This is a genomic window from Marinimicrobium sp. C6131 (assembly GCF_026153455.1).
In the GTDB taxonomy this organism is placed as follows: domain Bacteria; phylum Pseudomonadota; class Gammaproteobacteria; order Pseudomonadales; family Cellvibrionaceae; genus Marinimicrobium.
On record NZ_CP110629.1, the window covers coordinates 2,132,176 to 3,054,921 of the forward strand.

Annotated in this window: 789 protein-coding genes, 1 tRNA gene, 3 pseudogenes and 3 riboswitches (2 of these 796 cut by a window edge); of the genes and pseudogenes, 338 read left to right on the plus strand and 455 right to left on the minus strand. The window is 59.0% G+C overall.

What is annotated here, in order from left to right:
• From OOT55_RS09195 to OOT55_RS09205, 3 genes are all read right to left on the minus strand, one after another.
• Positions 1–1,015: the 5' portion of a RagB/SusD family nutrient uptake outer membrane protein gene (locus OOT55_RS09195; protein ID WP_265365588.1), read on the minus strand. 710 nt of this gene lie to the left of the window's left edge; 1,015 of the gene's 1,725 nt are visible here — the first part of the coding sequence; its start codon is at positions 1,013–1,015; its stop codon lies beyond the left edge, outside the window.
• Positions 1,016–1,064: 49 nt separating this feature from the next.
• The gene (locus OOT55_RS09200) at positions 1,065–3,980 is read right to left on the minus strand and encodes a SusC/RagA family TonB-linked outer membrane protein (protein WP_265365589.1); all 2,916 of its coding nucleotides are present in this window, start codon (positions 3,978–3,980) and stop codon (positions 1,065–1,067) included.
• Between the two features lie 69 nt (positions 3,981–4,049).
• Positions 4,050–6,788 carry a glycoside hydrolase family 32 protein gene (locus OOT55_RS09205; protein ID WP_265365590.1) on the minus strand — a complete coding sequence of 913 codons (2,739 nt, stop codon included), beginning with the start codon at positions 6,786–6,788 and terminating at the stop codon, positions 4,050–4,052.
• 327 nt (positions 6,789–7,115) lie between these two features.
• Between OOT55_RS09205 and OOT55_RS09210 the strand changes: the two genes are divergently transcribed.
• Genes OOT55_RS09210 through OOT55_RS09220 form a run of 3 tightly spaced genes read left to right on the plus strand, consistent with a single transcriptional unit; the run spans position 7,116 to position 11,204 of the window.
• The gene (locus OOT55_RS09210) at positions 7,116–8,042 is read left to right on the plus strand and encodes an ROK family protein (RefSeq protein ID WP_265365591.1); all 927 of its coding nucleotides are present in this window, start codon (positions 7,116–7,118) and stop codon (positions 8,040–8,042) included.
• 50 nt (positions 8,043–8,092) lie between these two features.
• Positions 8,093–9,538: a sugar porter family MFS transporter gene (locus OOT55_RS09215; RefSeq protein WP_265365592.1), complete on the plus strand. Its 1,446-nt coding sequence runs from the start codon at positions 8,093–8,095 to the stop codon at positions 9,536–9,538.
• A 49-nt stretch (positions 9,539–9,587) separates the two neighbouring features.
• Positions 9,588–11,204: a glycoside hydrolase family 32 protein gene (locus OOT55_RS09220; RefSeq protein WP_265365593.1), complete on the plus strand. Its 1,617-nt coding sequence runs from the start codon at positions 9,588–9,590 to the stop codon at positions 11,202–11,204.
• A gap of 80 nt (positions 11,205–11,284) precedes the next feature.
• Here OOT55_RS09220 and OOT55_RS09225 read toward each other — a convergent pair whose 3' ends face one another.
• From OOT55_RS09225 to OOT55_RS09240, 4 genes are all read right to left on the minus strand, one after another.
• Complete coding sequence (locus OOT55_RS09225; protein WP_265365594.1) at positions 11,285–12,505, minus strand: ROK family transcriptional regulator; 1,221 nt, start codon at positions 12,503–12,505, stop codon at positions 11,285–11,287.
• Positions 12,506–12,693: 188 nt separating this feature from the next.
• Positions 12,694–13,230: a hypothetical protein gene (locus OOT55_RS09230; protein WP_265365595.1), complete on the minus strand. Its 537-nt coding sequence runs from the start codon at positions 13,228–13,230 to the stop codon at positions 12,694–12,696.
• Between the two features lie 83 nt (positions 13,231–13,313).
• Positions 13,314–14,081, minus strand: coding sequence for a sulfite exporter TauE/SafE family protein (locus OOT55_RS09235; protein ID WP_265365596.1), 768 nt, complete (start codon positions 14,079–14,081; stop codon positions 13,314–13,316).
• Positions 14,082–14,138: 57 nt separating this feature from the next.
• The gene (locus OOT55_RS09240; protein WP_265365597.1) at positions 14,139–14,372 is read right to left on the minus strand and encodes a peptidase S14; all 234 of its coding nucleotides are present in this window, start codon (positions 14,370–14,372) and stop codon (positions 14,139–14,141) included.
• A gap of 79 nt (positions 14,373–14,451) precedes the next feature.
• Here OOT55_RS09240 and OOT55_RS09245 point away from each other — a divergent pair, with 79 nt between their 5' ends.
• The 8 genes from OOT55_RS09245 (at position 14,452) to OOT55_RS09280 (ending at position 23,677) form a co-directional block, all read left to right on the plus strand.
• Positions 14,452–15,009: a glutathione S-transferase family protein gene (locus OOT55_RS09245; RefSeq protein WP_265365598.1), complete on the plus strand. Its 558-nt coding sequence runs from the start codon at positions 14,452–14,454 to the stop codon at positions 15,007–15,009.
• Between the two features lie 95 nt (positions 15,010–15,104).
• On the plus strand, positions 15,105–16,133 hold the full coding sequence (locus tag OOT55_RS09250; protein ID WP_265365599.1) for a LacI family DNA-binding transcriptional regulator: 1,029 nt from the start codon (positions 15,105–15,107) through the stop codon (positions 16,131–16,133).
• Positions 16,134–16,251: 118 nt separating this feature from the next.
• Complete coding sequence (gene araD / locus OOT55_RS09255; RefSeq protein ID WP_265365600.1) at positions 16,252–17,994, plus strand: L-arabinonate dehydratase; 1,743 nt, start codon at positions 16,252–16,254, stop codon at positions 17,992–17,994.
• Positions 17,995–18,023: 29 nt separating this feature from the next.
• Positions 18,024–18,914 (plus strand): dihydrodipicolinate synthase family protein, encoded by an 891-nt coding sequence (locus OOT55_RS09260; RefSeq protein WP_265365601.1) that lies wholly within the window; start codon positions 18,024–18,026, stop codon positions 18,912–18,914.
• Between the two features lie 297 nt (positions 18,915–19,211).
• A complete protein-coding gene (locus tag OOT55_RS09265; RefSeq protein ID WP_265365602.1) occupies positions 19,212–20,153 on the plus strand; it encodes a tripartite tricarboxylate transporter substrate binding protein in 942 nt (313 codons plus the stop codon).
• Positions 20,150–20,671, plus strand: a complete 522-nt coding sequence (locus tag OOT55_RS09270) for a tripartite tricarboxylate transporter TctB family protein (RefSeq protein ID WP_265365603.1) — start codon at positions 20,150–20,152, stop codon at positions 20,669–20,671. The genes OOT55_RS09265 and OOT55_RS09270 overlap by 4 nt, the downstream gene beginning before the upstream one ends.
• A complete protein-coding gene (locus OOT55_RS09275; RefSeq protein ID WP_265365604.1) occupies positions 20,664–22,148 on the plus strand; it encodes a tripartite tricarboxylate transporter permease in 1,485 nt (494 codons plus the stop codon). Before OOT55_RS09270 ends, OOT55_RS09275 begins: the two co-directional genes overlap by 8 nt.
• Positions 22,145–23,677, plus strand: coding sequence for an aldehyde dehydrogenase (NADP(+)) (locus OOT55_RS09280; RefSeq protein ID WP_265365605.1), 1,533 nt, complete (start codon positions 22,145–22,147; stop codon positions 23,675–23,677). The genes OOT55_RS09275 and OOT55_RS09280 overlap by 4 nt, the downstream gene beginning before the upstream one ends.
• Positions 23,678–23,774: 97 nt before the next feature.
• Here the strand turns inward: OOT55_RS09280 and ltrA are convergent, their stop codons facing one another.
• The 4 genes from ltrA to OOT55_RS09300 all read right to left on the minus strand — a co-directional run bounded on the left by ltrA (position 23,775) and on the right by OOT55_RS09300 (position 30,108).
• A complete protein-coding gene (ltrA, locus tag OOT55_RS09285) occupies positions 23,775–25,052 on the minus strand; it encodes a group II intron reverse transcriptase/maturase (protein ID WP_265365606.1) in 1,278 nt (425 codons plus the stop codon).
• 777 nt (positions 25,053–25,829) lie between these two features.
• Positions 25,830–27,200 carry a glycoside hydrolase family 28 protein gene (locus tag OOT55_RS09290; RefSeq protein WP_265365607.1) on the minus strand — a complete coding sequence of 457 codons (1,371 nt, stop codon included), beginning with the start codon at positions 27,198–27,200 and terminating at the stop codon, positions 25,830–25,832.
• A gap of 92 nt (positions 27,201–27,292) precedes the next feature.
• A complete protein-coding gene (locus OOT55_RS09295; protein WP_265365608.1) occupies positions 27,293–28,537 on the minus strand; it encodes a glycoside hydrolase family 88/105 protein in 1,245 nt (414 codons plus the stop codon).
• A gap of 140 nt (positions 28,538–28,677) precedes the next feature.
• The gene (locus OOT55_RS09300; protein WP_265365609.1) at positions 28,678–30,108 is read right to left on the minus strand and encodes a Gfo/Idh/MocA family protein; all 1,431 of its coding nucleotides are present in this window, start codon (positions 30,106–30,108) and stop codon (positions 28,678–28,680) included.
• A 176-nt stretch (positions 30,109–30,284) separates the two neighbouring features.
• Between OOT55_RS09300 and OOT55_RS09305 the strand changes: the two genes are divergently transcribed.
• Positions 30,285–31,010: a hypothetical protein gene (locus tag OOT55_RS09305; RefSeq protein ID WP_265365610.1), complete on the plus strand. Its 726-nt coding sequence runs from the start codon at positions 30,285–30,287 to the stop codon at positions 31,008–31,010.
• 88 nt (positions 31,011–31,098) lie between these two features.
• Positions 31,099–31,743: a 2-polyprenyl-3-methyl-6-methoxy-1,4-benzoquinone monooxygenase gene (gene coq7 / locus OOT55_RS09310; protein ID WP_265365611.1), complete on the plus strand. Its 645-nt coding sequence runs from the start codon at positions 31,099–31,101 to the stop codon at positions 31,741–31,743.
• Between the two features lie 247 nt (positions 31,744–31,990).
• Here the strand turns inward: coq7 and OOT55_RS09315 are convergent, their stop codons facing one another.
• Entirely contained in the window at positions 31,991–32,413 is a 423-nt protein-coding gene (locus tag OOT55_RS09315; RefSeq protein ID WP_265365612.1) for an OsmC family protein, read from the minus strand.
• 261 nt (positions 32,414–32,674) lie between these two features.
• On the opposite strand from OOT55_RS09315, the gene crp reads away from it, so the two are divergent.
• The gene (crp, locus tag OOT55_RS09320; RefSeq protein WP_024460962.1) at positions 32,675–33,310 is read left to right on the plus strand and encodes a cAMP-activated global transcriptional regulator CRP; all 636 of its coding nucleotides are present in this window, start codon (positions 32,675–32,677) and stop codon (positions 33,308–33,310) included.
• 4 nt (positions 33,311–33,314) lie between these two features.
• Here crp and trpC read toward each other — a convergent pair whose 3' ends face one another.
• The 5 genes from trpC to rpe form a co-directional block, all read right to left on the minus strand.
• Positions 33,315–34,133 (minus strand): indole-3-glycerol phosphate synthase TrpC, encoded by an 819-nt coding sequence (gene trpC / locus OOT55_RS09325; protein WP_265365613.1) that lies wholly within the window; start codon positions 34,131–34,133, stop codon positions 33,315–33,317.
• Positions 34,134–34,145: 12 nt separating this feature from the next.
• Positions 34,146–35,186: an anthranilate phosphoribosyltransferase gene (gene trpD, locus OOT55_RS09330; protein ID WP_265365614.1), complete on the minus strand. Its 1,041-nt coding sequence runs from the start codon at positions 35,184–35,186 to the stop codon at positions 34,146–34,148.
• Between the two features lie 158 nt (positions 35,187–35,344).
• Positions 35,345–35,923: an anthranilate synthase component II gene (locus tag OOT55_RS09335; protein WP_265365615.1), complete on the minus strand. Its 579-nt coding sequence runs from the start codon at positions 35,921–35,923 to the stop codon at positions 35,345–35,347.
• On the minus strand, positions 35,920–37,443 hold the full coding sequence (trpE, locus tag OOT55_RS09340) for an anthranilate synthase component I (protein ID WP_265365616.1): 1,524 nt from the start codon (positions 37,441–37,443) through the stop codon (positions 35,920–35,922). The genes OOT55_RS09335 and trpE overlap by 4 nt, the downstream gene beginning before the upstream one ends.
• 304 nt (positions 37,444–37,747) lie before the next feature.
• Positions 37,748–38,428 (minus strand): ribulose-phosphate 3-epimerase, encoded by a 681-nt coding sequence (gene rpe, locus OOT55_RS09345; protein WP_265365617.1) that lies wholly within the window; start codon positions 38,426–38,428, stop codon positions 37,748–37,750.
• A 99-nt stretch (positions 38,429–38,527) separates the two neighbouring features.
• Between rpe and OOT55_RS09350 the strand changes: the two genes are divergently transcribed.
• Entirely contained in the window at positions 38,528–39,655 is a 1,128-nt protein-coding gene (locus OOT55_RS09350; RefSeq protein WP_265365618.1) for a DUF3530 family protein, read from the plus strand.
• A 30-nt stretch (positions 39,656–39,685) separates the two neighbouring features.
• Here the strand turns inward: OOT55_RS09350 and OOT55_RS09355 are convergent, their stop codons facing one another.
• Positions 39,686–40,882 carry an aromatic amino acid transaminase gene (locus tag OOT55_RS09355; protein ID WP_265365619.1) on the minus strand — a complete coding sequence of 399 codons (1,197 nt, stop codon included), beginning with the start codon at positions 40,880–40,882 and terminating at the stop codon, positions 39,686–39,688.
• 643 nt (positions 40,883–41,525) lie between these two features.
• Here OOT55_RS09355 and hisC point away from each other — a divergent pair.
• Positions 41,526–42,587, plus strand: a complete 1,062-nt coding sequence (hisC, locus tag OOT55_RS09360; protein WP_265365620.1) for a histidinol-phosphate transaminase — start codon at positions 41,526–41,528, stop codon at positions 42,585–42,587.
• Between the two features lie 303 nt (positions 42,588–42,890).
• Positions 42,891–45,182 carry a putative bifunctional diguanylate cyclase/phosphodiesterase gene (locus OOT55_RS09365; RefSeq protein ID WP_265365621.1) on the plus strand — a complete coding sequence of 764 codons (2,292 nt, stop codon included), beginning with the start codon at positions 42,891–42,893 and terminating at the stop codon, positions 45,180–45,182.
• A gap of 227 nt (positions 45,183–45,409) precedes the next feature.
• Here OOT55_RS09365 and OOT55_RS09370 read toward each other — a convergent pair whose 3' ends face one another.
• Genes OOT55_RS09370 through OOT55_RS09385 form a run of 4 tightly spaced genes read right to left on the minus strand, consistent with a single transcriptional unit; the run spans position 45,410 to position 48,122 of the window.
• Positions 45,410–46,522: a succinylglutamate desuccinylase/aspartoacylase family protein gene (locus OOT55_RS09370; protein ID WP_265365622.1), complete on the minus strand. Its 1,113-nt coding sequence runs from the start codon at positions 46,520–46,522 to the stop codon at positions 45,410–45,412.
• A 5-nt stretch (positions 46,523–46,527) separates the two neighbouring features.
• A complete protein-coding gene (gene rimK, locus OOT55_RS09375) occupies positions 46,528–47,436 on the minus strand; it encodes a 30S ribosomal protein S6--L-glutamate ligase (protein ID WP_265365623.1) in 909 nt (302 codons plus the stop codon).
• Between the two features lie 20 nt (positions 47,437–47,456).
• The gene (locus tag OOT55_RS09380) at positions 47,457–47,939 is read right to left on the minus strand and encodes an ATP-dependent zinc protease (RefSeq protein WP_322113804.1); all 483 of its coding nucleotides are present in this window, start codon (positions 47,937–47,939) and stop codon (positions 47,457–47,459) included.
• Between the two features lie 3 nt (positions 47,940–47,942).
• Positions 47,943–48,122 carry a hypothetical protein gene (locus OOT55_RS09385; RefSeq protein ID WP_152521658.1) on the minus strand — a complete coding sequence of 60 codons (180 nt, stop codon included), beginning with the start codon at positions 48,120–48,122 and terminating at the stop codon, positions 47,943–47,945.
• On the opposite strand from OOT55_RS09385, the gene OOT55_RS09390 reads away from it, so the two are divergent.
• Complete coding sequence (locus tag OOT55_RS09390) at positions 48,109–48,321, plus strand: PA3496 family putative envelope integrity protein (protein WP_238559225.1); 213 nt, start codon at positions 48,109–48,111, stop codon at positions 48,319–48,321. The two genes, OOT55_RS09385 and OOT55_RS09390, sit on opposite strands and share 14 nt — an antisense overlap.
• Here the strand turns inward: OOT55_RS09390 and OOT55_RS09395 are convergent.
• The 8 genes from OOT55_RS09395 to OOT55_RS09430 all read right to left on the minus strand — a co-directional run bounded on the left by OOT55_RS09395 (position 48,318) and on the right by OOT55_RS09430 (position 57,155).
• Entirely contained in the window at positions 48,318–49,169 is an 852-nt protein-coding gene (locus tag OOT55_RS09395) for a LysR family transcriptional regulator (protein ID WP_265365624.1), read from the minus strand. The genes OOT55_RS09390 and OOT55_RS09395 overlap by 4 nt on opposite strands.
• Before the next feature lie 131 nt (positions 49,170–49,300).
• The gene (locus OOT55_RS09400; RefSeq protein WP_265365625.1) at positions 49,301–50,008 is read right to left on the minus strand and encodes a putative porin; all 708 of its coding nucleotides are present in this window, start codon (positions 50,006–50,008) and stop codon (positions 49,301–49,303) included.
• A 119-nt stretch (positions 50,009–50,127) separates the two neighbouring features.
• Positions 50,128–50,952: a symmetrical bis(5'-nucleosyl)-tetraphosphatase gene (locus tag OOT55_RS09405; protein WP_265365626.1), complete on the minus strand. Its 825-nt coding sequence runs from the start codon at positions 50,950–50,952 to the stop codon at positions 50,128–50,130.
• An 11-nt stretch (positions 50,953–50,963) separates the two neighbouring features.
• Positions 50,964–51,335 carry a Co2+/Mg2+ efflux protein ApaG gene (gene apaG / locus OOT55_RS09410; RefSeq protein WP_265365627.1) on the minus strand — a complete coding sequence of 124 codons (372 nt, stop codon included), beginning with the start codon at positions 51,333–51,335 and terminating at the stop codon, positions 50,964–50,966.
• Positions 51,336–51,399: 64 nt separating this feature from the next.
• On the minus strand, positions 51,400–52,245 hold the full coding sequence (gene rsmA, locus OOT55_RS09415; RefSeq protein ID WP_265365628.1) for a 16S rRNA (adenine(1518)-N(6)/adenine(1519)-N(6))-dimethyltransferase RsmA: 846 nt from the start codon (positions 52,243–52,245) through the stop codon (positions 51,400–51,402).
• The gene (gene pdxA / locus OOT55_RS09420) at positions 52,242–53,231 is read right to left on the minus strand and encodes a 4-hydroxythreonine-4-phosphate dehydrogenase PdxA (protein ID WP_265368815.1); all 990 of its coding nucleotides are present in this window, start codon (positions 53,229–53,231) and stop codon (positions 52,242–52,244) included. Before pdxA ends, rsmA begins: the two co-directional genes overlap by 4 nt.
• Positions 53,232–53,248: 17 nt before the next feature.
• Positions 53,249–54,553, minus strand: coding sequence for a peptidylprolyl isomerase (locus OOT55_RS09425; protein WP_265365629.1), 1,305 nt, complete (start codon positions 54,551–54,553; stop codon positions 53,249–53,251).
• Positions 54,554–54,575: 22 nt separating this feature from the next.
• Positions 54,576–57,155: an LPS-assembly protein LptD gene (locus tag OOT55_RS09430; RefSeq protein WP_265365630.1), complete on the minus strand. Its 2,580-nt coding sequence runs from the start codon at positions 57,153–57,155 to the stop codon at positions 54,576–54,578.
• A gap of 260 nt (positions 57,156–57,415) precedes the next feature.
• Between OOT55_RS09430 and OOT55_RS09435 the strand changes: the two genes are divergently transcribed.
• Genes OOT55_RS09435 through OOT55_RS09445 form a run of 3 tightly spaced genes read left to right on the plus strand, consistent with a single transcriptional unit; the run spans position 57,416 to position 59,861 of the window.
• Positions 57,416–58,483, plus strand: coding sequence for an aminoglycoside phosphotransferase family protein (locus OOT55_RS09435; RefSeq protein ID WP_265365631.1), 1,068 nt, complete (start codon positions 57,416–57,418; stop codon positions 58,481–58,483).
• Between the two features lie 5 nt (positions 58,484–58,488).
• Positions 58,489–59,169 (plus strand): N-acetylmuramate alpha-1-phosphate uridylyltransferase MurU, encoded by a 681-nt coding sequence (murU, locus tag OOT55_RS09440; protein ID WP_322113840.1) that lies wholly within the window; start codon positions 58,489–58,491, stop codon positions 59,167–59,169.
• Between the two features lie 2 nt (positions 59,170–59,171).
• Entirely contained in the window at positions 59,172–59,861 is a 690-nt protein-coding gene (locus tag OOT55_RS09445; RefSeq protein WP_265365633.1) for a glycerophosphodiester phosphodiesterase, read from the plus strand.
• Positions 59,862–59,874: 13 nt separating this feature from the next.
• Here OOT55_RS09445 and OOT55_RS09450 read toward each other — a convergent pair whose 3' ends face one another.
• The 3 genes from OOT55_RS09450 to OOT55_RS09460 all read right to left on the minus strand — a co-directional run bounded on the left by OOT55_RS09450 (position 59,875) and on the right by OOT55_RS09460 (position 64,226).
• Positions 59,875–62,160 carry a TonB-dependent receptor gene (locus OOT55_RS09450; protein WP_265365634.1) on the minus strand — a complete coding sequence of 762 codons (2,286 nt, stop codon included), beginning with the start codon at positions 62,158–62,160 and terminating at the stop codon, positions 59,875–59,877.
• A gap of 270 nt (positions 62,161–62,430) precedes the next feature.
• Positions 62,431–63,084, minus strand: coding sequence for a TorF family putative porin (locus OOT55_RS09455; protein ID WP_265365635.1), 654 nt, complete (start codon positions 63,082–63,084; stop codon positions 62,431–62,433).
• 233 nt (positions 63,085–63,317) lie between these two features.
• Positions 63,318–64,226, minus strand: a complete 909-nt coding sequence (locus tag OOT55_RS09460; protein WP_265365636.1) for a DMT family transporter — start codon at positions 64,224–64,226, stop codon at positions 63,318–63,320.
• Between the two features lie 371 nt (positions 64,227–64,597).
• Here OOT55_RS09460 and OOT55_RS09465 point away from each other — a divergent pair, with 371 nt between their 5' ends.
• Positions 64,598–65,827: a multifunctional CCA addition/repair protein gene (locus OOT55_RS09465; protein WP_265365637.1), complete on the plus strand. Its 1,230-nt coding sequence runs from the start codon at positions 64,598–64,600 to the stop codon at positions 65,825–65,827.
• Positions 65,828–66,286: 459 nt separating this feature from the next.
• Here OOT55_RS09465 and OOT55_RS09470 read toward each other — a convergent pair whose 3' ends face one another.
• Both OOT55_RS09470 and OOT55_RS09475 read right to left on the minus strand, forming a co-directional pair.
• A complete protein-coding gene (locus OOT55_RS09470) occupies positions 66,287–67,552 on the minus strand; it encodes an IS110 family transposase (protein ID WP_265365638.1) in 1,266 nt (421 codons plus the stop codon).
• A gap of 107 nt (positions 67,553–67,659) precedes the next feature.
• Positions 67,660–70,212, minus strand: a complete 2,553-nt coding sequence (locus tag OOT55_RS09475) for a PQQ-dependent sugar dehydrogenase (RefSeq protein ID WP_265365639.1) — start codon at positions 70,210–70,212, stop codon at positions 67,660–67,662.
• 98 nt (positions 70,213–70,310) lie between these two features.
• On the opposite strand from OOT55_RS09475, the gene OOT55_RS09480 reads away from it, so the two are divergent.
• The gene (locus tag OOT55_RS09480; protein WP_265365640.1) at positions 70,311–71,054 is read left to right on the plus strand and encodes a pteridine reductase; all 744 of its coding nucleotides are present in this window, start codon (positions 70,311–70,313) and stop codon (positions 71,052–71,054) included.
• Between the two features lie 113 nt (positions 71,055–71,167).
• The gene (locus tag OOT55_RS09485; RefSeq protein WP_265365641.1) at positions 71,168–71,599 is read left to right on the plus strand and encodes an Hsp20/alpha crystallin family protein; all 432 of its coding nucleotides are present in this window, start codon (positions 71,168–71,170) and stop codon (positions 71,597–71,599) included.
• Positions 71,600–71,630: 31 nt separating this feature from the next.
• Here OOT55_RS09485 and OOT55_RS09490 read toward each other — a convergent pair whose 3' ends face one another.
• The 4 genes from OOT55_RS09490 to tsaD form a co-directional block, all read right to left on the minus strand.
• Positions 71,631–73,049: an MFS transporter gene (locus OOT55_RS09490; protein ID WP_265365642.1), complete on the minus strand. Its 1,419-nt coding sequence runs from the start codon at positions 73,047–73,049 to the stop codon at positions 71,631–71,633.
• A gap of 69 nt (positions 73,050–73,118) precedes the next feature.
• The gene (gene folK, locus OOT55_RS09495; protein WP_265365643.1) at positions 73,119–73,637 is read right to left on the minus strand and encodes a 2-amino-4-hydroxy-6-hydroxymethyldihydropteridine diphosphokinase; all 519 of its coding nucleotides are present in this window, start codon (positions 73,635–73,637) and stop codon (positions 73,119–73,121) included.
• The gene (folB, locus tag OOT55_RS09500) at positions 73,634–73,993 is read right to left on the minus strand and encodes a dihydroneopterin aldolase (protein WP_265365644.1); all 360 of its coding nucleotides are present in this window, start codon (positions 73,991–73,993) and stop codon (positions 73,634–73,636) included. The genes folK and folB overlap by 4 nt, the downstream gene beginning before the upstream one ends.
• 12 nt (positions 73,994–74,005) lie before the next feature.
• A complete protein-coding gene (gene tsaD, locus OOT55_RS09505; RefSeq protein WP_265365645.1) occupies positions 74,006–75,040 on the minus strand; it encodes a tRNA (adenosine(37)-N6)-threonylcarbamoyltransferase complex transferase subunit TsaD in 1,035 nt (344 codons plus the stop codon).
• Between the two features lie 180 nt (positions 75,041–75,220).
• Between tsaD and rpsU the strand changes: the two genes are divergently transcribed.
• The 4 genes from rpsU (at position 75,221) to rpoD (ending at position 80,101) form a co-directional block, all read left to right on the plus strand.
• Positions 75,221–75,436 carry a 30S ribosomal protein S21 gene (rpsU, locus tag OOT55_RS09510; protein ID WP_024460997.1) on the plus strand — a complete coding sequence of 72 codons (216 nt, stop codon included), beginning with the start codon at positions 75,221–75,223 and terminating at the stop codon, positions 75,434–75,436.
• 90 nt (positions 75,437–75,526) lie between these two features.
• Complete coding sequence (locus OOT55_RS09515; protein WP_265365646.1) at positions 75,527–75,979, plus strand: GatB/YqeY domain-containing protein; 453 nt, start codon at positions 75,527–75,529, stop codon at positions 75,977–75,979.
• Positions 75,980–76,141: 162 nt separating this feature from the next.
• A complete protein-coding gene (dnaG, locus tag OOT55_RS09520; RefSeq protein WP_265365647.1) occupies positions 76,142–78,130 on the plus strand; it encodes a DNA primase in 1,989 nt (662 codons plus the stop codon).
• A 96-nt stretch (positions 78,131–78,226) separates the two neighbouring features.
• The gene (gene rpoD, locus OOT55_RS09525; RefSeq protein ID WP_265365648.1) at positions 78,227–80,101 is read left to right on the plus strand and encodes an RNA polymerase sigma factor RpoD; all 1,875 of its coding nucleotides are present in this window, start codon (positions 78,227–78,229) and stop codon (positions 80,099–80,101) included.
• 475 nt (positions 80,102–80,576) lie between these two features.
• On the opposite strand, the gene OOT55_RS09530 is transcribed toward rpoD, so the two are convergent.
• Positions 80,577–81,842, minus strand: a complete 1,266-nt coding sequence (locus OOT55_RS09530; RefSeq protein WP_265365638.1) for an IS110 family transposase — start codon at positions 81,840–81,842, stop codon at positions 80,577–80,579.
• Positions 81,843–82,048: 206 nt separating this feature from the next.
• Here OOT55_RS09530 and OOT55_RS09535 point away from each other — a divergent pair, with 206 nt between their 5' ends.
• Together OOT55_RS09535 and rdgC are read left to right on the plus strand one after the other, a co-directional pair.
• Positions 82,049–83,137: an AI-2E family transporter gene (locus tag OOT55_RS09535; RefSeq protein ID WP_265365649.1), complete on the plus strand. Its 1,089-nt coding sequence runs from the start codon at positions 82,049–82,051 to the stop codon at positions 83,135–83,137.
• Between the two features lie 89 nt (positions 83,138–83,226).
• The gene (gene rdgC, locus OOT55_RS09540; RefSeq protein WP_265365650.1) at positions 83,227–84,144 is read left to right on the plus strand and encodes a recombination-associated protein RdgC; all 918 of its coding nucleotides are present in this window, start codon (positions 83,227–83,229) and stop codon (positions 84,142–84,144) included.
• Positions 84,145–84,168: 24 nt separating this feature from the next.
• On the opposite strand, the gene OOT55_RS09545 is transcribed toward rdgC, so the two are convergent.
• The 13 genes from OOT55_RS09545 to OOT55_RS09605 all read right to left on the minus strand — a co-directional run bounded on the left by OOT55_RS09545 (position 84,169) and on the right by OOT55_RS09605 (position 95,739).
• The gene (locus tag OOT55_RS09545; RefSeq protein WP_265365651.1) at positions 84,169–84,708 is read right to left on the minus strand and encodes a GNAT family N-acetyltransferase; all 540 of its coding nucleotides are present in this window, start codon (positions 84,706–84,708) and stop codon (positions 84,169–84,171) included.
• Positions 84,709–84,716: 8 nt separating this feature from the next.
• Entirely contained in the window at positions 84,717–85,730 is a 1,014-nt protein-coding gene (gene lipA, locus OOT55_RS09550) for a lipoyl synthase (protein ID WP_265365652.1), read from the minus strand.
• 92 nt (positions 85,731–85,822) lie between these two features.
• Positions 85,823–86,488 carry a lipoyl(octanoyl) transferase LipB gene (gene lipB, locus OOT55_RS09555; RefSeq protein WP_416140953.1) on the minus strand — a complete coding sequence of 222 codons (666 nt, stop codon included), beginning with the start codon at positions 86,486–86,488 and terminating at the stop codon, positions 85,823–85,825.
• A gap of 4 nt (positions 86,489–86,492) precedes the next feature.
• On the minus strand, positions 86,493–86,771 hold the full coding sequence (locus tag OOT55_RS09560; RefSeq protein ID WP_024461006.1) for a YbeD family protein: 279 nt from the start codon (positions 86,769–86,771) through the stop codon (positions 86,493–86,495).
• 109 nt (positions 86,772–86,880) lie between these two features.
• Complete coding sequence (locus tag OOT55_RS09565; RefSeq protein ID WP_416141003.1) at positions 86,881–88,065, minus strand: D-alanyl-D-alanine carboxypeptidase family protein; 1,185 nt, start codon at positions 88,063–88,065, stop codon at positions 86,881–86,883.
• A gap of 33 nt (positions 88,066–88,098) precedes the next feature.
• Entirely contained in the window at positions 88,099–88,911 is an 813-nt protein-coding gene (locus OOT55_RS09570; protein ID WP_265365653.1) for a septal ring lytic transglycosylase RlpA family protein, read from the minus strand.
• Positions 88,908–89,909 (minus strand): lytic murein transglycosylase B, encoded by a 1,002-nt coding sequence (gene mltB, locus OOT55_RS09575; RefSeq protein ID WP_265365654.1) that lies wholly within the window; start codon positions 89,907–89,909, stop codon positions 88,908–88,910. Before mltB ends, OOT55_RS09570 begins: the two co-directional genes overlap by 4 nt.
• A 9-nt stretch (positions 89,910–89,918) precedes the next feature.
• Complete coding sequence (rodA, locus tag OOT55_RS09580; RefSeq protein ID WP_265365655.1) at positions 89,919–91,070, minus strand: rod shape-determining protein RodA; 1,152 nt, start codon at positions 91,068–91,070, stop codon at positions 89,919–89,921.
• On the minus strand, positions 91,067–92,944 hold the full coding sequence (mrdA, locus tag OOT55_RS09585; RefSeq protein WP_265365656.1) for a penicillin-binding protein 2: 1,878 nt from the start codon (positions 92,942–92,944) through the stop codon (positions 91,067–91,069). Before mrdA ends, rodA begins: the two co-directional genes overlap by 4 nt.
• A 26-nt stretch (positions 92,945–92,970) precedes the next feature.
• A complete protein-coding gene (gene rlmH / locus OOT55_RS09590) occupies positions 92,971–93,438 on the minus strand; it encodes a 23S rRNA (pseudouridine(1915)-N(3))-methyltransferase RlmH (protein ID WP_265365657.1) in 468 nt (155 codons plus the stop codon).
• Positions 93,439–93,441: 3 nt separating this feature from the next.
• Positions 93,442–93,783, minus strand: coding sequence for a ribosome silencing factor (rsfS, locus tag OOT55_RS09595; RefSeq protein WP_265365658.1), 342 nt, complete (start codon positions 93,781–93,783; stop codon positions 93,442–93,444).
• A 42-nt stretch (positions 93,784–93,825) separates the two neighbouring features.
• Positions 93,826–94,470 (minus strand): nicotinate-nucleotide adenylyltransferase, encoded by a 645-nt coding sequence (nadD, locus tag OOT55_RS09600; protein ID WP_265365659.1) that lies wholly within the window; start codon positions 94,468–94,470, stop codon positions 93,826–93,828.
• A gap of 3 nt (positions 94,471–94,473) precedes the next feature.
• Positions 94,474–95,739 (minus strand): glutamate-5-semialdehyde dehydrogenase, encoded by a 1,266-nt coding sequence (locus OOT55_RS09605; RefSeq protein WP_265365660.1) that lies wholly within the window; start codon positions 95,737–95,739, stop codon positions 94,474–94,476.
• A 178-nt stretch (positions 95,740–95,917) separates the two neighbouring features.
• Here OOT55_RS09605 and OOT55_RS09610 point away from each other — a divergent pair, with 178 nt between their 5' ends.
• The 4 genes from OOT55_RS09610 to OOT55_RS09625 all read left to right on the plus strand — a co-directional run bounded on the left by OOT55_RS09610 (position 95,918) and on the right by OOT55_RS09625 (position 99,506).
• Positions 95,918–96,235, plus strand: a complete 318-nt coding sequence (locus OOT55_RS09610; RefSeq protein ID WP_265365661.1) for a PepSY domain-containing protein — start codon at positions 95,918–95,920, stop codon at positions 96,233–96,235.
• A gap of 23 nt (positions 96,236–96,258) precedes the next feature.
• Positions 96,259–96,948 (plus strand): response regulator transcription factor, encoded by a 690-nt coding sequence (locus OOT55_RS09615; RefSeq protein ID WP_265365662.1) that lies wholly within the window; start codon positions 96,259–96,261, stop codon positions 96,946–96,948.
• Positions 96,945–98,315: an ATP-binding protein gene (locus OOT55_RS09620; RefSeq protein WP_265365663.1), complete on the plus strand. Its 1,371-nt coding sequence runs from the start codon at positions 96,945–96,947 to the stop codon at positions 98,313–98,315. Before OOT55_RS09615 ends, OOT55_RS09620 begins: the two co-directional genes overlap by 4 nt.
• A 246-nt stretch (positions 98,316–98,561) precedes the next feature.
• A complete protein-coding gene (locus tag OOT55_RS09625) occupies positions 98,562–99,506 on the plus strand; it encodes a DegV family protein (RefSeq protein ID WP_265365664.1) in 945 nt (314 codons plus the stop codon).
• Positions 99,507–99,596: 90 nt separating this feature from the next.
• Here the strand turns inward: OOT55_RS09625 and OOT55_RS09630 are convergent, their stop codons facing one another.
• The 3 genes from OOT55_RS09630 to OOT55_RS09640 all read right to left on the minus strand — a co-directional run bounded on the left by OOT55_RS09630 (position 99,597) and on the right by OOT55_RS09640 (position 101,877).
• Complete coding sequence (locus tag OOT55_RS09630) at positions 99,597–100,547, minus strand: calcium/sodium antiporter (protein ID WP_265365665.1); 951 nt, start codon at positions 100,545–100,547, stop codon at positions 99,597–99,599.
• Positions 100,547–101,605 (minus strand): UDP-glucose 4-epimerase GalE, encoded by a 1,059-nt coding sequence (galE, locus tag OOT55_RS09635; protein WP_265365666.1) that lies wholly within the window; start codon positions 101,603–101,605, stop codon positions 100,547–100,549. Before galE ends, OOT55_RS09630 begins: the two co-directional genes overlap by 1 nt.
• Positions 101,606–101,751: 146 nt before the next feature.
• Positions 101,752–101,877, minus strand: a complete 126-nt coding sequence (locus OOT55_RS09640) for a hypothetical protein (RefSeq protein WP_265365667.1) — start codon at positions 101,875–101,877, stop codon at positions 101,752–101,754.
• Between the two features lie 95 nt (positions 101,878–101,972).
• Between OOT55_RS09640 and OOT55_RS09645 the strand changes: the two genes are divergently transcribed.
• The 8 genes from OOT55_RS09645 to drt3b all read left to right on the plus strand — a co-directional run bounded on the left by OOT55_RS09645 (position 101,973) and on the right by drt3b (position 113,762).
• A complete protein-coding gene (locus tag OOT55_RS09645) occupies positions 101,973–103,895 on the plus strand; it encodes a PrkA family serine protein kinase (protein WP_265365668.1) in 1,923 nt (640 codons plus the stop codon).
• Positions 103,896–103,944: 49 nt separating this feature from the next.
• A complete protein-coding gene (locus tag OOT55_RS09650; protein ID WP_265365669.1) occupies positions 103,945–105,231 on the plus strand; it encodes a YeaH/YhbH family protein in 1,287 nt (428 codons plus the stop codon).
• A 3-nt stretch (positions 105,232–105,234) separates the two neighbouring features.
• Positions 105,235–106,743 (plus strand): SpoVR family protein, encoded by a 1,509-nt coding sequence (locus OOT55_RS09655; RefSeq protein WP_265365670.1) that lies wholly within the window; start codon positions 105,235–105,237, stop codon positions 106,741–106,743.
• A gap of 314 nt (positions 106,744–107,057) precedes the next feature.
• Positions 107,058–108,119: a dsDNA nuclease domain-containing protein gene (locus OOT55_RS09660; RefSeq protein WP_265365671.1), complete on the plus strand. Its 1,062-nt coding sequence runs from the start codon at positions 107,058–107,060 to the stop codon at positions 108,117–108,119.
• A 48-nt stretch (positions 108,120–108,167) separates the two neighbouring features.
• The gene (locus OOT55_RS09665) at positions 108,168–109,904 is read left to right on the plus strand and encodes a hypothetical protein (RefSeq protein WP_265365672.1); all 1,737 of its coding nucleotides are present in this window, start codon (positions 108,168–108,170) and stop codon (positions 109,902–109,904) included.
• Positions 109,849–110,298, plus strand: a complete 450-nt coding sequence (locus OOT55_RS09670) for a hypothetical protein (protein ID WP_265365673.1) — start codon at positions 109,849–109,851, stop codon at positions 110,296–110,298. Before OOT55_RS09665 ends, OOT55_RS09670 begins: the two co-directional genes overlap by 56 nt.
• Positions 110,291–111,646, plus strand: a complete 1,356-nt coding sequence (gene drt3a, locus OOT55_RS09675; protein WP_265365674.1) for an antiviral reverse transcriptase Drt3a — start codon at positions 110,291–110,293, stop codon at positions 111,644–111,646. The genes OOT55_RS09670 and drt3a overlap by 8 nt, the downstream gene beginning before the upstream one ends.
• On the plus strand, positions 111,636–113,762 hold the full coding sequence (gene drt3b / locus OOT55_RS09680; RefSeq protein ID WP_265365675.1) for an antiviral reverse transcriptase Drt3b: 2,127 nt from the start codon (positions 111,636–111,638) through the stop codon (positions 113,760–113,762). The genes drt3a and drt3b overlap by 11 nt, the downstream gene beginning before the upstream one ends.
• A gap of 729 nt (positions 113,763–114,491) precedes the next feature.
• On the opposite strand, the gene OOT55_RS09685 is transcribed toward drt3b, so the two are convergent.
• Positions 114,492–115,118, minus strand: coding sequence for a tyrosine-type recombinase/integrase (locus tag OOT55_RS09685; protein WP_265365676.1), 627 nt, complete (start codon positions 115,116–115,118; stop codon positions 114,492–114,494).
• A gap of 127 nt (positions 115,119–115,245) precedes the next feature.
• Between OOT55_RS09685 and OOT55_RS09690 the strand changes: the two genes are divergently transcribed.
• Together OOT55_RS09690 and OOT55_RS09695 are read left to right on the plus strand one after the other, a co-directional pair.
• Positions 115,246–117,171 (plus strand): ATP-dependent nuclease, encoded by a 1,926-nt coding sequence (locus OOT55_RS09690; protein ID WP_265365677.1) that lies wholly within the window; start codon positions 115,246–115,248, stop codon positions 117,169–117,171.
• Positions 117,168–118,871: an ATP-dependent helicase gene (locus OOT55_RS09695; protein WP_265365678.1), complete on the plus strand. Its 1,704-nt coding sequence runs from the start codon at positions 117,168–117,170 to the stop codon at positions 118,869–118,871. Before OOT55_RS09690 ends, OOT55_RS09695 begins: the two co-directional genes overlap by 4 nt.
• A 39-nt stretch (positions 118,872–118,910) precedes the next feature.
• Here the strand turns inward: OOT55_RS09695 and OOT55_RS09700 are convergent, their stop codons facing one another.
• Complete coding sequence (locus OOT55_RS09700) at positions 118,911–119,309, minus strand: hypothetical protein (RefSeq protein ID WP_265365679.1); 399 nt, start codon at positions 119,307–119,309, stop codon at positions 118,911–118,913.
• A gap of 14 nt (positions 119,310–119,323) precedes the next feature.
• Positions 119,324–120,349: a LysM peptidoglycan-binding domain-containing protein gene (locus OOT55_RS09705; protein WP_265365680.1), complete on the minus strand. Its 1,026-nt coding sequence runs from the start codon at positions 120,347–120,349 to the stop codon at positions 119,324–119,326.
• A 514-nt stretch (positions 120,350–120,863) separates the two neighbouring features.
• On the opposite strand from OOT55_RS09705, the gene OOT55_RS09710 reads away from it, so the two are divergent.
• Together OOT55_RS09710 and OOT55_RS09715 are read left to right on the plus strand one after the other, a co-directional pair.
• Complete coding sequence (locus tag OOT55_RS09710; RefSeq protein ID WP_265365681.1) at positions 120,864–121,430, plus strand: hypothetical protein; 567 nt, start codon at positions 120,864–120,866, stop codon at positions 121,428–121,430.
• Between the two features lie 12 nt (positions 121,431–121,442).
• Positions 121,443–122,549 (plus strand): cellulose-binding protein, encoded by a 1,107-nt coding sequence (locus OOT55_RS09715; RefSeq protein WP_265365682.1) that lies wholly within the window; start codon positions 121,443–121,445, stop codon positions 122,547–122,549.
• 82 nt (positions 122,550–122,631) lie between these two features.
• Here the strand turns inward: OOT55_RS09715 and OOT55_RS09720 are convergent, their stop codons facing one another.
• Both OOT55_RS09720 and OOT55_RS09725 read right to left on the minus strand, forming a co-directional pair.
• Entirely contained in the window at positions 122,632–123,117 is a 486-nt protein-coding gene (locus tag OOT55_RS09720) for a VOC family protein (RefSeq protein ID WP_265365683.1), read from the minus strand.
• Positions 123,118–123,137: 20 nt separating this feature from the next.
• Entirely contained in the window at positions 123,138–123,932 is a 795-nt protein-coding gene (locus OOT55_RS09725) for a VOC family protein (RefSeq protein WP_265365684.1), read from the minus strand.
• A gap of 425 nt (positions 123,933–124,357) precedes the next feature.
• Here OOT55_RS09725 and OOT55_RS09730 point away from each other — a divergent pair, with 425 nt between their 5' ends.
• Entirely contained in the window at positions 124,358–125,836 is a 1,479-nt protein-coding gene (locus OOT55_RS09730) for a TolB family protein (protein ID WP_265365685.1), read from the plus strand.
• A 17-nt stretch (positions 125,837–125,853) separates the two neighbouring features.
• Positions 125,854–126,054 (plus strand): DUF2905 domain-containing protein, encoded by a 201-nt coding sequence (locus OOT55_RS09735; protein ID WP_265365686.1) that lies wholly within the window; start codon positions 125,854–125,856, stop codon positions 126,052–126,054.
• A 229-nt stretch (positions 126,055–126,283) separates the two neighbouring features.
• On the opposite strand, the gene OOT55_RS09740 is transcribed toward OOT55_RS09735, so the two are convergent.
• Positions 126,284–126,442 carry a hypothetical protein gene (locus OOT55_RS09740; RefSeq protein WP_265365687.1) on the minus strand — a complete coding sequence of 53 codons (159 nt, stop codon included), beginning with the start codon at positions 126,440–126,442 and terminating at the stop codon, positions 126,284–126,286.
• 559 nt (positions 126,443–127,001) lie between these two features.
• On the opposite strand from OOT55_RS09740, the gene OOT55_RS09745 reads away from it, so the two are divergent.
• Positions 127,002–127,472, plus strand: a complete 471-nt coding sequence (locus OOT55_RS09745) for a hypothetical protein (RefSeq protein WP_265365688.1) — start codon at positions 127,002–127,004, stop codon at positions 127,470–127,472.
• A gap of 48 nt (positions 127,473–127,520) precedes the next feature.
• Here the strand turns inward: OOT55_RS09745 and OOT55_RS09750 are convergent, their stop codons facing one another.
• Both OOT55_RS09750 and OOT55_RS09755 read right to left on the minus strand, forming a co-directional pair.
• Positions 127,521–127,793 carry a hypothetical protein gene (locus OOT55_RS09750; protein ID WP_265365689.1) on the minus strand — a complete coding sequence of 91 codons (273 nt, stop codon included), beginning with the start codon at positions 127,791–127,793 and terminating at the stop codon, positions 127,521–127,523.
• Between the two features lie 76 nt (positions 127,794–127,869).
• The gene (locus OOT55_RS09755) at positions 127,870–128,418 is read right to left on the minus strand and encodes a hypothetical protein (RefSeq protein WP_265365690.1); all 549 of its coding nucleotides are present in this window, start codon (positions 128,416–128,418) and stop codon (positions 127,870–127,872) included.
• Positions 128,419–128,698: 280 nt separating this feature from the next.
• Here OOT55_RS09755 and OOT55_RS09760 point away from each other — a divergent pair, with 280 nt between their 5' ends.
• Complete coding sequence (locus OOT55_RS09760) at positions 128,699–130,810, plus strand: winged helix-turn-helix domain-containing protein (protein ID WP_265365691.1); 2,112 nt, start codon at positions 128,699–128,701, stop codon at positions 130,808–130,810.
• A 154-nt stretch (positions 130,811–130,964) separates the two neighbouring features.
• Entirely contained in the window at positions 130,965–132,329 is a 1,365-nt protein-coding gene (locus OOT55_RS09765) for a hypothetical protein (RefSeq protein ID WP_265365692.1), read from the plus strand.
• A gap of 48 nt (positions 132,330–132,377) precedes the next feature.
• Here OOT55_RS09765 and OOT55_RS09770 read toward each other — a convergent pair whose 3' ends face one another.
• On the minus strand, positions 132,378–133,106 hold the full coding sequence (locus OOT55_RS09770; RefSeq protein ID WP_265365693.1) for a hypothetical protein: 729 nt from the start codon (positions 133,104–133,106) through the stop codon (positions 132,378–132,380).
• Between the two features lie 180 nt (positions 133,107–133,286).
• Between OOT55_RS09770 and OOT55_RS09775 the strand changes: the two genes are divergently transcribed.
• The 3 genes from OOT55_RS09775 to OOT55_RS09785 all read left to right on the plus strand — a co-directional run bounded on the left by OOT55_RS09775 (position 133,287) and on the right by OOT55_RS09785 (position 135,395).
• Complete coding sequence (locus OOT55_RS09775) at positions 133,287–133,889, plus strand: TetR/AcrR family transcriptional regulator (protein WP_265365694.1); 603 nt, start codon at positions 133,287–133,289, stop codon at positions 133,887–133,889.
• 27 nt (positions 133,890–133,916) lie between these two features.
• Positions 133,917–134,300, plus strand: a complete 384-nt coding sequence (locus OOT55_RS09780) for a hypothetical protein (RefSeq protein ID WP_265365695.1) — start codon at positions 133,917–133,919, stop codon at positions 134,298–134,300.
• Positions 134,301–134,441: 141 nt separating this feature from the next.
• Positions 134,442–135,395, plus strand: coding sequence for a hypothetical protein (locus OOT55_RS09785; RefSeq protein WP_265365696.1), 954 nt, complete (start codon positions 134,442–134,444; stop codon positions 135,393–135,395).
• Between the two features lie 137 nt (positions 135,396–135,532).
• Here OOT55_RS09785 and OOT55_RS09790 read toward each other — a convergent pair.
• Positions 135,533–136,774 (minus strand): annotated as a pseudogene (locus OOT55_RS09790) (methyl-accepting chemotaxis protein); the annotation flags it as partial.
• Between the two features lie 242 nt (positions 136,775–137,016).
• Here OOT55_RS09790 and OOT55_RS09795 point away from each other — a divergent pair.
• On the plus strand, positions 137,017–138,630 hold the full coding sequence (locus OOT55_RS09795; protein WP_265365698.1) for an ABC-F family ATP-binding cassette domain-containing protein: 1,614 nt from the start codon (positions 137,017–137,019) through the stop codon (positions 138,628–138,630).
• Positions 138,631–138,775: 145 nt separating this feature from the next.
• On the plus strand, positions 138,776–139,234 hold the full coding sequence (locus OOT55_RS09800; protein ID WP_265365699.1) for an SRPBCC family protein: 459 nt from the start codon (positions 138,776–138,778) through the stop codon (positions 139,232–139,234).
• A gap of 60 nt (positions 139,235–139,294) precedes the next feature.
• On the opposite strand, the gene OOT55_RS09805 is transcribed toward OOT55_RS09800, so the two are convergent.
• Positions 139,295–139,963, minus strand: a complete 669-nt coding sequence (locus OOT55_RS09805; RefSeq protein ID WP_265365700.1) for a Pr6Pr family membrane protein — start codon at positions 139,961–139,963, stop codon at positions 139,295–139,297.
• A 204-nt stretch (positions 139,964–140,167) separates the two neighbouring features.
• Between OOT55_RS09805 and OOT55_RS09810 the strand changes: the two genes are divergently transcribed.
• Complete coding sequence (locus tag OOT55_RS09810) at positions 140,168–140,593, plus strand: hypothetical protein (RefSeq protein WP_265365701.1); 426 nt, start codon at positions 140,168–140,170, stop codon at positions 140,591–140,593.
• Positions 140,594–140,647: 54 nt separating this feature from the next.
• Here OOT55_RS09810 and OOT55_RS09815 read toward each other — a convergent pair whose 3' ends face one another.
• The 3 genes and pseudogenes from OOT55_RS09815 to OOT55_RS09825 form a co-directional block, all read right to left on the minus strand.
• Positions 140,648–142,561, minus strand: a complete 1,914-nt coding sequence (locus OOT55_RS09815; RefSeq protein WP_265365702.1) for a CHRD domain-containing protein — start codon at positions 142,559–142,561, stop codon at positions 140,648–140,650.
• Positions 142,562–142,937: 376 nt separating this feature from the next.
• Positions 142,938–144,266 (minus strand): annotated as a pseudogene (locus OOT55_RS09820) (endo-1,4-beta-xylanase); the annotation flags it as partial.
• 21 nt (positions 144,267–144,287) lie between these two features.
• A pseudogene (locus OOT55_RS09825) lies at positions 144,288–144,638 on the minus strand (cellulose binding domain-containing protein); the annotation flags it as partial.
• A 475-nt stretch (positions 144,639–145,113) separates the two neighbouring features.
• On the opposite strand from OOT55_RS09825, the gene OOT55_RS09830 reads away from it, so the two are divergent.
• The 3 genes from OOT55_RS09830 (at position 145,114) to OOT55_RS09840 (ending at position 150,747) form a co-directional block, all read left to right on the plus strand.
• Positions 145,114–148,014: a TonB-dependent receptor gene (locus OOT55_RS09830; protein WP_265365703.1), complete on the plus strand. Its 2,901-nt coding sequence runs from the start codon at positions 145,114–145,116 to the stop codon at positions 148,012–148,014.
• Positions 148,015–148,205: 191 nt separating this feature from the next.
• A complete protein-coding gene (locus OOT55_RS09835; protein WP_265365704.1) occupies positions 148,206–149,039 on the plus strand; it encodes a 3-keto-disaccharide hydrolase in 834 nt (277 codons plus the stop codon).
• A gap of 148 nt (positions 149,040–149,187) precedes the next feature.
• The gene (locus OOT55_RS09840) at positions 149,188–150,747 is read left to right on the plus strand and encodes a cation:proton antiporter family protein (RefSeq protein WP_265365705.1); all 1,560 of its coding nucleotides are present in this window, start codon (positions 149,188–149,190) and stop codon (positions 150,745–150,747) included.
• Here OOT55_RS09840 and OOT55_RS09845 read toward each other — a convergent pair whose 3' ends face one another.
• Together OOT55_RS09845 and OOT55_RS09850 are read right to left on the minus strand one after the other, a co-directional pair.
• Complete coding sequence (locus OOT55_RS09845; RefSeq protein WP_265365706.1) at positions 150,748–151,455, minus strand: glutamine amidotransferase-related protein; 708 nt, start codon at positions 151,453–151,455, stop codon at positions 150,748–150,750.
• A 22-nt stretch (positions 151,456–151,477) separates the two neighbouring features.
• The gene (locus tag OOT55_RS09850; protein ID WP_265365707.1) at positions 151,478–152,437 is read right to left on the minus strand and encodes an HPP family protein; all 960 of its coding nucleotides are present in this window, start codon (positions 152,435–152,437) and stop codon (positions 151,478–151,480) included.
• Positions 152,438–152,543: 106 nt separating this feature from the next.
• Here OOT55_RS09850 and trhA point away from each other — a divergent pair, with 106 nt between their 5' ends.
• Entirely contained in the window at positions 152,544–153,203 is a 660-nt protein-coding gene (gene trhA / locus OOT55_RS09855; RefSeq protein ID WP_265365708.1) for a PAQR family membrane homeostasis protein TrhA, read from the plus strand.
• A 15-nt stretch (positions 153,204–153,218) separates the two neighbouring features.
• On the opposite strand, the gene OOT55_RS09860 is transcribed toward trhA, so the two are convergent.
• The 8 genes from OOT55_RS09860 to OOT55_RS09895 all read right to left on the minus strand — a co-directional run bounded on the left by OOT55_RS09860 (position 153,219) and on the right by OOT55_RS09895 (position 160,171).
• Complete coding sequence (locus tag OOT55_RS09860; RefSeq protein ID WP_265365709.1) at positions 153,219–153,533, minus strand: hypothetical protein; 315 nt, start codon at positions 153,531–153,533, stop codon at positions 153,219–153,221.
• Entirely contained in the window at positions 153,533–153,922 is a 390-nt protein-coding gene (locus OOT55_RS09865) for a PH domain-containing protein (RefSeq protein ID WP_265365710.1), read from the minus strand. Before OOT55_RS09865 ends, OOT55_RS09860 begins: the two co-directional genes overlap by 1 nt.
• Positions 153,923–154,014: 92 nt before the next feature.
• Complete coding sequence (locus OOT55_RS09870) at positions 154,015–156,354, minus strand: sialidase family protein (RefSeq protein WP_265365711.1); 2,340 nt, start codon at positions 156,352–156,354, stop codon at positions 154,015–154,017.
• 77 nt (positions 156,355–156,431) lie between these two features.
• Entirely contained in the window at positions 156,432–157,175 is a 744-nt protein-coding gene (locus OOT55_RS09875; RefSeq protein WP_265365712.1) for an energy transducer TonB, read from the minus strand.
• A complete protein-coding gene (locus tag OOT55_RS09880; protein ID WP_265365713.1) occupies positions 157,172–157,588 on the minus strand; it encodes an ExbD/TolR family protein in 417 nt (138 codons plus the stop codon). The genes OOT55_RS09875 and OOT55_RS09880 overlap by 4 nt, the downstream gene beginning before the upstream one ends.
• Positions 157,589–157,618: 30 nt before the next feature.
• Positions 157,619–158,014 carry an ExbD/TolR family protein gene (locus OOT55_RS09885; RefSeq protein WP_265365714.1) on the minus strand — a complete coding sequence of 132 codons (396 nt, stop codon included), beginning with the start codon at positions 158,012–158,014 and terminating at the stop codon, positions 157,619–157,621.
• A complete protein-coding gene (locus tag OOT55_RS09890) occupies positions 158,004–158,747 on the minus strand; it encodes a MotA/TolQ/ExbB proton channel family protein (protein ID WP_265365715.1) in 744 nt (247 codons plus the stop codon). The genes OOT55_RS09885 and OOT55_RS09890 overlap by 11 nt, the downstream gene beginning before the upstream one ends.
• 92 nt (positions 158,748–158,839) lie before the next feature.
• Positions 158,840–160,171 (minus strand): alkaline phosphatase PhoX, encoded by a 1,332-nt coding sequence (locus OOT55_RS09895; RefSeq protein WP_265365716.1) that lies wholly within the window; start codon positions 160,169–160,171, stop codon positions 158,840–158,842.
• A 343-nt stretch (positions 160,172–160,514) separates the two neighbouring features.
• On the opposite strand from OOT55_RS09895, the gene OOT55_RS09900 reads away from it, so the two are divergent.
• The 4 genes from OOT55_RS09900 (at position 160,515) to OOT55_RS09920 (ending at position 166,525) form a co-directional block, all read left to right on the plus strand.
• Positions 160,515–163,352 (plus strand): TonB-dependent receptor, encoded by a 2,838-nt coding sequence (locus OOT55_RS09900; RefSeq protein WP_265365717.1) that lies wholly within the window; start codon positions 160,515–160,517, stop codon positions 163,350–163,352.
• Between the two features lie 155 nt (positions 163,353–163,507).
• A complete protein-coding gene (locus OOT55_RS09905; RefSeq protein ID WP_265365718.1) occupies positions 163,508–164,590 on the plus strand; it encodes an SO_0444 family Cu/Zn efflux transporter in 1,083 nt (360 codons plus the stop codon).
• 518 nt (positions 164,591–165,108) lie between these two features.
• Positions 165,109–166,185, plus strand: a complete 1,077-nt coding sequence (locus OOT55_RS17780) for a glycoside hydrolase family 11 protein (protein ID WP_322113805.1) — start codon at positions 165,109–165,111, stop codon at positions 166,183–166,185.
• Between the two features lie 73 nt (positions 166,186–166,258).
• Positions 166,259–166,525: a hypothetical protein gene (locus OOT55_RS09920; protein ID WP_265365719.1), complete on the plus strand. Its 267-nt coding sequence runs from the start codon at positions 166,259–166,261 to the stop codon at positions 166,523–166,525.
• An 8-nt stretch (positions 166,526–166,533) separates the two neighbouring features.
• On the opposite strand, the gene OOT55_RS09925 is transcribed toward OOT55_RS09920, so the two are convergent.
• From OOT55_RS09925 to OOT55_RS09940, 4 genes are all read right to left on the minus strand, one after another.
• Positions 166,534–167,247: a GntR family transcriptional regulator gene (locus OOT55_RS09925; RefSeq protein WP_265365720.1), complete on the minus strand. Its 714-nt coding sequence runs from the start codon at positions 167,245–167,247 to the stop codon at positions 166,534–166,536.
• 107 nt (positions 167,248–167,354) lie between these two features.
• Entirely contained in the window at positions 167,355–169,553 is a 2,199-nt protein-coding gene (locus OOT55_RS09930) for an alpha-glucuronidase family glycosyl hydrolase (protein WP_265365721.1), read from the minus strand.
• Between the two features lie 139 nt (positions 169,554–169,692).
• Positions 169,693–170,043 (minus strand): PilZ domain-containing protein, encoded by a 351-nt coding sequence (locus tag OOT55_RS09935; protein ID WP_265365722.1) that lies wholly within the window; start codon positions 170,041–170,043, stop codon positions 169,693–169,695.
• Positions 170,036–172,381: a DUF1631 family protein gene (locus OOT55_RS09940; protein WP_265365723.1), complete on the minus strand. Its 2,346-nt coding sequence runs from the start codon at positions 172,379–172,381 to the stop codon at positions 170,036–170,038. The genes OOT55_RS09935 and OOT55_RS09940 overlap by 8 nt, the downstream gene beginning before the upstream one ends.
• A 635-nt stretch (positions 172,382–173,016) precedes the next feature.
• Between OOT55_RS09940 and OOT55_RS09945 the strand changes: the two genes are divergently transcribed.
• Together OOT55_RS09945 and OOT55_RS09950 are read left to right on the plus strand one after the other, a co-directional pair.
• A complete protein-coding gene (locus tag OOT55_RS09945) occupies positions 173,017–173,598 on the plus strand; it encodes a sigma-70 family RNA polymerase sigma factor (protein WP_265365724.1) in 582 nt (193 codons plus the stop codon).
• A complete protein-coding gene (locus OOT55_RS09950; protein ID WP_265365725.1) occupies positions 173,595–174,296 on the plus strand; it encodes a ChrR family anti-sigma-E factor in 702 nt (233 codons plus the stop codon). Before OOT55_RS09945 ends, OOT55_RS09950 begins: the two co-directional genes overlap by 4 nt.
• Positions 174,297–174,423: 127 nt before the next feature.
• Here OOT55_RS09950 and pnp read toward each other — a convergent pair whose 3' ends face one another.
• The 8 genes from pnp to OOT55_RS09990 form a co-directional block, all read right to left on the minus strand.
• Positions 174,424–176,562 carry a polyribonucleotide nucleotidyltransferase gene (gene pnp, locus OOT55_RS09955; protein WP_265365726.1) on the minus strand — a complete coding sequence of 713 codons (2,139 nt, stop codon included), beginning with the start codon at positions 176,560–176,562 and terminating at the stop codon, positions 174,424–174,426.
• A gap of 225 nt (positions 176,563–176,787) precedes the next feature.
• Positions 176,788–177,057: a 30S ribosomal protein S15 gene (gene rpsO, locus OOT55_RS09960; RefSeq protein WP_265365727.1), complete on the minus strand. Its 270-nt coding sequence runs from the start codon at positions 177,055–177,057 to the stop codon at positions 176,788–176,790.
• A gap of 133 nt (positions 177,058–177,190) precedes the next feature.
• Positions 177,191–178,156: a tRNA pseudouridine(55) synthase TruB gene (gene truB, locus OOT55_RS09965; RefSeq protein ID WP_265365728.1), complete on the minus strand. Its 966-nt coding sequence runs from the start codon at positions 178,154–178,156 to the stop codon at positions 177,191–177,193.
• Positions 178,156–178,557: a 30S ribosome-binding factor RbfA gene (gene rbfA / locus OOT55_RS09970; RefSeq protein WP_265365729.1), complete on the minus strand. Its 402-nt coding sequence runs from the start codon at positions 178,555–178,557 to the stop codon at positions 178,156–178,158. The genes truB and rbfA overlap by 1 nt, the downstream gene beginning before the upstream one ends.
• A gap of 97 nt (positions 178,558–178,654) precedes the next feature.
• Positions 178,655–181,369: a translation initiation factor IF-2 gene (gene infB, locus OOT55_RS09975; RefSeq protein ID WP_265365730.1), complete on the minus strand. Its 2,715-nt coding sequence runs from the start codon at positions 181,367–181,369 to the stop codon at positions 178,655–178,657.
• A gap of 65 nt (positions 181,370–181,434) precedes the next feature.
• A complete protein-coding gene (nusA, locus tag OOT55_RS09980; RefSeq protein WP_265365731.1) occupies positions 181,435–182,907 on the minus strand; it encodes a transcription termination factor NusA in 1,473 nt (490 codons plus the stop codon).
• 35 nt (positions 182,908–182,942) lie between these two features.
• Positions 182,943–183,404, minus strand: a complete 462-nt coding sequence (rimP, locus tag OOT55_RS09985; RefSeq protein ID WP_265365732.1) for a ribosome maturation factor RimP — start codon at positions 183,402–183,404, stop codon at positions 182,943–182,945.
• A 405-nt stretch (positions 183,405–183,809) separates the two neighbouring features.
• Positions 183,810–183,886: transfer RNA gene (locus OOT55_RS09990), tRNA-Met, on the minus strand.
• A gap of 210 nt (positions 183,887–184,096) precedes the next feature.
• Between OOT55_RS09990 and OOT55_RS09995 the strand changes: the two genes are divergently transcribed.
• Positions 184,097–184,510: a DUF4399 domain-containing protein gene (locus OOT55_RS09995; protein ID WP_265365733.1), complete on the plus strand. Its 414-nt coding sequence runs from the start codon at positions 184,097–184,099 to the stop codon at positions 184,508–184,510.
• Positions 184,511–184,568: 58 nt separating this feature from the next.
• Here the strand turns inward: OOT55_RS09995 and OOT55_RS10000 are convergent, their stop codons facing one another.
• The 7 genes from OOT55_RS10000 to bioB form a co-directional block, all read right to left on the minus strand.
• Complete coding sequence (locus OOT55_RS10000; RefSeq protein ID WP_265365734.1) at positions 184,569–184,751, minus strand: DUF3094 family protein; 183 nt, start codon at positions 184,749–184,751, stop codon at positions 184,569–184,571.
• Between the two features lie 109 nt (positions 184,752–184,860).
• Positions 184,861–185,880, minus strand: coding sequence for a putative metalloprotease CJM1_0395 family protein (locus OOT55_RS10005; RefSeq protein WP_265365735.1), 1,020 nt, complete (start codon positions 185,878–185,880; stop codon positions 184,861–184,863).
• A gap of 15 nt (positions 185,881–185,895) precedes the next feature.
• A complete protein-coding gene (locus tag OOT55_RS10010; RefSeq protein ID WP_265365736.1) occupies positions 185,896–186,141 on the minus strand; it encodes a hypothetical protein in 246 nt (81 codons plus the stop codon).
• A 149-nt stretch (positions 186,142–186,290) separates the two neighbouring features.
• On the minus strand, positions 186,291–186,974 hold the full coding sequence (gene bioD, locus OOT55_RS10015; protein WP_265365737.1) for a dethiobiotin synthase: 684 nt from the start codon (positions 186,972–186,974) through the stop codon (positions 186,291–186,293).
• Between the two features lie 27 nt (positions 186,975–187,001).
• The gene (bioC, locus tag OOT55_RS10020) at positions 187,002–188,615 is read right to left on the minus strand and encodes a malonyl-ACP O-methyltransferase BioC (RefSeq protein ID WP_265365738.1); all 1,614 of its coding nucleotides are present in this window, start codon (positions 188,613–188,615) and stop codon (positions 187,002–187,004) included.
• Complete coding sequence (gene bioF, locus OOT55_RS10025; RefSeq protein ID WP_416140954.1) at positions 188,612–189,805, minus strand: 8-amino-7-oxononanoate synthase; 1,194 nt, start codon at positions 189,803–189,805, stop codon at positions 188,612–188,614. Before bioF ends, bioC begins: the two co-directional genes overlap by 4 nt.
• A gap of 3 nt (positions 189,806–189,808) precedes the next feature.
• On the minus strand, positions 189,809–190,870 hold the full coding sequence (gene bioB / locus OOT55_RS10030) for a biotin synthase BioB (RefSeq protein ID WP_265365739.1): 1,062 nt from the start codon (positions 190,868–190,870) through the stop codon (positions 189,809–189,811).
• Positions 190,871–191,056: 186 nt separating this feature from the next.
• Between bioB and OOT55_RS10035 the strand changes: the two genes are divergently transcribed.
• Together OOT55_RS10035 and OOT55_RS10040 are read left to right on the plus strand one after the other, a co-directional pair.
• Positions 191,057–191,803, plus strand: a complete 747-nt coding sequence (locus OOT55_RS10035) for a ComF family protein (RefSeq protein ID WP_265365740.1) — start codon at positions 191,057–191,059, stop codon at positions 191,801–191,803.
• Between the two features lie 157 nt (positions 191,804–191,960).
• Positions 191,961–192,947, plus strand: coding sequence for a serine/threonine protein kinase (locus OOT55_RS10040; protein WP_265365741.1), 987 nt, complete (start codon positions 191,961–191,963; stop codon positions 192,945–192,947).
• Between the two features lie 67 nt (positions 192,948–193,014).
• Here OOT55_RS10040 and hflC (OOT55_RS10045) read toward each other — a convergent pair whose 3' ends face one another.
• From hflC (OOT55_RS10045) to OOT55_RS10055, 3 genes are all read right to left on the minus strand, one after another.
• A complete protein-coding gene (hflC, locus tag OOT55_RS10045; protein WP_265365742.1) occupies positions 193,015–193,953 on the minus strand; it encodes a protease modulator HflC in 939 nt (312 codons plus the stop codon).
• Positions 193,953–194,963, minus strand: coding sequence for an FtsH protease activity modulator HflK (gene hflK / locus OOT55_RS10050; protein ID WP_265365743.1), 1,011 nt, complete (start codon positions 194,961–194,963; stop codon positions 193,953–193,955). Before hflK (OOT55_RS10050) ends, hflC (OOT55_RS10045) begins: the two co-directional genes overlap by 1 nt.
• A 96-nt stretch (positions 194,964–195,059) precedes the next feature.
• A complete protein-coding gene (locus tag OOT55_RS10055; RefSeq protein ID WP_265365744.1) occupies positions 195,060–195,779 on the minus strand; it encodes a glycerophosphodiester phosphodiesterase in 720 nt (239 codons plus the stop codon).
• Positions 195,780–195,901: 122 nt separating this feature from the next.
• Between OOT55_RS10055 and OOT55_RS10060 the strand changes: the two genes are divergently transcribed.
• A complete protein-coding gene (locus OOT55_RS10060) occupies positions 195,902–197,329 on the plus strand; it encodes a phospholipase D-like domain-containing protein (RefSeq protein WP_265365745.1) in 1,428 nt (475 codons plus the stop codon).
• Positions 197,330–197,372: 43 nt separating this feature from the next.
• A complete protein-coding gene (locus tag OOT55_RS10065) occupies positions 197,373–198,086 on the plus strand; it encodes a DUF599 domain-containing protein (RefSeq protein ID WP_265365746.1) in 714 nt (237 codons plus the stop codon).
• A gap of 19 nt (positions 198,087–198,105) precedes the next feature.
• Here OOT55_RS10065 and OOT55_RS10070 read toward each other — a convergent pair whose 3' ends face one another.
• On the minus strand, positions 198,106–198,999 hold the full coding sequence (locus tag OOT55_RS10070; RefSeq protein WP_265365747.1) for a cation diffusion facilitator family transporter: 894 nt from the start codon (positions 198,997–198,999) through the stop codon (positions 198,106–198,108).
• A gap of 112 nt (positions 199,000–199,111) precedes the next feature.
• On the opposite strand from OOT55_RS10070, the gene cysE reads away from it, so the two are divergent.
• The 3 genes from cysE to OOT55_RS10085 all read left to right on the plus strand — a co-directional run bounded on the left by cysE (position 199,112) and on the right by OOT55_RS10085 (position 201,087).
• Entirely contained in the window at positions 199,112–199,912 is an 801-nt protein-coding gene (gene cysE / locus OOT55_RS10075; RefSeq protein ID WP_265365748.1) for a serine O-acetyltransferase, read from the plus strand.
• Between the two features lies 1 nt (position 199,913).
• A complete protein-coding gene (locus OOT55_RS10080; protein WP_265365749.1) occupies positions 199,914–200,435 on the plus strand; it encodes a DUF411 domain-containing protein in 522 nt (173 codons plus the stop codon).
• Positions 200,436–200,712: 277 nt separating this feature from the next.
• Positions 200,713–201,087, plus strand: coding sequence for a hypothetical protein (locus OOT55_RS10085; RefSeq protein WP_265365750.1), 375 nt, complete (start codon positions 200,713–200,715; stop codon positions 201,085–201,087).
• A 25-nt stretch (positions 201,088–201,112) separates the two neighbouring features.
• On the opposite strand, the gene OOT55_RS10090 is transcribed toward OOT55_RS10085, so the two are convergent.
• The 3 genes from OOT55_RS10090 to pomA all read right to left on the minus strand — a co-directional run bounded on the left by OOT55_RS10090 (position 201,113) and on the right by pomA (position 203,857).
• Positions 201,113–201,685, minus strand: a complete 573-nt coding sequence (locus OOT55_RS10090; protein WP_123638163.1) for an HNH endonuclease — start codon at positions 201,683–201,685, stop codon at positions 201,113–201,115.
• Between the two features lie 406 nt (positions 201,686–202,091).
• On the minus strand, positions 202,092–203,075 hold the full coding sequence (locus tag OOT55_RS10095; protein ID WP_265365751.1) for a MotB family protein: 984 nt from the start codon (positions 203,073–203,075) through the stop codon (positions 202,092–202,094).
• Positions 203,076–203,089: 14 nt separating this feature from the next.
• The gene (gene pomA, locus OOT55_RS10100; protein ID WP_265365752.1) at positions 203,090–203,857 is read right to left on the minus strand and encodes a flagellar motor protein PomA; all 768 of its coding nucleotides are present in this window, start codon (positions 203,855–203,857) and stop codon (positions 203,090–203,092) included.
• 183 nt (positions 203,858–204,040) lie between these two features.
• Between pomA and OOT55_RS10105 the strand changes: the two genes are divergently transcribed.
• The 3 genes from OOT55_RS10105 (at position 204,041) to dxs (ending at position 207,124) form a co-directional block, all read left to right on the plus strand.
• On the plus strand, positions 204,041–204,292 hold the full coding sequence (locus OOT55_RS10105) for an exodeoxyribonuclease VII small subunit (RefSeq protein ID WP_265365753.1): 252 nt from the start codon (positions 204,041–204,043) through the stop codon (positions 204,290–204,292).
• Entirely contained in the window at positions 204,289–205,179 is an 891-nt protein-coding gene (gene ispA / locus OOT55_RS10110; RefSeq protein WP_265365754.1) for a (2E,6E)-farnesyl diphosphate synthase, read from the plus strand. The genes OOT55_RS10105 and ispA overlap by 4 nt, the downstream gene beginning before the upstream one ends.
• Positions 205,180–205,243: 64 nt before the next feature.
• Positions 205,244–207,124, plus strand: a complete 1,881-nt coding sequence (gene dxs, locus OOT55_RS10115; RefSeq protein WP_265365755.1) for a 1-deoxy-D-xylulose-5-phosphate synthase — start codon at positions 205,244–205,246, stop codon at positions 207,122–207,124.
• Positions 207,125–207,253: 129 nt separating this feature from the next.
• Here dxs and OOT55_RS10120 read toward each other — a convergent pair whose 3' ends face one another.
• The 6 genes from OOT55_RS10120 to grpE all read right to left on the minus strand — a co-directional run bounded on the left by OOT55_RS10120 (position 207,254) and on the right by grpE (position 215,468).
• A complete protein-coding gene (locus tag OOT55_RS10120; RefSeq protein ID WP_265365756.1) occupies positions 207,254–208,843 on the minus strand; it encodes an MFS transporter in 1,590 nt (529 codons plus the stop codon).
• A 107-nt stretch (positions 208,844–208,950) separates the two neighbouring features.
• Entirely contained in the window at positions 208,951–210,102 is a 1,152-nt protein-coding gene (locus OOT55_RS10125) for a Gfo/Idh/MocA family protein (RefSeq protein ID WP_265365757.1), read from the minus strand.
• The gene (locus tag OOT55_RS10130) at positions 210,102–211,163 is read right to left on the minus strand and encodes a sugar phosphate isomerase/epimerase family protein (protein WP_265365758.1); all 1,062 of its coding nucleotides are present in this window, start codon (positions 211,161–211,163) and stop codon (positions 210,102–210,104) included. The genes OOT55_RS10125 and OOT55_RS10130 overlap by 1 nt, the downstream gene beginning before the upstream one ends.
• 381 nt (positions 211,164–211,544) lie before the next feature.
• Positions 211,545–212,675: a molecular chaperone DnaJ gene (gene dnaJ / locus OOT55_RS10135; RefSeq protein WP_265365759.1), complete on the minus strand. Its 1,131-nt coding sequence runs from the start codon at positions 212,673–212,675 to the stop codon at positions 211,545–211,547.
• Between the two features lie 95 nt (positions 212,676–212,770).
• On the minus strand, positions 212,771–214,699 hold the full coding sequence (gene dnaK, locus OOT55_RS10140) for a molecular chaperone DnaK (protein ID WP_265365760.1): 1,929 nt from the start codon (positions 214,697–214,699) through the stop codon (positions 212,771–212,773).
• A gap of 181 nt (positions 214,700–214,880) precedes the next feature.
• Positions 214,881–215,468, minus strand: coding sequence for a nucleotide exchange factor GrpE (grpE, locus tag OOT55_RS10145; protein WP_265365761.1), 588 nt, complete (start codon positions 215,466–215,468; stop codon positions 214,881–214,883).
• 195 nt (positions 215,469–215,663) lie between these two features.
• Here grpE and recN point away from each other — a divergent pair, with 195 nt between their 5' ends.
• A complete protein-coding gene (gene recN, locus OOT55_RS10150; RefSeq protein WP_265365762.1) occupies positions 215,664–217,340 on the plus strand; it encodes a DNA repair protein RecN in 1,677 nt (558 codons plus the stop codon).
• Positions 217,341–217,481: 141 nt separating this feature from the next.
• Here recN and fur read toward each other — a convergent pair whose 3' ends face one another.
• Positions 217,482–217,889 (minus strand): ferric iron uptake transcriptional regulator, encoded by a 408-nt coding sequence (gene fur / locus OOT55_RS10155; RefSeq protein WP_265365763.1) that lies wholly within the window; start codon positions 217,887–217,889, stop codon positions 217,482–217,484.
• Between the two features lie 77 nt (positions 217,890–217,966).
• Here fur and OOT55_RS10160 point away from each other — a divergent pair, with 77 nt between their 5' ends.
• A complete protein-coding gene (locus OOT55_RS10160) occupies positions 217,967–218,428 on the plus strand; it encodes an outer membrane protein assembly factor BamE (protein WP_265365764.1) in 462 nt (153 codons plus the stop codon).
• A gap of 33 nt (positions 218,429–218,461) precedes the next feature.
• Here OOT55_RS10160 and OOT55_RS10165 read toward each other — a convergent pair whose 3' ends face one another.
• The 3 genes from OOT55_RS10165 to OOT55_RS10175 are packed head-to-tail and all read right to left on the minus strand — an operon-like array spanning position 218,462 to position 220,616.
• Positions 218,462–218,782: an RnfH family protein gene (locus OOT55_RS10165; RefSeq protein WP_265365765.1), complete on the minus strand. Its 321-nt coding sequence runs from the start codon at positions 218,780–218,782 to the stop codon at positions 218,462–218,464.
• A gap of 12 nt (positions 218,783–218,794) precedes the next feature.
• Positions 218,795–219,229 (minus strand): type II toxin-antitoxin system RatA family toxin, encoded by a 435-nt coding sequence (locus tag OOT55_RS10170; protein WP_265365766.1) that lies wholly within the window; start codon positions 219,227–219,229, stop codon positions 218,795–218,797.
• 28 nt (positions 219,230–219,257) lie between these two features.
• Positions 219,258–220,616, minus strand: a complete 1,359-nt coding sequence (locus OOT55_RS10175; RefSeq protein WP_265365767.1) for a sodium-dependent transporter — start codon at positions 220,614–220,616, stop codon at positions 219,258–219,260.
• A 199-nt stretch (positions 220,617–220,815) separates the two neighbouring features.
• Here OOT55_RS10175 and smpB point away from each other — a divergent pair, with 199 nt between their 5' ends.
• Positions 220,816–221,298 (plus strand): SsrA-binding protein SmpB, encoded by a 483-nt coding sequence (gene smpB, locus OOT55_RS10180; RefSeq protein ID WP_265365768.1) that lies wholly within the window; start codon positions 220,816–220,818, stop codon positions 221,296–221,298.
• 542 nt (positions 221,299–221,840) lie between these two features.
• Here the strand turns inward: smpB and OOT55_RS10185 are convergent.
• The 12 genes from OOT55_RS10185 to OOT55_RS10240 all read right to left on the minus strand — a co-directional run bounded on the left by OOT55_RS10185 (position 221,841) and on the right by OOT55_RS10240 (position 235,002).
• Positions 221,841–223,136, minus strand: a complete 1,296-nt coding sequence (locus OOT55_RS10185) for an adenylosuccinate synthase (RefSeq protein WP_265365769.1) — start codon at positions 223,134–223,136, stop codon at positions 221,841–221,843.
• Positions 223,137–223,181: 45 nt separating this feature from the next.
• Positions 223,182–224,360: an ATP phosphoribosyltransferase regulatory subunit gene (locus OOT55_RS10190; protein WP_265365770.1), complete on the minus strand. Its 1,179-nt coding sequence runs from the start codon at positions 224,358–224,360 to the stop codon at positions 223,182–223,184.
• Between the two features lie 92 nt (positions 224,361–224,452).
• The gene (locus OOT55_RS10195) at positions 224,453–224,638 is read right to left on the minus strand and encodes a DUF2065 domain-containing protein (protein ID WP_265365771.1); all 186 of its coding nucleotides are present in this window, start codon (positions 224,636–224,638) and stop codon (positions 224,453–224,455) included.
• A 99-nt stretch (positions 224,639–224,737) separates the two neighbouring features.
• Entirely contained in the window at positions 224,738–225,613 is an 876-nt protein-coding gene (gene hflC, locus OOT55_RS10200; protein WP_265365772.1) for a protease modulator HflC, read from the minus strand.
• Positions 225,613–226,779, minus strand: a complete 1,167-nt coding sequence (gene hflK, locus OOT55_RS10205; RefSeq protein WP_265365773.1) for an FtsH protease activity modulator HflK — start codon at positions 226,777–226,779, stop codon at positions 225,613–225,615. Before hflK (OOT55_RS10205) ends, hflC (OOT55_RS10200) begins: the two co-directional genes overlap by 1 nt.
• A 119-nt stretch (positions 226,780–226,898) precedes the next feature.
• Complete coding sequence (gene hflX / locus OOT55_RS10210; protein ID WP_265365774.1) at positions 226,899–228,215, minus strand: ribosome rescue GTPase HflX; 1,317 nt, start codon at positions 228,213–228,215, stop codon at positions 226,899–226,901.
• A 20-nt stretch (positions 228,216–228,235) separates the two neighbouring features.
• A complete protein-coding gene (gene hfq, locus OOT55_RS10215) occupies positions 228,236–228,496 on the minus strand; it encodes an RNA chaperone Hfq (protein ID WP_024461140.1) in 261 nt (86 codons plus the stop codon).
• Between the two features lie 113 nt (positions 228,497–228,609).
• Entirely contained in the window at positions 228,610–229,602 is a 993-nt protein-coding gene (gene miaA / locus OOT55_RS10220) for a tRNA (adenosine(37)-N6)-dimethylallyltransferase MiaA (protein ID WP_265365775.1), read from the minus strand.
• Positions 229,603–229,611: 9 nt separating this feature from the next.
• Positions 229,612–231,483, minus strand: a complete 1,872-nt coding sequence (mutL, locus tag OOT55_RS10225; RefSeq protein WP_265365776.1) for a DNA mismatch repair endonuclease MutL — start codon at positions 231,481–231,483, stop codon at positions 229,612–229,614.
• A 46-nt stretch (positions 231,484–231,529) separates the two neighbouring features.
• A complete protein-coding gene (locus tag OOT55_RS10230) occupies positions 231,530–232,876 on the minus strand; it encodes an N-acetylmuramoyl-L-alanine amidase (RefSeq protein WP_265365777.1) in 1,347 nt (448 codons plus the stop codon).
• A gap of 79 nt (positions 232,877–232,955) precedes the next feature.
• Complete coding sequence (gene tsaE, locus OOT55_RS10235; protein WP_265365778.1) at positions 232,956–233,489, minus strand: tRNA (adenosine(37)-N6)-threonylcarbamoyltransferase complex ATPase subunit type 1 TsaE; 534 nt, start codon at positions 233,487–233,489, stop codon at positions 232,956–232,958.
• The gene (locus OOT55_RS10240) at positions 233,482–235,002 is read right to left on the minus strand and encodes an NAD(P)H-hydrate dehydratase (RefSeq protein WP_265365779.1); all 1,521 of its coding nucleotides are present in this window, start codon (positions 235,000–235,002) and stop codon (positions 233,482–233,484) included. Before OOT55_RS10240 ends, tsaE begins: the two co-directional genes overlap by 8 nt.
• Positions 235,003–235,081: 79 nt before the next feature.
• On the opposite strand from OOT55_RS10240, the gene queG reads away from it, so the two are divergent.
• Positions 235,082–236,197, plus strand: coding sequence for a tRNA epoxyqueuosine(34) reductase QueG (gene queG / locus OOT55_RS10245; protein ID WP_265365780.1), 1,116 nt, complete (start codon positions 235,082–235,084; stop codon positions 236,195–236,197).
• 197 nt (positions 236,198–236,394) lie between these two features.
• On the plus strand, positions 236,395–237,846 hold the full coding sequence (gene gnd, locus OOT55_RS10250; protein WP_265365781.1) for a decarboxylating NADP(+)-dependent phosphogluconate dehydrogenase: 1,452 nt from the start codon (positions 236,395–236,397) through the stop codon (positions 237,844–237,846).
• Positions 237,847–238,021: 175 nt separating this feature from the next.
• Here gnd and orn read toward each other — a convergent pair whose 3' ends face one another.
• Positions 238,022–238,582 carry an oligoribonuclease gene (gene orn / locus OOT55_RS10255; RefSeq protein ID WP_265365782.1) on the minus strand — a complete coding sequence of 187 codons (561 nt, stop codon included), beginning with the start codon at positions 238,580–238,582 and terminating at the stop codon, positions 238,022–238,024.
• A gap of 157 nt (positions 238,583–238,739) precedes the next feature.
• Here orn and rsgA point away from each other — a divergent pair, with 157 nt between their 5' ends.
• From rsgA to OOT55_RS10270, 3 genes are all read left to right on the plus strand, one after another.
• A complete protein-coding gene (gene rsgA, locus OOT55_RS10260; RefSeq protein ID WP_265365783.1) occupies positions 238,740–239,750 on the plus strand; it encodes a small ribosomal subunit biogenesis GTPase RsgA in 1,011 nt (336 codons plus the stop codon).
• Positions 239,751–239,836: 86 nt separating this feature from the next.
• Complete coding sequence (locus tag OOT55_RS10265) at positions 239,837–240,646, plus strand: sulfurtransferase (RefSeq protein ID WP_265365784.1); 810 nt, start codon at positions 239,837–239,839, stop codon at positions 240,644–240,646.
• A 4-nt stretch (positions 240,647–240,650) separates the two neighbouring features.
• Positions 240,651–242,135 carry a RimK family protein gene (locus OOT55_RS10270; RefSeq protein ID WP_265365785.1) on the plus strand — a complete coding sequence of 495 codons (1,485 nt, stop codon included), beginning with the start codon at positions 240,651–240,653 and terminating at the stop codon, positions 242,133–242,135.
• Between the two features lie 12 nt (positions 242,136–242,147).
• On the opposite strand, the gene OOT55_RS10275 is transcribed toward OOT55_RS10270, so the two are convergent.
• The 8 genes from OOT55_RS10275 to OOT55_RS10310 all read right to left on the minus strand — a co-directional run bounded on the left by OOT55_RS10275 (position 242,148) and on the right by OOT55_RS10310 (position 251,812).
• Positions 242,148–242,543, minus strand: coding sequence for a DUF3859 domain-containing protein (locus OOT55_RS10275; RefSeq protein WP_265365786.1), 396 nt, complete (start codon positions 242,541–242,543; stop codon positions 242,148–242,150).
• 523 nt (positions 242,544–243,066) lie between these two features.
• On the minus strand, positions 243,067–246,681 hold the full coding sequence (gene uca, locus OOT55_RS10280; protein ID WP_265365787.1) for an urea carboxylase: 3,615 nt from the start codon (positions 246,679–246,681) through the stop codon (positions 243,067–243,069).
• A 246-nt stretch (positions 246,682–246,927) separates the two neighbouring features.
• A complete protein-coding gene (locus OOT55_RS10285) occupies positions 246,928–247,566 on the minus strand; it encodes an urea amidolyase associated protein UAAP2 (RefSeq protein WP_265365788.1) in 639 nt (212 codons plus the stop codon).
• A 22-nt stretch (positions 247,567–247,588) separates the two neighbouring features.
• Positions 247,589–248,308, minus strand: a complete 720-nt coding sequence (locus OOT55_RS10290) for an urea amidolyase associated protein UAAP1 (protein ID WP_265365789.1) — start codon at positions 248,306–248,308, stop codon at positions 247,589–247,591.
• Positions 248,298–249,098: an ABC transporter ATP-binding protein gene (locus OOT55_RS10295; RefSeq protein ID WP_265365790.1), complete on the minus strand. Its 801-nt coding sequence runs from the start codon at positions 249,096–249,098 to the stop codon at positions 248,298–248,300. Before OOT55_RS10295 ends, OOT55_RS10290 begins: the two co-directional genes overlap by 11 nt.
• A gap of 6 nt (positions 249,099–249,104) precedes the next feature.
• Positions 249,105–249,932: an ABC transporter permease gene (locus OOT55_RS10300; protein ID WP_265365791.1), complete on the minus strand. Its 828-nt coding sequence runs from the start codon at positions 249,930–249,932 to the stop codon at positions 249,105–249,107.
• Between the two features lie 38 nt (positions 249,933–249,970).
• On the minus strand, positions 249,971–251,077 hold the full coding sequence (locus OOT55_RS10305) for a putative urea ABC transporter substrate-binding protein (protein ID WP_265365792.1): 1,107 nt from the start codon (positions 251,075–251,077) through the stop codon (positions 249,971–249,973).
• Positions 251,078–251,141: 64 nt separating this feature from the next.
• Positions 251,142–251,272, minus strand: a riboswitch (guanidine-I (ykkC/yxkD leader).
• Between the two features lie 336 nt (positions 251,273–251,608).
• Positions 251,609–251,812, minus strand: a complete 204-nt coding sequence (locus tag OOT55_RS10310) for a hypothetical protein (RefSeq protein WP_265365793.1) — start codon at positions 251,810–251,812, stop codon at positions 251,609–251,611.
• A gap of 302 nt (positions 251,813–252,114) precedes the next feature.
• Here OOT55_RS10310 and OOT55_RS10315 point away from each other — a divergent pair, with 302 nt between their 5' ends.
• Positions 252,115–252,279: a DUF1328 domain-containing protein gene (locus OOT55_RS10315; protein ID WP_024461159.1), complete on the plus strand. Its 165-nt coding sequence runs from the start codon at positions 252,115–252,117 to the stop codon at positions 252,277–252,279.
• A gap of 81 nt (positions 252,280–252,360) precedes the next feature.
• Here the strand turns inward: OOT55_RS10315 and OOT55_RS10320 are convergent, their stop codons facing one another.
• From OOT55_RS10320 to OOT55_RS10330, 3 genes are all read right to left on the minus strand, one after another.
• A complete protein-coding gene (locus tag OOT55_RS10320; protein WP_265365794.1) occupies positions 252,361–252,648 on the minus strand; it encodes a hypothetical protein in 288 nt (95 codons plus the stop codon).
• Positions 252,649–252,719: 71 nt separating this feature from the next.
• Complete coding sequence (locus OOT55_RS10325) at positions 252,720–254,306, minus strand: carbon-nitrogen hydrolase family protein (protein WP_265365795.1); 1,587 nt, start codon at positions 254,304–254,306, stop codon at positions 252,720–252,722.
• Between the two features lie 35 nt (positions 254,307–254,341).
• Positions 254,342–255,685 (minus strand): MFS transporter, encoded by a 1,344-nt coding sequence (locus OOT55_RS10330; protein ID WP_265365796.1) that lies wholly within the window; start codon positions 255,683–255,685, stop codon positions 254,342–254,344.
• A 163-nt stretch (positions 255,686–255,848) separates the two neighbouring features.
• Here OOT55_RS10330 and OOT55_RS10335 point away from each other — a divergent pair, with 163 nt between their 5' ends.
• Positions 255,849–258,197, plus strand: coding sequence for a fatty acid cis/trans isomerase (locus OOT55_RS10335; protein ID WP_265365797.1), 2,349 nt, complete (start codon positions 255,849–255,851; stop codon positions 258,195–258,197).
• 5 nt (positions 258,198–258,202) lie between these two features.
• On the opposite strand, the gene OOT55_RS10340 is transcribed toward OOT55_RS10335, so the two are convergent.
• The 6 genes from OOT55_RS10340 to purE all read right to left on the minus strand — a co-directional run bounded on the left by OOT55_RS10340 (position 258,203) and on the right by purE (position 264,550).
• Complete coding sequence (locus OOT55_RS10340) at positions 258,203–259,879, minus strand: putative bifunctional diguanylate cyclase/phosphodiesterase (RefSeq protein WP_265365798.1); 1,677 nt, start codon at positions 259,877–259,879, stop codon at positions 258,203–258,205.
• Positions 259,880–260,055: 176 nt separating this feature from the next.
• Positions 260,056–260,331 carry a helix-turn-helix domain-containing protein gene (locus tag OOT55_RS10345; protein ID WP_265365799.1) on the minus strand — a complete coding sequence of 92 codons (276 nt, stop codon included), beginning with the start codon at positions 260,329–260,331 and terminating at the stop codon, positions 260,056–260,058.
• A 177-nt stretch (positions 260,332–260,508) separates the two neighbouring features.
• The gene (locus OOT55_RS10350; RefSeq protein ID WP_265365800.1) at positions 260,509–261,327 is read right to left on the minus strand and encodes a zinc-dependent peptidase; all 819 of its coding nucleotides are present in this window, start codon (positions 261,325–261,327) and stop codon (positions 260,509–260,511) included.
• Positions 261,328–261,373: 46 nt separating this feature from the next.
• Positions 261,374–262,765, minus strand: a complete 1,392-nt coding sequence (gene hemN, locus OOT55_RS10355; protein WP_265365801.1) for an oxygen-independent coproporphyrinogen III oxidase — start codon at positions 262,763–262,765, stop codon at positions 261,374–261,376.
• Between the two features lie 205 nt (positions 262,766–262,970).
• On the minus strand, positions 262,971–264,035 hold the full coding sequence (gene purK / locus OOT55_RS10360) for a 5-(carboxyamino)imidazole ribonucleotide synthase (RefSeq protein WP_265365802.1): 1,065 nt from the start codon (positions 264,033–264,035) through the stop codon (positions 262,971–262,973).
• A 5-nt stretch (positions 264,036–264,040) separates the two neighbouring features.
• Positions 264,041–264,550, minus strand: coding sequence for a 5-(carboxyamino)imidazole ribonucleotide mutase (purE, locus tag OOT55_RS10365; RefSeq protein ID WP_265365803.1), 510 nt, complete (start codon positions 264,548–264,550; stop codon positions 264,041–264,043).
• 194 nt (positions 264,551–264,744) lie between these two features.
• Here purE and senA point away from each other — a divergent pair, with 194 nt between their 5' ends.
• Together senA and OOT55_RS10375 are read left to right on the plus strand one after the other, a co-directional pair.
• Positions 264,745–266,082, plus strand: coding sequence for a selenoneine synthase SenA (gene senA / locus OOT55_RS10370; protein WP_265365804.1), 1,338 nt, complete (start codon positions 264,745–264,747; stop codon positions 266,080–266,082).
• Between the two features lie 20 nt (positions 266,083–266,102).
• Positions 266,103–266,852: a putative 4-mercaptohistidine N1-methyltransferase gene (locus OOT55_RS10375; RefSeq protein ID WP_265365805.1), complete on the plus strand. Its 750-nt coding sequence runs from the start codon at positions 266,103–266,105 to the stop codon at positions 266,850–266,852.
• A 6-nt stretch (positions 266,853–266,858) separates the two neighbouring features.
• On the opposite strand, the gene OOT55_RS10380 is transcribed toward OOT55_RS10375, so the two are convergent.
• Positions 266,859–267,452, minus strand: coding sequence for a hypothetical protein (locus OOT55_RS10380; protein WP_265365806.1), 594 nt, complete (start codon positions 267,450–267,452; stop codon positions 266,859–266,861).
• 239 nt (positions 267,453–267,691) lie between these two features.
• Here OOT55_RS10380 and groES point away from each other — a divergent pair, with 239 nt between their 5' ends.
• The 4 genes from groES (at position 267,692) to selD (OOT55_RS10400) (ending at position 273,910) form a co-directional block, all read left to right on the plus strand.
• The gene (gene groES, locus OOT55_RS10385; RefSeq protein ID WP_265365807.1) at positions 267,692–268,006 is read left to right on the plus strand and encodes a co-chaperone GroES; all 315 of its coding nucleotides are present in this window, start codon (positions 267,692–267,694) and stop codon (positions 268,004–268,006) included.
• A complete protein-coding gene (gene groL, locus OOT55_RS10390) occupies positions 268,003–269,631 on the plus strand; it encodes a chaperonin GroEL (protein WP_265365808.1) in 1,629 nt (542 codons plus the stop codon). Before groES ends, groL begins: the two co-directional genes overlap by 4 nt.
• Positions 269,632–269,853: 222 nt before the next feature.
• Entirely contained in the window at positions 269,854–271,119 is a 1,266-nt protein-coding gene (locus OOT55_RS10395) for an IS110 family transposase (RefSeq protein ID WP_265365638.1), read from the plus strand.
• 514 nt (positions 271,120–271,633) lie between these two features.
• Positions 271,634–273,910: a selenide, water dikinase SelD gene (gene selD, locus OOT55_RS10400; protein ID WP_265365809.1), complete on the plus strand. Its 2,277-nt coding sequence runs from the start codon at positions 271,634–271,636 to the stop codon at positions 273,908–273,910.
• Between the two features lie 151 nt (positions 273,911–274,061).
• On the opposite strand, the gene OOT55_RS10405 is transcribed toward selD (OOT55_RS10400), so the two are convergent.
• Entirely contained in the window at positions 274,062–274,604 is a 543-nt protein-coding gene (locus OOT55_RS10405) for a ferritin-like domain-containing protein (protein ID WP_265365810.1), read from the minus strand.
• A 265-nt stretch (positions 274,605–274,869) separates the two neighbouring features.
• Between OOT55_RS10405 and OOT55_RS10410 the strand changes: the two genes are divergently transcribed.
• The 3 genes from OOT55_RS10410 to OOT55_RS10420 are packed head-to-tail and all read left to right on the plus strand — an operon-like array spanning position 274,870 to position 278,950.
• Positions 274,870–276,150 (plus strand): cytochrome c, encoded by a 1,281-nt coding sequence (locus OOT55_RS10410; RefSeq protein WP_265365811.1) that lies wholly within the window; start codon positions 274,870–274,872, stop codon positions 276,148–276,150.
• A gap of 6 nt (positions 276,151–276,156) precedes the next feature.
• The gene (locus OOT55_RS10415; protein ID WP_265365812.1) at positions 276,157–276,651 is read left to right on the plus strand and encodes a (2Fe-2S)-binding protein; all 495 of its coding nucleotides are present in this window, start codon (positions 276,157–276,159) and stop codon (positions 276,649–276,651) included.
• Positions 276,644–278,950, plus strand: a complete 2,307-nt coding sequence (locus OOT55_RS10420; RefSeq protein WP_265365813.1) for a xanthine dehydrogenase family protein molybdopterin-binding subunit — start codon at positions 276,644–276,646, stop codon at positions 278,948–278,950. Before OOT55_RS10415 ends, OOT55_RS10420 begins: the two co-directional genes overlap by 8 nt.
• A 385-nt stretch (positions 278,951–279,335) precedes the next feature.
• Here the strand turns inward: OOT55_RS10420 and OOT55_RS10425 are convergent, their stop codons facing one another.
• Positions 279,336–279,929, minus strand: a complete 594-nt coding sequence (locus OOT55_RS10425) for a nucleotidyltransferase family protein (protein WP_265365814.1) — start codon at positions 279,927–279,929, stop codon at positions 279,336–279,338.
• The gene (locus tag OOT55_RS10430) at positions 279,919–280,887 is read right to left on the minus strand and encodes an XdhC family protein (RefSeq protein ID WP_265365815.1); all 969 of its coding nucleotides are present in this window, start codon (positions 280,885–280,887) and stop codon (positions 279,919–279,921) included. Before OOT55_RS10430 ends, OOT55_RS10425 begins: the two co-directional genes overlap by 11 nt.
• A gap of 159 nt (positions 280,888–281,046) precedes the next feature.
• Here OOT55_RS10430 and OOT55_RS10435 point away from each other — a divergent pair, with 159 nt between their 5' ends.
• Both OOT55_RS10435 and OOT55_RS10440 read left to right on the plus strand, forming a co-directional pair.
• A complete protein-coding gene (locus OOT55_RS10435; protein WP_265365816.1) occupies positions 281,047–281,958 on the plus strand; it encodes a histone deacetylase in 912 nt (303 codons plus the stop codon).
• A gap of 211 nt (positions 281,959–282,169) precedes the next feature.
• Positions 282,170–283,135, plus strand: a complete 966-nt coding sequence (locus tag OOT55_RS10440) for a pectinesterase family protein (RefSeq protein WP_265365817.1) — start codon at positions 282,170–282,172, stop codon at positions 283,133–283,135.
• A gap of 8 nt (positions 283,136–283,143) precedes the next feature.
• On the opposite strand, the gene OOT55_RS10445 is transcribed toward OOT55_RS10440, so the two are convergent.
• The 5 genes from OOT55_RS10445 to senB all read right to left on the minus strand — a co-directional run bounded on the left by OOT55_RS10445 (position 283,144) and on the right by senB (position 288,135).
• A complete protein-coding gene (locus OOT55_RS10445) occupies positions 283,144–284,067 on the minus strand; it encodes a metal ABC transporter permease (protein ID WP_265365818.1) in 924 nt (307 codons plus the stop codon).
• The gene (locus OOT55_RS10450) at positions 284,064–285,275 is read right to left on the minus strand and encodes a metal ABC transporter permease (RefSeq protein ID WP_265365819.1); all 1,212 of its coding nucleotides are present in this window, start codon (positions 285,273–285,275) and stop codon (positions 284,064–284,066) included. Before OOT55_RS10450 ends, OOT55_RS10445 begins: the two co-directional genes overlap by 4 nt.
• Positions 285,275–286,078, minus strand: coding sequence for a metal ABC transporter ATP-binding protein (locus OOT55_RS10455; RefSeq protein ID WP_265365820.1), 804 nt, complete (start codon positions 286,076–286,078; stop codon positions 285,275–285,277). The genes OOT55_RS10450 and OOT55_RS10455 overlap by 1 nt, the downstream gene beginning before the upstream one ends.
• Entirely contained in the window at positions 286,075–287,052 is a 978-nt protein-coding gene (locus OOT55_RS10460; protein WP_265365821.1) for a metal ABC transporter solute-binding protein, Zn/Mn family, read from the minus strand. The genes OOT55_RS10455 and OOT55_RS10460 overlap by 4 nt, the downstream gene beginning before the upstream one ends.
• Positions 287,053–287,151: 99 nt before the next feature.
• Positions 287,152–288,135: a selenoneine biosynthesis selenosugar synthase SenB gene (gene senB, locus OOT55_RS10465; protein ID WP_265365822.1), complete on the minus strand. Its 984-nt coding sequence runs from the start codon at positions 288,133–288,135 to the stop codon at positions 287,152–287,154.
• Between the two features lie 240 nt (positions 288,136–288,375).
• On the opposite strand from senB, the gene OOT55_RS10470 reads away from it, so the two are divergent.
• From OOT55_RS10470 to OOT55_RS10480, 3 genes are read left to right on the plus strand one after another with little or no spacing between them, the layout of a single operon-like run.
• Positions 288,376–289,245: a putative selenate ABC transporter substrate-binding protein gene (locus OOT55_RS10470; RefSeq protein WP_265365823.1), complete on the plus strand. Its 870-nt coding sequence runs from the start codon at positions 288,376–288,378 to the stop codon at positions 289,243–289,245.
• Positions 289,245–289,898: an ATP-binding cassette domain-containing protein gene (locus OOT55_RS10475; protein ID WP_265365824.1), complete on the plus strand. Its 654-nt coding sequence runs from the start codon at positions 289,245–289,247 to the stop codon at positions 289,896–289,898. The genes OOT55_RS10470 and OOT55_RS10475 overlap by 1 nt, the downstream gene beginning before the upstream one ends.
• Positions 289,899–289,917: 19 nt before the next feature.
• Positions 289,918–291,390, plus strand: coding sequence for a PhnE/PtxC family ABC transporter permease (locus tag OOT55_RS10480; RefSeq protein WP_265365825.1), 1,473 nt, complete (start codon positions 289,918–289,920; stop codon positions 291,388–291,390).
• Positions 291,391–291,440: 50 nt separating this feature from the next.
• Here OOT55_RS10480 and OOT55_RS10485 read toward each other — a convergent pair whose 3' ends face one another.
• From OOT55_RS10485 to OOT55_RS10505, 5 genes are all read right to left on the minus strand, one after another.
• Complete coding sequence (locus tag OOT55_RS10485; protein WP_265365826.1) at positions 291,441–292,208, minus strand: peptidylprolyl isomerase; 768 nt, start codon at positions 292,206–292,208, stop codon at positions 291,441–291,443.
• A 141-nt stretch (positions 292,209–292,349) separates the two neighbouring features.
• A complete protein-coding gene (gene narI / locus OOT55_RS10490) occupies positions 292,350–293,045 on the minus strand; it encodes a respiratory nitrate reductase subunit gamma (RefSeq protein WP_123638903.1) in 696 nt (231 codons plus the stop codon).
• Complete coding sequence (gene narJ, locus OOT55_RS10495; protein ID WP_265365827.1) at positions 293,045–293,770, minus strand: nitrate reductase molybdenum cofactor assembly chaperone; 726 nt, start codon at positions 293,768–293,770, stop codon at positions 293,045–293,047. Before narJ ends, narI begins: the two co-directional genes overlap by 1 nt.
• A gap of 11 nt (positions 293,771–293,781) precedes the next feature.
• Positions 293,782–295,314, minus strand: a complete 1,533-nt coding sequence (gene narH / locus OOT55_RS10500) for a nitrate reductase subunit beta (RefSeq protein ID WP_265365828.1) — start codon at positions 295,312–295,314, stop codon at positions 293,782–293,784.
• A 9-nt stretch (positions 295,315–295,323) separates the two neighbouring features.
• Positions 295,324–299,061, minus strand: coding sequence for a nitrate reductase subunit alpha (locus tag OOT55_RS10505; protein ID WP_265365829.1), 3,738 nt, complete (start codon positions 299,059–299,061; stop codon positions 295,324–295,326).
• Between the two features lie 359 nt (positions 299,062–299,420).
• Between OOT55_RS10505 and OOT55_RS10510 the strand changes: the two genes are divergently transcribed.
• From OOT55_RS10510 to chrA, 3 genes are all read left to right on the plus strand, one after another.
• Positions 299,421–300,698: an O-acetylhomoserine aminocarboxypropyltransferase/cysteine synthase family protein gene (locus tag OOT55_RS10510; RefSeq protein ID WP_265365830.1), complete on the plus strand. Its 1,278-nt coding sequence runs from the start codon at positions 299,421–299,423 to the stop codon at positions 300,696–300,698.
• 63 nt (positions 300,699–300,761) lie between these two features.
• Positions 300,762–302,582: an ATP-binding protein gene (locus tag OOT55_RS10515; protein WP_265365831.1), complete on the plus strand. Its 1,821-nt coding sequence runs from the start codon at positions 300,762–300,764 to the stop codon at positions 302,580–302,582.
• Positions 302,583–302,603: 21 nt separating this feature from the next.
• On the plus strand, positions 302,604–303,818 hold the full coding sequence (chrA, locus tag OOT55_RS10520) for a chromate efflux transporter (RefSeq protein ID WP_265365832.1): 1,215 nt from the start codon (positions 302,604–302,606) through the stop codon (positions 303,816–303,818).
• 189 nt (positions 303,819–304,007) lie between these two features.
• Here the strand turns inward: chrA and OOT55_RS10525 are convergent, their stop codons facing one another.
• On the minus strand, positions 304,008–304,931 hold the full coding sequence (locus OOT55_RS10525) for a LysR family transcriptional regulator (RefSeq protein ID WP_265365833.1): 924 nt from the start codon (positions 304,929–304,931) through the stop codon (positions 304,008–304,010).
• A 107-nt stretch (positions 304,932–305,038) separates the two neighbouring features.
• On the opposite strand from OOT55_RS10525, the gene OOT55_RS10530 reads away from it, so the two are divergent.
• On the plus strand, positions 305,039–305,341 hold the full coding sequence (locus OOT55_RS10530; RefSeq protein ID WP_265365834.1) for a DUF2798 domain-containing protein: 303 nt from the start codon (positions 305,039–305,041) through the stop codon (positions 305,339–305,341).
• Positions 305,342–305,379: 38 nt separating this feature from the next.
• Here OOT55_RS10530 and OOT55_RS10535 read toward each other — a convergent pair whose 3' ends face one another.
• Positions 305,380–306,306, minus strand: coding sequence for a LysR family transcriptional regulator (locus tag OOT55_RS10535; protein ID WP_265365835.1), 927 nt, complete (start codon positions 306,304–306,306; stop codon positions 305,380–305,382).
• Positions 306,307–306,403: 97 nt separating this feature from the next.
• On the opposite strand from OOT55_RS10535, the gene OOT55_RS10540 reads away from it, so the two are divergent.
• The 4 genes from OOT55_RS10540 to OOT55_RS10555 all read left to right on the plus strand — a co-directional run bounded on the left by OOT55_RS10540 (position 306,404) and on the right by OOT55_RS10555 (position 309,122).
• On the plus strand, positions 306,404–306,865 hold the full coding sequence (locus OOT55_RS10540; protein ID WP_265365836.1) for a DoxX family protein: 462 nt from the start codon (positions 306,404–306,406) through the stop codon (positions 306,863–306,865).
• A 34-nt stretch (positions 306,866–306,899) separates the two neighbouring features.
• Positions 306,900–307,709 carry a DODA-type extradiol aromatic ring-opening family dioxygenase gene (locus tag OOT55_RS10545; protein ID WP_265365837.1) on the plus strand — a complete coding sequence of 270 codons (810 nt, stop codon included), beginning with the start codon at positions 306,900–306,902 and terminating at the stop codon, positions 307,707–307,709.
• A 49-nt stretch (positions 307,710–307,758) separates the two neighbouring features.
• The gene (locus OOT55_RS10550) at positions 307,759–308,829 is read left to right on the plus strand and encodes a glutathione S-transferase family protein (protein ID WP_322113806.1); all 1,071 of its coding nucleotides are present in this window, start codon (positions 307,759–307,761) and stop codon (positions 308,827–308,829) included.
• 89 nt (positions 308,830–308,918) lie between these two features.
• Positions 308,919–309,122 (plus strand): tautomerase family protein, encoded by a 204-nt coding sequence (locus OOT55_RS10555; protein WP_265365838.1) that lies wholly within the window; start codon positions 308,919–308,921, stop codon positions 309,120–309,122.
• A gap of 27 nt (positions 309,123–309,149) precedes the next feature.
• Here OOT55_RS10555 and OOT55_RS10560 read toward each other — a convergent pair whose 3' ends face one another.
• Positions 309,150–310,034, minus strand: a complete 885-nt coding sequence (locus OOT55_RS10560) for a LysR family transcriptional regulator (protein ID WP_265365839.1) — start codon at positions 310,032–310,034, stop codon at positions 309,150–309,152.
• A gap of 103 nt (positions 310,035–310,137) precedes the next feature.
• Here OOT55_RS10560 and OOT55_RS10565 point away from each other — a divergent pair, with 103 nt between their 5' ends.
• From OOT55_RS10565 to gloA, 4 genes are all read left to right on the plus strand, one after another.
• Entirely contained in the window at positions 310,138–310,614 is a 477-nt protein-coding gene (locus OOT55_RS10565) for a YybH family protein (RefSeq protein ID WP_265365840.1), read from the plus strand.
• A 107-nt stretch (positions 310,615–310,721) separates the two neighbouring features.
• The gene (locus OOT55_RS10570; RefSeq protein ID WP_265365841.1) at positions 310,722–311,444 is read left to right on the plus strand and encodes a family 16 glycoside hydrolase; all 723 of its coding nucleotides are present in this window, start codon (positions 310,722–310,724) and stop codon (positions 311,442–311,444) included.
• Between the two features lie 114 nt (positions 311,445–311,558).
• On the plus strand, positions 311,559–312,080 hold the full coding sequence (locus OOT55_RS10575) for a protein tyrosine phosphatase family protein (protein ID WP_265365842.1): 522 nt from the start codon (positions 311,559–311,561) through the stop codon (positions 312,078–312,080).
• A 37-nt stretch (positions 312,081–312,117) separates the two neighbouring features.
• Positions 312,118–312,648, plus strand: coding sequence for a lactoylglutathione lyase (gloA, locus tag OOT55_RS10580; RefSeq protein ID WP_265365843.1), 531 nt, complete (start codon positions 312,118–312,120; stop codon positions 312,646–312,648).
• A gap of 15 nt (positions 312,649–312,663) precedes the next feature.
• Here gloA and OOT55_RS10585 read toward each other — a convergent pair whose 3' ends face one another.
• The 5 genes from OOT55_RS10585 to OOT55_RS10605 all read right to left on the minus strand — a co-directional run bounded on the left by OOT55_RS10585 (position 312,664) and on the right by OOT55_RS10605 (position 318,060).
• Positions 312,664–314,931 carry a xanthine dehydrogenase family protein molybdopterin-binding subunit gene (locus OOT55_RS10585; RefSeq protein WP_265365844.1) on the minus strand — a complete coding sequence of 756 codons (2,268 nt, stop codon included), beginning with the start codon at positions 314,929–314,931 and terminating at the stop codon, positions 312,664–312,666.
• A 12-nt stretch (positions 314,932–314,943) separates the two neighbouring features.
• Positions 314,944–315,399 carry a (2Fe-2S)-binding protein gene (locus tag OOT55_RS10590; RefSeq protein WP_024461204.1) on the minus strand — a complete coding sequence of 152 codons (456 nt, stop codon included), beginning with the start codon at positions 315,397–315,399 and terminating at the stop codon, positions 314,944–314,946.
• A gap of 58 nt (positions 315,400–315,457) precedes the next feature.
• Positions 315,458–316,432: an AraC family transcriptional regulator gene (locus OOT55_RS10595; RefSeq protein WP_265365845.1), complete on the minus strand. Its 975-nt coding sequence runs from the start codon at positions 316,430–316,432 to the stop codon at positions 315,458–315,460.
• Between the two features lie 168 nt (positions 316,433–316,600).
• The gene (locus OOT55_RS10600) at positions 316,601–317,059 is read right to left on the minus strand and encodes a nuclear transport factor 2 family protein (protein WP_123638246.1); all 459 of its coding nucleotides are present in this window, start codon (positions 317,057–317,059) and stop codon (positions 316,601–316,603) included.
• 98 nt (positions 317,060–317,157) lie between these two features.
• Positions 317,158–318,060 (minus strand): LysR family transcriptional regulator, encoded by a 903-nt coding sequence (locus tag OOT55_RS10605; RefSeq protein ID WP_265365846.1) that lies wholly within the window; start codon positions 318,058–318,060, stop codon positions 317,158–317,160.
• Positions 318,061–318,357: 297 nt separating this feature from the next.
• Here OOT55_RS10605 and OOT55_RS10610 point away from each other — a divergent pair, with 297 nt between their 5' ends.
• Genes OOT55_RS10610 through OOT55_RS10620 form a run of 3 tightly spaced genes read left to right on the plus strand, consistent with a single transcriptional unit; the run spans position 318,358 to position 322,199 of the window.
• On the plus strand, positions 318,358–319,500 hold the full coding sequence (locus OOT55_RS10610; RefSeq protein ID WP_265365847.1) for a cupin domain-containing carboxymuconolactone decarboxylase family protein: 1,143 nt from the start codon (positions 318,358–318,360) through the stop codon (positions 319,498–319,500).
• A gap of 22 nt (positions 319,501–319,522) precedes the next feature.
• Complete coding sequence (locus OOT55_RS10615; protein ID WP_265365848.1) at positions 319,523–320,011, plus strand: (2Fe-2S)-binding protein; 489 nt, start codon at positions 319,523–319,525, stop codon at positions 320,009–320,011.
• Positions 319,998–322,199: a molybdopterin cofactor-binding domain-containing protein gene (locus OOT55_RS10620; protein WP_265365849.1), complete on the plus strand. Its 2,202-nt coding sequence runs from the start codon at positions 319,998–320,000 to the stop codon at positions 322,197–322,199. Before OOT55_RS10615 ends, OOT55_RS10620 begins: the two co-directional genes overlap by 14 nt.
• A gap of 53 nt (positions 322,200–322,252) precedes the next feature.
• On the opposite strand, the gene OOT55_RS10625 is transcribed toward OOT55_RS10620, so the two are convergent.
• Entirely contained in the window at positions 322,253–322,654 is a 402-nt protein-coding gene (locus tag OOT55_RS10625; protein WP_265365850.1) for a type II toxin-antitoxin system VapC family toxin, read from the minus strand.
• Positions 322,651–322,887, minus strand: coding sequence for a type II toxin-antitoxin system Phd/YefM family antitoxin (locus tag OOT55_RS10630; RefSeq protein WP_265365851.1), 237 nt, complete (start codon positions 322,885–322,887; stop codon positions 322,651–322,653). The genes OOT55_RS10625 and OOT55_RS10630 overlap by 4 nt, the downstream gene beginning before the upstream one ends.
• Positions 322,888–323,098: 211 nt before the next feature.
• Here OOT55_RS10630 and OOT55_RS10635 point away from each other — a divergent pair, with 211 nt between their 5' ends.
• On the plus strand, positions 323,099–323,416 hold the full coding sequence (locus tag OOT55_RS10635; protein ID WP_265365852.1) for a helix-turn-helix transcriptional regulator: 318 nt from the start codon (positions 323,099–323,101) through the stop codon (positions 323,414–323,416).
• Positions 323,413–324,681, plus strand: a complete 1,269-nt coding sequence (locus OOT55_RS10640; RefSeq protein WP_265365853.1) for a type II toxin-antitoxin system HipA family toxin — start codon at positions 323,413–323,415, stop codon at positions 324,679–324,681. Before OOT55_RS10635 ends, OOT55_RS10640 begins: the two co-directional genes overlap by 4 nt.
• Here OOT55_RS10640 and OOT55_RS10645 read toward each other — a convergent pair.
• Together OOT55_RS10645 and OOT55_RS10650 are read right to left on the minus strand one after the other, a co-directional pair.
• Positions 324,678–327,338: a nitrate/nitrite transporter gene (locus OOT55_RS10645; RefSeq protein WP_265365854.1), complete on the minus strand. Its 2,661-nt coding sequence runs from the start codon at positions 327,336–327,338 to the stop codon at positions 324,678–324,680. The genes OOT55_RS10640 and OOT55_RS10645 overlap by 4 nt on opposite strands.
• A gap of 147 nt (positions 327,339–327,485) precedes the next feature.
• Positions 327,486–328,985, minus strand: a complete 1,500-nt coding sequence (locus OOT55_RS10650; protein ID WP_265365855.1) for a hypothetical protein — start codon at positions 328,983–328,985, stop codon at positions 327,486–327,488.
• A gap of 238 nt (positions 328,986–329,223) precedes the next feature.
• Here OOT55_RS10650 and narL point away from each other — a divergent pair, with 238 nt between their 5' ends.
• Both narL and glp read left to right on the plus strand, forming a co-directional pair.
• Positions 329,224–329,874, plus strand: coding sequence for a two-component system response regulator NarL (narL, locus tag OOT55_RS10655; RefSeq protein ID WP_024461215.1), 651 nt, complete (start codon positions 329,224–329,226; stop codon positions 329,872–329,874).
• Positions 329,874–331,097, plus strand: coding sequence for a gephyrin-like molybdotransferase Glp (glp, locus tag OOT55_RS10660; protein ID WP_265365856.1), 1,224 nt, complete (start codon positions 329,874–329,876; stop codon positions 331,095–331,097). Before narL ends, glp begins: the two co-directional genes overlap by 1 nt.
• Before the next feature lie 380 nt (positions 331,098–331,477).
• Here the strand turns inward: glp and OOT55_RS10665 are convergent, their stop codons facing one another.
• From OOT55_RS10665 to OOT55_RS10675, 3 genes are all read right to left on the minus strand, one after another.
• Positions 331,478–332,512, minus strand: a complete 1,035-nt coding sequence (locus OOT55_RS10665) for an IS110 family transposase (protein ID WP_265365857.1) — start codon at positions 332,510–332,512, stop codon at positions 331,478–331,480.
• Between the two features lie 334 nt (positions 332,513–332,846).
• Positions 332,847–335,255, minus strand: coding sequence for a M56 family metallopeptidase (locus OOT55_RS10670; RefSeq protein WP_265365858.1), 2,409 nt, complete (start codon positions 335,253–335,255; stop codon positions 332,847–332,849).
• On the minus strand, positions 335,252–335,638 hold the full coding sequence (locus tag OOT55_RS10675; RefSeq protein ID WP_265365859.1) for a BlaI/MecI/CopY family transcriptional regulator: 387 nt from the start codon (positions 335,636–335,638) through the stop codon (positions 335,252–335,254). The genes OOT55_RS10670 and OOT55_RS10675 overlap by 4 nt, the downstream gene beginning before the upstream one ends.
• A 323-nt stretch (positions 335,639–335,961) precedes the next feature.
• Here OOT55_RS10675 and OOT55_RS10680 point away from each other — a divergent pair, with 323 nt between their 5' ends.
• Positions 335,962–336,861, plus strand: a complete 900-nt coding sequence (locus OOT55_RS10680) for an aspartyl/asparaginyl beta-hydroxylase domain-containing protein (protein WP_265365860.1) — start codon at positions 335,962–335,964, stop codon at positions 336,859–336,861.
• An 11-nt stretch (positions 336,862–336,872) separates the two neighbouring features.
• On the opposite strand, the gene yegQ is transcribed toward OOT55_RS10680, so the two are convergent.
• Positions 336,873–338,135 (minus strand): tRNA 5-hydroxyuridine modification protein YegQ, encoded by a 1,263-nt coding sequence (gene yegQ, locus OOT55_RS10685; RefSeq protein WP_416140955.1) that lies wholly within the window; start codon positions 338,133–338,135, stop codon positions 336,873–336,875.
• 184 nt (positions 338,136–338,319) lie between these two features.
• Positions 338,320–338,472: riboswitch (molybdenum cofactor riboswitch) on the plus strand.
• On the opposite strand from yegQ, the gene moaA reads away from it, so the two are divergent.
• The gene (gene moaA / locus OOT55_RS10690; RefSeq protein WP_265365861.1) at positions 338,462–339,439 is read left to right on the plus strand and encodes a GTP 3',8-cyclase MoaA; all 978 of its coding nucleotides are present in this window, start codon (positions 338,462–338,464) and stop codon (positions 339,437–339,439) included. Its footprint overlaps the riboswitch before it by 11 nt.
• A 41-nt stretch (positions 339,440–339,480) precedes the next feature.
• Positions 339,481–339,996, plus strand: a complete 516-nt coding sequence (gene moaB, locus OOT55_RS10695; protein ID WP_265365862.1) for a molybdenum cofactor biosynthesis protein B — start codon at positions 339,481–339,483, stop codon at positions 339,994–339,996.
• Between the two features lie 9 nt (positions 339,997–340,005).
• On the opposite strand, the gene OOT55_RS10700 is transcribed toward moaB, so the two are convergent.
• The 5 genes from OOT55_RS10700 to ubiU all read right to left on the minus strand — a co-directional run bounded on the left by OOT55_RS10700 (position 340,006) and on the right by ubiU (position 346,325).
• Positions 340,006–340,380, minus strand: a complete 375-nt coding sequence (locus OOT55_RS10700) for a putative zinc-binding protein (protein WP_265365863.1) — start codon at positions 340,378–340,380, stop codon at positions 340,006–340,008.
• A 91-nt stretch (positions 340,381–340,471) separates the two neighbouring features.
• On the minus strand, positions 340,472–341,134 hold the full coding sequence (locus OOT55_RS10705) for an NrdJb (RefSeq protein WP_024461223.1): 663 nt from the start codon (positions 341,132–341,134) through the stop codon (positions 340,472–340,474).
• A gap of 14 nt (positions 341,135–341,148) precedes the next feature.
• A complete protein-coding gene (locus tag OOT55_RS10710; RefSeq protein ID WP_265365864.1) occupies positions 341,149–344,403 on the minus strand; it encodes an LAGLIDADG family homing endonuclease in 3,255 nt (1,084 codons plus the stop codon).
• A gap of 51 nt (positions 344,404–344,454) precedes the next feature.
• On the minus strand, positions 344,455–345,330 hold the full coding sequence (locus OOT55_RS10715) for a U32 family peptidase (RefSeq protein WP_265365865.1): 876 nt from the start codon (positions 345,328–345,330) through the stop codon (positions 344,455–344,457).
• On the minus strand, positions 345,330–346,325 hold the full coding sequence (gene ubiU / locus OOT55_RS10720; protein ID WP_265365866.1) for a ubiquinone anaerobic biosynthesis protein UbiU: 996 nt from the start codon (positions 346,323–346,325) through the stop codon (positions 345,330–345,332). The genes OOT55_RS10715 and ubiU overlap by 1 nt, the downstream gene beginning before the upstream one ends.
• Positions 346,326–346,419: 94 nt before the next feature.
• Between ubiU and ubiT the strand changes: the two genes are divergently transcribed.
• From ubiT to OOT55_RS10735, 3 genes are all read left to right on the plus strand, one after another.
• Positions 346,420–346,902 carry a ubiquinone anaerobic biosynthesis accessory factor UbiT gene (ubiT, locus tag OOT55_RS10725; protein ID WP_265365867.1) on the plus strand — a complete coding sequence of 161 codons (483 nt, stop codon included), beginning with the start codon at positions 346,420–346,422 and terminating at the stop codon, positions 346,900–346,902.
• A gap of 231 nt (positions 346,903–347,133) precedes the next feature.
• Positions 347,134–347,553, plus strand: coding sequence for a hypothetical protein (locus tag OOT55_RS10730; protein WP_265365868.1), 420 nt, complete (start codon positions 347,134–347,136; stop codon positions 347,551–347,553).
• A gap of 382 nt (positions 347,554–347,935) precedes the next feature.
• Positions 347,936–351,028 carry a TonB-dependent receptor gene (locus tag OOT55_RS10735; protein WP_265365869.1) on the plus strand — a complete coding sequence of 1,031 codons (3,093 nt, stop codon included), beginning with the start codon at positions 347,936–347,938 and terminating at the stop codon, positions 351,026–351,028.
• Between the two features lie 58 nt (positions 351,029–351,086).
• Here the strand turns inward: OOT55_RS10735 and nrdD are convergent, their stop codons facing one another.
• Together nrdD and nrdG are read right to left on the minus strand one after the other, a co-directional pair.
• Positions 351,087–352,892: an anaerobic ribonucleoside-triphosphate reductase gene (gene nrdD, locus OOT55_RS10740; protein WP_265365870.1), complete on the minus strand. Its 1,806-nt coding sequence runs from the start codon at positions 352,890–352,892 to the stop codon at positions 351,087–351,089.
• On the minus strand, positions 352,822–353,349 hold the full coding sequence (gene nrdG / locus OOT55_RS10745; protein ID WP_265365871.1) for an anaerobic ribonucleoside-triphosphate reductase activating protein: 528 nt from the start codon (positions 353,347–353,349) through the stop codon (positions 352,822–352,824). Before nrdG ends, nrdD begins: the two co-directional genes overlap by 71 nt.
• A 284-nt stretch (positions 353,350–353,633) precedes the next feature.
• On the opposite strand from nrdG, the gene OOT55_RS10750 reads away from it, so the two are divergent.
• The 3 genes from OOT55_RS10750 to OOT55_RS10760 all read left to right on the plus strand — a co-directional run bounded on the left by OOT55_RS10750 (position 353,634) and on the right by OOT55_RS10760 (position 356,791).
• Positions 353,634–354,344 carry an MOSC domain-containing protein gene (locus OOT55_RS10750; RefSeq protein ID WP_265365872.1) on the plus strand — a complete coding sequence of 237 codons (711 nt, stop codon included), beginning with the start codon at positions 353,634–353,636 and terminating at the stop codon, positions 354,342–354,344.
• A gap of 59 nt (positions 354,345–354,403) precedes the next feature.
• Positions 354,404–355,594, plus strand: coding sequence for a trans-sulfuration enzyme family protein (locus tag OOT55_RS10755; protein WP_265365873.1), 1,191 nt, complete (start codon positions 354,404–354,406; stop codon positions 355,592–355,594).
• Positions 355,595–355,996: 402 nt separating this feature from the next.
• A complete protein-coding gene (locus OOT55_RS10760; protein WP_265365874.1) occupies positions 355,997–356,791 on the plus strand; it encodes a class II glutamine amidotransferase in 795 nt (264 codons plus the stop codon).
• Between the two features lie 62 nt (positions 356,792–356,853).
• On the opposite strand, the gene OOT55_RS10765 is transcribed toward OOT55_RS10760, so the two are convergent.
• Positions 356,854–357,312, minus strand: coding sequence for a hypothetical protein (locus tag OOT55_RS10765; RefSeq protein WP_265365875.1), 459 nt, complete (start codon positions 357,310–357,312; stop codon positions 356,854–356,856).
• 222 nt (positions 357,313–357,534) lie between these two features.
• Between OOT55_RS10765 and OOT55_RS17855 the strand changes: the two genes are divergently transcribed.
• The 11 genes from OOT55_RS17855 to cysI all read left to right on the plus strand — a co-directional run bounded on the left by OOT55_RS17855 (position 357,535) and on the right by cysI (position 370,729).
• A complete protein-coding gene (locus tag OOT55_RS17855; protein WP_416141004.1) occupies positions 357,535–357,711 on the plus strand; it encodes an NAD(P)-binding domain-containing protein in 177 nt (58 codons plus the stop codon).
• Positions 357,657–357,785: a hypothetical protein gene (locus OOT55_RS17860; RefSeq protein WP_416140956.1), complete on the plus strand. Its 129-nt coding sequence runs from the start codon at positions 357,657–357,659 to the stop codon at positions 357,783–357,785. The genes OOT55_RS17855 and OOT55_RS17860 overlap by 55 nt, the downstream gene beginning before the upstream one ends.
• 23 nt (positions 357,786–357,808) lie before the next feature.
• Positions 357,809–358,135 carry a hexameric tyrosine-coordinated heme protein gene (locus tag OOT55_RS10770; RefSeq protein WP_265365876.1) on the plus strand — a complete coding sequence of 109 codons (327 nt, stop codon included), beginning with the start codon at positions 357,809–357,811 and terminating at the stop codon, positions 358,133–358,135.
• 261 nt (positions 358,136–358,396) lie between these two features.
• Positions 358,397–358,747, plus strand: coding sequence for a TetR family transcriptional regulator C-terminal domain-containing protein (locus OOT55_RS10775; RefSeq protein WP_265365877.1), 351 nt, complete (start codon positions 358,397–358,399; stop codon positions 358,745–358,747).
• Complete coding sequence (locus OOT55_RS10780) at positions 358,731–360,104, plus strand: efflux RND transporter periplasmic adaptor subunit (RefSeq protein ID WP_265365878.1); 1,374 nt, start codon at positions 358,731–358,733, stop codon at positions 360,102–360,104. The genes OOT55_RS10775 and OOT55_RS10780 overlap by 17 nt, the downstream gene beginning before the upstream one ends.
• A complete protein-coding gene (locus OOT55_RS10785) occupies positions 360,101–363,181 on the plus strand; it encodes an efflux RND transporter permease subunit (protein ID WP_265365879.1) in 3,081 nt (1,026 codons plus the stop codon). Before OOT55_RS10780 ends, OOT55_RS10785 begins: the two co-directional genes overlap by 4 nt.
• A 183-nt stretch (positions 363,182–363,364) precedes the next feature.
• On the plus strand, positions 363,365–364,429 hold the full coding sequence (gene selD / locus OOT55_RS10790; RefSeq protein ID WP_265365880.1) for a selenide, water dikinase SelD: 1,065 nt from the start codon (positions 363,365–363,367) through the stop codon (positions 364,427–364,429).
• Positions 364,430–364,664: 235 nt separating this feature from the next.
• Positions 364,665–365,753: a tellurite resistance/C4-dicarboxylate transporter family protein gene (locus OOT55_RS10795; RefSeq protein ID WP_265365881.1), complete on the plus strand. Its 1,089-nt coding sequence runs from the start codon at positions 364,665–364,667 to the stop codon at positions 365,751–365,753.
• Positions 365,754–365,863: 110 nt separating this feature from the next.
• Positions 365,864–367,093 carry an NAD(P)/FAD-dependent oxidoreductase gene (locus OOT55_RS10800; RefSeq protein WP_265365882.1) on the plus strand — a complete coding sequence of 410 codons (1,230 nt, stop codon included), beginning with the start codon at positions 365,864–365,866 and terminating at the stop codon, positions 367,091–367,093.
• Between the two features lie 139 nt (positions 367,094–367,232).
• Positions 367,233–369,020: an assimilatory sulfite reductase (NADPH) flavoprotein subunit gene (locus tag OOT55_RS10805; protein WP_265365883.1), complete on the plus strand. Its 1,788-nt coding sequence runs from the start codon at positions 367,233–367,235 to the stop codon at positions 369,018–369,020.
• The gene (gene cysI / locus OOT55_RS10810; protein ID WP_265365884.1) at positions 369,020–370,729 is read left to right on the plus strand and encodes an assimilatory sulfite reductase (NADPH) hemoprotein subunit; all 1,710 of its coding nucleotides are present in this window, start codon (positions 369,020–369,022) and stop codon (positions 370,727–370,729) included. Before OOT55_RS10805 ends, cysI begins: the two co-directional genes overlap by 1 nt.
• 51 nt (positions 370,730–370,780) lie before the next feature.
• Here cysI and OOT55_RS10815 read toward each other — a convergent pair whose 3' ends face one another.
• Positions 370,781–371,002, minus strand: coding sequence for a hypothetical protein (locus OOT55_RS10815; RefSeq protein WP_024461236.1), 222 nt, complete (start codon positions 371,000–371,002; stop codon positions 370,781–370,783).
• 223 nt (positions 371,003–371,225) lie between these two features.
• On the opposite strand from OOT55_RS10815, the gene OOT55_RS10820 reads away from it, so the two are divergent.
• Positions 371,226–371,762, plus strand: coding sequence for a hypothetical protein (locus OOT55_RS10820; RefSeq protein WP_265365885.1), 537 nt, complete (start codon positions 371,226–371,228; stop codon positions 371,760–371,762).
• 28 nt (positions 371,763–371,790) lie between these two features.
• On the opposite strand, the gene OOT55_RS10825 is transcribed toward OOT55_RS10820, so the two are convergent.
• The 4 genes from OOT55_RS10825 to OOT55_RS10840 form a co-directional block, all read right to left on the minus strand.
• Complete coding sequence (locus tag OOT55_RS10825; protein ID WP_265365886.1) at positions 371,791–372,015, minus strand: DUF3565 domain-containing protein; 225 nt, start codon at positions 372,013–372,015, stop codon at positions 371,791–371,793.
• Between the two features lie 13 nt (positions 372,016–372,028).
• Positions 372,029–372,736 (minus strand): succinate dehydrogenase iron-sulfur subunit, encoded by a 708-nt coding sequence (locus OOT55_RS10830; RefSeq protein WP_265365887.1) that lies wholly within the window; start codon positions 372,734–372,736, stop codon positions 372,029–372,031.
• A gap of 33 nt (positions 372,737–372,769) precedes the next feature.
• Entirely contained in the window at positions 372,770–374,329 is a 1,560-nt protein-coding gene (locus OOT55_RS10835) for an FG-GAP repeat domain-containing protein (protein ID WP_265365888.1), read from the minus strand.
• Between the two features lie 144 nt (positions 374,330–374,473).
• Complete coding sequence (locus OOT55_RS10840; protein ID WP_265365889.1) at positions 374,474–376,072, minus strand: BCCT family transporter; 1,599 nt, start codon at positions 376,070–376,072, stop codon at positions 374,474–374,476.
• A gap of 293 nt (positions 376,073–376,365) precedes the next feature.
• On the opposite strand from OOT55_RS10840, the gene OOT55_RS10845 reads away from it, so the two are divergent.
• Positions 376,366–376,572, plus strand: coding sequence for a cold-shock protein (locus tag OOT55_RS10845; RefSeq protein ID WP_024461242.1), 207 nt, complete (start codon positions 376,366–376,368; stop codon positions 376,570–376,572).
• A gap of 114 nt (positions 376,573–376,686) precedes the next feature.
• Here the strand turns inward: OOT55_RS10845 and OOT55_RS10850 are convergent, their stop codons facing one another.
• The 5 genes from OOT55_RS10850 to OOT55_RS10870 all read right to left on the minus strand — a co-directional run bounded on the left by OOT55_RS10850 (position 376,687) and on the right by OOT55_RS10870 (position 381,474).
• On the minus strand, positions 376,687–378,333 hold the full coding sequence (locus OOT55_RS10850; RefSeq protein ID WP_265365890.1) for an FG-GAP repeat domain-containing protein: 1,647 nt from the start codon (positions 378,331–378,333) through the stop codon (positions 376,687–376,689).
• Between the two features lie 128 nt (positions 378,334–378,461).
• Positions 378,462–379,112, minus strand: coding sequence for an SCO family protein (locus OOT55_RS10855; RefSeq protein ID WP_265365891.1), 651 nt, complete (start codon positions 379,110–379,112; stop codon positions 378,462–378,464).
• Positions 379,113–379,126: 14 nt separating this feature from the next.
• Entirely contained in the window at positions 379,127–379,867 is a 741-nt protein-coding gene (locus OOT55_RS10860) for an SUMF1/EgtB/PvdO family nonheme iron enzyme (protein WP_265365892.1), read from the minus strand.
• Positions 379,868–379,879: 12 nt separating this feature from the next.
• On the minus strand, positions 379,880–381,016 hold the full coding sequence (locus tag OOT55_RS10865; RefSeq protein ID WP_265365893.1) for a multicopper oxidase domain-containing protein: 1,137 nt from the start codon (positions 381,014–381,016) through the stop codon (positions 379,880–379,882).
• 38 nt (positions 381,017–381,054) lie between these two features.
• Positions 381,055–381,474 carry a c-type cytochrome gene (locus tag OOT55_RS10870; RefSeq protein ID WP_265365894.1) on the minus strand — a complete coding sequence of 140 codons (420 nt, stop codon included), beginning with the start codon at positions 381,472–381,474 and terminating at the stop codon, positions 381,055–381,057.
• 254 nt (positions 381,475–381,728) lie between these two features.
• On the opposite strand from OOT55_RS10870, the gene OOT55_RS10875 reads away from it, so the two are divergent.
• From OOT55_RS10875 to OOT55_RS10895, 5 genes are all read left to right on the plus strand, one after another.
• A complete protein-coding gene (locus tag OOT55_RS10875) occupies positions 381,729–382,892 on the plus strand; it encodes a cytochrome P450 (protein ID WP_265365895.1) in 1,164 nt (387 codons plus the stop codon).
• A 182-nt stretch (positions 382,893–383,074) separates the two neighbouring features.
• Positions 383,075–383,734, plus strand: a complete 660-nt coding sequence (locus OOT55_RS10880) for a peroxiredoxin (RefSeq protein WP_265365896.1) — start codon at positions 383,075–383,077, stop codon at positions 383,732–383,734.
• A gap of 243 nt (positions 383,735–383,977) precedes the next feature.
• Positions 383,978–385,285 carry a hypothetical protein gene (locus tag OOT55_RS10885; RefSeq protein WP_265365897.1) on the plus strand — a complete coding sequence of 436 codons (1,308 nt, stop codon included), beginning with the start codon at positions 383,978–383,980 and terminating at the stop codon, positions 385,283–385,285.
• Positions 385,286–386,080, plus strand: a complete 795-nt coding sequence (locus tag OOT55_RS10890) for a hypothetical protein (RefSeq protein ID WP_265365898.1) — start codon at positions 385,286–385,288, stop codon at positions 386,078–386,080. It abuts the gene before it with no gap.
• A 27-nt stretch (positions 386,081–386,107) separates the two neighbouring features.
• Positions 386,108–386,905: a hypothetical protein gene (locus OOT55_RS10895; protein WP_265365899.1), complete on the plus strand. Its 798-nt coding sequence runs from the start codon at positions 386,108–386,110 to the stop codon at positions 386,903–386,905.
• Here OOT55_RS10895 and OOT55_RS10900 read toward each other — a convergent pair.
• Positions 386,902–388,260, minus strand: coding sequence for an OmpP1/FadL family transporter (locus OOT55_RS10900; RefSeq protein WP_265365900.1), 1,359 nt, complete (start codon positions 388,258–388,260; stop codon positions 386,902–386,904). The two genes, OOT55_RS10895 and OOT55_RS10900, sit on opposite strands and share 4 nt — an antisense overlap.
• Positions 388,261–388,360: 100 nt before the next feature.
• Between OOT55_RS10900 and yghU the strand changes: the two genes are divergently transcribed.
• Positions 388,361–389,203, plus strand: coding sequence for a glutathione-dependent disulfide-bond oxidoreductase (gene yghU / locus OOT55_RS10905; protein ID WP_265365901.1), 843 nt, complete (start codon positions 388,361–388,363; stop codon positions 389,201–389,203).
• Between the two features lie 12 nt (positions 389,204–389,215).
• On the opposite strand, the gene sufT is transcribed toward yghU, so the two are convergent.
• Positions 389,216–389,782 carry a putative Fe-S cluster assembly protein SufT gene (sufT, locus tag OOT55_RS10910; protein ID WP_265368821.1) on the minus strand — a complete coding sequence of 189 codons (567 nt, stop codon included), beginning with the start codon at positions 389,780–389,782 and terminating at the stop codon, positions 389,216–389,218.
• A gap of 400 nt (positions 389,783–390,182) precedes the next feature.
• On the opposite strand from sufT, the gene OOT55_RS10915 reads away from it, so the two are divergent.
• From OOT55_RS10915 to rnk, 3 genes are all read left to right on the plus strand, one after another.
• Positions 390,183–391,772: an MFS transporter gene (locus tag OOT55_RS10915; RefSeq protein ID WP_265365902.1), complete on the plus strand. Its 1,590-nt coding sequence runs from the start codon at positions 390,183–390,185 to the stop codon at positions 391,770–391,772.
• A 203-nt stretch (positions 391,773–391,975) separates the two neighbouring features.
• Positions 391,976–392,356 (plus strand): GreA/GreB family elongation factor, encoded by a 381-nt coding sequence (locus tag OOT55_RS10920; protein ID WP_265365903.1) that lies wholly within the window; start codon positions 391,976–391,978, stop codon positions 392,354–392,356.
• Positions 392,357–392,663: 307 nt separating this feature from the next.
• Positions 392,664–393,047 carry a nucleoside diphosphate kinase regulator gene (gene rnk, locus OOT55_RS10925; protein ID WP_265365904.1) on the plus strand — a complete coding sequence of 128 codons (384 nt, stop codon included), beginning with the start codon at positions 392,664–392,666 and terminating at the stop codon, positions 393,045–393,047.
• Between the two features lie 42 nt (positions 393,048–393,089).
• On the opposite strand, the gene gdhA is transcribed toward rnk, so the two are convergent.
• Genes gdhA through ytfE form a run of 3 tightly spaced genes read right to left on the minus strand, consistent with a single transcriptional unit; the run spans position 393,090 to position 397,535 of the window.
• Positions 393,090–394,436: an NADP-specific glutamate dehydrogenase gene (gene gdhA / locus OOT55_RS10930; protein WP_265365905.1), complete on the minus strand. Its 1,347-nt coding sequence runs from the start codon at positions 394,434–394,436 to the stop codon at positions 393,090–393,092.
• Positions 394,437–394,492: 56 nt separating this feature from the next.
• Positions 394,493–396,859 carry a nitric-oxide reductase large subunit gene (locus tag OOT55_RS10935; protein WP_265365906.1) on the minus strand — a complete coding sequence of 789 codons (2,367 nt, stop codon included), beginning with the start codon at positions 396,857–396,859 and terminating at the stop codon, positions 394,493–394,495.
• Entirely contained in the window at positions 396,852–397,535 is a 684-nt protein-coding gene (gene ytfE / locus OOT55_RS10940) for an iron-sulfur cluster repair protein YtfE (protein ID WP_265365907.1), read from the minus strand. Before ytfE ends, OOT55_RS10935 begins: the two co-directional genes overlap by 8 nt.
• 277 nt (positions 397,536–397,812) lie before the next feature.
• On the opposite strand from ytfE, the gene OOT55_RS10945 reads away from it, so the two are divergent.
• From OOT55_RS10945 to OOT55_RS10985, 9 genes are all read left to right on the plus strand, one after another.
• Positions 397,813–398,196 carry a YbaN family protein gene (locus OOT55_RS10945; protein ID WP_265365908.1) on the plus strand — a complete coding sequence of 128 codons (384 nt, stop codon included), beginning with the start codon at positions 397,813–397,815 and terminating at the stop codon, positions 398,194–398,196.
• A 32-nt stretch (positions 398,197–398,228) separates the two neighbouring features.
• Positions 398,229–399,407, plus strand: a complete 1,179-nt coding sequence (locus OOT55_RS10950) for an NnrS family protein (protein WP_265365909.1) — start codon at positions 398,229–398,231, stop codon at positions 399,405–399,407.
• Between the two features lie 11 nt (positions 399,408–399,418).
• Positions 399,419–399,856, plus strand: coding sequence for an RrF2 family transcriptional regulator (locus OOT55_RS10955; RefSeq protein WP_265365910.1), 438 nt, complete (start codon positions 399,419–399,421; stop codon positions 399,854–399,856).
• Positions 399,857–399,894: 38 nt separating this feature from the next.
• The gene (locus tag OOT55_RS10960) at positions 399,895–400,311 is read left to right on the plus strand and encodes a DUF488 domain-containing protein (RefSeq protein WP_265365911.1); all 417 of its coding nucleotides are present in this window, start codon (positions 399,895–399,897) and stop codon (positions 400,309–400,311) included.
• A 32-nt stretch (positions 400,312–400,343) separates the two neighbouring features.
• Positions 400,344–401,063: a 3-deoxy-D-manno-octulosonic acid kinase gene (locus OOT55_RS10965; protein WP_265365912.1), complete on the plus strand. Its 720-nt coding sequence runs from the start codon at positions 400,344–400,346 to the stop codon at positions 401,061–401,063.
• 93 nt (positions 401,064–401,156) lie between these two features.
• Positions 401,157–402,041, plus strand: a complete 885-nt coding sequence (locus tag OOT55_RS10970; RefSeq protein WP_265365913.1) for a glycosyltransferase family A protein — start codon at positions 401,157–401,159, stop codon at positions 402,039–402,041.
• Entirely contained in the window at positions 402,038–402,997 is a 960-nt protein-coding gene (locus OOT55_RS10975) for a DUF6492 family protein (RefSeq protein WP_265365914.1), read from the plus strand. The genes OOT55_RS10970 and OOT55_RS10975 overlap by 4 nt, the downstream gene beginning before the upstream one ends.
• Entirely contained in the window at positions 402,994–404,226 is a 1,233-nt protein-coding gene (locus OOT55_RS10980) for an O-antigen ligase family protein (protein ID WP_265365915.1), read from the plus strand. The genes OOT55_RS10975 and OOT55_RS10980 overlap by 4 nt, the downstream gene beginning before the upstream one ends.
• Before the next feature lie 4 nt (positions 404,227–404,230).
• Positions 404,231–405,133 carry a glycosyltransferase family 2 protein gene (locus tag OOT55_RS10985; protein WP_265365916.1) on the plus strand — a complete coding sequence of 301 codons (903 nt, stop codon included), beginning with the start codon at positions 404,231–404,233 and terminating at the stop codon, positions 405,131–405,133.
• 38 nt (positions 405,134–405,171) lie between these two features.
• On the opposite strand, the gene OOT55_RS10990 is transcribed toward OOT55_RS10985, so the two are convergent.
• From OOT55_RS10990 to OOT55_RS11000, 3 genes are all read right to left on the minus strand, one after another.
• Entirely contained in the window at positions 405,172–405,996 is an 825-nt protein-coding gene (locus OOT55_RS10990) for a glycosyltransferase family 2 protein (protein ID WP_265365917.1), read from the minus strand.
• Between the two features lie 78 nt (positions 405,997–406,074).
• A complete protein-coding gene (locus tag OOT55_RS10995) occupies positions 406,075–408,183 on the minus strand; it encodes a sensor domain-containing diguanylate cyclase (protein WP_265365918.1) in 2,109 nt (702 codons plus the stop codon).
• A complete protein-coding gene (locus tag OOT55_RS11000; RefSeq protein ID WP_265365919.1) occupies positions 408,173–408,787 on the minus strand; it encodes a biliverdin-producing heme oxygenase in 615 nt (204 codons plus the stop codon). Before OOT55_RS11000 ends, OOT55_RS10995 begins: the two co-directional genes overlap by 11 nt.
• Positions 408,788–408,914: 127 nt before the next feature.
• Here OOT55_RS11000 and lpxL point away from each other — a divergent pair, with 127 nt between their 5' ends.
• Positions 408,915–409,835, plus strand: coding sequence for an LpxL/LpxP family Kdo(2)-lipid IV(A) lauroyl/palmitoleoyl acyltransferase (gene lpxL, locus OOT55_RS11005; protein ID WP_265365920.1), 921 nt, complete (start codon positions 408,915–408,917; stop codon positions 409,833–409,835).
• On the opposite strand, the gene parE is transcribed toward lpxL, so the two are convergent.
• From parE to thiD, 7 genes are all read right to left on the minus strand, one after another.
• Complete coding sequence (gene parE / locus OOT55_RS11010; RefSeq protein WP_265365921.1) at positions 409,832–411,721, minus strand: DNA topoisomerase IV subunit B; 1,890 nt, start codon at positions 411,719–411,721, stop codon at positions 409,832–409,834. The genes lpxL and parE overlap by 4 nt on opposite strands.
• A gap of 87 nt (positions 411,722–411,808) precedes the next feature.
• Positions 411,809–412,387, minus strand: coding sequence for a YqiA/YcfP family alpha/beta fold hydrolase (locus OOT55_RS11015; RefSeq protein WP_265365922.1), 579 nt, complete (start codon positions 412,385–412,387; stop codon positions 411,809–411,811).
• A 16-nt stretch (positions 412,388–412,403) separates the two neighbouring features.
• Complete coding sequence (cpdA, locus tag OOT55_RS11020) at positions 412,404–413,186, minus strand: 3',5'-cyclic-AMP phosphodiesterase (RefSeq protein ID WP_265365923.1); 783 nt, start codon at positions 413,184–413,186, stop codon at positions 412,404–412,406.
• A gap of 162 nt (positions 413,187–413,348) precedes the next feature.
• The gene (locus tag OOT55_RS11025; RefSeq protein WP_123638296.1) at positions 413,349–413,801 is read right to left on the minus strand and encodes a DUF1249 domain-containing protein; all 453 of its coding nucleotides are present in this window, start codon (positions 413,799–413,801) and stop codon (positions 413,349–413,351) included.
• A 204-nt stretch (positions 413,802–414,005) separates the two neighbouring features.
• Positions 414,006–414,623, minus strand: a complete 618-nt coding sequence (locus tag OOT55_RS11030; RefSeq protein WP_265365924.1) for an NUDIX domain-containing protein — start codon at positions 414,621–414,623, stop codon at positions 414,006–414,008.
• Positions 414,624–414,905: 282 nt separating this feature from the next.
• Positions 414,906–416,801 carry a phosphomethylpyrimidine synthase ThiC gene (thiC, locus tag OOT55_RS11035; RefSeq protein ID WP_265365925.1) on the minus strand — a complete coding sequence of 632 codons (1,896 nt, stop codon included), beginning with the start codon at positions 416,799–416,801 and terminating at the stop codon, positions 414,906–414,908.
• Positions 416,798–417,715, minus strand: coding sequence for a bifunctional hydroxymethylpyrimidine kinase/phosphomethylpyrimidine kinase (gene thiD / locus OOT55_RS11040; protein ID WP_265365926.1), 918 nt, complete (start codon positions 417,713–417,715; stop codon positions 416,798–416,800). Before thiD ends, thiC begins: the two co-directional genes overlap by 4 nt.
• 84 nt (positions 417,716–417,799) lie before the next feature.
• Positions 417,800–417,899, minus strand: a riboswitch (TPP riboswitch).
• Between the two features lie 200 nt (positions 417,900–418,099).
• On the opposite strand from thiD, the gene OOT55_RS11045 reads away from it, so the two are divergent.
• The 3 genes from OOT55_RS11045 to OOT55_RS11055 are packed head-to-tail and all read left to right on the plus strand — an operon-like array spanning position 418,100 to position 420,748.
• The gene (locus OOT55_RS11045) at positions 418,100–419,485 is read left to right on the plus strand and encodes a TolC family outer membrane protein (RefSeq protein WP_265365927.1); all 1,386 of its coding nucleotides are present in this window, start codon (positions 418,100–418,102) and stop codon (positions 419,483–419,485) included.
• A gap of 3 nt (positions 419,486–419,488) precedes the next feature.
• Complete coding sequence (locus tag OOT55_RS11050) at positions 419,489–420,409, plus strand: hydroxymethylglutaryl-CoA lyase (protein ID WP_265365928.1); 921 nt, start codon at positions 419,489–419,491, stop codon at positions 420,407–420,409.
• 39 nt (positions 420,410–420,448) lie between these two features.
• On the plus strand, positions 420,449–420,748 hold the full coding sequence (locus tag OOT55_RS11055) for a DUF2288 domain-containing protein (RefSeq protein ID WP_265365929.1): 300 nt from the start codon (positions 420,449–420,451) through the stop codon (positions 420,746–420,748).
• Between the two features lie 312 nt (positions 420,749–421,060).
• Here OOT55_RS11055 and smrA read toward each other — a convergent pair whose 3' ends face one another.
• Positions 421,061–421,654 carry a DNA endonuclease SmrA gene (smrA, locus tag OOT55_RS11060; RefSeq protein ID WP_265365930.1) on the minus strand — a complete coding sequence of 198 codons (594 nt, stop codon included), beginning with the start codon at positions 421,652–421,654 and terminating at the stop codon, positions 421,061–421,063.
• Between the two features lie 98 nt (positions 421,655–421,752).
• Between smrA and OOT55_RS11065 the strand changes: the two genes are divergently transcribed.
• On the plus strand, positions 421,753–422,664 hold the full coding sequence (locus OOT55_RS11065) for a GGDEF domain-containing protein (RefSeq protein ID WP_265365931.1): 912 nt from the start codon (positions 421,753–421,755) through the stop codon (positions 422,662–422,664).
• Positions 422,665–422,708: 44 nt separating this feature from the next.
• Here the strand turns inward: OOT55_RS11065 and ppc are convergent, their stop codons facing one another.
• The gene (gene ppc, locus OOT55_RS11070) at positions 422,709–425,324 is read right to left on the minus strand and encodes a phosphoenolpyruvate carboxylase (RefSeq protein ID WP_265365932.1); all 2,616 of its coding nucleotides are present in this window, start codon (positions 425,322–425,324) and stop codon (positions 422,709–422,711) included.
• 390 nt (positions 425,325–425,714) lie between these two features.
• Here ppc and OOT55_RS11075 point away from each other — a divergent pair, with 390 nt between their 5' ends.
• A complete protein-coding gene (locus OOT55_RS11075; RefSeq protein WP_265368822.1) occupies positions 425,715–427,766 on the plus strand; it encodes a diguanylate cyclase domain-containing protein in 2,052 nt (683 codons plus the stop codon).
• Positions 427,767–427,868: 102 nt separating this feature from the next.
• Positions 427,869–428,939 (plus strand): CNNM domain-containing protein, encoded by a 1,071-nt coding sequence (locus OOT55_RS11080; protein ID WP_265365933.1) that lies wholly within the window; start codon positions 427,869–427,871, stop codon positions 428,937–428,939.
• 8 nt (positions 428,940–428,947) lie between these two features.
• Here the strand turns inward: OOT55_RS11080 and OOT55_RS11085 are convergent, their stop codons facing one another.
• From OOT55_RS11085 to efp, 3 genes are all read right to left on the minus strand, one after another.
• Entirely contained in the window at positions 428,948–429,322 is a 375-nt protein-coding gene (locus OOT55_RS11085) for a hypothetical protein (RefSeq protein WP_265365934.1), read from the minus strand.
• Between the two features lie 236 nt (positions 429,323–429,558).
• A complete protein-coding gene (epmA, locus tag OOT55_RS11090; RefSeq protein WP_322113807.1) occupies positions 429,559–430,506 on the minus strand; it encodes an EF-P lysine aminoacylase EpmA in 948 nt (315 codons plus the stop codon).
• Positions 430,507–430,575: 69 nt separating this feature from the next.
• Positions 430,576–431,148 (minus strand): elongation factor P, encoded by a 573-nt coding sequence (gene efp / locus OOT55_RS11095; protein ID WP_265365935.1) that lies wholly within the window; start codon positions 431,146–431,148, stop codon positions 430,576–430,578.
• A 35-nt stretch (positions 431,149–431,183) separates the two neighbouring features.
• Here efp and epmB point away from each other — a divergent pair, with 35 nt between their 5' ends.
• The 3 genes from epmB to OOT55_RS11110 all read left to right on the plus strand — a co-directional run bounded on the left by epmB (position 431,184) and on the right by OOT55_RS11110 (position 436,452).
• On the plus strand, positions 431,184–432,209 hold the full coding sequence (gene epmB / locus OOT55_RS11100; protein WP_265365936.1) for an EF-P beta-lysylation protein EpmB: 1,026 nt from the start codon (positions 431,184–431,186) through the stop codon (positions 432,207–432,209).
• 114 nt (positions 432,210–432,323) lie between these two features.
• Positions 432,324–434,129: a hypothetical protein gene (locus OOT55_RS11105; protein WP_265365937.1), complete on the plus strand. Its 1,806-nt coding sequence runs from the start codon at positions 432,324–432,326 to the stop codon at positions 434,127–434,129.
• A gap of 226 nt (positions 434,130–434,355) precedes the next feature.
• Positions 434,356–436,452 (plus strand): EAL domain-containing protein, encoded by a 2,097-nt coding sequence (locus OOT55_RS11110; RefSeq protein WP_265365938.1) that lies wholly within the window; start codon positions 434,356–434,358, stop codon positions 436,450–436,452.
• A gap of 216 nt (positions 436,453–436,668) precedes the next feature.
• Here the strand turns inward: OOT55_RS11110 and serB are convergent, their stop codons facing one another.
• Entirely contained in the window at positions 436,669–437,892 is a 1,224-nt protein-coding gene (gene serB, locus OOT55_RS11115) for a phosphoserine phosphatase SerB (protein ID WP_265365939.1), read from the minus strand.
• Positions 437,893–438,092: 200 nt separating this feature from the next.
• Here serB and OOT55_RS11120 point away from each other — a divergent pair, with 200 nt between their 5' ends.
• The 13 genes from OOT55_RS11120 (at position 438,093) to OOT55_RS11180 (ending at position 447,446) form a co-directional block, all read left to right on the plus strand.
• Positions 438,093–439,217: a hypothetical protein gene (locus OOT55_RS11120; protein WP_265365940.1), complete on the plus strand. Its 1,125-nt coding sequence runs from the start codon at positions 438,093–438,095 to the stop codon at positions 439,215–439,217.
• A 77-nt stretch (positions 439,218–439,294) separates the two neighbouring features.
• Positions 439,295–441,010: a lysophospholipid acyltransferase family protein gene (locus tag OOT55_RS11125; RefSeq protein WP_265365941.1), complete on the plus strand. Its 1,716-nt coding sequence runs from the start codon at positions 439,295–439,297 to the stop codon at positions 441,008–441,010.
• 246 nt (positions 441,011–441,256) lie between these two features.
• A complete protein-coding gene (locus tag OOT55_RS11130; protein WP_265365942.1) occupies positions 441,257–441,688 on the plus strand; it encodes an NUDIX hydrolase in 432 nt (143 codons plus the stop codon).
• Positions 441,689–441,789: 101 nt separating this feature from the next.
• Positions 441,790–442,329 (plus strand): hypothetical protein, encoded by a 540-nt coding sequence (locus tag OOT55_RS11135; RefSeq protein WP_265365943.1) that lies wholly within the window; start codon positions 441,790–441,792, stop codon positions 442,327–442,329.
• Positions 442,310–442,711 (plus strand): hypothetical protein, encoded by a 402-nt coding sequence (locus OOT55_RS11140; protein ID WP_265365944.1) that lies wholly within the window; start codon positions 442,310–442,312, stop codon positions 442,709–442,711. The genes OOT55_RS11135 and OOT55_RS11140 overlap by 20 nt, the downstream gene beginning before the upstream one ends.
• 140 nt (positions 442,712–442,851) lie before the next feature.
• Positions 442,852–443,037 (plus strand): hypothetical protein, encoded by a 186-nt coding sequence (locus OOT55_RS11145; protein ID WP_265365945.1) that lies wholly within the window; start codon positions 442,852–442,854, stop codon positions 443,035–443,037.
• 47 nt (positions 443,038–443,084) lie between these two features.
• On the plus strand, positions 443,085–443,594 hold the full coding sequence (locus OOT55_RS11150; protein ID WP_265365946.1) for a GNAT family N-acetyltransferase: 510 nt from the start codon (positions 443,085–443,087) through the stop codon (positions 443,592–443,594).
• 14 nt (positions 443,595–443,608) lie between these two features.
• Positions 443,609–444,667 (plus strand): AraC family transcriptional regulator, encoded by a 1,059-nt coding sequence (locus OOT55_RS11155; RefSeq protein WP_265365947.1) that lies wholly within the window; start codon positions 443,609–443,611, stop codon positions 444,665–444,667.
• A 95-nt stretch (positions 444,668–444,762) separates the two neighbouring features.
• The gene (locus OOT55_RS11160) at positions 444,763–445,287 is read left to right on the plus strand and encodes a YybH family protein (RefSeq protein ID WP_265365948.1); all 525 of its coding nucleotides are present in this window, start codon (positions 444,763–444,765) and stop codon (positions 445,285–445,287) included.
• Between the two features lie 14 nt (positions 445,288–445,301).
• Positions 445,302–446,243 (plus strand): hypothetical protein, encoded by a 942-nt coding sequence (locus tag OOT55_RS11165; RefSeq protein ID WP_265365949.1) that lies wholly within the window; start codon positions 445,302–445,304, stop codon positions 446,241–446,243.
• Entirely contained in the window at positions 446,240–446,728 is a 489-nt protein-coding gene (locus OOT55_RS11170; RefSeq protein ID WP_265365950.1) for a DUF1993 family protein, read from the plus strand. The genes OOT55_RS11165 and OOT55_RS11170 overlap by 4 nt, the downstream gene beginning before the upstream one ends.
• A gap of 66 nt (positions 446,729–446,794) precedes the next feature.
• Positions 446,795–447,181, plus strand: a complete 387-nt coding sequence (locus OOT55_RS11175) for a YybH family protein (RefSeq protein ID WP_265365951.1) — start codon at positions 446,795–446,797, stop codon at positions 447,179–447,181.
• A gap of 22 nt (positions 447,182–447,203) precedes the next feature.
• Positions 447,204–447,446 (plus strand): hypothetical protein, encoded by a 243-nt coding sequence (locus tag OOT55_RS11180; protein WP_265365952.1) that lies wholly within the window; start codon positions 447,204–447,206, stop codon positions 447,444–447,446.
• A 14-nt stretch (positions 447,447–447,460) separates the two neighbouring features.
• Here OOT55_RS11180 and OOT55_RS11185 read toward each other — a convergent pair whose 3' ends face one another.
• Complete coding sequence (locus tag OOT55_RS11185; protein ID WP_265365953.1) at positions 447,461–448,066, minus strand: methyltransferase family protein; 606 nt, start codon at positions 448,064–448,066, stop codon at positions 447,461–447,463.
• A 144-nt stretch (positions 448,067–448,210) separates the two neighbouring features.
• On the opposite strand from OOT55_RS11185, the gene OOT55_RS11190 reads away from it, so the two are divergent.
• Positions 448,211–448,831: a LysE family translocator gene (locus OOT55_RS11190; RefSeq protein WP_265365954.1), complete on the plus strand. Its 621-nt coding sequence runs from the start codon at positions 448,211–448,213 to the stop codon at positions 448,829–448,831.
• Between the two features lie 79 nt (positions 448,832–448,910).
• Positions 448,911–449,225 (plus strand): hypothetical protein, encoded by a 315-nt coding sequence (locus OOT55_RS11195; protein WP_265365955.1) that lies wholly within the window; start codon positions 448,911–448,913, stop codon positions 449,223–449,225.
• Between the two features lie 5 nt (positions 449,226–449,230).
• Here OOT55_RS11195 and OOT55_RS11200 read toward each other — a convergent pair whose 3' ends face one another.
• Both OOT55_RS11200 and OOT55_RS11205 read right to left on the minus strand, forming a co-directional pair.
• Positions 449,231–451,189: an endo-1,4-beta-xylanase gene (locus OOT55_RS11200; RefSeq protein WP_265365956.1), complete on the minus strand. Its 1,959-nt coding sequence runs from the start codon at positions 451,187–451,189 to the stop codon at positions 449,231–449,233.
• Between the two features lie 99 nt (positions 451,190–451,288).
• A complete protein-coding gene (locus OOT55_RS11205) occupies positions 451,289–452,395 on the minus strand; it encodes a hypothetical protein (RefSeq protein WP_265365957.1) in 1,107 nt (368 codons plus the stop codon).
• Between the two features lie 149 nt (positions 452,396–452,544).
• Between OOT55_RS11205 and msrA the strand changes: the two genes are divergently transcribed.
• The 3 genes from msrA (at position 452,545) to OOT55_RS11220 (ending at position 455,318) form a co-directional block, all read left to right on the plus strand.
• A complete protein-coding gene (gene msrA / locus OOT55_RS11210; RefSeq protein WP_265365958.1) occupies positions 452,545–453,111 on the plus strand; it encodes a peptide-methionine (S)-S-oxide reductase MsrA in 567 nt (188 codons plus the stop codon).
• Positions 453,112–453,198: 87 nt separating this feature from the next.
• Positions 453,199–454,560 (plus strand): UDP-N-acetylmuramate:L-alanyl-gamma-D-glutamyl-meso-diaminopimelate ligase, encoded by a 1,362-nt coding sequence (mpl, locus tag OOT55_RS11215; protein ID WP_265365959.1) that lies wholly within the window; start codon positions 453,199–453,201, stop codon positions 454,558–454,560.
• Between the two features lie 128 nt (positions 454,561–454,688).
• The gene (locus tag OOT55_RS11220; RefSeq protein ID WP_024461312.1) at positions 454,689–455,318 is read left to right on the plus strand and encodes a flavin prenyltransferase UbiX; all 630 of its coding nucleotides are present in this window, start codon (positions 454,689–454,691) and stop codon (positions 455,316–455,318) included.
• 5 nt (positions 455,319–455,323) lie between these two features.
• Here the strand turns inward: OOT55_RS11220 and waaA are convergent, their stop codons facing one another.
• Both waaA and OOT55_RS11230 read right to left on the minus strand, forming a co-directional pair.
• Positions 455,324–456,592, minus strand: coding sequence for a lipid IV(A) 3-deoxy-D-manno-octulosonic acid transferase (gene waaA / locus OOT55_RS11225; RefSeq protein WP_265365960.1), 1,269 nt, complete (start codon positions 456,590–456,592; stop codon positions 455,324–455,326).
• A 53-nt stretch (positions 456,593–456,645) separates the two neighbouring features.
• On the minus strand, positions 456,646–457,545 hold the full coding sequence (locus tag OOT55_RS11230) for a LysR family transcriptional regulator (RefSeq protein ID WP_265365961.1): 900 nt from the start codon (positions 457,543–457,545) through the stop codon (positions 456,646–456,648).
• Positions 457,546–457,682: 137 nt separating this feature from the next.
• Between OOT55_RS11230 and OOT55_RS11235 the strand changes: the two genes are divergently transcribed.
• The 9 genes from OOT55_RS11235 (at position 457,683) to OOT55_RS11275 (ending at position 466,775) form a co-directional block, all read left to right on the plus strand.
• Positions 457,683–459,257, plus strand: coding sequence for an NADH-quinone oxidoreductase subunit L (locus OOT55_RS11235; RefSeq protein ID WP_265365962.1), 1,575 nt, complete (start codon positions 457,683–457,685; stop codon positions 459,255–459,257).
• The gene (locus OOT55_RS11240) at positions 459,254–461,746 is read left to right on the plus strand and encodes a YbcC family protein (RefSeq protein ID WP_265365963.1); all 2,493 of its coding nucleotides are present in this window, start codon (positions 459,254–459,256) and stop codon (positions 461,744–461,746) included. Before OOT55_RS11235 ends, OOT55_RS11240 begins: the two co-directional genes overlap by 4 nt.
• Before the next feature lie 134 nt (positions 461,747–461,880).
• Positions 461,881–462,291 (plus strand): phosphoribosyl-AMP cyclohydrolase, encoded by a 411-nt coding sequence (hisI, locus tag OOT55_RS11245; RefSeq protein WP_265365964.1) that lies wholly within the window; start codon positions 461,881–461,883, stop codon positions 462,289–462,291.
• Between the two features lie 2 nt (positions 462,292–462,293).
• On the plus strand, positions 462,294–462,647 hold the full coding sequence (locus OOT55_RS11250) for a phosphoribosyl-ATP diphosphatase (RefSeq protein ID WP_265365965.1): 354 nt from the start codon (positions 462,294–462,296) through the stop codon (positions 462,645–462,647).
• Positions 462,648–462,662: 15 nt separating this feature from the next.
• Complete coding sequence (gene tatA / locus OOT55_RS11255; protein ID WP_265365966.1) at positions 462,663–462,932, plus strand: twin-arginine translocase TatA/TatE family subunit; 270 nt, start codon at positions 462,663–462,665, stop codon at positions 462,930–462,932.
• Positions 462,933–463,029: 97 nt separating this feature from the next.
• On the plus strand, positions 463,030–463,503 hold the full coding sequence (gene tatB, locus OOT55_RS11260; RefSeq protein ID WP_265365967.1) for a Sec-independent protein translocase protein TatB: 474 nt from the start codon (positions 463,030–463,032) through the stop codon (positions 463,501–463,503).
• An 8-nt stretch (positions 463,504–463,511) separates the two neighbouring features.
• On the plus strand, positions 463,512–464,276 hold the full coding sequence (tatC, locus tag OOT55_RS11265; protein WP_265365968.1) for a twin-arginine translocase subunit TatC: 765 nt from the start codon (positions 463,512–463,514) through the stop codon (positions 464,274–464,276).
• A 97-nt stretch (positions 464,277–464,373) separates the two neighbouring features.
• The gene (locus tag OOT55_RS11270) at positions 464,374–465,867 is read left to right on the plus strand and encodes a methyl-accepting chemotaxis protein (protein WP_265365969.1); all 1,494 of its coding nucleotides are present in this window, start codon (positions 464,374–464,376) and stop codon (positions 465,865–465,867) included.
• Positions 465,868–465,875: 8 nt separating this feature from the next.
• Complete coding sequence (locus OOT55_RS11275; protein WP_265365970.1) at positions 465,876–466,775, plus strand: substrate-binding periplasmic protein; 900 nt, start codon at positions 465,876–465,878, stop codon at positions 466,773–466,775.
• Here OOT55_RS11275 and OOT55_RS11280 read toward each other — a convergent pair.
• Entirely contained in the window at positions 466,772–466,954 is a 183-nt protein-coding gene (locus tag OOT55_RS11280) for a DUF2061 domain-containing protein (RefSeq protein WP_265365971.1), read from the minus strand. The genes OOT55_RS11275 and OOT55_RS11280 overlap by 4 nt on opposite strands.
• A gap of 309 nt (positions 466,955–467,263) precedes the next feature.
• Between OOT55_RS11280 and OOT55_RS11285 the strand changes: the two genes are divergently transcribed.
• On the plus strand, positions 467,264–468,028 hold the full coding sequence (locus OOT55_RS11285) for an EAL domain-containing protein (protein ID WP_265365972.1): 765 nt from the start codon (positions 467,264–467,266) through the stop codon (positions 468,026–468,028).
• A gap of 175 nt (positions 468,029–468,203) precedes the next feature.
• On the plus strand, positions 468,204–469,391 hold the full coding sequence (gene cfa / locus OOT55_RS11290) for a cyclopropane fatty acyl phospholipid synthase (protein ID WP_265365973.1): 1,188 nt from the start codon (positions 468,204–468,206) through the stop codon (positions 469,389–469,391).
• A gap of 2 nt (positions 469,392–469,393) precedes the next feature.
• On the opposite strand, the gene OOT55_RS11295 is transcribed toward cfa, so the two are convergent.
• On the minus strand, positions 469,394–470,191 hold the full coding sequence (locus OOT55_RS11295) for a class I SAM-dependent methyltransferase (RefSeq protein WP_265365974.1): 798 nt from the start codon (positions 470,189–470,191) through the stop codon (positions 469,394–469,396).
• A gap of 82 nt (positions 470,192–470,273) precedes the next feature.
• On the opposite strand from OOT55_RS11295, the gene OOT55_RS11300 reads away from it, so the two are divergent.
• Genes OOT55_RS11300 through OOT55_RS11310 form a run of 3 tightly spaced genes read left to right on the plus strand, consistent with a single transcriptional unit; the run spans position 470,274 to position 472,947 of the window.
• Positions 470,274–471,401, plus strand: a complete 1,128-nt coding sequence (locus tag OOT55_RS11300) for a DnaT-like ssDNA-binding domain-containing protein (RefSeq protein ID WP_265365975.1) — start codon at positions 470,274–470,276, stop codon at positions 471,399–471,401.
• The gene (locus OOT55_RS11305) at positions 471,313–471,984 is read left to right on the plus strand and encodes a replication protein P (RefSeq protein WP_265365976.1); all 672 of its coding nucleotides are present in this window, start codon (positions 471,313–471,315) and stop codon (positions 471,982–471,984) included. Before OOT55_RS11300 ends, OOT55_RS11305 begins: the two co-directional genes overlap by 89 nt.
• Positions 471,985–472,044: 60 nt before the next feature.
• Positions 472,045–472,947, plus strand: coding sequence for a glucosaminidase domain-containing protein (locus OOT55_RS11310; RefSeq protein WP_265365977.1), 903 nt, complete (start codon positions 472,045–472,047; stop codon positions 472,945–472,947).
• Between the two features lie 106 nt (positions 472,948–473,053).
• Here OOT55_RS11310 and OOT55_RS11315 read toward each other — a convergent pair whose 3' ends face one another.
• From OOT55_RS11315 to OOT55_RS11330, 4 genes are read right to left on the minus strand one after another with little or no spacing between them, the layout of a single operon-like run.
• Entirely contained in the window at positions 473,054–474,172 is a 1,119-nt protein-coding gene (locus tag OOT55_RS11315) for a polysaccharide deacetylase family protein (protein WP_265365978.1), read from the minus strand.
• A 10-nt stretch (positions 474,173–474,182) separates the two neighbouring features.
• Positions 474,183–474,446: a PilZ domain-containing protein gene (locus tag OOT55_RS11320; protein WP_265365979.1), complete on the minus strand. Its 264-nt coding sequence runs from the start codon at positions 474,444–474,446 to the stop codon at positions 474,183–474,185.
• A gap of 54 nt (positions 474,447–474,500) precedes the next feature.
• On the minus strand, positions 474,501–476,753 hold the full coding sequence (parC, locus tag OOT55_RS11325; protein ID WP_265365980.1) for a DNA topoisomerase IV subunit A: 2,253 nt from the start codon (positions 476,751–476,753) through the stop codon (positions 474,501–474,503).
• A gap of 21 nt (positions 476,754–476,774) precedes the next feature.
• Complete coding sequence (locus OOT55_RS11330) at positions 476,775–477,194, minus strand: LEA type 2 family protein (RefSeq protein WP_265365981.1); 420 nt, start codon at positions 477,192–477,194, stop codon at positions 476,775–476,777.
• 470 nt (positions 477,195–477,664) lie between these two features.
• On the opposite strand from OOT55_RS11330, the gene OOT55_RS11335 reads away from it, so the two are divergent.
• On the plus strand, positions 477,665–478,009 hold the full coding sequence (locus tag OOT55_RS11335) for a hypothetical protein (RefSeq protein ID WP_265365982.1): 345 nt from the start codon (positions 477,665–477,667) through the stop codon (positions 478,007–478,009).
• A 102-nt stretch (positions 478,010–478,111) separates the two neighbouring features.
• Positions 478,112–479,239 carry an FAD-dependent oxidoreductase gene (locus tag OOT55_RS11340; protein WP_265365983.1) on the plus strand — a complete coding sequence of 376 codons (1,128 nt, stop codon included), beginning with the start codon at positions 478,112–478,114 and terminating at the stop codon, positions 479,237–479,239.
• A gap of 80 nt (positions 479,240–479,319) precedes the next feature.
• On the opposite strand, the gene OOT55_RS11345 is transcribed toward OOT55_RS11340, so the two are convergent.
• The 4 genes from OOT55_RS11345 to OOT55_RS11360 all read right to left on the minus strand — a co-directional run bounded on the left by OOT55_RS11345 (position 479,320) and on the right by OOT55_RS11360 (position 483,227).
• On the minus strand, positions 479,320–479,682 hold the full coding sequence (locus OOT55_RS11345; RefSeq protein ID WP_265365984.1) for a DUF2750 domain-containing protein: 363 nt from the start codon (positions 479,680–479,682) through the stop codon (positions 479,320–479,322).
• Between the two features lie 34 nt (positions 479,683–479,716).
• A complete protein-coding gene (locus OOT55_RS11350) occupies positions 479,717–480,400 on the minus strand; it encodes a M48 family metallopeptidase (RefSeq protein ID WP_265365985.1) in 684 nt (227 codons plus the stop codon).
• 31 nt (positions 480,401–480,431) lie between these two features.
• Positions 480,432–481,559, minus strand: a complete 1,128-nt coding sequence (locus OOT55_RS11355) for a peptidase C39 family protein (RefSeq protein WP_265365986.1) — start codon at positions 481,557–481,559, stop codon at positions 480,432–480,434.
• Between the two features lie 99 nt (positions 481,560–481,658).
• On the minus strand, positions 481,659–483,227 hold the full coding sequence (locus tag OOT55_RS11360; protein WP_265365987.1) for a Na/Pi cotransporter family protein: 1,569 nt from the start codon (positions 483,225–483,227) through the stop codon (positions 481,659–481,661).
• 92 nt (positions 483,228–483,319) lie between these two features.
• On the opposite strand from OOT55_RS11360, the gene asd reads away from it, so the two are divergent.
• Positions 483,320–484,171: an archaetidylserine decarboxylase gene (asd, locus tag OOT55_RS11365; protein ID WP_265365988.1), complete on the plus strand. Its 852-nt coding sequence runs from the start codon at positions 483,320–483,322 to the stop codon at positions 484,169–484,171.
• Positions 484,172–484,236: 65 nt separating this feature from the next.
• Here the strand turns inward: asd and OOT55_RS11370 are convergent, their stop codons facing one another.
• The 4 genes from OOT55_RS11370 to gltB all read right to left on the minus strand — a co-directional run bounded on the left by OOT55_RS11370 (position 484,237) and on the right by gltB (position 493,123).
• The gene (locus OOT55_RS11370; RefSeq protein WP_265365989.1) at positions 484,237–485,604 is read right to left on the minus strand and encodes an HD-GYP domain-containing protein; all 1,368 of its coding nucleotides are present in this window, start codon (positions 485,602–485,604) and stop codon (positions 484,237–484,239) included.
• 329 nt (positions 485,605–485,933) lie between these two features.
• Positions 485,934–487,001: a uroporphyrinogen decarboxylase gene (gene hemE, locus OOT55_RS11375; protein ID WP_265365990.1), complete on the minus strand. Its 1,068-nt coding sequence runs from the start codon at positions 486,999–487,001 to the stop codon at positions 485,934–485,936.
• Between the two features lie 149 nt (positions 487,002–487,150).
• Positions 487,151–488,569, minus strand: a complete 1,419-nt coding sequence (locus OOT55_RS11380; protein ID WP_265365991.1) for an FAD-dependent oxidoreductase — start codon at positions 488,567–488,569, stop codon at positions 487,151–487,153.
• 99 nt (positions 488,570–488,668) lie between these two features.
• The gene (gene gltB / locus OOT55_RS11385; protein WP_265365992.1) at positions 488,669–493,123 is read right to left on the minus strand and encodes a glutamate synthase large subunit; all 4,455 of its coding nucleotides are present in this window, start codon (positions 493,121–493,123) and stop codon (positions 488,669–488,671) included.
• 484 nt (positions 493,124–493,607) lie between these two features.
• Between gltB and OOT55_RS11390 the strand changes: the two genes are divergently transcribed.
• Complete coding sequence (locus OOT55_RS11390) at positions 493,608–495,497, plus strand: Ig-like domain-containing protein (RefSeq protein WP_265365993.1); 1,890 nt, start codon at positions 493,608–493,610, stop codon at positions 495,495–495,497.
• A gap of 41 nt (positions 495,498–495,538) precedes the next feature.
• Here the strand turns inward: OOT55_RS11390 and OOT55_RS11395 are convergent, their stop codons facing one another.
• From OOT55_RS11395 to OOT55_RS11430, 8 genes are all read right to left on the minus strand, one after another.
• Positions 495,539–497,110 carry an SPOR domain-containing protein gene (locus tag OOT55_RS11395; protein WP_265365994.1) on the minus strand — a complete coding sequence of 524 codons (1,572 nt, stop codon included), beginning with the start codon at positions 497,108–497,110 and terminating at the stop codon, positions 495,539–495,541.
• 26 nt (positions 497,111–497,136) lie between these two features.
• Positions 497,137–498,243 (minus strand): 3-dehydroquinate synthase, encoded by a 1,107-nt coding sequence (gene aroB, locus OOT55_RS11400; protein WP_265365995.1) that lies wholly within the window; start codon positions 498,241–498,243, stop codon positions 497,137–497,139.
• A gap of 68 nt (positions 498,244–498,311) precedes the next feature.
• Positions 498,312–498,824: a shikimate kinase AroK gene (gene aroK / locus OOT55_RS11405; RefSeq protein ID WP_265365996.1), complete on the minus strand. Its 513-nt coding sequence runs from the start codon at positions 498,822–498,824 to the stop codon at positions 498,312–498,314.
• Between the two features lie 3 nt (positions 498,825–498,827).
• Positions 498,828–500,963: a type IV pilus secretin PilQ family protein gene (pilQ, locus tag OOT55_RS11410; protein ID WP_265365997.1), complete on the minus strand. Its 2,136-nt coding sequence runs from the start codon at positions 500,961–500,963 to the stop codon at positions 498,828–498,830.
• Between the two features lie 36 nt (positions 500,964–500,999).
• Positions 501,000–501,533 (minus strand): pilus assembly protein PilP, encoded by a 534-nt coding sequence (locus OOT55_RS11415; protein WP_265365998.1) that lies wholly within the window; start codon positions 501,531–501,533, stop codon positions 501,000–501,002.
• Entirely contained in the window at positions 501,526–502,149 is a 624-nt protein-coding gene (locus OOT55_RS11420; protein ID WP_265365999.1) for a type 4a pilus biogenesis protein PilO, read from the minus strand. Before OOT55_RS11420 ends, OOT55_RS11415 begins: the two co-directional genes overlap by 8 nt.
• A gap of 2 nt (positions 502,150–502,151) precedes the next feature.
• Entirely contained in the window at positions 502,152–502,727 is a 576-nt protein-coding gene (locus tag OOT55_RS11425; RefSeq protein ID WP_265366000.1) for a PilN domain-containing protein, read from the minus strand.
• Positions 502,727–503,794, minus strand: coding sequence for a pilus assembly protein PilM (locus OOT55_RS11430; protein ID WP_322113808.1), 1,068 nt, complete (start codon positions 503,792–503,794; stop codon positions 502,727–502,729). Before OOT55_RS11430 ends, OOT55_RS11425 begins: the two co-directional genes overlap by 1 nt.
• Before the next feature lie 154 nt (positions 503,795–503,948).
• On the opposite strand from OOT55_RS11430, the gene OOT55_RS11435 reads away from it, so the two are divergent.
• Complete coding sequence (locus OOT55_RS11435) at positions 503,949–506,459, plus strand: penicillin-binding protein 1A (RefSeq protein ID WP_265366001.1); 2,511 nt, start codon at positions 503,949–503,951, stop codon at positions 506,457–506,459.
• Between the two features lie 40 nt (positions 506,460–506,499).
• Here OOT55_RS11435 and OOT55_RS11440 read toward each other — a convergent pair whose 3' ends face one another.
• Together OOT55_RS11440 and rpmE are read right to left on the minus strand one after the other, a co-directional pair.
• On the minus strand, positions 506,500–507,186 hold the full coding sequence (locus OOT55_RS11440; protein ID WP_265366002.1) for a thermonuclease family protein: 687 nt from the start codon (positions 507,184–507,186) through the stop codon (positions 506,500–506,502).
• Between the two features lie 175 nt (positions 507,187–507,361).
• Positions 507,362–507,577: a 50S ribosomal protein L31 gene (gene rpmE, locus OOT55_RS11445; protein WP_123638371.1), complete on the minus strand. Its 216-nt coding sequence runs from the start codon at positions 507,575–507,577 to the stop codon at positions 507,362–507,364.
• 246 nt (positions 507,578–507,823) lie between these two features.
• Here rpmE and OOT55_RS11450 point away from each other — a divergent pair, with 246 nt between their 5' ends.
• The 6 genes from OOT55_RS11450 (at position 507,824) to OOT55_RS11475 (ending at position 513,898) form a co-directional block, all read left to right on the plus strand.
• The gene (locus OOT55_RS11450) at positions 507,824–510,031 is read left to right on the plus strand and encodes a primosomal protein N' (protein WP_265366003.1); all 2,208 of its coding nucleotides are present in this window, start codon (positions 507,824–507,826) and stop codon (positions 510,029–510,031) included.
• 151 nt (positions 510,032–510,182) lie between these two features.
• Positions 510,183–510,764, plus strand: a complete 582-nt coding sequence (locus OOT55_RS11455; RefSeq protein ID WP_265366004.1) for an SPOR domain-containing protein — start codon at positions 510,183–510,185, stop codon at positions 510,762–510,764.
• A gap of 95 nt (positions 510,765–510,859) precedes the next feature.
• Positions 510,860–511,399, plus strand: coding sequence for an ATP-dependent protease subunit HslV (gene hslV / locus OOT55_RS11460; RefSeq protein ID WP_024461357.1), 540 nt, complete (start codon positions 510,860–510,862; stop codon positions 511,397–511,399).
• A gap of 33 nt (positions 511,400–511,432) precedes the next feature.
• The gene (gene hslU, locus OOT55_RS11465) at positions 511,433–512,752 is read left to right on the plus strand and encodes an ATP-dependent protease ATPase subunit HslU (RefSeq protein WP_265366005.1); all 1,320 of its coding nucleotides are present in this window, start codon (positions 511,433–511,435) and stop codon (positions 512,750–512,752) included.
• A gap of 175 nt (positions 512,753–512,927) precedes the next feature.
• Entirely contained in the window at positions 512,928–513,299 is a 372-nt protein-coding gene (locus tag OOT55_RS11470; RefSeq protein WP_265366006.1) for a DUF971 domain-containing protein, read from the plus strand.
• A 62-nt stretch (positions 513,300–513,361) separates the two neighbouring features.
• Entirely contained in the window at positions 513,362–513,898 is a 537-nt protein-coding gene (locus tag OOT55_RS11475) for a DUF4136 domain-containing protein (protein ID WP_265366007.1), read from the plus strand.
• A 236-nt stretch (positions 513,899–514,134) separates the two neighbouring features.
• On the opposite strand, the gene msbA is transcribed toward OOT55_RS11475, so the two are convergent.
• The 4 genes from msbA to OOT55_RS11495 all read right to left on the minus strand — a co-directional run bounded on the left by msbA (position 514,135) and on the right by OOT55_RS11495 (position 521,959).
• Positions 514,135–515,928, minus strand: a complete 1,794-nt coding sequence (msbA, locus tag OOT55_RS11480) for a lipid A export permease/ATP-binding protein MsbA (protein WP_265366008.1) — start codon at positions 515,926–515,928, stop codon at positions 514,135–514,137.
• A gap of 59 nt (positions 515,929–515,987) precedes the next feature.
• Positions 515,988–516,917: a branched-chain amino acid transaminase gene (locus OOT55_RS11485; RefSeq protein ID WP_265366009.1), complete on the minus strand. Its 930-nt coding sequence runs from the start codon at positions 516,915–516,917 to the stop codon at positions 515,988–515,990.
• Positions 516,918–516,973: 56 nt separating this feature from the next.
• On the minus strand, positions 516,974–519,928 hold the full coding sequence (gene glnE, locus OOT55_RS11490) for a bifunctional [glutamate--ammonia ligase]-adenylyl-L-tyrosine phosphorylase/[glutamate--ammonia-ligase] adenylyltransferase (protein ID WP_265366010.1): 2,955 nt from the start codon (positions 519,926–519,928) through the stop codon (positions 516,974–516,976).
• 252 nt (positions 519,929–520,180) lie between these two features.
• On the minus strand, positions 520,181–521,959 hold the full coding sequence (locus tag OOT55_RS11495) for a GspE/PulE family protein (protein ID WP_265366011.1): 1,779 nt from the start codon (positions 521,957–521,959) through the stop codon (positions 520,181–520,183).
• Between the two features lie 207 nt (positions 521,960–522,166).
• On the opposite strand from OOT55_RS11495, the gene OOT55_RS11500 reads away from it, so the two are divergent.
• The 5 genes from OOT55_RS11500 to ilvD all read left to right on the plus strand — a co-directional run bounded on the left by OOT55_RS11500 (position 522,167) and on the right by ilvD (position 528,889).
• A complete protein-coding gene (locus OOT55_RS11500) occupies positions 522,167–522,847 on the plus strand; it encodes a TIGR00153 family protein (protein ID WP_265366012.1) in 681 nt (226 codons plus the stop codon).
• A 30-nt stretch (positions 522,848–522,877) separates the two neighbouring features.
• The gene (locus OOT55_RS11505) at positions 522,878–524,152 is read left to right on the plus strand and encodes an inorganic phosphate transporter (protein ID WP_265366013.1); all 1,275 of its coding nucleotides are present in this window, start codon (positions 522,878–522,880) and stop codon (positions 524,150–524,152) included.
• 95 nt (positions 524,153–524,247) lie between these two features.
• Positions 524,248–525,447, plus strand: a complete 1,200-nt coding sequence (gene argE, locus OOT55_RS11510; protein ID WP_265366014.1) for an acetylornithine deacetylase — start codon at positions 524,248–524,250, stop codon at positions 525,445–525,447.
• Between the two features lie 4 nt (positions 525,448–525,451).
• Complete coding sequence (gene argA / locus OOT55_RS11515; RefSeq protein ID WP_265366015.1) at positions 525,452–526,765, plus strand: amino-acid N-acetyltransferase; 1,314 nt, start codon at positions 525,452–525,454, stop codon at positions 526,763–526,765.
• A gap of 279 nt (positions 526,766–527,044) precedes the next feature.
• A complete protein-coding gene (gene ilvD, locus OOT55_RS11520; RefSeq protein ID WP_265366016.1) occupies positions 527,045–528,889 on the plus strand; it encodes a dihydroxy-acid dehydratase in 1,845 nt (614 codons plus the stop codon).
• A 109-nt stretch (positions 528,890–528,998) separates the two neighbouring features.
• On the opposite strand, the gene OOT55_RS11525 is transcribed toward ilvD, so the two are convergent.
• The 11 genes from OOT55_RS11525 to OOT55_RS11575 all read right to left on the minus strand — a co-directional run bounded on the left by OOT55_RS11525 (position 528,999) and on the right by OOT55_RS11575 (position 539,648).
• Entirely contained in the window at positions 528,999–530,447 is a 1,449-nt protein-coding gene (locus OOT55_RS11525) for a tetratricopeptide repeat protein (protein ID WP_265366017.1), read from the minus strand.
• A gap of 16 nt (positions 530,448–530,463) precedes the next feature.
• Positions 530,464–531,090, minus strand: a complete 627-nt coding sequence (locus tag OOT55_RS11530; RefSeq protein ID WP_265366018.1) for an energy transducer TonB — start codon at positions 531,088–531,090, stop codon at positions 530,464–530,466.
• A 6-nt stretch (positions 531,091–531,096) separates the two neighbouring features.
• Complete coding sequence (locus tag OOT55_RS11535) at positions 531,097–531,501, minus strand: ExbD/TolR family protein (RefSeq protein WP_265366019.1); 405 nt, start codon at positions 531,499–531,501, stop codon at positions 531,097–531,099.
• A gap of 41 nt (positions 531,502–531,542) precedes the next feature.
• Entirely contained in the window at positions 531,543–532,070 is a 528-nt protein-coding gene (locus OOT55_RS11540) for a MotA/TolQ/ExbB proton channel family protein (protein WP_024461373.1), read from the minus strand.
• 10 nt (positions 532,071–532,080) lie between these two features.
• The gene (locus tag OOT55_RS11545; protein WP_265366020.1) at positions 532,081–533,466 is read right to left on the minus strand and encodes a MotA/TolQ/ExbB proton channel family protein; all 1,386 of its coding nucleotides are present in this window, start codon (positions 533,464–533,466) and stop codon (positions 532,081–532,083) included.
• Positions 533,463–534,245 carry a DUF3450 domain-containing protein gene (locus tag OOT55_RS11550; RefSeq protein ID WP_265366021.1) on the minus strand — a complete coding sequence of 261 codons (783 nt, stop codon included), beginning with the start codon at positions 534,243–534,245 and terminating at the stop codon, positions 533,463–533,465. Before OOT55_RS11550 ends, OOT55_RS11545 begins: the two co-directional genes overlap by 4 nt.
• A 277-nt stretch (positions 534,246–534,522) precedes the next feature.
• On the minus strand, positions 534,523–535,023 hold the full coding sequence (locus OOT55_RS11555) for a dihydrofolate reductase (RefSeq protein WP_265366022.1): 501 nt from the start codon (positions 535,021–535,023) through the stop codon (positions 534,523–534,525).
• Positions 535,024–535,054: 31 nt separating this feature from the next.
• Positions 535,055–535,894, minus strand: a complete 840-nt coding sequence (locus OOT55_RS11560; RefSeq protein ID WP_265366023.1) for a thymidylate synthase — start codon at positions 535,892–535,894, stop codon at positions 535,055–535,057.
• A 32-nt stretch (positions 535,895–535,926) separates the two neighbouring features.
• A complete protein-coding gene (lgt, locus tag OOT55_RS11565) occupies positions 535,927–536,760 on the minus strand; it encodes a prolipoprotein diacylglyceryl transferase (protein ID WP_265366024.1) in 834 nt (277 codons plus the stop codon).
• A gap of 102 nt (positions 536,761–536,862) precedes the next feature.
• On the minus strand, positions 536,863–539,127 hold the full coding sequence (gene ptsP / locus OOT55_RS11570; protein ID WP_265366025.1) for a phosphoenolpyruvate--protein phosphotransferase: 2,265 nt from the start codon (positions 539,125–539,127) through the stop codon (positions 536,863–536,865).
• Positions 539,121–539,648 carry an RNA pyrophosphohydrolase gene (locus OOT55_RS11575; protein ID WP_265366026.1) on the minus strand — a complete coding sequence of 176 codons (528 nt, stop codon included), beginning with the start codon at positions 539,646–539,648 and terminating at the stop codon, positions 539,121–539,123. The genes ptsP and OOT55_RS11575 overlap by 7 nt, the downstream gene beginning before the upstream one ends.
• 149 nt (positions 539,649–539,797) lie before the next feature.
• Between OOT55_RS11575 and OOT55_RS11580 the strand changes: the two genes are divergently transcribed.
• The 3 genes from OOT55_RS11580 to OOT55_RS11590 are packed head-to-tail and all read left to right on the plus strand — an operon-like array spanning position 539,798 to position 543,517.
• Entirely contained in the window at positions 539,798–540,454 is a 657-nt protein-coding gene (locus tag OOT55_RS11580) for an HAD family hydrolase (protein ID WP_265366027.1), read from the plus strand.
• Positions 540,427–541,596 carry an imelysin family protein gene (locus OOT55_RS11585; protein WP_265366028.1) on the plus strand — a complete coding sequence of 390 codons (1,170 nt, stop codon included), beginning with the start codon at positions 540,427–540,429 and terminating at the stop codon, positions 541,594–541,596. The genes OOT55_RS11580 and OOT55_RS11585 overlap by 28 nt, the downstream gene beginning before the upstream one ends.
• A gap of 37 nt (positions 541,597–541,633) precedes the next feature.
• Positions 541,634–543,517: a diguanylate cyclase domain-containing protein gene (locus tag OOT55_RS11590; protein ID WP_265366029.1), complete on the plus strand. Its 1,884-nt coding sequence runs from the start codon at positions 541,634–541,636 to the stop codon at positions 543,515–543,517.
• Here the strand turns inward: OOT55_RS11590 and OOT55_RS11595 are convergent.
• Positions 543,511–544,626, minus strand: a complete 1,116-nt coding sequence (locus OOT55_RS11595; protein ID WP_265366030.1) for a histone deacetylase — start codon at positions 544,624–544,626, stop codon at positions 543,511–543,513. The two genes, OOT55_RS11590 and OOT55_RS11595, sit on opposite strands and share 7 nt — an antisense overlap.
• Before the next feature lie 396 nt (positions 544,627–545,022).
• Between OOT55_RS11595 and OOT55_RS11600 the strand changes: the two genes are divergently transcribed.
• From OOT55_RS11600 to OOT55_RS11610, 3 genes are read left to right on the plus strand one after another with little or no spacing between them, the layout of a single operon-like run.
• Positions 545,023–546,075 carry an isopenicillin N synthase family dioxygenase gene (locus OOT55_RS11600; RefSeq protein ID WP_265366031.1) on the plus strand — a complete coding sequence of 351 codons (1,053 nt, stop codon included), beginning with the start codon at positions 545,023–545,025 and terminating at the stop codon, positions 546,073–546,075.
• A complete protein-coding gene (locus OOT55_RS11605) occupies positions 546,072–547,004 on the plus strand; it encodes a hypothetical protein (RefSeq protein ID WP_265366032.1) in 933 nt (310 codons plus the stop codon). Before OOT55_RS11600 ends, OOT55_RS11605 begins: the two co-directional genes overlap by 4 nt.
• A gap of 20 nt (positions 547,005–547,024) precedes the next feature.
• The gene (locus OOT55_RS11610; RefSeq protein ID WP_265366033.1) at positions 547,025–548,092 is read left to right on the plus strand and encodes a putative urea ABC transporter substrate-binding protein; all 1,068 of its coding nucleotides are present in this window, start codon (positions 547,025–547,027) and stop codon (positions 548,090–548,092) included.
• Between the two features lie 48 nt (positions 548,093–548,140).
• Here OOT55_RS11610 and OOT55_RS11615 read toward each other — a convergent pair whose 3' ends face one another.
• Complete coding sequence (locus OOT55_RS11615) at positions 548,141–548,746, minus strand: TetR/AcrR family transcriptional regulator (protein ID WP_265366034.1); 606 nt, start codon at positions 548,744–548,746, stop codon at positions 548,141–548,143.
• Between the two features lie 117 nt (positions 548,747–548,863).
• Here OOT55_RS11615 and OOT55_RS11620 point away from each other — a divergent pair, with 117 nt between their 5' ends.
• Positions 548,864–549,763, plus strand: coding sequence for a DUF1853 family protein (locus OOT55_RS11620; RefSeq protein WP_265366035.1), 900 nt, complete (start codon positions 548,864–548,866; stop codon positions 549,761–549,763).
• A 10-nt stretch (positions 549,764–549,773) separates the two neighbouring features.
• Here OOT55_RS11620 and OOT55_RS11625 read toward each other — a convergent pair whose 3' ends face one another.
• Genes OOT55_RS11625 through OOT55_RS11635 form a run of 3 tightly spaced genes read right to left on the minus strand, consistent with a single transcriptional unit; the run spans position 549,774 to position 552,174 of the window.
• Entirely contained in the window at positions 549,774–550,712 is a 939-nt protein-coding gene (locus tag OOT55_RS11625; RefSeq protein WP_265366036.1) for a biotin-dependent carboxyltransferase family protein, read from the minus strand.
• Positions 550,705–551,397, minus strand: coding sequence for a 5-oxoprolinase subunit PxpB (pxpB, locus tag OOT55_RS11630; RefSeq protein ID WP_265366037.1), 693 nt, complete (start codon positions 551,395–551,397; stop codon positions 550,705–550,707). The genes OOT55_RS11625 and pxpB overlap by 8 nt, the downstream gene beginning before the upstream one ends.
• Positions 551,398–551,400: 3 nt before the next feature.
• Positions 551,401–552,174, minus strand: a complete 774-nt coding sequence (locus OOT55_RS11635; protein WP_265366038.1) for a 5-oxoprolinase subunit PxpA — start codon at positions 552,172–552,174, stop codon at positions 551,401–551,403.
• Positions 552,175–552,368: 194 nt separating this feature from the next.
• Between OOT55_RS11635 and OOT55_RS11640 the strand changes: the two genes are divergently transcribed.
• On the plus strand, positions 552,369–554,795 hold the full coding sequence (locus OOT55_RS11640) for a glycoside hydrolase family 88 protein (protein ID WP_265366039.1): 2,427 nt from the start codon (positions 552,369–552,371) through the stop codon (positions 554,793–554,795).
• A gap of 3 nt (positions 554,796–554,798) precedes the next feature.
• Here OOT55_RS11640 and OOT55_RS11645 read toward each other — a convergent pair whose 3' ends face one another.
• The 13 genes from OOT55_RS11645 to OOT55_RS11705 all read right to left on the minus strand — a co-directional run bounded on the left by OOT55_RS11645 (position 554,799) and on the right by OOT55_RS11705 (position 569,156).
• Positions 554,799–555,065 carry a hypothetical protein gene (locus tag OOT55_RS11645; protein ID WP_265366040.1) on the minus strand — a complete coding sequence of 89 codons (267 nt, stop codon included), beginning with the start codon at positions 555,063–555,065 and terminating at the stop codon, positions 554,799–554,801.
• A 185-nt stretch (positions 555,066–555,250) separates the two neighbouring features.
• The gene (locus tag OOT55_RS11650) at positions 555,251–556,285 is read right to left on the minus strand and encodes an alpha/beta hydrolase (RefSeq protein WP_265366041.1); all 1,035 of its coding nucleotides are present in this window, start codon (positions 556,283–556,285) and stop codon (positions 555,251–555,253) included.
• Between the two features lie 95 nt (positions 556,286–556,380).
• A complete protein-coding gene (locus tag OOT55_RS11655) occupies positions 556,381–557,016 on the minus strand; it encodes a CDP-alcohol phosphatidyltransferase family protein (protein WP_265366042.1) in 636 nt (211 codons plus the stop codon).
• Positions 557,017–557,034: 18 nt separating this feature from the next.
• The gene (locus OOT55_RS11660) at positions 557,035–558,699 is read right to left on the minus strand and encodes an ABC transporter permease (RefSeq protein ID WP_265366043.1); all 1,665 of its coding nucleotides are present in this window, start codon (positions 558,697–558,699) and stop codon (positions 557,035–557,037) included.
• Complete coding sequence (locus OOT55_RS11665; RefSeq protein ID WP_265366044.1) at positions 558,678–559,838, minus strand: ABC transporter substrate-binding protein; 1,161 nt, start codon at positions 559,836–559,838, stop codon at positions 558,678–558,680. Before OOT55_RS11665 ends, OOT55_RS11660 begins: the two co-directional genes overlap by 22 nt.
• Complete coding sequence (locus tag OOT55_RS11670; RefSeq protein ID WP_265366045.1) at positions 559,807–562,089, minus strand: TonB-dependent receptor; 2,283 nt, start codon at positions 562,087–562,089, stop codon at positions 559,807–559,809. The genes OOT55_RS11665 and OOT55_RS11670 overlap by 32 nt, the downstream gene beginning before the upstream one ends.
• Before the next feature lie 127 nt (positions 562,090–562,216).
• A complete protein-coding gene (locus tag OOT55_RS11675) occupies positions 562,217–563,005 on the minus strand; it encodes a DUF547 domain-containing protein (RefSeq protein WP_265366046.1) in 789 nt (262 codons plus the stop codon).
• 80 nt (positions 563,006–563,085) lie between these two features.
• Positions 563,086–565,245, minus strand: a complete 2,160-nt coding sequence (locus tag OOT55_RS11680; RefSeq protein ID WP_265366047.1) for an FAD-dependent oxidoreductase — start codon at positions 565,243–565,245, stop codon at positions 563,086–563,088.
• 70 nt (positions 565,246–565,315) lie between these two features.
• On the minus strand, positions 565,316–566,086 hold the full coding sequence (locus OOT55_RS11685; RefSeq protein WP_265366048.1) for a DNA-binding domain-containing protein: 771 nt from the start codon (positions 566,084–566,086) through the stop codon (positions 565,316–565,318).
• Positions 566,070–566,924: a DUF692 domain-containing protein gene (locus OOT55_RS11690; protein ID WP_265366049.1), complete on the minus strand. Its 855-nt coding sequence runs from the start codon at positions 566,922–566,924 to the stop codon at positions 566,070–566,072. The genes OOT55_RS11685 and OOT55_RS11690 overlap by 17 nt, the downstream gene beginning before the upstream one ends.
• Before the next feature lie 69 nt (positions 566,925–566,993).
• Positions 566,994–567,293, minus strand: coding sequence for a hypothetical protein (locus OOT55_RS11695; RefSeq protein WP_265366050.1), 300 nt, complete (start codon positions 567,291–567,293; stop codon positions 566,994–566,996).
• 136 nt (positions 567,294–567,429) lie between these two features.
• A complete protein-coding gene (locus OOT55_RS11700; RefSeq protein WP_265366051.1) occupies positions 567,430–568,623 on the minus strand; it encodes a class I SAM-dependent rRNA methyltransferase in 1,194 nt (397 codons plus the stop codon).
• Positions 568,624–568,700: 77 nt separating this feature from the next.
• A complete protein-coding gene (locus tag OOT55_RS11705) occupies positions 568,701–569,156 on the minus strand; it encodes a hypothetical protein (protein WP_265366052.1) in 456 nt (151 codons plus the stop codon).
• 100 nt (positions 569,157–569,256) lie between these two features.
• Between OOT55_RS11705 and OOT55_RS11710 the strand changes: the two genes are divergently transcribed.
• A complete protein-coding gene (locus tag OOT55_RS11710; RefSeq protein WP_265366053.1) occupies positions 569,257–570,432 on the plus strand; it encodes a flagella assembly protein FlgT middle domain-containing protein in 1,176 nt (391 codons plus the stop codon).
• A gap of 1 nt (position 570,433) precedes the next feature.
• Here the strand turns inward: OOT55_RS11710 and secB are convergent, their stop codons facing one another.
• Genes secB through OOT55_RS11725 form a run of 3 tightly spaced genes read right to left on the minus strand, consistent with a single transcriptional unit; the run spans position 570,434 to position 571,677 of the window.
• On the minus strand, positions 570,434–570,937 hold the full coding sequence (secB, locus tag OOT55_RS11715) for a protein-export chaperone SecB (protein WP_265366054.1): 504 nt from the start codon (positions 570,935–570,937) through the stop codon (positions 570,434–570,436).
• A gap of 58 nt (positions 570,938–570,995) precedes the next feature.
• Positions 570,996–571,247 carry a glutaredoxin 3 gene (gene grxC, locus OOT55_RS11720; protein WP_265366055.1) on the minus strand — a complete coding sequence of 84 codons (252 nt, stop codon included), beginning with the start codon at positions 571,245–571,247 and terminating at the stop codon, positions 570,996–570,998.
• Positions 571,248–571,263: 16 nt separating this feature from the next.
• Positions 571,264–571,677, minus strand: coding sequence for a rhodanese-like domain-containing protein (locus OOT55_RS11725; protein WP_265366056.1), 414 nt, complete (start codon positions 571,675–571,677; stop codon positions 571,264–571,266).
• A 227-nt stretch (positions 571,678–571,904) separates the two neighbouring features.
• Here OOT55_RS11725 and gpmI point away from each other — a divergent pair, with 227 nt between their 5' ends.
• From gpmI to OOT55_RS11750, 5 genes are all read left to right on the plus strand, one after another.
• Positions 571,905–573,467 carry a 2,3-bisphosphoglycerate-independent phosphoglycerate mutase gene (gene gpmI / locus OOT55_RS11730; protein WP_265366057.1) on the plus strand — a complete coding sequence of 521 codons (1,563 nt, stop codon included), beginning with the start codon at positions 571,905–571,907 and terminating at the stop codon, positions 573,465–573,467.
• A gap of 51 nt (positions 573,468–573,518) precedes the next feature.
• The gene (locus tag OOT55_RS11735; protein WP_265366058.1) at positions 573,519–574,685 is read left to right on the plus strand and encodes a murein hydrolase activator EnvC family protein; all 1,167 of its coding nucleotides are present in this window, start codon (positions 573,519–573,521) and stop codon (positions 574,683–574,685) included.
• 126 nt (positions 574,686–574,811) lie between these two features.
• Positions 574,812–576,194: a S41 family peptidase gene (locus OOT55_RS11740; protein WP_265366059.1), complete on the plus strand. Its 1,383-nt coding sequence runs from the start codon at positions 574,812–574,814 to the stop codon at positions 576,192–576,194.
• A gap of 7 nt (positions 576,195–576,201) precedes the next feature.
• Positions 576,202–577,104, plus strand: a complete 903-nt coding sequence (locus OOT55_RS11745; RefSeq protein WP_265366060.1) for a divergent polysaccharide deacetylase family protein — start codon at positions 576,202–576,204, stop codon at positions 577,102–577,104.
• Between the two features lie 163 nt (positions 577,105–577,267).
• The gene (locus OOT55_RS11750; RefSeq protein WP_265366061.1) at positions 577,268–577,489 is read left to right on the plus strand and encodes a DUF6316 family protein; all 222 of its coding nucleotides are present in this window, start codon (positions 577,268–577,270) and stop codon (positions 577,487–577,489) included.
• A 47-nt stretch (positions 577,490–577,536) separates the two neighbouring features.
• Here the strand turns inward: OOT55_RS11750 and hisF are convergent, their stop codons facing one another.
• The 4 genes from hisF to hisB all read right to left on the minus strand — a co-directional run bounded on the left by hisF (position 577,537) and on the right by hisB (position 580,872).
• Complete coding sequence (hisF, locus tag OOT55_RS11755; RefSeq protein WP_265366062.1) at positions 577,537–578,307, minus strand: imidazole glycerol phosphate synthase subunit HisF; 771 nt, start codon at positions 578,305–578,307, stop codon at positions 577,537–577,539.
• A gap of 400 nt (positions 578,308–578,707) precedes the next feature.
• Positions 578,708–579,442 (minus strand): 1-(5-phosphoribosyl)-5-[(5-phosphoribosylamino)methylideneamino]imidazole-4-carboxamide isomerase, encoded by a 735-nt coding sequence (gene hisA / locus OOT55_RS11760; RefSeq protein WP_265366063.1) that lies wholly within the window; start codon positions 579,440–579,442, stop codon positions 578,708–578,710.
• A gap of 153 nt (positions 579,443–579,595) precedes the next feature.
• Positions 579,596–580,246 carry an imidazole glycerol phosphate synthase subunit HisH gene (gene hisH / locus OOT55_RS11765; RefSeq protein ID WP_265366064.1) on the minus strand — a complete coding sequence of 217 codons (651 nt, stop codon included), beginning with the start codon at positions 580,244–580,246 and terminating at the stop codon, positions 579,596–579,598.
• A gap of 32 nt (positions 580,247–580,278) precedes the next feature.
• Positions 580,279–580,872, minus strand: coding sequence for an imidazoleglycerol-phosphate dehydratase HisB (hisB, locus tag OOT55_RS11770; protein WP_265366065.1), 594 nt, complete (start codon positions 580,870–580,872; stop codon positions 580,279–580,281).
• Between the two features lie 147 nt (positions 580,873–581,019).
• On the opposite strand from hisB, the gene OOT55_RS11775 reads away from it, so the two are divergent.
• Positions 581,020–581,754, plus strand: a complete 735-nt coding sequence (locus OOT55_RS11775; RefSeq protein WP_265366066.1) for a 16S rRNA (uracil(1498)-N(3))-methyltransferase — start codon at positions 581,020–581,022, stop codon at positions 581,752–581,754.
• Between the two features lie 2 nt (positions 581,755–581,756).
• Here the strand turns inward: OOT55_RS11775 and OOT55_RS11780 are convergent, their stop codons facing one another.
• The 9 genes from OOT55_RS11780 to pilG form a co-directional block, all read right to left on the minus strand.
• Complete coding sequence (locus OOT55_RS11780; RefSeq protein ID WP_265366067.1) at positions 581,757–582,359, minus strand: hypothetical protein; 603 nt, start codon at positions 582,357–582,359, stop codon at positions 581,757–581,759.
• Between the two features lie 76 nt (positions 582,360–582,435).
• The gene (locus OOT55_RS11785) at positions 582,436–582,924 is read right to left on the minus strand and encodes a chemotaxis protein CheW (RefSeq protein WP_265366068.1); all 489 of its coding nucleotides are present in this window, start codon (positions 582,922–582,924) and stop codon (positions 582,436–582,438) included.
• Entirely contained in the window at positions 582,902–583,873 is a 972-nt protein-coding gene (locus tag OOT55_RS11790) for a chemotaxis protein CheB (RefSeq protein ID WP_265366069.1), read from the minus strand. Before OOT55_RS11790 ends, OOT55_RS11785 begins: the two co-directional genes overlap by 23 nt.
• Before the next feature lie 2 nt (positions 583,874–583,875).
• A complete protein-coding gene (locus tag OOT55_RS11795; protein ID WP_265366070.1) occupies positions 583,876–590,037 on the minus strand; it encodes an Hpt domain-containing protein in 6,162 nt (2,053 codons plus the stop codon).
• Positions 590,038–590,049: 12 nt separating this feature from the next.
• Positions 590,050–590,913: a CheR family methyltransferase gene (locus OOT55_RS11800; protein WP_265366071.1), complete on the minus strand. Its 864-nt coding sequence runs from the start codon at positions 590,911–590,913 to the stop codon at positions 590,050–590,052.
• A gap of 58 nt (positions 590,914–590,971) precedes the next feature.
• On the minus strand, positions 590,972–593,236 hold the full coding sequence (locus OOT55_RS11805; protein ID WP_265366072.1) for a methyl-accepting chemotaxis protein: 2,265 nt from the start codon (positions 593,234–593,236) through the stop codon (positions 590,972–590,974).
• Between the two features lie 112 nt (positions 593,237–593,348).
• On the minus strand, positions 593,349–593,891 hold the full coding sequence (locus OOT55_RS11810) for a chemotaxis protein CheW (RefSeq protein WP_265366073.1): 543 nt from the start codon (positions 593,889–593,891) through the stop codon (positions 593,349–593,351).
• Between the two features lie 35 nt (positions 593,892–593,926).
• Positions 593,927–594,289, minus strand: coding sequence for a twitching motility response regulator PilH (gene pilH, locus OOT55_RS11815; RefSeq protein WP_024461426.1), 363 nt, complete (start codon positions 594,287–594,289; stop codon positions 593,927–593,929).
• 112 nt (positions 594,290–594,401) lie between these two features.
• On the minus strand, positions 594,402–594,797 hold the full coding sequence (pilG, locus tag OOT55_RS11820; RefSeq protein WP_024461427.1) for a twitching motility response regulator PilG: 396 nt from the start codon (positions 594,795–594,797) through the stop codon (positions 594,402–594,404).
• Between the two features lie 405 nt (positions 594,798–595,202).
• Here pilG and gshB point away from each other — a divergent pair, with 405 nt between their 5' ends.
• The 4 genes from gshB to ruvX are packed head-to-tail and all read left to right on the plus strand — an operon-like array spanning position 595,203 to position 598,148.
• Positions 595,203–596,150, plus strand: a complete 948-nt coding sequence (gshB, locus tag OOT55_RS11825; RefSeq protein ID WP_265366074.1) for a glutathione synthase — start codon at positions 595,203–595,205, stop codon at positions 596,148–596,150.
• A gap of 35 nt (positions 596,151–596,185) precedes the next feature.
• On the plus strand, positions 596,186–597,091 hold the full coding sequence (locus tag OOT55_RS11830; protein WP_265366075.1) for an energy transducer TonB: 906 nt from the start codon (positions 596,186–596,188) through the stop codon (positions 597,089–597,091).
• Positions 597,092–597,148: 57 nt separating this feature from the next.
• Complete coding sequence (locus tag OOT55_RS11835; RefSeq protein ID WP_265366076.1) at positions 597,149–597,742, plus strand: YqgE/AlgH family protein; 594 nt, start codon at positions 597,149–597,151, stop codon at positions 597,740–597,742.
• A gap of 1 nt (position 597,743) precedes the next feature.
• Positions 597,744–598,148, plus strand: a complete 405-nt coding sequence (ruvX, locus tag OOT55_RS11840; RefSeq protein ID WP_265366077.1) for a Holliday junction resolvase RuvX — start codon at positions 597,744–597,746, stop codon at positions 598,146–598,148.
• Between the two features lie 26 nt (positions 598,149–598,174).
• Here the strand turns inward: ruvX and OOT55_RS11845 are convergent, their stop codons facing one another.
• Entirely contained in the window at positions 598,175–599,320 is a 1,146-nt protein-coding gene (locus tag OOT55_RS11845) for a PilT/PilU family type 4a pilus ATPase (RefSeq protein WP_265366078.1), read from the minus strand.
• Between the two features lie 19 nt (positions 599,321–599,339).
• Positions 599,340–600,374, minus strand: coding sequence for a type IV pilus twitching motility protein PilT (locus OOT55_RS11850; RefSeq protein ID WP_024461433.1), 1,035 nt, complete (start codon positions 600,372–600,374; stop codon positions 599,340–599,342).
• Positions 600,375–600,469: 95 nt separating this feature from the next.
• Here OOT55_RS11850 and OOT55_RS11855 point away from each other — a divergent pair, with 95 nt between their 5' ends.
• From OOT55_RS11855 to hemW, 13 genes are all read left to right on the plus strand, one after another.
• Complete coding sequence (locus OOT55_RS11855; protein ID WP_265366079.1) at positions 600,470–601,162, plus strand: YggS family pyridoxal phosphate-dependent enzyme; 693 nt, start codon at positions 600,470–600,472, stop codon at positions 601,160–601,162.
• Positions 601,163–601,178: 16 nt separating this feature from the next.
• A complete protein-coding gene (gene proC, locus OOT55_RS11860; RefSeq protein ID WP_265366080.1) occupies positions 601,179–602,006 on the plus strand; it encodes a pyrroline-5-carboxylate reductase in 828 nt (275 codons plus the stop codon).
• Between the two features lie 41 nt (positions 602,007–602,047).
• Positions 602,048–602,638: a YggT family protein gene (locus OOT55_RS11865; RefSeq protein WP_265366081.1), complete on the plus strand. Its 591-nt coding sequence runs from the start codon at positions 602,048–602,050 to the stop codon at positions 602,636–602,638.
• Positions 602,639–602,781: 143 nt separating this feature from the next.
• A complete protein-coding gene (locus OOT55_RS11870) occupies positions 602,782–604,764 on the plus strand; it encodes a dynamin family protein (protein ID WP_265366082.1) in 1,983 nt (660 codons plus the stop codon).
• 80 nt (positions 604,765–604,844) lie between these two features.
• The gene (metX, locus tag OOT55_RS11875; RefSeq protein ID WP_265366083.1) at positions 604,845–606,014 is read left to right on the plus strand and encodes a homoserine O-succinyltransferase MetX; all 1,170 of its coding nucleotides are present in this window, start codon (positions 604,845–604,847) and stop codon (positions 606,012–606,014) included.
• A gap of 11 nt (positions 606,015–606,025) precedes the next feature.
• On the plus strand, positions 606,026–606,631 hold the full coding sequence (gene metW / locus OOT55_RS11880; RefSeq protein WP_265368825.1) for a methionine biosynthesis protein MetW: 606 nt from the start codon (positions 606,026–606,028) through the stop codon (positions 606,629–606,631).
• A 42-nt stretch (positions 606,632–606,673) separates the two neighbouring features.
• Complete coding sequence (locus OOT55_RS11885; RefSeq protein ID WP_265366084.1) at positions 606,674–608,182, plus strand: ATP-binding protein; 1,509 nt, start codon at positions 606,674–606,676, stop codon at positions 608,180–608,182.
• Positions 608,175–609,563, plus strand: coding sequence for a sigma-54-dependent transcriptional regulator (locus OOT55_RS11890; protein WP_265366085.1), 1,389 nt, complete (start codon positions 608,175–608,177; stop codon positions 609,561–609,563). Before OOT55_RS11885 ends, OOT55_RS11890 begins: the two co-directional genes overlap by 8 nt.
• Positions 609,564–609,809: 246 nt before the next feature.
• Entirely contained in the window at positions 609,810–610,226 is a 417-nt protein-coding gene (locus tag OOT55_RS11895) for a DUF4168 domain-containing protein (RefSeq protein WP_265366086.1), read from the plus strand.
• Between the two features lie 147 nt (positions 610,227–610,373).
• On the plus strand, positions 610,374–610,811 hold the full coding sequence (locus OOT55_RS11900) for a DUF4426 domain-containing protein (protein WP_265366087.1): 438 nt from the start codon (positions 610,374–610,376) through the stop codon (positions 610,809–610,811).
• 25 nt (positions 610,812–610,836) lie between these two features.
• On the plus strand, positions 610,837–611,436 hold the full coding sequence (gene rdgB, locus OOT55_RS11905; protein WP_265366088.1) for an RdgB/HAM1 family non-canonical purine NTP pyrophosphatase: 600 nt from the start codon (positions 610,837–610,839) through the stop codon (positions 611,434–611,436).
• A 182-nt stretch (positions 611,437–611,618) separates the two neighbouring features.
• Positions 611,619–613,700: an alpha/beta hydrolase family protein gene (locus OOT55_RS11910; RefSeq protein ID WP_265366089.1), complete on the plus strand. Its 2,082-nt coding sequence runs from the start codon at positions 611,619–611,621 to the stop codon at positions 613,698–613,700.
• A gap of 84 nt (positions 613,701–613,784) precedes the next feature.
• Positions 613,785–614,951: a radical SAM family heme chaperone HemW gene (gene hemW / locus OOT55_RS11915; RefSeq protein WP_265366090.1), complete on the plus strand. Its 1,167-nt coding sequence runs from the start codon at positions 613,785–613,787 to the stop codon at positions 614,949–614,951.
• On the opposite strand, the gene OOT55_RS11920 is transcribed toward hemW, so the two are convergent.
• Complete coding sequence (locus OOT55_RS11920; protein WP_265366091.1) at positions 614,948–615,127, minus strand: DUF6435 family protein; 180 nt, start codon at positions 615,125–615,127, stop codon at positions 614,948–614,950. The two genes, hemW and OOT55_RS11920, sit on opposite strands and share 4 nt — an antisense overlap.
• Positions 615,128–615,286: 159 nt before the next feature.
• Here OOT55_RS11920 and OOT55_RS11925 point away from each other — a divergent pair, with 159 nt between their 5' ends.
• Both OOT55_RS11925 and OOT55_RS11930 read left to right on the plus strand, forming a co-directional pair.
• A complete protein-coding gene (locus OOT55_RS11925) occupies positions 615,287–616,630 on the plus strand; it encodes a sugar porter family MFS transporter (RefSeq protein WP_265366092.1) in 1,344 nt (447 codons plus the stop codon).
• Positions 616,631–616,697: 67 nt separating this feature from the next.
• Complete coding sequence (locus OOT55_RS11930; protein WP_265366093.1) at positions 616,698–619,094, plus strand: response regulator; 2,397 nt, start codon at positions 616,698–616,700, stop codon at positions 619,092–619,094.
• A 24-nt stretch (positions 619,095–619,118) separates the two neighbouring features.
• Here OOT55_RS11930 and OOT55_RS11935 read toward each other — a convergent pair whose 3' ends face one another.
• From OOT55_RS11935 to OOT55_RS11955, 5 genes are all read right to left on the minus strand, one after another.
• The gene (locus OOT55_RS11935) at positions 619,119–620,219 is read right to left on the minus strand and encodes an endonuclease/exonuclease/phosphatase family protein (protein WP_265366094.1); all 1,101 of its coding nucleotides are present in this window, start codon (positions 620,217–620,219) and stop codon (positions 619,119–619,121) included.
• An 82-nt stretch (positions 620,220–620,301) separates the two neighbouring features.
• Positions 620,302–621,033, minus strand: coding sequence for a DsbA family protein (locus OOT55_RS11940; protein ID WP_265366095.1), 732 nt, complete (start codon positions 621,031–621,033; stop codon positions 620,302–620,304).
• Positions 621,034–621,055: 22 nt separating this feature from the next.
• Positions 621,056–621,583, minus strand: a complete 528-nt coding sequence (locus OOT55_RS11945; protein ID WP_265366096.1) for a protein disulfide oxidoreductase — start codon at positions 621,581–621,583, stop codon at positions 621,056–621,058.
• On the minus strand, positions 621,580–623,679 hold the full coding sequence (locus tag OOT55_RS11950) for a protein-disulfide reductase DsbD family protein (RefSeq protein WP_265366097.1): 2,100 nt from the start codon (positions 623,677–623,679) through the stop codon (positions 621,580–621,582). Before OOT55_RS11950 ends, OOT55_RS11945 begins: the two co-directional genes overlap by 4 nt.
• Positions 623,680–623,756: 77 nt before the next feature.
• Positions 623,757–624,161 carry a hypothetical protein gene (locus OOT55_RS11955; protein WP_265366098.1) on the minus strand — a complete coding sequence of 135 codons (405 nt, stop codon included), beginning with the start codon at positions 624,159–624,161 and terminating at the stop codon, positions 623,757–623,759.
• 87 nt (positions 624,162–624,248) lie between these two features.
• Between OOT55_RS11955 and tsaA the strand changes: the two genes are divergently transcribed.
• Together tsaA and serA are read left to right on the plus strand one after the other, a co-directional pair.
• Positions 624,249–624,977, plus strand: a complete 729-nt coding sequence (gene tsaA, locus OOT55_RS11960; protein ID WP_265366099.1) for a tRNA (N6-threonylcarbamoyladenosine(37)-N6)-methyltransferase TrmO — start codon at positions 624,249–624,251, stop codon at positions 624,975–624,977.
• Between the two features lie 241 nt (positions 624,978–625,218).
• Positions 625,219–626,448 carry a phosphoglycerate dehydrogenase gene (serA, locus tag OOT55_RS11965; RefSeq protein WP_265366100.1) on the plus strand — a complete coding sequence of 410 codons (1,230 nt, stop codon included), beginning with the start codon at positions 625,219–625,221 and terminating at the stop codon, positions 626,446–626,448.
• Positions 626,449–626,498: 50 nt separating this feature from the next.
• Here the strand turns inward: serA and OOT55_RS11970 are convergent, their stop codons facing one another.
• Positions 626,499–627,464: an alpha/beta hydrolase gene (locus OOT55_RS11970; protein ID WP_265366101.1), complete on the minus strand. Its 966-nt coding sequence runs from the start codon at positions 627,462–627,464 to the stop codon at positions 626,499–626,501.
• Positions 627,465–627,639: 175 nt separating this feature from the next.
• Between OOT55_RS11970 and OOT55_RS11975 the strand changes: the two genes are divergently transcribed.
• The gene (locus OOT55_RS11975; protein ID WP_265366102.1) at positions 627,640–628,809 is read left to right on the plus strand and encodes a helix-turn-helix domain-containing protein; all 1,170 of its coding nucleotides are present in this window, start codon (positions 627,640–627,642) and stop codon (positions 628,807–628,809) included.
• A gap of 75 nt (positions 628,810–628,884) precedes the next feature.
• Here the strand turns inward: OOT55_RS11975 and OOT55_RS11980 are convergent, their stop codons facing one another.
• Together OOT55_RS11980 and OOT55_RS11985 are read right to left on the minus strand one after the other, a co-directional pair.
• Positions 628,885–629,583: a di-heme oxidoredictase family protein gene (locus OOT55_RS11980; RefSeq protein WP_265366103.1), complete on the minus strand. Its 699-nt coding sequence runs from the start codon at positions 629,581–629,583 to the stop codon at positions 628,885–628,887.
• Entirely contained in the window at positions 629,528–631,243 is a 1,716-nt protein-coding gene (locus OOT55_RS11985) for a di-heme oxidoredictase family protein (RefSeq protein WP_265366104.1), read from the minus strand. The genes OOT55_RS11980 and OOT55_RS11985 overlap by 56 nt, the downstream gene beginning before the upstream one ends.
• Before the next feature lie 73 nt (positions 631,244–631,316).
• Between OOT55_RS11985 and OOT55_RS11990 the strand changes: the two genes are divergently transcribed.
• Positions 631,317–631,439 carry a hypothetical protein gene (locus OOT55_RS11990; RefSeq protein WP_265366105.1) on the plus strand — a complete coding sequence of 41 codons (123 nt, stop codon included), beginning with the start codon at positions 631,317–631,319 and terminating at the stop codon, positions 631,437–631,439.
• Between the two features lie 189 nt (positions 631,440–631,628).
• On the opposite strand, the gene OOT55_RS11995 is transcribed toward OOT55_RS11990, so the two are convergent.
• Positions 631,629–633,410, minus strand: a complete 1,782-nt coding sequence (locus tag OOT55_RS11995; RefSeq protein ID WP_265366106.1) for a hypothetical protein — start codon at positions 633,408–633,410, stop codon at positions 631,629–631,631.
• Positions 633,411–633,447: 37 nt separating this feature from the next.
• Between OOT55_RS11995 and OOT55_RS12000 the strand changes: the two genes are divergently transcribed.
• Positions 633,448–633,798, plus strand: a complete 351-nt coding sequence (locus OOT55_RS12000) for a hypothetical protein (protein WP_265366107.1) — start codon at positions 633,448–633,450, stop codon at positions 633,796–633,798.
• 427 nt (positions 633,799–634,225) lie between these two features.
• Here the strand turns inward: OOT55_RS12000 and OOT55_RS12005 are convergent, their stop codons facing one another.
• From OOT55_RS12005 to OOT55_RS12050, 10 genes are all read right to left on the minus strand, one after another.
• A complete protein-coding gene (locus OOT55_RS12005) occupies positions 634,226–636,382 on the minus strand; it encodes a glycoside hydrolase family 16 protein (protein ID WP_265366108.1) in 2,157 nt (718 codons plus the stop codon).
• Positions 636,383–636,475: 93 nt separating this feature from the next.
• Positions 636,476–638,986 carry a glycoside hydrolase family 3 N-terminal domain-containing protein gene (locus OOT55_RS12010; protein ID WP_265366109.1) on the minus strand — a complete coding sequence of 837 codons (2,511 nt, stop codon included), beginning with the start codon at positions 638,984–638,986 and terminating at the stop codon, positions 636,476–636,478.
• Between the two features lie 309 nt (positions 638,987–639,295).
• Positions 639,296–640,099 (minus strand): polysaccharide deacetylase family protein, encoded by an 804-nt coding sequence (locus OOT55_RS12015; RefSeq protein ID WP_265366110.1) that lies wholly within the window; start codon positions 640,097–640,099, stop codon positions 639,296–639,298.
• Between the two features lie 88 nt (positions 640,100–640,187).
• Positions 640,188–641,000, minus strand: a complete 813-nt coding sequence (locus OOT55_RS12020) for a cupin-like domain-containing protein (protein WP_265366111.1) — start codon at positions 640,998–641,000, stop codon at positions 640,188–640,190.
• Positions 640,997–641,722: a DUF6445 family protein gene (locus OOT55_RS12025; RefSeq protein WP_265366112.1), complete on the minus strand. Its 726-nt coding sequence runs from the start codon at positions 641,720–641,722 to the stop codon at positions 640,997–640,999. Before OOT55_RS12025 ends, OOT55_RS12020 begins: the two co-directional genes overlap by 4 nt.
• Positions 641,723–641,731: 9 nt before the next feature.
• Positions 641,732–643,237 (minus strand): tryptophan halogenase family protein, encoded by a 1,506-nt coding sequence (locus OOT55_RS12030; RefSeq protein WP_265366113.1) that lies wholly within the window; start codon positions 643,235–643,237, stop codon positions 641,732–641,734.
• Between the two features lie 32 nt (positions 643,238–643,269).
• Positions 643,270–644,841, minus strand: coding sequence for a tryptophan halogenase family protein (locus OOT55_RS12035; RefSeq protein ID WP_265366114.1), 1,572 nt, complete (start codon positions 644,839–644,841; stop codon positions 643,270–643,272).
• A complete protein-coding gene (locus OOT55_RS12040; protein ID WP_265366115.1) occupies positions 644,825–645,553 on the minus strand; it encodes a SapC family protein in 729 nt (242 codons plus the stop codon). The genes OOT55_RS12035 and OOT55_RS12040 overlap by 17 nt, the downstream gene beginning before the upstream one ends.
• A gap of 151 nt (positions 645,554–645,704) precedes the next feature.
• Positions 645,705–648,746, minus strand: a complete 3,042-nt coding sequence (locus OOT55_RS12045) for a TonB-dependent receptor (RefSeq protein WP_265366116.1) — start codon at positions 648,744–648,746, stop codon at positions 645,705–645,707.
• Between the two features lie 167 nt (positions 648,747–648,913).
• On the minus strand, positions 648,914–651,100 hold the full coding sequence (locus tag OOT55_RS12050) for a glycosyl hydrolase (protein ID WP_265366117.1): 2,187 nt from the start codon (positions 651,098–651,100) through the stop codon (positions 648,914–648,916).
• A gap of 505 nt (positions 651,101–651,605) precedes the next feature.
• Here OOT55_RS12050 and OOT55_RS12055 point away from each other — a divergent pair.
• From OOT55_RS12055 to OOT55_RS12070, 4 genes are read left to right on the plus strand one after another with little or no spacing between them, the layout of a single operon-like run.
• Positions 651,606–652,181, plus strand: a complete 576-nt coding sequence (locus OOT55_RS12055) for an RNA polymerase sigma factor (protein ID WP_265366118.1) — start codon at positions 651,606–651,608, stop codon at positions 652,179–652,181.
• Positions 652,154–652,888, plus strand: a complete 735-nt coding sequence (locus OOT55_RS12060; protein ID WP_265366119.1) for an anti-sigma factor domain-containing protein — start codon at positions 652,154–652,156, stop codon at positions 652,886–652,888. The genes OOT55_RS12055 and OOT55_RS12060 overlap by 28 nt, the downstream gene beginning before the upstream one ends.
• A 35-nt stretch (positions 652,889–652,923) precedes the next feature.
• Positions 652,924–653,562 carry a leucine-rich repeat domain-containing protein gene (locus OOT55_RS12065; protein WP_265366120.1) on the plus strand — a complete coding sequence of 213 codons (639 nt, stop codon included), beginning with the start codon at positions 652,924–652,926 and terminating at the stop codon, positions 653,560–653,562.
• Complete coding sequence (locus OOT55_RS12070; RefSeq protein ID WP_265366121.1) at positions 653,552–654,784, plus strand: hypothetical protein; 1,233 nt, start codon at positions 653,552–653,554, stop codon at positions 654,782–654,784. Before OOT55_RS12065 ends, OOT55_RS12070 begins: the two co-directional genes overlap by 11 nt.
• Before the next feature lie 166 nt (positions 654,785–654,950).
• Here the strand turns inward: OOT55_RS12070 and OOT55_RS12075 are convergent, their stop codons facing one another.
• From OOT55_RS12075 to thpR, 4 genes are read right to left on the minus strand one after another with little or no spacing between them, the layout of a single operon-like run.
• A complete protein-coding gene (locus tag OOT55_RS12075; RefSeq protein ID WP_265366122.1) occupies positions 654,951–656,051 on the minus strand; it encodes a hypothetical protein in 1,101 nt (366 codons plus the stop codon).
• On the minus strand, positions 656,035–656,844 hold the full coding sequence (locus tag OOT55_RS12080) for a hypothetical protein (protein ID WP_265366123.1): 810 nt from the start codon (positions 656,842–656,844) through the stop codon (positions 656,035–656,037). Before OOT55_RS12080 ends, OOT55_RS12075 begins: the two co-directional genes overlap by 17 nt.
• 15 nt (positions 656,845–656,859) lie before the next feature.
• Positions 656,860–658,536, minus strand: coding sequence for a hypothetical protein (locus OOT55_RS12085; protein WP_265366124.1), 1,677 nt, complete (start codon positions 658,534–658,536; stop codon positions 656,860–656,862).
• A gap of 46 nt (positions 658,537–658,582) precedes the next feature.
• Complete coding sequence (gene thpR, locus OOT55_RS12090; protein ID WP_265366125.1) at positions 658,583–659,125, minus strand: RNA 2',3'-cyclic phosphodiesterase; 543 nt, start codon at positions 659,123–659,125, stop codon at positions 658,583–658,585.
• 133 nt (positions 659,126–659,258) lie between these two features.
• On the opposite strand from thpR, the gene OOT55_RS12095 reads away from it, so the two are divergent.
• Positions 659,259–661,550 carry a TonB-dependent receptor gene (locus OOT55_RS12095; RefSeq protein WP_265366126.1) on the plus strand — a complete coding sequence of 764 codons (2,292 nt, stop codon included), beginning with the start codon at positions 659,259–659,261 and terminating at the stop codon, positions 661,548–661,550.
• A gap of 76 nt (positions 661,551–661,626) precedes the next feature.
• Here the strand turns inward: OOT55_RS12095 and OOT55_RS12100 are convergent, their stop codons facing one another.
• The 4 genes from OOT55_RS12100 to OOT55_RS12115 form a co-directional block, all read right to left on the minus strand.
• Positions 661,627–663,087 carry an RICIN domain-containing protein gene (locus OOT55_RS12100; RefSeq protein WP_265366127.1) on the minus strand — a complete coding sequence of 487 codons (1,461 nt, stop codon included), beginning with the start codon at positions 663,085–663,087 and terminating at the stop codon, positions 661,627–661,629.
• 239 nt (positions 663,088–663,326) lie between these two features.
• Positions 663,327–663,764 (minus strand): DUF3429 domain-containing protein, encoded by a 438-nt coding sequence (locus OOT55_RS12105; RefSeq protein WP_265366128.1) that lies wholly within the window; start codon positions 663,762–663,764, stop codon positions 663,327–663,329.
• A complete protein-coding gene (locus OOT55_RS12110) occupies positions 663,765–664,706 on the minus strand; it encodes a pirin family protein (RefSeq protein ID WP_265366129.1) in 942 nt (313 codons plus the stop codon).
• An 11-nt stretch (positions 664,707–664,717) separates the two neighbouring features.
• A complete protein-coding gene (locus OOT55_RS12115) occupies positions 664,718–665,296 on the minus strand; it encodes an NADPH-dependent FMN reductase (RefSeq protein ID WP_265366130.1) in 579 nt (192 codons plus the stop codon).
• Positions 665,297–665,618: 322 nt separating this feature from the next.
• On the opposite strand from OOT55_RS12115, the gene OOT55_RS12120 reads away from it, so the two are divergent.
• Entirely contained in the window at positions 665,619–666,605 is a 987-nt protein-coding gene (locus OOT55_RS12120) for a Gfo/Idh/MocA family protein (RefSeq protein WP_265366131.1), read from the plus strand.
• Positions 666,606–666,668: 63 nt separating this feature from the next.
• On the opposite strand, the gene OOT55_RS12125 is transcribed toward OOT55_RS12120, so the two are convergent.
• The gene (locus OOT55_RS12125; protein WP_265366132.1) at positions 666,669–667,844 is read right to left on the minus strand and encodes a phosphoglycerate kinase; all 1,176 of its coding nucleotides are present in this window, start codon (positions 667,842–667,844) and stop codon (positions 666,669–666,671) included.
• A gap of 162 nt (positions 667,845–668,006) precedes the next feature.
• Positions 668,007–670,004 (minus strand): transketolase, encoded by a 1,998-nt coding sequence (tkt, locus tag OOT55_RS12130; protein ID WP_265366133.1) that lies wholly within the window; start codon positions 670,002–670,004, stop codon positions 668,007–668,009.
• Positions 670,005–670,491: 487 nt separating this feature from the next.
• Here tkt and OOT55_RS12135 point away from each other — a divergent pair, with 487 nt between their 5' ends.
• The 5 genes from OOT55_RS12135 (at position 670,492) to OOT55_RS12155 (ending at position 676,697) form a co-directional block, all read left to right on the plus strand.
• Positions 670,492–671,496, plus strand: coding sequence for an ArsR/SmtB family transcription factor (locus tag OOT55_RS12135; RefSeq protein WP_265366134.1), 1,005 nt, complete (start codon positions 670,492–670,494; stop codon positions 671,494–671,496).
• Positions 671,497–671,542: 46 nt separating this feature from the next.
• Positions 671,543–672,703 (plus strand): methionine adenosyltransferase, encoded by a 1,161-nt coding sequence (gene metK / locus OOT55_RS12140; RefSeq protein WP_265366135.1) that lies wholly within the window; start codon positions 671,543–671,545, stop codon positions 672,701–672,703.
• A gap of 115 nt (positions 672,704–672,818) precedes the next feature.
• The gene (gene ahcY / locus OOT55_RS12145; RefSeq protein WP_265366136.1) at positions 672,819–674,219 is read left to right on the plus strand and encodes an adenosylhomocysteinase; all 1,401 of its coding nucleotides are present in this window, start codon (positions 672,819–672,821) and stop codon (positions 674,217–674,219) included.
• Positions 674,220–674,372: 153 nt separating this feature from the next.
• On the plus strand, positions 674,373–675,221 hold the full coding sequence (gene metF / locus OOT55_RS12150; protein WP_265366137.1) for a methylenetetrahydrofolate reductase [NAD(P)H]: 849 nt from the start codon (positions 674,373–674,375) through the stop codon (positions 675,219–675,221).
• A 66-nt stretch (positions 675,222–675,287) separates the two neighbouring features.
• Positions 675,288–676,697, plus strand: a complete 1,410-nt coding sequence (locus tag OOT55_RS12155) for a PTS transporter subunit IIC (RefSeq protein WP_265366138.1) — start codon at positions 675,288–675,290, stop codon at positions 676,695–676,697.
• Positions 676,698–676,705: 8 nt separating this feature from the next.
• Here the strand turns inward: OOT55_RS12155 and OOT55_RS12160 are convergent, their stop codons facing one another.
• The 3 genes from OOT55_RS12160 to OOT55_RS12170 form a co-directional block, all read right to left on the minus strand.
• Positions 676,706–677,260 carry a CBS domain-containing protein gene (locus OOT55_RS12160; RefSeq protein WP_265366139.1) on the minus strand — a complete coding sequence of 185 codons (555 nt, stop codon included), beginning with the start codon at positions 677,258–677,260 and terminating at the stop codon, positions 676,706–676,708.
• A 90-nt stretch (positions 677,261–677,350) separates the two neighbouring features.
• Complete coding sequence (locus tag OOT55_RS12165; RefSeq protein ID WP_123638504.1) at positions 677,351–677,653, minus strand: hypothetical protein; 303 nt, start codon at positions 677,651–677,653, stop codon at positions 677,351–677,353.
• A 112-nt stretch (positions 677,654–677,765) separates the two neighbouring features.
• Positions 677,766–678,425 carry a Fe2+-dependent dioxygenase gene (locus OOT55_RS12170; protein ID WP_265366140.1) on the minus strand — a complete coding sequence of 220 codons (660 nt, stop codon included), beginning with the start codon at positions 678,423–678,425 and terminating at the stop codon, positions 677,766–677,768.
• Between the two features lie 83 nt (positions 678,426–678,508).
• On the opposite strand from OOT55_RS12170, the gene OOT55_RS12175 reads away from it, so the two are divergent.
• Positions 678,509–679,339, plus strand: coding sequence for a hypothetical protein (locus OOT55_RS12175; RefSeq protein WP_265366141.1), 831 nt, complete (start codon positions 678,509–678,511; stop codon positions 679,337–679,339).
• 113 nt (positions 679,340–679,452) lie between these two features.
• On the opposite strand, the gene OOT55_RS12180 is transcribed toward OOT55_RS12175, so the two are convergent.
• The 8 genes from OOT55_RS12180 to OOT55_RS12215 form a co-directional block, all read right to left on the minus strand.
• The gene (locus tag OOT55_RS12180) at positions 679,453–679,779 is read right to left on the minus strand and encodes a YnfA family protein (RefSeq protein ID WP_265366142.1); all 327 of its coding nucleotides are present in this window, start codon (positions 679,777–679,779) and stop codon (positions 679,453–679,455) included.
• Between the two features lie 54 nt (positions 679,780–679,833).
• Entirely contained in the window at positions 679,834–680,379 is a 546-nt protein-coding gene (locus OOT55_RS12185; RefSeq protein ID WP_265366143.1) for a cytochrome b, read from the minus strand.
• Between the two features lie 46 nt (positions 680,380–680,425).
• Positions 680,426–680,992, minus strand: coding sequence for a manganese efflux pump MntP family protein (locus OOT55_RS12190; protein ID WP_024461480.1), 567 nt, complete (start codon positions 680,990–680,992; stop codon positions 680,426–680,428).
• Positions 680,993–681,116: 124 nt separating this feature from the next.
• Positions 681,117–681,752 (minus strand): tetratricopeptide repeat protein, encoded by a 636-nt coding sequence (locus tag OOT55_RS12195; RefSeq protein ID WP_265366144.1) that lies wholly within the window; start codon positions 681,750–681,752, stop codon positions 681,117–681,119.
• Between the two features lies 1 nt (position 681,753).
• A complete protein-coding gene (locus OOT55_RS12200) occupies positions 681,754–682,617 on the minus strand; it encodes an SDR family oxidoreductase (protein WP_322113809.1) in 864 nt (287 codons plus the stop codon).
• The gene (locus OOT55_RS12205) at positions 682,514–683,206 is read right to left on the minus strand and encodes a TenA family transcriptional regulator (protein ID WP_265366146.1); all 693 of its coding nucleotides are present in this window, start codon (positions 683,204–683,206) and stop codon (positions 682,514–682,516) included. The genes OOT55_RS12200 and OOT55_RS12205 overlap by 104 nt, the downstream gene beginning before the upstream one ends.
• Positions 683,207–683,211: 5 nt before the next feature.
• Positions 683,212–684,729 carry an AMP-binding protein gene (locus OOT55_RS12210; RefSeq protein ID WP_265366147.1) on the minus strand — a complete coding sequence of 506 codons (1,518 nt, stop codon included), beginning with the start codon at positions 684,727–684,729 and terminating at the stop codon, positions 683,212–683,214.
• Between the two features lie 5 nt (positions 684,730–684,734).
• Complete coding sequence (locus OOT55_RS12215) at positions 684,735–685,394, minus strand: thermostable hemolysin (protein ID WP_265368826.1); 660 nt, start codon at positions 685,392–685,394, stop codon at positions 684,735–684,737.
• A gap of 162 nt (positions 685,395–685,556) precedes the next feature.
• Here OOT55_RS12215 and OOT55_RS12220 point away from each other — a divergent pair, with 162 nt between their 5' ends.
• Both OOT55_RS12220 and OOT55_RS12225 read left to right on the plus strand, forming a co-directional pair.
• Positions 685,557–686,237 carry a response regulator transcription factor gene (locus tag OOT55_RS12220; RefSeq protein ID WP_265366148.1) on the plus strand — a complete coding sequence of 227 codons (681 nt, stop codon included), beginning with the start codon at positions 685,557–685,559 and terminating at the stop codon, positions 686,235–686,237.
• A gap of 38 nt (positions 686,238–686,275) precedes the next feature.
• Positions 686,276–687,661 (plus strand): ATP-binding protein, encoded by a 1,386-nt coding sequence (locus tag OOT55_RS12225; RefSeq protein ID WP_265366149.1) that lies wholly within the window; start codon positions 686,276–686,278, stop codon positions 687,659–687,661.
• Between the two features lie 77 nt (positions 687,662–687,738).
• Here OOT55_RS12225 and OOT55_RS12230 read toward each other — a convergent pair whose 3' ends face one another.
• From OOT55_RS12230 to OOT55_RS12285, 12 genes are all read right to left on the minus strand, one after another.
• Entirely contained in the window at positions 687,739–688,617 is an 879-nt protein-coding gene (locus OOT55_RS12230) for a cation diffusion facilitator family transporter (protein ID WP_265366150.1), read from the minus strand.
• A gap of 66 nt (positions 688,618–688,683) precedes the next feature.
• Positions 688,684–689,025 carry a P-II family nitrogen regulator gene (locus OOT55_RS12235; RefSeq protein ID WP_265366151.1) on the minus strand — a complete coding sequence of 114 codons (342 nt, stop codon included), beginning with the start codon at positions 689,023–689,025 and terminating at the stop codon, positions 688,684–688,686.
• Between the two features lie 9 nt (positions 689,026–689,034).
• Positions 689,035–692,142, minus strand: coding sequence for an efflux RND transporter permease subunit (locus OOT55_RS12240; protein WP_265366152.1), 3,108 nt, complete (start codon positions 692,140–692,142; stop codon positions 689,035–689,037).
• A gap of 15 nt (positions 692,143–692,157) precedes the next feature.
• Positions 692,158–693,276, minus strand: coding sequence for an efflux RND transporter periplasmic adaptor subunit (locus OOT55_RS12245; RefSeq protein ID WP_265366153.1), 1,119 nt, complete (start codon positions 693,274–693,276; stop codon positions 692,158–692,160).
• Positions 693,273–694,637: a TolC family protein gene (locus OOT55_RS12250; protein WP_265366154.1), complete on the minus strand. Its 1,365-nt coding sequence runs from the start codon at positions 694,635–694,637 to the stop codon at positions 693,273–693,275. Before OOT55_RS12250 ends, OOT55_RS12245 begins: the two co-directional genes overlap by 4 nt.
• A 98-nt stretch (positions 694,638–694,735) precedes the next feature.
• The gene (locus OOT55_RS12255) at positions 694,736–695,074 is read right to left on the minus strand and encodes a hypothetical protein (RefSeq protein WP_265366155.1); all 339 of its coding nucleotides are present in this window, start codon (positions 695,072–695,074) and stop codon (positions 694,736–694,738) included.
• A 95-nt stretch (positions 695,075–695,169) separates the two neighbouring features.
• Positions 695,170–696,408 (minus strand): EAL and HDOD domain-containing protein, encoded by a 1,239-nt coding sequence (locus tag OOT55_RS12260; protein ID WP_265366156.1) that lies wholly within the window; start codon positions 696,406–696,408, stop codon positions 695,170–695,172.
• 125 nt (positions 696,409–696,533) lie between these two features.
• Positions 696,534–697,541, minus strand: coding sequence for a zinc-dependent alcohol dehydrogenase family protein (locus OOT55_RS12265; RefSeq protein WP_265366157.1), 1,008 nt, complete (start codon positions 697,539–697,541; stop codon positions 696,534–696,536).
• 416 nt (positions 697,542–697,957) lie between these two features.
• Complete coding sequence (locus OOT55_RS12270) at positions 697,958–698,992, minus strand: IS110 family transposase (protein ID WP_265365857.1); 1,035 nt, start codon at positions 698,990–698,992, stop codon at positions 697,958–697,960.
• 165 nt (positions 698,993–699,157) lie between these two features.
• A complete protein-coding gene (ahpF, locus tag OOT55_RS12275; RefSeq protein ID WP_265366158.1) occupies positions 699,158–700,756 on the minus strand; it encodes an alkyl hydroperoxide reductase subunit F in 1,599 nt (532 codons plus the stop codon).
• A 108-nt stretch (positions 700,757–700,864) separates the two neighbouring features.
• Positions 700,865–701,431 carry an alkyl hydroperoxide reductase subunit C gene (ahpC, locus tag OOT55_RS12280; RefSeq protein WP_123638521.1) on the minus strand — a complete coding sequence of 189 codons (567 nt, stop codon included), beginning with the start codon at positions 701,429–701,431 and terminating at the stop codon, positions 700,865–700,867.
• A gap of 260 nt (positions 701,432–701,691) precedes the next feature.
• A complete protein-coding gene (locus tag OOT55_RS12285) occupies positions 701,692–702,042 on the minus strand; it encodes a DUF3147 family protein (RefSeq protein WP_123638522.1) in 351 nt (116 codons plus the stop codon).
• A gap of 155 nt (positions 702,043–702,197) precedes the next feature.
• On the opposite strand from OOT55_RS12285, the gene OOT55_RS12290 reads away from it, so the two are divergent.
• Positions 702,198–703,391, plus strand: a complete 1,194-nt coding sequence (locus OOT55_RS12290) for an acetate/propionate family kinase (protein WP_265366159.1) — start codon at positions 702,198–702,200, stop codon at positions 703,389–703,391.
• 5 nt (positions 703,392–703,396) lie between these two features.
• Complete coding sequence (gene pta / locus OOT55_RS12295; RefSeq protein ID WP_265366160.1) at positions 703,397–705,532, plus strand: phosphate acetyltransferase; 2,136 nt, start codon at positions 703,397–703,399, stop codon at positions 705,530–705,532.
• Positions 705,533–705,608: 76 nt separating this feature from the next.
• On the opposite strand, the gene OOT55_RS12300 is transcribed toward pta, so the two are convergent.
• The 3 genes from OOT55_RS12300 to OOT55_RS12310 all read right to left on the minus strand — a co-directional run bounded on the left by OOT55_RS12300 (position 705,609) and on the right by OOT55_RS12310 (position 707,478).
• A protein-coding gene (locus OOT55_RS12300) for an IS3 family transposase (RefSeq protein ID WP_265366161.1) occupies positions 705,609–706,681 on the minus strand; the annotation gives its coding sequence in 2 pieces (ribosomal slippage) (positions 705,609–706,498 and positions 706,498–706,681; 1,074 coding nt in all).
• 68 nt (positions 706,682–706,749) lie between these two features.
• On the minus strand, positions 706,750–707,064 hold the full coding sequence (locus tag OOT55_RS12305) for an RHS repeat-associated core domain-containing protein (protein ID WP_265366162.1): 315 nt from the start codon (positions 707,062–707,064) through the stop codon (positions 706,750–706,752).
• 288 nt (positions 707,065–707,352) lie between these two features.
• Positions 707,353–707,478 (minus strand): hypothetical protein, encoded by a 126-nt coding sequence (locus OOT55_RS12310; RefSeq protein ID WP_265366163.1) that lies wholly within the window; start codon positions 707,476–707,478, stop codon positions 707,353–707,355.
• A 38-nt stretch (positions 707,479–707,516) separates the two neighbouring features.
• Here OOT55_RS12310 and OOT55_RS17865 point away from each other — a divergent pair, with 38 nt between their 5' ends.
• A complete protein-coding gene (locus OOT55_RS17865) occupies positions 707,517–707,642 on the plus strand; it encodes a SymE family type I addiction module toxin (RefSeq protein ID WP_416140957.1) in 126 nt (41 codons plus the stop codon).
• A 540-nt stretch (positions 707,643–708,182) separates the two neighbouring features.
• Here OOT55_RS17865 and OOT55_RS12315 read toward each other — a convergent pair.
• The 3 genes from OOT55_RS12315 to OOT55_RS17785 all read right to left on the minus strand — a co-directional run bounded on the left by OOT55_RS12315 (position 708,183) and on the right by OOT55_RS17785 (position 713,648).
• Positions 708,183–710,183: an RHS repeat-associated core domain-containing protein gene (locus OOT55_RS12315; RefSeq protein ID WP_265366164.1), complete on the minus strand. Its 2,001-nt coding sequence runs from the start codon at positions 710,181–710,183 to the stop codon at positions 708,183–708,185.
• 607 nt (positions 710,184–710,790) lie between these two features.
• Complete coding sequence (locus OOT55_RS12320) at positions 710,791–712,623, minus strand: hypothetical protein (protein WP_265366165.1); 1,833 nt, start codon at positions 712,621–712,623, stop codon at positions 710,791–710,793.
• 23 nt (positions 712,624–712,646) lie between these two features.
• Positions 712,647–713,648, minus strand: a complete 1,002-nt coding sequence (locus OOT55_RS17785; RefSeq protein ID WP_322113810.1) for a chitobiase/beta-hexosaminidase C-terminal domain-containing protein — start codon at positions 713,646–713,648, stop codon at positions 712,647–712,649.
• A 367-nt stretch (positions 713,649–714,015) separates the two neighbouring features.
• Here OOT55_RS17785 and OOT55_RS12330 point away from each other — a divergent pair, with 367 nt between their 5' ends.
• The 5 genes from OOT55_RS12330 (at position 714,016) to OOT55_RS12350 (ending at position 719,613) form a co-directional block, all read left to right on the plus strand.
• Positions 714,016–715,596, plus strand: coding sequence for an ABC-F family ATPase (locus OOT55_RS12330; RefSeq protein WP_265366167.1), 1,581 nt, complete (start codon positions 714,016–714,018; stop codon positions 715,594–715,596).
• Between the two features lie 118 nt (positions 715,597–715,714).
• Complete coding sequence (locus OOT55_RS12335) at positions 715,715–716,677, plus strand: class I SAM-dependent methyltransferase (RefSeq protein WP_265366168.1); 963 nt, start codon at positions 715,715–715,717, stop codon at positions 716,675–716,677.
• A gap of 375 nt (positions 716,678–717,052) precedes the next feature.
• Positions 717,053–718,303 (plus strand): hypothetical protein, encoded by a 1,251-nt coding sequence (locus OOT55_RS12340; RefSeq protein WP_265366169.1) that lies wholly within the window; start codon positions 717,053–717,055, stop codon positions 718,301–718,303.
• A 131-nt stretch (positions 718,304–718,434) separates the two neighbouring features.
• Positions 718,435–718,797 carry a hypothetical protein gene (locus OOT55_RS12345; RefSeq protein ID WP_265366170.1) on the plus strand — a complete coding sequence of 121 codons (363 nt, stop codon included), beginning with the start codon at positions 718,435–718,437 and terminating at the stop codon, positions 718,795–718,797.
• 270 nt (positions 718,798–719,067) lie between these two features.
• A complete protein-coding gene (locus OOT55_RS12350; RefSeq protein WP_265366171.1) occupies positions 719,068–719,613 on the plus strand; it encodes a pyridoxamine 5'-phosphate oxidase family protein in 546 nt (181 codons plus the stop codon).
• Positions 719,614–719,810: 197 nt separating this feature from the next.
• Here OOT55_RS12350 and OOT55_RS12355 read toward each other — a convergent pair whose 3' ends face one another.
• The gene (locus tag OOT55_RS12355) at positions 719,811–720,818 is read right to left on the minus strand and encodes a histone deacetylase family protein (protein WP_265366172.1); all 1,008 of its coding nucleotides are present in this window, start codon (positions 720,816–720,818) and stop codon (positions 719,811–719,813) included.
• A 194-nt stretch (positions 720,819–721,012) separates the two neighbouring features.
• Here OOT55_RS12355 and OOT55_RS12360 point away from each other — a divergent pair, with 194 nt between their 5' ends.
• The 3 genes from OOT55_RS12360 to OOT55_RS12370 all read left to right on the plus strand — a co-directional run bounded on the left by OOT55_RS12360 (position 721,013) and on the right by OOT55_RS12370 (position 725,970).
• Complete coding sequence (locus OOT55_RS12360; RefSeq protein WP_265366173.1) at positions 721,013–721,306, plus strand: hypothetical protein; 294 nt, start codon at positions 721,013–721,015, stop codon at positions 721,304–721,306.
• Positions 721,307–721,393: 87 nt separating this feature from the next.
• Positions 721,394–722,842 (plus strand): efflux RND transporter periplasmic adaptor subunit, encoded by a 1,449-nt coding sequence (locus OOT55_RS12365; RefSeq protein WP_265366174.1) that lies wholly within the window; start codon positions 721,394–721,396, stop codon positions 722,840–722,842.
• A complete protein-coding gene (locus tag OOT55_RS12370) occupies positions 722,839–725,970 on the plus strand; it encodes an efflux RND transporter permease subunit (RefSeq protein ID WP_265366175.1) in 3,132 nt (1,043 codons plus the stop codon). Before OOT55_RS12365 ends, OOT55_RS12370 begins: the two co-directional genes overlap by 4 nt.
• A gap of 8 nt (positions 725,971–725,978) precedes the next feature.
• On the opposite strand, the gene OOT55_RS12375 is transcribed toward OOT55_RS12370, so the two are convergent.
• From OOT55_RS12375 to OOT55_RS12385, 3 genes are all read right to left on the minus strand, one after another.
• Positions 725,979–726,905: a DUF3667 domain-containing protein gene (locus OOT55_RS12375; RefSeq protein WP_265366176.1), complete on the minus strand. Its 927-nt coding sequence runs from the start codon at positions 726,903–726,905 to the stop codon at positions 725,979–725,981.
• A 4-nt stretch (positions 726,906–726,909) separates the two neighbouring features.
• Positions 726,910–727,842, minus strand: a complete 933-nt coding sequence (locus OOT55_RS12380; RefSeq protein WP_265366177.1) for a sensor domain-containing diguanylate cyclase — start codon at positions 727,840–727,842, stop codon at positions 726,910–726,912.
• A 108-nt stretch (positions 727,843–727,950) separates the two neighbouring features.
• Positions 727,951–729,588, minus strand: coding sequence for a methyl-accepting chemotaxis protein (locus tag OOT55_RS12385; protein ID WP_265366178.1), 1,638 nt, complete (start codon positions 729,586–729,588; stop codon positions 727,951–727,953).
• 189 nt (positions 729,589–729,777) lie between these two features.
• Here OOT55_RS12385 and OOT55_RS12390 point away from each other — a divergent pair, with 189 nt between their 5' ends.
• The 3 genes from OOT55_RS12390 to OOT55_RS12400 all read left to right on the plus strand — a co-directional run bounded on the left by OOT55_RS12390 (position 729,778) and on the right by OOT55_RS12400 (position 732,354).
• Complete coding sequence (locus OOT55_RS12390; RefSeq protein WP_265366179.1) at positions 729,778–731,187, plus strand: ATP-binding protein; 1,410 nt, start codon at positions 729,778–729,780, stop codon at positions 731,185–731,187.
• Positions 731,184–731,834, plus strand: coding sequence for a response regulator (locus OOT55_RS12395; protein WP_265366180.1), 651 nt, complete (start codon positions 731,184–731,186; stop codon positions 731,832–731,834). The genes OOT55_RS12390 and OOT55_RS12395 overlap by 4 nt, the downstream gene beginning before the upstream one ends.
• A 115-nt stretch (positions 731,835–731,949) precedes the next feature.
• Entirely contained in the window at positions 731,950–732,354 is a 405-nt protein-coding gene (locus OOT55_RS12400) for a periplasmic heavy metal sensor (protein ID WP_265366181.1), read from the plus strand.
• Between the two features lie 490 nt (positions 732,355–732,844).
• Here OOT55_RS12400 and OOT55_RS12405 read toward each other — a convergent pair whose 3' ends face one another.
• Together OOT55_RS12405 and OOT55_RS12410 are read right to left on the minus strand one after the other, a co-directional pair.
• Positions 732,845–734,110 (minus strand): IS110 family transposase, encoded by a 1,266-nt coding sequence (locus OOT55_RS12405; RefSeq protein WP_265365638.1) that lies wholly within the window; start codon positions 734,108–734,110, stop codon positions 732,845–732,847.
• Between the two features lie 99 nt (positions 734,111–734,209).
• Positions 734,210–734,980 carry an alpha/beta fold hydrolase gene (locus tag OOT55_RS12410; protein ID WP_265366182.1) on the minus strand — a complete coding sequence of 257 codons (771 nt, stop codon included), beginning with the start codon at positions 734,978–734,980 and terminating at the stop codon, positions 734,210–734,212.
• A 150-nt stretch (positions 734,981–735,130) separates the two neighbouring features.
• Between OOT55_RS12410 and OOT55_RS12415 the strand changes: the two genes are divergently transcribed.
• Both OOT55_RS12415 and OOT55_RS12420 read left to right on the plus strand, forming a co-directional pair.
• Positions 735,131–736,279 carry a helix-turn-helix transcriptional regulator gene (locus OOT55_RS12415; RefSeq protein WP_265366183.1) on the plus strand — a complete coding sequence of 383 codons (1,149 nt, stop codon included), beginning with the start codon at positions 735,131–735,133 and terminating at the stop codon, positions 736,277–736,279.
• A 164-nt stretch (positions 736,280–736,443) separates the two neighbouring features.
• Positions 736,444–737,475, plus strand: coding sequence for a LacI family DNA-binding transcriptional regulator (locus OOT55_RS12420; RefSeq protein ID WP_265366184.1), 1,032 nt, complete (start codon positions 736,444–736,446; stop codon positions 737,473–737,475).
• 123 nt (positions 737,476–737,598) lie between these two features.
• Here the strand turns inward: OOT55_RS12420 and OOT55_RS12425 are convergent, their stop codons facing one another.
• The 6 genes from OOT55_RS12425 to OOT55_RS12450 form a co-directional block, all read right to left on the minus strand.
• On the minus strand, positions 737,599–738,738 hold the full coding sequence (locus OOT55_RS12425; protein ID WP_265366185.1) for a glycosyltransferase family 4 protein: 1,140 nt from the start codon (positions 738,736–738,738) through the stop codon (positions 737,599–737,601).
• A gap of 346 nt (positions 738,739–739,084) precedes the next feature.
• On the minus strand, positions 739,085–739,264 hold the full coding sequence (locus tag OOT55_RS12430) for a hypothetical protein (RefSeq protein WP_265366186.1): 180 nt from the start codon (positions 739,262–739,264) through the stop codon (positions 739,085–739,087).
• 14 nt (positions 739,265–739,278) lie between these two features.
• Positions 739,279–741,399: a peptidase domain-containing ABC transporter gene (locus OOT55_RS12435; RefSeq protein WP_265366187.1), complete on the minus strand. Its 2,121-nt coding sequence runs from the start codon at positions 741,397–741,399 to the stop codon at positions 739,279–739,281.
• Between the two features lie 46 nt (positions 741,400–741,445).
• Positions 741,446–742,699 carry an HlyD family secretion protein gene (locus tag OOT55_RS12440; RefSeq protein WP_265366188.1) on the minus strand — a complete coding sequence of 418 codons (1,254 nt, stop codon included), beginning with the start codon at positions 742,697–742,699 and terminating at the stop codon, positions 741,446–741,448.
• Positions 742,700–742,952: 253 nt separating this feature from the next.
• On the minus strand, positions 742,953–744,617 hold the full coding sequence (locus OOT55_RS12445) for an alpha-amylase family glycosyl hydrolase (protein ID WP_265366189.1): 1,665 nt from the start codon (positions 744,615–744,617) through the stop codon (positions 742,953–742,955).
• Complete coding sequence (locus OOT55_RS12450; protein ID WP_265366190.1) at positions 744,614–746,122, minus strand: MFS transporter; 1,509 nt, start codon at positions 746,120–746,122, stop codon at positions 744,614–744,616. Before OOT55_RS12450 ends, OOT55_RS12445 begins: the two co-directional genes overlap by 4 nt.
• Positions 746,123–746,489: 367 nt before the next feature.
• Here OOT55_RS12450 and OOT55_RS12455 point away from each other — a divergent pair, with 367 nt between their 5' ends.
• From OOT55_RS12455 to OOT55_RS12475, 5 genes are all read left to right on the plus strand, one after another.
• On the plus strand, positions 746,490–748,118 hold the full coding sequence (locus OOT55_RS12455) for an alpha-glucosidase family protein (RefSeq protein ID WP_265366191.1): 1,629 nt from the start codon (positions 746,490–746,492) through the stop codon (positions 748,116–748,118).
• 345 nt (positions 748,119–748,463) lie between these two features.
• A complete protein-coding gene (locus OOT55_RS12460) occupies positions 748,464–751,280 on the plus strand; it encodes a TonB-dependent receptor (protein ID WP_265366192.1) in 2,817 nt (938 codons plus the stop codon).
• Between the two features lie 74 nt (positions 751,281–751,354).
• Entirely contained in the window at positions 751,355–752,845 is a 1,491-nt protein-coding gene (locus OOT55_RS12465; RefSeq protein WP_265366193.1) for a tryptophan halogenase family protein, read from the plus strand.
• A 13-nt stretch (positions 752,846–752,858) separates the two neighbouring features.
• Positions 752,859–754,700: a glycoside hydrolase family 13 protein gene (locus OOT55_RS12470; protein ID WP_265366194.1), complete on the plus strand. Its 1,842-nt coding sequence runs from the start codon at positions 752,859–752,861 to the stop codon at positions 754,698–754,700.
• A gap of 13 nt (positions 754,701–754,713) precedes the next feature.
• Complete coding sequence (locus OOT55_RS12475) at positions 754,714–756,588, plus strand: alpha-amylase family protein (protein ID WP_265366195.1); 1,875 nt, start codon at positions 754,714–754,716, stop codon at positions 756,586–756,588.
• Here OOT55_RS12475 and OOT55_RS12480 read toward each other — a convergent pair.
• On the minus strand, positions 756,585–757,487 hold the full coding sequence (locus tag OOT55_RS12480; protein WP_265366196.1) for an alpha/beta hydrolase: 903 nt from the start codon (positions 757,485–757,487) through the stop codon (positions 756,585–756,587). The two genes, OOT55_RS12475 and OOT55_RS12480, sit on opposite strands and share 4 nt — an antisense overlap.
• Before the next feature lie 416 nt (positions 757,488–757,903).
• On the opposite strand from OOT55_RS12480, the gene pulA reads away from it, so the two are divergent.
• Positions 757,904–761,398, plus strand: a complete 3,495-nt coding sequence (pulA, locus tag OOT55_RS12485) for a pullulanase-type alpha-1,6-glucosidase (protein WP_265366197.1) — start codon at positions 757,904–757,906, stop codon at positions 761,396–761,398.
• Between the two features lie 68 nt (positions 761,399–761,466).
• On the opposite strand, the gene OOT55_RS12490 is transcribed toward pulA, so the two are convergent.
• Entirely contained in the window at positions 761,467–763,095 is a 1,629-nt protein-coding gene (locus tag OOT55_RS12490) for a lytic polysaccharide monooxygenase (protein ID WP_265366198.1), read from the minus strand.
• Positions 763,096–763,395: 300 nt separating this feature from the next.
• Between OOT55_RS12490 and OOT55_RS12495 the strand changes: the two genes are divergently transcribed.
• The 6 genes from OOT55_RS12495 (at position 763,396) to OOT55_RS12520 (ending at position 769,968) form a co-directional block, all read left to right on the plus strand.
• The gene (locus OOT55_RS12495) at positions 763,396–763,989 is read left to right on the plus strand and encodes a uracil-DNA glycosylase family protein (RefSeq protein WP_265366199.1); all 594 of its coding nucleotides are present in this window, start codon (positions 763,396–763,398) and stop codon (positions 763,987–763,989) included.
• Positions 763,990–764,087: 98 nt separating this feature from the next.
• Entirely contained in the window at positions 764,088–765,959 is a 1,872-nt protein-coding gene (locus tag OOT55_RS12500) for an extracellular solute-binding protein (protein ID WP_265366200.1), read from the plus strand.
• A 28-nt stretch (positions 765,960–765,987) separates the two neighbouring features.
• Complete coding sequence (locus OOT55_RS12505; protein ID WP_265366201.1) at positions 765,988–767,061, plus strand: microcin C ABC transporter permease YejB; 1,074 nt, start codon at positions 765,988–765,990, stop codon at positions 767,059–767,061.
• Positions 767,062–767,070: 9 nt separating this feature from the next.
• A complete protein-coding gene (locus OOT55_RS12510; protein WP_322113811.1) occupies positions 767,071–768,093 on the plus strand; it encodes an ABC transporter permease in 1,023 nt (340 codons plus the stop codon).
• A complete protein-coding gene (locus OOT55_RS12515) occupies positions 768,065–769,708 on the plus strand; it encodes an ABC transporter ATP-binding protein (protein WP_265366202.1) in 1,644 nt (547 codons plus the stop codon). The genes OOT55_RS12510 and OOT55_RS12515 overlap by 29 nt, the downstream gene beginning before the upstream one ends.
• A 68-nt stretch (positions 769,709–769,776) precedes the next feature.
• Positions 769,777–769,968 (plus strand): CPXCG motif-containing cysteine-rich protein, encoded by a 192-nt coding sequence (locus OOT55_RS12520; RefSeq protein ID WP_265366203.1) that lies wholly within the window; start codon positions 769,777–769,779, stop codon positions 769,966–769,968.
• 62 nt (positions 769,969–770,030) lie between these two features.
• Here the strand turns inward: OOT55_RS12520 and OOT55_RS12525 are convergent, their stop codons facing one another.
• The 5 genes from OOT55_RS12525 to OOT55_RS12545 all read right to left on the minus strand — a co-directional run bounded on the left by OOT55_RS12525 (position 770,031) and on the right by OOT55_RS12545 (position 777,701).
• Positions 770,031–770,792: a slipin family protein gene (locus OOT55_RS12525; RefSeq protein WP_265366204.1), complete on the minus strand. Its 762-nt coding sequence runs from the start codon at positions 770,790–770,792 to the stop codon at positions 770,031–770,033.
• Positions 770,793–770,831: 39 nt separating this feature from the next.
• Positions 770,832–772,250 carry an NfeD family protein gene (locus tag OOT55_RS12530; RefSeq protein ID WP_265366205.1) on the minus strand — a complete coding sequence of 473 codons (1,419 nt, stop codon included), beginning with the start codon at positions 772,248–772,250 and terminating at the stop codon, positions 770,832–770,834.
• A gap of 128 nt (positions 772,251–772,378) precedes the next feature.
• A complete protein-coding gene (locus tag OOT55_RS12535; RefSeq protein WP_265366206.1) occupies positions 772,379–773,971 on the minus strand; it encodes a general secretion pathway protein GspF in 1,593 nt (530 codons plus the stop codon).
• 68 nt (positions 773,972–774,039) lie between these two features.
• The gene (locus tag OOT55_RS12540) at positions 774,040–776,526 is read right to left on the minus strand and encodes a LamG domain-containing protein (RefSeq protein ID WP_265366207.1); all 2,487 of its coding nucleotides are present in this window, start codon (positions 776,524–776,526) and stop codon (positions 774,040–774,042) included.
• A gap of 2 nt (positions 776,527–776,528) precedes the next feature.
• Positions 776,529–777,701, minus strand: coding sequence for a hypothetical protein (locus OOT55_RS12545; protein ID WP_265368828.1), 1,173 nt, complete (start codon positions 777,699–777,701; stop codon positions 776,529–776,531).
• Between the two features lie 325 nt (positions 777,702–778,026).
• Between OOT55_RS12545 and OOT55_RS12550 the strand changes: the two genes are divergently transcribed.
• From OOT55_RS12550 to OOT55_RS12575, 6 genes are all read left to right on the plus strand, one after another.
• Positions 778,027–780,858 carry a hypothetical protein gene (locus OOT55_RS12550; protein WP_265366208.1) on the plus strand — a complete coding sequence of 944 codons (2,832 nt, stop codon included), beginning with the start codon at positions 778,027–778,029 and terminating at the stop codon, positions 780,856–780,858.
• A gap of 308 nt (positions 780,859–781,166) precedes the next feature.
• Positions 781,167–781,961: an SH3 domain-containing protein gene (locus tag OOT55_RS12555; protein ID WP_265366209.1), complete on the plus strand. Its 795-nt coding sequence runs from the start codon at positions 781,167–781,169 to the stop codon at positions 781,959–781,961.
• On the plus strand, positions 781,931–782,569 hold the full coding sequence (locus tag OOT55_RS12560) for an outer membrane beta-barrel domain-containing protein (protein ID WP_265366210.1): 639 nt from the start codon (positions 781,931–781,933) through the stop codon (positions 782,567–782,569). The genes OOT55_RS12555 and OOT55_RS12560 overlap by 31 nt, the downstream gene beginning before the upstream one ends.
• Positions 782,570–782,604: 35 nt before the next feature.
• Positions 782,605–783,081 carry a TlpA family protein disulfide reductase gene (locus OOT55_RS12565; RefSeq protein WP_265366211.1) on the plus strand — a complete coding sequence of 159 codons (477 nt, stop codon included), beginning with the start codon at positions 782,605–782,607 and terminating at the stop codon, positions 783,079–783,081.
• Positions 783,078–783,302, plus strand: a complete 225-nt coding sequence (locus tag OOT55_RS12570) for a DUF4266 domain-containing protein (protein ID WP_265366212.1) — start codon at positions 783,078–783,080, stop codon at positions 783,300–783,302. Before OOT55_RS12565 ends, OOT55_RS12570 begins: the two co-directional genes overlap by 4 nt.
• Positions 783,289–784,479, plus strand: coding sequence for a DUF3570 domain-containing protein (locus tag OOT55_RS12575; protein WP_265366213.1), 1,191 nt, complete (start codon positions 783,289–783,291; stop codon positions 784,477–784,479). The genes OOT55_RS12570 and OOT55_RS12575 overlap by 14 nt, the downstream gene beginning before the upstream one ends.
• Positions 784,480–784,512: 33 nt before the next feature.
• On the opposite strand, the gene OOT55_RS12580 is transcribed toward OOT55_RS12575, so the two are convergent.
• From OOT55_RS12580 to ftsY, 31 genes are all read right to left on the minus strand, one after another.
• On the minus strand, positions 784,513–785,346 hold the full coding sequence (locus OOT55_RS12580; RefSeq protein ID WP_265366214.1) for a putative porin: 834 nt from the start codon (positions 785,344–785,346) through the stop codon (positions 784,513–784,515).
• Between the two features lie 205 nt (positions 785,347–785,551).
• Positions 785,552–785,734 (minus strand): PLDc N-terminal domain-containing protein, encoded by a 183-nt coding sequence (locus tag OOT55_RS12585; RefSeq protein WP_024461552.1) that lies wholly within the window; start codon positions 785,732–785,734, stop codon positions 785,552–785,554.
• Positions 785,735–785,799: 65 nt separating this feature from the next.
• Positions 785,800–786,744, minus strand: coding sequence for an AgmX/PglI C-terminal domain-containing protein (locus OOT55_RS12590; RefSeq protein ID WP_265366215.1), 945 nt, complete (start codon positions 786,742–786,744; stop codon positions 785,800–785,802).
• 1 nt (position 786,745) lies between these two features.
• The gene (locus OOT55_RS12595) at positions 786,746–787,255 is read right to left on the minus strand and encodes an ExbD/TolR family protein (protein ID WP_265366216.1); all 510 of its coding nucleotides are present in this window, start codon (positions 787,253–787,255) and stop codon (positions 786,746–786,748) included.
• On the minus strand, positions 787,252–787,770 hold the full coding sequence (locus tag OOT55_RS12600; RefSeq protein WP_265366217.1) for an ExbD/TolR family protein: 519 nt from the start codon (positions 787,768–787,770) through the stop codon (positions 787,252–787,254). The genes OOT55_RS12595 and OOT55_RS12600 overlap by 4 nt, the downstream gene beginning before the upstream one ends.
• Positions 787,771–787,816: 46 nt before the next feature.
• Positions 787,817–788,497, minus strand: coding sequence for a MotA/TolQ/ExbB proton channel family protein (locus OOT55_RS12605; RefSeq protein ID WP_265366218.1), 681 nt, complete (start codon positions 788,495–788,497; stop codon positions 787,817–787,819).
• 199 nt (positions 788,498–788,696) lie between these two features.
• On the minus strand, positions 788,697–789,005 hold the full coding sequence (locus OOT55_RS12610) for a hypothetical protein (RefSeq protein ID WP_265366219.1): 309 nt from the start codon (positions 789,003–789,005) through the stop codon (positions 788,697–788,699).
• Positions 789,002–789,682 carry a tetratricopeptide repeat protein gene (locus OOT55_RS12615; RefSeq protein WP_265366220.1) on the minus strand — a complete coding sequence of 227 codons (681 nt, stop codon included), beginning with the start codon at positions 789,680–789,682 and terminating at the stop codon, positions 789,002–789,004. Before OOT55_RS12615 ends, OOT55_RS12610 begins: the two co-directional genes overlap by 4 nt.
• Positions 789,669–792,536, minus strand: a complete 2,868-nt coding sequence (locus OOT55_RS12620; protein ID WP_265366221.1) for a tetratricopeptide repeat protein — start codon at positions 792,534–792,536, stop codon at positions 789,669–789,671. The genes OOT55_RS12615 and OOT55_RS12620 overlap by 14 nt, the downstream gene beginning before the upstream one ends.
• Positions 792,533–794,386: a tetratricopeptide repeat protein gene (locus tag OOT55_RS12625; RefSeq protein ID WP_265366222.1), complete on the minus strand. Its 1,854-nt coding sequence runs from the start codon at positions 794,384–794,386 to the stop codon at positions 792,533–792,535. Before OOT55_RS12625 ends, OOT55_RS12620 begins: the two co-directional genes overlap by 4 nt.
• The gene (locus tag OOT55_RS12630; protein WP_265366223.1) at positions 794,383–794,919 is read right to left on the minus strand and encodes an AraC family transcriptional regulator; all 537 of its coding nucleotides are present in this window, start codon (positions 794,917–794,919) and stop codon (positions 794,383–794,385) included. Before OOT55_RS12630 ends, OOT55_RS12625 begins: the two co-directional genes overlap by 4 nt.
• 119 nt (positions 794,920–795,038) lie before the next feature.
• Entirely contained in the window at positions 795,039–796,052 is a 1,014-nt protein-coding gene (locus OOT55_RS12635; protein ID WP_265366224.1) for an FAD:protein FMN transferase, read from the minus strand.
• Positions 796,053–796,064: 12 nt separating this feature from the next.
• Positions 796,065–796,844 carry a type II secretion system protein N gene (locus OOT55_RS12640; RefSeq protein ID WP_265366225.1) on the minus strand — a complete coding sequence of 260 codons (780 nt, stop codon included), beginning with the start codon at positions 796,842–796,844 and terminating at the stop codon, positions 796,065–796,067.
• Between the two features lie 15 nt (positions 796,845–796,859).
• Entirely contained in the window at positions 796,860–797,342 is a 483-nt protein-coding gene (locus tag OOT55_RS12645) for a type II secretion system protein M (RefSeq protein ID WP_265366226.1), read from the minus strand.
• The gene (gene gspL / locus OOT55_RS12650; RefSeq protein ID WP_265366227.1) at positions 797,339–798,592 is read right to left on the minus strand and encodes a type II secretion system protein GspL; all 1,254 of its coding nucleotides are present in this window, start codon (positions 798,590–798,592) and stop codon (positions 797,339–797,341) included. Before gspL ends, OOT55_RS12645 begins: the two co-directional genes overlap by 4 nt.
• A 75-nt stretch (positions 798,593–798,667) precedes the next feature.
• The gene (gene gspK / locus OOT55_RS12655; protein WP_265366228.1) at positions 798,668–799,666 is read right to left on the minus strand and encodes a type II secretion system minor pseudopilin GspK; all 999 of its coding nucleotides are present in this window, start codon (positions 799,664–799,666) and stop codon (positions 798,668–798,670) included.
• Positions 799,647–800,345, minus strand: a complete 699-nt coding sequence (gspJ, locus tag OOT55_RS12660; RefSeq protein ID WP_265366229.1) for a type II secretion system minor pseudopilin GspJ — start codon at positions 800,343–800,345, stop codon at positions 799,647–799,649. The genes gspK and gspJ overlap by 20 nt, the downstream gene beginning before the upstream one ends.
• Positions 800,332–800,751, minus strand: a complete 420-nt coding sequence (gene gspI / locus OOT55_RS12665; protein WP_265366230.1) for a type II secretion system minor pseudopilin GspI — start codon at positions 800,749–800,751, stop codon at positions 800,332–800,334. The genes gspJ and gspI overlap by 14 nt, the downstream gene beginning before the upstream one ends.
• Positions 800,751–801,320, minus strand: a complete 570-nt coding sequence (gene gspH / locus OOT55_RS12670; protein WP_265366231.1) for a type II secretion system minor pseudopilin GspH — start codon at positions 801,318–801,320, stop codon at positions 800,751–800,753. Before gspH ends, gspI begins: the two co-directional genes overlap by 1 nt.
• Positions 801,320–801,778 (minus strand): type II secretion system major pseudopilin GspG, encoded by a 459-nt coding sequence (gene gspG, locus OOT55_RS12675; protein WP_265366232.1) that lies wholly within the window; start codon positions 801,776–801,778, stop codon positions 801,320–801,322. The genes gspH and gspG overlap by 1 nt, the downstream gene beginning before the upstream one ends.
• Positions 801,779–801,814: 36 nt before the next feature.
• On the minus strand, positions 801,815–803,047 hold the full coding sequence (gene gspF / locus OOT55_RS12680; RefSeq protein WP_265366233.1) for a type II secretion system inner membrane protein GspF: 1,233 nt from the start codon (positions 803,045–803,047) through the stop codon (positions 801,815–801,817).
• Positions 803,048–803,073: 26 nt separating this feature from the next.
• Positions 803,074–804,621, minus strand: a complete 1,548-nt coding sequence (gspE, locus tag OOT55_RS12685) for a type II secretion system ATPase GspE (protein ID WP_265368829.1) — start codon at positions 804,619–804,621, stop codon at positions 803,074–803,076.
• Positions 804,622–804,639: 18 nt separating this feature from the next.
• Positions 804,640–806,616: a type II secretion system secretin GspD gene (gspD, locus tag OOT55_RS12690; RefSeq protein WP_265366234.1), complete on the minus strand. Its 1,977-nt coding sequence runs from the start codon at positions 806,614–806,616 to the stop codon at positions 804,640–804,642.
• A 27-nt stretch (positions 806,617–806,643) separates the two neighbouring features.
• Positions 806,644–807,699: a type II secretion system protein GspC gene (gene gspC, locus OOT55_RS12695; protein WP_265366235.1), complete on the minus strand. Its 1,056-nt coding sequence runs from the start codon at positions 807,697–807,699 to the stop codon at positions 806,644–806,646.
• A 301-nt stretch (positions 807,700–808,000) separates the two neighbouring features.
• Entirely contained in the window at positions 808,001–808,696 is a 696-nt protein-coding gene (gene trmB / locus OOT55_RS12700) for a tRNA (guanosine(46)-N7)-methyltransferase TrmB (RefSeq protein WP_416141005.1), read from the minus strand.
• 73 nt (positions 808,697–808,769) lie between these two features.
• Complete coding sequence (locus OOT55_RS12705; protein WP_416140958.1) at positions 808,770–809,150, minus strand: DUF423 domain-containing protein; 381 nt, start codon at positions 809,148–809,150, stop codon at positions 808,770–808,772.
• Between the two features lie 85 nt (positions 809,151–809,235).
• Positions 809,236–810,093, minus strand: a complete 858-nt coding sequence (gene rpoH / locus OOT55_RS12710) for an RNA polymerase sigma factor RpoH (RefSeq protein ID WP_265366237.1) — start codon at positions 810,091–810,093, stop codon at positions 809,236–809,238.
• A gap of 503 nt (positions 810,094–810,596) precedes the next feature.
• Positions 810,597–811,631 (minus strand): IS110 family transposase, encoded by a 1,035-nt coding sequence (locus OOT55_RS12715; protein WP_265365857.1) that lies wholly within the window; start codon positions 811,629–811,631, stop codon positions 810,597–810,599.
• A 185-nt stretch (positions 811,632–811,816) separates the two neighbouring features.
• Positions 811,817–812,824, minus strand: a complete 1,008-nt coding sequence (gene ftsX, locus OOT55_RS12720; protein ID WP_265366238.1) for a permease-like cell division protein FtsX — start codon at positions 812,822–812,824, stop codon at positions 811,817–811,819.
• Positions 812,821–813,489 carry a cell division ATP-binding protein FtsE gene (ftsE, locus tag OOT55_RS12725; protein ID WP_024461579.1) on the minus strand — a complete coding sequence of 223 codons (669 nt, stop codon included), beginning with the start codon at positions 813,487–813,489 and terminating at the stop codon, positions 812,821–812,823. The genes ftsX and ftsE overlap by 4 nt, the downstream gene beginning before the upstream one ends.
• 26 nt (positions 813,490–813,515) lie before the next feature.
• Positions 813,516–814,658, minus strand: coding sequence for a signal recognition particle-docking protein FtsY (gene ftsY, locus OOT55_RS12730; RefSeq protein ID WP_265366239.1), 1,143 nt, complete (start codon positions 814,656–814,658; stop codon positions 813,516–813,518).
• Positions 814,659–814,737: 79 nt separating this feature from the next.
• Between ftsY and rsmD the strand changes: the two genes are divergently transcribed.
• From rsmD to OOT55_RS12745, 3 genes are all read left to right on the plus strand, one after another.
• Positions 814,738–815,352, plus strand: coding sequence for a 16S rRNA (guanine(966)-N(2))-methyltransferase RsmD (gene rsmD, locus OOT55_RS12735; protein WP_416140959.1), 615 nt, complete (start codon positions 814,738–814,740; stop codon positions 815,350–815,352).
• 82 nt (positions 815,353–815,434) lie between these two features.
• Positions 815,435–815,926, plus strand: a complete 492-nt coding sequence (gene coaD / locus OOT55_RS12740; RefSeq protein WP_024461582.1) for a pantetheine-phosphate adenylyltransferase — start codon at positions 815,435–815,437, stop codon at positions 815,924–815,926.
• A gap of 2 nt (positions 815,927–815,928) precedes the next feature.
• Complete coding sequence (locus OOT55_RS12745; RefSeq protein ID WP_265366240.1) at positions 815,929–816,855, plus strand: DMT family transporter; 927 nt, start codon at positions 815,929–815,931, stop codon at positions 816,853–816,855.
• Positions 816,856–816,888: 33 nt separating this feature from the next.
• On the opposite strand, the gene OOT55_RS12750 is transcribed toward OOT55_RS12745, so the two are convergent.
• Positions 816,889–818,766, minus strand: a complete 1,878-nt coding sequence (locus tag OOT55_RS12750) for a PKD domain-containing protein (protein ID WP_265366241.1) — start codon at positions 818,764–818,766, stop codon at positions 816,889–816,891.
• Positions 818,767–818,967: 201 nt separating this feature from the next.
• Complete coding sequence (locus tag OOT55_RS12755) at positions 818,968–819,243, minus strand: hypothetical protein (protein WP_265366242.1); 276 nt, start codon at positions 819,241–819,243, stop codon at positions 818,968–818,970.
• 488 nt (positions 819,244–819,731) lie between these two features.
• Here OOT55_RS12755 and OOT55_RS12760 point away from each other — a divergent pair, with 488 nt between their 5' ends.
• On the plus strand, positions 819,732–819,950 hold the full coding sequence (locus tag OOT55_RS12760; RefSeq protein WP_265366243.1) for a helix-turn-helix domain-containing protein: 219 nt from the start codon (positions 819,732–819,734) through the stop codon (positions 819,948–819,950).
• A 483-nt stretch (positions 819,951–820,433) separates the two neighbouring features.
• Here the strand turns inward: OOT55_RS12760 and OOT55_RS12765 are convergent, their stop codons facing one another.
• From OOT55_RS12765 to OOT55_RS12800, 8 genes are all read right to left on the minus strand, one after another.
• Entirely contained in the window at positions 820,434–820,868 is a 435-nt protein-coding gene (locus tag OOT55_RS12765; RefSeq protein WP_265366244.1) for a hypothetical protein, read from the minus strand.
• Positions 820,865–835,846: a hemagglutinin repeat-containing protein gene (locus OOT55_RS12770; protein ID WP_265366245.1), complete on the minus strand. Its 14,982-nt coding sequence runs from the start codon at positions 835,844–835,846 to the stop codon at positions 820,865–820,867. The genes OOT55_RS12765 and OOT55_RS12770 overlap by 4 nt, the downstream gene beginning before the upstream one ends.
• 13 nt (positions 835,847–835,859) lie before the next feature.
• On the minus strand, positions 835,860–837,548 hold the full coding sequence (locus OOT55_RS12775) for a ShlB/FhaC/HecB family hemolysin secretion/activation protein (protein WP_265366246.1): 1,689 nt from the start codon (positions 837,546–837,548) through the stop codon (positions 835,860–835,862).
• 232 nt (positions 837,549–837,780) lie between these two features.
• Positions 837,781–838,593: a bifunctional DNA-formamidopyrimidine glycosylase/DNA-(apurinic or apyrimidinic site) lyase gene (gene mutM, locus OOT55_RS12780; protein ID WP_265366247.1), complete on the minus strand. Its 813-nt coding sequence runs from the start codon at positions 838,591–838,593 to the stop codon at positions 837,781–837,783.
• 205 nt (positions 838,594–838,798) lie between these two features.
• Complete coding sequence (gene phoR / locus OOT55_RS12785; protein WP_265366248.1) at positions 838,799–840,088, minus strand: phosphate regulon sensor histidine kinase PhoR; 1,290 nt, start codon at positions 840,086–840,088, stop codon at positions 838,799–838,801.
• Between the two features lie 61 nt (positions 840,089–840,149).
• Positions 840,150–840,845, minus strand: a complete 696-nt coding sequence (phoB, locus tag OOT55_RS12790) for a phosphate regulon transcriptional regulator PhoB (protein ID WP_024461605.1) — start codon at positions 840,843–840,845, stop codon at positions 840,150–840,152.
• A 136-nt stretch (positions 840,846–840,981) separates the two neighbouring features.
• On the minus strand, positions 840,982–841,905 hold the full coding sequence (ubiA, locus tag OOT55_RS12795; protein WP_265366249.1) for a 4-hydroxybenzoate octaprenyltransferase: 924 nt from the start codon (positions 841,903–841,905) through the stop codon (positions 840,982–840,984).
• Positions 841,902–842,504 carry a chorismate--pyruvate lyase family protein gene (locus OOT55_RS12800; protein ID WP_265366250.1) on the minus strand — a complete coding sequence of 201 codons (603 nt, stop codon included), beginning with the start codon at positions 842,502–842,504 and terminating at the stop codon, positions 841,902–841,904. Before OOT55_RS12800 ends, ubiA begins: the two co-directional genes overlap by 4 nt.
• 168 nt (positions 842,505–842,672) lie before the next feature.
• On the opposite strand from OOT55_RS12800, the gene OOT55_RS12805 reads away from it, so the two are divergent.
• Positions 842,673–843,935, plus strand: coding sequence for a dicarboxylate/amino acid:cation symporter (locus OOT55_RS12805; protein ID WP_265366251.1), 1,263 nt, complete (start codon positions 842,673–842,675; stop codon positions 843,933–843,935).
• Positions 843,936–843,949: 14 nt separating this feature from the next.
• Here the strand turns inward: OOT55_RS12805 and OOT55_RS12810 are convergent, their stop codons facing one another.
• The 5 genes from OOT55_RS12810 to OOT55_RS12830 form a co-directional block, all read right to left on the minus strand.
• Positions 843,950–844,360, minus strand: a complete 411-nt coding sequence (locus OOT55_RS12810; RefSeq protein WP_265366252.1) for an acyl-CoA thioesterase — start codon at positions 844,358–844,360, stop codon at positions 843,950–843,952.
• A gap of 25 nt (positions 844,361–844,385) precedes the next feature.
• Entirely contained in the window at positions 844,386–845,162 is a 777-nt protein-coding gene (locus OOT55_RS12815; protein ID WP_265366253.1) for a 2-keto-4-pentenoate hydratase, read from the minus strand.
• A gap of 69 nt (positions 845,163–845,231) precedes the next feature.
• On the minus strand, positions 845,232–846,632 hold the full coding sequence (locus OOT55_RS12820) for an HDOD domain-containing protein (RefSeq protein WP_265366254.1): 1,401 nt from the start codon (positions 846,630–846,632) through the stop codon (positions 845,232–845,234).
• Between the two features lie 227 nt (positions 846,633–846,859).
• Complete coding sequence (gene recG, locus OOT55_RS12825) at positions 846,860–848,950, minus strand: ATP-dependent DNA helicase RecG (protein ID WP_265366255.1); 2,091 nt, start codon at positions 848,948–848,950, stop codon at positions 846,860–846,862.
• A gap of 12 nt (positions 848,951–848,962) precedes the next feature.
• On the minus strand, positions 848,963–849,883 hold the full coding sequence (locus tag OOT55_RS12830) for a hydrogen peroxide-inducible genes activator (protein WP_265366256.1): 921 nt from the start codon (positions 849,881–849,883) through the stop codon (positions 848,963–848,965).
• A gap of 73 nt (positions 849,884–849,956) precedes the next feature.
• On the opposite strand from OOT55_RS12830, the gene OOT55_RS12835 reads away from it, so the two are divergent.
• On the plus strand, positions 849,957–850,823 hold the full coding sequence (locus OOT55_RS12835; protein WP_265366257.1) for an SDR family oxidoreductase: 867 nt from the start codon (positions 849,957–849,959) through the stop codon (positions 850,821–850,823).
• Positions 850,824–850,832: 9 nt separating this feature from the next.
• Here the strand turns inward: OOT55_RS12835 and OOT55_RS12840 are convergent, their stop codons facing one another.
• Both OOT55_RS12840 and recQ read right to left on the minus strand, forming a co-directional pair.
• The gene (locus tag OOT55_RS12840; protein WP_265366258.1) at positions 850,833–852,059 is read right to left on the minus strand and encodes a hypothetical protein; all 1,227 of its coding nucleotides are present in this window, start codon (positions 852,057–852,059) and stop codon (positions 850,833–850,835) included.
• Positions 852,056–853,879 (minus strand): DNA helicase RecQ, encoded by a 1,824-nt coding sequence (gene recQ, locus OOT55_RS12845; RefSeq protein WP_265366259.1) that lies wholly within the window; start codon positions 853,877–853,879, stop codon positions 852,056–852,058. The genes OOT55_RS12840 and recQ overlap by 4 nt, the downstream gene beginning before the upstream one ends.
• A gap of 159 nt (positions 853,880–854,038) precedes the next feature.
• Here recQ and OOT55_RS12850 point away from each other — a divergent pair, with 159 nt between their 5' ends.
• Positions 854,039–855,304, plus strand: coding sequence for an IS110 family transposase (locus OOT55_RS12850; RefSeq protein ID WP_265365638.1), 1,266 nt, complete (start codon positions 854,039–854,041; stop codon positions 855,302–855,304).
• A gap of 870 nt (positions 855,305–856,174) precedes the next feature.
• On the opposite strand, the gene OOT55_RS12855 is transcribed toward OOT55_RS12850, so the two are convergent.
• From OOT55_RS12855 to OOT55_RS12890, 8 genes are all read right to left on the minus strand, one after another.
• Entirely contained in the window at positions 856,175–858,676 is a 2,502-nt protein-coding gene (locus tag OOT55_RS12855) for a glycoside hydrolase family 9 protein (RefSeq protein ID WP_265366260.1), read from the minus strand.
• Positions 858,677–858,705: 29 nt separating this feature from the next.
• Positions 858,706–859,851: a hypothetical protein gene (locus OOT55_RS12860; protein WP_265366261.1), complete on the minus strand. Its 1,146-nt coding sequence runs from the start codon at positions 859,849–859,851 to the stop codon at positions 858,706–858,708.
• 171 nt (positions 859,852–860,022) lie between these two features.
• Positions 860,023–862,008: a glycoside hydrolase family 6 protein gene (locus OOT55_RS12865; RefSeq protein WP_265366262.1), complete on the minus strand. Its 1,986-nt coding sequence runs from the start codon at positions 862,006–862,008 to the stop codon at positions 860,023–860,025.
• A 199-nt stretch (positions 862,009–862,207) separates the two neighbouring features.
• The gene (locus OOT55_RS12870) at positions 862,208–863,593 is read right to left on the minus strand and encodes a cellulase family glycosylhydrolase (RefSeq protein ID WP_265366263.1); all 1,386 of its coding nucleotides are present in this window, start codon (positions 863,591–863,593) and stop codon (positions 862,208–862,210) included.
• Positions 863,594–864,120: 527 nt separating this feature from the next.
• Positions 864,121–866,139 (minus strand): discoidin domain-containing protein, encoded by a 2,019-nt coding sequence (locus tag OOT55_RS12875; RefSeq protein WP_265366264.1) that lies wholly within the window; start codon positions 866,137–866,139, stop codon positions 864,121–864,123.
• Positions 866,140–866,884: 745 nt separating this feature from the next.
• On the minus strand, positions 866,885–867,646 hold the full coding sequence (locus OOT55_RS12880) for an ABC transporter permease (protein WP_265366265.1): 762 nt from the start codon (positions 867,644–867,646) through the stop codon (positions 866,885–866,887).
• The gene (locus OOT55_RS12885) at positions 867,643–868,569 is read right to left on the minus strand and encodes an ABC transporter ATP-binding protein (protein WP_265366266.1); all 927 of its coding nucleotides are present in this window, start codon (positions 868,567–868,569) and stop codon (positions 867,643–867,645) included. Before OOT55_RS12885 ends, OOT55_RS12880 begins: the two co-directional genes overlap by 4 nt.
• Before the next feature lie 59 nt (positions 868,570–868,628).
• Entirely contained in the window at positions 868,629–869,159 is a 531-nt protein-coding gene (locus OOT55_RS12890) for a GyrI-like domain-containing protein (RefSeq protein WP_265366267.1), read from the minus strand.
• A 266-nt stretch (positions 869,160–869,425) separates the two neighbouring features.
• Between OOT55_RS12890 and OOT55_RS12895 the strand changes: the two genes are divergently transcribed.
• Positions 869,426–870,403, plus strand: coding sequence for a helix-turn-helix transcriptional regulator (locus OOT55_RS12895; protein WP_265366268.1), 978 nt, complete (start codon positions 869,426–869,428; stop codon positions 870,401–870,403).
• Positions 870,404–870,476: 73 nt separating this feature from the next.
• On the plus strand, positions 870,477–871,169 hold the full coding sequence (locus OOT55_RS12900) for a phosphoribosyltransferase (protein ID WP_265366269.1): 693 nt from the start codon (positions 870,477–870,479) through the stop codon (positions 871,167–871,169).
• On the opposite strand, the gene OOT55_RS12905 is transcribed toward OOT55_RS12900, so the two are convergent.
• From OOT55_RS12905 to radC, 7 genes are all read right to left on the minus strand, one after another.
• Positions 871,150–871,494, minus strand: a complete 345-nt coding sequence (locus tag OOT55_RS12905) for a YciI family protein (RefSeq protein WP_265366270.1) — start codon at positions 871,492–871,494, stop codon at positions 871,150–871,152. The two genes, OOT55_RS12900 and OOT55_RS12905, sit on opposite strands and share 20 nt — an antisense overlap.
• Positions 871,495–871,675: 181 nt before the next feature.
• Positions 871,676–872,152 (minus strand): CBS domain-containing protein, encoded by a 477-nt coding sequence (locus tag OOT55_RS12910; protein WP_265366271.1) that lies wholly within the window; start codon positions 872,150–872,152, stop codon positions 871,676–871,678.
• 181 nt (positions 872,153–872,333) lie between these two features.
• The gene (locus OOT55_RS12915; protein WP_265366272.1) at positions 872,334–873,593 is read right to left on the minus strand and encodes an RNA polymerase sigma factor; all 1,260 of its coding nucleotides are present in this window, start codon (positions 873,591–873,593) and stop codon (positions 872,334–872,336) included.
• A gap of 30 nt (positions 873,594–873,623) precedes the next feature.
• Complete coding sequence (locus OOT55_RS12920) at positions 873,624–874,205, minus strand: porin family protein (protein WP_265366273.1); 582 nt, start codon at positions 874,203–874,205, stop codon at positions 873,624–873,626.
• Positions 874,206–874,396: 191 nt separating this feature from the next.
• Positions 874,397–874,552 (minus strand): 50S ribosomal protein L33, encoded by a 156-nt coding sequence (gene rpmG / locus OOT55_RS12925; protein WP_265366274.1) that lies wholly within the window; start codon positions 874,550–874,552, stop codon positions 874,397–874,399.
• A 12-nt stretch (positions 874,553–874,564) separates the two neighbouring features.
• On the minus strand, positions 874,565–874,801 hold the full coding sequence (gene rpmB, locus OOT55_RS12930; RefSeq protein WP_024461631.1) for a 50S ribosomal protein L28: 237 nt from the start codon (positions 874,799–874,801) through the stop codon (positions 874,565–874,567).
• Positions 874,802–875,256: 455 nt separating this feature from the next.
• Entirely contained in the window at positions 875,257–875,931 is a 675-nt protein-coding gene (gene radC / locus OOT55_RS12935; protein ID WP_265366275.1) for a RadC family protein, read from the minus strand.
• Positions 875,932–876,059: 128 nt separating this feature from the next.
• On the opposite strand from radC, the gene coaBC reads away from it, so the two are divergent.
• The 4 genes from coaBC (at position 876,060) to slmA (ending at position 881,476) form a co-directional block, all read left to right on the plus strand.
• Positions 876,060–877,256 (plus strand): bifunctional phosphopantothenoylcysteine decarboxylase/phosphopantothenate--cysteine ligase CoaBC, encoded by a 1,197-nt coding sequence (gene coaBC / locus OOT55_RS12940; RefSeq protein ID WP_265366276.1) that lies wholly within the window; start codon positions 876,060–876,062, stop codon positions 877,254–877,256.
• A 44-nt stretch (positions 877,257–877,300) separates the two neighbouring features.
• The gene (locus OOT55_RS12945; protein WP_265366277.1) at positions 877,301–879,769 is read left to right on the plus strand and encodes a phosphomannomutase/phosphoglucomutase; all 2,469 of its coding nucleotides are present in this window, start codon (positions 877,301–877,303) and stop codon (positions 879,767–879,769) included.
• Positions 879,770–879,814: 45 nt separating this feature from the next.
• Positions 879,815–880,729, plus strand: a complete 915-nt coding sequence (gene argB / locus OOT55_RS12950; RefSeq protein ID WP_123638610.1) for an acetylglutamate kinase — start codon at positions 879,815–879,817, stop codon at positions 880,727–880,729.
• A gap of 138 nt (positions 880,730–880,867) precedes the next feature.
• Entirely contained in the window at positions 880,868–881,476 is a 609-nt protein-coding gene (gene slmA / locus OOT55_RS12955; protein ID WP_265366278.1) for a nucleoid occlusion factor SlmA, read from the plus strand.
• Between the two features lie 16 nt (positions 881,477–881,492).
• On the opposite strand, the gene OOT55_RS12960 is transcribed toward slmA, so the two are convergent.
• Positions 881,493–882,104, minus strand: a complete 612-nt coding sequence (locus OOT55_RS12960) for a hypothetical protein (RefSeq protein ID WP_265366279.1) — start codon at positions 882,102–882,104, stop codon at positions 881,493–881,495.
• A gap of 41 nt (positions 882,105–882,145) precedes the next feature.
• The gene (gene pyrE / locus OOT55_RS12965; protein ID WP_265366280.1) at positions 882,146–882,787 is read right to left on the minus strand and encodes an orotate phosphoribosyltransferase; all 642 of its coding nucleotides are present in this window, start codon (positions 882,785–882,787) and stop codon (positions 882,146–882,148) included.
• Positions 882,788–883,045: 258 nt separating this feature from the next.
• On the opposite strand from pyrE, the gene OOT55_RS12970 reads away from it, so the two are divergent.
• Positions 883,046–883,819: an exodeoxyribonuclease III gene (locus OOT55_RS12970; protein ID WP_265366281.1), complete on the plus strand. Its 774-nt coding sequence runs from the start codon at positions 883,046–883,048 to the stop codon at positions 883,817–883,819.
• A 105-nt stretch (positions 883,820–883,924) separates the two neighbouring features.
• On the opposite strand, the gene rph is transcribed toward OOT55_RS12970, so the two are convergent.
• The gene (rph, locus tag OOT55_RS12975; protein WP_265366282.1) at positions 883,925–884,659 is read right to left on the minus strand and encodes a ribonuclease PH; all 735 of its coding nucleotides are present in this window, start codon (positions 884,657–884,659) and stop codon (positions 883,925–883,927) included.
• Between the two features lie 128 nt (positions 884,660–884,787).
• On the opposite strand from rph, the gene OOT55_RS12980 reads away from it, so the two are divergent.
• Both OOT55_RS12980 and OOT55_RS12985 read left to right on the plus strand, forming a co-directional pair.
• A complete protein-coding gene (locus OOT55_RS12980) occupies positions 884,788–885,654 on the plus strand; it encodes a YicC/YloC family endoribonuclease (RefSeq protein WP_265366283.1) in 867 nt (288 codons plus the stop codon).
• 184 nt (positions 885,655–885,838) lie between these two features.
• A complete protein-coding gene (locus tag OOT55_RS12985) occupies positions 885,839–887,080 on the plus strand; it encodes a tyrosine-type recombinase/integrase (RefSeq protein WP_265366284.1) in 1,242 nt (413 codons plus the stop codon).
• 11 nt (positions 887,081–887,091) lie between these two features.
• Here OOT55_RS12985 and OOT55_RS12990 read toward each other — a convergent pair whose 3' ends face one another.
• Genes OOT55_RS12990 through OOT55_RS13000 form a run of 3 tightly spaced genes read right to left on the minus strand, consistent with a single transcriptional unit; the run spans position 887,092 to position 889,263 of the window.
• Positions 887,092–887,334 carry a helix-turn-helix transcriptional regulator gene (locus OOT55_RS12990; RefSeq protein ID WP_008174217.1) on the minus strand — a complete coding sequence of 81 codons (243 nt, stop codon included), beginning with the start codon at positions 887,332–887,334 and terminating at the stop codon, positions 887,092–887,094.
• A complete protein-coding gene (locus OOT55_RS12995) occupies positions 887,327–889,051 on the minus strand; it encodes a DUF927 domain-containing protein (protein WP_159177836.1) in 1,725 nt (574 codons plus the stop codon). Before OOT55_RS12995 ends, OOT55_RS12990 begins: the two co-directional genes overlap by 8 nt.
• 11 nt (positions 889,052–889,062) lie before the next feature.
• Entirely contained in the window at positions 889,063–889,263 is a 201-nt protein-coding gene (locus tag OOT55_RS13000) for a helix-turn-helix transcriptional regulator (RefSeq protein WP_008174219.1), read from the minus strand.
• A 698-nt stretch (positions 889,264–889,961) separates the two neighbouring features.
• On the opposite strand from OOT55_RS13000, the gene mobI reads away from it, so the two are divergent.
• From mobI to OOT55_RS13065, 13 genes are all read left to right on the plus strand, one after another.
• A complete protein-coding gene (mobI, locus tag OOT55_RS13005) occupies positions 889,962–890,564 on the plus strand; it encodes a conjugative transfer protein MobI(A/C) (RefSeq protein WP_265366285.1) in 603 nt (200 codons plus the stop codon).
• A 249-nt stretch (positions 890,565–890,813) separates the two neighbouring features.
• A complete protein-coding gene (locus OOT55_RS13010) occupies positions 890,814–891,023 on the plus strand; it encodes a helix-turn-helix domain-containing protein (RefSeq protein WP_008174223.1) in 210 nt (69 codons plus the stop codon).
• A complete protein-coding gene (locus OOT55_RS13015; protein ID WP_265366286.1) occupies positions 891,020–891,634 on the plus strand; it encodes a DUF1819 family protein in 615 nt (204 codons plus the stop codon). Before OOT55_RS13010 ends, OOT55_RS13015 begins: the two co-directional genes overlap by 4 nt.
• A 17-nt stretch (positions 891,635–891,651) precedes the next feature.
• Complete coding sequence (locus OOT55_RS13020; RefSeq protein WP_011784100.1) at positions 891,652–892,242, plus strand: DUF1788 domain-containing protein; 591 nt, start codon at positions 891,652–891,654, stop codon at positions 892,240–892,242.
• 43 nt (positions 892,243–892,285) lie between these two features.
• Entirely contained in the window at positions 892,286–895,867 is a 3,582-nt protein-coding gene (brxC, locus tag OOT55_RS13025) for a BREX system P-loop protein BrxC (protein WP_265366287.1), read from the plus strand.
• A gap of 40 nt (positions 895,868–895,907) precedes the next feature.
• Complete coding sequence (locus OOT55_RS13030; protein ID WP_265366288.1) at positions 895,908–897,578, plus strand: ATP-binding protein; 1,671 nt, start codon at positions 895,908–895,910, stop codon at positions 897,576–897,578.
• 8 nt (positions 897,579–897,586) lie between these two features.
• The gene (locus OOT55_RS13035; protein WP_265366289.1) at positions 897,587–898,819 is read left to right on the plus strand and encodes an AAA family ATPase; all 1,233 of its coding nucleotides are present in this window, start codon (positions 897,587–897,589) and stop codon (positions 898,817–898,819) included.
• Positions 898,816–899,349: a hypothetical protein gene (locus tag OOT55_RS13040; protein WP_265366290.1), complete on the plus strand. Its 534-nt coding sequence runs from the start codon at positions 898,816–898,818 to the stop codon at positions 899,347–899,349. The genes OOT55_RS13035 and OOT55_RS13040 overlap by 4 nt, the downstream gene beginning before the upstream one ends.
• A gap of 4 nt (positions 899,350–899,353) precedes the next feature.
• On the plus strand, positions 899,354–902,857 hold the full coding sequence (pglX, locus tag OOT55_RS13045) for a BREX-1 system adenine-specific DNA-methyltransferase PglX (RefSeq protein ID WP_265366291.1): 3,504 nt from the start codon (positions 899,354–899,356) through the stop codon (positions 902,855–902,857).
• A 20-nt stretch (positions 902,858–902,877) separates the two neighbouring features.
• Positions 902,878–904,758 carry a DUF262 domain-containing protein gene (locus OOT55_RS13050; protein WP_265366292.1) on the plus strand — a complete coding sequence of 627 codons (1,881 nt, stop codon included), beginning with the start codon at positions 902,878–902,880 and terminating at the stop codon, positions 904,756–904,758.
• Complete coding sequence (gene pglZ / locus OOT55_RS13055) at positions 904,755–907,253, plus strand: BREX-1 system phosphatase PglZ type A (RefSeq protein WP_265366293.1); 2,499 nt, start codon at positions 904,755–904,757, stop codon at positions 907,251–907,253. The genes OOT55_RS13050 and pglZ overlap by 4 nt, the downstream gene beginning before the upstream one ends.
• A 12-nt stretch (positions 907,254–907,265) precedes the next feature.
• The gene (brxL, locus tag OOT55_RS13060) at positions 907,266–909,314 is read left to right on the plus strand and encodes a BREX system Lon protease-like protein BrxL (RefSeq protein ID WP_265366294.1); all 2,049 of its coding nucleotides are present in this window, start codon (positions 907,266–907,268) and stop codon (positions 909,312–909,314) included.
• Between the two features lie 10 nt (positions 909,315–909,324).
• Positions 909,325–911,421 (plus strand): AAA family ATPase, encoded by a 2,097-nt coding sequence (locus tag OOT55_RS13065; protein ID WP_265366295.1) that lies wholly within the window; start codon positions 909,325–909,327, stop codon positions 911,419–911,421.
• Positions 911,422–911,511: 90 nt separating this feature from the next.
• Here the strand turns inward: OOT55_RS13065 and OOT55_RS13070 are convergent, their stop codons facing one another.
• Together OOT55_RS13070 and cadR are read right to left on the minus strand one after the other, a co-directional pair.
• Positions 911,512–911,643 carry a hypothetical protein gene (locus OOT55_RS13070; protein WP_265366296.1) on the minus strand — a complete coding sequence of 44 codons (132 nt, stop codon included), beginning with the start codon at positions 911,641–911,643 and terminating at the stop codon, positions 911,512–911,514.
• A gap of 270 nt (positions 911,644–911,913) precedes the next feature.
• Complete coding sequence (gene cadR / locus OOT55_RS13075; RefSeq protein WP_004364961.1) at positions 911,914–912,321, minus strand: Cd(II)/Pb(II)-responsive transcriptional regulator; 408 nt, start codon at positions 912,319–912,321, stop codon at positions 911,914–911,916.
• Positions 912,322–912,416: 95 nt separating this feature from the next.
• On the opposite strand from cadR, the gene OOT55_RS13080 reads away from it, so the two are divergent.
• Genes OOT55_RS13080 through OOT55_RS13090 form a run of 3 tightly spaced genes read left to right on the plus strand, consistent with a single transcriptional unit; the run spans position 912,417 to position 915,140 of the window.
• On the plus strand, positions 912,417–913,313 hold the full coding sequence (locus OOT55_RS13080; RefSeq protein ID WP_265366297.1) for a cation transporter: 897 nt from the start codon (positions 912,417–912,419) through the stop codon (positions 913,311–913,313).
• A gap of 3 nt (positions 913,314–913,316) precedes the next feature.
• Positions 913,317–913,829 carry a signal peptidase II gene (gene lspA, locus OOT55_RS13085; protein ID WP_008740521.1) on the plus strand — a complete coding sequence of 171 codons (513 nt, stop codon included), beginning with the start codon at positions 913,317–913,319 and terminating at the stop codon, positions 913,827–913,829.
• A 21-nt stretch (positions 913,830–913,850) separates the two neighbouring features.
• A complete protein-coding gene (locus OOT55_RS13090) occupies positions 913,851–915,140 on the plus strand; it encodes an ISL3-like element ISPpu12 family transposase (RefSeq protein WP_265366298.1) in 1,290 nt (429 codons plus the stop codon).
• Between the two features lie 207 nt (positions 915,141–915,347).
• On the opposite strand, the gene OOT55_RS13095 is transcribed toward OOT55_RS13090, so the two are convergent.
• The 11 genes from OOT55_RS13095 to OOT55_RS13145 all read right to left on the minus strand — a co-directional run.
• A complete protein-coding gene (locus OOT55_RS13095; RefSeq protein ID WP_189383396.1) occupies positions 915,348–915,506 on the minus strand; it encodes a hypothetical protein in 159 nt (52 codons plus the stop codon).
• A gap of 47 nt (positions 915,507–915,553) precedes the next feature.
• Positions 915,554–916,186 carry a recombinase family protein gene (locus OOT55_RS13100; protein WP_265366299.1) on the minus strand — a complete coding sequence of 211 codons (633 nt, stop codon included), beginning with the start codon at positions 916,184–916,186 and terminating at the stop codon, positions 915,554–915,556.
• Positions 916,187–916,306: 120 nt separating this feature from the next.
• Complete coding sequence (locus tag OOT55_RS13105) at positions 916,307–916,696, minus strand: hypothetical protein (protein WP_265366300.1); 390 nt, start codon at positions 916,694–916,696, stop codon at positions 916,307–916,309.
• A 70-nt stretch (positions 916,697–916,766) separates the two neighbouring features.
• Positions 916,767–917,180: a hypothetical protein gene (locus tag OOT55_RS13110; RefSeq protein ID WP_265366301.1), complete on the minus strand. Its 414-nt coding sequence runs from the start codon at positions 917,178–917,180 to the stop codon at positions 916,767–916,769.
• Positions 917,173–918,021: a hypothetical protein gene (locus tag OOT55_RS13115; protein ID WP_265366302.1), complete on the minus strand. Its 849-nt coding sequence runs from the start codon at positions 918,019–918,021 to the stop codon at positions 917,173–917,175. Before OOT55_RS13115 ends, OOT55_RS13110 begins: the two co-directional genes overlap by 8 nt.
• Positions 918,022–918,495: 474 nt before the next feature.
• On the minus strand, positions 918,496–919,458 hold the full coding sequence (locus tag OOT55_RS13120) for a sensor domain-containing diguanylate cyclase (RefSeq protein ID WP_265366303.1): 963 nt from the start codon (positions 919,456–919,458) through the stop codon (positions 918,496–918,498).
• Positions 919,448–920,278 carry an alpha/beta fold hydrolase gene (locus OOT55_RS13125; protein WP_265366304.1) on the minus strand — a complete coding sequence of 277 codons (831 nt, stop codon included), beginning with the start codon at positions 920,276–920,278 and terminating at the stop codon, positions 919,448–919,450. The genes OOT55_RS13120 and OOT55_RS13125 overlap by 11 nt, the downstream gene beginning before the upstream one ends.
• Positions 920,279–920,404: 126 nt before the next feature.
• The gene (locus tag OOT55_RS13130; protein ID WP_265366305.1) at positions 920,405–920,638 is read right to left on the minus strand and encodes a hypothetical protein; all 234 of its coding nucleotides are present in this window, start codon (positions 920,636–920,638) and stop codon (positions 920,405–920,407) included.
• A 58-nt stretch (positions 920,639–920,696) separates the two neighbouring features.
• Positions 920,697–922,151 (minus strand): sodium:solute symporter family protein, encoded by a 1,455-nt coding sequence (locus OOT55_RS13135; protein ID WP_265366306.1) that lies wholly within the window; start codon positions 922,149–922,151, stop codon positions 920,697–920,699.
• Positions 922,148–922,534 carry a RidA family protein gene (locus OOT55_RS13140; RefSeq protein ID WP_265366307.1) on the minus strand — a complete coding sequence of 129 codons (387 nt, stop codon included), beginning with the start codon at positions 922,532–922,534 and terminating at the stop codon, positions 922,148–922,150. The genes OOT55_RS13135 and OOT55_RS13140 overlap by 4 nt, the downstream gene beginning before the upstream one ends.
• Positions 922,535–922,597: 63 nt before the next feature.
• On the minus strand, positions 922,598–922,746 hold the end of the coding sequence (locus OOT55_RS13145; RefSeq protein WP_265366308.1) for an N-acyl-D-amino-acid deacylase family protein. 1,288 nt of this gene lie beyond the right edge of the window; 149 of the gene's 1,437 nt are visible here — the last part of the coding sequence; the start codon falls outside the window, past its right edge; it ends in the stop codon at positions 922,598–922,600.

The window sequence follows — 922,746 nt, forward strand, 5'->3', positions numbered from 1 at the left end:
CGTTGACAAAGTTTTCCGTGGGCACATGGAAACCACAGCAACCGAAACCACCGGCCATCGGGGTATTCAGAGCCACACCCCAGGAGCCTCGACCATCGGGGCTGCCATCGTCACGTGAACGCTGGATTTCAAACACGGACTCACGGTTGTTCTCAAACTCCCACAGGAAGTTCTCCGCGTAATCATTCACCAGACCGTAATGGCCATTTTCCTCAATGTCGTCCACCAGGCTGACCACCTCTTCCAGCTTGTCGGCATCAATGCTGGTCACCTGATGATTCTCGTCCTGCACATAGGCCTGATAGAGCAGCGTCTTGGCCAGATAGGCCCGCGCGGCATCGCGATCAGCCCGACCGACTTGCGCCTGGTCCTGAGGCAAAGGCAGGTTTTCCACACCGAAGCGGAAATCGGCGGCAATTTTGTCCCACAGCTCCTGGGACGTCAGATCCACATTGCTCGCGGTCTCCACCTGCTCTGGGGTCATGGTTTCATCAATCCAGGGCACCCGGTTGTAGTGGATTTTAAGATCGAAGTAGAACACACCCCGGATAAAGCGAAGTTCCGCCTGCCGTGCGGCTTTGTTCGGATAAACACTTTCATCCACGTCATTCATGACCTGAAGCGCCGAGTTCACTCGGGAAATACCGGTGAAATCACGCACCCATTTTTTGTTGTTCAGGTCAATGAAGTCCGGGGGGAAGGACTCACCATCTGCCACCAGCGGCTCGTACAGCGACAGGGCATGATAGGCGAAAATGTCCGCCGCACCGTTACCACCCTTGTGGGCGTCGCCCGCACGCAGGTTGCCCGTCGGCCACAGGTACATCGGGGCCGTGTAGTGGTCGTTGCCCAGGTAGGAGTACGCTGAGGTCACCAACGCGTCCAGATTATCGACGGTTTTTACCTGTTCTTCACTCAAGGCCGACTTCGGCTCAACGTCCAGAGAGTCGCTGCCACACGCCGTAATGGCAAAGGCCATCACCGCGGACAGTGCTAACTTATAAGTCTTATTCATGATGTTAACCTCAATAGTTCAATATTTGAATTCGTTATAGGGTCCCGGCTTAGAAGGTGACATTCATACCCACATTGATGCTGCGCGGAATCGGGAAAGTGGCTCCCGGCGTCTCAGGATCCTGAGCCAGGGTACCGTCCGGCGTAATGGTCAGCAGGTTCTGCCCCTGGATATAGAAGCGACCCGTGCTGGCACCAATGGCTCCCCAGAAGCTGTCCGATGGGGTGTAGCCCACTGACAGGTCACGCAACTTGAGGTAGGACGCATCTTCCCAGAAGAAGGTGGAAGAGCGGGCCTCGTTGTTGTTGTCGACCAGAGTCAGTGCCGGCACGTTGCTGCCGGTGTTTTCCGGGCTCCAGGCTCCCAGCACGCGATCACCATAGTTGGAACCGGCGTTCAGCGAGGTGAAGTCGGTAAAGAAGCGCCAATGGTTGCGAATCTGCCCACCGTGAACGCCCTGCCAGAACATATTGAAGTCCCAGTTTTCATACCCGAGCTTGAAGTTCACACCATAGATCAGATCCGGATCGGAGGTCGTGAAGAACGTCTGATCAGCTTCGGTGATTTCGCCATCACCATTCAGGTCCGAGTAACGAATGCGACCTGGCGCAGCGCCGCCCTGAGTTGCATGAGCGTCCACTTCGTCCTGGCTCTGAAACAGACCGTCGGCAACATAGCCGTATACGGCGTTGATGGACTGCCCGAGAATTGTCTTGTCACGTCCGTCACCGGGGAAGGAGTTCACCACATCCGCGGGCAGCGAAATAACTTCGTTCTCGGCGCTTGAGACGTTGCCGCTGATCTCATAATTGAATACACCGACGCCATCAATCTCAAAGTCGTTGGCATAGTTCAGCACCAGTTCAAAACCGGAGTTCTCGATGGTACCGCCGTTAACGATCTGGGACGCCCCTTCACCCTGCGTGGCCAGAGGCTGGGTGCGGGTCAGAATGTCTTCGGTGGTTTTATCGAACCAGTCCAGTGAGCCCCAGAAGGAACCACCGAACATTTCAAAGTCGATACCCACGTTGGTCTGTACCGATGTCTCCCACTTCAGGTCCGGGTTGCCGATCTGTACCCGGGCGAAGCCCGAAGGCAGGTTGCCGGTATCCGCACCATTCAGGTCGTACGCAGTGCCCTCATCCTGCTGAGTGGTAAACAGGGAGGTCGTCGCGTAGCGACTTTCGTAGATGGTAGAGGTCGCCCGGGTATCAATTTCCTGGTTACCGTTTTCACCCCAGCTCGCACGCAACTTCAGCTCGTCGATAAAATCGACATCAAAGAAAGCTTCATCAGAGATAAACCAGCCAGCTGACACGGCGGGGAAGGTACCGTAGCGGTTATTTTCACCAAATCGGGAAGAACCATCGCGCCGTACCGTGACCGACGCCAGATATCGGCCCTCGAAATCGTAGTCAATCTGAGTGAAATAGGACTGCATATTCCAGGCGTCACCGGAGCCGCCCACTTCGGTTCCAGAGGTGCCCTGAGACAGGAACGCAAAGTCGCGACTATCCGAGGCGTAACCCTGGTTGCTACCGGAAAATCCTTCGGTTTCAAAATCAACCGTTTCCGCCCCTACCAGAACTTTCAGAAAGTGGCCACCATCAAAGCTCCAGCTCTGCTCAGCCGTATTGGTCCACACCAGTGTCTTGTTCCAGTTATGGTTGGTAATCAACTGATCTTCAAAGTTGAGATTGCCTGCCTGAAAGGCACGCGTGTAATCGCGATAATAGAACTGGCCGTAATCTACCCCCACATTGGACCGCAGGATCAGATCATCCAATGGACGGTATTCTACATAGGCGTTACCGACCACCCGGTTATAGGTGTTTTCATTGTCCTTGTTCATCTCGATCAGACGCACCGGATTGTCCCGGTCGGTTATGCCCGCAGCCGGACCACCCCAACCTAGGCCATCTTCCGTTCGGATCGGCACAATGGACTGCTGCTCAATGGACAGATTGAGAGCCCCTTCGGCCAAATCATTGACTTTATTGGACACTTGATTGGTAAAAGTAAAGTTTTCACCAATCGTCACATCGCCATCAAGAAAGTCCAGACTGGAGTTCACACGAAAGGCCAGACGCTCAAACTCAGACTCATCGACAACGCCCTGCGCATTGTAGTAACCAAATGACGCGTATACGTTTGACCTGTCAGTGGAGTTCCCCATGGAAATGTGCAGATCGCTCACTTTGGCAGTTCGGGTTACTGCATCAAACCAGTTGGTGTCAGCCGGTCGCATTGTCTGCGCCGAATCGAGATATTCGGGCAAACGAATCTCATTCAGCTGGGGATTGTTGAAATCCCCGTTCCAGTCATAGTTATACAAGGGGCTGGCATTGTTGGGATCAGAGCCATCATTGACTGCTGCCTGAAATACCGCGCGCGCCCGCTGCTGAGTGTTCAGCGGATTAAGATCATAGGAGTATTCCTGAAAAGACTGGTTGAGCTTGACTTGAACACCTTCCGCGTCAGAGCCCTTCTTGGTGGTAATCACGATGACCCCGTTAGCAGCCCGGGCACCGTAGACGCTGCCGGTTGCCGCGTCCCGCAGGACTTGGATGGAGGCAATATCGTTGGGGTTCAACTCATGCATGCCTTTGGTGGTTGGCACGCCATCAATCACGTATAGCGGGTCATTGAAACCAAGGCCGCCAATACCCTGACCCCGAATACGCACACGAGAGGATGGATTGGGATTCCCGTTTGAGCTGATCTGAACCCCCGGAAGGCGTCCCTGAAGGTTCTGCATGATATTACCCGAAGGTAAGTCCTGAACGTCGTCCAGGTTCACCGCATTTACGGCACCAAGCAGCTTCTTCTCCTCGGTCGTGCTGTAGCCGGTAACCACAACTTCCTCCAGCGGCTGCATCGCTGGATCACTGCCAGACTGCGCATAGGCCAGGCCCGGCGTTATCGCGCACGCGAGTGCGCTTAAGGTAAATAGTGACTTGTTCATAGAGTGCATCCTCTTACTTATTGTTGAAACACGGTCATCTCAATGACTCAGATTGAAAACGAGTTAGCGTTACTCGAATCGTTTTATCGAACTGACATTCAGGCCCGACTCGGAATAAAGGCCTATGTCGTACTGCTCCAGCTCGTAAAAGCGGAAGGTCAATGCACGGAAGTCATCTATGTAAACGACGCCATACTCCAGAACCGGATCCAGCAAAACCTCCAATTCTATGGGTTCACCTTCAGTCAGCGGAGCGCTGACGATCGGGTCGAGGGGGTTACCCCGGCTACCATCCAACGAGAACGACACTTCATTCGCACTGGCATCAAACGCTACGCGGGCCATTCTGCCAGTCCCTGCATCTCTGAATTCGACACCAAAAGGCGCATCCACTGGAAATTGGTCAATACTTAGCGTCATCCGAGTCAACTGGTTAACAGACTCAAACAGAACCGAACTATCGCCCGTAAGCACAGCATTTCCATCGTTCACCGTGGTCCCATCTGTCTGAGCTACGACGTTCAACGCCGCCTCGGAAGAAAGCTCTGTGCGTAGCGCATCAGGCAAAGCGACAGCCAACCCCTGAGCATCCGTTTTATACAATTGGTGTATTACCAGGTCGCCCCCCCAACGGAATCGGCCACTATCGACGGATCCCAATTTATGTGGCACCCAGCCGAATAGCAGCTTGTTACTCTCCGGGCCAGCGGATCGACCAGCGTAGTAACCACGACCGTCCAATGCATCAAATTCCGGGTACTCCCAGCCACCTGCACCGTCCGGTACCAGGTGTCGAACCTGCCGGGAGGCATCTCTCTGATCTGAATAGATCAAGTACTCATCACCGGACAATTGAAGTAAGTCAGGCACCTCGAGGTTAAGATCAGAGGATTCTTGGTACAGAGGCGCTTCTGCGGTCCATGTACTAAGGTCAGGGGAAGTATATAGAGCAATTGCAGCCTGACTGTTGTAACGGGAAGTCAGAAGCATCCAGTAGGCGTTGTCACTCTCATTCCAGAACACCCAAGGGTCACGGAAATCAAAGTCGCTGTAGCCCTCGCTTCCGGTAAAGGTTGCCTCAGCTTGTTTGGTCCAGCTGTCCGAGTCAGGGCTATCTGCCGTTGCCAGCATGACAGCTTCGACGGGTTGAATCGTCTGATTATGGCCGGTGTAGTACATGCGGTACTGCCCTGAGTCATCTTTGATGACACTTCCAGAACCAGTCCAGTTGTCCTGACTATCAGACTCACTCCCGGGTGAGAGGACTTCGTAAGCACTGGAAAAATTTACCAGATCGTCAGTTTGGGACAAATACCAGGGATGGCGTCCGTCATCATGAAGATAGTACAGATAGAATGTACCGTCCTCATAATAGGGATTGGGATCACCCACCTTCAGGCGACTGGCCAGAGGCCCTGGCAACGTATTGGTTACCACACTATCTTCCGCTGGTTCCACTGCCACCTTGTCAGCAGCCCGGAATTCGTCCGCAAGGATGTAGGGAAGAGCCTCATCAGAGCCATCATCCGGGTGCATATCAATAATTTCGATCACCCCTTTATGACCTTTCAGCGCCGAAACATCCCAGCTTACCCAGGCCAATGCATTTTCAACGTTGGCACCCGACGCGTGGCGAACGATTTCGCCCTCAACTCGTAGAACCACCGCAGTGGCGTTGGGTTCGTTATAGTGGTTGTCACCACCACCAACCAGAAAGTTGATGAAGTTACTACCAATGACGAATTCCGGGGAGCTCAACCGGCCCGTCGCATTCCAACCTAGGAAAAAGTTTTCCTCATCTTGGTCGAAGGCATTACCAAAGCTGGCGAACACACGCTCCCCCTGCTTACCGTCAAATGCTTCGGCCCACTCTCCGCCATCGAGATAGACAAAGTCCCCTGTCGCACCGAAGTTGTGCTCTTGGTACGTATCAAAACCTCCGCAGCAGAACTCAAAGCCAGCGATGTTCTGTTCAGAGCCGGACCGGGAAAACAGGCTGAAGCCTTCGGTTTCCGGAGATTCGGTAAATACCAGCTCGACCTCACCGCCTTCAGTTACTCCAGAGGGAGTTGTCTCGGCACTGGAGCTGGCCTCAAACCGATCTGCAAGGATCATGGGAAGAGATCCATCATCGCCTGCATCGTCATGTCCATCAATAATTTCTATGCGCGCCATCTGGCCGATGTAGTCCTGTACATCCCAGGTCACCACCGACATTGCCGCTTCTTGTCCGTTGCCCGTAGCATGACGAACAATATCTCCACCCACCTTCAGAACAATGGCCGTTGGACGATCGGAGTCGAAGGTATTGGTTCCACCACCCGCCAGGAAATTAATATAACGAGCCGGAACCTCGAATTCGGGAGACGTCAAGGAGCCCGTGAGCTCCCAACCTTTCCATTCCGCCGAGGTGTCGCCTTCATCGTCGAAGCCGTCTCCAAAGCTGGCAAACACCCGCTCTCCCTCGGCGCCATCTATATCGGCCGCCCATTGGCCGCCATCCAGCATCTGAACGACACCGGAAGCCGCAAAACCATGCGCCTCATAAGTGCCATAGCCACCGCAACAAAATTCAAAACCTGCGTGCTCAAACAATGGCGCAGGTGGGTAATTGTCCGTCGCAACGGACGATGAACTACTGGACTGGCTGGATTCGCTCGCAGAGGAACTGCTCGAGCTGGCGCTCACACCGGCTTCGACAACACTTTCCGGCGGACTGTCTGCGGGGCCGGTCTTGCATCCGACTAGCGACACCCCTGCAACCCAAAGAACGGCAGATACCCAATTACTGTATTTATAATTTGTCATTGCTTTTCCTCGTTGGGCTCCCTTTATGACACCCCCTAAATAGCTGGGAGTTATCGAGAGCTTGTTCGTTATATATCCAACTTATGAAACTCGAAAAAATGCTTCTGTCGAGCCGGCACCCTCTAAATTACAGAATGATTTAACCTATTTCAACTATTTTATTAACCTTGTGTTAATAACAACATACCATAACCATCTTATTATAAAAACCTAGAACCATATATCATCCTTTAATATCGCTATTGACACTTATATTTAACCGTGATTTACTTAATCGAAATGGGCGTACGCCGTAAATCAGTAAACCTAATAAGAGCGAGAATCAACGTGAAGTCACTACCCTGCCTGTTTGCGGGCATCGAAGCCGGCGGCACCAAGTTCAACTGTGTGCTGGGCCGCTCACCGACGGAGATTCTGGAGCGCGCCAGCTTTCCGACCACCCGCCCGGAAGAAACCCTTGGCGCCGCCATCCGTTTTTTTGAGCAGGCCCAGGCCCGGCATGGTGCCATCGCATCGCTCGGCGTGGCCTGCTTTGGCCCGGTGGACCTGTCCCTGAACTCACCCACCTACGGCTTCATTACCGACACTCCCAAAGCGCACTGGTCCAATACCGATGTGGTGGGCACGCTGTCCAAAGCACTGAAGGTACCGGTGGCGTTTGATACCGACGTCAACGGTTCCGCGCTCGGGGAAGGGACTCTCGGCGCCGCTCAGGGGCTGGATGATTATGTTTATGTCACCATCGGAACCGGTGTGGGCGCCGGCGTTGTCGCCAATGGCCAGCCAGTCAAGGGCGCCATGCACCCGGAGGTCGGCCATATGCTTCTGCCACATGACTGGCAGGTCGACCCCTTCCCCGGTGCCTGCCCTTTTCATGGCGACTGCCTGGAAGGACTGGCCTCCGGTCCGGCCATCGAAAAGCGTTGGAACCAAAAGGCCGACACCCTTCCTCAAGACCACAAAGCATGGGACATCCAGGCTGACTACCTGTCCGCCCTGTGCTGGAACCTGACCGTCACCTACTCTCCCCAGCGGATAATTCTGGGCGGGGGCGTGATGAAGCAGAGCCACCTTTTCCCCCGGATCCACGAACGTTTTAGTGGCCACATCAATGGCTACCCCTGCGGTGCCGCCGCAAAAAGCCCGCAGGACTACATCGTGGCACCCATGCTCGGTGGTCATGCCGGGGAAGTGGGCGCGCTGCTTATGGCTCAGGCGATAGCTCCTTCAATGACCTCCACGGCGGCAGGATAGCGGGCCCGAGCACACATCATTCACAACGTAATAACGAGGAGCCACGCACGATGGCTCCCCAAAAAACCACAAACAATAATCCAAGCGAGGTAGTAACCATGAACCATTCACCGGGGGCAGCACCGCCCCGTTCTCACCGTGTCGTCATCTTCAGCACCATCGTGGCCGCCCTGGGTGGTCTGCTGTTCGGGTTTGATACGGCCGTCATTTCCGGCACCACCGGCGCCCTGGAGCGGGAGTTCGAACTCAGCAGCAATGGGCTGGGCTTCACCGTCGCCATTGCCCTGATCGGTACCGTCATTGGCGCCCTGAGCGTAGGCAAGCCGGCCGACTGGCTGGGCCGCAAACGCTCCCTGATGGTCATCGCGGTCATGTATTTCATCTCTGCGGTGGGCAGCGCGCTGGCCACTGTCTGGGGCGAGTTTCTGGTCTATCGCCTGATCGGCGGTCTGGCGGTGGGCGCCGCCTCGGTGGTGGCGCCGATGTACATCGCGGAAATTTCTCCCGCCGCCATGCGCGGCCGGCTGGTGGCGATCAACCAGTTGAACGTGGTAGGCGGTATTCTGCTGGCGTTTCTGTCCAACTATGTGATTGGCCTGTCCATTGACGATGCGACAGCATGGCGCTGGATGCTGGGTATCGAAGCGGTCCCCGCAGCGCTGTTTCTGGCACTGCTGTTTCTCATTCCCTACAGCCCGCGCTGGCTGGTCAAGAAAGGGCGCATTCTTGAAGCCCACGACGTCCTGGTCAAAATGGGCGAGCCCAATGTCGAACAGGAACTGGCGGATATCGAACGCTCGCTGAAGGACGACGACAACGGCGCCTCGGACCGACTGTTTCAGCGCAAGTATATGTTCCCGATTTTCTGCGCCTGGGCCATTGCCATGTTCAATCAACTCTCAGGCATCAACGCATTGATGTACTACGCGCCGCGCATTTTTGAGAGTGCCGGCTTCAGCACCGAGGCATCCCTACTGCAGGCGGTTCTGGTGGGTGGCACCAATTTCATGTTCACCGTCATCGCCCTGTTCATGATCGATAAACTCGGCCGTCGTCCCCTGCTGTTCATCGGCTCCATCGGCACCGCCGCCTCGCTGTTTCTGGTCAGCTTCCAGTTTATGGCCGAGGAAATCTCCGGCAGCCTGGTGCTCTACGGTCTGCTAGGCTTTATTGCAGCCTTTGCCATCTCTCAGGGCGCCGTCATCTGGGTGTTTATTTCGGAAATCTTCCCCAACCGGGTACGAGCCAAAGGCCAGGCGTTTGGCAGTTTCACACACTGGTTCATGGCGGCCGCCGTGTCCTGGTTGTTCCCGGTCTTTGCGGACGGTAACGGCGGGCTGGTATTTATCTTCTTCGGTCTGATGATGGTATTGCAGTTCCTGTTTGTCTGGAAAATCATGCCGGAAACCAAAGGCACATCGCTGGAAGACCTGGAGTACACCCTGCATGTGCGCGACACCAAGCCGGGAACCCCCGAGGCCGCCACGTCGGCCTGACAAGATTATCGAATAATCAATCACTAAGAGACCTATAGCGAGGTATACCATGCACAAGACATTCACTCTCCCGTTGACCTCGGCGCTGGCGCTCGCCATCGCCGGCTGCACCGGCAGCAACACAAGCACGTCGAATACCGACGCGCAAGTGGAGACCCGCGCGCCGGCCGCCACCGCCCTCTATCAGGAGCCATTTCGTCCGCAGTTCCACTACACGCCCAAAGAAAACTGGATGAACGACCCCAACGGGTTGGTGTACCACAACGGTGAGTACCACATGTTCTACCAGTACAACCCTTACGGCGACAAGTGGGGTCATATGAGCTGGGGTCATGCCATCAGCAAAGACCTGGTGCACTGGGAAGAACAGAAGGTGGCCATTCCCGAGGACGAGGAGTACATGATTTTCTCGGGCAGCGCGGTGGTGGACCATCACAACACATCGGGCTTTGGCACCAAAGACAACCCGCCCATGGTGGCCATCTATACCGGCCACAAACAGGCGCCGGAGAAAGGGCAGAATCAGCAACTGGCCTATAGCCTGGACAATGGTCGCACCTGGACCAAGTACGCGGGCAACCCGGTCCTGGATGAAGGCATGGAAAACTTCCGTGACCCCAAGGTCATCTGGCACGAGGAAAGCGAGCAGTGGATCATGGTGGTGGCGTTGTCCACCGACTACAAGATCGCCTTTTACAGCTCGCCCAATCTGAAGGACTGGACCTTCCTGAGCCATTTTGAATCCCCGGAGTCCGAACTGGGTATCTGGGAGTGTCCGGATCTGTTTGCCCTGCCAATCGATGGCGATGAAGACACACGCAAGTGGGTCCTGGAAGTGGATCTCGGTGCCGGAGAAGAGGGTTCCATCGCCGGAGGTTCCGGCGGTCTGTACTTTGTCGGTGAGTTTGACGGCAAGCAGTTCATTCCCGATGAAGACGCCATGCCCGAGAGCGAGTCCGGCCCGCACCAGTGGGTGGACTACGGCAAAGACTTTTACGCCGCCGTTTCCTGGTCTGACGTCCCGGAAGAAGACGGACGCCGCATCTGGGTGGGTTGGATGAACAACTGGCAGTATGCGCAGGAACTGCCCACCTCTCCCTGGCGCAGCTCCCAGAGCATTCCCCGCACGCTGGAACTGGCGAGTCATGACGGCGGCCTGAAGATGGTTCAGGAACCGGTTGAAGAACTGCAAACTCTGCGCGGCGAACAACAGTCACTGAGCAACCTGACCGTCACCAACAACACCCGCTCACTGGCGGACTGGAACATTCAGGGCAAGGCGCTGGAAATGAAAGTGACCTTTACACCGGGGGATGCGGAGGTGGTTGGCCTCAACCTGCGTACCGGCGACGGCGAGAAAACCGTGCTGCGCTATGACGTGGACGAGGAAACCCTGGCACTGGATCGCACCCAGTCCGGACAGGTGGACTTCCACGGGGACTTCCCGGGCGTTCACGTGGCGCCGCTGCCGCTGGATAACGGCCAAGTGGAGCTGCACCTGTTTATCGACTGGTCGTCTGTGGAAGTGTTCGCACACGATGGTGTGGTTGCCATCAGCGACAAGATCTTCCCGCAAGCGGACAGCGAAGGCATCGAAGTATTTGTCGAAGGTGGCAGCGCCACGTTCGATCGCATCGACGCTTGGCCATTGAAGTCCATCTGGTAAGCCAATCACTTACCCATCTACACAAAAAAGCCCCGGCAACTGCCGGGGCTTTTTTGTGAACAACGGTTTTCAATAAACGTTTAAATCATGCGTCGCTCTGGCACACTGCCTTTCAGCAATACGGTTTTGTCCGCGCCAAACGAGGAATAGAAGGGCAGAATACCACCACCCACCGCGATGGCATCCGGCCCCAACTGGCCCGGAATGATGGCCGGTACAAAAATGTCCTTGGCCGCCATGGTGCTCAGACGCCGCTCTACCATCGCCACCAGCTCTTCAATGATAAAGCGCGGCAGGTTGGCATCAATCACAATGGCTTTCAGATCCAGAATGCTGATGGCGGACAGGAAGGCAAAAACCATCGCGTCGGCACAATCGTTCATCCATTCCTGAATATAGATGCGGGCATTGTCAATGTGCTCCGGCAACTCACCGATATGGCTGATCTCAATCCCCTTCTGATTCAGGTACCGGCGCAGAGTCAGCAGCGAAGCCCTTTGGGTCAGCATGTCAAACCCGCCTTTGCCCGGCTTATGCCCGAACAGTTCGGAATGGGGGACAGGCATTGAGGCCAACTCCGCCGCGTTGCCATGCACCCCCGGCTCCAGGTTACCGTGCAGTACCAGACCGCCACCGATAAAGGCCCCAATATTGACGTAAAGAAAATCAGAAATGTCCCGCCCGACGCCCAGTTGCAACTCCGCCACGGCCGCGGCGGCCCCGTCGTTCTCAAAAAACACCGGCAGGTCGATACGACTGGAAATCTCTTCGCTCAAGTTGATATTGCGCCAGCGCTCGGACAGCTCATCGGCCATCTCCAGATCGCTGGGCCAGGCGCCCAGAAACCAGGGCATGGCAACCCCGACCCCGCGCAGGCGCTTCTGCCCGGTTTTATCCAGGTGGTTGCGCAATTCGGGTAACAATTGATCAATCTGCTCGAGGATGTAGTCCGGATCCGGCTGATCGAATTCACGTTTGAACTGGGCCAGTGTTTTGCCACTGAAATCCAGCAACAACAACTCGAGATCGCGCCGCCCGATCTTGATGCCGATGGAATAGGCACCGGCCGGGTTGATGGCGTAGAGGGTAGAGGGTTGACCGAGACCACCGAGGCGTCGCCCTTCGCGAACCACCAGCTCATTCTGCTCAAGATCGTCGACGATACGGGTCACCGCCTGGGGGGTGAGATTGGTGGCCCGCGCCAGATCGGATTTGGACGCGGTGCGGTATTTGCGCAAATGGGTGAGCATCACCCGCTCGTTGTAGCGACGCAGGCCGCTGGAGTTACTGCCCTGACTCATGTGTTCCGGCTCCCGAATGGACTGACTGCTGCCGAATCAATTATTGAATGAGTATTCAACGGCAGCCCTTTGTCAAACATCACCGCAGTTTAACAAAGCGCGGACCATAATGGCCAGCACCTTGTCATTTGTGGGCTGGAACCCCAGCAGCCTGGTTCATTAGTTTTACCGAAGGAGCCACTATCCAGTTATTCCAGCCACACCGGGTAATAGTCGTATTCGCAGTAGCTGGAATCCAGATCACACACTTCCAGCACCGCATAGAGCTTCTCCGGCAACTCATAGATCAGCGGGCTTACATCGGTCACATAGTCATCCAGACCGCAGGCCATGGTCAGGTCCGGGTAGTACTGACAGATGCGGATGGCCTCCTGGTCACAGGGCAAGCCTTCGCCGCAGACTTCGGTGTAGACGCCGTAGCTGCCGGTCAGCGACGGGCGGTCGTTCAGGCGGAAGCTGACCTGATAGTCTTCCAGGCTGTTCACCTGCCAATCAATCTCGAAAATACCGGCATCGACATAGGGATCGAGCGTCAACGGTACGCCCGGGTCCAACGCCGTATCCACACCATAGCTGTCAATGATGTTGAAGGTTTTCAGATAGGGCACAAAATCCGAACCCCGGTGGGGTCTGTCGTTGACGTGCGTGACCTGCACATGGCTTTCATCGCACCCCATCAGGATCAACGCGGCAGTCATCACGATCAGGCTCAGTATACGATTCACGGGGCACCCCCTCTGCATTCCGGTTAACGTAATGCCAGATTACCCCCGGGGATCTGAATCGAAACTGAACACCCGACAAAAAATCAGGTCGCCATCAGGCCGGCCGCGCCCTCCACCAGCAGTTTGATACCCGCGATCAGAAGCAGCCCGTAGCAGGTCCAGTAGAACCATCGATCCGACACCCGCTTATGCAGATAAACGCCCAGCAACACCCCCAACGGCGCGAAGGGCAGAAGCACCAGTGCGGTGGTGACATTGCCGATATTCAATTGGCCGAAAAAGGCATAGGGCACCAGCTTGGTGTAGTTCACCACGCTGAAGAACAGCACTGTGGTGCCCACAAACACCGTTTTGGGCAGGTGTTGAGGCAACAGATAGATGGCAATGGGAGGGCCACCCGCGTGAGCGATATAGCTGACGTAGCCGGACACACCGCTCCAGAAACCGCCCCGCCAGACGCTGGGGCCGTGCGCATGGAGCCGCTGCAGCAGGTATTTGCCCCAGAGGTAGTGGCCCACAAAGTAGAGCGCCATGACGCCGATCATCAGGCGGATCATATCCACACTCATGTACTGGAAGGTCAGGGCGCCACCGAGCAGGCCCAACATGGCCCAGGGAAACATGATCTTCAGGTTGGCCCAGTCCCAGCGGCCGCGAAAGCTCCACAGGCTGACCAGGTCCATGGTACACAGAATCGGCAGCAGAATGCCGGCGGCGACGCGGGGATCGATCATCAGACTCAGGGACGGCACGGCCAGAGTGCCCAGGCCGCCCCCGAATCCACCTTTTGACAGCCCCACCAATAACACCACCGGAATGGCCAGTGCGTAAAACTCCCAACCGCCGATCATCCGCCGCTCCCGTCAAAAAGCGGCCATTGTACCAGCGCTTTGCCCCCTCAAGCGCGGCTATCCTTTGTCGGGATCCCCGCTGGAGCCGCCGGGGCCCTCCTTCTCGAGCCTTTCCAGCTCTTTCTGGTAGGCTTCCAGGTCTTCCCAGTCAAAGGGGGTTCCGGCATTCAGATGATCCGGGTGACGAGCCCGTTCCCTGGCGTGGGCCTGCAGGGAGTGATCTTCGTGCTCGTTCTCTTTGGCTTTTGCGCGCTCACGCTCGTACTTTTTCAAAAACTCTGACGCTTTCATTGCACACCTCCGGACCCCTTGGCCCCAAAAACCACACTTTTCCGTTATCATTAGGACAACATCAGAGGAGTCACTATCCATGCAACTGTTTGGCAGCTATACCTCCCCCTACGTTCGCCACTGCCGCATCGCCCTGGCAGAGACCGGCCTGCGCTGCGAATTCATCGAGAGCGATGCCCGCACCAGCGCCGAGCGCTCACCCAGTCAGAAACTGCCCTTTTTGCAGGACGGCGAACTGCTGTTGACCGACTCGTCCTCCATCCTGCGCTACCTGCGGGAAAAAGCGGGTCAGACTTTCTTTCCCAGTCTTCGCGATTTCGACGACTTCTGCCTGACCAACACCCTGATGGATGCCGCTCAAATACTGCTGGTACTGGAGCGGGACGGCCTGACCCCCGAACACAGCCCGTATCTGGAGCGACAGAGCCGCCGCATCGACACCTGCCTGGATGCCCTGGCCCAGCGCCCGCTGAGCAACCAGGCCCCCTACAGCGACTTTGAGCTGCGTCTGGGATGCGTTCTGGCCTGGGGACGTTACCGGAAGCGCTTCAGCTTCCACCAATACCCCAGTCTTACGGAGCTGCTGGAAGGCCTGGATCAATACGCGCCTTTTGCCGAAACGGCGCCACCCAAGTGATCCAGCTCGACGCCGGCCCAGTATCTGCAGATAGAGCGACCAGACATCCACCCAACCAGCGGTGACCCCGATCAGACGCGAGAACCGACACGACCATGACTGAGCGACAGACCCAGCACCCACAGCGCGGCCGGGCGCCCACTCTGATCGACGTGGCCAAAGTGGCGGGCGTCTCTCCCATTACCGTCTCCCGGGCACTGAATCAGCCCGAACGGGTCTCGGAAAAGGCGCGGGCCAAAGTGGCCGCCGCGGTCGAGAAAACCGGCTACCTGCCCAACATGCTCGCCGGCAGCCTGGCCACCCAGAGCAGCCGCCTGGTGGCGCTGATTGTGCCGACAATCGCCAACCCGATCTTCGCCGAAACCGTCCGGGCCATTACCGAAACCCTGGAGCAGGCCGGGTATCAGACGCTGCTCGGGCTATCCGGTTATTCGGAGGCGCAGGAGCAGGACCTGCTCGAAGCCATTCTCTGCCGTCGCCCGGATGGCATCATCCTCACCGGCCTGAACCATACCGGGATCAGCCGGACCCGCCTCAAGGCCGCCGCCATCCCCATCGTCGAAACCTGGGACCTGGGGGAGCAACCGCTCGACGCCCTGGTCGGCTTCTCTCATCGCGAGGTGGGTCACGCTGTGGGGCAGTATTTGCTGGACCAGGGCCATCGGCGCTTCGTGGCCATCAGTGCCGACGACCAACGCGCCGAAGCCCGATTAGCGGGCTTCATGCAGGCGCTGGAAGAAGCCGGCCTCACCCCCGAGGCCGTTGAGCGACTTGAAACCCCCGCCCGCTTCAGCCAGGGGCGTCAAGCCTTCGCCCACCTGCTGGAGCGGGGCATCCGGGCCGAAGCGGTGTACTGTAGCTCGGACACCCTGGCCCAGGGGGTGATGACCGAAGCCAGGGCGCGGGGCATCGACATTCCCGGTGACATGGCGTTAATCGGCTTTGGCGATCTGGACTTCGCCGCCCATACGCTTCCGTCACTCAGCTCCGTACAGATCAACGGGGCCGAAATCGGCTACCGGGCCGCCCGCCACCTGCTCAATGCCATGACCGGCGAGCACCCACCCGCCGACCCCGTCACCATCGACGTGGGCTTCCAGATCGTCAAGCGCGACAGCGCCTGACTGCCGCTTTTTTTCAAATCCGGGCTTGCAATCCAAAAATGATTGCGCAATCATGACCGCTATCAACCGGCCCCAAGGGCTGAAAAAGCATCCATAAAAACACAGTCGAGAGAATCCTATGAGCCAGCCCAAACGCTCCCCTGAAGAGCTGCGCAGCCATCGCTGGTATGGCGTCAAAGACCTGCGCTCCTTCGGCCACCGCTCCCGAACCGCCCAAATGGGCTACACCCGCGATGACTACGCCGGCAAGCCGGTGATCGCCATCGTCAACACCTGGAGCGACATCAACCCCTGCCACACCCACTTCAAGCAGCGGGTGGAAGAGGTCAAACGGGGGGTCTGGCAAGCGGGGGGCTTCCCGGTGGAACTGCCCGCCTCCACCCTGTCCGAGCCCTTCCAGAAACCCACGGCCATGCTCTATCGCAATATGCTGGCCATGGAAACCGAAGAGCTGCTGCGCGCCTACCCGGCCGACGGCGTCGTGCTGATGGGTGGCTGTGACAAAACCACCCCGGCGCTGATCATGGGCGCCATCTCCGCCAACCTGCCCGCCATTTTTGTGCCCGCCGGGCCCATGCTGCGCGGAAACTGGCAGGGCAAGACCCTGGGCAGTGGTTCCGACACCTGGAAATACTGGGCCGAACTGCGCGCCGGCAACATCACCGAGGAAGACTGGCAGGGGGTGGAAAGCGGCATTGCCCGCTCCCCGGGGCACTGCATGACCATGGGTACCGCCTCCACCATGACCAGCGTGGCGGAAACCCTGGGCCTGTGCCTGACCGGCGCCGCCTCCATTCCCGCGCCGGATTCGCGCCACGCGCAGATGGCCTGCAGCACCGGCAAGCGCATCGTGGAAATGGTCTGGGAGGACCTCACCCCGAAAGACATTCTCACCGAAGCCGCGTTCGACAACGCGATCAGGGTAGCTCTGGCGCTATCCGGCTCCACCAACTCGATTGTGCATATCATCGCCATGGCCCGCCGCGCGGGATTCCCCCTGACCCTCGACCGCTTCGACGCCCTCGCCCGGCACACGCCGGTGATTGCCAACCTGCGCCCCGCCGGTGCCTACCTGATGGAAGACTTCTACTACGCCGGCGGCCTGCCCGCGTTGCAGGAGGTGATGAAATCCCTGCTGGATCTGGACCAGCGCACCGTGACCGGCAAAACCCTGGGTGAAAATATCGCCGGCGCCCGGGTCTTTAATGACGACGTCATCCGTTCCCTGGACAACGCGCTGTCCGAGCGGGACGGCATTGCCGTACTGCGTGGCAATCTCGCACCCGATGGCGCGGTGATCAAACCGCCCGCCGCCGAACCGCACCTGCTGGTCCACACCGGCCCGGCGGTGGTCTTTGAAAACCATCAGGACATGAGCGAGCGCATCGACGACCCGGCCCTGGACATCGATGAGCACTCCATTATTGTGCTCAAAAGCGCTGGCCCCCAGGGCGCACCGGGCATGCCCGAGTGGGGCCAGTTGCCCATCCCGAAAAAGCTGCTGGAGAAAGGCGTGCGCGACATGCTGCGGATCTCCGATGCGCGCATGAGCGGTACCAGCTACGGCGCCTGTGTATTACACGTGGCTCCGGAGTCCCACGTGGGCGGTCCACTGGCCTTTGTACAGACCGGCGACCTGATCGAACTCAACGTACCGGAACGCAAGCTCAATGTCCTGATCGACGAGAACGAGATGGCCCGCCGACGTGCCGCCTGGAAAGCCCCGGAGCCCAAATTCACCCGCGGCTGGGGCGCCCTCTACCAGGCCCATGTCAGTCAGGCCAATGAAGGCTGCGACTTCGACTTCCTGGAAACCATTCCGGTGACCGACATCACCGACCAGGAACCCGATATTCACTGAGGCGCCCAGACCAACACGAGAGAGTCATTATGTACAAAGCCATCCGCACTGCCCTGAACGGTATCTCCGGGGTACACATCACGCCCTATGACAGCACGGGCGAGGTCGATCGGCCGCTGTTGCACAGAGTGGTCGATCGCATCGCCAGCGCCGGCATTCACAACATCGTCACCGGCGGCAACACCGGCGAGTTCTACGCTCAGGACCTGGACGAAGTGGTGCTCGGCTACCAGATTGCGGTCGAGGCCAACGCCGGTCGCGCCAAAGTCACTGCCGGCGTCGGGCGCAGCGGCCGGGAAGCCATCCGCCTGGCAAAAGCCGCGCAAGAGGCCGGCGCCGACGCCCTGATGATCCACCAGCCACCGGACCCCTTCTGCTCGCCCCGGCTGGTCATCGACTATATTCAACAGATCGCCGACAGCACCGACCTGCCCATCATCGCCTACGCGCGCAGCCCCGGTCTGGAGCCGGCTCACTTCGTCCGCCTGGCGAAAATAGAGAATGTGGTGGCGGTCAAGTATGCTGTGCCCGACCCGATCCGTCTGGGTGAATGCATCCGTGCCACCCAAGGCAGCCCTCTACAATGGTTGTGCGGCCTGGCGGAAAGCTGGGCCCTGCCCTTCTACGCCTGCGGCGCCCGGGGTTTTACATCGGGACTGGTAAATGTCGCCCCGGAGTTGTCCTTGGCGATCCACGCCGCACTGGAGCGCGAAGCGATGAGTGAGGCCCGGGCTTTGGTGGATAAGATTGGCGAGTTCGAAAAAATGCGGACCTTTGAATCCAATGGCGCAAATGTGACGGTGGTGAAAGAGGCGATGCAGATTCAGGGGTGGCCAGTGGGGCCGACGCGCGCGCCTGGTGTTGTTGAGTTGAGTGAGACACAGCGTGAGGCGCTGAAAAAGATTTTGAAGGGTTGGTGATGACAAAGGACATCAGGAGACAGTGCTTCGAACGGAATGCTGCGGTGCCAGATTAACGTTTCGGGAAATAGCACCCACACCAACGTTCCATTTGGCACTGAGGGGCGGGAAGGGGGAACACCTTTTCAGGACCGTAAGCGGAGGGACTCCGCGCGTCGAGCCCCCAGGGATGGGTTCACGGCGTGTCCTGAAAAGGTGTTCCCCCTTTCCGGACCGGACGTTGCGACACCACCGAAATTTCACAAGTCAAAATCACAAAGAATCGAATAACAATCAACGGAAAACAGGTGAGAGACTATGCGACGGTTGATCGACCGCTGCTTGATGATAATGGTCCTGGTGATGATCGCGGGGCCACTGCAGGCAGACGACCACTACCCGGCTGAGCTGGTGAAAATTTATGTTCCGTCTTCACCCGGCGGATCCACCGATGCCATTGCCCGGGTGTTTGCCAAACACTTTGAACAGGTAACCGGCAGCGCCGTGGCCATCGTCAACCAGACCGGGGGCGGGGGCGTTATTGCGGCGCATTCCGTCGCGCGATCCAAACCCAATGGCGGCACCCTGCTGCTCTATCACACCGCCCTGCACGTCTCCCACGCGCTCGGCCGGTCACCCTATCAATACAAAGACTTTACCCCATTGGCCACCCTCAGCATGGTCAACGACGTCTACGCCGTGCGCGCCGATGCGCCTTATAAAACCCTGAAAGAAGTGCTCGACTACACCCGCACGCACGACGGCAAAATCACCGTGGGCTCACAGTTCGGCGCCACCACCCAGATCAAGGGCCAGGCACTCACCCAGTTGTACCCCGAAGGCTTCCGGGTGGTGGACTCGGGCAGTGAATCCAAACGGATTACCGCGCTGCTGGGCGAAAAGGTGGACCTGATCAGCATGAGCGTCGCCAGTGCTCTGCAGTTCGAGCGCAATGGTGATGTACGCATTCTCGGCGTCATGAACAACACCCCGGACCCCTTCGCGCCGGATTGGCCCACAGCCCCCAGCCAGGGGGTACCCGCGCATCTGCCCCAGGTGTTTGCCGTCTACGGACCGGCGGATTTACCCGCCGAAGTCATCGAACAGTTTGACGCGGTGATGGCGCAGATTCATCAGGACCCCACCTACCAGAGGGCGATCAAAACCGTGCGCCAGAGTCCCGAATACCGAAATCACAAAGACGCGGCCACTTTTCTGGCTGAAGAATACCGGTTTATTGAAAAAGTGGTGAACCCATGAGCCGGTCCTTCGCTGAACGACTGAATGCGGTGCCCGCCGACCGCTGGTTTGGTCTTGCGACCATCGGCTGCTCCGGTCTGCTGTACAGCATTTACTGGCAGGACACCCTGAAGCCCACCCTGGGTGATCCCGGGCCCATGTTGTTGCCCGGCCTGATCGCCGTGTTGCTGACGATGCTGGGCTTGATTCTGCTGATCAGGCCTTCGACGGATAACGAACCGGAAGAGGAGGCGGATACGTCCGGTGAGTTGCGTCCCTGGCGCGGCGCCTTCTCTGTTCTGGCCGTTCTGGCTTACGCCTGGGTACTGCCCAATCTCGGCTACGCCGTCAGCACCGCCGTATTCTTTGCCCTGAGCACCTGGCTGCTGGGTCGCTTGACGTTGAAGGCCGGAGTGCAATGTTGTGTCGTTGCAGTACTGGTGGCCCTCGCCACCCAGTATCTGCTGGCTTCAGTGCTCAATGTCAGTCTGCCCGAGGGAGAATGGCTCTACGTCCTGAAGGGGATGCTTTATGATTGAGCTGTTCGTCGCAGGCGTCTGGGAACTGTTACAACCCCAGGTACTGATCGTTCTGTTTCTGGCCTGCATTGTCGGGCTGGTGATCGGCGCCCTGCCGGGGCTCAATGCCACCATGGCGGTAGCCATCATTCTACCCCTGACCTTCAGCTTCAATGCCCACTTGGGCATGGCAACCCTGGTGGCCGTGTATATCGGTGGCATCTGTGGCGGTCTGGTATCGGCCATTCTTCTGCGGATTCCGGGTACCCCCTCATCGGTTGCCACCACCTTTGACGGCTACCCGCTGGCCCAACAGGGGCAGGCGGTCAAAGCGTTGGGCACTGCCATGCTCGCCTCCTACGCCGGCGGGATGTTCAGCCTGCTGGTGCTGGTAATGTTTGCCCCGATGGTGGCGCGCCTGGCGATCAATTTCGGTCCCGCCGAGTACTTTGCCCTGTCGGTCATGGCGCTGACCATGGTGGCCGCACTGGCCGGCAAGAGCCTGGTCAAGGGCGCGATCACCGCACTGCTGGGTATGGCGTTCAGTATGGTGGGTATGGCGCCCATTGATGGCACGCCGCGTTTTACTTTTGGAGAGATCAATCTCTGGGCCGGGATCGGGCTGGTGCCGTTCATGATCGGCCTGTTTGCCATCTCCCAGGTACTGCGCGAGCTGTTTCGGGAAACACCCCGGCCCAAGGTGGACATGACCATCAAAGGCGTGGGCGTCACCCTCGGAGAAATCAAGCGCAATATCATCAACGTGTTTCGCTCCTCCGGCATTGGTGTGGGCATCGGCGTGCTGCCAGGGATTGGCGGCGCGGCTTCGAACATGATCGCCTATGCCACCGCCCGCCAGAGTTCCAGAAACCCGGACAGCTTTGGCAAAGGCAATGTCGATGGCGTCTGGGCCTCGGAGTCCGCTGGCAACGCCAGCATTGGCGGCGCCCTGTTGCCATTGATCACCTTGGGGATTCCCGGCGATGGGGTCACGGCCATCATCATCGGCGGCTTCATGATTCACGGATTGCAGCCGGGGCCATTGCTGTTTACCGATAACCCCGACATCGTCGGCATCATCTACGCCGCTTTCTTTATTGCCTGCACCATTACGTTGCTGTTTCAACTGGCAACCCTGAGAATTTTTCCTCGGGTGCTGATGATGCCGCGCCGTTTCCTGCTTCCCGCCATTACCGTACTGGCGGTGATGGGCGCTTACGCGGCGGACAATAACCCCTTTGATATTGGCGTTATGCTGGCCTTCGGTGTCCTGGGCTTCGTCCTGGAAAAATACCGCTACCCACTCAGCCCCATGGTGCTCGGGTTTATTCTCGGCCCCATTCTGGAAACCAATCTGCGCCGGGCCCTGATGCTCACTGACGGCCAGGTGCTGCCCATGGTGACCCAGCCGGTGGCCGCCGGTTTTCTGGTGGTCGCTCTGGCCATTCTCATTATTTCCCTCATCCCACACATTCGTCGTAAACAGGTGTCAACATGAAACTGACAGGACAGGCTTTTATCGGTGCAACCCGGGTCGCTGGACAGGGCAATGCCCTGCAAGCCATGGACCCGGCCGACAACGCAACCCTCGACCCGGTGTACTCCAGTGCTCAGTCGCAGGACGTGGACCGCGCCTGCGAACTGGCTCGACAGGCGTTCGGTCCCTACCGCAAAACCGACCCGGAAACGCGGGCCCGTTTTCTGGAAACCATCGCGGACAACATACTCGAACTGGGTGAGGGACTGATCCAGCGAGCCATGGCCGAAACCGGGCTGCCCCGGGCCCGTCTCGAAGGCGAGCGGGGCCGCACGGTCAACCAACTGAAACTGTTTGCCGAGGTGCTGCGTGCCGATCGTTGGCTCGATATTCAGCGGGACCCGGCGCTGCCGGAGCGCACCCCGCCGCGCCCGGACCTGCGCTCGCGCAATATTCCCCTGGGCCCGGTGGCCGTGTTCGGTGCGAGTAATTTCCCGCTGGCGTTTTCGGTCGCCGGCGGTGACACCGCCTCGGCGCTGGCCGCTGGCTGCCCGGTGATCGTCAAGGCACACCCGGCTCACCCTGGCACTTCGGAGCTGGTCGGACATGCCCTTCAGCAGGCCGTTAAACAATGCGGCCTGGACGAAGGCGTGTTCTCCCTGCTGTTTGATGCGGGCCACGATGTCGGCGCCGCACTGGTGGCTCATCCGGCGATCAAAGCGGTCGGGTTTACCGGGTCCCGCAAGGGCGGAACGGCGCTCATGGCCATTGCCGCCGCGCGTCCGGAGCCCATTCCGGTGTATGCGGAAATGAGCAGTATCAACCCATTGTTTCTGCTCTCGGATGCGCTGGAAGTCGACCCCGAAACCCTGGCCGAACAATACGTCGACTCGCTGCAGATGGGCGCGGGACAGTTCTGTACCAACCCCGGCCTGCTGGTCGCCCGCACCGGCCCGGCACTGGATCGCTTTATCGCCCGAGCCACTGAAAAGCTGCAGGGCTCACAGGGCCAGACCATGCTTACCCCTGGCATTGCCCAGGCCTACAACGCCGGCCTGACCTCCCTCGCGGCGCAGCCGGGAGTGGAGCTGATTGCCCGTGCCCCCGACGCACAGGCCCCCAATCAATGCCAGAGCACGTTGCTCGGTACCCGGGCAGAGCATTTTCTGAAGCAGCCCGAGCTTCAGTCGGAGGTATTTGGCTCAGCGGCACTGTTGGTTCAATGTGACAGCGACGCACAGATGCTCGCCATCGCCAGAGGGCTGGAGGGACAACTGACCGCAGGGCTGCATCTGACCGACCAGGTCGACACCACCCTGGCCAGGGAGTTGATTGAAGTATTGGAAACCCGGGCGGGCCGCCTACTGATCAATGGCTTCCCCACCGGAGTTGAAGTCTGCAGTGCCATGGTGCACGGTGGCCCCTACCCTGCCACGTCGGACGGGCGCACCACCTCGGTGGGCACCCGGGCCATCGACCGTTTCCTGCGGCCAGTGTGCTACCAGAACTTTCCGGAAACCTTGCTCCCAGTTGAACTTCAAGGCCTGTAGAAACCAGCTGGGCGCCAACAATCGAGTAGGGTGAGGCGTCTCCGCCTCAGCCCTCTCACAGAACCGTACATACGGGCCACGTATACGGCTCATGCCATTAACTTACCCCGAGCTCGGGGACAGTGATGCCGGTTCGAACCTTGGTCGGGTCTACCAACCTCAGTTCATCGTGCAGGTAGGCATTGGGGATCGCATGATGCGCCAGCGGCGACGCCGCGTTGCGCCAGCTACGCATCTTGATGGACTTGAACGGCGGGCGGTAGCCCAGCTGTTTCAGCCTCCGATGTAGCCGGCTCGGTTTCTTCCACTGGGTGAGCTGGATGCAGCGTAGACGACGCCTCAGCCATCTCATCACCTGCTTCAGAACCCGAGCGCAGTTCGCTACCCGGAAGTAGCCGGCAAAGCCCCGCAGCACCGGATTCAACTCGCGGATGATCTGCATAAGTCCGATTCCACGGTTTCGCTTGGTCAGCGCTTTGAGCGTCTGCTTGAGTTTCACCACCTTCTTGTCCTGGATGCGGGTGTACTTAGTGTGGATCACCACACCCAGGAACTTCACCCCCTCATCGCTGTGGGCGATGTGGGTCTTGGTGGCATTCACCCTCAGCTTCAGCTCTCCTTCCAGATACCCTTGGGCCACCCGTAACGCATTCTCCGCACCCGCTCGTGAGCCGCACAGGATCAAGATGTCGTCCGCGTAGCGGACGATGCGGTGACCCCGCGCTTTCATGAACTGGTCGAAGGCGTCCAGATAGACGTTTGCAATCAATGGACTGATCACGCCGCCCTGCGGGCTGCCCAACGTCGTCTCTTCGAGGTGGTGCCCCACCATGACTCCGCTTTCCAGAAACTGGCGCAGCAGTGACAGAACACTGCCGTCCGTGATCCGTCGGCGGAACCGGCGGATGATCAGGTCGTGATTGAGGGTGTCGAAGCATTTCGACAGGTCCATGTCCACGACCCATTCGCGCCGATAGCGGCGGACGAACAACTCCGCCTTGCCAATGGCGTGGTGAGCACGGCGTCCCGGACGATACCCGTAACTCGACGGGTGGAAGTCCGGCTCGAAGATCGGTTCTATGATGCCGCGCAACGCCTGTTGCACTACCCGGTCCCGAACCGTCGGAATGCCCAGCAGACGCTCACCGCCATCCTCCTTGGCAATGACCACACGTCTGACCGGTCGCGCCCGATAGCGCTTCTCCTTCAGCTCGAGTAGCAGGCACGACAGCTCCACCTCCAGATTCGCCTCGAACGCACTCAGGCTCTGCCCATCGATTCCGGCCGCACCTTTGTTGCGTTTGACGTGTCTGAAGGCTTCATACAGACGCTGCTTTGACAGCAGGTGCCCGTACAGACTGTAGTATCTCCTCATGCCTGCGCATCTCCGTGATGACGGCTTCGAGGGTCGGTCTGGCTGCCGGCCTGGTTCAAGCGATCCGCCCGGGTGCTAGCGCTGTGGCAATCGTCCGCCACGGTATCGCCCTACTGCCTGGTTCGCAGAACACCGAAGCCACCACGTTCCCGCAGCGCCTCAATGCACGTGCCAGCCCCGTCGGGCTGCTTGTGAACACAGCGTCCACCGCTCGCTCGTCGTCCGTCATACTCGCTAATGACTTCCGCCCTTCGCATCCCAGCGGGGCTTTTGGCTCCGCTCGGCCCGCTGAACCTCCGCCAGCGGTCGTTCCGGCTTTGTCCTCCGCACTGTTACCAGGCTTCTTCGGTCGGAACTTCTTCACTACTACGGCTTCATCTGCCACCTCGCACCCACTGTGACCTCGGCTCTCGCCTTGCGCCCCAGCATCCGGCACGGCCGGATTCGGTGTCAGGCTTCCCCGGTTACTGCACCGGCTCCCCGTCAACGATGCCACCCTCAATCACAACACAGGTCTGACTGAGTATCGGGCTTCGCGCTATCTTGCACGCTTACCCACCTGTGCTGCCGAAGCAGGTTCACTGTCGTTGTGTACCGTTGACCTCCTATGGCTTCCTTCAGACCCCACCGTTGGCCAGTGACGCCCTTGCCAGTCGGATTATCTTCCCCTCAGTCGGGGTGATGTCATCTTCTTTCAGACGACCGGGTTTGCCGGCTTCGCCGGGCAAACAAAAAGGCGGGCCAATGCCCGCCTTTTTCGTTTCAGTCAGCAGGTAGTTATTTCCAGTCGAGCTGACCGTTTACCCGATTGCCATTGATTTCGACATTGTCGAACACCAGGTTCTGAACATTGTCGAGGACAAACAGGTCGTCGGCTTTCTTGATGGTAATATTGCGCAACGTCACATCCTGCAGCGGATAACCTTCGGGCGCGTACACTTCCAGAACACTACCGGTGGATTCCACGGTAATGTCTTCGAATACCAGATCGCGATAAACGGTGGGATAGTTGCCACCCAGCTCACCCGGATAGTTCAACTGAAACCAGAACAGTTGATCAAACGACTCAATGGTCATGTTGCGCACCCGGATATGCTCGGCCACACCACCACGATCCAGGTTGGCTTTGAAGCGCACGGCCGCCTTGCCGCTGCGCAGAATGTTATCGGTAAAGTAGACGTGGCGAATACCACCGGACATTTCGCTGCCCAGTGCTATACCATCTTCACCCCCCATGTCATTGTTGCGCACCACCACATACTCACTGGGGCGGCCGACCTGACGACCGTCATAGTCACGACCGGATTTGATTACCACCGAATCGTCGCCGGTGCGGAAGTAGTTGTTCTCCACAATCACATAGCGACTGGAGTCCACATCGATACCGTCATTATTGGGGAACATGCTGTCCACCTTCAGACCACGCACGATGGCGTGATCGGTGTAGACCAGATGATTGATCCAGAACGGCGAATTTTTGATGGTGTAGTCTTCCAGCAAAACACGCTGGGCATCGACAATCTGCAGCATGCTCGGGCGCAGGAAGTGTCCCTCGGCAAACTGACGCTCCTCCACCGGGTTGCCCGCGGCGCCCATGGCCCGAAGTGCGTCCATATCCGGGCGCTGCTTGTCGTACCAGGGGTGAAACTCACTGTCTTCGTTGCCATCCAGGGTGCCCTTGCCGGTCACCGCAACATCCTGCACCTGGTAGGCGTAGATCAGGGGAGAGTAGCCATACATTTCGGTCCCTTCCCAGCGGGTCAGCACCGCCGGCAGATAATCCTCCGGCTCGGGGCTGAACAACAGCGTGGCCCCCTCGCTGATGTGCAGATTGATCCGGCTTTTCAGGTGAATCGGACCGTGACTCTCCCACTGGCCCTCGGGAATGATGACCCGGCCACCGCCGTCCGCACTGGCCTGCTCGATCGCCGCCATGATCGCAGGGCGGGCATCGCCGCGCTTGGCGTCGAAGTCGGTAATCAGATAATCGCGATTGGGAATCTGTGGAGGCTGTACCGCCTGCACAATTTCAGAGGCTTTGTTCCAGTCCGCCTGGGTGTCGTCGTGACTGTCCAGCGCCTGGGACAAGGATGCCGAGGTGGCCAGCACGGCGGCAAGCCCCCAGCGAAACAATGGGTTGATGGTCATAATGTCCTCACTACTTCTGAGTGGTTATCGTTGATTATAGGGGCGCTCTCACACGCCCCGGGTATTGAAAAGCAAATGCCGCCGGAACGCAATCAGCGGTCGAGTTCAAGGGCGGCCAGGATAAAAGGGCCGGTACCATGGGGATCGTTCACACGAATCGCTTCGCCAACATAGTACTCAAAGGTTCCCGGGCGGTAGGGCTCGTTGCCCAGACCGGCACTGCCACAGATCTGGGTCAGATGGATTTCGCCATTGGCTTCCACATCCACCAGTTCCTGAATCAGGCCATCGAACCCTTTCTCGGCCACCGCCTGAAACTTCTCCGGCAGATACCCCATGCGGACGCCTTTTGCCATGGCGTAGACAAACATCGAGGAGCCGGAAGCTTCCAGGTAGTTGCCGTAGCGATCGCCCTGATCCGTCACCTGATACCAGAGGCCGGAATCGTGCTGTACCTTCTCCAACGCCACCACCAGACGATTGAGAATATCGATCAGCGCCTGACGGTCGGGGTGGTCTTCGGGGAAGAAGTCGAGGGTATCCACCAGCGCCATGGCGTACCAGCCCATGGCCCGGGACCAGAAGTGCTCAGACAGACCCGTCTCATCATCGGCCCAGGTCTGCAGGGTGCTTTCATCCCAACCGTGGTACAGCAGCCCACTCTCCGGGTCGCGGGTTTTGGATTCGATCAGTTTGAACTGATGGGCGATATCGGAAAAGCTCTCGTCGGAGTTTTCAAACGTGGCCGCATACTGAGCCCAATAGGCCGCGCCCATATACAGGCCATCGAGCCACATCTGCCAGGGGTAGATGCGCTTGTGCCACAGGCCACCGGAGCGGGTGCGCGGCTGCCAGTCCAGTTGCTTGCGCAGAGTCTGCATGGCCGTCAGGTAGCGCTCGTCTTCGTATTTCTCATACAACAGGAACAACAGTTTTCCTGCATTGACATCGTCAATGTTGAAGTCCCAGATGTGGTAGTTCTTGATCTGACCCTGATCATCAATCAACTGATCCACATACACTTTTCCGTATTGCAGGTAACGATCATCGCCGGTGCGCTCATAAGCTTTCTGCATTGAGTAGAGCGTCAGCCCGTAGGTGTAAGCCCACTTGGGAGAATCCAGAAGCTTGTAGTCACGCATGGCCCAGGCTTCCGGGCTGCGCTTGATGATGGACAGGGCCATCCGGTCCGACCACTTGCCGTCTTTCGGGACGGTGACAGACGACTCACCGGTTTGGGCACTGGCGCAGCCCATGGTCAGACTCACCAGAGCCAGCACCATCAATGGGAAGCGGATGCCGAGTTTGATCCATTGGCCTATCGGGTTGATCAACATGTCTCTCTCCTGTCGTTGTATGAATTATTGATTCATGATCGGGCAACAAGCTGGCCGAAAGTTAAAAAAAGGCGCTGCCGACGTAGGTCCGGACAGCGCCAAGCTGGAGGCAAGCGGTACACCATGAAACGTTGTCTGACTCAGGCCTTCATTCGCTTGACCTGAGGTTTGAGGTCGGTCAGTTCTTCAATTTTGACCGGCCTGCCCTCATCAATACTTTTTCGCGCCGCCACACCAATCAGCACCGACATGGCGCCATCGCGGAAGTTGGCTTTCTGACCGTAGTTGCGCTCGGGTGGAATGCCCTTGAACACATGGGCGTTGAGAATCGGGTCACCGCCCCAGTGCGCCTTGCGAATGTAGGGCAACTCAATGCGCTGATAGTCACCAAAGTTCTTGGCGATGATCAATTCGTGTCGACCCTCTTCGCGGGTGCTGTGACTGGTCAGCCCCATTTCCTTTTCGTACACTTTGGACTGATCGGTTTCCTGCTCTTCCAGCCAGGGAATCCCCTCCCAGGTTTCCACCCGACCATGCTTGCCGTTCAGCGCCAGACGAAAGCCTTCAAATGGCGAATAGGTCGTCAGGGAATAGTTGACGATCACGTTGTTCGCGTAGCGCACCTGCACACTCATTTTGTCGAAAATATCGATTTCTTCGCGCCAGAGGCAATTGTCGCGAATGTAACCGTCGTGATGCTCATTTTCGACGTAAAGCTTGGTGGCCAGATCGTCTTTGGTGATGTCCCAGTAGTAGTCGCACTTCTTCTGATGCGGACACTCCCGACAGTTTTTACCCCGGAAGTCGTTGTTGTGTCCGTAGTGCTCCAGGGCACCGTAGGCGGATACCTCGACCGGGTCGGATTCGATAAACCAGTTCAACAGGTCGAAATGGTGGGCTGACTTGTGCAGCAGCAGGGTGCCACCTTTCTCGCGCAGACCATGCCAACGTCGAAAGTAGGAAGCCCCGTGATAGGTATTCAGGTACCAGTTGAAGTCCACCGACACCACGTCACCGATCTCCTTGCGATCCAGCACCTCTTTGAGCGAGGTGAACAGGTGACCGTAGCGGTAGTTGAAGCTCATGATCAGTTCGGCGTCGGAGCGTTCCACCGCTTTCTGGATGGCGGCACATTTGTGCTCATCCGTGGTCATGGGCTTTTCGGTGATGACATTGATATTGCGATTCAACGCCTTGACGATGATGTCATCGTGACTGGCATCATCCGTGGTCACCATCACCATGTCGATGGGGCCACTGTCGAGCAGAGCATCAATATCGGTAAAGGTAGGACAATCGACCCCGATATAGTCTTTGGCGAACTGCAGGCGGCCCGGGTTGGTATCGCACAGGCCGGCGAACTCCACCGCGTCGGAAAAACCCTGCACGAGGTCACGTCCCCAGAAGCGGATGCCACGGATACCGGTGCCGACCAGCGCCACCCGCATTTTACGGCCGGCCTGCTCGGCCATGATACCGGCACTGGAGGACGCAAGCGCCGTTCCCGCCAGGAGTTGACCACTGCCGCGCAGAAAGGCACGGCGATCGATCAGATGGGTTGATTTACTCATGGTTCTATCTCTTTATTGTTATGTCAAAAGACTCTCACAACCAAATGATTGCGCAATCAATACAGGTTTGCAAGTAAAAAAGTGAAAAGTTGCTATTGTGTGATATTTGCCGCCAGAATAGGGGCCCTGTCCGGAGTGGGCCGCCCCCGGACTGAATCGCCCGCCCAGGAGGGACCATGCCAGGCCGACACCGACGTTATTACCACGCCCTCCTGCTTCTGGGGTGGCTCTTACTGTCTTCCGCCAGCCTCGCAGAGCCCCGCCCCCGGATTGTATTCTCCTGCTGGGTGCCAACTTCCGTGCCACTGCATCAGCGACTGAGCCGCCTGTTCACCGAGTCCTTCGATGCCTTGGGCTACGATTTCAGTATGCACTACCGTCCCAACCAGCGCTCACTGATGGAGGCAAACGCGGGTATCAGCGATGGCGACTGCGCCCGGACACGAGATTACCGCGAAAACAACCCTGACACCGACCTGATCCGCATTGACGTCCTGCTGGCCCGAACGTCCATGGAAGCCTGGAGTCGCGAGCCGGACCTGACCCTGACCACCGAGGGGGACCTGGCCCGGGAACCGCTGCGCATCGGCTACGTCCGGGGTCACGTCGCAGTCAAGGACTTGATGCAACGCCATTCCCTGCCCAACCTCGTCTCGGTGACCGGTACCGAGCACGGCCTGAAGATGGTCAGTGCCGGACGTCTCGATTTGTTTATCGGCACCTCCGTATCCACCCGACAGGAACTGGAGGACATCGACCTGACCCACCCGATTTACTCCGCCGGCCATGTCATGGATATTGAGGGATACGCCTACCTGAACAAAGCGCACCGGGCGTTGCTGCCCTCGCTGGAGCGGGAGTTGCGCAAACGCCTGCCTGCCGGGGGTTGGCAGTTTGAGTGAGGCGGATCAACGCTGGGCAAGCCTTTTCATCCCCGAGTACAATAAGCGCGTATAGCCCCTCGAATGAACCCTGAACCAGGTGATTACCATGACACAGCGAGCCCTGTCCCGTTTGGACCAACTGATTGTGGGCATTGACCGGGTGTTGCGCACACTGGCCGATACGCCGGGAGAAGAGCGGCGCCCCTCTCCCGCTCGCGATCTGCCCCGATCCGAGCTGGATGACGCAGAGCGCCGCCACGCGGCGGGTTTGATGCGGGTGAACCACTCCGGCGAGGTCTGTGCCCAAGCCCTTTACCAGGGCCAGGCGCTGACCGCCAAGCTGCCCGAAGTGCGGGCCGAAATGGAACACGCCGCCGAGGAGGAGATCGACCATCTGGTCTGGTGTCGTCAGCGGCTGGATGATCTGAACAGCCACACCAGTTACCTGAATCCGCTGTGGTACGGCCTGTCCTTCGCTTTGGGGGCGGGGGCTGGTCTGGTCAGCGACCGGGTCAGTCTGGGGTTTGTCGCCGCGACCGAGGAGCGCGTATGCCAGCACCTGCAGACACACCTGGAGCAGTTACCTGAAGCAGACCGTCAAAGCCGGGCGGTGGTGCAACAGATGCTGACCGACGAAGCCAAACACGCCCAGACCGCCCTCGCCGCCGGCGGCCTGGATTTCCCGGCGCCGGTCAAAACGGCCATGAGCCTGGTGGCCAAGGCGATGACCGCTTCCAGCTATAGGCTTTGAGACATACCTTAATCGGTGGATGACGCCGCGGTGCGGCTTATCCACCCTGGGAGGTTGTTGTCTCGTCCGGGCCGGGAAGGGGAAGCCCTTTCAAGACACGCCGTGAATACGTCCCTGTAGGCTCGGATCGCGGGTCCCCCGCTCTACGGTCTTGAAAGGGCTTCCCCTTCCCGTCCCTCAGTGCCAATCGTCGCGTAGGGTGGATAAGCCGCACCGCGGCGTCATCCACCACAGCATCTGGAAGTGCTTACTCCGCTTCGCGGATTTCGTAGTCGTGGGTAATTTCCACGCCAGCCGCTTCCAGCATGATCGACGCGGAACAGTACTTGGTGGCCGACAGCTCCACCGCGCGCTTGACGTGTGCTTCCTTCAGATCCTTGCCGGTCACCACAAAATGCAGGTGGATTTTGGTGAACGGTGACGGTACGCCATCGGCCCGCTCGGCGTCCATATCCACATAGCAGTCCGTGACCTTCTGGCGGGACTTGCCCAGAATGCTCATCACATCAAAGGAAGAGCAGCCGCCGAGCCCCAGTAGCAGCATCTCCATCGGCCGTACGCCGGTATTGCGACCGCCGTGGTCCGGCGGACCGTCCATCAGCACAGTGTGACCACTGCCGGACTCCCCCAGAAACTGGGCACCATCTATCCACTTCACCTTACCTTTCATGCAACCTACCTCTCTGATATCAATGGCGCAGAAGGTTACCATAACCGCCCCAAAAACCCAGCCCCGACACTCGACTGTCGCTTGTTTCAACCGCTCTCAGGATTCTATACGGTTCCACTGGACATGTGAGCGCCTTGGGCTTATAACTGGTTCACAAACTTGCTAGCATGTAATCGGTGCCAACTGGCAAGGGCTCGCGTTTAGGTTCATAATGCCCGCCGTTAACCCATTGATAACTCAGAAAAAAGCAGGAGCTGCACTTTGGTAGCCGTATCCTTGACACCCCACATCACCCATGTGGACGAGTTTCTCAGCCATTGTCATCGCCGCCGTTACCCGGCCAAAAGCACGATTATTTACGCCGGGGACAAAAGCGATTCTCTTTATTATATTGTGCGCGGTTCGGTCACCGTTCTGATTGAGGACGATGAAGGCCGGGAAATGATTGTCGCCTACCTGAACGACGGTGACTTTTTCGGCGAGATGGGCCTGTTTGATCAGGAAGACTCGCGCAGCGCCTGGGTGCGCGCGAAGACGGAATGCGAAGTCGCTGAAATCAGCTACAGCAAATTCCAGGAGATCGCCGGCGAAAATCCCGAGTTCGTTTTTGCGCTGAGCAGCCAGATGGCCCGCCGACTGCGCGCCACCACCCGCAAGGTCGGGGACCTCGCCTTTCTGGACGTCACCGGCCGGGTGGCCCGAACGCTACTGGATCTGTGTAAGGAACCGGACGCCATCACCCACCCGGACGGCATGCAGATCAAAATCACCCGCCAGGAGATCGGACGCATTGTCGGCTGCTCCCGGGAGATGGTCGGCCGGGTTTTGAAGACCCTGGAGGATCAGGGGCTGGTGGAAGTGCGCGGCAAGACCATGGTGGTGTACGGGACGCGTTAGGGTTTCAATTGAAAAACCGCGCGAGGGCCTCACCGGGGTCATCGGCGCGCATGAACGCTTCACCCACCAGAAAGCTGTGCACGTGACGGCGGCGCATTTCCCACACGTCGTCCGGCGAAAGAATGCCACTCTCGGTCACCACGATCCGTTCGCTGTCGATGGCGGGCAGCAGGTCGTAGGTGGTTTTCAGATTGACGTCAAAGGTGTGCAGATTCCGGTTGTTGATACCGATCAGCTTGTTGGGCAACTCCAGCGCCAACTCCAGCTCGGCCAGGTTGTGTACCTCCACCAGAACATCCAACCCCAGTTCCAGCGCCAGCGTGTTCAGCTCGCGCATCCGGGTCGGTTCCAGTGCCGCGGCAATCAACAATATGCAGTCCGCGCCCAGCGCTCGCGCCTCATAGACCTGATACTCATCGACAATGAAGTCCTTGCGAATGACCGGCAGGCTCACGGCTTCGCGGGCCTGTTGCAGGTAGGCATCCGCCCCCTGAAAAAAATCCACGTCGGTCAGGACTGAAAGACAGGTGGCGCCACCACGCTCGTAACTACGCGCCAATTCGGCGGGCTCAAAGTGCTCCCGAATCACTCCCTTGCTGGGGGACGCCTTTTTGATTTCAGCAATCACCGCCGCCTGCCCCTCGGCAATCCGATTGGCAATGGCCTGGACGAACCCGCGGGTTTCCGGTGCGTGGAGCAGTCCCTGGCGCAATTCATCCAGCGAGCGCTGCTGCCTGCGCTCAGCCACTTCCTCGTGCTTACGGGCAATGATTTTTCTCAGCACCGTCGGGGTATCACTCACGGATCGATCCTCTTGGTTCATGCTCTATTGTGGTCAGCTCTCGCTCTTGAAACACTGGGTAAAGGCCGCCAACTCGCGAATTTTCTCGCCGGCCAGGCTGCTGCCAATGGCATCCCGCGCCAGCTCCACACCTTCTTCCAGACTTTCCGCCACGCCGCTGACGTAGATCGCGGCACCGGCGTTCAGGGTGATGATATCCGCGGCTTTCTCAGCGTACTGCCCGCGTCGATTGCCCAGGGCGTCCTTGATCAGGGCCAGGGACTCGCCGGCATTGGTCACACCCAGACCAATCAGGCTTTTACTCTGGATACCAAAATCTTCCGGTTTGATGTCGTACTCAATGACTTTTCCGTCTTTCAATTCAGCCACGTGGGTTTCGGACGCCAGACTGATCTCATCAAGGCCATCTCTGGCATGGACCACCATGACGTGTTCACTGCCCAGACGATGCAGCACCTCAGCCATGGGGCGGCACAGTTCACCGTTGAACACACCGATCACCTGTCGGCGCACATTGGCCGGATTGGTCATCGGTCCGAGCATATTGAAGATGGTACGCAAGCCCAGCTCTTTCCGTGGGCCAACAGCAAACTTCATGGCACCGTGATGAACGGGGGCGAACATGAAGCCCACGCCAATTTCCCGCACGCACCGGGCAACCTCCTCCGGCGAAATGTTCAGATTGATGCCCGCCTCTTCCAGAACGTCGGCACTGCCGGTGGAACTGGATACCGAGCGATTGCCATGCTTGGCCACCCGGCCTCCCGCCGCCGCTACCACAAACGCACTGGCGGTGGACACATTGAACAGGTTGGCACCGTCACCGCCGGTGCCACAGGTATCCACGAGGAATTCGGCTTCAATATCGACACGTTGTGCCAGCTCGCGCATGGCCATGGCCGCGCCGGTGATCTCATCCAGCGTCTCGCCTTTCATACGCAGGCCAATCAGGAAACCACCGATCTGCGCTTCCGTGGCAGCACCGGTCATAATCTCTTTCATGACCGAGGTCATTTCCTCGGTACTCAAATCAATCTTCTCGACCACTCGGGTCAAGGCTTGCTTGATGTCCATGTGTTTCTCCCGTTTATTATCGTGAGTCGTTTTTGTCGAGCTCTCTCACTCACTCCCCAGGGGCGAACACTCGGTCAGCCGGGCGCAATTTTTGTTGTAGGTTGGGTCTGGCGATCCCTCGCAAACGATTTACGCGACCCGATTCTGACACGAGTCCCTCAGTCGCGCAAAAAATTATTCAATAATTCGTGCCCCTGTTCGGTCAGGATCGACTCCGGGTGGAACTGCACGCCCTCGACGTCCAGCGTTTTGTGGCGCACGCCCATGATTTCAGCCGGTCGGCCGTCCTCACTCTGCGTCCAGGCGGTCACCTCCAGACAGTCTGGCAGAGTTTCACGTTCAATGATCAGTGAATGGTAGCGCGTTGCCTGCAATGGGTTGTTCAAACCGTGAAAAACCCCCCGGTTCGCATGGTAGACCGGAGACGTCTTGCCATGCATCACCTGCGGCGCACGAATCACATTGCCTCCGAATGCCTGACCAATGGCCTGATGCCCGAGACAGATGCCCAGCAACGGCACTTTGCCGGCAAACGCCTTGATCACCGCCAGTGACACTCCGGCCTCATTGGGTGTGCAGGGCCCCGGAGAAATCACGATTTTCTCCGGGGCCAGGGCTTCAACCTCGGCCACGGTGATTTCATCATTACGCACCACCTTCACATCGGCGCCGAGTTCCGCCAGGTACTGCACAACGTTGTAGGTGAAGGAGTCGTAGTTATCAATCATCAGAATCATGGCTGCTCTCCACCTTGGACGTCCGCGCCACCGTTTGCGTCCGCTTCGGCGCCGCGATTGACCATATCAACCGCGCGGAAAATGGCGCGGGCCTTGTTCATGGTTTCTTTCCACTCCAGCTCGGGCACCGAGTCCGCCACAATACCGCCACCGGCCTGGACGTACAGCTTGCCGTCTTTGATCACCGCCGTGCGGATGGCAATAGCCGTGTCCATGTTGCCGTTCCAGGCAATATAGCCCACCGCGCCGCCGTAGATACCGCGCTTTTCGCTTTCGAGCTCATCAATGATTTCCATGGCGCGAATCTTGGGCGCGCCGGACAGGGTTCCCGCCGGCAAGGCCGCGCGCAGCACATCCATGGCCTCCAGGCCCGGCTTGAGACGACCGGTCACATTGGAGGTGATGTGCATCACGTGGGAGTAGCGCTCCACCACCATCTTGTCGGTGAGTTTCACCGTGCCGGTTTCGGATACCCGACCGACATCGTTGCGCCCAAGGTCGATCAGCATCAGATGCTCGGCGATCTCCTTGGGGTCGTTGACCAGATCCTGCTCCATGGCCAGATCTTCTTCCGGGGTGCGACCGCGTCGGCGGGTACCGGCGATCGGGCGCACCGTCACGGTGCCGTCTTCCAGGCGGGCGAGAATTTCCGGGCTCGAGCCCACCACCTGATGGTCGCCCAGATCCAGGAAGTACATATAGGGCGAAGGGTTCAGGCAGCGCAGAGCGCGATAGAGGTTGAGCGGTTCGGCCTGATAGTCAATGGACAGCCGCTGGGAAGGCACCACCTGCATCACGTCACCGGCCAGGGTGTATTCCTTGATTTTCTCCACCGCCGCCTTGTAGCCGGCCTCTCCCATGTGGGAGGTGAAGGTCTGTTCCGGGCCCTCCACTTCGGGCAGGCCAACGTCCGGCACCGAGGGCACCGGCGCGCGCAGCTGCCCCTCGAGTTCCCGCAGGCGGGTCTGGGCTTTGGCGTAGGCGTCATCGATTTCCGGATTGGCGTGCACCACCAGAATCAGTTTGCCCGCCAGATTATCGAACACCAGCACTTCATCGGAAACAGTCAGCAGAATATCCGGCGTGCCCAGCTTATCGGGGGGCATGGACTGCTGCAGGTGGGGCTCGACATAGCGCACACAGTCATAGCCGAAATACCCCACCAGCCCGCCGGTAAAGCGCGGCAGGTCCGGCAGATCCGGCGCCCGATAACGGTGCTTGTACTCTTCAACAAACGCCAGCGGGTCGGCGCACTCGAACTGCTCCTCGATCTGGCCATCGCATTCCAGTTGTACACGGGAACCGAAGGCTTTCAGTACCCGCCGGGCCGGCAGGCCGATCATGGAGTAACGCCCCCACTTTTCGCCGCCCTGTACGGATTCAAAGAGGTAAGAATAGGGGCCGCGCGCCAACTTCAGATAAGAGGACAACGGGGTGTCCAGGTCTGCAAGCACTTCGTGCATTACCGGAATACGGTTGTAGCCTTCCGAGGCCAGCCGGGAAAATTGTTCTGGAGTCATGCTTATACCTTTTGTGTTGCATCACCACCGCTCACGCCGTGCCAACGGTGCCGTCAAATCATGAACGGTTGTATTCGAAACAGCAGCACGCCAACGTCGGGTAACGTGCCGAGACAGCGAGGGCCCGGCTCAGGCCTTGGGGGCCAACACCAGGCAATAAAGACCTAGCCACGCCATCGGGCGGGGTGTTTAGCGGGGATGTGCAAATATAAGCCTGACGAGATCAACGTGCTTCTCCTCAATACGTCGTAGCCTGAGTTTACTCAAAACCGGCGCCGGGGGCCAGCCCCGGCGGGGATGAATATCACACTTCAGCCAATTGCCGACGCATCTGTCCGATCACTTCGGCATAGCTCGGCGCGTTGAAAATGGCCGACCCGGCAACGAAGGTATCGGCACCGGCCTCGGCCACAGACTTGAGGGTTTCCAGATTGATCCCGCCATCCACCTCCAGGCGAATATCGCGGCCGCTGGCATCAATCAGGGCCCGGGCCTCGCGCAACTTGTTCAGGGTTGAGGGGATAAACTTCTGCCCGCCAAAACCGGGGTTGACCGACATCAGCAGCAACATATCCAGGCGCTGCACCACGTGCTTGACCAACTCCAGGCTCGACGCCGGGTTCAGTACCAACCCGGCCTTGCAGCCGGCATTTTCGATCAGTTGCAGCGAGCGGTCGACATGGCGGGAGGCCTCCGGATGGAAGGTGATGTAGGTGGCGCCAGCCTCAGCGAACTTCTCGATCAGATCATCCACCGGCTCCACCATCAAGTGCACATCAATGGGGGCGCGGATGCCGTACTGGCGCAGCGCCTTGCACACCATGGGGCCGAAGGTCAGGTTTGGCACGTAGTGGTTGTCCATCACATCAAAATGGATCATGTCGCCGCCCGCGGCCAGCACCGCGTCAGCTTCCTCCCCCAGCCGGGCAAAGTCGGCGGAGAGGATCGAGGGGGCAATTCTGTAATCCCGCTTCAAGTTCTGCATAAATTGTCCGATGATGGTTGATAGAGGTCTTGATCGTTGGAATCAGTCGGTCATTGTACCCAAAGATGCACCCCGATAGGCAGCCAACGGAAACCGCCCATGCCCCGCATTGATATCACCCTCGCCCGACGGCTTCTCTGGGGCCCGATCCTGACTCTGCTGATTGCACCGGCATGGGCGCAGGACGAGAACGGCCAGGCGCCGGACGACGAGGGCAACGAGGAGGCCGCCGAATCCCCCCCGGCGGCAACCCCACCCGAACCGGAACCGCCGCAGTATGCCTCGCGCCGGGAGCGGAATGAGAGGCTGCTGGCCGAACGCTTCCCCGACGATGCCCGGTGGCTGCCTCTGCCCGCGCCGGAGAACGAATCCCTCGCCCTGTTCCGCCCGGCGGCCGCCGAGCCCAAAGGCGCGCTACTGCTGTTTTACAGTGCGGAAAACCCGCCCCACTGGCCGGCGCCGCTGGCCAATCTTCGTCAGGCACTGCCTCGCCACGGCTGGGCCACCCTCGCTGTCACTTTGCCGCTGCCGCCCGAGGCGCCAGTTCCCGAACGTCCGGAGGAAACCCTCCCCCCGCCCCCGGAGCCATCGCCGGATACCCCCGACGACACAGAAGCCGCTGAAGAAGACACCGCGGAGGCGGACGACGAAACCGCCGAAACAGCCACGGTCGAGCCGGCGAATGAGGCGGAGGAGCCGGACGAAGAACCACCACTGCCCGAGCATGGGACGCGCATTGAGCAGCGAGTCAACGCCGCACTCAATTGGCTCGATACCAATGGCCAGGGCAATCTGGTGGTGCTGGTCGATCCGATGAGTGCCCCCGAGGTGATGGCCGTATTGCGCCCACAACTGGAAGCGGGGGCTCGGGGCGAGCCGCCCGGTACCGGCGAAAGCCCGCTGTCCGGCCCCATCCGGGCGTTGATTCTGGTCAATCAGAGCGAAACCCTGGCCCTGGACAGCGCCCAGCTCGACACCCTGTTTGCGGTTCCGGAGCTGCCCCTGCTGGATGTCTTTCTCGGCCCCGACGCGGCCACGCTCGAACAACAGCGTCGCCACCGGGACAGCGCGCGCCGGCTCCGCCTTGAGCACTATCAGACGCTGGTGATTGGACGCCCCGACGCCCGGGACCCGGAGGATGAACGCAGCTTCTGGGTGCGTCGCATTCAGGGGTTCATGCACCGTCAGGCCGAAGGCCGGGAGGTGCGCCTGAACCCGCCGCGCTAGTGCGCCGCCACCAACAACGTGACGCCAGCCTCAGCCCCGCAACACCTCGGCGATGGCCCGGCTGACAGACTCCACCTTGTCCAGATTCAACCCGGCAACGTTGATGCGGCTGTTGTCGGTCATGTAAATGCTGTATCGCTCCTTTAGTTGACCTACCTGGGCCTCGGTCAGGCCGAGAAACGAAAACATGCCCCGCTCCCGGGCGATAAAGCCAAAGTCCCGACCGGGAACCGCCTCGGCCAGCGAACCCACCAGCGCTTCGCGCAGCGTCTGGATCCGCCCGCGCATCTCATCCAGTTCGCTCTGCCAGCGCTGGCGCAGCTCGCCGGACGACCAGATACCCGCTACCAGAGCACTGCCGTGGGCCGGCGGCATGGAATAAAGCCCCCGGGCAACGCTGAGCAATTGCGACTGCACCGCCTCGGCCCGGGCACGATCGGCCCCCACCACCGCCAGGGCACCGGCCCGCTCCCGGTACAGGCCGAAGTTCTTGGAAAACGACACCGCCACCAGCACTTCGGGCAGTTGCTCCGCCATCCAGCGGGGTCCGAAGGCATCGGCCTCCAGGCCTTCCCCAAAACCCTGATAGGCCATATCGATAAAGGGTACGAAACCGCGCTCACGGGCCAGCTCGGTCACCTGACGCCATTGCGATTCGGTCAGATCCGCTCCACAGGGGTTGTGGCAAGCGGCGTGCAACAACACCAGGTCCCCGGCGGGCACTTGAGCCAGGGCCGCCATCATGGCGTCAAAGTCGAGCGTATGTCGCTCGAAATCGTAATAGGGGTACTCTTTCAGCTCCAGTCCGGCGCTGCCCAGCAGCGGCACGTGATTGGCCCAGGTGGGCGTACTGACCCAGACCCGGGCGCCCTTTCTGGCCCGCTGAATGAGTTCCGCCGCCAGCCGAAGCGCACCGCAGCCACCCGGGGTCTGCACGGTCGCGACCCGGCCCGCCGCCAGTGCGGGATGCTCCGGCCCGAATACCAGCTCCTGCACCGCCTCGTTCGCGCCCGGATAACCGGCCGGAGCGGTGTAGGCCTTGGTGATTTCCGCTTTGAGCAGCTGCGCTTCCGCTTCATGCACCGCGGCCATCACCGGGGTGTTGCCGGACGCATCGCGATATACCCCAACGCCGAGATCCACTTTCTCCGGGTTGGGGTCGTCACGAAAGGCGATGCTCAGTCCCAGGATTGGGTCGTTGGGTAGCTTGGGTAGGGATTCGAACATGCGGGGCTCCTGAGGTTTATTGGTTGGGGGCATTATACAGAGGACAAGTTCCAAACGTGGGCGCTTCGTACAGGCTGCTCCGCCTGGGTAACCCCTTGTGAGACACGCCGTAAACCCATCCTTGGGGGCTCGATCGCCTGCCGTCCAGGCAGGCGACGGTCTCACAAGGGGTTACCCAGCCTCCGCGGTGCAAGCGTAACGTTTCGGGAGCTAGCACCTTTTAATCTGCACCTTGGGTTACGGCGGATGCGCTGCGCTTATCCGCCCTACGCAACCTGCCGTGCTATCCGTGGGGCGAGTCGGTCCCGCGATCCGGAGCAAATCGCAACTGCCCTGAGTTAAATGTGGCACTGAGGGCCGAGGAGGGGAAGCCCTTTCAAGACCGTAAGCGGAGGGACTCCGCGAGGCGAGCCCCCAGGGGCCGCTCTATGGCATCCATGCCATCGCGGCATTCGTGCATCCATGCACATCATGGGTTCACGGCGTGTCTTGAAAGGGCTTCCCCTCCTCGGCCCGGACGTGATGAAAACTCCGGGTCTCCAAACGGTATACCCCAAGGAAGCCGGACCTACTACGAAGCGCGAACTCAAAACCACCTCATGTATAATGGTGCCTTTGACATAACCCCAAAGAAGGTCTTTACATGTCGCGTTTCTGGAGTGAGCGGGTCCGTGAGCTTGAGCCCTATGTGCCGGGTGAGCAGCCCAAAATTGATGGGCTGATCAAACTCAACACCAACGAAAGTCCGTTTCCGCCCTCCCCCCGGGTGCGGGACGTGCTGACCGATGGGGCCATCGACAAACTGCGCCTCTACCCCGACCCCAACTCCAGCGCCCTCAAGCAGACCATCGCCGATTATTATGGGCTCAAACCCGAACAGACCTTCGTCGGCAACGGCTCCGATGAAGTGCTGGCCTTTGCCTTCATGGCCTTCTTCCAGCAGCCGCGCCCCCTGCTTTACCCGGACATTACCTACAGCTTCTACCCGGTCTACTGCCAGCTGTTCGACATCGACTATGAAATGCTGCCCCTGGCCGACGACCTGAGCATCAATCTGGCCGACTACCGGCGAGAGAACGGTGGCATCATCTTCCCCAACCCCAATGCGCCCACCGGGCGAGCACTGCCCCTGAGCGATATTGAGGCACTGCTGAAAGAGAACACCGATAGCGTTGTGCTGATCGACGAAGCCTATGTCGACTTCGGGGCCGAGAGCGCGGCGCAACTCGTGGACCGCTACCCCAACCTGCTGGTCACCCAGACGCTGTCCAAATCCCGCTCGCTGGCCGGCCTGCGCCTGGGTTTCGCCCTGGGTTCGGCGGAGCTGATCGAGGGGCTGGAGCGGGTCAAGAATTCGTTCAACTCCTACCCGGTGGATCGCCTGGCCGAGTCCGCCGCCATTGTGGCCATCGAGGATGACGACTATTTCCGTCAGTGCCGGGATCAGGTCATCGCCACCCGGGAATGGACCGAGGCTCGCCTGCAGGAGCTGGGCTTCCAGACCGTGCCCTCGGCAGCCAACTTTGTCTTCGCCCGCGTTCCCGAGGGTGAGGACGCGGCCGAACTGTCCCGCCAACTGCGCGACGCCCGCATTATCGTCCGCTATTTCAACAAACCCCGCCTGTCCGAGTACCTGCGCATCTCCATCGGCAGCGACACCGAAATGCAGGCGCTGATCACCGCGCTCAAGGCCATCCTCTCCTGAACAAAGCAACAGCCGCCAATCGGGCCTTGATTCTTGCGCCAAAGGCGGCTTATGATGCAGGTCTTATGAAAAAAAATAATAACCTGAACAACAGGTCGTTGGGGTCATTCGATCAATACGCGCGTCAGGATTTCTTGCGTATTGCAAAAGAATTTTATAGATTGGCGCTATCTGGCACGTAAAGCAACGCGAGCCGGAACACCAGGAGCAAGGCGCCTTGTACAAGGAGCTGAAACCGACACGCCGTAATGACCGGCGGTCGAGTTTGATGTTAGCCACGAAGACCACCCAAACTGGGCGACTATGCAGACGAAATTGACGGCGGTTGAACTGATCAAGCGTTTCCAACGATTGTTCACCGACCTGAACCACAAACAAATCGCCGAACGTCTAGTAAAGCTGGTCATGGCCAAGCCTGCGGTGAGCCGGGCCGCGCTGATCATAGAGCGGGACCGACGACTCTTCGTCGAATCCATCGCCCGCCTGAACGCCCAGAAACAGCCCGAAGTCGATACCGTCGCCACCGCCCTGAACAAGCTCCGAGGCTTTCCCCACAACCAGATTGAACGCGTCTTCTCCGAGGGCCAGCCCATCGCCCTGGACAGCAGCGCCATTGTCCGCCTGGGTCACGACATCACCCCCAAGGGCACCCGCTCCGCTTATCTCTACCCCATTTTCGAGCACGACAAGCCCATCGCCGCCTTCTATCTGGAAAGCCAGGACGATCTGCCCGCTCTGGAGCGCAGCGTTCAGGAGTTGGATACCGTATGGGCCTTCAGCGGCCTGCTGGCCCGGCAAATCATCGAAATGTGGCGCCACGACGAGCAGAGCGAGCGTCACCGCCTGGCCGAGCAGGCCCTCTGGGCCAGCGAGACCTACCTGCACGCCATTCTGCACCACTCCCCGGCCCTGATTTCGGTCAAGGACCTGAACGGCAATGTGGTGCTCGCCAGCGAACACTACAAACAGCTGCAGAACGTCGACGAGCAGGGGTTTGTCGGCAAGAACGTGTTCGACGTCTACCCCAAGGAAGTCGCCCAGGCGCTATGGGACATTGACCTGGCCACCCAGGACAAGCAGCAGACCTTCGAGACCGAACTGGAGCTGATGCACAAGGACGGCAGCCTGCACACCTATCTGATGGTGAAATTCCCCCTCAGAAACCCGAATAACGACGTGTTCGGTGTCTGTACCATCTGCACCGACATCTCCGAGCGCAAGCTGGCGGAAAACGCCCTGCGGGAGCAGCAGTCGCGCCTGAACTACATGGCCTTCCACGACTCGCTCACCGCCCTGCCCAACCGCTCCCTGTTTTACGATCGCATCTATCACGGCCTGGCCCGAGCCCAACGCAGCAACAGCAAACTGGCCTTGATGTTGCTGGATATCGACCGGTTCAAGAACATCAACGACAGCCTGGGACACGACTCCGGGGACCTGCTGCTTAAAGCCATCGCCATGCGCCTGAACGAAGGCGTGCGCGACATGGATACCGTGGCCCGTCTGGGCGGCGATGAGTTCGTGGTGGTACTCGAAGGCGTGCACGACATGGAAGATGTGGTGTTCATTGCCAACAAGCTGCTGGTGACCCTGGCCCGGCCGCTGGAGATTGCCGGTCACGAGATCACCACCACCGTGAGTATCGGTGTGAGCGTCTACCCGGATGACGGCACCGATACCGACGAGCTGCTCAAGAACGCCGACATCGCCATGTACAAGGCGAAAGAGGCGGGCAAAAACAACTGTCAGTTCTACGCCAAGGGCATGAGCGCCACGGCGGTCAACTACCTGCTACTGGAAAACGATCTGCGCCGGGCGGTGGAGCAGGAGCAGCTGATTCTGCACTATCAGCCCCAGATCGATCTGAAAACCGGCGAGCTGATGGATGTGGAGGCGCTGGTGCGCTGGCAGCACCCGGAACGCGGTCTGGTCTCTCCGGCCCACTTCATTCCCCTGGCCGAGGAAACCGGCCTGATCGCGCCCATTGGCGAGTGGGTGCTGCGCCAGGCTTGCTACCAACAGAAGCGCTGGCTGGACTCGGGCAAGAAAGTGGGTCGCATGGCGGTGAATCTGTCACCGCGCCAGTTCCGCCAGCGCAATTTCCCGGAGAAGGTGGAAAGCATTCTGCGGGAAACCGGCTTACCGGCGGAGTATCTGGAGTTGGAGATCACCGAGAGCTGTGCCATGGAGCACGCCGGTGAGACCATCAATCAGCTCAAGCAACTCAATCAGATGGGGCTGTATCTGGCGATTGATGATTTCGGCACGGGCTATTCGTCCCTGGCGTATCTGAAGCGCTTCCCGATTCAGAAGCTGAAGATCGACAGCAGTTTTATTCACGATATTCAGAGCGACCCGAACGATGCGGCCATTGCCAAGTCGATCATTGGTCTGGCGCACAACATGCAGCTGTCGGTGGTGGCAGAGGGGGTAGAGAAACCCGCTCAGTCGGACTGGCTGTGTGATGAGGGCTGCGATCAGGGCCAGGGCTTCCTGTTCTCCAAGCCCCTCACCGCCCGGCAGTTCGAGGCACGCTTTGTGGGAAAGCACTTCGCCTTTGACGGCAATGTGGTGAAGCTGAACACGTTAGCGTGATTTTTTCGTACGGCAATTGGTGGTAGTAGCTGAGTCCGGGCTGCGGAGGGGAAACCCTTTCAAGACACGCCGTTAATACATCCCTGTAGGCTCGAATCGCGGGTCCCCCGCTCCACGGTCTTGAAAGGGTTTCCCCTCCGCAGCCCTCAGTGCCGACGTAACGTTTCGAAAAATAACACGGAGGTTGCGTAGGGCGGATAAGCGAAGCGCATCCGCCGTAACCCAACTCAATTCTCCAACGAATCATCCCATCCGATAAAGAACGGTTCTTCTTCCTGATCGCTGAAATGTTCGTGGAAGCCCTGCACCTCGGAGGCGACTTTGCCGGTGCGGCGGTGGAAATTCGCCAGGTGGTACAGTGCCTCGCCCTCGTGGACCAGCGGCAGGTGGGTCATGCCGATCACGATGGCCTCGGCGGGTGCCAGCACCGGGGATTCATTCAGCCCCAACGGGTCCGCGATCATCCCCAGCACATCGCCTTTCTTGACCCGCGCCCCCAACTGCACCCGCGAGCGCATCACACCACTGGTGGGCGCGCGCAGCCAGCGGCTGTCTGAGGCGACCACGGCCTGGGGGATTTTGGCCGGGCGTTTGCGCTGGGGCAGCATTTTCAGCTCGCGCATGACATTGATGATACCCCGGGCACCGGCACGGATGCTCAGCTCATCGAAGCGCAGAGCCTCCCCGGCTTCATACAACAACAGGGGAATGCCCATGTCGGCGGCCGCCTCACGCATTGAGCCATCGCGCAGCTTGGCATCGAGCACTACCGGCACCCCGAACTGCATGGCCAGATTGCGTGTCTCGTCCGAGCTCAGGTCGGCGCGGATCTGTGGCAGGTTGCTGCGATGGCGGGCGCCGGTGTGCAGGTCGATACCGTGGGTGCAGTTTTTCAGGATGTCGCCCACAAACGTATTTGCCACCCGCCCGGCCAGTGAGCCCCGCTCACTGCCCGGAAAGCTGCGGTTCAGGTCCCGGCCGTCGGGCAGGTAGCGGGACTGGTTGAGAAAGCCGTGCACGTTGACTACGGGAATCGCGATCAGGGTGCCGCGCAGCTGATTGAGCTGTTTGTAGTTGAGCAGCCGGCGGATGATGTCCACACCATTGAGTTCATCGCCGTGAATGGCGGCGCTGACAAACAGGCAGGGGCCGGGCCGACGACCGTTGATGACATGGACGGTCATCTCCACATCCGAGTGGGTGTACATGGCGGCCAGAGGAATGTCCACCGAGGTGCGCTCCCCCGGCGCGACCTGGACGCCACCGATGTCCAGAGTACGGTTTTTTTCCCGGGCGCGTCGGCCCGGGTCGGTTTTGGCGGCGGGTGAGGAGCTGGCCATAGACGTTACCCTTTACCGCCCCGGGTGCGGGTTTTGTTGGGCTTGGCGTTTTCCTCGACAAACTTGATGATCGCGCCGGCCACATCTTTGTGCGTGGCCCCTTCTATACCTTCCAGACCCGGCGAGGAGTTGACCTCCATCAGCAGCGGGCCCCGGCTGGAGCGCAGCAGGTCAACACCGGCGATGGACAGCCCCATGGTCTGGGCGGCCTTCACCGCTGTCTGGCGCTCAGAGGGCGTCAGTTTGACCAGTTGAGCGCTACCGCCTCGGTGCAGGTTGGAGCGGAACTCCCCTTCCATGGCGGTGCGCTGCATGGCCGCCACCACCTTGGTGCCGATCACCAGGGCGCGGATATCGCTGCCCCCGGCTTCCTTGATGAACTCCTGCACCAGGAACTCGGCGCGCAGCTCGCGGAAGGCCTCAATCACACTCTCCGCCGCCTTGGCAGTTTCCGCCAGCACCACACCGCGTCCCTGGGTGCCTTCACACAGCTTGACCACCAGCGGCGCGCCGCCTACCAGTTTGATCAGGTCTTTGGTGTTGTGCACGTGGTAGGCGAAGCTGGTGCGCGGCATGCCCAGCCCTTTGCGGGAAAACAGCTGCATGGCCCGCAGCTTGTCCCGGGAGCGCCCCAGCGCGACGGACTCGGTCAGGCAGTAGACGCCCATCATTTCAAACTGACGGATCACCGCCAGGCCGTAGTGGGTCACCGAGGCGCCAATGCGGGGAATGACCGCGTCGAACCCGTCGAGCTTCTCGCCCATATACCAGATACTCGGGTTGGACGGGGTGATATCCATGTAGCACTTGAGTATATCCAGCACCCGCACCTCGTGGCCGCGCTCCTCGGCGGCTTCAATCAGGCGTCGGGTGGAGTACAGTCGACGGTTGCGCGACAGAATGGCAATTTTCATAGACGGTCCAATGGCTCAAATCAGGAAAGGTTCAGTTCACCGGGGGGCTGGAACTTGGAGCCCCCCAGCAGAAAGGATTGGTCGCTATCGACCAGAAAGCGCGGCTTGAGCGCGCCGCGCCCGAGCAGCATTCGAAACAGCATATTCTCCCGGTCGGTCAGGGTCACCTCGGCCTCAAACGCCTGATCCCCCAGCACCATGGTGGTGGCGATGACGTAGCGCATTTCGGCGTGACCACCGGAGTCCGTGACCCGACGCTGGTCAATCACCGGTGCCTCGCACTCGATCTGCACCTCGGTATCCTTCTGGCGAGGGTGTAACCCGAAGCGCACCCAGGGGCGACCATCCAGCTCAAAGGGCTCCACAAAGTAGGCGTGCAGCGCACTGGTGCGCGCTCCGGTGTCGATTTTTGCCTTGATTTCGGCCTGGCCCAGGGCGGGCATCCGCACCCATTCGCGCCAGCCGATCACGGTCTTGTCCTGGATATCCACTGATTTCCTCACTGCTCACTCAGGATCAGAAAAATTAGGGATGACGGCAAATTTTTTTTGCTTTGCCATCGGCACTCCCCGTGGTAAATAGCGCCACATGGCCTGGTGGTTAGCGGCATGAACCAACTGGCTCATGACACAACCCGCTTGTGCATTGTCATTTCTTACGCTGGAGATGTCCATGGCTGTGAACATTGATCATTCCGATGACGATACCGACTACATCAACGATATGCCCACCGAGGCCGAGAACGACGAGGAGCCGGTGAAGCTGACAGGCCGCGAGGCCAACCAACATATTCTGGATATGCGCCGGAAGATCGAAGACCGGTTGGAACGGCGTCGGCTGAAGGAAGAGCTCGGCTGTGACGATCTATGGGAACTCGATTTCTAAGAGGATTGAGAGGGCGATAGTGCATCGCCCTCGACCAACACATCCAGCACTCGCTGCACACTGGGGCTGAACTCCTGCTCCGGTCGAAACGCCGCGTACAGGGGCCGGGTAAACTCGGGCGCTCCCCTTACCGGATAAACCCCCTCGCCTGCCAACTCTTCTGGTAAGTAAGCGCTTGCCTTTCGCTCGCGAAAGGTCGCCAGCGCCACACTGGCCTGGTTAGTATGCAAGCTGGCCGTCACCTCGCCAAAGCGCTTGGCCTGAAACAGGGCAAAGGCCGCGCCCCAGTCCACCGAAACATACCCGTCGGCCAGTGCAGACTTCACATCCAGTTCTGGCAGACTGCTGAACAAGACGAGGCGCACCTGGCCGATACGCCGGGATCTCAGTGCGCCGTCCCCCGACAGGTCATATAGCAGAGCCAGGTCCAGTTGCTCGGCGAGCAGTCGGTCGAGCAATTCATCGGGCGACCAGGCTTCGGCCCTCAGCATCAGATCCGGCAGTTCCCGCTGCAGTCGCGCAGGCAACCCCGCCAGTAAAAACTGCCAAAGTCCGGGGGTGGCCCCGAGACTCAGATGGCGGTCGGGTTCGGCTTCCCGGGCCAGCTCCCGTCGGGTGTCCGCCCAGGCTTCCAACAAGTGGTGGGCATGGGGCAGCAGGCGCTCCCCTTCGGCGGTCATCTGGATATTGCCCCGGGTACGAAAAAACAGCGTCACACCCAGGGTCTGTTCCAACTGGCGAATACGGGCACTGACCGCGGCCGGAGTGATAAACAGTTTATCGGCGGCACGCCCGAAGTGTCGGGTCTGGGTCACCTCCAGAAAGGTTCTGAGCAATTCAATATCCACGGTCGCCCCCGGTCAGTGGTGTAGGGGAAATCTAGCGGTGTGATCTCGCAAGTGCAAGGGTAAGCCGAGATTCAGACACAAAAAAACCCGGCCGGGCCGGGTTTTTTTGACATCACCACCGTTTCTGTTTTTTAGAAACGAACGGCACCGCCGATGGTGAATACATTACCAGCCGCGTCGGAGTCGGTGAACGACAGACGACCGCTGATTTCATTGGTGAAGAACTTCTCGGTACGCAGGGTAAACTGGTCGTCACCCAAAAAGTCCGTATAACCGGCCCCGACACTCCAGGTACGATCGAAATAGAAGTCCGCACCCAGAGACAGGATGTCATCGTCGAGATCAGTATCCTGATAGGTACCTTCCAGGTTGACGAAGTTGCCGCCACCCAGGCTGGTCACATACTTGGCGCTGATGTTGGCATCGTAGCCATCTTCAGAGAATTCGGTGGTAACCAACAGGCCATCGATCGGTGTCAGGCCCAACGTGGCATAAGCGGTGGTTTCATCACCGGCCGCGTTGTCAACCCGGGTCACTCGACCACCGACGTAGAACATGGTGTCGGGAACATACAGTTCACCGCCCACGGTCAACGCATCAAAGTCATCATCAGCCGCCGCATACACATTGGAAGAGCGCTCAAGAAAAGCGGCTTCCGCCAGCGGATGATTGCGAGTCTGTACCGGAGAAAAATGGAATTCGCCGTACATGCCAAAAACGCCATCGCCATTTTCGACATCAGTGTAACTTGCGCCGACTTCGGCCTGATAGCTGTTTGCCATCGCCAAGCCAGACGTCAGGGAAAAAGCGGTTGCCAGTGCCAGAGATTTGATTTTCATGAGTGCTCCTTTTGTGTACATCAATTGTCCAATCAGAAACGCATCGGGCGATGCGCGGGACGCATTCTAATTGGCGGCACTCAGTTTGTCACACTCCCTGTGCAATTTTGGTGCACAGTTCACAAATTCTTCAACAGCGAGCAATCGCAACGGAAAGTTTTCTGATCTTCCAGGCGAATAGCGGTCAGCGAGCCGCCCCAGACACAACCGGTATCCAACGCAAACACATTGGGTGCATCAGCCTTGCCTTCCAGGGCCGCCCAGTGACCGAACAGAATCCGTTCGTTGCGACACTTGTGTTTCGGGTGGGCAAACCAGGGGGCGAAACCGGGGGGATGGGAACCGGCATCACCTTTGTTGCTCAGGTCCAGTTCACCATCGGCGGTGCAAAAGCGCATGCGGGTAAAATAGTTGGTGATCATCCGCAACCGATCCATACCGTACAGCTTGTTTTTCCACTGGCTTGGTTCGTTACCGTACATATGGGCGAGAAAATCATCCAGTTGGCTGCTCTGCAGAACCGCTTCGACTTCGCGGGCATGGGCCTTGGCCCGTTCGAGATGCCACTGCGGCGGGATACCGGCGTGGGTCATGACAAAATTCAGCTGCGGGTCGTGATGCAGCAACGGCATGTAACGCAACCACTCGATCCATTCCGGATGCTCTTCGTGGCCCAGAATATCCTCGAGCGTGTCTTTATTGTTCGGTGCGCGATGCCCCCGCGCCACCGCAATCAGATGCAGGTCGTGATTGCCGAGCACCACGGTCAGACGGTCGCGCATCTGATAAAGAAACCGCAGGGTTTCCTGTGAGCTGGGGCCGCGGTTGATCAGGTCGCCGGCTATCCATAGCCGATCTTCCGCAGGGTCGAAGTTGACCTGATCCAACAACTGTTTAAGTGGACCCAGGCATCCCTGAATATCCCCGATGGCATAGGTGCTCATGAACGCTCCGGTCAGTGAATCGCGTGCGGCGGTACCAGTGCAAAGGCGGGAATGGGCACGTCGAACAGCTGGCCATCCTCGGTCTTCATCTGGTAACTGCCCTCCATGATACCGGTCTCGGTGTCCAGAATCACACCGCTGGTGTATGTAAAGCGCTTGCCCGGCGGCAGGTGAGGCTGTTCTCCGACGACCCCGATACCACGCACTTCCTGTTTTTTCTCCTCGGCGTCGCGGATCACCCAGTGTCGACCGATCAGTTGCGCGGGAACATCGCCCTGATTATCAATGGTGATGGTATAGGCGTACACGAAACGGTGTTCGGCAGGTTTGGATTGCTGTTCAATGTAGGCGGGTTTTACGGAAACCCGAATGTTGTGCGTCATAGTGCCAGGCCACTCCAGAGTACGGGCTCGCCAGGGCGACACCCTTGAAGGCGGAATCTGCCTCTTACTGTTGGGGCAAAGACGCCGAATTCAAGGTATCAATGGCGTTGGCCAGACGAACATAGTCTTCCAGTGACAGGGCTTCCGGGCGCAAGCTGGCGTCCACCGGCAACTGGTCCAGTTGTTCGGGCTCAACCAGATTTTTCAACGCATTGCGCAGGGTTTTACGCCGCTGCTGAAAGGCGACATTGACCAGTTGTGCGAGGGTTTTCCGGTTGGTGGCGGTAAACGGTCGCCGGGCGTGGGGCGTCAGCCGGACGACGGCGGAGTCCACTTTCGGAGCCGGGTCGAAGGCACCCGGGGGCACTTCAAACAGCGGCTCGACCTGACAGTCGTACTGCACCATGATGCCCAGTCGACCATAGGCCTTCTCACCCGGACCGGCCGCCAGGCGCTTGACCACCTCTTTCTGCAGCATGAAGTGCATGTCTTTCACCTGCCCGGTGTAGGTGAGCAGATGGAAGATCAGCGGGGTGGAAATGTTGTACGGCAGGTTACCGACAATTCTCAGCGGCTGCCCGTCATTCATCAACGCGGTGAAGTCGAACTTCAGCGCGTCGGCCTGAAACAGTTCAAAATCCGGGTGCTTTTCAAACTGCACTTTCAACCAGGGCACCAGGTCCCGATCCAGTTCGATTACCCGCAGATGCTCGGTCTTGTCCGCCAGGCGGGCCGTCAGCGCGCCTTTACCGGGGCCAATTTCCACCAGTAACTCGCCGGGCCGGGGATTGATCGCCCCGACAATGCGGTCGATGACATTGCCATCCACCAGAAAATTCTGACCGAACCGTTTTCGGGCACGATGGGGGGCCTCGCCATTGCCCATTCGCTGCTTACCCGGTCGACTCATGGGCGACCTCCGAAGCGGGCCGCCGCCATGGTGCGGGCATAATTCAGGGCGGTCTGCAGACTACCGGAATCGATTCGACCCGTACCAGCCAGATCCAGCGCCGTCCCGTGATCCACCGAGGTGCGAATGATGGGCAGCCCCAAAGTGACGTTCACCGCCTGTCCAAAACCTTTGTACTTCAGCACCGGCAACCCCTGATCGTGATACATCGCCAACACCGCATCGGCCTGCTCAAGATGCCTGGGAGTGAACAGAGTATCGGCGGGTAGCGGACCAATCAGTGTCTGACCTTTGGCCCGCTGCTTCTCCAGCACCGGTTCGATCAGGTCGATTTCTTCCCGGCCCAGGTGTCCGCCCTCCCCGGCGTGGGGGTTGAGCCCACACACCAGAATGCGCGGCTCGGCAATACCGAAATCCCGCTGCAGATCGCCATGCAGAATATCCAGTACTTCAGTAAGCAGTGTTTCATTCAGGGCATCGGCGACATCCCGCAGGGGAAGATGGGTCGTGGCCAGCGCCACTCGCAGCCCTTCGGTGGCGAGCATCATCACCACCCGGCGAGTGCCGGTCTTGTCCGCCAGGTATTCGGTGTGACCGCTGAACGGAATACCCGCTTCATTGATCACTCCTTTGTGCACGGGCCCGGTAATCAGCCCCTGAAATGTCTCGGCCTGACAGCCGGCGATGGCAAAATCCAGGGTCTGCAATACATAGGCGCTGTTGGCCGGGTTCAGAACACCGGGCTGGCAGGGTTCACGCAAAGGCACCGGGGCCACCGTCAGCTCACCCGGCCCCTGCGGTTGCGCGGTATCGGCAGGATTGAATTGCCGCAACACCAGAGGCAACCCCAACTGCCGGGCCCGCACCTGGAGCAGTTCCGGATCAGCGATCACCACAATTTCATCGGTGCGTTCTGACTGGGCCAACTGTACCGCCAGGTCCGGCCCGATACCGGCCGGTTCGCCCGGCGTCAACGCCAGACGCAAAGGGTTACGAGCCTCGGTCACAGTTTCTCTTCCACGTAAATCTCTTCCCGGATTTCCGCCAGCCAGGTCTGCAGCTCTTCGTCGAAGCGACGTTCGCGCAGCATGTTCGCGGCCTGGTTGCGAATCATCTGTTCACTCATATCCTGCTCGCGGCGATCCTCGACCATCAGGATGTGCCAGCCAAACTGGCTCTTGAAGGGTTCGCTGACTTCACCGACGTCCGTCTCGTTCATGGTCTGATCAAAGGCGGGAACCATCTGACCGGGCATGGTCCAGCCCAGATCACCGCCCTGCAGCATGGAGCCAATATCCTCGGAGTGCTCCCGGGCCAGATCGGCAAAGCTCTCACCGTCCAGTATCCGCTCGCGCAATTCGCTGAGCTTCTGTTCGGCGGCCGCATCGTCGACAATCTCCGAGGTCTTGATCAGGATATGCCGCGCCTTGGTCTGTTCCACCATGCTGTTGCCGGTGTTGCTGCGGGTTTCGTGCACTTTCAGTATATGGAAGCCGGCACCACTGCGCACCGGTTCGGAGACATCGCCCTCTTCCAGCCCCGCAACCACGTCGGCGAAGAGCTCCGGCAACTGCTCCAGCTTTCGCCAGCCAATTTCACCGCCCTGCAGGGCGTTGGCGTCGTTGGAGTGGGTGATGGCCATCTGTTCGAAGTCGGCACCGTCCACCAGTTCCCGACGGATGCGGTTAGCCTCTTCCTGCACCTCGCTGACCTCCTCGTCGCTGGCGCTGCTGGGCACCGAGAGCAGAATATGGCCCAGGCGGTAATTCGGGGAGGTGGCAAACTTGCCGTCGGTGGAGGCCAGGAAGCTTTCGATATCCTGCTCGTTCACGTCGATCCGGCTGTTCACCACTGCCTGCTGGATCTGGTTGACCCACATTTCCCGGCGAATCTGGTCCCGGAAGCCTTCCAGCGTCTGCCCCTGGCTTTCCAGGTCCGCCCGAAGCTGCGCTTCGGTCAGGTTGTTGGTCTGCATGATACGCGCGATGGTCTGGTCCAGTTGCTGGTCGGACACTTCAATGCCGAATCGGCGTCCCATCTCCATCTGCAAGCGCTCGAGAATCAGTTGGTCCAGAATCTGGTCTCGCAACACACTGTCCGGGGGCAGGTTCTGATTGCTGTCCGATTGCTGAATGCGCGCCTTGATGGACGCCAGACGTTCTTCCAGCTCGCTTTCGAGCACCACGTCCTCTCCGACGATGGCCACCACGCGGTCGAGCATTTCGGTTTCGGCCAACGCCAGCGGGCTGGCCAGCAACAACGCCAGAACAGCGGGAATCAGACGTTGGGTAATCCGGTTTGCATGCATAACAGTCAGTTATCTCTAATGGTTAGCGGATCGAGCCGTCCCGGAGCCCATAGCCCGGAATGGCTTTTTCTAGCAGATCATTGACCTTGCGGTTGATACTGCCCAGACCCTTGAATTGAAAATCGAAAATGATGCTCTGGTCGTAATCGTCAGCGTCTACCCGCTCCAGAAAGTTCGGCGTGTAGTCGAAGTCCAGCCAACGGCGAGCCAACAGCCGGACCCGGTAACAACAGTCGTTGTATTCGAGTCCGACGAAGGTATCGAGTTCCTTTTCATAGGTAAAGTCATAATTGGCCCGCCCGACCAGGCTCCACTGTGCCGCCACGGGCAAGTGGAAGGCAAAATCCACCTGGTCCAGGGCCCGCGCCTGCACCGCCGTCGGGTCTTCCAGGCCCGGAGAGGGCGGGCGGTGGGTGTAGCGATACCCCAGATGCACAATGCGGTCGGCCTCGTCCATGTAACGGACACTGGCGTTGGCGCTGCCCAGACGGCTTTCAAACTCGTTGTAGGCCACATTGGCGTTGACGTTGATCCGGTCGCCCACCCGGGCGGTAAACTGACCGGCCAGCTCCGAGCGCTCGTAGGTCTCCTCGGGACGCTCGGCATCCGGATTCTCCTCGGGGTCATACTCAAGGTCCGGGGTGTTCAGCCCGACCCGGCGGTCGGAGAAGTAGAGGATCTGGCCCACGCTGAGGCTCATCTGCTCCACCCCGGTCAGGGGGTCGATAAATCGGCTGGTCAGCCCCACGGAAAGCTGGTTGGCGTCTTCTATCCGGTCCCCGCCCGCGAAGCGGGAGGTGCGATACAGCTGGTTGTACTGGAAGGTCAGCGGCTTGGCATCAAACAGGACCGGACGATTGTTCCGGCTTACCCCGAACAGGTCGCTGTGGTCCTCAAAGTCGCTGTAAAAGTAGAACAACCGGGGCTCCAGGGTCTGCAGGAACCCCTTGCCGAACAACTGACCGTCCCGCTCGAAATAAAGGCCCATGTCGAGTGTGCCCTGTGGCACCACCAGACTGGGATCGGGCTCTGCCCCCTCCGCCAGCCGATCCTCGTCGAATTGATAGCTCAGGCTTTTGACAATCGCGCTCGGCTTGAAGAAGCCCCACACCCAGTCCTTGTCCCAGGTCAGGCTGTAGTCGGTGCGGAACCGCTCACCCACCAACAGGTTATCGATAAACTCCTGGTTGTCGTTCTCGAACGTGCTGTTCACATCAAAATAGGTGTACTCGTTATTCAGGCCAAGCACCCAGTCACCCCACTGGTAGCGGCCGTCCGCGTTGATCCGGGGCAGTTCCCGGTGCGGCCACTTGGCGGTGCTCAGCGCGCGCAGCTCCTCGCCTTTGATCCCCAGCAGCCAGTGATCCCCCTGATAGGTGGCCCTCGCCCGCTTGGCCACCTGGGCGGTTCGGTTCACATCCAGACCGCTGCTGTTCAGGTCGCGCAGGTAGTCGTTATCGCTGATCGCGGTGTAGTCGATTTCCGTACTCCAGCGCTGACCCGCACCGCCCTGCTGCAGTATCTGGTACTGCCAGCGCGACTCGCCAAAGTAGGGGTTGAGGTCATCGCCCTCTTCATCGGCAACATCCCGCTGCACCCCGCTGTAGCGGTTCTCGTCTTCATCCAGGAAGCCGCCGCTCACCCGGGTTTCGAAATGCCGGGACAGGTGGCGGGTTTCCAGTCCCCACAGAGTCCCGCGCTTGGACATGTATTCCGGGGTAATGGTGGCATCCAGGTTCGGGGCAATATTCCAGTAAAACGGAATGGAGGCCTCGAACCCGTTGCGCCGGCTCTCACCCAGGGAGGGGAACAGAAAGCCGGTCTGACGGTGATCATCAATGGGGAACCGCAGGTAGGGGGTATAGAACACCGGCACATTGAACACTTCCATGCGGGCGTGCCTGGCCGTGCCGTAATGGCGCTCCGGGTAGATATTGATGGCCTGCCCTTTCAGACTCCAGGCGTCGCTACCCGGCTCACAGGTGGTCAGGGCGCTGTCATCCAGGCCGATAAAGTGATCGCCCAGCTTGGTCAGCCGCTCGGCTCGACCACGCACCCGGGTTTCATAGAACACAAAGCGGGCGTCGTCGAGTTCGGCATCGCCGCTGTCGAGGTTCATCTGGGCCGACTCACTGCGCAGTAGCACCCCGGGCTCCCGAATCTGGATATCCCCGGAAACCCTCGCGTCGCGGGTGGTCTGGTCCACCTCGGCCCGATCCGCCCGCAGGCTCCGGGTTCCCTGGACCACCCGCACATCCCCCTCCAGAGTGTGCTGGGTCTGTCCTCGGGACTCAGAGCGGTCCGCCCGCAACCGGGTCGCCGCCTGGTCGGGCGCGACATTGGCGTCGGCGTCGTCCCGCGGCGGCGCCACATAGGCCCCACAACAGCCGGTGGGCAGCGCCTCTCTCTGAGCGTCAGTCAGCGCCTCGGCCGGCACCCAGTCCAGGTCTCTGGCCTCGGCGTCGCGCTCCTGAGCCTCACCGATCCCGTCATCACCCGCCTGGGCAAGCACCTGGGGACTGGCCACCAGCACCAGACAGCAGAGCCAGCGACGGCCAGGGACCGACCGTGCTGAGCGAAAAAGCGAATAGACTGAATCCATGTAACTAACGATCTCGGTATTGGGACTATCTGGGTATTGACCTGGCCTTGGTATCGACCTGGCTCGTGGCCTGGGCACCTCAGGCTCGGTTGGGCCAGTGACAGGAACCGTGCGAAACGCCGGGAATTCTACTTGAATAAGCCCGGTCATGGAATGAAAGCCCGGGATTCAACCTTTTTTGCCGCTCCCGGCTTTGACTTCTCTCGGTCAAACCGGGTTAGAATCTCAATACGCTGTATTCAAAATAAAGAGGACGCCTCATGACCGACCCGCTCGCGGCTCGTCAGGACCAACTGGAACGCTGGGCCAGAGCCCAATTGGCCGAGCTGCATGCCCACAGCTCACCGGAGTTGCTGCAGTTCACTCCGCTGAACGGCGATGCGGGCTTTCGCCGCTACTATCGTCTGAATACCGAGCCGTCCCTGCTGGCCGTCGATGCCCCGCCTCCGCAGGAGAACGCCGGCCGCTTTGCCGAGCTGTCCCAGCACCTGCTCAACCACCACATTGCCGTTCCCAAGGTTGCCTCGGTAGACCCCGAAAACGGCTTTTTGTTGCTGGAAGATTTTGGCGACCGGCTGCTGCACCGCGCGCTGCGCCAACAGCCCGAGTCCGCCACGGCCCTGTATGGCGAGGCACTGATGCAACTGCTCGCCCTGCAGCAGACCCCCGGCAGTGAGCACTTCCCGCCCTACGACCAGGCCTTCCTGCGCCGGGAGCTCAACCTGTTTATCGAGTGGTTCCTCGAAGGCATGCTGGGGATGGATCTGTCCTCCGAAGAGCGGTCATTGCTGGAGGACCTGTTTGACCGACTGGAGCAGAGCGCCCTGGAACAGCCCCAGGTGGCCGTCCACCGGGACTATCACTCGCGCAATCTGCTGATCCGGCCCGACGGCTGTATGAGCATCGTGGACTTTCAGGATGCCGTCTGGGGTCCGGTCACCTATGACCTGGTGTCGCTGCTGCGCGACTGCTACATCCGCTGGCCCGCCGACCAGATCCGCCAGTGGGCCCTGGGCTACGGCAATATGGCCTGCGGCATCGGTTTGCTGGACGACGTGACCGAAAGCCAGTTCCTGCAGTGGTTCGACTGGATGGGGCTGCAGCGTCACCTCAAGGTGCTGGGTATTTTTTCGCGCCTGGCCCTACGTGACGACAAGCCCGAGTATCTAAAGCACCTGCCTCTGGTCATTCGCTATATTCTCGAGGTCGCCAGCCACTACCCCGAGCTGGCCGATTTTCGCTACTGGTTTGAGCACAGAGTGCTGCCCAAGGCCCAGGGCCAGGCGTGGTACGAAGACTACCGACTGGCGGGCGAGACCACCCCGTGAAAGCCATGATCCTCGCCGCCGGGTTGGGCAAGCGCATGCGCCCGCTCACCGACCACACCCCCAAGCCCCTGCTGGCGGTGGGCGGCAAGCCACTGCTGCAATACCACCTGGAGGCGCTGGCGCGGTCGGGCGTGCGCGAGGTCATCATCAACACCGCCTACCTGGCCGAAAAAATCGAGCAGTTTGCCGGAGACGGCCGCCGCTTTGGTCTGGCGATACACTATTCGCGGGAGCCCGAACCCCTGGAGACCGGCGGGGCCATCTATCGGGCCCTGCCCCTGCTGGGCGAGGCGCCCTTCCTGCTGGTCAATGGCGATGTCTGGACCGATTTTCCCCTGCAGACACTGACCGAGCCCCCTTTGCCCACAGCGGCGCTGGGCCGGCTGCTGCTGGTCCCGAACCCGACCTTCCACCCCCGGGGCGATTTCAGCCTGTCCGCCACGCGGGTTGGCCTGGCGACAGACGTCGAGCGTTTTACCTTTGCCGGCATCAGCCTTCTTCGCCCGGCACTGGTGGCCCAATACCCCGAGCGCCGCGCGGTGTTTCCGCTACTGGAAGCGCTGCGCCCCGCCATTGCGGCCGGGCGACTGGAAGGCCGGGTGCACCATGGCCGGTGGAGTGATGTCGGGACCCCCGAGCGCCTGACGCAACTGGAACAGCACCTGCAACAGACGACGGAGAGCTGACCATGCTGTGCATTGCTCACCGGGGTGGGCCCGGACCGGAAAACAGCCTGGAAGCGATCCGCCGCAGCCTGGCCATGGGCGCACCGGCCATCGAGATTGATGTGTGGCAGTTGCACGGTGAGCTGTGGGTGACCCACGACCGCCGCCTGGGCCGTGAAATTGCCGGCCATCAGGTACTGTCCGACCTGTCTCGGGATCACCTCGAAGCCCTGCGCCTGAGCAACGGGGAGCACCTGCCCCGACTCAGTCAGGTACTGGAACTGGTGGGCGAGCGGGCCCTACTGAACATCGAGCTGAAAGGCCCGGACTGCGTCGATGCGCTGGTGCGCACCCTGACCGCCCGGCGGCGGGACTTCGGTCACAGCCCCGACGCCTGGATTGTCTCCAGTTTCGATCATCAGCAATTGGCGCAGCTTCAACAGAGCCTGCCCGAGGTCCGGCGCGGATTGCTGCTCTACGGCGTGCCTCTGGATCTGGCACAGAGCGCCGACCGGATCGACGCCTACAGCGTGAACCTCAGCCTGGACTTTATGCCGGAGGCACTGCGGCGGGACGCGCAGCAGCGCGGAAAAAAAGTCTGGGTCTATACCGCCAATCACCCGGAGGACTGGCGCCGCCTGACAGAGGCCGGAGTGGACGGCGTCTTTACCGACCACCCCGACGCTTTGATGCGCTACCTGGCGGATCACTGACCGGAAACGCCGATCAGAATTTCCACCCCAGACGCACCCCGCCCATACGCGGTTTCCCCCATACCCCATAACCCCAATCGGAACCCAGGGTGTTCTGATAGGTGAAGTACTCTTCATCGGTCAGGTTGGTCACAAAGGCCGCCACCGTCCAGGTACCCTCGGGGGACATCCAGCTCAACTTGGCGTTGACCAGTCCGTAGGCCGACTGTTTCGAGTAGGGATCATTTTCGATCTGTAGGAAGTGGTCGTCCTGCCAGTTGTAATCCAATTGATAGGTCAGCTCCCCGCGATCCCCCAGGCCCTGATAGTAGCGAGCAACCAGGTTGTAGGTCAGGTTGGGAGCCGAGGGCAGCTCATTGCCATTGAAGGTGTACTCATCGCCGGCGACAATGAAGATCTGGTCGGAATCAAACTCGGTATCGAGCCAACCCAGCCCGGCAATCACTTCAAAGTTATCGGTAACCTGCGCATTCACTTCCAGCTCGGCACCGGTGCCGGTCACATCGCCCGCATTGGTAATCACGCTGCCATCGGCCACCGTGAGAAATACCTGGGCCTGATAGCCTTCCACCTCATAGGCAAAGGCCGAGGCATTGAGCCGGACGCGACCACCGGCCATTGTGTTTTTGTAACCCAGCTCCAGGTTGGTGATGTCTTCCGCTTCCACCGGGCGGGTCGCCTCCAGGGAGGCGTTGTAGCTACCGGAAAAACCGCCGCTCTTGAAGCCGGTGGACACGCTGCCGTAAATCAGGGTATCCGGGTTGGGGCGCCAATCCAGACCCAGCTTGCCGGTTACCGAGTCCTCTTCCAGGCTGTCCCGAACATCGATCTCCTCATAGAAACTCGGGCCCGCATCCTGACGGAACTGACGCTTTTCTTCGGTATAGCGCACCCCGGCGATACCGGTGAGCTGGGAGGTAAAGTCGTATTCATACTGACCGAATATCGCCCAGGACTGGCTGTCGAGCGACACATCCTCGCGATGAAAAAATTCATACCAGTCATCCGTTCGGGCGCTTTCGGTGGTGGGCGCCTCGGTCAGCAGATCGCGGTGATCATCGTAGTAATACAGCCCGGTCACCCACTTGGTTCGGGCGCTTCGGCCATTCACACGGAACTCCTGAGTAAGCTGCTCAGCGTCCACCGAATACTGCTCATCAAAAAACACCACCGGCGTGCCATCGCCATCGTCCTGCATAAACTTGTCCAGGGTTTCCAGCGCACTGACCGAAGTGAAAGTCACACCCTCGGTGACCGGCAACTCCACGGTCAATGATGAGCCAAAGGTTTTGATGTCCGTGGTCAAACCACCCGGCGAACTCGAAGCCACTTGGCCGGGATCGAAAATACCGCCAGCCGCTTCGCGCCCGGTCATGTCAAAAGTGGCGCTGGTGCACAGCCCCGACTGAATCCGAGCGATGCTACAGGTCGCCGCCGACTCATCCGCCGACTCCAGGTAGCCCATGTGAGCAAAGCCCACGGATTGCTGGTCGGCCTGACTGCCATGAACGTTCAGCAACCACTGACCATCGTCATCGTAGTCGCGCAGCAATTGCAGGCGGTAACCGAAACTGTTGGTGTCGTTCAGCTTCTGACCATCCACCGCGTTGACCTGCCAGCCGTCATTGTGGGTGCGTTTGATGGCGGCCCGCCCCATCAAACCATCTGCCAGCTGTCCCGACATCATGCCTTCGGCAATCACTTCAGCGTAGCGTCCGTAACTGACACTGGCCGAGGACTCAAAGGTTTCCGTGGGCCGTTTGGACACGTAGTGAACCAGGCCACCGGTGGTGTTGCGCCCGTACAGGGTGCCCTGGGGGCCACGCAAGACTTCCACCCGTTCAAGATCAAACAGCTGAATCGCGGAACCGGCGGGATTGCCCCGATAAACGTCATCCACATAGAGTGCGACCGGCGATTCCCAGGAGTCGGAAAAATTCACCAGGCTGATACCGCGCAGACTGATCGACGGGCTGGACGCTTCGCCAAAGATGGCGAAGAAATTCATATTGGGTACTTGCTGGGTGATATCCAGGCCTTCTTCAAAGCCCATCTTTTCGATGGCCGCCCCGGAAAAAGCGGTGACGGCGACGGAGACATCCTGCATCGACTGCTCGCGTTTCTGGGCGGTCACCAGCACCTCTTCAATCACCGACTGAGAGGTGGCGGCAGAGACTGATGAACCGGCACAAGTCAACAGCCCGGCCGTCAGCGCCAAAGCGAAGCGGCGAGCGCGAAACGGCGAAGCGCCGTGGGTGAGACTGGAGGTAATGAATTGGGTGGGTAACGTTCGCTGCATGCGCGTTCTCCTTTTATCCTTGCAGCACAAACCGGCAAACTCCTCGCCGAGCACTTCACATCGATGGCGTACCTCGAACTTGCCCCAAATGCCGTCGCCGACCGAAGGCCACGGCTGACCTAACCTTAGCATCCGCACTGCCCGGGTTCCACGCAGCGCGTCGGGTTGGCACATATGGGCGCATTGAGAGGGAATCAGGTGCCGCCAATACAAAAAAAGGGCGCCTCAATGAGGCACCCTTTTCTCAGGTTTCAGGCCGGAAACGTGAGCTTATTCGATCGGAATGCTGAAGCCGACTACGAATTTGGCTTCGTCGTTCTCGGTTCCATCCACATCGTCAGCTACCAGACCAAGCGTGAAGCTCAGGTTTTCGTTGTAAGCGTAACCAATATCGAAGTGGGCATAGTCATACTCGTGCACACCGTAAGTGAACGAGAAATCACCAACTGCAGCACCCACTGTAGTGTACCAGTAGTCTTCACCATCAGGATTGGCGCTGTTTTCAATGTTATCGTAATAGGTCAGTGAGAATGCTCCGTAGCCCAAGCCGATAACGGCTTCAACCAGATCTCCAGGTCCTGTCGGACTGGCTACCGGCTCTGATGGGTAAGAGTAACTCCACAGACTGATGTCATAAGTGAACCCACCGACCTCAGAACCGTAACCTGCGTACAGATCGTATTCGGTACCGTTGGCGGCGTCACCAGAGGAAGCCCACATACCGGCATAGAAACCGTTGCTGCTTACGTTGATATCGCCCCAGACCGCCGGATCACCGTTGCCCAGATCATAACCACGCCAGTAGTACATGTTGGCAGCACCCACCGAGGCGGACACTTCGGCGTGAGCCACAGGAGCCAGAGCGGCAGAAGCTATTGCAGACGCGGCGACGGCACCAGCCAGGATTTTTTGCTTCATGTTCATGAGTTCTTCCTCTAACGTTGGCGATCTTCGAGTTTTGTGCCCCAGGCTCTCGGCGAACCGAGGGGCTTACCCGATTGTTGTACAGGTACCGGTGCTTTAGCGAAGACCGAGCCAACTTTAAATTTCCTTTTTATATCAATACGTTACAAAAATAAGCCAGCCAGCGCCGAGCGTTATTACTTTTTATGCGCACCATTTTGGCGCAGCCTGTCGCCCTATGGCGCACCATGAAGTTACAGACGCCCTGCCGATGAGCTTTGGCGCCGATTGCCCCACAATCGCTCGATCCCCAGGTCCAGATAACCCAGCAGTGCCACCAACACCAGCGCGGCCCCGGCCACCAGTGAAACGGATATCCGCTCGCCGGCAAACAAAGTGCCCAGCAACAGGGCCAACACAGGTGTCATCAGTGTAATCAACGAAACCGCGCTGGGCGTCATTCGCTGCAAAACGAAATAAAACAAGGTAAACCCCAGAAGTGAGCCCAGCGTCGAGAGGTAAAGCAGCCCAATCAGGCTTCGCTCCGATAACGTCACCGACCATTGTCCGTCGAACAACCACCAGCAGAGAAAGAGCCCCGGCACCGCAAATATCAAGGCCCCGGCGGTCTGCTCGAGGGGACCCGCTCCCTGATCCAGGCGCTTGAGGCTGACACTGCTCAGACTGAACAACCCGCAAGAGAGTAAAATCCCGCCGATGCCGAACGCCGAACGGGCATCAATCTGAAGCTGATCCCAGAAAATAATGCACAAGCCTGCTACGGCCACCAGCAGGGCGATCACTCGGCGGCGGTTAAACGGATTTTCGCGCAAGATGACGCAGCTCAACGCGCCGGTCACAAAAGGGGAGAGCGCAAAAATCACGGCGATCAGCCCCGAGGGAATAAACTGCGCCGACCAGTAGATCACCAGCATATTGGGAAATATGCCAAATGACGCGGCCAGGTAGGCCTTCCACACCCCAGGCTGGGCAAACAACCGACGACGCAGCAACGCCAACAACACCACCGCCAGCGCAGCGGCCAGCCCCATTCGCATCAGCACCGCGGCAAGAAACGACACGCTGTCATTGCTCCACTGGATCGCCAGCGGCGTGGTCGACCAAATCAATACCACCAGGCCATAGGCCAGATACACCTGCACGAGTCACACTCCTTTTGTTGAGGCAGCAATTCCATGCGGCCCCAAAACAAAAAAAGCCGCAGTGGTTGCTGCGGCTTTTTGAAAACGGAACAGGCTGTCTTGTCAGGGTTGCCTCGTTTTCCACCGCGCCATAGGGTGCATACGCACCGCCCAACGCAGGGCGCGCGCCACCAGAATCACCACCGGCATACGGAAAACGTTCATTGAATCACAGACCTCGGATAAAACAGGCAAACCTGCGGGAAACACATAACGAACCGATACATTAAGCGATGCTCACGCAAAGCACAACGAGCAAAGCCGATTTTTTTGTGAGAACATGATGCACCGTATTATTTTGTCGTTTATCTCCTTTTTGCAGTGAAATCTCTATGGATATTTATCTGGTGGGCGGCGCAGTGCGCGACAAGCGGCTCGGTTACCCCTACTCGGAAAAAGACTGGGTCGTGGTGGGCGCGCGCCCGGAGGACCTGCAGGCTCAGGGCTTTACGCCCGTGGGCAAGGATTTCCCGGTGTTTCTCCATCCGCAGACGGGAGAGGAGTACGCCCTGGCGCGCACCGAGCGAAAAACCGCACCCGGCTATACCGGTTTTCAGTTTCACACCGCCCCCGATGTCACTCTGGAGCAGGACCTGGCCCGGCGGGACCTGACCATCAATGCCATGGCGGAGAACGAGCGCGGCGAATTGGTGGACCCCTACGGCGGCGCCCGGGATCTGGAGGCACGTCTGCTCCGGCATGTCTCTCCGGCGTTCAGCGAAGATCCGGTCCGCATTTTACGCGTTGCCCGATTTGCGGCGCGCTATCACCATCTGGGTTTTACCGTTGCGGAGGACACCCTGGCGCTGATGCGCGACATGGTCGCCAGTGGCGAGGTGGATCACCTGGTGCCCGAGCGGGTCTGGAAAGAAATGGAACGGGCTCTGGGGGAGCGGGACCCGCAGGTCTTTATTCAGTGCCTGCGCGACTGCGGCGCGCTCGCCCGGGTACTGCCGGAAGTGGATGCCCTGTTCGGTGTCCCCCAGCGTCCGGAGCATCATCCGGAGGTGGATACCGGCGTGCACTGCCTGATGGTGCTGGAGCAGGCGGCAAAACTGACCGGAGACACACGGGTCCGTTTTGCCGCTCTGATTCACGATCTCGGCAAGGGCGTGACGCCGAAGGAAGAGTGGCCCCGACACATCGGTCACGAGCAGCGCAGCCTACCCCTGGTAGATACCCTGTGCGAGCGCATCACCGCACCGAAAGACTACCGCCGCCTGGCCCGATTGGGGGCGGAATATCACACCCACAGTCATCGGGCGCTGGAATTGAAACCGGCGACGATACTGAAGTTGCTCAGGGCGGCGGATGCCTTTCGCAAACCGGCGCAGTTCGAGCAATTCCTGCTCTGCTGTGAGGCCGACGCCCGGGGGCGTACCGGTTTTGAAGACAGGGATTACCCTCAGGCCGATTACCTGCGCGGTGCCCTGAAGGCCTGCCAGGCGATCGACAATCGCGAGATTGCGGCCCAGGGGCACACCGGGAAAGCCTTTGGTGAAGCGTTGGATCGAGAGCGGTTGGCACGGCTTTCGGAGTTCAAAGCGAGCCGCGCGTCCTGACAGGTGTTGTCGGATTACGCGCGTTGCGCTCCGAAACGTCGGACCGATCCGACCTCTCATAACTCAGTCAAGTCCCTTTATTTAATCATTTTACCTGCCTGTTGGGCACACGAGTCTGCTGGCATTGCCTGAGTCGTTGACGCACATGCCGGTGGTACTCGTGTGTTTAGCCTGTGTGCCAGCTCGAAGGCCTCCCGGATGAACGTCCATGGGGTCAACCGAACCTCTCGCATCGGATGTCCGCCTGGCGGCATCAACTCAGTTACCTTGGGTATCGCGTTCCATGGATCATCCCGCGGGCTGCCTCTTGACTACTTAGGAGCCTCAAGACTGGGCTAGAGGTCGGATCGAAGGTCAGCCCGAAGGAAGACTCGTTGCCAGCGTGTTACGGCTGGATTAACTCATTGCTCGCTCCTGTTGCTCGTCTCTGTTCGTCCTCATCGGTCGACTCGGTGGTGCTTATGCCACTTCGGCCCGGGGTGGCTCGGCAAAGAGCTTGGCCGGATCGAACCGCTTGCCTTGAGCCACATGCCACAGCGCCTTGGCCAGCTTGCGCATCAGCGCGATGATCAGTTTGCCCTTGGGGCCTCGGTGTCGGGCCAGCTTGGCGTCATACCAGGCTCTGGCCGGGCCTGATTGACGTATCAGGCGAAGGGCGGCGAAGTACAGGTAGTGGCGCACCACCCCGGGCCCTCGCTTGGTCAGCTTCAGCTGCCCTTTGTGTTTGCCGCTGGAGCGCTCTTTGAGGTTCAGCCCCGCCGCTTTCAGATAGCTGGCCGCACGCGGGTAGTCATTGGCCGAACCCAGGGCACAGTAAAGCACCACCGCGCTGTTATGGCCCAGTGCCTCGGCCATCCAGGCCAGCTCCCGGGTGTGCTCGACGTGCTCGGACAGCGCTCGCTCCAGCTCGCGGGACTGCGCCCGTGTGTCCAGCATCTCCTGGGCCAGGGCCCGGATGAGTTCGTGTTCGGTCTCGACCACCGGCACGCCCAAGGTCGTGGCGGCACTGCGCAGCAGGCCTTCGCGCTTGGACGTCTTAAGCATGTGCCCACCGACTCGGCGCAGCAGTCGGTCCGCCTGCTCCGGCTGTGCCGTCACCCGAACCGGGTCGCCGTACTCGGCCAGCAGGTGCAGCAAGCTGGCGCTCTGCAATGTCAGCCAGCACAGCGCCTCCGGCCAGTGCCGGGCCAACAACGCTTCGAGCCGATTCAGTGCCCGCTGGTGGCGCTCCTGTACCTGCTCCAGCCGATTCAGTAAGGCTCGCAGAGCTCGACGCGCTTCACTCGGCTCGCGCCAGCGCTGACTGATGCCATCCAGGTGCAGCCGGCCGATCAGGTAAGCCGCCTTGGCGTCGTGCAGGCTCGGGACCCCGTCATACACTTCAGCGGCGTCGTGCACCCGCTTGGGGCTGACCCGGTAGATTTCGGCACCCAGAGCTCTCAACTGGTAGCGCAAGGCGTCGCCATAGGTACCGGTCGGCTCCATGACCGCCTCCAGGCGCTGAGCCTTGAGGTTCGCCAGTTCCCGCAGCAGGGCCGGGCTCTGTTGCGGATGCTCCCAGCGGATGGTCTTCAGAACCGTCCGGTCCGGCTTCATCAGCGCCACGTAGAAGTCCTTCTTGGCCACATCAATCGCCAGAATCAACCGCTCGCCCGCCGTCTGCTCACGCAGTTGATCCCAGTTCACCTTCTGGAAATTTTGGGCACGATAGTTATACTTGCGCATAAGGGGACACCTCCAATGCTCTCGGTTCTTCGCACCTTGCTGTTACAGCAAGTTACCGAGTTATGAGGGTCCCCTTTCTTTTTTCTACCTTATAACTGACTACACGGCTAGGGGGTTTGCTGGGCCTGCCATAGAGCGGCCTCATTGAGAGCTGCGGCATCTCTCAATTGCAGCTCGCCAGTCTGCGGGTCCACGGCCAGGTACTGATCATCGCGCCAGCGGTTGCGCCAGCGAACCGAATCCCCCTCGCGCTCGGGAAACCATTGGGCGCTCAGCCAACCCGGTTCGATCGCCCCGACCATCGGCTGCGCCTGCTCGGCATGAAGGTAATGATCCGTCCCCGCCAAGCGAATCCGGTAATAGCTCGGGCCCTCGGGCTCCAATTGCCAGGACGCGGCCGAAGGATCTTGCGTACCGTCCTCGCCCAAGGGTTGATCGACACCGACGTTGTGCAGAACCAACGCTTCACCCACGGGTGCGAAAAAGCCCGTGCACTCGTCCATCCGGGCAATCCAGTCTTCAATCAACGCAATGCCATGGTCATCCAGTACATGGCTGCCCAGAGGCGGCATCCGGTTGGCATCGTTGACGGCCAACCGCTGCCACAACACGGATCGCTCCGGTTCGCCCGGCACCAGCAGGCGCGCGTTTTCGATGCCCAGATCACTTTGCATCGGTGCCACATCACACAGATTCATGGCCTCAGGCAACGTATCGAAGCGCAGATCCATGTTGGCCTGACTGGTCCCCCCGGGACGGTGGCAGTTGGCGCAGTTGCTGTGCAGGTAAGCCCGGGCTCGCAGGTCGAGCGGATACGACGCATCCCGGCTGTCCACCAGGGGGTTGGCTCTCTGCCGTTGAGTCAGCGGCTCGGTCAACACTCCGATGGCCGCCAGCGTGTCCAGTTGATTGGCCGTGGTCCCGGCGTAGTCGAACTCGGTATTGAGCTGACGAACCTCCAACCCGAGACTGTCACCCGCCGCGCTGGTATGGCACTGGGAGCACTCGGCGCTGCTCGGGTAGTGCCATAACCGGTCCTGCACCTCGACATCCTCCGCCTCGGTTACCCGACGTGCGTCGGTGCCCGTGCCGGTCCAGCGGTAACTGTGCCCGACCCACCCGGTCACGGGCTGGTTGAGCATCAGCCGCGTTTCGATCAGCTCGTCGTGCCGATAGAACTGCTTGACCAATACCGACCCCACCGGCAGATCAAAATCCCCCGTCTCATCCACATCAATGGTGGTGTCGTTGGGCAGCGCCAGATAGCGGGTTTTATCCGCACCATCGGACCAGAACGGCTCCGTGACGTCATAGGGAATCAACCCCTCGCCCGGCTGGGCCGGGTTATCGGGATGCATACAACCGGTTTCCGACAACCACTCCGGCACCGGTTGCTGGTCAGCGTCCGGCGCCGCCCGGACCAACCGTGACACCTGGCCGCCCTGATAGTCCACCAGCAGCAGCTCGCCATTGAGTTCCTCCCCGAAGGACACCACCGAGCCACCGGTATCGAGCAGTTGACGGCGTTCAAGATCCCCCTCGGGGGTAGTGAACAGGCCCCAGAGCAGACCCGAGGCAAAATCGCTGAACAGGTACACCCCGTATAAATCGTCGAGCTGCTCGCCGCGATAGACATACCCTCCGGTTACCGACCGGCCATCCCCCCGCTGGTAGGAAAACACCGGCGCCTCAAAACCGCTGGTATCGGAGCAGGACTGCATGACGTCGGCGCCCTCCAGGCAGGGCCAGCCATAATTGGCCCCGTTGACGATCCGGTTGATCTCTTCGGTCCGACCCTGCCCGACGTCACCGGCCCAGAGTTCGCCGGTCTCCCGGTCAAAACTCCACTGCCAGGGGTTACGCAGGCCATAGGCAAACACTTCGGGCAGACCACCCTCTACTTGGTTGCCCGGTGCCGGCGCTCCCTCATCGGTGAGCCGCAGCAGGGTACCAAAGGGGTTGGAGGGATTCTGGGCATTGCGGTTGGGATCGCCGCCCGGCCCACCGTCACCAAAGCTGACGTAAAGATAGTTGTCCGGGCCAAAGGCGAGTCGGCCATTGTTGTGGATTTCGGTGGTCTGCTCGACATGATAGATATCGGTACGCTCCAGCTCCCCAGGCCCGGATTCAACCAGGCTCAGCCCGTCATCGTCCGAACGGAACCGGGCGACATAGGACTCCGGTGCAACCTCAAACGCGTCGCCACCCTCGGTCAATGACACATAGACAAAGCCGTTCTGCTCAAAGTCCGGATGGAAGGCCATGCTGAACAGGCCGCACTCAAAACAGTGAATGGGCTCAAACTGGACATCGCTGTAGTCCCGCAGGTCCACAAACGGTGCCGGCGTGGGGTCTGCCCCGGACAGGTCCAACCGCCAGATGGTGCCTCGCTGTTCCAGCACATAAAGCACCTGCTCGTGACTCGGGTGGCTGACCACGCCGACGGGGGCGGTGAAGGTGCCTTCAGGCACCAGCGGCTTCAGGGCCACCGTCGAGCGCTGGGTAAACCGGGTGGCCAGACAGGTCTGATTATCCGGCCGCTCGCTCAGGCCCGATGGTCCCGAAGGTTCATGATCGCTCTGTTCGCTACCGCAGGCGACCAGCAGCAGTGCGAGCACAACGCTCAACCCAATGTGATGACGGCGGTGAAGCTGTACCATGAACGCACTCCGGACCGGTTATTATTGGCCTATTCATCGTTTAATCGCCTACCAGCGTACTACGTCGAACATGCTAATCACAGATTCAAGAGGACTTTATGACTACTGAGGCCCCTGTCGCCCTACTGACCGGTGCGGCCCGCCGCATTGGCGCGGTTACCGCAAAAACCCTGCACGCCTACGGCTATCGGGTCATCATCCACTACCGCGGTTCAAAGGAAGCGGCCGAGTCGCTGTGCGATGAACTCAACGCGCTTCGCCCCGACAGCGCCGTGGCTCTACAGGCGGATTTGAGTCAGTTGAAGGACATCCGGCGACTGGCCGACATGGCACTGAAAAGGTGGGGACGCATCGACGCACTCATTAACAACGCCTCCAGCTTTTACCCAACCCCACTGGGAGAAGCCAGCGAAGATCAGTGGAACGACCTGATGAGCAGCAACCTGAAAGCCCCCTTCTTTCTCGCCCAGGCTCTGGCGGACGCGTTGAAAGAAACAGAGGGTGCCATTATTACCCTGGCCGACATCCAGGCCGACCGGCCACTGAAAAACCATCCCATCTATTGTGCCGCGAAAGCGGGCAACGTCATGCTCACCAAATCACTGGCCCGGGAACTGGCGCCGGAGGTCCGCGTCAATGGCATCGCCCCCGGCGCAATTCTGTGGCCGGAGCAGGAAGCCGAACTGGATGACAGCGGCAAAGCGAGCATCCTCGACCGGGTCCCGCTGAATCGTCCCGGCGACCCCCGGGATATTGCCGATACCATCCTTTTTCTTTTAACCAGGGCGCCCTATATAACCGGACAGATTATCGCCGTGGACGGTGGTCGCTCGGTGAGTTAAAACAAGCGGTTTAACTCACTTTTCTTGCGCTGGATCAATTGAAAAATCGTAAAAAGGACCAATATAAATAACGCAACAGAGATTGGCTCTGGAACTTCAAAGGAGGTGTTCTTATGAACCTGATACCACGTAGTTCATTATTTGACATTGACAGCTTGTTCGATAATTTCTGGGCACCGCTCTCCAGCAGCAGTGGCTCAATGAGTGCGGAGACTTTTTCGCCCAGAGTGGATGTGACCGAAAAGAAGGATCACTACGAGTTGACCGCCGAATTACCCGGCGTGGATAAAAAAGATATTGACGTGACCCTGGACAATGGCATGCTGACCATCAGCGCCGAGTCCCGGTTTGAAAACAAGGAAGAAAAGGATGGACGCGTCATCCGTCAGGAGAGACGCTATGGCAGGTACACTCGTAGCTTCAACCTGGGAACGGACGTCAAGGAAAAGGACATCAAAGCAGAGTTCAAGAACGGCGTGCTGAAACTGAACGTGCCCAAAGTGGAGCAAAAGACGCCAGTCAGCCATCGCATCGAAATTCATTGATGGCCAGAGGCTGCCCCCTTGAAAACCGGGCCTAGTTGCCCGGTTTTTTCTGTTCGGAAGAAATGTCCCCGGACGCCCCGCGCAAGAGCGAAATGAGTGTCGCACAGATCAGGAACATCAGCGCCAACAGCATCGCCTGACTGAAGGTGCGCAGCAGTGGCTCGGACAGCGTCTCGTTCAATGGCTGGTTGCCCAGGTTCCAGTAAACAAACAGGTTCACCAGACTCATCCCCACCAGATTCCCCACCACACGGGCGAGATTGAGCGTTGCCGCCGCGACGCCCACTTCACTGGAATGCGCCGACTGCATCACCACATGGTTATTCGGACTGGAGAAACAACCGAAGCCCAGCCCCACCAGAAACAGAGCCAGGACAATGAAGCCCGGGGCCGTGGCGACGCCCAGGGTACTCAACAACCCGTACCCGCAAAGCGTACAGAAACAGCCGGCACTGGCCAGCCAGCGGGCGGGCAGATAATCCGACAGGCGTCCGGCCAACGGCGCCACACAGGCCATGGTCAGCGCCTGCACCAGCAGAACATGACCGGCATCCGCCGCGCTGTAGCCGCGCACATATTGCAGATACAGACTGAGCAGAAACCCGAGTGGGTAACTGCTGGCGTACATGAACAGCGCCGTGATCAGTGAAAAGGAAAACAGGCGTGACTCGCGAAACATCTGCACGCGAATGAGCGGTTGCTCGCGGCGAGCCTGTCGGCGAATAAAAATCGCGAGCAGCACAAACGAAAAGGCCAGCACCGCACTCTGCCATACCCCGGGCAAGCCGGTCAGACCGATCACCAGCGCTATGGCCCAGAGCGCGAAAGTCAGGGCGCCGCCCCAATCAAACCGGTTGTCGCGCTCGCCGAACCAGTCCCCGGAGACCCGCCAGGCAATCAGTGACACCACCAGCACCACAATCGGCAAGGGCAGCAGAAAGACAAACCGCCAGCCCCAGGCATCGGTCACCCAGCCACCCAATGCCGGCGCCAGGGTCAAACCGAAGTACACGCAGGCGGCGTTGAGGCCCAAGGGTAAACCGCGCTTCTCCGGCGGAAATACCGAAATCAGCAGGGCCATACTGGTGGCGAACATCATCGCCGCCCCCATCCCCTGGAAGAAGCGCAGCACCAGTACCATTTCAATGGAGTTGACGAAAAACGCGAGCGCACTGGCCGTGCTGTTCAAGCCGATACCCCAGAGAAACACGCGCTTCCGGCCCACCTTGTCCGCCAGCTTGCCGGCCGGGAGCATGAAGATGATGTTGGCGATCAACACAATGGTGGGCACCCAACTGACCAGCACCGCACTGGCGTTCAGCTCCCGGGCCATGGTGGGTAAGGCCACATTGACCGAGGCCATTCCCAGAGGCGCGACAAAGGCCCCCAGGCACACAGCGATCAACACCCACCAGGGAGATACTGGTGCGGCGGATTGCGGCTCGTTCACAGGCAACTCCCATGCAAAGGGCAACCGCTGCCCGGCGTCGAGCGTATCGGGCAGGCGTGAAAAATCAGGTCAGGGCGCAGCGCGAGACACGGTCCTCCCCCGCCAGGTGAAATCCACCGGCCAGAGGTTTTGGCGCTGCTTATCGTAGTTGGCCCAGAGCCGGGCGAAGGTCTCGCCGGTTTCCGGGTGCACACGCTCCGGGGCGATTTCCGCCATGGGCCAGAGTACAAAAGCGTTCCTGGTCAGCTCATCCCGGGGCAACTGGACCCCCGCCTCCTCACCCACAAAGTCGCCGTAAGTGAGAATGTCGATATCCAGGGTCCGGGAGCTGAATTTGGGCCCGGAACGACAACGACCGTTGTCATCCTCAATCTGTTTGAGCCGGTCGGACAGCTCGGCGATGGGCTGATCGGTATCCACGCCAACCACCAGGTTGAGGAAGTTGCTGCCATCAAAACCCACCGCTTCGCTCTCAAAGACCGACGAGATGATCAACTCGCCGAAGTGCTCCGCCAGCGCATCCAGCGCGGCGGAGATGTGTCGATAGCGGTCAATATTGCTGCCCAGACTGAGGTACACCTCGGTCATGCCGGTTTTTCCCCTCGTTCGATAATCAGGCCCACATCCCGGGCGCCACGCAGAGCGCCCGGCTTGCTGAGTCGCAGACGGACCCAGGGCACATTGAACTCGTCACGCACAATGGCCGCCACCTCTTCGGCGAGCGCCTCGACCAGTTGCGCATCCCGGTTTTCCAGATAGGCGATCAGCCGCTTGGAGACGGCTTTGTAGTTCAGCGCATAGTGTATGTCGTCGGTTTCGGCCGCTCGGCGAATATCCGCCGCCATCTCCAGATCCAGGCTGATGGTCTGCCGCACTTCCCGTTCCCAGTCGTAGATACCGATGATGGTATCCACCTGCAAATCTCTGATGTAAACAATATCCATTCTACGTCCTCGTTAGGCGCTCAGCGGCGGCAGACTGTCCAGCGGCCAGCGGGCGCGCACATTCACCGCCAACGACTCGGCCTGGCCGGCGAGCAGGCGCTGGCAGCCGGCATAGGCGATCATCGCCCCATTGTCCGTGCAGAACTCGTTCCGGGCATAAAACACCCGGGCGCCAATTTTCGCCAGCGCCGCTTCCAGCTCCTCACGCAGGCGCGTATTGGCCGACACCCCGCCGGCGATCACCAGTGTCTTCTGCCCGGTCTGTTCCAGCGCGCGCCGACACTTGATCACCAGGGTGCCGACCACCGCCTCCTGAAACGCATGGGCGATATCGGCACAGGTCTGCTCGTCCGGCAGGCCATCGGCCCGGGCGTGCTCCGCCACCGTGTTGAGCGTATAGGTTTTCAGTCCACTGAAACTGAAGTCCAGGCCCGGTCGGTCGACCATGGGCCGGGGAAAGGTAAAGCGCCCCGCCCGGCCCCGCTCGGCTAGTTTGGCGATATGGGGCCCACCCGGGTAGTCCAGATCCAGCATTTTGGCGGCCTTGTCGAATGCCTCCCCGGCGGCGTCGTCGAGCGACTCCCCCAGCAGGCGGTATTCGCCAATGCCCCGGACTTGTACGAGCTGAGTATGCCCTCCGGACACCAGCAGGGCGATAAAAGGAAACTCGGGCGGATTGTCTTCCAGCATGGGGGCCAGCAGATGCCCCTCCATATGATGGACGCCCAACGCGGGAATCCCCCATCCGTAGGCCAGCGAGCGCCCCACCGAGGCGCCCACCATCAGCGCGCCAATCAGCCCCGGGCCAGCGGTATAGGCCAACGCATCGATCTGCCCGGGCGAGGTGTCGGCCTCGGCCATCACCTGACGGATCAGCGGCAGCAACTTGCGCACATGATCCCGGGACGCCAGCTCGGGCACCACTCCGCCGTATTCGGCGTGCACCGCAATCTGGCTGAACAGGGCGTGACTGAGCAGGCCCCGCTCGCTGTCGTACAGCGCCAGGCCGGTTTCGTCACAGGAGGTTTCAATACCCAAAACGCGCATAGAGAGCCTTCTAACTCGTCGAGGAGGACCAACGGGAAAAACGAGCGCGTATCATATAGACCTGAGGCCGCAAGAACCAGTTGCAGTGCTGCCCATAACTGGTTAGAATCCACGCCCCTCGGATCCCGAAGCCACATTTTGCTCGCTTTCGGGGTGAATTAATTGAGTAAAGGTAACAGCATGCCTTCAGTAAAGATCAAAGACAACGAGCCGTTTGACGTTGCGCTGCGTCGCTTCAAGCGCTCCTGTGAAAAAGCCGGCATCCTGGCCGAAGTTCGCAGCCGCGAAGCCTACGAGAAGCCCACCGCTGTCCGTAAGCGCAAGGCCGCTGCCGCTGTGAAGCGTCACGCCAAGAAAGTTCAGCGCGAAAACCGCAAGTTCCAGCGCCTGTACTAAGGCCGGAACCCGGCCGGGCGCCTCGCGCCGGGCCCGCGTTGACTGGCACACGCCACAAGCGCTGAAGACAAGACAAACAGGAATACGCTGATGCCCCGTTCAGAATTGCAAACGCGCATCAACGACGCCCTGAAAACCGCCATGCGGGCCAGAGAGAAGGCCCGCGTGGCGGTTTTGCGTCTGGTGACCGCGGAATTCAAACGCATTGAGGTCGATGAACGCATCGAGCTCGACGATGCCCGTGTGCTGGCCGTTCTGGACAAGATGGTCAAGCAGCGCCGGGACTCCGAACAGCAATACCGGGACGCCGGTCGCGCCGAACTGGCCGATCAGGAGCGCCTGGAGATCGACGTGATCCAGGAATTCCTGCCCCAACCCCTGTCCGACGCCGAGCTGGACCAACTGGTGGCCGATGCCATCGCCCAGACCGGTGCCGAGGGCATGAAGGATATGGGCAAGGTCATGGGTACCCTCAAGCCCCAGGTGCAGGGGCGGGCCGATATGGCGGATGTGAGCAAGCGGTTGAAGGCGAAGTTGGGTTAAGCGTCGCGGTTCTTTACGGCGGATGCGCTTCGCTTATCCGCCCTACGGCCGAGCGCAGCGGTATAAACCCGCGTAGGGCGGATAAAGGCGAAGCCCGCATCCGCCTTTACCCACACTAAAATCCCGCTCCCCCACCCAAATTCCCCGCTACAATAAGGCACTATGGCCGGACTGATTCCACAAAGCTTTATTGACGAGCTCCTCGACCGGGTTGACCTGGTGGAGATCGTGGATCATCGCGTCAAACTCAAGAAAACCGGCAAAAACTTCAGCGCCTGCTGCCCTTTCCACGACGAAAAGACCCCTTCGTTCACGGTCAGTCAGGACAAGCAGTTCTACTACTGCTTCGGCTGCGGTGCCAGCGGTAATGCCGTGGGCTTTCTCATGGACTACGAGCGGCTCGGCTTCCCCGAGGCCGTCGAGCAGCTCGCGCACCACTGCGGCCTGGAAGTCCCCCGCGAAGAGCAGAGCCCGGCCCAGAAAGAGAAGGCCCAGGAGCGCAAAAGCATCTACAGCCTGCTGGAGCAGGCCGATCGCTATTATCGACTGCAACTGCGCCAGCACCCCAAGCGCCTGGAGGCGGTGGACTACCTCAAGCGCCGGGGTCTGGACGGGCACATTGCCCGGGACTACGGCATTGGCTACGCCCCTCCGGGCTGGGACAACCTGCTGAAAACCCTCGGCATCGGCGAGCAGGAACGCCACCTGTTGACCGAAGGCGGCATGCTGATCCACCAGCCGGATCAGAACAAGCGTTACGACCGCTTCCGTCACCGCATCATGTTCCCCATCCGGGACCTGCGCGGGCGGGTGATCGGCTTTGGCGGCCGGGTGCTGGGCGACGACAAACCCAAGTACCTGAACTCCCCGGAAACCCCGGTTTTTCACAAAGGCCGCGAACTGTATGGCCTGTACGAAGCCCGCCAGGCCTATCGTGAACTGCCCCGCCTGCTGGTGGTGGAAGGCTATATGGACGTGGTGGCCCTGGCCCAGTTTGGCATCCGCTACGGCGTGGCCACCCTGGGCACCGCCTGCGGCGAGGATCACCTGGCCCTGGCGTTCAAGCACACCCGGGAAGTGGTGTTCTGCTTTGACGGGGACAAGGCCGGACGCAGCGCCGCCGAGCGCGCCCTGGCGGCCGCCCTGCCGGTGATGGAGGATGGCCGTCAGGTCAAGTTCCTGTTCCTGCCCGAGGGCGAGGACCCGGACACCCTGGTGCGCCAGATCGGAGCCGAGAAGTTCAGCAACATGGTGGACATGGCGGTCCCGCTGGAGGACTACCTGTTCGATGCGCTCAGCGCCGACCTGAATCCCCGCAGCCTGGAGGGCCGGGCGCTGCTCAGCAAACGCGCCGCGCCGCTATTGCACCAACTGCCGAGGGGCGTCTTCCGCGAACTGATGTTCGACCGCCTGGCCCAGCGCACCGGCCTGAACCGGGACACCCTGATGGAGCTGGTGCACGAGCCGGTCGTCATTCAGGCCGAACCGGCCCGCACGCCGGCAGCGCCTGTCGATATAGCGCCGTCGGACGACCGGCCACCGCCCCCGGATTACGAGGAGCCGCCGGCCCACACTCAGGACCCGGGCCCCACGGGGGAAGAGTATTTTGACAGCCCCGCGCCGGAGGCAATCGCCGCCCCGGCGGCGCCACCGAGCCTGTCCGGTAAACGCTACCTGATGCCCCCGGCGCGCAAGGCCATCGGCCTGCTGCTGGCCAACCCGGCACTGGCCGCGGAAGAGCCCCCGGAATTCTGGCTCGAACACAACGAGCCGGAGTTGCGGTCGCTCGGGCAGTTGCTAAAGTTATTGCGCGAACGGCCGCATTACCAGCTGCCCCACATTATCGGCCACTGGCGCGGCGTGTACGGCGCGAAAGAAGCGGAACAGCTGGCGGCGATCGCCGGTCAGGACCTGCTGGTGGCCGCCGGCGCCCACGGCGCCAACCGGGCCATCAAGCCCTCCCGGGCCGATTACGACACCCGGGTGGCGTTCTGCGACTGCCTGAAGGGCATTCACCGCCAGTTGGCGGAACAGCAAAAAGCCGAAGCACTCAGCCAACTGCGCCAAAAAAGCAGCGATTTTGCTGGATTAAGCCGCGAAGAGCGCGAAGCACTGGTAAAAGCGGCTCTGGCGCACAAAACTCCACACTAAAACCGGGCGCGGGCGTTGATTTTATGGAATCAGGCCCAAGATATGCGATATAATCCCGCGCTTTTCTTCCACACCTCAGGTTCGACAGGGTTCCGAATGGCAGACACCGCTCAACAGCAGCAACAATCTCGCATCAAAGAGCTGATCGCCCGCGGCAAAGAGCAGGGCTATCTCACCTATGCCGAGGTGAACGACCATCTTCCGGAGGACATTTCCGATCCGGATCAGGTGGAAGACATCATCCAGATGATCAATGACATGGGCATCCGTGTCTACGAGATCGCACCGGATGCCGACACCCTGTTGATGACCGACGGCGATGCCTCGGCGGACGAAATTGCCGCCGCCGAAGCCGCCGCCGCGCTCGCCGCAGTGGAAACCGAAGCGGGCCGCACCACCGACCCGGTGCGCATGTACATGCGCGAAATGGGGACCGTGGAGCTGCTGACCCGCGAGGGTGAAATCGCCATCGCCAAGCGCATCGAAGAGGGTGTGCGCGAGCTGATGTACTCGCTGGCCTACTGGCCCGGCGCGGCGCAGCGCGTCCTCGACGAATTCAAGCTGGTGGAGCAGGAAGAGCGTCGCCTGCCGGATGTCATCATCGGCTGGCTCGACCCCTCCGACGACATCCCGTCCGTCACCGCCACCTCCAGCCAGCAGGCCGCCGCGGCCGCTGAAAAAAAGGAGAAAGGCAAAGACAAGAACGATGATGACGATGACGACGACAACGATCAGTCCGACGAGGAAGAAACCACGTCAGGTGTCGACCCGGAAGAGGCCCGGCAACGGTTTGAAGCGCTGGCCAAGCAACTGACCAAAGCCGAGAAGGCGGTCAGCAAGCACGGTCGCGACAGCAAGCAGGCCCAGAAAGAGCTGGCCGACCTCGGTGAGCTGTTCAAGTTCTTCAAGCTGCCGCCACGCCAGTTCGACCCGATCTACAGCGAAGCGCGCACCGTACTGGATCGCGTGCGTCAGGAAGAGCGCGCCATCATGAGAATGTGCGTCCGCCAGTCCCGCATGCCCCGGAAAACCTTCATGAAGGAATTCCCGGGTAATGAGACCAATGAAGACTGGATCCCGGGCATCATCAAGAAAAAGCGTGACTACTCCGACGCGCTCAAGTCCGTGGAAGGCGACATCGCCCGCGCCCAGCGCAAGCTGGCGCAGCTGGAGGAAGAGGCCGGACTGACACTGGCCCAGATCAAGGAGATCAACCGCCGCATGTCCATCGGCGAGGCCCGTGCGCGCCGCGCCAAGAAAGAAATGGTCGAGGCCAACCTGCGTCTGGTGATCTCCATTGCCAAGAAGTACACCAACCGCGGCCTGCAGTTCCTGGACCTGATCCAGGAGGGCAACATCGGCCTGATGAAGGCCGTGGACAAGTTCGAGTACCGTCGCGGTTACAAGTTCTCCACCTACGCCACCTGGTGGATCCGGCAGGCCATCACCCGCTCCATCGCCGACCAGGCCCGCACCATCCGTATTCCGGTGCACATGATTGAGACCATCAACAAGCTCAACCGTGTGTCCCGCCAGATGCTGCAGGAAATGGGCCGTGAGCCCACCCCGGAAGAACTGGGTGAGCGCATGGAAATGCCGGAAGACAAGGTCCGCAAGGTGCTCAAAATCGCCAAAGAGCCGATCTCCATGGAGACGCCCATCGGTGATGATGAAGACTCGCACCTGGGTGACTTTATCGAGGACAACACCATTGTCTCGCCGGTGGATTCCGCCACCACGGAAGGCCTGACCGAGGCGACCCGCGAGGTGTTGGCCGGTCTGACCGCCCGGGAAGCGAAGGTGTTGCGGATGCGTTTCGGTATCGATATGAACACCGACCATACGCTGGAAGAGGTAGGCAAGCAGTTTGACGTGACCCGCGAGCGGATCCGCCAGATCGAAGCCAAGGCCCTGCGCAAGCTCCGCCACCCGTCCCGCTCGGACCACCTGCGCAGTTTCCTGGACGAGTAAAACGTAAAGAGCACGTTTGTCTTGGAATCTGCGTTGGGTTACGGCGGATGCGCCTCCGGCTTATCCGCCCTCTCATAACTCAGTCAAGTCCCTTTATTTAATCATTTTACCTGCCTGTTGGGCACACGAGTCTGCTGGCATTGCCTGAGTCGTTGACGCACATGCCGGTGGTACTCGTGTGTTTAGCCTGTGTGCCAGCTCGAAGGCCTCCCGGATGAACGTCCATGGGGTCAACCGAACCTCTCGCATCGGATGTCCGCCTGGCGGCATCAACTCAGTTACCTTGGGTATCGCGTTCCATGGATCATCCCGCGGGCTGCCTCTTGACTACTTAGGAGCCTCAAGACTGGGCTAGAGGTCGGATCGAAGGTCAGCCCGAAGGAAGACTCGTTGCCAGCGTGTTACGGCTGGATTAACTCATTGCTCGCTCCTGTTGCTCGTCTCTGTTCGTCCTCATCGGTCGACTCGGTGGTGCTTATGCCACTTCGGCCCGGGGTGGCTCGGCAAAGAGCTTGGCCGGATCGAACCGCTTGCCTTGAGCCACATGCCACAGCGCCTTGGCCAGCTTGCGCATCAGCGCGATGATCAGTTTGCCCTTGGGGCCTCGGTGTCGGGCCAGCTTGGCGTCATACCAGGCTCTGGCCGGGCCTGATTGACGTATCAGGCGAAGGGCGGCGAAGTACAGGTAGTGGCGCACCACCCCGGGCCCTCGCTTGGTCAGCTTCAGCTGCCCTTTGTGTTTGCCGCTGGAGCGCTCTTTGAGGTTCAGCCCCGCCGCTTTCAGATAGCTGGCCGCACGCGGGTAGTCATTGGCCGAACCCAGGGCACAGTAAAGCACCACCGCGCTGTTATGGCCCAGTGCCTCGGCCATCCAGGCCAGCTCCCGGGTGTGCTCGACGTGCTCGGACAGCGCTCGCTCCAGCTCGCGGGACTGCGCCCGTGTGTCCAGCATCTCCTGGGCCAGGGCCCGGATGAGTTCGTGTTCGGTCTCGACCACCGGCACGCCCAAGGTCGTGGCGGCACTGCGCAGCAGGCCTTCGCGCTTGGACGTCTTAAGCATGTGCCCACCGACTCGGCGCAGCAGTCGGTCCGCCTGCTCCGGCTGTGCCGTCACCCGAACCGGGTCGCCGTACTCGGCCAGCAGGTGCAGCAAGCTGGCGCTCTGCAATGTCAGCCAGCACAGCGCCTCCGGCCAGTGCCGGGCCAACAACGCTTCGAGCCGATTCAGTGCCCGCTGGTGGCGCTCCTGTACCTGCTCCAGCCGATTCAGTAAGGCTCGCAGAGCTCGACGCGCTTCACTCGGCTCGCGCCAGCGCTGACTGATGCCATCCAGGTGCAGCCGGCCGATCAGGTAAGCCGCCTTGGCGTCGTGCAGGCTCGGGACCCCGTCATACACTTCAGCGGCGTCGTGCACCCGCTTGGGGCTGACCCGGTAGATTTCGGCACCCAGAGCTCTCAACTGGTAGCGCAAGGCGTCGCCATAGGTACCGGTCGGCTCCATGACCGCCTCCAGGCGCTGAGCCTTGAGGTTCGCCAGTTCCCGCAGCAGGGCCGGGCTCTGTTGCGGATGCTCCCAGCGGATGGTCTTCAGAACCGTCCGGTCCGGCTTCATCAGCGCCACGTAGAAGTCCTTCTTGGCCACATCAATCGCCAGAATCAACCGCTCGCCCGCCGTCTGCTCACGCAGTTGATCCCAGTTCACCTTCTGGAAATTTTGGGCACGATAGTTATACTTGCGCATAAGGGGACACCTCCAATGCTCTCGGTTCTTCGCACCTTGCTGTTACAGCAAGTTACCGAGTTATGAGGGTCCCCTTTCTTTTTTCTACCTTATAACTGACTACTCGAGTTTGTACCGCTGCGCTCGGCCGTAGGGCGGATAAGGCCAAAGCCCGCATCGCCGTAACCACACTCGAATAACGCACTGAACAAAAAAGGGACTCAACCATGAACAGCAAAATGGAAACAAGAGCGTTTATCTGGCTATTGTTGCTGGTCTCGGTGGGTTTTCTGTGGGTGCTCAAGCCCTTCTTTGGCCCCATCTTCTGGGCCTGTGCCGTCGCCATCATCTTCTATCCCGTACAACAGCGACTGCTCAACAAATTCAACCAGCGCGAAAACATCACCGCCCTCATCACCCTGCTGCTCTGCCTGGTCATCGTCATCCTGCCGGTGATCTTCATCATCACCTCCGTGGTCGCCGAGGGCGTCAGCATCTACCAGAAGCTGGATGAGGGTGACATCGATATCGAACAATACATCGACCGGGTCCAGGAAAGCTTCCCGGTCATCCAGTCCGTGCTCGACCGCTTCAACATCAGTATTGATGAACTGCAGAGCCACGCAACCGACGCGGCCATGGCCACGGGCAAATTCCTCGCGCAACACACCCTCGATATCGGGCAGAATGCCTTCCGCTTCGTGCTCAACATCTGCCTGATGGTGTATCTCACCTTCTTCATGCTGCGCGACGGCTCGCGGCTGCTCGAGCTGCTGATCAAAGCCCTGCCCATTGGCGATGAGCGCGAACGGCTGCTGTTCAACAAGTTCGCGGAAGTGACCCGGGCCACGGTGAAAGGCAATATCGTGGTGGCCGCAGTTCAGGGGGCCCTCGGGGGCATCATCTTCTGGCTGCTGGGCATTCCCGCCCCCATGCTCTGGGGCGTGGTCATGGCCTTTGCCTCCCTGATTCCCGCCGTGGGCGCTGCCATCATCTGGGCGCCGGTCGCCATCTACCTGCTCGCCACCGGCGATTACACCCAGGGGCTGATTCTCATCGCCTTCGGGGCCGGCGTGATTGGTCTGGTGGATAACATTCTTCGCCCCATCCTGGTGGGCCGGGACACCAAGCTGCCCGACTACGTCGTGCTGCTCTCCACCCTCGGGGGTATCGCCCTGTTCGGGATCAACGGTTTCGTCATGGGGCCCCTGGTAGCGGCCCTGTTTGTGGCCTTCTGGGGTATTTTCGTGCGCGAATTCAACTCCGAGAACACCCTGACCGGCGCCGACCGGGACTCGCTCGAGCACCAGAGCTAAGCCAACTCGCTGTGGTACACTCCCCCGCTTTCTGACCGGGCGCACTCCTTGAGAAATGCGCCCTTCACGCCTGCCAGACCGGATCGATTATGTGGTTTAAAAATCTACGCCTGTTTCAACTGACCGAACCCCTGAATGACAGCGCCGAAGCGCTCTCGGACAAGCTCAGCCAAGCGCCTTTCAAGCCTTGCGGAAGCCAGGATATGAGCCGTTTCGGCTGGGTACCGCCCGCCGGCCCAGACGCCCAGGACTACGTGCACGCCAGCAACGGCTACCTGATGGTATGCCTGAAGCGGCAGGAAAAAATCCTGCCTGCAGCGGTGATCAACGAGCATCTGGAAGAAAAGCTTGCGGACATCCGCGCCGAGGAAGGCCGCCCGGTGGGCCGCAAAGAGCGCCAGACCCTGAAAGACGAAATCATCTTCGACCTGCTCCCCAAGGCGTTCAGCAAGTCCGCCCGGGACTACGCCTTCATCGCCCCCCAGGAGCGTCTGATCCTGGTCAACTGCTCCTCCAGCAACCGCGCCGAAGAGCTGCTGAGCCAGTTGCGTGAAGCCCTGGGCAGCCTCAAAGCCATTCCCCTGACCCCGCAGCAGGCACCGGCCCAGTTGATGACCCACTGGCTGCGCGGCGAAGACCTGCCCACCGACTTTGTGTTGGGTGAAGAGTGCGAATTCCAGGCGGGCAAAGACAGCCGGCTGGTGCGTTGCAAGAACGTGGACCTGAGCGCGCCGGAAGTGGCCAGCCACCTGGAAGCCGGCATGTTCGCCAGCAAACTGGCGCTGACCTGGAAAGAGGCGATCCATTTTGTGTTGGACGACCAGTTCGCGGTCAAGCGGTTGAAGTTCGAGGACAAGCTGCTGGAGCAGGCCAGCGATCGCAACCCGGAGACGGCTGCGGAAGCGTTTGATGCGGATTTTGCGGTGATGAGTATCGAGTTGACGGCGTTGGTGAAGGCGTTGATTCAGGCCTTTGGCGGGGCGGTGGAGCCGGAGTCGGTGGTTTAGGGTTGGTTTTTTGGTGGATGACCACTACAACCGGCGGACGAAAATATCCACGTCGGACTGGCTGACTCTGGCCTCTCCGCCCGGCTGCCAGCCGCGTTTCTGGTAAAAGTCCTGCTGATTGTCGGTAAACAGCCACAACTCCGTTTCACCCTGCTCATGGGCGTAGCGGCAGGCTTTATCCACCAACACACTGCCCAACCCCTCCCCTCGTAATGCCTCGGGCACATACAGATTGCTGAGCCATAACCGCTGCTCCCCGCCCGCGCTGGCCTGATAGCGGACCAGACTGACACTACCCAGAACCTCAGTCCCTTTACGGGCAATCAGCGTCACCGGAATGGCTTCACGGGTGAGGTGGCGGTGCAACTGCTCAGCGCGGCGTTCCAGCGAGGATGTCAGACCGCGGGCCAGACAGTGCTCGTGGTGCCAGTGAGCGATGGCGTCGATAAAACCGCTGAGCCCAGCCGTGGAGGGCGTCAGCGGTTCAATCACCAAAGAGGTGGGGACCGCCACGTCAGCCAATGGCGGGAAAGCGGTCGATTGGGGTGTGGCCGTTTCGGCCATATCGGCGCTTATTGTCCCGACGCCAGCAGTTCGTCAACCACGCCCACGGCTTCCCCGTGGGCCTGTTTGTCGGCATGGTAGCTGGAGCGCACCAGCGGGCCGCAGGCCGCGTGCTTGAAGCCCAGTTCATGGGCGATACGGGTGTATTCGGCGAACTCGTCCGGATGGACAAAACGATCCACCGGCAGGTGATCCCGGGACGGCTGTAGATACTGGCCGATGGTCAGCATATCGATATCGTGCTCGCGCATATCCTTGAGCACCTCGATGATCTCCTCTTTGGTTTCCCCCAGGCCGACCATCAAACCGGATTTGGTGAGTACATCCGGGCGACGCTTCTTGTACTCCTGGAGCAGCTTCAGGGACCACTTGTAGTTGGCCCCGGGGCGCGCCTGGCGATACAGCCGGGGCACCGTTTCCAGATTGTGGTTGAACACATCCGGCGCTTCCTGCTCGAGAATATCCAGGGCAATGTCCATCCGGCCCCGGAAATCCGGGGTAAGAATTTCCACCTGCAGATTCGGGCTGTGCACGCGGGACTCGCGGATGCAGTCGGCAAAGTGCTGGGCACCGCCATCGCGCAGGTCATCCCGGTCCACCGAGGTGATCACCACGTACTTCAGGCGCATCTCGGCAATGGCCTTGGCCAGGTGCGCGGGCTCCTCTTCATCCAGCGGGTTGGGCTTGCCGTGGCCCACATCGCAGAAAGGACAGCGGCGGGTGCAGATCTCGCCCATGATCATGAAGGTGGCGGTGCCGCCACTGAAACACTCGCCCAGGTTGGGGCAGTTGGCCTCTTCACACACCGAGGAGAGGTTGTTCTTGCGCAGGATCTGCTTGATCCGATCCACTTCCGGCGAAGCGGGTACCCGCACCCGAATCCAGTCCGGCTTGCGCTGCACCTCATCGGAGGCAATCACTTTCACCGGAATGCGCTCGACCTTGTCCGCATCGCGCAGCTTTTCACCCTGACGCAGGCGACGGGTGCGTTTGACGGGCTGTATTTCGGGGGTATCGGTCATGAAACTCTCTCGTCTCTCTATCTCTCGGCTCCGGGTAGAGCCGAGCGGCAAGTGCCTGAATGCTGTACGTACGGCCTTGTGGGCCTCCGCGATCAGCGCGGTGGGCCGGGCATTGTACACGAATAGCCTATTTTCTGTACAAAGTGCTCGACCAGGCGATCCTTGACCTCCGCCATATCCGGCGCCGTGGTCAATTGATCCGCCAATTGGGTCATCTGCAGCCCCTGATAGCCGCAGGGATTGATGCGCCGAAACGGCTCCAGATCCATGGCCACGTTCAGGGCCAGGCCGTGAAAACTGCAGCCCCGGCGCACCCGCAATCCCAGAGACGCCACCTTGTCACCGGCGATATACACCCCCGGCGCATCGGGCCGGGGGTAGGCTTCAACGCCGTAACTGGCCAGCAGGCCCACCAGGGTCTCTTCCAGCGCGGTGACCAGGTCCCGCACCCCCATGCCCAGGCGGCGCAAGTCCAGCAGCGGGTAGGCCACCAGCTGGCCGGGGCCGTGGTAGGTCACCTGCCCGCCCCGGTCGGTCTGTACCACGGGAATATCCCCCGGCAGCAGCAGGTGCTCGGGCTTGCCCGCCTGTCCCTGGGTGAATACCGGGGGGTGTTCCACCAGCCAGAGCTGATCCTGGGTTTCCGCATCGCGCTCGTCGGTGAAAGCGCGCATGGCCTGCCAGACGGCGTCGTAGGGCCGACGACCGAGGTCGCTGACCTGCAGCGTCAGGGAATGCGGCGCGACAGCGGGCTTCACCGGCTCAAAGCACCATTTTGGTCACGGAGCTGGCCACCAGCTCCTGGTGAATGGTCTTCAACTGCTGCTCACCGGTGGCGGTAATCCAGACCGTCAGAGACTGGTAGGTACCATTGCGGCTGTCCTTGATCTTGATGCGCGTCTGGTCAAAACCCGGGGCGTGGCGCTCCATCACCTCGATAACCAGCTCGTGCAGCTCGCTACCCGCATCACCGAGTACCTTGATGGGGTAATCCTCGCAGGGGAACTCGATTTTGGGGGCGTCAGGGTTGGAAGCGGACATGGGACCGGCGTGCCTCTCGAATAGCTTAAAACGCCGGCATTATAACAGGTGTGAGGGGGCTATGTCCGGGCCTCCCCCAAAGGGGGCAAGGCCCGGACAAGGCGGGGTATTACCCGAAGATCTTGAGGAAAAACAGCTTGATCGCGTCGATCAGGCGCTGGAAGAAGCCCGCTTCCTCCACCGGCTCCAGGGCCACCAGGGGCACGTCCACCAGGCGCTCACCGTTGAGATCAATGGTCAGATTACCCAGCTCGTCGCCTGCGGCAATGGGGGCCTTGATGGTTTCATCGATATGCATCTGGGCTTCCAGGGCATCCTCTGCACCGCGGGGGATGGTCAGGCGGATGTCCTCGGCCACGCCCAGCACCACTTCCTCCTGCTGACCGTACCAGACGCGGTTACGCTGCAGTTCATCGCCCGCATCGTAGATAGACTGGGTCTGATAATAGCGGAAGCCGTAGGCCAGGAGCTTTTCGGTTTCAGCGGCCCGGGCATCTTCACTGCGAGTGCCCATCACCACGGAAATCAGGCGCATATCCCGCCGCACCGCCGAGGCCACCAGGCAGTAGCCCGCCTCTTCGGTGTGGCCGGTTTTCAGGCCGTCTACCGTCTCATCGCGGAACAGCAGGCGGTTGCGGTTGGCCTGATTGATGCCGTTGTAGGAAAAGTACTTCTCGCTGTACATGGCGTAGTGATCGGGGTGATCCTTGATCACCGCCCGGGCCAGAATGGCCATATCACGGGCGGTGGTAAGGTGCCCCTCGGCGGGCCAGCCGGTGGAGTTTTCGAAATGTGTGTTGGTCATGCCCAGCTTGGCGGCGGTCTGGTTCATGATGTCCACAAACCCTTCTTCGCTGCCTGCCACATGCTCTGCCAGGGCAATGCTGGCGTCGTTACCGGACTGGATGATGACGCCGCGCTTGAGGTCCTCCAGGCGCACCTGGGTACCCTCGCGAACAAACATTTTCGAGCCGCCTTTGCGCCAGGCCTTGACGCTGATGTTGACCATATCGTCTTCACTGATACGACCCTGCTCGATTTCCTCCGAGACGATGTAGCTGGTCATCATCTTGGTCAGGCTCGCCGGCGGCAGCACCATATCCGCCTCGTGCTCCACCAGGATCGTACCGGTATCGGCATCCATCAGCAGATAGGCGCTGGCCGCGAGGCTCGGGGGAGCGGGAATAATGACCTGCTGTGCCTGCACGGCCAGAGTCAACAACATCAAGACGGTAGCGGAGAAAAGTTTTCGCATCATCATGTAAAACCGTTTTTTAAAAGAAAAGATCCTTATCGCACAGACTCACTTTGCGCTGGAATTCTAGCACTATTCCCGCACGATATGGGTTTGCTCAATCGCATTTCTGCGCAGCTGCTCACGCAACTGCACAACTTCTTCGTTACTGCTCAGAGGCCCGATTCGTACCCGGTGCAACACCGGTTGTTCATCGGCACTGTGCACCTCCACCGGGAAGTCCGTCAGGGCACTGACCCGCGTCTGCTGGGATTTGGCCGCATCCAGTGAGCCAAAAGCGCCCACCTGCAAAAACGTTTTTTGGCTGGTCTCCCCGCTATCGGAAGACGTGTCCGCTTCGGCCCGCAGAGGCGCCGGAGGCTGATTACCGGGTACGATGATTTCCACTTCCACCTGCGCGGTTCCCTGGCCGGCAAACCCCAGCCGCTGAGCGGCGGCGTAGCTCAAATCGATGATGCGGTTGCCGTGAAAAGGACCGCGATCATTGACCCGAACCACCACTTGACGATTGTTGGCCAGGTTGGTGACCCGCACATAACTCGGAATCGGCAGCGTCTTGTGCGCGGCGGTCATGCCGTACATGTCGTAGGTTTCGCCGTTGGAGGTTTTGCGTCCGTGAAACTTCTGACCGTACCAGGAGGCGATGCCCTGCTCCTTATAGCCGGTCTCATCGTCCATCAGGTAATAGGTTTTGCCCAACACCGTATAGGGATTCTTGTTGCCCGCCAGGGTGCGCACCTCCGCCCGCGGCGTGGCATCCGGCACGTGGGAGAGATCCACCGGCTTGTCCGGCCCACGATCCTGTTCTTCAACGGGCCCCAGGGGAGCACAGGCAACCATGAGAGCCAACAGCCCCAGTGCCAGGGCGGCGCGAACCAGTGTCATTGTTCGGTCTCCATCGCGGTTTTTATCTCTTTACTCAGCTGTTCTACTGCCAGGGCGTATAGATGGCTGCGGTTGTAGCGGGTGATCACATAAAAATTGTGAAACGCCAGCCAGAACTCCTCGCCAAAATCGCCCGCCAGCGCCAGCGCATTGGCGGGCAGCTCGGCCGGCAACGGAAAAATCGGTGTCAGGCCGCGCTCGGCCCAGTCCGCCACGGTCAGCTCCGGCGGGTGAATGCGGTTCCAGTCCGAGGCATCGCCCCGCGCCAGATCGTCCGAGGCCCGGGCCCGCAACGCTACCGGCGCTCCGCGCTGCCAGCCGTGCTCGGCAAAATAGTTGGCCACACTGCCGATGGCATCGGTGGGGTTATTCCAGATATCGGCAAAGCCGTCCCCGTCGAAATCGATCGCGTAATGCCGGTAGCTCGAGGGCATGAACTGGCCGTAACCCATGGCTCCGGCATAGGACCCCTTAAAGTCCAAAGGGTTCTGTTCCTGTTCCCGCATCAGAATAAAATACTGGGCCAGCTCCTTGCGAAAAAAGGGCGCGCGCGGGGGATAATCAAAGGCCAGGGTGCTCAGAGCGTCGATCACCCGATGCGAGCCGGTGGTCCGACCGTAATTGGTCTCCACCCCGATAATCGCCAGTACGATTTCCGGCGGTACCCCCAGTTCCCGCTCGGCTCGCGCCAATGCGTCGCGGTGCTCCCGCCAGAAGGCGATGCCCCGGGTCACGCGCAGCGGTTGAAGGAAGATGGGTCGGTACTCGGCCCAGGTGCGGGTGCGCTCCGCCGGCCGCGCGATGGCCTCCAGAATGGTGTCCTGCCGTTTCGCCTCGCCCAACCACCGCTCCAGCCGGGACGCCTCAAAGCCGTGCTCCCGGGACAGCTCGCTCACAAAGGCGCGCGCCTCCGGGTGCTGTCGATAATCGGCGGTACTGCCAACGCTGGCCAGTGCACCGACCAACGCGATTCCCCACTGTCGCCACTGACTGATCACGGTTGCTGTTTACTCCTGACGGGTAACACGTCGACGCTCGGTGGCAATCGACATGAGAATGCCGAAGCCGGCCATCAGGGTGACAATGGCCGTCCCCCCTTGGCTGACCAGGGGCAAGGGGACGCCGACCACAGGCAAGAGGCCGGACACCATGCCCACGTTCACGAACATATACACAAAAAAGGTAAAAGTGATACTCGCCGCCAGCAGCCGGCTGAAGCTGTCCTGGGCGCGCAGGGCGATCAGCAGGCCCCGGGCAATAATCAGCACATACAGCCCGAGCAGCAACAGCACCCCCATCAACCCGAACTCTTCACCCAACACGGCGATAATGAAATCGGTATGCCCTTCGGGCAGAAAGTCGAGCTGGGACTGGGTACCCTGAAGCCACCCTTTCCCGGAATAGCCCCCCGAGCCGATGGCGGTTTTGGACTGGATGATGTTCCACCCGGCCCCCAGGCTGTCCTGCTCCGGGTTGAACAGCGTCAGCACGCGTTGGCGCTGATACTCGTGCATACCGAACTTCCACAGCGGCCAGATACTTGCGAGCACCGCGACAAAGGCGGTGACGATATAGCGCCAGGACAGTCCCGCGAAAAACAGCACCACCAGGCCCGACGAAGCCACCAACAGCGAGGTGCCCAGGTCCGGCTGGCGGACAATCAGCAGCGCCGGCACTGCGACCAGAATCAGGGTCAGCAGAACATGCTTCAAGCGCGGCGGCAGCAGCCGCTGCCCCAGGTAGGCCGACACCATGATGGGGGTCGCCAGTTTCATGACCTCCGAGGGCTGAAAGCGGAATCCGCCAATGCCGAGCCAGCGCTGCGCCCCCATGGCGCCGATACCCAGCACCAACACCAGTACCAGCAGCAGGACACCGCCGCCGTACATCCAGGGCGCCAGGCGACGCAACAGATGGGGGGGCACCTGAGCGGTGACGAACATGGCGACAAGGGCCACCAGAAAATAGGCACCCTGGCGCTGAATGCCAGACATTGACTGGCCGTTGGCGCTGTAAAGTACCACCAGACCGTAGGCCGCTACGGCCAACAGCAGCAATAAGAGCGTAAAGTCCAGGTGCAGTCGCTGCTGCAGCCGATCCCGGCGGCGCAACCCCTGGCCCGCCTCGGGCAGGCGGCGTAGAAAATCCTGATGACTCATGGTGTGCGCGCCCCCAGCACAGGATCCGCCAGAGGGTAAATACCCCGCAGATAGGCATCAAACACTTTACGCGCCACCGGCGCGGCCACCCCGGAACCCGATTCGCCATTCTCAACAATCACCGCCACGGCAATTTGCGGGTCATCCGCCGGGGCAAAACCAACAAATAGCGCATGGTCACGTTGACGCTCTTCCAGTGCCTCCGAGTCGTACTCCTCCCCCTGGGGAATGGCGACCACCTGGGCGGTACCGGTCTTACCGGCAATTTTATAGTCCGCCCCATAGGCCGAACGCCGGGCGGTTCCGCGCTCGCCGTGCATCACCCCCACCATCGCATTGATGATGTAATCCCAATCCTCCTCGGCCACCTCCATCTGCGCCTCTTCAATGACCGGTCGCTCCTGCCCCCCCACTTTAGCCACCATCTGGGGGCGCAGACGACGTCCGCGGCTGGCCATGGTGGCGGTCATCTGGGCCAGTTGCATGGGCGTGGCCAGGGCATAGCCCTGACCGATGGCAAGGTTAAGGTTGTCCCCCGGGAACCAGGGCAGACCGCGTTGATTGCGCTTCCACTCCCGGGACGGCCAGATACCGCTGCGCTCCGAGGGAATATCCACCTCCGTCCGCGACCCCAAGCCAAACTGCACACCAAATTCATGAATGGAGTCGACCCCCATTCGATGACCCAGGTCGTAATAGTAAACATCACAGGACTCGACCACCGCCTGTTCGAGATCGACCTTCGGGCCGTGCCCGGTCCGTTTCCAGTCCCGATACAGGCGATCATCGCCCGGCAACCGATACCAGCCCGGGTCGCGAATGGTATGTTCCCGATCCACCACCTCATGGTGCAGGCCGGCCAACCCGACCACCGGTTTGGTGGTGGAACCCGGTGGATACTGCCCCTGCAAAAACCGGTTGAACAGCGGCAGATCCAGAGATTGGTTCAGGCTGCGATAGTCGCGGAAACTGATCCCGGTGACGAACAGGTTGGGGTCAAAACTGGGCATGGACACCGCCGCCAGCACGCCTCCGGTTTTGACATCCAGAGCAACGACCGCCCCCCGGTAGTCATCCAGGGCGCTGACCGCGGTCGCCTGCAGGCGGGAGTCGAGGTGCAACTGCAGATCTTCGCCCGGTTTGGGGTCGGTGCGATCCAGCACGCGCAATACCCGGCCCCGGGCGTTGGTTTCCACGTTCTGACTGCCCACTTCGCCCAGCAACTGGGCTTCATACTCACTTTCCAGGCCGGTCTTACCAATCGAGTGGGTGCCGCTGTAGCGCTGGTACTGGTCCTCATCAAACCGGGCCAGATCCGCCTGGCTGATCCGGCCCACGTAGCCCAGTACGTGGGCAAACAGGTCACTCTTGGGGTAGTGGCGCACCAACTGGGCGTTCACCTCAACCCCTTCCAGGCGATACTCGTTGACCGCCAGGCGGGCGATTTCCTCCTCGGTCAGACGATAGCGCAGGGGAATGGCTTCAAAGGGACGGCGCCACTGTTGCAGTTGGTCGTAGAACTTTTCCAGGTCGCTCTGGGGAATATCCACCAGTTCCCGCAGCAGCTCGACCGTGGCGGTCATGTCGTTCACCCGCTCGCGAATGACCGACAGGGTATAGCTGGGTCGGTTATCGGCGAGCAGCTCGCCATTGCGGTCGTAGATCAGCCCACGGGTCGGAGGCACCGGCTGCACGTGCACCCGGTTGCGGTCCGAGCGGGTGGCATAGTCCTGGTGATGGGTGACCTGCAGGCTGTAGTACCGCGCCACCAGCACGGCAACCAGAGCGGCCATGATCACAGAGGTGGTGATCACCCGGCTGAGAAAAACGCGGGCTTCCCGGTGGTGATCTTTAAAACGCTGGGCTTCAGACATGAATGAACGGTAACCCGTCGCGACCTTTACTTATGGTATGGGTGATTGTGCAGTATCGAGTAAGCCCGGTACAGCTGTTCAATGACCAGAATCCGCACCAGCGGGTGCGGCAGGGTCAGGGCCGAGAGCGACCACTTGGCTTCAGCCAGAGCGAGACATTCCGGGGCCAATCCGTCCGGCCCGCCAATCAATAAACTGTAATTGGCCCCGCTCATGCGCCACTCATCCAGATTCCGGGCCAGTTGCTCGGTGCTCCAGGCCTTGCCTTTCACATCCAGGGCGATGACCCGGTCCCCTTTGCCGATGGCGGCCATCATGGCCTGGCCTTCGCGCTCCATGGCCACGGCGGTGGAGCTGCTTTTGCCCCGTGGGCCCAGCGGCAATTCCACCAGTTCCACGGTGCAGTCCCGGGGCAGGCGTTTGGCGTATTCGCCGTAGCCTTCCTCAACCCAGTCGGGCATCTTGGTGCCCACCGCAATCAGGCGAATGCGCATGGGTTAGTGTTCGGCACGGTTGCCGGGTTCCATGGACCAGAGTTTTTCCAGTTCGTAGAAGCCCCGGGTTTCCTCCTGCATCACATGCACCACGATATCGCCGAAGTCCACCAAGACCCAATCACCGGAATCCACACCCTCGACACCCAGCGGCTGATGGCCGGCGTGTTTGGCATCCTCTACCACGTTGTTGGCCAGGGACTTCACGTGGCGGCTGGAGGTACCGCTGGCGATGATCAGGGTATCCATCACATCACTCAACTCCCGGACATCCAGTTGCACGATATTTTTCCCCTTCAGGTCTTCCAGGGATTCGACAATAAGCTCATTTAACGCTGCGGACATTCGCCACCTGTTTCAGTCATGTATAAAAAGAGTAAGGCCCGCTCAAGCACGGGCCCGATAAAGGTTGTTGTCCCGAATATACTGCCAGACCGTGTCGGGCAGTAAAAATTGCGGAGAGCGCCCGGCCTGGATCAGGGACCGGATTTCCGTGGCCGAGATCGGCAGCAGACGCAGGGCCTGCACGCCAATGGCGCCCGCCGGAGACGCGGTCAGCGCGTCGGGGGCCACCTGATGCTCGCTCAGCCACTCGGCCAGCGGTCCCCGGGAGGGCAGCTCCCAGCCGGGTCGGGCGATCACCAGCAGATGCCCCCAATCGAGCAGCTCCCGCCAGCCGTGCCACTGCTCCAGCCCGAGAAAGGCATCGCAACCCAGAATCCAGATCAACGGCACCGCCGGCCCCAGCTCCGCGCGGAGGCTTTTCAGGGTATCCAGGGTGTAGGAGGGGCCATCGCGGTGCAGCTCGCGATCGTCCAGAACCAGGCTCGGACAATCGGCCAAGGCCAGGCGCAACATCTCGGTGCGCTCGACGCTGCTCACATCCGGGGTCGCCCGGTGTGGCGGCTGGTGGCACGGCAGCAGCCGCACTTCGTCCAGCGCCAGGGTTTCCCCGGCTTCCAGTGCCATGCGCAGGTGCCCGAGATGAATGGGGTCAAAGGTGCCGCCCAGCAGCCCGATCGCCTGAGTCATAAATCAGTTACGGATGTGTCCGTCGCCCAGCACAATCCATTTCTGGGACGTCAGCCCTTCCAGGCCCACCGGGCCCCGGGCGTGGATCTTGTCGGTGGAAATACCGATCTCCGCCCCCAGGCCGTATTCGAACCCATCGGCAAAACGGGTGGAGGCATTGACCATCACCGAGCTGGAATCCACTTCGTGCAGGAAGCGGCGCGCCCGGGTGTAATCCTCGGTCACGATCGCTTCGGTGTGTTGGGAGCTGTATTGGGCAATGTGGTCCATGGCCTCATCCAGCCCGTCCACAACGCGGATCGCCAACACCGGGGCCAGGTATTCGGTGGCCCAATCTTCCTCGGTGGCAGCCTGCGCCTCAATCAGCGCCCGAGTGCGCTCACAACCGCGCAGCTCCACGCCCTTCTCGGCATAGGCATCCGCCAGGCGGGGCAGAATTTCGGCGGCCACGGCCCGATCCACCAGCAGGGTCTCCATGGCGTTGCACACACCGTAGCGGTGGGTCTTGGCGTTCAGGGCAATATTGAAAGCTTTATCCAGATCCGCTTTGGCATCAATGAACACATGGCAGATGCCGTCCAGGTGCTTGATCACCGGCACCCGCGCGTCGCGGCTGATCCGTTCGATCAGGCCTTTACCACCCCGGGGCACGATCACGTCCACGTACTCGGGCATGGCGATCAGCTCGCCCACGGCGGCCCGATCGGTGGTTTCCACCACCTGCACGGCGGTTTCCGGCAATCCGGCCTCGGCCAGGCCTTTTTTCAGGCAGGCGGCAATGGCGCGGTTGGAATGAATCGCCTCGCTGCCGCCGCGCAGAATCGCGGCATTGCCGGACTTCAGGCACAGGCTGGCGGCATCAATGGTCACATTGGGGCGGGATTCATAGATGATCCCCACCACGCCCAGAGGCACACGCATCTTGCCCACCTGAATACCGCTGGGCCGGAAGTTCATATCGGTGATCGCGCCGCAGGGATCCGGCAGCGCCGCGACCTGGCGCAGCCCTTCAATCATGCCGTCGATGGTCGCCGGCTTGAGCGCCAGGCGGTCCAGCATGGCCGCGTCCAGGCCGTTGGCCTCGCCGGCTTCCAGGTCCTTGCGGTTTTCCTCGGCCAGGGTCGGGCGCGCCGCTTCCAGGGCTTCGGCCATGGCCAGCAGGGCCCGGTTTTTGGTGCCGGCACTGGCAGCAGCCACCACACGGGCGGCACGACGGGCATTGCGGCCCAGATCGGCCATATACTCGATGACGTTGCTCGAATCACTCATAGGGTCGGGAGGCTCTCACATCCTCAAAGTTGCGGTTTCAGAACACTTTCTCAACACAATGGCCGCGATTATACCTTGTTTGGCGGCGCTTTTTGGGGCTTTCAGCTCCCGTTCAGCCAGTTTCTCTTACGCTTGGGACAAGGTAAGCTACGTGGGTCACTGTATGGGGCTCCTGAATATGACACAACACCGGGGAACACTGATGGGCCGAGGCCTGCTGATCGCACTGCTGATGCTCGCTGGCGCACCGCTGTCGCAGACCGCCAGCGCCGCGCCTCAGTCCGTCCAGATCCTGCCGGTCGCCCAGGCGGAAAGCCGGGTCAGTGCCTCCCGTGCCGCCGCCATCGTGCAGAAACGCTACGGCGGCAAGGTGTTGAAAGTCGATACCCAGAATCGCGGCGGCCGCGTGGTACACCGGATCAAAATCCTGCAGGACAATGGCCGCATCAGCACCGTCATGGTCGACGGCCAGTCCGGACAGATTCTCAAGCGCTAGAAACAGGTGACAGGAGACCCGCCATGCGTCTGTTAGTGGTAGAAGATGACCCCGCCCTGCGCACCCAGATTCAGCAGCAACTGCACGCCGAGGGCTTTGCCATCGACCTGGCCCCGGACGGCCGCGAAGGCCTGTTTCTGGGGCAGGAGCACCCCTACGACCTGGCCATTATCGACCTGGGCCTGCCGGACCTGGACGGCGTCAGCCTGATCCGGACCCTGCGCGCCGAAGGCCACAGCTACCCCATCCTGATTCTGACCGCACGCAGCGCCTGGCAGGACAAGGTGGAAGGTCTGGAAGCCGGCGCCGATGATTACCTCACCAAACCCTTTCACCCGGAAGAGCTGCGCGCCCGGCTCAATGCCCTGCTGCGCCGGGCCAGCGGCCTGGCCTCCAGCGTGATCGAGGGCGGCCCCATTGCCATTGATACCATCGCCCGCCGGGTCACCCTGAAAGGCGAACCGGTGACCCTGACCGGCTACGAATACCAGGCGTTGGCCTATATGGCGCTGAACAGCGGCAAGGTGGTGTCCAAAACCGAGCTGACCGAGCATCTGTACGATCAGGACTTCGACCGGGACAGCAACGTGATCGAGGTGTTTATCGGTCGCCTGCGCCGCAAACTGGACCCGGACGGCTCGCTCAAGCTGATCACCACCCAGCGCGGGCTGGGCTATTGCCTGAACCTGCCCGAGGGGTCGGCCGATTCGTGAGTCAGCGCCCACTGTCACTGAATGCGCGCTTATTACTGGCCTCACTGCTGGTACTGCCCCTGTTTCTGGGGCTGACCGGGCTGGTTCTGGAGCGGGCCTTTGACCGCAGCCTGACCACCGCCGCCCGGGAACAGTTGCAGGGCCAGATCTACCTGCTGTTCAGCGTGGCGGAAATGCAGGGCACCGGTGAGCAGGCCCAACTGGAAATGCCCCCGGCGCTGCTGGAACCCAACTTCGAGCGCCTGAACTCCGGGCTCTATGGCTACCTTTCAACTCGGGCAGGACGCACCGTCTGGCATTCCAACTCGGCACAACTGCGCCCCGAGCTGCCCGCCACCGGGGAGTTTCCACAGCCGGGCGACTTGCTGCTCGACCAGATCGAGCTGGATGGCCAACCACACTGGCGCGCCCGTTACGCGGTGATCTGGGAGGATGACGCCGGGCAGGATCACGACTATCTGGTGACCTTGTTGCGCGATCAGACGCCCTACCGGGCCGAGCTGGCCAGCTTCCGGCGCCAGCTCTGGCGCTGGCTGGGCGCCGCCGCCCTGCTTCTGGTGATCGCCCAGAGCGCGAGCCTGCGCTGGGGGCTGCGCCCGCTGGGCCGACTCGCCCGGGCGCTGGATGCCATGCGCGAGGGCTCCCGCCCGCACCTGGAAGGCCGCCACCCGGCGGAGCTGCAACCGGTGGTGGACAACCTCAACCAGGTGCTGGACCGGGAGCAGTCTCTGCGCAAACGCTACCGGGACAGCCTGAGCAACCTGGCCCACAGCCTGAAAACGCCCCTGACCGTGCTGCGCAACCAGGCCAGCGATAGCGCACCGGATAAGGAAGCCCGAAGTGTGATCGCCGAGCAGGTGGCCCGTATGGATCAGGTGGTGAGTTACCAGTTGCGCCGGGCGGTGTCGGAGCAGCAACAGGGCAGCCACCGGCAGACCCCCATTCAACCCGCCGCCCAGCGCATGGTGAACACCCTGGAAAAAGTCTACCGGGAGCAGGCACCGCAGTTTGAGCTGGCCATTCCGGACGGGCTGGCGTTCCCCGGCGATGAGCAGGACCTGCTGGAGCTGCTCGGCAACCTGCTGGACAACGCCTGCAAGTATGGGCGGGGGCGCATTCGCGTCAGCGCCCACAGCGATAGTGAGCATTTACATCTGACCGTGGAGGACAATGGCCCCGGTATTCCCGAGGACCAGCGCGAGCAGGTGATCCGGCGCGGGCAGCGGTTGGATACCCTGCAGGCCGGGCAAGGGATTGGCCTGGCGGTGGCGGCGGATATTGTGGGCAGTTATGGGGGGCGGTTGACCATTGGTAAGTCCGAGATGGGCGGAGCGATAATAAAAATCCAGTTTCCAAACCACGCGTAGGGCGGATCGGTCCGACGCTTCGGAGGCCGGAGGCCGCATCCGCCGTAACCCACGTTGCCGCATTCCGCCGTAACCACAATTCGCGTCACCCCCTTCGCTCGCCCCCACCAAAATCCGCAACCCTGTGCGCCAAATCGCACAAAACGTGCTGCTATCGCCGCACAAACTCCATGGGTAATCCCCGATCCCCCCGGAACGTGAAAACGCGCACACTGGCCGCGTTCAAACAAACCCGGAGGGATAACCATGAACGCGCGTACCTGTATCGCAGTGGACTCCACCTGCGACCTGCCCGCCCAATTTATTCGGGACAACAACATTGAAGTACTGCCGATCTATATCCACCACGCTGGCGGTCGGCAACTGGACTACCGCAACCCGGCCAACACCCTGCGGTTCTATCAATCCCACACCCGGGAGAAATACGGCCTGGCCCAGTCCGAGCCGCTCTCCGTGGAGGACATGACCCAGCTCCTGCAACGCAAACTGCTGCCCAACTACGACCTGGTTCAGGTAATCACCACCAACAGCAAGAAGAGCGAGGTGTTCAAGCGGGTGTCCGAGGCCGCCATGGTCAACGAGCCCAAGTTCCGGGCCATGGAGCGCCCCAACCGGCCACCCTTCCGCATCCGCCTGTACGACAGCATGACCATGTTTACCGGCCATGGATTGTTGGTGTATGAACTGGTCAAGCGTCTGAAGGAGGAGAAAACCCCGATCAACCGCTCCATCCGGGCCATCGACCATATGCGCGAGGAGGTCTACGGTTACATCATTCCCAATGACCTGGCCTACATGCGCGAGCGCCGGCACATGCGCAAGTCCGACCACAAAATTTCCTGGGTGAACTTCAAATTGGCCAGCATGCTGAACCGGCGGCCGATCATTCAGATCCACAAAGGCGACACCGCCAAAATGACCACCGGCAAGGGCTTCTGGGGCAGCCTGGAGGTATTGTTCGACCATGTGCGCAAGCAGATGGAGCAGGGGTTGACCTGTGATGCCATTACCATGAGTTACGGTGGCTGCCTGGATGAGATCAAAAACCATCCCGCAATGATCAGGTTTCGGGAGGATTGTCAGAAAGCGGGGGTGAAAACCCTGCTCTCGATGATGAGCATGACCGGCACCGTCAACGTCGGCCCCGGGGCCTTTGCGTTGGCGTTTGCGACGGATAAGGCGTTGGTTTAGAAGTTGGTGGTATTTATTGGTGGATGACCGATCAATGGTGGATGACGGGCCCGTTGGGCCCTTATCCACCAATCAACCTCCCAACCATAATCAAACGGCCATAAACCCGACGTAAACAACGTAACCGGCCAACAACACCCCGGCCTCGACGCGATTCAACCGCTTCCCGGTCAACAGGAACGCCACCAACGCCAGGGCGGCGGCCAACATCACCCACTGGTCAATGGCCAACAACCGCCCCGCCAGAGGCAACGGCTGGATGATCGACGACACCCCGAGAATCCCCAGCAGGTTGAAGATATTACTGCCGAGAATATTCCCCACCGCCACATCCGCCTGCCGGCGCAACACCGCGATCAGGGACACCGCCATTTCGGGCAGGGACGTCCCCACCGCCACCAGCGTCAGGCCGATCAGCGCCTCCGGGATACCCAGCCACTCACCAATACCCACGGCCCCGTGCAGAAACAGCCGCGCGCCAACAATCAGCAGCACCAGGCCACCCAGGGTCATCACCACCGACAGCCAGAGCGCCTGGGGACGCGGGGTGACCGAGGCGGCCTCCGCCTTATGGAGCTCCACCTCCGGCCCCTCGGGATGCAAACGCTCGGTGCGGTAGGACCAGATCAGATACCCCGCCAACGCCACCAGGAACATCACCCCATCCACGCGCCCGAGGGTACCGTCGCGCATGATCAGCAGCGCCAGCACCGTGGCGACCACCATGGCCAGGCCGTCCCGCTTGAGGGCATTGGTGTGCACGGTCAGCGGCAGCACCAGCCCGCACAGGCCCAGAATCAGCAGGACATTGGCGATGTTACTGCCGATCACATTACCCAGGGCAATGTCCGGACTCTTGGCCAGCGCCGCCTGCAGAGACACCACCAACTCCGGGGAGGAGGTACCAAAGCCGACGATCACCAACCCCGCCAACAGCGGCGACACACCCCAGCGGGTCGCCAGCGCCACCGCCCCACGCACCAGGGTGTCGCCACCGCCGGTCAATAAGGCCAAGCCCAACAATAACCAGACAAAATCCATTAATACCCCTCCGGATTCTGCGACTGCCACCGCCAGGTATCCACCATCATCCGCTCCAAGCCAAACTCCGCTTCCCAGCCCAACTCCCGCTTGGCCAGATCCGCATTGGCGTAACAACTGGCGATATCGCCGGGCCGACGCGGTGCGATGCGGTACGGGACCTTCCGGCCACTGGCCTTTTCAAAGGCCGCCACCATCTGCAATACCGAATAGCCCACCCCGGTCCCCAGGTTATAAGCCCGGCAGCCGGGGCCGGTTTTCTCCAGCGCTTCCAGTGCCGCCACATGGCCCTTGGCCAGGTCCACCACATGAATGTAGTCGCGCACCCCGGTGCCATCCACGGTGTCGTAATCGTCACCAAACACACTCAGTTCCTTGAGCTTGCCGATGGCCACCTGGGCCACATAAGGTAGCAGGTTATTAGGGATTCCGGCGGGATCTTCGCCGATCTGGCCGCTTTCGTGGGCACCTACCGGGTTGAAATAACGCAACAGGGTGATATTCCAGGGCGCCTTGCGGTGCGCCTCCGGTGCCGCCGCCACGTCCCGCAGAATCTCCTCGATGATGAGTTTGCTGCGCCCGTAGGGATTGGTCGCACTGGTGGCGAACGTCTCATCAATAGGCACCGACACCGGGTCGCCGTACACCGTGGCCGAGGAGCTGAAAATCAGCTTGCCCAGCCCCCGGGCTTCCATCACCTCACACAGGGTCAGGGTGCCGCCGACGTTTTCGCGGTAATAGGTCAGCGGGATCTGGCTGGACTCGCCCACCGCCTTGAGCCCGGCAAAGTGCATCACCGCACCAAAGGCGTGCTTTTCGAATACCGCCTCCAGCGCGGGCCGGTCGTTCAGGTCCAGCTCGTAAAACACCGGCGCCTCGCCGCAGATGCCGGCCACCCGATTGATGACTTCGCGCTTGCTGTTGCTCAGGTTGTCCACCACCACCGGCCGGTAACCGGCATTCACCAGTTCCACACACACGTGGCTGCCGATGTACCCCGCTCCGCCGGTCACCAGAATGTCCGGGCGGGCGCTGCGGTCTGTTGAGGGTGAGTGCATACTTAAGTCCTTCTTGTCCGGTCATTTTCAAAGGCCGGGGGCGCGGCGTCACACCCCGGAAAACTGGCTGCATTATGGCACATTCCGGTGTTCCAAAGGCGTTTGCAACACGTATATATATCGGAACCTGGCGCCGCCAATCCGAGTCAAAGCAGAGCCAGAAGAACAACCTTTTTCCTGACAACAACATGCAACAGGTTCATACCGGCAGGCTTGGCACTGTTTTTCCATGGCTTTTCATGGAAAAGGCCGAATGCGTCAAAAATTTCCATGTAAAGACGCTGCCCGGATGACGGTTTTCGGACTATGCTTATCAGTGACAGTGGTTAGCGACTGACTGCAAAGCATTTAACGCAGGGGTGGATCGATGACGATTTTCAACCATTACCGCGAACGTTACATTTCAACCCAACAGGAAGAGTTGAGCATTCAGGAGTACCTGGACCTGTGCAAACAGGACCGCGGCGTTTACGCCACCGCCGCCGAACGGATGCTGATGGCCATTGGCGAACCCGAACTGGTGGACACCTCTCTGGACCCCCGGCTGAGCCGCATTTTTTCCAATAAAGTCATCAAGCGCTACAAGGCCTTCAGCGACTTTTACGGCATGGAGGAGTGCATCGAGCAGATCGTCTCATTCTTCAAACACGCCGCCCAGGGGCTGGAGGAAAAGAAACAGATTCTGTACCTGCTCGGCCCGGTCGGGGGCGGCAAATCCTCCCTCGCCGAGAAGCTCAAAGCCCTGATGGAACAGATGCCCATCTACTGCCTGAAAGGCTCTCCGGTGTTTGAATCGCCCCTCGGGCTGTTCAACCCCGACGAGGACGGCCAGATTCTGGAAGAGGACTACGGCATTCCCCGGCGCTACCTGAAAACCATCATGTCGCCCTGGGCGGTGAAGCGCCTGCACGAGTACGAGGGCGACATCAGCCAGTTCAAGGTCGTGAAGGTATTCCCCTCCATTCTGGACCAGATTGCCATCTCCAAAACCGAGCCCGGCGATGAGAACAACCAGGACATTTCCTCCCTGGTGGGCAAGGTGGATATCCGCAAACTGGAGGACTACCCCCAGAACGACCCGGACGCCTACAGCTTCTCCGGCGGCCTGTGCCGGGCCAACCAGGGGCTGATGGAATTTGTGGAAATGTTCAAGGCACCGATCAAGGTGCTGCACCCGCTGCTGACCGCCACCCAGGAGGGCAACTACAACAGCACCGAGGGTTTGAGCGCCATTCCCTTCGAGGGCATCATTCTCGCCCACTCCAACGAATCCGAGTGGCAGGCGTTCAAAAACAACAAGAACAACGAGGCCTTTCTGGACCGGGTGTACATCGTCAAGGTGCCCTACTGCCTGCGCGTGTCCGAGGAAGTGAAAATCTACGAGAAGCTGCTGGAGAACAGCTCCCTGTACCACTCCCACTGCGCCCCGGACACCCTGCGCATGCTGGCCAAGTTTGTGGTGCTCTCGCGCCTGAAGGAGCCGGAAAACTCCAATATCTACTCCAAGATGCGCATCTACGACGGCGAGAGCCTGAAAGACACCGACCCGAAAGCCAAGTCCATCCAGGAATACCGGGACGCCGCCGGCGTGGACGAAGGCATGACCGGGCTGTCCACCCGGTTCGCGTTCAAGATTCTGTCCAAGGTGTTCAACTTCGACCCCACCGAAGTGGCCGCCAACCCGGTGCACCTGCTCTATGTGCTGGAGCAGCAGATCGAGCGCGAGCAGTTCCCCGCGGAAACCCGCGAGCGCTACCTGGGCTTTATCAAGGAATACCTGGCGCCGCGCTACGTGGACTTTATCGGCAAGGAAATCCAGACCGCCTACCTGGAGTCCTACACCGAGTACGGGCAGAACATTTTCGACCGCTACGTCACCTTTGCCGACTTCTGGATTCAGGACCAGGAATACCGGGACCCGGACACCGGGGAAATCCTCGACCGGGGCGCCCTCAACCAGGAACTGGAAAAAATCGAGAAGCCGGCGGGCATCAGCAACCCGAAGGACTTCCGCAACGAGATCGTCAACTTCGTGCTGCGTGCCCGGGCCAACAACAACGGCCGCAACCCGGCCTGGAACAGCTACGAGAAATTGCGCTCGGTGATCGAGCAGAAAATGTTCTCCAACACCGAGGACCTGTTGCCCGTCATTTCCTTCAATGCCAAGGCTTCCGCCGCGGACCAGAAAAAACACCAGGACTTTGTGGCGCGCATGATCGAGCGCGGCTATACGGAGAAGCAGGTCCGGCTGCTGTCGGAGTGGTATCTGCGGGTCCGCAAGTCCCAGTAAAGCCGGCGCCCCACCCGGGGTGCCGAGGGTGGTTTTTCGAGGTTAGCGTATGAGTCATATTGTCGACCGTCGCCTGAACGCCAAAAACAAAAGTGCCGTCAACCGGCAGCGCTTTCTGCGTCGCTATAAGGAGCACATCAAAAAAGCCGTGTCCGGTGCGGTCAGCCGTCGCTCCATTACCGACATCGAGCAGGGCGAGAAAATCAGCATCCCCACCCGGGACATCAACGAACCGGCGTTTCATCACGGCAAGGGCGGCCACCGGGAAAACGTGCTGCCGGGGAACCGGGAATTCACCCGGGGCGACCGCATTGCCCGCCCGCCCAGCGGCGGGAGTGGCGGCAGCGGCTCCGGTGCCAGCGACTCCGGCGAGGGCGAAGACGAATTTGTTTTTCAGATATCCCAGAGCGAATTTCTGGATTTCATGTTCGACGACCTGGCGCTGCCCAACCTGGTCAAACGCCAGTTGATCGGCGACACCGACTTTCAGCGCCACCGGGCCGGTATCAGCAACGAAGGCAACCCCGGGCAACTGAACGTGGTGCGCTCCATGCGCTCCGCCCACGCCCGGCGTATTGCCCTGACCGCCAAAAAGCGCCGCCGCCTCAAGGAGCTGAAAGCCCAGCTCGAAGAGGAGCAGGCCAAGCAGGACATCCTGTACGACGCGCGCAAGGTCAAAGCCCTGGAAGAGGAAATCGTCGAGTTGGAGGCGAAAATCAAGCGCATCCCCTGGCTGGACACCTTCGACCTGAAATACAACCTGCACGTCAAACACCCGGTGCCGCGCAGCAAGGCGGTCATGTTCTGCCTGATGGACGTGTCCGGCTCCATGACCCAGGCCACCAAGGACATGGCCAAGCGGTTCTTCATCCTTCTGTACCTGTTTCTGCAGCGCAACTACGAGCGCACCGAAGTGGTGTTCATCCGCCACCACACCAGCGCCAAGGAAGTGGACGAGGAGGAGTTTTTCTACTCCCGGGAAACCGGCGGCACCATCGTCTCCAGCGCCCTGAAACTGATGCACAGCATCATGGAAGCACGCTACCCCACCAGCGAGTGGAACATCTACGGCGCCCAGGCCTCGGACGGTGACAACTGGAACGAAGACTCCAGCGTGTGCCAGAAAGTACTGTGTGAGGACATACTGCCCCACGTGCAGTACTTCTCCTACATCGAAATCACCCAGCGGGAACACCAGGCCCTCTGGCACGAGTACGAGGAAGTGCAGGAGCGCTTCCCGCACATCTTCGCCATGGAACAGATCACCGATGTGCGCGACATCTACCCGGTGTTTCGCGAGCTGTTCCACAAAGACACTCACCGGCAGGCAGGTTAAGTCATGAGTGAGCGCAAACCCATATCCACCGGCGCCGACTGGACCTTCGAGCTGATCGAGGACTACGACCGGGCCATCGCCGGGATTGCCAAAGAGTTCGGGCTGGACACCTACCCCAACCAGATCGAGATCATCAGCTCCGAACAGATGATGGACGCCTACTCCGCGGCGGGCATGCCCCTGGGCTACCACCACTGGTCCTATGGCAAACAGTTCCTGTCCGTGGAAAACGCCTACACCCGGGGACAGATGGGGCTGGCCTACGAAATCGTAATCAACTCCAACCCCTGCATCGCCTACCTGATGGAGGAGAACACCATCACCATGCAGGCGCTGGTGATCGCCCACGCCTGCTACGGACACAACTCCTTCTTCAAAGGCAACTACCTGTTCCGCACCTGGACCGATGCCGGCTCCATCATCGACTACCTGGTGTTTGCCAAGAACTACATCGCCCAGTGCGAAGAGCGCTACGGCATCAGCGCCGTGGAAGAAACCCTGGACTCCTGCCACGCCCTGATGAACTACGGCGTGGACCGCTACAAACGCCCCTCCCCCATCTCCGCCTGGGACGAACGGGAGCGGCAGAAGGAGCGCGAAGAGTACCTGCAGCGGCAGGTGAACGACCTGTGGCGGACCATCCCCCGGATGACCCCGGAGACCGAAGACCCCGCCCCGAAACAGCGCTACCCCAGCGAACCCCAGGAAAACCTGCTGTACTTCATCGAGAAAAACGCCCCCCTGCTGGAACCCTGGCAGCGCGAAGTGGTGCGCATCGTGCGCAAAATCGCCCAGTACTTTTATCCCCAGCGGCAGACCCAGGTGATGAACGAAGGCTGGGCCTGCTTCTGGCACTACACCCTGCTCAACGAAATGTATGACCGGGGCCTGGTCACCGACGCCTTCATGATGGAATTCCTGCAGTCCCACTCCAGCGTGATCTATCAGCCGCCCTACGACAGCCCCCACTACAGCGGCATCAACCCCTATACCCTGGGGTTCAACATGATGATGGACATCCGCCGCATCTGCGAGCGCCCCACCGAGGAAGACCGCTACTGGTTCCCGGACATCGCCGGCAGTGACTGGAATGAAACTCTGCATTTCGCCATGCGCAACTTCAAGGACGAAAGCTTCATCCTGCAGTTCCTCTCGCCCAAAATCATCCGCGACCTGAAGCTGTTCACCGTCGTGGACGACGACCGGGAACCCCATATCGAAGTCAACGCCATCCACGACGAAGAAGGCTACCGCACCGTACGCCAGTCCCTCGCAGGCCTGTACAACCTGGGCAACCGCGAGCCCAACATCCAGGTACACAGCGTCGATATCCGGGGTGACCGCTCACTGACCCTGCACCACACACGGCACTCCCGCAAGCCGCTGGATAACTCGGCCGAGGAGGTGCTGCGACATGTGCACCGGCTGTGGGGGTTTGATGTGCATTTGCATTCTATGGAGGGGGATAAGATTGCGCAGAGTTTTCATTGTCCGCCGGTTGCCAGCGAGTAGCCAGAATGGGCCGCCCAGAGCGGCCCATTTTTTTGCCCAAAAACTATTGCGCATTGGCGCGTAATGTGGCAGGTTTGAACTATTGATGTACGGAAGTAGCCATGGTGGCTGCCTGCCAAAATGCACGGTCTGATGAGAGGGAGTTTGTAGTGCGCCCCCTTCCCCAGAATTCCCCCTTAAAACAAGCAGTTATCGTTAGAGCCGGGGAAACTATCTTTCATCGCACAAGGTGCTAGCGCAACACGACGCCATGCTAGCCGACATCCGCTTTCGACCCAAAGCAGACGTTGAACTGAATAGAAAAGTGAGTATTTATGGATAGCCCTCTAGCAGATCAGCAAAGAGAGAAAAAAGGCGCAGAAACCTTCAGCAAGTATGAGTATCAGTACCACTGGGCATTCAAAAAACTCTTAGACGCACATGATAAGAAGAAGGAATACGCAATATTTGTAGAGCTGCACGAAGATGTAGTTTTTGCTAACTCTCTGGAAAAAGAAACTGCGGAATTTGAGTTTTATCAGGTCAAAGAAAACAGCGGGAGCTCAAAACACACAGTAGCAAGTCTGACAAAGGTTCATTCTGGTAGCAATAATTCGGTATTAGGAAAGCTCATAGAATCATATCATGGAAAGACATTTAAGGGTGTTATTTCTTCGGCAAATTTAGTAGCAACTAGTGGGTTTAGTAGCGCAATGGTGAAAAATGGTCTTGCGTTGGAGGAAATTACTACAACTGATCTGAAGCTAAAAACCCTAGCTACGTTCAAGAAAAAGGTTCTTGAAGAGCTTAAATTAGATGAATGCCCTGTAAATATCCGTTTTATCGTTCCCAAGCTTTTACCTAATTCTCAGCGGGAAAGCGTTATTGCTTCTATTGTCGATCTAATTTCGTCAGCTTATCCTAATAGCCAATGTGATGCAGTTAATATCTATCGTGTACTAATTGATGAATTGCATAGAAAAGGGCAAGTTAAATATGACTATAGTAAGTGGGACTCCTTGTTAAAGGAAAAAGCGCTAACGTCAATAACGGTACAGAATACTATTGATGCACATAGTAGCATTAAAGGTCTTGATGAAGTAGAAAAAATGGCCTCTGATCTGATATCAGATTTGAAAATAAAATTCAGCCAAAGACAAAGTCTGTTGCGATCTGTGAAATCCTACTACACCCGATCAATTTCAAGAAGCAGCAACTTATACATTAGATTCAGAGAAGAAGTTAATAAGATTTACTATCAATACCAACATTTTGATACAGAAGATACTATTAGAGAAATAGAACAGGCATTAACGGAAAACCTAAAAAAACACCTCAAAGATGAAATTAGCTTAAGAGCTGCAATCATATGTGAAATTGTCCTGAGTGAAATATGAATAAAGAAAACTACAGATTATTGATAAGAAATTTGAGAAAAGGAAAGCATGAAGAACTTAATATTCAAACGCGCAGTGTTTCTGTCAGATACCCAAAGATCCGCCAATCAGTTCGTGTTTCACAAGAAATACAACCTGATAACGGGAGGAAAGGATCATAGCGCGGGAAAAACATCACTTGTAAAATCTCTACTTTGGGGGCTGGGTTGCCAACCGCATGACATTCCTGATTCCTGGAAGGCTCTAGATTGCAAGTCGTACATTGAGTGTGATATTGGAGGGAATGAGTGCATAATCTATCGTTATCAAAATACAATAAAGCTGAGTGTAAATGGAGAGCCATTTAAAACATTTCCTAAGATAACAGGAAATTATTCTTCAGCTTTTGCGAGCTTGGTTGGATTTAGTGTTCTGCTACCTAATCGCCCATCAAAAGAGGAAGATCCAGAGCTAGAAACACCTCCACCAGCATATTATTTTTTACCCTTCTACATTGATCAAAAAAAAGGCTGGAGCGAAGTTTGGAATGGATTTGATAGTTTAGGCCAGTATTCCGACTGGAAAAGAACAGTCATCAAATTCCACACAGGCTACCTCCCTCCTGAGCACTTTGATTTGGAAGAAGAAATTTATGATTTCAAGAAGAAAGAAGCTGTAGCGCAAAATGAGGTCAAGAGAATTGATACGGCGCTTGCTGTTGTTGATGAGTATGTACCTAAGACAAACTTTACCATCAATGAAGAAGAATTCGAAAGAATAACAGATGAAGTAAAAGGAACATTGCAAAACTTATCTTCTGAGCAAGAGATTATTTTAAGCGATTTGTCAAATTCTACGGCGGAAAGGTACCACCTTGGAAGTCAGATGGAATTGCTAGCTGAAGCGGCCCTGGAGCTAGAAGAGGACTACAAGTTTAGTGTTGAAAACATCGATGGCGATGAGCTGGAATGCCCTCTCTGCGGTACTCACCATGATAATACTATAATAGACAAGGCTGAGATTTTGGCAGACAAGAAGCAGCTTGAAAGTCAGTCAGAAAGCATACGGAAGAAAATAAGGACGATTGATAGAAACATTTCGGATCTAAATATTCGATTGAGTGAAATAAGGGATCAAATAAATACCATAAATCAGAAGTATTCCATTAATGACTTGGATGGCAATAAAGGAAACCTATCCAATATTGTAGACAGTCTTGCATCTAATTCAGTTAAAAAAAATGTCAGTCGCACTAAGGAGGAAAAACAACTGGAATCTAAAAAAGCTAGCGATAAGCAAAGAGACCTTAAGAAAGAGCAACGTAAGCTATTAACCAAAACTGATAAAGATGACAGAAACGAATTTTTCATGTCACGTTTAGAGTCGCACATTAGCAAACTATCTGCATCTGGGGTCAGTTTAAATGCCGTCAAGTCTCCAATAGATCATAAAAAGCTGTTGAGAGATGGTGGCGCAGCTGAAAGTACAAGAGCAATATTAGCATACCATGCGTCGGTCATGGATATGATTAAAGCGTTCGGATCAGAGCTCCTTTCTCCCTTCATTGTTGATACACCAAGGCAGCACGAACAAAACGACATAAGCTATAAAAGTATAATTGAGCTAATTATGAATCGAATCCCTACTGAACAACAAGTATTTCTTTGTGCATTGGATGATCCTGTTATTAGTGACTTTAAAAACAAAGCTAAAGTAATCACATTGAACAATAAGACAAAACTACTAGGTGATGGAAATTACGAAGAGCTTAGAAAAGAGCTTGATAGGGTTATACGGCCTGATTAATCAGGCCACTATTTTAAACGAGGACCTCGCAATTTTTTTTGACATTGTTACGGTGAATCTTGAATGTCCGCTTCTGTCCGTAGATGCATTGCTTTTAATGTGTTGCAACAAACACCTCAAAGCGGAAGTTGATTTAGCGTCTTCACAAAGACAGCAAACGACCCAAAGCGGACGTTTGTTTAGAAAACTGCCAAAACACGTGCTTTATCGAAAAAACACGTGTGAATACAATCGAAATTTTTTCAATGAGCTTGAGATGGTCGATAAGAACGAAATTGATAGTGTCAGGCCGGAGGAGAGCATCTTGATATTACTTTATGCTTCTGTTGGATTGTGTGGAAATATTTCCGATAATAATAGCGAGAATATGGGGGAAGACAGAAATTATGCTTGATCAATCTTTCTCGGCCACCAATTTTCTAAAGATCGTTGATATTGAAAATCGAAAAGGCAACTATCTCGAAGGAGATTTTTTCCCGGACGTTGAAGAAATAAGCAAAGAAATCCAAGTGGCTAAAAATAAACTACGGAATCTAAAGAAGAAAAAATCAACACTCTCTGAAGAGGAGTATGTAGAAAAAAAAGAAGAGGCTATAGCCAACATTGAAAACCTAAAAGGTAAGAAAGAAGATCTTTTAAATGAAGAGATGAACAAGGTTAGTTCTCAAATAAACTCGAAAGGATTCTCTTTCGGTATCAAGGAAGTAGATGTTGGATTGCCAAAAAAAGTATATGTTGCCGAACATAACGCGGCAACATATTTTGCGTTAAAACAGGTGCAGAATAATATTCGTCGCCTCTATAAGGTTAAACAGGAAAATCGACATCAGATCGTATGCCAGCTACGTGAAATATTGGGAGATAGGTTTCCAAAATATATCCTCAGAACCGATATTTCGTCTTTCTATGAGAGTATCCCTCGAAAACATCTACTAAAAAAATTAAGGGATGATCCGCTCCTTACATTGTCTTCAAAAAAGATTATACGACGAATCCTATTTGAATACAGCGCGATAACTGGAAGTGATGTCGGGTTACCTCGAGGAATTGGCATTAGCGCTTATCTCGCTGAACTGTATATGCGTGATATTGATCGAACTATTCGCGACTATCCAGGCGTCTTATATTACGCCCGCTATGTTGATGATATTATTGTTATATTTTGTCCGCCACCTAATACAGGTACAATGGCCTTTAAGCGATCGATAGTCACTGAATTTAAAAGACTTGAATTAACAAGAAACAAGAAAAAAACACAGATTATTAAGTCAGTTCCAGGTACAACCGCCTCTGTTCAATACCTTGGATACAAATATAAGATTGGTTCTGGTTCCCTTGAGTTGAGAATGACTGACAAAAAGATAGACCGATATAAGAAGCGTATTGACTTGACTTTTGCAGCTTATGCTAAGAAGGCGAATATGCCTAAAAAGACTGAAATGAAAGCGCGTGCCTTATTAGAAAAGCGGGTCCGTTTTCTAACTAGCAATACACGTCTAGTTAATAATAAAAAGAACGTAGTATCTGGTATATTCTTTTCGAATTCATTGCTAACAAAAATAGATGATCTACAAAGTTTAGATAAATATTTAGCGATAAAAATAGCTGGTTTAACGAATCCCAGATTGCAAAACAGGCTGTATGAACAGTCGTTCGAGAAAGGTTTTAAAACCAGAGAATATCATAAATTTTCCGCTCAGGATCTGTCGAAAATAGTTGAGGTATGGAGTCATGTCTCTTAAGCAAGTACGCTTCCCCTATAAAAAAGAGCGCTGTTTGTTATCAGATGTATTGCCATTTGAGATACCTGTTTCGTTTTCAAATCGTCACTTCTATTCGTTTATATTGCGTCATAGAATTGCTGTCGAGGATAACGCCATTGTGTGGCTGAAAGTAGATAAGGCACTAGATAAAATCGTAATGCTATTGTTCGCGATGCCGGACAACCCCAACCGGATTACGACTGTTCAGAGGTATGTCGGAGAAAAATTGACAGATTTTGTGCGATACCAGCTTGACGACAAAGGAATATCTAACTCGAAGAAAGAGCCAAAACCAGAACGGTTTATGATACCATTTTGTTACAAGGTTAGGCACAAAGAGACAGAATTTAGAGAGCTATGTGTTCCGCATCCTAAGAGCCAACTTTTGGTAGTCGATTTCTACGACCAATGTAAAGAGACCATTCTCTACTATACATCCCTTAGCTCATTTACGATTCGAGCACCATCTAGAATATCAAGAGTTCGATACCATCAAGATAAGCTTCACTTCGAGAAGCTCTCAACTGACCCCGAGATTGTTGAGCAGTCTGATCAAGAATATGAAAGCCTGAAGTCATTTTTTGTCTATAAAGATTACAGTAATATATATAAGTTTTATGAATCCTATCGATATCACCGTGCTGAAAAAAAATATAATAAGCTACTCAAGCTTGATATTTCCAAGTGTTTCGACAGCATTTACTCCCATTCGATAGGCTGGGCAGTAATTGGAAAGGATGCACAAAAAGCGTCCCTTGACCTCAATGGGGGGACATTTCCAGATCGCTTCGATAAATTAATGCATCATATGAATCATGGCGAAACTCATGGCATTATTATTGGGCCTGAATTTTCGCGCATTTTCGCTGAAGTAATACTTCAGGCTATTGATAGAGATGTCTCGCATAAGCTTGCCGCAAAGAATGAAGCCCTTTTACATGGGCGTGACTATGAAGTATTCAGATATGTTGATGATTATTTTATCTTTGTTAATGATGAAAGTGATGCAACACAAATTGTAGAGGAGCTTCAGCACACGCTTAAAAAATACAAACTATACCTGAATACGGCCAAGGCAATAACCTATGAAAAACCTATTATTACCGAGATAACAATGGCGAAGCAGAAAATAGCGCGCTTGCTTGAAGACAGAATTAAATTTTCTTTGGAAGATGTTGAGGCTGATAGCGGGGAAGTCCAAACCAAAGGTTCGGTCCATGTAAATGCCAATGCTCTAATAACAAGCTTTAAAACAATCATCAAAACATGTGGCGTAGAATACAAAGATATGCTGAATTACAGCCTTGCCATAGTGGAGAGGCGGTGCGAAAAAATATTTACAAAATATCTTAAAGTCAGCCCTGAGCTTAGATCGCAGACGAAGCTAATTAATGCTATTAAGGGCGTCATAGAGTTTCTATTTTTTATCTACTCAGTATCGCCGCGCGTAAATACCACCATACGGCTTTGTCGCATACTCCGTGTCGTTATTCTATTTCTTAAGACAGGACATATTGAGCAAGAACAGGTGCAATCTGTGCACAAGCAAATATTTGATAATGTTTGCTTTGTTCTTAAGAAGAATGAAACCTCTGAACAAACCCAGGTAGAGACCCTATATTTGCTTATCGCGCTTTCAGAGCTTGGTCGCGATTATTGGCTAGAGGAGAGTGTGCTCAGCAATTATCTCGGAATAAAAGCAATGGATAATGGAAGTAAATGCGAGCCCATTAAATCCTTAAACTATTTTTCTATATCAGTGTCGCTTTTCTATATGAAGAATAAGGTTCGGTATAATACTTTGAGAGATCGAATTATTGATGCTGCTTTAGACCGAATTCGAATGCGTTCGGAAACTTGTCATGAAAATGCAGAAATGATTTTCCTTTTATTCGATATGATCTCTTGCCCGTATGTACCCGATGATAGGAAGCGGGAAGCTCTTGAAATATTTGAAGTCACCGACCCCCCGCTTGTAGGCGATATCATAAATTTTACCGACAGTGATAGTAGGCCTCAGCGATGGTTCACTAATTGGTACGACTTTGATTTTGGAAAAGAACTGGACGCGAAGCGTAGTCAGGAGGTATATTAGGCATACGCGCTTCGTCAGACAGTTTAATGGCTGTATGCAGCCACACACACATGCGCGGCGGCGAAACTGAATCAAAACCGGTTCCGTTGCACAAAGGTGGTCTTGGCGAGCCACCTTTTTTTGATAGTTTTCTAAGCATCAGTTCATACTTTATGCCCGTGGTCATGTTCTTCATGATAAGTAGTGATGCTCACAAAGATAGATTTTATTCACTTTCTTAGTTGTCCAAAGCCCCTTTAGTTTTTAAAGAGAGATACTGATCACTATCCCTATGGGGAATTTTCAACTTTCATGCACAAATTTGTGCGTGAATGATATGAAAATGTCTGCAATGTATCCAGATAAAAAGTCCTTTTTTCTCGATAGAAATGAGCGAATTCTGGATTTGTAGGATGTTTTCAAGAGAGCGTATATCGATGCCAGATTTTAAGGATCCACCTCCGTTAAGAAAGTTCTGCCAGTGCTTTTCCCTAGTCTAAATTATGATGATTTACACGTGACAGATGGTTATCTGGCTATGGGAGCGTGGCAACGCATGATTAATACAGCCCCTGATGAAGCCGAAAAGATCGGTAGCTACTTGCTTATGTATTGTGAGCGTGACACGCTCGCAATGGTAGAAATATATCGATTTCTAATCGGGCTGATCAATTATTAGTCACTTTTTAATCTAGTTCAACGTCCGATTTTGGTCGAAATAGGGGGCAGATCAACACGGCCCAAGTATTTTTACACTTCGGTTTTCTCGGCCAAGTCCAGAGCGTCGTCAACGTCGATTCCCAGGTATCGGACCGTGCTTTCTAACTTTGTGTGTCCAAGCAATAACTGGATAGCCCTAAGGTTACCAGTCTCGCGATAAATCATCACAACTTTAGTGCGTCTTAGGGAATGAGTACCGTAGAGTGTTGTATCGAGCCCTATCGATTCTATCCATTGATGCACAATTCTACTGTATTGCCTCGTAGAAATATGACATTGAGCGTTGGCTCGGCTGGGGAAAAGCCAGCTGTCGTGCGTAAGGCCTCGGATCTTTATCCAATCACTGAGGCTATTGCCCGTTTGATGTGTAATTTCGAATTGCACTGGTTGGTGTGTCTTTTGTTGTACGATTTTCGCGCGCTTTAGTATTTGACTGCCGAGGGAAACGTCGTGTACTTTGAGACTAACCAAGTCGCAAGCCCTTAGCTTTCTGTCAATTGCCAGATTGAAGAGGGCAAGGTCGCGGAATCGGTCGGCAATCTGCAATCGTATACGGATTGCCCACACTTCCCTCAATTTTAAGGGCAGTTTTTGGCCAACAAGCTTTCCCTTGTTCCAAGGGTCGATACTTGAAAGCGAGCGATATACATTTTTCATTGCTATTCTCCTATAATGACGCGTCAAATATAGAGTATAGTAATGGTTCGGGAACCCTAAGATGTCTCTTAATGACGGCTAAGCTGTCGCCGACCCAAAGCGGATGTTGATAACAGGTGGGGTAAGGATGAAACTACAGTCGATTCGGATTTCAAATTTTCAATGTTTCGGTGCTGAACCAACAGAACTTTCACTTGAAGATATTACGTATCTAATTGGCCCCAACGGTTCAGGAAAGACTGCTGCACTCCAGGCTTTGTGCCGACTTTTTGCATTTGATCCATCATTGCGCCGTATTCAGCGCTCAGACTTCCATGTCCCGCACGATGAACAGGAAGCCCCCGAAGAAAGGCGGCTATGGATCGAGGCAGATTTCCTATTTCCCGAGTTGGAAGATGAAGAAGACAACTCGACAGTTGCTCCCCATTTCAGTCACATGCGTCTTGATGACCCTGACGGAACTCCTAGGGTGCGATATCGCCTAAGTGCCACAATGGGCCTCGCTGGGGATATTGACGAGAATTTTGTTTATGTGCTTGAAGCTGGCCCGGATGGTTCCCCTCTAAATCCTCAAACGGTTCCTAGGCCTGAGCGAAATCACATACAAGTCCACTATCTGCCCGCTAGAAGAGATCCCACTGACCACATCGCGTACGGAACGAACGCGCTTCTTGGCCGTTTACTACGGTCAGTAAACTGGGAAAATGAACGAGAGAAGGTGAAAGGGTTCACCGACCAGATTAGTGAAAGTTTGGCTGCTAATCCATCGGTCAATGCTTTTAGTTCCCACCTGAGAAAAACATGGAGTACCCTTCATAAAGGAAACTACTTTTCAGATCCCAAGATTACCTTTGTGGCATCAGAGATCGAGGCAATGCTTCGGCATTTGTCCATATCATTCTCGCCTGGACATGATGAGAATCTTGTCGATTTTTCTAGACTCAGTGACGGCCAGAAGTCGATGCTCTATCTGTCATTGGTTCTTTCATCTCAAGCTGTTGGGCGTTCTGTTCTTACTGGTGAGGACAGCTCTTTTGACCAAATGAAATTGCGTCCGCCAGTCTTTACTTTAATTGCCCTTGAAGAGCCAGAGAACAGCCTATCCCCTCACTATTTGGGGCGGATTGTCAGTGCTCTGAGCTCTATGACGAGCAATGAGGACGCCCAGGCCCTAATTGCTACGCATGCTCCGTCAATGTTGCGACGTGTAGATCCGGAACAAATTCGATATCTTCGACTTACCGAAGCCCGGCAATCTAGAATTACAAACATCCAGTTACCCGCTAAAGCCGATGAAGCGCACAAATTTGTACGCGAGGCTGTCCAGGCATTCCCTGAGATTTACTTCTCACGTTTGGTTGTGTTGGGTGAAGGGGATAGTGAAGAAATTGTACTACCTCGCCTTTTTCGGGCAAAGGGTGCACCAGTTGATGAATCAGCGGTCACGATTGCACCGCTTGGAGGTAGACATGTCAATCATTTCTGGCGCCTTCTATCAGAACTCCAAATCCCATATTTGACCCTTCTCGATTTAGATGTGAGTAGATACCAAGCGGGTTGGGGTAGAATAAAGTATGTAAATAACCAACTTGGCTTATATGAACCTGGAAAAGCCCTCCCAAATACTTTCCTTTTATCAGATTGGAATGATGACAACGTACCTGTTCGCACGCATCATTTCTTTGAAAACACCACGAAGAGTGTATTTTCAGAGCTGGAAATGCGAGGCGTATTTTTCTCATATCCAATGGATTTAGATTTCTCAATGCTCCTTGCTTTCCAAGGTGCTTACGGTGTTCAGCAGGAAGTTCCGGATGACTCAACGATTAAGGCCGTCTTGGGCAAGAGTCATCATAACTCATCCCAATACAGCGGAGACGAGTTAAACCTCTTCTCTACGTATCACAAGCTTTTTAAGCTGGGTAGTAAGCCCGCCGCGCATATAGATGCTCTAGCTCAGCTTAGTGACGAGGAACTGCTTGCGAACATGCCAGAAGAGTTTGGACGAATCGCAGATGCGGTGATCGCCAAGCTTGCGGAGCTTCCCGAGTGATTGCAATAGATTCATGGCTGCCTTCGGATGGGCTAACGCTTGAACCTAATGCACTGCGGGCCGCGAAGGAACAATCACGCTGTCTTGCTCTGACGGCGGGGCCGGGCGCGGGCAAGACAGAAATGCTCGCACAAAGAGCTGACTTCCTCCTCCGAACCGGAACCTGCCGTTATCCGAAGAGAATACTCGCCATCTCATTTAAAGTTGACGCCAGCAGAAATTTAAAGGACCGAATCCAGCGACGCTGTGGTAAAGAACTGGCCTCCCGATTTGATAGCTACACATTTCATGCGTTTGCAAAGCGTATTATTGATCGTTTCAGAGTAGTGCTAACTGGTAACGATGCTCTTGATCTAGATTATTCGATTGGCGAGAGAAAAGTCACCAGAAGGCAAATTACATTTCATGATCTCGTACCCCTCGCAATTCAAATTCTCAAAGCCTCTACTGTCGCTAGAAATGCCATACGCCAAACTTACAGTGATGTTTTCTTGGATGAGTTCCAGGACTGCACGGATCGGCAGTATGAACTCGTGAGGGTAGCCTTCCAAGGTACGAGAACTCGTCTTACCGCTGTCGGTGATACTAAGCAGAAAATCATGGGATGGGCAGGGGCATTGGACGGCATTTTCCAAACGTTCGCCAGGGACTTTTCAGCGGTGCCACTAAACATGTACCGAAACTTTCGTTCAAAACCACGCCTGCTTCGTATGCAGAACGACATTATTCGTGTGCTCGATCCGGCTTCCGTAATGCCAGATCACCAGCTTGCTGGTAAGGAAGGAGAGGTCTTCGCGTGGCAATTCGAGAATGCCCACGCAGAAGCTGAGTACTTGGCCGATTTGATTGCCGAGTGGATAAGAAATGAACAGGTTCCATTATCCGAAATCGCCGTATTAGTCTCCAAGCAACTAGATCTTTACGCCAACCACCTGATGGCGGCATTGGATATTAGGGGAATACCTTACCGGAATGAGCAGGAGATGCAGGACATTACTGTTGAGCCCGCCGCAAGGCTCGTTGTTGATTATTTGTCCTGCCTCTATGGCCAGCGAGAGCCTAAAGCATGGATTCGGTTGATGGATCAATTGATTCCCTTCGCCGATGATGAGGCGCAGTCTAGCGCCAGGCAAAATTTCCAACGCTTCTTTAAGGAACAGCGGAAAATCGTCGTCATGACCGAGTTTTTGGGTGAGTCGTTTTCGGGATGGTGGGATTCTGTGTGTAGTTTTCTGAATCATATAGGAATGGAGACTCTTGTGGCTCTCTCTCCTGACTATGAGTCACATGCAAGGTTAGGTGAAGTTGTAAGAGATACCAAAGCGCGTATTGAAGAGCTGCTTGAACTTGCCCCCGACTTGCGCCAAGCCTTGACTCGTTTCTCTGATGACCAGTCAGTGCGTATTCTAACTATCCATAAGAGCAAAGGATTGGAGTTCGACTCAACGATAATCATGGCCGTTGAGAACGAAATATTCTTTGGGGATCAAGATGCTAATCGGTGTGCTTTCTTCGTTGGTGTATCGAGAGCTAAACGACGTCTAGTGCTAACATATGCTATTGAAAGAGAAAGGCCACAAAATTATGGTGGTCGTTGGGAAGTACGCCGAACTCCCCAGCAAGAATATTTTAACTATGCTCTTCCTCATGTAAATCGCGCTGATGGTGAGTTAAGTGATCAAGACAATGTTAATCACTAAAGTCCGCTTCTGGCCGAAAGCGGACATTTGGAACTATCCTCAGCCAATTAACCACAACACTAAGGCGGAAACCATCAACAAAAACAATGCCAATATCATGGTGGTAAGAAGCGCCACTTCTATGTAGCTGAGCACTACAAGTGGCTTTCCTACGGGCACAGATTTATCAAAACCTTTGAAACGCTTCCATTTGGCCGCTTTGGGGCAGGTTATCAGCATGATGTACCCCGCCGTTTTTAGAAAGGAAAATGGCCAGGTAACGTACAAATGCAACTCTTTCTCTCGGAAGTAGGGCCGCTTAAACAGAACCGGATCAAGTCGTTTTATCAGCGTGTTATGAAGCACTATCCCAATAATTATCGCCACCGGGATCGCTGGAAAGGTCAGAAGCACGGCATACAGCCCGATGGTACTGATTAGTTCAGATGAAATTTGCATTGACTACAGCTTATCTATGTCAGTACGTGAGAGAGACCGGGAGCAACGGTCCGAGGACGCTTCGCAGGCTTAGGCTTTGAACACAAAGAGTCAACCCCAAGCGATCCCACGAGGTTTACGGGCCTGCCGCTGGTAGTGTAAACGTATTTCAACGCTTTTCCCGCAGCAAAGCTTGTAGCGGCAACGCCGGTCGCGACAACCAAAGACGCCACCCACCCTGGAGGCGTAGCAAGAAAGACGATTGCAGCGGTCGCTCCGGCTGCCGCAACGAGCCCTCCAAATGTTGCCCCCATTGTTTCGACAAAAATATCGTTTTTCTTGTTCTTGGTGTTTGTCTCAGAAATCTCTCGGCAAGCCAGATGGAGTGACACGGCCGTCAGCGCTATACCGCCAGCTGAAGCCAGTTTGGCAGAGCTCACCAACTTCTTGGCCTGCTGCTTTAACGGGGCAACCGGATCCGTTGATCGACTAATCCGCAATACTTCAGACAGATCGGACGTTCCATCCAGTAACCATTGAGTAGGGCCGAGCTTTTGGCTGAGTTGGCCAACTAACTTCCGACGGCGGTAGTCATATTGGCCTTTGGTTAAATCGCCACTTTTGTAGCTTTCGTAGTTCTCAACCATCTCCCGCAGCAGCGGCGCATTCTGTTTGAAAGTGCGGTCCAACGCTGCCAGCTTAGCGCTACTACCTCCCATGATTAGTGGTGTCAGCAACGATGTCACCTCCCTTTCAGCCGGTGAGGCGCTGGTCCAATGATCGTTAAGCGTGATAAACCAATCGTCTGAGGTGCTGAAATGGTGCGGAAAGCCCTTGGGGGAAGCGCAGTACTGCTGAGGAACCTCTAATTTCAAAAGTTGGCCAGCGTAAATGGTACTCGCATTTTTAGCCGAACGGTTGGTGGCGACAATTTGCTGGATCAGCTCTTGCTGTCTTTGGGGGTTCACCGAACCATAGTAACGCTTGATGATCGCGCTCAATGTATCGCCAGGACGTATACGGTGGACGACGGTGTCGGTGGCAGTAGCGGAATGGTTCATGGAGTCTCCTTGTCAAGCTATCCCTACGACGTTGAATCCAAGTAAAACTAGCAAATGCCTAGGCCACGGGCAAGCAATATTGAAGGAAAATTTTAACTTATACGGAACGGGCTCAAAACCGTGACAAAGTTCACGCTTTGCCTTTGTAATTTATAGTTGTCGCGAAGTTATTCCAGCGGAAATAAAACACCACTCTTCTGATCGTTCTGGCATCAATAGCCTCTCCCTGGCAATGATGCCGGACTAAAGAGCTAATACGCGAAATTGGCTACTGCCACATTGGTGCGAGCATGCACTTCGATTTGGGAATAACGGCGCCAATCACTCCGTTGTGACAGATGAATTCGTAGGGCCCCAATGGGCCCATGTCCATCTCGCCGCCTTTGGTCCTGACAAACGCCTTGAAGTAAAAGGCCTTGATAGAATAGGTTTAATCTGAGTATTGCAAAAGAGATTACAACAGTTTTACCATACCGCTCACCGCGATTGACTTTTCTAACCAGGGAATAGAGTTTTGGCATCAGACATGGACACAGCTAACCGAGCGCTATACGCCGCATTACTAGTTTTTCTGACGCTAATGGTCGCGTGTACCGACAGCCAGGGGGGCAAGGATAGCAGCACCTCCATTCCTGACAGCTACCAAAAGTATGAAGAAAACGGCGTCAGCTTTTCCTACCCTGAAACCTGGTCATTTTCCTATGACGACACTCCGTCCATCTATACAGACCGAGGCATTGGCCTGGATATTTCAGAGTTCTCCACCGCTACCCTACTGATTTCCGAGGGTAGAAGTTTAGACTTGGACTACGTCACCAACCGGTTTCTCAGCGGCTTTCAAGTACCAGAAGGAGATTTTATCGATAATTTTACCAGGAACTCGGTTTCCATCGGTGGAATTCCCGCTGAAACAGCCACCTGGGAAGATCAATTCCTTGGAAAAACTCAGTATGAGTTAACGGTTGCCAAGATTCAGAGCAAACCTCATGACGTGTTTGTCGTTTTCAGTTTAAGCGATGAAGACATCGACCAATCCCAAGAACACAAGGAACGCTTCCTTAAAAGCATTCGTATTCAATAATCAGGAGGATATATGGCCAACACGGATAGTATGTACGATGGAAACCTAATCAGCGAACTTGGCGTAAAGCGTTATTTAAAGGGCCGCTCCGACTTACCCACCTCCAACATCAATTTTTTTGTTCGAGGAAAGGCTGCTGAAGCTGCCTGGGATAAGTGTAACTTCGGCTGTCATGGCCCCACCTACCGAAACCTGACCAAGCCATCCTCTTTCCATGAGGCCTTGCAGCCTATTGGCGGTTTTTCTCCAACACTCGCAGGCGTGATAGACGGCATTCGTCACCAAACGGTCGGGAAAGCACAGAATATCGCTGGCGGCGTAGAGCGAACCGGTGAAGGGCTTATGCTGAACGGTGACGACGCATTCCAGAGTGTAGGGGACGAAAACCTGTCCGCCTACCAGTTCGCCACGACCTGCTTTGAGAAGTTGGTCACTTTTGAAATCGACACCCTGGATAACCCTCTATCTCAAGCAGTGCTCACTATCGTTAACGAATATACGGCTGTTATTCCCGAATGGGTGCTGCGCAGTGCTTATCAAGATGGCGCTTTACTCCTGCCAGACTCCATCAACTCCGTCTCTCTGATGAAAGCGGTATCTTTGGGCATTATCAAAGATGTCGAGCAGAGCGACCTGAGTGAAGCCATTAATCTTCTCAAGAACCCCTCCAAGCGTTTTGTAGGGAAGCAAATCGGAAAGAAGCTGGCCTCAGCTATGGGAGCGGTGCTTGCTTCGAGCATTTGTAAAAAGCTATTAACGCAAGGGCCAGGCATCAATGCCACTAAACGTGACGTTGCCAAGCTTCGTGCTCACATGCGGGGGCTAAAGGGCGGCTTGGGCGGAACACTACTGACTCTTTTGCAGACGCAAGGCGTTCTGGACAAAGCAGGGAAAGCCAGTCGCCGACTCAATCAAGCCAGTCCCCGCGTGTGGCGATTGCTCCGTTTTGAGCTGAACGGTGCCAATATGGTGTATTTCCTGGTCGAACCCCTCCTCAGAGAGTATGTGGACCGGCTATCCCTGCTGGAGCGGAGACCAAAAGAGTTTGCAAAGGTAATGGCCGCATTGGTCCATGAAAAACAGACAAGAAACATTTTCTTTCCTGGGAGTGCGATATAGGCAAGTTTCCAAGCTGTGCGGGTTATCACAAACTTACAACACCACCCACAGTGAAGAAGGTGGTGTTCTCAGCGCTTCCCGTTCAGGACAGATCTGCCACTGCGGCGTCTAGCGCGGCAATATCGATCTTCTTCATTGTCATCATCGCTTCGAAGGCGCGCTGCGCCTTGGCCCGATCCTCACTCGATATCAGATCAAGCAGCCGCTGCGGCGTGATCTGCCATGCAAAGCCCCACCGGTCCTTACACCAGCCACAATCAACCTCGACGCCGCCATTGTTGATGATGGTATTCCAGTAGTGGTCCGTCTCTTCCTGGTTTTCGGTGACCACCATGAAGCTGACGGACTCATTCGGCGTAACATTCGGGCCACCGTTAAGGCCGATGAACGGCCGGCCGAGCACCGTGAATTCGACGGTCAGCTCAGTGCCTTCCTGACCGCCGGGAAAGTCACCGGGGGCGTTGTTGATCCGTTCGACAGCGCTGTCGGGAAAGGTGGCGGCATAGAACTCGGCCGCCTTGCGGGCTTCGCCGTGGTCGAACCACAGGCAAGTCACTAAGTTGGTCATATCGGCTCCTATTGTGTCAGTTATTTTCTTGCGCCCACCAGGGAGAACAGAGCCCCCTGCGGATCGATCCCTTGGACGATGAAGTCGCCACCGGGAATTTCATCGGGGCCGTGCAGAAGTTGTCCCCCGTTGTCGGCGATGGTTTTGCAGGCGACGTCGATATCGGCGCAACGGAAATAGTACTGCCACATCGGTGCGGGCATGCCCTCCGGTTTGGGCATAATGGCGCCGATCACCCCGTTGTGGCGGATAAATTCGTACGAGCCCATCGGGCCCATGTCCATCTCGCCGTCTTTGGTCCAGCCAAACGCCTTGAAGTAGAAGGCCTTGGCGGCTTCAGGGTCAGTGGTCGCCAGTTCATTCCAGGCACAGTGTCCCACACGGGGTTTGTCGGAGGCAAAAGCCAGACTGACCTCATTGCTGCTGCCCTTCATGACATAAAAGGGGGTGCCTTGCGGATCGCTGACCATGGCCAATCGGCCGACATTGGGAATATCGGTCGGGGGCATCTGCACACTGCCTCCCATCTCGGTGATGTTGGCCACCGCCTGATCGACATCGTCCACGGCGATATAGCCCAACCACACGGGCTTGGCGCCGCCCTGGAACATCTCTTCGGTCAGTTGCATTAGGCCACCGACCTCTCGCGGTTCTCCGGTGTCCTCATCCTGGACGCTGAGAATGCGGTAGTCCATAGTGGGCTGACCGCTGTCGGTTGCCTGCCAGCCCAGAATGGCACCATAAAAGGCGAGCGCCGCATTGCTGTCGGTGGTGAGCAGTTCGTACCAGATAAATTCGCCGTGTCGGTTGGGCATGGTTGTCTCCTTGGGATTATAAGATGGGTCGTTCACTGACTGGTCGATGCCCGGTCGGTGATTTCGACAGCACCTCCATAGGTATTATTGATCGACCGACCCACATAGATAGCCTAAAAATAAGTTTTCAAGTGCGACGAATGAATGTCGGGCAAGACGATCAGCCACTAAGGGCATCTTCCTGCGTTGATCGAGCGTCAATCTATTTGCCGGGGCGTACGGGGTAGGACAGACCCTCCGCGTCGAGAGCGCCTATTCAAGATCCGTGGTAGTCTTTAAAGTTCGTTGAGCGCCAAAACGTCATCGCTACGCTTTGGGGGCTATCCAGCGACCTGATACAAACAATAAAAGGCAATGGAGACTCTTGAATGAGAAAAACTAACGGTCAATCCTCACTCCTTCCCCTAACTATCTCGGCGATCCTTATGTTCTTGAGCCTGAACGCGGCGGCTGAACCCGTCGGCCAATTCGAACACCACACCGATATCGGTCCGGTGAAGCATGCTGGTGGCCTGGAATACGCACCAGACAGCCAGCAGTACGTCATCTCCGGTTCGGGTGCCAATATGTGGTCCGATCAGGATGAGCTGCACTACGCGTGGAATCAGATGGAGGGCGACTTTATTGTGCGCGCCCGAGTGGCGTTTATCGGCGAGGGGGCGGACCCACACCGAAAGGTGGGCTGGCACGTGCGCGAGGACCTGGAGCCGGACTCGGCCAACGTCCACGCCACGGTGCATGGCGATGGCCTGACGTCGCTACAGTTCCGCTCCGCCAAAGGGGCGCAGACCGAGGAATACCGTCTGAAGGTTCAAGGGCCTGAGGTGATTCAGTTGGAGCGCCGGGGCGATACATTCATCATGTCTGCGGCAAAGGTCGGGGAGCCCTTCCAGGTCACCCAGGTGTCCCATCTGGACTTTTCCGATGAGGTCTATGTGGGGCTCGCCCTGTCCGCCCACGACGCCGATGAAATCGAGAGCGCGCAGATATCCAATGTTCGTATTATCCGGCCAGCAGCGGTCGATTTTGTGCCTTATCAGGACTATATCGGCAGCAACCTCGAAGTGATGGACATGGAGACCGGGAATCGGCGTATTCTTCACCGCTCGCCGGTCTCTCTGCAGGCTCCCAACTGGACCCGCGACGGTCGATATCTGATCTACAATTCCGAGGGCCTGCTTTACAAGTACGACCTGGAAACCGGCCAGATTAGCGAACTGAACACCGGCTTTGCCGATCAGAACAACAACGATCATGTGCTGTCCTGGAGCGGTAAGGAGATTGCCATCAGCCATCACGCCGAATCCGAAGACGGGCGATCAACGATTTATACGCTGCCCCTGACCGGCAGTGATCAGCCCCGACAGATCACCCAAAAAGGCGTCGGGCATTCGTACCTGCACGGTTATTCGCCGGATGACAAGACACTGGTGTTTACCGGTCACCGAAAGGACAAGTACGACATCTATACCGTCGATATTGCCACCGGCAAGGAAACCCAGCTGACCGACACGGCAACGCTGGACGACGGCCCGGAGTACAGCCCGGATGGACAACACATCTATTTCAACTCCAATCGCACCGGCACCATGCAACTGTGGCGAATGAACGCGGACGGGTCCAATCAGGAGCAGTTGACCTTCGATCGGTACAACGACTGGTTCCCGCACGTTTCACCCGACGGTAAAAGCCTGGTGTTTCTGTCGTACCACGATGACGTGGACTCGGCTGATCACCCTTTTTACCGCCATGTTTACCTGCGCCAGATGCCAATTGAGGGCGGCGAGCCGACCATTATCGCTTACGTCTACGGTGGTCAGGGCACCATCAATGTGCCCAGTTGGTCACCGGATGGTAAGCGCATCGGGTTTATCAGCAACACCTGGCTTCCGGGCGACCAATAGGCTCGGCGGGAGATTCTATGCAACGCACTCTACTGATCATCGGCATTCTGTTGATTCTGGTCGCTCTGGCCTGGCCCTGGTTGAAACATCTGCCGCTGGGCCGGTTACCCGGCGATATTGTAATTGAGCGACCCGGCTATACCTTCTTCTTTCCCATTACCACGATGATTCTGGTGAGCCTGATCCTGTCGCTTATCGCGATGTTCTTCCGCCGTTGACCGGGCGTCAATCGACTGGTCGGAAAGTCCGGGGTTGATCGCCCTTCCCTACGGCTCGCCTACAATCAGATAGGTGTCCCGGGTAAAAGGGACGGCTTCGAATAGAATACTTGAGAAGTGCAGGGTGTCGACCCGTTTGCGTGGATCTCCCAGAACAAAGGTGGTGTTCCCAACGCGGCTCATTGCGTCTACGATGTGTTGGCTGCCACGCTTGTTGACGAAGGCCTTATCATTGTATTGGTCGACGCCCAACCAGATGCACCGCCACACCCTGCTCCAACAGCTCGCGATACTGAACCTGTCCCTTGCCGCCGGGTTCCGAGCGCGTTTGCCAGATGGTCAACTCCAGATAGTGTTCGGTGACGCGCCTGATCGCCTCCCGCAACATGACTCGAAAAACTTCGGGCCAATGGTGGGCTCAAGGGTATCGATCAGGTGATGGACCACTGCCATTGAGTGATCGATATGCCGGAGCTTACGGAAAGCCCACTGCAATTGCCGTCTATCGGGGGGACTGTTTTCAAGGCAATGCAACGCCCCCTGGATCCGCTCTACCAGTTGGGAGGAGCCGCTTTCCCGATCCGCGACCATGTCATATTTTCACGGTTATCTTGTATGCCTAAAGATTCTTCCTTACTAAACAATGGAAAGTTACCTGCCAAATTGTCGCCGCTAACCACGCTCAAGGCGTAAAGCATCGCCCTGATCTTCATGCGAAATAAACAAAGCTACGCAATATCTCAATAAGAACTAAATGTTACGTTGACGACGAGTCATTCATTTCATAACTTAATACACGAAGGATATGTCTATCTTAATCTTGGCTTACTGAAAACCGGCGGACACCTCCAGCAATATTTTCTGAGAGACATATCCAGTAAAACTGAACCCTTTAATGTCCTCCGAATTTAAGTGAACGCCAGGCTCATACCTTAAAGGATTTGAATATGAAGAAGTCAAATGAAGAGCAACGATCAGGATTCTCAGACATTTTGAATATCCAGGGCGAAGACATACCCGATATCGATGATCATCTTGACGCGCTGTTAAAGAAGGGGCTGATTTCTGAGCAAAAGATTTTGGATGGCGCCTCGGATAAAACGTTTGGCAAAAGACAACCCTACGCAACCACAAAAGTTAGAATCGAGTTCGAGAGGGAGTCTGACCTGAGAAAGTGTGTTCGGCTTTTGCGTTGGTCGGACGAACGATTGCTGGCCATGGGATCTACCATAGCGTGGGCATGGGCAATGACTGTAAGAGAGGGGATGACAATCAGGTTTGCTGTAAACTGGTATGACAAGGATTTCTTTGAACGCCGAAAAGATGCCTTTAGGGATAGTAACCACCTTTCCTATTTCAGGATGTTCGGTAAAGGAACAAACGATATGGATATTTACACTGAAGTATTGGGATGCTGATCAGGGACTGGAAAGTATTCATCAATTAAAAATATCGCAACCCAACGTTTAATTGGCAGAAATTGAAATTCTGATAATTTCTGCCAATTCTCCCCCGGTATTGAGCGCGTCACCGTTTACGGCGAGCCCGGCAAGACCGATAGTCGTTGGCAGTGCTGGGAACCCGCCTGGAAAACCCGCAGCAGTAGCGGCTCCACCAACCTGAACGTTGATCTGCACCGGGCCTTCGGCCTGTGGACCGAGTTGATGTTGTTCAGCATCGCCTTCACGGGCTTTTCTCAGACCCTGTACCGGTAAGCGCATCGGGTTTATCAGCAACACCTGGCTTCCGGGCGACCAATAGGCTCGGCGGGAGGTCCTATGCAACGCACTCTACTGGTCAGGAAGTCCGGGGCGATCAGAGCTGAGGCGCCACCCACTGAACGATGTCGTTACTCAAGTCATTCAGGCACCTCTGCGTGGCTGAGCAGATTGTGTAGGGGGTCCCCAGATCCAGCACACTGCTACTGGGCGTCAGCTCGTTCAAGGACGCGATAGCACAGCTGTGGGTTGCGGTAACCACGCTGTTGGGCTCCGTGGCGTGAATAAGTGCCGCCGTTACCTTGACCGCCGGCAGGTTGGAGCTGGAGTGCATACCGAAGGTGAACTCTTCGCTACCCAGCGCCAGACCTATGATATCGATGGCCAGCACGGGGGTATCGCCACTCTTGATTTTGTCGGCGGTGCTTACCGCCTGCATTGCCAGGCCCCGCTTTTCGGCGCGCTCAAGGATTTTGCTCACCAGGCTTTCCTCGATTTCACAGGGCAGCTCCTGATCGTAGTTGTAGCCCTCGACGTTAAAGCCCAGGTTTTCGTTCAGGTATACCTGGGCCGAACGCTCGTCGGCCGAAACGACGGTGGCCAGAGAACCCAGCAACACCAGCGCAAAAAGATTCAACGGTTTCATGGTCAGACTCCTCCCATCGGGGTGATTGGTGCCGGCCCCTGCGCCGGTCGCCATACTTCCAATATAGAGCCGCCGGGCCGGTTTGCACTGACCGCAGCCAAACGATTCACTGACTTTTCGCTTACCTTCAAAACCGCCTTTAAAAAGAGTCACTTACAAACCCGGCACGGATGCGCCCAAGTTGCCGGTTCTCAAGTGCGTCGGGCAAAATAAGGCTACACTGATTTACCGAACACCCACTGGTAAGCGCTGTCTCCGCCCGATAACCGGCCAGATGCCCATGACCCATAACGATAATGACTCATTCACTCTCGACCAGGTGCGTGTACACCCATCGCGCAATGAGCTTGAGGCCCATGGCCGGACGCTGCGGCTCCAGCCCAAGGTGATGGAGGTACTGCACTATCTGGCCCTCCATTCAGAACGCGTGGTACCCAAAGAAGAGCTGGTGGAGCAGGTGTGGGCCGGTCGGGTGGTCACGCACGGCTCGGTGCAAAAGAGCATCAACCTGCTGCGCAAGGCGCTGACAGAGCTGTTGGGGGAACGGGAGATCGTCACCCACTACTCCAAAAAGGGGTATCAGCTCCGGGTTCAACCGGTGTTCGAACAGGCAGGCGCCCTACACCGCGGCGAGAGCCCACCACAACCACGCCCTCGTCGGCGTTGGCAGCCGACGCTGCTGGGCGCCGTGGTACTGGCGATACTGGGGGGCCTTTACCTGGCCACGCAACACACCGGGCTGAGGCTCGACAAGCATCACCGTACCGCCTTTGCCGGGGCGCAGCCCCTTATTGCTGAAATGGGCCATGAGACGGCCCCCGAGCCACATCCGGATGGACAGCACCTGGCCTATATTCGGGTGTTGCCGGTGGCAAGCGGCGAGATCCGCGACTATCACTTACTGGTGTGCGACGCCGATGGAGAGGACTGGCGCCTTGCCAGCAGCGCCGGCCCGTGGCTTGAACTGGGCTGGTCGCCGAGCGGGGAAAGCCTGTTGGCCATTGAGCTGATTGACGACGAGAGTCAACCACTGAGCTTCTTCGGCCAGACGCCGCAACTTTACAATCTGCACATCTTCCGGCTCGACCTGAAGCGCCGCCGCGTGCTTGAAAAGCATCGCCTCAGTCAATGGCAGGGCCACCTCGGCAGCGCCACCTGGTGGGATGAGACCACCATTGAGCTGGTGGGACGCCAGGGCGACACCGCCCTCAATCAGCGTTACCACTATTCCCTGACCGCCCAACGGCTGGATGCCGCCCCCTCTGCGGACTTTCTGGGTAACCCGCTCATCAGCCGGGTGCATGAGAGTAAAGTCGCCGTAGCGAGCCAGCATAACGATCAGATACGGATTGACTTGCTCGGGGCGGATGGCAAGCGCGACGCGAACCATGCCTTCGACTACAACCGTGTGGAAATGAGCTGGACGCCGGACGGCAGTGGCGTGCTGCTATATGCGCCGGACGAACAGGCACTGACCCTGCTCTATCGCGATGGCGAAATCCGCCCCATTGAGCGCGAGGACAAGGTCAATGTCCGTTTGACGCACCATCGGTATCGGGCCGATGGCGAGGCTATCATCTATGCTCAGTCCCGCCCACAGAGGACCCTGTGGCAGCTCAGACTCGATGGCACGCGCCGGCAGATTGCCGACCCGGAACAGCTCAATTACGCCGCGCGCTTTTCACCGGCCGGAGACAAGTTTGTGTACGCTTCAGTACGCGACCAACAGACTCAGTTATGGCTGGTGACGGACAACGGTGAGCGGCGGATTCCCGGCCCGGAAATCGACGATGATATCAAGAGCATCAACTGGACCAATGAGGGCGAACAGGTCCTCTACAAGGCGGGGACCAACCTCTACTCCTATGGTCTGAGCGAACAGCGCAGCACCGTTCTGCTCGGCGATGCCGGCGATCTGGAACCGCTATCGCTCACCCCCGAGGGGGATCAGTTGATGGCGTTGCGTTCAAACGGTGAGGCCAGAAATCTCTGGCGCATCAACCTGGAAAACGGGAATGAACAACAACTGACGTTTGGCGCCATCGGCTCGGCGGTCCAACACCGCGGCGATATTTACTTCAACTACGTGGGCCAGCGCAGCCTCTGGGTACTGCGCGATGGCCAGAGCCCGCAGCGGCTTTCCAACGCTCTTGAACAGAACGCCAAGCTGCTCGGCGTTACGGAAGGCGGTGTGCTCTATGTCACCGGCGGCCACTGCCGGGAGTCCGACATCTTCCACCTGGATGTCGACGAGGAGCAAACATCCGTCTACCTATCCCGCGCGCAACAACCGATGTCCACCGAATCGGTTCACCCCGAGCAAGGTGTTTTGTACAGCCATTGCGAGCTGCCCGAGTCGGATATATGGATGTTATCGGACGGGGTGGATTGACCTTTAAGCAGCGCTGCCGCGCTCTATAACCCTTGGACACTCCACGTCTATACCGCTAAGCTTACCGAATTGTCGTGATGATCAGGAGCATACCGGGGGTGTCGTGTTTTCACTAAGGCGTAAGGGCGATTATCGCCTGCAGTTTACACGTGCTTTGAAGCGACCAGGGAAGTACGGGGTCGAGCTCTATCTTTTTACGCCCTATGAAGGCCGATTTTCGGAGTGGACGCTGTCTGAGCAGCAATTCTTTTTCAAAGCGCTGGAGCATCGCTTTCGTCTTCTTGGGCACCCTGACAGTAGTCGGGCGGGAAAGTCTGACAGCTCGTTTACCCTGCTCTCACCACACTATGAAATTCAATATGGTTCCTGGCTATTCCAGTATCGAGCATCGATAGACCACCTGCGCCAACAGATTCTGAACGCGGAGCTTGCGGACGAGCCCGTAAAGCGCGCACTCAGATTGATCCAGAACTTCGCCCGGCGGCTACGAAAGTCCAACCCGGAGCAGGATAGCCATCATCGTTACTTTCGACTGGTGGACGTATATTTCTCCTGGCACGCGGAACAGTTCCTGCTCGAGTGTATGGCCATGGAGGGGTTCTCGGCACTCGATCATGATCTGAAGCAGTCCATTGGGGAATTTCTGGAGCAGGAGTACCGCTACCGGCGGGAGATGAAGTACGAGCCGGATTTCCGTGGCAGCCCAACCCGCCTATGGAACCGGATGAGTCTGTACTTGCGATTACTGGAGTTCCCGGTCGTGCTGCGCTCCAAGGTGAGCGAGTTGGGTTCCGGAACGCGGAAGTTGGTCAAAGCCGTGACGACGATGCTCGTCATGTCGCTGTTCACCTACTTTCTGTTCAATACCCGCGCCAACAGTCAGCAACTGTCCCTGGCACTGCTTCTTGCCATTGCGCTGACCTACGCGCTTCGGGACTTGCTGCGCGATGACATGATAACGCGCCTCACCGGCTGGTTGCGCAAGGGGCGGCCACGCTGGAAAATTCGCTTGCTGATGCCCTACACCAACAAGCAGCTCGCCTTGCAGAATGTATGGTTGGACTATCGTAAACGGCCCAACTTGCCGCAATCGGTTCTGGACGCTACGAGCACATGGGCGGCCAATGAAGAGCGCCAGATCATCTGCTTCCGTTCAATGTTGAACCTGGATAAAGCCGCGCTGGTTGAGAACCAGATTCAGGAACGCCTCAGCCTGGACTGCGAGGCGCTCTGCTCATTGATCCAGGCGACCCGAAACAAAGTGTTCACCTGGGTGGACAAGGATGATCCAGCCTCCGGCGTTGAGGCGCATCCGATCGATAAGCAGCACGATTACGATCTTTTGCTGGTGACTACGGAACTCAGCCAGGGCTATTCCGCCGCTCAGCGGTGGCGTCTTCGTCTTGGAACGTCCGGCATCGTCAAGTGCGAGACCAGGAAGGTCGACTGGCCCAGTCCGGAGGAGCAGGAACCAAGGGGGATGATGAGAAGGCTGAGGAACCGTTTTCGAAAGCGCTGATTGAGCGCCCACCTACTGGCCGGGAAGTCCGGGATTGGTAGCCCTTCCCTACGGCTCGCCTTCAATCAGATAGGTATCCCGGGTAAAAGGGACAGCTTCGAATAGAATACTTGAGAAATCCAGGGTGTCGACCCGTTTGCGTGGATCCCCCAGAACAAAGGTGGTGTTCCCAGCGCTACCCATCGAGTCCACGATGTGTTGGCTGCCACGCTTGTTGACGAAGGCCTTATCATTGTATTGATCGACGCCCAACCAGGCGGCGTCCATGGAAGCGGCGAGTTTCGCCACTTGATGGTCCTCAATCAGATGCACCGCCACGCCCTGCTCCAGCAGCTCACGATACTGGACCTGTCCCTCGCCGCCGGGTTCCGAGCGCGTTTGCCAGATGGTCACCCCCCGATACTGTGCGGTCACGCGCTTGATTGCCTCCCGCAACATGCCGCTGCGACTATGCACCAGGACGTGGCTGTTATCCCAGTTACGTATTTCAATCAGACGAGCGGCCACCCGGCGGGGAAGATCGGCCCACCGCCGCTCATAGTCACGCGACGACTCGAAAAACCCCGGGCCAATGGCGGGCTCAAGAGCATCGAGCAGGTGGTGGACCACCGCCATTGAGCGATCGATATGCCGGAGTTTACGGAAAGCCCACTGCAATTGCCGTCTATCGGGGGGACTGTTTTCAAGGCAATGCAACGCCCCCTGGATCCGCTCTACCAGTTGGGAGGAGCCGCTTTCCCGATCCGCGACGATGTCGATGATCTCCTGCTCGAACATGATGGTCCCCGCTCTCAATGATGTTGCACATGCCATCAAGCGAGTATAGATCCTTCTGCGCGGATAGATGTGCCACAAAGCTTGGCTAAGCGCCACCGATGCCTGACGCTGACAACAGCCTGAGATTTTTTACTTGAATAACGGACCGATCGGTTCTATTATCCTCGCATTGGAGACATTATGTTCAAAACTGGTTCCGCAGGTCGTGGTCGACCGATGCAATTCAACCCCGAACAGGCCTTGCAGAAAGCCATGCTGCTGTTTTGGGCTCGGGGCTATGAAGCCACCTCGACCGCTCAATTGATGGCTGCCATGGGGTTGTCCAAAAGCAGCCTCTACCAGACTTTCGGCTCTAAAGACGCACTGTTCAACCTGTGCCTGGATCGCTATGGCGAGATGACCGCAGGTTACATGCGCGAGGCTCTGGCGCAGGCCGAGTCGCCAAAACAGTTCTTGCTGGATCTGGTTGAGGCGACCGCCGGTTATCACAGCGATGAGGACCCGAATGGTTGCCTGCTGGTTAACAGCGCCTGCGAGCTGGGCATCGACAACGCCGTCGCTGGCCCGATGTTGCTCAAGCGCCGGGACAAAGCCATGGCGATTTTGCAACAGGCCTGCCGGGCGATGGCGGAAAACGGCGAGTTGCCCGATGGGCGGGAACCGGATTCGGTAGCCAATCAGATTTTCGCGCTGATGTGCGGCTTGAAGGTAATGGAAAGAATGCGTTTTGAGCCACAGCAGCGGCGGGACTGCCTGCAAATGATGGAAGCACTGCTTAATTAAACTGTCACGATGAAAAAGGAGATTTTAATGAAAGATCACGCGCTAATTCAAACGGTTGAAAAACTGATAGATGCAGGATGTCATTATCGAATTGAAGATCTGGAAAGCCTTTACTCCCCTGATTTCACAGTACACATCCTTCAAGAAGACTCATCGCTACTGAGCTTCGACTACGAGCAGTGCCTGGACCTCTTCCGCTCTTTACGCGATTCTGAAGCTCCACCCTTAGATACAACGGCGAACTTCCATTCTGCTGAGGTTCAGGGTGGAGTTGGTTTTGTCATGGTCACAAGGGCAATGAACCTTCTTGGGGACGGTTCCAAGAAGATCGTTTTCAACCTGACCCTGAAAGAGACAGAAAAAGGATGGCAAGTATCCAGGGAGCATGCCGTGGTTATCGGCGACGCCTAACGCACCCACTCTGGAAGAGGCGCCCTGGTTACTGGCGCCAACCGCAGTATCGGTCCGGCCCTGGCCAAGCAATGCCACTTATTTACTGAGCATATCGAGCCTTAGAAGACGTGATAACAAGGGAAAATCAGGTGAACTTTCATGAAAAATATTGTAAAAGCGATATTGGCAAACACTGCACTCATTGCCTTCAGCTGTTTGGCAGACTCAGATTATCAATGCGTTGAAAGTGAAGAATTTAATGCTATTTCGTTTGAAAATTCTGTTTTGTCCGTAGATAAATTACACTCTTCCTTAGTTGAGAAATCTCCTGATAAACGCCGGTCAGGTGATGACAGACGCAGCCAGTATGAGGACATATATAGAAAATGCTACCTCAATACTAGAAACGGGAAAAGCATAAAAAACCTATCCGACCAACACCTTCACATGCTTTACAGCTCTCTAGAGATTATATTCTTCTATACGCAATCAAGGACCGTTCTGAATGATTTAAGAAAAACAATCTTTGAAAAAGAAAGGCGTGGGGATAATATAGAGAAGTTAATTGTTAACTTGCACAGTGGGTATATTGATGCGCGCGAATTCGAAAAGGCGGAGAACCTTGAAACTCAGTATCCGAACTTGACCTTTAAGAAAGTGCCACCAGTAGATATCTCAAAGATTAACAAAAACAACTTGCTAGCTATCAGTGAAGATAATAAATCCTTAGTAGCAGAGCCATTCACATTCCCCAAAGGCGGACACGTAATTGTTATTGGGTCCCCACAATGCAATCCATCCAATAGATTTTTTAGCTGGCTAAAAGATTCACCAGAATTTCTTTCCGTTCTAAAGTCTCATGCGACTTTTATAAGTCCAGTTGGTCGAGGCCTGAATGTTGAGGTCGTATCTGATTTTAATCGGTCGAACCCAGTGGAATTGAAGTTTACGTACAGAGAAAAGGAGTGGCCAGAGATAAGGAGTTGGGCAACCCCTTCCTTTCATTTCTATAAAAATGGGGAGCTTGTCACATTTTTTAAAGGCTGGCCCCCCGAGAATAGTGAGGAGCTGCTTAGGGACGAGCTGGAATCCGTTGGTCTGAGTGTGGATTAGTTTTGTATCACCCTTAACCGGGCAATTCATTTTAAGGAAATTCTGATAAATCGCGACACGGCTTATTGCAAACGGTTGGCAAAGCGCTCTACCGCGTCTACCACCTGTTTGGCGCCTTCCTGAATTTCCACAATCACGGCGCCGGCCTGGTTCGCCAGATCCAGACCCTGTTCGGCCTCCTCCCGGGAGCTGAACATCTGGCGCTTGACCTCATCTGAGAGCGTCTGGTTTTGCTCAACGACGCTCACGATCTCTTCCGTGGCGTTGCTGGTGCGAGCCGCCAACTGCCGTACCTCGTCGGCCACCACGGCGAACCCACGCCCCTGTTCACCGGCCCTGGCGGCTTCAATAGCGGCGTTCAACGCCAACAGGTTGGTCTGCTCCGCGATGCCGCCGATGGTTTGAACGATGGCGTTGATTTGCAGGGACTGTTTGCCCAGCGCCTCAATGCTTTCGGTCGCCGCCTGCATTTGTGCGGCGATCTGTTGCATGGTTTCGACGGTCTGTTTGACAACGGTCGTGCCTCTTTGGGCGCTCACATCGGTCTCCTGTGAAACGTCATAGGCAACGCTTGCGCCCTCTCGCACCTGGGCTTCCCGTTCCACCTCGTCAGTGACCATACTGGCAAATTTCACGACCTTTGAGAGGTTGCCCTCGGCGTCATAAACCGGATTGTAGGTGGCTTCAAGCCACACCTCGGCGCCGCGGCTGTCGATCCGCTTAAAGCGATCCGCGACGTACTGCCCGCTATTAAGCTTTTCCCAGAACGCAACGTATTCGGGCGAGTCAGCCTCCTCTGGCGTACAGAATATCCGGTGGTGCTGGCCAACGATTTGCTCAAGCCGGTAGCCCATGGCCTGCAGAAATTGCTCGTTTGCGGTGATAATGATGCCATCCAGGTTGAACTGGATGACGGCGGTCGAGCGGATCAACGCATCAATGAAAGCCTCGCTTTCTTTTGCACCTTCCACGGATTTGGTGACGTCGCGGGCATAGCCTTGTACGTAGGCAAGCTTACCGTCCGCCCCTCGCACCGGAAACCAGTGAACGTTCAACCAGACCAGTGTGCCACCGTCGCCCCGCAGGTAGCGGTAGTCGTCGCTGACGGGCTCGAACCTGGCGACGGCCTGATTAAAGTTCCGGAAACAGGCCAGCTTTGGCACATAGGGCGGCACAATCTCCGACATCGGCCGCCCCAGCAACTGATCTTTCCGGTAGCCGAGCGTATCGGCAAAGCCCTGGTTTACGGCCGAGATGCAGAAGTCCGCATCCAGCGTGATGGACAGCATGCCCCGGTCCATCTGCTCGGTCAGTTGTCGCAGCATTGCCAACTCTGTGCGCTGCGCTTCGAATTCCTGTTTCAGGCGGCGATTGAACATCAGGGAGCTCCATTTGACGGTAGTCTCATGCTATCGGCAAGCCAACGTGGCTCTTGAGTCCATAAACAAAGGCAACCGTCTTGGGGTATTGCCCATCCGGAACAACACTTGTAATATTTTGGTTTTCCTTTCCCGCTAAAAGGTATTAGTCCAATGCGTCATTGATGCCGCCGTCCTCAAGACGGCCAGTCTCCACCAGCCCCCAGTCGCCGGGGGAGTTCTTGGCATCCATGGAATATCGCATGACGACGACCTATCTCACACTGAAAGGTGTCTCTCAGGTTCTGCCGGACGGCAGAACGCTATTCGCCGACCTGAATGAAACCTTCGATATGCAGTCGACCGGGCTGGTAGGCCGCAATGGCGTCGGCAAAACGGTCCTGGCGCGCATTCTGGCGGGGCAGCTACAGCCAAGCGCCGGAGCCTGCCTGCGCTCCGGCCTGGTGCATTATCTGGCCCAACAAGTGACCTGCCCGGTGGGCGCCACCGTGGGCGACCTGGCGGGCGTTCAGCCTGCGCTGGATGCGCTGGCGCGCATTGAGTCGGGCAGCACGGCACCGGAGGATTTCGATGCCGTGAGCGAGCGCTGGGATATTCGCCAACGGCTGCACCATGAACTTGAGCGCAGTGGCCTTGGCCACCTTGAACCAACCACCCCTGCCCGTTTACTCAGCGGTGGGGAGACCATGCGCGTCGCTCTGATTGGCGCCCTGCTCTCGGACGCCGACTTTCTGATTCTCGATGAACCCAGCAACCACCTCGACCGACCAAACCGACAGGCCCTGATCGAACAACTCGGGCGCTGGCCGCGTGGCTTGATCGTGATCAGCCACGACCGGCAACTGCTGGACGCCATGGAGCGCATCATCGAACTGACCCCGCAGGGACTGCACCGCTACGGAGGCAATTACACCTTCTATGCCGAACGAAAAGCGGAAGAGAGACAGAACGCCCTGGATCAGCTTAATCAGCGCAAGCTTGAACGCCAACGCGAGGAGCGCGCGATGCGCCAGCAGCGGGAACGTCAGGAACGGCGACGGGCCCGCGGCAATCGCCAGGGCAAGGAGTCCAATCAGGCCAAAATTCTGCTGGACCGCCAGAAGGAGCGCAGCGAACACTCCACCGGAGCCTTACACCAGAAACACGCCTCTGCTCGAGCCGAACTGAACCAGCAGGTACGCGAGGCGGCGCAGCGGATCAATCATGAAGCCGAGATCACCCTGCATGCCATCCCCGTCTGGCAGGCGCCAAAACGTCGGGTGGCGGAACTGGAGGCCGTGGCGCTGCCTTTTGTCGAAGGCCCGACACGCACCATCAGCCTGACCCTGAGTGGGCAGCAGCGCATCGGCGTGGTCGGCCCGAACGGCTGTGGGAAGTCGACACTGCTCCGCGCGCTCGCGGGCCAGCTCAAGCCTGTGGCTGGCATCTGCAAAGTAACGCCGCACTGTGCCTATCTTGATCAGCGGCTGGGTAACCTTGACCCTGAGAAAACGGTGCTTGAGCAGTTACAACAGGCGAACCGCACCACCCCCGAAGGAGACTTACGGATGCGGCTGGCACAACTGGGCCTGGACGCACCCAAAGTCGAGATGCCGAGCGGAAGGCTCAGCGGGGGCGAGCGCCTGAAAGGCTCACTGGCGTGCATCCTCTACGCCGACCCACCTCCCGAGCTGTTGCTGTTGGATGAACCGAACAACCACCTCGACCTGCCATCCACCGAGGCCCTGGAAGCCATGTTGCGTCAGTACCCGGGGACATTGCTGGTGGTGTCACACGACGACCGGTTTTTGAGTAACCTCGGACTGACCGGCTGGCTGGTGGCTACCAAAAAAGGTTGGCATCTGGAGTCATTCTGATGATCAGGCTGTCGATTCTGTAACCCCCCCAACCGACCAACTGAACAGGAGTAGGGAGATTCGGGCCCCAACCCCCGGATTTTCTGCTTTATTTCAGCAACGGGTCTCTTTACCGGACCCCCAGTTCAACTTTTGGAGGATTAATATGTCAGCCAACACCGGCACTGTACGACTGCACCGCGTTCTGCGCGCGCCCGCCGAGCGGGTTTACAACGCCTTTACCCGCAAAGACGGCCTGGAATACTGGCTGCCGCCTTACGGCTTTACCGGCACGGTTCATGAGATCGACGCCAAGGTGGGTGGCGGCTACAAGATGTCATTTACCAACTTCGGGACCGGCAGCAGCCACTCGTTTACCGTCGAATATGTGGAGCTGGTGCCCAATGAGCGCATTCGGCATACCGACCGCTTTGATGATGAGAGCCTGCCCGGGGAGATGATGGTGACCGTTGACCTGAAAGCGGTCTCTTGCGGCACCGAGATTCACATTGTTCAGGAGGGCATCCCCTCGGTGATTCCGGAGGAGATGTGCTATCTGGGGTGGCAGGAATCGCTGGAACAGCTGGCCAAGCTGGTGGAGCCGGAGATTCCCGATAACGGTTGATGGAACGACCGGCGCACGCTGTCAGATCGCTGACGGCCTGCGCCGATACGCCAACCGTGGTCAAGCGTCGCTGAAGCGACGCCCCACCCCGACCAGCAGACACGCCAGGGCGGCATAGACGCCCAGCAGGCCCACCGCATTAAACCGAACTCTCAGAGGCCCCAACGCCGGCACATCCAGAAACGGGTATGGGTACCAGCCATGGGTCAACCCCAGCAGCATGACGACGAGCAAGTAGGCTGTCGGGTAACAAACCCACCAGATCACCTGTCGATAACGCAACGCCCGCTTGGGGACACAAAACCACCAGTACAGCAGGAACGCAACGGGAATCACGTCGTGCAACAGGCTGTCCACCACCCACCATAACCCCTCGAGGTTCCGCAGGTCGCGCAGTACCAGTGTGTACACCAGTGCCACCATGACGAGAGCGGCGGCTACGAGTGTTGCGAAACCGGGACACGCCAGCACCTTCAGACGGGTCCGACGCAACACGGCCAATGGGAGCAGTGGCGCGGTGGCGGCCAGCCCGGCGGCCGCCAGGGTCAGAACCGTGAAGTAACCGAAACTACCCAACACGCCCGCCACCACAGACGTGTCCGCCCTGGCGGCGTCCGCCCCGACCAGACCCAGCCTCAGCGCCAGGGTCGTCCAGATTAACGCGGCCAGGGCGTGAAGCCAGGGGCGCGCCTTTTCAGAAAGCCGTATCGGCTCAAACGTATCAGTCATGCAGTGGCTCGTGGGTGTCGATTGTCGTTCGCTGGGGTCAGTGTAGTTCACCGACTCATACGGCGCTCCGCTCAATACGGGCCCGGTTGAAACCTGCTAACCGGACAGAGGGGTTATTCCACAACAGTCTTAGTTCCGGCCTCGGGAATCGCCTATTCTTGGGGTACCGGACAGCCCTTTCTGTTCGGTCAAAGGAGGTGACTTATGCGTACCCATGCAGGTGTCTGGATTGATCACCGCAATGCGATTGTGGTGATACTGGCCGACGGCAAGCCGTCTACCACAAACATCGCGTCCCTGACCGAGAAACCGGCGAGAACGTCCGGCGGTTCTCATCAGCGGGAGCCCTGGGCGCACCAAGCGGTGGTCGCCGAAGATCACCGGGACCGGGAGTACCGGCATGCGCTCACCCGTTTTTACGAGGCCGTTGGCAAAGTGATCGCTCGCGCCGATGACCTGTATCTGATGGGGTCGGGGGAGGCCCGAAAAGAGCTGCTGAACTATCTGAAAGAACACGACCGGTTTACCGGCCGGGTCAGGGAGTCCAAGCCCGCTCAGGCGATGACGGAAGCGGAAGTTGTTGCGGAGACCTGTCGCTTTTACCACTTGCCGATGCAGGCAGCGAGCTGAGTCGGCCCGATTGAGCGCGGGGTGGCTGGAACTCCCTTTCCAGCGGTCAATCAACTACTGCACAATCTGATCGCGCAGCTCCCCATCGGGAAAGGCGTCACTGTGCACGTTCACATAGTGACCGTCGTCGAGCATGATGCCGATCAGTTCGTCGGTGAGCGCCGTTTCGGTGGGCACCTGATAGCCGTTTTCCGTCGCGTCGAGCGCCAGAACCACGTCCCCGTTTTCACCGGCCGGGGCCTGGTGAATGTGGGCGGCGTTGCTGTCTATGTTGCTCGTGATGAAGGCGCCACGGAGACTGCCGTTGACGGTCTGCAGGGTGAAGGCCCCTTCGCCGGATGCCATGGTCTCTACCGGTGGTACTTCGTTGTCACCGGAGAGCATCAGCGGGAACATGACGTGGTCCGTGGTCAATACCTGCCCGCGGATTTCACCACCGGGGTTGGCGGGGGTGTGGACGTTCACGTAGTGACCGGCATCCATGAATTCGGCCAAGGTCGCTTCATCCAGAGCGGTATCGGCCGGCAAGCGCCAGGTGTCGGTATCGTCCTGCTCGAGTCCGACCACGACATCACCATTGGTACCGGCAATACCGGCGTGGATATGGGCGGCCGAGGCCGTATCCAGATTGCGGGTGTTGACCACCAACATCAGGTCACCGGAGTCGCTGTTCAACAGGGCGTAGCCATCACCCTCGGCTTCGGTGGTGACCGACGGGACTTCCTGCGCGCCGCTCAGAGCGAAGGCGAGCACATCCCAGGCTCCCGGGGTAATCTGCCCGCGAATCTCTCCATTCGGAAACGCATCGGAGTGCATGTTGACGTAGTGGCCACCGGAGAGCAGCAATTCCTGGGTGTCCGGATCCAGGGCGGTATTCTCCGGTGTCTGCCAGAGCCCCTCGGCATCCATATTCTCTTCCAGGCCAATCACCACATCGCCATTTTCGCCGATACCCGCCTGATGAATATGGGCGGCGTTGGTGTCCATGTTCATGGACCAGGCGTTCAGACGCAGACCACCCGAGTCAGTATTGAGCGTGGCGTAACCGAGGCCGCTGGCGCTTGAGTCCACGCGGGGCACTTCCTGCCCCGGGGACAGGTCGAACAGCACCAGCGCGTAATCGTCTGGCAGAATCTGCCCGCGAATCTCGCCACCGGGATTGGCGTCGGTGTGCACGTTAACGTACAGGTTGGCCATCTCCAGTGCCGAGACTTCATCCGTTCCCAGGATGGTATTGTCCGGCAGTTGCCACAGCCCTTCGGTGTCGGCACTTTCTTCGAGCCCGACGATGACGTCGCCGTTGGTGCCTGCTTCGGCATGGTGGATGTGCGCGGCGGTCGCCGCCAGATCCCACGCCCAGGCGTTGAGCGTCAAGGCACCATTACTGCTGTCGTACAACAGGTAGCCCTGCCCATAAGCCTCCGTCTGTACCGCTGGCACTTCCTGCTCACCGGATAAACCAAACACATGCACCGACTGTGTATCGGTCACAATCTGGCCGCGCAGTTCACCGTCCGGATAGCTGTCGGTGTGTACATTGACGTACCAGTTGCCCGCGAGCAGCGCCTCGTGCTCCTCCTGGGTGATGTCTTCACCTTCTATCTCCCAGACGCCATCTTCATCCGCGTCGGAAAATCCGAAGGCGACTGGCCCGTTGGTCCCGACCTCGCCCGCATGGATATGAGCGCCGCTCACTTCCGCAACCTCGGTCAGGTCAACTTCGCCCATGACCATCATATCGGTTTCGTTGATGGTGACGGTGGCCATAGCGGACTGTTCGGTCTCCACCATGGGCACTTCCTGCCGTCCCTCGAGAGGCACATTGTAGCTTTGGAGCTCGGGTTCCGGTTCGGGGGAATCAGGGATAGGGTCATCGTCATCGCTGCCGCAGCCGGCGAGACCGGCCACCGCAGCGAGCACCAGAAAATGCGTCGTCGTCAGCCAATGATTGGACTTGGTGGTTAACATATCTGAAATTCCTTCGCTTTTTGACTTATGGGTTTTGCGACTCTTCAGCATTCTGTCCGCCGAGACTGTCAGCCGCCGTCGAAGAGCTTGTTGCGAAACGCAACCGGACCAGAAGCGTCCGTTTTTCACTCATTCACCACAGGCGTACTCCGAACGGCGGCTGACAGATCATTTACAGGGGAAATCGACTGGAAGGGTTTTCGATATTGTGACTTGGTGCACAACATTGAGAGAAGCCGCTCCGGATTAAATCACCGGACGATGGTCGATTAGTGATGCTGCAGATGGCGGGGGTTTCGACAGGTCTTGCGGTGCGGGAGACACTTCAATGAGACCGGGAGAAATCCTTTTCTCCCGGGTATACGAAGTCAATCGCTTAGCGGTTCAGGTATTCCATCAACCACTGCATGGCCGGGCGCTGTTGACCATCACTGGTCATCAGGCCGGTGCCTTCGCGCCAGGTGGCGCCCACGATATACCCCCACAGGGTAATACCAACCACATTGGGATGGTTGTAGAAGATCGGGAAGTGCGTCTGCATATACTCAAGCTGCAACTGGTCGTTGGACTCCTGAATGTCGTACTCGGAGATGTACAGCGGCAGACCCAGCTCAGAAATCTGATCCAGCTTGGCTTCAATTTCCGGACCGGTCCAGACGCGCGGGTTGTACAGGCCGTGGGCCTGAAGACCCAGCGCATCCACATAACCGGAGTTCACGGCCGGGCGGATCATATCGATGATCGCGTCGGTGTCCCAGGTCATGAAGTTGAAGTCGTTATAGATCAGAACCGCGTTCGGGCAGTGCTCACGGGCAAGGCGGAACGATTCGGTGATCCAGTCGCTGCCAAAGGCGCTCTCGGCGTAGTTGGCCGGTGCGTGCGAGGGCAGCGCTTCGTTCACCACGTCGATCATTTCGGTATCGGGGTAGCGGTCACAGTAGTCGCTGATCCACTCTTCGATTTCCGCGCGTTGTTCCGCCGGGCTCAGGCTATCAATCCAGCCGGGACGCTGACTGCCCCACACCAGTACGTGAGCTTTGACCGGAATGCCGTTGGCGCGAGCAAAATCATAGATGGCATCGAGTGGACCCCAGTTGTACTGATCGCGCGTGCCTTCGACTGAGCCCCACTTGCCTTCGTTTTCCGGGGTGATCTGATCCCAGTACTGCATGAAGTCGGAGCGGACCTGGCCGTTGGTGGTGATGTTGCCGACGTGGAACGGCGGGAAATCCGGGTTACCCGGGTTCGGGTCGCTGCTGCTTGAGCTTGACGAGCTGCTGGAGCTGGAGGACGAACTGCTGCCATCAAACGGATTGCCGAAACCGATGGAGCCATTGCAGTGCAGCATTTCCGAATAGGAACCCGCGCCGCATTCGCCGTCCCAGGCGCCGGTGTTGTCCTGTTGATCTTCCGCCTGGTAGGTGACGCCGTTGACGATCACGTAATCCACTTGCACGTCACGATCGCCTTCATCATTGGTGAAGGCCACACGTAGCTCACCAGTGGCGTTGGTGCTCACGCTGTAATCCAGCATGCCGACACTCAGCGTCCAGGTTTCGATCGTCTGGCCACCAATTTCCAGGCTGACACTTTCGTCGCCGGTCACGCCACTCATGCGCACGGTCACGCTGTTGTCACCGCCGGAATCAGAGCTGCTGGAACTGCTTGAACTACTGGAGCTGTCGGAGCTGGAGCTGCTGCTCGAGCCATCGCCCCCTTCCACATCAAGGGAAGCCAACTCCGCAATGCTGCCACCGTTGGCGCAGAAACCGAAGCCGGTGCTGTTACCCGCCTGAATGGTGGCGTTATGAGCGGCGGGGGTCACCGAGGTGCCGCTCAGGTTGCCGTTCCAGAGGTTGTCGATGCTGCTGCCGTTGAGGTCCAGGCCGACGGTCCAGTCCGTGATTGCACTACCGCCATTATTGTCGATGGTGACGCTGGCACAATAGCCCGAGCCCCATTGATTATCGACGTTCAGGGTGGCCTCGGCGGAGCCGGAGGTGATGGCCTGCGCTGCCTGGGCGGACATGAACAGCGCCGCCGCCAACATCAGCTGCTTGCGTAGTAGGTTTGTCATTTTCGAACTCCTGTTTCAAGTCATTATTGGCATGTGGAGTGTTGCAAATGAATGCAATGAAACGCCTGATGATCGACGGAAGTTCGACTCAACAACAACTTAAGTGAATAGCGCAGACTGTTGATTATTAGAACGGGTTATCAAGCGCTATTGGGTACCGCCGATCCGTAGGCGTCCTCTGGAGTTAACTACCGCGCCCACATATTGTCAATTTGAACTTAAGTGGTTGGCGCCTGTTGCTTTTATTGTTTCCCCGGTTTGTGTGACACATCACGAATTCCGCCAATTTCCCCCCTCGCACTGCCCAATAAGTCACAGTTACGACTATTGACATACTTGTATACATGTCTTACTTTAAGACTTAGAGATCGGATGACTATAAGTTGGCCGATCTCACTTCGCCCTCCCACATTCCGGGTGAAATGAATAATGCGCCAATTTTCATAACGATAAGCCAGCTTGGAGATTGTTCATCATGAAAACCCCAACTTTCCGCCTCAGCAAACTGGGTTTGCTGGGCCTTGCCATCGGTACCGCCAGTTTTACCCAGGCGCAGGATGCCAATGAAGAAGCCACCCCTGCCGCCAGCGGCCTCGAAGAGGTTGTGGTGACCGGCTACCGCGGATCGCTGCTCAACTCAACCAATGCCAAACGGGATTCCAACGGTTTCTCGGATGTGATTTTTGCCGATGACATCGGCAACATGCCCAGCCAGAACCTGGCTGAGTCCCTGGCCCGAATTCCCGGTGTGAAAATCAACCGTGAAGTGACCGGTGAAGGCCAGCAGATTTCCGTGCGGGGCCTGGGCCCGAGCTTTACCAAGATTGCCCTCAACGGCAATGCCATGGCAGTGGCCTCTACCGGTAGCCTGACCTCCGGTGACCGAAATCGCGAAGTGGATCTGGACCTGTTCCCCACCGAGCTGTTCAGTAGCCTGGCGGTGTCCAAAACCGCAACCGCCGGCCAGCTCGAAGGCGGGGTATCCGGTTATGTGAACATGCGCACGGCGCGCCCTTCCGACTTTGACGGCCAGCATTTCAGTTACTCCCTGGAAGGGGCCTACAGCGAGCTTAGTGAAGACGTCAGCCCCAAGTATTCCTTCATGTACAGCAACTCCAACGAGCAGTTTGGCGTGCTGTTTGGTCTGGCCGGTGAGCAGAAGAGCTCCCGAGTGGATGGCTATGAAGCGGTTGCGCTCTACACCGACGGCTGTGTGGCCGAGTGGAGCAATCCCGAGCGCACCAACTCGGCCTGTGTCGAAGGCAGTGAAGGCTTCAACCACTTTTTCTGGAGCCCTGAAGCCACGGCGGATTACGCGGCGGCCAAAGACGGCGTGGAAGTTGGCGACCCGGTCGATCCGGTGGCCACCTCCGGCCTGGACGCTGAAACACTGGATACCGCTCTACTACCCTATCTGGGCCGCCCCATGACCTCAGTAGGGGACCGCGACCGGATGACTGGTCTGCTCTCGCTGGAGTTCCGCCCCAATGACGATATGGAGTTCGTACTGGACACCATGTACGCTCAGGCGGACCGCGATTTTACCCGGACCGAAGCCATGCTCTGGGGACGGCGTAACTATCTGCACCAGGGCGCGGCCATCATTCCCGAAGATGTGACCGTCGAAAATGGCTATGTGACCGACGCCACTTTCTATAATGCGCATATCTGGGTGGGCTCACGCCAGTACGTGGAAGACCTGAACTTCGTCAGCTTCATGCCCAGCATGGCCTGGCAGATCAGCGATGACTTCAAGGCCGATATCTCGGCAAGCTACACCAAGTCCGAATTCGATCGCGATGAGCCCTATGTGTTGTACATGTCGCCCGGCGCAACCATGCAGTACACGGTCAACGGCACCGTTCCCTCATTCAGCTTCAGCGAAGACCCAGCCAGCCCGGACATTGGCTGGACTTGGCAGCAGGAGTTCGACCAGAACGAAGACGGCGTAATTCAGGACAATGAAAAGTTCGGTGACCGGTTCCGCATCCAGCGCAATACCCGAGTGACCGAAACCAACGGCTTCCACGCCGATTTCGCCTGGGGCGAGGATGCCAATATCAACGGTTTCAAGTTCGGCCTGGCGTGGGATGAAAACTCCAGCGACATGAACGCCTTCGGCGGCACCACCGATTTTCAGGACAACAATGTCGACGGCTCCGATGCGGACGAAAACTTCGCCGACTATCTCGGGCCTTCATTGGTGAATGATCTGGGCAGCAGTATCAGCGGTTACAACGGCTATTCCGGTATCGCCCAGGTGGACTGGAACCGGATCAAGCAGGCCACCAACTACAATGACTATGAGCCGGAGCAACTCGCCGGTGACCAGTTCGGACAGACCGTGGGCAACATCAGCGAGGAAGTATTAGGGCTGTACATTGAAGGCAACCTCGAGCAGGAAATCAGCGGGCGCCCCCTGCGGATCAACGCGGGCACCCGCTGGGTGGATACCAAGCAGAACGTCAGTACGATGGAGAGCGAGACCAACGAGGATTACAGCAAGATCCTGCCCTCCTTCAGCATGGTGTACGACCTGCGGGATGACATCAAGCTGCGGATGAGCGGTTCGCGCAGCCTGACCCGAGCCAATCCCTCCGACATGTTCCCCAATTCCGCCTGGGGTAGTTCGGGTGTGGACTCCGTCAATGCGGGCAATCCCAACCTGTCTCCGTTCGAAGCCACCAATTTCGATCTCGGCGGTGAGTGGTACTTTGATCAGGGTGGCTACGTCGGCTTCACCCACTTCATCAAGGAAGTGACCGGCTTCACCCAATCCGACAGCATTAACGTCGACTGGTTGGACCTGCCCAGCTACGGCATGGACATCAACAACATCGGTGAAGACCGTGAGCAGGCCCTGGCCGAATGTGGCGGGCCCGAAGCGTGCACCGTGGTGGTGAACACCAGCAGTAACGTGAACGGTTCGACCACGTTGTCGGGGTACGAAGCCATGTGGGTCATGCCTCTGGACTTCATTGTGGAAGGCCTCGGGTTCGACACCAGCGCCACTCACATCACCCAGGACGCGAGCGACGAAGATGCCATCGTGACCGGTATTTCCGACTGGACCTACAACTTCACCGGTTACTACGAAACCGACCGTCTGCAGGCGCGCCTGACCTATTATCATCAGGACGGCTCAGTTGCGGGTTACACCCAAGGGCTGGAAATCATTTCCATGGACCGCTCCCAGGTGGACTTCTCTGGCAGCTACCGTCTGCCGGTAATGGAGGATCAAAACCTGACCTTGACCTTCGATGCCTACAATCTGACCGATGAACCGGTGGGCAGCTGGCACGAAGTCAAAGGTATTGCCTTCAACGCCTTCTACCCGGGCGCCACCTATACCTTTGGTATCCGCGGTTCTTTTTAATGCGGCGCAATGCGTAAACCTCCTGCCCAAGGACGGGACTGTCAACGCCTTGGCCGGTGAATGCGTTCACCGGCCTTTTTTATGCAAGGATTGCCCGACTCAAAATTTATATAAGAATTTGTTTTCATATAATAAATTTGGCATTATGCCTGCATTAAACGATAACCCCAATAAACAAAATAGGTACCTTCATGCGCTGGACCCGAAACCTACTCTGCATTGGAGTCGCCGCTGCGGCTCTCGCCGGTTGCAACACGCAAACCAGTCCCCAGAACAGCTCCGACCGGGAAGAATGGGTGGAGCTGTTCAACGGCCAGGATCTGGACGACTGGATCATCAAGATTGCCGGCTCTCCTCCAGGCGAAAACACCCTGAACACCTTCCGCCTGGAGGACGGCAAGATCGTGGTCAGTTATGACCAATACGATGAACTGAACGGTCGCTGGGGCCACATTTTCTACAAGGAGCCCTTCTCCCACTACCGCATCGAGGTGGAATACCGCTTTGTGGGCGAACAGGTCGCCGGTGCGCCGGAGTGGGCCATTCGCAACAACGGCATCATGTACCACGCCCAGTCGCCTTATGAGATGGCGATCGACCAGGGGTACCCCGCCTGCATGGAGGTGCAACTGCTCGGCGGCAACGGCACCGATGAGCGCCACACCTCCAACCTGGTGACGCCGGGTACCCATGCGGTTTATGAAGGCGAGCTGCGCCAGGACCACATCATCGAGTCCACCAGCAAGACCTATCACGGCGATCAGTGGGTGACCGCCGAGGTGGAAGTGCACGGCAATGAACTGGCCATTCATCGGGTGGAAGGTGAAGAGGTCATCCGGTACAGCGGCATGCAACTGGACGATGGTACGTTGCTGCACGAGGGCTATATCGCACTGCAGGCGGAAAGTGCCCCCATCGAGTTCCGCTCGGTGCGCCTGCTCAACCTCAAGGGCTGCATGGACGACACTGCCAGCAACTATAAACCCTATTTTGTGGCAAACGACCCGGACGCCTGCACCGACTGACGATGTCACCGGGATAGCGCCGCCCCGATCTGTTACCCCTCCGCTTGAGCCGCCACCCGACACCGGGCGACGGCTTTTTTATTAGCCTTGGTCAGATATACTAGGCCCTCTTATACTGACCCTCCCTGTTTCACCATCGGAGCTTTTCATGCTGGAAGCCGTCTGGATCGCATTTGCCTTTACTCTGGGATTTCTGGTTCACCGGATGGGCCTGCCCAATCTGATCGGCTATCTGGCCGCCGGTTTTGCCATCAGTGCCGTCGCGCCGGCATTGAACCTCCCCGAAGAGAATGGTGAAATTCTGGATCATATCGCCCACCTGGGTGTACTGCTTCTGCTGTTTACGGTGGGCCTGAAGCTGCGCCTGCGCAACCTGGTGCGCCCGGAGGTGATCGGTGGCGGCCTGATGCATTTTACCGTCTCCTGCCTGCTGCTCGCCCCGGCGTTTTACCTGTTTATGGATGTGTCTCCCTACACGGCCGGCATGCTGGCGGTGGCCCTGGCTTTTTCCAGTACCGTATTGGCGGCCAAGGTACTCGACAGCAAGCGCGAACTGCGGGCGTTTCACGGGCGGGTGGCCATTGGCATTCTGATTGTGCAGGACCTGATCGCGCTGGTGGTCATGGCCTTTGCCAACGGTGAGACACCGTCCTGGTGGGCGCTGCTGATTTTCGCCCTGCCGCTGTTGCGCCCGGTGTTCTATCGCCTGCTCGATATGAGTGGCCACGATGAGTTGCTGATGTTGCTGGGTTTGCTGTTGGCACTGGCGGTGGGCGGCCAGGGTTTCGAGTCCGTGGGGCTCAGCTCCGAACTGGGGGCGCTGGCGTTTGGCGCCCTGCTGGCCAATCACCCGCGCGCGACCGAGCTGTCCAATTCGTTGTGGAGCGTCAAAGAGCTGTTTCTGGTGGGTTTCTTCCTGCAGATTGGCATGGAGGGGTTGCCCGACACCGATATGCTGATTTTTGCCGCGATCATGACGCTGGTGCTGCCGCTCAAGGGGCTGCTGTTTTTCGTGTTGCTGCTGGCCTTCAAGCTGCGCGCCCGCAGCGCCTTTCTGACCGGACTGAGCCTGAGCAACTACAGCGAGTTTGGCCTGATCGTGGCCAGTGTCGCGTTGCCGGAGTGGCTGGTGCCGATTGCCATTACCCTGGCGTTTTCCTTCGTGCTCTCCGCACCGCTCAACCACATCGCCCACCCGCTCTACGAGAAGCTGGCCAACCGCCTGCAGAAGCTGGAACGGGATAGCTGGCATCCGGACGAGCAGCCGATTTCCCTGGGCGATGCCGAAGTGGTGGTGATGGGTATGGGCCGGACCGGTGCCGCGGCCTATGAGCGCCTGCAGAAGCAGGGCTACAAGTTGATTGCGCTGGATTCGGACCCCGGCAAGGTGGACAAACACCGCAAGGCGGGACGCAACATTCTGTTCGCCGACGCCGAGGATCAGGCCTTCTGGCAGGGGCTGGACATGTCCCGTATCAAGGCGGTGGTGTTGAGCATGAGCGACTCGGAAGCGAAGATCATTTCCGCCAGAAAGCTGCGCAGTAATGGCTTTGAGGGCTATATCGTGTCCCACAGTCTGTACGAGGATGAGGCCAACCGCATTGATGCCGCTGGCGCCAACCGGACGTACCTGACGATGAACGAGGCGGGCACCAGCCTGGCCGAGCACATCTGCCAGTACATGCAGACCGGCCGGGCCGAGCACTGATCAGGCGACAGCCTGCTCAAGGAACCGACGCATCCAATGCCCGACACGTTCGCCCTGGTGAGGAACCGAATAGCTTTGAATCACCCGGGCAAGGTGGTCCGGGTTCAGTTCGTGTTTGCGATACTGCAACAGGGCTTGAGCGTAATCCACGCTGAACTCCGGATGGCCCTGAATGGCCAGAACCCGACCGGGAATATAGAAGGCCGCGTTCGGGCAGAACTCATTGCTGAGCAGGCGCTCGGCGTCGGGCGGCAAGCGGGTCACCTGGTCGCGGTGACTGATGATCAGCGAGACCGGTTCGGCGTCATCCACAAACGGCGGCCTGGTCAGCAATGGATAGGTCATCACCCCCAGGCCCCAGCCCCCGCTCGCGCGCCCGGCTTCTCCGCCCAGAGCATGGGCCAGCAGTTGATGGCCAAAACAGATACCCACCATCGGCTTACCCGTCTGAAACAGCGCCTGAACATACTCGCGCAGTCGACGAACCCAGGGGTCATCGGAAAAGGCATCGTACTGACTGCCAGTAATCAGATAGGCATCATACCGGTTCATGTCCGGTGGGTAGTCGCCCTCGATAACCCTGAAAGTGTCCATCTCCCAATCGAGCTGCTGACGCTCGAACAGTGCTTCAAACATCCGGCCGTAGCTGTGGTACTTCGACTGCAACGACTCTCTCAGAATATCCGCATCCAGAATGGCCAACCGCATGCACTGACTCCCGTCTTGTTGATCAACTGCCGCCCAGCTTAACCCACCTTCCGCCAGATTCCACCACTTCGAAGCGCGCCCACTGCCGGAATTCTTCCCGCTGGCAGATGCCGGTCTCATAGGCGTTGGCGCCGGCGACGTTTTTATAGATCACCTGGTCCCTGCGCCGCTCCCCCGCCTCGGCGGCGTCGACCACCTGCCTGACACACCAGTGGTGCCCCAGCTCGCCGTTACTGTAGAAGTGACCGGCGTCAATTCGCTGCGGGTGCTCAACCTGTCGCTCGGCGTGCTCCCGTGCCAGTTGCGTCAGCTCCACCAGCTCTTCCGTGGTGATATCGACGTAGGAGTTCAGTTGCTCCATGGCGGCGGCCAGGTCTTCCTGACTGAGGGTAATGGAACCGACTTTGGGCGGCGCGTGTCTGGTATGGTCCAGGCGGCGACTCCAGTGGGCCGGATAGCGGCGCCATGCGAAGAAGCTGTTGAACAGTACCGCCATGGCCACGAGCGTGACCGCATTCAGTGCCACCGGGGTGATCACATAATGGTAACCCATTGAATGTACACTGGCGCCACCGATGACCGCCACCAGGGCAGTGGCGCCACCGGGCGGATGAATACAGCGCAGGTAATGCATGGTCGCGACGGCCAGCCCTACGGCCAGAGCCGGCGTCCAGAGCGCACCGGGGAACAGCTTTTGGCAGCTGACCCCGACCGCAGCGGAAACCAGATGGCCGCCAATGACCGCCCAGGGCTGGGATAAAGCCCCGTGCGGCACGGCAAACAGCAGTACCGCCGAGGCGCCCATGGAGGCGAGCATCAACAGGGCACCGACGTCGGCCAGATACCAGTGGGAGACGCCATAGACCGCCAGAATGCCCGCGAAGGCGCCCAGCGCCGAGAGCAGTTTTTCACTATGGCGGGTCGTATTGCGCTCAATTCCAAGGTAAGCACGGATTTCGCGCCAGAGAGAGGAAAAAGACACCGACCGGTCCTCATGCACCAAAAAAGGGCGCATAGTATCATTAGCCGGACCCTCATGGGTCGGTTATGCTGGCGCTCAGTAACAGACTCTACTCCGGGAGTATCCGATGAACACAGCCACCCAGGCACTGAAAGGCCGTTTGCAGACCGTGGGCGAGGAAACGGCCAACACCATCAGCCACGGAATCGGCCTGATTGCGGCCATTATTGCCACGCCCTTCATGATAGTCCGGGCCATTCGCCTGGAGGACCCGGCCTTTGTGGTGGGCGTCAGTATCTTTTGCGCAACCATGATCGTACTGTACCTGGCCTCGACGATTTACCACATCCTGCCCCACGGGCGCGCCAAGCGGGTGTGTAAAGATATCGACCACTCCGCCATTTATCTGTTGATTGCCGGTACTTACACCCCCTTTACGCTGGGCGCTCTTAGCGGCCCCTGGGGTTGGACCCTGTTTGGCATCATCTGGGCATTGGCGGCCTTCGGGGTACTGATGAAAAGCCTGAGGAAACTGCACCACCCGGTACTCTCGGTGGGGCTGTATCTGATCATGGGCTGGATGGTGTTGGTGGCGTTGCACCCGCTGACCCGTGAGGTACCGGCCGCCGGCATCGCCTGGTTGGCAGCCGGCGGCGCGTCTTATACGCTGGGCGTGGTGTTCTATGTGCTGGACTCGAAGGTCAAGTTCGCCCACTTCGTCTGGCACCTGTTTGTGCTCGGGGGCACCCTCTGCCACTTTGTCGCGGTGTTTGGCTACGCTCACTGAACGGTGGGCGTGCGGTCAAAAAATCCAGGCGATCATCAACCAGAAAATCACGAAAAACAGGAAGAAGCCCAGCAGCATAAACTGCAATTCCCCCAGCAGGCCATCGCCGGAGGCCACGGCAAACACCAGAAACAACACGACCGTGACAAAGAAGGAGACAATGGCGGCGGTTTTCAGCCCCATGCCGGGCTCGAGATAGGCGGCCGAGAACTCGGCCAGGGAGGGCAACAATAACATCGCCGCCACGCCCACCAACACCACCAGCGACACCAGGACAATGGCGATCTTGCGGGATTCGTTTCTGTCCTTGCGATCTTCTTCCCCCACCATTACCGGGCGCCTCCGTTCTGGCGGGCCTTGATCAATTCACGCACCCGGTTGGGATCCGGCATCCCCTTGGCTTCGATTTCCGGCTTGTCACCGGCGGTAAAAATCTGAATGGTGCCGACGCCGAAAATGCGATTGAAGAAGCTCTGGTTCACCCGCACGGTTCGGATACCGGAAATACTGAACTCGGCGCGGTTTTTACTGAGCAGTCCCTCCTCATACAGGATGTCGTGCTCTTTGACTGTGAGTTTCGAGCCCTTGCACTGCAAGTACCACCAGAGCAGAATCAGCAGTCCCAACCCGAACACCGGGATCAGCAGCAGGCTGACGATAAAACCGATGGGGTTGTTCTTGAACATGGCGGGGTGTTCGGAGTACAGGGGTTCACTCATGGCAGGCTCCTTATTCTTGAGTCAATGAGCTTGATGATAGCACTCCCTTGCGCGCCCTGCAGCCGGGGTGGTTCACACCCCGGACGATTCATCTAGTGTACCCCGAGCGGCAACTCGCGGTAGCGGTTCTTGCCCGAGCCGCCGTCGGCGCCGCCGTCGTACACATAGCCGTACACGGCCGACTCTCCGTCCTGCTTGACCAGTGCACCGCGCACCCACTGTACCGGTTCATCGTCAACCAACAGCCGGGCTTCACTCCAGTGGCCCTCGCCTCGGCGCTCGGTGTGGTAAAGGTGGCCGGTATTCTCTTCAATAAACAACACCTGGACACTGTTGCCATGGGCGATGGCATCGGCCCCGGTCTGATCAGCGTCGACGGCATTCTGGACCACGGTGCGGTCGGTCACCTGGACCGGGTCGCTCCAGTTGCCCTCGGCGTCGACCCGCCGCTCCCACAGGTAGCCGCTCGCCAACCGATAAATCACGACAACCGTCTCAGACTCCGACTGATACACCAACGGCAGAATGGAGCCGATATCCTCACTGTCGGTGCCGAGCCCCTCCGCGAAGGCTTGCCGCTCAGTCAGTTCATCATGGGGCAACAGTTGACGATAAAACGCCCTGCCGTCGTTACCGGTGTAAGCCAGGTGCACCACGTCACGCTTTCCGAGCACCAGCGCCGGACCGGACAGGGCCGGACCGGTGTCGGCATCAATCACGGTTTCCTCGCTCCAGTCACCCTTGGGTGAGCGGGTGCGGGTGTGAATTTTATCGGGGCCACCGTAGACCGCCACCACGCTACCATCGGAGCGCACCGCCAAATCGGCCACCTGGGTGGGGGGCTCTTCCGGGGAGGCCAGCCGTTCATCCCGAATGGCCCAGGTATCCGGTTGCTCGGGGTGATCCGAGGTGCGGAAGACGTGATAGAACACATGGTCGGAGGTCTGGTGCAGCATATGGATCTTGTCGTCCACCCGAACCGAGGCGAAGCCTTCCAGGTCGCCGGTTTTCGGGCGGTGTGCACCATCCACTTCCTGCCAGGTCTCGCCGCCATCGGAAGACCTGACGGTCATCAGTGCATTCCAGGTTTCCGCCGGTTCCATCAGGAAGTACAGGTCGCCGCTGTCCGACTCCCAGGGGCCGATGCGCATGGGGGTTTCCACAAAGGTACCTCCCAGGTGACCGTCGGCGACCTCGAGGGTCACCGAGGCCAGTGCCTCCGACGCCAGAGGCTCTCCCGTCTGATCCACCAGGCGGTAGTCAAAGCGGTCCCCGGTTTCATTGAGCGCGGCGTCGTCCGAGAAGCGGCGAATCACGATGGGAAACTCCCATTCGCTGTGCCCGCCCTCCGGTGACCAGACCGGTGTACGATCCGCGAAGCTGATGCCGGCACCACCGGTGAACGGTTGCCCGGAGACGCTCAACAGATCCCGGGTTGGGGCACCGTGTTCGAAGGATGCACTGGCCATAATGCTGGTGCGCGGCGAACGGGGTTGACCTTCCTCCACCAATGCCTGCACGTCCGCCCGACTTCCTTGCGGCACATACAGTCCGGCGACGGAGGGGGGAATGTCCCGCTTGAGATTTTCCGTAAAGACCAGAGCCTCATCATCGTACTCCACGATCAGGTCCTGCCCCTCCATGATCAGTTTCAGCTCAAACCACTGTCCGTGTCTGATGTCGAACGGGTGAGTGGCAAGTGTGGATTCCACACCGTCGCTGACACGGACCACCTGCACGGCGTCGCCGGCTTTTACGTCCACGCGCCAATAGTTTTCGGCATTCTCATAACCGAACACGACGCCTGCCTGGGCGTCCGCCTCTGGCAGGCGCAGGTCAACCGCGAACTCCAGTGGCTCCCAATGGGTTTCATAGCGCCCCAGGGCCAACAGGGCCTGGTCGCCAGCCTGAAGCGTCAGGTGTCCTTTATCGCCATTCGCTGTCCAGGACAGCGCCGAGGCGTCGCCGCTGAGGACGTGCCAGAGCTCGTCCATCGGTTCACTGGGCTGGCGTTCGAAATCCAGTTCATATTCTTTGGCGGGCTGCGGGAAGTTCTCGGCGCCCAGGGGTTCCCACTCGCCATTATTGCGGCGTACTTCAAGCCGGTAACGACGCCCGGTACTGTCCGCTTCAGCGGTTTCCACTTCAAAGCGAATCCGGAAGGGCTCATCGGCGAACACGGTGGCCGGCTCGTTGGTGTCGCTGGCCCAACCGCCGTTGTCATTCAGCGGTATGTCGAACTGCGAACGCACCCGAAACGCGGTTTGCCGATCGTCTTCAGTTTGGGCGGCGTGTTGAGTGTGTTCCGGTTCGGTTTTGCTGCAGCCCATCAATAGCAACGCGCTTAGCGCCCCGGTCAACAGCGGAACTGTGAGGCGGCGCTGGCGCGCCACAGGGCCCATTATCGGTACAACATTCATGATTGGGTTCATGATTCTTCCTTACGACGTAAGTTCGCGTATTTCGATCCGGCCTCGGCCTGACAACGTCCGGGTAACGGTGTCGACGGTCAATTCAGTCGAAAGTACACCGGCAGCGTCCAGGTCATACGGTTCTGGGCGATGTCATCGGGCATCTTGGGCAACGGGTTGGCTTTTTCGAGCATTTCTTCAACGGCTTCATCCAGACTGTCGTGCCCGGTCGGGCGCATCAGTCTGTAATCGAGGATGTTGCCGTCCCGATCGAAGGTGAATGACACCATGGCCATGCCCTGCTCGGCCTTGCGACGGGCACTCATGGGATATTCTTTGTGACGTTCCAGCCAGGCGCTGACCCGGGTGCGGTAATCCGGCGGCGCATCCTGGATGCCACCCGTTGCACCCGCCTGCTGGCGATCCGCCGTGCGTTTGGCGTCCTGATCACTGTGCTCGTCAGCGGACTCGGTCGACTCGTCCGTCTCGGCGGTTTGAGATTCCGGCTCGGGTTGAACCTCGGGTTCTGGCTCCGGTTCGGGTTCGGGCTCGGGTTCCGGCTCCGGTTGTGGCTCCGGCTCCTCCTCGGGTTCCGGCGTTTTGACCGCCGACTCCAAAGGCTCGGGCTCCGGCTGCGGCTGGGGTTCGGGCTCAGGGGCCGGCGTCGGCTGAGCTGGCTTGGGGGGCGGTGCCAACGCGATGGTGATGGACTGGGCCCCCGGATCTTCCGCGCGGTGCACGGTTTCCCGGTCCGACTCCAGACGCACCATGGCCAGGGTGTGCACAGCCATCGCCAGGGACAAGGCCAGGAGCCAGTGAACGGGTCGCGGTTGTTGAATCATTCGCTTTCAGTCAGTAGTTGAATCTGGGCAACACCACCGGCACGCAGCTCGGCCAGCAGTTCGGTCAGAGCGCGGGCTTCCAGTCCGCGGTCGGCTCGCACCTGCAAGGGCGCCTCGGGTTGCTCGCGCTGGGCGAGACGTTCCGCCAGTCGGGTCGGCTCAATGGCCTCGCCCATCCAGGCCAGGCGCCCATCGGCACCAATGGCGAGATATTCCGGCTGGCTGTCCACCGCTTCAGCGTGACGGGTGGTGGCGGGTGTCACGGCAAAAGGCGGCTCCTGGATCAGGGTGCCACTGACCATAAAAAAGATGAGCAACAGAAACACCACATTGATCAGCGGCAGGACATTGTCCTCCGCATTGGTGGTTCGCCGGGGAATGGGCGGCAGGGAGAAATCGGTCTGTTTCAGCATAGCGAGGTTTCGGTTACAGCGGTGGACAGATCAATCAGCGGTTTCGCCCAACGCCAACGCCTGAATACCGGCATGGCCCAACTGGTCAAAGCTGTCGATCAATTCATGGAGCCTGACACCATCCTCGGCGCGCAGTATCACCGAGGAAATGCGCTCAGCCTCCAGGTCCCGAGTCAGTTGCTCTGCCAGTGACTGGAGTGGATACCTTTGCTCGTCATAACGAAATTCTCCGTCGCCCAACAAATAGATATCGGCTGCGGGTATATCGTCATTGCCGGCCGCTTCACTGCCGGTCGCCAACTCCAGGCCGCTCCATTGGGCGAGACTGGAGGCGAGCATAAAAAACAGCAGCAGGTTGAACACCACATCAATCAGGGGTGTCAGGCTGACACTGCGCTTACGACGGGGAGCTACCTCAATTTGCACCGGCCAGGGCTCCTTCCAGCGATGCCTGTCGGGTGCGCGATGCGGCGTCCTGGCCACGGTTTCCCGTCGCGGTTTTCCCACTGGCTTCATCGCTGACCCGGTTGAAGGCGCGACTGGTAAACACGCGGCCCAGCGCATCCTGCATATCTTCGTGCAGGCGCTCGACACTGCGCTCCAGAAAGTTCAGAGCCGCCACCGCCGGAATCGCGACCACCAGACCCACGGCGGTGGTCAGCAGCGCTTCCCAGATACCGCCGGAGAGGACCGACGGATCCACCTGACTGCCGGCCGCTTCCAACTGGTTGAACGCGGCAATCATGCCAATCACCGTACCCAACAAGCCCAGCAACGGGGCGATATTGCCGATCACTTCCAGAGGACGAAAATGCCGACGCAGGACATTGATGTCCCGGGCCGCGGTGCGGGCCACTTCTTCCCGCAGGCTGTCTTCGGGAATACCCGCTTCGCTGCCTTTGACGACCAGGTTCATGGCCTGGGCAATGGGGTTGGGCTGGCCTTTCAGACATTCGCCGGCCTTGTAAGTATCACCCTCACGCCAGGCGTTTATGGCCGGCTCGATAAAACGGCGCTCGCCGAGACGGATGGTACGGAATTGCCATAACTTCAGTACGACAATCGCCAGGGCGTAAATGGACATCAGCATCAGAATCATCACCACTGGACCACCCAGCTCCAATAATTCCGCTAACGTTGCCAAACTGAAACCGTTCATAATGACCTCTACTTCACTTGCGGTGTTGGTGGATGACGGCCTTGGGCCTTATCCACCCGACATGGACCTGTTGATCATCGGCGTCGATGTGATTAACCGGCGTCTACAAAAAATGGGCCGCGCAGCTCGTAAATTCGGCCGTCGGTGTGATCGCCCGTGTAACCTTTCTGGGAGCTGAAATACAGGCGCTCGCCATCGGGACTGAAAGCCGGGCCGCAGATTTCCGAATCACGCTGACCAACCACATTCACCAGTTCAAACGGCGTGATATCGGCACCGACCACTACCAGACGCATCTCGCTGCCGTCTTCGGCCACCAGCACGTCACCACCGGCGGACACCACCAGATTGTCCACATCGTCAATGCCGGGGTTGAAGGCCTGGTCGGACTGTTTGTCGTAAATCAGATCCAGCGTATTGGCATTGGTATCCAACGTCCAAACGCGGTTGTCGCCTTTGGTGGTGAAGTACACCATGCCCTCGTGATACCAGCAGCCTTCCCCACCATCAAACCGTTCGGCGTCGGCTACCTGTTTCCGGGTGGGCAGTTCGCGGCGTTCGGGGTCTTCACCGCCCAGGCGGGGTACCGGGTTGGGCACCGTCTGCCACTGAACCGGGCGGGTCTGCAACGGATCATCGCCGGTCAAGACCGCCACTTCCAGCCGACCTTTGCTCAGGTCGGCACGCCCCCCCTCGGGATAGTGCTCGGGCACAAAGCGATAGAAGTTGCCGTCTTCGGTATCTTCAGTGAGGTAGATGTGGCGGTGCACCGGGTCCACGGCGGCGGCCTCGTGTTTGAACACACCCAAGAGCGGCGCGGGCACGGCGAGCTGACGACCGGTGGGATCGCACTCGTACACCAGGCCTTCATCAATTTCTTCGCAGGTCAGCCAGGTTCCCCAGGGTGTGGGGCCACCGGCGCAATTGTTGGTGGTGCCGGTACAGATGGCGTAACTGTCGACCACCTCGCCTTGCGCGTTAAAACGCAGCGCGCCCACGCCACCCTGGCGCCAGGCTCCCACTTCGGAGTTGGACACATAGACCCAACCCCCGTCGTCCATCGGGAAGGTGGCGCCGCCGTCAGGCAGCGCATGCCATACATAATCGGAACCGGCATGGGCCCGCTGTCCCGTGCGTGCCACTTCGCGAACGGCGAAGCCACGGGGCACCCTCATTCGGGTGTTCGGGTCGTTTTCAACCGCGACTTCGTGCAAGGTGCCCGCGAGGTTGGGAATGTTGCTGACTTTCTTTTTCAGCGCCAAAGGCTTAGCTGAACGAGGGGAACCTTGTGTGGTGCAGCCCCACAGGCCCGGGCCGACCGCGAGCACTCCCGAGGCGATCAGGCTTCTCTGCAACAGGCGGCGGCGCTGTTCATTGACGAGACCTTTGCGGTTACCGGTTGATTTGCTCTCAACGTTTTTCATAGCACTCTCTGATCATTGAATCGGTTTGACCGCTCACAATAAAACGCCCTGACGCATTCCCTCCTGAATGCATCACTGCGCTTTCTGAGCTGACTTTGATGCCATTGAGTGTGCCCCCGGTATGTGACCCTGGCGTGACTGAACCGTGAACTTAAGGTGACAATTAAATGACAAGCACCAACCCTCGCCTGTCATAAAAGCTTAACCTGCTGTTCAAATGACTGTCGCCCGACTGTCACATGAAACCGCTAGCGTGACGCCCTCTACCACAAAATCCGAATCACTCCGGAGAACAGGACGTTCTTCCGGAGTTGGTTATTTTTTACCTTCAGGGGATAACTCAATGTACACAATGAAGATCAAACACCTCTTGCGAGGCGTGATCGGGCTGTGGCTGGTTGCGCTGTGCGCGGTCGTCCAGGCCCAGGCCACGGGAACCATCAGCGGCAAGGTGACCGACGCCACCGGCGAATTTACCTTTCCCGATGCGGAAGTCCGTATTGAAGGCGAACGCCGCCGGGAAGTGACCGGTCGCGATGGCAGCTTCCGTTTTAACAACGTGCCGGAAGGCGAGTACGAACTGGTTTCAGAGTATGGCGGTGCCATGCCGGAGCGGGTGGCTGTAACGGTCGTCGCCGGCGAAACCGCCGAGGTCAGCATTCGCATCGGTGGCGGCAGCGAGCAGGACAATGCCAACCAGCTCAAAGGCTTGCTGATCGACAGCCAGGCCGCCGGTCAGGCAGCGGCGATCAACCGTCGCCGTCGCGCACCTTCAGTGATCGACGTACTGTCGTCAGACTCGGTGGGCAACTTCCCGGACCAAAACGTCGCCGAAGCCCTGCAGCGGGCACCTGGCATTTCGGTTCAGCGCGACCAGGGCGAAGGCCGTTTTGTGGTGATTCGCGGCATTGATCCGAATTTCAACTCCACCACCATCAACGGCATGCGTATTCCCGGCCCGGAAGCCGACTCACGCGCGGTAAACCTCGATGCGATTTCCTCGGATCTGGTGGAGTCGGTCGAGATTACCAAGGCCATTACGCCGGATATGGACGGCGACGCCGTGGGCGGTAACATCGAAGTGAAAACCCTGACCGCTTTTGATCTGGGCGGCCGCAGCGGCAGCGTCACAGTGGGTGGCAGCTACAACACCACCAATGAAGAGACCAGCCCGGACATCTCGGCTTCTTACACCGACCTGTTCAGCATTGGCGGTGGTGAAGACAATCTCGGGGTTGCGTTTGCGGTCAGCCAGTTTGATCGCGATACCGTTTCCGACGGCATTGAAGGGGCTCCCTGGGAAATGACCGAAACGCCGGAAGGCAATGAGGTCAACGCCCTGCTGGAAGGTGAACAGCGGGACTACGTTCTGACCCGCAAGCGCACCAGCGTCGCATTGAACTTTGACTATCGCCCGACCGATACCGACGAATACTATCTGCGCACCCTATACAGCGAGTTCGATGACGCTGAAACCAAAGAAGAGAACATCTTCAAATTCGAGGAAGGCGACATTGAAGGTCTGGACGCGGACAGCGGCGAGTTCGTTGGGGCTGAATACGAAAAAGCGCATTCCGACAGCAATAAAATTGTCGAAATCACCAGCTACAGCCTGGGCGGCAAAAACGAGCGCAACCACTGGACCTTTGATTACAACCTGGGTTATGCCACGGCCGGCGAAGCGGGCGACCTGGAAATTACCGGTGAGACTCTGGCGGAAGATGTTGCCATGGGTTACGACAAATCCGGTGATGCCCAGCAGCCGCTGCTGTACGTTATTGGCGATCAGGGCAGCAACGCCAGCGACTTTATTCTCGAGTCCGCCGAAGGCGAAAGCGTCTTCAACGAAGAGCGCGAACTGGCGATTGCTTTCAACGCCCAGCGCGATGTGATGTTCGGTAACGTTCCGGGCTTTATCAAGTTCGGTGCCAAGACCCGTCAGCGCGAAAAAGAAAACAATATCGACATCCGCATTTACGAAGATTTTGGTGATACCTACAGCATTGCCGATTTTGCCCAGGACTCGCCCGTGGACTATCCGCCCCGGGGTGATTTTGGCCCGGCGGTGGATCGTGACAAGTATCGCGACTTCTTCTACGGTAATCGCGATAACTTCGAGCTGAATGCCGAAGACAGCCTGATTGATAGTCAAGCGGAAGACTACGACATCCAGGAAGACATCAACGCTGCCTATGTCATGGCCCAGGCCGAATTTGAGCGCCTGACCGTGATTGGTGGTGTGCGCGTGGAAGAAACCGACTACGCCGCCCAGGGCACCCAGGTGACGATCGATGAGAACGTCAATGACGGCGAGCCGCAGTTGACCCCCTTCGCTGACAGCAAAAGCTATTCGCACGTATTGCCCAGCCTGCACTTGAACTACGCGTTGCAGGACAACATGGCTCTGCGGGCCGCGCTGACCAGCACCATCGCCCGTCCGGGATTTGAAGCCGCCGGTCCCTGGCAGATCATTGAAATTGAAGGCTCGGGTGACGACATCAAGCGTGTGGCTGAAACCGGTAATCCGGACCTGGAGCCGCTGGAGTCCACCAACTTTGACCTGCGCTGGGAATACTACCCCACCGGGGTGAGCCTGATGTCCGCCGGTTTCTTCTACAAGGACATCAGCAACTACTTCCTGACCGCCAATGTGGCCGGCGAAGCCCCGTTTGAAGCCTTTGATGAGGTGACTCAGACCATCAATGGTGGTGACGCCGAACTCTACGGTATCGAGTTGGCTTATATCCGTCAGTTCGACTTCCTGCCGGGACCCTGGGACGGTCTGCTGCTGGATGCCAGCTACACCTTCACCGACAGTGAATCCGACCTGCCCGAGCGCGACAGTGGTATCCCCCTGCCCGGCCAGTCTGACCACATTGCCAGCTTTGCGCTGGGCTATGAGAAGCACGGATTCAACATTCGCGTTGCCGCGGCCTACCGCAGCGAGTTTTTCGAAGAAACCGACGACGCTTCCGATCCGATGTTTGACCGCTACCAGGACAACCACCTGCAAGTGGACATCACCAGTAAGTACCGGATCAACGACATGGCCCAGGTGTACCTGAATCTGGTCAACATCAATGACGAGCCGCTGTACGCTTACTGGGGCAGCTCAGAGTTCAATTCCCAGTACGAAGAATACGGCCCCACCATCGAAGCCGGCGTCCGGCTGGACTTCTAAACAGAGGCCCTCGACATAAGCCCCCCGATGCCGGGGGGCTTTTTTGTCTCCCCGTTTTCCCGCCCGCATCCCATGTCCCATGGGTGTACACTGGTCCCATAATCTCCCGTGGCCTGTCGATCCCATCGACCAGACCGGTTCCGGAGTCTCTTGCTATGGTGGTACTTGAACAGATTCTGAACGTTGCCCTGACCGCTGCGCCCTGGCTACTGGCCGGCCTGTTGGCCGCGGCATTGATCAAAGCCCTGATTCCGGAGGCTGCCCTGTTGCGCTGGGTGGGTGGGCAGGGCCTGGCCAGCGTCAGCCGCGCTGCGGTGATGGGCGCGCCCCTGCCCCTTTGCTCCTGCGGCGCGATTCCCACCGCCTTTGCCCTGCACCGGGGCGGTGCGGGACGGGGCCCCACTACCGCCTTTCTGATCGGCACACCGGGGATTGGTGTGGACTCTATTGCCATCACCTATGCCCTGTTGGGTCCCTTCATGCTGGTCGCCCGAGCCACTGGCGCCGTCGTTACCGCCATTGCCACCGGCCTGTTGGTGACCCTGGCGGACCACGCCCCCCGGACGAGGGCGGCCCCGTCAGGACACCATGAGCCCGAAAGGCGCGTCGGTAAAGAGGCAGGCTGCTGCCAGAGCCACACCTGTGGCACCCGCCCGGTTGCAGCGGGATCGGATGCCACGACCACACAGACTTCCCTGTCCCGTCGACTGCGGGACGGGTTGCGCTATGCGTTTGCCGACCTGCTGGATGATATCAGCCGCTGGTTGGCGGCTGGTCTGGTGATCGCCGGTATTCTGATGGCGCTGGTGCCGCCCCAGGCCCTGGCCGAGTACGGCAGCGGCCTGCCCGCCATGTTTCTGATGGCGACTGTCGGTATACCGTTGTATTTGTGTGCCACCGCTGCCACCCCCATCGCCGCAGGCATGCTGGTGGCCGGCGTCTCGCCCGGAACCGCCCTGGTGTTTCTCCTCGCGGCCCCCATTACCAGCATGGCCACCCTGGCCGTCATGCGCAAAGAAATGGGCACCGCCGTCATGGTGCTGTATCTGCTGGGGATTCTGGTATCGACGGTTCTTGTCGGACTGGTGGCGGATCAGACCGCGCAGTGGTTGGGTATCGCCCCTGAGGCCCAGGTTGGTGCCACCGGAGAACTCCTGCCAACCTGGTTCGAGGCGATCGCTCTGGCGGTGCTTGCCGCGCTGGCAATAACGCCATTGCGCAGACGAGTGCTGTTCTGAATACGGTTACATATTGTCGGTCAGCTTATATCAATTCGCAATATCAGGCGTTTATTTGGGCGACAGACAACGGATTTCGACATCCGCTTTTCAGATAACCTGACGATCGGCCAGATACCGTCTCCAAGTCGTTCCACAACTGCTTTTGGCAAAAATTTCGGCTCCGCTCCCCGTCGGCCTTCCGGCCACGGACCGTTATAGTCTTTCTGAATATATAGCCATGAAACACCATTCCACCCTTTATGGTTAATTTGACTTTAAGTGATTGCGAGTCAACACTTCCTGACACTGATTCAACCTCATACCGAAGTGAGGACCACAAAGGATTTACCCGGGTCTGATCAGTGCGCGCGATTCAATCATAACGACAACGCGGCACTCACCCGTGAATCAGCGCAGTCACGTCGTCTCCGACAAGGCCTCAGATGTTACCGGCGACAGGCATGGCAAGTCCGTGTCCTGACGATAAAAATCATTGCCGGTAATGACAAAAATAATGCAATCAAGAGGATTCAATTATGCCTTTATTTGATGTTAAAACCGCGTCAGGTGGGTGGCTGAGAACGCTCTCTACCGCCCTGCTTACCTGCTCCGCCGCCCTGGGTATTGCCTCAACGGCAAACGCCCAGACCATTTGCGACAACCAGACCGGCACCAACGGTGGCTATTACTACACACACTGGACCGACGGCGGCGGCTCCGCCTGTATGACGCTGGGGTCCGAAGGCAACTACAGCTACGAGTGGTCCAACACCGGCAACTTTGTGGGCGGCAAGGGCTGGAGCACCGGCGCATCCAACCGGATCATCGGTTACAACGCCGGCAACTACTCGCCTTCAGGCAACTCGTATCTCACCCTGTATGGCTGGAGTACCAACCCTCTGGTGGAATACTATGTGGTGGATAGCTGGGGCAGCTGGCGGCCACCGGGTGGCACATCGGTTGGCACTGTGTCCACCGACGGTGGCACCTATGACCTGTATCGCACACAGCGGGTCAACCAGCCTTCCATCGAAGGCAACACAACCTTCTACCAGTACTGGAGCGTTCGCACCTCCAAGCGTCCACAGGGCGACAACAACACCATCACGTTCCAGAATCACGTTGACGCCTGGGCCAACCAGGGCTGGAATCTGGGAACCCACAACTACCAGGTCATGGCAACAGAAGGCTACGAGAGCAGCGGCAGCTCCAATGTGTCCGTCTGGGAATCCGGTACCGGTGGCGGCGGTGGCGGCGGTAACGCTGGCGGCGGCAGTACCGGGGACAACGAGATAGTGGTGCGTGCGCGCGGTACAAACGGCGATGAGCAGATCAGCCTGCGCGTCGACAATAGCACCGTGGCCACCTGGACCCTGTCCACCAACATGAGCAATTACACCTGGAACGGAAGCGCGACCGGCGGTATCACCGTGCAGTACGACAACGACGCCAGCGGTCGGGACGTGCAGGTGGATTATATTCAGGTCAACGGCGACACCCGTCAGTCTGAAAACCAGAGCTACAATACCGGTGTGTGGCAAAACAACCAGTGCGGTGGCTCCAACAGTGAATGGCTGCACTGCAACGGTGCCATTGGCTACGGCAACCTGTAATTCACTTACTGACCGCCAGGTCGTTCTGCCGGGGAGTGTGCTTGCACTCCCCTTTTTTAATGAGTCACCGGTTATGAATCGACTACCCGTTTCAATCATCGCTCTGACGCTGAGTAGCGCCAGCTCATGGGCTGTCGCTCAGGTGGATATCTACCAGAGCGATGCGTATTCCGTCGAAGAAATGTGCGCGCGGGAAGCCCAACAAAGCGCGGAAGGGGATTACAGTCAGGCGTACGAACAGTGCATTGACAAAAATCAGGACAACGAGCTTTATCAACCACAAGATGACCAACCCGATGCCGAGCACGAGGCGACATCCGACCATCATCAGGAAATCTGAGTTAGGGTTCACTCGTCCTGAAAATACTCCGGATGCTCGCGCGGGATCAGTGTCAGCACCTTGTACACATCCTGCATATGCACGGACATGGCCTTGCGGGCCGCCTCGGGGTCGTGATTTTTCACCGCATTGAGAATATCGCGATGCTGGTCGAGCACGCGGTGATACTGACCACTCATGTGCAGACTGAGGTTGCGCACACGGTCCATATGAGCTTTTTCAGATTCGATCAACTGCGTAACCCGGAGATACCCGGTACGCCCCGACAGCGTCTGATGGAAGTTATCGTCCAGCTTCTGGAACGCCAGGGCGTTATCGTTTTCCGCCGCGATGCGCTGCTCCTCCAGAATGGCTTCACACTCTTCTACCAACTCATCGTCCGCATGCTCCGCCACGTGGGCAATGACGGCCAGCTCCAGCGCCTCGCGAATAAAGCGGGCCTCCAGAATGTTCTCCATGCTGAACTTCGAGACGTAGGTGCCCCGTTGCGGGAGTACATCTACAAAGCCGATATTGGCCAGTTTGATCAGCGCTTCGCGCACCGGCGTGCGGCTGACACCAAACTGTTCGGCCAGCGCCGTTTCGGGAATCATCTGCCCGGGCTGAAACTCCATACTGACGATGGCATCCCGGATGAATTCAAAAATCTGAGCGGACACCGACCGGTTGCCAGCGATTCGGCGTTTTTTGGAGGAAGGAATGCTCGCTGCTGACTTTGCCACTGTCGCCTCGTCTGGTCAGTTCTTGTCGTGGTTTTTCCAGTATACCCCAGAAGAAGTCGGGCCCGACACTCTGCATCGGGCCCGACCGGTTCACCAAGCCTTCTCAATCAATAATCGACCCGCCGGTCGTTGCCCTTCGGGTGCCAGGGGTCGGGCACGTAGAAGGTGTGCTCCAGCTTCTTGTAGTGCTCCAGATCGTGCTCCGGCTCCCGAGAGCCTTCCGGAAGGGGCAGGCCGCTAAGGCTCTGGAAGTAACTCACACAGGAATCGCGCCAGCGGATCGCATCGCGCAGCTGTACCTCCAGAAGCGCTTTGACATGCTCGTAGCGCTCCCGGTCGATCAGCCCCTGCACTTTCTCCCATTCGGCCTGCATGTCCCGCACCTGTTGCACGCCCTCGTCGTATTTCAGTACCAGTTCTTCCCAGAGGGTACGGCCGGAGTTCATGGTGTGGTCCCAGCCCACATGGTGGAACCACAACAGGTAATCTTCGTCGATCTGATCCAGGTTGCCGAAGTGTTCCCGCACCGGTTCATGGTACTGCTCGATGGCATTGGAGCCGGATTCGGTGCGATCAAACCCGATGCCGTCCTCATCCGCCCGGTGGTAGTACCAGGCGGTCCAGTCCATCCGCTCGGCTTCGTCATACCAGGGCGCCGGACCATAGTGGTGGCCCTGGGCAAAGAGGTGGGTCAGCCCCAGCGGGTTGCGGTAGTTGACCCCCGCCTCACGGGAATACGTCATGACCTCACCAATGGGGTCGAGAAAGCGGCGGTCGTTAGTGAAGGTCATGCGCATCCACTCTTCAGCAATCGCCTCGGAGCTGAGCTCATAGTCCCAGGCCATGCGACCAAAGGCATACCAACTGGACTGAACGAAGGGGTGGCCGGTCCAGTTACGGTCGGTTCCGGGGTTGATCACCGCCGCCATGCCGGTCTGTTCGTATTCAAAGACCTCACCTCCGAGAATTTTCCCGACGGTGCTGCCCTCACCTTTCGCGTGAGTGTCGGCATCCAGCACTTCTTCAAACAATGGCCCCTGATAGGCCAGATGATTGGAAAAACCAAAGTACTCCTGGGTGACCTGCAGTTCCATCATGATGTTGGTCTCTTTCAGCGCGCCAAACAGGGGCGAGAAGGGTTCGCGGGGCTGAAAGTCGATGGGGCCGTTCTTGATCTGGACAATCACATTGTCCCGGAATTTTCCATCGAGTGGTTTGAACTCATCATAGGCCTCACGGAAGCGGTCGCCCTGCTCCGGTGAGTACACAAAGGCGCGCCAGAAAATCACCCCGCCATAGGGGGCGACGGCATCGGCCAGGATATTGGCCCCGTCGGCATGGTTGCGTCCGTAGCCCTGGGGGCCGGGCTGCCCCTCGGAGTCGGCTTTTACCAGGAAGCCGCCCAGATCCGGGATGTGCCGGTAAATCTGCTCGGCCTTGTCTTTCCACCATTGCTGTACGCGCGGATCGAGCGGATCGGCGGTATCCAGGTCGCCGAAGGCCCGGGGCGAGTCATAGTTGATGGACAGGTAGGTTTTGATCCCGTACTGGCGGAACACCTCGTTGAGCGCGGCGACCTTTTCCAGAAACTGATCGGTGAGGATCCGCGGATCCGCGTTGACGTTGTTGATGGCCGTGCCGTTGATGCCCAACGAGGCATTGATCCGCGCATAGTCCCGATAACGCGGGTTTTCATTGTATTCGGGCAAGGTGCCCCACTCCCAGAGTGACAGGCCAGCATAACCGCGCTCCACCAACCGGTTGAGATTGTCCCAGTGGTTTACCACGCGGTGCTGGACCCTGGGTGCCTCGGCGATGGCAAGCTCATCAATGGCCTGTTGGGTCTGCAGCAAGCGAAGCAGATGAAAAGCACCGTAGAGCACACCGCTGTCGCCTTCAGAGGCGATCACCGTCACATCGCGACGTCCAATTCGGGTGGTTTCCAGCAGAAACCCCTCCGGCCCCTGCTGCGCCAGGCGGTCTTCCCAGCCGAGACTGGCGATCAGCCCGGAACTTTCAGGGGTTCCTATGACCAGCGAGCCGCGCCGGGCCAGTGAGTCGCTGCGTTCCAATGGTTGGGCCAGCAAACCCGAAATACCCCGTTGCAGCTCCTGGGCAGCTGATTCGATGACGGCGGGGCCGTCGGGAGCCACCAGGGTTCCCAGCTGTTTGCGGTAGTCTTTGATGAGGGCGGTGTCGTTCAGAGGCTGGTAACGCAGCCACATGTCGTAGCCGTCTTCAGCGTGGGTAGCCAGAGCACTCAAGGTGCAGGCCAAAGCCAGACCTATCGCCAGGAGCTTTTTCATAGATAAGACCTACTCTCTTTGCGGTTTTTTTGGGTTATCGGATATCAACCCGCATGATATAGTCATTTTTACTTTTATGGAAGTCTACTAGTATACAAGAATAGGTTGCAGTCTGTCTCCCTCAGTGCCGATCCTGGCTTTACGCCAGGGGTTGGCCGAGGCGCTGAATCAGCGTCTCAATGTCTTCACGGGCCTGCGGGGAGGCGTCGATGATATTGAAGCCAGACCAGTGTTTGCCGTTGTGATCGGCGTTGCGGGTCCAGAGACAGTCCACGCCCAGATGAATACTGTTGCGGCCATTGAGGGTTTCGGGCAAATGCAGGTCCAGTTTGTAGAGTCTGTCCTCGTCCATCGGCTGATCGCCCATGATCATCAAACCGTGGGTATTGATGTTGACCAGGCGCCCCAGATAGAGATCCCGAAGGTTGTCATAGACATCCACAACATCATCAATGCTATATCGTGGCCACTGCCGCTGGTGATCAATCATTCTGAGCTTCCTCCTGGGCGTGACCACCGACTTTGGCATTGAGCTGCTGGTAGATGTTTTCCAGGGCACGCTCAAAGAACGGTTTGGTGCTACCAGCGATAATCCGGGCCCGACCGGCGATCATATCCCGGGCCAACTGCAGCCCGGAGTTCATGGCCACTTTGCGCCCCTGTTGATCCACCAACATGTAGTGCAGGGTGCGCTTATTGTACCAGGCGACTTTCAGGCGTCGGCCACCCTCGTACTCGAACCAGGTACCAAATTCGATCATTTTGAGATTGTCGACAATCTTCTGTTCTTCTCCGGTCACCGGCTCGTTCGCCACGCGACTATGCCCGGCCTTTTCGGCAGCGATGCTTTCCAGTTTAGAACGCATGGGCGCCGGGGCGGGTTCGGGACGTCGACTCTGCAGCGCCATTTTCTGTAGCGACGCCACTGCTTCGAGCAGCTTCTTGCCCTTTCCCTGATCATAGCCGATGGTATCAAACCCGGACTGCAATGCCCGAATCACCTGATCCTGAATGTCCAGCTGTCGGGTTTTATCCGCCTCCAGGGTCTTTGGCTCCAGAGTCCAGAGCAGCTCGTCCATCACCTTCAGGCACTGTCGCCAGCTATCGGCATTTTCGCCGTAGCGAAGAATCACAAACGACAGGTAATCGGACCAGGGCTGCAGCAGCAACAGCAGCACCGCCGAGGGAAGTTCACGGTTGTCGGTGCGCTTGCGCACTTCGTCGTTGACCCGCTGTTTGGCCTCGCGCAGCTTTTCCTCTCCCTGTACTTTCTCCAGTGCACGCCGCTCCATCAATTCCTGACGGCGCGCCAGGTTGTGAGTGTAGGCATTGAACTCAAGCAACACCTCGGCAAACAGGCGGACGTCGTTTTTGAACTCGGCCAGCAACCGGAACACTGTGGTTTTGATCTTGTTGTACATGTCGTACTGGCTGGTGCCATCATTGCTGACCCAACGGGCCCCCGCTTCGGCCAGGCTGTTGAGGAGTACCCGAGCCGGGTGGTCCGTCTGCTCAAAAAAGTCCTTGTCGATAAAAGCCATTTTGAGAAACGGGGTATGCAGATAGCTGAGCAGCGCCTTGACCGAATCCGGCAGGTTGTCGTCCGACAGCATGTACTCGAACAGCAGTCCAACCAGATCAATGGTATCCAGATCGCCGGGGTCCACGGTGCCGGGTTCGTCGCTCTCGGCCGCCACCTGGGCCAGCATTTGCTGGCTGACCGCCTGGATCGACTGGGGTGTGGTGATCAAGCCGGCTTCATTTTGCGAGGCGGCGGCCTGGGTCTGACTCAGGGCCTGCGCCTGCAGGCTCTGCAGCACGCCCACCAGTTGCTGGCTGCTGTAGGGTTTTCCTCCCCCGGCCGGGTAAGGCGTCGCGCCCGCTGCCGGTTCTCCAACCGGGCCGGCACCGGCGGGCGCTCCGCCCGCCGGTGCCGCCTGCTGGGCAATATGGTTCTGTAGAAGACGGATGGCGTTGTAAAGGCCGGCCTGATACTGGGTATCCGCGGGCGTGGCGGTACCGCTGAGCAGACGGTCCGAGGCGCGCCGTTGGGGCACGCCGTCCTTCATCGGTACGTCTTCTGCGGCGCCCTTCGTTTCCTCGGCAGATTCGGGCCCCTGCGGCGAATCATCCACCAGCGCGGTGTAGCGCAGATTGGGCAGCAGGTTCTCCTCGATAAAGTATTTATTGAGCTCCTCGTAGAGCTCGTCGAGGGCACCAATGACTTCTTTGTCGAAGGTCTTATAGCCGATGATCTTGGTCTTGTTGTCCAACGTGATATTGAGCAATGCCTTACGCAGGGCTTCGCAGAACTGCACCGGGCTGACCGGATTGCTTCGCTCGTCGATTTTTTCACCGCCGTTGAGCAGGGCCAGACGCTGCTGCAGCGCCCAGAGCTGACCGGCAAAAAAGCTGTCCGCCCGATGGGTGATGGAGGTGATCGCGATGGTTTCCTCCAGATCCGAGTGCTCCACCAGGGCGAGCATATCGCCACTGAAGCGCTCCTCGCCGGTCAGGGTATTGAGCATCCGGTTCTTGAACTTGACGAAGCCATTACTCAGGCGCTGGCAGATATCCTCCTCCAGCTCGTGCTGAGAGGCCTCGATCATCCGCTTGTATTCGTACAGGGCCATCTGTTCCTTGTTGGAGCGCGCCTTCTCGGCATAGTCCTCCAGGCGAGCACACCACTCCCGCCAGAACACCGGCAGCACCCGCCGGGCGTAATCCATCATGAGGCTACGGGCGTGCTTGAGGTGTTGCACGACCTGAGGGTCGTTAAGGCTATCCGGTACCGGCGCTCCGGCTCCGCTGTGTCGGGGGTCTGTCATGTTTACTCCAGTGGTCGTTTCCGTGATCGTCACTGTTATTGTCTTCATCGGCAGATCATCCGGGATCCCGTGTCATACCTACCTTGGGTCACCCTGGCACCGGGGTTTTACCGCTTACCCCGCAAGGCCCTTCAGAGGCTCGCGCAAGCCCTGATGAAGAGGCTCCCTATAAGCATAGGTAGGGACTTGCCAATGTGCCACAGCGTGCGACATTTGTCACATTTTTCAGGCAGTTGGTAGTCAGGCGGGACGCCCGGGATGGGCCACAGGGCAGGGCAAGACAAAAAAAGCCCGGTCGAGACCGGGCAAAAGGGCTAGCTCGCAGATAAACGGGGGTTACCCGTCAGACTCTGGAGGCGGGGCGCTCAGAGTGCCGGGATTACCCGGTGGGGCGAGACAGGATGCCTGCCGATCTCCTATACTCTGTGGTAGCGCTTGTGACTCTGATACGGGCGATGTCACCCCCCGGATCACCGGTTCGGGGATTTAGTGTTCCAGGCAATGATCCGGACTCCGCGCACCTCCGTATAAGGGATTATTCCGTTGTTCTGCCCCCCACTGGCGGAGCCCCGGCCGAATCCGAAAAAAATAGAGGACGAGCGAGGCGCTGTATGTTGCGGACTAAGGCACAATCAATGAGTAAAACAGGCCCCGGTAACGGGGAGGGCCCCGATTGGGGGGAGCTGCTGGGCCGGGTCGCCCACCATGGCGACACCGCGGCGTTTCGCAAGGTATATGACCACTTCGCGCCCAGAATCAAGGCCTATGCCATCAATCAGGGAATGAACCAGCAAGCCGAGGAGCTCGTTCAGGAAGTCATGACCAGTGTCTGGCGAAATGCCGACAAGTACCGTGATTCCCTGGCATCCGCATCGACCTGGATATTCACGATCACCCGGAATCAGCGCATTGATCTGCTCAGAAAGAAGGGCCGTACAAAGGCGGAAATGACGGTGGATACCGAAGAGTTGTGGCAGATTCCGACCGAGGACACGACGATTCGGTCAATCGAGACCGGCTCCACGGAAAAGAAGATGAAGGAGTCCATACTTGAGCTGCCGGAAGATCAGATGATTGCGGTTCGCAAGGTGTACTACGAGGGTAAGACCCATCAGGAAGTGGCGGAAGAGTTGAATGTCCCCCTGGGAACCCTGAAAGGCCGCCTGCGGCTTTCCATGAAGAAGTTACGAGTGATGTTAGAGGCGACAGAACTATGAGTGCACATCATCCCGACGATTTGACACTGCTGGAGTATTCCGCCGGCAGCCTGGGACTTGCACAGGCGCTCGCGGTTTCCGTGCATCTTGGCTACTGCCTGCAGTGCCAGAGTCAGTTGCGCAAACTGAATGCCCTGGGTGGTGTATTGCTCTCCGAAACCCGCCCCGCCAGCGTGGGGGCCAACGACGATCAGATTCCCGGGCGAGACGACGCCCAGAGCGAGGACCTGGACCAGGGGTTTGATCAGTTGATGGCACGCATCGAGTCTGAGAAGCCCGCCAGGACGGAGACTGTCGTGTCCAAGCGTTATCACAATCCGCTGGAGCGTTACCTGCCGGCGTCTCTGGACGAACTCGCCTGGCAACAGCAGACCCGTGAAATTGCCAAGTACGACCTGACCAACGTCGTGGACATGGGCAGCGCCCGGATTACGCTACAGAAAATCAAAGCCGGCGCCAAGGTTCCGGTGCATACCCACCGGGGCAATGAGTTGACGGTTGTCCTGAAAGGCGGATTTTCCGATGAGCTGGGCGTGTATCACGCCGGGGATTATATCGCGCGAGACCCCAGTCATCATCACAGCCCGACGGCACTGCAGAATGAGGATTGCATCTGTCTGACGGTGCTGGATGCGCCCATGCACTTTACCGGGCCGTTGATGCGGTGGTTGAATCCGTTGTTGGCCTGGAAGGCGTAGCTTATTGGGTTACGGCGGATGCGGCCTTTTACCGCTGCGCTCGGCCCCTACACGATCTTTTAAGCATAGCCCACCATAAAAAAACCCGCCGATTGGCGGGTTTTTTTATGGTCACTCACCGAGGCGATTACTCCTCGGTGGTTTTTTCCTCACTGGAAGCCGCCGGGGCGTCCGCTTGCGCGTCAGCGTTGGCTTCCTTGATGGACAGTTTGATACGGCCACGCTGGTCGACATCCAGACATTTGACCTTCACCATCTGGCCTTCCTTCAGGTAATCGCTGACCGCATTGACGCGCTCATCGGCGATCTGGGAGATGTGCACCAGACCATCTTTACCCGGCAGGAAATTGACGAACGCACCGAAGTCCACGATACGGACGACTTTGCCTTCGTAAATCGCGCCAATTTCCGCCTCGGCGGTAATTTCTTCGATCTTGGTCACGGCCGCTTTCAGCGCGTTGCCATCGTCGGCATAGACTTTGACGGTACCGTCATCGTCGATGTCGATGGACGCACCGGTCTCTTCGGTGATGGAGCGAATGGTCGCACCGCCTTTACCGATGATGTCGCGGATCTTGTCCGGGTGCACCTTCAGGGTTTCAAAGCGCGGCGCGTTGTCGCTCACGGTTTCGCGGGACTTGCCCAGCACCTTGTTCATTTCACCGAGAATGTGCAAGCGGGCACTCAGGGCCTGCTCCAGAGCGATTTCCATGATCTGCTCGGTAATGCCCTGGATCTTGATATCCATCTGCAACGCGGTAATACCACTGGTGGTGCCGGCCACTTTGAAGTCCATGTCACCCAGGTGGTCTTCATCACCCAGGATATCGGTCAGAACGGCGAAACCGTCATCGTCTTTCACCAGACCCATGGCGATACCGGCCACCGGCGCTTTCAGCGGCACACCGGCGTCCATCAGTGCCAGGCTGGCACCACAAACCGACGCCATGGAGCTGGAGCCGTTGGATTCGGTGATTTCACTGACCACACGCAGGGTGTAGGGGAATTCGTCTTCTTTGGGCAGAACCGCGCCGACACCGCGACGGGCCAGACGGCCGTGACCGATCTCGCGACGACCGGTACCGCCCATACGACCACACTCGCCCACCGAGTAGGGGGGGAAGTTGTAGTGCAGCATGAAGGGGTCTTTGCGCTCGCCTTCCAGCGCGTCGATGATCTGGGAGTCACGGGCGTTACCGAGGGTCGCCACGACCAGCGCCTGGGTTTCACCCCGGGTGAACAGCGCGGAACCGTGGGCCTTGGGCAGTACACCCACTTCCACTTCAATCGGGCGGACGGTGGCGCTGTCGCGACCGTCGATCCGGGGCTCACCGGCGATGATGCGCGAGCGCACCAGCTGCTTTTCCACGCTGGCGAACAGGCCTTCGATTTCGCTGGCGCTGACACCGGACTCCTCGGTGGCCAGTTGTTCTACCGCCTGGGAGCGCAGCTCGGACAGCTTGGCATAGCGCTCGGCCTTGTCGGTAATGCGGTAGGCTTCGCCGATACCGTCTTTGAAACCGGCTTCGACCTTCGCCTTGAGCTCGGCATTCTGCTCCACCGGCTGCCAGTCCCAGCGGGGCTTGCCACCGTCACGGGCCAGCTCTTCACAGGCCTGAATCACTACCTGCATTTCCTGGTGGGCGTACAGAACCGCGCCCAGCATGATGTCTTCCGGCAGCTCTTTGGCTTCGGACTCCACCATCAGAACCGCCTCTTTGGTACCGGCAACCACCATGTCCAGCTCGGAGGTTTTCAGAGCGGCGTAGTTGGGGTTGAGCAGGTAGCCACTGTCCTGGGTGTAGCCCACACGAGCAGCGCCGATCGGGCCGTCGAACGGAATGCCGGACACGGCCAGACAGGCGGAGGTGCCGATCATCGCCGGGATATCCGGATCCACTTCCTTACAGGTGGACATGACGGTGCAGACTACCTGCACTTCGTTCATGAAACCTTTGGGAAACAACGGGCGGATCGGACGATCGATCAGGCGGGAGGTCAGGGTTTCTTTTTCGGAGGGGCGACCCTCGCGCTTGAAGAAACCGCCGGGAATTTTACCGGCCGCGTAGGCGCGTTCCTGATAGTGCACGGACAGCGGGAAAAACGGCTGGTCCGGCTTGGCCTCTTTGGCCCCTACCACGGTACACAGAACCGAGGTGTCACCCATGGTGACCATGACGGCGCCGGTCGCCTGGCGGGCAACACGCCCGGTCTCCAGGGTGACGGTTTCGCCGCCGTACTGAAATTTCTTGATGATCGGATTCACTCTTCTATCCTTCTCTTCTTCACTTTCGTTCAATTGTGTGCGGTCACGACTCGGAATAATTCAAAGCAAATACTTCAACATAGCCTGGAAACAATTCGAGTTGTCGTGCAAGCGACTGGTGGCTCGCGGGGGATACAGTATTCGCCGGAGCCGGTTTTACAGCCCTCCGGCCCACCGGGGCCGAAGAGCGGAAAAAAATGTGCCCGCATAGCGGGCACAGAACTCTTACCGACGCAGACCCAGTTTCTGAATCAGGTCAGCATAACGCTTGGTACTCTTACCCTTCAGGTAGTCCAGCAGCTTACGACGCTGGTTAACCATGCGGATAAGACCGCGGCGCGAGTGGTGATCCTGTTTGTGGTCCGCGAAGTGCTCCTGCAGCTTGTTGATGTTAACGGTCAACAACGCTACCTGAACTTCCGGAGAACCGGTATCACCTTCAGCCTGCTGGTACTCTTTAACCACTTCAGCTTTTTCTGCAGCACTCAGTGCCATAATCATTTCCTCTTGTAATATGCCGTAAAAAGAAACAGCCGCACCCGCGCATATTTACAGGTGGGTTGTGTACCCGAAGCCGAGGCTCCGGGGTTGCCGGCATTCGCCGGCGAACTCTGTCGTTCGTCGAGCGTCACTGGGGCACGCTGGCGGCCACCAGCCGCTTGGGCGCCACCCGCCCTTCATCGTCCAGCTCACCAAGGCCCAGAAACCGGGGTTCTTCCGAGCCGGCGGAGCTTTCACCGAAGACCCGCACCATATCACCTTCATCGCCCAGACGGTAGACCTGGGGGTCCATCACCGGGTTGCCCTGGCGGAAGTAGTAGGCGCTGTCGGCGGGCAATACCAGCGCCGGCAGGGCAGCGACCGGGGTATCCGCCGGCAGCAGATGGTGGTCCAGCACCTCGGCCATACCCTCGCCCCGCTCCGCCTCCAGCGCCTCGAGGCTGACGGCATTGGCCACATCAAAGGGGCCGCTACGGGTACGGTGCAGTCGCTCCACCCGGGCGCCGCAATCCAGCGCCTGCCCCACATCCTCCGCGAGGGTGCGAATATAAGTGCCCTTGGTGCAGAGGACTTCGACGTCAATCTCCGCCTGGGGGCCCGGCCGAAAGTCCAGCAGGTCGATCCGGTGGATCGTCACCGGCCGGGGCTTGCGCTCGACTTCCTTGCCTTCCCGGGCCAGTTTGTACAGCGGTTGGCCGTTGAGCTTGAGCGCCGAGAACATGGGCGGAACCTGCTCAATGTCCCCGACAAACCGCTCCAGTGCCCGCTCCACCTGCTCCCGGGTGACTCCCGAGGCGTCGGCCTCGTGCAGCACTTCGCCCTCGGCATCACCGGTGCTGGTGACCACACCCAGGCGAAAGGTGCTGCGGTAGCCTTTCTCCGCATCCAGCAGAAACTGGGAAAACTTGGTGGCCTCACCGAAACACAACGGCAACAGCCCGGTGGCCAGAGGGTCAAGACTGCCGGTGTGGCCCGCCTTGGCGGCGAAAAACAGCCGCTTGGCCCGCTGCAATGCATGATTGGAGGACATTCCGGCGGTTTTGTTCAACAGCAGCACGCCGTCAATCGGACGGCCCTTGCGACGACGCGCCATCAGGCCTCCCCGTCGGACTCGTCATCGGCGTGGTGGCGGGCTTTGTCGTCCGCCACGGCCCGATCGATCAGGTTCGACAGCTCCTGACCACGAATGGCCGTCTTGTCGTACAGGAACTGCAGACGCGGGACCGTGCGCATGTTCATTTCCTTGGCCAGCAGGGTGCGCAGAAAGCCGGCGGCACCATTCAGTCGCCTGGCCCCCTCAACGCCCTGCTCGTCACTGTCATTGCCCACGAAGGTGACATACACCTTGGCGAAGGCCATATCCCGGGTCACGGTGACATCGTTGATGTTCACCATACCAATGCGCGGGTCCCGGATTTCCTGGGGAATCAATTGTGCCAGGAGCCGCTGGATCGCATCGGACACCCGGTCCGAGCGGGTAAATTCTCTGGGCATTGCCAGCTCACCTCATATCTGATCGTGTTGCGCTATAAGACAGGAATGCCCCGGCGACTCTCATCACCGGGGCATACGCTATCGAGCGGTGCGTGAATTACAGTTGACGGGCAACTTCCTTCACTTCGAACACTTCGATCTGATCACCGACCTTCACGTCGTAGTTCTTCACGCCGATACCGCACTCCATGCCGTTACGCACTTCGTTGACATCGTCTTTGTAACGACGCAGGGATTCGAGCTCCCCTTCGAAGATCACCACGTTATCGCGCAGAACGCGGATCGGCTTGTTCCGGTACACGGTGCCCTCAGTCACCATACAGCCGGCCACCTGGCCAAACTTGGGCGAGCTGAACACTTCGCGTACATCGGCAATACCGACGATGGTCTCGACGCGCTCCGGCTCCAGCATACCGCTCAGGGCACTCTTCACGTCATCCAGCAACTGATAGATGATGCTGTAGTAGCGAATCTCCACCCCTTCGTTCTCGGCCATGCGGCGGGTACTCGCGGGCGCCCGGACATTGAAACCAAAGACAATGGCACCGGAGGTCAACGCCAGGTTGACGTCGTTTTCGGTAATACCGCCGACACCGGAGGACACGATGTTGACCTGCACCTCCTCGTTGCCAATTTCCATCAGGGACGACTGGATGGCTTCCAGTGAGCCGCGCACGTCTGCCTTGACCACGACCGGCAGAATCTTCTTCTGGTCGCTTTCCATATTGGCAAACATGTTTTCCAGCTTGGCCGCCTGCTGACGCTGCAGCTTTTCCTTACGCTCTTTCTCGGCACGGAACTCGGCAACCTCGCGCGCCTTGCGCTCGTCTTCCAGCACGGCGAAATCGTCACCGGCACTCGGCGCGTTGTCCAGACCCAGAATCTCAACCGGCGAGGACGGACCCACGGACTTGACCTGCTGGCCCAGTTCGTTGGTCATGGCGCGCACGCGACCATAGCTCTGTCCGGCCAGTACCAGATCCCCGTGGTTCAGGGTGCCCTGCTGTACCAGCAGAGTCGCCACCACACCGCGACCTTTCTCAACGCGGGATTCAACCACCACGCCCTGCGCGGGTGCATCTTCTACCGCCTTGAGCTCCAGAATTTCGGCTTGCAGTGAAACCGCTTCCAACAGCTCATCGATACCGGCGCCAGTGAGGGCCGAGACTTCGATGAACTGGGTATCGCCGCCCCACTCTTCCGGAATGACGTCTTTGGCGGCGAGTTCGTTTTTCACTCGCTCGGGATCAGCGTTTTCCTTGTCGCACTTGTTGATGGCAACCACGATCGGAACACCGGCAGCCTTGGAGTGCTGAATCGCCTCCTCGGTCTGGGGCATCACGCCATCGTCGGCGGCCACGACCAGAATCACCACGTCGGTACACTGGGCGCCGCGGGCACGCATGGCGGTAAACGCGGCGTGGCCTGGGGTATCCAGAAAAGCAACTTCGCCCTGGCTGGTTTTGACCCGGTAGGCGCCAATGTGCTGGGTGATGCCACCGGCTTCACCGGAGGCCACTTTGGTTTTACGAATGTAGTCCAGAAGCGACGTTTTACCGTGGTCAACGTGACCCATGACGGTCACCACCGGGGCGCGCGGCTTGCCTTCACCCTGCACCTTGACTTCCAGTTCCTCTTCGAGCTTGTGCTCGATTTCGTCTTCGCTCTTGAGCACCGCGTTGTGACCGTACTCTTCGACCAGCAACTGGGCGGTATCCTGCTCCAGCGGCTGGTTGATGGTGGCCATAACGCCCATTTTCATCAGTTGCTTGATCACTTCGCCCGACTTGACGCTCATCCGCTGGGCCAGCTCGCCCACGGTGATGGTCTCGGGAATCTCTACGTCTCGAATAATCTTACCTGTCGGTTTCTTGAATGCGTGTTTGTTAGAGGCTTTGTGAGCCGCGCGCACACTGCGACGACGGGCCAGGACCTCTTCGGATTCCGTTTCCTCTTCCACCATCGCATAGATGTCGGCCTTGGAGTTTTTCTTCGGCCCCATGGAGCGTTTGCCTTTCCCGGCACGCTTGCGATGCTTGGCGCCCTCTTCCTCATCAAACGCCTTGCCGTGGCGCTCTTTCTTCTTGCCGTGTTTGGTGTCTTCCTTTTCAGCCGGCGGTGCCACAACGGCAGCCGCGGCGCGCTCGGCGCGGGCCTCTTCCTGGGCACGACGCACTTCTTCGAGCGCCTTCAACTCGGCTTCGCGCTTGGCCTCTTCCGCCTTGCGGCGCTCCTGGGCGCGGAGACGAATTTCCTCCGCATCGTCGACAAAGGAAGGACGCGTCGGCTCCGCCGGCGATGTCTCGGCCTCTTCGGACTTGGCTGCTTCGGCTGCTTCCGCGCCGCTTTCAGCCTGCTCGGCACGGGCTTTGGCTTCCGCCTCTTCAGCAGCCTTCGCTTCGGCAGCCGCCTTTTCCTCGGCCAGCTTGCGCGCACGGGCCTCTTCAGCTGCGGCGTTCTCCGCCGCAATCTTTTCAGCTTCCAGCGCCTCTTCCTCGGCTTGTACTTCCTGAGGATCGCGCTTCACATAGGTACGCTTCTTGCGAACTTCCACGTTCACAGTCTTGCGCGCCGCGCCACTACCGGTTTTCAGCGTAGTGGTGGTTTTGCGCTTGAGCGTAATCTTCTTGGGCCCGTCCGAAGACTCCCCGTGGCTGGTCTTGAGGTAGGTCAGCAACGTTTGCTTTTCCTCGTCAGACACCAGTGCATCTTCGGTTTTCTGGCTCAAGCCGGCCTCTTGCATCTGCTTCAGCAGACGCTCGACCGGTGCGCCCACAGATTTGGCGAGTTCGCTAACTGTTACTTCTGCCATTGTGTATCCTCAGTGTTGTTCGTTGCCCGCGATGCTCGACCTGAATGGGTTCAACCGTTCAGGGATCAGGCAAACCAGGGCTCGCGCGCCTTCATGATCAGCGCCGCTGCGCGCTCTTCATCCATGCCGTCGATGTCCAGCAGGTCATCAATAGCCTGTTCAGCCAGGTCTTCCATTGTGACGATACCGCGGCCGGCAAGGGTTTTCGCCAGGGCCTCATCCATACCTTCCATATTGAGCAGGTCATCAGCCGGCTCTGAACTCTCTTCCGAGGCCAGGGCTTGCGTCAGCAACGCATCTTTCGCGCGCGCTCTCAGTTCTTCGGCAATGTCTTCGTCAAAACCTTCAATAGCCAGCATTTCATCCAGCGGCACATAAGCCACCTCTTCCAGAGAGGTGAAACCTTCTTCCACCAGAACACCGGCGACGTCTTCATCAACATCCAGCGCATTCATGAACAGTTCAATATAGCTGCCGGACTCTTCTTCCTGCTTGGACTGCCACTCTTCCAGGCTCATCACGTTGATGTCCCAGCCGGTCAGTTCGCTCGCCAGGCGTACGTTCTGACCGCCACGACCAATGGCCATGGCGAGGTTGTCTTCACTGACCGCCAGGTCCATGGAGCCGGCGTCTTCATCCACCACGATGGACTCAATTTCCGCGGGTGACATGGCGTTGATCACGAACTGCGCGGGGTTTTCATCCCACAGCACGATGTCCACACGCTCATTGCCGAGCTCGTTGGAAACCGCCTGGACGCGCGACCCGCGCATTCCCACGCAGGCGCCGACCGGATCGATGCGACCGTCGTTGGTATTGACAGCAATCTTGGCGCGCAGGCCTGGATCGCGTGCCGCACCTTTGATCTCGATGACCTCTTCGGCAATTTCCGGGACTTCAATCTTGAACAGCTCGATCAGCATTTCCGGGCAGGACCGGCTCAAGAACAGCTGCGGGCCCCGCGTTTCATTGCGGACATCCTGCAACAGGGCGCGCACGCGATCACCGACCCGGAAAATTTCCCGGCCAACCAGTTGATCCCGCGGCAACAGACCTTCGGCATTATTGCCAAGGTCCACAATGATACTATCGCGGGTCACTTTTTTCACGGTGCCACTGACCAGTTCACCCACCTGGTCGCGATACTCTTCCACCATCTGAGCCCGCTCGGCTTCACGAACCTTCTGGACAATCACCTGCTTGGCGGTCTGGGCGGCAATCCGTCCAAATTCGACGTTTTCGATCTTCTCGCGGCAGATGTCGCCAACCTTGAGGTCCGGATCCTTTTCAGCCGCCTCTTCGGTGGTCAATTGGGTGCCCAGTTCGGCCACCACGTCGTCGCTGACCACTTCCCAGGTGCGGAAAGTTTCATAGTCACCCGTCGCGCGGTCAATACGCACTTCGATATTGGAATCTTCGTCAAAACGCTTTTTGGTTGCCGTGGCCAGCGCAGTTTCGATGGCCTGGAAAATGATCTCCTTTTCCACACCTTTTTCATTTGACACCGCATCGGCGACCAACAAAATTTCTTTGTTCATGAGCTTGCCTCGTTAAACTCCTTCACCGCGCTTCGTTAAAAGCGTGGGACCAAATTCGCTTTTTCAATCGACCCGATCGACAGGGTGTGCTCCGCACCGTCCACTATCAATACCACCGAGTCCCCTTCAACAGCCTGTAACTGACCTTTGAATTTGCGCCGCCCGGCCACCGGGGCCCGGGTCTTCAGTGAAATCACTTCACCGATATAGCGCCTGTACTGTTCGGGCGTGAACAACGGCCGATCCATTCCCGGCGACGACACCTCAAGGGTGTAGCGATTGGTAATGGGATCTTCCACATCCATCAGGCTGCTCACCTGACGACTGACGCGTTCGCAGTCTTCCAGATTGACACCTTCCTCACCGGGGCGATCAATATAGATACGCAGCGTGGAGTAACGCCCCTGGGTCAGGTATTCCACCCCCCAGAGTTCACACTCGAGCGCTTCAACAACGGGCGCAATCAGCGCGTGCAGCTGTTCCTGTTTGGACGCCATGAAATCGGTTCACCTGTGTGGCGGGGTGCCGCCCTGACAAATAATCGCCGGGAGCGATTTTTGACGTCGCTCGGCGACGGCCCGCAGGGTAACCGCCAGGGAAGGCGGCTACAAAAAATGGGCCAGAGGCCCATTTTCGAAACTGCGGCCACAGGCCTCTGTGGCGGGGGTGCACCCCTTTTTACAAATACAAAAAAGCCCCATGACAGGGGCTTATTCGAGCGCCGGCTTCTTGTCGGGCCGACTGGGAAAGCTGAACACCGTATAAAGGTCACTCATCAACTTTCCAAATAAGTGGTAGCGGGGACTGGATTTGGACCAACGGCCTTCGCCGGCTGGGCCGCCCAGGTAGAAAGTGAGACCGACCTCGTCGGGCATTTTCTACATCGCACCACTCTTTAAATTTGGTAGCGGGGGCTGGATTTGAACCAACGACCTTCGGGTTATGAGCCCGACGAGCTACCAGACTGCTCCACCCCGCAACTTCAACTCGGCGGCACTGCCTGACCGAGGTGGCGAATTATAGGCGCACACCCAGGGTGGGTCAACCCCAAATCCAACTTATTTCAAATACTTGCGCCATTAAGCTTCTTTACACTTGAGCATCTGGCCGAGGTATCGAGTCGTATCCTTAAGACCTATAATGACGCCATCAGGTTTCATTCCCATGACTCAATGCACGGAGGTTTTCGATGACACATTTTCTACGCACATTACTGGGCACCGCCACCCTCGCCCTGGCGGCGCTTTCCGTCCAGGCCGGAAGTCCCAGCGCTTATATCATTTCCCCGAGCGATGGCGACACGGTTACCAGCCCGGTCACCGTCAAGTTCGGCCTCAAGGGCATGGGCGTGGCCCCTGCGGGAGTTGAGCGGGATAACACCGGGCATCATCACCTGCTGATTGACCTGGAGACACTGCCCGATCTGGACAAGCCGATTCCGGCTGACGATCAGCACGTTCACTTCGGGGGCGGACAGACGGAAACCACGGTGGAGCTGGAGCCCGGTGAACACACTCTGCAGCTTTTGCTCGGCGACCACCTGCATCGCCCGCACGACGAGCCGGTGGTGTCCGAGAAGATCACCATTACCGTCAGCGAGTAACTCGCCACCGCGCCGGCGCGCCCGCCAGGGCGTGCCGGACGGCTCCGCTACCAGAAGCCTAGACCACCCCCTGAATACTGGCGATCAGATAACTCAACCCGCTCAACATCGTCAGCACCAGCAAAATCACACCCAGCAACGTCCACAGCCGGAACGGTTTTCGCTCGACACTGTTCACCCCTCGACGGGTAACCGCATCAACGCGCGCCTGATCTTCCGGAGTCAATTGAGGTTTATGCACTGCCTGCCTCCACGAGGACATTATTCAACCGGCGCACCGACTCGGCGGCGCCAAAGGCACACAGTATAGAACGGGAAACAGATCGGCAAAAGCGGTGGGGTGACGGGGCTTAAATACGTTGATCCAGGCGGCTACCGGAGCGACCATCACTGGTCAATCCACTCAGGCCTACCAGTTGAATGTAGGTGTCGATGTTGCGCTGGCGGGCGTCATCGACCAGAGCGTTGCGCCGCTCTTCCCGTTCCGCCTCATCTCGCTCGCGCTCCGAGCGGGTTTCGTCAAGCCGGTCACGGGAGTCGCCCTTATCGTCGGAGGGCTCACGCTCCGCCCGGGCGTTTTCAGCCTCTATCTGACGCAGCTCAGCCCGAGCCTCCGCCTCCATTCGCGCCGCCTCCGCCGCCACGCGTCGATCGGTATCGGAAGGCTCAGCCGGTGCATAGGCTGCGCGGCGGATCTGCTGGGCCTTTTCAATGGTCGCCTGGGGGTCATTTGGTACCCGACTGGTATCGATGGGCACCTCCCCCGACACCGCGTAGGCGACCCCATCGGGGCCCCGGACAAATTCGTATTGCGGCGCGCCGGCGTACCGCCCTCCCAGAGCGGCGTGGGCCTGTTCGTGCTGGCGCACCTCACGGTCCCGGGCGGCCAACTCCCGGATTTCGGCCTGGGTTTCCAGCGTCTGCTGTTTCTCCCGGCTCTCGCGGAACGCACTACGGGGGTCGCCGGACGACCCGTCGGCCGGCGGTGTCGCGTCAGAGCGGGGAGCGCTCGCTTGCGGCGCAGAGGACTGACCCGCATTCGCCTCCGACGCCAGGGCTGCCTGCCCTGAAACAGAAAGCGTTACGCGATCGTCACGGCGGGCATCTGAGGGAGGCTGTGCATCGGTCTCGGGGGCGTCAGAGCGAACCCGCCCGTCGCGGCGCGCCTGCTGCTGCAACTGCTGGTCAGCCTCTCCGGGGCGTTGATCGGGGGAGCGGAAGTTCTCGCCCCGAGCGGTCTCGGCAGACTCTTCCAGGGGCTGGAGAGTGGACCCTCTCAGGTCATCGGTTTCCTGCCCCACAGGGGCTCGCCCCGCAGGCACAAAAGGCGCCACGGCGTTGGCAAAGTTGGAGGGAATGACCGGTGCCATGACCGAGGGCAGTCATCAGGCCATGATGTCAATCAGCCGGCCGACGTTTTCATCAGCGGCTTCAAGCACCCGGGCGTTGCTGTCGAACACCTGCTGCTGTGCCTCGATGTTGATCAGAGGCTCCACAATTTGCAGGCTGGACGCTGACTGGGTTGCGGGCACAGTGCCAGACTGGGCGATCTGCTGCGCGGAGCCGACCATTTCGGACTGGCTGCGCTGCATACCGATCAAGGCCTGATTGACCGCAGAACCAATTTCCATTGTGTACCCCCTTCTCAGCTCGGCCAAGGAGGCCGGTATTAGACAACAGACTTTGTCAGTTTAGCGCGCCAGCTGACCAAAAAACAATCAAGACCGGCAATTTATCAGAGTTTTTCGCAGTAAAACCGCCGTTTATAGAACTGAACGCACTAACCGATCAAGGGGTCCAGGTTCAGGTGCTCGGCAACCGCACCCGGCTCCGGCGACGACAGCGAGGGCACCCACCCCAGGAACGGTGCCCGCAGGCGCTGGCCCAGAGCATCAACGTTCTCCCGCAAACGCGGCATGTCGGGATCCAGCACATTGGCCACCCAACCGGCCAGTGGCAGGCCGTCGCGGGCAATGGCCTCGGCCGTCAACAGGGCGTGATTCAGGCAACCCAGCCGCACCCCCACCACCAGAATGACCGGTAAATTGAGCAGCCGGGCGAGATCCGCCAGGGTTTCAGCGGGGTTGAGCGGCACTCGCCAGCCTCCGGCTCCTTCCACCACGGTAAAGTCCGCCTGCCCAAGAACGCCGCGGCAATAGCCCACCAGACGATCCGTCGACAGGGGTCGCCGGGCCTCCAGCGCCGCGATGTGCGGTGCAATGGCCGGCTCGAGGGCCACCGGATTGATCTGTTCGTAGTCCAGAGGGGTACTGATGACCGACTGCAACCGCAGGGCGTCCTCGTTGCGCAACCCATCCGGAGTCCGTTCACAGCCGGCCGCCACCGGCTTGAGTGCCGCGGTGGTCAATCCCCGAAGATTGGCCGCCTGCAGCAGGCCGGCCGCGATACAGGTTTTACCTACACCGGTGTCCGTGCCGGTGACAAAGAACGCGTGTTTTGCCATGGTGCGTTGGTCTCTTGCAAAGTCTGGTTAGTGAGGCTTGCGCGCTGCGGCGTAGTACACCTCGTAACTGGCGGGCAGAAGCCCCTCTTCCCGAAACGGCTCGTAAGCCGCTTTGAGCGCCTGAATTTTCTGGCGTCCGGTGAGCCCTTCGGGCTGCCCCCGGTTGACGTTGTGCGCCCCGAGCGCTTTCAGTTCCCGGGTCAGTTCGCCCAACGCCTCGTACCGCAGTACCCGCTCTTCCCGCTGCCATTCAGGCGCCACGAACCCCGCCTGACGCAGCGCCTCATCGACCGCCCGCTGCGGCGGGAAGCGATTGACATGAACGTAGCCATCCACACTCTGCCAGGCACTTTTCAATTCCCAGAGCGTTCGCGGCCCCAGGGTGGAGAACAGCAACCTTCCCCCCGGCTTCAGAACCCGTTGCAGCTCACCGAACAGGCTCGGCAGATGTTCACACCACTGGACCGACAGGCTGGAAAATATGAGGTCCACACTGGCGTCGGCCAGCGGCAACTCCTCGGCATCTCCGCACAACCACAGCGCGGGGATATCGCGCTCCTGACGGGCAAAGCGGAGCATACCCTCCGCAATATCCAGTCCGATCATCTGGGCCTCCGGTAAACGGTGCGCCAGGCGCTCACCGAAATAACCCGTTCCGCAGCCCAGGTCAACCAGGGTTTTCACGGCGCCGAGCTCCAGCCCGCCCAGCTGATTCAGTAGCGTCTCCCCCACCGCTCGTTGCAGTCGGGCGACGCTGTCGTAACTGGTTGCGGCCCGACTGAACGAGTGAGCGACACGCCGCTTGTCCAACTGACCGGTGGTCAGGCGCAGGAAGTGCAGAATGGCCTCTCCCACCCGCTCCGGCTCACTCCAGTGCATGGCGTGTCCTGCGCCGGCCACCACGGATACGCGCTGGCGCTGGTTGAGGGCCGGCATCTGACCCGCCGCGGCCAATGGCACCAGCGCATCGTGCTCGGCAAACAGGTGCAGGCCGGGCTGACGCAGCCCCTCGAAGGCATGGCCGTTGTCCAGACTCGACAACAACGACAGCGCCTGGGCCCATTGAGGCCGAATTTGCCCGGAATCGGGCTGTACTGCCGCCAGTTCCGCACGCAATTCCCGCTCGCGCCGGTCGCCATGGGCAACCAGCGCCAGAAAGCGTTGCAGCCCTTTGGCGGGGGTGCGCTCGAAATCACGATTGAACCGTTGATTGATGGCCGGCGCCATCGCCTCCGGCCAGCTCGCGTCGGCCACAAAACGAAGATTGCTGGCAAGGGTGATCACGCGGGTGATGCGTTCGGGCTGCCGGGCGGCCAGCGCAACCGCGAGCATTCCCCCCAGCGACCACCCCACCAGCGTTGCCTGCGCCGGCAGACTCTGTTCAATGGCATTGAGCACGTTATCGAGGGAAAAATCCGCTCCGCCCGGGCTGTCTCCAAAGCCCGGCAGGTCCAGGGCAATCACATCGCTGTACTGACGCAACCAGGGCAGTAGCGGCTCCCAACTGCGGCTGTCGAAGCCCCAGCCGTGGAGCAACACCAGCGGCTCCGCCGAGGTTGGCGCGAGCGCGGGGAAGTGATGGGTGGCCAGCGGAGCGTCGAGCTCACGGGGCGCACTCAGCGGAATCATCGGGTCAGTCACGGCGCCTCCACAGACGCGAGTTCATGGAGGCTGTCCGCCAGTGCGGACAGCAGCCCGTCTACCTGTGCCCGGGAGTGGCTGGCACTCAGGGTCACTCTCAACCGGGCACTGCCTTTAGGTACGGTGGGCGGGCGAATCGCGACCACCCAGTATCCCTTTTTCTCCAGGGAGGAGGCCAGTGCGAGCGCCCGGCGGTCATCGCCAATCAGCACCGGCTGGACCGCTGTGTGGGAGTCCATCAGGGTGAGCCCGAGGGCTCGAGCCCCCTCCCGAAATTGCCCAATGCGCTCGTTCAACACTGTCCTGCGCCAGGACTCTTCCTGCACCAGCCGCAGACTCGCCCGGGTCGCCGCAGCGACCGCCGGTGGCAGCGCGGTGGTGTAGATGTAGCTGCGGGCAAACTGAATCAGCGTTTCGATCAATGCTTCACTGCCCGCGACAAACGCACCGGCGGTACCCAGGGCCTTGCCGAGGGTCGCCATATACACCGGAACGTCCGCTTCCGTCACCCCCTGGGCCTCCAGAGTACCCGCGCCGCGCGCGCCCAGACAGCCAAAACCATGAGCGTCGTCCACCATCAACCAACCGCCGTGGGCATTGCTGACCCGGCCGAGCTCGGCGAGCGGCGCGCAGTCACCATCCATACTGAAGACTCCGTCCACGGCGACCAGACGGCGCCTGGCATCCGAGCCCGCCAGACGGCGCTCGAGGTGCTCCGGGTCGTTGTGGGAAAAGCGCTGAAAACGGGCGCCGCTGAGCAGACCGGCATCGAGCAGTGAAGCGTGATTCAGACGGTCCTCAAAAATGGCGTCGCCCTTGCCCACCAGTGCCGTTACCGTGCCCAGGTTGGCCATGTAGCCTGTGGAAAACAGCAGCGCCCGCTCGCGACCACAAAAAGCCGCCAGCTCTTCTTCCAGAGCGTGATGCTCGCGGGAGTGGCCACAAACCAGGTGGGAGGCACCACTGCCCACCCCCAGAGCGTCGGCCCCGGCTTTGAACGCCTCGATGACGGCCGGGTGATTGGCCAGCCCCAGATAATCGTTGCTGCAGAAACCGGCCAGGCGGCGACCGTCAACCACCACCTCGGGGCCCTGCGGGGAGGCCAGCGTCCGGCGCCGGCGATAGAGAGACTGGGCCCGACGAGCCGTCAGTGCGGGCCCGAGCGCCGCATCCAGAGAGGCGTGGGCCACGGCTTACTTGGCGGCGTTGTAAAAGAATCGATCATTGCGCGCCTCTTCCAGCGCCCCCGCCAGCTCGACCTCATCCTGCTCGGCTTCGTCGATATGCACTTCGCGCTGCTCGGGCTGAATCCCCAGACGCTTGAACAACTGCATGTCCTTATTGGCTTCCGGGTTGGCGGTCGTGAGCAGTTTTTCGCCATAGAAAATCGAGTTGGCGCCGGCCAGGAAGGCCATGGCCTGCATCTGGTCGTTCATCTCCTCGCGTCCGGCGGACAGACGAACGTGAGACTGCGGCATCAGAATCCGGGCCACCGCGATGGTGCGGATAAACTCGAAGGGGTCCAGGTCTTCCTCTTCCGCAAAGGGCGTACCGGCCACCTTCACCAGCATGTTGATGGGCACCGACTCCGGATGGTCCGGCATGGTGGCCAATTGCTGCAACAGACCCGCGCGGTCGGTCTTTTCTTCACCCATCCCGACAATACCGCCGCAGCAGACTTTCATCCCGGCCTTGCGGACATTGTCCAGGGTTTCCAGGCGATCCTGGTAGGTACGGGTGGTGATTACCTCGCCATAATATTCAGGAGACGTATCGAGATTGTGGTTGTAGTAATCGAGGCCCGCCTCGGCCAGGGTTCTGGCCTGGCCTTCGTCGAGCATACCCAGGGTCATACAGGTTTCCAGCCCCAGGGACTTTACACCTTTGACCATGTCAGTGACGTAGTTCAGATCCCGATTCTTGGGGCTGCGCCAGGCGGCCCCCATGCAAAAACGGGTCGCGCCACTGGCCTTCGCGGCCCGGGCCTCTTCCAGCACTTTCTCTACCGCCATCAGACGCTCGCGCTCCAGACCGGTGTCATAGCGGGCGCTCTGAGGGCAGTATTTGCAATCTTCCGGGCAAGCGCCGGTTTTGATCGAGCACAGGGTGCTGACCTGCACCTCGTTGGGATCGAAATGGGCGCGGTGCACGGTCTGTGCCTGGAACATGAGGTCGCTGAACGGCAGGTCAAACAGGGCGAGAATCTCGTCCCGGGTCCAGTCGTGGCGAATCGGCGGTTGTGCGGTGGCGTTCATGGTTCGATCCCGGTGTGTTTGGTGTCCAAAAGCCCTCTATAGTAGCGGGCCACAGAGCGCTGTCAACCGAAAAGCGGCGTTCCGGTTTACAGCGGACGGCCCGGAACGTGACCTGTTGGCTGGACGCCGGGGCCCGGAGACGTCATGATTTTGCCCCTGAGTCACCCACCCAAAGGACGATCTCTCATGTGGAATGGAATCAGAACGCGACTTGCCACCCTGCCGCGCCCCCGACTGCCTCAACCCTGCCTGTTGTGCGCGGCACCCGGAGCCCGCCTGTTGTGCGCGGGCTGTGAATTCGACCTCCCCTACCTCACCCGCCACGACCACCGCTGCGCCACCTGCGCCCTGCCGCTGCCCGCCGACAGTCGCTACTGCGGGTACTGTCTGCAGACACCTCCGGCATTCGAGCACTGCCGGGTCCTGGGAACCTACGATTATCCCCTGGACAACCTGATCCACGCCTTCAAGTACCAGCGCAAATTGGCACCCGGCAAGGCATTGAGCGGACTGTTGGCTGAGCTGCTCAGGGCCGAGCGCGAGGAACTGGACGCGGTGGAGTGGCCGGAGCTACTGATCCCGGTTCCGATGCACTGGACCCGCCGGCTCAAACGCGGCTTTAACCAGACCGAACTGCTGGCCGCTGACCTGGGCCGGGCTCTGGCGCTTCCCGTACTCAGCCGGGTGGTGCGACGAGCACAGCAAACCCGCACCCAACAGGGGCTTACCCGGACCGCCCGTATTCACAACCTGCGCCACGCCTTCTCGGTTCGCCCCCGGGCTGAACGGCACCTGGCGGGGCGTCGAGTGGCACTGGTTGATGATGTGGTGACCACCACCAGCACCGTGCGGGCGCTGAGCCGGCTTGTCCGGGAGGCGGGGGCCGCCTCGGTGGAAGTCTGGGCACTGGCGAGAACCCCGGAGCCCCATTGACCCAACCAGGGCACCCTATAGCGCCACTCGTTGTAAACGGCTCCAGTTTGGCAGCCTGTACATTCTGGAAATGGACCAGGACACCAGTCTAAAGAGGACGATCTAACCTCCCAACCGCCCTCCCATAACCGGTACAATGGCGGTTTGGGAGGGCACTATGAGCACAACCGCACACCCCTATGAAGCGCTCTCGCCGGATCTGGTCCTGGATGCGGTGGAGAGTAGCGGCTATCTGAGCGACATGCGTATTCTGGCGCTCAACAGCTATGAAAACCGGGTGTATCAAGTGGGCATGGAAGAGGGCCCGCCGCTGATCGCCAAGTTCTACCGCCCCGAGCGCTGGAGCGATGCCCAGATTCAGGAGGAGCACGATTTCACCCGGGACCTGCTGGACCTGGAAGTCTCCGTGGTCCCCCCTTTGCCCGATGCCGAGGGCCACACCCTGCGCCAATACCAGGGCTTTCGTTTCGCCCTGTACCCCCGCCAGGGCGGCCATGCACCGAATCTGGATGACTTTGATCAACTGCTGACGCTGGGCCGGGTGCTCGGACGTATTCATGCGCTGGGTCAAGCGCGCCCGTTTGTTCACCGCCCGACGCTGGACGTCCAGAGTTTTGCCGTGGACAGCTACGAATTCCTGCTGTCCGAATCATTCATTCCCGATAGCCTGCGCCCCTCTTATGAAAGCCTGGGTGCGGATCTGATCCGTCGGCTCGAGCGCATTTTCGCCGACGCCGACTACACCCCCATCCGCCTGCACGGCGACTGCCACCCGGGCAACATCCTGTGGCGGGATGACGCCCCGCATTTTGTGGACTTCGATGATGCCCGCAACGGCCCGGCGGTACAGGATTTGTGGATGCTTCTGTCGGGAGAACGGGAACAGCAGACCGCACAGATCTCGGAGATCCTGGAAGGTTATCAGGAATTCTGTGATTTCAGTTTTGCGGAGCTGAACCTGATTGAGGCGCTGCGCAGTCTGCGCATCATGAACTACAGCGCCTGGCTGGCGCGTCGCTGGCAGGACCCGGCGTTTCCCAAAAGTTTCCCCTGGTTCAATACCGAGCGCTATTGGGGTGAGCATATCCTGGAGCTGCGGGAGCAGCTGGCGGCTCTGGATGAGCCGCCGTTGGCACTGTTTTGATCGACCGGCCCGGACTGGACAACAGTCCGTCCGGTGTCGTTCTCACCACTGAAACCCCGGAGCGCGATCAGCGCTCCTTGCTCTCCAGATAGCGGAAGAAGTCCGAGTCCGCACGAATCATCAGGGTGGTGTTATCACCCAACGCGGAATAGGTCTCCAGGGTGCGCAGGAACGCGTAGAACTCCGGATCCGCACCGAAGGCTTCACCGTAAATCCTGATCGCTTCCGCATCGGCATCACCGCGAATTTCCTCCGCGGTTCGCGCCGCTTCGGAATTGATCCGGCGCAGCTCACGCTCCATTTCACCGGTAATTTCCAGGCTGCGCCCCTGCCCTTCGGCACGGAAACGCTCGGCAATGGCCTGACGCTCGGAAATCATGCGATTTTCCACCTGACGACGCACCGAATCGATGTAGTTCAGCCGCTTGATGCGCACATCAATCAGCTCGATCCCCAGGCTCGGGGTCATCTTGGCGGCGCTTTTGAGAATTTCCGCCTCGAGTTTTTCCCGCCCCAATTTCGGGCGTTTGGTCAGGGCCACATCATCCCGATCCTGCTCGACTTCATCGAGATCATCCACATCCACATTCCAGTCACCGGAACGGACGATCTCTTCGAGTTCGGTGCCCGAAACAATGTCCCGTACCACCGAATCCACAATGTCATCCAGACGATTACGCCCGCCGCGCTCATCACGCACGCTGCGCAGAAACTCCAGCGGGTCGATGATGCGCCAGCGAGCGGTGGTGTCCACCTGGATGAACTCCCGCCCGAGGGTCGGAATCTGGGTGACGTCGCCGTCCCAGATCAACAGACGTCGATCGAACCGGCGCACTTCCTGAATAAAGGGCAGCTTCCAGTGCAGGCCGGGCTCGCTGATCACATCGCCCTGGGGATCACCAAACTGAACAATAATCGCCTGTTCCGCTTCATCCACCACAAACGCGGAGGAAAAAACGGTGAGGACAACCGCAACGACAATAACTCCGAAAATTCCACCTTTCATTATTTGGCCTCCTGGCGCGCGTCACGAATATTCATCAGGGGCAGAGGGCCGACCTGATCGTCCTGGACCATCAGTACCTGGCCCACCTTGGGCAGCAACGTTCCCATGGCTTCCAGATACAGTCGCGAGCGGGTGACCTCCGGAACGTTCTGGTACTCTTCCAACATGGCCCTAAACCGGGCGGTTTCCCCATAGGCGCGGTTGACCCGCTCGGTGGCGTAGCCCTCAGCCTCGGCGATCAGCCGCAGGGCTTCACCCTCGGCGCGGGGAATCTGCTGGTTGGCGCGCTTGGTGGCTTCGTTGATCATCCGCTCACGCTCCTGTCGGGCCTCGTTCACTTCGTTGAACGCCGGGCGCACCGCCTGGGGTGGGACCACATCCTGAAGCTCGACGGTAATAATATGCAGGCCGGAGTCATAGCGGTCCATGACCTGCTGTATCTCTTCGCGCGCCAACTGGGCAATTTCCACCCGGCCCACGGTCAGCACTTCCGAGCCCAGACGGTTACCGACTACCCGACGCATGACCGATTCGGAAATATCCCGCAGCGTGGTGTCCGGTTCGCGCTGCTGGTACAGATACTTGATCGGGTCCTGAATGCGGTACTGCACCACCCACTCAACATTGATGACATTGAGGTCGCCGGTCAGCATCGCGGACTCGCCGGTGAAATCCTGGTTGGAATAGCGACTGGCTTCATTGCCACGCTGGCCGACGGTACGAAAACCGAACTCCTGCTTGAGCACCCGCGCCGAGGCGACGCGCTGTACCTTGTCGATACCGAAAGGGAGTTTGAAGTGCAACCCGGGATCGGTGATCGCCACCACGGCGCCAAAGCGCTTGACCACGGCCTGCTGCTCTGGCTGAACGGTATAGAAACTGGTAAAGCCGCCCCAGAGGACAAGAATGGCGACGGGAATCAGCAACCCCATCCCGATACCCGGCAGACGGGGAAAATGCCGGGTCAACTCGGCAAAATCGTCCTTCAGGTTCCTGTGTGAATTATTCATCGCATGCTCCTTTCATGACTCGGCGACAGTAAGTACGCCGGGGCGGAACCTTAACAGAACCGGAGATCAGTGTCCCGCCCCGAGCGGACGGAACCCTCACCCGGGTCGATAGTTGGTCAGTATCTCGTCGACGCCAGACTCCAGAGCCCAATCGACTTCCCGCCCACTTTCCGGGAGAAATGCCAGCACCCGTCCCTGCCGACGCTGATAGCGGTCCACCATGGCAGGGCGCAACAGGCGAACCCCCGCCAGTCTGGCCGGTAGAGAGTAGGTGGCACCGGGCCGAATACCCGCCAACGGCGGCAACCCCGCGACACAGGCCAACCCCGCTCGCCGGCAGGCTGGCATGGGTACCATGCACTCGATCTCGGGCTGTTGATCCAGCAGCAGCTTCTGCTGCCGGGGATCCCAGAACAGGAAACGGGCCCGCCCGCTCAACAGGGCCTTGCCTTCCCCCTGCCAGTGCTTCAGTAATAACGCGAGGGTCCGCTCGCCATGTTCGGGTTTGATATCCAGAATCCAGCGGTGCTGTCCGAACTCCTCCAGCCACTCATCAAAGAACAGTAGCGGCTCACCGCCTTTGAGCCGGACCTGTTCCAGTTCCGCCCGGGTGGCCTCCGTGACTTTCAGATCCAGCCCCGCAATCCGGGTCAGATCCTCGTCGTGGGCTAGCACCAGGTGCCCGTCTGCGGTGCTGCGCAGATCGGTTTCCAGGTGAGAAAATCCGGCATCCAGCGCGGCCCGGAAGGCGTCTGCGGTGTTTTCCGTGGCCCGCTCACACAGGCCGCGGTGACTGATCCAGAGGGGGGCGGACATCAATCGTTTCCTCCTGTTGTTCCAAGCGAGCCATTGACGCAAAAGCGTGTCATTTTATTCTTTGCCCAATGCGGTAGCATAGGCACAGGACAGTATACCCCCGGACGCCCAACGGACCGCCTATGCTCTATTGGATTATTGCGCTTTTCCATCTGGTCGTGATGCCCATCGCGGCCGTGCACGCCCTGATTTACAAACGGGACCATCGCGCGGCGCTGGGCTGGATCGGGGTCATCCTGCTGTTCCCCGTCGCCGGGCCACTGCTGTACTTTCTGTTCGGAATCAACCGGTTGCGCACCAAGGCCCAGGTATTTGCCGGACACCACCTGCCGGTGATGTTCTTTGGCTACGACCGCACCAGCCCACCCCTGTTGCTGCATCCCGATCCACTGATCGACACACTGCCCAACCCGGACCTGGCGCGAGTGGGCAGCCGGGCCACCGGCCAGCCATTACTCCCGGGCAATCAGGCAAGGATCCTGATCAATGGTGAAGCATTTTTCCCTGAGCTCCTTCAGGCGATAGACGACGCTCGCCACTGGATCCTGCTGTCCACCTATCTGTTCGGGCACCGTGGCGAGGCCCACAATGTCGTCAATGCCCTGACCCGGGCCAAGGAGCGAGGTGTCACCGTGTATGTGCTGGCCGATGGCATCGGCACCTGTTACTCCTGGCGCACCGCGATCCGGGCATTGCGCCGGGCCGGGATCAGGGTCGCCCTTTTCACCCCGCCGTCACTGATTCCACCGTCTCTGGATATCAATCTGCGTAATCACCGTAAAATTGCCGTCGTGGATCAACAGGTCGGTTTTTTCGGCGGAATCAATATTGATGACCGGCATATGGTGGCCAATCCCGACAACCGCCACCCGACGGAGGATGTGCACTTTCGGGTGAACGGACCGCTGGTCGCAGAGCTGACGCACTTGTTCTGCAACGACTGGGAGCTGGTGACCGGCCACTTGCCGGCGCTGACCGAACTCGCCTCGCCGACCGCTGGCCGCAGCGTCTGCCGTCTGATTGACGATGGCCCCCACGATAACCTCAACCACCTGTCGATGACCCTGATCGGTGTGTTCACTGCGGCCCGGGAGCGCATCCGGATCATGGTGCCCTACTTCCTTCCCAACCATGAAATGATCGCCGCGCTGCAGGCCGCTGTGCTGCGCGGGGTCAAAGTGGAAGTCATTCTGCCCGAGCGCAGCAATCTGCGCTTTGTCGACTGGGCGACCCGGAACATGCTGTGGGAACTGCTGCTGTGGGACATGGAAGTCCGCTATAAAGCAGCGCCTTTCGCCCACAGCAAACTGATCCTGGTGGACGACGCTTACGCCATGACCGGCTCTGCCAACCTCGACGCCCGGAGCCTGCGCCTGAATTTCGAGTTGGGTGTGGAGTGGTTTGATGCGGAGTTGACCCGGCCATTGCACGCCTACCTCGACGAGGCCTCATCGCGAAGTCGATTGGTCACGCTGGCGGAGCTGGATCAACGGCCGTTCTGGCAGCGATTGCGCGATGCCTTTTTCTGGCTGTTTTCCAGTTATCTTTGACGTATGATCTGCCTTCAGACACCACACCGGAGCCGTTCCGACAATGACCGCACATAACTGGCTGAACCTGCTGGCCGTCACCTGGTTTTTTGCCGTATGGATTGGCTATGCCAGTTTCGCCCGGCACCGGGCCCGGGTGTCGTACAGCCTGTCATCGGTGTTGCAGATCTACCGCAAACGCTGGATGCACTCGATGCTTCGGCGGGACAACCGAATTGGTGATACGGCGCTGATTGCCGGACTCGAACGACAGACTACCTTTCTCGCTTCGACATCCATCTTTGTGATCGCCGGTCTGATTACCGTTCTGGCGTCCATTGAACAGGTTCACGAAACCCTGACCGCACTGCCGTTTTTTAACCGGGAGATGACGTCCCGGCAATTGCAGTTCAAGATTCTGTTGTTACTGGCCATTTATGTGTACGCATTTTTTACCCTGACCTGGGCAGTGCGCCAATACGGGTTCAGCTCCATTCTTCTGGGCGCCGCCCCGCTGGCGAATGACACGGACATCACGGAGGAGGAGCGGGCCCGCTATGCCACCACCAGTGCGAAAATCATTGATCAGGCGGGGCACAGTTACAATTATGGTCTGCGCGCCTACTATTTCTCGCTTTCGGTGCTGCCCTGGCTGTTTAACACCTGGCTGTTTATCCTGGCCGCAACACTGACCGTAGCGGTTCTGTACCGGCGGGAGTTCCACTCTCGCCCCCTGCAGACGCTGGCCAACGAGGTGCGGGCCTCATCGAAGTCCTGATACAACCCGGTAACGACCTTCAGAGCTGCCGGGCATCGGTACCGTGGCTGCCGACCGGCTCGATGTGCACCGTCGCGACCACCCCAAGCTCGGCCAGTCGATGCTCTGCCTCATCGGCCAGATCATGGGCCCGACGCACGGACCAGTCACCGGGCACCTGAAGATCCACCTCAGCAAATTGCTGAGCGCCCGAGGCGCGGGTGCGCAGCCGGTGAAAACCACAGCCCTCCGGTGTCAGTGCCTGCAGCGCGTGTTCCAGTTTTGCCAGGGTGTTCGGGCTCAGGGCCCGATCCATCAGCCCATTGGCGGACTTGACCAGCAGTTGCCCACCTTCGTGAAGAATATGCAGCGCCACGGCGATCGCCACCAGGGGGTCGAGCCATAACAGGCCGGTCCACTTGGCCAGCCCGACGCCCAACACCACACCGACGGTCGTCCAGACATCGGTCATCAGGTGCCGTCCGTCCCCTTCAAGCGCGGGCGAGCGATGCGTTCGCCCGTAACGCAGCAGCAGACGGGCCACCGCCAGATTGATCAGCGCAGCACCCACCGACAATGCCGTGCCCAGGTTCAGAGCCTGGAGCATCTCGGGATTCAACAGCCGCTCACCGGCGGCCGCCAGGATGGCAAGTGCCGCCAGAAAAATCATGCCGCCCTCAAAGGCCGCGGCAAAGTACTCGGCTTTCCCGTGACCGAAGGGATGGCCATCATCCGGCGGGCGGCGGGCGTATTGAAACATTGTCAGCGCAAACCCCGCCCCCAACAGGTTGACCACAGACTCCAGGGCGTCTGACAGGTAACCCACCGAGCCGGTCAGCTGCCAGGCCAGGGCCTTCAGGCCCATGGTCGCCAGCGCTGCCGCGAGTGAAAGCCACAAAATATGATGCGCCTGCCACTTGACCATCGCGTTCATCCCGTCCGAATTTGCTCCAGTGTAGTGTATCAGGGGTGGAAATCTCTGCGGTGAAGCCCAATAATGGCTCATCAATACTCTGCCTTGCACCTGAAATTTGACAGGATGACCCATGACCGCGCAACTTGCTCCCGTCAGCCGCGACCCCGTTTGGGAAGACATTCGCCGACAGACCCGCGCCCAGGCGGAATCCGAACCGGTGCTGGCCAGTTTTCTGCACACCACCATCCTCAACCACGACACCCTGGAAGCGGCGCTGAGTTTCCACCTGGCCAATAAACTCGACAGCCCGGCCATGCCCGCAATGCTGATGCGTGAAGTGATCGAACGGGCGCTGGCGGACGACCCGGGGATTGGCGAGGCGGTGCGGGCCGATCTGCTCGCCATCAACGAGCGGGACTCCGCCTGCGACTCATCCAGTACGCCCTTTCTCTACTTCAAGGGCTTCCACGCCCTGCAGGCCTACCGTGTGGCGCACTGGCTCTGGCAGCACGGACGCGAGTCTCTCGCACTGTTTCTGCAGAATCGCATTTCCGTGGTCTTCGCCGTAGACATCCACCCGGCGGCCCGCATTGGCCTGGGCATCATGTTCGACCATGCCACCGGCATCGTCATCGGTGAAACCGCCGTCGTGGAGGACAACGTTTCGATCATGCAGTCGGTCACCCTCGGTGGCACCGGCAAGGAGAGTGGCGACCGCCACCCCAAAGTACGCAAAGGCGTGCTGATTGGTGCCGGAGCCAAGATTCTCGGCAATATTGAGATCGGCGAGTGCGCCACGGTCGGTGCGGGCAGCGTGGTGCTCAAGTCCGTTCCGGCACGCAAAATCGCTGCCGGGGTTCCCGCCCAGATCATCGGTGACAGCCGCTGCCAACAGCCGTCACGCACCATGGACCACCGACTGGATGACTGACATGCTCAAACTTCTTGCCAGCGTATTGACCCTGACGTTCGCTCTGACCGGTTGCGGCGAGTCCCCGCAACCCGAGTCCAGCGCCACCTCCGACAGTGCTTCGGCGGTAAACAATACCGCCAATGCAACCGCCCTGACCGTCTATAAAAGCCCGACCTGCGGCTGCTGTGAAGACTGGATTACGCACATGGAAGGTGAGGGCTTCGAGGCGGCCATCGAGCATCCGAGCCGGATGGCGACCATCAAGGCCGAGCTGGGCATCGCCCCCGAGTATGGCTCCTGTCACACAGGTGTGTCTGAAGAGGGCTACGTCTTCGAAGGCCACGTGCCGGCCAAGTTGGTCCGCCAGTTTCTGGATAACCCGCCTGAAAACGCACTGGGCCTGGCCGTGCCTCGCATGCCGGTGGGTAGCCCGGGTATGGAGATGGGCGAGCGTTTTGACCCATACGATGTGTTGTTGCTGAAGACCGACGGCAGCAGCGAGATTTATGCCCGGATTGAAACGCCCGAGCAGCAGTATTGAACTGCCTGCACCATTTTAATGCGCCGCACTGAATAATGATGCAAGGTGGTTCGTCGCGCCCGGCCCGGTGCGGGGTAAACCATTCCAAGACACGCCGTACATACATCCCTGTAGGCTCGGATCGCGGGTCCCCCGCTCTACGGTCTTGGAATGGTTTACCCCGCACCGGACCGGACTTTCCGAAAAGCACCCAAACCAAAGCCATAAAAACCCCACCATGGCCAGCTTTTTGCAGCATTCCCGATCGCCCCACACGTCACTATGACCGGAGACCGGAATGCAATACACCAAACCCATGATTGAACTGGTGTTTGAGATTCGCCGGCGCGTGCCCGCCGATCTGAAACCTTCCGTCAAACTCGCCAATCCGGAGCTGTTGGACGAGCTGGTCACCCATCATCGGCACAGTAAGGACGTCATCTGCCAAACACTCATCAAAGAACTGCTACAACTGGCCGGAGATCCCTGGAACCACGCCCTGAGCGATGCTCAACAGGACGCCGAAGAGGCCGAAGCCGCCGCGCGACCGCGCCAGGTCACCAAGGTGTATCGAGGACAGGTAACGCTGGAGGAGGCGCCACCAAAGGACAATGCCAGCACCCCCAGGGAGCGCACCAAGCGAATGTACCGGGGTCAGGAAATTATCGACTGACTCGCGTGCTCTGAACGTCCCACTTTCAGGAGTCCAGGCCAGCCCAGTCCCGGCGACGGGAAAACTGGGGACGTAGAAATTCCATCTGATCACCGCGAATCCGGTCGCTGTTGATCAGCGCCAGGTACTCGGCGGTGTTGGGGCAGAACGGCAGGGCGAGCAGCTCCATACCGATTTCCGAGAGCAGGTGGTTCCCCTTGTGCTGATTGCAGCGCTTGCAGGCGGTGACAACGTTATTCCATCGATCCCGGCCACCGCGGCTGATCGGGTGAACGTGATCGCGGGAGAGGTGCTCGGCGGTAAACCAGCGCCCACAGTAAAGGCATTGATGATGATCCCGGGCGAAGAGGGCGGCATTGGTCAGTGGCGGAACGAGGCGCATTCGGGCAAGACGGTTGCCGCCACAGGCGATAATGGCCGGCAGGTCAATCTGGGTGCGCAATCCCGTCAAGCGGGAGTGACCACCGTACACACGCCGGACATGTCCCCCCAGAGTCCACTGCACCAGATCGCGCGCATACAGGCAGACCGCGTCTTTCCAGTGCAGCCACTCGATAGGCTGGCCGGCAATATTCAGTCGTAAAATACGCGCTTCCATCGACACCTCCAGGGGTCGCTCGGTGCGCTCTGGGCGGCCGACTGACTGCGGCGGAAAGAGCCGTCAGCGTCCAAGGCGTACCGGCGATTGACGTCGTACCGATACCGTATAGCCTTACTATGACGCCATTGTGTCAAAACTTCCAGACTTTTTGTTGGCGCCGGATAACGCTCATCGGGCCAGTCAGCCCATAAAAAGAAACCCCCGCGATAAGGGGGTTATCGCGGGGGTTGCCAGCTACTTACAGGATGGGGCCCGTCCCGGGCCTGGTGGCGCGCGTCCTTTCAGTTCCATGCCTTGCGTCCATTGCCTGTATCCGTTAAAAGAGATTATGCGCCACCTCCCGCCCGATCAATAGTGGCGAATGTCGGAAAGGTTTGTGCGAGATATCTCACAAAATGCCGGATCAGAAAATCTCTTCAGGCTCCAGGTCAAACAGGTACTCCGGGGCAATATCCATATCCCGGGTGATGTTTCCCCCCTGATCCTGCAGCAGTTCCCGCTCCTGCTCATCCAGCGCCTGCTCCAGTCCCTGTCGGATCACCACCTCGACCCGACGGTTTCTGGCCCGGTTTTCCGGGGTGTCATTCGGTGCCAAAGGCCGGGTATCGGCAAACCCGGTCACCTCGAAGCGATCCTGATCAATGTAGTCGCCGCGCATCAGTTGGTGCGCCACCGATACCGCCCTGGCGGAGGACAGCTCCCAGTTGGAACGGAAGCGGGGGGAATTGATGGGAATGTTGTCCGTGTGCCCCTGGACCTTGATCCTGCCCGGCTGAAGCATCAGTACGGCCTGAATTTCGTCCAGCACGTCATAGTAATCTTCCGCCAACTCGGCCGAGCCGGAACGGAAAGAGCCCTGCTCCCGGATGCGGATGATGATCTGTCGCCCACGGGTTTCGATTTCAATTTGCCCGGAGGTAATCTGGGGCTGCAGGCGTGCCGCCAGTGCCATGGCATCCTGCTCGGTTTCCCGGATCAGCTCCTCCAGCCGCTGTTTCAGTTGCTCCCGCGCCGAGTCTTCATAGTCCGGCTCGCCCTGCTGAATATCAAACTCTTCCGCGCAGTAGACCTCCAGACTCATTTGGGTAGTGTCATCCGTGCTCTGAAAGATTTCATTGATCGGGGTCGGCTCGGGCTTGCCCGGGCTGAACTCCCGGGCGATGACACTGGTGCCCTTGGGCACCTCATTGACCTGAAGCTCCGCCTGAACCCCAAAAGCCTGCGCCAGGGAGCCCGCCAGACGCTTGAACTTCATGGCGTCCATCTCGGAGAACGACAGCAGCAGCACGAAAAAACACAGCAGCAACGCCATCAGATCCGCAAAGGTGGCCATCCAGGCGGGGAGGCCTGCCGCCTGCCGCTTTTTACGGGGAGTATCGTCATCCATCTCCAGTTCCCCCCTCAGGCTGCGTCAGTGTCCGCGACGTCGCGCTTTCTCTCGGGCAGGTAGGTACGCAGCATCGAGTCGATTACCCGCGGATTCTGGCCGCTCTGAATCGCCAGCAGCGCGTCAATGATCAGGCTCTGCACCAGCACCTCCTCATCAGCACGCAGCCTCAGTTTATCGGCGATGGGCAGAAATACCGCGTTGGCGAGCAGGGAGCCATACAGGGTGGTCAGCAGCGCAATGGCCATGGCCGGGCCAATCGCTTTGGGGTCTTCCATGTTCGACAACATCGCCACCAGGCCGATCAGGGTACCGATCATTCCCATGGCCGGAGCAACATCCCCGAGTGCGCTGAAAATGGACGCCCCTTTCATGTGGCGATCTTCCGCCAGGTAGCGATCCTTGGACATCATCGCCTTGACCACTTCCGGGTCATGGCCGTCGACCAGCAACTGAATGCCTTTTTGCAGAAAGTCGCTACTGACCTCTTTCCCCTCCAGCGACAGCAACCCGCCTTTGCGTGCGGCGTCAGCCAGCTCGACGATTTCCTCAATCAACTCGGCGGGGTCCGTGCTGCGATACACAAAACTCTTGGCCGCCACTTTCGTGGCACCGAAGAACTGCCCAAGGCTGAACTTGGCCATTACGGCAAATACGGTGCCCCCGACCACAATCAGCAGGGATGGCGCATTGACGAAAATGATCAGGTCGCCGGACAGCACCATGGAGGCGATGATCAGACCAATAGCGCCGATGATCCCTACGAGGGTTGCTAAATCCACTGGTGGCTCCTCACACTAAGCTGAAACGGCGGCTGCGCCGTGTTGAATCTGCGGTAAAACCTGCATCTTAGCAGCAGTCGGTTTATAATTGCGCCCTTTATCACTACAGACATCCCGCCAGGAGTCTATCGGCCAATGCCGGAAAATCTTCACCGCGACCCTGGCCCAAACAACAGGTGCCCCATGCCCACGAAGAAGAAGTCCGTGGACTTTGAACAGTCACTGAGCGAACTGGAAGCGCTGGTGAACCAAATGGAGCAAGGCGAGCTCTCCCTGGAAGAGTCACTGCAGGCCTTTGAGCGTGGCATTCAGTTGACCCGCGACTGCCAGGAGCGCCTGAGCGCGGCGGAGCAACAGGTTCAGGTGCTGATGGAGCAGCAGGGTCAGATCAGCGTTCAACCGATGACGCCCGATGGCGAGGACGACGGTGAATGAGCACCGACTTCGACGCTTTCGCCGGCCCCTGGCGTGAACGCTTCAACCGGGGCTTGACGCGATTTCTTCCCCAACCCGATGCCCAGCGCCCACAGTTGGCTGACGCCATGGCCTACAGTCTGGCCAATGGTGGCAAACGGGTCCGACCCATGTTGGTCTACGGCACCGGCGCGGCACTGCGACATGAGCCCGACGAGGCTCTGGATACGGTCGCGGTCGCGCTGGAGTGCTTACACGCCTACAGCCTGATCCATGACGACTTGCCCGCCATGGACGATGATGATCTGCGCCGCGGACAACCGAGCTGTCATATCGCATTCGATGAAGCGACCGCAATCCTTGCCGGTGACGCCCTGCAGGCACTCGCTTTTGAGGTTCTCGCCCGCTGCGACCGCCTGTCGGCCGAGCAGCGTGTCGCCCTGATTGCCGACCTGGCTCAGGCCGCCGGCGCGCAGGGGATGGTACTCGGCCAGGCCATTGACCTCGGTGCCGTTCACCAGACTCCGGACATCGCCCAGCTCGAACGCATGCACCAACACAAAACCGGCGCGCTCATTCGCGCCAGTGTTGCCATGGCAGCCCGGGCTTGTGGCGCCTCGAACCGCGAGCGGGCGGCACTGGGTGATTACGCCGGGGCCATCGGCCTGGCCTTTCAGGTACAGGACGACATTCTGGATGTTATTGCCGACACCGACACCCTGGGTAAACCCCAGGGGGCGGACACGGCGCGGGACAAACCTACCTATGTATCCCTGCTCGGGCTCGAAGGTGCGCAACACAAGGCCCGGGAACTGCTCAATCAGGCCCTGGACAGCCTGAGCGCTTTCGACGAGAGCGCGGCGGCGCTGCGCAGCCTCGCGCGCTACATTATTGAGCGCGGACACTGACTTCACGCTAGGCAGACGGGCCTCTGGCCCCTACAATGGCCCCTTTCCAATAACGATGTGACTCATGTTTGACGAAATTCCCACACACCGCCCGGAAACGCCCCTGCTCGACCAGATTGACTCCCCCGAGCAATTGCGTGCTCTGAATGAGCGGGACCTGGAACCGCTGGCCGAGGAGCTGCGTGCCTACCTGTTGTACAGCGTGGGACAAAGCGGTGGACACTTTGGCGCCGGACTGGGTGTTGTGGAGCTGACGGTGGCCCTGCACTACGTCTATCACACTCCGGATGATCGTCTGGTATGGGATGTGGGCCACCAGACCTATCCCCACAAAATACTCACCGGCCGCCGCGAGCGCATGGACACCATTCGCCAGGGGGGCGGTTTGTCCGGATTTCCCAAGCGGGCCGAGAGTGAATACGATACCTTCGGGGTCGGCCACTCGAGCACGTCCCTGAGCGCCGCTCAGGGCATGGCTCTGGCCAGTGCCATGACCGGCAGTGAGCGCAAGTGTGCCGCCATTATCGGCGATGGCGCCATGACCGCTGGCATGGCGTTCGAGGCACTCAACCATATTGCCCATACGGACACCGACCTGCTGGTGATCCTGAACGACAACAATATGTCGATCTCCCCCAATGTCGGTGGGCTGGCCACCTACCTGTCCAAAGTGTGGGGCAGCAAGTTCTACAATTCCCTGCGCGAGGGCAGTAAACAGGTGCTCACCAAAATTCCCTCCGCCTGGGAATTCGCCCGCCGCACCGAAGAGCACTTCAAGGGTTTCATGTCACCGGGCACCCTGTTTGAGGAAATGGGATTCAACTACGTCGGCCCCATCGATGGCCACGACCTGGGCAGTCTGGTGCGCTACCTGAGGAACCTGCGCGAAGTGAAGGGACCGAAGCTGCTGCACATCATCACGCGCAAGGGCAAGGGCTTTGGCCCCGCGGAGGACGATCCCGTGGGCTACCATGCGTTGAACAAGCTCGAACCCAAGCCCGCCCCTCGAAAAGCCGCCGGCCCCAAGTACCAGAAAGTGTTTGGCGACTGGCTGTGCGATATGGCGGCCCGGGATGAGCGGGTGATCGGCATTACGCCCGCAATGTGTGAGGGATCCGGCATGGTGGATTTCGCCCAGCGCTTTCCGGAGCGCTTCTACGATGTGGCCATTGCCGAGCAGCACGCCGTCACACTGGCCGCCGGACTCGCCTGTGAAGGCCAGAAACCAGTCGTAGCCATTTACTCCACGTTCCTCCAGCGCGCCTACGACCAACTGATTCACGATGTGGCGCTACAGAACCTGGACGTTACCTTCGCCATTGATCGGGCCGGACTGGTCGGTGAGGACGGCCCCACTCACGGCGGATCCTTCGACCTGACCTACCTGCGCTGTATTCCCAACATGGTGATCGCCGCCCCCAGCGACGAAAACGAGTGCCGCCAACTACTGTACACCGCCTGGAAGTATGAGGGACCGGCGGCGGTACGCTACCCGCGAGGCACGGGCCCCGGAGCGGATATTGAGCAGGCGATGAACGAGCTCCCCATCGGACAGGGACGGGAGCTGCGCCAGGGGCGCGACGTGGTCATTCTGAACTTTGGTGCCTCACTCGCCACCGCCCTCACCGTGGCGGAGCGGATCGACGCCAGCGTCTGCGACATGCGCTTTGTCAAACCCCTGGATACCGCACTGATCGAGCGCATGGCCGAGCGTCATGCCCTGATCGTCACGGTTGAGGAAAACGCCATCGCCGGTGGCGCCGGTAGCGCCGTGGGAGAGTATCTGGCCAGTCGGGGCATCCCGACCCCCTGGCTGCCCCTTGGGTTTCGCGACGAGTTCGTCGAGCACGACAGCCAAAAAAGGCAACTGGCCAGTCAGGGGCTGGATGCTGACGGTATCGAGGACGCCATCCGCAACCACCGCACGAAGCACTCGGGGAGATGACCCCGGAGCTGGCCGGCTATCTGAAAGGTTTTTTAAGCAACGCATTGAACCGACGTTAGCCCATAAAAGAAATGGGGCCCTTTCAGGCCCCATTCTTTCAAGCGTCAAGCCGGTTGATCCGTGTCCGGATCAGGCACCGCTGGTACCCGGTTCACCCCGATCCAGCTTCACGGCACGATACCCGCCGCGCTTGCGGTCGTAAATGAACATGCCGGCGAAGAAGGCGGCCACAATCAGGGCGATCGGCGCCACCCAGCGGAACGCCATACGGCCACCGTAGTTGTCCGCCGGACGCAGTACCGCGCCGGCTTCAGCCTGCAGCTCCGCAGCCGCCGGAATACCGGAGTCCAGCAACGCACGCAGGGCGTTGCCCGTCAGAGGCCCATTGAGTTCACCCTCCGCGCGATAATCGGACAATGCGATCTGGTTGCGCTCAATCACGGTTTCGACATCGGCGGGCAGATAACCGAGTTCAGCCAGGGCATCCAGATCACCCGAAGCCTGCTCCGCTCGCTCAAGGTACAGCGGGAACGTCTCTTCCACCTCCTCGAGAATGGCAACGGTACGCTGCTCATCCAGCGCCTCGGGCATATAGCGATCGGCCACAGCCCCCATCTGCCCCTGCAGCGTACCGGACACGCCCATACCCGCACCAATCATCAGCACGATACCGACCGAACCGGCCTTGGGGAAACGCTCGCTCATCAGGCCCACCATGGTGGGGAAGAAGAAGGCGACACCAAAGGCAAAGACGGTGGCGGCGAACAGCAACTTGATCATGCCGGTTTCGAAGATTGAGAACAGGATCAGACCGGTACCGGTCAGAATGGCGGCACAGAACAGCATGCCAGTCGGCGCCAGACGCTCGACAACCGGACCGGCGAACAACCGCAGGACCGCCATCAAACCGGTCAACCAGGCAAAGACCAGCATGCCGTGCATGCCCGCGTTCTCCAATACATCGGGAATCCAGCGCATCGGACCCAGTTCCAGCGACAGCGTGATCATCTTGATGACGATCAACAGCAGCACGATGGGGTGAGTGATGGTATACAGCAGCACCTCTTTGACCGGCACACCGGCTTCAGCCGTTTCGGTTTTGGGGAACCTGAGCGGCAGCAGCATGGCGCCGTAGATGAAAATCGGGATGTACATGACCGCAATATGGACGGTCCAGTGGCCCAGGTCGATGGCTCCGAGATCACCAATCTGGGACATGAAGAAGCCCAGCAGTGCACCGACGACCATACCGCCCGGAAAAAAGGCGTGGAAGTGGTTGAGCTTGACCGTCTTGCGCTCAGGGTACAGCGCCGCCGTCATCGGGTTACCGGTTGCCTCAATCAGGCCATTGCCGATCCCCATGACGATCGCACCCAGAAACAGAACCCAGTAACCGCTCGGCGAACCAGAGACAAAATAGGCCGACAACACGAGGCTCACACCAATCAGGTGACTGAAAAAGGCACCCGTTGCGGCGACCCGAAGACCGATTTTTTCCAGGAACGGTGCGACGAAAATCAGCGAAAGCGCCATCCCCCAAAGCACGGCGCCGCCAATCATACCAATATCGGCGTTGGTCAGAATAAACTCGGTTTTCAGTTGACCGAGAATACCGCCCACCAGGGCGAACGAAAACGCGGTGGGGAACAAGGCGATGCAGGCCCCCGCAAATAACCGCTTACGATTGATGCCATTGGCATCGACAGTGGTTGTACTCATAACTCACATCCTCATTATTGTTATCAACGCACCCGCCAGTGAATACCAGCGGGTGCGTGACCGTTTCGGGTGACGTCACCCGTCTTTGGTTGCTACTGTAAAGCGCTTCAGGAAACCAGCGGCGTCCAGCGGCCATCGGCCTCGGACGAATTCAGCACCGCTTCAATAAAACGCATGCCCAGAACACCGGTTTCAATGCCGGGAATCCAGGATTCAATCGGGTGTTGTTCACCCTTACGTTTGGCCACCAGGACGTCGGCCACGTCGGTGTATAGCGTGGCGAAGGCTTCGAGGTAACCCTCCGGATGTCCGAACGGAATGCGAATGCCGCGTGCGGCAATGTCGCTGTCGATATTATCATCCCGACGGGTGATACGCTGGTGATGCCCGGCCAGCGGCGTCAGCCAGAGCTCATTGGGCTTCTCCTGGGCCCACTCAAGCCCCGCCTTGTCACCAAAGATACGGATTCTCAAGCCGTTTTCACAGCCCGGTGCCACCTGGCTCGTCCAAAGCATCCCCTTGGCTCCGCCTTTGAAGCGCATCATGGCATGAACATTGTCATCCACGGCCCGGCCCGGCACGAAAGCCGTCAGGTCCGCGCTGACCGAGTCGAGTTCAAGTTGGGAGATGAAGGTCGCCAACTGGAATGCGTGGGTACCGATATCCCCCAGGCAGCCGGCTTTACCGGAACGGTTGGGGTCGGTGCGCCAGGCGGCCTGCTTGTTGTCTTCCTCCGGCGCCTGGGTCAGCCACTCCTGGGGATACTCCACCTGCACCAGACGAATCTGGCCCAGATCGCCCCGCTCGACCATCTCCCGGGCGTAGCGAACCAGCGGGTAAGCACTGTAGTTGTGCGTCAGGGCAAAGAAGGCATCGCTCTTGGCACAGATCTGCTCCAGCTCCAGAGCCTCCTCCAGAGTCCGGGTGACCGGCTTGTCACAGATCACGTTGATGCCGGCTTCCAGGGCCGCCTTGGCCACCGGGAAGTGCATGTGGTTGGGCGTGACAATGGCCACCGCCTCGATGCCGTCATCGCGCTTGGCTTCGGCGGCAAACATTTCCTCATAAGAGGCATAGGAGCGGTCCGGCGCAATGTGCAGGTCCTCGGCCGACGCTTTGGCCACGTCCGGCTTGGAGGACAGGGCTCCGGCCACCAGCTCGTAGCGGTCATCAATACGCGCGGCTATCCGATGAACGCCGCCAATAAAGGCGCCCCGTCCACCGCCCACCATGCCCAGGCGAACTCGTGCATCAGCCATTACTTACCTCCCAAACCCAGAATACGGCGGTTACTGTCTTCATCGGCGTCTCCTCCCGCAAAATCGTCAAACGCCTTTTCCGTTACACGGATGATATGGTCATTGACGAATTTCACGCCTTCTTCCGCCCCCGCTTCGGGATGTTTCAGGGCGCACTCCCACTCAATCACGGCCCAGCCGTCAAAACCGTTGGCAGTAAGAATAGAGAAAATACGCTTGAAGTCGGTCTGGCCATCGCCCAGCGAGCGGAAGCGACCGGCGCGCTCCACCCAGCCCTCGTAACCGCCGTAAACACCTTGTCTGGCACTGGGATTGAACTCGGCGTCCTTGACGTGGAACATCTTGATGCGATCGATATAGCGCTCGAGAAAGCCGATATAGTCGAGGTTTTGCAGGACCAGGTGACTGGGGTCGTACAGAATATTGGCGCGGGGGTGGTTGTCCACTTCCTTCAGGAAGCGCTCAAAGGTGGCACCATCGTGCAGGTCTTCACCCGGGTGAATTTCGTAGCACAGGTCCACACCCGCCTCGTCAAAGGCATCCAGAATCGGCAGCCAGCGCTTGGCCAGCTCTTTGAAGCCGGTGTCCACCAGGCCGGCGGGACGCTGGGGCCAGGGGTACATGAAGGGCCACAGGAGGGCGCCGGAGAAGGTACCGTGGGTTTTCAGACCCAGGTTTTTACTGGCTTTGGCCGCGAGCATCAACTGATTGACCGCCCACTTCTGACGCTCATCGGGCTTGCCGTGCAGCTCCGGCGGCGCAAAGCCATCAAACATTTCATCGTAAACCGGGTGTACCGCCACCAACTGACCCTGAAGGTGGGTCGACAGGTCGGTAAGCTCCAGCCCGTAGCGCGCCAGGGTGTCTTTCACTTCCTGGCAGTAGTCGAGGCTCTCCGCCGCTTTTTCCAGGTCAAACAGGCGCTTGTCCCAGGACGGAATCTGGATACCCTTGAAACCCAGGCCACCGGCCCACTTGGATACGTTTTCAAGGCTATTGAACGGCGCTTCATCGCCGGCGAACTGGGCCAGGAATAGCGCGGGCCCTTTCATCGTCTTCATTATTGTCTCCCCCATAGGTTTGGTGGATTATCAACCGGGTACCGGCAAACCACTTCTCGCGAAGCGGGACCGAGCCAGTACCCACAATAGATTGCCGTGCCGTCATCGCTTCACGACAGCGCTGTCAGCAAATGCGGTTGGGCGATTATGGCATCACCGGCGCCATATCTCTACCGTGGAACCCGAGCCGCGCCGGTAAAGATACGATAATAAACGGGTTAATGTCGATTCGACCACTAAAGAGCGAGATTTTCAACAGGAAATTGCTTTTTATATAGTAAAAATCCGAATAAAGGGTTTCGGTAGGCCAAGCAGAGAGAGGGGTAGGACCGTGACCTGTGTCGGGTTACGAGCTGCGCTAACCCGACACAGGTCTCAGCATCAGATTTTCATGTCCCCGAAGAAGTTTTTCATGCCATCGAACCAACTGCTCTGCCGGGGTGAGTTTTTCCCGCCTTTCATGGTGGCCTGAAACTCCCGGAGCAGCTCTTTCTGTTTGCCGGTGAGATCCACCGGGGTTTCCACCACCACCCGGCACATCAGATCGCCACGGGCACCACCGCGGACGGGCGTCACGCCCTTGCCGCGCAGCCGGAACAATTTACCGGTCTGGGTCTCGGCGGGGACCTTGAGCTTGACCCGACCGTCCAGGGTAGGCACTTCCAGTTCCCCACCAAGCGCGGCGTCCACAAAGTCCACCGGGACTTCGCAGTACAAATCCGCTCCGTCGCGCTGGAATATCTCATGCGGCTTGACGTGCACTTCGACGTACAGGTCACCTGCGGGGCCGCCTTCGGCACCGGCTTCACCCTCGCCGGACAGGCGAATGCGGTCTCCCGTATCCACACCGGCAGGCACTTTGACCGACAGGGTTTTGGTCTGCTCGACCCGGCCCTGGCCATGGCAGCTGCCGCAGGGGTCAGTAATAATACTGCCCCTGCCCCGGCACGTCGGGCAGGTCTGCTGCACGGAGAAAAAACCCTGCTGCATACGCACCTGACCAATACCGCCACAGGTGGTACAGGTCTTGGCGGAAGTGCCTTTTTTCGCCCCACTACCGTCACAGGTATCGCAGGCCACCAGGGTAGGCACCTTGATCTGGACGCTGGTGCCTTTCACCGCATCTTCCAGGCTCAGCTCCAGGTTATAGCGCAGGTCCGCCCCTCGGCTGGGGCCGCCGCGACCGCGGCCACCCCCACCAAAAATATCGCCAAACACATCACCAAAAATATCGCTGAAGCTGCCAAAACCTCCGGCTCCGGCACCGCCACCCATGCCCGCACTCTGATCGACACCGGCATGACCGAACTGATCGTAGGCAGAACGCTTCTGGGCGTCGGACAGCACTTCGTAGGCTTCACTCGCCTCCTTGAACTTGTTTTCCGCCTCTTTGTCCCCCGGATTGCGGTCCGGATGGTGTTTCATCGCCACTCGACGATAGGCTTTTTTCAAGTCAGCGGCTGACACGTCGCGGGAGACGCCCAGCACTTCGTAATAGTCGCGTTTTGCCATGCTACAGTCGCTTTTTGGTCAGTTACCACAGACACAACAAATGCGGGCAAGCCCGCATTTGTTGCAACCGTTTTTTAAGGATCGGAGAAGCGAAATTACTTCTTCTCGTCGTCCTTCACTTCTTCGAACTCGGCATCCACTGCGCCGTCATCGTCTTTCGGCGCTTCCTGCTGGTCCGCACCGGCTTCCGCGCCGCCTTGGCCCTGCTGCTCGGCATAGAGCTTCTGCGCCAGAGAGCTGGAGGCTTCAGTCAGCTTGTTGGTGGCCGCCTCCATCGCGTCTTTGTCTTCGCCCTTGACGGCCTCTTCAGCCTCGGCGATCGCCGACTCAATGGCCGACTTCTCTTCGTCGGTCGCTTTGTCGCCGGCATCTTTCAGCGTTTTACGAGTCGCGTGAATCAGTCCCTCAAGGGTGTTACGCGCGGTCACTGTTTCGGCGAACTTCTTGTCGGCTTCGGCGTTGGCCTCGGCGTCCTTCACCATCTTCTCGATCTCTTCATCGGACAGACCGGAGGATGCCTTGATCACGATGGATTGCTCTTTACCCGTCGCCTTGTCTTTGGCACTCACGTTGAGGATGCCGTTCGCATCCAGGTCGAAGGTCACCTCAATTTGCGGCACACCCCGTGTGGCCGGCGGGATATCCGCGAGGTCGAAGCGTCCCAGCGATTTGTTTTGCGAGGCCTGTTTGCGCTCGCCCTGAACCACATGAATGGTCACGGCTGTCTGATTGTCTTCGGCCGTCGAGAAAATCTGCGATTTCTTGGTTGGAATTGTGGTGTTTTTCTCGATCAGTGGTGTAGCCACACCGCCCATGGTTTCAATACCCAGGGTCAGGGGCGTCACGTCAAGCAGAAGGACATCTTTGACATCACCCGCCAGGACAGCGCCCTGAATGGCAGCACCGACAGCAACCGCTTCATCCGGATTCACGTCTTTGCGCGGGTCCTTACCAAAGAAGTCGGCCACCGCTTTTTGCACCATCGGCATGCGGGTTTGACCACCCACCAGAATCACGTCGCTGATATCGCTGACGGAAACGCCGGCATCCTTGATGGCCGTTTTCACCGGCTCCAGGGAGCGGGTCACCAGCTCTTCCACCAGGGATTCGAGTTTTGCCCGGGTGAGCTTGACGACCAGGTGCTTGGGCCCGGTGTTGTCCGCCGTAATGTACGGCAGGTTCACTTCGGTCTGCTGACTGGAAGACAGCTCAATCTTGGCTTTCTCGGCCGCCTCTTTCAGACGCTGCAGCGCCAGCGGATCGTTGTGCAGGTCAATGCCCTGCTCTTTTTTGAACTCATCGGCCAGGTAGTCGATCAGGCGCAGGTCGAAGTCCTCACCGCCGAGGAAAGTGTCACCGTTGGTGGACAGCACTTCGAACTGATGCTCGCCGTCAACGTCGGCAATTTCAATGATGGAAATATCGAAGGTACCGCCACCGAGGTCGTATACCGCAATGGTGCGATCACCCTTTTGCTGATCCATACCGTAGGCCAGTGCCGCCGCGGTCGGCTCGTTGATGATGCGCTTCACATCCAGACCGGCGATTTTACCGGCATCCTTGGTGGCCTGACGCTGAGAGTCGTTGAAATAGGCCGGAACCGTAATCACCGCCTCGGTGACTTTCTCACCCAGGTAGTCCTCGGCCGTTTTCTTCATTTTCTTCAGTACTTCGGCGGAAATCTGCGGCGGCGCTTTCTTCTCGCCTTTCACTTCAACCCAGGCATCACCGTTGTCGGCCGCAACGATTTTGTAGGGCACCATTTTGATGTCTTTCTGGACCACGTCGTCTTTGAACTTGCGACCGATCAGACGCTTGACCGCATAGAGGGTGTTGTGAGGGTTGGTCACGGCCTGGCGCTTGGCGCTCTGGCCGACGAGAATTTCACCATCATTGGTAAAGGCCACGATGGATGGGGTGGTGCGATCACCCTCGGCGTTTTCGATTACCTTGGGCTTGCCGCCTTCCATTACGGATACGCAGGAGTTGGTGGTACCCAGGTCAATACCGATGATCTTACTCATGAAAATCTCCTAAAGATGTTCTGTCGAAACGCGAGCCGTCAACGTGCACGCTTCTGTGTGTGTCTGCGGCTCCGACCCCGGAGGCCGCTTTCGCAATCAGTTACTACCTATATTGGCCCTGTTCAATGCTTTTCAAGGCCCTTGAACCGGCGATTTAACGCCGCCGGCCCAAGCTCAAACCTTATTCGGCACCTTTGGACACCACGACCATCGCCGGCCGAACCAGTCGGCCGTGCAGGGTGTACCCTTTCTGGAAGACATCAATCACCGTATTGGGCTCAACGTCGGGGTTGGCCACCATGGTCATGGCCTGGTGCCGCTCGGGATCAAAGGGTTCTCCCCGGGGATCCACTGGCTCGACGTGGTACTTGGCCAGGGCATCGATAAATGACTTATGAGTCAGTTGAATCCCCTCGACCACCGCTTTCAGATCAGGGTTGTCAGTATCCATGGCGGCCAGGGCACGCTCCAGGTTATCCACGACCGGAAGCAAATCCTGCAGGAGCTTTTCCTGGCCGAATTTATGGGCCTTCTCCACATCCTGTTCGGCACGCCGGCGGGCGTTCTGGGCTTCGGCCTGCGAGCGAAGCACCTGCTCCTTGGCCGCCTCCATAGCAGCGGACAGGGAGTCAATCCTGGCCTTCAGGGCCTCCACCGACTCCTCCCCGGGCTCATCCCCGCCAGGGGTGTCGGTGTCGGTCTCGGCCGACTCGGTCTCCGCCGCCACCTCTTCGTACTCTTGAGCGTCGCGATTGTCTTCGTTAGCCACACTGGTCTCCGTTATCATTTACCTTGGCAGCCGGGAGCTGCAGAATAAGAACGTGGAGCCTATATGGGGCTTCCCAGAACGGATTCAAGGGCCCGACTGCGCTCAAATCACATTTTCCCGCTGGCACTCTAGCGGGCGCCCGTGTTTTACTGTATAAAAACACAGATTACTTTCTCTCGCTCTGTGAGGGTCACTATGCTCACGCATCTCAGCATTCGTCATTTCACCCTGGTAGATCAGTTGGATCTCGACCTCAGACCCGGCATGACCGCCATTACCGGGGAAACCGGAGCCGGTAAATCCATCGTGCTGGACGCGCTGGGACAGACTCTGGGCGACCGGGCCGATGGCCAGCGAGTCCGGGCCGGCGCCCGCAAGGCGGATATTCACGCCACTTTCGATACTCAGCGCATTCCGGCTGCCCGACAGTGGCTGGAAGCCCAGGAGCTACTGCAGGAAGAGGCCCCGAACGAGTGTCTGCTGCGACGGGTGATCACCGCCGAGGGCCGCTCCAAGGCGTTCATCAACGGTCACCCCGTGACCCTGCAGCAGTTGAGAACCCTGGGGGAGATGCTGATCGACATCCACAGTCAGCACGAGCACCAGTCCCTGTTGCGCAAGGAAACCCATCGGCACCTGCTGGATGAATACGCCGGTCAGAGCGAGCTCGCAGGCCGGGTACGCCAGGCCCATCGGCACTGGCAGGCATGTAAACGCGACTTCGAAGCCCTGCGCGACAATGCGGAAGAGGTCAGCGCCCGCTTTCAACTCCTGAGCTATCAGGTTCAGGAGCTGGAGCAACTCGACCTGAAAGACGGTGAACTGGACGAGCTGGAAGCGGAGCAGCGCAGCCTCGCCCACGCCGAAGATATCTTGCGTGCCAGCCATGAACTGTCGGCGCTGTGCGGCGATGATGACCAGGGGTTGAGTGTGTTGATGCACCGGGCATTGCACCTGTTGCGGGACATGCCCGAGAAGTCCTCCGCCCTGCAGGAGGCAGAACAACTGCTCACCAGCGCCCAGATTCAGGTCGACGAAGCGCAGCGCGAGGTGGAGCATCATATCGACGGCTTCAACCTCGATCCGGAGCGGCTGCGCGAAGTGGAAGAGCGCTTGAGCGCCATTTACGAAGTGGCTCGCAAGCATCGCATTGGACCCGAGCAGTTGCCCCAGCTGTTTGCCGATCTGAGCGAGGAACTGGCGCAACTTCAGGGCGGTGACGAGCGGCTGGACGAACTGGAGCAGCAGATGCAAGCCGCCGAGGCCGAATATCGCAAAGCCGCCACCACCCTCTCCAAGGCTCGCCAAAGCACGAGCACCAAGCTTGCCAGAGCCGTCAATCAGCAACTGAGCGATTTGGCAATGCCGAATGCCCGCCTGGAAGTAAGCCTGGCGCCGCTCGTGGACAGGCCGGGCCCTCAAGGGCTCGAAGAAGTGGAATTCATCATCAGCACCAACCCCGGCCAGCCAGCACGGTCACTGAACAAGGTCGCCTCTGGCGGCGAACTGTCCCGGGTCAGTCTGGCCATTCAGGTGGTGACCGCCCGCACCTCCGCGATTCCGACGCTGGTATTCGACGAAGTGGATGTCGGGATTGGCGGCGCCACGGGCGATGTCGTGGGGCGCTTATTGCGCCAGCTTGGTGAGGGCGGCCAGGTGCTGTGCGTCACGCACCTCGCACAGGTCGCCAGCAAGAGCCACCAACACCTTCAGGTCACCAAAACAGCCGACAAGCAGTCGGCAGAGTCCACTCTGGTAACACTCGAAGGAGAGCGGAAAATTGAGGAGATAGCCCGCATGCTGGGCGGAATGAAGGTCACCGAACAATCACTGGCTCACGCCAGGGAGATGGTGACCGAGGGAGCTGCCTGAGGGGGCCGGGGCATTCGGCACCACCTGGGTGCCTCACATTGCGCTGAGCAACACCAGGCCTCGCCTAAGCGTCCTACAGGCCACTGGCAGGGCGCCCATGTGGTGCCGCCACCAAAGACCAGCGCCCCCCATGGCTGAGGGTTACTTTTTGGGCTTTACGTACAGCACCAGGTTGTGATCAACCAACTCATAGCCGTGCTGCTCGGCGATCTGCCGCTGCAGACGCTCAATTTCTTCATTGTGGAACTCAACGACCTCGCCTGAGTCCATACATACCATATGATCGTGATGCTCACCACGAGCAATTTCAAACACCGAGTGGCCACCATCAAAATTGTGGCGCTCCACCAGACCGGCACTTTCAAATTGCGTCAACACCCGATACACGGTGGCCAGGCCCACGTCGTCACCCGCCTCCATCAGCGCCTTGTAGACATCTTCAGCGCTCATATGGTGGTTTTCAGACGACTCCAGCATTTGCAGAATCTTCACCCGGGGCAGCGTGACTTTCAGCCCCGCTTTGCGCAGTTCCTGATTTTCTTCGGCCATTTAACCCCCAAACCCTTCTCAGTATTCGCGTCAATCGGGTATTATCCCCGTTCATTTTGCCAAGTGGAAGCCCTTGTATGAAAATAGCCAGCAAACTCTCACTGGTCGCCGTCTTATTCGCCAGCCTGACAGGTTGCTCCTATTTCCAATTTCCCGGAGTGCACAAGATTTATGTGCAGCAAGGACACATCATCACCCAGGAGATGATCGACCAACTGGAAACCGGCATGACCAAGCGCCAGGTGCGCTTCGTGTTGGGCACACCGCTGCTTGAGGATAGCTTCAATCAGGACCGATGGGATTATCACTACAGCCTGAGCCGCGGCGACGACACCCTGCGTGAGCGCCACTTGACGGTCTATTTTGAAAACGACCAGATGACTCACTATGAAGGCAGCGCCGTCCGCCCGCAAGAGGATGGAGACGAGGAGGAAGCGCCACTGGTGCCGACCAATATCGAAGGCGACCCCTTGCCGACCCCGGGCGAGGACCCCAACGAGGATACCGAGGCTACGCCGCTGCCCACCAATACCATGTAATCGCACCGAGCCTCGCCGGCCTGGCGCACTCAGTCAGGACTCGGCCTGCTTCTTCTGGGCTCTCTTGCGACGCACTTCCTTCGGATCTGAAATCAGCGGCCGATAGATCTCGACCCGATCCCCGGGCTGCAGCTCATGCTCCCGGGGCGGTTTCAAGCCCTTGGTCCCGAGCGCCTGACCGAAAATACCCATTTTGGCGCTCTCCAGGTCAATTTCGGGAAACACTTTCACAATCCCCGAACGCTCCGCCGCCTGATACGCGGTCGTCCCCGGCTCCACCAACAGCTCTATGATTTTCTGCTGATCCGGCCGGGCATACGCCACTTCTACGGTAATCAAATCACCATCCGCCATTATTGCCGCCTCTTAAACACCATAGATCTGTCTGGCTCGGCTGCACAGCGCATCCACCTGCTGACTTGCTGCCGACTCGAAAAACTTGCCCACCGCCAGGCTCAGCAGGCGATTCTGCATGTCAAACTCCAGTTCCAGCCGGACCCGGCAGCCCTCGCCCACCGGCTCGAACGTCCACTTGCCCTCCAGACGGGAAAAGGGCCCATCCACCAGGCTCATGGTCATACTCTCGGGCGCCTGCAGTACATTGTGCGTCACAAAGCTCTGGCTGATACCGGCTTTCTGCAGTTCCAGGCGCGCCTCGAGCCAACCGTCGCCCCGGCGCAACACTTCCGCGCCCACACAGTCGCTCATGTACTCAGGATAGGCCTCGATATCATTTACCAGATCAAACATCTGCGACGGTGAATAATTCACCAGTGCACTGCGCTCTACTCGATGGGTCAAGAAAACATCTCCCGTTGATTCGTGGCCATCAGGCCCAGAAGCCGCCGACCAGAATCAGCAATAGTGCCGGCGGACAGAGGTATTTGAGCAACGTCAGCCAGAGCTCAAACTGGCCGTCGCTTTCCTGGCGCAGCTCGTGGCGCAGCAGCTCGCGATGAGCGACCCAGCCGACAAACAACGCCATTGCCAAACCGCCCAGCGGCAACATGACCCGCTGAGTGACAAAGTCGAGAAAATCAAAAATGTTCAGACCGAACAGGCCTCTGAAGGCGGCCCAGTGGTTGAACGACAATACCGAGCCGATCCCCAGCAGCCAGGCACCGCCGGCAATCAGACCATTCGCCGTGAGCCGCTTGAGCCCGAAACGCTCGGTAATGTAGGCAACGCAGGGCTCGAGCAGCGAGATGGTCGAGCTCCAGGCCGCCAGGGTAACCAGCACAAAGAAAGCCGCGCCAAAGATCACCCCACCGGGCATGCTGCCGAAAGCCACGGGCAGGCTGACAAACATCAGGCCGGGCCCGGCACCGGGTGAGATACCTGGCGTTGCAAATACAATCGGAAACATGGCCAGCCCGGCCACCAACGCCACCAGCGTGTCCAACACGGCCACGGTCACGACCATTTTGCCGATCGACGCCTTGCCCGGCATATAGGAGCCATAGGCCATGATCGCCCCCATGGCCAGACTCAAGGTGAAGAACGCGTGCCCCAATGCGACCGACGCACCTTGCCAGGACAAGTCCGACACATTGAAGTCAAACATGAAGTGCAGTCCCTGGGCGAACTCCCCCGCTACAGCAGCGTACCCCAGCAACAGCAACAACAGCAGAAACAACAGCGGCATCAACACCCGCACCGCCGTTTCCAGGCCCCGAGTCACGCCAAAGGCCACCACGAGCACGGTCAGACCGATAAACACCGTCTGCCAGAGCATCAGGCGTACCGGATCGGCCAGCAGGGCATCAAAGGCGGCGCTGGCCGATTCACCATTCCAGCCGCTGAAGCCTCCCCGCACCGCCGTACTCATATAGTCCAGCGCCCAGCCCGCAATCACACTGTAAAACGACAGGATCAGAAACGCAGTAAGCACCCCCACGCCGCCAATCAGGCTCCAGTGTGGGGAAACCCGGCTCTGCCGGGCCATTTTCTGTACGGAAGCCACGGGATTGGCACGCCCGTGGCGCCCCAACACCACTTCGGCAATCATGACCGGCACACCGATCAGGGCAATAAACACCAAATACATCAGAACAAAGGCCCCACCGCCGTTTTCGCCGGTGATGTAGGGAAACTTCCAGATATTGCCGAGACCGACCGCCGAACCGGTCGCGGCCAGTACAAAGGTGCCCTTGTGTCCCCAGATGGCGTGTTGTTTGATGCGTTCCACGGCTTGCTCCGTGTTAAAGTCGGTTCGCGCCGGATAGGCGCACGCGGACTGCCCGGTTGTGCAGGCACAAAGGCGGCATTGTAACGGCAATTGTCGGGAATGTGCAGGGTTCCGCCCATTGGCCGGGCAGACAGCGGGCCCCTCAAGCCTTTATAATGCCCGCCGCACATTCACGCCCCGAGCAAGGTTGATCATTTCGATGAGTAAAAAGAAGGGTAAGAAGCCCAGCGGCAATACCATTGCGCTGAACAAGAAGGCCAAATTTGATTTCGCGCTTCAGGATCGCGTGGAGGCGGGCCTGTCGCTGCAGGGCTGGGAGGTGAAGAGCCTGCGTCAGGGCAAGGTGCAACTGACGGATACCTATGTGTTGTTCAAAAACGGCGAGGCGTGGTTGCTGGGCGCCCACATATCCCCATTACCCTCGGCGTCGACTCACTTTGTGACCGATCCGACCCGGACGCGCAAGTTGCTGCTCAAGCGCAAGGAGATTGCGAAGCTGCAGGCGGCGGCGGAGCAGAAGGGCTACACGGTGGTGGCGACGGCGCTGTATTGGAAGAAGCATCTGGTGAAGTGCGAGGTGGCGCTGGGTAAAGGCAAGCAGGAGCACGATAAGCGCGAGACGGAGAAGGAGCGCGACTGGAATCGCCAGAAGCGGGCGATCATGAAGGATGTGAATCGGTAGTTGTTTAATGGGCACTCCCTCCAGAAAGCCTGGACCCTCCAAAGCCTCCGAGCCCTTTAGCGGGGCTCGTTCCCTCCAGAAAACCCGGGCTCGCTATCAGGTGGGCTGTTTCGGAAACGCGATGAATACGTCCCTGTAGCTCCCTCGCTTCATCCCTGAAGCGAGGGTTCCGAAACAGCCCACCTGACATCGAGCCCTCTGGAGTAGACGGCCGGTTCAGTGGGTATAGATAATTACACCAGAACGTGAATACACCTCGGAGGGCACGGTGCCGGGTGACCTGTTTTCAAGCCCTCGCTTCAGGGATGAAGCGAGGGAGCCCCATGGATGGGTTCATGTGTTTTGAAAACAGGTCACCCGGTAGCGGGCCCGGAGTCTTTTGAGGCACCGGAATGCCATGCCCGAAACAGCCCACCTGATAGTGAGCCCGGAGGTTCTGGAGGGGCTAGACTCTCCGGAAAATTAGAGCACGAACAGCGCCCAAGTAACGGCGGATGCGGCCTTTGGCCTTATCCGCCCTACGGGTTTTTTAGGGGGTTCGACTACGCCGAGAAAGGGTGGCGCAGGACGATGGTTTCGATGCGGTCCGGGCCGGTGGAGATGATGTCTACCGGCGTCTTCAGAATCTCCTCCAGACGGCGGATATAAGCGCGGGCATTCTCCGGCAGCTCATCCAGCGTCTTGGCGCCGACGGTCGACTCCTGCCAGCCTGGCAACTCCTCGTACACCGGCTCAATCGCCTCCCAGCCCTCTGCGTCGAACGGAATACCGACCGGGTTACCCTGGGTATCGCGGTACTCCACGCAAATTTTCACCGTTTCCAGACCATCCAGCACATCCAGCTTGGTCAGGCACAGACCCGTCACGCTATTGATCCGGTTAACGTGATGCAGAGCCACCGCATCAAACCAGCCACAACGACGTTTCCGCCCGGTGGTCGCACCGAACTCATGGCCCTTTTCGCCCAGGTGTTGACCCACACCGCAATCCAGCTCGGTGGGGAACGGCCCGGAGCCGACCCGAGTAGTGTAGGCCTTGGTGATACCCAGCACGTAATCGAGGTACATGGGGCCAAAACCGGACCCCGTGGCAGTACCGCCGGCGGTGGTGTTGGAAGAGGTCACAAACGGGTAGGTTCCGTGATCGATGTCCAGCAGAGAGCCCTGGGCACCTTCAAACAGAATGCCTTCACCCCGCTCGCGGGCGCTGTGCAGCGCCTCGGTCACATCTGTGATCATCGGACGCAGCTCTTCGGCCCAGGCGATGCAGGTATCCAGCACTTGCTGATAGTCCACCGCATCCACGCCGTAATAGCGGGTCAGCATGAAATTGTGGTAGTCCAGCACTTCTTTCAATTTGATCGCAAAGCGGTCCATGTTCAACAGATCGCCCAATCGCAACCCCCGGCGGGCCACTTTGTCCTCATAGGCCGGGCCGATGCCCCGACCGGTGGTGCCGATCTTGGCGTTGCCGCGGGCCGCTTCGCGAGCCTGATCCAGCGCAATGTGGTAAGGCAGAATCAACGGACAGGCCGGAGACAGACGCAGGCGCTTGCGCACCGGTACATTCTTGGCTTCCAACTCGGCAATTTCCTTGAACAGGGCCTCCGGAGACAGCACCACGCCATTGCCGATCAGGCAGGTCACGTCTTCGCGCAGAATGCCTGACGGAATCAGGTGCAGAACGGTCTTTTCACCGTCGATCACCAGTGTGTGGCCGGCATTGTGCCCGCCCTGGAAGCGGGCCACCAGCGATACCTGATCGGTCAGCAGGTCGACGATCTTACCCTTGCCTTCGTCACCCCACTGGGTGCCCAAAATCACGACGTTCTTACCCATGTTTGTGCAACTCATTTTGTAACATTGAATGTGCTCCCCGGCCGGTCAGGCCAGAGGAATAACCTGGTAGTGTCCGTCCTTCAGGACCAGTTGGCGATCACAGCCCGCTTCCTCGGGCGGTGTCGGCTCAGCACCACAAACCACGCGCTCGCCGTCCGCTCGCAGCGTCTGCACAGCCTGCCACTGCTCGGGAGTGGGTTCACCGGCCGCCCAGATCCCTCGGGGCGCGCTTCTTTCAATCAATCCCAACTTGCTGATTGCGGAGATATCCACAGCGAAGCCCGTAGCCGGTCGAGCCCGGCCGAATACCTCGCCAATATGATCGTAGCGACCGCCGCTGGCAATCGGATTGCCATAGCCGGGCGCGAACGCCGCAAACACCAGCCCGGTCAGATAGTGGTAGCCACGGACTTCGCCGAGATCAAAGTACAGCTCGGCGGCCGGGTAGCGCTCGGCCACCACGTCAGCGACCTGCTCCAGTTGATCCACAGCCTCCTGCACGGCAGACGGACATTGCGCAAAGCAATCCCGGGCACGGTCCAGCACTGAGCGATCTCCGGCAAGCCCCGGCAGCGCCAGGAACACGTCAGCCAATGTGGAATCAGCCAGGTTCTCCGCCACCCAGTCACGAATTTCCGTGACGGCCTTGCGTTGCAGCAGATCGAAAAAGGTGTCTTCCTGGGTCTGGCTGAGACCGGCGGCATCGGCCAGGGCGCGGTAAATGCCGACGTGCCCCAGGTCGATGTGCTGGCGGGGTAGTCCGGCCAGCGCCAGAGATTCGAGCAGCAACGACACGACCTCGATGTCAGCCCGAGTGCCCGGCTCACCGAAAAATTCCACACCGGCCTGAATGGGGGTACGGGTGGCGAGAGGATTCTTGGGCTTGGCGTGCACCACATGACCCGCGTAGCAGAGGCGATTGGCGCCCGTCAGCGTAAAACTGTGGGCATCCATCCGGGCGGTCTGCGGCGTGATATCGGCGCGGATCCCCAGAGTGCGCCCCGAAAGCTGATCGGTCACCTTGAAGGTCAGCAGGTCCACATCGCGGCCCAGACCAGTGAGCAGAGAGTCGGTGTACTCCAGCAACGGCGGAATCACCAGGTCGTAACCCCAGGTGCGGTAAAGGTCTACCAGACGACGGCGCAGTTGCTCGATGGCCTCGGCCTCGGCAGGCAGAATTTCCTCAACACCGTCGGGCAACAGCCAGCGGTCAGCATAGGTCATAACAGACTCGAACAGTTGTTGGATTCAGCGTACGCAATGGTCTCGGTCGGGGAACAACACCTGGCGCAGACGCTACCGGGTGAAGACAACGCCTAGCGAAGCCAAAACAGCAGACCGGCCCCGATAAGCATGCTTACCAGCCCCATGGTACGCAGTCGGCGATCATCCACCCTGGCCAGTGTTGCCACGGCCTGGCGCCACCGCTGGGGGTACAGAAACGGAAGTATGCCTTCGATCACCAGCATCAGGCAGAAGGCACGCGCGAGATCATCCCACATGGCGGCCACTCCCAAACCGGACACAAAAAACCGGGCGCTCTACGCGCCCGGCGGCAGGATTTTAGCACTTTTTGCCGAGAAATGGTGCCCATTCACCGGCTATTTTTGGCCCTCGGCGTCCTTCAGGTACTGAAAGAACTCGCTCGACGGATCCACCACCAGAAGGTCATCGCTGCCATTGAACGCATTTCTGTAGGCGTTCAGGCTGCGAACAAAGGCATAGAAGTCCGGATTCTGGTTGAACGCCGCCGCGTAAATGGCGGCCGCCCGGGCATCCCCGTCACCGCGCAGCAGTTCGGCATCGCGATAGGCATTGGCCTCGAGAACCGCCCGCTGGCGATCGGCGTCCGCCCGAATGACTTCGGCCTGCTCACGACCGGTCGCCCGGTATTCGCGGGCCTCTTTCTCCCGGTCGGCGGCCATCCGGTCAAACACCGATTCACTGACATCCTCCGGCAGATCGATCCGTTTTACACGGATATCGATGACTTCAACCCCCAACAGCTCCATGGCGGTTTCGTTCATCTGGGCGGTAAGGTCCTCCATCAGCTTGTCCCGCTCACCGGAGACCACTTCATGGAGCGTGCGGCGACCGACCTCGTTGCGCAAACCGTCCGCCACCCGGGAAGCCAGACGGGCATCGGCCACATCTTCCTGGCCACCGGTGGCCTTGTAGTAGGCTTCGACGTTCTTGACCCGCCACTTGGCATAGGAGTCGACGATCAGACGCTTATTCTCGACCGTATAGAAACTCTCCGGACGCGCGTCGGCAGTGAGTATGCGACCATCGAACTTGCGCACCCGATCGGCAAACGGCAGTTTGATATGCACCCCGGGCTCGACATCCGCATTCACCAACGCACCGAAGCGAAGCACGACCGCTCGCTCGTACTCATTGACAATGAATACGGTATTGGCGCCAACCAGAACCAGAACGCCCAGCAGGACCAGGGTAAAGATACCTTTATTGGACATCAGCGAATATCCCCCCGAGTATTGGTTCGCGTGGCGCTGGATGGGCGACGGTTGAGCTCCCGGGTCACCTGTTCGGTGACATCCCGCAGCGCTTCGGCGGTCATACCGGTCTGGCCGGTGTTGCCGGTCGCTCCATCGCTCTGACGGTTCTGCAGTCGGTCGAGCGGCAGATACATCATGTTATTGCCGTCTTCCACATCCACCATGACTTTGCTGGCCTTGGAAAACACTTCCTCGACCGCATCAATGTAGAGGCGGCGGCGGGTCACTTCAGGTGCCTTTTCAAACTCGGCCATCAACAGTTCAAAACGGCGAGACTCACCTTCCGCCTCGGCCACCACGCGAGCGCGATAGGCTTCCGCCTCTTCAATCATTCGCTGGGCCTGACCACGAGCCTGGGGAATGACGGAGTTCGCATAGGCCTGGGCTTCGTTCTTCAGGCGCTCTTCATCCTCTTTGGCCTTGATCACATCATCAAAGGCATCGCGCACCTCTTCCGGCGGACGGGCCTCCTGGATGTTCACTTCACGCACCTCAATGCCGGCACCGTAACTGTCCAGATAGTTCTGCAGGCGCTGCTGTACCTCATCGGCGATCAACTGGCGCCCACCGGAAAGCACCTGATTGATCTCACTCGAGCCCACCACATGACGCAATGCGCTGTCGGCGGCCTGGCGCAGACTGTTTTCCGGATCGCGGACATTCAGAACAAACGCCTTCACATCGTTGACGTTGTACTGGACGGTAATCGGCAGTTCGACGATGCTTTCGTCCTGGGTCAGCATAAGCCCGCGCGAGGGGTACTGACGCTCCTCGGTGACATTTTCCACAAAGACCGTCGTAATCAACGGCGCATTCCAGCGCAGACCGGCATCTTTGATTTCCTGGAACGCACCGAACTGCAGGACCACCGCGCGCTCTTTGGCATCGACCACATAGAAGCCGAGCACAAAATAGATGGCCGCGGCGATCAGCAACACAATACCCACCAGGGGCGCGGCACTGCCTGCGCCACCACCACTGCCGGAGCCGCCGCCCGAGCCGCCAAACAGACCGTTCAGGCGATCTCGAAACTTCTTCCAGGCTTCATCCAAGTCTGGCGGGCCGCTGTTGTTGCCGCCGCCCCAGGGGTCCTTACCCCCGCCTCCCGGTTCATTCCAGGCCATATTGACTCTCCGTCGATTAACGTCTTTCCCGGGTGACATGCACCCGGGAATGGGTATTCTGATACCAGCGAGCAAAACGCTCCGGCAGGAACGAGATTCTAGCAAAGTCGAGGGGCGCTCTAACAGGCAATTCGGTCTGAATCGTCCCCGTCGGCCCAATGCAACTGGTCGTAACGCAACTTTTCGGCACTGAGCAGACGCATCAGATCGCTCTTCGGCAACCGCACATCCAGCAACACCGATCCGTCATCGCCATGTTGCTCATCGGCAACGGCCTGCTGCTGATACAGGCGAGCCCGCAGTCGCCCCTGTTCCGGCTTCAACTGCAGCTTACCCGCCACCATCTCCCGCCCCAGGGCATCAGAGATGGCCTCCAACAGCAATTCGACGCCCTGGCCGGTCTGCGCGGACAGCCATACCGCAATTGGCTTGCCGTGGTCATCGCGATCGATACGGGGCTCCATGCCCAGCAGGTCAATCTTGTTGTAGACCCGCAGCTCAGGCAGCTCAGCCGCGCCAATTTCCGCCAGCACTTCCTCGACCTGTTCAATATTGTGCATCCGCTCTTCCGCGGCGGCATCAATGACATGCAGCAACAGACTGGAGTTGCTGGCCTCCTCGAGGGTCGCGCGGAACGCCTGCACCAGCTTGTGCGGCAAATGGCTGATGAACCCCACCGTATCCGCCAGAATCAACGCCCCCACATCGGGCACCTCGAGTCGGCGCATGGTCGGGTCCAGAGTCGCGAACAACTGGTTTTCCGCGAACACCTTCGCATCGGTAATCTGGTTGAAGAGGGTCGACTTGCCGGCGTTGGTATAACCCACCAGGGACACGGTGGGAATATCCGCCCGCTGACGGGAACGACGCCCCTGGTCGCGCTGGGTGCGCACTTTTGCCAGACGCTTTTCAATGGCGGTGATCCGCCCGCGCAGCAATCGGCGGTCGGTTTCGAGCTGGGTTTCACCCGGACCCCGCAGACCGATCCCCCCTTTCTGCCGCTCCAGGTGGGTCCAGCCGCGCACCAGTCGGGTGGACATATGGCGCAACTGAGCCAGCTCAACCTGCAGCTTACCTTCGAAGGTCCGGGCACGCTGGGCAAAAATATCCAGAATCAGCCCCGTGCGGTCCAGCACCCGGCATTCAAGGGCCCGCTCGAGGTTGCGCTCCTGACTGGGAGACAGGGTGTGATTGAAGATCACCAGCTCCGCGCCATTTTCCTTGACCAGTGCCTGCAGCTCTTCGAGCTTGCCGGTACCGACAAAGTATTTGGCATGGGGCGCGGCGCGCTGACCACCCACCAGGGCAACAGGGTCACCACCAGCAGAGAGTACCAGCTCTTCAAATTCTCGGGGGTCTTCCGGCGCTTGGCCGTGGGAGAGATCCAGGTGAACCAGCACGGCCAGTTCACCGGAGTCGGGACGATCAAAAAACAAGTAGTTACCTCAGCGGCAGATTACTCGGCCGGTGCTTCCTCGCCTTCACCTTCTGCCGGATTCAGCAGAGGGACACGCACAGCGCGAGAGGGCACAACCGTGGAAATGGCGTGCTTGTACACCATCTGGCTGACGGTATTTTTCAACAGCACGACAAACTGGTCGAACGATTCAACCTGACCCTGCAACTTGATGCCGTTTACCAGGTAAATGGATACCGGTACACGCTCTTTGCGCAGTACGTTCAGGTAAGGGTCTTGTAAACTATGCCCTTTTGACATGGTTATTCTCCTTATCGAGATAGGAATTTATCCGCCTAAGTCCTCTCCGAAAGGGTGTCGAGAGGGGGCGGCCAGAAAAACATGAAAAACTGACTAGGATTCTCACACCGCTATTATATGGTCTTAGTACCCATAGAATTCAAGGTGTTCTTAACAATTTCTTGCAAGTTGAGATCCAGACCGGACTCGTCCTGCGTGTAAATCCACGAGAGTGAAGGCCAACCCCGCAGCCACGTCAGCTGGCGCTTGGCCAGCTGGCGCGTCGCGACCACACCACGTTCACACAGCACGTCCCGGCCCATCCGTGGCCCCGATCCCTCCAGGCCGTCCAGGTACTCCCAGACCTGCCGGTAGCCCACCGCCCGTATTGCCGGCAGGCTCGGTGCCAGGTCCCCTCGAGCACGCAGGGCTTTGACCTCGTCGATCAGCCCCTGTTCCAACATCTGCTCGAAGCGCGTGTGTATACGCTGGTGCAGCACCTTGCGATCACGGGGGGATATGGCCAACTGGGTGACCTCGAAGCGCTCGGTAAACGCCGGGCCGGCCTGGGCCCGCTGCTCCCGACGCAATTGGGTCATGGTTTTGCCGCTGACCCGATAGACTTCCAGGGCACGACTGAGGCGTTGGGAGTGGTTAGGATGGATTTCGGCCGCGATTTCAGGGTCCACGTCGGCCAACTGCGCATGAATATGGGGCCAGCCGTGTTCAGCGGCTTCGCGCTCGATGGCCTCGCGCACCGTCGAGTCTGCCTCGGGCATGGGTGCCAGGCCGTCCAACAGGGCTTTAAAGTAGAGCATGGTGCCGCCCACCAACAGCGGAATGCGGCCAGCCGCGTGAATGTCGGCGATTTCCCGCTCGGCGTCGACCCGAAAGTCCGCCGCCGAGTAAGGATCGGCCGGATCGCGGATATCAATCAACCGGTGCGGCGCCCGGGCGAGCTCTTCGGCGGTGGGTTTGGCGGTGCCGATGTTCATGCCCCGGTAGACGAGGGTGGAGTCGACACTGATCAGCTCCACCGGCAGGTGTTCGCGCAGGGCCATGGCCAGGGCGGTTTTGCCGGAGGCGGTGGGGCCCATCAGGAGAATGACTTTTTGGCGGTTGGTCATTGGGTTCAGTTACTGCCCGCGCATAAAGAGCTTGTCGAGTTCATCCAGGGACTGCAGGGCCCAGGTGGGGCGGCCGTGGTTGCACTGGCCGCTGCGTTCGGTGGCTTCCATATCCCGCAGCAGCGCATTCATCTCCGGAATGGTCAGGCGGCGATTGGCGCGCACCGACCCGTGACAGGCCATGGTCGAGAGCAACTCATTGATCCGCTGCTGAATCCGCTCACTGCTGCCGTACTCGATCAGATCCGACAGCACATCCCGCACCAACTGCGCCACCGGCGCGCGATTGAGCAACGCCGGCACCTGGCGGACCAGGAGCGTTTCCGGGCCGGCCCGCTGCAACTCAAAGCCCAACTGCGTAAATGTGTTGGCGTGCTCCTCGGCACAGTCCGCCTCCTTCTGGCTCACCGCAATGCTCTCCGGCACCAGCAGCGGCTGAGTCTGCAGGCCACCCTGGGCAAAGGCCGCCTTCATCCGCTCATAGGTGATGCGCTCGTGGGCGGCGTGCATATCGACGATGATCAACCCTTGGGCATTTTCGGCCAGGATGTAAATCCCCTTCAACTGCGCAATGGCATAGCCCAGCGGCGGCACCTCGCCATCCTCAGACTCCGGCATCGGCCTGGGCGCCGACGGAGCCGCCGCCCCACCGTACTGGCCCTGGTACCCGGCGCCGCCATTGAACGGCTGATGAAGAGTGCCGTACTGGCGCATCTGCTCCGCGACCGCCCCCGGGGCGGGCGCACCGGGGGGCTGATACCCACCCGCCGGATGACTGGCGGCGGCCAGGCCCATGGGCGCCTGGCGAAACTCGCCCGCGGCAGCTCCGCTCAGGGCCGGCTCGGGCGCCTCGGCCTCCGACTCCAGACGATCCCCCGGGCGGACCTGGGCCAGGGCGTGATGCAGGCTGCTGAAAATGAAGTCGTGCACCCGGCGATTGTCCCGGAAGCGTACCTCATGCTTGGTCGGGTGCACGTTGACATCCACCGTGGACGGGTCCACTTCCAGATAGAGCACAAACGCCGGGTGACGTCCATGATAGAGCACGTCCTGGTAAGCCTGACGAACCGCATGCCCCACCAGTTTGTCGCGAATGGCCCGACCGTTGACATAAAAATGCTGCAGATCCGCCTGACTGCGATTGAAGCTCGGTTGCGCCACCCAGCCCCACAGACGCAGTCCGGACCGCTCAATGTCGATATGCAGCGCCTGCTCCATGAACGCCGGACCGCACACCTGAGCGACTCGGCGCTCGCGTTCAATCTGGGTGTGAGCTTCACGCCAGCTGTACACCGCGCGATTGTTATTGCGCAGGGTGAAGGCGACATCGAACCGGGACAGGGCCTGCCGCTTGATCACATCGTCCAGGTGGTTGTACTCGGTCTTTTCCGTGCGCAGGAATTTACGCCGGGCGGGGGTATTGAAAAACAGATCCCGCACTTCCACCGTGGTGCCTTTGGGATGGGCCGCCGGCGCCAGCTCGGCCTGCATATCGCGCCCTTCGGCGGTCACCTGCCAGCCGGCGCTCTCATCGCTGGTGTTACTGGTCAAGGTCAGGCGTGCCACGGAGCTGATACTGGCCAGCGCCTCACCGCGAAACCCGAGGGTCGCCACCGCCTCCAGGTCGTCCAGCTCGCGAATCTTGCTGGTCGCATGACGACTCAGCGCCAGGGGCAGATCGGATTTATCGATGCCCCCGCCGTTATCGCGCACCCGCATCAGCTTAATACCACCGTCCTCAACATCCACCTCAACGCGGGTCGCACCCGCGTCCAGGCTGTTTTCCAGCAGCTCCTTGATAACCGAAGACGGGCGCTCCACCACCTCACCGGCGGCGATCTGGTTGGCGAGACGGGGGTTGAGCAATTGAATTCTAGACATGCGCTCTCAATAGGGTTGAAGGCCACCGAAAAGGTGGCCACGAGCCTCAACTCGATGGAATTTTCAGCACCTGTCCGACCTGGATCACGTGACCATTGAGGCCGTTCTCCCGCCGGATGGCGTCCACACTGACATTGTGCTGGCGGGCGATAGCGCTAAGGGTATCGCCGCGACTGATGGTGTACTCCCGCGCATCACCACCGCCCTGGCGACGATTGGCCAGGTAGGTTCCCGCCGGTGGCTGGCGCTCGAAGTATCGGCGCACCCCCTGCCCGATGCGGTCCGCCATCTGCTGTCGATACTGGGCCGTAGCCAGCTTGCGCGCCTCACCCGGGTTGGAGATAAAGCCGGTTTCCACCAGAATGGACGGCACATCAGGCGATTTGAGCACGGCGAAACCGGCCTGCTCGACCCGGGGTTTGTGCAGGCGGGAAATGCCACCGAGGGACTCGAGCACTTCCTTGCCCACCGTCAGACTCGAATTGAGCGTCGCGGTCATGGACAGGTCCACCAACACACCGGCGAGCACTTCGTCCTTGTCTTCGAGGCTGACACTGCCTACCCCGCCGATCAGATCGGCCTCGTTTTCGCGTTCAGCCAGAAACCGGGCGGTCTCACTGGTGGCGCCGCTGCGCGACAGCGCAAACACCGAACTGCCATTGGCGGAGGGGTGGGTAAAGGCATCGGCGTGAATCGACACAAACAGATCGGCCTGCATCTTGCGGGCAATATTGCGACGCTCCCGCAAGGGGACATAGTAGTCACCGGTCCGCACCAGCTTGGCTTCGTATCCGGGGATCGCATTGAGCTCCCGAACCAGCCGCTTGGCAATATCAAAGACCACGTTCTTTTCGTACAGTTTACCGGGACCGATGGCCCCCGGATCTTCACCGCCATGTCCGGCGTCCACCGCAATCACCACATTGCGATCCCCGCCGGTTTTGGCCGGCGTTTTGTCGGCGAGCGTTTCCGCCCGACTTTTGCCCTGATCGTGCAAATCGATCACCAGGCGATCGTTTGTGCCGGCATGGCGCTTGAGCAGAAAACTCTTGGGACGCACCGACTCCTTCAGGTCAAACACCACCCGCAGGGTGCCGTCACTGCGGTGGGCACTGCGAACCCGCCGGATGGGCGTATCCTCCAACGCCAGATCGTCCAGGCTGGCCTTGAGTCGGGTATCGGCAACGTCCACGACCACCCGGCTCGGTGAACTCAGGGAGAACAGTTTATGATCGACCGGGCCACTGAGATCAAATACCAACCGTGTATGGTCCGGCGCGCGCCACAGACGAACACTGTCGACGTCGGCAGCCGTGACTGGGAGAGCCGCACTGCCCACCAGGAACACCAGTGCGCCCCATTGAACCGCTTTTTGTATCCAGGCTGTTTTCAAAGCGCTTTTCCCGACACGATTGTTGACTCCATCACTGACGGCCCGACCCACTCCTTCCCAACGTTACTGATGGTTGGGGTCATTGATCACCCCGGGAGCGCGAGGTTCCCTCTCCGGAGTATTCCACGCCAGAGGAGCCTGCCCAATGCGCCAACCACTGCTCACCGAGCGATGTTCCACCCTGCAGGCAAGCGCTCCGGCCACTCCCTTCAACCACCACTGTAACCCGCAGATCCGGCTCCGGTAAAATGCCCGCACCCCGCTCAGGCCACTCAATGACGCACACATCTCCGGCCTTAAAATAATCCCGAATGCCCATATATTCCAGTTCTTCGGGGTCCCCCAGCCGATAGAGGTCAAAATGGTTGAGGGTGCGCCCGCTCAGCTCATAGGGCTCCACCAGCGTATAGGTGGGACTCTTAACCGCACCTGAATGCCCCAGCCCCCGCAACACCCCCCGACACAGGGTGGTCTTGCCCGCGCCCAGGTTACCCTCGAGAAATACCACCAGTCCCTCCGACCAGTCGAGCAGGGCCTGGCCCATCGTCGAGCCCAGATTGAGCGTTGCCGCCTCGTCGGCCAGGTAGACCCGGCGAGCGTCGGACTCACGCATGTTCCGCCTCCGCCTGCAAAAGCTGGCACACCGCCGGAATCAGGTCGGTCGCCAAAAGGCTGCGTTCGCCCCAGTCGCCCACGGCCAGATCCGCCGCCTCGGCGTGCAGCTCCGCCCCCAGTTCGGCCGCCCGACTCACGCTCAACCCCTGAGCCAACAGCCCCCCCAGAATACCGCTCAGCACGTCGCCCATCCCCCCGGAGGCCATACCGGGATTGCCCGCCGTCACCAGCCCCGTGAGCCCATCAGGCGTCGCCACCAGCGATCCGGCCCCCTTGAGAATGATGGCCCCGCCAAAGCGCTTCTGGAGCGCGGCGACGGCCGCAAAACGATCCTGTTGCACCTGGTCGGTCACGCTGTCCAGCAGGCGTGCCGCCTCCCCCGGGTGGGGGGTCAGAATCCAGTTGTCCCGCGCCTCGGCGACCGATGGGCGCTGCGCCGCGAGCAGGTTGAGCGCATCGGCATCAAGCACCACCGGCAAACCCGATTGCAGGGCCTGTTGCAGCATCTGCTCCGACCAGGGCGACTGGCCAAGGCCAGGCCCCACCACCAACACCGTCGGCCTCGCCAGCCAGGGCTCCAACTCCTGTCCGGAGGTGACGCCACAGACCATGATTTCCGGACGACGGGTCAGCGCCGGTGCCACATGCTCGGGACGGGTCGCCAGACTGACCAGGCCCGCACCGGTGCGGGCGGCGGCCTCGGCCGCCATGATGGCCGCCCCGCCGTAACCTTTGTCACCACCGATGATCATGACGTGACCAAAGTCGCCTTTGTGGGCGTCCACCGCACGCGCTGGCAAGGCGGCCAGCGCCTCGGCCAGCACCAACCGGCGACATTCGCCGGGCACCTGCGCGTACACCGCCTCGGGAATCCCCAGGCCGGCAAACACCAGCTCACCGCAGAGCGCCGGCCCGCGCCCCGAGAGCAAGCCTCGCTTGACTCCGATGAAGGTGACCGTCAGCGTTGCGCGCACCGCGACCCCCAGCACCGCTCCCGTATCCGCATCGAGACCTGAGGGGATGTCCACCGCCAGCACCGGGAGTCCGGTCTGATTGATCTGATCGATCGCCTCGGCATAAGCCGGGCGCACCTCACCGCGGATGCCGGTTCCCAAAAGTGCATCGACAATGACGCCCTCCGCGGGCGGCGCCTTGAGCGCCTCTGCCCGCACACCCTCCTGATACGCATAATCTCGTGCCTGAGCCGCTTCGCCCGTGAGCTTTTGCGGATCGCCCACCGCCATCAGGCGCACCGGGATACGGCGCTGCGCGGCCAGTGCCGCGATCACATAGCCATCGCCGGCATTGTTTCCGGCGCCGCAATAGACCGTGATCACTGACGGACCGGGGAAGTGTTGCAACAGCTGTTCAAAGGCGGCTCGCCCGGCCCGCTTCATCAGCTGGATCCCCGAAATACCACTGTCGATCGCCCGTCGATCCAGTTGCCGCGTCTGCTCAGCGGTGTACAGCGCGCGGGGAAAATCCGGGGCGTCGGTCGACGTCAATTTCATAAAATCCTCAGTTCGACAGATAAATGCGTGCATTTCTGGCAGAATTATACGCGAACTCACCGGAATCCCGTAACGATCTATGCCGCACTCCGTGGACTTTCAACAACTCGCCAACGACATCAAAGACTGGGGGCGGGAACTGGGCTTTCAGCAAGTGGGTATCACCGACACCGACCTGCGCGAGGATGAGGCGCGCCTCCGGCAGTGGCTTGAGCGCGGCTATCACGGCACCATGGACTGGTTTACCGCCCACGGCAACAAGCGCTCCCGCCCCGGGGAGCTGCACCCGGGAACCGTCCGGGTAATCTCGGTACGCATGGATTACCTCCCGGCCGATACCGATCAGATCAAGGTGCTGAAAGATCCCACCAAAGCCTACATCTCCCGCTACGCTCTGGGGCGGGACTACCACAAACTGATTCGCAAACGTCTGGCGACTCTGGCCAAAAAAATTGAAGCGGCCCTGCCACCGGAACTGCTGGAAGGCCAGCAGCGGCCGTTTGTGGACAGCGCTCCGGTCATGGAGAAACCGCTGGCCGATAAAGCCGGGCTGGGCTGGACCGGAAAACACACCCTGATTCTGAACAGTGAGGCGGGCAGCTGGTTTTTCCTGGGGGAGCTGTTCACCTATCTGCCCTTGCCGGTGGATCAATCGGAGCAACCGAACCGGTGTGGCTCCTGCAGCGCCTGCCTCCAGGTCTGCCCGACCGATGCCTTTCCCGAGCCATACACGCTGGACGCCCGGCGCTGCATCTCCTATCTCACGATTGAGCACAAGGGACCGATTCCGGAAGAGTTCCGCGAACCCATGGGCAACCGGGTGTTCGGCTGCGATGACTGCCAGGCGGTGTGCCCCTGGAACCGCTATGCCCGACACACCACCGAGGAGGACTTCACCCCCCGCCATGACCTGGACCGGCGGGATCTTCTGACCCTGTTTCAGTGGACCGAAGCTGAATTTCTCAAACGCACCGAGGGCTCGGCCATTCGCCGGACCGGGTATGACGGCTGGCTGCGGAATCTGGCGGTGGGGCTGGGCAATGCGCCATCCGACCCGGCAATCATCGCCGCCCTGAACGCCAAACGCCCCCTGGTCGGGCCGATGGTGCAGGAGCACATTGATTGGGCCCTCGATCAGCAGGCCCGACCAAATCGCCGTCGAAAGCGCAAAATACGTCGAAACCGGCCCCAATAGCCGGGAAATCGCCGTTATAACAATGAATTAGATTATAACTATTGGCGCTATTGAGCCGATCACCCTGTTAATTTGGGTGATAAACGTGAATAATACGCACCCTTTTTTGAAAACATCGACGATAAAGCGCTGTCCGGAACCCGGGCGCCAATAATGACCACCACCCACATCAACCCGAGAGACAGGTAGCAGACTCTATGAAAGAGAAATCCGATATCGGCCTGGTTGGCCTCGCTGTGATGGGCGAGAACCTGATTCTGAACATGGCCAGCAAAGGCTATACCGTGACCGCGTACAACCGCTCCACCGACAAGGTGGAAAAGTTCGTCAATGGCCGCGCTAAAGGCAAAACCATTCGCGGCGCCTCCTCGGTTGAAGAGCTGGTGCAGTCCCTGGCCAAACCGCGCAAAATCATGTTGATGGTCAAGGCCGGGCAGGCGGTGGACGACTTTATCGAGCAGTTGATTCCGCACCTGGACAAGGGCGACATCATCATTGACGGCGGCAACACCCATTATCCGGATACCAACCGCCGTACCGAATACCTGGAAAGCAAAGGCCTGCTGTTTGTCGGCACCGGTGTTTCCGGTGGTGAAGAGGGTGCCCTGACCGGTCCGTCCATCATGCCCGGCGGCTCTCCCGCTGCCTGGGAGCACGTCAAGCCCATTTTCCAGGACATCGCTGCCAAGGTCGACGACGGAAGCCCCTGCTGCGACTGGGTGGGTGAAGCCGGCGCCGGTCACTTTGTGAAAATGGTTCACAACGGCATCGAGTATGGCGACATGCAACTGATCTGCGAAGCCTATCAGTTGATGAAGGACCTGGTGGGCATGACCCACGATGAGATGCACGAGGTCTTCGCCGAGTGGAATGACGGTGAGCTGAACAGCTACCTGGTGGAAATCACCCGTGACATTCTCGCCTATAAAGAAGGCGACGAGCCGCTGGTAGAAAAAATTCTGGACAAGGCCGGCCAGAAAGGCACGGGCAAGTGGACCGGCATCATTGCTCTGGACATGGGCATTCCCCTGACCCTGATCGGCGAGGCGGTATTCGCCCGATGCCTGTCTGCCCAGAAAGATGAGCGCGTAGAAGCGTCGAAGGTTCTCAACGGCCCGAAAGTGAAGTTCGAAGGCGACAAGCAGGCCTTTATCGACGATCTGCGCCAGGCGCTGCTGGCCGCCAAGATGATTTCCTACGCCCAAGGCTACGCGCTGATGCGTGAGGCAGCGAAGGAGTTTGGCTGGCACCTGAACTACGGCGGCATCGCCCTGATGTGGCGCGGTGGCTGTATCATCCGCTCCGGCTTCCTGGACAACATCAAGCACGCCTTTGACAAGAATGGCGACCTGAAGAACCTGCTGTTGGACGATTACTTCAAAGGCAAAATCGAAGCCGCACAGGACGGCTGGCGCCGTGTCGCCGCCACCGCCATTTCCAGCGGCATCCCGGCACCGGCGATCACCGCGGCACTGAACTACTTCGACGGCTACCGCTGCGCACGTCTGCCGGCGAATCTGCTCCAGGCCCAGCGGGACTACTTTGGTGCCCACACCTATGAGCGGGTCGACAAGCCCCGGGGTGAGCACTTCCACACCAACTGGACCGGGCGTGGCGGGGATACGGCCTCTTCCACCTATAACGTTTAAATCCAGTCTGGGTTACGGCGGGTGCGCGCTTCGCGCTTACCCGCCCTACGCCACCAGCGACGGCATCGGCGAATGCGGCATCGGCCACCCAGAGGGTCGCGTAGGGCGGATCGGTCCGACGCATCGGAGGCCAAAAGCCGCATCCGCCGCTGCCCAACCACCCACCACTCAACCCTCACTCCAACCGAAAAAACGTCTCCCGGTAATGCTTTAACTCCTCAATCGAGTCCTTGATATCATCCAGGGCCAGGTGCGCCCCCCCCTTCTTGACACCCTCAGCCACTTCCGGCCGCCAGCGCCGAGCCAGCTCTTTCACCGTCGAGACATCCAGATTCCGGTAGTGAAAATACCGCTCCAGCCTGGGCATGCCCCGTACCAGAAAGCGCCGATCCTGACAGATGGAGTTGCCACACATGGGCGATTTACCCGCCGGCACCCACTGTTCAAGAAAGGCGATGGTCTGCGCTTGCGCTTCCTCAAGGGTGACCCGGCTGTCTTTAACCCGCTGGGTCAGCCCGGACTGACCGTGCTGCCGGGTGTTCCATTCATCCATCGCCGCCAGCGCCGAATCCGGCTGATGAATGGCGTGGACCGGGCCTTCGGCCAGCACGTTCAGATGCGCATCGGTCACGATGGTCGCGATTTCGATGATCACGTCCGAATCCGGGTCGAGGCCGGTCATTTCCAGATCGATCCAGATGAGGTTGTTTTCATTGGGCTTGGCGGCATTCGACATACAATCAATTCCTAAAGCGTGTGCGACGCGAGACTTTATCCAGACAGATAGGGCACAATGCCCGTGGTGATCTAGCATGATCGTCGTCAAGATTAACCTGCGGGCACGCCGGGAACAACCGGCAGCCTCGACACTCGCTGGAGAAAACACGCCCCGCATGAGTAAACGCAAACTGACCCGACGCCAAAGCTGGCGCATCCAGAAAATTCAGGAAGAGCGCCAGGCGCGCGCGACCCGTAAACAGAGCGGGCCGCTGCCGGAAGTGGATGAAAACTCCCTCGGAGCCGAGCAGGAAGGGTTGGTGGTGACTCACTTCGGCACCCTGGTGCTGGTGGAGGCCAATGGCGAGCGCAAGCGCTGCCACTTCCGCAGTAACCTCGGCTCCCTGGTGACCGGCGATCAGGTGGTCTGGCGCGACGGTTCCCCCTACGGCGTGGTGGAAGCGGTGATGCCGAGACGCTCGGAGCTGTGTCGACCGGACCCCTACGGCGACCTGAAAACGGTAGCCGCCAACATTGATCGGGCCCTGATCGTGATTGCGCCTTATCCAGAGCCCCATTTCAGCCTGGTGGACCGCTATCTGGTCGCCGCCGAAGCCAGCAACATCACCCCCGCCCTGGTCATTAACAAGTGCGATGCCATTGACGCACGGATCGCCGACAAGGTGGCAAGGATGGAATCGCTCTATCGCGGCCTGGGTTACTGGGTCGTCCGGGTGTCCGCCGAGACCGGCGAGGGGATGGAGACACTGGCGGAGTACCTCAAGGACTTCACCAGTGTGTTTGTCGGCCAGTCCGGGGTTGGCAAGTCTTCACTGACCAATTTCCTGTTACCGGATGCCGGCCTGCGTGTGGGCGAGCTGTCCGAGCGCCAGACCGGCAGCCACACCACCACCAATGCCGAGCTGTTTCATTTTCCCGGCGGTGGACAGCTGATCGATTCACCCGGTGTGCGGGAGTTCGGCCTCTGGCATATGAGTCGCGAACAGGTACTGGAAAACTTCGTCGAGTTTCGTCCCTACCTGGGGCACTGCAAATTCCGGGACTGTGCCCATCAGGGCGAGCCCGGCTGTGCCTTGCAACGGGCCCTTGAATCCGGTGAAATCAGCCCTCAGCGAATGAGCAGTTGTGAACAGATTCTCGACAGTTTGAACGGACCACGAGGCTGATTGCGATAAAGTGCACACTTTACGCTTGAGTCCCGCGCAATCAGCGTTATGCTAGTGGTCAATGCAGTAACCCAAAGGAACTCACTATGGCCGACCTGCCACTGATTATTGAACCCGCTGAGCTCGCCAACCTGTTGAAACAGCCGCCGGAGCATTTGCGCATCGTGGACCTGTGCAGCGAGCAGAGTTACCAGGCGGGCCATATCGAAGGCGCACTACATATTCCACCGCAAATGCTGCTGAGCAATATTCCGCCCGCTCCCGGGCGCATTGCCAGTGTGGAGCAGCTCAATCGGCTATTTTCCTTTCTGGGTCTGACCCCGGACACGCATTTCGTTGTGTATGACGATGAGGGTGGCGGCTGGGCCGGACGCTTTATCTGGACTCTGGACGCCATCGGGCACAGGCACTACTCGTACCTCAATGGTGGCCTGCAGGCCTGGAAGAGCGATGAACTGCCCCTGAGCCGGGACATTCCCCAGCCCCCCTTCACCGAAGCCAGGGTAAGCATCGACCCAAGCGTTGTGGTAGAAATTCCGGATATTCTTGAGGCGCTGGAAGACCCGAACTTTGTCGTCTGGGATGCCCGGGGGCCCTCGGAATACCGGGGTGAAAAGGTGCTCGCTCAGAAAGGCGGACATATTCCCGGAGCCGTAAACGTGGAATGGACGCAATTGATGGATCATCGTAACGGACTGCGCATCCGCCCCGATGCGGAAGCCTTCCTGGCGCAACAGGGACTGACCAAAGACAAACGCATTGTCACTCACTGCCAGAGCCACCACCGCTCGGGCTTCACTTACCTGGTCGGTAAATCCCTCGGCTTTGACATCAAGGGCTATCACGGCTCCTGGGCCGAGTGGGGCAACCATCCCGACACGCCTGTGGAAATCTGATTGAATGTCTCGACTGCTGATTGTTGTTGAATCCGCCCAGGACTGGGCACCCTATTTTCCGAGCGAACAGGTGATCACCTTTGACGATTACCTGCAACTGCCGCCGGCCAAAACCAATCGCACGCGGGTCATCAACCTGTGCCGAAAATTCAGCTATTTGAGCAAGGGCTACTACTGTTCACTGCTGGCGGAGGCGCGCGGCCACTCGGTGATTCCCTCGGTCAAAACCCTGAACGATCTGCGCAACCACACCAGCTTTTCCGTGATTGCCGAGCAGCTACACAGCCAGGCCGATAAATTTCTTACCAAGCTGGCCAATCGCGAGGAAAATACCTTTGAGTTCTGGGTGTTCTTTGGCGAAAGCAGTGTGCCCGAGCTGAAGAAACTGGCCCGGGAGCTGTTCGAACAGCAACCCTGCCCGATTCTGAAAGTCGAGTTGAACTGGCGCGGCGGCTGGCGCATCAACAGCCTGAAAGTGGCACCAGTGCATACCCTGACCGAACCGGAACAGGAGGCCTTCGCCAACGCCCTGGATCGTTTCAGTGCGCAACTCTGGCGCAAGCCCAAGACCCAGAAAATCAGCCGCTACGAAATGGCCATCCTGGTCAACCCGGATGAGAAGCTGCCTCCCAGTGACGACAAGGCGCTGAAAAAGTTCGTGAAGGCGGGCAACCGGCTGGGAATCAACGTCGATTTCATCGGCCGCAAAGACATCCGCAAGTTGCCCGAGTACGATATGCTGTTTATTCGGGAAACCACCAACATCGACCACCACACCTTTCAGTTTGCCTGCCGCGCCGAGGCCGAAGGGCTGGCGGTCATTGACGATCCACAGTCCATTATTCGCTGTACCAACAAAGTGTACCTGGCCGACCTGTTTAACGCCCGCAATGTGGATACTCCGGCGACCCGCCTGATTTCGACTCGTTCCAAACCCGCTCTGGACAAAGTGGCGGAAGAGCTCGGCTTCCCGATGATCGTGAAAATCCCGGACGGTTCCTTTTCCCGGGGCATGGTCAAAGTCGAAGATCGGGAGGGACTGGATCATGCAGTAACCGAGCTGCTCAAGAAATCCGCCCTGCTGCTGGCCCAGGAATTCATGTACACCGACTATGACTGGCGCGTGGGTGTGCTCAATGGCAAACCCCTCTACGCCTGTAAATACTTCATGGCCGGCGGTCATTGGCAGATCTACGACCACGACAATATTGCGGATCCGTCGGGTGGCTATCAGACCATGCCTACCTATGAAGTACCGCGCAAGGTGATCGATACCGCGATCAAAGCGGCGGGCCTGATTGGCAAAGGACTCTACGGCGTTGATCTGAAGCAGAGTGGCAAGCGGGTGGTCGTGATTGAAGTGAACGACAACCCGAGTATCGACGCTGGCGTGGAAGATGAGTTCATCGGCGATGAACTCTACAATCTGATCATGCAGGAGTTTATCAACCGGGTGCAGATCATCCGCCGCCTGCGCGAGGAGCTGTAAGCCCTCATCGGGTCAGGCTTCAGGCAGCACCAGGTTCAGGGTCTCATCGGCGATCAACTGACCGTCAATGGCCAGAGTGATTCGCCAGGGGCCCTGTTTGTTCTCCACCGGCTTCCAGATGGTGTCGCCGATAAAAAAATCCCAGTCGTTCTGTTTGATGTACACCTCGCCGTCGAAGGGCGGCAGGGGATTGCCTTCTTCGTCCGGGATGTCCGGGTGGTAGATGCAATACTGCAGTTTGCGGTTTTTGGCCTTTTTGATGTTGACGATGTAGCCGAATTCGATATCAAGCTCGCAGGGAATGTCCCGCGTCATTTTGATCAACTGCGGCAGTTCTTTGGAGTTGGGGTCCAGCGGAGTATAAACGCCCCAACTGCGCAGTTTGACTTCCGGTTTCTTCTTGGCCATGGCACCCGAGTGATGGTTGGTTTCAAAACCCGAATTGTACCATGGGTGGTATTGGTTCGTTGTCGCGGTACTCCGACTCCTAGTGCTCCGCCTGGGTAACCCCTTGTGAGACACGCCGTAAATACATGACGTGAAGGGATTCACTAATGCCGCGATGGCATGGATGCCATAGAGCGGCCCATGTAGGCTCTGCACCCGCCGTCCAGGCGGGTGACGGTCTCACAAGGGGTTACCCAGCCTCCGCGGCAGCGGCTTCACGTTCCGGGAAATAGAACCTTAAAGTGTCGTTGCCTGGGTGCTATTTCCCGGAACTCTACGCTGGCACTGCGGAGGGAGGAAAGGGGTCTTTGAGGACGTCGCCTGCCTGGATGGCAGGCGATCGAGCCCCCGTGGACGCCCCACATGGATGTGGGAAGTGTCCCGAAGCGCCGGGAGCGCGAAGGGGACCGGGTTCACGGCGTGCCTCAAAGACCCCTTTCCTCCCGCAGCACTCAACCACGAAGCCCCTCTCAAAATAGCCCACTCACCCCAACACCAACAACCGATCCCCCGCATTGACTGACTGACCTTCGGCTCGGGAGAGAGAGTCCACAACCCCCGCCTCCGGTGCCACCACCTCAATTTCCATTTTCATGGACTCGAGAATACACACCACATCACCGGCTTTCACTTTATCGCCGGGCTTGACCATAAACTGCCAGATATTCCCGGCCACATGGCTTTCCACCGCCGTCGCACCCTCAGGCAACGCATCCACCTGCTCCTCAGCCGCTTCCTGACCACTGGTGTCAAAGTTCATCTGGCCGTTATCAATCCAGCGCTGCAACTCTTCATTGAAGGCGCGATTACGCTTTTCAACAAAGGCATCGATCTCTGCCTGATGCTGATCGATAAACGCCTCGTAATCGCTCAGCTTGAAGGTGGTCTCTTCAATGCGCAACGGATACTGGCCTTTCGGAAAATCCCGGCGGATCTGTTGCAGCTCTTCATGGCTGACTTCATAGAAGCGAATCTGGTCAAAGAAGCGCAGGAGCCAGGGGTTGGTGAACTCCCGGGTTTTCCGGTAACGGTTCCACATCTGCAGCGTGCGGCCGACGAACTGATAACCGCCCGGCCCTTCCATGCCGTAGACGCACAGATAAGAACCGCCGATGCCCACCGAATTTTCCGCGGTCCAGGTACGTGCGGGGTTGTACTTGGTGGTCACCAGCCGGTGACGGGGGTCCAGGGGTGTGGCCACCGGTGCGCCCAGGTAAACATCCCCCAGTCCCATCACCACATAGCTGGCTTCGAACAGAATTTTTTTGACCTCATCAATCGAATCCAGACCGTTGATACGCCGGATAAACTCGATATTGTCCGGGCACCAGGGGGCATCCTTGCGCACTGACTGCATGTATTTTTCGGCGGCCTGTCGGCAGGCTGGGTCGTCCCAGCTCAAGGGCAGATGAACGATACGCGAAGGGACTTCCAGCTCGTCAATATTCTGCAGTTTCAGCTCGGCCGCTTCCAGCAGGTCGAGCAGTTCATCGGTCGAGAGCTGCTGGCTTTCGTAGTGAATCTGCAGGGAGCGGATGCCCGGGGTCATTTCCAGGATGCCCTCGACCCCCTGCTCCTGCAGGTAGAGCATCAGTGCATGGGCGCGAAAGCGAAGGCGGATATCCAGTTGCAGGGGTCCGTATTCCACCAGCAGGTATTTATCGCCGGAGGGACGATAGACTACCGGTACGCCAGTGTCATCGCCGGAGAGGGTTTTGAGCACCGGGGTGCGGGCAATCAGTTCGTCAATGGCCAGCGGCGTCGCCGGGGCACTCCCGGTTGTGTCCAGTTGCTCCAATCGGGTCTGTTGTTCACGCTCCAGACGATTGGCATCGGCCAGACTCACCGGCACGAACTGCAGCTTGTCGCCGGCTTTGAGCTGACCGAGTTTCCACAGATCGGCGGCGATCACGGTGACCGGACAGACAAAACCCCCGAGGGACGGGCCATCGGGGCCGAGTATCACCGGCATGTCCCCGGTGAAATCCACGGTGCCGATGGCGTAGGCGTTATCGTGAATGTTGGACGGATGCAACCCGGCTTCCCCACCGTCGGAGCGTGCCCACTCCGGTTTTGGGCCGATCAGGCGAATACCGGTGCGACTGGAGTTGTAGTGCACCTCCCAGCGATGTTGAAAGAAGGTGCGCATGTCCTGCTCGGTAAAGAAATCCGGCGCACCGTGGGGGCCGTAGATGACCCGCAGTTGCCAGTTGCCGTCGATATCGGGACGCAACGCATCCGGTGCCCTGGAAACCTGCTGGGTCCGTGGTTGTTCTGACAGATGCAATACATCGCCGGTGCGCAAGGCCCGGCCGGAAAAACCGCCAAACTGGCCCAGGGTAAAGGTGGATTTGGACCCCAGATAGTCCGCACACTGGATGCCACCCGCCACCATCAGATAGGCGCGCGCGCCACCGGCGACCACTTTACCGATGTTCAGTACCTGCCCCGGCTCAGCGCGCACCACCTGACAGAATTCTACCGGTTGATCGTCCAGAGTCGCGTGCAAGGCCGCACCCGCCAGCACGAAATCCGTGACAGTGTTGAACTTCAGGGTTGGACCGTTAAGGGTAATTTCCAGGCCCGCCGTTCCTTCTGGGTTGCCCAGCAGACGGTTACCCAGGCGCAGCGAATAGTTGTCGAAAGGGCCTGAGGGCGGTACCCCGATATCCCAGTAACCGACCCGTCCGGGAAAATCCTGCACGGTGGTCATGGTGCCGGGCACCAGCACGTCCATTGTGTGCGGCTGGTACGCCAGATCATTCAGAAACCGGGTATGCACTTCACCGGCGTGGAATTCGGGTGTCGCCAGGATGCGGCGAACGTAGTCGCCATTGGTTTCAATGCCTTCCAACGTCGTGTTGGCGAGAGCCTTATCCAGAGCCTGAATGGCCTGCGTGCGATCATCCTGCCAGACAATGACCTTGGCGAGCATGGGGTCAAAATAGGGCGAGACCGTCAGCCCGGCTTCGACCCAGGTGTCGATCCGCAACGCCCGGCCATCCGCTTCGGGGAAGTCCACGGCGCTCAATAAGCCGGCGCTGGGCTGGAAGTTTTTGTTGGCATCCTCGGCGTACAGACGCGCCTGCATGGCGTGTCCGCGGGGCGTGAGGCTCGCGCGAAGGGTCTTGATATCAGACAACTCACCGGCCGCCAGACGCAGCATCCACGCGACAAGATCCACACCATAGACCTGTTCGGTCACGCCGTGCTCCACCTGCAGACGGGTATTCACTTCGAGGAAATAGAACCGGTTTTCACCGGCATCGTAGATAAACTCCACGGTGCCCGCGTTGCGGTACCGGACCGCTTCGGCCAGCCGCACGGCGGTTTCGTGTAACTGCTCGCGCACGGACTCCGGAATATTCGGCGCGGGGCACTCTTCGACCACTTTCTGGTTGCGGCGCTGGGAGGAGCAGTCCCGTTCGCCCAGAGCCACCGCGTTACCTTGACCATCACCAAATACCTGCACTTCGATGTGCCGTGCGGTTTCGATGTATTTTTCGACAAACAGGCCGTCGTTGGAGAAGTTGTTGGCGCTCAGGCGTTTGACGCTGTCGAAGGCTTTGCGCAGTTCGGCTTCGCTGTAGCAGGTCTGCATACCGATACCGCCACCGCCGGCGGTGCTTTTCAGTATGACCGGGTAGCCGATCTGTTCCGCCGCGCTGACGGCTTCTTCCAGGTTGTTGAGCAGACCGGTGCCCGGCAGCAGAGGTACGTCGTTTTCTTCTGCCAGGGCCCGTGCGGTGTGTTTGAGGCCGAAGGCGTTCATCTGTTCGGGAGTGGGGCCGACGAAGGCGATGCCGCGCTGTTCGCAGGCGCGCACGAAGTCGGGGTTTTCGCTGAGGAAGCCGTAGCCGGGGTGGACGGCCTGGGCGCCGCTGCGTTCGATGATGGCGAACAATTTTTCCTGGTTGAGGTAGGTGTCGGTGGCGGCGCCCTCGCCCAGTGGGTAGGCTTGGTCGGCGAGGGTGACGTGGAGTGAGTCGGCGTCGGCGTCGGCGTAGACGGCGACGGAGCCGATGCCCAGTTGTTTGAGGGTACGGATGATGCGCACGGCGATGGCGCCGCGGTTGGCGATCAGGACTTTGTTGAACATCGCGTTATCTCTCGATGTCGGTGCGGGTCGTCCCGCTTGATTCGTTGCCCAATCGGGTCGTCCCGTTGAGGCTCTATGTATTTCGTTCGGGGTAGTTAGTTAGCTCCGGTCTGGAGCGGGTGCAACGATTCAAGACACGCCGTAAATACATCCCTGTAGGCTCGAATCGCCGGTCCCCGGCTCCACGGTCTTGAATCGCTGCACCCGCTCCAGACCTCAGTGCCATTCATTGTCCTTTCGTGGGAACTAATCCCAAATCAAAATTTCAATCGGTGTCGGGTTGTATCCATTACACGGATTGTTCAACTGTGGGCAGTTGGAGATCAACACGATGGTGTCCATTTGGGCTTTCATCTCGACGTATTTCCCCGGAGCGGATATGCCGTCTTCGAAGGTCAGGCCGCCATCCGGGGTGATGGGGACGTTCATGAAGAAGTTGATGTTGTGGGTGATGTCCCGTTTGCTCAGGCCCAGCTCTTCGTGTTCGGCGATGGCGAGCATCCAGCTGTCGCGGCAGGCGTGCATGTGGCGTTTGTTAAGGTCGTAGCGCACGGTGTTGCTTTCGGTGGCGCAGGCGCCCCCCAGGGTGTCGTGCCGACCGCAGGTGTCGGCGACGATGTCGAGCATGACGCGGTTGTAGTTGGAGCGCAGCCGGGTGCCGGCGCTCAGGTAGGCGTTGCCCTGTTCGCGGATGGTGTCCATGGCGCTGTAGCGCTCGGTGGGGTCTTCGGCGCTGTAGAAGAGTGTGTCGGCGGCCTGGTTGCCTTCCAGATCGAGGATGCGGAGGGTCTGGCCGGCTTTGATCACTTTCAGGTAGTAGTCGCCGGCGCCGACGGTGTCGCGGACGCTGGCGTCTTCGGGTTTGAGTGTGCTTTCTTTGATCATGGGTGTTCTCCTCTGCCCTGCATCACGCGCCCAAGTAATAGAGACGGTTGTTTTCGAAGCCGCGGCGGTTTTCCGGGCGGAAGTTTTTGCAGTAGTCGTCGTCGGTGACCGGGTCGGCCTGAAGCAGGCGGATGCCCACGGGCTTGCGAGGGTATTCTAGTTCGCGGTTCATGGGGTGCGGACAGGAATGCAGCACGACCAGCGTGTCCATTTCGAAGCGCAAGACGACGCGGCTACCCGCCTTCGAGTGGTTCTCGGCCAATGCCAGATTGCCCTCGGCATCCGGGGCGACTTTGCTGAACCAGTTGAGGTTGGCGGCCAGGTCTTTCGGGCCCAGTCCGTATTTTTCCAGTTCCACCAGAAAGCTGCTGGTGCCGTCCTGGTGCCATTGGTTCTGGTCGTTCTGGTAGTCCCGCTTACCCCACTGCTCCGCCACTTGTTGCGCGTTACTGGTGCCGCAGACGGTTTCATGCCAGCCCAGAGTGTCGTCCACAATGGAGGCAAAAATCCGGCCCATGTCTGAGTACAGGCAATGGCCTTTGGTCAGTTTGAAGGTGTGCTGGCACTTCAGACTGTCGGGGGCATTGTAGCGCTCAAGCAGGCTTTCCGGGTTGTAAAATAACATGCCGACGTTGGCGCCCCCTTCCAGGTCGGTCAGCTCCATGGCGGTGCCGCGCCGCAGGCGCAGGGACCAGTGGCTGGCCGGTGGCAGGGTGTATTCATACAGAGCTTCATTGGCCATGGTGAAGCGTCTCCTTTTGCTGTTCGGTTTGATTCAGGTTTTCATCGATGGTCTTCAGCAGCGCTTCGTCCGTCTCGCCGACGGGCAGGTCATAGGTAATCCTCGCGCCGTAGGCCTCAGGTTCGTGCGGATCGATCCGGTCTTTGTCGAACACCCAGAGCCGGGTGCCCAGGTAAAAGCCTTCCTGAATGTCGTGGGTGATCATAAACACCGTCAGGTTCAACTCCCGCCAGAGTTTGATGACCAGCTCATGCATGTCCTTCCGGATCCCGGGATCCAGTGCTCCAAAAGGCTCATCCAATAACAGGATTCGGGGCTGCTTGATCAGTGACTGGGCGATGGCGAGTCGTTGCTGCATACCGCCCGACAACTCATGGGGGTATTTTTTCAGGGCGTGGCTCAGCCCTACCGCCTCCAGCATTTCCACCGCTTTCTCCCGCGCCTGCCGGCGCGCCCGACCAAACAGACGCGCCATTAACGGGCTACGCTCAAACTCCATGGACAGCATGACGTTTTCCAGTGCCGTCATATGGGGAAAGACCGAATAGCGCTGAAATACGATGCCTCTGTCTTCACCGGGCTCTGCCACCAGAGGCTTGCCGTCGAGTTCAATGCCTCCCTGAGAGGGGGACTCGGTGCCCAATAGCAGTTTCAGAAAAGTGGTTTTACCGCAACCGGAGGCCCCGACGATGGTAATGAACTCACCTCGCTCGACGGTCTTGTTCAGGTTCTCCAGCACTACGGTATCGCCATAGCGTTTCCACAATCTGTCAATTTTGATGTAACTCATGAAACCTCAGTGGCCATTGCCGGTTTGCGCGTGGAACCAGGGAAAGCAGCGGCGCGACAGAAGCCGCAATAGCAGGTCGATCACAAACGCGAGAATCGTTATCCAGACCACGTAGGGCAAAATGACATCCATGGACAAATAACGACGCACCAGAAAAATGCGGTAACCAAGCCCATCGGTGGAGGCAATCGCCTCGGCCGCGATCAGGAACAACCAGGCCGACCCCAGGGACAGACGAACACTGGCGAGCAGACGCGGCAGGATCTGCGGCAGAATCACCCGCTGGATGATCTGCCAACTGCTGGCGCCCAGGGTTTGCGCCTTGATGATCTGCTCGGAGGGGATCTCCTGCACCCGCTGCTGCATGTCGCGGCACAGAAAAGGCGCCGTCCCGATGATGATCAGCATGACTTTGGACAGTTCCCCCAGACCAAATACGATAAAGAGAATGGGGAGTATGGCCATGGGAGGCACCAGGGAAATAGCCGTCATCAAAGGTGACAGGTTCGAGCGCACGTAGGGGATGGCACCGCTGAGCACTCCGAACACCAGGGCAAATACCGCGCTGATTGTTACCCCGATTCCCAGGCGCTCCAGACTGCTCAGGGTATCCTGCCAGAACAGGTACTCCCCGGTCCGGGCGCTGGGCTCGAAGGCCAATCGCTCAATGGCCGCCCCAAAGCTGTCAAAGGAGGGCAATAGCTTGTCATTGGGGTTTTCCGCCAGACGCGCGTTGGAAGCCCCGACATAGAGCGCCAACAACAGCAGAAATGGCAGCAGCCCCAACAGCCAGCGGGCAACGCGATTGGGTTGTTGGTTGATCAGTCGCTTCATGCTTACCTCAGCGTGAGTGAATTGAGTCCGGCCCTCATTTACAGGTCACCATCGGCGGCCATCTGCATAAAGGTCGGGTTGAAGCGTAGCTTGATGTTCGCCTGATTCCCGTAGACGCCAGCCGGCGTCTCCACACCGATGAACTCGGCATCCGGCGCTCCCTCTCCCAGAAGGCCGTGCCGAAATGAAAACTCGGCCACATACTGCATGGTGGTCTTTATGTCTTCGCTGTTGGTGAACTCAACCGCCGATGACGGACTGTAGAACATGCGGGTTGAGTCGAGTTGCGCTTCGTAGCCCGCAAGATCCGTCCCGGAGGCTTCAGCCATCGCGGTGCGCGCCACTTTGCCGGCATCATCGTCACCACTCATGGTGGCCATGATTTCATACCAGGCGCCAACAAGGGCTTTGCCAAAATCCGGATTGGCCTCAAGCACATCCGTGTGAACCACCATCAGGTCGATGATTTCACCGGGGATCTGGGAGGAATCAAATACCTTGGTGCTGCCCGGCATGCTCACCACTTCATTGAGCAACGGGTTCCAGGTCACCACGGACGTCACATCATCAGAACTGTACGCCGCGACCATATCGGCATCGGACGTATTGATCACCCGCACATCCCGTTCGGTCATATTCACCGACTCCAATGCCCGCGCCAGCAGGTAGTGAGACACACTCAGCTCCACCAGATTGACATTCTGGCCCCGGATATCTTCAAGCCTGCTTTTACCCTTGAGCACCACACCGTCGTTGCCGTTGGAAAAATCGCCCACAATCAGCGCCGTGGAATCCACGCCCCCGGCGGCGGGAATGGTCAGAGCATCCATATTGGTCATGGAGCAGGCGTCGTATTGACCCGCAGTGTATTGGTTGATGGATTCGACATAATCGTTGATCTGTACCACATCGATCTCTATGTCGTACTTGTCGGCCCACTTTTTGATGATGCCTTCGTTAGCACCATAGCCCCAGGGCATCCAACCCACGTAGATGGACCAACAGACGCTGAACTTGTCGCGCTCCTGGGCGGAAGCGGCCAGGGAGAAAAGGCAAAAAAAGGTGACAAGGAAAAACCCGAGGGTTTTTACCTTGCCACAACAGTGGGTCGGAGAGGGAGAGAAAAGCGATGTGATACCTGACATGGTGAACCTCCAGCGGTTACACGGTTTTATGAAAGAGGATTCAATGACGGCAACGCCATTGCGAACCTCCCGGGCTTTTGTCCCGCCGTGTAACCTTCCACTGGGAATTCCCGTGAAAGGTCGGCTGCTCTCGGACCAGACACGCGGACCTGAACCTGTTCAAGTCATCACGCCGGAACCCTAGCGGCCTATTCAGCACTGCTTCATCCGTCGCAGTACCTTAATCGAATTGTCTTTGCCGAGTTACTTCAACGGGGTTGTCCCATTGAATCCTCTGTGTAACAGAGATAGAGCAATATGAATGCCAACTTGGTAATCACCCTGAAAGCCGATCATTATCGGGCATGACAGCCATCGCTCACCGCAGGAGCGCACCATGTTCGGGCACTTTTCATGAGCCATGCACCAATAGGTTTCACAGACGAGCACGGAATGCGGTTCCGCGGGAGGAACAAAGCGGGTCCGGGAAGGAGAGCGTTCAGAAGCCCGGACCGCCTTGGCGGCCCGGGGGGATAGGCAATCCGGGCGGCGTTATTCGACCGCGTCCTCCACTTCATCTCCGGCATCTTCCATTGAATCGCCTGCATCCTCCACTGCATCATCGATATTTTCGCCGGCCTCTTCTGCCGGCCCCTGATTGTCACAGGCGGTCAAAAACGCCCCTCCAGACAAAACCAGAAACAATGCCAGGGCCAGTGAACGAACGCGCTTGGTCAGAAGGTTTTCTTCATTCATGGTGTTGACTCCTTCATTCGATAAAAGAGGGCTTATTGCTGCCTCATGAGTGCCGTATCTGTCGTATCTTGGCGCACAATACATCCAAAAAGAGCGATTTCCCGCCAAATACCATACGGTACAATTTATCTTAGGCCAAGTCGGTGCATTTCAACAGTATCGGTCTGAATAAGGTGCCAAATGAGACTTCACTCACAACTTTGACCCGCTGATGCAACTTTTCGCTCTCCGCGCGTCGAACTCTGTGAAGGCCGCGCTTTCATCTATACTCAGACAATCTGTACTGTCAAAGGAGTTTGCTTATGTTCAGTTGGGCGTTTCTGTTTCTGATTATCGCCATTGTCGCCGGGGTGCTGGGATTGAGCGGCATTGCTGGCGCCGCAACCAACATTGCCTGGATCCTGTTTGTGGTGGGTGTCGTGCTGGCCATCGTGTTCGCCGTGGTCGGACGGAAACCACCGCTTTAACGATCGAAACCAAGAGCAGAATGATGGGAATGTTCATGAAAAAGCCCTCGCTACGAGGGCTTTTTCATCCTGTCAAAGTCATCACGCCAACGCGTAGTAGCCAAATATTACCGAGGCGATGACAATACCCACAATCACCGGCGACTGATACCACGGAAGCGCGACCGGTCGCTTGCCACTTCTGTCCTTGCGACGTTTTCGCACCGCGTCGAGCTGGTCCCGGGTCGCAAACATTTTCTCCGGAAACGCGAAGCAGAGAGTACCGTAAACGGCGAGGGGGACACTCAACAGATAATCCCCCAGCACCAGAAATAAAACCGCCAGCCCCAGGCAAATGGCTCCCACAGTGCGGGATTCTCGATGCTGCATATCAACGCTCTCCTCAATCAGGTAATTTAAACGCTGTCATCAAGGCACCCGTCCCTGGGGCACCAACACACCTACTGCTTTTTATCCCCCCGCCACTGCATCCGGTAAAGATCGTGACGACGGTCTTTCAGGTTCTGCACCGTGCCACTGTTGCGCGCCATGATCAGAGACTCGGGACGCAAATCAGCGAACGCCACAGTTTCCACATTGGGCGTTGTATCCGCGGCAATACCATCCCGGGCAAACGGGAAGTCACAGGGGGTCAGAATACAGCTCTGAGCGTACTGAATGTCCATATTGGATACATTGGGCAGGTTACCCACGTTCCCCGACATGACCACATACATCTGGTTTTCCACCGCACGGGCCTGGCAGCAATAGCGCACCCGGAGATAGCTCTGACGCTCATCGGTGCAGAAAGGAACAAACAGTATCTGCACCCCCTGATCGGCAAGGTGACGCGCCAATTCCGGAAATTCCGAGTCGTAACAGATCAACACACCGATCGGCCCGCAGTCGGTATCGATGGCGGTCAGGCTGCTGCCACCTTCAATGTCCCACCAGTAGCGTTCGTTCGGCGTGGGGTGAATTTTGGGTTGCTCGAAAATCCGACCATCGCGCAGAAAAATGTAGGAAATATTTTCGATTCGGCCATTTTCCACGCGAGTGGGGTGCGAGCCGGCGATGATATTGACGTTGTAGCTGAGCGCCATGTCCCGGAACGCATCTTTGAGACGCGGCGTGTATTTGGTCAGTGCCTCAATCGACTCGAAGGGCGATAGCTCCTGGTCTTCAATGGACAGCAACTGCAACGTCAGCAGCTCCGGAAAAACCACGAAATCGCTTTTATAATCCGCCACGACATCAACAAAGTATTCGATGTACTTCAGAAACTCAGCGAACGACGTTACCCGGCGCTGCATATATTGCACGGTGGCAATACGCACCACATCAGGCATCCGGACACCATACTTTTTCACCGGCTTTTCATCCTGCTGTGGCACTTTCGGGTTGTACCAGACCAGGTGTGCGGCGTAGTTCAGCGACTCCGTATCATCGTCGAGGTAGTTGGGGATAACGCCAATCACCTCAAAACCATTGCGCAGTTGAAACGATAGCACCGGGTCCTTGATCTGCTTGTGCACCACCTGATCAATGTAGTTTTCTACCGTGCCGACTTTTTTCAGGCGTTTGTGCAGATTGGGCATTCGCCCCGCAAACACCACGCCTTTAAGTCCCAGGGACTGACACAATTTTTTCCGCTCGTTGTACAGGCGTTGGCCGATGCGATAGCCGCGATAAGCGTTATCGATACAGACTTCCATACCGTAAAGCCAGTCACCATGGATGTCGTGGCGGGAAGCAAAACCGTTACCGGTAATTTCATTCCAGGTGTGCGGCTTCAGCGCCACATCCCCGGAAATCCGGAAGGTGGCACAGTAGCCCACCAGGGCATCGCCCACCATCACCACGATCTGTCCCTGGCGGAAATTATTGATCTGCCCCACAATCGCCGCGCGCGGGTAGGTCTCCATTTTGAGTGGACCGTATACCCGGTCCGCCAGCGCCACAATCGCCGGCACATCCGCCAGCGTGGCATTGCGCACGGTCAGGTGGGCACCAGGTTGCCGCAGTTTGTTTTCCTCTTTCTTCGCCATACTGTTAACTGCCTCTACAACAGGGGAACAGCGGTTCAGCCGCTGATCTCTTTCAAATTGAGTCCATACAGGGCGGCGATCAGGGATATCCCGCCCAGCAATGCAATCACACCCGCGACACCGATCCACGCGGTCAACAGCCCCACGCTACCGAGGGCGAGCAGTGCAAGCCCGATCAGCGTGTTGCTGACCGCCACATATTGCGCGCGGGTCTGCGCGGTGGCCATATCGACAAGATAGACCTTGCGGGCCAGACGCGCCCCGCCGTGACAGATACTGATGCCAAAGAACAGCACCGCATGCACCCAGGGCAAAGCGAGCAGACCCAGCTCCAACCACGCCAGCGAGGCGGTCACGGCGCAGAGTGCCGCCCCTCCGAGCGCCGCCAGAGCCATGGTCCAGCGGCTGGAACGGTCACTCAGACGCCCCCACACCGGGGAACTCAAGCTGGCCGCCAGACCACTGGCAATAATCATCAGGCCCAGGCCCGCCGCACTGTTGCCCGCGTGCTCCTGAGCCAACAGAACGAAAAACGGCGGCACCAGGGCGATACTCAACAACAGTCCACGAGCCAACACGAAACGTCGGAAGTCCCGGTCGGTGAATACAATACCCAGGCTACGCACTGCAACACTCAGCGCATTGCCGCCGCCCTCGGTCGCACCCGGCTCCTCCTGAATCTGAGTGAAGGCCCCCAGGGACAGTAACCAAAGGAGCGCCGCCCCGGCGAGAAACAGCGTCAGATTGACCGGCTCAGCGCCCGAGCCAAATTCCGCGTACAGCCCCACCAGTAAAGTGGCTACGCCGGCGATACTGGCCGAGTAGCCCATCAGGACACCGCGCCGGGTTTTGGAGACCGTTTTGCCCAGCACGTCCTTTGCGGCAACCGAGCAAAGCCCCCTCGCCAGACTGTACACCACCAGGGCGCCAACCACGGCCCAGCCCACCTGAGCTCCCTCCAGTGTCCCGGCGGCGATCGCCATGGCCGCCAGCGCCACCATGGACAGCAAGGCCCCTGACAACCACACGATCTTGCGGCGGGCCAACCGGCGAATAAACGCGGCGACCATCAGTTGAGGAATCAATACTCCGGCTTCCCGGATCGGCACCAGAAAGCCGGCGAACCCCGACGAAGCCCCGGCCGCGCCAAGTAACCAGGGCAAGATCAGACGGGCGCTGGAGAGCTCATCGGCCACCTTGCTGAAGGTGTTGGCAACCAGGTAGGCGAAAAAGTTGCGCGGTTGGTGCCGGCAGGCCCCTTCGGGAATGTCCTTGCAGACCCGGGCATCCTCATCGTCATTCAACTGTTCGTAAACCCGGCTAAGGCGGGGGTAATCGGGGTACAGAACCTCAGGCTTGGCAGGTTGATGGTCACTCACAGGCGCTTTCTCTCCGGTCTGGTGTAGGCCGCCGCTCAGTATCGGTGCTTATCCGAATGATGTAAACCGTAGCGCCGCAATGGCGCAACCAGCTATGCCGCACAGAAGCCGGAGCAATGGCCTGATATACTCTGAAGTACAACGCATGACCAAGGACCTTCCCATGACAACAGGACACTGGCTGACCCGGGGCTCGCTGGTGACGCTCATACTGATCGTCATTGGCTGCAGCGCAATCGGTCACCAACTGTGGAATCAACGTTATGGCGCCCCCACCCCGCGGGAGCCGATGCGCAATGTATCGGAGAACGGGCGGTTTCAGGAACATATCAAGCCGCTGCTTGAGCACCGCTGTACCGTCTGCCACGGCTGCTACGATGCACCCTGCCAATTGAAAATGGAAGCCCGGGAAGGGCTGTTCCGGGGCGCCCACAAGGACAAAGTGTACGACGGTACCCGCCTGCTCGGAGCCGAGCTCACCCGGTTGTTTGAAGACGCCGACAGCACCGCACAGTGGCGGGACAGGGGCTTCTTCCCGGTCATCAATGAGCGTTCCGCCAACGCTGACGCCAATGTGCAGGGCAGCGTTCTCGCGCAGATGCTCCAACTCAAACAACAACACCCGCTGCCCGCCCGGGCGGTGCTGCCCGACAGCTTCGACTTTTCCCTCAACCGCGACTGGCATTGCCCCAAAGTAGAATCATTCGACACCTATGCCGAGGATTACCCGCTGTGGGGCATGCCCTATGGGCTACCGGGACTTTCGGAACGGGAACACGACCGACTGATTCGCTGGCTGGAAGACGGCGCCCCGGCCGGTGCCCCCGCCCCCCTTGGCTCCGAACTGCAACAGGCCGTTCGACAATGGGAGCAATTTTTTAATGCCGACGGCCTCAAAGCCCAGTTGACCAACCGTTACCTGTACGAACACCTGTTTCTGGCCAACCTGTATTTTGACTCGGACCGCGACGTGTTTTTCAAGCTGGTCCGCTCCCGCACGCCCCCCGGTGAACCCATTGAGCGCATCAGCACCCGCCGCCCCTTCGATGACCCGCAGGTGGACCGGGTGTATTACCGCCTCTGGCGGGACCCGAGCAGCATCGTGGTGAAAAATCATCTGCCTTACGCCCTCACAGCAGAACGTATGGCACGCTGGCGTGAATGGTTCCTGCAAGCGGACTACACAGTAACCGAGTTGCCCGGTTACGAGCCCAAACAAGCGGCCAACCCCTTTGCCACCTTCGTGCAGCTTCCGGTCAAAGCCCGCTACCAGTTTCTGCTGGACGAAGCCGAGTTCACCATCATGAACTTTATCAAAGGGCCCGTGTGCCGTGGCCAGGTGGCCCTGAATGTGATTCAGGATCACTTCTGGGTGAGTTTTGTCGACCCGGCGTTTACCGCCAACCGATGGGACGGCGAGTTTCTGGCCCGGAACAGCGAGCATCTGCAACTACCCGCCGGCGTCGGCAATACCCTGCTGCCGCTGACCAACTGGCGTCGTTACTCACAGCTGCAGAAGGATTACCTGGCCGCCAAAGCAACCCATCTGTCCGAAACACTCGGCGATCGGGACCCGCTCACCATGGCGATGATATGGGACGGCGAAGGCCAGAACACCAACGCGGCCCTGACCATTTTCCGACACACCGATAGCGCCAGTGTGCACCAGGGCTTTATCGGGTCAGCGCCCAAAACCAGTTGGGTCATCGACTACCCCTTACTGGAGCGGATTCATTATCTGTTGGTCGCCGGCTTTGATGTTTACGGCAACACGTCGCACCAACTACTGAGCCGGCTCTACATGGATTTCCTGCGCATGGAGGGTGAGATGAATTTCATCAACTTCCTCCCCGAAGCGGTTCAAGAACCGACGATCGCCCACTGGTATCGGGACGCCGAGGACGAACTCAAGGAATACCTTGACGTCTACCGTAGCAACCTCCAGGTAGAAACCGCCCTCGCCTACCCATCTGGCCAGGATCCTCAACAGACGCTATATCACGTATTGAATAAACGCCTGCAACCGGTCTTGTCGGACGAACATCAGTTGCACAACCTGGCTTTGGAGGAGCGCGCGCGGGAAGCACTTGGCTCGCTGCAAACGCTGAAGGGAGAAGCATTACGGGTGCTACCACCAACGACCGTAGTCTATGTGCCAGACCGCGCACTGTTCACCCTGATTCATCACAATGCCTACAGCAACCTGTCTTCACTGTTCATGGAACAGGAGCGGCGTCTGCCCAAGGAAGACACGCTGAGCGTGGCAACGGGTATCATCGGCAGCTACCCGAACAGTTTTTTGTTGATGAACGAACAGGACATTCCGGCCTTTGTCACCCAAGTGCGTGCCATGAGCGACGAGCAGGATTATCGGAAACTCAAAGACCGATATGGGGTTCGGCGCAGCGATCCAAACTTCTGGGACATCAGCGATGGCATTCATGCACTGTACCGCGAGCGCGCGGGTGTTCAGGCGGGGCTACTGGATTACAACCGCCTGGAAAACCGGTAGTACGCTCACTCGTCAATCGGGCGGTAGTGCTCACACCAGGTGGCGAATTGCCGTCCCGGCAACGCGGGGGTAAAGAAAAAGCCCTGCACCTGGTCACAGCCCATCTCGCGCAGCCAGCGGTACTGCTCCGCGCTCTCCACCCCTTCAGCGGTCACGGTCAGGTCGAGCGCATGCCCCATGTCCAGCATGCTGGCCATGAGTTTGCGCGAGCGTTCATGGCTATCCAGATGCCGGACAAAAGCCCGATCAATCTTGATGCCGGTAATCGGCAAATGTTGCAGATACTCAAACGATGCGAAGCCGGTGCCGAAGTCATCAATACTGACCGCGAACCCCATGGCCCTGAGCCGCTCAATCGCGGTTCGTGCCGCTTGAAGATTATGAATCAGGGCGCTTTCGGTTACCTCGACTTCAATGCGCTCCGGCGCAATTCCCAGGCGACGACACTGCTGGTCCAAATACCGGGGCATACGTTCATCCACCAGGTTTCTCGCGGAAAAATTGATGCTGACTTGATGCGCCTGCTGGGCCACAAATTCGCAGGCCTCGCGACTGACGAACTCGGTCACCGGAGCAATCAGGGTTGTGTCTTCCACCTTCGGCATAAACTGCCCTGGCGGAATCAACCGGCGTTCGCTGTCGCGCCACCGAATCAGGGCTTCACAACCGGCCAATGCGCCATCCGACAGGCGTACCTTGGGCTGATAGTGTAGCTCGAATTCACCCCGCTCCAGGCCGCGGCGCACATTGGAAATCAGCGTGATGTGAGACAGTTTTTTCTTGGCCAGCTCGGAATGATAGCGACAGTAACTCTTACCGTGTCGGATCGCGGAAAAAAGTGCGATGCGTGCCTCGCTGATCAACTCGTCGGTGGCGGTACACCCGTCATTTTTATGAGCGCCACCCAATACCAACTGCATCCGGATCGGCACCGTCTGGACAACCAGGTTATCCTCCCCGGCGTCAATAATACGGCGAACCATCGCCTCGAGCAGCGCCTCGTCCGCCCCCGGGAGCAGTACAATCAGTTCCGACACGCTGAATCGGTACACACGGGAATCACCGCCCATTAGATGGTGCAGCCGCGCGCCCATGAGGCCGGCGAGCTCATCCGACGCATCCGCCCCCATCGCCTCGAGGACATCGGTAATGTCGGACAACCGGACAATAATCAACCCCACGGGAGAGTCCTGACGCCCCTGGCGGTCGACCCAGTCCTGAAGGTCCTGGTCTAGGGCCACCTGATTGGGTAATCCCGAGCGTGGATCGGTGCGCACCAGCGCCTCCCGCTCCCGATAGGCACTACGCAGGCTCTGAAACAGTCCCCCCGCCACCCCGCCCAGTAACAGGTATAGCCCCATGCGTAACAGCCAGTTGACCGGCTCCTGCATCACCGCCTGCTCCACGTTCAACGGCATGACGGCCATCAGCGTGCTGGCCACCAGTGCGGAGAGCAGGCCACCGGCCAGTCCGTACCAGGCGGATGCAAACAATACGGGAATCAACATCAGGTAGGGGTAGGCGTAGGCCGTGCCACCGGTCTGATACACCGTGAACGTACCCAGACCCAACAGTACCGCCAAAAACAGCAGACAATACAGGTGACGAACGGCCTGTGGACCGGCCAGAAGATTGACCGACGCCAGATGGCTGCGCTTCCGTAAACCCGCCGCTATATCCATTCTCTCTCCTCCTGAGCCTGTCTCCATCCGGAGACAAATGACCACCAGCCTTCAGCTTAGAACAAAAAACAGGTTCATGAGATTTCGGGCCACCGGGCGTCGGGGCGCGTAAATCACTCAGGGTAGAGTGTAGTATCTGCTATTCAGATATACAAACAGAGAGGGTGCCCCATCGATTACTCTTCTTCATCCACCGGGGCGAGGTTGTGTTCCGCCAGGTGTGCCTCAAAGCGACGTATCAGGGTGCGCAGGCTGATTCCGAAGACCCGGCACAGGTCCAACAACTGAATCAGGTCGAGACGACGAACACCGCGCTCCACGTCGCTGATAAACGATTGGGGCCGCCCCAACGCTTGCGAACATTGTGTCTGTGTCAGGCCAGACTCAGAGCGCAACTCTTTCAGCACTTCCAGCAACACTTTTGTTTCCGTTCTGTACAGCGATTTGGACATGGTTTCCTACCAAACTCGTGAGCAAGACTGCAATTTATCGTCACAGAGCTGATATCTGATTAATAGATACAAATCAGATGAAACTTTTGGTCATTCAAAACCCGTCTATTGTTAACTGTAGCAGTTATAACGAAAAGCAGACGTCAAAATATCGTCAGAGAGTGACAACTTAGTGTGTCAGTGGACCCAGAGAAACGGGTCCAGGCGGAAAAACTGTTTCAACTCACCGTACACCTGGGGATAGGCAGAATGCAAAACATCCGGACGTACAAAAAATGTTTCGCACATCACCGAGAAAAATTCTTCCGGGTTGGTCATTGCGTAGGGATCAATCAGGCGGGCCGACGCTGATGTCTGTTGACACAGATCCTCATAGGCCGCGGCCATGACTGCGGCCCATCGCTTCAGATCTTGCGCCGTATCCAGAGGTGGTGTGCCATCCATGACACCATCGCGCCCATCCAGTTGGTGTGCATATTCGTGGACCACCAGGCAATGACCGTCCTCGCCACGCAGGTCCTGTTCAATATCCGCCCAGGAGAGCACCACTTTGCCCTGCTCCCAGGATTCGCCCAACAGCTCCTGCCGCTCATAGGCGACCAACCCCAGCTCATCGGCCACCTCGCCCTCGCGGACAAATGCCTCCGGGTAGAGCAGGACGACCGGAAAGCCCGACCACTGCATACGCCCCACTCCGGCGTTCATCAGCGCTGCCTGCGCCAGAGTCAACACTCGCATGGGTTCGGTCACCGTCAGGCCGTTGCAGCCATAGAAGTCGGTGTTGGCGAGCATGACCTGAAGCTGTCGATGCAGCGCAAGACGCACGGTGTCCGGTAAATAGGGGTAGAGCCACCAGCGGTCTTGCAGCCATTGCTGCCAGGTGGCCGGCAATGGCTGCGCCGCCAGACGACGATTGCGGCGGTAGCGCCGGATCGGCGCATAAACCAGAACCGCCACCAGAGCCGCCGTGAGGGAAAACAACCAGAAGAGTGCCACACCATGCCTCCCGATCCGTATTGAGAGGCATTGTACACGTTTCGCTTCAGATCACTTTCGAATAACGAATCTGATTCCCGGTATCCAGATATTGATCGAACACCATGCACACCCGGCGAATCAGCAGGCGCCCCTTGTTGAGCACAGTGATGCCCGCCGGTGTCACCTCAATCAGGCCGTCTTCCACCATGGGGGCCAGTTGCGCCAGCTCCGCGCGGAAATAATTTTTGGGGCTGATGCCAAAGCGTTGAAACAGATCACCGAAACTGACCTTGAAATGGCAGATCAACTGGTTGATGACCGCGCGACGCAAATGATCCTCTGGCTGCAACCGAACGCCCTTGATATACGCCGGGCGACGGTCATCGATTCGCGACTGATAATCATCCACCTGCTTGGCATTCTGTATATAAGTACTGCCGTAATAGCTGATCGCCGATACGCCAAAGGCGATCAGGTCGCATTCGGCATGCGTCGAGTAGCCCTGAAAGTTACGCTGCAATCGACCGTCCTGCTGTGCCTTGACCAGGCTGTCGTCCGGCTTGGCGAAGTGGTCCATGCCAATGTACACATAACCCGCCGCCTGCAGACACTCAATGGCTTCGTGCAGAATGGCAAGCTTGTCCTGCGGAGACGGCAAATCCGATTCGTGAATCAGCCGCTGGCTTTTGAACAGGTGCGGCAGGTGGGCGTAGTTGAACAGGGACAGACGATCCGGGCCCAGGTCGATCACCTGATCCAGAGTTTCCTTCACACTGGCACGGGTCTGCAACGGCAGCCCGTAAATCAGATCCATGCTGATGGATTGGTAGCCCCGATCCCGCGCCACATCCACCAGCTCGCGTACCTGCTCGACGCTGTTATAACGGTTGACCGCCCGCTGCACCTCGGGATTGAAATCCTGCACCCCCATGCTGACCCGGTTGAACCCCAACTGGCGCATGTGAACCAGTTTATCCACCGACATGCGTCCCGGGTGTACCTCCACAGAGTACTCCCCTTCGTCGTTATCCAGCAGTTGAAAGTGCCGGCGGGTCGCCTCCATCAGCCAGGTCATTTCGGTTTCGCTGATATAGGAGGGTGTGCCGCCGCCCCAGTGCAACTGGCTGACCGGGCGATCGGTATCGAACACCTCCGCCTGCAACGCCATTTCCCGATCCACCCGCTCCAGGTAGGGCATGGCCCGGCTGCGCTTGTGGGTCACGATTTTATTGCAGGCGCAGTAAAAACAGAGGGTGTCGCAGAACGGGATGTGAAAATACAGCGACAGTGGCTTGCCGCTGCGATTGCTGCGCGCCACGGCCTCGAGCCATTGTTGACGGGTGAAGTCGTCCCGGAACTGGGGTGCGGTGGGGTAAGACGTGTATCGCGGTCCGCTCAGATCGTAGCGGTCGATAACGGACTGATCCCAGGCGAGGGGCTCTTGGTATAAGGACATGGTGTGGCTCGGTTTGTTGACGTGGGCGTAATTCTAGGGCGGCGGGAGCAGGGCTGCGTTGACTTCGGTCAAGCCGGTATCGGATTACGCCGTTCCCATACCCCCAATCTACTGCCCAAGGACCGGCCAAACCATACCGCTCATGGGGTATACCATTGATTCATTGGTGGATAAGGCCCGAAGGGCCGTCATCCACCATCCCCGATCACACCTGCGCCAAGGCCCAATCAAACACACACTGGTCTTCGGCATCCACTTGCCCCTGCATCTGTTTGAGGCTGTGCATCAAGGCCTCCACATTGGGCCGGTGCAGATTCACATGCCCGACCTTGCGTCCGGGGCGGATCTCTTTCGCATACCAGTGCACATGGGTCCCCGTCACCCCCAGCCACTCGGTGCGCCAATCCCGCCCGAGCAGGTTGTACATCATGGTCACGCCATAGACCTCCGGGGTGATCAACGGGAGGTCCGCCACCGCGCGCAGGTGCAGCTCAAACTGACTGATATCTGCTCCCGCCTGGGTCCAATGGCCGGAGTTGTGCACCCGGGGCGCCAGCTCGTTGACCAAGAGATGCCCCTCTTCCACGAAGCACTCCATGGCCATCACACCGACATACCCCTGATCATCCATAATACGACCGAGCCATTCCTCGGCCAGTTGCTGCTGCTCGGCGGGCACATCCAGATTACCCACGCTCGCCCGCAATATGCCGCTCTGATGCCAATTACGGGTGAGGGGGTAGAAAACCTTCTCGCCGGCACGATTGCGCGCACCCACCAGAGAGACTTCATGGCTGAAGGGAATCATTGCCTCAGCAATACACTCGTTGGCCCACTCGGCCAGCACCGGCTCCCCGGGCTGCCAGCGCCATTGACCGCGACCATCGTAGCCCCCCCGGCGGCGCTTGATCACCGCCGGACGGCCCAGCTCATCGAGCTGTGCGGCCATGCCCGCCTCGTCCCCCAGGGACACCCAGGGGGCAGTCGGTACATTGAGCCGATCCAGCAGGCTTTTCTGCCGCTCCCGGTCGATCACCGAGTGCAGTGCCGTGGCGTTGAGAAAATTCGGGTGTTCTTTCAGTTGCACCCCGCGCGGAGAGTCCGGCCAGTGCTCCAGTTCGACGGTAATCACATCGCTGTCACGCAGCTCCAGCCGATCATCACTGGTGGGATTGACCGGCATCACGTCGATCTGCATGGGCGCGGCGGCCTGCTGCAACATCTGACCCAACTGGCCGTTACCGGCCACGATAATACGCGGAACACTCATGAGGCTTATTCGCTCCTCGGATCGGGATTGTCCAGTACGGTCTGCGACTGCTGCTGGCGCCAGGCCGCGATACGTTGCGCCAGCTCGGCATCCTCGGTCGCCAGAATCTGGGCCGCCATCAGACCGGCGTTGAAGGCGCCGGCCCCGCCGATGGCCAGAGTACCCACGGCGACGCCCCGGGGCATCTGAACGATGGACAGCAGGCTGTCCTGACCACTCAAGGCCTTGCTCTGCACCGGGACACCCAGCACCGGCAGAATGGTCTTGGCGGCAATCATGCCCGGCAGGTGGGCGGCGCCGCCGGCACCGGCCACAATCACCTTGTAGCCCTGGTCTGCCGCGGTTTCGGCAAACTGGAACATCTTGTCCGGGGTGCGGTGAGCCGACACCACTTCGGCGTGGTAGGCCACCCCCAGGGTATCCAGAATCTGGGCTGCCTCGGCCATGGTGGGCCAATCGGACTTTGAGCCCATTACAATGGCCACTTTCGTTGCCGTTACCGCATTGTCTGCCATAGCGCTCTCCAATAAACACCGCCGGACGGTGGTCTAACCACCCCCGGCGAGGGACCCCGGCGCAGACCGGGAAATGGAAAAAGGGCGGGATTATAGCAAGGGATCCCCGAAATTGCCTGTTTTTCCGCCCACCGGGGCGCCTATATTGGCAATGTGTTATCGTCTTCGGGTCATGCCATTTTGAGGAGTTCGCGATGGACGACCGAGACAGCCTGCTGCAGGCGCTGGACGACACCCATCATCGGATGCACCAACTGGTGCGGGACCTGGGCGATGAACGCCTTCAGGTACCCTACCATCCCGGCGTCAATCCACCGCTGTGGGAATTCGGCCACTGCGCCTTCTTCTACGAAGTCTTCGTGCGCAAGGCGCTGGACGGGGTGGCCTCCTACGACCCCTCAATGGACGAAATCTGGGACTCCTTCCATCTGGACCACGAAGACCGCTGGCGGGCCGACCTGTTTCCCGGCAAGGCGGACACCCTGCGCTACGTGGACGCCATTCACCAGGCCATACGCCAGCGTATTCTGGAGCAGCCACTCACGGATCAGGCCCACTACCTGACCAAATACGCCATTTTTCACCAGAATATGCATCTGGAGTCGATGATCTGGTGCCGTCAGACCGAGGGTTACCCGGTGCCACCGGGCAGCCGCCCCGAACCGACCGCGAGCGCTGATCCCGCCACGCTGGGCGATGTGGAAATCCCCGCCGGGCGCTACACCATCGGTATGCCGGCCCACTCCCCCGAGTACGCCCGGCGCGACTTTGCCTTCGACAATGAAAAACCCGGCTTTGAGGTAGACGTTCCCGCCTTCCGCATCGCCCGAACCCTGGTCAGCAACGGCGACTTCCGACGCTTTGTGGAGGACGGCGGCTACCTGCGGCCCGAGTTCTGGACCCAGGGCGGACGCAAATGGCTGGCCACTGAACAGGATCTGAACTTTGGCAGCGGTGCCCTTCAACGCGGTACGCCAACCCACCCTTACTATTGGCGCAAGACCGACGGCGGCTGGGAGGAGCGGCATTTCGACCAGTGGCGCCCCCTCCATGACGACTACCCGGTCAAGCATGTGACCTACTGGGAGGCCGAGGCCTACTGCCGCTGGGCGGGCCGCCGTCTGCCCAGCGAAGTCGAATGGGAAGTGGCCGCCCTGAGCAACCGTCCCGGCGAGCCGCATCGGCGCTACCCCTGGGGGGATACGCTGGATTCAAGCCGGGTGGATATGGACGGTACCGGTCTGGCCAGCCAGCCAGTCACCGCCCTGCCCGGGGGTGACAGCCCCTTCGGCTGCCGCCAGATGCTGGGCACTCTCTGGGAGTGGACCCGCGACCAGTTTCTCCCCTACGACGGCTTCGCCATCGACATGTACCCTTTTATGTCCACCCTGCAGTTTGGTGACCACAAAGTCACCAAAGGCGGCTCCTGCGGCACCTCATCGCGGTTGATTCGGGGCAGCTACCGCCAGGCCTACCTGCCCAGCCGACACGATGTGTTTGTGGGATTTCGCACCTGCGCCCTCGACAACTAATCCGTAACCGACAAAAGCCCATGACCGACCAGAACCCCTACGAAACCGACGAACTGCTCGGCCAATACCTGGATTTCCACTACGGCCCCGGTCACTTTGACGTGCCCAACTACCCGAAGGCCTGTATCGAGCAGGCCCTGGCCCACCACACCGGCACAACCGGGCGGGCGCTTGACTTGGGTTGTGCCGTGGGGCGAAGCAGCTTTGAACTGGCCCGCCGGTTCGACGAGGTCATCGGCATCGACCTGTCACGGCGCTTTATCGACAGCGCCACCCGGCTGGCCGAGCAGGGCCAGATCCCCTATCAGGTCACCCTTGAGGGCGAGCTCACCGAACGCCGAACGGCGGATCTCGCGGCACTGGAACTGAGCGGCACCGCCGGGCGCACCCGCTTTCAGATCGGCGATGCCTGTGCGCTGGATGACACCCTGGGTCACTTCGACCTGGTCTTCGCCGGCAACCTGATCGACCGGCTGCCCGATCCCGCCGCGTTTCTGGCCCAGTTACCCGCGCTGGTCCGCCCCAGCGGCCTGCTGATGATCACCTCCCCCTACACCCTGCTCCCGGAGTTCACCCCCCGGGAACGCTGGATCGGCGGGTTCGAGAGAAACGGGCAACCGGTGCGTATGCTCGACGGCCTGCGCCACCACCTGGAACCGGACTTTGTGCTGCTGGAACCCACCCGGGATATCCCCTTTGTGATCCGGGAAACCGCCCGCAAGTACCAACACACGGTAGCCGAAGCAAGCCTGTGGAGAAGAGCTGACTGATAGGGGCTAGTGCACCCCATCCCCACCGGACAGATCGATGCCCAGCGCCCTGAGCTGCCGCTCCAGGCGGTGGTCCCGACTCTGGCGCCAACGCTGGTAGAGCTGCAGCACATCCGCCGCATCAAACACCCGTTGGCGGGAGCAGGCGTCGGCGATCAACGCCAGCATGCGGGCGAAAGCCGCCGCCAGCTCCGAAAAGATATGCCGGTTCTGAGGGGCATTTTCGGACAGGTAATCGTAAGCGCCGCCGCCCATGCCGATAAAGTAATCCTGATGAATACCCCGACGGGCATAGTTCTCCGGAAACAGCGCCCCCATGAAGAGCGCCAGATCGCCGAGCTGGCGCAGAATCAGGCAACGCTCCCGAGCGGAGCCCGCCTCGTGGGCGTCCTTGTACAACATCGCCAGCGGGCGAATGGTCATGGCCCCATCCTCATAGCTGTACAACTGATCGGTATCGCCAAAGCGGGCCAGCATGCCGCCCACATACCAGAGAGTATCCTCGTGGGGCGGCGGGTCCAACTGCTTTGAAGAGGCATGCAAACGCTCGCGGAAATAATCGGCCAGGGTCACGTTATCGGTTTGGGTCAGTAACGCCATACATCAGTCTCCCAATCGTTCTGCCACTCTTATTAGATAGAATAATTTATAGCTAAATTCCATTTATTGCAGCGGATCTTTAAGAAGAAAAAGTCATAAAAAATATCTCTTCACGCCTCTTGAAAACCGTAAAACGGCTCCTATTTTGCGAATCAGGAGGGTTGGCAACCACCGCCCTCCGATCTTCTTATTTCATATCGGTTTCGATGCCTTATTCAGGTTTGTACGGAGGACATTCAATGAGTATCAAACCGTTATACGACCGAGTGGTGGTCAAGCGCCTGGCCGCGGAAACCACCAGCAAAGGTGGCATTGTCATCCCCGACAAGGCCGCGGAAAAATCCACCCAGGGCGAAGTGGTCGCCGTGGGTGACGGCGCCCTGCTCGACAACGGCCAGCTGCGTCCGCTGTCGATCCAGGTGGGCGACCGGATTGTGTTTGGCCAGTACGCCGGATCTGAAATCAAAATGGAGGGAGACACCTACCTGATCATCAAGGAGTCCGACATTCTGGCTGTGGTTGAACAACCCCGTGCACAGGAGAAAGCCGCATGAGTGCCAAAACCGTCAAATTCTCCACCGACGCCCGCGAGCGGATGCTCAGTGGCGTGAACATTCTGGCCAACGCCGTCAAAGCCACCCTCGGTCCGAAAGGCCGCAACGTGGTGCTGGAAAAAAGTTTCGGTGCCCCCCGGGTGACCAAAGACGGCGTCTCCGTTGCCAAGGAAATCGAGCTGAAAGACAAGTTCGAAAACATGGGCGCCCAGATGGTCAAGGAAGTGGCCTCCAAGACCGCCGATGTCGCCGGTGACGGCACCACCACCGCCACGGTTCTGGCCCAGGCGCTGGTGCGCGAAGGCCACAAAGCCATCTCCGCCGGCATGAGTCCCATGGACCTCAAGCGCGGTATCGACGCCGCCGTCAAGGCCGCCGTGGAAGAGTTGGGCAAACTGGCCAAACCCTGCGATGACAACAAATCCATCGGTCAGGTGGCCACCGTCTCCGCCAACTGGAACACCGATATTGGCGACATTCTGGCCAAGGCCATGGACAGAGTCGGCCGGGACGGCGTGATCACCGTCGAGGAAGGCAAGTCCCTGGAGAACGAGCTGGATGTGGTCGAAGGTATGCAGTTTGATCGCGGCTACCTCTCCCCCTACTTCATCACCAACCAGGAGAAAATGCAGGTCGAGCTGGACAACCCCTACGTGCTGCTGTTCGACAAAAAGATCAGCAACATCCGCGACCTGCTCCCGGTACTGGAAGCCGTGGCCAAGGCCAACCGCCCGCTGTTGCTGATTGCCGAGGACGTGGAAGGCGAAGCCCTGGCCACCCTGGTGGTCAACAACCTGCGCGGCATCCTCAAGGCCGCCGCCGTCAAAGCCCCGGGCTTCGGCGACCGGCGCAAGGCCATGCTGCAGGACATCGCCATCCTCACCGGTGGTACCGTCATCTCCGAGGAAGTGGGCCTGAGCCTGGAGAAAGTGGAACTGGAACAGCTCGGCAGCGCCAAGCGCGTGGTGATCAACAAGGAGAACACCACCATCGTCGACGGCGCCGGCAAGAAGGCCGACCTGGACGCCCGCGTCCAGCAATTGCGTAAGGAAATCGAAAACAGCACCTCGGACTACGACCGCGAAAAACTCCAGGAGCGGGTGGCCAAACTGGCCGGCGGCGTAGCGGTGATCAAGGTCGGGGCCGCCACCGAAGTGGAAATGAAGGAGAAGAAGGACCTGGTGGACGACGCCTTCCACGCCACCCGTGCCGCCGTGGAAGAAGGTATCGTCCCCGGCGGCGGCGTCAGCCTGGTACGGGTCGCCGACGCCATTCGGAAGTCCGGCCTCAAGGGCGCCAACGAAGACCAGAACACCGGCATTCGCATCGCCCTGCGCGCAATGGAAGAACCCTTCCGCCAGATCGTCGCCAATGCCGGCGTCGAGAGCAGCGTGATCCTGGAAGGTGTGCGCAAAAACGACAGCACCACCTGGGGCTACAACGCCCAGACCGGCGAGTACGTCGACATGATCGAGCAGGGCATCATCGACCCGGCCAAGGTCACCCGCTCGGCGCTACAGAACGCCGGCTCGGTCGCGGGCCTGATCCTCACCACCGAAGTGATGGTGGCGGACAGCCCGAAGGACGAGAAGTCCGCGGGAGCACACGCGCACGACTTCGAGTGATTCGTTCCTTCAACACTCATCGCATTGGGGCCGAAAGGCCCCTTTTTTATTTCGGCGTTTGTTGTCGGATTACGCTTACGGCTAATCCGACCTACGGGAAGTCTCGCAGCGAGCAACGAGTAGTCAGTTATAAGGTAGAAAAAAGAAAGGGGACCCTCATAACTCGGTAACTTGCTGTAACAGCAAGGTGCGAAGAACCGAGAGCATTGGAGGTGTCCCCTTATGCGCAAGTATAACTATCGTGCCCAAAATTTCCAGAAGGTGAACTGGGATCAACTGCGTGAGCAGACGGCGGGCGAGCGGTTGATTCTGGCGATTGATGTGGCCAAGAAGGACTTCTACGTGGCGCTGATGAAGCCGGACCGGACGGTTCTGAAGACCATCCGCTGGGAGCATCCGCAACAGAGCCCGGCCCTGCTGCGGGAACTGGCGAACCTCAAGGCTCAGCGCCTGGAGGCGGTCATGGAGCCGACCGGTACCTATGGCGACGCCTTGCGCTACCAGTTGAGAGCTCTGGGTGCCGAAATCTACCGGGTCAGCCCCAAGCGGGTGCACGACGCCGCTGAAGTGTATGACGGGGTCCCGAGCCTGCACGACGCCAAGGCGGCTTACCTGATCGGCCGGCTGCACCTGGATGGCATCAGTCAGCGCTGGCGCGAGCCGAGTGAAGCGCGTCGAGCTCTGCGAGCCTTACTGAATCGGCTGGAGCAGGTACAGGAGCGCCACCAGCGGGCACTGAATCGGCTCGAAGCGTTGTTGGCCCGGCACTGGCCGGAGGCGCTGTGCTGGCTGACATTGCAGAGCGCCAGCTTGCTGCACCTGCTGGCCGAGTACGGCGACCCGGTTCGGGTGACGGCACAGCCGGAGCAGGCGGACCGACTGCTGCGCCGAGTCGGTGGGCACATGCTTAAGACGTCCAAGCGCGAAGGCCTGCTGCGCAGTGCCGCCACGACCTTGGGCGTGCCGGTGGTCGAGACCGAACACGAACTCATCCGGGCCCTGGCCCAGGAGATGCTGGACACACGGGCGCAGTCCCGCGAGCTGGAGCGAGCGCTGTCCGAGCACGTCGAGCACACCCGGGAGCTGGCCTGGATGGCCGAGGCACTGGGCCATAACAGCGCGGTGGTGCTTTACTGTGCCCTGGGTTCGGCCAATGACTACCCGCGTGCGGCCAGCTATCTGAAAGCGGCGGGGCTGAACCTCAAAGAGCGCTCCAGCGGCAAACACAAAGGGCAGCTGAAGCTGACCAAGCGAGGGCCCGGGGTGGTGCGCCACTACCTGTACTTCGCCGCCCTTCGCCTGATACGTCAATCAGGCCCGGCCAGAGCCTGGTATGACGCCAAGCTGGCCCGACACCGAGGCCCCAAGGGCAAACTGATCATCGCGCTGATGCGCAAGCTGGCCAAGGCGCTGTGGCATGTGGCTCAAGGCAAGCGGTTCGATCCGGCCAAGCTCTTTGCCGAGCCACCCCGGGCCGAAGTGGCATAAGCACCACCGAGTCGACCGATGAGGACGAACAGAGACGAGCAACAGGAGCGAGCAATGAGTTAATCCAGCCGTAACACGCTGGCAACGAGTCTTCCTTCGGGCTGACCTTCGATCCGACCTCTAGCCCAGTCTTGAGGCTCCTAAGTAGTCAAGAGGCAGCCCGCGGGATGATCCATGGAACGCGATACCCAAGGTAACTGAGTTGATGCCGCCAGGCGGACATCCGATGCGAGAGGTTCGGTTGACCCCATGGACGTTCATCCGGGAGGCCTTCGAGCTGGCACACAGGCTAAACACACGAGTACCACCGGCATGTGCGTCAACGACTCAGGCAATGCCAGCAGACTCGTGTGCCCAACAGGCAGGTAAAATGATTAAATAAAGGGACTTGACTGAGTTATGAGAGGTCGGATTAGCGAAGCGTAATCCGACACCCGCACCGTAGATGAGCGAGCACTCAGCATAGTGTATGCTGGAGGTCTTTGACCCCGTTTCAGCGAACCGAGGCCCGCTCATGCATCAACCCGAACAGCCCATCCTGCGCGATATCGTGTTAATTGGCGGTGGCCACAGTCATGTGGGGGTACTCAAACGCTTCGCCATGAAGCCCGAGCCCGGGGTGCGGCTGACGGTGATCTGCCGGGATACGCACACGCCCTACTCCGGCATGCTGCCCGGCTATATTGCCGGACACTACAGCTACGATGAAGTGCACATTGATCTACGCCGACTGGCGGAGTTTGCCGGCGCGCGGTTTTTCAGTGATGAAGCGGTCAATATTGATCGGGCCAATCAGAAAGTCATCTGCCGCGGTCGGCCGCCGGTGCCCTACGATCTGCTCTCCATCAATATCGGTTCCACCCCTCAGGTCAGCCGGGTGCCCGGCGCGGAGCAGCACGCGGTACCGGTCAAACCCATCTATCAGTTCAATGACCGCTGGCAACAGTTGCTCGACCGGGTGACCCATCATCCCGGCATCACCCGGGTGGCCGTCGTGGGCGGTGGCGCGGGCGGCGTGGAGCTGGTGCTTGCCATGCAGTATCGTCTGACCCGCGAGCTTCAGGCCATGGGGCGCAACCCTGAAGAACTGGTGTTCGACCTTTACACCCGCGATGAGAAAATCCTGCCCACTCACAACCAGAAGGTGCGCAATCACTTTCATCAGGCGCTGGCGATGGGCGAGATCAACCTCTACACCAATGCCGAAGTGACCGCCGTGGACGCCGGGCGATTGCACACCGAAGACGGTTACTGGCACGAGGCAGACGAGGTGGTCTGGGTGACCAGTGCCGGCGGTGCCGCCTGGCTTAGGGAGGCCGGTCTGGAACTGGATGACAACGGCTTTATTCAGGTGCGCGACACCCTGCAATCCATGAATGACACGAAGATTTTTGCCGCCGGGGATATTGCCACTCAGGTAAATCATCCCCGCGAGAAAGCCGGCGTGTTTGCCGTGCGTCAGGGACGCCCACTGGCGGACAACCTGCGCCGAGCCGTGCTGGGTCAACCACTCAAACCCTATCGTCCCCAGAAAAAATGGCTGGCCCTGATCAGTACCGGCAACCAGCACGCGGTGGCATCCCGGGGCGGCTTTTACGCCGCCGGCGATTGGGTGTGGCGCTGGAAGGATTCGATTGATCGGCGTTTCATGGCCAAGTTCAATGAGCTGCCGCCGATGGACGAACAGGCCATGGCGCCGACCAGACCGAACCGCGTGCCACTGGAAAAAGACGAGCAGGAGCAGGCCATCTCCGCCATCGCCATGCGCTGCGGCGGCTGCGGTGCCAAGGTGGGGGCGACGGTCCTGTCCCGCGCCCTCTCCACCCTCAAACCCGTGGAGCGGGACGAAGTGCTGGTGGGCCTGCACGCGCCGGACGATGCCGCCGTGGTGAAAATTCCCGCCGGAAAAGCGGCGGTCCACACCATCGATTTTTTCCGCGCCTTTATTGACGACCCCTATGTGTTCGGCAAAATCGCCGCCAATCACGCCCTGGGGGATGTATTCGCCATGGGCGCCGAAGCCCAGACCGCCACCGCGGTGGCCACGGTGCCCCAGGGGCTGGAATCCAAAGTGGAAGACACGGTGTACCAGATGATGACCGGCGCACTGGAAGTGCTGAACGACGCCAACTGTACCTTAGTGGGCGGTCACACCGGCGAGGGCAAAGAGCTGGCCCTGGGTTTTGCGGTCAACGGACTGCTTGATGAGAACGACACGGCGCTGACCAAGGGCGGCCTTCAGCCCGGCCAGGTGCTGTTGCTTACCAAACCCATCGGTACCGGCACCCTGTTCGCGGCCTTGCCACAACTGAAGATCAAAGGCCGCTGGATCGACGCGGCGCTTGCCAGCATGTGCGTCTCCAATCGACTGGCGGCCCAGTGCCTGCGCGAGTATGGCTCAACGGCCTGCACCGATCTGACCGGCTTCGGCCTGCTCGGCCACCTGGTGGAAATGACCCGCGCCTCGGGCGTGGACGCGGAACTGAATCTGGAAGTACTACCGCTGCTGGAAGGCGCCGAAGAGACCGTCGCCGCCGGCGTACTCAGCTCCCTGCAACCGGCCAACGTCCGCCTGCGCCGCGCCATCAAGGACCAGGACCAGTGGGTCGACCACCCCCGTTACCCACTGCTGTTCGACCCCCAGACCGCCGGCGGCCTGCTCGCCTCGGTGCCCGCCGATCAGGCCGATGCCTGTGTTGCGGCGCTACATTCCCTGGGCTACCCTCATACCCGGATCATCGGCCGGATACTGCCCGAGGGCGATGCGCTGGAGCCGATTCATTTGCGGTAGTCGTCGAGTAGCGGTTCGACACGGTACGGGTCGTGGACAAATTGGGGCACGCTCCGGGGCGTTGGGTTACGGCGGATGCGGCCTTCGGCCTTATGCCGCCCTACGCGGGTGTTGTGGCATGCGTCGGGCCGATCCACCGTTAGGCACAAGGTTACTTGCCGTCGAGGCCTTCCAGCAGGCCGGCCATGTCGTCGGCGTGCTCTTCTTCCTGGGCCAGGATGTCTTCAATAATGCGGCGGGAGGTGGGGTCCTGGTCGCCCAGGTAGGCGGCGATTTCCCGGTAGCTGTCGATGGCGATGCGCTCGGCCACCAGGTCTTCCACCACCATCTCCCGCAGGGTCTCGCCCTCCACAAACTCCGCGTGGGAGCGGGTCTGCAGTCCCTCCGGGGAAAAATTCGGCTTGCCACCCAGTTGCACGATGCGCTCGGCAAGCCAGTCGGCGTGCTGCTCTTCCTGCTGGGCGTGCTCCAGAAACTCCTGGGCCGCCACTTCAGCACTGATGCCCTCGGCGCGATAGTAGTGGCTCTTATAGCGCAGGGTGCAGACGATCTCGGTGGCCAGTGCCTCGTTGAGAATCTTTATCACATTGTCCCGGTTGGCCTTGTAGCCCTCGGTGACGGCACCCTGCTCAATATGCTTCCGGGCGCGTTCGCGCAGGGTTTTCACATCGGTCAGAAACGGTTGATCGGTCATAACTACCTCCCCTTCAGAATGGACAGATTCAGCATAGCAGCTCGGTCAAGCCAATCCGACCGAGCCACTCACCCTACCTACGACAACGTCGACCCCACAGACGTGCCCTGATCGCCGGGGCGCGCAATTCCGTACCCATGGTCTACACTGTAACGATAACAAGCAGCACCTGTAATACCGTGGTTCCCGGAAATGTCCTCAGCGATACCCCTGCCGCGACGGGCGCTCCCCGCGCCGAGCGGTAGACCAACGAAGGAGATGCAAGGTGATCAAACGCATAGTGGTCGGCATTCTCGGCCTTATCATTCTGGTTCTTATCGTTCTGCTATTACTCGCGTGGGAGGGCAGCATAGCGCCCCAATCTCCGCCCTCTGCGGATGACTTTTCGCAGGAGCAGATTGACCGCGGGCAGGTATTGGCGGGCATCGGCAACTGCCAGAGCTGTCACACCACCGACCGCGATCAGCCCTACGCGGGCGGTCTGGCCTTTGAAACGGAGTTCGGTACCCTCTATTCCACCAATATCACCCCCGACCCGGACACCGGGATCGGCCAGTGGTCCCGGGAGGCATTCAATAGGGCCATGCGCGAAGGGGTCTCCCGGGACGGCTCGCACCTGTTCCCCGCCTTTCCCTATACCCACTTTGCCAATGTCAGCGACGGGGATCTGGAAGACCTCTACGCCTATATGATGACCCGCGAAGCGATCAACGCGGAGCCGCCGGAGAATACCCTGCGCTTCCCGTTCAGCATTCGCATGCTGCAGGCGGGCTGGAAGCTGCTCTACTTCGACGGCGCCACCCTGGAAGAGGGTGCGAGCCGCGGAGAGTACCTGGCCGAAGGCCTGGGGCACTGCTCCGCCTGCCATACGCCGCGCAATTCGGTTGGCGCAGAGGCCGACGGGCAAGACTACGACGGGGCCTTCGTCAACGGCTGGTTCGCGCCGGCACTGAGCGACAACCACAGCACCCCGGTGGGTTGGACCGAAGACGAGCTGTTCCTGTACCTGCGCAACGGCGTATCCATCTACCACGGTGTCGCCGCCGGCTCCATGGCCGATGTGGTGCATCAGGGGCTGGTTGAGGCCAGCGATGACGATATCCGGGCCCTGGCCCGCTACTTCCATACCATTGCCGGTGGCAGCGACGCAGACCAGGCGGGCAACCAGGCCGCCCGGGCGATTCGCACCGCCCAGGAGCGCAGCGCCGGCACCCTGAGCCGGGGGGAGGAACTGTTCACCTACGGCTGCGCCAGTTGCCACTACAACAATCCGGATGAGCCCAGCATCATGCGCCCGGACATGAGCCTGAACAGCGCCGTGACCGCCGATGATCCCACCAACCTGATCCGCTTCACGCTGGAAGGCATTTCCGACGAGGCCGGCATTCAGGGCGTCGTGATGCCCGGTTACGCGGACTGGAGCAATGGCGATCTGGTGGCCCTGTTCGAATTCCTGCGCGAGACCCATACCGATCGCCCCGCCTGGGACAATCTCGAACAACGTATTCAAGCGCTGCGCGATAACGCCGGCAACGGGAAGGAGTAACAGACCATGAGCACCACATTCACTCTCAACGGGCAAAAGGTCACTCTGGAGGTGACCGACGACACCCCGCTGCTCTGGGGCATTCGCGATGACGCCGGCATGACCGGCACCAAATACGGTTGCGGTATCGGCCTGTGCGGCGCCTGTACCGTGCTGGTCAATGGCCGCGCCACCCGCTCCTGCATTACGCCGGTCAGCCAGGTAGCCGGGGCCGAGGTCACCACCATCGAAGGGCTGGACGAGAACGGCCGGCACCCCCTGCAGAAAGCCTGGGTGGAAACCCAGACGCCCCAATGCGGTTACTGCCAGTCCGGGCAGATCATGCAGGCCGCGGCCATGCTCAAGGATTTTCCCAACCCCACCGATGAGCAGATCGACCAGGTGATGAGCGGCAACCTGTGCCGCTGCATGGCCTATGTGCGCATTCGGGAAGCCATCAAAATTGCCGCCACCGAGATGCGCGGCGGTGTCCAGATTCAGGAGGGTGCCTCCAATGAATAAGCTATTTCGCTCCTTGCTCAACCCCGATGTGGGCGCGGTCAATCACGGCCCCAGCCTGAGCCGCCGCGGCTTTCTGATCGGCGCCGCCGGTGCCGGCATCACCCTCGCCTTTTACCGCCCCGGGCTGAGCTTCGCCCAACCGGAAGAGGTGATTGAAAACCAGACCTTTGAGCCCACCATCTGGTACCAGATCGAAAACGACGGGCGCATTATCGTCAATATTGCCGAGGCCGAAATGGGCCAGCATGTGGGCACCGCTCTGGCCCGCATTGTCGCGGACGAACTGGAGGCCGATTGGTCCAAAGTCGAGCTGCACCATGTCGACAGCGATCCCAAATGGGGACTGATGGTCACCGGTGGCAGCTGGTCGGTGTGGGAAAACTTTATGCCCCTCAGTCGCGCCGGCGCCGCCGGCCGGCAAGTATTGATTGAGGAGGGTGCCAAACTGCTCGGTGTCAACGCCAGTCAGTGCCGCGCGCGCAACAGCGAAGTGATCGCGGGCAACCGCTCCATCAGCTACGCCGAAATCGTTCAACGCGGCGATATGTCCCGTTCGTTCAGCGAAGACGAGCTGGAGAAAATCCAGGTCAAAAAACCCGAGGACCGCCGCCTGATCGGCCAGGAAACCCAGGCGCTGGATATCCCCGATAAAACCGATGGCAGCAGCATGTATGGCATTGATGCGACGGTCGAGAATATGGTCTACGGCCGCCCACTGATTCCGCCCACCCGTTACGGTGCCAAAATCAACAGCATCGACGACAGCGAGGCGAAAAATGTCGAGGGCTACCTGCAAACCATACAGCTCAACGACCCGACCGACACCGTGCCCGGTTGGGCGGTGGTCATTGCCACTTCGTTTTACGCGGCGAGCAAAGCCGCCAGCAAAATCAAAGTGGACTGGACGCCGGGGGAAACCGCCAACGTCAGCGAACAGGATATTCTCGATCGCGGTGTGGAGCTGATTGAGAAAAGCGACGTCGGTGCGCTGGTGGTGAATGACGACGGTGTGGACGATGCCTTCAGCAACGCCGATTCAGTGCTGGAAGAAGATTACATCGCCCACACCGTACTGCACTTTCAACTCGAACCGGTCAACGCCCTCGCCTACCAGAAAGACGGCATCTGGGAAATTCACACCGGCAATCAATGGCAGTCCCTGATTCTGCCGACGCTGGCCAAGGCACTGGATGTGGCGGAAGACAAGGTGATCATGCGCACCTACATGCTTGGCGGCGGTTTTGGTCGCCGGCTCAACGGCGACTACGCAGTGCCCGCCGCTCTGGCCTCAAAAGCGCTGAACCGCCCGGTGAAACTGGTGTTCACCCGGGAAGATGACGCGCGCTTTGACTCGGTGCGCTCCCCCGCCTACCAGCGCGTGCGTATGGCCTTTGATGCCGAGGGCAACCCCACCGGCATGGAGCACCACGCCACCGCGGGATGGCCCACCCAGGTGATGGTGCCGGGCTTTATGCCCGAGGCCACCAACGGCGAGAAGTACGACCCCTTTGCCATTCAGGGCGCCGCTCACTGGTATTCGGTGGGGGCGCATCGGTTGCGGGCCATTTCCAACGACCTGGCCAACAAAACCTTTCGCCCCGGTTGGCTGCGCTCGGTGGGCTCGGGCTGGGTGAACTGGGCATTGGAGTCTTTTATGGACCAGGCGGCCCGCAAGGCCGGGAAAGACCCGATTGAGTTCCGCCTCGCCCTGCTGAAAGCGGAAGGCAAAAATGCCGGCGAAGCCCCCAACTCGGTCGGCGGCGCCAGCCGTCAGGCGAATGTACTGCGCCGGGTGCGGGAAATTTCCGAGTGGGGTCAGGAGATGCCGGCGGATACCGGCCTCGGGGTGGCCACCACTTACGGCCAGGAGCGCAATATGCCGACCTGGACGGCCTGTGTCGCCAAGGTGCATGTGGATCGCAATACCGGCAAGGTAACGCTGCAGAAGCTGACGCTGGTCACCGATGCGGGCACGGTGGTGCACCCGGATGGTGCCCGGGCGCAGGTGGAAGGCGCGGCTTTGTGGGGTGCCAGTATGGCGTTGCATGAGGGGACGGTGTTCGAGAAGGGTGAGGTGAAGGATCAGAACCTGAATACTTATTCGCCGATGCGGATTCGCGATGTGCCGGAGATTGAGATGGAGTTTGTGGACAGTACGGAGTTGTCGGTGGGCTTGGGTGAACCGGCAACCACGGTGGTCGGTCCGGCGATTGGCAATGCGATTTTCGCGGCGGTCGGGGTACGGATGACGGAGATTCCGATTCGACGCGAAGCGGTGTTGGCGGCTTTGAAAGCTTGAGACTTTTGTTGGCTGTGGAACGTCCGGTGCGATATGGGGCGTGTTGTTTCCAGACACGCCGTAAACCCATCCCTGGGGGCTCGACGCGCGGAGTCCCTCCGCTTACGGTCTGGAAACAACACGCCCCATACCGCACCTAAGTGCCACAAAACAGCCTTCGTTGGCCGGATATATCACTCTCCAATTGCGTTGGGTGGCCGAGAAACCCAAGGTATTGTGAACCTCGTAGGTCGGAGGAGGGGAAACCCTTTCAAGACCGTAGAGCGGGGGACCCGCGATCCGAGCCCCCAGGGATGGGTTTACGGCGTGTCTTGAAAGGGTTTCCCCTCCTCCGACCGGACGTTACTACGCAGTCGCTCCCCTCCAACAGCACCATGTGGGTGCCCTAACGAATTAGATCCTTGGGTCGATCCACATCCCGCAACACCCCCACATCCGAAACAGGAATCAGACGGCAGGCGCTGTGATGTTTTCTGATGATGGTGCGTGCGCCCAGGTCGCCGTGAAGGTTGGCCAGCTCGGGCCAGAAGTCGCGGCCGAAGAGTACCGGGTGGCCCGCATTGCCATCGTAGACCGGGCGGATGATCGTGTCTTCCGTTGCGTGGCTCAACAACTGGCTGAACGCATCCGGTTTGATCCAGGGCATATCACCCAGAAGAACCGCCGCTGCAGTGGCATCTTTGTTATTTGCTTGCAGATGCTGAAACGCCACGGCGATGCTGGTGCCCAGGCCGATGGGTTCTTCGGGAGCGTAAATGACCGGTTCAGTACCCAGCCCCAGATCGCTCTCTTCATCGTCGGAGCGGAGTACCAGATAAAACGCTTTAAACACTGATCGGGTCATGGCAACCGTTGCCTGGAGTAGCGTCTGGCCTTCCGTGAGCTGCGCGCGGCGTTTGTCCGAGCCGAACCGGGTGGAGTAGCCGGCGGCCATGATCAGGCCGACGACATTGCTGGAGGGGGTGAGGCTAGAGGGCATGACGCGGTTGACCCCGGTGCACGCGGATGATGTCCGCCATGACAGCCAGGGCGATTTCGGCGGGGGTTTTGCTGCCGATGGCCAGACCGATGGGCATGTGCAGGCGCTCGATGTCGGCGTCGCTCAGGCCGCCGGATCGGCGCAGACGTTCGGCGCGGTTGTCGGAGGTTTTGCGCGAGCCCATGACGCCGATGTAAAACGCCTCGGTGCGCACCGCTTCCATCATCGCCAGGTCGTCGATTCTGGGATCGTGGGTCAGTGCCACCACCGCCGTGGCGGCATGGGCGTGCTGCTCAATGTAAAGCGATGGCAGGACCGCCTCGACGTTGACCCCCGGCACGTTAAAGGTGGCCACTTCGTCATCGCGCGGGTCGCACACAACCACATCAAACCCCAGCGCCTGGGCAAACTCGGCGCAAGCGGCGGACACCGGGCTGATACCGGCGATGATCAAGCGCAGAGTGGGACCGACCCGGATGCGCACCGCCTGTTCATCACGTTCCACTCGCGGGCCAAGAGCCGAGCCCTCGACAAAAGTCGATTCGCCGTTGTCCAGCGGCACCGAGCGGATCAACGACTGTTGGCCCTGCATGGCCTCTCGCAACGTCTGAAGATGCGCGCGATGTTCTTCCGTCGGGGTCAGGCGCTCTATCAGAACGTCGAGCACCCCACCGCAGGGAAGCGTGACTTTAGGGCCGGAGACGTCATCGTTGCCATAGCGGATCTGGGACAGCGGCTGATGAAAATCACCGGCGCGCAGTCGGGCCAGAAAGTCTTCCTCGACGCAACCACCGGACAGTGAGCCCACGTGTTGACCGTCCGAGCGGGCCACCATCATGGAGCCGGGTTCGCGCGGCGAGGAGCCGAAGGTGGCGAGAACGGTGCACAGCCAGATGGGTTCGCCCTGGTCCAGCCAATGCAGAGCCCGTTCAATGACTTGGAGGTCGAGGTGTTGCATGGTTTTTCCGCTTTGTTTCGGGTTTGGTTACAGCATAGCGGAGTTATGGTGGATTGTCGTGGTTGTGGCGAGTGTCGGCAGGGTTGGTAACGGCGGAGTGTTATTCGCTGGCACCATACTTTAAGATGACTCATTCAATTAACGCATCTTATTCGCCCTATGCCCTCATCCCTACCCCTGGTCTATCACCCAGCTTACAGCTTCCCCTTCCCGGAGCGGCACCGGTTTCCGATGGCGAAGTTTGGTTTGTTGGCCGAGCACCTGCGCGGCATCGGTCTGCTGCGCCCGGAGAACAGCTTTCGGCCCGGGCCCTGCAAACCTCTGTGGTTGCAGCAGACCCATTGCCCGGGTTACCTGCAGCGCTTTATCTCCCAGACCCAATCCCCCCAGGAGCTCAGGCAGATGAACCTGCCCTGGAGCGAGGGGCTGGTCAAACGTACCCTGATTGCACCTTCGGGCACGGTGTTGGCTGCGCAGTTGGCGCTTCACAGCGGCGTGGCCTGCCACCTGGCCGGCGGCACCCACCACGCACACTATGACTACGCCTCGGGCTTCTGCATTCTGAACGATCTGGCGATAGCCGCAAAGGTGCTGATTCGCCAGAGCGGTGTCGGGCGGGTGCTGATTTTTGACTGCGATGTCCATCAGGGGGACGGCACCGCCGCGCTGCTGGCGGATGAGCCCAACGCCTTTACCTGTTCGCTGCACTGCGACAACAATTTTCCGTTCGACAAGCAGCGCAGCGACCTTGATGTGCCGCTGCCCGATGGCATGGGGGATGAGGACTATCTGCGCGCGGTGATGGGTACCCTTGAACAGGTACTAGCGGATTTTCAGCCGGATATCGTCCTCTATGATGCGGGGGTGGATGTGTACCAAGGCGACCCGCTCGGGCGGCTGAATGTCTCCGAAGCGGGCATTCGTGAGCGGGACCGGCGGGTGTTGAGTGAATTGCTCAAACGGCATATCCCGGTGGCGACGGTGATTGGGGGCGGATACGATGATGACCGACATGCGTTAGCCCGCCGACACGCGATTGTGGTAGAGGAGGCGGCGAAACTGCGGGGGTAACTGGGGTTGCGGCGGATGCGGGAACCTGTGGTAACGGCGGATGCGCCTTCGGCTTATCCGCCCTACGGATAGTACGGCAGTCGGCGTAGGACGGATCGGTCCGACGTTTCGGAGCGAAGCGCATCCGCCGTTACCCAACTATGCAAAACACCAATGGTTTACAATAATACGTCAAACCAAAAAACAATGAACTGAGAGAGAACCATCAACCATGAAGATCAGATACCGTATCGTTGTATTTTTTCTGCTAGCACTGATGGCGACCCTGCCTGTGCAGGCGGACATCGTCTATGAAATGACCGTCGCCCAGGACGGCAGTGGTGATTACGAAACCATTCAGGCCGCCATCGATAACACCAAGGCCTTTCCCGACAAACGCATCACCATCCACATCAAGAACGGTACCTACCGGGAGAAAGTCCGTGTATACGAGTGGAACCCGATGGTGTCCCTGATTGGCGAGGACGCGGACAAGACCATCATCACCTGGAACGATCATTTCAAGCAGATCGACAAGGGCCGCAATAGCACCTTCCATACCGCCACCCTGCAGGTGGATGGCGATGACTTCCACGGTGAAAACCTGACCATTGAAAATACTGCCGGCCCGGTGGGCCAGGCGGTCGCGCTGGCGGTGAATGCCAACCGGGTGAGTTTTTACAACAGCCGCTTTACAGGCCACCAGGACACGGTTTACCTGACCGGGGAAGGCAAGCGGCAGTACTTCCGGAACTGTCATATCGAGGGCACCACCGATTTCATTTTCGGTCGCGCCACGGCGGTGTTTGACCAGTGCCGGATTCACTCGAAAAGTGATTCTTACATCACCGCGGCCTCGACACCGGAGGGCATTCCCCACGGTTTTGTTTTTCTCAATGCAACGCTCACCGCCGACGACGGTGTGGATGAGGTTTATCTCGGGCGCCCCTGGCGGGACTTTGCCCGCACGGTGTTTCTCAACACCGACATGGGGTCGCACATCAAGCCGGAGGGTTGGCACAACTGGTCCAGGCCGGAGGCGGAACACACCGTGTTTTACGGCGAGTACAACAGCCGGGGGCCGGGTGCACAGCCCCACAAGCGGGTGAAGTGGCAAAACACCTTGAGCGACGAGCAGGCGAGTGATTACACACTGGAGCGCATTCTCGGCGGGGACGGCTGGTTCCGCAAGCGATAGGCTCGCGCTCAAGCGTTGGAAAGCACCGCGTGGCCGCGCCGCTGTGGCCCCCATAAGCAGGCCAACAGCAGAATGAGGCCGGCCACCGTGGCGATCATGCCCGCAGCGCTCAACGACATGTCCAGCCCCAGCCAGATCAACCCGGAACCCGCCAGCCAATAACCCGAGACGGCGGAGACCAGGGCAAAAAGCTGGCTCCAGGCGATCTGCGCGCCCAGGTGATTGGTCACCAGACGCGCGGCCGCTGCCGGGCAGATGAACATGGCAATCACAATGATCGAACCCACTGCCTCAAAGGCCGCGATGGCCGCCACCGCCACCATGGTGACCAGCAGGAGATCAATCAACGCTGGACGGGCACGGATACTGGCCGCAAACTCCGAGTCAAAACTGCCCAGGATCAGATGACGCCGGAATACCAGCACAAAAACCAGCACCAGCAACGCCACCATAGCGACCCGAGCCAGCTGCGGTGGCAATGTGACCAATGCCGTCGGGTCAATCAGGGACGCGAGTCCAACCCCTTCAAACCAGATCAGACTTTCGAGGTTTCCATACAGCGCATGCTGCACATCGATATGCACACCACTGGCCTGGCTCACTTCCAGTAACAGTACACCGAGTGCGAACAGGCTGGTGAAGGTGACCCCCATCGCCGCACTGATTTCCACCCGCCCCAACCGGCGAATGGCTTCGATCATGACCACCGTCACCAACGCCGACACACCGGCACCCAGCATCATGGCGGCGGAGGCAATGGTCCCGGTCAACAGAAAGCTGGCCACAATACCGGGCAGGGCCACGTGACTGATCGCATCACTGATCAGACTCTGGCGACGGAGCACCAGGAAATTCCCCAACAGGGCACAGGTCAGACTGATCAGGATTGCCACGGTCATTGGAACCAGGCTGAACATCATAAAGTCGTTCATGCCGGTTCTCCCTTGGGTGGCAGGCGTTGCTCCAGGTCATTAATGGCATCCGGCGGAAGTACCCTGGCAATCGGCTCCAGCCCCGCATGTTCGCGATGCAATGCATCACCGGGATAAAGTCGCCGGTACAACGCCCACAAGCGTTCCTCGTGTTCCGCATCGCGCGCGGCGGCCCGTCCCTGGGGCGTGGCCGCACCGTCGCGCCGGATATACCCTGCGCGGCGCAATAGCTTCAGCGTCAGACCATCGAAAATCGGTTCATTGTGCGACATGGACAACAGCCCCTGGCGCAGATGCACGCGGTGGCGGAACCGTTGATGGGCCAACAGGCTGGCAAAGACACCCCGCCTGGGCGCGGCCAGAAACGACACCAGGAAAATCGCGAAAGCGGAAAGAACAATCAGCGAACCCGTTGGGAGACTCTCACGAGCGCTCGACAGAGTGACCCCCAAATACGCCGACAGAGCGCCCAGCAAGGCAGCCAGGGCCACCATTCTCGACGGGCGATGGGTCCAGAAGCGGGCCGTCACTGGCGGCGTGATGGTAAGCGCCACGATCAGAATCAGCCCCGTGACCTTGAGACCAATGACCACCACCGCCATCAGCAACAACAACAGCAACAGGTCAACGCGCCAGGTATTAATGCCCTGGGTCTGCGCAAAGTCTGCGTCAAAACAAACCAGCAGAAACTCCCGGCGCAACACAAAAATGGCCGCCAGTAACACCAATGCACAGACCGCAATCAACTTCGCTTCCACGGCCAACATGCCCGCGGTTGACCCGACCAGGTATCCGGTCAGGCCCGACTGACCGGTGACGTTCATGGACTGGATGACAGTGACCAAGACCACACCAAACGCAAAAAACGTGGACAGGACCGCGCCAATCGCGGCGTCTTCGCCCAATCGTGTGCGTGTTCCTATCCACTGCACCAGCCACAATCCCAGTGCGGCGCTCAATGCGGCTCCCAACAACAATCCGGGCAGCCAGCGCCCGTCTCCCTGAACGACACCAATCAGGACAAACGCCAATGCCAACCCCGGCAGGGTGGCATGGGTAATGGCATCGCTGACCAGGGAGCGTTTGCGCAGCAGAACGAACGCACCGATCATGCCCGCTCCCGCTCCCAACAGCATGGCCCCCAACGTCACCAGGGTGGTGTTGTAGCCAGCCGAGAAGGCCAGCGCCAACCACCAGTCTTCGATCATTATTTTTCCTCCGGGGCAGCTTGAGGCGCCGGCACCAAGCGTTCCAGTTGGACCGGATTGAGGCGGCCACCGTAGGTCGCCTGCAAATTATCGGCGGTGAATACCTGATCGACCGGACCCGCCGCCACCCGCCTCACATTGAGCAACAACACCTCATCGAAATAGTCGCGCACGGTGGACAGGTCGTGGTGGACGCACAAGAGGGTTTTACCCTCTTCGCGCAATTGTTTGAGCACCTCGACAATGGCGCGCTCAGTGGCCGCATCGACACCGGCGAAAGGTTCATCGAGAATGGTCAGGGTCGCCTGCTGGACCAAGGCCCGCGCCAGAAACACCCGCTGCTGTTGGCCGCCGGAAAGTTCGCCGATCTGTCGATCCGCAAAAGCTTCCATCCCCACCCGGGTAAGACTTTCCAAAGCCTGTTCGGTATGCCGACGACGGGTCAGTTGCCACCAGCGCAGCTGGCGGAACAGCCCCATGGTGACCACGTCGAGGACCGTGGCGGGGAAGTCCCAGTCGACGCTGTTGCGTTGTGGCACATAGGCAATATGTTCGGTCATCTGCTCCAGCGGGCGGCCGAGCACCCGCACATCACCCGTCAGACGACGAGTGATGCCCAGCGCGGCCTTGAGCAGGGTCGACTTGCCGGCACCGTTGGGTCCCACAATCGCGGTCATACGACCGGGCTTGACCACCAGGTCCACAGAGTAGACCACGGGGCGGTGATCGTAACTGACCGTCAGCCCCTGAATGGACAGTGGGCTGGCGGCGACCACTTCGCTGATCTTACCCTTGGCGTTCATTCAGTGGCCTCGGCATGTTGCAGTTTTCCCAGACGGCCACCCGGCGGAACCTCTCCTCCCAGAGCCTGGGCAATGACACTGACGTTGTGGTCGATCATTCCCAGCCAGGTGCCCTCATAGGTGCCGGAGGGCCCCATGGCATCGGAGTAAAGCTCACCGCCGATGCGCACCGAGTGGCCGCGCGCCGCAGCGCCCTCGATCAGCGCCCGGACATTGCGATCCGACACCGACGACTCGACAAAAATCGCCTCAATCTTTCGCTCCACCAACAGATCGACCAATGCTTCTATCCTGGACAATCCGGCCTCACTTTCCGTCGAGAACCCCTGAATTCCCAGTACCTCGAATCCGAACGCGTCTCCGAAATAGCCGAACGCATCATGGGCGGTCACCAGTACCCGTTTACTCTCCGGCACGCTGTTCAGCACCCGACGCGCGTAGGCATCCAGCTTGTCCAGCTCGACCAGGTAGGAGTCCGCGCGCCGCTCAAAATGGGCCTTCTGCTCCGGGTGAAGCTCGACCAGTGCGTCTCGCACCGCCTCAACCACATAGCGCCAGCGGCCCGGATCCATCCAGACATGGGGATCGGACTGATTTTGATAAGCTTCATCCGCCAGGCGCCGATGCTCGGGCACGCTTTCGGCCACGGCATAGACCGGCCGACGCTTGGCCAGACGCTCCAGAAACTCCTCCAACTGGGCCTCCAGGTAGAGCCCATTCCAGAAGACCGCATCGGCCCGACTGAGCGCGGTAATATCCCGGCGGGTCTGGCGGTACAGATGAGGGTCCACTCCGGGGCCCATCAGGCCCTTCACCACAACCTCATCGCCTCCGATTTCACGCACCACATCGGTCACCATGCCGGTGGTGGCCACCAGTTGCAGTCGGGACTCCGACGCAACGGAAAGCGTTCCGCCAAGCAGGCCGGTGCACAAGAGCACCGCAGAGAGGGCAACACGTTTGATCAGCCCCACAAAAACTCCTCTGATCGTCCAATTTGAGTCATACCGTAGTAACAGGCTATTACGTTCACGGCTATTTGTTAATTTATCATACTTTATAGACACCATAGTTCAGGCGCAGACAAAGCGCTCAATAATGTCCACCAGAGCACGCCGCTCCACCTCCGGGCGAAACAGGGGCGCGCGCGCCGTGACCTGCTCCCTGAGCCGGCGCCACCAAACCTCGTCTCGCTCAATGCGCAACAGGCACTCACGCAGGGCAGCCGAACTGCCCACCGGGTAGTAGCCAGCGTAGTCCTCGCCGAGCAGACCGCGGTTGCCCGCAATATCCGAGGCAACGATCGGCAGCCCGGCCACACAGGCCTCACTGACCACATTCGCACCCCCTTCCATGCGGGAACTGATCACCATGGCCCGAGCTCGGCCCATCCACTGCCTGACCCGCCAACGGGGCTGATCCCCCAGCCAGCGGTAACGCGGGTTCCGGTGCATTTCCTCCCGAGCCGCTTCGGCCCATTCCTCCGAGTGCGCGCCTCCCAACTGGATCACCCGCAACCGGGAGTCCAGCGGCAGATCCCGCACCGCTATCGCCGCCCGCAGGGAATCCTTTTCTTCCCGCAAATGACCTGCGACAAGAATATCGACGTTGCGACGCTTCGGCTGGACGCGCTGTGGCGGGAGTGGCTCAGCGGACTGATGCACCACATGCAGCTTCGGTCCATAGCGCTCGGGCAGATCCTCCTCCAGGCAGTCGTGCAGTCCAATCAGCGCGTCGGCCAGATCCATACTGGCGTACACCTTTTCGGGCTCACTGAACTGAAAGCGGTAAACGTCCGTACCGGTCAATACCAAAATCAGCGGGCAGTCCGGGTACACCTGCTTCCAGGCACGAATGGCGTCGTGACTGCGCCAGGCGTGCAGGGCCAGGACCAGGTCCGGCGCCCGATCGGTCGGCACATCCTCGGGCACATGGATCGTTACCCGGTAGCCCAGGGGTCTCAACAACGCGGCCCAACGGCTTGCCGTCGTACGGTTACCAGCTCGTGACCCCGGCGCGGCGGGGGTAATCAGCGCAATGTCTAGCCGTTGTTTCACCATTACCACCTCTTAAGAACGGTATTCTCACCGCAGATTACCACGCCCGTCCCGACCTACCGAGCTTCATACGAAACCACCGGTCGCCCGGACACGTCTGTTTCCGGGGTATTGTCGTATCGGGTTGTACATCGTTTTGGACGCTATACTGGTCGGCGTGGGCCCGGACAGATTGCCGGGATTCCGGTAACATAGCGGTTGAGCGCTTATTCAGCTTTATTCACGCCAGAGGATTTGATCATGTTAGGACGCCGTTTTCTTCGCTCTGTCTTCAATGTCGTGGCGCTGAGCCTGGTGTCGCTGAGTGCCAGTGCCCAGACTTTTGTCTTTACCGCCATTCCCGATGAGGACGAAACCCGACTGCAAGAGCGCTTTCAGGCCGTGGCGGATTATCTGGCGGAGGAGCTTGGGGTCGAGGTGCGCTTCGTCCCGGTAAAGTCCTACGCGGCGGCGGTGAGCGCCTTCCGCAACGACCAGGTGCAACTGGCCTGGTTCGGCGCACTCTCCGGTGTACAGGCCCGCGAGCGAGTGCCCGGCTCCCAGGCGTTGGCGCAGGGCGCCGAGGACCAGGCGTTTTACACCTATATTGTCGCCCACAAAAGCACCGGGCTTGAACCCAACGCCGGGCTGACCGAGGCGATGCGGGGCATGACCTTCACCTTTGGTTCCAAAGGCTCCACCTCCGGCCGTCTGGTGCCCGAGTACTACCTCCGCGAGGCCTTTGGTGAGGCGCCGGACGAGGTGTTTTCACGGGTAGGCTACAGCGGCAACCACAGCCGCACGGCGTCCATGGTAGCCTCGGGCGCCTATCAATTGGGTGCGGTGAACTACACCGTGTGGGAAACCGAAATTGAAGCGGGCAACGTCAACCCGGAAGACGCCTATGTCGTGTACAAGACTCCCAGTTACCCCAATTATCAGTGGAGCATTCGCGGCGACGTGGATGAGCGTTTCGGCGAAGGTTTTACTGACAGGGTGCGGTCGGCGCTGCTCGGCATGGACGACCCGGCGATGCTGGAAAGCTTTCCCCGCTCGAAATTCGTTCCAGCCAGCAACGACAACTATGCCGTCATTCGTGACGTTGCCAAAGAAATCGGCCTGCTGGATTGATGACCGCACTGTCGCTTAACGACGTGGTCGCCGACTACGGCGAGCTGCGTGTGCTCGGCCCCCTCAGTCTGGATGTGGTACGCGGTCAGACCGTGGCCCTGGTCGGCAAGAGCGGGGCCGGCAAGTCCACTCTGCTCAGTCTGATGTACCAGCAGTGGCGCCCATTGGGCGCTGCGTTGATGCCTCAGGACCTCGGACTGGTCCCGACCCTGAGCGTGTTTCACAACGTGTATATGGGGGGACTGCACCGGCACTCCACGATGCACAACCTGCTGTCGTTGCTGCGCCCGTTCAGGCAGGATGTCGAGCAGATTCGTCCCATCCTGCAGACCCTCGATATCGACCACAAATGCTGGACCGCCACCGGAGAGCTTTCCGGCGGTCAACGTCAGCGTGTGGCGGCGGCGCGGGTCATTCACCAGCAAGGCGACGTACTGCTGGCGGATGAGCCGGCCTCAGCCCTTGATGGTCCCATGGCCGAGCGGGTGCTGGCGGCGCTGACCCATGCCTACCCCACTGCGGTGCTTGCCATGCACGATGTCGACCTGGCCCTGCATTTCGCCGATCGGGTGGTGGGCATCGCCAACGGCGGCATCGCCCTGGACGAACCCCGCGAACGACTGCAGGCGAGTGACCTGCTGACGCTGTACTGAGTCGGGTAACGGGCTGTTTATGTGGCAATCCGCAAGTGTAAAAACCAGCCTGGCGTTTGTCGCGTTGGCCATTACCTGCCTGTTTCTCGCCGACCTGAGCATCAGCGCCCATGACCCTTGGGGCGAACTGGGCCGATTGTTTTCAGGCCTGGTCCGCCCCGACGTTACCCAGATTGATTATCTTGGCGAAGCGCTGGTGCGCACCCTGGCCTTTGCCTTTGTCGGCGTGGGTCTGGGCGCGACCGCGGGGCTTCTCTTGGCGCTTGTGTTCGGCTCGAAAGTGGTGCGCACCTTTTGTGCGTTCATTCGGGCCATTCACGAACTTTTCTGGGCCCTGATCTTTCTTCAGTTTTTTGGCCTGCACCCACTGACGGGTGTGCTCGCGATTGCCATCCCCTATGCCGGGGTGTTCGGTAAGGTTTACGCCGAGATACTCGAGGAAACCGACCCCTTGCCGGAGACCACTCTGCCCTTCGGTACGAAATCGGTGGCGGCGCAGGTCTACACCCGATTCAGTCAGGCCTGGCCCCATCTGGTCACCTACACCGCCTACCGGCTGGAGTGCGGCATCCGGTCCAGCGCCGTGCTGGGCTTTGTAGGCATGCCTACGCTGGGCTTCTACCTGGAATCGGCGTTTGCCCAGGGGCATTACGCGGTGGTGGGCGCCCTACTGCTACTTTTCTATGTGCTGATCAGTACCCTGCGCCTGTGGGCGCGCCCGAAACTGATCCCGCTGTATCTGATCGCGGCACCGTTTCTGCTCGGCAGCGGCCTGCCGATCCGCTGGCAGAACGTCACCCGCTTTTTTACCGAAGACATAGTGCCGGCGCCCCTGCGCAACGGAGAAGGACTGGACGGCCTGTGGTTCTGGCTGGCCGACCTGTTCAGCACCCAGGCGTTGCCGGGCATCTGGAATACTCTCGTGCTCACCCAGATCGCCCTGGTACTGACCGGCGTCCTGACACTGATGTTGTATCCGCTCGCCTCGCGACACTTCACCAACCGCTTGACCGGCCCCATCGGCCATACGGTGCTGGTGGTATTGCGCTCGACCCCGGAGTATCTGCTGGCATTCATCTTGTTGCAGCTGTGGGGCCCTTCCATGCTGCCGGCGGTGATTGCTCTGGCCGTCCATAACAGCGGCATCATTGGCCATCTGATCGGCCGTCGTACCAACGAAATCACCTTGCGTCCGGACGCGCCCCGGGGCGTCGAGCGCTATGGCTATGAATTGACGCCACGCATCTACGGCCCCTTTCTGGCATTTCTGTTCTATCGCTGGGAAATCATCATGCGCGAGACCGCGATTCTCGGCATTCTCGGCATTGCGACCCTGGGGTTTTACGTGGACAGCGCGATTCAGGAAATCCGGTTTGACCGGGCGATGGTATTGATTTTGATTACCGCGCTATTGAATATAGGGGTGGACATTCTGGCCCGCTGGTTGCGGGCGCGGTTGCGGTTAAGGCATACCGCACAGAGTGAGCCTTGAGGTTTTTCAACCGGTGGTAACGGCGGATGCGCGCTACGCACTTATCCGCCCTACTGCATCAACGGCGAACCATCCACCTGAAAATCGTAACCTTCAATGTCCGCCTCCGCAATCAACACCTGAATGTACTGGGCAATCGCCTTGCGCCGTACTTTTTCATTCAGATACTCGGCGATCGTTTCCCGGGCCTGCTCGAAGGTCAACGGCTTTCCCGGAATCTTGCGCTCAATGTACACCAGGTGAAACCCGTAACGGGATTCCACCGGGCGGGGCATCAGGCCCGGCTCGGCGACGAACACCTGACGTTCGAACTCCGGAACGGTCTGCCCTTTGCTGAGCTGACCGAGGCTGCCACCGGTTTCTTTGGAGGGGCAGGATGATTCCCGCTTGGCCAGTTTGCCAAAATCGGCACCGCCTTTGAGAATGTCCAACAGGGCATCGGCGCGCATTTTGGCTTCGGCCCGTCCGGCGTCGTCTTCTTTCGGCACCGCCAGCAGAATGTGTTTTACTTCCAGCAATGGCGACGTTTCAAACTTGCCCGGATTGGCTTCGAAGTATTGCCGGCAATCCTCCTCCGTGGCATCGGGTATGGCCACTTCCTGTTCGATCAGGGCTTCGATGAAATCTTCATCGGAGCTTTCCACGGTGTCATCACTGACCGGAATGCCAAGAGTTTTGGCGCGCTGTCGGAACAGCTCACCGATGATCAGGGATTCGGCCGCTTTGAACATGGCTTCCCGCCGGGATTCCGCCGGGTGGTATTGCATTTCCGCGAGGACTTTGTCTTCGGGGATTTGGGTTTGGTTGACGGTGATCATGGTGTAAGTCATCCAGATGGGTAAGTACAGTTCGGGGTATCCTTGGTGGATGACGGGGCTTCGCCCCTTATCCACCCTACGTCAGTCTCGGCACCTCATGTAGGGTGGATAAGCGCGAAGCGCGTCATCCACCATTGACTGTTACATCGACGCTCTGGCCCGGCGGCGAACTACCTGATAGTTTCTGCCCAAGTACTTCACCGGCACACTCAGCAGATGCACCAGACGGGTAAAGGGGAACAACAGGAAGATGGTCAGCCCCAATACCAGGTGCGCCTTGAAGATCCAGTGCACACCAACAATGTATTCCGCACCACTCAACCCGCGCAGCAGGAAGATGCTCTGAGCCCAGTGCATCAGTTGCAGCATTACCGCGCCGTCCAGATGACCAACGGAGATAAAGATGGAGGCCAGGCCGAGCAGCAACTGCGCCAGCAGCAGGAACAACACCACGATATCCATGGGCTTGCTGTTGGGGCGGATACGCGGGTGAAACAGGCGGCGCAGCGTCAGTACCACCAGACCGAACAGGCACAGCACCCCGAACAGACCGCCGGCCACCACGGCCAGAATCTGCTTGGCGCTGGCGCTTACGCCCAACAGGTGCCACACCTCAACCGGGGTCAAGAGCCCCACCAGGTGGCCGAAGAAGATACCGATGATCCCGATGTGAAATGGAATGCTACCGATGCGCAGCCACTTCTTCTCCAGCAACTGACTCGAGCTGGCCTTCCAGGTGTACTGCTCCCGGTCGTACCGGATCCAGGTACCGATAAACATCACCGCCAACGCAATATAGGGGTAGATGCCAAACGCGAATAGATGAAAAGTGGACATCATGCCTCCCGACGATTGTTTACTGGTTGAGGTTCCATCAGGTTCAGTATCTGCTCCTGATCCCGACGCTGGCCGGACTCCGGCCGGTATTGAACATTGCAGCCTTCAGCCTGGGCGTCCGGGCCGAAGGTTACGGCTTCTTCTTCCCACACCTTGTCCAACGCCTCGGGGGTATCGTCCCGGGCTTCACCGGCCACCTGCTCGCGGATCTGCTCGATGTTGACCCGATCGCCACACCAGTGCAGCAGCGCTTCGAACAACGCGGCGTAGTTGGATTCGCGCTCTTTCAGGCGAGCGGCGAGCAGACCGAGGATATGCTCCACCTCCTGCAGTCCCGCCCGAGCGTTGTCCGGCCCCTGGGTGGACAAAAATTCGAGATACAGGGGCAGATAATCCGGCAGCTCGTTGGCATCGATGGCCAGGCCCGCCTGCTGGTACTGGTTCATCAGATCCACCATGGCCTGGCCGCGATCCCGGGATTCGCCATGCACATGCTCAAACAACAGCAGCGACAGGGAGCGGCCGCGCTCGAACAACGCATCGTACTCGGACTGCCAGTCCATCAGGTCACCACTGGTGCGCTGCTCGACAAAGGCCAGCAGCGAATCGCGCTGCTTACCCTTGAGGTTCATGCTGGCAACCAGAGCTTTGAGTTCGTCTCGGGCTTCCATCAACTCTGCCGTGGGATACTCCATCAGCAGAGAAATCACGCGTAAACTTTTCATCGGTCTTTCTCCTAGTCCTGCAGGATGGCAGGAATGATCTGGCGAACCCCGGCGCGATTGCCGCCGAACAGGCTGGTTTCGCTGGTGCCGTCCGCGCAACCGTTACCGAAACTGAAACCGCAGTCGCCTTTCATATCGTAGGCGTCTTCGGCGTAGGCCCGGTGACTGGTGGGAATCACGAAGCGATCTTCATAGTTGGCGATGGCCATGTAGCGGTACATGTCTTCTACCTGGGCCACACTCAGACCGACCTGCTTGAGCACCTCAAGATCTTCCACACCATCCACATGTTGGGAGCGCTTGTAGGCGCGCATGGCGATCATCCGCTCCAGCGCGTCCACCACCGGCTGTTCTTCCCCGGCGGTGAGCAGGTTCGCCAGGTAGCGAATCGGAATCCGCAGGGATTTCAGGTCGGGAATCTCGCCGTTCATGCCCACATGACCGGCTTCGGCCGCGCTCTGAATCGGTGACAGCGGCGGCACGTACCAGACCATGGGCAGAGTGCGGTATTCCGGGTGCAGCGGCAGCGCTACTTTCCACTCAACCGCCATCTTGTAGGTGGGCGAGTTCTGAGCGGCGTCGATCCACCCCTGGGGAATACCTTCGGCCTGAGCCGCGGCAATCACCGCCGGGTCGTTCGGGTCCAAGAAGATATCCAGTTGCGCCTGATACAGGTCCGCCTCGTTGGCCACGCTGGCGGCCTCTTCGATGCGGTCCGCGTCGTACAGCAGCACACCCAGGTAGCGGATACGACCCACACAGGTTTCCGAGCAGACGGTGGGCTGACCCACTTCAATACGCGGATAGCAGAAGGTACATTTTTCGGACTTACCGCTCTTCCAGTTGTAGTAGATCTTCTTGTACGGACAGGCCGAGACGCACATGCGCCAGCCACGGCATTTGTCCTGGTCGATCAGCACAATGCCGTCTTCCTCACGCTTGTAAATCGCTCCGGACGGACAGGAGGACACACAGGCCGGGTTCAGGCAGTGCTCGCACAACCGGGGCAGGTACATCATGAAGGTGTTTTCGAACTGGCCGTAAATATCCGCCTGCACCTGATCGAAGTTCACATCTTTACGACGCTTTTCAAACTCGGTGCCAAGAATTTCTTCCCAGTTCGGACCCCACTCGATTTTCTCCATCCGCTGACCGGACACCAGCGAGCGCGGGCGCGCGGTCGGCTGGTGCTTTTTATCACCGGCGGTGTGCAGGGTCTGGTAGTCAAAATCGAACGGCTCGTAGTAGTCGTCAATTTCCGGCAGATCCGGGTTGGCGAACAGGTTCGCCAGTACCCGCAGCTTGCCGCCGATACGCGGCTTGATCTTGCCTTTCTTGTCGCGCTTCCAGCCACCGTTCCACTTGTTCTGGTTTTCCCATTCTTTGGGATAGCCGACCCCGGGCTTGGTTTCGACGTTGTTAAACCAGGCGTACTCGACACCTTCGCGCGAGGTCCAGACGTTTTTGCAGGTCACTGAACAGGTGTGGCAACCAATGCACTTGTCCAGGTTCAGCACCATGCCAATTTGGGCTCTTACTTTCATTGCACTACCTCACTCAGTGTCCAGCCAGTCGACCTTGTCCATCTTGCGGACAATGACGAATTCGTCGCGGTTGCAGCCTACGGTGCCGTAATAGTTGAAGCCGTAGGCCTGTTGGGCGTAGCCACCGATCATATGGGTGGGTTTCATCACCGCACGGGTCACGGAGTTGTGAATCCCGCCGCGGGTTTTGGTCAGGTTCGATCCGGGCGTGTTGATGATCCGCTCCTGGGCGTGATACATCATGCTCATGCCCTCGGGCACCCGCTGGGAGACGACCGCGCGACAGGCGATGGCGCCGTTGACGTTGAACACGTCGATCCAGTCGTTGTCCTCAATACCCGCTTCCTTCGCGTCCTTCTCGCTCAGCCACACGATCGGGCCACCGCGGGACAGTGTCTGCATCAGCAGGTTGTCCGAGTAGGTGCTGTGGATGCCCCATTTTTGGTGCGGGGTGATCCAGTTGAGCACCAGCTCTTTGTTGCCATTGCTGCGCTGATTGAGAATCGGCTCGACGGTTTTCAGGTTTACCGGCGGCTTGTACAGGCAGTGTTGCTCACCGAAGTCGAGCATCCACTCGTGATCCTGATAGAACTGCTGACGACCGGTGATGGTGCGCCAAGGGATCAGCTCATGCACGTTGGTGTAGCCTGCGTTGTAGGACACGTGCTCGTCTTCCAGACCCGACCAGGTGGGTGAGGAAATGATCTTGCGCGGCTGGGCGACGATGTCGCGGAAGCGGATCTTTTCCTCTTCCTTGGGCAGCGCCAGGTGCTTGTGATCCCGGCCGGTAATTTTGCCCAGGGCGTCCCAGGCTTTTACCGCCACATGGCCGTTGGTTTCCGGCGCGAGGGACAGGATCACCTCACAGGCATCAATGGCGGACTCGATCCGCGGGCGGCCCTGGTTGGCGCCCTCTTCGTGATGCACGCGGTTGAGCTTACCGAGGAACTCGACTTCCTCTTTGGTATCCCAGTTGATGCCCTTACCGCCATTGCCCAGCTTGTCCATCAAGGGGCCGAGGGAGGTGAACCGGTGATAGGTGTTGGGGTAATCCCGCTCCACCACATTGATGTTGGGCATGGTCACACCGGGCACCGCATCGCACTCGCCTTTCCACCAGGCTTTGACGCCGTAGGGCTGAGCCATCTCTCCCGGGGAGTCGTGCATGATCGGTGTGGTCACCACATCCTGCTCCACCCCCAGATGGCCGTTGCTCAGCGCCGAGAATTTTTTGGCGATGCCTTTGAAGATGTCCCAGTCGCTGCGCGATTCCCACACCGGGTCCACCGCTTCGGTAAGCGGGTGGATAAAGGGGTGCATATCCGAGGTGTTCATATCGTCCTTTTCGTACCAGGTCGCGGTCGGCAGAACGATATCGGAATACAGGCAAGTGGTGGACATACGGAAGTCCAGGGTGACCCACAGGTCCACCTTGCCTTCCGGTGCCTCATCGCGCCAGGTGACGTCTTCGGGCTTGGCCTCGCCGGTTTCGCCCAGATCCTTGTTCATCAGACCGTGCGTGGTGCCCAGGAAGTGGCGCAACATATACTCGTGGCCCTTGCCGCTGGAGCCCAGCAGGTTGGAGCGCCAGATGAACATATTGCGCGGGAAGTTCTGGGGGCTGTCCGGATCTTCGCAGGCGAACTTCAGCTCGCCACTGACCAACTGATCGCGCACATAGTCTTTGACGTCTTTACCGGCCGCCTTGGCCGCTTCGGCCAGCTTCAGCGGGTTGGTCGCCAACTGCGGGGCGGACGGCAACCAGCCCATGCGCTCGGCGCGGGTGTTGTAATCCAGAATGCTGGACTGCCATTTGTCCTTGTTCGCCAGGGGCGATACCAGGTCGCTCATGTTCAGTTTTTCGTAGCGCCACTGATCGGAGTGGGCGTAGAAGAATGAGGTACCGTTCATCTGGCGGGGCGGACGCTGCCAGTCCAGGCCAAAGGCCAGGGGCTGCCAACCGGTTTGCGGACGCAGTTTTTCCTGGCCCACATAGTGGGCCCAGCCACCACCGCTCTGACCGATGCAGCCACACATCATCAACATGTTGATCAGCCCGCGGTAGTTCATGTCCATGTTGAACCAGTGGTTCATACCGGCGCCGACAATGATCATGGAGCGGCCGTGAGTTTTATCGGCGGTGCGGGCAAACTCCCGGGCAACCCTGATCACATGTTCGGGTTTGACGCCGGTGATGCGCTCCTGCCACTTGGGCGTGTAGGGCTTGTCGTCATCAAAACTATGGGCGCAGTTGGGATCGTCCAGACCGTTGTCGACACCATAGTTGGCCAGGGTCAGGTCGTACACGGTAGCGACCAGCACCTCGCGGCCATCGGCCAGTTTGACGCGTTTGGCCGGCACCTTGCGCATCTGCACTTCGGCGTGTTCGGTGTGCTGGAAATAACCGTAGTCGTGCTCTTTACAACCGAAGTAGGGGAAAGCAACTTCGGCCACTTCATCGCTGTTGCCTTTCAGGGACAGCTGCAGATCCACTTCTTCTCCGGTTTTGCCATCGCGGTTTTCCAGGTTCCACCGGCCTGTTTGGCCCTCCGGGCGGGCCCAGCGGTAACCGATGGAGCCGTTGGGGCTGACCAGACGCTGGTCGTCGCTGTTGATGGCGATGGTTTTCCAGTCCGGGTTGGCTTCCTCGCCCAGGTTATCCACCAGATCCGCCGCGCGCAGGAAGCGGCCCTGCTGCAGACGACCGCCTTCGTCATCCAGGATGACCAGGTTGGGCATATCGGTGTAGCGCTTCACGTAGTTAGTGAAGTACTCACTCTGGGAATCGACGTAGAACTCTTTCAGAATCACGTGACCGAAGGCCATGGCCAGGGCCGCATCGGTACCCTGACGGGGCGCCAGCCATTGGTCGGTCAGTTTGGCGACTTCGGAGTAGTCCGGCGTGATGCTGATGACCTTGGTGCCCTTGTAGCGTACTTCGGTCAGGAAGTGGGCATCCGGGGTGCGGGTCTGGGGCACGTTGGAACCCCAGCAGATGATGTAAGAGGAGTTGTACCAGTCGGCGGATTCCGGCACGTCGGTCTGCTCGCCCCAGACCTGTGGTGAGGCGGGAGGCAGATCGCAGTACCAGTCGTAAAAGCTCAGGCAGTTGCCGCCGATCAACGACAGGTAACGGGCGCCGGAGGCGTAGGACACCATCGACATCGCGGGAATCGGCGAGAAGCCGGAGATCCGATCCGGACCATAGGTTTTTGCGGTGTAAACGTTCGAGGCGGCAATGATTTCATTCACTTCATCCCAGTGCGCCCGCACAAAGCCACCGAGGCCGCGACGGGATTTGTAGCTTTTCGCCTTGGCCGGGTCTTCGACAATGGACGCCCAGGCGGCCACCGGATCGGTATGCTCCTGACGGGCTTCGCGCCAGAGCTTCATCAGGGACTGGCGCACCTTGGGGTATTTCAGGCGGTTGGCGCTGTAGATGTACCAGGAGTAACTGGCACCGCGCGGGCAGCCACGAGGTTCGTGGTTGGGCAGGTCCGGCCGGGTACGCGGGTAGTCGGTCTGCTGGGTTTCCCAGGTGACCAGACCGTTCTTCACGTAAATTTTCCAGCTGCAGGAACCGGTGCAGTTCACGCCATGGGTGGAGCGCACAATTTTGTCGTGCTGCCAGCGCTGGCGATAGCCGCGCTCCCATTGGCGATCTTCGTCGGTGGTAACGCCGTGGCCTTCGGCAAAAGGTTCTCGCTGCGCCTGAAAGTAGCGCAGCTTGTCGAGAAGGTGACTCATTCGCGGACTCCTGAACAGAGGCTATGACAATGCCCGGATCAGGGCATCGCTCGGTATCAATTTCACCCGTTCATAGTGCGCAATAATCCGCAAACCCGCCACCGCCCCCAAAGCCCTCCAAATGCCCCCTTATACCCCCTTGGAGGTATCGCGCCGAACCCCTAACCCATTGATTTCGTTGACCTCATGGATTCCAACTTACAACAAAACCACGACTTGGGCGCCCTTCAATTCATCGGTGGTATCCCGTAATAGACGTGGGGTTTTTGCGAGTCATTTTCATTCGTGGATGTGGTACAGTCTCCGCTCATTTAAAACAACAATCCCGCGCCACCGGCGCCCTGTTTGGAGAACCGACCATGAAGCTGGAATCACTGGCCCTACACTGCGGGTACGAGCCCGAACCAACCACCCATGCGGCCACCACCCCCATCTATCAGACCACCTCCTACACCTTTGATGACACCCAACACGGGGCCGACCTGTTCGATCTGAAGGTGCAGGGCAACATCTACACGCGCATCATGAACCCCACCAACGCGGTACTGGAAACGCGGGTCGCGGCAATGGAAGGGGGTATCGGTGCCCTGGCGTTGGCCTCGGGTATGGCCGCGATCACCTACTCCATTCAATGTATCGCCGATGCCGGCGACAATATCGTCAGCACCAGTCAGTTGTACGGCGGCACCTACAACCTGTTTGCCCACAGCTTCCCCCGTCAGGGCATCGATGTGCGCATGGCGTCCTTTGATGATCTGGAAAAAATGGAAAGCCTGATCGACGACAAAACCAAGGCGCTGTTCTGCGAGTCGATTGGCAATCCCGCCGGTAATATTGTGGACCTGCAGGCGCTTGCGGATATCGCCCACCGTCACGGCATTCCGCTGATTGTGGACAACACCGTCGCCACTCCCTTCCTGTGCAAGCCGTTCGAGTTCGGCGCGGACATCGTGGTCCACTCGCTTACCAAATACATTGGCGGCCACGGCACCACCGTGGGCGGCGTTATTGTGGACTCGGGCAAATTCGATTGGGTCGCCAACAAAAAGCGCTTCCCGATGCTCAATGAGCCGGACCCCTCCTACCACAATGTGATTTACACCGAAGCCCTGGGCGAGGCCGCTTACATTGGCCGCTGCCGCGTAGTGCCGCTGCGCAACACCGGTTCAGCTCTGGCACCGCACAGCGCCTTCCTGATCATGCAGGGCTTGGAGACGTTGGGCATTCGCATGGAGCGTCACTGCGAGAACGCATTGAAGGTCGCCCAACACCTGAAGCAGCATCCCAAAGTCAGCTGGGTGAATTACGCCGCCCTGCCGGACAGCCCCTACAACGGTCTGTGCCAAAAAATCAGCGGCGGACGCGCCTCGGGCATTCTGAGCTTCGGCATCAAGGGTGGTAAGGAAGCGGGCGCGCAGTTTATCGATGCCCTGCAGATGATTCTGCGCCTGGTGAACATCGGCGATGCCAAGTCCCTGGCCTGCCATCCGGCCACCACCACCCACCGTCAGTTGAACGAGGAAGAGCTGAAATCCGCAGGTGTGTCGGCGGACTTGGTGCGACTGTCCATTGGTATTGAGCATATCGATGATATTATTGCCGATATCGATCAGGCGCTGGAGAAAGTCAGCGGCTGATCCCATCGGTTCAAACGCCGGTCGGGGCTTACCACCCCGGCCGGCCCGTTCAATGGCACCGCTATGCGCACCCAATCCCTGGTTCTCAGTATCAAGCTCGCCCTCGCGGGCATCGTCGCTCTGGCCGCCCTGACCATGGCCGCGTCCTACTGGTTGTCCGACCGGGCCGACAGTGACGCCCACGCCATCAACCTGGCCGGCTCCCTGCGCATGCAAACCTACCACTTACTGGCGTTGGAAGAGAGCCCCGCCGCCAGTGCCGAGCGCCGCGAACAGGTCCTCGACCAACTGGAGAGCACCTGGAACCACCCCCTCTTTGAGCTGTTGCGTCACCGCAGCCCGGCGCTCGAACAGCGGCTGGAAACCACCGAAGCCCAGTGGCGACAGCTGCGCACGCAACTCAACAACCTGAACGCCGACGAGCGCATTGCCGCCACCGAGGCCCTGGTCGAGCAGATCGACGCCACGGTCGGTGAACTGCAACGTCACGCCGAAACCAATGCCTCGCTGCTGCGCCTGGTTCAGGTGATTGCCCTGTTTACCATTCTGGCGCTGGCCGCCGTGGTGGTGTACTGGCTTCACCTGCGGGTGGAGCAGCCCCTGGCCGAGCTGCTGGGGGTCACCCGCCGGGTCAGCCAGGGCGACTACGAGCACCGACTGGCGCCGCGTTATATGGATGAGCTGGGCGAAGTGGCCGAGTCGTTCAACCAGATGAGCCGCGCCATCGCCTACGCCCATGGGGAAATGGAAGCCCAGATTGCCCAACAGACCCGGGAGCTGCAGCGAAGCAATACGACGCTGGAGTTTCTGTACCAGACCGCTCAGGCGATCATCGAGCAGGAACCGGAGGGCATCGACTTTCAGCCGATCATCACCCGTGCCGCCGAGATCTCACAAGTGGACGATCTGGAGCTGTGCCTGATCACGCCCTCCGGCGACCATCCCTATCGACAGGTCAAGCCTGAAGACAGCGACTACGACCTGTGTATGACCCGCAACTGCGGCCACTGTCTGAGCGGCGAGCTGCTGAGCAATGCCCAGGGCACCGGGTTGCCGGACCCGGTCTATCGCTACAGTTTCCCCATGAACCGCGACCAGCAACACTACGGTGTGCTCGTCTGTCGTATGGGCGAAAGCGGCAGCCTCACACCCTGGCAGCAGCAATTACTGCAGTCGGTGGCGGATCAGATCGCCATGGCCCTGAGCCTGCAAGCGGACGAAGACAATGCGCGGCGTTTGTCCCTGGCCCACGAGCGCACGGTAATCGCCCGGGAACTGCACGACTCTCTGGCCCAGGCGCTGTCGTATCTGAAAATTCAGGTCACCCGCCTGAACCGCGCCCTGACCAAGGACGACAAGCAGACTCTGGAAGATGTCTCCAAAGAATTGCAGGAAGGGCTGAGCTCCGCCTACCGGCAACTGCGCGAACTGCTTACCACCTTCCGCCTGAAAGTGGACGGCCCCGGGCTGCTCGGAGCCCTGCAAACCAGTGTAAAACAGCTCAGCGCCCAGACCGAGATGACCATCGAGCTGGATTACCAACTGGAAAGCCTGCCGCTGACGCCAAACGAAGAAATCCACCTGCTGCAGATTGTGCGCGAGGCGACCCAGAATGCCTTGCATCATAGCCAAGGCCAGCGCGTCGATATCCAGATCGAGCGCCGGCAAAACAAAGTGTCGGTCGTGATTGACGACGACGGGGTGGGTATTCCGGAGAATCCGGAAAAGTTGAACCATTACGGGATGGCAATCATGCAAGAGCGCAGTAAGAATCTCGGCGGCGAGGTGACCATCGGCAACCGCACCAAGGGCGGCACCCGGGTCCAATTCCTGTTCACACCGGATTGCCTGCGCCAGGCGAGTGTGTTTGCCCGCGAAGCCTAAACCCAACCACGGAGGATCGCTGTGCCCCAGGCGGACACCCCCACCACACGCCCGCGAGGCTCTGCTCGTGAAGTCTTTCTGGCGTTCCTCAAGCTCGGGCTGACTTCCTTCGGAGGCCCCGTCGCCCACCTGGGTTACTTCCGCGAAGAACTCATCAAACGCCGGCACTGGCTGAGCGAACAGGGCTATGCCGACCTGATCGCGCTGTGCCAGTTCCTCCCTGGCCCGGCCAGCAGCCAAGTGGGTTTTGCCCTGGGCATGATACGCGGGGGGTTTATCGGCGCCCTGCTCGCCTGGGTCGCCTTTACCCTGCCCTCCGCCGCTCTGCTGTTCGGCTTCGCCTACCTGGCCGATGCCTTTGGCGGCCCCCTGGGGCAGAGCGCCATTGACGGTCTCAAGCTGGTGGCTGTCGCGGTGGTGGCCCACGCGGTCTGGGGCATGGCGCGCAACCTTTGCCCGGACCGGACTCGAGCGCTGATTGCTTTGGGCGGCATTGCGGCGGTGGTTTTTATCCCAACCGCATTTGGACAGATTGGCGCCATCACCCTCGGGGCGCTCGCCGGTTTGGTGTGGTGCCGAGGCCTCCAACGCCCAGAGGCTGGACATATAGCGCTGCCGTTGTCGCGCCGGGCCGGCAGCGCTTTTCTGGTGGCCTTCTTCGCCCTACTGGGTGGCCTACCGCTGGCGGTAGCGCTCTGGCCCACCCACGCGCTGGACCTGTTCGAAGCCTTCTATCGCTCCGGCGCTCTGGTCTTTGGCGGCGGCCATGTGGTGCTGCCCTTGCTCGAATCCCGGGTAGTGGAGACCGGCTGGGTCAGCACCGACGCCTTTCTTTCGGGGTACGGCGCCGCCCAGGCGATTCCGGGCCCATTGTTCACCTTCTCGGCCTACCTGGGTGCGGTGGATGCCAACCTAGGCGGCCTGCTCGGGGCCAGCATTGCGCTGCTGGGCATTTTCCTTCCCGGTATGCTTCTGCTACTGGGCGTACTGCCCTTCTGGGATCAACTGCGCCAAAAGCGCTTCGCCTTCCCCCTGATGGCTGGCGCCAATGCCGCCGTGGTGGGCATCCTGGCCGCCGCCCTCTACCAGCCGGTGTGGACCAGCGCCGTGCGCACGCCCACCGACTTTCTGATCGCCGCCGCAGGCTTTGTGTTGCTCTCGGTCTGGAAACTCTCGCCGCTGAAAGTGGTGGCGGGCACAGTGCTAGCAAGCTTTACCCTCGGACTAATCCATTGAACTCATCTATATCCTGATCGTTCGCCCGAACAAAGCTGAACAGTTCGTTCTAGAAGGTATTGCCCAGTTGCGCCATCGTGGCGCCCCAACGACCATGCCAGAGTGCGCTATTGTTTTTCACGAGTGTCAGCAGGGAAGGCGTTTTATTCGTCGAAAATGATTTGGACGTTGAGAGGTGATAAGTTCCGACTAGCAGCGCCATTGTGATGGCAGCGCAGTGAGCACATAGTCCATAAACGCCCTGACCTTGGGCGTCAGTTCGTAGCGGTCGCGCACGCAAATGTAAAAATCGAGCGGATCGATCAGTGCCGACTGCTCTTCTCCCTCCTGGGGGACAAATAGCTCCTCCAACTCTCCGCGAGCCAGATACGGTTCAGCAACAAACGCGGCCAGCCTTGTGATCCCACCGCCGGCGACCGCCAGGCGGGCAAGCACATCAATATCATCGCTAATGAGGGTGGCGTGAACCTCAGCGTCGAACCGCTCGCCATTTCGAATGAAGCCCCAGCGCAGGAATCTGCCATCGACGGGGTACCGGAAAACCAGGCAATCATGATCTCGCAACTGCTCCGGTTCGGTAGGTCGACCGGATCTTTCCAGATAGGCCGGCGAGGCGCAGAACTTTGACGGAACTACGGCGAGCTTCCGAGCCACCAGCCCCTCCTCGAGTTGTTGTTGTATGCGAATACTGATGTCGATGGATTCACTCACGTGATCAACGCTGCGGTCGGTGGCTACCAGCTCCACGGCAATTCGCGGATAGCGCTTCGTGAACCCCGGAATGAGCGGAGCCAGCACATGCCGAGCGAGGGCCGCTGAGGAGGCTATGCACAGTCGCCCCTGAGGCTGTGCGTTTAGCGCAGAAACGGCTTGCCCCGCCAACTCAACGTCTCGCACCACCGTTCTGACTTTTTCGTAGTAAGTGGTGCCGCTGTCCGTCAATGCCAGGCGGCGAGTGGTGCGGGTCAGTAGTCTTGTATTCAATTGTGTTTCCAGTCGCGCTATGTTCTGGCTCGCAGCGGCCGGGCTAATGCCCAGGGCACGCCCGGCGGCCGCAATGCTCCCAGCCTCCACCGCTTTCACAAAAGTTTCTATTCCGCGCAGGGTATCCATAAGCACATCCGATAGATCGACTTGATTATTGGTAAGCTTAGCTTATGAGTGTCGCGAGTGTAAGAGGTCTACCGGTGGGCCCATTCGGTGCGTACAGTGCCTCCATCATGAAATACGAGTACGAACCAGCGAAGGTGAACATGAAATCCGACGATAGCGGTATCGGCCAAAGGTTAAAGCTGCACCCCCGGTTTACTGTCGTGGCATTCAGCTTTTATATGGCCAGCATCATGGCTTTTCTGATGTGTCTCATCATTACAGCAGCAAACCGGGGAGTCGGCCCGGACTTCTTCGTGCAGGTTTTTCAGGCCTACAAGCTCGCGATGCCGAGCGCTTTTTTATGCGTGCCGCTGGTGCGGCCAGTGGTGGCTTTTCTCGTGAAGCTGACGGTGCAGCAGGTTAGGCTATAGCAGAGCAAAGGCTTGAGGGGAGTGGGTGAGGTAATCACCTAAGGCACGTCGGCCAACTCCGTCCGCACAAACTCCCTGAAGACGCGTACGCGCGCCGGGGCTCCGCGTCCCCCGAGGCTGATCGCGTAGAGGGTGCCTTTGGAGACACTCCACTCAGGGAGTACTGGTAACAGCGCGCCCGACGCAACGGAGGTCTTTGCGACCAGGCTTGGAATCGGCCCGATGCCTCCGCCGGCGAGCACCAGCCGGAGCACACTGGCGTAATCGCTGGTACGGATGGCGGGACGAGCGACGACCTGGGCCGACCGCCCCCGTTTGTCGGTCAGTGGTAGGTGTGCTGCCCCTGGGAATTCCCGCGATACCACCAAAGCGTGCTCGGCAAGTGTTGAAGGCGCCTCCGGGCCGCCTCCATGGGCCGCGAGGTAGTCCGGCGCGGCATACAGGCCAATGTGAAAATCCGCTATTTTCGACGCCCGATAGCCCATATCCGGCAGGCCCTCGACGCTGGCCCTCAGTGCGAGGTCCACTCGATTGGCGGCCAGATCGAGGGAAGAGTCGGTAATCAACAGTTCGACGCTAATCTGTGGGTGCAATTGGCGAAATTTCACCACCAGCCTGGGCAGGACATCCATGCCCAGATCGATGGGGGCGGTCACGCGCAAGTGCCCGCTGAGCACCTCCTGCGACTGTCGCGCCCCCTCTACGGCATCGTCCATCCACCGCAACGCTTCCCGGGCCTTGGTATAGAAAGCGGTTCCCTCCTCGGTCGGCGAGACGGCCCGGGGGGTGCGGGCCAGCAGCGTTGCACCCAGGCGTGTCTCCAGCCGCGAGAGTCGTCGGCTGATGCTTCCTTTGGTTTCCTCCAGCTGCCGAGCCGCCGCCGATACCGTGCCGAACTCGACCACGGCACAAAAGGCTCGCACATCGTCGATGGCGCCCCCTAAGGTTTCCGATTTATCAACCATGAGTCCCAGTCCCGCCGTCTTACGTTAAAGAGGAAACTACCTCATTATGGCCCCTGTTCCAATACAACCCGTTACAACTCACTCATTCAGGAGCTTTATGATGACCGCTACCACCGATAAACGCACTACCGCAACACCCTTTGTCGATAAGGCCAGCGCTCTGGCCTACCCGCTGATACGCATAACGACTGGCCTGTTTCTCATGCCGCACGGCGCGCAGAAGCTCTTTGGTTGGTTCGGTGGCTACGGGCTATCCGGAACCGGCGCGTTTTTTGGTGAGACACTGGGCATGCAGCCGGGCGTCTTGTTCGCCCTCTTGGCCGGACTGGTCGAGTTCTTTGGTGGCCTGGCGCTGGTGCTCGGCCTGTTGACCCGCCCGGCGGCCGCCGCCGTTGCCGGTCTGCTGGCGGTGGCGCTCACTGTGCACTGGTCGAACGGCTTTTTCTGGACCAATGGGGGCGTCGAGTACCCGCTCATGTGGCTCCTGCTCGCGATAGCACTCCTGCTGCGCGGTGGTGGCGAATACTCACTGGACCGTCATTTCGGGTTTCGATTCTAGATCGTCAATCAGTCAACACCGGTGGATTTCGCCCATGGCCACGCAACAATTGCCCACACTCTTTGTACCCCACGGTGCCGGCCCCTGTTTCTTTATGGACTGGGAGCCGGCGGATACCTGGTCGAGGATGGCCAGTTGGCTGCGCAGCATCCCCGAACTGATTGGCGCGCGGCCGAAGGCTCTGCTGGTGATCTCCGGGCATTGGGAAGCGCCGCAGTTCACGGTGAACGCCCAGGCGGCCCCGCCGCTTCTGTACGACTACGCCGGCTTTCCGCTCCACACGTTCGACCTGAAGTATCCGGCGCCGGGCTCCCCCGAGCTCGCGGCCGAGGTGCAGGCATTGCTCAACACCGCCGGTATCGCCAACGGGGCGGAACAGGCTCGGGGGCTGGATCACGGGGTCTTCATTCCCATGAAGGTGGCTTTCCCGGCGGCCGACCTGCCCATCGTCCAGCTGTCGCTGAGACGTGGGCTGGATCCTGCGGAGCATTTAGCCTTGGGACGGGCGCTGGCGCCGTTGCGTCACAGCGGGGTGCTGATCATCGGCAGCGGCATGAGCTACCACAACATGCGCCGCTTCAGCTTTGACGATGCCGCGCTGGATCCGGACTCGGTCCGTTTTGATGAGTGGCTGGCCGAGACGGTCGGGTTGCCGGCCCAGAAACGCGAGCAGCGCCTGACAGAATGGGCCACCGCCCCCGGTGGACGCGCTTCGCATCCGCGCGAGGAACACCTTCTGCCTTTGCATGTGGTGGCCGGTGCCGCCGGCGAAGACGCGGGCCAACGCGTGTTTCAGGATCGTGTGATCGGCAGCAGGCAGTCTGCGTTCATGTTCAGCGGTTGACCTGGTATCAGCCCCGAAAGCCACGAGATTATTAATTGAGGAGAAGATTATGCCAGGACTTTTGAACGGACAATGGGTGAAAGGGGACGTCGCCGACGGGGAAATCAAAGGTGGGGCGTTTGAGCGGGAACCCACAAAATTTCGCCACTGGCTCTCGGTCGATGGCGAGCCCGGCCCCGAGGGGCAGCCGGCCCTACCGGCCGAGGCGGGCCGGTATCAGCTGCTCGTCTCCTACTTTTGCCCCTGGGCCTCTCGGGCCCTGATGTTTCGCAAGCTGAAAGGGCTGGAGGGGCTTATTTCCCTGTCCGTGGCCGAGCCTTTTATCGGCGAAGATGGCTGGATTTATCCCGAGGGTGTGGACGCCGGGCCGAAACTCGGGCGTATCCACTATCACCACCAGCTCTATACGGCCACCGATCCGCACTACACCGGCAAGGTCTCGGTGCCGGTATTGTGGGACCGACAGGAAGGCCGGATCGTCAATAATGAGTCCGCCGATATCATCCGCATTTTCAATGAGTCGTTTGATCACCTCACCGGCAACGCCCTGGATTTTTATCCCTTGGCGCTTCGCGACGAGATCGACCGCTGGAACGCCTTTATCTATGACAAGGTCAACAACGGCGTTTACCGCGCCGGCTTCGCCAAAACCCAGGCCAGCTATGAAACGGCGGTGGAGACACTGTTCGAGGCCTTGGACCGGCTGAACGCGCGGCTGGGTGAAAGTCGCTACATCGCCGGCGAGTACCTCACCGAAGCCGACTGGCGCCTGTTCGTAACCCTGGTGCGGTTCGATGCCGCCTACTATGGCGCCTTCAAGTGCAACCTGCGTCGTTTGGTGGATTATCCGCACCTGTCCAATTATGTGCGTGAACTCTACCAGTGGCCCGGTATTCGGGAGACCGTCAACCTCGAGCACATAAAACGGGGGTACTACGCCATCAAGGCCATCAATCCGGCCCTGATCGTACCTCGAGGGCCGATTCTGGATTTTGAGGCATCTCATGACCGCGATCGCTTGCCAGGCAGGGGAATCTTTCGCCGAGAGTCGCCGGTCACTCGGCAGTGGCCTGGCAGTAATCCAAAAGAGAGAGGCCAGCTCGGCTCGTTGGGAAAATGAGGCGAGCTTGCTCCACAACACACTCGATTCTTTTAGCCCTTTGAGTAAAGAGAGTTTTCAACAATTCCTATTTTTTAAAGGAGAAATTTATGCCCGTTGTCCGTGTTACCTGGTTTGAGGGTAAAGACGCAAACACCAAAAAAGCGGTTGCGAAAGAAATCACTGATAGCATTGTTAAACATACCCAGACAGATCCGAATTACATTTATGTACTCTTCGAGGACGTTGCACCATCCAACTGGGCAGGCGCTGGAAACCTGTTTGGGGAGGAGGGTGAGGTTCTGAAGGAGTAGATACGCCAGGCGGTCGGCTCTGTTGGGTCAGCCGCCAAACACCTCCAGCGCAAAATCCACAAAGCTTCGCAGCTTGGGGGTCATGCGACGGTCCGGTGCGTAGATAAGGTGTAATGGCCGGGTGGGTGGCGCGTAATCTGGAAGGAGCTGGACGAGCCGGCCGGCGTCCAGTTCAGGTTGCACCAGCTCTTTGGGCTGCAGCAACAACCCCAGGCCAGCCCGCGCGGCCCCGAGCAGAGCCTCGCCGCTGTCGACCATCAGGCGACCGGATATGGGCACCGTTATTGGGCCTTCGGGCCCGTTAAAGGTCCACTTTTTACGCAAGGCATTCAAGGAGAACCCAAGGCACTCATGATCAGACAGATCATGAGGGGTGCGGATGGGAGTGTGCTGTTGGAGGTAATCGGGAGAGGCGCACAATACCAATCGGTAGGGGGCCAATGGGCGAGCCACCAACCCACTGTCCTCCAGCTCACCTACCCGGAAAACGGCGTCAAACCCCTCATCAATGACATCCACGTAGCGATTCGACAGGGTCAGATCGAGGGATACCTCGGGATAGGCACGCAGGTAATCCGGGAGTTTGAGAGACAGGGCGTGTATCCCAAAAGTGACCGGCGCATTGATGCGCAGCTTGCCCCGTGGGGTAATCTGGGTTTCGGCAGCCAACCCCTCGGCCTGTGCCACTTCCTCCAGAATCACCTTGGCCCGCTCGTAAAACTGGGCGCCTATCTCGGTGAGACGCTGGCGGCGCGTGGTACGGCTAAGCAGCTTGACCCCCAAGTGCTCTTCCAGCGCCTGAACGTGCTTCCCCACCAGTTGGGGGGACATTTCCATGGCGTCGGCCGTGGCGGAAAACGAGCCCATTTCAACGGCTTTGACGAACACTGCAATGCCTTGAAGCTTATCCATTAGAAACAAACCGTTTAGAGTGAATGAAGAAAGTGCCTATTTATCACGAATGATTTCAAATTGTACATTGGTTCCGATGATGAACAAAACCAACGGAGGTTTTATGACGATCATTCGCAATGTCTGCGCTTCAATGTCCCTTATTTTACTACTGGCTCCTTTTCTGGCCCATGCAGATGCTCGTGACGAGCATCGGTCCATCCAGGAGACCTTGAGTCGGTATCAGTCCGCACTCAATGCGGCGGATGCCAACGAGATCGCCCAGCTGTACACCGTAGATGGCGTTATGATGGCCCCTGATGCGCCCGCCGCTGTGGGCCGTGACGCCATCAAAGCCTCGTATGGCGGGCTTGCAGAGGCGCTATCGTTCAACTTGGCGTTTACGGTCGATGAAATAGAACTCATCAGTGACAAAACAGCACTGTTACGCAGCCACTCCAAAGGAACTGTGAAGGTCAATGGCAGTGGACAAGCTGCCAACGAGGCCGCCTTTAAGGAGTTGTTTGTTCTCGAAAAGCAAAATGACGGAAGATGGAAATTCACTCATTACAGCTTCTCTTCCTCGCCTTTGGAGGAGTGACTGAGGTTTAAAAATCCAGTCGACCGGACCACGCGACTTTACTCTCGCGTGGTCCGGTTAACGTCCATTGCACATCCACATTGTTCTGCTACAGAGTGAGTCAACTTATGAAATACCGTTTGATTGGATTGGTGTTGGGTGTCATCGCCTCCTCGGGAGCGTTGGCAGACACGATTGAGTGGGAAGGCCGGGAGTTTGAGGCCAGAAATGTCAAGGCCAGCGTTGTGGAACTCAAGGGTGAGCAGGTGCTGCGGGTTGAACGTGACCTGGAGGCGCTTCCTTTCGATGTTGAACGCCTTGGAGAGACGGTCGATGAGCCTCATTACATGAGGCTGAAGGGCGTCGAGTTTACTGATGTGATCTTCGAGGTGAAAATGTTGGCTCGTATCTTACAGCCATCACCTTTTGCAAGCTCGCAAGGGTTTATCGGCGTTTATTTCCGCACGACGGAGGACGACTCGGCGTTTGATTCCATTTACCTTCGTCCCAATGCCGGTCGTGCCGATAACCAGCGCGTGCGAAACCACACCGTTCAGTACTTCGCCTACCCCGACTACAAGTTTGATAAACTTCGTGAAATGGCGCCCGGTCTTTATGAAACCTGGGCGGACGTCGGCATGGATGAATGGATTACCATGCGGGTCCACGTCAAAGGCGATACCGCCAGAGCATTCATCAACGATGCGAAATACCCCTCCTTTATCGTCGATGACCTGCTCAGCACCTCCAAATCCGGGAGCATAGGTCTGTACGTTGACATCGGCACCGAAGGATACTTTAAAGACTTCAAAATTATTTCGTCCTCCAGCCCCAAAGCCGGGGGCGTATAACCCACCCCACGCCTCAGCGCCTCGCCGGGGGACCTCCCCGGCAACGCGCTGCCACGACACCGCCCGCCTGTGGTATCGTAAACGCCCACGCACTTTTTGCAGGAGTGGCCGTTTATGCATACCCTCGCCCGTCATTTTATCTTGATACTGTCCCTCCTATGGATCGGCGGCGCCCAGGCCGACGGTCTCGCCGCCATAGCCAAGGCCCATGACTTTTACACACCGAGCGAGAACCTGGTGACCGGGGGTCAACCGTCTCGGGACGAGCTGGCCGCCCTCAAAGCGGCCGGGGTGACCAAAGTGATCAACCTGCGCGGACCGGAAGAAAAAGTCTCCTTTGACCCCAGGGCGGAAGCCGAGGCGCTGGGTATGGAGTATGTCTCACTGCCTATTTCCGGCGCCGGTGATGTGACCGCCGACAATGCGCGTACACTGCACCAACTGCTGCAGCAAGAGGATGAACCGGTCTTCGTGCACTGTGCCTCGGGCAACCGGGTGGGCGCTCTGCTGGCCATTGCCGCGCACCAGATTGAAGGCAAACCGGTGGACGAGTCTCTGGCCCTGGGCCGATCCGCCGGACTGGGTTCACTTGAGGGCAAGGTACGCTCGGTACTCGACGAGTCCGACCGCCAATAAATCAATTCGTTAAACATCAACAAACAGTGGAATTCCCATGAGCTTTAACACAGAACAGTACCCCGGCGTAGCTGACCAGGCCCCGAAGGAAACCGACGGCTTTCGCTTTAACCACACCATGCTGCGGGTGAAAGACCCTGAGCGCTCCCTGGCCTTTTACTCCCACGTCCTCGGCATGCGCGTGCTGCGCCGGCTGGACTTTGATGAGATGGAGTTTTCCCTGTACTTCCTGGCCAAGCCCGATGCGGACGAGTCCCTTCCCGAAGACGTGCAAGAGCGCACGCGCTGGACCTTCAGTGAGCGCGGCATTCTGGAGCTGACCCACAACTGGGGCACCGAGAAGGACCTGGATTTTGAATACCACGACGGCAACAGCCAGCCCCAGGGCTTTGGCCACATCTGTTTTTCCGTGCCCAACCTGGAAAAGGCCGTCGCCTGGTTCGACGCCAATGATGTGAACTATGTAAAGCGCCCGGAAGATGGCAAGATGAAGCACATTGCCTTCATCAAGGACCCGGACGGCTACTGGATCGAGATTGTCCAGGCCGAGCGGATGGCCCCCTTCTGACGCCATCCCAACCCGCTAGCCTTTCTCCAGGGCTTTGATAAACGGCTGGTCATACAGCCTTGTTCCCGTAGCCCGGTACAAGGCGTTAGCCAGCGCTGGGAAGACCGGCGGAAACGGTGGTTCGCCCAGACCGGTGGGGTCTATGTCATTGTCGACAAAGTTCACATGGATCTGGCGAGGGATTTCGTTCATGCGGATTATCCGGTAGCGATCAAAATTACGCTTATCCGGCTTACCGTCAGTGAACGTCATCTCGCCGTACATGGCATTGCCGATGCCATCGATGACTGCACCCTCCACCATGTTGACCGCCGCATCGTGATTTACCACGACGCCACAATCCACCGCGCTGTGCACCTGGTCGACTTTTGGTAAGCTATCCCCCTCTTGGGTAACGGTTACCACCTGAGCCGCGTAGGAGTTATGACAGAAGTAGGCTGCTACGCCTTTCTTGACCTCCGAAGGCATGGAGTTCCAGCCCGACCGGTCGCGCACCAGTTTCAACACGCCCGCATAGCGACTCGGGTCGTAGTCATTGTTCTCGCCGACCGGATTGTTTTTCGCCCGCTCCAGCAAGCTCAAACGAAACGCAATCGGATCTTTTCCTGCCGCCTCGGCCACTTCATCCAGAAACGCCTGCTCGGCCAGCGCCATAAAGTTGGAGCGAGGTGCACGAAACGCCCCGGTGGTGATGTTGGAGGGAATCACCAAGCCCTCCGCCAGGTAGTGATCCACGGCCCCGGCGGGAAAGCGGTTTTCATGGACGCAATGCTCGGTCAACCCAACGCCGCGAACCTGATAAGCCACCAACTGTTTATTTTCATCCAGCGCTGCCTTGAGCTGAACAGTATAAGTGGGGCGATAGATCCCCATGGTCATGTCGTCTTCGCGGCTATAGATCAGTTTGACGGGCGCCTTGACCTGCTTCGAGATAACGGCCGCTTCCACCAGATAGTGGGAGTACGCGCGACGACCAAAGCCGCCTCCCATGCGGGTCATTTCAATGCGAACCTTATCGGTGGGCACATTGAGTCGGCTGGCCACAGTGCCTTCGATAAACGCCGGGGCCTGCAGCGGGCCCGCCACATGAACCTCGTCGTCGGTGACATGGGCAAAAAAGTTCATGGGCTCCAGTGTGTTGTGCGCGAGTAACGGTGCCCGGTATGTCCTCTCGATCACCGTTTCGGCCTGCTCGAACGCCGTTTTAGGGTCTCCGTCCCGGCGCAACACTTCCAGCTCGCCGTCCAGCGCATTGTCCATCGCCTTGCGGTGCCCGTCGGTACTCTCCAGACCGCCGGGCACCTTCACCTCAATGGCAGTGCCAAAGCGATCAATGGTCTCGGTCCGGGCAGGCATGGCCTTCCACTTCGCCGACAGGGCTTTTTTCGCCTTCATCACCTGCCAGGTTTTATGCCCAACTATGGCGATAAGGCTGGGGAAGGCGGTGGTATCAAAATAGTTCTTTTGGTAGTCCGGCCGTATGGACTCAAAGACAAAAGCATCCACAATGCCTTTCATTTTTTTGATCTCATCCAGATCCGCCGAGTCAACCGTCTGCCCAAAAGCCGGAGGGTGCTCGATCATCGCCACCAGCATACCTTCGGCCTGATAGTCGAGGCCAAACATCGGTTGGCCGGTCACAATCTTCAGGCCTTCCAGGTTTTTCCGGGACTGTCCGATCAGCTCAAACGCACTCTTGCTTTTCAAGGGTACCTGCTTGGGCATCGGGATCATGGCTGCCTCGGACGCCATCTCTCCGTAAGTGCTGGTTTTTCCGGAGGCGGCGTGCGACAGAACACTTTTTTGAGTTGATACCTCTTCAACCGGAACATTCCACTTCTTAGCCGCCGCCTGACGCAACATGTGTCGGGCGCTGGCGCCGGCCATGCGTAAACTCTGCCAAGCGAGTCGGATAGACTGACTGCCCCCGGTAAACTGGCGCTGATAGTCCTCGGGTTCAAACTCGGCCTGTTTGGCCGTGACCTTTCCCCAGTCGGCGTCCAGCTCCTCCGCCAGAATCATGGGCATGGAGGTCATCAGGTTCTGACCAAACTCCGGATTAGGAACCATGGCCGTAATATCGCCCGAAGGCGCAATCCGAAGATAGGCATTCAGTTCAAAGGCCTGATCGGTCGCGGCTTCACCCGAGGCAGCCGCCGCGCCGCTCAGCCAGCTGAAGTTGATCAACAACCCGCCGCCAGCCGCCGCACTGGCCTTCAGGAAGGCCCGGCGGCCGATGGAGGTTTTCAACACAGTCGCTTCGCTTTCGGTTTCAGTGCTCATATCCATACCTCCTTACGCCTTTGCGGCCGTTTTAATGGCTGTCTTGATCCGGCTATAGGTTCCACATCGGCACAAGTTACCGGACATGGCCTCCTCAATCGCCTCGTCGTCCGGACTGGCATTACGGGCCAGTAAGGCGGCCGCCGACATGATCTGCCCCGCCTGGCAGTAGCCGCACTGGGCCACGTCGTGTTCCAGCCACGCCTGCTGAACCGGGTGGCTGCCGTCCTCGGAGAGCCCTTCAATGGTGGTAATTTTGGCATCACCGATTGCGGACACCGGGAACGAACAGGATCGAATGGCATTGCCGTTCATGTGCACGGTGCAGGCGCCACATTGGGCGATACCGCAGCCAAACTTGGTGCCCGAAAGGTTCAATTCGTCTCTCAGCACCCACAGCAAAGGCGTGTCCTGATCGGCTTCGACTTCGTACTTCTGGTTGTTCACGGTAACGTTATAGGTAGGCATGGGACCCCCAGTTTGTGGTCTTGCAAAGTTCAATGAACTGTACATCGAGTGGTTTGAATCAGTGATCCCGGTAATGGCCGATATCCTTACTCGGCGCCCTTCCGAACATCCGGCTGTATTCACGACTGAACTGGGACACGCTGGCATAACCTACCCGGTGACAGGCCGTACTGATATCCACCGCCCGGGTCAGCAAGAGTTGTCTGGCCTCTTGTAACCTCATAGTCTTCTGAAACTGCAGGGGCGTCATCTTGGTTACCGACTTAAAGTGATGGTGGAACGATGACGAACTCATGTTGGCAAGCTCAGCCAAGTGGTCGATCTTGATCGGCTCCCGGAAATGTTCCTTGATCCAGGTGATTGCTTCGGCCACCTTGAAGGCGTGCGAGTCGGACAGGCCGATGTGCGCGATGGCCGCCCCGGCCGGACTGCGCAGCAGCCGGATAAGAATTTCGTCGATCATTAACGGAGCCAAAAGATCGGCGTTGTCCTGGCTGAGAATCAGCTCAAGCATGCGAATGGCCGAGCGTACAATGTCGGGATTTGCTTCATCGAGGTAGATGGCTTCGTTATGCCGAGTCATGGGCAAGCCGTTCGGGTATGCCCGGAAGATCAGTTCCGAGAGCTTTTTCCGATCGATATGCACCACCAGGCACAGATAGGGCTCCGCCTTGGACGCCTCAATGAATTTAACGCCAAGCGGCACTTCCGCCGCATAAACCGCCATACGGGACTCGTTGTACTCGTAACGTCTGTCGGCCAGGTACACGCACTTGGTTCCCTGAGCCACCAGACACAGCCCGGGCTTACTCAGCGTATGCTGCAATTCGGAGGACGGCGAGGACTGGCGCAGGACATGAAGCCCCGGAACGGGCAGGTCGAAGCGGCCATCGTGCGGGGCGAATCGTTCGATGAGGCGCGCCAGAACACCCAGTTCCTGCGGGGCAGGCGCTGATTTTTGCTTATCGGCCGACTTGCTCGACTCGACCGACTTGTCCGATTGGAAGGGAACGACATTTTGCTGCTCAGTCATAAACGAGGCCCACTGGCCAAAATGTGTACAGATCCGCTAAGTATATTCCCTGTTAACACCCACCATTTGCCCATAGCCACTAACCTTTTGCCTGATCCTCCAGGCGCCCTGCGCTATGCTTCCGGTACCGGTAAGCCCACCACCATCAGGCGCCCAAGCTCAACGGGACTAATGTTCAATCTCGTGGGTGTCTCTCACGCTACTGAAAGTGAGATCGAGCATTTGCCAATCACCATCCAGCTTTTTATACACTTCAGTCACGGTAAATTCGTTGGAGACCTCGTTTCCACGCACCACCGCTACCAGTGTGATGCGGTTCCACGCGATGGCGGTGTCGCCGATCACCTCCACCGCCACATCATGAACCTCAGCGTCTTTGTACCAGATACTGCCGGACTCAATAATTTCCAGTTCCCGCTCTTTTTTCCAAGAGCCACTCATATGCACGAATTTGGACTGCTCATGGAAAAGCGCTTCCAGCTTTTCAACGTCTTTATCCGCCATCCACTGCCACTTGGCGGCGGAAATTTCCCGGATCTCACGTTCGCTCACGGAGCTATCGGCAAAACTCAGCTGTGACGCCAAAAGCAGTGCCAATAGGCCAAACAAGGATTGTCGTAAGGTCATAAGATCTCTCCTGCCGATTGATTCAGTCATTCGATAGTAGGAGAGCGAGAAGCGCTAAACAAGATCAAAAATCAGGATGCTTTATTGAATTTTATTCATCAATCGGCGGGAGCCGGCTCGCGCAACGCCTCAAGAACGACCGCAAAGGCGCCTGATGCCGGCTTTCGGCTTGGGTAATAAAGGTGGTAGCCGGTGTAGGGCTGACACCACTCATCCAATACTCTGATCAGCCGCCCAGCGGCCAAATGCTCGGTGGCCACGTCTTCCGGCAGGTAGGCCAACCCCTGGCCGGCCAACGCCGCCCGAAGAATGGGGGAGACACTATTGAATATCCAGGTGCCGGTCACCTTGACGGTCAGCTCCCGTTTACCCTTCTCGAACTCCCAGGGCAGCAGCCCTCCATGGGTGGGCAGACGCAGATTGATGCAGTTGTGCTCCGCCAGTTCCTGGGGTGAGCGGGGCTTCGGGTGATGGGCGAAGTAGTCGGGAGACCCCACCACGGCAATGCGGGCATCCGGGCCGATGCGTACGGCGATCATGTCATTGGCCAGCTCTCCCCCAAGACGAACGCCCGCGTCGTAACGCTCAGCAACAATGTCGGTGCGAGCGTAGTTGACCGTGACCTCGACGGTGATATCCGGATATTGGGGGAGTACCTTGGCCAGCTTGGGCCAAATCAGGGTGTTGGCGGCATGCTCGGCGGTGGTAATCCGAACCGTGCCAGCGGGCCGACTGCGCTGATCCCGCACGGCGTCCAGCTCACTATCGATCCCCTCAAAGTGTGGGGCTATACGCTCAAACAGACGCTCCCCCGCCTCGGTGGTGGACACGCTGCGCGTGGTTCGAGTCAGAAGACGAACCTCCAGGCGCGCCTCCAGAGCTCGGATAGCGTGACTGAGCGCAGAGGTCGAAATACCCATCTGCGCCGCCGCCCGGGTAAAGCTGCCTTCCCGAGCCACCTGGATAAAGGCAAGCAGCTCACTGTAATTATTTCGTGCCATTATTGAATCCGGCTCAACAAACCATCGTAACCTTGAAGTCTAGTCAAAAAAATGCCTTTGTGACAGACGTCGTTTTAGAGGAACCTGTAGATTTGTCGCTTCAGAGTATGTAAACCGCCTGGAGAAACAGGCAAACATCGGAGAAGATCTTGTTACCGCCCCAACAGCGCCCATGTTTACACTGAAGCGATGCCCATCGCGGCTGCGCGGCTGCATAGGCATCACACCTGAGGAGCTCTCCTTAAGCCGCGAATCAGGCAAACAAACCCGCAAGATTGCCGAACGGATGAGCAAACAATGAGCAAGCCCCTGATAGCCACAATGATTTTGACGCTTTTGTCGGCCAGCATACTGGCCGATGAGAAAACCCGCCAACAGGTCGTCAAAGCGCCTGAACATGACATCAATCAAGCGCCCGCCAATCGCTTCTCAGGCGACGCCCATTTTTCACGCTTTCCGACCATGTCCTCCCCCGGTGATGTCGTGCCCGCCACGGTGACGTTTGAGGCTGGAACCATCACCCACTGGCATATCCATCCCCACGGTCAGTACCTGATTGTGACTGACGGTGAAGGCCGAACCCAGGAGTGGGGAAAGCCCATACAGACACTGCAAGAGGGCGATGTGGTGATATGCCCTCCGGGCGTCAAGCATTGGCATGGTGCCAGTGAGCACCGTTCGATGACCCATATTGCCATCAGCCCGGTATCCCCGGACGGACAAGGCGTCACCTGGTTGGAGGAAGTGGAGCTGCCCGAGTCCAAATCAACGACACCAGACCAACCCGAAGCGCCCACCCCGGTGACGCTCACGGAAAAGCAACTGAGCCTGATCCCCATTGCGGCTTTCTCTGCGGTCGGAGATACAGAGAAACTCAAGCCAGCTCTCGTTCAAGGCCTGGAAAGTGGCTTGACCGTGAACGAAATCAAAGAGGCCTTTGCGCACCAATACGCCTATGCCGGCTTTCCGAGAGCCTTAACCGGCATGCTGACATTCAGAAGCCTACTGGAGGAGCGCAGGGAGAACGGTATTGAAGACGTTCAAGGTAAAGAGCCGAGCCAATTGCCCGATAGCACGGATTACTACCAGCTTGGTTCAGAAACCTTGGAGTACTTAACGGATCGAACCATGGAAGAAGCGTCACAACCCCTGTTTGGTAATTTCTCCCCCACCATGGACCATGCGTTGAAAGCCCATCTGTTCGGCTATTTGTTCAGCCGGAACAATCTGGGGTACCTTGAGCGGGAACTCGTTGTGGTGGGTACGCTTTCAGCCATCGGGGATGTAAACCCTCAGCTTCACTCCCATTTAACGATTACTCAGAATCTGGTGGTTGATCCTGAGCAGATGGAGAGGATAATGGCAACGTTGGAGAAGAACGTCGGAAAGAATGTGGCCCGCAATGCACGAGGTGTTTTACGGGACATTCAATCGCCATAGCGCTTTAGCCCGGAGGCACACCATGAAACTCACCATCAACGGCCAGGTCACCGAGGTCGACGTCGAGGACGACACCCCGCTGCTGTGGGTGCTGCGCGAGCAGCTCGGCCTGACCGGCACCAAATACGGCTGCGGTATCGCTCTGTGCGGGGCCTGCACCGTTCATATTGACGGCGTGGCGCAGCGCTCCTGTGTGCTGCCGGTCAGCGCGGTTCGGGAGAATCAGAAGATCACCACCATCGAGGGCCTCGGGGTGCAGCAGTTTCACCCGGTACAGGAGGCCTGGGCGGAAATTGATGTGGCCCAGTGTGGTTACTGTCAGCCGGGCATGATCATGGCCGCGGCCTCGCTGCTGGCGCAGAACCCGGAGCCCACCGACGAGGAAATCCGGAGCGAGATCACCAACATCTGCCGCTGCGGGACTTACCCGAGGGTGCTGGAGGGCGTAAAGCGCGCCGCCCAGCGCATGGCGTCCACCCAGAAGGCCGGAGGCTCCAATGAACAAGCCTGAAGCTCAAGCGCCCGCTAGCGGCGGCATCAACCTGTCCCGCCGGGGTTTTCTCAAGGGTAGTGGCGCTGCGGCCGGCGCCTTCGTATTCGGTTTTTCCGTGCCCTTCAGCCAATCTGCACTGGCGCAATCCGAGTCGCCCGAGGTGAACGCTTGGGTGGTGGTTCAGCCCGATGACACGGTGCTGATCCGCATCGCCCGTCAGGAAATGGGCCAGGGCTCGTTGACCGGCCTGGCGCAGTTGGTGGCCGAGGATCTGGAATGTGACTGGGACAAGGTCGATTTCGACCTGGTCAAACCGGGCCAGAACCGCGAGCGCGACAATGTCTGGGGCAGTCAGTTCACCGCCGGCTCGACGGCCATTCGCGGCTCCCACGAGTATCTGCGTCAGGGCGGCGCCGCCGCACGCATGATGCTGACTGAAGCTGCCGCCCGGCAGTGGCAGGTGCCCGCCAGTGAGTGCACCGTTTCCGAGGGGGTGATTACCCACGAGCCCAGCGGGCGCACCACCACCTTCGGCGCCGTGGCCAAGGCGGCCAATGACATCGAACCACCAAAAACCGAGTCGATCCGCCTCAAAGACCCGAAAGACTGGCGCATTGCCGGTAAGGACAAGGCGCGGCTGGACACCCTGGACAAGCTCGACGGCTCCCTGGTGTACGGCGCCGACTTCTCCATGCCCGGTATGCTGGTGGCGGTGCCCAAGGCCTGCCCGGTACACGGCGGTAAGCTGAAAAGTTTTGACGCTGAGAAGGTCAAGAACATGCCCGGCGTCAAGCAGGTGGTGCGCGTCGACGATGAAACCGTCGCGGTGGTGGCCGATACCTTCTGGCGTGCCCAGAAAGCCTTGAAAGCCCTGCCGATCGAATGGGATGAAGGCGAAAACGCCAAAGTATCCAGCGAGAGCATCGCCAAAAAGCTGCGCGAAGGTTTGACCGCAGACACCTCGTTTATCGGCAATCAGGCCGGGGATGCCAAAGACACGCTGGCCAAGGCCGAGCGGGTCATCGAAGCCGATTACAGTTACCCCTACCAGAACCACGCCCAGATGGAGACGCTCGCCGCCACCGTGCGCTGGCGCAAGAACGGCTGTGAGATGTGGGGGCCGACTCAGGTGCCGGGAACGGCCCTGGAAGCCCTGGCCGAAGCGGCGGAGTTGCCCCAGGAGGTCTGCGAAATCCACACCATGCGCATCGGCGGCAGCTTTGGCCGCCGCGCGGCCACGGACTATATACGCCAGGCCACTCTGATCGCCAAACAGATTCCCGACACGCCGATCAAACTGATGTGGACGCGGGAAGAAGACATGCTGCAGGGCCGCTTCCACCCGGTGACCCAGTGTCGTCTGCGCGCGTCCATGGACGATGAGGGCAATGTCCAGGCTCTGCATATGCGCATCTCCGGTCAGTCGATCATGGCCTACGCCATGCCCCAGGCGATGAGTGACAAGGGCGATCCGGTGGTGTACCAGGGGCTGGACCCCGAGGGCGATATGGCCCTCGGGTATTCGGTGCCGAATCTGCTGGTGGACCACGCCATGTACAACCCGCACATCCGCCCGGGCTTCTGGCGCGGGGTCAACCTGAACCAGAACGCCCTGTACCTGGAGAGCTTTATTGACGAGCTAGCCCACGAGGCCGGCCAGGATCCACTGGCGTTTCGTCGCAAGCTGATGGCCAACCACCCGAAACACCTGGCGGTGCTCGAAGCCGCCGCCGAAGGCATCGGCTGGAACACCAAACCGCCGGAAGGCATCTATCGGGGCATCGCCCAGGTGAAGGGGTTTGGCAGTTACGTGGCCGCTGCTGCGGAGGTGTCGGTCACCGACGGCAAGGTCAAGATGCACCGCATCGTGGCCGCCACCGACCCGGGCCATGTCATCAACCCGCAACAGGTGGAGGCGCAGGTCGCCGGTTCATTCGTGTACGGCTTGTCGCCCCTACTCTACAGCGAAGCGACGGTGAAAGACGGGCGCATTGAGCAGGAGAACTTCAACACCTACAAGGTGATGACGCTCAAGGATATGCCCAAGGTGGAAGTGATCACCATGCCCTCCGGCGGTTTCTGGGGCGGCGTGGGCGAGCCCACCATTGCGGTGGCCGCACCGGCGGTACTCAACGCCATCTTCGCCGCAACAGGCAAGCGTATCCGCGATATTCCCCTCAAAAACACGGACCTGACGGTCAGTTGAACCTAGCGCCCCTGGCCGCCAGACGGTCAGGGGCGAATTTGAGTCAGCAGGGATTACCAGATGCTGCGCACATGCTTGTAGGCCCGAATTTTCTCATCGGCGGTCACCAGCGGTGCATTCAGATGGCGCGCCAGCGACACAATCATGCGATCGGCCGGATCTTTATGAAAATCCCCCGGTAGCCGGGTGGCCTGCACGCCCACCGCGACGTCCAACGGCACAAACCGTACGCTCTCTATCTCGGCTACCACATCCAGCCAGTCATCAACGCTCATACTCAGCGCCAAGCGGCCTTTCTCAATCAGCATGGCAACTTCCCAGGCAGAAATGGCCGAGATCAATATCAGGCCGTTTTCCGCTTTCTGCTCATGCTCAATGGCCGCGCGAGCATTCTCGGACAGTTGCGAGTCACCATTGACCCACCAGACCAGCACATGGGTATCCAGAACAATCATGTCAGAGCATCCCAGTCATCATCAGCGACCGGCTCAGTGGGGCCTTTGAACTCCATCACCGAACCCCGCAAGCGCTCCAGCGGCGAACGCTGCTCCGCCCGGTAACGGCGAACCTCGATGGCAGGCAGCCCCTTATCGGTGACGATAATGGTCTCCCCAGACGCCTCAACCCGTCGAAAAAACTCCAGCGCCTTGGCCTTGAACTGGGACTTGGAAACCGGCTCTTGATGCATAAATCACCCCTGGTCATCGCACATGGTCATCAGCTTACTACCACCTGGTGGCTGGGGCAAGCCGTCACCACACGACATTAAAGCACCAAATAAATTGCTATTTATAACTTAGGACACATAAATGCAATTCATTAAATGCTTATTGACTTTCAAGTACAATAAAGCAAACTATTAGTTGCAATATGAAGCCATGAAACACTGGAGGCTCTTCGTGCCACTCTCGCTAATGGAGCAAATCAAACGTCGCCGTCTCGCCCTCGGGCTTAAGCAGAAGGATATGGCTCCCCGACTGGGCATGGTACGCCAGCAGTATCAACACCTGGAGTCCCGGGGCAATCCGCGACTTGAGACACTAGAGCTGGTCGCCGCCGGTCTTAATAGCGAACTGATGTTGATTCCGCAGGAGAAGCTGAACGAGGTGAAGGCGGTGCTTGAGAATAATGAGCATGCCGGTGGGCCCGCCCCGGATGAGAGCGCCCAGCGTGTGCTCAATGATCCGTGGAAAGGGTTTCTGGGAGATGAATCATGAGTGCCCAAGGCAACGAAGTCCGGGTGCTCCAACTGACGCTTCATCGGCGCTTGGTAGGCTACCTCGCCGGTTATCAGAGTGGGCGCAACCGGCTTACCTTCGCCGAGGCGTTCCGCACCGACCCCGAGCGCCCCACGCTCAGCCTGATTACTCACCCGGCGTTCCCCCAGGCGCAGACGATCATGTCCACCCCGTGGATTCGCACCCAAAAGCTCCCCCCTCTGCTGTCCAATTTATTGCCCGAAGGTGCACTTCGAGAACTATTGGCCCAACGTCTGAAAGTTCACACGGATAACGAGTTTCAATTACTGGCTCATTTGGGCAATGACCTGCCCGGCGCCTTGGTGGCCACCCCGATAGCGCCGGAGCAGGTACCTCAAGAGTTGCTCAACCACTACCCGAAAAGCAGGCCTGTGGCGTTTGCTGAAAAACCCTCGGCAAACCGGTTTTCGTTGGCAGGCGTACAGATCAAGTTCTCCGCCAAAGTCACAGACGAACGCTACAATTTAACGACAGAAGGAGAACTCGGAGACTGGATCGTAAAAACACCCTCCACCACCCACCCGGACGTTCCTCTAAACGAGTACACCGCCATGCGCCTGGCACAGCTGGCCGGAGTGACTATCCCGGAAATCAAGTTGGTGGACATTCGTCAACTGGACAACCTACCGCCCATCAATCTACCCGACGAACAGCAGGCCTTCGCGATCAAACGCTTTGATCGCGATAACGGATCGCGAGTTCACATGGAAGACTTTGCACAGGTGTTCGCCAAAGATGCGCTGGAAAAATACGACGCCGCCAACTATGAACAGATCGGTCGCATAGTCCGCCAATACTCCGGCGACGGCCTGGCAGATGTACAGCAGCTCGCGCGCCGTTTGCTGGCGAACATTCTGCTGGGTAACGGCGATGCCCACCTGAAAAACTGGAGCCTGCTCTATGCGGACCAGAAGACGCCGAGACTTTCACCCGCCTACGACATCGTCACCACCTTGGCCTACATGGAAGGAGAGCAGGAGTTCTCGCTAAACCTTGCCGGCAACAAAAACTGGTATCGTGTGACCTTCAACCACTTTGAGCGCTGGGCAGAGGCATTGAACCTTCCCTGGCGCCCCATAAAAGCCCATTTGACGGATACCCTGGAAAAAGCCCGTGCACTTTGGCCGACGGCATTACACGAGCTTCCCATGGCGCCAGCGCACAAGGTTCTTCTAAAACAACACTGGCGCACGCTGGCAAAAGACTTCCAGATCATCCCTTAGCAGGACACTTCCGCCCCACGCCGGGCGTAGTACCACCAGGTTACGAACAGGCAGGTTACGTAGAACACCACAAAGCCGGTCAGGGCCGCGGCGACACCGCCGGTCATATCGAATGACGTACCGTAGGCTTTGGGGATAAAGAAACCGCCGTAGGCCGCGATGGCGGAGATAAAGCCGAGCACCGCCGCCGCTTCCCGGTTGCCTTCCACCTGTGCCTGTTCAGTGTCGCCCAGCGCACGCTGGCGCAGGGTCATGAACATCACCGGCACCATGCGGAATGTGGAGCCATTGAGAATACCCGAGGCGACAAACAGCACCAGGAACATCCCGAAGAAACCCCAGAAGTTACCGGCACTGTCTTCACCTGGCAAAAACTGCAGTACACCGACGACACCGGCAATCATCACCGCGAAGGTCCAGAGGGTCACGCGTGCGCCGCCCAGTTTGTCGGCAATCACCCCACCGGCCGGACGTGCCAGGGCGCCGAGCAAGGGGCCAATAAACGCGTATTTGGTCGGGTCCACATCCTTGAACAGCATGCCGGACAGCAGCGGGAAACCCGCGGCAAAGCCGATGAAGCTGCCGAAGGCGCCCAGGTACAACCAGCACATCAGCCAGGTGTGCTTGCGTTTGAAAATCACCGCCTGATCACTGAACGAGGATTTCGCCGAAGCAATATCGTTCATGCCAAACCAGGCCGCTATCGCCGCCACAATAATGAACGGTACCCAGAGCAGAGCGGCATTCTGAATCCACAGGTTCTCGCCCGCCAAGGCGCCGGACTGAATCACCATGGGGTCACCCCCGAACGGGCCCAGCACACTGGCGGCGATCGCCAGCGGCGCAATCAGCTGCATGGCGGATACCCCGAGGTTACCCAGGCCGGCATTCAACCCCATGGCGCCGCCCTTCTCCGCTTTCGGGAAGAAGAAGCTGATGTTGGCCATGCTGGAAGCGAAGTTGCCACCACCGAAACCGCACAGTAAGGCCAGAATCAGCATCACCAGATAAGACGTATCGGTATTCTGCAGGGCAAAACCCAACCACAGACAGGGCAGCAGCAGCGACGCGGTGGAGATCGCGGTCCAGCGGCGGCCGCCAAATATCGGCACCATAAAGCTGTAGAAAATACGCAGCGTCGCCCCGGACAGCGCCGGCAAAGCCGCCAACCAGAACAGCTGATTGGAGGTATAGGGGAAACCGAGCTGGGGCATTTTCACCACCAGAATGGACCAGATGGACCAGACCGCAAAGGCGAGAAACAGGTTGGGAATGGAGATCCACAAATTGCGCCGAGCGATTTTTTTGCCTTTCTCTTCCCAGAAGGTTTTATCTTCCGGACGCCAGTCCTCCAGCACAAAAGCATCGGGCGTGGAGAATTCCGGCAGGTCGGTGACTTCCTGTCCGGAACGCCACTCGTGCCGCTCCGCCAGGCGAATGGCGTAGTGCATCCAGGCCAGCGCCGCACCAGAAATCACAAACAGCAACATGAAGGCGCTCTGCCAGACACCGATCACGTCGTTGAGCATGCCGAAGGTCAGCGGCAGAAAGAAACCACCCAGGCCACCGATCATGCCGACGATACCGCCCACAACCCCAACGTGGGTCGGGTAGTACACGGGAATGTGTTTGAATACCGCTGCCTTACCGAGCGACATGAAGAAACCGAGAATGAAGGTCAGCACCACAAAGGCGGGCAGAGTCAGTTCAAAGCTGAACTCCAGGGTGCGATCCACCCCCAGCACCCGGTATTCGGTGGGCGGATAGCTGAGCAGAAAGCAGCAGATGACCGAGGCGGTCAGGGTCCAGTACATGACCCGACGGGCGCCGTAACGATCGGACATCCAACCACCGAGAATCCGGAACAGCGAAGCGGGAATGGTGTAGAGCGCGGTGAGAATACCGGCGGCGGCGATACCCAGCCCGTAGACTTCCATCAGATAGTGGGGTAACCACAGTGCCAGGGCGACAAAGGCGCCGAATACAAAAAAGTAATAGAGCGCAAAGCGCCAGACCCGAAGGTCTCCCAGGGGCGCCAACTGCTGACTCAGCGAGGTGATGTTGGCACGACGTTTCGCCAGTCCGGGGTCGGCCTTGGCGAACAGGATAAAGCCCACCCCCATCAGGGCGATCACCACCGCATACACCTGAGCCGTCACCTGCCATCCGAGCGCGAGCAACAGGAAGGGGGCACCGAAGTTGGTGATCGCCGAGCCCACATTACCGGCACCGAAAATTCCCAGCGCCGTGCCCTGCTTGCCCGCGGGATACCAGGCCGAGGTGTAGGCCACCCCGACAATAAACGAGCCGCCGGCCAACCCCACACCGAGCGCAGCCAGCAACAGCAGATAATAATTCTGCGCCATGCTCACCAGCAGCACGGCCACACCGGTGGTAATCATCAACAGGCCAAACACCCAGCGGCCGTCGAACCGATCGGTGAGCACACCGAGGAACAGCCGACTGATCGACCCGGACAAGATCGGCGTTGCCATGAGCAGACCAAGCTGGGTATCGCTCAGCCCCAACTCCTGCTTGATTTGGATCCCGAGGATGGAAAAAATCGTCCAGACCGCAAAGCACAGGGTGAACGCAAAGGTGGAAAGAAAAAGCGCACGCCGCTGGTCGCGGGGGGCAATGGCGCTGGCATCAAGCATGAGGCGTCTCCAGAGAACCGGGCCGATAAAAACCCGACAATGTTTAGGGGTACTGCCTCATAGTAGAAACGATTGGCACCCTTGCCTATTGAGCCGTTTAGGCACCACCTGCTACCTCTGAATGGGTATGTTGGTGGTCCATGCGGCTTAGGGGTTATAGATGAACGCGTGGCGCCGCAGGTACAGGGCCCAAGCCGCCAACGCGCAGAGACCATAGAACAGCGCAAAGCCCAGAAACGCCTGATAGACGCCTTCCACTCCGCCGGCTCGATTCAGCGCCAGGGGGATATACACCATCCCCAGGGTCGCTACCGATACCAGCCACATTTGCGCCGGCTGGCGCCGGGTCGGGGGGAACACCTGAGGCAGTGCCCGCAACAAAGCCGCGTAACCAATGCCCGAGGCCGCAAAAAGCAGCGCCATGGCGAGTAAGTACGGCATAAGGTAGTCCAGAGGGAACTCGGACAAGGTCAGGGCACGCAAGCTCCAGAATACGGCCATCGCACCCAGCGCCAGGCCGAGCATACTGACTGCCGCCACCCGCGCACCGCCCCAGCGCCCGGCCGCCCAACCGCCCAAGGGGCGAACCAGAATGGCCAACAGGGGAAACATCCAGGCATAAAGAAATACTCCGGAATACCCCTGCGTCTCACCGAACAGCTGACAGGTCACGATCGGGAACACCAGGGTCAGCCCCAGGAATGTACCCACACTGGCAAGCCACAACAGGCTCATCAACCAGAGGTGCCGGTGGGACAACAAAGCGATCAACCGCTGACGCTGAGGCGCGGTGGAGAGCCCCGCAACCAGCAACACGCACAGGGCCAGCACACACATCAGCGTGAGCTCCACCGGCATCCAGACCGAGACGCCACCGAGCGAACGAGGTAAGGTCAACCAGCCGGCCAACGCAGCCAGAAGTCCGCCGGCGAACAGCGCGGATACACCGCGACGCCAATCGCTCACCGCGAGGGACTGTCGCCAGGGCGCACGCAGGGACCAGAGCAGGAGAATGATCAGGGCAAAAATAGCCCAGAACAGACCGCTCCAGCCCAGCCAGATCGAAGTGTTTTCAGGCAGGCGCCCCAGAAAGTGACTGACGCTCAGATTGAGCCACTGGGGCTCACCCACCGGCAGCGGCACCGTAATAACCAGCGGTACCACCAACAAGCTGAGCACCACCCCCAGATGCCCCGCCAGCGAGGCCGCTTCCAGGCCGTAGCGCTGTGCCTCGTCTGAGGTTTCCGCCGGTCCGCCCAGGGCTGCCAGACCGCCACCGCCGAGCCCCACCAACAGAAACAGTGCCGGCAGCCAGGTCCGGCTCAGGGGCGCGCCACTGAGCATGAAGGTCAGCACCACCGCCACCAGCAGCAGAATCAACAATGTGCTGAGCACCAGGCCGCGGCCGTAGCTCAACAGCCAGAAGCCGAGCGTCAAGCGCAGGCAACTGGCCGACAAACCCGTCAACGCCAGCAGGGACAGTAAATCGGAATAGCTCAGATCGGTGCGGGTGCCCGCCAACAACACCACCCAGACCGATGGCAACAACCACAGTCCGAAGCCGCAGACCAATACCGCGCCCACCCAACCGGGCCCCGGACCGGTGGTGTCGGTCGATACCTTGGTCGGGGTAGACAAGTCACGCATAGGGGACGCACTGCTCGCAGGGTTGATCGTAATCCTCATCGCGCTACTATGGGCGCTGGGCAAAAGGCGCTCAATGCCCCCTTGGACATAGGGGCACTCGGGCGTCACCCTCCAAAGGGCTACCCACACTGGACAGCTTGCGCCTTTTTCATCCTTACGCTAAGGCCGCCCGCGACTTGCCAAAAAGAGGTAAGCCACTGACAATGCGGCGATATTGATTGATTTGGGAGACATCTTTATGAGCCACGACGCGGCCAGCATCATGCTGGTGGATGACCACCCCTTATTGCGCAAAGGGTTGCAGCAACTGATTGAACTGTCCGACGACCTGGAGCTGGTCGCGCAGGCCGGCAGCGGCGCCGAAGCCATCAAGCTCGGGGAAGAACTGGACCCGGACCTGATTCTGCTCGACCTGAACATGCAGGGCATGGACGGACTGGAAACCCTGGAAAAATTGCGCGGGGTGGGAGTGACTTCCCGCATCGTGATGCTCACCGTCTCCGACGCCGACGAAGATGTGATTGCCGCCATCTCCCGGGGCGCCGACGGTTATCTGCTCAAGGATATGGAACCGGACGAACTGCTCACCCAGATCGAGCGCGCCCTGCAGGGCAAGATGGTGATGAGCGAAGCCGTGACCCAGGCCCTGGCCACCGCCATCCGCAAGCCCCAGCCCAACAACGAAGCCAAGCTCGACAGCCTGACCGGGCGCGAGCTGGAAATTCTCAAACTGATCGCCAAGGGGCTGAGCAATAAACTCATCGCCCGGGAGCTGGACATTTCCGATGGCACGGTCAAAGTGCACGTCAAACATCTGCTGAAAAAGCTCGGCCTGCGCTCACGGGTGGAAGCCGCCGTGTGGATGATCAACCAGGAAAAGAGTGACTGATGGCCTGCTGCGACGAACCCCAACTGATTCCGGTTCAGGACGCCATCGCCCGCATGCAAGTGGCGGTACAGGCGGTGACCGACACGGAGACCGTTTCCCTGCCCGAGCTGCTCGACCGGGTCACCGCCGAGCCGGTACACGCCGGCTTTAATGTCCCCGGCTACGACAACTCGGCGATGGATGGCTACGCTCTGCGCGCCCAAGATGCCGGACAAGTGTTGACGCTGGTCGGACAATCACTGGCCGGGCATCACTTCGACGGTGAACTGAACGCTGGGCAATGCGTACGCATTACCACCGGCGCCACGATTCCCGCCGGTGCCAATGCGGTGGTCATGCAAGAGAATACCGAAGTCGACGGCGATAGCGTTCGCGTGATGAAAGCGCCTGCTACGGGCGAGAATATTCGTCGTGCCGGCGAGGACATCACACAAGGCCAGGAAGTGTTTCCCTCCGGTTATCGTTTCGGTCCCGTGGATATTGCCCTGCTCGCTTCCCTGGGCTTGGCCGAGGCCTCGGTCAAGCGACGCCTCAAAGTCGCGGTGCTGTCCACCGGCGATGAACTTACTCCGCCGGGACAACCACTGAAAGATGGCCACATTTACGACAGCAACCGCTACGGCCTCATCGCCATTCTTCAACGCCTGAACGTCGAGGTGCTGGACCTGGGCCTGATTCCCGACCAGCCGAATCAGATCCGCGCCGCTTTCGAACGCGCCGGAGCAGAAGCCGACGCCATCATTTCCAGCGGCGGTGTGTCGGTAGGCGATGCGGATTATGTCAAAGACATTCTCGGCGAGCTGGGGGAAATCGGCTTCTGGAAAGTGGCCATCAAACCCGGAAAACCTTTCGCCTTTGGGCACCTGGGTAAGGCGGTATTTTTCGGCCTGCCCGGCAACCCGGTGTCCTCCATGGTCACCCTGCACCAGTTGGCGCTACCCATCCTGCGCACCATGGCCGGCGAAGCACCGGAACCGCCCTTGCAGCTGACCGCCCAAGCCGCCAGCGGCTACAAAAAACGCCCGGGCCGGCAGGACTTCCAACGCGCAACCCTGCGCTGCGTGGATGGCGCAAACCAGATCGACAGCAACGGCGCCCAGGGCTCGGGTGTGCTCACCTCCTTCCTCGGCGCCAACGCCTATGCCGTGCTCGAAGCAGAGCGGGGCAAAGTTGAGGCCGGCGAGCCCGTCACCGTCATTCCGTTTGATCGGTTTATTACCTGATTAAAGCGGCACCACATGGGTGCCCTACGTCAGCGGCAATGCCACCTCATGACGGCGGATGCGGCCTCCGGCCTTATCCGTATATGGTCTCCTCCCCGTTTGCAAGGTCTCAGTGCTCGATGTCAGGGACAGGTTGGCTCCCGTATATCCGGCCTGTTGAACGAGGCGGCTTTGTCGCCTCTGGCCTTGATGGAAGATGCGCGCCTGCCGTCCTCATCGCCCTAACGGCCTTTGGGGCCCTCGGATAAGTCAGGTTTTCGGCAGGCCGGTCTGACCTGTTATGCCATCGATCGCTGTGACCCTCGCAACCTGAGGGAAGGTTTACCTCCGTAACTATCTACGTCGCCTCGTTTGTCTATTCCACTCGCTCCCTGATTAACTTATCCGGCCATTCGCTCCTCGATCGGCCGGTACCGCTCGCCTCGGGCGATGATCACCCAGGCCATGCGGACTAACTTGTTGGCCAGCGCTACGGTGGCTTTGTTGAACCCCCGCTCGGCCTTGATGCGCTGGATCCAGCGGCTGAGCGGGTCGCTTTTCTGGTCCGCTCGTGACACCACCGCCCGAGCTCCGTGGATCACCTGCGCCCGCACATAGGGATCACCCCGTTTGCTGATCCCCAGAAGGACCTCCTTGCCACCGGTGCTGTTCTGTCTCGGTATTACCCCCAGTGCCGCCGAGGCATCCCGCCCCCGGCCGAACTGCTGGCCATCGCCCATCCAGCCTTTGAGCTGGCTGGCTACCACCGGGCCAACACCCGGCAGCGCATCCAGGCGTTGGCAGACCTCATCGGCTTTGGCCTGTCGCTTCACCTCCTGGTCATACCAGGCCAACTCCTCTTCTACCTCCAGGAAGCGCTGATACTGACGGTGCAGCAACTGCCGAGCCCGTGGGCTCAACTCGTTCTCGGCATCCTCCAGCGCCAGGGGCAGTTCCCGGCGCAGGGCCGCTATCCCCTCAGGGATGATGACACCGTACTCGGCGAGCAAGCCTCGCAGCCGGTTGCCCATCCGGGTGCGCTCAGCGATCACGCTGCGGCGCAGCTTGTGCAGCATCTGCTCATCCTGCTGCTCGATACTCTTGATCGCCACCGGGCGGATTCGTCCGTGCTCACAGGCCTCGGCGATCGCCTGGGCATCGTTGTAGTCGTTCTTCTGGCCCCGCAGATACGCCTTCACATGCTGGGCCGGCAGCAGCTTCACTTCGTGCCCCAGTGCCTGTAGCTTGCGCCCCCAGTAATGGGCGCTGGCGCAGGCTTCCATGGCTACCTTGCAAGGGGCCAGCTTTGCCATCTGATTAAGCAGTTGCTTGCGGCGCAATTTGCGCCTCCACCCGCACTGGCCATTCGGGCCCAGTCCGTACACTGCAAACTCATTCTTTGCGAGGTCAATGCCAATCGTTGTAAGCTTTGCCATGGTCTCCTCCCACTCATCTCAGATAGGAACTTATTCCTCCCCTATCTTGGCGCATCGCGACGCCGATTAGGAGGGGAGGAGACCATCTCATCGCCCTACAGTTAGCTTGTAGGTCGCGTAGGGCGGATAAGTGCGAAGCACGCATCCGCCGTAACAAGACAATACGCATTACCCGAGCGTCACGTTTGGCAACGGCGGATGCGCTACGCTCCGAAGCGTCGGACCGATCCGCCCTACGGATACTTCCGGGTCGATAAAACATCCCTTCGATTATTAGGCTGTAACAAAAAAGCCCGGAACAAGCCCGGGCAAAGCGCTAGGGTTAGCCTATCAATTATCGCGCAGCGAGATCGACATGGTTATCCACCAATTGTTCAAACACTCCCTGCCATTGCTCACAATGCGTTTCATAGCCGTACAATGACACCGACTGGGTGACCAATTCGTATCCCTCAGGGCGCTCAATACCCTCACACACCTCGGCGACCTGGGCTACGGCTTCCGTAATCGTCTTATCTTCAATGATCACGTCAAAGAGTGCGTCGGGCTCCTTGTTGCCAGGATAAATATTTACCCAGTTGACACCATCGGCCCAGACCGATATGGAATGGTGAGCCATCTCCAACGCATCACGCTCCGGGTCCTGTACCGCCTCCAGCAGAAATTCAGCTCGTGTTTTCTGAAAGAGTGCGCTGAATGTTGTTTTTTGTCGGTCGGTCATATCGACGCCCGACTGTAACGTCCAGGCCCGAAAATGGCGCTCCAGATGCTTCTCCTGATAGAGATAAGGATGCAGGTCGCTAGGCAACTCGGAAAGCAGGCCCTCGAGCTCCCGCTCAAGCTCTTTCGTAAAGGGCAACTTTTTGCTGTCCATAAAGCTCATCAACCTATTGGACAGATATTTTTCCGGATCCGGGTCAAATGCTATTTCCAACACACTCTCGCGGTTTACTCGATAGCCAGATAATGCGGTGAATCCATAAACCTTCTCTCTGGCCAGTACCGACTCGACCGCCTGCTTACCCAACCATACCTGATAAAAGTCAGAGGTAGCCGCGAACGATCGAATATGCCCCTGCTTAGGGTCATCATTAAATGAAAAGTGTTTGATCTTTCCTGCCAAGGCTCCGTCACCGGAAAAGTCTTCCCGAACTACATTGCGCCTGGTGACGAAATCCGGCATCCGCTCCCCCCGCCGAAGGGTCATTAGCAGACTGCCATCGTCCAAAGCGCGCAGAGAGAAAGGGCCTGCCTCCACTGCCTGGCCCGGCTGCTTCTGCAAAGCTCGAATTGAACCGACGGGAATTTCCGACTCCATTCGCCCCTGTTCATAGAGTGCAAAATGAATCTCACCGGATTGATCAGCCACCCCAGCATCGTACTCTTTCACTCGGATCAGTTTACCCTCTAACGCCCGAATGAAGTGCGCATAATCTTTCTCAAACAACACCTGCCGCGCCTCCAACCACTCGTCCTCATTGAGATGACTGTAGAACGGAGGACGCTCTTTGTCGCGATAGCGATCCTTCCACAGCGCCGCCTTGAAGTGTCGAACGAACGCCGCCCGCTCCTGTTCCGACAGGGCCTGATAATCCGAGGTTGGCACCAGCGTGGTCACAAAATGAGGCTCATCATCGGCGTCTATCAACTGCGAGCGGAAGGTGTCGATCAGGCTTTCCACCGAGGCATCGTCCAGGGTTTCAATGTCGGGGTATTGGTCCTCGGCTTGGGAGTGCATACTCAAGAACAACCCCAGAGCCACCAGCAGCAAGCTGGACACTAGCCCTTCAAACGGACGTGCGGTAGACGTCGCGGGCTCAAACAGCCGACGAATACGGGCAAGTAGGTGCGGGTGCTTTCCATTTATAGCCATGGTGAGTTCTCCATCATTGGAAGCCGAGCCGCCCATTTTCAGCGAGGAAAATCGGGCCAGGGTCTCGGCGTAAAAAATCCGGCTTTTACAACCGTCAGCCGCAATATCGTCGCAGGCATTTTCCCGCTCACGATCAATCTGCGCACTGATCCAAAGCACGGGCCAGTTAAAGAAGTACAGGGTTTTGATCAGGCTCTGGATCAGGCCGACCAGATAGTCGTTGCGACGGATATGCGCCAACTCGTGTCGCAGGATCGCCTCCAGCTCATCGCGACTCATCTGGGTCAGGAGCGCGGCGGGCAACAGAATTACTGGCTTCAGGTGGCCGACCACGCAGGGGCCCGTCAGGCGCTCGCTGAGCTTCAACGCCACCGCCGCGCGGATTCCAATGGTGCTCGCCAGGACGTCTAATCGTGTTTGCCACCGCGACGATGCCGGCTGACTCAACCGGTTTTTCAGGCGATAGCAGTAGAACAGCCCGCCGCAATATCGAGCCATAAAGAGGGCGAAACCCAACATCCAGAGCAGTACGATGGCCGACATGTGGCGGTTGATCCAGTCGGCCCACACCGCCGGCGAGAACATCGATCGAGAGTCGGTCAACACCGGCTCGGGGACGGCCGCGGCTTCGACCAGCGCCACTTCCACCAAGGCGTAGTAGCGACTGTAAGTCAGTGCGCTCAGCACCATGACGATCCCCAGGGCCACCACGCCACTCAGGTAACGGGCATTGGCCGACCAGCGAGGTGTCACCGCCAACACCAGCGCCAAGCTGACCGCCACCAGGGCGCCCTGCCAAAGAGAGTGGAGTAGCGTCCACCCCAGGGCGTAAACAAACGCCTCTCCCAGCCATTGGGTCAACCAGTTCACGACTTGTCCTCCTCAATCCGGTCGAGGTAATCCCGTATTTCGTCCAGTTCCTGACGGGACACGGCTTTATTGCCCAGCAGGTGCACCATCAGTTTGCTGGCGGAACCTGAAAAGGTGGTATCGATAAATGAGCTTAGCAGCGAGGCTCTGGTGTCCTGCTCTTCCACCAGGGGGTAGTACACGTGGCTACGCCCCTCGCGACGCCGCCCCAGCAGCCCTTTCTGGTGCATCAGCTGCATCAGTTTGAGCGTGCCGGTGTAACCGGCCGAGCGCGTGTGCTGAAAGGACTCGTGGACCGTCTGGGCGGTAGCTTCCTCCCGGGACCAGAGAATGTCCAGAATCGCCATCTCCGAGCGGGTGGGCGTTTTGGATGATGCGGGCATTGTCGACAGCCTTCTACGAAACAGTTCGTAACTATTATACGAAACACTTCGTAGTTTAGAAGAACCGATTGCTAATATGGGGCTGCACCTTTTATTCAAATAAACCATATCCCTGTTATGGACACTCTGAGCAATTCCCGGCGGTCTCTGCGCCAGTCCAAAATGCTCGCTCCTTTGTCGGAAAATGCTCCTGCATCCAGGCAATCCACGGCCCTCGACGCCCTGCTATTGGATTGACAGTTATCCCCCGCACCGATAAGCTAACGCTCTTCCTCCACAAAAGACCCTTTCCGGACAACTTCCTCCTACAAGGACACGCTGTTATGGGACTCGCGATACTCGCGATTTTTGTTTTGTGCGCCGTCTATGTGCAGACCCGCGGGCAGGTCCAGCACGATAAATGGCGGCGTAAGCTTACCGATCACGCCAACTTTCTCGCACCGGTCAACTGCCTTTTCTACGCATTTTCCAAGGTCGGCAATGACCCCTACGTGTCTGTTGAGCGCTTCCCCGAACTCAAACTCGTGCAAGATAACTGGGAGGTCATTCGGGAGGAGGCACTGCTGCTCAACGACGAGTCACACATCAAGGCCTCGCAGGAATACGATGACCTGGGCTTCAATTCTTTTTTCCGACGGGGCTGGAAGCGCTTCTACCTCAAATGGTACGGGAACAACCTGAAGTCGGCGGAAAAGCTCTGCCCGAAAACAGTGGAGCTGCTGCGTCAGATTCCGTCCATCAAGGGAGCCATGTTTACCATGCTGCCGCCCGGCAGTGATCTGACCCGACATCGTGACCCTTACGCCGGTTCTCTGCGCTACCATCTGGGGCTGGTGACACCAAATTCGGATGACTGTTTTATCAACGTGGATGGCCAGAGCTACGCCTGGCGGGACGGTGAAGCGGTCATGTTCGACGAAACTTATCTGCACTACGCCCGAAACAACACCGACCGCAACCGGATTATTCTGTTCCTGGATGTGAAACGACCCGTGACTTTTTTCCTCGTGGACTGGTTCAACCGGTTGTTTTCCCGAGTGGTGATCGCCGGCTCGGCCACCAAGAACACCGAGGGCGACAAAGTCGGCTTTTTGAACCGGATTTTCGGTTATGCCTACCAGCTGCGCGTGCTGGGCAAGAAACTCAAGCAGTGGAATCGGCCGGTATACTACACCTTGCAGTATAGTCTTTACGCGCTCTTGGTTTACGCCTTATTTTTCTGAGAGTTGCCCCCTCATAGCTGCTTGACGAGCAAAGCGGTGCTTGGCTCACATTCCACAGGCAGCTGCAAGCGGACACGGTGGCCGGAGCCGGGGGCGCGGTCGATGGGGTTACCGCTTTTGTCCCGCAGCGCACTTAGCTCGAAAGCGTGATTCCCAGCCGGCGTCAGCAGGAAAAGTTGATCGCCTACAGAAAAACCGTTCTTGGCCTCTACCTCGTACCAGTTTTCCACTTTCTCCAGAGACTCGGCGACCCACTGCTGAGCACCGTTATGGTGCGCGTGCTCCAGGTTCTGCAGGGTTTCGGGGCGTGCGTGGCGGTCCAGCAGGCCAGCGGTGTAGCCCCGGTTGGCCAGGCCCTCCAGCTCAAACAGCAGGCTCGGGTCAAAGGCCTTACCGGCAACGGCATCGTCGATGGCCCGGCGGTAGACCTGGGCGGTGCGGGCGACATAGTAGGGCGACTTGGTGCGCCCCTCGATTTTGAGCGAGTGCACGCCCATGCGGGTCAGCTGCTCCACATACTCCACGGCGCGCAGGTCTTTGGAGTTGAGGATGTAGCTGCCGTGTTCGTCTTCATCCATCGGCATCAGCTCACCGGGGCGGGTCTTGTCCTCGATCACCACGGGCTCCCACTGCCCTACCTCATCTTCCCGGGCGGGTTTGGCCTCGTACTTCCAGCGGCAGGCATTGGTGCAGGCGCCCTGATTGGGGTCGCGGTGGTTGAAGTAGCCCGAGAGCATGCAGCGCCCGGAATAGGCCATGCACAGGGCTCCGTGAACAAAGACCTCCAGCTCCATGTCCGGCACCTGCTCGCGGATTTCGCCGATCTCCTCGATGCCCAGTTCCCGGGACAGGATGATCCGCTCGATGCCCTGCTCCTGCCAGAATTTGACCGCCGCCCAGTTGACCGTATTGGCCTGGACCGATAAGTGCATGGGCATGCCGGGAAACTGCTGGCGGACCAGCCAGATGACGCCAGGGTCGGAGACGATCAGGGCGTCCGGCCCCATGTCCACTACCGGCGCCAGATGCTTGACCAGGGTGCGGACCTTGTTGTTGTGCGGCGCCACGTTGGTCACCGCATAAAAGCGTTTGCCCAGGGCATGCGCCTCGCTGATGCCCTGGGCCATGGCCTCGTGATCAAAGCTGTTATTGCGCACCCGCAGGCTCATGCGTGGCAGGCCGGCGTAGATCGCATCGGCACCGTAGGCAAAGGCCAGACGCATGGCGCGCAGGCTGCCGGCGGGGGACAGAAGTTCGGGGGCGAACAGGGGCATTGGGCAAAGATCCTCAGGAATTGGGCATCACAGCGGGCAAAAACCCGCGCATACTAACGGCACGCCCATGCTAAGTGGTTGATTTGACTCAAAACTGCCACCGAAAAGTGCCAACTACCCATGAGGAGGTAGACGGGGTTATACCTCGGAGCCATAAACCTTTGGCTAAAATTGGACTACAATGAACGTACATTCACACCGAGCCCATTGACCTAAGGCGACGCTAAGGTCCCTGGGCCGTTACCCTCTCATCCAACCGGGTGAGCCGAGGTAACCGGGGTCGTTCGGGAAACCGGGCCGCCTCCCGCGCTTGGAAAGGTGTTTCTATGCTGACTGACTCTTTTGATCGGCGCTTCAGTTACTTGCGTCTGTCCGTTACCGAAGTGTGCAACTTCCGGTGCGACTACTGCCTGCCGGACGGGACCGATTGTGGCCCCGATGCCCGCGCTCAGGATCTGACCCTCGACGAAATCCGCCGTCTGGTGAATGCCTTTGCCCGCCTGGGCATGCGCAAAGTGCGCATTACCGGCGGCGAGCCCTCCCTGCGTAAAGATCTGACCGAGATCATCCGACTGTGCAAGCAGACCCCCGGTATTGAAACCGTGGCCATGACCACCAATGGCTACCGTTTGACCAAGGACATCGACGCCTGGCACGCGGCGGGACTGGATGCGCTCAACGTGAGCATCGACAGCCTGGATCACGCCAAGTTTGAGATGATCACCGGTCACAACAAGCTGCAGGAAATTCTCAAGGGGCTGGAGCGTGCGGCCGAGTTGGGCATTCCCAACATCAAGGTCAACAGCGTGTTGATGAAGCACTACAACGACGATGCGCTGGATGACTTTATCGACTTCGTCAAAACACGGCCCATCACCCTGCGCATGATCGAACTGATGCAGACCGGGGACAACGCCGAGTTTTTTGATCGCCACCACTTGAGCGGCGACCGGGTGATCGAGCGGATGCGCGCTCAGGGTTGGCAGGAGCGACTGCGCGGCCGGGACTCCGGCCCCGCCCGGGAATTCTGGCACCCGGATTACGCCGGCGGCATCGGCATGATCATGCCCTATAGCAAAGACTTCTGCGCCACCTGCAACCGTCTGCGCGTCTCCAGTCAGGGGCAGCTGTTCCTGTGCCTGTTTGTCGATGAGCACCAGAGCCTGCGCCACCTGTTGCAGTCCGATGATCCGGAGCCGGTGATGGCGTTTTTGCGGGAAGCCATCAAGGGCAAAGATTTCAGCCATCACCTGCACGAGCAGAACCCCGGCTCGACCCGGCAGCTGGCGATGATCGGCGGTTAAACTTTTACCTGATTCAATAGATTGTTACGGAGTAGCTGTTAATGGCACACGCCTTACCATCGGAAATGAAACCCCTGAGCATTGCGGTTCTGACCGTTTCCGATACCCGCACTTTTGAGAACGACACCTCAGGGCAGTATCTAGTGGACGCTTTGCAGGAAGAGGGCCATACCCTCGCCGACCGCGCCTTATTGAAAGACGATATTTATCAGATTCGCGCCCAGGTGTCCGCCTGGATCGCCGATGCCAACGTGCATGTGGTCCTGATCACCGGTGGCACCGGCTTTACCGACCGGGACTCAACCCCCGAGGCGATGAAACCGCTGTTTGATAAAGAGGTGGAAGGGTTTGGAGAAATGTTCCGGCAGATATCCTGGGGGGAAATCGGGACCTCGACCATTCAGTCCCGGGCGCTGGCGGGATTGGCGAATCATACGTTGATTGCCTGTCTGCCCGGGTCGACCGGGGCCTGCCGGACCGGATGGACGAAGTTGTTGCAACCTCAGTTGGATGCCCGGCAGGGGCCCTGCAATTTTGTGGGGCATTTGGTGCGGTAGGAGGATACGCTACTCCTCAGTCGCGATAATCCCCAGCTCGTTGTACACGCTGCGCAGCACCTCGTAGTGCTCCTGAATGGAACACCCTTCGTGATTCCGCTTTTTGATGCCTTTTCTCGTCAGCTCAATATGCCACTTGGGGGTTACCCCGTGGCGGGCCAGGGAGTGCTTGACACAGGCCAAGGCGCAGCCATCAATGGCGCAGATATCACGGCCGGATTTGGCGACCTTGACCAGACTCGGCACATCGCCACCCACACCTGCAATACAGGACATTTCAGCGTGGCCTTCCCGGTCCATCACCACGGCAATATCGTTCGCCAACTGGGCCACATTGGAGCGGCCCGAGCAGGCGTAGACCAGCGGTTTCTGTGTGTCGTCCATAGTGCGTTCCAAAGCTGACTACCTGTGAAGTTACTTTACGCTGACTGCACACATCCGCCTTGACGTAAATCAACTGAGCCTCAGTCGAGGCTCAGCCGCACTTGGACGCACCGCAATTGAGGCAGGTTTTGCAACCATCCATGATGATCACCGCTTTGGTATGGCACTTCAGACACAAGGTTGCGGTCGGCGGAAACTCATCACTGCCGTGCTCGATGTGATGCTTCTGCTCGTACTCCACCTGCTTCTCCTTGAGCACCTCCCGCTGCGCTTCGGATAGCGCTTCATCCTGGATCAGGCCGATGCGCTTCATATGGGTTTCTATGGCGTCGCCAATTTCCGCCACCAGCGAGGGCATAAAGCGGCCGCCGGATTTGAAGTAGCCGCCCTGCGGGTCAAACACCGCTTTCAGCTCTTCCACCAGAAAGGTCACATCCCCACCCTTGCGGAATACCGCGGAGATGACGCGGGTCAGCGCCACCACCCACTGAAAGTGCTCCAGGTTCTTCGAGTTGATGAAAATCTCGAAGGGCCGGCGCACCTCGTGATCGGTGCCCGGGTTCAGCACCACATCGTTGATTGTGATGTACAGGGCGTGGTCAGACAGCGGCGTCTTGATCTTGTAGGTGCTGCCCTCCAGGGTTTCCGGCCGCTCGAACTTTTCGTGCATGCGCTCGATGTCCGGCTCTTTCTCGGGTTCCGGCTTTTTGATGGAGAAGCCGGTGATTTTTTTGTCAATGACTTTGGCGTTCATACAGACTGCTCCAATTAAAACTTGCCGTAATAACCTTCTTTCAAGGCCTCGTACAGATTGGCGGCGGTGTGCATTTCACCGTCATACTCCACCTCTTCGTTGCCCTTCAGTTCAAGCTTTTGACCGTCCTCCAGCTCAAACACGTAGGTGGTATTTTCCAGATCCTGTTCTTTCACCAACACGCCCTGGAAGGCTTCCGGGTTGAAGCGGAACGTCGTGCAGCCTTTCAGCCCTTTCTCGTAGGCATACAGGTAAATATCCTTGAACCGGTCGTAGGCGATCTCCGTGGGCACGTTGATGGTTTTGGAGATGGAAGAATCGATCCATTTCTGCGCCGCCGCCTGAACATCCACATGCTGCTCCGGGGTGATCTGGTCGGACACCACAAAGTAGTCCGGCAAACCGGTCTCTCCCGGTTGCGGGTAGGGTTTGGCCTTGGGCTCGACCAGTTGGCGATAACGCAGCAGTTCGTAGGAGAACACATCCACTTTTTCCTTGGTTTTCTTACCGCTGCGAATCACATTACGCGCATAGTGGTGCGCAAAACTGGGCTCGATGCCGTTACTGGCGTTGTTCGCCAGGGACAGGGAAATGGTGCCGGTAGGCGCGATGGAGGAGTGGTGGGTAAAGCGGCTACCGGTGTCCGCCAGCGCCTCCACCAGGGCCGGGTCTTCCTCGGCCACCTGTTGCATATAACGGCTGTATTTTGCCCAGAGTACTTTACCGGGTACCTGATCGCCCACCTTATACTCGTTGGCCAGCTCGGGTTGCTTGGCCAACATGATGGGCGTGACCTCAAAGGTTTCCGCCATGATGGGCGCCGGCCCTTTTTCTTTGGCCAGGTTCAACGATTCACGCCAGCCGGCCAGCGCCAGCTCTTTGCTCACCTGTTCGGTAAAGGCGATGGACGCGGGACTGCCATAGGGAATGGTGAGCATGGTCAGGGCCGAACCCAGCCCCAGAAAGCCCATGCCGTGGCGGCGCTTGCGCTCAATCTCCCGGCGCTGCTCTGCCAGCGCCAGCCCATTGATCTCCACCACGTTATCCAGCATACGGGTAAAAATGGAGACCAACTTGCGGAATTTCTCCCAATCAAATTCCGCCTGCTCGGTAAAGGGATGCTTCACGCATTGGGTCAGATTCACGGAGCCGAGCAGACAACTGCCATAGGGGGGCAGGGGTTGCTCACCGCAGTTGTGTACGTAGAGCCCATTAGCATCGAAGGCGTTGATGCCGGGAACCTGCACGTCGTAAACGGTTTCAGTGCCCACCGGGGTCAACCCTTCCACCGTCACCATAAACCGCTCGCGGTTCAGGGTGCGCTTGTAGCTACCCAGAGCATTTTTCAGGCGGGTCATTTTGTCGACATCAGTAAAGCCGACCCGCTCCATAAAGACCGGCAGATTATCGCCACTGATGATCAGTTCATGTTGGGCGACGGTGGCGTATTCCTGCTGGCCACCCCGACCATCCGGCAGTGTTCGTTGCTGAGCCGGGCGACGATTCTGATAAAGACGGGCGGCAATACCCAACCGCAACAGCATGCGCTGAACCGCCTTCAGTCGCGACAGATCGGACTGGGCCAGACGCACGCTGACGCCCTTCTGCTGAGAACCCTGCACCGAACCATCGGCATCGAAAAACCCGCGCAGGAAGCCGCGATAGAATTCACTGGAGCGTGCTTCCAGCGCGGGGGTAATCATTTTGTTGCCGGGCGCCATGCCCAGGTCTTCGGCCAGCCGTTTGATGGCGCCCGTGGCCAGACGGTATTCCCCCCGGCCGGGCACTTCCATCCAACCTCTGAAGTCCGCCCGGTGCGGCAGAGTGCGGGCGCAGCGCAGCGCCTCGGCCATGACCGGGTGCGCCTGAGGGGAATCACCCACCGCCTGTTGTCCCGGCCAGACCGAGAGCACCGCCTTGTCGCTTTTCAGCGTACCATCGCCCACCAGCAAGCCCATCAGGTAACCCTCTTCGCGATTACCCTCGCCAGACCAATCCGGCACTGCCCGGTGGTTGTGCAGGGCGATCTGATCGCCCGGCTCCAGCTGTTCAGCGGGCACCCAGTCGAGCGTTTCCGACCAGCGGCTTTTGGAAGCGACCTTCCGCACTTTATGGTCACCGGTCAGCTTCACGCTATAACCTTCTCGCGTGGACAGTTCGAACACCGGTTTATCGCCGGTGACGAAAAAACCTTCCTCGCCGGACGCGTAGTGGGTGCCGTCCACCCGGGCGGTAAACGGGCGCCCCACCAGTTCACTGACCTGGCGCGGCCCCTCCGAGGTGTGAACCCAGGTATCGGCGGTGACGCAGGGGTTGGTCGCGCGGATGTCTTCACAGAACCAGTTGTTGTTCCACTGGTTGACCCGATCGATCAGGATAAAACCGGGCTCGGCAAAGTCGTACGTGGAACGCATGATCTGGTTCCATAATTGCCGTGCCGGCACTTTTTTGTAGACCTTGCAGGCCACTTCGCCCTCTTCATTGCGCTGGTATTTGTCCGCCACATGGTCGAGGCGCCGCCAGACCACCTGCTCGGGATTGTCACCGTCCAGCCCTTCGCGCTTGAGATCATCTTCGGTGATGGGGAAGCTCAAGGGCCAAGCGGCATCGGCCTTTACTGCCTGTATAAAGTCGTCGGTGATCAACAGGGAGAGATTGAATTGGCGCAAGCGACCGGCTTCGCGTTTGGCCCGGATGTATTCACTGACATCCGGGTGATGCACATCAAAGGTGGCCATCTGGGCGCCGCGCCGCCCGCCGGCGGAGGAAATGGTGAAGCACATCTTGTCGTAGATATCCATAAACGACAACGGGCCGGAGGTGTTGGCACCGGCACCAGCCACGTAGGCGCCTTTGGGTCGCAGGGTGGAGAACTCGTAGCCGATGCCGCAGCCGGCTTTCAGGGTCAGGCCGGCCTCGAGGTTTTTGTGCAGAATATCTTCCATGGAGTCGCCGATGGTGCCGGAGACGGTACAGTTGATGGTGGAGGTGGCGGGCTTATAGGCCTGGGCCCCGGCATTGGAAATGATCCGCCCGGCGGGGATGGCGCCGTTGCGCAACGCCCAGAGAAATTCCTGGCGCCAGTGGGCCTTGCGCCTGGGTTCGATCTCCGCGAGCGCCTGGGCCACCCGCTCCCAGGTGGCGTCGATGGTCTGATCCACCGGCTGGTCCTGGTGGTCTTTCAGGCGGTATTTCTGGTCCCAGATGTCCTGGGAGGCGGGCTGAAGTTCGACCGCCGACTCGGTGATGTCCCTGGATTGCTCTGTCATTCGTCAGCCTCTATCAAGTCGTTGGAATTCGGGAGTAAAAGGCAGCCGCCATCAGGCTACCTGTACGATGCCAGCCATTTTGTGCCAATAGCCGTTGACGTCCTGCTCGGCGCGCGCCTGGGCTTCGCCTCGGCTGGCGGCCCGGAACCGGGCGAGCCATTCCAGGGTGCCCTCGGGCTCGGGGCTGAGGCGTACCGCGTCCACCAGGCCGGCCATTTGCGGCACCTCTGACACCAGATTGTACCGGTCTCCGGACTGGGTCTGAATACCATTGAGCACAAACAGCCGCTCGCCTTCCTGATTGTAGACGGGACGGCCCGACGGGTATTTGATGCAGCACAAGTCACATTGATCTTTGGGACGATTTTCCGAGCGGGCGGTAAAGCAGCGCGCCGACCAAGCCAGGGGCAGATGGCCGAAGCCGAACACCTCGACCTCAAAGGTGCTGCGGATATCCTCAATATCCGGGTAACTCAGTATCTCCGACAGCCACTCTCGGGACAGTTCCACCGGCATCAACCAGCGTTGCATGCCGAACTGCACCAACTGGCGCAGGGTCTGGGGGTTGTAACAGTTGATCGCGGCTCCGGCGACGAAGGGTAGCCCCGCCTCCCGAAGCAGACCCACCGCGCCGATGTCATTGGCCTCCAGCGCGAATTCACCGTTGTCGCAGTAGCGGCGCAGCTCGCGCAGGTCGGCGGGGGATTCCAGCAGGGTCATGGTGGATAACACTACCTCCTTGCCGGCCTCACGCAGCTGATGCGCCTGGGCCATATAGTCGTCCAACTTCAGCTCCCGCCGCTTGGGGCACACGGTTTCGCCCAGGTAGACGCAATCAGCATCCGACTCGGCCACTGCGGTGTAAAAACGTTGCACCTGCTCCCTGGGCCAGAAGTACAGAATGGGTCCGATATTCAGCTTTAACATTAGCGCCAACTCCTGTGATAGGCCCCGATGGTGGTCTGGTGTCCTTCCGAGAGTCCCGCCAGAGTGCGGTCCCAATCCTGATGCACCTGGTAGCGGGCCGGGTCTGCCAGCAGCCGGTCGATAGCCTGGCGCCACACCCGGGTGACCTGGCCAACGTAGGCGGGGCTGCGCTGGCGGCCCTCGATCTTGACCGCCTTGATGCCATCCCGATAAAGCTCCGGCAGCAGGCTCAGGGTGTTCAGACTGGTGGGTTCCTCCAGGGCGTGATAGCGTTCGCCGTCCACTTCAAAGCGGCCCTTGCACAAGGTGGGATAACCGGCGTTCTCGCCGCCGGCGAAGCGGTCAATCAGGTAACCATTCAGGCGAGATTCCAGAACGCCGCGCTTCTCCTCCCAGCGGACGAACTTGGCGGGTGAGCAGGCGCCGGAGTTGTTGGGGGATTCGCCGGTCATGTAGGAGCTGAGATAACAGCGCCCCTCGGCCATAATGCACAGACTTCCAAAAGCGAACACCTCCAGCTCGGTACTCACGGTGTGCGCCAGTGCCGACACCTGTTTCATGGACAGCACTCGCGGCAACACCACGCGACTGACGCCATAGGCCTGCTGGTAAAAATCAATGGCCGCCGCATTGGTGGCCGAGGCCTGCACCGACAGGTGCCGCTCCACCTCGGGATAGCGTTCCGCCGCGTAGGCCAGCACCGCCATATCGGCGATGATCAACACGTCCGCTCCGGCCTTGACGGCCTCATCCACCGCCTGCTGCCAACTGTCCCACTGGGCCGGGTGAGCGAAGGTATTGATCGCCACGTGCAATCGCCGCCCCTGCCGATGGGTTTCACGGGCGGCATCGCGCAGCCCCAGGGTGTCGAGATTGAGACCGGCAAAGTGCCGGGCATTGGTATCACCGCGCAAGCCCACGTAGACGGCATCCGCCCCCTCTTTCAAGGCGGTTTTCAGCGCGGGCAGGCTTCCTGCGGGACAAAGTAATTCCATCGACGCTTACCTCTGTTTAAAAACTGTACCTATTTTGGGCGAGTGGCGACACCACCCGGGTTTGCTAGCATGCCCGCTCAGGAGGTGCCCCACTATGACTAGCATGCAATCCCATTCAGCATCATTTCGCCCAACACTCCCCCGGCTCATTCAATGCGCCAAAGTGGCCCAGCCGCTCATCCCCCAGACCATTCGCCGACACACGCTGGGCATCGGTTTGAACCACACTTTTTCAGAGGCTCTGCGCCGGGGTGAACTGGATTTTCTGCGCGGCCGACAGGCGCGGATCACCGTGCCCGATATCAATCTGGACTTCTCGGTGACGCTGCTCGGCCAACGGCTGCACGTTTCACTCAAGCCTGTGGCGCCCGACGTAACCTTTCGGGCCGATACCCGATCACTGCTGCAAATCATGGCCGGCCAGGTTGATCCCGACACTCTGTTCTTTCGCCGCAAACTGGCCATTGAGGGTGATACCGAACTGGGGCTGGCACTGAAAAATTTCCTCGACAGTCAGGATCCCGAACAACTGATCCCCGCACCCGTCTACCGCTTTATCAGCCGGATGGTGGCGTGATCGCTCCAACGGGCTCAAAAAAGGGTGCACTCCCTGCACCAGAGGCCTTTGAGTCCCGGCGGCACAGCTGTTAGGGGAATACCGACCGGGACCCCTAGCCTACTGCGCTGACCCGTTGTGCGATATTCCCCCATGGGTCTACCCCTTTAGAGGAATCACAGTTCACCCCGAAAGTGTGCACAATGGGCAGACATACCTCTTCCACCCGTTGATAACAGTGATCCGTTTACTATGAGCACCTTTGAACTAAACCACTTCGATGACTTTCTCTCCATTGCGCGGTCCCAACCCGAACCGCAAAAACTGATACTGGTGCTCGCCCGACGAGAGTTGCCTCACGGCCACACCGAGCAACAGGCCAGAGATTTCGAAAATGGGCACGGAGGCCACTTGGCACCACTGGCGGGCATCGACAAACGCCCCGACGAGTTGGCCAACTTCTCAGCATTGGTCGAGGAGGCTAAACAGGCGAGTGATGAATGGGATGCGGTGTTTGTTGCGGCGCTTCCCGGAACAGATGGAAAACTCCCAACCCCCAAGGCAATAGACGACGCTATTGAGAAAGTCATTCATGCCATTCGCAATGGGATGATCAACAACTTTCTGGCTTTCGACCGCAAAGGTACGCCGCTGCAGATCAGCCACGGCTAAAACACACCCAATCAAAAAGAGGGGCCCGGACAGTCCATGTCGCGGGTGCCTGCCATTAGACAAGCCAATAAAAGGAACAATACCTGGTCTCAGTGTTGTCCTGAACCCTAACAATACCTCACCGCCCTCAGGCTAGACCATTCCCCATCGTCGGCAACCCGACCATTCCTTATGCCGTAAGCGTCACTGCCTCCTCAAGGGTAACTTCACTGCGACAGTGGCTACCCAACCAGACTAATAGACTTAACGACTATATGAGTTCATTTTGGAGTCTCTGTCTGGAGGCGTCCCAAGGCCTCCTGCAGATAGATGCAATGAAGGACACTGTTCTCAATACGAGCACTATAAGCAATAACACTCGATATAAAAATTGGAGGATCCAATGAACACAAACCGCAGTTTGGTTAAAAAACGGTTACTGTCGGCCAGTATTGCCGCCCTGGTCGGCACCACCTTCGGTACTCCCGCCTTGGCGCAGGAGGCCGGTCAGCTAGAGGAGATCGTAGTTACCGGTTTACGCGCCTCACTCGATCGCGCCATGGACATCAAGCGGGATTCCTCGGGCGTCGTCGACGCCATTTCCGCCGAAGATATTGGTAAGTTTCCAGACGCCAACCTGGCCGAATCCCTGCAGCGGATCACCGGCGTCTCCATTGACCGCGTCAACGGCGAAGGCTCCCAGATTACCGTGCGTGGCTTTGGTGCCGCCAACAATATGGTGACACTCAATGGCCGCACCCTGCCCGCCGGCTACACCTACGGCGGCGGCAGCGGCGCCGGCGGTACCTCCGGCGGTGCCACCCGCGCGTTTGACTTTGCCAACCTGGCATCCGAGAGCGTCGCCGGTGTCAGCGTGTACAAAACCGGTCGCGCTTCGGTACCCACCGGCGGCATTGGCGCCACTGTGGACATCACCACTACCAAACCTCTGGAGAACGACCCCCTGGAGGTTTCTCTGAGCGCCAAGGGCATGCACGACACCACCGTCGGGGACAGCGGCGAAGACTTCACGCCCGAAGTCTCTGGCTTGTTCAGCTGGAAAAACAGCGACAACACTGTGGGCCTGGCCGTTACCGCCAGCTACTCCAAACGGGATTCCGCCGCAGCCAATGCCGCTGAAAATAACTGGAACATGGCTTATTGGGATGCCGAAGCACACGCCGCAGGCGAGAACCAGGGGTTCAGCTGGATTCGCGATGGCGACGGTAATATCGCCGCAGAGATCAACGGAGAACCGAAAGATGGCCAACTCTTCGCACGCCCCAATGATTTCCGCTGGGCTTATTCCGAACGCAGCCGGGACCGTGCTAACGCGCAGGTGACCGCCCAGTTTGCCCCTCGCGATGATGTGACCGTTACCGTCGATTACACCTACGCCGATATGCAGATTGCCGAGCACCGCGGCGAATGGGCGCTGTGGATCGGGAACGGTTCGAGCGTGGAACAGGTTGATTTCGACAACTCGGGCGAGATCGCCGTGCCTCTGTATATTCAGGAAAAGCTGAACAACAAAGACATGGGTTACGAACAGCAGTGGCGCGAGCAGAACAACACTCTGCATTCGTTTGGCTTCAACACTGAATGGTTGGTCAATGACTCCCTGACCCTGAACTTTGATGCCCACGACTCCAGCATGGACAACATGCCCGACGGTCCAGGACAGGCTGGCGAAATCGCCATGAGTGTGGGTGCGCCGGTTGGTGAGCGCCAGTACTTCTGGTTCGGCGGAGACCTGCCTCAGGGCGCCTACGACTGGGACGATGACAACACCAACGATAACGGGCGCTTTGACGAACCCGATTTCGGCACCCAGCAGGGTCGCGTGTTCTACGCCTCACAGGAAATGGATATCGCTCAGGTTCAGTTCGGTGGTAGTCAGGCATTTAATGAAGCTACGGTGGACTTCGGCCTGGAATACCGCGAAATGGAGATGCGCCAACAGAACTCCAACCGCCAGGTCCAACTGGGCAACTGGAACGTCAGCAACCCCGGAGAGCTGTACAACATTCTCAAACCATTCAACTTCGCCGCTCAATACGACGACTACGACACCTCCAGGATGAGCACCATCGGCATGCGGGCCATTGACGTGTACGGCCTGTGCCAGCAATCGTTGGGCATCTACGGCGATTACGATGGCAACTGGGATTGCTCCGCGCTCAGCCAACACCCCAACGACAATCAGGTGACCGAAGAGATTACCGCCGCATTCGTTCAGTATGACAATACCTTTGACCTGGGTGGCTTTGAGACCGACGTTCTGCTCGGCCTGCGCTACGAGGAAACGGAAGTGACCTCATCCGCACTTATGGAAGTTCCGCTGTATCGGCCCTGGGAGAGTGATAACGACTTCCAGACCACCGTATACGCCGATGACCAGGCGTTTGTGGCAGAGGATCACAGCTATGATAACCTCCTACCCAGCCTGGACGTAGGTGTTTCGGTTACCGACGATGTGCTCGCCCGCTTCTCCGCCAGCCAGACCATTGCCCGGCCGAACTACGGCAACCTTTTCGTATCGGTGGGCAATTTCTGGCAGGACAACCCCACCCACCTGGGCGGTATCACCTCGGCCAGCAAAAACGATCCCAAGCTGGATCCGTTGGAGTCCACCAATATCGACCTCTCGGTAGAGTGGTACTTTGATGACAGCAGCTATGCGTCCATCGGCTACTTCCGCAAAGACGTAGAGAACTTCATTGGCTCCGGGGTACGCAACGAGCCGCACTTTGGCATCCGTGACCCAAGTGCCGGGCCATTGGTAGAGCAGGCCGAGCAGGCCTTGGAGGCACGGGGTATCTCGGTCAACGCCGAAAGCCTGTTTACCATGACCGCCATTCTGGACAACCCGAACGACTTCCCGACCGGGCCCGACGCCATTCAAGTGGACAGCGGCAACGCCTCGCAGCTGGACCCGGACTTTGTCGCCGACATGATTCAGACGTACGACATTGCGCCAAATGAGGACAGCCCGTTGATTCAATGGCGCACCACCTTCCCGATCAACCAGAAGGAAGCCACCATTGATGGTGCCGAGCTGGCCTTCCAGCACTTCTTCGGTGACACCGGGTTTGGCGTGCAGGCCAACTACACCATCGTCGACGGCGACATCGGCTTTGACGATACCGCTGATCCAACCGAGGAGCAGTTTGCCCTGCTCGGCTTGAGCGACACCGCCAACCTGGTAATGATGTACGAAAAGCATGGCGTTCAGGCTCGTCTGGCCTGGAACTGGCGCGATGAGTTCCTGCGTCAGACCAACCAGGGTGGATCCAATAACCCGGTTTATGTCGATGAGTACTATCAATGGGACATGAGCGTCTCGTATGAGATCAACGACCAGTTCAGCGTTTTTGTGGAAGGTTTGAACCTGACTGAAGAAAATGTTCGCTGGCGGACCCGTGATGCCCGTTTGACGCAGTACCTTGAAGACCTGGGCGCACGCTATCAAATCGGCGTTCGTTACAACTTCTAAGGAGAAACAAGCAGGGGCGGCTCAGCCGCCCCTTTTTCCCCGTACGTCCCGTTCAGGATTACCGAACCAGAGCCGCACTCCCCTCTTTACCTCGACGATGGTAGTGACGTAACCGATGTTCGTTACGGCGTCCGGCGCTGAACGCCGACACCCGTTTCAAATAGCCGATCACTCTCGTACCATAATCAATATCCTCCGAATGGCATTCCGGACAGGCCTCAAGCGTTCGCTTGTCGATGTGTTCGCAACGATTGCAAATGGTGATCCGAACATTGATACAGAAGTAATTGCAGCCGGTGCGCGCCGCGGTTTCCATTAGGGCGAGATAGCCATCAACGGTCAGCGACTCCTCCAGGTTCAGGTGCAACGCCGAACCGCCGTCAAGATAGTCGATTAGCTCTCGTCCGTGCAAAATCAATTTATCCAATGAGTTGGTAGACTCATCTTCAACCTGATAGAAGTAGGAGTTGTAGCAATCTCTGCGAACCTGGTAGCCATCCGCCCGATCCCATTTGGCATTCTTTACGCCCAGGTTTTCGGCGGGAACGAATTCGGTATTGAACATATAGCCCCACTCTTTCTTGGCCCGCTTGTTGGCATCGTAGATGACTTTCAGCTGTCCCTGCACAAACGCTTTGTATTCAGAGTTATTGCCGGGCACCAAGCCCTGCGACTCGGCCGCCTCCACCATGCCATTGATGCCGATGGTCAGAAACTGTTTGTCGAGCGAGATTAACCCCGCATCATAGACGCTTAGCAAGCCAGCCTGCTGATACTCTTCCATCAACGCCCGGTAGGCCACTTGATAGCGATGTACTTTGTCCACCTCGACTTCCAGGTCGCGGCCATCCTGAACCAGACGATTCATGTTCAGGGTAATTACGTTGATGGAGCCGGTGGCCACCCCGCCCGCACCCAATGTGTAGGAGAAGGTGTTGTCACTAATTTCGCTGCGCAACCGGCAACAGGAGGCCAACGAGTCGGCATTGTCCGACATGTACATGAAAAATGAGTTTCCCTCACTTAGCTCACCGGCCAGCTTTTTGGCAAACAGTTGGTCCCGACAGCGCCCATCTTTGGTCAACAAAGCGGCCGTAACCACCGGAAAGGTGAGAATCGCCTTTGTACGCTCCCGGTTGAACCAGTTCATGAAAAAATCCTGCAACTGTGACACCGAGTTCCAATCGGGTTTGGTGAAATCCGGAAACACGAAATCACCAAACATTGACTCAAAATAGTACTGATCGTATACCGAAATATTCCAGAACACACTCTGATAACCGCGCGCGGCGGCCGGCTGGTTGATAGCATAGACCACGTGTTGAAGATGGTTGGCAATCGCTTTCGGGTGGTCTCGCAAGTAGTTGTCGCCATAGTCTTTTCGGGCGAAATAGTCAAAATAGGTTAAAAATTCGACCGTGGCCACGGCACCGGCAAACTGAGCACTGACAGCGAACACCAGGTTGACGAAGCTGCCACAGAAGGATTCCAGGTGCTGCGGTGCGCGAGACTCACCACCGAGTTTGGTCAGCCCGTCGCGTAGGAAGGGATACAGCGTCATGGAGATGCAGTAGGGCTTGAGGCTGGTTTCATCGTGCACATAAATTTCGTGCGCCTCAACCTGACGAACGTATTCCTCCGCCAGCTCATCACCAAACAGTTCGGCAATTTTGCGGCTGACTTTCGCCCGGTTGATCTGGATGAACACATCTTTCATCAGCTCGGACTCCAGTGTGGCGATATTTTTGTGCGTGACGTTGGCATTGGAATCCACGCGGGAGCCGTCGGCGGCATTATCCGCGTGCAAGTATTCCTGAATGAAGCTCAGTTTCTGATCGATCTGGTGTGGTGTGAGTTGAAGCATGGGAGTGACCTCCTTGGAAGTGATGGTTGAGCATTGCGCCGGTGCGCAAATCGATAAGGCGTTGATTGGTGGTGGGGCTGTCGAGGCCGCCCAACTCCCGAACCCAAGGGCCGGTTTTAAGAAACGTCAGTTGACGACGTAAGCGGGGCTCGACCGTATCAAGACCGGTGTACAGGCAACGATGTACTCCCTGACGTTGGGCGGCAGCCAATAACGCCAGCAAGGCGCTCGGCTGCCATTCACCACCGAAAAAGAGCACACAGGTCACCAGCCCCCGATAGTCTTTCAATCGCTGAATCAGAAAGTCAGGCGTCAGAGGGCGACCACCTTGAGGGTCCCAGCTGTCCGCACTGTGACAACCCGGGCAGCGCAGTGGACATCCGGTAACCGTGTAGGCCAGAGACACTTCTCCAGGAACCTCCTGAAAGACCACATCTTCGGTGAGATAACGCAACATGATGAGTTCGCCTGAGCTGCATGACCTGAAAGCACAACATATAGTGTTTTTATAGCAAGCAAGACACAATACCCAGTAAGCGGTAATACTCGCGCCAACCCTGATCTCCTCATTTTTTTGCCGACAGAAAACGGCCAAGAGACTCGCATCCAGATCAACCTGCACACTGAGACCGGGGCCTGAATGTGGGAAACAGGCCGCATAAGTTAATCACAGAGGGGCATTTACAGGTTCACACGGATTGATCAACATTACACCGACGACAACTCATCAGGCATAGCTTTATGGTAGAACGAAAATTTGTCACGCTAGACCGGCTTTTTATCGGACGTGCTATACCCTACGGCCCGAACGGTGAACTCAGCGCCATTCACAAAGCCCCCCTGGAGGGCCCAGTCACGGTCACTTCTTTAGGTCTGACCGGTGATCAACAAGGTGATCCGCGTCATCATGGCGGCCCCGACAAAGCCATCCACCATTATCCCGCCGACCACTACCCCCACTGGCAACAGCAACTGCCCGACACGCACGGCAAGCGCTGGCACTGTGGCGCGTTTGGTGAGAACATCAGCACCGTTGGTTTGACTGAGAGCGATGTCTGTTTCGGCGACATCTTTGCCCTCGGTTCTGTCCGTCTTCAGGTGAGCCAGGCCCGCCAACCCTGCTGGAAACTGAACCACCGGTTTCACGAGAAAGACATGGCGCAACGAGTGCAAGATAGCGGTCGGACGGGCTGGTACTATCGGGTATTGACCCCGGGCACACTTCAGGCGGGTGATCGGTTCAAATTGATTGATCGGCCTCATCCGGATTGGCCATTGACGCGCATACTGCACTTTCTGTTTCTCGATCCTCTGAACACAGAGGCATTGCGCGCCATGCATGAGCTTCCCCGCTTACCGGCGTCTTGGCAAAAGTTGCTAGAACATCGATTGAACACCGGTGAAGTGGAGAGTTGGGACCGACGATTACGGACGCCGACAAAAACCGTATAAACACCACCTGCACGAAAAGCCTCCAGGGCGAACCGATTTTGTTTGAAGAGACCAGGACCATGCCGATAAATAAGCCCCAGGCACTACGGACACGTTTAATTCACAACCACCCCGACAACGACCCCTACGGCAGCCCCTACTGCCCGGTGTACAACACCACCACCTACCGCCAGGCCAATACCCGGGCTCTACTTGATACCATTGAGGGGCGCGCCGATGGACCGCTGTATACCCGCTGGGGCGGCAACCCCACCATTGAGGCGCTTGAACAGAGTCTGGCAATGCTCGAACAGGCGCCGGCGGCACTGGCCTTCGCCTCGGGCATGGCCGCCATCTCGGCGACGTTGCTGTGTCACGGGCGCGAGGGCATCGTCGGCGTGGGCGACCTGTACGGCGGTACCCTGGAGTTTCTCGAGCATAACGCTCGCCCTCTGGGCTACCCGGTTGAGTACCGGCGCTACGATCAACTCGACGAACTGGGCGACACACTCAGGCCCGGGATGCTCGTGTACTGCGAAACGCCCGCCAACCCCACGCTCCGGCTGATCGACATCGCCGCCCTGGCCGAGCAGGTACACCGCAAAGGCGCCCTGCTCATGGTGGACAACACCTTTGCCACCCCCATTAACCAGCAGCCTCTGACCCTCGGGGCGGACCTGGTGGTGCACAGCGCCAGTAAATACCTCGGCGGCCACAGTGACATTACCGCCGGCGCGCTTATGGGCGACCGGGAACGAGTGCGTAGGGTCGCCTCATGGCGTACCAACCTGGGACAGATTCTGTCCCCGGAAACCGCCGCTCTGCTGGCCCGCAGCCTGCGTACCCTGCCTCTACGTGTACGCACCCATAACGACAACGCTTTGGCTTTGGCCCAGGCGCTTGAAACCATGTCGCCTATCCGCCGGGTGCTCTACCCGGGCCTCGCTTCGTTTGCCCAACACGAGCTGGCCAAACGACAAATGTGCGGCTTCGGAGGGATGCTCAGCATTGAACTCGAGGGCGATTTTGAACAGGCCGCCGCGGTGGCCGATCGTCTCAAGGTTTTTGTATTGGCGCCCAGTCTCGGTGGATTGGAGAGCCTGGTCAGCCAACCTTGCGCTACCAGTCACCATGGCATCAGCCGAGAACAGCGAATGGCGCAGGGCATCAGCGACAGTCTGTTGCGCCTGTCGGTAGGGGTAGAGTCCGTGGAAGATTTGATCAGCGACATCCAGCAGGCCCTTGACGCCGCTTACGACTCCGCCCGGTGACCGGAATAGCACCCATCGCGCGGCGTGGTCGACATTTGGCGGGCGTAAACCGCTCGACACTGGCACCAGGAGTCCCAGAACTAACTCACCGTTTTGAGTGGCTCAGAATTCTCCGATTATTTGGGGCTCTTAACGGGACGCCCAGGCCCGAACGGTAAAAGTATTGTAAGTCCGGTGCCAGCCCCTAAAGCATCACGTAATCACTATCATGGTGCTCTTGCCCCGACTGATTTTGCACCAATCTGGAACACAGCTTGGGCCTCGACGACATCACTGCAATTGTTTGGTGCATAAGCCAAAGGTTGTCGAAGCGCCATGCCTCCCCTGACGGCAGTCCGACGAAAGATAAAGTGCGTATAATCTCTTATTATCTGTGCATTATCCTTTAAGAGCCGGTCTGTTATGTGCGAACTTCTGGCCATGAGCGCCAACACCCCCACCGATCTGTGCTTCAGCTTTACCGGCCTGACCCGCCGCGGCGGCGAAACCGGGCCTCACAAAGATGGGTGGGGCGTGGCGTTTTACGAAGGCAAAGGCGTGCGCAACTTCCACGACGCCAATGCCAGCGCCTCCTCCCGCATCGCCGAGGTAGTGCAGACCCATCCGATCAAAAGCGAAGTGGCCATCTGCCATATCCGTCAGGCCAATGTTGGGGACATTTGCCTGGCCAACACCCATCCGTTCACCCGCGAGCTCTGGGGCCGATACTGGGTGTTCGCCCACAACGGCCAGTTGTCGGATTTTGCGCCCGAACCCGGTTTCTACGAACCGGTGGGCACAACGGACAGCGAGGCGCTGTTCTGCGATATGCTCAACCACCTGCGCCAGCATTGCGACCGGCACACGCCGACCGCCGAGGTGGTACAGCGGCTGGTGAGTCTGTCCGAAGGCTACGCCCGTCAGGGGGTATTCAACCTGCTGTTGAGCAATGGCGACTGGCTGCTCACCTACTGCTCCACCAAGATGGCCTGCATTACCCGCCGCGCACCCTTCGGTCCGGCCCGCCTGAAGGACGCCGACATGATGGTGGATTTCAAATCGGAAACCACGCCCGACGACATTGTTAGCGTGATCGTCACCGAACCGCTCACCAGCGATGAGACCTGGAATATCTACCAGCCCGGCGAGTGGCGCCTGTGGCGCAAGGGTGAAGTGGTCATGGCAAGTTCAGCCATCGACCAAACTCGCCAGAGATAACAGGGATTGCACTGTCCTACTCGTACCGCCCGTTAGTCGACTCTCGTTCTCTTCGAAATATGTCAGTACATTTCAAGTCGACCGATATCCCGCGCCTGCAGTCTGGCTTCAGCCTCCTGATTGTCGGCAAGTTCTTCAAACAACGCCTGCTCACTGGGTATCTGGGCCAACTCGGCACGCAAGCGATACATATCGCGCAGCGTCTGGTGGGCCGTGAGCACGTTGGCGAGAATATCGGACACATCCTGGCACCCCACGCAATGAATCACCCGTTCAAGCATTTTGGGATGCACAAAGTCCTGCGAGTCTATCAACCAGGTTTTCAATAACGCCGGGTCGGCATCTTCCACATAGCGCTTCATACTGTCGTGCATGCGTCGCTCGCGGTTTGCAAGAAACTTCAGCGCCATGGTCATCCGTTCATCGCGTTGTTCACCCGCCCGGCGCGTGTACATGGCACCCAATTGCTGATGAAAATCGACGATCCAGTCCAGCAGCTCACTGACTTGTCGAAAGGCCATAACGGTTTCCTCCATTGCCAGGTTTGTAGACCCAAACACTGCTACCTCTTTGTGGCCCATCGAGCCCTTCCCCGAGTAGGGCGTCATTCCTTCAAGGTAACGCTTGTCAGAGCCTATCATAAGATGTATTGTTAATGCATCTTATTTTGATTTGTGCGCCCCTTGAAGCTCTCAATAACCGGAGGTCTTACTATGCAGCTCGGCATAATTGGCTTGGGAAAAATGGGCGCTGGCATCGCGCGACGCCTCTTACACAGAAACCACAATGTCGTCGTTTTCGACCGAAATGCGAAAGTTACCGACAAGATGGCCGCGCCGCACGCGGTTACATACACGCGGGCCCCGTGGGCGCCGGGCATTTTGTCAAAATGGTCCACAACGGCATTGAGTACGGCTTGATGCAAGCCTATGCGGATAAATTGCTGTCCGCAATGCGGTTCAGTTTTGGCGGACATACCGAAAAACCACAGTAACTCACAAAAAGGAGATATGACTCATGTCGAATCGATATTCCGCGCTCAGCGCCCTACTGGTTCTTTTTCTGGCCCTTATGTCACCGACACTGGCCGTGGCCGATGAGACCGAAGGCAAGACTAACGGAAAACAACCTTTGAGCCTGATAACCGCGTCCCCGGATGACGGGTTTGCTCTGGCCGTCACCCTGGCGCGCCGATCCGTGACCACCATGCAACAGAACAAGGACATACTGCACAGCGAGCGCCCCGAGTATGCCGAAAGTGCGGACGGTCTGATCGCTGCGTCCCACGTGATCGCCGTATGGTTCGATACCATCGCCAGAGCCAATGATTATTGGCGGGAATAACCCGGTAACTTTCTGATGCTGTCTTTTCTCAAAAACGGAGAACCGGTCAACTTTGATCGACCGAACTGCCCCCGTCTGCAAGGTGACCCTCGTGTCTTGGAGGCATTAGAGTTCGAGCGGTTGGCCGGAATATTTCGTCAGCGTCGGGTTGAAATACGCTCCACAAGCTGTCCAGAGTGCGAAGAGCGTTGGGCCGACGAGGGCGGTCGAGTATTTTAAGAATCATATCACTACGAGCAGGCCATTCCCGCCCTTGAGGCCATGTTTCTGGCTCACGTGGGCTTTGTGGTCCGGCACCCAGGCATCCCGCGCGTGATGCTCGGCGAATTACAAAAACCCGGCCAGGGCGCCGCCAAAAAAGTCATGCAAGCCACTCTGAACCACTACCGCCAGACCGTCGTGGGCCTGCTCAAGCGGGGCATAGCGCAGGGGCAAATTGCCCCGGACACCGATACTGAGGCGGCGGCGGTACTCTACCTGGGAGCCATTCAGGGGTTGGTGGTCCAGGGAGTCATCAGTGGCGATATTCGCGCGCTGGAACCCACCGCACCGCGCATTTTCAGACTGTTCCGTGCCGGCCTGCAGGAGACTCGCCATGATTCGACATCCTAAACGCCTGCTGGCCTTGACGGTCCTTTTGGGGCTGACCTTTGTGGTGGTCATGGTCAAATTGAAGCAGCCACCGGAACGGGCCGATCACCCCTCGGAGGGTACGGCGGTGCAGATTCTGGAAATCACGCCACGAGTGTTCCACACCGAGGTGCGAAGCTACGGGCAGATTCTGCCCGCCCAGAGCTGGAATGCGGTGGCCAATGTCGGCGGCCGGGTGACCTGGAAACACCCGGAGCTGGAGAGCGGCAACCTGATTGCTGCGGGTACCCGGTTACTGGAAATCGACCCCACCCGGTATGAGCTGGCCCAAACCTCCGCCCAGGCCGATCTGGCCGGTATCGAGGCCGAGCTGCGTCAGTTGGCCCAAGAGGCTCGCAATACCCAGGCGCTGCTGGCGCTGGAGGAACGCCGACTGGCGCTGGCCCAACGGGAACTGGAGCGGGCCGAGACCCTGGCCGAGCGGGGCGCCCTGTCACAGACCCGCTACGACGAGCAACAGCGGGCGACCCTTCAGCAGGAGCAAGCCGTCCAGAGCCTGAGCAACCAGCTCAACCTGATTCCGGTAAAGCGCGAGACGTTGGAAGCACGCCGGGCTCGGGCCGAGTCAGCGCTGGCCAGTGCCCGGCAGGACCTGAATGACACCCGCTTCGAGGCGCCGTGGGACTTACGGGTGCACCGGGCCGACATCGACACCGGACAGCACATCAGCCCGGGCCAGAGTCTGTTCATTGCCGATGACATCACCCGTTCCGAGGCCACGGTGCAATTGCAAGTCCCGCAGTTGCGGCGGGTACTGGCGCAGTTGCCGGATTATCCCACCTTAGAGGCGACGCCCGCCAACGGCCTCTCGTTCACCGACTTTCACAAACAGCTACCCCTGAGCGAGCTGAACGTCCGGGTTACCCCGACCAACGTCCCCGATGCCCACTGGACCGGAACACTCCATCGGATCACCAGCAGTCTCGACCCGGCCACGCGCACGGTTCAGGCGGTCATTTCGGTCGAGGAACCCTATCGCAACGCTCATCCACCGGCGCGCCCACCACTGGTGCGTAACATGTTCGTGCAGGCGACTCTCAGCGCACCCACTCCGGAGCCAGTAATTGTGGTGCCCGCCAGCGCCGTGCATCAGGGCGAGGTCTACCTCGCCAGTGACGATAATCGCCTACGGCGCCAGCCGGTCAGTGTTGCCTGGGAACAAGGGGATCAGGCGGTGATTGATCAGGGACTTGAACCGGGAGACCGATTAATTCTGGATGATCTGGTGCCCGCCATCGAAGGTACGCGATTGACCCCACAGACCGGTCAGGCTCCGCTGGATGATCCGACCCGGACAAACCCCGGAGCTCAGCCATGATCCGCTGGTTCACCGCCCACCCCACCGCGAGCAACCTGTTGCTGATTCTGATGCTGGCAATGGGCCTGTTTGCCGCCCCCAGTCTCACCCGGGAAACCTTTCCGGACTACCGGCCGCCAGAAGTCAGCATCACCATGGAGTACCGCGGCGCTACGGCCGCCGATGTGGAAGAGGCGATCTGCCAACGCCTGGGGGAAGCCCTTCAGCGGGTAGATAACCTGCAGGAGATGGCCTGCACCGCACGGGACAACCAGGCTCAGACCATTGCCAGCATGGCCGCCAGCGGTGACATGGGGCGGTTTCTGGACGACATCCGTACCGAAATCGAGGCCCTGACAGACTTACCGGAAGAGGCCGAAGCGCCGATCATCCGCGAGCTCTATCGCACCGACCTGGTGGCCGCCATCGCCGTGACAGGTCCCATGAGCTTTGCCCATCTGGAAAGTTACAGCAGCGAACTGGAAGACCGGCTGTTCAGTATTGACGGAGTGGCCGATGTGGTACCGGTGGGGCTGTCCCAACGCCAGTGGCAGGTGGAAGTGTCGCAGCATCAGCTCCGCCAGTACGATCTGGGGGTACAGGATATTGCCCGCGCCATCGGAAGCCAGAATGTCGATATGCCTCTGGGCACCCTGGAAACCGACGCACAGGATATACAGCTGCGCTTTGTGGATGAGCGACGCTCGCTAAAGAGCCTCACCAATCTGCCCGTGCTCGGCACCGAAAGCGGCGCCCTGCTAACGCTTGGCGATATTGCCACCCTGTCCGAGACCTACGAGCGGCAGGAGGAGCGGGTCGAATTCAACGGTCGGCGGGCGATCATTCTGGAAGTTCACAAAAACCAGAATCAAGATGCGCTGCAGGTCATGGACGCACTGCAAAACTTTGTCGCCAAGGAAACCGCCCGACGTGACGGCACGGTCAACCTGGAAATCACCCAGGACATGACCTCCATCGTGAAGGACCGGCTGCAGATGCTGGTCGGCAACGGTATCGTGGGGCTGTTGTTGGTGGGTGCCGTCATGGCCCTGTTCTTCCGACCCCGGTTAGCACTCTGGGCCCTGTTCGGCTTGCCCACCGCCTTTGCAGGCGCCTTTTTGGTGATGGCCCTGACCGGGCTGTCCCTGAACATGATCACGCTGGTGGCCCTGTTGATGGCCATTGGCATCGTGATGGACGACTCGGTGGTCATCAGCGAGAACATCGCCCGCCGGGCCAGCGAGGGCGACACACCACTGGAAGCGGCCGCCGGCGGCACCCTGGAAATGCTACCCGGCGTTCTGTCTTCCTTTCTGACCACGGTGTCGGTATTTGTGCCTCTGGCCTTTCTTGCCGGCGAACTGGGCTCAGTCCTGGAAGTCCTGCCCGTGGTGCTGATAGCCGCCTTGGCGGCCTCACTGATTGAGGCCTTCTGGATTCTGCCCCACCATCTGAAAGGCGGCTTGGGTGCTGGTAAGGACAAACGAGCCTCCCATATTCGCGACCGCTTTGATCGGGGATTTGAAGCGCTCCGGGAAAAGGTCGGCCAGCTGGCCGACGGTGCCATCCGTTTTCGCTACGCGGTATTGGCCGGTGTGCTGATTGTTCTATTGGGCTCGGTTGGCCTGATGGTCGGTGGCAAGGTGCACATGGAAGCCATGCCGGAAATCGACGGCGACGTGCTGGAGGCACGGGTGTTGATGCCTCAGGGGACACCGCTGCACCAGACCCGGGATATCACCGCGCGCATTACGGCGGCCATGCAACGCCTTAACGACGAATTCCGTCCCGAACAACCCGGCGGCCAGACATTGGTGCGCAACCTACAGACGCGCTTCAACCAACACGCCGGCGCCGGCGAAAAAGGCGCCCATGTCGCTACCGTGATGGCCGACCTGCTCACGGCGGAACACCGCACGGTCGATCTGGCCACGCTGACCGAGCGCTGGTACTCGGAAATCGGGACCATTCCCGGGCTGATCGCCCTGAACATTCAGGAGCCCGGTTTTGGCCCGGCGGGCATTCCCATTGAAATTCGCCTGCAGGGCCGTGACCTGGACCGCCTGAAAGAAGCCGCCAACCACCTGAGCAACGAGATGGCCCAATACACCGGCACCTTCAATGTCCTGGACGATCTTCGCCCCGGTAAACCCCAGCGTACCCTGACCCTCAAAGACAGCGCGTTGGCCCTGGGGTTGACCGCCGGCAATGTTGCCGGTCAACTGCGCACCGGACTGCTGGGCGATATTGTGGATACCGTGCAGATTGGCGATCAGCACATTGAAGTGCTGGTACGCCAGAGCAATGCCGAACGCACTACTCGAGCGTTTTTGGATGATGCCGTGATCACCGGCAAAAACGGGCAGATGATTCCCTTGCGGGAGGTAGCTCAGATTACCGATGAGCGCCAGTGGGCCCAGGTCACGCGCATTGACGGTCGACGCACCGTGACCGTATCGGCTGATGTCGACGGCCGGAAAACCAACGCCGATGCGATTGTCACCGACCTTCAAAAACGGGTGTTCCCGACCCTACGCGCAAAGTGGCCCGACATTGAACTACACATTGAAGGCCAGACGGCCCGCTCCCGAGAGACCGGTCAATCCATTGCCCGGGGCCTGCTGATCGGTCTGCTGGGGATCTTTCTGATTCTTTCCTTCCAGTTTCGCAGCTACCTGGAACCGATCATTGTCATGTTGTCGATTCCGGTGGCCTTGATGGGGGCCGTCTGGGGCCACTTGTTGATGGGCTACAACCTGTCCATGCCCTCACTGATCGGTGCGGCCTCTCTGGCCGGCATTGTGGTAAACAACGCCATCCTGTTGGTGCAGTTCATCAAACGCTATCGGGAACAGGGGATGAGCGCCGGCCATGCCGTCGGCGCCGCCAGTCGCGCCCGTTTTCGTGCCATTCTCATTACCACCAGCACCACCGTGGCCGGTCTGCTGCCCCTGCTGGCGGAAACCAGCACTCAGGCCATGGCGGTGATTCCGCTGGTGATTTCGGTGGTGTTTGGTCTATTGGTCTCGACGTTATTGATACTGCTGGTCCTGCCAGCGCTTTATACAATATTGGAGGACCTGGGCTGGGCCCGGTAAGAGAGCTGTCGCAAAGCGGCTCCATTGGGATACAACCGTAGTCGTGGCACCCATCCCATGCACTGACCGTTTTACACCGCCAATACCTGCTCCTATTGAGGTACAGCCAGGATTACAAAGCATTGCTTACAATGTGCCCTTTTTTCACCCGTGCGAGATGCACCTCAATGGCAATATAAATCCATGACGTTTGATCTAACCGACACGCCACCGGCTCGTTTGACGCAGTACAGTCACGGCGCCGGTTGTGGCTGCAAAATTGCCCCAGATGCGCTCGCGCGCATCCTTCGATCCTCCATTCCCGGCGAACCCGATCCGAATCTACTGATCGGGCATGACCATAACGACGATGCCGCTGCCTACGACTGGGGGGATGGCAACGCCCTGCTGAGCACTACCGACTTTTTCACCCCCATTGTCGATGATCCGCGGGATTTTGGGCGCATTGCGGCAACCAACGCACTGAGCGACATTTATGCCATGGGCGGCACGCCGCTGACCGCTTTGGGGCTGCTCGGTTTTCCGATCAACACCCTGCCCGAGGCCTGGGCAAGGCAGATCATCGAGGGCGCACGAGAGATCTGTCGCGAAGCGGGTATCATGCTCGCCGGCGGCCACAGTATTGACACCCCGGAACCGCTGTTCGGTTTGGCCGTGACCGGCCGAGCCCCGATCGGGCAACTCAAGCGCAACAGCGGCGCCACCGCACAGTGCCTGCTCTACTTGACCAAGCCCCTGGGTATTGGTGTGCTGACCACAGCGGAGAAACGCGGTGTCCTGGTGCCGGAACATCAGGGTATCGCACTGAGTGTGATGAGTCAGTTGAACCGGGTTGGAACCGAACTGGCCTCACTGGCCGAGGTAAAAGCCATGACCGATGTCACCGGTTTTGGGCTTCTCGGGCACCTGCTGGAGTTGTGTGAAAGCAGCAACCTGGACGCCCGATTATGGACCGATCGAATTCCGGCCTTGCCACACGTAATGGGCTACTTGCGCCAAGGTTGCATCCCCGGTGGCACCAAGCGCAACGCAAGAAGCTATGCCGACCAGGTTGAACCTCTGGATGCCAACCAAAGCGCACTGCTGTTCGACCCACAGACCAGCGGCGGACTGCTGATCGCCGCCGAACCGGATGATGCGGTACCGGCATTACTCAGACGACACGGACTACCGTGCACGCCCATTGGACAGTTCGAGGTCAAAAGAACGGCTTCCCCTAAAATTCGTTTTAATCGTTCCAGTGTTTGACTTGTGCCGTCGTATTCAGCACGAATACCCTTACCCTGTAAGGGTATTCGTACACCCACAAAGAGGCAGGCACCCACCCCCGAAACCATCAAAGAATAAGTAGTGCCACTTTTACCGGGACGCAGAGGTTGGTCCGGCTCAACATGAGTTGTAGACTGCAATTGACAACCGCCAACCGATGGGTCTTGTGATGACTGAACTTCCGAGGCCACCACGCCCGGACAAAAACGACTCCGTGCTCACCCTTCATTTGCCGGTGGGGCGTCTCACTTACCGCCTGATCCACCTGATCCGGGATGGTGCCGCCAATTTATTCCCCGGCTATTTTGCGGTGGTGATGGCCACCGGTGCCACCGCTATCAGCAGTCAACTTCTTGGCTTTGTCTTTCTGGCCCGAGCACTGCTCGGCGCCGGCTTAATCGCGCTAGCAACGCTGTGGCTGTTAACGCTGATTCGAGTGATCCGTTTCCCACACCGGGTGGCTCAGGACATGAACAGTCACAGCCGGGGGCCGGGCTTTTTTACCCTGGTTGCCGGCAATGCCATTACCGGTTCAGCTTGTTGGATCATCCTCCATTCAGCCACGATGGCGACGATTTTATGGGGCTTGGCGTTATTCCTGTGGTTAACTGTCATGTACAGTTTTTTTCTGGCCGTCACGGTTCGCGATCGCAAGCCCACTTTGGCCGACGGCATCAATGGCGCCTGGTTACTCGCAGCGGTGGCCACGCATTCCGTCTCCATATTGACGGTGCTTATGCCCTGGTCGCGTTTGCATCCCGAACTGCTATTGTTGGCACTGTGTTTCTTTCTGCTCGGATGCATGCTGTATCTGGCAATCATCACGCTGATTTTCTACCGCCTGACATTTCTACAAGTAACCGTGGAATCGCTGACACCACCTTACTGGATCAATATGGGGGCGGTCGCGATAACCACGCTGGCGGGCTCCACATTGATTTTGGCAGCGCCGCAAAACGAGCTCATCCAATCTGTACTGCCGTTTCTGCGCGGTTTCACGCTCTTGTTCTGGATCACCGCCACCTGGTGGATTCCGTTGTTGGTCGGGCTCACCATCTGGCGCCACGGCATACGACGCTTTCCGTTACGCTACGAACCCCAACTGTGGAGCATCGTGTTTCCCCTGGCCATGTACACCACGGGCACCTGGCGCCTGGCTGAAGCGCTGGAGCAACCCATTCTGCTCTGGATTCCTCGAGTGACATTCTGGTTGGCATTGCTGGCCTGGACGCTGACCAGTATTGGATTTTGGCGACATCTGCATCGCCAAATTCAGGCCTCACATAACTTTATGTCGAAATAGATGCTTATGCTTCTCAGTACTTTGCTTAATACCAATCCGTCTATTAGATGCATTTTTAATACACCTTAATGCTGGTAAGCTTCCCGCTCAACCTGACAGGAGGCTGACCCATGACCCAACCCCGGCACCACGATATTGTGATCATCGGCGGCGGTGCCGCCGGCACCAGCGTCGCCGCCTCGCTGCTGCGTCAGCGCCCGACGTTGGATGTGGCAGTGATCGAGCCCAGCGACACGCATTATTATCAACCGGCCTTTACGTTGGTCGGTGGAGGCACCTACGCGTTGGAAGACACCGCTCGGCCGCAAGCCCGCACATTGCCCCACAACGCGACCTGGATTCGCCAGCCGGTCACCGCATTGAAGCCTGAACAACAACGCGTGGTGCTGAATAATGGCAACGAAATCCACTACCGTGCACTGGTGGTTGCGCCCGGTATTGAGCTGAACTGGTCGGCCATCGAAGGCCTGCCTGAGGCGCTGGGTCAGGGTGGTGTCTGCAGCAATTACGATCCCTCACTCGCCCGTTACACCTGGCAATGTATCGACAGCCTGAAAGCCGGTCGCGCTCTGTTTACCCAGCCGTCCACGCCCATCAAATGTGCGGGCGCGCCGCAAAAAATCGCTTATCTGGCGGCCCATCAATGGCAGAAACGCCAGCAGAGTCACCAGATACAGGCACAATTCTACAGCGGCATGGGCGCCCTGTTCAGCGTGCCGGACTTTGTTCCTCACCTGCAGAACGTGGCCATTGATTACGGGATAGGCATCAACCTTAAACACGATCTAATCCGGGTGGATGGCGAAAGGCACATCGCCACTTTCAAGGTGACAGATCAGAACGGCAAGAGCCACGACGTCGAAGAGACCTATGATGTTCTGCACGTCACACCGCCACAACGCGCGCCGCAGTTTGTGCGCGACAGTACGCTGGCCAATGAAGCTGGCTGGTTGAATGTGGATGCGCACACGCTGCAGAACCCCGAGTACCCCGAGGTGTTTTCACTGGGTGACGCCAGTTCGTTACCCACCTCCAAAACGGCGGCAGCCGTACGCAAACAGGCACCCGTTGTGGTCAAAAACCTGCTCGCTTTTCTGGATAAGGAACCGCTGACCGCCCGCTACGACGGCTATACTTCCTGCCCGGTGGTCACCGGTTATGGCGAGGTGATGCTCGCGGAATTCACCTACGGTGGAACCGTAACGCCCACATTGCCCCTAAACCCGTTCAAGCGGTCGCGCTTTTACTGGGTGGTCAAAAAACATCTGCTGCCACCTTTCTATTGGCGTTACATGCTGCGGGGTAAAGAAGGCGACATCGCGCACAAAGAGCGCCACTGACATCCCCCTGTTACTACCGCCGGTTCTTTGCTTAGGACGCATCCGTCTAAGCAAAACGGCGGCGTTGCCTTGAGTTTTTGTTAGCCTGACTCACTATCAAAGTCAAAGGATCACGGAACCCATTGGAGCCCGACTTCGCATGAACGCACCCTTGCCCCCTTCACCGTTGAACGACGCTCAGCGCCAGCAGATCGACGTCCTACTACGGGAATTGAACGAGCAGCAACTGGACTGGGTCCAAGGCTATCTAGCCGGCTACCGGGCCGCACTGCAAACCGGCAGCACGCCAGCAGCCACAAGCGGTCCCGACAGCACCAAGCTGACGGTCCTTTATGGCTCTCAGACCGGCAACGCGCAAACCCTGGCCGAGCAACTGGCCGAACAGGCTCGCGCCAAGGGGCTGAACGTCGAGTGCCTGGATATGGACGAATTCCCCATCCGGCAACTGAAAAAGACCGAGCGGCTCGCCCTCATCACCTCCACCCACGGCGAGGGCGACCCGCCGGATAATGCCCTTGGGTTGCACGAATACCTGCACGGGCGCAAGGCACCGAAGCTCGGTCAGTTGCATTACGCCGTGCTGTCGCTGGGGGATTCCAGTTACGAATACTTTTGCCAGACCGGGGTGGATTTTGATCAACGTCTGGCGGCGTTGGGTGCCGAGCGGATGGTGGATCGCGTGGACTGTGACGTGGACTATGAGGAGGCCGCCGATCAGTGGATGACGCAACTGTTATCGGTACTCAAATCCGAGACAAAAAGCACGGCTGCGGTTGCCCCGACACCCACAGCATCTACCTCCACCGCTGCGGGCCATGATCGCAAGCATCCGTTTTCCGCCCCTCTGTTGGACCGGGTAACGCTGAACGGTCGTGGCTCCAGCAAGGCGGTACACCACCTGGAGTTTTCCCTGGAAGATTCCGGGCTGCGCTACCAACCCGGCGATTCCCTGGGCGTTTATGTGCAGAACGATCCGGAGCTGGTGGCCCGGATTCTCGAGCAGACCCGGCTGGACGGCGAGCAAGCCGTGACGCTCAAGGACGACTCCCTGACACTGCACCAGGCGTTGCAGCATCATCTTGAGCTGACGCGACTGACACCACCGACGGTGCAACAGTGGGCCAAACTGAGTGAGGCCAGCGAGCTTCAACAGCTGACCAACGATAAACGGGGGCTGATTGACTGGCTGCACGGACGCGATCTGCTGGATCTGCTCCAGGAATACCCCATTGGCGGACTTAGTGCCCAGACGCTGGTCGACCACATCCGTCGCCTGCCGCCCCGGCTCTACTCCATCGCTTCCAGCCAGGCGGCTGTGGACGAGGAAGTGCATCTGACCGTGGCGGCGGTGCGCTACCAACAACGCGAGCGCCTGCGTGAAGGGGTGGGCTCCACCTGGCTGGCGGATCGCCTGGTGCTGGATGATACTGCACCGGTATTTATCGACACCAACAAGAACTTCCGCCTCCCCAGTGACCCCAACACGGCCATTGTGATGATCGGCCCGGGCACCGGGGTAGCGCCGTTTCGAGCCTTCATGCAGGAGCGCGAGGCCGAAGCGCATGCGGGCAAAAACTGGCTGTTTTTTGGCGACCGGAACTTTCGCACCGATTTTCTCTACCAGCGCGAATGGCTCCAGTGGCGCAAGCAGGGACTGCTCAGCCGACTGGATGTGGCCTTTTCCCGGGACGGGCCAGACAAGGTGTACGTGCAACACCGGATTCGAGAAGCGGGGTCGGAGCTCTGGCGCTGGATTGAGGACGGCGCGCACCTGTACGTGTGCGGCGATGCCAATGCCATGGCGCCGGACGTGCATGAGGCCCTGATCGACGTGATCAGCACCCACGGACACAAAAGCCGCGACAGCGCCGAGCAATACCTGCGCGAGCTGACCCGAAGCAAACGCTACCAGAGAGATGTGTACTGATGAGCCATGACGATTTGCCTTTAGCCGAACAGATCAAGCGCGAAAGCCGGTATTTACGCGGCACCTTGCGCGACTCCCTGGCGGATCACGCCACCGGCGCACTGCGCGACGAAGACACGCACCTGAGCAAGTTTCACGGCCTCTACCAGCAGGACGACCGGGAGCTGCGCGAAGAGCGCCGTCAGCAGAAACTTGAACCGCACTTCCAGTTTATGCTGCGCTTGCGGTTGCCCGGCGGAGTACTGACCCCGGACCAGTGGCTCGGACTTGATGAAGTCGCCGACCGCTTTGCCGACGGAAGCCTGCGCCTGACCACCCGACAGACGTTTCAGTTTCATCGGGTGTTCAAGGAAAACCTGCAGCCGCTGATTCAACATCTGGATTCGCTGGGGCTGGACAGCCGGGGCGCCTGCGGGGATGTCAACCGCAACGTGGTGGCGAACGTCAACCCGCACCTTTCTGCCAATCACGCACGGGTCTATGACCATGCGGTGCAGATCAGCGAACGACTGATGTGGCGGTCGCGGGCTTATGAAGAAACCTGGCTGAACGAGGCGCCAAAAACCCGCGAAGGCGAAGAGGAAGAACCCTTCTACACCTACCGCTACCTGCCCCGCAAATTCAAGGTTGCCATCGCTCTGCCACCCCACAACGATTGCGATGTATTGGCCAACGACATCGGCCTGATCGCTATTGAAGAAGATGGCGATATCGTCGGTTACAACATCGCGGTCGGCGGCGGCATGGGTATGACTTACGGAGAGACCGGCACCTACCCGCGCCTTGCCAGCCCGGTCGGCTTTGTTCCGGCCAATCAGGTGGTGGATGCCTGTGAGGCCATTGCCGCCATTCAGCGCGATCACGGTTGCCGCACCGACCGGGCTCACGCCCGGTTCAAATACACGCTCGATGATTACGGGCTGGAATGGTTCAAGGAACGGTTTGCCGAGGTGCACGGCACGCCGCTGGAACCACTACGGGACTACAGCCTCAAGGACAGCGGTGATCAATTCGGCTGGACCGAGGATGATCGGGGTCGGCACCACCTGACGCTGTTTATCCCCAGCGGCCGCATTCGCGATTTCGAGCAACTGAAATTGCGTACCGCGTTGCGCAGCATCGCCAAAGTGCATTCAGGCGAGTTTCGCATCACCTGCAATCAGAACCTAATCATCGCTGGCGTCAGCGAACAGGAAAAGTCCGCCATCCAGAAGCTGGTGGAACACTACGGTCTAGATGATGGAGGTAAAAGCTCACCCTTGGCACGCAACGCCATCTCTTGCGTGGCCTTCCCCACCTGTGGATTGGCCATGGCGGAATCCGAACGCTACCTGCCTGAGTTAAGTCAGAAAATTCACCAACTGATGAGTGAGGTGGGCATCGGTGACCAGGTGATTCAATTGCGTGTATCCGGCTGCCCCAACGGCTGCGCCCGCCCCTACCTGGGGGAGATTGCACTTACCGGAAAGGCCCCCGGAAAATACAACCTGTATCTGGGCGCCGATACCGGGGGCAACCGGTTGAACCGTCTCTACCGGGAAAATATCGACGAAGCGCAAATACTCGCCGATCTGAAACCGCTGTTCGAGCGTTTTGCCCAGGAACGCAATGCCGATGAAGGCTTTGGGGATTTTCTCTACCGCAGCGGCGTTATCCGCCCCTACAGCGGCCCCGAGGATTTTCACCAGCCATTGATCGCCCGCGGCTGATCCGTCCCGCCAAATTGCCCCCGTCACGCCCTCGCGAAGGGCTGACGAGGGTCAATCCACCGGCCGACCAAGCTGTTTGAGCGCCACTAAGCGCGTGATGTAACTGATTTTGAGCAGGGTTACGAAGGGGATCAGACTGACATGTGCGGCCACCTGCCACGCCAGGGTCAGGCCATGATAAAACCAATAACCCATGGCCACCGCCCCCAACGAGAGGGCGATGCTCAGCACCATCCCCATGTGCGCCAGATTGAGAAGTTTGATCGGTTGCATGGCATACCTCCTGAGGTATAGACGGTTTTTCACGCCATAAGGATTGGCTCACCCTAAAGATTCATTTAATATACTACTTATAGTTTTACCACCCTCGGAGACCTTATGCAACCGCTTTCCGGTATCGCCAGCCACGGCCAGCGCCAGAACGGTGCTATCCTAAAAATCGGACCATAACGACAAAACAGCCATTATCGTTCGCTCAGAATCCTAAGGAGACCCCATGATCTTTAATCGCACAGGACTTCACGTCACCGCGCTTGCCGCGACACTCATTTTGACACCCTTGACCGCAACGTTGGCGGCCGAACCCGTCGGGCCAGAGTTGACCCCTAAGCTGCGCGGTCTGTTGATCAAGGAAATGCGCCAGATAGACCAGGCCATGCAAGAAATTTTCAGTGCCATTGTTAAAGGAGAGCACGAGAGGGTGGCCGAGAAGGGGCAGGCCATTCACGACAGCTTCATTCTGAAACAGTCCCTGACACAGGAAGACCGTCAGGACCTGAAGGCCGCTGTGCCTTCGGCGTTTCTTCAGATGGATGCTCATCTGCATGAGCTGGCCGCATCCCTGGCCGAGGCAGGTCGCTCAGAGGACACGCCTCTGCAACTGGATACGTTCACGAAAATGACGGAGGCCTGTATCGCCTGCCACAGCACCTACACCATCGACCGTTTCCCGGGACTGAAAGCTCCGGCCGTTCCCGCGGATTGGGTTGATGCTATCGACTCTGCCGGAGACACGTCACATCACGACCATTGATCGATGGTGCTGTTCGGTTTTTGGAGTCTTAGTTGTCTACCAAGCGTTGAGTATGATCCGTCGGCTCTCGGCGATCACACTTGACGCAATTGAGTCGGGTGCCAAGCATGGAAGCTCGCCCCATTTCAGTGGTAACCCAGGGGCGCTCCACCCAAGGTGGGTTGTGACGAACATGCTGATTGTGGCCGCAGGCCAGGCGCGCCACCCAGTGGTCTTCCTCATCTTTGTGGTAGCCGATGATCGGTTGCTCCATGAATGCTCCCGGGTTACACGCCGTTTTTCAGCAACAGCCGCTTGATATCGCTGATGGCTTTCATGGGGTTCAGGCCCTTGGGGCAGACATGGGTGCAGTTTCCGATGCTGTGACAGCGAAACACGCTGAACGGATCCTCCAGTTCTTCCAGTCGCTGTTTCAACCCTTTATCACGGGAATCGGACAGGAATCGATAAGCCTGCAGCAGTCCGGCAGGGCCAACGTACTTCTCGGGATTCCACCAATAGGAGGGGCAACCCGAAGAGCAACAGCCGCACAGAATGCATTCATACAGTCCATCAAGTTTGGCGCGATCTTCTGGGCTCTGTAACCGCTCTATGGCCGGAGGCGGGTCGTCGTTGATCAGATACGGATGGATGCGTTTGTACTGGTTAAAGAATTGTGTCTGATCCACCACCAGATCGCGAATGACCGGCATGCCCGGTAACGGGCGTAACACCAGCGTATCGCGCCGGTCGAGCACCTCCTCCACCGGCGTAATGCACGCCAGACGGTTAACGCCATTGATGCTCATGCCGTCAGAGCCGCACACGCCCTCCCGACAGGAGCGCCGGTAAGCCAGCGTCTGATCCTCCGCCTTCAGGTGTTCAAGCACATCGAGCACCATACGCGACCGGAATGGATCATCAATCGAATACGTTTGCATGTGCGGCGCTTCATCGTACTCGGGATGATAGCGGTAGATGGATACTTGAAGCATGGCGTCTACCTCTCTGATCGCGTGATTTTTCGGTCAATGTTCCGGCTTTTCGGGTTCATTACGGAATGGCGCTTCGAACCAATACAGGCGTGGCTGATCGGCGCTGGCGTCAACATCGCCGTGCCTATCCTGCGAGGTTCCGGTCATCACTCGACGCAACAGGTCCATGCGGAAGGCACCGGCGAGCACATCAGGGCGACCATTGCGGTTCAGGTCGGTGACAACCATCGGGACCAACCCGTGACGGTTACCGGCCAGCGGCCGTGAACGGAACGTCTCATCACCGTTATTCTCAAACCATACCATGGATTGTCGCCGAGGATCGTCCCAGTGGTTCACCCAGCTACTGACCAGGACATCCTGATGACCATCGTTGTTCATATCGGCAACCGTCGCCTTGGCCGCACCGTAGTACCTGCCAATGTTGCGGTACTGAAATTGCAAATCGCCACGATTTTCCAACCATTGAACGCCATGATACGGCTTGGGGTCGTTCTGGGTATCGAAGGCGTCGCCATTGGTCATCAACAGATCGGGCCGACCATCGCTGTTGAGGTCGGCCACCTGCAATTGGGTGAACCCGTACATCGGATGGGGGGCTCTTGCGAGCTCCATGGTGCGGTACTGCCCCGAACCTTCGTTGATAAAAGCGATCACGACTTCATGTTCCTGAGCCACCAGAGTGACCAGATCCTGCAGGCCATCGTCATTCAAGTCGGCCTGGACGATATTTAGGGCGCCACTGAGGCTCAGCAAATCGTGCCGCGCGAAGCGCCCGTTGCCCCGGTTCTCCAGCCAGAGCACACCGCCGATATCATTGCCGCCAAACACCGCCACAACCAGATCCAGGAGTCCGTCTTCATTGATATCCAGCACCTGCACATCCGAGATCCGGCCTAAACCGTCATAGAGCAGCCGGCGCTCAAACCGCCCCTTGTCATCTTGCGCCAGCAGAAACAGTTTACCCGCCAGGGCACCGCTCGGGGGTAACTCACCAAGATCGGCGACCACAATATCCTGCTGACCATTGCCCGTGTAATCCAGCACCCGAGTCTGAATGGGAAGGGTAAATTGTCCAAGCGTCGTTTCTCGCCATGGGTCCGACGCCGGGTGATTTGATGGAACCTCCAACAAGCGAACTTCGCCCGCATCGCCGTCGCTGACCAGAAAAGCCGCTGCCGCGTCACTGCCAAAGCGCTCTGGTGATACCGGCTGTAGGTTCAGTATTTGCGGCAGCCGCGATCGCTCTCCCACCACCTTTGCCGACCAGGCAGACGAGGCTGAGGATTCCGTATAAGGGAGGCGTGGCAACTGTTCGGGGCTTGAGCCGTAGTAAAGGGCTTTAATGTGTGGCACAACGTCAGCGGGAATCACCTCCTGACCGGTGCGCCGACGCCCCAAATCGACCATGGTGTCAATCACGGCCGGCCAGCTCCGCTTGGGTAACAAATCCGGCGAAGGCAGTGCATGGCAGCTACCGCAATAGCGCTCGGTTAACGCGACAATTTCTTCGACAGACTTTGGCTCCACCTGGCCTTCGGCCAACGCGTGCAGCGGCGCTAGCAAAGCCAACAGCAAAGTACAGACCGTCACTTGGCGCCTAGAGCGCACCGACCATGTCGTTTTGGTTGTGACGTATTTCGAATGAAAGCGTGTGGGTTGCATCGGGCCCTCCTGGCCAACAGCTAACCATAACCGCCGGTCCGACACACTACCCAGAATGGAGTACCGCGGTCGTCAGTCTTCTTTCACCGGGTCTTGGGTGTCGCCCGAACGGAATTCCTGAGCCCGGCGATCCGTGTCATCCAGCAACCGCTGAATGCGTTCTCGCATCAATGCTTCGTGCAACTCCATCTGCCGCTGTTCATTGCGCAGGGACTTGAGCAGTGACGCGGCCATAAACACCATCAGTACCATAAACGGGAAGGCCGCCACAATCGAGATGGTCTGCAGTGCGGTCAGGCCACCGCTCAGCAGCAGTACGCCAGCCACCAATACCTGAATAACACCCCAGGTCAGTCGCATGGGCCGGCTTGGCGAGAGCACTCCCCGGCTGGTGAACATGCCCAGCACAAAGGTGGCCGAGTTGGCCGAGGTGATGACAAACAACACTATCAGAACCAACACCAGTGCACTAACCCAACCCACCGCGGGAAGGAACTCAAGCATCTGAAACAGCGCCGAGCTCATCTCCCGGGTCACCGCGTCGCCCAATGCTGCACCTTCAAACAGCTCGAAGTACAGCGACGAGCCACCAAAAGTGGCAAACCAGAGCGTGCTCAGCAACACCGGCATCCCAATGACGCCAACCACGAACTCCCGAATCGTCCGACCTCTGGAAATACGGGCGATGAAGCTTCCCACGAAGGGCGCCCAGGACAGGCCCCAGGCCCAGTAAAAAATCGTCCAACGGGCCACCCAGTCCTCCCCCGTGTAGGGCGACATCACCAGGCTCATACCGATCATGTTGGAAAAGTAATCACCAATGGCATTGGTCATGGCGGCGGTGATGAAATCAGTGGGCCCGGCAAAGAAAACAAACACCAGAACGGCGGCGGCCAGCAGCATGTTGGCGTCACTGACATAGCGCACGCCACTTTCCAGAGGCGCCAGTGAGCAGAGTAAGAACACAATGGCCACCCCGGCCAATATGGCAAGCTGGGGCGTAGTGCCGAATGCCATACCAAACACCGAGCCCATGCCACTGTTGATCTGAATAACACCCAAGCCCAAGGTGGTGGCCACCCCGAACACCGTAGACACTACGGCTAACACATTGATGGCGTGCCCCCAGCCACCATCCACCCGGTCGCCCAGACTGGCCCGGAAGGTCTCGCTGATCAAGCCCGGGCGCTGCTGACGGAAGCGGACGTAGGCAATCGCGAGCCCCACGACGGCAAAGTTGGCCCACTGATGAAACCCCCAGTGAAACAGCGAGTACTGCATGGCCAACTCGGCGGACTCGGCGCTGCGCCCCTCGGCCATGCCCAGAGGCGGATTGACGTAGTGGGTCATGGGTTCGGCGACACCCCAGAACACCAGGCCAACCCCCATCCCGGCCGAAAAAATCATCCCCAACCAGGTAGGGTAGGAAAATTCCGGCGCTTCACCGTCGGACCCCAACCGGATGTTGCCACTACGGCCGGCCCCCAGAGCAATGCAGAACACCAGAAAACCGGTGGTGACAAACAGGTACAGCCAGCCGAAATGGCTGGTGGTGAAGGCCAGCGCCTGCTCTGAACCACTCGCCAACTGCTCTGGCCAGAAGATGCCGAGTACAACAAATGCACTCAACAGTGCCACCGATCCGTAAAAAACCCAGCCGGGTCTGTTCATAAGACGCTCTGCTTCAAAATTTCTGGGGGAACCAAGTGCTTGATCTGTAGCGAAAAAGCCTAACATGAGCCACTCAAATGACAAACGTAATGATAAATACGTTGACAGTCACCCTAAAGCCTGTAGGATGGCTCGGGTTAGGAAGTTCTGATTTATATTGTAAAAACCTGTTCGATCCCTGCCCGTAGCTAGCAACTCTGTCGCACGTCATCGTCCTGTCTTTTTAAGTAATAGAACCTTTTTAGCACCACCGGTCCATCAGGGCCACCATCAAATGATTTATAGGTACGATTATGTCAGTAGTTACTGGAACCGTTAAGTGGTTCAACGAAGCAAAAGGTTTTGGTTTTCTGGAGCAGGAATCCGGTCCGGACGTTTTTGCACACTTCAGTGCCATTGTCGGTTCAGGATTCAAAACCCTGGCTGAAGGCCAAGCGGTCAGCTTTAATGTGACCCAGGGTCAAAAAGGCCCGCAAGCCGAGAACATTCAGGCGATCTAAATCGTCTGCTGACACAGCCCGTCGCCGACAACCGAAGGCCAACGGATTGTGTTCTTTCAGGGGTTACCCCTGAATCAAAAACGGCGCCCTGTGAGGGGCGCCGTTTTTTTGTGTTCAATTTTCAATGGCACGGTTACGAATCAATAACAATCGATCGCTGGGTGCACGCTGATCCGCTTTCATCTTGTCGGTATCCATGGAGGGAATACCGTCTTCCACCCGCAAGAAATCCTTGAGGATATCCATACGGAACGCACCGGTGATGATATCCAGGCGACCATTGCCGGTGATATCGACCAACTCCAGTGGCACCACACCGCGGTATTCATCGCTGATGGGCCGAGGCTGGAATGTCAGGTCGCCGGTATTTTCATACCAGATCAGGGACTGCCGTTTTTCATCGTCCCAGTAATTGGTCCAGCTACTGACCACGATATCCGGATCGCCGTCGCCATCCATGTCCGCCACCGCCGCATTCGCAGCGCCATAGAAACGGCCGATGTCGTGGGCGGCAAACTGCATATTGCCTTTGTTTTCGAGCCACTGAACGCCGTGGTAAGGCTTGGGATCGGTTTGGGTATCGAAAGCATCACCATTGGTGAAGATGATATCCGGCTTCCCGTCACGGTTCAGATCCTCAACGGCCATACTGGTGGCACCAAACAACGGATGCCCGGCGCTGACCAGGTCGACGCGCTCAAACTCGCCTTTCCCCTGGCTGACGAACGCCACCAGGGTTTCATATTCTTGAGCGAGAAGTGATACCAGATCCATCCGACCATCGCCGTTCAAATCCACCGGTGTGATGTTGAGCGCACCGCTCAACCCGAGCAGCGGGCGCTTCTGATAATCCCCGCTTCCCTGATTTTCCAGCCAAAACACTTCGCCCATGCCATTCCCGCCGAAAACCGATACGGCGATGTCCAGATCATCGTCACCGTCCAGGTCTATTGCCTGCACATCAGTCACACGGCCAATGCGGTGAACCAACAAACGCTTTTCATAATGCCCATCTGGGCGCTGCGCCAGTAGAAAGATTTTCCCGGCCAATACCCCACTGGGGGCAAATTCACCGAGATCGGCCACCAGAATATCGTCTCGGCCATTTCCGTTGAAATCCACCACGCGAGCGGTGATGGGCAACTCAATCTCGGCAATGGTGGACTCACGCCACTGAGGTTTTTCACCTCCATCGGTTTGCAGCAGGCGCAACTCGCCGCGCTCGCCGTCGCTGACCAGAAAGTTGAACTTGGCATCATTGTCCAATGCCACCCGCTGGATATTGAGAATTTGCGGAATGCCAACCCCATCACCCACTCGCTCGGAGGACCAGCTCATGGCCGGATGGGGGTCATCAATATAGGGGAGGCTGGCCAACTGCTCGGGGCTGGACCCGTAATAGAGCGCCTTGATATGGGGCACGGCGTCCGCCGGGATCACGTCCTGACCGGTGCGGTTTTTGGCCAGCTCCACCATGGAGTCGATCACCCGCGGCCAACTGTGCCGGGGCAGCAGCGAGGGCGAGGGCACCTGATGGCAGCCACCGCAATAGCGCTGCGTCAGCGCCACCACTTGTTCGCGGGATAGCCGCTCTTCGGGCTGGGACGGGCCGGGTTGGGTCTGGGGTTGGGGTTGGACCTGGGCCAGCACCGGCGTTGACATTACCGCGCCAAGCACCAGCAGGCCGACCCGTAAGCGTCGGAGGATGCCGTGCCATTCGGCGGTGAAAACCAGTGGGTTCCTGAGGAGGGTTCGATGCATAACCGTAGTGCCGCTGTGTTTGTTGGGTCCCACAATGATAAACGGCTCCGACGACCTCTCCGGCGCCGTTTATCATTGTGAGGCCCAGTGTACACCAGGCCGGGGCACGACTGAACGCGCCCCGACGCTCAACGCAGACTGTTTACGGCTTCGGTGATCGGTTGGTTCAGCCCCTCCCGACGGTGGATCACCTCCCCGTCGGCATTGAGCAGCGCAATCACGTTGCTGTGGTCGTAACCGCCACTGGGGTTTTTCCGGTAGCGGATGCCCAGCAGCGCCGCCAGGGTGCGCACGTCTGCCGCCGAGCCGGTGGCAAAGTGCCAGGGCGCCTCCGTGGCCCGGAAGTTGTGGGCGTACTCATTGAGCACCTCGACGGTGTCATTTTCCGTATCGAAACTCACCAATAATAAAGTCACGCTGTCGCGCTGCTCGGCGGACAACCCCTGGTGGATGCGACGCACATCTTCCACCAGCACCGGACAAGCCGTCGTGCAACTGGCGTACATCATGGTAACAATCACCGGCTGTCCCACCAGATCGCTCAGGCGCAGCGTCTCGCCCCGGTGGGTCTGCCACGGGGCATTGAACTGATGCAGCGAGCCCTCCGGGATGACACTGGCCATTCCCAAAGGTGTATGGTGATTATGATGGCCGTGATGGTCGTGATGGTCGTGACCGCCGTGGTTCGCGTGGTCGCTGGCAAACGCCAGGCCAGCCAGCGCCGAGAGGCCCAGAGCGGCCAGCCAATGCGAGACCCTTGTGAAGCGGTTCATGTTCATTCAGGTATCCTCAATCAGGGGTAAACGCAGCGGAAGCCAAGGTTACTGGCGGTGGTTTCCGGGGCGTGGTTGCTGCGCATCTGGTAGCGCAGCAGGGTGGCGTAGTGAGCGCTGTCGTAGCGCAGTATGAGCCGGCCGGTATCACCGCAGGAACCACCGCCAAAATCCACCCGGTCGCCGTTGGCGAGCAGCAGCTGGTAGTCCTCCAGCCACTCGTTGACCGGGCCGATAAAGCCCGAGAGCCCCAACGCCCGATCCTCGAAGGCGGCCGGACGCTGCTCGCCGTACCACGCAAATACGGCATTGGCGTAGTCGTCATCCGACAGGCCATTCAGGCGCCGTATCAGGTCCACCAGATACTCCCACTGCACCAAACTGGGCAGGGTGCCGCCCTGGGCCTCACAGTAGGCCCGGGCCGCGTACCAGGACACCTGAACCACCGGCGCCTCTGGCGCTCCATCCGGGGTGACATCCGAGGACCAGCCGCGCAGGTAGCCGCCATCGTGAAACAGCCCCGCGACCGCCGAGCGACGCCAGTGGGGATGCGCCTCCACAAACGCCGCATAGTCCTCGCGGCTGACCGGGCGGGCATCCACCCGGAAGCTTGCCACCCACTCGGTGCGGCGCTCGCGATCGAGCAGCACCGGGTGTTCAAAATTGCCCTCCGGTACCACCACCGACTCGGCCGCCAGGGCGGTGACGGTGCCAGCCAACAGGAGCCCGCCCCACAACCATTGTTTACACCACCCTGACATCTCGCTCTCCTCTTACGGTGCCGGTGCGGCAATCAAGGCGCCGGCGGCGCCGCGCTCGGCGTCGTGGAACTCGTGATCCACCAGTTTGTACAGCCCGTCTTCCGGAACGATGAACTCCATCACCGCACCGTTACTGGCTCCCAGAAGTACGGTCTGCATACCGCGCCACTCGTTCTCCAGATTGCCCTCGTACCAGACCCGGTCAAAGATGGCGCCGATCACGTGGAAGCTGGAAGTGCCGTTGGGCCCGGCGTTCAGCACGTAGAGGCGCACCCGGTCACCTTTTTTGGCGCGTAGGGGCTGATCCATCAGTGCGGACACATGACCGTTAAAGGTCACGTGGCTGGGGTTGTTGGCCATGGCAGCCTGATGATCATAGATATAGGACTCGCCCACCTGCTGCAGATAGAACTCGGACTGGGTAATCACGTATTCGTGATCGGCTTCCGTGGGGTAGCCTTCTTTGGGGGAAACCACCACTGCGCCGTACTGCCCCATGGCGGTGTGCATCAACACACTGGAGGTCCCGCAGTGGTACATGTAAACCCCAGGATAGTTGGCCACCCATTCGAACTGGATGGTTTCCCCCGGCGAGATGCTGCGCCATTTATCATCGGCCGCCACGGTGCCACTGTGAAAGTCCATGGAGTGAGGCATGGGGGAAATGGCCGCCTCCGGCTTCTGGTAGGGGTTGTCCGCCATCTGCCGGTAGAAAGGCGCGGCGCCCTTGCCGGGCTCTGACACCAACACGGCCTCGTCAGAGCGGTTTTTCATGGTAAACACCACCCGGTCGCCCTCGCGCACGTGCAACACCGGACCGGGCACGCTGCCGCCAAAGGTCCAGGCGGTGTAACTCACGCCCGGGGCCACCTCCACTTTCTGGGACAGGGTGTCCAGCCGGACCTGATGGGTTTTGTTGCCGGCGTAGTCGAGCTTGGCCAAATGGGGGGAAGCGGTCATGGTATCGCCCACCACCGCATCGCCCCGGTAATCCTCACGGAACACTTCGGCCTTGGGCATGCCGTAAACCTTGCCCTCGACTTCAAACTCACCGGCGGTGGCCATGGGCCCGGCCTGAGAACAGCCTACCAACGCCGCCAAGGCACTCACGCTCGCCCCCAGGGCCATCATTTTCATCATCTGTTTCATCGTTAAGTTCTCTCTATCAATTAATAAAATGGGTACCGTTAACGCAATGCACTAATGTTGGCTTCAGATAGGGTCAAATCACTGCCGTTGAGATCCGACAGGATGTAGGCCACCAGGTCGGCAATATCCGAATCACTGATGTGGGCCATGGACGGCATCACACCGTTGTAGGATTTGCCATTCACGGTCAGCGGACCGGAGACACCCTTGACGATGGCTTGCGCGATGTAGTCGGGGTTGCCGGCCAGATTGGCGTTATCGGCCAGGGGAGGGAAGGCGCCAGGAATACCAGCACCGGCAGGCTGGTGACAGGCCTGACAATTCATCTGATAAACGGTTTTGCCATTGGCGGGGTCAGCGGCCTGGAGGTTGAGGCTGAGGCTCGCCAACGCGATCCCTCCCAACAACCAGCGACCAAAGAAACCACGGCGGGACAAGGAAAAGGCGGGACGATTCATGTAAACACCTCGATCTGTTACCGGGAAAATCGCACCTGTTACGATTTCCCACACAGCTTCATCAGACCAGAAATTCAGGTGCCACACTATTGCGCCGATGGGTTATTCGGCGCCCCTCTGAAATGCCCTATTGGGGGTAGACGATGGGGATTGGGGAGTATTCCCGTAGGCTCAAGCGGGTAAGCGCCGTAACATGGAGGTAACAACCCATGAGAGCAGCAATCCTGAACCAACACTTCCCCGGGAGGAGTTTCATGACCGATCACCGCCCGACCTACGATTGGGACCCTCGCAGCGACACGGTTCTGGATAACCCCGTCGCCAGCTTCGATGACATGCGCCAACGCTGCCCGGTGGCCCGCAGCGAGTACATGGGGTGGTCCGTGTTTCGCCACGAGGATGTGCTGGCAGTGGTGACCGATCATGAAACCTTCAGTAATCAGGTCTCGCAGCACCGCTCCGTGCCCAATGGACTGGATCAGCCCGAACACACGCCTTACCGCACACTGATAGAGCCCTTTTTTACCGATCAGCGCATGGCGTTGTTTGAGCCGGAGTGCCGCGACATTGCCGCCGAGCTGGCTCGAGCGATCGCCGGACGAAAGCAGGTCGATATTGTGACCGAGTTGGCGGAGCCCTTCGCCTTGCAGATCCAGTGCGCCTTTCTCGGTTGGCCCGACAGCCTGCAGGAGCCGCTGCGCGAATGGGCCCACGAAAACCACGAGGCCACGCTGGCCGGCGATCGGGAGGCCATGGCGGAAATTGCCCAGCGTTTCAGTCGCTATATTCACCAACTGCTCGAAACCCGACGTGAGCAGGGCGATTGGGCGCCGGAAGATCCCACCACGGACATCATGCGCAGTACCATCGATGGTCAGCCCATTCCCGAGGAAGACATCGTCAGTATTCTGCGCAACTGGACCGTGGGCGAAATCGGCACCATTGCCGCCTCGGTTGGCCTGTTGCTGAAATTTCTGGCCGAACATCCCGAACTACAGGCGGAGCTTCGCGATGATGTGGACAAAATCCCCGAAGCCGTGGACGAAATTTTGCGTATTCACGGCCCGCTGGTCACCAATCGGCGCAAAGCCACCTGCCCCGCCACGCTGCAAGGCCGCCAAATCGAAACCGGAGACCGGGTAACGGTCAACTGGGTATCAGCCAATCGGGATGAACGCGTGTTTCCGCAGCCCGACCAGTTCCGCTGGGGGCGCGACCAGAGCCAGAACCTGCTCTACGGTGCCGGCCTGCACGTCTGCCCCGGCGCACCGCTGGCCCGGCTGGAACTTCGGGTACTGATGGAGGAGTTATTACAGATCAGCGGCGCCTTTGCGCCGACGCCCGGCAAGGCACCGGTCAATGCGTACTATCCGGCCAGCGGTTACCAGCACCTGTGGTTGGATTTCGACGCAAGCTGACGCTGCGTACTTCGTTATAACCGAACGCTATGGATTAGACGGAAAGGTCATTTTACGACCGCCGGTGCGGCCTTTATCATCCCTTCTACTGATCGGCCGGTCAGGGCTTGTATTTGCCCGGTCCGGCCCCACTATCAATGGTTCCATTCCATCATTTGTGTTTGATCCCGAAAGGAGGTCTCATGGCCCTGCGTATTGGTAGCACAGCACCCGACTTTACCGCCCAAACCACCGAGGGCGAAATCAACTTCCACGAGTGGATTGGCGACTCCTGGGCGATCCTGTTCTCTCACCCGAAAGACTTCACCCCGGTGTGCACCACCGAGCTGGGCTACATGGCGAAACTCAAGCCGGAGTTCGACAAGCGCAACACCAAGATCATCGGTCTGTCGGTCGATCCGGTGGACAACCACGCCGCCTGGGCCAAGGACATTGAAGAAACCCAGGGTACCGCGCCCAACTACCCGATGATCGGCGACACGGATCTGAACGTGGCCAAGCTGTACGACATGCTGCCCGAAGATGAAAGCGGCTCTTCCGATGGCCGTACGGCTGCCGACAACGCCACCGTGCGCGCGGTATTCATCATCGGCCCGGACAAAAAGATCAAAGCCCAGTTGATCTACCCGATGACCAGCGGTCGAAACTTTGACGAGATTCTGCGCCTGTTGGAGTCCGTGCAGCTGACCAGCAAGCACACCGTTGCCACACCGGTGAACTGGAAAAATGGTGAAGACATCATCATTCCGCCGTCGGTCAGTGACGAAGACGCCAAGAAGAAATTCCCCGAAGGTTTCAAAACCCTCAAGCCCTACCTGAGAACGGCCAAGCAGCCGCAGTAAGGACTGACCGATGCGACCGGGGCCTTCGCGCCTCGGTCGTCCCTTCTCTAATTACCTTTACTTGCCTTTCAAAATCACGCCCAAAAACGTGAAACTGTTCTCAGTTTGCGCCCATCTTCTGTCAAAATCCGAGAAAGCGGCCCCTTCCCTTGCCAAATAAAACCTTTAGTGGATACACTTAGGTCGCCAGCGTCAGGATGCAATCCAAGGCCGATTCAGTTACAGGGTTAGAGGGAACCTACTATGAACATGAAACAACTCGCCACCCAAGCCGGTTTCAAGCAGGTGATGGGGTCAGAAACCACCGGTTACGTTTTTCTGTCCGAGATGACCGACGGCCGCGCCGGTCGCCGCATTTACATTCGCCCCGAACTCGCGCCCAAGTTCGCCGCCCTGGTCAGCGAATCGCGCGAGAACTTTGTCCTACACCAACTGCTGCAGCTGAGGGCCTTGGCCGGCGGCCTGACCTCCTACTCCAACCAGTCGGACGCCTCAGAACACAAAACGCAAATCGGCGATGTCACCGTGACCTATAGAATCTCTCAGGAATTGCGCGACGGCATGCAGCCCGGGGTGTTTATCAGTGATGTGAATGGGCCGTTGTTTGGGAGGGGGAATTTGCCGGGGTTGTATAAGGTGATTCGTCGGGGCAAAAACTGGCAAATAGAAGATCAGGGGAACGCACCCTCGTCAATTGACACAACAAACGCCAGTATCAACGGTCTGGCCGACAACCTACGTCAGGCCGCAGCGGAAACTATGCCTCCCATGGTAGAGAATGCCTACGGACAAGCCGGCGCCAATCAGACTCAACTGTACAACGAAGGCTTTACTCACTTCTACTACCCCCAATCCATCAAAATCAACGATGGGGAATGGAAAACGCCGGAGCAAAAGCAGTCCAATCACCAGCACTGTGCCAGTAAACTGGCTCGCGCACTGGTCGACGCCCAGAACCGGAGCCGAAAAGTTCAGTGGACCATTCACGGCGCCGGCAGCAATCTGCTTAAGTCTGCCCTCCAGCAGCTTCAAGACAAAAAACTGGACCAGCACGAAGTCATGCTGATGGCCCCCGGCCCCATAGTTGACCTATTACCTCTGATGCAGCGCACCGGCATGAACCTGCACTCCGACATAATGAAGTACTCCGAAGCCGAAATCAGCGTCAGCAAAAGCCGAAACACCCTTTGGGACGCCTCAAAAATCGCAAGCCAACTGCGTCGCTTTGGCCGGCAGCACGAGCAGAAAGCCGACCTTATTCAGCACCAGGTCTGGAAGAATGGCTTCATTTTCGTAGGGAAAACCTTGGTTAACCTGGCAACCTTGGGCGGTAGCACAATCGCCCAACAAGCGTTAACCCTTCCCAATCACGGCTTCAGAAATAGCCTAGCGTCCATAGGAAAAGTCGCAGATAACCGAGTAAACCCCCACCTCAACCCTCACCTATCAAGGGATGAAATGAACGTACAAGCGGCGAAACAAGCCGGCGGGTTAGCGAACTCCTACAAGGTCACGTTTAAAGAGCTGATCAAAAAGGTAAGGAGCGCGTAAATGTTAGCCAAGCTTTTTACCAAGGATCCTATGAACCTGCGCGGCCCGAATGTCCAGAAAGCGCCAGCGACGACCTTTTCCTTATCCGGATCAAAGCTAACCTTCAAGTGCCCGCCGCAAACCGCTAGCATCCCGGGCATTTTTAAGGGGGGTGATTTTGACTTTGAGCGGGATACCGACGAGGAAATAGGAGACCCCCACAACCGCTATGAAGTGTTGTTTAAAACCGGCTGGGACTTTGAAGATGGCTGGTGGAAGGGCATGACCTATGGCGGCCTCTGTACCGGTGTTTTTATTATTCATAACAACAGGCGTCTTTCGGCAGAGGAATCCCTTTTCAGACCTGACAATTTGGTACAGCACAGTCTCGATCTGGCGCGCGCGGCGTATATCCGATCTAGCGCCAGCTCAGCCCAAGTCGATGACAGCCAGATCACTGAAGATGATATCAAGACCAAACGATATTGGCGCGAGCAGTTTCCGGAGTCGGCGGCGGATATAGAGCTTCTCACGATCAACGGCGTTCAATGGGCCACGTTTGAGGCCTATTTCCCGGAACGACCGGCCGAGGTCTACTTTCATGCGGCCGTTGGGAACAACAACCTATTGAGGTTCATTTTCTCTCAAGACGCCTATGGCGGCATTGACTTCTTCGGCTCAGACCACAACCTCAAAGAAGCCTGCCATAACCTGATTCAGGAAATCATGGGCACGGTTACTCTGGAGCTATCGCCCAAGGCTCAGCAGCAAAAGGATGAGGTCATCGCACGTTTTGGGAATGACGACGTCGTTTAATTTCGGGACCAGTGACAAGGAAGCGCTATGAACCCATTACGGTGGCTAGCCTCGCGACGAGCGGTGTCGGTGCCTCAGACTTTGGCGGACGCCTGCGGGTTCCCCTGCCTTGAGGGCGCGGCTCGGTTTGAGATTGATTTGCGCAACGGCTGGCTCGGCATTGCCGACCCCACCAGCAACCTGACGCCAGCAGACTATTGGAAAGGCTGCGCACGGGACCGCCGGCCCTTTGTTAACGCCCGCTCCGGGGCGGAGTTTTCCGAGAGTCCCCTTACCGGTCGCTACAGCTGCATCCTGTATGAGACAGGCTGGGCGCTCCCGCTCGACGCCGAGCCCACAAGGCGCAAGGCCGTGCTGAAATTCACCCTTCTGCTGGAGCGGCCCGCCCGCGTAGAGCGCGACACATTCCCGGATTTGACCCAGGAGGGGCAATTGTCATCCTGGCTGACGCGCTGTTATCGGGACCGAAAACAGTCGTTTGATCAGATGGCGGTGGACGTGCTGCCCGACGGTACCCTCGCGATTGACGAGCACCCACACGAGCAGAGAAATTACCATGAGGATGAGCTGCCGCTGCAGAGGCTATACCAGCCGGTGTACGGTCACACGGCGTATCGGATCTTTATGCACCCAGGCGTTATTGAGTACTCACTATCTCGCAATCCCAAAGAAATCGTGCAGCTTCGCTTTCAGCTCTCCCCTCAGGGGATAGAGCCACTGTCGGAAGCGATAAAGCAGAACACACAAGCCTTTTCACTCAGCGTGCTGCAATCGCTCACGCTGAGTGAAAAGCCCAGGACTAAAGCTCAGCTGGATGCCAGTTAAAATGCCCAGTTGATTTGCGCGGCCAGGATATTGACCGAGCTGTCGAAGCTGCCTTCCAGAGTGTAGCTTCCGCCCAGAGGGGTGGGCTCAGTGCGCTCCAGTTGAGCGTCATCCACCAGCAGGTGAGCGTAACTCACATCCATGGTGACCGAATCGAATACCTGGAAGTTGGCGCCGACGGCCAACCAGGTACGATCTTCATCCGGAATTCTCGGACTGACAAACTCCGGATCGGTTTGCGGCGCCTCGTCCTGCGCCACACCAAAACGCAAGGTGAAGGTATCCGTTAACGCCGCGCTGGCGCCCAACGCCAGGCGAAGCGTGTCATCGTAACGCAGGTCCAGTGTGGCCACGTTCTCGCCGTTATCAACATTATCAACCGCAATGGTCTGAATGCTGCTCCAGCGGGTCTGCGCAATGTCCGCGTGCAGGGTCCACACATCATTCAACTGTTGCGAACCACTCAGGGTGATGGTATCCGGCAGCTCCGCCCCTGCGGTGACCGGACCTTCCAGCCCGGTCAGAGCGCCGGCACATAAAGTACCGGTGGTCGGTGCCGGTGGCGCGCCGGTAGGCGAACCCGCGCCGGGTGCACAGGCGGCGTTGAGTTCAAAGGCGGCACTGCCATCGAGGGTAAAATCCCCACCCTGACGCCAGATCAAACCCAACTGTGTTCCCGGGGCCGGCGTCCACAACACGCTGGCATCGAACACGATATCGTCATCGTCCCCTTCAATGCTCGCACTACTGTCGGTGGCGGGATCCGGGCTGGCACCCAAGGTGGAGTCAAACTGGCTTTGCAGGGTGACATCGATCATCTGATAGTTGATCCCCAAACCAAAGGCGATCTGATCGTTCGGTGCCCAGGCACTGGTGAGGTTCAGGTTGGTGACTTCCAGCTCACTGAAGGTGGCATCGTAGCGCCCCGGCCACTCGGTCCCAAAGTCACTGGAAAGGCCAAAGGGGCCGCCCGCGCCCAGGCCCAGGGTGAACTGCTCGGATACCGGAACGACCCAATAGGCATTGGGAATAAATCCGGTTTCGTCGGTGGTCCCACTGCCTTGCACGGGCACGGTGTTACCCTGAATGACGTAATTGCTGCCGTCGTTGACGAAATCCGCTTCGGTGAGCACGACGTTTCCACCCAGGGTCAGGTGCTGACCGTCCAGACGTGCCATGCCCGCCGGATTGAAGTAAACCGTAGAGGCATCGGTAATATCCGACGCAGTGCCGGCAAATGCCTTGCCCATATGGGCCGGACTCTGCTCAAGCAACTGGAATGAAGACGCCAGGGTTACCGACGGCAAACTCAACAAGGACAGCGCAAAACAGGCGCGGAGCGCTTTTTGATCCATGGTATTCTCCTCCTGCGTACAGTGGTTATGTGTGTCAACGTTATCGAACTGTAGTGTAGCAGTTTCAAAACGCAAGCAACCGATCGTAAATGGAGGAATAATGAGCGAGCACTCGTACACCCCACCCAAAGTCTGGACGCCAGACACATCGGCCGGCGGTAAATTCAGTGGCATCAACCGCCCCACAGCAGGGGCCCGTTTCGAGCGAGCGCTACCGGTTGGTAAGCACCCACTGCAGCTCTATTCACTCGCAACACCCAACGGCGTGAAAGTGACCATCATGCTCGAAGAGCTGCTCGCTCGCGGAATTTCGGGAGCGGAATACGACGCACACTACATCGACATCATGGAGCAGGATCAATTCTCCAGTGGTTTTGTGGCGGTTAATCCCAATTCGAAGATACCGGCCATGGTCGACCACAGTACCGATCCGGTCACACGGGTATTTGAGTCCGGTTCGATTCTGCTTTACCTGGCTGACAAGTTTCGCGCATTTATTCCCGACAGCATCGCGGGCCGCACCGAGTGTCTCAACTGGCTGTTTTGGCAGATGGGCAGCGCACCCTTGTTGGGCGGCGGGTTTGGTCATTTTTACGCCTACGCGCCGGAGCCTTACGAGTACCCCATCAATCGTTTTACCATGGAAGTTAAACGTCAGCTGGATGTGCTCGATCGCGAACTGGCGGACAAAACCTATTTGGCGGGAGAGCAGTACAGCATTGCGGACATGGCCATTTGGCCGTGGTATGGCGAACTGGTGTTGGGGCGCCTGTACGATGCCGGCGAGTTTTTATCGGTGGATGAGTATCGACACCTGAAGCGGTGGGCGCAGGCCATCGATCAGAGGCCAGCCGTGCAGCGCGGGCGCAAAGTCAATCGCACCTGGGGCGAACCGCACGAGCAATTGCGCGAGCGCCACGACGCCGCGGATTTTGATGGGTAGGGATACCCGACCCTAGAAAAACATGCCCGTTTCCAACTGAGCTTCTTCACTCATCATCTCGCGCGTCCAGGGTGGATCAAACACCAACTGGACGTCGCTGGATTGGACATGGGGCACTTCCGCCAGGCGCCGCTTGATATCATCCACCAGCACATCGCCCATGCCGCAACCCGGTGCCGTCAGGGTCATCTCCACAAACACATGGCCGCGTGACTGATCCACATCCATTTTATACACCAGGCCCAGGCTGACGATATTCACCGGAATTTCCGGGTCGTACACCATGGACAGCGCCTTCCAGACCTGATCTTCATCGATACGGCCGTCCTCACGCGCTTCGAATTCAAGCGCATTGGAGGTCAGGCCGATGGCGTCGGCATCTTTACCGTCGATACGAATCAAATTGCCGTGGTACAGCAACGTGTAGCTGGCCCCTAATGCCTGGGTAATCGCCGCCTCGGCGCCTTTGGGAATCATCATATCGTCGCCGGAAGGCACCAGCTTGGCCGGGCATTCCCGTTCGAATTCGACCTCCCGCCCCTGAGCACTCTGGGGCTTCTTGGCGTTGGGGGCCCGGATGGTGATCTGCTTCTGCTCGCCTTTTTCCTGCAGGCCGATTTCCAACCCCTTCAGGTAGGGCAGGCTACGCTTGTCGAGAAACAGCTTCAGATCACCCTCGTACACTTCCAGGTCGGTTTCCGACTCCTCGCCCGGCCGGCAGTACGCCAGGCAGGTTTCGGCGCGAGGGGTGCCGGCTTCCACCACAAAAATCCTGGCCGCATCCACACCCTGGCTGCTGAGCAGCTCAATCAGGTAATCGCGGGCCGGCTCGGAGATATGAAAACTGGGCTGCATAAGATGCTCTCTGGATACACATTATCAACAACCGTTATGCTACCATCAAAGTCAATAAAGCTAAATACCTGAGTAAAAAACTCAACTATTAACCGCCGTCACCGTCCGTCGTTGAGGTTCTCCCATGCGGTTTTACCATCCACTGGCATTCTGGTTTGGGTGTGCTGGCATCACCCTCGGTGTGCTGTCGCACATTCCCATGTTTCTGCATGCTGCCCCCATGGGCTATCAGATGGCGGGCATGCCCATGAGCACCACAATGCTGGTGGGCATGGCGCTGATCCCCCTCGGACTGCTGTGTTCCGCCTACGGCGTGGTGCCCCGGGTGAGCGAGCTGCGCCAACAGAGCGACCCGCACCTGCAATTCCATGTGGCCGACCAGGTACCGCTAAACGCGGAGCACTGGAAGTTGGTCATGGTTCTGATGATTGCCGTCACGGTGGACGTCATGAAGCCGGCCACGCTCGGCTTTGTCATGCCCGGCATGTCCATAGAATACGACCTGAACAGCCAGTCCGCTGGCGTCCTGGCAGTCGTCGCCCTGACCGGCACTACACTGGGGTCGATCTTCTGGGGTATGGCGGCAGACCGCTTTGGCCGACGGGCCGCGATTTTGCTCTCCGCGCTCATGTTCATCGGAACCGCAATTTGCGGCGCCATGCCCAGCTACAGCTGGAACCTCGCCATGTGCTTCCTCATGGGGCTATCGGCCGGGGGCTTGCTGCCCATTACTTTTGCCCTGATGGCGGAATCCGTGCCGGCCAGGCACCGAGGCTGGTTGCTGGTCGCACTGGGCGGACTGGGCACCACGGCGGGCTATCTGGCCGCCGCAGGATCCGCCACCCTTCTGGAGCCGCTGTTCAGCTGGCGCATTCTGTGGCTGCTCGGGTTACCTACCGGGATGATCGTCATACTGTTGAACCGGTATATTCCGGAATCCCCTCGCTACCTGGCCAGTCGGGGCATGACCCGCGAGGCCCGTCAGGTACTGACGCGGTTTAGTGGCGCCCAACACTCGGAGCAGAATGTGGTGGTCGAACCCGAGCCCGATACCGGCCACGCCACCCTCAAAGACCTGTTTCGCGCGCCCTACACCGGCATTACCTGGGGCTTGACCACCGCCGGCATAGCCTGGGGGCTCGTCAATTTCGGATTTCTTCTCTGGCTGCCCACCAACCTGTACAGCCTGGGGCTTGCCGAGCACGCCAATTCCCTGGTCGCCAAGTCTGCGTTTTTTGCGCTGCCAGGCGTAGCACTGGTGATCTGGCTTTACCACCACTGGAGCTCCATCGGCACACTCACGCTGTTTACTTCCCTGACCGCTGCCGCCCTGGGGGTCTTCGCCCTGAGCGCCGCCATGGGCTGGCTGACGGTGGAGATACTGACGGCCTGCACCGCACTGCTGCTCATGAGTGCCAGTGGCATCATCGCCATGCTGATTCCATACGCCTCGGAGATTTATCCAGTGCATCTACGCGGCACCGGCTCAGGGCTGGTCGCCGCCAGTTCCAAGCTGGGCGGCATCGCCGGTACCCTTCTGGGGGTCGCGGGCCTGCTGGATTTTCTCTCCTGGTCCGCACTGGTCATCGCGGCACCGCTACTGCTGGCCGCCGCACTGCTGTTTATCGGTGGCATTGATACCCGCGGCCTGCGTCTGGAAGACGTGCAACACGCGTTGACCGCGAAACGCCGAAGATCCCAAACATACCGTTGACTTTTATTTTCGTTGGGGTAACCTCAAAGCAACGTCATTTTGAAAAACACAGGATTTTCGTGAACAACGTACTGGCGCAATTTCTGATGTGGAGGCTTGCCCCCATCTTCCCCTCTTAACCGAGTGCTAACGCTCAGCACTCGGGCATACCCTATGTTACTCACAACCGATTCATCCATCGCATTGTAGGCCAGGAGTCTGCCATGTGTAATACTTCACGCCAGGAGCTGCTGGGCTCCTTGAGACGGCGTGCGCAAGATTTTTACATCACCCGCCCCTGGGGCATGGATATTGAGCCGGTCACGTTATCGTACTTATTTGATCTGGCTGGCAAACCAAACAACCTTGAAGCCGTTGATGTCGAAACCGTTTCGATCAACAGCGAGGTAGAACTGATTGACCTGCAGGAAAATCAGCCTTGCACCCTCGTAGTGGTGGCGCCCCAAGAGAGTGTTCCGGTCGAAGGCAGAGTGTCTTTTCTCTCTCCTCTCGGCGCCGCGCTCATGGGCCGCAAGCCGGGCGATACCGTTACCGTCAAGGTGTTTGGGGCAGTCCTGAGATACCAGATCGCAGCGATCAGGTGACACACTGATTTTCCGAGCCCCCACGACGGAGAACCGCGGGGCGCAGAAAGACACATTTAAGGGGGTGATTCAATTGCATGCTGGTTCGTGGCACTGCCACGTTTTCTACGCCGATGTGTGGCCAACCACACAAACAACCATCAGCTAGAGGACTACTCGCATGTCTCGAAACGAAAAGAAACAGGCCAAGCGTACACTGAAAGAAAAACGTGCGGCAAAACGCGACAAACGTCAAAACAACAGCAAGGAGTAGTGTTGCCGCCAGGGATGGCGCACTCTTTACCTAACATTACCATGAGGAATTTGTATGGCATCGAAACCGAAAATTACGCTGACCAAAGAAGTCTATGAGAGCTTGTGGAAACTGTTGGAATCGGTTCCCGAGGACACCATCACCAATCAGCTGGAAGAAGAGCTAGAGCGGGCGAAAATTGTGACACCGTCCAAGCTTCCGGACGATGTGGTGACCATGCACTCGCAGGTGACGTTTACGGTTCAGTCGACCGGAAAGACGTTCACCTATACGCTGGTGTATCCCACCGAGCTGGACAGCACGGAGCACAAGTTGTCCATTTTGAGCCCCATTGGCAGCGCCATTATTGGCCTGAAACAAGGGCAGGAAATTGACTGGCCGATCAGTAAAACCCAGCGCACCACCGTGAAAGTTGAAGCGGTCAGCCGAGCAGACTGACGACCGGTGCCGAGCACCGATCGCCAGCCCGTTTGGCGTACGTCAAATAACGCCAAATGCCAACATGGCATCCGCCACATGGCGGAAGCTCGCGATATTCGCGCCGGCTACATAGTTACCTTCCATATCGAACTCACGAGCGGTGTCGTAGCAATCTTTATGGATATTGGTCATGATCTGCCGCAGTCGGCTTTCAGTGTGCTCGAAACTCCAGGCATCGCGGCTGGCATTCTGTTGCATTTCCAGCGCTGAGGTGGCTACGCCACCGGCGTTGGCGGCCTTGCCTGGACCATAAGCAATGTGATTCTTCAGGAAGCAATCAACCGCCTCGGGTGTGCTGGGCATGTTGGCGCCCTCTGCCACCGCAATACAGCCGTTTTCAATCAGTGTCTGTGCTGCTTGCTCGTCCAGCTCATTCTGGGTGGCGCAGGGGAAGGCCAACTCGCAGGGAATATCCCAAATGTTGCCTTTTTCACGATATTCGGCGTCTTTGTGTTGGTCGGTATACGCCTGAATGCGGGCACGCTGCACCTCTTTGACCGCCTTCAAGGTTTCCAGATCAATACCGCGCTCATCGTAAATAACGCCCGAGGAGTCTGAACAGGCCACGACCTTGGCGCCAAGCTGCTGGAGCTTCTCAATCGCGTAGATCGCCACATTGCCCGAACCGGATACGACACAGGTTTTACCGTCCAGGGACTTGTTGCGAACTTTGAGCATTTCCTCAGCAAAATACACCACGCCATAACCCGTGGCCTCTTTGCGTACCAGCGCCCCACCCCAGGTGGGGTTTTTGCCTGTCAGCACGCCGGATTCATAGCGGTTGGTAATACGCTTGTACTGGCCGAAAAGGAAGCCAATTTCCCGAGCACCGACACCAATGTCTCCCGCAGGCACATCGGTCATTTCCCCGATATGACGATACAGCTCGGTCATGAAACTCTGGCAAAAGCGCATGATTTCGTTATCGGACTTGCCCTTGGGATTAAAGTCCGAGCCACCCTTACCGCTACCGATAGGCAAGCCGGTCAGGGCATTTTTGAAGGTTTGTTCAAAGGCGAGAAACTTGATGGTGCCCAGCAGCACGCTGGGGTGGAAGCGCAGCCCCCCTTTATAGGGGCCCAGCGCGCTATTGAAGCCAACCCGGAACCCCCGGTTGATATGCACTTCGCCCTTATCGTCCTGCCAGGGCACACGAAAAATGATCTGCCGTTCGGGTTCGCAAATGCGTTCAATGATTTTCTGCTCAGCGTAGTAAGGGCGCTTCTCGAGCACCGGCGTCAAGGTTTCGATCACCTCCCACACCGCCTGGTGAAATTCGGTTTCTCCAGGATTACGGTTTTTGACTTCTTCGTAAATTTTTTCTATTCGTTGTTGGGCATTTACCATGCGCGTCTCCAAAACTGATATAGGCCGGGGGCGAGCGAAACGCCCCCGGCCTATCGTTACTTATCTCCGCCGCAATGTCCGCAGCACACACTGTCGCCCTGATGGGCCTCAGCCATCGCCGAGTCGGACTCAGCATAAGCCGGTGACCAGGATTTTTCCACCGGTTTAGTGGTGACGGAGTCCGGCGCATCCGGAAAAAGTACGCCCTTGACCACCTGCCAGGTCACTGCCAGGGCGCCGACAATGAAAATCACATCGCCAATGGTGCGGACCCAACGCAGGGTTTCCAGCAGCGGCGTCTGCATGAACGCTTCGCTGCGGGCATACCACAGGCCCTCAGAGGCACTGGCAACGAACTGGATGACGCCCACCGGCAACAGGCTGGTAAACAACATCAGCACCAGACCACCGTTCATCCACCAGAAGGCGGTTTTCATCACGCGCTCGTTGAACGCCATGTTCGGGCGAATGTAGCGGAGAATCAGCAGGCAGAAGCCCAGCGCCAGGAAGCCGTACACCCCGAACAAGGCGGCGTGTGCATGAGTGGGCGTGGTATTGAGCCCCTGCACGTAGTAGAGCGAGATGGGCGGGTTGATCATAAAGCCCAGCACACCGGCGCCCAGCATGTTCCAGAACGCCACGGCGACAAAAAACAGCAGCGGCCACTTGATGTTCTGCATCCAGGGAGCGCGGAACTTGAGACGCCAGTTTTCCCAGGCTTCATAACCGAGCACCACCAGGGGCACAACTTCCAGCGCACTGAACGAGGCTCCTACCGCCATGACCGGTGTGGTGGTACCGGAGAAGTACAGGTGGTGGAAGGTACCGGGCACGCCGCCGAGCATGAACAGTGACGCCGATGCCAGGGAGGCGGCGGTTGCCATGGGGCGGGATACCAGACCCATGCTGCAGAAAATGAAGGCCAGTGCGGCGGTAGCGAACACTTCAAAGAAGCCCTCTACCCACAGGTGCACGACCCACCAGCGCCAGTACTCCATGATGGAAATGTGGGTGCGCTCGCCGTAAGCCAGCCCGGCACCGTAAAACAGGCCGATGGCCACCACGGAGGCGGTCAACAACACCAACAGGTTTTTGTCGCCACCCTGCTTGAGGGCCGGCACGATGCCGCGCATCATCAGGAACAACCAGAAGGCGATACCGGCAACTTTGAGAATCTGCCAGAAGCGGCCCAGGTCAACGTATTCATACCCCTGATGGCCCAGCATGAAGCTCCACTCGGCAGGCATCAGCTGGTTGATCGCCAGGAAATTACCGGCAAAGGAACCCACCACCACGGCAATCAGCGCCCAGAACAGAATGTCCACGCCGAGCTTCTGATACTTCGGATCTTTGCCGCCGTTGATGACCGGCGCGAGGAACAGGCCCGCCGCCAGGAAGCCGGTGGCAATCCAGAACATGGCCGACTGAATGTGCCAGGTGCGCATCAGGGAGTAAGGAAGCCAGTCCGAAGTCTGGATACCGTAAAAGCCCTGCCCTTCAATGGTGTAGTGAGCGACGAACCCACCCAGGAACACCTGCAGAGTGAACAGCCCCACCACCGCCAACAGGTATTTACCCAGGGCTTTCTGGGAAGGCGTCAGCGCAAAAGTGGTGATCGGGTCCTGCTTGGGCGCCTCTGGCTCCTCTTCGTCCTCTTTGCGCAGGAACGCCCAGCCCCAGACCAGGCCACCGACACCGGCGATCAGCAGCACCACACTGGCGATGGACCAGACGATGTTCTCGGCGGTGGGCTTATTGTCGATCAGCGGCTCGTGGGGCCAGTTGTTGGTGTAGGTCGCTTCACCGGGGTAGCGCTCGGTGGCGGCGGCCCAGGCGGTCCAGAAGAAGAAATTGGTCATCTGATCCCGGCGCTCTTCGCTCGGCAGCGTGACCTCCTTCATGGCGTAGCTTTCCCGAGTGGGCTGCAGCTCCGGCGCACCGCCGAACAGACGGCTGTAGTAATCCGCTGTCTGCGCCATCGCCTGAGCGCGTCGATCGGACACCACCAGGGTGTCGGTCTCCGCATCCCAGGTGTTGGTGCGATAGGCTTCCTTCAGCTCGTACTGAAGGGCATTCTGGTCGCGCCCATCGAGCTCGTCATAACTGACACCGAAATTGTCCTGAGCGGCCAACTCCAGCCAGGCCAACAGCTCCCGGTGCAGCCAGTCCGCGGTCCAGTCCGGCGCCTGGTAAGCGCCGTGCCCCCAGATGGAGCCGAGCTGCATACCACCCACGGATTGCCAGGCGGTCTGACCGTCGAGAATGCTGGTTTCGGTCATCAATGTCTGACCACTCTCGGTGACCACCTGGTCCGGAATCGGCGGCGCCTTGCGGTACACCTCGACCCCAAAGTACCCCAACAACCCGAAGGTGACCGCCAATGTGCCAATCAGCGTCCACCATAATCTTTTGTACTTACCCATGTGCCGCGGCCCCCTGTCCGTCAATGCGATCAAAAAGAATGTTGTTTTCCAGATGGATGTGGTCCATCAAGTCCACCTCGAAGGTGGCCAGCCCCAGGTACAGGGCGCGCCAGGTATTGCAGGCGCCCACCGGCAGATTGATGCCCCGGGTCAGCTCGTGAATGCGCGCCAGCCCCTGGGCGTGCTCGTCGTGCTCATGGCGCATCATGCCGACCGGTCCGCCGGCCATCCCGAGCATGCCCCGGCTGATCATGGGGAACAGGATCTGCTCCTCCTTGGCCATGTGGTTTTCCAGCTCGGCCAGCAACCCCTCGAGGTGACTCGCCAATCCGGACGGACACTCCGGGTGTCCGCCATGTACCAGCTCAACGCGCTGGCTTAACCGGATCAGCTCGGGCAGCTGCTCCCGATGAACGTCGTGATAGCGGGTCAGAATGTGCTCGATCAGCTCGGCATTGTCAGCGTCCGCCCAGTCGCCCCGGGCACCATCGGCCTGGGCGTGCAGCCGATCGAGCTCCGCGGTCAGTGCCTCGGCATCAATGCCCTTGCGCTCGACGGCCCGCGCGAGTGCTTGCTTACCCCCGCAGCAGAAATCCAGACCATAACCGTGAAATACCCCGGTGGCCCCGGGTACTTCCCGGGCAATATCTCCCACCGATTGTGTCAGCCAATTCATAGGCAGCTCCCCTTGTGCGATGACCAGACAGGAATGAACCGGTTAAAAGGTTCATTTAAAATACTTCTTTAACAAAGAATAACGATCCAAGATAAAGATGTAAAATAAATTCATCTTTTTGGGCGCCATCTACCCCTTCAGGGATAGTCGGCCTCCCCTGAATGGCAGAGCGCGTATCATTCACTCCTACTCAGGGGTGGGCGGGTTGATTGAATACCCCCGCAAAAAGATATATTGTTAATACATGTTTTGTTGGCGTGAGTATCCGAGGGTTTCCATGAGTCCCACCTCGATTTGGCGACACCCGCAGCGACTACCCTGGCTGCTGGTGACCTGGAGCGGCGTTGCATTGGGCGCGCTGGGCGCTCTATTACCCCTGCTACCCACCACACCGTTTCTGATTCTGGCGGCCTGGGCCGCCCCCAAGGGCTCACCCCGGCTGCACCGCTGGCTTTGCCAGCACCCGCATTTCGGGCCTGTGCTGGAAGCCTGGCACACCCGGCGAGCCATTCCCCGCCGGGGAAAGTGGTTGGCCTGCACGATGCTGACCGCCAGCCTGGTCTGGCTCATCATTTCCGGCGCAGCACCGACCGTGCTACTGGCGTTGACAGTGCTGTTCTGCGCCATTGCCACCTTTTTATGGAGCCGGCCCGACGCCTGATCCGTCGGCTCAGCGAACGAGGAAATCTGATCATGTCGCAACCATCGGCCCTGTTTTCTTACGCGTTCCGGCCATTTTTCATTTTGGCGGGGGTGTACGCCATCGCCATCATCCTGGCGTGGATTGGTTTTCTCTTTGGCGGCTGGCCCCTGCCTTTGGGCTGGTCCCCGCTACAGTGGCACAGCCACGAAATGATCTACGGGTTCGTCAGCGCCCCCATTGCCGGGTTTCTGCTCACCGCCATGTGCAACTGGACCGGTGCCCCACCCCTGCGCGGCGCTGGTCTGGTAGCGCTGGTGTTACTCTGGCTCGCCGGGCGGGCGGTGTTCTGGTTCGCGGGCTGGTTGCCGGGCTGGCTGGTCGCGGTGGTCGATCTCGCCTTTTTGCCCGTGGTGGCGCTCTATGCCGGGCGAGTCCTGCTGCGCTACGGCAACAAGCGCAACCTGATTCTGGTGGCCGTGTTGGCGGCGCTGACGGCGGGCAACCTGCTGATGCACCTGGGCTTTATGAACGGTGGCGTGGGCCTACTCAAACTGGGCCAAGGCCTGGGACTGGACGTGATTACTCTGATGATTGTGGTTATCGCCGGGCGCATCACCCCGGCCTTCACCGCCAATTGGCTGAAAATGCATGGCGGACGCCCGGAGCGGGTCACGCAGTCGGCGCGTGTCACTCAGTGGGCGCTGGCCAGTGTGTTGGCACTCACTCTGGTAACCTTGCTGCCACTACCGCTCTGGGTAGAAGGCGCCGTGGCCCTGCTGGCCGCCATCGTCAACGGCGTACGTCTTTACCAGTGGTCCGGCTGGCAGACCCGACGCGAACCCCTGCTGTGGATTCTGCACCTGGCCTATGGCTGGATTGTGGTTGCTCTGGCGCTGCGCGGCCTGGGCGCCTTCCTGCCCGCGCTGTCGGACTCCCTGTGGCAACACGCCCTCGCCGTGGGCGGCGTTGCCACACTGATTCTCGGGGTAATGAGCCGGGTGGCCATGGGCCACACCGGGCGGCCTCTCACCCTGCGTCCCTTCGGCCGGCTGATGTACGCCGCGATCATTGCCGCCACGGTGTTTCGGCTGCTGGCCGCCAACCAGTGGCTGGACTACCGGATCGGGGTCACTCTGTCCGCTCTGGCCTGGATTCTGGCGTTTGCCTTGTTTGTGGTACTTTATGCGCCGATACTGTGGCAGCCCCGGGCCGACGGCCGCCCCGGCTAACGAGGTCAACCATGCATATTACCCGCTATACCGATTACTCCCTGCGCGTACTGATGTACGTTGCGCTCAAGGGCGACGAGCTGTCGACCATCCGGGAAATTGCCGAGAGTTACGACATTTCCAAGAACCACCTGATGAAGGTGGTGCAGGAGTTGAACAGCAAGGGCTACCTGCACGCCATTCGCGGTAAAAACGGCGGCCTCCGCCTGCGGGGCGATCCCAAAGACATCAATCTCGGTGAGCTGGTCCGCAGTACCGAGCAGGATCTGTCGCTGGTGGAGTGCTTCAGCGCCGGAAACCACTGCGTACTGACCCCGGCCTGTCGCCTGAAGGGCATCTTCGCCGAATCCCTGAATGCCTTTTTCAGCGTACTCGATGGCTACACCCTGGCCGATCTGGTCGATCCGGCCCAGACGCCGACCATGAAGCAGGTGTTACAGATCGCCTGACTCCCAAGGGTCCGGTGGGAAGTGCTAAACTGCGCTCCATGAGCTACGACATCGTCTTCAAACGCGTTTACGAACCCGTCGAGCGCACCGATGGTGCCCGCGTACTGGTGGATCGCCTCTGGCCGCGAGGGAAGCGCCGGGACGACCTGCAACTGACCGAGTGGTACCGCAACGCCTCCCCCTCTCCCGCCCTGCGGCGCGCCTGGCATCAGGGCGATATCGACCAGCAGCGCTTTGCCAAAGACTACCAGAGCGAGCTGGACGATGACCCGGACGCACTCACGCCACTGATGCGCCACGCCCGTCGGGGCCGCCTGAGCCTGTTGACCGCCACCCGCAACCCCGAGCAGTCTCACCTGCCCATCCTGCGCAAGGCCCTGCTGGACCAGTTGGCGCGGGAAGACGAACAGGCCGATGGCCGCGAGCCCAGCTCACCCACTTGCTATGAACGCTAGCAAGCACTTACCCACAAAGGCTGAATGATTTGATGACCGACGCCCCCGGCCGCGCCTACCACGACGGTTCACAGCACGCTCTGGTCCAACCCGCCCTGGCCGACGCCTTTCAGTTCCGGTGGTTTAATCCCGCCGCCTGGGGCGCTTCGGCCGAGCCGGTCGGCAGCGGTGGCCGGGGCGCCGCCTGGTTTCTCGACGGTGACCGGGGCCGGTGGGTCCTGCGGCATTATCGCCGCGGCGGCCTTCCCGGCAAACTGCTGGATGACCGCTACGTCTACCTCGGCTCGCCCCGGGTCCGCGCCCTCAGGGAGTTTTCCCTGCTTCAGTCGCTCAGTGCCCAGGGGTTGCCCGTTCCCACCCCCATCGCCGCCTGGTACGAACGTAAAGGACTCACCTACCGGGCAGCCTTGATCATCGAGCGGCTGGAGAATACCCAATCGCTGCTTAGTCTCGACCAAACCGGGCACCTTCGTCTCTGGGAGGCGGCGGGACGCTGCATTCGGCGCTTTCATGACGCCGGGGTTTATCACGCCGACCTCAATGCCACCAATATTCTGGTCCGCCCGAGCTCGGGCGAGGTCTTTCTGATCGATTTCGACCGGGGGGTTCAACACGCCAGCCATACCGCTGACGCGCCCTGGAAGGCCGCCAACCTGGCCCGCCTCGAGCGCGGCGTCCACAAGCATTGGAGTGCCGGGACCGACAACACGCCGGAACCCTTTCTCAAAGCGCTGAAGCAGGGCTATGCCTGACGGGCAGCGGTCATCTACACCATGATTCTGGCGGGCAGCGCCGCCTGTGCCGTGATAGAATGCCGCGGTTTTTTGATCCGAATGGCGCACCTTATGTTTGACGCACTCCGCCTCGCTTTTTATCGTCTGGCCGCCAAAGGCTGGGTCCCGGCCCGCTGGTTCGAGCCGGACCTGCCACCGGTGGCCGCGCGGACGGCAAAGACCGGGCCGCTGGACCTGGAGATCGTCAGCCACTGCTGGAATTACTCGCACTTTCTGGCCTATCAATTGAGCTCTCTGGTGCTGTTCCCGCCCACCAGACTGAACGTCACCATGACCGTGTTTTACGCCCCCGAGGACACCCGGACCGCGCAACTGCTGGAGTTCTTTTCCACCCAGTCGGTACCCGGTGTCACCTGGAACTGGCGGGCACTGCCACGGCAGGAGCTGTTCCGCCGGGGCATAGGCCGCAACCGGGCGGCCCTGGAAACCCGGGCCGACTGGGTGTGGTTCACTGACTGCGATCTGATGTTCCGCGACGACTGCCTGGATACCCTGGCCGAATTGCTTCAGGGGCGCCAAGACGCGCTGATCTTCCCCGAAGAGGAGCGCACCACGGATCTGCTCGCCGAGGATAACCCCATGCTCACCGCCGCCCATGAGCCCGCGGTGCTGGATATCGACACCGGCTCATTTACGGTCAAGCGCCCCTCCAAGGCGACCGGACCGCTGCAGATCGCCCACGGGGATGTCTGCCGGGCGGTCGGTTACTGTCGCCACATTGCCCTGTATCAGCAGCCCAGTGAGCAGTTCGCCAAGTGCCACGAAGACCGCGCCTTTCGTTGGCTGGTACAGAGTCAGGGCGAGCCGCTGCCTATTCCCGGTGTGTACCGTATTCGGCACATCAGCAAAGGGCGCTACACGGGCAGCAAGGCCAACACCGGGGTACGCACTGCGCTGCGTCGCCTGCAGTCGCGCCTGAGGGACCACAGCGGATGACGGCCGCCATCCCGTCCAACCCCATTCTGTTGACCCCGACCTGGGCTGGAGACCTGGAGCACTTCCGTCTGCTCCGGGCCTCTCTGGCGCGCTCTCCGCTCGCCGGGCTGAAACACCACGTCGTGGTACAGACCGAAGATCGGTACCTCTTCGAAGCCTACGCCGAGGAGCCGAATGTCGTGCTGCGAACCACCGCCGAGGTACTGCCGGCGGAGGTAGAGCGCGAGCGCATCAAGGCGCGTCACATCAGTGCCCGCACCGGCCGCCACCTGACCCGCATCAGCGGCAGCCTGCGCCGGACTCTGGGCTGGCCGCGCTGGCCCGCCTATACCGGCTGGCACACGCAGCAGCTGTGCAAACTCGCGGTGGCCAGTGAAGCGGGCCACGACACCACCATCGTTCTGGACTCCGATGTGGTGGTCACTCCCTCGGCCCAGGTGGATGACTTTCACACCACCGAAGCGGTGGTGTGCTTCGCCCAGTGGCAGCCACTGGGCGAGCTGAGCGGGAAAGTGCGCAAGTGGGTGAACAACGCCGCCAAACTGACGGGGCCGGGAAAACTGACCGAGGCTCAGCCGGTCAATACCTATTTCGACACTCCTTTCGTATTCGACGGGACGGCCGTGAACGGCATGCTCCAACATCTGGAGCAACACAGCGGCCGCCCCTGGTGGCAACACCTGCTGAACCAACCGCCCAGACGCTGGTCGGAATTCGGGTTATACAAACAGTATCTCACTCAGCACGAGACGCGCCCCGTGCAGTGGCGGGCACCGGATGTGATGCACTATATCTTTGACACCCGCGATGCCACGGCGGTGGTGCAGCAAGTCAAGGCGCTGTTCGAGCGCCCTGACATTCACTATATTACCCTTCACTCCCAGAGCAGCGGCAAGCACGACTGGAATGCCCGCGACTTCACGGACCTGTTGCTAGAATGGATCACCACGCAATGACACCCAGTGCTCACGAGCAAACGACGTCCGGCTATCAGCGCCGCCTGCCGACCCTGTTTCTGATCTGGATTGCCCTGTCGGCCATCTCCCCTCACCCGGACCTTTTTAAAGCCTGGTTTCACCTGGCGCTGGGGTTGCCAGTACTGATTTTCTGGAGCATGGGACGGCTAAGCATTGATACTGGTGACCAACTGCTGCGCCTGTGCGCCGGCTTTCTGCTCTATGTGACTGCCAGCTCTTTGATTGTCAGCCAGGCCGACGGCGGGCAACACCTTCAAGCGGTGCGCTGGAGTTTTGAAACCTCCCTGCTGGTCATGGTACTTTTTGCCGCTTTGCCCAGTTTATTGCTCAAACCCTTGTTCCTGGGGCGCTTTATCCTGGGCAGCGTGGCGCTCGGCGGGCTTTCCGCGCTAATCATTTTTGGCGTATTCAACGGCTTTTCCGGGCGCCTCTATGGTATCGGCGCCCTCTACCAGCCCATCGAAGGCGTGTCGGTACTGATTATGTACCTGTGTATTGGCGCTTTTCTGTTTTGGCATCAACGCCGCGCATTGGACCGCAAAGATATCGCCCTGCTGCTGTTCGCACTGCTGATCACCTGTGCCTGCACACTCTTGTCCGGCAGTCGGGGGCCCACCCTGGCGCTGGCGTTAGCGGTTGCCTACTGCTTTGTAGTCAGTGCCATCGCCTACCGACACTGGAAAATCCTGTCGCTGGCGATTGCCTGTTTGGTACTCGCGCTCGCCGGTGTGCTCTGGCTCTATGGTATTGAGGAGTTCATCCAGTTTATGGCCGAGCGCGGTACCTCCTACCGCCTGTTACTCTGGACGGCTCACCTGGAGCATCCTCCCGAGTCGTTCCTGTTCGGCCACGGTGCCGCCACGGATCTGGAGCAAACCGCCGCAGGGCTGAAAATCTACTCCGAATCCGGCCTGGGCACCGCCCAACCGCACAACCTGTTTCTTGGCACCTTTGTCCAGACCGGGCTGATTGGCCTGGGCACTCTGATGGCCTTGTTGGGGCTGGTACTGAGCGGCATTTATCGGGCCAACACCAGCCGGATCGCCAAGCTGTATTTGCTGGGGATTTTCGGCACTGTGATCATGCTGGTCACCACCAACACCTACACCCTGATCATCTCGGTCAAAACCATGTGGCTCTATACCTGGTTGCCACTGATACTGGTGTGGTTGTGGTGCTGGCAAACCCACCAACGGGACGAGTCGTGAACTCATGATTTTCTGTATCTTTTCCTTCAACCGGGGCCCGTTTCTGCGCAACTGCGTACGCTCCATTGAGCAGTGCCGGCCCGACGCCCGGATTCTGGTGTTTGACGACGATAGCTCAGATGCGGAAACCCTGGCCGTGTTGAAGGAGATAGAGAAAGCGCACCGGGTGGTCACACCCGACAAGGCCGGCTCGACCAAGCACGGTGGCCTGTACCACAACATGCAGAGCGCCATTGAGATCTTGCGAGATGAACCGCTGGTGTGCTTTTTACAGGACGACACCCAGGTGGTGCGCCCGATTCTGGATCGGGAAATCGATTCACTACGACGGCTGTTTGCCGAAACTCCCACGCTGGGTTTCGTCCAGCCCTGCTTTCTGCGCGCCTCGGCAAAGAATCGTCGACCCTTCAAATCTACCGACGATCAATCGACCGAGCTGCTATATCGGGAGAATCGAGGGCAAAGCGCGGGCGTACATTACTCGGACCTGCTCATCACTTCGCCGGCACGCCTGCTCAAGTCGGGCTGGCAGTTCCAGTCCTCCGAGCCGGATAACGATCGACAGGCCAGCCGCCTGTTCGGGCCCATGCCCTACCTGTATTCACCCTTCGCGATGTGGCTGCCCAATGTGCCCGCTTATCGAGGCAAGCGGAAGACCTGGGCACTCAAGCGCGCCGAGGCGAAAATTCAGTGTGGGTTTTATCCGTATCGGATCTGGTCCGAGCAACAGAGCGAAGCGTTCCTGAACCGACCGGCGGGCGAACTGCCCATTGCGGAGGATTATCTGGCGTGTGACGCAGAGGCGCCACCCACTCCCTGGCGGTATACCCCGCTATCAGGGCAGCGGTGGCTGAAACACCTCAACAGCATCGAGCTGTTTTTCTTCCGGCACTTCGGAAAAAAGTAGACGGATCAGCAATCACGCCTCGTCAGTGACAAGCGGCTTCAATCGGTTTGAGACAACTGCTCAATGCCATGCTCGGTGCGCGTCAGCTTCTCTTTTTCACTGCGGACTCGCAACGCTTTGTTGGCCGCCACTTTGTCCGGGTCCTTGTAACCGCGAGGGTGGTCCAGGTGGATCACAATCGCGTTGTAGCGAACGTGTTTGGGACGAATCCCGGAATTGATCAGGCGCACCCCGAACTCACGATCCAGCCCGCCCCAGGGCATACGCTCATCAAAGCCATTGACGGCCAGCGCATCGCGCTTCCAGACCGAGCCATTGGAGCCCTTGAAATTACAGGCGGTGGGGGTAATCCGGTTGAGCAGTTTCGCCTGCCCGGGAGTCGCGGTCAGCTTCAGGTTCTTGTGACTGCGTTTTAGTCCGTGTGCTTTTAGCCACCCCAGATCAAAACAGCGCCCGCTGATGATGTCGTCTTTGGTGATCTGCTCGCTGGTGGCCATGGGCAGCTTGTGGTAGCCCCCCGACAGGTAGGTTCCGGGGCGGGCTTCCGCCACATGTACGGCCAGAAAGTCGCGCCGGGGGATGCAATCCCCATCGGTGAATACCAGATAGTCTGAATCCGCCTCGAGAATACATTTATTCAGGATCCGGCATTTGCGAAAGCCCTTGTCTTCCTGCCAGATGTGCCGAATCCCCAGCCCGGTCTGGGCTTTTACCCGCTCGATCACCTCGCGGGTTTCATCCGTTGAACCGTCGTCGCCAATCACGATCTCGAAATCCTTATGGGTCTGTACGCTGTACCCCCACAGGACCTTTTCCAACCACACCGGCGAGTTGTAGGTGGTCATGATGACAGAGACTTTCAAACGCTGTTCTCCAAACCTGACAAATGAGGAGGCCATATTATCATTTCGGGCCATTCCGGGGGAGGCGAGGCCGGGACACTATTGATCGATGCGCCCGAGACAGACCCGGTTGCGCCCGGAGTGTTTGGCTTCGTACATGGCCCGGTCCGCGCGCACCAGCAGGGATTTTATGGTATCGCCCTTGCCCCACTCGGCCACGCCGATACTGATGGTGACCGGCTCGTCCAGACCGAATTCGGTGGCGAGCACCAGCCCACGCAGCCGCTCGGCGAAAATCGCCGCATCGTCCAACACGGTATTGGCGGCGAGCACCAGAAACTCCTCGCCGCCCCAGCGACCCAACTGGTCGCCCTCGCGCAGTCCGTCGGTCAACGAATTGACCAGGGTTTTCAGGATCCGGTCACCGACATCGTGGCCATAGGTGTCGTTAATCTGCTTGAAGTGATCAAGGTCGAACAGTAGCAGGGAAAACGGCTGAGCGTAACGCTCAGCGTTGGCCATACTCATCTGTACCAGATGCTCAATCCGATAACGGTTCAGGGTGCCGGTCAGGGAGTCGGTATTGGCCACTTTCTCCAGGTGCTGATTCGCCTCCGCGAGCGCTTTACGTTCCCGCCGCAAATACTCATTCAGGCGGGTAATTTCGTGAGCGGCGGCGATCACCGCCAGGTCATCCCCCAGATCTCGGGCGGCATTGATTTCCGCCGGGTGCCAGGGCGAGCTCTTGCCGCTGACCTCTTCAACCCAGGCGGCAAAGGACGTTCTCGGCGACAGAACCGTGCGCCCATCGCGCACTTCGGCGAACTTCTCGGGTTTGCCCGCCCAGGGAATCATTTCAAACTGCTCGGGACGAAACATCAGTAGCCAGCCCCGGGCATCCATATCAATCAGCAAGGGCATGGCCAGCAGTCCGCAGCAACAGCTCTCTATCGCTTCTGCCCCGGGGTAGCCCGAGGCACTGAGCGAAGTGGTGGTCCAGGGCTCCGGCTCTTTGAGCTCAGCGTCCAGCCAATTGGTCAGCTCGCGCACCTGATCTTCGTCAGGGGTTTTGCCGGAACGGGTGATCTCGCCAAGGTACACCAGCGCAATTCCTTCCACCCGAAACAGTTGCCGCCAGTGCTCGGCGTGCTGTTGCACCAAATCTCGCGGGGCGTGGCGCTCCTGCACCCCGTGGGCGAGCTGAACCCGATTATCATGAATCTGCTGACGGTAGTGGGCGTTAGCCTCGGCTTTGAGCAGAAACAGGCGCTGACTGGCCACTTCAACCAAAGTGGCCACACTGTCACGCGCCGACGGAGACAGGACAAGGGGCTCTTTACTGTGGCAACTGACCAACCCCCAGAGCCGGGAGTCGGAATAGATCGAGACCGACAGGGACGATCGGACCCCCATGTTGTGCATGTAATCGCAGTGAATCGGTGATACCGCTCGCAAATAGCCCTGGCTCAGATCCAGCGGGCTGCCGTTGGCCGGATTCATCGCCGGCACGAGCGGGGCGGCCTCAGCCTGAGCATCGGCAATGACGCGAATGCGATTGTTGCCGTACATGGCGCGAACCTGGGGCGGGATATCGGACGCAGGGAAGTGTTGCCCCATCAGGGAAGACAGCACCTCATCGCGGCTCTCGGCAAGCACCTTGCCATTCCAGTCGTCATCAAACGCGTAAATCAGCGAGCGGTTGTAGCCGGTAATGGACCGGACGGCATCGCACAACCGATTGAGGACCTCATCCTCGGTGCGGGTTTCCACCAGCTTGGCAATCCAGTCGTTGACCAGGGACAACCAGCGATAGCGCGCCGAACCTTCCAGTTGTTCAAGCTCCACGATCACCGCATCGCCGCTGCGGTAGGCGACCACGTGCAGCTTACGGCTGATGCCAGCCAACTTGCGGGTGACGGTCATCGCTCCCGGGAGACGATCGGAATTGGCCAGCCCGCGCCGGATCCTGCCCAGCAGGCTGCTGCCCAGAATGCCCGCGGCACTGGCCCCGAGGCACTCGTCCACCGTCAACCCCAGGTGCTGGCGAACATTGGCGCTAACCTGCCAGACCCGCCGAATTGACGAATCAAAGCTCAGCAGCACTCCGAAGCTCTGCACGGCGCCGGGAATATGGATGGGCTCGCGCGCGCACTCTTCCTGCGCTGCCTGAAGCTCGTCCGCAAAACACTTCGGGGTTTCAGCGGTCACTCAGTTGCCTCTGCCAATGATCAAAATGGGCCTTCAGCCCGTTAAAGGTTGCCTTGGCGCCGGTCAGCGCGCAATGCCATGTCGCATCCAGAGGAATGGATTCCAGCCAGGGGCAAAGGCGGGCCCACCCGTCCTGGGTAACATGGCAATGAAAAAAGTCGGCGCCATTACCGCTCTCCAGACCCAGGGAACGGTTCAATGCCCTGGCGATGACCCGCCCCCCTTGGCTGGCACCTTCCAGCACATACAGCACGCCGAGCGCCTCCTCCGTAGAGTCTAGCGGAGGCCGCCAACTCGCGCCCGTGCGGATATCGTGATCATCCGGCAATTGCAGCACGCGGCAGTCCTGATCCAGTGACGCCAGGCGAGACTGGTAACGATAGCCCACCTCGGGAAAACGCGCTCGAAGTTGCTGCTCGAGGGGCATTAGCGCCGGTTCCAGGGCACGGTAGTATGCCCGCTGAGCCCGCAGGATCTGACCGTATTCGATGAGGGTGAGTTCCGGGGAGAGCAGTCGCTGCATGAGCGGTTGGGCCTCGAGTGCCTTATGCTCCGCACGAGTGGCCGCGCGCAGCGCCTCTCGCAATGACTGATGATGGGACAAGGGCCGTCCTCTTACTCCCGGTAAAACTTCAAATGTGGCGTCTATATTAACATAGTTCACAGGCACCCCCCGCGCCATCATACACGGTAGAATAGCGCCTTTTCTGTGTGTCTGAGGATTTATCGAAATGCCGCGTGTCTCCCGCCAACTGTTTCACCCTCGCTACTGGCTGACCTGGGTCGGCTTTGGCCTGTGGTGGCTGATTGCCCAGTTGCCCTACCGGGTGCAGATGGCCATGGGAAGAGGGCTAGGGAAACTCGTCTGGCGCTTGGCCAAAGGTCGGCGGCGTACCGCGTTGCGCAACCTTTCACTGTGTTTTCCGGACATGGCTGAGCCGGAACGGACCAACTTGGCCCGACGCAACATTGAGTCCACAGCGATAGCACTGCTCGAAACCGGTATCGCCTGGTTCTGGCCACGTCGACGTTTGATGTCTTTATGCCACAGCGTGGAAGGGCTGGAACACTTGCAAGCTGCCCAGGCCTCGGGCCAGGGGGTAGTGTTTATGGCGATGCACTTCACCCACCTGGACCTGGGAGCCAAACTGGTGTGTTTGAACCATTCCATTGACGGTCTGTACCGGCCCCACAATAACCCGGTGTACGATCTGATCCAGCGCCACGGTCGGGAGCGCTTCAGCCAAGGCGGAATTGCCATTGCGCGGGAAGATATGCGGCATATGGTACGCCGACTGCGCCAGGGCCGGGCGGTATGGTACGCCCCCGATCAGGATTACGGCGACCGTCGCCCGCACGTGTTTGTACCATTTTTTGGTGTACCGGCGGCAACAATTACCGCCACCTCGCAGTTGCTACGCATGGGCCGGGCGCAACTGATTCCTTTCACCCATCACCGCCGGGCGGACGGTTCGGGGTATGACGTGAAGGTGTACCCGCCGCTGACGGAGTTACCCTCAGGCGATGAGACGGCGGATGCCCGGCGGATCAATCAGTTTATCGAGGAAAGAGTACGCGCCTGCCCGGAGCAATACATGTGGGTACACCGGCGCTTCAAAACCCGCCCCGAGGGTGAACCTTCTCTGTACTAAACCGCGATATCCGCCAGGTTGCCTTTGCTTTCAAGCCAGACGCGGCGATCCGAAGCGCGTTTTTTGCCGAGCAGCATGTCCATGATCTGCATCGTGCCTTCGATATCGTCGATACCCAACTGAACCAGCCGCCGGGTATCGCGGGCCATGGTGGTTTCGCGTAGCTGCAGGGGGTTCATTTCACCGAGGCCCTTGAAGCGCTGCACGTTCACCTTGCCCTTCTTTTTTTCCGCCTCAATGCGGTCGAGCACGCCGTTCTTTTCACTCTCATCCAGCGCGTAGTACACCTCCTTGCCCACATCGATACGGTACAGCGGCGGCATGGCGACAAACACATGGCCGTTTTCCACCAGCGGGCGGAAGTGCTGGACAAACAGCGCACACAGCAGCGTCGCAATGTGCAGGCCGTCGGAGTCGGCGTCGGCGAGAATGCAGATTTTGTGGTAGCGCAACTGGCTCAGATCCGCCGCGCCGGGGTCGACCCCCAGAGCCACGGAAATATCGTGTACTTCCTGGTTGGAGAAAATATCCCCGGCATCGACCTCCCAGGTGTTCAGAATTTTCCCGCGCAGCGGCATGATCGCCTGAAACTCACGATCACGCGCCTGTTTCGCGGAGCCGCCCGCGGAGTCCCCCTCCACCAGAAACAGCTCACTGCGCGACGGGTCAGAGCTGGAGCAATCCGCCAGTTTTCCCGGCAGTGCCGGCCCCTGAGTGACTTTTTTACGGGCGACTTTCTTGCTCGAACGCACCCGGCGCTGGGCATTGTTAATGCACAGCTCAGCGAGTTTGTCGCCGTCTTCGGTGTGCTGATTCAGCCACAGGGCAAAGGCGTCTTTGGCAATACCGGAGACAAACGCCGCCGCCTCGCGGGACGACAACCGCTCTTTGGTCTGACCGGAGAACTGCGGGTCGGCCAATTTGGAGGAGAGCACATAGCTGCAGTTGGCCCAGACATCCTCCGGGGCCAACTTGACGCCGCGGGGAAGCAGGTTGCGAAACTCGCAGTAATCGCGCAACGCATCGAGCAGACCGGTGCGCAGACCGTTCACATGGGTGCCGCCCTGGGCGGTGGGAATCAGGTTCACGTAACTTTCCTGAACCAGTTCGCCCCCTTCCGGCAGCCACTGGACCGCCCAGCTGACGCCCTCGGTTTTACCGGAGAACTCGCCGACAAAGGGCTGCTCAGGCAGGGTTTCCCAGCCCTGGGTAGCGCCCTGCAGGTAGTCCCGCAGACCGTCTTCGTAGAACCACTCATCGGTTTCGCCGGACTGCTCGTCTTTGAAGGTGACCGTCAGCCCCGGGCAGAGTACGGCCTTGGCGCGCAGATTGTGGCGCAGGCGGCTGACCGAAAATTTGTGCGAGTCGAAATACTTCGGGTTGGGCAGAAAGCGGATGCTGGTGCCGGTATTGCGTTTGCCGCAGGTATCGATTACTTCCAGATCGGTGGCTTTGTCACCATCCTTGAACCCCATGCGATGCACCTGACCATCACGCTTGATGGTGATTTCCAGCATCTGGGATAGCGCGTTCACCACCGACACGCCCACCCCGTGCAAACCGCCGGAGAACTGGTAATTCTTGTTAGAGAACTTGCCCCCTGCGTGCAGGGTGCAAAGAATGACTTCGACCCCGGGCTTACCCTGCTCCGGGTGCATATCCACCGGCATCCCTCGACCGTCGTCCGAGATGGAGATTGAATGATCTTTGTGCAGCACCACCTGAATGCTTTTCGCATACCCTGCCAGGGCTTCGTCGACACTGTTGTCGATCACTTCCTGGGCCAGGTGGTTGGGCCGGGTGGTGTCGGTGTACATGCCCGGGCGCTTTTTGACGGGGTCTAGCCCGGTGAGTACTTCAATATCTTCCGAGGAGTAGTTCGCCATATCGGGGTATTAACTCTGTCGTCGGTCTTGTTGTTGGATTCGGTTGTGCTGCCTTGGGTCACGGCTTTGAAGACGTCGCATCCGCCGTTACCGCCCTTCGAGAAACGCCATCGCTTCGGGGATATACCGCTCGAAGCCCTGAAAACCGTGGTCGCCGCCGGGCTCGATCGTCTGTCTCGCACCCTGGTATTTGGCCACCGCCTGTCGGTAATCCAGGGTTTCATCCCCGGTCTGAACCAACAGCCACAGATTCTCGGGGTGGTTCAGCGGCTCGACCTCATAGGCCCGGATTTCATCCACATGATGGGCGCTCAGGCGGTAGGTATCATCGGTGTGATAGCCCTTGAGGTCAACCTCCAGATAATCCGGCATGAATTGCCAGGGGCTGACCGCCGGGTTAATCAGTACCGCACGGGCAGCGTATCGCTCGACCAGCCAGGTGGCCCAGAAGCCGCCCAGGGAGCTGCCCATCAGGTACAGGGGGCCATCGGTATCAGCCAGGTTCGCCAGTTGCTCGGCCGCCAGGCGGGGGTAAGGAGGAAGGTGCGGACAACGGTAGTCGATGTCGGGGCGATGCTCGGCCAGCCAGGCCTGCATCTGCCGCGCCTTGAAGGAGGCCGGCGAGCTGAGAAAACCGTGGATATAAATCAGACGAGGCGCGGACAAGCCCAAACCGCCACCATCAATAGCCGGCCGACTGATAGTCGATCTGGTACTTTTGGTCCTCTACCCGGGATACCCCAGTGTCCAGGCGGCCATCGTCGTGCAGGTCAAACCAGCGGTAACCGGGCATGGCCCGATCCACGGCAAACGACTCACTGCCCGGCTTGAACTGGATACAGGTGGCCGGCGTGGCAAACAGTTGCACCCCGTTGCGCTCGCCGTGATAGAACTGGTGCACATGCCCCCAGGAGACACCCTTCACCTGCGGGTGCGCATCAATGATGGCGAAGAAATCATCGGCATTTTTGAGGATGTATTCATCAATCCAGCGACTGCCTACCGGCACGGGCTGGTGGTGCAGCATGACGAGGGTTGGGCGGGGGCTGTTACTGGCGAGAGTCTGGGACAGGAAATCGAGCTCGCTGTCCGCCAGGTGGCCGTATACCTGTCCCGGCACGGCGGAATCGAGCAGAACCACCAACCACTCCCCGACACTCATGACCCGGGACTCGGGCACAAACTCGCTTTCCAACTGGGCCATGATGGCCGCTGAATCGTGGTTGCCGGGCAACCATCCAAGGGGAACAGAAAAGTGATTGCGAACCGTGGTCACAAAGCGCCCGTAGCATTCTTCGTGGGCATCACTGGCAATATCGCCGGTACACACCATGGCATCCACGGACGTCTGCTCCCGGGCTACCAGGCGCAACACATCGTCCAGGCTCTGGTCGGTGTTCAACCCCAATAGCGAGGGGTCAGACAGCGGGCCCAAATGGCAGTCGGTAATTTGAATCAGGCGCACGAACGTCTCGATAATCCGGTTGATTCTGCTTCTGGCCACTAGACGGGAGTAGATTCAAGCGCCGCCGAATGGCTGAAGTTTTTTCGAGAATAACCACAAGTGGGAGGCGGTGCAAGACGCATGCGACCGGTGTCGGAACATTTATCAGAAAAATGTGATCTTCTACCAGACCGTTTCCAGAGAGTGGCCCTTCTCCAGGCATAAGCCCAGCCATTCCCCCAGAAACCGGTTCAACTGGGCTTTTTCGTCCTGGTGATACATGGCCTGGTTGGGGTACTCGTAGCGCGGCTGCAAACGGCGATGCCGCTCCCAGGCCAGAACCTCCGCCAGCTCGGCATCCTGGTAGAGGCGGACCGTCAATTGCGGCGCGCGCAACCACTCCGCTCCCGGCTCATCCGCCTGGACCTGATTCAACTGGACGGTCGTGGTGTAGCGGGAGCACTCAATGACCGTCACGCGTGTCTGCCAGTGCCGCTCGCCGCTGACCACCGCGAACTGCCACTGCGCACCCGGCGTGAGCGAGTCCTCGGGCAACAGCTTGCGCAGACGCCAGTAGTTGGCCTCGCACTCCGCCAGCTGGCGCGACAGGTTCACTTTGTAACGGCTTTTGACCATGCCCGGTCGGTCTCCGAGTGAGTTTGAGTTTTCTGCTACCTTGACGGTCCTCTACTACCTTGACGGCTCTGCCGACACCCACAATAAAAGCCCCTGAAGCGCATCGCTGAGAGGCGATGCACCCTGACACAATCATGGGTGGGGCGGCGGATCGACAAGCCCGCCGCAAAGGATCTAACGCCCAGTCTACCAGAGTTTATCGATTCAGCCTTGCTTCAGCCGGGCGTGGTTGAGCTGCAACCACTGCAGACACAGCAATACCGCGGCGCTGTTAAAGCGTCCCTCATACAGGTGGGCGAACACCTCCGAAGCGGCCAGTACGTGGACCTTGATGTCTTCGTGCTCTTCGTCCAGCCCGTGAATACCACCAGCCTGACTGAGATCCGCCAGGCCGCAGAGGATGTGCATTTTTTCATCGCTGCCGCCGGGGCTGGGCAGGTAGTTGGCGATATATTCCATATGGTAGGGCTCGACACCGGCTTCCTCGATGGACTCCCTGCGGGCAACATCTTCGCAGGTTTCGCCGTCTTCGATCATGCCGGCAACGATTTCCATGCACCAGGGGCCACCGGGTTCGGCCAGGGCGCCCGCGCGAAACTGTTCGATGAGGCCGACGGTGTCGTGGTTGGGGTCGTAGAGCAGGACCCCGACGGCGGGGCCACGCAGGAACAGTTCCCGGGAGAGCTCTCCCGTCCAGCCGCCCTGAAAAAGTCGGTGTTTGAGGGTGACTTTGTCGACCCGGAAGAAGTCTTTGTAGAGGGTTTCCCGCTGGGTGATCTGGACGTCGTCACGGGTGAAAGGGGGTTTTTGCCAGTGGGTCATGGTGGGCCTTTTGGTCACGAGTGGTAAGAGCTTCGTAGAGCCAACGGGCCCGGCATGCGGTGCTTTATTTCGGAAACGCGATGAATCCATCCCTGGAGCTCCCTCGCTTCATCCCTGAAGCAAGGGTTCCGAAATAAAGCACCGCACACCGTGCCCTTTGCAGTGAATTCAGGCTTCTATACTACGTAGCCCGATACCATTCGGCCACCTTTTGATGGGGTAGAGAGGTTCGGAACGGCGGATGACGCCACCCCGGAGGGCGCGATGCCGGGTACCCTGCTCTCAAACCTTCTGATACAACTCCGCGCCCTGCTCGCGGAACTCCCGGGCTTTGGCCTGCATCTCGGCCTCCACATCCACCAGCCGGACGGCCTCCTCGGTGACCTCATTGCCCTGTGCCGCCGCGTAATCCCGCACCTCCTGGGAGATTTTCATGGAACAGAACTTGGGGCCGCACATCGAGCAGAAGTGAGCCACCTTGGCCGACTCCTTGGGCAGGGTTTCATCGTGAAAGGCGCGGGCGGTGTCCGGATCCAGCCCCAGGTTGAACTGGTCCTCCCAGCGGAACTCAAAACGCGCTTTGGACAGGGCGTTGTCGCGCAGTTGGGCGCCCGGATGGCCCTTGGCCAGGTCCGCCGCGTGGGCGGCGATTTTGTAGGTGATGATGCCGGTTTTGACATCGTCCTTGTTGGGCAGCCCGAGGTGCTCTTTTGGGGTGACGTAGCAGAGCATGGCGCAGCCATACCAGCCGATCATGGCGGCGCCGATACCCGAGGTGATGTGATCGTAGCCCGGTGCGATGTCGGTGGTCAGGGGCCCCAGGGTGTAGAACGGAGCTTCGCCGCAGACCTCGAGCTGCTTGTCCATGTTTTCCTTGATCATCTGCATGGGCACATGGCCGGGGCCCTCCACCATTACCTGGACGTCGTGCTCCCAGGCGCGATGGGTCAACTCTCCCAGGGTTTCCAGCTCACCGAACTGGGCCTCGTCATTGGCATCGGCCACCGAACCCGGACGCAGGCCGTCGCCCAGCGAGAAGGCGACGTCATAGGCCTTCATGATCTCGCAGATATCATCGAAATGGGAGTACAGGAAGTTTTCCTGATGATGGGCCAGGCACCACTTGGCCATGATCGAGCCACCGCGCGAGACAATGCCGGTCACCCGTTTGGCGGTCAGCGGCACATAGCGCAGCAGCACGCCGGCGTGAATGGTGAAGTAATCCACGCCCTGCTCGGCCTGCTCGATCAGGGTATCCCGGAACACCTCCCAGGTCAGGTCCTCGGCCACGCCATCCACCTTCTCGAGCGCCTGATAAATCGGCACGGTGCCAATGGGCACGGGGGAGTTGCGCAGGATCCACTCGCGGGTTTCGTGAATGTGCTTGCCGGTCGACAGGTCCATCACGGTATCCGCGCCCCAGCGGGTGCCCCAGGTGAGTTTGGCCACCTCTTCCTCGATGGAGGACCCCAGCGCGGAATTACCGATATTGCCGTTGATCTTCACCAGAAAATTGCGGCCGATGATCATCGGCTCGGACTCGGGGTGGTTGATATTGCACGGGATGATGGCCCGCCCCCGAGCCACTTCCGAGCGGACAAATTCCGGGGTAATTTCATCGGGAATATCGGCGCCAAAGGACTGCCCGGGGTGCTGTACCTCCCCTCGTTCACGCGCCTGGGCCAGCGCCATGTTTTCCCGGATGGCGATGTATTCCATCTCCGGCGTGATGATGCCGCGTCGGGCGTAGTGCATCTGGGTAACATTGGCCCCGGCCTTGGCGCGACGCGGCGGCCGATGCAGATCAAAGCGCAGCGCTTCCAGCCCGGGATCCGTCAGGCGTGCCTGGGTATAACGGGCACTGGCCTGCGGCAACACCTCGGTATCGCCTCGCTCTTCAATCCACAGGCTGCGCAAGCCGGGCAGACCGCGGCGCAGATCAATGCGCGCTTCCGGGTCCGAGTAGGGGCCGGAGGTGTCGTATACCCGCACACTGGGGTTGGCTTCTCCGCCAAATTCCGTGGCGGTTTGACTCAGGTGAATCTCCCGCATGGGCACCCGCAGGTCAGGGCGAGAGCCCTGAACATACACTTTACTGGAGCCAGGCAGGGGCGCAACGGAGTGAGGATCCACCTGGGCCGAGTGGCTCAACGGTGAACGATTGGACGAATGGCTCATAGCTGGGATTCTCCTTGATGCGGGTTGAAAGGGGTGGAGCGGGTGGCGCGAGACACCGACCCGGAGGAGCTCTGGTGAAAGCGGTCTGGAGACGGAATCCCGTGATCCAGCGGTCCCGCCCCCTGGCCGAGCCGCCAGTCAGCGGCGCTGACGAGGGCCCGGTGGACGTAATCTTTGGCGGCGCCGACCGAGTCGGTCAGGTTGAACCCCATCGCAAGGTGGGCAGCAATGGCGGCCGAGAGGGTGCAACCGGAACCATGGGTATTGCGCGTATCGAGCCGTGGCCGGCTGAACACCTCGGAAAAATCCGCTCCCAGCAGCAAGTCCTGGGCGAGCGGGCCGCCGCCGTGGCCGCCTTTGAGCAGCACGGCCTTGGGACCAAGCGCCAGTAAGCGCTCGGCCTGGCGCCATTGGCTGGCCGGATCAGACGCTGGTGCCTCGCCCAGCAAGGCGGCCGCTTCCGGGAGATTGGGAGTGAGCAGGTCCGCGCGAGGCAGCAGTTGCTCCCGCAGCAGGGCTTCGGCCTCGAGACTCAGCAGACGATCACCGCTGGTCGCCACCATCACCGGATCAACCACCACCGGCGCGTTGCAACCGCGCGCCAACCCCGCCACCACCGCACGTAAAGTCGCAGCGTCGGCGAGCATGCCGGTTTTTATGGCACGCACGGAAAAATCCGTCAGCACTGAATCCAACTGTTGGCTGACGAACGTCGAAGGTATTACCTGGATGGCCTGCACGCCCCGGGTATTCTGGGCGGTCAGCGCAGTCAGCGCACTGCAACCGTAAACGCCAAGGGCGGCAAACGTTTTCAGGTCGGCCTGTATGCCCGCACCGCCGCCGCTGTCGCTTCCGGCAATGGTAAGAGCCACTGGCGGACCAGCGGGCCTGGATGAGGTCAAGAAATCGTTCACGCGTTCCACTCCCGAAGACAGTGGCGCGGGAAACGTCAGCTATAAGCCAAGAGGAGATAAAACAATGGTGGCAGGCACCAGAGAGGCTGTTGCGCTTTCGTTCCCTACGCCGGTATTAACCGGATCAGGTTCTACGGGTAAGATCTCAGCCGGCCTTTCAAGGCGGGCACCCCGACGAATGCGTGACAGTCTAGGCGAGTCATCCACGACTGTAAAGCGAGCGTACCCAGAGCGCTCACAGATGAACCCGGTTTACACGTTTTACCCTTTTTTACAACTTCATTCATGCACAGGCTCGACCTGCCGCAGCCGAGTGAGTAAACTCGCAGACTGCCTACCATTCGACGGTGCCCCAACTCTGGATTGCAACGGACAGGAACTCACATGAAAACAACCCGATCCCTCTGGTTTCTCGGTCTGATGGCCCTGGTGCCCTTTACGGCCAGCGCCAACTCGCTGTTGGACATTTATGAACTGGCGCTGGAAAACGACGCGCAGTTGAAAGCCGACGAAGCCGCCTACGAGGCGGGACTGGAAAACCGAACCCTCGGCCGCGCCGGCCTGTTGCCGCAGATTGATGCCCGGGTGTACTACTCCGACAGCAATCAGGACACCACCGACAACATGGAAGACGTGACCCAGGAGACGGAGCGGGAAAACTCCGGCTGGGAAATTTCCCTGAATCAGCCGCTGTTCAACATGGCCGCCTGGTACAACTACCAGCGCGGTGGCACCCTGAGCGAGCTGGCGGAAGTGCAGTTTGGCGCTGACCAGCAGGCGCTGATCGTCCGTGTTGCTGAAGCCTACTTCAACGTGTTGCGTGCAGCAGAAAACCTGGAAACGGCTCTTGCCGAAGAAAAGGCCCTGGAGCAACAGCTTGAACAAACCCGCCAGCGCTACGAAGTGGGGCTGACCGCCATTACCGAAGTCCATGAAGCCCAATCCGTTTACGACAGTGCCGCCGCCGCGGCTTTGCAGGCGCAGGGCAACCTGGGCATTGCCTATGAAGCGCTGGAGGTGCTGACCGGTCAGCCACACGATGCTATCGCTCCTTTGGAGGAGGACTTCCCGGTGGTGAGCCCTACGCCCGCTGATCGTCACGCGTGGGTTGAATTCGCGCTGAAAAACAACTACGTCCTCAAGGCTGCCCAACTCAACACCCGAGCCTCCGAGCAGACCGCCAAGGCCGCCAAGTCACAACACTTGCCCACCCTGGGCGCCTCGGCGACCTACAGCGATACCGCCACCGAGGGGTCCCAGTACTTTGGTGGCCAGATCGGCAGCATCCAGAGTGACACCGAAACGGAAGGCAGCAGCATCATGCTCAGCCTGAACGTACCGCTGTTTTCCGGTGGACGCACCTCTGCCGAGCGCCGCCAGGCGAACGCCCAGTACCTGCAGGCCCGCGCCGAGCAGAATCGGACCGAACGCACCGTGATCCAGTCGGCCCGCGCCCTGCACCTGTCGGTGGAAACCGGCGTAGCCCAGGTCAAGGCACGGCAACAGGCCATTGTCTCCGCCCAGAGCGCTCTGGAAGCCACCCAGTCCGGCTACGAAGTGGGTACCCGGAACCTGGTGGAAGTACTGCTCGCCCAGCGCGCGGTGTACCAGGCCGAGCGGGATTACCAGAACGCGCTGTACGACTACATCATCAACAGCTTTGAGCTGCGTCAGGTCGCCGGTATGTTGACCCCCGCCGATGTACAGCAGATCGACCGCTCTCTGAGCCACGCGGAAATGCTGCGGCGCAGCGATTTCGACATCAACTGATTCGTGGTTGAGCAACACCCCCAACGCCCCACGCGGGTCCGGCTGATCGAAGTCGGCCCGCGTGACGGGCTGCAGAACGAACCCCACCCCGTCCCGCTCACCGCTAAACACCAACTGCTGGAGGATCTGGCGGACGCCGGGCTCGACTATCTGGAAGCCGGCAGCTTCGTCCACCCCCAGCGGGTACCGCAGATGGCGGACAGCGATGCGCTGCTCCAGGCCATGAACCGCCGTCCGGGCGTCACCTACGCCGCCCTCACCCCCAACATGAAAGGGCTGGAGCGGGCACTGGCCGTCGGCGCCGATGAAGTGGCCCTGTTTGCCGCCGCCTCGGAAACCTTCAGCCAGAAGAACATCAACTGCTCCATCGCCGAGAGCCTGGGGCGGTTCGCGCCGGTAATTGCCGCCGCCACCGACGTGGGCCTACCGGTGCGCGGCTACATTTCCTGTGTGCTGGGCTGCCCCTATGAGGGCGCCGTTACCCCGGGTGCCGTACTGACACTGACGCGTGAGCTGCTGGCCATGGGCTGCCGGGAAGTCTCTCTGGGCGACACCATCGGTGTGGGCACTGCGGGCGATACCGAGCGGCTCCTGGCGCACCTGCTCCCGGAAGTTGGCCCGCAACGACTGGCCGTGCACTTTCACGACACCTATGGCCAGGCGCTGGCCAATATTCTGGTGGCGCTGAATGCCGGTATCGCCACCATCGACAGCGCTGTCGCCGGGCTGGGAGGCTGCCCCTTCGCACCGGGTGCCGCTGGCAATGTGGCCACCGAGGATGTGGTCTACCTGCTCAACGGCCTGGGCATCGAGCACGGCGTGGACCTGGACAAGCTCATCCTTGCCGGGGAGCGCATCTGCACCGCGCTTGAGCGGGAAAATGCCTCCCGCGTGGCCCGAGCCTTTCGCAACCGTCGTATCTGACGGTTTTGTCTGAACCGACTCACCAAGCCAATGCATTTTATGACTGACGATTCTCTACCTCTGGAAGCGACCCTGAATCTGGAAACGGCCACCATTCCCTGGCGGGAGCTGCAGCGTTTTTTCGCCGCCGGCCGGGCCATTGCGGTGGCCCCGGAGCTGGATCTGGTAAAAGTCGGCGCTGAGCTGTCCCGGGATAATGCCGATCAGTTCAAAGCCTGGATGGAGGAGGGCAAGGTGGATGCGGTCAGCGACGCCCAGGCGCAGGCGTGGTTTGAGGCCGATGCCGAGGTTTGGGCTCTGGTAATCAAGCCTTATGTTTTGGTGCAGGGACACCAGTAGTCTTCACCTCCGGGCCGGGGAGGGAATACCCTTTCAAGACACGCCGTAAACCCATCCCTGGGGGCTCGACGCGCGGAGTCCCTCCGCTTACGGTCTTGAAAGGGCATTCCCTCCCCGTCCCTCAGTGCCACACTCAGACATTAGCGCGGTAGCTAGTTCCCGAAACGTTACGTTGGCACCGCGGAGGCTGGGTAACCCCTTGTGAGACCGTCGCCTGCCTGGACGGCAGGCGATCGAGCCTACATGGATGTATTTACGGCGTGTCTCACAAGGGGTTACCCAGGCGGAGCATTCCAATACGAAGTCCTTTCACTACCCGCGGCGCTTATGTTGGCGTTCCCAATTTTCCTGGCGTTTTCGTTCACTCTTGCGCAGGAGGATATACGTTGCGCCGCTACCGCCGTGTTGGGGCTGAGCTGAGTGCATTGCCAATACCTCGTGCATCTGGGGCAACCAGTGTGCCACGCAGCTTTTCAGCAGTGCCGGGGTTTCGCGCCCCACGCCCTTGCCGTGGGTGATCAGGCCGCAACGGATATCCTGTGCCATGCAATCCTGCACAAACTGAAACACCGCCCGGCGCGCCTCCTCCACCGTCATCCGGTGCAGATCCAGACGGGCATCCACGGTATATTTGCCCAAGCGTAAATTGCGATACACCCCGTTCTGAACGCCGTCGCGCTTGAACGCCAGGTGGTCGTGCGGGTCGACCGGTGGCACGTAATCCCCGGACAGAAAGTTACTCTCCGCCCCCACCACCTCGCGCACCGCCATCTCCCGGCGTTGCGCCAGGGTTTGCGCTGGCGCATCCGACTTGTTCAGGGGCACTCTGGGCTCACTATTGATCGGGCGCACATCGCGCATTTCCCGTTCAAACAGCGCCCATTCATCGCGCTCATCACTGCTCATAACCATTTCTCACTCTGTTGCACCGCGAGGTAACCCTCAGCGCCGCACTGTGGCGCCTGCTACACTGACGATAAACGACCCCGGACTCAGACTCGATCATGCTCAGTCGCTTCTCGCTGGCTTTTTCCACCTTGTTGTTGACCGCATTGCTGGCGTTCGCGTGGGCCTTGTTGCTGTTCTATACTAATCCTCCGCTGCGCCCGGAGAATGTGGACTGGCCTCGCACTCTGCGGGATCTGAGCCTCTGCCTGGCCGCGTTTCTGCTGTTTGCCACGGCGGCCTACCTGCCGGTGCGCCGACCGATCGCCAGTAAACTCACCATCGGGTTCGGACTCAACTTTGTCGGCGTCTGGCAGGCACTGATCAACGACCTGGTTGAACCGCACGGATGGCTCACCGAGGCCATCAGCTTCCTGTGCATTCCGGTCGGTCTGCTGATCGCGGCCCTCGGGCTGTATCAGCTGGGGCGCGCCTACCGGATGAACCGCCTGATTCTCGGCAGCTACCAGCAGATCGAGCGGGACCTGGCGACCGTCGACCAACTCACTCAACTCTACAACCGCCGCTATTTCTTTGCCACCTGCGCCCCCCTGCTTGAGCAGGCGCTTGCCGCTGGCCAGCAGCCCGTCGTGATCGGCCTCCGGGTACTGAACCTGACAGAGCTGAACCAGAAGCTCGGACTCGAGGCCGGAGACGACATTCTGCGACGGGTCGGCAAGGCCGTGCGCCGCTACCTGCGCCCCGGCCAGATCGCTGCGCGAATGGGAGGGCGCCGGTTCGCGCTGTTTTTACCCGATGGCACGGAGCATGAGGCCGAGGATCTGGTCAAGCAGATTGCGACACGACTGGAGAACCTGCTGATGACCGATGAGCGGGGCGATGAGACGTTGATACACGTTCAGATCGACCATCAGATCGCGGTCGCCGGGGAGGATGACACGCTGGAGACGCTCGTCCGGCGAACCAGCGCGTCCGAATCCGATACCGGAAAAAACCGGCACCCCGAGTGAGTGACAGCACACTCGACCCGGGGGCATAGGGCACAGCCACACGATCAGCCGGTGTTGCGCATTCCTGCGGCGATACCTGCCATGGTCACCTTGAGCGCCTTTTCCAGCTCCGGACTGATCTCCTTGCCGCTGCGATAGCGCTTGAGCAATTCGACCTGCAGGTAGCTCAGCGGGTCCATGTAGGGCTTGCGCACCCGCAACGCCCGCTGGAGCATGGGCTCCTCACTCAGCAGCTCGTCCTGATGCTTGATCCGGTTGATCAGCACTTCCAGTGCACTCAAGTCCGCGCGCAACTGCTGCCCCAGGCCATGCAACTCCGCCGGCACCAGTTCCTTCTCATAATAGCTGCAGATCGGCAGATCCGCTTTGCCCACCACCATTTCCAGCAGGTCCAGGAAACTGGAGAAGAAAGACCAGTTTTCCAGCATATCCACCAGCGTGGATGGCGCATTCTCCAACGCGTATTCCAGCGCCTGACGGGTGCCGAGCCAGGAGGGCAGGTTCAGCCGTACCTGCATCCAGGCAAACACCCAGGGAATCGCCCGCAGGCTGTCCACCCCGCCGGTGGCCTTGCGCTTGGCCGGGCGACTGCCCAGAGCCAACAGATTCAGCTCCTGCTCCGGCGTCAGGCTGCGGAAATAGGGCACGAATTTCGGATGGCCCCGCACTACATTGCGGTACGCTTCCAGGCTGCTCTGGGCCATGCGCTCAATCAGGTCACGCCACTCCTGGGACGGCCCTTTGTGCGGCATCAGGGTGGCCCGGAGGGTGGCCGATACGTAGGTGGAAAAGCTGCTGAACGCCACGCGGGACTGACCAAACTTGTACCGGATCATTTCGCCCTGCTCGGTCACCCGGATCTGGCCCTTCACCGATCCCGGCGGCTGGGAGGCCATGGCCTTTTCCACCGGACCGCCACCGCGGCCGACGGTGCCGCCCCGGCCGTGGAACAGCACCAACTTGATGTTCTGTTGCTCGGCAATGTCCACCAGCTTTTCCTGAGCCTTGTACTGGGCCCAGGTGGCAGCGAACTTTCCGGCGTCCTTGGCGGAGTCGGAGTAACCGATCATGACCGTCTGGCGCCCGGCGGTGTATTCCTGATACCAGGGAATCTGCCACAACCGGCCCATCACTTTGGGGGCGCGGTCCAGATCGTCCAGAGTTTCAAACAGCGGCACGATGGGCATATTCCAGGTCATGCCGCACTCGCGCAGCAGCAGGGCCACCACCATGACGTCCGAGGGCTGTTGGGCCATGGAGATCACGTAGTGGGAGAGGGTTTCCCGGGGTTCCTGAGCGATGACCTTGCAGGTGGCCAACACCTCTTCGGTCTCTTCGCTCATGGGCCAGCGTGCCGGCAACAGCGGTCGCTTGCTGTTGAGTTGTTCCAGCAGAAACTCCTGCCGCTGTTCTTCATTCCATTCCAGGTAACTGCCCAACTCCAGGTATTGGGTCAACTCATCCATTGCTTTCACATGCCGCTCGCCATCCTGACGGATATCCAGCGGCACCAGGTTGATACCAAAGCTCTGCACCCGACGGATGTTGTCCAGTACCGGGCCGTTGGCGATGTGCGGGAAACCCACCTCGCGCAGCGACTCGAAGCACATCATCAGCGGCTCGAGCAGATCTTTACGCTCGGTGATGACCGCATCGTTCCACTCGGGAGTGCGGCCTTCCAGGCGCGCCTCGGTCCACTCCAGGGTGGTCTGCAGGCGCAGACGCAATTCGTCCAGCAGGTCGCGATAGGGCGTGGGGCTGCCCGGGAAGCGGGCACTGAGCTCGGCGCCGGCCTCGTGCATGCTCAGATCGTTGCTCAGGCTCTGAATATCCTTCAGGTACAGGTCGGCTGCCATCCAGCGGCCCAGCAGCAACACCTCACGGGTCACGCTGTGGGTAACATTGGGGTTGCCGTCCCGGTCGCCACCCATCCAGGAATAAAAACTGAACGGTTGCAGGTCCACTGGCAGACAGTGGTCCAGATGGCGGCAGCAGAGCCGGTCCAGGTGACGGATGAAGTCCGGCACCGCCTGCCACAGGCTGTTCTCAATGACTGCAAATCCCCACTTGGCCTCATCGACCGCTGTGGGGCGCTCTGAGCGGATTTCATCGGTGCTCCAGATCTCTTCCACCAGCCGATGCAGCCGGCCGCGGTGCTTGTCCTGCTCGTAGGTCAGCAGGTTGCCGCGCTGGCGATCACTCAGGGTGTGGACGATCTGATCGTACTTGCGAATCAGGGTGCGCCGGGTCACCTCCGTGGGGTGTGCAGTGAGCACCAACTGGATATTCAGGTCGCCGATGACTTCGCTCAGGCGCTCCTGTCCGTAGGTGTCTTTCAGCTCCAGCAACAGGTTTTTCAGACCATCATCCGGCTCCGCCTCCGCGCTGGAGGAATACTCCTGCTCGGCGATATTGGCCAGGTTCAGGAACTGGTTGAAGGCGCGCACAATCGGCAGGATGTCCCGATCATTCAGCTCGCCGAGCCGCTCGACCAGCGGGGTGGAGTCTTCCTCTTCAGATTGCTGGATGGCCTTGCCCAACTGGCGGATATCCTCGATTTTCTGGAACAGGTCCTCGCCCTCGTGGTCGCGAACCGTATCCCCCAACAGCTCGCCCAACAGCCGGACGTTTTCCCGTAATGTCTCGGGTAGGGTTTCCATAAAGCCACCTCCAAATCATCAGTTAGCCGGGCATTCTAACGCAAACTCGGGCATTCAGCACCGCAACCCGGGTTATCCACAGGCAGGCTGCTATCCACAGAATCTGTGCAAAAGGGTGTGAATGGTTGCTGGGTAACTGACGCAGACCACGACCACAGCGGGGTTCAGCGATGGCGTTCAGTTTCTGCACAGGACTCGTAACCCTTGCTATTTTGCCGCAAGACATGAAAAATGCGCCACACGGACGGTGAGCCCCCAATCGCTCAACCTGCCGATTACGATGCGGATTCGATTTGCCAGCGCACCGTTTCTGGCCGATGCTTGTCACAGTGGCTCTCACCGCCACCCACCCGAGCCACCCAAACTCACGAGGGCGCCTGCTTGCTGAGAGTGTCATTTGTCGTCGGGCTTTGCCTCAGCCTGCTCACGCTGTGGGCCCTACCGCTGACCGCCGCCGAGCCCGGCCGCCACCTGCATCAGTCCGGCCGCTGGATCGCAATGCCCCCTGACGGCGCCGTGACACCGGTTGCCCCGCCCCGCGATCAATTGACTACCGTTGCTGTGCAGCCGGCCGGCGGCGGAGTGCTATGGTACGAACTGGATGTGACTTTGGAGGAACCCGCCGAGCTGGTTCTGGATTTTGCCAGTTCCTCTACCCTGAACGGGTTTATTCATCGCGTTTATGATGACGATGACCGCCTGATCACCGAGATCAGTGGCGGTCTGCAACACCATCAGGATTACGAGTACTTCCTGCGCCACGGCCGCTCGCTGGACCTGCCCGCCGGTCAGTTCCGGATACTCACCCGTATGGAGAGCCCGTTCTACCTGGCCCTGCCCGAGCCCTACCTGTTTGAGCGCCAGGACTACGAACGCCGCATCCCGCTCACCCAGAGCCTGACTCTGGTCGGTCTGGGCATATTTTTCGCGCTGATGTTCTATTACGCCGTCATGGCGGTGTGGCGCCGCTCCCACACGGACCTGCTGTACGCGCTGTTCATACTCGGCAATCTGCTCTACAACGGCGCCGCCCTCCTGGTCTACAGCCAGCTGTTTGGCTGGACCTGGTTCTACCTGATCAGCACCCCCATTCTGTTTTCGAACGTCGTATACATCGGCTTTGTCATTCGGCTGCTGCGCATCACCCGGGACACCCACCCCGCTCTGTTCTGGCTTGGCATGGGCGCGATAGGTGTACTGGTCAGCTTCTGGCCAATGGCGCTGTTGGCTCCCAACTGGTCGCTCGAGTTCTGTCGGGTGGGTGTCGCCATCTTTGCGTTGTACGGGCTGACCTGCGGTATCGCCCGCAGCCTGCAGGGCAGCAAAGTGGCGCGGCTGTATCTGTTCGCCAACGCCGCCTTTGCCGTGCCGGCGTTACTGGCCATCTCCATGAAAAGCACCAGCAACCCGATCTTTCTGGTCGAGCACCTCGGCATGGTGGCGGTGTTGATTGAGGTGCTATTGCTCGCCCAGGTGGTCAGTTACCAGATCGGCCAAGTGTATAAAGCCCGGGCCGAAGGCGAGGCGACCCTGGAGCGGGTTCAGTTGCTGGACAACCTGACGGCTCAGGCCCCAGGAGTCATCTACCAGTTTGAAATGGCCCCGGATGGCCGCTTCCGCATGCCGTTTTCCAGTCGACGCATCGAAGAGTACCTGGAAATCACGCCGACCGAGGCGAGTGAAGATATCCAGGCCGTTTTCGACCGGGTACATCCGGAAGACTACAACGACCTGTTCGCGTCGATTATTCAGTCCGCCCGCCATCTCACCACCTGGCATACGGAATTCCGGGTGGTCCTGCCGATCCAGGGAATGCACTGGCTCGAAGGCAACGCCCAGCCGGAACGGCTGGAGGACGGCACCACACGCTGGTACGGGTTTATCAGCGATGTGACTGAGCGCAAACAGATTGAAGAGCATATGCGCCATATGGCGCAGCACGACCCACTCACCAACCTGCCCAACCGGGCGCTGTTCGCCGACCGCCTGGAGCAGGCGCTGCGCAGCGCCCAGCGCCACCGCACGCAACTGGCGCTGATGTTCATCGATCTGGATGACTTCAAGGTGGTAAATGACCACTATGGGCATGAGCTGGGCGATGAGTTGCTCAAGCAGGTCTCCCAGGCAATGACTGTCAACCTGCGCGCGGCGGATACCGTCGCCCGAATGGGTGGCGATGAGTTCGTGGTCCTGCTCGACGACATAACCGGTGCCGACGAGGCCCGCACCGTCGCGGAGAAAATTCGACACGCCTGCGCCCAACCGTTTCAGGTCCGGCAAATTCCGATGCACATTTCCACCAGCATCGGCCTGGCGCTCTACCCGCACGATGCCATCACCGACGCCGACCTGATTCGCGCCGCGGACCAGGCGATGTATCGGGCCAAGGAAGCCGGCGGCAATCAGATCCACACGGCCGCCGACCTATCCCCCGGGGCATGAGACGCTCCCCGGAGCGCTCTCCCTGTCGGCGCCGCGGTGGGCAGCCGATCCTCCCCCTGTTATCATCCAGAGCACCCCGTCTCCACCAACCTGAGCCACACCATGACGCTGCTGATTGTCTATGTTCTGATCGCCCTGGGTGTATCGTTTTTATGCTCGGTGGCCGAGGCTGTGTTGCTGAGTACAACCACCGCCTACACCAGTCTGAAGCAACAGGAAGGCAAACGTTCCGGCCTGCTTCTGGCGGAACTCAAGACCACCATTGATCGTCCCCTGGCCGCCATTCTGACCCTGAATACCATCGCCCATACGGCCGGCGCCGCCGGCGCCGGCGCCCAGGCTACCGTGGTGTTTGGCAGCGCCTATCTCGGTGTTTTCTCAGCCGTGTTGACCCTGTTGATCCTGGTGTTGTCGGAAATTGTGCCCAAGACGCTGGGAGCCTACTATTGGCGTGCGCTCGCGCCGATGACCGCGTACGGTCTGCACTACCTGATTATTGTGCTCTACCCGTTCATCAAGATGTCCGAGTTCATTACCCGGCTGATCACCCGGGGCGATAATCAGTCGTCCGGACTGGACCGGCACGAACTGACGGTAATGGCCGACCTGAGCTCCGAGGAAGGCCACCTGGATGAGCGTGAATCCGGCATTCTCAAAAACCTCCTCCTGCTGCGCCACACTCCCATCAAGGACGCCATGACACCGCGTACCGTTCTGTTCTCCGCAGACGAGGATCAGACCATTCACGACTTTCTGGCCAGCCGCCACTCGGTGCCCTTTTCCCGCATTCCGGTGTATGCCGGGGACCCGGACAATATCAACGGGATTGTGTTACTGGATGATCTGCTGTTGGCGGAGGCCCGGGGTGAAGGCGATCAGCGCTTGCGGCGTCATCGCCGCGCCATTCCCGCGCTGCTCGACAGCATGCCTCTGACACAAGCACTGGAAGAGTTTCTGCGGGAGCAGACGCATATTATTCTGGTGGTCACCGAGTACGGCTCCGTGGTGGGCATTATTACGCTGGAGGACGTTCTGGAGGCACTGCTGGGACTGGAAATCGTGGACGAAAAAGACAAGACCCGGGACATGCAGGAACTGGCTCGACGCCGCTGGCGCCGTCAGGCCGCCCGCCTGGGCGTGTCGACCACGTCAGAGGACGACAGCGAGCAGTAGTTCCGCCCTCACCAGTCCAGGTACACATCCTTGGGGTCAAATTTGTAGCTGACCGGGAACTGCTGGTGCGCCTCCCGCAGGGCATTGATACACCGCTGGGCCTCCAGGCACCACACGGGGTGAACGTCGTCACTCACCCGGTACCCCTGAGTTCGCAAGGCGGCGGCGATTGCCCGCCGAGCGCCATTGGCCTGCTCCAGGCAGTGATAAGGGCCCTGCTGCTGGGTTCTTGCCGGTCGGCGATGATCGCCGGCAAACGCAAACAGCGTGAAATGTCGCTGCTCATCCTGACGCAAATGCATCTCCACCCGTTCTTGATCGCCTCGGGTCATGACCAGGGGCTGGTCGTTGGCGGGAATCGACGCGTCGTAAATGATCTTCATGACGGCCTACCTCACTGAGTTGTCATTGTGAGGGTGTCGTCCCGTCTGCACGCACACCTGACCGTAATATGCAGCCCACAGGGAACTACCGGCACCTGGTGGGCAGCGCGGTAAATTCCTTGTGTTACGGAATTTACCGCGCTGCCCACTATTAAGCGTATCAGGTGCCCGGCGGTTCACAAGCTAATGTCGTCATAGTATGACGCTATGATGAAGGCTCGCACCGGTCAGGGGCTTTAAAGATGATCGACGTCAAAGGCCAGGACATCGGCAATCTGTTTCGCACCACTCAAACACATCAGCAACCGGTCTACCCCCAACGCCACACCGGCACTGTCGGGCAGTCCGGCGGTCATGGCGGCCAGAAGCTTGTCGTCCGAGGGGTACACCGGCAAGTCCAGAGCGCGGCGCTTTTGCTGATCGGCGAGGAACCGCCGGCGCAGTTCTTCAGCATCGGTCAACTCCCAGTAACCGTTCGCCAGCTCCATTCCCCCGATAAACGCTTCAAAGCGCCGGGCCACGGTCTGCCCCCGATCGTCGGTGGCCAGGCGGGCCAGCGCGGCCTGACTGGCGGGATAGTCGTACACAAAGGTCAGCCCCTGCCCCAGAGAGGCTTCCAGCTCATGGGTGACCAGCAGATCGAGCCAAAAGTCCCGGTCCTCATCCTCCGCCTCGATCGTGATACGCTCCTTTGCCAGCGTGGCCAATTCGGCGGCGGTGGCGGTGTGGGGATCAATGTGCAGGTGCCGCTCAAACCACTGCCGATAGCTCAGGTAGGTCACCTCAAGTCCAGGCAGCAGCAACTCGATAAGCGTTTCGACCTCCCGCATCAGGTCCCGATCGTCCCAGCCCGGGCGATACCACTCCAGCAGGGTGAACTCCGGATTGTGTTTGCGCCCCCGCTCACCGTTGCGGAACACTTTGCCCAGGGCGTAGATCGGCCCCGCCCCCGCCGCCAGCAGGCGCTTCATCGCAAATTCCGGCGAGGTCTGCAGATAATAGGTACGTCCCCCGCATTGAGCGGTGACCGAGTCGATAAACGGGTCGGTCACCGCCGCGGCGCCCATCACCGGCGCCTCGATCTCCAGCACTTCACGCTCCGCAAAAAACTGTCGGATACGCTGGTACACGCGGGCGCGCAGACGTACAAGCTCCAGTGACGCGGAGGGCTGCCAATCAATCATGGGCGGAACATCGGGAATATAAGGGAGGGGGGCACCACCCGACGGGTCGTCGGATGGTGTGGCCAGGCATCAGTCCTTGGACGCACGGCCCAGGTATTCGCCGGTGCGGGTATCCACACGGACCACATCGCCCACATTCATGAACAGCGGTACCTTCACCACCGCACCGGTGCTCAAGGTCGCGGGCTTGGTGCCGCCCTGGGCGGTGTCACCTTTGAGGCCCGGATCGGTTTCAGTCACTTCCAGTTCCACGTGGTTGGGCGGCGTCACCGCCAACGGGGCGCCATTGAACAGGGTGATCACGCATTTGTCCTGCTCCTTGAGCCACTTGGCCGCATCGCCCACAGCACTTTTGTCCGCCTGGTGCTGCTCAAAGGTGGTAGGCTCCATAAAGTGCCAGAACTCGCCATCGTTATAGAGGTATTCCATATCCAGGTCAGTCACGTCGGCCCCTTCCAGGCTCTCGCTGCCGCGGAAGGTACGCTCCCACACACGCCCGGTTTTCAGGTTGCGCAGCTTGACCCGGTTGAAGGCCTGGCCCTTGCCCGGCTTGACCAGCTCGTTCTCGACAATATTACAGGGGTCGCCATCGAGCATGACTTTCAGACCGACGCGGAAATCGTTGATAGAATAGGTGGCCATTACGCCCTCTCGCTTCTCTGGATTAAAAGGCGCACATGATACATCGAACTGCTGCCACTTGGCAGGCCCCCGCCGGCAAAAGTGCCCCCCGCTGGCAAAACGAGCTGGCGGATCTCATTCGCTCACCCGGGGAACTGATCGCCCTGCTGGAGCTGGACCCGACCCAACTGCCAGCGGCCCTCGCCGCCAGCCAGGACTTCGCCCTGCGGGTGCCCCGCGCCTTTGTCGAGCGGATGCGCAAGGGCGACCCGGATGACCCACTGCTGCGCCAGGTGCTGCCCCTGGGCGAGGAGCTTCAAGCGGCCCCGGGCTACAGTCGGGACCCCCTGGGCGAAGCCGACGCCAACCCTCACCCCGGATTGATTCACAAATACCAGGGGCGGGTGCTGTTGATTGTGTCCGGCGGCTGCGCGATCAACTGCCGCTACTGTTTTCGTCGCCACTTCCCCTATGCCGACAACAACCCGGGCCGGGCCCGCTGGCAGGAGGCACTGGATTACATTGCCGCCGACCAGAGTATCACCGAAGTGATCTACAGCGGCGGCGACCCGCTGAACGCCCCGGACCGGCAACTGGCCTGGCTGACCGAGCGGGTGGCGGCCATCCCCCACATCAAACGCCTGCGGGTCCATACCCGCCTGCCGATCGTGCTGCCCAACCGGATTGACGATGACTGCCTGAACTGGCTCACCGGCCATCACCTGCACACCACCCTGGTGATCCACAGCAACCACCCCCGTGAGATTGATGACAGTGTGGGAGCCGCGCTGAGCCGTCTGCGCCAGGCGGGCATTACGCTGCTCAATCAGGCGGTATTGCTGCGGGGCATCAATGACCAGGCGGCCACCCTGGCTGCGCTGAGTGAGCGTTTATTTGAGTGGGGCGTACTGCCCTATTACCTGCACCTGCTTGACCCGGTCGCCGGCGCCCACCATTTTGACGTGCCGGAGCATGAGGCGCTCGTCCTGATGGACCGCCTGCGCGCCCGACTGCCCGGCTACCTGGTACCCCGGCTGGTGCGGGAAATCGCCGGGGAGCCCAACAAGACCCCCATCGCCTGAGCCGTGTCCACCAGCCTGCTCTGCTACCGGCGGAGCGATCTGCTATAGTCAGGACAATTCAAGCCGGACCGCCACCTCCCCATGGCACGGCGACCGCCCCAGACAGGATAGTGAATGACCGCCGACATGCCGCCGAACGAGCTGCTGAACCGTTTCAAAGTCCCGCCCCAGGACCTGGACACACTGTCGTTTTGTGCCCCCAAGGCCGGCAAAGTCGCCGACTGGGTACGCGCCCTGCCCATGACCCGCATCAGTTTCGTAAGCAGTCTGCTGTACAAGGCCCTCCCGGAAATCGGCCGGCTCAAAACGACTCCCCAGGTGCGCCTGGACATGCTCGAGGCGCTGCGGCCCGCCGTTCAACAGGCCATTCAGGGGCTGACGCCACAGTTTCTCAACCAGCCCCTGATCCTGCCCGAGGCCGCCCGCAAAACCGCTACCGTCGCCCAGGCGCTGCAGAAACACATGAGCAACGCCTACCTGGTGACGGTGCGTGAACTCGGGCAGGTGACCAAGGGGGATGCCGAGACCCTGCAGAACCGGCGCGCTCTGGCGCTGCACCGGGCCATGACCGGCCTGGGTCTGCTACTACTGCGCAGTTACCAACTGTACACCCCGGTCCCCAGCCGGTTGTGGCTGGAAATCCATACCCTGTACCAACTGGCCGAGCAGTGGCAGGTTCACCGACAGACGGTGACCGAACCCTTGCCCGGTCACCAGTTGACCAACACCATTGAACGCTGCTACCAGCGCCTGCTGTTACTCGCCAGCGCCCGCCCCAACCAGTTGCGCCAGACCGAAGTCAGTAACACCTACGACGCCCTGGAGCAGTTGGCGCCACTGGCGCACATGGTGGCCTATGACCCGGTCCAGGAGGACAACCTGTTTGCGGTTGTGCTGGACAGCGATAGCGCCCCGTTATACAAATCCCGACTACCGGAGGCACCCGGCGGTGCCATCCGCGAGCTCGATACCGGACCGGTGGTCACCGCGCTGGAAGAGGCCCGGGCATCGCTCGGCGCCCGTCCGGGCGGTGGCCGGGACAGCCTGGGACTGACGCTCTCGCTCAACGAGCACCTGAGCCACTCCTGGCACCTGCTTGCCCAGCGCAGCTTCGAACGACGCGCCAGCGGCGGGCAGATGAATGTCACTATCGGCCTGTCCAACGTGCACTTCCAGATGGCCGGTGGGCAGCCCTTCAAGCTGTTTATGAACCAGGCCACCCATGTGCACCGCGAGGAAGACGGTCTGTTTGGCGGACGCCTGCCCACGGCGGCCACCGCCGAGCCGGACCCCTGGGGTTCCGCGTTCGACGCCGGCGGCGGGAAACTGGCTGGCGATCATCTGGCCACCTTCAACATCGAACACAACATCCGCCAGCGTCAGCAGCAGGACTACCGGGGCGATCACCCGACTTTTCAGGTTCCCATCGTGGACGTCAGCCTGGGGGGCTACTGTCTGGAGTGGCGCGAGCAGGTTCCGGCCCAATTGAAGGCGGGAGAATTACTGGGCCTGCAGGAAGCGGGCCGACTGAAATGGAGCATCGGTGTGGTTCGCTGGGTTCAACAGTCCCGGGAGTCCACCCTGATTGGCGTACAGACGCTCGCCCCTCAGGCATCGCCCCTCGGGGCCGCAGTGATCTACAAAACCGGGGGGTTTTCAGAGTTCCTGCGTGCGCTGGAAATTCCGCCGCTGAAAGCCATCAACCAGCCGGCCACCCTGATTACCAACGCCGTAACCTTTCATGAATACAGCAAAGTGCGCCTGTACCGGCGCAACAGCGGTCAACAGGAAGACAACCACAGAACCCAGACCACCGTACAACTCACCCGGCGACGTTTTTCCACTGGCGCCATCAGCCAGTTTGAGTTCCGCGAGCTGATGCCCGGCCAGGGAGATGCGGGCGATGGCGACGACTTATAGGGCCACAGTCCCGCAAACGGAAAGCTGATTCACAAAATGACCATCAATTCTGGGTTGTTGGCGGATATATCAACATTGGTATTGAGGGTATTTGTCAATCAGTTAATATAGCTGAAACGAACAGGATTAAAGGGATGACAACCCCTGTCCGACGCACGGAAGCATTCATCGACCGAGCGGCCTCACAGACACAGGTCAGGCTTGCAAGAGAGTGCAGTAACCTTTTATGGATTCCAACGAGACAATCCGCCTGCTGATTTTGAATGACTCCCGCTCAGAGGCCGAGCGGTTGACCAGCATGCTCCACAACGCCGGGCGCTCCAGTCGCGCCCAGCACGTCGACAGTGAGGAACGCCTGGGAAAGCTGCTACAGGAGCAGACCTGGGACCTGCTCATTGGTCATGACAAGACCACCAATGTCACCCCCGAATCCGCCATTCGGCAGATCCGCCGTCTGAACCGCGATGTGGCCGTGATCCTGCAAACCGACGATGAAACCAGCGCGGCCGTGGTCGACGGGATGAAACTCGGCGCAGCCGATGTGGTACGCCTGGACGAAGACCAGCACCTGCTGCTGGTCATCCAGCGCGAAATGGACAACCGGGAGCAGCGTCAGCAACGACGCATCGCCGACCGCCGTTTCCGCGAAGCCGAGCGCCGCAGCCAGGCCCTGCTGGACAGCTCCCGGGATGCCATCGCCTACGTGCAGGACGGCCTGTACCTGTACGCCAACGAATCCTTTGCCGAATTGTTCGGCTATGAGGATCGCGATGATATCGACTGCCTGCCCATCATGGACATGGTGGCCGAAAAGGATCACAAACAGCTCAAGCAGTTCCTGAAAAACTTCACCCTTAAAGGCGATGACGCCGAGACCACCAAGGTCGAGTTTGAGGGGGTCAAACACAACGGCGAAACCACCCATATCAGCCTGGAAGTCTCCCGGGCCACCTATGATGAAGAGCCCTGCATCCAGTTTCTGGCCCGTGCCGGCGTCGCCGAGACCAGCGAGGAACTGGAAGCGCAAATCGCCCAGATCAAATGGCAGGACCTGGCCACCGGGCTGTACAACCGCCAGTATCTGGTGGACCGCCTGGAAAAGATGCTCACCGGTGAGGGGGGCAAGCAACCGGCGGAAGCCAGCCTGATTTACATTGACATCGACCACTACGCCGAACAGGTCCAGGCCGCGTTCGGCGTCGCCGGTGCCGACATGGCCCTGAGCGACATCGCCACGTTACTGCGTGAGCACGCCCAGGACAATGATCTGCTGGCCCGTTTCGGCGACAGTGCCTTTATTCTGCTCGCACCCAACATCAAGCCCGACGCCGCGGTCATGCGGGCGGAGAAAATCTGCAAAGCCATCGAAGACCACATCGTCGATGTGGACGGCAAGACCATTCAACTGACCGCCAGCATCGGCGTTTCCCTGATCAACGACACCAGCTCCAGCGCCGAGTCCGTGATTGAACAGGCGGTCAGCGCCATGGAAAAGGTCCGCGCGGAAAGCCAGGGTAACGCCGCGCGCCTGTACGAGCCGGAAATGACCGCTGATGAACGCAAAGAGCGGGATGTGATGGCCGAGGTGCAGCACGCTCTGGACAATGACCGGTTCCGTCTGCTGTTCCAGCCGATCATCAACCTGCGGGGCTCGGACGACGAGTACTACGAGGTGTTGCTGCGCCTGCTGAACGCCGACGATGAAGAGGTTTCCCCCACCGAGTTCCTCGACGCCGCCGCGAAGATGAACGTGATTCACAAAATCGATCGCTGGGTGGTTCTGGAGTCGATCAAGATGCTGTCCCAGCATCGCAGCAAGGGTAACCACACGAAGCTGATCATCAACCTGAGCGGCCAGTCCCTGTGCGACGACAGCCTGCCGCCCTGGCTGCGGGTCGCCTTCAAGGCCGCGAAACTGCCCACCGATGCCATCGTCTTCCAGGCCAGCGAGGTGGATATCACCAATCACCTGACCGCGGCCAAGGCGTTCGCCAAGCATCTGGAGAAATTCAACAGTTGTCTGAGCATCAGTGGTTTTGGTTGCTCACTCAACCCCTACAACGTCTTCAAGCACGTGCCACTGGGCTTTGTGAAAGTGGACGGCTCATTTACCCAGGACATCCAGAACAACAATGAAAGTCCGGATACCCTGGTAGAGCTGATCAAGAAGTTGCACGAGGAAGACGTGACCACGGTGGTGCCCTTTGTGGAAAACGCCAGCGTGTTGGCGACCCTGTGGCAGGCCGGGGTGCATTACATTCAGGGGTATTATCTGCAGGAGCCGAGCAAGTCGATGGATTACGATTTCAATATGGAGAGTTGAGTTCGGCAACGGTAACGGCGGATGCGGGCTTCGCCCTTATCCGCCCTACGCGGATTTTCGGATTGTCGTGCACTCATGGTTGGGTGACGGCGGATGCGGCGCCTAATCGCTGCGCTCGGCCCCTACGCGGATCTATACCGCTGCGCTCGGCCGTAGGGCGGATAATCCAAAGGCGCATCCGCCGTTACCATTGTCCGAACATCCGCCGTCACCACCCTACGACAAATCCCCATGCTCCCGATCGCGAAAACCCAACAAATACAAAATCGCATCCAACCCCAAGGTCGAAATCGCATGCTCCGCCGAGGCCTTCACCAACGGCTTGGCCCGGAACGCGATGCCCAAACCGGCGGCGTTCAACATGGGCAGATCATTGGCGCCATCACCCACGGCAATTACCTGCTCGGGGGTAATGCCCTCGCGCTCCGCCAACTGCTTGAGTAACTGCGCCTTGCGCGCGCCATCCACCACCGTGCCCGATACCTGTCCGGTCACCTTGCCGTCGACAATCTCCAGCTCGTTGGCGTAGACATAATCCACACCCAGGCGCTGCTGCAGAAAGCGGCCAAAGTACTCGAAGCCTCCCGAGAGAATCGCGGTTTTGTAACCCAGCTTTTTCAAGGTGGCGATCAGCTTCTCCGCCCCTTCGGTCAGGCGCAGGTTGCGAGCAATACCCTCAAGCACCGACTCATCCAACCCTTTGAGCAGGCTCAGGCGCTTGGCGAAACTCTGCTGAAAGTCCAGCTCCCCGCGCATGGCCGCTTCGGTAATGGCAATCACCTCATCACCCACGCCGGCGGCTTTGGCGAGCTCATCGATCACCTCCGCCTCAATCAGGGTGGAGTCCATGTCGAAACACACCAGGCGGCGATTGCGCCGGTAGGGAGTGTCCTTCTGAAACGCAATATCCACTTCCAGGCGGGTGGACAACTCCATCAGATCCGCCCGCAGCGCCTGAGTGTCCGCCGGCGCGCCGCGCACCGAAAATTCCACACAGGCACTGCTGTGCGTATCCAGCGCATCCAGCGGTACCCGGCCGGACAGGCGATTGATGTGGTCGATATTGAGCCCGTGGCGCACGGTCACCGCGGTCAGCTCGGCAATCTGCTCGGCCATCACCTGCCGGGACAGCAGGGTCACGATATGCCGCGGTTTGCCCTGCTGGTCCACCCACTCCTGATAGCGTCGATGCTCGATGGACTCAAAACGTACCCGCACACCCAGGGCATCGGCGCGGGTGCGAATGGCGCTCTGCAACGTCTCGGCCGTGGCCCGGCCGGGCTCTAGCGCCACCAGCATGCCGAGCGCCAGATCATCGTGAATCACCGCCTGGCCGATATCCAGAATGCTGGCGCCGAAGCCGGACAGCTCGGCCGCGAGCGAGGAGGTCACTCCGGGTTTGTCATCCCCGAAAACGTTGATCAGTACGATGTCTTTCACACGGACTCACTTGGTTGGCAATAAGGAATGGGACGGGCGGCAATTATACCGGTTCCCCGGGGACAGATGCCATGCGTTGATGTTTCTGTGGCCTTTATCAAATCCCCGGGTCAACGCGCTGGCATCCACGGGAAGAACGCCCGTAAAATAGGCCACTTTGTATCGGGTGCCCCACCGGGTACCCACACTCAAGGATCTGCATGGCCCTCTACGCTCGACTCAAGCCCCACTGGCAACCCATTGCCGGCACCGCCCTGATTGTGCTGCTCGGCCTGTTGGCCGCCGGGTTACACACCCGAGCCAGCCTGCACACCCAAAGTCAGCAACTGGACCGCTTCGGGCAGACTCTGGCCCGCAGCACCGCCCAGCGCGCTGTGGACGCCACTCTGAGCCAGGACATGATCAGCCTGCAGGTCGTACTTCAGGAACTGACCCGCCACCCACAGGTGATGGGCGCCACCATCCACGATGTGGAAAACCGCCTGCTGGTGCAGAGCGGCTTCCCTCCTGGCGAGGCCGAGCCCGGTCAGTTCCGTCGCTACACCGCCACCATCGCGCTGGCCGACAACATCGCCGGGCATCTGCAGGTGGCCATGATTCCACCCGCCCTGAGTCCGGCCGACCGACAATTCCTGCTCCTGTGGAGCCTGCTGACCCTGACGGCCGCCACCCTGCCCTGGCTACCCGCACTGCGCCGGCCACCGGTCATCGTTCAGGGGCAGTCAGCACCCGATGACCCGAGCGCCCGCGCCACCCCGGACGACCCGAGCGATGACGGCGAGCCCGATGCTCCGCCACCCGCCCAACTGCGCCTGCGGTTACGGCTGCTGAATATGGAGACCCTCAGCCGTCAACTGAACGAGGAGAGTTTCACTCAGCAACTGAGCCAGTTCGAGCAACAACTGCGCAACATACTGTCACTGTACAGCGGCAAACAGGTCGCCCTGTCGGGCGATACCCTGTTGATCGACTTCTCCGGCGAAAGCCACAGCGACTGTGCTTTTCGTGCGCTGTGCAGCGCCCAGTTGCTGGGGGAGCTGTCACACCTGAACCCGGGCCCGAAGCTCAAACTGGCCGCGCGTATCCATCCGCTGCCCCACACCAACCTGGCAACCTCCTTCCAGTACCAGCAGAGCGCCGCAACGCCCGGCGTCAATGGTATCGAGATCGCACCGGAACTGATTGACGATGAACTGCACCAGCACCTCGAACTGGACTCGGATACCGGTGTACTGATCGGTGTCAAAGCCCCCTACCGGCAATTGCTCGACAAGCAGCAGGCACAGCTGCAACGGCTGATCGGCGCGGACCCGGACCGTCATTAATCCTTCATCGCTTCGTCACCGGAGCGTCACAGTTCGGCCCTAGCCTCGGCGGAAGAGTCCACCGAGGTCAGCCGTCCATGCTCAATATCGAAGAATCGCTCAACCACAAATTCCCGCGCTTCGCCCGAAGCGCTCCGCTGCTGCGCAAACCCACTCTGGGCCTGTTGCGCAAACTCGTTCACGAGCGGACCATCAACCAGTTTCTCGAGGAGCACCGGGGCGCCCGAGGCCTGGACTTCATCGAGCGTATTTTCGATTACTTCAACTTTACCTACAGCGTGCCCCAGCGCGAGCAGAACAATATTCCCGCCCAGGGGCGGGTAGTGATCATCGCCAATCACCCCATCGGCTCACTGGACGGACTGGCCCTGATTCATCTGGTCAGCCGGGTGCGCCCCGATGTCAAAATCGTTGCCAACGACCTGCTCAGCGCCTTTGAACCGCTGCGCGAGTTGCTGCTGCCACTGGACAACATGACCGGCGGCGCCTATCGCCAAAGTTACAAACGCATTCACCAGGCCCTGGAGCAGGACCAGGCGGTAATCATCTTTCCCGCCGGAGAAGTCTCCCGCGCACGCCCCACCGGCATTCGCGACGGCGCCTGGCGCTCCGGGTTTCTGCACTTCGCCCGCAAGAGCGGTGCGCCCCTGCTGCCGGTCCACATTCAGGCAAAAAATTCCTGGCTGTTTTACAGCGCCTCCGCCGTGTTCAAACCTCTGGCCACCGCCCTGCTGGCCCATGAGATGTTCAACAAACGCTCCGCGGAAATCCGCTTTCGGGTGGGCGAGCCCATTCCCGCCCGCGCTCTGGAAGCCAAAAACCTCGCGGACAAGCCGTTGATTCAACGCCTCAAAAAACACCTGTACAAACTCGGCCGGGGCAAGAAAACCCTGTTCGTCACCGAAAAAACCATCGCCCACCCGGAACACCCGCTGCAACTGCAACAGGAACTGGCTCAGGCCCAAAAACTCGGCCACACCCGGGACGGACAGACCATTGTGCTCTGCCAGTGGGACCAACACCCCACGGTCATGCGTGAACTGGGCCGACTGCGGGAAATTGCCTTTCGCAAAGTGGGCGAAGGCACCGGCCGGCGCCGCGATCTGGACCGCCACGACCAGAGCTATCAACACCTCGTCCTCTGGGACCCGAACCGCCTGGCCATCGCCGGCGCCTACCGCATTGGCGTTACCGGCGAGTTGATCGCGAAAGCCGGACTGGAAGGGCTCTATACCGCCGAGCTGTTCCATCTGCGGCCGGCACTGAGACCCTACCTGGAACAGGCACTGGAACTGGGCCGCAGCTTCGTCAATCCGGACTACTGGGGCAAAGCCAGCCTGGACTACCTCTGGCAGGGCCTGGGCGCCTACCTGCGCCATCACCCGAACATCCGCTACCTGATCGGACCGGTCAGCCTGAGCGCCGACCACCCCAAACCGCTGCGCGACGCTCTGGTGGCCTATCACCAGCGCTACTACGCCATGCCCGCCGCCCTCGCCAGCGCCCGCCACCCGCATCTGATCGACCCGCAAAGCCGAATGGCCCTCAATCGCCTGTTCGTCCCCATGGACCGCGACGCCGCCTACGACCACCTGAACATGACCTTCAAAACCGCTGGCCACCCTCTCCCGGTGCTGTTCAAGCACTACCCCGCCCTGTTCGAAGAGGGCGGTTATCACCTGCTCGCCTTCAGCGTAGATTCGGATTTTGGGGAGTGCCTGGATGGCCTGTTCCTCGCCGACTTGAGCAAGATGAAAGCGAACAAGCGGAAGCGGTACCTCGGAGCCGATTGATCCGGCAAAGCCCCTTCAGGCTCTCAGAACCCTGGGGGCCTAGCAGCATTTCCACGTAACCTCCCACACGCGGAAAGTTTCCGTATTTTATCCTAGCCTCGTTATAGCGATGCGTTCTAAGCGCGGAGTGACGGGGCTTTCCTGGCATGTTATAAAAGCAACCAAATGTGAAAGGCGGAAAATTTCCGGTTTTAAATACGGAAATTTTCCGTCTAATAATGTTGTTACAAGTCGGTCTAATAGGCAATGAGAGCTCCATTTCAGGTTATTGTGCTTCCTTATTATGTTACAGATGGTGAGCTCAAATTCCTCATCGGTAAGCGAAGCGATGGCGGCTACTGGCAAGCAATATCCGGTGGTGGTGAGGATAAGGAAGAGCCGTTGGAGGCTGCTAAACGAGAGCTCTATGAAGAGGCCTCTTTGGAAGGTGATCATTGGATTCAATTGCAAAGCATGTGTATGCTGCCAAAAATATACTACATAGGTCACGAAAACTGGGGGAACGGAACGTTCGTGATCCCAGAATACTCTTTTATGGTTAAGGCCCAGCCTGGAGAGGCGGTCTCTGCTGAGCATACAGAGCTAAAGTGGTGCTCAGCTATTGAGGCGGAATCGCTGTTAGCATACGACTCAAACAAAATTGCCCTTTGGGAAGCTACGCAGCGAATTCACTTGTAACAAACCAAGGCAGTGGGACATATTTTGCTTCGCTGCGCTCAAAACGCAAAATATGCCCCTGCTTGGGGGCGTTAATCGCCAGTTCAAGATGGGAGCATAAATTGAAAGTTTTCTTGAGTCTCGTGGTTGCTCTCTTAGTATCCTCATGCGCCAATGTGACCTCGACATCCGAAGGGGCGGTTTTGGAGGATAGGGTAGTAGAGAACGAAAAAGAAGTGTCAATTTCGCGCAGAATTTATTATTTTCAACACAAGCTAATTCCGAAATGGGTTTTTGAGTCAGACGGAGCATTTTACTTTGATATTTACAATAGAAACGCTGAACGCCTATTGGCGGCAGCAGCTGATATTATCAGTCAAGAATACTCTGATGGAATTAAAATAAATCCGGTTATAAATCGAAACGCGATATCTATCAGTTTTCCAGAGCCTAAGGCTATGGCCAATTGCTATTTTGTTTTGGTCCAAAAGAATGAATCTGGGTTTTCCTATTATACCTACGAAAAATCCATGAAATTCGGAGATGAAGAGTTTGTCGGTGTTGTCGGAGGCTGGGATGGTGAAGGAAATCATAGCAATTTCGGTCCACGAACATATCGAACAGAAATGGAGTTTGTTGAGGATGTTATTGGACAAAAATAGCGTCACGGCTAACAAAGCCGTCAAATTCGCCCACGAAAACGTAAACGGCAAAGGGAATACTGTGAAAAAACTTCATATAGCCATATCAACTGACAAGATCACTGAAACCGTTTCGGATTACAGCCAACGACTGAATGCTGAGCCGAGTTTGGTCGTCCCTGGCGAGTACGCTTTGTGGCGAACAGCCACTCTGAACCTGTCTGTGCGCCAAGACGCTAAAGTAGATCCGGGTTCTTTGCGTCACCTTGGTTGGGAAGACCCATCTGCAGAAGAATTCACTCAGGATGTGGATGTAAATGGCATTGTTTGGGAGCAGTTTAATGCCGACCTTCAAGCGGAGGAAATTAATGAGTTATGGCCTGACGCGGATTATCAGCCATGAGCTTTAACCAGATATAGAATTGCCTTGCCTGCGGTAGCCAGATCCTCGTAAGCTAGCGCCGCTGTGTTTGGCACCAACAGTTCGCTCGCACCTCTACCGAGACGCCAAACAGTACCGCACGCCCAACAGGGAGATACAAAATGGACAAATTTTTCAAAGTGTGTTTTAGAAGCAAAATGGGAATGGGTATCGCCACAGGAATAGCTATTGGAGCCGGATTTGGGGCTGCCACAGGCAACATGGCACAGGCCATAGGTTTTGGTGCTGCGCTCGGTGTTGCACTTGGGGCAATTTGGACTCGCCGTGGTAATAGTCAAGCCTGCTGACAAGAAAGAAAATCGTACCGATGCTTTAGACGTCCGAGCAGAATAGCATGATATTTCGGAAAGCCGAATCAAGAGACGCGGAATCAATTGGACAGGTAAGGGTTGCCGCATGGAGAGCAGCCTATCAGCCGTTTATGCCAAATGAGTTTCTCAAAACACTGAACGCCGCCAACAACTTGTCTGAGCTTAGAGCGCGGCTTGCCAATCAGAATTCTGACTTCACCCTATCCGTAGCAGAAGAGTGCGGACAAGTCGTAGCGTTTTCCATCGTCGGCAAACCTCGCTATGAGGCGGCCCCTAGAACAATAGAACTATGGGCCGTGAACGTTCTACCCGAATACTGGAGAAGGGGCATCGGAACCAGCCTTGTAGAACGGGCAATCGCTTTTTCTTCCCGCTCAGGGTTCAATAGCATTGAGCTCTGGTGTATCAAGGGCAACACACCAGCTCAGGAGACGTATAAGAAACTTGGCTTTATCGAGTCGGGCCAAGAAAGGTCTTCATCCCGGCTGACGGGGATTACATTGCATGAGTTGCATTATGCCAAAGTGCTCTAGAAAACCAGGCTAACATGCTATTAACAACACTAGCGCTACTCGACCTCGCATTGAGGGCGGCGACAATCGGACAGCTGGTTCTGCTGGTTGGCGTCGGGCTGAACCCTAAGTCTTTTCGCGAAGGAACCCTGTTACTACTGGCTGCCGTAGCCTGCGGTATTGCCTATCTGTTGCTTACAGCACCAGTGCCTGATGCAGCCTACGGCATGATCCGCAACATACTGCTGGTCCTCACCGACGCCTGGGCCTATGCGCTCTGGTTGGCCGCCATGTATTTTTTCCAGGAGGGGTTCTCCGTTCGTCATACCCCCATTTGGGCCCGCCCGTTTGTCACGCTGTGGATACTCTGGCACCTTTACTTTTTTGGGTTCAGAGGTGGTGATGGCATCTACCACCAAATCAACCATGGCCTTTCCATTCTGATACTCGCTCACATCATATACACGGCCCTAACGGGACTGTCTGATGACCTGGTGGACAAGCGCCGCCGTCTACGGCTGATGCTCAGCGGTGCTTTGGCGGCGTATGGTGTAATGTTGGCCATCGACCAGCTTTGGCTGGGTCGACTGCTGCAGTCGGCGACACTCAGCTTGGCAAACGCCACCTTGGTCTTTGCCAGTATTACGTGGTTTAGCGTGTACCTGCTTCGTACCAATAAGGGGTCGGTGCTCCCGGAACCAGATAGCGGCTTCGACACACGTTCTCAAACGACGCTCCCTCACGAGTACCTTAACCTGAAGCGCGCCCTGGACGACTTTATTGAGCGAGGCGACTACATGCAGCCTGAATTAGATATAGCGTCCATGGCCTCCCAGCTCGGCGCTAAGGAGCACCAGCTACGCCGCCTGATCAACCGCCAACTCGGCTTTCAGAACTTCAGCAGCTTCCTCAATCAGCTCCGTATTCAGAAGGCGCGCCAATGGCTCGCGTCGCCTGAACACACCTCCACGCCCATTATGAATATCGCCCTTGATCTGGGGTACGGCTCTATCGGACCATTCAATCGCGCGTTCAAGCGCAGCACCGGGCTGACACCGACGCAATACCGGGCCCAATTTCACAATCGGCCATAGGTTTTTGAAATCGGCAAGACTTTTTCCCATGTAAAACAGATAGTTACCCCCGTGCCTGAAAGCACACACATACTGTTTACACATGGAGTTCGACAATGAAATCACTTCTGATAACCGCGTGTTTACTGCTACTGGCATCGCGGTCGACGGCCGAGAGCTTTTACCCTGTACCGGATTATCGCGACTACGGCAGTCCCGACTCGCAAGAGCAGACACAAGAGATTGACGCATTTATCCTCGAATTTCGAAAAGCATGGCGCAATCAAGACGCCGCCACCGTGGCCGGTTTACACACGCAGGATGTGGAGTGGATCAATGCATTTGGTCGCACGTTTCGTGGACGAGACAATCTCAAGGCGTTTCTGGAGACCGTTCTTTTCCCCGGCTTTTCCTCTGCACAGTGGCAAGAGGCCATGGCCTCCTATCGTCCGGTATCCAGACACTACCTGGGGGATGTTGTTGTTATCAACAGTCAACTGCACGGCTCACCCGGCTCTGCAGCCGAAGGAGATCAGCGCCGGGTGTCCCTGAACTTTGTCCTGATCAGGGAAGCCGGGCAATGGCAGATAGCGCAACAGGTCATCTCGGACATCAGGCCACGCCGCACAGCCGGTCAATAAGGAGCAATGACATAATGCGTATACTGATAATCCTGGCATGGCTTGTGGCCCTCCCCACAGCCGCCAACGAGCAACGGATAACCAATGGTTCAGGTCACTACACCTACTCATCTGGCGCTGGCCAGCAGCAAACCCGACTCAAGGTCTACTACCACAAGCCTGACTCTTTTGCGCCCTCCTCACCTGTACTTCTGGTATTGCCCGGTGCCGGACGCAATGCATGGGACTACCGGGATGCCTGGAAGGCCGCATCCGAGAAATACGGCGTGCTGGTCATCTCGCCACACTATGCAGAGGAGCGGTACCCGGAGTTCTGGAACTACAATATAGCGGGGATGCTTACCAATGTGACCATCAATGAAACCAGAACCGGATTTGCGAGCTACGAGATCACCCAGGACCCACAGCAATGGCTATTCAAGGATTTTGACGGAGTATTCCTGGATGCCCGTAAACGGTTCGGGGTCGATGCGGACAACTATGATATGTTCGGGCACTCCGCAGGTGGCCAGATAATCCACCGGTTCGCCCTGTTCGGCACCAGCGGCCATGCGAATCGGTTAGTTGCCGCCAACGCCGGGTGGTATACCCTACCGGACTTCGACGTTATGTTTCCCTTTGGTCTAAAAGAGAGTCCTTTATCGGAAAAGGCGCTCCGTAAAGCGTTCTCGAGAAATCTGGTGGTATTTCTCGGCGAGCTGGACAACGCCGATGAAACCCGGGGCCACCTTGCCCGGAATGATAAGCTCGACGTGCAAGGGTTGCACCGCTTCTCGCGCGGCCGGTATTTTTACCGGGAGTCAAAAGCCATTGCCGAGGGTATAGACGCAGACTTTGCGTGGCAAAAAATCCATGTACCAGGAGTGGGGCACAACTACCGTCGAATGAGCGAGAAAGCCGCTCAATACCTGTACACCCCAAGAAACCAAGAACATTCACGACAGGAACCCGAATGAATCACAGTATCAAGAAGGTGTTTCAACACTATTTGTCCCAACTGGAGGCAATAGTCGCCAAAGTTCCTCCGGAAACGTTCGCATCGTCACTTGCTGACGACATGTTCAATCTGGAGATGAACGCCAAAATCGCGGCCAATTTTATACTTCGAGGGTATTGTCCGTTGATAAAGAGGGAAGTCGTCTCTTTCATCAGGGAGGAATCAGGCAAAGCGGCCGTTCAAGCCCAGATAACGGAAACGATAAGCTACCTGAAGGGTTTACCAGAGGCTCAACAACCCGATGCTACCAGGCGCTTGAGGGATAAAGCCGGTTTCTCTGAAGTCGACCTTTCGGAGCCCGAATTCATATACCACTATATTATTCCAAATTTTCTGTTTCACGTGAGTATGGTCTATGCAATAGCCAGGGCAAATGGTGTCAAGCTGAGCAAGGGAGATTACGACGGTTTTCATTCATACCCTACCGGTTTCACTTTTGTGTAAACTATACGAATAAGCCTGACCCTCACTACAATTGCGCACCTGATGCGGCTACTACGAGTTTCAGCCATGAACGATGAACGCGAAATCCTCAGGATCCATAGTGACTGGATGGAGCTCGAAAGGTCTGGAAAAGAGCAAGACGTTCTCGGTTTTTGCAGTCAGGATGTGGTCTGGCTGGTTCCCGGGCTGGGGGCGTTGCGAGGGATTGAGGAGGTTCGCCGGTTTCTCGGCGATCAGCCGGATACGGTCATTGTCTCAATAGAGACTTTCGATCTTTCGGTGGAGATCGCCAACGAACTGGCGGTCAAAAGTGCAAATTTTCGCACCACTCTTTTGGACAACGGGATGGAAATTAGCGTGACCGGAACGCATGTCTGGACGCTTCGCAAGGACCACCAAAGGGGGCGCTGGTTGGTAACTCATGTTGCGTGGGTGATCGATCCCGGCCATTGATCGTTGATATAGGATGTTATCTATGAAAAGCGTAAAAATCGAAGTGTTTGAAGGTGAAGAAAGGGAAGCCACCATAACCATTCCCGTGGCTGTACTCCGTGTGGCCGCAAAGCTCTTTCCCCGTAAGTACCTGTCGCCTCTTGAGAACAATGATGTTTCTCTGTCTGATATTCTGGACGCGGCAGCCAGCCCCGAAGTCGATGGTCGTCTGATTGAATTTGAAGATCATCGGGACAATGAACGGGTGGTCATATCGGTGTGCTAGCCCGCTCGGGGTCACTACAACCACCGCCGCACCAACTGGCGATAATCCTGGTACTCGACCCCGTAGGTTCGACTCAATGCGGCTTCCTCCCGGCGAGCCTGCAGCAAGATAACGGCAGCGCCAACCAGCAGGCACAGCAGGGTAAACACGCTGGGCAGTGCAAGGAAGAGCCCCAGTTGGCCCAGCATGATCCCGATGAAAAGTGGGTTGCGGCTGCGGCCGTAGGGCCCCTCGGTCAGAAGTGGTTGACGTTTGTCCGGATCGATGCCGGAGCGCCAATCCTGGCGCATGTAGGCGTGGACATAGCTGACGATGCTGTAGGACACCAGCAGCATTGCCATCCCGGCCAGTAGCACCGGCGCCTGATAGAGTGCGGGAAAGACGCCGAGCCACGGGTCGATGGGCCACAGGATACGAGCCAGACACACCCCCAGAATGGCGGCCCGGAACAGATTGAACGTCTGCCGGTACCACCAAGTGGCGGAGCCACGACTCCCGTAGCGGATATGGCTGATGCCGGTGCGCTTCCACAGACCGAGGCTGGTGCTGGTGTAGTGCAGGCCGATAAACAGAAAGTACAGCCCGAGAAAGTGGCGGGAGAGCTGGTCGATATCGGGCATGCGGGTGTTCCTGATCTTATCAATACTTCACTTGATTCGGTTCAGCCCCGATACTAGCGGATGGGGGCGCCCCGATGCCAGCCTGAATGTCATGATTGCGCCCATCTTTACACTTAACCCCTTTGATCTCCCGGGAACTCCTTGATGATATCGATGGTCGATGCCCTGACATTGTGGGTGGTCATGATGGCGCTGGCGGCCACGCCGAGTACCAGTGTGGCACTGGTATTGACCCGGTCGGCCGCCTCCGGGGTCGCGGCCGGTGCTGCCGTCGCGGTGGGCATTGTGCTGGGCGACCTGCTGTTTGTGTGCCTGGCGCTACTGGGGATGAGCGCCCTGGCGGAGTCATTGAGTGGTGCCTTCTACTGGGTGAGACTGGCGTGCGGCAGCTACCTGATCTATCTGGGCTGGCGATGCTGGCGTGCCGCGCCGCAATCCGCAAACCCCAGAGTGACCGCCACACCGGGAGGCCTTTGGCGCGATACGCTGACGGGCCTGTTGATCACGCTCGCGGATGTAAAGGCCATCGTGTTCTACGCCAGCCTGTTTCCGGCGTTTGTCGACCTGTCCCGGATGACCCTTCAAGGGCTGAGTGTGGTGATGGTCATTACCATTGTGGCGGTGGGCGGCACCAAACTGGCGTACGCCTACGGTGCGCACCGCATCGCGCAGGCGACGCTGACTCAGCGCTTCGCGAGCCCGGCGCAGCGAATCGGCGGAACATTGCTTGGCGCCATTGGTCTCTATCTGGTCATTGGAGCTTAAGCATCTTTTGCTACACTGACAGCGTGTTTCCGCAATGGCGGGTTCGCGGATTATTGATTCACCAGAACGGAGCGGTGACATGACCTACAAAGCGGGACTCTTTTGCGTAATCCTGTTGTCCGGTTTGACCGGGTGCGCGCAACTGGTAACGGACCGATACCTGGACCGTCATTGCGACAAATCTCACGTCGACTGCCCGGGCCGGGCGGTGGTTGATCGCAAAGCACAGAAAGCCGACATGGCGGCACTTCGGGCCATTGGCGAGCAGTTTGAAGACAAAGACAACACGCCTGAACCCGACCCACCCTATCGCGACTCCGCCGAGCCCCTCTGCCCTGACGGGCAGAAGAAAGTGTGCTCGGCCAGTACCGGTTGCCGCTGCGAGCCGGACTGACCCGGTTATTCTGCCAGGGTCAGTTCAAACTCGGCGTTTTCCCCGGGGAGCAGCTCAATGGTCTGCTCGGTGGTTTCGCCATTCAGGGTGATGGTCACCCGGTACTCACCAAAAAAGCCACGGCCGCTGAACTCCCCTTCACCATCAGTGGCACCGGTAAAGTCGTTCCACCAGTCATTGAAAATAGCCTCTTTCCAGGCGACGGCGTTGGGTTTTTCCCGCCAGTCTTCGGTATACATTGCACCATCCGGCGTCCAGTGGGCGCCCGCCCAGAAGCCCCACTTCTGCACCCCGACAGTGGCCGGATGGCTGAACACGGCGGTAAGGAAATCCCGGGTGTAGTCCGCCTGCAGCGCTTCATCCGTGGTGTTGATATCGAACTCGGTCACCCGGATGGCCAGTTCGGGAAAGGCCTCGTGAAAGCGGTCCAGGATTTCCAGCACCCGGGGAATGGCCGTGGGCGAGGGACCAAAGTGGCCCTGCATACCGATGCCGTCGATGGGCGCTTCCTGATCAACCAGATACTGGATGGTCTGCTGGTAGTGGTCCTGATGCGCGGCGTCGCGTCCACCGCCGGACAGAATGGAGTAATCGTTGATATAGAGCTTGTGGTGGGCCAGGGTCAGGCGCGCCTGTTCGAACCAGTCGACCATCACCTCATCGCCAAAGGCGTCCATGAGGTAGTGGTTGTCATAGGGCTCGTTCAACACGTCCCACTCGTCCAGCACATCCGCCGTGGCGCTGGCGATATCGTCGATATGATCGAGGACGATCTGCTTTGCTTCCGGGTCGGCATTTTCCGGTTCACCCTCCGGCAGGTACTCCTGAATCAGCTCCGGCAGGTTGCGCTTGGAGGGCCAGACCATGACGTGGCCCCGGGTGTAGAAGTCGTGACTTTTGAGCCACTGAAGGGCATCAATGGTGGTCTGCTGGCTGAAGTCCTCGCCCCACTCGCCCGCCCAGGGCGCCCACTTCAGGTCATTTTCCGGGCCGCTCTGATTGAACAGTTCCAGTACCTTTTCCCGGTAGAGGTCGTTATCGTCGCCCTCGCCCATGAGGATGTGCCCGACGGTCACCGAGCCAAAGTGATAGGCATGGCGGGTCATCTCGACCGCCACCTCGGCACCCTCGACCGGTTGACCGCCGCCGTCCAGTACCCGGACGGTGAAATCCCCTTTGCGGTGCTCATCAATGCGGGCGGCGGCCTCGGCGCGCCAATCGGCATCGGCCTCCCTGCCGCCGTAGCTCAGCTCGGTTCGAGGCAAGTCTTCCACCGCCACGCTCTGTCCGAAATGCAGCACTTCCACGCCGCCGATATCGAAGCTCTGGGGGCGATCACCGCCACCAAAGCCGATCTTCAGAATCAGGTCATTGGCCGCCTCGGCCCCGGACATTTCCAGCGGAATATCATAGGCCTGCCAGTCACCGGTACTGGTGATTTCCCGCTCAGCGTATTTGGTGTAGTCCGGTCCCGGGCCTTCCAGAAAGACGGTAGCGAAAGTCGCGCCGGTTTCATCGGTGGTACTGACCGAGCGCATATAGAGGCGAATCAGCATCACATCGCCTTCGGCCGTGGCCCGGAGAATGGGGTACTGCAACTGCCCGTTGAAGAACGCGCCCGGAGGGTTCTCGGCGTGAATGCGCACCGCCTGGGTGAAACCGGAGTGGTCCGCCGCCACGGTTTCCGCCCGACCGACCGGCTCACCGTCGTTGTCGCCTTCCCAGAAGCTGTAATCGGTGGCGGGCGTTGCGGTGATCACCAACTCACCCTGGTCGAGGGGGTCACCGTCGGGCTCAGGCTCAGGCTCTGGTTCGGGCTCTGGTTCGGGCTCTGGTTCCGGCTCGGGCTGCGGTTCCGGATTCTCGGTAGGTGGCGTCGAACCGCCACTGGACCCTCCACCGCAGGCGGTCAGTTGGACAGTAAGACCGAAAGCCATCAAAAGTATCAACAGAGTGCGGTACATGCGGGGAACTCCAAAAGTCATTCGTTATTGTTTATATGACTTTATGCTACCCCTAACGGTGCCCGCCGTCTACCCGGCCCAAACGGTGCGAACAGCGGGTCAGTCAGCGCACCAGGCATGATCCGTCATCCCCTCCGTAGCGCACAACGCCTGCTGCGCCAGGCGGATGTCCGTGACGTAGTAGAGCGTGCGCAACCCGATATCCTCTCTTCCCACATTGTGATAAATCATGCCGACCTGAATGTCCTCTGCACTGAAGCGGGTATGGTGTTCCGCAAAATACCGAGCCGCGCGGCCCAGTTCATCGTCCGTCAATAACTGAACGGTACGCCCCACGCCAATCTGATACGCCTGGGTCAGCAGCAGGCCGTAAAGCCGCTCCCGTTTTGCATCGGGCAAATCGCCAAAGGTCGCCTCGAAGGGTTCCCTCAGGTTGCGATGATTCTGTTCGACCAGTCGCAGGGCACAGTCCACCTGCGCCATGCGGTGCAGGCGAAACGCCTGGGGGATTTCGCAATCATCCAATACCTCGGGCCGCAATTGCATGATGCCCCGGGCCGCCTTGGATGACAGGGCGTTTTTCTGCGCGCCGCTCTCAATGATGGTTTTGCCCAGAAAGCTGGACATGACACTGTCAGGGAAGGTAAATCGACCCTGCTCCCGGCGGTGCTCGTAAACCACGCGAAACAGCTCCACCAGGGACACCCGATCGTTTTTGGTTCCCACGGAAATGCCGTCCCAGGTCCCCCACACCCGATAATCCTCACCCTTGCCCAACAGTCGGGCCGTAGCCTCTTGTATATCAACAAAAGGTTGATGACAGGCCAGGGCCAAGGGGTAGCCCCGGCGATCATCGGCTCCGGGATGCCAGTAGCTGGCCCGCCCCTTCTCCGCCAACTGTTTCCGGGTTTGATTGAGCCGCTCGATGGTTTCGCTCGGGCTGGCACCGTTGTCGATATAGGAGAGAAACTGGCCGCGATGGTCGAACAGCAGGTGCCGCTGAGGTTCCTGACAATAACTCTGCGACAGCAGTACCCAGGTGCGGATGGTCGCCAGGTTTTCCGCCACGCCCTGACTCTCCCAGAAGGGCGTCTGGCGTACCACCGCCAGCCAGGTCGCATCGTCATCTCCAGACTCAGCCGATGGATCCGCCGCTGCCACTGCAGTGAACGCGATCAGCACTCCAAAGCCCCATTTCCAACGCATGACATATACTCCAGGTGTGCACTACACTCACTCAAGCCTACACCAAACCACTCCCGGTCAAGGGCGGCTGCATCACAGCAACGCATCTTGCGGCGTAAATCGGACGTATACGTTGTCAAACCATAACCCTGCTCGATTGGAGACGCACCATGCGCCGCGTGCTTTTACTGATTTTATTATGTTCCCCTGCCCTCTGGGCCGATGACACCGCCGAGGCGATTTTTGCCGGCGGTTGCTTCTGGTGCATGGAGCCCCCTTACGATGAGGTCGAGGGCGTAAAGGAAACCATTTCCGGCTATATCGGTGGCACGGTCGCCAACCCCAGCTACGAGCAGGTGGTGGCCGGGGGCACGGGGCATACCGAGGCGGTAAAAATCGTCTATGATCCGACGAAGGTGGACTACCAGACGCTGCTGGCTATTTTCTGGCGCAACATTGATCCGCTCGATGCCGGCGGTCAGTTCTGCGACCGGGGGCGCTCCTATCGGGCGGGAATCTTCTATCTGAACGACGCGCAGGAAGCCCTGGCCCGGGCGTCCAAAGCCGAGGTGGAAGCGCGCTTTGACGAACCGGTCGTCACCGAAATCACCAAGGCCACGGCGTTTTACAAAGCGGAGGGCTACCACCAGAATTACTACCAGAAGAATCCGGTGCGCTATAAGTACTACCGTTACCGGTGCGGCCGGGATGCGCGACTGGATGCACTGTGGAAATAGATTCCGAGCGGGCTTGCCCACCAAGCCTACTCCCGGACAGGCCGAACGCGTAAACTGTCGCTTTTGAACCGGACAAGCGACGCACTTATGCACATTCACATTCTCGGGATCTGCGGCACCTTCATGGGCAGCCTGGCGCTGCTGGCGCGGGAGTTGGGGCACACCGTCACCGGCAGTGACGCCAACGTCTACCCGCCCATGAGTACCCAACTGGAAGCGGCGGGCATTGCCCTGCTGGAGGGCTACAGCCCGGAGCACCTGGAGCCCGCGCCGGATCTGGTGGTGATCGGCAACGCCCTGAGCCGGGGCAACCCGGAGGTGGAGGCGGTGCTGGACAAGGGCCTGCCCTATACCTCCGGCCCCGAGTGGCTGCGCGAGCAGGTGCTTCCGGGCAAATGGGTTCTGGCGGTCTCGGGCACCCACGGCAAAACCACCACCGCCAGCATGCTCGCCTGGATTCTGGAGTACGCCAACATGGCCCCGGGTTTTCTGATTGGCGGCGTGACCCAGAACTTTCCCCAATCCGCGCGTTTGGGTAATACACCCTTTTTTGTGGTGGAAGCAGACGAATACGACAGCGCCTTTTTCGACAAACGCTCCAAGTTCGTTCACTACCGCCCCCGCACGCTGATCATCAATAACCTGGAGTACGACCACGCCGATATTTTCCCGGACCTGGCGGCGATTCAACGCCAGTTTCATCACCTGGTGCGCACGGTGCCCGGCTCGGGGCTGATTGTCAGTCCCGCCGGGGTCGAGGCGATCGAGCAGACGCTGGCTCAGGGCTGCTGGACGCCCCGGCAAACCCTGGGCGCCGAGGGTGACTGGCAGGTGAAACTGACCGCCGCCGACGGCAGCGCGTTTGAGGTGTGGCACGAGGGCGCCGCCATTGCGACGGTGAACTGGGAGCATACCGGCCAGCACAATGTGATGAACGGCCTGGCGGCGTTGATCGCGGCCCGGCACGTGGGGGTAACACCCGAAGTCGGCGCTCAGGCGCTGGCGGCGTTCAAGGGCGTCAAGCGCCGTATGGAGTGTCTGGCGGATGTGCACGGTATTCGGGTGTACGATGATTTTGCCCACCATCCGACGGCGATCAAGACCACTCTGGCGGGGCTGCGCGCCAAGGTCGGGGATGAGAAGATCATCGCGCTGATTGAGCCGCGGTCGAATACCATGCGCCTCGGGGTACACCGGGAGGCGCTGAAAAACTGTTTCAGTGATGCGGATGCGGTATTGTGGTACCAGCCCAGCCACAGTGACTGGGATCTCGATGAGTTGGTGAATCACAGTTCGGTGCCGGCGCAGTTGGAGCACACTATCGAGGAGTTGATTCACGGGGCGCTGTCGCTGGCGGAGCGCGGCAGTCATATTGTGATTATGAGTAATGGCGGGTTTGACGGGATTCATCAGAAGTTGGTGAATCAGTTGAATCGGCATGCGTTGTAATCTGTCGCGGAAAGTCCGGTAACGGCGGATGCGCCTTCGGCTTATCCGCCCTACGGCCGAGCGCAGCGGTATAAACTCGCGTAGGGGCCGAGCGCAGCGATTAGACGCCGCATCCGCCGTAACGATCAATGAAACGAGGACCCACTATGGACTACCAACGTACCGTCACCCTGGCCATGACCGGCGCTTCCGGGGCGCAATATGGTTTGCGGTTGTTGCAGTGTCTGCTGGCGGCGGACTGTCGGGTGTATCTGCTGTTGTCGAGTGCGGCGGAGGTGGTGATTCGCACTGAGACCAATGTGGAGTTGCCGAGCGACCTGGAGGAGCAGCAGTTGCTGCTCAGTCAGATGTTTGGCGCTGAGGATGAGCAGTTGCAGTTGTTTTCCCGGGAGGATTGGTTTTCGCCGGTGGCTTCGGGGTCGAGTTCGCCCAGTTCGATGGTGATCTGTCCGGCCAGTGGCGGGTCGCTGTCGGCCATCGCCCACGGGGCCAGCAACAATCTGGTCGAGCGGGCAGCGGATGTGGCGCTGAAGGAGCGCCGGCAGTTGATTCTGGTTCCCCGGGAGGCGCCCTATTCCGAGGTGCACCTGGAGAATATGTTGAAGTTGACCCGGATGGGCGCGGTGGTGGTGCCGGCCAGCCCGGGGTTTTATATGCAGCCGACCCGGATTGAGGAGTTGGTGGATTTTATTGTGGCGCGAGTGTTGGATCAGTTGGGGATTGAGCAGGATTTGATGCCGCGGTGGGGGGAGGATTAGCCCCGCTACAAATACCGCCGAATCAACGTCAGAGTTTTCTCCAACGCCCCCCGGTTGGCTTCCGCCACTTCTCTGGCCGCCTGCCCCCGCACCGTGCGCAGTTCCTCGGTTTCGATCAGGCTGATCACCTGCCCCGCCAGTTCCTCCGCGTTTTCAATAACCTGTAAGGCAGCCGCCTCTTTCAGCAGGTCCGACACTTCCGCAAAGTTGTACAGGCTGGGGCCACTCAGAATCGGCAGGCCCCAGGCGGCGGGTTCGATCAGGTTGTGGCCGCCGTTGTCGATCAGTGAACCGCCCACAAAGGCGATATCGCTGGCGCCGTACAGGGTCAGCAGCTCGCCCATGATATCGCCCACCAACACTTGAACCTCGGCTCCGGGCGCCACTTGTGCGCTGCGCCGGGCGGTGGCGAAGCCGCGCTCGGCACTCAGTTCCGCCACCGAGTCAAAGCGCTCGGGGTGGCGGGGCACCAGCACCAGCAGGGGGTTGCTCGTGGTCTGTGCACGCACCCGGGCAAACGCTTCCAGGAGGAGGTCGTCCTCGCCCTCGTGGGTGCTGGCGGCAATCCAGATGGGACGCGCCGGATTCCCTTGCCACTGAGCCCGCAACGCCGCCGCTCGGTCCCGGACGCTGTCATCCAGCGTCAGGTCAAACTTGATATTGCCGGTGATGTGGGTGGCCTCCGGGCGCACCCCCAGATCCTGAAAGCGCTCGGCATCCGCCCGGTTCTGGATGCCGGCCTCGGTCAGGCCCTGCAGCATGGGTCGGGTCAGGCCGGCAAAGCGCTGATAGCCCCGGGCGGACTTTTCCGAGAGCCGACCGTTGATCAGGACACCGGGAATCTCCCGCGCCCGGCAGGCCGCCAGGGTGTTGGGCCAGAGTTCGGTTTCCATCATCAAATACAGACGAGGCTGTACCCGATCCAGAAACCGGCGCACGCTGCCCGGCAGATCAAAGGGCGCATAGGCGTGCTGAACCTGATCGCCAAACAGGGCCGCGACCCGGTCGGCGCCGGTGGGCGTGGTGGTGGTCATCAGAAGTTGCAACTCAGGCTCCTGAAGCAGCGCGCGGGCCACCGGCGCGGCGGCCAACACCTCACCCACCGAGGCGGTGTGCAGCCATACCAGGGTGCGACCGGTCTCCTGTGGCGGCACTCGGCCAAACCGCTCCCGCCAGCGCCGCCCCCAGGCCGGATTGCGCCGGGCGAGCAGGCGCAGTCGCAGCAGCAACAGGGGCGTGAGCAAATAGAGCAGCAATGTGTACAACCAGCGCATGCGCAGCATCATCCTTTCGGGTAACGGACGCACAGGATACCACTGCGCGCAGGCTAAGCCAGGTCCTGTATCGAGCGGGACAGCAGCTCGGACACCAAGCTGGGCATGAACTCCCGCGGCAGGGTAATGGCAAAGAAGTTCTCGAACAGGTTGGGCAGACGCTCGTAGCGGCGCAGACGCCCCTGCTGCAGCTCGTCTTTAACCACCACCTCAGGCAGTACCGTAACGGCGCCACTGTCCCGGGCGAGCAGACGCAGCATGGCCATGTCGTCCACTTCGGCCAGCACATCCGGCCGATATTGATGCAGGCTGCACAGGGCATCGAATCCCCGGCGAATTTCGTGGTTGGCCCCCGGCAGTACCCAGCGCAACTCCCCGTACCCCTGGGGAAAAGCCGCCTCCGGGTCCAGGTCCACCGGACCGATGATCGACAATGGCTGACGCGCCAGCAACTGGCTCTGCCAGGCCACCGCCGGTGCACCAGAGGGCTGTATCTGGGTATTGGTCAGCACCACGTCCAGCTCGTGTCGGGCCAGGCCGTTGAGCAGATTGGTCATTCCCATCGCGTGCAGACTGAAGCTCACGTCGCGCTCGCTGCGGGACAACAACGGCTCGATAAACGCCTCGATGAAGTTACGGGACATGGTCGAGAGCATGCCGATGCGTATCGTCTGCTGCTCGGGTTCAATACCCCGGCCGATCAGGGACTCCAGCTCTTCGCCCTTGGTAAAAATGACTTCGGCGTAATTGAACACCTGACGCCCGGCCTCAGTGAGCACCAACTTACGGTTGCGCCGCTCGAACAGCGGCTTGCCCATGCGCTCTTCCAACTGGCGAATCTGGGCCGACAGCGCACTCTGGGAGACATGCTGCTGCTCGGCGACCCGAGTCAACTTGCCCTCGCTGGCCACCCGCCAGAAGTAGTACAGATGATGGTAGTTCAACCGGCTCATGGAAGGAGCGCCCCTTAAATGTTCTATTTTTAAGAACTATTAATACATTTATATCTATTTTACTTAATTTACTGCCAAAGGGATACTCCGCTTCAACCGCTTACGGACTCAAAAAATGATGACCACGGAGTCGATGTATGAACTGGAGTGAATCCCTCCCCACCCTGCTGTTGAGCGCCGTTCCCCTACTTCTGGCCCTGGGAGCGGCATTCAGCGCCCGCCAGAAAACCCCCGACCCGGCCTGGCGCCTTGCCACCGCGTCCACTTGCGGCGCACTGCTGCTGGCCCTCGGCCTGTTGGTCTGGGCGCTGGTGCCGGGCGCTGAGGCCGGATTCTGGCAGTCCGCCCCCCTCAACCTGATCATGCTGACGCTGGTGAGTTTCATCGGCTTTGTGGTGGTGCGCTACAGCGCTCGCTACCTCCAGGGTGAGCCTCGCCAGACCCGATTCGCGGCGCTGGTGCAGGCGGTATTCGCCGCCGTCAGTGTCGCGGTGCTGAGTGACCACTTACTCCTGTTTCTGGCGGCCTGGCTGGGTATCAGCCTGGCCATGCACCAATTGCTGATGTTCTACCCTGAGCGCCCGCGCGCCGCACTGGCGGCCCACAAGAAGTTTCTGTTCGCCCGGGCCGCCGAACTGTGTGCCCTGAGCGCCTTTGCCCTGCTGTACCTGCACCACGGTACCGGGCAGATCAGTACCATCGTCGCCGCCTATGCCGGGCCAGTATCCCTGACCCTGACCGAGCAGTTGGCGGCCAGCCTGCTGGCAATGGCCGCGCTGATCAAATGCGCCCAACTGCCCCTGCACGGCTGGCTGATTCAGGTGGTGGAAGCCCCCACCCCGGTGTCCGCCACCCTGCACGGTGGGGTCATCAATCTCGGGGGCTACCTCCTGTTGTTGTTTGCCCCGCTGGTGCTGCAGTCCGCTCCGGCGCAGGCGTTGCTGCTGGTGGTGGCAGGCCTGAGCAGTGTGCTGGCCGCCCTGGTGATGATGACCCGCATCAGCATCAAGGTCCGTCTGGCCTGGTCCACCAGCGCCCAGATGGGGCTGATGCTGGTGGAAATTGCCCTGGGCCTGGTGGAACTGGCGCTGCTGCACTTGTTGGCCCACTCCTGCTACAAGGCTTACGCCTTCCTCAGTTCCGGTGAAGCAGTCGTTCAGGACCGGCAGCGCCGGCTGGCCCCGGCCCGCACGCCCGCGATTGGCCAGTGGCTTGGCGCCGGGCTGTGCAGTGTTCTGCTGGTGGCCGGCCTGTTGTCCGCGGGTCACTACGGTCTTGGTCTGGCCTGGCCGGAAACCTTCAGCCCCTGGGTGCTGCTCGCCCTGGCACTGACCACCCTGATGGCCGAGCGCGACAGCCGGCTCAGCGCCGGCTCCCTGCTGCGCTTCGCCGCCCTGGCGGGCGCGCTGGCCGCCATCTACTTCAGCCTGAAAACCCTGTTCGGCCTGTTTTTCCCCGACTACCCCCGAGCCACCCCGCTGTGGGCGGACCTGTGGATGAGCGCCCTGTTTGCCGCGCTGTTCATCGCCTATGCGCTGCTGCGCCATGGCGCCCACCGACCCGCTGTTCAGCGGCTGGCGGTGGCGCTCTACGCCGGCTTCTATCTGGATGAATGGGTCACCAAAACCACGCTCAAACTCTGGCCGCACCGGCTCCCGACCCGGGCGCGCCCCAAGCAGTTGCACCCCATCTCTGAGGAGGGTTTGCTATGACCGCGTTCGAGAAGACGTCCGCCCCACTGACCGGGGAGCCCGATACCACCGAACAGGCCCAACTGCTGACAACCGCGCAAGAGCAGGCCCTGGATCGCGCCTGCGCCGGCATCGCCCCCAACTGGCCTCTGGACCGCATGATTGCCGTCAACCCGCTGTGGGCCATGCGCGAGGAGCCCGTCGATGAGGTGGCCGCACGCCTGTCGTCTTTGGCCTATATCCATTCCCTGATGCCGCCCAGCCATTACCTGCAGCGCTGGCAGAACGGAGAGATTCAGGCGGAACACCTGACGCGGGCGGCGGCCGAGCTGGGCTACCCCGGCAACTACCAGAACCTGCTGAAAGTGGTGAAAACGCTGAGCGAGCTGCCCCACTGGCACAACATCAGCGACCTGGTGGACGCCGCCCGGGACCGGCAGCACAAAATGGCCTGGCGGGACGAAATTATCCATCAGATCAGTCAGTTCTGTGCCGCGCACTATCAGGAGGACGGTCCCTTCAATACCGAGCGGTTGAATCCGCAGGGCGAGCGCTCGTCCGATCCCACCCTGTATCAGCAATGGCTGCGGATTACCCGAGTGGACCGGGGCATCGCCATTCTGATGGCGGAGCCCGGTCTGGGACGGTTTTTCGGTACGCTGCCCGCGACCGATGAGGGGCTGTTTCAGGCGGCGACCGCCGAGCTCGGCGTCGATGCCACACAGCTTGGCGACTACGCCCAGGCGCTGCTGTTGGACATCAACGGCTGGGCCGCCTGGGTGGCCTATCGGGATTGGCAGCGCGAGCTGGGCGAAAACGACAATGCCTCGGCCACGGAAATGCGCAGCCTGCTGGCCATTCGTATGGCCTGGGAGCTGGTCCTGTGGCGCTACCTGCACCGTCGCCACCCGGAACAGGCAGAGAACCTGAGTTGGCTCTGGCGGCGCGAACTGGACAGTCTGCCCGAATTGTTCGAGCGTCACCGCCAGGCCCAGCGGCCGCTGTGGGTATGGCAGCGGGCGGCCGAACTCGCCTACCAACAACCGCTCCATCGGTCGCTGACGCAAGGGGCGCACGCGCCCCGCAGGGTGGCGGACACACCCTCGCTGCAGGCGGTATTCTGCATCGATGTGCGCTCAGAGCCGTTGCGCCGGGCTCTGGAGCAGCAGGAACCGAACATCCAGACCCTGGGGTTTGCCGGTTTCTTTGGTCTGCCCCTGAGCGTGGTCACCCCCGGCTCGGCGCTGGCCCAGCCGCACCTGCCCGGGCTGCTCGCGCCCCAGGTGGAAGTCCGGCTCGGCACCTCCGGGCAGGCCAATGCCGAGGCACGGCGGCTCAACTGGAGGGCACGCTTCCAGGAGTGGTCGCAAACCGCCGCGGCCACTTTTACCGCGGTCGAGGCCGGTGGCCTGCTGTATGCGGGTAAGCTGCTGGGCCGCTCGCTGTTGCCGGGCAAGGCGCCCGAACGCCTTGAGCTGAGCGCACTGCATTGGCACTGGCGCGATTCGGGAGAACCCTTGACCCAGGCCGACCAGGTCACCCTGTTGCGCAACGTATTGACCGCCATGGGGCTGACCGAGCGTTTTGCCTCCCGGGTGTTGTTGGTGGGCCACGGCAGCCACACCGAGAACAACCCGCACGCGGCGGGGCTGGAATGCGGCGCCTGTGGAGGACAATCCGGTGAAGTGTCGGTACGCGCCCTGGCCCGGCTGCTCAACGACCCGGCACTGCGTGCGCCCCTGGCGGAGGCCGGAATCGCCATCCCGGAGTCATGCCGCTTCGTGCCCGCACTGCACCACACGGTCACCGATCATATCGAGGTGCTCGAAGGCGAGGAGTCACTGGACGCCCCGACCCGCGGGTGGCTGACCCAGGCCAGCGCCGGTGCCCAGCGAGAGCGGGCAGCCAGCCTGGGCCTCAAACCTGATCAGGCGGACCTGGACAAACAGCTCTGCCAGCGCAACGCCGATTGGTCCCAGACCCGCCCGGAATGGGGCCTGGCCAACAACGCCGCGTTTATTGCCGCGCCGCGCTCGGTGACCGCCCCGATCGATCTGCAGGGGCGGAGTTTTCTGCACGATTACGATTGGCGCACCGACCCGGAATACACGCGCCTGGAACTGATCATGACCGCCCCCCTGGTGGTGGCCCACTGGATCAACATGCAGTACAACTGCTCCACCCTGGACAACCGCAAATTCGGCAGCGGCAACAAAGTACTGCACAACGTGGTCGGCGGTCACATCGGCGTGTTTGAAGGCAACGGCGGCGATCTGCGCATTGGCCTGCCCCTGCAATCGTTACACGACGGGGAGCGCTGGCGGCACGAGCCACTGCGCCTGAGCGCCTACCTGGCTGCGCCGACCGGGGCGATTGACGACATCATCGCCCGTCACCCGGTACTGCAGGCGTTGACCGGGAACGGCTGGCTGTACCTGTTCAGGCTCGACGATGAGACCGGAAGGGTGCAGGCCTACCGCAACGGCCACTGGGCAGACACTGCCGACTAATCCCCGCGCCAGGGAAGGCGCGCCCTCTCACAAGCCGGCGGCGAGCCAAAAAGCCGGCGGCGAATCGTGACGACGCTGGCCTCGGGCTGCTACACTCTCGCTCCGACTAACCGCTTGCGAAGCGCCGAACCACCATGAGCACTCCGGATACCCCCGACAATACTCAGGCCACCTGGCTCGATCAGGTCAAATGGAACGACGATGGGCTGGTTCCCGCCATAGCCCAGGACGCCGACAGCGGCCGGATTCTGATGATGGCCTGGATGAACCGCGAGTCCCTGGCGCTGAGCGCCAGGGAGAACCGCGCCGTATACTGGTCCCGTTCCCGGGGTAAACTGTGGCGCAAAGGCGAATCCTCCGGCCATGTGCAGGAGCTGAAAAGCATTGAGCTGGATTGCGATGCCGATGCCATTGTGCTCAAGGTGAAACAGCTGGGCGGTATCGCCTGCCACACCGGCCGGGAATCCTGTTTTTACCGGACCCTGAAAGACGGCCAGTGGCAGACCGTGGAGCCGGTTCTGAAAGACCCCAACGAGATCTACTGAGCATGAGCACACCGAACACCCAGCAGGTACTCGCAGAGCTGACCCGCGTTCTGGAGGCCCGCAAACAGAGCGCGGACCCCGAATCGTCCTATGTGGCCAGCCTGCACGCCAAGGGTCTGAACAAGATTCTTGAAAAAGTCGGCGAGGAGTGCACCGAAACCCTGCTCGCCGCCAAAGATGCCGAGCGCGATGGTGACAACCAGCACCTGATCATGGAAACCGCTGACTTGTGGTTTCACACTCTGGTCATGCTGTCGCATTTAGGCGAAAATGCCGACGCGGTGCTCAACGAGCTGGCGCGGCGCTTTGATTTATCCGGCCACGCCGAAAAAGCGGCGCGCAACAACCAAACATAAGTAGAGGGTAAGGTTATGGGATTTGGTGGAATTGGCATTTGGCAGTTGCTGATCATTCTGGCCATTGTGGTCCTGTTGTTCGGCACCAAGCGTCTGGGCAGCATTGGCAGCGACCTGGGCAAAGCGATCAAGGGCTTCAAGAAGTCTGTCAGCGATGACGACGCCGAAAAAGACAGCGAGAAAGACGACGACAGCGCCAAGCGCAACGTTGAAGACAAAACCGACCCGAACAGTGCTCAGACCCAGCAGGAAAAAACCGCAGCGGACGACAAAAAACGCTCGTAATCCCCGGCAACGCCCTCGGGCGTGCCCTGACTGAGCCGGCGGCGCACTCCCCAGACGGGATGACGCCAATTTAGTATCTGCCTTAAAAGGTGTTTGAGTGTTCGATATCGGTTTCTTTGAGCTGCTGATCATCGCGATTGTGGGCCTGGTGGTCATAGGTCCGGAGCGCCTGCCCGAAGCCGCTCGCGCCGTGGGCCTGTGGATCGGCCGGCTCAAGCGCAGCCTGCGGGAAACCCGCAGCGAGCTGGAAAAACAGCTCGGCGCCGACGACATTCGCCGCCAGTTACACAATGAAGAGGTGATGCGCAGTCTGGAGGCCACCCGCCGTCAGGTACAGGAGGCGGTGGAGGAAGGCTCGTTCCAGACGCCGCTGAAAAAATACAAGGACGAGGACGAGCCCGAACTGCCCGACCACGCGCACACTGAATCCAAGGACGGCGACTCATCCAGCAACACCGGTACCGATACTGGCACCAACGATGCGGACGGCAAGGGCACTGATTCTGAGCCCGGCGACGCCTCCTCCGAGCCGGCCAAGGCACCCCGTGATTCACAGACGCCCTCTTCCTGAGCCCGAGCATGACCGTAACCCCGAACGACAAAGAGCTGCCTCTGGTTCAACATCTGATTGAGCTGCGCAACCGCCTGCTGCGGATCATCGTCATCGTGCTGGTGATCTTTCTGGGGCTGTTTTACTTCGCCAACGACATTTACACACTGACCGCGGCGCCGCTGCAGAAATTCCTGCCGGAATCCACCGGGATGATTGCCACCGACGTGGCCTCCCCCTTCCTGACGCCGTTCAAGCTGACGCTGTTTGTATCCGTGCTGTTGGCCGCGCCGTTTATCCTGCACCAGATCTGGGCCTTCATCGCCCCCGGCCTGTACACCCACGAGAAGCGCCTGGCCCTGCCTCTACTGGCTTCCAGTGTGGTGCTGTTTTACGGCGGGATGGCGTTCGCCTATTTTGTGGTGTTCCCGCTGATATTCGGCTTTTTCACCAGTGTCGGGCCCGAAGGCGTGGCGGTCATGACCGACATCGCCAAGTACCTGGACTTCGTTCTGAAGCTGTTTTTCGCCTTCGGTGTAGCCTTCGAGATTCCCATTGCCACCATCCTGATGATTCACGCGGGCATCATCACCCCGGATGGCATCGCCCAAAAACGACCTTATGTGATCGTCGGCTGCTTCGTGATGGGCATGGTTCTGACCCCGCCCGATGTGATCTCCCAAACGCTACTGGCCCTGCCCATGTGGCTGCTGTTCGAGGTCGGCGTGTTCTTTGGCCGGATGGTCTATCGGCGGGACCGCGCCCGGGAGGCTGAAGAAGAGCAGGAGCTCTGAAAGGCAACCTTTGACGCCATTCTGGCGTGTACATTTTCCCGACCTGTGCTATAAATGGTGAAAACTACTATAAGTAACCATTGCAGCAGGGCCTTTTATGCTTCGCTCACTCTCATTCAAACTCATGGCGGCCATGGCGGCACTGATGCTCACCGTTGCTGCCATCATCCTGGCCGCAAGCTATACCTACCTGGCTCGTCAGCAACAAAGCAATTTCGAGCAGGAAATTGACCGCAACCTTGAGTTGATCAACTCTTCATTGCTTGAGCCCCTGTTTGCCTACGACTTCCAGCAGCTTGAGGCCATCGCCGAATCCCTGGTGAACACCGCCCTCATCGACCAACTGGAAATCACCGACCACCGGGGCAAGGCCATGGCCGATGCCAGCGTCAGTGACGGGGCCGTTCCCGCCAATCAGCACCGCCGCGAGGCGGTGGAAGTCGTCCGCGATGGTGATGTGATCGGACGCTATGACGTGGTGTTCTCCTCGGAGCAGATGGCACAGGTGCTGAGCAATCAGGTCTCGTTGGGCGTGATCATGGTGGTGGTACTGCTGGTGGCGGTCCTGATCACCCTGGCGCTGCTGATTCGACGCATCGTCCTCAAACCGCTGAACCTGATTACCGACAATCTGACCCATATTGCCGAGGGCGGCGGTGACCTGACCCGGCGCCTGCCGACCGACAGTGGGGATGAGATAGCCCACCTCTCGCACAGTTACAACCGGGTGATCGACCAGATAGCCGCCATCATCCGCGGGGTGGTCGAGGTCACCAACACGTTCGACCAGCACGTCCAGCAGATGAGCCAGGCATCCAACGACAGCTCCCACTCGACCGAGGAGCAGCTCAAGCAACTGGAGCAGGCCTCCACCGCCATCAACCAGCTCTCGGCCTCGGCCGAAGAGGTGGCCCGTTCATCGGGGGAGACCGCCGAGCGCACCCGGGACACCCATGACGCCTCCAGTCGTGGGGTCAGTGTGGTGCAGTCGTCCCAGAGCAATATTCTGCGCCTGACGCGCCAGATCGAGCAGACCGCCGACAAGATCACCCTGCTGAAAGACAGCAGTCAGAATATCGGCAAGGTCATCGAAGTGATTCGCGCGATTGCCGAACAGACCAACCTGCTGGCGCTGAACGCCGCCATTGAAGCCGCTCGCGCCGGAGAGCAGGGCCGCGGCTTCGCCGTCGTAGCCGATGAAGTGCGCACGCTGGCTCAGCGCACCCAGAGCTCCACCGAAGAGATTGAGCAGATCGTGCTGCAATTGCAGAGTCACGCCGATGAGGCCCACGATGCCATGGAGCAGAATACCCATTGGGCACAGCAGACCGTAGAGAGCGGCAAAGAAGTGCAGCATGTACTGGAAAGCGTGCAGGCCCACATCAGCACCATCAACGACATGAATCACCAGGTGGCCACCGCCGCGGAAGAACAAAGCTCGGTCGCCAGTGAGGTCAACCGCTTCATCGAGTCCGTCTTCACCCTGTCGGGCAAAGTATCGGACAACGCGCGCAGCATGCGGGCCAGCTCCGAGGAGCTGCTGCAGGAGAACAACGAGCTGCAGCGGCGCATGCACAACTTCAAAGTTTGAGGCTCAACATGTCACACACTTTAGAGCGCCTGTTGGCACGAGCCCGCCGCGGATGCTGGGTTCTGGCCCTGATTGGCGCCACCGCCGCAACCAACACCCAGGCCCAGACGACCCTGCGCGTCAATCAGACCGATCACCCACTGGATGAGTTTGCGGTCGGCGCCCTTCGGGTCGCGCTGGAATTTATGGACGGTGACTACGAACTCGCCATCAGCGATGACCCCATTACCCAGACGCGGGCCATTGAACGACTGGAATCGGACCAGATGGATGTGATGTGGCTATCGTCAAACCAGGAGGTGGAAAGCCGCCTGCGCCCCATCCGGTTCCCGCTCCTGAAAGGCCTGCTGGGCTATCGGGTGTTCATCATCAATCCGGATCGTCAGGCGGACATGAGCCGCGTTACAGACATCACGGACCTGAAAGCGCTGACCTTTGGGCAGGGCGCGGGCTGGCCCGACATTGCCATTCTGGAAGCCAACGGCCTGGAGGTCATCACCACCAGCAAATACGACAACCTGTTTTATATGGTGGAGGGGGGGCGCTTCGACGCCTTTCCGAGAGGCGTTCTGGAGCCCTGGACCGAGCTGGCGGCGCGACCGGATTTACCACTGGCCGTGGAAGAGCGGTTGGTCCTGGTCTATCCTCTACCGTTCTACCTGTTTGTCAGCAAGGAAAACGCCGCGCTTGCGCAAGCCATTCATGCCGGGCTGGATCGAGCGCTGGAAAGCGGACGCTACGATGAATATTTCTTCCAACATCCGATGATTGAAGACGCTCTGACCCGCTCAAACCTCGCCGGGCGACGAGCTTTCCCACTGGAAAACCCCACCCTCACGGAGGCAACGCCTCGGAGCCGCGAGGCGTACTGGCTCGACATGGAGCGCTTGCGGGAGAGGAGCGACTAGTGGACTGCGCGGCGCTCCAGCCGCTTCCAGCCCAACTCGTGAAAGTGGTACGCCACGGTGTTGATCGCCGGCTCAACCAGCGCCACGGCGCCGCCCACCACCCAACTGCCGGTAATCACGTAGGCCACGCTGAAGGCTACCGTAAAGTGCAACATAGCGAACGTCATTGTCTTGGTCATGATCGCCTCCCAACCCGCTGAACATCATAATGGCGAGGGAATCCCCGCCCATTACCACCATAATAATGATTCCCATTGATAAATAAACTTGATTTGCCATATCGCCCTGATAGATTCGTTCTAACATGAGAAAAGAGCCTATGGAATGTAAATTTGGCGCATTTTTACACTTTTTTGCGCCTCTATCTGACGCTATTTGGGGAGAACTTGTCTATACTGGAAACGCTGGCCGTCCGTAGCGGGGGTGGGCCTATACATCACTGATAAGGCATCCAAGAAGTGCCGTTCAAACGCAAAGGGCTGGTTTTCATGTCACAATCCGAACCCCAGATAGCCTCGGGCTGCAGTCGCTGTCGGGATTTACCCTCTCTCCCCTTCGAATTCACCATGGCCTTTCAGCCCATTGTGGATATCCAAAAACGCGAAGTGTTTGCCTACGAAGCTCTGGTGCGAGGCACCCAGGGCGAAGGCGCCTTCCAGATTCTGCAGCAAGTCACCGACGATAACCGCTACCAATTCGATCAGTCCTGCCGGACCAAAGCCATCGAGTTGGCCGCCAAGCTGGAGATAACCACGTTTCTGAGCATCAACTTTCTGCCCAACGCCGTCTACGAACCCAAAAGCTGTATCCGCGCCACACTGGCGGCGGCAGAAAAATTTGATTTTCCGTGCAACCGCATCATTTTCGAGGTCAACGAATCAGAACCGGTGGGCGATCCCGGCCATCTTGAGGGTATTTTCGAAGAGTACAATGCACAGGGCTTCACCACCGCCATTGACGATTTTGGTGCGGGTCACGCCGGGCTCAATCTGTTAGCCGACTTCCAACCCGGCATCATAAAGCTTGATATGGCCCTGATCCGCCATATCGATACCAACCGGATTCGCCAGTCCATCGTCCAGGGCGTGGTGAACACCTGCCGGGAACTCGGCGTGGAAGTCATTGCCGAGGGTGTAGAAACCGCCGGAGAGCTGGCCACACTGCGCTCCATGGGCATCCACCTGATTCAGGGTTACCTACTGGCCAAACCCGCAGTGGAGACCCTTCCGGAGGTGGATTACAGCGCACTGTAATTCAACATTGGGGACGGCCCGAGTGGCCGTCTTCATTGACAATGGCTGAAATTACTTCCAGTTACTGGATAACACGGTTCCCAAACGCTATGTTTTTAAGCTAAAGATCATAGAAACGCGCGGATCCTTGACGTACCGCCTCCCTGTTTTTAAAACTACAGGAGAATGATGGATTATGGCGAACACCACCTCAGCACCAGAAACGCGAACGCAGACCCCACCCAGTACCGACAAACACACCGCTGCCGAGCAGTTTTTCATTGAATTGGCGGCCGAAGCGGACATCCGGATCAACGGTGATCGACCCTGGGATATCCGGGTATACAACCCCTCTTTCCTGTCCCGGGCCCTCTCGTCGGGCGCCCCTCTGGCGTTTGCCGAAGCCTACATGCAAGGCCACTGGGACTGTGATCATATCGACGAGATGATGACTCGTGTTCTGCACGCCCATCTGGAGCGGCGCCTCAAAAAGTTTGGCACCCTCCAGCTTCTGAAAGCCTACCTCAGCGCTGCCGTCATCAATAAGCAGGATCCCAACCGGGCCTTCAAGGTAGGGGAGGTTCATTACGATATCGGTAACGATCTGTATCGACGCATGCTCGACTCCCGCATGATCTACAGCTGCGCTTATTGGGCGAACGCCGACAATCTGGAAGAAGCGCAATATCAGAAACTGGACATGATCTGCCGCAAGCTGGAACTGAAGCCGGGCATGACGCTGCTGGATATCGGTTGCGGCTGGGGCGGTCTCGCCGAGTTCGCTGCACGCCATTACGGCGCCAGGGTAACCGGCATCACCATTTCCAGAGAGCAACAGCGGCTGGCCCAGGAGCACTGCGCCGGACTACCGGTGGAGATCCGCCTGGTGGATTACCGGGCCCTGCAGGGGCAGTTTGATCGAATCGTGTCGGTCGGTATGTTCGAACATGTCGGCCACAAGAATTACCGTACGTACTTTGAGACGGTAGACCGGCTGCTCGCCGATGATGGTCTGTTCTTGTTGCACACCATCGGCACGGATCGGGAGCAGAACGGCGTGGACCCGTTTATCGAGAAATACATTTTCCCCAATGGCGAAATCCCCTGCCGCCGCCTGATCAACGACAGCAGTCTGGGGTTACTCCGCATGGAAGACTGGCACAACTTCGGACCGGATTACGACCGAACCCTGATGGCCTGGTGGCGCAATTTTGATGCGGCCTGGCCTGAGCTGAAAGACCAGTACGATCAGGGGCATTTTTATCGCATGTGGAAATATTATCTGCTGAGCTGCGCGGCCTATTTCCGTTCCCGCGAAGGACAGCTGTGGCAGATTGTGTACAGCAAGCCGGACAGCATGCGGGAGTACCGCAGCTTGCGGTGAGGCTACGCAAGTGCGGCAATATACGCGAGCCACCCCGGCTGGTTATCCATTTTCTTTCGTTCCCGAAAGCTGCCATCGGCCACATCCCAATAGATGTGCAGCTTTTTGAAGCCGGCCTCGGTCAGCAGCTCGCGGATTTCCACCATGGACCACTGGCGCCAGACGTATTTAAACGCGCGCTTCATTTCACTGCCATCCCGAAACCGGAAGTGAATGTAATTGACGGCCACATTGGTCATCGGATCGAAGCTGTGCTGGTCCCAGACATAGGTAAAGCCACCTTCGATTTTGCGTGTCTCTTCCATTACCTCCTGGGACTCCCAGCCACCGTACATGTCCAGAAAAAAGATCCCGTCTTTCACCAGAGACTTTCGCACGGATTTGAAGTAGCGGACCATCTCTGCCCGCTCCTGAAAAATCCAGTAACTGAAGTTCATGGCATTGACCAGATCGAACTTCTCCCGGGTCACCTGACGCACATCGCGCTGAGCCAGCGTGACCCGATTGCCCGGCTCGCCGAAGGGTTTGAGGTTATTTTCGACTCCCCACTGCAACACGTCCGGATCGATATCCACGCCGAGCGCCGTGCGTTTTTTGTGGCTGTCCACCCAGTGGCCACACAGTAGCGCGGTACCACAGAAGTCTTCACGCATGGTGTAGGGGCGGCGTTTGCGCAGCTTCTTGAATGTTTTGTCAAAGAACGCCACCTCGAACTCCGGTGCCTGAACACTGCGCTGATACAGATCGTGGCGGTCCGAGTTCTTGGCCGTAAAACGGGGTTTGGACTTTCTCTTTGGCAAAGTGACCTCCGGGTTTTGAGTGACAGCGGGTATAATAGCAGGCCCATGCACCCCACCCCCAAACAGTGCTAAAGTAGCGCCCATGACCTCATCGCTGATTCCCGAAAAACCCCTGCTGTTCTCGCCCTCACTGGCCGCCACCATTGGCCTGGAAGAAGCGATTTTACTCAGCGCCCTCAGCGATGTGGCCCACTACCGGCCGGGCACCTATCGGCAGGGGCACCACTGGCTCAAGCTTGAAGCGCCGCAACTGCAATCGCTGCTGCCCTTCTGGAACGACCAGGACCTGCAGCGGGTGAGCAAAAGCCTGCGGGACAAGGGCATCATCCTGATCGAGTCCGCCCCCTACACCGAAAGCCGCCAACTGCTGTTTGCCTTCAACGAAACCGACCGGACCCAGAGCGCCCCGGCCACTCCCGCCGCCCACAACCCGGACCCGCAGACGGGCGCCAACCGCATCAGCCCCCACTGGCGACCGGATGCCGAACTGATGCGGCACATTGCCCAGCACAACATCCCGGACCACTTTGTGCGCGAGCAACTGCCGGAGTTCATTGCCTACTGGCGCGAACGGGGCGAGAGCCACCACGCCTGGGGAGCCAAGTTCCTCAAGCATCTGCTGCGCCAATGGCGCGAGGCCCAGACCGAGCACCAGGTCCGACGCGACCGGGAGGTGGCCATGCACAGCGGCTGGCGTCCCAGTCGGGATGCGCTGGAGGTGCTGGTCAAGCACGCCAATATCAGCCTGGCGTTCATCGAGGACGCCATTCCCGAGTTCGTGCTCTACTGGCAGGAGCGGGGCGATGTGGGGCGCACCTGGAACAGCAAATTCATCCAGCACGTCAAACGCCAGTGGCTCAGGTATAATGCCGCTCTCGAGCACGATACCGAGCTGCGGCGCATCCCGGAGAACTGGCAACCCAGCCAGGATGTGTACGACGTGCTCAAACTGGCCAATATCGACCTGGCGTTTGCCCAGCGCCAGGTGCCGGAGTTCGTGCTCTACTGGCGCGACAGCAACCAGGTGCACAGCTCCTGGAACACCAAGTTTCTGCAGCACGTAAAGTACCACTGGGCACGCCAGCACGCTCTGACCACGCACAACCCACAGGCAGGCCAACATGCAGGACAGCAAGACCCTTCTCGACCAGGCACAACGCGCGATCGCAGCCTCGTCCAGGACCTCACCGACCGAAGCTGGGCCCGCTGAGCAGCAGCGCAAAGCCGCCACCGATGGGCACATTGATGCCCTCAACGAGGCCTTTGCCCTGTTCCGCATCAATTATCACAACCAGTATTACAAGGCCTACAGCGATACCCAGGTGCTCAACCAGATCAAGAAGCTCTGGCTGGACAGCCTGACCCGGTTCGAACCGGACACCATTCGACGGGGCGCACGCAAAGTCATTGAAGAGTCCGAGTTTCTGCCAACCCTGAACCGGATGATGCGCGCCTGCCAGGGGGATCCGGTGGAGTTCGGTCTGCCCGATGCCCACAGCGCCTATGTGGAGGCCTGCCGGGCGCCCAGCCCCAAGGCGGCCCAGCGCTGGAGCCATCCGGCGGTGTACCATGCCGGCCTGGCCAGTGACTGGTTTTTCCTGGCCAGCAGTGCCGAGAAAGTGGCATTTCCGGTGTTTGAGCGCCACTACCTGCGCCTCTGCGAGCAAGTGATGAACGGCGTGGAGCTCCCTCTGCCCCAGACACCGGCCCTTCCCGAAACCACCGAAACGCCTCTGTCGGCCGACGAGAACCACCAACGGCTGGAGGCCCTCAGGCGCAAGCTGGATCTCTGATCCTTTACCCGCCCAACGACGTAACCCTTTGTTTAAATTGATGTATTGAAAGGTGATTGTATGAAGCAGGGTTTCACCCAGTGGCTGCTGGGCCTGAGCCTGGTGGCCTTCCCCCTTGGCTGTCTGGTGCTGACGTTTTACCTGGCCTACCATCCGCCCCAGCCCATGGAAGAGACCGTCGCCGAACGGCAGGAGCCTCCGGCGGTGCCTCGCCCCGCGGAGGTAAAACAGCTACCCGATTTTGCCGCCATCGGCCATATCCCGGATCGCAAACGCGCCTTTTTCGAAATGCTGGTTCCCATGGTGGAGTGGCGCAACCATCAACTGGAACAGCTGCGCGAGGACGTGACTGGCATGCGCACGGTACTGGCAGCGGGAAAAACGCTCAGCGGAAGCCAGCGAGCCCAACTTGAACGTCTGCGGATCCACTTCCGTGTGGATGAAGACAACTACCCCAACGCCCAAGAGGCTCTGGATGAACTGCACAAGCGCGTCGATATTCTGCCTATGGAAATGGTATTGGCACAGGGGGCAGCAGAGTCCGGCTGGGGCACCTCGCGTTTCGCCCAGGAAGCGAACAATCTGTTCGGTCAGTGGTGCTACCGCAAGGGCTGCGGCCTGGTGCCTGGCGCCCGTCCGGACGGAATGAGCTATGAGGTGCAGAAGTTTTCAACGGTCAATGAAGCGGTATCGACCTATTTCCGCAACATCAACACCAACCGGGCCTACCGGGAGGTGCGGGACATCCGCGCCCAGCAGCGTGCCGAGGACGGGAATCCGACGGGTATGGCGATGGTGGAAGGGCTGATCCGCTATTCCAGCCGCGGACAGGCGTACATTGAGGAGCTCAAGGAGCTGATTCGCTACAACGAGCTGGAGCAGGTGCATGAGGCCTGGTTGGCGCCAGAGGAGTCCGAAGCGCCGGCGGAGGTCGAAGCAGAATCGCAGACCGAGGCGGGGTGACGTGGATTTTGTCGGGTTGCGCGCTGCACGCTAACCCGACCTACGGGTAGACTGCTCCTGGGTCGGGTTAGGCCGAAGACCGTAACCCGACAAACGCCGCCAAGAATCAGTTCTCGTGCACCCACCTCCCCTCTTCATCGGTCACCAGCCACTGCTGCGAGAACCAGTAGAAGCGGCCGGACTCTCCGGTGCCAGCAGTACAGTTATAACGGGTCCGGCCCGGCGTCAGGGGCTTGCCGGGCTGAGTGATCAATTGGCGCCCCTCTACCCGGGTTTCTATGGCCCCCTGGCCTCCGGCAAAACAGTTGATTCGACCGGCCAGGTTGTCCTGTTCAAGATTCAACACCAACACCGGCCGGGCGCCGGATGCCACTACAACTTCCTCCAGGGGCTTATCCAGCGCCGCGTCCGCGTACAGCTCGGCGGATTCTATGGGCATGGGACGGGTCTGGGCCTTGGTGGCAAACTCCTCAATCTCGCCATAGGGGCCGCCAAACGGGAAACGCGGTAAGGCTCTCAGATCGCTGTGAGCCCCGAGCGGACCAGACTGCTGGCCAAAGGCCACGTAGCCCAGTGATTCCAGCAGAGCCTGGACTTCATTGTTGTATTCGCCATAGGGGTAAGCCAACATTTTGTGGCTTTGCCCGGTTTCTTCTTTGATGCGCCGCTCGGCATCCACCACTTCCGTCTCAATCCGTTTGCGCCACTGCGCCTGACTTTCACCGTCTTTGCGGCGTTGCAGGTGATTGTGTCTGGTGGAGTGGTTCGCGATGGTGGCACCGTGTTCGGCCATTTCACGCAGTTCGTCCCAAGTGGTAAAACCGCCCTTGCCGTCGTCCAGCGGGTCGGTATTCACAAACACGGTAAAAGGCCAACCCCGCTCTTTGAGCAGCGGGTAGGCTGCGGTGTATACCGATTCATAGGCGTCATCAAAGGTGATGGCCACCGTCCGGTCGGGCAGCGGCTCCCCGGCCTGCAGCGCCTCGACCAGAGTCTCGAGCGGCACCACCTCAAAATCGTGACTCTCCAGGTAGTCCATGTGCGAGCGGAACCGCTTGGGCGTCACGCTGGTGGAAGCCGGAGTCGATTCACTCACGTGATGGTATTGCAGCACCACCGCCGCCTGCACAGGGCTTACCATCGCCAGGGACAACAGTAACCCGATCACCCCGGCCACCAGCGCGACTATGGCCGCCGAACGCCTACCCGGCTTGCTGACGAGCATATAACCTCCATTAATCCTGAAGAAATTTCAATCCGATGCCGTCGGGCTCCGTGCGAACCACCTCCATTTTCACCACCGGTGCCTCCACCGGCATGCCCTGCACCTGCCCGGTCACCACCGACCCGATGGGCGGCATCTGGTCCGGCTCAAGCACCACAAACACGCCGCCATCGGAGATATCACGGGTTTTGACCATCAATTCGCCAATGGATTCATGTTGAATTTTGATTCGGCATGCCAGAGGCGTGCGCGTGTACTCCCGCTTGTCACTCATAGTGCGTCCTCAGGTTATTATTGTTTGTGCGCCCAACGGAAGCGCTCACGGGCCTCAGGATACCTCGGCCCGGTCCACCTTCTGGAATCCCCGGGGCAGTTTGTTGCCACGGCGTCCACGCTCGCCCCGATAGTGATCGAGATCACCCGCCTTCAGCGTCAAATGCCGCTTACCGGCGTGCAATGTCAGCGACTGCCCCTCGGCAATGACGCCAACCGCAATCACGTACTCTTCCCGGCTCTGGACCCGTGCCGAGGGGATGTTCATGATTTTGTTCCCCTTGCCACGCGCCAGCTCCGGCAGCTCGGTGACCGGGAACACCAACAGCCGGCCCTCGTTGCTCACCGCCGCGAGCAGGTCTTTGTCGGGGTTTTCAAGCAGTTGGGGCGCCAATACCCGCCCCCCTTTGGGCAGGGTCAGCATGGCCTTGCCCGCGCGGTTTTTGCTGTACAGGTCGCCCAGCCTGGCTACAAAGCCATAACCGGCGTCCGAGGCGAGCAGCACCCGCTGCTCATCACTGCCCATCAGGGCTCCCTCAAAGGTCGCACCATTGGGCGGATTGAGACGGCCACTCAACGGCTCACCCTGGCCCCGGGCCGAGGGCAGATTGTGGGCCGCAATGGCGTAGCTGCGTCCGGTGGAATCGAGCAGCATCACGCTCTGGTTGGTCTTGCCGCGCACGGCAAACTTGAAGCTGTCCCCGGCCTTGTAATTGAGCGCCGCCGGATCGATGTCGTGCCCTTTGGCGGAGCGGATCCAGCCTTTCTCGGACACCACGACAGTGATCGGGTCGACCCCGATCAGTTCCGTTTCGCTGAACGCCTGCGCTTCCTCGCGCTGGACGATGGGCGAGCGACGATCATCGCCGTAGTCCTTGGCCACCTGCTGCAACTCTTTACGAATCAGCGTTTTCAGACGGGTGGCGGAGCCGAGGGTTTTCTCCAACTGATCCCGTTCTTTCTCCAGCGCTTCCTGCTCGCCGCGGATTTTCATTTCTTCCAGGCGGGCCAATTGGCGCAACTTGGTGTCCAGGATGTAATCGGCCTGAACCTCGGACAACGCGAAACGCTCCATCAGCACCGCTCTGGGCTCATCTTCGGTGCGGATGATGTGAATGACTTCATCAATGTTCAGGTAGGCAATCAGCAGGCCTTCCAACAGGTGCAGGCGCTTCTGCACCTTATCCAGGCGAAACTGCAGACGACGTCGGGTGGTGACGGTGCGGAAACTGAGCCACTCGGACAGAATGGCGTCCAGGCTTTTCACCCCCGGGCGGCCATCGATGCCGATCATGTTCATGTTGACCCGGTAGGTTTTTTCCAGATCCGTACTGGCAAACAGATGCTGCATCAGTTGCTCTGCGTCCACGCGATTGGAGCGCGGGGTGATCACCAACCGCGTGGGGTTTTCGTGGTCCGACTCGTCCCGCAGATCGGTGACCATGGGCAGTTTTTTGGCCTGCATCTGGGCCGCAATCTGCTCCAGAATCTTGGCGCCGCTGACCTGATGAGGCAGTGCGGTAATGATGATATCGCCGCTGTCCTTTTCCCTGGTCCAGACACCGCGCATGCGCAGGCTGCCACGACCGGTCTGGTACATCTTGATCAGGTCTTCCCGGGGCGTGATCAGCTCGGCCTCGGTGGGCATATCCGGGCCCTGAATGAACTGGCACAGCTCGTTGACATCCGCCTTGGGGTTATCGAGCAGATGAATACAGGCTTCGACCACCTCGCGAAGATTATGCGGCGGGATATCCGTGGCCATACCCACGGCAATGCCGGTGGTGCCATTGAGCAGTACATTGGGCACCCGCGCCGGCAGCACCTTGGGCTCATCCATGGTGCCATCAAAGTTGGGCTGCCAGTCGACGGTGCCCTGACCCAACTCCTCCAGCAGTACCTCACTGTAACGAGCCAAGCGCGACTCGGTGTACCGCATGGCGGCAAATGACTTGGGATCATCCGGCGAACCCCAGTTACCCTGCCCGTCCACCAGCGTATATCGGTAGGAGAAGGGCTGAGCCATCAACACCATGGATTCATAGGCGGCGGAATCACCGTGCGGGTGAAATTTACCGATCACATCACCCACGGTCCGGGCGGACTTTTTGAACTTCGCCGTCGCCTTCAGGCCCAGCTCGCTCATGGCATAAACGATGCGGCGCTGAACCGGCTTTAGCCCATCGCCGATATTGGGCAGGGCGCGGTCAAGGATGACGTACATGGAGTAATCCAGATACGCCTTCTCGGTATAGTCTTTGAGAGGGATGCGCTCTTCAGCGTCGGGGGATACTACGACTTCGTTCATGCAAATTCCTGGTCGTTATCGTTAATACTGCAGCTTGATCTCGCCCTGCTCCGAGACGCGCATGGACGGCAGCCACTGGCTGAAATCCAACTTGGCGTCGAAATTGTAGCTGACCCGGTCACTGACCGCCCGCTGGCTGAAATGCTGGACCAGGCGGGCAATGGACAACAGGTTGGCGGAGACCTCCACGGTCACCGGAGTCTCCTCATAAGCCTTGAGGGTGGGCACCTGGCTGGAAACGCCGCTCAAGACATCGATGTTTTCGATGCCGATGTTATAAGAGATCCCGCGCACGGACAAATCCCGCCCATTGGGATTGGTGATACCGAGATGCACCGCAATGCGCTGCTCCATACCCTGAGCCGGCAAAAGCTCAAGCCCCGTGACCTTGACCTGAGGCTCCTGAATACCGAAAGGAATCTGCGAGCAGGCGGCGAGCATTAAGGCCACCACGGCAAAAAGCCCGGTACGAAGCGCTGAGGCGCGGATAGGGGTAGACCGTTCCTGGACCGTAGAGCGCGGGAAGCGCGGTTGCGAGCCCCCAGGGGCCGCTCCTTGGCATCCATGCCATCGCGGCATTCGTGCATCCATGCACATCATGGGTTTACGGCGTGTCCAGGAACGGTCTACCCCTATCCGTGCCGGACGTCCTGCGCTCATCAAACGTTCTACAACCGTCAACAATTGATACCACATGCGCTCTACTCTCCTATTCAGCAGCAGACTGAAACCAGTCCAGTAATGTTTCCAAGCAGACTACACCACCCCGTGGATTGCAGTGACGGCCCCTGAAGCTTTTGTGAGGTATATCACATGACATCCGGGAGCGCTGTGGTGTAATCCCGCACGGACTGGCCCAAATGGACCTCCCCACCAAGAATCAACCGAGCCAACATCAACAGAGAGAGTCTATGCCCAAGCAGCCGCTCAGCACCGACGAACTACTGGGTAGCCGGGAAATTCGTTTCATCGATCGCCAGGAAACCAACTACCCCAACCTGATGCGTCTGTGCCTGGACTTCGACTTCTGCGTCCTGCAATTGTTGCACAAAACCCCCGTACCCACCGCGAATAAATCCTTCGTACTCGTCACCCGGGACTACCGGCTGACACCCACAGCGGCCATCAGCCCCGCCTTCGCCGAACTCGAACAACTCGAAACCTACGTCCACCTGCACCAGGTCGACATCCTCCACGACTACCTCTTCGGGTTCGTGGACGAAGACATCGCCAGCAGTGCCAGAGGCCTGGAGTAACCGGCCACCGTCGGTACCGGTGACTGTCAGAATTACCGGCACTCCGTAGACGCTGAGCACCGGGTTCGCTATGCTCTCGGCTTTTGCCTGAGCGCCGTTGTTATGCGAACTCTGCTTCTGGCCGGTGGTGGCCTGACGCACGCCCTCTACCTGGCCAACGCCCGCCACCTATTACCCGATGATGTGCGGGTCGTGTTGCTGTCGCCCGAACGATTTGTGCCCTTCTCGGGTATGCTGCCCGGGCTGATCGCCGGCCGCCTGCGCTTTCGGGACTGCCACATCGACCTTGGCCAGCTATGCCGGGCCACTCATACCGAACTGCTGTTCGGCCGCCTGGCCTCTCTGGATCCGGAACAGCGCCAGGCCCGGCTCGACAACGGCGACCTCGTTGACTTTGACCTCCTGTCGATCAACACCGGCCTCCAGGCGGTTGACACCATCCCGGGACTGGCCGAATACGGCATGAGCACCCGCCCCATCAGTGGTTTTTTGCCGCGCTGGCAGGAAACCCTGGCGCGCCTGTGCGCCCGGGACCGAAACAACCCGGCCAATCTGGGCATTATCGGCGGCAACCTTGAAGGCGTGGAAATGGCGCTGGCCATTCGCCAAAGGCTTCGGCGGGAAGAAAGTCTCAAGGCCCCCGTCAGTGTCCATCTGATCCACGGGGGCGGCAAACTGCTACCCGAATTCCCCCTCGCCGCTCAGCTACGTGCAGCGCAACTCCTCCAGGAACGGGAAATCCGGGTGCACCCATTGTTTGATGTGGCACGTGTGGACCGCGAGCAGATCTACACCGACCGCCACCAACATTTGCCCATGGATGCCGTGATCGGGTGTGTTTCCGGACAACCCGGAGCCTGGGTCAGTACGTCGGGCCTGGCACTCACTGATCGAGGCCGGATTCAGGTCAACTCACACCTGCAGGCCGTGAGCCATCCCTTTGTTTTCGCCGCCGGTGCGGTCGCCAGTGTCGCTGGCGGACCAGGGCCCGGAGGCGTGACCGATCTGGCGTTGCGGCAGGCTCCGGTTCTGGCCGCCAATCTGGCCCGCGCACTGGCCGGAGAGCCACTCAGGCGCTACAGACCCGGCCGCCGAACCCTGTCGATCATCACCACCAGCGACGACTATGCACTGGCCCGCTACGGCAATCACGTCTGGGGCGGGAGATGGGTGGAACGTTGGAAATATCGGCGGGACCGGAAGGTAATGGCGAACTTCCCCCGGGTCTGACGGCCCCAGGAGGGCCGGTTGCGGTGCGTGGCGGCCGTCGGTCTACTGCACCCCACGCGCCTATCGGGTACACATTGCCGCTACTCCATCTCCTGCTCGAACTCTTCGAGCAAATCCATGGGCTCAATTTCGTCGCCTTCGAGGGATTCGTCCCAGTTCACCCCCACCAGCAATTCATCATCGTGCATACCCGGTAGCCAGTCATCCAGAAGCTCTTCCAGGTCGATTGCCACCGGCTTGTAATCCGTCCACTCCTCCCGGCAATGCACCTGTGCCAGGGCCTGCTCGGACCACAGGGGAATGACGTCACTGTCGTCGTACTTCTCGGAAGGGCACAGAGCCCAGCCATCCGGGCCTTCGAGCCCATAGACGCAGCCGTGGTCCAACGCTTCGACGATAAAACGATCGAGATTTTCAGCGGGGTCGTCGCTCAGTGCGGTCATGGTGGGAATTTCCTTGGGCTTATAACGAAAGGGGTTACAATACCAGACAACGTCCATTGGCCTTCAGCCAATCCCGCTGCCGGGGGTAATCGGGGCACACCTGTTCAACCAGTTGCCAGAATGCCCGGCTATGGTTCATGTGACGCAGATGACAGACTTCGTGAGCGACAAGATAGTCCACAACCGCCTCCGGAGCCAGAAGAATCTGCCAGTTGTACTGAATCTCGCCCGAACGGGTGCAATGCCCCCACTTTGATCGGGTCACTCGCACTTTGACACCGGAACAGGTCAACCCCAGCCGTCGGGTAAGCGCCTGCGTCTTCGCAGTCAAGTGCTTCAGCCCCTGCTCGCGGTACCACCCCTGGACCAGTCGCCGAGCCTGCGCCTCAGACTCAAGCCGACTACGTCGGGAGCAACAGACCGCCAGCCGGTCACCAATCCACTCTACCCGGCCACTACTACCCATGGTCACCGAGAGCGTCAACTGTTGTCCCATAAAAGGCAGCCGGGTGCCGGACACATAGCGATACTCAGGAATCCGGGCCAGCATCTGTTTCTGAGCGTGCACTTTCCGGGCAATCCAGTCGCTTTTCTGACGGACAAACCGGTCCAGATCGCGCTCCGTAATACCCACAGGCGCACGCACCAGCAACTCGGCGTCGCGAACCTCCAGACTGACCGTACGCCGACGGGTAGAGCGTTTAATGGTATAGCGCACAGACACCGCTCGCTTTGCGCAACATCAAGTTTTACCCTCTCGGATCAGACAACTCACGGGAAAGAATCACTGCGGTACGCAACCGGCTTCGACCAAAGCTGGTCATACGCTCGAAATCGGCCCGGGCCAAGGGCAGATACTGGCAGTCCAGTGCCGTCTGCCCCTGACTATCCGGGTCAGGGTCATGAACATAAATACACTCTTCGTCATAGCCACTCATGACCACCCAGTGGGGCGCTTTCTTGCTGTCCATCCGGTAAGTGCTGATCAGAATGATCGGTACGCCGCCCCGGTCAAACGCCGCGATCAGGTCATCCTGACGGACCTCCCGATAGTGAACGGGGACCCCGCGGGCCTCAAGCGCATTCCGGTAATCCTCATGCACCAACATCATGACCGGCTTTTTCGTTTCATCACGTACACCATCGAGAAACAACGGGCCCTCGTGGTTGACCCAGACTTCCGCCCGGTATCCTCGTGAGTCAGCTGCCAATGCCATGCCCATGGGGTGACAACCGCCGTGTCCCGAAGTCATGAAGATGGTCGTCGACTCGCGCCATAGACGTAACTCTTCGGTACCGGAAGGCTCATAGTCAGGTTTCAGGGCGGCCATGGCCATCATCAATGAGGCCGGACCGCAGGTAAAACGGGTACTCTGAGCCAACCAGGGGATCGCCCGATGATAGGCCGTATCGCCGACCACCCGGATCCGCTTCTGGTAACGCAGCGCATCGGTGTGGTCCTCGTAGTAATCCTGGTAAAGCCCGAACTGTTTGTAACCCAGCGTCTCGTAGAGTGCAATGGCGCTGACATTCTTGCTGCTGACTTCCAGGCGCATATAGAAGCGGCCGCTGTCCCGCGCACCATCCTCAGCCGCCCCGATCAGACGGCGCGCCAGCCCCTGCCCCCGGTAGTCCGGATCCACCGCCAGCGAGTAAATGCGGGCCAGGCGGGTCCCCCGGTGAAACAGAACCAGTATGTAGCCGGCCAGACGGTCACCGTCGCGAGCAACCAGGAACACCCGCTGATCGCCATCCAGCCAGCGGCGAAAGCTGCGGCGACTGAGACGGTCGATATTGAAGCAGCGTTGCTCCAGGGCGACCAGAGCATCGAGATCACTGGGCCGCACGCTCTCAAGGGGCAGATTAAGGGAGGACATTGAAACAGCCTTCATCGGATTCATTCACCATTGGGTTCGGCCCATTATTTCGCTCAGGACCGTCTATGCCGCAAGCTCAGGGCTGTTGATCCCGCAAGCTCAGGGCTGTTGATAATTCAGTTCTCGGCTGTGCACGTCGATGCGCCCAATGTGCACAGCGACCCGTTGCAACCAGCGCACCACTTCCATACGAGCAACTCCCTGCTTCAACTCCAGGCGTCCCTGGGCAATGTCGTTCATGGTTTGCCGCCGGGTAGTTTGCTCGATTTGGGTGATTTGTGCGACTCGTTCCTGCACCTGATCCGCGGGCAGCGAACGCTTTCCCCACAGCGACAACACCAACGGACTGAGCGCCGCCTTGGCATCCGCCAGCTCTTCCCCATTACGTAGAGCCACCGCCACACTCTTGTTTTCGCACCGCTCCAGCAACCGCTGCAAATGCTCAACGATCTGTATCGCCGCCAACAGACGCTCCCATTGACTGCCGGACGTTCCCTCCAGGTGGATCGCGTCCAGATATTCCTGTACGTCAGCCAACTCCCGGGCAAGATCCACCAACGGTACGGAGCGACCGGACTCTCCCAGCATGTACTCCAGTTGCTCGGCTACCCGCTCGAACTGTGAGGTCATGACCTTCTGCACCGCGGTCAGGGCCAGCTCGGGGTATTTGAGTAAGCCCCGATCCAGGACCTGTTGATAGCCGTAGGGCTTGTCGGGAAACAGACGCTCAATCAGGCGGGCAAACTGTCCCGCAAACGGCAACACCAGTAATACCCCCAGCAGATTGAACGCGGAGTGGAAGCCCACCAGCGCAAACTCTTCATGCGCCACAAAAGTCTCGGCCGCCGCGAACTGCCACATGGCGATGTAGGGTGCAATCAGAAACAGTGCCAGCGAGCTGACGCAGGTGTTGTACAGGACGTGGGAAAAACCGGTGCGACGCACCGACACGTTGCCCCCGATAGTGGCCGCCGCGGCCGTGAAGCTGGTACCGATGTTCATGCCCACCACCAGAGACGCGGCCTGCTCAAACGCAATGGTATCCGTGTGCAGGGCTGTCAAGGCGGACACGACCCCTGCACTCGAAGACTGGGTCACGAGGGTGAACAGAACCCCCACTGCCACCAGCTTTAGCTTGCCCCATAGGTCACCGGCCGGAAACTGACTGAAATCCATTTGCTCCCGTAAACCTTCCAGTCCTCCCTGTAAAGCGTCGATACCGATAAAAATCAGGCCAAAGCCGGCCAATGCGTACCCCAACCCACCCAGTGAGCGGTGCCCAAACAGTTTGAGCATGGCCCCGGCGAACACGAATAAGGCCGCCAGCAGAGACAACTTGAACTTGAAGCCAACCAGCGCGACGATCCAGCCCGTGACTGTGGTTCCCAGCGCCGATCCAAAAATAATGCCCAGTGCCTGGGAGAACCCGAGCAACCCGGCGCCCACAAAACCGACGGTCGCCACAATGGTGGCACTGGAGGATTGCAGCACCGCCGTGCCAACGAGCCCGGTCACGACTCCGCTGACCGGACTGCGGGTAAAACGCATCAACACCTGGCGAATGGCGTCTCCTGCCATCGCTTTGAGGCCCTCGGTCATGAGCGTCATCCCCAGCAGGAACAAGCCCAGCCCCCCCAATGCCTCAACCAGAACCCGAATTAATACCATGATGACCCGCCGATCGACTCCAGTCAGCCCGCCAGGGGGATTTTTGATATGATGGCGCCCCCGGAAACCGACCCTGCAGGCCCCCTGACACCATGAATGAAAAACTGTTCGCTGCCCTTCAGTATATCACCCCTCAGCACGGACTCTCCCGAGCGGCGGGCTGGTTGGCCAGTCAGCGTACGCACTGGATCAAGAACACCTTCATCGAGTGGTTCATTCAACGGTACGGTGTGGATATGAGCGAAGCGCTGGAGGAAAACCCCCGCGCCTATACCCACTTCAATGACTTCTTTACCCGGGCCCTCAAGCCGGAGGCCCGTCCGATTGACGGGGCAACGGACAGCATTGTCTGCCCCGCTGACGGCGCCATCAGCCAGCTCGGCACTATTGAGGATGGGCGGATTTTCCAGGCCAAAGGCCAGATGTACACCACCCGGGAGCTGCTCGGTGGTAGCGAGACATTGGCTGCCGAGTTCGACAACGGGCAGTTTGCCACCATATACCTGTCGCCCAAAGACTATCATCGCGTTCATATGCCCTACGGCGGCCAGTTACGCACCACGGTTGCAGTCCCCGGGGACCTGTTTTCGGTCAATACCGCAACCGCCCGTCAGGTACCGCGGCTGTTTTCACGCAATGAACGACTGGTCACTATTTTCGACACCGATATCGGCCCCATGGCCGTAGTGTTGGTCGGTGCCATGATCGTGGCGGGCATCGAAACCGTCTGGGGCGGAGAGGTAGCGCCGGTCAAGCGCTGCATCCAGACTCAGGACTTCCGACCCCGAGCCCCCATCACCTTGAACAAGGGCGAGGAGATGGGCCGCTTCAAACTCGGTTCCACCGCCATCGTGTTGTTTGGCAAGAACCGGGTACGTTGGGATGCTGCCTATGAGGCCGGTAGCGGCACTCGTATGGGTGAGCGGCTAGGTAGCCGGTTGTAGGGGATGGCAAAGCCCCGGGCCCCTGTCGGCGAGATAGTCGTGCCCGACATCGGGTCGGGCGCGGCTCAAGGGGTGAGTTTGTCGAGCAGAGACATCAGACCGGACTTTTCCTTCTTGAGGATATAGTTGTCTCGTATTGCGGCGATATCGACATCGTAAGAGCCGGGCTCGAGATCCCGGGCGATTTCAATCTTCTCCACTTCCGCCGGTGTTTTCTTGCCCGAATCGATTTGCGCCTGTTTACGCCTGTCGTCCTCGGCCAGGTCGATCAGTTGCGGGGCTATCGGGGATTTGACCGCATCCAGCACCAGCATGATCTTGGGTTTGAGTCGCCGCTCAAAATTCTGCTCCACCACTACGCCCACTTCGCCTGTGCTCAACTCCACCAGGGTGCCGGTGGGGTACAGGCCGATGGCGCGGATAAACTCCACCACCAGCTCTTCCTGAAACTGGGTGTTGCGCAGTTCGTACAACTTGCTGACGGCCTTGGACGGTGCAATGGGCTGGCTGGCGCCCCGAGGATTGGTGGTGTTGTCGTAGAAGGTGACAATACCGGCGATCTTGCCCAGCAGGGGAATCTTGTCGCCCTGCAGGTGCAGCGGAAAGCCACTGCCGTTCAAACGTTCGCAATGGGTTTTGACCACACTGATTACCCGTGGCTCCACGCCCGGCGTCTTGCGCAGTATCTCAACGCCCTGCTCCACAAAGGTTTCATAAAGGCGTTCTTCATCGGCCGAGCGGGCAACTTTGGTCAGTAGTCCCTGATCGAGCTTGACCTTGCCCACATCCTTGAGCAGAACACCCATGGCAAGCACGTCCAGGTCCCGTTTGGGTAGGCCGATATGACGCCCGAACAGAATCGCCCAGACCGAACAGCGAATGGCATGGCTATAGGTGTATTGGTCTTTCTCCTGCACGCGGGACAGCCAGGTGAAGGCATCGGGGTTGCGCAGGACACTGTCCACCATATCACTGGCCAGCCGCTTGGTCTCGACAATCGGCACCCGATGCAACTCGTTGTTACCCAGGTAATCGAGCACTTCGCCCACGGCATGATAGACATTCTGATGCAACTGTCGGGCGCGCTTGATCTCTTTTTTGAGTGGCAGGACCGGTGGGTATTGATTGCGCTGAATGCGCAAAGGGGCCACTTTGACGTTGGCCGGCGTGTGGACATTTTCCCGGGCACTGATCCGGCTGCGTAAACTCTCCTGGGGTAGCGTCTGCAGGTTGGAGGAGACCGGAGGACGACCTTTCACGACGTCGATATAGACGTGTTTACACAGGCTTTTCAGTTGTTTGATTTCGTCCAGATCACGGACATAGAAACCTTGCAGCGGAAATGGAGTCTGAGTCCACGGACGGTCGAGTCCGGAGACATACATGCCAACAGTGACTTCGTTGACGTCAACTTTGACTTGCTTGATTCCCACGCGTTGTCCTCTCTGCCGGCGGTGCGGCAAAAAATCCGTCTATGGCGCCAGTTTAGACAAAAAACGGGCCGGAGGATAGGGATAGTGGGGCATGCAACGGACGTCGTCAAGCCTGTCGGAGGGCTATACAGCCGCGATGAGAAAGGGGTCACAGGGTTCGGTTACAGGATTTGCGATCAGTTCAAATCGCGTCCGGGCCGAGAAGGGGAAGCCCTTTCAAGACACGCCGTAAACCCGTCCCTGGGGGCTCGACGCGCGGAGTCCCTCCGCTTACGGTCTTGAAAGGGCTTCCCCTTCCCGTCCCTCTGTGCCACACAAAAACTTTTTACTTACTGACCGTGGTACTCGGCCGACAGCTCGTGGACGGCGCGGATGAAGGCGCCGGCGTGTTCGGGGTCGACTTCCGGGGTGATGCCGTGGCCGAGGTTGAAGATATGGCCGGAACCCTTGCCGTAAGAGGCCAGAATCTGACCGACTTCCTCGCGAATCCGCTCGGGGCTGGCGTAGAGAATGGTCGGGTCCATATTGCCCTGAAGAGCGACCCGGTCACCGACCCGGGCGCGGGCGCGACCGATGTCGGTGGTCCAGTCCAGACCCAGGGCGTCAGCGCCGGTATCGGCCATGGCCTCCAGCCATTGCCCACCGCCCTTGGTAAACAGAATCACCGGCACCCGGCGCCCTTCGTGCTCACGAATCAGGCCTTTGACGATCTGCTCCAGGTAACGCAGGGAGAACTCCTGATAGGCATTGTGGGACAGGGCCCCGCCCCAGGTATCGAAAATCTGCACCGCCTGAGCGCCCGCCAGAATCTGACCGTTCAGGTAGCGGATCACGGACTGGGCCAGGGTATCGAGCAACTGGTGCATCAGATCGGGGCGGTCGTACATCATCTGTTTGGCACGGCGAAAATCCCGGCTGGAGCCACCTTCAATCATGTAGGTGGCCAGGGTCCAGGGGCTGCCGGAAAAACCGATCAGCGGTACCCGGCCGCCCAACTCGCGGCGAATGGTTTTTACCGCGTCAAGCACATAGGGTAAATCCGCTTCAGGGTTGATCACCTCCAGCGCATTGATATCCGCCTCGGTGCGTACCGGCTTTTCAAATTTCGGGCCTTCACCCGGCTCGAAGTACAGGCCCAACCCCATGGCATCGGGGATGGTGAGAATGTCGGAAAACAGTATGGCCGCATCCAGCGGGTAGCGCTCCAAGGGCTGCAGAGTCACCTCACAGGCCATGTCCGGGTTGCCACACAAGCCCATGAAATTGCCCGCCCGCTCGCGACTGGCCCGATATTCCGGCAGATAGCGACCGGCCTGACGCATCATCCACACTGGGGTGACGTCCACCGGTTCATGGGCCAGAGCGCGCAGGAAACGGTCGTTTTTCAGCTCGGTCATAGTAATGGTCCGGTACAGTCGGAGAACGGGGTAGGGGAGCGGCGGATGCGCTTCGCTTATCCGCCCTACGCGTGGCTGCGGAGGTGTCGTAGGGCGGATCGGTCCGACGCCTCGGAGTGCGAAGCTCGCATCCGCCGTCACCCAAGTTTTTACACTTCGAGGTAGTCCATAATCCCTTCGGCCGCTTCGCGCCCTTCCCAGATGGCGGTCACCACCAGGTCGGAACCACGCACCATGTCGCCACCGGCGAATACCTTCGGGTTGGAGGTCTGGAACTTGTACTGCTGGGTTTCCGGCGCTTCCACACCACCCCAGTCGGATACCTCGATGCCGTGTTCGTCAAACCAGGGCGCGGGGCTCGGGCGGAAACCGAAGGCGATCAGCACCACATCCGCCGGCAGCACTTCCTCACTGCCTGGAACCGGCTCGGGGCGACGACGCCCATTTTCATCGGGTTCTCCCAGTTCAGTGGTCACCACTTTCACACCCTCGACCTTGTCTTCCCCGACAATGGCTACCGGCTGGCGATTGAACAGGAACTGCACGCCCTCTTCCTTGGCGTTGGCCACTTCGCGGCGCGAACCCGGCATGTTCTCTTCGTCGCGACGGTAGGCACAGGTCACGCTCTCGGCCCCCTGGCGAATGGAGGTGCGATTACAGTCCATGGCGGTGTCGCCACCACCGAGCACCACAACGCGCTTGCCTTTTACGCTGATGAACTCTTTCGGATCTTTCTCGAAACCGAGGTTGCGATTCACGTTCGCCACCAGAAACGGCAGGGCATCGTGAACGCCAGGCAGGTCTTCTCCGGGGAAACCACCTTTCATGTAGGTGTAAGTGCCCATCCCCATAAACACCGCGTCGAATTCCTCGAGGATCTCGTCCATGGTGATGTCTGTGCCAACTTCGGTATTCAGACGGAACTCCATACCCATCTCGGTGAAAATTTCGCGCCGACGGGTCATGACATTTTTTTCCAGCTTGAACTCCGGGATACCGAAGGTCAGCAGACCACCGATCTCCGGGTAGCGATCAAACACTACCGGTTTGACGCCGTTGCGCACCAGCACATCGGCACACCCAAGTCCGGCCGGGCCGGCGCCGATGATGGCGACTTTCTTGTCGGTCCAGGTCACTTTGGACATGTCCGGCTTCCAGCCCATGGCGAAGGCGGTATCGGTGATGTACTTCTCGGCATTACCGATCGTGACCGCACCAAAACCATCGTTCAGGGTACAGGCACCCTCACACAGGCGATCCTGAGGACACACCCGACCGCATACTTCCGGCAATGAGTTGGTCTGGTGACTCAGCTCAGCGGCTTCAAAAATGTTGCCCTCGGAAATCAACTTCAGCCAGTTGGGAATGAAGTTGTGCACGGGGCACTTCCATTCACAATAGGGATTACCGCAGGAAAGGCAGCGGTGGGACTGGCTGGCTGCCTGCTCCTGATCAAACGGTTCGTAGATTTCCACAAACTCGTGCTGGCGCACTTCCATGTCTTTTTTGGCCGGATCCTGACGGCCCACATCAATAAACTGGAAGTTGTTGTTTAAACGTCCGGCCATAATCACTGCCTCAGCTAATCGGTGGGAGCTCGCGCCGCAATGGCTGGCGAGCTCTCTATCATTCTCATGTCCCGGGTGCCCCCGAGCCCGCGTGCGGATTTATTCGCCACGCTTTTCCAGGTCGTTGAGCAGCCCATTCAGGCTCGCCGCCTTCGGCTTCACCAGCCAGAATTTACCGATGTAGTCATCGAAGTTGTCGAGCAGGTGTTGGCCCCACTCACTGTCGGTTTCCGCGGTAAACTCGGCAATCACGCCTCGTAAGTAATTGCGGTGCGCCTCAAGGGATTCGCAATCTACCCGATGGATATCCACCAGCTCGTGGTTATAGCGATCAACGAAACTGTTGTCTTCATCCAGCACAAAGGCAAAACCACCGGTCATACCCGCACCGAAGTTCACCCCGGTGCGACCCAGCACGGTCACCACACCACCGGTCATATACTCACAGCAGTGATCGCCCGCGCCTTCCACCACCACGTGAGCACCGGAGTTACGCACGCCACAGCGCTCGCCGGCCTGGCCGGCTGCGAACAGCTTGCCGCCGGTTGCGCCGTACAGACAGGTATTGCCCATAATGCTGGTGTCCTGCGACTTGAAGCCGGAGTTGCGCGGTGGGCGCAGCACCAGTTTACCGCCGGCCATGCCTTTACCGACGTAGTCGTTGGCGTCGCCTTCCAGATAAATGTAAAGGCCGCCGGCGTTCCATACGCCCAGGCTCTGCCCGGCCACACCGGTCAGTTTCAGCGTGATGGGGTTGTCCGCCATGCCCTGGTTGCCGTGACGTTTGGCAATTTCACCGCTGATCCGCGCGCCGATGGAGCGGTCGCAGTTGGTCACGGTAAAGGCGTACTCACCACCGGACTTGCGCTCGATTGCCGGCAGCACTTCCTTGACCATGGCCTCGGCCAGCTCGCCTTTGTCGAACGGCTCGTTGCGATCCACGCCACACATCTGGGGCTTGGTTTCCAGGAACTTGTCGGTGTACGTAATGCGGCTCAGATCCAGACGCTTCTGCTTGCTGGTCTGGCCTTCAATGGCCTCCAGAAGATCGACACGGCCCACCAGCTCGCCCAGACTGCGCAGTCCCAGACGGGCCAACCACTCGCGGGTTTCTTCGGCGATAAACTTGAAGAAGTTCATCGCCATTTCAACCGTGCCGATGTAGTGGTTCTGGCGAAGGTCGTCGCGCTGCGTCGCCACACCGGTGGCGCAGTTGTTCAAATGACAGATGCGCAGGTATTTACAGCCCATTGCCACCATCGGGCCGGTACCGAAGCCGAAGCTCTCGGCGCCGAGCATGGCCGCCTTGATGACGTCCAGACCGGTTTTCAGACCGCCGTCGGTCTGCACCCGGACCTTGTCACGCAGGTCGTTGGCGCGCAGGGTCTGGTGAGTTTCACTCAGACCCAACTCCCAGGGGGAGCCCGCATAGCGGATGGAGGTCAACGGACTGGCCGCGGTACCGCCGTCATAGCCGGAGATGGTGATCAGGTCCGCATAGGCCTTGGCCACGCCGGCGGCAATCGTGCCGACCCCGGGGCGGGATACCAGCTTCACAGACACTTGCGCATCCGGGTTGACCTGCTTGAGGTCGAAAATCAGCTGCGCCAGATCTTCAATGGAGTAAATGTCGTGGTGCGGCGGCGGTGAAATCAGAGTCACGCCGGGTACCGAGTAGCGCAGCCGGGCAATCAGCTCGTTCACCTTGCCGCCGGGCAACTGGCCGCCCTCACCGGGCTTGGCGCCTTGGGCGACCTTGATCTGCAGCACTTCGGCATTGACCAGGTAATGCGGGGTCACGCCGAATCGGCCGGAGGCGATCTGCTTGATCTTGGACACCTTGTCGGTGCCAAAACGGGCCGGATCTTCCCCGCCCTCACCGCTGTTGGAGCGGCCACCGAGACGGTTCATCGCCTGAGCCAGACACTCGTGCGCTTCCGGTGACAGCGCGCCGAGGGACATGCCCGCGGAATCGAAGCGTTTGATGATGGCTTCGATGGGCTCCACTTCGCTCAGCGGAATGGCCTGAGCGCTGTCTTCTTTGACTTTCAACAGGTCACGCAGCGTCGCCACCGGGCGCTCATTGACCAGGCTGGAGTAATCGCGCCACAGGCTGTACTCGCCCGTCTGCACGGCACGCTGCAGGGTCTGGATCACGTCCGGGTTGAAGGCGTGGTATTCCTGACCGTGAACGTATTTGAGGATGCCGCCCTGCACCAGGGGCTTGCGGGCCAACCAGGCGGTGCTGGCAATGATCTTCTGGTCTTCTTCCAGATCCGGGAAACCGGCGCCCTGAATACGGGACTGAGTGCCCTCAAAACAGGTGTCCACCACTTCATCGGCCAGACCGACGGCTTCGAACAGCTGAGCGCCCCGGTAGGAGGTGATGGTGGAGATGCCCATCTTGGACAGAATTTTCAACAGCCCTTTGTCGACCCCCTTGCGGTAGCCCTTATACGCCTGATCGGTATCCAGTTGCAGCTCGCCGGTTTCCATCAGGTTGTTGAGCACGTAGTAGCTCAGGTACGGGTAGACCGCAGTCGCACCGTAGCCAATCAGGGTCGCGATCTGGTGGGAATCTCGGGCCGTGCCGGTTTCAACGATGATGTTGGCATCGCAGCGCAGGCCCACCTTGGTCAGGTGGTGATGCACGGCACCGGTAGCGAGCAGCGCATGGATCGGCAACTGGCCTTTTTCCAGATTGTTGTCGCTCAGTACCAACAGTACCTTACCCGACTTTACCTGTTCGGCAGCGTCGTCGCACAGCTTGGCGATGGCCTGCTTGAGGTTGTACTGAGCCGGATCGTAATTAAGCGACAATACCGATGCCTCATAGCCCGGACGCGGGATGTCCTGCAGGGCACGGAATTTGGCCGGAGACAGAACCGGTGAGCGCAGGATCACCCGGTCGGCGTGCTCTTCGGTCTCTTCATAAACCGACAGTTCACGCCCCAGACAGGTCTCCAGAGACATGACGATGGCTTCGCGCAGCGGGTCAATGGCCGGGTTGGTCACCTGGGCAAACTGCTGACGGAAGTAGTCATACAGCGGGCGCTGTTTGGCCGACAGTACCGCCATGGGAGTGTCGTCACCCATGGAACCAACCGCTTCCTGGCCGCCCTCGGCGAGCGGACGCAGCACCTGGTCACGCTCCTCAAAGGTGACCTGGTACATTTTCATGTAGGCCTTGAGCTGCTCTTCGGTCAGGCCATTTTCGGCCACATCGTCTTCCAGCGTGGACTCGATGCGCAGCGACTTCTCTTTCAGCCACTGCTTGTAGGGCTGACGGCCCTTGAGCTGCTCATCAATGTCCTTGGTGTGGTACAGCTTGCCGGTTTCGGTATCCACCGACAGAATCTGGCCCGGCCCGAGGCGGCCCTTGGCCACGACGTCTTCCGGCTTGTACTTGTACACGCCGACTTCCGAGGCCACGGTAATAATGTCGTCTTTGGTGATCACCCAGCGCGACGGCCGCAGGCCGTTGCGGTCCAGGGTACAGACGGCGTAGCGGCCATCGGTAATCACCAGGCCCGCCGGGCCATCCCAGGGCTCGACGTGCATGGAGTTGTATTCGTAGAAGGCGCGCAACTGCGGGTCCATGTGTTCGACGTTCTGCCAGGCTGGCGGAACCAGCATGCGGACTGCGCGGTGCAGCTCCATGCCCCCGGTAATCAGCACTTCCAGCATATTGTCCAGGCTGGACGAGTCAGACCCCTCCCGATTGACCAGCGGCGCGACGCGCTCGAGATCCGGCAGCAGCGGTGTGCTGAACTTGGAAGTACGGGCCACGGACCAGTTGCGGTTGCCCATCACGGTGTTGATTTCACCATTGTGGGCCAACATCCGGAACGGCTGAGCCAGCGGCCACTGAGGCAGCGTGTTGGTGGAGAAGCGCTGATGGAATACGCAGATGGCCGTTTCCAGGCGCGGGTCGGCCAGGTCGGCGAAGAATTTGGGCAGATCCACCGGCATCATCAACCCTTTATAGGAGATGACGCTGGAGCTGAAACTGGCGATGTAGAACGCTTTGTCTTCGGCCAGACGCTTTTCGGCCTGACGGCGGGCGAGGAACAGCCGGGCGTTGAACTGCTCGAGACTCAGGCCGCCGTCGTTGTTGATAAAAAGGTGGTTGAAGCGTGGCAGGGACTCCAGGGCAATCGGCCCCAGGCAACTACTGTCCACGGGCACATCACGCCAGCCAGCCGGGCTCAGTTCCTGAGCGCGCAGCTCTTCCTCAACCACATCCCGCGCTTTCTGGGCTCTCGCGTCATCGGTGCTGAGCATGATGGCGCCCACCCCGTAGACGTCGGTCAGCTCGGCACCGCAAGCCTCTTTGGCGACGGTACGCAGGAAGCCATCCGGCTTCTGCAGCAGCAGACCGCAACCGTCACCGGTTTTGCCATCCGCCGCAATACCGCCGCGGTGGGTCATGCAGGTCAAGGACTCGATGGCAGTTTCCAACAGGCGATGACTGGCCTTGCCCTTCAAATGGGCAATCAAGCCAAAGCCGCAGTTGTCTTTAAACTCATCTAACCTGTAGAGGCCCGTGGTCATACGCTGTCTCTCTTGATACCGATAAAATCCGGAGTGTGACACAGCTCACACCCCAGACAAAAAAGCCCCTCCAAAAAGGGGCCAGGCAAATGGGCGCAGCATATTACCCGCAAGTGGCCCCAAAGGCAAGACAAGCGGGATCCTCAGCACCCAACAATAAAGCGAATTTCGGCGAAATCAGGAGTAAATTCAGGGAATTTCAGAAAACGGTCGCTAACGGTCCCGCACCGACCGGTCCGACCGGATCAATCGGCGGACGCATGAATAATGGCATTGTGCCTCACCGGTGCCGCCCGCAAACGGCCTAAAACCACCTGACAAGCTGCACAACCAAGCTATCACAAATCCCGCTCAATGCCTACAAACTCGCTCAATGGGCCATCTGAGGGTGCCAGCGTACTTTATTCCGCCTCAAATCTAGGCTAAGTTAGGTTCGTGTTATAACACCCGCTTATTAAAAACACCGGTAATTCAGGAAGACACCATGAATAAATTAACTTTTAGGAGCGCAGGCTTCAGCATCTTTGCCGCGCTGATTCTAAGCCTCGCCCTGGCAGGCTGCGGCAGTGACGACAACGATTCACGTCTCGACAACATCAACAATAACGGCAACACCGGGGGCGGCTCCGATGATGGAGGTACCGGCGATAGCAGCGGCGACAATGGAGGAGACGGCGATACGGAAGATCAGACCTCCCAACTTGGACGGGGCGTTGGCAGCAACTTTGTAGAAGGTGAAATCGCCGTTGACTTACCATCGGATAGCTCCTTATCCGCAGGTGGGAGCACTATCTTGGAAGTCACCCTCGTCAATGACCAGGGCGACCTCATCAACGAGCAGGTGACTGTCTCCTTTAGCTCAAGCTGTATTTCTTCAGGTGGTGCCAGACTGCTGGGAACAGACGAAGAGTCTGAGACGGCCGTCACTACCAGCACTGGTAGTGCCTCCGTCACATATCAGGCAACAGGCTGCGTCGGAGAAGATGAAGTTGTAGCAAACGCTTCTAGCGAAAGTCGTTCGGGCATAAACAGCGCCAGAGCCACCATAAACGTTGAACAGGATACTCTCGACCAGGTTCAGTTTATCGGGGCGTCCCCCAGCGTCATTGGCATCAGAGGGATGGGCGCACAAACGACAAGCTCAGAAGTCGTATTTAAGGTAGTTGGGGCCAACGGAAGTCCGATGCGAGAGGTACCGGTGACATTCGCTCTAAGCTCAAACGCTCCTGCCGGTGCAAACCTGGCCAACGACAGCGGAACCACTAACAGTGAAGGCGAAGTTACAGCCAGAGTCAGAGCCGGAACTGGGGCAGGCGTTGCGAATGTCATTGCAACAGCCAACGGCGTCTCCACCCTTTCTCGGCAACTTGTGATCACCACTACTATTCCAACACAGCGCCACACCAGCCTATCGGCGTCAGACCTTTACCCCGTAGCATGGAACACTGATGGTGTGGAAAGCGAGCTCACTATTCGTTTGGGGGATCAAAACAACAACCACATTCCCGAAGGCACCGCCGTTTATTTCACTGCCAGTGCCGGGGTTGTTGATGCAGAGTGCCTTACCGGAGAAAACAGCGCCTGCTCTGTCACCTGGAGAAGTCAAGGCCAGCGCCCGATGGGATCCGGCGGAGTAACATTGCATGAAGAGCCACCTTATGCTCGCTGCCCCGGCACCGAGGAGTGTCGCGCCGGCCGTGTTTATGTGCTCGCATCCACAGAGGGCAACGAGTCGTTTATCGACATTAATAGCAATGGCCTTTTCGATGTAGGAACAGACCTCTTTGCGGCAAATGGAAACTGCGCCCCGAGCGTCCCAAGATCCTATATCCCACCCGCGCCCATTGACCAAGCATGCGATGACCTTGGACCATCTTATCTGGATACCAACTTCAATGGCACCATGGAAAATGATGAAATCGTGCGCGACCCCACAGAGAGAAACAACCTCTACAACGGAATTCTGTGCCGCTCTGAGGATCATGAAGCGGGCCTCTGTAGCCGGGAGGGCATCACTATTCGAGAGAGCACTATGCTGGTTATGGCCAGCCCATGGAGCAACCCGCTCATCCCGGGCTTGCCGTCGAGCGTAGAGTTGGGGCTTAATGAATCGGCTCGATATGACCTCATAATCGCAGACGAAAATGGAAACGGCATGCCCGCTGGCACACAAATCGAAATTAATGAAGAGTTTGCGGAGAATGTCACCTTCACTTTGAGCCGAGATACCCTGGGCGAATCTTCTGAACCGTCGAGAGTCTCGCTTCAATTGAAAGCCGATGACACTGAATCTGTTACAGGGTCGTTCGTTCTAAGTATTACCTATGAGGGTGCTCAGACCAACTACGGTCCGATTGAAATCACAGCGCCGTAATATATTTGCCTGACCGCCGGTGGCCCCCCACCGGCTACCACTTACAGCCCGCGACTTTCCTTAATTTCTTCATGTATATCAGACATGACGCGGGGCCAAGGTCCCGCCTTCCTCTGCTCTTCAGGTAAGTCTCTGATGGCCTCTCTGGCCGACTCAGTGCCTGAATAGCGACCGGTTACCACCACAAACCAGGGTTTCCCCTGACGGCGGGTTTCGAAGCTCAGGAGCTGTTCCCGGTTGGGCTGCGCCTCAATATAGCGATCCACCGATGCCCGGGAGCTGGCACCCAGGAGTTGCAGGGTGTACTCCGAAGCGCGCCAGGAGAGCAGCACCTGCTCATCTTCCGGGATGTCGGGCAAGCTGGAAGCCTGAGCAACGGTCGACTCTTCCGAAGGGGGTTGCTCAGCCGGCGTTTCCGCCTGGGCCGCTGGCGCCGATACTTCCTCGGGCTCAGACGCTTCGTCAGGCTGTGGGGTTTCCGGACGCTCCTCGACCGACGGTTCGGGGGACAACAATTCCGGTTGCGCCCGCTCTGGCGTGACCGGTGTTGGTGTCTGGGTGGTTTCCGCAGAAGGCTCTGGCCCTGTGCGGTTGGACGCCTCGTTGTTGGACGACAGCGTCAGGGTCTGGGTTTCTCTCGACTCGGGTAGCCGTGTTGTGGATTCACGCTCTGCGGTTTCGGAATCGCCCTGGTAGATAAACACCATCAGCAACACACCGAGCAGCACGGCAATCACCACGATGTGCACCAGCGGCAGGGCATTGCGACGCGTACCCGGCATGCCCGAGCTGGCGCGTGCCGAGACCGACTCAAGCAACCAGCGACGGGCCTGCTCGTGCAACCGCGGCAGCCGCCCCTCGGCGCGACGCCACCAGGGCTCAACCTTTTCCTCGGTGAACAGCTCCGGCCCCATATAGTCGGCCATCTCCATGCGGAAATTGAGGTAATCGGTGGCTTCCTCAAGGGAGAATGGCGAAAGTTCAAAGTCGTGGATCAGCACGTCGTGCATATTGAACTGATCCAGGCGCGACACCATCTCGGAGTCAGCAAACAGTACGATGTGCAGGCGCCGACCGGTGGAATCCTGCCCCTGCAGCAGACTGATCAGGGCGCCGAGTGTTTTCTCGTCCAGGTGGTGGGCATCATCGATGATCGTCAGCGCCAGGCGGTCCTCTTCGTCCGCTACCTGGGCGAAATGACGCAGCGCGGCCAACAGGCGTCCTACTGAGGGGTTTTCGTCCACCGAGAGGGCAAAGTGCCGGGCCATCTGCCCCAGCACCGCTTCGGCGCCCGCGCCGGGCTCGGCGGCGAGCAGGCAGATTTCATCGTCAAATTGGAAGCTGTTGGCCAATTCAAGGGCAACGCGACTTTTACCCACGCCGGGCTTGCCCAACACCGCCAGCAAGCTGGCGCTGAACTGACACAGATGCTGCAGTTGTTCCAGCAGGGCGCGTCGGCCACCCCCCCCAAAAAACGCAAACTCCGGATCGTTTCGGAAGGGGTCTTCACTCAAACCATAATATTGACGATAGTCCGCCACAGGGGAATCCGGGATGGCCGACTGAGCCGCGACGCCGTCTTGATCCGAGCTGTCTGTTGGGCCGGTATTCATAAACGCTCTCCCGGAAAGGGTGTTCGCTAGGCGCCCGGTGGCGCCGTGTTTTCATCCGCCCGACAAGCCGCGAATGTCTCCTGTAACAGGTCCTGCTCGATATCGCTGGTAATCAGCGCTTCGCCAAGCCTGCTCAGCAGTACCAACCGAAGCCGACCATCGAGCACTTTTTTGTCGACGCCCATCAGTTGCAGGAAATCCTCCGGCGTCATACTGGCCGGGGCCTTCACCGGCAGGTGCGCCCGCTCCAACAGACGGATAATCCGCGCCAGTTCATCGCCACTGATAGCGCCGCGGCGGTGCGACAGATCTGCCGCCATGACCATACCCGCAGCGACCGCCTCGCCGTGCAACCAGACGCCATAGCCCTGGTGGGTTTCAATCGCGTGGCCAAAGGTATGCCCCAGATTGAGAATCGCGCGCAGCCCGCCTTCTCGCTCATCCCGGGCCACAACCCGGGCCTTGTTCTCACAGGAGCGCTTGACCGCATAGGCCATGGCTTTCGGGTCCCGAGCAAGGAGGTCGGGCAAATTCGACTCCAGCCACTCGAAAAACTCCCGGTCGGAAATCAGGCCGTACTTGATGACTTCGGCGATACCGGCCGACAGTTCACGCGGTGGCAGAGACTCCAGCACGGACATGTCGGCGATCACCGCCCGCGGCTGGTAGAAGGCTCCAATCATGTTCTTGCCAAGCCGGTGATTGACACCGGTTTTGCCCCCGACCGAGGAGTCCACCATGGACAACAGAGTGGTCGGCAATTGAATGAAGTCCACACCGCGCTGATAGCACGCGGCCGCGAAACCCGCCATGTCACCGACCACGCCACCGCCCAGTGCCATAATCGTCGTCGTACGGTTGTGACGAGCCTCCAGCAGGCCATCGAAAATCAGGTTCAGAGTCTCAAGATTCTTGAACGATTCGCCATCGGGCAACACGGTGGTATCGACCTGATAACCATCCAGAAGTTCGATCAAAGCGGGCAGGTAAAGCGGTGCGATGGTGTCGTTGGTGACGATATACACCTGTTTGGCACGCACATGGCGAATCAGCAGCTCACGGTTCTTCAGGAGCTGCTCACCAATATGAATCGGGTAGCTGCGATCGGCAAGATCGACGGTCAGAGTCTGCATAGTCGGCACTGCACTCGGGTTGTCAGAAAACCCTCATCTTAGCACACCGCCCGCCACTTTAACCGCGCTCAAGCCTGACTGATGCGCTCGGCAATATCGCGCGCTACGGCCTTTGGCGGCCGCCGATCGGTAACGACAACCCAGTCGGCCACGGCACGATACAGAGGGTCGCGCTGCTCAAGCAACTCGATGATTTTCTGGCGAGGATTGTCCACCTGCAACAGTGGACGTTTTTTATCCTTGGCGGTGCGTTCGACGAGATGCTCAACAGAGGCGGTCAAATAGCAAACGCGACCACTGCGGTGCATCACTTCAGCGTTTTCGGGACGCAATACAATGCCACCGCCGGTGGCGATTACCGCACCGGGCTCCTCCGCCAGCTCGGCCAGCACAGCCGACTCCCGGTCACGAAAACCGGACTCGCCTTCAACATCAAAGATCCAGGGAATATCGGCGCCGGTGCGCTGTTCAATAACGCGGTCGCTGTCGTAGAAGGGGACTTTCAACTCGGCCGCCAAAAGGCGGCCGATGGTTGATTTGCCGGCCCCCATGGGGCCGACCAGAAACACATTATTGGGCATGGATCAGTCAGTTAAGGTATCAGCCATAATTTTGGGAGTAATGAATACCAGCAGCTCGCGCTTTTCCTGACTGGTAATGTCCCGCTTGAACAGTCTACCCAGAACCGGGATATCGCCCAGGAACGGAACCTTGTCCTCACCCTCGACCTGTTCAACCTGGAAGATACCACCCAGCACGACGGTCTGGCCATTCTGTACCAGCACCTTGGTCATCACTTCGGTCACGTCGATCGTGGGAATACCGGACGCCTGGTTCAAAGCGCCCACCGAGTCCTGATTGATCACCAGATCCATAATGATCCGGTTATCGGGTGTGATCTGGGGGGTTACATCCAGCTTCAGCACGGCCTCTTTGAAAGCCGTCGTAGTCGCGCCACTGGCCGACGCTTCCTGGTAGGGAATTTCGGTACCCGACATGATGGTCGCCTGCTGCTTGTCGCCGGTGATCACCTTGGGCTGGGAGACGATTTCAGCCTGGCCATTGTTCTCCAGAGCGGACAATTCCATATCGATAAAGGCGCTGTCGGACAGTACGCTGAACGCGAAGCTGCCCGCGGGGTTATCGACCCCAAGGTCTACCATCATATTCTCTTCGAGGTCGAGGCTACCACTACCGGTGAGCCACTCGGCGGGGGAACCCGGGTTGGAATCGAGACCGGCGGTGGATCCGGCCACTTCCACCAGTGTATCCGAGGAGCGATCAAAGCCGACCCCACCCCAGCGAACACCCATTTCGCGCCGGAAATCCGTATTGGCGATCACCAGACGCGCCTCAATCATCACCTGACGGATCGGGATATCGATCTGCTCCACCAGACGCTTGAAGGCTTCGATACGTTCAGCGGTATCCGTAATGATGATCGAATTGGTGCGTTCATCGACGATGGCATCCCCTCGATCGGACAGGACACTGCCGGTAGCGCGATTGCCCCCCTGACCGCCAGACGAACCGCCGCTACGACCGCCTTCACCCTCTTCGCCGCGGAACAGTTCAAACATTTCCCGGGCATTGGCGTAGCGGACCCGGATGTACTCGGTGCGCAGCGGTGCCAGCTCTTCCAGCTGCTGACGGGATTCGAGTTCCTGACGCTCACGCTCGGCGATCTCCGCCGCCGGCGCCACCATCAGGACATTGCCGTTCTGGCGCTTGTCCAACCCCTTGGTTTTGAGCACCAGATCCAGAGCCTGGTCCCAGGGCACATTGTCCAGACGCAGGGTAATGCGGCCCTGAACCGTGTCACTGGCCACCAGGTTCAAGTCGGTAAAGTCGGCAATGATCTGCAGGACACTGCGCACTTCGATATCCTGGAAGTTCAGCGACAGCTTGTCACCGGTATAGCTGAACTCCTGATCCCGCGCTTCTATTTCCCGCTCGGTCAGCGGCTTCACACTGATGACATACTCATTGTCGGCCTGGTAGGCCATGTAGTCGTATTCGCCATTGGCATCGATATTCAGAATGGTTCCGCGACGATCCTGAGAGGCGGACACCATGGTTACCGGTGTAGCAAAGTCCACCACGTCCAGGCGCCGGCGAAGTGCTTCCGGCAGATTGACCCCGCCCAGCTCAAGCTCAATGCCTTTGGCCGTCTCGGTGACATCGGCACTGATGTTGTCATCGGACAGGTTGATGATCACCCGGCCTTCACCTTCTTCACCACGGCGGAAGTCAATATTGGTAACCCGAGGCTCATTGTCGGCGCGCGGGGCCGTTTGCGACTGACGGTCACCCGCCACACTGGTCGCCTGGGCGGGGCGGGATACATAGCCGCCCTGGGCCGCACCGACCTCCAGTACGTAGGTATTGCCGTCGACCCGCGCACTGTAGGTGGTCAGCTCACTGAGATTCAGAATCAGGCGTGTGCGCCCCTGAGAACTGAGCACCAGGGCACTTTTGCTGTTCTCGAATGACAGTGGAAAACGGCGCTGTTCCAGGGCGCTGCTCACTTCCGGGAAGTCCAACACGATGCGCGCGGGCTGCTCGATAGTGTAGCCCTCGGGCTCGGGAGGCACGTCATCGAAATCCATTCGGACTTCGAATCGCTCCCCCGGCAGCTCCGAGAACTGGATGTTATTCAGTGACTTGGCCCACAAAAACGAAGGCGCCAGACAGACCAGTAACAAGGCTAGATTTCGCATGGTTAACCCCAATAAGCACAGTGCTCGCATGATGGCCTATTCCTTTTCTTGTAATTCAATAATTCTGGGACGCTCGACCCAGCCGTTGGCGCCATCGGCGACGATTTCCAAAAGTTCAATCTGTGACCGCGATGCGGACACGATGCGTCCGTGATTTTTACCCAGGTAGTTGCCTTCCGTGACTGCGTGTACACCTCCCTGGCCGTCGTTGATCAACGCCCAAAGCTGACCACCTTTGGTCAAGGTGCCAACCATGGTCAGGTTGGCCACATTGAAGCTCTCCAGATATTCTTTCTCCCTGTTCAGGTCCGGCTGAACCTGTTTACCGCTCAGTTGGGCACGCCGCTCTTCTTCGCGAACCGGCGGATCAAAAGGACTGCGCAGCGTCATGGCGCTATAGGTGAAAGGCCGGTAAGGCTGAAACGCCGGCAAGGGTTCAATCTGGCCGGCAGGGCGCGCTTTGGTCTGCTGGATGTACTGCTTCAAGTCGCGGTGATCGGATGAGCTACCACAGGCGGTCAGCGCGGCCAGACAGATGGCTAAACTGGTAAACGTTATAATTCTATTCATCACTAGATTCATCCTGTGACTTATAGCGATAGGTCTTCGCCCCGATCTGCATGGTCAGCGTGCCGCTGTCTTGTTGGCGGGCAATCGTGAAGTTGTGCAGCGTCACGATACGCGGCATACCGGCAACACCACTGACGAATGTACCCAGGTCGTGATAACCCCCTTCAACGTCAATGCTGATGGGCAGCTCCACGTAATACTCGGATTGCTGCTCGGACTCCAGGCGGATACTGTTGATGTCCAGTCCGCTTTCCGACCCTCGGGCATCGATGTCTTCCAGCAGACCCGGCACTTCGGTATCACTGGGCAAGCGGGACAGTAGCGCACCAAAGGACTTTTCCATCTCGACCATCTGGGCGCGGTACTCCTCCAGGTTGGCAGCCTGGAAGCTCTTGGTCTCAAATGTCTGACGCAGGCTGGACTCTTCCGCCACGACACGATCGAGTTGGGCGTTCAGATCTTTGACTTTGAGGTAATAGGTCAGCGCAAAGACCACAACCACCAGCAGGACACAGACAAAAATCTTACCCGGCAGGGGCCAGACGCCAATACGCTCAAAATCGATGTCATTGACATCAAAGTTTTTCAACTGCTCCAGGGTATCGGAAAACGCCATGATCAGTTTCCTCCCTCATCAACACCGGCCTGATCTGTCGGCGCTGACGTGCGCACCGACATTCTGAAGGCATTTGCCTGTTCACCCTGCTCCGGCGCGGCAGTCACCGAACTCAGATTGGGCGCCGCGAACCAGTCGGACTCATCGAGATTGCGCATAAAGCTGGAGACCCGGTTATTGGACTCCGCAATGCCTTCCAGCAGAATCACCTCACCCTGACGTTCCATTCGATTCAGATAGACACCATCGGGCACCGCGCGCACCATTTCATCAAAGTAGCGCACAATCACCGGTCGCTTGCCTTCCAGGTCCTGAATCACCCGCATCCGGGCCAACAGTTCATCGCGCTTCTCGCGCAACTCCCGGATTTCCGCCACCGCCGCTTCCAGCGCCGAAATTTCGGTTTGCAACAGACGGTTGCGTGCTTGCTGATCAGAAATCGAGGATTGAATGCCGGACACCCACAAATAGGCCACCAGACCCGCGAGAATCAGAACGCCCACCAGAATGCCGATGAATTCTTTTTTCTTTTCCTGGCGGTAGGCTTCCCGCCAGGGCAACAGGTTAATTCTTGCCATCAGTCGAAACTCCTCAGCGCCAGGCCGGCCGCGATCATCATCGAGGGGGCATCATTGGCCAACGCGACCGCGTTCACTTTCGAGGACACCGACATATTGGCAAAGGGGTTGGCCACCAGAGTTTGGGTACCGAGCTTTTCTTCAATCAGCCCGACCAGCCCCTCCATGGACGCGACACCACCAGCGAGCACGATGTAGTCCACATCGTTGTACTGGCTGGCGGAAAAGAAAAACTGCAATGAGCGGGTTACCTGCTGGACCACGGCTTCCTTGAAGGGACCCAGCACTTCTGACTCGTAATCATCCGGCAGGCCACCCTGCTTCTTGGCCAACCCGGCTTCTTCCATTGACAGGCCGTACCGGCGCTGGATTTCTTCCGTCAGTTGTTTGCCCCCGAACAGTTGCTCCCGGGTGTAAACGGTGCGTCCATCGACAAGCACGCTCAGAGTGGTCATGGTGGCGCCGATATCAATGACCGCGACCACCTGGCCATCCTGATCTTCCAACTGTTCCGCCACCAGGCTGAAGGCCCGCTCCATCGAGTAGGCCTCCACATCGACCACTTCCTCCTGAAGATCCGCCAATTGCAGGACATTGACCCGTAGATCGATGTTTTCCCGCCGACAAGCCGCCAACAACACTTCCACCTGCTCGGGGTTACGGGGCGATTCGCCCTGCACCTCGAAATCGATGGCGACTTCCTCCAGAGGGAACGGAATGTATTGATCGGCCTCTATAGAGATCTGAGTCTCCATGGCGTCGTCGCTGAGCCCCGCCGGCATGTCGATCATTTTGGTGATCACAGCAGAGCCGGCAACCGCCACGGCCGCGTGCTTGAGCTTGGTTTTGGATTGCTTGACCACCGTTCGGACCACATCCGCGACCGCTTCGGGATCGTTGATGTTTTTCTCGACCACCGCCCCGGGGGGCAGCGGGCGTACGGCATAGGTCTCCACCCGGTAGCGGTCACCGTGTCGGCTGAGCTCCAGAAGCTTGACCGACGTTGAACTGATGTCCAACCCCAAGACCGGCTTCGCCCTTTTTTCCAGGAAGCTTAGAATGCCCATTTTTCTATCTATATCCGTAACTTAGAGGAAGTTTATGTTATAGGACTTTAAGTTAAGCCTGCAACAAGACCGCGCATATGTAAACAGGCAAAAAGCCCGTATAATGCGGCGACTTGCCGCCATTTTCGCTAACCTATTAATTCTCATAGAAAAAATGCCTATCAAAAAGTCTTATCTGAACCTGCTTTTCTGGTTGTTTATCGCCGGAACTGGCGCCTCCCTCACCGTTTTGGCGGGGTTGTACCTCTATCTGAGCCCCAAATTGCCCCCCGTGGAGAGCCTCAGGCAAGTTCAATTACAGACCCCTCTGAGGGTTTATTCAAGCGACGGCAAGCTGATTGGCGAGTTTGGTGAACAGCGTCGTACACCGGTTTCGTTCGAAGAGCTGCCGGACCTTTATATTAAAGCGTTATTATCCGCCGAAGATGCGGAATTTTACGACCATCCGGGCGTATCTATTCGCGGACTTTTGCGAGCCGCGTCACAATTATTGAAAACAGGTGAGATTCAATCGGGGGGGAGCACCCTCACAATGCAATTGGCAAGGGATTTTTTCCTGAGCCGGGAGCAGGTTTTTTCCCGTAAATTCAACGAGATCCTGCTGGCTCTTCAGATTGAGAACGAGCTCACAAAACAGGAAATTCTTGAGCTGTTCAGCAACAAAATGTTCTTTGGCAATCGCGCTTACGGTATTCAGGCGGCGGCGCAGATTTACTATGGACGGGACATCGACGAACTGGAGCTTCATCAGTGGGCCATGATTGTGGGCGTTCTCAAGGCGCCCTCGGCCTACAACCCCCTGGCGAATCTGGAGCGGGCCATGATCCGGCGCAACTGGATCCTGGGCCGCATGCTGGAGCTGGGGCATATTGATCAGGCCACTTATGAAATCGCCGTCAACACGCCGGACGATGCCCGCTATCACGGTGCCACCCTGGAACTCTATGCGCCCTACGTCGCGGAGCTGGCCCGCCGCGAAGCCGTTGACCGGTTCGGAGAAAATGCCTACAACGCGGGATACAAGGTCTACACTACAATCCACAGCGACTATCAGGCGGCCGCCCAGCAGGCGGTGGTCGACGGCCTGCTGACGTACGACTGGCGCCACGGGTATCGCGGCCCGGAACAACAGCTCGGCGAACGCCCGGAAGACCTCTCAAGCTGGCGCGAGCTGCTCTCCGACACCCCGGTCTACGGAGGGTTACTGCCCGGTCTGGTGCTCTCTCTGGAAGAGCGCTCCGCCGAGATCCTGCTGGCCAATGGCGACACCATAGAGCTGGGATGGGACCAGAGCCTGTCCACGGCACGCCGTTACCTCAACGAAAACGCTCGCGGCCCTCTGCCCGAGACCGCGAGCGATGTCCTGGCGGTCGGCGACCTGATCCGCCTGCGCCAGATTGGCGGTGTCTGGCATCTGCGCCAGTTGCCCCAGGCCCAGGCCGCACTGGTCAGCCTCGACCCCCGGGATGGCGCCGTCCGCGCACTGGTGGGCGGGTTTGACTTCCGCCAGAGTAACTTCAACCGCGCCCTGCAGGCTGCCCGCCAACCGGGCTCCAGCTTCAAACCGTTTGTTTACACCGCCGCGCTGGAAAACGGCTTCACCCCGGCGACCATCGTCAATGACTCACCCATTGTCATTGAAGATGCAAGCCTCGAGGGCGCCTGGCGCCCGGAGAACGACGGCGGGACCTTCCTTGGACCCACCCGGCTGAGAGAAGCGCTGTACCGCTCTCGCAACCTGGTCTCGATCCGGGTTCTGCGCAGCATCGGGCTATCCGCACTGCTCGACACCCTGGAGAAATTCGGGTTTGACCGCGAAGCGCTTCCGCGCAACCTGTCTCTGGCGCTGGGGAGTCATGCCCTGACGCCCATGGATATGGCGCGTGGCTATGCCATCTTTGCCAATGGCGGCTTCCGCATCGCGCCCTATCTGGTCGAGCGTATTGAAGACGACCGCGGCGAACCACTGCATGTCGCCCGCCCCGCCACAGTCTGCGAGGACTGTGAGCGCGAGCAGGAAAAAGAGGAAGCCCCCGTCAGCCTGATCGCGGACATCTACGCCAGCGAGCCGGAGCGCGCTGCCGAGGCAGGTCCAGACGACCGGCTGGCACCGGAGCAACCCGCCCAATTGAGCTTGCTTGACGAAGGCGAAACAACCCTGGAACCGCTCCCTATCGCCCCGAGAGTACTGGATGAGCGCACCGCGTTCATCATAGACTCCATGCTCCGCGACGTGGTGGCCCGGGGGACCGGCCGTCGCGCCCGGGTACTGGACCGGGCCGACCTCGCCGGCAAAACCGGGACGACCAATGGCCCACGGGACGCCTGGTTCGCTGGCTATAACCCCGAGCTGGTCACGGTTGCCTGGCTGGGCTTCGATCAGAACACCCCGCTGGGTCGGGGCGAGTACGGCGGCACGGCCGCACTGCCGATCTGGATTGACTACATGCGGACCGCGCTTGCCGGCAAGCCGGACCGCCCGGCGCCTCAGCCCGACGGTATTGTGACCGTGCGTATTGATCCAGAGAACGGCCAGCGGGCGCAGCCCGGGGACCCGGATGCGATCTTTGAGATTTTCCGTGCGGAGGAAGTGCCGCCCTACAATGACAATGGTAACGGCAGTAGCAGCAATGACAGCGAGCGGCTTCCGGAAGAGCTGTTCTAGTGGGCTGTGCGGCTAATTCGGTAGTGAGTCACGCGGCCCACTAGCGCGCGTTGAAACGCTCAATGGCATAACCGGAGGGCACGGACATCACCAGAGGCTTGAAGCCTCGGCTGACCGCCCGGCTTCCGGCGCGGCTGGCCACCCAGCCCCGAACTTCGACCGTCTGGCCGACCACCAGGGGCTGAATCCCGGACCGTACCGTTTCGGGTACCTTCAGGACGAGGGGCCCGTCCAGCTCCAGCCAGACCGAGCCACCGCCGTGGCTGATATCCGTGATCGTGCCACGAATTCGCTGGAAACCGGTGTGCTTCAAGGTCAGATCGCCCGTCTTGAGGGCCGGCCACTGACCTTCCGCCCATAGCCCCCGGGATGCCTCCCGAGCACCCCGCTCGGCCTCAGACAGGCAGGGCGCCAGCGACATATTCGGAGGTATCGCGACATGAAAGCCCAACCCCCGATGCAACAGCTCGGCCTCCAGACTCACCCCCTCCTCCGTAAACAGGTGCCCCAGAGTACGGCCGTAGTGGTCTTTCCGCTCCTGGTCGTACGCCAGCAGCACCTCGCTCTGCGCCAACTGCTTCTTCAATTCGTCCCGCGCCACCTCTGCCAAAGGCTCCGCTGGTCGGCCATCCCGCGCCAGCTCCGGGGCGTTGATACCGATCAGGCGCACCCGTCGCCCATCCGCAAGGCGCACGCTGTCGCCGTCGTGCACGTGGACCACCTGCACAGCCTCTCTTTCCAGCCCTTTCGGTAACGGGCACGCGGCACCGGACAAGGGCCCGAGCGCCAAGAGGGCCCCCAGAAAAGCGCCACAGGCTTTCCATAAAAAAACGCCGGGGGCTCTCGCCCCCGGCGTTTTTTTATCGCTCGTCAGCAACGGCCCAGAGGCCATGCCAGGCGCCTTACTTGGCGGCGATGCGGCTGCCGAAGCGCTTCTTGAAGCGATCGATACGGCCGCCAGTGTCCACCACTTTCTGCTTACCGGTATAGAAAGGGTGACATTCTGAACAAACGTCAACCAGAAAATCTTTACCCAGCGTAGAGCGGGTCTTGATGGTGTTGCCGCAGCTGCAGGTGGCAGTTACGTCTTCGTATTTGGGGTGCAAATCAGCTTTCATGGTGAATGCCTTTCATCTTTGTGCCGCCACTCAGTCGACCTGGACCAGTCAAAAAGCACAGGATTTTGCCGAGCACCGCACAACGGTTAATGGATACGGCTGGTTTTGAGAGCTGGGCATACTACCAGAAACGCCCGGCAACGCAAGGACTTTAGGGTATTTTTCATACAGCGACCAACGCTGCCAAAGCGGCCTCCAATCGGTTATTCTGGGCGCCTTTTGGATCCAACCACTCAACGGGAGTTCATGGCCGCCCCCACTGTTCTGGAAATCGCCCTGCCGACCCCTCTGCGCCGCCGGTTTGACTACCTGCCGCCCGAAGGGGTGGGTGCCGCCCAACTGAGGCCCGGCCAGCGCGTCCGGGTGCCTTTCGGCAACCAACGCCTGATCGGGCTCATTCTTCGGGTTAAGAGTGAGTCTTCACTTCCGCTGCAGAACCTGCGCCCGGCCGAGGCCCTGCTCGACACCTCGCCGCTGCTACCGGACGACCTCTGGCGCCTGTGCCTCTGGGCGGCCGATTACTATCAACACCCCATTGGTGACGCACTGCACACGGCCCTACCGGTACTCCTGCGCCAGGGCGAGCCCGATCGGGAAAAAGGCGAGCCTTACTGGCAACTGACCACCGAAGGCAAAGGCCTGCCCGAGGGCGCCCTGAAGCGGGCTCCTCGCCAGGCGGAACTGCTCGCCGCGCTTCAGCAAAGAGGGGCGCTGAACCGGGCGGATCTGGCCGCCCTGGGTATCGCCCGCAGCCACGTCAAAACACTGGAGGCCAAAGGGTTGGTTTTCAGCCGTGAGCAAGTACTCACACCGCCCCCGGAACCCAACATTCTGAGGGATACCCCGCTTACGCTGAGCGATGAGCAGGCCGCCGCCCTGGCCCGGATTCCAGAGGACGGGTTTCACATCAGCCTGCTCGATGGCACCACCGGCAGCGGTAAAACGGAAATCTACCTGCAGGCCATCGCCCGCACCCTGGCGCAGGGTCGGCAAGCGCTGGTGTTGGTGCCGGAGATCGGCCTGACACCCCAGACCCTGGCCCGCTTTCAGCGCCGCTTCGCCCAACCCGTGGTGGCCCTGCATTCGGGTATGAACGACCGGGAACGGCTCGATGCCTGGCTGCAGGCCCGGGACGGTCGAGCCCGGATCGTGATTGGCACCCGATCGGCCATTTTTACTCCCATGGCCCAACTGGGCATATTGATCGTGGATGAAGAGCACGACAGCTCTTTCAAACAACAGGACGGCTTTCGCTACTCGGCCCGGGACCTGGCGGCCATGCGCGCGCACCGCCTGGGCATTCCGCTGGTTCTGGGCAGCGCCACCCCCTCGCTGGAAAGCCTGCACAACGCGCGTACCGGCCGTTACCATTACCTGCGCCTGACCCACCGGGCGGGCAATGCCCAGGCACCGGAGCTGTTACCCCAGGATATCCGGCGCCAGCCCCTGGATGAGGGATTCAGTGCCGAAACGCTGGCGCAAATCCGGACCACACTGGAAGCGGGCAACCAGGTACTGGTGTTCCTCAACCGACGCGGCTACGCTCCGACGGTGGAATGTCCGGACTGCGGGTGGTTGGCTGAATGCAACCACTGCGACACCCGTCTCACCCTGCACCAGACGCCGCGTCACCTGCACTGCCACCACTGCGATCATCAGCGCGCGGTTCCCCGGGCCTGCCCGGCCTGCAAAAGCACTCGCCTGCAACCTCTGGGACAGGGCACCGAGCGCAGCGAGGAAGCCCTGCAGCGCCATTTCCCGGACACACGGGTGCTGCGGGTCGACCGGGACTCCACCCGGCAGAAAAACGCCTTCCGGGACCTGGTGGACGAAGTCCACCGCGGTGACCCCTGCATACTGGTCGGCACCCAGATGTTGGCCAAAGGCCATCACTTCGCCGACGTCACACTGGTGGTGATCCTCGATTCCGATGCGGGTCTGTTCAGCACGGACTTCCGCGGCCCGGAGCGCATGGGACAACTGCTGCTGCAGGTCGCCGGGCGCGCCGGACGCGCCGACAAACCGGGCCAGGTGATCATTCAGACGCACCACGCCGAGCACCCCCTCATTCGCACCCTGCTTGAACGGGGTTACCACGCCTTCGCTGAACTGATTCTGAGTGAACGTCGCCTGACCGGCCTGCCACCATTCCGGCACATGGCGCTGATCCGCGCCGAATCCAAGCGACCGGAAAACGCCGTGGCCTTCCTCAAACAGGTACGCACCCTGGCCGAACAGCGCCATCCCCCGAATCATGAGCTGGGGTACCTCGGCCCCCTGCCGGCCATGCTGGAAAAACGGGGCGACCGCTTTCGGTACCAATTACAACTGAACGCCGCCAACCGCGGGGTACTTCAACAACTCCTCAGACAGTTGGCCCCCGATATGGAGCAACACGCCCTGGCCAAGCGAAACCGCTGGTCCATTGATGTGGACCCACAGGATATGAGTTGAACTCACAGGGCCCCATCGGGTGCCGATTTGAGGACACATTCAACCCCGGCAGTATTTCCAGTGCGACATACGCGTCCTACGCACTACTGGTCGTGCGGGGCGGCGATGGGTACAATTGCCGGCGCTGTACCACCTGGAAACGATCGCAACCATGACCCGAGACTACGCCAAGAAAAATCGCCCCGCCCCCCGCCGCAACCGGCCCAAAAGCCAGGTGCCCGGCTGGGTGTGGCTGTTTACCGGCGCTGTACTCGGGGGCTTTATCGTGTTCCTGATGCGCTTGACCGATGTCGAGGTCCCGGAAACCGGCCCCGCGGAAACCGCAACCAAAGAAACCCGGACCTCCCAGCCGGTGGAGCCCCAGGCCGAACCCAGCAATCCCAAACCGCGCTTCGATTTCTACAAGTTGCTGCGCGAGAGCGAAGTCATCGTGCCGGCCACCGAGCCCAACGAAAGCCAGGCCAATACCGAGCAAGGCGACAGCGCCGATAAAGATGAATTTATCCTTCAGGTCGGTTCCTTCCGCAAGGCCACCGAAGCGGACAGCCTGCGGGCCCAGCTACTGTTGTTGAATCTGGACGCCTACACAGAGCAGGTCACCCTGAACAACAACGAGACCTGGCACCGGGTTCTTGTGGGGCCGTTCAGCAACCAGTCGCGTCTGGCCAGCGCCCGCTCCACCCTGGTATCCAATGACTACCACGCGCTGGTGCTCAAACGAAAGAAACAATAATCACTCTGCCCTGGCCGGTTGCTTGAAATCCCCGCACGCAGCCCCCACTTCTGCCATTCAGACTTCATACTTATTGCTTTGATAAAGGATGGCTTGTGGAACAATACCGAGGAACCACGATTCTCTCTGTGCGCCGCAACGGCCAGGTCGCCATTGGTGGTGACGGGCAGGTGTCGCTGGGCAACACCATCATGAAAGGCAACGCCCGCAAGGTTCGCCGCCTGTACAAGGACCAGGTGATCGCGGGTTTCGCCGGCGGCACCGCCGACGCCTTCACACTGTTCGAGCGCTTTGAAGCCAAGCTCGAAGCCCATAATGGCCAACTGACCCGCGCCGCGGTGGAACTGGCCAAAGACTGGCGCACCGACCGGGCCCTGCGTCGTCTGGAGGCCCTGCTGGCAGTGGCCAATGCCGAGGCGTCCCTGATCATTACCGGTAATGGCGATGTGATCCAGCCGGAAGATGATCTGATTGCCATTGGTTCCGGAGGTGCGTTCGCCCAATCGGCCGCCCGCGCCCTGCTCGACAACACTGAACTGGATGCCCAAAGTATCGTCGAAAAAGGACTGACCATCGCCGGCGACATCTGCATCTACACCAATCACAACCAGACCATCGAGACCCTCGACTACTGAGCCTCGCTGGCCTGACGAACTGACGAGTCCGTTATGTCCAACATGACCCCCCGGGAAATTGTCCACGAGCTGGACAAGCACATCATCGGCCAGAACGAGGCCAAGCGCGCCGTGGCCATCGCCCTGCGTAATCGCTGGCGCCGGATGCAGGTGGATGAAAACCTGCGCGCCGAAATCACCCCCAAAAACATCCTGATGATCGGCCCCACCGGGGTCGGTAAAACCGAAATTGCACGCCGGCTGGCCAAGCTGGCCCACGCGCCTTTCATCAAAGTCGAAGCCACCAAATTCACCGAAGTCGGCTACGTCGGCCGCGACGTGGAATCCATCATCCGAGACCTGGTGGACATTTCCATCAAGATGCATCGTGAACAGGCCATGAAAACCGTCCAGCACCGCGCCGCCGAAGCGGCCGAAGAGCGCATCCTGGACGTGCTGCTGCCCCCGGCACGCGGCGGCGACACCGAAAACACCGGCGAATCCGGTACCCGCCAGATCTTCCGCAAAAAGCTGCGCGAAGGCGAGCTGGACGAGAAAGAAATCGAAATCGATGTCGCCAGCACACCCATGGGTGTGGAGATCATGGCCCCTCCCGGCATGGAGGACATGACCAGCCAGTTGCAGAACATGTTTTCTTCCCTGTCCAAGGACAAGAAGAAAACCACCAAAATGACCGTCAAACAGGCCTTCAAACAGCTTCAGGAAGAAGAAGCCGCCCGCCTGATCAACGACGAAGAAGTCAAAGCCGACGCCATCAAGGCTGCCGAACAGAACGGCATCGTGTTTATCGATGAGATCGACAAAGTCGCCAAAAAAGGCGAAACCAGCGGCGCCGACGTCTCCCGCGAAGGCGTCCAGCGCGACCTGCTGCCGCTGATCGAAGGCTGTACCGTGAGCACCAAGCACGGGATGATCAAAACCGACCACATCCTGTTCATCTCCTCCGGCGCCTTCCACCTGAGCAAGCCGTCCGACCTGATTCCCGAACTCCAGGGCCGACTCCCCATCCGCGTCGAACTCAACGCCCTGACCCCGGATGACTTCGAACGCATCCTCACCGAACCCAGCGCCTCCCTGACCGAACAACACCAAGCGCTGCTGAAAACCGAAGGCGTCGACGTGATCTTCAAACCCGACGGCATCCGCCGCATCGCCGAGACCGCCTTCGAAGTCAACGAAAGCACCGAAAACATCGGCGCCCGCCGCCTCCACACCCTGCTCGAACGCCTCCTCGAAGACGTCTCCTTCGACTCCGGCAGCCAGCAGACCAGCGTGGAAATCGACGCCGATTACGTGCAGAAGCAGTTGGGTGAACTGGCGAAGGATGAGGATTTGAGTCGGTATATCCTCTAAAGTGGAAGTTTGAACCCCGCTCGTGCCAAGGGACGATTTGCGGGTCACTGTTCCGGGACCGTGGAGCGGGGGACCCGCGATGCGAGCCCCCAGGGATGGGTTCACGGCGTGTCCCGGAACAGTGACCCGTGAAGCGGCCCGACGCTAGAGGCACCCAAATCTGGAGCCCACCGAAATGACGCCCGACAAAATCCTGCTCCACAAAAAATCCCGCCAGTTGGAACTCACCTACGGCGACCAAAACTACCGCCTGGACGCCGAATACCTGCGCGTTCACTCCCCCAGCGCCGAAGTGCGCGGCCATCACGGTCAGGGCGGGCAACTCCCGTTCGGCAAAAAACAGGTCGCCATTACCCACATCGAAGCGGCCGGTAACTACGCCCTGCACATCGTTTTCGACGACGGCCACGATTCCGGCATCTACACTTGGGATTATCTGCACGATTTGTGTGTCAATAAAGAAACCCATTGGCAGAAATACCTGGACGATTTACACCAACAGGGTAAATCCCGGGATCCCGACACACAGATCGTTCGACTTATGTGAAGACAGGAGCAAACTTATAGCCCGGTGTCTCCATAAGCACTCAGTCAGCACAGGACCCAACCATGACTCGCTTGACGAAACTACCTTTCATACTTTTCATCCTAGCGGCCATCACCGCCTGCGCCGGTCCCAAGGTCTCACAGGACTACAACGAAGACACCGAATTTGATCCCGGCTGGGGCCGCTATGAATGGCGCGGTGGAACGTCGCAGATCGACGGTGTGCCGCACAGCCGGTTGCAACGCATCACCGAGCAGGCGATGGTGCAACGCGGCTACCGGCTTGATCCCGACAACCCCCAGTTTTATGTCAGCGTCAGCGGCACCACGCGGGCCGCGATTGGTGGCGGCAAGTCGGTGGGGATCTCTATCGGACTGCCCGTGGGTAATCGAGGCAGTATCGGGCTTGGGGGCAGCAAGAGTCTGGAGGACCGCAAGCAGGAGGGGGTGATTATCGTGGATATCACGAACGCCGAGAGCAATGAGTTGGTGTGGCGGGGCAGTGCCGAAGGTATCCCGTTGCGGGATTTTGATTTGTCGCGAGAACCACAGTTACGCAACGTCATTGATCGGTTGTTGGCGCAGTTTCCACCGGAATAATGTCAGGCATCTATGCGGCGCGATTTCAGTGATGCATCACGTCCGGGCCGGGGAGGGGAAGCCCTTTCAAGACACGCCGTAAACCCATGATGTGCATGGATGCACGAATGCCGCGATGGCATGGATGCCATAGAGCGGCCCCTGGGGGCTCGACGCGCGGAGTCCCTCCGCTTACGGTCTTGAAAGGGGTTACCCAGGCGGAGCATTCCAATACGAAGCACAAAACCGATAGCGAATTACAACTCGTCGCGGAACTGCATGGAGTGCAGGCGGGCGTATTGGCCGCCGGCGGCGAGGAGTTCGCGGTGGCTGCCGACTTCCAGAATTCGGCCTTCTCCCATCACCACAATCCGGTCCGCCCGTTCGATCGTCGATAAACGGTGAGCCACCACGAACGTGGTGCGGTTTTTCATCACCTGCTCCAGCGCCGCCTGAATATGCCGTTCGGATTCCGTGTCCAGGGCCGAAGTGGCCTCATCCAGAATCAGGATGGGGGCATCCTTCAAAATGGCGCGGGCAATGGCCAGACGCTGACGCTGGCCGCCGGACAGACGTGCGCCGCTCTCACCGATGAGGGTATCGTAGCCTTGGGGTAACTGCTCGATAAACTCGTGAGCATGGGCCGCTTTGGCGGCCTCGCGCACTTTCTCCGGGTCAGTGGCCGCCAGCGCACCGTAGGCGATATTGCCCGAGACCGAATCGTTGAATAGCACCACGTTCTGATTGACCAACGCCACCTGCTCGCGCAGGTTATCCAGGCGGTAGTCTTCCAGTGGGTGACCATCCAGCAGTATGCGCCCTTCACCCGGGTCGTAAAAACGGGTCAACAAACTCACCAGCGTCGACTTGCCACTGCCGGAGCGACCCACCAGTGCGATCACTTCGCCCGGTTTCACATCCAGATTGATGTGTTTCAGAACCCAATCATCGCTGCTGTCGTAGCGGAAACTGACGTCTTCAAAGCGCACCGCCCCCTGAGCCCGCTTGACGGTGTAGTCACCGGTATCGGTTTCCGCCGGCTCGTCCAGCAACTGAAAAATACTGTCCGCGGCGGCCACCCCTTTCTGGATGGTGGGAACGACTTCGCTCAACTGACGCAGAGGTTTTAGCACCATGCCGGCGGCAATGAAATAGGCCACAAACGCCCCCGGATCATCCAGCTCCATCACGGTCAGGGCGACAAACAGCAGCAGCCCCATGGAGAGGGCCACCAGCATCTGAAGGATGGGGGTATTCAATGACGAGGTGAACACGATTTTCATGTTCTGCACGTAGTTGCGCCAGCTGGCCTGATTGAAACGACGCTTTTCGTAGGCCTCGCCACCAAAGCTGCGCATGACCCGATAACCGTGAATCATCTCAGAGGATACCTGGGTAATATCCCCCATGCTGTGCTGCACCTGGGCACTCAGGCGACGCAGGCGCTTGCCCACGTAACCCACCAGGGCCCCAATGACCGGCGCGACCAACAGCAACAGCAGGGTCAGCAACCAATCCTTGTAAAACAGATAGCCCATCAACGCCAGCACGGTGGCGCCCTCGCGGATCAGGGTTTTCAACGCATCGGTGGCGGCGGTGGTCACACCATTGACGTTATAGGTGATGACCGACATCAAATGACCAGAGCTGTGCCGGTCGAAATACTCGCCGGGCAAGTGGGCCATGTGGTTGAACAGATTCAGGCGTAGCGTATGCACGACCCGGAAGGACACTTGAGATATGAAATAATTGCCCAGGAATGCACCGATACTGCGCACCAGGACAATCCCCATGATGATCAGGGCGGGCAGGTACGCGGCACCGCGATTGGCATCCCCGATAAAGTCCAGCAGGTACTCCATGAACTGGGCCATGGCCGGCTGGGAGGCTGAGTAGATCACAAAGCCAAAGACACTGATGGCAAATAACACCCAATAGGGTTTGATATAGGCCAGTAACCGAAGATATACCTTGAGGGAAGCGGTATCGGTCTGCCGCAGCGTGTCTCTGGATTGAAGGTCGTGAGAGAGCGGCGTGCCTTTATCGCTCATGATGCAGGGGGTCCTCCTGATGCGCGCCCTCCGGGGAGGGCGCGTTTTGGATCAGTGGTTCAGTCAGCCACCGGTGCCAGCCACTCGGTATGACCGGACAGCTTACCTTTGACTGCATCGAAGTAGAGCGACTGCAGTTGGGTGGTGACCGGGCCGCGACGGCCTTCACCAATCACCCGACCATCCAGTTCGCGAATGGGCAGAACCTCGGCCGCGGTACCGGTAAAGAAGGCTTCATCGGCAATGTAGACCTCGTCCCGGGTGATGCGCTTTTCCCGCACTTCATAACCGCAGTCCGCCGCCAATTGGAAAATGGTGTTGCGGGTGATGCCGTCCAGGCACGAGGTGAGTTCCGGCGTGTAGATGATGCCGTCGCGGACGATAAAGACGTTCTCGCCGCTGCCCTCGGCCACATAGCCTTCGTTGTCCAGCAAAAGCGCCTCTTCACAACCGCTGTCCAGCGCTTCACGCAGCGCCAACATCGAGTTGATGTAGTGGCCGTTGGCTTTGGCCTTACACATGGAAATATTCACGTGATGACGGGTGTAGCTGGAAGTACGCACCTTGATGCCCATGTCCCGCGCTTCCGGGGACATGTAGGACGGCCAGTGCCAGGCGGCGACCATCACATGCACCTTCAGGTTATCGGCGCGCAGCCCCATGCCCTCGGAGCCGAGAAACGCCATGGGACGCAGGTAGCTTTCATGCAGGCCGTTCTCCCGTACCACCAGCTTCTGGGCTTCGTTCAGCTCATCTTTGCTGTAGGGCAGGTCCATCCGCATGATATGGGCGGAACGGAACAGCCGGTCGGTGTGCTCCTTCAGGCGAAAAATACAGGTGCCCCGGTCGCTGCTTTCGTAGGCGCGCACGCCCTCGAACACGCCCATGCCGTAATGCAGGGTGTGGGTCAGTACGTGAACCCGGGCATCCCGCCAGGGCACCAGTTCGCCATCCAGCCAAATAACGCCGTCGCGATCGGCAAATGACATAACCAACTCCTAAATATGAAATTCGTGGGGCCGTGGTCGGCGCTCGGCAGGACCGATCATAGATGGGATTCCAGCAGTTGCCGCCACAGGCCAGTTACTCGGCGCCGCTCCTCGGCAAAGGGCGCGCCATCCTCCAAGACTGCCTCCTGGCGCTGTAGCGCGAGGCGGTGGCCGGTGGACCGATAGGCCTTGTAGGCATCAATCAACTGGGCGACGGCTTCTGCGCCCAACCGGCCGGATTGTTCCAGCGCACCGAGTATGCGGATGTTGTCGGTATACTCGGTGAGCCCAGGCTCACTCTCGGCCCAGGCTAAAACCGCATATTGAACCATAAATTCAATATCGACGATACCTCCAGCATCCTGCTTGAGATGAAAAGGCATCTTTTCGTCATCGCCCTGAGCGCCCGGCTTGGGGCGGGTTCCCAGGTGTTCGCGCATTTTCTGGCGCATCTTGATGACCTCCTCGCGCAGCGCCTCCAGATCCCGCGGCTGACACAACACCTGTTGCCGGACCTGCGCAAAGGCTTCGGCCAGCCCGGCATCCCCAGCCACCACCCGGGCCCGCACCAAGGCCTGGTGTTCCCAGGTCCAGGCTTCCTGCTGCTGATACTTCTCAAACGCCGGCAGGGACGTGACCAACATCCCCGCATCGCCGTTGGGGCGCAGACGCATGTCCACCTCATACAGGGTGCCCGAGGGCATCCGGGTATTCAGGATGTGGATGATCCGCTGACCCAGGCGGGTATAGAACACATTGTTGTCCACCGGTTTTTCGCCATCGGTTTTGCCTTCCGGGTCGCTGTTGTGAATAAACACCAGGTCGAGATCCGAGCCGTGGGCCAACTCGATTCCGCCCAGCTTGCCGTAGCCGACGATCACAAAGTTGGGGTGTTGCTCCGGCTCACCCCGGACGTTACTCGGGCGACCGTGGCGCGGAATCAACTGCTCCCAGGCCAACTCCAGCACGTGCTCCAGAATCACTTCGGCCAGATCGGTCAGGTAATCACTGACCTTCATCAGCGGCAGGGCCCCAGTCACCTCGCTGGCCGCCACCCGCAACGCGTGGGCGGAACGGAAATAGCGGAGCGCTTCCATATGCCCCTCAAGGTCATCCCAGGCGGTGCGCAACAACTCCCGGCGCAGCTCATCGCGCAGCTCGTCTTTGTCCGGCGGCGCGTAGAGACTCTCCGGGGTGAGCAGCTCATCCAGCAGCGCCGGAAAGCGGGCCAGCTCATCGGCGATCCAGGGGCTCGCCGCACAGAGCCGGACCAGTTGCTGCAACGCCACCGGGTTCTCCACCAGCAACACCAGATAGGCACTTCGACGCACGATCGACACCACCAGCGGCTGAATCCGCGCCAGGGTATCGCCCACCGCTTCGCCCTCGCCGAGCATGGCGAGCAAGCGGGGCATAAAGGCATCCAGGCGATCCCGGCTGCTGGCCTGCATGGCCACCACCTGCCGGTGCGAGCGGATGTCGGCCAACACCGACAAGACCCGCTCGGGCTGATCGAAGCCCTGCCCGGTCAGCCAATCCACAGCTTCGTCACCCTCCAGGCTGCCCTCCCAGAGTGACACCCAGTCCTGCAGGTTCTCGGGCTCCTGCCCCTGATCGGCATCCGGATCGGCGATCACCTCCTGGAACTCGCGATTGACCCGCGCGCGGTGCTCGGCAAGGGTTTCGGAAAAGGCATCCCAGCTCTCAAAGCCCAGCACCCAGGCCATCCGGCACTGTCCGTCCGGATCCGACGGCAGAGCCTGGGTCTGGCGATCCTGATAGCCCTGGATCGCATGCTCGGTATTGCGCAGAAACTCATAGGCGGCCAGCAGGGCCTGTCCGCTGCTTTCCGGGAGATACCCTTCCGCCTCCAACAGGGGCAACAGCTCACACACCTGCCGCTCCCGCAGGCGCGGGTCCCGTCCACCGCGAATCAGTTGGAACACCTGGACCACGAACTCGATTTCCCGAATGCCGCCCTCGCCGAGCTTCACATCCTCACTCATGCCCCGACGCTGCACCTGGCGGCTGATCAGCCCCTTCATGGCCCGCAGGGATTCAATCACGCTAAAGTCGATGTACTGGCGATAAGTGAAAGGCCGCAGCAATTCCATCAGCTCGTCCGCCGCCGGCTTGGCCCCCTCACCGCTGGCCGCCACCGGACGGGCCTTGATCATGGCGTAGCGCTCCCAGTCCCGGCCCTGGCTCTGGTAGTACTCCTCCATGGCATCGAAATTCGACACCAGCGCGCCGCTCTGGCCATAGGGACGCAGGCGCATATCCACCCGGAACACAAAACCCTCGGCGGTGGGCGCGTCCAGACTTTTGATCAACCGCTGCCCCAGACGGGTGAAAAACTCCTGATTACCCAGTGACCGCGACCCACCCTGGGTCTCCCCCGCCTCCGGGTAGGCAAAAATCAGATCGATATCCGAGGAGACATTCAGCTCTCGCGCCCCCAACTTACCCATGCCAAGCACAATCAGCGGCTGCGGCTTGCCGCTGTACTTGCCGGTGGGCACCCCCCAACGGGGTTTGAGCTGCTCGAAATGGTAATCCAGGGTGCACTGGATCGCCGCCTCGGCGAAGCGGGACAGCTCATCGGTAATCTCCCGCATCGAACCCAGACGATTCAGATCCCGCCAGATGATGCGCACCATGGCCCGATGCCGCTCCCGGCGCAGCACCTTATCCAGCGACCCGTCATCCTCACAGGCCGCCACCGCCTCGACCAGATCGGGAAAGGAGCCGTCCTCCAGCGGCGCAAACAGCGCCCCGGAACGCACCAATTCCAACAACAGCTCCGGTCGTGTCGTGGCGGTTTTCGCGAGGTACTCGCTGGCGGCGAACGCGGTATTCATCTGTTCACGGAACGCCGCTTCCGACACCCCTTTGGGCAAGAGTGACTCCGGACGATCCAGCTCCCTCTGCTCGATGACCTCGTAGAAATCATCAAAGCGCTTGCGGGTGGCCTCGTGGAGTTGGGTGGGGACCTGGTTTGGGTCGAACATAAATTTTGGAGCTCCGTTGTTTGTTCTGTTGGGGCTTTAAAGTTGGGTTACGGCGGATGCGCTTTGCTCCGATACGTCGGACCGATCCGCCCTACGCGTACCAGAGTCATTCGATGGCACTGAGGGGCGGTGCGGGGTGAAGCCTTCCAGGACCGTGGAGCGGGGGACCCGCGATGCGAGCCTACAGGGACGTATTCACGGCGTGTCCTGGAAGGCTTCACCCCGTGCCGCCCCGCCCCTTAAGATTACCGCCTAGCGTTCTTTTTCGGGGGGTGGGGCGACGCGCATGACTTCTTCTACGGTGGTCAGGCCCGCGGCGACCTTCTGGGCGCCGGATAACCGCAAGGTGCGCATCCCCTCGCGCATCGCCTGCTTGCGCAACTCCCCCAGACTCGTCTCAGTCCCGATCCGATCCTTCACCGACTCCGACAACAGCAGAATCTCATACAACCCCTGACGCCCCAGATAGCCCGTATTGCGACACTCAAGACAACCCACCGGCCGATAAATCCGCTGCGGCACCGACACCTTCCAGGGCGTCACCAACTGCTGCCAATCCTCGGAGCTGATCTCCCCCTCCTCCTTGCAATGCGGACACAGCGTGCGCACCAGACGCTGCGCCATCACACCCAACAGGGTCGCATTGATCAGGTAGGGGGGAATCCCCAGATCCAACAGGCGGGCCACCGTCGCCGGCGCATCGTTGGTGTGTACCGTGGACAACACCAGATGCCCGGTCAGAGCCGCCTGCACCGCCATCTGCGCCGTCTCCAGGTCGCGGATCTCCCCGACCATGATGATATCCGGGTCCTGGCGCATGAGGGTGCGGATACCGGCGGCAAAATCCAGCCCGATCTTGTGATGCACCTGGGTCTGATTGAAATGCTCCTCCACCATCTCGATGGGATCCTCGATGGTGCTGACGTTCACCTCCTCCGTGGCGATCTGACGCAACGATGAATAGAGCGTAGTGGTTTTACCCGAACCGGTGGGACCAGTCACCAGGACAATCCCGTTGGGTCGCTCGAGCATGCCCCGCCAGCGCTCGTAGTCCTCCCCGACCAGCCCCAGGTCGGCAAAACTGCGCAGCAGCACGTCCGGGTCGAAAATCCGCAGCACCAGCTTTTCGCCAAAAGCCGTCGGCAGCGTGGACAAGCGCAGCTCCACTTCGCTGTCATCGCTGCGCCGGGTTTTGATCCGGCCATCCTGGGGCTTGCGCTTCTCGGCAATGTTCATCCGGGCCAGCACCTTGAACCGGCTGGTCACCGCATTGGCGACATTGGCGGGCAATTCGTACACCGGATGGAGCACGCCGTCGATGCGAAACCGCACCCGGCCCACCTCGCGGCGAGGCTCGATATGAATGTCACTGGCACGCTGGTCATAGGCGTACTGCAGCAGCCAGTCGACGATCTTCACCACATGCTGGTCATTGGCCTCCGGATCTTCGCTGAAGCTCCCCAAATCGACCAGTTGCTCAAAGTTGCCGACCCCGCTGGCGCCCGGGCCACCGCTGGCCCGGTTGACCGAGCGCGCGAGGGTGTAGAATTCCACCATGTGCCGATCGATATCGGCCGGGTTGGCGAACACCCGCTTCACGTTGCGCCGCGCCACATGCTCCAACTGGGGCTCCCAGCCAGTCATGAACGGCTGGGTGCAGGCCACCACGACGGTTTCCGGAGTCACCTCAACACAGAGAATGCCGTGGCGCTTGGCGAAGGCGTAGGACATCACGTCCGTCACCCTGGGCACATCAATCTTGAGAGGGTCAATGTGATAGACCGGCAGCTCGGCTTTCTCGGCCAGCCAGGCGGTCAGCGTATCACCATCAAGTACCTTGCCCGGGCGGGTGATATCGTCCAGCCCCTGGGACGCGATATAGGCCAGCGGGTGCATCATCGCCTGCTCCCGGGTCCGGACCGCCCCAAGCAGGCGGTTGGCGTCCTCCTGCCCCAATCGTCCATCTTTGACCAGATCATCCACCAGCCGGCGTAAATCGAGGCTATGCTGTGCAGTGGCTACTGAAGCCATAGGCGCGTTCCCGTTTCCGATTCGTCTCGCTCGATTGTAGCCTGTCTGATCCGTGGACAACACCAAGGAAAGGCGCTCCGCCCCGAACAAACCACACAAGGCGGGGGTATGGCCAGGGAATCTGTCATAAAAATGTCAAATTCAAGGGTGACCTGCCGGGCATAAGTTTTTATACTGCCCGCACTTTCGCAAGGGGGAACTACCATTATGGCTATCAACAACCCTTTCTCGAACCTGTTCGGGCGTTCACCCATCAAGCCCATGCAGGAGCACATGGCCGTGGCCATTCGCGCCACTGGCGAGCTGCAGCGCTTCTTTGAGTGCGTGATCGCCGACGACTGGGAACAGGTCGAAACCGTTCAACAGCGTATTGTCGAGCTGGAGCGTGAGGCCGACGCCCTGAAAAAGCAGCTCCGGCTGCATCTGCCCAAGAGTCTTTTCCTGCCAGTCCCGCGCACCGACCTGCTGGAACTGCTGAGCATGCAGGACCGCATCGCCAACCGCGCCAAGGACATTGCCGGGATCATGCTCGGCCGCAAGATGACCATCCCCGCCACCATGCAGGATATGACCCTGGAGTACGTGGGCGCCGCAGTGAAAGCCGCCGAGCAGGCGCTGGTGGCCATCAACGAGCTGGACGAGCTGCTGGAAACCGGCTTCAGCGGCCGGGAGCTGGGCATTGTGGAAAAAATGATCCAGGAACTGGATGCTCTGGAACGCAAGACCGACCAGCTTGAAGTCCAGATGCGCGCCACCCTGTACAGCCTGGAGGCCGACCTGCCACCGGTGGACGTGATGTTTCTGTATAAGGTGATCGACTGGATCGGTGACCTCGCCAACCGCGCTCAGGATGTCGGCGGCCGTCTCGAACTGCTGCTCGCGCGTTAATTCAATCCTACATAATATTGGGGTAACCACATGACCGTGATCGCAGAATACGGCCAGACGCTGCTCATCCTCGCCTGCATCTTTGGCGTCTTTATGGCCTGGGGGGTGGGCGCCAACGACGTCGCCAATGCCATGGGCACTTCGGTGGGCTCGCGAGCACTGACCATCAAACAGGCCATTCTGGTGGCCATGGTGTTCGAGTTCCTCGGCGCCTACCTCGCTGGTGGCGAAGTGACCTCCACCATCCGCAAAGGCATTGTCGACCCCGTCATCATGACGGAAAACCCGGATTTACTGGTGTTCGGGATGCTCTCCGCCCTGCTGGCCGCCGGTACCTGGCTGTTGATCGCCAGCATTCTGGGCTGGCCGGTCTCCACCACACACTCCATCGTTGGCGCTATTGTGGGTTTCGCCGCCGTGGGTATCTCCATGGAGGCCGTGGCCTGGAACAAGGTGGGCACCATCGTCGCCAGTTGGGTGGTCTCGCCGGTACTGGCGGGAACCATTGCGTTCTGGCTGTTCCGCTCGGTGCAGAAACTGATCCTCAACACCGAAGACCCGTTCAGCAACGCCAAACGCTACATTCCCCTCTACATGTTCGCCGTGGGCTTTCTGATTGCCATGGTGACTCTGGTAAAAGGCCTTAAGCACGTTCTGAGTGATTCAGCGTTTCAGCCCAGCTTTTTCCAGAGCATGCTGGTATCGGCCGTCATCGGTGTACTGGTCGCCGTGCTCGGCATTTACATGATGCGTAACATCAAGAAAGACAACGAAGCCGACGCCGTCAACCGCTTTACCAGCGTCGAACGGGTATTCGGCATTCTGATGATCTTTACCGCCTGTGCCATGGCCTTCGCCCACGGCTCCAACGATGTGGCCAACGCCGTTGGCCCGCTCGCTGCAGTGGTCAGCGTGGTGCAGACCCAGTCGGTCAGCGCACAGGCGGTGGTACCCGCCTGGGTTCTGTTGATTGGTGCGGTGGGTATTGTGATCGGCCTGGCCACCTATGGCTGGAAGGTGATTGCCACCATCGGCAAGAAAATCACCGAGCTGACCCCGAGCCGCGGCTTTGCCGCCGAGCTCGGCGCCGCCGGCACCGTGGTGCTCGCCTCGGGGACCGGCCTGCCGGTCTCCACCACCCACACATTGGTAGGCGCCGTCCTGGGAGTGGGCCTGGCGCGGGGTATTGGCGCCCTGAACCTTCGGGTGATCGGCACCATTTTCATGTCCTGGGTCATCACCCTACCCGCCGGGGCCGGCCTGGCCATTCTGTTTTTCTTCTTCTTCAAAGGCGTGTTTGGTTAAGCCACGCCGATTGCCGTAGGGCGCCCGAGCGGCGCCCTACCCGATACTCCCGTCCTGTATTACACTGCCGATACATTCTCTGAATCCGGCCGTGTATGACTTTCGATCTCAAGCGTTATCGTGACCAACTCGCCCAACTGGTGGCTCATCCGTCGGTGAGCTGCGCCGACCCCCACTGGGATATGGGCAACAAGCCGGTGCTCGACCTGTTGTCAGAGTGGTTGGACGCGCGCGGATTTGCGTGCGAGCTGCTGCCGGTGCCCGGCAAGAGTGGTAAATACAACCTGATTGCCAGCAAAGGCACCGGCCCGGGCGGGCTGGTTTTCTCCGGTCACAGCGATACCGTGCCCTACGACGACAACCGTTGGCAGAGCGACCCCTTCACACTGACAGAGAGGAACGGGAAGCTCTACGGTCTGGGCGCTACCGATATGAAGGGCTTTTTCCCGGCGGTACTGGCGGCAATTGATGCACTTGCGGATCAGCCACTGCAGCAGCCCTTGATTGTGCTCGCCACCGCCGATGAGGAAAGCAGCATGAGCGGCGCCCGGGCACTGGTGGAGCTGGGCCGCCCCAAGGCGCGCTACGCGGTGATTGGAGAGCCCACCGAACTGCGACCGGTGCGCATGCACAAGGGCATCATGATGGAATCCATCCGGGTGCACGGCGCCAGCGGCCACTCATCCAACCCCGCATTGGGTAAAAACGCACTGGAAACCATGCACGGAGTGATCTCCGAGCTGCTGGCGTACCGGGGCGAACTGCAGGCCCGCTACCGCAACCCGGGGTTTCAGGTGGATGTGCCGACCATGAATCTCGGTTGCATCCATGGCGGCGACAACCCCAATCGGATCTGTGCCGAGTGCGAGTTGCACTTCGATCTGAGGGCCCTGCCCGGCATGGATAACGATGAATTACGCGCGGCCATCGACCGGCGCCTGCGGCCCATTGCGGAGCGTTCCGGCACCGATATCGTGCTCTCGGAGCTATTTGCCGGCGTGGAGCCCTTTGAGCAGGGCGAGCAGTCGGCACTGGTACAGGCCTGTGAGCGGCTCACCGGCCATGCCAGTGAAGCCGTGGCCTTCGCGACCGAGGCTCCATTTCTGCAGTCTTTGGGCATGGAGACCCTGGTACTCGGACCCGGCTCGATCAACCAGGCACACCAGCCCGACGAGTTTATCGATATTCAACAGCTGGCACCGGCAGTGGACATTCTCCGCGGCCTGATCGATCGCTTCTGCATCCAGCCCGACACGGCGGCGTCCGCCCCCCCTGTGTCTGACAAAAGGAACTAACGCTTTGACCGGTTCAACCCAAGACTACGTCAAATGGTTCAGGCACTCCTCGCCCTACATCAACGCACACCGGGGTAAGACCTTTGTGTTGATGCTGCCGGGTGAGGCCCTGGTGCATCCAAACTACGGCAATATCATTTACGACATTGCGTTGCTCAGCAGCCTGGGTGTGCGCCTGGTCGTGGTGCATGGAGCGCGTCCCCAGATCGATGCCAGGCTGGCTGAATCCGGCACCGAGAGCCGATTTCACCGCAATCTCCGGGTCACCGACGCCACCAGCCTCGATCAGGTTACCCAGGCCATTGGCCAGGCGCGGATTCAAATGGAAGCGGCCCTGTCCACCGGGGTGCCCAATTCCCCCATGCACGGTGCCCGCATGCAAGTGATCAGTGGCAACTTTGTGGTGGCCATGCCCCACGGCGTTCTCGACGGGGTCGATCTGCAACACACCGGCAAGGTCCGCCGGATCAACACCCGCTCACTCAACACGGTACTGGACTCGGGGGCCATCGCCCTGCTCTCGCCGTTGGGCTATTCCACGACCGGCGAGGCTTTCAACCTCTCCTTCACCGATGTTGCCACGCAGGTGGCCTCGGCGCTGAAGGCGGACAAGCTACTGGCGTTCATTGAGGCCGAAGGCGTCAGTGACACCAACGGCGAGTTGGTCCGTCAACTGGCCGTTCAGGAGTGTCGCGAGTTTCTGGAACAGCAAGGTGAACACATCAGCGGGGATATCCGTCAGGCACTTTCGGCCTGTTATCTGGCCTGCCTGCAGGGTGTCCCCCGGGCCCAACTGTTCAGTTACGCCACCGACGGGGCCATGCTCAGCGAGCTGTTCACCCGGGACGGCATGGGGACCATGGTGCACTCCGACAGTTACGAGCAACTGCGCCGGGCGACCATTGATGATGTCGGCGGGATCCTGGAGCTGATCGCACCGCTGGAGAATGAGGGCATTCTGGTGCGCCGCTCCCGGGAGCTGCTGGAGACGGAGATCGACCGGTTCCATGTGCTGGAAAAGGACGGCACCATCATCGCCTGTGCGGCCATGTATCCCTTTGAGGAGAGTGCGGAGCTGGCCTGTGTGGTCACCCATCCGGAGTACCGCAAAGGCGGCCGGGCGTCGACGTTGCTAACCCAGATGGAGAAAATGGCGCGGCGACAGGGGATCAAGCAGTTGTTTCTTCTCACGACCCAGACGGCTCATTGGTTTATTGAACAGGGCTTTGTCCAGGCACAGATTGATGACCTTCCCGTTGCCCGGCGGCGGTTGTACAACTATCAGCGGAATTCGAAGATTTTTATCAAGAATCTGTAGGACAGGTAGAGAAACCGTTAGAGCTTCGTATCGGGACGCTACGGTGCCTGAACTGTGGCACTGAGGGACGATGTGGGGTACAGCCTTTCAAGACCGTGGAGCGGGGGACCCGCGATTCGAGCCCCCAGGGATGGGTTTACGGCGTGTCTTGAAAGGGTATACCCCGCAGCGACCCGGTCTTTCCGTCACACCAATATCCCAGGCGAAGCACACCCGCCGCTTTGCTGGTTTTCTGCTATTATTGACGCTTTTTTATGACGTCAGACGAAGAGTAGAACCATGCCCGTTTATCGCTCCAAAACCACCACTGCTGGCCGGAACATGGCTGGTGCTCGCGCGCTGTGGCGTGCCACCGGGATGAAAGACGAAGACTTTCACAAACCCATCATCGCCGTCGCCAACTCCTTCACCCAGTTTGTGCCCGGCCACGTCCACCTCAAGGACATGGGGCAACTGGTCGCACGGGAAATCGAAAAAGCCGGTGGTGTGGCCAAAGAGTTCAACACCATTGCGGTAGACGATGGCATTGCCATGGGTCACGACGGCATGCTTTACAGCCTGCCGTCCCGGGACATCATCGCCGACTCCGTCGAATACATGGTCAATGCCCACTGCGCGGACGCGCTGGTGTGCATCTCCAACTGCGACAAAATCACCCCCGGAATGCTGATGGCCGCCATGCGCCTGAACATCCCGGTGATTTTTGTGTCTGGCGGTCCCATGGAAGCGGGCAAAACCAAACTCGCGGATCACAACCTGGACCTGATTGACGCCATGGTCATTGCCGCCGACGATTCGGTGGACGACGAAACCGTGGCCGAGTACGAGCGCTCCGCCTGCCCGACCTGCGGCTCCTGCTCCGGGATGTTCACCGCCAACTCCATGAACTGTCTGACCGAGGCGCTGGGCCTGTCACTGCCCGGCAACGGCACTCTGTTGGCCACTCACGCCGACCGGGAAGCGCTGTTCCTCGAGGCGGCACGACGTATTGTCGATATCACCAAACGCTACTACGAGGAAGACGATGAGCGGATGCTGCCTCGCTCTATCGCGAACTTCAAGGCCTTTGAGAACGCCATGGCCCTGGATATTGCCATGGGCGGCTCCACCAACACCATTCTGCACCTGTTGGCGGCCGCTCAGGAGGGCGACGTTGACTTCACCATGTTCGATATCGACCGCCTGTCCCGGGAGATTCCTCAGCTGTGTAAAGTGGCGCCCAACACCCAGCGCTATCATATCGAGGACGTGCACCGCGCCGGTGGGGTAATGAGCATTCTGGCCGAACTCAATCGGGCCGGCCTGCTCCACGCCGACCTGCCCACCGTTCACAGCAACACCTTCCAGGAAGCCCTGGATCACTGGGACATCACGACGACCACCTCCGACGAGGTGCGCACCTTTTACAAGGCCGGTCCGGCGGGCATCCCGACCCAGCAGGCGTTCAGTCAGGCCACTCGCTGGCCCAGCCTCGATGACGATCGCGCCAACGGCTGTATCCGCTCACTGGAGCACGCCTACACCCGTGAAGGCGGCCTCGCGGTCTTGAAGGGCAATATTGCCCTGGACGGCTGTGTGGTGAAAACCTCGGGCGTAGACGAGAGCTGCTGGGTGTTTGAAGGGCCCGCGCGCGTTGTGGAAAGCCAGGACGAGGCGGTCGACGCGATTCTCAGCGGGAAAGTCAAAGCCGGTGAAGTGGTGATTGTCCGTTACGAGGGGCCTCGCGGTGGTCCCGGTATGCAGGAAATGCTGTACCCCACCAGCTACCTGAAATCCAAAGGGTTGGGCAAGGACTGTGCGCTGCTGACGGACGGACGTTTCTCCGGCGGAACTTCGGGTCTGTCGATCGGACACGTATCGCCTGAGGCGGCGGCGGGTGGTGCGATCGGTCTGGTAGAAGATGGCGACATCATTCTCATCGATATCCCCAATCGCCGGATTGAAGCACGTCTGAGCGATGAAGAACTGCAGGCACGGCGCGATGCCATGAATGCGCGGGGCGAGCAGGCGTGGAAACCCCGAGAAGCCCGTCCGCGCAAAGTCAGCACCGCCCTGAAAGCGTACGCCATGCTGGCGACCAGCGCCGACAAAGGGGCCGTAAGGGACCTGAGTAAACTCGACTGAGCCCACTTTGAGGGCAACTGGCAGGGACGCCAGACGCGATGCACTCCTTTTTCGCAGATACAAAAAAACCGGCTCGAAGCCGGTTTTTTTGTGCGTTGAGATCGGAGGTTCAGGCGCCCGGCAATACCAGACCGTCTTCCTCTTCCCACTTACGCTTGCGCTCCTGATAACGCTCTTCTTCTTTACGAGCTTTCTCTTCGCGCTCTTTTTCTTTCTCCGCGAAATTGATCCACTGCTTGGCCGCTTCTTCGCTGCGCTTGTCTTTAGCCGCTTCTTTCAGGGATTCAATCGCTTCATCATACTGCTCCAGGTTCACATAGGCGGTACCCATTCTCAGGTACACCTGGTCAGCACGATCAACCCCTTTGTCCAACGCTTCACGGGCCGCCTCGATAGAGTCTTCGTAGCGGTCGTTCAGCATATAAATGGCAGACAGACGAGCAAACAGATCTCCTTCGTCAGACTTCTCGGCCGCTTTTTCCATTTCAACCATGGACTTTTCCACTTCCTGAGCCATGCTCCAGGAGTTGGCCAGAAGTTCCAGGTTCCGGGAAGTCGGCTCAATGATCTCGTCTTCGTAGATTCCCTTTTCCAGGACCTTGGCGGCCTTGTAGGGAATATCGCGGTCGAGATACATGGAGGCCATGGAAACCAGGATGTTTTCCTTGTCCAGGCCGCCAAGCAGGTACACCACTTCCAGAGAGTGCAGACGGTTGTCGAACTCCTCCAGCAGGCTGTACATGTCCGACAGCTGGCGCCAAGTCGACACCTTCGGATAATCCCGAACCATCTTCTTCAACACGTTCAACGTACTTCTGTAGTCTTCTTTCTCGAAGTACAACAGACGCTGCATGGCGTACCAGTTTTCTTCGGGAATTTCGCCATCCTGCTCGGCCATCTCAACGGCTTCGTTGACATGGACCAGGGCACGGTCGGCGTCACCCATCTGATAGAACAACAGAGAGAACACGTAGTACTGATCCGCATCGATACTGGTAACCATATTGGTCCAGTTCTCGAATGCGTCCAGCGCTGCTTCAAAGTTCTCTTCCTGCATGTGCAACTTGCCCAGCACCTGCCAGGTGGACGTTTCCAGGCCAGAGGGAATCTGCGGAGAACGGGCCACTACCTTTTCGAAGGCATCAATGGTGCGCTCCATGTTGTCCATCTGGAAATGAACGTTGGCAACGAAGTTGTAAATCTGAGCCTGCTCATAGGCGTTGTATTCATCAATGTTGCTTTCCATTTCCTGCAACAGACGCAACGCTTCGTTCAAGTCCGGCTCACGACCGGAATCTTCTTCCGGATCGATAAAGCTCTGAACTTCAGAGAGCTCTTCATTCAACCGCTGGCTGATGCCGGGAATCCGTCGGGTTTCCGGCGGTTCGCTGGCAGGCTGGATCAACTCCTGGGCCATAACACTGCCCTGGAGCCAACCACTGGCCTCCGGTGCCACTTCATTCACAACCACGGTGGAGACGGCAGGAGCGGTGACCAGCGCTGCCGCCAACAGGCTGCGATTCAGCGTACCGGCAAAAAATGCTTGTAGTTTATTCACTGTCATAACCCCCAACCTACTCGTCCGCCAGTTCAAAGACGAAACGATAGCTAACACCGGCCACTTCCACCGGCTCGCCGTCTACCGTCCGCGGACGGAATTTGAAACGCTCTGCAGCGCGAATCGCCGCACGGTTGAAGATGCTGGTCTCGCGACCTTCCGTATCCACAGCATCCACCACCACCACGTCACGGGTCGAACCGTTAGTGGTCACGGTAAAGCTCACCGTCACAAAGCCTTCGATTCCACGCTGAGCCGCACGACGCGGATACTCGGGTGCCACGGCCACGATCGGCATGTATTCACCGTCACCAGAGAAGTTGCCACCGGTGCCCATGTTCATATCCAGCCCCATACTCGGAGCCGCCATGTTCAAGGCACTTGCATCAACGTCCGGAGAGTCGAACTCGGGCTCCGGAATATCCGGCGGAGGCTCATTGGGATCCTCCGGTTTTTCCGGCTTGGCCGCCTCGTACTGCGTCTCAATCTCCGTATCCGGCATATGGATATCGGCGATTTTACGGTCTTCCGGCTCTTCGTCCTGACCAAGGTCGGAGTTGATCAAGGACTGCATCAAAAACAGCAGGGCCACCGTTACGACGACCGATAACCCCCCCGCGATACCTACTCTTGCAAAATTCATAGCAGCCTAGTTCTCTTCAGTGGAGACAGCGACGTTGGTAATACCCAGCTCGCGTGCGGATTCTGTAATGGCAATAACAAACTCCATATCCGCGCCCTGATCCGCCTGGATAACCACTGTCCCTTGCGGGTTTTCAGCCTGCAAGCGCTCGATTTGAGCCCGGACACCACGCTTGTCCACCTGCTGTTTGTCGATCCAGATTTCGTTATTTTCGTTAACGGCAATCAGAATCGCAGCTTCTTCCTTAGGATCCGCTGTGGTCGCTTCAGGACGATTGACTTCAATCCCCGTCTCTTTAATGAATGTAGCAGTCACGATGAAGAAGATCAGCATGATGAACACCACATCGAGCATGGGCGTCAAGTCAATGGCCTGAGCTTCTTCTTCGGCTTTCTGATTGTTCCTGCTCATGGGATATCTCTTAAATACCGGGTTTAAACTGGGTGTTCGCCTTAGTGATCCATCGTCAGGTGATCGGCAAACAGGTGATTTTCGCGATCGGCAATCCGCTCAAGATAGGTGTTGGCAAACAGGCCGGAAAGGGCCGCCACCATACCCGCCATGGTCGGAATTGTTGCCCGCGATACGCCGCCGGCCATCTGTTTGGCGTCGCCGCCGCCCGTCATCGCCAGGACGTTAAACACCTCGATCATACCGGTCACGGTTCCGAGCAGACCCAACAGAGGACACAGACTTACCATGGTGGCAATCATGTCCATGTTGGTGTTGATCTTCTCGGAGATTCGGGAAATCATCGCCTCACGAATTTGGTGGGCATTCCACGATTTCCGCTCACTACGGCTTTCCCACTGATCCAGTGCCGCCTGGACATCGCTTTTCAGACCACCTTTGAAGTACCAGACCCTCTCAAAAATGAGGGTCCACATCAGGAAGGTTAGGATGGCGATGAGCACAAGCACACCGCCCCCTTGATCCAAAAAGGCTTTAATGGCTGCAAACGCTTCCATTATTGCCGTCATGGTCTATCTCCTACTTATTGCGCTCGGAGTTCTCGGCAACAATGCCGGTAGTCTGCTCATCCAGAATGTGGATGATGCGCTTGGCGCGACCGTTAACGATGGTGTGCAGCAATACTGTCGGGATTGCCACTACCAGACCCAGAACGGTTGTGATCAGAGCGGAGGAGATACCGCCTGCCATGTTCTTCGGATCGCCCGCACCAAAGATGGTGATTGCCTGGAAGGTCAGGATCATACCCACTACGGTACCCAACAGACCCATCAGCGGTGCAACGGCAGCAATGATCTTCAACAGAGCCAGGCCGCTTTCGATCTTCGGACGCTCTTTCAGAACGGCTTCTTCAAGCTTCAGTTCCAGAGTCTCGGGATCAACGCCTTTGTTGTCCTCTGCCACTTGCAGTACACGACCCAGCGGGTTGTTGGCACTCGGCGTGCTGGACTTCAACTGAGAGGTCACTTTGGCACTGACCGCACTCAGTACGATGATCCGCCAGATACCCAGCAGGAAGCCGAACACACCCACAGCGGTGATGACGTAGCCTACGCCGCCGCCCTGGTGCCAGCGCTCACCCCAGGTGGGGCTGTCGATCAGCGCGGTCAGCAGTGAACCGCCGGTCGGGCCAGTCGGGTCGATGCCCACGCGAACGAGGCCAGAGTCGGCCGCTTGCAGGTTGGCTGCCGCGTCCTGAATGTTGCCAGCAGGCTGACGAGCCAGCTGTTCCATCTTGGCGCCGTCGGGGATAAAGGCCAGATACTTGCCTTCGGACACCAGGTTGTAGGCACCGATACGGACCACTTCCTGATCGACCTTGTCGCCATTGGGCTTGATCACTTCGCCATTGAACTTGACGATGCGACCACTCTCGACCATCTGACGCTGCACCTCGTACCACAGACGCTCGATTTCCTCGATGCTGGGCAGACGAGTGTTGCTGTTCATTTTGTCGATCAGGCCGTCAAGAAACTCGCCCCGGTTCGGGTACTGAGCGCTGATGATTGAGGTATTGATCGTGGAACGCAGGTCGCCCGCGGTTGAGGTCAGGTGACCGAACAGTTCGCGCAGAGAACCCAGACGCTCGTTCAACTGGTTGCGTTTGGCATCCACTTCGAGCTCTTGCTCGTCGTAGCGGGCTTCCAGTGTTTCGGAACGGTTTTCTTCCTGGGCACGGGTTTCACGAGCTTCATTCAGCAGTTGTTGCTGCTGACCGCGCTCCTGACGGAAACGCGCTTCGCGTTCGCGGTGTTCCTGGGACTCATTGACGCGCGATTCACGCACCATCTCCAGCAGCTCGTCGAGCGAACCCGCTTTATCATCATCTTGGGCCAGAGCGACATTGGCACTCAGCAGGCCCGCTGTCAGGGCAACCAGAGAGCCCTTCAAAAACGTCATCTTCATTGTGCTGCCTCCGGAGCCTGAACGGGTAACATCATGATGTCCTGGCTTGCCTGGTCACGGGCAATGCGCAGACCCTTGAGAATGTGATTCCGATAGGAATCATCGAGCGGAACCCAGGCTTCCTGTTCTTTGTCCCAGGCGCCCTGCTGCTCGGTATCTGTGGTCTGATACATGAGGGAAATACGGCCAACGCGCAGAATGTTCACTTCGCGTTCCTGGCCATCCACTTCCAGCGAGTCGCGATAGGTGTCGAGGAAACGACCGTACTCGGACTCGATGCGGTAGGCTTCCAGAACCTGACGGAATTTCTCAGCTACCGAGATATCGGCACGGTCCTGATTGTCTCGCAGCATCTGGATTCGGGCACGGCGCTCTTCCAGATGGAAGGGCATGTCCAGCTCAACGAACTGCTCCAGTGCATCCAGCATGTTCATAACCAGCGGCTGAATCTGACGCTCGATTACGGTCACCTGCTCGATGGACTGATCGAGGTCACGCAGCACGCGCTGCTGCGCTTCGATCTGGCGCTCCAACTGGAGATTGTAGGTACGCAGACCTTCAATTTCCTTGTTTACCACCTTGAACTGCTGCAGCAGATCGTCGGTTTCCTGGGCCAGGCGGTCGATCCGCTGTTGAGATTCCTGGGCCATCGCGGTTTTGGCCTCACCGACCTGGAGAATCTGCTCCAGGGTTTCATCTGCCACGGCAACGCTACCCATTAGCGCGCCGGCAGAAAGCGCGGTGGTCAGAGCCACGGCTTTCAATCGCTGCTTTTTCATATTTCCCCCAACTCGGGTGCTTGCATCAGATGAGTTTGCGACAGGCAGCTGCCACACAACACGTTATCCACACAGTGCCTTCAAAAGGCTGGCAAAAACCTCTACGAGGCAGCCAAGAACGCAGCATTGTAATAAGAGGCTTACTTCACATTCAATGCTTTAGGGAAACCGTTTCCCAAGTGAGTAGATTGGTATCACCTCGGTAACAAATTGTCCCTCAGACTGTCTGTTTTCAGTAACACCTGCTCAAAGTTTAACCAACGCCGTCATGCTGTCATCAAACGGTAATACGATCATACCGTTGAAAGACGTGCCCCACCGAGGCGTTATCCGCCCCGGGCTGCTCGTCAGCGAGGTGCCACTCTTCGCCACTGAGTGTCGGAAAGTGGGCATCCCCTTCCACCTCCAGGTCGACCCGGGTCAAATAGACCCGATCAGCCAGAGGTAAACTTTGGCGGTAAATCTGCTCTCCGCCCATAACCATGATTTCCGGAGCATCCGGCTGCTCCCGGCGGGCCAACTCAATCGCGGCCTCGATACTCGTCACCCAGCGCAGAGCCGGGTCCGACTGCTCTCGCGACTGCCGGCTCACCACGATGTTAAGCCGTCCCGGCAGGGCGCGACCGATGGACTCATGGGTCTTGCGCCCCATGATGACCGGCTTGCCCAAAGTGATCGCTTTGAAATACTTCAGGTCGTCTGGCAGATGCCAGGGCAACTCATTATTCCGGCCAATCACGCCATTGCGCGCGGCCGCCACTATTAAGGCCACAGTCATACGTCAAGGTTCCCCTTTTCTGTGACGGACATCACACCGCAATCGGCGCCTTGATCCTCGGGTGGGGGTCGTACCCCTCAAACCGGAAATCATCCAGTTCGTAGTCAAACACCGAGTCCGGGCGGCGCCCGATGACCAATGTCGGCAGAGGCCGGGGTTCGCGGCGCAATTGCTCGTAGACAATATCGTCGGTCAGGTGATTGTGATAGAGATGGCAGTCTCCAAAGGTATGGACAAAGTCCCCCACCGCCAGATCACACTGTTGGGCGATCATGTGGGTCAGCAGGGCGTAGCTGGCGATATTGAAGGGTACCCCCAGAAACAGGTCGGCACTGCGCTGGTACAGCTGGCACGAAAGTCGGCCGTCCGCCACGTAGAACTGAAACAGGGTGTGGCAGGCCGCCAGAGCCATACGCCCCTGCTCGGCATTCTGCTGGGGACTGAGGGACTCATCCGGCAGGTCGGCCGGATTCCAGGCGCTGACGATCAGACGTCGGGAGTTGGGATTGGTGCGGATCTGCTCGATGACCTCACTGATCTGATCGATGGTACGGCCATCCGGACAGGCCCAACTGCGCCACTGCTTTCCATACACCGGCCCCAGGTCGCCCTTCGTGGTGGCCCATTCATTCCAGATTTTACAGCCACGCTCCTGCAGCCAGGTAACGTCAGTGCGACCCTGCAGAAACCAGAGGAGCTCGACGATGACACTTTTCAGGTGCACGGTCTTGGTGGTGACCAACGGGAACCCCTCAGACAGATCGAACCGAAGCTGCCGCCCGAACACCGACCGGGTGCCCGTTCCCGTCCGGTCCCCGCGATCCAGACCGTTGTCGATGACATCGCGCATCAGCGCCAAATACTGTTGCATGTTGAATTACCTGATACCGAAAACGTTCGAACTCAGCGCCCCGACTGCCTGCGCCTGGCCTGCTGCTGCCAACTCCACACCAGCACCCCGATGCCGAGAATGAGCATCGGCAAGGAGAGCAACTGGCCGCGGGTGACCCAGCCAAACAGATCAAAACTGATGTGCTGGTCCGGCTCGCGGAAAAATTCGGCAAAGATCCGGAAGCAGGCGTATAGCACCAGAAATAGCCCGGCCACCGCTCCACGTGGTCGGGGTTTTGATGAATACCAGTAAAGCACGGTAAAAAGCACCAACCCCTCCAGCGTCGCCTGATACAACTGAGAGGGGTGCCGTGCAATGCCCTCAGGATCCTTGGGAAAGACCATCGCCCAGGGGACATCCGCCGCGCGCCCCCAGAGTTCCTGGCCAATAAAGTTGCCCAGGCGCCCCAGCCCGAGACCAATAGGGACGAGCGGTGCAACAAAATCCGTCAACGCCAGGAATGACACTTTGGTTCGCCAGGCGAACAGGGCCAGCGCCACAATGACCCCAAGCAACCCGCCGTGGAAGGACATACCCCCTTCCCAGACCCGAAACAGCCAGACGGGATCACTCAGCCAATAATTGAAATGGTAGAAGAACACATAGCCAAAGCGTCCCCCCAGAATCACCCCGAACGCCACATAGGTCGTGAGATTCTCCACCTGGGAGCGCTGTACCACCGTATGGGGGAAGCCCGCCCGGCGCAGCGCCAGCAGCCAGGCACCGGCAAAGCCCAGCAGGTACATCAGGCCGTACCAGTGAATATCCAGCGGACCATAGGACTGGCCGGCAAACTCAAAGGGGCCAATACTCACGGCCACCGGGTCAATTTCGGGGTATTTCATAAGCCTTGATTATCGCGGTCAGTGGACGGGGAGACATTTCAATGCGGCGGAATACTACCACTGTTGAGTGACGAACACAGCGTCAACGCCTGACAAAGGCGATCAATCGTCCGAGCTGGCGGGGCGAATCAGGCGCGTCGCGCCGAGATCGCGCAGTGTGTCATCCACCCGCTGGCGGATCTGATCGGCGTCGGGCAAGGTCATCACCTCAGAGAGCAGCGCGCGGGCCTGCTCCAGACTGATATTGCGAATGACCGACTTCACCTTGGGCAGATTGGTAGCGTTCATCGACAGTACGTCATAGCCCATGGCCATCAGAAGAATGGCAGCGCCCGGATCGCCAGCCAGCTCGCCACAGATGCCCACACTGACACCCTCGACATGACCATCATCGACCACGCTGCGCAGCGCCCGCAGCACCGCCGGGTGGAAGGCCTGGTAGACATCGGCGACCCGGGCGTTATTTCGGTCCACGGCCAGCAGGTATTGAGTCAGGTCGTTGCTACCCACCGACAGGAAGTCCACCCGGGCCGAGAGCTCCCGGGCCTGATAGACCGCTGAGGGTACTTCGATCATCACCCCGATCGGCGGCAGTTTGACCGAGTGGCCCTCTTCCAGCAATTCATTGAAGGCCCGATAGATCAATACCTTGGCCGCCTCCAACTCGGGCACGCTGGTAATCATCGGCAGCAGAATCCGCAGATTATCCAGCCCCTCGCTGGCCTTGATCATGGCGCGAATCTGGGCCAGAAAAATTTCCGGATGATCCAGGGTCACCCGAATACCGCGCCAGCCCAGGAAGGGGTTCGCCTCTTCGATGGGGAAATAGGGCAGCGCCTTGTCGCCACCGATATCCAGGGTCCGCATAGTGACGGTGTGAGGCGCAAACGCCGATAGCTGCTCCTGATAGATGGAGCGCTGCTCCTCTTCGCTCGGGAAACGGTCGCGCAGCAAGAAGGGTACTTCCGTGCGATACAGGCCGACCCCTTCGGCGCCACGCTCCAGGGAGCGGACCACATCAGTCATCAGGCCCGTGTTCACCCACAGCGGCAAGCGGTAGTGATCGGTGGTTTCACAGGGCAGATCTTTCAGCGCTTCCAGGCCTTTGACCAACTCCTGCTCTTCGAGGTAAATCGCCTTGTAGTGTTTGCGCAGCTCCGGCCCCGGGTCGGTGTACACCGTACCCTTGTAGCCATCGACGATCATGGTTCGCCCGTCGACCTGGGTGTAGGGCAGATCCACGGCCGCCATCACCGTGGGGATATCCATGGCCCGGGCGAGGATGGCCACGTGGGAGTTACTTGAGCCCTGCACCGAGACCAGGCCGGCCAACTTGTCTTTGGGGATCTCGCCAAGCATGGAGGCGGTCAGTTCTTCCCCCACCAGAACGGTCTGATCGGGATAAATCCGGCACTTCTGATTGGACTCCTGCAGGTATGCAAGCACTCGCCGACCCAGGTCCCTCAGGTCCGTTGCCCGCTCCCTGAGATAAGCGTCACTCATACTGCTGAAGGTGCGCTCGTGCTCCAGAATCACATCAGCCCAGGCCGAGGGAGCCGCAGTCCCCTGACGGATTCGTTCGGTGACCTCTTTGCCCAGAGAGGCATCGTTGAGCATCGCCAGGTAGGCATCAAAGAGCGCCTGCTCTTCCCGATTCAGCCGGGTTTTTAACTGCTCTCCAAGCCCCTTGATATCTTCCCGCACTGCCTGCAGGCACTTCTGAAAGAACGCCAGTTCCGCATCCACGTCGGTGCAGGTTTTATAGGGCACCGAGCGCAGATCCGCTGGCGGTGTGATCACCACCGCCTCGCCCATGGCAATCCCGGAGGCGCCGGACACTCCGGCAAACTTGGCCTGCGCCGCCTTTTCGCCAATAGCCACCATCACCCCGGTCGCCTCGGCATGAGCGATCACCCCGGCCAGCTGGGCCGACATGGTAACCAGGAAGGCTTCATCTCCCTCATCGAACCGGCGCCGCTCCACTTGCTGGACAACCAGTACCCCGAGCACTTTGCGGTGGTGGATAATGGGAACGCCCAGGAAAGAGCTGAAGCGCTCCTCGCCGGTTTCAGGGAAGTATTGATAGCTGGGGTGAGTTTCCGCCTGTTCGAGGTTGATGGGCTCTTCCCGGGTGACCACCCGCCCGACCAGACCTTCGCCACCTTTCAGCCGCACCCGACCCACCGCATCGGCGTTGAGACCCTCAGTGGCCATCAGCACATAATCTCCTTCAGGGCCGCGCAGATACACCGAGCACACCTCGGTTTTCATGGCGGTTTTGACCCGGGAGACGATAATGGCCAACGCGGTTTTGAGGTCCCGCGCCGCGTTGACCTCCTGGACGATGGAGCGCAGGGAATTCAGCATGTGCGGCTCGCCGGTGCACGGGCCGGGTCAAACCAGGCGGCCTCGAGTTGACTGTGGTAGGGGGAGAGCTCCTTGAGTGCCCGGCGGTAAACCTCTCGTTTGAAAGCAACCACTTTGGCCAGCGGGTACCAGTAGCTGACCCAGCTCCAGTCATCGAACTCAGCGCGGCCGCCGTTTTCCAGGCAGATCCGGCTCTCGGGAGATTTCAGGCGCAACAGAAACCACTTCTGCTTCTGACCCAGGCAGAGCGGCTGGGAGTTGTGGCGCACCAATCGACTCGGCAGGCGATAACGCAACCAGCCGCGGGTGCAGGCCAGCACTTCCACATCGGCCCGGGTCAGTCCTATCTCTTCCTGCAGTTCACGGTACAGCGCCTGTTCAGGGGACTCCCCTTCATGAATCCCGCCTTGAGGGAACTGCCAGGCATCCTGTCCCCCAACACGCCGCGCCCAGAGCAGTTGGCCCTGGTCATTGGTCAATACAATGCCCACGTTGGGGCGAAAACCTTCGGCGTCTATCACGGGATTCAGCCAATCCTTATTTCAATCGTTATAAAAGTGGTTCGGCCTATTGTTCCATAAAGTCATTGCGCTCAGCAATTGGCGCGGTTGAGCCCGGCCTGTGGAGCGGCTATGCTTAGCGGCTTCGACCAAGCAACCGCAGGTAACCCGTGAGTCTCGCAATTTTTGACCTGGACAACACCCTCATCGCCGGTGACAGCGACCACCGCTGGGGCGAATTTCTGATCCACAAGGCGCTGGTCGACCCCGGGGAGTACAAGTCCCGCAACGACGACTTCTACCGCGCCTATCAGGACGGCAGCCTGGACATTCACGAGTACCTTGGCTTTTCCCTGGCGCCTTTTGCGTCCCTGAGCGATCAACAGATTGCCGAACTGCAGCGCGAATTCCTGTCCGAGTGGATTGAGCCTCTGATGCTGGATAAGGCGCAGACACTGATTCAGAAGCACCGGGAGCAGGGCCATCAGTTGCTGATCATCACCGCCACCAACAATGTGGTCACCACCCCCATTGCAGAGCGTCTGGGTATTCCCCATTTGCTGGCCAGCGAGGCCGAACGCGGTCCCGACGGTTACACCGGACGCCCCACCGGCATTCCCTGCTTTCAGGGTGGCAAGGTCACCCGCCTGAAGGAATGGCTGAAACAGTATCCTCATGCACTGGAAGAGGCCCACTTCTACAGTGACTCGGCCAACGACCTGCCGCTGCTGGAGTCAGTCGGCTACCCCATTGCCGTTGACCCTGATCCGCGCCTGACCCGCGCCGCGCAGGAGCGTCAATGGCCCATCATCAGCCTGAGGGACTGACCATGCGGCATACCAACAGCCTCCTGCTGGTAAGTGCTCTGTTGATACAGGGCTGTGATCCCGGCCCGCAAGCCCCGACCAGCGGGCCCGATGAAACTCCCGGCGCCACACAGAGTATTACCACACCCGACCCGGCATTGGCTGACAGCACGCTGGCGGCCTGGCAGCAGGGCAGTGTATGGCTGAGCGAAGCGCGCACCGCCTGCGCTGACATGCATGAGCGGCTCGACACGTTTCTCGCCCAACCGGATGAGGACACCCTCGCGGCGACCCGGGAGGCCTGGCACCACTGCCACACCCGCTGGCATCACCTGGAGCCACTGCTGACCCTGGGCGAAAGCAGCCCGGGCCTGTTCGGCGACTTGCGCGAGATCGCCTTTCAGGTGGACGCCCACCCCATCCAGCCCGGTTACCTGGATGGTCTGGAAAACTACCCCTACAGCGGCATCGTCAATGACATCACCGTCTCCATCAACGCCCAGACCCTGCGCGAGCAACACGGCCTGACCGATGAGGCCGATGTCGCCCTGGGCCTGCACGCCCTGGAGTTCCTGCTCTGGGATGAACAGGGCGATCGGCCGATCAGTGACTTTGAAGCTCGCACCAGCGCTGGCGACGACCCGATGAATGCCGAGCGAACCGTCGATCAGTTGCCCAACAACCGTCGCCGCGCTCTGGTGCGCCTGATCAGCCAGCTACTGCAGGATGACCTGACTATGCTGGCGCAACACTGGCAGTCCTCCAACGGGCGGCTACCCGCCACTTACCGACAGCTCAGCCCGGCCAGTCGCCTGCCCCTGCTCAGCGATGCCCTTCGTGTGCTGTTGCAAGAACGCCTGCCCGGGGAACTGGCTCGACTGGAAACGCCCGAGCAGGCCCACAACGCCTTCGCCGGTCAGTCGCTGAGCGTCGTGCTCAGTGCCATATCGGGAATCGATCAGTTAATGAACGCGGGCGATCCGCCCATGGCACAGTGGTTGATCCCCGAAGCGGAGGGCACTGACTGGCAGACGCAATGGCAGGCACTGAACCAGACTCTGAGTGACACTGACCGCGTCGATAGCCAAGATCTGAGCGAGCAACTCCGGGCTCTGGGACAACCTCTGAGCACGGCTACCCCCGAGCTGATGCCAGCCCCGTAAACGCTACAACCCGGACCTCACGGAAAGGAGGGATCTGATGATCAGACGCCGATGGCTGCTGAGCCTGCCATTGCTGCTATGTTCGCTGCTCGCCACGTCCGCTACGGGCGGCGACCGGCACGGCACCCTGTCCATCGCGCCAGGGCAGGACACCTATTCCTTGACCGGCAGGATCCTCGTGCTCGAGGTACCCAAAGGCAGCGAGCCCCCACTCTCAGACCTGCTGGCTGAAAACACCGGAGAATGGCAACCACTGACAACGCCAGCCCCCAACTTCAGTTTCAGCGACAGCACTTACTGGCTCAAGCTGCGTATCGCCAACCCCAATGACAACCCCCGACGCCTGATTCTTGACATCGCCCAACCCCTGCAGGATTACATCGACGCCTGGTGGGCGGTGGATGGTAACGTAACCCGCGAGTGGCACACCGGAGATCGCCGCCCACTCAGCGACCGACCTTTCCGCTATCGGGGCTTTGCCCTGTCATTGCCGCTGAGCCCCGGCCAGAGCGGCACCCTGCTGGTCCGCCTGGACAGCCACGACGGTCTGTACGATGCCCTGCCGCTGACCCTCAGCACCGACGCCGCCTTTTTCAAGCGTCATGATGTGGAATCACTCGGATTCGGCTTTTATTACGGGGCCATCACCATCCTGCTGCTCTACAACCTGATTGTCGGTCTGGTCAGTCGCGAGCGGAACTTTGTTCTCTACAGTATTTACCTGTTCTTTTTCCTCAGCTGGAATCTCGCCTTCCGCGGTTATCTGGGCATCAGCCTGCTGGCCAACTACCCCACACTGAATAATGTGGCCGTTGCCGTGCTGTCCTGCGGGCTATTTTTCTCTCTGATTGCCTTCACCCAGGGTTTTCTGAATCTCAAGGTCATCCTGCCCCGCACCAGCCGTCTGCTCTGGGGACTGAGCGCCGCACTGCTGGCTCCCACGGTACTGGCCATCATGGACGTGTATGCAACCACGTTTGCGATCCTGATTCCGATCGCCATCGTGATTCTTCTGATCGTGTTGTACGCCGGCACTCGCGCCTCTCTGCGCGGTTCGGTCTCCGCGCGCATCTTTCTGCTGGCCTGGAGTCTGTTGATCGCTGCGGCGCTCGCCTATTACGCCCGGGTATTTGGCCTGCTGCCCTCTAGCTGGTTGCTGGAAAATGCCCTCAACATCGGCTCACTGATCGAAGTGCTCGTGTTGTCCCTGGCCCTGGCGTACCGGATTAATGAACTCAAACAAAAGGACCTGCTCAGCCAGCGACAACTGATCGACCAGAAAGAACAACTGAATGCCGAACTACAACTGCGCGTGGAAAACAAAACCCGGGAGCTGCAAAGCCTGGCGGACAAACTGGAACAGGAGTCCATCACCGACGCCCTGACCGGCCTGCTCAATCGGCGCACCTTTTATCCCAGGCTGGAAAGCGAACTGCGCCGATTGCAGCGCGAACCCACCCAAACATTGTGCCTGACCCTGCTGGACCTGGATTACTTCAAGGCGCTGAACGACCACTACGGACACCCGGCGGGGGACCAGCTTCTGAAAGCCGTCGGCGATCTGTTGCAACACCACTGGAAGCGGTCGGGCGACGCCGTGTTCCGGCTGGGCGGTGAGGAGTTCGCCATTTTGTTTTACACCCGGAACCTGCACACGGTCACCGAACGCCTGGAGGAATTCAAGCAGGCCCTGAAAACCATCCCCCTCCCCGGAACGCCGCTCCCCACAGAGGGCGTGCCGAGACAACTGACCGCGTCGCTCGGCGTCGGGCTGGTCAGCGCCCTGTACAGCCTGAGCCCGGATGAGCTTTACGCAATGGCCGACCGGGCGCTGTACGCGGGCAAGGATCGTGGCCGGGACTGCATTCACTACTGCTCCGCCACCGACCGTACCCCCCGGCCCCGGCTGGAGCATCACTGACTGTCATCACCCTGCGGCAGCAGAAAGGCTGGCGCGTGATACGCGATGGCCGCTTCCGCCTCGGCCAAGCCGCACGCGGTGGGCTCTGGCACCTCGCCGCCGGCCATCACTTTGAGCACCGAATGGACACCGCGCGAGAGCGACTCCAGGTTGTAGCCACCCTCAAGCACCATCACCAGACGTCCGTGACAGTGTTCGCCCGCCAACTCCTGCAGGACGCCGGTCATGGCCGCAAAGCCCTCGTACGACACGTTCAGAGCCAGATCGAACCCATGGGCATCAAACCCCGCTGACACCAGAATGAGGTCCGGCTTGAAGCCGGCAACTGCCGGGGCCAGCAGTTCACGCAGAATTTTCAGGTACACCTGATCCCCCGTTCCCGCCGGAATCGGCACGTTGACGGTGGTGCCTTCGCCCATCCCGGCGCCAACCTCCTCCAGCGCTCCCGAACCGGGATAAAATGGCGCGGCCCGGTGAATGTCGAAGAACAGCACATCAGGATCGGCATAAAAAATGTCCTGGGTACCGTTGCCATGATGGGCATCCCAATCCAGAATCAACACCCGTTCGCAGCCCAATGCCGATTGAGCGTGAGCGGCGGCCACTGCAACGTTGTTGAACAGACAGAAGCCCCGGGCACGCACAGGCTGGGCGTGATGGCCCGGCGGACGGACCAGCGCAAACGCCCGGTGTGCCGCGCCATGGAACACCGCCTCCACCGCCGCAATGGCGGTCCCGGCCGCCACTTCGGCCGCTTCGACACTGCCCGGCGAAACCGCCGTGGTATCCATATCCAGCCAGGCGTTCTTGCCACGCAAGGCATAAATGTCCTGTAAATAAGCGCTGGTGTGCACCCGCAACAACTCTTCATAGGTGGCGGTCCGCCCACCGGCGAGGCGAACGCCCGGAATCGGCTCCTGAGCCAACAACTCGAGAATCGAGCGTACCCGCCCAGGATGCTCCGGATAGCGCCACTGGACATTCAGACCGGACAGAATCTGTCGCACCCGCTTATCCAGCCGGCTGGGCAAAAATGCCGCGTTGGTATCCGGCTCATGGGCCAGCACCCGTTCGTCATAACACACCACTACCTCTGGAGCCTCACTCATTCTCCCTCCACCATTCATCCACCCGCGGTTCCCCTGAGCATATACCAGTACGACCGGCTTCGCTTTGACCCAAAAGATACCGTCACGGTCACCCCGTTGCTCCACGCCGGTGCACCCGTTGGAGCCGCCTTGCCTGCGGACCGGAAACCCGTTCCCGGGCGCTGCATGAAAATCCCTTTCAGATCAGCCACTTCGACTCCAAAGCCGGCGACTGGTACGGATTCTGCAACGAACCCGGCAGGACCGTTTGATCTCCAGCGATCAGGCACGGACCGGGACGTCCGCCTTCATCATTGAGTGATGCCATTACGCCCGGGACGACCCGGACGGCCGAGGAGGGCCGGATTACCATCTGGACGACCAGATACCTTGAGTACAAACCGAGAGGTAATCCAGATGACATCGGGCAAAGTATCAAATAATCCGCACACCGCCTTTCAGACGCTGCCGGTGGTCAATGTCTCGGGCCTGGGCTCAAGCGACCCGGGCCAGCGCCAGGCCGCCGCCGAGCAACTGGGTCAGGCGGCCCGCGATGCCGGCTTTCTGTACGTGGTCGGTCACGGTATCCCCGCCGACTACACCGAGCGACTGATCGCCCGGACCAAAGCGTACTTCGCCTTGCCCTACGCCGAAAAAATGCGTCATTACATCGGCCACTCCGTCAACCACAGCGGCTACGTCCCGGAGGGTGAGGAGCGCTTCTACGGTGCCAAGAGCGTCGACAAAAAAGAAGCCTACGACATTGGCTACGATATGCTCGAGCCGGCCCATCGCCGCCCGATGCTGGGCCCCAACCAGTGGCCGGACATGCCCGGCTTCAAAGAAGACATCTTGCCCTACTACCAATCGGTGCTCGCCCTCGGGCACCAATTGTTTCGGGGCTTTGCGCTGGCGCTCGGCCTCGCCGAAGACACCTTCACCCAACACATCCGTCGCCCGCCCAGCCAATTGCGCCTGATTCACTACCCGTACAACCCGGACCTGCCGCCGGACACCCCGGGCATTGGCGCCCACACCGACTACGAGTGTTTCACCATTCTGAAGCCGACCGCTCCGGGACTCGAAGTGCTCAATGGCGCGGGCGAGTGGATTGATGTTCCGCTACTGGACAATGCCTTTGTGATCAATATAGGCGACATGATGGAAGCACTCAGCAACGGCGCTTTCGTCGCTACCTCACACCGGGTACGCAAAGTCGCCGAGGAGCGCTACTCCTTCCCCATGTTCTGCAACCTGGATTACGACACGGTCATCGAGCCACTTCCCGACCTGGTCAGCGAAAACAATCCGCCACGCTATGCCCCCCTGATCGCCGGGGAACACCTCTATGCGCAAACCATTCAGACGTTCGAATACCTGAAGCAGCGACTGGCGCAGGGTGAACTGGAATTGCCCGCCGGCGCCAAGGGCCTGTCTTCCTTCGGCAAGAAATTGGGGGAAACCGCATGACGCTGCAGGAACTGCTCGAACGTCACGTGCGGCCTGCCGCTTCGGGAGTACCGGACTGGATGCTGGGCTGCTTTCGCCGTCGGTGCATCAGCTTCGCCAATGGCGAGTCCGACAACCAGACCATTGTGTACTGGTTCCAGAGCCGCAATACCACCATCGACTTGCGTCTGCCTGTCGCAGGGCAGCAAGTGCCCGCGAAAGCCCTGAGTGAATACAGTCCCACGGAACTGCAGACTCTTGCCAACTATGAAGGTTGGGAGGCGCAATCACAGTGGGACGGTGAGCGCATGAGCTGGTTCGACGAGACCGCGTTGCAGACTCACAACCGCTGGCCGGAACCGGCCGAACTCAAACGTATTGGCAACTGCATGATCGAGTTCGCACCGAGTGGCGCCTATGTGGAGGACTGGCGTGCGCAACCGACGCAGGCCGGTCCGCTGATCGGCCTGCGTCTCATTGACCAGCGCAACCTGGACACCGGCGAGTGCATTCATCGCGGCGGCGGGCTGATTGTCGCAGGCGATCACGCGGCGCTGGTGCTCGGTCGGCCGGATTCGTTGTCGGGAGAATCGGCATTGCGCGAGCAGATTGGTTCCGCCGACCCGCTGTCACTCAAACGCCTGCTTCAATTTGAAACCTCCGTCGCTCAGGGCTCACTGACCGAGGGCTACACCATTGAACACAGTACCCGACCGGAACGGGTCGACCAATGGCTTTGGCCCACCACCGACGTTGACTGGTCCATTAAGGACCGGGAGGTGCGCCAGCAATTCACCCTCGATGGTGCCACCCATGAGCGTCGCTTTCGAGTGGACACTCTCGAGGCGCATTTCCCGTTCGATTTACACACGCCCTGGCCGGCAGACGCCCGTGCCTGGTTCGGCCGCGAAGCCGCCACCCTGACCCGTTACACCCGTCTTCTTGATTAGAAACCCACCGGAGAAACACCATGACCCTTCGCATCCTGAAAACCCTGACTCTGACTGCACTGCTGTCGCTGTCCGCCATTTTTGCCCACGCTCAGGAAGAGCCGAAAAAGTTCACGCTCGCCTGGTCCATTTATGTGGGCTGGATGCCCTGGTACTACATCAACGAAACCGGCCTGATGGATAAATGGGCCGAGAAGTACGGTATTGAAGTCGAGCTGGTACAGATCAACGACTACATCGAGCCGATCAACATGTACACGGCCGGGCGCTTCGATGGCGCCACCATGACCAACATGGACCTGCTCACCATTCCGGCCGCCTCCGGCGTCGACACCACCGCGCTGATCACCGGTGACTACTCCAATGGCAACGACGCCGTGGTGCTCAAGGACCGCGACAGTCTGAAAGACATCAAGGGCATGGATGTCTATCTATTGGAGCTGTCGGTCTCTCACTACACGTTGGCCCGGGCGTTGGACTCGGTGGGTCTGACCGAGCGCGACATCAACGTCATCAACACCTCCGATGCCGATATCGCCAGCGCTTTTAACGATCCGGCGGTGCAGGCCAGTACCCTGTGGAACCCGCAGTTGGCCGAAGTGATGAAACATCCGAAAGCCAACAAGGTATTTGACTCGACCCAGATTCCCGGTGAAATTCTCGACATAATGGCGGTCCGCACGGAAACCCTGGAAGCCAACCCCGAGCTGGGCAAAGCGGTCACCGGTGCCTGGTTTGAAGCCATGGCAATCATGAGTTCCGATACCCCGGAAGGTCGCGCGGCCAAGCAGATGATGGCCGAAGCTTCAGGCACCGATCTGGCTGGCTATCAGTTGCAACTGGACGCCACCGAACTGTTCTACACCCCGCAACAGAAACTGGCGTTCGCCACCAGCGAGCAACTGGCTGAAACCATGTCTTTCGTTACCGAATTTTCTTTTCGCCACGGTCTGTTGGGCGACGGCGCTCCGTCCGCCGATTACATCGGAATCGAACTGCCCAACGGCGACATCTGGGGCAACAAAGACAATGTGAAAATGCGCTTTAACAATGAGTTTGTGGAAATGGCGGCGGAGGGGAAACTGTAAAGGCCGGCGGTAAAGGATGAGCCCCGGGGACGGCACTGACCCGGGAGGTCAGTGCCGAACGCGGTAGCCATCAAGCAGAGCGTTCACATCTTCCAGCAGGGGCTCTAAAGTCTGGTCGGCCACATGCCGTTGGGCAAAGGTGCGCAAGCCCATTATCTGCACCTGAATCAGACGCGCCAGCCGCTCGCAATCGACATCGGCGCGCAACTCGCCCTCACGTTGGGCGCGCTTGAGCAGATCCTCAAAAATTTCCTCGATGTCGGCCAACAATTCATTGACCCGGCTCCCGAGAGGCTCATCTTCCTCGGTCACCTCCAGCAGCGTTTTCACAATCATGCAAGCTCGCGCCGGAGGCTCGGACGCGGGGGAATCACCCATGACCATATGGCGTAAAAACGCCTGCAGGGCATTCATGGGGGACTGGGACGCCTGGAGTTGCTCGTCCAACTGTTTGAGCAGATCCGAAGCGTATACATCCAGTGCCTCCAGAAACAACGACTGCTTGCTGCCAAAGGCGGCATAGAGACTCCCGGGGCGCATATCCAGCGCCAGCTCCAGTTGTTTGAGCGAGGTGCCGTGATACCCTCGGGCCCAGAACAGCGATACCGCCTTGTCCAGCGCGGTTTTACGATCGTACTTGGCAGCTCTTGGCATGGCGCATACCTCGGGTCTTCAGGGGCGTGGCCCCCATTTGACCACAGTTCAGGCTGCGTCTCAAAAGTAAAACCGGGGTCAAGGGTAAAACCCGAGCAACTGGGATACACTGTGTCCATGGACAGCCCCCTTCCCGCAACGCGCTATTCATTGAGCACCCTGCGCCACCTCGCCTGGCTGCTGGGCGCGCCACCGCTCTGGCAGGACGCCTGGCGCTGGCACCTGTCACCCACTGAACAGACCCGCATCCGCACGACGCTGGACCGCTGGGCCGCCCATCCGGAAGCGGGCCCCGCCTTCCTCACCGAAACCGCTCCGCCGCGCCTCGGCCTGTATTTCGAGCGTCTCTACGACTGTCTGATGACCGAGCTGTTGGGCTGGGAAAAAGTGATCAACAACCTGCCGATTCGGGGGCAGGGACGAACACTGGGAGAGTTGGATTTTATCTTCCGAAACCCCGCTACCGGCGCACTTGAACACCACGAAATCGCGGTAAAATTCTACCTGGGCCATCCGGCCCCCGATGGGATTGAGCCGCTCTGGTACGGCCCCAACGCCCGGGACAGACTGGACTTGAAAACCCGCCACCTACGGGAGCATCAGAGTCGGCTGACCCACCGACCGGAAACCGTGGAGGCATTACGTTTACTGGGAATCGACACCCCGCGCATCACTCGGGTGATCATGCCCGGCTATCTGTTCTATCCCTGGCAGGAAGATTACCCCGCCCCGGTTCAGGCACCGCCAGACCATTTGCGTGGGTACTGGTTGTATCTGGACGACATTGAGCCGGTAGATACCCGTCACTGGGTGCCATTGAAAAAGCCCCACTGGCTGGGCCCCTGGATGCAACCTATGCCGCCGGAAGCCCGGCTTACACAGGCCTCATTCGCGCAGATTCGCGAGAGAGAAACGCCTCGCCTGTTCTCCGCCTTGGCGCTGGACCGGGAGTCCGGTTATTGGGTGGAACGCGACCGCTTTTTCGTGATGCCCAGCGCTTGGCCCGACATCACCTGAAACGTCACAATCACGACTCGTGCATAAATCGCAAAAACCGGACGTAGTCCTGGCTCCCCTCCCATGAAGCTGGGGTAAACCGGACCGGTTGACCGGGCTGGCGCTGGGCCAACGCAAAGGCATCCAAGGGGTGAGCCGTCCCCAGCTTGGGGTAGCCACCGATGGTCTGACGGTCTTTGAGCAGAATGATGGGCTGACCGCTGGGAGGCACCTGGATGGCACCGAAGGGGATACCTTCGGAGACAATGCCACCCACGGTCGGATGCAGCGTCGGCCCGGCCAGGCGGACACCCATACGATCACTGTGGGTGGATACCCGGTACTCACTGGCATAAAACCGGTTCATCTCAGCGTCGTCAAACAGGGTCCGCTGCTGATCTTCCAGCACCCGCACGGTCAGCGGTTTGGTGTAATCGGGAATAAAGCGCGGTGGCACGCGGCGTAACATTCTCCGTTCGCCAGCGGCACAGGGCAGGCAGTCGCCCTCCTGCAGCGGGCGCCCCCGGCCGTCGATTCCACCCATCTGCTCGCGCACAACCGTCGCGACCGATCCGAACGTGGGCGAAATCACGAATCCGCCCGCCACCGCGAGGTACGCACGAACACCGCTGCGGGGAAACCCGAATTGCAACCGATCGCCCACCTCGACGCTATGGGTCTGCCAGTTGGCCAATGCCACACCATTACAGCTTGCCTGCAGGTCAGCGCCGGTCAGGGCGATGCGGGTGGACTTCTGTACCTCCAATATCAGCCCACCCAGCGTGATTTCCAGAGCGGGGCTATTGGGTGAATTGTCCAGGAGTTTATTGGCCCAGAGAAACGCTCGTTCATCCGCGGCCCCTCCGGGGGTCAGGCCCAGGTGTTGGTAGCCGAATCGCCCCAGATCCTGCAGCAGCGTCAGCATTCCGGGCTTGATCACGGTCAATCCTGAAATGGGACGATCAGTCATCCAGCCGGCCTCCCTGCGCCAGAAACTCGTCCCGGCTGATGGACAAAAACCGCACCCGATCGCCCGGTGCGACCGGGCACAAGTTGTCCCGGTCAGGGTCGAACATTCTGAGCGCCGTGCGCCCAAGCAGATTCCAGCCGCCCGGGGTGTTCACCGGGTACACCGCCGTCTGCCGGTCTGCCAGCGCCACTGAGCCAACCGGCACGGCCGGCCGGGGGCTGTCCAGACGCGGCGTGGCCAACTCGTCCGCCACCTCCCCCAGATAGGCAAAGCCCGGCGCAAAACCGATGGTATACACCGTGTATTCCCGTGCAGTATGAAGGCGAACAACCTCATCGATCGTAATTTGATGGTGAGCGGCCACCCGCTCCAGATCCGGTCCCACCGAGGGATGGTAGTACACCGGAATCTCAACCAGACATCCGGCGTCGGAAGGAGCCATGAGCCGTTCGCTCAGTACCGATTCAATGGCGGGACAAAGGCTATCAAATGATTCGTATCGCGGATCAAAACAGACCATCAACGTGGTGTATGAAGGTACCAGGTCTCGCACACGGCCGGTCAACCGGCTGGCCAGACGATCCGTGGCCGCGCGAATCCGGGGCACCAAAGCGGGATCAATGCGATCACCAAAACGCAGCAGGAGGCAGTCTGGTCCGGCAGGTTCCAGTGTGAAGTCCGACACCCCTCAGGCCTCCCGGTACCAGCCATCCAGCGCCTCTCGAATACGACGCACGGACTGCACCGATTCGTCGTTATCGCCGTGCACACACAGTGTGGAGGCATCGAGGGTCAGCGTTTTGCCCTCCAGTGTCTCCACCTGGCCACTGGTGGCCAGCCTGAGAGCCTGCGCCACAATGATGTCAGGATCATCGTGGACAGCCCCGGGAACGGACCGCGGCACCAGAAACCCATGTTCGTCATAGGCCCGGTCCGCAAACGCCTCAAACCACAGACGCACACCGAACTCATCGGCCACTTTCCCCACCGCTTCGTTATCGGCGGTGGCCAATACCATCAACGGCAAGGAGGCATCGTAGGTTGCCACCGATTCCAACACAGCGCGCAATACCGACTCATGGCGCATCATATCGTTGTAGAGAGCGCCGTGGGGTTTCACATGAGAGAGCTTCATTCCATGCACTTTCGCAATACCGGCAAGAGCGCCAATCTGATAGTGCATCAGTGAAACAATCTCCAAGGGACTGCACTGCATGCTGCGCCGCCCGAAGCCCTGCAAATCCGGGTAACTCGGGTGCGCGCCAATGCTGACCCCGGCCTGCTTGGCCAGCAGCACCGTGCGAGTCATGGTGACCGGGTCCGAGGCGTGAAAGCCACAGGCGATATTGGCCAGGTCCACCAGCGGCATGACGTCCTCATCCCGCCCCATGGTCCAGGGGCCGAAGCTTTCTCCCATGTCGCAGTTGAGCAGTAGCCGGTTGTGCGATTGGCCGAATGTCATAGAGGCCTCTCCAAGCGTCAGTCGTTGCACGAGTTTACCCTAATGACCGGAATCGGTTCGAGGGCGTGTTGGGAAGCGGAGCGCCGGGGGCCCTACCGCCACCACGTATATCGTATTGTCCTACAATCAGTGCTAGCATTCTTGCTGCGTAAAAACGGCATAAACAATAAAACGAGAGAATGGAGAACAACTGCATGAGACTCCTTGCACGCGCCCTATCGCTATGCACATTACTGCTGGCCGCTGGCTGTCAGCATACAACGGAACCCCAGTCTCCGGAGCTCACATCCGAGTCGGTCAAAAACCTGACCCGAAAAGTGGCCGACTGGCAGATCGAGCATTTCGAGGAGCAGGGTAAATACCGCGCCCTGCCCCAGGACCCACCGGACTGGGCCAACCGGGAGCAATATCACGACCTTGAGTGGCACAACGGTGCGCTCTACGCGGGCATGAACCAGTGGCGCAAAATCGCCGACGATCCCAAGTACACCGAGTGGTTGAAAATGATCGGCGAGCGCAACGACTGGGCACTGCACCGGCGCCCCTACCATGCCGATGACCATGTAGTGGGCCAGTTTTATCTGTCGCTGTACGAGGACTTCAATGATCCCGAGATGCTGGAACCGACCAGAGAGCGGTTTAACTGGATACTAGAGAACCCGAAAACCGGCACCCTGGACTGGAATGCCGAAAACACCCACGCTCACGACCGCTGGGGCTGGTGCGATGCCCTGTTTATGGCGCCCCCGGTGTGGGCCCGGCTGGCGAAAGTCACCGGCGAGGAAAAGTACCTGGACTTCATGCACCAGGAATACCTCGCTACCCATGACCTGCTGTGGAGCGAAGAGGATCAACTGTTCTTCCGGGATTCCAGCTTCTTCGATCAACGCGAAAAAAACGGCGAGAATATTTACTGGTCCAGAGGCAATGGCTGGGTGTTCGCCGGTCTGGCCCTGATGATTCCCGATCTGCCTCGAGACTGGGAGGAGCGCGATTTCTATCTTGATCTCTACCAAAAAATGGCCCGCAAGATCCGCTCCATCCAGCGTGACGATGGCACCTGGTCCATGGGTCTGCTCGGCGACCCAGAGCACTACCCGATCAAGGAAACCAGTGGCACCGCCTTTTTCACCTTTGGTCTGGCCTGGGGCATCAATGAAGGAATTCTCGATCGGGACACCTATCAACCGGTGGTACTGAACGCCTGGCAGGCACTGGCCGATGCAGTGACCGATGAAGGCCTGTTGGGGCATGTGCAACCGGTCGGCGCCGAACCGGGAGAGTCTTTCCCGGATTACACCGAAGTCTATGGCGTCGGTGCCTTTCTGGCCGCGGGCTCCGAAGTCTACAAGCTGCTTGAGTCACAGGAAACGGCCAAAAATCAAGCCGCCAAACCCACCATTCAGACCTTTATGCACAACAGCGGCTGGTGCTGGTTTCAGGACCCGCGCGCCATCATCCACGACGGGCAGTTGATCATCGGCGGTGTGGCCGGCAACGGCATTGGCGATGCGGCGGTGGGCGTATACGACTTGGAAGACAACACCATTCTGGGCCGGACCAGTCTGCACAAACACTTTGACCACGACGATCACAATTCCCCGGCGTTTTTTGTCCGCCCGGACGACAGTCTGCTGGCTGTGTACGCCCGTCACAGCACCGAGAACAAACACTACTACCGCTTCTCCGATAGCGACGACTACCTGAGCTGGGGCGAAGAACACACACTGGAGAGCGGCGAGCCGGTTACCTATATGAACCTGTACGCTCTGGCCGCCGAAGACACTCTGTACAATTTCTACCGGGGCATTGAATGGAACCCCACCTTCGTCACCTCCAATGATGACGGCGCCACCTGGGGCGAGCCCGTTCACTTCATCAAAAGTGAGGTGGAAGGGCGCAACCGGCCCTACCCCCGCTACGCCAGCAACGGGCAGGACACCATCGCCGTTTCCTTTACCGACGCCCACCCACGGGTACACGGCACCAGTATTTACTACGCCGAGTTCCGGAACGGCAATTTCTACCAGGCCGACGGTAGCTTCATCAAGAATCTGAAGGAGGATGGACCGCTGAAGCCATCAGAGGCCGAGCGGATTTTCCAGGGCGGAGGTGGTGGCTTCCGGGGTCACGAACTCAGCGCCCACAACAGCGCCTGGACCAGCTCGATCGTACTGGACGAGCAGGGCCATCCCCATATCGGCTACTCCCTGTACCTGAGCAATAACGACCAGCGCTATCGCCTGGCGTCCTGGGACGGAGACCAGTGGATCGATCGCGAAGTCGCTCACGCCGGCAGCCGGCTATACGAGCGCGAGGCCAGCTACACCGGCCTGATCACGCTGGACCCTTCAGATCCGAGTCACGCGGTGATCTCGACCGATGTCCACCCGAGGACCGGGGAAGCGCTGGGCGGCAAGCATCAGATCTTTCGCGCGCATATTGGCAAGGGACAGCAAACCGCTGACATTCAGTGGGAACAGGTGACCGATGACCCAGCGCGCCACAACATCCGGCCCATGATCATTCCGCAGGAATCCCAGAGCGTCATTGCCTGGCAGCGCGGGCAATACACCACCTACACGGATTATTACCTGGATACCGTGGGCATTGTTTATTGATGACTAACGGGTTTTCCACATATTGGCCACGGCCTTGTCGCTTCCGAGAAGGCCCACCACCGCACAGACAATACTGCCCGCCAGAAAGACCACGGCGGGGATAAGGCCCCCCAGCACGGAAAACTTGATGGCTGCGAACAGGGAGCCCGACGCTATGACCAGAAACAGAACCGCCACCACATTCAGGATGGTGCGGTGCAAGGGCTTGTAAGCATAGCGCGCTTCGCCCTTTTCGAAGTGATTGAGAATCGGAGAAAACAGCTTTTTCATAGAACCCCCGCAAAGATTCAGGATTATAGAGCCATAGTCTCCGCCATTACCACCGCCAGCCCGGTCAACCCTGACTACCCGTCAGCGCACGCTGTCGGCGGCGTACTCCTCCCCGAGGATGGCAACACCGCCCAGCAGTTGCTCAGTAGCGCAGACGTGCAGATATTCCCGTCCAAGTACGGGCGTTAATCATCCCGCTCAAAAACGCTGTTCAGGAAAGCAATCATATCGCTGACGGTCGGCTCCGAGAGTTCGGTGAAGCAGCCCTGGGTGTATTCATTGCAACCACTGTCCAGAAATCCGTGGCCCCTGTCTTCGTAAATCGTCAGAGTTGCAGGCTGGCCCAAGGCCTTCAGCGCATCCACATAAGCGCGCGCACTGGCCGGCGTCGTCAGTTGGTCTTCCGACCCGACGTGAACAAACTGGGGTGGTAAGGGGTACGCCTCGGCACTGACCAGGTACTGATCCGGTGATACCGCCTGATAGTACTCGGGATTATCTTCGACATTGATATCGTCACCAAACATGCCGCGCGCCTCGGCGCCGCCCCAGGCCCAGAACGGATTGCTGTCCTGTTCGAAACCGCCTTTGGCCGATTCGTACAGGCTGAACGCCGCATAGCTCAGAATGGCCGCCTGCACCCGCAATCCATCCTCCCGGGCCACGGCCTCGGCGGTCATCCCCTCAGGCAAGTAGGTCGGGGCGAAACCCAGCGGTTTGGAATCAAAGCCGTCATTGCTCAGCGTGCGCCCCGCCAGCGTCACCATCGCCGACAGATGCCCGCCCGCGCTATCGCCCGTCACGGCAATTCGATCCGGATCGCCACCGTAGCGCTGGATGTTGTCTTTCACCCAGAGCACCGCGCCCATGGCATCCTCCACGATTTCATCCATGGTGGTGGTGTTATCCAGATCCCCCAACAGACGGTAGTTGATGTTCACCGTCACCAGGTCGGCACGTCGGGCGATGGTGTCTGCCAGGTCCGTCATAATGGACTGGTCGTTCACCAGCCAACCACCGCCGTGAATGATCACCAGAACGGGGCGGGCCTGAGTGTCGGTTTGCGGTACCGCAATATCCAGGGTCAGATCAAACCCTTCGGGGCTGGCCCAGACGATATCGCGATGATGTTGAATGTCGTGCTCGGTGGGTACGCTCGAGCATGCAGACACGAAGAGCGCGACACACACAGCGCCGACTATCTTTGGAAGGAATGTCATATCGAAAACCTTTGCCGGAAATTAGATTATTGTGGACCATCGACCATAATGGTCGGATGCACTTTAACAGTATTCCGGCAAAAGCTCAGCCCCACTTAATCAACGGTTCGAACTCTCGGCGATAGCGCTTTCAAGGTTGTAAAGCCCGCCCGTATCCGTGCGGCGGTGGTGATCCAGCACATCACAGCGAAGATACCCGCCAGCCAGGGGAAGTGTTGTGGGAACAGACAGAACAGCACCAGCGCCACGATGGTCTCGGTACCTTCGGCCAGGCCGCCCATGTAGTAGAGCGATTTCTGCGGGTACTCCGGGCTGTCGAGTTGGTATTTATTGGCCATGATGGCAAAGGCGAGAAAGGTGGTGCCGGTGCCGACGAAGGAGAGCATCAGCAACGCGGACCAGAACGCATTCTGTTCCGGGTTGGCAAGCAGAAAGCCGAAGGGAACCGCGTTGTAAAAAATAAAATCCAGCACGATATCCAGAAAGCCACCAGAGTCACTCAACCCCTGAATCCGAGCCAGGGCGCCATCGAGGCCGTCACTCAGACGGTTGAGCACAATCACCACCAACGCAGCGGCGTACCATTCAAGCGCAAGCAATGGAATGCACAGCAGGCCGATGGCGAAGCCGCCGACGGTCACCTGATCGGCGCTAATGCCCAGGCGATCCAGTCGTTTGGCCAGCCAGCGTAATGGTGGACGGGTAAGGGGAATTAATCGGGTATCGAGCATTGCACAACTCCGGAAATATTAAAGCGACGCACAACGCTGGCGCGTCCGTCGATTGATCAGGGCAGCCAGCAGCAACAGCGCCAGGGGCAACAGCATTTGCCAGAGCGCATAGAGGCCCAGTAATCGGCGGTCGCCACCACTGCCAATATTGACCGCTTCGGTGGTGATGGTCACCACCCGGCCCGCGCCCAATAGCTGTGTGGGCAGGTACTGGGCGACGCTGACCGAAAAGGCGATCACCCAAGCGTAGAGTATCGGCTGTTTCAGGATGGGCAGCAGTATCCGAAACCAGCAGGCCGGAGCCGAGTACCCAAGGCTTTGCCCCGCCAACAACCAGCGACGATTGAATCGACGGTAATCACCGGAGAGCATCAGATACGCATAGGGGAAGGTGAACACGCAGTGGGCCCAGAGCACCCACCCCCAGTGCGGATTCAGCCGCAGAGCACTCAAGCCGAATTGCCACCCCATCACCAGCGGCAACTGGGGCAACAACAGGCCGAGCAGCAATAGCCACTGGGGCCAGTACCACTCGCGCCGGGCCTGATACTCCAGACACACCAGCGCAGCCACCAGACCGACACTGGCGCTGATCAGCGCCAGTCCAACCGTCTGCCAAAGCAGCGGCGCCAGAAACGGCCATTCACTGCGCCAGGTATTCAAGCTGAAAGCGCCAGGCAGAAGATCCGGGTAAAACCAGTTTGCCGCCAGAGACCAGACGATGAGCGCCACGGTGACCCCCAAAGCAAACACCGCCATCAGCGGCAACCAGAGGCGCGCTACAGATTGCAGTAGGCGACCCAGGGTGCTGAGCCCTACCGGCATTTTGGCATCGGTCCGCCGGTGCCAACGCAACAGGCCCGCATAGAGACGTTCGTGCTGTCGGTTAAGCCATAACAGAGCGAGTGCCAACATCAGCAACACCAGGCTGCCCAACAACGCCGAGTAGGCCGACTCGGAGGCAAAGTCCTGCTGCCACTGAAATACCTGCTGTGCCCACACCCCTGGCAGGTTGGGACCGATCAGCAGCGGCACATCCACCACCGACAGGGTGTAGACCACCACCGCCGCCATGGGCAGGCGCAGACGGGTGAGCAGCTCGGGCACCACCAACTGCCACCAGCTCGCCAGCCGGGAATGCCCCAGGGTTTGTCCGGCCTGGAGATAGCGCTCCGCCGGAATCTGGGTCAGGGCGCTCTGAATCATCAAAAGCAGAAAGGGAATTTCTTTCAGTAGCAGTACCCACAGCAGAGTGAACAGGGAGCGATCCGCCAGTAACCCCGAGGCGGGCGGCGTGTCGAAAACGCCGAACAGGCTGTGCAGTCCACGCACCAGCCAGCCGGTCGGGCTGAACAAAAACAGGACCCCCACGGCAAAAGCCAGGTGAGGAATGGAGAGCAACGGGGCCAACCAACCGAGCAGCCGGCGCGCCCCGTGAAAACTGAAGGCCACGGCCACATAGCAGGCCAGAAGCGGAGCGACCGTCGCCAGTAGCAGTGAATAACCGATGGCCGACGCCAGCCCCGGCGAGCGAACAAACTGGCTGACCACTTCAGGATTCAACCCGACCATCTGTCCGACGTAGGGCCATAAGGCGATCATTACGGGGACGAGCAGCAAGAACGCCAGACAGAGTCCGGCGGTGGCGTGCAGGGTCGTGCTTACTGGTAGCGCGCGAGCCAATGGTCCTCCAGCCGTTCCTGCCAGCCGGCGTGCAGTTCCTGAGCGGTGGGCAACAGCGCCTCCGCCTCATCCAGCCTGACCACCGCTGGATCGCCCCAATAGCGCGAGTCCGCCTTGCGCGCCTGAGCACTGCGAGAAATCAGAAAGTTGATCACCACTTTGGCCGCCGCCTTGTGGGAGGCGTTGCGCGGTACCGCCAGATAGTGGCTGTTGGTGATGGCGCCCTGGGCAAAATAGTGCCGCCTTACCGTCTCCGGCAAGCGGCCATTACGGACCTTACTGTCCATTTCCTGGGGATTGAAACTGAACGCCGCGTGCAGCTGCCCGTCGGCCAACCACTGCAATTGTTGAGCGGAGTCCTGCGGAAAGGCCCGGCCTTTTTCCCAGAGTAGCGGATGCAATTGGTCGAGATAATCCCACAGTACAGGCAATAGGTCCCGCTCGGCACTGCGACTGGGTTCGCGGTAGAGCCGCTCGTCGTTATCCGCCAGAGCCTGTAGCAGGGACTTCAGAAAGGTGGTGCCGATAAAATCCGGCGGCTTCGGATAACTGAGCCGGCCGGGGTTCTGTTCGGCATACGCCAGAAGCTGCTCCGGGGTGATGGCTGGCGAGGCAAAGCTGCCTTCGCGGGCGATGATATTGAACTGGCCCATGCCCCAGGGTACTTCGAAGCCTTCCACCGGTACCCCAAAATCCGTCAACAGCGGTACCTCGTCCGTGAGCAGATGAACATGATTGGGAATCGCGTTCAGCAGATCCGGTTCCAGCAGCTTACTCTCTTTAAGTGCGTGAAAATTTTCGCCATTGATCCACAGCAGATCAATGGCACCGCCTTGCTCCCGACCGGCAGCCTGGTCACTGCGCAAACGATGCACCGCCTCGGCAATGTCACTGACCTTGACGTGGCGCAAACTGATCCCGTACTGCCGGTTCAGATGCCGACCGGCCCAGCGCAAATACTGGTTGACGGAGCCTGAACCACCCCAGGCATAAAAGAACACGGTGCGGCCGCGCGCTTCCTGAACCACGTCGGACCAATCCTCGGCGGCGCTTTCAGCCTGGACCACAACCGCACTGCCCATCAGAAGCAGCGCGGCCAGGGCGCGCTTAAAAGCGCTGGGTAAACTGCAGTTGAACATGCCGTGGCAATTCCGGAAAGACCAAAGAGGAACCAAAATACCCGCCTTCAAACACCGGTGTCCAGTTTTCCTCGTCGGTGAGATTGAATACATCCAGGCGGATGCGACTGGCGCCCTGATTGAACTCATAGGCCAGATTGGCATTCAGGGTGAACTGCTCGGGAATGGTGACCGTCTGCAAGTAGTCCAGCGGATAATCGCTGGTCAGCACAGCGGAGCCACCCACCGACCAACCCTCGGCAAAGACATACCCCCCCGCCGCGGACAGGCTCCAGTCCGGCAGGCCGTGCAGACGCTGGCTGGAGGCGGGGAAGGCGGCGAAGTTGGGCGCGCCCACTCCGGTGCCCTGAATAATATCCGGGCGGGAGTCATCGAAGGCATCCGCCACTTGCTCGGCTGCCTGGAAGGCGGCGGAGTTATCGAACTCGGCATCCAGCCAGTTGGCGCCCACGCTCACCCAGGCGGCTTCTCCACGGTAAAACAGCTGGGTTTCCAACCCCCGGGTGGCCACGCCGCTGTTACTGCCATCGCGGTTGCGCAGGCTGCGGGTCTGATCGAACAACGCCGCATCCGCATACCAGGGTGAGCCGGCGGGCGCGTATTTCAGGCCAATCTCGTGAAGGGTATTTTCGGTGGCGAAGTTGAGCGGATCGATCTGATTGTTCGCTCCGAGCACATTGCCCCCGGCCATGCTGTTGGAAGTGGACTCGCTGTAGCTACTGGTCGCATAGAGCGTGACCGATTCATTCGGACGGTAATGCAGGGTGGCTTCACCGGCCTTGAGGAAATCGCTGTGGTTGTCCCGCGCCGCCTCGACGCCCTCGGGCGCGATGGGATCCCGCGCGGTGACATCGTACCAGTCGCCCCGCGCGCCCAGGGTCAACTGCAGACGCTCGGTCAGTGGTTGTTTGTGTTGGACGAACAATCCGCCCTGCACACTGGAAGAATCCGTCGTGTCCGACAGATTGAAATCCCCCACGCCGTCGCCGTCGATGTCGTATTGCGCCCCCGGGGAAACGAACAGGCCCGGACGCAGTTCCACCAGACGCGCCTTCTGCGCATCGGTCAACGGAATTTCCCGATTACTGAGTGGCCCGGTCAAATCCGTGGGCAGATCCGCCTCGGTGGTGAACTGGCTGTAGCCGAGCACATCGTTGTAACGCAGGTTTGCCCCGAGCGTGGTGTTGTGGATGTGCAGCTCGGTGCGGTTTTCCAACGTGTCGGCCCCATCGACAATCTCCACAAAACTGTTCTGGGCAATTTCCTCGCGCTCCAGATGTTCATAGTAGGAGCGGTTGACCAGGCGAATCGAATCAGCCAGTTCAACATTGAACACCGAGTGCAGCAACAGCGTTTCCGCCCCGTTGATATCGTCCGGATGGGTGTGTACCCGGCTGCGAGGTATTTTCACCTCGCCGGTTGGGCTGACGACCGCAAAGGCACCGGGCACGGTGGAGCCGTTTGGCTGGACACCCTGTCCCTGCACATACAGGCCGTGATCAATCAAGTTCTGGGTCGGGCGGTTGATGCCTGCATTGTCGGTCCACTCGACGTCGTAATACTCCAGCGAGACATTCCACTCCATGTGCTCCGCCGGTAATAGACGATAAGCCGCAAAGAGATTGGTACTGTCCAGACCGGCATAGTCATAGAAGCTGCCCTCGTCTTTGTGTTCCAGACTGAGGCGCACGCCCTGGCGCTCCGGATCGATCACCCAGGAATAGTCCAACTGCGCGCCGTACTGGTCCCACTCGCCGCCGGTCAGGCTGACGCGGCCTTCCGGTTCATTCAAATCCGGGCGCTTGGGCGTGATATTCACAAACCCGCCGGTGCGCTGAGTGGTGCCGAGAATCACCGAGGGCGTGCCGCGCACGATATCGATCTGGCCCACAGAATTGAATGACAATGGAATACCCAGACCATTATTGCCCACCTGGCGGCGCATACCGGCCGAGAAAACCTCACCCAATTGACCGCGCAGGGTCGGCAGACTGGGCGCGCCGAAACCTTTGGCCTGGAAGGTATTGGGTGCTACCCGCTGCAGCTCCTGCAGATTGTCGATGGCCGCTTCGTTCAGCAGATCTTCCGTCACTGGAGTGATCGAGCGACCGATATCGGCGATGGTCTGGCCCAGACCAAAAGGCCCGTCGACTTCGTCACTGCGCACATTGCCCATACCGCTGAGGGCTTCGCCGACCACCAGCACATCCTGGATACTGCCGGTTTGAGCGTGAACGGGTAGCGCGGCCATGAGGACGGCGCTGGCGCACAATGTTCGCGGAATTGAAGACCGCACTCGTTTGGACAATCGGTTTTTCATCAAAGACGTTGCTCCATTTGATACATTCATCGTTGTTTTACGGCGGATGCGGATTCGCTCAGTCATTAAGCTTCCAGTCATAATCGAGAAAGCGATAATCCATCGCCCCTTGGCGGAGCTGTTCTCTCTCGGTTTCACTTAAATCAAGGCTATCAGCATAGCGTAAAAAGAACTCATCAAGGCCGCCGATGCACTGCCAGCCGCGCTCAAAGTCTTCCCGGTACCATTTGAAAATGGAGGACACTTCGAGTTGGCCGTCGCGGTACCGGTTGCGGGTTTTATCCCGCAGAAAGCGCTCGGTATTATCTTCGAGTTGTTGCTCGAGCTTCTCGGCGGTGAAAGGCTCGGTGCGTAGTGCGGGGCAGCCGATGGAAGCGCAGTTGACGGCGAAGTGGATGCGCGGTTCATTGTAAACTCCCGGTTCCCGAATGATGTCATGCTCTACCTGATCGAGGTGCATATCTTCGCCCAACAGGTTGAAAAAGCGTTTCTTCCAGGGGGACTGCCAGAAGGAGCCGATATCCCGAATGGAGTCGACCGGGTAGTGGTCGACAATGAGCTTCAGGGTAAAGGCGTTATACGCATTGATCAGAAACGCGAGTTGCTGGTCGCGGTGCCAATCATTGAACTGGGACTTTTCGACTCCGGAGAGTTGCTCCAGGTATTGATTGAGGTTATTCGGGTCGGTTTTTAGCGTCTCGTAATCCACGGTCGAGGTGGTGCCGTTTTCATTCCATTGGACGTGGTTTTCGAGTACCTGAGCGTAGGTTTTGTGTTGGTGATCGAACGTCTCCGCCCGAGAGATATTAGCGAAAGTCGCAAGTACCGAGAATACAATCGCGACCATTAGCGGTGAATTACCGTGGGTTGCGGCGGATGCAGGCTTCGGAGCCGAAGGCGCACCTGCCGTAAATACACACGACGCCATCATTCTCCACCTCCCCGTCTCCAGGTATGGTATTTCTCCAACCACCGGAGCACCGCTTCCGGCTTGTGGGCTTTTTTCCACTCGCCGGCCGCATACTTGTTGGCCTCGGCCAGCGTCGGGTAAACGTGGATGGTGCCGAGGATTTTGTTCAGGCCCAGACCGTGGCGCATGGCAAGAATAAATTCGGCCATCAGGTTGCTCGCTTCGGTACCGACGATCACCGCTCCCAGAATTTTATCCTTGCCTTTGGGGGTTATGACTTTGATGAATCCGGTGGTGGTACTGTCGGCAATGGCGCGATCCAGTTCGGCCAACTCAAAGCGGGTGACTTCATAGTCTATGCCCTTGACCTTCGCCTCCCGTTCGCTGATACCCACCCGGGCAATCTCCGGATCCAGAAAGGTGGTCCAGGGGATGACGGAGTAGTCGACCTTGAAGCGTTTGAACTGCCCGAACAGTGCATTCACGGCAGCGTACCAGGCCATGTGTGCGGCGGTGTGGGTGAACTGATAGGGCCCAGCCACATCGCCGGCGGCATAGATGTTCGGGTACAACGTTTCCAGGTATTCGTTGGTCAGGACAGTCCGTTCAGTGCGGATGCCCAGATCTTCCAGACCGTAGCCGGTCAGGCGGGCCTTGCGCCCCACGGCGACCAGCAGTTGGTCAAAGGGGAGCCGTTTTTCTTCTCCTTCGTGTTTGACCACCAGCACTTTTTCATCACCGTCGCGCTCACAGCGCAAGGCTTCGTGTCGGGTCAACACCTCAACCCCATCGGCCGTCATTGCCTCACGGGCAATCTCCGACACTTCAATGTCTTCTTTGGCGAGAGTACGCTCACCTCGTTCGACCAGACTGACTCTGGACCCCAGGCGGGCGAAGGCGTGAGACAGCTCTGAACCGATGGGACCACCACCGAGCACGATCAGGCGCTTGGGCGGTTCATCCAGTTGCGCGAAGGACTCCCAGAGGGTATCGCTGGTGACATAGCCGACCTCGTCCAATCCGGGCAGGTCCGGCACCAGAGGCTCAGCACCGGCAGCGATGACAATACTGCGGGTGGTCAGGCGCCGGGTGCCGCCGTCATTCAGGGCGATGTCGACGGTCCAGGGATCCACAATAGTGGCGTACCCCTGCACCACATCAACACCCAGCCCGGTGTAGCGTTCGACACTGTCGTGGGGCTCGACCTCCCTGATGACTTTGTGAATGCGCTCCATCACGGTACGGAAACTGAAAGTCGGCTGCTGAACGTTCAGGCCATAGTGATCCGCATGACGCATCTGATGAGCAACCTTGGCACTTTTGATCAACGCTTTGCTGGGAACACAGCCATAATTCAGACAGTCGCCGCCCATCTTGTGGGCTTCCACCAAGGTGACTTTGGCTTTGACCGTCGCCCCGATGTAGGCAGACACCAGGCCTCCCGCACCACCGCCAATCACCACGAGATTGCGATCAAACCGCTTCGGTTTGATCCAACCTTTGTAGGCCCGGCGCCGCTGAACCACACGCACGATCACCTTGGCGATCCAGGGGAATAGCCCGAGCAGCGCAAACGACAGAATGAGTTCCGGCGAGAAAATGCCGCCCACACTGTCGATCTCTGCCAACTGGGTGCCGGCATTGACATAGACGGCGGTACCGCCAAGCATGCCCAGTTGACTGACCCAGTAAAAGGTCCAGGTTTTCAGCCGCGTCACCCCCATCACCAGGTTGATGACGAAAAAGGGAAACAGCGGGACCAGACGCAGAGTGAACAGATAGAAGGCACCGTCTCTTTCAATACCGCGATTGATGGCCTTCAAACGCTCACCGAACCGGTTCTGCACCGATTCACGCAACACAAACCGGGCCACCAGAAACGCCAGCGTTGCCCCGATGCTGGACGCGAACGAGACCAGCAACAGGCCCTGCCCCAAGCCGAACAGCGCACCGCCGGCCAGAGTCATGATAGCCGCGCCGGGCAATGACAAGGCCGTAACAAGCACATAAACCACAAAATAGACGGCTGGCACCAGAACCGGGAATTCCCTCAACCACTGATCAAAGGTGGCCTGGCTGTTTTTGAGTTGCTCCAGGGTCAAATAATCATTCAGACCAAACCCGAAAAATGCCACGACCAGGGCGATCATAATGGCGATGACCGTCAAACGCTTCATGTTCTGTCCTTCAATAATAACGGGAGGTTCCCCTGGGTCGTGCCGGGGCTTGCTTTCTTACAACGGAGAGTCAGGCCGACCGCAATGGTCGGGCGCCCTGAATGATACCCAAGTCCAGAAACTCTTGCAGAATCAGCTCGCCTCCAGTCATCAACGCCGTCGCGTCCACACCGGGGGATTCCGACTGCATCTGCTCCAGCAACTGGCGACCGCTCAAGTCGGGCTTGGCCTCAATAAGCGCGAGCAGACGCGCGGTAAAGGCATTGAGGGCCATAAAGGACACCCGGCGATCGCGGCTTCGGTACACCAATACCCAGGTGGGCTGCTCCGGCGGCTCCTGGGGCAGAAACCTGGGGCCGATCTGGTGAACCGGGAAACGGTATTCCAAGGGCCAGGCCAAGGGCGAGAGCACCGGATGGCCCGCCATGACGTCTTTATGCAGACCCGGCTCAGGCGCGGGGTTGGTTGCAATCTGCAACGCCAGCTCCACCCACTCGTAGTGCAGCAGTTCCGCCATAAAGGGGGGATCTTCCGCGGTGATCGGCCGAGCGTCGGAATTGACGTAATCGATGTATTCACGCCCGATATCGGAGAACAGGGGGCTCTGACAACGATGGTGCTGCATGAAACCGCGCACCTCTTTCAGCCACCAGTCTTCAGGCATCAGGGATTTGAACACCGGAAAATTGTTGCTCAAGAAAGTATTCAGGTTGTTGAAAAACAGATCCTGATAGATTTTCATCCGGCGCGCTTCCACTTCCGTATGCGGCTGCCCCTCCGGATCACGGATCGCACCGGCAAAACGCTTCAGCGCCTCCCGGTAATCATCGGGCACCGACATGGGCCACCTCGTTCTGGTGCACGCGAACGGTATCCACTTCGGTCAGCAGCTCTGGCAGCGGTGGCAGATTGAAGTCCCGCTCAAGCAGTGTGGGACAGATACCCGCATGGTCATAGGCCACATCCAGCAGTTGCCAGACCGGATCGATGACATCCGCTCCGTGGGTATCCACCAGAAGGTCTTCCGCCTCCCGGTAGTGACCGGCGATGTGCATGTATTGAATGCGCTCCGCTGGCATGGAGCGGATAAACGCCTCGGCATCATAGCGATGATTGACGCTGTTGACGTAGGCGTTGTTGACGTCCAGCAACAGGTTGCAGTCCGCCTCTTCAAGCACCGCCCGGATGAAGGTAGCCTCGTCCAGCTCCGGCACCGGCATCTCCGGCGTGGTGACGGGCGCGTAATAGGAGACGTTCTCCAGAGCGATGCGCCGCTCGAGGATATCCTGAACCTGGCGCACGCGCTCGGCGATCCAGCGTACACCACTTTCCGTGAAGGGCACCGGCATCAGGTCATAGAGATGACCGTCGTCGCTGCAGGCGCTCAGATGTTCTGAGTAAAGCTCGATCTGATGTTCATCGAGAAACTGTCTGATTCGGGTGACAAAGTCGACATCTAGGGGCGCCGGACTGCCGATGGACAAGGATAAGCCGTGGGTGCTGAACGGGTAGCGCTCGGTCAATGCGCGGAATCTCGCGCCAAGCCGACCGCCCATCGCCATCCAGTTCTCTGGAGCAACTTCGAGAAAGTCGATACGACCGTCGGGGGACGACGGCAACTGATCCAGCAACTCGCGCCGGAGACCCAACCCGACACCTTGGACCTTGGACAGGGGCATACTCAGACTCTCACTCGCTCTCTAGATTCATCAGCCGGGCGGGGCGCGAAGCCCCGCCCGGCTATTACATCAAGCGCCGCATTTGCCTTCGCCGCACTTCCCTTCGGCATCCTTGTCTTTCTTGTCCTCACCGCACTTGGCTTCGCCGCATTTGGCCTCGCCACCTTTTTTCTCTTCGCCACACTTGGCTTCACCACATTTGGCTTCACCGTCTTTCTTCTCGCCACCATGGTTGTGAGCCAATTGATTGTAACCGCTGGAGAGCGTTTCGGCCGAAAAGGGGTTTTCGGCGACAGAGGCCTGGCTACCCAGGCCCAACAATAGGGCGGCACTGGCAGAGGCGATCAGGGGGTTTTTCATGGATTTCATGGTTATTCTCCTGCAAACGTTATGGGAATCAACGGAACAACGAAATTGGATACTGTCGTAAACGCGCTATAGATCATAGCGCATGATTCGGACAACCGCTTTTGCAGGTGGGTTCAGTACAATGACTTCGGGCGGGTCAGGGCAGGTACACCCGGGCAAACACCGCTTTCAAATAATCGGTCTCGGGGATGGCCGGGTGCACGGGATGATCGGCGCCCTGCCCGCCCTGAGCGATAATCTGTACGTGACGGTCCAGATGCCGGCCGGCACCGCGCACGATATCGGTCAGCGACTCCCGCGCGAGGTGCATGGAGCAGGACGCCGACACCAGCAGGCCATCGCGGCCCAGCAACCGAATGGCCAGCTCATTGATGTGGCGGTACGCCGCCTCTCCGGCCTTCTGGTCCTTGCGCCGTTTGATAAACGCGGGCGGGTCCAGTACTACCACATCGAAAATTTCACCGTCGGCGATCAGCGCCTTGAGCACGTCAATGGCCTTGCCCTGAAGCGCGCTGACCCGGTCCGCGACGCCGTTCAGCTCGGCATTGGTGGCCACTCCATCCAGCGCTGTGGCCGAGGCGTCCACACAGACCACTTCCCGGGCGCCGGCGTTGGCAGCGGCCACACCCCAACCGCCCATGTAGGAAAAGACATCCAGCACCCGGCGATCCCGACACCAGCCCTGCAGGCGAGCGCGGTTGTCGCGGTGATCGTAGAACCAACCGGTTTTCTGCCCCTGCCCCACCGGAATCCGGAAACGGGTCCCATTCTCCACCAGCTCCAGGGTGTCCGGCATGGTGCCGTGGGCGACTTCCTGGTAGCGCGCCAACCCTTCCAGCTCCCGGGCGCCGTGATCGTTGTCCAGCAGAATGCCAGCGGGCTGCAGGCACTGAACCAGCGCCTCGATAACATCGGCCTTGTGCCGCTCCATGCCGGCACTGGCAATCTGAACCACCAGGTAGTCGCCAAAGCGGTCCACCACCAGCCCCGGCAGCAGATCGGAATCGCCGTAGATGAGTCGGTAATAGGGGCCGGGAAAGAAGGCATCGCGCAAGGCCAGAGCCTGATTGATACGATGCACCAGCAGGGATTTACTCAGGGGCTGCTCCGGATCGCGATTGACCAACCGCGCGCAGATCAGGCCGGCCGGATTGACCACCGCCACTCCGAGCGCCTTGCCGGTGCTGGCCAGGACCAGCGCCTGGTCCCCTGGCTGGAACGCCTTGAGCGGCGTTTTCGCCACGTCCACCTCGTTACTGTAGATCCACAGGTGGCCGCGTTTGAGGCGACGGTCGGTATTTTTCTTGAGCTGCAAGGGGGGCAATGACACGGGTCGTTCTCCAATGACGATCGACCGCCGGAAGTGGCGGCGCTCGCCATTCTACGCGAGACCACGACCGGACACGATCACTCCGGCTGCGGAATGGGCAGTTGGGAGCGTTCGGCAAAGCGGTTCCGGTCGTCTTCGGTAGCGCCCTCACGGCACTCTCCCCGCAGCCACATCTCGGCCCGGGACAGACGATAGTCCAACTCCAGAAAGCCCTCCCGGCAATACCCGGTGAGCGTCACGGCCCGCTCGGCGTCGCTGCGCAACTGCCGGTACTCGCGGCTGCCCAAAGGCTCCCGACGACGATGCTCGGTCACATCCTTGGGGGATCGATACACCTGCACCAGTGGCCGCTGACGGGCATCCGGCACATCCAGTTGATACACAAACAGTTTGCTGTTGTTGGGCCGCAGATCAATCGACAGCGTCTCTTTCAGGCCCCCGTAGTGGCGCCCACCGCTACTGCACCCGATCAGCAGGGTACCGATCAACACTCCGGTCACGCCCAACCACCACCGGCCTCTGCCATTGCCCATATTCCGTTCCCCACTGCTCAAGATGTTGCTGTTCAGGCCGACAACCCAATACGAAACCCTAAAACATTTCCCCGGTATTGACCACCAGCGGAGCGACCCGGTGACCAAGTACAGTCGTATACGAATGCCTTTGGCCTCTACGCGCAATGCCCTGGTGCTACTCATGGCGATGACCCTGATGGGTGAAGCCACCGCCGGGCCCAGCCAGGCACACTTTGGCAGCCACCCTCAGGGCACCCATGGTCAGGATACCGCCCGGTACGAGCGTGTTCCCAGTCCGGATGTGGCCGGCCAGACACCCGAGGCGTCAACCCACCATAAAGACGACGCTGTCCAGGATCAAAACGCTACCCCACCCCTCGCCTGCTCCAGTGGCGGTCGGGCGTACCGCAAGTCCCTGCTGATCACCGCCTTCCCCCGCCGGGAGCAGGCAGAGGCCAATGCGGGCGGCCTCTGGGGCGCCGAGCAGGCCCTGGCCGAGCGTCTCGGTGAACACCTGGCCCGGGGCGACCAACTGTTTCAGTATCAATTGATTCCTCAGAGCCTGCCCGAACCGTCAGTCAATTCGGGGCAGCCCATCCGTCAGTTGGCCAATGAACACGGCACCCAACTGGTGCTGAGTGGCACGCTTCATGACCTGGGGATGGCGCGGCCCGAGGATGCCTTGAACCCAGGCCTGGCAACCCGCACCCGCAATGCCGCAGTCAGCGTCTTGCGCCTGAAGCCAGAGTGGGACACCCGGCAACGGGATTTTGTTCTGCAACTGAATCTGCACGACGGCCACACGGGACAGACACTGCTCACACGCAGCTACCGGCTGCAGGGGATCTGGAACCCGAAGCGCCCGGAACGAGCCCGGTTCGGAACGCCAGCGTTCTGGGAGACAGACTACGGCCGGAAAATCGAGGGAGTGCTGGCCGAAGCGGGCCAGGCGCTTAACGAGGCGATTCGCTGCCAGCCACTCGTGGCGCGCCTGGAGCAACCACGTGTGGGGGCCACGACACTGCTTCACGCCGGATACACCCAGGGACTGCAGGCGGGGGATCGTCTGCCTTTATACCGGATCAGTCTGCGGCCGATTCCGGGGGAATATCGGCAGTACAGCGCGCATCGACTGGACAGCGGTACACACCTGAGGGTGGAGAAAGTCTACGCGCACACCAGCGAGGTGCGCCTGGAGGGCGCGACCACACTGCACGGCGAACACTTTGCGGTGACACCCGGCCAGGTACCCCCTCGGGACGAGATCCATACCTGGCTCCGGGAGCAGGACTGACTCAGGCGTCGGCGGTCTGGGAGGACTCCCCCTGCTTGCGAACCTGCTGTACCGCCTGGGCGAACACCGCATCGAAGTTGATCGGGGGCAACATCAGGGGTGGGAAACCACCGCGAGACAGAGTGGAGTCAATCACTTCACGGGTATAGGGGAACAGGATCTGGGGGCAGGTGGTATTGATCACCTGGCTCAATTGCGCTTTCTCCAGCCCCTGAATCGCGAACAGACCCGCCTGTTTCACTTCCACCAGAAACACGACTTTGTCATCCATTTTGGCGGTAATGGTCATCAGGAGCACCACTTCGTAGTGGTTTTCATCCAGATTGTTGACCTGAACGTTCAGTTCCTGATCGATTTTCGGCTTCCAGGCGCGATTGAAGGACTCGACCCCCATCGGGGTTTCAAAGGACAAGTCCTTCAGGTAGATCCGCTTGATCTGCAGACCGCGCGGAGCTTCCTGGGTGGCGCCTGCGCCGTTTTCCTGAGTGGTGTTTTCATCTGCCATAATTAAGTTACCGTTGGTTCAATCAATTAGCCCTGAATCGGCCGCCGTCGGTGGGCGCTCAGCCCAGCATTTCGTCCAGCTTGCCGCTCTTGTCCAGCGCCCACAGATCGGTGAAGCCACCCACATGGGTGTCCCCGATCCAGATCTGGGGCACCGTGCGCTGACCACTGTCAGCCATCATTTTTTTCCGCAGTGATGGATCGCGGTCCACCCGAATTTCCTCGAACGCGACACCTTTGCCTTCCAGCAAGTGCTTGGCATTGACGCAGAACGGGCACACCGCCGTGGTGTACATTACAACTTTCGCCATCATGAACTCCCGGTTGTCAGCCTTTCACCAGGGGCATCCCCTGGTTCTGCCACTCGGTAATCCCCCCGGCCAGGCGACGTACATCAAAGCCCTTCTGCCCGAGAGTACGACCGGCCGCACCGGCATGCTGGCCAAGCTTGTCGGCCACCACGATGATCTTGTCCCGGTGAGGCGCCAGCAACTGCTCAGCGTCCGCCGCGACTTTGGAATAAGGCAGACTCAGGGCGCCCGAGATGTGCCCGGCCTTGAAATCGGCCGCCTCACGGACATCCAGCAACACGGCCTTCTCGCTATTGAGCAAGCGGGTGACCTCATGGGCGGGAATCGGTTTCCCGTTCTTGATCCGCTCGCGCATGGCGTACACCACCATCAACACGGCCAGCGTGGTGATCAGAAGCCACTCTTGGCTGACAAATACAAAAAATTCCACGTCTTCGCTTTCCTCAACTCGAATCGGGGAGAATCCGCGCCCGGGATAGCCGAGGCGGAGCGCGCCGCAGTATACACCATCAGACGTCCTTTTCTCAGCGGCCGACGTAGAGTTACCACGGGTAACGCGTTAGAATGGGGCTTTTGCGCCCGGAAGTACCCGCCGGGCGCCGGCAATGGCCATTCCATTCGACCTTCATTCAGCGACTCAGAGAAGTGACAGTACCTATGACCGCCAACCAGACCTCCGCCCAAAAGCCCACCGTTCTGATTGTCCTGGATGGTGTCGGCTATTCGGAAAAGACCGAACACAACGCCGTGTACAGCGCCAACACCCCGGTCCTCGACCGCCTCTGGAAGGAAGCTCCGCACAGCCTGATCGCCACCTCCGGGATGGCGGTGGGCCTGCCGGAGGGCCAGATGGGCAACAGCGAAGTGGGCCACACCACCATCGGTGCCGGTCGGGTGGTCTACCAGAACTTCACGCGGATCAATAAAGCGATCGAAGATGGCGAGTTCGCCAACAATCCGGCCTACGCCGCCGCCATCGACAAGGCCAAAGACGCCGGCAAAGCCGTGCACGTCTTCGGTCTGCTCTCGGAAGGGGGCGTGCACAGCCACGAAAACCACATTTACGCCATGGTGGACGCCGCCGCCAAACGCGGCGCCAAAGAAGTGTACCTGCACGCTTTCCTGGACGGTCGAGACACCGCCCCGCGCAGCGCCAAGGCGTCTCTGGAAAAAGCCGAAAAGCAGTTTGCCGAGCTGGGCGTTGGCCGCGTCGCCAGTATCGTTGGACGCTACTTCGCCATGGACCGGGACAACAACTGGGACCGGGTGGAGAAAGCCTATAACGCCATGGCCTGTGGCGTGGGCGAGTTTACCGCCAAAACCGCCGTCGACGGCCTGGCCGCCGCTTACGAGCGCGATGAAAACGACGAGTTCGTCAAGGCGACCGTGATCGTCGGCGACGGCCAGGAACCGGTCAAGATGAACGATGGCGACGTCGCCATCTTCATGAACTTCCGGCCCGACCGGGCCCGCCAGATCACCCGCGCGCTCATCGAGAGCGATTTTGACGGTTTCAAACGCCAGTGCGAACCCAAGCTGGCCGACTTCGTAATGACCACCGAATACGCTTCGGACATCAAGGCCAGCTGCGCTTTCCCCCCTCAGGAACTGGTCAACTCCTTTGGCGACTACCTGGCCAAACAGGGCAAAACCCAGTTGCGCATCGCCGAGACCGAGAAGTACGCCCATGTGACCTTCTTCTTCAACGGAGGCACCGAAGCCGAGTTTGAGGGCGAAGACCGCATCCTGGTGCCCTCACCCAAGGTGGCCACCTACGACCTGCAGCCGGAAATGAGCGCACCCGAGGTCACCGACAAGCTGGTCGAGGCCATCGAGTCCGGGAAGTACGACGCCATTATCTGCAACTACGCCAACGGAGACATGGTGGGCCATTCGGGCATCTTTGAAGCGGCCGTCAAATCGGTTGAGGCCGTCGATAAGTGCCTGGGTCGGGTGCTCGACGCCACCCTGAAAGCGGGCGGCGAAGCCCTGGTCACCGCCGACCACGGCAACGTTGAGGAGATGTACGATCCGGAGTCCGGCCAGGTGAGCACCCAGCACTCCACCCTGCCGGTACCCCTGATCTACGTCAGTTCGCGCAAGGGAACCATCGCCGACGGCGGCTCCCTGGCCGACCTCGCTCCCACCATGTTGCACCTGATGGGGCTGCCACAGCCCAAGGAAATGACCGGTCGCAACCTGATCACCCTGAGCGAGTAACCCACGGATGGGGCGGCTTTCCGGTCGCCCCATCGACGGCAAGGTCCCCTCATGACAATCGCTGCGCGTCCCCAAGGCTTCGGAAAGTACCTGCTGTATCTGTGCCTGTATCTGGCGCTGAGCGGTACCGCTCACGCCAATGATCAGGCCGAGTATGAAGCGCGAATGCAGGAGCTTCAGAAAACCATTGAACAGTTGCAACGGGAACTGAAGAAAACCCAGGGCTCCCGGGATGAGCTCAAGGAACAGCTTGAGTCGTCCGAGTCCGACATCGGCGAACTGCTCAAAAAGATCGAGCGCATCAAGTCCGACCTTGAGCAGCAGAATCGCGACCTGCAGAGCCTGAAGCAGGAACGCAACGAGCTGGATCAATCCCGACAGGCTCAGCAACAGGCCGTTGCCGAGCAGGTTCAGGCCGCCTACGCCCTGGGCCGACAGAGCCAGATCAAGTTGCTGCTCAACCAGGAGAGTCCCCAGCGCGTATCGCGCTTGCTGCGCTATTACGATTACTGGCTGGAAGCGCGCACCGATAAAATCGAGCGCTACCTGGAGACACTCGCCGAGCTGGATCGCATCGAACCCCGCATTGTCCAGAAAACGGCGGAACTCGCCCGCAACCGGGACCAGTTGAAAGCGCAACACGAACGCCTGGCCGAACGCCAGGAAAGCCGCCGCCAGACCCTGGCCGCCCTGAACCAGCGCATTCGTTCCACCGATCAGGAGCTGGCGGACCTGCAAAAGGACCGGGAGCGTCTCCAGTCCCTGCTGGACGAAATGGTCGCCGCCGTCGCCGACCTGGAAATGCCCGGTGGCGATACGCCTTTCAGCCAACGCAAAGGTCGCCTTCCCTGGCCCGCCCAGGGATCACTGCGACACCGTTTCGGCAGCGCTCAGTTGGACGGCCAGATCACCCGTAACGGCATCGTCATCGACGCCAGTGAAGGCGACCCGGTACTGGCCGTACACCATGGCCGCGTGGTATTTTCCGATTACTTCCGGGGCCACGGACTCCTGCTGATTGTGGACCATGGCGAGGGCTACATGAGCCTGTACGCCCACAATCAGAGCCTGTACAAGGAAACCGGCGAGTGGGTCAGCGCGGGGGAGACCATTGCCAGCGTCGGCAACACCGGGGGTCAGCTCCAGGCGGGCCTGTATTTCGAAATCCGGCACCGGGGCAAGCCCACCAACCCGATGCCCTGGCTGGCGCAGGCCTGATCGCATCACCTGCCCCATGAGACCGGCTATAGTGAATTATGCGCCATACTGATTGTCATATTGTCATGCCCACGGCCGCGCCCGCGGGAACCGATCCACACCGGACCCTCAAGTCAGGAGACCCGGATGCTGTACGCTAATTTCAAACACGCTGCTCTGGTGGCGCTGCTCGCCACTCTATCACCTCTGGCGCTGGCACAGTCCGCTGCGGATACTGCCGCGCCCGAAGAGCAGCAGGGCCTGCTGCCGCTCGAGGAACTGCGCACCTTCACCCGGGTATACGACCATATCCGCAATGGTTATGTCGAAGAGCTGTCGGATGCCGAGCTGCTGGAGTACGCCATCAAGGGCATGATCGCCGAGCTGGACCCACACTCGGCCTATCTGGATGAAAAGTCCTTTGAAGATCTGCAGGAGAATACCTCCGGCGAATTTGGTGGTATCGGGATTGAAGTCGGGATGGAAGATGGCTTCGTCAAGGTGATTGCACCGATTGACGACACTCCGGCTCAAAAAGCCGGTATCGAACCGGGTGATCTGATCATTCGCCTGGACGACCAACCGGTCAAAGGCATGAGCCTGAACGACGCGGTTGAGAAAATGCGCGGCCCCAAAGGCAGTGACCTGACAGTGACCGTCGTGCGGGAAGGTATCGACCAACCGTTTGAAGTCACTCTGACCCGGGACATCATCAAGGTCAAAAGTGTACGGGTACGCGTCGAGGACGAACATTATGCGTACATCCGGATCGCCCAGTTTCAGGTGAATACCGGTCGGGACATGATTGAGGCTCTGGAAAAGCTGCGTGCGGAGCACGACGACATTCGGGGCATTGTGCTCGACCTGCGCAACAACCCCGGCGGTGTTCTGCAGACGTCCGTGGAAGTCGCCGATGCCTTTTTGGACGAAGGGTTGGTGGTCTACACCGAGGGGCGTACCGAGAACAGCGACATGCGCTATTACGCCAACGAGGGCGAGGTGGCCGAAGATCTCCCCATTGTGGTGTTGATCAACGATGGTTCCGCCTCAGCGTCCGAAATCGTGGCCGGGGCACTGCAGGATCACGGCCGCGCCGTGGTGCTGGGAACCCGGAGTTTCGGTAAAGGGTCGGTACAGACCGTGGTCCCCATCTCTGAAACCCGGGCGGTCAAGCTGACGACCGCACTCTACTACACGCCCAACGGGCGCTCCATCCAGGCTCAGGGAATCGTGCCCGACGTGACCGTCGAGCGCGCTCGGGTAACCGCCCTGCGCACGGGTGCCCGCTCTACCGAGGCGGACCTGGCCGGCCACTTGGGCAACGCCAATGGCGGGGAAGAGAGTAACACCCGGACCCGGGAGTCCGAGCGCGAAGCCCGCCAGAGTGATATCGGCGACAACCAGTTGGACGAAGCCATCAACATGCTCAAGGGGCTGCATATTTTCCAGCAGCGCCAGAAGGCCAGCCTCGCCCGGCGTCTGCCCCCACTCAACGAGGAAGACGAGTCCGAACAGCCAGTAGCGGAGTAGATCGCCCGTGCTCCTGCCATTACTGCGCCTCGCCCTGGTCGCCAGCCTGATGCTGGGTGCCCCTTTGAGTCAGGCCGGTCAACTGGCCATCATCATTGACGATATCGGCTACAGCGCGTCCCTGGGGAAGCGCAGCCTGAACCTGCCTGGCGAGTTCACCTTTGCCGTATTGCCCCACGCCCCCCACGGCGCCAGGCTGGCCCGAGAGGGTGCGGCCCTGGGTAAGGAAATCATGCTGCACAATCCCATGAGCAATATCCGCAACCTGCCACTGGACGCCGGGGCTTTGGCCTCCGGCATGACGCACCGGGACTTCATTCGTACCCTGGAGGAAAACCTCAGAACCATTCCCGAGGCTCGCGGCCTCAACAACCATATGGGGAGCCAGCTCACCCAGGAGAGCGAACCCATGGGCTGGCTGATGCAATACCTGGGCGACCACGGCTATTACTTCATCGACAGTCGAACCACGGCGGACAGCCAGGCCTGGGAAACGGCTCGACGCTACCGGATTCCCACACTCAAGCGGGATGTTTTCCTTGATCATGAGCGCTCGGTAGAGGGCGTACTGCGCCAACTCGAGCAGGCCATTGAGCTGGCCCGCACCCGTGGCTACGCCATTGCCATCGGTCACCCCTACCCCGAAACGCTGATGGTGCTGGAGCAGATCAATCCCCTGCTGACCGACGCAGGCGTCACCCTGGTGCCCATATCGGCTCTGCTGGATCGGCCCGGAGAACCGCCGCCGACTGCAGGACGCAGTTGCCTGGCGCCACCCCTCAGTCTGTGGCGCCCTCCATCGGGCTCACAATCGATGGCAAGCGGGCCCGACGGACTGACACAAGACCTCAGCCCATTAGTCACCGAACGGCGCCCGTATCGTCTGAGTCAACATTTGCTATTAAATTAATATTGCTCTATAAAGACAGAATGAGGTGGCGCTACTGGTGCCAGGGAGGTATTTTCAGAGGCTCGAGCCGGGCCGAACGCTGAAAAAGGCGCAGTCGCCGCATGTCGATCAGGGAATTCACCCCGACCCTGGGGAAAAGTGATCCATCAAGCAGGTTAAGATTATGAGCGAGAACAGAGCAGGAGAACACGGCAGCGTCCCCAAGCGGACCGGACGTTTTCTTGAAAAAGACGGTTACTGGTATTACACCACCCGGGAGGGTGTGGATATCGGGCCCTTCGACAGCCGGGAAGATGCGGAAATCGGAGTCGGCGAGTTTATCGACTTCATCTGCGCCGCCGAGCCCAAGGTCCGCGAAGCGCTGGAAAGTTACCGGGCCGCGTAACCGCTGCTCAGACGACTGACCTGATACCACCAACGCGGCATTGAGTGTTAACGCATCTCAATGCCGCGTTCGCGCATATAGGCTTTGGCTTCCGGGATACTGTACTCCCCGAAGTGAAAGATGCTGGCCGCCAACACGGCATCGGCACCGCCTTCCAGCACGCCATCGGCCAGATGCTGGAGGCTTCCCACCCCGCCGGAGGCAATCACCGGAATCGACACCGCATCACTGATGGCCCGGGTCAGTTTCAGGTCAAAACCGTTTTTGGTGCCATCGCGATCCATGCTGGTGAGCAGAATTTCTCCCGCCCCATAATCCGCCATCTTGCGCGCCCACTGAACCGCATCAATCCCGGTGGGCTTGCGACCGCCGTGGGTAAAAATTTCCCAGCGGGGCGCCTCGCCCTCACCGCTGACCTGTTTGGCATCGATGGCAACCACAATACACTGGGACCCAAAGCGCTCGGCTGCGGCTTTGACAAACTCTGGATCGGACACGGCCGCAGAATTTATGCCCACCTTGTCGGCCCCGGCATTGAGCATGCGACGAATGTCTTCAATCTTGCGAATACCCCCGCCCACGGTCAGGGGAATGAACACCTCGGCGGCCATGCGCTCGACGGTATGCACGGTGGTATCCCGCCCTTCGTGACTGGCGGTAATATCCAGAAAGGTAATCTCATCCGCGCCCTGTTCGTTGTAGCGCTTGGCCACTTCCACCGGGTCACCGGCATCACGGATATCAACAAACTGAACGCCTTTGACCACACGGCCATTATCGACGTCGAGACAGGGGATGATGCGTTTTGCTAGAGCCATATCGAACCTTTAAATGAACCTTGTAGCACTGACATCAAATACGTCACGTCCGGTCCGCTATCAGGTAGCCCTTTCCAAGACACGCTGTGAATACATCCCTGTAAGCTCCACAACGCGAGTCCCTCGGTTGAGGGTCTTGGAAAGGGCTACCTGACACCGGCCCTCAGTGCGTTCGTAGGACCTGCAGCTGGTTTAGCGTCTATTTGGGCTTGGCCGGCGGATGCGCCGTTGGCTTATCCGCCCTACGCAACGTCAATGGTGGCACAGAGGTCAGGAGTGGGGCATATCACTTGGAGACTCTCTGAGGCATGGATGCCGATGAGAAGCCCCCATGGATGGGTTCACGGCGGGTCTCCAAGTGATATGCCCCACTCCTGACCGGACTCTACGCTCGCTCTCTTTAGGCGAATGAGTCACAGAAATCTTGAGCTTCTTTTACATCCAGCGAGCCTTCATAAATCGCCCGGCCGGTAATCGCCCCGGTGATGCCCTGATCGGATACCTTACGCAACGCCTTGATATCATCCATATTGGTAATACCGCCAGAGGCGATCACCGGAATGCTCGAAGCCTTGGCCATCGCCAGCGTCTGCTCCACATTCACACCCTGCATCATACCGTCGCGGGCAATATCCGTGTAGACAATCGCACTGACGCCATCCTTCTCAAAACGCTTCGCCAGATCCGTCGCCTTCACCTCGGACACCTCCGCCCAGCCATCAGTGGCCACCAGACCGTCTTTGGCATCCAGACCGACGATGATATGCCCCGGAAACCGGCGACACATCTCGGTCACAAACTCCGGCTCTTTCACCGCCTTGGTGCCGATGATCACATACTGGACCCCCGCCTGCAGGTAATGCTCAATCGTCTCCGCACTGCGAATACCGCCGCCGATCTGGATCGGCAGATCCGGGTACGCACGGGCGATGGCCGTCACCACCTCGCCGTTGACCGGCTTGCCTTCAAAGGCGCCGTTCAGGTCCACCAGATGCAGCCGGCGACAACCGGCGTCCACCCAGCGTTTGGCCATGGCGACCGGGTCGTCGGAGAATACGGTGGAGTCGTCCATCAGGCCCTGGCGCAAACGTACGCATTGGCCGTCTTTCAAATCAATGGCGGGGATAATCAGCATGTTGGTTGTGGGTCCGGTCATTCGAGTTTGAGGGTCATTTCTTTACGGCGGATGCACTTCGCTCCGAGTCGTCGGACCGATCCGCCCTACGCATAGCACAGCGGTTCGCGTAGGGCGGATAAGGGCTAAGCCCGCATCCGCCGCTACCACGCATCAGGCCGCTCCATCCCAATCCATAAAATTGCGCAACAACTGCAACCCGGCCGTATGGCTTTTCTCCGGGTGAAATTGCACCGCAAACAGGTTGTCCTGGGTCAGCGCCGCCGCGAAAGTGGTGCCGTACTCACAGGTGCCGGCCACCTGCTCCGGGTTACCGGCTTCGACATAGAAGCTGTGCACAAAGTAAAAACGCGCATCCTGCTCAATACCGGCCCAGAGCGGGTGGTGGGTGTGGTGTACCTGGTTCCAGCCCATATGGGGGACTTTCAGGCGCTGGCCGTCGGCGTCTCTCAGATCGGCGCCAAAGTAACGCACTTGCCCCGGCAGCAGACCGATGCAGTCCACGCCACCGTTCTCTTCACTGCGGTCCATCAGTGCCTGCATGCCGACGCAGACGCCCAGCACCGGCTTGCCGGTGGCCACCTGTTCACGCAGCAGCTCATCAAACTTCAAGCGCCTGATTTCCGCCATGCAATCGCGAATGGCGCCCACCCCGGGGAACAACACCCGGTCGGCGGCGCTCACCTGGGCCGGGTCGCTGGTCACCAGTACCTCGGCTTCCGGAGCCACGTGCTCCAGGGCGCTGGCCACCGAGTGCAGGTTGCCCATGCCGTAATCAATGACCGCTATTTGCTGGCTACTCATAATACGCTACTGCCCCACTCACCCGACGAAAATTACAGACTGCCCTTGGTGGAAGGCATCACCCCCGCCATCCGGGGATCCTCCTCCAGCGCCATACGCAGGGCACGGCCAAAGGCCTTGAACACGGTTTCAATCTGGTGGTGAGCGTTGTGACCGCGCAGGTTATCGATGTGCAGGGTGACCTGGGCGTGGTTGACGAAGCCATGGAAAAATTCGGAGAACAGTTCGGTATCAAACGTGCCAATCCGCTTCTGGGTGAACGGGATGTCCATCATCAGGCCGGGACGACCGGAGAAGTCGATCACTACCCGTGACAGGGCCTCATCCAGAGGGACATAGGCGTGGCCATAGCGGCGGATGCCTTTTTTGTCCCCCACGGCCTTGGCCACCGCCTGCCCGAGGGTGATACCGATGTCTTCCACCGTGTGATGGTCATCGATATGGGTGTCGCCATCGCAGGTGATGTCCAGATCGATCATGCCGTGGCGGGCGATCTGGTCCATCATGTGCTCCAGAAACGGCACGCCGGTATCGAACACGCCCTTGCCCTCACCGTCCAGATCCAGGCTGACGCTGATTTTGGTTTCCAGGGTATTGCGATTGACTTGGGCGCGACGGTTGGCCATAGGATCTCCAGAGACCGGGAAGCAAAAGCGGAATTATACCGCCAGTACCCCATCCCTGTCATGGTGAAAGCCATCGGTGGAGTATTGAGCAGCACTGGCTTGAAGCGCAAATTTGCTAAACTGCCTGTTTTTGAGCTGGAGTTCGCCATGCGTGTCCCCCGGGTGTTTACCGACCAACCCCTGCAGACCGGTGCTACCGTGACGCTTGAAGAAGCCCCGTCCCGCCACCTGGCCAAAGTGCTGCGTATGACACCGGGGCGGGAGCTGATTCTCTTTAATGGCGAGGGAGGTGAATTTGCCGCGACCTTGGCCGAGGTCGGGAAAAAGTCTGTCCAGGCCACGCTGGGCGCCTTTACGGCCGAGGACCGGGAATCCCCCCTGAATCTGGAGCTGGCCATTGGTCTGTCCCGGGGAGACCGGATGGATTGGGTCATCCAGAAGGCCACGGAGCTCGGTGCCACGCGAATCACCCCCCTGTTTACCGAGCGCACCGAAGTCAAGCTCAAAGGTGACCGGCTGGACAAGAAGTGGGACCATTGGCGCCAGGTGATCATCAGCGCCTGTGAGCAATGCCAGAGAAACCGGTTGCCGGCGCTGGCTCAACCTCTGACATTGACGGAGTGGCTGGCCACTGAACAGCCTCCCGGCTCCCGCCGCCTGGTCCTGCATCACCGCGACAGCAAAGGGCTTCCCGCGCAGGAAGCAATCACTCAGGTCAGTTTGCTGGTGGGCCCCGAGGGCGGCCTGTCCGAGGAGGAGATTGAGCGCGCCCGCAACGCTGGCTGCGATCCTCTGACACTCGGCCCCAGGGTAATGCGCACGGAAACCGCGCCGGTGGCGGCGATCAGCCTTGCGCAATACCTCTGGGGAGACTGGCGCTGACGTCAAGAACCATTGGATGAAGAGGACGATGAGGAACTGGACGATGCCGAGCTGGAACCGAGCCCACTGACCTCTTCGACAACGATCAGGTCGGCACGGGATTCGACATAATGGAGCTCCCAGGTGCGGAAGGGAATCTCCTCATCGCAACTGGCGTCTTCGTCCGCTTCGCTGAGACGGTAGTTGAGCACCACCTCAACGACGTTTTCATCTTCGGTGATGCTGAAGGCCTGAACCCGGTTCAGGTTCAACTGCTGCGCGCACGCGCTGTCGTCAAACCAGCCGCTGTCATACAGAATGACCTGTCCTTCCTCAAAGTCCGGAGCCTCCACGAAATCGTCGATATCCCGGTAGGCATCGATCAAAAACTCGTAATCGTCCGGATCGCGAATGATCTCGATCCGTCGACTGTCGACATCCGTGGCGGGGAACCCGGTATTGTTCCGGTCCGCGGAGCTGTTTTCGTACACAAAGCTGACGGCGACCGGATCGCGAATTTCGTCGGGCTCGGAGGGGTTGAACGCTTCTTCGCGCTCACCGCCGCAGCCGCCAAGCAATGTGACCAAGGCCAGGGCGGTACTGGCAATCGGCGTGTGGGTTTTCATCCGTCGTTTCCTCCGCGGCGCGGCTCCTTATCGGTACATTCCGGTTTCTGGGGTTGCCCGGTCGGGCGCAGAGCGCTCAGACGCGGGTTTTGAGATAGTCCAGGACGCGCTGCTCAACACCGGGAACATCGGGAATGACCGCGTCCTCACCCGCCCAACTCACTTGCATCAACTCGTAGGGGTTGGTCGGCGACGCATCGCGCACCTGAAGCTCTTCGGGGGTCACGCGAGCCAGCCGGGGCAAGCCCTGAGCAATCAGAGCCACAAAGTGAATGTGTTCGCTGACCCCAGTCGTATTGAACACCGCCACCCGGGCATAGTTCCCCGGCGTGGGGCGCGGCTGACCATTGAGGCACTCGAACGAGGCCAGCGGAATGGTCAGATCCCGCCATTGATAATCGCCCAGATACCAGTCCGGAGCATTCGGCACAGGCTCAATTTTGCCCACCGGGACAATCTCCGCCACCGAGACGTTGGGCACCAACAGGGTCTGTCCCTGCAGGGGAATCAACAGGCTGGCGACTTCCCGGACCTCCGGGGTTTCAGTGAGCTGCGGGGCTTTCATAAGGTCGGACTTCCTCAATCAGTGTTTGCGCTGAAGTGCGGCAGTGGGCACTCAGACGGTTCGCCAGTTCCCCGGGTGTGCCGGTCAACTCGACGGCGCCGGTGGCCAGGGCGGCATCGGGCATGGAAGCGCTGGTGCAGCTTTGTGGAGTCTGGGCCCATACTTTACCGCCACGCTGGCGCACCAGACGGCAGGCCGCCGCACCATCATCGCCCATTCCGGTAAAAACAATCAGCCCCAGCTGTTCGCCATAGACCCGGGCGGCGTTCGCCACCAACTGGTCCACCGAGGGGGCATAGGGGCCACCCCAGGGTTCATCGGCCATGGCCAGGGTACCATTGTCCAGCAGGTCCACCCGTTCACAGGCGGTCACAATCAACATCTGGTTGGCCTGCACAACGGCGCCGTCGCTCGCCAAGGCCGCGGGGTAAGGGCTCTGGCTCATCATACGCACCAGGGTGCCCGTGTAGCCGGTGTCAATATGCTGTACATACATGAAGGCGACGCCCAGCGCCGGGGGCAGAGAGGACAGGAACTCCTTCACCGCCGCCGGACCACCGGTGGAGGCGGCCAGAACCCATAGCTCTCTCGCCCGGGGCACCCGCTGCAGGTTGATATCCCCCGCCAGCTGGCGCAACTTCGCCAGGGTACGCTTGAGCCAGGCATTGTGCTCTTCACTGCCGGGCCGGTATTCACTGCTGTCGCTGATGATCAGCGGTGCATCGCTGTGCTCAAGCAACGCCTGTACCGGCTCGGGTGGTTCGGCGTCCGGATCCAGCGCCACATCCACGACCCAGGCATCGGCACTGTCGGGCGCCGGCGTGTCCGCCCGGCACTGATCCAGCATGAGCGAAGCCACCAGCTCGTGGCCCGCTTCCCGCGCACTCAGTGTCAGATACTGGCGCTTGAGCGGGCTGTCGACCAGCAAACCGATTCGCAAGCCCGTCACGGTCAATAAGCCTGCGTGGTTTCCAGGAGCTCGCGGATGTTATTGAGCAACAGCTCCTCCTGGTAGGGCTTGCCCATGTACTTGTCCACCCCGATATTGAACGCCCGCTCCCGGTGTTTTTCCCCGGTACGGGAAGTGATCATGATGATCGGAATGTCCTTCAGCCGTGAGCTGCTGCGCATATTGCTGGCCACTTCGAAGCCGTCCATGCGCGGCATTTCAATATCCAGCAGCATCACATCCGGGATATGGTCCTGAAGGGTCAGCAGTGCCTCGGCACCATCTTTGGCGGTAATGACCCGGAAGCCCTCGCGCTCCAGGAAACGGCCCGTCACCTTGCGAACGGTCACGGAATCATCCACCACCATAACCACTTTTTCCTGCTCGTCATCACGCCCGTAGGGCGTCTCGGTGGGCTCCAGCAGGGTGGCGTTGGGCATCCCCAGCGCCAGTTTTTCACGCATGAGGGCGTGAGGATCGAGAATCACCACCACACTACCGTCACCCATGACCGTGGCACCGGACACCCCACTGACCGAGCTGAACTGCATACCCAGGGTTTTCACCACAATTTCACTGCTACCCAGCAGGCGGTCAACCTGCAGAGCCACCGTATGTTCGGCGCTGCGCACCAACACCACCGGCAGCGGCAAGGATTGGCCATCGAGCTTCGGACGGGCATCGCTGTCAAGCATGGCACCCAGATAACGTACCTGATACTCCTCTCCCGCGTATTCGAAGCGCGCGCTCTCATCGGAGTAATAGTGCTCCAGTTCAAAGGGGCTGACCCGCACAATACCCTCGATGGTATTGAGGGGAACGGCGTAGTAGTCATCCCCAATCTGAATCATCAGTGCACGGTTCACCGACACAGTGAACGGCAGGCGAACGATGAACTCCGAACCTCGACCGGACTCCGAATTGATGAACATGGAGCCGCCCAACTGTTTGATCTCGGAGTGGACCACATCCATACCGACGCCGCGCCCGGATATCTGGGTCACCTTGTCAGCGGTACTGAAACCGGCATGAAGGATAAACTGCATGATATCCCGGTCGCTGAGCTGAGCGTCTTCGGTCATCAGGCCGCGTTCGACGGCTTTGGCTCGCACGCGATCAAGATTGATCCCCCGGCCATCGTCGGCCAGGCGCAACACCACATCGCCACCTTCCCGGGCAAGGCTGAGCATGATACGCCCCGCCGCCGGCTTGCCGGCTGCGGCGCGCTGGTCTGCGGTTTCGATGCCGTGATCCACGGCGTTGCGTAACATGTGCTCAAGAGGCGCCACCATGCGCTCCAGCACCGAGCGGTCCAGTTCGCCTTCGACATTATCCAGCTCGAATTCCACATCTTTGCCCAACTCGGTCGCCGCCTGACGGACAATCCGGCGCAGGCGCGGCACCAGCCGGGAGAAAGGCACCATGCGCGAGCGCATCAGTCCTTCCTGCAGATCGGTATTGATCCGTGACTGCTGGAGCAACAGGGTTTCCGTGTCGCGATTCTTGTCCGAGAGCGTGTTTTTCAGGTCGAGCAGGTCCGAGGCGGACTCCATCAGCGAGCGCGACAACTGCTGTAACTGCGAATACCGGTCCATTTCCAGCGGGTCGAATTCCTCGTGCGCTTCCATCTGTTCCTGACGGAAAATCACCTGGGCTTCGGTTTCGATATCGAGGCGGCGCAACTGCTCCTGCAGGCGCACGATCGTCGAGTCCATTTCATCAATGGCCAATCCCAGGTCACCGACCTGCTCCTCGATGCGCCCCCGGGTAATAGAGGTCTCACCGGCCAGGTTGACCAGCTCTTCCAGCAACTCGGCGGACACCCGGACCACTTCCTGAGGGCCACTGCGGCGGGCCGCCAGATGCTGCACCTGGGCGCCGCCGTTGCCGCCCCCGGACGCACTGATGGCACCACCGCTGGGCGGCACCGGAGCCGATGTGGCGGTATTGCCGGGTTTGGGCTTGGGCGTGAACGGCACCACATTGCCCGTTTCGGGGTCCCGGGCGACCGGAACCGGGCCACCGGATTGAGGCGCGGTGGCGCTGGGCGGAGGCGGCTCGGCCGCCTCGTCGGGGGCATCACCGGCCATCTGCGAGCGCACGCGGGCGACCCCGGCGTGAATCTTATCCTGGAAGTCGGTCAGGCGCTGGAAGAAGGCCCGGTCGATGGTATCCCGCTCGCGCATGCCAATGAGCAGTGTCTCGAAGTCGTGGGCCAGATCCCCCACATCCGTGATGCCGGACAGACGGGCGCCACCCTTGAGGGTATGCAGGGAACGCTTGAGCTCTTCCGGCAGGTCCGGGTTGCTCCAGTCTTCCTGCCACTCGGTCAGTGCGCGATCGATATCTTCCATGAGGTCATCGGCTTCTTCCAGGAAGATTTCCAGGATTTCCTCATCCACGCCGTCATCGGCATCGTCCGCCTGCTCCTGCGCCGACTCCGCCGCCGGTGCAGCGGGTTCCGAGGAGGCACTGGCGGAGGGTGGTTCAGTGGCCGATGACGGGGCGCCATCAACCGCTGAGGACTCTTCTTCGGTCGCTGAAGATTCTTCCTCAACGGCTGAGGGCTCTTCAACGAACGCGGAAGGCTCTTCAACAAACGCTGAGGGCGCCTCATCGATCGATGCCGACTCTTCTGCAATCGCGGAGACTTCTTCGCCAGCGGTTGAGGGCTCTTGATCAACGCTGGTTGCCTCTGGCTGGGCATCGGGGGCGTCGGGCGGCAGGTTTTCCAACAGGCGATCCAGGGGGGCCTGAACGGCGTCGGGGGCCGGTTCGAGGTTCTGACCGACGGCGACGGCATCCACCAGGTCCAACAACGCCATGTGCGCGTCGATCAGTTGCTGGCAAAGCGCATCGTCGCACGGAATAAACCCCTGCTGTATGCCACCATAGATCCGGTAGAGCTTATCCCCCAGCTCCGCCATGGGCGGCAGGTTGGCGTGCAGGGCGCCGTTGGTCAAGGTGGCCAACTCGGTTTGCAGTGGCTCAAGCTGTGCAAGATCCTCGGGATGCTGGCGCCAGCTTTCGATGGTTTTATCCGCATCGAGAAGCAGGTTCATTTCCTCGGCCATGAAGATCGCCAGCAGCTCGGGATCAATCGCTTTCTGACCTTCGGCCTGGGCTTCCTGCTGTCGCACGAGCGGAGCCACAAAAATCTCACGAAGCTCCGCGACCCGCGCCTGGAACTGCCCCAGACGGGGGATTTCCACAGGCTGGCCCTGCTCGATATCGGCCAGGGCGTGGGTGGTATAGTCCACCGCGTCGCGCAGCAGTTGCAGAATATCGTCGTTGATATTGACCTGATAGGTCCGCAGCTCTTTGACAAACCGCTCCAACGGCGTGGCCAACTCCGCAATTGGAGTAATGTTGGCCATATGGGCGCTACCCTTGAGGGTATGCAGCGCCCGCTGAGTGGCGTCGCTCGGCGGCGTAAACAGCGGGGATGCGTCTTCCATATCCTGAATGTAGCGATCCACCACCTGCAGGTGAGTCAGCGCCTCCACGCCGAAGATTTCCCATAACTGGGTATCGCGGTCGTCATCGTCATCCGGCTCTACCCCATGGGATGGCTCAGGCGACACACTGCTGTCGGGCTGATCCAGCAACTTCGCATAGGGATCCGCCCCGTCCTTCGCCGGTGCTGTCGACTCACCGATTGAGACATCGGGCTCCTCACCTTTTGACAGGGCCGCCGCGTACTGCTCGCAAGCCGCGGTCAGGGTCGGGTGGGGATTGGACTGACCGGTGCGGAACGCCTCGATCATGTCTGGCAGCAGGCTGCGGACTTTTTCTATCACGGCGACGTGATGGTCACCGGGCTGGATGGTACCGTCCAGCACGCGGTTGAGCATGTTCTCGATCGCCCAGGCGAGCTCACCAATATCGGTCGCCCCAACCATACGGCCACTGCCTTTCAGGGTATGGAAAGCGCGCCGGAATTCGGTCAGAGATTCCTGGTCAGCAAAATTCTGTGCCCAACGGGGAAAGTACTCGGCAATCGCTTCACTGACCTCGCCGGCCTCCTCGATGAAGATTTCCAGGATTTCCTCATCAACTTCGTGTTCATCATCGTCGTCCGAGGCGGAGGTATCGACACTATTGGCTTCGGGCTCCGGCTCGCTGGCATCGGCGGCGGCCACTTCGGCCTCCAGAGCATCGACCGAATAACCGTCTGAAGTGTCATCCGGAGACGGCTGGACCTCGGACTCCTCCTCTGGCGATACATCCTCTGGCGATACATCCTCTGGCGATACATCCTCTGGCTCATCCAGCAGCGTCTCGGGGGCCTCGCTTTCAGCGGTGCCAATTGCCGATTCATAGGCGGCACTCAAAGCGGCGGTGTCTTCCTCAGCATCCAACCCGAGGTCGGAATCGTCTTCGAGCGGTTCCTCTACCGCCGGGGCCTCTTTTTCGGCTGCGGCCTTGGCGGCATGCTGCAGGGACTGGGAAGGCGTCACGGCATAACCCAGTTGGGCCACGCTCTCTTCGGCAACGCCCAGCAGCAGGTCGTTTTCCTCGGCGTGCTCGCTATTGAAACGCTCCAGGTAGTATTCAACGCTGGTAATGGCATCGGCCAGGGTATCCAGCCGGCTCCACTCGGGAGTCACTTCTCCCTTGAGCAGTTGCTCCTCCACAAACCGCGCACAGGCGCCAATAATCCGGGCCGGTCTCGGCAAGGGGATCATGTCGAGACCGCCGCGGATTTCACGCAGCGTCACCGGTACCGGTTGCAGATGTGAGCGATCCCACTGGGAGGCGATGTACTCGACGATGGCGTCCTTGGCCTGCTCCAGGCCACTGCGTGATTCACGCAATACCGACTCCTGGGCCCGGGAAAGATTGAGATCCGCCTGCTCCCGTGCGGGATCCGCGTCCCGACCGGCATTGGCCACCAGGGTATCCAGGCCGTACTCGATATCCAGCACTTTACCGGCCAGCGCCATCAACTGGTCATCGCCCAGGTCGCTGTCAGAGTTCACCACCAGCTCAATCGCCGCGCCCTGCTCCAGCACCTGCTTGCGCAGGTCGCCAATCCCCAGTACCGCCATAGTGTCGGCCACGCGCTTGATAACCGGCAGGGCCTCTTCCAGCGCCTGTTTCCGGTCGGCATCCGACAGGGATACATCCAACGCTTCTTTGACCGCGTCCAGCTCCCCCTTCAGCGCGGTAACCACCGAACTCATGGCCTCGGCGTCCGGGGCGGACAACAAGTCCTGCGCCGCGTCGCCGTCTTCACCACTCTCACGCCCTTCCGGCAAAGCACGCTCAAGCTCGTAGCGATCGTAAATCACCTGCAAATGGGAGCCACTGGCAAAGCCCGGCGAGTGCTTACCCGAACGGGCCACGTAGTACAGCAGGTTCTTGAGCAGTTGATCATCCGCCGGGGCAGCCAACACTTTGGTGCCGTGCGCGAGCAGTTGTTTCAACTCCCGATCCAGTTGACGCAGAAGGTTCTTGATCGAAACACTCGACTCGATGGCATCCATTTCCAGCGCTTCGATCAGTGCCAGGCAAATGTGCCAGAGCGACTGGCGGGCCGTACCCCGCGTCAGTTTGTGCAGCCGCTCAAACACTTTTTTCAGGTAAGCGAGATTTTCATCCGGGTTCACGCCCCGGATAAAACCCGCGGCAGCGTACTGGTACATCTGGCGCAGTTTGCGCACTGTATCCTTGAACTGGGCATCGTTCGCCAACAGTGGCAGGCGCTCTCCGGAGACCTCCCGCGCCGGCCCAAGATAGGGGCTGAACAGCTTGGTCTCGGTCAGCAGACTTTCGCCGCGAACCGCGCGCAAGTCGTTGAGCAACGGCAGTACGATAACCGGGTTGTCGCGACGGGTGGTCTTGACCTTTTCGAGGTAGACCGGAAATTGCAGGATGGCCCGCATCAACACTTCCTGAGCCTCGGCGGTATTGGCCACACTGTCATTGATCATGGCCTGAGCGAGATTCTCCATCTCCTCAGCCATCATGGCCGCACCATAGAACTCCACCATCTGCAGACTACCGTGCACCTGGTGAATGTGTGTCAGGCAAAAACGCAGGCGCGCCTCATCCTTCGGGTTCTCCACGTAGGATTCCAGAGCATCGCGCGCTTCTTTCAGGGTGTCGGTAATTTCATGAACCACCCAATCCAAGGCAGCAAAGTTACGGCTGTCTGACATGCGGAGCATTCCTCATTGTTTTTGTCGCTCTTCGCGCACATAGGCTTGCACTTCATCGCCTACCACGCGGCGCAGTTCCGGGTGTTCCCAGTCCACGGCTTCCCCCAGTCCGATAATCAATACGCCGCCAGGCTTGAGGCGGTCCGCAAACGCATTGAGGATATCCCGCCGCAGCCAGCGGCGGAAATAGACCAGCAGGTTCTGACAGAAAATGACGTCCATTTTGATCACAGGCATGGTCCGGATTCGGGTGATGTTGCCTTGACTGAAACAGACACGATCGCGCAACTTTCCCACCACTTCGTACTGACCGTCATCCGCACGCGTCAGATAACGCTGGACTTCTTCCGGGTACAGTGGTTCGAGCTTGCGCTGTGGATAGCGCGCCTGGCGCGCCTGCGTTAGTGCCGACTGACTGATGTCCGTGGCGGTTATGCCGTAGTAAGGGGCCAGGTTGGCCAGTTCAAAGCAGTCATTGGCCACCATCGCCAACGAGTAGGGCTCTTCACCACTGGCGCAGCCCACGCTCCAGATATCGAAGCTGTTATCCAACTGACGATTGTTGATCTGCTGTTGCAAAAACCGGCGCACGTATTCGAGTGAGGGACGGTGGCGGAAAAAACTGGTTTCCTTGACGGTGAGTCGGTCCACCAGTACAGACCACTCCATCAAGCCGGACAGACCATCCGTGACGTCATGAAAATACTGGTTGTAGTCTTCGCAACCCAGCTCCCGCATACGGATGGCCACCTGCGACTGCAGAAGGGTTTTCTGCTGAGTCGACAGCTGAATACCCGTGCGCTCCTCCAGCAGCTTGCTCCATTGAACAAACTGGCTTTCGGACAAGTCAGTCGGCGCTTGCAGGGACCAAACCATAAGGTTTCTCTAGGCCTTAAGTGCCACCGCCCAGGTCAGGCCCGGGCAGTGCACGTGATTACACCAGTTCGCGATCAGAACGGGGCTTCTCGTGACGCTCATCCCTGTCGTCCTCATCCTCCGGCAACACCTGATCATCCAGTTCGATAACGTCGGACTCGTCGACTTCCGCCAGGCCTTCGCCGTCCTCGGGGAAATCGAAACTTTCGATGCTATCCGCTTCGTCATTCAGGTCGGCAAACGCATCGTCATCGCTTCGCGCGGGTGACGCAGACTCCCGGCGCGGGATCGACGTTTCATCCGACTCTTCCTCCGGCAGTTTGAAACCGGCAACCGATTCGCGCAGATCCAACGCCATTTCAGCCAGATTACCAATCGACTGGGCCGTAGCACTGGTACCGGCGGAGGTCTGGGTGGTAATTTCCTGAATCACGTTCATCGTGTTGGAAATATGACCCGCCGAGGAGGCCTGTTGACGGGCGGCGTTCGAAATGTTCTGGATCAATTCCGCCAGGTTGTTGGATACCGTTTCAATCTCTTCCAGGGCGACACCGGCGTCCTGCGCCAGGCGGGCACCGCGGACCACCTCTGAAGTGGTCTGTTCCATGGAGATAACCGCTTCGTTGGTATCGTTCTGAATGGTTTTTACCAGCGCCTCAATCTGCTTGGTGGCAGCGGCTGAACGTTCCGCCAGTCGCTGCACTTCGTCCGCAACCACCGCGAAACCGCGGCCTGCATCACCGGCCATAGAGGCCTGAATCGCGGCGTTCAAAGCCAGAATATTGGTTTGGTCGGCAATGTCGTTAATCAACGATACGATGTCACCAATTTCCTGGGACGATTCACCCAGTCGTTTGATTCGCTTCGACGTATCCTGAATCTGTTCGCGAATGGTATCCATACCATTGATGGTGTTCTGTACCACCTTGGCACCGTTGGTCGCGATGGATACCGCTCGCTCCGCTACCGCAGCCGACTCGGCGGCGTTGGCGGAAACCTGGTCAATGGTCACGGCCATTTCGTTTACCGCCGCTGAAGCGCCGGCGATTTCCTGGGCCTGGTGCTCGGAGGCCTCGGCCAGGTGCAGGGCGGTCTGCTGGGTCTCCTGGGCAGCAGCGGATACGTTCACTGCCGTTTCATTGATTCGGGCTACCAGAATCCGTAACTGGTCAATCGTGAAGTTGATCGAGTCGGCAATCGCACCGGTGAAATCCTCCGTCACCGTGGCGGTAGTGGTCAGGTCACCGTCGGCCAGATCGGCCAGCTCGTCCAGCAGACGCAGAATCGCGTTCTGGTTCCGCTCGTTGGTTTCCGCGGTTTCGCTCAGACGACGGCGGGTGCTGCGCAGCAGCAGGATACCAATCGCCGCCAAGCACAATGCGGCGGCAATGGCCAGCGCGAGAATGGTCAGATTGTTGGGTTGGCGCAACGGCGCCTGCTCGGCAATCCGGTCAGAAATGTCCGAAACGGTCTCAAGCAACATCGGAGTGCTGTCGAGCAGCGCTTCGTTGGCCTGCAGGGCATCGAGCAGGGCGGGCGAGCCTTCAAAAATTTCCTGGATCGAACTGTTAACAAAATCAAACAGCGACGCGATCTCGGACAGCGATTCCTGGGCTTCCTCGTCGGTAATCTGGGTGATGCGCATGGCCACGTCGCCTTCCTGCATCGCCGTCAGTACACGTCCGTAGATGTTGGCATCCAGGTTGAACTGATCCGCGGCGCGGGAGGCGTCGGCGTCACCACGCAACATCTTGTCCACATTTCGACCGATACGCTCGGCACGCCAGCTCTGCATCTGCGCCTGGGACACCTGCTCCGGCGGGGCATCATTCTCGAGCAGGATTTCCACAATATTGTTGTGCTCCGCCTGGAGTTCCGGCAGCGAGTCGTTCAGGGTCCGACCCACTTCGTTCAGGAAGACAATCGTATCGCGGTTGGTCAGAATGGTGTTGGCGTTTTCCCGAACGCCGTTCCAGACCTGCGCGTAGGCATTGAACTCGCGGCTCAACTGTGAGCGGGTGCGAGGGTCGCTGGAGCGCAGCGAATCCCAGGTGGCGCCCATGGTCGAGACGACCTGTCCCAGTTCATCAAACGCTTCTTCATCACCTTCAATGGCGTCCCGTGACAGGGCCGTCAGACGGTATGACTGGGCACGCAATTCAGCGGCCTGCTGCAGGTATTCCTGATCTCGTTCCAAGCCCTGCTGCACCATGACGTAGGTGACGGGGATCAAAACCAGAAAGCCGATCAGCAAGACCACCAGTACAACCATCGCCGGGTTCGCCCGGACGTTGGCAAACAGGTTTCTGGACTCGGTTTTCATGTAAGCACTCCTGAAGGTGACGTGACGCCTTATTGTTGTTCCTGATTGTGATAATTATGATCGACCGGGACTCATTGGCCCCGAGCAACCCTGATGACCGCCCCTCGGCCAGCTAACTGCGGGCGGCATTGATAAAGCGCGGATCCTGCGCCAGAAACGCCGGGCGAAAGACGGTCCAGCGCTGTCCGTTATGTTCGAAACTGCCCTCGGTGAAGGGCTGGATAACCGCATCGACAGGGCCGGATTCGGCCTGATACTCGTCCGTAGGAAAATGCTGCATGCCAAATACCTGGTCCACCATCAATCCGCTGTACAGGGTTTCGGTTTCCAGCACCAACACCCGTCGCTGCTTGCGTCCGCCGCTCAACTGAGCCCCGAAAAACGCGGCGAGATCAAACAGCGGCAGCAGGCGGCCACGCACGTTAGCCACGCCGCGCACCCAGGATTGAACGCCGGGAAGGTGGGTATAAGGAGGGATTTCCAGCATTTCCGAAATTTCGCCCATCGGCACGGCAAAGCGCTGCCCCATCAACATGAACCCGATGCCGCTCCAGTGCGGCCGAATATCGAGCTGTGCCGGCAGACCTCGCGCCGCGCTGCGGCTGCGTTGGGCCAGGTCAACCAGGGAGTCAAAGGCTGTCTGGGAATCAGACATGGTTACCGCCTGTCTCGTTGTGTCCGGTCATCCTTTTACTGAGTCACTTTGGCAATGGCGGCGTTGAGCGTTTCCGCTGTCACCGGCTTGACCAGAAAGTCCCGAGCGCCCTGACGCATCCCCCAGACCCGATCAGTCTGCTGGTCTTTGGTGGTCACAATAATAACCGGGATGTGGGCGGTTTCGGGTGCCTTAGTGAGCTGGCGAGTGGCCTGAAACCCGTTGAGACCGGGCATGACAATATCCATCAACACCACATCGGGGAGCTCTTTCTTGGCCAGGGAGATACCGGCCTCACCGGTTTCTGCCGTCAGGGCTTCATGGCCCTGCTTCTCCAGCATGGAGCTCAATTTGTAAATTTCGGTGGGAGAGTCGTCGATGATTAGTACTCTGGCCATAATATCCCCAAATTGATGAGTCAGTCATAAATTGCATTGTTGTCGTTATTCAGGCGATGCCGTAGCGATGCGCCTCGCCCGAGATCGTCTGCGTACCCGTTACGCGGTGTATTCAGGACGCTTCGGCTTGCTTCACGTGCGCTTCAATTGCGCCCAACAGCTCACTTTTGCTGAACGGTTTGGTCAGGTACTGATCGGAACCGACAATACGGCCCTTGGCCTTGTCGAACAGACCGTCCTTACTGGAGAGCATGATGACCGGGGTGCGCTTGAAGTCGCTGTTATTCTTGATCAGTGCACAGGTCTGATAGCCGTCCAGGCGAGGCATCATGATATCGACGAAAATGATGTCCGGACGGGTATCGGCGATTTTGGCCAGGGCATCAAAACCATCCGTCGCCGTCACAACCGTGCAGCCGGCTTTTTTGAGCAGGGTTTCGGCGGTTCGACGGATCGTTTTACTGTCGTCGATCACCATGACTTTCAGGCTTTCCAAACTTACGTCCATACTTTCTGACCTTAGCCTCGTTGCCGCATCGCTTATATTCCCGATTATTTTCGGGCTTTTCAGCACCGCGGTCATTGTTATGTTCGCCACTTTTTGTGACACGAGTCACATATTGCACCCATTAGCCGGGACAAGTGCTTCACGCGAGCAGGTGGTACAGTTAAAACGAACTTTTAACACAGTTTTTAAGGTATATCTATAACCAACTGAATATATAAGATTTTCGTTAGTGAACCGTGTTTATTATGCTTTAGCCTTATTTTGGCGACAGGTCCCGATCCTGGCAATTTCCCGCCAGCTAAAGTGGTCGTGCTTGCGTTCTACCGTCCGAGGGCTTAACTTTAGCGCGCAAAACGGCAGGCGGCAATACAGCCACATCCCCACTCATATCCGGAAAACGTTTGTATGACCCTTTCTCTTGGCGTGATCATGGACCCTATCGACCAGATCACCTTTTACAAGGACACCACGCTGGCGCTGCTGCTGGCCGCTCAGGAGCGGGGCTGGGACCTGCACTACATGGAGCAGTCCGACCTGTATCTGGACAGAGGGCAGGCCCGGGCGAGCACCCGACCGCTGCTGGTCATGGACGATGAAAACCACTGGTTTGAGCTGGGCCCGCGTCAGGAGCGCCCGCTGGCTGAACTCGATATACTCCTGATGCGCAAGGACCCGCCATTTGACAATGAATTCACCTACAGCACCTACATTCTGGAGGCGGCCCAGCGCGAGGGAAGCCTGGTGGTCAACGACCCTCAGAGTCTGCGGGACTGTAACGAGAAGATTTTTGCCACCCGTTTCCCCCAATGCTGCCCGCCCCTGATTGTCAGCCGGGACCCGGCACGACTGCGTCAATTCCACCGGGACCAGGAAGACGTCATTTTCAAGCCTCTGGATGGTATGGGCGGCAGCCGTATTTTCCGCTGTAGAGCCGACGACCCCAACGTCAGTGTGATCCTGGAGACCCTCACCGATTTCGGCACCCAGATGGTGATGGCGCAGCGCTACCTGCCGGCCATCACCGAAGGCGACAAGCGCATTCTCGTGGTCGACGGGGAGGCGGTGCCCTACAGCCTGGCCCGAATACCCGCCAGCGGCGAAACCCGGGGCAACCTGGCCGCCGGCGGGCGGGGCGTTGCCCAGCCGTTGACCGACCGGGATCGCTGGATTGTGGCGCAGGTCGCACCCACGCTCAGGGAAAAAGGGTTACTCTTTGTCGGACTGGACGTCATCGGTGACTACCTGACCGAGATCAATGTCACCAGCCCAACCTGTGTGCGAGAGATTGATAAGGCGTTTGACACCCGGATTGGGGCCCGATTGATGGATGCCATTGAGCGACGTCTGCCCTGATCGCCATTGCTGAACGAGCTGCCGCACCGATTACTATGAGTCAAAATCGCCCCGACGACACGCTACCGGAGAACACCGTGGATACGGGGGACCGACTGAGCTTTACCCTGTTTCTGGCTCTGGCGGTTCATGCGCTACTGATCTTTGGTGTCTCTTTCACCTTGCCTGAGCGCGGTCAGGCGGCACCCACACTGGATGTGACCCTTGCCAATCACCGGGACAACCAGGCGCCGGATGAGGCGGACTACCTGGCCCAGCACAACCAGCAGGCCAGTGGTACCGAGGAGCGGGCGCGCCAGTTGACCACCGAGCAGGAAGCAGAGTTTGCCGATACCCGGGTGCGGGACATCAACCCGACCCCCCAAACGCAGGCCAGCACCGCGCGGGAGCGACGCGATAACGCGGTGGTGACCACCACGAGCCGGGCGGAACGGCAACAACCAAGTCCGGAGGACGCCGACCCCCAGGAGCAGCAGGAAAAACGCGAAGGCCAGATTGAAGAACAGCCGGTGCTCAGCCAGGAAATTGCCAGCCTGCAGGCCAAACTTGATCGTCAGCGCCAGGAGTACGCCAAACGCCCGCGCATTCGACGCCTCACCTCCGTAGCCACCCGCGCCGCCTTTGACGCCCGCTACCTGCACGAGTGGGGCCAGAAAATCGAGCGCACCGGCAACCGCCACTACCCTCAGGAAGCCCTCAACCGCCGGATCACCGGCAGCCTGCGCCTGTCCGTCGCCATCAACCCGGATGGCACGATTCACGAGGTCGAAGTACTGCATTCCTCCGGTCACCGACTGCTGGACCAGGCCGCAGTGCAGATAGTGCACCTCGCCGCCCCCTTCAACAGCTTCCCGCCCGAAATCCGCCAGGAATACGACCGGCTGGAAATCATTCGCACCTGGAATTTCGAAATCGCCGGGCTTTCAACCTCCGCGGATTAGTCGCAGATTTTCTCGAGTCGCGCTTGTTTTCCCGGTGGTTTCCCCCATAATTCAGGTATGAACGAAAAAATCCCTGCAGACACTGAAAAAGCCCTGACCGCCGGCAGCCTGCGCGACCATTTCCTGATCGCCATGCCCGGCATGCTCGATCGCAACTTTGCCCACAGCATCACCTATATCTGTGAGCACAGTGACGAGGGCGCCATGGGGCTGGTGCTCAACAATGCCATGCCGCTGACGCTTGGCGACATCTTCAGTCAGCTGGGACTGGGGGATGACCGACACCTCGGCGATCACCCGGTGTTGGCCGGCGGTCCGGTTCAGATCGAACGCGGCTTTGTGGTCCACAACGACACCAGCCGCTGGCAGTCGACCCTGTCCGTGGCCGACGATGTCAGCCTCAGCGCCTCCAGGGACATTCTCGAAGCCCTGTCCGAAGGCCGCGGCCCCGAGAGCTTCATCATCGCCCTCGGCTATGCCGGTTGGGAAGCGGGTCAACTCGAAGATGAAATCGCGGCCAACGCCTGGCTGACCATGCCCGCCGACCGTCACATTCTGTTCCACACCCCCAGCGAGCAACGCTGGGCCGCCGCCGCGAACCACCTGGGGTTCGACCTCAACCTGATTTCCGCCACCGCCGGCCACGCCTGACGTGCAGTTGCTGGGTTTCGATTACGGCCTGAAGAATATCGGGGTCGCGACCGGTCAGACGCTGACCGGAACCGCCACGCCCCAGGCCGCGCTTCGCGCCAGAGACGGCGTACCGGACTGGTCTGAGGTAGAGGCACTACTCCGGGACTGGCGCCCGGATCTGGTATTGGTGGGGTTGCCGCTGAATATGGACGGCACCGAGAGCGAGCTGTCGGCCCGGGCGCGCAAGTTTGCCAACCGGATACACGGCCGGTTTGGCGTGGCGGTGGAGATGGTCGATGAGCGCCTGTCGAGTTTCGCGGCCAAGGGCGAAGTCATGGCCCGCGGCGGCTCACAGGACTACGGTAAAAACCCTGTGGACGCCATTGCCGCGCGCCTGATCGTGGAAACCTATATGAACCGCTAGGGGCCTCCTGAACCGCTAGCGGGCGCTTAAAACACCCGCCCCCGATCATCGGAGCCGTCGTTTTCGATCGACAGCTCATCGGCCGCATGAGACAGATAAGTGGCATCCGTTTCCGAGCCGAGCTTGATCAACAAGCGCAGATCATTGGGTGAATCGGCGTGAGCCAGAGCGTCCTCGTAGGTGATCTCCCCGGCATCGTACAGCTCGTACAACGCCTGATCGAAGGTCTGCATGCCCAGTTCGGTGGACTTTTTCATCAGCTCCTTGAGCTCACTGACCTCCCCTTTGCGAATCAGATCCGACGCCAGCGGCGTATTCAGCAGCACCTCAAGACAGGCCCGACGGCCCTGACCGTCCGGCGTCGGGATCAGTTGCTGGGCCACGATACCCCGCAGATTCAGGGACAGGTCCATCCACAACTGGCGATGCCGGTCCGCCGGGAAAAAGTGAATGATCCGGTCCAACGCCTGGTTGGCATTGTTGGCGTGCAGGGTCGCCAGACACAGGTGACCGGTTTCGGCAAACGCAATCGCGTGCTCCATGGTTTCCCGGGTACGGACCTCACCAATCAGGATCACGTCCGGCGCCTGACGCAGAGTGTTCTTCAGCGCGGTCTCAAACGACTCGGTATCAATGCCCACTTCCCGCTGGGTGATGATGCAGCCCTGATGCTGATGAATGAATTCAATCGGGTCTTCGATGGAAATGATATGGCCCTTGCTGTTGCGATTGCGGTGGCCGATCATCGAGGCGAGCGACGTTGACTTACCGGTGCCGGTTGCCCCCACAAACAGGATCAGCCCCCGTTTGGTCATGGCCAGATCCTTGATGATGTCCGGCAGGCCCAGATCATCGATTTCCGGAATGGTGGTCTCAATACGGCGCAACACCATGCCCGCCAGGTTGCGCTGGTAGAACGCGCTCGCCCGGAAGCGGCCTATACCGCGGGCGCTGATGGCGAAGTTGAGCTCTTTCTGCTCGAGAAATTCCCGGCGCTGCTTTTCATTCATGACCCCCAGCACCACCTCCCGGGCCTTCTCCGGAGCCAGCGGCGAAGCGGTGGCGGGAACCAGCTTGCCGTTCACCTTGATGGACGGCGGTACGCCGGCGGTAATGAAAAGATCTGAGGCCCCTTTCTCGACCATCAGCGACAATAAACGATCAAAATCCATAGCGGTGTCCCGTGATTATCTAGAAGTTTTCCGGCATCTTGGCTTTTTCCCGGGCCACGTCGCGATTGACCAACCGACGCGCTACCAGATCCGCCAGGCACTGATCCATCGTCTGCATCCCCAGGGAAGCCCCGGTCTGGATGGCAGAGTACATCTGCGCCACCTTGTCTTCGCGGATCAGGTTGCGAATGGCGGAGGTGCCTCGCATGATTTCATGTGCCGCCACCCGGCCGCCACCGTTTTTCTTGAGCAGGGTCTGGGAGATGACCGCCTGCAACGACTCGGACAACATCGAGCGGACCATGGCTTTCTCATTGGCCGGGAACACGTCCACCACCCGGTCAATGGTCTTGGCCGCCGAGGTGGTGTGCAGGGTGCCGAACACCAGGTGGCCGGTTTCCGCGGCGGTCAGCGCCAGACGGATGGTTTCCAGGTCTCGCAGTTCGCCCACCAGAATGATATCCGGGTCTTCCCGCAGCGCTGAACGAAGCGCTTCCGAAAAGCCGTGAGTGTCCCGGTGCACTTCGCGCTGGTTGACCAGGCACTTTTTGCTTTCGTGCACAAATTCGATCGGGTCCTCAATGGTCAGAATGTGTTCATACTTGTTGTCATTGATGTAATCCATCATCGCCGCCAGAGTGGTGGACTTGCCCGAGCCGGTCGGGCCGGTCACCAACACCAGCCCCCGGGGCACCGCGCAGATATCCCGAAACACGCTGCCCATACCCAGCTCTTCCATGGTCAACACCTTGGACGGAATGGTCCGGAACACCGCACCGGCACCGCGGTTCTGATTGAAGGCGTTCACCCGGAAGCGGGCCACGCCGGGCACCTCAAAGGAGAAGTCGGTTTCCAGGAACTCTTCAAAGTCCTTGCGCTGCTTGTCATTCATTATTTCGTAGATCAAACTATGCACCTGCTTGTGCTCCATGGGAGGCAGGTTGATCCGCCGCACATCGCCGTCCACCCGGATCATCGGGGGCAGGCCTGCGGAGAGGTGCAAGTCTGAAGCGCCCTGTTTAGCGCTGAAGGCCAGAAGTTCCGTAATATCCATACTGCTACCTTATTTGTGTTTCTGTGGTTTCAGTGGCCACTGAGGGGCCGGGCGCGACAGAAGCGCTCAGGCCGACAACCCCCACCGGGACAGATATGCCAAAGATAGACGAGAAGCTCCACAATGTCACCGCCCGCCTGACTGCGGCTGCCGAAGCCGCCGGTCGTCACCCCCAGTTTGTGAAGCTGGTCGCAGTCAGCAAAACCCAACCCGCCGAGGCGCTGGAGGCCGCTTACCATGCGGGGCAGCGTCGCTTCGGAGAAAACTACCTGCAGGAAGCACTACCCAAACAGGAGGCTCTGGCACACCTACCCGACATTGAATGGCATTTTATCGGCCCGATCCAGTCCAACAAAACCCGGGATATCGCCGAGCATTTTGACTGGGTCCACAGCGTGGACCGACTCAAGATTGCCCAGCGCCTGAACGACCAACGCCCCGCCCGGCTCGGCCACCTGAATGTCTGCCTGCAAGTGAACCTCGACGCGGAAGACAGCAAGGCCGGGGTCAGCCTGCAGGCGCTGCCGGAGCTGGCCCGGGAGGTCAGTCGGCTACCCAACCTGAGCCTGCGCGGCCTGATGGCGATTCCCGCACCCCGGGAGGAGCAGGTGGCCCAGCGCGCCAGTCTGGCTCGACTGCGGCAGGCGCTGGAGGACCTGCGGGCCCAGGGGCTCGCGCTGGATACCCTGTCCATGGGCATGTCCGCAGATCTTGAGGCGGCAGTCGCCGAGGGCGCCACTCTGGTGCGGGTCGGTACCGACATTTTCGGTCCCCGCAGCCAATATTGAACCAACAGGAACGACTATGACCAACACGCAACATCCCCGGCTGGCCTTTATCGGCGCCGGCAACATGGCCCGCAGTATCATTGGTGGCCTGGTACAGGAAGGCTATCCCGCCGAGCGCATCCGGGCCAGCGACCCGAACAATGCCGCACTGGAACAGCTCAGCCGCGACTTCGGTATCGGCACGGGCGACAACGCCGAGGTGGCCGAGTGGGCCGAGGTGGTGGTGCTCGCGGTCAAGCCCCAGGTGATGAAAACCGTCACCGAAGCCCTGCGCCCGAGCCTGGCCCATCATCCCCTGCTGATTTCCATCGCCGCCGGTATCGACGGGGCCAGCCTGAGTCGCTGGCTGGGCGAGGACCAGGCGGTTGTCCGCTGCATGCCCAACACGCCAGCCCTGGTCAAAACCGGGGCCAGCGGCCTGTATGCGAACCGCCATACCAGCCCCGCGCAGCGCCAACAGGCGGAACAGATTCTGGGCGCCGTCGGCACGGTTCAATGGCTGGAGAACGAGCAGCGGATGGATGCAGTGACCGCCGTTTCGGGCTCCGGCCCCGCCTACTTTTTCCTGGTCATGGAAGCGATGATCGACGCCGGCGTCCAACAGGGACTGACCCGGGAAGCCGCCACCGAGCTGACCTTGCAGACCGCGCTGGGCGCTGCCACCCTGGCTCGCACCAGCGACGTCGGCGTGGACGAACTGCGTCGGCGCGTCATGTCGCCGGGAGGCACGACCGAAGCCGCCATCGAGTCATTTGAACGCGACGGCCTGCGCGACATCTTCCAGCGTGCCATGACCGCCTGCGCTGAGCGCTCGGTCAGCCTGGCCAAAGCCCTGGGGCAGTAACCGACCCGCACCACGGGACCCGACTGACAAGAGGAAACACCATGTCTACCTCGGCTGAAATTGCCATTTACATCATTCGCACTCTGGGCTCGCTGTACCTGATGTTGGTGCTGCTGCGCTTTCTGTTCCAGATGGTGCGGGCGGATTTCTACAATCCCATTTCCCAGTTCGTCGCCAAAGCCACCAATCCGCTGCTCATGCCGCTGCGCAAGGTGATTCCCGGTTTTTTCGGCGTTGATCTGGCGGCCCTGGTATTGGCACTGGCGGTACAGTGGTTATTGATTCAACTGGTACTGGTCATCGCCGGCCTCGGCTTTCTCAACCCGCTCTACACCATCGCCTGGTCGGCCATTGGTCTTCTCTCGGTGGTACTGTCGATCTACTTCTGGTGCCTGATCATCTCCATTATCGCCAGTTGGGTCGCCCCCTTCAGCCAGCACCCGGCGCTGATTCTGGTGCGCCAGTTGGTGGCTCCAGTCATGGCCCCCTTCCAGAAGCTCATCCCCCCGCTTGGCGGCATTGATATCACTCCGATTTTTGCCTTCATGGTCCTGCACATTCTCAACCGCTACCTGGTTCCGGCTTTGGGACAGAGCGTCGGCATGCCCGGGGGCCTGGTCATCGGCCTGTAAACCCTCGGCCCCATCGCCGCGGACAACCGCTTGTCCGCGCGATCGGCCGCTCAGGCCAAAACTCCTTGGTACCGGAGCCCCTGTCGTAGTCCAATATCGACCCATAACACAAGCATTCCAAACCACTCAGGACACAGGGCCCTATGGACACCCGAGCGCTGTACCGTCACATGAGTCACTATCACCTCTGGCGCCAGGATCTGAGCCAGCGGTTGCGTCGCTTTGAACACTGGGTCCAGACCCATGGCCTGGTCAGCGATGAGGTGCGTCAGTGCCTGGCTCAGGCCCGCCAGCTACTGGGCAATAACGATTTTACGCTGGTCTGTGTCGGGGAGTTCTCCCGGGGTAAAACCGAACTGATCAACGCCCTGTTGATGGACGAGCGCAAACAGCGGATTCTGCCTTCGCACCCGGGCCGCACCACCATGTGCCCCACCGAAATTCATTGCGACCCGGACCGCCCCAACTGTCTGCGCCTGTTGCCGATCGAGACCCGACGCAGCCAGGCCAGCCTGGAGCGTTTCAAACGGATTCCCCGCAATTGGGTGACCCTGTCTCTGGACCCCAAAACACCGGAAACCTTGCGCGCCACCCTCGACCAGGTCTCCGCCAGCCAGTGGGTCAGCGAGGAAGACGCTCGCCAGCTCGGCTTCTCTCCCGACCAGAACAGCGAGCGCAACGAGGAAGGGTTGGTCGCCATTCCCCGCTGGCGCCACGCCATGATCAGCCTGGAGCACCCCCTGCTGCGTCGCGGCCTGCGAATCATTGATACACCGGGGCTCAATGCCCTGGGCAACGAACCCGAATTGACCCTGAGGGTTTTGCCCCAGGCCCAGGCCATTGTGTTCCTCCTCTCCGCCGACGCTGGCCTGACGGCCAGTGACATGAAGCTCTGGCGAGACCATATCCGGAGCCTGAGCCAGCAGCGCGGCAGCGCCGTGCTGACCCTGCTCAACAAGGTCGACAGCCTGTGGGACGACCTGCAACCTCCGGAGCAGGTGGCCCAGGCCGTCGACGAACTCCGCCTGCTCACTGCCCGACAACTCGCCATCGAGCCTGAGCAGGTACTCCCCCTGTCTGCCAAACAGGCCCTGCTGGGCCGTGCCCGGGATGACGCCGAGCGTCTGGAGCGCAGCGGTTTCAGGCAGTTGGAGCAGGCCCTCGGACAAACGGTGGCCCGCAGCCGTCAGGCGTTGGCAGGACAGCGTCTGATTACCGACAGCCAGGCCATGATCGACAATGTCTACCACAGCCTGAAAGGACGCCTGGCCGACGCGCGCCAGGAGTTGCTGCTGCTTCGCGCCGGAGAAGAACAGGACAACGAAGCACTGCTCTCCGAGCGCCGGGAAGCCATTCGCCAGAAGCATCGCCAGTACCACAAGCAATCCCTGTCCCTGCGGACCAGCCAGATGTTATTGGACAAGCAGCGCCCGTCGCTCATCCAGGTCATCAGCCCGGAGCGACTGGCCCGGGAGATTGACCACACCCGCCAGAGGCTCGCCAACAGCTGGACCACCGTGGGGCTGTCCCGCTCGATGGCTCACCTGTTTGATTGGCTGGACCATCAGTTGGGCCACCTGGAGCGGGAGGTCGAGCGAACCAACCGGGTGCTGGACTCCATTTATCAGCGCCCGGAACATGCCATTGACGCCAGTCAGAGACCTCAGAACTATCAACTGGACCTCACGGATGAACGCCGCCAACTGCGACAACTGCATCATCAGGCGGACCAGTTCCGCGCCTCACTGGACAGTCTTCTGAGCCTGAAAGGCCCGCTGATTCAACGCTTTGTCGGCACCCTGGTGCAGGAGGCCCGCGCCCTGTGGCACGAGCTGTACAACACCATAGATCACTGGCTGAAACAGGCTCTGGTTCCACTGTTCCAGCACAATCAGTATCAGCGACAGCTTCTGGAGCACCACATGCTGCGTCTGACGCGCATGCGCCATGAGCGACAGAGCCAGGCGCAACAGGTGGACAGCCTGCACCAGAACATCAAACAGATGGAGCGGGCACTGGAGGATCTGCTCGCCGTGCGCGAGCGGGCTCAGTCCGAGGCCGAGCCCGAACGGTTGGCGCCGGTGGTGCCGCTGAGCCGGGCCCGCACGGCCCAACCGGCCTCCTGATCCGGCCGGCATCGCTTGCAGCATTCCCGGCGCAACCTTAGACTTGCGGGTTTATTCCCTGTCCAGGACTGAGATTGCCAATGCCCGACACCCTGCCCGACGACTCGGTGGGTCTGGTCACCCCCCAGACCCTGGAGTTCACTGAGCCGCTCACGCTGGCCTGTGGCACCACGCTCGAGCGCTACGAGCTGGTGTACGAAACCTATGGCACCCTCAACGACGACCGTTCCAATGCGGTCCTGATCTGTCACGCGCTGTCCGGCAATCATCACGCCGCCGGCTACCACAGCATGGACGACCGCAAGCCCGGTTGGTGGGACAACTATATCGGGCCGGGTAAAGCCATCGACACCAACAAGTTCTTTGTGGTCTGCCCCAACAATCTCGGCGGCTGCAGCGGCTCCACCGGCCCGCGCAGCACCAATCCCGCCACCGGCAAGCCCTGGGGACCGGATTTTCCCATGCTGCGGGTACGCGACTGGGTCGAAAGTCAGGCCCGGTTGTCCGATGCCCTGGGCATTGATCGCTGGGCCGCCATTGTCGGCGGCAGCCTCGGCGGCATGCAGGTCATGCGCTGGGCGCTGGAGTACCCGGACCGATTGGGTCACGCGGTCGTGATCGCCTCGGCGATGAAGCTGAGCGCCCAGAATATTGCCTTCAACGAGACGGCCCGGCAGGCGATCATGTCCGATCCGAATTTCCTCGACGGGCGCTATCTGGAGCACAACACCCTGCCCCGCAGCGGGCTGGCGGTGGCGCGCATGATCGGCCATATCACCTACCTGTCCGATCACGCCATGGGGGAAAAATTCGGTCGGGAATTGCGCAGCGGCAGCTTTGTACGCGGCCAGCACGACCCGGTGGAGTTTCAGGTGGAGAGCTACCTGCGCTATCAGGGCGACAGCTTTGCCAATAACTTCGATGCCAACAGTTACATTCTGATCACCCGGGCTCTGGACTACTTCGACCTGGCCCGGGAGTACGAGGACGATCCGGTCAAAGCCTTTGCCGAGGCCCGCTGCAAGTTCTTTGTGGTGTCCTTCAGCAGCGACTGGCGCTTCTCGCCCCAGCGCTCCCGGGAAATTGTCGATGCCCTGCTCGGCGCCCACCAGCCGGTCACCTACACCGCCATCGACTCGCCCTACGGACACGATGCCTTCCTGCTGCCCAGCGAACGCTACCGGGAGGCCTTTACCCGCTACATGGCGGGCGTGGCCCGGGACGCGCGACGTCAGGAGGTGCAGGCATGAACGGAGCCCCCATGCGACTCGACCAGACCGAAATACAGCACTGGATTGCCGAGGGCAGCCGCATTCTCGATCTGGGCTGCGGTGACGGCACCCTGCTCAAGTACCTGCAGGAGACCAAAAACACCTCCGGCTACGGCCTGGAAATCGGCGCCGAACAGATCAACGCGTGCATCGACAAAGGCCTGAATGTCATTGAGCAGAACCTGGACGAAGGCCTGGGCAACTTTGCCGACCAGAGCTTCGATACCGTGATCATGGCCCAGGCCATCCAGACCATGCACTACCCGCACAAAGTCCTGGATGAGATGCTCCGGGTGGGCAAGGAGTGCATCGTCACCTTCCCCAACTTTGGCCACTGGAAAGCCCGCTGGCACCTGGCCGTGCGCGGTCGCATGCCGGTGTCCGACCTGCTGCCCTTCGAGTGGTACGATACCCCCAATATCCACTTCTGCACCTTCCGGGACTTCGAGGTGCTCTGCCGGGATAAAGGCATCACCGTGCTGCATCGGCAGGTGGTCAACGAAGAGTCGCCGAACTTTTTGAAGGATGTATCGCCCAACCTGTTTGGCGAGACCGCCATTTATCACTTGTGCCTCGGTCACCGGGCCGGTCATTAGACCGGTCTTCGGTTCAACCACCCAAACCGGGAGTCAGCCCTCATGGGATTGCGACAGCCCTTTGGCCTGTACAACATCCGTACCGCGCTGCTGGCGTTTGTGCTCGCGCCTTTTCTGCTGATCATGATCACCACCGCCGGCTTCAGCCTGCGGCAACTGGAGCAGGCCGCAGAAACCGGTATGGAGGAGGAAATCGAGCTGATCGCCCGCTCAATCCGCCGCCCTCTGAGCTACGCGCTGGAAAATGGCCATGAAGAAACGCTGCGCCGCACTGTGACCTCGGCGGGGGATATCGGTCGTGTGTACGGCGTCTATGTGTACGATGAACAGGGCAACCGCATCACCGCCCAGGGCCCCAGCAACGTGCAGGTGCAGGACATCGAGGCCGCCAGTCTCGCCTCCCGGGGCAGCGAGCAGAGCGCCTTTGAAGAGATCGGTGGCGAAGCGGTTTTTTCCTACTTCATGCCACTGACCGACAGTGGCGGACGTATCCATGGGTTGCTTCAGGTCACCCGGCGAGGCAGCGACTTCGTCCAGCAGATTCGCGCCTTCCGCACCCGGGCCATCAGCATTCTGGCCGGTTCGGCCCTGTTGGTATTGATACTGGTATGGATCGGCTATCAGCGCGCGATCGGTCGCCACATTCAGTCCATGGGACGCGGCATGGCCACCGTCGCGAGCGGCCGTCGGGACCATCGCCTGGATACCCAGGGCCCCACCGAACTGCGCTTTCTGTCCGAGGGCATTAACCGGATGCTCGACAGCATCGTCGCCTCCGAGCGGGAAATCAGTACTCGTCGGGAACGGGAATACCAACTCAAACACCAGTTACACCAAGCCGAAAAACTGGCGGCCATCGGGCGTTTTGCGGCCGGCGTCGCACACGAGCTCGGCACGCCCCTGAGCGTCGCCGACGGCAAGGCCCAGCGGGCCCTGCGTCGCGCCGCCCCCGAGGACGCCAAAACCCTGCAGGACATCCGGCAGCAGCTGCAGCGCATGGAGCGGATCATCCGGCAACTGATGGATTTTGCCCGTCCGGTCACTCCCGAGCACCGGGAGGTCCGTTTGACCGACCTGGTGCAGTCCTCGCTGCAGCAAGTGGAAGACGAGCGCCGCAAGCATTCGGTAGACATCGAAATCCGGGCACCCGAGACACCCTGCCCCACACTCAATGCCGATCGGCTGCGTCTGGAGCAGGCCCTGATCAACCTGCTACGCAACGCCGTTCAGGCCACCCCCAACGGCCTTGTCAGGCTGAGCTGGCACTGCACATCCGACGCGGTGCGACTCGTGGTGGAAGACAACGGCCCCGGCATCGCGCCCTCCGTACGGGAGCAATTGCTCGAACCCTTCGTCACCACCAAACCTGTGGGCGTTGGCACCGGGCTCGGACTGGCCGTCGTCAACGCGGTGGTCACCGAGCATGGTGGACACATCGACATCGGTGCGAGCCAAATGGGTGGGGCCCGCTTTGATCTGAACATCCCCTTCCAGCCTCCGGCCGACTCGCCGTCCGCCGTGAATGCACCCGAGGTACTGCCCCATGACTGACACTCCCAGCGCAGGTCCCGTTGACATTCTGGTGATTGAGGACGACCCGGATCTGCGGCAACTGCTGCTGGAAGAGCTTGCCGATGCCGGCCATCGTTGCGCGGGCAAAGGCGACCTGGTCAGTGCCCGCCAGTGGTTGAGCGAACAGGCCCCCAAGCTGGTGGTCAGCGACCTGCACCTGCCCGATGGCAACGGCCTGGACCTGCTGGAGGAATTGCGCCAATTGCCTGTGCGTCCGAGTTTTATCGCCATCACCGCCTTTGGCACCATCGATCAGGCAGTGGATGCCCTGAAGCGCGGCGCCGATGACTTTCTGACCAAACCCCTGGACCTGGACCACTTTACCCTGTCCATTACCCGCACCCTGCAGCGCCAACTGTTGGAGCAGGAACTGAGCTATTACCGGCGCCTGCTGGACCAGGGCGAGTTCCACGGCATGATCGGGCGCAGCCCGCGTATGCGCCAGTTGTTCACCCAGATTCAGCAGGTCGCCCAGGCCGGTGGCCCGGTACTGGTGACCGGAGAGAGCGGCGTAGGCAAGGAGTTGGTGGCCCGCGCCATTCACCGGGAGAGCGATCGCCGGGATGGCCCCTTTATCGCGCTCAACTGCGGCGGCATCGCCGCCAACCTGCTGGAAAGCGAACTGTTCGGCCATGCCGCCGGCGCCTTTACCGGTGCCACCAAGGCCCGGCGCGGCCTGTTCGCCGCCGCCGACGGTGGCACCCTGATGCTCGATGAAATCGGCGAAATGCCCATGGAGATGCAGTCGAGCCTGCTGCGCGTACTGCAGGACGGTCGGGTGCGACCGGTCGGCAGCAACACCGAACAGGACCTGAACGTGCGGATTATCGCCGCCACCAACCGGGAGCTGCCCGATGAGGTCAGTGAGGGACGCTTTCGGGAGGACCTCTACTACCGTCTGGAAACCTTCACCATCGAAGTCCCGCCTCTGCGCCAGCGCGGCGACGACCTGGAGCGCCTGATCGCCCATATGGTGCATCAGTTCAACCAGCGCCGTCAGCAGCCGGTGGACGGCCTGAGCGGCGAGGCGTTGAACCTGCTCAAACGCTACCCCTTCCCGGGCAATGTCCGCGAACTGTCCAACATCATTGAGCGAGCGGTGACCTTCTGCTCCGAGCGTCTGATCGGACCGGAGCACTTGCCCGAGCGGATTCACCAGGCCACACCGACGCCGGAGCCCGCCTCCGGCGACCGCTGGCAGCCGCCCACCGGCGAGGGTGAGCTGGTGTCGCTGGATGCGGTGGAACGCAGTTACATCCATTATGTGCTCGATCAGGTGGACGGCAACAAAAAGCGCGCCGCCGATATCCTCAACATCGGCCGACGCACCCTATACCGATGGCTGGAAACCGACGCGTGAATTGACCTCTGTAGGCGGCTTGCGCCCATCCGACACACTCGGGGGTGAGTCAATTTGGCACATGAGCGAAAGGGCACAGTGACCCAGTCCACACACAGCGCGCCGATACCAGATAAAAACCCATACAAATCAATCACTTATAAAATTTTTGCACTTTTGGCACGGGCGTTGCGATAGACACAGGTACGCAACACAACTAACGGGTTTTTCAGAACCCCTATTCTGTTTCACTGTGAGGAGAAACTTATGCGTACCATCAAACATCCCGTACTCGCCCTTCTGGCTACTGCCGGTCTGCTGTTCGGCGCGGCCACCGTTTCCGCCCAAGGCGCAGCGCCCCAGGGCGGCGCTCAGGCCCCACAGGCTCAGCCGCAGACTGAAGCAATGGACGTGAGTGAAGAGCAGGTTGAAAGCTTCGTAGACGCCTACATGGCCGTCCAGGGCATCAACCAGGAATACACCCAGAAGCTTCAGGCGGTGGAAGATCCCGAGAAGGCCACCGAACTGCAGCAGGAAGCCCAGACCAAGATGCAGGAAGCGGTGAGCGATTCCGGTCTGTCCATCTCTGAGTACCAGCAGATCGCCAACCAGGCCGGCCAGAACGAAGAACTGCGCGGCCAGATCGAAGAAGCACTGACCGCCCGTGTTGAGCAGGACTCCTGATACGAGTCAGACCGACACGATACAGAAACGGGGCCTCTTGGCCCCGTTTTTTGTCCCCGCCTTTTGTGCCAAAGACCCATCGAGTAAGGTAGACTTTCTCCTTCGGAACTCACCTGAGTCCCTTTCATTCGAAGTCGGAGAAGCCTCATGTCACGCCTGCTGTCCTTGACCGCCCTGCTAGCGCTGCTACTGGCACCGCTGACCCACGCCCAGAGTGGCTCGGAGCGCTTTGGTGATTACCAGGTGTACTACAGTGTGTTCAACAGTACCTTCGTGCTGCCAGACATCGCCAGCGTGCACAATCTGGTGCGCGGCGAAGACCGGGCCCTGGTGAATATCAGCGTTACCCGTGCCGACGGTGGCCTGGGCCTACCCGCCGAGTTGAGCGGCACAGCCAGTAACCTGATGCAGCAGACTCAGACTCTGGAGTTCAAAGAAATCAGCGAGGGCGACACCACGTATTACATCGCCCCGATACGCCACCTTGATGAAGAGATGTACAACTTCCGAGTCCGTATTCAGCCCGAGGGCGCCGAGCAGAGCTTCGAGCTGCGCTTCAGCCAAAAGCTGTACATTGAAAAGTAATGACGATATCCGCTGAGGAGCATTCATGCAGAAACTGGTACTCGCCAGTGGCAACCCCGGCAAACTGAAAGAGTTTCAACAACTGCTCGCCGGTTGCGGCTATCAGGTCCTATCTCAGGGCGAGTTCGGGCTCCACAGCGCTGAAGAAACCGGTCTGACCTTTGTGGAAAACGCCATCCTGAAGGCCCGCCACGCCAGCGCTCAAACCGGCTTGCCGGCCCTGGCCGATGACTCCGGTCTCGCCGTCGATGCCCTGGATGGCCGCCCCGGCATCTACTCGGCCCGCTACGCCGGCCCCGACGCCTCCGACGCGGACAACAACGCCCGCTTGCTACAGGAGCTCAAAGGCATCCCCGAGACCGAGCGCGGCGCCTGCTATCACTGCGTACTGGTGCTGATGCGTCACGCCGAAGATCCCACCCCGATCATCGCCCAGGGCCAGTGGCGCGGGCGCATCCGCACCGAGCCCAGAGGCGAGGGCGGTTTCGGCTACGATCCGTTGTTTCAGGTGCTGGAGCGCCAGTGCAGCGCCGCGGAGCTGGGCAAGGAAGAAAAAGGCAAAATCAGCCACCGGGCCATCGCCACCCGGGCACTGCTGGCCGGGCTGACCAACGGGGCGCCCTGACGCCACGATAAACAAAGCGATAATCGACATTTGAAATTTGCGCCAACCTGTGGCGTAATTCCAAAGGTATTACGAATAATAACGCCAGGGTTGAGGCGTCCCCGTCATGGAGCAGTAGACGTGAGGCCGACCGTAATGGCGTCGCGACATTCACATCTGCTCAAGAAGGACGGGCTGTACTCATGATGAAAACTCCCTCCGGCACTCGCGCCGACTCCCCCTTGTTCAACGCTTTAATCATGCTCAAGCTCCCGATCCGGGTTTTCGCAACTTTGACCAAGGCCTGTTCTATCGCACTGCTCACCCTGCTTACGCTACCAGCCGCTGCGGACTCCCCGGAGTTAAAACAGATCGCCTCTGTCTACGGCGTCGACCCCTCGCGGGAAATGGTTGCCATATCGCCCAACGGTGAACTGCTGGCGTTTCGCACCCGCGACGGCGATAAAGACCTGATTCTGGTTCATTCCCTTAAAAAAGGAAAAAACATCACCGGTGCCCACGTCGGGGAAATGGATCCGCGTCGGCTGCACTTTGTCAGCGACCAATACCTGATCATGGTCGCTTCCAAGGAAACCCGTCTGATGGGCTTTCGGGGCCGTAACGAAATCAGTACCGCCTATGCTTTGAACATCAAGACCGGCGCCATCGAACAGCTGTTGCGCCCGGGCCATGTCATCTACGCCGGCCAGCAGGGCCTGGGGCGGATTCTCGGGATTTCCGACGACGGCCGGAAGTTGTACATGCCCGCCTACGTGCCCCGCTCCAAAACCGATCGACAACCCGATTACGCCCTACTCGAAGTCGATATTGAAAAACCGCGCCATCCCAAGGTCCTGGAAGATGGCCACTCCCATACCGTGGACTGGTTCGTCGGGCGCAACGGAAAAGTCCTGGCACAGGAGCGTTACAACGAAGACGACTATCAACACGAGATTCTGGTGCGCGATGGCGATGACTGGCGGGTGATCTACTCGGACAACTCGCCGCGCACCGTGGCTTCGTTTATCGGCGAAACACCGGATCAAAACTGGTTGGTCATGCTCAAGGAGGATTGGGATACCGGCCGGGTCGAGTACTACCGATTGAACCTGGACAGCGGCAAGCAGGAACGGCTCGACCTCAACCGCAACGATAGCGACATTGCCAACGTTCGCCTCAATGCCGAGCGGGTCGCGATTGGTATCACCTACGCGGGCTTTAACCCCAGCTATCACTTTTTTGATGCCGCGCTGAACGATCGGGTGAGCAAACTTCAGGCTCAGTTCAAGGGTCACTCCCTTTATGTGGTCAACGCCGACTCCGAGTTGAACAATCTGGTGCTGTACCTGGAGGGGCCCTCCACCGCCGGCGAGTTCTTCCTGTCACAGAAAGGCCAACCGGTGCGCTTTTTGTTGAGCGCCTACCCCGGCATCAGCGAAGCTGAGGTGCAACCCTCGGTGCCCTTTGAGTTCAAAGCCCGGGACGGGTTGGTCATCCCCACCTTGCTGACCATTCCGCGGGTTCACGCCGCCAACCCGGAAAACCTGCCCGCTGTTGTGCTACCACACGGGGGGCCGGAATCTTACGATCGCCAGGAATTCGATGCGCTGGTCCAGTCGATTGCCGCCCGTGGCTATGCCGTCATTCAACCGCAGTTCCGTGGCTCTTACGGCTTTGGGTACGAGCATTGGGCGGCCGGTCTGGGCGAGTGGGGCCGTGCGATGCAGGATGACGTGTCCGATGCGGTAAAAGCCCTGAGCAACGTCGGGTTTATCGACCCGGACCGGGTCTGCATTGCCGGCGCCAGCTACGGCGGTTACTCAGCCCTGGCGGGCGCGGCTTTTACCCCCGACCTGTATCGCTGCGCCATTTCCATTCATGGCGTCAGCGATCTGAACGCCATGCTGGAACATGAAGAGAAGGACTTGGGCGAAGACCACTGGGTCATCGAATACTTCTCTCGTTCTATCGCCAAAAACTACTTCACCCCGGAGCGATTGGCCGCTCACTCGCCCGCCAATTTCGCCAGTGGTATTAGCGCCCCGGTGCTGTTGGTCCACGGGGAAGACGACGAGATTGTGCCGATTGAGCAATCCGAACTGATGCTGGAAAAACTGCAGGCGGCCAACAAGCCGGTGAAGTACCTGCCGCTGAAAGATACTGGCCACAGTTACGGTGAGGAGCCGGTGCGTCAAATGCTGATCGAGGCGGTGTTGGCATTTCTGGATGAGCATCTGGCGCCCTCCGGGGAAACACTGGCAACGGTGGGCAGCGAGGCAGACTAGCCTCCCGAGACGAGGGTGGCGGAGGTAGGGAGGCGGAGGTCATGGTATAGTGACGGCCTGTTTTTATTGAACCGCCGGATTGCCATGCGCCTCCCCCCGCTTTCGCTCTACATTCACATCCCCTGGTGTGTTCGCAAGTGCCCCTACTGCGATTTCAATTCGCACCAGGCCGGTGACGCCCTGCCCGAAGCGGAGTATGTCGCCGCCCTGGGGGTCGACCTGGCCGCCGAAGCCGAACTGGCTCAGGGACGCTCTATCCAGACGGTATTTTTCGGCGGCGGCACGCCGAGTCTGTTTTCCGCCGAGGCGATTGGCCGGATCCTGGAAAACGTCGATCAGACGGTGGGGCTGGCCTCCGATGCAGAGATTACCCTGGAGGCCAACCCCGGCACCTTCGAGCAGGCGCGCTTCAGTGCCTATCGCCGCGCCGGGGTGAATCGGTTGTCCATCGGGGTGCAGAGCTTTCAGGCCGAGCAGTTACACAAGCTTGGGCGTATTCACGACCGGGATGAAGCGCTGGCGGCCGTGGCCATGGCCCGCCGGGCCGGTTTCGACAATATCAACCTTGACCTGATGCACGGGCTGCCCGAACAGACCACGGCGGCCGCCTGTTCCGACCTGCGGCAGGCCATCGAGTTGGCCCCCGAGCACCTGTCCTGGTACCAGTTGACCATTGAGCCCAATACCCACTTCTACAGTGCGCCGCCCCTGTTGCCGGTGGAGGACACTCTGGCCGATATTCAACAGGCCGGCGAGGCCCTGCTGGCCGAGGCAGGCTACGGCCAATATGAAGTATCCGCTTACTGTCAGCCCGGAAAGCCGGCCCGGCACAACCTCAACTACTGGACCTATGGGGATTATCTGGGCATCGGTGCCGGCGCCCACGGGAAAGTGACCCATCCCGAGCGCGGCGACATCACCCGGCGCTGGAAAACCCGTTTGCCCGCTCACTACCTTGAGCGGGCCGCCGCTGCATCGGCGAGAACCCGGGAAACGGCGCATCCCATGCTCGCCGGGCAGGAAACCCTGAAGCCCGACGCCCTGCCTCTGGATTACCTGCTCAACGCCCTGCGCCTGAACGAAGGCGTGCCCGCGGAAGCGTTCGAGGCGTACACCGGCCTCCCGCTGTCCAGGCTGGACCCGACCTGGCGCGAACTGGAACGTAAGGGGCTGGTATATCCCAGGGACGAGCACCTGCGTACCACCGCCCTGGGGCGCCGGTTTCTCAATGACGTGCTGGCCGCCTTCTAGCGGCTGCTGTCGGCCTCCAGGGCTTTGATCTGCTGATAGATTCCCTCGGCCTCTTCGGTCAACAAAGAGTAGGTTTTGATATCGCCACTGCGCTGGGCGAGCATCGCGTCCTTCAGTCGTCGTTCGTAGGCTTTTTGCAGTTTTTTGCGAGGATCTGACTTGAGCCAACTCAACATGGCGGGCAACTCCTTGGGTTCAATGGGGTCCCCAGTGTACGCGCCCATCACCCAAATAGACGCCCCCTGTCCCAAAAGGGCTCTGGTGATTTCCCGCACCAGACGATACGATACCGGTTACCGTTCGATACCTCATAACAGCAATAACGGACCGATTCCATGACTCACACCATCCATCACGCCAGACTGCTGTTCTGGTCATTTACGGTCGCGCTGGGCGGTTTCCTGTTCGGGTTTGATACCGCCGTCATTTCCGGCGCGGAACAGGCCATCCAGGCGCAGTGGGGGCTGTCGGATGCCCTGATCGGCCTGATGGTCTCATCGGCGCTGGCCGGCACCGTCATCGGTGCCATCTTTGGCGGTATCCCCTGCGACCGCTACGGGCGCAAAATAACGCTGTTCTGGATCGGCGTCCTCTACCTGATCTCGGCGCTCGGTTCGGCGCTCGCCCCCGATGTCTACAGCCTGATGTTGTTCCGCTTTATCGGCGGGTTGGGCGTGGGGGCCTCCTCGGTCGCCGCCCCGGTGTACATTTCTGAAATCGCCCCCACCGGCCTGCGCGGTCGCCTGACCGCCATGTTCCAGTTCAATCTGGTGTTCGGCATCCTGTGTGCTTATCTGTCCAATTATGGCGTCGCCAGTGCCGGCGGAGACTGGCGCGTCATGCTGGGTGTGGAAGCGGTGCCCGCCCTGCTGTTTGTGATTCTGATTCTGTTTGTACCCCGCAGCCCCCGCTGGCTGATCACCCGGCGCGGTGCCCACGACGAAGCCCGCCGAGTGCTCACGATGATCGACCCCAGTCGGGTCGAGCAGGCGTTGGCCGACATTGAGCACAGCCACAAACAGAAGATCCAGGGCAGCGAGCTCAGGGAGTTTCTGTCGGGTCGCTATCGCTGGCCGATTCTACTCGCGTTCCTGTTCGCGTTTTTCAATCAGGTGTCCGGCATCAACGCGGTCATCTATTACGCGCCGCGCATTTTTTCCATGGCCGGCATGGAGAGCAGCGCCGCGCTGCTGTCCTCCGCCGGGCTCGGGCTGGTGAATCTGGTGTTCACCCTCATAGGTCTGGCTCTGATCGACCGGTTCGGGCGACGCTTCCTCATGTACATTGGCTCGTTTGGCTACATTCTGTCACTGACCAGCCTGGCCCTGATCTTTCATCTGGAGGCGTTTGGCGGCAGCCTGGTGCCACTACTGATTTTTGTGTTTATCGCCTCCCACGCGATCGGTCAGGGTGCCTGCATCTGGGTCTTTATCGCCGAGATCTTCCCCAACAGCGTCCGCGGTTACGGCATGTCCCTGGGTTCGGGTACCCACTGGGTATTTGCCGCTTTGGTCGCGTTCAGCTTTCCGTATTTCGCCGGCACGTTCGGTGGAGCCCCGCTATTTGCTTTTTTTGCCGCCATGATGGTGCTGCAACTGCTGTTCGTGCGCTACCTGATGCCCGAGACCAAAGGTGTTTCACTGGAGGATCTGGAGGTCCAGCTCAGCCAAAAGCGGTAACCGACCGGTGGGCGAAGTGCTACACTTGTTTCGAGCGCTTCGCCCATTCTGCCAGTGACCGACCTTCATGCTGCGACTTATTCGCTACACACGCGAAAACCCCATCGCCACCCGCCTGCTCGGACTGATCATCCTGAGCAGCTCGGCCATCACCCTGGTGGCCATCCTGATGCAACTCTACTCAAGCTTTCACGACGACCTGTCCGCACTGGAAGAGCGCCTGGATCAGGTGCGAGTCAGCACCCTGGCGAGCATCACCAAAAGCCTGTGGGGGTTTGACCAGGATCAGCTGTCGATTCAGATCGACAGTGTGCTGGATGTGGAAGATGTGGTGCAGGTCAGCGTTTCCTGGCGCGACTGGAATAATGCTGAGCAGACCCTGATCGAGTACAAGGAAGGCACGACCCAGGCGGACATTGAAGCGCGGCCCAATCAGTACCTGATCAAGGAATACCCCCTGGTCTATCAGGACGAGAGCACGCCCCGGCAAGAACTGGGCACCCTACAGATTACCGCCAGCCTGACCAACATCTACGACCGGTTGTGGCAGCGCACGCTGTTTATCGCCGGTGTGCAGGGTACCAAAACCCTGATCATTTCGTTTTTCATCCTCTGGCTGGTGTACACCCTGCTTACCCGCCATATGGAGACGATTGCTCACTACGCCCGCCAGCTCCATCTGGATAACCTGACCACCCCTTTGCGCCTGAAGCGGATCAAACCGGATGACAACCCCGACGAGCTGGACAACGTCGTCGAAGCGATCAATCACATGCGGGAAACACTGCTCGAGGATATTGAGCAGCGTCAGGCGATGGAGTTGGCACTACTGCACGAACGGGAGGAGAAGGCCCGTAACGAGCGACAGAAACTGGCCGCCGAAGATGCCAACCGGGCCAAGAGCCAATTTCTGGCGACCATGAGCCACGAAATCCGCACCCCCATGAATGGGGTGATCGGTATGTTGGATATGCTGCGGGACACGCCCCTGAACGACAATCAGAAACACTATCTGGATGTGATTCACCGCTCCGGGGAAACCCTGCTGGAAATCATCAACGACATCCTGGATTACTCGAAAATCGAAGCGGGCAAAATGCAGCTCGAAGTGGCCGCCTTTGATCTGGAGGATCTGATTGAGGACTGCCTGCGCCTGTTTGGCGCGACGGCCAACAAGCAGGGCATAGAACTGATGGGTGGCGTCGACCCGGATGTTCCCCGCAAACTCAAGGGCGACCCGACCCGGCTGCGCCAGATTCTGATCAACCTGCTCGGCAACGCCTTCAAATTCACCAACAAGGGACACATTGTTCTGGAAGTCTGCCGGGCCGAGGACTATACCGACGAGCAACCCCGGCTGCTGTTTTCCATTCAGGACACCGGCATCGGGATTGCGCCTTCGGCGCAGACGCACCTCTTTGATTCGTTCAATCAGGAAGACACCTCAACCACCCGGCAATACGGCGGCACCGGACTCGGTCTCGCCATCTGCAAAAGCCTGGCGGAGCTGATGGGGGGCACCATCGGCGTCGAGAGCGAAAAGGGGCGGGGCGCGCGTTTCTGGTTCACGGCAACCTTCGAACCCATGCCCGACCGTCAGCGGGCACAGGAAGAGAAGGCGATGGCCATCCTGAAAGGCCGCCGCCTGCTGTTTGTTGACCCGAGCCCGCGCCTGGGCGACTTTCTCGCCCGTCACTGCAAACGCTGGGGGATGACTCTGGACTGCGTCGCCTCCGGAGCGGACGCCATGAGCCGGCTGTACACGTTGACTGAGCAGAACAAAGCCGTCGACTTCATCGCCATCGGCAGTCAACTCGATGACATGGAGGGCATCGCGTTGGCCGAGCAACTCAACCGGGATTCGATCGCGCAAGACATTCCCCGACTGCTGCTCGATGCCGGAGAGCTCGGCGCCGAACCGGAAAACCTGACGAAACTCGGCATTCACAGCGTACTGCACAAACCGTTTTCGGCTCGCAGCCTGCGCCGCCGACTGATCAGCATGCTGGGTGAAAACCTGGAGGAGGAAAACGGCAGTACTCCGTCGCCGACCGACTACCGACAATTCGCGCACCTGAGAGTGCTGGTCGCGGAAGACAATGCCGTCAACCGGATGGTGATCAAAGGGTTGCTGGGCAAGATGGGCATCGACGCCCGTTTGGTCGAGGACGGTCTGGCCGCTTACGAGGCGGCCTGCCGGGGGAGCTACGATCTGATCCTGATGGATTGCGAAATGCCGGAAATGGATGGCTTCGAGGCCACTCGCAGCATCCGCGAGCATGAACGCCATCACAACCGTCCGGCCATTCCCATTGTGGCTCTGACGGCCCACGCCCTGCAGGAACACCGTGAAGAGGTGTTCGCCTCGGGAATGAATCACTACCTGGGCAAACCCATCACCCTGGCCAAGCTGTATCAGGCCTTTGAGAAAATGGGCCTGAACCGGCGCGGTGGAGAAGCCTGAACCGGTTCGCCGGCTCGCCCCCAGCTATCTCGGCATGGCCGCTTCCGGGCGATGCACCTCGCCTGGCGCGACCGCTTCTTCGGCCATTTTTTCCCGGGCCCACTGGCGGTCTTCCCGATCGGCATCCAGCCCTTCTTGAGGCCGCGCATTGGACCGATACACCAAGCGCACCAAGACCGGAAAATGGTCCGACCCAAACGCCGGCAGACGCCGGAGTTCTTCCAGCACAAAGTGCTCGCTGTGAAACAGGTGGTCCAGTGGCCAGCGCAGCAGCGGAACCCTGGCGTGAAAACTGTTGCACATACGCCGCCCGATGCGAGGGTCCAACAGGCCACTGATTTTGCGAAACAGGCGGGTGGTGGCCGACCAGGCGACATCGTTCAGATCGCCGGTCACGATCACCGGCGAATCGCTTTTGGCCACACTGCGGCCCACCACCAGCAGCTCCGCATCACGTTCCGAGGAGGTTTCATTTTCCGTGGGACTGGGTGGTGCCGGGTGCAGGCAGTGCAAAACGATCCGCTCACCGGAGGGCAACAACACCTCGGCATGCATGGAAGGCACGTCGTCCTCCACCAGGAACTGAATGGCGACATTGTCCAGCGGATAGCGCGAGTAGACATGCATGCCGTAAAGATTATCGAGGGGGCACTTGATGGTGTAGCCATAATCCGTTTCGAGGGCATCGAGCTGTTGTTGCCACCAGCGATCGGACTCAAGCGTCACCAGAATGTCGGGTTGATGTTCCTTCACCAGAGACAGCAATCGCTGAGCCTGGCGATTGGGCGTGAGGACATTGGCCGTCATGATGGCAATGCGGTTGGCCCGATCCGTCCCGCTCAACGATCCTGCGTCGCGAACCTCTTTGGGATGCAGGGGAGTGTAGGGAAGTATCCACCAGGCGTGATAGGCAAAGCAGGCAACGCTGACCAACGCCATTGCCCATATGTGCCCGGCGTCCGAGGGTGACAACCACCAGGGCAACAGCACCAGAAACAAGGCCAGCAAGGCCAGTTGTAAGCGGGGGAAGTCCAATCCGCGTATCCACCAACGGTCGTGTCGCCATACCGGCAGAACCGTCAGTAGAACCAGTAGCGTCACCGCCACCCACAGACTTGCCAGCATGATGGAATCCCTTTGTTCGCCTCAATAGTGCGATGAGCCTAAGCGATCCACAGCATGCTGGCAAGGGAGCGGGTCTCAGTGCTTAACGGGCCTGCTCCAGAAGCGGCTTCAGGCGCTCATAGGGCACAAATCCGGGCACCACCTCATCGCCCGCCACCAGGCTCGGGGTGCCGCGCAACCCAAGGCCGGTGAAGACACCGTAGTTTTCCTGCACCTGGGCGCCCTGGCCGGCACTGCGCTCAAGTTGCGCTTCGGTATCCGTGGCCTTGGCCACATCGCGCAGGGAACGGGCGGTGTGCATACCGCTTTTATCCATCAGGCGCCGATGGACCTCGGGGAATTTGCCCGGCGCGTCCTGCCAGACCTGCATGGCAAACTGGGCCGAGTTGGTATCCAGGCCCTCGACGCTCTGCTGACGCAACGGCAGAAAAACGTTAATGACTTTCAGGTCCGGGTACTCCTGCATTGCCTGCTCCAGCACCGGCTCCAGGCGTTTACAGAAAGGGCAGTTGTAGTCATTGAACACCACCAGCACCCGCTCGCCTTCAAGATTGCCCAGCGCCGGATGACGGGCATCGTTCATCCACTCGCGCTGATCCTCGAGGGCCGACGCGGAATTTTTCTGCTGCTCCAAATGGCGCTGCACGCTGGTCACCAGGGAGTCGATGATCTCCGGGTTTTCCCTCAGCAGGGTATCCAGGGTTTTTAGCTGCTCCTCCTGGGCTTTGGTCAGCGAATCGGCCCACGCCAGAGGCGCCAGTAGTACGGTGGCGAGCACCAGGGTGCCCAGACGGTTTAGTAAAAATCGGTTCATGATGTTTCTCCAGAAATTGGTTTTATGAGGCCCACCACAACCGCAGCCACAGGCCCGGCGGTGTGGTGATGCCCACGGTAAAAGAGGAAATTTCGCCCTTGCGGACAATCGCAATGGAGGGGGTGGCGGCTATGCCCCAGGCGCGCGCGAGCTCGCCCCGGGGATCATTGACCACCGGGAAGTCGTAGCCTTTGGCACTCAGAAAGCGGGCCAGGCGAGCGTTGTCACCGGAGGTCAGGGCAACCGACACCACGGTGTGGTCCTCGGCCAGCCAGTCGACGGTGGGCGACACCAGTTTGCACACGCCACACCAGGTGGCCCAGAAATAGACCAGGACGGGGCGTTCCTCACTGAGCGCCGCCAGGTCAATGGTCTCTCCGGTCAGTGTGTGCATGGGCCAGTCCGGCAGGCCCTGCTCCGGCACCGAGCGGCTGCGCCAGGCGTCGGACAGGGTGGATACCACCGCGAACAGCAGCACCAACACGACCACTTGCCGCAACCAGCCCAGCCAGCGCCGCCGTGGTGGCGCCTGTTCCGAAGACGCGCTCATTGCGCACCTCCGGGCAGAGGCTTACCGTTTGCCTGCTCCAATGCGGCCAGTACCTGCTCGGTGGTGAGCAGCGTCGGCAGGTTGATACCTTCCGGCGCGCCCGGCCCATAAACCCGATTGAAGGGCACACCGTACTGACCCTGTGCTTTAAGGTACTCACTGATACGCTCGTCCGGCTGGGTCCAATCGGCCCGCAGGCGCCGAATATCGGACTCGCCCAGGGCGCTGTAAACCGGTTCCTGCAGCAACACCCCCAACTTGTTGGCCTGACAGGTGATGCACCAGTCGGCGGTGACGTCGACAAACACCGTCTGCCCGCTGGCCACCGCCGGGGCAATTGCCTCGCGCTCAAACACCTCCCAGGCGTGATCTTCGGGCAATGGCTGACCCCAGTGCCCCAACGCCAGGCTGCCCAGCAGCCCCACCCCAAGCAGCGAGGGCAGGCCGGCCGCGAGCGTGACACCCAGCACCCGCCCCCCTTTACGGCGGTACACCAGCCACAGTGCGGGCACCACCAGTATCGACAGAACCAGCACCAGAGCGTAACCGCTCAAGAAGCGCATCCACAGGCTGAGTAACCACACACTGGTGATCCCCATCAGCACGCCAAACAGAACCTTAAGCCGATTCATCCAGGGGCCGGGTCTGGGCAGCCAGCGCACCGCGCCAGGCCAGAGGGCAATGGCCAACCAGGGCAGCGCCATGCCCACCGCCAGAGCGGTAAACGTCGTCAGCAACTGCAGGGCATTGGCCCCGAGGGCAAAGGCCACGGCGGTACCCAGAAACGGCGCGGTACAGGGAGTGGCCAGAAAGGTGGCAAACATGCCCTGAACAAAGTGGCCCCAGCGGGAGTGATCACCCCGCTGGGCCATCCAGTCGCCGAGCCGACCGGGCAAGCGCAGCTCGAACAGGCCCAGCAAATTCAGGGCGAACAGCCAGGTGACCAGGGTGAGCAGGCCGATAAACCAGGGGCTCTGAAACTGGATGCCCCAACCCAGAGCACCGCCGGTCAGTTTCAGCACCAACAGAAAGGCCGCCAGCAGCCAGAAAGACACCAGGATACCGGCGGCGGAGGCCAGGAACTGACCGCGCACCTGCCGCCGGCCCAGTCCCGAGGCACCGGCCAGGCTGTGCAATTTCAGGCCCAGCACCGGCAGCACGCAGGGCATCGCGTTCAGAATCAGGCCGCCCAAGAGCGCCACGCCAATGATCTGCCAGAGCGCCAACTCCGCCTCCGGCGCTATCGGTGCGCTGGCCGCCTCCAGGGTCACCGGGTACTCCGCCGCCAGGGATTGATCGAGCAAGGTCAGAGACAGGGTTTCCCCCTCCCAATCCGGTGCCTCGGACCAAAACTCTGGCTGAAACAGCGCAGTCAGGGTGGTGCCATCCACCGTTATGGTCGGCTTCTGGAACAGGGTTTCGTCAGCACCGGGGAAATCACCATCGAGCAGCACATCCGGTTGTGACCAGCCCGAGGGACGCTCCAGGGTGGCACGCAGGTAACCCGAGCGCTCATCCCACTCAAGCGACTTCACCTCAATGCCCGGCAGGGCGCGGGGCACTTGGCTCAACGCCTGATTGTAAAGGTGCAGCCGCTCATCCGACGGACTCAGGGTCCGGGGATCGATACTGAGGTTCAGTTCATAGTCGGTCAGCACGCAGATATCAGTGCAACTGGACAGGGTAAAGCGGCCCCGCACCTGAATCGGCTGATCCGCCTGCTGCGGGTCAATGTCCAGCGGGAAACCGACTTCGCCCTGATACCCGACGGTGTCGATGCCCATCAAGTCAAAGCGTTCCGGAGCCGGCCAGCGCCACTGGACCTGTTCGAGGTTAGTCGAGGCCGACCAGTCCGCAGAGGGAGCCACGCCCCCCTCACCGGGCGAGCGCCAGTAGGTTTTCCAGTCGCCGTCCAGACGCACTTCGAGCAGCGCACTCAGGCGCCCGTCGTCGTACCGCTGGCCGGTCAGAGAGAGGCGCACCTGCGCCTCGGGGTGTTGTTCGGTACTCAGCCAGCCCGTGGTCGGGGCGGCGGAGCCCGAGGTCGCCCAGACGAGCAGCAGGCTCGCCCAGATCAACCATCGAGAGAAATGCATAACGTGTCTCCAAAACAGAATCGATCGTATAGGGTGCAACCTCGCCCGGCACGGCCGGGCGAGGGGTTCAATCGACGCTATTCGCGAAACACACAGAAGAGCAGATGCCGCCGACGCGGCGGGACAATGGGCTCGGACAGACGCCAGCGACCACCCTTGCGCGATGCCAGGCCGATCAGCAGCCAGAGCAACAGCAGACAGGTGGGCAGAAACAGGTCCGCCTGGAACACCTGACTCTGCAACCATTGTTCGGTCAGGTCGCAGTCGCCGTGCTCAGGCTTGAGGTCAACCGGAACCGACGCGAGCTCGGCCTTCAGGACGGGCGCAACCCCGGACTCCGCTACCGGGCGTTCATACAGTCCGGCCTGCAGCGGGCACAGAGAGGCCGCCGTCAGAGGCTGGCTCCAGCACAGGATCAATACCAGTCCGGCCGTCAGTAGCGACCAGAGAGCATTGCGTTTTGAGGCGGCGCGATTCAACATAGGTTCACGATACGGCAGCAATCCGGGTAGCCGCTAAGACTACTGGATGCCGGCAAGGTTCTCAAATCTCCCCAACCGACCCAACCCATGACCGACACGGCCGATTACACCTTCTCGCCCATTGGCATCATTCGCTCCCCCTTTGTGGAGAAGTTCGGCATTCCCCGCCAACCGGGCCTGGCCCCGGCGGTCCGGGCCCAACTGGAACTGCTGCCCCCATACAACGATCCTCAGGCGCTGGCGGGGCTGGAGCAGTGCTCGCACCTGTGGCTACAATTTGTGTTTCATCGCCCCCCGAGCGATCAGTGGCGCCCCCGGGTCCGCCCGCCGCGCCTGGGCGGCAACCGAAGTTTGGGCGTGTTTGCCACCCGCTCCCCCCTGCGCCCCAACCCCATCGGATTGTCGGTGGTGAAGCTGGAGGCGGTGAAGCAGGAGAGCGGCAAATTGTGGCTGGAGTTGTCGGGCATTGACCTGCTCGATGGCACGCCGGTGCTGGATATCAAGCCCTACGTCCCCTACACGGATTCGCTGCCGGAGGCGGAGAACCGCTTTGCGGATACCGCCCCGGAGTGGGTGGAGGTGGTGTTTACACCGGAGGCGGAGGCCGGGTGCCGGGCTTTGGGTGGACGCACGGGCGAGGACTGGGAAGCGCTTGTGCGCCAGGTCCTGCAACAGGACCCCCGCCCCCAATACCAGAAGCCGGACCCGGCCCGACGCTACGGAATGACCCTCAAAGACGCCGAGGTGCGGTGGTTTTACCAACCTGACGACAGCGGCAACCACCGGTTGATTGTCACAGAAGTCCTTCCGCACTGATCCATATCATCTGTCGCAAATACACACGATGCGATCACTTTTGAGGTGGTTCGGGTCACGTCCGGCCTTACCGCGCCCTACGCCAGGGGCCGGTGGTCAGATGCCCGTCATCGGACAGGGTGGCGTGGTGGTCGCCACTGGCGTCCACCCGGGCAGGAACTTGTGGTATTATGCGGGCCCTTTTTCATCCCCTCCCACGCAGGGTCAATGCCAACCCGAATCCGCTGAGGTGACTGCGTTCATGAGCAAAAAGTCATTGGACAAAAGCAAGATCAAGTTTCTGTTGCTGGAAGGTGTCCACCAATCCGCCGTCGACACCCTCAATGCCGCCGGTTACACCAACATCGACTACCTCAAGACCGCACTGGCTGAAGACGAGCTGATCGAGCGCATCAGGGATGCCCACTTCGTCGGCCTGCGCTCGCGCACTCAACTGACCCGCAAAGTGTTTGAGAACGCCCATAAGCTGATCGCGGCGGGCTGCTTCTGCATCGGCACCAACCAGGTCGACCTCAAGGCCGCTCAGGAACACGGCGTGGCAGTGTTCAACGCGCCCTACTCCAATACCCGCTCGGTGGCCGAGCTGGTGCTGGCCGAAGCGATTCTGCTGTTGCGCGGGATTCCCGAGAAAAACGCTGTCTGCCATCGCGGCGGCTGGCAGAAGTCGGCCGTGGGTTCTTACGAAATTCGCGGCAAGACCCTGGGCATTATCGGCTATGGCTCCATCGGCAGTCAGTTGAGCGTGCTGGCCGAGAGCCTGGGCATGAACGTCTGCTTCTATGATGTCATTCCCAAACTGCCGCTGGGAAATGCCACCCAGATGCGCAGCCTGAATGAGCTGCTCAACCACGCCGACATCGTCAGCCTGCACGTGCCGGAAACCGGCTCAACCAAGAACATGATTGGCGCCGAGCAGCTCGAACAGATGAAACCCGGCTCGATTCTGATCAATGCCTCGCGCGGCACAGTGATTGATATCGATGCGCTGGCCGAGGCGATCAAGGCGGACAAACTGGCCGGCGCGGCGATTGATGTATTTCCTGTGGAGCCCAAAGGTAACGACGACGAGTTCGTCAGCCCGTTGCGCGGCCTGGATAACGTCATTCTGACGCCCCACATCGGCGGCTCCACGGTGGAAGCCCAGCAGAATATCGGGGTGGAAGTGGCCGAGAAACTGATCATGTATTCGGACAACGGTACCACGACCAGCTCGGTCAACTTCCCGGAAGTGGCGCTGCCCGGACACCCGGACGCACATCGGCTGCTGCACGTGCACGCCAACGTGCCGGGCGTCATGTCGGCAATCAACCGGATTTTCTCGGACAACCAGATCAATATCGCCGCCCAGTACCTGCAGACCAACGAGAAAGTGGGTTATGTGGTGGTGGATATCTATTCGCCCTACAGTCCCGAGGTGCTCAAGCAACTGCGGGAGATTGAAGGGACCATTCGCTGTCGGGTGTTGTTTTAAACTGGCGTACCCAATGCCCAGTAGGTCGGATTAGCGAAGCGTAATCCGACCTACTGGAAGAAAAACCGTTCGACCGCGGCGAACGCCGGGTCCCGGTACTCGGGGGCCTCGTTTACCAGGTGGTGACGGGCGCCCTCCAGCATTTCCACGGTCAGGTTGGGCAACTTGCGACCGATTTGTTGCAGGTTATACTGCCAGTCTATAGTGTCATCCCCGGTGCCCTGAACCAACAGTATGTCCTCATTACGCCTTGGCCAGCTCCGCAAGGTTTCATCCCAGCGCTTCATGGCACCCACCCACTCGACACTCACACGCCGATATTGAAGCGGATCTTCCGACGCCAGAAAGCGATTGAAGTCCGAATCATGGGAGCTGTCGATAAACGTCCGGGGTATTTCCCGCACCCAGCGATGCAACAGCGCATACAGCCACCGACTGAGCGCCCAGCCTCGGGGAAGAACCAGCGGTGCAAACAGGGCGGTGCGACCGGTCAGCGCATTGCCATGGCGCCAGAGGTGATTGAGCAGCGTTGCGCCCCCCATGCTCTGCCCCAGAGCAAACCGCCGCGGACCGAACAGGGGTTGTGAACGCTCAAGCAGTTGCTGCAAGACATCAGCGTAACGGTCGAAACTGTCAATCACCAGGCGTGACCCCGAGCTCAGGCCATGGCCGGGCTGGTCATAGGTAAGCACTGACAGGTTGTGTCTGAGCGCAAAGCGCACCGCGTGACCGTACAGTGCGGAGTGGTCGAAATACCCGTGCACGATACTCAAGTGCCCCTGCGGTTGGGGAGGCAACCAATAATGGCACGCGATATCCCACTGATCCACACGAACCCGCCCGACGCCCTGAGCCACATCGGGAAACTCGGCGGCGAGATCCAGCCCGTAATACCTTAAATAAGTCCGAATGGCGGCATCGCCGGTGTTTGCTCCATCTTCCCTTGGGTCAAATGCGAGATAGGGCAAGGTCTCGGGTAACGCTGAAAAATCCGGGGCGGCTTTGGACAGTCTCACAGATAGGGCTCCTTGGGGTAAAAGTCCGGACTTGAGCTTTTCCGGCGAGTGCCGGAGCTCGTAGACCCAACCATAACACGACACCTTTTAGTCCGCTGGACAAGATCCAAAACGGCCCGTCTGGTTGCCCAATGGGGGGAAATATGACAGATTAGCGTTTGGTTGCACCACAATAATGAAGGTTCCCTACCCCGACTCCATGAAAGATTACATTTTCAATATTCACGACGTCATCCTGCTGATGACCGTCGCCGAGAGCATCTTACTGGCGCTGCTTCAGGCTGCCATGCCGGCCCAGAACCGATTATACGGACGTCTACTGAGTACATTTCTGCTGGTCATCGCCACGGGTTCCGCTACCACGCTGATTCTATGGAATGATCAGGTGCATATTGGTCCTGTCATCGATCAACACTGGATTCCCTACTTCCTGATGACCTCCCTGATGCTCAAAGGTCCGGCGCTGTACCTGTACGTTGCCTCAATCACCCGCGCGCAATTCACGCTTCGTCCCGTTCACCTTGTGCACCTGGCACCGGCGCTGGTAGCGTCTCTGTTCATGGCCGTGTTTGCCATCGACAGCAATGACCTTCGCCATATCTGGGCCATGGGCGATGAACAGCCGGAAACGGTCGTTACCTTCCTCTGGGATGCCGCCAAGCTGGTGCCTCTGGTCTACTCCTTCGCCGCTGTTGCGTTGGTGCAACGCTACCGTTCGGAACTCAAAGACGAATACTCCCACTTCTCCAGCACCGAACCGCGCTGGCTGAACATCCTGACGCTGGGCTTTTTCGCCAGCTGGACCTGGACCATGGTCGTCCATATTCTCGCCAAGTACACATCGCCGGAAACCGCCGATTACCTTGGGATTGCTGACAATTACATCACCTTTATCCTGATCAACGGCCTGTTTACCTACAGTTTGATGTATGCCCACCAGCTGCTCGAAACCCGGGCGGAGGAAACCCGGGCGCCGGCCGAGGACAAACCATCGGACTCGGCGATCGACCGGGTGAAGGCCGCCATGGAGACCGACAAGATCTACCTGCAACAGAACCTCAACATCGAGCAGTTCTCGGCCCGCCTGGGGCTTCCTGTGAAAGAAGTCTCATCGGTAATCAACAAGCACTTTGGCACCAACTTCTTCGAGTTTATCAACACCTATCGGGTGGACGAAGCCAAACGTCTGCTCGCGGACCCGGGCACTATGGACAAAACCATTCTGGATATTCTGCTGGAATCCGGATTCAATAGTAAGTCGGCCTTCCACCGTTTTTTCAAGCGGCTGACTGGCATGTCGCCATCGGAGTACCGCAAGGAAAAAGGCGGGGCACCTGCCAAGTAAATCACCCACCACGAAAAAGGCCCCGGAGCAAACTCCGGGGCCTTCTGGAACAAGAGCTCAGATGCTCCCGGTTGATCAGAGCGAGTAGAGGAAGTTCAGCATATCCTCTTGCTGCTGCGCGGATAGCCCCTCATAGGCCGCCCGGGCATCATCCGCCTCGCCGCCATGCCACAGAATGGCTTCTTCCACCGTGCGGGCCCGACCATCGTGCAGGTAACCCTCTTCGGGGATACACCCTCGCTGGCCCTGCGGGGCTTCAGTCATACCGCCAGTCACACAAGCGGAAAGGCCCAAACCCCACAGCGGTGCGGTGCGCCACTCTGATCCGGACGCCTCTCCTTCACCCAGGTTATCAGCCAGTCCCGGCCCCATATCGTGTAGCAACAGGTCCGTATAGGGGTGGATGGTCTGATCGCGCAGCTCCGCAAACGGATGGTACTCACTGGTCTGGTGGCTCGGCGTATGGCAACCGGCACAGCCGGCTTCCTTGAACAGCTGTGCGCCATTCTGCACCGACGGGTCATCGTAATCACGCTGCGGTGGAACCCCCAGCAGCGCCACATACTTCACCAGAAGATCGACGTACTCCTCGTCCAGCTCAGCGCCACTGGGGCCGCAATCCGCTTGAGCACTGCCACAGTCAGGGTCTGGCAGTATGGCAGTCATCACGCCCATATCGGTGTTCAAGGCGGACACCGTCTGGTGTTTGATGCTGACCTTACCTGCTTTCCAGCCAAACCGGCCCAGACGGGTTTCTCCGCTTTCTGGGTCCACGACCCAGATGCGCCCGCCCCGAAATACCATCACCATCGGCATCATCGGGATCCTCCAGCGCAAGAATGGCCTCTTCGGGAATGGCCTCAAGCAGCCCCAGACCCACCATCGCCGGCGCAATCCGCCCGGAGAAACGTTCTGGCGTCACCCCGGAGAACTCGAAGTTGGGGGAGCGCAAGCCGTTCTCTTCGGTCCAGGACGCGATGAAGACTTCGCCTTCGCTGTCTGCACCACTGTTCGCTTCCCCTTGAAAGACGTGCCCCAAGGCCGGGTGGGCATTGGCGTCAGCGTCTGCCACCCGAAACACCCACTTGTCCAGATGCTCCCCAATGGATTCCGGTACCGCCCGGCCATTACGCACATGGCAGTCCGTGCAGGCTTCGTTGATATAACGAGGGCCGGCCATTCCGACCACTTCCTCGTAAACCGGATTTTCGGTGACATTCTCATCGTGCGTTCCGTCATCAAACGAGGAGTGCAACAGGCGACGTCCCTCAACAAAGGGCTGCGCATTCTCGTAGCCGAGGTTGGTAGCCATCTGCATGAAGCGATTATGCGGCTCGCCCGAGGTATTGGCATGAATGGTCGTGTCGCCACCGAGCCACGCACGTCGCGGAATAGGCACTGAGTCTTTAATGCCACCGGCCGGCGTCGTACCACCGACATCCCAGGGCACCATGCCCTCACCCACGATATACAGGTAGGTAGTGCCGTAATAAGGCGCTCGACCATTGGGAACACTTGGATCAAGGAATTGGCTGATCTCGAATTCCAGCTTATCGCCAATTTGAATGGCCCGGCCCTCACGGCAGTTGTGACTACGCTCTTTGTAGTAGTTCAGATCGTCCAGCACCTCCATGGTGCCGTTATCGCAGAATTCTGCGACCGTATTGCGACCAATATAAAACCAGCGGTTCTCCGCTTCAGTGTCGTTCAGGCGCCACTCGGTACGCACGTTCATCCGCACGGTGCTGCCGCCCTTGGCGACCTTGTCGACGATCTCAACCGAGGCGGTACGGTGCTCCCAGTAGAAACTCAAATAATGGTCGTATTGCTGAAACTGATCTTCTTTGGCATGCCGATCCCGAGCTCGATCGGAAAAGCGGGTAACCACAGCATCCTCGGTCTCATAGCGAATAACGGCTTCCAGAGGCGTTCCCTGATGAAACAGGGGCATTACGCCACCTACCGATTGCGGCTCATAGCCCGGATCGTAATCTGGCACATAGCCACCCTCGGTGTACTCACTCGACGGCAAGCTGGAGCTGCTGCCTTCACTGCTGGAGTCCGCGCTACTGGAGCTGGCGCCTCCGTCAACCGGGTCGGTTACCGCATCGGCCGAATAGGTCAACTCCACCCAGGTATTGTCGGCCGGCCCGGGGTAGAAAATCTGGCCACTGTCGGGCTGATAAGTGTAAATTCGCGCTTCAATCAGGTCTCCATCCTGATAGCCGTCCGAGCGAGTCACCTGATAGGTATAACTGCCATCGCCGTGATCCGTCACACGCGCACTGTCAGATTGAATGTCATTGACTACATAGTCTTGCTGGCCGTTACGCCGGGCGAACAAGTGAACCGCATCTTTTTTCTCTGGCAGCCGAATACTGAACTGCGCACCACCGCCGGCTACCGCCGCAATCTGCACCTGGTTCAGTTCCACGACATCCGTTGCCTGCGATGAGCTACTGGCTTGCTCACTGGAGGACGACGCGTCATCGGTGGAGGACTGACTAGTGCTCTCTGAGCTACTACTGTCGCTAGTCGCACTAGAGACTGACGAGCTGGATTCTTCCGATGTACTGCTCAGTGAGCTGGAAATCGAACTCTCACTGCTTGAACTTGAACTATTGGTCTGATCAGAATTTGGGGAGTTGCCTGATCCGCCACCACAGGCGGTCAGTATACTGGAGAGCATCAGAGTCAAGGCGACTCGGTGCTTACAGAGCGTTACACGCATATTGTCACCATCGCGTTTATTATATGAAAGCCGGCTGCGCCCAGATAAACGACGCAGCCGGCTTTTTTTTTGGGCTAACTAAGAGCGATTACTCTCCGTAGGTCGAAGACGCCCACACATCGTCCCCCGGACCGGGCAGAAAGATCTGTCCGCTTTCGGGCAAGTAGGTGAAATAACGGGCTTCGATCAGGTCACCCGCCTCATAGGCACCGGTGCGGGTTACAGAGTAAGTGTAAGTCCCGTCGCCATTATCGATGACCGTATGGTCCGCCAGTCCAACCACGTAATCCTGGGCACCGTTACGTCTGGCGAAGAGCTGTAGGTCCGCCTTCTCTTCTGACAGCCGAACCGTGAACTGCGCCCCACCATTCTCGACATCGGTGATCACGATCTCGTCGACTTCGCCGTCGACAATGTCGTCACCTGAGCCTGTCTCCGAACCACCCTGATCGTCCTCAACCGCTTCACTGTCCAGATAAGTCAGCTCTGCCCAAATGTCATCGGCTGGACCAGGGTAAAAAATCTGTCCCGCGTCGGGCGAATAACTGTAGAAACGGGCTTCAATCAGATCACCGTCAGCGTATGCCGATTCGCGCAGGATTTCATAGGTAAAGGTGCCGTCGCCATTGTCGGTTATCGCCTCAGTGCGCTGGCCAAGATCGGCAATCACATAGTCCTGCGCTCCATTAATACGGGCGAAGAGCTGAACATTGTCCTTCACTTCCGGAAGGCGAATACTGAAGCGAACGCTACCACCGACAATCGGCGTCATGTGCACTTCATTCAATTCGCCTGCAGGTTCCGACGGTGTATCGTCATTATCACCACCTTCTGTCGCCGCTACCCAACGGATATTGCCGACACGATAGACCATGCCCGCCTGCTCATTGAAGACAGGGAACATGACAAAGGCGGCGGTAACCCCGGACAGGTCCAGGCCCGTAGAGGTGTAGTCGTCTATCGGAACTCTGATTTCATTCCAGTCGTTGTTATCCGGCAGAGGAATGCTCAACTCGGCTGAACTGCCGCCGACGCCACCCACATTATGGTCGGCTTTGATCAGGAACCCGGAGGTATTGCTGGCCGCGTCGACCACCTTCAGGTCAAAGACGACTTCTCCACCGGCGTAGGCTTCCAGGTTCTGAGGACCCGCTGGCGCTACAATATAGGGGCCGGAGTTGGTAGCCGCTTCAGAGAAGACAAACTCAAAAACGTTGGTTCCCAAATCCGCGTCATTTAGGGTTTCAATCTCGATATTGCCATTGAACACGCCCAGTTCATTGAAGGCCGAGGTAAGGTCACCCATAAAGATATTCAGAGTTTCGCCATCCCCGGTGTCTGCCGGGGCATTCGCCTCAATGGCACAGTCCTCGACCTCACAGGTATAGCGGATGTTGTTCAGATGCACAATGGCCGTACCGTTCAATGCTTCCAGAACAAACGCATTGAGGATGTTGCCGTAATCGGCTTGTCCGTCTTCAGCGGGATTGGCTTCCAGGTCTGAGATGGGAACGCTGAACGAAATCCATTCACCTTCGGCCGGATCTACAATTTCATAGACGCTGACGTTGGGCCAGCCACTATCAATTTTTGCATAGAGCTCAGTGTCGGCGTTAATGGCTTCAACGTACAGGTCGAATTCAATTGCACCTTCCTGCTGCATATTGTCCGTCAGCGACAGGCGGTTATCGTAAGCCGAGCCTTCGGTAGAGAGGAACACGCTGCCGGCTTCGGTGCCGTTGAACTGCACAGACCATACCGTCTCGCCGTCCGGACCAGTACCCGCCGGGTCGGAAACGACGCTGTCATCCGGTGAGTATAAGGCCGGAACCAGCGATCCCTCTTGTTCTTCACCGTCGAGAGTCAGCATCAGGGTACTGACACCATCTTCGTAAAGGGAGTAAATCGTGGAATCGCCGGAAGGTTCGGAGCTGGAACTGCTCGACTCTGAGCTGACCGAAGAAGAGCTGCTTGACTCAGAAGCGTCTGACTCAGAGCTCATCGAAGAGGAGGAATCGCTGCTCGATACTGAACTGCTGCTGGAACTCAGAGGATCATCGGAGTCGTTGGACGATCCCCCACAAGCCGTTATTGCGAACGATACGGCCACCGCCAGCATCGTCCGATTACCCTGGGTTATTATATTCATGGTAATACCTCGTGTTTTATGTATAAGTGTTTATTATCAATTTTTCGTAAACGAAGTACTGCTCGTCAGTCATTCAACCTTCACGTTGAAGAAAATCGACTCCGCCTGAGTTGAAACTACGCCTTTTTCCGCCCGTGTCGTGCCATGTTGTGCATATCTCACAAAGTGGCACCTCCGCCTATAGTGGGAAGAACAGGAGTAAAAGTGGGACAAGCAGCAGGCTGCTGTGGTGATACCGGATCGGTCCATCAACAACCAAGGAACCGGTGAGCACTTTCAGTAAAGTGATTTCACCTATATTCGGTAAGAGAACGCCTACCGCTGCCGCGCCGGACAGCGAGTGGATCACAGGGATGATCGCAACAACAAAGGGGCGATTTACCCGCCAACGCTTTATTGCCTGAAAATATATATCGACTCAAAGCAAAAATGCCCCGAACAAGGTCCGGGGCATTTTTCTCGCCGGCTCAGAAGCTGTGTGAACCAGGTTATCACACAGCTTCTTTGAGACGTTGTTAACGAAGCATCAAGCGTCTCTATTCGCTCAACTCCCAACGAATATTGTCCAGGCGAAAAACAACGTTACTCTGTTGCCCCATGACCGGCCACAGACTGAAGGGAGTGTTGACCCGGTTCATGATAAAGCCCGAACCTGACGTCAAGTCAGCAATCGACACCGATACGGTGTGCCACTGACCGTCATTCTGCAAAGGCACGGCCAGCTCATTTGAGGTGCAAGGGTAAATACAGTCGGCTTTGACGAGAAAACCATCGCTGTTATTTCCCGCATCCATCACTTTCAGATCAAATACGAGATTACCCGCAGCGTACGCACTCAAATCTTGAGGCTCAGAGGATTGAATGAACATAGTGCCGAAGCCGTTGGCACCAAAAGTCAGTTCCAGCACATCACCACGATCGCCATCATTCACAAGGCTGGATGTAATGCTCTGTCCATCCTGGACATAGAAGTCCACGCCCGGATCCGACCAGGTGTCGGTCAGGCTTCCATCAACAAATACATCTACCGCCTCTGTACCTTCGGGGGCGGTGCCATCCAGTTTGGGATTGACGCCACAAGACTGACCGAAACAGGTCACACGGATGTTATTCAACTGAACGTGAGCAGTGCCGTTGGTTGCCTCAAGAACAAACGGCGCGTTGATATCACTGTAATTGACCTCACCGGGCTCGTCGGCGTTGGCGACAAAATCCGAAAACCGGACCGAAACGCTTTGCCAGACACCTGTCTCCGGAAGTTCAATGTCACGCGAGCTGACATTGGGCCAAACACTATCGAGCTTGACTCTCAGTGATGCGTCCTCACTGGCGTCAATCACGCGCATATCAAAGGTTATACCGCTCAGCGCTTCATTGAGGGAGAAACTGAAGCCATCTTCGACGTAATCGACCTCGCTCATATCGCCCGACAGCAGGAATACGTTACTCAGACCGTTGAACTGAACATCCCAGACCGTCTGATCGTCCACCTGAAGCGCCGTATCGACAACCAGGTTTCCGGCGGTTTCCTCCCACTGCGCCGGAACCAGCGTATTGCTGACATCGGTATCGAAGACCGAAAAGTTCAGCGTTGCCGGGCCGTCTTCATACAAAGCGAACGCCTGCTGCGTGCCACCGGTACCGTCGACATCTTCCGCGCTTTCATCAATCCAGGCACAGCCTTTTCCGTTATCAGGATCGACATCGCATTGATAGACGCGGACATAGTCCACTACCAATTCCTGCGGGAAGGTGGTCGCACCATCCGGTGCGCCGGGCCAATTACCACCGACAGCGACGTTCATGATCAGGTGAAACATCTCGTCAAACGGAGAGGCGGGGTTACCGGTCTGGAAGCCTTCGTCCTGCCCCTGCCAATCAAGGGTGAACCAGTCGTCAGCGGTCTGGGTCGCAAAATGCACATCATCGACATACCAGCGAATTTCACCTTCCTCCCATTCAATCGCGTAGGTGTGGAAGTTCTCCCAAATCGGTTCCTCGGGAGAGTAACTGGCACCGCTGTTCAGGTTGTTCGGCCAGGGGCGCCCGTAGTGCAGGGTTCCATGAATTTCATTCTCACCGCTGGCATTGGTGTTGACGGCTTCAAAAATGTCGATTTCACCACTGAGCGGCCAACCCCCGTAAACATTCTCTGTGGGTAGCATCCATATGGCCGGCCACAGTCCCTGTCCCTGTGGCGTTTTGGCACTCACTTCGATACGACCATACTTCCAGTCCGCCTTGTTTTTGGTGCGCAGACGGGCCGACGTGTACTCACGGGTAACCGAGGTATCATCGGGATTGTACGCAGGGTCGTCATCGAAGACACCAGGCCCACTGAAACTTTCCTGGCGCGCGACAATGTGCAGATGACCGTCTTCCACGTAGCTGTTCTCTTCACGGGCGGTGTAACACTGCAGTTCATTATTGCCACCACCGGCGCAGTTCACTTCGTGAGACCAGTTTTCGGTATTGATCGATTCGCCCTCAAACTCATCGCTCCAGACCAGAGTCCAGTTCTCGCTCAGACCGCCAGCCGCACTGCTGGAACTGTCACTGCTTGAAGAGGAAGAAGAGGAGGAACTGACGCTGCTGCTTGAGCTGTCCGGCGAGTCATCGGAGTCGCTGCCACAGCCAGCTACCATAAGCAGCGCCATACCCAGGCCGATTACCGGATAATTTACGGTTTTCATAAACACCTCGTTATTATCATCAATGTTGTGTGTCGCCCCCGTGAGCGGCCGAGGCCGCCCCCGGGGACGGTAATCAGTACCTGCGCACTGACGTTACGGGCATAGTCCTTCGCCCTGGTAATCCATCTCCAGTCGAACGTTGTAGAGTTTGACCTGCAGTGCACCCTCGGTGCTCATATAGAAAGGTGACAACACCAAGGACGGGTCCACGCCGGCCTCAACCAGACAGCTGAGATCAATCGACAGCGTCTGCCAGGTGTTAGCGTCCGCGCCGGCCAGCCACTCGGTGATATCCGCGCTGGCAACACAGTCCTGTCCGCAGCGCATGCCCAGCGTTACGGCTGAAGCGGGCGCCTCGACCACATTCACATCGACACGCAGATGGGCCTTTCCGGCATAGGCACTGAGATCCACCCGCCCGGGAGAACGCAACGCCACCTCGGCCGGACCAGTGCCTGTCCAGCGAACGGCCCGGCTGTCTTCCTGAACCAGACGGTCGACCGACTGGATTTCGATACCGGGTAGCTTCGCGCCGCTACCGGTGACTACCCGGGCCCTCTCAGTCACATCGCTGAGTACCCACTGCCAGGGTTCCATCGGACGGTTTTCAAAGAGAGGCAGCACAGTCTGTGCTTCGGATTCGGTCAGACCACTGTCTTCCGACAGCGGCTCCAGATTGCCCTCATCGGCGTAGCTCAGGCCGTAACCGTAGGGGAACTGCGTCGCCTGGCCATCGCCGTGGTTGAGGGGCGTCTGATCGGCGCGAGCTGGCCAGGAAAATGACAGCTTGCCACGGAAGTCGTGACGCGGCTGTCCCTCGGCGTCGGCGACCAGCACATCGGCCACCCCCACACCCTCAGAACCGGGCAGCCAGGCTACGACAAACGCATCGGAGGCATTGATTTCGGGGTTGACCCAGAGTGGGCGACCGGTCAGAAATACCGAAACCACCGGAATTCCCTCATCGCGCAAGCGCTTGAGTAGCTCCAGGTCAGCCTCGGGCTCATAGTCCACGTCGGCGCGGTCACCCTGCATTTCCGCGTAGGGGTCTTCACCGAATACAACAACCGCCACGTCCGGCTTCTCGCTGAAGTCGCCGTTCACGTCCAGCTCTACCGATCCGCCGGCGGAGGTCACCGCGTCGGCAATACCATCGTAAATAGAGGTGGCACCGGGGAAGTCACTGTTTTCGTTGCCGGTACCCTGCCACGTCAGCGTCCAGCCACCGGCTTGCTTACCGATATTGTCCGCACCGTCGCCCGCCACCAGAATATGCTGGGTCGGATTCAGTGGCAGCAGACCATTCTGATTTTTGAGCAGCACCAGGCTTTCCCGCACGGCCTGGCGGGCGACCGCCCGGTGCTCATCAGCACCGATCAGGTCCGCACGTCCGGCGTAATGCCGATCGGAGGGCTTGCCCTTCTCAAACATACCCGCACGGAATTTGACCCGAAGAATCCGACGTACCGCATCATTCAGGCGCTCTTCGGCAATCTCACCGGATTTCACCTGAGCAACGGTATTGGCGTGCAGCGCCCGCCACTGATCGGGCACCATGAATATATCCAGCCCGGCGTTGACCGCTTCAGGGCAGGAGTCCTGACGGCAACCATCCACAAATTCGTGGCCATTCCAGTCACCCACAATCAGGCCATCAAAGCCCATGCGCTGCTTGAGCACTTCGTTCATCAGGTAGCCGTGCCCATGCAGTTTTTTGCCCTGCCAACTGCTGAAGGAGGCCATGACAGTCTGGACGCCCGCATCCAGAGCACCGAAGTAGCCAGGTCCGTGTACATCGCGCAGCTCGACTTCCGAGAAGGGTGCATCACCGCGGTCGATCCCTCCTTCGGTGCCGCCATCGGCAATGTAGTGTTTGGCCGTGGCCAAGACGCGGCCCTGCCCGAAAAATTCATCGGTGTTTGCACGCCCCTGGAGGCCTTCGACCATGGCTTTGCCATAGTCGTAAAGAATCTCCGGATCTTCGGCATAGGCCTCATAGGTGCGGCCCCAGCGATCGTCCCGGGCAACGGCCAGAGTCGGTGCAAAGTTCCAGTCCAGCCCGGTGATGGCGACTTCCCGGGCGGTGACAGTGCCGATTTCACGGATCAGATCCGGATTGCGGGTCGCCCCGAGACCGATGTTATGGGGGAAAAGCGTGGCCCCTTTGACATTGTTGTGACCGTGTACGGCATCGGTGGCCCAGACAACCGGAATGGCGGCAAAACCATCGCTGTCATCCATGGAGGCTTCATAGAACCCGTCCGCCAGGGTCAGCCAGTCTTGTGCCGTGGCATTCTTGTCGCCACCGGGGAAGGAACCGCCACCGTTGAGGATGGACCCCAGGTGATAGCGTTTGACGTCCTCCGGCGTGACGTTGCGCAATTCCGGCTGAATCATCTGGCCCACCTTCTCTTCAATGGACATGCGAGCCAACAGTGCGTCAATCTCCGGCTCGTAAGCCATCGGATCAGCCAGGGGCGTCGGATGTTCCGGCCAGAGCTCGGCACCAGTGGAACTGTCAGATGGATTATCGCTGGTCGGGCCGTTACACCCCACCAGCACTGCCAGGGCCAAGGGGGCCCAGAGGGTCAGGGACTTGTTCATTGTCGGTCTCGCTGTTATTCGTATGGGGAAAAAAGGCTCCGGAGTCATCCTCGCGGAGCCAAGCTTTTTCAAGGAGAGTCAGAGCGACGCATAACAACCAATTACCAGGAAATAACGTCGTTCGATAACCCGGACGAGTCCCACGCTCGTCCGTGATGACATTCTTGACCGGTATTGGACAGGGGTCGTCCCACTTTGATGGGAGAGTGAAAGGTGGTGTTTGCCACTTTTCCGCCGCCGGGGTGCGGCAAAGGTGGGACGCGGGTTCCCACCTGTGGCTGGGGCCAGAAGCCCCGGAGAGCGGGGGGTTCAGTGATCCCGCAGGTGACGCATGATATTGACGAAGCTGTCGACCCAGTAGCGCTCGGGGTGGGCCGCCAGATGTTCCAGTAACGCGTTATGCGCCTCCCGGGAGACCGACAGGTAATCGCCACCGACGCCATGGAAGGTAAAATTGGCCATGGTGCCCCGACGGGCCGCTTCCTCGACCACCGCGATCAGCTCTTCGCCGGACACCTCGGTCGGCACCGCAACCGTAATGCCAAAGCGGTCCAGGGATTCCAGCGAGGGGGTAACCCCACCAGAACCGATGGACTTGGCCCCGAGAAAGAGCGGTTTCACCGGAGTCAGGTAGTCGCGGTCTCCGACCCGGACATCGCCGCAGGGGGGCGTATAGGTCCGCTCCGTCTCGCCATCAATCAGGAACAGAAAGTCATTGGCCAACGCGATCTGCTCGGCAAACGCCTCGACCGGGATCTGGCTCAGATCCTGGTGCGGCGCCACCCAGTCCCGCCCCGGACGCTGCTTGTCGCATTGATGGAACAGCGAGTGGTTGCCCAGCTCATGCCCCTGAGCGGCCGCCGCGCGCCACTCGTCCAGGCGCTCCAGTAACAGTGGGGCCGCCGCCGGCACATAAAAGCTGCCCCGGAACCCACGCCGGTTCAGCTCAGGAATCACATAGTCCAACTGGGAAGCAAGCGCATCATCATAGGCAAGATTGACCGCGGCTTTGGCATTGCCGGGCCAGGAAAGCGGCTCGGCCGAGGAAGACACCGGCCACAACAGCAGCAGGGCACAGAGCAGCCCGACGGTTTTAAGACGCAAATATGGCATAAGCATTATCCGGAGAGTTGGGAGACAGGCGTTATAGTACTGCGGACCTTATCACGACGCCATAGGCCCCTCCACGCCTTTGAACGCCCTACCACCAGAAGTTGATCAGAATATTGAGCGGGCCAAACGCTTCCACGTTGTGCCACCAATGTCGGGGCAGGAACAGGGCGTCTCCCGGCTCCAGATCCGCAACCTGGGCCGATGACAGAGCCTGGGCAAAACGCGGATAGCGTTTCAGATCCGGCGCCCGTAAATCCACCAGACTGATCGGGCGACCACCCGGGGTGTGGGGCGCATCGGCGATATACAGGTTGTCTTCCTGATCCGGCGGAAACAGGGTGAAGCGTCGGCGTCCGGCCGCGACACAGGCGATATTGTCCGCCGCGTCGTTGTGGGTGGCCACCCGGGTCGAATTCCCCATCCACAGGTTGGGCTTTACCTCGACACCCAGCCCCGGAAGCGTGCAGACCTTTTCCAGCCCCGGGAAATACTCGGGAATGGGCGTGGATCCGACATAAAAGGCGGCGGGTCTCGGCGCGCGCGACTGAGAGGCCAGAATCTCCAGCGCATCTGGCAGGTAACCTTTCATCCGGGTGAAGTTGAACCCGCTCAGATCCTTGGTATAGAACAGCCGTCCGCCCTCTTTGGGATCGGCAATCATGGCCTCCAGAGGCTTTCCGGCATCAAAAGGGAGCAGATAGCGAGCAACCGCCTCCGGCGATTGCCGCGCCGCTGCCACCAACGGCCAGTGTTGGGCATAGCCCTTCAGTAGCACCGGATGCTCGGGCGGGGCCTGCTGAAAATCGGCGGCCAGCGCTCGCTCGCGGTCCCACCAGAACACTTGCTGGGCTCGGGAGTCGGTCGGTTGCGTCGGTGTGTTCAATGTAACGGAGACAGTCATTGGCCCTCAAAATCCAGAAACAGGTTAGCCGTCAGTCGACCCCGGGCCGGATCCGCATTGAGATCCCGGTCGGGCTCAATCAGGCCTGAGTGCAACAGATTCCCGGGATAAATCAATAAACGATCCGGCCGGTAGTCCACCTGATAAATCAACTCAAAGTGCGCATCACTCCCCCGGCAATAACGCGCCGGAGGCGTCCCGTGTTCGCGCATGTGCCGCTCAGCTTCCTGCACAAAATGCGCAAAGCGGTCATCGGTAATGCGCTCATAGCCGGTCGGGCGGTGACGAAAAAAGCCGGTGCCACCAAACGGCCCCGGATTGAGATAGTGCATGATCGCAAAGTAGAACCCCCGGCGGGTGTCATAATGAGGTACACGCTGCAACACCGCCAGGTCGGATTCCGCCCGGGTGACCAGGGAAAAAAGCTGATGAATGCAATGCCCCCGGAAAGACGCCGGCACCTGGTACGTCTCTCGAATCAGCGGCTCAAGACGGGACAGTATCCGACGAGTGTAATCCGCCGGGAGGTTGGCACGTATTCCCGGATAAGCAGCCTGCCCTTCGCCGGAGAAGGCCGCCCACTCGCTGGCGACCCGCTTTAGAGGCTCCAGGTCGCCCAACACATTGTCCAGTACGATGACCGGCGTCTGCTCGTTGCCGATGTGCACCACGGAAGCCTCCACCTCCCGACTCATCCGCTCCAGCGCAGTTGCACCCGACATGATCACCTCTTATCCGTTGGCCGCCTGGGCCATGGGCATTTTGCAGTAGTAATCGATAAACGCCTGATGGGAAGGCAGCTTGGCCACCAGTTGTTCGGTCGACTGTCGCAACTTCTTCAGGAAGTCCGCGAGTTCTTTTTCGGTCATCACATCCGCCATGGGATGATAGGCCTTGGGCGTAATGCCCTGGCCCATCATCACCTGTATCCAGGACTCTTCACCAAACAGTTCATTTTCAATTTTGAACACCCGGGCCGAGTCGCTGAACAGATCAATTCGCTGCCGCAACGCCGCCGGAATTTCCATATTTTTGCAGTAGCGCCAGAAGGGTGTGTCGTCCCGCTCGGTGACTTTGTAGTGCAGAATGATGAAATCCCGGATACGTTCGACTTCTACTTTGGTCTGTTGATTGAACTCATCGATGTCCGACTGGACCATGTGGCCACTGGCCGGAAACAGCTGCACGAATCGAACCAGGCTGCGCTGAATCAGGTGGATACTGGTCGACTCCAACGGCTCCAGAAAGCCGCTGGCCAGGCCCAACGCCAGGCAGTTTTTCACCCAGTGCTTGCGCCGGGTGCCGGTGCGGAACTGAATCGGTTTCGGGTCGGTAATCGGTTCGCCCTCTAGGTTGCCAAACAGGGTTTCCCGGGCCTGTTCATCGCTCAGGTAGCGACTGGAATACACCAGGCCATTGCCAACCCGGTTCTGCAGCGGGATGCGCCATTGCCAACCCGCGTCGTGGGCGATAGATCGCGTGTAGGGAATCGGCTCGCCCACGGATTCGGTCTGCACCGCCAGGGCGCGATCGCAGGGCAGCCAGTGCGACCAGTCCTCGAAGCCGGCGTGCAGGGACTGTTCAATCAGCAGTCCGCGAAAGCCGGTACAGTCGATAAAGAAGTCGCCACCCACCTGTTTGCCGGAAGCCAATGTCAGGGACTGGATTTCGCCATTGTCCGGGTTGAGATTCACTTTCTCGATTTTGCCTTCCACCCGCTCGACACCCAGTTTTTCACTGCGTCGACGCAGGAATGCCGCGTAGCGACCGGCATCCATGTGGTAGGCGTAGTTCATCCGGCCATTGGGCAGAACCGCGAATTTGTTTTCGTGGGACGCCAGCAACTCCGCACAGTAATCGCCGTAGGGATAATCAATGCCTTTGGCCTTTCCCGCCAACCAGAAATGCAGAAAGCTGCAGGCCCAGCAGTCTTTACCCGCATAGCCGAACGAGTGAATATACTTGTGATCTTTCTCCCGCCAGTTTTCAAAGGAAATGCCCAATTTGAAGGTGCCGTTCACTTCCGCGAGAAATTCCCGCTCGTCGATATCGAGCATTTTGTGAAAGGTCATCAGTGGCGGAATGGTGGCTTCACCGACGCCAACGGTCGGAATATCATCGGACTCCACCAGCTTGATATCGAGATTTTTTCCGAGCGTCTGCGACAGCAGCCCGGCCGCCATCCATCCGGCGGTTCCGCCACCTGCGATCACTATGCGTTTGATACTGTCAGTCATGGTCACCTCGGCTCACTCTGAGCAAGTCGTGCCTAAACGGTATGCAGTCCGTGTTGGCGAATATGGTTCAACAGGGCGCGATTTTCCGGCAGGCCCTGCAACAGCTTTCGGGTTTGCGCCGCAGTCTCGTGAAGTGCGGCCTGCGCGGCAGCGCCCGATTGCCGGACGCGCCGTTCAAGCCCCTCGAGGTCGGTGTACTCCGGGCGCATGCCGTAAAGAATGTACTGGTAACTGGCGGAGGGGAACAGCTCGTCCCGGTACAGGCTGTCACAGCTCCAGGGGCTGCGCGAACGCCACAGCAACAGCTGCTCGGCCAGCTCCTCGGGCACAGTCTCTTCGGTCCGGTGCGCTCGCCAGTAGTCGGAGTCCTCCCGGGTGCTCAGCACATAATGCAGCTTGAGAAACCCGATGATGTTGTCCCAGTGAAGGCGGAAACGTTGATTGAATCGGCGGGCCACCACCGACATTTCCTCCCGGTTTTCCGGCATCTGCTGCACCAGGAACTGGGCCGAGCGCTCCACCAACACCAGGGCGGTGGCTTCCAGCGGCTCGATGAATCCGGCCGACAGGCCGATAGCCACACAATTGTTCTGCCAGAAGCGTTCGCGGTGCCCCGGGTCAAACTGAATCAGGCGCGGGGACAGCTCATCCAGTGTCGCACCGGAATCCGTCCCGCACAGATAGGCCGCCAGCCGCTCATACACACTGTCCTTATCAATATGCGCGGATGAAAACACGGCGCCGACACCCCGTCGGGTAGGCAGCGCGATATCCCAGATCCAGCCATCGGGATGGGCGGTACTGAGAGTCTGCGACGCAATGGAGCTCTGCTCACTCGAGTAGGGCACCTGCACCGCCAGTGCAGAATCATTGAACAGGACCGGGCGCTGACTGACCCAGGGAACCTGATAGTGCTGCCCTAGCAGGCGGGACGCCATACCGGTGCAGTCGATAAACAGGTCGCCGGCGAGGGTTTCGCCGGATTTCAGATGCAGGTGTTTGATATCACCATTGTCCCGCGACTGAACGCCGGTCACTTCTCCCAGGTAATGCACCACGCCCAGACGTTCCACGCAGTGGCGCTGCAGCAGGCGGGTAAATTTACCGGCGTCCAGATGGTAACCGTAGTTCAGGTTGAAGGCATACTCGGGCGTCGTCAGTTGCTTGGGCGCGCGCCCCTGGTCACAGACCGATGACTGCGGGCTGACCGCGTAGGCGAAGGGTAAATCCCGGTGGGCGTAGCGCCAGTGTTCCGCCAGATTCAGGCGTCCGTATCCGGCGGGCAGCGTGAACGGATGGTCATACCGGTCGCCGTCGCCGCGGCACCAGTTCTGAAAGCGTGACCCCTGTTTGAAACTGACATCACATTCGCGGATAAACTCGGATTCCGACAGACCGATGGTCCGCAGGGTCTCCAGCATAGAAGGCCAGGTGCCTTCACCGACGCCGATGGTCGCAATATCGGGCGACTCCAACAGCGTTATCCGCCGGTTGGGCCGGGAATCCAGACGAGCATCCGCGGCCAACAAGCCCGCGGTCAGCCAGCCGGCGGTGCCACCGCCGACAATGACGACGTGTTCGACCGGACTACTGTGCACGCTCATGGTGGTTCCGTGATTTACGCTCAATCAGAGCACGCATTTTGCCCATGGACGCAATGGTCATATAGATGGGTTCCAGGTAGCCGCGCTCGTGCAGGCTCGCGACCTGCTCGGCGCTCAACGCTTTGAGGCGCTCTTCCTGAATGGTATAGAAGCCCATCAACTGGCCGGTGGTGCCATCTTCCAGGGTAATATCCATGGTAACCGGTTCGAGCAGTTGTAGCTCGACCAAGGTATCAATAAAAGCCACATCGTGCTGATACCACACATGGATGGCTTCCAGCATACCGGACACCCGGTCCAGATAGTCGGTATTGGCCCCGTGCTCTTCGAAGAGGCGGGCGCCGGTTTCAGTATTGACCTTTGGATGCTCGACATCAATGTGCATCATACGCCGCGGCTCTTCGCCGTCATCGGCAGGGTAAGTGCCGATGGAGAAGGGCACACGCTGCATCATCAATGGAATGTAACCGGCGTCCCACCGGTCATCTTTGAGGAAAAGGTTCTCTTCCTGCTCCAGACCAAACAGAGCTACGGAAAAGAAGCGCCCGCTGTTCGGGTCTTTTTGAAACAGTATGGGATAGTGAGCCTGTACGGCGCGAAATTCCGGGGAAAAGGTCTGGCCCCACATGACCGCATCGCCGTTCTCACGGCGGAAGCGATTGTCCACCCGCAAGTCACGGTGCTGTTCGTTGTTCAGTAATACGGTTTTCACCTGAAGGCTCCTCGTTTTTTGCGCTTATCGTAATAACGGTTCAATTTTCACCGGATCAGAGACAAGAAAGCCGCCCAACAGCGGCGGCTTTCCTTGCATCAGCCGGATGGCAGGGTCCGTTGACACTGCCATCCGGTACATCCACTCTCGCTTAGAAGCTGTAGCGAGCGCCGATGTTGTAGCGAGCGTAGCCCTGGTAGTAGCCCAGCACCTGCTCGTTTGCGCGCCCGTAGTTGCGACCACTCTCTTCGGTGAGGTTCAGACCCTCGAAGAAGACAGACAGGTTATCGGTCACGTCGTAACTGAGGTTCATGTCCACCTGACTGTAGTCCTCAACATAGATCGGGTTGTTACCTGTACCCGATGCTGTAGAGGCCAGGAAGTCATCACGCCAGTTATAGGCAATACGCGCCTGGAAGCCGTCTTTCTCATAGAAGGCAATCAGGTTGGCACTGTCACTGACACCGGTAATGGCGAACTGAGGGTCGCGCAGAACCATGTTGTCGAACGATGTGCTCACGTCCACCATAGTGTAGTTGGCAATCACACCAAATCCAGTATCCCAGAAGTTATGCTGGACCGCGAGTTCCCAACCATCAATGTCGACCTTCTCGTCAGAGTTGGCCGTCTCGGTGACATCGAATGGAGAGTTCGGGTCTTCACCGGGGATACCCACAATCACGATATTGTCGCTGGCATCCAGGTAAGCGGTTTCCGGATCCGGGAAGTTGTCATAGATGTACTGGCGAATGGCGCCAACATCATTCGGAGAGATTCCGGAGTCAATCGCTGCCTGAGCGCGCTCACCCAGTGCCGGATGCGGCGTGTTTTCCAGCGGCGCCTGTTCCCGAACCACACGGGAACCGATGAAGTTCTCGACTTCTTTCTGGAAATAACCTACGGAAACGTAGCTGGCTTCACCGTAGTACCACTCGGCCGACAGGTCGAAGTTATCCGATTTGAACGGGTCCAGACCCGGAGTGCCGCGGCTGGCAGTACCTCCATTGACTCGCACACCCTGGTCATAGCTGGTGCCACCACGCAGGTTCAGCCAGTTCGGACGGGCAATACTCTGGCCGTAGGAAGCACGCAGAACCACATCAGACGTCACTTCCAGGCTCGCGTCGAGTGACGGCAGGAAGAAGTCGTAGTCACCGCTGTCGATGACCGACTCTGCGCTACCCACCGGAGGCATATTGAACTCGTTGGCTGATACCCACTCAATCGGACCGTAGCTCTGAGCAGTGGCTGGCGTACTGACTTCGGTAGACTCATAGCGTACGCCGGCGCCCAGTCCAAACGGCATCTCCGCCAGCTCGGTTTCCCAGTTGAACTGGACATAGGCGCTGTCAGAGTCTTCATAGATTTCGTTGAACTGATCCGGCGCGGCGGCACAGTACCAGGTGGAGCCATCCGGACAATCAGCGGCACCGGCACCATCGTCGAGGTTGGTAGCGGCGTAATCGCGCACGTCTTCAAAGCTGAACGCGAAGCGCTCATTCAGCGGCGTGGTGTTGGTACCACCCAGGAAGTTCATATCCTCTTGAGAGGTTTCACCGTAGCTGCCGTCGAAACGATCCAGAATGGTTTCACGGGAGAAAAACTCGGCGGGAATGTCGCCGGCCTCGCCCAGGCCACCCCAGGTTTCACGCTGAACGTTGGAGAAAGCAGAGCGATAATCACTCTCGGTACGTGCGACACCGAACTGTAGGCGCATCGCTTCGTTGAACTCCCACTCACCGTCCAGTTGCAGCTGGTCGATTTCGTGCTTCATCTGGCTATTGCGGAAGAAGCTACCGGAGACCTGCAGGTCTTCGGTGCGCAATGCGCTACCTCCAGCACCATCCAGCACATCGAGGATCAGTACCGGCATTTCACCGGCCACGTTGACGGTGGTCTGGTCGCGGACATAAGCCGACACCGCGATACCCACACTGTTACCGTAAGGGTTGTTCGGGCGGGCTTCCGCCTTGGAGCTGTGGTAGTCCAGGCTCAGAGTCAGCGGGTCGATGGGGTTCCACTCGGCGTTGAAGCCAATGGAGTTGTTTTCATACAGGGCAGCCTGCTCACCGACACCAAAGGGCAAGTCACCATTGGTCATATCTTCAGAGTACAGCAGCGGCGTCTGGACCGCCGGGGACTCTTTGTCGGTAAAGATGGTGTTCTGGCCGCCGAAGTTGAACCAACCACCCACATCGTTGTACTCGGAGTTGATCTCGTTTTCGCTGTAGGTGTAGTCCAGCGTGGTGGTCAGGTCTTCGTTGGGCGCGAACTGCAGGGTCAACTGACCATTGGTCCGCTTGCGCTCAAATTCGGTAAAGGCGTAGCCCATCTGCTGGGGAGTAGAGTACACGTCCTCTGGAGCAGGCTGATTGCGGTGATTACCGTTGGCAAAATCTACTCCACCCCATTCGTTGGTCACGCCCGGTTCACCGCTCCAGTCCTGAACTACGGTACCCGGGAATGAACGCCAGCCGGTACCGATCTGCGCGGCAGCCGTACCACCTTCACGCTCCTGATAGCTGGCGGTCACCGCCACACCGAATTTGCCATCAGCAAAGGTGTCGGTGTAGATACCGGAAAGCTCAGGCGTCATGCTGCTGTCGACGGAGGACTCGTCAGTGACCCCTTTGATGCCGATGGAGGCGCGGGAGTCGAGCTCCAGCGGACGAGGCGTCAGGATGTTGATGGTCGCACCCATGCCACCCGGAGGGGTGTCGGCGCGGGACGTCTTGTAGACCTCAACGGCGGTGACACTCTCTGAGGCCAGGTTGGCGAAGTCGAAAGAGCGGGAGCCGGAGGCCACGGTGGCTTCCAGAGTAGCGCCCGGCATCTGACGACCGTTCAGGGTCACCAGGTTGAAGTCTGGGCCCAGACCGCGAACGGTCACTTTGGAACCTTCACCGTCGCGACGGTCAATGGATACACCGGTGATACGCTGAAGTGATTCAGCGAGGTTGGTGTCAGGAAACTTACCGATGTCCTCGGCGGAGATCGCATCCACGATACCGCGGGAGTCCCGCTTGATATCCATGGATCGGGTCAGACTGGCGCGAATGCCGGTCACCACGATCTCTTCCAGCATGGCCTCTTCGGCCTCCTGGGCGTAGGCACCGCCGGCCAGACCGGCGAACGCGGACGACGCGACGACGGAGGCAATAAGCTTGCGCTTGAAACTGCTGTTGTTGGTCATATGCGAATCCTCAAACCGTTATAATTTTAATCTTGCCGATGCGGTCGATGAGTGACGACCGCTCATTTGACACTATCCCCGCATCCCGGGACTTTCGTCGTCCCACTTTGCCAAAACACCTCAAGGTGGCCAGTCTCACTTTACGTTTCGTAAAGCGAGACACCCTTTCAGCCCCCGCGCGACGGCACTTTCCGGATTCCGAACGTCCCCGGAGCGACCTTCAGCCGAACCCCGTCCGAGAAGCTTACGATCCGCTCCGTATCACCAAAGTTATAAGCCAGATAGGTGGTCTGGGTGTCCGACCCAAAGACCACAGCGGCCGGATAATCGGCGGTCACCTGCCCGGCCCCGGAACGCAGATGACCCAGCTCCGTCCAGGCGTGCACCCACTGATAAGTATGGGCTCGGGTCTCACCCTCTTCCGGCGTATATTCAAAACCGGTCTCGGCCATATCCCCCAATGACGCCTCGGCGTCGGTCATGGCCCAGATATTCCACCAGATATCCCGCCAGTGCCCCTCTTCCAGTCCGGAGGGTTTACCATTGGTGGATTCACTCAAGCCCAGCGCCACATAGTCAGCCAGGTAGCCCGGATGCTGCCCGAGATGGAACACCAGTGGACTGAGGGGCAACCCCTGAATGCCCAGAATGTGGGCGTGCGCCTCGCTGAACCAGGTGGTAAACACATGCCCGGCTCCCCAGACAATGGAGGTGGTGAGTTTGTCGTAGGCATCGGGGAAGTTTCGGTAGGTCTCCGGGCGCTCGCGATAGCCGTTAATGTCATTCCAGTATTCCCAGAAAGCGGCCGCCGTGGAGGCATGCAGGTAAACGCCCCGCTCCACCAGCTCGGGCTGTTCGGTCACCAGGCCGTACAACACCATGGCACCGTAGGCGGTAGCCGCCTCGGAGGTCGATTCGTTATTGTTGCCCAACAGGTAATTGGCGGCCCCTGAGGCCCAGGAAAAGCCCAGAGCGGGGTCAAAATGGCGCAGATAAGGAAACTGCGGATCATCGCGGCCCGCAGCATAGTCCCGGATCAGGAGCTCAACCATCGGCCCCCAGCGGTCTTTGGCGCACCAGCCCGGGTCCACCCGACAGATTTCCGCCGCGGCGCGGACAAAGTAGCCGTAGTGAAAGTGGTGATCGTTCAGGGCCTGGTGGGTGCCAAACGACTCGTGTACCCCCAGCACCGTGTTCCAGCGGTCGTCATAGACAAAATACCGGGCCTGCTCGGCGGGATCGGCGGTAAACCAGTCCTCCAGCTCGGATTTCAGCCAGTCGATCAACCGATTGGCCTCTGACTCAAGCCCCTCCTCCCGAGCCAACAGAGCCAGCTCGGCCACCTTGCCGTAATTCTTTCCCGCAAAATAGGTATCGGTCGCCCGGTTCCAGTCCTGCGGGTCCCGAGTCATAAAGTCATGCACCAGTGCCCGCAGGCGCCCGCCCTCATAGCTCCCGAGCCCGGAAGGAAGCCCCGGGAGCACGCCTACAAAAGACAACTGATAGTCAAAGCCGCCGGTTTCCGCAAACCGTATGACGCCACGGGCACTGCGTGCCCGATAGTCGGTAAGCACTTGCTTACTGTTTTTCCATTGCAATGGCTGAAGTCCGGCCAGGGTCTTCACCGGCTCGCCACGATAGCGGTACTGGTGGGACACCGTCACCCGGTAATCGCCCGGATCGACCCGGTAGTCCACGCGAACCTCGTCCACGGGTTGCCGGGCATGGGTGATAAAATCCTCTATCATGGCGGCCGACGGATCAGTCTCTCCCGCCGGGAGCCAGGTCAACGTAAAGTGGCTATTGCGACTGGCGGCGGTGATCTCCGAACCCTGGACTCCGGAGAACTCCGTCTCCCCATGCCCTGTCAGTAAAAAGTGGTTCCTGTTGCCCGCCACATCGGTCCAGAGCCCCAGCGTATTGCCCTGTTGGTAGAAGATGCCTTTTCGCTGACCGTCCGCCTCCAGGGTTCGCACCTGCAAATCGCCACGGAACACGCTGAGGTAGACATAGGGGGAGCCTTGCACAAAGGTCGCCGACATCACCGGCCGGTGACCACTGCGCCACTCCAGTGAAACACTGCCGTCACTGTAGTCCCTGACATAGGCATCCAGGCGATCAAACTGGCTATTGGCAACGGCAATACCATCGAACACCTCGCTCAGAGGCTCAGGCACCGGGTAGGTGACGCCCTTCTCCTGAACACGCAGACCGACGGGTATTCCCATCAGGCGCATCCCGCGCTCAGTAATTCTTGCCATCCACGGGTCCGGAGTAATATGCCCGGGGCCGTCGGGGTCATCCACCGCATGAGCACCAAAGAACGTGATGTTGCCCCACCAGCGATGGGCCATGGTGGGCTCCCGGGCCACCGGAGCGACGACCCTTGGCTGCAAAGGCATGGGCTGTATGGTGCCGCTGCAGGACGGAACCTGCGGCCTGACCACCCCTGCGCTGGTCAATCTTGCCCCTTCTTCTTCCACGTGACACTGGTAGCTATGAGGCTGAACTCTGGAGCTGACTGAGCCGGCACCATGCTCACCAGATGGTTGGCAACCCGCCAACACAAGGCTCAATACCACTACACTGAACACCACACTCACCCGTGACACGTCGCCCTCGCTTTTTGTTATTTGCCGCTGTCGGCGGTCCGACGCGGGTAACCGGTTTACCGGTCATCATGCGCTATACAACCTGAATTCTGTCCCGGCCGTCGCCCCACTTTATCCCTTTGCTAAACTGGGACGCTGAAGGTGACTTTCCTCAGGGTGCAACTTTTAGCGAGAAGGTGCGTATCGTGGCGAGGGAGACGGTGTTTGCCGCCGATAAACCTCCAGCCACTTCACATTCGGACAGGCTATGGACTCAAACGACGACATTCTGGTGGCGCTGATCGGCCGCTGCGCCATCAATGATCAACGGGCACTGAAAGAGCTGTTCGGACGCCTCGGCGGCTACCTGAACGCCGTCGCCTACCGCATTGTGGGTTCGGAGGCGCTCAGCCAGGAGGTGCTCCAGGACGCCTTTGTGCAGATATGGCAAAACGCTGCCCGCTACCGCCCCGATATCGCCCGTCCGGTCACCTGGATCACCAGTATTGTCCGCTACCGGGCACTCGATGCATTACGTCGGGAACAGAAACACCTGAACCACCGGTCACAACCTGAGCGGGATCACGACCCTCTGGAGTCTGTTGCGGCCGTCAGTGACCCGGAGCAGGGAGTTCAGCAGTCAGAAGTTCGGCGCTTTCTGGCACAGTGCTTCGCCAGCCTCAATGAGCGTATGCAGAATGCCATCGCCCTGGCCTACCTTGAAGGCTGGTCCCGGGAAGAGCTGGCCCGGCACTTTGCCACCAATACCAACACCATCAAGTCCTGGCTACACCGGGGCGCAGAGAGATTACGGCGATGTCTGGAAGCACAGATCGGACAATAAAGCCTGACCGGCGTGCCTTTGAATACGCACTGGGCACCTTGCGGGGCAGCGAACGTCGTGCCTTTGAACGGGCCATGGCCCAGGACCCGGCGCTCGCCCGTGAGGTTCACGACTGGGAGGAGCATTTGATGGCTCTGCAGGACCCGCATGCGGGTCGTCCCCCGGCGCCCGACACTTGGGAGCGGATTGAGCAGCGCCTGGCCGGTAGCCGCCAGCGGCCGCGCCGCCGGTACTTCTCCTGGTCGAACTGGGGCTGGGGAGGGGCGGTCGCCGCGCTGGTGCTGGTCCTCGCACTCCCCATGGTACTCATATGGAAAACCGGCGCACCGCTGTGGCCAACGGGTGCCCCGCAAGCACCCAACAGCGATTATGTCGCCGTTCTGGCAGACACCGAGGGCCAACCGAGGCTCACCGCTCTGACACTCCAGGGTGGTGAAACCCTCTGGCTGCAATGGGACGAGTATCCGCAGACCGAGGGCAGCCTGCAGCTCTGGGCCGTCTCACGGCGCGATGGCCAGGCCCGCTCCCTGGCGATTTTTGACAATGCCGAGCGGCGCACCCTGGCTCTGGACCAGGCGGCCCGGCGCCTGATCACAGACGCCGAGTACCTGTTGCTGACCGAGGAGCCGCCCGGCGGTTCGCCCCTGGACGAACCCAGCGACCGGATTCTGGCCAGAGGTGCCTGCGTGCGCCTGTCGACGAGCTAGAATGAAAGAATAACGGAATACAACGGAAGGATAATATGTTTGCACGCCACTGCGCGGTTTTGCTGTTCAGCCTCGCCGTCGGTCCGCTATTGTGGGCCGAAGACGCTCCTGTGCCCGACCCCGCGTTCCAGAGCTGTGTGAAAACGCTGATGGCGGAGCACGGCTGGTCAACGCCCGCCGAAGTCACCGCCATCGAGTGTCACGGCGCGGGTATTGAACAGATTGGCGATCTGTCAGCGTTCACCGCCCTGGAAAAGCTGTCGCTCTATGACAACCACATTGAGCAGGCCCGGCTATCCGGTCTGACCAACCTGAAACACCTCAATCTGGCCCGCAACCGCCTCAAACAGATCGCGATCAGTGAATTGCCCCAACTGGAAGAGCTGTACCTGTTTCGCAATCAGCTCGGAACCCTGACATTGCGAAATCTGGAAGCACTGAAGGTGCTGCGGGCCAACTCCAACCGCATGCACCGGTTCGAGTACGAGGCACTGCCGGCCCTGGAAAAGATCTACCTGTTCGACAACGAGATGGAACACATCGATATCCATCATCTGCCGGGCATGCACTATATGGATGTCCGGGAAAACCCCATGCCGGATCCTCTTTACGAGGAGATGGACCGGATGACCCAGGTCACCATTCTGCATGACGGTAATGCCGATGACTGGTAAGCACCGGGCTACCCTGATCAGCCTGCTATTGTTCAGTGTCTGTTGCGGTGCGGCCGAGCATTCACCCGAGTTGAGCGCCCGGGCCCGCCTGGCGGATGCCACCGTAGCGGGCGAACCGGGACGCGCCGCCTCCCTGCTGCTGCGCGCGCGCTTGGCCAGCCGCTGGAGCCGGCAGTGGTCCACCTTGCTGGAGATCGACCATGTCAGCAGTGGCTGGCAAGACGACCACAGCGACGGTCGACGCCTGAACGGCAAGCCCCTGATTCCCGATGTGCCCGGTACGGAGCTGAACCAACTGGCCCTGCGCTACCGGGGCGCGGAAACCGAAATCACCCTCGGACGCCAGCGCCTGGATTGGGACGAGCAACGGTTTCTGGGCAGTGACAGTTTCTGGCAGCAGGATCAGACCTTCGACGCCCTGGCCCTCGAGCGTCGCCTGCTGATGAGTTCCCGCTGGCAATACCTTTATATCGGCCGGGCCAACCGCATCTTTGGTCGGGGTCGGGACCTGCCCGAGCACGACGACTCATACTACCCGGACACGGACCAACCACCCGGCTACTACCCCGACGATTACAGCCTGGCGGGTGAGCACCGACATGACAGCCACCTGACCCGGCTGGAACTCAATGAATGGGACTACACCCAACTGGTGCTCTATGGCCTGGCAGTGGACAACCGGGACCAGCCGAGCACATCCAACGACACACTCGGCGCCCGTTACCGGTTTTCCTACCAGGCGCATCCACTGCGCTATCGGTTGCTGCTGGAAGTGGCCGCGCAGGAGCTGCCGGAGCTGCCCGGACTCCCCCAGCCGCACTATTACTTGGCGGAACTGGCAGTAGGCTATCAATCCTGGGAATGGCTGGGACGCCACGAAGTGTTGGGTTCAGACCAAGGCTATGGCTTTACCACCCCCATCGGTTCCACTTACCTCTTTCAGGGATTTGCCGGCGTCTTCGCGATCACGCCCGACGACGGTCTGAAAGACAGCTCCCTTCGTCTGAACTGGCGCGCTCACCCATGGGAAATTTCCATTCGCCACCACTGGTTCAGCGCCCAGACCGACGGCCGGGACTACGGCAGCGAATGGAATATTGAAATACAACTTAAACCCGCCCACCCCCACGAAATCGCCCTGCGCTACGCCGATTTTCAGGGATCGTCCCCTTACCTGCCCAACCAGCGACGGGCTTATCTCGACTATCGTTATAACTTCTGAACAGTAGTATCACGTTCGGTCCGCTACGGGGTAAGCCCTTTCAAGACACGCCGTGAACCCATCCCTGGGGGCTCGACGCGCGGAATCCCGCCGCTTACGGTCTTGAAAGGGCTTACCCCGCATCGGCCCTAAGTGCCAAATGCCGCCTTCCTACGGCAAACCAACGTCAATAATAAAAATGCACCTGCACAAACCCCTGGGTGAAGTTACCCGTTTCACGCTGGGGAATATCCTCGCCGACGCGGATTCCGCCGCGCAGTTGCAGGCTGGCGTAGGGGGTATATTCCAGCAGGAGCGAGTGACGGTTACGTTCGTTTTCGTCGATGGCGGTATCCGGATCCAACCATTCGGTGGTCAGCTTCAGGTTGTAACCCTTGGCCAGCTCCCGATTGAGTTCCACCAGGCTCACCTCCTGCACCTGGGCAATGCCCGGCAAGTTGGTGACCGAGTCGTCCTCGATGCGACTGAACTCCAGCAGTACCCCATAGCCACCGACAGTGAAACCACCAAACAGGCTGGCCAGCTCGCGCTGCCCGATTTCGGCATCATTCAACACGTAGCTGCCACCGGCACGCCAATGGCGAGTCACATATTCCCCCCGGGTCAGATACTGAAAATTCCGATCATCGTTGCTCTGGCTGTTGCTGCCGTTGCTGAGCGCTACATCGAATCGAAGTCGGTCGAAGTTGAGTCCCAGCTCGACGCCCTGATCACTGTTATTGAAATTGAACCCGGACGCCTGGCGAACAAAAGCGCTGTCATCCTCCAGCCGCAACCCGAAGGGCAACATCAGATTGCCCGCCTTCACGCTGTGGTCACCAAAGCGCATCATGACAAAGGCCTCGCGGTTGCGACCGCCACCGGGTAGCAATTGCTGATCCAGATACAACATGACCGGTGAACCCTTGGGTTGGAACGCCAGATACAACTGACCGGTCTGGGTATTAAAGCGGCGGGCATCGCCGGCTTCATCACCGTCAACGTCCATCTGGGTGGCGCTGAAGCGCAGGTCGGTGCCAAAGCGCAGGCTGTCATTGACCTGGCCGCCGTCGAACGCCTCCGTGGCGCCGGCCTGAGCGGGCAGCTCATACGCGCCGTAGTAGGCGCCGTAACTGGAACGCAGACCGCCACCACTGGGGTTGACGTGGCAGGCGGCGCAAGGCTGCCCCGTGCGCAGGGCCAGATAGGGCTCCGCTGTTAACGTCAGAGGCGCCACCAACAGTACCCCGAAGAACACTAAGCGAATCAATTCAGAATGAGATTTCATGGCGGAACAGGCCTCCTTCGATTCGGTCCCGGTCACCGTCCAGTACACGGCGTTGTTGATCCAACAGGGTGGCGACGGCGGGGTCATTCACCACGACCTCGGCGGCCGTGACCGGGTAGTCCGGTAAATACCAATGAATCCGCAGTTGCTGTCCGCCCTCCAGACTCAGCGCATACTGCTCCGGTGACGCCAGAACACGTTGTCCATCACTATGGAAATAGACTTGCACCGCGTCCGACAGCGACTCGGCAGACAACGCCCGGCTGAAGCGAAGCGTTACAACGCGCTGTTCAGATTGCTCGCTCTGCAGGGAGACGCTGGTGGGCGAGTCACCCACACCGTCCCGGGGCGCGCCGTTTTCAACCCAGTCGCGTACCTGGGCGAGGCGGGTGGCACTGAGCGGGCTCATGCCCAGAGGCATTTGCCCGCCATCGATGCCGTCAGCCCCTTCGAGTTTGCGAAGCAGGTAGCTCGCCTCCGGATCCCCCGGCGCTACGCGCAGCACCGAGGGTTGTTGACCGGAGGGCTGGTCGACCAGAGAATCGAAGCTGCTCTGCTCCGAGTCCAGCCGCAGGCCCTCGGGCGCCCCGCCACCGGTGTGGCACTGGGCGCAAATGGGGCTGAAGATATCCGCCTGCAATTGGGCCAGGGTACCCGGCGTCGGCGGCGTGTCATTGCCGCCGTTGCCATTGTCCCCCGAGGGCAGCCCCTGCTCGTCCAGCCCCTCCCCGGACCCGGCCCCACAGCCGGTCAACAGACCGGCGAGCAGGAGACACAGTGACACTCGCTTCATGACTGCGCCTCCCGGTTACGGCGTTGCGAAGAACCAGGTACCAAAGCCATCGGTAATATCGCCGTTGGCATCTCCCGGTGCGCTGTCGCCCGCGTAGAAGTAAAGGGGCTCATCCTGATAGCGCCACTGGAAGCCACCCTCCGGGTGCTCGATCACGCTGAAGTCACCGAAATCACGAGCATCCTCCGACGCATAGAAGGCGGGCCAGACATCCAGACAACTGCCCGTGCAATTGGACTGGCCATCGGTATCTTCGGAGAAGGTATAGAGGGTGAATCCGTGCCGCTCGTTGTCCGGATCGCCATTGGCATCCACCAACATACCCCAGGCGACAAACAACTCACCCTCGTCGGGATGGGTGTTGACCGCCACCGGAGGAATCCGGGCAAGACGCCAGAGGTCATTGACTTCATCACCACTGACATCACCGGGCTCGGAATCCGCACTGAAGAAGTACAAGGGCATACCGTGCAGCGCCCACTGCTGTTCGCCGGAACCACGCTCCACCAGACTGAACGGCGCGCCCGCTTCGGCACCGTCGTGGGCGATCAGCGCCGGCCAGGCGTCCAGGCAACTGTCGGCGCAGTTGGAGACGCCGGGCTCGTCATTATCGAAGGTATACAGGGACATGCCATGGGCGGCGACCGCGTCGGTCTGCTCCGCCATACCATCGGGCGTGGCCTGCAGCAGCAGTCCCGCACCGGCAAAGGCGGAACCCCGCGAGGTGTCCTGAACCCGCCAGGGCAATGGACGCGCCAGCTCCCAGTTCTCGATGGCGGCACCATTGATATCCCCGGCCTGGGTATCGCCGACAAAGAAGTACAGGGGCATGCCCTGATAGGCCCACTGCATGGCCGTGGCCCCCTCGGTATCCATATCCCGCTCGATCAGACTGAAGGGCGGTTCGGCCACATCGTTTTGCTCCGCCAACAGCGGCGGCCAGTTGGCCAGGCATTGACCACTACAGACGGACTCTCCCGGTTCGTCCATGGCAAAGGTATACAGGGTGTAGCCGTGCCGGTTCTGTTTTTCGGCGACAAACGCATCGGTCTCGCCGTCGGTTTCAGGGACGCCCACGGAAACCTCACCGGTGGCATTGAAGTACCGCCCTTCATCGGTATTGCTCATTTCATCACTGAGCCGTGCCGGCTCGGTGACCGCCACCCGCCAGAGATCGTTGACGCCCTCGCCATTGATATCGCCGGGTTCGCTGTCACCGGCATAGAAGTACAGCGGTTCGCCGCGCAGCGCCCACTGGGTGCTGCCATCGTCCCGCTCCACCGTGGACAGGGGCGGTTCCACCACCGAATCGTCAGTGGTCAGCAACGGCGGCCAGGCCTCCACGCAGTCGACATTATTGCAGGCCGACTCACCGGGGTTATCCATGTCGAAGGTGTACAGTGTCATGCCATCCAGGTCACGATTTTCTTCCATAAAGGTGCCACCGTCGTCGTACAGTACGCGGGCGGTGCCATCGGCGGTATAGGTGCCACCAATCAGAGTCAGGTTAACCGTCAGAGGGGTCGGCGAAGGGTCATCAACAGTACCGTTACTGCTACTGCTACTGCTGTAGCCATTGCTGCTACCGTTACCGTTGCCACCACCGTAACCGCCCCCACCCCCGCCTCCGCAGGCCATCAGGGTCAGGGCGCACCAGAAAATCAGAAATCGGAACAAGTTGGAGACTGTCATGGGTCGCACTCCTTTTCGGATTGAGTCTCCGCAAGTTACGGACCAATCAGAAAAAGGTTGCAGGTGATGGGAAACGTTCGATCACTTCGTAGCGTGCGCCATCAGAGGACAAGTGGCTGGCGAACAGGGTGAGGGTGTCGACATCGAAAGGAGAGGAGGTAAAGTCGGCGTGAGCCTGTAAAAATGCGTCGACGGAAACCGGGCGGCCGCCGAAGCGGGCCAGGGTCAGGTGGGGATGATAGGGACGCGCTTCCAGCGGGAAACCCTGCGCCACCAGCCGTTTCCCCAGCGCCTGATGCCAGGTGTGCAGCGGCGCTTCGGGATCGACTCCGGCCCACAACACCCGGGGCCGATCCGGCGAACCGAATACGCCCACGCCGCTCAGCATTACCCGACCGGGTGATAGCGGTGGCGCCTCAAGCGTCTCACTCAGGCGCGTCAGGTCCCCGCACGCCACCTCTCCCAGAAAATGCAGCGTCAGATGCAATTGCTCCGGTCGTTGCCAGCGGGCACCCGGCCATGGCCGTCGCAACGACAGGGCGTCAACCTTGACCGGTTCGGGCAATTCCAGCCCCAGAAATAGTCGCACAGGTCCCCCCTCTGTTCCAAATTGTGAACCCCGTGGCCGCGGCTGCGACAATTTGTCACTGTGCGCTGGTCTCCGTCTTGCTTAAGCTTGCGCGCACTGCGGATCAATACGAACAAAGCGGAGGCCAGGGGTCATGTCATTATTGGGAAAGCATAACATCCGGGGGCTGGGGCTGGCGGGGCTCCTGGCACCGTTCGCCGGCGCGGATCATGCGCCGGGGGTACTGGCCACGGAAGAGGTGCGGGTCTGGGGTGAGCGCGGGCGCGGCAGCGAATACCAGACCACCGGCCCAAGCCACATCATTGGCCCGGAGGATATCCAGGGCATCAATATCGCCACCACCGAGGATCTGGTGAAATTCGAACCCAGCCTGGTGGTGCGACGCCGGTTTATCGGCGACGCCAATGGCACCCTGGGCATACGCGGCTCCAATATGTTTCAGACCACCCGCTCCATGGTATTTGCCGACGGTGTTCCGCTGCACTACCTGCTGGAATCGCGCTGGAGCGGCTCGCCCCGCTGGACCCTGGTGTCCGCCAGTGAGATCGCCCAGGTCGAGTTGCTGTACGGTCCCTTTTCCGCCGAGTACAGCGGCAATGCCATGGGCGGGGTAATCAATATTGAAACCGCCATTCCCGAATCCCGCCGCATTCGTATCGACGGCAGCGTGTTCTCCCAGGACTTCGACGCCTACGGGTTTGACGATTCCCTGAGCGGCTACAAGGGTTTCGCCTCCTACGGTGACCGCTTCGGCGATCTGAGCGTTTACCTGTCCTATAACCACCTGGACAACGAAGCCCAGCCCCAGTCCTATTACTACGGTGGCGGCACTGACGACCCCGCGCCCCAACCAGTCAGCGGCGCCCTTCCCGGGCCGGACAGTGAGGGCAACGAGCGACTGTTTTTCGGGGACGCCGGGGTGGTCGATACCACCACCGACAACCTCAAACTCAAGCTCGGCTACGATTGGACGCACTGGTCCACCCTACTCAATGTGGCCTATGAAGATCGCCTGTCCCGCACCGACGAGGCCAACAGTTATGTGACCGACCCCGATGGCGACACCGTCTGGGGCGGCGATGTGACCCAGGACGGCACGGCCTTTTCCATGCCCGCCTCGCGCCTGAACGTCGGCGCCATGGAGCGGGACAGCCTGTCCACCGGCTGGCGCCTGCGGGGCGATCTGGCCGAGGGTGTTTCCCTGGAAACCAGCCTGAGTCATTTCACCATCCTCCGGGATGAAAGCCGGGAGTCGGCGGTCAACCCGGCACACCCCGAGGCCTCGCCCGCGGGGCAGGTCAGCGACTACGGCGATACCGGCTGGCAGACCGCCGACGTCAAACTGCGGGTGGAGGACTGGCTGACCGAGGGCCTGTCCCTGGTGGCGGGCGCCCGCACCGAAGCCTACGAACTGAACCTCACTATTTACGACTCCGACGATTACCGCACCGGGGAGAAAACCGAGGCCATCAGCCGCAGTGGGGGAGAAACCCGCGTCGACGCCCTCTACACCCAGGTGGCCTGGCAATTTCATCCCCGGTGGGATACCACCCTGGGGGTTCGCTACGAAGACTGGCGGAGTGACAAGGGCTATTTCTCCGATGACCGGCCCGACACCCCCGAGTTGGATCTCACTCCGGTACCGGGCAATGACCGCCAGCGCGTCTCGCCCAAGTTTTCCCTCGGGCTGACCCCGAACAGTGACTGGCAACTGCGCTACTCCCTGGCACAGGCCTATCGCTTCCCCATTGTGGAGGAATTGTTCAGCCAGTATCAGGCCTACAACGCGGTCAGTGAAGCCAACCCGGAACTGAAACCGGAAGACGGCGTGCACCACAACCTGATGCTGGAACGGCACCTGACCAGCGGCCTGATGCGCTTCAATCTGTTTCAGGAAACCGTGGGGGACGTGATCGAATCCCAGACAGAACAGCTGCCCGGCGGCGGGTCGGTGCGCACCTTCGTGCCCATCGATGAAGTGGACACCTGGGGCGCCGAGTGGATTGCGGACCTACAGGGTCTCTGGTACTCCCAACTGGACCTGCGCTTCAACCTCACCTACACCCGCGCGGAAATCACCGACAACGAACCCAACCCGGACCTGGAGGGCAACACCTTCCCGCGCATGCCGCGCTGGCGTGGCAACCTGCTGACCAGCTACCACCTGAGCGCCGACTGGCAGATAAACGCCAATGTCCAATACGCCAGCAACAGCTACGGCCGTCTGGACAACCGCGACACCGAGGAGGGAGTCTACGGCGCCCAGGACGGTTACACCTTTATCGGCCTGAAAACCCGCTATCAACTGGACGACCACTGGGGCTTCAGCCTGGGCCTGGACAACGTCACCGACGAGCGCGCCTACGTGGCGCACCCCTGGCCCGGCCGAACGGTACATGCCAGCTTCTCCTACGATTGGCACTGACGTTGAGTCAGGAGTCTGAGCAAGAATCAAGGTGGATGACGGGGCTGATGCCCCTCATCCACCAAGCAAACGATACCTACTGCCGGATCAACTCAAACTGCTGGTTGGTACTATCGGCACTGCAGGTCCACTGAACAATATTGGCGCCATCCCCCTGACTGCGAGCCTCCACGTCCAGACACTTTTCACTTTGCCGGCCAATGATGCGCCAGCGACCTTCGCCCGCACTCTGAAAACGGAACTGCTGGTTGTGGCCCCCAAGATACTCCCACAGCATCAGGTTCGCGCCGTTGTCGGTCGACAACCCCTCCACATCCAGCGCCCGGCTCGAGGCATTCAGTGGAGAAATGCGATGGTAATCGCCATCGACCGGGGAGATATCCCACTTTTGGCAATCGTTATTCAGCCAGCTCCACTGCTGCACATTGGTGCCATTTCCGGTGCCGCAATTGGCGACATCCAACGTTTTGCCGCTGTGCACCGGCACAATGCGGTAGATGCCATCCACCGTGCCATTGCTGCCGCCCCCTGAACCATCATCGGGCGCAGTGCCAACACTGTCGCAGCCGGACACATTGATGCTTGAGCTGTCGGTGCGCACCAACTGACAGTTGGGATTGCCATTGGATACCGAGCCGCTCAAGACATGGGTATTTGAAGCGTCTTCGAGGAAAATACCGTGGGAGGTGGTATCGGCAATATCCACGTAGTTGACGGTAGTCCCGTTGCTGCCGGAAACGCTAAAGAAACCCCGCCCGGAATTGCGCGAATAAACGCTCTGTACCGTCACATTGGGGCCGTTGTTGTTGGCCACCCGGAAGGTCGCATAACCACCCCCCTGATTGTTGTAGTGGCCGGTCACATTACCCACGGTACCATTGCGGGAGTTGTTCAGCAGCAGGCCACAGCCCCCGTTGTTCGTGACCGTCACATCGCCGATGCTGAAACCGTCAATACCATAGGTTTCCACCCCGTGACCGTTGGCGCCATTGATATTGATGTTGCCAGCGATGGTCAGGTCCGTGGCCGGGCCAGTGGAATCATCGACCCGAATACCCAGTCCGACCGGGCTGTTATTGCTCAGATCCATGGTGATGTTTTCGAGGGTAACGTTTGAGCAACCCCGAAACCAGACCCCATAGCGTGGATTGCCGGTTACGTGCAGGTTGCGCACGGTGATGTTGTCGCGACGATCGCAGTACACCGGCACCACCAGGTCGCCGCCATTGGCGTTGACGGTATGCCCGTGAAAATCCAGTGTCTGACCGGCGAGCGGTCGGATCGCATAGACGTTACCTCCATCCGGGCCACTGTCACCGGAGTTGCGGATATTGACCGTGCCGGTCCCCATATTGTTGATGGCCGCGTTAATGGCCTCAAAGTAGCGGGCGCCGTTATATACGGTGTTGCCATCCACCCGCGCCAACCAGTTGCCATTGGTCCGGGTCACTTCGGCATCGGCCCAGAGACTGGGCGACAGAATCATGAGACAAAACAGAATAACCAGCGGCGAATGCCGCAAGCGAGATAGATACATAGGTGCTCTCCAGTTTTTATTGCCGTTATGGTGGAGACGCTGACGCGTCGGTCCGACGAGAGATACCGCACGTGGGGACTGCCAACCCCACTCAGGTCGGGACCTACGAACCTACAAGAGATTTTCGGCTACCTGAATCACATTCCGCGCAAAATGCGAACCGATTCACACAAAATTAATCCATTTTGCTCAATCTGAATCATAATGGCACGCAAAAACTGTCAACTTATATCATTCCGCTACCAGGCCAAGGCATATAGCAGGTGCATAAACACCACCACCGCGGTCAATTGCCAGCGCAGCTGAGGGTATCGGGCCGGGTACTGACGATCCACGCCCGCCAGATACTCAAACAGGCGCAACCCCAGAAACAGGGCCGCCTGCAACACCAGTGCCTCCGGGGGCCGCAGGAACGCAAAACCGATGATACTCGCCACCGGGAATGTCACCGCCACCAAGGCCCGGCGAACGGGGTGCGCCGCCTGGTGCAATACCGGCCAGAGCACTCCCGCCATAAAACCCAGGATCAGAGCACTATAAAGTTGAAACAGGCGCAGTGCCTGACCGGATTCGATCAGGCCCAGAGCGGATAGAGGAGGCAACAGAACAAATGGAATCAGTCCCAGATAACCGAGGCGCTGGATGGCATTGAGACGTCTGATAAACGACAGATTCATCTAGGATCTCCAGGGAATCGGTGGTGCGGGCAGGGGATCACCCTCGTAGCCGGGCACACTGCCAAAACGCTCACTGCCCGTTTCCCACTCATCCTGCGCCTCGGCGATTTCCTCTCGACTGTGCCCGACGAAGTTCCACCAGATCAGAATTTCTTCCCCCAGTGGCTCTCCCCCCAGCATCAGCAGGCGGGTGCCCGCCGCCAGATGGACGCGCACCGCGTCGCGGCCGCCACCGATATACGCCAGGTGATTGGCGGCAAACGCTTCACCCTCCACCTGAATCTCGCCCTCAAGGGCAACCAGACCGTACTCGAACTCCGCTCGTAAGCTCAACGCCACTTCAGCGGCCTCCGATGCCCGGAACTCCACAGCGACCAGTGGGCTAAAACTCAGTGTTGGGGCCTGCCGTTCGGCGTACTCGCCCACCAACAGCGTCGCGTCGACACCCCGCTCCTGCCAGCGAGGCAACTCCGGGTAATGATCAAACCGCGGTGCCGTATCTTTGTGCGCCTTCGGCAGGGCAATCCACAACTGGGCGGCATGCAATACCGGCTCGGGGCCCGTGGCCTCCTCGGTATGGGCAATGCCGTGACCCGCGGTCATCAGGTTCACCTGTCCCGGCCGCACCACCTGCTCACTGCCCAGACTGTCCCGGTGCAACACCTCCCCCTCAATCATCCAGGTAAACGTCTGCAGGCCAATGTGCGGGTGGGGCCCCACGCGAAAGCCCGGCGCGTCTTGCGGGAAGTGGCTGGGGCCGGCGTGATCCAGAAAACACCAGGCGCCAACCGTACGCCTTTGCCGCCGAGGCAGTATTCGGTTGACCGGAATCCCCCCCACGTCCGCCGCTCGAGGCGTCACCCGTTGAATCTCATAGCGACCGTCCACTTTGGGACATTCCAGAGAGGAGCCCGGCTCCCCCGGCCATTCGGTGTTGGTCATCGCACAATCCTCTAAGCATGTTCCAAGGCGGAGAGCGTCGTCACCAGGCGCTGGGTCATCCCATCCAGGCGGCTGCGCTGGCCTTCGTCTTTGAGTGAACCCGCTTCATCGAATGCTTCATGCGCTCTGGACACCGCCAGTTGCTCGGGCAGCAGAGTGACACCCAGTGTCGTAATAAACTGTCGCGCCGCCGCCAGACTGCGAATACCGCCAAGGGGGCCCGGAGAGGCGGACATCAGCACCCCGTATTTGCCTTTGAACAGGTCAAGCCCACTCTCGTCGCCGTCTTTGCGGGACAGCCAGTCGAAGGTATTGACCAGCAGCGGCGTGACAAAGCCGTTGTATTCCGGTGAAGCAATCAGCAGGCCGTCGGTTTCCCGCAACAGTTTTCGCAGACCGCGCGAAGCCTCCGGAACGCCCTCCTTCGCTTCCAGATCGCCGTGGTAAAGCGGCATCGCGTAATCATTGAGGTCAACGAAGGTCACATTCGCCCCCGCCGACTCGGCGCTCAGCGCGGCGGCGCGGGCGAGCTTTTTATTGAAAGATTGTTCGCGGGCACTGCCCGCCAGTGCCAGTAGCTTCACGGCCATGGTGCTTCTCCAGTATCAGTGAGTGTAGGCGCAATACGTAACTGCTATAGTCTACCCCGATTTACACCCATAAGATCACTGCTGCGACCACCCGTTACCTTGACCTTCAGCGCCATCGGATAAAATAAACCGGCTATTCTCAGAAATAGGGAGTATAAGAAAAGTGGGCGACTGCCAAGCAGTCGCCCACTTTTTTACGTCGGAAAAATGAATGTGAACACCTGGTGGGCCGGGCGGCCAGTTCGGTAGTATTCAAGGGTATACGAACATCCACCCCTTACGGTAATCTCGCTTCTTCAATGACTACATAAGCGAGTTGACCGTGACAAAGTCGAACGAAACCATTCGATGGGCCATTATCGGCGCTGGCGATGTCTGCGAAATCAAAAGCGGGCCGGGCTTCCAGAAAGCGCCGGGCTCGGAATTGGTCAGCGCCATGCGCCGCAATGCCCGCAAAGCGGAGGACTTTGCCCGTCGCCACGGCGTCCCCCGGTGGGCCGACAATGCCGAGGCGCTGCTGAACGATCCCGATATCGATGCGCTCTATATCGCAACGCCCCCCGCCAGTCATAAAGATTACGTCGTTGCCGCTTTGGCCGCCGGAAAATCCGTGTATGTGGAAAAGCCGGTCGCGCGAAACGCTGCCGAGTGCGAGGCGATGATTGCGGCCGAGAGCACCTCAAACGGCAAGCTATGCGCGGCTCACTACCGGCGGTTTTTGCCGAGCTTCATGAAGTTGAAGGCGTTACTGGACGAGGGCGCGATCGGCCGGCCATTGATCGTTCGGCTCGATATGCTGCAACCGGCGGACTCATCCTTGATCGCCAACTCGGAAGAAAACTGGCGCATTGATCCCGCCATTGCCGGTGGAGGGCTGTTTCACGACCTGTCTCCCCACCAATTGGACCTGATGCTGCACTGGTTCGGGCCGGTGTCCCGAGCGAGCGGATTCGGCACCAACCAGGGCGGTCACTACAAAGCGGATGATTGTGTGCACGGCTGGGCCCAGTTCGACAGCGGCGTGGTGCTGCAGGGGCGCTGGCATTTCTCTGTGTCGGAATCCGATTCCAGGGATCTGTGTGAAATTATCGGCACCGAAGGACGAATAACCATAAATTTTTTTGGGCAACAGGTGTTGACCTTATTCAATCGGGAAGGGGAACAGACGTTCCGCTTACCCAACCCACCCCATATTCAGCAACCGATGATTGAGCAGGTGGTGCGTTACTTTCAGGGAGAGCGGGACAATCCATGCAGCATGGCGGAAGCGCGGGATGTGATGGCGTTGATGGATACGTTTGTGCGGTGATGACAAAAAAAGGCGGCCCGCTCACGCGGCCGCCTTTTTTGTGGTTTCGCGTGACGATAACGATCAGTCGTTCGCGCGCTGCTCCAGAATTTCCACAGCCGGGAGTTTTTTGCCTTCCACAAACTCCAGGAAAGCACCCCCACCGGTCGAGATGTAGGAAATTTTGTCCGCCAGGTGCCACTTGTCGATGGCCGCCAGAGTGTCACCACCGCCGGCAACAGAGAAGGCATCGCTCTCGGCAATAGCATCGGCCACGACTTTGGTGCCTTTGGCAAAAGCATCAAATTCGAACACACCGCACGGGCCATTCCACAGAATGGTTTTGGCGTTCTTGATGATCTCCGCCACGCGCGCGGCGGTTTCCGGACCGTAGTCGATGATTTCCTCATCGGCACCAATCTGATCAACCTTTTTCACTTCGGTCGGCGTGTCGTTGGCCCAATCATCGAAACCGGCGGTGGTGGTGCGCACGTCGGTGGCGTAGATCACTTCGGTGGTATTGGTCAGACGCTGAGCTTCGGGAATCAGGTCCTTCTCGTGCAGGGAGTTGCCCACTTCGTAACCCGCAGCGGCCACAAAAGTGTTGGAGATGCCACCACCGACCACCAGAGTGTCGGAGATCTTGGACAGCGCATCCAGCACGGTCAGCTTGGAGGAGACCTTGGCGCCACCGACAATGGAGACCAGCGGGCGCTCGGGGTTGTTCAACACTTTGCCCAACGCGTCCAGCTCATTGGCCAGCAGCGGACCGGCGCAGGCGACGGGGGCGTACTTGGCCACACCGTGGGTAGAGGCCTGGGCGCGATGTGCGGTGCCGAAGGCGTCCATGACAAACACGTCGCACAGCTTGGCCATTTTCTTGGCCAGCTCGTCGTCGTTGGCTTTCTCGCCCTTGTTAAAGCGTACGTTCTCCAGCAACACCACGTCATGGCTGCCCATATCCACACCATCGACCCAGTCGCGGATCAGCGGCACTTCTCTACCCAGCGACTCACCCAGAGCCTTGGCCACCAGAGCGAGAGAATCCTCTTCACTGAACTGGCCCTCTTCGGGACGGCCCAGATGAGACATGACCATCACTTTGGCACCCATCTCCAGGGCCTGTTTGATGGTGGGAACTGCGGCGTCCAGACGCACGGTGCTGGTGATTTTGCCATCGCGAATCGGGACGTTGAGGTCTTCGCGGATCAGTACGCGCTTGCCGGACAGGTCCTGGTCTTGCATTCGTTTTACGGTCATGAATGGCTCCAAATTCGTTGCATTCTGGGTGGCCGCCGGGTCTGACAGCCACCCCGGAAAAAAATAGCCCGACTCGGGCGAGTCGGGCTAATGATAGCGCATTCGCGCCCGGTCGTCGCCGACGCGCGCGCGTGCGCGGCGCCGACAAGCGGCCGGAACCGCTTACAGCAGGCTTTCAGCGGTTTTGGCGATATTTTCAGCGGTGAAGCCGAAGTGCTTCATCAGGTCACCGCCCTTGCCGGACTCCCCGAAGGTATCCAGAGACACGGTGGCACCATCAAGGCCCAGGTACTTGCGCCACTGATCACCGTGGGCGGCTTCCACCGCCACTCGTGCGGTCACACTGCGCGGCAGCACTTCGTTCTGGTACTCCTTGCCCTGCATATCAAACAGGGTGGTGCTCGGCATGGAAACCACACGCACCTTGCGACCTTTTTCGCTCAGCAGGTTCGCCGCTTCCAGGGTCGGCGCCACTTCGGAGCCAGTGGCCATCAGAATGACTTCCGGCTCGCCGTCACAGTCGCGCAGGATGTAACCGCCGCGAGCAATGGCTTCCACCTGCTCGTTGGTACGCTCTATGGCGGGCAGGCCCTGACGGCTGAATACCAGCGCACTCGGGCGATCTTTGTTTTCGATGGCCAGCTTCCAGGCAGTGGCGGTTTCGGCCGCATCACAGGGGCGCCATACGTCCATATTCGGGGTGGCACGCAGGGTGGCCATGTGCTCAACCGGCTGGTGCGTCGGGCCGTCTTCACCCTGACCGATGGAGTCGTGGGTGTACACAAAGATGTTCGGCAACTTCATCAACGCCGACATCCGCACCGCGTTGCGGGCGTAATCCATGAACATCAGGAAAGTGGCGCCGTAGTGGATAAAACCACCGTGGGCGGTGATGCCGTTCATCATGGCGCTCATGCCAAACTCGCGCACCCCGTAGTACACATAGTTACCGGAGGCGTCTTCTTTGGTGATCGGCTTTGAGCCGTCCCAAATGGTCAGGTTGGAGCCTGCCAGGTCGGCGGAGCCCCCCATCAACTCGGGCAGGATCTTGCCGTAGGCTTCGATGGACTTCAGGGACGCCTTACGGCTGGGCATGTCCTCTTTCTTGGCCTGGCACTCTTTGATGAACTCGTTCGCCTTGGCCGCGAAGTCGGTGGGCAACTCACCCTTGATCACACGACGCTCGAATTCAGCGGCCAGCTCGGGATGCGCCTTCTTGTAAGCTTCGAAACGCTCGGTCCAGCTGCTCTCGGCGGCCTTGCCCTTCCCGTTGGCGTCCCACCCCTGATAAACGTCGTCCGGAATTTCGAATGCGCCATGCTTCCAACCCAGTTTTTCCCGGGTCAGCGCGATTTCGTCGTCACCCAGGGGCGCACCGTGGGAGGCGTGACTGCCCGCCTTGTTGGGCGAACCAAAACCAATCACGGTTTTGCAGCAGATGATGGTGGGCTTGTCGGTCTCGGCACGGCCGGCTTCGATGGCCGCCTTGATGGCCGCCGGATCGTGACCATCTACCCCCGGCACCACGTGCCAACCATAGGATTCAAAACGCTTGGGGGTATCGTCGGTAAACCAGCCTTCAACCTCACCGTCAATAGAGATGCCGTTGTCATCGTAGAACACGATCAGTTTGCCTAGGCCCAGGGTACCGGCCAGAGAGCAGGCTTCGTGGGAAATGCCTTCCATCAGGCAGCCGTCACCGGCAAACACATAGGTGTAGTGATCGACAATGTCGTGACCATCGCGGTTGAACTGGGCCGCCAGGCTCTTCTCGGCCAGCGCCATGCCGACACCGTTGGCCAGGCCCTGACCGAGCGGACCGGTTGTGGTTTCAACACCGGGGGTGTAGCCCAGCTCCGGGTGGCCCGGGGTTTTGGAGTGCAACTGGCGGAAGTTTTTCAGCTCTTCCATCGGCAGGTCGTAGCCGGTCAGGTGCAGCAGCGAGTAAACCAGCATGGAGCCATGGCCGTTGGACATGATGAAGCGGTCGCGATCAACCCATTCCGGGTTCTGCGGGTTGTGCTTCATGAAGTCGTTCCACAGGACTTCGGCGATATCGGCCATACCCATGGGGGCGCCGGGGTGACCACTGCCGGCTTTCTGGACAGCGTCCATACTCAGGGCGCGAATGGCATTGGCTAGATCGTTACGAGTGGGCATGTTTTGAATAGCTCCTTCGATAATGGTTGGGTGTTCTGGGTTTACCGGCCGACGATGGCCCGCCAGACGATGGCGGCAAGGGCCAATGATTCAGCGCCTGGGCCATGACTTTGTGGCGTCTGCCGGCCTCTGGTCACGCTGACTCGACCTCCGGCCGCGTTGATTCGGAAGCGTCAGGACACGGGGTATTCGTCTGTGTTCTTGGGGTCTCTACGCTCACAACGCTGACTGTACGGCTCTTGTGTGACGCTCGGGCGTTCCGGCGATCGGACCCACCTGGCTGAGCTGGCCGCTAATTGTATGACATTTGACGGACAATTTTAACTGTTCCGCCCAACTTTCACTGCATTGATCACAAAGCGCGCTATTTTCCCCTACCCGGCGCTGACAGTAAACCCTTGTTATGGTTTTTGTGACTATTAAAGGCGCCACAATCTATATCAAAATATTTTGATATAGGGCCAAACCCCTGCTAAACTCCTCCTCCATGAATCAAGCCCACACCCTCCCGGACCCGGACGCCCCTGCGCCGGACGCCCTGCCCCAGCTGCTCAAGGCCGCGGGCGATCCGTTACGTCTGGATATCCTGCGGGTCATGAAGCGGGACTCCTTTGGGGTGCTGGAACTGTGCCAGTTGCTGGACGCCAAGCAATCCGGCATGAGCCACCACCTGAAAGTGCTGACCAACGCCGGGTTACTGGCGCCGCGGCGGGAGGGCAACTCCATTTTCTATCGGCGCGCCTACCTGGCCCCGGACAACCCACTGCAAGCCTTGCAGCAACAGTTGTTCGCGACGCTGGACCGGGAGCCCCTGCCGGCGACGTTGAACGAGCGTTTGAAAAGTCTGCGCGGTGAGCGAGCCCTCGCTTCACAGCATTTTTTTGCGGATAACGCCCACAAGTTCCGCGCCCAGCAGGACCTGATTGCCAGCTACCCGGTGTACGCCGATCAGGTGGGACAACTACTGGCCAACACTCCCCTGCCGGATAACCACCTGGCACTGGAGGTGGGCCCCGGTGAAGGCGAATTTCTGCCGGTGCTGGCCAAGCGCTTCAAGCACCTGGTGGCTCTGGACAATGCGCCCATCATGTTGGAGCGTGCGCAAGCCCTGGCGGCCGATCAGGGGCTGAGCAATGTCGAATTTATCGGTGGCGACACCCGGGCACTGAAAGCGCACAAGGTCTTGGCCGACTGCATTGTGGTGAATATGGTGTTGCACCACACACCTTCACCGGCCGATATCTTTCAGGATTTGAGCGGCGCCCTGGTGCGCGGTGGCGCTCTGCTGGTCACCGATCTGTGCCGCCACGAGCAGACCTGGGCCCGGGAGGCCTGCGGCGACTTGTGGCAAGGCTTCGAGCCGGACGACCTGTCCCGCTGGGCGGTTGATGCCGGCCTGAGCGAGGGGCAGAGCGTTTACTTCGCCTTGCGCAATGGTTTTCAGATTCAGTTACGACAATTTTTCAAATCGGTTAATCCGTTACAACCGTAAATGGCATTATTGAAACTGTTCACGACCTTAAAAATAGGAGCCGCCCATGGCTGAGTACTCGTTGTTTACCTCGGAATCCGTGTCCGAAGGTCATCCAGATAAACTGGCCGACCAGATTTCCGATGCCGTGCTGGATGCGATTCTCAAAGACGACCCCAACGCCCGCGTCGCGGTGGAAACCCTGGTAAAAACCGGCATGGCCGTCGTCGCCGGGGAAGTACGCACCTCGACCTACGTGGACCTGGAAGATCTGATTCGTCAGGTGATCCTCGACATCGGCTACAACTCCAGCGAGGTCGGTTTCGACGGTGCCTCCTGCGCCGTGCTCAACGCCATTGGCAAGCAGTCCTCCGACATCGCCATGGGTGTGGACGAAAACGAAGCCTCCGCCAAAGACCAGGGCGCCGGCGACCAGGGCCTGATGTTCGGCTACGCCTCGGATGAAACCGACGTGCTGATGCCCGCGCCGATTTACTTCTCTCACCGTCTGGTGGAGAAGCAGGCCGAGCTGCGCAAGAACGGCACTCTGCCCTGGTTGCGTCCGGACGCCAAGAGCCAGGTCACTCTGCGCTATGACAACGGCAAGCCGGTGGCCGTAGACGCCGTCGTACTGTCCACCCAACACAATCCGGATGTCAGCCAGAGCCAGATCCACGAGGCGGTGCGCGAAGAGATCATCAAGAAAGTGCTGCCCGCCGAGTGGCTGCACGCCGATACCCGCTACCACATCAACCCGACCGGCCAGTTCATCATCGGTGGTCCGGTGGGCGACTGCGGTCTGACCGGACGTAAGATCATTGTCGACACCTACGGCGGCATGGCCCGTCACGGTGGCGGCGCCTTCTCGGGTAAAGATCCCTCGAAAGTGGACCGCTCCGCCGCCTACGCCGGCCGCTATGTGGCCAAAAACATTGTCGCCGCGGGCCTCGCCAGTCGTTGTGAAATCCAGGTGTCCTACGCCATCGGCGTGGCCGAGCCGACCTCGATTTCGATCAACACCTTCGGTACCGGCAAGCTGCCCGATGACGAAATCGCCAAACTGGTGCGCGAGCACTTTGACCTGCGCCCCAAGGGCCTGATCGATATGCTCAACCTGAAGCGCCCGATATACCGGCCCACTGCCGCTTACGGACACTTTGGTCGGGAGCTGCCGGACTTTACCTGGGAGAAGACCGACAAGGCCGAGTTGCTCAAGAAGTATTTGTAAACGCGTGACGCTGGGTAACGGCGGGTGCGGCCTTCGGCCTTACCACGCCCTACGCAACCTCTGAGGCATCCGCCGTCACCCAAACCGAATTCCAACGCTTAATCGGAGCTACACAATGAACATTGCCGCCAACTTCACCGACTACAAAGTCGCTGCCAAAACCGCCGAGCAGTTCCAGAAAGATGCCGCCTGGGGTCGCCGCGAAATCGACATCGCCGAAGGCGAAATGCCCGCGCTGATGGCACTGCGCCGCAAATACAAAGCGGAAAAGCCGCTCAAAGGCGCCAAGATCATGGGCTGCATTCACATGACCATCCAGACCGCCGTGTTGATCGAAACCCTGGTGGAACTGGGCGCGGAAGTACGCTGGGCCTCGTGCAACATTTTCTCCACCCAGGACCATGCCGCCGCCGCCATCGCCGCCGCCGGTATTCCGGTATTTGCCTGGAAAGGCCAGACCGAAGAAGAGTTCTGGTGGTGCATTGAGCAGACCGTCAACAAGGACGGCAAAATCTGGGACTCCAACATGATTCTCGATGACGGCGGCGATCTGACCGGCCTGATGCACGAGAAATACTCCGAGCAACTGGAGAAAATCCACGGCATTTCCGAGGAAACCACCACCGGCGTACACCGCCTGCTGGATATGCTGAAAAAAGGCGAACTGAAAGTGCCCGCCATCAACGTGAACGATGCGGTCACCAAAGCCAAGAACGACAACAAATACGGCTGCCGCCACAGCCTGAACGATGCCATCAAGCGCGGTACCGATCACCTGCTGGCCGGTAAAAAGGCGTTGGTCATCGGTTATGGGGATGTGGGTAAAGGCTCCGCCGCCTCCCTGCGTCAGGAAGGCATGATTGTCAAAGTGACCGAAATCGATCCGATCTGTGCCATGCAGGCCTGCATGGACGGCTTTGAAGTCGTGTCCGCCTACAAAAACGGCGTCAACACCGGTAAAGACGAAGACATCAACCACGCCGTGCTCGGCGCCACCGACCTGGTGGTCACCACCACCGGGAACGTCAATGTCTGCGACGCACCCATGCTGCGTGCCCTGAAGAGCAGCGCCGTGGTGTGTAATATCGGTCACTTCGACAGCGAGATCGATACCGCCTACATGCGCAAGAACTGGCACTGGGAAGAAGTGAAGCCCCAGGTGCACAAGATCTACCGGGACAAGGACAACAACGACCACCTGATCCTGCTCTCCGAAGGTCGTCTGGTGAACCTGGGCAACGCCACCGGTCACCCCTCGCGCATCATGGATGGCTCCTTCGCCAACCAGGTACTGGCGCAGATGTATCTGTACGAGCGCAAGTTCGCGGACCTGCCCAAGGACCAGAAAAAAGAGCACCTGTACGTGAAGGTTCTGCCCAAGAAGCTGGACGAAGAAGTGGCCAAAGACATGGTGGAAGGCTTTGGTGGCGTGATCACCAAGCTGACCCCGCAGCAGGCCGAGTACATCGACGTGCCGGTGGAAGGGCCGTTTAAGCCGGAAAGTTATAAGTATTAAGAGAGTGATGGTAACGGCGGGTGCGGATTTATACCGCTGCGCTCGGCCCCTACGCAGACATCAATGGTTGTTTAGGGCGGATAAGGCCGAAGGCCGCATCCGCCGTTACCCAACCCTGAATCTACGAAAAAAGACCAAAGAGCACCACCCAAAATGACCGACACCGATCAACCCCAATTAAGCTTCGAGTTCTTCCCTCCCAAAACCGACCAGGGCCGGGAAAAACTTCTGAACGTGCGCAAGAAGCTCTCCGAGTTTGCCCCGGACTTCTTCTCCGTGACCTACGGCGCCGGCGGCTCCACCCGCGATAACACCAAAGGCATCGTCAAGCACTTCAAAAGTGAAGGCGTATCCGTGGCACCCCACCTGTCCTTTGGTGGTGATGACGAAGCCACCATCATTGAACTGATTCAGGAATACAAGGACGCCGGTATCGATCGGATCGTCGCCCTGCGCGGGGACATGCCCTCCGGCGTCGGCGGCGGCTACCAGATGGTGTACGCCAATGAACTGGTGGCCTTTATCCGCAAGCACTTTGGCGATCATTTCCATCTGGAAGTGGCGGCCTACCCGGAAATCCACCCCCAGGCCAAGAGCTACGACGACGACGTCAAGTTTCTGAAAGGCAAGTTCGATGCGGGCGCCGACAGCGGTATCACCCAGTACTTCTACAACCCGGACGCCTACTTCTACTTTATGGACCAGTGCCACAAAGCGGGCATCACCCAGCCCATCGTGCCCGGCATCATGCCCATCATCAGCTTCAAAAACCTGACCCGTTTTTCGGACGCCTGTGGCGCGGAGATTCCCCGCTGGATGCGCAAGCGCCTGGAAGCCTACGGCGATGACAGCGACAGCATCAAAGCGTTTGGCGAGGAGCTGGTCACCGAGCTGTGTGAGACGTTGCTGGAGAACGGGGCGCCCGGACTGCACTTCTACACCATGAACCAGTACGAACCCACAGCCAGCATCGTCAAGAACCTGGGCTTACAGCCAGAATAAAGTCATCTTGACTCTAAGGCGTCGAGTCACTACAGTCCTCCCTCCATTTCCAGCCAGGATTCTCCCGTGGACACCATCGAACAGCTGCTCGACGCCTTCTTCAGCTTCAAAGCCTACGTCATGCTCCCGGCGATCATTTTTATCATCGCCCTGGCGGTCCGGTTGCCGTTCAAGAAGTCTCTACTGAGCACCGTTGAGCTGGCGGTCGGTTTTGCCGGGGTCTTTATCGCCTTTGACTTCTTCGTGGCGAACATCAAACCCGCAGTGGAGCAATTGATGGTCATTCGCGGCCTGGAATACAACGTATTGGATGTGGGCTGGCCGCCGCTCGCCGCCATCACCTGGTCATCACCCTTGGCGGCGCTGTCCATTCCGCTGATTCTGTTTCTGAATATTTTCATGCTCGCGGTGGGCTGGACCCGCACGGTGTATATCGACTTGTGGAACTACTGGCACTTTGCCCTGCTCGGTGCGCTGGTAATGGCCACCAGCGGCAGCATGGTGCTGGGGCTTTCGGCCACGCTGTTGTTGGCCGTTTACTGTTTCAAGCTGACCGAGTGGACCGCGCCGGATGTGGAGCGCGAGCTGGGGCTCAAGGGCGTCTCGGCCTCACCGGTGTCGGTCAATGGCATCGTGCCTTACACCGCCTGCATCAACTGGGTATTTGATCGTATTCCGGGGTTCAACCGCCTCTCCTACAACCCTGAGAAAGCCGCCATCAGCCACGATGTGCCCGGCGCCGAAGAGGACGGCCAGAACAGTTCCGAGAAAGATCACTCCATGAGTTGGCTGGCGTTCTTCAGCGAGCCCATGGTCATCGGGGTGTTGATCGGGCTGGTGCTGGCCTTTGCCGCTGGCTACGACACCAGGCAGACCCTGGAGCTCGCGGTGCACATCGCCGCGGTGATGTTCCTGCTGCCAAAGAGTGCCGGCCTGATCGGGGAAGCCATGATGCCGATCACTCACGCGCTGCGCGCACAGGTAGAGCGACGCTTTCCGTCCCGCAAAAACCTGGTGGTCGCACTGGATACCGGCTTTCTGATGAGTCACAAATCGGTGATCGTCACCGGCCTGATACTGATGGTGGTGGCGGTACTGATCGCCCTGGTCCTACCGGGCAACCGGGTACTGCCCCTGGGCGACCTGCCCAATCTGATTTCGGTGATGTCGATTTCGGTACTGATGTTTCGTGGCAATGTCATTCGCGCGGTACTCGCGGGCATCCCCGTCATCATTACCTTTCTGTTGATTTCCACTCACCTGGCTCCGCTTTACACGGAGTTGGCCAATCAGACCTCCGGCTTTGACGCCGAAGGCCTGGGCCTGATTACCGCCTTTACCGACGGCGGACATCAAGTGCGCTATCTTCTGTTCCAGCTTTATCAGGGTAACCTCTGGGCCGTCGGCGGCGTAGCGGTTCTGATAATGATGATGGTCTTCACTTGGCGGCGCTGTAAGGCACTACAGCGCCGCTGAGCCGAGGACTAGGACGACAGCGCCCGGGCGATGGATCGCTTGGGAACAATCGGCACCTCGCGATGCAGGCGCTCGGCGATATCGTCCACCGAAATGACACCCCGGATATGGTGCTGATCGCGGTCCAGCACCAGGCAGTGTGTCTCGCCCGTTTCACGTAGCACTTGCACCAGGTCGCCCACCGTCGCCGATGTTAAAGCCTCTAGATCCAACGCCGGAATTGACACTCTGGGTAACATTAAATCACCCGCGGTCAAATCACCACGCTCCACGCCCTGCAGCGTCTGGGCTACCAAAATGTACTGCTCGGAAAGACGCTCCGCCGTCAGCAGCCCAATAAATTCCTGCCGCGCATCAACCACCAGCTTACAGCTCACGCCTTCCATCGCCATCAAGCGGGCAACGCCCACCGCCGACACGCTGGATTCAACGGTATGGGGTTGATGCGCGCGAAAGTCGGTCATCAGGTCCAGCGCGGGTGAATGTTCAGTCACATCCTCAAACTCTCTGGGCTGAACCAGATGATCCACAGGATCAAGTTTGTATATGTTTAACGTTTTCATGAAAACTACCTCCGGGGGCGAGCACCACCGATGGATGCCAGCCAAGATTCGACAATGGGCTGGAGCCCAAACTTCAAGAGATGAATCGAATCACAGACGGACCGGTGAGGCCCGGGCGGGAGGACGTTCCGAGGTTCGGAGCAGGAAGGGCGAGGGCGGCAGGCTTTCACCCACCCCCGACTGGAGGGCGGCCACAGGCCAAAGGAACACGGCAGAAGAGCCATCGTCCGCATCCGTGTCATACGACGACGCCGAGAGACCAGCGCTGTCCAGGGCCACATCGGCAAAGGCTTTCCCGTTCTCATACCCCCAATCGGCCACCACCACGGGGGCCGAAAGGCTCGCGCTCAAAAACAGCGCGAGAAGCAGAGTGAACAGAGAGCGATTTACCATTTAAGTTTCGTTGGCCAGTTCAATATGGATCCATCTACGCTAGCGGAGCCTGCGCAAAGGTACAAGCGCCTTAACAACACTTTATGTTATATGAGGGGCCCACGGCCAAAGTTCAATCCTCCAGCCACAGCCTGAGTAAATTATTGCGGCTGCGACTCAGGCGATCGAACTGCTCGGTTTTTCCGTGGGCATCAAACTCGGTGCGCAGCGCGGTATCCAAGTCCAGCAGAATTTCCCGCTGTTCACTGCGCCGCACCAGACTGCGCACCCAACCGACCACCGCCATCCGCTGCCCGGTGCGAACCGCCTCCACCCGATGCAGGTAAGTGGTGGGGTACAGCAGCAGATCCCCCGCATCTACCTTCCAGGCCCGATCCCCTGTGCTGTCCTCCAGCACCAGCTCGCCCCCCTCGTAATCGGCGGCGGGTGTCAGCCCCAGGGTGAACGACAGGTCCGTGCGTTGGCCGTGAATCACCGCATCATCCATGTGGGACCCGTAATGCATACCCGGCCCATAACGATTGATCAGGATTCGGGGGAAGCTTTTGGGCAGCGCCGCACTGGCAAAGAGCGGATGCGCCCGCAGCCGTTCCTCCACCAGACGAACGATGGCCGCCCGAGTCTTGTCATCCCGGGCCTGTTCATTGCGCTTGACCTGCTTGGCCGCCCAACCGGCGCTGGCGGCGCCATCATCGAAGGCCTGGGAGGCCAGCCGGTCCTGCACCGCCGACAGGGTGCCAGCGTCGAGCACATCTTGGATGTAAAGAATCATTGCATACCCTATATTGAGACTCACTCTCATTTATGCCAGAATCCGGGGCATTATGCCACCCTTTCCAGAACGGGAGTTCCACGATGAATGAACAACGCAAAGTCTGGCTCGGCCTCGGCGCCGCTCTGCTTGCCGGCAGCGCTGCCAGCCAGGCGACCGACAGCACGCCTTTTGACCATCACGCCAGCCAGCAGACCCTGCAGGTAGCCGCACTCGCCGGAGAGGGGGGCGAAGGTGAAGGGGGTGAGGGAGAAGGCGGTGAAGGTGGCGGCGCTGCCGACCTGACCAAGGACGACGCCGCCTACCTCGGCCAGTTGGGCCTGGTGCGCGGCCACCTGTGGGTGGGCGTGCAACTGTACAAGGCCGGCCATAAAGACATGGCACTCACCCACATGAAACACCCCGGTGATGAGTTGTACGCGGGATTGGAACCCGCGTTCGCCGCCCGCGACGAAGCGGGCTTTGCCGACGCGCTGAGCGCCCTGGCCGACGCCGTTGAACAGGGGCTGTCGGTTGAAGTCGTCGAACAGCGCCACCGGGAGCTGGAAGCGGGCATTGCCGATGCCGAGAATCTGCAAAGTGCCAGCCTGAAAGTCGCATTGGGCAGTATCGAGCGCATGGTTCGCACCGCCGCTGAGGAGTACGCCATCGGTGTGCGCAACGGCGAAATCGTCAACGCCCACGAATACCAGGACGCCTACGGTTTTGTCGAAGCGGCCAAGGCGCGCCTCGCATTGCTGAATGATGTACAGCGTCGGGAAAGCCCGGACGCGGTGGCCGAGGTGGAGACGCAGTTGAATGCGGTCGCGTCACTCTGGCCCGCCTTGGTGCCCGAGGGGAAGGTCGACGGTGACGCCAGCAAACTGTACGGCGTCGCAGCGCGGATTCAGTTGGCGGGTTGGGAGCTCGAGTAGGTTTTTCCACAGACGGCGGGTGCGCTTCGCTCCGAAACGTCGGACCGACCCGCCCTACGGATAGCTCTGAGGTTGGGTTGATGGTGGATAAGCCCGAAGGGCGTCATCCACCATCAACCCACCCGCTGTCCACCGTACAGAATCAACGCCGCCCCACCAATACACACCAACGCCCCAAGGTAATCAAACAGCTGCGGGGAGCGGTGCTCCACCAACGCCATCCACCCCAGCGACGCCGCAATATAAACACCGCCATAGGCGGCAAAGGCCCGCCCGGCCAATTCGGCATCGGCCCGCGTCAGGAAAAACGCAAACAGGCACAACGAAATCACACCCGGCACCAACCACCAAGCGGAGCGATCCAGCCTGAGCCACATCCAGAAGGTGTAACAACCGGCGATTTCCGCCAGAGCGGCGAGGATAAACCAGATAAAGGTCATTGCCCTCTCCCGTCCTTGAGCACACCGTTTCTAATGCCATCGGAGCCCACCGGGTCACTCTCCCAATTCGGCGGGGGTAACGGACCGACGGTGCCAGAAGTAATGAAACGCCCCCACAATATGCAGCAATAACAACGCCGGGAGCACGTAAAGCCCGGTAATGACATGCAGCACTTCCACCGGCTCATGGATAAAGGCCAGGTTCTCCAGCGGGATCAGCACCGTGAACCAGCCAAACACATTGACACCTTCATTTTCGGTGAACAGGTACAACGGGCCGGTAAAAACCTGCAATACCAGTAACCCCAATACGAGGCGATGCACCCACCATGCCAGCTGGCGCTGCCAAGGGGTTTGCCCCTGAGTGAGCGGAAACCCCTGGTGCACGCGGTACGCTGCCCGCCAGAGCACAAACCAGAACACAAAGAAGCCGAGGCTGACGTGTACCGACATGATGAAATCTTCGGCACTGTCCGGCGCCGCTGACGCCAGCAACCCCAGAATCAACATTGCCATTACCAGCAACACGGTAATCCAGTGGTTGATCACCGAAATCGCGGAGTAGCTTTCCCGCCCACTCGTCTGTATCAAACTGCTCATATCACCTCCTGATCAGAAAAAATCGGTTCCGTTAGGTATAGCATAGTCAGACAAAGGAAATATGATCGTTGAGGATAAAAGCACCTACCAAAACCAGAATTACACCGCCCAACACCTCCGTTCTTCGCCCGAAAGCGGAGCCTATACTCCGACCCACCATTACTCCGGTCGTCACCATGAACAGCGTTGCCAAACCGATACAACCCGCCGCGAGCAGAATATTCACCTCAACAAACGCTAGCCCGACCCCGACAGCCAGGGCATCAATGCTTGTTCCAACCGCCGTTAGCGCCAGACGGATGAATGAGTGCCGTTGAATAACCGCCTCTGGTGTCTCCTGATGTTTGCAACCTTCGATCACCATATGCAAGCCGAGTCCAGTCAAGACCGCGAAGGCGATCCAGTGATCCCAGTTTTCCACCAGGGTGGATGCGCTACGCCCCAGAAGCCAGCCTATAATCGGAGTGATGGACTCAATCAGACCAAAAATAACGCCGGTGCGAAGCGCTTCAGAAAAACGCGGGCGGTGTAAACTCGCCCCTTTCCCAACCGCGGCCGCAAAGGCGTCGGTCGACATGGCAAAGGATAGCGAAAGAAGCGCAAGAGGTGACATTACTAAATATCCAGTTCGTAAGCCATTCACAGGTTAAGATCAGGGGGATGGGCAATGTACCATATCGCCCCCGACCGATCATCACTCAGGCCCACGGAAATCCAGCAACCTCACACACACCAGCTTATTCAGAAGTGGGCAGTTCGGACAATTTCTCCTTTATCTCAGCTCGTCTGCCTTCATCCGCCAACGGTCTGTCCGGGCGGCTTTCGGCCTGAAATGCCTTCTGAAAATAACGACGAGCCTCACCATGGCGGCCCTGGTCCATGAGGAAATCCCCATAAAAATAGTTGGGATCAATGCCATCGGGATTGATGGCAAGCGCCTCTTTAAGGTAAGCCTCTGCTTTCTCGTCGTCACCAAAGCCCAGGGGCCATCCGGGCACCTGGTAGTAAAGGCTGCCCAGTGATGTGTAGGCCGACCCTTGTAGCGCGGACGCATCGATCGACAACGCACGCTCAAAATCGTTACGGGCCACTTTCACCAGTTTCAGGGCACCCAGACCTCCCTTCGCCCCAGCATAAGTGCTCAACACAATCCCGTGCCAGATCAACGGCTCCGCACGCCCGGGGTATTGCTCTACCAGCGCATCAGCCTGCTCCGCCAAGGCTTCAAAGGCCTTCTCTCGCTCGGCCTCCGGCATTTTATACTGAATCTCAGCCCAGCGATGTTGAAGGTCGGTCAGTCCGTCTATGGGTTTTTCCGCCAGTGCCGCTACAGAGGCGACACACAGCGACAGGGTCAACAGGATACGTTTCATGTCAGTACTCCGATTTGAGATACGATTGAATAATGGACAGTTTTCGGCGTAGCGCGGTATCCACCACCGCCGGAATAAGATTGTTAACAGCCACAATCAGCCGTTCAGGCCACCCCAGATACCGTCGCCCACGCTTTTGCTCAATCGTCCGTACAATCGCGAGAGCAACGGCCTCGGGACTGTCAGAACGGTTCCCCAACGCCCGGTTCATGGCTACAACAGCCGGGGAATTCATACCCGTTCTGGTCGCTCTAGGGGCGATATAACGTACCGCAATTCCACTGTCTGCCCACTCCCGGCGCAACGCTTCGGTCAGGCCCCGCAGGGCAAACTTGGTCGCGCAATAGGCCGAGTATCCAGGGAAGCCAATACTTCCAAACGTGGAACCAATAAATACCAATTCACCATGGCCGCGCTGACGGAAGTAGCTCGAAAAGCAGCGGGCCACGGCGTAAGCACTACGAAGGTTCACTCGCCACAACCGCTCCAGCTCCTGGAGCGGAGTCTGCTCCACGGCCGCGAAAAGGCCCTGACCGGCGCAGTGAATTACGCCATCGATGTCCGGGTAGCGCTGACAGATGTCCGCCATTTGGGCCTCGACATCCTCCGACGCAAGGTCAATCCGCACGTAAGTAGAGCCTTCTGCACGGCAGGGCGTGGGCGACCGGCTTGCGAGCAGAAGGCGAGCTCCTTTTCGGGCCATTTGCTCTCCCAGCGCCTCTCCGATTCCTCCGGAGGCTCCCAGTATGAGCCAACGCTGATTATGCCAGACCACGACGCACCTCCCTGATCCGATCAGCCGGTGACGCCAATGGAACATCTCTGAGCATATCCCCATAGAGCCGATAAACGACATTGGCTGCATCAACGATCGCCCGTTGGTCTTCCCGCTCAGTGATGCCGTTCATCAGGCTTTGAAAAAATTGAAAGTGCTCCTGATCCAGGCTTCCATGAGAGTAGAGGTAGCTGAACGCAGTATCCGGCAAGTTCAAAGTACGCTGCACTTTTTCTCCCATCGGCGTTGCCACGGCCACACTCGTTCCCTCAAGCACCTGTACCATGCCAAATAGCCCCACCGGATTCCCTCGGTTGATCAGGTCGTACAAAAAAGCCACCATCAACCGTATCGGCAAATCGGGCTGACCGTTACGAACGGTATCCGGGTCGACACCACAAGCTTTCAGATCATTGAGAATCCACTCGTGGTGGCCATACTCCTCCTCGATGTACTCCACCAGTGCTTTACGCACCGGCTCCAATCGATCCGGCAAGCGGGCACCGCAGGCCATCATCAAAGGCGCGGTATGTTTTACGTGATGGTAAGCCTGACTCAGAAAATAGGTGTAGCTGTTTATATCGAAACGACCATCCTCAATGGCACTGAAGATCGGCGCCTCGTAAAGCGTTTTGCGGCCAAATTCGGAAGCATTTTGCAGTTCATGAAAAAAAGTCATAGTGATTACTCCTGGGCGAACATTCTCGGTTGAGGCTGTTCAATGGATTGAGTGGAAAGACATTCGGCACTCGCCAGCCAGGACTCCAGGCTTTCCAGCACCAGTGCCCTCCTGATCCGGCCGTTGGGTGTGACTGCGGTGGAATCTATGTTCTGGAACGGGCAAGGCAACAGATACACGTGACTCAAGCGCGCATAGTCAGGCAGATTTGCATTGAGTGCCTCAATCGCCTGACGACAATCCTCCACACCGTTGTCAGTTGGTCCCGGGTACAGCAGCGCCAATGGGTGGGGCTCCCCGTCACCGAACACCAGGGCCTGCGCCATACCGGCACTTTGGGTCAGTTCCGCCTCCAGCCATTCCGGGCTGATATTGCGCCCAAAACCGGTGATCAGCAGGTTCTTCTTCCGTCCGGACACCCATAGAAACCCGTCCTGATCCAGAAAACCCAGGTCACCACTGGCTACCGCATGCGATTCATCCACGGGCGTTTCTCCCAGGTAACCGAGAAAACTGCTGCCAGAAATCTGCAGTTCACCACCGGGGCCAACATGGACATCTACATGGTCCAGAACGCGGCCCGCCGAACCGATACGATTCTCTGCGGGTGCGTTCAGCGCTACCACGGAACCACACTCCGACAACCCATAGCCCTGGAACATCGGCAATTCCAGCTTCTCCGCTCGGCGCAGTAGCGAGGGCGATACGCGCCCACCACCAACGGCCAAGAAGCGATAACCCCGGTGCTGGAGTGCGCCCGACTCCGCGCCCTCGATCAGCACTCGTGTCAACTCCGGCACCAGAATCAACGACGTTGGCTGCCAACGATTCTGCTCCGAAAGCCAGCGCTGTGAGTCCATGCCACTACTACCGGATAACCCCAGGCTGGCAAGTCCCGGAACGGACACTTCAGCACCTCGAAACAGGCTCAAATACACGCCCGCGACGTTTTCCAGAAGCGTCGCCAAGGGTAAAACCGACAGATGTTGCGGCAGCTCCAGCTGGCTCAATCGGGTGTCCAAAGCCCGCAGGGTGCGTCCCAGTTGTGCAGCGGACAAACAGACCCCTTTAGGCGTGCCGGTGCTGCCGGAAGTGAACGTGATTTTCACCGTGCCCGGGGGTAACACTGACAGTTCCCGCTCAACGGGAAGACGGTGCATCCAAAGGCCACCGCCAACCGTCTCGGCCACCTCCTCAGCCCGCACATCGGCCGTGGACAGCAGAATCCCGTCCAATCCTGCCGTTTCGACAAGATGCTGACGCTGCGACGGCGAGAAGAACGTCGGAACGGGCACTGAGACAACCCCGGCACGAACGCAGGCCAAATCGGCTACGACCCAGGCAACCGAGTTGTCACCTACCAGGCCAAGTCGCTGAACGCCCGAATCCATAATTGCCTGCGCAACCCCTTGCACACGGTTCCATAACTGTCGGTAAGTCACCGTCTGCTCATCGTCGCGAAGCGCCACTCGGCTCGGGTGCAACAAAGACCACCGGGCCAAGCGCTCAAGTAATTCATTCATAGTGACTACCTCAGACCGTGGTTTTTTTCCAGCCAACCGGTGTGCCGCATTGCCTCGACACCACTGGGAACGTGCGCCAGCACCACTTCGGGGCGGTTCTGGTAATACGCCCCCCAGTCTTGCGCCGCCCCCTGCAGCCGCTCGGGCAACGCTGGGCCGAGTACCCTCGGTTTAACACCCATTTTTGCGAAACTCAGCCGGATCGATTGAGTTCCGGTAAAACAGATCCATTCGACACCTTGGGTAACCAACCATCGAGCAATCGCGGGAAAGAACAATCGACTGACGCCCTCAACGGCGCCGGCCAAGTGAGCGATCTCCACGACCCCTTCCCGATGGCCAAGGGCGCCTGGAGGTAGATAATCCTCAATGGGATGGTCCAGATAATCCTCAAGGAACAAAGGCTGATCTGCCGCGTGCCGTGTGCCCACCGCGGCCATAACCAGCCCGGACCGGGCGACAAGAATCAGAGGAGAGGGGACAACAAGCGACGGGCAACGCCCATACGCCGCACGAAAGCGCTGTTCGATGAAGAAGGCAATAGCGTCTGTGGCCCGTGATTCGGGATCTACCGAGCACAGTTTCCAGTCCCCCACGGGCATCAGCTCTGTGACGGACGGATCGAACAGGTCCACTTTTAACGGCAACAAGCAGGAAGATGACATCAAATGAAACTCCAGTGAGGCACTCTGTCCTGCTCATGCTAAGGGTGCTATCTTAATTAACACTTAAACAATGCCCCCTGAATTCTTAAGCCAGAATTAAGAAAACTCTGCCACACTGGGGGCATCCACCATTTCCAGGCGCAACGCTGCTGCGGGAGGACCATGAGAATATTGCTGATTGAAGACGACTCGATGCTCGCCCAAACCATGGTCCGCATGCTAGAGCAGGCACAGCACCAGGTTGACTGGATCAATGACGGCAGGAAGGGACTGAATGCCCTGAAAGATCAAACCTTTGATATCGCCATTGCCGATTTGACGCTTCCTCGGCTGGATGGTCTTGAGATTGTTCGGCAAGCCAGAAAGGCACAATGCCGAACCCCCATTATTATTCTCACCGCTCGCGAAGAGCTGGATGACCGGGTGCAAGGGCTCGACTTCGGAGCGGACGACTATTTGACCAAGCCATTTAAAATGGCCGAGCTTGAAGCCCGCATGAGAGCCGTTATCAGGCGCACCGACGGCTATACCGACAACAACGTCCTGACATCGGGCACCATTCGCCTGAATTTGGATCATGCGGAGCTTCAGGTAGGGGAGAAGCGCTTCCAGCTACCCAAGGCCGAGTTTCAGATCCTGCAGGTACTGATGCGCAACACGGACAGAGTGGCCACAAGGCGACGGCTGGAGGAAGTACTCTATGGGTGGGACAGAGGCGCAGAGAGCAATACGCTTGAGGTACATATTCACCACCTTCGCCAGCGCCTGGGTAAATCCGTGATACGCACGGTACGCGGCGTTGGGTACACCCTGGATAGCGAAGCCGCAAAGGACGCTGGATGATGTCACTGACTCGTACGCTTATCCTTCTGAATACAGCAATGGTCTTGATTATTGTTACCCTGGCCTCGACCTGGAGCTATTGGCAAAGCAGCCACGAGCTGGAGGAACTGTTTGATGCGGAGTTGGCTCAGAATACCCGAATCGTTGAAGGCCTCGTTCGTCACTTGGCAGAGAATCGCAGCCGACAGGAGTTACAACGTACCCTGAGTGAGACGCTGGACCCCCTGGCGCTAACCGAGAACACCCAGGAGCCGGAAGAGCGTTGGTTCGAAAGTCGTGAGGACGAGATCCTCTCCGGTGGCCTCGGACACCGATACGAAAAGAAAATTTCTTTTCAGGTCTGGACTAAAACCGGCCAACCGATTCTACCGAACAAGTTCGGAGAGGTGGATACCCTTGCTCCCGACAAGACAGGGTTTGGGTGGCTCAGCCAGTCCGACTACCGGTGGCGCACATTTACATTACACGATGAGGAAAACGGGTTCTGGATTCGCTCCGTGCAGCGCGAAGATATTCGGGAGGAACTGAGCGGCCACCTTGCCCTCGGTAATGTTCTTCCTATTGCTTTTGCGTTGCCTCTTTTTATTGTCGCGACACTGTGGGCGGTCCGTACCAGCTTCCGCCCGCTCCGCCATCTGCAATCCATCGCCGCCCGCCTGGGACCGGGCACCGACAGATTTTTACCATCGAATACCGTCCCTCAGGAAGTGGAGGGATTGGTCACAGCGCTGAACCAACTGTTGACCCGCCTTAACCGGACGATCGAGCGGGAACGTCGCTTTTCCTCCGATGCAGCTCACGAGCTGAGAACACCACTGGCGGCATTGCGCCTGCAACTGGAGAGCATCAGCCAAGACTCCCCGACGGTGGTCAATGAGCTGTTGCAGTCACTAGACCGAATGGCCCACCTGGTGGATCAGATGCTGGTCCTGAGCAAAGCCGACTCTGATTTCAACGACCATCCGGAACGCCTATCCCTGTCAGAGTGGGTTGCCCAGAGCGTGGCGGATGTCTACCCGCTAGCTCAGGAAAAGCAGATTGAGCTGCAGTTGCTCGAAACAGATGGCGAAGCCTGGATTATGGGCAACCCCACGCTGATCAACACCATGATTCGCTCATTACTGGCCAATGCCATACAGTACGGGCCTGAGCGCAGTGAAGTAACACTCACATTAAGCCCGACTCGCGGTGGGTACCAGCTTACAATCTGCGACCATGGCCCGGGCATACCGGAAGAGGATCGAAACAAGGCGCTCAACCGCTTCGTCCGCCTCGACCAGCGCCAGGGCTCCGGAGCCGGCCTCGGCCTGGCAATCGCCCAGAGAATCACCGAGCGCCAAGGCGGCATATTGACACTGGAGGAACGCCCCGACCGTCGAACGGGGTTATGTGCAGCAGTCTGGCTCCCATCGTCTCTAACATAGGGGGATCACTTTCTGGCTTTAGTCAATTGCTAACAAAGCACCGTTACCCAATGATTGAGACCGAGAGGGAGGTGTAGTCAACGATCCCTACATGGCTCTGTATCGAACTCCAGCTCAACCGTTGTATGTGCCAACTCATACTCGGAAAGGGCGTGAGAAATGGCATGTTTCAACTGTTTCTGGTCTTCAACGCTGTTCAGCACCCCTGTTCTCAGGTGCACGGACAACACATGACGCTCTCCATCTAACGACCAAAGATGCAAATGGTGCAGGTCCTCGACGCCCGGCAGCGAACGCAGGGTTTGTTCTACGGACTGCTTCAGTTCTGGACTTGGGGACGCCTGCAGGAACAGTCTGACTGTCTGCCAGAAATTGCGACCCACATTGAACAGAATGAACAAAGTAAAGCCGATAGAAAGCAATGGGTCAAGAATCGGCCAATCGACGAACATCAGAATGATCGCTACCACCAAAACGGCGACCCAGCCCAATACGTCTTCCATCAGGTGCCAGTTCAGGACGCGTTCATTCAGCGTCTTACCCTTGCTGAGCTTGTAGGCGGCAAAACCATTGACGAGTACACCAAAAACCGCCATGCCCAGCATGCCCCCTGCCATCGGCATGGGCGGATCATCGAGTCGGGGAATCGCCTCACTGAGCACCCACACCGAGCCGACAATGAGTACCAACGCGTTTATGAAAGAGCCCAATAAGGAGAAACGACGATACCCGTAGGTGAAGCTGGCCGTAGCCTGCTTACTGCTCAACCGGGCCAGCAACCAGGCAAACCCGATAGACAAGGAGTCGCCCAGATCGTGCACTGCATCGGCCATGATGGCAGTACTGTTAGTCAGTACACCACCGACAAACTCAATAATGGTAAAGCCAACGTTCAGGAAAAACGCCCAGCCGATGCGCGCACCTTCGCCTCCATGACTGTGACCATGATCGTGCATCTTTACCCTCCCCGCCTCCAAAAATAAGAAATTGCCGGTCGCCCAGGCGACCGGCTCAGGCCTGAATCAAACCACCGAGTCGCCTTCTACTCCATCCTGTATGCGGACGGCACGACGCACGTCGGTCACAAAAATGCGACCATCGCCTCTAAGCCCGGTATGAGCCTCGGTTTTCAGCAGTTCCACCACGTCATCCACCAAGTTATCCTGGCACACAATTTCCAGTTTCACGTGCTCGGAAAATTCCGACGCACCCGCAATCGGGTGCGTTGCACTGCTGTGTGCCTTACTGCGTCCGAATCCTCGAACATCCGATACGCTCATCCCGGTAATGCCGTCCAGGCGGTGTAAGGCCAGCGTCACCGGCTCCAACCTGCGTGCCTTAATGTAAGCTTTTATCTCTTGCATGGTATCACCTCAAGACGTTGTTTGGTCGTCGCCGTTTGAACGGTCGGCGAACCAGGGATACAGGGCTGGCAGAATCACCAGCGTGAGAATGGTGGCGGTCACCAGGCCACCGATCACTACCGCCGCCAACGGCCGCTGAACTTCGCTGCCCGTGCCCGTAGCAAACAGCAAGGGCGCCAGGCCCAGACCGGTAGTGACGGCCGTCATTATGACCGGGCGCAAGCGCGCCATCGCGCCCTGAACGCAGGCTTTCGCCATGGGCACACCATCGCGCACCAACTCATTCAGGTAGCTGACCAGCACCAAGCCGTTTTCAAGCGCGATACCGAACAGGGCAATGAAGCCCACGGACGCTGGCACCGACAGGCTCAGCCCCGCCAGCCACAGCGATACAATACCGCCAACCAGAGCCAGAGGAATATTGAGCATGATCAACAGCGCATTACGCAGCGAACCGAAGTTGGCGTACAGCATGAAAAATACCAGTGCCAGGGTGATCGGTACCACCACCATCAAACGCTTGTTGGCCTGCTGCTGAAGCTCGAACTGGCCGCCCCACTTCAGGAAATAGCCCGGGGGAAGATCCACCTTCTCGGCAATAATACGGTCCGCCTCGGCCACATAGGAACCGATATCCCGGTCGCGGACGTTGGCCTGAATGGTGATAAAGCGCTGATTATTTTCTCGGGTAATCTGACGCGGCCCGACCACTTCCTCAACGCTCGCCAATTCACTCAACGGAATCTGCTGACCTTCGTGATTGCGGACTTTCAAGTCCCGAATCACTTCAGTGCGATCCCGCGCCGACTCTTTCAGACGCACGTAGATATCAAACCGACGGATCCCCTCGAACACCTGACCGGCGCTGTCCCCGCCAATGGCGATACTGATGGTTTCCTGTACATCCGATACATTCAAGTTATAGCGGGCGATGGCCTCCCGGTCCAATTCGATGCGCACCTGGGGTGTGCCTCCCACCTGGTCCTTCTGCACATCTTCCCCACCGGCGACCTGCCGCATCACCTCGGCAATTTCCGTGGCTTTTTGATCCAGAACGCTCAGGTCATCCCCAAAGAGCTTGGCGGCCAGCTCGGCTTTTGTCCCGGTAAGCAGCTCATCCACGGAGGCGGCAATGGGCTGGGTAAAGTTGAACTTGGTGCCGGGGAAGTCTTCAAACTCGGCGCTCATTGCGGAGTATAGGCCATCGAGTGTTTCCGCCGTCTGCCACTGCTCCTTGGGTTTGAGTCCGACAAAGATCTCCGCGCTGTTTACCGGGTCGGCATGCGCACCGACTTCACCGCGGCCGATCCGGGTCACGACCTGAGTCACTTCCGGGAAACGCTCCAGCAACTGACGTTCAAACAGCGTCATGGACTGTTTGGCCTTATCCAGCGAGATGGAGGGCGCCATAGTGGCACGAATCAGAAGGTCCCCCTCATTGAATCGAGGCACAAACTCAGAACCGAGACGAGGGCCGACAACCACACCGACGGCAAGCACCAACCCTGCGATGGTCACCCCAATCCAGCGGCGTCGGATAACGCCCTGCAAGAGCGGTCGATAGCCTCGGGCAATAAAGCCGACCAGGCCGCCGGGTTCATCCGAGGCTTGCTCCGATTTGGGGCGACGCATGATCAAGGAGGCCACCACCGGAGCCACCACCAGAGCAAAAATCAGCGAGCCCACCATCGCCAGAGAGACTGTGTACGCCAGCGGCCGGAAGGTGGCCCCTTCCACCCCCTGCAAACTGAACAAAGGCAGAAACACCACGATGATAATACTGATGGCAAAGAGTATGGGCCGAGCTACCGCCTGGCTGGCCCGCGCCACAATGTGCAAACGCGACTCGTCCGCGGAAGATTCGCGCAACAGTCGGTCGATGTTCTCGACCACCACCACGGCGCCGTCCACCATCATGCCGATGGCAATGGCCAGACCGCCCAGAGACATGAGGTTTGCGGAGATACCAAACCACTTCATGGCAATCAACGCCAGGCAAACCGAGAACGGAATGGACAGGGCCACTACCAGGCTGGGTCGCCAGCCCCCCATAAAGGCGAGCAAGACAATCGCGACCAAAACAATACCCTGAAGCAGTGCATTGGTCACGGTGGAAACAGCGGCTTCGACCAGTTGCGCCTGATCGTAGTAGGGGCTGACTTCGATCCCTTCCGGCAAGTTGGCATTGATCGTCGCCAACTCTTCTTTCACCGCACCGATCACATTGGAGGTGTTGGCGCCAATCAGCTTTAACACCATCCCCACCACGGCTTCGCCTTCACCATCCTTGGTGGTCAACCCGCGACGGATTTCACCACCAATGGCCAGTTCGCCCAGTTGATGCAGATAGACGGGTATACCATCAACGCTTTTGACTACAATATTGCGAAGGTCATCCAGGTTTTTTGCCAGCCCCACGGAGCGAACAATATATTGCTCGTCGTTCTGAATAATAAACTGAGCCCCCGCATTGGCATTATTCGCCTCGATCCGGCGCTTGACCTGCGGTAAAGAAATGTCGTACCGCAGTAATGCCTCGGGATCAATTCGCACCTGAAACTGCTTGACGTTACCGCCAATGGACAGCACTTCAGTCACGCCCTTGACCGTCTGCAGGTTGAACTTGACGATCCAGTCCTGAATTTCCCGCATTTCGGTGCGACTGTACTCACCACTGGTATCTTCCAGCACATAGAACAGAATCTGTCCCAGACCGGTGGTAATCGGCCCCATGACCGGCTCACCAAACCCGTTCGGAATGGCCTCTCTGGCCTGCTGCAGCCGCTCACTGACCAGTTGTCGGGCGAAGTAGATGTCCGTGCCGTCCTCGAAATAGATGTTCACCACCGACAGGCCAAAGTTCGACACTGACCGAACGTGGTCCAGCTTCGGCAAGCCGTTCATGGCGCTTTCCAGGGGGTAGGTCACATACTTTTCCACCTCTTCGGGTGCGAGCCCCTCCGTCTCTACAAACACCTGTACCAACGAGGGTGAAATGTCCGGGTAGGCATCCACCGGCAGGCTCCGATAAGCGGCATAACCGCCAATCACTGCGGCCAGTGCAATCACCACCACCAGCAGCCGGTTTTGCAACGCCGCTCGAATAATCGCTTGCATAAAAACCTCCGAATGCTAGTGGTTGTGGCCCGATTCGAATTCGCTTTTGAGCAAATCCGCTTTCAGCGTGAAGCCGCCTTTTGCGACGTATTGTTCACCGGAAGCGAGGCCGGACCGGATGACCACCTGGTCCCGATCTTTTGCACCCAGAGTGACGGGCCGGGGGTGCCAACGCTCACCCTCCCGTACAAAAACCACCTCGCGGCCCTGATATTCGATGACCGCCGTATGAGGCACCACCACCTCGGCCTGTGTCTCGGCCAGCGTCACCTCAGCCTCAATAAACATGCCGGGGCGCCATTGGCCCGACGTGTTATCAAGATATACCCGGGCCAGGCCGGTGCGTAGCTGTTCGCTGACCATGGGATCGAGATAATCGATTCGGGCGTTGACCGGTTCGGGACCGAACGCCGTGCTGAGGCGCACCGGCTGACCTGTCTCCACACGCCCAATCTGCCGTGGGTAGAGCGCAATATCGACCCAGAGCGTGGAAAGGTCCGCCACAACGAACGCGGCGTCGGTGGGTTGAATCTGTTCGCCCAGTGTTGCGGAGCGATCAATGACCGTGCCGCGAATCAGGGACTTGAGCGGAAAGCGCTGCAGGGTCTGGGAGCTCTCGCCAACCGCGAGGGTATCGCCGGCCGCAACGGAATCACCAATCCGGGCACTGACATCAACAATCTGGGCCGGGTAACGAGGGCTAACCTGAGCCACCGCTTCTTTGTTCAGGCGAACTTCTCCTGGCAGAGACACGGTCTGACTTACTTTTCCGGGGCCTGCAACTTTCACTTCTCCACCCAACGCCCGGAGCGTTTCGGGATCAACCGAGGCTCCTTGCTCTTCGTGGCCTTCATGCCCGCCATGCTCCTCGTGGGCTCCTCCGCCCGCTTCATTATGGGCTTCTTCCCCTTCTCCATGGGCTTGGTGATCAGATTCCCGCTCACCGTGGTTTTCCTCCTCACCGTGGCCCTCGTGCTCGCCGTGCTTTTCTTCGTTATGGGTTTCTCCTTCCTGCGCTTGTTCGTGCTCGTGATCGTTGTGCTCGGTTTGCTGAGCCTGTGCATTGATGCTCACCCCGGACAAGGGCAGCGCGATACTGATCATAAAAATCCAGACGGATGCTAACGGCTTCATGATTCACCTGCTTGTTCTTTAGTAAAACGGGTTTCGGGTTCGTAGGGTTCACTGACCCCTTCTATTGAGTCGGGAGTCAGACTCCATTGCCCGGTCAAACCCGTGCCAGTCAGTTGTTCGAGAGTCACCAGCGTCTGGTGAAAGTTGACGGCCGCCTGGAGCGCATCGCGCTCTACCGCCAGGCGCTCTTGCCGGGCATCCACCAACTCCAGGTAGGTATAGAGCCCTTCCTGATAGCCACGGCGAATGCTCTCAAGGGCGGCGCGCGCGGAAGGCAATGCCTCGCCTCGCAGGCGAAGCGCCGTGCTACGAAACACTTCCAACTCCTGATACAGCCGCTGGATTCGGGCCATCAAATGCACCCGAGTGGCTTTCTCTTCCAGTGCCAGTTGCTCGTACTCGGCCCGGCGGGCCCGGATTTCGCCCTGGTTCCGATCGCTGACGCCAAGCGGCATTGACAGGCTCAGGGTAAAGGCGTGGTCGTCGGTTTCCCGCACCTGCTTGACGCCGACTCCGACACGAAGGTCCTGCCGGCCACGGGCCCGGGCCAACTGCAGTTCCGCTTCTCGCAGTCGCCGTTCAGTGATATAGCGGGACAGCTGAGGAGAGTCTTCCAGGTGACGGCGGACCCGGCTGAATTCCGGCAACGCCACCAGGTCGTAAAGCGCGGCGCGAACCCGTTCGAAATCCGGTTCGGTCTCGCCCCACTGCGCGGCAAGCTCGACTCGGGCCGACGCCAACTGCTGCTGGGCCGACTCAAGGGCCAGCTCCGCCCGAGTGACCGCAATGGCCGAACGCTGAAGTGACGCATCGCTGGTGGTTCCCGCCTGGACGCGCCGCTGGATGGTTTCCCGGCTTTCCCGTGCCAACGCCAAAGAGAGTTCGGCCAGTTGGATGTTCTCCTGGGCTTCAGCGACACTCAGATAGCGACGTACCGTTTCCGCCAGGACCTGCCAGCGAACCTGACGGTACTCACTATCAACCAGGTCAGTGCGATAGCGCGCAACGTCTTCCCTCTGGCCGCGTTTACCTCCCAGCTCGATCAGTTGACTCAGCACCAGCGAGGCTTCGGCCGAGTCGGTACCGCTAAAACGACCGCTGCCGCCGATATTTTCCACTTCCACGGCCAGCTCCGGGTTGGGCCTCAAGCCCGCCTGAAGTTCACGGGCTTCAGCCGCTCGGCGACGATAGGGAAACTGCGCCAACTCGGGGTGGCGCTCCAGGGTATAAGCCAAGGCTTCATTCAAGGACAGAGGCTTTGGCGCCGCACTAGCGGGCACAGCGGCCCAGGCCAGCAGTAGCGCAATGACCCCGAATAGTCCCCTCCGCCTTGACGGAAGGGTAAATAGAGAAAGAAACATGTGTTACCTGCCTGATGATTCAGAAATAGACACGGGCCGACTCATTCCGGACGAATCGCCGGGCCAACAAGTCAACGCTTGATCACTAAGGTGTCAAATCAGGCTATGGGAGGTGGCACATCGGGTGCCATAAAGAACTGCGGAGGTAGGGGCAAATGCTCCGCCTGCCAGCGGTGACCGGTCGGCCGGAGGGAGCCAAAGTCACCAGTGGCGACAAAGAACAGATGAGCGTGGGCGTGACAGCTGTGGGCGTGAACGCAGCTTCCACCCGGGGGATGAGAATGCTCGGAGTAATCGGCGTCGACGACGCGATCAGCATTCGCCACCTGTTCAAGCGCCAGCGTGTCTCCCGCCGCCAAATCATGCCAATCCGCCGCAAACACCAGGTTCGCGACGGCAACCAGCATCAAAAACAGGATCAGGGCGCCTCTACTCATACAGATCAGTCTAACTGCTAATGACCATTGATGACAAGCACGCCCACAAGGTCAACAGCCCGCTGCACGCCACTTAATGACGCGTAAAGTGCCGATCAGACATGGTTGAACAGCGCCTGCACATTCTGTGCGCTCTGTTCGTATAACCGAACCAGGGTTCGGTTGACGGTAGACAGGTCTTGTTTCATCGCCAGGCGACGCTCCAGCCGCTCGATGACATCAACCACCTTCCCAAGACCGCCCTCTCGGGCCAACGCGGCGGCTTTCACATCACTGGAAATATCCAGCGCATTCAGAAACGTCGGCAGATCAACGCCCAGCATCACGTCCGCGCCGGACAGCAGCCCGGCCAGGAACGCCCGCCCGGAATCCAGCGGTTTACCCCGGTAGTATTCAGACAGCGCGGCACAGGCCTGAGCCCGCACCAGAATCAACCGCACCTTTTCCGGCGAGCCACCCTGCAGGGAAGAAATCAGCAATACCCAACGACGGATCGCCAGGATGCCCATGCGCATGACCACCTCTTTGAGCGAGCTGACTTCCTGGCGGGTTTTGTAAAGGGGGCTGTTGACGATCCGGATCAGACTCACCGACAGCATCGGATCTTCGGACAAGACTTGGGTAATGCGATCAATATCGGGTTCAAGCGCGTACAGAAGACCAATCAGGCGAGCCACATTGAGAGCCGCCGGACTGAGCTTTTTTCCGTGAATGATTTTCGGGCGGGCAAAGAAGTAACCCTGAAACAGATCAAACCCGGCCGCGTAAAAACGCTGATGATCCTCCGGCGTTTCAATTCGCTCGGCCAACCAGCGCACCGGGTAGTGGGATAACTGTTTGCGGTAGGTGAGGGCCTGATGAAAGGGGGTTTTCTCCACATCCACTTTGATGATGGAAGACATGCGCAACAGGGGTTCCCACTCGGGTTTGAACTCAAAATCGTCCAGCGCAAAACTGAAGCCGCGCTGGTGCCAACGCCGAACCGCTTCGATCACTTCCGCGTCCGGGTCGATCCTCTCTACCAGCTCCACCACGACCCGACCCGGGTCGATGGGCAGAAACGCACCGGAACACAAAAAGCTGCGGGACACGTTAATAAAAGCCGGGGCCTGATAGCGCTTGATCTGATCGCTGACGCCCGTACAGAAGTTGAACAACAGTTCGTTGGTCGCGTTGCGCTCACCGACATCAAAGGCGGTCTGGCCCTCATCGTTTCGATACAGCAGCTCCACACCGGCCACAGCACTCTCTCGGTCGTATATGGGCTGCGCGGCCAGAAGAACATTCAGTTCACTGTCGGAATCGTCTGCCGGCAAGTCGGGGCCATTCGCCATTGGGAAACTCTAATGCAATTGTTGTCTTGACGATGTGAGTATACGTGCCAGACAGACCCCTGTCGCCCCGGTGTCGGTAAGTTTAACAGGGGCACCCTCGAGGTGCCCCGGACCACCCAACGCGACTAAATCGTCAAGGTGATCTTGCCAAAGTGTTGGCCCGACTGTTCATACTGAAAGGCGTCAGCGATATCTTCCAGAGCAAATGATCGGTCAATCACCGGCTTGAAGCTGAGCACTTCCAGTGCGCGCACCATCGCTTGCTGATCCGCACGACTGCCGACAATCAGCCCCTGAATTCGGGCCTGCTTCGCCATCAGCCGTGCGGTGGGAATATCCCCGGCGACGCCGGTCAGTACACCGATCAACGCAATATGCCCGCCGATCGCTACTGCGTTAATGGATTGCGGCAGGGTTCCCGGACCACCCACTTCGATGATGTGGTCGGCACCGTGGCCGTCGGTGAGTTTGCGCACCGTTTTGCCCCACTCGGGATCGTTCCGGTAGTTGATCACATGATCGGCACCGAGGGCTTTGAGCTTTTCCAGCTTGGCATCGGAGGACGACGTGGCAATCACCTGCGCCCCCATGGCCTTGGCCATCTGCACCGCAAAGATCGATACCCCACCGGTGCCCAGGGTGAGCACCGTCGCGCCCGCTTTCAGGCCACCATCGACGACCAGAGCCCGCCAGGCCGTATGGCCAGCGGTGGTGAGGGTCGCCGCTTCTTCATGGCTGTAGCCTTTCGGGGCCAGCGTGAAATAGTGTACCGGGCGCACGACCGACTCCCGGGCATAGCCGTCAATACCGTCACCAGGGGTGGTGGAGAAGTCACCGATACGGGGTGGGCCCGACAACCACTGGGGGAAGAAGGTGGACACCACATGGTCGCCCGGCTGGAACTCGGTGACCTCCGGCCCCACGGCCTCCACCACCCCCGCGCCGTCGGACATGGGGATACGGCCATCTTCGGTGGGGATGATGCCGGTGACCACACTCAGGTCATGAAAGTTGAGGGAGCTGGCGTGCAGACGCACGCGGATTTCCCCCGGACCGGGTTCACCCGGGTCCGGGCGGTTTTGAAGCTCCAGAGATTCGAGGGTGGCGGGGTTGCGTACCGCAATGGTTTTCATGGGGCACTCCTTCAGGGTGAAATGAATGATCCCAGTGTAGCTTATGGGGAGGTGGGTGTGGTTGGGGGATGGTGCAGGCGTTGGGTGACGGCGGATGCGGCCTTTGGCCTTATCCGTATATGGTCTCCTCCCCGTTTGCAAGGTCTCAGTGCTCGATGTCAGGGACAGGTTGGCTCCCGTATATCCGGCCTGTTGAACGAGGCGGCTTTGTCGCCTCTGGCCTTGATGGAAGATGCGCGCCTGCCGTCCTCATCGCCCTAACGGCCTTTGGGGCCCTCGGATAAGTCAGGTTTTCGGCAGGCCGGTCTGACCTGTTATGCCATCGATCGCTGTGACCCTCGCAACCTGAGGGAAGGTTTACCTCCGTAACTATCTACGTCGCCTCGTTTGTCTATTCCACTCGCTCCCTGATTAACTTATCCGGCCATTCGCTCCTCGATCGGCCGGTACCGCTCGCCTCGGGCGATGATCACCCAGGCCATGCGGACTAACTTGTTGGCCAGCGCTACGGTGGCTTTGTTGAACCCCCGCTCGGCCTTGATGCGCTGGATCCAGCGGCTGAGCGGGTCGCTTTTCTGGTCCGCTCGTGACACCACCGCCCGAGCTCCGTGGATCACCTGCGCCCGCACATAGGGATCACCCCGTTTGCTGATCCCCAGAAGGACCTCCTTGCCACCGGTGCTGTTCTGTCTCGGTATTACCCCCAGTGCCGCCGAGGCATCCCGCCCCCGGCCGAACTGCTGGCCATCGCCCATCCAGCCTTTGAGCTGGCTGGCTACCACCGGGCCAACACCCGGCAGCGCATCCAGGCGTTGGCAGACCTCATCGGCTTTGGCCTGTCGCTTCACCTCCTGGTCATACCAGGCCAACTCCTCTTCTACCTCCAGGAAGCGCTGATACTGACGGTGCAGCAACTGCCGAGCCCGTGGGCTCAACTCGTTCTCGGCATCCTCCAGCGCCAGGGGCAGTTCCCGGCGCAGGGCCGCTATCCCCTCAGGGATGATGACACCGTACTCGGCGAGCAAGCCTCGCAGCCGGTTGCCCATCCGGGTGCGCTCAGCGATCACGCTGCGGCGCAGCTTGTGCAGCATCTGCTCATCCTGCTGCTCGATACTCTTGATCGCCACCGGGCGGATTCGTCCGTGCTCACAGGCCTCGGCGATCGCCTGGGCATCGTTGTAGTCGTTCTTCTGGCCCCGCAGATACGCCTTCACATGCTGGGCCGGCAGCAGCTTCACTTCGTGCCCCAGTGCCTGTAGCTTGCGCCCCCAGTAATGGGCGCTGGCGCAGGCTTCCATGGCTACCTTGCAAGGGGCCAGCTTTGCCATCTGATTAAGCAGTTGCTTGCGGCGCAATTTGCGCCTCCACCCGCACTGGCCATTCGGGCCCAGTCCGTACACTGCAAACTCATTCTTTGCGAGGTCAATGCCAATCGTTGTAAGCTTTGCCATGGTCTCCTCCCACTCATCTCAGATAGGAACTTATTCCTCCCCTATCTTGGCGCATCGCGACGCCGATTAGGAGGGGAGGAGACCATCTCATCGCCCTACGCCTGGCTCCGAGGTACCCGTAGGGCGGATAAGCCGAAGGCGCATCCGCCGTTACCGCATGTAAACCTACGCCGTCACCACTTCGGCCTTCGCCGTTGCCGCCGCATCATCCTCCTCTTCCACCGAGCTGCGGATCAGATGATCAAAGGCACTCAACGCTGCCGTCGCACCGGCGCCCATGGAAATCACGATCTGCTTGTACGGCACCGTGGTGGCATCCCCCGCGGCAAACACGCCGGGCATGGACGTCGCACCGCGGGCGTCGATCTCGATTTCACCAAAACGGTTCAACGCCAGATCGCTGCCCTTGAGCCACTCGGTATTCGGCACCAGGCCAATCTGAACAAACACCCCGGCCAACTCAATGGTCTGGCTCGCGCCAGTCAGGCGATCGGTGTAGGTGATTCCGTTGACCTTGTTGCCATCGCCATTGATCTCGGTGGTCTGGGCGCTGGTGATGATGGTCACATTCGGCATGGATCGCGCCTTGCGTTGCAACACGTCATCCGCTTTGAGCGTGTCGGCATATTCGAACACGGTCACATGCTCGACAATGCCCGCCAGGTCAATGGCCGCTTCAACGCCGGAATTACCGCCGCCAATCACCCCGACATGCTTGCCTTTAAAGAAGGGGCCATCACAGTGCGGGCAGTAAGCGACGCCCTTGTTACGGTACTTGGCTTCGCCGGGCACACCCAGCTCGCGCCAGCGGGCACCGGTGGCCAGCACCACGGATTTGCTCGACAGAGTCGCGCCGCTTTCCAGTTCCAAGTCAATCATCTTGTGCCGGGCGATGCTCGCCGCACGCTGTTCGGTGATGATGTCCACGCCGTATTCCTTGACGTGCTGCTCCAACCCGGCGGACAGTTTCGGACCCTCGGTATAGGGCACCGAGATAAAGTTTTCAATGCCCATGGTATCCATCACTTGGCCACCAAAACGCTCGGCCAACAGGGCGGTGCGCACGCCCTTGCGCGCGGCGTATACGGCCGCGGCGGCACCGGCGGGGCCACCACCGACAATCAATACGTCATAGGGATCGCGCTCGCTAAGCGCGGCGGCTTTCCGATCGGCCGCGCCGGTGTCCAGCTTGTTGACGATTTCTTCCAGGGTCATGCGGCCCTGACCGAAATGCTCACCATTGAGATAGACAGCCGGCACCGCCATCACTTGTCGCTCTTCCACTTCCTCCTGAAACAGGCCACCGTCGATCATCTCGTGGGTGATATTCGGATTCAGGGTCGCCATCAGGTTCAGGGCCTGAACCACATCCGGGCAGTTCTGGCAGGACAGGGAAATGTAGGTTTCAAAATGGAATTCGCCTTCCAACTGACGCACCTGCTCCAACACCTCCGGGTCGGCCTTGGACGGATGACCGCCCGCCTGAAGCAGCGCCAGTACCAGCGAAGTGAATTCGTGCCCCATGGGAATACCCGCGAAGCTGACGCGGGGTTCTTCACCGGCGGGGGCAATCGCCATGGCCGGACGGCGCTTGCCGTTACCGGGCTTCTGTTCAATTTTGGCGGACAGCTCGGCGATTTCGCTCGCCAGGCTCTCCAGCTCGGAAGACTTGGGGCTTTCATTACCGGACACACGAATCTCGATCGGATTGACGATCTTCTGCAAATAGGTGTCCAGTTGCTGTTTCAGCGTTGCATCCAACATCGGTGTGTCCTTAAAAAATTCGGTCTAACGGATTCGTTAAAAAAGGGCCCATCCGAAGATGGGCCTAAGGCGTGATTAAGCAATGATCAAGCGATGAACGGGTCGGGATTAAATCTTGCCGACCAGGTCCAGTGACGGAGCCAGTGTCTCCTCACCTTCTTTCCACTTGGCGGGGCAGACTTCGCCCGGGTGAGCGGCGATGTACTGGGCGGCTTTGATCTTGCGCAGCAGCTCGGACGCATCGCGGCCGATACCACCCGCCGTGATCTCCACGATCTGGATCTTGCCCTGAGGGTCGACCACAAAGGTACCTCGATCGGCGATGCCTTCCTCTTCAATCAGCACGTTGAAGTTGCGGCTGATCTGACCGGTCGGGTCCGCAATCATCGGAAACTGGAGCTTACCGATGGTTTCGGAGGAGTCGTGCCACGCCTTGTGAGTGAAGTGGGTATCGGTGGACACCGAGTAGATCTCGACACCCAACTTCTGGAATTCAGCGTAGTTGTCCGCCAGGTCGCCCAGCTCGGTGGGGCATACAAAAGTGAAGTCGGCGGGGTAAAAGAAGAATACGGCCCACTTACCCTTCGCATCTTCGTCAGTGACTTTTACGAACTCACCGTTGTGGTAAGCATGGGCACTGAAGGGTTTCAGGTCGGATTCAATATAGCGAGACATGCAAAGTTCCTCGTTGAGTGGATTTAAGGGAAAACCTAATACGAGGCTTATGCTATTAAAAAATATCTTTTAATAGAAATTCTATATATCAATGGGCATGATAGCTATTGGCAATATTTACTTGATAGCCAAAATATATCGAATCTGCTTTATGAGTTTTCGGTGGATGACAGCCCCTTCGGGGCCTTATCCACCCTACGATGCGTCGATGTCGTGTCGGGTGGATCGGTCCGACGCATGCCCGTGCCACAACGTCAAAGTCACCAGAGCTCGACTCCAAAACGGCGAACCAACAAGGCAAAGCCAATAAAACTGACCAGCGTAATCACCACACTGACTCCCAGGGTCGGCCAGAACCCCAGCTTTGGCAGCATGAATGGGAACGCGAGAAACATCGGCAGCGTTGGCACCACGTACCAGAAGGTGTACCAGGCATGGTTGGCGATTTTCTCCTGGGGCTGGTTTTCGATGTAGAGCCAGATCAGGGCCAGCACCGTCACCATGGGCAGGGCGGCGAGCAGGCCGCCCAGGCGATCACTGCGCTTGGCGGCTTCGGTGACCAGCACCACCACGGCGGCGGTGAGCAGGTATTTGGTAACAATCCACATCATGGTCTTGCCCTTTTTGAGGTTGTCATGAAGTGTCGGGGGGCAGCGCCTTGCCCCTCGAACCTGAGTATAGACCTCGCCCTACCCCTATTGGCCGACTCCCCTTCCCCGTTCTCACCCGCTACACTGTGGCAATAGCCACAGTCACGGAGTCGTTCATGGTTCGCAGTCCCGTTCTGGTGATCAATTCAGGCAGTTCATCGCTCAAATTCTCGGTGTTTGATATGCACACGGGCCGCGAAGTCCTCGCCGGTCTGGCCGAGCGGTTGGGGACAGCGGAGGCGCTGATGAGCTGGCAAGGCGAGGGCGCCAAACAGCACCGGGCGATTCCGGACCAGGGCCATGACGGTGCCTTGCGCGAGGTGCATTCGCTGCTGGATGACGTCGGCACCCCGGCCGCCATCGGTCACCGGGTGGTCCACGGCGGCGAAGCGTTTTCCGGCTCGGTGGTCATTGATGAGGCGGTCATTGAGGGGATCGAGGGTTGCGCCAGCCTGGCGCCGCTGCACAACCCGGCCAACCTGCTGGGTATCCGGGCCATGCAGCGTCTCTACCCGGCGGTTCCCCAGGTGGCGGTGTTCGATACCGCCTTTCACCAGAGCCTTGCGCCCGAAGCCTATCTCTACGCCATCCCCATTCGCCTGTACCGGGAGCAGCGCGTGCGCCGCTACGGCTTTCACGGCACCAGCCATCAATACGTAGCGGGCGAAGCGGTTCACCGCCTGGAACTCGACCCGCAGGATCACGGCCTGATTACCGCCCACCTGGGCAATGGCTGCAGCGCCGCCGCCATCCACAATGGTCGGTCGGTAGACACCACCATGGGCATGACCCCGCTCGAAGGGCTGGTGATGGGCACCCGTAGCGGGGATGTGGACCCGGGCCTGCATGAGTTTCTGGCCGAAAAGCTGGGGCTGACACTGGCGGAGATCACCGCCATGCTCAACCGGGAAAGCGGGCTGCTGGGCTTGTCGGCGCTGTCCAACGATATGCGCACCCTCACTGAAGCGGCCCAGTCCGGCAACGGCGATGCCCAGCGGGCCATTGATGTGTTCTGTTTCCGGCTGGCGCGGCAAATCGGTGCGCTCGCCGCGAGCCTGCCAAGATTGGATGCGCTGGTCTTTACCGGGGGTATTGGCGAGAACGCCGCCCCGGTGCGCGAGCAGGTACTGAAACGCCTGCCCCTGTTCGGCTTTGAATGTGATACCGCCCTTAACAACCAGCACGGCGACGACCGGGGGCGGATCAATGCCCCGGGCACCACCACCGCGGTAGTCATTCCCACCCGCGAAGAGTGGATGATCGCCAACGATGCTTTTCAACTCACTCATCCGTCATCAGGCGTGGAGTAACCGCTGTGCAACACACCTTTTTCATTACCGCCACTGGCGTCGGTACCGGCCTGACCTCCGTGTCCCTGGGCCTGGTTCGGGCGCTGGATCAGCTCGGCGTCAAAGTCGCCTTCTGCAAACCCATTGCCCAGCGCTCCGGTAACGATCGCGGGCCCGAGCGCTCCACCCATATGGCCCAGGCCACACTGGGCCTCAAGCCAGCCGAGCCGCTGCGCCTGAGCGATGCCCAACAAAAGCTCGCCCAGGGCGATGCCGATGCGTTTATGGAAGACGTCATTCAGGTGTACCAGCAATCCGCGGGCGACGCCGAAGTGGTGATTGTGGAAGGCCTGGTGCCGCTGGCGGACAACAACTACATCGATCGACTGAACCAGGACATGGCCAAGGCGCTGGATGCCGATATCATTCTGGTGGCCGCCAAAAACGCCGACAGCACCGCACAACTGAACGAGCGCATCAAAATGGCGGCCAGCCTGTTCGGCGGCTTCAACAATCCCCGGTTACTCGGCTGCGTCCTGAACAAGGTGGGCGCGCCGGACCTGGAGTACCAACAGGTGGTGGCCACCGAGGAGCCTACCAGCGAAGAGCCGGAGAACATCGGACTGGAGCGCATCATCGCCTCGCTTCCGGTGTTCTCCCAGCAGCACTTCCGCTGCCTGGGCGCGATTCGCTGGCAACCCCACCTGGTGGCACCCCGCACCCGGGATGTGTGTGATTACCTCAATGCCGAAATCATCAACGAAGGGCAACTGCTCGAGCGCCGGGTGCAGAACATCACCGTCTGCGCGCGCACCATGAAAAACATGCTGCAGACCCTCAAGGCCGGCACCCTGGTGGTGATTCCGGGGGACCGGGAAGACATTCTGGTGGCCAGCTGCATGGCCGCCCTGAACGGGGTGCCACTGGCGGGCATTCTGCTTACCGGCAGCCTGCATCCCGACCCGAACGTCATGGCGCTGTGTCAGGCCGCCCTGAAAACCGGCCTGCCAGTACTGCTGGTGGGCGGCAACACCTTCAAGGTGGCGCAACAACTGAACAGCATGAACACCGAAGTACCGCCGGACGATATCGAACGCATAAACAATGTGATGGACAGCACCGCCGCCGACCTGGATGCCCGCTGGCTGATTGAGCGGACCCATGTCCGGCTGGAAAAGCGACTGTCCCCTCCGGCCTTCCGCTATCAACTGGTGCAGCGTGCCCGCGCCAACCCCAAGCGCATTGTGCTCCCGGAGGGCGACGAGCCGCGCACGGTTCAGGCCGCCGCCCTCTGTCATCAGAAAGGCATCGCCCGCTGCGTACTGCTCGGCAAAACGGATGAAGTACACCGCGTGGCGGCCAGCTACAACGTGGTGCTGCCCGAGGATATCGAGATCATCGACCCCGAAACCGTGTACCGCCATTACGTGGCACCCATGGTGACCCTGCGCAAACACAAGGGGCTGACCGAGCCCATGGCCGAGGCCATGCTGGAAGATACCGTGGTGCTGGCCACCATGATGCTCGCCCAGGGCGATGTCGACGGCCTGGTCTCCGGTGCGGTGCACACCACGGCGAACACCATCCGCCCCGCGTTGCAGTTGATCAAAACCAAACCCGACGCGGCGCTGGTGTCCTCCATCTTTTTCATGCTGTTGCCGGATCAGCCGGTCATTTACGGCGACTGCGCCGTCAACCCGGCCCCCAACGCCGAAGAGCTGGCCGATATCGCCATCCAGTCCGGTGATTCAGCCATCGCCTTCGGTATTGAGCCGCGCATCGCCATGATCAGTTACTCCACCGGCAAGTCCGGCTCCGGCAGCGACGTGGAAAAAGTCCGCGAGGCCACCCGCCTCGCTCAGGAAAAACGCCCGGACCTGGTGATCGACGGCCCGCTGCAGTACGACGCCGCCAGCGTCCCCTCGGTGGCCAAAAGCAAAGCCCCGGACAGCCCGGTGGCGGGCAAGGCCAACGTGTTCATTTTTCCCGACCTGAATACCGGCAACACCACCTACAAGGCGGTACAGCGCAGCGCCAACCTGGTGAGTATCGGCCCCATGCTCCAGGGCCTGCGCAAACCGGTGAACGACCTGTCCCGGGGGGCCTCGGTGGACGACATTGTGTACACCATCGCCCTGACCGCCATTCAGGCCAGCGCCTGATTCAGAAAAACCAAAACGGTTCCTATAGATGAACACTGGTAATCCCCCCCATTTTTGAAAGGGTTCATAAGTAGAGTCAGGCCACCATGGCCAGTTTCTGTTTGGGCGTATTGCCGCCGAGCGTCATGTTGGGACGCTCATGATTGTAACTCCATGGCCACCGGGTGGCGAACTCCTGAACCTCAGCGATACTGTCAAACAGGTATTGCGCTAACCAGTCATAACGAACGGTCCGGTTGTACCGTTCTACATAAGCATTCTGTTGAGGCTTACCCGGCTGGATATGCAGCAAGGTAGTCTGACGTAGTTCGGCCCATGCGATCAGTTCGCCGCTAATGTATTCAGGGCCGTTGTCGCACCGGAACATCTCTGGAACGCCGCGCCACTCGATGATCTGATCCAGCGCCCAGGTAACTCGCAGTACTGGCAGTGACAGGTCGACTTCAATGGCCAGGCCTTCGCGGTTAAAATCGTCGATCACATTGAACAGCCGGTAGCTTCGTCCATCGGATAACTGATCATGCCTAAAGTCCATTGACGAGCACTGGTTGATGCGCTCAGGTACTGCCAAAGGCTCCGGCCTCTCCCGTTTCAGCCGCTTCTTGGGCTTGACCCGAAGATTCAGCTCAAGTGCTTTGTAAATCCGGTACACGCGCTTATGATTCCAGGCAAAGCCCTTTACGTTGCGCAGGATTAGAAAGCACAAGCCAAATCCCCAGTTCCGGTGTCGCTGCGTGAGACGCAACAGCCAGTCGGCTATCAGCTCGTTCTCATGACCGAGTTTTGACTGGTACCGGTAGCAGCTTTCGCTAATCCTGAATGTCTGGCAGGCCAGACTGATGCTCACGCCATACTGATCAACAGCTTTCCTTGCCATCTCCTTGCACTGAGATGGCTTTACCACTTTTTTGCCATGGCCTCCTGGATGATCTCGGCCTTGAGGCGCTCTTCGGCATACATCTTCTTCAAGCGCCTGTTTTCGTCTTCCAGTTCGTTCAGGCGGGCCATCATGGAGGCATCCATGCCGTCGAATTTGGCGCGCCACTTGTAGAAGGGAGCACGGCAGCACAACTCAGGCACCGGAACGCCAGTCTCAGCTTGTTTCAGAATTGCCAGGATCTGGCTGTCGGTAAAACGTGACTTCTTCATGCAAAATCTCCTCTGGGGATAGATTACGAGAAAATTCTACTTATGAGCACTCTCAATTTATGGGAGGATTACCAATTTCCAACGCTGTTAGCGCTGTTAGCGATCTTGCCACCGAAGTTTAAGGAACCCGTAGAGATTGCTCCTAGAACTGCCGCTGTAACCGCACCAACAGCCGCACCTGAAGCCAAATGCAAAGCCAAATCCTTACCACTGAATTCGTCCGTAGTAATAGCGTACGCGATACCTGATATCAACCTTCCGGCAACTGCAACAATAGCAATATGCGCCCACTCACCAGTAGGATCGGTATAACTCAAAGGATCATTATGGACATAGCCATAAAGATTCATCTGATCCTCATACCCGATCGGATCAGTCTGCAAAAACCATCCGCCTACGTGCCTTCGCAGTTATATCCGTTGAAAACCTCAACGCAATCAAGCACTTGCAGAAACCGATCCCCGCTGCGAAGACTTCTTTACCAAGTCACAGCCCGCGACGCACGTTTTCCCTTAGCTGCCGGGTACAGGGGCGCCGATAGGCGCCCCTGTAACATCCGCCCAAAAGCGGCTCAGAAGGGCAATCGCCCCTCCATCAAGTGCTTGTACTCGCACTTGATGATTTTCAAGTAACTCTGCCAGTCACCAAGCCGCTCCCAACCTTCGACCACGTCAGGATAGCTGCCGGTCAAGGTAATCCATCCGGTCGAGGGCGAACGCCGCCGCGATGAATTCGCCGTTGCTGGCGTCGGTTATTCCGGTGCGTTGCAGTTGGTTGGCGACGTTGATGATGGTCATGCTCTACGACTACCGGGCAAGGATCGCTCTCAGGCAGGGTGCCCAGGCTGCAAATGAAGGGCCAATGGCTCGATCAGACCGGTTCGGGGCTTGATGTGCCGGTGACCGTCCGGGTCATGGGGAGTTGTGTGGTGTTGACGGCGCAGGAAAGGGCAGACCGCTAAAAAGAAAAGCCCAGCAGGGCTTTCCTGCTGGGCTATTCAATTCAAGATTCAAGACCTGACCCCTTTTTTTGTAAAGGGTGCAAAGGGAGTTGGCGACTGATCAAAAAATAATCCCTCCGTCCCCATTAATTGCCTTTAATTTAATTATTAATCTGACACCTTCGATTGCTGTTTATTGATGCCAATCAACTTGGCCGCGACCAAACCTGAAACAAGAAAAACAAATAACCCAGACAGATAAAGCATATCTCTATTTTCTTGAAACAAATTCGTCTTTTCTCCGAGCCAGACCGGAAACACCGCGCAAACCAAAAAACTTGCCGCTATCGTTATAAACATCAAAAAATGCAAACTGAAAGCCGCAAGTTTATTAAAGTGATTTCTCACATAATTGACCGCTAGGCAGTATCCAGACAAAAATGCGATAGAGAATATCGAAAATATTAACATGCCAATTAAAAACAACATTTGTTTTAAACTCTCTCGTCAGCTAAATATTCTGGCTGTTCCTGTCAGGCAAAAAACAAAGCTGTCTCACTTTTAGCAGCCGCCATCTTGCGTGCAAGAATCAACAACTTCCCCGACTGCATTACCTGCGGTTTCTCCTGCTCCAACCGTCGCTCCCTCTATCACAGCCCCCACAGTTTTGCCAGGGGCATTAGAAGCATTACTTGCTTTAAAGGTGTTACCGACAACGCTTCTAGCTACTTTTGGAGCGGCTCCAGCAACAACTTTTGCAACCGATCCGCCAGCACCACCACCAACGAGGGCACCAGCAGTTGTACCTACATCAATTTCAACATTCGTAACCGCATCAACCGACAACCCTTCGGCTTGAATATTATCTGCAATCTGAGTAGCAGCCTGACCGGCAGCACTAGCAGCCGCACCACCAAGAGCCATACCAACAGCATTTGAGGCAAGCGGGTTGACGGATCCTACCGCTCCTCCGGCAACCGCGCCAGTTAATGTTCCTTTTAACGTACCGCCACTGGCTACATACCCACCAACAGCACCAGCAATTGCACCGTAAATGGCGCCCGCTAAACCCCATTCTCCTGTCGGATCCGTATAATTCAACGGGTCGTTGTGAACGTAGGCATAAAGATTCATCTGATCTTCATACCCCACAGGATCGGTTTGCAAAAACCTTCCCAGATAAGGAGAATACACTCGCGCCCGATAGTGATACAAATCTATCTCATCAAGATACATCTGCCCGGTGTAGGCGACGCGTGGAGGATCCTTCTCTTTCGGTATTCCGTATGGATCATAGGCGTAGATGCTAACACTCGACCCCGTTTGATTCGATGTCGCTATCACTGATCCCTGATGGTTCTGATAAAAGTACCGACGGTTAGAGGATGCAGTGCTTGTACCATTGTATTCAACCAACGGCTGATCCAAATCAGGCCCTAGAATGTAGCGTTTAAGAAGTGCACCAGAAGCACTGTACTCCGCGACGAGTGAATCTCCCGAGTATATGAACCTCGTTCTAGTTGAAGAAGAACCTTTGTCAATCTCACGTAATCGCCCTAACGGATCGTACCGAAGGTAAGCATTTTTGGCGCCAGTCGCTCGAACTAGACGATTCTCTGTATCATATTGGTAACCAATCCCATCGTGATAGGTTAGATTTCCGTTGGCATCATGCGTCAAACTATGCCCACCAATACTAACGTATTGATTCAAACCGTTTACCGTGTAACCTTCTATGCCTTTCTCTTCGGCGACATAGTGATATCGGCTATTACTCGCGTCATTACGGACTATTTGGCTGGCGGGATTAAAATCATGCTCAAGCCGCACTTGATGATTTGCATTGGGGAAAGCATGATGAAGATCGCGTAATCGATTGACGGCGTCGAACTCGTAACTAGTGGAGGACGCCCCGGATCGCCTCAACTGACTCCGATAATGCTTGTCATACGTCAAAGATATAAGTTGACTACCTGAAGGATCCAGTATTTTTTTCAGCCGGTCTAACCCGTCATACTGATAGCTAATTGACTTTCCGTCTGGATAGGTTATTCGCTCCCTATTTCCGTGTTTGTCGTACTGATACGACAAAGTGTAGTTAGTGCCGTAACTGTTGTTTCGCTCCTCCGTTACGTTACCGAATCCGTCATAGACCCGGCTGACACCCGGACCGGAATGCCCCTGATACCTAGCATAAACTTCCAATCCTTGCAAGTTATAACCATAATACACGTTCTCCGTCGAACTAGCTGGAAAGGTCTTTGATATTACCCTATTCAGCCGATCGTACTGGTAATTAATGATCTTCCCGTCTCTCTTTCTTATAGACGTACGATTTTGGTTCGCGTCGTAGCTGTATTTTTCGTAATCACCCGAACTGTAACTTCCTTTTGAGGTTTTATGAGGGAAAAACCAGTAATGAAGCCGACCATATCCGTCATGATCATACCGAGTAAGATTTCCATTCGCGTCCTTAACGGTCCTTACCTCCCAAAGATAGCTGCTAGCGTGGTCACTAGCGCTGTCTACATAGTAAGTGTACTCTGCATAAATTTGCTGCAAGCTGGTTCCATATGCCTTAAGCACTCTTCTGGGAAGACCGTTTTCGGAATAAACGGTCTTCGTGATACGATCAGGGCCATATAGCCCGGCTGACCCCAAGCTGCACGCACTTGACGGAATTGAGCCATAACTTGTCGGATTCATCCGAACAGCAGTGCATTCCAGACGGCCCAACCCATCATAAGAGTACTGGGTCAACGAGAGAACGGCCCCTGAAGGCGACTCTCGGCGCTCAATAGTTTTCCGACCCCAATCATCGTACTCGTAAGTGGTAATCTGAGTTACCGAAAAAGGGTATCCTTTCTCCTCCCATTTTGAGGCATCGACTTCATGAGAGGGCCAGCCAGTAAGCTCGCCTTTTTCTATTCGATAAACCAGCCCTTGATCGTTATATGAGCGTCTTACCGCAAGAAATTTATTCTCTGATGCTGTAGCCGATGGCTTTATTTCGGCTGTAAGGTCTCCACCTAGATTGTATCTATTCCCATGCGTATAGGGTGATGGCGTACTTTGTGCGAAGGACGAGCTAGCTCCCAAGATGTAAATCAACGACGTCAACCAAAGGACAACTGCGCAGCTCCGATCTATTAACATTACGATTTACTCCTCAGTAACAGCTAGCCTTGCTGGCTTTAGGCATAGTTTCAGCAATCATGTTTCCGACTTTGTCGTACTGATAGCAGGTCGTCAGCGTCTTTCCATTCGCCTCAACACGCTTTCCCCTTAACCATAAATTGTTGGCGCCTGAAGTTGGACCGTAATCGTATGTGGTAACGACTTCATCTGCTGGACTGGCGCAGCCGCTACCGGAAGCCGACCCGCTGCGGCAATAACTTGTCTTTATCAACAACCAGATCGGCGTATCTGCCGCTTCGATGTGGGCACCTGACTTCTTGTAACGAGCATACCTTTGCTCGTAAAAGTAGCGTCGTTGAGGCCGAATGCCATCCCTGTCAGCGGGGAGAGTTACCGTTTCAACCTGGCCGGACTCCGAATGGTAGGTGTAATTGGTCCTATTCCCCCTTCCATCTTCTATCCAGTTCGGCTTATTGCACCAAAATCTATTATTAGTGTTGCAATCAGGCTCATATTCAGCAACGAGCTCTATATGAGAGCCGTAATTATTATGGCCATGAACTTCAACTTGAGACCGCTTTATTAAGTTTCCCCGACCGTCATACTCAAACTCATACCGGCGCCCCTTGTCCATCAATGACTCAATGTTGTTATGGTTACGATCTGAATACATAGCCTTCATGCCATCAGGCGTCCATATAGATACCAGACTACTGTCTGGGCCCAACACGGCGAGATGCAAACCAAGCGGTCCTCTGCTAGCGCTTTGAGACGCATAAGGCGTGTTGGGCAGCTTATAGTCGTGCTCCCACTCCGCCCCATCTATGATGACTTTATCAATGGAATTCCTTTTATAAATTCCGTTACAACCAGTGATCTGATTTTCCGCACAATACACGTGGCGGTACTCATACCGACTTGTTCTAGACGCACTTGATTTTCCCGTAGGTAGTTTCACAGATGTAATTAGTGCTTCGTATGGAGCGCCACTCTGGTTAATGCTGTGCCTTTGATGAAAGTACTCAGTCTTTAAGTTAGATGCGTCCGTTATTCCAAAGGCCCCTCCCCTAGCAGTTCTCTCTGACACTGAGGGAAGATCAAACATCAGTTCTGGCCAATTTTCTGAAAGTGAACACTGATTAGACTCTGGGTCACAGTACTCGTATGCATTATTGATAGCGACAATCCGCTCCGGGTAGTTGTAGTAGTACAGACTACCCGTGGAGGGCTTTTGATCTTCAATGTAGTCATACTTGAGCTGGAGCCCTGTATTGGTTGTCACAGATGATTTTCTTAAAGTTCCACCATGAATTTTAATTTTAAACCCGTTTGGATAAGTTATCTCTCGATAGTCCGGCTCGATTAAGACAATAGTTCCATCGTGCTTAACGTAGGTATAAGCGTCGAACAAAGACCCGCAACCTCCAACATGACACACGCCTTCAAGGGTCGCACTATCCCTCCGTTTGGATACGAACTCTCCTGAGATATATACAAAGTCCTGAGCTGACCGTCCTATCTGAACAGCATGGGAATTCTCTCCCGATCCCTGTGGGCGTGGAGTCACTTGTATAGTGTAGTCATCGCCGAATCCATAAAAATAACTTCTCGTCCAAGGGTGAATCGTTGCAGAAAGGCTGCTGACACCGGAACCGATACTTAATCCTTTATGACTAAAGTCTGGCTCCCTAGATAGAATATCGGTTCCCGATGCATCCCTCACTGACACTTCTGGTGGTGGCTCAAGACCTATCGACTCCTCTTCTTCAATTTCCTGAGCATAAGAAGAGTTGAACGCCACCAGGAAAAGTATAGACAACAAGTCGAGAAGCATTTTGGCCATATTTAGATAGCTTTTACTCATAATGGAATCCTTTAACTACTTTTTTAGTTATCTCGTTCGACCGATTCACGATTTCCGGCAGCGTCATACTGATATTCTTCATGATGGCCGTTTGAGTCGCTTCGCTCTATCAGGCGACCGAGTGCATCATATCCATAATCCGTTGTAACGGAGCCATGAGACTTGAACTGGAAGTACACGGATGATTCTGTTCCCGGAGCACCTCCCGAGGTATAGCCTCTGGCCCGAAGTCGAACTGTCGACGAAACAGTAATCGGTCCAGTATAAAGCGGGGATGAAGACGTAACTTGAGAGTTATTAGTGGTGTAGCGAATTGCAATTCCCGACTCTGGAGTAGACAGGGTAATTTTAACCGGATCGTAGTAAATGCCACCTTGAGGATTAATTGTAGGCGCGACCGGGGGAGGCAAGATCGTGAAGCTCCTTGATCGTGTCCCACTACTTTTCCATCCGGTTCGAAATGCTTTGGCCTTGACGGTCCTACTGGAAGTGATATTAATAGGGCCAGAGTAGACTGGTGACGACGAGGTTACAGAAGCACCATTTGTCGTATACCGGATGGTAGCGCCTGTAGTCGACGTTGAAACCATTACAGCTAAGGATCCGACATGAGTGCCACCAGAAGGAGATATCGTTGGAGTGGAGACTGTCGGCTGAGAGATAGTAACTGATAGCACTGACCCCCAAGAGCTGCACATAAAGTTGTAGGTGCAATAGTTAGCCCGGTATTCGTATGTACCCGGACTTTTACTTGATGCAGAGTAAGACGTCGGTGCCCCACTAACGGAGGTATAGACTGTACTCCAACTGCCACCACTAGTTCTTTGTTGTAACTGGTAGTTCGGGACTGAGCTATTCCTTGCCCATGATATCGTGTAATTTCCTGTGGTGTTCGTACCCGAAGGATTAACGCTAAGAGAAGGACCACTAGGAGGCAAGTAGAACTGACCCAAAGCGAGAGTCGGTATCCCGCAAAAGATCAGAAATACTGCAGATTTTTTAATACAAGAAAGGTGATGACGCATGCGGCATCCTTACCCTTGGTTTGATTGTTATCATTAATCGCTATTCATCAATACGTGACATAGCATCCAAAATCAAATGTAATGCGCCAACATTCGATTGGCAACACAGTACATACGTATTCATAGCAAGTTTCAAATAACAAGATCGACGACCCTCTCACCCAATGACGTCAAAATACACGTATTTTCGTCAAACATCACTTAGGATTCTCACAACTCCAGCCCTGGTTGATGGCGTATCTTAAGTTAGAGTAGGCATCCATACCGATTCCGCTTGGGCTGGGCGCCCGTATCCGGTAGACTGCGCTCCTTTTGCGCCCTTCCCTACCGCGCTTGCGGCGCCCACACCTCCCAGTTGGACCCCTTTGTGATCTCTACCGCCAATATTACGATGCAGTTCGGGGCCAAGCCCCTGTTCGAGAACGTCTCGGTCAAATTCAACAACGGCAATCGCTACGGCCTGATCGGCGCCAACGGCTGCGGCAAATCCACCTTCATGAAAATTCTGGGCCGCGACCTGGAACCCTCCGGCGGCCAGGTCATGCTGGAGCCCAATGTGCGCATGGGCATGCTGCGCCAGGACCAGTTCGCCTTTGAGGAATACACGGTGCTGGATACCGTGATCATGGGGCACACCGAGCTGTGGAAGGTGAAGGCCGAACGCGACCGCATTTACAGCCTGCCGGAAATGAGCGAAGACGACGGCATGAAGGTGGCGGAACTGGAAGTGCAGTTCGCCGAGCTGGACGGCTACACCGCCGAAGCCCGCGCCGGCGAGCTGCTGCTGGGACTGGAAATTCCGGAAGAACAGCACACCGGCCCCATGAGCGCCATCGCCCCCGGCTGGAAGCTGCGGGTACTGCTCGCCCAGGCACTATTTTCAGACCCCGACGTACTGTTGCTGGATGAGCCCACCAACAACCTGGACATCAACACCATCCGCTGGCTGGAAGGCATTCTGACCCAGCGCAACAGCACCATCATCATCATTTCCCACGACCGGCACTTTCTGAACAGCGTGTGCACCCACATGGCCGACCTGGACTTTGGCGAGCTGCGCATTTATCCGGGCAACTACGACGACTACATGATCGCCTCCACCGCCGCCCGCGAACGGCTACACAACGAAAACGCCAAGAAGAAAACCCAGATTGCCGATCTGCAGTCCTTTGTCAGCCGGTTTTCTGCCAACGCCTCGAAAGCCAAGCAGGCCACCTCGCGGGCCAAGCAACTGGAAAAGATCAAACTGGAAGACATTCCACCGTCGAGCCGGGTCAGCCCGTTTATCCGCTTTTCCCAGGACAAGAAGCTGCACCGTCTGGCGGTGGTCATGGAAAAAGCCAACAAGGCGTTTGACAAGACACTGTTCGAAGATCTGAGCCTGAGCATTGAAGCGGGTGAAAAGGTCGCGATCATCGGCCCCAACGGCGCGGGTAAAACCACCTTGCTGCGCTGCCTGTACGGAGACGTATCCGCCGACTCGGGCACCATCAAGTGGGCCGAGCAGGCCGACGTCGGCTATGTGGCACAGGACCACTCCGATGATTTTGCCTACGAGGCAACACTGTTTGAATGGATGCAGCAGTGGACCACCGGTGATGAACAGGTGGTACGCGGCGCCCTGGGGCGCATGCTGTTTTCCAACGACGACGTGAAAAAATCGGTAAAGGTGATTTCCGGTGGTGAACAGGGTCGGATGCTGTTCGGCAAACTGACCCTGCTCAACCCCAACGTCATGCTGATGGACGAACCCACCAACCACCTGGATATGGAATCCATTGAAGCCCTGAACCTGGCGCTGGAGAATTATCCGGGAACACTGATCTTCGTCAGCCACGACCGGGAATTTGTTTCCTCACTGGCCACCCGGATTATCGACATGAAGCCCGATGGACTGGTGGATTTTCACGGCTCCTACGATGAGTATCTACGCAGCCAGGGATTGTAGGGCACCCGCGCGGTACCACCGCATCCATCAAAAAGAGCACTCCAGAATATTATCCTCGCGCCTTATAGCGATACAGTATAAACAGGACGTAACTCGCCGTCTGAAGCATGATATAACGTTGCCCAAGACGGCAGTCTTCCGGTTGAATACAGACACACCCTACCTGAGGGAATCAGGCAATAAAAAAACGGATGAAAGTGCATTTTCATTCACTCTCAATAATGAATATACACCACAAAAGGATCTGGCCATGCTGATCAAGCTACCCTGCATCAAACTACTTTGCGCAAGCCTGTTTCTTCTGGCAAGCCACACCAGCTTTGCCGACACTGACAATATCACCCAAGCTTTGCGACATGAGGTTCGCACGGAAGAGAACAAAGCACGAGATTCAGCGCGCAAGCCCGAACAGGTACTGAGTTTCTTTGAAGTTACGCCGCAAAGTACTGTCGTTGAAGTGTGGCCGGGCTCTGGCTGGTATACCGAGATCCTGGCGCCATTATTGGCGAAAGAAGGAAAACTCTACGCTTCCCACTTCTCTGACAAGTTCAGTCTTCTGGACGCCGAATATATGCAGAAAGCCCGGAGTGAATACCAGGACAAACTTGAATCGCACCCGGTTTACGACAATGTGATACTCACCGAGTTTGCCCCACTGGCCGATATCGCTATTGCGCCGCCAGAGAGCGCTGATGTGGTGCTCTCTGTTCGCAACCAGCTTTATGTATTTGAAGGCGAGAAATCAATGAATCACGCCTTGGCCAACTTTTATCAGGCGCTCAAACCCGGCGGAGTACTGGGAGTTGTGGCGCCACGCCTACCGGATGACTTGCAGGATGTGGATTGGGGGAAATCAGGTTATGTCCCCGAGCAACTATGGTTAACGTTGGCTGAAGAAGCCGGATTCAGCTTTGAAGGCAAAAACGACCTGCTGCTAAACCCAAAGGATACTGCCGATCATCCGCAAGGAATCTGGTCCTTACCTCCCTCCTTGATGGGAGATGCAAAAGACAAAGAAAAGTACCTGTCCATCGGCGAAGCCAACCGGATGGTGCTGAAGTTCAGAAAGCCAAGCAATTAAAAGGTCGGAGTTTGTAATCCCGTAGGGCACCCATCGGGTGCCGTGCTCGGGTTTATGCCTACGCCCTAAGCCGAGAAAATACGCATCATGTCATCTCTGACGTTCAATAAAGACGAAAACCGGCGCATTAAACATTCTTCCGTTGACTTTTAACTGGATATGTAACCAGAACATTTCCTTCTAATATCGCGCACAAGGAAATTCTATGTACTTGGATTCAAATCCGAAGTGTTTCTTTTTATGAGAAATCAGGGGAGGATTGTAGCGAACACATTGACCTGCGGAATCGACAGAGTCACCGGTCCTGTTACAATGAAGACGTCGCGGGTTCCCATTACTCGTCATATTTTGGAGAAAAGAGCGGACACGTTATAAATGAAGAACTCCAATCAAGGAAGCTTTCCTCGGGAAACCATGAAAGGCCATGTGTCAGTAGACGAACACTACGTCACCTGGGGAGCTCACAACAAGCAGGAAAAGCGGGCCTGCCTTGGTCAGTTGCAGTACGCCTATCTTTTGGTAAACAAGCGCGGCGAGGCTTTTCTGTTTCTCTTTGATGACCACCAGCATGCCATTCCCGTCCATTTCCAGGGGTTTGAACAAACCTACACGGTACTCTCTGAGCGGTTCGGGTTTGATGATGACGCCTTTTTTGATCATCTGCATCAACCGGGTGCAGAAAAAATCGAGCTATGGCGACGGCGCGGCATCCAGAATTACCGGGTGCTAGACGGTGAACAGTATGATGACTATGACCTGGGGTTTGAGATTCAGTCTCCGGATAAAGCGTTCGTAGGCTGGGACACGCCGTATAAGGACGTCGCTGCTTCCGAGCATGTTGTCTTCGGGTCTACCCCGTATCAGGACAGTGTCGGTAAATTCAGACACCCCGTCCGCGTGGGGAACCTGATTTTGGAAAATCTTACTTTTTACCGAAGCGGAAACCCCGAGGCACCGGTATTTCACTTCTATACCCAGTGTTTTGACTCCACCAGCACGGCGCGCAGCTACGAGGATCTGAAAGCACTGTTTTCAAGCGACTTTCCCGCTCAGGATCAGCATCTGCTCTATGAGAGGGCCGACCAGAAGAATCACGATTTTGACGCCGCAGGCATAGACTTCAATATTGTCTATACGTTCGACAATCACTTTCAATTTGATGGCGGTTGCACGTCGCTGCAAATACGCAACAGACGACAATACCCGGCTTTACTGGTTGATGCAGAGTATGAGGAAATTCTTTCGGTTGAGCAGATCCTGCCGCTCCCCAGGGCCATCAGTGCCCCTTCGGATGTGAATGATAACCCGCGCATCAAGCGAAGGCCGCCCCAGTTGCCGGAAAATGGACCTCCCGTGATCTGGGTGGACAGAAAAAACGGTATCTTGGGCTTTTCCGATCAGACGCATGCCCTGAGGTTTGATGAAAGCGAAGTGGCGGCGATATCCATTCAGAATATTTTTCCGGCCAAGGGCTCCGGTGGCGCCGAATTGTCCGTGGTACTGACTGACCAGACACCCACAACGGTGTTCTATGGGAAGTGTTATGTCTTTGATGATTTCAAGGACCGACTCGCCGCGTTGCTAAACAAAGAAGTGATCAGGGAAACACCCTACCATGACTGCTGAGACAGTAACCCAGGCGAGGTCCGACGCTCAAGAGAAGCTCATGATAGACAGGGATAATCTAGCGTTTCAATGGATTGCTAGTGGTCGATGCGGCATTAACTATACTCGTAAAATTCAAGATGGGGCTAAACATGACTAGAGTACTGATATTGGCGGTTTTCACCACGCTGTTCGGATGCGCTGCAACTCCTCAAGATACAAAAGACATATCATCTCCAGATCGTTCAATTACCTTATATGAAAACGTCCGTAGCGGCCCCGAATCAATCATAAGCAAAAAGGCGCTAGCTTCTTTTAGGGACAAGTATTTAGCTGCAGGCGAGCACAAAGCTTTTGCGCAATCACTGTCTGGAGCGTGGGACTGGAAATCGAGCAGAACTTCAGTTGAGCATGCAAAAACCAGTGCGCTTGTTGGCTGTCAGAAGAACAATCGTCAAGTAGAAGACCTATACCCTTGCAGAATAATCAACGTAAACGGGGAGTGGACAGAATAGTTAACAGCCGGCTGATGGAGAGCAAGTCCATCACTGGCTCACAGCGGAAGTCCAGAATGAGGCTCCCAACTATAGAGATGGCGGCATTTGCTCATGTAACAATTGCTACGGGGCGAGGCACTGAAACCCTATCTTTTGGCCATGGTGCTGGACTTATTGGTGGTGTGCCGCTAAGGGTGGAGCGCAGGACGATTCATCAGCTTATTGGTGATTTTAATAATCAGATAACTGCGGTTCACTACGGTGCGCCGTCATGGTGAGGTAAGCTGTATGTCCGAGCGATTCGATGCACTCACAGACCAACACATATCGTTCATAGAAGATCAGCATATTTACTTTGTGGGTACCGCCGCAAACGAGGGGTCGGTAAACGTGTCCCCTAAAGGAATGGACAGTTTCAGGGTCATCAATCAGTCTCTGGTGATGTGGTTGAATCTTACCGGAAGCGGTAATGAAACGGCGGCTCACCTGCGGGAGAATGATCGAATGACTATTATGTTCTGCTCATTCGATCGACAACCCTTGATACTTCGGCTTTACGGTCGCGCTACGGTTTTCCATCCGCGAGATGATGGTTGGAACCAGAGGGCGGCGCAGTTTCCAGACTATACCGGGGCTCGACAGATTTTCGAGGTCAAGCTGGACCTTGTGCAAACGTCCTGCGGTTTCGCGGTGCCTTATTATCAGTTGCTGGGCGAGCGGCCAACGCTGAATAAGTGGGCTGATGGCCGAGGTCGCGAGGGTGTGGAGGACTATTGGCAGGAAAAAAATACGGTCAGTTTGGACGGGAAAGATACCGGGATCGCTTCGCGTTAGTGCGTAACCTGGTAACGGCACCACATGGGTGCCCTACAGGATGGCAGGTTCAGCGCCCGTAGGGCATCCATGCGGTGCCAGTCCTTGGCACAAATCTCGGCACGACATGCGTGCCCTACACGGCGGCAGGTTCAGTGCCCGTAGGGCACCCATGCGGTGCCGGTCCTTGGCACAAATCTCGACACGACATGCGTGCCCTAGGGGTTCAGGCCGCTGAAGAAGTTATTGGCGTTGGTCGCCAGGGACTCCAGGTGGTAGCCGCCCTCCTGGATGACCAGAGTGGGCAGATTCATGGCGTTGATGCCTTCGCCCATGTGCCGGAAGCCTTCGCTGCTGACCGAGACTTTGGCCTGCGGGTCTTCGTGGTAGACGTCAAAGCCCAGGGCGACGATCAATACGTCCGGCTCGTACAGGCGGATGGCATCGGCGGCATCGGCCATTCTTTCGAAGAAGGTGGACTCCGGGGAACCATGGGGCATGGGCATGTTGATGTTGTAGCCGTAGCCGGGGCCCGCTCCGCGCTCGTCTTCATAGCCACTCACCACGGGGTAGAAATTGGTGGGGTCGCCGTGGATGGAAATATAGAGCACATCGTCCCGATCGTAGAAGATTTCCTGAATGCCCTGGCCGTGGTGCATGTCCGGGTCGAGGATGGCGACTTTGTCGTAGTGGTCCAGCAGGGCTTCGGCGGCGATGGCGGCATTGTTCAGATAACAGAAGCCACCGGCCGCATCGTGTCGGGCGTGGTGGCCCGGCGGGCGGCACAGGGCGTAGGCCCTCTGCTGCCCGGTGAGAAGCTCATCGGCGGCGGACAGGGCGCTCTGGGCGGACCAGTAGGCGGCCTCCCAGGTGTGGGGGCCGATGGGGCAGCTACCGTCGGCCTGATAGCGGGCACATTCCGCCAGAATACCGCGCATGGGGTTCGGTGAACGGACGAAGATGTTGGACATGACCTCCCCGCCCCAGTCTTCCGGCCAACGCCGGTGGGCTGACTCAAGAAAGCGCAGGTAACCCAGGTCGTGCACCCGGTTGATCACATCCATGCCGTGATCGGTGGCCTGCTCCGGCCGGACGCCCAGGGCCTCCAGGCCCTTGACCAGCTCCGGGGTCCGCTCCGGCAGCTCCTGAGGCGGGCGCATCTGGCCTCGGGTCAGGTAGGATTGCGGGGCGTGTTTATCCTGGGACGGATGAAAAAACGCTTTCATGGTCTCTCCTGTCTCCGGTGATCGTGTGTGTGATTGCCTCTGTTGAGACTAGCACATACCGGGCCGGGTTCATCCTGGCTTTGCCCTCGGACCCAGGTGCGCTAGACTAACGGCATGAATCGCCACTCGTTCCGTCATTGGTTGTTTGCGCTACTGCTGTGTCTGGCAGGGCCGCGGGCGCCTCGCATCCGCCGATGATGGTCGATACGGCGCCCGAGCCCTGCCATGACGCCATGGAGATGGCGGTGGCCGATAGCGGTGCCACCCACAGTCATTCGGAATATGACGCTACGCACAAGGCGGTCGCCCCGGATCACGACTGCGACAGCCAATGCGCCTGTTGCCCCGGTTCCTGTTCCGGTTTTGTCGCTCTGACGGCACAGGCCGTTACACCCATTTCAATCCCGGATCACTTCCTCTCTTCAGCGATCGACGCCGTGCCCGCACGTGCGCCGCTGGAACTGCTTCGCCCGCCCAAATTCGCCTGACCACAGGACAGGTGCGCCTGACGATCGCGCCCCCTTGGCCTTCCTCGGCCGTTTTTCTGTTGTGGTATACGTTTGTGGACAGGTGTTATGAACAAATCCTTATTTTTTGTGGCGCTGCTGGGCGCCTTTGCGCTGGGTGTGGGCAGTCAGTGGCTTTGGCCCGAGCCTTCGGACAGCTCAGAACCTTCAAAGACTGACAGCGACGAGAAAAAGCCCCTTTACTGGGTGGCCCCCATGGATGACAGCTATCGCCGGGACGGGCCGGGCAAGTCCCCCATGGGCATGGATCTGGTGCCGGTGTATGCGGAAGACCAGAAACGCGAGCCCGGCGATGTCCGGATTGGCCCGGCGGTTGCCCAGAACCTCGGGCTGACGCTGGCGGAAGCGACCCACGCGCCGGTGGGCCAGACCATAGAGACGGTGGGACTGGTGGAGGTGAACCAGCAACAGGTGCAGCACTTTCATGTGCGCGCCTCGGGCTGGATTACCGAGCTGGCCGTGGCCACCGAGGGCGACCCGGTCAAAGCCGGTGAAAAACTGTTTGAGTTCTACTCGCCGGAAATCATCAATCTGCAACGCGAGTACCTGCAAAGCCTGAGAGACCAGCTTCCGGGACGGGCAGAGGGCTCCCTGTCCCAGATGCGCGCCAAAGGGGTGAGCGAGCGTGAAATCGAGCGGCTGAAGCGCGAGCGCAGCGTACGGGAGAAGCTGCACTACTACGCGAGTCGGGACGGCTATGTGGTGCAGCTCGGTGTGCGCGAGGGCAACTTTGTGGACCTGCCGCAGAACCTGATGTCCATTGGCAGCCTTGAAGACATCTGGGTCAATGTCGAGCTGTTTGAGGCCGATGCGGGTCGTATCACCACCGGCCAGCCGGTCACCCTGACCACCGCCAGCTATCCCGGTGAAACCTGGGAAGGCACCGTCTCCTACCTCTATCCCACGCTCAACAGCGACACCCGAACGCTGCGCGCCCGCCTGGAATTTGCCAACGACGAGGGTCGGCTCAAACCGGGTATGTTTGTCAGTGCCCGGATCGAACCCGAGGACGAGCAGGCCGTGCTGTCCATTCCCCGAAGCGCCCTGATTCGCACCGGCGCCGGAACGCGCGTGGTGCGGGAAGTCGAACCGGAGGTGTATCGCTCGGTGCCGGTCAAAGTTGGACAAGTCGGCCGCGAGCGCGCCGAAATTCTGGAGGGTTTGCGCCACGGGGATCGCGTGGTTGAAAACGGGCTGTTCCTGATCGACTCCGAGTCCAGCCGCGAAGCGGATTTAGGCCGAATCGAAACTCGAGCACCAGAAGAGGACGAGACGGATCACGATTCAATGGATCATGACTCGATGAATCACGAGGACATGGACCATGGAACTATGGACCACAGCGAAATGGATCATGGCGAAATGAACCATGACGATATGGACCATTCCGAAATGGATCATGGAGAAATGGATCACGACACCATGAACCACGACAGTGAAGATCAAGACACGCAGAATACTCATGAGCATCACGACCACGGAGGAAGCGCGCCATGATTGCTGCGATCATTCGCTGGTCCATTCACAATCGCCTGCTGGTGGTGCTGGCCACTTTGATGTTGTTGGGTTGGGGACTCTACTCAGTGCGCAACACACCGGTGGATGCCATCCCGGACCTGTCCGATGTGCAGGTGATTGTCAAAACGTCCTACCCCGGACAGGCGCCGCAGGTAGTGCAGGATCAGGTGACCTACCCGCTCACCACCGCGCTTCTGTCCGTTCCCAAAACCCAGACCGTGCGGGGCTTCTCCTTTTACGGCGACTCTTACGTTTACGTGATTTTTGAGGAGGGCACGGACCTCTATTGGGCCCGCTCCCGGGTGCTGGAGTATCTGAATCAGGCCACCCAGGATTTACCCGAAGGCGCTCGCCCCGAACTCGGCCCGGATGCCACCGGGGTGGGTTGGGTATTCAACTATGCGCTGGTCGACCGCACCGGCCAACACAACCTGGCGGAACTCACCACGCTGCAGAACTGGTTTCTGAAATACGAGTTGCAGGCGCTCGATGGTGTGTCCGAGATCGCCACCATTGGCGGCATGAACCGGCAGTATCAGGTGGAGGTCGACCCGCAGAAGCTGCGCGCCTATAACCTGCCGCTGCAACAGGTTCACGCCGCCATCGTCAATGGCAATGCCGAAACCGGCGCGTCGGTCATCGAAATGGCCGAAGCGGAGTATATGGTGCGCGCCACCGGCTATGTGCAGAGCATTGAGGACCTGGAGCAGATCCCCTTGGGCACCAACGAGCGGGGAACCCCGCTGCAGTTGAAAGATGTCGCCAACATCCAGCTCGGCCCGGAAATGCGTCGGGGCATTGCCGAGCTGAACGGCGAAGGCGAGGTGGTGGGTGGCATTGTGGTGATGCGCTCGGGCGAAAACGCGGCGGAAGTGATCGACCGGGTGAAGGCCCGGCTGGATGAACTGAAGCCCAGTCTGCCCGACGGCGTGGAGGTGATCACCACCTACGACCGCTCGCAACTGATTCGCAATGCGGTGAGCAATCTGTACGACAAGCTCGGTCAGGAATTACTGGTGGTGGTCCTGATCTGTGCCCTGTTTCTGTTTCACCTGCGCTCATCCCTGGTGGTGGTGTTCAGCCTGCCGTTGGGCATTCTCATCGCGATGATCGTCATGCAGATTCAGGGCATCAACGCCAACATCATGTCCCTCGGCGGCATTGCCATCGCCATTGGTGCCATGGTCGATGGCGCGGTGGTGATGATCGAGAATTTCCACAAACACCTGGAGCGTCACAAAGGCGAATTGAATAACGAACAGCGCTGGCAACTGGCCGCCCGCTCCGCGTCGGAAGTGGGCCCGGCCCTGTTTTTCTCGCTGCTGATCATTACCCTGAGTTTTCTGCCGGTATTCGCCCTGGAGGCCCAGGAAGGGCGGATGTTTTCCCCGCTGGCTTTTACCAAAACCTACGCCATGGCGGCCGCCGCCGGATTGGCCATTACCCTGGTGCCGGTATTGCTCGGTTACTGTGTGCGCGGGCGCATCCTGCCCGAGCGGAAAAACCCGATCAATCGGGTGTTGATCGCGGGTTATCAACCCTTGCTGCGCGGCGTGTTGCGCTTTCCCAGAACGACGCTGCTGATCGCCCTGGCGATCATGGTCATCGGGCTCTGGCCGGCGCAGAAACTCGGCACGGAATTTATGCCCACGCTGGATGAAGGCGACCTGATGTATATGCCCACCACCTACGCGGGCGTGTCCATTGGCGAGGCGCGGCAGATTCTGCAGCAGACCGACAAGCTGATCAAAACCCTGCCGGAAGTGGATACGGTGTTTGGCAAAATCGGTCGGGCCGATACCGCCACGGATCCGGCCCCGCTGACCATGATCGAAACGGTGATTCAGTTCAAACCCAGAGACCAGTGGCGACCCGGTGTCACCCCGGAATCCCTGCGCGCCGAGCTGGATCAGTTGGTCGACTTTCCGGGCCTGACCAACGCCTGGGTAATGCCGATCAAAACCCGAATCGATATGCTGGCCACCGGCATCAAAACACCGGTGGGGGTCAAAATTGCGGGACCGGAGTTGTCGGTGATTGAACGGCTTGGGCGGGAGCTGGAAACCGTGATTGGTGACGTGCCCGGTGCAAGCTCCGTGTACGCGGAGCGCGTGGCCGGCGGACGCTACCTGACCGTGGATATCGACCGCGCCAGCGCCGCCCGCTACGGGCTGAATATCGCCGATGTGCAGTCGGTAATCCGCACCGCCGTGGGCGGTGCCAATATCACCGAAACCGTCGAAGGGTTGGAGCGCTACCCGGTCAACCTGCGCTATCCCCAAGCCTATCGTGACTCGCCGGAGGCGCTGGCCAACCTGCCCATTGTCACCCCCAATGGAACCCACATTCCGTTGGGCGAGGTGGCCCGTGTGGCCATCGAAGACGGACCGCCCGCCATCAAGAGCGAGAATGCCCGACTGAACGGATGGGTGTATGTCGACATCACCGAGCGGGATCTGGGCTCCTTTGTGGCCGACGCGCAAGCCGCGGTGAACGAGCACGTAGAACTGCCTCCCGGCTACTCGCTGCGCTGGGCCGGCCAGTACGAATACATGGCGCGCGCCCAGGAAAAACTGGCGCTGGTGATGCCGATTACCCTGGGCGTGATTGTGTTGCTGCTGTACCTGAACTTCCGCCGCTTCAGCGAAGTGGCGATGATCCTCATGACATTGCCGTTCGGGTTGCTGGGCGGCGTCTGGTTGCTGCTGGCGCTGAACTATGACCTGTCGGTCGCGGTGGCTATGGGTTTTATCGCCCTGGCCGGGGTGGCGGTGGAAATTGGCGTATTGATGCTGGTGTATCTGAACCTGGAATATCGAGCCGCCGAGGAGCGCTGCATTGAGGCCGGTCGGGCCTTCACCCGCGCGGACCTGCAACAGGCGGTCATGGAAGGGGCAGGGCTGCGCCTTCGACCGATCGTGATGACCGCCGCCACGCTGTTCGCGGGCCTGCTGCCCATCATGCTCGGTGGCGGCACCGGTTCGGAGGTGATGCAGCGCATCGCCGCGCCCATGGTGGGCGGTACCTTCACGACGTTGATCCTGACGTTGTTAGTGCTGCCCGTGATTTATTATCTGTGGCGTTCGGTGGGTAAGCCGGCGACTTGATCGCCGGTTCAACTGCGCAGAATGCTCTGGATCGTCGTAAACAAAAACGCGGTTAAGAGCAGCAAGCTGTAAACAGAGGCAGTGAGTAAAAATTTGAAGACCGATTTCCACCAACCCTGACGATAAAATATTTTGTGGCTCAGCAGCAGATAGAAAGGCACCGACCAGAACAGCAGACTACTGAGCACACTCAATGCCTCGGGCACCACAGGCCAAGCCGCCAGAGCATCCTCAAGCATGGCCAAGCCCACCGCCACCACCGCCAGTTGCAACACGAAGCTGTGGGTGTGGAGGGCGAGTATCAGGTGTTCCATATAAAAGTGATGTCGCCGCCAGTAGATCAGTTTCAGAACCAGGGCAAACAGCGGCAAAAGCAGAAACATTACCTGAGGAGCGAGGGAGAAAAACTGATTGATGCCGATTTGAGGGTTCTCGGCAATACGACCGAAGTTATACTCCAGTCGTCGATTGGTTTCTTCGCTGACCAAGGGCAGTTCAAAGTGCACATCCCGACCCGGTATGGGTGGTGCAACCAGACCGCCGCCTGGCGGTTCTGACTCATCATCTGCGGCGCTCTCGGCCGTCTCCTCCGGTGGGTTCAAGTTGATCGAATCCACCGGTATCGCCTGGGCGAACACCAGAAAAGCCACAATGGAGGTAAAGATGTAAAGGCGCAGCGGCGGAACATATGGGGCTCGGTGCCCCTGAACGTAACGCAGACTCAGAAACCCCGGGCGGACCCACAGTGGCCATAAGGTCCGCCAGAGACGATTGTCCCAGTTGGTGAATTCACCGAGAAATTCCGCAATCAATCCGAAAGCGCTGCGCACATAATTCTTGTTGTCCTGTCCACAGCGATGGCAATAATCGCCCTGAAGCGGCGTATCGCAATTGGCGCAGAGCGAAGGCTGAGTCATGTCATCCCTGTCGGCCATTGCGCTAAGCCACCACCCGGTCGCGCCCTTCAAGCTTGGCTTGATACAGTTTTCGATCCGCGCTTTCAATAAATTCCGCCAGCTCACCTTCGTGATCGGGAATAATACTGGCGACGCCGACGCTGATGGAAACCAACTGACTGGCACCGGAAGCGGCGTGGGGAATCTGCAACTTCAAAATGGCCTGGCGGCAACGGTTGGCCACCGCGCGGGCGGCTTTCTCATCGGTCTCCGGAAGCACCAACATGAATTCCTCGCCACCGAACCGGGCCAGGAAGTCCCGGGGACGGGAGGCTACGGCATCCAGGGTCTGGGCAATCGACCTGAGGCAGTCATCGCCCTGCAGATGTCCGTACCGATCGTTGTACTGTTTGAAATAATCGATGTCGATCAGCAATACCGACAGCGGCTGGCAATTGCGCCGGGCATTCAACCACTCAACATCGAGAATGGAGTCAAGCATGCGCCGATTGGCCACGCCGGTCAGGCCGTCCTGGTAAGACAGCGTTTCCAGCTCTTTCTGCAGTTTGATCAGTTCCTGCTCGGTTTTCTTGCGCTCACTGATATCGAACATGAAGCCGATCAGCGCTTCCACCGCGCCTTGCTCATTGCGGGCGACATGGACCACGTCCCGAATCCAGACGTAGTTGCCGTCTTTGGTCAGTGCCCGGTAGTCCGCCTCATGGTCCACACCGGACTGGGACTGGCTCACACAGAAGTTCACCACCCAGTCCCGATCTTCCGGGTGCATCCGGGTCGCCCAGTCCTCTACGCTGACCCAGCTTTCCGGCGTCCAGCCCAGGAGCGCTTCAATCTGTGGGCCGATGTAGGCGAATTTCATGGTCGCCCAGTCGATTTTCCAGGGGATGGCCTTGGTGGATTCAAGCAGGGTTTTATAGACCGCGCTATCAGTTGCGTCGGAAATGGGGGAGCTCATGAACAGGTGGCCCGGTGCTGGTTGGTCAAAGCCGTTCCTCTGGCGGGAACGATCACGCTGATTCAATATACTCCGAACCGCCGGGGCGGCCAACACCCGCCCACCTGACTACACCTCGAAATGGGCCACTTTGCGCGACAACTGCTGAGCCAGCTCGGACAGCTCCCGACTGGACCCCGCCACCTGATCGGCGCCAGCGGAGGACGCCAGGGTCGCCTCACTGATCCGGTTGATATTCTGATTGACCCCCTCGGCCACCTGGCTCTGCTCCTCCGCGGCGCTGGCAATCTGGTGGTTCATATCGGTGATAGCCACCACTTCCTGACGGATGGTCGACAGGGCGCGCTCGGCCTCACGGGTTTTCGCCACGGTTTTCTGGGCCAACTGGTGGCTGGTTTCCATCACCTCCACCGCGTCTCCGGCACCGGTCTGCAGGGTGCCGATCATTTCCCGAATCTCCCGGGTAGAAGCCTGGGTGCGGGTCGCCAGCGAGCGCACCTCATCGGCGACCACCGCAAAGCCCCGGCCGTGCTCGCCAGCGCGGGCCGCTTCGATGGCCGCATTCAGGGCCAGCAGATTGGTCTGCTCGGCGATGCCGTTGATGACATCGATGATTTTTTCAATATCGCCACTCTGGGTCGATACCGTCTGCACTTTGCTTACGGCGTCTTCGAGGGTTTGTGCCAACTGTTCAATGGCGGCAGCGGTTTCCTGCACCGTCTGATTGCCCGTGTTCACTTCCCGGTCGGCACTTTGGGTGGCACTTGAGGCGTTGGCCGCGCTGCGGGAGATCTCCACCACCGAGGCACTGAGTTGATTGATGGCGGCGGCCATCTGCTCGGTCTCCGAAGACTGCAGGCGCACCTGCTCGCTGTTGTCATCCGAGGTCCGGGTCAGTTCTTCTGAAGAGCGGGCCAGGGTTTCCGACGCCGTGCGTACATCGGTAATCACACCGGCGAGTCGGCGCAGGGTTTTGTTGATGTTGGCCATGACGCTGTTTGGGTAGCGAGAGTTCTCCGTCACGGTCAGTTGCCCGGAGGCAAAGGCTTCGATCGCCGCTGACAAGGCTTCCGGCTCAGCCCCCAGCGTGGCTTTGATATTTCTGATGATCACCACGGCCACCACCGCCCCTGCAATCAACGCCAGGAAAAGGAACGCCACCATGACTTTGGCAAAACCGCCTGCCACTGCCTGCACATGATCCACGTCCCGGCGAATATCCGCTTCCTGGTAGTCAATAAACGCGTTCACCCGGGCCAACCATTCGGTGTAGGCCCCCGAGACGTCGGATAACAGAAACTGGCGGGCCGCCTCGATGTTGCCTGCCTGACGTAGGTCGACCAGCTCGTCGGTCAATGCCAGGGTTTCCCGCTCGATATTCTTGATCCTATCCAGCAAGCGTTGCTCTTCATTGCTCACGGCCTGGGCGTCGAACAGGGCATCCATTTGCCGGGCCGATTCCTGATAAAACGCATCCAGGTCACGCACATCCTGCAAGTGAGCCTGCAGGGCCCGCTCGCTCTCGACCAGCACGGCATCGCGAATGGCAATGGCCCGGTCGTGAACACTGCCCCGAAAGTTGATGGCCGACCGTTGCTTCTGGGTCGCCCCCTCGTTGACGGCGGACAGGGTCCGGTCCATGACGGTCACCCGCTGGATACCCAGCACAGTCACCACGGTAAACAGTAAAAGAATCAATCCGAAGCCCAGTCCAAGGCGCTGGGCGATGCTGAGGGGTCTAGCCATGATCAGTACTCTTGGTGAGGGGCATCGCCCCGAGGTTGTCCCCGGCTCTTCGGCCAGGTGTCAATTTTCCCGACAGAGTACGCGCAAGCATGTCGCCCGGATCAACACAAGTGACCTTTCGTCGCTCAAACCTCCACATTCCCTGCATAAATCTGCGCTAAGCTGGGGCTTTGCAATAGCGGACACGCCATGACATCCATCGCAAAGGTCATCCGACTGAGGCTGGGCGCCAAACTGTTTCTGATCATCCTGCTGGCCAACACCCTGCTGGCCGGAGTGATGCTGTACGCCAATAATCAGGCCTTTACCCAGAGCTTCGAAGCCTACCTGAGTCAGGTTCAGTCCCGGCGGCTGGCGCCGCTACTGGACTCCCTGGCCGATGAGTACCGGGCCCAGGGTGGCTGGGCGTGGATTGGCGAACAGCCGGAGCGTTGGCGCGGCCTGAACCGTCGCTTTCTCTGGCCCCGTCACAACCGCCACGACGACCGGGACCAGCGACGGCTATTGCCACTGTTCCAGTTGCGCGATGCCCGGGGTGAGCTTATCTGGGGCGAACCGACCCCGGACCGTCGAACCGCCTGGCTCCCCATTGAAGTGGATGGCGAGCGGGTGGGCGAATTGGGGGTACCGGTCAACCTGCGCCTGACCTCGGAGTTCGATCAGTTGTTCGCGGAGCAACAGCGTCGTCAGTTCCTTGGCATTGCCCTGATGGCACTGTTACTGGCGGCGGCGGTTGCACTGCCCTTCGCACACCGGCTGACTCGTCCCATTGCGCGCCTGCAACTGGCGACCCGACAGCTCGCCGAGGGCCACTTTGACGTCAGCCTGACCCAACGCGGCAGCGATGAGCTGGCGGAGCTCGCCCAGGATTTCAATCGCCTGGCTCGTCGCCTGAAAGATAACCTGAGCGCCCGCCAGCGCTGGATTGCGGACATTTCCCATGAGCTGCGCACCCCGGTTTCCGTGTTGCGTGCGGAGTTGGAAGCCTTGCAGGACGGCATCAGCGAGCCCACACCCGAAACGCTGACCTCCCTGCACCAGGAGATCTGTCGCCTGGGCGGACTGATTGACGATCTGCACGAGCTGTCCCTGTCCGACGCCGGCGCCCTGAGTTACCAGATGGTGCCGGTTGACCTGGGCGAGCTGATTGATCAGATCTGTGCCCATAGCCGCAGCGCCCTTCAACAACGACACATTGAATTGAGCTGGCGGCCCCCGGAGCAACCCATCGTCATTTCAGGCGACCCCAGGCGCCTGTCCCAGCTGCTGAGCAACCTGATGCAGAACACGCTGAACTACACCGATGGACGATCAGAGCAGCCCGGTCATCTGCATATCGCACTGGTGCCCCGTGCTGATGCGGTGGAACTGAACTGGTCGGATTCGGCCCCGGGGGTCCCGGAGGCGGAGTTGCCCCGACTGTTTGACCGACTGTACCGGGTCGAGGGCTCCCGCAACCGGGCCACCGGCGGTTCCGGGTTGGGGCTGTCGATTGTTCAGAATGTCGTCCACGCTCACGGCGGCACCCTGGCCGCTCAGGCGTCGCCACTCGGTGGGGTGGCCATCGTGATCCGCTTTCCCCGGGAGGGGCTTGCATGATCCTGATCGTTGAAGACGAGGCCAAACTGGCCCGGGTTCTGGTGCAGTACCTGAACCGGGAAGGTTATGAAACCCACTGGTGTGAGCGGGGGGATGAGGCCCGTGACTGGCTGACCCGCCATGAGCCCACACTGATTCTGCTGGACCTGATGCTACCCGGTGTCGACGGGCTGACCCTGTGTCGGGAGCTGCGCCAACGCTCCCCGGTACCCATCATAATGACCACCGCGCGAGTCGAGGAAATTGACCGGCTGCTCGGGCTCGAATTGGGCGCGGATGACTACATCATTAAGCCTTACAGCCCCAGGGAAGTGGTCGCGCGGGTCAAGGCGGTACTGAGGCGTGCCAGCCCACCGATTCTGGCCGGGCGGGACGAGTTGCGCTGTCGGGGTAATCGGGTATCGCTGGGCGAGCAAAGCGTCGAAGTCACCGCCGTGGAAATGCGTCTGTTGCAGTGCCTGATACAGCGCCCGGGACACATTTACTCCCGGGACCAACTCATGGATGCAATCTACCCGGACCGGCGACTGGTGAGTGACCGTACCATCGACAGCCACGTCAAAAATCTGCGCCGCAAATTGCAGACACTGTCGCCGGAGCGGGAATTTATCCGATCGGTGTACGGGGCCGGTTACAAGTACGAATAGGATTCGCGGCAGAATCCTTTTTTCCTCCCCATTTCCTGCCAATTTGAGGCGCATGCTGAATACTCGCAGGGGCACTGAGGCCCTGCATTGATCACATTTAGTGAGGAATGCCGCTATGTTCAAGCCATCGCTTTTTGATAAAAAGCAGCTACTGACCGCCGCCCTGCTGGCCACTCTGATTGCCGCGCCCGTTTGGGCCGGAGACCGGGGCGAGCACCCCCATGGTCCGCGCCTGGAGTACATCTTCAATCAACTGGAGCTGAGCGACGATCAGCGAACCGAAGTGCAAACCGTCCTGCAGGACTTTCGCAGCGAACGACGTGAAGCCATGAAAGCCCGACGAGAGGCCGGCGAGCCGCGTCCAAGCCGGGAGGAAATGCTGGCCCTGCGCGAAACCCACCAGCGGGAGTTGGCCGAGCGCCTGAGTACCGTACTGACGGCCGAGCAGGTGGAGGAATTTACCACCTATCTGGAGGCTCACCGACCTCACCACCGTGGCATGAAAAAGCACCAGAAATAGGCAGGAACGGCCTGACGCATTGCAGCGACGCGTAATCCGACAACAGGACGGAGACCTGTCGGATTACGCTATCGCTAATCCGACCTCTCATAACTCAGTCAAGTCCCTTTATTTAATCATTTTACCTGCCTGTTGGGCACACGAGTCTGCTGGCATTGCCTGAGTCGTTGACGCACATGCCGGTGGTACTCGTGTGTTTAGCCTGTGTGCCAGCTCGAAGGCCTCCCGGATGAACGTCCATGGGGTCAACCGAACCTCTCGCATCGGATGTCCGCCTGGCGGCATCAACTCAGTTACCTTGGGTATCGCGTTCCATGGATCATCCCGCGGGCTGCCTCTTGACTACTTAGGAGCCTCAAGACTGGGCTAGAGGTCGGATCGAAGGTCAGCCCGAAGGAAGACTCGTTGCCAGCGTGTTACGGCTGGATTAACTCATTGCTCGCTCCTGTTGCTCGTCTCTGTTCGTCCTCATCGGTCGACTCGGTGGTGCTTATGCCACTTCGGCCCGGGGTGGCTCGGCAAAGAGCTTGGCCGGATCGAACCGCTTGCCTTGAGCCACATGCCACAGCGCCTTGGCCAGCTTGCGCATCAGCGCGATGATCAGTTTGCCCTTGGGGCCTCGGTGTCGGGCCAGCTTGGCGTCATACCAGGCTCTGGCCGGGCCTGATTGACGTATCAGGCGAAGGGCGGCGAAGTACAGGTAGTGGCGCACCACCCCGGGCCCTCGCTTGGTCAGCTTCAGCTGCCCTTTGTGTTTGCCGCTGGAGCGCTCTTTGAGGTTCAGCCCCGCCGCTTTCAGATAGCTGGCCGCACGCGGGTAGTCATTGGCCGAACCCAGGGCACAGTAAAGCACCACCGCGCTGTTATGGCCCAGTGCCTCGGCCATCCAGGCCAGCTCCCGGGTGTGCTCGACGTGCTCGGACAGCGCTCGCTCCAGCTCGCGGGACTGCGCCCGTGTGTCCAGCATCTCCTGGGCCAGGGCCCGGATGAGTTCGTGTTCGGTCTCGACCACCGGCACGCCCAAGGTCGTGGCGGCACTGCGCAGCAGGCCTTCGCGCTTGGACGTCTTAAGCATGTGCCCACCGACTCGGCGCAGCAGTCGGTCCGCCTGCTCCGGCTGTGCCGTCACCCGAACCGGGTCGCCGTACTCGGCCAGCAGGTGCAGCAAGCTGGCGCTCTGCAATGTCAGCCAGCACAGCGCCTCCGGCCAGTGCCGGGCCAACAACGCTTCGAGCCGATTCAGTGCCCGCTGGTGGCGCTCCTGTACCTGCTCCAGCCGATTCAGTAAGGCTCGCAGAGCTCGACGCGCTTCACTCGGCTCGCGCCAGCGCTGACTGATGCCATCCAGGTGCAGCCGGCCGATCAGGTAAGCCGCCTTGGCGTCGTGCAGGCTCGGGACCCCGTCATACACTTCAGCGGCGTCGTGCACCCGCTTGGGGCTGACCCGGTAGATTTCGGCACCCAGAGCTCTCAACTGGTAGCGCAAGGCGTCGCCATAGGTACCGGTCGGCTCCATGACCGCCTCCAGGCGCTGAGCCTTGAGGTTCGCCAGTTCCCGCAGCAGGGCCGGGCTCTGTTGCGGATGCTCCCAGCGGATGGTCTTCAGAACCGTCCGGTCCGGCTTCATCAGCGCCACGTAGAAGTCCTTCTTGGCCACATCAATCGCCAGAATCAACCGCTCGCCCGCCGTCTGCTCACGCAGTTGATCCCAGTTCACCTTCTGGAAATTTTGGGCACGATAGTTATACTTGCGCATAAGGGGACACCTCCAATGCTCTCGGTTCTTCGCACCTTGCTGTTACAGCAAGTTACCGAGTTATGAGGGTCCCCTTTCTTTTTTCTACCTTATAACTGACTACTCAACGCTGAGTTGTGACGCAATGGAATCCAGTGATTGTTGCAACGCCAGGGCAAAGGCCCGGGGCTGCTCAAATTGGGGGAAGTGGTGGGTGCCCGGCAGGACGGTTTCCTGCACGTAGGGCGCACAGCGCTTTTGCGCCGCCTCGGAAATGTGCTCTCCGTTCAGCGCCACAATGGGGCCCTTGATCTCGGCAAAGGCCGCGTCCGGGGACCAGCGCAACAGGTTGTGCCAGATGGGCAGCAGACGCTCCGGGTCGCCCGCGGCCATTCGGGCTTTGATCCAATCGCGGATCTCAGGGTCCAGTTCCGGCACCGTGGTACTGTCCACCAGTCCGGCCATGGCGCCGCGAAAGTCCGCCTTGAAAGGTTCTTCAATCGCGGCAATGGTCTCGGCGTCCATATCCCCATAGGGCAGTCCGAAGCTGTCCACCAATACCACACCCACCGGCCCGGACCAGCGCCGGGCCGCTTCCAACGCCACACAGCCGCCCATGGAGTGACCCACCAACATCAGTCGATGGGCCCCTTTTTGATCGGCCACCTCGGTCACGGCTTTGGCCAGGCCCTCGATCGTCCAGTCATCCCAGGGTCTATCCCGCGCTTCGCCGTGGCCAGGAAGATCCAGTGCCAGGCAGTGACGGCCCTGGGGCAGGGTAGCCAGCGTTTGCGCCCAATCGGTGCGCTGGCAGCTCCAGCCGTGAATCAGGATGACCAGGGGTTCGCCCCGGCCCTGCTCGGTCACAAAATCGTCACGCTCGTCGGACATGGTTGGTTTCTCGTTTGAATTAGTCGTTGCGGATTCGCGTATTCCATCGCAAACTTGTTAAAAATAAGCGAAAATCGCGCCAGAGTCGATGGGTTGATCTCCGGCTGCCCGCCACAGCCTCTGGCTGCGGCCTCTCGGAACCACGGTACCATGCCAGACAATACGCTACGGCAACGCCTTGCGGAGCATAACGAACAACTTCTGGGGACCCTGTACGGCAGTGCCCTGAGCAACGGCCAGTGGACGCCGTTTCTCAAACGGATGATCGATTTGACCGGGTCCCGTTCGGCCCGCTTACTGTTGTTGAATCAGGGCGCGAATACCGTTCAGCGCAGCATCAAGGTCAACATCGACGATAGTGCGCACCAACGCTATGTGGAACACTTCGTCAACCTGTGCCCCTGGCGCACCGAACTGGGTGAGAAGCCAGCCGGACAACTGTATTCCACTTATCTCGATTTCAGTTGCCGACAGCCGACGTTTTACCAGAGCGAATTCTTCAACGATTGGGCCAAGGGTCTGGATATCCACCATGGCGTGTGCGGCACGGTGTACAGCACCGAGCAACATAAGGTGCAATTGTTGATTCAGCGTACCGGTGGGCAGGGACATTACTCCCGGCAAGAGACCAATCTGATCAACAGCGTTCTACCTCATGTGCGTCAGGCCCTGCGCCTAAGCGCCCTGATGGCGGACCGGGAGGCCCGGCTGACCTCGGCCCTGAGTGCCGCCCAGATGCACCCGCTACCGTTTATCCTGTTCAATGCGAACGGTCAAATCCGCTACTTTTCCCCCCAGTTGGAGCAGGTCACACCAACGGGGTTGCGCTTCACCGCGGACGGGATCGAACTCACTGATCCGAACCTCAATCAGCAGTTCAAGGCAGCCCTGCACCGCCTGACGCGCAAAGCGGCCCACTGCCAGACTCTCGAATGGCGCGTTGAGGTCCCCCGCGCTCACTGTCCGCCGCTGTATTGCTTGTTGGCTCCGGTGTTTCCCGGTGCCGATCCGAACCTGCCGTTCTGGCAGACCGATATCCACGCCGCGCTCTATATCCGGGACCCACTGGCACAGACCGGCAAGCGTCATCAGCAGTTGATGAGCACGTATGGACTGACGGACGCTGAGGCGCGGCTGGCTCAGGACATCGCCCTGGGCCTGGAGCTCAAGGCCATCGCGGCCCGGGATCACCGCTCGATTCACACCCTCAGAAGCCAGTTGAAATCCATATTCAACAAAACCGGACGTTGCCGACAGAGCCAGTTGGCCGCGCTGGTCAACCAACTGCCCGCCCGGTAGCCAGGGCCCGTCGCCGGTGCCACTTTTGCTCGACCCTGTGATATATTCATTGCCAATCCGGTATTTGACCCGACACTCATCAGTACCGGGCTTGCCATGACAATGGCAATCGCATACAGAGCCATAACAACAGAGGCCAGTACCAGGCCCGGGACTTTCGGTGTATGAAAGACGACAAGCCCACCTCGTTCGATATTGCCTATCGGGCCGGGGTTTCTCAATCCACAGTCTCACGGGCGCTGCGCGACAGTCCGCTGGTCAACGAGGCCACCCGCAAGCGGGTTCAGGCGATTGCCCGGGAGCTGAACTACAAAGTCGACAAAAACGCCCGTAACCTGCGCTCCAAGCAGACCCGGACCATCGCCCTGTTGCTGTGTGAGGATCAGGGCATTGGCGACTCCATGATCAACCCCTTTTTCCTGTCCATGCTCGGCAGCATTACCCGCGCCTGCGCCAACCGCCAGTACGACCTGCTGGTGTCTTTCCAGCAGATGAGCGATGACTGGCACGCGGATTTTGAGGACGCCCACCGGGCCGACGGAATCATTTTCCTGGGGTATGGGGACTACGTGACCTACGTGGAAAAGCTGATCCACCTGAACGAGGCGGGCGCCCACTACATTACCTGGGGTCCGGTACTGCCGGGTCAGCCGGGCATGTCCATTGGCTGTGACAATTACAACGGTGCCTACAAGGCCACCAAACACCTGTTACAGCTCGGCCGGAAACGGATCGCGTTTATTGGGGATGCCAGCGAGCACTCCCCCGAGTTCCGGCGCCGCTATGAGGGCCACGCCCGGGCACTGAAGGAATTCGGGATTGAGCTGGATCCGGCCCTTCAGGTCGCGGCGGAAACTTCGGAAACCGATGGGAAAGCGGGCATTGAAACCCTGCGAGCGCGGGGCGTGGAATTCGATGCGGTATTTGGCGCGAGCGACCTGATCGCCATCGGGGCGATTCAGGGGATTGAAGCCGCCGGCATGATCGTACCGGATGATATTGCGGTGGTGGGCTTTGATGATATTCCGACCGCTTCCTACACCCATCCGCCTTTGACCACGGTGCAGCAGAACACCCGACTGGCGGGCGAGCTGCTGGTGGACAACCTGCTGAAGATGATCGATGGGGAGAAACCGGAATCGTTTCTGCTGCCCACCGATCTGATTTTGAGGAGCTCCTGTGGACACAAAGAGTAGTGTAACGGTACCGACTTTTCCTTATATCTAATGACAAGACATTCTTTTCTATACAATTATCATTAAACACACCAACCAATCAATGAGGAATGAATAAAAAATAAATCCAAAGTGGTGATTCCGTTACAGGCACTCTTTAATGCAGCTTGTTAAAAGTATATCAGTGTGCTCTGACAAACTCCTTGAATCTCTCCTTGCTGCGGTAGATATTTCATCAAAATTAATCCCAGAATCCTCCTTCATACTAATAAACTGTGAGATAGACGTCTTAGACATATCAACCCGAAAACCGTTAACTTCATCTGTTATTTGCTCAGACATACCCGATTCGCAATCCTGTATAATACAAATCTTCCCCATTGCCATACATTCCGTAACCACCAACCCCCAGGGTTCATAGATAGATGGAAAAACAACCCATTTCAGAGGCCTCACAAAACTCTTTACCTCTTCCCTTTCCAAAGGGCCATAATATTGTATAGTTCTATCAAAAAACTGCCGGCGTATGACCTCATTTTCAAGTGCACCCTGACCGGCGATCTGCATTGGATAATTTTTGTAAAAATCTGGGTTTCTATCTACGTCGTTTAATATTCTCTGAATCCCTTTCTGAATATCCAACCTTCCCAAGTATCCTACTTTAAGATTTTTGTTCTGCGGAGAGTATGGCCAATCTTCCTTATCTATTCCCAACGGAGCAACCTTAATCTTACTTCTTAAAGATGACCCATAATATTTAAGAATCTCTGATTCTGTAAACTCGGAATTTGCCCATATTTGATCCGCCTCCATGACAGCTCCCTGCTCAACTCGAGCACAATCTACCCAAGGATTAATATCGATCATTCCAATATCTAAATTGCACATAAAAGAATTTGTCACTCCTCGATATAGAAGGTGGCAAAAATAGACAGTGGTTATTCCTTTGGCACGAAAGTATGGGAAGTCCAAATATGGGAAAAACATATAATCAGGGAAAACTACCACTTTCACCCGAAACCGATCACATACACCCGATATAAACCCTGAGAGCCTATCAAAATCTACCCCTATATCGTAACCTTTAGGTATCCCAAAGCTTATCAAAGGGATACCTTTATAATTTAACTCTTCGATATTCCCGAAAACCTCACAAGAGTTATCGACATCAATAATAACCAGACTTTCCTTCTCGCTGATTAATGGAAGTACCCTCCTGTAATATTCTGGCATTCCTGTATTATCACTTTTATTCCTAATGTTTATGGTTAAAAATAGAATCATATAGAATTTCCTCTATCCATGCTCTTTAACTCTAAGCGGAGCAAAATTCGAATCTACGAGATCCGTGAAAACAAATCTTAAAAAAAGAATAAATATAGCTATCAAACCCGATACGCCTGGACCATAGCGAATAATCATCAATGCAAACAAACAAAGACTCATCGAGATAATCCATGAGCACGCAACATCAATCTCTATCAAAGACCCGCATTTTTCACATCTAGCTCCTGCAGCGACAGTGGAGGTATCGATTGATTTTTCTTTACAATAAGGACACACCCTATTCTCATTAAACATACAAATCCTCAAAATTGATCTCGGCTGCCTTAGCAGCCGAGATTCCTGTTTACTTACCCCCGTATTCAACAGCTGCCCCATAGGCCCCAGCAGCGAGAGCAAAACTGGATCCATAATGTCGCACTAACTGATTGGCCGTAAATCTCGTGGCCACACCAACAGCCAGACCAACTAGAGGAAGAAAAGCGCCATTAACACTTTTAATCTCTCTTTCATTCAATTCACGCATAATAATCTCCTTGATTACAGGTTAGTTTCCAATAGTATTCGGCGTCCTGCCGACTTGACCGTCTCCGGCCTGTGAGCTACCAGAACCCGGGTAATTGAAAGCGAAACGAGGTTATGGTTGACCTCCGCCTCCCTCTCAACATCCAAATGACTGGTAGCTTCATCCATGAACAGGATGCGTGGCTCGCGGTACAAGGCGCGAGCCAGCACAATTCGTTGTTTTTGGCCGCCGCTCAGGCTAGTGCCCATATCGCCGACCAGGGTGTTGTATTGCATGGGCATTCTCATGATCTCATCGTGGATACAGGCCATCTTTGCGCACCGGATGACTTTCTCCATATCAATCCGATCGGAAAAGCAGGCGATGTTGTCGGCAATATCGCCACTCAGGAGCTGATCATCCTGCATAACGCTGGCAATATTCGAGCGATAGCCGAGAATTTGACGAAGTGGATTCCCGTCCACCAGAACCTCTCCCTCCGTCGGAGTCATCAGGCCCATCAAGCATTTAAGTAGCGTGGTCTTTCCCGAGCCACTTGGGCCGACAATCGCCACGGACTCCCCGGCATTGATTTTAAAACTTACGTTTTTGAAGACAGGAGGGTCCATCGGACCATAGGCATAAGTCAGATTCAGAACCTCGAGCTCCCCAGCCAACTTTTCGGGCTCGGCACTCTGAGAAAGGGACGCTACAGCTGCATCGTTCGACTCCTCTGTTTTAGAGAACACGATGTCTGATAGCCGGGTCAGGTGGAGCTCCAGCATTTTGAACTCAATCCACCGACTGACAAGACTGTCCATAGAGCCGACAAAGCGGTTTTTGTAGCTGATAAAGGCGTACAACATGCCGACGGACATGACATTTCCGATCACAGCCATAGCGCCGAAGTAGATGATGATGATGTTTTCCAGTCCAAACAGCAGGCGATTGACGGTGTCGTAGCCAATTCCCCAGTTGGTCAGCCGGATATCCTTGTTCATGGCCGTAGCGAGGTTGTTTTGCCATTGACTCTGGCGGTCGTTTTCTTTTTGAAACAGCTTGACCGTCTGGACACCCCGGATCGATTCCATGAAATGGCTATTTTCTTTGGCGTGGGCGATCAGGCTTTCTTCCGACAGCAGGCGGAAGGGGCGGTATACGGCCCAGCGAAACAGGGCGTAGACAAGAACGATGGCGACCGCAATCAGAGTAAGCATTTTGTCGTAGAACAGCATGGCAACCAGGGTGATGATCGCCATAATGCCATCGACGATAGCGGTAATCAGGCCGGTGGTCAGAAGTTCCCGAATGCTTTGCAGGGAACCAAATCGGGAAACGATATCTCCCATATGCCGTTTGGCAAAGAAGTCCATGGGCAGCCGGATGAGATGCCGGAAGACATTGGCCGCCATTTGAATATTGAGCCGGTTGGACAGGTTCACTATGACGAACTGCCGTAAGGCGCTGGTACCGGTTTCGATCAACAGCAGCAGCCCGAACCCCAGAGCCAGCACCAACAGGAGATCTTGGTCCCCTCGCAACACCACATCATCAATGACGGTCTGCATATACAGCGGCGAGATCACCGCGAACAATTGGAGCAGAAGCGACAGGATCAGGATCTGGAGGAGGCTTCGTTTCAGTCCGGTTACGCGACTCCAGAAGTGGCGTAGCTTCAGGGTCTGCTTATCGGAGCCTTCCTCAAAGTCGGAGGTGGGTGTCAGTTCCAGGGCGACCCCGGTAAAGTGGTTGGAGAAATCCTCTACGGTCACCGCCCGCTCTCCCACGGCGGGATCGTGTAGCAGGTATTTCTTTCCCTTGACTCGCTTCAGGACCACAAAGTGGTTCATTCCCCAGTGGAGGATACAGGGCATCTGGAGCTGATGAACTTCATCCACTTCGGCTCGGATGGCGCGAGGGGCAAGGTGCATCTTTCCCGCCACGTCCATGAGTTGCTTCAGTTGCACGCCGTTCTGGGAAATACCGAACCGCTTTCTCAGCGTGGCCATATCGGTTTCAAAGCCGTAATAGCCGGCGAGCATAGTCACGCACGCCAAACCGCACTCCGCCATTTCCGTCTGGAGGATCACGGGCAGGCGGCGACCGCCTCGAAAGTTCAGCAGTCGGTCTGTTGTCAGTGTGGCGTTGGCGTCCATGAAGGTTCCATTCCGTGCCGTTCTCGTAAAACAAGGGTGTCTCTGGTTATACACGCCCTTTCAGGCTATAGAGCGGCTCCAATAACCACTCCACGATCGATCGTTCACTCAGTTTGATATCCGCCGTCAACGTCATTCCCGGCTTCAACTGTACGTGCCCGCCAAAGGCGGTGACGGCTTTTTCGGGAAGCCGGGCCTTCACGATATACACCGGCTCCTGGAGGGCTATGGGTGATCGGGTCAACTCGCTGGGCAGCATGATGCTGTTAGAGACATCAATCACCTCGCCCGAGTAAAAGCCGAATTTCTGATAGGGGAAGGCATCGTAACGGATTTTCAACAACTGCCCGGCCTCCACAAAACCGACTGCTCGAACGGGCACCATAAGCTCCGCCATTAGATCCGCCTGCTCAGGCACAATAGTCAGTAAAGGCTGCTGCCCGCTGACATCGGCTTTTTGCCCCGGGCTTGCTTGAAGGTTATTGACTACACCCGTCGAGGGCGCCTTGATGACATAGGCTCGCTCACCGTGAAGACGCGCGATTTGCCTCGCGATATCTCCCAAGGACGTACGCAACTGATCCAGTTGGTCCTGCTCCTCAATGGGCAACAGCGCAATCTGTGTATTCAGTCGTCGAATGTCCGTCTGCTGGCGGAGTTTTGCCCGAACGAGACTTTGGCGTTCGCTGTCAATTTCGAGAGCCTGGGCGAGGATTTTATTGTAGTCGTCTTCAGACACATGGTTTTTCTCCAGAAGCGATTGGTACCGCCTATGACGATCGGCCACGATGTCTTCACGTTGTCCAAGGGTCGTCAATTGCTGATCGATCAACTCGAGATCCTTTTTGGCGGCATCAATCTGCGCTTCCAGGTCGGCGTAGCGGTTTTCGTATAACGTCTGGGTTCTCTCCATCTGCTCCAGCACCCGCTCTTTCTGAGCGGTGTACTCGTCCAGCAGTTGCGCCTCCAGCGCGGTTCCACCCACCAGAAACCGATCGCCATTCACAACGGCCAATGGTTGGCCTTCGGTCACCGATTCGCCTTCCGATACCAGGATCTGCTTTATGATGCCCGGCGAATCCGGGTAGACACGGGTAACACCGGACTGCGGCTCCACCCAGCCAGACACGGTTTCTTTACGGGCGTATTCATTGGAGAACAACCAGAACGCGAGCAATGCAACCCACAGAAGGAGAAAAGCGGTGAGCACCACATAGGAGGCTTTTGGCAACAGGAGTAGTTCGCCCTGTAGCCGACCCTTTTTAAACTCCAGTGCCTGTTCCCGAAATAACTGAGGCATTCCTTTTCGTTTCCCTTAATAATAGCTCATAGAGTTATCAACCCTTCTGCCAAGAAGGGAAATTTCTTAAGGTCATCCTGTCAAATCCTTCCCGTAGAATCTTGTGCTAAAATTTATACTTTTTTCTATATGGAGAAATTAACGACACGAATGATTCTATTAGCATAAAACGTCCCTGTTTTTTTGACCGTCAAAACGATATCAAAAACATATATTTTCCACTAGTTGAAAAAAAATATCTATGCCCCCATAGTTATTTGATTTTAAGTTCTTCCAGCCTATTCATCAAGTCGCTGTTATTGACTTTTCCATCGTAAAACAGAACGCGTACACCATTACCCGGAACACCCAGAGTAATCTGATCGCGGACGTCGAACCGCTCTCCGGTATCCGCATCGCGCCACTCACCCTCGTTCAACCAGCGATCGACACTGATGCTGGCGGCGTCGTCACCCTTGTTCAGAAGCACCAGCGCAGTCTGCGCCTGATGTTCATCCTGATACACGCGCAGGAAGGAGGCGGTGTCACCGTCGAACTCCAGGTTCGCCTGCAGACCTTTCTGCAGCGCCACGGATTCCTGACGGATATGGGCGATGTGACTCAGGTTCTCCGCAATGGGGTGCTGCTTTGCCTGGTCGATTCCCGCTTCGCCAAAGTAGTTGCGGTTACCTTCATGCTCCTTGGTACCGGGCATAAAGCCAATTTCCGAACCGTAGTAAATGGACGGGATACCCCGTGAGGTAAACAACCAGTTATTGGCATTGATGTAAGCCTTGGTGCCCCCATCCATACGCCGGATATCGTGATTTTCGTAGAAGGAAACCAACTCGTAGGGATTGTGGTACGGGCTTTCTTCCAGATGCAGGTAGCTCAGAATGTCGGAATAATCACTGTCCGGGTTTTCGAACACTGAGGTGATAGTTTCCTGCGCAGGGAAATCCAGCAGGCTCAGACCGCCATTCTCCGGCTGGGTATGTTCGCCCAGAAATTCAGCATCGAACACGAAGCTTTCGCCGAACATGAAAAAGTCCGGGTGCTCCTCGCGAATCCGGTCGGCAAACTCCTTCCAGAATTCATGGGGTTTGTGCCGCAATGTATCGATACGGAAGGCCGCCGCGCCCTGGTCAATCCACTGCAGGTAGGCACCGACCACGTAGTCCATGACCGCCGGGTTATCCGCATCGAACTTGCCCAACTGCGCCAGATCTTTTTCCCGCTCGTAGAAAGCATGTAGCGGGTTGTTGGGGTTAAGCTGTTCCGGTTCGAGGTTTTCGTGGTCGGCAATCAACTCACCATTGGGGCCGTAGACCTCGCCGAACATCGGCTGGTCTTCTTCCATGGAATAGGCAGGAGAGCTGTGGTTGGCCACAATATCCAGCACGATTTTCATGTCGTGCTCTTCCCGCAGACGACGGGTCAGGTCGGCAAAGGTCAGCCCCTCGGACTCCCAATGCTCATCCACTTTATAAAAGTTGGTGCCCCAGTAGCCGTGAAAACCGGTTTTACCACCGTCCCCCGGCTGGGCAAAGCCCACCGGATCACCGCCATTAAAAGCCTGATTGGGATTGTCGACAATCGGCGAGATCCACAGCGCCGTGATACCCAGCGACTTCAGATACTCCGCGTTATCGAGGATGCCCTTGAAGTCCCCGCCCAGATAACCGACATTGGCCTCTTTGCCATCGGGACCCGGCAGGGGCACATCGAAGGTGGGGAACTCGCCGCCCTGATCTTCGTGGTTGTTGGCCGGATCGCCATCCACAAAACGGTCGGTGAGCAGAAAGTAAATGGCCTCCTCGGCAAACGCGTCCTGCGTACCGTAATAATGCGGCCGTTTTTCGGTCGAGGTAGAGGCACAGGCGGCCAGAGCCACCGCGGTGGCGAGAATACTTAAACGGGTTGTCAGTGCGCGCTTCATGCGTCGACTCCTTCATCATTCACAATCAGGGTAGCGGCGGCGGCTACCAGAAACGATACGCCGCCGGCCACGAGTACCCAAATGGCCTCGCCGCCGAACAGCTTGTTCAGTATCAGCCCCAGCAGGCTGCCGGCAATAATCTGCGGGATGACGATAAAGAAATTGAAGATCCCCATGTAAACGCCCATTTTATGGGCCGGCAGTGAGCAGGAGAGAATCGCGTAGGGCATGGACAGGATGGACGCCCAGGCAAACCCGACGCCCACCATGGACACCAGCAGCCAGGCCGGATCGCGAATGACTATGAATGAAATCAGGCCCGCTGCGCCCAGGCAAAGGTTCACAATATGTGCGCCTTTGCGGCCCAGCTTTCTCGCCAGTAGCGGAATTACGATCGCCGCCAGCGCCGCAAAACCATTGTAGGCACCAAACAGAACCCCCACCCAGTCGGCGCCGTCGTTATACAGTTTGGAGGAAGTGTCGAGCGTCTCGTAGTGATAGCTGGTCACCGCACTGGTGGCGTAAATCCACATGGAGAACAGGGCAAACCAGGAAAAGAACTGAACCACCGCCAGTTGGGCCATGGTCCTGGGCATATGAAAGAGGTCGTGAGCTACCTGATAGACTCCATTGTTGGTTTTTCCATTGCGCAGCATATAACCGGCCACCAGTTGCAGTACGCCGACACCCCCCAGAAGCCCGGCCAATACAATCACCTCTTTCTGTAACCCAAAGGTGTACACCGCAATCGCTACCAGAGCACCAGCCACCACAAAGGCCAGCCCCCACGCGCCATAGGAAGCGGAGGACCGGGTTTCAACCTCTACCGGTGCGGCCTGCTTCTGCTGCGCCTTGAATTGTTCGAACGCCGCCAGCTCTTCGGGGCTGTACTCACGGGTCTTGATCACCGTCCAGAGCACCGCCAGTAACAGGATGGCGCCGCCGATCCAGAACGAGTAGATGACCGAATCCGGAATGATACCGGGCTCGGCGGTATTACTGATGCCCAACCAGTTGGTCATGATCCAGGGCAGGAGCGAAGCCACCACGGCGCCGATGCCGATAAAAAAGCTCTGCATGGCAAAGCCTTTGGTGCGTTGCTTGTCCGGCAGCATATCGCCGACGAAGGCCCGGAAGGGTTCCATGGAGATATTGATGGACGCATCGAGTATCCAGAGCATACCGGCGGCCACCCACAGCGTTGGGGAGTGGGGCATGTACAGCAGGGCGAGACTCGCAAAAATGGCGCCAAACAGAAAATAGGGGCGGCGACGGCCCAGCCGGTTCCAGGTTTTATCACTCATATAGCCAATGATCGGCTGCACCAGCAGGCCGGTAACCGGCGCCGCCAGCCAAAGAAAGGCCAGGTCATCAATGGGGGCGCCGAGAGTCTGAAAGATACGACTGACATTGGCGTTTTGCAGGGCAAAACCAAACTGAATGCCCAGAAATCCGAAACTCATGTTCCAGATCTGCCAAAAACTGAGTTGGGGTTTTTGATTCATATCGATCACTTGTTATCCGTTATCAGATGCTTTTAGCTTAGCATGTTCACACCCATGGAAAGCCAGCCGTTCAAATTAAGGAAGCAGACCCGACGCGGCAATAGCTTGCATACGTATTCATCCCAATCTGTCTTTTTTTTGAGCGTTTTTCCGGCTCGACAGACAATGCATACGTATGTAGCGTATTGCTGACAATTCCGGCGCTAACGTATATTGGTCCCACATCGAATAAGGCCGGGCATTCAACGACCCCGCCCACACAACGAAGACAATAATGTGTCAGGGCTTCTCGCTATGAACTCTTTACTGACTGTTGCAAACGGCCCCTGCCGACTGGGCCGGTATGAACTTCCCGCGGAGGTAACCCATGCAAACTAACCCTTGGTGGCGTGGCGCCGTCATTTATCAGGTTTACCCCCGCAGCCTGATGGACAGCAATGCCGACGGCATTGGTGACATTCCGGGCATCATCGACAAGCTGGATTACATTGCCAGCCTCGGGGTGGACGCCATCTGGGTATCCCCCTTTTTCAAGTCGCCCATGAAAGACTTCGGCTACGACATCAGCGACTACCGCGATATCGACCCTATTTTCGGCAATCTGGATGATTTTGACCGTCTTATCGAACGGGCTCACGCCAAGGGGATCAAGATCATCATCGATCAGGTGCTGAGCCACACCTCCGACCAGCACGCCTGGTTTGAAGAAAGCCGCCAGTGTCGCGACAACCCGAAAGCCGACTGGTATGTGTGGGCCGATCCCCGCGAAGACGGCACGCCGCCGAACAACTGGCTCTCCATCTTCGGCGGCTGCGCCTGGGAGTGGGAGCCCCGCCGCGAGCAGTATTATCTGCACAATTTCCTGAAAAGCCAGCCGGACCTGAACTTCCACAACCCGGAAGTGCGGGCCGAGATTCTCGATGAGATCGAGTTCTGGCTGAAGAAGGGTGTCGACGGGCTTCGCCTGGATGCGATCACGTTCTGCTTCCATGATCAGCAGCTGCGCGACAACCCCGCCAAACCCAAAGAAGAACGAAAAGGCCGCGGCTTTTCCGAGGACAACCCCTACGCGTTCCAGTACCACTGGTACAACAATGATCGACCGGAGAATCTGCAGTTCCTGGAGTCGGTTCGCGAGCTCATGGACCGCTACCCGGGCTCGGTCACACTCGGGGAGATCTCATCCGAGGACTCTTTGGCCACCATGGCCGAGTACACCAAAGGCGACAAGCGGCTGCATACCACCTACAGCTTTGAGCTGCTTGTGGAGAAGTTCAGCACACAGTACATCCGGGAAACGGTGGAAACCCTCGAGTCCCGATTGGGAGGAGGCTGGCCCTGCTGGTCCATTGGTAACCACGACGTGCGCCGGGTGATGACCCGCTGGGGCGGTGCCGACAAGCCGGATGCGCTGGCGAAACTGTTCAATGCCATGATGTTATCCCTGCGCGGCAGCGCCTGCAGCTACCAGGGGGAAGAGCTCGGTTTGACTGAAGCGGACATTCAGCAGCATGAGCTACAGGACCCTTACGGCATCACCTTCTGGCCACGCTTCAAGGGGCGCGACGGGTGTCGCACCCCGATGCCCTGGCAGCATGACCAACATCAGGCCGGCTTCTCTACCGCTCCCTCCACATGGCTGCCCATCCCCGAGGAACATAAGGCCCGGGCCGTGGATATACAGAACGAAGATCCGAACTCGGTGCTCAACGCTTATCGTACCTTTATTAATTGGCGCAATGACCAACCGGCGCTGCGACTGGGAGATATCGAATTCCTGAATGCACCGGAAGGGCAGATGCTGTTTACCCGGCGCCATGACGACCAGTCACTTCTGGTTGCCATGAACTTTACCGGTCAGGAAACCACCCTGGCGCTGAATGGTTTATCGGCGGGGACCGCACTTGAAGGGCATGGCTTCATCGGCGCACGGATTGAAGGTCGACAGGTCATCCTGCCCGCCTACGGCGCGGGCTACTTCCAACTGGACGCTTGACCGCCACTGCGAACAACGCTCTCGCGAGACACAGCGCCAAACGCCGACTGATTTTTCATCAGTCGGCGTTTTTTATGGGTATCGCCCGCAACCGTCATACAAACTGATATCAAACCGGATTCACTTTGCATACGTATTCAATCGGTTGTCAGCCGAAAACCGGCTTTGAATACGTATGCAATGAATTGCCCGCCTATACCCGATGGGATAGCCTGAGTTTCAGCAGGAAATTAGCGGAACATCGCTGGAACTGGAAACGCCCGCACTGAAATCATCAGTGACTGGCACCAACTTTTATCACTGCTCAACGCTTAACCATAATAACCTATGAAAGGGGATTGTTAGATGATGAACACCAAGAAGCTCATGCTCCCATCCGTGATAGGCTGCCTCGCCGCCGGAATGACCGTTGCTCCCGCCTACGCTCAAGACCAGGAAGCCGGCATGCTCGAGGAAGTGGTGGTGACCGGTATTCGCCGCAGCCTCATGAACTCCATCGCCATCAAAGAGAACTCTTCCTCCATTGTGGAAGTGGTATCCGCCGAGGACATCGGTAAACTGCCCGATACCAGTATTGCCGAGTCACTGGCACGCTTGCCCGGTCTGGCCGGTGAGCGGGTCAACGGCCGCACCAGCGGCATCTCCGTTCGCGGCTTCAACGAAGACTACGTTGCGACCACCATGAACGGTCGTGAACTGCTCGGCATCGGTGACAACCGTGGCGTTGAGTACGATCTGTACCCCTCTGAAATCATTTCCGACGCTGTTGTTTACAAAACCATGCAGGCTGATCTGGTAAACCAGGGCCTCGGTGGTGTCGTTGACCTGCGCACCCTGCGTCCGCTGGAAAACGATCGCATCATCAGCTTTAACGGTAACTACGAAGTCAACGGCATGGAGTCCGCCAACCCGGACTACGATGACACCGGTCACCGTCTGGCCTTCACCTACTCGGACACCTTCGCCAACGACACCATGGGCTTCGCCGTAACACTGGCCTCCATGGAATCGCCCAGCCAGGAAGAGAACGTCCGTATCTGGGGTTACCCTGAGGATCCCAACTCCGGGAATTTCATTTTCGGTGGTCATGACTCCTATGTCCGCTCTGCCACCATGGAGCGCGACACCGTCTCCAGCGTATTCCAGTGGGAGCCCAACGAAGACCTGAGCGTTACCGTTGACGCGCTGTACATCGACTTCCTCGAATCCAAGGTCTTCCGTGGTTTTGAAGAAGGTGGTCCGGTCTGGAGCGGCGCGAACTACACCGCCGGTGACGTTGAAGACGGCCTGGTCATGAATGGCGTTTTCGACGGTTTCCACAGTGTGATCCGCAACGACGGTGAAGACAAAGACGGCGAACTGACCACTTTCGGTTTCAATGCCGAATATCAGATCAATGACACCTGGTCAGCCGAACTGGATTTCGCCACCAGCGAATCCACCAAAGACCTGATCAATATCGAGAGCTACTCCGGCACCGGCCGCGCCGGCACCACCCAGCAGGGTGATCCGGCAGCCCGCGCCTGGCAGCAGGTGTCTCCTGAAGGTGTCATGTTCAGCGAACACCCCACCATCGATATGCCTGACTACACCGATCCGGCAGGCATTCGCCTGGCTGGTCCTCAGGCCTGGGGTGGCGCCATTGCCCAGCGCGTCGGTGGCAAAGACAATGCTCAGGACGGCTTCGTCAACTATCCGCGTTTTGAGGAAGAGCTGGACACCCTGCGTCTGTCCACCACCGCAGCGATCAACGGTGACTTCTTCCAGAGCGTTGAGCTGGGCCTGAACTACTCCGACCGCACCAAGAGCAAGGTCAACTACGGTGCCTTCCTGGTCGCTCCCGGCTTTGACGCCGATGAAGCGCGTGAAGACCAGACTGCCCTGTCTTTCACAGACCCGGCTCTGGAGCCCTACTATGTCGGCACGACCAACCTGAGCTTCCTGGGCCTGGGTGGCATGGTGGCGTACGATGGTGTGGGCATGTACCGCGACGGTGTCTACACTGAAATCGACGCAACCGAGTTTGAAACTGCACGCCTGGGCGACACTTACTCTGTCACCGAAGAAGTGGTTACCGCTTATGCCAAGGCCGATTTCGAAACCGGCATCCTGTCCGGTAACTTCGGTGTTCAGATTATCGATACCGACCAGAGCTCGGATGGCTTCGCGAGCGTTGCGCGCGAAGACGACGACACCGGTCTGGTCAGCGTAGTCGCCACCCCCGTCAGCGGTGGTGATGATTACCTGAAGATCCTCCCGAGTCTGAACATGAACTTCCAGATGACGGACAACCAGATCGTTCGCTTTGCGACCTCCAAGACCCTGTCTCGGGCCCGTATGGATGACATGCGCGCAAACAACACCATCAACTTCAGCTTTGACAACGGCCGTCGCGAAAGCGCCGATCCCGAGTTCAGTGCCTGGAGTGGCTCTGGTGGCAACCCGAACCTACGTCCGCTCGAAGCGGTTCAAACTGACCTGTCCTATGAATACTACTTCACCAACGACGGCTATGTAGCGGCTTCCTGGTTCTACAAAGATTTGCTCAACTGGCACATCAGCCAGGACGTGATCACCGACTTCGAGCCCTATTTCATCGAAGGCTATCACGATGCCGGTGTGGACAACTTCCAGTCTTTCCAGGGCCCGACTACCTCTATTGCCGAACTGGGTAAAGGTAAAGTGGAAGGTATTGAACTGCAGGGCAGCTTGCCGTTCTACACCTTCAGTGAAACGCTGGACGGTTTTGGCCTCATTGCCGCGGCGACCTTCCTCGACGGCGCCATCGAGTATGATGGTGAGCAGCAGGAAATCCCCGGCCTGTCCGAGGAATCCTATCAGTTGACCGTTTACTACGAGAAGAACGGTTTCGAGTTCCGCGTCAGTGGTCGCAAGCGTGACGAATTCCTGACCGAAACCCGTGGCCTCAGCCTGGCACTGACTCCGACCACGGACCAGGGCTCTGAGCTGTGGGACGCACAGATCGGTTATGACTTCGGTGCCGGTGGCTTCGACTCGCTTGACGGTCTGAGCATCACTCTGCAGGCGCAGAACCTGACCGACGAAGAGACGGTAGCTGCGGAGGATGATGATCCCCGCCGGATTACGTCATACCAGACCTTCGGCGCTAACTACCTGCTCGGTGTGAACTACCAGTTCTAATCAGGGCATGAAGGAAAGCCCCTGCTATAGTGAAGAGCTGTAGCAGGGGCTTTTTTTTGGCTGGAGATAACGACGTGAATCATTCCATAAAAAACGTACTGATTGTGGGCGGGGGCTCGTCCGGTTGGATGGCGGCCGCCGTGCTGGCCCGATTTTTCAGCAAACAGATAAAGATTCAACTGGTGGAGTCGAGTGAAATCGGCACCGTGGGTGTTGGCGAGGCCACGATTCCCCCCATCAGAACCTTCAATGACGTATTGGGTATAAAGGAAGCCGACTTCCTGAAGCAGACCATGGGCACCATCAAACTCGGCATTCAGTTTGAGAACTGGAACCAACCGGGTGATAGCTATATGCACGCCTTCGGTGAAATCGGGCGCAACCTGGGCGTTGCCGGTTTTCATCACTATTGGCTGAAAGCCCGACAGGCGGGGGTGGCCGAAGATTTCTGGCGGTACTCGCTCAACGAACAGGCCGCTCGGCATAACCGCTTTGCTCCCATGGAAACCATTCCCGGCACTCAGTTCCCTGGGCTTACCCACGCGTATCACCTTGATGCCGGACTGTATGCACAGATGTTGCGCGCCTACAGCGAAAAGCTCGGCGTCAAGCGCATTGATGGCAAAATTCAGACGGTCGACAAGGATCCCGAATCCGGCGATATCGCCGCCGTTCAGCTCGAATCCGGTGAGCGTCTGGCAGCGGATCTGTTTATCGACTGCTCGGGTTTTCGCGCGCTGTTGATCGGCGAAGCACTGGATGTCGACTACGAGGACTGGAGTCACTGGCTGCCCTGTGATCGCGCCCTTGCGGTTCCCAGCGAAGCAGCAGAAACCATCACGCCGTATACCCGGGCCATCGCCCACGAGGGTGGCTGGCAATGGCGAATCCCGCTCCAGCATCGCACGGGTAACGGCCTGGTCTACAGCCACCGCCACCTGAGCGACGATGAGGCGGCGCATACCCTGTTGTCCAACCTGGACACCCCCGCGCTGGCGGACCCTCGCCCCATCCGTTTTAAAACCGGACGCCGGGTTCAGCAGTGGTGCCAGAACGTCGTGTCCCTGGGCCTGTCCAGCGGCTTTCTGGAGCCTCTGGAATCCACCAGCCTGCACCTGGTTCAGCAGGGGCTGACCCGACTGATCAAACTGTTCCCACGCAACGGCATACAGCCGAGCGATATTGAGGAGTACAACCGGCAGTCGCAGATCGAGTTCGAAAAAATCCGCGACTTCATCATCCTGCACTATCACCTGAACAGCAAAACCGACAGCCCCTTCTGGCGCATGTGCCGTGAGGCGCCCAAGCCGGAATCACTGCTCCGACGAATTGACCTGTTTGCCGGCTCGGGGCGGGTGTTTCGCGAACAGGACGAACTGTTCAGCGAAACCGCCTGGGAGCAGGTGATGATCGGCCAGGGCATTACGCCACAGGACTACCACCCGCTGGTAGACAACCTTGAAGACCAACAACTGCGCGAGTTTATGAATTCCTGGCAGCGGATTGTCGACAAAACCGTCGCCCAGATGCCCTCTCACAACGACTTTATTGCCTCAATCAAGTAGTGGATACCCCATCATGATACGCCTGACCTTGTTCCTTACCCTGCTCCTTGGAATACCCGCCGCGCTTGCCGACCCCATTGACCGCGTGGAGCCACCGTTCTGGTGGGCGGGCATGCACAATTCCAACCTGCAGCTGATGATTCACGGTGACCGGATTGCCCAGTGGTCTGTGAGCCTGGAGCATCCCCGGGTCTCGCTGACTGAAGTGCACCGCGTCGAGAGTGAAAACTACCTGTTTGTCGATCTTGACGTTCGCAATACCTTCCGGGGCGGGATCGTCACCCTGCAGTTTGTCCATGAAAACGGCGATGCCTTCCAGCATGACTACGCGTTCCACACCCGCCGAAAAGACTCCGCCGACCGCAACGGCTTTAACACGACGGATGCCATCTACCTGATCACCCCGGATCGTTTTGCCAATGGCGACCCGAGCAATGACAGCCTGGCCGAGCTCAAAGAGGCCGCGAACCGGGACAGCAGCGTCGGTCGTCACGGCGGCGACCTGGACGGCATGATCCAGCATCTGGATTACATTGCGGACATGGGCTTTACCGCCATCTGGCCAACTCCCATGCTGGAAAATGATCAGGCCGAGTATTCCTACCACGGCTATTCCATTACCGATTTCTATCGGGTAGATCCGCGCTTTGGTGACAATGAGGACTATCGCCAGCTCAGCCTGCAAGGCAAAGCCAAAGGCGTGGGTCTGATTCAGGATATGATTCTCAACCATATTGGGTCCGGTCACTGGTGGATGGACGACCTGCCCACCGACGACTGGCTGAACTTTCAGGGCGAATTCGTCCCCACCACCCATTACCGGACCAGCGTTCAGGATCCTTACGCGGCGGACATCGATAAACAGGAGTTTGCCGACGGTTGGTTTGTGAAATCCATGCCAGACCTGAACCAACGCAACCCACTGGTCGCCAATTACCTGATTCAGAACAGCATCTGGTGGATCGAGTACGCCGATCTTTATGGCATCCGTACCGATACCTATTCCTACTCCGACAAGGATTTCCTGACCGAGTGGACCCGCCGCATCATGGCGGAATACCCCAACTTCAATATTGTCGGTGAGGAGTGGAGCACCAATCCCAATGTGGTGTCCTATTGGCAGCGCGGCAAAGACAATAAAGACGGTTATGTGTCCTATCTTCCCAGCGTAATGGATTTCCCCATGTACGACGCCCTGCGCACCGCACTGACGGAAGACGAAGCCTGGGACCGGGGTTTGATTCGCGTCTACGAAACCCTGGCGGACGACAATCTCTACGCGGACCCGATGAGCCTGGTCATTTTTGCCGAGAACCACGATACCAGCCGACTGTACAGCCTGATTGATGAGGACCTGGAGCGGTTCAATATCGCCATGACCCTGCTGGCCACAATGCGCGGAACCCCTCAATTCTTTTACGGTTCGGAAGTGCTCGCCACCAGCCCGAAGACCCGGGACGACGGCGCCGTGCGCAGTGACTTTCCCGGCGGTTGGGCCGGAGATACGCGCAACGGGTTCACCGGCGAAGGCCTGACGGATACCCAACGTTCTGCTCAGGCATACCTCCGTCAGTTACTCAACTGGCGGCAGGACCAGGAGGCCATTCACCACGGCGACCTTCTGCACTTTGCCCCCCACAACGGCGTTTATGTGTTTGCCCGCTACACCGGGGAGCAGCGCATTCTGGTGGCGATCAATCACACCGGGGAGACCCGTCAACTCTCTAACGAGCGTTACGCACAGGCCATCGATGGTCACCGTTCAGGTACCGATGTCCTGAGCGGCGAAACCCTGTCCCTGGATAACGACCTGACACTCGAGCCGATGAGCGCCCGCATTCTGGAACTGCACTGACGGAAGCCATGCCATGAAAAAACCCTGGATCGCCACGGCGCTTCTGGCCTCATTGGCCGGATGCGCCCAGTCGCCCAAACCGATCGACAGTACGGATAGCCCGGAACCCAATGCCGGCAAACCCGTCGTCTATCAGATGTTCACCCGCCTGTTCGGGAATACCGAGACCACCAACAAGCCCTGGGGCACTCTCGAGGAAAACGGCGTCGGCAAATTCGCTGACATCACCGATACCGCGCTTCGGGAGTTGAACGCACTGGGGGCGACTCATATCTGGTACACCGGCGTACCCCATCATGCCGTGATCAACGACTACACCGATTACGGCATTTCCCTGGATGACCCGGACGTGGTCAAAGGCCGCGCCGGCTCACCTTATGCGGTCAAGGATTATTACAACGTCAACCCGGATCTGGCCGACAACCCGGCGCAGCGCCTGGCGGAATTCGAAGCGCTGATTGAACGTACTCACGACAACGGCCTGAAGGTCATTATCGACATTGTTCCCAACCACGTGGCCAGGGATTACGATTCCATCAGCCGCCCGGAGGGCGTCGATAACCTCGGTGCCCGGGATGATGACTCTGTCACCTATGCCCGTGACAACCAGTTCTACTATGTGGTCGGCGAACGCTTCAGAGTCCCCGAGCCCGAGGGCGGCTACCAACCCCTGGGCGGCGATGACCACCCGCTCGCCGATGGCCTGTTCGCGGAAAACCCGGCCAAATGGACCGGTAATGGCGCCCGTGCCGCCCAGCCGGATTTCAATGACTGGTATGAAACCGTAAAGATCAATTACGGGGTAAGACCCGACGGTACCTACGACTTCCCCCGCCTGCCGGACGACTATGCCGAGCGGTCGATCCAGGCTCATCACGCTTACTGGCAGGAACAGGACCTGCCGGACTCCTGGTATAAAATGCGCGACATTGCCCACTATTGGCTGGACAAAGGCGTCGACGGTTTCCGGTACGACATGGCGGAAATGGTACCGGTGGAATTCTGGAGCTTTCTGAACGCCTCCATCAAAGTGAAATACCCCGACGCCTTTCTGCTTGCGGAAATTTACAATCCGGACGCCTACCGCGATTACATTCACCTGGGGAAGATGGACTACCTCTACGCCAAGGTGGATATCTACGATACGCTGAAACCCATCATGCGCGACGAAGCCGGTACCGATACCCTGCCTCCGGTGCGCGACGCGCTCGCGGACATCGATCAGCACATGCTGCTGTTTCTCGAGAACCACGATGAGCAACGCATTGCCCACCCGGAATTTTCGGGCGACGCACAAAAAGGCAAGCCGGCCATGGTGGTTTCCGCGCTCTGGGGACGGGGCCCGGCGATGATCTATTTCGGACAGGAAGTGGGCGAAGACGCCGATGAAGATGCCGGTTTCGGCAAAGCCAGCCGGACCACCATTTTCGACTACTGGGGCGTGCCCGCCCACCAACGCTGGATGAACGACGGCGCTTTCGACGGTGGCCAGCTCAGAGAGGAAGAGGCCGCGCTGCGCGAATTTTACCAGCGTGTTTTACGTCTGGCACGGGAGGAGCCCGCCGCCGACGGGCAGATCATGGACCTGCACGACCATCAGCGCCAGTACAGCAATCGCTACACCGACGAGCTTTACACCTGGGCCCGTTGGTCGGGTTCACAGCGGTGGTTGCTTGTCAGTCATTTTGGCGATCAGGCGGCAACCGAAGTGGCACTGAAGCTGCCGCGCGAACTGATCGCTGAGTGGCAGTTGGTGCCGGGGCAGTACACACTTCGGGATCGGCTCGACTCAGATCGGACCGCGACCCTGACCGTGAACGAGCAGGGCGCGGGTACCGTGATCCACCTGGAGCCACTGTCATCTGCCGTGCTGGAACTTGAGCGTTAGTCGATATTCAGCAGAAACCGCAGCGGAATTTCCAGCCGGGCGCGCCACGCCGCTTCACTGTGGGGCGCGCCGTCAAAGCGAAGACTCTGCCAGTCTGCACCACGCCGATAGCCTTTGGCCGCCATGATCCGGTCCATGTCCCGCTGATAGGGACCGTAGGCCGCATCCAGCGTTTCAGTGCCGTGATCGAAGTACCAACGGTGGACGCCCGGCTCCGGCAGATGGGTTTCAAGATACCGGACCACGGCACCGTCGCCGGCGGGCCAATGGCTCGACAGGCAGGCCGCGGCGCCAAAGACCTCCGGGTGCTCGGCAACGGCATAGGCCGACAGCAAGCCCCCCATGCTCGAGCCCATGATGGTGGTATGCTTGAGGTCCGTTCTGGTAGCGTAGTGCCGGTCGATAAACGGCTTCACTTCCTCAACGAGGAAACGCAGATAAGCATCGGCCCGCAACGCTGACTGCGCCACATCCGGAACGCCGTGAATGCCCATGGATACCGCGCCCTGAGTCTGCGCCTGTTCAGGCATGTATTCGGCAAATCGCTCCGGCGTGTTCCAGATGGCCACTACAATCGGAAGCGCGATATCGGACTCGCTTGCCAGACGCGCCAGGGTTTCATCCAGCCCCCATTCCTCACCACCGTAGGATTCCTCCGCTCGAAACAGGTTCTGGCCGTCCTGCGCGTAAATAACCGGATGGCGTTGGCCAGTGTGTGGATACCCCGGCGGCAGCCAGACATCGACTATACGGGCCGGCACTTCGGCAGAGGGAAACGCCTCATAACGATGAAGCGTTCCGAACGAAAGCCCCTCATCAATCAGTCGATGCTCGGGCGCGGCGGACACGCACCCGGTCAGTAGCATTACAAAGCACCCGAGCGGTAACAATACTTTCATAATAAACCTGATATTTATCAAAAGAGACTATGACAATCGGCAATTTTTAGAACCAAACGCAGTAACGAATATTCATGGTATTCGAAGGATAACGCGAAACCCCCGCCGCCCGGAAAATGCATACGTATTCATAACGGTGAGACGACCTGCATACGTATGCAGGCTATTGAGCCGTCCGTCGCCCCGTTCTACGATGAAGTCATGGCTTGGGAACTCTCCTTCCTTGCCAGCCCAGGATCACTCCTGGGCCGTTTTTTGAAACCTTACGGTTTTACCCTACTCTCTCATTGCTTTGTGTTGGGAAACTTTGGCGCAGTCTACTGCGCCTTTTTTTTACCCGGCCGTTCGTGCTGTCGATCCTGTCCGGTCGGGTACCAATAAACATAACAGTAACCAGTAAGCTTGGAGATACAATAATGAACGATAATACCCGTAACGGCCGGGCTATGCCCCGGTGGTTAATGCATAGCGCACGCGCCCTGCCCGTGCTCGCTCTGGCGATCGGCGCTCAAGCCGACCATACCTCAGACCCCTCAAGTGTCAGCATCCCGGGTAATCTCAATCCCGCGATGGGCTGCTCGGGCGAATGGCAGCCGGACTGTACCGATGCCGCCCTTGAAGCGGGCGCGGATGGTATCTGGCGCGGCAGTTTCACGCTTCCGGCCGGCGACTACGAATACAAAGCGGCTATCAACGGCAGTTGGGATGAAAACTACGGTGCGAATGCAACCTCCGGTGGTGACAACATTCCCTTGAGTGTGTCCGAAGAGGAGGACGTCCGGTTTTACTACAGTCACGATAGCCACTGGGTGGCCGACAGCGTCAATCATGTCATCGCCGCGGCGGTCGGTGATTTCCAGAGTGAATTGGGTTGCCCCGGTGATTGGCAGCCGGATTGCATGATTGCCTGGGTTCAGGACATCAACAACACCGGTATCTATCAATACACCACCACTGACATTCCCGCCGGCAACTACGAGGCAAAAATCGCCCTGAACGAGACCTGGGACGAGAGTTACGGCGTAGACGGTGGCAATGTGCCTTTTACCGTTGAGGCGGACGGCGACGAAGTCACCTTCACCTATAACAGTCTGGACAATAGTGTGTACGTGGGCGATGTCATTTCCGCTGGCGATCTGAGTCAATCCAAAGCGTACTGGCTGAACGAGAACACCATTGCCTTCGCGGTCACACCGGACGCCAATGTCCAACTGCACTTCGATGCTCAGGCGGACATGACCAGCAGCCCCGAGGGCGTTTCTGGCGGCGAAGCCATCACGCTGACCCACGATGCCAATGGCATGAGTGATGCGCTGGCCGAAAAATTCCCTCACCTGGCCAACTACCCCGTATTCACCATTGCCGAAGCGGACCTCGAGCAGATCGGTGACATTCTGAAAGGGCAGATCGCCGTGTCGGCCAGCAACGAAGACGGCAGCCTGGTCGATGCCACCGGCGTGCAGATTCCGGGTGTGCTGGATGATCTGTACACCTACGACGGCGACCTGGGCCCGGTGTATGACGACGGTGTTCCCAGTGTGCACCTGTGGGCACCGACCGCCCAGAACGTCACCTTCCTTCTGTACTCCGACAGCCACACGGATACCGCGCCCACCGAGCTCCCCATGACGCTCAACCCGGAAACCGGCGTATGGAGTATCACCGGCGATGCGAGCTGGGATCGGCAGTACTATCAATTCGACGTGGAAGTGTACGTCCCGCAGACCGGAAACATTGAAACCAACCGCGTCACCGACCCGTACACCCTGAGCGCCAGCACCAACGGTCAGCGCAGCCAGTTGGTCAACCTCGACGATGACGACCTCAAGCCCGAAGGCTGGGATACCCTGACGAAGCCGGCGTTCACCGCCCCCGAAGACATGGTGGTGTACGAAGTACATGTGCGCGACTTCAGTGTCAGCGACAGTGAAGTGCCGGAGGACTATCGCGGCAAGTTCAAGGCCTTCACCGTCGCGGACAGCCTGGGCATGACCCACCTGAAGTCCCTGCAGGAAGTCGGTCTGAGTCACGTACACCTGCTTCCCGTCAATGACTGTGCCACCATTCCGGAAGATCCGGCCGACCAGCTGACACTTCAAGACGACCTGTCCCAGTACGCCCCGGACAGCACCGAGCAGCAGGCGGCGGTCAGTGCCATTCGCGGCAGCGACGCCTTCAACTGGTGCTACGACCCGCACCATTTCAACACCCCGGAAGGCAGCTACGCCACCGACCCGGATGGCGTGGCCCGCATTATCGAATTCCGCGAAATGGTGCAGGCCCTGAACGAAGCCGGACTGCGGGTGGTGGTCGATGTAGTCTACAACCACACCAGCCAATCCGGCCTTGGGGACAAATCCGTTCTGGATAAAGTGGTACCCGGTTATTACCACCGACTGAACAGCAGTGGCAATATCGAGCGCAGCACCTGCTGTGAAAACACCGCCTCCGAGCACGCCATGATGGAGAAATTCATGGTGGACTCACTGATGACCTGGGCCGAGCTGTACAAGGTCGACAGCTTCCGCTTTGACCTGATGGGGCATCACAGCAAAGCCAATATCCTCAAGGTCAAGGAGCAGCTGGCCACACTGACCGACGAAGAACACGGTGTGAACGGCGAGCATATTTATCTGTACGGCGAAGGCTGGAATTTCGGCGAGGTGGCCGACAATGCGCGCTTTGAACAGGCCACCCAGATCAATATGGCCGGCACCGGTGTGGGCACCTTCAACGATCGCTTCCGCGATGCGGTGCGCGGCGGCAGCCCGTTCGATAGTGGGGTCAATCATGTCATCAACCAGAGCTTCATCAACGGTCTGTATTACGATCCCAATGCCGAAAATGACGGTAGCTCCGATGAACTGGAGCGGTTGATGACCAGCACCGACCGCATCCGCATTGGTCTGGCCGGCAGTCTGAAAGACTTTGCGTTTATCGATTGGCAGGGGAACGAGGTGACCGGTGATTACGGCGCGGCCGTGGGCTACACTCTGGACCCGCAAGAGTCGATCAATTATATCGAGAAGCACGATAACGAAACCCTGTTCGACATCAACCAGTACAAGATCCCGCTGGATCGTACGCCGGAAGATCGGGTACGGGTGCACAACATGGGTACCAGCCTGGCGTTGCTCGCTCAGGGCGTTCCGTTCGTGCAGGCCGGCCAGGAGTTGATGCGCTCCAAGTCCATGGATCGCGACAGCTACGATTCCGGCGACTGGTTCAACCTGCTGGACTACAGTTATCAGCAGAACGGCTGGGGCCGTGGCCTGCCGCCGGCCCACTCCACAGAGGCGAGCTGGGATACAATTCAGCCGCGGCTGGCGGATGAGACTCTGGCGGTGGAAGAGGCGCATATCCTGAGCAGCCTGGCGCACTTCAAGGAGATGCTGGCCATCCGTCACAGCTCAAAACTGTTCCGTCTGGAAACCGGCGCTGCGATTAACGAACAGGTGAGCTTCCACAACACCGGCGCCGAGCAGAAGCCGGCACTGGTCGCCATGCACATTGCCGATGGCAGTGATGACGTCGACCCGGAGCGGGACGCGGTGATGGTATTGTTCAATGCCCACGTGGATGCTCAGACGTTGAGCTCCGAGGACTGGACCGAAGCAGAATGGGAACTGCACCCGCTGCAGCAGGCCTCCGACGATGAAACGGTTCAGGGCGCCACTTTTGATGCCGAAACCGGCACCTTTACGGTACCCGCACGCACTACCGCGGTGTTCCAGATCGCGCAGGCCGATACCGGCGACGATGACGACACCGACGGCGGCAATGACGACGATACCGATGGGGACAGCGAAACTCCCGGACCGGATCGCGGCAGTAGCGGCAGTGCCAATCCCGGATTGCTGTTGATGTTGCTGGCGTTCGCCGGGATCCACCTGGTATCCCGCCGGAGCTGATCTGACCACGCAAAAAAAATCCGGGGGTGATACCACCCCCGGATTTTTTTTGCTCACACTCCCGGTGATCAGTCGCAGATTTCGCCGGTCACCTCGGGGGTTTCAGCACTGCCGGTACCCTGGAAGCCAAACTCCACAGAGCTCCCTGGTGCAATCGTGCCATTCCAATCCATATTACTGGCAGTGTACGGGCCCGAACCCGACAGCTCGGCACTCCAACCATTGGTTACCTGGGTATTGCCGCTGTAATCCCAGGACACTTCCCAACCGTTGATGGTCTCGGAACCGTTGTTGGTGATGACAATCCCGGCCACGAAACCGGAGCCCCAGTCGCTGTTGATGACGTACTCGCAACTGGCACCACCATTGCCACCATCATCGCCGTCATCCGCTTCGTCCACCTGCAGGAAGGCGCCGCTGTAGGCGGACGGCACTTGCGCGTATACGCGGTTGTCCGTGGCACTCTGAGCCGGCTCAACGTCACCGTCATCGTTCAGCACTCCAACCCGTACATCGGTGTTTTCCCCGTTGACGGCTTGTGCAAACTCATAGGTCCAGACAGTAGCATCACCATTGTCGACCACAAACGGTGTGCTCGGCAGGTAAACATCAGCCCCTTCGTTGGTCACCAGACGCAACTGCACCTCGTCGCCTGCGCTGAGCGTTTGTGCCGCGTTGGTCAGCGGTGCCACATCTTCCCAGCTGGTGCCGGTGGAGGGTACGTGGGTGAAGCTGAAGGAATCGGTGTCCGAACCATCGGCGTTGTTCACCTGAACCCGGACAGTCACATCGCTCTCGGACTGCGGCTCGGCCAGGGTCAGTACCGTACTGGCGTCCGAGGTGCTGCTCAGAGAGTAGAGGGAGCTGTTACTGGCTTCCACGCTCCAGTTATAGCTGAGGTTGCTGCCGGATGAGCCAGAGGCACTGAGCTGAATCTCGCCGGCACCGGCAAACACGCTGTTTGCCGGCGACGCGGTCAAATCAGCCACGACCGGATCCGGTTGCGGATCACCCCCGTTGTCACCATCGAACTGCACATCAATACAGCCGTGGAAACGCTCATAGGTGAAGTAGTTGCGGCCCCACTCGCCGTAAATGACGTGACGCCCGGTGCGCTCCGGCACCACACACTCGGTATGGAACAGCGAGCTGCCCTTCTCCGGTGTGATGTTCGGCGTGGCGCCGGGGTTGGTATCGTCATAGCCGGTGAGGTCACAGAAGGGCTCACTCTCAAAGTCGTCCCAGGTCAGCGGTTTACCCACCTCATACTGGAAGTCCGGCTTGGTGATGTAGTAGACGAATTCTTCGGTGTCATCAAAGTGCGGGCCCCAGGAAATGTCCCAGGTGATGGTCAGGGGCCCGGGGCTGATGTCGTTGGTGGGCCAGTCGATGGCCTTGTCCCAGGGTGTGGCACCGCCCTGCCAGGTCTCACTGTCGAACCCACAGACATTATCGGGCAGTGGAGAAACCCCCTTGCGCCCCAGATCGTGCGTCAACACACTCATGAACTGGTAGCCGCCATTGAAGTCGTCCTCGAAGGCCTGGGCACAGGCACTGCCGGGCTCGGCGGTGTCGGGCTTGGAGATCGCGCCACAGAACCAGTTGCGTGACGCCGGTTCCGACATCACGCCATGTCCCATCACACTGGCGGACAACATCAGGGTAAATGAACCGAATAACAACGATTGGTACCGCATAGATAGTCCCTCTTATAGTCAATTATTAAATAACGATTTCGGGTACAACAATCCCACAAAGCCTTACGGCTCTGGTGCCGAAACGGGTTGGGATCGCGGGTAGCTTCGTGTTTTTGGAGGGAAGAAAATATGAAGCCGGACACATCTCGTACAACCCGTGACCGACATTTCAACAAGTGGGCACAAAAGTCCACGGGCCCTCAAAGTTGAGGCCAACGTCAACCGATCATCCGGCACGACAGACGTGTCCCAGTGGCTTTACAATTCCGGAACACTTTGACGACTGCGGGAGGTATTCGCTTGCCAACATCCTACAACGACTGGCAACACTTGCTGGACGATGTTCGCCGCTGCACCCTGTGTGCCCCCTCACTCCCCCTGGGGCCGCGGCCGGTCCTGCAATTTCACCCGGACGCCCGCATCCTGGTGGCCGCTCAGGCGCCGGGACGGCGGGTGCACGACACCGGGCTGCCGTTCAATGACCCCAGTGGCGACCGGTTGCGGGACTGGATGGGCATCGACCGCGAGACCTTTTACGACCCCACCCAACTGGCCATCATCCCCATGGGCTTCTGTTACCCGGGCAGGGGCCGCTCCGGCGACCTGCCGCCGAGACCCGAGTGCGCCCAAACCTGGCACCACCACCTGCTGGCGAAACTGCCCAACCTGGAATTGACCCTGGTGATCGGCCAATACGCCCACGCCTACCATCTGGGCAAAAGCCGGGGTACCCTGACCCAACGGGTGGCCAACTGGCGGGACTACTGGCCCGATAAGCTGCCCATGCCCCACCCCAGCCCCAGGAACAACCTGTGGTTGCGGCGCAATCCGTGGTTTGAGGCGGAGGTGGTGCCGGCACTGCGGACGCGGGTGGCCGGCCTGTTACACCCATAACCATGGAAATTGGCGCTAAATTGCCTTAGCCTTGAACCCATTCGACGTGCGGAGTTCTAACCGCCTGAGCTACCGGCTTCATCATGATGAGGATTACCATGTTCGATCAACTTCGTCCGGGCTTCTACCGCCAGACTCTCCGTGCCTTGAGCGGCTCGCTGCTCGCCATGCTGTTACTGAACGCTTCCGCCATGGCCGAGACCGAGTCGCCCGCCGAGTCAGCCGCGGCTCCCATTATCAAAAGCCACGCCTTCGCCGCCCGGGGTGAGCCCAAATACGGACCCGACTTCGAGCACTTTGACTACGTCAACCCCGATGCACCCAAAGGGGGACAAATCGTTCTGGCCGAAATCGGTACTTACGACAATTTCAATCGCTATGCCCAGCGGGGCGACCCGGCGGCCATGAGTGGCGAACTGTACGATCCGTTGATGGCGGCCAGCGATGACGAGATTGGCGTCTATTACCCGCTGATCGCCGAAAGCCTTGAATACCCCGAGAACTACGCCTGGGTGATTTTCAATATCAACCCGGAAGCCCGGGATCAGGCCGGAAAACCGGTCACCGCCAAGGATGTGGCCTTCACGTTTGACAAGCTGATGGATCAGGGCGTGCCCTTTGTCAGAAACCACTACAAGAATGTGATTCAGGCGGAAGTGTTGGACGAGCACCGGGTCAAGTTTCATTTTGAAACCCCGAGCCGGGAAGATATACAGAACCTCGTGGATCTGCCGGTATTTCCCTCCCACTACTGGCAGGATCGGGACCTGTCCGAGCCGCTGGACAAGCCACCGGTGGGCAGCGGCCCCTATCGCATCAGTGAGTACAAAATGGGCCAGAGCGTCACCTATGAGCTGGTAGACGATTATTGGGCGGCCGACCTGCCCAGCCGCAAGGGCCTCAATAATTTCAGAACCATGCGCTACGACTATTACCGGGACACCAATGTCGCGCTGGAGGCCTTCAAGGCGGGTGAATACGACTTCCGCCAGGAGAATGTGGCCAAGCAGTGGGCCGAAGATTACGACGTGGCGGCAGTGACCCGCGGCGATATTCAGCGAGACGAGCTGGCTCACGATATTCCCCAGCCCGCCCAGGGGTTTGTCTTCAATATTCAACGCGAGCTGTTTGCCGACCGACGCGTCCGTCAGGCGATCAACTATGCGCTGGATTTCGAATGGATGAACAAAAATCTGTTTTACGATCAGTATCAACGCACCTACAGCTTTTTCCAGAACACGCCCTACATGGCCGAGGGCGAGCCCTCCGAACGGGAGATGAGTATTCTGGAGCCGTTCCGTGATCAGCTTCCGAAAGAAGTGTTCGGCGAGGTCTGGGTGCCCAACCAGACCGATGGCTCGGGCAATATTCGCCCGGCGCTACGCAAAGCCATGGCGCTGCTCAAGGACGCCGGCTGGGAGCTGAAAGACGGCAAAATGGTGCACGGAGAGAGCGGTAAGCCGTTTGAATTTGAACTGCTGATTTACTCCTCTACGGGCGAGCGAATCGGCCTGCCGTTCAAGCGCAACCTGGAGCGTCTGGGCATTACCATGAACCTGCGCCAGGTCGACAGCACCCAGTTTCTGAACCGATTGCGCTCCCGGGATTACGATATGATTTTCCAGGGCTATCGGGCAAACCCTTACCCCCACCCGAATATGCGCATTACCTGGCATTCGGACTATGTGGACTCCACCTATAATCAGGCGGGCGTTCAGGACCCGGTGATTGATGCCCTGATCCGGGGCATTGAGGAGCATCAGCAGGACGACGATATGCTGTTGGCCTATGGCCACGCCTTTGATCGGGTGGCGCGCTGGAACTTTTACCTGGTCCCCCACTGGCACTCCAGCTACTTCCGCATCGCCTACTGGAATCAGTTCGATCGGCCGGAAAAACGGCCCGAATACGCCATCGGCCTGAGTACCTGGTGGTTCGACGACGAAAAAGCGAAGAAACTCACACGCTAGTGCGTCGTTTAACGCGGAGTAAGCTGTTGTGACCGCCTACCTCATTCGCCGGCTGCTGTTGGTCGTTCCCACCCTGCTGGCGATCATCACACTCAATTTTTTTATCGTCCAGGCCGCCCCCGGCGGCCCGGTGGAGCAGATGCTGGCAAGCGCGCTTGACGTCCAAGGCACGGACCTCGATCGGGTCAGTGGCGCCGCATCGGGCGAAGTGGCCCAGAACTCCGGGGACAGCCGAGGGGCCCGCGGCCTGGACCCGGAAGTGATTGCCGAAATCGAACGGCAGTTCGGGTTCGACAAGCCGCTCTGGGAGCGCTACGTCATCATGCTCAAGGACTATCTGGTGTTTGACTTCGGTGACAGCCTGTTTCGGGCCCGCTCGGTGATCGAGCTGGTCATCGAGCGCTTGCCCGTCTCCTTGTCACTCGGGCTGTGGAGCACCCTGTTGATCTATACCATCTCCATTCCTCTGGGCATCCGCAAAGCCGTGCGACATCATTCCCGGTTTGATGTCTGGACCAGTTGGGTGGTGGTCATCGGCAACGCCATTCCGAGCTTTCTGTTTGCGATTCTGTTGATCATCCTGTTTGCCGGCGGCTCCTACTTCAACTGGTTCCCGCTGCGTGGCCTGGTGTCGGAGAACTTTGACGAACTGCTCTGGTACCAGAAGATCCTCGATTACTTCTGGCATATGGCGTTGCCCGTACTGGCGTTGACCATCGGCGGTTTCGCCAGCCTGACGATGCTGACCAAGAACTCGTTTCTGGATGAGATCAATAAACAGTACGTCATGACGGCCAAGGCCAAAGGCGCTACCGAAAAACGTATTCTGTACAAGCACGTATTCCGCAATGCCATGCTGATCGTGATCGCCGGATTCCCCGCCACCTTCATCAGTATGTTTTTTGCCGGATCGCTGCTGATTGAGGTGATTTTCTCCCTCGAGGGACTGGGCCTGCTCGGATTTGAGTCCACCTTACAGCGGGACTATCCGGTGATGTTCGGCACCCTGTACATTTTTGGCCTGCTGGGATTGTTGATCGGGATTATCAGTGACCTGGCTTACACCTGGGTGGACCCCCGCATTGATTTTGAATCCCGTTAGGAGTTGCGCTTGACCATGACCCCACTCAATCAAGAGCGTTGGCATCGGTTTCGCAACAACCGGCGCGGCTACTGGAGCTTGTGGATTTTTCTGGCGCTGTTCGCCGTGAGCCTGCTGTCTGACCTGATTGCCAATGAAAAGCCCATCCTCATCAGTTTTGAGGACGAGCTTTATTTTCCGCTTTTGAACGATTACACCGAACTGGAATTCGGTGGCGACTTCGCCGTCAACGCCGATTACCGGGACCCCTACATCGCCGGGTTGATCAACGACGAAGGCTGGATGCTCTGGCCCCTGATCCGTTTCAACTACCGTACCATCAACTACGACTTGCCCACACCAGCGCCCAGCCCACCGACCGGCGAAAACTGGCTCGGCACCGATGATCAAGGCCGGGACATCGTCGCCCGCCTGCTGTACGGCTTTCGCATCTCCGTGGTATTCGGTCTGATCCTGACCGTGCTGACCTCGGTTGTCGGCATTGCGGCCGGTGCCGTGCAGGGTTTCTACGGGGGCAAAATTGATCTGTTCGGGCAGCGCCTGCTGGAGGTCTGGTCCAGCGTGCCCACACTGTTCGTGCTGATCATCATTGCCAGTTTTGTCCCACCCAGTTTCTGGATTCTGCTCGGCATTCTGCTGTTGTTCGGCTGGATGGCACTGGTGGGTGTGGTGCGCGCGGAGTTTCTGCGGGCCCGAAATTTTGACTACGTACAGGCCGCCCGGGCACTCGGGGTGTCGGATCGCGCGCTGATGTTCCGCCATCTGTTACCCAATGCCATGGTGGCCACCGTCACCTTTTTGCCGTTCATCATGGTCGGCTCGATCACCAGCCTGACTGCGCTGGATTTTCTCGGCTTTGGCCTACCGCCTGGTTCGCCCTCGCTGGGCGAAATGGTCAGCCAGGGGAAAAACAACCTGCACGCACCCTGGATTGGTCTCTCTGTGTTTGTCGTGCTGTCCGTGTTGCTCACCCTGCTGGTGTTCGTTGGAGAAGCCGCTCGCGATGCCCTCGACCCCAATCGGACCCGATAACGCCATGACCGAAACGCTACTCCATATTGACCGATTGTCCGTCCAGTTCCGCACCGGAGATGCCTATAAGACCGTGGTCTCCGGAGTCAGCCTGGCCATTGCCAAAGGCGAAACACTCGCTCTGGTGGGGGAAAGCGGTTCCGGCAAATCCGTTACCGCCCAATCCATTCTCCGATTGCTACCGGAGCACAGTGCGCGTTACACCGACGGCGCGATTCATTTCGCAGGACAGGACTTACTGCGTCTGCCTGAACGGGATCTTCTCCCGATTCGGGGCGCGCGCATCAGTATGATTTTCCAGGAACCGATGACCAGCCTCAGTCCGTTGCACAGCATCGAAAAACAGCTGGCCGAAGCACTGTTTCTGCACAATGGCACGGCCCGCAAAAATGCCCGCCCCACGGTATTGAAGTGGTTACACCGGGTCGGCCTGCGCAACCCCGAGCAACGACTCGACGCCCTGCCCCACGAACTCAGTGGCGGTGAACGCCAACGGGTGATGATCGCCATGGCCCTGATCAACGAGCCGGACCTGTTGATTGCCGATGAGCCGACCACGGCACTGGATGTCACCATTCAGGCGCAGGTATTGAAGCTGATTCAGGATCTGCAGCAAGAGCTGAACATGGCGGTGCTGTTCATCACTCACGATCTGGCCATTGTCCGTCAACTCGCGGATCGGGTCACGATCATGCAATCGGGCGAAGTGGTTGAAACCGGGCCGACCCGGGACGTTTTCCACCAGCCCAAACATGAGTACACCCGTCGGCTGCTTGACGCCGAACCCAGAGGCGAGCCCGAGCCGGTTCCCGATGATGCCCCGACGATTTTAAGCGCCGATCAGATGCGCGTCTGGTTCCCCATGACCCGAGGCGTCTTCAAACGTGTGTATGATCATGTCAAGGCGGTGGACGATATCAGCCTGTCCGTTCGCGCCGGGGAAACCCTGGGTATTGTGGGCGAAAGCGGCTCCGGAAAAACCACACTGGGCCGCGCCCTGCTGAGGCTGATCGGTAGCCGGGGCGATATCTGGTTCAACGAGGAAGGCGAACAGCGCTTTAATCTCAACGCTCTGGATCACAAAGCGATGCGACCACTGCGGCGGCGTCTGCAGATTATCTTTCAGGACCCCTACGGCAGCCTGAGCCCGCGCATGTCAGTCAGCCAGATTATCGCCGAGGGACTGCGGGTACACACCTCAATGAGTGCCGACGAACTGGACCGCGAGGTGGTACGCGCCATGGAGGCGGTGCAGTTGGACCCCGCCACTCGCCACCGCTATCCCGGCGAGTTTTCCGGCGGCCAGCGTCAGCGCATTGCCATTGCCCGGGCGCTGATACTCGACCCCAAGTTACTGATTCTGGATGAACCCACGTCAGCGCTGGACCGATCGGTTCAGAAAGACATTATCGACCTGTTACGCCGCTTGCAACGCGAGCGGCGCCTGAGTTATCTGTTTGTGAGTCATGACTTGAGTGTGGTTCGGGCCCTGAGTCATCGGGTGATGATCATGAAGGCCGGCAAGGTGGTAGAATCGGGCGATGCAAAAGCCGTATTCGAAGCGCCCAAAGCCGAATATACTCGCCAGTTAATGGCGGCAATCCCCACGCTTTGACCCAACCCGGAACACCGGCGGTGGGCGAACGTCTAAGACCAAGGCGCTATCTATAGGGAGAGGCGGTTATGTCTGAACAGATCGAGAAAAATATCCACTGCCCTTATTGCGATGAAGTCATCACCCTGCTGATTGATCCGTCAATCAGCGAGCAGTCCTATGTGGAGGACTGCCACGTATGCTGTCAGCCCATCAGTGTGGATGTCGTGATTGATGAGACCGAGGCGGTGGAGGTGTATGCCCGGCAGGAGAATGAGTGATGGTGGGTGGTTTTTTGGTGGATGACGGGGCTTAGCCCCGTCATCCACCAGTTAAAAGCCCATCACGATTTGGACTTGAACTGCTCCATGATGCTGCCCAGCATATCCACCGGCAGGGGGAATACGATGGTGGAGTTTTTCTCGCCCGCAATATCAATCAGCGTCTGCAGGTAGCGCAGCGTCATCGCATTGGGGTTGCGCGACAGCTCGACGGCGGCGTCGGTCAGTTTGGCTGCGGCCTGTGACTCACCCTCGGCGTGAATGATTTTCGCGCGCCGTGAGCGCTCGGCCTCGGCCTGTCGGGCAATCGCCCGGATCATGCTCTCATCCAGGTCGACATGCTTGATTTCCACGTTGCTGACTTTGATACCCCAGGTGTCGGAACTCTGATCCAGAATTTCCTGAATATCCTGGTTCAGCTTGTCGCGCTCGGAGAGCATTTCATCCAGCTCGTGTTTACCCAGTACCGAGCGCAGCGTGGTCTGAGCCAGCTGACTGACGGCTTCGTAGTACTGTTCCACATTGATGATGGCCTTCTCCGGGTCAACCACCCGGAAGTAAACCACCGCATTTACCTTTACCGATACGTTGTCCCGGCTGATCACGTCCTGACTCGGCACATCCATGACGATGGTGCGCAAGTCCACCTTTTCCATGGTCTGGATGAAAGGAATGATGATGACCAGGCCGGGGCCTTTGACCTTCTGAAAGCGGCCCAGCATAAACACCACGCCCCGTTCATACTCGCGCAGAATGCGAATCGCATAAGCGAGCAGCAGCACCACAAAAGTGATGAGTAAACCAAAGAAATATTCGTATAACATAGGGTATCTCCGTTCTTGGATTAAAGTGCCAGTCGCCCCTTACTGACCGGTAGGGCGTACCGTCAAGTGCAAACCGTCCTGCGACACCACCTCCACCGTGTCGCCAGGTTTCAGCGGTTGATCGCTGGACACCGTCCAGAACTCGCCATCAATACGAACCGTTGCATGTTCTTCGCTCACCTGGGTCACTTCCGCAACCCGCCCCACCATGGCGTGGCTGACATCCTTGCGCGGCATTCGCAAACTGCGACCGACCATGGTGATGATCCCCAGAACGGCGAGAGACCCCACCGCAGCGACAGCGCCCACAATTTCATAGGACACTTCCATGCCCGGCACATCGGTATCCACCAGCATGATGGAACCCATCACCAGAGCGATCACTCCGCCTATACCGAGCACCCCGAAGCTGGGCAGAAACGCTTCCGCCAGTATGAGTATGCCGCCGAGCACGATCAGCGCCAGCCCCGCATAGTTCACCGGCAGCACCTGCAGCGCATAGAGCCCGAGCAGCAGGCAGATGATACCGACCACACCGGGCACCATGGCCCCCGGGTTGTAACCTTCCAGTATCAGCCCGTAGACCCCGATCAACAGCAGAATCGAGGCAATCTGCGGATTGGTGATAATGCCCAGTAACTCACTGCGCCAGTCCGGTGCGTAATTCACGATGGGAAGCCCCGCCGTTTGAAGTGTGAACGGACCACTTTCCAGTTTGACCTCGCGGCCGTCGAGTTGAGCAAGAAGGTCTTCCCTATTGTCCGCAAGCACGTCAATCACATTCTGTTCCAACGCTTCACTGGCGGTCAGGCTGAGCGCTTCACGGACGGCCTTCTCGGCCCAATCGGCGTTGCGGTCATAGCGTTCGGCCAAGCCCCGAATAAACGCCACCGAGTCATTGATCGCCTTGCGTTCCATGGCGCTGCCGGGCTGTGAAGACTCCTCCGGGGACGCCTCTTCGGATTCCTCATCGCCCTCATTGCCCGATTCCTGCTCGCCGCTGGGCGGTGTGGGCAGGCCGCCCATCTGCACCGGGGTGGCAGCCCCCAGGCTGGTGGAGGGGGTCATGGCGGCGACATGGCTGCCGTACAGGATATAAGTGCCGGCACTGGCGGCGCGGGCACCGGCGGGGTGCACGTAGGTGATCACCGGCAGGGGGGCGGCGAGAATGCCTTTGATCATGTCGCGGGTAGCAGCGTCCAGACCGCCGGGGGTGTCCATCCGTATCAGCACGGCATGAGCGCCGGCTTCGTGGGCGGTACCGATGGAGCGCAGAATATAGTCTTTGGTGGCAGGCCCGATGGGTCCGTCAATGGTGAGTTCGGCCACATGGGGGCCACCGGACGCGTTATCGTCCGTTTCCTGGGCCTGCAGGCCGAAGGCGCCCAGCATCAACAGGGCGAGCCAGAGCAGCAGCCCCGGCCGTAACAAGGTAAAACCGCGTCGATTCCATCTCATGGGTTGCCACCTCCACCTATGAGATTAGCAGAGATTGAGCGTCACCCAAACAATACGGAGGGGGTAGGAGTGGCGATCAATATGGATCGCGGTCCCAGTCACGCATCCGCCATTATTGAAACAAAGGGTTATGCAGGATTATCGATAGTGCCATTACAGATTGGCTGGAACGCCGTCAGTCGATCCATCATGGCGGCATTACCCAGGCCATTGCGGGGAAACTTGTCCTCATTGGCGAACTGACCCTGCTCGCCGTGCAGCGCCATGTAGTTGAGCACGACCGTCTCCACCAGCAGGTTGACGTTGTTGGCCGCTGGCGTGGAGGCGGTTTCCACGTCGCCGCTGGGACGCATGTAGCCGATCTGCTGATGCACCTCAGGCCCGCCATTGGATTCCAGCAGCTGCGGACGACCATTCGGGTTGTACACCAGGAAGAAGGACGCCGCGGTCTGTTGATTGTCACCGGTCCAGACGCCTTTGCCGCGCCCCTCCGGGGAATCATCGATCATGCCGTTGCTGAATACCGAGCCATCGCTGAACACATACACCATGATCGGCACACCCTTGCGCGCCGCGTACTCCAGGCAGGCGCCGATGCAGCGTCCGGCGCGCAGGTCGCGGATTTCGCCGGTAGCCCGGTCGCCGGTGTGGTAGTCGTAGCCCCCCATGGTGACGGTGCCCGCACCCGCGCGGCCCTCCACCACCAGTTTCATGACCGAGGCGGTTTTGCGGAACTCCCGATCACCCATGAATTCGGCTTCCGAGAAGATGCCGTTGGGGCCGATGATGTCCGGGTCCGCTTCCGGGTCGATGGAGGCCGGGTCGCCGAAGCGGGCCGCCAGATCGGCGCTTTTTACGTAGCCACAACTCAGCAGTTCCTTGAGCTGTTCATCTTCGGTGGTGCCAAAATTCAGGTTGTTCAGCCGTGCCCGGCTCATACGGGTCATGGATTCCATCACCCGCACGGTGTCTTCCTGGCTGAGCATGTTGACCAGATCCCCGGTATCCACCAGACCGGTGACGTCACTGGGCTGATCCACCTTGGTGGGGCGCACTTCCGGGTTGATCAGGGAGGCGGGCGCCAGGGAGTTGCCACCGGAGTCGTTGGCCCGGGAGCCGATCAGCGCCAGCAGCTCGCCGTTGGCACCGGCGCGGTTGATGCCGTACATGGGGTTGTGGGGGTTATTACCCGTGTCGTTCTCCGAGCGGGCCGGAATCACACAGCCGTTGACCAATTCAGTGCGAGCGCCGGCCCGCTCCAGGATACCGGCGAGCATCTGGCTGTCGCTGTGAAACGCCAACCCCAGGTCGGTGTTCACAAAATCCTCGGTGGAGGATTGGGGTGTCATATCCCCCGGCAGTCCCTGCTTGCTGTAGCCGGCCGTGCTCAGGAAATCCAACTGGCCTCCGGGGCCGCCCACCAGCACGTTGGAGCCCGCCATATTGGCGCCCCCGGCCAGGTCAAAGCAGATAAACGGGATCTTGCCCGCTCCGGTGCTGGCGATGCCGCAGTCCTGGCGCAGTTGCTCGATATCGTTGGCCAGATTCACCTCTTGGGCCAGGGCGGAGTTGACGATCAGTCCGCTCAACGAGCCGCCGACTATCGTACCGGCGCCGGCTTTGAAGCCGTGAGAGATCAGCTCCCGCCGGGTCATGGGCCGGTGGTGACCGTCCAGCAGCAGGGGCGCATCCGGGTGCAGAGGAGCCTGTCGTTTAGCCATAATGGTTTGCCTTATTGCTCCGGGTTGGTCGAGGACATTGTTTCTGAATAACGGTGCTTGAACTACGGTTATTGCAATAGCGTCAACGCACTGCCCAAGGTAGCGGCGCACAGAGCGGTGACAATGGTGCGGCTGCGCTCGGCATCGCCGCCGCTGACCGCCATCAGATCAATCAGATCATTCATTTCCGTGCGCAGGACCACCGGGTCCGCCTGGCTGGCCAGCGGCTCGCCTTCAATTTCGGCGGCGAGCAGATGTTTCAGTAACGGCTCGATCACCGCCGACCGACCGCTGTCATCAAACGCACCACTGACACCCGCACTGAAATCAAATCCGGCGTAATAGTCGCTGCGCCTGTCGCTGTCTGCCGTCAAAGCCGAACAGTAGGCCACGGCCAATTGGGTCACCCCCATCTGGTGCGCGGCGACAAAGCCGTCCAACTGCGGGTCGGTGGGCAATTGCTGGCGGACTTTTTCATAGGTACCGGCCACCGAGGCGGTGGTACCCGGGATCCCCGTGGCGGTAGACAGGGTGGCGTTGATCGCGGCGAAGGAGCGCAAGCCAAGGCCGGGTTGATCCTCAATCACCGGGGGATTGCCCGGCGCCGGTGGCTCGGACTCCACGCGAACGAATTCATGCTCCCCCAGACGATCAAAGGTCAGGAAGAACTGATCGCTGTCCGGCCCCTGTTGCAGTTCAATCACGGCGCCCTGGCCGGACAGGGGTTGACGCCCCTCGACAAACGCTTCGGAATTCAGCTCGGTATCCAGGGCGGCAAAAACCTGACCCGTCGGGGATTCCCGACCATTGACGCCGATGCGTATACCTTTGATCGGAGTGGGCGGTACGGTCACGTCATCATCCAGGGTCAGGAAGAAGGGCTCGGCAAACAGGTATCCGTAATCGTCGAACTGCTGCACCTCAAAAGCCACATAGGCACCTTCAATATCAATCAACCCTGAGACGTTAAACAGCAAATAGAAACGCGCGCCCACGCCGACGTCGAAATTGGCCTGGATGGCGTCGGGCGCGAGCGAGCGATTGTGAATGGCCAGAAAACGGATGCTGCCGCTCCAGGCGTGGTCGCTGCCCGACACTTCGTTACCGAGAACCAACGCGAAGGTTTCGCTCCACTCTTCCAGCGCGGCACCGGCCAGAGGATCCTCGTCGTTGGTGAACTCACCATTGACATACACGCGCCGACCGTTGACCGGATCGAAGGTGGCCACCACATGTTGCAAGGTGGCCTGCAGACGTTCGTCAGCATCGTTGGTGGACAGGGCAGGCAGACCATTGACATCGGTCTCGCCGCTGCGATTGAGGAAATCGTAGTTGTAGAGCGTCTGGCCCAGGGTGAAGTTGCGCACATCGTTGCTACCGGAGTAGCTGACAATGCGGGCGGTGTCCGCACCGCCGTCCCCCTGGGTCACATTGTCGGGAATCACCCAGGCTTCGATACTGTACTCACCGGTGGCGGTGAGCAGGTCATGCAGCTTGCGGCTGCCGCTGGTGGCCGCCTGCGCCTTGCCGTCATTGCCGCTGCTGTTCAGACGAAGCCCCCAGGAACTCATCCATTGCACATCACCACTGAGATTGAGGTTGGCGGCAGGCTCGACACCACTGGTGTCGTACGCAATGGGACCCTGACCGGTTTTGAATTCGTACTTGGCAATGACGTGGGTATCGATACGCCCGCCACTGCTGGCGACGATGCCGTTACCGAGGCTGAGCGCCCGACTGACCACCAGATCCGGATTGATCTCGGTTTCCGCGATACTGTCGGCGAATTCGGTGATGGCCGCGGTCATGGCATCGGCATCGCTCTGGCAGTCGTCACTCCAGCAGTTGTGGCCCTCGTTACCCAGCCGTTGCACCAGTCGGGAATCCGCCGGATCATCCAGGCGCATACGGGTGCGAGCGGCCTCAAAGGCGGTGGTCACGGAGCTGCTGCCCAGGTAGGGTTGCTGGGCGGTGGGTGCACTGCGTGCGTGGCACTCGCTGCAGTATTCGGTCAGCAGCGGATAGACCGTGCTCGCAAATTCGCCCGGCTCGGCGGGCATGATTTTGCTGCTACCGACGGCCTGATCATCCGGCGCTTCAAAGACCACGCGTGTGCTGACCGAACCGGAGGCACTGGCCCAGGCTTCGACGTATCCCTCAATGATGTCCGCACAGGCGTCGGCGCTGGCCTGCCAACAATTGTGGCCTTCGGCGACCTTGGTCACCAGGCGGGAATTGGCGGGTTGCTCCAGGTCGATGTAATCATTGATATCCGCATAGGCCAGATTGATATCGTCCGAGCGCACAAAGGTGGGTTCCTGTCCGCCGGTGCCATGGCAACTCCCACAACGGTTTTCCACCGCCAGCGGATCCCACACCGACAGTTTGAATTGCTGCACATCATCGGTCTGCGGGGCCGGGCCGTCGTAGGTGGCCGCCGGGGGTTCCTGATTGGGGTCAACATTCTGTTGGACGTCGCTGCCACTATCGGAGCCACAGCCTGCCAACAGGAATAGAAGTCCTAGGACGATTGGAGAGTGCTTTATCAGGTTCATCATCACTCTCCCTTGCAGTAGTCAGCGGTGTCGATAAACGCGCGGCGCAGATCGAACCCGGCACTTTCGAGATTGTCGGTGGCGGTTTCGATCAACTGGTGGTCCTCGGGGCTACCCGGTTGGCGCAGACACACCTGGCGGAAGACTTTCTCCACCTGACAGCTGGCAAAGGCCTCACTGTGTGCCAGCTCCATGCCCATGCTCTTGGCGCCCTCGCCGCTGCCCGGCAGTGCATCGCTCCAGCCCAGCACCCGGTTGTTTCCCTTGCGCCAGTAGTTATCCCAGCGATCGTCCATGGTCACATAGCCATAGCGGAAGGTATTGGCATTGATATGGTACTTGGGCACCACGCGGGTGCCGGTTTCCGCTTCGGTTTCACCCTCGCGGTTGTAGGTCAGTTGACCGTTTTCGCCTTCGGGGTCGGCGTCGGCATCATAGTCCCAGTTGTAATAGGCATACGCCTGGGCGAGGGGATCCATGCCGTTGTGACAGCCCATGCAGTTGTTCAGGAAGACCCGGCTGTCCCCTCCGGGGCTGCGACTGACATCCTGACGGATTCGGTCCGGGGTGAGGCTGGTGTCGTGCACCTGCTCCAGGTCTCGGCAAAGATGATTGAGTAGCGTAAAGCGGAACATGGCTCGGTTGGTGCCCGCGTAAAAGAAAGCGCGCGCTGCGGCTCGACTGGTCATCACCCCGGCGGTCGCCTCGGCGGGCAGACCGTTGACATCCGACTGGGTGCGCTTGACCAGTACTTCCGGGTCGCCCAGCGGCAGGCCCTGGGTTTCCAGTGCCTCGTAATGCTGATTGTCGTCATTGGCATAGGCGGGCAATCCGCTGGTGTTTCCCACATACAGGATATTGTCATAGAGCAGGCCACGAATATCTTCACCGTCGCGCACCATGCCGATAAAGGTGGCGGTGTAATCGTTGAGCGGTGCAAACACGCTCTGATCCCGGTTGGTCCAGGGCGTGGCCATGTTTTTCAGGGTGACACTGTAGAAATGCTCATTGTCCATCGCCAACTCAACCGCGGCGTCAACCTCTTCCCCGGCGATCAGGTCGGCCATTTGCAACAGCACGCTTTCGCTGGGCGGCACTCCGGCAATACGGTTATGAATCTGCAGCGCCTGCTCCCGGGGGCCGGCCTGCGCCGCAACGCTACACAGTATCAGCAACTGACAGAAAACGGAGCGCAGGCGGAGGACGCCTCGTTGCAAAGGTCGGTGGGTGCTTTTCACAGTTGTTCCCCAAGGCCATTGGTGCTTATCCGCCAGACCGGGCCACGTTGGCCGGCAGGGGTCTGGTGATTATTTGTGTAACATTTGACGCGCTTTTTACGCCATTATAGGGATGATACCGGCCAGTTCCTGTGCGGGTTTAGCCACTGGTTTTGATAAGTGGATCACACTTCCGGCATTCAACCCCGTTTTTTGGCACTGGATCCCATTCCGTCGGCCCCGAAAGCCCTGATAATGGCGCTTTTGCTCCGGGACATCCGCCATGACACTTGGTGCCATCACACGTTCGACATTGCTGCCGATTCTGGCCCTCGGGCTCACTGCCTGTGGCGGAGGTGTGGGTGACCCGGTGGGGTCCGGTGACGACAGCAGCGGCGGGCAGACACCGGACCCGGTGGTGGTGGATTTCCCGATTGTCTATGTACTGCGCCCCATCCCCCGGGATGAAGACTCCGACGAAATTCTGGCTGACGTACTGACCGAGCCGGCCCAGTTTAACCCCGGCGCCCGACTGTACTTTCAGGACCGGGCCACCGCGACGGCGGGCCGACGTGAACTGACCGCCGGGCTGTTCGATGAGGAGGCGCTTTATGATGTGAAGGACATTGCCGTCCACCCGGATGGGAACCGCTTTCTGTTTGCCCTGCGGGCGCCGGAAATCGAAGACGCGGATGACGACGAACAACCCACCTGGAATATTTGGGAGTACGACCTGAGCACCGAGTCCCTGCGCCGGGTGATCAGCTCCGATTTAAGCGCCGAAGCGGGCCAGGATGTCAGCCCTCAGTACCTGCCGGATGACCGCATCCTGTTCAGCTCCACCCGCCAGAGCCGCAGCCGGGCGGTGCTGCTGGACGACGGCAAACCCCAGTTCGCGGCCCAGACCGAAAACGACAACCAGGACGCCCTGGTGCTCCATGTAATGGATGCGGACGGGCGCAATATCGACCAGATCAGCTACAACCAGAGCCACGACCTGCAGCCGCTGATCGACGCCGACGGCCGGGTGCTGTTCACCCGCTGGGATGGTTTCGCGCAGAACCGGCTGAGCTTCTATCAGCTCAACCCCGACGGGACAGGCCTGGCGCCGCGCTACGGCTACCACAGTCTGGCCGGCAATGAGGCACCCGCCCTCTTCTCGACCCGATTGACACTGGACGGTCAATTGCTGGCCATTGCCAAGCCACGAGACGAGCTGCTTGGCGGCGACCTGGTACGGGTGGACGTGGCCGACCACGTTGAAAATGATCAGACTCTGGACGGTGTGGAGGGCGGCCCGGCCCAGACGTCACTCGCCGATCGACCCATTCCCCTGAACGGCGATATCTCCCGTGCCGGGCGCTACCACGCCGCCTATCCCATGCAGGACGGTAGTGAGCGCTTACTGGTCAGTTGGAGCCCCTGCCGTGTGTCCGTGCCCGACCCCGAGCAGGAGGATGGCGTCCGGATTCGCCCCTGTACGGACGAATGGCTGAACACCGAGGGCAGCGAACCCGCCCCACCGCTGTTCGGCCTGTGGGTGTTTGACCCGGAAGGCCCGACCCAGCAGCCGGTCGTGCTGCCGGAAGAAGACCAGATGGTCACCGACCCCATCGCCCTGGAACCCCGCCCCCGGCCCGGCTTTCAGGAGCCCCTGGTGGGCGAGTCCAATTGGGTCAGTGAAGGCGTAGGGGTACTGCATATTCAGAGCGTGTACGACCTGGACGGCGAAGCGAGCGTCGATATCGACGCTCTGATGGACCCGGCCCAGACCACGGCCGCCGAGCGGCCCGCCCGCTTCCTGCGACTGCTGAAAGCCGTCTCCAGCCCGGACAACGATACCCTGAACGACCAGAACGACGAGGTGTTCGGCAACCGCTTCAACCAGAACCGGGGCCTGCTGGAAATTCTCGGCTATGTGCCCATCGAGCCCGACGGTTCGGTAATGACCAAGGTGCCCGCGGATATCGCCTTCAGTTTCGATATCGTCGATGCCGAGGGCACCCGGATCATGCCCCCGCACCGCAACTGGTTGCAGTTGCGTCCCGGGGAGCAACGAAATTGTCAGGGCTGTCACAGCGCCGACAGTGAAGTCCCCCACGGCCACCCCGAACGCGGCCCGCTCCCCGCTTATACCGGCGCGGATACCGAGGGCCTCCCCTTTCCCAATACCCGGCGCGCGGATCGATTTGACACCCCGGTGTTTCCCGAACTGGAGCAGACCATGGCCCAGTTCGACGCGGCCATCGCCTTCACCTGCAGCAATCCCGATGACCCCGCCACCTGCAGCCCCAGAGGCCCCCGTAAACCGGACGTGAATATCCGCTACACCGACATCTGGACCGACCCGGCGGTGCGCGAACCGGACCCGGACCATCGGCGTCTGTACAGCGCCCTGGCGGCGGACGATTACCGCGAGTACGCCAACGGCGAAAACCCTGACGAAGGCCTGACCGTCTCGGCCACTTACCCGCCCACCAGCGAAGGCTGTCAGACTCAATGGACCGCGTTGTGCCGGGTGGTGATCAATTATGAAAACCATATTCAGAACCTGTGGGAACGTCAGCGACTGCTGACCGAGGAAAACGATGAGGGTCAGGCGACGTTGGTCCTGGATGAATTCGATGAGCCCGTGGACCACACCTGTGTGGGCTGCCATACCCGTTTCGATGCCGACGATGCGCCTCGGGTCCCCGCCGGGCAGTTGGAGCTGACCCGCAATGCGGCAGGCAACGGTCAGATGACGTCTTACCTTGAGCTACTCAATGGTGACGATGAGGTGACGCTGGTCGATGGCGCGGTGGTCGATCTGTTGGTGGAAACCGGGGAGTTTGAAACCGATGAGGAGGGTGAGCTGGTATTGGATGAGGACGGCAACCCGATTCCGATTCTGACCACCGTCCCGGTACAAGCTCCCCTGTCCCGAGGTGGAGCAGCAGCCAGCGCCGCATTTTTTGCCCGTTTTGAGCAGGAGAATGATCTGACCGATCCCGACGCGGTGGATCACCATGGTATGCTCAACCCCGATGAACTCCGACTCCTGCGGGAATGGCTCGACACCGGCGCCCGCTATTACAATAACCCTTTTGACCGGGCGCGACAGGACGACGAATGAGGGACTTGGTTTTTTTGCATGGGCTTGAACCTTCTGGTTTAGCTTCACGTCCGGTCAGGGGCGGGGTATACCCTTCCAGGACTCGCTGTAAATACATCCCTGTACGCTCGGGATCGCGAATCCCGCGCTCTACGGTCCTGGAAGGGTATACCCCGCCCCTGACCTCCTCACTCTGTAGAAAACTCCTCAGGAGCACCGCCCAAGGTCACTGGAGAGAGAGAGGTGAGATACAGCGCACTGAGGGCCGCTGTGGGGTGAAGCGTTTCAAGACCCTCACCCGCGGGACTAGCGGTGAGGAGCGTACAGGGATGTATTTACAGCGAGTCTTGAAACGCTTCACCCCACAGCGGACCGGACGTTCAGTATCCAAAGCACTAGCTATAACACTCACAACAATTCTTTGCTTTTTCTGCACGCTAACCGCATACGCCGACGACCCGACAGTAACCGTCGCCACAACGTATATCGACGTTCATACCGGTCCCGGCAAAGGCTATCCGATCTTTCATATCATCGAAAAAGACGAAGCCATTAAGCTCGAAAAACGCCGTACCGACTGGATCAAAATCACCACCCGGCGCGGGAAAACCGGCTGGATACACATCGACAACCTGGCCAACACCCAAGACAGCACCGGCCAGGCCCCCGACATTCGTGCGCCCAGCCGTGAGGACTATGGCGATCGGCGCTGGGAACTCGGCTTTGCCGGGGGTGACTTCGACGGAGCCGACGCCCTCGGGCTCAACCTCGGCTTCCGGTTTACCGAACACCTCACCGCCGACCTGCGGCTGAGTCAGAATACCGGGCAGTTTTCCGACAGCCGGATTGCCAGCGTCGGGTTGATGCACCAGCCCTTTCCCGACTGGTGGGTTTCGCCGTATTTCCGGCTGGGCACCGGGCAGATCCGTATTCAACCGAGTGCCACCCTGGTGGAAGCCGAGGACCGGGAAGACAATCTGTTTCAGACCAGCCTGGGTGCCTACGTCTACCTGACCCGGCGCTTTTTCCTGCGCCTGGAAATGACCCAACACCAGATACTCACCAGCCGCGACACCAACGAAGAGGTTAACGAATGGCAACTGGGTTTCAACGTCTACTTCTAGTCCTCGCCCTGGCGAGCACGGCACCCCTGGCCCTCGCTCAGGACGGGCCGCTGGGTGATATTGTCGGCCCGGACGAGGAGCGCCGGCGGATCAGTGAGCGCGATCTGGACACCGAGAATTTCGAGCTGGGTGTGTTCTACGGGCTGATGAGCGTGGAGGACTTCGGCAGCAATCCCGTGGCCGGGGTCAGCCTGAGCTATCATGTCACCGAAGCGATTTTCCTGCAGGCCAACGCCGCCCGGACCGAAACCCGGGAAACCAGCTATGAATTGCTGAGCGGCGCGGTGGAGCTGCTCACCGAAGACCAGCGGGACTACACCTATTACAACCTGTCCCTGGGGTACAATTTCCTGCCGGGGCAGATTTATCTCACGGAAAACTGGAGCTTCAACACCAGTGCCTATGTGATCGGCGGCGCCGGCAATACCGAGTTCGCCGGGCAGGATTACTTTACCTACAACCTGGGCGCCGGTTTCAAACTGTACACCACCGACTGGCTGGCTCTGGATCTGGGTATGCGCGGCCATGTGTTCACCCACGAGTTGTTCGGCCGGGAAGTGGAAGTCAACAATCTGGAGGCACGTCTGGGCGTGTCGTTGTTTTTCTAATCATGATGATCGGGTTTTAAGAGAGGAATTGAGCCATGAGATTGACGCACTATTTGCTGGTCGCCCTGTTCGGTTTCGCGGCCTCGGCTTATGCCGAGAAGGCGCCGGACTTCACCCTGAAAAGCGACAGTGGTGAGAACGTCCGACTGGAAGAGCAGCGCGGTAAAGTGGTGATGATCAACTTCTGGGCCTCCTGGTGCGCGCCCTGCCGCAAGGAGATGCCGCTGCTGGAAGAACTGCACGACCGCTACGAGCAGGCCGGTTTCACCCTGTTCGGCGTCAATGTCGAGCAGAACCCCGAGGCCGCGCAGAAATTTCTGGACGATGTCGGCGTCACCTTCCCGATTCTGTACGACCCCGACAGCACCGCCAGCCGTGCTTACCAGGTCAGCGCCATGCCCACCACCGTGATGGTGGATCGCGATGGCAATGTGCGTTACGTCAATCGCGGCTACAAAGAAGGTGATGAAGCCAAGTACCGCGACCAGATCCGGGAGCTGATTCGCGAATGAAGCCCCTTCGCTACAGCCTCGCGCTCGCCTTCTGCACGCTGCTCGGTGCCTGCAGTGTGCAGCCCTGGGTGCAGCCCTACGAACGCCAGAAGCTGGCCGACCCGATCATGAGCTTTGATCGCGACCCGGTTTCCAGCAGTTATCTGGGTCATGTGCACGACGCCCGGGAGGCCGGTCGCGGCGCTGATGGCAGTGCGGGAGGCGGCTGTGGTTGCAACTGATCGATTGCGCACCGGGTTAAAGCAGGGGCTCGCGCTCTTGGTTGTCGGGTGTTTTGCCGGCACCGCCTGGGCGTCCGTGCTGCCGGAAGAACGCATCGATGTTCTGTATCACAGCTATGACGGGGGTGGCGTCAAGATTGATGGGCCTTCGGTGTTGGTGCGCAAGAGCGTCGGCGAATCGGTGTCCGTCTCCGGTAAATACTACGTTGATACCGTCAGCGGCGCGTCCATTGATGTGGAAGCCGCCGGGGTGGACGTCAACTCCGCCGCCAGCCCCTACGCCGAAGAGCGCACCGAATACAATGCCGGCATCGACTATCTGAACGATCGCACCTTGATCAGCGCCGGCTACGCTACCAGCCAGGAAAATGATTACGACGCGGAAACCGTCAGTTTCGGTATCACCCAGACCTTTTTTGGCGACCTGACCACCATCAGCCTCACCACCAGCTATGGCGACGATGTAATCGGTCGCAACGATCGACCCGACTTTGAAGAGCATCTGGAGCGCCGCCGCTACGGACTGACCCTGACTCAAATTCTGCGCACCGATCTGATTGCCGCGTTCAGCTATGAAGCCGTGATTGATGAGGGATTTCTCAACAATGCCTACCGGCAGGTTCGCTACCGGGACGCCAGTAGCGCCCGCGGCTACAGCTATCAACCGGAAGTCTATCCCAACACCCGCAACAGCGACGCCTTCGGTCTCCGGGCCATTTACCATCTGCCCAATCGCCGCTCCGCTCTGCGCGGGGAATACCGATACTTCCAGGACAATTGGGCCATCGAAGCCCACACCGGTGAGCTGCGCTACACCCACAGCCACGACGACAACTGGTTGTTCGAATTGAAGTTACGCCACTATGATCAGACCGGCGCGGACTTTTACTCGGACCTGTACGACTTCCGCGATGCCCAGAACTATCTGGCCCGAGACAAGGAAATGGGGCCCTTCAGCTCCAATACGATTGGCCTGGGTGCCACCTATAACCTGCCGCGTTTTGCCATCCCGGGCTTTGAACGCAGCAGCATCAACCTCTACTGGGACCACATCCGCTTTGACTACGAAGACTTTCGCGATGTGCGGGTTTCCCCCGACGACTACGCCGCCGGGGACGAGCCGCTGTACCAATTTGATGCTGACGTGATCCGGTTTTATCTATCGTTCTGGTTCTAACATCGCCAGCGTTTTGGCATTACACGCTGGCGATTAAAACCGAACTGTCGCTTCGACACCGAAACCGTCCAGCTCTCCAAGATCCTGATAAAAACCGGAAAGACTCCACCGATCGGTAAAGAATTTCCTGATCCTCAGTTGATTCCCATCGATCAACTTTGGTCCACTTCCAACCCCTTCGGACCGCTGATAACCAACACTCAACGTTCGGTCAATATAGTAATCCACCGCAAGCGCCAAACTATCCTGAGCAAAATCATCATAGTCGTAATTCGCCTGAACGGCTAACGATGGGCCAAAGTGATCGAAAACGTACTTGGCATTCAGGTTCCAGTTCTCATCCAGCTCCTGATCTTCATAAAAGGTACTGTAAACCAACAGCCCCTCAACCGGCGTCAGGCCCAGCGATGCGTTCCAGGTCGTGTCACTGGAAAAAGGAGAATCCGAGTCATAGTCAAAGCGACGGGCCGTCAGGCCAACATAAAAAAGGTCGCCCGGAACATAAAACTCCGCACTGATATCGGTTCTATCGGTCGTAGCATCCGTACCGAGTATGGTGTAGCTGCCAAAGTCGTCAACAATTTCCTGGTCCTGGGACGAGCGGTCAATACGGGAGTGTCGGACACTTAAATTACTCTCACGCTCCAGAAATGCAGCTTCCGCCAGAGGATGATCGCGGGTCTCAACGGGTGAAAAATAGTAGGTTCCCGAGACCGAGACATTATCGATATCCGTCGTTGAGGTGTCTATTTGACTGTAGTGCCCACTGAGCTCCCATTGGTACTCATCGGCAAGGGCGCCAACGGTGGGGAGAAGAAGCGCGGCCGGGAGGATACATCTCGTTATTTTTGACGTACGTTTAATCATAAAAAATCTCCATAAATCGCATTTCATCGATCTGGCAAATACTCCTGATGCCATATCCTGTAAAACCCCTGTACCCCTGGGGCGTCAGATTAGTGTACGCAAAAGATCGGTAAGTTCCACAGCGTCGCCAGGCATTAACATAACTTTTCTACGACATTCGGCGATAAAGCGGCCTTGCGCGACAAGCAAGGCCGCCACACCGACCTTACTTGCCTCTGGGACCAATAAACAGCCAGATGATAAAACCGAGAAACGGGAGGAACAGCAGGACCAGGATCCAGATGAGCTTGGCGGTGCTCGACTCCTTGCTCTGGGCCACCTGCAATAGGGCGTAGATCACGCAAACGAGCAGAATAAGACCCAGGATACCGGTAATCTCAATGGACATAGAGGCGCTCCTCTGTTGGTTTGGTGGCGCTTGGATGGATGCCGAGACGCCGGTGGTCAGCGACCTTATCTCGGCAAGAAGTCGAAAGTATAGTTCACTCGGGTCACGGTCACATCCGCATCGGGGAAGGTGATCAGAAGAATCCGCGCCAGGAGGCGCTGCTCGAGTTCGTCGTTGCCAAGCTCACTGGACTCTATGCGCGCTTCGGAAATTTCCCCCGAGGGCTCGATGACCATACGCACCACCAGTTTACCCTGCAGAAGCGGGTCCTGGCGCAGAGCGCGGTTGTAGATGGCAAAGATGGCCCCCATGTGCTGGTCGATGACCTGACGGATTTCCTCGTCGCTACGGGCGGCCAGCTCTCTGGGGCCGCTGGCAGCGGCTTCGGCCTCGGCGGCGGCCAGTGCTTCCGCTTCGTCGCTGACCCGGGTCGATTCCCGGGCAGCCAGCTCGCCACCGCCGGTATCTCGACTGAGTTGATCGGTGTCGATGCCACCGCTGTCCTCGGCGACCTGCCCTTCCAGGCGGTTGCGTTCGGGCCGCTCGGCCTCGGACTGACCCTCGGACAGGGCGGCCTGCTCGACCTTACGGGTATCCAGGGTATTGCGCATGGCGGCCAGGGCGTCCCGATGTTGCATCAGGCCACTGCGAGCGGCGGTTTCCCGGGCCTCTTCCACACGGGCCGGGGGCGGTGGCTCAGGTTGAGGCTCGGGTTCCGGCTGGGGTTCGGGCTCAGGCTCCGGTTCTGCCTCGTCCGGCTCGGGTTCGGGCTCCGGTTCCGGCTCAGGAGGCGGTGGTGGCTCCTCTTTTTCCAGTATCACCCGGGCCAGTTGCGGCGGCAGTTCGGGCGTTTCATCCCGGCTGGGCTCCGGCAGCGGCACGAACGGAATCACCAGCCCAAGAATGAGCAACAGTATGATCAGCCCGCGCAGTATCCGCCGATAGCGCTGATCGTCCTCAACGCTGGATTCCCAGGGCAGCTCGGTATTGGGGCTCGGGAATCGGGTCATATCAGCCCTCGGCCTCCGACGCGATCTGGTCGACCGCCAGGGCGATGTCGCGATAGTCCGACGCGGCGCAGGTCGCCATCACTTTTTTCAGCAACTTATAGGGAATGCCTTTATCCCCCATGATGGTGATCGGTCGACCGATCTGCGCTTCGGCCTCCGTCAGCGGTCGGGCGCGCTCGGCACGCAGCACCAGCTCTTCGGCCAGGCCGGGGATCTCCTCGTCCTCCTGCGCCAGAACATCGGCCACGGACGCCACCGGACGACCGTTTACCAGAATCTGCTCATCCCCCACCACCAGCAGCAGACTTTCATCCGGCTGTTGGTCCGCCACCGAGGCGGGCAACTCGATATTTTTATCCCGGCTGAGCACTTCCACCTCGGACGAGTTGACCAGCAGGAAGAACACCAGAATGGTGAAGATGTCCATCAGGGACACCAGGTTGAGTTTGGGCAACTGGCTCAGGCGACGGTGGTGCCGGGCCATCCGGCGGGCGCGCATGGACTGCTTCATTCGCTCGCCTCCTGTACCGGGGCATCGCCCAGGGAAATGACCGGAAAGAGTTCCGCGTTCACCACCGATGCGGCCACCACCGCCCTGAAGGATCGGGCGGTGTCCATCGCACTGACCAGCGTCTGATAGGGAGTATCCGGCTCGGACAGAATGACAATATCGTTTTTGTCGATGCCCTGGTTTTTGAGCGTCTGTTTCACCTGCTGGAGCAATTCCGACAGGGCGGGCAGGTCCGGCTCACCGTCTTGATGAGGCACCCGCTCGACAGGAACACCGGCGGGGAAATTGACCTGGAAATGATCGTCACGAATGATCAGTTCAATCTGCTCATTGGGCTCGTCGGTTTCGCTCGCTTCGCTGCTGGCACTTTTGGGCAGTTGCAAATCCAGTACGGTGATGCGGGCGAATACCATGCTCATCAACAACACCGGCACCAATATGATCATCAGATTCATAAAGGAGGTGATGTCGAGCTCCGCTTCTTCTCTGTGTCGATGGCGCCGTCGATGAAACATCGCGCTTGCTGTCCTTTAACCGGGTAAGAAGGCCGCGAGGACGGCGTCAGGCTTGTGCCGATGGTTCAGAACCGGGCTTACCGCTCGCCCGCTGAGCCGTGCCCACCCCCATCAGGTTCAGGCATTTGACGCCCGCCATTTCGAGACTGTCGATGATCTCGGTGGTTTTGGTCTGCAGGGTGGCGTGAAACAACAACAGGGGAATGGCCGACATCAGGCCGAAAGCAGTGGTATTCATGGCCACAGAAATACTGGCCGAGAGCAGGTTGGCTTTTTCCGCCGGGTCGGCATCGGCCACTGCGGTAAAGGCGGCAATCAGACCGATGATGGTGCCGAGCAGGCCAAGCAGGGTGGCGATATTGGCCAGAGTCGCCAGATAGGGCGTGCGCTTTTCCAGGCGGGGCATGGCTTCCATGACCCCCTCTTCCATCGCCAATTCAATGTCGTCGCGACGCTGGGACTGGCTCATCCGGGCGACACCGGCACTGATGATCCGGGCAATAGGGGCGTTGGAGGTCTGGCCGAGTTTCATCACGCCGGCGTAGTCGCGCTTTTTCAGCAGTGGCATCAGTTGCTGAAAGGCCTTGCGGTTGGCGGACTTGGCGTGAGTCAGGTAGAGCCAGCGCTCCAGCGCCACGGCCACCCCTACCACCAGCACCAGTGCAATGGGATACATGAAGGGGCCGCCGTTCTGGAAAAAACGCAGCACGGTAGTGATAAATTCCATGGGTATTGCCCTCAAAATACAAACGCGACGTCGCCTGCAAAGAACGACGGATGTTTATAAAGCCTGCTATGTTTTTTTGAATATATTTTTTGAAATAGTGTTGAGACGGGCAAACCCGCCTGACGCGTTGATCATTATGCCGACTTGGCCGCAGCGAAACTGTGAAGCAGGTTGGTTTTTGGGAGGATTCCGCTGCCGTTCAGTCGGCGATTTCGACCGTCTCTTTCCGCTGACGCAGGCTGCGCTGCAGTTCATCCCGCTCGACGTGACCGAATACACTCTCCAGTTGCCGCTCCAGGGGGTCATAGCCCGGCTCTGGGCTCTCCGGGGTTTGCCAGGGCACCACATGAAAAACCTGGGGCTGCTCACGGTTGCCGGTGACCCGGGATTCCAGCTCAATCACCGGCCCGGCGTCCCGCTCAGCGTCGACTTCACTCTCTTGAGCCCAAAGCGACGCTGACAGACCCATCAGCAGCAAGGCAAACAGTCCCCGAGTCCGATGATTCATTGTGCCTCCTCTGCGGCCAGGCGCCGCTCCAGATCCACGATCCAGCCCGCCACCCGACGGTCCGGTTCATCCTGGCGTTGCTGGTAGGCGCGGTAGTGCAATAGCGCCTGTTCACCCTCGCCGCGATAGAGGTCCAGCAAGATCCCCAGGTTCAGATGGCTTTGGGCGTGAAACGGCCAGACCGTCAGCGCCTGCCGATAGGACCGCTCCGCGGCATCGAAGTCACCGGTCTCACGCTGCAACAAGGCCAGTTGGTTGTAGGCGTCGAGGTTATTGGGGTTGATCGACAGGGCCTGCTCAAGGGCGGCTTTGGCTTCCGCTACCCGACCCTGTTCACTGTGAATTTTCGCCAGATTGACCCAGGGACCGGACAGCCCGGGATACTGTTCGGTCATCGCGCTCAGCAGCCGCCGTGCCAGCGCGTCATCGCCTTGGGCCATGGCCTCCAGGGCCCGGTCGAAGTCCGCCTGCGCCCGGGCGCTGACACTCACCGCCATCTGTTCATAGGGGTTGGGGGTTACCGGGCCTTCGGGTAGCGCCGATGGCGCCGACGCCTCGGTTTGGGCATTCACCTCCGCCTCCGGCTTCGATGGCGGCGCTGTGGTGCAGGCGGCCAGGCCCAGGATGGCACACAGCGCAGCCAGCCGCCGCACAGCATTCAGATCAGTAAATCCCACGGCTGACCTCCGCCACCTGTTCTTCCTTGCCATAGCGGGCCGGCAGTATCTGCGCCAGCGCTTCGAAGCTCTCTTTGACCCACTGGTCGTAAACGCCGCGCTGGGTGCGTCGGGCATTGATTTCGTAGAGCTCAATGGCTTTTTCCTCAAAGGGGTAGGCCTGCTCTTCCAGTAGAATGTCGTACTGCTCCAGTTCCAGCACCCCCAGACCTTCCGGGCGTTCGGAGTCCATCAGGTCACGCCCCAGTTGGTGGTAGATGGCCGCCATGCGATGACTGGCGCGGGTACTGAACTCGGCCACACCGTAATCCAGAATGGCTTCCTGATCCGCCAGCGCCCGCTCCAGTGCCGCCTGTTTGCGCTCCAGGCTCGGCCCCAGAGGCAGGCGCAGTTTGATTTGACTGAACGCATTGAAACTCGACTCCGCCAATTCGCTGGCGGCGAAGGCGGCGAGATAGTTGGAGCGACCGCCCCCCGACTGATGGCCTTCCACCAAGCGACGCAACCAGAACGCGCGTTTGTCCGCCTCACCGGTCTGCCGATAGAGCTCGGTCATCTGGTACTCCGCCTCGCGCCGGTCGGCCGCCGGTTGCGGGTAGTTGTGCGCATAGCGTCGAAAAGCGTCGATCGCCTCGCGTTGTTCACCCGCACGCTGGTAAAGCTCAGCGGCCAGGTAAAGCGACTCCCGCTGCAGCTCTGGATCGTCACTGGTCTGCTCGACCCGGCACAGCTCGGCGGCGGCCGCCAGCCAGTTTTCCCGGGCCTGATAGACCCTGGCCAGACGCACCGGAATCTGCGCCTGCAGTGGGCTATCGGGATAGGCGGCCCGGAACGTCTCCAGGGCCCGTTGCGCCTCGGGCCAGCGTTCAAGCTGCATCAGGTAGTGTGCCGTATCGAACTGGGCCTGGACCGCCACTTCGGTGGTGGGCAGAGCCTGGGGAATCTCCGCGAGCAGCGCCACCGCCCCGGACATCTCCCCGGCATCCAGTTGCTGGCGGGCGCGCTGGTACATACTGGCGGCAATGCGCTCGCGCACCTCGGCCCGACTGGGCGTACCGGCCATCATTCCGTCACTACCACCTTCGGTGTCGGGCCAGCGCTCAAGTACCTGCCAGTAGGCCCGCTCCGCAGCGGCAAACCGGCCCAGATCGAATTGACTGTGACCGAGTACCAGCCAGGCGCTGAACTGCTCATCAGGACCGGCCGGCGGCTGCCAGTCAAGCAGTCTCTGCGCCAGCGCGGCGGCACTATTGAGCTCGCCGCGCTCAAGCTGTCCGCGGGCCAGGTGACCGAGTACCCCGGTCGCTCTCGGGTCATCGGCATATTGATCCGCAAACTGCTGTCCCACCTCAAGCCGTCGGGCCCACCAGTGACCGGTCTCCGGCCCGGCCCGGCGCTCCAGTTCATCGGCGAGCAACACCGCCGCGTAGCCGGCCTCGCGGCCGTACTCCGGATCCCGATGGTCAAACGCCACCCGATGATAATGATCCAACGCTTCTGGCCACTGCCCGGCGGCATTGAGGGCTTCCGCCAACAAAAAGCGCTGTTCCGGTACGGCCGGGTCGTCAGGGAAACTGGCCACGAACTCCCGATACCAGGTGGCAGCGTGGGCAAATGCCCGGCGGGTCTGCTCTTCTCCGGCGCCTTCGTCCGCCAGGCGTTGGGCCCGGGCGTGTTGGAAGTTGGCCAGCATCGGCAGAAACTCGCGCAGCGAATCTTCCACAAGTTCCCCCGGCTGACCGCCGCGCTTAAACCAGTAGGCGCTCAAAAGACCGTAGCGACGCACAAACTCCTGCTGCGTGGCTCTTACCAATGTCGGGTAGCGCCCTTCCCGATAGGTCTCGATCTGGGCCAGAGTAAACTCCGGCGCCAGGTCGCTGTCCGGATTATCAAACACGTACCGGCCGTAAGTATCGGCAGCATCGCGTACTCGCTCCTGCTCCCGATAGGTTTCGGCGAGGCGCAGGTATAACCGATGTTCGTAAGGGCGAGTGCCAATCCGGCCCGCCAGCACCTGAATACTGTCGGGGCCATCGAGATAGGCGAACGACAGGGCCATGGCACGCAGGGCATCGCCCGCCACCTCGGCCTGGGCACCACTGAGTTGCGCCCAGGCCCGGTCCACCTGCGCCGCGTTATCCGCCGGCAGGAGCAGATGATCCAGGACGCCGGCGAAGCTCTCCAGTGCCTCCGGGTAATCCCCCTGCTTGAACTGCGCCCAGGCGCGCATGTAGAGGGCGTTCTGGCCAAACTCGGGAACTGCATCTACCCCCGGCAGCAGCTCGCGGTAAAGCGCCTCGGACGCCGCGTAATCCCCTTGCGAGAACGCCCGCTCGGCGCGGCGAAATTGGGCCTCGGCGTAATAGCGCGACCCGGGGAATTGCTCGGCGAGCGCCACCAGTGTCCGGTCCGCTTCTTCCATACGGCCATCCAGCGCGTAGGCTTTGGCCAACTGGTAGTAGAGATGATCCGGGGCGGCCGGCGGCTCGATGCCGTCCTCCACCCAGCGGCCTTCACGGTAATCGCTCAGCAGCGCCCGGTACCGCTCGATCGGCTCGTCAAATTGCGGCTCGGCACTGTCCGATCGCGCCAGCGCCGCTTCGCTGCGGGCCATCGCCAGATCCGCCAGACGCCAGCGGATGTCCAGTTGCAGGGCCGGCTCCTGCGCCACCGCCAACGCCCGCTCGTAACGCTGGGCAATGCGCTCGGCCGATTCCGGAGCCAGCGCTTCGGCGTCGGGCAGCCGGGCCTCCGGCAAAGCCTCCAGGCCACCGTGCGGATTCCCGGAATTCACGCAGCCGGCGATCAGGGCCAGGGCACTGATCAGGCCGAGGAATCTCAGGACGCGACTCACGGTGTACCTCCCTGATCACGCAGCGCGCGATCCTGCAGACGGGCGGCGCCCAGCCGCACGCGAGAGAGGTACTGCGTCAAACGGGCTTGGTGTTGTGCCAGGTGCGTCTGAAGGTTGTCCGCGAGCTGTTCGGCCTGACGCTGCTGCGCCTCATCGAGCCGTTGCCGCTGACGCGCAATCGCCTCGGTCCGCTCGGCGATGCGGGCCAGCGCCGGTTCAATATCCGGGTTGTCCGCAATCACGGAGCGGACCCGGTCTTGCCGGGTACGCAATTGCGCCAGAGCGCGGTCCAGGTCCCGCTGCTGTTTGCGCACCCGCCACAGACGGTCTGGATAGTCCTGAGCGGCACGCCAGAGCAGTATGCCCCGGTACAGCGCCAATCGGGCCCGGGTTTCCCGGGGGTTCTCCAACTCACCCGCCGCCGTCAGCCGATCGGCCCGCTCAAGCGCCGCCTCGACACGCTCGTACAGGCGCCGGGTCTCATCATCCGCCAGAGCCAGATAATCCGCCCGGGCTTCGATGTCGGACAGGCGGGCCGCCAGCGGGGCACGTCGCTCACGCAGCTGCTCGGCCTGGGTCCAGAGTTGGCGTCGCGCAACCTCTGCCTGGCGGTCAGTGCGCAGGGCACGCTTGTCCCGCAACAGTTGCCCGTAGTGGGCCAACTTCTCGGGCCAGTCCGCCAACAATTGCGCCTGATCGCGCAGATCACTGAGCGCCTGTACCTGACTCTGAAACGGACTCTGATTGACCCAGTCGGACAGGTAGGGATCGGCGCTGGCGGCAACGGTGGATTCGGTCAGCGTCAGCCAGTTTTCACGGCCCTCCAGAGACAGTGTGCCCCGGAGGTCGGTCGCGGCCAGTTGACGGCGCAGATAAGCGGGGGTCAATTGTTGCCGGAGCTGGCCCACCCGGGCGAGCTCTTCCTCCAGACGCGCATCGGCCCGATCGTAGGCATCCAGCGCCGCCTGGGAGGCGTCGAGTTGCGTATAGGCGTAGGGGAGGGCCACCAGCGCCTCCTGGGCCGCGCTACCGGTGAGCGAACGCTCACTCAGTGCCTGCCAGATGCGGACCGCGCGGGCGGGCTGCCCCCGCTCCAGCGCGGCCCAACCATACCCCAGCAATGCCTGGTCCGCATCCTCGCGAGTCAGGCGCACCCGATCGAAAGCCTGCTCGGCGCGCTCGAAATCCTGTGCCAGCAGGGCAGAAAAACCCAGCGCGGTGTTGGCCCGATCGCGCAGGGCGAGGTATTCCGCATCCTGCCGTTGACGGCGGGGCGCACCGTCTATCAATGCCTGGTAGTAACGCCGGGCCTGGACCCGATCACCGGCCCGGGCAAAAGCACCGCCGAGGTTGTAGAGTACGACCGGCGCCCACTCATCCAACTGGTCCCACAGCACCCGGGGATCAACCGGGTCGGGTTGACCGGTGCGCAGGCGCCACTGCCACTCCAGCGCACGACGCTCCCGGGCGAGATCCGGGTCGAGGGCATCACCCACTCGCGCCCAGGCATCGGTGGCCTGCGCCCAATCGCCCCTCAGATAGTGCAGTTTGCCCAGATAGAAACGTGCCGCGTCGCGCTGCTTCGGACGGCCCGACAAGGCGGACTCCAGCAGACGCTCGGCGCTGGCCGACATGCCGAAAGCCATCCGGATGGCACCCTCGTGGACGGCGCCCTCATCGGCCCCCAGAGCACCCTGCTCCCGGGCCACCATCAGCTCGCTCAGGGCCGGCAGGTAATCGTTCTGATAGTAGTGATAGCGAGCCACGCCTTCACGCAAGTCAGCCTGGCCCCAGGCAACCGGAGCCAGGCCGAACAGGGCAAAAGCCAGTGGCAACGCCCATTGCCTCATTGCAGCGCCCACTCCTCAATGGCAAAAACCGGCTGCAGTTTGCGCTCGGAGTCCACGATTTTCAGTTCCAGCACCAGCGGCTCCTGACCTTTTTCCACCAGCAGATCGGCGCCGCGCTTGTAATCCCGTCCGTCGGGCCCGAGGCCGGTAAACACCGCACTGATCTCATGTTCGCCCGAGTTCAGGTTGCCCAGATAGAGCCGCTGAACACCGCCTCGATACAGTGCCTCCCGTTGAGCATCGGTATACAACTGAGCGGCCACCGGCTCGCCATCGACCTGAAGGCGCACCCCGTCCAGATGAAAGAATTCCCCGAGATCCACCGACAGGTACACCGCTATCTGGCTCGATGCGGGATAGAGCAGCTCTTCTTCCAGAATCAGCAGGTCGCGGTTGAGGTTCAGGGTGTCCTCTTTAAGCTGTTCCAGATCGGATTCGAGATCACTTTGCGCCCAGGCCAACGGGACGGCCAATACCAGGGCCGCACAAAATCCGACGAGCCGCCGCACCGGACGGAAGAATTGGGATGACATTTGGAAGGCTCTCCTGACGGAAACGTGCGAGTTCTGGCGCAGCTTATAACGGCTTATTATTCTAGTGGCACCGGTGCGTTGGAATTGTGACGGCGCGCACACTTGGGCCATACGATGCCCTAGTCCTCCGGGTCAACCAGCCCGTCACTGTAATGCACTCGACCGTCGTCGGTGATCACAATGGCTTCGAATTCCGGCTGCCGATTGATCAGCGCCAGGCCCGCCTCCAGACCGAGAACAAATACGCTGGTTGAAAGCGCATCGGTGTCCATAGCCCGGGGACCCAGCACCGTCGCACTGATGATGCCCCGGGCCGAGGTGCCGGTGCGAGGATTGAGAATATGATGAATGCGCTGGCCCTGCGCATCCACGAAGTAACGCTCGTAATCGCCGGAGGTGGAAATCGCTTCATCGCTGAGGGGTACCACGATGGCGACATCCTCGGGCGCGCGGGGATTTTTGATGCCCACCCGCCAGGGGCGACCGCGATGGTCGCCAATCAGTCGGGTATCGCCTCCGGCGCTGACGCTGGCGTGCTTCACACCCCGTGCACGCAACAACTCAATGGCCCGGTCCACGCCGTAGCCCTTGGCGATGCCACCCAGATCGACATACAGCTTGGGATGGTCGAACCAGACGGTATTCGCCTTACGATCCAGGTGAATGCGTCGATAGTCGATGGCCGCCAGCAGCGCTTTGCGGGTGGCGTCGTCGGGCTGGTGCCCCGAGCGGTAGTCGTAGAGACGCCCGACCGAGCCGAAGGTCACATCGAAGGCGCCGTCGGTCAGCTCGCCGTACTGTATGGACTGGTGCAACAGCTCCGCGAGTTCGGCCGTGATGGGCAAGGGAGTTTCGGCGCTGGCTTTGGGCGCCTCGCGATTGAGCCGGGACAATTCACTGTCCGGTTTGTAGGGGCTGAAATGGCGGTCGATACGATGCAGTTCGTTCATCACCGCGGCCAGGGCGGCCCGCCCCTGCTCAGGATCGTCGTGCCACAGGCGGGCCACCACTTCGGTGCCCATGATGGCCTGCTGGTCGCTGTACCACTCGGCGGTGCTGGGCGAGCTGACCAGAGCCAGGAGTCCCAGCAACATGAACCTGAGAGCGATGACGACCGGGAGGCGGGGCATCATCCTGGCGCGCCGTCAGAACTGCAGGTCGACGTGGTAGCGGTTGCCCTCTCGGTGCTCGAGCACCATGGGCAGCCATTCACGCGCCTGGATCTGATCGCTGAAGGCGCCGGTCAATTCCAGCTCGCCTTCCACAAAAATCCCTCCGGCCAGAGGCAGTCGGGTTTCGACCTCCAGGTCGATGGGACCGTCCAGATCAAACACATCCGCCACCAGCGCATCGCGCTCCGCATCGTAGCGGGCCTCGGCAGCAAAGCTGCCGAGTGTCACCCAGGTGCCGTCGGCCTGAACCCGGGCGCCGGTCCAGCTCAGGTTGCCCTGGAGTTCGGACAGACGTCCGCCACTCAGGCGCATGATTTGAATATTGGCGGCGAGCTGCCCCTGAATCGGCACGGGAACCCCCGCCTGCACCAGGCTGGCCGGCGCATCGATACTGGTGTCACTGACCCGCAACGATCCACCCAACCCGGCGCAGACCCGACCATCAATAGTCTGGGCTTCCAGTGCCGCACTGACGTCCGCGCAGGGTGTCAGGGTGAGCAGCGACCAGGGGTTGAGCTCCCAGCGCAACGCCCCCAGCGAATAGTGCCGGTTGTCAATTTCGATACTGGCCATACGGGCCTGCCCCGACCAGACGGTTCCCTGCACACCACTGAGCCCCAACGTGTTGCCCTGGGTCATGAAGTAGGCGGCCCAGGTCGCCGGAATGCGGGTCAGGGCAAACAACAGGGTCAGAACAATCAGCAGGAGTATCCAGCGGATCGGGGGAATGAATTTTGACAGGGTGTCCCACATAGCGTTGTCGTTATCTCAGTTTTTTTGCAGTCGAATATTGACGGTCACGCGACCCTGTTCACTGGTCCCGGCCATGGAGAAGTCCACCACGGAGACGCCATGCTGGTACTCCATGTCGTAAAGCCACTGAATGAACCGGTCATAGGGCACATCGTCCAGGCGCACTCTGACCTGGCCCCCGGTACCCGGCTGGAAGCCACTCATGCTCAGGTTGTTGGCCTGCAGGCTGCTGTCCACCAGGGCACTCAGGTTACTGTCGTCGTCCTGACCACTCTGGGCATTAGTGCGCGCCTGTTCAATCTGGGCGGCCAGCAATTCCACCCGACCGAGTGACTGACTCACGGCCCGGTTGGCGTTGAGCTGGCGCTCTTTCCAGTCCGCCATCGGTACCAGCACCGCTTTCCATAACAGGTAAAGCAATACGGCCACACCGCCGATCAGAAGAATGGTCTGCTCGCGCCGGTTGTACCGGGAGAGCCAATCAAATACCGCTTTCATGGGCGACCTCCGGTGACTTTCAGGCGAGCCGTGTGACTGTCACCCTGTGCACTGGCGCTGAGCAGCTCCGCCTGCAATCCCCGGGTCTGAATATCACCGCGCAGGGATTCAATGGCGTTGAAGGTGTCGGCTCTGACGTTAAGGCTCAACTCGCCACTGCGGGCCGCATAGGAAACCGCGCTCAGGGTGACGCCGCCGGATTCCGCCAGCGCCGGGAACAGATCACCCAAAAACGGCGTCACCTGGCCACTGGCACTGGCCGGCTGCAACTCGGTCAACTGCTGGCGCAACTGACGCTCCGCATCCACCAGGTTGCCCGGGCCCGCCACCGAGCGGTACACCCGCTCGATTTCCCGGCGAATTTCGATGTTTTCAGCTTCCAACTGATTCACCTGATAAACCGTCACCCCCACATACAGGAAGAGACAGGCCGCCGCCGCCGCAACAACTCCCTGCCAGGAGCGCCACCAGCGCTCAATCGGCAGTCGTTGGGAAAACTCGCCCTGACACAGATTCACGCGTCCGGTTTCAGTAAAGTCCAGTTGCCAGAACGGCACGACCGCCTGCTCATCAATACGGTCCTTGAGTTCATCCGGCAGCAGCGCCTTCAGAGTGACCAACTCCGCATCGGTCTCCGCGCGCAGGTTGAGCCGGGGCAGATTGTCCACCCGGTTCTGGGCGGTGAGCAGCATCTGCAGACTCAGGCGCGCCTGCTCCCGATCGAGGCTGAACCCCAGGTTGGGGGCGTACCGCACCAACAGTTGATCGCCCTGCAACTGCAGGGTCCAATAGGGATATTGCTCGGACAGCTCGGTCTCTCGCGGCAAGGGCATCATCAGCGGCAGGGGCCAGGTGCGCTGGACCTCGATGTGATACTCGCCCAGACGATCGAACAACTGGCGCAACCAGGACTGCTCGACATAGGCGGCAATGGCGCGCCCTTCACGCACCGGGCCGAGGGCGAAATGAAATTGCTCGATGTCGCCAATCACGCTTTCTTCAAGCTGAAAGGGCAACAGCCGACGCAGATGCTTTTTTTCGGCTTCCGCGTATTCCAGTTCGCGGGTGACCACCTGGTTTCCCGGCAGCAGCAACCAGACGCTGTGATGCCCTTCCCCGAGCATCGCCCCCAGGGTATCGAGATCCCCCGAGGCGGCGCTGTCGAGCAACGGTTGCCCGTCGGCATCGAGCCAGCACCAGCGAAACTGGTCCTGGGCGCGATTGGTGTAAAGCACAAGTTGATTGGCCATAAGCGCTATCGTTGTTGTTCCGTTATCGGACGGCTGATCCCGTCTGTAAATTGATTGGGCGAATACCCACGCCCGTCAGTACACATCTGTGCGACGCACCACGGTCAGCTCGTCATTCGAGCGCCGCAGGATACTGCGCATCGCCCGGCGCTGCTCCACCAGAGACGCGACCGTATTGACCGCAAAGTGACTGGTGCTCACCGACAGGGTTCCGGTTTCCGGAGTCACCCCGAGACTGGCCCAGACACTGTCACCCCGGAAGCTGTTGACGTCCGGATAAAAACCTTCCGCCGGCCAGGCCTGACGCAGCAGTTCAACCTGGGACTGACTGAGTGGCAGCAGGTCCTCGGTACTGTTTATGGTCCGCAATAGCCGGTCGGACATCGTATTGACGTTGGTCGGCAACCCCGCCGGCAACACCGTCAGGTGCGGTCGTAGCAGCTCCATCAGTTCCGGCGTGATGTGCCGCACCAGACGCAGCTCTTCCACACTGGCAAAAGTCCGGTTGGCCGGCAGATACTCCGGGTCCAGGCCCAGGTAGTAATCGCCCTCGGCGCCGCCGAACCCGCTGACCTCGTTGTCCGGGTCCATCCAGTCCACCACCGATTCGAGTATGGCGATGGCCTCATCGGGGTTCAACGGCACCCCTTCTTCATCAAACGTCTGCAGCAGGCGGATGAAGCGCCGCTGCATCTCCGTGTAGCGCTCCGGGTCATTGTGCGCCCGCTGGGAGTTCAGGTTGCCACCCCCGAGGTCATTCAGGTTGATGCGACTCTGAGCATCGGTGATTGAGACAAACAGCCAGACGCCGCCGAGCTCCACGGGGGTTTCTCCGCCCCAGCCTTCCTCCGGGTAGTCCACTTCCGGGTCCGGGTCGAGCTCCAGCACAAAGCGGGCCACGGTCTCCGCCGCCAGCAGATAGGAGCGCGCCTGGGCGCCATGCCAGCGGCTCTCGGCCTTGGCCAACCCCAACTGGTACTCACCGGTAAACTTCACCGCGAGCCCGGCCACCACGCTGACGATCAGCAGGGCCATGATCAGCACGGCGCCGCGCTCAGAACTGGGTGATTTCAAACAGGCGTTCACTGACACCGACGCCCTCCATTTCTATGCGCACCAGAACGGCCAGCGGCAGTTCCGCCGGGTTGCCCCCGACCTGATTCGGGTCGGGCCAGGCCTCGGCCCAGTCCCGCAGGTAATCGTCACCATCCAGAGCGCTGCGTCCGGAACGGGCCAGCAGCGCCTGGGACAGAAAGCGGAGCTCCACAGTGGTCACTCCTTCCAACAGCCGCTGTCGAAGCGCCTGTTCCTCAAAATCGTACTCATCGAAGGGCCGGTTGCGCACCGGCCGGTAGTCCCGCCACAGAACCCCTTCCTCCAGGCGGTAACTGACCTCCTGCAGATCACTGCGCAACCGCTCCATCGGGTTCAACCAGGAGTGGCGGGTAAACAGCATCAACCGCTCTTCCTGGCCAATCCCCCCAAAAGGATCCGCGGAAAACGGATTCCGCAATCCCGTCGGCCCCGGTTCCGGCGGCAGAATGTGGCGCAGGTCCGCGCTGATGATCTGCCAGGCCCGGTCCAATCGGTTAATGCCCTCCATGACTTCCCGACTGCGCTCGGCACCGCGACTGGCCGAATCCAGGGCCTGGTACGCCATGGTGGCAATGGCCGCCGCAATGGCCAGGGCCACCATCATTTCCAGCAGGGTAAAACCCCGCTGGCGGGCCAGGTACAATCTAGGGCTCCGCATTGAAAATCCCTTCCAGACGGGCCAAGACATTGTCCTGATCGGTCTGTGGAGACACCGCGATTTCAATCTGCCGAAACGCGGCCATCTCCCCGTAATCGCCAATCTCCAGGGCGTCATTGCTCAATTCCCAGCGCCATTCCCGGCCCGCCAGCGTCACCTCTCCCTGGTCCTGATCCGGCAGGGTGAAATCGGTCAGCAGGCGGCTCTGCAGGTGCAACCGGGTCATCTCGTTTTCGGCCACCCAGAACGCCAGGGTTTTGTTCCGGATCGCCGCAGTGCCATCCAACTGGGACATCACCAGCATCAGAAAAGCCGGCAGCGCCACCGCAACCACGACCAGCGCCACCATCACCTCGATAAGGGTGAAGCCCTTTGTCCGCCTGACGCTTCCCGGGGCCCGACGCATCACCGTTCCTCCCACTCGCGCGCTTCCTCGCGATTCAGCCAGGTCAGGTCCCCCATCATGGACACCTCTACCCGCTGGGTTTCGTTGTCGTCGAACTGCGCCGGCATGATGGCCATTTCATAGGGTGTAGCTTCACCGCTCGGGTAGAACACCAGCACCGGGCGCTGCGGGTCCTGACGGGGATCGTACTGCCACTGCTCCCCCTCCGAGCGGACTTCCACTTGAAAGTCTTCCGGCAGGCACTCTCCGCTCAGGTTCTCGCCCATGGGGCTCCAGGCCTGATCCCGAAATCGCTGCCAGTGGTAACACCAGCGTTGGCGAGTCGTTCCGGCGCTGGTTCTCGGCTCCCAGAACAGCCCGATGATTTCCTGGTTGAGCACGGTCTGCTCGGATACGAAACGTGCCTCCAGCATAAACTGCTCAGTGGTTTCTTCGGCCCGCGAGGCGCTGTCATCACCCCCGATAGAGAGTGATGCCATGGCCACGGCGATGCCAATAATCATCACCACCACCATGATTTCCACCAGCGTAAAACCCCGCTGGTGGTTCATCGGGCAAGGGCGATTCATCAATCGTTCTGGACGCTCTCGTCCCAGACACTGATATCCGCATTCTGGTCCTGACCGCCACTGACACCGTCGGCGCCCAGAGTGTAAATATCGTACTCGCGGGTTTCGCCCGGGCTCAGATATTGATAGGGCGAGCCCCAGGGGTCCTGCGGCAGCTCATCCAGGTAGCCGCCCTGCTTCCAGTTGCGCGGCTCGGGTGCCATGGTCGGGCGTTGTACCAGCGCTTCGAGCCCCTGCTCGGTGGTGGGGTACACGTAGTTATCGATACGGTACAGCTTCAACGCGGTCTGAATCGCCTTGAAGTCGGCCTGCACTTTCTGCAGGCGCGCTTCATCAGCGCGGTTCAGCACCGCCGGTGCGACGATGCTGGCCAACAAGCCGATGATGATGACCACCACCATGATTTCAATCAGGCTGAAGCCGCTCTGACGGCCAAGGCCTTTAGGGTTCCGGTTCATAGATGTAACTCCCACTGTGTTATTGAAGATCTCAGGTCAGATGAGACTGTTCATTTCGAAAATCGGCTGCAGAATTGCCATCACGATCAGGCAGACGGCGCCACCCATAAACACCACCGTCGCCGGTTCCAGCAGCCCCATGGCCACCCCGAGCATCATCTCCAGTTCCCGCTCCTGGTCCTGGGCGGCGTTCTCAAGCTGTTCGGGCAGGGTACCGTTGGCCTCACCGCTGGCCACCAACTGAACCAGCAGCGGCGGAAAGAACCCGGAATTTTCCATCGCCCGGTGCAGACTGGTCCCTTCCTGAACATCTTCGGCGACCGCTTCACAGGCTTCCTGCATGATCTTGTTGGTCATCACCTGGCCGGCAATCCGCAGCGCCTGCAACAGCGGTACGCCACTGGAGGACAACAGGGCCAGGGTCGCCGCAAAGCGCGCCGAATTGATCTGCCGGATCAGGTTGCCCATGACCGGCAGCTTCAATTTGATTTCATGCCAGCGTCGCAGCCGCGCCTCATTGCGCAGCAGGCGCCGGAAGCCGACCACCAGTCCGATCAACACCAACAGGGTGTAGTGCCCATAGTTGAGGATGAAATCGCTACTGGCAATCAGAAACTGGGTCAATGCCGGCAGTTCCCGTTCCCCCTGCTGGAACACGCTGACCAGCTTGGGCACCACAAACGCCATCAGGGCCACAATGACCGTGATACTGATAAACAGCAGCACCAGCGGATAGATCATGGCCATTTTCAGCCGCTGCTGAATCTGCTGGTTGCTCTGGGTGTACTCCGCCAGACGCTCCAGCACCGGTGCCAGATAACCGGAGCTCTCCCCGGCTTTGACCAGCGCGCAGTACATGGTATCGAAGGCGCCGGGCACTTCCCCCAGAGCCTTGGCCAGGCTGAACCCCTCGAGCACTTTGGTGCGCACCTGGAGGATGATCTGTTTGTTATTCGGTTTCTGCTGTTGCTTGGCGGTGGCCTGCAAGGCTTCATCCAGGGGCAATCCGGACTTGACCAAAGACGCCAGTTGCCGGGTGATCAGGCTCAGATCCCGGGCGTTCATCTTGCTGCGCCAGCGCTGGCGCAGCCCCGCCAGGCCCGGCTCGCCTTTGGTGGCCCGACGCCCGCCGGTGACGCTACTGACGTCCAGGGGCTTGAGTCGTTTGGCGCGCAACTGGCTGCGTACCTGGCGCTCGGAGTCACCCTCCAGAATGCCCTTGACCGTTTTACCGGCCTCATTCAATGCTTGATAACTGTAGGCACCCATGGCGTATCGTCTCGCGGTTACGTCGGCTAGCTGGCGGTGGTGACCCGGAGCACTTCCTCCAGGCTGGTCACCCCGTCGAGCACGCACTGGCGACCATCATCACTGATGGACGGACTGTTTTTGCGCGCCTCGGCGATCAGTTCGTGTTCACCGGCCTGCTCGTGGATCAAGTGACGCATCCGCTCATTGATTTCAATCAGCTCGTAGATCCCTTTACGGCCCCGATAACCCATGTTGTTGCACTGCTTGCAGCCCACCGGTTTGTAGAGGGTGGCCCCCTCCGGCAGATTCATCAGTTCCCGCTCGGCCTGATCGGCCTGATGGGGCTCCCGGCAGGCCTGGCAGAGCTTGCGCACCAGACGTTGGGCCATGACCACTTCGAGGCTGGAGGCCAGCAGGAAGGGCTCAACCCCCATGTCTTTCAGGCGCATGACCGCGCCGATGGCGGTGTTGGTGTGCAGGGTGGAGAGCACCAGGTGACCGGTCAGACTGGCCTGAATGGCGATTTCGGCGGTCTCGCCATCGCGGATTTCACCCACCATTACCACGTCCGGGTCCTGGCGCAGAATCGCGCGCAGCCCGCGGGCAAAGGTCATGTCGACCTTGGAATTGACCTGGGTCTGGCCGATTCCCGGCAAGAGGTATTCCACCGGGTCCTCAATGGTCAGGATATTACGGCTGCGGGTGTTGATGTGGCTCAGGCCCGCATACAGGGTGGTGGTTTTACCCGAACCGGTCGGGCCGGTCACCAGAATGATGCCGTGGGGCTTGAGCAGGGCCTTGGCCAGCCGGTCGCGCACAAAGGGCGGCATGGCCAGCTGGTCCAGGGTCAGTTGCCCCGCCGCCTGATCGAGCAGACGCAATACAATACGCTCACCGTGGGCCGAGGGAATGGTGGACACGCGGATGTCCACGGCGTGACCCGCCAGGCGCACGGTGATCCGGCCGTCCTGAGGCAGTCGCTTTTCGGCAATATCCAGGCGCGCCATCACTTTCAGGCGCGATACCAGCACCGGTGCCAGCTCGGCTTTGGGCGACAGGATCTCGCTCAGCACCCCATCGATGCGGAAGCGCACCGACACCCGATCTTCAAAAGGCTCCAGGTGAATATCCGAAGCGCCCTCGCGCACCGCCTGGGACAGAATGGCGTTGATCAGGCGGATAATCGGAGCGTCATCATTGCCCGCCAGCAGGTCCGTCCGGTCCGCGAGATCCTCGGCCATGGAGGACAGGTCGTACTCGGCCCCCAGATCTTCGGCCGCCTGCTGGGCGGCGCCATCGCCACTCTGATAGACCTGGGTCAGGCGCCGTTGAAAATCTTCGGTCGGAATTTCTTTCAGGCGAAACTCGGTCCCGAGGTAACGCTGTAACTCCAGCAATACGTTGAGATTGAGTCCGGGGCGATAGAGCAGGGTAGCGTCGCTTTCCTCTTCGTCCAACATCACCCCGTGATTGGACGCAAAGGAGAACGGCAGACGGGCATGGGCCGCGTCGTCGCCAGCGCTGGCAGCCTGAACTTCCTCTTCCTCCGGTAACCCCGGGGGAGCGTTGTTCTCCTCATACTCTTCCAGCATCGACTCTACCGCCACAGGTTACTCCTCGGCCCCGTCGGCCTGGTCTTCCTCACGCTCCTCACTCATCATGCGAATGCGTTCGGCATCTTCGACTTTTTCCTGCCACTCCGGAAGCATGGGGATTTCATCGCTACTGAACAGCATGCCACCCGCGCGGCGGCGGTTCTCTTGCTGCTTACGTAGCGTTTCGTACTTTTCCGCAGTCGCCCCTTTAAGCAACTGGTCGTCCTCAATCACGGTGGCCCGGATAAAGACCAGCAGATTGGTCTTCGACAGCGAGTCCACCTGGTTACGGAACAGGCGTCCCATGATCGGCACATCGCCCAGGAAGGGGACTTTCTGCACCGAGGTCTGAATTTCCTCCTCAATCAACCCGCCCAGGACCACGGTTTCGCCGTTGGCGGCCAGCACCTGGGTTTCCAGCTTGCGCTGGTTGGTGATCGGACCGTCGGCGTTATTCAGGTTGGACAGACTGGAGACCTCCTGAGAGATATCCAGCACCACACTGTCGCCGGCGTTCACGTGGGGCGTGACCTCAAGCAGAATACCCACGTCGCGACGCTCAATGGTCCGGAAGGGGTTTCCGGGATTGCTGTTACCGCCCGTGGAGGCATAGGAGCCGGTGGCGAAAGGCACGTTCTGGCCCACGGAAATCGACGCCGTATGGTTATCGGTGGTCAACAGGTTGGGCGTGGACAGAATGTTGGTTGAACTGTTTTCCTGCAGCATGTTGAGAATGCCCAGGAAGTCGGTGCGCTCACCCAGCCGACCAATACCAAATACCTGACCTTGAGTCTGCGAAAGGCTACCGGCAAGGCTGACCAGTCCGTCGTCGCTATCGTCCAGCGCACCCTGACCGATGGCGCCCAACTGACCGCTACCAGTAGTGGAACTGCCGAAGCCGCGCTTGTCGTCACGGTACATCCACTGAATGCCCAGCTCGCGACCGTCACTGTCTTCAACTTCCACAATGATCGCTTCGACCAGCACCTGGGCGCGACGAATATCGAGGCTGTCGATGACCGCCAGCAGTGACTCCATGGTATCGCTGTTGGCGGTGATCAGCAGGGAGTTGGTGTCTTCATCGGCCTGGACATTGGTCTCCTGACGACGGGCGTTGTTGTTCCCCCCCTCTTCGGAGCGGGCGATGTTCTGCATCACGCCGTTCAATACTTGGGCAACATTCTCGGCTTTGGCGTACTTGAGATACACCACGCGCACATTGCTGTCTTTGGTGCGCGGACGGTCCAGACGCTCAACCAGCATGCGGATGCGTTGACGCTGCAGATCATCCCCGTGCACCAGCACCGCATTGATCCGGTTGTCCGGCACCACGGTGAGCTCGGATTGACCACCTTCTCCGGCGCCGGGCTTCTCAATCTGGGTCACGGCGCGGGCCACATCTTCGGCCAGCGCAAACTCCAGCTCGATCAGTTCGGTTTCCACCACCGAGGACTGATCAATCTGGGCAATGATTTCTTTCAGACGCAGAATATTGGAGCGGGTGTCCGTGACAATGATGGCATTGCTGGGGTCATAGGCGGACAGGTGGCCGTGCTGGGGAACCAGCGGACGCAGGGTGGGCAGTACTTTGGAGGCACTGATATTTTCCAGCTTCAGCACCTGGGTCACGTAGGTGTCATCCCCAAGTGGATTGGAGCCCAGGTCAGTAGGTACCGGCAGCGACCGGGCATCCCGGTTGGGCACGATGCGCACCACATTGCCATTTTCAACGGCGGTGAACCCCTGCACATCCATCATGGACAGGAACAGCTCGTACAGCTCTTCTTTATTGACCGCGTCCTGGGAAATGACCCGCACCTGGCCCCGCACTTTGGGGTCCACCAGGATGGTCTTGCCGGTGGCATCCGCAACGAATTTGATCACTTCCTGGATGTCGGTGTCCTTGAAGTTCACCGTCCAGGTCTGCTGCGCCCAGGCATTGAGGCTGACGCAGAACAGAGCCGCTGCTAGAGTTCCTGCCAGACGTTGCACACACACTTTCACTGGTCTTCCTCGCTGTTATTCGAGCTCGATGTCGATTGAGACTTCCTGGCCATTCCGGTCAATCAGAAGGCTGGCGGAACGGGCATCGCCCATTTCGCGATAAATTTCCATGACGCGCTGCGGACTGGTGAGTTCAACTCCGTTGACCGCCTTGACCACGTCGTCGGCCTGCAGGCCAAGTGAATCAAACAGTTGTCGATCCCGGCCGGGACGGATCTTGTACCCGACAATCTGACCGTTTTCCCGGTGAATGCTCATGGAGACCACATCGGACAAGGACTGGCTGCCCACCCGCTCGGCAACTTCATCCGCAGCCTGCTCCAGCGCTTCCTCCGGCGCAGTGTCGGTATCGTCGGGCGTTTCTGCCGGTGTGTCGTAAACCGGCTCATCATCGCCCTCCCAACTGCGCCCGGGGGTATCGGGAACCGGCTGGCTGGCGGCAAGGTTGCTGCTCCAGTCGTCGTCGGTATAAAGCCACAGCGATTCGTACCGCCCGGCGTTGTTCAGAATGACCCGCAAGGGCAACACTTTTTCCAGAGTGACATTACCCCGAACCGGCAACTCATCGCCGGGGGCGTAGAGTGCCTGATTCTTGCCATCGGCAATAATGGCTCGCGCGGCCTTTTCGTCATTACTCCCCATCACACCGCGCAGCACCAGCTTCAGATCGGTATCCACCGCCTGATCTTCAATACTGGGGCCGCTCGCGGGACCCGCAGCTTCAAGCGCACCGGGCTCTTCCTCGGCCGTGGCCTCACCAAAAATATTGAGTGACGCCAGCGCCGCGATATCCACGGCTCTGGCCGATCCACCACTGCGCTCGGAGGACACCGCATTCGGTGCCACTTGCGCCTTTGGGATATCCGGTGCTGGCACCAGCGCCCACAGAAGTTGGGCCAGGGTGTGGCCAAGCCACAGGACAATGAGAAATTTGGCACAAAAACGCCAGACACCGGAGGGCACCCGCCCCAGCCATACGCCACCCTGACGCAGCCACTCGGCCAGTCGTTCACTGCGCCAGTCGGTCACTGAGGGTGCCGACGGATTGTGTTGCCTTTCTGTGTTCGACAATTGACTACTCCACGCACGCTCGAACGCGCTACCACTGGCGATCTGCCTGCGCCACGATGGTTTTATTCTTATCCGGCCATTACCACGGATTGTACCCCAGATCGGTCAGGCCAAGAAAAGGACGCCAAAGCGCAAGAGGCCTTGTAACCGATGGTTATGACACTATTATGCCAATGTAAATTCCACTCGCTGTGAAAACGCTCGGCGAGCATACCGTCTCTGCCCCGGAATTGAAACCGGAACCCCTCGGGAATCGCGACCAAAGTCACGTTTGGCGGGGCCTGTCGCCCGGCTTTTGTCGCTACTCAGAGGCCGAGGCCCGGTACAGCAAGTCCCACACGCCGTGCCCCAGACGGGCACCTCGCTGCTCAAATTTGGTGATCGGACGGTAGTCGGGACGCTCCGCGTATTGCCCCGGCGCCACCGCATTGGTGAATCCCGGAGCCGCCTCCATCACCACCTGCATATGCTCGGCGTAATTCTGCCAGTCCGTCGCCAGGTGAAAAACACCGCCGGGCTTGAGCCTGGTGCGCACCTTTTCGACAAAGACCGGCTGTACGATGCGCCGCTTATGATGTTTCTTTTTGTGCCAAGGATCGGGGAAATACAGCTGAAAGCGATCGATGCTGCCCTCCGGGATACAGTCATCCAGAACATCAATGGCGTCCGCCATATACACGCGAAGGTTATCCAGTCCAGCGTCGGAGGCGCCCTTGATCAGTCGGCCCACGCCGGGCGGATGCACTTCAATGCCGATAAAGTCCTTGTCCGGCTCCCGCTGCGCCATGGCCAGCAGGGAGTCGCCCATACCAAAACCGATTTCCAGCACCCGAGGGGCCACCCGGCCAAAGGTGGCCTCCAGGTCCAGCCGCCCGTCATGAAGACTGAGCCCGTAACGGGGCCAGCAATCGTCGAACGCCGCTCGTTGTCCCTCGGTAATGCGCCCGGCGCGGATCACGTAGCTTCGAATGGCCTTTGGCTTGTACTCCGGGCGAATCATCAGCCGGCTGTCATCTTGTTCAGTCATGAATTCCACTATCTACGAATGTATTGAGGCTTCCCGGATCGCCTCAGGCTCTCAGGGCCCGGATGCCCACCGCCAGCAACAGGACCCAGCCCGCCATAAAGCACAAGCCGCCCAGCGGCGTCACCGGTCCCAACCAGCGCGGCCCCCCCAGAGCCAGCCCGTAGAGGCTACCGGAGAACAGCAACACCCCCAGGACAAAGGCCCAACCGGCGGTCAGCAGGGAGAGCGTCGGACCGAACCAGCGCAGCAGTGCAACCACCGCCAGCAGCGCCAGGGCGTGGTACATCTGATACTGAACCCCGGTCTCAAACGCGGACAGGGCGGGTGCCGTCAGCCTGGCTTTCAGCCCGTGGGCGGCAAAGGCGCCGAGCATGACCGATAACAGGCCAAACAGCGCGGCCAACACCAAAAACACAGCCGCCATAGCGTACCGCTCCCCATTAAAAGTTCAGTTACACAAAAAAGCCGCGCGAGGCGCGGCTTTTTCGAGGGCCATTGGCGGCGCTTGATCAGGCAGCCAGTATGGCAGTTTTCACCTTCTTCATGGCATTCTTTTCCAACTGACGGATGCGCTCGGCGGATACACCGTACTCATCGGCCAGCTCGTGCAGGGTCGCCTTGCTTTCGCTCAGCCAGCGGCGCTGCAGAATCGCCCGGCTGCGATCATCCAGAGTTTCCAGCGCCTTCTCCAGGTTGTTGACGCTGTTTTCCTCCCAATTGGCGTCTTCCAACTGGGTGGCGGGGTCGTACCGCTTGTCCTCAAGGTAGTGGACCGGGGCCACGTAATGGCTGTCGTCATCGTCCTCTTCACCGGCATCGAAGGCCGCATCGTAAGAGGAAAGACGTCCTTCCATCTCACGCACGTGCTTGACGTCGACGCCCAGATCCTCGGCCACCGCTTCAGCTTCATCGTTGTTCAGCCACGCCAGGCGCTTCTTGGCACCGCGCAGGTTGAAGAACAGTTTGCGCTGGGCCTTGGTGGTAGCCACTTTCACAATGCGCCAGTTGCGCAGAATAAATTCGTGAATCTCCGCTTTGATCCAGTGCACCGCAAAGGACACCAGACGCACGCCCTTCTCCGGGTTGAAGCGCTTGACCGCCTTCATCAGACCGACGTTGCCCTCCTGGATCAGATCACCCAGGGGCAGGCCGTAACCGTTGTAAGAGCGAGCGATGTGTACCACAAAGCGCAGGTGCGACATCACGAGATGACGCGCCGCTTCGAGGTTGCCATTGTAGTACAGGTCCTCCGCCAGCTTCCGTTCCTCTTCCGCGGCCAAAACCGGGAAGGCGCTGACGGCCTGAACGTAGGCATTTAGGTTTCCACCGGGGGAAAGTACCCCGGCCGGCATCAGGCCAGTGCTCATTCACTTACCTCCTGAGAATTTGACCGTTGAGTGTAGCACTGCAGGGTTAGACTGCCAAGCCCTGAAAAGTTCCCTTGCCTTAGCATAAAAACCTTATGAATCAGTGGGTTAAGCTAAAAATAGAGATTGGAGTGACGGTGGATGCGGGTTATGCCGCTGCGCTCGGACCCTGCGGGTTACGGCGGATGCGCTTCGCTTATCCGTATATGGTCTCCTCCCCGTTTGCAAGGTCTCAGTGCTCGATGTCAGGGACAGGTTGGCTCCCGTATATCCGGCCTGTTGAACGAGGCGGCTTTGTCGCCTCTGGCCTTGATGGAAGATGCGCGCCTGCCGTCCTCATCGCCCTAACGGCCTTTGGGGCCCTCGGATAAGTCAGGTTTTCGGCAGGCCGGTCTGACCTGTTATGCCATCGATCGCTGTGACCCTCGCAACCTGAGGGAAGGTTTACCTCCGTAACTATCTACGTCGCCTCGTTTGTCTATTCCACTCGCTCCCTGATTAACTTATCCGGCCATTCGCTCCTCGATCGGCCGGTACCGCTCGCCTCGGGCGATGATCACCCAGGCCATGCGGACTAACTTGTTGGCCAGCGCTACGGTGGCTTTGTTGAACCCCCGCTCGGCCTTGATGCGCTGGATCCAGCGGCTGAGCGGGTCGCTTTTCTGGTCCGCTCGTGACACCACCGCCCGAGCTCCGTGGATCACCTGCGCCCGCACATAGGGATCACCCCGTTTGCTGATCCCCAGAAGGACCTCCTTGCCACCGGTGCTGTTCTGTCTCGGTATTACCCCCAGTGCCGCCGAGGCATCCCGCCCCCGGCCGAACTGCTGGCCATCGCCCATCCAGCCTTTGAGCTGGCTGGCTACCACCGGGCCAACACCCGGCAGCGCATCCAGGCGTTGGCAGACCTCATCGGCTTTGGCCTGTCGCTTCACCTCCTGGTCATACCAGGCCAACTCCTCTTCTACCTCCAGGAAGCGCTGATACTGACGGTGCAGCAACTGCCGAGCCCGTGGGCTCAACTCGTTCTCGGCATCCTCCAGCGCCAGGGGCAGTTCCCGGCGCAGGGCCGCTATCCCCTCAGGGATGATGACACCGTACTCGGCGAGCAAGCCTCGCAGCCGGTTGCCCATCCGGGTGCGCTCAGCGATCACGCTGCGGCGCAGCTTGTGCAGCATCTGCTCATCCTGCTGCTCGATACTCTTGATCGCCACCGGGCGGATTCGTCCGTGCTCACAGGCCTCGGCGATCGCCTGGGCATCGTTGTAGTCGTTCTTCTGGCCCCGCAGATACGCCTTCACATGCTGGGCCGGCAGCAGCTTCACTTCGTGCCCCAGTGCCTGTAGCTTGCGCCCCCAGTAATGGGCGCTGGCGCAGGCTTCCATGGCTACCTTGCAAGGGGCCAGCTTTGCCATCTGATTAAGCAGTTGCTTGCGGCGCAATTTGCGCCTCCACCCGCACTGGCCATTCGGGCCCAGTCCGTACACTGCAAACTCATTCTTTGCGAGGTCAATGCCAATCGTTGTAAGCTTTGCCATGGTCTCCTCCCACTCATCTCAGATAGGAACTTATTCCTCCCCTATCTTGGCGCATCGCGACGCCGATTAGGAGGGGAGGAGACCATCTCATCGCCCTACGGCCGAGCGCAGCGGTATAAATCCACGTAGGGCGGATAAGTGAGTAAGCACGCATCCGCCGTAACCACGCCCCGTCACAGAATACGTCAACGCGGCTCGATCTGGATCAAATGCCGGGCCACTGCGAGCCAGGCACCCACCAACCCCAGCAGGCCGGAGAGCAGCACCAGTTGGAGGCTCTGGGTCAAATCCAGCCCCCGAAGGCGAAAATCACTCTGATACAGGTCCGCCAATCGGGCCACCGGACCGGACAGCCACCACAACCCCAGCGCCAACAACACCAGCGCCAGAATGCCGCCACCGAGGCCATACCAGAAGCCGGTATACAGGAAGGGACGACGCACGAAGGCATCGGTGCCGCCCACCAGCTTGACCACCAGAATCTCATCCCGGCGGTTCTCGATGGCCAGGCGGATGGTATTGCCCACCGCCAGCAACACCCCCAGAGCCAGGAGCGTCGCCAACGCCAGGACCACCCGCTGGCCGAGCACCATCATTTCCTGCAGGCGTTTGACCCAGGCCATATCCAGACGCGCCTCGGCCACGATGGCCTGCCCGGACAGGTGATCCCGCAGCCCGGTGAGCGCCTCCGGGTCATTGGTGGCCGGACGCACCAATAGCACATCCGGCAATGGGTTCTCATCCAGCCCCTCCAGCACCCGGCCGAGGCCGGAATAGGACTTGAACTCCTCCAATGCGGCACTGGGCGGCACATGCTCCACCTGGTCCACCCGCGCATCCTCGTTCAGGGAAGTACGCAGCGCTTCAATCGCCTCCGGACGGGAATCCCGCACCAGAAACACCGACATCTGTCCGGAATCCTGCCAGCTGTAGCCCAGATTCTGGACGTTGCTCAGCACCAGATACAGCGCGGCAGGCAGGGCCACGGCGACGGCCACCACCAGCCAGGTGAGCAGGCTCTGCAGGGGTGTGCGAAACAGCCGCTGCAGACTCTCCACCGCGGTGGTGCTGTGGTGGGCCTGCCAGGAATCCAGCCGGTCGGTCAGGCGGGTGCGACTCTGGCTCGCGCCCTGGCTGCGGGGCTTCGCCGCCGGAGCGGCGGTTTTACGGGCGGTGGGGCGGCGGGGGCTCACGGCAGGACTCCATCGTGGGCCACCTGACCGCCGGAGAGGCCGAGCACCCGTTTGTTCATGCGCTTGAGCAGGGCCAGGTCGTGACTGGCGATCATCACCGTGACGCCCACCTCGTTGAACTGCTCGAACAGGTTCATGATGTCCGCGGACAGCTCCGGGTCCAGGTTACCGGTCGGCTCATCCGCCAGCAGCAGCGGCGGCTTGTTGACCACGGCCCGGGCAATGCCCACCCGCTGTTGTTCACCGCCGGAGAGCATGATCGGGTTGTGCCGCTCCTTGCTGAGCAGCCCCACCTTGTCCAGCGCCGCACGCACCCGACGGCCGACTTCCGAGGCCTGGTAGCCGGCAATCTGCAGGGGCAGGGCGACGTTGTCGAACACCGTGCGATCGAACAGCAACTGGTGGTTCTGAAAGACCACGCCCACCTTGCGACGGAAGTAGGGAATGTGCCGGCGAGATAACCGGTTGAGGTTGCGATCATCGATGAACACCTGCCCCTGGGTGGGACGTTCCATCAGCATAATCAGCTTCATCAGGGTACTTTTACCGGCCCCGGAATGGCCGGTGAGAAAAAGCATCTCCCCCCGGGCCACGTCGAAGCTGACCCGGGAGAGCGCATCCTGGCCGCTGCCGTAGCGTTTGCTGACGTTGTCGAACCGAATCACGCGATCACTCTCCTCTGCCCGACGCGTCAGTCACGCTGCTCGCCAAACAGGGCATTGACGAAGGGTTCGGCGGCAAAGGGTTGCAGATCATCCACCCCCTCGCCGACACCGATAAAGCGTACCGGCAAATTGAACTCCTTGCTGAGCGCGAAGATCACACCGCCCTTGGCAGTGCCATCGAGCTTGGTCAGCACCAGCCCCGTGACGCCGGCGGACTGGATGAATTCCCGCGCCTGACTGACCGCGTTCTGGCCGGTGCCGGCATCGAGCACCAGAAGCACTTCGTGGGGCGCGGTCTCGTCAATTTTGGCCATGACCCGCTTGACCTTGGCCAGCTCGTCCATCAGGTGACTTTTGTTGTGCAGTCGCCCGGCCGTATCGGCAATCAGCACGTCGGTGCCGCGGGCCTTGGCGGCCTGCAACGCGTCGAACACCACCGAGGCACTGTCCGCCCCGGTGTGCTGGGCGATGACCGGCACATTGTTGCGTTCGCCCCAGACCTGGAGCTGCTCGACGGCGGCCGCCCGGAAAGTGTCCCCGGCGGCGAGCATGACTTTCTTGTCCTGGTTTTGCAGATGTTTGGCCAGCTTGCCGATGGTGGTGGTTTTACCCACGCCGTTCACACCCACCACCAGAATCACATAGGGGGTTCTGGATGAGTCAATCACCAGAGGCGACTCCACCGGCGCCAGCAGTTCGGACAACTGCTCGCGCAGGGCCTTGAACAGGGACTCGGGGTCATTCAACTGCTTGCGCGCGACCCGGTCGGTCAGGCTGTCGATGATGTCGGTGGTGGCCTCATAGCCCACATCGGCCACCAGCAATTGGGATTCGATTTCTTCCAGCAGCTCATCGTCAATGGTCTTGCTGCCCAGAATCAGATTCCCCAGCCCCTCGGAAAAGTGGCTGCTGGTGCGGCTCAGGCCGGCCTTGATTCGGGCCAACAGGCCTTTTTTGGGCTTGGGGTCTTCCGGGGTGTCGTGGGTCGGGTCGGACACAGCCTCCGGTTGGCGCTGAGGCTCGGCCTCTCTGGTCTCTCCAGACTCTGCGGACTCTCTAGACGCTGAGGGCTCAACCAACTCAGTCGCCTCCGGTGACGGCGCCTCGGATGAGGGTTCCTGGCCTTCGGACGCCTCGGGCGTAGGCTTCTTGCGTTTGAAAAACAACATAAGCGAACGGGTCTACCTTTAAGGAACGGGCGGAAAGGCGCTATCCTACCACTTCTACCCGGTTCAGAGAGAGGCCCCATTGACCCGCACCCGAAAAGCGCCCCCGCGAGGCGTGACCCAATCCGCAAAACCCTCCCTGGGCAGCCACCCCCTGCGCATCATTGGCGGTCAATGGCGGGGCCGCAAGCTCACCTTTCCGGCGGTGGACGGGTTGCGCCCGACCGGCGACCGGATTCGCGAGACGCTGTTCAACTGGCTGGCCCCCTTCCTGCCCGGCGCCCACTGCCTGGATCTGTTTGCCGGTTCCGGCGCCCTGGGGTTTGAAGCCCTGTCCCGGGGCGCCGATGAAGCCCTGCTTCTGGAGCGGGACCCCAGCGCCGCCGCTCAGTTGCGCGACAACCTCAAAACGTTGAAAAGTACCGCCGGCGAGGTGATCCAGGCGGACAGCCTCGAGTGGCTCAACACCGCGCCGGCCACACCGTTTGATGTGGTCTTTGTCGACCCACCGTTTCAACACGACCTCTGGCAGATCAGCATCGATCGCCTGGCCGAGGGCGGCTGGCTGACGCCGGATGCCGCTGTCTATATCGAGTCAGAACCGGAAACCCCCATCGTCGTCCCCGAACACTGGCACCTGCATCGGGACAAAACCAGCGGCCAGGTACGCTATCGACTATATTTCGTAGACCGCTGACCGACGGGCACCGGAAACTGGCGCCCCGGAGGCAAATTCATTACCATCACCGCCTTTGACGACCGCAACCAAGAGACTTCCCATGCGCACAGTGGTTTATCCCGGCACCTTCGACCCGATTACCAATGGCCATATCGACCTGGTGGAGCGGGCCTGCCGACTGTTTGATCGGGTGATTATTGGTGTCGCGGAAAGTCCGCGTAAGCGCCCCCTGTTCAGCCTGAACGAGCGCGTTTCCCTGGCCCGGGACACTCTCAGCCACCTGAGCAACGTCGAGGTGTGCGGTTTCGATTCGCTACTGGTGGATTTTGTCCACGAGAAAAAGGCCCAGGCCGTGCTGCGCGGTTTACGGGCGGTCTCCGACTTCGAATACGAATTCCAGCTGGCCAATATGAATCGCGCCCTGGAACCCAACATGGAAAGCCTGTTTCTGACGCCCGCCGAACACCTGTCTTTCATCTCGTCATCCATTGTGCGGGAGATTGCCAGCCTCAACGGTGACGTCAGCAAGTTTGTTCCCCACCAGGTTGAAACGGCACTGGCCCACAAGTTCGGCCACAAACCCCACCACTGAGCATGATCCGCGACTCGCTCTTCGGTCGCCGCCACTGGGTCATCGCCACGGCAGTGTTCTGCTGTTTTCTCTGGGGTAGCGCCTATCCCGCGATCAAAACCGGCTACCAGTTGATGGCCATGGCGGCCACCGACACCGCGTCCCAGATGCTGTTTGCCGGCTACCGGTTTCTCGGCTCCGGCGTCATTCTGTTGGTATTGGCGGCCCTGATGGGCAAATCCCTGTGGCGTTTCTCCGCTCGCGAGTGGGGCCAACTCGCCCTGCTCGGACTGCTGCAGACCACGCTTCAGTATGTGTTTTTCTACATTGGCCTGGCCCACGCCACGGGCGTCAAAGCGGCGATCATGAACTCCACTGGCACCTTCTTTACGGTGCTGCTCGCGCATTTTATTTACCGCAACGACAAGCTCAGCACCGGCCGCAGCCTCGGCTGCCTGATCGGCTTTGCGGGGGTGGTATTGATCAACCTGGGGCAGGGACCACTGGATTTTGATTTTACCCTGCTGGGCGAAGGTTTTATCGCCATCGCGGCCCTGGTGCTGTCGATCTCGCTGATGTACGGCAAGCGCTTGTCCCAACACATCGACCCAATGGTCATGACCGCGCAACAGTTGACCATCGGCGGCGTGGTTCTGATTGGCATAGGGTTGAGTGGCGGCGGAGACATTCCCAGGCTTACCGCCACCAGCGGAGTGCTGTTTGTCTACCTAATGGCACTGTCCGCCGCAGCCTTTGCGCTGTGGAGCTTCCTGCTCAAACACAACCCCGTGGGGCAGGTGATCCCGTTCCAGTTTCTGATTCCCATCTTCGGCGCGGGCCTCTCGGCGCTGTTTCTCGGGGAAACCATTCTTGCCTGGAAAAACCTGCTGGCCTTGATATTGGTGTGCGGGGGGATCTGGTTGGTGACGCGGCCTACGCAAACTCCTTAAAAGCAGCCCCCGTCTGCCGCAACACCCACCACTCTACAATGCGACTTTCTCTCCAGACTCCAGGTCGATAACAAAGAGCTTGTTTTCTCCAACAACCAGCGCTGCGCTCCACTCAGGCGAAAAAACCAAGCTGCGAGGGAAGGCGGTCACAATCGCAGTCTTCCCTGTCACTGAGCTTGTGACCAAACGCTTATCTCCCGATGTCAAATCAATCTCCACCAGGTTGTCGTTGAGTGAGTCCAGGAATAACAAAGAGTCATCCTCGGTTAGTGCAATCCCTTGGTTTAAAGCACCAAGTTCGGGACCGGCGTAGTCACCATCATTCCCCGTCAATGGCAGCCCGGCCGAAGTTTCCCACCCCATGTCTGTAAACCGGACCAAACCTGATTTTGAGGTATTCTCAGACCAGTAGAGGCGTCGGTTCTCCCGATCATAGGCCACTCGCATAGGACTAACAGGCGGATACCCCGTAGCAGAGGAATCTATGATCAACTCTCGCTCTCCTGTTTCAACGGAGAGACGAACCAATGCAGCCGACTGATTGTCGACCAGAATAATTTCCGATGGGTCATCGCCAAATGCCATATCGTAGATCGAACGAAGTTCAGGGCCTGAGCCCACCTCGCCACCGCTTACGATTCGACGGACGCCTGTCTCCATATCAATGGCATAGACGATAGCGTTGAGATCAGAGGGATTTTTGCCCACATACATCACTCCCCGCTCTTCATCGTGCAAGATAGACGCTACAGCATTCAGCTGCGGGCCCTTATCCTCATTGGAATTGTCCGTTATACCTGGCTTCGCTTCCATACTTACCAGATCATATGGAACAACGGTCGTCCCTTCCGCATTCCAACGACTCCAGAGAAGATAGGCCACTTCATTGTCACCGGAAACAGAAACGTCATAAAGGTCACCGGATGAGACTATCGACTTCGCCCCCGCTCGCTCATAATTGATTACCGCAGGAGCAACTTCCACACCGGCGGTCTGAGGGTATACATAGGCCTCAAACTCCCCGACACCGGCTGGAACACCGTCTATCCGCCAGCGATCTCCGCTCTCCTCAACTGTCGCTACATACTCCTCCTCACCGACCACAACTCGCAAAGTATCCAGTGCATTCGAACCAACATCAGAATTCTCGATTGTTCCATAAAGGGTCATTGTTGGGTCGAGAATTTGGCTGCCTTCTGGTGGAAACTGAACACTGACTCGCGGCATATTTTCAGGGTAAATCGTATAGTCGATTCGAACTGACGCCTCTTCCCCTTCATGATCGATTGCAACCACTTCAAACTCATAGTCCGCGGCACCTTCAACTGACTCTGAGGATAGGGTAGCGAAGTCACCTGACGGAGTTATATCAACGGGCGGACCTCCTATTTGGGTCCAATGAATACTTTTTATCCGCCCATCTTGATCAGATGCCGATACCTCTAAGCGGTTTTCTTCGTTTTCATAACCAAACGGCCTTGACAGGCTTTCTATAGTCGGCCTGGCATTGACCCCTTCGATAACAACCGTCACCTGATCAGTCACCGAGTCACCATCCTCTCCAATTACCCTAAGACGAAACTGCATTTCAAGTGTTGTATCGGGATAAGTATCTGGCGCCTCGAACTGGACGTGGCCTGCATCAATGTCTACCGCAAAAAAATCGACTTCCTGCCCCGCGATTTGAGTCCAGCTATATACATTAATCTCGCCAGAGCCCCCCGCTTTTAGGTCAACCCACTCCCCTTCGGTCACCGTCAGGTCTGGCCCGGCGTCTGCCTGCAGCCCACTGACATCCTTCGGCTCCTCGGTTCCACCACCGGAAGATCCACCACAGCCGGGCAAAAAAAGCATCAGCGAAAGGCAAAAAATTCCTGAAATAACAGATTTATTATGAACTGAAGCGATCATTGCTTCCTCCTGATTCCATGTTTTACTAATCGAAATTTTTGAACGAACCAAACAGTTCGCACAACATCAATAGCGTACTTAAATTTTAGCCCTCTTATAGCGAAAGCGACATTATCCTCCGAGAGAGCGAAGAATAATGCGTTTAACCGAACACGTCTGTGATCTTCTCAGCATTTGCAATGAATATGAATAACTTGACTTCTATATTGATACAAACGACCAATAGTATTCCCTCACCTGATCGACGTAGAAGCACCAGTACTCGTGCTGAATAAGAACAGCGGCCGAGGAGTGGCCGTGGCGTTGAAGTGCTTCCAGCTCTGCCTCAAGCTGCTGCCTGATCTGGCTGACCGCCTCCAACATGGCCGCCGGATGATGGCCCCTCTCCTCAGCCCAAGCAGCCAATGGCCCGATAGGAAAATTGGGCACCATCTCAAAGCGGCAGATCTGGCGTTTTACGGCTTGAACCAATGACATACTCACTCCCTGTGATCGACCCTAGCGGCGGAACTGACGGGTCGGCTGCCGTAAAAACGCCAAGCGGGTTTTATTATTTGGGTTGTCGCAAACGGCCTGGTAGTAACGGTGGATTTGGCGACAGTGACCGAGCAGATCCATCAGAGACCCGTCTATTGTCGGATCTACCTGCCGAACTGGCATACTGGGCTCACCAAGGGTAGGGCGGACCGACCATGACGCCTCCAGCTCCCGACTTAGGTCTCGCTCGACTTCTTCAAGCTTCGCCAAAATCAACTTGTCGCACTGCTGTTCGGCCCAGTCAGCGAATTGAGGAAGTACGTCGCCCCCGGGAGAGCGACAAATCAACTCCAACCGGGCTCTAATCAGGTTGTTATTCAGCATAGGCGCTCCATGTCCCACAAAAATCGCTCGGATTATTGCTCCGATAACGGAGCAATAATGGCGGATATTCCTGAGAAAATCAAGCTCCGAAATCGGAGCAACTTATGAATATCATTGGCCCTCAGGTCCACCACCTGCGCGAAGAACAAAATCTGACACAAGCTGAGCTGGTAGCCCGTTGCAACCTGCTTGGCTGGGATATCAGTCGGGGGACTCTGGCCAAAATTGAGGCGCGGGTTCGGCGGGTGACAGATCAAGAAGTTCTTCTATTATCCCAAGCGCTCAAAGTCCCTGTAGAGCAGCTTTTTAGCTCAGTCTGGTGAACACGCTCTTCACCGACGTAATAGGAATCGGGATCACTAACTGTAGCCGAATGAACAAACTTCAATCTCCCTTTATACCCTGCTTTATTTCCTCTCGAACCCGCTCCATTCTCTTTTTCTGCCGCCTCTCTCCAAGCTTAAAAAAGCAGTAAAAAACACCTATAAGAACCGGCGCGGACACAACGAACGCGAGGGCGGACACATAGTTCCACCGAACTAGGCTTACACTGTGGTAGGTATCTAACCCCTCCCCAATGTAAACCTTGTAAGCTACCCTTAGGGTAAACCCCAAGATAACAATACTCACCAGAATCCAGTAGAGCTTTTTATACTTAAGAAACCGATCCATGCACAAACTCGAAAAGTACTATCCCATGAAAACTTAATAAAATTTCCCCAAATCAATTTTCACAAACCACATCCAATATTAACTCTTGCTGCTAATCCCTTTATCGCTTTTCTTTTTAATTAAGCCAAAAATTTCTATTTTTTATGATTATCAGGCCTTCCCTCCAATTTCACTTTAAATCGCCGCCTGCTCCTCTCGCCCACATTTTCCACATTGAAGCTCACATCAACAGGGAGCAAATCTTGATTCATTCGACCACGAACTATCGACAAGTTTATTGTGTCTTTCGCATATGCAGAAAGGTACTTCTTTTCATCGTTATTCAATCTTCTAGACCTTTCTATTTTTCTTAATGCACACAGCGAGTTATATATGGCATCTTTCCATTCTCCTCTTTCACAATGCAAAAACCCCCTCAAAAGAAGCTCTGTGTAAGTCTCTTCAGGGAAGGCTTTTTTTCCTTTATTCAAGAGCCTGAGAGCTTCATCGTCACATCCTCTAGCCACACACCGAAACGCTCTACTCAAGAAGTATGAAGAACGCATTGCGTCATAAACTCTTCGAATCATCCCCCTTTCTCCAGCTTATCCAAAAAGTCAAGTATAGCATCCACAACCTCGCCCGTCTTACCTCGAGCTTCAGCCCTTCGACCAGAGTTACTTGTGCGCTCCATGTCGGCATAGAAATTAATATCAGAGTCTCGAGTATTTTTTGTAGTTGCAGAGTGCTCTCTGCCTTTTCGTCCGACTGGAGACCACTCCCCGTATAGTTCTATCCAAAGCTCATCAGCCTGAGAGCCACTGCCTTGGCCCGCCCGAGCGCTACCGGGCGCTGGCTTATACTCCAACAAACGGCTTGGATCCGTTATTGGCTCCGAAGGTAAATCCACAGCCGCCTGCTTAGGCTTCCTGAGGGACACTCCTATATCGGCGGCTTGGTGAGCACGACCCACACCAAACATTGCGCCCGTACCCATGACAATACCCACGGTATCCATTGCTGATTTCAGTGAATCATTTTGGTATCCCCCTGAAAAGGCGTTTGGATCTGAGGAGTCGGCGTGTGTGTTAGCCCAAGCCTGGAGCTCTCTGGCTAAGTTACTTCCAATAGGCTCAACCTCCATAGGTGTTTGGCCAAACGCGCCATAGGGCAATTGGCCTGGCATGCCATAGCTACCACGAGCCAACCCATCTATCAGCAGCCCCCCAATGTCAGTCGTGTTATCTAGAATTGAACGGCTGGCACCACCGAGCAACGTCAGCCCGATGTCTTGCACCTCTCCGGTCATGTCACCCATATCCCTACGCGCCCCATACTGAGCCTCATGCTCTGCGATAGCGGGTGCTCGCCAACCCAAGAAGTCATTTAGATTTTTTTGCTCTTCGGGGGTAAGTAAGTCAGGAGCCCCTAAATCTCGATTGCGTTGGTTGCTTTCACCCAATGCCGTGAAATAAGTTTGGTCGGTATTACTCCACACATCATCCAGCGTACCGCTCAAGGCATCGATATTGGCGTCAGATTCTTCGGCTAACGCCAGTTCGGTCGCCTGTCGCTGAGAGCGCTCTTCCAGCTCGGCGGCGAACTGCTGTTCCAGGTCGGCGTCCATGTAGACTGGTACGCCATCCACCTCAGCGGCGGCAATGTCGCCGTTCTGGTCGAGGTAAAGCTGGAGGTTGTCGGGCACTTCACCGTCGTTCTGTTCGGTCAGCTCCCGAACAATCTGGTCGCGCAACTGTTGGTTTTTGGCATCCAGTTCGGGCGGTAGCTCGCCGGTGACCCCCAGGGTTTTCTTGGCCTGCTCCCAACCGGATTTCAACTCATCGGCATTACCGAGTTGTGCGGCGTTGTCGGCCATGGCCTTGTAGCTATCCGGATCGGCGATACTGCCAATGTTGCTGGCCCACTGGTTGAGCGTATTGTCCTCACCGGTTTCTGTCAGGCCCTTGAGGCTCTCCACGCTGGTGGTGCTGGCGTAGACGTCGGTGGTTTCATCCTTGTCTTTGAGAATTTCCTGGGCGGTGTCGATGTCGCGGTTGAGGTCGCTCAGGTCCTGGTCCGGGTTGTCCCGGGCGGTGATGTTGCCTTCACCGAGTGTGGCTCGGGTGATCTGCTGGCGGTCTTTATCCCGGCTGGTAAAGTCCAGAGTCCCGCTGGTACCCTCAAAGCTCTCGTGGGCGCTGGTCTGGGCGTTGGCGCCCGCGTTGCCGCCGGTGCCGAAGCCGACGCTGGCGTAGTCGCTGTTTTCCCGGTCGTGGTCCTCGAAATTGGTGTAGCCGAGCGTGCCGGTATCGAGATTGAGGTTGCCGCCATCGGTGCCGTCGTTTTTGATGTTGGCGATCAGGGCACCGTCCACCTGGGTGTGGCCGTCCACCTGAATGTTGACGCTCTCCGAGCCGATCAGGCTGGTCTGGTTGCTGACCCAGGCGGTGGAGCCCTCGGTCTCGCCCCGGCCGACGTTGGCGCCGCCGCTGACGCCCGCGCCTACGGTAATGCTGCCGCTGTAGTCTTCCCGGCGGCCGTCGGCGCTGCCGGTGTCCTGCACGGATGCGACGGTGAGGTCGCCACCGACGTTGACGTTCAGGTGCTTGGCCTCGGCGTTGGCACCACTGATGGTGGTGTCGTTGCCGCTGGTGAGGTTGATGGCGTTACCGGCGGTGAGCTGGCTGTTGGTGTGCTGGGTGGCCTCGCGGTTCAGGCGATCGCGGCCGCCGGCGGCCTGGGCGGTGAAGCCAACGCCATTGCTACCCAGGTTGACACCGGCACCGCCGCTTTCATGGTCGGAGTCGCTGGCGGAGTTTTGGGTGTGGGTGCCGGCCAGCAGGTCGATGTTGTTGCCGGCAGTGAGGTCGATGTTCTCGCCCGCATTGAAATCGCTGCCCCGGACGAGGACGTCGTTCTCGGCGGTCAGGGCGATGGAGCCACCGGCGGTGAGCTGGTTGCCGACTTGCCCGGTGGTCCGGGTGGACTGTTCGCTGTCGGCCTTGGCGTAACCGGCGGTGAGGCTGGCATTGGTGGTGCTCGCCTGGAGGGTGGCGCCGGTCTGCTTGAAGTCGGTGCTGTTTTGTTGCTCGCCAGTGGTGTCCGCCGGGACGAGGACGACGTCGGTACCGCTGATCTGAATGTCATCGCCGGCGTCCAGTTCGACGCCGGTCAGTTCGGCGCGATTGCCCGCCGCCACGTCGATGTTGCCACCGGCGCTGATGCGGCTGGCGCGGGCGCCCTGGGTGTGCTGTTCACTGCCGCTCTCGGTAGTGGTTTTACCCAGATGGGCGCTGGCACTGGGTTGGGCATTGTTCAGGGCGTCGGCGGCGCGCAGTACGCCGCTGACCTTGCTGACGGTGTTGTCGCCCTGGCCCAGGTTTTCCAGGGCGTCTTTGGCCTGGCCCAGGTTGTGGTTGAGGGTGAGGCCCAGGCCATCGCGCGTGGTGCGCTGGCCCTGTTCGGTGCTGGTGTCGGTCTGCCCGGCGCGGATCAGGACGTTGTTGTCGGCCGTTAACCGGGCATTGTTCCCGGCGGCGACGTCGCTACCTTCGATGATCAGATCGTTGGCCGCGTGGGCGGTGACATTGTTACCCGCCACCAGGGTACTGCCCTGGCCGCGCACCTGAGTGACGTCCGAGCTGGTGCGCTCGCGCTGGTTGCCAACGAAGGCGTTCACGCTATTGTCGTCGGCCTCCAGGCTGGCGGTGGGGGAGCGCTTCTGGGTGGCCTGGTAGTCGCGGCGGGATTCCATGCCTTCGCGGAGGGTGAGGCTGCCGGAGTCGTCCAGTACACCGGCCTGAGCCTGCAGATCGTTGCCGGCGGCCACCTGGCTGCCGACGATGTCGGTATCGCGGCCAGACACCAGGGTGGCGTCGTTGGCGGCGGCCAATTCGCTGCCGGCGTAGCCGGTTTCGCTCTGGACGCTCCAGTCGCGGCGGCTTTTGAGGCCGCTCCAGTCCTGTTTGCGGCTCTGGCTGGCGGTGTGGCGGGTTTCTTCGGCGCCTTCAATGGTGATATCGCGCTGGGCGCCCACCACCAGATCACCCCCGGCCACCAATTGGCCCGATTCGATCTGAACGTCGCGGCTCTGCTTGAGGGCAATTTGGCCTTCGTCGGTGAGGCGACTGTTGACGGTGATGTTGCCGCCAGCCTGAACGCGGGTGCCCACCACGTCGGTGGTTTCGCTGTACTCGGAGCGGCTTTTGCGGCGCCCCAGGGAGCCTTCGTAGGAGGACTCCAGTTCCTCGGTGCGGGTGTTGGTGACCGAGAGCAGGCGGGTGTCCCGCTCGGCGTGCAGGTCGATATTCTCGCCCGCCTCCAGGCTGGCGGCACGGGAGGTGAGGTCGCGGCCGGCCGACAGCGCCAAATCGCCGCCGGCGCTCAGGTTCGTGACTTCATGGCCGGTTTCGGTGGTGCGGGTAATGTGGCTGCGTTTGCTGCTGACCCGCCCATCCATGTCCGCGCTACGGGTTTCCAGGGCGTCGAGGGTAATGTCGCGCTCGGCCCGCAGGCGGGCGTCGCCGCCGGCGGTCAGGTCGCTGGCGGTGAGCTCGATGTCCCGACCGGCGCTCATTTGCAGGTTGCCACCGGCGCGGATGTCGGCCCGCCCGGCCATGCTGACTATGTCCCCGGCTCGACCCGTGCGGCGCTCGGTGGCCGAGCGGCTGATGATATCGCCCTCTTCGGCAATCAGGGTCAGGTCGCTACCGGCCTGGATGCGACCGCCTTCCCCGTCGGTTTGAACCACGGAGACGATGTGGCTTTTGGCGCGAGCGACCAGGTCGCCCCGGGCTTCCAGGCTGGCCCGGTTTTCTATCTGACCTTCCAGTGCCCGCAGGGTGAGGTCGTTGGCGCTGATGCGCCCGCTCAGCGCCTGAATATAGCCGGTGCGGGCGATCAGGTTCATGTCACCGCCCCGGCTTTCAATCACCGCTTCGCGCAGGTCATCCACCCGCTCGTGGGTGATGCGGCCGGCATCGATGGTAATGTCGCTGCCACCCGTGATGCGCCCGACGTTGCTGAAATCCCGCTCGGTGCGCAGCGCCACCTGACCGTCCGCGGCGATGGTGCCATCGTTGTTGAAGCCACCATCGGCATTGATCTGCACCTGGGCGCCGGCGATGACCGCACCGCCACCATTGAATTCGGTGCCGTTTGCCGTCGTGGCATAGTACACCGGCACCAGTACCTGTTGGCCGTCCACTTCCTGCTCTTCCAGCCAGACGATATCCTGGGTGAGGCGGGAGGCCTGCTCGGCGGTGAGGGCCACGCCAGGGCGGAGTTCCAGGTCTTCACTGGCGGCCAGTGCGTTGTCCATCAGGTACTGGAATTGCGCTTCGTCGGACTCGAAGGCCACGCCGTCGGTGTTGGTGAGGAAGCGGCGCCCCCGTGTGCTCCAGATGGCCTCACGTACCAGGTCGGTTTCGTAGAAGCCGTCGCCCAGGCGCTTGCTCAGGTCGGCCGGGTCAACGCCCAGCCGCTCCAGCAAGTAGTCGGAGGAGAGAAACTCAAGGTAGTCGGTCAACAGCGGGTTGGTTTCCACCAGGTAGTTGGCCGAGGGCTCCGGGCTGATCACGAACAGGCTGCCATCCTGCGGGAGACTGATGTTATCCGCCGGGTTGTAGATCTCGGCCAGCTCGATGTCTTCGCCGCTGGCGACCGGCGCGGGTGGCGGCTCGGGGGGTTGAACGGGCTGAGGATTATTGTCCTCGGTCGCGTCCGGAACGGAATCCCGCTGGCCGCCTTCAGCCAACTCCGGCGTTTGAGTTTCGGGGGCATCGGGACGGTTTGCGTCCGAACCGGCGCCCGTGTCGGTCAGTGAGCTCGAGTCGCGGTTGGACGAATCGACCTGTACACCCTCCCGTTGACTGCCTTCTACCTCCAGGGATTCGCCGTTGCTGGCGATTTGCTCACCAGAGCGTCCCTGGCCCTCGAAGCTGTCCTGGGCGCTGCCGCTGGTGACCGTTTGTGCTTGGGTGCTGTTTACTTCGTCAGCTGTGACGTCAGCCCCTTGGTGGGTCGCTTGGGTAACGTCCCCACGACCACTTTCAACAGCTTCAACGGACGCGCCGCTGGTGGCGGCGGTGGCATTGTAGTTGTCGGATTCGACCGAGGCGTCCAGGTTGGCTGCTGACTGCTGCTCGACGGCGGCCCCCGAGCGTGCCTGCACCGAACCGGGTGAGGCTGCGCCCGCTTCTTCGTTCAGTATGTTGGATTCGTGGTCGTATCCTTCACGAATCGTGACATTGTCCACTTGGCCAGTGAAATCACCCAGGATAACGCCGCCGGCGAGAATTTCGGAGGCGTAGCTGTCGTAGAGTTCGTAGGTGAAGGTTTCCGTTCGCGCATCTTCATTTTCACCTTCACCTCTGGGGAAACTGACCTGCCGTTTTTCGTCGTAAACTTCGAGCGCTTCGTTGGAAAGGTTGAAGCCATTAAAAACGATATTCTCACCCGCACTCATAGTACTGACGGTGTTTGTTATGTAGCCGACCGAAATATCCAGGCTCTCCCCGGCGCTAAGCAAAGCGCCTCCGGAAAGGTTAACTTGGTCTACATTTGTTTCATAGCCAACATAGGTGTATTGATCTGGATACTGTCCCTCAGTAATTCTGAAAACTTCCACTTCGTCGTGATAAATAATATCGATATTTTCCTGCTTGTTCTGCAGCTGATCGGCTTCAATCCTGATATTTCCAGATCGACTCTCTATGCGGCCGGACAAGTTCTCTACACTAGAAGCTTTTAGCTCCAAGTCTCCTATCGCATAAATGTCAGCGCCAGTCCGATTTCTGATTGAAGTACCCCAACCATTTGCCCTGGTTCCGTTAAACTGGAGCGTGTCTCCGGAAAAAATCAGCTTATAGTTATCAACTGTGCCGAAGGTTCCCTCTAAATTCTGCCCGGCCACGACCGTCTCATGATTTCGGAAGTTTCCTCCCGACAGATCGATAACGCGCTGGGAGCCCATGATGCCGTAGTTGACGACATCACCAAATTCAATCTCCAGGCGCTCATCGCCGGTTAACGTCCCACTGGCGCTATTCTCAAACCGCCCTCCGCCAGAGATATTCTGAATCGACAAGGTGCCATTAGCTTCGATGTCGCCTCTGTTGCTGAAAAAGCCATCGACATTGAGATACAGGCTACCTGCAGCAGACACATTGCTTCCCGCCAGAACGTTGAGATTATCCGCAGTATTAATGGTGAGATCGCGCTGGGCCTTCAGCTCTCCATCACCAAAGGAGAAAGTATCCAGGGATAGGGTGAGATCCGTCAGGGATTCAAGGCTGCCTCCTGTATTGCTCAAACCATTAAGATCAAGAGTTGCCGGGCCGTTGCTATAGAGCAGACCATTGTCGTTATCGAGCTCAAAACCCGATACCAGGAGACTGTCTGAGCCGGTAGCGATCAGCTGGCCAAAGCGGTTTTCAACCTTGGCGTTGGCATCCGATCCGGTCAGTTCAATATGGCTTGCGCTGATCAATGACGGCGGCGTCGTGTCCGTGCCATTGTTCAGGAGCGCATCAAGGCCGGAAAACAACACACGGCCGTTGGAACTCAGAAGGGCGCCCTGGGGGTTTCTCTCCGCATCACTACGACCGACCAGGGTGCTGTTATCCACCCGTGGTGCGGTGATCATCAAGTTGCCTGTGCCGCTGTGAGCCAGTTCACCATCAACATTCAGCAATGAGTCACCCACCTGAAGGGACTGCTCACTCGCTCCGCCATTGAAGTACAGCGAACCCGAGGTGTTATCCAGGGTGGTTGTGGCGGTCAGTCGATTCTCGCCATTGCCATAAGCACTGATGGCCCCCTTCTGGTTGTCGATAGATTCGGCGCTGAGCTCGAGGGTCTGGTTGCTGCTGATGACACTGCCCTGATTGTTGAGCGAGCCAATGGTGGACAGGCTCAGGTTGCCTCCCGACGCCATGGTCGCCTTGGCACCGTCTGTTGCCTGTGTGTTGACTATTTCAGCGGCGGATAGCGTCAGGCTACCGACACTTTGAATGGCACCACCGCGATTGAGCAGTTGCCCATCGCTGGTGACCGACAAGTCGTGAGCGTCGCCCTGCAGAATGTCGCCCGTCGAGTTATCCAGGCTTTGTGCCTGGAGCGATGTCGATCCCCCGACGCCCTGAATCAACCCGGCCTGATTGGTCAATGCGCCGCCTGCGACCAAGGTGAGCGCCTCGCTTTCACCGGCGAGCCCGAGCGCCGTAATTTTGCCACCCTCATCATTATCGAGATGCTCTGTGGCGGTCAGGCTCACCTGACCGGCCTGTACCGTACCGCTCTGGTTATCCAGTGTGTTGGCCTGCAAGCCAATGCGCTCGGCGGCAAACAACACACCCACCTGGTTGTTGAAGGCGCCCTGGACCTCGACGTCCATGGATCCGGCGCTGCCAAGCTCGCCAGTGTCATTGTCAACGGCGCCGCTCACGTCGAGGCGCAAGGCACCTTGTCCGGCATGGTTGATGACCCCGCCCGTTTCCGTATTGACACGGGCATTGATCAGACTGCCCAGGGTCAGCGTCAGGCGTTCGCCATTGGTCAACAACAGACCATCCGTATTATTCAGCGATTGGCGAACGGTCAGTGCGCTGTCCGCCGCGCCCGCGCTGAACAGGGAGCCTTCGGTGTTATCGAACTGTTCCGCTTCAAGAGTGAGGTTTGCGGCGGTATCAATCAGGCCCTGATCGCGATTATCCAGCGCTCCGGACAGAGACAGTGTCATGCCCTCAAGACTCTGTAGCGTACCCGCGGCGCTGTTGTCGAGATTGGCCGCGGTGAGACTGAGGGCACCGTTGGAGAGAATCGCGCCACCCTGGTTGTTCCAGTCGCTGCCGCTGATCAGCTGGAGCATGCCGTCGCCGGCATGGATCAACCGACCACCCTCGTTCATAAACCCGGCGGTGTGGAGTTGAACATCCAATGCATTGGTTTCGATTCTTCCGCCGCGGTTATCAATGACCAGCGGTGTACCCAGGTCCGAACCGAGCTGCAGTTGAGCACCGGCCTGGGCATAGGCCCGAAGTTGAGCGTCGCCACGGTTGGTGGTCAACTCCAGAATATTCAGTGTCAGTTGTTCTGCTTCCAACAGGGCGTAGTCGGTGTTACTCAGGCGATCCGCCGTGAGGGTTACTCGCTCGCCCAGTATTGTGCCGGCATTGCGACTGATCAGTTCGGGCGCCGTCAGTTGCAGCTCGGAGGCGGACGCCAGCTCGCCGCCGTCGTTGTCCAGCTGTTGCGCCACGGTGACTGCCAGTCGATCTCCGGAGTGGTGCAGGGTTCCCTTATTGAGCAAGCGATCGGCACTCAGATCAAAATGGCCGGCGTTACTGAGGATGGTTCCGGCGTTATTGACCTCACCGGTAAAGTTCCATGCAACGTCTCCGGTACCGGCACTGAACAATTCACCGTCCTGGTTACTCAGACTGCCACCGGAGAGTATGAGGCGACCGCCGGCGCTGACCAATCCCTGATCATTGGTCAGTGAGCCTTGTGCCACACTCACTGCCATATCGCGTTGTGCAATCACCTCTCCCTTCTGGTTGTCCAATGCCTTGGCGTCTGCAGTAATCGAACCGTCGGTAACGATCAGGCCGTTACGGTTGCTCAAGCCGCCCTCGTCGGCAGAAAGATCAAGTGTTCCATTGGCCAGGTGCAGGAGGCGTCCGCCGTCGTTTACCAGTGCCGCCGATTCAATGGCGGCGCTATCGGCATCGGTCTGCAATGTGCCGCTCTGATTGTCGATGGTTCCGTCTGCAGTGAGTCTGAACTCGGCGCTGCCCATATCACTCATTGCGGCAATCAAACCGCGTTGCTCCCCCACGGTGCCATTGATCAGATCACCGGAAAGCTGTATATCCAGACGCTCGCCCGACAGGGTGCCGCCCGTGTTGTCGAGACGCGCCAGTAAGGCCGCTATCTCTGGTGCGTAAATAAGACCCAACTGATTGTCCAGCTGTGTTCCGCCACTCAACATCAGGCGCGAGTTGCTGATCAGTTCGCCGGCGCTGTTGTCCAACTGGTCGGACACATTGAGGTTCAGCACACCTTGACCGGCGTGATGAATCTGACCGGCCTGCCCGTCGAGCGTCTGATTGATCAGCTCATCGGCCTGAATGGTAAACTGTTCAGCATTGCTGACGGCTCGTCCGCCGGAGTTATCAAACGTGGTCGCGTTGAGAGTGCTGTCCGCTTCACCCGCGGCGGACAGAACGCCGGCCCGGTTGATAATATCGTTCGCTTCAATACTGAGTGATTGGGCGCTATCGATCTCGCCCCGCTCGTTGTTCAGTTGCCCGGCAATCTGCAGGTCAAGGTGGTGCTCAGATACCAGACTCCCCGCCCTGTTGTTGAGGCTTCCGGCGGCTATAGCAAGAGCGCCATCCGAGTCGATCCGACCGCCCCGGTTGTCCACTTCCTGCAGGTCCAGACGCAACGTCCCGGTACCCGTGTGCAGAACCAGCCCTTCCTGATTGACCAGCTTGCCACCGACCGTGATGGTCCCGTCGGCGCCGGCGCTGCGTATCACGCTGCCGCTGTTGGTCAGGCTGCCACCCACCTGAAGCGACAATGAGTCCGCTTCGCCGCTCAGTGCCGAAATCAGTGCCCGGGTATTGTTTTCGGTGCCGACATGCACCTGGTTATCCAGGTTCCCGGTTAGCGCCAGGTCGAGAATGTCCGCTTCCAGAACCCCACCTGAGTTGATCAGATTTCCAGCGTTTACTGCCAGTGTCTCTGAGGCCAATACCCCCAGCGTATTGTCTATTGTCAGATCACTGGGTACGGCACCCTCCAGACGCAAGGCTCCGGCGCTGAGCACCTCTCCCTGCCTGTTATTCAGTTCCTTATCGACTTCCAGGGTCAGGGTATTGCCGTTGTGCTGAATCAAGCCCGCCAAGCCGGCCCCATCGGTGCTATTGTCCAGCGTTTCGGCTGATAGGGTGAATTGGTCCGCGTTACTCAGGACCTGCCCGCCCCGATTGTCGAAGAGGGTGTCAACGGTGAGTTCACTGGCTTCCGATCCCGCACTCAGCAGGGTGCCGGACCGGTTATCGATGGAAGCGGCCTGAACGGTCAAACCGGCGCTGGTATCAATCAGCCCCTGACGGTTATCCAGGTGGCCGGTCTGTTCCGCCCCCGTCAGGTTCAGCGACACCGAGTGCCTGGCGAGCAATTGGCCCGACTGGTTATTGATACGGCCGGACGCGACGCGCAAGGCGCCATTGGTATTCACCCATCCACTTTGATTGTCCAGCCCGTCCTGAAGATCAAGCTCCAACGTTCCGGAGCCACCCTGCAGAATACGGCCGGACTCGTTGCGCAGCGACCGCGCGGCGATAACCATTTCATCGGCGGAACTCTGGAGGCTGCCCCCAGCATTATTCAGTGTTTCTCCTACGCTCAAGGAAAACCCGCTCAAGGCGGTAATGAGTCCAGCCAACTCGTCCTGGTTGCCGTTGACCAGGGAATCGGAGAGCGCCATTACCAGATCTTCCGCTTCGATCAACCCTCCGGTGTTGTCCAGGCCAGTGCCGCTCCAGGCCAGTTGCGGTGCGTAAAACTCCCCTTGGCGGTTAGTCACATCGGCAACGGAAAGATCAATACGAGCGTTACTCAGCACAGACCCACCGTCATTGTTCAACGACCCGGCATCATCGGCCCTTATGATCAGCGCACCCGTACCGGCGTGACGAATCGTCCCCGCCGTATTGTCTGTTTCATCTGACGTGAGAGAAAGTGTGTCGGCATTGCTCTGAATAAGGCCGCGCCGATTATCCAGGCTGTCGCTTGCTATGTGACTGTCTTCCGTCCCGGATGCAGACAGGGTTCCGTCCACATTATTGAGGTGCCCCGTGTTCAGGGTCACAGTCTCGACGACATCCAGCATTCCGCGTTCATTGACGAAGGCGTCTTCGACCTCCAAATGAGCCAGACGGGAGGCGATCAGACCACCCGTATTGTTCAGCGTTGTCGCACTGAGGTTTAACGATCCGTTTGATTCTATAGCGCCCTCTTCATTGTCCAGGTCGATGGCGCTGCCCAAGCGCAATTCGCCCTCTCCCAGATGCAGGATCTGGCCGCCCTGATTTAGCCAGGACGATGCCTGTAACTGAGCGCTGTCGGCATTGGTCTGGATACGACCGCCCGTATTGTTCAACACGCCGGTCGAGGCGATAGTCAACGCATCGGGATCGGTCGCCAATACACTGATCAGACCGTTTTCCGTATTAATCAGGTCGGTCAGCAATGTCAGCGCCAGTGTGTCGGATTCAATGACGCCACCCCGGTTTACCAGGGTGCCGCCATCGACTATCAGGCCCGACGCCAGTAGTTCCCCTTGGGAGTTATCGACCTCACTGGCGTTTACTCTTGCCTGGGAACCCGCCGTAATCCGCCCATCGGTATTATCCAATGCTTCTGAGGTAATCCGTATGTCAGACTCGCTATACAGCTCTCCGCGCTGATTATTGAGTCGGCCAGAAAGATTCAGCTCCAGAGCACCACTGGCGCCCAGCCAACCGTCCGTGTTATTCCAATCGGACGTCGTTATCTGTAGGTCTTGACCCGCATCGACCGCACCACCACGGTTATTTCCAGACGACCCCGAAATCGTCACTTGATTGGATGTGATTTGCCCCGCCGTGCTGTCCAAAAGGCGGAATTCCAGATTGACACGGCTCCCTGCCGTCACTTGGCCCGCAGCGTTCGAGAACTCATTGCCAGCCGATACGTCGACCGAGTCGGTCGCCTGAATCAGGCCTTCTTTGTTATTGATATCCGTAGCCTGTGCGAGGATAGCTCCCTGTCCGATGAGTGCTCCCCGGGTGTTATTGATCGACTCGACCACCTGTATCCGGGCGTCACCCTCGCCTCCGTGCCAAATCAGGCCTTCGCGGTTGTCCAGCGCAGTGGCGTTCAGCACGAACTGATCGCTGACGGCCTGAACCTCACCGAACTGATTATCAAGCTGACCATCGACTTCGATCGTCGACGCTGCGCCGGATGACCCAAGTGCACGGATTAATGCCGGTGCGTCCGAGACGCCGGTATTGTTCAGATCTCCGGAGATGTTAAATGCCAGGCTATCGGCCTCAACCAGACCTTGATGATTGCCGAAATTCCCGGTTACGACTGACAGGTCCCTCGAGAAAAGCTCCCCAACCGCGTTGTTCACTTCGGCCGCGGTCAGACTCAGGGCGTGATTTGCGCTGATCTCGCCCTGTTGATTGCTGAGGACATTATCAATGACCAGCGTTAATGGTTGTGCACCGGATTGGTTGATCAGGCCGGCATCATTGTTCAGCGAACCGGCCGCGATTTGCAGTTCGCCGTCAAGGCTGTAGATCGACCCGCTGTTGATCAGGCTGTCCTCAATGGCGAGCGCGAGCCCGCCTTCGCCTCTCGCCGCCAAAGCCCCCTCGATATTGCGAAGCTCTCTGGCCTGCAGCGACAACTCGTTGTCGGACATCAGCCTGCCGTCAGTGTTATCTACCAACCCCAGCACTGTCATATTCAACCGACTCTGAGCGTGTAGCTGCCCATTGTTGTTGTTCATATCTTCCGTGACTGCCACGAGAATTTCATTGGCACTGAGACTCGCTTGAGTGTTATCCCATCGCGTCACGTCCACATCAATTCGATGACTGCCCAAGGCGCCCTGCGTATTATCAAAATCGACCGCCGTCACACCAAGACGCTGATCAGCCCACAGGGTTCCTTTGCGGTTGTTAAAGTCATTGATTGAAGACAGGCGTAAGGTGTGCTCGGCCCCGATGTATCCAGAATCGTTATCAATGCGGCCCGCAGACAGATCAATAGATCCGGCACTGGCAAGATAACCATTCTGGTTGAGAAAGCTGTTTTCGATATTGAGCTCAAACAAGCCTTCTCCGAGATGAGAGATTTGACCGTCCCGGTTGTCCAACTGATTGAGGTTCAAGGTCAGACTATGATCTGAGAAGGCGGTCGCCGACCCACGATTGTCAAGATCACCGGAAACATCGAGGCTTTGCCCTTCGCTCCCGCCAATGGTGCCACCACTGTTGCTGAGGCTACCGCTCACATCCAGCGCAAGCGCTCCCTCGGACTCGATACGACCATCAGAGTTATTCAGCCGATCGGTTACCGTCACGGTCGTTGCTTCGCCGCCATGAATGAGGCCAGCCGAGTTGTTCAAACTCAGGGTAGCCAGGGTCAGCTCATCGTAGACGCTGGCGATAACACCACCGGCGTTATCGGTTTCGCCCGACACCAGTATTTCAAGCGCCTCGTCAGCGATGATTCTTGCACCGTCCCGATTGTCGAGATGGCTTGCTTCCAGCTCAACCGTACCCTCACTCTGGATCAGCGCCCGATCACCGTTGTTGCCAAGATTTCCTCCCAACAGTTTCAGGGTATCGGAGGACACAATGGATCCGGAATTTTCCAGACGGCCAGCCGACATCAGTAGCAGGCCGTTTCCTGAGGACTCGCCTGAGTCGCTATAACCGGCAGCGACGGCTCCGGAGTTGGTTATACGCTCAGCCCTGAGATCAACCTCCGAGTGACCTAATACTTGATCGCCCGATAGCACCACCTGCGAGCCAGCCTGAACATCAATCCGGTCGGCACTCAGGTTACCGGTCGACACGACATCGGCAGAGCTGGCAATCCGGAGTCGGTTCTGGCTGAATAGGTTATTGACTTCCACCTTGCCCGATTGGTCAATAACCAGGTTACCCGCGTCCGTGGCCATATCCCCCGCCAGCCGCACCCCAACACCATGTTCCGTGCCCAGGAGTGTAATCGCGTTGGCGTACATTCCGCCGAGGGCGGAAGAATCCAAAGCAAAATCCGGCGCATCGCCTTCAGCCTGAATGGGATCGACACCGCCAGAGGCATAATCGATCTGGTTAGCTCCAGTAAGCATACGCAACCGGTCTGCATGAATATCGGCATTGATTGCGACCGATCGTGCCAGAATGTCCACGTAGTCGACATTGCTTGCGTTCAGCCCCTCCCCCATGATGGACACATCACCGCGAGTGACGCGGATTGCACTGAGTGATCCGTCTTTCATCTCCGGCCGGCCGGTCGCGAGTGTTACCTTGGGGGTATTGATGAAACCGCAACCGTCACAGGTAATACCCCACTGATTGGCCAATACATACTCGGCCTGATCCCCGGCGATTTCAGTAAAGCCTTCCAACTGACTGCGGTGGCCTCCGGTCACTTCGTTCAGAATAATTTGGGCCGTACCGTCCCGGAGGTTACGGTTACCGGCGATATAGCCACCCAGTTGGGTATTCACTTCGCTTCGGCTGTTGTTGAGAATGATGCCTTCTTCCGGTACATCAAACCGACTGAATTTGTTATGCGAAACCCCTGCCTTTGAGGCCGCGGTAATATTCACAATGTCGACACCGTTCTGAGCACGGTCCAACTGTGCCCTGTGCTCGGCATTGGCATTCCTGTCTACAATGACTTCTGCCGAGGCCGCGAGAGGTTGTCCCACCATGCACAGAGAGACCGCCCATACAATGAGACGATTGGCGTAACTGTTGATTCGTTTCATGACGCTGCTTCCATTACCAACTGGCCTTCATGGTCACTGAAAATCCAAAATCCTGGTTGTCTTTGCGCTCAAACCGTTCCGGGGCCTTTACCGGCTCGCTGTAGAACAGCTCCAGATTGATGTATCGGCCGCTGGCGCGCACCCCGACGGTGGCGCCCGCCAGGGTTTCACCACCCGACACTCGCCCCACATCCAGGCCTAAATAGGGAGAAACTGAATAGCGCGAAAAGCGTGTTGAAGGGAAATAGGTCTGACTGATTTCGTTGCGCCAGTAGCCACCATTTCCGCCACTGACACCATCTTGCTCAAAGCCCCTTACGGTGTAGCGACTACCCAATGAGAGACTCTCGGCACTGTAGAGTGAGTCGTCTGAGTACTGGGCGCTCAGCCGGCTGCTCCATTGAGTCCTACCGCCCGGAATTGGGACCGGCAACCAATAAGAGGCATTGACATTCAGTTTTTCGAACGACTCGGTATAAAAGCTGCTTACTTCACCGGACAGATTGTTATCCAACCCTTTCACGTAAGAAGCCGCCAGCAATAACGTTGCACCCTGTTGAAAGTACCGCTCATGGTTAAGCGTCAGCTCGGCCGCCCGGTAGCTGACACTACTGGTGTCCAGGCGCACGTCTTCGAGGTAGTTATTATTTTCCTGCTGCTTCAGCAAAAGCTCTGCCGAGGTTTTACTGCTCTGGCTTCTGTGCAGCGTCCGCTCCAGTGTGAAGCGGTGCGTCTGACTGTCACCGGTGGAACGGAAAGTGCGCGAGGCTCCCTCCACCAGTGTCAGGTAATCAAACTGATTACCACCGAGTGAGACCAACCAGTACCCGTAGGGTATGGAGGTGTGATAGCCAACGCTTTCGCTGGACTGTTCTGCGCGGTCGCCCTCAATATTTCTCTGGTAATTCAGGTTCAGGTAGTCGCCATAGCCGGTCAGATTGTTCAGGCTGACGTTAAGCAGGCCCTGACGACGACCGGTAGACTCCTGCCCGCTGTTATTGACACCAACGTCGACGTTGGTCCATTGGTCCTGATCAACTTTGAGCACGACCACCGTACCGCCCACCTGCTCGCCCGGGGCGAACTCCACGGTCGCGCGAACACCGGCCAGACGGTTTATCTGGTCAAGCGCCTGCTCAATGGCTCGCAGGTTCAGAATGTCGCCCTCTGCGGAAGGCAGCAGGGTTGTCGCTATACGCTGTGCAGCGCCCTGGACGTCAAGCGCCTCGATACGCCCCTCAACGACCTGCACGACAAAAAGGCCGTCGGAGAGATCCTGGGGAGGCAGGTAGGCTCGGCTGGTGACATAGCCCGCTTCCAGGTAGGCCTGGGTGATGGTGCGCACCAGATGATTGATATCGTTTCGGGTCAGGCATCGGTCCTGGTAAGGAGACGCCCATTGATCCTGTTGTTCTTGGTCGAATCGAGTGACCCCTTTGAGCTGGACGACCTCGACAGGGAAGCACTCCTCGCCAGCGGAGTCACGCTCCATTTCAGGCGATTCGGGTAATTCGAACGGAGTGAACGTGTGTTCTCGTTGCTGGGCGCGACGCTCCTCTCGCAGTGCGTCCTGACGTTGACGTTCGAGCTCCTGCAAACGATTGGAGGTATCTACGGCTCCCTCCTGGGCAGCTACTTCGCCACCGACACCGCCTAGCAACGCGATGATGACTGCCGACGCGAGTGCGCGTCCCCACGGCATAGAACTGTCCCTGACCACCTTTGACCGACTCCCCGCCCTGTTTGATTATTGGTGCTTCCTACGATTTACCTGAATCAACCAGACCCCTTAATGTCCAGTTGATTATATGTCGCACATATCGTCAGGATGTTACCTGTTCCTGAGGGTGGAGGAGAAATAACAACGAGCTATAACGCCTAAAATGTGAACTCAACCGTTTTTATTGTGTGACAGGATTCACATTATTGAGCGGTTAACGCTGACAGTCAGTGCAATACACCGTTGTCCGGTTGTTCATCCGGATTTCTTTCAGCGCCTTGCCGCACTGCCTGCAGGGCTCGGCGCCTCGGCCATACACCAGCAACTGCTGTTTGAAGTAGCCCGGCTGCCCATCACCGCCGACGAAGTCTCTGAGCGTGGTGCCGCCCTGATCAATAGAGCGCTGCAACACAAAACGGATTTGGGCCACCAGGAGCTCGCTCTGCCGCCTGGTGAGCGTTGAGGTTTTTCGGATCGGTTTAATGCCCGCCATATACAGCGCTTCGTTGGCGTAGATGTTTCCCACCCCCACCACCGTTTTACTGTCCATCAGGAACTGTTTGATCGGCACCGAGCGCTTGCGGCTGCGTTTGAACAGATACTCAGGGGTGAAGTCTTCATCCAGAGGTTCCGGCCCGAGACTCGCCAACAGGCTGTGCTCGTAGGGATCCGATTCTACCCAGAGCAGGCAACCAAACCGGCGCGGATCACAGTAGCGCAACACCCGGTTGCCAAACGCAATATCGAAGTGATCGTGAAAGCGCGGCGGCTCCTCGGGTTTTACGATGCGCAGGCTGCCGGACATCCCCAAGTGAATCAGTGCCGTGCCACTGTCGAATCCCAGCAGCAGGTATTTTCCCCGGCGATTCACCGCGCGCAGTGTTTGCCCCTGAATGGCGGACGCCAGTGGTTCCGATATTGGCCAACGCAACTTGGGCTGACGGATGGCGACGTCGGTAACGGTTCGGCCTTCGATGTGGGGAGCAATACCCCGGCGGGTGGTTTCGACTTCGGGTAGTTCGGGCATAGCAATCTGGGGGTTGGGTTTGGGCGGGGTACTATAGCATGCTCAGGGGTCGTGTTGACCGGGGGAGGTTTTTGGTATGGCGTGCGCGCTCTGCGGTTGAGTGACGGCGGATGCGGCTACGCCTTATCCGCCCTACGCAACTGGGGTGTCGGATTACGCTTCGCTCCGAAGCGTCGGACCGATCCGACCTACGGGACGGTGGCGTTTACTCGGTGGGGGGTTGGCTGAAGATGCAGGTGAAGGTGCTGCCCACGCCCACTTCGCTGCTGATCTGTAGTTCACCGTCGTGACGCAACAGGACGTGTTTGACGATGGCCAGGCCGAGGCCGGTGCCCCCGGTGCCGCTGTTGCGACTCTGTTCAACACGGTAGAAGCGCTGGGTCAGGTGGGGAATGTGTTTGCTGTCGAAACCCGGGCCATTATCCTGCACGGAAAAAAAGATCTGCCGGTGTGCCTGCCACAAACGCATGGCAATCTTGCCACCGGCCGGGGTGTATTTCACGGCATTGGTGACCAGGTTGGAGAAGGCGCTGTGCAGTTCTTTTTCGTTGCCCATAAGCAGCAAGTCGGGCGACTCGCATTTCAGTGAGATTTCATGCCCTCGCTCTCCACTGAGCGCGGTGGCCTCGGAGCGAATCGCCTGCAGCAGGGGTTCCAGTTTCACCGGCTTGTGGTTGTAACCCGACTCTGTCGTTTCCAGTTTGGAGAGGGTAATCAGGTCGTTGATCAACAGCGACATACGTTTCGATTGCTGCTGCATCTGATCCAGTGCCCGCCGCCACGGCGGCGTCAGATCGGCGCCGCTGTCCGACAGGGTTTCCAGGTAGCCGCTTATGACGGTCAGCGGGGTGCGCAGTTCGTGGCTGACATTGGCCACAAAGTCCTGGCGCATCTGCTCGAGCTTGTGCAACTGGGTCACATCACGCACCACAATCAGCCGTTCGTTGCGACCAAAACGGGTGATCTGAAACTGCAGACGTTTGGAGGTGAAACGCGGCGAGGGAATTTCCAATGGCTCGCTGTAGTTGCCCTCTTCAAAGTAGTTCACAAACTTGGGGTGGCGGATAAAGTTGATGACGGATTTGCCCTGATCGCTGCTGTGAAAACCGAGCAACCGTTGGGCGGAGGGGTTCCACCAATCCAGGCAGCCGCGCCAGTCGAGCACAATCACACCATCGCGCAACGCTGCGCTGGTTTCCTGAACGCGGTTGATGACCGCTTGCAGACTGTTTTTCTCCTGCACCTGCCGGCGTTGCAGGTGGTAAATATTGTCGAACAGGTCGCCCCAAATACCGCTCGATTCCGGTGGTGGCTCATCGTTGTTACGCAGCAACCACTTGTTCAACCGGCGGATTTGCCACACCATCCAGGAGACGTACAGCAAACTGCCCGCCAACAGCGCCCACACCACATGGTCCAGCCAGAAGCCGACCAGGGCGCACAGAAAAAGGATTATCAGCAGGCGCCGAACCTCGACGCTGTAACCACGCAGCAAAATAACCGGCCTCTTCAGGGAGCCAAGGTACAGGCCCCGCGATTCAACGGATGTTCAGGGGTCAACCTGCCTGAGTCGAAAACCGGTAGCCGGTGCCGCGTACGGTCTGCACCAGATTCTCGTGGTCGTCTATGGCCAGTGCCTTGCGCAGGCGCCGGATGTGGACATCCACCGTACGCTCCTCCACATAGACATTGCCACCCCAGACATGATCGAGCAACTGGCTGCGAGTATAAGCTCTTTCCTGGTGAGTCAGGAAGAACTCCAGCAACCGATACTCGGTCGGGCCAATATCCACCGGCCGGTTGTTGATGGTGACCCGGTGGCTGGCGGGGTCCAGACACAGGCCCTGAACCCGGATCGGATTGCCATTGACCTGGGGGTCGGCCCGGCGCAATACCGCTTTGAGGCGCGCCACCAACTCCCGGGGAGAGAAAGGCTTGGTGATGTAGTCGTCCGCGCCGACTTCCAGCCCCTGAATCTTGTTATCTTCCTCACCCTTGGCGGTGAGCATGATGATGGGGACTTCCGCGGTCACTTCCTCGCGTTTGAGCCGGCGGGCCAGCTCTATGCCACTGGTGCCGGGCATCATCCAGTCCAGCAGCACCAGATCGGGCCGCTCGTCGACGATCAGCTCCAGCGCCTCCTGGGCGTTACTGGCTTCGAGACACTCGTAATCCGCCATCTCCAGGGCCACCCGGAGCATGTCGCGAATGGCGGCTTCGTCGTCAACTATGAGAATCCTGCGCCCTGCCATAATACCTGCCTGTCATCAGTGAACGATCGGGACGGCGGCATGACGCCGGCGCCCCGAGGTTGGAAATCAACCTTCGCGCCAGCGTATTTAATAAACTCAGTGTTACACAATTATGACAGAGCGGAAATGAATAGGGTTATTGTGACACCATGAAGTCAATCACGATGCCCGCAAAAATGACAAAGCCCACCCAGTTGTTGTTCAGAAAGGCTCGAAAACAGGGGTCCCGTTCCCGAAAACGGATCAGGTACTGATGGTAGCCAAAGAGCCCGGCCGCCGCGGCCAGCCCCAGATAATAGGGCACGCCGAGCTCAAAACGCCCGCCGACCATCACCAGCGCGTACAGGGTCAACCCCTGCAGCACCGCCACCATGACCCGATCCAGATCGCCAAACAGCACCGCCGTGGACTTGATGCCCACCTTGAGGTCGTCGTCCCGGTCCACCATGGCGTAGAGGGTGTCGTACACCACCGTCCAGAGCAGCACGGCGGTGTACAGCAGCCAGACATCCGTGCCCAGACTGCCCCGCTGGGCGGCAAACGCCATGGGAATCGCCCAGGCAAACGCCGCCCCGAGCACCACCTGCGGCAAGTGAGTGTAGCGCTTCATGAAGGGGTAGCAGAACGCCAGGGCGACCCCGCCCAATGAGAGCTTTACGGTGAACGCATCGGTGAACAGCACCAGGACAAAGGCGAGCAGACAGAGCGCTACAAACAGGGTGAGCGCTTCCCGTTCCGAGACTTCGCCGGTGGCCATGGGACGGGCTTTGGTCCGTTTGACGTGACCATCGAAATGCCGATCGGCATAGTCGTTGATCACACAACCGGCCGAGCGCATGACAAATACCCCCAGCACGAAGATGACCAGCAGATCCCAGTCCGGCACGCCGCCGGCCGCCAACCAGAGCGCCCAGAGGGTAGGCCAGAGCAACAGAAAACTGCCGATGGGACGGTTCAGTCGGGTCAGGCGCAGGTAGGCGGACAGCCTTCCGCGCCAATCGATTCGGGAAGAATTCGGGTCGGCACGGCAGCGGTTTTTTTGAGCAGACGGTCGTTTCATAGACTCACACGCTCCACAAAGGCAGGCAAAAACACTTCACTGACCAGCAGCGGGCGCCCCTCCAGGCGAAAGACGGACCGTCTCCCCCAGAGTGTCTGCCCCTGCTGCAACGACGGTGGCACATAACGCTGGCCGGGCATCAGCCGGCTGATTTCCATTGGCTCGCGCTCCAGGTCCGGCTGACGGAACAGAAAGCCTCCCAGCGGCCGGGTGTTCAACTGACGCAATTGACGCAATCGCCCCTTGAGGCTGCTCAGGGGCAGCAGGCTGCGGGCAAATACCCAGGATTCGCCTTTTCCCATCAGGATGACTTCCCGCACCAGTACCCAGCGGCCGGGGCCGACCCCCAGGCACCGGCGCTCGGACACGTCCGGCCGGGCCAACCCCTGGCGCAGCACGCGGACCCGGAACGCCCCCTGACTGAAAGCCATCAGTTTGGCCGTCAGAGAGCCCTGATCCCGCAGCCAGGGCCTCAGGGCAGCCGGCCAGGTACCCAGTCGCCCCTGGCTGGCCGGACGCCACCGTGGCGCCTGCGATCCGGGCGCAAACCCACCGGCCACCGGGCGGTTGGCCCGCAATACTGGAATATCCTGTGTCAAAAATGCCTCCCAATGGCATGGCGGTCGCCGTTGCACCCCGGCGCTGCATAAGCTCACATCGGCGGCTATTCTAACAGCTTCCCCCAGCCCTGCAGGTGGCGGGCGACTTTACCCGGCCGGCCGGGATTGCTTTAATGGCCGCTTCCTTTATACCGATAAGAGTCCGCTATGACCCTGACCAAACGCATTCTGCTCGCCATGATTCTCGGTGTCGGCACGGGGGTACTGATCCACCTGATCGCGCCCTCCGAGGATCATTTTCTGCGCGCCTGGCTGGCCCGGGGTCTGTTCGACGGCATCGGCCAGGTGTTTATCGCCTCGCTGACCCTGTTGGTGGTTCCGCTGGTGTTCGTCTCGCTGGTGTGCGGTAGCGCCGCGCTGGGAGGGCACAGCCGCATGGGCGCCCTGGCGATCAAGACCATTGGCCTCTACCTGGCCACCACGGCGGTGGCCATTACCCTCGCCCTGGGCATTGGGCAACTGGTGAAACCGGGGGAAGGCATTGACATGCCCGGTGAAGTCGAGGAGTTTGAAGTCGCCGACAAGCCGTCCCTGAAAGACACCCTGGTAGGCATCTTCCCCAGTAACCCGGTGGAGGCCATGGCCGAGGGCAACATGCTGCAGATCATTGTCTTTGCCCTGCTGCTCGGCATCGCCATCTCCCGCAGTGAGCACAAAGCCTCCCACTACATGCAGGAATTTTTCGGGCACCTGAACACGGTGGTCCTGAAGCTGGTGATGATTCTGATGCACCTGGCGCCCTACGGTGTCTTCTGTCTGCTCGCCAAACTGTTTGCCGATCTGGGCTGGAGCGCCATCGCCGACCTGGCCCTGTACTTTTTTACCCTGCTGTTTGTGTTGCTCTTACAGGGGCTGGGGGTTTACAGCCTGTTGCTCAAGCTGCTCACTGGCCTGAATCCGGCGATTTTTCTGCGCAAGATGCGCTCGGTGATGGTGTTCGGTTTCAGTACCGCCTCCAGCAATGCGACCATACCCGTTACCCTGCGTACGGTGGAACAGGATCTTGGGGTGGACAACCGGGTGGCCTCATTTTCGGTGCCGCTGGGTGCCACCATCAATATGGATGGCACCGCCATCATGCAGGGCGTTGCGACAGCGTTTATCGCCCAGGTGTACGGTATCGATATTGGCCTGATGGGTTATCTGATGGTGGTGCTGACCGCGACCCTGGCGTCGATCGGGACCGCCGGGGTACCCGGCGTCGGGATGATCACCCTGGCGATGGTGTTGCAGCAGGCCGGCCTGCCGGTGGAAGGCGTCGCACTGATCATCGGGGTGGACCGGCTGCTGGATATGGTGCGTACTGCGGTCAATGTGACCGGTGATGCGATGGTATCGACGGTCGTTGCGAACAGCGAAAAGCTGCTGGATCGCACGCAGTTTGAGCGTCCGGTGTCCGCCGAAGACTGAAGCTCAATGCCCAGTCAGGACGCAAACCACGCCCGAACGGCCTCGGGCAACGGGCGGGATTTACCGTCGGCACCGACCCAGACCACCTTGGAATGGGCTTCGGCGCACGGTTGTTCCAGGTTGTCCGTGGTGTACAGCTTGTAATAGGCCACAAAGCTGGACCGGCCTGGCTTCGCCGCATAGCAGTCGATGCGGATGGTCGCCGGGTAGACCACCGGGCGCAGAAAGGTACAGCCAACCGTGACCACCACCGGGTAACTGTCCGCCGCCAGTGTGATCCCCGCCCGGGACAACCACTGGAAACGGGCCTCCTCACAATAGCGCAGATACAGCGTGTTATTGACATGCCCGAACGCATCCATATCCCCCCAGCGCAGCGGGATGTCACAGGAAAAATTGGGCTCTGGGGGCAGGGTGTCTGTCATCGTGCGGTTCACTTCCGGTCTTGTATCACGCCTGAATGCGCGCCTTGAACGATACGCTGATCTCGCCCAGCTCACCGAACTGAACCCGTACCGGCTCTTCCATCGGCGCTTCAAGCACACCGGCATAAGAACCGGTAATGATGATCTCGCCGGCTTTCAGCCCTTTTCCCCGGCTGCGTAAAAACTCGACCAGCCAATACAACGGGGCGCGTGGATGGGTATTGGGATGACGGCCCTGATGACGCTCGGGGCCGGCACTACGGGTGTGCAGCGTGATCGGTAACTCACTCGCCTCCAGAGCCAGCTCCGGATCCACTTCCGGACCAATGAACAACCCCTGATTCAGCAGACCGTCCGCCAACATTTCCGGAAACGCCACCTCAGCCGGGTCGGCGTAACGGCTGTGGATCAGTTCGAGCACAAGATGGGTGTGGGCGATGGCCTGATCCACCTCGCTATTCCGGTAGGGATAATCCCTCGGCGGCAGATCCCGCCCCAGGACAAAGGCCAACTCCGGCTCAATGCGGGCAAAGCCCTCTGGTGCCCACACGGAAACCGGAACGCCCCGGTGAATATCCTCCGCATGAATCGGCGCCACGACCAGGCGGCCCGGCGGCGGCTCGAGGCATTTCCAGCCACCGATGTGTGCCCCCAGATCCCGGGTGACCGCCGCCTGAATGGCGAGGGCAGACTCGAGATCCTCGGGGCGACAGTCCTTGGGCAGGCGTTCCGCCTGAACACCACTGCGACGTCGCTCTGCCAGAATACGGGCCGCCTTGGCGATCCCTGACGGGTTCAACATAGCGTCTTCTCTCGACTGAAGGAGCCACCCTGGTGGTTGGCCCCGCGCTAACGATGGTGGCGACGGCGGTTAGCGGGGGCTGAGCTGTAAAGCAATATGGTCCAGATCGTCCAGGGACTCCATCACATTGATGACCGTGGCCTGGGCCTTGTCCGGATCGAGGTGCAGGTCGGCAAAGACCGACGCCGGGATTTCCAGTTTCGGCCCCAACCCTACGCCCTGCTGAAGCAGCAACCGCTCGGCCACATAAATCAGTTTGGCGTACTGGTGGTGCTCGCCCTGATAGCGGGGATTGTTCTGGTGACGCAACGCAACGACCACCTCTTCCGGCATGGACCAGAGAGACATGAGAGTACTGGCAAGCTGCTCGCGGGTCACGCCCAACAGGTGCCGTTCGATCGGCTGGTGAGTGCTGTGCGGATTGGCTTCCGTCATCCGACAGTACTGACTGAAGTAGGGCGGAAACAGCTCCGCGAGAATCAGAAATCCGAAGTTGTGCAACAGACCGGACAGGTAAGCCATGCCAAACGTGGGCCGTTGCTCCCGGGGAATGGCCGTGACCAGCCCTTCAATGGTGGCCGCCATGTACACCGACTTCTGCCAGTAACCCAGGTAACCCTCCGGGCCGTCTTTGGGGATACTCAGGCTTCTTCCCAGAGCAAGCCCCAACGCCAGGTTGAGCACCATATCAAAGCCCAGTACCCGAACAATGGCATCGTGGATGGATTTGATTTTACCCGGTGCGGAATAATAGGGCGAGGCGGCCCAACTCACCACCTGAGCCGCCAGGCTCGGGTCGGTTTCCACCACCTGAGCCAGATCGCTGATGTCGGCGTTGGGGTCCACGCGCAGGTTGATGATCCGCTGTGCGGTCTCGGACAACGGCGGCAACTCCAACGTTTCTTCCAGGCGCTGCCGGATGCGCAGTTGCGTAAAGTTGCGCACCGCGCCGAGGATCTGTTCCTCATCCCGCTCCGCACTGATATCCACTTCCAGTGGGTCCAGAGGTGTGGCGATATCACAGATGATGGCATCTTCCAGAACCTGCTGAAAATCATCCCGGTTGATGTGCAGCAACTGGGTGTCGTCACCGGAGTCGAGTAACAGACTTTCCCGGCGCAGCAGCTGTTTATCCACCAGCGTGGGAAGGCCGGCCAGCTTGGGAAGCGCGGGTACCGACTGCAGACTGTAGGTATCGCAGAACTGGCGGACCGCGTCCTGATTGGTGGCCCGCAACTCCCGGTCCATCTGACGATTGACGGCATTCAGATCGAGCAAGGTGTCGGCGGATATCACCGCGAGAATGCGGCCTTTTTCATCTTCCAGCAACACCGCTTTGGCCGCTCCGACATTGCGCAGGTGCTGGTCGTGCCACAGGGGTTGGTTGTTGGCATCCACCGGCGCGGTGGCCAGGTCATAGTGGATATTTTGGCTGTTCAGCAAAGACTCGACGCTGGTGGGTAGCGGCACGTTTGACTCCTTTTTGTTCAACAGACGCCCGTTCTTGATTTGGGTCGGCCAGTGTCGCCGAAAATTACGACTCCAATATGACGTTCAGTGTGTAAGAAGCCGGGCGCTTGTTCAAGCGTTTTATGCACAGGTTCTGCTTATTGAAGCCCGCCACACGGGGCTTTATCAGTTATTCAGTTTAGTCGATGCGCGCCGGGCCGATGTCGACTGGTGCACAGTTTGGCTTTTCACACCTGAAAATACCGCCGGTTATCCCCCAGCCAACGATCCATGATGGCATTGCACAGTGCCGGGTGGCGATGCATCAGCCCGTGGGCACCTTCCTGGACCCGCGACAACAGATGGGCATCGCGCTGCAGATCCGCTATCCGGAACTGCATTTCCCCGGTCTGCCGTGTGCCCAACACCTCACCGGGGCCACGAAGCTCCAGATCCCGCTCGGCGATCACAAACCCGTCACTGGAGTCCCGCATCACGCCCAACCGCTCCCGGCTCTGCCGCGATAGCGGCGAGCCGTACAGCAAAACGCAGTGACTGGCCTCGGAGCCGCGCCCCACCCGACCGCGCAACTGGTGCAACTGGGCCAGCCCGAGTCGCTCGGGATTTTCGATGATCATCAAGCTGGCGTTGGGCACATCCACGCCCACCTCGATCACGGTGGTGGCCACCAGCAGATCCAGCTCCGCCGCCTTGAACGCCGCCATCACCGCTTCTTTTTCCTTGGCCTTGAGTCGACCGTGCACCAACCCCACACGCAAGTGCGGCAGAGCCACCGCCAGATTCTCCGCCGTGGCCTCCGCAGCCTGGGCGGCCAGGGTTTCCGATTCTTCGATGAGGGTACATACCCAGTAAGCCTGACGACCCTGCTCACAGGCTCGGCTGACCCGCTCAATCACTTCCGGACGGCGCTGCTCACTGATCACGACCGTGGTCACCGGCGTACGGCCCGGGGGCAGCTCATCGATGACCGAGGTGTCCAGATCGGCGTAGGCACTCATCGCCAGGGTCCGGGGGATGGGTGTGGCGGTCATGATCAACTGGTGCGGGCGCAACCCGCGGTGGCTGCCCTTCTGTCGCAGCTCCAGGCGTTGATGCACCCCGAAGCGATGCTGTTCATCGATAATGACCAACCCCAGGTTGGCAAATTCGACTTCCTCCTGAAACAGGGCATGGGTGCCCACCACCACTTTTGCCTCGCCGCTGGCCAGTCGGGCCAGTTGTTCCCGGCGCCGGGCGACGGTAAGGCGTCCGGTCAGCCAGCCGAGCTCTATCCCCAAAGGCTCAAGCCAGGCGCCAAAGTTGTTGCGGTGCTGCTCGGCCAGAATTTCCGTCGGTGCCATGATCGCCGCCTGGTAGCCACTGGCCACCGCAGTCAGCGCCGCCAGGGCCGCCACCAGGGTTTTGCCCGAGCCGACATCCCCCTGGACCAGACGCAACATGGGTACGGGCTTGACCAGATCTTCGGCAATCTCACGGCTGACCCGCTGCTGCGCGCCCGTGAGCTGAAAGGGCAACTGGCTCAAAAACCGCTTGTGCAACGCCGGGTCCGGGGCGAGCGATGGCGCCCCCTCGGACTGGGTCTGCTGACGCAGAACCAACAGACTCAGATGGTGGGCCAGCAATTCTTCAAACGCCAGCCGCTGCTGGTAAGGGTGGGTGCCCTCCATCAACCTCGCCACATCCGCCTCCCGGGGGGGCGCATGCAGGTAGCGCAGCGCATCGGCCAAGGGTACCTGATCCAGTTCCCGGCGCAGTTCCTCCGGCAACAGCTCGGTCAGCGGGTGTTGATCGAGAAAGGTCAGAGCCTGGTTGGCCAGGGCACGGATACGCTGCTGGGTAAGTCCTTCGGTGGCGGGATACACCGGCGTCAGCCGGTCATCCAGAGTCACCGCGTCGGCACCGTCGAGAAATTCATACTCCGGGTGATAGAACTCCAGACCCGAGGCGCCCCGGCGACTCTCCCCGAAACAGCGCAGGCGGGTGCCCGGTGCCAGGCGCTGCTTCTGGGCACCGGAGAAGTGATAGAAGCGCAAGGTGGTGGTGCCCGAACCATCCTGCAGCCGACAGACCAGGCTGCGACGGCGTCCGTAGACCACATCCACCGCGCGAATCTCACCCTCAATCACCGCATTGACATTGGGTTGCAGGGCGCCGATGGGAGTCACCCGGGTGCGGTCCAGATAGCGCAACGGCAGGTGGAACAGCAGATCCTGAAGCGTGTGGATACCCAGCTTGCCGAGCTTCTCGGCCAGCTTGCCGCCCACCCCTTTCAGCGCCGTGACGGAGACTTGATCCAGGTTGGCCGGGTCCTTGGTCACGCAGCGCTCCGGTTACTCGGCGTCGGTCAGACGGCACATGTTGATGGCTTTACGCAGCGCCTCAATGGCTTTGTAGCGGGGGAAGCTGGCCCGCCAGGCCAGCGCCACGGTGCGACTCGGCGCCGGCTGGGTGAAGGGGCGAGTCACCAACATGTTATTGGAGTAGTTGGCCGTGACCGCCGCGGACATGGGCAGAATCGTGATCCCCAACCCGGAGGCCACCATGTGACGCAGAGTCTCCAGAGAGCTGCCCTCGGCGGCAGTGCGGATGCGGCTGTGGGGGTCGTCCATGGAAGACTGCAGGTTCGGGCAGGTCGCCAATACCTGATCCCGGAAACAGTGTCCCTCACCGAGCAGCAGGACATTCTCGGCGTCCAGCTCGTCGGGGTGGATCGCTTCCTTTTCGGCCAGCGGATGATCGTGGGGCATCAACACGACGAAGGGTTCATCGAACAGTGGCTGGGTCACCACGTCCGCCTCGGTAAACGGCAGGGCCACGATGATCACATCCAGTTCACCCTTGCGTAATTTCTGGCGCAAAGTCGCGGTGTAACCCTCTTCCACGTACAGCGGCATTTTGCTGGCAATTTTCTGCAGTTCGGGGATAAAGTGCGGTAACAGGTAGGGGCCGATGGTAAAAATGGCCCCCACATGCAGGGGGCTGCTCAGTTGGTCTTTGCCAGCGTTGGCGATATCCTTGATGGCGGCGGTCTGTTCCAGTACCAGATTGGCCTGGGCGACGATCTTCTCCCCCAAAGGCGTGGCCTGGACCCGGGACTTGGACCGTTCGAACAGGGCAACCCCCAGCTCTTCCTCCAGTTTCTTGACCGCGATACTGAGGGTCGGCTGACTGACAAAACAGCGCTCGGCCGCACGACCGAAATGCTGTTCCTGAGCGAGGGTTACGATATAACGCAGTTCTGTTAAGGTCATGCTGGTCCCGTATTTGCTCACGCCCGGCGAGTTGCCCGGCACTCCGACAATTTGACCACAAGTTTGCCCTGTTATGATCGAAGACGCAAAGGTAAATAGCCAGAAACTATTGATTGTCGGTTGCGGCGATCTGGGCCGCCGCCTGGCGAAACGCATGGCACCCTTGGGGTACCGGGTTACCGGTCTGCGCCGCCGGCCTCCCGCCGACACCGGGAGCCTCCATTACCGGGCGGTGGATACCGCCGATGCGGTCGCCCTTGAGCAGGTTCTGGCCGAGGGCTTTGACGTGATTGTGGTGACCATGACCCCCTCGGAGCGCGGCGATGAAGGCTACCGCCGGGCCTATGTGCAGACCTGCGAGCACCTGATAGCCGGGCTGAGCGCCACCGGGATGGCGCCCCGTCTGATTCTGTATGTTTCCAGCACCGGCGTTTACGGCCAGAACAACGGTGAGTGGGTGGATGAGCGCAGCCCGACCCAACCAAACCGCGCCAGCGGCGAGCGCCTGCTGGAGGCCGAACAGATCATTGCCCGGAGTGGATTCGAGCACTGCACTGTGCGCTTTAGCGGCATTTATGGCCCCGGCCGGGACCGGATGCAGACGCTGGTGCGCCAGGGCCGCGCCACCCTGAGCGGTCGCTACACCAACCGCATTCACGCCGATGACTGCGCCGGGGTGATGGCGCACCTGATTGAGCGCCATCGCCAGGGGCTGCCCATCGAGTCACTGTATCTGGCGAGCGACGACGAGCCCGCCCCCATGGCGGAAGTGGTCAATTGGCTGGCCATGCAGATGAAAGTGGATCAGGCGCGCTTTGCCCCGGATGACGGCGGCCTCGGGAAGCGCTGCGACAATCGCCGGCTCAAAGCCGACGGCTACGAATTCCGGTATCCAAGCTACCGCGAAGGGTATGAGGCGTTACTCAGTGACTCTCGATAGCGCACTGGATTACAGGAAAAACAGCCCGGTTACCGTGCCATACATGATAAACGCCGCCAGAGGAATGTACCCGGCGAGCGTCGCAAGCTCCGCTCCCAGTGGCAGCGCGGGTCGCCACAGGTTGATCAGCAGATACGCCGGAAAATAGTAGCGCGGATCCACCATCGGGTGTGCCACCACGGCCAGGGGCGCGATAAGCAACAACCAGTAGCAGCGCCGGTCCGGATAGGGCATAACCGCCAGCGTCAGCGCCATCCAGGCCATGGGTACAAACAGCAGCCCACGCAGCCACAGAAATTCCTCCAGCAGGTGCAGCCAGCCGTTGTGCACAAAGAAGGTGTAGTGGGTGCGGTTATAACCGTGGTCGTTCGAGTAGAAGCTCATATAAAACGCGAACGCCGCCAGCAGCAGCCCCCATACCCAGGGACGCCGCAACACGCGGACAATGCCGGGCAGTTGCTGGATGCACAAGGGCAGAAACAGCAGCCAGGCACAGAACAGAAAGCCATAGAGGTTACTGAGATTGAAGCGCATCAGAGGGTGACTGCCACTGTCCCCGATCGCCACACCGCCGTTGATCAACACGAAGCCGATGAACGCGATAAACAGCACCAGGAATATCGCCCCCCGCAGTAACGCATCCCGAAGCACGGCACGCCAGGCAAAGGGACGACTCAGCGTCAGGTGTTCCGTGGCCATAAACAGGTAGGCGAGCCCCAGCCAGATGATGGCATCCTGACGAATCAGCACCGCCCCGAAGCCAAACAGGCCCGCCAGCCAGGACCTGCGCTCCAGTACCGCCAGAAAACACAAGGCAATAAGCAGCAGTGCCCACAGGTCGGTGTACACCAGAAAGTAGTAGGGAAATATGAGTGGCGCGAACAACAATTGTGCGGTACGCGCCGTGGCGGTGGCGGGCCGATAACGGCGCACCATGCGGTGAAACACCGGCAACAGGCACAGCGCCACCAGCAGGTTGACCAGGCGCAACAGATAATCGTGGTAGTAACCGATCAGGTTCATCACCGAGGCGATGATCTGGTGATAGAAGGTGGGTGTGGTGATGGTGTCAAAGGGCTCGTTGCCCCCGACGTAGTAATGCCAGATCTGATGGGCGTGGAAGCCCTCGTCCGAGGCCGGCCCACCCAGCACGCAGGAAGCCGCGTAGCCGAAGACCACTCCGGCCCAGACAACCAGCCAGAGCGGGCCGCGGGCCGCCCCGGTGTCAGCGTTCACTGGGCGTGCTCCACAGCCTCAGGGGTCCCCTGGAGTACCTCGAGGAAGTCGGCGCCAAAGCGCTCCAGCTTGCTGTCCCCCACACCGCTGACGTCGAGCAGTTCACCCGGGGTCTGGGGACGTCGCTCCAACATATCCCGCAAGGTGACATCGTGGAAAATGACATAGGGAGGCACCCCGTGCTCTTCCGCCAGCCGGCGACGGCAGGCGCGTAACGCCTCCCACAGAGGGCGATCCGCCTCGGCAATGTCGGCATCGGGGCGACGGGCGGTGCGGGTACTGGTCGGCTTGCGGGTGCGGATATCCCGGCGCAGGTGCACCCGCTGCTCGCCGCGCAGGATCGGCCGGCAGCTCTCGGTCAGTTGCAGCCCACCAAAGCCTTCCGGGTCCACATCCAGATAACCGGCCGCGACCAGTTGGCGCAACACGGCCCGCCACTCATCCGCGCTCATATCCTGACCAATACCGTAGGTGGACAACTTGTCGTGCCCTTGGGTCAACACTTTCTCATTGCTGCTGCCCCGGAGCACATCGACGATATGGGTGGCGCCGAAGCGTTGGCCGGTGCGGTACACACAGGACAGCGCCTTCTGCACCGCCTCGGTGGCATCCCAGGTCTGGGGCGGCGTCAGGCAGGTGTCGCAATTGCCGCAGGGCTCATCCAGCGCATCGCCAAAATAGCGCAGCAGAATCTGGCGTCGGCAACTGGTGACTTCACACAGGCCCAGCATGGCGCTCAGGCGCTGCTGCTCCTGGCGTTTGAACTGTTCATTACCCTCGGAGCCACCCATCATCTGGCGCAGTTTGACCACATCTTCCAGCCCATAAAGCAGCAGGGCCGTGGCGGGCTGGCCATCGCGTCCGGCCCGGCCGGTTTCCTGGTAGTAGGCTTCAATGCTTTTGGGCAGATCCAGGTGGGCGACAAAACGCACATCGGGTTTATCGATGCCCATGCCGAAGGCGATGGTGGCCACCATGATGATGCCGTCCTCTCGCAGAAATCGGCTCTGGTGGGTCTCCCGCAGGTTGCCCGGCAGGCCCGCGTGGTAAGGCAGGGCGTTGAACCCTTCCTTCTGCAACCACTCGGCGGTCTGTTCTACTTTTTTGCGGGACAGGCAATAGACGATACCCGCCTGCTGGGGGTACTCGTCTTTGAGAAAGCCCAGCAATTGGCGGCGCGGGTTGTCTTTCTGCTGAATCCGGTACTGAATGTTGGGCCGATCAAAGCCGACGATGAATTGCCGGGCCTCACTCAGCTGCAACCGCTCGATGATCTCCTCCCGGGTGCGCATATCCGCCGTGGCGGTCAGGGCGATGCGCGGTACCTGGGGGAATTCGTTGTGCAGCAGTTCCAGACGCAGGTAGTCGGCACGGAAATCGTGCCCCCATTGAGCCACGCAGTGGGCTTCATCGATCGCAAACAGGGCGATGTTGGCCTGGTGCAGAAGATCAAGGGTGCGCGGCTGGATGAGGCGCTCGGGGGCGATGTAGAGCAGGTCGAGTTCGCCGCTGAGCAGGGCCCGCTCGGTGTCCACGACATCGGGCCAGGCGAGGGTGGAGTTCAGAAAGCCGGCGCGCACACCGAGCTCCCGCAGGGCGGTCACCTGGTCTTGCATCAGGGCGATCAGGGGGGAAATGACGATACCGGTGCCCGATCGGGCGAGGGCGGGAATCTGATAACAGAGGGATTTGCCGCCGCCGGTGGGCATGAGCACAAGGGCGTCCTGGCCTTCGATAACGGCGTTGACGATGCGTTCCTGTTGGCCGCGAAAGTCGTGATAGCCGAAGACGTGCTGAAGAATGTCCTGAGGGTTCTGCATGGCGGGCAGTATACTGGGCGCCCCCTTTAAATGGTAGGCCACCCGAAGAAGAACGCGTAGTCAGTTATAAGGTAGAAAAAAGAAAGGGGACCCTCATAACTCGGTAACTTGCTGTAACAGCAAGGTGCGAAGAACCGAGAGCATTGGAGGTGTCCCCTTATGCGCAAGTATAACTATCGTGCCCAAAATTTCCAGAAGGTGAACTGGGATCAACTGCGTGAGCAGACGGCGGGCGAGCGGTTGATTCTGGCGATTGATGTGGCCAAGAAGGACTTCTACGTGGCGCTGATGAAGCCGGACCGGACGGTTCTGAAGACCATCCGCTGGGAGCATCCGCAACAGAGCCCGGCCCTGCTGCGGGAACTGGCGAACCTCAAGGCTCAGCGCCTGGAGGCGGTCATGGAGCCGACCGGTACCTATGGCGACGCCTTGCGCTACCAGTTGAGAGCTCTGGGTGCCGAAATCTACCGGGTCAGCCCCAAGCGGGTGCACGACGCCGCTGAAGTGTATGACGGGGTCCCGAGCCTGCACGACGCCAAGGCGGCTTACCTGATCGGCCGGCTGCACCTGGATGGCATCAGTCAGCGCTGGCGCGAGCCGAGTGAAGCGCGTCGAGCTCTGCGAGCCTTACTGAATCGGCTGGAGCAGGTACAGGAGCGCCACCAGCGGGCACTGAATCGGCTCGAAGCGTTGTTGGCCCGGCACTGGCCGGAGGCGCTGTGCTGGCTGACATTGCAGAGCGCCAGCTTGCTGCACCTGCTGGCCGAGTACGGCGACCCGGTTCGGGTGACGGCACAGCCGGAGCAGGCGGACCGACTGCTGCGCCGAGTCGGTGGGCACATGCTTAAGACGTCCAAGCGCGAAGGCCTGCTGCGCAGTGCCGCCACGACCTTGGGCGTGCCGGTGGTCGAGACCGAACACGAACTCATCCGGGCCCTGGCCCAGGAGATGCTGGACACACGGGCGCAGTCCCGCGAGCTGGAGCGAGCGCTGTCCGAGCACGTCGAGCACACCCGGGAGCTGGCCTGGATGGCCGAGGCACTGGGCCATAACAGCGCGGTGGTGCTTTACTGTGCCCTGGGTTCGGCCAATGACTACCCGCGTGCGGCCAGCTATCTGAAAGCGGCGGGGCTGAACCTCAAAGAGCGCTCCAGCGGCAAACACAAAGGGCAGCTGAAGCTGACCAAGCGAGGGCCCGGGGTGGTGCGCCACTACCTGTACTTCGCCGCCCTTCGCCTGATACGTCAATCAGGCCCGGCCAGAGCCTGGTATGACGCCAAGCTGGCCCGACACCGAGGCCCCAAGGGCAAACTGATCATCGCGCTGATGCGCAAGCTGGCCAAGGCGCTGTGGCATGTGGCTCAAGGCAAGCGGTTCGATCCGGCCAAGCTCTTTGCCGAGCCACCCCGGGCCGAAGTGGCATAAGCACCACCGAGTCGACCGATGAGGACGAACAGAGACGAGCAACAGGAGCGAGCAATGAGTTAATCCAGCCGTAACACGCTGGCAACGAGTCTTCCTTCGGGCTGACCTTCGATCCGACCTCTAGCCCAGTCTTGAGGCTCCTAAGTAGTCAAGAGGCAGCCCGCGGGATGATCCATGGAACGCGATACCCAAGGTAACTGAGTTGATGCCGCCAGGCGGACATCCGATGCGAGAGGTTCGGTTGACCCCATGGACGTTCATCCGGGAGGCCTTCGAGCTGGCACACAGGCTAAACACACGAGTACCACCGGCATGTGCGTCAACGACTCAGGCAATGCCAGCAGACTCGTGTGCCCAACAGGCAGGTAAAATGATTAAATAAAGGGACTTGACTGAGTTATGAGAGGTCGGATTAGCGATAGCGTAATCCGACGAATGGTTATTGGACTTCGCTCCGAATGCTACGGGAGGGTATACCTTTCCAAGACACGGACTCAGCGCATCTCCACACAAAGCCTATCGGTTTGCATCACGTTCGGGCCAAGGAGGGGAAGCCCTTTCAAGACACGCCGTAAACCCATCCCTGGGGGCTCGACGCGCGGAGTCCCTCCGCTTACGGTCTTGAAAGGGCTTCCCCTCCTCGGCCCTAAGTGCCTAATCTAACCCTATTTATGAACACCATAAGTGTCAAAACAAAAGGGGCTATTTCCCGAGACGTAAAGCCCGCTCCGCGGAGGGAGGGTATACCGTTTCGGGACCGTCACCCGCCTGGACGGCGGGTGTCGAGCCCCCATGGATGGGTTCACGGCGTGTCCCGGAACGGTATACCCTCCCGCAGCACTCTAGTCGAAGCACAATGCAACGACAGAGTCAGTCACACACGCTTCCATTTACCTCTGGCACTTGCGCGGAACCGCTGCCGCCCTTGCTCACCTGGAAGCCGAACTCCACGGACTGGCCCGGCTGCAGGGTGCCGTTCCAGCCCAGATCGGTGGCGGTATAAGGGTTGCTGCCAGAAACCTGTGCGTTCCAACTGTTGGTGACCGACGAGCCGTCTGAATACTCCCAGTTCACCGACCAGCCATTGATCGCCTGGGCTCCCGTGTTGCTGATCAGAATAGCCGCAGTGTAGCCCGTGCTCCACTCATTGCTGATCTGATACTCACACTGGGCCAGGCCGCCATTGTCGGAACTTGAACTCGAGCTGGACGACTCACTGCTCTCGGATTCGCTGCTGCTCTGACTGCTCTGCGAACTGGAGCTGGACGAGGAGCTGCTGTCGTCACCGACAATGCCATAGGGGTCCGGCTGGGACTCGCAGGTGCTCGGCGCGATGCAGCTCTGGTTATCCTCCCAACCCCAACCGCTCTGGGTCTGTTCGCACAGCGGGTACAGCGTGCCGTACCAGTTGCACTGTTGCCCTGCGGGTTCGGAAGACGAGGAGCTGGACGACGAACTGCTGGAGCTGCTGCTACTGGAACTCGACTCGCTGCTCGACGAACTGGAGGATGAACTGCTGGACGACGAGCTTGAGGAAGAGCTGGATGAATTGCCCCCTTCGGCGTAGTCATCATGGAAGGCGAGCACCCAGGCCAGCGCACTGTTCCAATTGATGGTGATCTCGTTGGTGGACCAGGCCTCGATATCATCCAGGTAGCAGGTGGCCGGAGCCGATTCGCAGCCGCTCAGGGCATTGCGGGAAACGTCGTCCTCCAGGCCGTAGTTCGGACCGCCGGCCAATGCACCGGGCGGTAGCCACGGATAGCTGCCATCAAGGGCGCCGGCCCAGAACCGGTGGTGCGGTTCGGTCAACGCGTCTTCGCCGTGCCCGGAGACAAACGAGAACGACAGGGTATTGCGACCGAAGAGGTAATCAATCCCCGAACCCACACCGTGAGCATACTGATCGTCTCCGGTGAAGTCGTAGGCCAGCCCCAACAGGAACAGCTTGTTGGCGATCACATTGTTCGACCCCCAATAGTATTCCTCATCAGTATTGGGCACCCGATAGCCGGTATTGGCAATGGTGATCAGATGCGTGTCGGCCACCGACTGGATGTACTGTCGTGCATCGCTGCGCAGGCTGGCGGTGTGCTCGGCGGGCACCGTGGCAAGGGACATGACCCCGGGCAGTTCCGTATCGGGCCAACCCCAGTCGATACGCTCCAGTTCATAGTTCTGCAGCGTGGGCAGGTAACGGCTGTCACCCGTGGTGATGTAAAGCTCCGCGGCCGCCCAGTAGAACTCATCGGCGGGTTCGTCGTCGCCGTAGGCACCACCACCGTTGTCGTAACCGCTGGTGTAGACATCCCCCGGATTTGCCTCGGCGGCGTCCCAGGCGCGCTCGGCGGCGGTCAGGCAACGATCGGAAAATTCACTGTCGATCCCGGCCCAAATGCGGGCACACTGCGCCGCCGTTGCCGCCAGGTTCAGGGTGGCGGTCACACTCGGCGGTACCAGGGCCCGGGCACTGCTGTCTTCGTGCGGCGCCAAAGGCAGACCGGTCCAACCAACGTCATGCATTTTGTGGTGCGCCATACCGGCTTTGGCTTCACCCTGGGGCACCTGCATGGACAGCAGGAACTCCATCTGCCAACGCACCTCGTCGAGCAGATCGGGGATGCCGTTACCGCTCTCGGGAATGTTCATCGTACCGTCGGCAAAGCGGTCCAGATTGCCCCCCAGGTGCTGGGCGCGCTCATACATATTGAGCAGCTTCCAGGCAGAGATGCCGCCATTGACCACATACTTGCCGTGATCGCCCGCGTCATACCAACCCTTGGTCACATCGAGGGAATAGTTACAGGTACCTTCCCAACAGGGCACATCGTAGTCGCCCTGGTTGACGCCCTGATTCAGATGGCCGGCCGGACGGGACCAGCGGGCATCGCTCGCGTAGCTGGTGTTGCCACCGCCGGTGTACTGGGTTTCGATCTCGATGCCGCTGCGGTTGTGGTAAAAGTATTTCAGCGAGTCGTATAAAGGGCCGGTAAAGTTATCGGCCGAAATGGAGAACGGGTAGCTCTCATCACCGTCGATCATCAGCACATAGCCGTCGCCTTCCACCGTGACATCGGAAAAACCCAGATGGTGTACGTGATCACCGGACGCCGGATCCTGGCCGACCGGCACGGTTGTGCCTTCGGCAACCAATGAGCCGTTCTGATACAGTCGCCAGGCTTTGCCTACCGTGCTGTCGCTGACATAGGTCGCGACTTTTTCGCCGTTGGGCAGATAACCCACCTGGTTGACCCGAGGGTTACCGACGTCGGCGAATGCCTGGGAAGCCGTTGCCAAAAGTACCGCGCTGGCCAGGGTGTTACGAGCCACGGTGAACCGTGACGATTGCCGATTTGAAGCTGTTACCTTCATGGTTATTATCTCCGATTATTGTTGGCGGTTCAGTTCCATTGCAGTAACGACTCGGGGGCGACGCGCTGATGCAACTCACGCACCTCCCTGCCCTCGAGGTCCATCGTGCGCACAGACAAAGTACGCGCATCGAGTGTCTCGGCGAATAAAAAACCGATGCGACGTCCGTCCGGGGAAAACACCGGCGCCCCATGTCGGCCTTCGCCCTGAGTCAGCTGACGGGCATTGCCCGACCGGTCACTGAGAAAAATCTGCATACTGCCTTCGTACACCTGTTCGCGCTGCGTCTCGTCGTAATGGAAATCAAAATCCACCAGCGCGGCGTAGAGCAGATCATCCCCGTCCGCCGACCATTGCACCGGGTTCTGTACGTGATGCTCCGGGTTGGATAGACGCCGACGTTGCCCGGTCTTCAGGTCATACAGATATAACCGGCGGGCACGATCCGGGCTGTTGACGATGTAGGCCACGGCGGAGCCATCGGGGGACCAGCTCACCCCGGTAATGACCGAGCCGGGCTCTTCCGGCTGCAGGTCCGGCAGCTCGGGGGCACTCTCCCCCGGGGCCGCGACAAACTGCAGGCGCGATCGACCGGGATCAAACACCACCACGGCGATGGCACGTCCGTCGGGAGCCCAGGCGTAGTCGAGAATGTCCCGGGCCAGGGTGACCGGCGTCGCGTCGCGCGCATTGAGGTCAACCACCTCCAGCGCAGCACTTCCGGGCCGGGCGTGAATGTAGGCCACAGATTCGCCGGTCGGGCTGAACCGGGGCGATACCGCACTGTATTCGGTGTCGGTGATGAGCTCGGGCTCGGCATTGCCGGGTTCGAGCAGGAAGACCTGCAAGCGTTCGCGACCCTTGTCCAGGTGAATCTGATCGCGACCGTGACGGTTGGACATAAACACCAGCGTTCCCTGCGGCGACCAGTGCGGTTGTAAATCCCGCCAGCGCTCGCTGAGCAGCACAGGATCGCTTTTCCCGGTCGGGGACACCCGCTGCAACTGGGTCACCGGGCCCATCTTTTTCTGTACAAACGTCAGTTGGCCGTCCGCTGCGACGGGTGACGAAGGGGTGGTCTGACAGCCCGTCAGGCCGGTCAGCACCAGAATCAGTGCGCCGAGCACACACTGAAATCTTGGGTAATATTGAAACCGTAAAAATGTGTTATTCATGAAATAACGCTCAATCAAAGCCTGGTTGATCACTGGTTACAAAACAGAAGCCTCGTGCCTCCATCGCGACTCGTACGTCGGGAAGCACACCACCGCCCGATGGCGGTGGTGTGCGACCGGCGGCGAAAGGGGGGAACACCGCCGGTCAATTTCACCTGATTCCGCGCAACATCAATCCAGCGGCGGATAGGCGTTCTGCAGGTACAGCTCGAAAGCCTCCGGGAACCAGCGACCGGCGTGCGGTGCGTTGGGCAGTGCTCCGGTGGGAACCCCGGCGTCTTCGTTGTTTTCATTGGGGTTACACATGCCATCGTGCTGCTTGGCCGGATCGTTCGGATCTGGCTCGAAGTCCGGATCGGAGATACCGTCGGATTCACCCTGCGGCTTCACCCAGACATAGGCGTCGATGCCCGGAGCCGGATTGGCCTGGGGACGCTCGCCCACCCCACCGGGCTGGTTGCACCAGTTCCCGCGATGGTGACGACGGTCGATGCGCGACTCATCCACATAGGTATCCAGATCCGTGCTGGACGACACGCCCGTGGGACGATCCGGTCCACCCCAACCGTTACGGCCGGTGTCGATCAACATACCGATCTCACTCGGGAAGCCCTGCTGGATCATCGCCTGACGCCAGTCCTGCGCGAACTCGATTTCCCCGAAGTAGGGGTTCCATTCATAGAAGGAGCTGGAGCGAACCGGCTGACCACCCACCTGCAGGCTGGGGTCGGGCAGATATGGCTCTTCCAGTGGCGTGTAGTTGGCCGAGTTGGTGACAAAGCCCGCGATGCTGTCCACACCTTTGTCAGTGCCCTGGATGGTGTTTCCGATAAGCTGAACGGCCTCACTGAAGTTGTCGCTCCAGCCCAACCAACCGCTGTGGGCAATATCAACATAGGAATACACATTGGGCAGGGTGCTCAACTCATTGAGCGCATGCTGAATGCCATCCTCGTAGCCACCCGGTCCGGCCGCTTCCTGACAGTCGGGCTCATCCAGGTTGGTGACCAGATTGGGCAGGGAGTCGACCTCCACAATGGCGACGATGTGCAGGTCGCTGTATTCCGGCTGGCCCAGCAGTTGCACGATCGGGGCAATGTAATCCTGCTGATAGATTTCGAAACCATTCTCCGAAATCCTCAGCTCGCCATTGGACGCCAGAGCGGCGCAATCGCGGTTGGGCAGGTTGTACACCACAAACATGAAGGTGTCCGCCCCCTGATTGACCGCTTCATCCAGGTGGCCTTTCAGGCCGATACCGTCGGTGATCGCACCAATGCGATCCATCCACACGGCGGTATTTTCAAAGGCGATGGCCTCGCCACCGGGTTCCGCCAGCGCCTTGGCCGACCAGACCGGATCGACATACAGGGTGGTGCCGTCAAATGGGTTGTCGACACGCGTGTAATTGCCATCGGAGGATGAACTGCTGGAGGACGAACTGCTCTCGCTGGAGCTGCTGTCACTGCTGGAGGAATCCGAACTGGAAGATTCCGAGCTGGACGACTCGCTGCTCGAAGAGGAAGAGCTTGACGATGAAGAAGAACTGCTACTGCCGTCGCCATCAATCACCCCATAGGGGTCCGGTTGCCCCTCACAGGTGCTGCGGGCGATACAACTCTCATTGTTTTCCCAGCCCCAACCACTGTCGGTGGTTTCACACAGGGAGTAGGTCGTGCCGTACCAGTTGCACTGCTGCCCGGTGCCGCCCGGGTCACTGCTCGAGGACGCACTGCTGTCACTCGATGAGGACTCGGAACTCGAGCTGGAAGACGAACCGCCGTCGTCACAGAGTGCACCCTCCAACGTCGGTTGTTCCGCCGCGCCTCCGTTTTTGTCCACCTGAAAACCGAAGCTGACACTCTGCCCCGGCTGGAGCGTGCCATTCCAGCCCATATCACTGGCGGTATAGGGATTACTTCCGGAGAACTGGGCGTTCCAGCCGTTGGTCATGCGGTTGGCGTCAAACGTCCAACTCACATCCCATCCGCTGACGGCGCTGGCACCGTCATTGGTCAGGGTGACCTCGGCGGTGTAGCCGTTATCCCATTCGTTATTGACCGAGTAGGCGCATTCGGCTGATGCGCCGTGACTGGCGGCAGCAATAGCCAACCCCAGCAGCGCCAGACCACTGCCTTTTTTTACTGTCGTTATCATTGTGTTGGATCTCCTTAAAACGTACTTGGAAAGTTAAGTACTGCGTCGCAAGTGCCACCACCTCCCGGTGAGTCCGCCGACGACCTTTCGCCGACGGTTGTCGTTCCCCTGACTGGCCAGGGAGCGCGGGCGGTCGCACCGACCCGCGCAATTCGAGCTCGGACGACGCCCTGCAACCCGCGCCGCCCGACAAATCCGTTCAGTCGCACAGCGGTCCAGACAGACCGGGCACCTGGGCTTCAGTGCCCCCCTTGTTGACCTGAAAACCAAACTCGATGGTCTGTCCGGGTTGCAGGACACCATTCCAGTCGAGGCTGGCTGCCGAGTAGGGGTTATTACCGGAAAGCTCCGCGTTCCAACTGTTGGTAATGCGTGAGCCGTCGCTGTACGCCCAGTTCACCGACCAGCCATTGAGCGTTTGTGTACTGGTGTTGGTGATACGGATGGCGCCAATGTAACCCGAACCCCATTCATGGGTAATCTGATACTCGCAGTCTCCGGTACCCGGCTGCGCACTGCTGGACGAAGAGTGACTGCTTGAGGAACTGGAGCTTGACGATGAGGAACTTGAAGAGGCGTCACTGCTGGACGATGAACTCTGACCTTCGTAGACCGTCGCAGTCTGGGCCGTTTGACGCAGTCCGTTACGGCTGTTGATCAGAAAATCGCCCCAGGAGGACAGGTTGTCAACATCCCAGTTCAGCGCGATATCCAGCGAGGCAACCTCGCTGCTGTTGCCCGACCAGGACCACCCCAGATAGCCGATGCCGTAGTCTTCGGCCACGGCCAGAACGGACGCTTCATCAACCTCATTGCCGTAATGATCCGCCCCGAATTCACCCACGATCAGCGGCAAGTTGTGGGTGGACAAAAAGCTGGACACATAATTCTCGATAGTGGAACGGTCCTGGTACACCTCGTACATGTGTACGCTGAACAACGTGTTATTACGCTCATCCGCAGCGGCCACGGTGGACGCATTGTCGAGCATCACACCCTGCCAATCCTGTCCCCAGTTGGCCGCATCCACCAGCAGTGTGTGGGTCAGCCCGGCTTCGCGCAGGCGCTGAATGGCTTCGACATGCTGATCCACCCAGGTGCTCGGGGCCACCCCGTTTCCGAATGGCTCGTTGGCAATATTGATGATGACGTAATCTTCCTGCCCCTCAAGGACCGGTGCGATGTCGAGCCAATAGTCGACAACATTTTCCAGCGTCCCCGCACTGTCCTGCTCGCCATAGCCGGTCGCGTCATGCACCTCCAATACCGCAATCAGCTCGTTGTCTTTACACCATTCGATCACCTGCGCCACATCGGCGGCACCGTTGCGCGTCCACTGCTGACCATCGGACAACACAATACGGACGGTATTGGCGTTGACGCTGGCAATATCGGACAGCGCCTGCCCGGTGCGGCCGGTAAACCAGGTGTGCGGATGATTCACCCCGCGCATGATGAACGGATTGCCGTTGCCATCCAGCAGCTGGGTTCCCGATACCTGGAATCCGGCCTGTACACCGATTGCAGCCGACAGGGTACTGGCACCCAAAGCGGCGCACGCGAGGGTTTTCTTGATAGCGTTCATGGTTCTTGCCTCTTTCTTTTATGAAATGGAGCAACGTTAAAACCCGAGTGTTTGAAACGTTCGGGTCTGAATTGCCAATTGCTTTCAACGTTACCCAAGCGTGAACCGGTCGCGCCGATCGTCGTCCCGGACGGCGGCGCGTTTTATTGTTTTATGATTTTCGGTGACCGAAGGCGTCTGTTTATCGAATGCTTTGCAACGCGTTTCGTCTCCGAGCCGGCGACACCCTAAAGTACTTTTTGACCATAAGACAATCCTGTGAACGCGATCCTGGCGCGTAATAGCGTGTGCTGCGTCACGAATCAAAAATGTCAACGTCGAGGCGGGGTATGGATCACAAAAGCACTGTCGTTTCAATCAAAAATGGCGGGATTGAGTGCAACTGTTTCTTAATAAATGACATTTTCTGTTATTTGAATTTTTGCTAACAACGGTGGGAAAGGTGATTTAATCCGACACAAAAAAGCCGGCACAGAGGCCGGCTACGTCAGGATGTTTTTTCAGATGCCGTTCAGCACCGCCAGATTTTATGGAACCGGGTCAATCGGCACAAACTGACTGTAAAGGCCATTGACGTCAAAGACAGCAATGGAGAACTCGTAGATTCCGTCTTCCAGATTCAGTTCGTGAGACGTGGCGTACGCATCGTTCACCACAACCGACTGAGACTCGCCATCGGCGCCCTGCTGGTAGCGGATTTCATAGCCGCCAATTTCAGTCAGCTCCAGGTAGCTACCATTCTCGCGCTGATCGGGCGTTGTCCACTCCAGAACCACGCCGTCACCCACAATCTGCTCACTGTTGGTGGTGACAACCAGCGTGGTACTGTCATCAGACCAGTTGCCCGCCGCATCCCCCGCACGCACTGAATACTGATAGGTGGTTCCTGCGGACAGGCCGGTATCGGTATAGCTCGTCGCGGGCGCCAACAGTTCCGTGATTCGGGCGCCATCGCGATACACCTCATAGCTCATCACCGCTTCGTTATCACTGGATTCCGACCAGGAGAGGGTCACGTAAGAGGTTCCAACCGCAGTATCATTCAGTGAACCCGGCGCCGTGGGTGCCGTCGTATCCACCGTTTCCTCTTCAGTGGGTTCTTCCTCGCCGGTGGAACCATCATCGGTGGAGCCATCATCAGAGCCCGTGTCGGTCTCGGAGCCGGTACCGTCATCAGTGGAGCCATCGGTGCCATCGGACGGTGAGTCGGCGCTATCGGCCGGATAACCGAACACCTGCATTTCCCACAGTGAGTGGCCCCAGGATGTCGCCCGGGTCAGGCCCATCATGCGCACATAGCGACCGTGACCCTCGATGGCGAGCTCATCGGTGCCGCCATTGCCATCGACAATATGCTCGACCGTTGTCCAGCTTTGGCCGTCGTAGGACGTCTGAATCTGATACTCACTGGAGTACGCGGTTTCCCAGTCGAGAGTAACCCCGGTGATTTGATGCGACTCACCAAGATCGACCTGCAGCCAGGCGGTATCGCCGTAGACACTGGCCCAGCGCGTACTGCCGCTACCGTCAAAAGCATTTTCCGGCGCGTAAGCATCCCGTTCGGTGGACGACGCGGTTGCCGGGCGTCCCTCGGACACCAGTCGCGGTTCAGGTGCGACGTAGGGTTCCGTTCCATACACTTCAAGCTCCCACAGCGAAATGCCCCACTGGGTGGCGCGCTGAACGCTCTGAATACGGACATAGCGAGCGGTTGCGCTCAGTTCAACAACGTCCTCACCACCATCGCTGTTCGAGACCGACTGTACCGTCTGCCACTGATTGGCATCCTCTGAGACCTGTACATCGTAGGCCTCGGCGTAAGCCACTTCCCAGTTCAGTGTCAGCGATGAGAGATCATAGGTTGCCCCGAGATCCACGGCGATCCATTGATCTTCGCCATACTCACTGGCCCAACGCGACCCCATATCGCCATCCACCGCCTGTTCGGGCAAACGGTTGCTGTCTTCGGACGAGGAGGCAAACATCGTCTGATTCAATGCCAGATTCTCACCCTCGCTCGACCCGGCATCGGCATCCGGAACGGGTTCGGGTTCGGGTTCGGGTTCAGGCTCGGGCTCGGGCTCGGGCTCAACACCGAAAACTTCCAGCTCCCAAAGGGAAACACCCCACTTGGTGGCACGCTTGACACTTTCGACACGAACATAGCGCGCGGACCGGGTCATGGCGAAACTGTCGACGCCACCGTTACTGCTGGTCACGGCACTGACGGTTTCCCAGTTGTTACCGTCTACAGAAATCTCAAGGTTGTATTGCTCGGGATAGGCCGTTTCCCAATGAAGGATCACGGAAGAAATGTCGTAAACACTCTCCAGATCAACAATGATCCAGTTACCATCGGAAAAATCGCTACTCCAGCGAGTTCCGATGTTGCCATCAACCGCAAACTCGGCGTCGCGATTTCTGTTCTGGGAGGAGGAGGCGGAGACTGGCTTGCCCAGTGCCAGATTTGAAGGGGCGGCAGCCACGGCACCATACGCCGGAGCAATCAGTGCGGCGGCCAACATTGCAGAAACAATGTATTTCATTGAATACCTCGAAAGTGTCGAATGCTACCGCTCACTCTCGAGGTAAAGCGCGTCAGGTGATGCCGGACATACTCCCGCCGTCACTCGCCGCACACCGGAAAGAAGCGATAACCCAGTTACTGATGCAACCCATGGAGCTATTCATAAATGGAATCCATCCGACCGTTAAATAGCTTTGAAAGAAAGCGAATCGCCCTGGAGCCATTCGCGTTGGTGGCAAGAATAGGGATAGATTTTCGGCTGTCAATTGGCCAACGGACTTCACATTTTCCGAAAAAATAAGACGGGCGGTTGACGACCCACACTTCGTGAAGCGTCGCACAGCGGTGTTCACCACGTTAACGATTTATCACCAGGAGTGTGATGATGGTCTGATGTGGTGCGGACATGATTCCTCATCGACGCTTTATTGAACAGTGATATAACCAGATTTTTTGAACAGGTGCAGAGGTATCGGGAATGCTTCGCAATTTTCGCCGGGCAGCCGGTCAATACGGTGCATCACAAATGTGAACTGTTATATAAAACCAGTGTTGACATTTCCTTTTCTGATAATAAAGCAAGGGGAAGACCGGCCTTTTTGATATCAATTGATGATAAAAATGGTCCGTTTATAATTAAATAATTGAATAAAAAATCATGACTGGCACGCTTTACCGCATCTCTTGGGGATTTAAAGAAGATTTTAACGCCAGTCACCGAGATGGGTTCCCGGCGTCGCACCGCCGGGAACCGGTCCAGGTCGTCAGGGTTTGATCTTGTAACCCGTTTTGAACAACCAGGCGATAACGCCCAGGCAGGACAGCATGAATACCAGAATCATCGCCAGGCTGAGACCGACTCCGACATCCGACACGCCGTAGAAGCTCCAGCGGAAACCGCTGACCAGATACACCACCGGGTTAAACAGAGTGATGGTTTGCCACAGCGGGGGCAACATGTTGATGGAATAAAAGCTGCCCCCCAGAAATGCCAGTGGCGTAATGACCATCATCGGGACAATCTGCAATTGCTCGAAGCTTTCGGCAACCACACCAATGATGAACCCCAACAGACTGAAACTGAGTGAGGTCAGTATCAGAAAAGCCAGCATCCAGAACGGATGTTCTATGGAATAATCCACAAATACCCGGGCGGTAATCAGGATGATCACCCCGAGAATGATGGACTTCGTGGCTGCGGCACCCACATAACCAATGACAATTTCCAACGCGGAAATGGGGGCGGACAGGATCTCATAGATGGTGCCGGTGAATTTGGGCATATAGATACCGAACGACGCGTTGGAAGTACTCTCGTTCAACACGGTCAGCATGATCAGCCCCGGAATGATGTAGGCGCCGTAACTGACACCATCTATCTCTACCATGCGGGAGCCGATCGCGGCGCCAAACACCACAAAGTACAGCGACGTCGACAACACCGGGGAGGCGATACTCTGCATGAGCGTGCGCCAGGCGCGCGCCAACTCAAACAGATAGATTGCCCGAATCGCGTAACCGTTCATGCGCGCTCCTCCACCAGGCTGACAAAAATATCTTCCAGTGAACTCTGGGACGTGTGTAGATCCCGATACTCGATACCCAACTCGGCAAGCTGACGCAACAAGCGGGCGACCGCCACCGGGTCACCTTGAGCATCGTAGGTATAAGTCAGCTGATAGCCGTCGCTGGATAGACTGGTCTGCTCGGCGGGCAGGGCAGCCGGCACCTGATCCAGCGGTTCGCTGAGCTGAAGGGTCAATTGCTTTTGTCCGAGTTTTTGCATCAACGCGACCTTCTCATCCACCAGAATGATTTCACCCCGCTGGATCACGCCCACCCGGTCCGCCATATCTTCGGCCTCCTCAATATAATGAGTGGTCAGAATGATCGTGACCCCGCTGTCGCGAAGTTGGCGGATCATCCGCCACATATCCCGACGCAGCTCGACGTCCACACCGGCGGTGGGTTCATCGAGAAACAGAATTCTCGGCTCATAGGCCAGTGCCTTGGCGATCAGAACGCGGCGTTTCATGCCACCTGAGAGCGCCATAATTCGGCTGTCTTTTTTGTCCCACAGTGACAGATCTCTCAATAGCTGCTCCAACAAGGCGTCATTGGGCGGTTTGCCAAACAGACCCCGGCTGAATCTGACTGTGCTCCAAACCGTTTCGAAAATATTGACAGCCAACTCCTGGGGGACCAAACCTATTTTCTGACGGGCCGCACGATACTCCTTCACGATATCGTGTCCATCGGCCAGAACCCGGCCGCGAGTCGGGTTGACGATGCCACAGATAATGCTGATCAACGTGGTTTTGCCCGCACCGTTGGGCCCAAGCAACGCAAAGATTTCACCGGGATTGATATCCAGGTTAACGTCTTTCAGAGCCTGGAAGCCCGACCCGTAAACTTTGCTCAGACCCTGAACTGAGATGATCGGTTGCACAAGCACTCCTGATGGTTTCCCTGAAAAGTGGACAGTGTATGGAGTAATGGCGCGCGGGACTATGTCCGGGCGCCGTCATCCTGCAACGGCACCCAGATCTGGATCCCTCCCCAACCGGTACGAAAGTCAAATTCAGCTCCATAGCGTTCCAATAGCAGGGGGCCGTTGCGACGTTGAGGGCTCAGATTGAGCTCGGGCAGACTGTGGGCGAAGATGGTGTGCAGCGCGGGACGCAACTCAGACACGTGATCCCGGTGCAGAAACACGGCATAACGTTGCGCAGGTACGGTCAGTCGATCCCAGTCCGCACTCATTTTTTCAAAGCCGAGCACCTCCACCGCTGTCATATAGTCAAAACCATCCGATGTCTCCGCGGCCTGCAGCAGCACACCATAGCTGTGCTTGTCGGCCTGTCCGGGAATCCAGCCCCGATAGGGTGAGAACCTGTCCCAGAAACCGGGGATCGCCGTTGAGGGCAGGCCATGAATTTTGCGTCTCAACCCCACCAGCCGGAGTTCGGGCTGAGATTCGATCCCCAACAGCCCGGGGATGGCGGTGGCGGGCGCCTTGAAAGAATGCATACCTGTCATGAATCAGTCCCCATCATTGTCGCCGGAATAAACGTTTTCCTGTCTGACGCGATTACGACCCACGTTGGATTCGGCCTGAGCACTACCGCCGGGTACAGCGGATAAGGCGCCAACAGAAGCGCAACCACGTCATCGATACTGTCGACTTCAGCTTCTCCATATCGACAGCCGCTGCAAAGGCCATGGAATTTACCGGACAAATACGACATTATTTGACGTACATCGCCTCCACAATGACGACGAACCAAAATTGAGGGGTTAGCCCCATGGCGAATACCGCGACACGTCTGTTCAACCTGATTGCTTACCTGCAGCGCCACCCCAACAGCTCCGCCTCACAGCTGGCCGAGGCACTGGACGTTTCGGCGCGCACGGTCCAGCGTTATATCGTCATGCTGGAGGATATGGGCATCCCGGTTTACGCCGAGCGCGGCGTTCAGGGCGGTTACTCATTGGTACGTGGCTACCGGATGCCACCACTCATGCTCTCACCGGAAGAAGCCGTTGCGGTACACCTGGGGACCGGGTTGATCGAATATGTCTGGGGCAAGCTGTTCCGGGGCGCGGCGTTGAGCGCCATGACCAAAATCGAAAACGTATTGCCGGAAGAACAGCTCCGGGAAATTGCCTGGGCCCGTGGCAACCTCATTACCCAGGGCATCCCGCGTATCAACCCCAATCTCGACATGGAGCAACTGGAAACGCTCTATCAGGCCGTTCGGCAGGGGTTTCAGGTCAGAGTTCTTTACCAGGGCAAACAGCAGCCGGCGCCACAATGGCGAACCATTGAGCCCTATGTCCTGGTCTACAGCTGGGGCCAACAGTATTGCATCGCTTACTGTCGGCTGCGCCAGGCAATGCGCTCCTTCCGGGTCGATCGGATTCAGGCCATGGAACGCCTCACTGGCCGCTTTACCAGACCCCCCGAATTCGATCCGGCCCAGTATCTGGACGAACACTTTGAAGGCCAGTCTTCCTACGAGGTACGACTGTTTTTCAGTGCCGAAACCGCCAGTGTCGCGCAGGATTATCGCTGCTGCTGGGAAAGCTTCAAGGAGCGACCCGATGGTTCGGTGGTGGCGGGTTTCCGCGCCAGCGACCTGGATACCGCCGCCCGCCGGGTCATGTGTTTTTTACCGGATGCGCGGGTACTCGGGCCTTCGGAACTCAAGCAGCAGCGGATCGCCGTCACCAGCCGGGCGATCGCCGAGCAGTATGAGCCGGATACCGCCCTTGCGCCCTGAGCGTTGATTGCCCCACATTGGTCCGCGGCAAGCACTACACTGTCAGTATCCCACGCTGCCGGCAGGTGAAGCCATGACATACCCCACTGAAACCCGTTTTGCAGATCGCGAGGCGGCCGGTCAGGCGCTCGCTCAAAAGCTGGCAGAGCTCGGCGACCTTTCCGGAGCCGTTGTTCTGGGACTGCCCAGAGGTGGTGTGCCGGTCGCTGCCGAGGTTGCCCGACAATTGCACGTGCCGCTCGACGTCATCAACGTTCGCAAGCTGGGGGTTCCCTGGCAACCTGAGCTGGCCATGGGTGCCATTGCGGAACAGGACATCCGCATTCTTCACTCGAAGCTGATTCAGAAACTGGACGTTTCGCCCGAGGCACTGGAGGCGGTAACGGACCGAGAACAGGCTACGCTGGCCCGGCGCACGGCGCAATTTCGGCGAGGCCATCCGGCACCGGAATTGGCTCAGCGGACCGTCATTCTGGTGGACGACGGGCTGGCCACCGGCGCCACCATGGAAGCGGCCATCGCAGCCGTACGCAAGCAACATCCGGCTCGCATCATCGTGGCGCTGCCCGTGGGGCCGGCAGGGACACGCCGACACTTTTCAGCACTGGCAGACGACTGCGTGTGTCTGCTTGAGCCCAGGAATTTCCAGGCGGTCGGACAGTGGTACCAGCAGTTCGATCAGGTCAGTGACCAGGCGGTATGCGATCTTCTGGACACCTACCGCACCCCCGGCCACTCGTCGATACCTAAACCTGGAGCGACCTGATCGGACGCACTTCAATACTGCCCACCCGCGCCGGCGGAATGCCGGCGGCAATGGTCAGCGCTTCATTGAGATCTTTGGCCTCAATCATGTAGAAACCCGCCAATTGTTCTTTGGTTTCGGCGAAGGGCCCATCGGTAATGCTCACCTGGCCACCACGCACCCGCACGGTGGTCGCGGTGGCTACCGGCTCCAGCGCCTCCCCGGCCAGCATATGACCTCGCTCAGCGAGACTCTGGGCATAGGCATGGCACTCGGTATCCTCCGGGCTGTCGGGTAGGCCATGGAGATCCTGTTCATTACTGTATACAAGGCAAAGGTATTTCATGGGACATTTCCGTTCACAGGGTTAGCGGTGATGACTCGCATTATCGCACTGACGAGCACCGTCTGACTGTGAGTCGTTTCCCGAGCGGTAAATTCGACAGGGCCGGATCATTGACCCCCAAAAAAACCCGACGCGCGCCGGGAACGACACCGGAACGCTCGGGCACTCTGGGGGATCCAGGTCAGCTGGCGGCCTGAAGCCACCGGGTTTCGCATATCATCCGGGACATGGCCAGCACTTCTTCCGGTGTCAGGGCATCTTTGTTTTTCTGGCTGCGACGACTGGCCGTGTGATCAATCAGATCTTTCAGGCTGATCATGCCCACCATCTGTTGCTCACTGTTGACGACCGGCATACGACGTATTTGTAAACTGCCCATGGTTTTGAGGACACTGTGAATGTCCTCATCCTCATGGCAAAAATGACAGGCCTTGCCCTCTACCAGTTCACGGGCACTGATTTCCCACAATGGACGATGTTTGAGCGCCGCCGCCATCGCAATATCCCGGTCGGTAATCAGGCCCACGACCCGGTCATTTTCGGCCACCAGCGGGATGGCACCGGAGTCTTCGTTCCACATTGTGGCCGCAATCGTCTCCAGGTTGCTGTCGATCGGACAGACTTTCGCTCCCCGGTGCATTACACTTTTGACTAACATTACATATCCTCCGTGGTTGATCAGGTTTGCCTTTGAAATGACTTGTCGCCTTGAGGCTCGTGACAAGTGCAAGCTCAACGTATCCGGTTTAAAGGTAAAACCCGGAAAACGCCCAGCTCATTTATCTTAGGCATTATTCGCACCGGTGAATAAGATTGTTAGTGCATAACCAGAAGGCCGCTTAGCCGGATTCGGAGCGCTGGAGTGCGTCGAGGCGGCGCTGGAGATAACGTCGCTCAGGCTCCTGCTGAACCAGTGACAGGGCTTCCCGGTAGGCACCGCGCGCCTCTTCGTCACGCCCCAGCCTGGACAACAGATGGGCCCTGGCAGCGGGCAGCAGATGGTACCCCTCCAGCACCTTCTCATCGCGCAGTTGGTCCATCAATTCCAGGCCCACCGACCAGCCGTCGCGCATCGCGACAGCCGCGGCCCGGTTCAGCGCCACCACCGGGGAAGGGGCCACCTGCAGCAACAGGTCGTACAGGCCGACGATTTCCACCCAATCGGTCGCCTCCCAGCTCGGCGCCTCCGCGTGGAGCGCTGCGATGGCCGCCTGCAGGGCATAGGGGCCTGCAGGGCCCTCGCTCAGCGCTCGGCGAATCAGCCCCGCCCCTTCTTCAATCAAAGCGGTATCCCAGCGGCTGCGATCCTGATCCTCAAGGAGGATCAGGTCGCCATCGGGTGTCGTCCGGGTTACCTGACGGGCCTGATGAACCAGCATCAGCCCGAGCAGCCCATTCACTTCCGGGTCCGGCAACAGCTCCTGCAGCAAATACCCGAGGCGGATGGCCTCCGCACTCAAGTCCCGACGCTGTATCTCGGGCCCGGCAGTGGCCGAGTAGCCCTCGTTGAACACCAGATATATGACGTGCAGCACCGCCTGTAACCGGGCCGGAAATTCCGCGGGCCCCGGCACTTCGTAGGGAATCCTGGCCGCCTGGATTTTTCGTTTGGCACGTACAATCCGTTGCGCCAATGTCGAGGTCGTGGTGAGGTATGCCCGGGCAATCTCTTCCGTGGTCAAATCACACACTTCGCGCAGGGTGAGAGCGACCTGGGCATCGGTGGAGAGACCGGGGTGGCAACAGGTAAAAATCAGGCGTAACCGGTCGTCCTCGATCCGATCATCATCGGTGAGCAGGTCGCGCTCGGTCTGCTGGTACAGGGTATCGGCGATCGCCTGCTGGGACTCGTCAAAGCGGGCTCGTCGGCGCAGTTGGTCAATCGCCTTGAAGCGTCCCGTGGACACCAGCCAGGCACGCGGGTTATCGGGGACCCCCTCGCCGGGCCACTGTGTCGCCGCCGCCATAAACGCATCGTGCAACGCCTCTTCTGCCAGGTCGAAGCTTCCCAACAGGCGGATCAGCGTGGCCAGTACCCGGCGCGATTCCCGCTGGTACACCTCGGCGAGCTGTTGCTGACTGGTCCCCTGATCGAGCATGGCTAGCCTACCGACCTTTGGTCACAGAGCCTAGAAACGGTAGTCCCACTGCAAGGTATAGGTTTCAAAGCGGTAGTCATCGGTTCTCACCAGCTGGCGATACTCGATATTGAAGTTCAAGCGCTTGTTCACAAACCAGCCCATGCCCAGGCCGAAAGACGTACCGGACAGGGAGTCGTCTGCCTTTACGCCGCTATTGCCCTGCCAGCGGGTCACCTGGGTATCCAGTTCCGCATAGCCAAGCAAGCCGTACAAGCGGGCCACTTCATTCGTGATTTCGGGGCGATAGTACAGGGCGGCAAACGTCTTCACCTCCCGCTCGATTTCGCTGAGGCTGGCGTCCGCCGCTTGCTCATCCAGAAAGTAGTCCGAGCTGATGTCCCGATCGTCTTTCAGGCCTGCCCCGAGCCGAGCCTCCAGGCCCAACAGGCCATTGTATTTGTACCCCGCTGAAAACTCGACCACCGGCATTTCGGCTTCATCGTAAGGGGTTCGAGCATTTCCCGTGACCACCCCACCGCCAATACCGGCATAAAAGCCGCGCTGGTTATCCGCGAGCGCGGGGACGGCCAACAGCACCAGTACGGCGCCAATACTCCAAGCGGTTTTCATAAGCTGCTCCCTGAATTGGGCGTTAACGGTAATCGTCACTTGGCAGGAAGTATCGCACAGCGGGGCGGGGGATCAACGGTCAGGCGATGATTTTCGAACCGGATTCACGTTTCAGTCAGGCTATTCCCGCCCCGTAAACGACAAAACCCGGCCAGGGGCCGGGTTTTGTTCGGTACGACGCAGAAAATCAATTACTTGATTTTGCCTTCTTTGTAGACCACGTGCTTGCGGGCAACGGGGTCGTACTTTTTGATTTCCATTTTCTCGGGCATGTTCCGCTTGTTCTTGTCGGTGGTGTAGAAGTGACCGGTGCCCGCGGTGGAGTTCAAACGAATCTTATCGCGCATGGGAGTTCTCCTTTAAACTTGTTCGCCGCGAGCGCGCAGATCGGTCAGTACGGCGTCAATGCCGCGCTTGTCGATTACACGCATACCTTTGGAGGAAACCTTCAGCTTCACGAAACGCTTCTCGGATTCCACCCAAAAACGGTGAGAATGCAGGTTGGGCAAAAAACGACGCTTGGTGTGGTTTTTTGCGTGAGATACATTGTTTCCAGTAACGGGACGCTTGCCGGTTACCTGACATACCTTGGACATGGTCTTGCCTCGTCGTATTCAGCGCGCTGCGCTGCGGGTTGGTTGTCGCCACACCACAGCCCAGCACGGGGTGTTTTTGTAGCCTGATTCGATCAATTTGCGGCCCGGGGACACGGGGTCCGGGGGCGGCTCCTGGCGCTATGGCCGGCTACCCAGCCGCATAAGGGCGCGTTTTATACCAAAACCGACGAGTAATAGCAATGTTTTCTCCCGATTTTGGTGTTTTTTTAGTCAACACCTAGGAGTGGGCTTCACGTCCGGTCCGGTGTCGGGTGTACTGTTTCTGGACACGCCGTACATACGTGACGTGAAGGGACTCACTAATGCCGCGATGGCATGGATGCCATAGAGCGGCCCCCGTAGGCTCGGATCGCGCGTCCCCCGCTCCACGGTCCACGGTCCACGGTCCACGGTCCAGAAACAGTACACCCGATACCGAACCTCAGTGCCACTCCTCACAGCCAACCGCGCTCAGCAAAGGAGACGACTTCACCGTCGCCGACCACCATGTGGTCCAGCACTCGCACCCCCACCAGGTCCAGCGCCTCTCGCAACCGCTCGGTGATCCGGCGATCCGCCTGGCTCGGCTCCGCTACGCCGGAGGGGTGGTTGTGAGCCAGAATCACGGCGGCCGCATTGTGAGTAAGCGCTCGCTTCACAACCTCTCTTGGGTAGACACTCGCGCCATCAATGGTGCCCTGAAAGAGCTCGTCAAAGGCGCGGAGTCGGTGCTGGTTATCCAGGAACAGCACCGCGAATACCTCGTGCGGGCGGTGGCGGAGTTGGGCGCTGAGGTACTGGCGGACCAGATCCGGGCTGGTCAGTGAGTCGCCCGCCTCCAGGCTGGCGGATAAGTGACGGCGCGCCATTTCCAGCACGGCCTGTAACTGGGCAAACTTGGCGCTGCCCAGGCCCTGGCCCCGGCAGAACGCGGCCTGCGAGGCCTCCAATAAAGGGCGCAGGCCACCGAATTCGGCCAAGAGCTCCCGCGCCAGATCCACGGCGGACTTGCCGGCACAGCCGGTACGCAGAAAAATGGCCAACAGTTCGGCATCGGAAAGGGCGGCAGGGCCGCGGGTCAGCAGTTTTTCCCGGGGGCGTTCAGCCTCGGGCCATTGGGCAATGGACATGGTGTGACTCCCTGTCGTGTGGTGGTCCTTTAGCGCGGATAGACGCGCGTTTTCTAGTGATTCGGGGCCAGAGAATGGTATCTTAGCCGGTTCAAGTCAAGCTGTCAGACCCCACAGACCGGATCGCCATGAGCTCACTGACCAACAAACGCATTCTTTTGGGTGTCACCGGCGGCATCGCCGCCTATAAAAGTGCCGAACTGGTGCGCCGCCTCAAGGAGCGCGGCGCGGATGTGCGCGTGGTGATGACCGCCTCGGCCCGCGAGTTCATGACCCCGCTGACCTTTCAGGCCTTGTCCGGTAATCCGGTGCACACCGATCTGCTCGACCCGGCGGCCGAAGCGGCCATGGGGCATATTGAGCTGGCACGCTGGGCGGACCGGATTCTCGTGGCCCCGGCCAGCGCCAACTTCATGGCCCGGCTGGCCGAAGGACGGGGTGATGACCTGCTGACCACCCTGTGCCTGGCGACCCGGGAGCCGATCGTTCTGGCACCGGCCATGAACCAGGGCATGTGGCAGAACCCCGCCACGCAAGCCAATCTGGAGACATTAAGGAGCCGCGGCATTCAGCTACTCGGCCCCGGCGACGGCAGCCAGGCCTGTGGCGAAGTCGGCCCCGGCCGGATGCTCGAACCCGACACGCTGGCGGAGGCCATGGCGGCCCAGTTTGACACGGGACTGCTCGCGGGTCGCCATGTGGTAATTACCGCCGGCCCTACCCGGGAAGCCATCGACCCGGTGCGCTACCTGAGCAACCACAGCTCTGGCAAAATGGGCTACGCTTTAGCCGAAGCGGCCGTTGAAGCAGGCGCCCGGGTCACGCTGATCAGTGGCCCCACCGGGTTGCCGACCCCCGAGCGCGTCACCCGCATCGACGTGACCAGCGCCCTGGAAATGCTTGAGGCCAGCCTGGCGCTGGCCCCTCAGTGCGATCTGTTTATCGGCGCGGCCGCCGTGGCGGATTACCGCCCGGCCGACTATCAGCCGCAGAAAATGAAAAAAGGCGATGAGGACAGGCTGCAGATTACGCTGACCAAAAACCCGGACATTATTGCCGCCGTCGCCCAGACAGAGAACCGGCCCATCACCATCGGCTTTGCCGCCGAGAGCGAACAGTTGCTCGAATACGCCCGCAGCAAACGGGAGCGTAAGGGGCTGGATGCGATCATTGCCAATGACATCAGCCGCGAGGGACTCGGCTTTAACAGTGATGACAACGCGGTCACCCTGATCGATGCCGAGCGCGAGCTGGCCCTGGGCCCGATGAGCAAAACCCGGCTGGCCCGCGCCCTGATCGCCGAGTTCAGTCACTACATCCGCTGATTGACGACGATTATTACAGAGACCGACAACGGGAATCCGACACCGTGGCGAACAAAACCTCGAAGGAACAACGACAAAAGCAGGCACGTCTGGCCCGCCAGAAACTGATTGGCGCCCTGGTGCTGGGCGTACTCTTGCTGAATGCTTTGCTGGGCTACTGGCTGTACGGGATTCTGGTGGTTGACGTCCAGGATCGCCGCCTGGAGGCGGCGGTGCAATCACAGGCCAATCAACGTGCACAACCGGTGCAGGACTATCTGCGAGAGCTGCGCCAGCGCGTGGCCGAACTCGCCGCAGAGCCCGCCACCGCCGAGGCGCTTCAGGGACCGGAGGGCACCCGCCAACAAACGGCGGAGCGTATCGCCGGACGGGTCGAACACAGTATAGCCGCACGCCTGATCCCCGTTGGTACCGCCCGGGTCGAGCGCAACCACCCGGCACCGATCCGTTTTGCCGAGCTGGACCTGATTCGCCGGGCCGAACGCCGCGAGAACCACCTTCCGGAGCTGGCCAAAGTGGATCAGCAGTGGCAGTTGCATGTCATCGAGCCGGTTCCCCCGTCCACCGAGGAACCCGTTCAGGGCACACTCCTGATCACCCTGAGTGAGGCGGGTTGGCGTCCACTGCTGGCGGCCGCCGACTCGAGCCTGGGCCGCACGGAACTTCACCAGCAGATTCCGGGCAGCAACCCACTGCCGGTCTACCTGAGCGGTCAGGGCGGCGGAGCAGCCAGCCACTCCGTTGCCATCCCCAATAGCCACTGGCGCTTGAGTTTCACGGCCTCCCCCACGCTGGTTGAACAGACCCGCGAACTCCCCGCCCTGTGGCTGATCATTCTGTCCGCGACCAGCATCATCGGTTTGCTTCTCGCCTGGTTCGGCGGCCATATGATTGAACGCCGACAGCGCCAAAGCGCCCGCCCCATTCAGGTGCCCGGCGCCGCGCGCTCGGGCGGCAATCACGCCGAAGAGCAGGACGAGCATGGCGAAGAAGAAATCGGCATGATCAACGCGCTGTCCCAGAACCAGGATATTCTGGATCTGGATGTCAGCGACGAGGATGAGGACATTCTCGCTCTGGATAAGGCCCCCATCAAAACCGCCGATACCAGCGCGCTCCGGGATACCCACTCCGGCCCTGTCATCCCGGAGGGGATTTTCCGCTCCTACGACATTCGCGGACTGGCCGATACCGAAATCACGCCGGAACTGGCCGAGCATATCGGTCGGGCGCTGGGCAGCGAGGCGCTGGATCACGGCGAAACCCATATGGTACTCGCCCGGGACGGAAGGACGCACAGCCCGGTGCTCGCCGAAGCGCTGCGAAGCGGTATCGCCAGTACCGGCTGCCATATCATTGACGTGGGCACGGTGCCCACCCCGCTAATGTACTTCGCCACGCACCATCTCAAAGAGACCAGCAGCGGCGTCATGGTCACCGCCAGCCATAACCCCGGTAGCTACAACGGTTTCAAAATGATCATCAACGGGGTCACCCTGGCCGATGATGCGGTACTGGATGTACGCTCGCGGATTCAGCGCCAGCACTACCACCAGGGCGAAGGGGAGACCCGCAGTCACGACATCATCACCGACTATATCGAACGCATTTTCTCCGACGTCGCGCTGGTCGGTGCCGTGTCGCTGGTGATCGACGCGGGCAACGCGGTCCCCGGTGTGGTCGCGCCCCGGCTGTTCGAAGAGCTGGGCTGCGATGTGACACCGCTGTACTGCGACCTGGACGGCACCTTCCCCAATCACGACCCGGACCCGACTCAGGAAGCCAACCTTCAGGATCTGATTGCCAAGGTACAGGAGGTTGGTGCCGACCTCGGCGCGGCCCTCGATGGCGACGGCGATCGCCTGATTGTGGTCACCCCCCAGGGGCGGATCATCTGGCCGGATCAACTGTTGATGCTCTTTGCCCGCGACGTGCTCGGACGCAACCCCGGGGCCGATGTGCTGTTCGATGTGAAGTGCTCCCGCCAGCTGAACCAGCTGGTGACCAGTTATGGCGGTCGGCCGATCATGTGGAAAACCGGCCACTCCCACATGAAATCGAAAATGATCGAAACCGGTGCCCTGATCGGCGGCGAGTATTCCGGTCACATTTTCATCAAGGACCGCTGGTACGGGTTCGATGACGGTTTATACACCCTGGCACGTCTGCTGGAAATCATCACCTTGCGCGATCAACCCATAGACGATATCTTCGCCGCCTTTCCGATTCTGCCCTCCACCCCGGAGCTGAAAATTCCGGTGCAGGACGACCAGAAATTCGCCCTGGTGGAACGGTTGATTGCCGAGGGCGACTTCCAGAGCGGCAAGCCGAGCACCATTGACGGGCTGCGGGTGGACTTTGCCAAAGGCTGGGGGTTGGTCAGAGCCTCGAACACCTCCGCGGCCCTGACCCTGCGCTTTGAAGGCGAAACCGAGGAAGCGCTGAATAAAATTCAGCAACTGTTTAAACGCGAGCTGTTGAAAATCGACAGTCAGCTCCAGATCGACTTTTAACCAACGTACCCTTAAACAAGGTACTTTTAAACAACGGACCCCGCTATGTCACTGAACCGCACCCAGGCCATGAACGTGGCTCAGGTACTGACCGAGGCGCTGCCCTACATTCAGCGCTTTACCGGCAAGACCATTGTGATCAAATTTGGCGGCAACGCCATGGTGGACGAAGAACTGCAGAACAGTTTTGCCCGGGATATCGTGCTGATGAAACTGGTGGGCATGAACCCCATCGTGGTCCATGGCGGCGGGCCCCAGATTGGCGATCTGCTCAAGCAGCTCAACATCGAATCCGAGTTTGTCGGTGGCATGCGGGTGACCGACAGTAAAACCATGGACGTGGTGGAAATGGTGCTCGGTGGCACGGTGAACAAACAGATCGTCAGTCTGATCAATCACAACGGCGGCCACGCCATCGGCATTACCGGTAAGGACGGGCAACTGATCCGGGCCAAAAAGCTCTCAGCCAAGCGCCAGACGCCGGATATGCAGGCGCCGGAAATCATCGACATCGGTCACGTGGGCGAGGTCGCCAGTATCAATACCTCGGTGATCGACATGCTGATCAACAGTGACTTCATTCCGGTAATTGCCCCGATCGGGGTGGGCGATGACGGCGCTTCCTACAACATCAACGCCGACCTGGTGGCCGGCAAAATTGCCGAGGTACTGCAGGCCGAAAAGCTGATGCTGCTGACCAACGTGGCCGGCCTGCAGGACAAGAATGGCGAAGTATTGACCGGGCTGACCACGCAGCAGGTGGACGGTCTGATCGCTGACGGGACCATTTACGGCGGCATGCTGCCCAAAATCGGCTGCGCGCTGGATGCGGTGAAAAGCGGCGTGAACAGCGCCCACATCATTGATGGACGGGTTGCCCACGCGGTTCTGCTGGAGATCTTCACCGACGCTGGCGTCGGCACGCTGATCACCAACAAGGCGCAGCAAGCCGCTCAGTAACGCGCCCGAAAGCCGCACTGATCATTGAAAACCGGAGGCGATGGGGCAAGCCCCGCATCCTGTGCTAGGATATCCCCGTCGCCTGAAACGTCCTGAGGCCGCGCCGAAGGATCCACCTCTGACAACCTATGGACCGCCATGAGCAAGCCCACCGCCAAATCCTCCCGTCGCCAACAGATTCTGGAGTCTCTGGCTCACATGCTGGAAGCCAGCCCCGGTGCCCGTATCACCACGGCCGCCCTGGCTCGGGAAGTGGGCGTCTCCGAAGCGGCGCTGTACCGCCACTTCCCCAGCAAGTCCAAGATGTTTGAAGGGTTGATCGAGTTTATCGAAGACACGATTTTCACCCGCATCTCCCTGATCCTGACGGAAGAGCCGGCCGCTTTGCGCCGGTGCGAGAAGATTCTCCTGTTGCTGCTGACCTTCACCGAACGCAACCCCGGCATCACCCGGTTGCTCACCGGCGACGCCCTGACCGGCGAAACCGAACGGCTTCGGCTGCGCGTGGCCCAGCTGTTTGAGCGGGTGGAAACCCAGTTGAAGCAGGTGTTGAGAGAAGCGGAATTGCGCGAGGGGTTACGGCCCAATTTGCCCTTGTCGGCCGCCGCCAATCTGTTGATGGCCTGTGCCGATGGGCGGATCACCCAGTTTGTGCGCAGTCAGTTCCGGCGCCCACCGACCGAGCACTGGGCGGAACAGTGGCCGGTACTGGTGAGCGGCCTTATGCGCGAACAGGTTCCGGCCTGATTCGCACCTCGGGGGTTCAGCGGCGGCCCTCGGCCGCCCGTATCTCGGCGAACGCCTCAATGTCCTGATCAAACTTGTCCGCCACCTCGTCGTACTCCTCCTGGCGATGACGGATCTGCGCCTGTATTTCCTGAACTTCGGTTTTCAGCGTCCCCAGATTGACCAGTACCGACTCGGGCACCTCCTGGCCGCTGCGCTCCAGACGCGCGGCCCGACTCTCCAGATCCCGAATCTGCAAGCGCACATTGCTCAGGTTACTCTCCAGAATACTGATATTACCCTGCAGCTCCGCCAGACTGCGCCGTTTCGCGTCCTCGATATCCTTGACCGTGCTGTACCGGCGCTTCAGTTCCTGCTCGTAGGCTTCACGCGCCTGTCGGGCCTGGCGCTCGCGGGCCTCGGCTTCCAACTCTTCATCGCTGGGCGCGGGAGGCACGGTTTTAAGCACCTCTCCGTACATGGACACGACTTCGTAACCTTTCGGGACGTACTTCGGAGGGATGCGATCTTCCAGCACCTGCACGCCTTCATCGTTGGTGTATCGGTAGTACACTTTCTCCTGCGCCTGGGCCAGCGACGCCAGGCCCAGGAGGCAGAATACCGAGAACCACAACACTGATTTACGCATAACGCCCTCGTTGCTCCATCGCGCTTGGGAGCGGATTCTGATTACACGCCGTACTCGGCGCGATAGGCTTCAATGGCCGCCACCACCTCCGGGCGGGCCTTGTCCGCTTTCAGGTAGGCCACCACATCGTCCAGATTGACAATACTGATCACCGGAATGCCGTACTGCTGCTCCACTTCCTGGATCGCCGACAGGGAGCCTTTGCCGCGCTCCTGACGGTTAAGACCAATCAACACCCCCGCCGGTTCAGCGCCCGCCGAACGAATCAGCTCCATGGACTCACCCACGGCGGTTCCAGCGGTAATCACATCGTCCACAATGAGTACCCGACCGTCCAGCGGCGCGCCCACCAGGGAGCCGCCCTCGCCGTGGTCCTTGGCCTCTTTGCGGTTGAACGCGTAGGGCAGATCCCGGTCGTGGTGGTCGGCCAGCGCCACGGCAGTGGTGGTGGCCAGGGGAATCCCCTTGTAGGCCGGGCCGAAGATCAGGTCCACCTCTACGCCCGAGGCCATCAGCGCCGCCGCGTAGCAACGCCCCAGCTTTGCCAGTGCCCGACCGGTCTGAAACTTGCCGGCATTGAAAAAATACGGGCTGACCCGGCCGGATTTGAGGGTAAACTCGCCAAAGCCCAGGGCCTGGTGCTCAATGGCCAACTCGATAAAGTCGCGCTGGTAGTTCTCCATGCAAAACTCTCAAAAGTACGCTAGATTGAAAAAGAATAACGGCTGACACTGCAGGGGCTCGCCATCAACCACCGGTCACGCCCGTGCCCCCAATTATAACCATCAGGGGGCCGCCTGCGCTGCCCAGCCGTTCACTGGTCCCGAACTAAAGTGCGGAAATGGCCTCCAAACGGCTGAATTCCGGGGTTTTTCTGTCACTAATTAACACAAAGATAACAAGCTCGGGTATCATACACAGTCCGTTAACAAGGGGCTAATATGAGAGTTATCAGTCTTAGCGTCGATGGTATTTTCCAGGCGGCTCAGCGCGGTCTGTTTGACTGGCTGGACAGCCAGGATGCAGACGTCATCTGTCTGCAGGATCTGCGCGCACTGGAATATGAACTGGAAGACAAGCCGGTATTTCAACTGGACGGTTATTTCAGCTACTTCTTCGACTCCGGGACACCGCACTACAACGGCGTGGCCATCTACACCCGCAAGCAGCCCAAGGCCCTGATTTTTGGCCTGGGGTTCTCGTCCGGCGTGGATATGGAAGGTCGTTACCTGCAGATTGACTACGAACAGCTAAGCATTGGCTCAATGCTGGCGCCCAGTGCTACCTCGGAAATGGAATCCCAGGAAGTGAAGATCAAGTTTTTCGACGACCTACAGGCCCATCTGGACAAGATTACCCGCAAGCGCCGCGAGTTCATCTTCTGCGGCAACTGGGCCATGGCGCACACCCCCCGGGATGTGACCAACCCGGAGAAAAATGAGCACGAATCCGGCTTTCTGCCCCACGAGCGGCAGTGGCTTAGCCAGGTGTTCAACCAGATCGGCTATGTGGACGCCTTTCGCAAGGCCAACAAGGACCCGGACGAATACAGCTGGTGGCCCAGCGGCAAGATTGAGGAAGGCGAGGGGTGGCGCACCGATATGCAGATCGTGTCAGCGCCCATCGGCCAGCGGGTTGAGCATGCGGCCATCTATAAAATTCAGCAGTTTTCCAGCCACCTGCCGGTGATTGTGGATTACGATATCGAGCTTTGATCGATCGGTAGAGTAGCGGCGGATGGGGTAGCGGCGGATGCGCCTTCGCTTATCCGCCCTACGCAACCCTGGGTTGCATCCATCGCCATCCGAATCCGATCCGGATTACTCCGCCAGCGCCGCCTGCTGCAACCGATTCAACTCCCCAATGCCCTTCTTGGCCAAGGCCATCATGGCCCCGAACTCGGTTTCGGTAAACGGTTCGGCCTCGGCAGTCCCCTGGATTTCGATGATGCCGCCGTCATCACCCATCACCACGTTCATATCGGTATCCGCTCTGGAGTCCTCCGGATAATCCAGATCCAGCACCGGCACGCCCTGATAAATGCCAACGGACACCGAGGCAATGGCGCGCTTGAGCGGACTGTCCTTGACCAGACCTTTGTCCTGCAGAAACGACACGGCGTCGGCGAGCGCAACCCAGGCGCCGGTAATGGAGGCGGTGCGGGTGCCGCCGTCAGCCTGAATCACATCGCAGTCGAGCTGAATGGTATTTTCACCCAACGCGTCCAGATCAATCGCAGCACGCAGGGAGCGGCCAATCAGACGCTGGATTTCCACCGTGCGCCCCCCTTGCTTGCCACGGGCCGCCTCGCGATTCATGCGCGAGCCGGTGGAGCGGGGCAGCATGCCGTACTCGGCGGTCAGCCAGCCCTGGCCTTTGCCACGCAGGAAAGGCGGCACGCCCTCGACCACGCTCGCGGTGCAGATCACCTTGGTGTCCCCAAATTCCACCAGCACCGAACCCTCCGCGTGCTTGGTGTAACGGCGGGTCAGGCGCACATCGCGTAACTGGTCGGGCTGGCGGCCACTGGGGCGCTGAACGGTCGTCTCGGTCATGATCGGAATCCTGTACTGTCAAAGGGTTTGAAAAAGTCGTCTGTGGTAACATCGCCGGTTTAATGGGAGCGAAGCCTACCAGCTCCGCCCCTGTAGTGTCACCGCCGCATTCAGACAGAGGATCGCCCATGCCACGCAGTATGACCGGTTTTGCCCGCACATCGCAGCAGTATGACTGGGGCACACTCACCTGGGAAATCCGCAGCGTCAACCACCGCTACCTGGAGCCGGCCTTCCGCCTGCCTGAAGACCTGCGCGAAATCGAGCCCCATCTGCGCGAGCGCATCCGCAAGCGCCTGCACCGGGGCAAGCTGGAAATGAGCCTGACCCTACAGAAGGAGGAGGGCGCCGAACAGGCTCTGGGCATCAACCTGCCAAGAGTTCGCCAGCTCGCCGAGGCGGCCCACAAAATCGGTAACGAACTGCACGACGCCGCGCCGGTCAGTCCGCTGGACGTGTTGCGCTGGCCGGGCGTGTTGCAACAGGCCGAACTCAATCGCGACACCCTGATTGAAGCCGCCCTGGCACTGTTTGACCAGACCCTGAAACAACTGCTGGAACACCGCACCCGCGAAGGCAACGAGCTGGTTCAGTTCATTCATCAGCGGCTGGACGGCATCAGTGCCGAGGTGGTGAAGCTGCGCGAGCGGTTACCGGAAATACTGACGGCCCAGCGGGAGAAACTGCAGAGCAAAATCGAAGCACTGAAGGTCGACCTGGACCCGGAGCGCCTGGAGCAGGAGATCACCCTGCTGGCGCAAAAGGCCGACGTGGACGAAGAGCTGGATCGTCTCGACACTCATGTCGCCGAGGTGAAGCACACCCTCAGTCAGAAAAGCTCCCTGGGCCGCCGGCTGGACTTTCTGATGCAGGAACTTAACCGCGAGGCCAACACGCTCTCATCCAAGGCGATCGTGGCGGAAACCACCCAGTCCGCGGTGGAGCTTAAGGTGTTGATTGAGCAGATGCGGGAACAGATCCAGAACATTGAATGATGTTCTTGGGTGTTCGACGTTGTTCTTGATTGCATTATAAATCAAATAGTTATGTAATTTCGACGCTCATAGTGTTCGTGTAAGTTCTGCCAAGTTTGGGTAGTGATGGGTAGTAGATTGGGGAGTATTTTCTCGCTATATTATGTCGGCGAGATTGTACTCCCCAATTTTTTAAGGCAGGAAAGTGGGCAAGCTATACGACAAGACCGTCAAGAAACTGATCAAAGAGAAGCCATCCGTGCGGCATGCCGATGGCAATGGTCTCTACCTCATGACCCCGAAGCGCGGCGATGCCTACTGGATGCTGCGCTATACCACCCCAGCTACCAAGCTCCGGCGCGAATACACCATCGGCAAGGTGGACGACTGGTCATTGGCCGACGCCCGTGATGAGGCGGCGAAGCTGAGGTTGGCGATCAAGCGTGAGGGTGCTGACCCGGTTCAAGAGCGGCAGAAGATCAACCAAAACCCCTTCAAAACGCTCAATGACCTGTACGCGGACTACTACGAGCTTCGCAAACGAGAAATCGCGTCTCACCATAAAGAGAAGAGCCTGTACGAACGCGAGGTGGCCTGGCGCATCGGGAAGGTGGAGCTGGAAAAGATCCGGCCAGTGGATATCAGTGAAATTCTGCGCGACGTGGCCAATGGCTATGACGACAATAAGCCCCGCCCAACCCTCTCAAATGACTTGATGCGTCTGTTGAGGAATCTGTTTGATCATGGCATCAAACTGGACGTCACCAGGTTCAATCCGGCCTCGCCATTCCGTCCCAGGGACGCCGGCGGAGAGGAGAAGGCCGCCAACTACCCAATGAATGAAGACGAAGTCACCGAGTTCTTTACCAAACTTAGGGTGATTCCGGCGCAGTTCAGTCGAGAGAACTACTTGGCCTGCGCGTTACTGATAGCGACTTGTACGAGAAAGATGGAGCTTTTGGCCGCGCCTTGGTCGGAATTCGATCTGGAGAACCGTATCTGGTACCTGCCCGAGGAAAGGACCAAAAAGAGAAGGGCCATCGATATCCCGTTGGCGGAACCCGCCGTGGAATGGTTGAATGAACTGAAAGTACGCTCCTGTGGGAGTGAGTGGGTCTTCCCAGCTCGCAGGATCAGCAAAAAAGCACGGACTCCGCACGTATGCGAGAATACGCTCAACCATGCGCTCAAGAAGCTCTTTGAGAAAAAGCTCTTCTCATTTGACAAGCGCCGCGTCCACGATCTTCGCGGCACGGCCCGTACGAAACTGGGTAAGCTCGGCTTTGATGACAATCTGGCCCAGCGCTGCCTGAATCAGCTGCCCGGCAACCGGACTGACCGGGTCTATAACAAGCATGCGTATTTTGAAGAACGAAAAGAGGCTCACGAGGCGCTCTGCGAATGGTTAGCGCCCATCGTGAGAGGTGAAGTTAGTTCTGGAGAGTAAAAGGGGCCAAATCAAGCCCCTTGCTGTTCGATCCAAGCCAACAGATCCGATAGTCGCCACGCCACCGAGTTGCAGCCCAACTTGAGCCGTGCCGGAGCCACTCGCTTTCTTTCCAAAGTCCACCACTGCGTCCGACTGACACCCGTAATCGTTCGACGGTCCGACTCCCGAACCAGCCGCTCACACTGTCCAGAACGAGCCAGAAGCTTGGTGCGCACCTCTTCCGAAGGCGGACTGAAGGTTTTATCAATCATCCTCCTCTACCTCCGAATCACCAGTGGGAATAGTGGGAAACTGGGAAAGTCCATCTCCATCCGGTAGCGCTTCCCAATACGCCTTGATGCGATCAGGCCACAGGGCGAAAAAACGCTCCGATCGATCCCGCAGCTTGATTTTCATGGTGCCACGGCTCTGCTCATTGGTTTCCATGAAATCTCTCTGGATAAGCGGCTCAATTTCCCGAGTGTATCGACTACGAAGGCCAAGCTCCTTGATCAGAGTATTTTTGGGTATCAGCCACTGCGTCTCACCGGCCACTTTGCGTCGCAGACCAATTGCTCTTCCGTAATCCCCCCGCTCTATGTCAACAAGGCGGTGATTCCATTTGTAAATCGCATCGCGAAGGCGAGCCAAAATGCGGTGCTCCTCCGAATTGAAGATGTGACCTCGGCTCCGAAGCCAGGCTCCAACTGCTTGGTGTACCGCTCGAACTGACTCCGCTTCCGACCAGGGGAGTAGGTAGTTCCGGCAGGCTAGGCACAGAGCAGCGGTGATCAGTGCGAACCGCCTGATCACCCGGAGGACTTGCGAAGCCATATGAGAGGTCTTCCATTGGTCCGTCAACCGGGCGACCTCATTCTGGATATAGCCGGGCAAGTCATCCACATCTTCTGTGAGACGCTCAAGCCAGTGCCGGAACAGCGTGCCATGGTAGTGCCTGGTGCGGCTTTTCAACGCGTCCACGAACTCTTGGGGGCTGCTGAAGCCATGCACCTCGTCAAAGGCTCCAAATTTTCCAAAAACGGGGATCTCGACAAGACGATTCTCTTGGCCGGCTTTAACCGACTTTCCTATTTCCTGAAACACTTCCGACAGCCATACCTCACCAGTACTTAACGCCAGCGTTCGCCAGTGCGTTTGTTCAGCAAGATCCCCTGAGATATTCGCGCGCAGCTTACTGGCACCGGTCATTATGTGATACGTCGCCACATCGACATCTTCCGGCCGAGCCAGGCCAATCTCGTCCAACGCTAACAACATGTCGTTGTGCTCAGCAGCGACGGCTGCCAAGCCATTGGCAGTCGCTACCCAGTTCCTCACGAACGTTGGTGCTCCACAAACACTCGCGGCCACCTGCAGCAACGTCGTTTTCCCGGTGGAGCTATTACCAACCAAGTGAAAGGCCCCATTTTCAAGCTCCGCATGCTTTAGCAGGGGCGCCGCGAGTGCCACCCCGACGCTGAGGATCGCCAGCGGGTTGCCGCCACAGAGCTTCCCCACTTGATTCTGCCAGTCTTGAAGAGACCCGCTTTCCTGGAGCAACGGTGAGGTCGATAGCTGCCCTACAAAGTGGTGCTGCTCATCCGCCTGACCTGCCGTCCAGCTGCTCGTCGCGAAAATAGGCCCATGCCAGCCGCTGCGGTCGACGGTTGTGGCCGGAGGCGCCTTTGCCATTTCCTCCAGCAAATACCGCTGCAGTCGTGTCCAGCTAATATTGCCGGGTTCGAGGGGATAGCCGGTGTCCACCAACAGCTCTCGTATCTGACGAGCGTTATCACCGTTCAGAGTCCTCGCATACACCACCTCGCGCAGCAGGACGTTGTCCATATTTTTCCACTGCAGCAGCGCGCCGTGGCCGTGTTTTTTATTGGAGAGGCGGGTTCGGGCAACAACCTCTATCCACCCGCCAACCCTCTGCCACTCTTCAGAGCTGTAGCAGTACAGCCCTGAGTCTCTCAATTGATATTTCATTCGCGCCTCCGTCACAGCCGGTCTAGCCAGTCACGAACATCCTGAATCCGGAACCTGACGGCCCTTCCTTGCGGGCTTGGCTTTATGGGGGCAGGGAAACGACCGGCTTTCACGTACCGTCGAAGCGTGGCTTGCGAAAGCTGGGTGACGGCACAAACCTCTTCATAGGTGAGCAAACGCTCGTTCGTCTCGTTGAAATACTGTCGTTGCATAATCCACTCCTAATTCGTTGTTTAACGGTCAGGAGTGATTATGAATAGTCCTGAATTCACACCAGAACCGTGGAATTGGCCAATTTGGGCGCAAAGAGAAAAAGATATTAAAACGCTGAATTTAAAGGATAAATTTTAGGGTTTAGGCGCTTTCTATGTGGCGGCCATCGGTTTTTGGATAAATTCTGGCGAAAATGTGAACAGTCTCCGCTAGCCGCCATCATCACGGCATCATTTTATGAAGCGGTAACTCCCGCTGACTTTCACATGTGAAAGTCAATGCTGGACGTGATCAAAACAGCCTCTCAAAAAGCCTTGTCGAGACCCTGTTATTTCACGGGACGTGCCTGCATCACACCGGTGCTCCAAAAGGTCTCTTCCAAGCCCCTTGTAAGTACCCCGAGGAAGTAACGCCACTGTATACCGGTGTTGTCACTGAGGTGGTAAGCCAGGGTCCCAAATAAATAATGGAACGCGGACCCTTCAGCCCATGCGAGCTATTTCATGGCGCGTAGGAGCGCAGCGGCAAAGTCCCAAATCAGGTAGTCACGTGGACAGGAATTGGAAAGGTCCCATGGCTTGGAGGAAGAAATCTACCTCCGCCCCCGCCTTTGTGTCCAAAAAGGACAAAAGCACATGGCAGCTCAAAGCACTCGACTGATTACGATTGTTGGCAAATCCATAGCAAGGAGCCAGCCATGAGCAAACGAATGACTCTCCAGGAAATCTGCGAAGAGTGGGAGTCGGTCAGCCGAGCCCAAAATGTGGACCATCGTCGCGGCACCGAAGCCGCCATTAGGCAGTGCCGGCAATTTCTGGCCGTGATTCAGCAACAAGCAGACGTGGAGCAAGCCAGGTATCGCTATCTAGCGCAGCGGCTCTGTGATCACTTCTGGTCCCACAACGTCGCGCATCGTACCGACCAGACACCCGGCTATCCCGGGCACTTCGGCTGCCGCGTTCGGCTCCGGAAAAGAAAGCTGGAGTTGTCCTGGTACTACAATCGCTTTGTGCCGAAGAAGGGTGGTGAAGGCCGCTCGGTGTTCAGTGAATACATCCGCAAAGAAGGCCGGTTCCGCTACCACAAACCGGCCTTCACGCGGGCACAGGATTGGGAGAAACCATTCATCATAGAGACTGAGACCGGTTTTGAGATGTTGCGAAGGCTCAATGCTAACCAGGCGGAGCTTTGTCGAATCGTGCGGAAAAGCGAGCGCCTCCTGAAAGATCTGGAGGAGCACCTCGGTGGACTAAAGGAGGCTACCAGCGGGAGTGCAAGCCCCTCCAATGAGGAGGGGTGAGGGCTGTTAGCGGTAAAAGGCATGCCGCTCACACCGCAGGTGTTGATTGCGTGGGGCTATTGATGGGATCGCCCAGATTTCAGGTGGCTATATATGCCGTTCTTTGCTGGTCTATCCGGGTCAAATCGGTTGAATGCAGCGTGGTACCTCTATATATTGATCAGTCAATGTAGTGTAGGGCTGTTCCGCCCATGAGACCGTGCCGCCTCAGATAAGGTGGCAACACCATCGCCCATAGGAAGCGAAAACATGGCCGAGATGGAAGATCGCTGGTTATCCGTAGACGAAATAGGCAAGCACCTCGGTGTCAGCAATGACACCGTGTACCGCTGGATCGACAAGCACGCAATGCCCGCCCACCGCATGGGGCGGTTTTGGAAGTTCAAAAAAGTCGAAGTAGACGAGTGGGTCAAGGGCGGTGGAGCCGCTGAGACGAGCAAGGGTGAGCGTTCCGAATGACCCGAGGCAGGTATCGCATCTCTTTCACGTCCGGCAGCCTGTATCACCGAGAATCGGTGAAGCTGGCCGATCTGTACCTGTCGCTACGTGACTGGGAAGAGGTGCGTGCTCAAGCGCTGCATGACAACCTGCTACAGGCCAGAACGGAAAGCACTGCAAAGCGCACCTGTAGAGAGGCGATTGCACGCCTGAAGACGTTGACCGAAAGCGAACTGACTTTCCTGGCCGAGGCAAACCACCAGGACCAGGCTCACCTTCTGTGGGTTGCCGTGTGCCGCCTGTACCGCTTTATCGCGGACTTTGCGGTGGAAGTGCTACACGAACGGTTTGTCGCGATGAAGCTGGATCTCAGTTTTGAGGATTTCGATGCCTTCTACAACCGTAAATCGGAATGGCATGACGAACTGGATAATGCCAGCGCCTCAACGCGCGATAAATTGCGGCAGGTCCTGTTCAGAATGCTGCGGGAGGCAGGGTTGTTAGCTAAGGACAAAACCATAAACGCAGTTCTGCTAAGCCCCAGGCTGGTTGAGTTGCTGCGTCAGAACAATCCTGACGAGTTTTTCTACTTCCCAGTCTATGAATCCGATATCAGGGGGATGTCAGCTTGAGAAAAGACATTGCCAAAATGCCGATGCAGGAGCGACTACAGCACCTGTTCAGCGTGGTTTCCGGCCAGCGATTCCTTAACAAACAGGGGCTGGGTAATGAAGTGCCTTTCTTCATCTGTCCCTACCGGCCTGAAGAAGCGGTCGAAATGGAGCGTCTTCAGCGGCAGTTGGTTAACCGACTGGAGCAGGCGGGCATCCGGATCCTGAGCATCAATCTGTATGACTTGGCCGTCGATATTTTGAAAGAAAGAGACATCTGGGAGCAGGTGTTAGAGCTCGAGCCCACGGTCTCAAAGGATCAGTTGAAAGAACTGCTACAGGGGGTGCTGGACCCGGAAGCCCATTTGGTGCCCGCTATTGCGGCAAAACTCCAGTCCGTTGAGTTTGACGTGCTGTTTCTCTCAGGGGTGGGCGAGGTCTTCCCCTACATACGCTCCCACAACGTGCTCAACAACTTGCAGAGCACCGCCAAAGACCAGCCAACGGTGATGTTCTTCCCGGGCTCCTATACCCACTCGCTGGAAACCGGTGCATCTCTGGATCTGTTCGGCAGGCTGCATGACGACAAGTACTACCGTGCGTTCAACATCTTTCATTACGAAGCCTGAGCGGACGATACGATTCGAGGCGTAATCATTAAGGGAAAGTACAATGACATTGAAGAATATTTTTCTAAAGCCCGTTGACCGCCCCATTGAAGGCGTTATCAAAGCCGACGATGAAGCCAGTCTTCGCCTCGAAATTGAAGAATACGTACTGACCAACGAAGTCGAGAAACGCCTCGAAGAGTTCCTGGACGCTTACAATAACTACGAAGGGGCGAACGGGGTCTGGGTATCCGGCTTCTTCGGCTCAGGTAAGTCGCACCTCCTCAAGATGCTGGCCCTTCTGCTTGAAAACCGGGAGATGGACGGTGCTACTACCCTGGACCTGTTCCTTCCCAAGTGCAGTGAGAATGAAATTCTCCGGGGCGACCTGAAGCGAGCTGTCTCAATTCCGGCGAAGAGCATTCTGTTCAACATCGACCAGAAAGCCGATGTCATCAGCAAAACCCAAATCGATGCGCTTCTGGCCGTGTTCGTTAAAGTCTTCGACGAAATGTGCGGCTACTACGGCAAACAAGGGCACATTGCCCAGTTTGAGCGCGATCTGGACGGCCGTGGCCTGTACGAACAGTTCAAAGCCGAGTACGAGGCCATCGCCGGTCGCCCCTGGCAGAAAGGCCGGGAGCAAGCCCTTCTGGAAGGCCCGAATATTGCCAAAGCCTACGCCGCTGTGACCGGTGGCGACCCGCAGTCGGCAGCGGGCATTCTGGACAAGTACCGCAGCGAATACCGCGTTTCAATTGAAGACTTCGCGGACAATGTGAACACCTATATCGAGAAGCAGGCAAAAGAGGGTGGCCACAAAGAGTTCCGCCTGAACTTCTTTGTGGACGAGGTCGGCCAGTACATTGCCGACAACACCAAGCTGATGACCAACCTGCAAACCATTGCCGAGAGCCTCGCCACCAAGTGTCGGGGGCGGGCCTGGATTATCGTCACCGCCCAGGAAGAAATGAAAAACGTGGTTGGCGAAATGGGCAAGCAGCAGGGCCACGACTTCTCGAAAATTCAGGCACGGTTCAATAACCGTATGAAGCTGTCCAGTGCGGACGTGGCGGAGGTCATCCAGAAGCGCCTGCTAACCAAGACCGAAGAAGGCGTCAATCAGCTGTCGGACGTCTATCACGCACAGGCGAACAACTTCAAAACCCTGTTTGACTTCGCGGATGGATCGGCCACCTACCGGAACTTCCGGGACAGGGACCACTTCATCCACAGCTACCCCTTCGTCCCCTACCAGTTCGCGCTGTTTCAATCGGCGATCCAGAACCTGTCGCAGCACAACGCCTTCGAGGGTAAACACAGTTCCGTCGGTGAGCGCTCCATGCTGGGTGTTTTCCAGCAGGTGGCCATCCACATCGGCAACCATGAGGTGGGCCAGCTGGCCACCTTTGACCTGATGTTTGAAGGCATCCGCTCTGCACTGAAATCACAAATACAGCGGGCGATTATTCAGGCCGAGAACCACCTCGATAATGCCTTCGCCATCCGGCTGCTGAAGGCCCTGTTCCTGGTCAAATATGTCAAGGAATTCAAGCCCACGGTGCGCAACCTTTGCGTGCTGATGCTGGATGCCTTCGATCAGGATCTGCCGGCACTTCGCACCAAGGTCGAAGAAGCCCTGAGTCTTCTGGAGCAACAGACCTACATACAGCGCAACGGCGACCAGTACGAGTACCTGACGGACGAGGAAAAGGACGTCGAGCAGGAGATCAAGAACACAGAGGTTGAGTCATCGGACGTTGCGGACGAGTTGGAAAAGATCGTTTTCGACTTTGTCATAAAGCAGCGCAAGATCCGCTATGACGCCGGCTCCTCCCAAAACCAGGGACAGGATTATTCCTATTCGCGCAAACTGGATGATCGTCTGCATGGGCGTGAATACGAGCTCTCGATCAATGTCATCAGCCCGTTCCACGAGCATACTGACAACGAGCAGATGCTACGCACAGCCTCGACCTACAAGGCGGACGAGCTGTTTGTGCTCATGCCGTCGGACGAGCGCCTGGTGCGCGATCTGCTCATGTTCAAGCGCACCGAGAAGTACATCAAGCAGAACATTTCCGTTACCCAGCAGGAAGCCGTTAAGCGGATCCTGAATGACAAGGGCTTTCAGAACCGTGAGCGCGAGGCCAGGCTCCGGCAGCAGGTTCACACCCTCATTGGCAAGTCCAAGTTGCTCATTGGCGGCGCCGATGTGGAAGTGGCGAATGAGGACCCCCAGACCCGCATTATTCGGGGCTTCCATGAGCTGATCTCAAGGGCTTACCCCAACCTCCGCATGTTGCGCGGCGTTTCCTACACGGAAGGCGACATCAGCAATTGCCTCAACCGCACAGACGATGGCCTTTTCGGTAATGACGCCACGGCCCTGGCGGAATCCGAGCAAGAGGTGCTGGCATTCATTCAGAGCAACAATCGGGGCGGTGTCCGCACCACCCTCAAGAGCCTGCTGGAAAAGTTCGAACGCAAACCCTACGGCTGGTATTACGCCGCGATTCTCTGCACGCTGGCCAACCTTTGTGCCCGTGGCAAGGTGGAAGTTCGTCTCGACGGTAACATCCTGGAGGACAGCGAGTTGGAGCGCGCCCTGCGTAACACTCACGGCCACGGCAACGTGGTGCTGGAACCACAGATTGAGTTCACCGCCTCTCAGGTCCGAGCCCTCAAGTCGTTCTACGAGGACTTTTTCGACAGCCCGCCCCGCAGCAGCGAAGCCAAGGCCCTGGGTAAAGAGGCCGGCGAAGCCTTCCAGGACATGTACCACGACCTGGACCGGCGGGTAGCACAGGTCGACCAGTACCCGTTTCTTAATGCCTTGAAACCTGCCCTGGTGGCGCTGAAAGAGGTCGCCGGAAAGCCCTACACCTGGCACCTGACGGAATTGGGCAAGCAGGAAGATCAACTGCTGGACCTGAAAGAGGATGTCATCGACCCCATCCGCAAGTTTATGGGCGGTTCACAAAAAGACATCTATAACCAGGCTCGGTCCTTCCTGCAGAGCCAGGAGCCCAACTTTATCTATGTGTCCGGGGATGAGATCGAGCAGATCCGCACCATCCTGAACGACCCCAACTGCTACAAAGGAAATCGCATTCAGCAGCTCAAGGGCCAGTTGGATAGCCTGCAGGAGCGCATCGACGAGAAAGTACAGCAAACCCGAGCTCAGGCAGAAACGTCCCTGAAGACCATGCAGGAACGCATGCAAAGCATGGACGAATATCAGTCCTTGCCGGAGCCCCGTCAGGAGGAACTCAATAAACCGTTCCGGGATCTGGTCGATTACCTCGGGCGGGAGCGCCTGATTGCCGTGATCAAGGAGCGGACCCGGTACTTTGAAGAAGACGGCTACCAGAAGCTGCTGGGCAAAATGGTGGCGCTGGCCAATCAGAAATCAGCACCGGCAGACGACCCCGATCAGCCCCCAGGTAGCCAGAGTGAAGACCAGGATAACGGGGGGCCTCATGAGGTCAAGGAATCGGCAGCCGACTACGTTCACACCCGCAACCTCCGTGTCGCGTTCGACAAGGCCTGGTTGGCCGACGAGGGGGATGTGGACCGCTATCTGAATGCCCTGCGCGAGGCCCTGCTGGTTGAAGTCCAGCAAGGGCGCAAGGTCCAGATCTAAGCGTGCCGAACCGTCTAATCGGTCAAAGTTGGGGATAGCCATGCACGAAGCCGAACAGGAAATCCAGGCGCTCATTCGCGGCGGCGAAAGCCTTGCCGTCGAGTTCAAGAGCGACGTCAAAAGCCTGCCGGACCGGGATCTGGTGGCCGCGGTGGTGGCCCTGGCCAACACCGAGGGCGGCGACCTGTTCCTGGGCGTTGAAGACGATGGCACCCCGACAGGGCTGCATGCCAACCACCGCAACCTCGCCGGCCTGCCCGCACTGATCGCCAACAAGACCATTCCCTCGCTGGCCGTGCGCGTTGAGGCCCTTGAGCTGGAAGGGCAACCCATCGCCAGGATCCAGGTGCCCAAGTCCCGGCAGCTGGTGTCCACCTCGGATGGCCTGCTGCAACGTCGGCGCCTGAGGATGGACGGCACTCCGGAGGCCGTGCCCTTCTACCCCCATGAGTTTGTTCAGCGCCAGTCCAGTCTGGGGGTAACGGACCCCTCGGCCTTGCCGGTGGAAAACCTGGCGGTTGACGACCTGGACCCGATTCAGCGCATCCGGATCCGCAACGCCATCAAGAAGTACGGCGGCGACCAGAGCCTGATGCCCCTGGCGGACGATGAGCTGGACGGCGCCCTGGGGCTGACTGTGAGCGTGGGAGGCATGCGCCGCCCCACGGTTGCAGGTCTGTTGCTGCTGGGGAGCGACATGCAGCTCCGGCAACACCTGCCCTCCCACGAGGTAGCCTTCCAGGTGCTGCGCGGTACCGATGTCCTGGTCAATGAGTTCTACCGCAAACCGCTGCTGGAGACCTTTGAAGAGGTCGAACTGCTGTTTCGCGCCCGGGTGGAGGAAGAGGAGATTCAGGTCGGGCTGTTTCGCGTGCCCATCCCCAACTTCGACCGCCGGGCCTTCCGGGAAGCCTTTGTGAACGCCCTGGTTCACCGCGACTACAGCGCCCTGGGCGCCGTGCACGTCAAACTGGACGACGACGGCCTTAACATCAGCAATCCCGGTGGTTTTGTGGAGGGCGTTAATCTGGACAACCTGCTGGTGGCTGACCCTCGCTCCCGTAACCCCTTGCTGGCTGACATCATCAAGCGCATCGGCCTTGCCGAACGCACTGGCCGGGGCATCGACCGGATCTTCGAGGGTATGCTCCGCTACGGGCGCACCGCCCCCGACTACTCCATGTCGTCCGCTCACACCGTCTCCGTGCGCATGAGCGCAGCGGACGCGGACGCCGAATTCCTGCGGATGATCGTCGAGCGTGAGGAACAGACCGGCGCCGCCATGCCCATCGACAGCCTGATCATCCTGTCCCGGCTGCGCAATGAGCGGCGCTTAAGAACGGCGGACCTGGCCAAATCCGTGCAAAAGCCCGAAACCGTGGTCCGGGGCACCCTGGAAAAGCTGGTGGAAGCAGGCATGGTGGAAGCCCACGGCACCGGCAAGGGCCGCACTTACACCCTGAGCGCCAAGGTTTACCGGGGGGCGGGACAGAAGGCGGCCTACGTTCGCCAGGCGGGGTTCGATGCCATCCAACAGGAGCAAATGGTGCTGAATTTCATCGATACCCACGGCAGCATCAAACGAGCGGATGCCGCTGATCTGTGCCATATCAGCCCTTTCCAAGCCACTCGGCTGCTCAACCGCTTGAAAGACAAGGGTGTGATACGCCCGGTAGGCCAGGGGAAGGGGACTCGATATGAGCGAAGCTGATAAAATACGTGCGGCGCACGAAAAATACGAGCGGATACGAGCGCCGCGCGTATTTCCGCATGCAAGTGAGGGCAGTGGCCGACCGGGTGCTGGATCAGGGGATAGTGAACAATCGGGAAGTAATGATGATAGACCGGCTTGAACTCAAAAACTTTACGTCATTCGGTGATCTGGACATCGATTTCTCACCCAAGATCAACGTGATCATTGGTGAAAACGGTACCGGCAAAACACAGTTGCTGAAAGCGCTGTATTTCGCCAACAAATCGCTTGCGCTTCAAGATGCGACGTCCGAAGAAATGCTACGGCTTTATCGGCCCTTGAGCAACTCTCTGAAAGGGCTAGTTGGTGATGATGGAAAATCAAAGGCCGAGCTTTCTTGTCAGCTCGCAAACGGCCAAGTCTTACATGTCAATTTTTCAGCGAACTCAAAGCACTTGGCAAAAGAGAGATTTGTCAGCACGCCAGTAGTAGGAGAGCCAAATTTCATTCCTGTAAAAGAGGTGCTCTCATTAATGAAGGGCATCTTGGCAAGTAAAGGGAATAGCGAAACTCTACAGGCTCTATTTGACCAGAGCTACCTCGATATTGCTAAAAAGCTGGCAAAAAAGCCCCCCTTCAAATCAGAAGACAAAATCGACCAAGACCCGAGATTTGGTTCGATCTACCTTAAACTCATTGAGCTACTTGGTGGACGATTTAACGTTTCGGAACTTTCCGGAAAGGTGGCCATTGCGTTTCAAACTGGACATTATGAAAGAGTCAAGGATAAAGAAAGTAAAAACTATAACCAGTTGACATTCCGTGCTAGCCGCCGTGATTCAGCAGACATGACGGCGGAAGGTCTGCGTAAACTAGGGACCTTACAGCTTTTGCTTGAAAATCATGAGCTTGATCCTGGTCGAAGCGGGGTGCTGCTATGGGACGAACCAGAATCCAATCTTAATCCGAAGCTCATGAAGTTGGTCGTGGAAGTATTATTTGAGTTGGCGCGAAACGGACAGCAAGTGGTAGTGGCAACCCATGATTACGTTCTACTCAAGTGGTTTGACTTGCTCCTAGACAAAGGCAAGGAGGACCATGTCCGATTTCACAGTTTATTTCGCGACTCTGATAGTAAACAAATAAAAGTATCGTCAGTTGATGACTATCTAGACATTGCTCCAAACCCCATAGATGAAGCTTTCGGCTTTCTCATCAACCAAGAAATTGAAAATGATATGGGGGACCTTGGTAAATGAAGGTTGTAGCTGCTGACGGCTTTGAGTTCCAGTTCACTGATGCACTGGATGCGTTTGTGTTCGATGAAAAAGATCGTTCAAAACCTACATTTCATGGCGCTCCCATGAAAGGGGTCGACATAGTCGCCGAGTTTGAAGAGGCCTATGTCTATGTGGAGTTGAAAGACTATGACGATCCGTCCATCTATGATGTCCGCAATGCGGCAAACGATGAGCAGAAGAAAGCAAGGCAAGATAGTTTTAAATGGCTAAAAAACTACCTCAAATATAAATTCCGAGATTCTTATCTCTATAGACACGCCGAACAGAAAGTGGATAAACCCGTCCATTATGTCTGTCTTCTCACTTTTGAGAATGCCTTAAATGGCCATATGCAAAAGTCATTGAAGCAGGAGCTACCTGTGGGGAAAGCTTCCTCGCGCTGGGTTCAGTCACTGGCCACCAGCTGTCATGTCGTCAACCTGCAGAAGTGGAACGAAAACTTTCCCAAATGGCCTGTTACACGCTTGGCGGATGCTGAAGGAGCATAATCAGATGGAAACATCGAAACTTAAAAAATTCGCCCAATTCGCTCGCCGCAGCCTCCTCGAACAGGTTACAGCCAAGCTCAAACTAGTACTCGCCGATGAGAGTCCCGCCCGGAGAGAAAGGCCACAAGCGATTAAAAAGCTGGAAGAGGCGGTAACCGACCAAGGCAAAGAGCAGATTATCGAACGGGTGGCCTATATCTGGTTCAACCGCTTCTGCGCCCTGCGTTTTATGGACGTGAATCGTTACAACCGCATTGGCATTGTTTCCCCTGCCGAGGGGCAGTTCCAGCCCGAAATCTTGGCTGATGCCAAAATGGGCCATATCGATGAAGAAATGGTGTCGGAGTCAACCCGCCAGAAGATCTTCGCACTGCTGGATGGCAAAACACCCAGTCAGGACCCCCAGGGGGAGGCCTATCGCCTGCTGATTGTAGCCGCCTGTAACTATTGGTACAGCGCGATGCCGTTCCTGTTTGAGCGCATTGACGATTACACCGAGCTTTTGATGCCGGATGACTTGCTGTCAGGCAATTCGATATTGGCCTATACCCGCGAGGCCATGACGCCGGATGTCTGTGAAGATGTTGAGGTGATCGGCTGGCTGTATCAGTTCTATATCTCCGAGAAGAAAGACCAGGTATTTGCTGATCTTAAGAAGAACAGGAAAATCACTCCCGATAACCTCCCAGCAGCGACCCAGCTGTTCACACCGCACTGGATTGTCCGCTATTTGGTGGAAAACTCGCTGGGACGGCTCTGGATGCTAAACCGACCGGACTCTGGCTTGATTGAGCAGATGGATTATTACATCGAGCCAGAGGAAGCCGAAGCCGATTTTATTCGAATTAACAGTCCAGAAGAGATAAAGATCTGTGATCCAGCCTGCGGTTCAGGGCATATGCTGACTTATGCCTTTGACCTGCTTTACACCATATACGAGGAGGAAGGCTACGAGCCTGCTGAGATCTCGGAGAAGATTATCACAAATAACCTTTATGGAATCGAGATCGATGAGCGTGCTGGGGAGCTGGCAGCCTTTGCTCTGACCATGAAGGCGCGTGCCAAGCATCGGCGGTTCTTTCGGAAGCCGGTTCAGCCCAATATTGTCGTCTTGGAGAACGTAACCTTCACCGAGGCTGAAATGCAAGATGTAGCTGCCTTGGTAGGCAAGAACCTGTTCACAGATGAGTTTCGCGAAACGCTGAACCAGTTCGACCAGGCCAAGAACTTTGGCTCACTGATTGTGCCGAAACTTCGACATCCAGCGGATACGCTGCGAGTAGTGAAGGCGCAGAGTGACAACTCCGACCTGCTTATGAGGGAGGTTCAGGCACGCGTGGAAGCTGTGCTGCGCATGGCCGATGCTCTGTCGTCCAAGTACCACGTGGTGGTGGCCAACCCACCGTATGCAGCGGCAAGCGGGTTGAACCCAGGTCTGAAAACTTGGGGGGCTGCACGCTTTCCTTCGGCGAAAGCTGACCTCTTCGCTATGTTTATGGTTCGCGGAATGGATCTATGCGTCGAAACCGGCATGTTAGCAATGATCAATATGCAATCGTGGATGTTCCTATCCGCTTTTGAAAAGCTTCGCTCCCGCCTATTGAAGAAATCTACAATCCTCACTCTCGCTCACATTGGCGAACGTGGATTCGATTCCATCGGAGGTGCTGTAGTTTCAACCACGGCCTTTGTAATCCGTTTAGGTGCAGATAACTCCTTCAATGGCGACTTCATCCGACTTGTGGATGGAAGAAACGAAAAAGAGAAAAGTGAAGCGTTAAAGTCTGCTTTATCCAGGGAGCATTACCGCATCCCTTCGACATCTTTTCGCTCAATTCCCGGAAGCCCAATCTCGTATTGGGCTTCTCCATCAACGCTTCTGACATTTTCGCAATACCCGCCTTTATCCGCTCAAGTGGATACGCGGATTGGACTGATTACCGGCGATAACAATCGCTATATCCGGAATTGGGCTGAGGTGTCTTTCATGAGAGTGGGCATCGGATTCGACAGAGCGTCAGCTGCTGAGAGTGGCAAGAAATGGTTTCCACAGTCTAAGGGCGGTGAATATCGAAAATGGTATGGGAACCATGAGACCCTCCTCGACTGGTCCAGGGATGGACACGAATTGCAAACACGTCTGCATTCCTCAGGGGATCGAACTCTCGCTCACAACTTCAACTTGGATAAAGTCTTCTTGGGTGCTGCCACTTGGACCAAAATTTCCACTGGCCCAATATCCGCCCGCATTCAACCCAAAGGATTCCTCTTCAACGATGCTTCGGCAAACGCGTTTCCTACGGGCAATATATCCGAATTATCAGTTGTAGGATTGTTATGCTCTAAAGTCACCGAATGCTTGTTGCCGCTAATAAATCCGACTCTCAACTATTTGCCAGGAACCATCGGCGCATTGCCCGTAGCGCTGTCACTCGACAAGGAATCAAGTGCGGAAAAGCGTGCAGCGAAACTAATTGACATTGCCAAATCTGACTGGGATGCCTATGAAACCTCTTGGGATTTCTCCGGCCTTCCACTGCTCTTGCGTGATTACCGCGCGGAGACGCTCGAAGCTACTTATACCGGCCTCCGCACCCATTGGCAGGATATGACGAATGAGATGCAGCGACTGGAACAAGAGAACAACCGCATCTTCATCGAAGCCTATGGTCTGCAGGACGAGTTGTCCCCCGAGGTACCGCTTGAGGAAATCACACTCACTTGCAACCCCGCCTACCGCTATGGGGTAAAAGGCTCTGAGGAAGATCGGGAAACCCGCCTGCGTGCTGACACCACGGCGGAACTCATCTCCTATGCTGTGGGTTGTATGTTCGGTCGCTATGCACTGGAAGAGCCGGGGCTGATCCTGGCCAATCAGGGAGAGACCATAGAGGACTATCTGAAGCGGGTTCCGGAGCCGAGCTTCCCGGCGGACGATGACAATGTCATCCCTATGCTTGATGGCGACTGGTTCACCGACGACATCACCGAACGCTTCCGTGAATTCCTGCGCATCGCCTTTGGCGAAGAGCACTATGGGGAAAACCTCCGCTTTGTCGAGCAGGCACTGGGCAAGGATATTCGCAAGTACTTCCTGAAGGACTTCTACAACGACCACGTGCGCCGTTACAAGAAGCGACCCATCTACTGGCTGTTCTCCTCACCCAAAGGCTCATTCAATGCGTTGATCTACATGCACCGCTACCAGCCCCACACCGTGGGCACGGTGCTGGAGTATTTGCGGGATTTCAAAGACGAGAAACTGAAAGCCCGGAAAAACCATCTGGAGGCCGTCAGTATCAGCGCCGGGGCCTCCCAGGGTGATAAGACCAAGGCCCTGAAAGAGATCGAGAAGATCAACAAAATCCTAGCCGAGCTGGATGACTACGAGCGGGATGTACTTTACCCCTTGGCCACCGAACAGGTGGAAATTGATCTCGATGACGGGGTGAAGGCCAATTATCCGAAATTTGGCGAGGCCTTGAAGAAAATTCCAGGCTTGTCCTGAAGCAGTAAGGAGCTGTCGGCATGGCAGGTGAGTACGAAAAGGCCATTACTATCAAAGACGCGATTGATGCCATTAATCAGCGAGACTATCTGTTGCCGGCAATACAGCGGAAGTTCGTCTGGAGCAGCCATCAGATCTGCGTGCTGTTCGACTCCATCATGCGGGGTTACCCCATCAACACATTCATGATGTGGGAAATCAAGGATGATGGCATCAAGAACGACTACAAATTCTACGAGTTCCTGAAATCCTACTGCCAACGTTTCAGTGAGGAAAACCCTCACGTCTCAACCAATGCGAGTTATAAGGATTTCAGGGCAGTTATCGATGGCCAGCAGCGTCTTACATCCCTATACATTGGGCTTTGCGGTACATATGCGTACAAGAAGCCAAGAGTTTGGTGGCCTAGCACTCGCGACGATAAGATGTTGCCGCCCCGCAAACTGTATCTGGACCTGAAAGCACCACTGGAATCGGAAGACGATGAATCACTGATGTATTACAACTTCCGATTCCTCACAGATCGGCAATATAAAGACTCATTGGCTGCAGAGACCCCGGCCCACCACTGGCTTTGCATGCATGAAATACTCAGGTATCCACACCACGAAAGTAGCGATGATGTGCTTTTGGAGGTGGTAATGCCAGAGCTCGAGCGACGAGGACTCAGCACAAATACGTTTGCCCGAAAGACACTGCTGAAAGTTTATGACGTGATCCGTTCCCAGCGGATCATTCACTACTTCAATGAGAACAGTCAGCAAATCGACCATGTTTTAGATGTATTTATCCGAACCAACAGCGGAGGCACCAAGCTGGACTTTTCTGACCTGCTGATGTCGATTGCCGTTGCCCACTGGGATGGAGATTTTCGGAAAGAGCTTGACGACTTGACCCAGCACATCCATCAGAACACGGAGATGGGTTTCTACATAGAGCGTGACTGGTTGTTGAAAACCTGCTTGATGCTCACGGAAGCCGATGTCCGTTTCAAAGTGAGAAATTTCAAGGGCGAGCAGGTTGCTCGAATCCAGCAAGAGTGGCCCGAGATCAAAGAATGTATTACCGAAACATTCCGCCTCGTGCGGCGGTTCGGTATTACGCCGCAGTCCCTGACCTCCAGAAACGCTGTTATTCCGATCTGTTACTACTTGTATAAAAAATGCTCTTCAGGAGAGCCGCTCTTCAGGAAAATTAATAATCTAGCGAAATGCCATGAGCAACGTGCGGTAATCAGCCAGTGGTTTTACATGGCGCTGTTGAAAGGGGTCTTCGGCGGTCAGGCTGACTCCATTTTAAGCAGCATGAGGGATGTTCTAGTAAAACACCTCACCGACGATACCTTCCCGTTGCCCGCCATCATTGAGCGTTACAAAGCGACGAACAAGGATCTGCGTTTCGATGAAGAAACCCTCGATAAACTGCTGGAAACGCAGCACGGAGAGGGGCGCTGCCGCGCGTTACTGCATTTGCTGTTCCCGGAAATGAACGTTTCAGAGGTATTTCACATTGATCACCTTCACCCAAGGGCAGCTTTTGACAAGAAATTGCTAAATAAAGCTAGCTTCTTACAGGATGACGAGCATTTGATGGCGTTTTATCGTAATCCAGTCCACTGGAATGCGATCCCCAATCTTCACCTATTGAATCATTCGCAAAACCTTGCGAAGAAAGACCGCCCTTTGAAGGAATGGCTTTCTGACCAGAATGTGCACCTGACCCCTAGTGATCTGCTCATCGAGAATGTGGATCTGGAATTTACTTCATTCAAGGCGTTCTATCTGGCAAGGCGAGAAGCCCTAAAACAGCGCTTGATATCCCGAGTTTACATGTCCGCGCCGTTGGCGGCGGAGAGTGTGGCTGACAGTGAAGACGAAGAGCTGGAAGAGGTGGTCTCATGAGCAGCCAGATTCAAACGGCTCTGACGCGACTGTTTGATAAGCACCGGATCATTTTCTGGTACGACACCAAGCAAGAGCTGCGCGGTGATTTCGAGACGGTTTCCATCCCGCACGTGGAGAAGCTGGAAATCGCCAACAACGAGTACGGCCTGAAATATCGCATCCTTCGGGAGTCACCGGAACAGAGATTCTTGTTGTACAAGGAGGGGCCGCAACCGGAGGATCTGGATAACTGGTTGCTGGACGTACAGCTGGCCCACGGCGAGTTCCGGACCGACCAGGTGGCCATCTGGCTATCCGAACTGGAATTGGGCCTGGAGTTTGCCGAGGTGGCCCAGGCTCACGCGGAGTTTTTCCAGGCGATCAAGCGCAAGGAGGCGCTGAAGAAGCTGCTGAAATCGGATGACACTGCCGGTCAGCTTCGCCTGAAGATGCTGGCTGTCTGTGCCGGTAGCGAGCCGCGTATGGACTCGGTGGTGGAAACCCTGCTGCAGCAACTGGCGGAAGACCGTGATGATGGCATCCGGCTGATCGAACGATGCGGCTTGGATAGCTTCCTTTGGGAACAGCTGACCCGTTTCTACAGCTACGAGGCCAGTGAACCCAGCCTGCGCGACTTTGTGATCGAGCTGTTCAAGTCCTGCTACGCCATGGGTACCGATGGCGATGTCAAACTGACCGGCGACGCCCTGGTGTTCCTCAAACGCTGGAAAGACAGCCGGCAGTTCGAGCAGGGGTTTGAAACCCTGTCTGCCGAGTGTGCCGAGGTCCTGGGCATTGAGCAGGATCTCGGTAAGCGGGACTTCCGAGACCTGGTTGAGCTCGATTACTTCCGGCTAATCGACCAGAAGATTATCAGTGACCTAGTGCGGGCGGTGGTTGGCCGCACGGTGACCAGCGGTGATGTGGCACTGTGGGTACGGCAGCGGCGCCAGGGCCACTGGTACGGGGAGTTTCGCCACCTGTATGAAGCCATTGAGTTTGCGGCCCGTTTTGTCCAGATGCTGGGTGAGGCTCGTCTCACCATGGATAGCCTCTCCGAAGGCGTTCAGCGATACAGCCGCTCCTGGTTCCAGCTGGATCAGCTCTACCGCAAGTTTACCTACCATGTGCGCATGTCTGGTCAGGCATCGTTGATGGGCGATCTCAGTGAGCAGGTGGAGAATCTGTATTCCAACAACTACCTGCTCAAGCTGGGCGACGGCTTCCAGATTCACGTGGATGCCGCGCCGCGCTGGGAGGCCTATCCGGTCGTTCAGCAAAAAGCCTTTTTCGAGCACTGGGTTCGCCCGTACCTGCGCAAGGACAAGCGGATCTGTGTGATCATTTCCGACGCCATGCGCTACGAGATTGGTGACGAGCTGCTGGGCCTTATCCGGCAGGAAGATCGCTACAGCGCGGAGCTCGAACCGGCACTCTCGACCCTGCCCAGTTATACCCAGCTCGGTATGGCGGCGCTGCTGCCCAACACGTCCTTGGCGATTGCCGACAACGATACCGGCACGGTACTGGTGGATGGCCAAAGCTCACAGGGTACGGTCAACCGTACCAAGATCCTGCAAGCCGCCCTGGATGGACGGGGCCAGGCCGTCAAGGCTGAGGATTTTATGCAGCTCAACCGGGAAGACAGCCGTGAGCTGCTCAAAGGTAATGATGTGCTGTACATCTACCACAACCGCATCGACCACACTGGCGACAAGATGCACTCAGAGGGGCAGGCCTTTGAAGCCGCAGAACAAACCCTGGATGACCTGATTCGTCTGATCAAGAAGCTCACGGCGGCCAACGCCAATAACCTGCTGATCACCGCTGACCATGGCTTTATTTACCAGAACCGTGAGCTGGATGAGAGTGATTTCCTGGGCGATGCCGTTTTTGGCGATGATATTCGCTACCGGGACCGTCGGTTCGTGCTGGGTAAGGGGCTGTCCGCCTCTCCGGCCTTCCATCACTTCTCGTCCGAGCAGCTTGGGCTGGATGGCGAGATGGAAGTGCAGATTCCCAAGTCCATCAACCGGCTGCGTCTTAAAGGCTCTGGCAGCCGCTTTGTGCATGGCGGCGCATCCCTTCAGGAGGTTGTGATTCCAGTCCTGAAGGTTAACAAGAAGCGCCAGAGTGATGTCAGCGCCGTTGAGGTGGACATCCTGCGTGGGTCCAGCTCGGTGATCACTTCCGGCCAACTGGCCGTCACCTTGTATCAGTCCGGACCGGTTACCGAGAAAGTACAGCCTCGCCACCTGCGGGCCGGGATTTATACCCAGTCAGGGGAGTTGATTTCGGACAGTCACGAACTGTCGTTTGACCTGACCTCGGAGAACCCCCGCGAGCGGGAGCTTCAGGTGCGCTTTGTGCTCAGCCGCAAGGCGGACGAGGCCAACGGCCAGGAGGTCTTCCTAAAGCTGGAAGAACAGCACGCCGGCACCTCCCACTACAAGGAATACAAGTCGCTCAGGTATTTGATGCGGCGGTCCTTTACCAGCGATTTTGATTTCTGAGGGTTATAGCCAATGAGCACGCTTGACCAAAAGATCAACGAACACTTCCCAGGGCTGGTGGTGCGCAAAGACCTGGTGAAAACGGTCAAGGGCAACGCCATCGTTCCCTCATACGTGCTGGAGTATCTGCTCGGCCAATACTGCGCCACTAACGACGAGGCCACGATTCAGACTGGTATCGAGACGGTCAAGGAGATTCTGGCCAAGCACTATGTCCACCGGAACGAGGCCGGGTTGGTGCGCTCGAATATCAAGGAAAAAGGGCGCTACAAGGTCATCGACAAGATCAGTGTGGCCCTGAATGAGAAGACGGACGCCTATGAAGCGCAGTTTTCCAACCTGGGGATCAAGAAGGTATTGGTGGACTCGGGAACCGTGAAGGCCCACCCCAAACTGTTGGTGAGCGGTGTCTGGTGCATCGCGGACATCGAATACGTATTTTCTGAAGACCAGAACGTCAGCCCCTGGATCCTGTCCACCCTCAAGCCGATTCAGCTATCTCACTTCGACTACGACGCCTACGTTGCCGCGCGGCAGCAGTTTAGCACCGATGAGTGGATTGACCTGCTGATACAGAGTATCGGCTTTAACCCGGAGATGTTCGGACAGCGCAGCAAGCTGACCCAGCTGGTCCGCTTGATCCCGTTTTGCGAGCGGAACTACAACCTTATTGAACTTGGCCCCAAGGGGACGGGTAAATCCCACGTCTACTCTGAATTCTCGCCCCATGGGATCCTGGTATCCGGTGGTGAAGTCACCGTACCCAAGTTGTTTGTGAATAACTCCAGCGGCAAGATCGGCCTGGTGGGCTACTGGGATTGCGTGGCCTTCGACGAGTTCGCCGGCAAGCAGAAACGCGTCGATAAAGCACTGGTCGACATCATGAAGAACTACATGGCCAACAAGTCCTTCTCCCGGGGCGTGGAAACCCTGGGCGCCGAGGCGTCCATGGTGTTCGTGGGGAACACCCGGCATACCGTGCCTTACATGCTGAAGCATTCGGACCTGTTCGATGAGCTGCCGGACAAGTTCTACGATTCTGCCTTTCTGGACCGAATCCACTTCTACATCCCGGGGTGGGAGGTCGATATCATCCGGGGCGAGATGTTCTCCGACGGCTATGGCTTCGTGGTGGACTACCTCGCAGAAATCCTGCGCTCGATGCGGAACTACGATTATTCCGATCAGTACCGGGAGTACTTTACCCTTTCTTCGGATATCTCGACCCGTGACCGGGACGGTATCAATAAGACCTTTTCCGGCTTGATGAAGATCCTGTTTCCCCAGGGCGGAGCAACCAGGGATGAGGTTGAAGAAGTGCTGCGTTTTGCCATCGAGGGGCGCAAGCGGGTCAAGGACCAGTTACAGCGGATTGACACCACCTACGGCGAAGTCCGATTTTCTTATCAGGATCAACAAGGCCAGGAAATACTGGTCACGACACTTGAGGAAGAAGAGTACCCGGGTTACTACCACCAGACGGTGTCCACCCCTGATGACGGGGGGGTAGACCCTGAGCCAGCAGCAGACGTTAAAGTTGGCGAGCCCAAAGAGCCCCGCGCCTCTGAACCCGTACTGGAGGAAAAGCACCTGACCTTCCAGGAAAATCAAAAAGGCATCTCATTCGACGGTTTGTTTGGCGCATACCTGAAAGGAGCCAGTGAGATCACCGTTACAGACCCCTACATTCGGCTTTTCTACCAGATCCGCAATTTCATGGAGTTTCTCGAAGCCATCGTGAAGAACAAGGCGGAAGAAGATGAAGTGGCGGTTCACCTCGTCACCGTCAGGGACGAGTTCAAGGGTGACCTACAAGACGAGAGTTTTGAAAAGATCCAGGAATCCGCTCGCACCGTGGGCATCGACTTCACCTGGGAGTTTGATGAAAGCGGCACCATTCACGCCCGTCATATCGTTACAGATCACGGCTGGAAGATTTCACTGGATCGAGGGCTGGACATCTTCCAGCACTACGAGATGAATGAAGCCTTCGCGTTTGCCAACCGGCTGCAGCAGTTTCGCTCCAGCAAGGCCTTTGAGGTGACGTTTATTAAAGTTTAGGGAGCGCGAAATGAATATCGAGATTAAAAATTGCAATAACATTGATTGGGCTAGTTTGGTTCTTTCTGAAAATACGCTGAACATAAAGTTCGCACCAAACGGAACCGGAAAAAGCTCAATTGCTCGGGCAATTACCCTCGGTACGACTGAAGGCTCAAATTTAAATGAACTCATCCCATTTAAGCTTAGAAAATCCAATCCAGATGGAATAACACCTGAAGTTACCGGCACAGATAGCATCAATACTGTCATGTGCTTCAACGAGGAGTACGTCAGTCAGTTTGTGTTCAAAACTGATGAGTTGCTCAGCAACAGCTTTGATATATTGATTAGAACAGACGCCTACAGACAGAAAGAGCAGGAAATTGAAAGTTTGATCCAGGACATCAAACAACTATTTTCCGGAAATCAAGAATTGGAAACCTTGATAACTACCCTCAAGGAAATGGGAAATGCTTTCAAGTTGACCAAATCCGGCTTGTCCAAATCTTCGACAGGAATGAAAGGACTATCTTCAGGCAACAAAATTCAACATGTTCCCTCTGGCCTTGAGTCTTATACACCGTTCATTCAAAGCGAAAACAGTGTTAACTGGATTGACTGGCAAACAAAGGGGTACGAATTTTCGAAACTATCTGATAGTTGTCCATTTTGCACCTCACATGTAGCTGAAAAGAAGGATCAGATCAAGAAGGTTGGCGAAGAATATGATAAAAATACGATTAAGAACCTGATCGCCATAATCGGTGTGATCGAAAAGTTGGGCGACTTCTTTTCTAAAGAGGCGAAGGGTAAACTGAAGGCAATTACAGAGCTGAAGGACGGGCTTGAAAAAGAACACGAAGCATTTCTTGCTTCGGTAAAGAGTCAAATCGATAATTTCACTGAGAAGCTAGAAAATCTTAGAACACTTTCTGCGTTCCAATTTAAAGACGGTGAAAAAGTTTCTGAAAAACTCCCTGCCTATAAACTGGACCTGGCTTTTTTCTCGGAGCTTAATTCAGAAAGGATGCTGGAAGCCATCACTCCGATTAACGACTCTATCGACGAAGTAATTGCACAGGCCGGCCAACTTCAGGGAAAGATCAGTCAGCAACGAAGCGAGATGAAGAGAACGGTCGAACGGCATCAGATCGACATTAACAATTTTCTCTCATACGCAGGTTACCGATATAAGGTTGAGATAGTAGGTGAAGGCGAACAGTCACAACTGAAACTGAGACATGCCGATCACGAGGAATATCTCAGCGGCGGAAGCCAACACCTCAGTTTTGGTGAAAGAAATGCTTTTGCCATCGTTCTTTTCATGTATGAGTGTCTGTCAAGAAAACCGGACTTGATCATTCTGGATGACCCAATTTCTTCATTTGACAAGAACAAAAAGTATGCCATTCTCGAAATGCTTTTCCGTCGAAAAGCTGATTCATGCTTGAAGAATAAAACAGTTTTGATGCTTACACATGATGTGGAGCCAATTATCGATACCATTAAGTCTCTTGCGCATAAGTTCAGCAATCAGACTTCGGCATCGTTTCTGAGGCTTGAAGCTGGCCAGTTAATTGAATATGTAATCAGAAAAGAGGATATGCAAACCTTTTCCCAGATTTGCAAGAATGCTCTCGCCTCTGACAAGGATGATGTTATCAAGCTGATTTACATGAGACGTCATTTTGAAATTTCTGACGACAAGGGAGATGCTTATCAAGTACTCTCCAATATTCTGCACAAGAGAGAGCGTGCAATTGATACCAGAGAACCCATAGGGGAAGATAACAATTATCCGGAAATGGCGCCTGCCAAGTTCTCCAATGGATGCAATGAAATATCGGGCTTTCTGAACGGATTTTCATACTCTGACATTTTGAATCGAGTTACTGATGTCAATGCGCTGAATTCGCTTTATAGAGCTTCCGAAAATGGGTATGAAAAACTTCAGATTTTTCGCCTGTTAGATCTGGATATTGAGAATTCTGTTGTTCAGAAGTTTATCAATGAAACATATCATATTGAGAATGAGTTTATTTGCCAGCTTGATCCTGCAAGGTTTGATACAATTCCGGAGTATGTCATCTCTGAATGTGATCGGATTCTGCAGGAGGTCCAGTGAAGCTCCTCCACACATCCGACTGGCACATTGGGCGCACGACACCCGGTAGGAGGCTGGGTAGGTTTTGATCAGTATAGTCCAGCAAGCCAATCACGCTTTCGACTCCTGTTCCCACCAAGCCTGAAACAACTGATCACCACCCGGCAGATAGGTGTGAACCTCCCGGCCATCCCAGTCCAGCGCCAGAACCTGCAAGGCTGCCTGTTGCAGTTCGGTATCCAAGGCCCTGAGTCGGTTCAACTAGAATGGCCAGCGGCTCGCATTATATAGGCCAAGAAGGAATCGCCTGATATGCCGGGCCTGGCCGCCTCCACTATGAGCGGCGTCGATCAGTATTGTGATAGCCGGAAGCCCCGCGTCCTCCCGCAGCTGCCTCCGCTTTTCTTCCTGTTCCAGCAAAAATAGGGGTAAGCGGATTAAATGGTTGATCTTACCTTTGCATGAGAGTGAGACAGACCGGCATCTCATCGGATTATCTGGTTGATGCTTCACCTACTGCTGGTGCATGTTTCCTTCGCTAATTCCAGCAAGAACCCCACACGCCTCAACTTCCCGGTCATCGTTGCAACTCGCTCTCAGTGAAACGAGTTGTTTCTCAAGCGCTTGCAGAGCGGTTATCTGCGACCGCACATGAGAGATGTGATCATCGAGCAAGGCGTTGACGGCGGTACAAGGCTGATGAGGGTCGTCCTGATAGCTCTGTAGTTCGTGAATCTCAGCCAGTGACAGGCCCAGGATTCTGCAGCGACGGATGAAGGCCAGCCCCTCACCATGCTTCTCGGTATAGACACGGTAACCGTTGTCCTGCCGATCAGGCGGCGGCAACAAGCCCTGCTGTTCATAGAAGCGGATCGTCTGTGTTTCGACCCCTACCAACTGCGCCAACTGACCAATGCGCATCAGCCTCCTCCCCAACGGATTCTTTACTCTATTGACCTTATAGTAGCTTTATAGTTTTAAATGGTACCACAACATTGTTCAAGTGGAGTCGTATCATGAGCAAATCCTGTGGTGGCGCCTGTGGCGGTGATGCAACGTCCGCAGCGGATACCGATATACAGGCCTCCTCCGAGGCGCCAGGGAGATGGGTCAGTGTTTATGCCGTGCCGAAGATGGACTGTCCATCAGAAGAACGAATGATTCGCCTAGCCCTGAACGGCTTTGAGGAGATTCGGGCGCTGTCCTTCGACTTGTCGAACCGCCGGCTGAAGGTCGTGCATGACGGCGAGGTCGAGCCCGTCACCTCGAAACTGAAGACCTTGGGGCTAGACGCCTCGCTTCAGGAAACCGTCGCTGCAAATCCGGAGACCATCAAGGCCGCCGAGTTTTCGGCAGCTTCTGCTAAGCAAGAATCCGGGACCCTGCGCTGGTTGCTCGGCATCAATGCACTTCTGTTCGTGGTGGAAATGACTGCCGGTCTGATCGCCCAGTCCACCGGCCTGATTGGAGAATCCCTGGACAATTTTGCCGATGCGGCGGTGTACGGGCTTGCCCTTTATGCGGTTGGACATAGCGTGAAAATGCAGGTACGTGCCGCGCATCTTGCTGGTGTACTGCAACTGATCTTGGCTGTGGGCGTGCTCGTAGAGGTGGTGAGACGCTTTGTATTCGGTAGTGAGCCTGAATCGCTGGTGATGATGGCTATCGCATTCGTCGCATTGATTGCCAATACCAGTTGTCTGCTGCTCATATCCAAACATCGGGAAGGCGGGGCGCACATGAAGGCAAGCTGGATATTCTCGGCCAACGACGTGGTGATCAACCTGGGGGTCATCACCGCCGGCGCCCTGGTCGCGTGGACCGGTTCCAATTATCCGGATCTGATTATCGGCACCATCGCGGGGGGCATTGTACTTAACGGTGCCAGACGCATTTTGGCGTTGAAGGGTTAAATAATGCTCATTATTGGCAAAAAGCTCTCGCCGTATGCCCTATTGTCCATATCGGGCCTGCTGGCAGCGTCTGATCAGGCTGTAAAGTGGCTGGTGCAGCAATCAATGGCCTATGGCGAGTATGTTTCGGTGACCCCGTTCTTTAACTGGGTGCACCTATGGAACACCGGTGCCGCATTCAGTCTTTTTGCGAATGGTGGAGGCTGGCAGCGCTACTTATTTATCGGAATCGCGGTAGTGGTCTCGATTTTTCTGATCAAGCTGATCCTTGAAAATCGTCATAAAGGAGAAGCCATCGCTTACAGTCTTATCCTCGGTGGCGCCATGGGCAACCTGATTGACCGGGTCTTTCGCGGCTATGTTGTGGATTCCTTTGATTTCTATTGGCGAGACTGGCATTGGCCGGCCTTCAACCTGGCTGATATTGCAATTGTCCTCGGTGCCTTACTTTTCGTTTCCAGCAGCTTGTTGGGTAAAAAAGCAAACACCAATGCCGAGCCGGATGGATCTGACTGACACCTACGCCTATACAACACCATGACCGAACTTCCCGACAACATCCTTCACCTGCCGCAATACCAAGTACTGGGCTGCAAATCAACCGACGACGAAATGCACTTCCAGGTGGACGTGCCCGATCCCATCGCCTGCGAGGAATGCGGCGTGCAGGGTGAGTTCGTACGGTTCGGCAAGCGTGACGTTCCCTATCGTGATCTGCCCATCCACGGCAAGCGGGTCACTCTCTGGGTGGTCCGCCGCCGATACACCTGCCGGGCCTGCAAGACAACATTCAGGCCCCAGCTACCGGAGATGGTGGACGGATTCCGTATGACACTGCGGCTGCATGAGTACGTGGAGAAGGAATCCTTCAACCACCCCTACACCTTTGTGGCGGCACAGACCGGCCTGGACGAGAAGACGGTGCGCGACATCTTCAACGCCCGCGCCGAGTTCCTGGGGCGCTGGCACCGCTTCGAGACGCCCCGCATCCTGGGCATTGACGAGCTATACCTGAACAAGCGCTACCGCTGCATTCTGACCAACATTGAGGAGCGAACCCTGCTCGACCTGCTGGCCACCCGCCGCCAGGACGTGGTGACCAACTACCTGATGAAGCTGAAAGACCGGCAGAAGGTCGAGATCGTCAGCATGGACATGTGGAACCCCTACCGGGCAGCGGTCAAGGCTGTGCTGCCCCAGGCCCGTATCGTGGTCGATAAGTTCCATGTGGTGCGCATGGCCAACGATGCCCTAGAGAGAGTGCGCAAGGGCCTCAGAAAGGAGCTGAAACCGTCCCAGAGCCGGACTCTCAAGGGAGACCGGAAAATCCTGCTGAAACGCGCTCACGAAGTCTCAGACCGGGAGGGCCTCATCATGGAGACCTGGACAGGCGCGTTCCCGCAACTGCTGGCCGCCTACGAGCACAAGGAGCGCTTCTACGGCATCTGGGACGCCACCACACGGCTCCAGGCAGAAGCCGCCCTGGACGAGTGGATAGCCACCATCCCGAAGGGCCAAAAGGAAGTCTGGAGCGATCTGGTCAGGGCAGTGGGAAACTGGCGCGAAGAGACCATGACCTACTTCGAGACGGACATGCCCGTCACCAACGCTTACACGGAGTCCATCAACCGACTGGCCAAGGACAAGAACCGTGAAGGGCGCGGTTACTCCTTCGAGGTGATGCGGGCACGAATGCTCTACACCACGAAGCACAAGAAGAAGGCACCGACTGCGAAGGTCTCTCCTTTCTACAAGAAAACCATCGGTTACGGACTGCCGGACTTCGCAGAGGAACTCAACTACGGAGTCGATCTATCAACCATCTGAGGGTGGTATCAGATTGATGGGGTGAAGGTGCCCCATCAACCATTAAATCCGTATACCCAAAAATAGAAAGCTTTCGGGAAGCATGGCTGTTTTGTCCGTCATGTGCATAACCTCATATCGACTTCACGATTATGCTGCCATGGACGACGCAGTAGGCACGGCTCTCAAACTGCCCGTTTTGGGCAGGAACACCGGTTTGCCCCGAATTTATTTCAGATCGCCATTGTGTCGGGGTGATCTTTTTCGGAACTTTCGCTCCAGGAACGCTTCCAGCCGATCGGCGTTGCGGTAGGCCATAACGCAGATAAAAAGTACGACCGCGACAAAGCTCAGAAATGCAATCAGTGTGGCAGCTAGGTTCAGCATATTCAGGTCTCCAATAGTTGATTGCCCTTTCAGGGCACTTTGTTGGTTCAGGCCGCAGCATCGGCCTGTCTTTGTTCTTTGGCGACAGACGCAATCAAGTGCCGGGAGCAGCTCAGCATCTCCTGTATTTCGCTGTAGCTGTGGCCGCTCTTGAGAAGACTGGCGATGTGTTGCCTGCGCTTCAGGTCTGGCTGCCGCCCCTGGTACTTACCCTCCGTTTTTGCTTTATGGATGCCCTGGAACTGCCGGCGCCGACGGTCTTCGTAATCTTTGCGGGCCACGGCAGCCAGCATGTCGAGCATCATGGCGTTGACCGCTCGTAGAATGGAGTCGGTGAAACCGGTGTCGTCCTTCTTTTCCAGGGCGAGCCAACTGGTCGGTAATTCCGGGGAGACGATGGCTAACCGCTTGGCGGCCAGCTTTTGCTTGAGGGAGTCCCAGTCACTCTGTTTGAGGCGAGCCAGCCGATCAATTTGTTCGACCAGAACGATGTCGCCCTCGCCAGAATCTGCGATTAGTTTCATCAGCTCGGGGCGGTGCAGGGTAGCGCCGGACACATTCTCCACGTAGAAAGCGGCAATACGCTGACCGTGGTTGGCTGCGAACTGTACCAGTAACTCCCGGGCTCGCTCCGCGTTCTGTTCCTGCGTGGATGCCCGCAGGTAGGCTCGAATAAACATCGTCGGTTCCTCAGTCTGTTATAAGTGGTTCTCTCTGGCCGGTCTGGTTTAGGTGGTTCTGGTGGCCATTACCCGGCTCGAACACCTGGTTCTCCTGATCTGTACCCATAAGGAACCACCTCAAGAGTCGAGAAACTCCCCGAACGGATCGTCCGCTCGATAAATCTGGTTGATTCTGCCGTCATCGAAGAAACCCTCTGTACCGCCATTGCTCCCATTGCCGGAAGTTGCCTTGTTGCCCGCGCCGGTTGCCTCCTCATCACTGCCTCGACTGAACGACGCCATCTTTTGTTCGAATTCAGGAAACGTCATTTCCCCATCGGGTCCCTTGGCGAAAACCGTCTTGTAGGCATCGACTACGGCCAGTGCGAAGCGAATGAACAGTGCGACCACCCAGAGCACGAACAATAAATACCATGCGTAAAGCGCTGCATCGGTACCCCTAAAGGCGAGCTCCACAACGCCGATCCCGGCGAGCCCCACTGTTACGATTTTTGCCACTCTTACCATGGCCTCAGTCCCCGATAGTTCTTTACTTCGAAGCTACCAGAACCTGAGAAAATGCAAGTTTTGCCCGGCGTCAGGCCGCTGCGGCTTGCCCGGCCAGCCACGGCGATTTCACCTTGCTGTAGGCATCGTTCGTCATCGCCCTCAAGTCTTCCACGTCCAGGTGTGGAACCACCAACGCAGTGCCTTGGTATCGAGCTCGCGGGTAGTTGGTTGGCTGGAATACGCCATGAGGGAGGTCGTCCTCATCACCCAGCCACTGTCTCAGCCGGAGATCGATACACCAGCCCTGTTCGAGCTCGACCCAGCAATGGGGAGCGGTGGTCATTCGGCTCAGTCGGTCCTCCGCGTATCCGATCCGGCATTGATGGAAGATGCCTCGCTCGCTCAGGGCATTGCTGATCACAAAAGTCATGTAGACGCTATCGACTCTCAGGTCCTCCAGCGGCAGCAGTGCCAACTCAAGTTCATCGTGCCAGTCACTCATGGTCGGGCTCCCTGAACATCAGCTGTTGGCCCTGTTCATACAACACCGGATAGGGGAGCGGCTCGCCGTCCTGGATCACGGTGTTCGGTGGAAAGTACATCACTATCCAGGGAGGCATGCCGGCGCTGACAGCGCCATAGAATTCATCTACAGGAAAGGTGAGTTCATGGCCGGACTGCCGAAATACCAGTCGGGAATATTTCTCGGGATGGTTGGCAGCGATGTTGTAACTGGCTGCTTCACCGCCGATGACATAGCTTGGTGTCTTCCAGTGATTCGGTTGTTGGATGTTATAGGCGATGATGCAGTTGCTATCGGCACAGCCATATCGCTCGACTGTTACCGACCACAGCATGAGCGGGTTCCCATCAATCTCCGGCGTATTCACGTCTGTGAGCTTCGTTACCTTTATCGCCATCGACTCGGCGGCCTGGGTGATGGCCTCATCTACGACTGCAACATAGTGGTCATAGGCGTCATCCTCGTTCGCCGCCAGTGATTCCGGCATCCAGCCCATCAGGCTGGGTCGCGCCGAAGGGTTGTCCGGCGTCATCATGATGTCAGTGGCGTTAAATAGCAGTGTCTGGGTGCCCGTAAGATGACGGAGTGGTGCATCTAATGAGGTAGCCAGACTGGCCAGGTCGAGGGCGCCCATCACCAGGCTTTTGCGATAAGAGCGGGTGCCGTCTGGTGAGTCCCGCAGGTCCTGGTCGTAGATGCCCCCGGAACGGGCCAGATTCAGTGCGCGGGATGATTCGTCGTCATATTGTCGAGGCATGGCAGCGCAACCCGCGAGCACGGCTGTAGTTACAGCAAAACAAATGGTCTTCAACTTGGTCATTTTGAACTCCTGCGATTTCTAAAATACTCGCACGAAGTTACAAATATGCAAGAGAAAAATCAAAAAATATCTAATAAAATCAATGGTTTGTTCTGTTAGTACAAACTTCGATCTATTCGCAGTGGTGCATCGGGAGCCGCGCTCTTGCTAGACTTGCCAGCAGGTTTTTTCGGTTGAGACAAGGTGTTGGTAAATCGGAAAAGGATCAGAAATTCCCAGTTTCCCACTTATCCCAGTTTATAATCATGGGTAGTAACCGATTGGGCCGATCAGAGATAAAGTTTCTATCCATGGGTAGTAAAATGGGTAGTATTGGGTGAAGATCGATGCAAAAACTAAGGCAAGCATCTGTTTTTAAAGACTTTTAAATTATTATTCTTCGAGCAGATCCAGAATATTGAGTGACCTTACCTCAGCCCGGGAACAACGCGCGAGCGATGTTGCGCCAGATGAATGTCAGCCCAAAAAAATTCCTCAGCGGACACACACCCGATTTCGCCCCTGATGCTTGGCCTCGTAAAGCGCCCGGTCGGCACGCCCGTAGAGCAGGCTTTTGGTGTCGTCCGGGCAGACTTCGGTAACACCGAAACTCATGGTGACTTCACCATAACGACCGCCATATTGGGCCACCAGTTCGCGCTTGCGCTCGGCGACCCTGACCGCCTGTTCCGCGGTCGTGCTCGGGAGAATAAGCGCAAACTCTTCACCGCCCATGCGCACGAGTGTATCAGTTTCCCTCAGCCCCTGATGCAAGCACTGAGCGACATCTTTCAGCACCCGATCGCCCGCGTCGTGACCAAAGCGGTCGTTGATCCGCTTAAAGAGGTCAATGTCTGTGAGCATCATGGCGAATGGCGTGCGCGTACGATGGAACAGGGCCAACTGTGTCTCTATCTGTTTATCGTAAACTCGGCGGTTGGCGAGGCCGGTCAGCGGGTCTTGTGTTGCCATCCGCTCCAGTTGTGCGTTGACTTCGGAAAGCTGTTCCTGGCGCAGCTTCAGTTCATGGGCGAGCGCTTGCACCTGCTCCAGAGCCTGGGCTTTTTCTTCCTTCGCCTGTTCAGCCGCTTTACGTGCTTGTTGCAGTTGTTCCTCGACCAGGTTGCGTCGCTGCATGGGCAACAGCAGTAATTGATAACCCGGTTCACCCCCGGCCACTGAGGATGCGCTGAGCAGCACCGGCAGGGGTTGCCCGGAAGCGTTGGTCAACGTCAGGCTCATTTCCTCGGCGTGGCCATGCAGGCGCAGCGCCGGTAACACATGCCCCAGATAGTAGATTCTGGAACCACCGGTCATCCAGCTCTCGGGCGTATGTCCGACCAGTTCCGACCCTGCCCGGCCCAGCCAGTCGCAGAGCGTCCGATTGACGGCGGTCACGATGTTGGCCTCATTGAGCACGATAAGGCCGCCCGGCAGGCGGTCTATGTCAGGTTGCATGTTGAGCGCCCTCAATCACGGCACGGGCCACCGCCTCAGGGTTGCTGACCTGAGGGTAGTGGCCCGTTGCGTCGAGCCGTCGGATGCTTCCTTTGGGCAGGGCCCATTCGAGGTATTCGATCACTGCGGGTGGAACAATCACATCCTGTTCGCAGTACAGCATCAGCGTGGGCACCTGAACCTCGGACAACCGATCGCGGATATCACTGAAAAAAGTGGTCTCGGCAAAGCGACGGGACATCGCGGGGTCGGCATTGAGAAAGCTTTGACGCAGTTGCTCGGCAAGGGCGGGTCGGTCGCCGTTGGCCATGACAATCGGCGCCAGATAGCCGGCCCACTCAAAGTGGTTTCGTTCCATCAGGTCCAACAGCTCGTGCACGTCCTCGAGCTCGAAACCGCCGTAGTAATCCGGCGGATCATTGATATAACGGGGTGATGGGCCGATGGCGATGACTTGACGAAACAATCCCGGTTCGACGATCGATGCCAGCCAGCCAATGGCCCCGCTGACCGAGTGCCCGACCAGAATAGGCCGCCGCTCCAGGCCGAGGGCCTGCACCAGCTCAATCAGATCCTCGGCGTAAGCCGATAGGTCGGCGTAGCGCTCAGCATCGAACGCACTTCGATCGGAGCGGCCGCAACCGATGTGATCAAACAGCACCACCGGATACTCCCGGGTCAGGGCATCCGCCACCGACGCCCAGATCTGTTGATCACAGCCAATACCGTGAGCAAGAATCAACGTCGGTCGATCGGTTGAGTCGGGAGCAGGCCCCAACCATGAAGTCTGGTGTCGCCTGAGGATGTCAGCAGATAACATGAGTACCTCGGTCGAGGGCCTCCGGCCCGATACCTCATCAAGATAGCTGATGGTAGCAGAGGCTGCCGTGTATACGGACCACTTTATAATGATTTTTGCGCCAACCTCCGATCGCGCAACGGCCGGTCAGCCAGCGGCGCGCTGGCGTAGTCGCTGCCACTCTTCCTCCAGGGTATTGTCCGGCAGGGTCTCTCCCGCGCGACGATACCAGTACCCCGCATTGCCGAGGTCACCCTCCTCGCGATGCAGATAGCCGTGAATCAGACAGGAGAGGGGATCATCGTGCGCCTGCACCAGGTCGTGAGCGCCATGCCAATCCCCCTCTCGGGCCAGTTCCAATGCTTTGAGCTGCGTGCTCACCCGTAAGCCTCCTCTGTTGGTCGGTCAAGATACCCGTTCAGGATACCCCAGACAGTACTCAGGACTCCACGCCGGCCTCCATCCGCTCCCGTTCCCGGTCCAGCCTGGCCAGGGCCTGTGTTGGGGTGAGGGCCTGAGGTCTGGTCATCAGACTGACCAGGACTCCTGCGCCCATTGCCGTGATGACCGCCGGAATGACCGGATTGCCCCAGAAGGTCATAAACGAGGTCATCACCCAGACCGAAGCAAGTGCCCCTCCCAGCAAAGACGCCAGCGCGCCCTGCCAGTTGTAACGGGGCCAGAAGCGACCCAGCAGGCCACAGGCGAACATGCCCGCCATCAGGGTGGAGATCATGCCGGTGATATAGCCGATCAGGTCATCGGACAGGGACGCCATCAGCCAGGCACTGCCGATCACTACCACCAGCGTGATACGTGAATCTCGCACCACCCTGGCGCGCGATGGCATGCGCCCGGTCACCATCATCCACAGATCACGCATCAGCACCGCCACCCCCGCCATGGCATCGGAGCTGGCGCTGGACATGGTGGCGGAAAGCCCGGCAATCAGCACCACCAACCCGACGCCCACCGGCAGCACTTCCACCGCCAGAAACGGAAAGGCAAAATTGCGATTATCCAGTTCGGGGTTGAGCGCATAGGCGCCCATACCAATGATGGCGGGCACCAGTGAGAAGAACAGATACAGGGTACCGGAAATGACAAAGGAGCGACGCACGGAGCCGACGCTGCGCGCCGAATAAATCCGCTGGCGAAACGACGGCGTGGCCAACACCCCCACGGCGATGACCAATACCAACGACAAGGCCGGCAAACCCCCGATGGACTCCCGCGCCAGAGTCGCGACATTCGCCTCGGGCTGGGCCGCGAGCAACGCACTCCAGCCGCCTGCGGCGTGCACCGCCAGAGCCGCCATCAATATAAAACCACCGAACAGGACAATCGCCTGAAGTGTATCGGTCCAGACCACCGCGCGGTATCCACCGACGATCACATAGATGGCAAAGCTCAACGCCACCACCGTGCGGGCCACATCAAGGTCCATACCGGCGATCCAGGCCAGGTACAGGCCGCCGCCGAGAATATGGGCGCCGAGCCAACCGATGCAGGCGAGAAAAATCAGCACGGCCACGATATTTTTCACCAGGCGGTTGGCCCCCACATAAAAAGAGAGCTCTTCGCTCATGGTCATGAACCGGTACTCCCGCGCCGGCGCAAACCAGGCTGCCAACAACAGAATTCCGATGGCGCCGCCCAGGCCATAGAGCGCGCCGGCCCAACCATTGGCGTAGCCGAAACCCACCGCACCCATGGAGGACCCGGTGCCCACCATGGTCGCTACCGTGGTACCAATGGTAAGAAAAATGGGCAGGCTGCGCCCGGCCAGCAGAAAGTCTTCGCCGCCTTGATGTCGGCGAGTCACCCACCAGCTCAGGGCAATCAGAAATCCCACATAGGCGGCGAAGGTGGAGAGAAACAGCGTGCTGTTCATGCGTCTTTGTAGCAGACCACGCCCACTTCCACTTTACAGTCCACCACCAGATCGCACACAGAACAGATACGGGCGGGCGGATGATCGCCAAAATTCTGCTTGAACACTTTATTGAACGACTGGAAATATCGGGCGTCGGTGAGAATCACCGTCACGTGCACCACATGTTCCGGGCCGTAACCGGCTTCGCGCATGATCGCAAAACAGTTATCGATGGCCAGTTGCGACTGCTCGACGATACCGCCTTCCACCACTTCTCCCTCGCGCATCGGGGTCTGCCCGGATACATACAGCCACCCTGCCGCGCCGGCGGCGCGGGCAAAAGGCAGGGCCTGGCCACCGGTGCCCACACCTCCTTCGGTACCGTAACGCTGAATACTCACACAGGACTCCTTATCATTGCGGTTTAAAATCAGAGTTGAAAACAGGCACGGATGTTCTGGGCGCTATCGCCCGCGAAACAGAAATTCGCCCCGTCGCTCCAGACCGGTGCGCCCGGGTTGATAGCTCAAGGCGCCGTTCACCCACACCCGGTGAATACCCCGGGCGACCTGCTCCGGCTGCTCGAACGTCGCAGTGGATTCAATACGATCGA

Coding starts and splice junctions, on each gene's coding strand:
- OOT55_RS09200 (WP_265365589.1), bottom strand. CDS start 3,980: ATGAACAAGTCACTATTTACCTTAAGCGCACTCGCGTGCGCGATAACG.
- OOT55_RS09205 (WP_265365590.1), bottom strand. CDS start 6,788: ATGACAAATTATAAATACAGTAATTGGGTATCTGCCGTTCTTTGGGTT.
- OOT55_RS09215 (WP_265365592.1), top strand. CDS start 8,093: ATGGCTCCCCAAAAAACCACAAACAATAATCCAAGCGAGGTAGTAACC.
- OOT55_RS09220 (WP_265365593.1), top strand. CDS start 9,588: ATGCACAAGACATTCACTCTCCCGTTGACCTCGGCGCTGGCGCTCGCC.
- OOT55_RS09225 (WP_265365594.1), bottom strand. CDS start 12,505: ATGAGTCAGGGCAGTAACTCCAGCGGCCTGCGTCGCTACAACGAGCGG.
- OOT55_RS09235 (WP_265365596.1), bottom strand. CDS start 14,081: ATGATCGGCGGTTGGGAGTTTTACGCACTGGCCATTCCGGTGGTGTTA.
- OOT55_RS09240 (WP_265365597.1), bottom strand. CDS start 14,372: ATGAAAGCGTCAGAGTTTTTGAAAAAGTACGAGCGTGAGCGCGCAAAA.
- OOT55_RS09245 (WP_265365598.1), top strand. CDS start 14,452: ATGCAACTGTTTGGCAGCTATACCTCCCCCTACGTTCGCCACTGCCGC.
- OOT55_RS09250 (WP_265365599.1), top strand. CDS start 15,105: ATGACTGAGCGACAGACCCAGCACCCACAGCGCGGCCGGGCGCCCACT.
- araD (WP_265365600.1), top strand. CDS start 16,252: ATGAGCCAGCCCAAACGCTCCCCTGAAGAGCTGCGCAGCCATCGCTGG.
- OOT55_RS09260 (WP_265365601.1), top strand. CDS start 18,024: ATGTACAAAGCCATCCGCACTGCCCTGAACGGTATCTCCGGGGTACAC.
- OOT55_RS09265 (WP_265365602.1), top strand. CDS start 19,212: ATGCGACGGTTGATCGACCGCTGCTTGATGATAATGGTCCTGGTGATG.
- OOT55_RS09270 (WP_265365603.1), top strand. CDS start 20,150: ATGAGCCGGTCCTTCGCTGAACGACTGAATGCGGTGCCCGCCGACCGC.
- OOT55_RS09275 (WP_265365604.1), top strand. CDS start 20,664: ATGATTGAGCTGTTCGTCGCAGGCGTCTGGGAACTGTTACAACCCCAG.
- OOT55_RS09280 (WP_265365605.1), top strand. CDS start 22,145: ATGAAACTGACAGGACAGGCTTTTATCGGTGCAACCCGGGTCGCTGGA.
- ltrA (WP_265365606.1), bottom strand. CDS start 25,052: ATGAGGAGATACTACAGTCTGTACGGGCACCTGCTGTCAAAGCAGCGT.
- OOT55_RS09290 (WP_265365607.1), bottom strand. CDS start 27,200: ATGACCATCAACCCATTGTTTCGCTGGGGGCTTGCCGCCGTGCTGGCC.
- OOT55_RS09295 (WP_265365608.1), bottom strand. CDS start 28,537: ATGTTGATCAACCCGATAGGCCAATGGATCAAACTCGGCATCCGCTTC.
- OOT55_RS09300 (WP_265365609.1), bottom strand. CDS start 30,108: ATGAGTAAATCAACCCATCTGATCGATCGCCGTGCCTTTCTGCGCGGC.
- OOT55_RS09305 (WP_265365610.1), top strand. CDS start 30,285: ATGCCAGGCCGACACCGACGTTATTACCACGCCCTCCTGCTTCTGGGG.
- coq7 (WP_265365611.1), top strand. CDS start 31,099: ATGACACAGCGAGCCCTGTCCCGTTTGGACCAACTGATTGTGGGCATT.
- OOT55_RS09315 (WP_265365612.1), bottom strand. CDS start 32,413: ATGAAAGGTAAGGTGAAGTGGATAGATGGTGCCCAGTTTCTGGGGGAG.
- trpC (WP_265365613.1), bottom strand. CDS start 34,133: ATGAACCAAGAGGATCGATCCGTGAGTGATACCCCGACGGTGCTGAGA.
- trpD (WP_265365614.1), bottom strand. CDS start 35,186: ATGGACATCAAGCAAGCCTTGACCCGAGTGGTCGAGAAGATTGATTTG.
- OOT55_RS09335 (WP_265365615.1), bottom strand. CDS start 35,923: ATGATTCTGATGATTGATAACTACGACTCCTTCACCTACAACGTTGTG.
- trpE (WP_265365616.1), bottom strand. CDS start 37,443: ATGACTCCAGAACAATTTTCCCGGCTGGCCTCGGAAGGCTACAACCGT.
- rpe (WP_265365617.1), bottom strand. CDS start 38,428: ATGCAGAACTTGAAGCGGGATTACAGAATTGCCCCCTCGATCCTCTCC.
- OOT55_RS09350 (WP_265365618.1), top strand. CDS start 38,528: ATGCCCCGCATTGATATCACCCTCGCCCGACGGCTTCTCTGGGGCCCG.
- OOT55_RS09355 (WP_265365619.1), bottom strand. CDS start 40,882: ATGTTCGAATCCCTACCCAAGCTACCCAACGACCCAATCCTGGGACTG.
- hisC (WP_265365620.1), top strand. CDS start 41,526: ATGTCGCGTTTCTGGAGTGAGCGGGTCCGTGAGCTTGAGCCCTATGTG.
- OOT55_RS09365 (WP_265365621.1), top strand. CDS start 42,891: ATGCAGACGAAATTGACGGCGGTTGAACTGATCAAGCGTTTCCAACGA.
- OOT55_RS09370 (WP_265365622.1), bottom strand. CDS start 46,522: ATGGCCAGCTCCTCACCCGCCGCCAAAACCGACCCGGGCCGACGCGCC.
- rimK (WP_265365623.1), bottom strand. CDS start 47,436: ATGAAAATTGCCATTCTGTCGCGCAACCGTCGACTGTACTCCACCCGA.
- OOT55_RS09390 (WP_238559225.1), top strand. CDS start 48,109: ATGGCTGTGAACATTGATCATTCCGATGACGATACCGACTACATCAAC.
- OOT55_RS09385 (WP_152521658.1), bottom strand. CDS start 48,122: ATGTTCACAGCCATGGACATCTCCAGCGTAAGAAATGACAATGCACAA.
- OOT55_RS09400 (WP_265365625.1), bottom strand. CDS start 50,008: ATGAAAATCAAATCTCTGGCACTGGCAACCGCTTTTTCCCTGACGTCT.
- OOT55_RS09405 (WP_265365626.1), bottom strand. CDS start 50,952: ATGAGCACCTATGCCATCGGGGATATTCAGGGATGCCTGGGTCCACTT.
- apaG (WP_265365627.1), bottom strand. CDS start 51,335: ATGACGCACAACATTCGGGTTTCCGTAAAACCCGCCTACATTGAACAG.
- rsmA (WP_265365628.1), bottom strand. CDS start 52,245: ATGAGTCGACCGGGTAAGCAGCGAATGGGCAATGGCGAGGCCCCCCAT.
- OOT55_RS09425 (WP_265365629.1), bottom strand. CDS start 54,553: ATGCATGCAAACCGGATTACCCAACGTCTGATTCCCGCTGTTCTGGCG.
- OOT55_RS09430 (WP_265365630.1), bottom strand. CDS start 57,155: ATGGATTCAGTCTATTCGCTTTTTCGCTCAGCACGGTCGGTCCCTGGC.
- OOT55_RS09435 (WP_265365631.1), top strand. CDS start 57,416: ATGACCGACCCGCTCGCGGCTCGTCAGGACCAACTGGAACGCTGGGCC.
- murU (WP_322113840.1), top strand. CDS start 58,489: ATGATCCTCGCCGCCGGGTTGGGCAAGCGCATGCGCCCGCTCACCGAC.
- OOT55_RS09445 (WP_265365633.1), top strand. CDS start 59,172: ATGCTGTGCATTGCTCACCGGGGTGGGCCCGGACCGGAAAACAGCCTG.
- OOT55_RS09450 (WP_265365634.1), bottom strand. CDS start 62,160: ATGCAGCGAACGTTACCCACCCAATTCATTACCTCCAGTCTCACCCAC.
- OOT55_RS09455 (WP_265365635.1), bottom strand. CDS start 63,084: ATGAACATGAAGCAAAAAATCCTGGCTGGTGCCGTCGCCGCGTCTGCA.
- OOT55_RS09465 (WP_265365637.1), top strand. CDS start 64,598: ATGGATATTTATCTGGTGGGCGGCGCAGTGCGCGACAAGCGGCTCGGT.
- OOT55_RS09470 (WP_265365638.1), bottom strand. CDS start 67,552: ATGCGCAAGTATAACTATCGTGCCCAAAATTTCCAGAAGGTGAACTGG.
- OOT55_RS09475 (WP_265365639.1), bottom strand. CDS start 70,212: ATGGTACAGCTTCACCGCCGTCATCACATTGGGTTGAGCGTTGTGCTC.
- OOT55_RS09480 (WP_265365640.1), top strand. CDS start 70,311: ATGACTACTGAGGCCCCTGTCGCCCTACTGACCGGTGCGGCCCGCCGC.
- OOT55_RS09485 (WP_265365641.1), top strand. CDS start 71,168: ATGAACCTGATACCACGTAGTTCATTATTTGACATTGACAGCTTGTTC.
- folK (WP_265365643.1), bottom strand. CDS start 73,637: ATGACCGAGGTGTACCTCAGTCTGGGCAGCAATATTGACCGCTATCGA.
- folB (WP_265365644.1), bottom strand. CDS start 73,993: ATGGATATTGTTTACATCAGAGATTTGCAGGTGGATACCATCATCGGT.
- tsaD (WP_265365645.1), bottom strand. CDS start 75,040: ATGCGCGTTTTGGGTATTGAAACCTCCTGTGACGAAACCGGCCTGGCG.
- rpsU (WP_024460997.1), top strand. CDS start 75,221: ATGCCTTCAGTAAAGATCAAAGACAACGAGCCGTTTGACGTTGCGCTG.
- OOT55_RS09515 (WP_265365646.1), top strand. CDS start 75,527: ATGCCCCGTTCAGAATTGCAAACGCGCATCAACGACGCCCTGAAAACC.
- dnaG (WP_265365647.1), top strand. CDS start 76,142: ATGGCCGGACTGATTCCACAAAGCTTTATTGACGAGCTCCTCGACCGG.
- rpoD (WP_265365648.1), top strand. CDS start 78,227: ATGGCAGACACCGCTCAACAGCAGCAACAATCTCGCATCAAAGAGCTG.
- OOT55_RS09530 (WP_265365638.1), bottom strand. CDS start 81,842: ATGCGCAAGTATAACTATCGTGCCCAAAATTTCCAGAAGGTGAACTGG.
- OOT55_RS09535 (WP_265365649.1), top strand. CDS start 82,049: ATGAACAGCAAAATGGAAACAAGAGCGTTTATCTGGCTATTGTTGCTG.
- rdgC (WP_265365650.1), top strand. CDS start 83,227: ATGTGGTTTAAAAATCTACGCCTGTTTCAACTGACCGAACCCCTGAAT.
- OOT55_RS09545 (WP_265365651.1), bottom strand. CDS start 84,708: ATGGCCGAAACGGCCACACCCCAATCGACCGCTTTCCCGCCATTGGCT.
- lipA (WP_265365652.1), bottom strand. CDS start 85,730: ATGACCGATACCCCCGAAATACAGCCCGTCAAACGCACCCGTCGCCTG.
- OOT55_RS09560 (WP_024461006.1), bottom strand. CDS start 86,771: ATGTCCGCTTCCAACCCTGACGCCCCCAAAATCGAGTTCCCCTGCGAG.
- OOT55_RS09570 (WP_265365653.1), bottom strand. CDS start 88,911: ATGACACTGGTTCGCGCCGCCCTGGCACTGGGGCTGTTGGCTCTCATG.
- rodA (WP_265365655.1), bottom strand. CDS start 91,070: ATGAGTCATCAGGATTTTCTACGCCGCCTGCCCGAGGCGGGCCAGGGG.
- mrdA (WP_265365656.1), bottom strand. CDS start 92,944: ATGTCTGAAGCCCAGCGTTTTAAAGATCACCACCGGGAAGCCCGCGTT.
- rlmH (WP_265365657.1), bottom strand. CDS start 93,438: ATGCGCATTCGCCTGATTGCGGTGGGCACCAAGATGCCCGACTGGGTT.
- rsfS (WP_265365658.1), bottom strand. CDS start 93,783: ATGTCCGCAGCGTTAAATGAGCTTATTGTCGAATCCCTGGAAGACCTG.
- nadD (WP_265365659.1), bottom strand. CDS start 94,470: ATGACTCAGGCGATCGGGCTGCTGGGCGGCACCTTTGACCCCATTCAT.
- OOT55_RS09605 (WP_265365660.1), bottom strand. CDS start 95,739: ATGAGTGATTCGAGCAACGTCATCGAGTATATGGCCGATCTGGGCCGC.
- OOT55_RS09610 (WP_265365661.1), top strand. CDS start 95,918: ATGACACAACACCGGGGAACACTGATGGGCCGAGGCCTGCTGATCGCA.
- OOT55_RS09615 (WP_265365662.1), top strand. CDS start 96,259: ATGCGTCTGTTAGTGGTAGAAGATGACCCCGCCCTGCGCACCCAGATT.
- OOT55_RS09625 (WP_265365664.1), top strand. CDS start 98,562: ATGAACGCGCGTACCTGTATCGCAGTGGACTCCACCTGCGACCTGCCC.
- OOT55_RS09630 (WP_265365665.1), bottom strand. CDS start 100,547: ATGGATTTTGTCTGGTTATTGTTGGGCTTGGCCTTATTGACCGGCGGT.
- galE (WP_265365666.1), bottom strand. CDS start 101,605: ATGCACTCACCCTCAACAGACCGCAGCGCCCGCCCGGACATTCTGGTG.
- OOT55_RS09640 (WP_265365667.1), bottom strand. CDS start 101,877: ATGGAAATTTTTGACGCATTCGGCCTTTTCCATGAAAAGCCATGGAAA.
- OOT55_RS09645 (WP_265365668.1), top strand. CDS start 101,973: ATGACGATTTTCAACCATTACCGCGAACGTTACATTTCAACCCAACAG.
- OOT55_RS09650 (WP_265365669.1), top strand. CDS start 103,945: ATGAGTCATATTGTCGACCGTCGCCTGAACGCCAAAAACAAAAGTGCC.
- OOT55_RS09655 (WP_265365670.1), top strand. CDS start 105,235: ATGAGTGAGCGCAAACCCATATCCACCGGCGCCGACTGGACCTTCGAG.
- OOT55_RS09660 (WP_265365671.1), top strand. CDS start 107,058: ATGGATAGCCCTCTAGCAGATCAGCAAAGAGAGAAAAAAGGCGCAGAA.
- OOT55_RS09665 (WP_265365672.1), top strand. CDS start 108,168: ATGAAGAACTTAATATTCAAACGCGCAGTGTTTCTGTCAGATACCCAA.
- OOT55_RS09670 (WP_265365673.1), top strand. CDS start 109,849: ATGGAAATTACGAAGAGCTTAGAAAAGAGCTTGATAGGGTTATACGGC.
- drt3a (WP_265365674.1), top strand. CDS start 110,291: ATGCTTGATCAATCTTTCTCGGCCACCAATTTTCTAAAGATCGTTGAT.
- drt3b (WP_265365675.1), top strand. CDS start 111,636: ATGTCTCTTAAGCAAGTACGCTTCCCCTATAAAAAAGAGCGCTGTTTG.
- OOT55_RS09685 (WP_265365676.1), bottom strand. CDS start 115,118: ATGAAAAATGTATATCGCTCGCTTTCAAGTATCGACCCTTGGAACAAG.
- OOT55_RS09690 (WP_265365677.1), top strand. CDS start 115,246: ATGAAACTACAGTCGATTCGGATTTCAAATTTTCAATGTTTCGGTGCT.
- OOT55_RS09700 (WP_265365679.1), bottom strand. CDS start 119,309: ATGCAAATTTCATCTGAACTAATCAGTACCATCGGGCTGTATGCCGTG.
- OOT55_RS09705 (WP_265365680.1), bottom strand. CDS start 120,349: ATGAACCATTCCGCTACTGCCACCGACACCGTCGTCCACCGTATACGT.
- OOT55_RS09715 (WP_265365682.1), top strand. CDS start 121,443: ATGGCCAACACGGATAGTATGTACGATGGAAACCTAATCAGCGAACTT.
- OOT55_RS09720 (WP_265365683.1), bottom strand. CDS start 123,117: ATGACCAACTTAGTGACTTGCCTGTGGTTCGACCACGGCGAAGCCCGC.
- OOT55_RS09725 (WP_265365684.1), bottom strand. CDS start 123,932: ATGCCCAACCGACACGGCGAATTTATCTGGTACGAACTGCTCACCACC.
- OOT55_RS09730 (WP_265365685.1), top strand. CDS start 124,358: ATGTTCTTGAGCCTGAACGCGGCGGCTGAACCCGTCGGCCAATTCGAA.
- OOT55_RS09735 (WP_265365686.1), top strand. CDS start 125,854: ATGCAACGCACTCTACTGATCATCGGCATTCTGTTGATTCTGGTCGCT.
- OOT55_RS09740 (WP_265365687.1), bottom strand. CDS start 126,442: ATGTTGCGGGAGGCGATCAGGCGCGTCACCGAACACTATCTGGAGTTG.
- OOT55_RS09745 (WP_265365688.1), top strand. CDS start 127,002: ATGAAGAAGTCAAATGAAGAGCAACGATCAGGATTCTCAGACATTTTG.
- OOT55_RS09755 (WP_265365690.1), bottom strand. CDS start 128,418: ATGAAACCGTTGAATCTTTTTGCGCTGGTGTTGCTGGGTTCTCTGGCC.
- OOT55_RS09760 (WP_265365691.1), top strand. CDS start 128,699: ATGACCCATAACGATAATGACTCATTCACTCTCGACCAGGTGCGTGTA.
- OOT55_RS09770 (WP_265365693.1), bottom strand. CDS start 133,106: ATGTTCGAGCAGGAGATCATCGACATCGTCGCGGATCGGGAAAGCGGC.
- OOT55_RS09775 (WP_265365694.1), top strand. CDS start 133,287: ATGTTCAAAACTGGTTCCGCAGGTCGTGGTCGACCGATGCAATTCAAC.
- OOT55_RS09780 (WP_265365695.1), top strand. CDS start 133,917: ATGAAAGATCACGCGCTAATTCAAACGGTTGAAAAACTGATAGATGCA.
- OOT55_RS09785 (WP_265365696.1), top strand. CDS start 134,442: ATGAAAAATATTGTAAAAGCGATATTGGCAAACACTGCACTCATTGCC.
- OOT55_RS09795 (WP_265365698.1), top strand. CDS start 137,017: ATGACGACGACCTATCTCACACTGAAAGGTGTCTCTCAGGTTCTGCCG.
- OOT55_RS09800 (WP_265365699.1), top strand. CDS start 138,776: ATGTCAGCCAACACCGGCACTGTACGACTGCACCGCGTTCTGCGCGCG.
- OOT55_RS09805 (WP_265365700.1), bottom strand. CDS start 139,963: ATGACTGATACGTTTGAGCCGATACGGCTTTCTGAAAAGGCGCGCCCC.
- OOT55_RS09810 (WP_265365701.1), top strand. CDS start 140,168: ATGCGTACCCATGCAGGTGTCTGGATTGATCACCGCAATGCGATTGTG.
- OOT55_RS09815 (WP_265365702.1), bottom strand. CDS start 142,561: ATGTTAACCACCAAGTCCAATCATTGGCTGACGACGACGCATTTTCTG.
- OOT55_RS09830 (WP_265365703.1), top strand. CDS start 145,114: ATGAAAACCCCAACTTTCCGCCTCAGCAAACTGGGTTTGCTGGGCCTT.
- OOT55_RS09835 (WP_265365704.1), top strand. CDS start 148,206: ATGCGCTGGACCCGAAACCTACTCTGCATTGGAGTCGCCGCTGCGGCT.
- OOT55_RS09840 (WP_265365705.1), top strand. CDS start 149,188: ATGCTGGAAGCCGTCTGGATCGCATTTGCCTTTACTCTGGGATTTCTG.
- OOT55_RS09845 (WP_265365706.1), bottom strand. CDS start 151,455: ATGCGGTTGGCCATTCTGGATGCGGATATTCTGAGAGAGTCGTTGCAG.
- trhA (WP_265365708.1), top strand. CDS start 152,544: ATGAACACAGCCACCCAGGCACTGAAAGGCCGTTTGCAGACCGTGGGC.
- OOT55_RS09860 (WP_265365709.1), bottom strand. CDS start 153,533: ATGGTGGGGGAAGAAGATCGCAAGGACAGAAACGAATCCCGCAAGATC.
- OOT55_RS09865 (WP_265365710.1), bottom strand. CDS start 153,922: ATGAGTGAACCCCTGTACTCCGAACACCCCGCCATGTTCAAGAACAAC.
- OOT55_RS09870 (WP_265365711.1), bottom strand. CDS start 156,354: ATGAACCCAATCATGAATGTTGTACCGATAATGGGCCCTGTGGCGCGC.
- OOT55_RS09875 (WP_265365712.1), bottom strand. CDS start 157,175: ATGATTCAACAACCGCGACCCGTTCACTGGCTCCTGGCCTTGTCCCTG.
- OOT55_RS09880 (WP_265365713.1), bottom strand. CDS start 157,588: ATGCTGAAACAGACCGATTTCTCCCTGCCGCCCATTCCCCGGCGAACC.
- OOT55_RS09890 (WP_265365715.1), bottom strand. CDS start 158,747: ATGAACGGTTTCAGTTTGGCAACGTTAGCGGAATTATTGGAGCTGGGT.
- OOT55_RS09895 (WP_265365716.1), bottom strand. CDS start 160,171: ATGAAAAACGTTGAGAGCAAATCAACCGGTAACCGCAAAGGTCTCGTC.
- OOT55_RS09900 (WP_265365717.1), top strand. CDS start 160,515: ATGTACACAATGAAGATCAAACACCTCTTGCGAGGCGTGATCGGGCTG.
- OOT55_RS09905 (WP_265365718.1), top strand. CDS start 163,508: ATGGTGGTACTTGAACAGATTCTGAACGTTGCCCTGACCGCTGCGCCC.
- OOT55_RS17780 (WP_322113805.1), top strand. CDS start 165,109: ATGCCTTTATTTGATGTTAAAACCGCGTCAGGTGGGTGGCTGAGAACG.
- OOT55_RS09920 (WP_265365719.1), top strand. CDS start 166,259: ATGAATCGACTACCCGTTTCAATCATCGCTCTGACGCTGAGTAGCGCC.
- OOT55_RS09930 (WP_265365721.1), bottom strand. CDS start 169,553: ATGAAAAAGCTCCTGGCGATAGGTCTGGCTTTGGCCTGCACCTTGAGT.
- OOT55_RS09935 (WP_265365722.1), bottom strand. CDS start 170,043: ATGATTGATCACCAGCGGCAGTGGCCACGATATAGCATTGATGATGTT.
- OOT55_RS09940 (WP_265365723.1), bottom strand. CDS start 172,381: ATGACAGACCCCCGACACAGCGGAGCCGGAGCGCCGGTACCGGATAGC.
- OOT55_RS09945 (WP_265365724.1), top strand. CDS start 173,017: ATGAGTAAAACAGGCCCCGGTAACGGGGAGGGCCCCGATTGGGGGGAG.
- OOT55_RS09950 (WP_265365725.1), top strand. CDS start 173,595: ATGAGTGCACATCATCCCGACGATTTGACACTGCTGGAGTATTCCGCC.
- rpsO (WP_265365727.1), bottom strand. CDS start 177,057: ATGGCACTGAGTGCTGCAGAAAAAGCTGAAGTGGTTAAAGAGTACCAG.
- truB (WP_265365728.1), bottom strand. CDS start 178,156: ATGGCGCGTCGTCGCAAGGGCCGTCCGATTGACGGCGTGCTGCTGTTG.
- rbfA (WP_265365729.1), bottom strand. CDS start 178,557: ATGCCCAGAGAATTTACCCGCTCGGACCGGGTGTCCGATGCGATCCAG.
- infB (WP_265365730.1), bottom strand. CDS start 181,369: ATGGCAGAAGTAACAGTTAGCGAACTCGCCAAATCTGTGGGCGCACCG.
- nusA (WP_265365731.1), bottom strand. CDS start 182,907: ATGAACAAAGAAATTTTGTTGGTCGCCGATGCGGTGTCAAATGAAAAA.
- rimP (WP_265365732.1), bottom strand. CDS start 183,404: ATGGCGTCCAAACAGGAACAGCTGCACGCGCTGATTGCGCCCGTTGTT.
- OOT55_RS09995 (WP_265365733.1), top strand. CDS start 184,097: ATGACACATTTTCTACGCACATTACTGGGCACCGCCACCCTCGCCCTG.
- OOT55_RS10005 (WP_265365735.1), bottom strand. CDS start 185,880: ATGGCACCGGTCATTCCCTCCAACTTTGCCAACGCCGTGGCGCCTTTT.
- OOT55_RS10010 (WP_265365736.1), bottom strand. CDS start 186,141: ATGGAAATTGGTTCTGCGGTCAATCAGGCCTTGATCGGTATGCAGCGC.
- bioD (WP_265365737.1), bottom strand. CDS start 186,974: ATGGCAAAACACGCGTTCTTTGTCACCGGCACGGACACCGGTGTAGGT.
- bioB (WP_265365739.1), bottom strand. CDS start 190,870: ATGAACGCCACCGCACAACCGCCGATTCGCCACGACTGGACCCGGGAC.
- OOT55_RS10035 (WP_265365740.1), top strand. CDS start 191,057: ATGTGGAATGGAATCAGAACGCGACTTGCCACCCTGCCGCGCCCCCGA.
- OOT55_RS10040 (WP_265365741.1), top strand. CDS start 191,961: ATGAGCACAACCGCACACCCCTATGAAGCGCTCTCGCCGGATCTGGTC.
- hflC (WP_265365742.1), bottom strand. CDS start 193,953: ATGAAAGGTGGAATTTTCGGAGTTATTGTCGTTGCGGTTGTCCTCACC.
- hflK (WP_265365743.1), bottom strand. CDS start 194,963: ATGAATAATTCACACAGGAACCTGAAGGACGATTTTGCCGAGTTGACC.
- OOT55_RS10055 (WP_265365744.1), bottom strand. CDS start 195,779: ATGTCCGCCCCCCTCTGGATCAGTCACCGCGGCCTGTGTGAGCGGGCC.
- OOT55_RS10060 (WP_265365745.1), top strand. CDS start 195,902: ATGCTCTATTGGATTATTGCGCTTTTCCATCTGGTCGTGATGCCCATC.
- OOT55_RS10065 (WP_265365746.1), top strand. CDS start 197,373: ATGACCGCACATAACTGGCTGAACCTGCTGGCCGTCACCTGGTTTTTT.
- OOT55_RS10070 (WP_265365747.1), bottom strand. CDS start 198,999: ATGAACGCGATGGTCAAGTGGCAGGCGCATCATATTTTGTGGCTTTCA.
- cysE (WP_265365748.1), top strand. CDS start 199,112: ATGACCGCGCAACTTGCTCCCGTCAGCCGCGACCCCGTTTGGGAAGAC.
- OOT55_RS10080 (WP_265365749.1), top strand. CDS start 199,914: ATGCTCAAACTTCTTGCCAGCGTATTGACCCTGACGTTCGCTCTGACC.
- OOT55_RS10085 (WP_265365750.1), top strand. CDS start 200,713: ATGCAATACACCAAACCCATGATTGAACTGGTGTTTGAGATTCGCCGG.
- OOT55_RS10090 (WP_123638163.1), bottom strand. CDS start 201,685: ATGGAAGCGCGTATTTTACGACTGAATATTGCCGGCCAGCCTATCGAG.
- OOT55_RS10095 (WP_265365751.1), bottom strand. CDS start 203,075: ATGGATGACGATACTCCCCGTAAAAAGCGGCAGGCGGCAGGCCTCCCC.
- OOT55_RS10105 (WP_265365753.1), top strand. CDS start 204,041: ATGCCCACGAAGAAGAAGTCCGTGGACTTTGAACAGTCACTGAGCGAA.
- ispA (WP_265365754.1), top strand. CDS start 204,289: ATGAGCACCGACTTCGACGCTTTCGCCGGCCCCTGGCGTGAACGCTTC.
- dxs (WP_265365755.1), top strand. CDS start 205,244: ATGTTTGACGAAATTCCCACACACCGCCCGGAAACGCCCCTGCTCGAC.
- OOT55_RS10120 (WP_265365756.1), bottom strand. CDS start 208,843: ATGAGTACAACCACTGTCGATGCCAATGGCATCAATCGTAAGCGGTTA.
- OOT55_RS10125 (WP_265365757.1), bottom strand. CDS start 210,102: ATGGCTGATGCACGAGTTCGCCTGGGCATGGTGGGCGGTGGACGGGGC.
- OOT55_RS10130 (WP_265365758.1), bottom strand. CDS start 211,163: ATGAAGACGATGAAAGGGCCCGCGCTATTCCTGGCCCAGTTCGCCGGC.
- dnaJ (WP_265365759.1), bottom strand. CDS start 212,675: ATGGCAAAACGCGACTATTACGAAGTGCTGGGCGTCTCCCGCGACGTG.
- dnaK (WP_265365760.1), bottom strand. CDS start 214,699: ATGAGTAAGATCATCGGTATTGACCTGGGTACCACCAACTCCTGCGTA.
- recN (WP_265365762.1), top strand. CDS start 215,664: ATGCTCACGCATCTCAGCATTCGTCATTTCACCCTGGTAGATCAGTTG.
- fur (WP_265365763.1), bottom strand. CDS start 217,889: ATGGCCGAAGAAAATCAGGAACTGCGCAAAGCGGGGCTGAAAGTCACG.
- OOT55_RS10160 (WP_265365764.1), top strand. CDS start 217,967: ATGAAAATAGCCAGCAAACTCTCACTGGTCGCCGTCTTATTCGCCAGC.
- OOT55_RS10165 (WP_265365765.1), bottom strand. CDS start 218,782: ATGGCGGATGGTGATTTGATTACCGTAGAAGTGGCGTATGCCCGGCCG.
- smpB (WP_265365768.1), top strand. CDS start 220,816: ATGAGTAAAAAGAAGGGTAAGAAGCCCAGCGGCAATACCATTGCGCTG.
- OOT55_RS10185 (WP_265365769.1), bottom strand. CDS start 223,136: ATGGGTAAGAACGTCGTGATTTTGGGCACCCAGTGGGGTGACGAAGGC.
- OOT55_RS10190 (WP_265365770.1), bottom strand. CDS start 224,360: ATGACCTATGCTGACCGCTGGCTGTTGCCCGACGGTGTTGAGGAAATT.
- OOT55_RS10195 (WP_265365771.1), bottom strand. CDS start 224,638: ATGTGGGATGATCTCGCGCGTGCCTTCTGCCTGATGCTGGTGATCGAA.
- hflC (WP_265365772.1), bottom strand. CDS start 225,613: ATGTCCAATAAAGGTATCTTTACCCTGGTCCTGCTGGGCGTTCTGGTT.
- hflK (WP_265365773.1), bottom strand. CDS start 226,779: ATGGCCTGGAATGAACCGGGAGGCGGGGGTAAGGACCCCTGGGGCGGC.
- hfq (WP_024461140.1), bottom strand. CDS start 228,496: ATGTCAAAAGGGCATAGTTTACAAGACCCTTACCTGAACGTACTGCGC.
- miaA (WP_265365775.1), bottom strand. CDS start 229,602: ATGACCAACCGCCAAAAAGTCATTCTCCTGATGGGCCCCACCGCCTCC.
- mutL (WP_265365776.1), bottom strand. CDS start 231,483: ATGTCTAGAATTCAATTGCTCAACCCCCGTCTCGCCAACCAGATCGCC.
- tsaE (WP_265365778.1), bottom strand. CDS start 233,489: ATGCGTGAGTCCGACGCTCGCCGGGTCTACCTGGCCGACGAGGCGGCA.
- OOT55_RS10240 (WP_265365779.1), bottom strand. CDS start 235,002: ATGAAATTGACGTCGACCGACGCCCCGGATTTTCCCCGCGCGCTGTAC.
- queG (WP_265365780.1), top strand. CDS start 235,082: ATGCCGCACTCCGTGGACTTTCAACAACTCGCCAACGACATCAAAGAC.
- gnd (WP_265365781.1), top strand. CDS start 236,395: ATGAAAGAGAAATCCGATATCGGCCTGGTTGGCCTCGCTGTGATGGGC.
- orn (WP_265365782.1), bottom strand. CDS start 238,582: ATGTCGAATGCCGCCAAGCCCAATGAAAACAACCTCATCTGGATCGAT.
- rsgA (WP_265365783.1), top strand. CDS start 238,740: ATGAGTAAACGCAAACTGACCCGACGCCAAAGCTGGCGCATCCAGAAA.
- OOT55_RS10265 (WP_265365784.1), top strand. CDS start 239,837: ATGGCCGACCTGCCACTGATTATTGAACCCGCTGAGCTCGCCAACCTG.
- OOT55_RS10270 (WP_265365785.1), top strand. CDS start 240,651: ATGTCTCGACTGCTGATTGTTGTTGAATCCGCCCAGGACTGGGCACCC.
- OOT55_RS10275 (WP_265365786.1), bottom strand. CDS start 242,543: ATGGCCAAGAAGAAACCGGAAGTCAAACTGCGCAGTTGGGGCGTTTAT.
- uca (WP_265365787.1), bottom strand. CDS start 246,681: ATGTTCAACAAAGTCCTGATCGCCAACCGCGGCGCCATCGCCGTGCGC.
- OOT55_RS10285 (WP_265365788.1), bottom strand. CDS start 247,566: ATGATCAAAGAAAGCACACTCAAACCCGAAGACGCCAGCGTCCGCGAC.
- OOT55_RS10290 (WP_265365789.1), bottom strand. CDS start 248,308: ATGGCCAATGAAGCTCTGTATGAATACACCCTGCCACCGGCCAGCCAC.
- OOT55_RS10295 (WP_265365790.1), bottom strand. CDS start 249,098: ATGAGTTACATCAAAATTGACAGATTGTGGAAACGCTATGGCGATACC.
- OOT55_RS10300 (WP_265365791.1), bottom strand. CDS start 249,932: ATGAAGCGACTGATCAACCAACAACCCAATCGCGTTGCCCGCTGGCTG.
- OOT55_RS10305 (WP_265365792.1), bottom strand. CDS start 251,077: ATGTCAGGTATCACATCGCTTTTCTCTCCCTCTCCGACCCACTGTTGT.
- OOT55_RS10310 (WP_265365793.1), bottom strand. CDS start 251,812: ATGAATGAAGAAAACCTTCTGACCAAGCGCGTTCGTTCACTGGCCCTG.
- OOT55_RS10315 (WP_024461159.1), top strand. CDS start 252,115: ATGTTCAGTTGGGCGTTTCTGTTTCTGATTATCGCCATTGTCGCCGGG.
- OOT55_RS10320 (WP_265365794.1), bottom strand. CDS start 252,648: ATGCAGCATCGAGAATCCCGCACTGTGGGAGCCATTTGCCTGGGGCTG.
- OOT55_RS10325 (WP_265365795.1), bottom strand. CDS start 254,306: ATGGCGAAGAAAGAGGAAAACAAACTGCGGCAACCTGGTGCCCACCTG.
- OOT55_RS10335 (WP_265365797.1), top strand. CDS start 255,849: ATGACAACAGGACACTGGCTGACCCGGGGCTCGCTGGTGACGCTCATA.
- OOT55_RS10340 (WP_265365798.1), bottom strand. CDS start 259,879: ATGGATATAGCGGCGGGTTTACGGAAGCGCAGCCATCTGGCGTCGGTC.
- OOT55_RS10345 (WP_265365799.1), bottom strand. CDS start 260,331: ATGTCCAAATCGCTGTACAGAACGGAAACAAAAGTGTTGCTGGAAGTG.
- hemN (WP_265365801.1), bottom strand. CDS start 262,765: ATGTCCTTATACCAAGAGCCCCTCGCCTGGGATCAGTCCGTTATCGAC.
- purK (WP_265365802.1), bottom strand. CDS start 264,035: ATGAGTGTTCCGCGTATTATCGTGGCCGGTAACGGCCAGTTGGGTCAG.
- purE (WP_265365803.1), bottom strand. CDS start 264,550: ATGGCAGACAATGCGGTAACGGCAACGAAAGTGGCCATTGTAATGGGC.
- senA (WP_265365804.1), top strand. CDS start 264,745: ATGGACGACCGAGACAGCCTGCTGCAGGCGCTGGACGACACCCATCAT.
- OOT55_RS10375 (WP_265365805.1), top strand. CDS start 266,103: ATGACCGACCAGAACCCCTACGAAACCGACGAACTGCTCGGCCAATAC.
- OOT55_RS10380 (WP_265365806.1), bottom strand. CDS start 267,452: ATGGCGTTACTGACCCAAACCGATAACGTGACCCTGGCCGATTATTTC.
- groES (WP_265365807.1), top strand. CDS start 267,692: ATGAGTATCAAACCGTTATACGACCGAGTGGTGGTCAAGCGCCTGGCC.
- groL (WP_265365808.1), top strand. CDS start 268,003: ATGAGTGCCAAAACCGTCAAATTCTCCACCGACGCCCGCGAGCGGATG.
- OOT55_RS10395 (WP_265365638.1), top strand. CDS start 269,854: ATGCGCAAGTATAACTATCGTGCCCAAAATTTCCAGAAGGTGAACTGG.
- selD (WP_265365809.1), top strand. CDS start 271,634: ATGCATCAACCCGAACAGCCCATCCTGCGCGATATCGTGTTAATTGGC.
- OOT55_RS10405 (WP_265365810.1), bottom strand. CDS start 274,604: ATGACCGATCAACCGTTTCTGACCGATGTGAAAACCCTGCGCGAACGC.
- OOT55_RS10415 (WP_265365812.1), top strand. CDS start 276,157: ATGAGCACCACATTCACTCTCAACGGGCAAAAGGTCACTCTGGAGGTG.
- OOT55_RS10420 (WP_265365813.1), top strand. CDS start 276,644: ATGAATAAGCTATTTCGCTCCTTGCTCAACCCCGATGTGGGCGCGGTC.
- OOT55_RS10425 (WP_265365814.1), bottom strand. CDS start 279,929: ATGCCCTCTAGCCTCACCCCCTCCAGCAATGTCGTCGGCCTGATCATG.
- OOT55_RS10430 (WP_265365815.1), bottom strand. CDS start 280,887: ATGCAACACCTCGACCTCCAAGTCATTGAACGGGCTCTGCATTGGCTG.
- OOT55_RS10435 (WP_265365816.1), top strand. CDS start 281,047: ATGCCCTCATCCCTACCCCTGGTCTATCACCCAGCTTACAGCTTCCCC.
- OOT55_RS10440 (WP_265365817.1), top strand. CDS start 282,170: ATGAAGATCAGATACCGTATCGTTGTATTTTTTCTGCTAGCACTGATG.
- OOT55_RS10445 (WP_265365818.1), bottom strand. CDS start 284,067: ATGAACGACTTTATGATGTTCAGCCTGGTTCCAATGACCGTGGCAATC.
- OOT55_RS10450 (WP_265365819.1), bottom strand. CDS start 285,275: ATGATCGAAGACTGGTGGTTGGCGCTGGCCTTCTCGGCTGGCTACAAC.
- OOT55_RS10455 (WP_265365820.1), bottom strand. CDS start 286,078: ATGAACGCCAAGGGTAAGATCAGCGAAGTGGTCGCCGCCAGCCCACTG.
- OOT55_RS10470 (WP_265365823.1), top strand. CDS start 288,376: ATGTTAGGACGCCGTTTTCTTCGCTCTGTCTTCAATGTCGTGGCGCTG.
- OOT55_RS10475 (WP_265365824.1), top strand. CDS start 289,245: ATGACCGCACTGTCGCTTAACGACGTGGTCGCCGACTACGGCGAGCTG.
- OOT55_RS10480 (WP_265365825.1), top strand. CDS start 289,918: ATGTGGCAATCCGCAAGTGTAAAAACCAGCCTGGCGTTTGTCGCGTTG.
- OOT55_RS10485 (WP_265365826.1), bottom strand. CDS start 292,208: ATGATCACCGTCAACCAAACCCAAATCCCCGAAGACAAAGTCCTCGCG.
- narI (WP_123638903.1), bottom strand. CDS start 293,045: ATGTCCACTTTTCATCTATTCGCGTTTGGCATCTACCCCTATATTGCG.
- narJ (WP_265365827.1), bottom strand. CDS start 293,770: ATGAAAAGTTTACGCGTGATTTCTCTGCTGATGGAGTATCCCACGGCA.
- narH (WP_265365828.1), bottom strand. CDS start 295,314: ATGAAAGTAAGAGCCCAAATTGGCATGGTGCTGAACCTGGACAAGTGC.
- OOT55_RS10505 (WP_265365829.1), bottom strand. CDS start 299,061: ATGAGTCACCTTCTCGACAAGCTGCGCTACTTTCAGGCGCAGCGAGAA.
- OOT55_RS10510 (WP_265365830.1), top strand. CDS start 299,421: ATGAAGCTGGAATCACTGGCCCTACACTGCGGGTACGAGCCCGAACCA.
- OOT55_RS10515 (WP_265365831.1), top strand. CDS start 300,762: ATGCGCACCCAATCCCTGGTTCTCAGTATCAAGCTCGCCCTCGCGGGC.
- OOT55_RS10525 (WP_265365833.1), bottom strand. CDS start 304,931: ATGGATACCCTGCGCGGAATAGAAACTTTTGTGAAAGCGGTGGAGGCT.
- OOT55_RS10530 (WP_265365834.1), top strand. CDS start 305,039: ATGAAATACGAGTACGAACCAGCGAAGGTGAACATGAAATCCGACGAT.
- OOT55_RS10535 (WP_265365835.1), bottom strand. CDS start 306,306: ATGGTTGATAAATCGGAAACCTTAGGGGGCGCCATCGACGATGTGCGA.
- OOT55_RS10540 (WP_265365836.1), top strand. CDS start 306,404: ATGATGACCGCTACCACCGATAAACGCACTACCGCAACACCCTTTGTC.
- OOT55_RS10545 (WP_265365837.1), top strand. CDS start 306,900: ATGGCCACGCAACAATTGCCCACACTCTTTGTACCCCACGGTGCCGGC.
- OOT55_RS10550 (WP_322113806.1), top strand. CDS start 307,759: ATGCCAGGACTTTTGAACGGACAATGGGTGAAAGGGGACGTCGCCGAC.
- OOT55_RS10555 (WP_265365838.1), top strand. CDS start 308,919: ATGCCCGTTGTCCGTGTTACCTGGTTTGAGGGTAAAGACGCAAACACC.
- OOT55_RS10560 (WP_265365839.1), bottom strand. CDS start 310,034: ATGGATAAGCTTCAAGGCATTGCAGTGTTCGTCAAAGCCGTTGAAATG.
- OOT55_RS10565 (WP_265365840.1), top strand. CDS start 310,138: ATGACGATCATTCGCAATGTCTGCGCTTCAATGTCCCTTATTTTACTA.
- OOT55_RS10570 (WP_265365841.1), top strand. CDS start 310,722: ATGAAATACCGTTTGATTGGATTGGTGTTGGGTGTCATCGCCTCCTCG.
- OOT55_RS10575 (WP_265365842.1), top strand. CDS start 311,559: ATGCATACCCTCGCCCGTCATTTTATCTTGATACTGTCCCTCCTATGG.
- gloA (WP_265365843.1), top strand. CDS start 312,118: ATGAGCTTTAACACAGAACAGTACCCCGGCGTAGCTGACCAGGCCCCG.
- OOT55_RS10585 (WP_265365844.1), bottom strand. CDS start 314,931: ATGAGCACTGAAACCGAAAGCGAAGCGACTGTGTTGAAAACCTCCATC.
- OOT55_RS10590 (WP_024461204.1), bottom strand. CDS start 315,399: ATGCCTACCTATAACGTTACCGTGAACAACCAGAAGTACGAAGTCGAA.
- OOT55_RS10595 (WP_265365845.1), bottom strand. CDS start 316,432: ATGACTGAGCAGCAAAATGTCGTTCCCTTCCAATCGGACAAGTCGGTC.
- OOT55_RS10600 (WP_123638246.1), bottom strand. CDS start 317,059: ATGACCTTACGACAATCCTTGTTTGGCCTATTGGCACTGCTTTTGGCG.
- OOT55_RS10605 (WP_265365846.1), bottom strand. CDS start 318,060: ATGGCACGAAATAATTACAGTGAGCTGCTTGCCTTTATCCAGGTGGCT.
- OOT55_RS10610 (WP_265365847.1), top strand. CDS start 318,358: ATGAGCAAGCCCCTGATAGCCACAATGATTTTGACGCTTTTGTCGGCC.
- OOT55_RS10615 (WP_265365848.1), top strand. CDS start 319,523: ATGAAACTCACCATCAACGGCCAGGTCACCGAGGTCGACGTCGAGGAC.
- OOT55_RS10620 (WP_265365849.1), top strand. CDS start 319,998: ATGAACAAGCCTGAAGCTCAAGCGCCCGCTAGCGGCGGCATCAACCTG.
- OOT55_RS10625 (WP_265365850.1), bottom strand. CDS start 322,654: ATGATTGTTCTGGATACCCATGTGCTGGTCTGGTGGGTCAATGGTGAC.
- OOT55_RS10630 (WP_265365851.1), bottom strand. CDS start 322,887: ATGCATCAAGAGCCGGTTTCCAAGTCCCAGTTCAAGGCCAAGGCGCTG.
- OOT55_RS10640 (WP_265365853.1), top strand. CDS start 323,413: ATGAGTGCCCAAGGCAACGAAGTCCGGGTGCTCCAACTGACGCTTCAT.
- OOT55_RS10645 (WP_265365854.1), bottom strand. CDS start 327,338: ATGCTTGATGCCAGCGCCATTGCCCCCCGCGACCAGCGGCGTGCGCTT.
- OOT55_RS10650 (WP_265365855.1), bottom strand. CDS start 328,985: ATGCGTGACTTGTCTACCCCGACCAAGGTATCGACCGACACCACCGGT.
- narL (WP_024461215.1), top strand. CDS start 329,224: ATGAGCCACGACGCGGCCAGCATCATGCTGGTGGATGACCACCCCTTA.
- glp (WP_265365856.1), top strand. CDS start 329,874: ATGGCCTGCTGCGACGAACCCCAACTGATTCCGGTTCAGGACGCCATC.
- OOT55_RS10665 (WP_265365857.1), bottom strand. CDS start 332,512: ATGGCAAAGCTTACAACGATTGGCATTGACCTCGCAAAGAATGAGTTT.
- OOT55_RS10675 (WP_265365859.1), bottom strand. CDS start 335,638: ATGCCCGCATCATCCAAAACGCCCACCCGCTCGGAGATGGCGATTCTG.
- OOT55_RS10680 (WP_265365860.1), top strand. CDS start 335,962: ATGGGACTCGCGATACTCGCGATTTTTGTTTTGTGCGCCGTCTATGTG.
- yegQ (WP_416140955.1), bottom strand. CDS start 338,135: ATGCCCCTGTTCGCCCCCGAACTTCTGTCCCCCGCCGGCAGCCTGCGC.
- moaA (WP_265365861.1), top strand. CDS start 338,462: ATGCTGACTGACTCTTTTGATCGGCGCTTCAGTTACTTGCGTCTGTCC.
- moaB (WP_265365862.1), top strand. CDS start 339,481: ATGGCACACGCCTTACCATCGGAAATGAAACCCCTGAGCATTGCGGTT.
- OOT55_RS10700 (WP_265365863.1), bottom strand. CDS start 340,380: ATGGACGACACACAGAAACCGCTGGTCTACGCCTGCTCGGGCCGCTCC.
- OOT55_RS10705 (WP_024461223.1), bottom strand. CDS start 341,134: ATGAACGCCAAAGTCATTGACAAAAAAATCACCGGCTTCTCCATCAAA.
- OOT55_RS10710 (WP_265365864.1), bottom strand. CDS start 344,403: ATGACAGAGCAATCCAGGGACATCACCGAGTCGGCGGTCGAACTTCAG.
- OOT55_RS10715 (WP_265365865.1), bottom strand. CDS start 345,330: ATGTTAAAGCTGAATATCGGACCCATTCTGTACTTCTGGCCCAGGGAG.
- ubiU (WP_265365866.1), bottom strand. CDS start 346,325: ATGGAATTACTTTGTCCCGCAGGAAGCCTGCCCGCGCTGAAAACCGCC.
- ubiT (WP_265365867.1), top strand. CDS start 346,420: ATGACTAGCATGCAATCCCATTCAGCATCATTTCGCCCAACACTCCCC.
- OOT55_RS10730 (WP_265365868.1), top strand. CDS start 347,134: ATGAGCACCTTTGAACTAAACCACTTCGATGACTTTCTCTCCATTGCG.
- OOT55_RS10735 (WP_265365869.1), top strand. CDS start 347,936: ATGAACACAAACCGCAGTTTGGTTAAAAAACGGTTACTGTCGGCCAGT.
- nrdD (WP_265365870.1), bottom strand. CDS start 352,892: ATGCTTCAACTCACACCACACCAGATCGATCAGAAACTGAGCTTCATT.
- nrdG (WP_265365871.1), bottom strand. CDS start 353,349: ATGTTGCGTTATCTCACCGAAGATGTGGTCTTTCAGGAGGTTCCTGGA.
- OOT55_RS10750 (WP_265365872.1), top strand. CDS start 353,634: ATGGTAGAACGAAAATTTGTCACGCTAGACCGGCTTTTTATCGGACGT.
- OOT55_RS10755 (WP_265365873.1), top strand. CDS start 354,404: ATGCCGATAAATAAGCCCCAGGCACTACGGACACGTTTAATTCACAAC.
- OOT55_RS10760 (WP_265365874.1), top strand. CDS start 355,997: ATGTGCGAACTTCTGGCCATGAGCGCCAACACCCCCACCGATCTGTGC.
- OOT55_RS10765 (WP_265365875.1), bottom strand. CDS start 357,312: ATGGCCTTTCGACAAGTCAGTGAGCTGCTGGACTGGATCGTCGATTTT.
- OOT55_RS17855 (WP_416141004.1), top strand. CDS start 357,535: ATGGGCGCTGGCATCGCGCGACGCCTCTTACACAGAAACCACAATGTC.
- OOT55_RS10770 (WP_265365876.1), top strand. CDS start 357,809: ATGTCGAATCGATATTCCGCGCTCAGCGCCCTACTGGTTCTTTTTCTG.
- OOT55_RS10775 (WP_265365877.1), top strand. CDS start 358,397: ATGTTTCTGGCTCACGTGGGCTTTGTGGTCCGGCACCCAGGCATCCCG.
- OOT55_RS10780 (WP_265365878.1), top strand. CDS start 358,731: ATGATTCGACATCCTAAACGCCTGCTGGCCTTGACGGTCCTTTTGGGG.
- OOT55_RS10785 (WP_265365879.1), top strand. CDS start 360,101: ATGATCCGCTGGTTCACCGCCCACCCCACCGCGAGCAACCTGTTGCTG.
- selD (WP_265365880.1), top strand. CDS start 363,365: ATGACGTTTGATCTAACCGACACGCCACCGGCTCGTTTGACGCAGTAC.
- OOT55_RS10800 (WP_265365882.1), top strand. CDS start 365,864: ATGACCCAACCCCGGCACCACGATATTGTGATCATCGGCGGCGGTGCC.
- OOT55_RS10805 (WP_265365883.1), top strand. CDS start 367,233: ATGAACGCACCCTTGCCCCCTTCACCGTTGAACGACGCTCAGCGCCAG.
- cysI (WP_265365884.1), top strand. CDS start 369,020: ATGAGCCATGACGATTTGCCTTTAGCCGAACAGATCAAGCGCGAAAGC.
- OOT55_RS10815 (WP_024461236.1), bottom strand. CDS start 371,002: ATGCAACCGATCAAACTTCTCAATCTGGCGCACATGGGGATGGTGCTG.
- OOT55_RS10820 (WP_265365885.1), top strand. CDS start 371,226: ATGATCTTTAATCGCACAGGACTTCACGTCACCGCGCTTGCCGCGACA.
- OOT55_RS10825 (WP_265365886.1), bottom strand. CDS start 372,015: ATGGAGCAACCGATCATCGGCTACCACAAAGATGAGGAAGACCACTGG.
- OOT55_RS10830 (WP_265365887.1), bottom strand. CDS start 372,736: ATGCTTCAAGTATCCATCTACCGCTATCATCCCGAGTACGATGAAGCG.
- OOT55_RS10840 (WP_265365889.1), bottom strand. CDS start 376,072: ATGAACAGACCCGGCTGGGTTTTTTACGGATCGGTGGCACTGTTGAGT.
- OOT55_RS10845 (WP_024461242.1), top strand. CDS start 376,366: ATGTCAGTAGTTACTGGAACCGTTAAGTGGTTCAACGAAGCAAAAGGT.
- OOT55_RS10850 (WP_265365890.1), bottom strand. CDS start 378,333: ATGCATCGAACCCTCCTCAGGAACCCACTGGTTTTCACCGCCGAATGG.
- OOT55_RS10855 (WP_265365891.1), bottom strand. CDS start 379,112: ATGAACATGAACCGCTTCACAAGGGTCTCGCATTGGCTGGCCGCTCTG.
- OOT55_RS10860 (WP_265365892.1), bottom strand. CDS start 379,867: ATGTCAGGGTGGTGTAAACAATGGTTGTGGGGCGGGCTCCTGTTGGCT.
- OOT55_RS10865 (WP_265365893.1), bottom strand. CDS start 381,016: ATGAAACAGATGATGAAAATGATGGCCCTGGGGGCGAGCGTGAGTGCC.
- OOT55_RS10870 (WP_265365894.1), bottom strand. CDS start 381,474: ATGAATCGTCCCGCCTTTTCCTTGTCCCGCCGTGGTTTCTTTGGTCGC.
- OOT55_RS10875 (WP_265365895.1), top strand. CDS start 381,729: ATGACCGATCACCGCCCGACCTACGATTGGGACCCTCGCAGCGACACG.
- OOT55_RS10880 (WP_265365896.1), top strand. CDS start 383,075: ATGGCCCTGCGTATTGGTAGCACAGCACCCGACTTTACCGCCCAAACC.
- OOT55_RS10885 (WP_265365897.1), top strand. CDS start 383,978: ATGAACATGAAACAACTCGCCACCCAAGCCGGTTTCAAGCAGGTGATG.
- OOT55_RS10890 (WP_265365898.1), top strand. CDS start 385,286: ATGTTAGCCAAGCTTTTTACCAAGGATCCTATGAACCTGCGCGGCCCG.
- OOT55_RS10895 (WP_265365899.1), top strand. CDS start 386,108: ATGAACCCATTACGGTGGCTAGCCTCGCGACGAGCGGTGTCGGTGCCT.
- OOT55_RS10900 (WP_265365900.1), bottom strand. CDS start 388,260: ATGGATCAAAAAGCGCTCCGCGCCTGTTTTGCGCTGTCCTTGTTGAGT.
- yghU (WP_265365901.1), top strand. CDS start 388,361: ATGAGCGAGCACTCGTACACCCCACCCAAAGTCTGGACGCCAGACACA.
- OOT55_RS10915 (WP_265365902.1), top strand. CDS start 390,183: ATGCGGTTTTACCATCCACTGGCATTCTGGTTTGGGTGTGCTGGCATC.
- OOT55_RS10920 (WP_265365903.1), top strand. CDS start 391,976: ATGTGTAATACTTCACGCCAGGAGCTGCTGGGCTCCTTGAGACGGCGT.
- rnk (WP_265365904.1), top strand. CDS start 392,664: ATGGCATCGAAACCGAAAATTACGCTGACCAAAGAAGTCTATGAGAGC.
- gdhA (WP_265365905.1), bottom strand. CDS start 394,436: ATGGTAAATGCCCAACAACGAATAGAAAAAATTTACGAAGAAGTCAAA.
- OOT55_RS10935 (WP_265365906.1), bottom strand. CDS start 396,859: ATGGGTAAGTACAAAAGATTATGGTGGACGCTGATTGGCACATTGGCG.
- ytfE (WP_265365907.1), bottom strand. CDS start 397,535: ATGAATTGGCTGACACAATCGGTGGGAGATATTGCCCGGGAAGTACCC.
- OOT55_RS10945 (WP_265365908.1), top strand. CDS start 397,813: ATGAGTCCCACCTCGATTTGGCGACACCCGCAGCGACTACCCTGGCTG.
- OOT55_RS10950 (WP_265365909.1), top strand. CDS start 398,229: ATGTCGCAACCATCGGCCCTGTTTTCTTACGCGTTCCGGCCATTTTTC.
- OOT55_RS10955 (WP_265365910.1), top strand. CDS start 399,419: ATGCATATTACCCGCTATACCGATTACTCCCTGCGCGTACTGATGTAC.
- OOT55_RS10960 (WP_265365911.1), top strand. CDS start 399,895: ATGAGCTACGACATCGTCTTCAAACGCGTTTACGAACCCGTCGAGCGC.
- OOT55_RS10965 (WP_265365912.1), top strand. CDS start 400,344: ATGACCGACGCCCCCGGCCGCGCCTACCACGACGGTTCACAGCACGCT.
- OOT55_RS10970 (WP_265365913.1), top strand. CDS start 401,157: ATGTTTGACGCACTCCGCCTCGCTTTTTATCGTCTGGCCGCCAAAGGC.
- OOT55_RS10975 (WP_265365914.1), top strand. CDS start 402,038: ATGACGGCCGCCATCCCGTCCAACCCCATTCTGTTGACCCCGACCTGG.
- OOT55_RS10980 (WP_265365915.1), top strand. CDS start 402,994: ATGACACCCAGTGCTCACGAGCAAACGACGTCCGGCTATCAGCGCCGC.
- OOT55_RS10985 (WP_265365916.1), top strand. CDS start 404,231: ATGATTTTCTGTATCTTTTCCTTCAACCGGGGCCCGTTTCTGCGCAAC.
- lpxL (WP_265365920.1), top strand. CDS start 408,915: ATGCCGCGTGTCTCCCGCCAACTGTTTCACCCTCGCTACTGGCTGACC.
- parE (WP_265365921.1), bottom strand. CDS start 411,721: ATGGCGAACTACTCCTCGGAAGATATTGAAGTACTCACCGGGCTAGAC.
- OOT55_RS11025 (WP_123638296.1), bottom strand. CDS start 413,801: ATGGTCAAAAGCCGTTACAAAGTGAACCTGTCGCGCCAGCTGGCGGAG.
- OOT55_RS11030 (WP_265365924.1), bottom strand. CDS start 414,623: ATGACCCACTGGCAAAAACCCCCTTTCACCCGTGACGACGTCCAGATC.
- thiC (WP_265365925.1), bottom strand. CDS start 416,801: ATGAGCCATTCGTCCAATCGTTCACCGTTGAGCCACTCGGCCCAGGTG.
- OOT55_RS11045 (WP_265365927.1), top strand. CDS start 418,100: ATGAAAACAACCCGATCCCTCTGGTTTCTCGGTCTGATGGCCCTGGTG.
- OOT55_RS11055 (WP_265365929.1), top strand. CDS start 420,449: ATGACTGACGATTCTCTACCTCTGGAAGCGACCCTGAATCTGGAAACG.
- smrA (WP_265365930.1), bottom strand. CDS start 421,654: ATGAGCAGTGATGAGCGCGATGAATGGGCGCTGTTTGAACGGGAAATG.
- OOT55_RS11065 (WP_265365931.1), top strand. CDS start 421,753: ATGCTCAGTCGCTTCTCGCTGGCTTTTTCCACCTTGTTGTTGACCGCA.
- ppc (WP_265365932.1), bottom strand. CDS start 425,324: ATGGAAACCCTACCCGAGACATTACGGGAAAACGTCCGGCTGTTGGGC.
- OOT55_RS11080 (WP_265365933.1), top strand. CDS start 427,869: ATGACGCTGCTGATTGTCTATGTTCTGATCGCCCTGGGTGTATCGTTT.
- OOT55_RS11085 (WP_265365934.1), bottom strand. CDS start 429,322: ATGAAGATCATTTACGACGCGTCGATTCCCGCCAACGACCAGCCCCTG.
- epmA (WP_322113807.1), bottom strand. CDS start 430,506: ATGATTGATTGGCAGCCCTCCGCGTCACTGGAGCTTGTACGTCTGCGC.
- efp (WP_265365935.1), bottom strand. CDS start 431,148: ATGGCCACCTATTCTATCAACGATTTCCGCGTCGGTCTGAAAGTCATG.
- epmB (WP_265365936.1), top strand. CDS start 431,184: ATGATACATCGAACTGCTGCCACTTGGCAGGCCCCCGCCGGCAAAAGT.
- OOT55_RS11105 (WP_265365937.1), top strand. CDS start 432,324: ATGACCGCCGACATGCCGCCGAACGAGCTGCTGAACCGTTTCAAAGTC.
- OOT55_RS11110 (WP_265365938.1), top strand. CDS start 434,356: ATGGATTCCAACGAGACAATCCGCCTGCTGATTTTGAATGACTCCCGC.
- OOT55_RS11120 (WP_265365940.1), top strand. CDS start 438,093: ATGGCCCTCTACGCTCGACTCAAGCCCCACTGGCAACCCATTGCCGGC.
- OOT55_RS11125 (WP_265365941.1), top strand. CDS start 439,295: ATGCTCAATATCGAAGAATCGCTCAACCACAAATTCCCGCGCTTCGCC.
- OOT55_RS11130 (WP_265365942.1), top strand. CDS start 441,257: ATGAGAGCTCCATTTCAGGTTATTGTGCTTCCTTATTATGTTACAGAT.
- OOT55_RS11140 (WP_265365944.1), top strand. CDS start 442,310: ATGTTATTGGACAAAAATAGCGTCACGGCTAACAAAGCCGTCAAATTC.
- OOT55_RS11145 (WP_265365945.1), top strand. CDS start 442,852: ATGGACAAATTTTTCAAAGTGTGTTTTAGAAGCAAAATGGGAATGGGT.
- OOT55_RS11150 (WP_265365946.1), top strand. CDS start 443,085: ATGATATTTCGGAAAGCCGAATCAAGAGACGCGGAATCAATTGGACAG.
- OOT55_RS11155 (WP_265365947.1), top strand. CDS start 443,609: ATGCTATTAACAACACTAGCGCTACTCGACCTCGCATTGAGGGCGGCG.
- OOT55_RS11160 (WP_265365948.1), top strand. CDS start 444,763: ATGAAATCACTTCTGATAACCGCGTGTTTACTGCTACTGGCATCGCGG.
- OOT55_RS11165 (WP_265365949.1), top strand. CDS start 445,302: ATGCGTATACTGATAATCCTGGCATGGCTTGTGGCCCTCCCCACAGCC.
- OOT55_RS11170 (WP_265365950.1), top strand. CDS start 446,240: ATGAATCACAGTATCAAGAAGGTGTTTCAACACTATTTGTCCCAACTG.
- OOT55_RS11175 (WP_265365951.1), top strand. CDS start 446,795: ATGAACGATGAACGCGAAATCCTCAGGATCCATAGTGACTGGATGGAG.
- OOT55_RS11180 (WP_265365952.1), top strand. CDS start 447,204: ATGAAAAGCGTAAAAATCGAAGTGTTTGAAGGTGAAGAAAGGGAAGCC.
- OOT55_RS11185 (WP_265365953.1), bottom strand. CDS start 448,066: ATGCCCGATATCGACCAGCTCTCCCGCCACTTTCTCGGGCTGTACTTT.
- OOT55_RS11190 (WP_265365954.1), top strand. CDS start 448,211: ATGATATCGATGGTCGATGCCCTGACATTGTGGGTGGTCATGATGGCG.
- OOT55_RS11195 (WP_265365955.1), top strand. CDS start 448,911: ATGACCTACAAAGCGGGACTCTTTTGCGTAATCCTGTTGTCCGGTTTG.
- OOT55_RS11200 (WP_265365956.1), bottom strand. CDS start 451,189: ATGTACCGCACTCTGTTGATACTTTTGATGGCTTTCGGTCTTACTGTC.
- OOT55_RS11205 (WP_265365957.1), bottom strand. CDS start 452,395: ATGCGTTGGAAATGGGGCTTTGGAGTGCTGATCGCGTTCACTGCAGTG.
- msrA (WP_265365958.1), top strand. CDS start 452,545: ATGCGCCGCGTGCTTTTACTGATTTTATTATGTTCCCCTGCCCTCTGG.
- mpl (WP_265365959.1), top strand. CDS start 453,199: ATGCACATTCACATTCTCGGGATCTGCGGCACCTTCATGGGCAGCCTG.
- OOT55_RS11220 (WP_024461312.1), top strand. CDS start 454,689: ATGAAACGAGGACCCACTATGGACTACCAACGTACCGTCACCCTGGCC.
- waaA (WP_265365960.1), bottom strand. CDS start 456,592: ATGCGCTGGTTGTACACATTGCTGCTCTATTTGCTCACGCCCCTGTTG.
- OOT55_RS11230 (WP_265365961.1), bottom strand. CDS start 457,545: ATGAGCCGGTTGAACTACCATCATCTGTACTACTTCTGGCGGGTGGCC.
- OOT55_RS11235 (WP_265365962.1), top strand. CDS start 457,683: ATGAACTGGAGTGAATCCCTCCCCACCCTGCTGTTGAGCGCCGTTCCC.
- OOT55_RS11240 (WP_265365963.1), top strand. CDS start 459,254: ATGACCGCGTTCGAGAAGACGTCCGCCCCACTGACCGGGGAGCCCGAT.
- hisI (WP_265365964.1), top strand. CDS start 461,881: ATGAGCACTCCGGATACCCCCGACAATACTCAGGCCACCTGGCTCGAT.
- OOT55_RS11250 (WP_265365965.1), top strand. CDS start 462,294: ATGAGCACACCGAACACCCAGCAGGTACTCGCAGAGCTGACCCGCGTT.
- tatA (WP_265365966.1), top strand. CDS start 462,663: ATGGGATTTGGTGGAATTGGCATTTGGCAGTTGCTGATCATTCTGGCC.
- tatC (WP_265365968.1), top strand. CDS start 463,512: ATGACCGTAACCCCGAACGACAAAGAGCTGCCTCTGGTTCAACATCTG.
- OOT55_RS11270 (WP_265365969.1), top strand. CDS start 464,374: ATGCTTCGCTCACTCTCATTCAAACTCATGGCGGCCATGGCGGCACTG.
- OOT55_RS11275 (WP_265365970.1), top strand. CDS start 465,876: ATGTCACACACTTTAGAGCGCCTGTTGGCACGAGCCCGCCGCGGATGC.
- OOT55_RS11280 (WP_265365971.1), bottom strand. CDS start 466,954: ATGACCAAGACAATGACGTTCGCTATGTTGCACTTTACGGTAGCCTTC.
- OOT55_RS11285 (WP_265365972.1), top strand. CDS start 467,264: ATGTCACAATCCGAACCCCAGATAGCCTCGGGCTGCAGTCGCTGTCGG.
- cfa (WP_265365973.1), top strand. CDS start 468,204: ATGGCGAACACCACCTCAGCACCAGAAACGCGAACGCAGACCCCACCC.
- OOT55_RS11300 (WP_265365975.1), top strand. CDS start 470,274: ATGACCTCATCGCTGATTCCCGAAAAACCCCTGCTGTTCTCGCCCTCA.
- OOT55_RS11305 (WP_265365976.1), top strand. CDS start 471,313: ATGCAGGACAGCAAGACCCTTCTCGACCAGGCACAACGCGCGATCGCA.
- OOT55_RS11310 (WP_265365977.1), top strand. CDS start 472,045: ATGAAGCAGGGTTTCACCCAGTGGCTGCTGGGCCTGAGCCTGGTGGCC.
- OOT55_RS11315 (WP_265365978.1), bottom strand. CDS start 474,172: ATGCTCGTCAGCAAGCCGGGTAGGCGTTCGGCGGCCATAGTCGCGCTG.
- OOT55_RS11320 (WP_265365979.1), bottom strand. CDS start 474,446: ATGAGTGACAAGCGGGAGTACACGCGCACGCCTCTGGCATGCCGAATC.
- parC (WP_265365980.1), bottom strand. CDS start 476,753: ATGAACGAAGTCGTAGTATCCCCCGACGCTGAAGAGCGCATCCCTCTC.
- OOT55_RS11330 (WP_265365981.1), bottom strand. CDS start 477,194: ATGCTCGCCGCCTGCTCGCAGATTCCTTTCGGTATTCAGGAGCCTCAG.
- OOT55_RS11335 (WP_265365982.1), top strand. CDS start 477,665: ATGCCCAAGCAGCCGCTCAGCACCGACGAACTACTGGGTAGCCGGGAA.
- OOT55_RS11340 (WP_265365983.1), top strand. CDS start 478,112: ATGCGAACTCTGCTTCTGGCCGGTGGTGGCCTGACGCACGCCCTCTAC.
- OOT55_RS11345 (WP_265365984.1), bottom strand. CDS start 479,682: ATGACCGCACTGAGCGACGACCCCGCTGAAAATCTCGATCGTTTTATC.
- OOT55_RS11355 (WP_265365986.1), bottom strand. CDS start 481,559: ATGTCCTCCCTTAATCTGCCCCTTGAGAGCGTGCGGCCCAGTGATCTC.
- OOT55_RS11360 (WP_265365987.1), bottom strand. CDS start 483,227: ATGGTATTAATTCGGGTTCTGGTTGAGGCATTGGGGGGGCTGGGCTTG.
- asd (WP_265365988.1), top strand. CDS start 483,320: ATGAATGAAAAACTGTTCGCTGCCCTTCAGTATATCACCCCTCAGCAC.
- hemE (WP_265365990.1), bottom strand. CDS start 487,001: ATGACCGAGCTGAAAAACGACCGTTTCCTGCGCGCTCTGGCCCATGAA.
- OOT55_RS11380 (WP_265365991.1), bottom strand. CDS start 488,569: ATGGCCGGACGTTTAAACAACAACTTCCAGTTTATTGATGTGGGCCGT.
- gltB (WP_265365992.1), bottom strand. CDS start 493,123: ATGACCACGGGCCTCTACAGGTTAGATGAGTTTAAAGACAACTGCGGC.
- OOT55_RS11390 (WP_265365993.1), top strand. CDS start 493,608: ATGAATAAATTAACTTTTAGGAGCGCAGGCTTCAGCATCTTTGCCGCG.
- OOT55_RS11395 (WP_265365994.1), bottom strand. CDS start 497,110: ATGAATACCGGCCCAACAGACAGCTCGGATCAAGACGGCGTCGCGGCT.
- aroB (WP_265365995.1), bottom strand. CDS start 498,243: ATGCAGACTCTGACCGTCGATCTTGCCGATCGCAGCTACCCGATTCAT.
- aroK (WP_265365996.1), bottom strand. CDS start 498,824: ATGCCCAATAATGTGTTTCTGGTCGGCCCCATGGGGGCCGGCAAATCA.
- pilQ (WP_265365997.1), bottom strand. CDS start 500,963: ATGCGAAATCTAGCCTTGTTACTGGTCTGTCTGGCGCCTTCGTTTTTG.
- OOT55_RS11415 (WP_265365998.1), bottom strand. CDS start 501,533: ATGAATAGAATTATAACGTTTACCAGTTTAGCCATCTGTCTGGCCGCG.
- OOT55_RS11420 (WP_265365999.1), bottom strand. CDS start 502,149: ATGGCGTTTTCCGATACCCTGGAGCAGTTGAAAAACTTTGATGTCAAT.
- OOT55_RS11425 (WP_265366000.1), bottom strand. CDS start 502,727: ATGGCAAGAATTAACCTGTTGCCCTGGCGGGAAGCCTACCGCCAGGAA.
- OOT55_RS11430 (WP_322113808.1), bottom strand. CDS start 503,794: ATGGGCATTCTAAGCTTCCTGGAAAAAAGGGCGAAGCCGGTCTTGGGG.
- OOT55_RS11435 (WP_265366001.1), top strand. CDS start 503,949: ATGCCTATCAAAAAGTCTTATCTGAACCTGCTTTTCTGGTTGTTTATC.
- rpmE (WP_123638371.1), bottom strand. CDS start 507,577: ATGAAAGCTGATTTGCACCCCAAATACGAAGACGTAACTGCCACCTGC.
- OOT55_RS11450 (WP_265366003.1), top strand. CDS start 507,824: ATGGCCGCCCCCACTGTTCTGGAAATCGCCCTGCCGACCCCTCTGCGC.
- OOT55_RS11455 (WP_265366004.1), top strand. CDS start 510,183: ATGACCCGAGACTACGCCAAGAAAAATCGCCCCGCCCCCCGCCGCAAC.
- hslU (WP_265366005.1), top strand. CDS start 511,433: ATGTCCAACATGACCCCCCGGGAAATTGTCCACGAGCTGGACAAGCAC.
- OOT55_RS11470 (WP_265366006.1), top strand. CDS start 512,928: ATGACGCCCGACAAAATCCTGCTCCACAAAAAATCCCGCCAGTTGGAA.
- OOT55_RS11475 (WP_265366007.1), top strand. CDS start 513,362: ATGACTCGCTTGACGAAACTACCTTTCATACTTTTCATCCTAGCGGCC.
- msbA (WP_265366008.1), bottom strand. CDS start 515,928: ATGAGCGATAAAGGCACGCCGCTCTCTCACGACCTTCAATCCAGAGAC.
- OOT55_RS11485 (WP_265366009.1), bottom strand. CDS start 516,917: ATGTCATTTGCCGATCGCGACGGCGTTATTTGGCTGGATGGCGAACTG.
- glnE (WP_265366010.1), bottom strand. CDS start 519,928: ATGTTCGACCCAAACCAGGTCCCCACCCAACTCCACGAGGCCACCCGC.
- OOT55_RS11495 (WP_265366011.1), bottom strand. CDS start 521,959: ATGGCTTCAGTAGCCACTGCACAGCATAGCCTCGATTTACGCCGGCTG.
- OOT55_RS11500 (WP_265366012.1), top strand. CDS start 522,167: ATGGCTATCAACAACCCTTTCTCGAACCTGTTCGGGCGTTCACCCATC.
- OOT55_RS11505 (WP_265366013.1), top strand. CDS start 522,878: ATGACCGTGATCGCAGAATACGGCCAGACGCTGCTCATCCTCGCCTGC.
- argE (WP_265366014.1), top strand. CDS start 524,248: ATGACTTTCGATCTCAAGCGTTATCGTGACCAACTCGCCCAACTGGTG.
- ilvD (WP_265366016.1), top strand. CDS start 527,045: ATGCCCGTTTATCGCTCCAAAACCACCACTGCTGGCCGGAACATGGCT.
- OOT55_RS11530 (WP_265366018.1), bottom strand. CDS start 531,090: ATGAATTTTGCAAGAGTAGGTATCGCGGGGGGGTTATCGGTCGTCGTA.
- OOT55_RS11535 (WP_265366019.1), bottom strand. CDS start 531,501: ATGAGCAGGAACAATCAGAAAGCCGAAGAAGAAGCTCAGGCCATTGAC.
- OOT55_RS11540 (WP_024461373.1), bottom strand. CDS start 532,070: ATGACGGCAATAATGGAAGCGTTTGCAGCCATTAAAGCCTTTTTGGAT.
- OOT55_RS11545 (WP_265366020.1), bottom strand. CDS start 533,466: ATGAAGATGACGTTTTTGAAGGGCTCTCTGGTTGCCCTGACAGCGGGC.
- OOT55_RS11550 (WP_265366021.1), bottom strand. CDS start 534,245: ATGAAAAAGCAGCGATTGAAAGCCGTGGCTCTGACCACCGCGCTTTCT.
- OOT55_RS11555 (WP_265366022.1), bottom strand. CDS start 535,023: ATGACTGTGGCCTTAATAGTGGCGGCCGCGCGCAATGGCGTGATTGGC.
- OOT55_RS11560 (WP_265366023.1), bottom strand. CDS start 535,894: ATGCAACAGTATTTGGCGCTGATGCGCGATGTCATCGACAACGGTCTG.
- lgt (WP_265366024.1), bottom strand. CDS start 536,760: ATGAAATACCCCGAAATTGACCCGGTGGCCGTGAGTATTGGCCCCTTT.
- ptsP (WP_265366025.1), bottom strand. CDS start 539,127: ATGCTGAATTCCCTGCGCTCCATCGTCCAGGAGGTCAACGCGGCGCGG.
- OOT55_RS11585 (WP_265366028.1), top strand. CDS start 540,427: ATGGCCCATCATCAGCCTGAGGGACTGACCATGCGGCATACCAACAGC.
- OOT55_RS11590 (WP_265366029.1), top strand. CDS start 541,634: ATGATCAGACGCCGATGGCTGCTGAGCCTGCCATTGCTGCTATGTTCG.
- OOT55_RS11595 (WP_265366030.1), bottom strand. CDS start 544,626: ATGAGTGAGGCTCCAGAGGTAGTGGTGTGTTATGACGAACGGGTGCTG.
- OOT55_RS11600 (WP_265366031.1), top strand. CDS start 545,023: ATGACATCGGGCAAAGTATCAAATAATCCGCACACCGCCTTTCAGACG.
- OOT55_RS11605 (WP_265366032.1), top strand. CDS start 546,072: ATGACGCTGCAGGAACTGCTCGAACGTCACGTGCGGCCTGCCGCTTCG.
- OOT55_RS11610 (WP_265366033.1), top strand. CDS start 547,025: ATGACCCTTCGCATCCTGAAAACCCTGACTCTGACTGCACTGCTGTCG.
- OOT55_RS11615 (WP_265366034.1), bottom strand. CDS start 548,746: ATGCCAAGAGCTGCCAAGTACGATCGTAAAACCGCGCTGGACAAGGCG.
- OOT55_RS11620 (WP_265366035.1), top strand. CDS start 548,864: ATGGACAGCCCCCTTCCCGCAACGCGCTATTCATTGAGCACCCTGCGC.
- OOT55_RS11625 (WP_265366036.1), bottom strand. CDS start 550,712: ATGACTGATCGTCCCATTTCAGGATTGACCGTGATCAAGCCCGGAATG.
- OOT55_RS11635 (WP_265366038.1), bottom strand. CDS start 552,174: ATGACATTCGGCCAATCGCACAACCGGCTACTGCTCAACTGCGACATG.
- OOT55_RS11640 (WP_265366039.1), top strand. CDS start 552,369: ATGAGACTCCTTGCACGCGCCCTATCGCTATGCACATTACTGCTGGCC.
- OOT55_RS11645 (WP_265366040.1), bottom strand. CDS start 555,065: ATGAAAAAGCTGTTTTCTCCGATTCTCAATCACTTCGAAAAGGGCGAA.
- OOT55_RS11650 (WP_265366041.1), bottom strand. CDS start 556,285: ATGACATTCCTTCCAAAGATAGTCGGCGCTGTGTGTGTCGCGCTCTTC.
- OOT55_RS11655 (WP_265366042.1), bottom strand. CDS start 557,016: ATGCTCGATACCCGATTAATTCCCCTTACCCGTCCACCATTACGCTGG.
- OOT55_RS11665 (WP_265366044.1), bottom strand. CDS start 559,838: ATGTTCAACTGCAGTTTACCCAGCGCTTTTAAGCGCGCCCTGGCCGCG.
- OOT55_RS11670 (WP_265366045.1), bottom strand. CDS start 562,089: ATGGCCGCGCTACCCGTTCACGCTCAAACCGGCAGTATCCAGGATGTG.
- OOT55_RS11675 (WP_265366046.1), bottom strand. CDS start 563,005: ATGGTCGCGATTGTATTCTCGGTACTTGCGACTTTCGCTAATATCTCT.
- OOT55_RS11680 (WP_265366047.1), bottom strand. CDS start 565,245: ATGAAGCGTTTGACGGTCATCGCCATTATGATCGCCCTGGTCGTGGCA.
- OOT55_RS11685 (WP_265366048.1), bottom strand. CDS start 566,086: ATGTCGGTGCCCGATGATTACCGGGAGGCGCTGAAGCGTTTTGCCGGT.
- OOT55_RS11690 (WP_265366049.1), bottom strand. CDS start 566,924: ATGCCCCTGTCCAAGGTCCAAGGTGTCGGGTTGGGTCTCCGGCGCGAG.
- OOT55_RS11695 (WP_265366050.1), bottom strand. CDS start 567,293: ATGAAATCCATGAAAAACCCCCTGATCGCCTCTGCCAGTGCCGCCCTA.
- OOT55_RS11705 (WP_265366052.1), bottom strand. CDS start 569,156: ATGGGCAATGGCAGAGGCCGGTGGTGGTTGGGCGTGACCGGAGTGTTG.
- secB (WP_265366054.1), bottom strand. CDS start 570,937: ATGGCAGATGAAAACACCACTCAGGAAAACGGCGCAGGCGCCACCCAG.
- grxC (WP_265366055.1), bottom strand. CDS start 571,247: ATGGCGAAAGTTGTAATGTACACCACGGCGGTGTGCCCGTTCTGCGTC.
- gpmI (WP_265366057.1), top strand. CDS start 571,905: ATGACCGCCAACCAGACCTCCGCCCAAAAGCCCACCGTTCTGATTGTC.
- OOT55_RS11735 (WP_265366058.1), top strand. CDS start 573,519: ATGACAATCGCTGCGCGTCCCCAAGGCTTCGGAAAGTACCTGCTGTAT.
- OOT55_RS11740 (WP_265366059.1), top strand. CDS start 574,812: ATGCTGTACGCTAATTTCAAACACGCTGCTCTGGTGGCGCTGCTCGCC.
- OOT55_RS11750 (WP_265366061.1), top strand. CDS start 577,268: ATGAGCGAGAACAGAGCAGGAGAACACGGCAGCGTCCCCAAGCGGACC.
- hisF (WP_265366062.1), bottom strand. CDS start 578,307: ATGGCTCTAGCAAAACGCATCATCCCCTGTCTCGACGTCGATAATGGC.
- hisA (WP_265366063.1), bottom strand. CDS start 579,442: ATGCTGATTATCCCCGCCATTGATTTGAAAGACGGCCAATGCGTACGT.
- hisH (WP_265366064.1), bottom strand. CDS start 580,246: ATGAGTAGCCAGCAAATAGCGGTCATTGATTACGGCATGGGCAACCTG.
- hisB (WP_265366065.1), bottom strand. CDS start 580,872: ATGGCCAACCGTCGCGCCCAAGTCAATCGCAATACCCTGGAAACCAAA.
- OOT55_RS11775 (WP_265366066.1), top strand. CDS start 581,020: ATGCGTGTCCCCCGGGTGTTTACCGACCAACCCCTGCAGACCGGTGCT.
- OOT55_RS11780 (WP_265366067.1), bottom strand. CDS start 582,359: ATGAAAACCCACACGCCGATTGCCAGTACCGCCCTGGCCTTGGTCACA.
- OOT55_RS11785 (WP_265366068.1), bottom strand. CDS start 582,924: ATGAAAGCCCCGCAGCTCACTGAAACCCCGGAGGTCCGGGAAGTCGCC.
- OOT55_RS11795 (WP_265366070.1), bottom strand. CDS start 590,037: ATGTCAGACAGCCGTAACTTTGCTGCCTTGGATTGGGTGGTTCATGAA.
- OOT55_RS11800 (WP_265366071.1), bottom strand. CDS start 590,913: ATGGTTTGGTCCCTGCAAGCGCCGACTGACTTGTCCGAAAGCCAGTTT.
- OOT55_RS11805 (WP_265366072.1), bottom strand. CDS start 593,236: ATGAAAACCGAGTCCAGAAACCTGTTTGCCAACGTCCGGGCGAACCCG.
- OOT55_RS11810 (WP_265366073.1), bottom strand. CDS start 593,891: ATGTCTGATTCCCAGACAGCCTTTGACTCCCTGGTTGACCTGGCCCAA.
- pilH (WP_024461426.1), bottom strand. CDS start 594,289: ATGGCCAGAGTACTAATCATCGACGACTCTCCCACCGAAATTTACAAA.
- pilG (WP_024461427.1), bottom strand. CDS start 594,797: ATGGACGTAAGTTTGGAAAGCCTGAAAGTCATGGTGATCGACGACAGT.
- gshB (WP_265366074.1), top strand. CDS start 595,203: ATGACCCTTTCTCTTGGCGTGATCATGGACCCTATCGACCAGATCACC.
- OOT55_RS11830 (WP_265366075.1), top strand. CDS start 596,186: ATGAGTCAAAATCGCCCCGACGACACGCTACCGGAGAACACCGTGGAT.
- OOT55_RS11835 (WP_265366076.1), top strand. CDS start 597,149: ATGAACGAAAAAATCCCTGCAGACACTGAAAAAGCCCTGACCGCCGGC.
- OOT55_RS11845 (WP_265366078.1), bottom strand. CDS start 599,320: ATGGATTTTGATCGTTTATTGTCGCTGATGGTCGAGAAAGGGGCCTCA.
- OOT55_RS11850 (WP_024461433.1), bottom strand. CDS start 600,374: ATGGATATTACGGAACTTCTGGCCTTCAGCGCTAAACAGGGCGCTTCA.
- OOT55_RS11855 (WP_265366079.1), top strand. CDS start 600,470: ATGCCAAAGATAGACGAGAAGCTCCACAATGTCACCGCCCGCCTGACT.
- proC (WP_265366080.1), top strand. CDS start 601,179: ATGACCAACACGCAACATCCCCGGCTGGCCTTTATCGGCGCCGGCAAC.
- OOT55_RS11865 (WP_265366081.1), top strand. CDS start 602,048: ATGTCTACCTCGGCTGAAATTGCCATTTACATCATTCGCACTCTGGGC.
- OOT55_RS11870 (WP_265366082.1), top strand. CDS start 602,782: ATGGACACCCGAGCGCTGTACCGTCACATGAGTCACTATCACCTCTGG.
- metX (WP_265366083.1), top strand. CDS start 604,845: ATGCCCGACACCCTGCCCGACGACTCGGTGGGTCTGGTCACCCCCCAG.
- metW (WP_265368825.1), top strand. CDS start 606,026: ATGCGACTCGACCAGACCGAAATACAGCACTGGATTGCCGAGGGCAGC.
- OOT55_RS11885 (WP_265366084.1), top strand. CDS start 606,674: ATGGGATTGCGACAGCCCTTTGGCCTGTACAACATCCGTACCGCGCTG.
- OOT55_RS11890 (WP_265366085.1), top strand. CDS start 608,175: ATGACTGACACTCCCAGCGCAGGTCCCGTTGACATTCTGGTGATTGAG.
- OOT55_RS11895 (WP_265366086.1), top strand. CDS start 609,810: ATGCGTACCATCAAACATCCCGTACTCGCCCTTCTGGCTACTGCCGGT.
- OOT55_RS11900 (WP_265366087.1), top strand. CDS start 610,374: ATGTCACGCCTGCTGTCCTTGACCGCCCTGCTAGCGCTGCTACTGGCA.
- rdgB (WP_265366088.1), top strand. CDS start 610,837: ATGCAGAAACTGGTACTCGCCAGTGGCAACCCCGGCAAACTGAAAGAG.
- OOT55_RS11910 (WP_265366089.1), top strand. CDS start 611,619: ATGATGAAAACTCCCTCCGGCACTCGCGCCGACTCCCCCTTGTTCAAC.
- hemW (WP_265366090.1), top strand. CDS start 613,785: ATGCGCCTCCCCCCGCTTTCGCTCTACATTCACATCCCCTGGTGTGTT.
- OOT55_RS11920 (WP_265366091.1), bottom strand. CDS start 615,127: ATGTTGAGTTGGCTCAAGTCAGATCCTCGCAAAAAACTGCAAAAAGCC.
- OOT55_RS11925 (WP_265366092.1), top strand. CDS start 615,287: ATGACTCACACCATCCATCACGCCAGACTGCTGTTCTGGTCATTTACG.
- OOT55_RS11930 (WP_265366093.1), top strand. CDS start 616,698: ATGCTGCGACTTATTCGCTACACACGCGAAAACCCCATCGCCACCCGC.
- OOT55_RS11935 (WP_265366094.1), bottom strand. CDS start 620,219: ATGCTGGCAAGTCTGTGGGTGGCGGTGACGCTACTGGTTCTACTGACG.
- OOT55_RS11940 (WP_265366095.1), bottom strand. CDS start 621,033: ATGAACCGATTTTTACTAAACCGTCTGGGCACCCTGGTGCTCGCCACC.
- OOT55_RS11945 (WP_265366096.1), bottom strand. CDS start 621,583: ATGAGCGCGTCTTCGGAACAGGCGCCACCACGGCGGCGCTGGCTGGGC.
- OOT55_RS11950 (WP_265366097.1), bottom strand. CDS start 623,679: ATGCATTTCTCTCGATGGTTGATCTGGGCGAGCCTGCTGCTCGTCTGG.
- OOT55_RS11955 (WP_265366098.1), bottom strand. CDS start 624,161: ATGTTGAATCGCGCCGCCTCAAAACGCAATGCTCTCTGGTCGCTACTG.
- tsaA (WP_265366099.1), top strand. CDS start 624,249: ATGACCGACACGGCCGATTACACCTTCTCGCCCATTGGCATCATTCGC.
- serA (WP_265366100.1), top strand. CDS start 625,219: ATGAGCAAAAAGTCATTGGACAAAAGCAAGATCAAGTTTCTGTTGCTG.
- OOT55_RS11975 (WP_265366102.1), top strand. CDS start 627,640: ATGAAGGTTCCCTACCCCGACTCCATGAAAGATTACATTTTCAATATT.
- OOT55_RS11995 (WP_265366106.1), bottom strand. CDS start 633,410: ATGCTGACTCTCGACGGTGAAGAACAAGAGGGATCGCTGGTTCCGGCC.
- OOT55_RS12005 (WP_265366108.1), bottom strand. CDS start 636,382: ATGAAAACCGTAAATTATCCGGTAATCGGCCTGGGTATGGCGCTGCTT.
- OOT55_RS12010 (WP_265366109.1), bottom strand. CDS start 638,986: ATGAACAAGTCCCTGACCCTCTGGGCCCCCTTGGCCCTGGCAGTGCTG.
- OOT55_RS12015 (WP_265366110.1), bottom strand. CDS start 640,099: ATGCCATATTTGCGTCTTAAAACCGTCGGGCTGCTCTGTGCCCTGCTG.
- OOT55_RS12020 (WP_265366111.1), bottom strand. CDS start 641,000: ATGACTGTCTCCGTTACATTGAACACACCGACGCAACCGACCGACTCC.
- OOT55_RS12025 (WP_265366112.1), bottom strand. CDS start 641,722: ATGTCGGGTGCAACTGCGCTGGAGCGGATGAGTCGGGAGGTGGAGGCT.
- OOT55_RS12030 (WP_265366113.1), bottom strand. CDS start 643,237: ATGACTGACAGTATCAAACGCATAGTGATCGCAGGTGGCGGAACCGCC.
- OOT55_RS12035 (WP_265366114.1), bottom strand. CDS start 644,841: ATGAGCGTGCACAGTAGTCCGGTCGAACACGTCGTCATTGTCGGCGGT.
- OOT55_RS12045 (WP_265366116.1), bottom strand. CDS start 648,746: ATGACCAACAACAGCAGTTTCAAGCGCAAGCTTATTGCCTCCGTCGTC.
- OOT55_RS12050 (WP_265366117.1), bottom strand. CDS start 651,100: ATGGCCCATCGCTGGTGGGGCAACATCACGTTCTTTGGTGCTCATGCG.
- OOT55_RS12055 (WP_265366118.1), top strand. CDS start 651,606: ATGGACTCAAACGACGACATTCTGGTGGCGCTGATCGGCCGCTGCGCC.
- OOT55_RS12060 (WP_265366119.1), top strand. CDS start 652,154: ATGTCTGGAAGCACAGATCGGACAATAAAGCCTGACCGGCGTGCCTTT.
- OOT55_RS12065 (WP_265366120.1), top strand. CDS start 652,924: ATGTTTGCACGCCACTGCGCGGTTTTGCTGTTCAGCCTCGCCGTCGGT.
- OOT55_RS12070 (WP_265366121.1), top strand. CDS start 653,552: ATGACTGGTAAGCACCGGGCTACCCTGATCAGCCTGCTATTGTTCAGT.
- OOT55_RS12075 (WP_265366122.1), bottom strand. CDS start 656,051: ATGAAATCTCATTCTGAATTGATTCGCTTAGTGTTCTTCGGGGTACTG.
- OOT55_RS12080 (WP_265366123.1), bottom strand. CDS start 656,844: ATGAAGCGAGTGTCACTGTGTCTCCTGCTCGCCGGTCTGTTGACCGGC.
- OOT55_RS12085 (WP_265366124.1), bottom strand. CDS start 658,536: ATGACAGTCTCCAACTTGTTCCGATTTCTGATTTTCTGGTGCGCCCTG.
- OOT55_RS12095 (WP_265366126.1), top strand. CDS start 659,259: ATGTCATTATTGGGAAAGCATAACATCCGGGGGCTGGGGCTGGCGGGG.
- OOT55_RS12100 (WP_265366127.1), bottom strand. CDS start 663,087: ATGTATCTATCTCGCTTGCGGCATTCGCCGCTGGTTATTCTGTTTTGT.
- OOT55_RS12105 (WP_265366128.1), bottom strand. CDS start 663,764: ATGAATCTGTCGTTTATCAGACGTCTCAATGCCATCCAGCGCCTCGGT.
- OOT55_RS12110 (WP_265366129.1), bottom strand. CDS start 664,706: ATGACCAACACCGAATGGCCGGGGGAGCCGGGCTCCTCTCTGGAATGT.
- OOT55_RS12115 (WP_265366130.1), bottom strand. CDS start 665,296: ATGGCCGTGAAGCTACTGGCACTGGCGGGCAGTGCCCGCGAACAATCT.
- OOT55_RS12125 (WP_265366132.1), bottom strand. CDS start 667,844: ATGACCGTAAAACGAATGCAAGACCAGGACCTGTCCGGCAAGCGCGTA.
- tkt (WP_265366133.1), bottom strand. CDS start 670,004: ATGCCCACTCGTAACGATCTAGCCAATGCCATTCGCGCCCTGAGTATG.
- OOT55_RS12135 (WP_265366134.1), top strand. CDS start 670,492: ATGAATCAAGCCCACACCCTCCCGGACCCGGACGCCCCTGCGCCGGAC.
- metK (WP_265366135.1), top strand. CDS start 671,543: ATGGCTGAGTACTCGTTGTTTACCTCGGAATCCGTGTCCGAAGGTCAT.
- ahcY (WP_265366136.1), top strand. CDS start 672,819: ATGAACATTGCCGCCAACTTCACCGACTACAAAGTCGCTGCCAAAACC.
- metF (WP_265366137.1), top strand. CDS start 674,373: ATGACCGACACCGATCAACCCCAATTAAGCTTCGAGTTCTTCCCTCCC.
- OOT55_RS12160 (WP_265366139.1), bottom strand. CDS start 677,260: ATGAAAACGTTAAACATATACAAACTTGATCCTGTGGATCATCTGGTT.
- OOT55_RS12165 (WP_123638504.1), bottom strand. CDS start 677,653: ATGGTAAATCGCTCTCTGTTCACTCTGCTTCTCGCGCTGTTTTTGAGC.
- OOT55_RS12170 (WP_265366140.1), bottom strand. CDS start 678,425: ATGATTCTTTACATCCAAGATGTGCTCGACGCTGGCACCCTGTCGGCG.
- OOT55_RS12175 (WP_265366141.1), top strand. CDS start 678,509: ATGAATGAACAACGCAAAGTCTGGCTCGGCCTCGGCGCCGCTCTGCTT.
- OOT55_RS12180 (WP_265366142.1), bottom strand. CDS start 679,779: ATGACCTTTATCTGGTTTATCCTCGCCGCTCTGGCGGAAATCGCCGGT.
- OOT55_RS12185 (WP_265366143.1), bottom strand. CDS start 680,379: ATGAGCAGTTTGATACAGACGAGTGGGCGGGAAAGCTACTCCGCGATT.
- OOT55_RS12190 (WP_024461480.1), bottom strand. CDS start 680,992: ATGTCACCTCTTGCGCTTCTTTCGCTATCCTTTGCCATGTCGACCGAC.
- OOT55_RS12195 (WP_265366144.1), bottom strand. CDS start 681,752: ATGAAACGTATCCTGTTGACCCTGTCGCTGTGTGTCGCCTCTGTAGCG.
- OOT55_RS12200 (WP_322113809.1), bottom strand. CDS start 682,617: ATGCAGCCAATGTCGTTTATCGGCTCTATGGGGATATGCTCAGAGATG.
- OOT55_RS12205 (WP_265366146.1), bottom strand. CDS start 683,206: ATGACTTTTTTTCATGAACTGCAAAATGCTTCCGAATTTGGCCGCAAA.
- OOT55_RS12210 (WP_265366147.1), bottom strand. CDS start 684,729: ATGAATGAATTACTTGAGCGCTTGGCCCGGTGGTCTTTGTTGCACCCG.
- OOT55_RS12215 (WP_265368826.1), bottom strand. CDS start 685,394: ATGTCATCTTCCTGCTTGTTGCCGTTAAAAGTGGACCTGTTCGATCCG.
- OOT55_RS12220 (WP_265366148.1), top strand. CDS start 685,557: ATGAGAATATTGCTGATTGAAGACGACTCGATGCTCGCCCAAACCATG.
- OOT55_RS12225 (WP_265366149.1), top strand. CDS start 686,276: ATGGTCTTGATTATTGTTACCCTGGCCTCGACCTGGAGCTATTGGCAA.
- OOT55_RS12230 (WP_265366150.1), bottom strand. CDS start 688,617: ATGCACGATCATGGTCACAGTCATGGAGGCGAAGGTGCGCGCATCGGC.
- OOT55_RS12235 (WP_265366151.1), bottom strand. CDS start 689,025: ATGCAAGAGATAAAAGCTTACATTAAGGCACGCAGGTTGGAGCCGGTG.
- OOT55_RS12240 (WP_265366152.1), bottom strand. CDS start 692,142: ATGCAAGCGATTATTCGAGCGGCGTTGCAAAACCGGCTGCTGGTGGTG.
- OOT55_RS12245 (WP_265366153.1), bottom strand. CDS start 693,276: ATGAAGCCGTTAGCATCCGTCTGGATTTTTATGATCAGTATCGCGCTG.
- OOT55_RS12250 (WP_265366154.1), bottom strand. CDS start 694,637: ATGTTTCTTTCTCTATTTACCCTTCCGTCAAGGCGGAGGGGACTATTC.
- OOT55_RS12255 (WP_265366155.1), bottom strand. CDS start 695,074: ATGAGTAGAGGCGCCCTGATCCTGTTTTTGATGCTGGTTGCCGTCGCG.
- OOT55_RS12260 (WP_265366156.1), bottom strand. CDS start 696,408: ATGGCGAATGGCCCCGACTTGCCGGCAGACGATTCCGACAGTGAACTG.
- OOT55_RS12265 (WP_265366157.1), bottom strand. CDS start 697,541: ATGAAAACCATTGCGGTACGCAACCCCGCCACCCTCGAATCTCTGGAG.
- OOT55_RS12270 (WP_265365857.1), bottom strand. CDS start 698,992: ATGGCAAAGCTTACAACGATTGGCATTGACCTCGCAAAGAATGAGTTT.
- ahpF (WP_265366158.1), bottom strand. CDS start 700,756: ATGTTGGATGCAACGCTGAAACAGCAACTGGACACCTATTTGCAGAAG.
- ahpC (WP_123638521.1), bottom strand. CDS start 701,431: ATGTCTCGCTATATTGAATCCGACCTGAAACCCTTCAGTGCCCATGCT.
- OOT55_RS12285 (WP_123638522.1), bottom strand. CDS start 702,042: ATGATGTGGATTGTTACCAAATACCTGCTCACCGCCGCCGTGGTGGTG.
- OOT55_RS12290 (WP_265366159.1), top strand. CDS start 702,198: ATGGTTCGCAGTCCCGTTCTGGTGATCAATTCAGGCAGTTCATCGCTC.
- OOT55_RS12310 (WP_265366163.1), bottom strand. CDS start 707,478: ATGACCATCATCAACGTCGCCAACCAACTGCAACGCACCGGAATAACC.
- OOT55_RS12320 (WP_265366165.1), bottom strand. CDS start 712,623: ATGAGTAAAAGCTATCTAAATATGGCCAAAATGCTTCTCGACTTGTTG.
- OOT55_RS17785 (WP_322113810.1), bottom strand. CDS start 713,648: ATGCGTCATCACCTTTCTTGTATTAAAAAATCTGCAGTATTTCTGATC.
- OOT55_RS12340 (WP_265366169.1), top strand. CDS start 717,053: ATGAAGAACTCCAATCAAGGAAGCTTTCCTCGGGAAACCATGAAAGGC.
- OOT55_RS12345 (WP_265366170.1), top strand. CDS start 718,435: ATGACTAGAGTACTGATATTGGCGGTTTTCACCACGCTGTTCGGATGC.
- OOT55_RS12350 (WP_265366171.1), top strand. CDS start 719,068: ATGTCCGAGCGATTCGATGCACTCACAGACCAACACATATCGTTCATA.
- OOT55_RS12355 (WP_265366172.1), bottom strand. CDS start 720,818: ATGAAAGCGTTTTTTCATCCGTCCCAGGATAAACACGCCCCGCAATCC.
- OOT55_RS12360 (WP_265366173.1), top strand. CDS start 721,013: ATGATGGTCGATACGGCGCCCGAGCCCTGCCATGACGCCATGGAGATG.
- OOT55_RS12365 (WP_265366174.1), top strand. CDS start 721,394: ATGAACAAATCCTTATTTTTTGTGGCGCTGCTGGGCGCCTTTGCGCTG.
- OOT55_RS12370 (WP_265366175.1), top strand. CDS start 722,839: ATGATTGCTGCGATCATTCGCTGGTCCATTCACAATCGCCTGCTGGTG.
- OOT55_RS12375 (WP_265366176.1), bottom strand. CDS start 726,905: ATGGCCGACAGGGATGACATGACTCAGCCTTCGCTCTGCGCCAATTGC.
- OOT55_RS12380 (WP_265366177.1), bottom strand. CDS start 727,842: ATGAGCTCCCCCATTTCCGACGCAACTGATAGCGCGGTCTATAAAACC.
- OOT55_RS12385 (WP_265366178.1), bottom strand. CDS start 729,588: ATGGCTAGACCCCTCAGCATCGCCCAGCGCCTTGGACTGGGCTTCGGA.
- OOT55_RS12390 (WP_265366179.1), top strand. CDS start 729,778: ATGACATCCATCGCAAAGGTCATCCGACTGAGGCTGGGCGCCAAACTG.
- OOT55_RS12395 (WP_265366180.1), top strand. CDS start 731,184: ATGATCCTGATCGTTGAAGACGAGGCCAAACTGGCCCGGGTTCTGGTG.
- OOT55_RS12400 (WP_265366181.1), top strand. CDS start 731,950: ATGTTCAAGCCATCGCTTTTTGATAAAAAGCAGCTACTGACCGCCGCC.
- OOT55_RS12405 (WP_265365638.1), bottom strand. CDS start 734,110: ATGCGCAAGTATAACTATCGTGCCCAAAATTTCCAGAAGGTGAACTGG.
- OOT55_RS12410 (WP_265366182.1), bottom strand. CDS start 734,980: ATGTCCGACGAGCGTGACGATTTTGTGACCGAGCAGGGCCGGGGCGAA.
- OOT55_RS12415 (WP_265366183.1), top strand. CDS start 735,131: ATGCCAGACAATACGCTACGGCAACGCCTTGCGGAGCATAACGAACAA.
- OOT55_RS12420 (WP_265366184.1), top strand. CDS start 736,444: ATGAAAGACGACAAGCCCACCTCGTTCGATATTGCCTATCGGGCCGGG.
- OOT55_RS12425 (WP_265366185.1), bottom strand. CDS start 738,738: ATGATTCTATTTTTAACCATAAACATTAGGAATAAAAGTGATAATACA.
- OOT55_RS12430 (WP_265366186.1), bottom strand. CDS start 739,264: ATGCGTGAATTGAATGAAAGAGAGATTAAAAGTGTTAATGGCGCTTTT.
- OOT55_RS12435 (WP_265366187.1), bottom strand. CDS start 741,399: ATGGACGCCAACGCCACACTGACAACAGACCGACTGCTGAACTTTCGA.
- OOT55_RS12440 (WP_265366188.1), bottom strand. CDS start 742,699: ATGCCTCAGTTATTTCGGGAACAGGCACTGGAGTTTAAAAAGGGTCGG.
- OOT55_RS12445 (WP_265366189.1), bottom strand. CDS start 744,617: ATGAAGCGCGCACTGACAACCCGTTTAAGTATTCTCGCCACCGCGGTG.
- OOT55_RS12450 (WP_265366190.1), bottom strand. CDS start 746,122: ATGAATCAAAAACCCCAACTCAGTTTTTGGCAGATCTGGAACATGAGT.
- OOT55_RS12455 (WP_265366191.1), top strand. CDS start 746,490: ATGCAAACTAACCCTTGGTGGCGTGGCGCCGTCATTTATCAGGTTTAC.
- OOT55_RS12460 (WP_265366192.1), top strand. CDS start 748,464: ATGATGAACACCAAGAAGCTCATGCTCCCATCCGTGATAGGCTGCCTC.
- OOT55_RS12470 (WP_265366194.1), top strand. CDS start 752,859: ATGATACGCCTGACCTTGTTCCTTACCCTGCTCCTTGGAATACCCGCC.
- OOT55_RS12475 (WP_265366195.1), top strand. CDS start 754,714: ATGAAAAAACCCTGGATCGCCACGGCGCTTCTGGCCTCATTGGCCGGA.
- OOT55_RS12480 (WP_265366196.1), bottom strand. CDS start 757,487: ATGAAAGTATTGTTACCGCTCGGGTGCTTTGTAATGCTACTGACCGGG.
- pulA (WP_265366197.1), top strand. CDS start 757,904: ATGAACGATAATACCCGTAACGGCCGGGCTATGCCCCGGTGGTTAATG.
- OOT55_RS12490 (WP_265366198.1), bottom strand. CDS start 763,095: ATGCGGTACCAATCGTTGTTATTCGGTTCATTTACCCTGATGTTGTCC.
- OOT55_RS12500 (WP_265366200.1), top strand. CDS start 764,088: ATGTTCGATCAACTTCGTCCGGGCTTCTACCGCCAGACTCTCCGTGCC.
- OOT55_RS12515 (WP_265366202.1), top strand. CDS start 768,065: ATGCCCTCGACCCCAATCGGACCCGATAACGCCATGACCGAAACGCTA.
- OOT55_RS12520 (WP_265366203.1), top strand. CDS start 769,777: ATGTCTGAACAGATCGAGAAAAATATCCACTGCCCTTATTGCGATGAA.
- OOT55_RS12525 (WP_265366204.1), bottom strand. CDS start 770,792: ATGTTATACGAATATTTCTTTGGTTTACTCATCACTTTTGTGGTGCTG.
- OOT55_RS12530 (WP_265366205.1), bottom strand. CDS start 772,250: ATGAGATGGAATCGACGCGGTTTTACCTTGTTACGGCCGGGGCTGCTG.
- OOT55_RS12535 (WP_265366206.1), bottom strand. CDS start 773,971: ATGGCTAAACGACAGGCTCCTCTGCACCCGGATGCGCCCCTGCTGCTG.
- OOT55_RS12540 (WP_265366207.1), bottom strand. CDS start 776,526: ATGAACCTGATAAAGCACTCTCCAATCGTCCTAGGACTTCTATTCCTG.
- OOT55_RS12550 (WP_265366208.1), top strand. CDS start 778,027: ATGACACTTGGTGCCATCACACGTTCGACATTGCTGCCGATTCTGGCC.
- OOT55_RS12555 (WP_265366209.1), top strand. CDS start 781,167: ATGTATTTACAGCGAGTCTTGAAACGCTTCACCCCACAGCGGACCGGA.
- OOT55_RS12560 (WP_265366210.1), top strand. CDS start 781,931: ATGGCAACTGGGTTTCAACGTCTACTTCTAGTCCTCGCCCTGGCGAGC.
- OOT55_RS12565 (WP_265366211.1), top strand. CDS start 782,605: ATGAGATTGACGCACTATTTGCTGGTCGCCCTGTTCGGTTTCGCGGCC.
- OOT55_RS12570 (WP_265366212.1), top strand. CDS start 783,078: ATGAAGCCCCTTCGCTACAGCCTCGCGCTCGCCTTCTGCACGCTGCTC.
- OOT55_RS12580 (WP_265366214.1), bottom strand. CDS start 785,346: ATGATTAAACGTACGTCAAAAATAACGAGATGTATCCTCCCGGCCGCG.
- OOT55_RS12585 (WP_024461552.1), bottom strand. CDS start 785,734: ATGTCCATTGAGATTACCGGTATCCTGGGTCTTATTCTGCTCGTTTGC.
- OOT55_RS12590 (WP_265366215.1), bottom strand. CDS start 786,744: ATGACCCGATTCCCGAGCCCCAATACCGAGCTGCCCTGGGAATCCAGC.
- OOT55_RS12595 (WP_265366216.1), bottom strand. CDS start 787,255: ATGAAGCAGTCCATGCGCGCCCGCCGGATGGCCCGGCACCACCGTCGC.
- OOT55_RS12600 (WP_265366217.1), bottom strand. CDS start 787,770: ATGTTTCATCGACGGCGCCATCGACACAGAGAAGAAGCGGAGCTCGAC.
- OOT55_RS12605 (WP_265366218.1), bottom strand. CDS start 788,497: ATGGAATTTATCACTACCGTGCTGCGTTTTTTCCAGAACGGCGGCCCC.
- OOT55_RS12610 (WP_265366219.1), bottom strand. CDS start 789,005: ATGAATCATCGGACTCGGGGACTGTTTGCCTTGCTGCTGATGGGTCTG.
- OOT55_RS12625 (WP_265366222.1), bottom strand. CDS start 794,386: ATGAGGCAATGGGCGTTGCCACTGGCTTTTGCCCTGTTCGGCCTGGCT.
- OOT55_RS12630 (WP_265366223.1), bottom strand. CDS start 794,919: ATGTCATCCCAATTCTTCCGTCCGGTGCGGCGGCTCGTCGGATTTTGT.
- OOT55_RS12635 (WP_265366224.1), bottom strand. CDS start 796,052: ATGATGCCCCGCCTCCCGGTCGTCATCGCTCTCAGGTTCATGTTGCTG.
- OOT55_RS12640 (WP_265366225.1), bottom strand. CDS start 796,844: ATGTGGGACACCCTGTCAAAATTCATTCCCCCGATCCGCTGGATACTC.
- OOT55_RS12645 (WP_265366226.1), bottom strand. CDS start 797,342: ATGAAAGCGGTATTTGATTGGCTCTCCCGGTACAACCGGCGCGAGCAG.
- gspL (WP_265366227.1), bottom strand. CDS start 798,592: ATGGCCAATCAACTTGTGCTTTACACCAATCGCGCCCAGGACCAGTTT.
- gspJ (WP_265366229.1), bottom strand. CDS start 800,345: ATGCGGAGCCCTAGATTGTACCTGGCCCGCCAGCGGGGTTTTACCCTG.
- gspI (WP_265366230.1), bottom strand. CDS start 800,751: ATGCGTCGGGCCCCGGGAAGCGTCAGGCGGACAAAGGGCTTCACCCTT.
- gspH (WP_265366231.1), bottom strand. CDS start 801,320: ATGAATCGCCCTTGCCCGATGAACCACCAGCGGGGTTTTACGCTGGTG.
- gspG (WP_265366232.1), bottom strand. CDS start 801,778: ATGAACCGGAACCCTAAAGGCCTTGGCCGTCAGAGCGGCTTCAGCCTG.
- gspF (WP_265366233.1), bottom strand. CDS start 803,047: ATGGGTGCCTACAGTTATCAAGCATTGAATGAGGCCGGTAAAACGGTC.
- gspE (WP_265368829.1), bottom strand. CDS start 804,621: ATGCTGGAAGAGTATGAGGAGAACAACGCTCCCCCGGGGTTACCGGAG.
- OOT55_RS12705 (WP_416140958.1), bottom strand. CDS start 809,150: ATGGCGGCTGTGTTTTTGGTGTTGGCCGCGCTGTTTGGCCTGTTATCG.
- rpoH (WP_265366237.1), bottom strand. CDS start 810,093: ATGAGCACTGGCCTGATGCCGGCCGGGGTACTTTCCCCCGGTGGAAAC.
- OOT55_RS12715 (WP_265365857.1), bottom strand. CDS start 811,631: ATGGCAAAGCTTACAACGATTGGCATTGACCTCGCAAAGAATGAGTTT.
- ftsY (WP_265366239.1), bottom strand. CDS start 814,658: ATGTTGTTTTTCAAACGCAAGAAGCCTACGCCCGAGGCGTCCGAAGGC.
- coaD (WP_024461582.1), top strand. CDS start 815,435: ATGCGCACAGTGGTTTATCCCGGCACCTTCGACCCGATTACCAATGGC.
- OOT55_RS12745 (WP_265366240.1), top strand. CDS start 815,929: ATGATCCGCGACTCGCTCTTCGGTCGCCGCCACTGGGTCATCGCCACG.
- OOT55_RS12750 (WP_265366241.1), bottom strand. CDS start 818,766: ATGATCGCTTCAGTTCATAATAAATCTGTTATTTCAGGAATTTTTTGC.
- OOT55_RS12755 (WP_265366242.1), bottom strand. CDS start 819,243: ATGTCATTGGTTCAAGCCGTAAAACGCCAGATCTGCCGCTTTGAGATG.
- OOT55_RS12760 (WP_265366243.1), top strand. CDS start 819,732: ATGAATATCATTGGCCCTCAGGTCCACCACCTGCGCGAAGAACAAAAT.
- OOT55_RS12765 (WP_265366244.1), bottom strand. CDS start 820,868: ATGATTCGAAGAGTTTATGACGCAATGCGTTCTTCATACTTCTTGAGT.
- OOT55_RS12770 (WP_265366245.1), bottom strand. CDS start 835,846: ATGAAACGAATCAACAGTTACGCCAATCGTCTCATTGTATGGGCGGTC.
- OOT55_RS12775 (WP_265366246.1), bottom strand. CDS start 837,548: ATGCCGTGGGGACGCGCACTCGCGTCGGCAGTCATCATCGCGTTGCTA.
- mutM (WP_265366247.1), bottom strand. CDS start 838,593: ATGCCCGAACTACCCGAAGTCGAAACCACCCGCCGGGGTATTGCTCCC.
- phoB (WP_024461605.1), bottom strand. CDS start 840,845: ATGGCAGGGCGCAGGATTCTCATAGTTGACGACGAAGCCGCCATTCGC.
- ubiA (WP_265366249.1), bottom strand. CDS start 841,905: ATGAAACGACCGTCTGCTCAAAAAAACCGCTGCCGTGCCGACCCGAAT.
- OOT55_RS12805 (WP_265366251.1), top strand. CDS start 842,673: ATGACCCTGACCAAACGCATTCTGCTCGCCATGATTCTCGGTGTCGGC.
- OOT55_RS12810 (WP_265366252.1), bottom strand. CDS start 844,360: ATGACAGACACCCTGCCCCCAGAGCCCAATTTTTCCTGTGACATCCCG.
- OOT55_RS12815 (WP_265366253.1), bottom strand. CDS start 845,162: ATGTTGAACCCGTCAGGGATCGCCAAGGCGGCCCGTATTCTGGCAGAG.
- OOT55_RS12830 (WP_265366256.1), bottom strand. CDS start 849,883: ATGACCTTAACAGAACTGCGTTATATCGTAACCCTCGCTCAGGAACAG.
- OOT55_RS12835 (WP_265366257.1), top strand. CDS start 849,957: ATGATCGAAGACGCAAAGGTAAATAGCCAGAAACTATTGATTGTCGGT.
- recQ (WP_265366259.1), bottom strand. CDS start 853,879: ATGCAGAACCCTCAGGACATTCTTCAGCACGTCTTCGGCTATCACGAC.
- OOT55_RS12850 (WP_265365638.1), top strand. CDS start 854,039: ATGCGCAAGTATAACTATCGTGCCCAAAATTTCCAGAAGGTGAACTGG.
- OOT55_RS12855 (WP_265366260.1), bottom strand. CDS start 858,676: ATGAAGGTAACAGCTTCAAATCGGCAATCGTCACGGTTCACCGTGGCT.
- OOT55_RS12860 (WP_265366261.1), bottom strand. CDS start 859,851: ATGAATAACACATTTTTACGGTTTCAATATTACCCAAGATTTCAGTGT.
- OOT55_RS12865 (WP_265366262.1), bottom strand. CDS start 862,008: ATGATAACGACAGTAAAAAAAGGCAGTGGTCTGGCGCTGCTGGGGTTG.
- OOT55_RS12870 (WP_265366263.1), bottom strand. CDS start 863,593: ATGAACGCTATCAAGAAAACCCTCGCGTGCGCCGCTTTGGGTGCCAGT.
- OOT55_RS12875 (WP_265366264.1), bottom strand. CDS start 866,139: ATGAAATACATTGTTTCTGCAATGTTGGCCGCCGCACTGATTGCTCCG.
- OOT55_RS12880 (WP_265366265.1), bottom strand. CDS start 867,646: ATGAACGGTTACGCGATTCGGGCAATCTATCTGTTTGAGTTGGCGCGC.
- OOT55_RS12890 (WP_265366267.1), bottom strand. CDS start 869,159: ATGACAGGTATGCATTCTTTCAAGGCGCCCGCCACCGCCATCCCCGGG.
- OOT55_RS12895 (WP_265366268.1), top strand. CDS start 869,426: ATGGCGAATACCGCGACACGTCTGTTCAACCTGATTGCTTACCTGCAG.
- OOT55_RS12900 (WP_265366269.1), top strand. CDS start 870,477: ATGACATACCCCACTGAAACCCGTTTTGCAGATCGCGAGGCGGCCGGT.
- OOT55_RS12905 (WP_265366270.1), bottom strand. CDS start 871,494: ATGAAATACCTTTGCCTTGTATACAGTAATGAACAGGATCTCCATGGC.
- OOT55_RS12910 (WP_265366271.1), bottom strand. CDS start 872,152: ATGTTAGTCAAAAGTGTAATGCACCGGGGAGCGAAAGTCTGTCCGATC.
- OOT55_RS12915 (WP_265366272.1), bottom strand. CDS start 873,593: ATGCTCGATCAGGGGACCAGTCAGCAACAGCTCGCCGAGGTGTACCAG.
- OOT55_RS12920 (WP_265366273.1), bottom strand. CDS start 874,205: ATGAAAACCGCTTGGAGTATTGGCGCCGTACTGGTGCTGTTGGCCGTC.
- rpmG (WP_265366274.1), bottom strand. CDS start 874,552: ATGCGCGATAAGATTCGTTTGAACTCCACCGCGGGCACCGGTCACTTC.
- rpmB (WP_024461631.1), bottom strand. CDS start 874,801: ATGTCCAAGGTATGTCAGGTAACCGGCAAGCGTCCCGTTACTGGAAAC.
- radC (WP_265366275.1), bottom strand. CDS start 875,931: ATGTCCATTGCCCAATGGCCCGAGGCTGAACGCCCCCGGGAAAAACTG.
- coaBC (WP_265366276.1), top strand. CDS start 876,060: ATGAGCTCACTGACCAACAAACGCATTCTTTTGGGTGTCACCGGCGGC.
- argB (WP_123638610.1), top strand. CDS start 879,815: ATGTCACTGAACCGCACCCAGGCCATGAACGTGGCTCAGGTACTGACC.
- slmA (WP_265366278.1), top strand. CDS start 880,868: ATGAGCAAGCCCACCGCCAAATCCTCCCGTCGCCAACAGATTCTGGAG.
- OOT55_RS12960 (WP_265366279.1), bottom strand. CDS start 882,104: ATGCGTAAATCAGTGTTGTGGTTCTCGGTATTCTGCCTCCTGGGCCTG.
- pyrE (WP_265366280.1), bottom strand. CDS start 882,787: ATGGAGAACTACCAGCGCGACTTTATCGAGTTGGCCATTGAGCACCAG.
- OOT55_RS12970 (WP_265366281.1), top strand. CDS start 883,046: ATGAGAGTTATCAGTCTTAGCGTCGATGGTATTTTCCAGGCGGCTCAG.
- rph (WP_265366282.1), bottom strand. CDS start 884,659: ATGACCGAGACGACCGTTCAGCGCCCCAGTGGCCGCCAGCCCGACCAG.
- OOT55_RS12980 (WP_265366283.1), top strand. CDS start 884,788: ATGCCACGCAGTATGACCGGTTTTGCCCGCACATCGCAGCAGTATGAC.
- OOT55_RS12990 (WP_008174217.1), bottom strand. CDS start 887,334: ATGATTGATAAAACCTTCAGTCCGCCTTCGGAAGAGGTGCGCACCAAG.
- OOT55_RS12995 (WP_159177836.1), bottom strand. CDS start 889,051: ATGAAATATCAATTGAGAGACTCAGGGCTGTACTGCTACAGCTCTGAA.
- OOT55_RS13000 (WP_008174219.1), bottom strand. CDS start 889,263: ATGCAACGACAGTATTTCAACGAGACGAACGAGCGTTTGCTCACCTAT.
- mobI (WP_265366285.1), top strand. CDS start 889,962: ATGAGCAAACGAATGACTCTCCAGGAAATCTGCGAAGAGTGGGAGTCG.
- OOT55_RS13010 (WP_008174223.1), top strand. CDS start 890,814: ATGGCCGAGATGGAAGATCGCTGGTTATCCGTAGACGAAATAGGCAAG.
- OOT55_RS13015 (WP_265366286.1), top strand. CDS start 891,020: ATGACCCGAGGCAGGTATCGCATCTCTTTCACGTCCGGCAGCCTGTAT.
- OOT55_RS13020 (WP_011784100.1), top strand. CDS start 891,652: ATGCCGATGCAGGAGCGACTACAGCACCTGTTCAGCGTGGTTTCCGGC.
- brxC (WP_265366287.1), top strand. CDS start 892,286: ATGACATTGAAGAATATTTTTCTAAAGCCCGTTGACCGCCCCATTGAA.
- OOT55_RS13030 (WP_265366288.1), top strand. CDS start 895,908: ATGCACGAAGCCGAACAGGAAATCCAGGCGCTCATTCGCGGCGGCGAA.
- OOT55_RS13040 (WP_265366290.1), top strand. CDS start 898,816: ATGAAGGTTGTAGCTGCTGACGGCTTTGAGTTCCAGTTCACTGATGCA.
- pglX (WP_265366291.1), top strand. CDS start 899,354: ATGGAAACATCGAAACTTAAAAAATTCGCCCAATTCGCTCGCCGCAGC.
- OOT55_RS13050 (WP_265366292.1), top strand. CDS start 902,878: ATGGCAGGTGAGTACGAAAAGGCCATTACTATCAAAGACGCGATTGAT.
- pglZ (WP_265366293.1), top strand. CDS start 904,755: ATGAGCAGCCAGATTCAAACGGCTCTGACGCGACTGTTTGATAAGCAC.
- brxL (WP_265366294.1), top strand. CDS start 907,266: ATGAGCACGCTTGACCAAAAGATCAACGAACACTTCCCAGGGCTGGTG.
- OOT55_RS13065 (WP_265366295.1), top strand. CDS start 909,325: ATGAATATCGAGATTAAAAATTGCAATAACATTGATTGGGCTAGTTTG.
- cadR (WP_004364961.1), bottom strand. CDS start 912,321: ATGCGCATTGGTCAGTTGGCGCAGTTGGTAGGGGTCGAAACACAGACG.
- OOT55_RS13080 (WP_265366297.1), top strand. CDS start 912,417: ATGAGCAAATCCTGTGGTGGCGCCTGTGGCGGTGATGCAACGTCCGCA.
- lspA (WP_008740521.1), top strand. CDS start 913,317: ATGCTCATTATTGGCAAAAAGCTCTCGCCGTATGCCCTATTGTCCATA.
- OOT55_RS13090 (WP_265366298.1), top strand. CDS start 913,851: ATGACCGAACTTCCCGACAACATCCTTCACCTGCCGCAATACCAAGTA.
- OOT55_RS13095 (WP_189383396.1), bottom strand. CDS start 915,506: ATGCTGAACCTAGCTGCCACACTGATTGCATTTCTGAGCTTTGTCGCG.
- OOT55_RS13100 (WP_265366299.1), bottom strand. CDS start 916,186: ATGTTTATTCGAGCCTACCTGCGGGCATCCACGCAGGAACAGAACGCG.
- OOT55_RS13105 (WP_265366300.1), bottom strand. CDS start 916,696: ATGGTAAGAGTGGCAAAAATCGTAACAGTGGGGCTCGCCGGGATCGGC.
- OOT55_RS13110 (WP_265366301.1), bottom strand. CDS start 917,180: ATGAGTGACTGGCACGATGAACTTGAGTTGGCACTGCTGCCGCTGGAG.
- OOT55_RS13115 (WP_265366302.1), bottom strand. CDS start 918,021: ATGACCAAGTTGAAGACCATTTGTTTTGCTGTAACTACAGCCGTGCTC.
- OOT55_RS13120 (WP_265366303.1), bottom strand. CDS start 919,458: ATGCAACCTGACATAGACCGCCTGCCGGGCGGCCTTATCGTGCTCAAT.
- OOT55_RS13125 (WP_265366304.1), bottom strand. CDS start 920,278: ATGTTATCTGCTGACATCCTCAGGCGACACCAGACTTCATGGTTGGGG.
- OOT55_RS13135 (WP_265366306.1), bottom strand. CDS start 922,151: ATGAACAGCACGCTGTTTCTCTCCACCTTCGCCGCCTATGTGGGATTT.